The sequence below is a fragment of the Pseudomonas sp. S10E 269 genome (genome assembly GCF_002798465.1).
GTDB lineage: Bacteria > Pseudomonadota > Gammaproteobacteria > Pseudomonadales > Pseudomonadaceae > Aquipseudomonas > Aquipseudomonas pergaminensis.
The window spans coordinates 542,141-1,451,726 of the sequence record NZ_PHIJ01000001.1 but is presented as its reverse complement, the minus strand read 5'-3'; the positions used below and the strand labels follow the sequence as shown (position 1 = coordinate 1,451,726).

The following is a 909,586-nucleotide window of genomic DNA, read 5'->3' as shown; positions in this document are numbered from 1 at the left end:
CCGGTGTGGCGGTGCTGAACGGGCTGGTGATGATCGCCTTCATCCGTAACCTGCGCGAGGAAGGGCGTTCGTTGTCGGTGGCCATCCACGAAGGTGCGTTGACCCGGTTGCGCCCGGTGCTGATGACGGCATTGGTGGCGTCCCTGGGGTTTATCCCCATGGCCCTCGCCACCGGCACCGGCGCCGAGGTGCAGCGGCCGCTGGCGACGGTGGTGATCGGCGGGATTATTTCCTCTACGTTGCTAACGTTGCTGGTGCTACCGGCGTTGTATCAGTGGGCGCATCGCAAGGAAGAGGAAATACCAGGCTGAACCGCGTGAAGCGGCCCGGCTGGCTGCTGACGTCGGCGTGCCCCTGATGCAGGTGCATGATCGACTGCACAATCGCCAGCCCCAGGCCAGTGCCGCCTTCGGCCCGGGTGCGGCTGCTGTCGGCCCGGTAGAAGCGTTCGAACAAGTGCGGCAGGTGATGGGCTTCGATGCCGCGCCCCGGATTGCCGACCGACAGCGACACGCTCTGGTCATAGCTTTCCACCAACAGCAATACGCTGGAAGCGTTGGGGGTATGGCGAATCGCATTGGACAGCAGGTTGGAGATCGCGCGCTGAATCATCAGGCGGTCCCCCGTCACCCAGGCGTCGCCGCGCAGGCTCAGGGTGATGTGCTTGTCCTCGGCGCTAAGGGCGAACAGCTCCATTACCCGCTGTGCTTCCTGTGCCAGTGACACCGGGGCAAACCCGGCGCGTGCGGCGGGGTGGCTGACCTGGGCCAGGAACAGCATGTCCGAGACAATCCGCGACAGGCGCTCCATTTCCTCGGTGCAGGATTCCAGGCCGGCCTTGTATTCCGCCGAGGGCCGTTCGCGGGACAAGGTCACCTGGGCCTTGCCCATCAGGTTGGTCAAGGGCGCGCGCAGTTCGTGGGCCAGGTCGTCGGAGAACTGCGACAGTTGCTGCACCCCGGCGTCGAGGCGATGCAGCATAACGTTGATGCCCTCGGCCAACTCGCCTAGCTCCTTGGGCAGGTTGTCCAGGGACAGGCGATGGGTCAGGTCTTGGGTCGTGACCTTGGCCGCCACGCGGCTGAACTGCTGCAAGGGCGCAAGCCCGCGTTGCACCAGCCACCAGGCGCCCATGCCGATCAGGATCAGCAGCATCGGCAGCGCGATGACCGTGGAGCGCAGGTAGGCACTGAGCAACGCTTCATCATCGGAGCGGTCCAGCGACAGCAGCACACGCACGTACTCGCCCCCTTGCAGGGGCATCAGGCGCGTCGCACTGAGGATGCGATTGCCCTGGCTGTCGACCCAGTTCAGATAGGTCAGGTCTTTGCCGGTGGGCACATCGAGCAGCAGCGGTTGTTGGGGCTTGGCGCCGACGCTGAGGAGTACCGGTGCATCGCGCCGGGTACCGATGATGGTCAGGTAGATGTTGTCGTGGCCCATCACCAGGTCCAGCAGCGAATGGGGGCGGTTGGTGATGCGATGTTCATCGAGGCCTTGGCCGAGGGTATGGGCCAGTTGCTCCATTTTGTTTTCCAGGCCCTTGCGCGCCAGCTTGTCCAGTTCATGGGGCAGCGCCAGGAACGCCAGGGTCGCCAGCAGCACAACCAACCCGGCGCCCATCAGGCTGACCGTCAACCCCAGGCGCATCGACAGGCTGCTGGTCCTCATGGGCGCGCCTCCAGCACATAACCCACGCCGCGGATGGTATGGATCAACTTTACTTCGCTCTGGTCATCGACCTTGGCCCGCAGGCGGCTGATGGAAACCTCCACCACATTGGTGTCGCAGTCGAAGTTCATGTCCCACACCAGCGAGATGATTTGCGTGCGAGTCATCACCTCGCCGGCCTGGCGCATCAGCACATGCAGCAGGGCGAATTCCTTGGTGGTCAGGTCGATCCGGCGGTTGCCGCGATAGGCGCGATGCCGGCGCGGGTCCAGTTCCAGGTCCGAGACCCGCAGCACGTCCGGCACCGGGATGTGCTCGCTGCGTCGCAGCAGGGTACGCACCCTGGCCAGCAGCTCGGGAAACTCAAAGGGCTTGACCAGGTAATCATCGGCGCCCATGTCCAGACCCTTGATCTTGTCGGCGAGCCGCCCGCGTGCGGTCAGCATCATCACGCGCTGGTTGCCGTCGCGGCGCAGTTGCTCCAGCACTTCCCAACCGTCGGTGTTGGGCAAGTTGACGTCAAGGATCACCAATTCGTAGCTGTGTTGCCGGGCCAGGTGCAGGCCATCAATGCCGCTGGCGGCGCAATCGACGACATAACCGCTTTCGGTCAGGCCTTGCTGCAGGTAGTCGGCGGTTTTCTGCTCGTCCTCAACCACAAGGATACGCATGGGGAGTTACCTTCAAAGAAAACGAAAAGGGCATGGCCTCATAGCGAGGCGGGGTAGTCTGTAGGCCACGTCATCAAAAGCGCAGCCTGAACGGTGAAGTAGCTTTAGGGTCAAGCCACGTCAGGCGCGCGCGACGATTCGTCACAGAGCCTGCGCACAAAAAAAACGCCCCGGCTGGGGCGTAAAAATTCATCTCTGTTCCAAAGGAGCTACACAAAAGCTGCAGAGATGAGATGTGTTCGATGTGCAGTGTAGAAAGTGCAACTTAACGCGAAGGTGAGCCTGATATTACAGTTCTGACAGACTTCAACCTGTGAAGAGGTGTAGTGCATCGGCAAGTGAATGTAATGGGCTGGCTTTACAGTACGGCGATGGGGTACTCGACAATAAGCCGAACTTCTTCCAGGTCCGACTCAAATGCACTGGAGCGCACGGTCGCCTGTCGCAGTCGCAACGATAAGTCCTTCAAGTTGCCAGCCTGCACGACATATTCGGCCTCGATATCCCGCTCCCAGCGGCGTTGATCGGTGAGAGGGTCACCTGCCGCATCGCGACGCATGTACACCGCGTTGGCATTGCTGTAGTCGGCGCCGGTGCCTTTGCCGTAGCGGGTCATGAACGACAGGCCGGGGATGCCGAAGGCCTGCATGTCCAGGTCGTAGCGCACCATCCACGAACGCTCCTTGGGCGAGTTGAAGTCACTGTACTGGATCGAGTTGTTCAGGAAGATCGAGTCCGACTGGCGCAGGTAATCGAAGTCGTCATCGCCGTTGTTGCGTTGGTGCGATACGGCCAGGCTGTGGGCGCCGACCTTCACTCCGAGCCTGGCGCTCCAGATGTTGTTGTCGAACTCACCCAGGCGTTTTTTACCTTCGTCCACGGCCATGTAGTAGTTGAAGTCACCAAACAGCGAGATGTCGTCATTCAGCGGATAACTGGCGGCGCTGCCGAAGTAGTACTGGTCCCAGGCGTCCTTCAGGCGACTGCTGTAGAGGCTGACGCTGAGGTGTTTGTTGACGGTGTAGTCGCCGCCAAAATAGCCGACCCAGGGCGAGTCGACTTGCCCCGCGTAGAAGGTCGCAAAGCCTTTGTTCATGCCACTTTCGGTCGGTTGGCTCATGCCGCTCAAACGTCCGCCTTGCAGGGTCAGGCCCTCAAGGCTGGTGTTTAGTGCGGTCACGCCCCGGAAGCTTTCCGGCAAGACGCGCGAATCGCCGTAGGCCACCACCGGGTTCAGCGGGAATACGTCGCCGGCCTTGATCACGGTATCCAGCACACGCAATTTCGCCGCACCGCCGACTTTGCTGTAGTTGTCCTCGGGGTGGTTTTCGCTGTCCACCGGCAACATGCCGAACGAACCCTTGCCGCCGCTGCGACCGGTGCCTGAGTCGAGTTTCACGCCGACCATGGCGAACGCGTCCAGGCCAAACCCCACGAAGCCCTGGGTGAAGCCGGATTCAAATTTGCCAATCAAACCCTGGGCCCAGGCTTCGGAATAGCCGTTGCCGGTGGGACTGGACTGGCCCTTGCGGTCATCGCGGTTGAAGTAAAAATTACGCGCCAGCACATTGAAGCTGCTGCCCTCGATAAAGCCTTCGGGCTTGTCCTCCACGGCCACCGCAGCCAGCGGCAAGGCGGCACACAGTGACAGGGGCAAGCTGTAGTGACGGATACGCATGGTTCGCTCCTGGGTATTGGCAGTTATCAGCTTCTTATGGGAGTGGGCGTTCTTATTGATGTAGCCCGGGCTGATAGTTGCAAACCGTGGATAACGAAGACGTGGCGCGCACATTACAATTCTGGAAACTCAGCGTTATCTAACAAATAAGTAATGTTCTAGTGAAGGTGGCGTCAGGGTTCGTTGGTTAGTCTCGGCACTGAACTTCAGTCGAGGAACTAACCATGAACTTTTATACCGTGGGTCTGGGTGTGTTAACTGCAATCCTGTCTTTTGGCGCATTGGCCGAGGGCGGGGGTGATCGAACGTTCGCGTTGATGATGGAGCGCAACGAGAAGGCCATGGCCGACTACGCAGCCAAGAAAGGCAAGCCGGCACCCCAGGTGCAGGCGTACCGCTATGGCATGACACTGGACATTGCCAAGGTGGTCAACGTTACGCCGCCGATCCGTTCGTGCAACCCGGTGCCGTCGCGCATGACCTATGAGGACTCCAGCGGCAAGCTCTCTACTCTTGAATATCAGGTGATGGGGGTGTGCCGAAATAACGGCAGTTAATGGATCCAAAAATATAGTTGTTTTGGGGATTAAAGCCCGCTTAAGAAAATGCGGGTAGCGCCGATGCAGGTCAGGTTCATCTCCCCCATTTGGTCATTGGTGCCCCATGTTCAACACCCGTTTGAAGCAGGAGCTGGCGGCTCTTCGCGAAGAATTGTCCAGCTTGAATCAGGTCAAGGAGAGCCTGGAAAGTGAAATGTTGTGCCTGACGCTGGACGCCGAAGGCCGGGTGGAGTGGGCGAACGCTAACTTCCTGCAGGAACTGGCCTACCAGAATGGTCAACTGCTGGGGCGCGCGATCGAAGATCTGGAGCCGGCCCACGTTCGTCGGGATGAGTTCCAGCAACGCTTCAAGAACGCCCTGCTGCGCGGTCAACACTTCGCAGGCACCGTGCGCCTGATGCGTGGCAATGGCCAGGAAGCCTGGCTGCGCTCGATTGTGCAGCCGGTGCGCAGTTCCGATGGGCGCATCAAGCATTTTTCGATGTATTCCAGCGATCTCACCCGCACGATCGAAGCCTCCCGCGAGCATGAAAACCTCATGAACGCCCTGGTACGCTCGACGGCCGTGATCGAGTTCGACCTCGGTGGCCATGTGCTCACCGCCAATGATCGGTTCCTCGGCGGCATGGGTTACAGCCTGGCGCAGATCCAGGGTAAGCATCACCGGATGTTCTGCGAGCCGGAGGAATACAACAGCACCGAATACCAGGACTTCTGGAAACGCCTGAACACCGGTGAATTCGTCGCGGCGCGCTTCAAGCGGGTCGACAGCCATGGCCGTGTGGTGTGGCTGGAAGCGACCTACAACCCGGTGCTGGACGCCAATGACCGGCTGTACAAAGTGGTCAAGTTCGCCACAGTGATCACCGACCAGGTCAACCAGGAACAGGCGGTCGCCGAAGCGGCGAACATTGCCTACAGCACCTCGCTGCAAACCGACAACAGCGCCCAGCGCGGTACCACCGTGGTGACCCAGGCCGTGGATGTGATGCGCGACCTGGCCAAGCACATGCAGCAGGCCGGCGACGGCATCGAGGCGCTGAACGCTCAGTCCCAGGTCATCGGCACCATCGTCAAGACCATCAGCGGCATTGCCGAGCAGACCAACCTGCTGGCACTCAACGCAGCTATCGAAGCGGCGCGCGCCGGTGAGCAGGGCCGTGGTTTTGCCGTAGTGGCCGATGAAGTTCGGCAGTTGGCATCACGGACCAGCAAGGCGACCGAAGAGATCGTCGGCGTGGTGCGCCAGAACCAGGACATGGCCCGCGATGCTGTGACCCTGATGAACGATGGCCGTCTGCAAGCCGAGCAAGGCCTGGCCCTGGCAGCCGAGGCGGGCACGGTGATCGTGGAAATCCAGGACGGTGCCCAGAAGGTGGTCAGCGCGGTCGGCCAGTTCGCCAACCAACTGTCGAGTTAAGCGTAGGGCTTCAGGTATCGTAGGTGCTTTCTTGCACGAAGAGTCGACCTTCCATGAGCCCTACCCACCGTCGCCCCGTTTCGCTGTCCAAGGCCTACCGTTTGCTCAACCACGGCCCCACCGTGCTGGTGAGCGCCGCGCACAATGGACAGCGCAATATCATGGCGGCCGCCTGGGCCATGCCGCTGGACTTCGAGCCGCCGAAAGTCGCGGTGGTGTTGGACAAAGCCACCTGGACTCGCCAACTGTTGGAAAGCGCCGGCACCTTTGTGCTCCAGGTGCCGTGTGCGGCCCAGGCTGACCTTGTGCAAACGGTGGGCAACATCACCGGTTCCGAGACGGACAAATTCGCCACTTACGGCCTGCAGGTATTCAACGGCGAACACACCGAAGCACCGCTGCTGGAAGGCTGCGTGGCCTGGCTGGAATGCCGCCTGCTGCCCGAGCCCCACAACCAGCAAACCTACGACCTGTTCCTGGGTGAAGTGGTCGCAGCCTATGCTGACGAGCGCGTGTTCAGCGAAGGCCACTGGCACTTCGAAGGGCATGACGAGCTGCGCACCTTGCACCATGTGGCGGGCGGGAACTTCCTGACCATCGGCCAGCCCATCATCGGCAAAACCCTGACCTGATAGGCCCTTGTAGGAGCGGGCAAGCCGGCTCCTACAGGTTTACCAGTGTGCCTGGCTGAGCGCTTCGGCGAAGGCCATCAATTTGGGCGAATACTGCCGGGACGGCGGATAGACCAGTGAGATCGCCCGACTGCGCCCGGCAACGTCCTCCAATATCGGCACCAGGCGCCCGGCGGCCAGGTCGTCGCGCACGGCAAAGTCCATCACCTGGGCGATGCCGAAGCCGCCCACGGCGCCATCCACCAGCGCATCGCCGATATCAAAGATCAGTCGCCCTTCGACACTCACGTCCTGCACGTTGCCATCGATCATGAACTGCCAGTCCACCATGCGGCCGCTGCGCAGATTGCGCACGGTGAGGCAGTGGTGGTCGTTGAGTTCATCCACACGGGTGGGGGTTCCGAAACGTGCGAGGTAAGCCGGCGCGGCAACGGTCACCCAGCGCAGTGGCGGCAGGGCGCGGGCGATCAGGCGCTGGTCCTGGATCTCGCCGGTGCGCAGCAAGGCATCGAAGCCTTCGTCGACGATGTCCACCAGGCGGTCCGTCATCACCGCCTCAATGCGCAGCTCGGGGTAACGCAAGGTCAATTCGCCGATTACCGGCATGACCACTTTGCGCCCGAACAGCGACGGCGTACTGATCTTCAACAGGCCGGAAGGGGTGCTGCGTCGGTCGAGCATCAGCTTCTCGGCTTCGGCCAATTCCGCCAGCAATGGTGCGCTGCGCTCGTACAGCATTTGCCCGTCGGGGGTGAGGCTGACGCTGCGCGTATTGCGTTGCAGCAGGCGCACGCCCAGCTCGTTCTCCAGGCGCGATATGGCGCGGGACAGGCCGGACTGGGTCAACCCCAGATCGCCAGCCGCCCGAGTGAAACTGCGGGTTTCGGCGACGCGGACCAATAGGCGAACAGCGTTCAGATCCATGATTAAAGTCATTACTGAAAGGGAGATATCCGTATTTATCATCTATCTGGCATGAAAGACACTGGCGGTCTCTCCTTTTCGAACAGGACGTTGTGATGTCTCCCTCTCGACCCTCTGGCTGGATGCTGGCGTTGCTGGCCACGGCGCAACTGATCATCGCGCTGGATGCCACCATCGTGTTTGTCGCCTTGCCGCAGATCGGCGCTCACCTGAATTTTTCTGCCCAGCAATTGCAGTGGGTGGTGAGTGCCTACAGCGTGGCGTTTGGTGGATTCCTGCTGCTGGGTGGCAGGGCCACGGATTTGCTCGGCAAGCGCCGTTTGTACCGGGTGGGGCAGTCGCTCTATGCGTTGGCGTCCCTGGCGGCGGTGCTGGGCGGCAGCGCAGTGCTGCTGGTCCTGGCGCGGGCGGTGCAGGGCGTGGGTGGCGCGATGCTGTTCCCGGCCACCCTGGCACTGATCAACACCCACTACGCCGAAGGGCCGGCGCGCAACCGTGCGTTCGCCGTGTGGAGCGCGGCGTCGGCGGCCGGGCTGGCGCTGGGCGCACTGTTGGGTGGCGTGTTGACCCAGGTGTGGGGCTGGGAAGCGGTGTTCCTGGTGAACGTGCCCCTGGCGGGCGGCTGCGCCTGGGCGGCGCGGTACTGGATCCCCGCCGATGGTGAACAGGCGCGAGGGCGCAATTTCGACGTCAGTGGTGCGTTGACGGTCACCGTCGGTGGCACCTTGCTGGTGTTCTCGTTGGTGCAGGGGCCGGAATGGGGTTGGGCGGCGCCGTCCACCCTCGGCTGCCTCGCCTTGGCGCTGGCGCTGCTCGGGCTGTTCGCGTGGATCGAACACCGTGGCCGCGACCCGCTGATGCCGCTGCGTCTGTTTGCCTACCGCGAGTTGCGCATGGCGATGGTGCTGACGGCAGTGTTCATGAGCAGCTTTGGCGTGCAGTACTACTTCCTCGCGCTGTATTACCAGCAAGTCTACGGCTACAGCGTGTTGCAGGCGGGGCTGGCGTTTTTGCCGGCGACCCTGGTGTGCACGTTCGGCATCTGGCTGGCGGAGCGTTCGTTGGTTCGGCTGGGGTTGCGCAACACCCTCGTCAGTGGGCAACTGGCCGGAGCGGTGGGCATTGCGCTGGTGGTCTGGGCACTGCCGACCGGCGTGGGGTTCTGGTCGCTGCTGCCGGGTATTTTCATCCTGAGCATCGGCCAGGGCATGACCTGGACCGCGATGTGGGTGGCAGCGGGCATGGGCATTCGTCCGGGCGAGCAGGGCGTGGCGGCGGGGATGGCCTCCACCAGCCAGCAGATCGGCGGGGCCTTGGGGCTGGCGGTGCTGGTGTCGGTGGCGAGCGCGGGGGGCATCGAACGGGCGTTGTGGTGGAGCGCAGCGATTGCCCTGGCAGGCGCGGTGTTGGCGCTGCGCCTCAGGCAACCTGCCGAGTCAGCGGGCCTGGAAGCGGTCTGACATCTTCACCCAACGCGACGGCGGCATACCGTAGGTGCTGCGAAATTGCCGGGTCATGTGGCTCTGGTCGGTAAAGCCGGCGGTCATCGCCGCGTCCACCAGTGATTGGCCTTGGGCCAGCAGGCTGCGCACCAGGTCCAGCCGGCGCATGGTCAGGTAGCGGTAGGGGCTGGTGCCGAACAGCAAGCGAAAATCCCGCGACAAGGCCCAGCGGTCGCGGCCGGCGTGGTCGGCCATTTCATCCAGGGTGATGCTGCGCCCCAGGGCGCTGTGGATAAACTCACGGGCCCGCTCGGCGGCGACATAGTCGAAGGTCTTGCGGCTGACGATCCCGCCCGAGACGTTGCTAAGCGCGTGGGCCAGGTCGAACAGGGCGTCCTGTTCCTGCAGCGGGTCGATGGGGTTGTCCAGGTTCTGCAGCAACACTTCGCTGGCGCGAAACAGCCGTGGATCGGTGGATAAACCGTTGGGGATAAACGGCAACGGCTTGCCGCCGAGGATCTGCTGGATCAGCGCCGGCTCGACGTAAATCATCCTGTACTTGAAGCCTTCATCGCTGCCGGCGTGGCCGTCATGGGTTTCATCGGGGTGAAGCACCATGGTCGTACCGGGCAGGCTGTGCACCATGTCGCCGCGATAGTGAAAGCTCTGCACGCCGCTCAACGTGCGACCGATGGCGTAGGTGTCATGGCGATGCGGGTCGAAGGCGAAGCCGGCAAAGTACGCCTCGATACGGTCCAGGCCACTGGCATGTGGGGCGCGGTGCAGCCAGTCGAGGGTGGCGGTGGGTTTGCCCATGGTGACTTGTCACAAAAAATAGAGATGGAAACACGTTAACCCAGTATTCGACAGATTGCCTGGCAGGGTCTTGAACGATTGTGCAGCCGATTCGACGTGCAGCTCAAGGTTTGTATTGTTTAGCACTAAAAAATTATTGTTTTACGATAATTAATTCGTTATTTTGCCTCGACATCTATTCAGCGAGGTTGTTTATGAACACCCAACGTCTTGCCCAACTCAGCCAGCGCATGTCCCTGATCACGCTGCTGCTGATCGTTACAATGCTGCTCCTTAACGCCGCGGTGTGGTGGTTTCCGGTGCTAAGCTCTTCAGCCGACGGGCTGGGGTTTGGTTTCGCGCTGAGCGACCGCCAGATCCAGGGGCGCGCCGCTCAGGTGGCACTGTTTCCTGTCTGGCAGACACTGGGTGGCATCTTGCTGTCCAGCGTTCCCTTGCTGGCGTTGGCGTCGGGCCTGAATCAATTGCGTAAACTGTTCCAAAGTTATGCGCGGGGCGAGTATTTTTCCAGCGCGGCGGCGTTGCACTTGGGCAAGGTCGGTAAGGCGGTGGCTTTATGGGTTTTGCTGGATTTTTTGTGTGAGCCGCTGTTGAGCGTGTGGGTGACGATGAACGAACCTGTCGGCCAACGGTTGATCACCTTGAGTGTGACGGCACCCAGCTTTGTGGCATTGTTTCTGGCCGCCTGCATCGCGGTCATCGCGCGTATTCTGTGGCAGGCCAGTGAAGTGGATTCCGAAAACCGCACGTTTGTATGAGATTCAAATGCCCATCGTGATCGAGCTGGACGTTATGCTTGCCCGGCGCAAGGTCAAATCCAAGGACCTGGCGGCCGCCATCGGAATTACCGAACAGAACCTGTCGTTGCTTAAACAAGGCAAGGTCAAGGGGGTAAGGCTAGGGACGCTGGATGCCATCTGCGCCTATCTGGATTGCCAGCCAGGTGACTTGCTTGTCCACATTCCCGGGCCTGCTGCCGACCAGTAGCCGCTACCCACATCGCAAGAAGGACCGTCCGATGCTGTTCTCCAACCTGCCGTACGCCGCGCCATTGTTATCATTGGCGTTGCTCTGGACCGTCGCGGTGGTGACGCCCGGGCCCAATTTTTTCAACACAGCGCAATTGGCTGCCAGTTGTTCGCGCCGCCATGGTGTGGTGGCGTCAGCGGGTGTGGCCACGGGTACCGTCATGTGGGGGCTGGCGGGTGGCCTGGGCATTAAGTCGCTGTTTGCGGCGGCCCCCATGCTGTACCTCGCGTTCAAGATCATCGGCGGCTGCTACCTGATTTACCTTGGGTTGAAGCTGTTCAAGCGCTCGGCGCCAGCGATGGGCCAGAACGTGCTGCCGGATGAAGCGCGCCGTTCGCTGTTTTCCGCCTGGCGCCTGGGGTTGCTGGGCAACTTGTCCAACCCCAAGGCGGCGTTGTTTGTTGCCACCATCTTTGCGTCCACCATGCCGCCGTCGCCTTCACCGATGCTGCTGACCCTGGCGGTGCTCACCATGGCCACCTTATCGTTCAGTTGGTATTCCAGCGTGGCCTTGGTGTTTTCCAGTGAACGCATGGCCACGCTCTACAGCCGTTCGCGCAAGTGGCTCGACCGCTTTGCCGGGGGCTGCTACGTGCTGTTCGGTGCACATCTGGTGGCGAACCGCTGACGGCCCGTGTTAAGAAGCCTTACTTTCAACAGTGAGGCCGGGTCATGAGCAAGGTGCGGGTAGGTATTATTTTTGGTGGCCGTTCGGCGGAGCATGAAGTCTCGTTGCAATCGGCGCGTAACATCGTCGATGCGTTGGATCGCTCACGATTCGAACCGGTGCTGATCGGTATCGACAAGGCCGGCCATTGGCACCTCAATGACACCTCGAACTTCCTGCTCAACCAGGAAAACCCGGCCCTGATCGCCCTCAACCAGTCCAATCGCGAACTGGCCGTGGTGCCTGGCAAGGCCAGCCAGCAACTGGTAGAGACCTCCGGCACCGGCTTGCTGGAACATGTCGACGTGATCTTCCCCATCGTCCACGGCACCCTCGGCGAAGACGGTTGCCTGCAAGGCCTGCTGCGCATGGCTGACCTGCCTTTCGTCGGCTCCGACGTCCTCGGCTCGGCAGTGTGCATGGACAAGGACATCACCAAGCGCCTGCTGCGCGACGCCGGCATTGCCGTGACTCCGTTTATCACCCTGACCCGTAGCAACGCCGCGCGTACAGCCTTCGACACGGCAGTGAGCAAGCTCGGCTTGCCGATGTTCGTCAAACCGGCCAACCAGGGCTCTTCGGTGGGCGTGAGCAAAGTCGGCAACGAAGCCGAATACCACGCTGCTGTTGAACTGGCTTTGGGCTTTGATGAAAAGGTCTTGGTGGAATCCGCGGTAAAGGGCCGTGAAATCGAATGCGCCGTGCTGGGCAACGAAAACCCGATCGCCAGCGGTTGTGGCGAGATCGTGGTGAGCAGCGGTTTCTATTCCTACGACAGCAAATACATCGACGGCCAGGCTGCCCAAGTGGTGGTGCCGGCCGCTATCAGCCACGAGGCCAGCGAGCGTATCCGTGGGCTGGCCCTGGAGGCGTTCGAGGTGCTGGGCTGTTCAGGGCTGGCGCGGGTCGACGTGTTCCTCACCGACGACGGCGAAGTGCTGATCAACGAAATCAACTCACTGCCCGGCTTCACCCGCATCAGCATGTACCCCAAGCTGTGGCAGGCGGCGGGCATGAGCTACAGCGAACTGGTGAGCCGCTTGATCGAGCTGGCGCTGGAGCGGCATGCGGTGCGCAAGGGGTTGAAGATCAGTTGTTGATGCGAGCAATCCACGAATAGATCAATGTCTTCAGCTCCTCAGGGTGATGCGTCCTGCGACGATAGCTGGCAAAGGTGGGGGAGGTGCAGTAGGTGCACACTTCACTCACCTCGATCTGCTCACGCCGAATCCCTGCCGCTTGCAGCAACATCACGCCATATCCGCTCAAGTCAAACCATGCACTTGCAACTTGCCTCGCAGTGGGCGGGGCAATTTCGGGGCGCAGCAGCGGCGCCGGTTGGACCTGGCTCCAGGGCGGCTGACCGTCGCGCCACAAGTGGCCCTGTTCAGTTTGAAACTGGGTAATGAACTCCCGGCTCACCTCATAACAGCACGGCTTGATCGAGGGACCGATCGCTACCTGCAACTGGTCGATGGCAATTCCTTCATCGGCAAAACGCTGTATTGCATTCGCCACAATCCCGGCTTGCAGCCCCTTCCAACCGCCATGCACCGCAGCCACCTTCTCAGCGTTTTTCGAGGCAATCAGGAGGGGCAGGCAATCGGCGGTGATTACCGCGATGGGGTAATGCTCAACCGTGCACACCCCATCTGCCTCGACCGTGTTGCTCACCTGGTCCGCCTGCCACTCAATCACCGAAGCGCTGTGCACTTGCTTGCAGATGAACACGTCTGCCGGGCGCTGCGGATCATTGATCGAACAAAAACCGTGGTCGACGCCAGGGATGGCGGCGAGATTATCTGCCTGTTGCACGAGCGCTTTCTCCGTTGATTGATGTGTTCAGTCGCCAACCGCTTCGCCTTCACGCCGAGGGTCGGCACCGCCGCTCAGTGACACCTTGCCCTGGGCATCCCGCGTGCGCACGATGGCCTGGATACCACTGGTCATTTCGATCTCGCTCAGCGCATGGCCCTTGTCCTTGAGCGCCTGTTTCAGCATGGGGCTGAACATACCGGTTTCCAGCTCGGTTGCGCCATTGCGGCTGCCGAAGTTCGGCAGGCTGATGGCCGCTTGCGGGTCAAGTTTCCAGTCGAGCATTGCTACCAGGGACTTGCTCACGTACTCGATGATTTGCGAGCCGCCGGGTGAGCCGACAGTGGCCAGCAACTCGCCGCTCTTGCGGTCGAACACCAGGGTCGGCGCCATCGCCGAACGCGGACGTTTGCCAGGCTCGACCCGGTTGGCCACGGGTTGGCCGTTTTCTTCAGGGATAAACGAAAAGTCGGTCATCTGGTTGTTCAGCAAGAAACCCTGGACCATCACATGGGCGCCAAATGCCGCTTCCACCGTGGTGGTCATCGACACGGCGCCGCCCCGGTCATCCACGGCCACCACTTGCGAGGTGGAGATGCGCAACGGCGAGCGATCCGGCGCGTAGGCCACCTGGATGCCTGCAGGGACGCCCGGCTTGGCGATACCCATGCTGCGCTCGCCGATCAGCGCGGCGCGCTTGGCCAGGTAGTCCGGTGCGACGAGGCCGGCAACCGGCACGGGGACGAAATCGGCGTCGGCGAGGTACAGACTGCGATCGGCGAAGGCCAGGCGCCCCGCTTCAGCGAGCAGGTGTACTGCCTCCGGTGTTGGTTCAAGGCCTGCTGGCGATGAGCTTTTCAGCGGTCGCATCGCTGCGATACCCAGGCCTGGGTCGCGGGCTTGCAAGGCCTGTAATGTACCGAGGATTTGCGCGATGGCGACGCCACCCGATGAAGGTGGCGGCATGCCACAGACTTTCCACTGCTGGTAGTCGGTGCACAGCGGTGTACGTTCCTTGGCGGCGTAGCCCTTCAAGTCCGCCAGGGACAGGCTGCCCGCATTGCGATGGCCCTGCACCTTGCGCGCGATCTCTTCGGCAATCTGCCCGTGGTACAGCGCGTCCGGGCCTTCCTTGGCGATACGTTTGAACACCTTGGCCAATGCCGGGTTTTTCAACACAGTTCCGGTGGCTTTCGGCGTGCCATCGGCGTTCAAAAAGTACGCCGCCATGTCAGGCGATTGTGGGATATAGCGGTCAGCCGCAATCAGGCTGTGCAGGCGCGGGGAAATCGCAAAGCCCTGTTCCGCCAGCCGGATCGCAGGCTCGAACAGCTCGGCCCATTGCAGGTGGCCGCTCTTCTTGTGCGCCATTTCGAGCGCACGCAATACCCCAGGCGTGCCAACCGAGCGCCCGCCAATCTGCGCCTCGGGAAACGCCATCGGCTTGCCGTCGGCCTTCAGGAACAAGCGCTCGGTGGCCCCGGCCGGGGCGGTCTCACGGCCGTCATATGCGTGAACGTTTTTGCCGTCCCACAGCATGATGAACGCGCCACCGCCAATGCCGGATGACTGCGGCTCCACCAGGGTCAATACCGCCTGCATTGCAATCGCTGCATCAATTGCCGAGCCACCCCTGCGCAACATCTCGCGACCGGCTTCGGCTGCCAACGGGTTGGCCGCCGCCGCCATATGGCGCTCGGCATGTTGGGGGGTGAGGTCGGTGCGATAACCCGACCCCAATTCCGGTGCGGGTGGCTGTTCGTAGACAGACGTGTTGCAGGCAGCCAGGGCGAGGGCTGCGGCAATTATCGACAGTTGATGGCGGGAAATCGAAAACACGCGCGGAACTCCGTTCATTTTGAGAATGATCTGTTGTCCTTTGAAACACTTCGCTATCGCCGAGCGGGTCAAATTTGGCCAGCACCCGCAACAGGCTATCGCGCCTCCGGTTGGTGTGCCTCGGTCACGGCGATCGCTTGGGCCAGTTGCATATCACTCATGTGAGGCGCCGGGTAAGACGTGTGGTAAGTCCTCACGGCGAGCTCAAAGCGTGCGCCACGGATATTCCCGTCCGAGCCGATGAAGGCCAGGGCGTCCCCCTTGGCCGACTCAAGCATATCGAGCGGATGGGACGTGGTGCCCAGCGTGGCGAAGGTGGTCAGCACCGGGCCGGCGAGGACCATCAAACTGGCTTGATCGACCTTCCCCAAGCCTTCGGACGCGGCACTGGCGAGCGATGGCAGGGCTGACAATGCAAGTGCAAGGTGCAGGGGCTTGATGGTCATCCAACACTGGTTCCATTTAGTGTGATTGAGGGCGTGATCCTACTTGGTAACGCGGGTTTAGCCCAATCGCAACACCATCGCCCCGCCAGCAATGATGCAGGCGGCAACCACGCGAGTGCGCGTCAGTTGCTCCTTGAGTATCAGCGCGGAGATGATCACGCCGAACAGGATCGACGTTTCCCTGAGCGCTGAAACGGTGGCGATCGGGGCCGCCGTCATTGCCCAAAGCGCCAGTCCGTAGGACGCAACCGTGCCGACCCCGCCCACCACGCCGAGGTGCCAGTGACGGATGACGTAGCGGCAAAACACCCCGCGTTGGGTGGCCAGGGCCCAGGCGGCCAACGGTAGCCCGGTCAGCAGGAAAATCCACAATGTGTACGCCGCAGGGGCGCCGGACTTGCGCACGCCCAAACCGTCGACAAGGGTATAGCCGGCAATGACCCCCGCATTGATCAAGGCAAGGACCAGCCCTTTTCGCGGGCTGGTCGAGGGGGCGACAGCCATGCTCAGGATACCGATGCAGATCACTGCAATGCCGCTCCATGCAAACGCTGACAACGACTCGGACAGTGCAAGCACACTCGCAGCTGCCACCAGTAACGGCGCAGTGCCGCGCATGATCGGGTAGGTCTGGCTCATGTCGGCGATTCGGTAGGTGGAGGCAACCAAGACGAAATACAGCACCTGCAAAATGACCGATGCACCGATGAACAGCCAGCTTTCTCTTGCCGGTTGCGCCAGGAATGGAATAACGACCAATGCGATCAGCGAGGCGAAGGCGGTGATCATGCATGTGGTCAGCAGCTTGTCGCCGCCGCCTTTGACCACGGCGTTCCAGGTCGCGTGGAGAGCGGCACCCAGCAGGATGACCGCGAACACGTCAAAGCTCATGAGTGGGTTCCTGTCGGGCTCAGGCTGGTTAGTCGGGGAGAATCGCTGCGAGTATGCCCCAGCACTTTTCTTCAGGCATAAAAAAACGGCCTACCTTTCGGTAAGCCGTTTTTAGTACTTGGTGGTACACAGTCATTTGAACTGAACCTGCAAGGACTTGTATTTAAAGAGTTTTGTGCTGTGACTTTCAGTTAGGCATACATGTAGGCATACACGCCGCATCCTTCTGCACACTGATAGCGTGGTATCCCCGCTAGTTAAAGCACCACCAGGTGGTTGGCAATGTGTTGCCATTCGGGCCGTTACTTCTTTGCCCGACCTTCTGCCGCCAGTGACGCTAGGGCGAGGGTGATGAATCCTTCATTCATATCCAGGGTGTCCAGCGCCCCTCGGATGTTCCGTGCCACCTCTGTAGAACCTCTTTGCTCAACCCAGTTCGATAGCTCCTCGATAGCAGCCCCCAACGCCAGTTGGTTTTCATTCATGCGCTTGAGTAACGACGCAAGCAAAGGTGTGTCTTCCATGATGTTCTCCCGTCGTGTTGTCAGGTGTGCAATCTACATCTAGCCAGTGGCATTGCATATCAGCGGTCACCACCACCTGATGAGAGAAAATCGCGCTGGGGACCCTGAGAGGTTTCGCTCCACACGGGGCATGAAACCCGCGGGATCGAGTTAGTGGGAGGCGTTGGAAGTTACTGAAATTTCAATCGTTGAAATTGAAAGGATCTTGAAGAAAAAGGGCCATCGTTACAGCTTCGGTAAAGGTGGCCGTATCTGTTGCTGATAATGAACGACTGCATGGCGTCAACCATGGTGATGGGTGTCAACCTGTCAACCGACGTAGGAAAGACTGCCGCTAACAAGATCCCGCGGGTTTCATGCCCCGTGTCTATCGGAAATGCCCAGGGTCCCCAGCGGCTTTCAGATTCATAGGGCAAATGCACTGGTGAACAGCAGTTCACTAAGCTGGGCTCCTTTCCGCTGACACGATCACGCGGGTTTCCTACACCGTACCTTCAAGAGTGCTCCAAGGTCCCCACTACCGAACCAAAGCCAGGAGCATGACCCACATCCCTTCGCTGGAGGAGCAATACTTATGGGGCTCGGGGGGGCTACCCTAATAAACCCGTGTTACGGGTGTTACGCGTGTTACAAGGTTTAGTAAGTGTTTGATTTTAAATGATTTATGTAGCGTTACACAGCTGTGGTTGGTTCGCCGATATGCGTGTTACATCGCAAATAGTGTTACATCTATGAAAGCCTTGGGACGAGCTGCTTGTGATGCTTACGGTGTGTGTCATCGAACTAGGGGCTTTCGCTCATAGGGCCGCTACCGGCCAGAAGCGGACGCTCGTGAGTAACGGCTTTCAACCCATAGCGGTCGTTCAAGATGGGCAGCTTACGGCCACGAGTGAGTGGTTGAGCAACTGCGCTTCACACCTTACTAGGCAAAGGGATTGCCCAACCATAAAGTGTTGAAGAAATGGATGGCTGAGTACGGGACCAATTCAATAGAGTCCTGGTTAGCGCAGTAGTGCAGGTCGGTTGAGCCTTGAGCCTAACCCCCAGGGTCGAAAGCACCCCATGCTTCCGACCCTAGGTTTTTTATCTTGTTTCTCAGCTTGTCTCTACAAGTTCAATTAGGCGCAAATAGCGCGTATCCGACTGAAGGCTAGGAGCGCTCTCAACTACCAACGCAAGTATACTTGATAATTCGTAAGGAGCTCTGGTGAGCACCTGTGGAGTAACTGCGTGCATAAGATCGAGCGTAACTTCAGGATGAAGAACGGCAATCGGTTTCTCTTCACCGACATCCAGGGTAAACCGATAAAACGGATGGTCACTTATCTCCACCGGCACCAAGAATTTCTTCACCGCCTCATACACCTTTGGAAAATATTCGCCCGTATCATCAAGTAGGCCGATCCATGCTTTTATCGAAGCAGATGTCCTATATCGGCGCTCCCTTGGCCAATCCATATTAATAAAAGGGATCACGTGCTCTACCCAACCGTTTTCATTCTTCCGCCCAACTAGCCCCAACCAGAAAATGAACTGATTTCGCTCATCGTCGGACATGTCCCGAAGCACCGAGCGTATCTCGCTTCGTGTAAGCCCGCTTGGGCTATCCGGATGAAAAATTCTCATCAATCCCAACCATTGAGAGGCTACCTGAGATAGATCGCGTTCCCAAGACAGACCGTTAATCCAAGGAATTAAATTAAGCAATAGTGGCTTAATGACCTCTGCTAATCCAGGTGCGGGCATATCTACATGAAGAAATCCACTCCAAGCAGGCTCTGCGACTGGATGATCGAACGACAACATTGGGATAAGATTATGCTTAGTCCAGATTGGATCGACAAACATAAGCCAGTTCAATTCACGAACCACGATAGAAACAGCGTGATCCGCGCCCTCTCCCTGAGCAGAAAAAAGCCGTTCAACACGAGACTTTATGTTAGCTGGGATTAACGAATTCGCGCCCTGCTGATTACTTGAAAGTGCATGAAGAAGAGCTTCGGCGCACATACCAATGGGACCATTGATTGCATAGTTGTAAGTGCGACGTGATCGCTCGACAGCCTTCCCATCACGGTGAACCTCACCCACCCCACTCTCAGTAGCATCAGCATCACCACTAAAAATTCCGTCGACAACATTGTCATACACAGCCCAAGCGAGGGCGCTATCAAAATCCAAGACAGACCTAATATTTTGCTCCAGCCATCTTGTCAATACGTATCGCAGCTCTACAACAACCACGTTCGGAAGGCGCGCCAGTCTATTTATAAATAACCGCTTCAGTCTGGGGGGAATATCCGCTGGAAGATCGTTAATCATGGAGTTCCAGAACTCACTTGGGTATTCACCTCTCTTACCTTCAAGTGTTAACGCAGAAAGCGCCTTCCTAGGATTGGCCTTCACCAATCCTGCAAAAGGTCGCTTATCAGTGAAGCTGCCGAAGTCGCGCTGATGGTCTTCTTTAGCCTTGGGTATCACTTCGTTAACGGAAACATTCATCAGTTTGTCGGGCGCTTCGTCAGTACCCACCCAACCTACCCTCGAACCATGTATGGTTACTGTAGAGGTTGCCCACCCGTCGCTCCACTCAGAAATCCCGCTAATAACTTCCTTAAGCCGCTGGCTGAGGTCGCCAGCCAAATTGCAGCCCTGAATTTCGAGATATCGAGCATATTTGGCCGCAATCCTATCTCTGGCTTTATGAAACTCTTCATTAGACCAGTGAGATTGCTGATCGGGACCGGCGATAATCCGCTCCGCAATTCTTCTCTGGTATTCAGTTGAAAACTCTGCCCACCGATCACTAAGCAAAAAAAGCAGCTCACGAACCACGTCAGTGTCCCACAATGCCTCCTGGCTCAAGTCCAAAACCGCCTGTGCCACATGATCCGCATCAAAGATATCAACCTTACTAAACGCGTATAACTTTAACTTCCTAAAGAAAAATTGTTCATCCATAGACCAGATAGTTGCGTGCGCTCTTGCAACCTCTGGCCATGTGGAAGCCATTCTATCAAAAAGCTGAACGAACCAAATCATAGGCTCAGCTGTACTTGTGACCCGCTCCCGCCCACCTATATCACGACCTGGATAACAGGTAGGTGTGTCGAAGAACTTAATGTCGACATCTTCCAGCAAGCTGGAAACAACGGTCAACTGGTGTTCCAAAATCCCAAGAACCTGGCTTAACTGACTATCTGGAACCTGTAATTCTTCATTATGCCGATCAAGGAACGCGACCTCAAACCGCCCTAAGTCGTCAAAATCTATTTCCTCCCAAGATGCTGATGGAGGCATTGACTTCCCTAAGCCAGACGGGAGGCTAATCTGCAATTTAGGCGTCGCGAATCTCCGAAACTCTCGTAGAGCATTAGGGGTCCAGCCTTCTGCATCAATCAAGTTTTTAAAGTCAAACCACTCACTATTCCATCGACGATTGCGAGGGTCTTGATGATGTTCAACAAGTAGCCGCCATAAATGGCGAGCACGTTCGGAGAGGGGTTTGGAATGCCTCAAATGCCACTGAATTTGGTGAAGCAACCTAGGATGCAGTCCATTCTGGCGAACTGCCCACCAGGCCAAAACAGGACTATTGATACACTTGCAAATCCAAGATATAAGGTGACCGAGCCTTTTTGGCGTACTCTCTAAGCCCTCCATCTGTCGTCCACCCAAACGATGGAAGTCGTGCGGATTATCATCTTCCTCACGCCACACAAGAAGATTGTCATTAGTGACCCCTTGCCTGCGCTCATTTTCAGAGATGTCTATCAGATCATCATCAAGCCCATAATGGAAAACAGGATCAAATGTTTCTCTTTCACTCCCATAACCGCTACTCTTCTCGCCTGATCGGACATTAGCATCCATCACGCATATCCACTCTGGATGTGGTACAGGCTCAGCCTCTGAAAACGCTCTCGCACCCTGCACAGTGCGAAGCACATGAGCAACTTGACCTCGCTCATGTGGCATTAACTCCTTTGGGTCCCTCTGACTTTTAGCAATCGTGGATAAACGCCACCTGCGCGGATCATCGGACCGCTCAGCCCAAGCCTCCATGCTTTTCCACAAGTCTGAGTGATCGGAATAAGCGATACCAGTAACACCTCGATCACGCCATTTGACTTCCACATCGTCAACTGTCCCCCGGTCAAAGGCGTAGAGCTTGGATCGATCATATTGGCCATCATGATTTAGCCCCTGAAGCAGATACTTTACCGGGGGATCTTCGGCCTTATAACCAACCAGAACAACCGTATAGCGCTCAAGGAGATGCCTAATGAAGTTAGTCGCCCAGCCCTCTGAAAGATAGGCCCGCCCGAAATCGGCGCTACTTAAGACATAAGGATGACTTTCTGCGGTTGTATCTACTAGTCTTCCGTGCAGATAGGTAACACCTTCTATATTCAAGCCAAAATTAAGATTTGGGAAAGCGGGAGGAACATGCAACTTCAGTTGCCCAGCGTCACCCGGCAACTCGAACAACCTATCAAAGTTTGTCGTTACGATCTGTGGCATTCCACCCTGACTAGAAGAAATACGTTTTATGAGGTTGTGTTCCCGCCCAAAATCATGACCTTCCAAAGAAACACTTAGCCTCTCTGTGACCAAGGCATTAACCTCATCCTTGCCATACTCTAAATGAAGAAGGTTAAAAATCTGGTCCAGCGGCACGTTCGAATCCGACTCACGAATCAACCATGGCAGAAACGAGGTCATAATTTCCGAATCGTCAGGCGGGCCGAAGAACTCGATGACGTATTGAGTTAACCCTATAAATGTGGGCATTCCAGACGGAATTGAGACTCCTGCACCACATAGAAACACCACGCGACCCGCATCGCAACGCTCTAGTAAAACATCAGGTATCGAGGGACCACTGGCGTAAAATTTCATAAGTTCAACTCACCACTAGAATGGATAGCGCGCCTTAGCGAGGGGCTGCTAGGGGTCGAAAGCCGCCGCTTGGGAACGACCGCTTTTGGCCGGCTGCTGCCGTTCACCAGAGGCAGATTTGGGTCGATTGCGGCTCTTCGTCACCGGCAGCTGTCGGCTAATAGCGGACCTTTGAAGTTCAAAGACAGACGGGTATTCATTCAGTTTACGCTGCCTCTCGCGCTAATCAGAAAGCCGCGCAAAGCTATGCCACGTCTATCGAGCGACTTCAGCGTCCCACCAACGTCTAGTCAAACGAGGTTTCTGTGGAAACCGGGTGTCACGAGGTTCAACATTGATTGGTACCTGGGACAAAATATCTTTTAATTCGTCGTAACCTGTCATTGAACTCATTGCCTTTTGCTCCCAGACAATGTCGGATCCGTAATTGTTAAATCGGATGTCAAGGTTTCTGAGTGAATGTACGAAACCGTTGAGATTGTTACCTTCAAAGGGATGGGCAGGATTGCCATTGAAGCCTACATAATTCCAACCGAGCAACCAATACGGGAAGGGTTGCGACTTGGCCGAAAGAGTTGTAACAATAAACCGAGCGACCGCATCTACTATCAATGCAGGCTGCATTCGATCAAGATCGGCGTAAATCGAATGGTCCCTATTCTTTGCGTGTGTCACCTCATTACGTATCTCTTGAAAGTTCTTGAAAGTATCAATTATATGGCTAGGGACTTCTAATGTATTTCCGCATAACTCTGCGGGCCAGTATCTAATTTTGTGCTCTAGATTAACTTTGCGGAGCTTCTTAAAAATAGCATCTTCATCGAATCCATCTTGCGTAAGTTTTTCACGCATAATTGCATTCAAAAAAGCTTCAAAACAGCAGATGGAGAAATAAGTACATGCTCGCAAGTGATGATATCTTTGAAAAGGATTATTCGACTCCGAGGATAGTACGCTCTCATAAAATGCCGACGAATAATAGTGCCATATAATATTAGAGTTAAATCGCCAATGCTCATTAGCCATATGATTATCCATCATCCACTTAAGTTTATATTGTGCAGCATTAGCACCACTGGCGGTCGACGGATATCCGCCAGCAGCTGTCATTCGTAAGGGAGTGCGTAGGTAATGTGAGCTAGACAATATGATAAAAACGGGGAAGATCACCTTTGATAATAGTGGTCTGACCCCGTTTTTCTCCGCTATCACGAATACCTTTCAAGTCTAACGTGGTAACTGATCATTCTAATCATTGTTCACTCTATGTATCTGCGTCAGAATCCCCATTAACTTGGGATTTTCCTAGAAATAGATTCCCGCCTACTAGATAGGGCCTCAACTTTCTAAGCCTGCGATAATATGCAAGCAAGACTCGCAGCTGGTGTAGGGCGTCGACATTTAGATAGTTAAAGCTACCTCTATAATCTTCCCACTTCATCAAGTCAAAAAAGAAGTCTACAAATTCCTCCAGGCGAGTTACGATCTCAGGAGCAAGGCTGGCGGATATTACTCTTTCATCATCAAAACCAGATATTTTGTTTTCTTTAAAATATCTATAAACGGTCGAATAATACTGCTCTAACGCTACAAAAGAAAGATCATTAATAATCTGATGGGCGGATACTTCAATCCTTCGAGCGAGATCTGTCAACAAGTTTAGCTTGATATGTCCCGGGGAAGCAAACTGAATCTCAGCTACTTTAGCTCTATGAATAGACGGTGTTACAGAATTTAGCCCTGTGAAAAGGTGTACTGCACTGAATCCCCCAGTCCAACTACCTGCAAGCTTGCTCAAAGCCCCATGTACTGCTGGGCGATCAAGATGCTCTAAGCCATAGTGAAATGAATAAAGCTGCTGATATATCTTAGGGACTAGTGAAAAGTCATCTATGTATAACTCGCCATCCAAACCAAGAAAATAAGACTCTGTAATTTCTTCTGCCAGCTTTTCAGCCGCTGGGGTTGCTATTTCAGGAGTCAGATAAGAGTCAGTCTCAGGCAAATACGCGTCGGGTAATTTATCCCAGCTCGTACGAAGAAAAGCGCTACGCTTTGCTGATCCTCCCGTGTGAAAAATAACTATCCATTCGGACTCTTTATATATGTCTCTTAGTGTTGTTTGCTGCTCTAAATAATCGCGAAGAGATTTTCTGCCTATTGGTATTATGCACCAGCGATTACGAGTTGAAGTGCAATCAAGCCAAGCATACAGCAGATCGTGGCCGGATTCGCTTTTATATAAACTTAATAGTGGTCCCTCAAACTCAATAAGATCGGCATTCCACTGATGTTTGGAGAGAGTGCGGGCATCTATTTTTTGACCTTCAATGCGGAGAAAACTCATGGGATTGCTCGCACCGTGAATACGTTGTTATGAACGCCGCCCGTAGAGTACGGGTGAAAGTCAAAATGGCCATAACGATCCGCTGCGGTACAGGCTCCGTCATCGGGTGTAATTAATAAATTGGCCACATGCCCACCAAAAACCTTACGTGCCATGCGAAAGCTTTTCTGAACGCTTAGAAAAGCACTTACGCTTTGGGCATATGAAATATGCATGGATAAGCCCCAGCAGGAGCATTTCTCGACTGGATCAGACGCCCGAAGCAAACGAGGAGGGTTTCGAATGGCGACAGGAGCGAAACACTGGGTACTCACGGGATTTGCCACCCATCGCCATGCATCTTGTTGAATCGGAGATGTCCCTGGGGGTGGGCATTGATATCCATTCGCGGACATCTCTGCAAGCTGGACGCTATACATATAAGACATAAAGTTCCTTTTTATGGTTCGGCGGCCCGAATCGCAGGCATTACGCCATCATTTCATACCGGTAGGATTTCCGGAAGTAACAACGATTTGGCCCTGCCATTCTCCGACGACTGGCAGAACCACAGTCTGCCTCAGCATTTTCCGTAAAGTGACCAAATCTGCGATGGATTGCGGGAATATCACCCGGATAGCTTAGTCTTGTTAGGCACACTTGAAATGCTTGTCCTGGCGCGAAAGCGACCCTAAGCCCGCAGCCGCCAAAGATCAGTAGCCGAAAAATCTGGAGGCTTGTTTCGTAATGGGAGGATCTAGCGAAGCGGAAGCTGTTTAAGCTTCCGTTCCTGCATTAGCTGCCCTTCCTTTTGAGCTGTAGGTCAATGAGATTGAGTTCTGCCTTGATTGCATCAATCGTGAGCGTCTCAACTTTAGTTTCTTTGATTCCTCTTGCGTTGAGCTTTTTCATGCCAGCTATGACGGCAATTATCCCGCTCAAGTGAAGCTTGCGGGCCTTTAGGTAATCAGGCATCTGAGCACTGTTCTGTGGTGGTTTATTCATGGTTAGACCGATGGTTGGCCCGAAGCAGCCGACCCTCGCCGGTTGCTTCGGAGAGGGTTCAGGTTAGGCCGCCAGCAGGTCAAGCAGGCTGTGTTGGCGCGAGCGATCTGCTAGTTCGTGCCAGGTCCAGCTTCCAAAGTGCTCGCCCTGTTCAGGGATATCCAGCTTCATCAATGCAACCGGGTCTCGATTGATCAGGTCGCGTGCGGCCCACAACTTACCGCCTGTTTCCAGCAGCGCTTTCGCGGCCTCATTCCATTGCTCCTCCAGCACAGTGTTCGCCAGGTGAGCCGCTTTTTTCTCGATCTTGGCGCGTTCTTTTTGTGCCTCTGTGATGTGCAGATCAATCGTTACCAGCTCTTGTTCCAGGGCGGTAATCAGCAGTTGTTGACGACGATGATGCTCAACCGCAGTCGTGAGGTTTTTTGCGGCCTTTTGAGCTTCGGCGTTTGCCGCTTTCTCGCCCTCCACATCGCCCCAGGCGACAGCCTGCGCATATGCGGTGGCTGCGTCCGTTTCAGCTTGTCGAGCCTTTGCCATGTCTTCATGAGCGCTCTGGCGGACCTGCTGTAACCGGGTCTCGATGCTTGTGCGCTTCTCGTTGAGTTCCATCTCGTCGGCTTTCCAGTTCGCCATATCGCTGAGATAGCCTGCAGCCAAGCTCTCACGGTTTGCCAATGTCTCAAGGCGATCAATCTTCTGGTTCAGTGAGCTGATCTCCAGATTTCGCGAGTCGATGCGTCTTTTGTGATCGTTGATTTCATCCTGCACTGCCCGTTGACGGCCTTGCTGGATGACCTCTGAGCTTTCCAGCGCTTCTTCAAGGGGCGCCAGGTCGCGCTGAATGCTCTCCACTTCGAGAGTCAGTTGGTCGCGGCGGTCTTTTAGTTCTTGGATAGTGTTCATCTGTATTGTCTCTGGGTACTGCGGTTGATAGGGATGATTGTCGAATGGCTGGCGAGGCCGGGAATGAGCCGGCGCTACCTCGATCAGCAGGCATGCCGTCAGGCGGCCTTGGCCTCGTGCTTATCCGTTCCAGGGACTGTCTTCACCACATAGCAGCGTTGAGGTCCTAACCCGGGTAGGCGAATCAAGCTGTATGCCTTGCCGTCACTTCCCGGCTCAAGTACGCCCCGTTGCAGCAGCTCCTTGTTCACCGCACTGATGTTCATGCCCTTGAAGATTTCGGCCCTCCAGGCTTCAGGCAGCACGTAGTAGGTGTTGGTGGTGTGCAGGGCATCGCCCATTCCGTGTTCCAGCGTCTTGCGAAAGCCCAGCCGATCAATCGTGCGTGGTCCGTGTTCATCGATCTTGGCGGCGGCAGATTCCCAGCGGGTAAAGCGGCTTTCTCCAAACCGCTCAATGACCTGTCTCAGCCGCGCCAAAATCGCATCACCCTCGAAATTTCCGGCGCCGCCACGCTCGGCCAGCCACGCATGCAGACACACGCGCGCGGCGGTCGTGGCTGTGCCGTCAGGCCAGCCGGTGACGCCGAAAGCGGTGGCCAACTCTCCGGCCGCTGCTGCGAGGCCAAAGCGAAGGGCTGCACGCTGGGCCTGTCCACTGGCCGAGGCGGGCAGGTTTTGGGTGATGAACTGCTCCACCGTGCGGCGAACGATCACCGACCACCTGAGCATTTCTCCGGGCGCGCACAGTGCGTGCAGGAAGGCGGTGAGGGGCGTGCCGTAGTATTTGGCTACACGGGCCTTGAGCGCATCGGAGAGGGCGGCGGCGTCTTCAAAACCGTTCAGCACATCGAACATGCCGAGACCCTTGCTTGCATCCGCAGGCACGGCGAGCATGCGCACCTCCATACCCGCTTTAAGCTCCTTGTTGGCATCCGCCATGTGCTGCGCCAACGTCTTCTCGCCGGTGGATAGAAACAGCAAGCGCCACTCCTGCACCTGTCGGCCCGCTTGTCCTCGATCATTCGCCCGTGCCTTACCGGTGCCATTACCGAGCATGTACACCGTTTCGCCAATAATGCGCGGGTCGCACATGCCGATTTCATCCAGCACCAGGAGACCGTCTGAGTGGGCAGCGGCGATGGACTCTAGGGCGTTATCCGTGGAGCGCCACGAACGCACCAGACGCGGCCCGCCATAAACCGAGGCAGCGACCTGCAAGTGAGTGGTCTTGCCGCCGGAGCTGTCGCCGTAGAGATGGAAGCCGCCCGACTCATGCCCCAGCAGGTTCAGCAACGGACCTGCAAAGGCCACAGAGACGACAAATGCCAAGCGGTGGTTGCCAACGCAAAGAGCGCCGATTTGCTGCTGCCACTGCTCCAGAGAGCCTGCTTCGCTGATTGGTGGAAGTTGCGCACCGGCTTCATAAAAATGCAGGTGTTCGGCGTGCGAGCCGATTTGCTGTTCTGGCAAAAGGAAGGCGTTATCGTGCCAGCCCAGGCGCGTTACCAAACGTGCGCGCTGGGCGCTGTCGAAGCCGCCGAGATAACTCTGCAGGTCGTTGCGGGCATTGCGCCCCGACCGACTTCCGGCAAGACGTAGTCCCATGTCTACCAGTGGGCCGAGTACATCTTTGCCGAAGTCACCGGTCATAGTTCTGGCGGGAATATTCCAGCGTTTTTTGGCGCCGTCCGGGTCATCGAATTCGACCAATAAGCCCCAGTTGTGGCCCTTGTCGTCGCGAGTACGGGCGATGATTTCCAGAGGCGAGCACACGGGGCGCGCCTCACCATCGTCGCCGGAATAAAACACCCCCTCAGGCGTCAGGCGAAAGCCGCCCGGCAACAGGTCATTTTTTGATTTCGCAGGACGTTTGGCGGGCGCCTTGGCCTTCGGTTGTTGAGGTTCAGTTGGCTCAGCGGCACTGCCGAAAAACTCACCGCTGCCCACCAGCTCGGCGACGTGGCCAGCGGTCCAGCCTTTGGCTATCGCATCCGCTGCATCGTCGCCGTCTGCCCATTTTCCACCCTTAATGAGCGTGGGCTTTCCGCCTTTGCTGCTGGGCTTGAGCTTGAACACGTCGAGCGAGATTCGTGGTACTGACGCCGCGCCCAGCTCAACCAGCTTGAGCTCGATGGCGTCCATGCAGCTCTTGCCGCTGGTATCGTTATCCGGCCACAGCACTACCGTGCGCCCTTTGAGTGGCGTAAGGTCGGCCTTGTGCCAAGAGTTGGAGCCGTTCGGCCAGCAGGTGGCTACATAGTCCGGCAGCAGTTCAGCAGCGGCGTCAGCAGCTTTCTCTCCCTCACACAACACCACAGGCGCATCCGCACGCAGCGCCAGTTCATCCAGGCGCAGCAATGGCCGAGGTTCCGGCAACCCTTGCCAGCGCCATTGTGTGGTTTGCCCATCGGAGCGCTTGCACCAGGTCAGCGGTGCAAAGACCTTCCTCGGTTTGCCGTCTTCATCTGGGCTCAGGTCGAAGCGATACAGCGCCATGACTGGCTGGCCCTGAGCATCGCGATAGATCCACACCTTGGACGGAACACCGTGTTGCCGGTGCTTGGCAGGGCACTTGTTCATGGCCTCGACCGGGATCGGCTGAATCGCGTTCCACTCCGGCGTTGCGTTCTTGGTCGGTGCGCTTTTGGTTGTCGCTGAACCTGCGGAAACGCTGAGCAGATCCGCCAGTTTTTTGCAGGCCTCAACGTCGGTGCCGCCATCGATATAACGCACTAGGTCGATCAGGTCGCCGCCCTTATCGCCGGTGGCAAAATCCGCCCATGTGCCTTTGCTCAAATTGACCTTGAGTGAGCCTGCTCGTTTGTCTGTGCGCGTCGGGTTTGGTGCGGTGTATTCCTTACCGCCGTCGACGCGTTTGCCGTTCGGCAGCCAGTGCGCAAGCACACGGTCGATGTTCTTCAGGGCAACGCTTTTTACGTCTGCAAAGCTGGGGCGTTTTGAGGTGTTGCCGGTGCGCTGAGTCATGGTGTGGTCCTCGACTCAAGCAATGCCTTGTTCACGTCGTCGATCAGCGCCTTGGCCATCTCGCCGAGGTAGAACGCAGGCCAACTAAAACGCTCGCCCGCATCGCTGATGGCGGCGTCGAGGATCAGTTGATTGGCGTGGTGCAGAATCTGGGAGACGGCTTCAAGTGCGTCTTCCAGCGGGATACCGGTATTCACCCGAAACAGGTTCTGGCCGTTACCGTTGGCAGGGGAAAACTCGGAGCGTCCACGCGTGCTGGAGTGGGTCACAGAGCACCGCCTTTCTGGCCCATTGGCACAGAGGAGGCATCACCGTACATGGTGAGTGTTTTGATCAAGCCCAAGGTGCCGCGCACGTCCCAAATAACAGACGACAGCACGCGGTTGGAGAGCAGGGGTTTATCGCCGTCTAAGTGGTCTTCCAGCAGCATGAGAACGGAGTCGGCACGGTCGAGCGCACAGGTGATTGCGTCGATAGGCAGGCCAGCCTCGGCGTCTTGGCTGACGCAGAGTAAATCTTCGGGTAGTGCAAAGCCTGGGAGCATGCTCATTGGGCACCCCCTGCGGCTTCCAGAGCTCGCGCTTTGGACATATGGGCGTTGTAACGGGAAAGGCGTGTAGCGAGGCTGGAGTTGGCGTGTAAAGCGGCGAGAGCCATTGCTCGATGAGCCGCGGCGCGAATTTTGGACGGATTGAGGGCGTGCATGTGGAGCTCCTTTTGCTGGGGAGCTACCACCGTTCGCGACCAAGCGAGTTAGGGTGGCAGCTGTGCGCGGGTTGGTCGACCGGGGCAAAAGGAACCCAGCAGGCCCGAAGGCCTCCCACACACAGCCGCCATAACACGGAACTGCGGACGCAAAAAAAGCGCCTGCAATTGTAATGGGGGCGCCTATGCGCCTTTTGCTTTTCGGGCGACCAAGCCCGATCGCTGAATTTGCAGCGACGGGCAGAGAGTAACGCCCGTTTTTTGAAAGTGCAACTGTGCGGATCACTTGCGGATTTTTTCGGTGGGGAATAAATTGATCAGGCATGTAGATTTACCTCAACGCCTCCGGTTGCCGCCGGGGGCGTTTTCGTTTCAGGCATGGACTTCCCAGCTCAGGGAAACAAAGGGCAAGAGGTCGCCTTCGAGGCAGGCGCGTGCATCCTCATAGGCGTCGATTTGTTGGCCTTCGTCGACGATGATTGCTTGTGGGGCTTGGCAGGGAACTGACAATGCGCACCAGATGCCATCTGCCCATCGCATCACCATCACATCCCGGTTAAGGCGTTTTTGCTCTGTGCGGTGGCGTTCAAAACGCTGCATACCTCGTGATGAGAAACCGACATTTCTGAGTACAGAAAAGGGCTGCAAGATGGCCCTGTTGGCTACACGATTTTTCATGCCGCCACCTGATCGCGGGCAGCGATTCGTGCGCGTGTCCATGCCTGAACTTCCCCCAATACCCACGCAACCGGAGCGCTTCGGGCATTGCTGTTACTCAGCTTTACCGGCAACGGGAATCCGCTTTCAGGTTGACGCATCAGCTTGTAGATAGTCGGGCGTGCGAGCCCTACGATTGAAATGACCTCGGGCATGCGGATGAGGGTCATGGAGGGGTCATGCGAGGGAATTGCTTTTATTGCGGTAGTCATAGCGAGCTAACCCTTTGTTAATTGAGACAACGGGTCATACGCTACGCAGGGGAGGGGGAGTGGACTGTGTCTACTCCCTTTTATTTCAGAGGTCTAAGGCCCAGAGCGATCAAGTGCTCTCGAATGGTTTTTTTCGTGCCGTGGCCCGCCTGGTCGAAAAGCAGATTGGTCAGTTCAGCATCGGTCAGACTGCGCTTTTCACTTCTCCGGCCGTTAATGATTTGCTCAGCAGCCGCCTTGATTTTTGCCCGCCTATCCATAGCCAAGGTCTGTATCGCTGAGCTGGGATCTCGGTTCCCCTTACCGGCTTCTTGGCCCCTTCTCGTCGCCTTTGTCGACAAGGCATCGTCGAGAATTCGATGCATCAGGCTTGATGTGTTGAAGCCTTTTTTAAACACATCCATCTGCTCCACCTGGCGATAAAGACTCGCCATCAACAAAGCCTGGTTCGCCTCACCTAACAACGTAGCGAAGTTTTCTCGTGCTCGGATTTCGTTTCCGCTACTGCGGTCCCGCTCTTTTTCGATCAGGGCAAGGTACTGGCGGGGTGAGTCATGTTTTAGCTGCTCTATCAGGTCTGCATCGATACCGTAGGTGTTGAGCTCAAGGTCAAACAGCCAATTTGCGAGCGTCTCAACCGCATGAGTTGCAAGTACCAAGGCATAGGTCGCCACAAGCTGTGAATCTGCTGCGGTACGACTGACCCGAAGGAACCCTCGAATCACGCTGGGCAATGAGCCTACTTCCGCAGAGTCGGCATGGTCGTAGATGGCATCACGTAGGTAGTAAAGGGTTCGTGTGATCGATTCTGCACCTGGGGAGTAGGAGCCCTCCTCAAGCCAGAACGAAGTGGCCGTGTTGATCAGGTCAAATACGTTCCGGAAGTGCATTTCGAACTGTGGAAACAACACAAGATTGCGAACGGCTGCCTCAATGTCGTCCTGATCCCACACCAGGCACGTTACATCGAAGCCTGCGATTTCGAGTTCAAACTCTTCTGCCTCGATGCCGCGCTCAAAGTCCATTTAGATCTCCCCGCCGCCCCGAAGCCGGTAGTCTGTTACAGCGATTTGCGGGTGGTAGCGCCAACGCCAGCAGGGTTGCGTGCGTGGCCTTTATGTAACACGACTGCGCGATGTAACACGTGGTGGTCAGAAGTATTTCAGTGCGTGTAACGCAAAATATATTCAATAAAAACATGATGTTAGGTGTTTGTGTAACGCGCGTAACACCCGTAACACCATTTTTGAAGGGGGATTGGGTTAGCGACCTCACACTGCCTTCCCAAATTGACCTTGCACTACGTTTCCGGCCTCTAGGGAATCGAGATGATCGGCGTACCACTGCATCATCTGTGTGCGTTGCTCAAGGTACTGGGCCTTGTTGTAAATCCCTCGTACACCTTGTGCCTTGTGGCTGAGTTGGGCCTCGATATGGTCAGCTGGATATCCGTGCTCGTTGAGGATCGTACTGGCGATGTGGCGGAAGCCATGGCCGGTCTGGCGCCCCTCGTAACCAAGGCGTCTTAGTGCCATTAGGAACACGGTATCGCTGCGCGGTTTGGTGCGGTCGCTTCTACCTGGAAACAGGAGTGGGTAAGCGCCGGTTAGTTGCCGAAGCTCTAATAGTGCTTCCACTGCTTGGGTGCATAGTGGCACCAGGTGCTCACGACCTTTCTTGCGACCCTTGCGCTCGACTGGAACGGTCCAGAGCTTCTTGTCGAAATCGAACTCAACCCATTGTGCCTCTCGGAGTTCGCTGGGGCGTACAGCCATCAGGGTCAACAGCCTCAGGCCGAGCTGAACATCTTTGGCGTGCGGGTAGGAGCGTATCGCTCGAAGTAACCCCGGAAGCTCATCGGGGGAAACGTGGGCATAGTTCTCTGCCTTTCCCGAGGACAGAAATTTATGCACACCCTCCAACGGATTGTTGACGGCTCTGCCTGTTACGCGAGCCAGGTCATAGATATCTTTGCAGTAGGCCCTCACACGGCTCATCTGTTCCAGAATCCCCTGACGCTCAAGCCCTCTCAATAGCTCCATCCACTCCATCGACATGATAGAGGTGTAGGGTCGTTTACCGAGCGAGGGGAATACATGGCGTTCGAGTGCGCCAAGTATCCTTTTGGCCGTACCAGCATCCCAGCCGCTGAGACGAGACGTGTGCCACTCCCTTGCCAATACTTCAAAGGTGTCGTTGGCTGCATCGATCTCGGCGGCTTGGCGAGCTTTCTTGGATGTGATCGGGTTCTTACCTTCCGATGCGTCTGCGCGTAGATCGGCCGCTTTCTGCCGAGCGAAAGCGCCGCCCACTTCCGGGTAGCCGCCAAGACCAAGCCACGACCATTTGCCGTCTGGCTTCTTGTAGCGTAATTCCCAGGACTTTTGGCCGTTCGGCTTTACCCTGAAATACAGCCCTGGGCTGTCTAGTTCGCGGTATGCCCCGGCCTCAGGCTCCAGGCTGGAAAGTGTAGTGTCAGCGAGAGGGCGCCGCTTGATATCGGTGCGTTTCATCCTTGTATGCCTTCAGTTCAATTATTTATGAAGCATACACGTGGGCATACACGGTGGGGAAGGATAGGGGTAGATAGAGGTGGACAGCCAGAAACAAGAAAGCCCGCACTAGGCGGGCTTCTTGAGGTGATTCATAGACTGCTGTAGACATCTATGGATCGGTACTTGGTGGCTACACAGGGACTTGAACCCCGGACCCCAGCATTATGAATGCTATGCTCTAACCAACTGAGCTATGTAGCCAAGTGGCGCGCATTATTCGCGTAGAACGCCAATGCGTCAAGTATTTATTTTGAATTTTTATCTACGCTTTCAACTGTTTAAGCGAAATCAGCGGATCGGGCGACGAGTGGTTCCTGATTAATCCCGACGCCTCCCCGCAAAAACCTGATCGCGTGGGGCAGATATCCCTGCCGCCCCACGCGAGGCCGACTTCAAGGATACGACGAGTTATGCGTGGCGCGCTTGAGTTGCTCGCGGGCTCGCGACAGGCGTGAGCGCACGGTGCCAATAGGAATGTCCAGTACGTCGGCGGTGTCCTGGTAGCTGCCGTCGGTTTCCAGGGAGGCGTAGAGCGTCTTGCGCATTTCTGCCGGTAGGTGGTCGATGGCGTTCAGGGTTTTTTCCAGGCGCCGGTTGATTTCAAATTCCCAATCCAGGTTGTGGTTCTCCTCCTGGCCATGCCACAGCGACTCGTCAAATTCGCAATGCATAGGCTTGGCATACAGGCGCCTGAAGTGATTACGGATGAGGTTTTGCGCGATACCGCACATCCAGGTGCTGAGCGTGGCATTGCCGCTGAAACGCTCGCGGTTGCGCCAGGCTTCCAGATACGTCAGTTGCAGCAGGTCGTCTGCATCTTCCGGGTTGAGTACGCGCTTGTGAATGAAGCGCCGCAGTTTTTTTTGCTGGTCGTCTGTCAGGTGAAGCATGAATTGAGGCGAGCTGCCAACGAGGTGCGCTAAAGCTTCAATAGGGATATTCATGATTTTTTCCTTGGTGTAGACGCAGTCGAAAGGATGTCGACGGGGACCTCGTTTGCACTGGTTGTGCCAAGGGGAATTTCTTTCAACTTACTGATTTATATAGATAAATATCCTGAAATGATGAGATGTTGTGCAGGGGTTTGCATAGAGCTGCCATGGGGTGTGCAAGTCTTTTCAATTTAGCCGTGCAAGTGTTTTTCGATGGAACCAGATGGGCAGGTCTTGCCACACAGGGAAACACTCTTCCCGTACAGGGCTGTCCATGAAAGTTGAACTCTCCCCCGAGGTTAAGTCGATCCGGCCCGTGGATCAGCTTGCCGTCAGCCAGGCCCCGACGCCTCAGCCCACCAGCGGCGTAGATGCTCTTGCTCACCTGTTCAGCCAGGAAGTGGCAAGCAATAGCCTGCCGCTGAGCCAGCGGAAGATGGGCGCGCGCGTTTCCCCGGTCGAACAGATAGCGGAGCTTTATCGGCAGTTGGGGCATCCGGCCAAGAAGACCCTGGCAATGATTTCGTTGATGGTCAGGGAGGCGCTGAGGCGGGGGGGCGAGGGCGGGTTTGAAGCATCGCTGAAGCTTTCCGAAGGAGACCCCGCGCGTGCGTTCGTGGTGCTCAAGCATGTGGCGGCCCAGGCGGACATTGGGTCGCGCCCCGCCGAAGCGGCCCTGGCACGTGTTGCCATTGCTAAGCTGAAAGTGCTCTACGAAAGGGAGATCCAAGCCGGCCTGAACATTGCCGTGGCGATGCAAGCGTCTGGTGTCGACCCACAGGAGCGTCAGGCACTGCGTACGCTCTACTACGCCAGTGTGGTCATGCGGCAGTCGCTGCCGACGATGATGCAGGCGCTGCTGGGCTTATACGGCAGCGAACGGTTTGCCGACGGGCTCATGTTGATGCGAAAGGCTTTGGCGGACGATATTGCGGCCAAGGTGTCGTCAATGCCTACACCGCTACTGCGTACCTTGTTACTGGGGCTGCAAAGCTGTGGGCAACTGAGCGGGACGCTGAACGGGTGTCAGAAGCTGATCGAAGACCTGAAAGTCGACCATGACAAGGTAGCGCTACTGCAGCGCATTTTGGGTTTCACGGGCAGTGGGCTTGATGCTGATGGAATCCTTCGGCTTGGGATGGAATTGCAGGGCAACTCAAGCGCCCTGCCATTGTTGGCACTCAATGCGCTTTGTCCGGTGCTCCACGATTTGCCATTGGCGCTATGGCTTGATGGTCGAGTACGTGCAGATACCCTGCGTTGCTTACGGGTGGTGATCGGGGAGCAAGACCGGGCTACCCGCAATCCTGCACGGTTTTCAGGTGTGCTGGAGGCCCAGGCGTGACAGTGCTGTTGGTCATCAACCGCGTGTTGCTAAAGGTCGCGCAGCGCGCCGAAGTGCTGGGCGCCGTGGTGGTGATGGCCATTGTGTTCATCTTTATTGTGCCGCTGCCGACTTGGCTGGTGGACATCCTGATTGCACTCAACATCTGCATCTCGTGCCTGTTGATCGTGTTGGCGCTATACCTGCCGGGGCCCCTGGCGTTCTCATCTTTCCCGTCGATCCTGCTGTTGACCACCATGTTTCGCCTGGCGCTGTCGATTGCGACGACGCGCTTGATCCTGCTGGAGCAGGACGCTGGTGACATCGTCGAGGCCTTCGGCAATTTTGTGGTCGGCGGCAACCTGGCCGTGGGGATGGTGATCTTCCTGATCCTGACCCTGGTCAACTTTCTGGTGATTACCAAGGGTTCGGAGCGGGTCGCTGAAGTGGCGGCGCGTTTCAGCCTGGATGCGATGCCTGGCAAGCAGATGTCCATCGACAGCGACTTGCGTGCAGGCTTGATTGACGGCGCGCAAGCGCGGGACAAGCGCGAGCAGTTGTCCCGCGAGAGTCAATTGTTCGGGGCTATGGACGGCGCCATGAAGTTCGTCAAGGGGGATGCCGTCGCCGGCTTGATCATCGTTGTGGTCAACCTGTTGGGTGGGTTCTCCACGGGCATGTTCCAGCATGGCTTGAGTGCCGCCGATTCAATGGCGCTGTACTCGGTACTGACCATCGGCGACGGCCTGATTGCGCAGATTCCCGCGCTGCTGATCTCACTCACCGCCGGCATGATCATCACCCGTGTAGCGCCGGATGCGCGCAGGGGTGTCACTAACATGGGCGCCGAAATTGCTCGGCAGATGACCAGCGAGCCCAAGAGCTGGATGATTGCGTCGGTGGGAATGCTCGCCTTTGCGGTGGTGCCCGGCATGCCTACCCTGGTGTTTATCCTGATCGCGTTGGTCACTGGCAGCCTGGGGTATTACCTGATGCGTCAGCGTCAACGGCAGGAACAACCTGAAGCCGAAGCGGCTGAAGCGGTGCGTCCCGAAGAGAACGGCAGTGAGGACTTGCGAGGCTTCGATCCTTCAAGGCCCTACCTACTGCAATTCTCTCCAGCGTTGCGAGGCACGCCGCAAGTGACGGATCTTATCCACGCGATTCGCCAGGCGCGAAATGCGCTGGTTGCCAATATTGGGCTGACACTGCCGCCGTTCGAGGTAGAGCTCGATGACTCGCTGGCCGACGATGAAATGCGCTTTTGTGTGCATGAGGTGCCAATGGTCAGGGCCTCGGTCGTCAGCCTGGTGGCAGTTGAGCGAAAGGCGCTGACGGTTGAGCCTGCACATGCCATCGCGGGGCTGGCAGAGCGCGATGAACAGGGGTGGGTCTGGCTGGCGCCGGATGATCCGTTGCTCGATGATCCCCAGTTGGAACGCTTCACTGCGGCGAGCCTGATCGTTGAGCGTATGAAGCAGGCCATGATGCTCAGCGGGCCGCAGTTCCTGGGGATCCAGGAGAGCAAGTCGATCCTCAGTTGGCTGGAGCACAACCAGCCGGAATTGGTCCAGGAGCTGCAACGGATCATGCCGCTATCGCGGTTTTCGGCGGTGTTGCAACGCCTGGCCAGCGAAGGTGTGCCGTTGCGGGCAGTGCGGCTGATTGTCGAGTCGCTGATCGAATACGGTCAGCATGAGCGGGAACCGGACGCACTGGCCGACTATGCGCGCATTGCGCTCAAGGCACAGATTTACCATCAGTACAGCGAAGCCGAAGGCCTGCATGCCTGGCTGCTGTCGCCGCAGACTGAAAGCATCCTGCGCGAGGCGCTGCGCCAGACCCAGACGGGGGTGTTTTTCGCACTCGACGATGAACACAGTGCAGCGTTGGTCAGCCTGCTCAATCAAGCCTTTCCCCTACGACCCAAACTCAAGAGCGTGATGCTGGTTGCGCAGGACTTGCGCAGCCCACTGCGCACCTTGTTGCTGGAGGAATTCAATCACGTGCCGGTGCTGTCCTTTGCCGAGCTGAGCAGTACCTCCAAGGTCAAAGTGCTTGGGCGGTTCGACTTGGGGCAGGACGAGTTGATGCGCGGAGCGGTGGCATGAGGACTTGATGATGTTCGAGTTGCGCGTGCTTGATGGACGGCACCAGGGGGCTGCGCTGCCTTTGTTTGGTGAGCAGTGGAGCATCGGTGCCCATGGCGATGCAGACCTGGTGCTGAGCGACCCTGGCATCGCCGAGCAGCATGCACGGCTGAGGCTCATCGACGCGAACTGGTCGGTGCAGGCCGAAGCCGGACTGCTGCGCGGGGCTGATGGTCGGGTGCTGGCTCAGATTCCGTGCCTGGCGCTCGATACCGTTTTTTCGGTGGGGGCCGTGCGGCTGTGTGTCAGCCTGGCCGATGAACCCTGGCCCCGATCACCCGCCCCAGCAACGCTAGCGTCGCCCGTCGTCAATGAGCCGGCGCGGGGGCTCAAATTATCGACTATCTCCCATTCCCAGCAAAAGCGCCTGATCAGCCTCGTGTTGGCGGTAACGGTCATCTTCATCGTGGTGGGTATGGCCTTCAACGGTGAGCCTGAGGCCAAGGCTTCCTTGACGCCGCCTGTGGTGCAGAAGCAGGCGTTGGGCTCACCGTTTGAAGTGCGCCAACAGCTGTTGAAAATGCTCAGCGAGCGTGAGCTGAGCCAGCGCGTCAACTTGCAGGTGATCAATGGCCAGGTCGTGCTTGATGGTGACGTTTCCCAGGATGATGTAGAGCTGGTCGCGCGCATGCTCAACCGTTTTGGCGAGCAATACGACAATGCCATACCGGTGATCAGCCGTGTACGTGCGCGCGACGGAGCCTTGCCGTTCAAGATTGTGCAGATCGTGGGCGGGCCCAATGCTCATGTGGTCCTGGAAGAGGGTAGCCGGCTGTTTATTGGCGATGAGGTGGATGGCCTGCGCCTGGTACTGATCGACAACAGCAAAGTGGTGTTCGATGGCGTGCAGCGTTATGAGGTGCGCTGGTGAACACGCAAATGCAAGCGCGCCTCGATGCCTGGCAACAGCGCCAGGCCCAGTCGTTGGCCACTTTCGCACCCGTTACCGTGCGGGGGCGCATCCAGCGCGTCAACGGCATGTTATTGCAGTGCCGACTGCCCCAGGCGCGTATTGGGGATCTGTGCCAAGTGGAGAAAAAGCCGGGCGACTACATGCTCGCCGAGATCATCGGTTTTGATCAACAGGATGCCGTACTCAGTGCGCTGGGCAACCTGGAAGGCGTGCAGGTGGGTGCCGGCGTCGAGCGCCTGGGGGTATCCCATCGGGTACAGGTCAGCGACGCACTGCTGGGCCAGGTGCTGGATGGTTTCGGGCGACCGATTGCGGGAGAGGGGCCCAGCGCGTTTGTCGAGGCCGACTTGCCCGATACCAGCGCGGTGCTGTGCGAGGCGCCGTTGCCCACCGAGCGGCCACGCATCCACCGCGCGCTCGCTACCGGGGTGCGCTCGATCGACGGCCTGCTGACGCTGGGCGAAGGCCAGCGTGTGGGCCTGTTCGCCGGGGCGGGTTGCGGCAAAACCACCTTGTTGGCCGAGATCGCCCGTAACGTGGAGTGCGATGTCATCGTATTCGGCCTGATTGGCGAGCGGGGCCGCGAGCTGCGCGAGTTTCTCGATCATGAGCTGGATGAACAGCTGCGCTCCAAGGCGGTGTTGGTGTGTGCCACGTCCGATCGCTCCAGCATGGAGCGAGCACGAGCGGCCTTCACGGCGACCGCATTGGCTGAGGGATTTCGCCGCAAGGGCAAACGTGTGTTGCTGCTGATCGACTCCCTGACCCGTTTCGCCAGGGCCCAGCGCGAAATCGGCCTGGCCGCCGGCGAACCCCTCGGTCGCGGCGGCCTGCCACCTTCGGTCTACAGCCTGTTGCCACGGCTGGTAGAGCGCGCCGGGTTGACCAAGGACGGCGTGATCACGGCGATCTATACGGTGCTGATCGAGCAGGACTCGATGAACGACCCGGTGGCTGATGAGGTTCGCTCGCTGCTCGACGGCCATATCGTGCTGTCTCGTAAGTTGGCCGAGCGTGGGCACTATCCCGCGGTGGACGTGCTGGCGAGCTTGTCGCGGATCCTGAGCAATGTCGCCGAGCCTGCGGATATCCAGGCGGGTACCGCGTTGCGACGGTTGCTGTCGGCCTATCAGCAGATCGAGCTGATGCTCAAGCTGGGGGAATACCAGCCAGGCAGCGATGCCTTGACCGACCTGGCAGTGGACAGCCGCCAGGCCGTCGATGGTTTTCTGCGTCAGGACTTGCGTGAGCCTTCCCCGATGGCAATGACGCTGGAGCAACTCAAGGAGCTGACCGCTTATGTCCCATTCTGACGAGCTGCTAGGTGAGGTCGAAACGCTGCGCCGCCTGCGCCGTCACCGGGCAGACCGGGCCGAGCGCGCTTTGCGTGAAGCGAAGCGAGCCCAGCAGGCCCTGCTTGCACATATCCAGCAAGCCCAGGACACCCTTGAGCAGACCCAACTGGAAGAGGCCCAGCAGAGTGCTCGGTTGCTCAGTCAGCATCAGGGCCAGGTACTGAGCCTGCGGGACCTGAAAGCCTGGGGCTCGCAGGAGCGCGGCTTGTCTGCCAATACCCGGCGGGGTATCGGGGAGTTGGAGGTCTTGCGAGGCCAGCAAGCAGAGAAGCAGGCCCGCGTCGGCAGTGCCCAGAAACAGGCCACTGAGTGCCTACGACAAGTGGAAAAGCTTCAGGAGTTATCCCTTTTACTGGTGCAGGAGTCGGTATGACCCAGGTTTCAGATAGACCTGCTGAACGCCCACGGGTGCGTGAACAACGAGAGGAGCGTGAGCTCGGAGCGGGAGGCGTTGTGCCTGAGGCGTTGACGCGGTTGTTCAACCAGTTGTGGGCGGATGACGGTGAGGGCTCAGGCGGGGGGGCTTCCCTGTCGGGATCAAAGTTATTGGGCGGTGCCGCGATGATCGAGGCGCTTGCCGAACAACTGGCGCCACGTCTGCTGGCCACTTCGCAGTGGCCGCTTCAGGCCGTGTTGTACTTGCCTCGCCTGGGGCGAATCAATGCCACTGTGCGCCGTGAACAAAACAGCTGGAGTATCGACCTGGAGGCACAAGAGGATACGACGGCGCGTTGGCTCAGCAGCGTGAGGCAACAGTGTGAAGATCGCTTCGCACTCACGCTGGAACAGCCGGTCAGCCTGTTTGTGTCCAATGCCGGCTGCGCATGCTAGTGCCGTTGCTGACATTACCTTCGGTCAATGGCATTACAGTTGCCGCCCGGCGCAGGCTGGGGCGTGGCCTGTGCATGCCGTTTCAGGTAGCCGGGCAGCGTGGTCAGCTGCGGCTCGAACCCGGGCGCGCCCCTGCACGTGGTGAGGTGGTGTGCCTCGAAACGGTGTGTGGATTGCTGGCGCTTGCCGAGGCCGGGCCGCTGCTCAGCCTGCTGGGTGAGTGTCCTGTGACGCTGGCCCCGACGGGCAACGATCCGGACTCCTGGTTCTGGGAATTGTTCCAGTATCACCTGAGTCCTCAGGTGAAAACCCTGCTGGGCTATCTGCGATTGTTGGAGACCGAACCACCCAAGGCATTCGGCTGCCGCCTCAGTGTGAGCCTGGGGCAATCCCGGGTTGAGGGATATGTGTGGCTGGCTCCCGCGAGCTTCCTGGCCTTATGCGATGCCGGGCCATGGCGTGCCACAGCCGGGCCGATGCCCACCTCGTTCCGCCTGGCCATTGCAGTCACCCTCGGGCGCTTGCGGTTACCAATCGCGCAAGCACGCAGCCTGCGGACTGGAGATGTGCTGGTGCCTGAGCAGACCTTTTTTCAAGCCCAGGGCAGCGGTCATGTACAGGTTGGCAAACAACGACTGCATGGATGCATTGACGATAACAGTGGGCCGTTGTGCCTGACCCTTACTTCAATCGAGGACACGTCTGTGGACGAAGAATTCCTGGCTCCCCACTACTCCGGGGATGAGGGCGATGAGCCTGTGACGGACGTATTTGGCGACGAGCCGTTCGATGAGTTGAGCATGGCGCTGAATATACGCTGCGGCACGTTGAACCTGACCCTGGGCGAGTTGCGAAACCTCGCGCCGGGAGCGGTGTTGGGCATTGGCGGTTACGCGCCAGGCATGGCGGGCCTCTATTACGGTGACCGACCGATTGGCCTGGGACAGTTGGTGGAAGTCGATGGGCGCCTGGGGTTGCAACTGTCTCGCGTGATGTTCGGCCGATGATACTTCAGGGGTTGGACCCCTTAGTCCTGGCCGTGTTTCTGGCGGCATTATCGTTGATGCCCATGCTGTTAATCGTCTGCACGGCATTCCTGAAGATCGTGATTGTACTGATGATCACCCGTAACGCCATCGGTGTGCAGCAGGTGCCGCCGAGCATGGCCATCAATGGCATAGCGCTTGCGGCCACGCTATTTGTCATGGCGCCTGTAGGGTATGAAATCGCCGAAAGTGTCAAAGCTTCGCCGCTTGATCTGAGCAACGTACAAACGTTCCTGCAGACAGGAAATGAAGCCATCAAACCTTTGCGTGCCTTCATGTTACGCAACGTCGATGCGGATGTACTCACACACCTGCTGGAAAACACCGCACGCCTGTGGCCCGCGCAGATGGCCCAAGAGGTGCAGCGCGAAGACTTGATCCTGTTGATCCCGGCGTTCGTGCTGTCGCAGCTGCAGGCGGGATTCGAGATCGGCTTTCTGATCTATATCCCCTTCATCGTCATCGACTTGATTGTCTCCAATCTTCTGTTGGCGCTGGGCATGCAAATGGTCTCGCCGATGACCATTTCCCTGCCGCTCAAATTACTGTTGTTCGTGATGGTGTCCGGTTGGTCGCGATTGCTCGACAGTCTGTTCCTCTCCTATCTCTGAGTGGCTTATGGAACCCATCGTGCTGTTCAAGCAAGGCATGTTGCTGGTGGTCGTGCTGTCGGCACCGCCGTTGATCGTCGCGGTGGTGGTCGGGGTCATGACGTCCCTGGTGCAGGCGTTGATGCAGGTACAGGACCAGACGCTACCCTTCGGCATCAAGCTGGTGGCGGTGGGGATCACGCTGATCATGACCGGCCGTTGGATTGGCGTGGAGTTGATCCAACTGATCAACCTGACCTTTGACATGATCGGCCGATCGGCCCTGAACTGAGGCACTGCCCGTGCTGCTCTATCTCGAGTATTTGCCCAGCCTTTTGATCGGCATGGCGCGGATCTACCCCTGTGGCATTCTGGTGGCGGCGTTCTGTTTTCAGCATATAAAGGGCATGCCGCGCCATACCATCGTGATGGTGTTGGCCTTGATGCCTGCACCGGGTATCCATGCGGCGTTGGCAGGCCAGGATTACTCCGCGATTCTATTGGGTGCGTTAGTGCTCAAGGAGGTGGCCCTGGGCGTTCTGCTGGGCGTGCTGCTATCGATGCCGTTCTGGATGTTTGAGTCGGTGGGCGCTCTGCTGGATAACCAGCGTGGCGCCTTGGCCGGTGGCCAACTCAACCCGTCGCTGGGGCCGGACGCGACGCCGATCGGGCATTTGTTCAAGCAGTTGGCGATTTTCCTGCTGATGGTGAGCCTGGGGTTGGGGTCCTTGACCCAAGTGATCTGGGACAGTTACTTGATCTGGCCACCCACTGTGTGGTTCCCGCTGCCGGCGGCGAATGGGATGAGCGTGTTCATCGATCTGTTGGGCGATACCTTTACGCACATGTTGCTCTACGCCGCGCCGTTTATTGCAGCGTTGCTGTTGCTGGAGTTCGGCATTGCGCTGCTGGGGGTCTACAGCCAACAGTTACAAGTGAGTACGCTGGCGCCACCGGTCAAGAGCCTGGCGGGGATTGGTATTCTCCTGCTCTACTTTGCGCTGTTGCAGGACTTGATCGTCGGCCGCATGGGGCTGTTGGGCGATCTTAAACATTCACTGAGGCTGTTGATCAAGGTCGCTATCCCATGAGCGATTCCGGCGAAAAGAAGCACCCGGCGTCAGCCAAGAAACTGCGTGACCAACGCAAGAAAGGCCAGGTCGCCCAAAGCCAGGATGTGGCAAAGCTGGTGGCGCTGACGGCTATCAGCGAGATTGCCTTGTTCACTGCCGAGACCAGCCTGCAACGCTTCCAGCAATTGATGCTGCTGCCAATGTCGCGCCTGACTCAGCCCTTTGCGCGAGCGTTGGAGGAGGTGCTGCTTGAAGGGATGGTGGTGTTTTTCTCGTTCGCCTTGCTGATGGCCGGGCTGGCGATTGCTGCCAAGCTGATCAGCAGTTGGATGCAGTTCGGGATGCTGTTTGCACCAGAGACTTTGAAGCTGGATTTCAACCGCCTCAACCCGATCAGTCAGGTCAAGCAAATGTTCTCCGCCCAACAGTTGATGAACCTGCTGATGAGCATCGTGAAAGCGTGTCTTATCGCCTTGATTCTGTATGTAGTGATCTGGCCGTCATTGGGCACTCTGATCAACCTGGCCACCAGTGATTTGCAGAGCTATATCCTGGCGTTGATTGCGCTGTTTCGGCACTTGCTGCACGCCTGCCTCGGCATGCTCCTGGTATTGGCGCTTATCGACCTGATAATGGTGAAGCACTTTTTTGCCAAACGCATGCGCATGACCCAGGTGGAGGTGGTCAAAGAGTACAAGGACATGGAGGGCGACCCGCACGTCAAGGGTCAGCGGCGTTCGCTGGCGTATCAATTGGCTAATGAAGAACCCAAGGTCAAGCTCCCAAAGCTGGAAGAGTCCGACATGCTGGTGGTCAACCCGACGCACTTTGCCGTTGCCTTGTATTACCGACCCGGTAAAACACCGCTGCCCTTGCTGGTCAGCAAGGGCACGGATGACGAGGCCCGCAAACTGATCCAGCGCGCCAAGGCAGCTGACGTGCCAGTGATCCAATGTGTGTGGCTGGCCCGCACGCTCTACACGAAAAAACTGGGCGCAAGCATCCCCCGCGAGACCCTGCAGGCGGTAGCAGTGATTTATCGCACCTTGCGCGAACTCGATGATGAAGCCAAGCGTGAAACCCTGGAACTGCCCGAGCTTGAGCAGCGTTGATCAGCGGTCCAAGGCTTGCAGGTTTGCCAGTGAAAGCATCCGGCTGAGGATTCTGTCCAGCGTGCTGTGGGTTGCTGGCAGCGCGTGCCAGATCACCAGTGCGTCCTGGGCATCGAGGTAAATAAAACACCCATCGAATGCCAGCGCTTGCTCAAAGCGTCGTTCTAGAATTCGTTGTTGTTGCCCGGTCTGTAACGCTTCGCGAGCGACTTGCAGGGCAATACCCGGGCGGTTTCCGGCGCGCAGCGCGCACACCTGGATACCGGGTGCGAGGGACAGGCGAGTGGCAGTGCCACTCACCAGGTTGTCCAGAAACGCCTGGCGTTGATCGTCGGGCATTTCCGGGCGCCTCATCGCTGCAGTGACACCGTCTGGTAGTCCGGGCGCTCGCCGGCGGGGCCAGGCTCGACGCGCATCTGTGGCGGCCACCAGATCACCATCTTGTCCGTGGTCGATTGCGGGCGTGAGCAAGAATCACCCTTGCAGGTGGGCGTACAACCGCTGACGAGCAATGCTATGCCGATCGAGATGACGCATAAAGGTCTGAGTTTCATGGCAGGGCCTTCTGAGCAGGAGTGATCAAGGACGGACGGGGCACACTGAGGTGTTCATCCTTCACCACCGGACGCATGGCGATAAATACCTCGGCTTCTTCACCTGGCTTGAGCCAGGCGCGCGGCCACACGGTGACTGCCAAGGTCTGCGAGTTGCTGCACTCTTTCTCGTCGATACGTACGTTGCGGTTGAATTGGTTGCGCAATACCACGACCGCCACGTTGTATTCCGGGCCTGCGTACCACTGGCTGCGCTCGGTGTTCAGTGACAGCAGGTTGCGGGTGCTGCATAAGGTGTTCAGCCCCAAAGGCATTGGTGCTGCCTTGAAAGCCTTGGGGACTTCCCCACTGACCAGATGCGCCAGGGTGGTGGTAATGTCACTGCGTTTTATGACGGGCTGATGGGGAGAGTACCGTCGTGCCAGCGGGGCTAAGGCCGCCTGCAACTCGGCCTGATCGGCTTGCGGTAAGTAGCGCGACGGATCGTCCTGGTCGCCGATGACGCGCGGGGTGAGGATGAACAGGCGTTCACGGCGATTGCTCTGGCGTTCGGTCGAGGAAAACAGTGCCTTGCCCAACAGTGGGATATCGCCCAGCAGAGGAATCTTTCTCTGCTTGTCGGTACTTTCAGTGACATGGAACCCGCCAACCACCAGCGAACGCTTTTCTGCCATTACCGCTTGGGTGCTGACCTTGCCCCGGCGTACATCAAGGTGATTGGGGTCAGCGTTGCTCTCGTCGAAGTTGCCATCTTCGATGTCCACTGCCAAATGGATCTGGTGGCCGCCTCGACTGGTGGTAACCCTGGGGACCACCTGGAAACTGGTGCCCACGGTGACGGGCAAAATGGATGCATATTCACTGCCGGGAGTGAGGTACTGGGTGCGGTTGAAGTCGATTACTGCTGGTTGGTTTTCCAGGGTAAGCACCGAAGGGTTCGAGACCATGGTTGCCAGTCCCTTTTCTTCCAGTGCGCGAATATCGGCATAGAAACGATCGCGGTTTTCAATCGACAGCTGCGACGAGGTGCCGGGTGCCATGTTGACACCGCCCCGGAAGCGGCTGTTCTGGAACCCCCAGTTCACCCCGAATTCACGCAACTGCGTACGCTCGATGTCGAGAATGATCGCATCGATTTCGATCAGCTTGCGCGCGACGTCGAGCTGGTTGATCAGCTCGCGGTACATGGCCTGGCGTTCAGGCAAGTCATAGATCAGCACGGCGTTATTGCGCACATCGGCTTCGACGCGGATTCGACTTGTAGATGTCGGTGCGCGCGCGGTCATTGTCGGGCTGGCATCCAACTGCCCGGTATTGCCATTTGCGCCGAGCATCTGGCCCAACAGCGGGTTGGTCAACCGGGGCAGGTTGGGTGTCAGGAGAGCGGGTTGGGGGGCGGGTGGTTGGCTCAGCCCCGCCAGCGTAGAAGTAGAGCGCGGCTCCAGCAGGCTACGCAGAATGCTGGCGACTCCGGGAATGATGAGTTTTTCGCCGCGATAGTCCAGCGTGCGGTCCGCGGCATTGGCGAATTTCAGCGGGTAACTCAGCACGCTCTGTTTCTCATCGGTTGAGCGACGTTTACTGCTGAACTGCTTGACCTGTTCGATATAGGTTTTGGGGCCGGAGACGAGCACGACACCGTCTTCCGGCAACTCGCCCCAACCGAAACGGCCATCGAGTAGCCCGATGTCGGTCAGTGCCTGCTTAAGGTCGGAAATCGTCTCGGAGGAGACTTCCAGGCGCTCAGACTGCTGCTGGTCCAGCGTGCTGATGAACAGAGTGTTGTTGTACAGATACCACTGGAAGCGATGCTCAACCCCCAGCCGGTCCAGCATCGACTGTGGCGTATTCGCGCGGATTTTGCCGTTGACGTTGCTTTCCAGCAGGCCCTCGATCTGCAGTTTGGTGCCGAAGGTCTGGGCGAAATCTTCGAGTACGTCCCGAAGAGGCTTGTGCTCGGCCTCATAGGCATAGGCGGTGTTTTTCCATTCCGGGGGGATGGCAGCGAAGGCGTTTCCAGTAGGGGCAAGCAACCAGGGCAGTATCAACAGGCCGCGCCAGTACGGTGTTCTTGAGCGTTTCTCGCGCAGGTGCAGGAGCAAGCTTAAGTGCTTGTCAGTCTTGTTATCCATTTAGGATTCTCTTTCTAAAGTGCCAGCGAGCGTAGCGGTGAGGGAGGGCGTTTGAGGTGCTGCTTAACCTGGCGCGCGACAACCGCGCGCCAGGTGTCGCGTTGGTTGAGCAGTTGTTCGATGGTATTGAGCAGAAGGCGCGTCTGGTGTCTGTCCGGTATGCACTGAGCCAGCCACAGCGCACCGGTGACCGAAGCCTGGGCGAGCGCACCCTGAAAATGATTGAGGCTGGCTTCCCCTAGTCTCATCCACGTTTCCAAGGAGAACTGGGCGGGGCAGGGCGGCGTCAGTTGCACGCTTAGCTGAAACGATCCGAATTGACGCCGCAGGATGATTTCGTCGTCGCCTTCGAACAGCGACAGTTGCTCTTCATGACTACCCAACCAGCGAGTGATCAGTTCATCCACTTTACTGGACGCCGTCGAGCGCAGTTTTGAGTAGCATGTGTTCGGCGCGGACGTGCTCGTTGTAGGCAAACATGGACAGGCGCTGTGCCTTGGCCTGTTCAAAAAAAGCGACGTCTGTGTCCAGGGTGTCTGGACTATTCAAAAGTTTATCCAACCGATTAGATTCAAGATCGGCATGTTTTGACAGTCTGCTTCTCAGGCCCGCGGAGGTTTCCATAAATATAATCTCATGGTGTGTTCCTGCTATGTGGCACTCGAGATGCCACCAGTTCCATCTGCCACTAGCGCATTGAACTATCGTCTGCTCAAGGCTTCGGAGTCGACGGTGGGGTCTCCTGTATCAACAGCATGTCGCGCAGGGTGTGCCAGTCGATGTGGAAGTCGCCCTCCGTTGTTTCCAATACCAATGCCTGGGGCTTGACTCTTTCATCAGGCCGTACGGTCCAGAGCGTTATGTCCAACGCAGCGAGGCTGCATTCAAGATCCTCTCGCTCAGGGGGATGGCACAGCAGGCAGGCTTGGACCGATGGGAGTTGGTTGGCTGTCAATTGTTTGATCAAGGCGGTAAGGCGTTTTGCAGGCGGCACCTCCTCTAACAGATGGCAAAAGGCTTCGTTGGTGATTGCAGTTGCATAACGCTCCAGTTGCTCGCACATGATGAGCCGCTGATGTTCCCACTGTCCCAGCACGCGATCTGCCCTTCGCCAGAACTCCAGGTTTGCCTGTTCATGGAAGGTGTCACGTTGCTGTACGGCCTCACTCACCAGGTGATCAGCCTGTAGCTTCGCACGCTCTACCAGTTCGTAGGCTTGGGTACTCTGGCTGAGTATTTCTCGCTTTATCAGGACGTAGGCCAGATCAGAGGCCTTTTCATATAACTCAATCTTGCGTCGGCATAGCATGTTCGTGCCTTGTTTTATGAGCTCGGAAAATCTTCGTCATTGGGTGATATGACTCGCCAGACCAGTGCTTTCCAGAGCGTATCCAGTCGTCCACGTGTGTCTTCGAGTGCAAGCTGTTGGTATTCCAGCCGTCGCACACGCTGTGGGGGGAAGCGCAGTCGAAGGCGCTGCCAAACGGCGGGCTCCACCCAGGCCTGCAACAGATGCAGAGGGTCTGCGTCGCCAGGTAGCAGGGCTTCCAGGGTTATTGCTTTGGAGAGGCGCAAGCACCATAAATGCTGGGCGTCGCTGACGGCTCCATCGACGGGCCGATGGCAAATATGACCCAACAGCGCCAGCATCTGCTGCAGTTGCTCTGCTGATGCGAGTGCCAGTTGCAGAACCGCGCTTTGAGGCGGTAATGGGAGGCAGGGGGCGATGTTCAGGGCCACACTGGCCCGCGAGTGCTGAGCACGCCAGAGATCATCGAGCCCGATGCATTGGCTAAGTTCGTCCCATTCTTCATGGGCCTGGCTCCATGGGGAGAACCACCATTGCGCCCACGCCAGTGCCTCATTCATCAGGTTCTGTGGCCTTGCTTGCTTTCGCCAACAGGCTTTGCCGGTGTCTATGCCAAATCACTGCAGCCAGTATCCCAAGCACGCTGCCGATGAATGTCAGTGACGTAGTCACACGCCAAAACGTCAGGTCATTTTCGGGAAGCAGAAACGGCCCGAAGTAGCTCAGCCGTTGCTGCTCTTGATAAGCCGCTGCAGGTACGAAAATTACGCTCAGCTTTCGTGAGTTATCGACTTCTGTCGTCATGCCTGGGATGCTGCTGGCAACCATCCGGCGTACACGCCCACGGATATTGTCGGGTTCAAGTCTCGGGTCGTGCTTGATAAACACCGAAGCAGACGCCGGTTGAACAGGTTCTCCCGGTGCAACACGCTCGGGCAATACGACGTGTACCCGGGCGACGATGACGCCATCGATTTTAGATAGGGTGGCTTCCAGCTCTTGGGACAGGGCATAAATGTAGCGAGCGCGCTCCTCCATCGGAGTGGAGATAACCCCTTCCTTGCGGAAAGTGTCTCCCATTGTGGCGCGAGCCATCCGGGGTAGTCCTGCGGCCTCCAGTGTGCGAACGGCACGGCTGATGTCGCTGGCATTGACGATAACAACATCTCCGTCTTTGGCTGGGACTTTTCGAGCGCGTATATGTTTGTCCGCCAGTTCCGCGATGACCTCGTTGGCTTCCTGTTCGGAAAGTTGTCGACGCAGTTCAACGCTATCGGAACACCCTGCGAGCAGTACTACCAATGATAAAGCCAGCCCTGTGGCCAGAGAGTGAATCATGTTTACCTACTGCAAATTGCCGATTTTATCGATGAGCTGCGCGCCTTTGCCTACGCTCTTTACTAGCACTTGTGTCGTTATCATTGTGTCTGAAAGGTGAGAGGCGTAGTTAAGCCGAGCCTTTTCGTTGAATTGAGAGTTGAAGGCTTTCAGGCTATTTTTCATTGATCTTTTCGATTTTTCCAACGGCCGCAGTGCGTCAGCCAATACACCTGTGGTTGATGTTGGGATGTTGTGCCTTGTTGAAGGTCCCAGCTGTGAAGAAAAGAAATTCACGTCTTCGTTTTGATGTGGCGTACTGCCCTGAGTCAGATTCATGGTAGGGCGAAGTGAATGACCCAGCTGAAGTGAGCTTTCTATTTCCATACTGTACCTCGGGCGAGAAAAACTAAAAGGCCGCCCTCGTCCGTATACGAGGGCGGTTGTTCGATCAACGTATGGCGTCGATGTTCTTTTTCTGCTCAGTAATCTTGTACGCTTCAATGCCTTCTATCAGTGACTCGCGTGCCTCTTTTTTCCTTAAAGCCTTGAGGTCTGCGTTCTCGTCACCGCCGATGCCGCCACCGTCGTAATTGGAATAAATTGGGTTGTAGGGTGGTGTGTAACCAATACTGGACATAGGATCACTCCGTTATTGAAAAAAGATCTGGGTGTTTGGTCTATTGATATTAGATGCGTATTGAGTGCACCAGATATCAGACTCATAGCTTGAGTGGCGGGGGTGCGTAAAGAGGTTCCGGTGGTGATGGTGATGAGTGTTTCAAGGCGTTTCTTTTTTGTGTGCTGGGAATCAGTCGGCTGATATTTCCAGTAGTTTCATGCGGTAGTAAAGCGTGCGCTTGGCCATGCCCAGTTCCTCAGCACTCCCATCCACGCACTGAGCGTGACGGCGCAATGACTCCTCAATTAATACTTTTTCGATTTGCTGCAGACGCTGTTTCAAGTTTTTTTCGTTATCGGATGAGTCTGTCTTAGAGACGGACGAGAAAGGGGGAAGCCCCAGCACAAATCGCTTTACCGTGGATCGCAATTCGCGCGCGTTACCCCGCCAAGGGTGGCATAAAAGCTGCTGGATCAGCGCTTCTGAAGGGCGCTCTGCTGCGCAATGGAAGTATTCCGCCTCCTGTCTAACCATCTTGAGAAATAAAGGTATGATCCGCTCGCGGCGGTTGCGCAGTGCGGGGAGATGTATGCTGACAACGCTCAGGCGAAAGTAAAGGTCGCGCCTGAAAGCGCCTTGTTCAACCATTTCATAAAGTGATTGCTGGGCGGAGGCGATGACGCGCATATCCACGGGAATGAACCGTGTCGAGCCTAATCGCTCAACGCCTCGGGATTCCAGCACGCGTAGCAACTTGGCTTGTAACGCGAGCGGCATGCTGTCGATTTCATCCAGGTAAAGTGTGCCCAAGTGCGAGGCCTCGATAAAACCCGACCGCGATTGCACAGCACCGGTATAGGCTCCGGTATTGACGCCGAACAATTGACTTTCAGCAAGGCTCTCCGGAATAGCCGCGCAGTTCACCGCGACAAAGTTTCCACGTCGTCCGGATAAATTATGAATTCGCAGGGCTAGCGTGTCTTTACCTGTACCGGTTTCCCCAAGTAACAGGATATCAATATTGCGTGTAGCCGTAGCGTTGAGTGTGTTTTCAATATCAGGATCCTCAAAGTGCGGCGTATCTGTTTCATATCCATGATGATAGGAGGCCGACATAGTTGTTGTTACTCCACTGACATTTCAAAGCGCTGCCGTAATTGCTAAGTAGAGCGCAATTTTTCGACGCTGTCATCGTGTGCACGGGTAAAAAGCCGGGTATTGTAGTGTAGGAAAATTTGTTTATTTTGGTTTTTTTAGTTGGCTGGAGTGGTGGTGAGTAAGTTGTTTCTTGTATGTAGGATAAAGTTTGTATTTAACATGATCCATAAAATCATACACACAAAAAAGCCGACGCAGAGCGTCGGCTTTATGGGTGTTGCGCTAGCGTTTAAACGTTGAAGCGGAAATGCATCACATCGCCATCTTTCACGATGTATTCCTTACCTTCCAAACGCCACTTACCGGCTTCCTTGGTACCTGCTTCACCCTTGTACTGGATGAAATCGTTGTATGCGATCACTTCGGCGCGGATAAAACCCTTTTCGAAGTCGGTGTGGATCACACCGGCAGCCTGTGGCGCGGTGGCGCCGACCTTGACGGTCCACGCGCGGACTTCTTCGACGCCAGCGGTGAAGTAGGTCTGCAGGTTGAGCATTTCGTAGCCGGCACGAATCACGCGGTTCAGGCCAGGTTCGGTCAGGCCCAGGGCCTCGAGGAACATATCCTTTTCTTCGCCGTCATCAAGCTCGGCGATTTCGGCTTCGATCTTGTTGCACACCGGAACCACGATGGCGCCTTCTTCGTCGGCGATGGCCTTGACCACGTCCAGCAGCGGGTTGTTCTCGAAACCGTCTTCAGCGACGTTGGCGATGTACATCACAGGCTTGGTGGTCAGCAGGTGGAAGCCTTTGATCACGGCCTTCTCGTCAGCGCCCATGTTCTTCATCAGGCTGCGTGCAGGCTTGCCTTCGGTGAAGTGAGCGATCAACTGCTCCAGCAGGCCTTTCTGGACCACAGCGTCCTTGTCACCACCCTTGGCATTACGCGCGACTTTCTGCAGTTGCTTCTCGCAGCTGTCGAGGTCGGCGAAGATCAGTTCCAGGTCGATGATCTCGATGTCGCGTTTCGGGTCGACGCTGTTGGAGACGTGGATCACGTTTTCGTCTTCAAAGCAGCGGACCACGTGGGCGATGGCATCGGTCTCGCGGATGTTGGCCAGGAACTTGTTGCCCAGGCCTTCACCTTTCGAGGCGCCGGCGACCAGGCCAGCGATGTCGACGAACTCCATGGTGGTCGGCAGGATGCGCTTGGGGTTGACGATGGCCGCCAGGGCTTCCAGGCGCGGATCGGGCATAGGCACGATGCCGCTATTGGGCTCGATGGTGCAGAAGGGGAAGTTCTCCGCTGCGATACCGGACTTGGTCAGGGCGTTGAACAGGGTGGATTTGCCGACGTTGGGCAGGCCGACGATGCCGCAATTGAATCCCATGGTGTTTCCCCTCGGTAAGAGTCAGGCCTTCTGGCTGTGCAGGTTTTTCATCGCGCGGTTCCATTCACCGGCGAAGATATCCGGCAGCACGCCGAGGGCAAAGTCGATGCTGGCATCGAGTTTTTCCTGTTCGGCGCGTGGCGCACGACCCAGGACGAAATTTGAAACCATACTGGCAACGCCTGGGTGGCCAATGCCAAGCCGCAGACGGTAGAAATTATTCTGATTACCCAGCTGCGCGATGATGTCGCGCAGGCCGTTGTGCCCGCCATGCCCGCCGCCCAGCTTGAGCTTGGCAACACCGGGTGGCAGGTCCAATTCGTCATGGGCCACCAGGATTTCCTCGGGTTTGATCCGGAAGAAACCCGCAAGCGCCGCGACAGCCTGGCCGCTGCGGTTCATGTAGGTGGTGGGAATCAGCAGACGAACATCCTGACCCTGATGCGAGAAGCGTCCGGTCAGGCCAAAATATTTGCGATCTGCCACCAGGTTCACACCTTGGGCGTGGGCGATGCGCTCAACAAAAAGGGCCCCCGCGTTATGCCGGGTCTGTTCGTATTCGGCGCCTGGATTTCCCAGGCCAACGATCAGTTTAATGGCAGTCACGACAGGGGCCCTTCCTTTGGAGTTGTGGATAACATCGCCAGACCTGAGTGCGGCGAAAGTGGACAACACTACATCATTTACTCAAGAGTAAACGTCGCGTCATCGCCCGCTTTCTCGCTACGTTTCGGTCCGCGATGTTTCCTCAAGCTCCGGCAATACAGAGTGAATTACTCTGCAGCGCCTTCTTCTTCAGCTTCTGGAGCAACGCGTGGAGCGTGAACGTTGGCAACAGCTTTGTCATCACCGTGAGCCAGTGCGACAAACTCAACGCCTTTAGGTGCCTTGAGGTCGGACAGGTGAACGATAGCGCCGATTTCCAGAGCCGACAGGTCGACTTCGATGAACTCAGGCAGGTCTTTCGGCAGGCAGGTCACTTCGATTTCGTTCAGGACGTGCGAGATCTCGCCGCCTTTCTTGACCGGAGCTTCTTCACCAACAAAGTGCACAGGCACGATAGCGGTCAGTTTCTGGCCAGCTACAACGCGAACGAAGTCAGCGTGCATGATGAACTGCTTGGACGGGTGACGCTGCATCGCTTTAACGATGACGTTCTGCTTGGCGCCGTCGACGTTCAGCTCGATAACGTGGCTGTAGGCAGCTTCGTTTTCGAACAGCTTGGCGATTTCCTTGGCCAGGATGGTCACGGATTCAGCAGGCTTGTTACCACCGTATACAACGGCTGGGATGTTGGCGGCGTGACGCAGGCGGCGGCTCGCACCTTTCCCCAGGTCAGTACGCGCTTGGGCGTTCAGAGTAAAGTCGTTCATGTTGTATCTCCAAAATAGCCATCATCGAGCGGCGTTTGCGACCAGCGCCAGACTCGACATGGGCAAAAAAGCCCCGCCCCAACAGAATGTCGGGGCGGGGCGCTTTTCGTCAGTGGGATAGACCGTAGGTTTGACCCTTAACGGAACATCGCGCTGATCGATTCTTCATTGCTGATGCGGCGAACCGCCTCGGCAACAACCGGTGCGATATCCAGTTGACGGATACGCGAACAGGCTTGAGCAGCAGCGGACAACGGGATGGTGTTGGTCACCACCAGTTCGTCCAGCATTGAATTCTCGATGTTCTCGATCGCTCGGCCAGACAGCACAGGGTGTGTGCAGTAGGCGAAGACTTTAGCGGCACCGTGCTCTTTCAAGGCTTTCGCCGCGTGGCACAGGGTGCCGGCGGTGTCGACCATGTCATCAACCAGAATACAGGTACGCCCTTCGACATCACCGATGATATGCATCACTTCAGAGTGATTGGCTTTCTCACGGCGTTTGTCGATGATCCCGAGGTCCACGCCCAGGGATTTGGCAACAGCCCGTGCACGCACGACGCCACCAATGTCCGGGGACACGATCATCAGGTTTTCAAAGCGCTGGTCTTCGATGTCATCCACCAATACGGGGGAGCCGTAGATGTTATCTACAGGAATATCGAAGAACCCCTGGATTTGGTCAGCGTGCAGGTCAACCGTGAGAACACGGTCGATGCCTACCACGGTGAGCATGTCAGCCACGACTTTCGCGCTGATAGCCACACGTGCGGAACGCGGACGGCGATCCTGACGGGCATAACCAAAGTAAGGGATTACAGCTGTGATTCGAGTCGCTGAGGAGCGGCGGAAGGCATCAGCCATCACGACGAGTTCCATCAGGTTATCGTTGGTCGGAGCGCAAGTCGGCTGAATAATGAAGACGTCTTTACCGCGAACGTTTTCATTGATCTCGGCTGTAATTTCGCCGTCGGAGAATTTACCGACAGAGATGTCACCGAGAGGGATATGCAGCTGACGTACGACACGCCGAGCCAGATCGGGGTTAGCATTCCCCGTAAAGACCATCATCTTGGACACGCGCAGTACCTAGAGGCTGAGGGTAACCTGGATGAGTATAGAAAATGGCAGGGGCGGCTGGATTCGAACCAACGCATGGCAGGATCAAAACCTGCTGCCTTACCGCTTGGCGACGCCCCTGTATCTGTTGCAACGAGTGCCTAACACTCGGTTCCTTTAGAGCAGATTTTGCAGCTTGCGATGCAACATCGAAACGTTGCTTCCCTTTGCTACAAACCCTGTAAGGGTCTCTGTAAGAAGGGCCGAGACTTTATCAGCTTCAGCTTTGCTTGGGAAGCCCCCAAACACACAACTTCCAGTGCCGGTTAATTTTGCTTCGGTAAATTTACCTAACAAATTCAAAGCGTTACGTACCTCTGGATAACGCCTTGCTACAACCGGTAAGCAGTCATTTCGACTGTTTCCCTTGGGAACGGGGCGCACTTTAATGGGAGGAGAGTTACGTGTCAACAGTGGATCTGAAAAAATTTCTGCTGTACTTACAGATACTTGCGGAACAAGCACGACATACCACGGCTCCTCGGGGTATTCCGGGCTGAGTTTCTCGCCAACGCCCTCGGCAAAAGCCGCGTGCCCACGCACGAAAACCGGGACGTCGGCCCCCAGCGTCAGGCCCAGGGCCGCAAGGCGATCGTCATCCCAGCCCAGTTGCCACAAGTGGTTCAGCCCGAGCAATGTGGTCGCGGCATTTGAACTGCCGCCACCGATACCACCGCCCATGGGCAGGATTTTATCAATCCAGATATCGATGCCGAGCGTACAGCCGGATTGCTCCTGAAGTTTTTTCGCCGCCTTCACGATCAGGTTGCTGTCGTGAGGGACACCTTCGAAGTCGGTATGCAACTTGATGACGCCATCGTCGCGTACGGCGAATGTCAGCTCATCGCCGTAGTCGAGAAATTGAAACAGCGTCTGCAGCTCGTGGTAACCGTCTTCACGGCGGCCCAAGATGTGCAGCATCAGATTGAGTTTGGCCGGGGAGGGCAGGGTCAATGTTTGTACGGACACGTTATTGCCCCAGTTTGCGCGGTTGCCAGTCCTTGATCACCAGTGTGACATCAAGGTCGGGGCCATGCAGCTTGATACGTTCAGGCAGCCAATACCCGCTTTGTTCCACATAGCTCAAATATTCCACCTGCCAGCCATCCTGCTCCAGGGTGGCCAGGCGGCTGTCGCCATTAAGGCTCAGGCGACTCTTGCTGTCAGGTGCGGGCAAGCCACGTACCCACCAGACCAAGTGAGACACCGGCAGCTTCCAGCCAATCTGTTGTTCCAGCAGCTCTTCCGGGGAGGTGGCTTCGTAGCGGCCTTGGTTGGCCACCTCAAGGCTGACTTGGCCTGGTCGCCCGGTCAGGCGGGCTGCGCCGCGACCGAGCGGGCCGGAGAGGCGAATGTCGTAGTAATCCTGGCGTTGTAGCCAGAACAAGGTACCGCTGCCGGAGTCTTTCGGCGCACGTACACCGACTTTGCCTTCGATCTGCCAGCCATCGATGCTGCTGAGCTGGTCCTTGTGTTGCTTCCATTGCGCCGGGTTGCCCTGGCCCTCAACGGATTCACGGGCACCGAAGCCCGCGCAACCGGCGAGCAGGGCGATGAAATTGAAAATAATGAGGTGGCGCAAGAACATAAGCTTAAAGGGTCTCGGAGCCGGTCAGGCGTTTGATGGTGCCGCGCAGGACGGGGCTTTCAGGTTGTTCCTTGAGGAATTTTTCCCAGATCTGACGTGCTTCGCGCTGCTTGCCATTGGCCCACAGCACTTCGCCCAGGTGGGCAGCGACTTCCTGGTCCGGGAAGCGCTCCAGTGCCTGGCGCAGCAAGCGTTCGGCTTCGTCCAGGTTGCCCAGGCGGTAATTCACCCAGCCGAGGCTGTCGAGTACGGCCGGGTCTTCCGGGTTGAGCTTGTGGGCTTGCTCGATCAGCACCTTGGCTTCGTCGTAGCGCGTGGTGCGGTCGGACAGGGTGTAGCCCAAGGCGTTGAGGGCCATGGCATTGTCCGGGTCGCGCTTGATGATCAGGCGCAGGTCTTTTTCCATCTGCGCCAGGTCATTGCGTTTTTCCGCCTGCATGGCGCGGGTGTACAGCAGGTTCAAATCATCGGGGAACTGCAGCAAGGCTTGTTGCAGCAGTTTCCACGCCCGCTCGCCCTGATTGTTGGCCGACAGGGTTTCGGCCTGGATCAGGTACAGCTGGATCGCATAGTCCGGTTCGGCATCCCGCGCGGCGGCCAGGCGTTTTTCCGCCTCGTCGGTACGGCCATTGCTCATCAGGATATCGGCCTGGCGCAATTGGGCTGGCAGGTAGTCATTGCCGGGGCCGACCTGGGCGTATTCAAGCAGGGCAGCTTGTGGATCGTTACGTTCTTCGGCGATGCGGCCGAGATTCAAGTGCGCCGAATCCACGTGGCTCTCACGCTGGATCAGCTCTTCCAGGTAGCCCTTGGCCTCGTCCCAGGCCTTGGCTTCGAGGCACACCAGCGCCAGGGAGTAACGTAATTCGTCGTCATCCGGGTATTGCTGGACCAGGTTGGCGAACTGCACTTTGGCGTCCTCCATGCGGTCCTGTTCCACCAGCATGCGCGCGTAAGTCAGGCGCAGGCGCTTGTCGTCCGGATACTTCTTGATGCTTTTTTCCAGCAGCGGAATCGCTTCCTTGCCGCGGTTGAGGTTCTGCAGCAGGCGAGCGCGCAACAGGATCGGGGCGATTTCGCCTTCTTCCGGCGGGTTCTGCTCCAGCAGCTTCAACGCCGCGTCGGCTTCGTCATCCTGTTGCAGCAGCAATGCCTTGCCGAAGATCAGCTGGCTGTTCTTCGGATGTTTCTGCAGCAGGCGGTCGAAACTCTTCATCAGGCCATTGCGGGTGTCCTGGTCGGTGTCGGCAGCCGACAATGCGAGGAAATCGAAATGGGTGTCGCCCTTGCCCTGCAGGACTTTCTCCATATAAACCATGGAGTCGTCATAACGCCCGGCGCGTGCCAGTTGAATGGCTGCCGCCCGTTGTGCTTCCAAGTCGTCCGGGGCGTTTTTTGCCCAGATCAGCGACGTGTCCAGCGCAGCCTGGTCAGCGCCAAGGTATTCGGCGATGCGGAAGGCCCGCTCGGAAATGCCTGGATCCTGGGTGTTGATCGCCTGGGTCACGTAGTTATCCAGCGCAATGTCGAAGCGATTGCGTTGGCCGGCCAGCTCTGCGGTCAGCAGGCTGTACACCGTTTCTTCTGTGAACGAGGAATAAACCTTGGGCTTTTCAGGGGCTGGGGTGCTGTCTTCCACCGGCGGGGTACCGTCCGGCGACACGGGTGCCATGGCCTGGCAGCCGCTGAGGAAGACAAAAGCAAGGAGCAACGCGGAAGATCTATTCATATAGGAAGAGGACGACTAACCTGCGGTCGGATCATCATGACACAAGCCTTCGGCCAAACATAACCGAGACTCAATGGGTGCCTTTATAGACACAAGGCATTAGGACAATAGACGACGGTGGTTGTTCTGAATCTTTCGAAGTAGGACAATTGTCGGCTTCCCGACATCATCAGCGATATTGAATGGCCTTCCTCGCACTCGGTATTAACCACAAGACTGCCTCCGTAGACGTGCGCGAGCGCGTGGCGTTTACGCCAGAGCAGTTGGTTGAGGCCTTGCAGCAGCTCTGCCGGCTCACCGACAGTCGCGAAGCTGCGATCCTTTCGACCTGCAATCGCAGCGAGCTTTATATAGAGCAGGAACATCTTTCAGCGGATGTCGTGCTGCGCTGGCTGGCTGATTACCACCATTTGGACCTCGACGACCTGCGCGCGAGCGCTTATGTGCATGAAGAGGATGCGGCAGTTCGTCACATGATGCGTGTGGCCGCCGGGCTCGATTCGCTGGTGTTGGGCGAGCCGCAGATCCTCGGCCAGATGAAGTCCGCCTACGCCGTAGCGCGCGAGGCAGGCACCGTTGGCCCGCTGCTGGGCCGGCTGTTCCAGGCCACGTTCAATTCCGCCAAGCAAGTGCGCACCGACACCGCCATTGGCGAAAACCCGGTGTCCGTGGCATTTGCCGCGGTCAGCCTGGCCAAGCAGATTTTCAGTGACTTGCAGCGCAGCCAGGCCCTGCTGATCGGCGCCGGCGAGACCATTACCCTGGTCGCCCGCCACCTGCATGACCTGGGGGTGAAGCGTATCGTCGTTGCCAACCGCACCCTGGAACGTGCCAGCATCCTCGCTGAGCAGTTCGGTGCGCATGCCGTGTTGTTGTCGGATATCCCGGCCGAGCTGGTGCGCAGCGATATCGTCATCAGCTCAACCGCCAGCCAGTTGCCGATCTTGGGCAAGGGCGCGGTCGAGAGTGCATTGAAACTGCGCAAGCACAAACCTATCTTCATGGTAGACATCGCTGTTCCCCGGGATATCGAGCCAGAAGTCGGCGAGTTGGACGACGTTTACCTCTATAGCGTCGACGATTTGCACGAAGTGGTCGCCGAAAACCTCAAGAGCCGCCAGGGTGCCGCCCAGGCCGCCGAGGAAATGGTCAGCACCGGCGCCGAAGATTTTATGGTGCGCCTGCGTGAGTTGGCGGCGGTGGACGTGCTCAAGGCGTATCGTCAGCAAGGCGAGCGCCTGCGCGACGAGGAGCTGATCAAGGCCCAGCGCTTGCTGGCCAACGGTAGCAGCGCCGAGGAAGTGTTGATGCAACTGGCGCGTGGCCTCACCAACAAATTGCTCCACGCACCCAGCGTACAGTTGAAAAAGCTTACCGCCGAAGGCCGCCTCGATGCGCTGGCCATGGCCCAGGAACTCTTTGCCCTCGGTGAGGGCGCGTCAGAAAGCTCTTCGGATAAAAAACCGCAATGAAAGCGTCACTGCTCAATAAACTGGACGTGCTCCAGGACCGTTTCGAAGAACTGACCGCCTTGCTTGGCGACGGCGAGGTCATCTCCGATCAAGCCAAATTCCGCGCCTATTCCAAGGAATACGCCGAAGTTGAGCCGATTGTGGCCACCTACAAGCACCTGACCAAGGTACAGGCCGACCTCGAAGGCGCCCAGGCGCTGCTCAAGGACAGCGACCCGGACATGCGCGAAATGGCGGTGGAAGAAGTCCGCGGAGCCAAGGAAAAACTGGCCGAGCTGGAAGGCGACCTGCAGCGCATGTTGCTGCCCAAGGACCCGAATGACGGGCGCAACGTGTTCCTCGAAATCCGTGCCGGCACCGGCGGTGACGAGGCGGCGATCTTCTCCGGCGACCTGTTCCGCATGTATTCGCGCTATGCCGAACGTCGCGGCTGGCGTGTGGAGATCCTGTCCGAGAACGAAGGCGAGCACGGCGGCTATAAAGAAGTCATCGCGCGGGTCGAAGGCGATAACGTCTACGGCAAGCTCAAGTTCGAATCCGGCGCGCACCGCGTACAACGCGTCCCGGCCACGGAATCCCAAGGCCGTATCCACACCTCGGCGTGTACTGTCGCGGTGTTGCCTGAGCCGGACGAACAGGAAGCCATCGAGATCAACCCGGCCGACTTGCGTGTCGACACTTACCGCTCGTCGGGCGCGGGTGGTCAGCACGTCAACAAGACCGACTCGGCGATCCGCATCACTCACTTGCCCTCGGGCATCGTGGTGGAGTGCCAGGAAGAACGCTCCCAGCACAAGAACCGTGCACGGGCCATGTCCTGGCTGTCGGCCAAGCTCAACGACCAGCAGACCAGCGCCGCCGCCAACGCGATTGCCAGCGAGCGCAAGTTACTGGTGGGCTCGGGCGACCGCTCCGAGCGCATCCGCACCTATAACTTTGCCCAGGGCCGGGTCACCGACCACCGGGTCAATCTCACGCTTTACTCCCTGGACGAGATTCTTGCCGGTGGCGTGGAAGCGGTGATCGAGCCGTTACTCGCTGAGTACCAGGCCGATCAATTGGCGGCGATAGGTGAATAAATGACCATCATCGCCAGCCTGCTGCGCGCCGCCGACCTTCCGGATTCGCCCACCGCGCGCCTGGATGCTGAATTACTGCTGGCCGCTGCCCTGGGTAAATCCCGCAGCTACCTGCACACCTGGCCCGAGAAAATCGTCAGCAGCGAAGATGCGCTGACCTTTGGCGGCTACCTGCAGCGCCGTCGCGGCGGTGAGCCGGTGGCCTACATCCTCGGCCAGCAAGGCTTCTGGAAGCTGGACCTGGAAGTCGCGCCCCATACGCTGATCCCGCGCCCGGACACCGAGCTGCTGGTAGAGGCTGCCCTGGAATTGTTGCCCGCCACGCCCGCCAAGGTCCTCGACCTGGGCACCGGCAGCGGTGCCATCGCCTTGGCCCTGGCCAGCGAACGTCCGGCCTGGCAGGTCACCGCCGTCGACCGCGTGCTGGAAGCCGTGGCCCTGGCCGAGCGCAACCGCCAGCGCCTGCACCTCAAGAACGTCACTGTGCTGAACAGCCACTGGTTCAGCGCGCTGCAAGGTCACACCTATGACCTGATCATCAGCAACCCGCCGTACATCGCCGACAACGACCCGCACCTGGCGGCGGGCGATGTGCGCTTTGAGCCGGCCAGCGCGCTGGTGGCCGGCCACGATGGCTTGGACGACCTGCGGTTGATCATCAGAGAAGCCCCCGCCCACCTGAATGCCGGTGGGCGACTGCTGCTGGAGCACGGTTACGACCAGGCCCCGGCCGTGCGTGACCTGCTGTTGAGCGAAGGGTTTGAGGACGTGCACAGTCGTATCGACCTCGGCGGCCACGAGCGCATCACCCTGGGGCGTCGGCCGTGCTGACCGATCAGGAGCTGTTGCGCTATAGCCGACAGATTCTGTTGCAGCATATCGACATCGACGGCCAATTGCGCCTCAAAAACGCGCGTGCATTGATCGTCGGCCTCGGTGGCCTGGGCGCGCCCGTGGCGTTGTACTTGGCAGCGGCCGGTGTGGGCACGCTGCATCTGGCGGATTTCGACACCGTCGACCTGACCAACCTGCAACGCCAGATCATCCATGACACCGACAGTGTCGGGCAGACCAAGGTCGACTCGGCCCTGCGCCGCCTGACCGCGATCAACCCCGATGTCACGCTGATTGCCCACCGTACCGCGCTGGATGTCGATTCCCTGGCCGCCGCGGTAGACGCTGTGGATGTAGTGCTCGATTGCAGCGACAACTTCTCCACCCGTGAAGCGGTGAATGCCGCCTGCGTCGCCGCCGGCAAGCCATTGATCAGCGGCGCGGCGATTCGCCTTGAAGGGCAGTTGTCGGTATTCGACCCACGTCGCGCCGACAGCCCGTGCTACCACTGTTTATATGGGCACGGCAGCGACACCGAACTCACCTGCAGCGAAGCTGGCGTAATCGGCCCGTTGGTGGGGCTGGTCGGTAGCCTGCAAGCTTTGGAAGCCTTGAAACTGCTGGCCGGTTTCGGCGAGCCGCTGGTGGGTCGCCTGTTGCTTATCGATGCCTTGACCACGCGTTTTCGCGAATTGCGCGTCAAGCGTGACCCCGGCTGCAGCGTGTGCGGGACGCACCATGGTTAAGGGCGCGCCGATCGGTGTGTTCGATTCCGGTATCGGCGGGTTGACCGTGCTGGACGAAATCCAACAACTGTTGCCCCACGAATCACTGCTGTATGTGGCCGATTGCGGGCACATCCCCTACGGCGAGAAAAGCCCGGCATTTATCCTTGAGCGTTCGCGGCGGGTGGCGGCGTTTTTCCGGGAGCAGGGCGCCAAGGCGTTCGTGATTGCCTGTAATACCGCGACCGTCGCCGCTGTCGCCGACCTGCGGCTGGATTTTCCTGACTGGCCACTGGTAGGCATGGAGCCGGCCGTAAAACCCGCAGCCGCGGCCACTCGCAGTGGCGTCGTCGGGGTGCTTGCCACCACCGGCACGTTGCAAAGCGCCAAGTTCGCCGCGTTGCTCGACCGATTCGCTACCGATGTGAAGGTCATCACCCAGCCGTGCCCGGGCCTGGTCGAACTGATTGAAAGCGGTGACCTGACCAGCCCAGCCCTGCGCCAGATGTTGCAGGGTTACGTCGAACCACTGCTCAGCGCCGGCTGCGACACCATCATCCTCGGTTGCACCCACTATCCCTTCCTCAAGCCACTCCTGGCGCAGATGCTGCCCCCCAGCATCATTCTCATCGACACCGGTGCCGCCGTGGCCCGCCAGCTCAAGCGTTTGCTGGGCGAGCGCGAGTTGCTGGCCGACGGCAATCCAGAACCTGCGCAGTTCTGGACCAGCGGCGATGTGTATCACTTAAGAAATATCCTACCGACACTATGGAAATATCCGGGCGATGTGCGAAGCTTCGCTTCGTGAAAAATTCGTGAAATACCGGCGTTATAAGCTGGAACTTCTGACTACACGCCAGCTTCTATAGCCAGATTGCCTGTAAAAAATTCTATAACTTCGTTTGGAAAGGATGTTTCTTATGAAGCGCTTGTTCTGTTTGGCCGCGATTGCGGCCGCTGTAGTGGGGCACTCTGTTTCGGCACAGGCCGCCGGCCTGGAGTTCGGTGTGGGGAGCACGAGCGATTCGACCATGACCTATCGGCTGGGGCTGACATCGGACTGGGACAAAAGCTGGTGGCAAAGCGATACCGGTCGACTGACCGGTTACTGGAGCGGTGCCTACACCTATTGGGATGGCGACAAGCGCGCCAGCGCCAGCAGCCTGTCGTTCTCGCCAGTTTTTGTGTATGAGTTTGCCGGCGAATCGGTGAAGCCTTACATCGAGGCTGGGATCGGGGTGGCGGTGTTCTCGCGCACCAAGCTGGAAGACAACAACATCGGCCAGGCCTTCCAGTTCGAAGACCGCCTGGGCTTTGGCCTGCGCTTCGCGGGTGGGCATGAGGTGGGCATTCGTGCCACGCATTATTCCAATGCGGGCATCAGCAGTAATAACGATGGGGTAGAGAGTTACTCGTTGCACTACACCTTGCCGCTGTAACACGGGAGAACCCTTGTGGGAGCGGGCTTGCTCGCGAAAGCGGTGTAACAGTCGCTACATGTTTGACTGACACACCGCTTTCGCGAGCAAGCCCGCTCCCACATTTAGAGCTCCACTCACCAAACGATCAGCGGTAGGCCGTCGCAATCCCTTCGCGCTCGGTCAGGCACTCCGGTGCTCCCATCTCGAACTCCCGGCAAATCAGCGGGCGTCGCTCGTAGATCGTGCACATCATCGTGTCCCGATCCAGCGCCGCGCACCAGCCGTCGTCCAGGCGCAGCATCACTTCGCCGCCCCAGTCATCGGTGTCGATATAACGCTCTGGCACGCCCGTGTCGGTGATCAGCATCACTTCCAGCTGGCAGCAGCAGGCCGCGCACGTCGAGCAGGTGACGGTGGGTTCGGCGATTTGAGTGTGGGGGATGTTGGTCATAGACGCGCAGTGTAAGGCAAGCGGGTGACGCAGGTGTGAAACGACTGACAGACGTCAACGCGCCAACCGATGCAACCCCACAAATACCAAGGCCCACAGCAGCGCCAGCGCCGCCATCGTGGGGGCGAGGCCATAACCAAACTGCACCCCCGCCAATTGGCTGCCGGCGTAGTAGGAAAGCGGGCCGCCGAATGCGCCCAGTACCGCCGCACGCCACCAGGGGCGGGCGCTCCAGGCCAGGCAATGGCGCAACGTCGTCGCCAGCAACGCCCACAACAGGATCAACCAGAAGGGAATCAGCGGGCCCGGCTCGGTGAACTGAAACACGCCCAGCGTGCGCAACGCAGTGTCCAATAGCGTACCCACGACGGTGACACTGAGGATCAGCCTGGCGTCTGCGGCCCACGAACTTATCCACAACAGATGAACGGCCAGCACCGCCAGCCCCACGAATAACCATGCACTGTCACCGCCGAGCACGCAGGCAAACCAGCCGCACTGAAAGAGCGCGGCGTTGGCCAGGGTCTTAAGCACTGAAGCGACCGAGCAGCGGCGGGTTGATCGCCGAAGGTTTGGCCAGCAGCAATTGCGCCGTGCCGATGGTGCGCTCCATGAAGCCACCCTCGCAGTAACACAGGTAAAACTCCCACAGGCGCAGGAAATACTCGTCGTAGCCCAGTTCGGCGAGGCGACCGTGGGCGCGGCGAAAATTCTCATGCCACAGGCGCAGGGTTCGCGCGTAATGCAGGCCAAAATCCTCCATGTGCAGCAGGTTCATATCGGTATCGCGGCTGACGATGTGCAGCATGTTCTGCACGCAGGGCAGGGCGCCGCCGGGGAAGATGTAGCGCTGGATAAAGTCCACGCTGCGCTTGGCCTGTTCAAAGCGTTGCTCACGAATGGTGATGGCTTGCAGCAACATCAGGCCGTCGCTCTTGAGCAAGCGCGCGCACTGTTTGAAGTAGGTCGGCAGGAAGCGATGGCCCACCGCCTCGATCATCTCAATGGACACCAGCTTGTCATATTGGCCGGTAAGGTCGCGATAATCCTGCAGCAACAGCGTGACCTGGTCTTGCAGCCCCAAGGCCGCGATGCGTTGTGCGGTGTAGGCGAACTGTTCCTTGGACAAGGTCGTGGTGGTGACCTTGCAACCGTAATGCTGCGCGGCATAGAGCGCCATGCTGCCCCAGCCGGTACCGATCTCCAGCAGGTGGTCGGTGGGCTTGAGGGCGAGCTTTTGGCAGATGCGTTCCAGTTTGTTCAGCTGCGCTTGCTCCAGGGTGTCGTCCGGGGTCAGGAATTGCGCCGCCGAATACATCATGGTCGGGTCGAGGAATTCCTCGAACAAGTCATTGCCGAGGTCATAGTGGGCGGCGATGTTTTTCTGCGAGCCCTTGCGCGTATTGCGGTTGAGCCAATGCAGCCCCTGGGTGAACGGCCGCGCCAGGCGCGCCAGGCCACCTTCCATTGCGTCGAGTACGTCCAGGTTGCTGACCATTACGCGCACAACGGCGGTCAGGTCCGGGCTGGTCCAGTAGCCGTGGATAAACGCCTCGCCGGCGCCGATGGAACCGTTGGCCGCCACCAGGCCCCACACGGCTGAATCGACGATCTGGATTTCCCCCAGCAAGTGCGCTTCCCGTGCGCCGAATACCTGTCGCTCGCCCTCCTCGATCACCACCAGCTGGCCATGGCGCAGCTGGCTGAGTTGACGCAGTACCGCCTTGCGCAACAGCGCGGCGGTCATGCCATTGACGTTCAGGCGGTTGCCCTTGACCGATAAGCTAGGGGATTTCATGGCGGCGATCCTTGGTATACCCGACTGCGGTGCGAGAGGCGCCATCGGCGGCCTGGTGGGAAAAAATCGGTGTGCGTTTGAGCAAGAGGCGCATGGCCTGCCAGTAGATCGCGAGGCAGGTCTTGGCGGTCATCCAGGGGAAGCGCCACAGGTAGCGATGCAGGCTGGCGCGGTTGAGCGGTTCTTTTTGCAGGCTCAAGGTGGCGTCGAAGACTTTTTGCGTGCCCTGCCAGTCGGCCATGTGCACGCCGAGCCGGGCAGCGGGCGGGCTGAAGCTCATGCGGTATTCCAGGTCGCGTGGCAAGAACGGCGACACATGGAAGGCCTTGGCCACGGCAAAATGCTGATGCTCATCCGCACTCAAGGCCTGGGCTGGCAGCACATAGTGGTAGCGCTCGCGCCATGGGGTGTTGGTCACTTCACACAGGATCGCGGCCAGACGTCCGTCGGCCTCGAAGCAGTAGAAGAAACTCACGGGGTTAAAAGCCAGGCCCCAACTGCGGGCCTGGGTCAGTAGGCAGATTACGCCCAGGGGTGTATGCCCCAGTGCCTTGCCGACTTCCTGGCGCACGGCATCGCTCAAGCTCATGCCGGTGCGCGTCAATTCACGCAGGTAGTCCTGCTGACGAAAACCAAAGGGGGCCAGGCGGCTGCGCCCGGCCAGGGGCGACAACCCCATTACTTCGTGTTCTTCGCTCAGGTCCAGGTACAGCAAGCCGATGCGGTAGCGAAAGGCGTGGGCCTTGGGCGCAAACCGGCGGTGGGCAATCCAGCCGCTGTACAGGGCGCTGTTCACAGGGTTTCTCCAAACGCCTGGGCCACGTGCAGGGCGCTGACCACGCCGTCTTCGTGAAAACCATTGGCCCAGTAGGCGCCGCAGTAATAGGTATGGAGCACGCCGGATATTTCGTCGCGACGCGCCTGCGCCGCTACCGCCGCCAGGCTGTATTGCGGATGGGCATAGGTGTAGCGGGCAAGAATCTTCAGCGGGTTGATCATTTGCGTCTGGTTGAGGCTGACGCAGAACGTGGTGTCACTGTCGATGCCTTGCAGGATGTTCATGTCGTAGGTGACCGCCGCCTGCGTCTGCCGGTTGGCGTTGAGCCGGTAGTTCCAGCTGGCCCAGGCCAGTTTGCGCTCGGGTAACAGGCGCGTGTCGGTGTGCAACACCACATCATTGTCGGCGTAGGGCAGTGCGCCCAATATATGCTGCTCGGCCTGGCTGGGGTCACCGAGCAACGCCAGCGCCTGGTCGCTGTGGCAGGCAAACACCACCTTGTCGAAGGCCTCGGTGCCGGCGGCACTGTGCACTACCACGCCCTCTGCATCGCGCTCCACCAGATGCACCGGGCAGTCGAGTCGGATCTGTTCGCGAAAGCTGTGGGTCAGGGGTTCGATATAGCTGCTTGAGCCGCCCTCGATCACACACCACTGTGGCCGGTTATTCACCGAGAGCAGCCCGTGGTTCTTGAAAAACCGCACGAAGAACTGCAAGGGAAACTTGAGCATGTCCACCAAGGACATCGACCAGATCGCGGCACCCATCGGCACGATGTAATGCAGGATAAACCGCGGGCCATATCCTTTCGCTTCGAGGTAATCCCCCAAGGTCATGTCGGCGCTGATGCGTTGCTCTTGCAGGTCCAGCGGTGCCTCGCGATTGAAGCGCAGGATGTCACGCAACATGCCCCAGAACCCCGGCGACAGGATGTTGCGCCGCTGGGCAAACAGGCTGTTGAGGTTGTTGCCGTTGTACTCGAACCGAGTGTTTTCGTCGCACACCGAAAAGCTCATTTCAGTGGGTTTGAACGTCACGCCGATCTGCCCCAACAGGCGGATGAAATTGGGGTAGGTCCAGTCGTTGAACACGATAAAACCGGTGTCTACCGCGTAGCGCTTACCCTCGACCGTCACGTTGACGGTATGGGTGTGCCCGCCGATGCGGTCACCCGCTTCGAACAGGGTGATGTCATGACGGCGGCTGAGCAGGTAGGCGCTGGTCAGCCCCGCAATGCCGCTGCCGATGATGGCGATCTTCACAGGTCGTCCTTTTTCGGCGGCGGGCTGCGCAGCATGCGCTTGCCGATGATCAGTTGTGCGCGGTTCGGCAGTTTCGACAGCGGCCAGAGGGCGGCGATAAACAGGGCGGGAAAGGCGATCTCCAGCGGACGTTCTTCCAGCTTGGCGAAGATGTGCCGTGCGGCTTTGTCTGCCGACCAACTGAGCGGCATGGGGAAGTCATTGCGTTCGGTCAGTGGCGTATCGACGAAGCCCGGACTGATCACGGTCACGTCGATATTTTCCGGCGACAGGCTGATGCGCAGGGATTCGAACAGGTAGCGTAGGCCCGCCTTGGAGGCGCCATAAGCTTCGGCGCGCGGCATGGGCAGGTAGGTGACGGCGCTGGCGACACCCACCAGGTGCGGCGTTTTTCCGGCGCGCAACAGTGGCAGGGCGGCTTCGATGCAATAACTGCTGGCCAACAGGTTGGTGCGCACCACGTGCTCGATGATCGATGAATCAAACTGCCGCGCGTCCACATACTCACAGGTACCGGCATTGAGGATCACCGTGTCCAGTGACCCCCAGACCACGCCGATATGCTCGCCGATCTCACGCACGGTCTGGCTGTTGGTCAGGTCGCCGGCCACCACTAATACCTGGCCGGGGAAACGCTGAGCGAGTGCCTCCAGCGGTCCTTTGGTGCGCGAGCTGAGCGCCACATGGGCGCCGCTGTTGAGCAGTTCCACGGCCAACGCGGCACCGATGCCACTGCTGGCGCCAGTCAGCCAATAACGGCGGGGCGGTGTCAGGCTCATCCCATTCTCCTTTTCAGCCAACTGATAACGTTGCCCAGCACAGGCAAGTGTTCATATAGCATGGCGCCGGCATCGAAATAATCGCGGTGGCGGTACACCTTGTCACGCCACATCAAGTGCGAGCAGCCTTCCACCCGGATCACCTTACCGTTGGCCAGGCGCGGGTGGCAAAAACTCATCTTCCAGCGCAGGTAACCCTCGCCTTCGGCGACCTGGTCGAAACTGTGGAAGTCAAAGCGCAACTGGCTGACGTTGCTATACAGGTCGGCGAAGTAACGGTGCATGGCAGGCAAGCCGTGGACTTCGTGCAACGGGTCGGCAAAGGCGATGTCTTGGCTGTACAGACTGTCGAGCAGGTGCAGGTTGTGCTTGTCCAGCGTGGCAAAGGCCTGGGCGAAGCGGCGCAGGAAGTCACTCATACTCACCCCCTGCGGCCTGGCGCGAGGGCAGGCTGCGGAAGGCGGCCAGCGCACGTTCACGGGATTTTTTCAGGTCGACGATCGAGCGCGGGTAGTCAGTCACGCCGAACAAGCCGCCGGCGGCTTCGGGGTTGTGTACATCCTTTTTATTCAGCGCGGCCAGTTCCGGCAGCCAGTGCTTGATAAACACGCCTTCAGCGTCAAATTTCTCCGACTGACTCAACGGGCTGAAAATCCGGAAGTACGGCGCCGAGTCGGTGCCGGTGGATGAGCTCCACTGCCAGCCGCCATTGTTCGCCGCCAGGTCGCCGTCGATCAGGTGACGCATAAAGAAGCGCTCGCCTTCGCGCCAGTCGATCAGCAGGTTCTTGGTCAGAAACATCGCCACCACCATACGCAGGCGGTTATGCATCCAGCCGGTTTCCAGCAGTTGGCGCATGGCGGCATCGATAATCGGCAGGCCGGTGCGGGCTTCCTGCCAGGCAGCGAGGTCCTTCGGTGCGTTGCGCCAGGCCACGGCTTCGGTCTCGGGGCGGAACGCGCGGTGGCGCGATACCCTGGGGTAGCCCACCAGAATGTGCTTGTAGAACTCGCGCCACAGCAACTCGTTGATCCAGGTGATGGCGCCCATGTCGCCGCTTTCGAATTCGCCGCCATTGGTTTGCAGTGCGGCATGCAGGCACTGGCGCGGCGAAACCACGCCCGCCGCAAGGTAGGCGGAGAGCTGGCTAGTGCCGGGTTTGGCGGGGAAGTCGCGCTCGTCCTTGTAGTAACTGATTTGCTGATCGGCAAAGGCATCGAGACGGCGACGGGCCTCGTCCTCACCCGCCGGCCACAGCGCCCGCAGGGCCTCGCTGGGCGGCTCGAAACCGTCGACTGCCGTGGGCACCGGATCGCTTTTGAGCGTGAGCGCAGCCTGCGCTTTTGGCGCCGCGACCCTGCGGGGCAGGGCGCTGTGCAGGCGGGTGTAGCAGACCTTGCGAAACTGGCTGAACACCTGGAAATACGTACCGGTTTTGGTCAGAACGCTGCCGGGCTGGAAGAACAGTTGGTCCAGGTAGCTGTGAAAGCTCACGCCTTGTGCTTCCAAGGCCTTGGCGACGGCCGCATCGCGACGGCTTTCGTGGATGCCGTATTCCTCGTTGACGTGCACCGACGCCACCGACAGCTCGTGGCACAGCTGGCTCAGCACGTCGGGCGCCTGATCCCAGGTGGCTGCGGTGCGGATCAGCAGGGGAATGTTCAGCTCGCCGAGCGTTTTGCTCAGCACCTGCAGGTTGCGCAGCCAGAAATCCACTTTGCACGGCGCATCGTCGTGGGCCAGCCATTGTTCGGGCGTGATCAGGTACACCGCCGCAATCGGGCCTCGCTGGCTTGCGGCGGCCAGGGCGGTGTTGTCGTGTAGGCGCAGGTCGGTGCGCAGCCAGATCAGATGCATTTAAACGAGTCCACGCTGGATCAGTAGCTGGTGGGCCGACAACGGCTCTTCGGCGCTGAACAATTGAGGGATGTCACGGCTTAATACAGTCAACTCGGCCTGGTGGATGCATACCGTTGGTCCGACTATTAACGTAGGGCATTGGATACCGCTGAGAAGTTTGGCGAAAGCTGACAAGTGGAGGGCCTTGCTCGAATACAGCAGCACGGCGCGCGGTTGCAGGTGTTCCACCGCCAGGGCCAGTTCAGCGGCGGGCAGCGGCCAGTCGAAGACTTCTACCGGGCAGTCGGCACTGCTGGCCAGCCAGGCGCTGAGCCACAGGTGCGGCTCCAGCGGCAGGTCTGATTGATTCACCAGCAACAAGGGCGCGCCGTGTAACTGGCGGTTGTTGTGGTAGATGCGTGCACCGAATTTGCTGCGCAGCCAGGACATGAAAAACACCCGCTCCATCTGTGCGCCGAATTGGCCCTGCCAACGCTGTTCCAGCTCCTGGAGCAACGGCAGCAACAATTGCTCGCACAAGGTGCGCGGCGGGTACAGCGCCATGGCCTGGTTGAAGGCATCGTCGACCCGGCGCTCGGTCAATTCGCTGATGGCTTGCACCAGGTTCTGGCGCAGGGTGTGCCATTCATTTTCGCCGCCATCGGGAAGGGCTTGGGCGGAGTCGATCAGGCCCTTGACCTGGCTGACCGGCACGCCGCGATTGAGCCAAGTGAGAATGGTGTGGATACGTTGGACATGTTCGGCGCTGAACAGTCGATGACCCTTGGGCGTGCGCTGGGGCACGATCAGGCCGTAACGGCGTTCCCAGGCGCGCAGGGTCACGGCGTTGACGCCGGTCTGGCGCGCCACTTCGCGGATCGGCAGCCAACCGTCCTCGAGGGCTTGGGCGATGTCTTCGCCGGGTTCGTCTAGCAGGGCAGCTTTCATGGTCTAGATCGCATTTCGCAGGCTGAGGTTTTCCGGGTGCGGTTGCAGGTAGGCCTGCTGCGCGATATAGCGGTCCGGGTGTTGGCGAAAGTGGTGCTTGAGCAGGGTCATCGGCACCACCAATGGCACGATGCCGTGGCGGTACTGGCCGATGACGGTTTGCATTTCCTGTTTGTCGTCGGCGCTTATGGCTTGCTTGAGGTAGCCACTGATGTGTTGCAGCACATTGGTGTGGGTGCCTCGGGTAGCGCATTTGGTCAGGCCGGTCATCAACTCACTGAAATAGCCATTGGCCAACTCATCCAGGTTGGCGCCCTTGGTCATGCTGCCCAGCAGGTGACCGAGGCTTTTGTAGTGCGCCGGGCTGTGGGCCATCAACAAGTATTTGTAGCGCGAATGAAAGGCCAGCAGGCGATGACGGGTCAGGCCTTCGGCCAGCAGTTTTTGCCAGCTGGCGTACACGAATACGCGGGTCAGGAAGTTTTCACGCAGCACGGGGTCGTTCAGCCGACCGTCCTCTTCCACCGGCAGGTTGGGGTGGCGGGCACAAAAGGCCTGGGCGTAGATACCACGCCCGCCGCCGTCCACCGGGGTGCCGTTGTCGCGGTACACCTTGACCCGCTCCAGGCCGCAGGACGGTGACTTCTGCATGAAGATGTACCCGCACAGGTCAGTGTGCTCTGCCGCCATCTGTTGGCCGTAATCGTCCAGAGGCTGGGTGACGTTCAACTCGCGGTGCACAGTGCCGACCGCTTGCGGGTTGGCAGGGTCGCCCACCAGGCGGATGGGTTCGCGCGGAATACCCAGGCCAATGGCGACTTCGGGGCACAGTGGCACAAAGTCGAAATAGTCGGCGAGGGTCTGGCTGCACAGCAGGGATTGTTTATGGCCGCCGTTGAAGCGCACGTTCTCGCCCAACAGGCAGGCGCTGATGGCGATCTTCGGTTTGGTGGTGCTGGACATACGCGAACCCTCTGCAAGATTCCTGTACAAGACTAGAATCTTGTACAACTAAATCTCATCATAGGTTCGATGCTGTACAAGTCAAATTATTTGTACAAGTTTTGCGCGCAGGCTATTTCCAGCCGATTTTCCAGGTGTCGATGTCCTGCAGGGTTTGCCAGGGCAGGCGTTCGCTGCGGTGGGTCATGACAGCCTGCAGTTCGATTTCCAGCACGGTGCCTTCTTCGTCACGAAACAGCTCGGTGACCAGGAAGTGTTTTTCTTTGTTCACTGGACGCGCTGCTGTCCATTTCGACAGCAGCAACTTGGCGGGATTGATGCGGTTCATTGCAGGTGTTCGATCAAGCGTCGCGCGGCTTCCTGGCCGCTGAGCCAAGCGCCTTCCACGCGTCCCGACAGGCACCAGTCGCCACACACGTACAGGCCCAGGTCGGCATCGGCCAGTACGCCGAATTCGTGGCTGCTGGACGGGCGCGCGTAGAGCCAGCGGTGTGCAAGGCTGAACGATGGTGCGGGCATGGCGCTGTGCAGCAGCTCGGCGAAGGCGCCGTGCAGGTGCTCGATCACCGCCTCTTTGGACAGGTCCAGGTGCGCCTTGCTCCACGCGCTGGTGGCATGCAGCACCCAGGTGTCGAGGGTGGTGTCGCGCCCCGGTTTGCTGCGGTTGCGTGCCAGCCAGTCGAGAGGGCTGTCCTGTACGAAGCAGCCTTCCATGGGCGTATCCAGCGGTTTATCGAACGCCAGGGCGATGGCCCAGGTCGGGTCCATTTTCACTCCGGCGGCGGCACTTGCCAGCTTGGGGGCGGCAGCCAGCAGGGCAGTGGCCTGGGGCGCCGGAGTGGCGATGATCACGTGGCTGAAGGGGCCGTGGTTTTCGCCGTCGGCATCCAGCAGGTTCCAGTGCTGTTTACCTTGGAATACCTCGGTGATACGGCAACCGAACTCCACCGGCAGGTCATCGAGCAGGGCGCGGGTGATTGCGCTCATGCGCGGCGTGCCGACCCAGCGGATCTGTTCATCGGGGGAGGGAGTGAGCTGGCCAGACTTGAAGTTGTACAGCTGGGGCTTCCATTGCTCGGCCCAACCGTTGCTTTGCCAGCGCTGCACTTCGTTGACGAAGCGCCGGTCGCGGGCAGTGAAGTATTGCGCGCCCATGTCCAGGGAGCCGGCATCACTGCGCTTGCTGGACATGCGGCCACCACTGCCGCGGCTTTTATCGAAAAGTTGTACAACGTGCCCCGCGTCTCGTAACGCTCGGGCGGCGGAGAGACCGGCGATGCCGGTGCCGATGATCGCGATGGGAACAGTCATGGGAGGCCTCGTTTTACCGTTGGGTACAGACTACGCCGACACCAATAGCTGTACAATATTGTTTTTTGGTATAAGTTTTGGCTTACCTGTTCTTAGGGCGTGGCCTATGGTTAAAGCAGAGGCTTAATCCAACGTTACGCCCGTTCAAATCGGTCCCTGCTTATAAAATAGACCAGTGATGGGCGGCGAACGTTACATGAGGAAGATCCCATGCACATTTTGCTGACCGGCGGTACAGGCCTGATCGGCCGTCAACTCTGCCAGCACTGGCTTGCCCAGGGCCATCGCTTGACGGTGTGGAGCCGTCATCCGGACCAGGTCGCCAAGCTGTGCGGCGAGCAGGTAGCGGGTGTTGCCAGCCTGCAAGAGGTTATCGGCCCGGTCGACGCGGTCATTAACCTTGCTGGCGCGCCCATCGCTGATCGCCCTTGGACCCACAAGCGCAAGGCGCTGTTGTGGAGCAGCCGCATCAGCCTGACTGAAACCCTGCTGGCATGGCTGGAAACCCTGGCGCAAAAACCAGCGGTGTTGGTTTCGGGCTCGGCGGTGGGCTGGTACGGCGACGGCGGCGAGCGCGAGTTGACTGAAGCCAGCGGCCCGGTGCAGGACGATTTCCCCAGCCAGTTGTGCATCGCCTGGGAAGAAACCGCCCAGCGCGCCGAAGCCCTGGGCATACGCGTGGTGCTGGTGCGTACCGGCCTGGTGCTGGCGGCGCAGGGCGGCTTTTTGTCGCGGCTGTTGTTGCCGTTCAAACTGGCGCTGGGCGGGCCTATCGGCAATGGTCGGCAGTGGATGCCGTGGGTGCATATCAAGGATCAAATCGCCCTGATTGATTTTCTTCTGCACAAGCCTGACGCCAGCGGTCCTTATAATGCCTGCGCGCCACACCCGGTGCGCAATCGCGAGTTTGCGAAAACCCTGGGCCAGGTGTTGCATCGCCCGGCGTTCATGCCGATGCCGGCCTTCGCGTTGAAGGTGGGCCTGGGCGAGTTGTCCGGCCTGTTGCTGGGTGGGCAGAAGGCGGTGCCCGAACGCTTGCTGGCCGCCGGTTTCACTTTCCAGTTCACTGAGTTGCGCGCGGCTCTGGACGACTTGTCCAGCCGCCTCTAGAGATAGGATGTTGCATGACGGATCACGCGTTGTTACTGGTCAACCTCGGCTCGCCAAAGTCCACGTCGGTGGCCGATGTGCGCAGCTACCTTAATCAGTTCCTGATGGACCCTTATGTGATCGACCTGCCGTGGCCGGTGCGGCGTCTGCTGGTGTCGTTGATCCTGATCAAGCGTCCCGAGCAGTCGGCCCACGCCTACGCCTCGATCTGGTGGGACGAAGGCTCGCCGCTGGTGGTGCTCAGTCGCCGCCTGCAACAGCAGATGACTGCGCAGTGGACCCAAGGCCCGGTGGAATTGGCGATGCGCTACGGCGAGCCGTCGATTGAAAGCGTGCTGACCCGCCTCGCCACCCAGGGCATCCGTAAAGTCACACTGGCGCCGCTGTACCCGCAGTTCGCCGACAGCACTGTGACCACGGTGATTGAAGAGGCCAAGCGGGTTGTACGTGATAAGAAGCTGAGCGTGCAGTTCTCGATCTTGCCGCCGTTCTACGACCAGCCGGAATACCTCGATGCGCTCGCGGCGAGTGTCCGCTCCTATGTGGAGCAGGATTACGATCACCTGCTGCTGAGTTTCCACGGCCTGCCAGAGCGTCATCTGACCAAGCTCGACCCGACAGGCCAGCATTGCTTCAAGGATGCCGACTGCTGCAAGAACGCCTCGCCTGAGGTTTTGAAAACCTGCTATCGCGCGCAATGTTTCAGCGTCGCCCGCGATTTTGCTGAACGACTGGGCTTGCCGGAAGATAAATGGTCGGTGGCGTTCCAGTCACGCCTGGGCCGCGCCAAATGGATCGAACCCTACACCGAGGCGCGCCTGGAAGCCCTGGCTAAGCAAGGCGTGAAGAAGCTGCTGGTGATGTGCCCGGCGTTTGTCGCCGACTGCATCGAGACGCTGGAGGAAATCGGCGATCGTGGGCTCGAGCAGTTCCGCGAGGCTGGGGGGGAAGAGTTGGTATTGGTGCCGTGCCTGAATGATGACCCGCAGTGGGCGAAGGCGTTGAATACCTTGTGCGAGCGCGCGCCGACAGCGCTCTAACCGAACCAAGTGAAAATCAACCTGTGGGAGCGGGCTTGCTCGCGAATGCGGTGGATCAGTCAAGTAATCAGTGACTGAAACACCGCATTCGCGAGCAAGCCCGCTCCCACAGTTTTTACCGCATTACAGGTTGAGGGTCAGGCTGACCGTGAAGTTACGCGGTTCACCGGGGTTGATCCAATAGTTGCTGTACGACCGCTCGTAGTACTTCTCATCGAACAGGTTGTTGAGGTTCAGCCCCACAGTGACGTTGTCCGTAGCCTTGTAATGGGCCAGCAGATCAACGGTGTGGTAGGCCGGCAGCTCAAAACCCGTGCCGGCCTCACCGGAGCGATCACCCACATAGGTAAACGCCGCACCCAGGTCCGAGCCGCGCAATGCGCCGTCCTGGAATTCATACACCCCTAACAGGCTGCCGCTGCGCTTGGCCACGCCAAGGATCCGGCTGCCAGCAGGGATGGCCTTATCGCCCTTGGTCACTTCGGCGTCGATGTAGGCAAACGCGCCAATCACCCGCACGGCATCGGTCACTTGCCCGGTCAGTTGCAGGTCCAGGCCCTGGCTACGGGCTTTGCCCGCTGCACGGTTGAGATTGGTGGCCGGGTCGAGGGTGAGCACGTTTTCCTTTTCGATATGAAATGCCGCCAGTGTCGCGCTGAGGCGGTCGTCGAACAGCTCGCTCTTGATTCCGACTTCGTAGCCCACGCCTTCTTCGGGCTTGAAGGATTTGTTGTTGGCGTCCAGGCCGCTATTGGGCTTGAACGACGTTGAGGCATTGGCGAACACCCCGACTTGCGGTGTGAGCTGATAGAGCAGGCCGGCGCGCTGGGTAAGGGCGTCGTGGGTCTGCTTGCTCTTGGCGTGGTTGCGGGTGAAATCGTCGAGGCTTTGCTCGACATGTTCGAAACGCGCGCCGACCATGCCGCGCAGACGGTCGGTGAAGAGGATCTGGTCCTGCAGGTTCAGCGCTTGGCTTTTGGTCTGTTCGAAGAAGTCAGTGCCGGAGCGCGCGCCGTTGGGTTTGGGTTGGCCGTAGACCGGGTTGTAGATGTCGATGGGGTAGCGGCTACCGCCAATCGCAGTGACGCGTTCTTTCTTGCGGTAGTCCTCGTATTCGGTACCGATCAGCAACTCGTGCTGCCAACTGCCGATATCGAACATTCCCCGCAGTTCAAGCTGGGTGATGCTGTCGTGCCAGCCCGTGGAGCGTTCGCGGTAGCGGCGGTCTATGGTGTGGCCGTCGGCATTCAGCGCGCGGTTTTCCGAGGCGTCGCCCCACAGGCTGCCTTGCTTGTAGTGGCTGGCCAGACGCAGTTTCCAGGCGTCGTTGAGGTGGTGTTCGAGGGTCGCCTGAATACGGTTGTTGTGGTTGTCGATATCGCCATCGTTGGGTTCGCCGAGGAAGGTGGAGCGGGATACGCCGCTGGCGTCGACAATGCCGCGGTCGAAGGTGGAGCTGTGGCGCACGAACTCGCTTTCCACCAACAGGCTGGTGTCCGGGTCCAGTTGCCAACTGAACGAAGGCGCGACGAATACCCGCTTGCTTTGCACGTGGTCGCGGAAGCTGTGGTTGTCTTCTACCGCCAGGTTGACCCGAGTCAGCACCTTGCCTTCGCTGTCCAGCGGGGTGTTGACGTCAATGGCCGTGCGATAACGGTCCCAACTGCCGGCGCTGGTTTGCAGGGTGGTGAAGGCTTCAGGCTGGGGCTTCTTGGTGACGATATTCACCGTGCCGCCAGGATCGCCACGGCCATACAGGCTGGCGGCGGGCCCTTTGAGCACTTCGATGCGCTCGATGTTCGCCGCGTCCGGTGTGCTCGGGTAGCCACGGTTAGCGCTGAAGCCGTCCTGATAGAACTCCGACGTGGTAAAGCCGCGCACGCTGTATTCGTAGAGTGTCAGGCCACCGAAGTTGTTCTGCTTGGACACGCCGCCGGCAAACTCCAGGGCGCGCTCCACGTTGCTGCTGCCCAGGTCTTTGAGCACCGTGGCGGGAATCACGCTGATGGACTGTGGGATATCACGAAGGGCGGTGTCGGTTTTGGTTGCGCTGGCAGAGCGGGTGGCGCGGTAGCCCTTCACCGGAGAGGTCGCGGACTCATAAGCGTCGGTGGTGACGCTGATGGTGTCGAGTTCCAGGGTGTTTTCTTCGGCGAAGGCGGGGTCGAGCAGTAAACCCAAGGCCAGGCCAGCCAAGGGGGCGGTTCTTCGAGACGGCATGATAGAGCGTTCCAATAACGATACTGAAACAATATAACATGACCAATGAGAATGAATTGCTTTGAAATATCAGCTTACAGATGCCCGCGTACGAGCACCTGTGTGCGAGGGGTTATTCCTCTTCCTTGACCGGTGCAGGTGGCGGACGCAGGCCGATTTCCGCCAGCAACTTGATCTCTTTGCCGTTGCGCATCACCTGGATCGCGACCTTATCGGTCGGCTTGATCCGCGCCACCTGGTTCATCGACTTGCGGCCATCACCGGCCGGTTCACCGTTGATGCTGAGGATCACATCCCCCAGTTGCAGGCCGGCTTTCTGTGCCGGGCCGTCGCGGAAGATCCCAGCGACCACGATGCCTGGGCGTCCGGTCAAGCCAAACGACTCGGCCAGCTCCTTGGTCAACGGTTGCACTTCAATCCCCAACCAGCCGCGGATTACCTGGCCGTGCTCGATGATCGACTTCATCACTTCCATCGCCAGCTTCACCGGGATCGCAAAGCCGATGCCCTGGGAGCCGCCGGACTTGGAGAAAATCGCCGTGTTGATACCGGTCAGGTTGCCATTGGCATCCACCAGCGCACCGCCGGAGTTGCCCGGGTTGATCGCCGCGTCGGTTTGGATGAAATCTTCGTAGCTGTTAAGGCCCAGCTGGTTACGCCCGGTGGCGCTGATGATGCCCATGGTCACGGTCTGGCCCACGCCGAACGGGTTGCCGATGGCCAGCGCCACATCGCCCACGCGCAAACCGTCGGAACGGCCGAGGGTGATCGAAGGCAGGCTCTTGAGGTCGATCTTCAGGACTGCGAGGTCGGTTTCCGGGTCGCTGCCCACCACACGGGCCAGGGTTTCGCGACCGTCGCGCAGGGCCACTACAATCTGGTCGGCGCCGGTGGTCACGTGGTTGTTGGTGAGGATGTAGCCTTCGGGGCTCATGATCACCCCGGAACCCAGGCTGGACTCCATGCGCCGCTGCTTGGGCCCGTTGTCGCCGAAGTAGCGGCGGAACTGCGGGTCTTCAAACAGCGGGTGCGCCGGTTTGTTGATGACCTTGGTCGTGTACAGGTTGACCACCGCCGGGGCGGCAATGGTGACCGCGTCGGCATAGGTCACCGGGCCTTGCACCACCGCGTTGCTCTGCGGCGCCTGCTGCAGGTTTACATCAAGGCTGGGAAGACCCACCAGCTCCGGGAAACGCTGAATAATCAACATCGCGATCAGCACGCCAGCCAACAATGGCCATCCAAAAAAACGCAGCGCCTTGAGCATCAAGTAAGTCCTGACAGGTTGCAGGGGGCGGGAGAGCGCCCATAATGTCGCGCATTATACGAGGCTGCGAGCGCCTTCGAACGGGATATTTAGGAGTCTTTTATGGCCGTCCCCCTTACCACCCTCGTCGAGGAAGCGGACCGCTACCTCGGCAGTGCAAAAATTGCCGATTATTGCCCCAATGGCCTGCAGGTCGAGGGCCGCCCTCAAGTGATGCGCATCGTCAGCGGCGTGACCGCCAGCCAGGCCTTGCTGGATGCTGCCGTCGAAGCCCAGGCCGATTTGATCCTGGTGCACCACGGCTATTTCTGGAAAGGCGAAAACCCCTGCATCACCGGGATGAAGCAGCGTCGCCTCAAGACGCTGCTCAAGCACGACATCAGCCTGTTGGCCTACCATCTGCCGTTGGACTTGCATCCCGACGTTGGTAATAACGTGCAACTTGCCCGTCAGTTGGATATCACCGTCGAAGGCCCGCTGGACCCGAGCAACCCCAAGATCGTCGGACTGGTCGGCTCCCTCGCCGAGCCCCTGTCACCCCGTGATTTCGCCCGCCGTGTGCAGGAGGTCATGGGCCGTGAACCGCTGCTGATCGAAGGCAGCGAAATGATCCGCCGTGTCGGCTGGTGCACCGGCGGTGGCCAGGGCTACATCGACGACGCGATTGCGGCCGGTGTCGACCTGTACCTGAGCGGTGAAGCCTCCGAGCAAACTTTTCACAGCGCCCGCGAAAACGACATCAGCTTCATCGCCGCCGGCCACCACGCCACCGAGCGCTACGGCGTACAGGCCCTGGGCGATTACCTGGCGCGGCGCTTTGCCCTGGAGCATCTGTTCATCGATTGCCCCAACCCGATTTGAGGCCAAACCTGAGGGCATATTCATATACCGTTTCGATCTAGATGGCTCCCTGAATAGAAGCAGGTGCTGTGCTAGCATGCCCCGCTCGAACACGGCCCGCTGGCCGTCCATAAGATCGTTTTTCCGTGAGTAACCATGGTCGACAAACTGACGCATCTGAAACAGCTGGAGGCGGAAAGCATCCACATCATCCGCGAGGTCGCCGCCGAGTTCGACAACCCGGTGATGCTCTACTCGATCGGTAAAGACTCCGCCGTGATGCTGCACCTGGCACGCAAGGCCTTTTTCCCGGGCAAACTGCCGTTCCCAGTGATGCACGTCGACACCCGCTGGAAATTCCAGGAGATGTACAAGTTCCGCGACAAGATGGTCGAGGAGCTGGGCCTGGACTTGATCACCCACGTGAACCCGGACGGCGTGGCGCAGGGCATCAACCCCTTCACCCACGGCAGCGCCAAGCACACCGACATCATGAAGACCGAAGGCCTCAAGCAGGCCCTGGACAAGCATGGTTTCGACGCGGCCTTTGGCGGCGCCCGTCGCGATGAAGAGAAATCCCGCGCCAAAGAGCGCGTGTACTCGTTCCGCGACAGCAAACACCGCTGGGACCCAAAAAACCAGCGCCCCGAGTTGTGGAATGTCTACAACGGCAACGTCAACAAGGGTGAGTCCATCCGCGTGTTCCCGCTGTCCAACTGGACCGAGCTGGACATTTGGCAGTACATCTATCTCGAAGGCATCCCGATCGTGCCGCTGTACTTCGCCGCCGAGCGTGAAGTGATCGAGAAGAACGGCACGTTGATCATGATCGACGACGACCGCATCCTTGAGCACCTGTCCGACGAAGACAAAGCCCGAATCGTCAAAAAGAAAGTACGTTTCCGTACCCTTGGCTGCTACCCGTTGACGGGCGCGGTGGAGTCCGAAGCCGAGACGCTGACGGACATCATTCAGGAAATGCTCCTGACGCGAACTTCCGAGCGCCAGGGCCGTGTCATCGACCACGATGGTGCAGGCTCGATGGAAGATAAAAAACGTCAAGGCTATTTCTAAGGGGCTGTCATGTCGCATCAATCTGATTTGATCAGCGAGGACATCCTCGCCTACCTGGGCCAGCACGAGCGCAAGGAAATGTTGCGCTTCCTGACCTGTGGCAACGTCGACGACGGCAAGAGCACCCTGATTGGGCGCCTGCTGCACGACTCCAAGATGATCTACGAAGATCACCTGGAAGCCATCACCCGCGATTCGAAGAAGTCCGGCACCACGGGCGATGATATCGACCTGGCACTGCTGGTCGACGGCCTGCAGGCCGAGCGTGAGCAAGGCATCACCATCGACGTTGCCTACCGCTACTTCTCCACCGCCAAACGCAAATTCATCATCGCCGACACCCCCGGCCATGAGCAGTACACCCGCAACATGGCCACCGGTGCCTCTACCTGTGACCTGGCGATCATCCTGATTGACGCGCGCTACGGCGTGCAGACCCAGACCCGTCGCCACAGCTTTATCGCCTCGTTGCTGGGCATCAAGCACATCGTGGTGGCCGTCAACAAGATGGACATCAATGGCTTCGACCAGAGCGTATTCGAGCAGATCAAGGCCGATTACCTGAAGTTCGCCGACGGGATTGCCTTCAAGCCGAGCACCCTGGCGTTCGTGCCGATGTCGGCGCTCAAAGGCGACAACGTGGTGAACAAGAGCGAGCGTTCGCCCTGGTACACCGGCCAGTCGCTGATGGAGATCCTCGAAACCGTCGAGATCGCCAACGACCGCAACTACACCGACCTGCGTTTCCCGGTGCAGTACGTCAACCGTCCGAACCTGAACTTCCGTGGTTTTGCCGGCACCTTGGCCAGCGGCATCGTACACAAGGGCGACGAAGTCGTGGTGCTGCCGTCGGGCAAGAGCAGCCGCGTCAAATCCATCGTCACCTTTGAAGGTGAGCTGGAACACGCCGGCCCAGGCCAGGCCGTGACCCTGACCATGGAAGACGAGATCGACATCTCCCGTGGCGACCTGCTGGTGCATGCCGACAATGTGCCGCAAGTGACCGATGCCTTCGACGCCATGCTGGTGTGGATGGCGGAAGAGCCGATGCTGCCGGGCAAAAAATACGACATCAAGCGCGCCACCAGCTACGTGCCGGGTTCCATCACCAGCATCGTGCACCGCGTGGATGTGAACACCCTGGCCGAAGGCCCGGCGAGTTCGCTGCAGTTGAACGAGATCGGCCGGGTCAAGGTCAGTCTCGACGCGGCCATCGCCCTGGACGGTTACGACAGCAACCGCACCACTGGCGCGTTCATTGTCATCGACCGCCTGACCAACGGCACCGTGGCGGCGGGCATGATCATCGCACCACCGGTCACCCACGGCAGCTCGGCGCAGCACGGCAAGCTGGCTCACGTCGCCACCGAAGAGCGCGCACTGCGCTTTGGTCAGCAACCGGCTACCGTGTTGTTCAGCGGCCTGTCGGGCGCTGGCAAGAGCACCTTGGCCTACGCGGTCGAGCGCAAGCTTTTCGACATGGGCCGTGCGGTGTTCGTGCTGGATGGCCAGAACCTGCGTCACGACCTGAACAAGGGCTTGCCGCAGGACCGCGCCGGTCGCACCGAGAACTGGCGTCGTGCCGCTCACGTGGCACGCCAGTTCAACGAAGCCGGCCTGCTGACCCTGGCTGCCTTTGTGGCGCCGGATGCCGAAGGCCGTGAACAGGCCAAGGCGCTGATCGGCGCTGACCGCCTGCTGACCGTCTACGTGCAAGCGTCGCCGCTGGTGTGCGCCGAGCGTGATCCGCAGGGCTTGTACGCTGCCGGTGGGGATAACATCCCGGGCGAGTCCTTCCCGTATGACGTGCCGTTGAATGCCGACCTGGTCATCGACACCCAGGCCCTGTCGCTGGAAGAGAGCGTCAAGCAAGTGCTGGAGTTGTTGCGCCAGCGCGGCGCGATCTAACCCTCGCGGCCACAAAAAAGCCCGCCACCGAGTGATCGGTGGCGGGCTTTTTACATATTAACAAATGTGCACACTGCCAATGTGGGAGCTGGCTTGCCTGCGATAGCGGTCTGCCAGTTAATATATTTACAACAGATCCACCGCTTTCGCAGGCAAGCCCGCTCCCACATTTTGATCACTGTTTACCTGGGAAGTCTTTGTGCAGCTTTTCCAGCAGTTGGTCCTTGTCTTCCCACAACCGATTGATCCAGCCCTGGAACGCCGTCCGATACTCCCCATCCTGCTCATAATTCTTGCCAATGAACGCGGCCGGGATCTGCACTTCTTCGAACTGCACCACCACATCCTTCACATTCCCACACAGCAAATCCCAATACCCAGGACGCCCGGCCGGGTAGTGAATGGTCACGTTTACCAGTGACTTCAACTGCTCGCCCATGGCATCCAGCACAAACGCAATGCCGCCAGCCTTGGGCTTGAGCAGGTAGCGAAACGGCGACTTCTGCTGCGCATGCTTGCCTGGGGTAAACCGTGTGCCCTCGGCAAAGTTGAAAATGCCCACCGGGTTGTCGCGAAACTTCGCACAGGTCTTACGGGTGGTTTCCAGGTCCTTGCCTTTCTTTTCCGGGTGTTTTTCCAGGTAGGCCTTGGTGTAGCGCTTCATGAACGGAAAGCCGAGCGCCCACCACGCCAGGCCAATCACCGGCACCCAGATCAGCTCCTGCTTGAGGAAGAATTTCAGCGGGCGAATCCGGCGGTTCAGCACGTATTGCAACACCATGATGTCGACCCAGCTCTGGTGGTTGCTGGTCACCAGGTACGAGTGCTGGTAATCAAGGCCTTCAAGCCCGGTCAGGTGCCAGCGGGTGCGGCGTACCAGGTTCATCCAGCCCTTGTTGTTGGTCACCCACGCCTCATGGGTGTGGTTCATCAGCCATTCGCTGAAACGCTTGGCAAATGGCAGCGCCTTGAACAGCGCCACGATAAACAGGAACGAACACAGCAGGATCGTGTTCAGCGCCAGCAACAGCGAAGCGATCACCCCGCGCACGGCGGCAGGTAGAAAATCCAGCATTTAGATATCCATAGGTCGGTTGGCGGCTTGGATCGCGGTGAGCGCGATGGTGTACACGATGTCGTCTACCTGGGCGCCACGCGGCAGGTCGTTGACCGGCTTGCGCAGGCCCTGGAGCATTGGCCCCAGGCTTACGCAATCGGCGCTGCGCTGCACGGCCTTGTGCGTGGTGTTGCCGGTGTTGAGGTCGGGGAACACAAACACTGTAGCCTTGCCGGCGACCTGGCTGTTGGGGGCCAGTTGCCGGGCCACGTTCTCGTTGGCGGCAGCGTCGTATTGCAGCGGCCCGTCGATCAGCAGCGAGCTTTGCTGCTCGTGGGCGAGCAGGGTGGCTTCGCGGACTTTTTCCACTTCTTCGCCGCTGGCCGAGTCACCGCTGGAATAGCTGATCATCGCCACCCGCGGGGTGATGCCGAACGCGGCCGCCGAGTCGGCGCTTTGCAGGGCAATCTCCGCCAGTTCGGCGGCGCTCGGGTGCGGGTTCATCACGCAGTCGCCGTACACCAGCACCTGTTCGGGGAACAGCATGAAGAACACCGACGACACCAGGGTGCAGCCCGGCGCGGTCTTGATCAGCTGCAGGGCAGGGCGGATGGTGTTAGCGGTGGAGTGAATGACGCCGGAGACCAGGCCGTCCACTTCATCCAGCGCGAGCATCATGGTGGCGATCACCACCGTGTCTTCCAATTGCTGCTCGGCCATCGGCGCGTTGAGGCTCTTGCTCTTGCGCAGCGCCACCATCGGCTCGACGTAGCGTTGGCGAATCAGGTCCGGGTCTAGAATCTCCAGGCCTTCGGGCAGTTCGATGCCCTGGGCGCGGGCGACGGCTTCCACGTCTGCCGGCTTGGCCAGCAGCACGCAGCGGGCAATGCCCCGCGCCTGGCAGATGGCGGCGGCTTGCACGGTCAGTGGCTCGCTGCCTTCGGGCAATACGATGCGTTTGTTGGCCGCCTGGGCACGCTGGATCAACTGGTAGCGGAACACTGCGGGTGACAGGCGCATTTCCCGTGGCGTGCCGCAGCGTTGGTGCAGCCAGCGCGCATCGAGGTGGCTGGCGACGAAGTCGGTGATGATCTCCGCACGCTCGCGGTCATCGATGGGGATTTCTTTGTTGAGGCTGTTGAGTTGGTTGGCGGTGTCGTAGGAGCCGGTGCTCACTGATAGCACGGGCAGCCCGGCCTGGAAGGCGCCACGGCACAACTCCATGATGCGCGGGTCGGGCAGGGTGTCGCTGGTCAGCAACAGGCCGGCCAGGGGCACGCCGTTGATCGCCGCCAGGCTGACAGCGAGGATGATGTCGTCGCGGTCGCCAGGTGTCACCACCAGCACGCCGGGCTTGAGCAGCTCCACGGTGTTGCGCATGGTGCGGGCGCAAATGATGATCTTGGTCATGCGCCGGGTTTCGTAGTCGCCGGCGTTGAGGATCTGCGCGCCCATCAGGTCGGCGACGTCGCGGGTGCGCGGCGCGTTGAGTTCCGGCTGGTAGGGAATGCAGCCGAGCAGGCGGAAATCACCGCTGCGCAACAATGGCGAATGTTCTTTGAGGCGTGCCGAGAAAGCCTCCATGCTTTCGTCGGTGCGCACCTTGTTGAGGATCACACCGAGTACTTTCGGGTCTTTCGGGCCGCCGAACAGCTGGGCCTGCAGTTCCACGCGCCCGGAGAGCTCGGTGAGCACTTCGTTTTCCGGGGCGGACACCAGGATCACTTCCGCATCCAGGCTCTTGGCCAGGTGCAGGTTGACCCGCGCCGCATAGCTGGCGCTGCGGGTGGGCACCATGCCTTCAACGATCAGCACGTCCTTGCCCACGGCCGCTTGCTGGTACAGCGTGATGATTTCTTCGAGCAGTTCGTCGAGCTGGCCGTCACCGAGCATGCGCTCTACATGGGCCAGGCCCAGGGGCTGTGGCGGCTTGAGGCCGTGGGTGCGCGCCACCAGTTCGGTGGAGCGCTCGGGGCCGGTATCGCCGGGATGTGGCTGGGCAATCGGCTTGAAAAAGCCGACTTTCAGCCCGGCCCGCTCAAGGGTACGCACCAGCCCAAGGCTGATGGAGGTCAGACCCACACCAAAATCGGTGGGCGCGATAAAAAAAGTCTGCATGCGAATTCTCTGGAGGTGCATGGCTTGGGTGGCGCTCTATGGCTGAGCGTCTACCGCGAATCAAGCGCCAAGGTTATCGTTATTCGCGCTCCTGCGCACACCAGCCGCAGGCAAAGGGCTGGCCTATTTTTTCAAGGCGTTGCGCGGGGTCGAGTACCCAGGCGCGGGACTGCCAGGGTGGCTGGTGGCGAAGGTGCTGGGTGTGGCCGCAAGAGAGCTCGGCGACCCAGTGCTGGTCCTCGTCCTGGTGGAACCCGATGATGAAGGATGCCGTTGATCGGTCCCGTCTGTCCGGGTTCTGTTCGCTTTCGGGCAAATCCTTGTTTAGACTTGTCCGTTCTTCATTCTTATGCAAAAGGTCTCGCCCCATGACGATCGCCGCTAACAAGGCTGTCTCCATCGACTATACCCTGACCAACGACGCTGGTGAGGTCATCGACAGCTCCGCCGGCGGCGCGCCGCTGGTCTACCTGCAAGGCGCAGGTAACATCATCCCAGGCCTGGAAAAGGCGCTGGAAGGCAAGAGCGTCGGTGATGAGCTGACCGTTGCCGTAGAACCTGAAGATGCCTACGGCGAGTACTCGGCCGAACTGGTCAGCACTCTGAGCCGCAGCATGTTCGAAGGCGTTGACGAACTGGAAGTGGGCATGCAGTTCCACGCGTCCGCGCCGGACGGCCAAATGCAGATCGTCACCATCCGTGACCTGGACGGCGACGACGTGACCGTCGACGGCAACCACCCTCTGGCTGGCCAGCGCTTGAACTTCCAAGTGAAGATCGTTGCCATCCGCGACGCTTCCCAGGAAGAAGTGGCTCACGGCCACGTCCACGGTGAAGGCGGTCATCACCATTGATCGTGGTTTGATCAATAGGTAGCAAAAACGCCCCGACTGGTTCGGGGCGTTTTTTTTGCCTGTGTTTTTTGGTGGACCGGTTTCCTGTGGTGAGCGGGCTTTTTGTGGTGAGCGGGCTTGCCCGCGCTGGGGCGCGAAGCGGCCCTAAAACCTGGGACTGTGTTCTGTCTGGAGGAACGCGTTGAATGTATTGGGGCTGCTGCGCAGCCCAGCGCGGGCAAGCCTGCTCACCACAAAAAAGCCGCACATCCCTCAGGGGGGGGATTTTCAGGGCCCAACAAAAATGCCCCGGACCTTTCGGTACGGGGCATTTCTTAACTGTTTCGCAACCAGGGTTGCGTTGCAGTTGTTACCACTTAGGCTGCAGCAGGAACGCTCAGAGCCTTGATGTGGCCATTCAGGCGGCTCTTATGGCGAGCGGCCTTGTTCTTGTGGATGATGCCTTTATCGGCCATGCGGTCGATAACTGGCACAGCCAGAACGTAAGCAGCTTGGGCTTTTTCAGCGTCTTTGGTGTCGATGGCTTTAACTACATTCTTGATGTAGGTACGAACCATGGAACGCAGGCTGGCGTTGTGGCTGCGACGCTTCTCAGCCTGTTTTGCACGTTTTTTGGCGGAAGGTGTGTTGGCCACCGTCGAGCTCCTCGAAAGACTTTTTAGGAAATAGCAAACAAAATAGGCCGCGAATCATGCCGATGACTTGATGGGTTGTCAAGGGCGGCTGATGCGAACTGCTGAGTGGTCGATCTGAAGAGGCGGGTGATTTATTTCCGGCGCTTGACCTGTAAACTCGCGAGCTTTGGCTCTGTGCTGTTGCAGGCGCGCAGTATCGCATAAGTGGGCGCTTTGTTCGCCTGCTCTTTATCTAAAGGCGCAAACTCTTTCAATGAATCTGCTCAAATCGTTGGCCGCCGTCAGCTCTATCACGATGATCTCCCGGGTTCTGGGGTTTGTGCGTGACACCTTGCTGGCGCGCATTTTTGGCGCCAGCATGGCCACGGATGCCTTCTTTATTGCATTTAAGTTACCCAATCTGCTGCGACGGATCTTCGCCGAAGGCGCGTTTTCCCAGGCATTCGTGCCGATCCTGGCCGAGTACAAGACCCAGCAGGGCGAGGAAGCCACCCGTACCTTTATTGCCTATGTCTCGGGCCTGTTGACCCTGGTACTGATGCTGGTGACCATCCTTGGCATGCTCGCCGCTCCCTGGGTGATCTGGGCCACGGCCCCCGGTTTTGCCAACACCCCGGAAAAATTCGCGCTGACCACCGATCTGCTGCGGGTGACCTTTCCTTATATATTGCTGATCTCCCTTTCATCCCTGGCCGGTGCGATCCTCAATACCTGGAATCGTTTTTCGGTGCCGGCCTTCGTGCCGACCCTGCTGAACGTCAGCATGATCATCTTCGCGCTGTTCCTTACCCCGTATTTCGACCCACCGGTAATGGCCCTGGGCTGGGCCGTCCTGGCCGGCGGCCTGGCGCAACTGCTCTACCAGCTGCCACACCTGAAAAAGATCGGCATGCTCGTGTTGCCGCGCCTGAACCTCAAGGACACCGGCGTGTGGCGCGTGATGCGCAATATGTTGCCAGCGATCCTCGGCGTGTCGGTCAGCCAGATTTCGCTGATTATCAACACGGCGTTCGCTTCGCTGCTGGTGTCTGGCTCGGTGTCGTGGATGTACTACGCCGACCGCCTGATGGAGTTGCCGTCCGGCGTGCTGGGCGTGGCGCTGGGCACGATTCTGCTGCCGACGCTGGCGCGCACCTACGCCAGTAAAGACCGCCAGGAATACTCGCGCATCCTCGACTGGGGCCTGCGTCTGTGCTTTGTGCTGGTGCTGCCATGCGCCCTGGCGCTGGGGATCCTGGCCGAGCCGTTGACCGTGTCGTTGTTTCAATACGGACAGTTCGATGCCCATGACGCCTTGATGACGCAGCACGCGCTGGTCGCTTATTCCGTCGGTCTGCTCGGCATTATCGTAATCAAAGTGCTGGCCCCCGGCTTTTATGCCCAGCAAAACATCCGTACGCCGGTCAAAATCGCGATCTTCACCTTGGTCGTCACGCAACTGCTCAACCTGGTGTTTATCGGTCCGCTGGCTCACGCTGGCCTGGCCCTGGCCATCAGTGCCGGCGCATGTATCAATGCCGGGCTGTTGTTTTACCAGCTGCGCAAACAGCAAATGTTTCAGCCGCAGCCAGGTTGGGGCCTGTTTGCCCTCAAGCTGCTGGTGGCGGTGGGGGCGATGTCAGCAGTGCTGCTGGGCTTGATGCACTTTATGCCCGCCTGGGATGAAGGCCATATGCTTGAGCGCTTCCTGCGCCTGGGCGTGCTGGTCGTCGCTGGCGTGGTGGTGTACTTCGGGATGTTGCTGCTGCAAGGCTTCCGGCTGCGGGATTTCAATCGCAAGTCGCTGAGCTAGAGAGTTTGCCGCGATAAAACGGTTGTTTTATCGATTCGATCCATTTGGCCCGTGCTGTTGCCTGTCGTCCGGGGCCGGGTGTGGTTATAATCGACCACTTTATGAGCAAGAAGCGCGTTATGCAGCTGGTTCGAGGTCTCCACAACCTACGCCCCGAGCATCGGGGCTGCGTCGCCACTATTGGCAACTTTGACGGTGTTCACCGTGGCCACCAGGCTATCCTGGCTCGGCTGCGCGAGCGTGCGGTCGAGTTGGGCGTGCCCAGCTGCGTGGTGATTTTCGAGCCACAGCCGCGGGAATACTTCACGCCCGAGACCGCGCCAGCGCGCCTGGCCCGCCTGCGGGACAAGCTGCAACTGCTGGCCGAAGAAGGCGTGGACCGCGTCCTCTGCCTGGCTTTCAACCAGCGTTTGCAAAGCCTGAGCGCCGCCGAGTTCGTCGACCGCATCCTGGTCGATGGCCTGGGCGTGCAGCACCTGGAGGTCGGTGACGATTTCCGTTTTGGTTGCGACCGCGTGGGGGATTTCGATTTCCTGCAGCATGCCGGCGTCAACCAGGGGTTTACCGTCGAAGCCGCGCAAACCGTCGAACTGGACGGCCTGCGCGTGAGCAGTACCCAGGTGCGTAACGCCCTGGCTGCTGCCGACTTCGCCTTGGCCGAGCGGCTGCTCGGCCGCCCGTTCCGCATTGCCGGGCGGGTCCTGCACGGCCAGAAGCTGGCGCGCCAATTGGGCACGCCAACCGCCAACGTGCAACTCAAGCGCCGTCGTGTGCCGCTGACCGGGGTCTACCTGGTGAGCGTCGACATCGACGGCCAATCGTGGCCGGGAGTCGCCAACATAGGCGTCAGGCCCACGGTTGCAGGTGATGGCAAGGCCCACCTGGAAGTACATCTGCTGGATTTTGCCGGTGATCTGTATGACCGGCGTTTGACGGTGGTTTTCCACCAGAAGCTGCGTGAAGAGCAGCGTTTCGCCTCCCTTGAGGCGTTGAAAACGGCGATCAATGCGGATGTCGCCGCCGCCCGTGCACTAGCCGCACCTAGCGCCCATCGCTAACCGAAGAGCCTTAAATGACCGACTATAAAGCCACGCTAAACCTTCCGGACACCGCCTTCCCAATGAAGGCCGGCCTGCCACAGCGCGAACCGCAGATCCTGCAGCGCTGGGACAGTATTGGCCTGTACGGAAAGTTGCGCGAAATTGGCAAGGATCGTCCGAAATTCGTCCTGCACGACGGCCCTCCTTATGCCAACGGCACGATTCATATCGGTCATGCGCTGAACAAGATTCTCAAGGACATGATCCTGCGCTCGAAAACCCTGTCGGGCTTCGACGCGCCGTATGTCCCGGGTTGGGACTGCCACGGCCTGCCGATCGAACACAAAGTCGAAGTGACCTACGGCAAGAACCTGGGCGCGGATAAAACCCGCGAACTGTGCCGTGCCTACGCCACCGAGCAAATCGAAGGGCAGAAGTCCGAATTCATCCGCCTGGGCGTGCTCGGCGAGTGGGACAACCCGTACAAGACCATGAACTTCAAGAACGAGGCCGGTGAAATCCGTGCCTTGGCCGAGATCGTCAAAGGCGGTTTCGTGTTCAAGGGCCTCAAGCCTGTGAACTGGTGCTTTGACTGCGGTTCGGCCCTGGCCGAAGCGGAAGTCGAGTACGAAGACAAGAAGTCCTCGACCATCGACGTGGCCTTCCCGATCGCCGACGACGCCAAGCTGGCCGAGGCCTTTGGCTTGGCAAACCTGGGCAAGCCGGCGGCCATCGTGATCTGGACCACCACCCCGTGGACCATCCCGGCCAACCAGGCGCTGAACGTGCACCCGGAATTCACCTACGCCCTGGTGGACGTCGGTGATCGCCTGCTGGTGCTGGCCGAGGAAATGGTCGAGGGCTGCCTGGCCCGCTACGAACTGCAAGGTTCGGTGATCGCGACCACCACCGGCTCCGCGCTGGAACTGATCAATTTCCGTCACCCGTTCTATGACCGCCTGTCGCCGGTGTACCTGGCTGACTACGTCGAGCTGGGTTCGGGTACCGGCATTGTTCACTGCTCGCCGGCCTATGGCGTGGACGACTTTGTCATCTGCAAGAAGTACGGCCTGGTCAACGACGACATCATCAACCCGGTGCAAAGCAACGGCGTGTATGTGCCGTCGCTCGAATTCTTTGGCGGCCAGTTCATCTTCAAGGCCGACCAGCCGATCATCGACAAGCTGCGTGAAGTCGGTGCGCTGATGCAGACCGCCACTATCCAGCACAGCTACATGCACTGCTGGCGCCACAAGACCCCGCTGATCTACCGCGCCACCGCGCAGTGGTTCATCGGCATGGACAAAGAGCCAACAAGCGGCGACACCCTGCGTGTACGCTCGCTCAAAGCCATCGAAGACACCCAGTTCGTCCCGGCCTGGGGCCAGGCGCGCCTGCACTCGATGATCGCCAACCGCCCGGACTGGTGCATCTCCCGCCAGCGTAACTGGGGCGTGCCGATCCCGTTCTTCCTGAACAAGGAAAGCGGCGAGCTGCACCCACGCACCGTCGAACTGATGGAAGTCGTGGCCCAGCGCGTTGAACAGGAAGGCATCGAAGCCTGGTTCAAACTGGACGCTGCCGAGCTGCTGGGCGATGAGGCGCCGCAGTACGACAAGATCAGCGACACCCTCGACGTGTGGTTCGACTCGGGTACTACCCACTGGCACGTGCTGCGCGGCTCGCACCCGATGGGTCATGAAACCGGCCCGCGTGCCGACCTGTACCTGGAAGGCTCGGACCAACACCGTGGCTGGTTCCACTCGTCGCTGCTGACCGGTTGCGCCATCGACAACCACGCGCCATACCGCGAACTGCTGACCCACGGCTTCACCGTCGACGAGACGGGCCGCAAGATGTCCAAGTCGCTGAAGAACGTGATCGAGCCGAAAAAGATCAACGACACCCTGGGCGCCGACATCATGCGTCTGTGGGTCGCGTCGACCGACTATTCGGGCGAAATCGCCGTGTCGGACCAGATCCTGCAGCGCAGCGCCGATGCCTACCGCCGCATCCGTAATACCGCACGCTTCCTGCTGTCGAACCTCACCGGTTTCAACCCGGCTACCGACATCCTGCCGGCCGAGGACATGCTCGCCCTCGACCGTTGGGCCGTGGACCGTACCTTGCTGCTGCAACGCGAGTTGCAAGAGCACTACGGCGAATACCGTTTCTGGAACGTCTACTCGAAGATCCACAACTTCTGCGTGCAGGAGCTGGGTGGTTTCTACCTCGACATCATCAAGGACCGCCAGTACACCACCGGCGCCAACAGCAAGGCGCGCCGCTCGGCGCAGACCGCGCTGTTCCACATCTCCGAAGCGCTGGTGCGCTGGATCGCGCCGATCCTGGCCTTCACCGCCGACGAACTGTGGGAATACCTGCCGGGTGAGCGCAACGAGTCGGTGATGCTCAACACCTGGTACGAAGGCCTGACCGAACTGCCGGCCGACTTCGAACTGGGCCGCGAGTACTGGGAAGGCGTGATGGCCGTGAAGGTTGCGGTGAACAAGGAGCTGGAAGTGCAACGTGCGGCCAAGGCCGTCGGTGGCAACCTGCAAGCCGAAGTCACCCTGTTTGCCGAGGAAGGCCTGACCGCCGACCTGGCCAAGCTGAGCAACGAACTGCGCTTCGTGCTGATCACCTCTACCGCGAGCCTGGCGCCATTCGCCCAGGCCCCGGCGGACGCGGTCGCCACCGAAGTGCCGGGCCTCAAGCTCAAAGTGGTCAAGTCCGCCTTCCCTAAATGCGCCCGTTGCTGGCACTGCCGTGAAGATGTCGGCGTGAACCCTGAGCATCCGGAAATCTGTGGTCGTTGCGTCGACAACATCAGCGGTGAAGGCGAGGTTCGTCACTATGCCTAACTCAGCCAGTCGTTTCGGACGTCTGGGCTGGCTCGTGCTGAGCGTGCTGGTCCTGGTCATCGACCAGGTCAGCAAGGCTCACTTCGAAGGCTCCCTGGAGATGTTCCAGCAGATCGTGGTGATCCCGGATTACTTCAGCTGGACCCTGGCCTACAACACCGGCGCCGCGTTCAGCTTTTTGGCGGATAGCGGCGGCTGGCAGCGCTGGCTGTTCGCCTTGATCGCCGTGGTCGTCAGTGCGGTGCTGGTGGTGTGGCTCAAGCGTCTTGGCCGTGATGACACCTGGCTGGCGATCGCCTTGGCGCTGGTATTGGGCGGTGCGCTGGGCAATCTTTACGACCGCATTGCCCTCGGCCATGTGATCGACTTTATTCTGGTGCATTGGCAGAACCGCTGGTACTTCCCTGCGTTCAACTTTGCCGACAGCGCCATCACCGTCGGTGCAATCATGCTGGCGTTGGATATGTTCAAAAGCAAGAAAACCGGAGAGACCGTCAATGACTGATCAGGTATTGGCTGAGCAACGCATCGGCCAGAACACGGAAGTCACTTTGCATTTCGCATTGCGCCTGGAGAATGGCGATACGGTCGACAGCACGTTCGACAAGGCACCGGCCACCTTCAAGGTCGGTGATGGCAACCTGCTGCCGGGTTTCGAGGCGGCCCTGTTCGGCTTCAAGGCTGGCGACAAGCGTACCCTGCAGATCCTGCCGGAAAACGCCTTTGGCCAACCCAACCCGCAAAACGTGCAGATCATCCCGCGTTCGCAGTTCCAGGACATGGACCTGTCGGAAGGCTTGTTGGTGATCTTCAACGATGCGGCGAATACCGAACTGCCCGGCGTGGTGAAAACCTTCGATGACGCGCAAGTGACCATCGACTTCAACCACCCGTTGGCCGGTAAAACCTTGACGTTCGACGTTGAAATCATCAGCGTTAAAGCGATCTAACTGACAAAACCGGCGCCTGCGGGCGCTGGCTTGTGTGGGAGCTGGCTTGCCTGCGATAGCATCACCCTGGTGTACCTGATACACCGAGGTGCCTGCATCGCAGGCAAGCCAGTTCCCACAAGATCCAATTTCTTGCCGAGCAAGACACGAGGCACAGCATGCAAATCAAACTCGCCAACCCCCGTGGCTTCTGCGCCGGTGTGGACCGGGCGATCGAAATCGTCAACCGCGCCTTGGAGGTCTTCGGGCCGCCGATCTATGTGCGCCATGAAGTCGTCCACAACAAATTTGTGGTCGAAGACCTGCGCGCACGCGGTGCCATCTTTGTCGAAGAGCTGGACCAAGTGCCGGACGACGTCATCGTCATCTTCAGTGCCCACGGTGTCTCCCAGGCAGTGCGCACCGAAGCGGCAGGCCGTGGCCTGAAAGTGTTCGATGCTACCTGCCCGCTGGTTACCAAGGTTCACATCGAAGTCGCGCGCTACAGCCGTGACGGACGCGAGTGCATCCTCATCGGCCATGCCGGTCACCCGGAAGTCGAAGGCACCATGGGGCAGTACGACGCCAGCAATGGTGGGGCGATCTATCTGGTGGAGGACGAAAAAGACGTCGCCAACCTGCAGGTGCAGAACCCCGAACGCCTGGCATTCGTGACCCAGACCACTTTGTCCATGGACGACACCAGTCGCGTGATCGACGCGCTGCGCAGCCGCTTCCCGGCCATTGGTGGGCCGCGCAAGGACGACATCTGCTACGCCACCCAGAACCGGCAGGACGCGGTCAAGCAATTGGCCGATGAATGCGATGTGGTGCTGGTTGTCGGCAGCCCCAACAGCTCCAACTCCAACCGCCTGCGTGAGCTGGCTGAGCGCATGGCCACACCAGCGTACCTGATCGACGGCGCCGAAGACATGCAGCGCAGTTGGTTCGATGGCGTCGAGCGCATTGGCATCACGGCCGGTGCTTCGGCCCCGGAAGTGCTGGTACGTGGGGTTATCCAGCAACTGCACGCCTGGGGCGCTACCGGTGCCGATGAGCTGGCAGGTCGCGAGGAAAACATCACGTTTTCCATGCCCAAGGAATTGCGCGTTCGCTCGTTGCTCTGAGTGTCGGGTTGCCGGACCCACTCCGGCACAACGCCTGCTCGGCACTGTCGCTGCGCAGGCTGATGCGCCCGCTGGGCGCCAGCACGATCTGATGCAGGCTCTGCGCCTGATCCCTGGCACACACATGCACGGTGCCGGCACGGAAACCTCCCCCTGAAAATATCGGCTCGCCCAGCCCGCTGAAGCGCACCTGGCTCTTGAGCGGCCCATTGCCCACGATCAAGCCATGGCCGCTGTCCTGGTGAGTCAGCAATACGGGGTTGTCGTCGTCCAGGTGGCCGCGTCCGCTGGCATCCACGATGACGCGCCAGCCCAGGCTCCAATCATCGTTCAATGCGTGAATGACCACCGCTCGATTGCGTGCAATGGCTTCGGTGCGTGCGTAGCGCAGGCCTGCCGCCAATGTTTGTGCCGCGCTGTGGCGTTGCTGTGAGTCCAGCAGGCTCTTGAAGCTCGGCACTGCCAGGGTCGCCAGAATGCTGCTCAGGGTCAGTCCGAGCAGCAATTCGATCAGGGTAAAACCGCGTTGGTGCATGTGCCATTCCTTCGTGGATAGGGGTGTCGTCCTAGGTATAGCGTGCAGGCTGAGGCGCTGGATGATGGCCTTTATGTCCAAAGTATTTCCCTTTGTTCCCGTAGCAGCACGGGTGAAAAACCGGCGCTAGTCTTGAGCCGCACAGCAGGTTCTGCCTGCTCTTTTTCGGACTTCGACATGGATGGCGACGGTAATGCTTGCCCGCACGAATACCTGTATTTCTCCCGTTTTATCCCCCCGCCAGACCGGAATGACGCTGATCGAAGTGCTTGTCGCCGTGCTGATCCTTGCCATTGGCCTGCTGGGTGCGGCAGTGATCCAACTCAACGCGCTCAAGTACACCGACAGCTCAAGGATGACCAGCCAGGCCAGCTTCATTGCCTACGACATGCTCGACCGGATCCGCGCCAATTCTGGCGCCGACTACGCCTGGGGTCGGGGAGAGCGTGCTCCTGCCAGTGGCGCTACTGGCAGCGTGCGCGATCTGGACCTGCATGATTTCGAGGCCAATATCCTCGGCTTTGCCGGGGAGGGCGCCAAAGGCTCGGTGTCGATCAGCGGCAGTGAGGTAACGGTCAGTATCAGTTGGGATGACAACCGGGGGACCAACACGCCAGGTGCCCGGGAAACCTTCACCCTGACCAGCCGTATCAGCGATGAGTCGGGGGTGGCGCAATGAGGCGTCTTGCTCGCGGTTTCAGTCTGGTGGAGTTACTGCTGGCGTTGGCCATGGGCTTGGTGCTGGTGCTTGGGGGCAGCCAGGTGGTGATTGATTCCAGAGCTACCCACGCCAGCCAGCAGGCAGCCATGTCGCTGCAGGATGATGCGCGGTTCGTACTGGGCAAAATCATTCAGGACATCCGCCAGGCGGGCATGTTTGGTTGTTTGGCCACAGGCTTTATCGAGAATGCGCCACCGGCCTTTGATCGGCCGGTCAGTTGGGATGGTGGGGCGGGCGTCAAGTCGCTGACGTTGGTGACTGCAGATGCCGGTAATGAAAGCGGCAAGCCTGATTGGACCGTATTGTCCGATTGCACGGGTAGCGCCCAGGCTTACATTGGAAACTCCCCTGCGCCTGCTCCGGGCGAGATCCGTTTTGCATTGCGCCAAGTGACCTACACCTTCGAAGCGGGCCAGCTTAAAGTCAGCACCCCTGCAGCACCCGCCAAGGCCGTGCTGGTGGATAACGTGCAGGCGTTCGAGCTTGGCTTTGGCCTTGCCGCCAAGCCCGCATCACTGCAGGTCGTGCGTTACGACGCCGCGCCAGCCGACGCCTCCCTGATACGCAGCGTGCGTATCCAGATGACGCTGCAAGACCCTTCTGGCCGGGTAAAAGCTCAAACCTACAGCGTCGTGGCGGCGTTGCGAAACCAGCTGGGGTAGGGCGGCCATGGTGCTTAGCGAGAGTAATCGTTTAAGGCAGGCGGGCATGGTGCTGCTGATCAGCCTGGTGTTCCTGTTGATGGTGTCGCTGGTCGGCTTGTCCTCGATGCAAGGTGCACTCATCCAGCAAAAGATCGCCGGCAGCGTCTGGCAGCGCAATCAATCGCTGCAGCGTGCTGAAAGTGGCTTGAGGCTCGGGGAGGCGGCGGTACAGCGGTCATTTACGACGCTGCCGTTGTGTCAATCGATTACCCGATGTGCGCCGCCGGAGGCTGCATTTTCAGTGTCCGGGCCCGGCGCGGACCCTGTTTCAGGCGTTAGCTGGGTGGCGCTGAAAGGCGGTGTATACGGCCTTCAATCCCTTGGGCCGGCGGTCGGGGTGGCGCATTTACCGCCGCACATGCCGGCTTCGGTGTATCGAGTGACGGCTGTTGGCCTCAGCGGCCAATTGCGCACGGTGCTGGAGAGCGTCTATGCGCGAGTAGAGGAGCAGGGCGGCTCGCGTTTTCGGCGAGTGGCGTGGCGGCAACTTCAATAAGGAGCACTGCAATGGGCATGGACAGCCAGGGGTTTACCTTGATCGAGTTACTGATCGCGGTTGCGATCATCTCGGTGTTGGCGGGGATTGCTTACCCCGGATACACCGGCCATATGAAAAAAGTGTATCGCGCTGAAGTCGTGGCGCTGTTGACCGGGCAGGCTCAGCATCTGGAGCGGTTTTATGCGAGGAACGGTACTTTTATTGATGCAAGCGGCGTCAGTGCGGGCAATGATCGCTATAGAATCAGCGCTGCGTTGAACCCTCAGGATTTCCAGTTGGTGGCGACGCCCGCTATCGGCTCGATGATGGCTGGTGACCCTTGCGGTGATTTCGTCCTGACCAGCGCCGGCACGCGCAGCAACCCCGGTGCAATACCAGAAATGTCGCGCAAGCTGTGCTGGGGGCAATGATGAGGGGGCTGGACGACTGGGCGCCGGGCGCGCTTGTTCCTATTTATCGGCTGGATCAAATGATGGCAGAGCAACAACAGGTAGTGATTGTCGGTGGCGGTGTCATCGGCTTGTTGACGGCGTTCAACCTGGCGACCCAAGGGCAAGCGGTGGTGCTATTGGAGCGCGCGGGGTTGGGGCAGGAATCTTCCTGGGCGGGCGGCGGCATTGTCTCGCCCCTCTATCCGTGGCGCTACAGCCCGGCAGTCACGGCGCTCGCCCATTGGTCCCAGGATTTTTATCCACAGTTGGCGGAGCGTCTGTTTGCTGCGACGGGCGTCGATCCGGAGGTTCACACCACAGGCCTGTACTGGCTGGACCTGGAGGATGAGGTCGAAGCCCTGGCGTGGGCCGCACGTGAGGGCCGCCCATTGAGCAAAGTCGACGTGTCGGCCGCCCATGACGCCGTTCCGGTGCTGGGCGGCGGGTACTCCCAGGCGATCTACATGGCCAACGTCGCCAATGTGCGCAACCCACGCTTGGTCAAATCCCTCAAGGCCGCACTGCTGGCGCTGCCTGGTGTAACCCTTCATGAGCAATGCGGAGTGACCGGGTTTGTTCTGGATGCTGGCAATGTCGTGGGCGTAAACACGGCTGATGGCCCGATCTTCGGCGATCAGGTTGTATTGGCGGCGGGCGCCTGGAGTGGTGAGTTGCTCGGCACATTAGGCCTGTCATTGCCGGTGGAGCCGGTCAAGGGCCAGATGATTTTGTACAAGTGCGCCTCGGACTTCCTGTCGAGCATGGTGCTGGCTAAGGGTCGCTATGCGATCCCGCGGCGTGACGGGCACATTCTGATCGGCAGTACCCTGGAGCACGAAGGTTTCGACAAGACCCCGACCCAGAACGCACTGGAAAGCCTCAAGGCATCAGCGGTGGAGTTGATTCCCGCCCTGGCGGACGCTGAAGTGGTGGGGCACTGGGCCGGACTGCGCCCCGGGTCTCCGGAAGGCATTCCGTATATCGGCCAAGTGCCAGGCTTCAAGGGCTTGTGGCTCAACTGCGGGCATTACCGCAATGGCCTGGTGCTTGCGCCAGCCTCCTGCCAGTTGTTTACCGATTTGCTGCTGGCACGTGCGCCGATCATCGACCCGGCGCCGTATGCACCCGAAGGTCGGATCAGCGCTGGATAGACTTCGGCCCCTGCTCCAGATGGGCCTGGGTGCAATACCACTCTTGGCGCGAGCTTAGGGCGCGATCCTGCGGCAAGTGCACGCCGCAGTGGGCGCAGCGCACCATCAGGGCCGCGCCAGGCTCACTGGAGCGTTGCTGTTTGGCGGCCGGGCTTTTGAATTTGCGCCAGAACCATACTGCGGCGGCAATGACGGCAATCCAGAACAATAGACGAAGCATGATGGGCAGTTTCTCGACAGGGAATGCGCCAGTTTAGCCAAGGACGTGCCAGGCGCACAGCGCAATGATACCGCCCACAAAAAAGGAGCCTCGAAAGGCTCCTTTTTGATGACGCCGGTGCAATCAGTCGAACACACCAAAGGTCATGTAGCTGAACCACGAGCGATCCTGGTTGTTGCCCAAGGCCTGCGGTTCTTCCTCTTCGATCACGTCGCCGTTCTCGTCGTGGGGCTTGAGCTCCGAAGGAATGGCATCCTTGGCGTCCTGGTACTGCTTGATCACGTCCTGGTTGGCACGGGTTTCGCCCGGCGGCAGCGGTGGACGGGACTCGATCAGGCCCAGGGTGTACTTGCTCAGCCACGAACGGTTGTCGGCTTCGTCAACCTGAGGCACGAACTGGCCGTCTTTCAGGCTTGGGTGGTCCGGGTAGTTGAGCTTGAGGGTTTCCAGGCTGGTGCTGGCCAGCTCGTCCAGGTGCAGACGCTGGTAAGCCTCGGTCATCACCGCCAGGCCGTCACCCACGGATGGGGTTTCCTGGAAGTTCTCAACCACATAACGGCCACGGTTGGCGGCCGCTACGTAAGCCTGACGGGTCAGGTAGTAGTGGGCCACGTGGATCTCGTAGGACGCCAGCAGGTTGCGCAGGTAGATCATGCGCTGCTTGGCGTCCGGCGCGTAGCGGCTGTTGGGGTAGCGGCTGGTCAACTGGGCGAACTCGTTGTAGGAGTCGCGGGCGGCACCCGGGTCACGCTTGGTCATGTCCAGCGGCAGGAAGCGCGCCAGCAGGCCGACGTCCTGGTCGAACGAGGTCAGGCCCTTCATGTAGTAGGCGTAGTCCACGTTCGGGTGCTGCGGGTGCAGGCGGATGAAACGCTCGGCGGCGGACTTGGCAGCTTCCGGCTCGGCGTTCTTGTAGTTGGCGTAGATCAGCTCGAGCTGGGCCTGGTCGGCGTAGCGCCCGAACGGATAGCGCGACTCCAGTGCCTTCAGCTTCGCTGTGGCGCTGGTGTAGCTATTATTGTCCAAGTCTTTCTGAGCCAGTTGATACAACTCGACTTCGCTCAGGTTTTCGTCGACGACTTCCTTTGTTGACGAGCAAGCAGCAGTCATGGCGAGGATGGCGATCAGCAGCAGGTGTTTCACTTGCATGGCGGCTTGCGTCCCTATGACGGCCGCTGTCTTGGGCGGGGCCGTCCTGTTATGATGAGCGCCCCGTTGAAAGCCTCGGGGCAAAAGACGCCGTATTTAACCACAAGCGCGCAGCCGAAACCAAAGGCTGTGCCACGCCTAGTCTGAGCATGTCCGATAAAATTGAACTTCGCGCAGAGGTGCCGTCCGAATTGGGCGGCCAACGCCTCGATCAAGTCGCCGCACAATTATTCGCTGAGCACTCGCGCTCGCGCCTTTCCGCCTGGATCAAAGACGGCCGCCTGACTGTGGATGGAGCGGTTATCCGCCCGCGAGACATAGTCCATGGCGGTGCGATTCTTGAGCTGACTGCCGAGCAGGAAGCCCAGGGAGAATGGGTTGCCCAGGACATCGAGCTGGATATCGTCTATGAAGACGACGACATCCTGGTCATCAACAAACCCGCGGGCCTGGTGGTTCACCCGGCAGCCGGGCACGCTGATGGCACCTTGCTCAATGCCCTGTTGCACCACGTGCCGGACATCATCAACGTCCCGCGCTGCGGCATCGTGCACCGTCTGGACAAGGACACTACCGGCTTGATGGTGGTGGCCAAGACCATTCAGGCGCAGACGCAGCTGGTCACACAATTGCAAAGCCGCAGCGTCAGCCGGATCTACGAGTGCATCGTGATCGGCGTAGTTGTGGCCGGTGGCAAGATCAACGCGCCGATCGGTCGTCACGGCCAGCAGCGCCAGCGTATGGCGGTGATGGAAGGCGGCAAGCAGGCCGTGAGCCACTACCGTGTACTCGAGCGTTTCCGCTCCCACACCCACGTGCGGGTCAAGCTGGAAACCGGGCGTACCCACCAGATTCGCGTGCACATGGCACACATCAACTTCCCGTTGGTCGGAGATCCGGCCTACGGCGGTCGCTTCCGTATTCCGCCGGCGGCCAGTGCAACCATGGTTGATTCACTGAAAAACTTCCCGCGCCAGGCACTGCATGCACGTTTCCTGGAACTGGATCATCCGACGAGCGGTAAGCGGATGAGCTGGGAATCGCCTCTGCCGGACGACCTGGTCTGGTTGTTGTCGCTGCTCAAGCAGGATCGCGAGGCGTTTGTCGGGTGAATGACTGGCTGATTCCTGACTGGCCCGCGCCGGCTCAGGTGAAGGCCTGTGTCACCACCCGTGCGGGCGGCGTCAGCCTGGCGCCGTTCGACAGCCTCAATTTGGGCGATCATGTCGAGGACCGCCTGGAGGCCGTGCTCGAAAATCGTCGCCGCCTGACCACGGCCTTCGATATCCAGCCAGCCTGGCTGCGCCAGGTCCATGGCGTGACCGTGGTCGAGGCCGACCCTGGCCGCACTGCCGAAGCCGATGGCAGCTGGACCAGCACCCCAGGCATCGCCTGCACATCCATGACTGCCGATTGCCTGCCCGCGTTGTTCTGCAACCGTGCAGGCACACGCGTGGCGGCGGCCCATGCCGGTTGGCGTGGCCTGGCGGCGGGCGTGTTGGAGGCGACTTTAGAAAGCCTCGACGCCGACGCTGGCGACGTGTTGGTGTGGCTCGGTCCGGCGATTGGCCCGCAAGCCTTTGAAGTCGGCCCGGAAGTGCGTGAAGTCTTCATGCAGCAACTGCCGACCACCGTCGAAGCCTTTGTACCGAGTCGCAATCCGGGCAAGTTCATGGCTGACATCTATAAGCTCGCGCGCCTGCGCCTGGCTGCGTGCGGTGTGACTGCCGTGTATGGCGGCGGTTTCTGCACGGTGACCGACCCGCGCTTCTTTTCCTACCGGCGCAGCCCCCGCACCGGACGTTTTGCCTCCCTTATCTGGCTCGAGCGCTAGACTCTCCTGACCTGGGTCAACACTGACTCACATCAAGCATCTGTCGCTTGAATCTTCCAGAATCCACCCCATCTATAGGGGTATCTGGCAGGTTTCTTCATTCAGGATGTGTTTACTAGCTCCGGCCTGCTCAAAAGGAAGGTGACTAATGCGTATTGATCGTTTAACCAGCAAATTGCAGTTGGCACTGTCTGACTCTCAATCCTTGGCGGTGGGTCTCGACCACCCGGCCATCGAGCCTGCGCACTTGATGCAGGCGCTGCTGGAACAGCAAGGTGGTTCAATCAAGCCCTTGCTGATGCAGGTGGGCTTCGACGTCAACAGCCTGCGCAAGGAGTTGAGCAAAGAGCTCGACCAATTGCCGAAAATCCAAAACCCAACCGGCGACGTGAACATGTCGCAGGACTTGGCGCGTCTGCTTAACCAGGCCGATCGCCTGGCCCAACAGAAGGGTGACCAGTTCATCTCCAGCGAACTGGTGCTGCTCGCCGCCATGGACGAGAACAGCAAGCTAGGCAAGTTGTTGCTGGGCCAGGGCGTGAGCAAGAAAGCCCTGGAAAATGCCATCAACAACCTGCGTGGCGGCGACGCGGTGAACGACCCCAACCATGAGGAGTCGCGCCAGGCCCTGGATAAATACACCGTCGACCTGACCAAGCGTGCCGAAGAGGGCAAGCTTGACCCGGTGATCGGCCGTGACGATGAAATCCGTCGCACCATCCAGGTACTGCAACGTCGCACCAAGAACAACCCGGTACTGATTGGCGAACCTGGTGTGGGTAAAACCGCGATCGCCGAAGGCCTGGCCCAGCGCATCATCAATGGTGAAGTGCCGGATGGCCTTAAAGGCAAGCGTCTGCTGTCCCTGGACATGGGGTCGTTGATCGCCGGCGCCAAGTTCCGCGGCGAGTTCGAAGAACGCCTGAAATCCCTGCTCAATGAACTGTCGAAGCAGGAAGGGCAGATCATTCTGTTTATCGACGAGCTGCACACCATGGTCGGCGCCGGTAAAGGCGAAGGCTCGATGGACGCCGGTAACATGCTCAAGCCTGCCCTGGCGCGGGGTGAGTTGCACTGCGTCGGTGCTACTACGCTCAACGAATACCGCCAGTACATTGAAAAGGACGCGGCCCTTGAGCGTCGCTTCCAGAAAGTGCTGGTGGAAGAGCCGAGCGAAGAAGACACCATCGCGATCCTGCGTGGCTTGAAAGAGCGTTATGAGGTCCACCACAAGGTGGCGATCACCGACGGCGCGATCATTGCGGCGGCCAAATTGAGCCATCGCTATATCACTGACCGTCAGTTGCCCGACAAGGCCATCGACTTGATCGACGAAGCGGCCAGCCGTATCCGCATGGAAATCGACTCCAAGCCGGAAGTGCTCGACCGTCTGGATCGGCGCCTGATCCAACTGAAAGTCGAGTCCCAGGCCCTGAAGAAAGAAGAAGACGACGCGGCGAAGAAACGCCTGGAAAAACTCCAGGAAGAAATCGTCCGCCTGGAACGTGAGTATTCGGACCTGGAAGAAATCTGGACCTCGGAAAAAGCCGAAGTGCAAGGCTCGGCCCAGATTCAGCAAAAGATCGAGCAGTCGCGCCAGGAACTCGAAGCGGCCCGCCGTAAAGGCGACCTGAACCGCATGGCTGAGTTGCAGTACGGGGTGATCCCGGACCTGGAACGCAGCCTGCAGATGGTCGACCAGCACGGCAAGCCTGAGAACCAGTTGCTGCGCAGCAAGGTGACGGAGGAAGAAATTGCCGAAGTCGTCTCCAAATGGACCGGCATTCCCGTGTCGAAAATGCTTGAAGGCGAACGCGACAAGTTGCTGAAGATGGAACACCTGCTGCATCAGCGTGTGATCGGTCAGGAAGAGGCCGTGGTGGCCGTTTCCAACGCGGTACGGCGTTCGCGGGCCGGGTTGTCCGATCCGAACCGTCCGAGTGGCTCGTTCATGTTCCTCGGCCCGACCGGTGTGGGTAAGACCGAGCTGTGCAAGGCTTTGGCCGAGTTCCTCTTTGATACTGAAGAGGCCATGGTGCGGATTGATATGTCCGAATTCATGGAGAAACATTCGGTGGCTCGCTTGATCGGTGCGCCACCAGGCTATGTGGGCTACGAGGAAGGCGGTTACCTGACCGAAGCCGTGCGGCGTAAGCCTTACTCGGTGATCCTGCTGGATGAAGTCGAGAAGGCGCACCCGGATGTGTTCAACATCCTGTTGCAAGTGCTGGAGGACGGCCGCCTGACCGACAGCCATGGGCGTACCGTGGATTTCCGCAATACGGTGATCGTGATGACCTCCAACCTGGGCTCGGCGCAGATCCAGGAGCTGGTGGGGGATCGTGAAGCCCAGCGTGCGGCGGTGATGGATGCACTGACCTCGCATTTCCGCCCGGAATTCATCAACCGGGTCGACGAAGTGGTGATCTTCGAGCCGTTGGCGCGGGATCAGATCGCGGGCATTACCGAGATCCAGTTGGGACGTCTGCGTGGCCGCCTGACCGAGCGTGAGCTGTCGCTGGAGCTTAGCCGCGAGGCGTTGGACAAGCTGATCGCTGTGGGTTACGACCCGGTGTATGGCGCACGGCCGTTGAAACGTGCGATCCAGCGCTGGATCGAGAACCCGCTGGCCCAGTTGATCCTGTCGGGCAGCTTCATGCCTGGCACCAGCGTGACAGCGACGGTGGAAAACGACGAAATCGTCTTCCACTGAGCCCTGGCAGCAGGGTGACAAGAGAAGGCCCCGCATTGCGGGGCCTTTTTTTTCGATAGGGCGTTGAACTGTAAGGCAAAGGCTTGTAAAGTGCGCCCCGCAGCAACGTCAGCCCACGGGTTTCTTCTCCCCAAGAAGAAATCAGAAACAAGCGCAAATCATTGTCTTAAAAGCAATTTAAAGGGTTGACAGGGGTTTTTAAGATTGTAGAATAGCGCGCCTCAGAGACATGAACGTAGCGATACGGACAAGTCAAAGAGAAGGTAGTAAGCAACAACGTAGTACTTTGAAATATGTAGTTCCGTGATAGCTCAGTCGGTAGAGCAAATGACTGTTAATCATTGGGTCCCAGGTTCGAGTCCTGGTCACGGAGCCAATTTCAATATCGGGGTATAGCGCAGTCCGGTAGCGCGCCTGCTTTGGGAGCAGGATGTCGGGAGTTCGAATCCCCCTACCCCGACCATATTTGGGTCGTTAGCTCAGTTGGTAGAGCAGTTGGCTTTTAACCAATTGGTCGTAGGTTCGAATCCCACACGACCCACCATTTTTGAGACCAGTTAACGCTGGAATCGAATCTTAAGATCAGAGGCCAAAAGCGCTGATCGAAGAAGGCGACTGAAAGGTCGCCTTTTTTTTACCGGGGTATAGCGCAGTCCGGTAGCGCGCCTGCTTTGGGAGCAGGATGTCAGGAGTTCGAATCCCCTTACCCCGACCATATTAAAAATCCTCGTATCGAAAGATACGGGGATTTTTTTTGTGCACGCAAATCTGACTCACCGCAAAACGAATGTGGGAGCGGGCTTGCTCGCGAAAGCGGTGGTTCAGTGTCAGATGTACTGACTGATACACCGCTTTCGCGAGCAAGCCCGCTCCCACATTGACCAAGTCCCATCCGGGACCGTGTTGTTAGTGCAGTTTGAGGCGCGGCTCGGTGCCGCGCCCGATCTTGCTCCCCAGCATCAGCATCGCCGTGCGGAAGACCCCATACAGCGCCATCTGGTGCATGCGGTACAGCGACACGTAGAACATTCGCGCCAGCCAACCTTCCAGCATCACGCTGCCGGTGAGGTTGCCCATCAAGTTACCCACCGCCGAGAACCGCGACAGCGAGATCAACGAGCCGTAGTCGGTGTACTTGTAGGTCGGCAGGTCCTTGCCCTCGATGCGCAGCTTCAGCGACTTGGCCAGCAACGATGCCTGCTGGTGAGCCGCCTGGGCACGTGGCGGCACGTTGCGATCAGTGCCCGGTTGCGGACAGGCGGCACAATCGCCAAACGCGAAGATGTTTTCGTCGCGGGTGGTTTGCAGTGTTGGCAATACCTGCAGCTGATTGATGCGGTTGGTTTCCAGGCCATCGATATCCTTGAGGAAACCTGGCGCGCGAATGCCGGCCGCCCACACCTTGAGACTGGCGGGGATGACCTGGCCGCTGCTGGTGATCAGCGCATCGGCAGTCACTTCGCTGACCGCCGAATTGGTCAGTACCGTCACGCCGAGCTTTTCCAGGGTTTTATGCACCGGCACGCCGATACGCTCCGGCAGGGCAGGCAGTACCCGTGGGCCGGCTTCGATCAGGGTGATGTGCATGTTTTCCGGCTTGATGCGGTCCAGGCCGTAAGCGGCCAACTCGTGGGCGGCGTTATGCAGTTCGGCGGCCAGTTCGACCCCAGTGGCACCCGCGCCGACGATGGCAACGCTGATTTTTTCCACCACATCGGTCTGCCCGGCATGGGCGCGCAAGTAGTGATTGAGCAACTGCTGGTGAAAGCGCTCGGCCTGCTTGCGGGTGTCGAGGAACAGGCAGTGCTGCGCGGCGCCTTCGGTGCCGAAGTCATTGGTGGTGCTGCCGACCGCAATCACCAGGCTGTCATAGCCCAGCACGCGCGCCGGCACCAGTTCACGGCCTTCTTCGTCGAGGGTGGCGGCCAGCTGGATCTTCTTCTGTTCACGGTCGAGCCCGCTCATGCGCCCCAGTTGGAACTCGAAGTGGTTCCATTTGGCCTGGGCGACATAATTGAGTTCATCTTCCGAGGAGTTCAGCGAACCGGCTGCCACTTCGTGCAGCAGGGGCTTCCAGATATGGGTCAGGTTGGCGTCCACCAGCGTGATGCTGGCGGTGCCGCGCTTGCCCAGAGTCTTACCCAGGCGGGTAGCCAACTCCAGGCCGCCGGCGCCGCCGCCGACGATAATAATACGATGGGTCATGGGGATATCTCGCAAGGCTAAAAGAAATCGGAGCAGTTACCCCCGCGAGCGCCAGGCAGCTCATAGCGTCAGGTAACTCAATAGTCGGCTCAGCAAGCCGAGACCGATCACCACTACCAGCACCACACCAAGGAGCAGCCACGGCCGGAAAGGCTTGCGCTCGACTCGGTTCTGGGAGAGTTGCAGGTACTCTTCGACATGCTGTTGGTCATCGGGGTTCAGGCGGCTGGTCATAAAGGCCTCGTCAGGTAGACGTTGCAAAAGGGCGCCACGTTACAGTCCGGGGGCTCAGAGGCTGATGCCCACATCGAACACTATGCTGCGGCCCAGGTTGTTGCGCAAGAAATCCGGTGCATCCGGGTGGGCGAACAACACCCGTGCAAAGGTCGGCCCCACCAGCGACAGCGAGCGCCAGCCCTGGCGCAGGTATTCCGTCGGCGGCGGGAAATGGCTGTTGAGGTCAAGCACCTCACGCTTGAGGCTGGTGAAGGCAACGATATCCAGCTCCCCCAGGTCCATCCCGCGTTCTTTGTAGTTATGCGCCTTCTTGCGCAGCGTGGGCGCCAGGCGCAGTAAAAACTCATGGGCCGGGATGCGTCGCGGCTTGGCTTCGCGCCGCACCAATTGGCTCAGGGAGAAGGCGCTGCGTCGGCGCAGCAACTCGTCGCGCCATTCGTCATTCAGGCGACGGCCCTCGTCCAGCACAAAAAACACCTCGAAACTGGCATCGCGAAACAGCACGTCCGGTGGCTCTTGCCCGGCTGCGTGGAATTCCTCGGCACGGTAAGGCACGTTCAAGCCTTGCAGCAGGCGCTGGCAGACCCAACGCTCACGCTCCCATTTGCGGGCATTGGACAAGAATGCGTTGGCTTGTTCGGCCGCTACGGTGAGCAGGCGCAAGTAATCTGAGTCATCCATAGCTAGCAGCTTAGCGCCCAAATGATGACCGCAGGAAGTACCCCTGTGAAACGTCGGTGTAGACTGATCATCCGAGCAATATTCGACCCTGGGGAGTGCTGCCGTGATCAGTGCCGCCATGTTGGCGCCGACAACAATGGGCATCGGGTGGCTGCTGTATGCGCCCGTGGTGGTGTGGGCGATCCTGCGTTCACCTTGGGTCGAACTGTTTGCCGACCGGCGGCGTCAGCATCTGCTATTCGGCACCGTGTTCGCGTTGTTCATGCTGTGGCTGGTACGGCGGGATTTCGATACAGGTGTTTCCTACCACTTCATCGGCATGACTGCCGTGACCCTGTTGCTGGATTGGCCCCTCGCAATTGTCGGCGGCGTTGTCGCCCAGTTGGGTTTGATGGCGCTGGGGCGCCAGGACCTCGCAGCCCTGGGCGTCAACGGCCTGTTGCTGATCGGGTTGCCGGTGCTGATCACCGAAACCTGCGCGTTGCTGGTCGAGCGCGCGCAACCGCGCAATCCCTTTGTGTATATCTTCTGTTCCGGTTTTTTTGCTGCCGCGCTGTCGGCGCTGCTGTGCCTGCTATTTGGGCTGGGGCTGCTGTGGTTCGACGGCCGTTTCGCCATGCCGGAATGGCTGGAGGATTTTGTCGGCTACCTGTGGCTGATCATCTTTCCCGAAGCCTTTATCAACGGCATGGTCATCAGCGCACTGGTGGTGTTTTGCCCGGAATGGCTGGAGACTTTCAACCGCACGCGCTACTTGTCGGCACCCTGGAAGGACGACGATTCACAGCGTTGACCCAGATCAAATCCTGGCCGGCCGAGCAGGCCCATGCTCTGCCAAATTTTTCCAGGCAAGGCGGGGAGCACGGATCATGAGTGTGTACGAGTGGGCACGGCAGGAGTTGCGCAGAAGCCAGGACGCGGCACAGGAAATCGGTTTTGACCCGGGCCTGACCCTGCGTGCGATGCTCAGTGCGGTGGTGCAACAGAGCAAGGGTGTGCGCAGTTTTGAAGACCTGGCCGACGAGCTGCAATACCTTGCAGAGAACCTCGACGACCAGCAGGAATACGCCTTTATGCGCCCTTAGTGGCGCGGCGGCAGGTCTTCGGAAAACAGCTCGTCTTCGGCATCCGGGGCCACGGGGATTTTGTGTTCCTCAGCGGCCCAGGCGCCCAGGTCGATGAGCTTGCAGCGGTCCGAGCAGAACGGCCGGTTGAGGTTGGTCGCTTTCCATTCCACGGGTGCACCGCAGGTTGGGCAGTCGACGGTCAAGGGTTGGCTCATGATCGGCCTCCACGCAAAGTAAGGTAAAAGTGGTGCAGTCGCTCGACCTCGCTGTGCAGCCAGGCAAGGTCCTGGTCATTGACCAGCACGTCATCGGCATGGTTCAGGCGGTCTTCGCGGCTGGACTGGGCCTTGAGGATCGCCTGCACCTGTTGCTCGTTGATGCCGTCGCGCTGCAGGGTACGCTGAATCTGCAGCGATTGCGGCACGTCGATCACCAGGATGCGCTGGGTCATGCTGTACTGGCCGGACTCGATCAGCAGCGGCGACACCAATATCGCGTAGGGCGACTTCGCGCGCGCCAGGTGGCTGCGAATCTCCTCGCCAATCAACGGGTGCAGCAAGGCTTCGAGCCAGCGGCGCTCTTCGGGTACTTCAAAGATCAGCTTGCGCAAGGCGCCGCGGTCCAGTTGACCGTCCGGCTGCAGCACGCCGGCACCGAAGTGCTCGGCGATACGTGCCAACGCCGGCCGTCCAGGCTCGACCACCCAGCGGGCGGCGTGATCGGCGTCCACCAGGTCGATGCCCAGGTCGATAAAGTGCTGGGCTGCGGCACTTTTACCGCTGCCGATGCCGCCAGTGAGGCCGAGAATCCAGGGTGTTGCAACAGAAGTGGTCATCTGAAACCGACAGACTGCAAATAGAAGTCGGTTATTTGACCACCCCAGAGCAATGCAATCCAGCCGGCAATCGCCAGATACGGACCAAACGGCATCGGTGCCGACGCTTGGGACTTGCGCAGGCGCATCAGGATCAAGCCCACGAATACCCCCACCAGCGACGACATTAACAGCGTCATTGGCAGGATTTGCCAGCCACCCCAGGCGCCGAGCAAGGCCAGCAGCTTGAAGTCGCCATGGCCCATGCCGTCCTTGCCAGTGACCAGCTTGAACAGCCAGAACACGCTCCACAGGCTCATGTAGCCGATCACCGCACCCCACAGGGCATCCGACAGTGTCGTCAGCAGGCCGAAGCCGTTGACGATCAGCCCCAGCCATAACAGCGGCATCACCAGCACATCCGGCAACAGTTGGTGGTCGGCGTCGATCAGGCTCATCGCCAACAAGCCCCAGCTCAATACCAGCACTGCGCCCGCCTGCCAGCCATAGCCGAAATGCCAGGCCACCCAGGCCGAGATCAGCGCGCACGTCAGTTCCGTGAGCGGATAACGGGCGCTGATCGCACCCTGGCAATGGGCGCAGCGACCTCGCAGAAACAGGTAGCTGAGCAGTGGGATATTTTCCCAAGGGCGTATCGGATGGTTGCACTGTGGGCAGCAGGAATTAGGCTGCATCAGGGTGTAGGTCGGGCTGGCAGGCTCAGCGGGCAAGCCGAGCACTTCGTGGGCCTGGGCGCGCCATTCCCGTTCGAGCATCTTCGGCAGGCGCCACACCAGCACGTTGAGAAAACTGCCGACGATCAGCCCCAGCACCGACGCCAGTGCAACAAAAGCCCAGGGGTGTACAGCCAATAGCTGGCTCAAAATGCGCTCCCCATCTGGAAGACCGGCAGGTACATGGCGATCACCAATGCGCCGACAATGCCGCCCAGCACCACCATGATCAGGGGCTCCATGAGGTGCGTGAGGTTATCGACCAGGTTGTCCACATCGGCCTCGTAATGGTTGGCAACCTTTTCCAGCATGCGGTCCAGCGTGCCCGACTCTTCGCCGATAGCCGTCATCTGGATCGCCATGCCGGGGAACAGGCCGCTGGCGAGCATGGATTGATTCAATGGCATGCCAGTCGCTACATCGCGTCGCATATGTTCGATTGCCTGTCTGAATGGCCCGGAACCGGCGGCACCGGCCACCGAGTCCAGCGCCTGCAGTAACGGAACGCCGGCGGCAAACGTGGTGGACAGTGTGCGGGCAAAGCGGGCCACGGCGGATTTGCTCAGCAGTTTGCCTGCCAGGGGCGCTTTCAACAAACAGCGGTCCAACCACAGACTAAATCCAGGGAGCGTCCGATAGGCATGGCGCAGCCCCATGCTTCCCGCAAGAACGCCCAGCGCCAGCACCCACCACGCTTTCTGCACGAACTCGGAAAGGGCGATGACCTGCAAGGTGAAGCCGGGCAGCGTGCCGTCCACCCCCGCAAACAGATTCTGGAACTGCGGCACGACGTGGATCAACAGCACCCCAGTGACCAGGCTGGCGACCACCAGCACGGTGATCGGATAGGTCATGGCTTTTTTGATCCTGGCCTTTAGCTGCTCGCTCTTTTCCCGGTGGATCGCCACGCGCTCCAGCAGGGTTTCAAGTGCTCCGGCCTGTTCGCCGGCGGCCACCAGGTTGCAGTACAGCGCGTCGAAATAACGAGGCTGTTTGCGCAGCGCCTCGGCGAGGCTGGTGCCGGCGGCGATCGCCTGTTTCAGCCCTTGCACAAGCTCACGCACGGCGCGGTTGTCGAAGCCCTCACCGATGATATCGAAGGCCTGCAATAGAGGAATACCGGCCTTCAGCAGGGTGGCCAGTTGGCGAGTAAGCAGGGTGATGTCCGTCGATATTATCGAGGGTGCCAGGCTCGGCAGCATTGGAGATTTCTGGCGCACATGGCCTGGGCTGATGCCCTGTTTGCGCAATTGGGCCTTCACCAAGGCAGGGTTGTGCCCGGTGGTTTGCCCGGACACCCTGCGTCCTTTGCGGTTGGTGCCTTCCCAGGCGTAGAGCGTTGAAGCGTTGTCCATGTCATGGTTCCGCACAGAGGTCGTCGAAGCTTTATAGCGTAGTCAGGTGACGGATTCGGACAGGCCGGCATTGGCGGATAAAATGTCAGAATGTGCGTCTTGTGCGCGATTGACCGCCTGCGGATGAGTACACTGGCGCCGCTGCACAACACGGGGCGCAGGACGTGCCTTGTCATGAGTTCTATCCTGGAGAGTGAATGTGATTCGTCAAAAAGGTTTTACCCTGATCGAACTGTTGATCGTCGTGGCAATCATCGGCATTTTGGCCACCATCGGCCTGCCCATGTACACCACCCACCAGGCCAAGGCCAAGTTCACTGCCGGCCTGGCTGAAATCACCGCGTTGAAGGCCGGGTACGAAGACACCCTCAACCAGGGCACTGTACCGACCCTGGCATTGATCGGCGGCACCAGCCCAACGGCCAACTGCAAGATCGATGTAGCAGGGGATGTTGCGACGGGCGCGGGCGCCATCAGTTGCGAAATACTCGACGCGCCGGCGCCGGTGCTGGGCAAGACCATCAGCCTGACGCGCAATGCCACCACCGGTTGGAAATGCACCACCACCGCTGACGCAAAATATGTCGCTAAAAGCTGCGGCGCCGACGGGGCCTGACGGCTAAACCATCCACAGGGAAGATGAGGTGGCCGATGTCGTTATCCGTACCGCAGCGCGGCAATGTTTTTCTGGTAGCAGTGATATGTCTGCTGGTCGTCGGGATTTGTGCGCCGTTCAGCGGGCATGATTTGCAGCGGGGCATGCAGATTGCCGTCGGGGTTTGCGCGGTGCTGTATGGGCTGTCGGTCCCTCGCATGCAACAGCTGCTGGACCGCCCCACGGCGCTGGGCCTGGGACTGATTATCGGGTTGGGCCTGGTGTCATCAGTGCTGGCCCACCAGCCGCTGTGGGCGTTTGCCGAGGTGGCGTTGTTTGTCAGTGGCGGGGCAATTGCCGTGGCGTTTGCCTTGTTGCGTCGCCAGGGCGGTGAGCCGTTGGATCGCTATTTGATCATGCTGGTGGTGCTGCTGTGCCTGATCAAGTCGATTCAATATGTGTATGCGGGCACATTGGCGTTCATCAGCGCCGAACGAATCCTGGACCCGGACCTGTTGCTGTCCGGCTTTTCCAACAAGCGATTCTATGGCCAATTCCAGACATTTACCTTGCCGCTGCTGGCACTTCCCTTACTGATCCCTACGCTTACCCGCTCGCTCAGGGCCGCTGTGTTTGCATTGCTGTGTGTGTGGTGGTTGATCGCGATTGGTGGCGGCACGCGCGGCACCTGGCTGGGCATGGGCGCGGCGACGCTGGTAGTGGCGTTGCTGGGCCCTTGGGGCCGGCGTTGGGTGGGTTGGCAAGTGGCCGCAGTGCTGGCTGGGCTGTTGCTGTATTGGCTGGTGTTTACGGTGCTGGCGGATTACCTCGGGATCCAAATCCTCAATGGCGCCCGTGATCGTCTCACCACCTCCCTGTCCGGGCGCGGTCCGATCTGGTGGCAGGCCTGGCACATGCTCGTCGAGCGGCCATGGCTGGGCTTCGGGCCGATGCATTTCGCCGATATCGCCAATAGAACTGCCGCGCACCCCCACCAGGCCATCCTGCAATGGGCCAGTGAATGGGGTGTGCCATCTACGTTGTGCGTTGCGGTGCTGGCGTGGCGGAGTGGTTGGGCCACGTTCGGCCTATTGCGGGAGCGTGCGCTGTGCTCTGAACCCGCGGACTTGCTGCGAATGTGCCTGTTTGCAGCGCTCGTCGGTGCGTTGGTGCAGTCCATGGTCGACGGTGTGATTGTGATGCCCAACTCTCAAGTGTGGCTGGCGCTGGTGGTGGGTTGGTTGATGGCGTTGCACCTGTGGAAAACCCCGGAGACGGCTGAGCTGCCGTTGGCCTGGGGCGCGTGGAAAACGCTGAGTGTACTGGCCGTTGGTCTGCTGGTTTTTATCGCCGTGCGCGATGTGCCGCATATCCAGCAAGCCCAGCAGCAGTACCTGGACAGCCATGCCAACTTGCTGCAACCGCGCTTCTGGGCCCAGGGTGTGATTGCCCGGTGACGGCGGCAAGTTGCCGGACTCCCCATGCGGTGCTAGCTTTAGCCCACCGCCCGTGTAGCTCAGCCGGTAGAGCAGCGCACTCGTAACGCGAAGGTCGCAGGTTCGATTCCTGTCTCGGGCACAAAGGCAACAAAGGCGTCACCGTTTTCAAAGGCACTGTTTTCAGTTGATCCCAGAATGGTTCTGAAGGCCAGACGAGCCGGCATGTGAGCCTGCTCTTTTGTATCTGCGCAACCTTGATGACCCAGATGCATCCCCATTCCTCGATCTAAGAGAACAACATGACCACGACTGAAATGACCCAGGAAGTTCGGCATCAAGCAGCCCTCGAGAAATACCTCGCGGAGTCGCCGCAGCTCAGAGAAGAGATCAAGGACCTGAGCGCCGATGATCAGCGCGACCAGATCCAGTGGGCATTCGAGGACGAGGCCGAGAGCCAGGGCTATCAGCCCTGGGAGCTGACCCTCAAGTACACCTCGACACCGGAAGAATTCGAAGCAGCACGGCTGGCCTTGCACAAAGAGGCGGCCGAGGTGCTGGGTGTCGAATGGGAAGAGTATTGCGAGATGAACGACCTGGTCGTTTAAACACTCATTGTAGGAGCCGGCAATCCGGCTCCTACAAATCATCTTAGATGCTAAGCCGCATCGACAAATCCACCGCCTTCACATCCTTGGTCATCGCGCCGATCGAAATGTAGTCCACCCCGGTCTCGGCAATGGGCAGCAGGGTGCTTTCATTGATCCCGCCGCTGGCTTCCAGCTTGGCCTTGCCGCCGTTCAGGCGCACGGCTTCACGCATATCTTCCAGGCTCAGCTCGTCGAGCATGATGATATCGGCGCCTGCCGCCAGGGCTTCGCGCAGTTCCTCCAGGCTTTCCACTTCGATTTCCACCGGCTTGCCGGGTGCGATCTTGTGGGCGGCTGTGATCGCCTGGGCAATGCCACCACAGGCAGCGATGTGGTTTTCCTTGATCAGGAACGCGTCGTAAAGACCGATTCGGTGGTTGTGGCAGCCGCCGCAGGTGACCGCGTACTTCTGCGCCAGGCGCAGGCCCGGCAGCGTCTTGCGGGTATCCAGCAGCTTGACCTGGGTGCTGGCGACAAAATCCGCCAGGAATTGGGCGCGGGTCGCGACTCCGGACAGCAACTGCAGGAAGTTCAGCGCGCAGCGTTCGCCGCTGAGCAGCGAGCGCGCCGGGCCTTCAAGGTGGAACAGCGCCTGGTTAGGGTTGACGCGCTCACCGTCGGCCACCTGCCAATGCACGGCGACCCTGGGGTCCAATTGGCGAAACACGGCATCGACCCAGGCTGTGCCGGCGATCACTGCAGCGTCACGGGTAATGATGGTGGCCGTCGCCAGCCGCTCGGCGGGGATCAACTGCGCAGTGATGTCGCCGCTGCCGATGTCTTCCAGCAGTGCGCGGCGCACGTTGGCTTCGATTTCGGCGGTAAGGTCGGCAAGACGGAGATTCGGCATAACAGGCTCCACATACAAAGTGTCCCGATTATAGGGGCAGTGTGCGTTCGAACCCAGGCTCGGCACTCATTTACCGCGCAATGCCAGAGTTTGCTGGCGCAACCCCCCTCATTTGCAAGATAATCTCGCGCCTTGCAATTGGCGTCATAGCTTTGACGTTCAGACCAATACCGCCGTTTCAGGAGGCCAGGATGCACAATGACGGAAAGGTGGTGCCAATCAATCGGGCACAAGCCACGCCATCGCCACTCGCCCGACTGCCGGTGGTGTTGCTGCAGGTCCGCGATAAAGCGGCGCAACAGTTGCAGCAAGGGTTGCAGGACCTATTCGATAACGCTGACGACACGTTGTTCGAGATGGCCGACAAGGCGCGCAACAACTTGGACCACCATATTTTCTTTGAAGCCATGCGCGACCTGCGCCTCAAGCGCAAGAATTTCGAACGCGTGTTCATGGAGCGTCTGTTCGAAGCCTTCGCCAGCCTGGGCCATGCGGGGCGGGGCGAGTTGCAGCTGGTGCCGGTGGTGTCCTACGAGGCCGCACCGGGTTCATCCAAGGATGACCTCGAAAAAGCGGTGGCGCTGGACGCCATGCTGGGCCGGGTGCGGCACCGCGACGGTCTGGCCCTGGCGCAACTCACGGCGCGTTTGAGCGTGTTGCTCGGCAACCGCCTGGACGATCGTGAGAACCCCCTGGGACCTGCGCTGCTCTGTGAGTTTTTCCTGCGGGCGGGGCGCAGTCTGGGCGTGGAGATCCGCGTCAAACTGATCATGCTCAAGCTGTTTGAAAAATACGTGCTCAGCGATGCCGACCAACTCTACGGCGAAGCCAATCAACTGCTGGTGGCAACGGGCGTATTACCCGAACTCAAGGCCATACCGTCCCGCCGCCCTGAAGGGCGTGCGGACCGTGAACATGCGCAAGCAGCAAGCTTGCCGGCTGCCGACCTGCCCGTAGACGAAAATGGCCAGGAAGCGTTCGCTGCGCTCCAACAGCTGCTTACGGCGGTGCGTGGCAGCGTGGCGCCGACGCTCGAGGCCAGCGCCGAGCCGTTGCCCATTTCCACCCGTGACCTGCTGCGCCTGCTCTCTCACTTGCAGCAGTACGTGCCGGAGCCCGAGGCCGAAGACGACTTCGACCTGCGTAGCCAGCTTGAACAGTTGCTCACCCGCCTTAGCGTCAAGAGTGGCAAGTCGCGGGTGGTGGAGGGCGCGGACGAAGACGTGATCAATCTGGTCGCGCTGCTGTTCGAGTTCATCCTTAACGACCGCGCCGTGCCGGATGCCTTCAAGGCCCTGATCGGTCGCTTGCAGATCCCAATGCTCAAAGTGGCGTTGCTGGACAAGAGCTTTTTCAGTCACGCCAGCCACCCGGCGCGGCGCCTGCTCAACGAAATCGCGGCCGCTGCCCTGGGCAGCAGCCCCAGCGAAGACTACCAGCGCGACCACCTCTACCTGCGCATCGAGCAGGTCGTGCAGCGCCTGCTCAACGAGTTTGTCGAAGACCCGGCGATTTTTTCCCAGTTGCTCGCCGAGTTCAGCGCGTTTACCGCCGATGAGCGGCGTCGCAGTGAGTTGCTTGAACAACACACCCGAGATGCCGAAGCCGGGCGCGTGCGCACCGAAGTTGTTCGCCAGCGTGTGGCGGATGTCATGAATAAGCGATTGCTGGGCAAGGTCCTGCCACGTCCGGTCGTGCAGTTCCTGCAGCAAGCCTGGAGCCAGGTGCTGTTGCTGGCCAGTCTCAAGCACGGCGAGCAGTCTGTGCAGTGGCAGGCGGCGCTGCGCACCATGGATGAGTTGATCTGGAGTGTGGGTCTGCAGCAAGACACCGAGGCCGGGCGCCATTTGCTGGAGCAACTGCCGGGCCTGCTCAAGGCGTTGCGCGACGGTCTGACCAGCGCCGCGTTCGACCCCTTCAGCACGCGCGAATTCTTTGTGCGCTTGCAGGCCCTGCATGTCCAGGCACCTGAAGGCGTCGATGAGTGGGGCGAGGTGCGCGTGCCGTTTGTACTGAGCGCGGCGTCACCGGACGCCATCATCGACCTGCCGGACAACGACCCCGACCTGCTCAAGGCTCATCAACTCAAGGTGGGCAGTTGGGTGGTCTTCCAGGAAGGCGACGCCCATACGCTGCGGTGCAAGCTGACGGCGATCATGGCGCCGGCCAATGCCTATGTGTTCACCAGTCGCACGGGGCTCAAAGTCTTGGAGAAGAGCGCCGGCCAACTGGCTTTGGCGTTCAAGCGTGGTGCGCTGCATACCCTGGATGACGGACCGCTGTTCGAGCGCGCGCTGGCCGCGGTGGTGGGCGAGCTGCGTCAACTCAATCGCGGCAAGTGATCGCAACCGGAGGGTCGAACGCGGCATACTGGTCACACTTTGTCTCGTTCAAGGAACCTGTATGCAGTTGGACCCCGCCAGCGGTTGGTGCGAGGGCATCCGCCATTGCCCTTCGCCCAACTTCAACGAGCGCCCCGCAGGCGAAATCTCACTGTTGGTGGTGCATAACATCAGCCTGCCACCGGCGCAGTTTGCCACGGGCAAAGTGCAGGAATTTTTCCAGAATCGCCTGGATGTCACGGAGCATCCCTACTTTGAAGGGATTGCCGACCTACGGGTGTCTGCGCATTTTCTGATTGAACGCGATGGCGCGGTGACGCAGTTTGTGTCCTGTCTTGATCGGGCCTGGCATGCCGGGATCTCGCAGTTCGAGGGGCGGGACACCTGCAATGACTTTTCCCTGGGGGTAGAGCTGGAGGGCACGGATGATCAGCCGTTCACGGATGCCCAATATGCGTCCCTGACCGATCTGACCCGCCAACTGCTGGCGGCTTACCCAGGTATCACGCCCCAGCGCATTTGTGGTCACAGCGATATCGCGCCGGGACGCAAGACCGATCCTGGCCCCGCTTTTGATTGGGCGCGCTTTCGCAGCGCCCTGCAGCATGGAGGACAAGCACGATGAGTTTCCTGGTGTTGGTGCTGGCCGTATGGATCGAGAAGTTCTCGGCCCTGCGCCAGCGTTTGCAACGTGATGGCGGTTGGCTGCGCGAACTGGCCAAGCTGGAATCGAGCCCGCGCATGGGCAAGCAGCCTTGGCTGATTCTGACCTTGCTGGTGTTGTTGCCGGTGGCCTTGCTGGCGTTGTTGCTGCTGGTGCTGGAGCCGGTGGCCTACGGATTGCTGGCGCTGCCGGTGCACCTGTTGATCGTCATCTACAGCCTGGGCCGCGGTGACCTGCTCGCCGGGCTCGGTCCGTTTCGGGATGCCTGGCGGCGGGGCGACCTGCAGGCCGCCGAACATGTGGCCGAACGTGACCTGAGCCTGAGCGCCGAGAGTGGCGAGCAATTGCTGGAGCGCGTGCAGGGTCATTTGTTGTGGCAGGCCTACCAGAGCTTTTTCGCGGTGATTTTCTGGTACTTCCTGCTGGGCCCGGTTGCCGCGCTGGCTTATCGCCTGCTCGCACTGGCCAGTGAACACAGCAAGAACCCACTGGTGGCCGAGCGTGCGGGCCAATTGCGCCACGCGTTTGACTGGCTGCCGGTACGCTTGCTGGCTGCCAGCTTTGCCTTGGTGGGCAACTTCGTCGCGGTTGGTCGTGTGATGCTGCATGAACTGTTGAGTTGGGACATCAGTGCCGCCGAGTTGGTGGAGAAAGTCGGCCTGGTTGCCGCCGAAATCCCGCCGCCGGCGGTAGGCCCCGACGGCATCAATAGCCTCGACCGGCTCTGGGAACTGCTGCTGCGCGCGGCGGTGCTGTGGTATGCCGGGTTTGCGATCTGGACCGTGCTGCCCTGACTGCGAACAAGGTCAAAAAATGTGGGAGCGGGCTTGCTCGCGAATGCGGTATATCAGTCGATGAGTCTTTGACTGACACACTGCATTCGCGAGCAAGCCCGCTCCCACATTTGTTTTTGCCGCGCCCTTCCTGTCGTTAACCTTAAGTTACAAAACTCCCTGTCAAATTGAGCTATACAGATGCTGGCTAACTGCCGCCCTGCGCCTCAATAAAAATAAAAGAAAGGGAGTTCACCTGTGAAGAGCTTGCTCTATCCCGCCGTCGCGCTGATGAATCGCCTGAGCTTCGGCATGAAGTTCAGCTTGATCAGCTTGTTATTCCTGCTGCCCATGCTCGCGACCAACTATTACCTGGTGCGTGATTCATGGCGTGAATTCCAGGGCACGCGCGTAGAACTGCAAAGCCTCGACTTGCTCGGCAGCAGCCTGGCCCTGCGTCGCGACCTGGAAACGCTCAATAACCAAGTGCAGATCAATGCCACCCTCGGCCAGTCCGGCAAGGCCGGCGACCTTGAGGGCAAGATCAGTGCCCTGGAACAAAGCGTGCTGAACCGCCTGCAAGGCCTCGACGCCATGGCCACCGAGCCCGAGCAAATCGCTGCTTTTGACGCCAAGCGCGACGAGTTGATCGCTGCTTTCAAGGCCCAGCAACAGGAAACGTCGCTGCTGAGCAAAAGTGCGCTGATCGGCAAGTTGCTCAACAAGGCGCAGATGCTCAGCCAGATCATTGCCAGCCAATCCGGCTTGAGCCGCGACCCCCAGAGCGACCTGCGACAGCTCAGCGAACTGATCACCAGTGTCACGCCGCACGTCACCCAGACCCTTGGCGAAGGCCGGGCGATGGGCGCGTATTCCCTGGGGCAGGGCTTTCTCAATTCGTCGTCCAGCACACGTTTTGACGAACTGTTGCAGCAGTTGGAAAAACTCCAGGCCGAATATGGCCTGAAGTTGCAGGATGCGCTGGGCTCCAGCAACGCTGCTCACACAGCGCTCGACAGCCTGGCCAAGGCCAGCAACGCCAGCCTCAAGCAGGGCAGCGAGTTGTTTGAGGAGCAGGTGGTGATGGCCGAAACCCTTGACGCGCCGTGGCAGGGTTTCTACGACAGCGTCAGCCGGTTGATGGCCCAGACTTACCAGCTCGATGACGCCACCCTGACGTTCCTCGGCCAGCAGCTGGAGCAACGCTTGGCGCAGCATCGTACGCACATGGTGGTGCTGGTCTCGGCCCTGACAGCGGTGTTTTTGCTGATCTTCTATCTGTACGCCGGGTTCTACGCCTCCACGCGCACCACGCTGCGCCGCCTGGGCGCGATGATGGACAAAGTGGCGGCCGGCGACATGACCGTCACCTTTGTTGCCCATAGCCGCGACGAGCTGGGTGACCTGGGCCAGGTGTTCAACGGCACCGTGGCGAAGATCCATGACCTGATCGAGCGCGTCGGGCATACCGTCAGCCAAGTCGAGTTGCAGGCTGGGCAGGTCGAAACGGTCTCGGCCCGGAGCAACCAGGCGGTGTCGGGCCAGCGCACCCAGATCGAGCAGGTGGCGACGGCCATGAACCAGATGTCGTCGACTGCCCAGGAGGTTGCCCGCAGCGCGGCGGCTGCCGTCAGCAGTGCCCACAGTGTCAACGATGAAACCGTCAGCGGCCGTGGCCTGGTGCAGTCCCAGCAGGGCAGCATTGCGCGGCTGGCCTCGGAGATCGATCAGTCGGTGCGGGTGATCAACCAGTTGGCCACCGACAGCCAGTCCATCAGCAGTGTGTTGGAGGTGATCAAAAGCATCGCCGAGCAAACCAACTTGCTGGCGCTCAACGCCGCCATCGAGGCGGCGCGGGCCGGTGAGCAGGGGCGGGGGTTTGCGGTGGTGGCCGATGAGGTGCGCACCTTGGCCCGGCGCACCCAGCACTCCACAGAAGAAATCGAACAGATGATCAGCCGCTTGCACGGCGGCGTGGCAGCGGCAGTCAAGGCCATGGGCAGTAGTCATGAAATGGCCAATGGCACCGTGGGTCAGTCGGAAAAGGTCCAGCAGGCCCTGGAAAATATCCTCGGCGCCGTAGGAATGATCGTCGACCAGAACCAGCAGATTGCCGCTGCCGTGGAGCAACAGACCGCTGTCGCCCACGACATTGACCAGAACATCGTTGCAATCAATCGTGCCGGCGAACATGCCGCCGAAGGTGCGCATCAGACCGAGGCAGCGAGCCGGCAGTTGTCGATGCAGGTGATCGAGTTGAAGCAATTGATCGGTGCGTTTCGCGTGTGAGATCTAGTTGTAGGATTTATCGTTTGCTGGCGTGGTGCCCGTCCTGATTTCGCGGCGTCTCTTTTCTGGGTCCCTGAATGGGTGAAAATTGTTTCACTCGATTTCACGCTTAGAGGAGGCACAGCGATGAACGCTGTAATCGGCATCAAGGGGCACTGCGCTCATTGCGACATCACCTTCAATCTCAAGCCTTGGCAAGTGAATGCCATCGCCATTGAGGAGCCATTCGATTGCCCGTATTGCCAGTGGATTCTCCAGTTGAACTGTCCTCGGCAGTTGCGCCAGTTCAGATCCCTGGACCATTGGGCGCTGGTACAGCCGAGCATGGTAGTGCTGACCTGCATGGTGCTGATCGTGGCATTGGTGACCGAGTGGGTAGGGATGATCAGTGTGATCGGCCAGTTCAACATTTCGCTGGTGGTGGTGCTGGTGCATTTCCTGGTGTTGCGATACGCCCGGTATCGCCAGCGCATAACCCTGGACCTGCAACTGGCTACGCCGTCACTGCCAATTGAACAGCTCGCACGCATTGCGTGTGCTCGCCTCAGCCAGCAATAGGGGGGTGGTGCCCATGCGCTCGGCGAGGGCAGCGCAAATGTCCGGCAGGTGTTCCGGGCTGTTGCGTTGACCGGGGTACATGGCGGGCGCCATATCGGGAGAGTCGGTTTCCAGCACCACCGCGTCGAGCGGCAGTTGTGCTAGCACCTTGTGCATGCGCAGGGCCTGGGGCCAAGTGGCGGCGCCGCCCAAGCCCAGCTTGAAACCGAGCTTGATGTACTCACGGGCTTCTTCGCGGCTACCGGCAAACGCATGGATGATGCCGCCATGCGGCACACGGATGCGCTTGAGGGTGGCGATCACTGCGGCGTGGCTGCGACGTACATGCAGCAACGCTGGTAATTGGAAGTCGACCGCCAGCTTGAGTTGGGCTTCAAACAGGCTTTGCTGGCGGTCGCGGTCCAGTTGTTCGAGGAAGTAATCCAGGCCGATCTCGCCGACCGCGCACAGTTGTCGGTGGCCATGCAGGCGCGTCAACCAGTCGCCCAATTCCGTGAGGTCGGCGGGGCGATGCTCATCGAGGTACACCGGGTGCAGGCCAAAGGCAGCGAACAAACCTTCGTCTGCCTGCACCAGGTCCCACAGGCGCTGCCAATTCTGCTGATACACGCCCAACACCACCATGCGCCGCACGCCCAGTGTGCGGCTGTTTGCGAGGACGTCCCGGCGGTCGCTGTCGAAATCCGGGAAGTCCAGGTGGGTGTGGGTGTCGATCAGCTCCACGCTCACGCCTCGTGAATACGCTGCTTGAAGGTTCGACCGATGGCATGCACGCCGGGTTGATACTGTTCTTCTTCGATCGCGGCCAGCGCCAGGCGCAGGGCGGTATCGGCGATCAACTGGTGCTGCTGGGCCATGGCATTGACCGGCAGCGGCAGGAAATCCAGCAACTGCGTATCACCAAAGGTGCCCAGGCGCAGCGGTCGTGACTTGAGCGGGAAGTCATGCAAGGCATCGAACACGCCTTGCAGCAGCACGTAGGAGGTGGTCACCAGCGCGTCAGGCAAATGCCCCAGTTGTTGCAGAAGTTGCTCCATCAACTGTCGGCCACAGTCGCGGCTGAAGGCTTCAGCATGTTCGATGATCACTTCGCCGGTGAACCCTTCGAGGGCCTCACGGAAACCCGCGGCACGTTCCTGACTGATGCTCAGCTCGGGCCGTGCGCCGATCAGCACGATCTGCTTGGGCAACGGTTGCAACAGGCTGCTGGTCAGTTGCTGGCAGGCCTGGCGGTCGTCGCTGACCACCGAGCAAAACTGGTCCGAGCCCATCACCCGGTCGATGGCAATCACCGGCAGGCCCTTGGCTTGTAGCTCGCGGTAACTGTCATCGCTGGCCGGCAGGCAACTGGCGACAAACAGCGCATCACAACGGCGGGCGCGAAACAGTTGCAGCAATTGGCGCTCGCTGTCGGCGTCGTCGTCGGAGCTGGCGATCAGCAACTGGTAGCCGCGCGCCCGTGCGCCTTGCTCCAGGAGCTTGGCGATGCGCGCGTAACTGGGGTTTTCCAGGTCCGGCAGGATAAAGCCCAAGGTGCGCGTGTGCCGACTGCGCAGCCCGGCGGCCTGTGGGTTTGGGGTAAAGCCATGGGCTTCGACCACAGCACGCACCCGTTCAACGGTGGCGTTGCTGATGCGTTGCTGTTCGGCCTTGCCATTGATGACGTAGCTGGCGGTGGTCACGGACACACCGGCGAGACGTGCGATATCACTGAGTTTCAAACCGGGATTTCCTTGTTTTCTGAAGCTTGCCCCGACATTTTGTCCAATCGTAACCGATTCCAGCACCCGACCAATGTCTCAGCTCAAGTGCCGAGTGGTTCTTCAATGAAGCGCAATTAACGCGTAGTCTTCCATAAATTCTAGATTAAACGTTTCAGCCAGCGTATTTTTAAGACGTTCGCGACTGAGTGGCTACTGCCAATTGACTGCTCAGTCAGTTAATCGTGAACACCCCTTACACTGTTTGTTTAAAACAATACCTAGTGCGCCCTTGCACTAACTAGGAGAACGGCATGCTTGAGCTCACTGTAGAGCAGATTTCCATGGGCCAGGTGGCTGTGGACAAATCTGCTGCCTTGCACCTGCTCGCTGACAAACTGGTGGCCGACGGCCTGGTCGCCGAGGGTTATCTCAGCGGTTTGCAAGCCCGTGAAGCCCAAGGCTCGACCTTTCTCGGCCAAGGTATTGCCATTCCCCACGGCACCCCCGAAACCCGCGACCAGGTGTTTTCCACCGGTGTGCGCCTGCTGCAGTTCCCCGAAGGGGTGGACTGGGGCGACGGCCAGATCGTGTACCTGGCCATCGGCATTGCGGCCAAGTCCGACGAGCACCTGCGCCTGTTGCAACTGCTCACCCGCGCCCTTGGCGAAACCGACCTGGGCCAGGCACTGCGCCGCGCCGGCACCGCCGAAGCCTTGCTGAAACTGTTGCAGGGCGCACCGCAGGAACTAGCGCTGGATGCGCAGATGATCAGCCTGGGCGTGTCCGCCGACGACTTTGAAGAACTGGTATGGCGCGGCGCACGCCTGTTGCGTCAGGCCGATTGTGTGAGCAATGGTTTCGCCGCCGTGTTGCAGCAGGTGGATGCGCTGCCCCTCGGTGACGGCCTGTGGTGGCTGCACAGCGAGCAGACCGTCAAGCGCCCGGGCCTGGCGTTTGTTACCCCGGACAAACCCATGCGCTACCTCGGCCAACCGCTCCATGGCCTGTTCTGCCTGGCCAGCCTTGGTGAAGCCCACCAGACCCTGCTCGAACGCTTGTGCGCCTTGCTGATCGAAGGGCGCGGCCAGGAACTTGGCCGCGCCACCAGCAGCCGCGCCGTGCTCGAAGTGCTCGGCGGCGAACTGCCGCCCGATTGGCCCAGCGTGCGCATCACCCTGGCCAACGCCCACGGTCTGCATGCGCGGCCGGCGAAGATCCTCGCGCAGTTGGCGAAAAGTTTTGATGGCGATATCCGCGTGCGCATCGTCGATGGCCCGGTAGGCGCGGTGTCGGTGAAAAGCCTGAGCAAGCTGCTGAGCCTCGGCGCGCGGCGCGGCCAGGTGCTGGAATTTGTCGCCGAGCCGAGCATTGCTGGCGACGCACTGCCCGCGCTGTTGGCGGCGGTGGAAGAAGGCCTCGGCGAAGACGTCGAGCCACTGCCGACCCTGAGCGCCCAGCCCGAAGCCCTCGATATCGAACCGGTGATCAGCGCGCCATTGGCCGGCAGCCAGATCCAGGCCATCGCCGCCGCGCCAGGCATCGCCATCGGCCCTGCGCATATTCAGGTTCAGCAAACCTTCGATTACCCGCTGCGCGGCGAGTCCTCGGCCATCGAGCGCCAGCGCCTGCACAGCGCCCTGGCCGAGGTGCGCCGCGACATCCAGGGCCTGATCGAGCGCAGCCAATCCAAGGCGATCCGCGAGATTTTCATCACCCACCAGGAAATGCTCGACGACCCGGAACTCACCGACGAAGTCGACACCCGTCTCAAGCAAGGCGAAAGCGCTGAAGCGGCGTGGATGAGTGTGATCGAAGCGGCCGCCAAGCAGCAGGAGTCGCTGCAAGACGCCCTGCTCGCCGAGCGTGCCGCCGACCTGCGGGATATCGGCCGTCGCGTGCTGGCGCAACTGTGCGGCGTTGAAACTGCCCAGGAGCCGAGCGAACCCTACATTCTGGTGATGGACGAAGTCGGCCCGTCCGACGTTGCGCGGCTTGATCCGGCGCGCGTCGCCGGCATCCTTACCGCCCGTGGCGGCGCGACGGCCCATAGCGCCATTGTCGCCCGCGCCCTTGGTATCCCTGCATTGGTCGGCGCCGGCCCGGCGGTGTTGCTGTTGGCTTCCGGTACGCCGTTGTTGCTCGACGGCCAGCGCGGCCGCCTGCATGTGGACGCCGACACCGCCACGCTGCAACGCGCCACGGTCGAGCGCGACACCCGCGAACAGCGCCTGCAAGCGGCCTCGGCGCAACGCCATGAACCGGCGCTGACCCGCGACGGTCACGCCGTGGAAGTGTTTGCCAATATCGGCGAAAGCGCAGGCGTGGCCAGCGCGGTGGAGCAGGGCGCCGAAGGCATTGGCTTGCTGCGCACCGAACTGATTTTCATGGCCCACCCGCAAGCGCCGGACGAGGCCACCCAGGAGGCCGAATACCGTCGCGTCCTCGATGGCCTCGCCGGTCGTCCGCTGGTGGTGCGCACGCTCGATGTGGGCGGCGACAAACCGCTGCCGTACTGGCCGATCGCCGAAGAAGAAAACCCATTCCTTGGTGTGCGCGGCATTCGTCTCACCTTGCAGCGCCCACAGATCATGGAAGCGCAACTGCGGGCGCTGCTGCGTTCGGCGGATAATCGCCCGCTGCGCATCATGTTTCCCATGGTCGGCAGTGTTGACGAATGGCGTGCCGCCCGCGACATGACCGAGCGTCTGCGCCTGGAAATCCCGGTGGCGGACCTGCAACTGGGCATCATGATCGAGGTGCCGTCGGCGGCATTGCTCGCGCCGGTGCTGGCCAAGGAGGTGGACTTCTTCAGCGTCGGCACCAATGACCTGACCCAGTACACCCTGGCCATCGACCGTGGTCACCCGACGCTGTCGGCCCAGGCCGATGGCCTGCACCCGGCGGTGTTGCAATTGATCGACATCACCGTGCGCGCCGCCCATGCCCATGGCAAATGGGTCGGCGTGTGCGGCGAGCTGGCAGCGGACCCGTTGGCCGTGCCGGTGCTGATCGGCCTGGGCGTTGATGAGCTGAGTGTGTCGGCTCGCAGCATTCCCGAAGTGAAGGCGCGTGTACGCGAATTCAGTCTGAGCGAGGCCCAGGGCCTGGCGCAACAAGCACTGGCGGTGGGCTCGCCCGCCGAAGTGCGTGCCCTAGTGGAGGCCGTGTAGATGGCAAGGATTCTGACCCTGACGCTGAACCCGGCGTTGGACCTGACGGTACGCCTGGCGCGCCTGGAGCCGGGTGAAGTCAATCGCAGCGAAACCCTGCTGACCCATGCCGCCGGCAAGGGCGTGAATGTGGCTCAGGTGTTGGCCGATCTGGGCCATCAGGTGAGCGTGGGCGGGTTTCTCGGTGAAGAAAACCCCCAGGCGTTCGACGCGCTGATTGCCCTCCGTGGATTTGGCAATGCGTTCATTCGCGTGCCGGGCGAAACACGCAGCAATATCAAGATTGCCGAGCAGGATGGCCGGGTCACCGACATCAATGCGCCTGGGCCGTTGGTGAGTGAAGAGGCGCAGAACGCACTGCTCAAACTCATCGCCATCGTCGGCCCTGAATTCGATGCGGTGGTGGTGGCTGGCAGCTTGCCGCGTGGTATCAGCCCTCAGTGGTTCCAGGGTTTGCTGGAGAAAATCAAGGGCCTGGGCTTGAAAGTCGCCCTGGACACCAGCGGCGAAGCGCTGCGCGCCGGTTTGAAAGCCGGCCCGTGGCTGGTCAAACCCAATACCGAAGAACTGGCCGATGCGCTGGGTAATGCCCCGGATGCCATCAGCCAGTTGCATCAACAAGGTGTGGAACACGTGGTGGTTTCCGACGGCGCCGCCGGCGTGAGCTGGTACAGCCCAGGCGCATCGCTGCACGCCACACCGCCCAAGGTCGCGGTCGCCAGCACCGTCGGCGCCGGCGACTCGCTACTGGCCGGGATGCTCCACGGTCTGCTCACGGGTGATACGCCGGATCAAACCTTGCGCCGAGCCACGGCAATTGCTGCGATGGCGGTGACGCAGATCGGTTTCGGCATCAGCGATCACGCGCGGTTGGCGCGCCTCGAAAGCGGCGTCCAAGTGCGCACGCTGACAGAACAATAAGAGGGTTTGTGATGAAGTTAGCCATTGTTACCGCCTGCCCGAACGGCATGGTCACCAGTGTGCTGTGCGCTCGCTTGTTGGACGCCGCCGCGCAGCGTCAGGGCTGGAGCACCAGCGTTGAAGTGGTGGATGTGCAGCGCCCGGAACGCCAGTTGTCCCAAGCCACGATCGACGACGCCGAATGGGTGTTGCTGGTCAGCAGCACCCCGGTGGATATGCAGCGGTTTGTCGGCAAGCGTGTGTTCCAGAGCACACCGGCCCAGGCCCTGGCAGATGTCGACGCCGTATTGCGGCGCGGCGCCGAAGAGGCGCAGGTGCATGTCGCCACCGAACACGCGGCCAAAAAAGCGCCGCGTATTGTTGCGATCACCGCTTGCCCGACGGGCGTCGCCCACACCTTCATGGCGGCCGAGGCCTTGCAGCAGACCGCCAAGCGTCTGGGCTACGACTTGCAGGTCGAGACCCAAGGCTCGGTCGGTGCCCGTACACCCTTGAGCTCGCAGGCCATCGCTGATGCAGACGTGGTGTTGCTGGCCGCCGATATTGAAGTCGCCACCGAGCGCTTCGCCGGCAAGAAGATCTACCGTTGCGGCACCGGCATTGCCCTCAAGCAATCCGAAGCCACCCTTAACAAAGCCCTTGCTGAAGGCGCGGTGGAAAGCGCGGCCAGCGGTACCGTGGCCAAGAAGGAAAAAACCGGCGTCTACAAACACCTGCTCACCGGGGTGTCGTTCATGTTGCCGATGGTGGTGGCGGGTGGATTGTTGACCGCCTTGTCATTCATGTTCGGCATCACGGCGTTTGAAGAGCAAGGCACCCTTGCCGCCGCGTTGAAAACGGTGGGTAACCAGGCCTTCATGTTGATGGTGCCGCTGCTGGCGGGCTATATCGCCTACTCCATTGCCGACCGTCCCGCCCTGGCCCCCGGCATGATTGGCGGGCTGCTGGCGACGACCCTGGGTGCAGGCTTCATCGGCGGGATATTCGCCGGTTTCCTCGCCGGCTACTGCGTCAAGTTGATCAGCCGTGCGGTGCAACTGCCGCAGAGCCTGGATGCGCTCAAACCGATCCTGATCATCCCGTTGCTGGCGAGCCTGTTCACCGGCCTTGCGATGATCTATCTGGTCGGGCAGCCGGTGGCGCGGATGCTGGTGGGCCTGACGGGATTCCTCAACACCATGGGCACCGCCAACGCCGTGCTGCTGGGCGTTCTGTTGGGCGGCATGATGTGCGTCGACCTTGGCGGGCCGATCAACAAGGCCGCCTACGCGTTCTCGGTCGGCATGCTCGCCGAGCACAGTGGCGCGCCGATAGCCGCGGTGATGGCCGCGGGCATGGTGCCGCCCATCGGCATGGGCATCGCCACATTCCTGGCGCGCCGCAAGTTCGCCCAGACGGAGCGGGAAGCTGGCAAGGCGGCGATCATTCTCGGGATGGTGTTCATTTCCGAAGGTGCGATTCCCTTTGCGGCCAAAGATCCGCTGCGCGTGATCCCGGCCAGCATCGCCGGTGGCGCGTTGGCCGGTGCCTTGTCGATGTACTTTGGTTGCAAACTGGCAGCGCCCCACGGCGGGCTGGCGGTGCTGGTGATCCCGAATGCGATGAACCATGCGTTGCTGTATTTGCTGGCAATCGTTGCCGGTAGCCTGCTGACGGGGTTGGTGTACGCGCTGATCAAACGCCCCGAAGCGCAAGAGCTGGCCGTCGCCCCTGCCTGACCCTGTAGGAGCCGGCAAGCCGGCTCCTACAGGGAATGGGTGTCATCTGGCTTTCATCCCGACGTGGTTAAGTTTCCCTTTTGATACTCAAGAGGGCACCTGCATGAGCCACTTCGATCTCGGCCGCCGCCGCGTGATGCAAGCCGTCGGCGCCGGCCTGTTGTTGCCGGGCCTGGCCCCGGCAGTGATCGCGTCGGTCAAGGACCGGCCGCAACTCACCGACGGCGTGCAGTCCGGCGACCTGCTCGGCGATCGCGCCATGATCTGGAGCCGCAGCGACCGCCCAGCCCGCATGGTGGTGGAGTGGGACACCCGCAGCGTCTTCAGCAACCCGCGCCGGTTCATCTCGCCCCTGGCCGACAATCGTACCGACCTCACCGCACGCGTCGAACTCACCGGACTGCCCGCCGACCAGGCGATTTTCTATCGCGTGCACTTCGAAGATGCCCAGACCGGCGTCGCCAGTGAACCCTGGTTCGGCCACCTGCGCAGCGTGCCGCAACAGCGCCGCGACATCCGTTTTGTGTGGAGCGGCGACACCGTTGGACAGGGCTTCGGCATCAACCCGGACATCGGCGGCATGCGCATCTACGAAGCCATGCGCCTGCGCCTGCCGGACTTCTTTATCCACAGCGGCGACACCATCTACGCCGACGGCCCGGTGCCGGCGCAACTGACCACCGAAGGCGGGCGCATCTGGCGCAATATCACCACCGAAGCCAAGAGCAAAGTCGCCGAGACCCTGGATGAATATCGCGGCAATTACCGTTACAACCTGATGGATGAAAACGTGCGTCGCTTCAACGCCGAGGTGCCGCAGATCTGGCAATGGGACGACCACGAAGTGGTGAACAACTGGTCGCCGAGCAAGCAACTGGACGAGCGTTACCAGACAAAGGACATCAACACCTTGGTGGGCCGTGCGCGCCAGGCTTGGCTGGAATATTCACCGATGCGCCGGCAGAGCGCCGACGGCGGCGGGCGGATTTATCGCAAGCTCAGCTACGGTCCACTGCTGGATGTGTTCGTGCTGGACATGCGCAGCTATCGCGGGCCCAACGATGACAACCTGGGCGCTGAAAAACCTTTCTTTGGCCGCGAGCAGTTGGATTGGCTCAAGCGTGAACTCAAGGCGTCTCAGGCACAGTGGAAGGTGATCGCCGCCGACATGCCCATCGGCCTCGGCGTGCCCGACGGTGAGGTCAGCCCCGGTGTGGCGCGTTGGGAAGCCATCGCCAACAACGATCCGGGTGCGCCGCAAGGGCGCGAGCTGGAAATTGCCGAGTTGCTGGGCTTTTTAAGGGCGCAGAAGGTGCGCAACCATGTGTGGCTGACGGCCGACGTGCATTACTGCGCAGCGCACCACTATCACCCGGATCGCGCAGCGTTCCAGGATTTCGAACCGTTCTGGGAGTTTGTCGCCGGGCCGTTGAATGCGGGGAGTTTCGGGCCCAACCCGCTGGATAAAACCTTTGGCCCCGAAGTGGTATTCGAGAAGGCTCCGCCGGCACAGAACACCTCGCCGTTCGCGGGTTTTCAGTTTTTTGGCGAAGTGCAGATCGATGCGCAGACAGCGGAGTTGACGGTCATTCTGCGCGACCTGGATGGCGTCTCGGTATTCGAGCAAACGCTACAACCCGCCTAAACCCCGTCCCCTGTAGGCGCCGGCAAGCCGGCGCCTACAGGGGACGGGGGAGGTCAGTAGACATCGCGGCGATAACGCCCTTGCTCGATCAGCCGATCCACCGCCTCTCTGCCGAGTATGTCCACCAGCGCCTGGTCCACCCCAGCCGCCATGCCCTGCAAACTCCCGCACACATAAATCGCCGCGCCTTCCGACAGCCACTTGCGCAGTACATCCGCCGATTCACGCAGGCGATCCTGCACGTAGATTTTCTCTTCCTGATCGCGGGAAAACGCCAGGTCCAGCAACGCCAGGTCACCACTGGCCAGCCAGCCTTGCAGCTCGTCCTGGCACAGGAAGTCGTGCTGGATATTACGTTCGCCGAACAGCAACCAGTTGCGCTGCTGGCCATCGGCAATACGCGCCTTGAGCAAACTGCGCAGGCCGGCCAGGCCGGTGCCGTTGCCCAGCAGGATCAGAGGCACGGGGGCCTCCGGCAGGTGGAAACCACTGTTGCGGCGCAGGCGCAGGCTGATGCTTGAACCGACGGTAGCATGCTCGGTGAGCCAGCCGCTCGCCAGCCCCAGGCTGCCATCGGGGTGGCGCTCCTGGCGCACGATCAATTCGAGTACGCCATCGCTGGCAATCGAGGCGATGGAGTATTCGCGCATGCCCAAAGGCACCAGCGCGTTGACCAGTGCCTGGGCGTGCAGGCCGACCAGATGCGCGCGGTTGTCCGGCAGTTGGCGGGTAGCCAGGGCCTGGTTGAGGGATTGCGCGAGGCCTTCGATCAATACGCCGTCACTGCCGGCCAGGCCCAGGCCTTCGAGGAAATGTTCGATGGCCCAGGGGCAATTGCGTGGCAACACTTCCACCAGGTCGCCGGCTTGCCAGCGTTGGGGCGACGGCGAGGTGAGGCCAAGCAAATAGACATCCGAGCCGGCGCTGTCGCGGTTGAGCAGGGTGCGCTGGCTGAGTGTCCAGTTTTCATACTGGGCGGTTGGCCAGGCGCTGACCGCCGCTTGGCCGGTGAGTTGGCCAAGCTGTTGTTGCCAGTGCAGCAGGGCGCTGGTGTCGCCGCTGTCGACTTCCACCGGGGCGAACAATGCATTGCCACCCTGATGGGTGAGCCAGAAATGCAGGCGCCGCGCGAAGCCGCAGAAGTGTTCGTATTGACGATCACCCAGGGCCAGCACCGAATAGTTCAGGCCCTTGAGGGACAGGTCCTGGCCGAGCACGCTGCGTTCGAACCCCCGGGCGCTGTCGGGGGCTTCGCCGTCGCCGAAGGTGCTGACCACGAACAGCGCGTTTTCCGACTGGCGCAGGTCATCCTGGCTGACGCTGCCCAGGGGTTGCACCTTCACCGGCAGGCCAGCCGCCTGCAATTGCCCAGCCGTTTGCCAGGCAAGCTGCTCGGCAAATCCGCTCTGGCTGGCAAAGCCGATCAGCCACGCTGGCGCATCGCTGTGGTTGGTTGTGAGGCCTTTGCGCGCATCACGCACCTGGCGCTTTTTGCGCCGGCGATCCAGGTACAGCAACCAGCCGGTGATAAAGAACAGCGGCATCAACACCGAGCTGAGCGTGAGGATAATCCGCCCCACCAGGCCGAAATAACTGCCGGTGTGCAGTGCGTAGACGCTGGTCAGCAGTTTGGAACCAAGGCTCTTGTTCGCATACTGGTCGTGGGATTTGACCTCTCCGGTGGCCGGGTCCAGGTTGATCTGGTTGAGTGCGCGGTCATGGGGCGAGTTTTCCAGCAGGTAGTAGACGGTTGCCGGTTGCCCCGCGACGGCGGGCATGCGGATGTTGTAGGCGTTCAAGCCGGGGCCGGCGTTGCTGTAGATACTGCTCCAGATCGCGTCGTAGTTGGCCACGGGCGCCGCACCCTCGGGTGCCGGGCCGCGCTTGCGCACCCGTTCGTTGTGCGGGGCGTCGGACAGCAGTTTGGTCAGGCCCTGGCTGTACCAGTCGTAGGACCAATACAAACCGGTCAGCGCCGACAACAGGTAGGCCAGCAGGCACCAGGTGCCGACTACCGAGTGCAGGTCCCAGTTGAAGGCACGGCCTTTCTTGCGCCAGTCCAGCGTCAGCCAGGCCCGCCAGCTCGCCACTTGGCGCGGCCAGCGCAGGTACAGGCCGGAGAGGCAGAAGAACACCAGGATCAGCGTGCAGGCACCGGTGATGTTGCGCCCGGTATCGCCCATCACCAGGAAACGGTGAAATTGCAGCAGGAAACCGAAGACGTCCTGGCCGACCACGTCGCCCATGTAGTCGCCGGTGTAGGGATCGAAATAGCGCAACTGGCCACGGCGCTCGCCGGGCGGCGGGGTGAAGAACACGCGTGCAGCGTTGCCGCTTTCGCTCTCGACGAACAGCATGGCCACGGTCTGGCCTTCGGTGGCCTCCAGCTTGCGCACCAGCTCGGCGGGCGGCAGTACGCCGGCGTCGCGTTTTTGCACGGTCAATACGCTCGGGTTGAGCGCGCGCAGTATTTCATCCTGAAACGAGACCGCAGCCCCGGTGATCCCCATCAAGGCCAGCACCAGCCCGGCGGTAATGCCGAAGAACCAGTGCAACTGGAACAGGGTTTTCTTCAACACGTCTGACCGCCTCGTCTATCTGGATATGTAGGGCACGGCGCGCATTATGCCGTGGCTTTTCGAGAAACTTTCTGTTTTACACGCAAAAGCCCCACGCATCCGATGCGTGGGGCTATTTGCTGCGTGGCGTTGCTGTTTAGAAGTGGAAATTGGTGGAGAACAGGGCTGTCCGACCGGCCGCCTGGTTGGCGAAATGGGTCGAGAAGGCCTTGTCGTAGTAAGTCTTGTCCGTCAGGTTTTGCACGTTCAATTGCAGGTCGACGTTCTTGGTCAGTTTGTAGCTGGCCATGGCGTCGTAGCGGGTGTAGGACGGTACATAAACAGTGTTGCCGGCATCGCCGTAGACCTGGTCCACATAGAACGCGCCGCCACCGATGGTGAGCTTGGAGGTGACGTCGTAAGTGGTCCACAGGCTGAAGGTGTTCTTCGGCGTGTTGGGCATTTGATTGCCTTTGTTCGAACCCGAACTGACCACGCCGTTGCGACCGTTCAGGCCGGATTTGACCAGTTCGCTGTCGAGGTAGCTGTAGCCGGCGAACACCTGCCATTGGTCGGTGATCTTGCCGCTGGCGGACAATTCCAGGCCGTCGACCTGGGACTCACCTGCGTTCTGATAGGTCAGCGCATCGACCAGGATGCGCGTGTTTTTCTTCTCGGTACGGAACACCGCGGCGGTCAGGGACAGGCGATCGTGGAACAGGTCCCATTTGGTGCCCAGCTCGTAGTTGACGGTTTCTTCCGGCTGCAGGTCGCTGGTGGCGGCACCGGCTGACAATGGGTTGCCGTCCGACCCTTCACCGACCAGGCCGCCGGCAGGCGTTGCCGAGGTGGCGTAGGACGCGTAGACGCTGGCGTTTTCCACAGGCTTCCAGACCAGGCCGGCCTGCCAATTGAAGAATTGGCTGTCTTCTTTGATTTTGCTACGGCCTGTGGCGGAATCGGTGTTGGCAACGGTGTCAAAGGTGTCATAGCGCAGGCCGACGTTCAGCAGCCATTTCGGGTCCAGCTCAATGGTGTCGAATACATAGGCGCCACGGCTGGTGGCCTTGGTGGCGGTGCCGTAGTAGTTGCGTGCGATGCTGCCGGTCCAGGCGTCATCCGGGTTCGGGTTGCTCAGGGAGGTGCACTGGCCGCCCAGGCTGCCTTTGGCCACGGTGCAGATCGGGTTGGCGTTGGGGCTGATGGTGTAGCTGCTCACGCGGGTTTCTTCGCCGGTGAACTCCAGGCCGGTGGAATAGCTGTGCTTGAAGCCCAACGCCTGGAAGCTGCCGAACAAGTCCGTCTGGTTGGTGGTGGTCGTTGTGGTCGAGACCCGGCTGTTGGCGCGGCGCCACACGGTGCCGAACCGGTTGACGTTGAGTTTGCTGTCATCCGGTTGCGTCAGGATGTAGTCCTGGCCAGTGCTGCCGTGACGCAGGGTGTTTTTCAGCGTCATGGTGTCGTTCAGGTCGTGCTCGATGGAGAACGTGCTGATATCGGCGCGGGTCTTGCGGAAGTCACGGTCCTTGAGGCCGTAGAAGTTGTTGCTGTCGCCGCCGTCGTTGGGTTTGTCATGCACGTGGGCAGTCGCGGTCGACGAGCCGTAGCCGTACGGAATCCCCGAATCCGGCAGGTCATTGCTTTCCAGGTGGTAGTAGCTGAGGTTGACGCGGGTGGGGGTGCCCAGGCCAAAGGTCAGCGACGGTGCCACGCCCCAGCGGTCGTAATTGATCGCGTCGCGACCGGCCACGTTCTGTTCGTGGCTCATCAGGTTCAGGCGGAACGCGGCGCTGTCGTCGAGGAACTGGCGGTTCACGTCGAGCACGTAGCGGCGGGTCTGGTCGGAACCGTAGGTGAAGCCGCCATTGGTGAAGTCCCGTGCTTGTGGGGTCTTGCTCACCAGGTTGAGGCTGCCACCGGCCGAGCCGCGACCGCCGAACGAAGAGTTCGGGCCCTTGCTCACTTCAATCGATTCGATGTCGAAAATCTCGCGGCTCTGGCCGCCCGTGTCGCGCACGCCGTCCAGGTAGGTGTCGCCTTGGGCGTCAAAACCACGGATGAACGGACGGTCGCCCTGGGGGTTGCCGCCTTCACCGGCGCCGAACGTAATGCCCGGGACGGTGCGCAAGGCATCCTGCAGCGAAGTGGCGGCGGTGTCCTTAAGCACTTGTTGCGGCACCACGGTGACGGAGCGCGGCGTGTCGACCAGCGGCGCGGTGTATTTCTGCGACGAAGCTTTTTCGACCTGGTAGGAGGTGTTGTCCTGCTCTTCCCCGGTGATGCTGGTGGCGCCCAGGGAGATGCTGTTGCGCTGGCCTTTTTGTTCAGTGTCTTCGGCCGCTTGCGCCAGGTGGGCGACAGAGCTGGCGCTGAGGGCCACGCCGATGGCCGAGGCCAGCATGCGAGGTGAACTGGCAGGTATTTTTGTAATGGTGCGCGACATGACGTGTCCTTTCCCCAAGGATGTGAGGCCGCGGAATATAGGGTGAACAAGACTTTCTATCAATTGCGATACATTGCTAATTGCATTGAATTTACATTCTTTACACTTTTTGCTTACGGTTTTTACGAACTCGTTCGTCTGCCACGTTTTACAGAGCGGATAAGAATCAATACCATTGACGCCTCTCCGAATTCAGGTTGCCCCATGCTGCTGCACATTCCCGGCCTGTTCTCTCGTGAGGAGGTGCAGCGCATTCGCCAGGCTTTGGAAAACACCGACTGGGCCGACGGCAAAATCACCGCCGGGCACCAGTCCGCCAAGGCCAAGCACAACCTGCAATTGCCCGAGGGCCACCCGCTGGCCAAGGAAATCGGCGCGGCGATGCTCGAACGGTTGTGGAAAAACCCGCTGTTTATGTCAGCGGCGTTACCGCATAAAGTCTTCCCGCCATTGCTCAATTGCTACACGGCCGGTGGCAGCTTCGACTTCCACATCGACAATGCCGTGCGCCAGGCGCGTGGCAGCCATGAGCGGGTGCGCACCGACCTGTCGTCCACGCTGTTCTTCAGCGATCCGGACGAATACGACGGCGGCGAACTGGAGATCCAGGACACCTTCGGCCTGCAGCGCGTGAAGTTGCCAGCCGGCGACCTGGTGCTGTACCCCGGCTCCAGCCTGCATAAAGTCAATGCTGTCACCCGTGGCGCACGCTATGCCTCGTTCTTCTGGACCCAGAGCCTGGTGCGCGAAGACAGCCAGCGCACCCTGCTGTTCGAAATGGACGGCGCGATCCAGCAACTGAGCGCCGACGTGCCCGACCACCCCGCGCTGATCCAGCTCACCGGCACCTACCACAACCTGTTGCGCCGCTGGGTCGAGGTCTGACGTGGGTTTTTTGTTACGTCGTGAAGAAGTACTCAACGTCGAACAACTCCAATCCATGCTCGACGACTCCCCGGTGCGTGCAGCCCAGGCCATCCTGATCGCGGCCAAGGCAGGCGTGGTGGATGCCCAGGCGCTGCTCGGCCAAATCCTGCTGGAAGGGCGTGGCATTGAGCGCGATGAAGCCTTGGCGCTGCGCTGGTTCCAGATTGCGGCGCAGGGCGGTCACCTGATGGCGCGCAATATGACTGGGCGCTGTTTGGAACATGGCTGGGGGTGTGCGGCGGATGAAGTGGCAGCGGCGCGCAATTACCGTTTGGCCGCCGAGGCCGGGTTGGATTGGGCGCAATACAACTACGCCAATCTGCTGGCGACCGGGCGTGGTATTGCCCAAGACCAGCAACTAGCGCTGAGCCTATATCGCCAGGCAGCGGAACAAGGCCATGCCAAGTCGATGAACCTGTTGGGCCGTTATCTGGAAGACGGACAATGCTGCCCAAGAGATTTGGATGCCGCCGTGGATTGGTATCGACGCTCCGCCGAAGCCGGGGATTTTCGCGGGCAGTTCAGCTATGCGGCGGTGTTGGCTGACAGAGGTCAAATCGAAGCGGCGCTGGAGTGGTTGCGAGAGGCGTTGGCGGGCGGGAATTTGAAGTTTCTGCGCACGGCGCAGAAGGCGTTGGAGGCGGCAGACAATGCGCAAATCCGCGCGATGGCCGAACTATACAAAGGTCGCGCTATGCACCTAAACCCGTAGGAGCCGGCTTGCCGGCGATGGCGATCTTAAGGACGCCATCGCCGGCAAGCCGGCTCCTACAAAGATTGATCGTTCCCGGGCGGGATGATCAGACGTAGAACGATTTCAGTGGCGGAAAGCCATTGAACTCTACCGCGCTGTAGCTGGTGGTGTAAGCACCGGTCGACAACCAGTACAAGCGGTCACCAATCGCCAGGTTCAGCGGCAGGCCGTACTTGTAGTTCTCGTACATGATGTCGGCGCTGTCGCAGGTCGGGCCGGCGATGACCACTTCTTCCATCTCGCCTTTCTTCTCGGTCCAGATCGGGAACTTGATGGCTTCGTCCATGGTTTCGATCAGGCCGGAGAACTTGCCCACATCCGTGTACACCCAACGCTCGACGGCGGTACGGGATTTACGCGCCACCAGCACCACTTCGCTGACCAGGATACCGGCGTTGGCAATCAACGAACGGCCCGGCTCCAGAATGATTTCCGGCAGGTCGTCGCCGAAATCTTCCTTGAGGAAGCGGATGATTTCTTCAGCGTAGGTTTCCAGGCTGTTAGTGCGGGTGATGTAGTTGGCCGGGAAGCCGCCACCCATGTTGATCAGCTTGAGGTGAATGCCGTCTTCTTCCTTCAGGCGCTCGAAGATCACTTTGACCTTGGCGATCGCCGCGTCCCACACGCTGATGTCGCGCTGCTGCGAGCCCACGTGGAACGAGATGCCGTACGGCACAAGGCCCAGGTCACGGGCGAGGATCAGCAGGTCCATGGCCATGTCGGTCTGGCAGCCGAATTTGCGCGACAAAGGCCAGTCAGCCGTGGTCGAGCCTTCGGTGAGGATACGCACATACACTTTCGAACCCGGCGCGGCCTTGGCGATGTTGCGCAAGTCGGCTTCGGAGTCGGTGGAGAACAGGCGCACGCCCTTCTCGTAGAAGTAGCGGATGTCCTTGGATTTCTTGATGGTGTTGCCGTAGCTGATACGGTCGGCGCTGACGCCACGGTCCATGACCTTGTCCAGCTCGTAGATCGAGGCGATGTCGAAGCTCGAACCCTTGTCTTTCAACAGGTCGATGATCTCGACAGCCGGGTTGGCCTTGACTGCGTAATAGACCTTGGCGAATTCGAAACCGGCGCGCAGGTCATCGTAGGCCTGGCTGATCATCGCGGTGTCGATCACCACGAACGGGGTTTCTTGCTTGTCGGCGAACGCCTTCATTTTGTCAAAAGTGGCGCGCGCGAAATAATCTTCGACGTTGATCGACATGCTGGGAACTCCTAAGGGCAAACTGTATTGATCAATGGGTGCAAATGAACGTCCTCCGTATCCCCACTTTGGTTCGCCTACTTCCCAAGGCATGTCGCCGAAAGCAAAAAGGCCATGGGAATAACCGCTTCCCTTGGCCTTGCTGTCTCGTCGTCAGTACTTGAGCCGGATGGATCGTTTCCAGCATGGACGTTCGGCGCGAACTTTAGGACGTGAGGGGCCATAGATCAACTAAAAATGTCGCGTTTTTGCACGCGTTCGTCGCGGAGCCACGTGCAGCTACTTATGTAACCGACAGGTGTGACGGAATGATGTTCCCCGGAGGGGGCAATTTGAGGTGTTTCAGGCACTCTGAAGATCCAATGTGGGAGCGGGCTTGCTCGCGAAGGCGGTGTTTCAGCCAATGCATCCGTTGACTGACACTCCGCCTTCGCGAGCAAGCCCGCTCCCACATGTTGAACGCGGCGCGTCAGGTCATGCGAGCGCCGTCTCGGCAGGGGAGACGATGCTGGTCTTGCCCCCACGCGACTTACCAGAGCTCAGGTACTCGGCAATCGACTCCTGGGTCACTTCCCCGAGGAACACCCGCTCCGCATCCATCACCGGCAACCACGAGCGGTTGAACTCGTACATGCGCGACAGCAGGATGCGCAAATGCTCGTCGTACGCCGCCGTGGCGTTGAACTGGCGCAGATACTGGCCGCAGGTGCCGGTCTGACGGTGCAGGTCGCGACGTCGTACATACCCCAGCGCCTTGTTCTCGGAACAGGTGACCACCACGTAGCGGCGGTCGGTTTCGTCCATCAGTTCCAGGGCATCGGCCACCGGGGTCTCCGGGCTCACCGACGGGGCGTTGTCTGCCGCGTCTTCGGCTTTCACCAGCAGCAGGCGCTTGAGGGTGCTGTCCTGGCCCACGAAATTGCTGACGAACTCGTCGGCCGGGTGCGCCAGCAGGGTGTCCGGATGGTCGATCTGCAGCAGCTTGCCGGCGCGGAAGATGGCGATCTTGTCACCCAGCTTGATGGCTTCGTCGATGTCGTGGCTGACCATGATCACGGTCTTGTTCAGCGCGCGTTGCATCTCGAAGAATTCGTTCTGGATCATCTCGCGGTTGATCGGGTCGACCGCGCCGAACGGTTCGTCCATCAGCAGCAACGGCGCATCGGCCGCCAGTGCACGGATCACGCCGATACGCTGTTGCTGGCCACCGGACAGCTCACGCGGGTAGCGATGCAGGTACTGCTTGGGCTCCAGCTTGATCATGCTCATCAACTCGCGGGCGCGGTCATGGCATTTCTGTTTGTCCCAGCCAAGCAGCTTGGGCACCACCACGATGTTTTCCTCGATGGTCATGTTGGGGAACAGGCCGATCTGCTGGATCACGTAGCCGATGTTGCGACGCAGGGTCACTTCATCGAGGTCGGTGGTGTCTTCGCCGTTGATCAGGATCTTGCCCGAGGTGGGCTTGATCAGGCGGTTGATCATCTTCAGCGTGGTGCTCTTGCCGCAGCCCGACGGGCCGAGGAATACGCAAATCTCGCCTTCGTTGACGGTCAGGCTTACGTCGTTCACGGCAGAGACAGTCTTGCCGTTGCTTTGAAAAGTCTTGGTCAGGTTTTGAAGTTCGATCATTTGAGCAGTCCTTTTGGAGTCAGCGAGCGTTGCAGCCATTGCAGAAGCAGGTCGGCGAAGATGGCCAGGAGACTGACCAGCACGGCGCCAACGATCAGCATCGACATGTCGCTGCGGCTGATGGAAGCCAGAATAAGTACACCCAGGCCACCGGCGCCGATGGTGGCGGCGATGGTCATCACACCAATGTTCATCACCACGGCGGTGCGCACGCCGGCGAGGATCACTGGCACGGCGATGGGCAGTTCGACCATGCGCAGGCGCTGGCCGAAGGTCATGCCGATGCCGCGTGCGGCTTCGCGAATGCCCGGCTCGACGCCAGTGAGGGCGAGGTAGGTGTTACGCATGATCGGCAGCAGGGAGTAGAGGAACACGGCGGTGATCGCCGGCATCGGCCCCAGGCCCTGGCCGAACTTGGAATAGAACGGCAGCAGCAGGCCGAACAGCGCGATGGACGGCACGGTCAGCAACACCGTGGCGCTGGCCTGCAATGGGCCGGCGAGGGTCGGGAAGCGCGTCATCAGAATGCCCAGGGGCACACCGATAAAAATCGCCAGCAGCACGGCGATGCCGACCAGGGTGATGTGCTGCCAGGTCAGGTGCAGGACTTGGGCCCAATCAAGATGGGAAAAGGCGTTCAGGAATTCCATGTCTTCTCCTCTTATTGATTGATGGGATGTTGGCGCAGGAAATCGGCGGCAACAGCGGATGGGCTTTCATGGTCGACGTCGACGCGCGCGTTCAGTTGGCGCATGGTTTCGTCGTCGAACAGTTCGGCCAGCGGTTTGAGTTCAGCCGCGAGGGTTGGATGCTGGTCGAGGTATTCCTGGCGGATCACCGGTGCGGCGGTGTAGTCCGGGAAGTAGTGCTTGTCGTCTTCCAGCAGCTTCAATTTGAAGGCGTTCAGGCGACCGTCGGTGGTGTAGACCAAACCGGCAAACACTTGGCCGTTACGCAGGGCGGTGTAGACCAGGCCGGCGTCCATCTGCCGGGTGTTTTTGCGCGTGAGGTTCATGTCATACAGCTTGACCATGCCGCCCATGCCGTCGGAACGGTTGGCGAACTCGGTGTCCAGGGCCACCAGGCGTGTGCCTTTGGTTTTCTCTGCCAGGGCTTGGGTCAGGTCGCTGATGCTATTGATCTGCGGGAACTCCTTGGCCACATTCTCGGGCAGGGCCAGGGCGTAGGTGTTGCTGAAGCGCGACGGTGAGAGCCAGACCAGGCCTTTTTTCGCGTCGAGTTCTTTCACCCGAGCGTAGGACTGTTCGCTGTCGAGTTTCTCGTCGACATGGTTGTAGGCCACCAGCGACACGCCGGTGTATTCCCAGATGAGATCCAGTTGCCCGCTCTCCTGGGCACTGCGTGCCAGGTTGCTGCCCAGGCCGCCGGTCACACGGGCGTCATAGCCCTTGGTACGCAGGTACTGGGACGTGATTTCGGCCAGCAGGGTCTGTTCGGTGAACACCCGGGCGCCGATGCGGATCACAGGTTTTTCGGCAGCTTGCGCAATACCTGCAAGCAGCAGGACGCAGCTCAATATCAGGGTCAGTCTTTTCATGTGATTTCCTTTGCCAAGCCTTAAGACGGACGCAACCCGCGTTCCAGCCAGAGGCGGCTGGCCATGGTCACCAGACCGTCGAGCAGCAATGCCAGCAACGCGGTGCACGCGGCGCCAAGCAGCAATTGCGGCTGGTTGTTCAGGGCGATGCCGGGGAAGATCAGGCTGCCCAGGCTGTTGGCGCCGATCAGGAAGGCCAGCGGGGCGGTCCCCACGTTGATCGCCAGGGCCACGCGCACACCGCCGATGATGATCGGCACGGCGTTGGGCAATTCCACGCGAAACAGCACCTGGCGCGGCGTCATGCCGATGCCGGTGGCGGCTTCTTTCAGTGAGCCTTGAACGTTTTTGAGGCCTTCGTAGGTGTTGCGCACAATGGGCAGCAACGAGGCGAGGAACAGCGCGAAGATGGCCGGGCCGCTGCCGATGCCAAGGACGCCGAGGGCGATGGCCAGTACGGCCAGGGGAGGGACGGTGTTGCCGATGTTGAAGATCTGCATGAAGCGTTCTGCACGCCCGACCATGTTCGGTCGGCTGAGCAGGATACCGGCGGGGATGCCCACAATCAGGGCGGCCAGCATGGAGACAAGAACGAGGATCAGATGAGCTTGCAGGTAAAACAACAAATCGTCGCGGTACAGTTCGATCGTGTTGATGCCGATCCAGTGGACCAGCAGGGCCAAGAGGGCGACGACAACCGCTCCTCCTATTAGCCCTTTGCCATAGCGAATAGCCACAGGCGGACTCCTTTTTTCTTTTGTCGGCGAACACATTTCCGAGCGGCAATGCCATTCCTGGCTGTCGGCGAATGAGTTCGCGAAAAGCAGCTCGCCGATACCGGCAACGCGGTATGCGATCGAGCCATGAGCGCAGCCTCGTCAGGCTAACTTGCTGATTTATCAGCCCCTGTTCCGAGTGCGGCAGCAGGGGAGTGGACGTCTCTACCTTTTAAAAGGTTCCACACTTGGCAGCAATTAGCCACCCCCAATCGGGTGAACGGTGGTCCGGCCCCTGGGGTTTGCGCTATACTCGCCGCCCTTTTTTGACTCACCTGCCAGGCGATTTCCCATGACCCACCAGGCCGCCGAAGTCGCGAAACGCCGCACTTTCGCCATTATTTCCCACCCCGATGCCGGTAAAACCACCATCACCGAGAAGCTCTTGCTGATGGGCAAGGCAATCGCGGTGGCCGGCACGGTGAAATCCCGCAAATCCGACCGCCATGCCACCTCCGACTGGATGGAAATGGAAAAACAACGGGGTATCTCCATTACCACGTCGGTCATGCAATTCCCGTATCGCGACCACATGGTCAACCTGCTCGATACCCCGGGCCACGAAGACTTCTCCGAAGACACCTACCGCACCCTGACCGCGGTGGACTCGGCGCTGATGGTCCTCGACGGCGGTAAAGGCGTCGAGCCTCGCACCATCGCGCTGATGGACGTGTGCCGTCTGCGTGATACGCCGATCGTCAGCTTCATCAACAAACTCGACCGCGACATCCGCGACCCGATCGAACTGTTGGACGAAATCGAAGCCGTCCTGAAGATCAAGGCCGCGCCGATCACCTGGCCGATTGGTTGCTATCGCGACTTCAAGGGCGTGTACCACTTGGCTGACGACTACATCATTGTCTACACCGCCGGCCACGGTCACGAGCGCACCGAAACCAAGATCATCGAGAAACTTGACTCCGACGAAGCCCGCGCCCACCTGGGTGACGAGTACGACCGCTTTGTCGATCAGCTGGAACTGGTGCAGGGCGCCTGTCATGAGTTCAACCAGCAGGAGTTCCTCGACGGCCAACTGACCCCGGTGTTCTTCGGGACCGCCCTGGGCAACTTCGGTGTCGACCATGTACTCGACGCCGTTGTCGACTGGGCGCCCAAGCCTCTGGCCCGTGTTGCCAACGAGCGCACCGTGGAACCGGTCGAAGAGAAATTCACCGGCTTCGTGTTCAAGATCCAAGCGAACATGGACCCAAAACACCGCGACCGTATCGCCTTCATGCGCATCTGCTCCGGCAAATACGAAAAAGGCATGAAGATGCGCCATGTGCGTACCGGCAAGGACGTGCGCATCGGCGACGCCTTGACGTTCTTCTCCTCCGAGCGTGAACAACTCGAAGAAGCCTACGCCGGCGACATCATCGGCCTGCACAACCACGGCACCATCCAGATCGGCGACACCTTCACCGAAGGCGAAGCGCTGGGCTTTACCGGTATCCCGCACTTCGCCCCGGAACTGTTCCGCCGCGTGCGTCTGCGTGACCCGCTCAAGTCCAAGCAACTGCGCCAGGGCCTGCAGCAACTGGCGGAAGAGGGCGCCACCCAGGTGTTCTTCCCCGAGCGCAGCAACGACATCATCCTCGGCGCCGTCGGCGTGCTGCAGTTCGACGTGGTCGCCAGCCGCCTTAAAGAGGAATACAAGGTCGAATGCTCCTACGAGCCAATCACCGTGTACTCCGCGCGTTGGATCGAGTGCAGCGATAAGAAGAAGTTGGAAGAGTTCTCCAACAAAGCCGTGGAAAACCTCGCGGTGGACGGCGGCGGTCACCTGACCTACCTGGCGCCGACCCGGGTCAACCTGGCGCTGATGGAAGAGCGCTGGCCAGATGTGAAATTCCGCGCGACCCGCGAGCACCACTAAGGTCCAAGCGGTCGATAAAGGGCGAAGCTGTAATGGCTTCGCCCTTTTTCATGCTCGCCACAAACCCAACCAGTAGGAGCCGGCAAGCCGGCTCCTACTGAATTGGCGCTAACCCCGTATCCGGTCTAGCGTTCACATATTTCACCGATTCACCGACGGAATAGGAGTTCCTGATGCGTTTAACTCGATGCGCCATTCAACTGGTGCTGCTTGGCGTCTTGGGGTTGTCTGCCTCCTGGGCGTTGGCGGGTGCAGGCACCCCCCAGTGGAAGGACACTGGACCGGTCACCAAGCGCAAACAGAACGAGGTCAACTCTGGCAGCTGGCAGCCCCAGGCCCAGCCGGCGCCGAAGGAGGATGCAGAAAACCCTTACAACGAGGGCGAAGACAGCGAAACCTACGATGATGGCGATACCTGAGGCGTAATTGGCGCAAACCCAGGATCGGAACTAGCTTAATCCACAGCGACGGTCGTACGCCGCCGCACGTGATTCACTGACTGGACGGAAATCGACCATGACTATCTTTCAACGTGTAGTGCTGTTGCTGAAAGTGTTGGTGATGTTATCCCTGGGCATCTCGTCCGCATGGGCCAGTGCGGCTGTGCAGAGCCAGGCGCCGGGCTTTGTGGCGGCGAAGACGGTGCAGGCCGGTGGTTTGCAACTGGCCAAGAGCGAGTCGGAACCCGGTGACGAAGATCAGGGCGGCTCAAAGGATGATGACGACCAGCAAGCGCCGCCAGATGACGATGACACTGAAGGTGACAGCGACACCTGATACGTCTGGGCCCCCCTGCCTGTAATGTCCGCGATCGTTCCCGCGCTCTGCGTGGGAACGCATTCTTTGACGCTCCCCATTACCTTTGATTGCTGAGCCGACCTGTCAGGTTTGACAGTAGACGGCCGGCGCTCGTCTCCTTATTTTTCAGGTGTCTTTATCCAGGGGCCGATCAATGCCTGAAACAGGAGAGCACCATGAAAAACAACGCGACGGGACGGTTTAAATGGAAAGTGGGAGCTCAGGCCTTTGAATCGACCGATCTGGGTTTTGTGGCTGATGACCAAAGCGAGGATTTCGTGGTTCAAGCCCGTTCCACTGCAAGCGATGGTGTAGATGTAGAGCTGACGCTTTATATTCCAGAACGAGACCCGCAACGTAAAAAATACACCTACGGTTCCCATGACGAGTATCAAGCCTCGGTTCATTACACTGTCGGCGGTCGACCTAATAGTTGGCAGGGCGGCTACGTGGTTCGGGAAGCGGCGGACTTTTCTTCCAGCGATCCGGGCATTTGGCGCGTTAAGCTCATTTTTGGGATTGAGGTTGCCCTGAACGGCGGTGTTATTTCGATAAAGGGCGAGGGCGACGTCAAGGGGGCTGCTCCCTGGGGTAAAACCCTGCGCAAGCGTTTTCCATCCAAGCCCAAAAGAAAACCCCTCCCGCCAGGCTGATGCGCAACCTGATGGGAAGGGCTGTAGAACACATGCAATGCCCTGGGCTTAGTCACCCAGGGCATTTTTGTTGCGGTGTCACGCCACAAATTGCTCCGCGTAATGGCAAGCCACCTGGCGGTTATCCAGCGGCCGCAACTGCGGCTCCTCGGTGCTGCACCGTGCGGTCGCATACGGGCAGCGCTTGTGGAACGCGCAGCCAGGCGGTGGGTTCAGTGGGTTGGGCAACTCGCCGACAATCTTGATCTTCGGCTTGTTCGGGTCCGGGTGGATGGTCGGGGTGGCCGACAACAGCGCCTGGGTGTACGGGTGCAGGGGACGCGCGTAGATGTCCTCCTTGGGGCCCACTTCCACCGGGCGACCGAGGTACATCACCATCACATCATCGGCAACATGCTGGACCACCGCCAGGTTGTGGGAGATGAACACGTAGGCCGTGTTGAATTCTTGCTGCAGGTCCATGAACAGGTTGAGCACCTGGGCCTGGATCGACACGTCCAGTGCGGAGGTGGGTTCATCCGCCACCAGCACTTTGGGTTGCAGCATCATGGCGCGGGCCAGGGCGATGCGCTGGCGCTGACCACCGGAGAACATGTGCGGGTAGCGCTGATAATGCTCGGGGCGCAGGCCCACTTGCTTCATCATCGCCTGCACTTTCTCACGGCGTTCGGCGGCGGACAGGTTGGTGTTGATCAACAGCGGCTCGCCCAGTTGATCACCGACTTTCTGCCGAGGGTTGAGCGAGGCGTACGGGCTCTGGAACACCATCTGCACGTCTTTGCGCAATTGCTTGCGCTGGGCCTTGTCGGCGCCGGCGACTTCCTGGCCGGCGATTTTCAAGGAGCCGGAGGACGGCTCTTCAATCAAGGTGAGCGCACGGGCCAGGGTGGATTTGCCGCAACCCGACTCGCCGACGACAGCGAGGGTCTTGCCGGCTTCCAACTCAAAGGACACGCCATTGAGGGCACGCACCGTGGCGTGGCCCTTGAACAGGCCACGGGACACTTCATAGTGACGGGTCAGGTCGCGGGCGGTAAGAACGACGGCCATTACGCCACCTCCTGGTTCAAGGGGTAGAAGCAGCGCGCGAGGCTGTTGCTTTTCGGGTCAAGGCCGGGGCGCTGGGTACGGCAGTTTTCCTGCACGTACGGGCAGCGCGGCGACAGCAGGCAACCCTGCGGACGGTCATAACGACCGGGCACGATACCCGGCAGCGTAGCCAGGCGCGTGGCGCCGAGGCTGTGCTCGGGGATCGCCTTGAGCAGGGCTTCGCTGTACGGGTGCGCCGGAATGTCGAACAGTTGCGGCACCTGGCCGACTTCCACGGCTTGGCCGGCGTACATCACACACACACGCTGGGCGGTTTCGGCCACGACCGCGAGGTCGTGGGTGATCAGCACCAGGCCCATGTTCTGCTCTTTCTGCAGGGCCAGCAGCAGGTCCATGATCTGCGCTTGAATGGTGACGTCCAGCGCGGTGGTCGGTTCGTCGGCAATCAGCAGCTTTGGCTCGCCGGCAATCGCCATGGCGATGGCCACACGCTGGCTCATGCCGCCGGACAGTTGGTGCGGGTAGGCATCCATACGGCTGGCAGCGCCTGGGATTTCAACCTTTTCCAACAGCTCGATGGCCCGCTTGCGCGCTTGCTTGCCGGACATTTTCAGGTGCAGGCGCAGCACTTCTTCAATCTGGAAACCCACGGTGTAGCTGGGGTTCAGCGCGGTCATCGGGTCCTGGAACACCATCGCCAGGTCTTTGCCGACGATCTGGCGGCGCTGGCGGCTGCTCAACTTGAGCATGTCCTTGCCGTCGAAGTTCAGGGCATCGGCGGTGACGATGCCGGGGTGCTCGATCAGGCCCATCAGCGCCATCATGGTCACGGATTTACCCGAGCCCGACTCGCCAACGATTGCCAGTACTTCGCCTTTGTCGACGGAAATGTCGAGGCCATCGACCACCGGCACGGCGGTCTTGTCGCCGAAGCGGACATTGAGATTCTTGATTTCTAACAGTGACATGGGAATCTCCTCAGGCGGCGTTCTTGAGTTTCGGGTCCAGCGCGTCGCGCAGGCCGTCACCCATCAAGTTGATTGCCAGCACGCTGAGCAAAATAGTCAAACCAGGCAGGCTCACCACCCACCAGGCGCGTTCGATGTAGTCACGGGCCGAAGCCAGCATGGTGCCCCACTCCGGGGTTGGCGGTTGTACGCCAAGGCCCAGGAAGCCCAGGGCCGCGGCGTCGAGGATCGCCGAGGAGAAGCTCAGGGTGGCCTGGACGATCAGCGGCGCCATGCAGTTAGGCAGCACGGTGATGAACATCAGGCGTGGCAGGCCGGCGCCGGCGAGGCGGGCGGCAGTCACATAGTCGCGGTTCAGTTCGCCCATCACCGCCGCGCGGGTCAGGCGGACGTAGGACGGCAGCGACACGATGGCGATGGCGATCACGGTGTTGATCAGGCCAGGGCCGAGGATCGCGACAATGGCGACAGCCAGCAGCAGCGACGGCAGGGCCAGCATGATGTCCATCAGTCGCATGATGGTCGGGCCGAGCAGGCGCGGGAAGAACCCGGCGAACAGACCCAGCAGGATCCCCGGGATCAGCGACATCACGACCGACGACAAGCCGATCAGCAAGGACAGGCGCGAGCCCTGGATCAGGCGCGAGAGCAGGTCACGGCCCAGTTCATCGGTGCCGAGCAGGAACTGCATCTGCCCGCCTTCCAGCCAAGCCGGCGGGGTCAGCAGGAAGTCGCGGTACTGCTCGCTTGGGTTATGCGGTGCAACCCACGGGGCAAAGATCGCGCAGAACACGATCAGCAACATGAACAGCAGGCCGGCAACCGCGCCTTTGTTCTTGGAGAAGGCTTGCCAGAATTCTTTGTACGGGGACGGGTACAGCAGGCTTTGATCGACTGCTGACACTTGAGTAGGTGTGGTCATGGTCATGATCTCAGCGCTGGTGACGGATGCGTGGGTTGGCGAAGCCGTAGAGGATATCCACCACGAAGTTCACCAGGATCACCAGGCAGGCGATCAGCAGGATGCCGTTCTGCACCACCGGGTAGTCCCGCGCGCCAATGGCTTCGATCAGCCATTTGCCGATGCCGGGCCAGGAGAAGATGGTTTCGGTCAAAACCGCACCGGCCAGCAGGGTGCCGACTTGCAGGCCGACCACGGTCAGTACCGGGATCAGCGCGTTACGCAGGCCGTGCACGAACACCACGCGCGCCGGCGACAGGCCCTTGGCCTTGGCGGTGCGGATATAGTCTTCACGCAGGACTTCGAGCATCGACGAACGGGTCATCCGCGCGATCACCGCCAGCGGGATGGTGCCGAGCACGATGGCCGGCAGGATCAGGTGGTGCAAGGCGTCGAAGAAAGCGTCCGGCTCGTCAGCCAGCAGGGTGTCGATCAGCATGAAGCCGGTGCGTGGCTCGATGTCGTAGAGCAGGTCGATACGCCCGGAAACAGGGGTCCAGCCCAGGCTGACCGAGAAGAACATGATCAGGATCAGGCCCCACCAGAAGATCGGCATCGAATATCCCGCCAGGGAGATGCCCATCACCCCATGGTCGAACAGGGATCCTCGCTTCAAGGCCGCGATCACCCCGGCCAACAGGCCCAGGATACCGGCGAACAGCAGGGCGGCCATGGACAGTTCCAGGGTCGCCGGGAAGAGTGCGGTGAATTCGGTCCACACGCTGGTGCGAGTACGCAGCGATTCGCCAAGGTCGCCCTGGGCCAATTTGCCGACGTAGTCCAGGTATTGCGCATACAACGGCTTGTTAAGGCCAAGGCGTTCCATTGCCTGTGCGTGCATCTCGGGGTCGACGCGCCGCTCGCCCATCATGACTTCGACGGGGTCGCCAGGGATCATGCGAATCAACGCAAACGTGAGCAACGTTATGCCGAAAAACGTGGGGATCAGTAACCCCAGTCGGCGGGCAATAAAGCTAAACATCTTGTCGTGTACCTCAATCAGCCGGTTAGGCAGGTTCGGCACCGTCAGTGTCGACGGTGCCGAGCGTTTTTCTTATTTACTTCACCTGGGTAGTGGCGAAGTTATTGTTCGTCAGAGGGCTTTGGGTATAACCCTCGACGTTCTTGCGCATGGCGGTGAACATTTTCGGGTAAGCCATGGGAATCCATGGTTGGTCCTTGTCGAAAACGTCCATGGCTTGTTCATAGAGTGCAGCGCGTTGTGCGGGTTCAGCGACAGCGCGCGCCTTGTCGATCAAGTCTTGAAACTCTTTGTTACACCAGCGCGCGTAGTTTTCGCCGTTTTTCGCTGCATCGCAACTCAGGTTCGGCGTGAGGAAGTTATCCGGGTCGCCGTTATCCCCCGCCCAACCGGCGGACACCATATCGTGCTCGCCGTTTTTAGCACGCTTGAGCATTTCGCCCCATTCCATGACTTTGATATTCACCTTCAGGCCAATCTGCGCCAGATCCGCCTGCATGCGCTGGGCGCCGAGCATCGGGTTAGGGTTGGTCGGGCCGCCGCCGTTACGGGTGAACAGGGTGAACTCGGTGCCTTCCGGCACGCCGGCTTCCTTGAGCAGGGCGCGGGCCTTATCGAGGTCGCGCGGTGGGTTTTTCAGCTTGTCGTTGAAGCCCAGCAGCGTGGGGGGAAACGGGCCGGTGGCATCGACAGCGTTGCCTTTGCCGTACAGCGATTCGTTGTAGCCTTTTTTGTCGAACGCGATGTTGATCGCATGACGCACCCGCGCGTCGCTCATGTACTTGTGGGTGGTGTTCAGTGCGGTGTAGGCGGTGGTCATCGCCGCCAGTTCATCGACCTTCAGGTTCGGGTCTTTCTTGATGCTGGGCAGGTCATCCGGCTTGGGATATAGCGCGACCTGGCATTCGTTGGCCTTGAGCTTCTGCAGGCGCACGTTGTTGTCGACCGCAATGGCCAGGATCAACGGATCGGCCGGCGGCTTGCCACGGAAGTACTCCGGGTTGGCTTTGAAGCGTACCTGGGCATCTTTCTGGTAGCGAATGAAGATGAACGGGCCGGTGCCGATCGGCTTGCTATTGAGCTCATCGGTCTTACCGGCGGCGAGCAGTTTGTCGGCGTATTCAGCGGAGTGGATGGCGGTAAACGGCATCGCGACATCGGCCAGGAACGGTGCTTCAGGGCGCGTCAGGGTGAAGACCACCGTGTGGTCATCAGTCTTCTCGACACTTTTGAGCAGTTCCTTGAAGCCCATGCTTTCGAAATAGGGGAAACCCGTGGTGGATTTGTTATGCCAAGGGTGTTTCGGGTCCAACTGGCGCTGGAAGCTCCAGAGCACGTCATCGGCATTCAAGTTGCGCGTGGGTTTGAAATAGTCGGTGGTGTGGAACTTGACGTCATCGCGCAGATGAAAGGTATAGGTCAGGCCGTCGTCACTGATTTCCCAGGTCTTGGCGAGCGCGGGAACGATTTCAGTGGTGCCTGGCTTGAAGTCCACCAGACGGTTGAACATGGTTTCAGCGGCGGCGTCTGCGGTCACGGCCGTGGTGTACAGGACCGGGTCGAAACCTTCCGGGCTGGCTTCGGTGCAGACAACCAGTGGTTTGGCCGAAACGCCGATCGCCACGCTCAACAGCGCGGCGGCCATGGTGGCTTGTAGCGGAAGCATTTTCATTCATAGCCCTCTGCAATCGATGGGACCAGACAAGCGTAGACGGCGGGCTCGTCCTGAGCCCGCCGTTTACCTGGCGCTAATTAAAGAATGTTGAACGGGATGGTGGTGACCAGGCGGAACTCTTTGATGTTGCCGTCAGCTTGTTGGGCGCTGGCGCGGTGAGTCACGTAGGTGCCACGGATCGTAGTGGCCTTGAGCGGGCCGCTCTGAATTGCGTAGGAAGTACCAACGCCGTATTCCTGGTGTTTCTCGCCGTCCATCAGGCGCAGGTCGCTACGCGAAGCGCCGGCTTCGCCGTAGGCGGTGCCGTTGTAGTGAGTACCGTCGATGCCCCAACCGCGCGCCGAGTAGACGTTGAACTTCAGGCCTGGCACGCCGTATTCGGCCATGTTGATGGCGTAGGCGATCTGGAAAGACTTCTCGTTCGGGCTGTTGAAGTCCGAAGTCAGGGAGTTTGCCAGGTAGATGCCGTTGGTTTCGTGCAGGTAGTCGAAGTACTCGTCACCGTTCACTTCCTGGTACGAGAAGGTCAGGCTGTGGGCCTGGTGGGTCAAGCCCAGGGACAACGAGTAAGTGTCGTTGTCGATGTTGCCCATCTTCTTGCTGCCGGTGTCGGTGGTTTTGTAGTAGTTCAGGCCGGTGGTCAGTGCCAGGGTCTGTGCATCACCCAATTCGTGGGTGGCACCGAAGTAGTACTGGTTCCAGAAGTCTTCGACGTTAGCGGCGAATACGCTGGTTTTCAGGCTCTTGAACGGCTGGTAGTTGAAGCCCAGGGTTTTGACCTTGTCGGTTTCCTGGCCATTGCCGTACTCGGAACGGAATTTCGACAGGCTTTGTTCGGTACGCGGCGAAACGCGATCGAAGATGCCGCCCTGGAACGACAGGTTGCTGAACTCTTCGCTGTTGAAGCTCACACCTTCGAAGCTCGATGGCAGTGCACGGTTGCCGATGGTGTCGACAATTCCGCTGCTGAAGTTCTGGCGACCGGCGGTCAAGGTTGTGTTGGACACGCGGAATTTGACGTTAGCCAAGCCCAGCTTGCTCCACTGGCCTACAGCGTCACCGAAGGAGTGAGCCAGGGTACGGTTGGAGCCGCCGGCGATGTCTTTTTGGTCCCGGTCGAGCGCAATGTAGTTGTAAGCGGCGACTTCGGTACTCACGCCAACCGTGCCTTGGGTGAAGCCCGAGGTGTAGTTGAGGATGGTGCCTTGGGCCCAGTTGTAGCGGCGGGAAACCCTGGTGGTTACATCATTGGCTTTATCGGCTTCATTTTTGTAATAACCGAACTTCTGGCCACGAAATTTCATTTCGTTGGAGTACCAGTTACGGGTCGTGCCGCCCAGGCTTTGACCGTCGATAAAGCCCTTGGCCTCGCTTTGGGCGCTGGCGCCGGCCAGTGTGGTCGGCACGAAGTCCTGGCTGGCGGGTTCCGCGTAGGCGGTGGCCGTGATGCTGCTGATGGCCAGGGCCAGAAGCGCTTTGCTGCTCAGTTTCATGGGTGAAGCTCCTTTGGTTCTCTTTTTAATGCCGGTCTTTTTTGGTGATCCGGCTATTGGGTGTGTAACTCGTTCAAGCCATGGCAAACGTTTGGCGTAGGAAAAATCCCAACAAAAGGCCGCGCGTTTGCAGCAAGGCGGGGTTCGCCCTGCGCAATCCGGTTATTTTCTTATGGGGTAATACTGACGCCCGAGAACACGTTCCGGCCGAAGGGGCTGACCTTGAACCCTTCGACTTTGGCGCTTAACGGCTGGTTGACCGTCGAGTGGGCGACTGGCGTGATCGGCACCTGCTGCTTGAGCAGTTGCTGCGCCTGTTTGTACAGAACAGTCCTTTGTTCGCGGTCGGTCACGACCTTGGCTTGCTTGATCAGCTTGTCGTACGCCGGGTCACACCACATGGAGTAGTTGTTCCCGCCGATGGCGTCGCAGCTGTAGAGGGTGCCCAGCCAGTTGTCCGGGTCACCGTTGTCGCCGGTCCAGCCGATCAGGCTCACATCGTGCTCACCGTTCTTGGTGCGCTTGATGTACTCGCCCCATTCGTAGCTGACGATCTTGACCTTGAGGCCGATCTTGGCCCAGTCGCTCTGCAGCATCTCGGCCATCAGCTTGGCGTTGGGGTTGTACGGCCGTTGTACCGGCATCGCCCACAGGGTGATCTCGGTACCTTCCTTCACGCCGGCGGCCTTGAGCAGTTCCTTGGCTTTTTCCGGGTTGTAGGCGGCGTCCTTGATGCTGTCGTCGTAGGACCACTGCGTCGGCGGCATGGCGTTGACCGCCAGTTGCCCCGCACCCTGGTACACGGCGTTCAGGATGCTCTGCTTGTTCACCGCCATGTCCAACGCCTGGCGCACTTCGAGCTGGTCGAAAGGTTTGTGGCGCACGTTGTAGGCGATGTAGCCGAGGTTGAAACCCGGTTTGGTCAGCAGTTGCAGGTTCGGGTCGGCCTTGAGGGCATCGACGTCAGCCGGGCGCGGATGCAGGGTCACCTGGCATTCGCCGGCCTTAAGCTTTTGCACCCGCACCGACGCGTCGGTGTTGATGGCGAAGATCAATTGGTCCAGCTTGACCTTGCTCGGGTCCCAGTACTGTTTGTTGGCCACGTAACGGATCTGCGAATCTTTCTGATACCGCTGGAACACGTAGGGGCCCGTGCCGATCGGCTTCTGATTGATGTCGCTGGGCTTGCCGGCCTTGAGCAACTGCTCGGCATATTCGGCCGAGAGGATCGCGGCGAAGCTCATGGCGATGTTCTGGATAAATGCGGCGTCCACCGTGTTCAGGGTGATCACCACGGTATGCGGGTCGGTTTTCGCGACCTTGGCGATGTTCTTGTTCAGGCTCATCCCGTTGAAGTACGGAAACTCGGTGGGGTAGGCCTTGCGGAAGGGGTGGTCGGGGTCAAGCATGCGGTTGAAGGTGAACAGCACGTCGTCGGCGTTGAAGTCGCGCGTCGGCTTGAATTCCTTGTTGCTGTGGAATTTCACCCCTTCACGCAGGTGAAAGGTGTAGGTCAGTCCGTCTGGCGAAATATCCCACTTGGTTGCCAGCGCAGGTACGACACCCGTCTCGCCCTTTTCAAACTCAACCAGGCGGTTGTACAGCGGCTCGGCCGCATCGTTATCGGTGGCGGTGGTGTATTGCGCGGTGTCAAAACCTGCCGGGCTGCCTTCCGAGCAGAACACCAGGCTCCGCTTGTCGGCGGCGTGGCCCATCATGGCCGCAGCCAACAGGCTGGTGCCAAAAATTGCGGATAGAACGGTGGTATGGCGCATGACGATCCCGATCCTTGTTTGTAATTGTCATCAGCGAGCAATCACCCCGGCGTGCCAGGGCGACATCACTGATCCCACACGCAGCAAGTGCCTATCCATGTAAGGAGCTTCCGCTGTCCTACGACGTTATGGGTCGTGGACCTGGCAGTAAATGCACCAAATTGGATTGACCTTGTAGGCAACGGAGACACACATCGCAGTTCATTGCTGTAGGACGCAACGATTTCGAGCGTGGTCTGTTTCCTACGGTCCAGGCGGATGCAATAACGGCGACGTTATGAAACGTCGCCGTCATGGCTTCTTACTTGCCGCTTACGCTCACGCCGTAAAAGGAGTTCAAGCCAAACGGGCTGATCTTGAAGTCCTGCACGGTGTTGCGCATGGGTTGATACACCGTCGAGTGCGCGATAGGTGTCATCGGGACTGCATCTTTGAGGATATGTTGCGCCTGCTTGTACAGCTCGGTGCGTTTGGCGACGTCCGACGTGGCCTTGGCTTCTTTCACGATGCCGTCGAATTTCTTGTCGCACCATTTCGAGAAGTTGTTACCGGACAGCGAGTCGCAGCCGAACAGCACGTTCAGCCAGTTGTCCGGGTCACCATTGTCACCGCTCCAGCCAATGATCATGGCTTGGTTCTCGCCACCTTTGGAGCGCTTGATGTACTCGCCCCACTCGTAGCTGGTGATCTTCACGTTGAGGCCGATCTTCTTCCAGTCGTTTTGCAGCATTTCTGCCATCAGCTTGGCGTTCGGGTTGTACGGACGCTGAACCGGCATGGCCCATAGAACGATTTCAGTACCTTCCTTGACGCCGGCTTCCTTGAGCAGCGACTTGGCTTTCTCAGGGTCGTACTTGGCGTCCTTGATGGTGGTGTCATACGACCATTGGGTCGGCGGCATGGCGTTGACGGCCAGTTGGCCGGCGCCCTGGTACACGGAATCGATGATCTGCTGCTTGTTCACCGACATGTCCAGCGCCTGGCGTACGCGCAGGTCAGCCAATGGGTTTGGCTGGTCGCTGCCCTTGACCTTGTCCATGACGTTGTAGGCGATATAGCCCAGGTTGAAACCGGCCTGGTTCGGCAGTTTCAGGTCCTTGTCCGCTTCCAGCGCCTTGAGGTCGGCCGGCCGTGGGAACAGGGTGATCTGGCATTCGTTTTTCTTCAGCTTCTGGATACGCACCGACGGGTCGGTGGTGATGGCGAAGATCAGGTTGTCGATCTTCACGTCTTCAGGTTTCCAGTAGTCCTTGTTGCCGGTGTAACGGATGTTCGAGTCTTTCTGGTAGCTCTTGAACACGAACGGGCCAGTGCCGACCGGCTTCTGGTTGATGTCCGCAGCTTTGCCTTCTTTCAACAGTTGCGCGGCGTATTCAGCCGACTGGATCGAAGCGAAGCTCATTGCCAGGTTCTGGATGAAGGCGGCGTCCACGGTGCCAAGGGTGAACTTGACGGTGTGTTCATCGACCTTCTCGATGTTCTTGATGTTGGTGTCCATCCCCATGTCCGTGAAGTACGGGAACTCAGTGGGGTAGGCTTTGCGGAACGGATCGTCCTTGTTGATCATGCGGTTGAACGTGAACAGCACGTCATCGGCATTGAAGGTACGGGTCGGCTTGAAGTACGAGGTGGTGTGGAACTTGACGCCATCACGCAGGTGGAAGGTGTAGGTCAAGCCATCCGGGGACACGTCCCAGCTGGTGGCCAACCCAGGAATCACAGCGGTGCCGCCGCGTTCGAACTGGGTCAGGCGGTTGAACATGGTTTCGGCCGAGGCATCGAAGTCTGTTCCGGTGGTGTACTGGCCTGGGTCGAAACCGGCCGGGCTCCCTTCGGAGCAGAACACCAGGTTAGTCGCCGCTTGGGCGAAAGGAGCTGCGGCCATAAGGCCAGCGCTAACAATTAACGGAATGACTGCGTGTTTAAGCATGTTGGCCTCATGATTTGTTGTCATTTTTGGTGGTGAGGGCGACCTCGTGAGTCGGCCTGCGGATACTTATGCAGGCGCCATACCCATTGCAAGATGCTGAACCGTTGTGAGGGTGAAACAGTGGTACGAACGTACAGGAATGTCGCAATTATGAAAGTTTGTACATATTTGCGCATATTTTGAGGGTTTTTTCGGTGCAACTGACGCACCAAAAATGACCAACCGAGGCGTCTAGCGCACTCGGTTGGGGCGCTGCTGTTACTTATCTAGACTCACGCCATAGAACGGCGTCAGGCCAAAGGGGCTGATCTTGAAGTCCTGTACTTCCTTGCGCAGCGGTTGGAAAACCGTCGAGTTCGCAATAGGCGTTATAGGTACTTGTTCCTTAAGGATTTTCTGAGCCTGTTGATACCACTTGATACGCTGCTCGCGGTCATTACTGACCTTGGCTTGCTGCACCAGCTTGTCGTAGGCCGGGTTACACCATTTGGCGTAGTTGCTGCCCTTGACCGCGGCACAACTGTAGAGCACGCCCAGCCAATTATCCGGGTCGCCATTGTCACCGGTCCAACCATAAATCATGGCGTCGTGCTCACCGTTTTTGGCCCGCTTGATGTATTCGCCCCACTCATAGCTGACGATATTGGCCTTGATGCCAATCTTTTCCCAATCCTGCTGGATCATTTGTGCGGACATGCGCGCGTTGGGGTTGGAGGCGCGTTGCACGGTCATTGCCCACAGGTTGATGGTGGTGCCTGGTGCAACCCCTGCTTCTTTTAGTAGCGCCTTGGCCTTCACTGGATCGTGAGGTGCGTCCTTGATGCTGGGGTCATAAGACCACTGCGCAGGTGGTAGCGCGTTCTGCGCCAATTGCCCGGCGCTCTGGTACACGGCCTTGATAATTGCCGGCTTATCGATGGCCATGTCCAAGGCCTGGCGCACCTTGAGTTGGTCCAGCGGCGGGTGTGTCACGTTGTAGGCCAGAAACCCCAGGTTGAAACCGGCTTGCTGCAGCACGCGCAAGTTCGGGTCCTGCTTCATCACTTCTATATCCGCAGGGCGCGGGTAACCGCTGACCTGGCATTCCCCGGCCTTGAGCTTTTGCAGGCGCGACGCGGCGTCCGGGGTAATGGCGAACACCAGGTTGTCGAGTTTCACATCCTCGGGCTTCCAATACTGTTTGTTGGCCACGTAGCGGATCTGCGAGTCCTTCTGGTAACGCTTGAACACGAACGGCCCGGTGCCGACCGGTTTCTGGTTGATCTCTTCGGCCTTGCCTTGCTTGAGCAGTTGCGCGGCGTACTCGGCGGATTGCACCGAGGCGAAGCTCATGGCCAGGTTCTGCACAAACGACGCATCGACGTTATTCAGGTTGAAGCGCACGGTGTGTTCGTCGAGTTTGTCGACGCTCTTGATCGTGGTGTTCAAGCCCATGTCGGTGAAGTACGGCGACTCGGAGGGGTAGGCCTTGCGGAATGGGCTTTGCGCATCCAGCAGGCGATTGAAGGTAAACAGCACATCATCCGCGTTGAAGTCGCGGGTAGGGGTGAAGAAATCGGTGGTGTGAAATTTGACGCCATCGCGCAGGTGGAAGGTGTAGGTCAGGCCGTCTTTGGAGATGTCCCAACGGGTCGCCAGACCCGGTTCGACTTCGGTACCGCCGCGCTTGAACTGGGTGAGGCGGTTGAACACGGTTTCGGCAGAGGCATCAAAATCGGTGCCGCTGGTGTACTGGCTGGGGTCGAAACCGGCGGGGCTGGCTTCGGAGCAGTAAACCAGGGTGCTGGCGGCCTGGGCCAGCGGCATGAAGGCCAGCAGGCCTGCGGCGAGGAGGAGCGGTTTTAAGGCAATTCTTTCCATGGAGACCCCTGAGGTGACAGGTAAATGCTGCCCGAACGAAAAACGGCGGTAACCGAGGTTACCGCCGTTAAGCATTTTCAGGTAGATGGCCGAGGGGCAAGGCTAATCACGCCTCGTTTTTTCACTATGTTTAAGGTGTTTTAACCGATATTTCGAAATGGGTCGGCGCATTTTTGTCGATCGTGTAGCGGCTGCCCGCCGAGGGGGTGTGGTGAATAGTAAAGGTGCGCCTGGCCTGGATGTTTATGTTGTCCAACGCGCCCTCCTCTGTGTGCATGAGACGATAGTTCCCGGAAGCCGTCACGTGGGTGACATTTTTGGAGGGGTCGTAGTCGATGTGAAAGTGCACATGGTCACGATTACTGATAAGTACGTTATCAGTTAATAGGCGGTTTTCGAATTCGCCAGAGGCTGTTTTATGTGCAAAAAATGGCTCCATGGCTGGTCCCATGGATCCCTGGTGAGCCACTTCGGAAATACGTGCACGCAATTCTGGATCTGGAATAAGTTGTTCGAATTGTTTGATCTTGTCAGCTTGTATTTCCTCGGCGGAACTGCGCCCTGTGCTACTCAACGTGTGTTCCGTACTCCCAGTAGGTGTCGTCGTTCGGATGCTGTAATTACTTCGATTGGAATCTTTTACAAAGCCATCATAGTAGTCACTTCCACCTTCATAAGGCGTAGCTTTTTCGCCCGCCAGAACTGCAAAGTTTTCCTCTTCCTGTGTCCATGAAACGTTGAGGCTCTGCTTGATCGCACCCTGTTCTTCGTAGTTAGTCGTGGACAAAACATAGTCTGTTTTTGTGTCGAAATTAAAGTACTTGTCAAAAGGTTCGGCACCCTGGATTTTCGAACCGTCGACTGTGACGAATTGATCGGAAAACTTGGGCGGTAGCTTCAACTCGTTACTCGGGGTCGGCGATGGCGTACGCTGCCACGGCCACTTGCGCGCGCCACCTGGGCCAATTTCTCGGGCCCATTCGCCGTCCAGTGTGGAATGCACGGTCATCACTGGCTTGCGCGTCGAACGATCAATGATCTGTACATAATCATTGCTCAGTTTGAAATCACCTTTGATCTCATACACCTTGGGAACGCCGGTGGCATCGGTGTAACGGATGAGCCATTGGTCCGTGCCATCAGCGGCTTTGACTTGATAGATACCTTTTGAATTGCGAGTTGCCCCTTCGATCAGTTGCTCGCCGTTCGGCACTGCGTGCTGACTGATGTTAGCTGCCTGTATCGGCCTGAGTCGATTAACGGGGGGCTCAACGACGATGGGCTTCTCTGGCGTCTCGACGTCTGGCACCACTGGCTCTTTGACGGAAGCCTCGATGCTATCGCCGACCAGATGGGTCGCCCCTTGCTCGGCCTTTATCAGTTTGCTCGCGCCACCGGCGATGACGGGGGCCGCATTCAGTACACCGAATACAATATGGTCTGCGCCACCGGGCTTGCCATGCTTGAGGTCGTCTGCACCAATCCCGGCTTCCGCCGCCCCGGCTGTGAGATAAAACACCTCCAACCCCACTGCCACTTCGGGCATGACGGCGGCCAGGGGTGTCATCATCAACGCGATTTTTGTGGTGGTCTCCAACACTTCCAGGATAGTGGCTTTGGTGACGTCGCCATCCGTGGTTATTTCGGTCTCGGCATCGTCGTATGAGCGTTTTTTCTGCCTTTGGGTCATTTCGATGAAGGGGTCCCCAGCCAGCGGTTCAACTTTAATGAACTGCTCTGGGTCGAATTCATTCAGGCGTTCCAGAACGCTGGCATCGGGTGCATCCTTTTTCGACCAGCCGCCGATCCCTACCAGCGTTTGATTGACCCCTTCAGAGAAAAAGCGATCAGCCTGATCGCGCTGGGAGAAGTGCATCGATAAGGCTTCACGTTTGACCGGATCCGCCGCCTGTTCCGCCAACCAGGTCTTCATCTGTGACGGGCTGTCGAACCCATGAATCGGCGAGGAGTTTCCGGGTATGTAAAGCAGTGTACGGTTGATCGGGTTACCGTTCGTATCGAAGCTGGTTTTCTTGTCAGTGATAGTCAGCAAGCTCACAGACTTGAAGCTATTGATGCTCAACAAGCCTACCTGCACGTCGGGATCCTTGGTGGCGGCGGGGCCCAGATCGTCCAGCTTCAGGTTCTTCCAAGTCGTGTTCGACGGCAGGCCGGCGGCGCGCATCACCAAATCGGTATCACGGGCGTTCAAACTATCGTTTTCAAATTGCCCCAAGGCACTCGCCACTAGGGACGCTTTGCTCATTTGTTCGTATTTGTGCTGATGGGCGGGCCAGAACTCATTCAGGAACTGGGTGTAGGGTTTGCTGAACTCAGTGTTCCACACGATGTTTCGGAAGGCCGCAGGTTGATGGGGCAACAGGTTTGTCGTGTTGTACACCTCCCGTTGACCGGGCTGCGCGCCAACAAATATGCCTTCGTAGGTCGTTGGCTGATGCGCGACTGTATCTATCTGGTCAACTACTGCGGGTACAGGGAGCACGGGCGCCAGCCGATCGAGCCAGGTGTGCAGGGTTGATCGTTTTTTTTCGGCTGGGGTCTGGTGTTCGTCGTTGTGATTGGCGCGCTGTACGTTATGCAGTGCGGCCTGGGTCAGGGATATTTTGTTTAAGACTTTGCCATTCGTAGGCTTTGGCTTCTTGGGGTCGTAGTTCAACGTGACGATAAACGTGTTATCGGGATCTAAATCCTTCCCCCAACGCTTCTTTAACTCTACTTTAATAATCTCTGCCGTGTTCTGACTGGGCGTCTTGAACCCAGCAGTCGATTTGGCGATGTACTTCTCTATACCAGGGTTATAGGGCAGACCCGGAATAAGCGTTTCGTGATGATTGCGACGCTTGGGGCTTTTTTGGCGGGCCTCATGTTCGGCATTAGCAGGCGTTGCGTTTGAGGCTGGGGTTGTCGAGGCGTTCGTTGTTTCGGGTGCGGATGTAAGAACAGGGGGTAAAGAAGTCGTGATCATTCTGTATCGCTCTTGGCAAGTGAGCCTCCCTGGCATTGGTTTGTTCGATACATGCGTGGGAAATGATCGCGTTGACGTTCCTGCCATTTGTTCCGTATATCTGTTTGGATATTACGGCTAACACTTTTTGAAAAGTGTGAGGTGGGTTAGTTGTGCTGCTGTATTGAGTCGGGGCACATATAAAGAGCGTTGTACGAATGGATGTGAGGAAGTATGTTTGTAACGAACAATATGTACTGAATTATCTGGTAGCGGTTGCGCCCATAAAAAAGGCGCATCCACAAGGTTGCGCCAGCTATCAGGCCTTCAGTTGGCTGAACGGGTACTGACGCCGTTGTTACAGACCCGTTCGCCTCAGTCAGCGCGTTATTGCAGTACTTCAATCACCCCATCAGCACTCATGCTGACCTGGCTGGTGCCGGCTTCCACCTCAGGCGTGGGTGCGGAATCGGCCATCGCGGCTTTCATCATCATCCCGCCACGGGCGTAAGGCATCGGGTAGCCATTGGTGTTGAAGTTCAGGTTGACGATCTTGTAGCCCTTGCCGCCCAACGCATCGGTGGCCAGTTGCGCGCGTGCTTTAAATGCAGCGACCGCGTCCTTGAGCAGTGCATCTTCGCTGGACTTGCGCGTGGCGTCGGCGATGGCGAAGTCCATGTTTTCCATTTTCAGGGTGTTCAGCAGTTCGCCGGTGAGCTTGGACAGTGCCGGGAAGTCCGCGCTTTCCAGGCGCAGTTCGGCACGCTCGCGCCAACCGGTGATCTTCTGGTTCTTGTTGTCGTAGATCGGGTAGCTGTTGCGGCTGCCCTGGCGCAGGGTCACGCCTTTGACTTCGCGGGCCTGGCCCAGCGCCTTGTTCAGGGTGGTGGTGATTTCGGCAGCGAGTTTGGCCGGGTCGCTGTTCTGGGATTCGGTGTACAGCGTCACGATCATCTTGTCGCGGGCCACCTCCTGGCTGACCTCGGCGCGCAAGGAAATCTGGTTGTAGTTCAGTGCGTCAGCGGCCAGTGCTGGCAGGCTGACCAGGGTGCCCATGCTGAGGGTGATGGCGGCTGCACTGCGAGTGAAACGAGACATGGAAGCTCCTTGAGATAGTCGTGTTGGGTATGACTGTAGACGGTGGGGTGGGGTTCTTCGGGTTTAGGAATTAGAAAAAAAGTTTCAAGCTGCAAGCTGCAAGTGAAAAAAAGCGATCTTGCCGCTTTCAACTTGCGGCTTGCAGCTACGGCGCCCACTGCGTCAAAGAGCCACACACCCAATGCCCAAGGCGCCGCTTCGTTTATACTCCTGCCGATCCGCCTGCAGCGCTCACCGGGAGAGCTCATGCTCGCCGCCGTAAAACTGACTTCCGCCACACGCCAGAACCTCTGGCGCCTGACGTTCATCCGTACCCTGGTCCTGGCCGCACAAGCCGGCTCCGTCGGGCTTGCCTATTGGTTCGACTTGTTGCCGCTGCCGTGGCTGCAACTGGGCGTGACCCTCGGGTTTTCCATCGTGCTCTGTGTGTTCACCGCCATCCGGTTGCGTACTACGTGGCCGGTGACCGAGTTGGAATACGCCCTGCAGTTGGCTTGCGACCTGTTTATCCACAGTGTGTTGCTGTATTTCTCTGGTGGTTCCACCAATCCGTTTGTTTCGTATTACCTGGTGCCATTGACCATCGCCGCCGTAACCCTGCCGTGGCGCTATTCGGTGGTGCTGTCTGGCATTGCCCTGACCCTGTACACCCTGCTGCTGGCGCGCTTCTACCCGCTGCAAACTTTCCCCATCGCCCGGGAAAACCTGCAGATCTACGGGATGTGGCTGAGCTTTGCACTGTCGGCTGCGGTCATCACCTTCTTCGCCGCGCGCATGGCCGAGGAGCTGCGCCGCCAGGAAGAACTGCGCGCCATTCGCCGTGAAGAAGGCCTACGCGATCAGCAGTTGCTGGCCGTCGCCACCCAGGCCGCCGGCGCCGCCCATGAACTGGGCACGCCGCTGGCCACCATGAGCGTGCTGCTCAACGAAATGACCCAGGACCATCACGACCCGGCGCTGCAGGAAGACCTCGGTGTGCTGCGCGAACAGGTCAAGCAGTGCAAGCAGACCTTGCAACAACTGGTACGTGCCGCCGAAGCCAATCGCCGCCTGGCAGTGGAGATGCAGGACGTGACCCAGTGGCTCGACGAAGCCCTGAACCGTTGGCACCTGATGCGCCCCGAAGCCAGCTACCGGTTTCATCTATTGGGGCAGGGCACCGTGCCACGCATGGCGCCGCCACCGGATTTGACCCAGGCGCTGCTCAACCTGTTGAACAACGCCGCTGACGCCTGCCCCGAAGGCCTGGGCGTACAGCTGGACTGGGATGCGGAAGACGTGACCATCAGCATTCGTGACCACGGCGCGGGCGTACCGTTGGCCATTGCCGAACAGATCGGCAAACCCTTCTTTACCACCAAGGGCAAAGGCTTCGGCCTGGGCCTGTTTTTGAGCAAGGCCAGCGTGACCCGCGCGGGCGGCTCAGTGAAGCTCTATAGTCATGAGGAAGGTGGCACGCTCACCGAGCTGCGCCTGCCCCGTGTCGCACGAGGAGATATCGATGAGTGACGAGATCCAAGTCGAAGGCGAAGAACTGCCGCACCTGTTGCTGGTAGATGACGACGCCACCTTTACCCGCGTGATGGCGCGCGCCATGAGCCGTCGCGGTTTCCGTGTCAGCACCGCAGGGTCGGCCGAGGAAGGCTTCACCATCGCCCAGGCTGACCTGCCGGACTACGCCGCGCTCGACCTGAAGATGGACGGCGACTCCGGCCTGGTGCTGCTGCCCAAGCTGCTGGAACTCGACCCGGAAATGCGCGTGGTGATCCTCACCGGTTACTCCAGCATCGCCACCGCCGTCGAGGCGATCAAGCGTGGTGCCTGCAACTACCTGTGCAAACCGGCAGACGCTGACGACGTGCTGGCAGCCTTGCTGTCCGAACACGCCGACCTCGACACCCTGGTGCCGGAAAACCCGATGTCGGTAGACCGTCTGCAGTGGGAACACATCCAGCGCGTGCTGACTGAGCACGAAGGCAACATCTCCGCCACTGCCCGCGCCCTGGGCATGCACCGCCGTACCTTGCAGCGCAAGTTGCAGAAGCGCCCGGTACGCCGCTGAGGCTGATCTGAACAACAGCTGAACAATCTGCTTCAGGCCGCACGGAGCCTCGAACCGATCAACTATGATCGGTTCGAACGCCTGTCACATTTTCTTACAGAGCCTGAACGATGAATCAGAACGCTGAGTATTCCGCGGTCAACGACGCGGTGCGTGGGCAATTTTTACGGCGGGTGTGGGGGCTGATCACGCCTTATTGGCGCAGCGAAGAAAAGGCCAAGGCCTGGCTGCTGCTGTTGGTAGTGCTGGGGTTGTCGCTGTTCAGTGTCGCCGTGTCGGTGTGGTTCAACAGCTGGAACCGTGATTTCTACAACGCGCTGGAAAACAAGGACTACGACGCCTTTACGCACCTGCTGATGTACTTCAGCGTGATTGCGGTGGTGTCGATCGTGACCGGCGTGTTCACCTCCTACCTGCAACAGATGCTCACCATCCGCTGGCGCCGCTGGCTGACGGAAACCTATTTCGCCCAGTGGCTGGGCCACAAGAATTACTACCACCTGGAATACGGCGGCTACACCGACAACCCCGACCAGCGTATCTCCGAAGACCTCAACGCCTTTACCAGCAGCACCCTCACGCTGGGCTTGGGCTTTATCGCCAACCTGGTGAGCCTGGTGTCGTTCTCGGTGATCCTGTGGGGCGTGTCGGGCAGCATCGAAGTGTGGGGCATCACCATTCCCGGCTACATGTTCTGGGCCGCGTTGGTCTACGCGGTGGTTGGCAGTTGGTTAACCCACCTGATTGGGCGAAAACTGATCGGCTTGAGCAACCGCCAACAACGCTTTGAGGCTGACTTGCGTTTCAGCCTGGTGCGGGTACGGGAGAACGCGGAAAGCATCGCGCTGTTCAATGGCGAGCCTAACGAACATCAGCAATTGAGCGCGCGTTTCGGGCGGGTGTGGAGCAATTTCTGGAGCATCATGCAGCTCAAGAAGCGCCTGAACTTCTTTACCAGTGGTTATTCCCAGATTGCGATCATCTTTCCTTTTGTGGTCGCGGCACCGCGTTACTTTTCCGGAAAGATCGAACTGGGTGTGTTGATGCAGGTTGCCCAGGCGTTTGGCAGTGTGCAAGGCAGCCTGAGCTGGTTTGTCGATGCCTATACGCTGTTGGCCAGTTGGCGCGCCACCTGTGATCGTCTGTTGAGTTTCGGCCAGGCCATGCAGGACAACGAAACCCGCACCATGGGCATTGGCCTGCAGCATCAGGGCGGCAACTTGCAGGTCAAGGACCTGAGCCTGGACCTGGCCGACGGCCGCCATTTGCTGCAGGGTGCCGACCTGACCGTCGCCGAAGGTGAGCGCTTGATGCTCAGTGGTCGCTCGGGCAGTGGCAAATCGACCTTGTTGCGCGCGATGGGCAACCTATGGCCCAACGGCCATGGCAACATCCGCCTGCCAGCCGAGCGTTATCTGTTCCTGCCGCAAAAGCCTTACTTGCCGATCGGTACGTTAAGGGCGGTATTAAGTTATCCACAGGAGGACAGTGTTTACCCGGCAGAGCGTTATGCACAGGTCCTGGAAACCTGCCGCCTGCCGCACCTGGTCGGGCGGTTGGATGAAGCCAATCACTGGCAGCGCATGCTCTCGCCGGGCGAACAGCAACGCCTGGCCTTCGCCCGTGCGTTGCTGTTCGCGCCGCAATGGCTGTACATGGACGAAGCCACGTCAGCCATGGATGAAGAGGATGAAGCGACGCTGTATCAGGCGCTGATCGACGAGTTGCCGGGGTTGAGTATCGTCAGCGTCGGCCATCGCAGCAGCCTCAAGCGCTTCCATGGTCGGCATGTGCGGATCGAGGGCGGCCAATTGCAAGAGCAACCCGTGTCCTGACACGGTCCTTGTAGGAGCCGGATTTTTATCCAACAAAAAGCCCGGCTGATCATCGATCAGCCGGGCTTTTCAGTGCTTGAAGATGATTTACTTCTTCAAACCGTAATGCTCATCCAGCATGCCTGGAGCGTTCGGCGTTTTTGGCGCGTAGTCCCGTGGTGGTTCCTGGTTTTCCCGGGGTGGGGTCAGGCGTTCCCGTGGGGTTTGCGGGGCATCGGAATGCAACGCGGCCAGCAGGCGCTGACGGGTGATGTCGTCGAGGGCCAGGCGGTTGGCGCCATCGGCGAGGTGATCCTGTACTTCCTGGTAGCTCTGGGTGAGCTTCTTGACCAGGGTCGCGGTGCTGTTGAAGTGGGTAACAACCTCGTTCTGATAACTGTCAAAACGTTCCTGAATGTCATCCAACTGACGCTGCGTGCGGTTAGGCGCGGCATTCGGCAGCAAGCGAGCAACCAGGAAACCAATGGCGACACCGGCAACCAGGGCAAGAGTCGGCAACAACCAAACTAAGAGCGAGTGTTCCACGAGTCCTTCCTCTATAAACGGCTTTGCTTTACGTTAACGGCTCGGACCTGCGCTGTATACCGCGATTAAGCTCGCAATGATGCCAAGCACAGACTTTTAGCTAGACGAGTCGACCCCTTGAGAGGTCACGGAGTTCATTCCTTGCTCATGCGTGAAACCCCCGTTTTGATCGATGGCCCGGTAGGCCAATTGGAAGCCTTGTACCTGGATCACCCCGAGCCACGTGGCCTGGCGCTGATTTGCCACCCCAACCCGGTGCAGGGTGGGACCATGCTCAATAAAGTGGTATCGACCCTGCAACGCACCGCCCGCGATGCCGGTTTGATTACGTTGCGTTTCAATTACCGTGGCGTCGGCGCGAGTGCCGGCACCCACGACATGGCCACCGGTGAAGTGGACGATGCCGAAGCGGCTGCCACCTGGCTGCGGGCAAAACACCCTGATTTGCCGATCACCTTGCTTGGTTTTTCCTTCGGTGGCTATGTTGCGGCGAGCCTCGGTGGTCGCCTGGAAGCCAAGGGTGAAAAGCTGTCGCATCTGTTTATGGTTGCCGCGGCGGTGATGCGCCTGCGCGATACCGATGTGTTGCCACAAGGCTGCCCGCTGACCCTGATCCAGCCGGAAACCGACGAAGTGGTCGACCCGCAGTTGGTCTACGATTGGTCCGCCGCCCTGAAACGCCCCCATGAGCTGCTGAAAGTGGCAGAATGCGGACACTTTTTTCACGGCAAGCTGACCGATCTCAAGGATCTGGTACTGCCGCGCCTCTCGAATTGATAGCAGTCTGATAAGCGATTACCCATGACGACTCGTACCCGTATCCTCACCGGCATCACCACCACCGGCACGCCGCACCTGGGCAACTACGCCGGTGCGATCCGCCCGGCGATCCTCGCCAGCCAGGACGCCAATGCCGATTCCTTCTACTTCCTGGCCGACTACCACGCCCTGATCAAGTGCGATGACCCGCAGCGCATCCAGCGCTCGCGCATGGAAATCGCCGCGACCTGGCTGGCCGGTGGCCTGGATGTGAACCGGGTGACCTTCTATCGCCAGTCGGACATCCCGGAAATCCCCGAGCTGACCTGGCTGCTCACCTGCGTTGCCGCCAAGGGCCTGCTCAACCGCGCCCATGCGTACAAGGCCTCGGTGGACAAGAACGTTGAGGCCGGCGAAGACCCGGATGCGGGCATCAGCATGGGCCTGTACAGCTACCCGGTGCTGATGGCGGCGGACATCCTGATGTTCAACGCGCACAAGGTGCCGGTCGGTCGCGACCAGATCCAGCACGTGGAAATGGCCCGCGACATCGGCCAACGCTTCAACCACCTGTTCGGCAACGGTAAAGAATTCTTCACCATGCCCGAGGCGTTGATCGAAGAAAGCGTCGCCACCTTGCCGGGCCTGGATGGCCGCAAGATGTCGAAGAGCTACGACAACACCATCCCGCTGTTCACCAGCGCCAAGGACATGAAGGACGCGATCTCGCGGATCGTCACCGACTCCCGCGCGCCGGGCGAAGCCAAGGACCCGGACAATTCGCACCTGTTCACCCTGTACCAGGCGTTTGCCAGCAAGGCCCAGGAAGAAGAGTTCCGCGCCGAGCTGCTGCAAGGGCTGGGTTGGGGCGAGGCGAAAAACCGTCTGTTCCAACTGCTCGATGGCCAACTGGGCGAAGCCCGTGAGCGCTACCATCAATTGATGTCGCGCCCATCGGACATGGAAGACTTGCTGCTGATCGGCGCCAAGAAGGCGCGTGCCGTGGCCGCTCCGTTCCTGGCTGAACTGCGTGAAGCGGTCGGCCTGCGTTCGTTCGTCAACCAGGCGGCAGCGCCGGTCGCGGCCAAGAAGAAAGCCGCGAAAGCCGCGCGCTTCGTGAGCTTCCGTGAAGACGACGGCAGTTTCCGCTTCCGCCTGCTGGCGGCCGACGGCGAGCAACTGCTGTTGTCGCGCAACTTTGCCGATGGCAAGGCGGCAGGCGCAGTGACCAAGCAACTGCAAAGCGGCGACGCGCTGGACCTGCGCACCGAGGCCCTGGGCTTCAGCGTATGGTTGGACGGCGTGGCGGTGGCGGACAGTGCGGAATTCGCCGACGAAGCGTCTCGCGATTCGGCCATCGCTGCTCTGCGCGTCGCGTTGACCCCCCTCGAGGATTAACCCGACCAAGGGTTGATTGCCATTATCCAGGGCCGTCGTTACAGTGACGGCCCGTTTTTGTTGCCTTGCTAACGAAATTATGACGCCCCTAGAACGATATCAAGCTGATCTGAAACGCCCTGAATTCTTCCATGACGCGGCCCAGGAAAACGCGGTGCGTCATTTGCAGCGCCTGTACGACGACCTGATCGCGGCCTCGCAGAACAAGCCAGGGATGTTCAGCAAGCTGTTTGGCAAGAAAGACCACACGCCGGTCAAGGGCCTGTACTTCTGGGGCGGCGTAGGCCGGGGCAAGACCTATCTGGTCGACACCTTCTTCGAGGCGCTGCCGTTCAAGGAAAAGGTCCGGACGCACTTCCACCGCTTCATGAAGCGCGTGCATGAAGAGATGAAGACCCTGCCGGGCGAGAAAAATCCGCTGACCATCATCGCCAAGCGGTTCTCCGAAGAAGCCCGGGTGATCTGCTTCGATGAATTCTTCGTCTCCGACATCACCGACGCCATGATCCTTGGCACCTTGATGGAAGAGCTGTTTAAGAACGGTGTGACCCTGGTCGCCACCTCGAACATCGTGCCTGACGGCCTGTACAAAGACGGCCTGCAACGCGCGCGTTTCCTGCCGGCCATCGCGCTGATCAAGCAGAACACCGAGATCGTCAACGTCGACAGCGGCGTCGACTACCGCCTGCGTCACCTGGAGCAAGCGGAGCTGTTCCACTTCCCGCTGAACGAAGCCGCCCACGAAAGCCTGAAAAAGAGCTTCCGCGCCCTCACGCCGGAATGCACCCAGGCGGTGGAAAACGACAAGCTGATGATCGAGAACCGCGAAATCATCGCGCTGCGCACCTGTGATGACGTGGCCTGGTTCGAGTTCCGCCAGCTGTGCGACGGCCCGCGTAGCCAGAACGACTACATTGAACTGGGCAAGATCTTCCACGCGGTGATCCTGAGTGGCGTGGAGCAGATGAGCGTCACCACCGACGACATCGCGCGACGTTTCATCAACATGGTCGACGAGTTCTACGACCGTAACGTCAAGTTGATCATCTCGGCGGAAGTCGAGCTCAAGGACCTGTATACCGGCGGGCGCCTGAACTTCGAGTTCCAGCGCACGCTGAGCCGCTTGCTGGAAATGCAGTCCCACGAGTTCCTGTCGCGTGGGCACAAGCCGTAAGCAAATCTTCAGAAAAATGGAGATCAAAATGTGGGAGCTGGCTTGCCTGCGATAACGGTCTGTCAGCCAGCTTATCTGCTAGCTGATACACCGCTATCGCAGGCGAGCCAGCTCCCACACTAGTTTTGTGTTTGCCTCTGCTCAGGCAGCCTGCTGAAACTGCTGGCGATACTGGTTCGGCGACAACTCCGTGTGCTGCCGGAACAGCCGCGCAAAGAAACTCGCATCGTCGTAACCCACCTCATAACTGATGGTCTTGATGCTCTTGCGGCTGCCTGAGAGCAGGCCTTTGGCCGTTTCGATACGCAGCCGTTGCAGGTAATGCAAAGGCTTGTCGCCGGTGGCAGTCTGGAAGCGGCGCATGAAGTTGCGGATGCTCATGCCGTGTTCCCGGGCCACGTCTTCGAAGCGGAATTTGTCGGCGAAGTGTTCTTCGAGCCAGTGCTGGATCTGCAGGATGATCACGTCCTGATGCAGCTTTTGTCCGCCAAACCCGATGCGTCCGGGTGCATAGCTGCGCTGTACTTCATAGAGAATGTCGCGGGCCACGGCCTGGGCGATGTTGGCGCCGCAGAAACGTTCGATCAGGTAGATGTAGAGGTCGCACGCCGAGGTGGTGCCGCCCGCGCAATACAGGTTGTCGGCGTCGGTGAGGTGCTTGTCCTGGTTGAGTTGCACCTTGGGGAAGCGTTCGCTGAACGCATTGAAGAAACGCCAATAGGTGGTCGCCTCCTTGCCATCGAGCAGGCCGGCTTCAGCCAGCCAGAACACCCCGGTGGCTTCGCCGCACAACACCGCACCGCGTGCGTGCTGATCGCGCAGCCAGGGCAACACCTGCGGGTAGCGTGTGCACAAGGCGTCGAAGTCATCCCAGAAGGCTGGCAGCACGATGATGTCGGCGTCTTCCAGGCCGCCGTCCACCGGCATGATTACATCACTGAAGCTGCGTACCGATTGCCCGTCGGGGCTGACCAGGCGCGATTCGAACGCGGGAGTCAGGCCCAATCCTTGTTGCTTGCCGTAACGCAGGCTGGCGAGGTGGAAGAAATCCTTGGCTTGCATGAGGGTTGAAGCGAATACCCGATCAATGGCCAAAATGCTGACGCGCCGCAACGGCGTGGAGATTTGGTTAGACATAATTTCATTTATTCTTATAGGGGAAAGTGGTCACCAGACGGCTGGATCGTCTTATTTTTTGTCGCATGTGTCCAGTGTCCCGTGCTGCCTTCGCGGCATAGTCTCTGTGGGCTCGTCCTTGTCCGACAATCCACGCAGGTGACCCATGATTCCCAGAACCTTGTTCAGCCCGGAACACGAACTCTTCCGCGAGAGCGTGCGCACCTTCCTCGAAAAGGACGCTGCGCCGTTCCATGGGCAATGGGAGAAGCAGGGCTACATCGACCGCAGTTTGTGGAGCAAGGCGGGGGAGGCGGGCATGCTGTGTTCGCACTTGCCGGAGGAATATGGCGGGCTGGGCGCCGACTTCCTGTACAGCGCGGTGGTGATCGAAGAGATCAGCCGGCTGGGCCTGACCGGCATCGGTTTTTCCCTGCACTCGGACATTGTTGCGCCGTACATCCTGCATTACGGCAGTGAGGCGCTGAAGCACAAATACCTGCCCAAATTGATCTCCGGCGAGATGGTCACGGCCATTGCCATGACCGAGCCGGGGGCCGGTTCCGACCTGCAAGGCGTCAAGACCACTGCTGTGCTGGATGGCGATGAGTACGTGATCAACGGCTCCAAGACGTTCATCACCAATGGCTACCTGGCTGAGTTGGTGATCGTGGTCGCCAAGACCGATCCCAAGGCGGGCGCCAAGGGCACCAGCCTGTTCCTGGTGGAAGCCGACACGCCAGGCTTCGACAAGGGTAAGCGCCTGGAGAAGGTGGGCATGAAGGCCCAGGACACCTCGGAGCTGTTCTTCCAGGATGTGCGGGTGCCCAAGGAAAACCTGCTGGGCCAGGCGGGCATGGGCTTCGCGTACTTGATGCAGGAGTTGCCCCAGGAGCGCCTGACCGTGGCGATTGGCGCGTTGTCGTCAGCCGAGGCGGCGTTGCAATGGACCCTGGAATACACCCGCGAGCGCAAGGCGTTTGGCAAGGCGATCGCGGACTTTCAGAACACGCGCTTCAAGCTGGCGGAGATGGCCACCGAGATTCAGATCGGCCGAGTATTCGTCGACAGGTGCATGGCGTTGCACCTGGAGGGCAAGCTGGATGTGCCCACGGCGGCGATGGCCAAGTACTGGGCCACCGACCTGCAATGCAAGGTGCTCGATGAGTGCGTGCAACTGCACGGCGGCTACGGCTTCATGTGGGAGTACCCGATTGCCCGGGCGTGGGCGGATGCGCGCGTGCAGCGCATTTATGCGGGGACCAATGAGATCATGAAGGAGATCATTGCGCGGGCGCTTTGAGCTTGTGGGGCTTTTAAGGGCGCCATCGCAGGCAAGCCAGCTCCCACATTTTGGCGCGTGAACACCGTGAGATGTGGGAGCTGGCTTGCCTGCGATAGCGATCTAACGGTCAATCAAGGCGCTGGGTTTGGGTGATCCTTCTGAATCGCTTCAATCCCTTCCAATACCTCTTTCGACAGTTTCAGATCAGCACTGGCAATATTGCTGTCCAGCTGCTCCAGGCTGGTGGCGCCAATGATATTGCTGGTCACGAAGGGCTGCTGGGTCACGAACGCCAGCGCCATCTGCGCCGGGTCCAGGCCGTGTTCGCGTGCCAGTGCCACATACCGGCTGCACGCCGCCTCCGACTGCGGGTTGAAGTAGCGGCTGAAGCGGCTGTATTCCGTCAGGCGTGCCTTTGCCGGGCGCGCGCCGTTTTCGTACTTGCCGCTGAGCATGCCGAACGCCAGTGGCGAGTAGGCCAGCAAGCCGCATTGTTCGCGAATCGCGACTTCCGCCAGGCCCACTTCAAAGCTGCGATTGAGCAGGTTGTAGGGGTTCTGGATCGACACCGCACGGGTCCAGCCACGGGCTTCGGCCAGGGCCAGGAATTTCATGGTGCCCCACGGGGTCTCGTTGGACAGGCCGATGTGGCGGATCTTGCCTGCCTTCACTTGCTCGTCCAGCGCCTCGAGGGTTTCTTCCAGCGGGGTGAGGTCATCTTCGTCCTTGTGCTTGTAGCTCAGTTGGCCGAAGAAGTTGGTGCTGCGTTCTGGCCAATGCAGCTGGTAGAGGTCGATCCAGTCGGTTTGCAGGCGCTTGAGGCTGGCATCCAGTGCGTCGACGATGTGCTTGCGGTTATGGCGCAGGTGGCCATCGCGGATGTAGTCGATGGTGTTGCCGGGGCCGGCGATCTTGCTGGCGAGGATCCAGTCGGCGCGGTCGCCACGGCTTTTGAAGTAATTACCGATGTAGCGCTCGGTCGTGGCGTAGGTGTCGGCCTTGGGCGGCACCGGGTACATTTCGGCTGTGTCGAGGAAGTTGATCCCCGCGGCCTTGGCCCGCTCGATCTGTGCGAAGGCCTCTGCCTCGCTGTTCTGCTCGCCCCACGTCATGGTGCCCAGGGCTATCGCGCTCACGTTCAGATCCGTACGGCCCAGCTGTCGATAATCCATCGGGTGCTCCTTCAGGGAAAACAATCATAAAAGCAGGTTGAATTTTTTTTCGCAATCTGCATAATTGCCCACCTCTTTCTGCAGTGGAAGTGATGCGCCGCCTGCCGAAGAATCTTGCCGTTGAACGGACGCGCCGACCCGAGCCCCCGATAGCGTCTGTATCCGGCTGCCTTTGACTTGTCAAAGTACGCACTATTCAGTAAGATCCGCCGTCTAATTTACAGGGCGGCCCCTGAGGCTATTAAAGAATGACAACTTTTACTGCAAAACCGGAAACAGTTCAGCGCGACTGGTTTGTCGTCGACGCCGCTGGTCAGACCCTGGGTCGTCTGGCCACTGAAGTCGCCAGCCGTCTGCGTGGCAAGCACAAGCCTGAGTACACCCCTCACGTTGACACCGGTGACTACATCGTGATCATCAACGCTGAGCAGGTTCGTGTAACCGGCAACAAAGCAAGCGACAAAATGTACTACCGTCACTCCGGTTTCCCAGGCGGTATCAAGTCTTCCAACTTCGAAGGCCTGATTGCCAAGAAGCCTGAAGCCCCGATCGAAATCGCGGTCAAAGGCATGCTGCCTAAGGGCCCACTGGGTCGCGATATGTTTCGCAAGCTGAAAGTCTATGCGGGCGCTGTACACCCTCATGCTGCTCAGCAGCCCCAAGAACTGAAGTTTTAACGGAATAGTTCATTATGTCGGCGACTCAAAATTACGGCACTGGCCGTCGCAAAACCGCAACCGCACGCGTTTTTCTGCGTCCGGGCACTGGTAACATCTCGATCAACAACCGCTCCCTGGACAACTTCTTCGGCCGCGAAACTGCCCGCATGGTAGTTCGTCAGCCGCTGGAACTGACCGAGACCGTTGAAAAGTTCGACATCTACGTCACCGTTATCGGTGGCGGTGTAAGTGGTCAAGCTGGCGCAATCCGCCACGGTATCACTCGCGCTCTGATGCAGTACGACGAAACCCTGCGTGGCGCTCTGCGCAAAGCTGGCTTCGTAACTCGCGATGCCCGTGAAGTTGAACGTAAGAAAGTCGGTCTGCGTAAAGCGCGTAAGCGTCCGCAGTACTCGAAGCGTTAATTCGCTTTACGTTCCACAAAAACGCCCAGCCTCCTCACGGAGCTGGGCGTTTTTTATTGCCTGCAATTTATGCAGAAAAATCGCCGTGACAACTTGCCACATCCGTAGACCCCCTATACTACAAGGCCTGGAGGCTGAGCCCAGGGCAATTCCCTTGTCATACGTGGGGCTTTTCATTACCATTCGGCAAAATTTTTATAAGTAAAGATTCAACACTTAGTAGATGCCTGATTTAACAGGCCAAAAAGCTGATGGGAGAGGACTGAATGAGCAATGACGGCGTGAATGCAGGCCGGCGTCGCTTCTTGGTAGCAGCCACATCCGTGGTGGGTGCTGCAGGAGCGGTGGGGGCTGCGGTCCCGTTCGTGGGGTCATGGTTTCCCAGTGCCAAGGCGAAAGCCGCAGGTGCACCGGTGAAGGTGAATATCAGCAAGATCGAGCCAGGACAGCAGATGATTGCTGAGTGGCGCGGCCAGCCGGTCTTCATTGTTCGTCGTACCGAGGAAATCCTGGGGAATCTGAAAAAGATCGAAGGCCAGTTGTCTGACCCAAAATCCGAGAATTCCGACCAACCCGCCTACGCCAAGAACGAAGTGCGTTCGATCAAGCCAGAGATCCTGCTGCTGGTCGGTCTCTGTACCCACCTGGGTTGCTCGCCTACCTTCCGCCCGGAAGTGGCCCCAGTCGACCTGGGCAAGGATTGGGTTGGCGGTTACTTCTGCCCCTGCCACGGCTCCCACTACGACCTTGCTGGCCGTGTCTACAAGTCCCAGCCCGCGCCCCTGAACCTGCCTGTGCCTCCGCATACCTACGAAACTGACGACCTCATTGTCATTGGCCTCGATAAGGAGAACGCGTGATGAGCAAGTTCATGGATTGGGTGGATGCGCGCTTCCCCGCCACTAAAATGTGGGAAGACCATCTCAGCAAATATTACGCGCCAAAAAACTTCAACTTCTTCTACTTCTTCGGCTCCCTGGCATTGCTGGTGCTGGTCAACCAGATTGTCACTGGCGTCTGGCTGACGATGAGCTACACCCCGTCGGCGGAAGAGGCATTTGCCTCCGTCGAGTACATCATGCGTGACGTCGAGTACGGCTCGATCCTGCGCCTGCTGCACTCTACCGGCGCGTCGGCGTTCTTCATCGTCGTCTACCTGCACATGTTCCGCGGCCTGCTCTACGGCTCGTACCAGAAGCCCCGCGAGTTGGTGTGGGTGTTCGGCATGCTGATCTACCTGGCGCTGATGGCCGAAGCCTTCATGGGGTACCTGCTGCCGTGGGGCCAGATGTCGTACTGGGGCGCCCAGGTGATCATCTCGTTGTTCGGTGCGATCCCGGTGATCGGCAACGACCTGACCCAGTGGATCCGTGGTGACTACCTGATCTCGGGCATCACCCTGAACCGCTTCTTCGCCCTGCACGTGGTGGCCTTGCCGATCGTGATCCTGGGCCTGGTGGTATTGCACATCCTGGCGCTGCACGAAGTGGGTTCCAACAACCCGGATGGCGTGGACATCAAGAAGCACAAGGACGAAAACGGCATCCCGCTGGACGGCATTCCGTTCCACCCTTACTACACCGTGAAAGACATTGTCGGCGTGGTGGTGTTCCTGTTCGTGTTCTGCTCGATCGTGTTCTTTTTCCCGGAGATGGGCGGGTATTTCCTGGAGAAGCCTAACTTCGAACAGGCCAACGCGTTCAAGACACCTGAGCATATTGCCCCGGTCTGGTACTTCACGCCGTTCTACGCGATCTTGCGGGCGATCCCCGACAAGCTCATGGGCGTAATCGCCATGGGCGCGGCCATCGCGGTGCTGTTCGTGTTGCCTTGGCTCGACCGCAGTCCGGTCAAGTCCATGCGCTACAAGGGCTGGCTGAGCAAGATCTGGCTGTGGGTGTTCTGCATTGCGTTCGTGATCCTGGGTGTACTGGGCGTACTGGCGCCGACCCCTGAGCGTACGTTGCTGTCGCAGGTCTGCACCTTCCTGTACTTCGCCTACTTCATTCTGATGCCGTTCTACACCCGGCTCGAGAAGACCAAACCGGTTCCGGAAAGGGTGACTGGCTGATGAAAAAGTTATTCGTTGCATTGATGCTTGCGGCCCTGCCGCTACTGTCCTTCGGTGCCGAGCACGGCGGCCCGGAACTGGAAAAAGTCGATATCGACGTGTCTGACAAGGCAGCCATGCAAGACGGCGCACGTACGTTCGCCAACTACTGCATGGGGTGCCACAGCGCCAAGTTCCAGCGTTACGAACGGGTGGCCGATGACCTCGGTATCCCGCATGAAATGATGCTGGAGAAGCTGGTGTTCACCGGTGCCAAGATCGGCGACCACATGACCATCGGCATGAAGCCCGCCGACGCCAAGACCTGGTTCGGCGCAGCACCGCCTGACCTGACCCTGGTGGCACGTGTACGCGGCACCGACTGGCTCTACGGCTACCTGAAATCCTTCTACGAAGACCCGGCGCGCCCTTATGGCGTGAACAACCGTGTATTCCCGAATGTCGGCATGCCTAACGTTCTGGTCGGCCTGCAAGGCAAGCAAGTGGTAGGATGCAAGCAGATTCAGGTCGTTGAAGACGGCAAGAAGCAATACGATCCGTTGACTGGCACGCCTTTGACTCATGAAGCGTGCGATCAACTGAAGATAGAAACCCCAGGTTCGTTGACAGACGAGCAGTTCGACGAGAAGGTCAAGAACCTCGTGACCTTCCTGGCCTACTCGGCCAATCCGGTCAAACTGCAGCATCAGCGCATCGGTACGTATGTGTTGCTGTACCTGGCCTTCTTCTTCGTATTCGCCTATCTGCTCAAACGCGAATACTGGAAGGATGTGCATTGATCCAACCGTAAGCAATTGCTGTTAATCTTGCGCGCCCAGCGGCATCTCTGAATACGTAGCGGTCTGGTTTTACCAGGCGTTACAGAGATGCTCTCTGGGCGCGCTCGTTTTTGAGCTTTCGATAATTTCAACAAGCGAGGAGGACCGCCATGGGCGTGACCAACCGGTTGGCCTGTTACTCCGACCCCGCCGACCACTATTCCCACCGAGTACGTATCGTGCTCGCAGAGAAGGGTGTCAGCGCCGAGATCATCAGTGTGGAAGCAGGTCGTCATCCACCCAAACTGATCGAAGTGAACCCCTACGGCAGCTTGCCCACCCTGGTCGATCGTGACCTGGCGTTGTGGGAGTCGACCGTCGTGATGGAATACCTGGATGAGCGTTACCCACATCCACCCTTGCTGCCGGTGTACCCGGTGGCGCGTGCCAATAGCCGCCTGCTGATCCATCGGATCCAGCGTGACTGGTGCGGGCTGGTGGATGTGATTCTGGATACCCGCAGCAAAGAGGCGGCACGTGTACAGGCGCGTAAGGAATTGCGCGAGAGCCTGACCGGCGTTTCGCCGCTGTTCGCCGATAAACCTTTTTTCCTCAGTGAGGAACAAAGTTTGGTCGATTGCTGCCTATTACCGATACTCTGGCGTTTGCCGATTCTCGGTATTGAACTGCCGCGGCCTGCCAAGCCGCTGCTTGATTATATGGAGCGCCAGTTTGCGCGTGAGGCTTTCCAGGCGAGTCTGTCTGGTGTCGAACGCGATATGCGCTAAGGCTTAAGGAGCCGCTGATGAACTCCAGTCGACCCTACTTGGTCCGCGCGCTCTATGAGTGGATTGTGGACAACGATTGCACCCCGCACATGCTGGTCAATTCCGAATTTGCTGCGGTTCAGGTACCGCAGGGTTTTGCCAGTGACGGGCAGATTGTGCTGAACGTATCACCCAGTGCTGTGCGCCACCTGCACATGGACAATGAAGCGGTTAGCTTCGAAGGGCGTTTCGGCGGTGTGCCGCATACGCTGTACGTGCCGATTGGCGCCATCCTTGGCATTTATGCCCGGGAGAACGGCCAAGGCATGGTGTTTGATCTGGAGTCGCCTTTCGAGGATGACGAATCGATTGAAACCGAAGAGGGCGATGATCTGCCGCCACCGGATTCCGAGCCACCGCGCCCCAGTGGCCGGCCGAGCCTGAAAGTCGTGAAATAACGAGCTGTCCCCTTGGGGTGGCTGGAAAAATGCCTCGACCTGTGTCGGGGCATTTTTTTGCGCGCAGGATAAGGATGAAAGTCGCGCCCAGACGGTGATCGTACAACCACCATGGGCTATGATGCGTGCTCAAGCTCACCGAGAAAGATGATTCATCATGGAAAACGCCAACACCGCCCCTCGTCTTCCCCGCAAGCGCCGCAGCCTTGCCCAGGAATTGGTCACGGTGTTGTCCGAGCAGATCCGCGACGGCCAGCTCAAGCGGGGTGACAAGCTGCCCACCGAGTCAGCGATCATGGACGCCCATGGGGTCAGCCGCACCGTGGTGCGTGAAGCCATCTCACGCTTGCAGGCGGCGGGGCAGGTCGAGACCCGTCATGGTATCGGCACTTTTGTGCTGGATACGCCAAGCCCGAGCGGTTTCCGTATCGACCCGGCCACCGTGGTGACCCTGCGTGATGTGCTGGCGATCCTGGAGTTGCGGATCAGCCTGGAAGTGGAATCCGCAGGTCTGGCCGCGTTGCGCCGCAGCGACGAGCAACTGGCCGCCATGCGTGCGGCGCTCGACGCCCTGAATGAAAGCGCGGCTCACGCCGGTGACGCAGTGGCCTCCGACTTTGCATTCCACCTGGAAATTGCCCTGTCCACCGGTAACCGCTACTTCACCGACATCATGACCCACCTGGGCACCAGCATCATTCCACGCACCCGCCTGAATTCGGCGCGCCTGGCCCATGATGACCAGCAGCACTACATGGGGCGCTTGAGTCGTGAGCATGAAGAAATCTATGAAGCGATTGCGCGCCAGGATTCCGATGCGGCGCGGGCGGCGATGCGATTGCACCTGACCAACAGCCGTGAGCGGCTGCGCCATGCCCATGAAGAGGCAGAAGCGCAGCGCGGTTGAAGGCTGCACCGACCCTGTAGGAGCCCGGCTTGCCGGCGATAGCGTCCAAAAGATCGTCATCGCCGGCAAGCCGGGCTCCTACTGCGTCAGTTGGCGGGTTGGTTTGGCTTGTAGTCCTTGAGCAGCAGGTAAGTGCTCCACCCCCACCAATCATTCGTCCAGTGCTTGTCGTTCAGGTCATTCACGTCCTTGCGACGCAGCACCTTGTCGCCCTCCATTTTGAACAACGGCGAGAAGTTGTTCGCCGGGTTCTGCGCGGCATTCAAGTCCGGCACATACAGCGGTGCCTTGAAGTTGGCCGGGGAGGGGGGGACACCACTGATGAAGGTGTCGAAGATCTCATCCGCCGAGGCCTGCACCGCACGTTTGACCTGCGTCCGGTTGTCCGCGTCGATGGCATCGAAGTAGCGCTTATCCCCATACGCATGCCATTGATCGCCCATGGCATTGCGTACTTTGAGCCCGAACTTGCTGTCTTCGTCATGCATGAAGCGACTGATCAGCGAACCCAGTTCACCGGGTGTCACCACCGCTGCGAGTTGTTTGCGTGGGACACGCAAGTGCCCGGCTGAGAACAGGTCGGTCAAAAAGTGATCAGCAAAACTGTTCATGGCGTACGCCAGTTCAAGCGCCTGGTCGGTGCCGGTCTGGTGGGCCACAACGGCTTGTTGCAGCGCCGCCGTGTGGCCTGCCAGGTACGCCGACAGCGCCCATTCCCCGAAGTGATCGGCGTTGTCCGCTGCCAGTTTCAAGTAACGCCCCAGCGGAATCAGCGCCGATACCGCACTGCCGCCGCCGGTGATGCGATTCCATTCTTCCGACAACGTGTCACCCAGCGCGTCGTAGGCTTCGTGAGGTTGCTTGCCATCCTTGATCGCCTGCTTGACCGCATTGATCTCCTTTTGCATCACCGCGAGGATCTTGTGCGCTTCTTCCCGCGAGGCGGGCAGTACCGCCAGGCTGTTGAATGCGGCGGTAAAGAGTTGCACACGATCGGCAGGGGAGGCGCCGTCGCTGATGGGCTGGCCGGGGATGCCATAGAAGTCGCCGCCCAGGGCGATCACTTGATCATAGGTCAGCGCCAGCCCGTTGGGCAGGTGCAGTTCGACTTGGCGTGCGGGAATGGCCGGTGCGTCTTTGACGAAACGCAACAGCGTGTCGTCGCCTATGGCGGTGTGTTCACCCCCTTCGAAGCGCAGGGTAGGCGGGTTCTTTTCGGGTGCAGCGAGTTCTAGACCTGACATGTTAGCTCCTTGCTATGTCGTAGGAATCTTCCGTAATAACTGTATGTATATACAGTAGTGCCGAGCATAGAGGAAAAACTTCCTACGTCAAGAACGCACGTCTAAACACGTCACCCGATGAAGTCTGATGAATTGCAGTTGACGAATCTTTTTATAGTTGTACGATGACGTACGACATCACCAAAACCAACAACAACCTTTCGACAGAAAGTCTTCGCCCAGGGTGTTCGAATAATGAATCCACAAGAACTGAAGTCCATCCTCTCCCACGGTCTGCTGTCTTTCCCGGTGACCGATTTCAACGCCCAGGGTGACTTCCACCAGGCGGGCTATATCAAGCGCCTGGAATGGCTTGCCCCTTACGGCGCCACTGCCTTGTTCGCTGCCGGCGGTACCGGTGAGTTTTTCTCCCTCGCTGCCAGCGAATATTCCCAGGTGGTGAAAACCGCCGTTGATACTTGCGCCACCAGCGTGCCTATCCTGGCCGGTGTAGGCGGTTCGACCCGCCAGGCCATCGAGTACGCCCAGGAAGCCGAGCGCCTCGGTGCCAAAGGCCTGTTGCTGCTGCCGCACTACCTCACCGAAGCCAGCCAGGACGGGGTTGCCGCCCACGTTGAAGCCGTGTGCAAATCGGTCAAGATCGGCGTGGTGGTCTACAACCGTAACGTCTGCCGCCTGACCGCGCCGTTGCTGGAACGCTTGGCCGAGCGCTGCCCGAACTTGATCGGCTACAAGGATGGCCTGGGTGACATCGAGTTGATGGTGTCGATCCGCCGTCGCCTCGGTGATCGTTTCAGCTACCTCGGCGGCCTGCCGACTGCAGAGGTTTACGCCGCTGCCTACAAAGCCCTGGGTGTGCCGGTGTACTCCTCGGCGGTGTTCAACTTCATCCCGAAAACTGCGATGGACTTCTACCACGCCATCGCCAAGGACGATCACGCCACTGTCGCCAAGATCATCGACGACTTCTTCCTGCCGTACCTGGACATCCGTAACCGCAAGGCCGGGTATGCGGTGAGCATCGTCAAGGCCGGTGCAAAAATCGCCGGCTATGACGCAGGCCCGGTGCGTACGCCGCTGACCGACCTGCTGCCAGAAGAATATGAAGCCCTGGCCGCGCTGATCGACAAGCAAGGCGCGCAATAACCCATCTACAAGGCCGCTGAGTAATCAGCGGCCTTTTGCGTCAGGAGAAGATTTGTGTCCCAAGCCCAACGTTTCGATAACTACATCAACGGCCAATGGGTGGCCGGTGCCGACTATTGCGTCAACCTCAACCCGTCGGAGTTGTCCGATGTCATTGGTGAATACGCCAAGGCTGATGTTGCCCAAGTCAACGCTGCCATCGACTCTGCCCGCGCCGCATTCCCGGCCTGGTCCACTTCCGGCATCCAGGCGCGACATGATTCCCTGGATAAAGTCGGCAGCGAAATCCTCGCGCGCCGCGAAGAACTCGGCACCCTGCTGGCCCGTGAAGAGGGCAAGACCCTGCCCGAAGCCATCGGCGAAGTGACCCGTGCCGGTAACATCTTCAAGTTTTTCGCCGGTGAATGCCTGCGCCTGTCCGGCGACTACGTGCCGTCGGTGCGTCCGGGCGTCAACGTTGAAGTCACCCGCGAAGCCCTGGGTGTGGTCGGCCTGATTACGCCGTGGAACTTCCCGATCGCCATCCCCGCCTGGAAGATCGCCCCGGCCCTGGCCTACGGTAACTGCGTGGTGATCAAGCCTGCCGAGTTGGTGCCGGGCTGCGCCTGGGCCCTGGCCGAAATCATTTCCCGCGCCGGTTTCCCTGCCGGTGTGTTCAACCTGGTGATGGGCAGCGGTCGCGTCGTGGGTGATGTGCTGGTCAACAGCCCGAAGGTCGATGGCATCAGCTTTACCGGTTCCGTCGGTGTTGGGCGCCAGATTGCAGTCAGCTGCGTGTCGCGCCAGGCCAAGGTGCAGTTGGAAATGGGCGGCAAGAACCCGCAGATCATCCTCGACGACGCCGACCTCAAGCAGGCCGTCGAGCTGTCGGTGCAGAGCGCGTTCTACTCCACCGGCCAGCGTTGCACGGCCTCCAGCCGCTTGATCGTCACCGCCGGTATCCACGACCAGTTCGTCGCGGCCATGGCTGAGCGCATGAAGTCGATCAAGGTCGGCCACGCCCTCAAGAGCGGCACCGACATCGGCCCGGTGGTTTCCCAGGCCCAGTTGGACCAGGACCTCAAGTACATCGACATCGGCCAGAGCGAAGGTGCGCGGCTGGTGAGCGGTGGCGGCCTGGTGACCTGTGACACCGAAGGCTATTACCTGGCACCGACGTTGTTTGCCGACAGCGAAGCCGCCATGCGTATCAGCCGTGAAGAGATCTTCGGCCCAGTGGCCAACGTGGTGCGCGTGGCGGACTACGAAGCAGCGCTGGCGATGGCCAATGACACCGAGTTCGGGTTGTCGGCGGGCATTGCCACCACGTCGCTCAAGTACGCCAACCACTTCAAGCGCCATTCCCAGGCCGGGATGGTGATGGTCAACCTGCCGACTGCCGGCGTGGACTATCACGTTCCGTTTGGTGGCCGTAAGGGCTCGTCCTATGGTTCGCGTGAGCAAGGTCGCTATGCGCAAGAGTTCTACACCGTGGTGAAGACCAGCTACATCGGTTCGTAATACGCGACACCCGTGGCGCCCGCTTTGTGTGGGAGCTGGCTTGCCTGCGATAGCATCACCGGTGTGTGCCTGACACACCGTGGTGCCTGAATCGCGAGCAAGCCCGGCTTCCGCATGAAAGCGGTCCCCACCGACAAATAGACCATTACCCGCAAAAAAAATAATTAGTGGGAGTACTTCTACATGCAAGCGACCAAGCCGACCCACGTCCGCTATTTGATCCTGCTCATGCTGTTCCTGGTGACCACGATCAACTACGCCGACCGGGCCACCATCGCTATCGCAGGCTCCAGCCTGCAAAAAGACCTCGGCATCGACGCGGTCACCCTCGGTTACATCTTCTCTGCATTCGGTTGGGCCTACGTGGCCGGGCAAATCCCCGGCGGCTGGCTGCTGGACCGGTTCGGTTCGAAAAAAGTCTATGCCCTGAGCATCTTCACCTGGTCACTGTTCACTGTGCTGCAAGGCTATGTCGGTGAGTTTGGTGTCTCCACCGCCGTGGTTGCGCTGTTCATGCTGCGCTTCATGGTGGGCCTGGCCGAAGCGCCGTCCTTTCCCGGCAACGCTCGAATTGTCGCCGCCTGGTTCCCGACCGCTGAACGCGGTACGGCATCGGCGATCTTCAACTCGGCGCAATACTTCGCCACCGTGCTGTTTGCGCCACTGATGGGCTGGATCGTCTACAGCTTTGGCTGGCAGCACGTGTTTATCGTGATGGGCGTGATCGGCATCGTGTTCTCGCTGATCTGGCTGAAAGTGATCCACAGCCCGCGCCAGCACCCGATGATCAACGAAGCCGAGTTCAACCACATCGCCGCCAATGGGGCGATGGTCGACATGGACCAGGACAAAGGCAAGGGCAAGAAAACCGATGGGCCGAAGTGGGATTACATCCGCCAGTTGCTGACCAACCGCATGATGCTCGGCGTGTACCTGGGCCAGTACTGCATCAATGGCATCACCTACTTCTTCCTCACCTGGTTCCCGGTATACCTGGTGCAGGACCGTGGCATGACCATCCTCAAGGCCGGTTTCATTGCCTCGTTGCCGGCGATCTGCGGGTTTATTGGTGGCGTTCTTGGCGGGGTGATTTCCGATTACCTGCTGCGCAAGGGCCACTCCCTGACCTTCGCCCGCAAGGCACCGATCATCGGTGGCCTGTTGATCTCCAGCAGCATCGTGGCCTGCAACTACGTGGATATCGAATGGATGGTGGTGGGTTTCATGGCCCTGGCCTTCTTCGGTAAAGGCGTGGGCGCACTGGGTTGGGCGGTGGTGTCCGACACCTCGCCGAAACAAATCGCCGGCCTCAGTGGCGGCTTGTTCAACACCTTCGGTAACCTCGCGTCGATTACCACGCCGATTGTCATCGGCTACATCATCAGCACCACCGGTTCGTTCAAGTGGGCCCTGGTGTTCGTGGGCGCCAATGCCCTGGTGGCGGTGTTCAGCTACCTGGTCATCGTTGGCCCGATCAAACGTGTAGTACTCAAAGAGCCGCCTACCAAGGGGCCTGAGTTGACCAACCTAACCGAAGCGCATTCCTGAGGGGCCGTGTGATGCAGTTGATTGAACATGCCGACTCGCCGCGCTCGATTCGCTTGCACGAGCGCGACAACGTGGTGATCGTGGTCAATGACCAGGGCGTACCGGCCGGGACCGAGTTCCCGGACGGCCTGGTGACCGTGGATTTCATCCCCCAGAGCCACAAGGTGACCCTGGAAGATATCCCCGAAGGCGGTCAGATTATTCGCTACGGGCAGACCATTGGTTACGCCCTGGCGCCGATTCCGCGCGGCAGTTGGGTGCAGGAAGATCAACTGCGCATGCCGACCGCGCCACCACTGGACAGCTTGCCACTGTCCACCGAGGTGCCTGAAACCCAGGCACCGCTGGAGGGCTTTACCTTCGAGGGTTACCGCAACGCCGACGGCACCGTGGGCACGCGCAATATCCTCGGTATCACCACCACGGTGCAGTGCGTCACGGGCGTGCTGGACCATGCGGTCAAGCGCATCAAGGACGAATTGTTGCCCAAGTACCCGCACGTCGATGACGTGGTGGCGCTGACCCACAGCTACGGCTGTGGCGTGGCAATCACTGCGACGGACGCCTACATCCCGATCCGCACCGTGCGCAACCTGGCGCGCAACCCGAACCTGGGGGGCGAGGCCCTGGTGATCAGCCTGGGCTGCGAGAAATTGCAGGCCGGGCAGGTGATGCACGACAACGACAGCTCGGTCGACCTGAGCGAGCCGTGGCTGTATCGGCTGCAGGACTCCAGCCACGGCTTTACCGAGATGATCGAGCAGATCATGGAGCTGGCCGAGACGCGCCTGAAGAAGCTCGACCAGCGCCGCCGCGAAACGGTGCCGGCGTCCGAGCTGATCCTGGGCATGCAGTGCGGCGGCAGTGATGCGTTCTCCGGCATCACCGCCAACCCGGCGCTGGGCTATGCCTCGGATCTGTTGCTGCGGGCTGGGGCGACGGTGATGTTTTCCGAAGTGACCGAAGTTCGCGATGCGATTTACCTGCTGACCTCTCGCGCTGAAAGCGAAGCCGTTGCCCAGGAGCTGGTCCGGGAAATGGATTGGTACGATCGCTACCTGGCCAAGGGCGAGGCGGACCGCAGCGCGAACACCACGCCGGGAAACAAGAAGGGCGGCTTGTCGAACATTGTCGAGAAGTCCTTGGGCTCTATCGTCAAATCCGGCAGCAGCGCGATCAATGGCGTGCTGGGCCCGGGTGAGCGCTTCAAGAGTAAGGGCCTGATCTTTTGCGCAACCCCGGCCAGTGACTTTGTGTGCGGCACCTTGCAACTGGCGGCAGGGATGAACCTGCATGTGTTCACCACCGGACGCGGTACACCTTACGGGCTGGCGATGGCGCCAGTGGTGAAGGTGTCGACGCGTACGGAGCTGGCGCAGCGTTGGCCAGACCTGATCGATATCGACGCCGGGCGCATTGCCACCGGGCGCGCGACCATCGAGGAGCTGGGTTGGGAGCTGTTTCACTTCTACCTGGATGTGGCCAGCGGCAAGAAGCAGACGTGGGCGGAGCACCACAAGCTGCACAACGACATCACCTTGTTCAACCCGGCGCCCATTACCTGAGCCCGCCACAGACCTTGTGGGAGCTGGCTTGCCTGCGATGGCGGGGTGTCAGATACGAACGTATCGACCGGTACACCGCCATCGCAGGCAAGCCGGCTCCCACATATGATCAGCGTTGCCCAGACGAAGCGGCCTACACTGGCTTATCATTGGCCACCTAACGACGCTCACCAAGGTTCTCCCCGGCATGCTGGCAATTTTCCTCACCACCCTGACCATCACCGCGCCGGTGTTTGCCATGCTGTTCCTGGGTGTGCTGCTCAAGCGCATCAACTGGATCAACGACAACTTTATCCATACAGCCTCGTCCCTGGTGTTTAACGTCACCATGCCGGCGCTGCTGTTTCTCGGCATCCTGCATGCTGACCTGCACTCGGCGCTCAAGCCAGGTTTGCTGATCTACTTTGCCGTCGCCACATTGGTCAGCTTCGCGCTGGCCTGGGGCTGGGCGATCTTTCGTTGCCCGCGTGAAGACCGGGGCATCTATACCCAGGGTGCGTTCCGTGGCAATAACGGCGTGATCGGCCTGGCGCTGGCCGCGAGCATGTACGGCGACTACGGGATTTCCCTCGGCGCGATCCTCGCGGCGCTGGTGATCCTGTTCTACAACACCCTATCGACCATCGTGCTGGCGGTGTACAGCCCGGTGATCAAGTCCGACCCGTGGAGCATCTGCAAGAGCGTGGTGGCCAACCCGCTGATCATCAGTGTGTTTGCGGCCACGCCGTTCGCGGTGTTCCAGATTGGCTTGCCGGGTTGGCTGGAATCTTCGGGCCAGTACCTGGCGGACATGACCTTGCCGCTGGCGCTGATCTGCATCGGTGGCACCCTGTCGCTGGCAGCGTTGCGCAAAAGTGGCAGCATGGCCCTGAGCGCCAGCCTGGTGAAGATGATCGGCCTGCCGCTGGTGGCGACGCTGGGCGCGTGGCTGCTGGGGTTCCGGGGGCCGGAGCTGGGGATTCTGTTCTTGTACTTCGGTGCACCGACTGCGGCGGCCAGCTTTGTCATGGCCAGGGCGGCCGAGGGTAATCATGAGCTGGCGGCGGCCATTATCGTGATCACCACCTTGATGGCGGCGGTGACCACGAATATCGGGATCTTTGTGTTGCAGGCGGGTGGTTGGATCTGAGTGTTGTGGTGTCTGTGAGGACCGATCGCCGGTAAGCCGGCTCCTACGGTGCCTCGTAGGTATCGATCACTTCCTGCGCCGCCCGAAACGCATCAATCGCCGCCGGCACACCGGCATACACCGCGCAATGCAGCAACGCTTCACGAATCTCTTCCACCGTACACCCATTGTTCAGTGCGCCCCGCACATGGCCCTTGAGTTCCTGCGGGCACTTGAGCGCGGTGAGCGCGGCAAGGGTGATCAGGCTGCGAGTCTTCAGTGGCAGGCCTTCACGGTTCCACACGCTGCCCCAGGCATGTTCGTTGACGAAGTCCTGCAGCGGCTGGGAAAACTCGGTGGCATTGCCCAGGGCGCGGTCGACGAATGCATCGCCCATGACCTGGCGACGCATTTCAACCCCGGGCTTCTTCTGATCGGTCATTGCGATTCCCTCTTGTGTTGACGGCGCCAGGCTCGCAGCGTGCTGAACAACAGAAAAGCCACCAGCACTGGCAGGACGTAATACAGCATCAGTTGTTCAAGCTTGTTGGCCAGTGGCATGCCGGTGGTAAATGCCATCACATGCAGCCCGTACGCCAGGTACAGGCCCAGCAGCACCACGCCTTCGGCGCGGGTCACGCGGTAGCCGGTGTAGAACACCGGCAGGCACAGCACCACCACGCCGAGCATCACCGGCAGATCGAAATCCAGGGCATTGGGCGACACTGACAGCGGCGAAGGGGCGAGCAGGGCAGTCAGCCCCAATACGCCAAGCAGGTTGAACAGGTTGCTGCCGATCACGTTGCCCACGGCAATTTCACGTTCGCCGCGCAGGGCGGCAATCAGGGACGTCGCCAGGCACGGCAGCGAGGTGCCGACGCCGATCAAGGTCAGGCCGATTACGCGTTCCGACAGGCCCAGGTCGCTTGCCACATCCACCGCCGCGCCCAGCAGCAAATGCCCGGCCAGCACCAGGATCAAAAAACCGCCGAGCATCAACAGCACGCTGCTCAGCCATGGCGCGCGGGCCACGGTGTCCAGCGTGCGAGGGCGGCGCGAGTGGCGCGTCTGGTAATGCAAGACACCGAGGTACGCGACCAAGGCAACCAGCAGCAACAGGCCATCGAGCGGCGTAAGTTCTTCGTTGGCGGCGAGGGTGAACACCAGCAGCCCGGCCAGGATCATTACCGGGATATCCAGGCGCACCAGTTGGCGTGAGACCCGCAGCGGGATAATCAACGCCGACAGGCCCAGGGTCACCAGGATGTTGAAGATGCTACTGCCGATCACGCTGCCCACCGCGATATCGGTATTGCCGGCCAGGGTGGCCTGCAGGCTGACGGTCATCTGCGGAGCACTGCTGCCAAAGGCGACGATCGTCAGGCCGATGATCAGCGGCCGCACCTTAAGGCTTGCGGCCAGGCGCACGGCGGCGCGCACCAGGATTTCGGCGCCGATGATCAGCAGCACCAGGCCGCTGACCAATTCCAGCAGGCTCCAGGGCGAGAGGGCGGTTAATCCGAAAATGGCCAGGGCTCCGTCTTTAGTTGCTCAGCGCTTGTACGCGCACACGCGCCGTACCGCTGCCGATCATACCCAGTTGCTCGGCGGCCTTGCGTGAAAGGTCGATCAAGCGCCCACGGGTATGCGGGCCGCGATCATTGATGCGGACAACCACGGATTTGTCGTTGTCGAGATTGGTGACCTTGACCTGGGTGCCAAACGGCAGTTGCCGGTGGGCGGCGGTCAGGGCGTTCTGGTTGAAGGGTTCACCGCTGGCAGTCTTGTTGCCATGGTGCTTGGCGCCGTAATAGGAGGCGGTGCCGGTTTCGTCGTAGCCGTTGGGGTTGATGATGCCGCTGGCGCAACCGGCCAGTAGGGAGAACAGGGCCAGCAGGCCGAGTAGACGCTTCATGCAAGGAGTCCCATTACAAATGTTGGAGTTGGCTCGTGTGGGAGCTGGCTTGCCTGCGATGGCTTCACCTCGGTGTCACTGATGCACCGAGGCGCCTGCATCGCGGGCAAGCCCGGCTCCCACAGAAGCCGGGTCCTGCACGTGTCAGCCTTCGAGCTTGCTTTTCAGCAGTTCGTTCACCTGTTGCGGGTTGGCCTTGCCTTTGGAGGCTTTCATCGCCTGGCCCACAAAGAAGCCGAACATCTTGCCGCGCTTGGCTTCGTCGGCCGCGCGGTACTGCTCGACCTGCTCGGCATTGGCCGCGAGCATTTCATCCAGCACGGCCGAGATCGCGCCGCTGTCGGTGACTTGCTTGAGGCCGCGCTTGTCGATGATCTCATCGGCACTGCCTTCACCGCTGGCCATCGCTTCAAACACCGTCTTGGCGATTTTGCCGGAGATGGTGTTGTCCTTGATGCGCAGCAGCATGCCGCCCAGTTGCTCGGCGGTGACCGGGGCTTCGTCGATTTCCAGGCCCTGCTTGTTCAACAGGCTGCCCAGCTCAACCATCACCCAGTTGGCCGCCAGTTTGGCGTCGCCGGCAATGCTCACGACTTTTTCAAAGTAGTTGGCTTGCTCACGGCTGGAGGCCAGCACGCTGGCATCGTAGACCGACAGGCCGAACTGCGCCTGGAAGCGCTCGCGTTTCTGCTGCGGCAGCTCCGGCAGGGTGGCGCGGATGTCATTGAGGAATGAGTCCTCAAGCACCACCGGCAACAGGTCCGGGTCGGGGAAGTAACGGTAGTCGTTGGCTTCCTCTTTGCTGCGCATGGCGCGGGTTTCGTCTTTGTTCGGGTCGTACAGGCGGGTTTGCTGGATGACCTTGCCGCCGTCTTCGATCAGCTCGATCTGGCGACGCACTTCGCTGTTGATCGCCTTTTCGATGAAGCGGAACGAGTTGACGTTCTTGATCTCGCAGCGGGTGCCGAACTCGACCTGGCCCTTGGGACGGATCGACACGTTGCAGTCGCAACGCAGCGAACCCTCGGCCATGTTGCCGTCGCAGATGCCCAGGTAGCGCACCAGTGCGTGGATGGTCTTGACGTAGGCAACGGCTTCCTTGGCGCTGCGCATATCCGGCTCGGAAACGATTTCCAGCAGCGGCGTGCCGGCACGGTTCAGGTCGATACCGGTCGCGCCCGGGAATTCTTCATGCAGGCTCTTGCCGGCATCTTCTTCCAGGTGGGCGCGGGTCACACCGACGCGCTTGATGGTGCCGTCTTCCAGGGGGATGTCCAGGTGGCCCTTGCCGACGATCGGCAGTTCCATCTGGCTGATCTGGTAGCCCTTTGGCAGGTCCGGGTAGAAGTAGTTCTTGCGCGCGAACACGTTGTGCTGGCCGATCTCGGCGTCAATCGCCAGGCCGAACATCACCGCCATGCGCACCGCTTCCTGGTTCAGCACCGGCAGTACGCCGGGCATGCCCAGGTCGACCAGGCTGGCCTGGGTGTTCGGCTCGGAGCCGAACTTGGTGGCGCTACCGGAGAAAATCTTCGATTGGGTGGCGAGCTGGGTATGAATCTCCAGCCCGATCACAACTTCCCATTGCATAGTGTTCTCCTCAGAAGCCGGTAGGGGTGCGAGTGTGCCAGTCAGTGTTCAACTGGTACTGGTGCGCCACATTGAGCAGGCGGCCTTCCTGGAAATACGGGGCGAGCAATTGCACGCCGACCGGCAGGCCATCGACGAAACCGGCAGGCATGGACAAGCCCGGCAGGCCCGCGAGGTTGGCGGTGATGGTGTACAGGTCTTCGAGGTAGGCAGCCACCGGGTCGCCGTTCTTGGCGCCGAGCTTCCAGGCCGGGTTCGGCGTGGTTGGGCCGAGGATCACGTCGACCTGGTCAAAGGCCGCCATGAAGTCGTTCTTCACCAGGCGTCGGATTTTCTGGGCCTTGAGGTAGTAGGCGTCGTAGTAACCGGCCGATAGGGCGTAGGCACCGACCATGATTCGGCGCTGAACTTCGGCGCCGAAGCCTTCGCCACGGGAGCGTTTGTACAGGTCGGTAAGGTCTTTCGGGTTTTCGCAACGGTAGCCGAAGCGCACGCCGTCGAAACGCGACAGGTTCGAGGAGGCTTCTGCCGGCGCGATCACGTAGTACGCAGGAATTGCGTGCTGGTTGTTCGGCAGGCTGATTTCCTTGATCACCGCGCCGAGGCCTTCCAGCGTCTTGACGCTGTTGTGTACCAACTCGGCAATACGCGGGTCGAGGCCGGCGCTGAAGTATTCCTTCGGCACACCGATGCGCAGGCCCTTGATCGAAGTATTCAGGCTGGCGCTGTAGTCCGGCACAGGTTCATCGATGCTGGTGGAGTCCTGTTTATCGAAGCCTGCCATGCCTTGTAACAAAATTGCGCAGTCTTCAGCAGTTCGGGCCAGGGGGCCGCCCTGATCCAGGCTGGAGGCGTAGGCGATCATGCCCCAACGGGAAACGCGACCGTAGGTCGGTTTCAGGCCGGTGAGGTTGGTGAAGGCCGCAGGCTGGCGGATCGAGCCGCCGGTGTCGGTGGCTGTGGCGGCAGGCAGGAAGCGCGCGGCTACGGCGGCAGCCGAGCCACCCGACGAACCGCCGGGCACGTGCTCCAGGTTCCACGGGTTTTTCACCGCGCCGTAGTAGCTCGACTCGTTGGCCGAACCCATGGCGAATTCGTCCATGTTGGTCTTGCCCAGGGTCACGGCCCCGGCGGCGGCCAGCTTGGACACCACGGTGGCGTCATAGGGAGCTTTGAAGTTGTCGAGCATCTTCGAGCCGCAACTGGTGCGAATGCCCTGGGTGCAGAACAGGTCCTTGTGGGCGATCGGTGCGCCCAGCAGTGCGCCGTTTTCACCGTTGGCGCGACGTAGGTCGGCGGCCTTGGCCTGGCTCAAGGCCAGTTCTTCGGTGAGGCTGATGAAGCTGTTGACCTTTGGATCGTGCTCGGCGATGCGCGCCAGCAGGGTCTTGGTCAGTTCTTCGGAAGAAAACTTTTTGTCGGCGAGACCGCGGGCGATCTCGGCCAGAGTCATGTGATGCATTGCAGGCTCTTTCCCTTTAGTCGATGACTTTCGGAACCAGGTACAGGCCGTTTTCGACCGCTGGCGCGATGGACTGGTAGGCCTCGCGATTATTACTCTCGGTCACGACGTCTGCGCGCAGGCGCTGGCTGGCTTCCAGCGGGTGAGCCAGAGGCTCGATGCCGTCGGTATTCACGGCCTGCATTTGGTCGACCAGCCCGAGAATGCTGTTCAGGGCTGCGGTGGTCTGTGGAAGATCGGCATCATTGAGGCCAAGCGAGGCCAGGTGCGCGATTTTTTCCACGTCGGAGCGTTCAAGCGTCATGGGAATCTCCAGTGGAAAACAGAACGGAGGCTGTCCGTGTGTTAGATTGTCGGAACACTACCGCATTTCTACGGTCTTACGGCCGCGATTGTGGGGTTAGGTGCACAGAAAGTCGGCCAATTTAGCACATTGGCGCCTTGCCCAAAATCCCTGTCGTTGTTAGAGTTTGCCGCACTTTTTTACCCACGCGTTGCCTAGGGTCCCTTTCCCATGTTCAAGAAACTGCGTGGCATGTTTTCCAGCGATCTTTCCATTGACCTGGGCACTGCCAACACCCTTATTTACGTGCGCGAGCGCGGTATCGTCCTGAATGAGCCATCGGTTGTGGCCATTCGGACCCATGGTAATCAGAAAAGTGTCGTTGCCGTCGGCACCGAGGCCAAGCGCATGCTCGGCCGTACACCAGGCAATATTGCTGCCATTCGTCCGATGAAAGACGGCGTGATCGCCGACTTCAGTGTCTGCGAGAAGATGCTGCAGTACTTCATCAACAAGGTTCACGAAAACAGTTTCCTGCAGCCCAGCCCTCGTGTGCTGATCTGCGTTCCATGCAAATCCACCCAGGTTGAGCGTCGTGCCATCCGTGAATCGGCCCTTGGCGCCGGTGCCCGTGAAGTGTTCCTGATCGAAGAGCCAATGGCTGCCGCGATCGGTGCCGGCCTGCCGGTAGAGGAAGCGCGCGGTTCGATGGTGGTGGATATCGGTGGTGGTACCACTGAAATCGCCCTGATCTCCCTGAACGGTGTGGTGTATGCCGAATCCGTACGCGTCGGCGGCGACCGCTTCGACGAAGCGATCATCACCTACGTGCGTCGTAACTACGGCAGCCTGATCGGCGAATCCACTGCCGAGCGCATCAAGCAGGAAATCGGTACTGCCTACCCGGGCGGCGAAGTGCGCGAAGTCGATGTGCGCGGTCGCAACCTGGCCGAAGGCGTTCCACGTGCCTTCACCCTGAACTCCAATGAAGTGCTGGAGGCTCTGCAAGAGTCCCTGGCCACCATCGTTCAGGCCGTGAAGAGCGCCCTGGAGCAATCGCCGCCGGAATTGGCTTCCGATATCGCCGAGCGTGGCCTGGTGCTGACCGGTGGTGGCGCCTTGCTGCGCGACCTCGACAAGCTGTTGGCCCAGGAAACCGGCCTACCGGTGATCGTCGCCGAAGACCCGCTGACCTGCGTCGCCCGTGGCGGTGGCCGTGCACTGGAAATGATGGATAAACACACCATGGACCTGCTTTCCAGCGAATAAGCCTTTGCTGATTAGCCCATGTTTCGCCCGCAGGCAGCACTTTGCAGTGCTGCCTGTTGGCGTTTATCTTCTTCAATCTGCATCCAGGCCGGTTAGATGCCGTATGAATAAAGAGAACATTTGCCTGGGAGGAGCGGCCTATTAAACCGCTTTTCGCCAAAGGCCCCTCATTGGGCGTGCGCCTGTTGGTGCTGGTCGTGCTTTCGGTCGCGCTGATGGTGGTCGATGCCCGCTTTGCACTGCTCAAGCCCGTGCGTAGCCAGATGTCGCTGGTGTTGATGCAGACCTACTGGATCACCGACCTGCCGCAACGTCTGTACCAGGGCGTGGCCAGCCAATTCGGCAGCCGCACCGAGCTGGTCGCCGAGAACGAAAAACTCAAGACCGAAAACCTGCTGTTGCAGGGGCGCATGCAAAAGCTCGCGGCCCTCACCGAGCAGAACGTTCGGCTGCGCGAGTTGCTCAATTCTTCCGCGCTGGTCAACGAAAAGGTCGAAGTGGCCGAGTTGATCGGCATGGACCCCAACCCCTTTACCCATCGCATCATCATCAACAAGGGTGAGCGCGACGGTGTGGTCCTTGGCCAGCCGGTGCTCGACGCCCGTGGCCTGATGGGCCAGGTGGTAGAGCTAATGCCCTACACCTCGCGGGTATTGCTGCTGACGGACACCACACACAGCATCCCGGTGCAGGTAAACCGCAACGGCTTGCGTGCGATTGCCAGCGGTACCGGTAACCCTGAGCGGCTGGAACTGCGCCATGTGGCCGATACCGCTGATATCAAGGAAGGCGACCTGCTGGTCAGTTCCGGCCTCGGTCAGCGTTTTCCGGCGGGTTACCCGGTAGCGACGGTCAAGGAAGTGATCCACGACTCAGGCCAGCCGTTCGCCATCGTGCGTGCCGTGCCCACTGCCGCGCTGAACCGCAGCCGCTACCTATTGCTGGTGTTCAGCGACAATCGCACCCCCGAAGAGCGCGCCAACGAAGCCGCCCAGGCCCAGGAAGCGGAAGACAAGAAGAACGGCACTGCGCCGATCGTTCCTGCCACCGTACCCAAGCCGGCCACTACCCCGCCGGCCACGCCTGCGACCGCGCCGGCAACTGCGGCGCCGGTGGCTACACCTGTCAAGCCTGCGGCGCATCCGGTTAAACCGGCTGCGACCAAACCTCCCACGTCGACGCCGGCCACCACCACGCCGGCCACCAAACCGCCTGCTGCTGCCCCGGCTGCCCGCCCAGCGGCGACCGCTCCGGCCACCACGCGCCAGAGGGAGGAATAATGGCCAGTACACATTCACGCAACGGTTGGATCGTCTGGCTGACCTTCGCCATCGGTATGCTGCTGAGCGTTTCGCCGCTGCCGCAATTCATGGAAATCCTGCGCCCGCTCTGGCTGGCATTGCTGCTGGCCTTCTGGTCGCTGAACCTGCCGCACAAAGTCGGCATGGTCACCGCGATGTTCCTGGGCTTGGCAGAAGATGTGCTCTATGGCACGTTGCTGGGCCAGAACGCGTTGATCCTGACCCTGATCACCTTCCTGGTGCTGTCGTTGCAGCAACGCCTGCGCATGTTCCCGATGTGGCAACAATGCCTGGTGATCCTGGTGATCTTTGGCCTGGCACAGCTTGTCCAGCTCTGGCTCAGCGCCCTGACCGGCAACCGCCAACCCACCCTGGCGCTGGTGCTGCCGGCGCTGGTGAGTGCTTTGCTGTGGCCATGGATCAGCTTCGGTCTGCGTGGGTTGCGTCGTCGCTATAAAATCAATTGAATGGATTGCGAGGCTCTGCCTGGTTATCGAACCCTACAGGGAGAGGCTGCAATGAATTCGCTTTACCTGGCCTCGGGCTCTCCGAGGCGGCGTGAACTGCTGACCCAGATCGGTGTGCCCTTCACCGTGGTCAGCGCCGCTATTGATGAAACACCTCTTACTAATGAACCCGCCGTTGCCTACGTCGAGCGCCTTGCGCGCGGCAAGGCTGCGGCGGGTTTTGCTGCGCTCGGGCAAACCTCGGGCGCCTGTGTGCTGGGGGCTGATACTGCAGTGATTGTCGATGGCAAGATCCTCGGCAAACCTGTGGATCAAGCCGATGCCCTGGCCATGTTGATGGCCTTGGCGGGGCGTGAACATGAAGTGCTCACCGCCATTGCCCTCACTGATGGCCAGCGCAGCGAGACTGTTTGTGTAAGCAGTCGTGTACGTTTTCGCGGTATTTCTGTCGAGGAGGCTACAACCTACTGGCACAGTGGCGAACCCCAGGACAAGGCGGGCGGCTATGCTATCCAAGGGCTGGGCTCGGTGTTTGTCGCCGGGCTCAATGGCAGTTATTCGGCCGTGGTAGGCCTGCCGGTGTGCGAAACCGCGCAACTGCTCGACCAATTCGGCATACCCTGTTGGCAAAACCTTACCGTGCGCTGAGCGTCGTATCCCAGCGCCCAGCCTTAAGCGACCGGTCACTATTGTGAAAACGCCTGAACGAGACCCAGCCATGAGTGAAGAGATTCTGATCAATATCACGCCGATGGAATCGCGCGTGGCGGTGGTAGAGAACGGTGTTCTGCAAGAAGTCCACGTTGAGCGCACCCAAAAGCGCGGGATCGTCGGCAACATCTACAAAGGCAAGGTGGTGCGCGTATTGCCGGGGATGCAGGCCGCATTCGTCGATATCGGCCTGGACCGTGCCGCCTTTATCCATGCTTCGGAAATATCCCTGCGCGAAGGCCCTGCGGTAGAAAGTATCAGCGCCCTAGTGCATGAAGGGCAGAGCCTGGTGGTGCAAGTCACCAAGGACCCCATCGGTTCCAAGGGTGCGCGCCTGACTACCCAGCTGTCGATTCCGTCACGCTACCTGGTCTACATGCCGCGCACCGCGCATGTGGGTATTTCCCTGAAGATCGAAGACGAAGCCGAGCGCGAACGCCTGAAGAAAGTAGTCAGCGACTGCGTGGCCGCCGAAGGCATCAAGGAAGCCGGTGGCTTTATCCTGCGCACCGCCGCTGAAGGCGCGGGTGCCGATGAAATCCTCATGGACATCCGCTACCTGCGACGCCTGTGGGACCAGATCGATGCACAAATCAAGACCATCGGCGCGCCCAGCGTGATCTATGAAGACCTGGGCCTGGCCCTGCGCACGCTGCGCGACCTGGTCAGCCCGAAAATTGAGAAAATTCGCATCGACTCGCGGGAAACCTTCCAGCGCACCACGCAATTTGTTGCCGAGCTGATGCCGGAAATTGCCGACCGCCTGGAGCACTATCCCGGCGAGCGGCCGATCTTCGACCTGTATGGCGTCGAAGATGAAATCCAGAAAGCCCTGGAGCGCAAGGTGCCACTCAAGTCCGGTGGCTACCTGGTGGTGGACCCGGCGGAAGCCATGACCACCATTGACGTCAACACTGGCGCGTTCGTGGGCCATCGCAACCTCGAAGAGACCATCTTCAAGACCAACCTCGAAGCGGCCACCGCGATTGCTCGCCAACTGCGCCTACGCAACCTGGGCGGCATCATCATCATCGACTTCATCGACATGGAAGATGAAGAGCATCAGCGCCAGGTACTGCGTACTCTCGAAAAGCAACTGGAGCGCGATCACGCCAAGACCAACATCATTGGCATCACCGAGTTGGGCCTGGTGCAGATGACCCGCAAGCGCACCCGGGAAAGCCTGGAGCAGGTGCTGTGCGAGCCGTGCAGCAGTTGCCAGGGCCGCGGTAAATTGAAGACCCCGGAAACGGTTTGCTACGAGATTTTCCGTGAGATCCTACGGGAGGCGCGGGCCTACCAGGCCGAGGGTTACAGGGTGCTTGCCAATCAGAAAGTGGTCGACCGGCTGCTGGATGAAGAATCCGGTAACGTTGCCGAGCTGGAGGGTTTTATCGGCCGCACGATACGCTTCCAGGTCGAAACCATGTATTCCCAGGAACAATACGACGTGGTGCTGCTCTGATCCCCAATCGTTTTCCTTTTATGAGACGAGCAGGCCTTGATCTGCCGTCCGACTACCGCCTTGAGGGTCGCCTGACATGGAGCGTCTGATACGCTTTTTTGCCGCTTTGACCCGTTGGGGCCTGGGCCTCTGTGCCTTGCTGCTGGTATTGGCGGCCGTGTACGTGAGCCTGGGCCGTGAATTGACGCCGCTGGTGGCCGAGTACCGTGCAGAAGTCGAGGCCAAGGCCCAGGCTGCTGTGGACATGCCCCTGCATATCGGCAGCCTGGAAGGTCGCTGGAGCGGTTTCGCGCCGGTATTGCTGGCCCATGATGTGATGGTGGGCGAGGGCAGCAGTGCCCTTCGCCTGGATCAGGTCGAAGTGGTGCCGGATATCTGGGCCAGCCTGATGGCCCGCGAAGTGCGCATTGCGCACCTGCAAGTCAGTGGCCTGCAACTCAGTGTGAAGGAAGACAAGGACGGCAAATGGGCCCTGCAGGGCCTGCCCGTGCAAGACGACCAGCCGCTGGATCCGGAGCAGGTGCTAAAGCGCATGCAGACGGTCAAGCGTGTGTCGCTGCTCGACAGCCAGGTGACGTTGCAGCCGTTTGACCAAGCGCCGGTGACCCTGACATATGTCGGCCTGAGCCTGCATACCGGCGCCGTCCGTCAGCGCCTCGATGCACGCCTGACCCTGCCCGACGGCCAGCCGCTCGCCGTTAACCTGCGCACCCGTATTCGTGCCAGCCAATGGAAGGATGCCGAAATCCAGGCCTACCTGAGCCTGCCGCAAAGCGACTGGGCCAAGTGGATCCCGGCCAAGCTGACCCAACAGTGGACACTCACGCAATTCAAGGCTGGCGGCGAATTCTGGCTGAGCTGGGCCAACGGCACCGTGCAAAGCGCGGTGGTGCGCCTCAACTCGCCACAAGTGAAAGGCAGCTACGCCGACCGTAAGCCTGTCCATATCGAAAATCTCGCCCTTACCGCCTACCTGCAGCGCAGTGAAACTGGCCTCAAGGTGTTGTTCGATTCCCTGGCGATGAACCTGGGTGAAACACGCTGGGAATCGCGCCTGCAGTTGCAGCAGACGCTGGCTACCGACAAGGACCAGGAAGTCTGGAAGCTTCAGGCCGACCGCCTGGACCTCACGCCGATCACGCCGCTGCTTAATGCGTTGGCGCCGTTGCCGGAGGGTTTGGCCAAGACTGTGCAGCATCTGAAGGCCACCGGCCTGCTACGTAACGTGCTGGTGGACTTCCGTCCACATGACACCACCGATCAAAAAGTCAGCTTCGCTGCCAACCTTGAACGCATTGGCTTTGATGCCTACTTCGGCGCGCCGGCCGCGCGCAATGTGTCCGGCAGCATCAGCGGCGACCTGGGTCATGGCGAGTTGCGCATGGACAGCAAGGATTTTTCCCTGCACCTCGACCCGATCTTTGCCAAGCCTTGGCAGTACATCCAGGCCAACGCGCGCCTGACGTGGAAGCTGGACGAGGAAGGCTTCACCCTAATCGCGCCGTATATCAAGGTGCTGGGCGAAGAGGGCAAGGTGGCCGCCGACTTCCTGATCCGCCTGCATTTCGACCACAACCAGGAAGACTACATGGACCTGCGGGTCGGCATGGTCGATGGCGATGGGCGTTTCACCCCCAAATACCTGCCGGCGGTGTTGAGCCCGGCGTTGGATGAATGGTTGCGCACCGCGATTCTCAAGGGCGCGGTGGACCAAGGCTTCTTCCAGTATCAGGGTTCGTTGAACCACGACGCACTGCCGGCCTCGCGCAATATCAGCCTGTTTTTCAAGGTGCATGACGCCGAACTGGCATTCCAGCCGGGCTGGCCTCACGTGAGCAAGGTCAATGGCGAAGTGTTTGTCGAGGAAAGCGGCGTGCGCATCCTGGCCAGCAAGGGCCAATTGCTCGACACCAAGGTCAAGGATGTCTACGTCAATATTCCCCACGCGCCTGCGGGCAAGGACAGCCATCTGCTGCTCACGGGTGGTTTTGCCGGTGGCTTGGGCGATGGGCTCAAAATCCTCCAGGAAGCGCCGATCGGCACCGCCTCGACCTTCGCTGGCTGGAAAGGCGAGGGCGACCTGCAGGGGAGCCTGGACCTCGATATTCCGCTGGCCAAGGGCGCCGAGCCGAAGATCGTAGTGGACTTCAAGACCGATAAGTCGCGCCTGCAACTGGCTGAACCCACCCTGGACCTGAATCAGCTCAAGGGCGACTTCCGTTTCGACAGCGCCAAGGGCCTCAGTGGCCAGAACATCACGGCCCAGGCGTTTGACCGCCCGATCACTGCGCAGATCTTTGCCGACGGCAAGCCGGGCAATATCAGCACTCGCGTGACTGCCAAGGGCCAGGTCACGGTCAAGCGGCTGACGGACTGGCTGAATATCACCCAGCCGCTGCCGGTATCCGGCGATATTCCGTACCAGTTGCAACTGACCCTAGACGGCGCCGACAGCCAGCTGATGGTCAGCTCCAACCTCAAGGGCGTGGCGGTGGATTTGCCGGCGCCGTTCGGCATGCCGGCCAGCCAGGGGCGCGACAGCGTGTTCCGCATGACCTTGCAGGGTGCCGAGCGCCGTTATTGGTTCGATTATGGCGAGCTGGCAAACTTTACCTTTGCCGCGCCGCCGGACAAATTCAATGATGGCCGTGGTGAGCTGTTCCTGGGGGATGGCGATGCCGTGTTGCCGGGTGCCAAGGGCTTGCGCATTCGTGGGGTCTTGTCGGAACTCGATATCGACCCGTGGAAAAAACTGGTGGACCGCTACGCGGGCAACGATCCGGGTGGCAGTGCCAAGCAACTGCTCAACGGCGCCGACTTCAAGGTGGGCAAGCTGACCGGGATGGGTACCCAGTTTGATCAGGTCAATTTGCAGCTGGACCGCAAGCCTGCGGCGTGGGGACTGCAATTCAGCAGCCAGCAAGCCAAGGGCACGGTGAACCTGCCGGACGCCAAAGGCGCGCCGATTGCGATCAACCTGCAATACGTGAAGCTGCCGGCGGTAGACCCAACCGTGCAGGCGGATGAAAACGCACCGGATCCCTTGGCAAATATCGATCCCAAGGACATTCCAGCGCTGGATATCGCCATAGATCAGTTGTTCCAAGGCCCGGACCTGATAGGTGCCTGGTCGCTGAAGATCCGCCCGACCGCCAAGGGCCTGGCCTTCAGCAATCTGGACCTGGGCCTGAAGGGCATGCAGCTCAAGGGGGCCGGAGGCTGGGAAGGCGGGGCCGGTGACAGCAGCAGTTGGTACAAGGGCCGCCTGGACGGCAAGAATATCGGCGATGTCCTCAAGGGCTGGGGTTATGCGCCCACTGTGACCAGTCAGGATTTCCACCTGGATGTGGACGGACGCTGGCCCGGTTCGCCGGCCTATGTCGGGCCCAAGCGGTTCTCCGGCAGCCTGGATGCGGCGTTCCGCAACGGCCAGTTCGTGGAAGTCGAGGGGGGCGCCCAGGCCCTGCGGGTGTTCGGCCTGCTGAACTTCAACTCCATCGGGCGTCGGCTGCGCCTGGACTTCTCGGACTTGCTTGGCAAGGGCTTGAGCTATGACCGGGTCAAAGGCTTGCTGGCGGCCAGCAATGGCGTGTTCGTGACCCGCGAGCCGATTACCATGACCGGGCCGTCAAGCAATCTGGAGCTCAATGGCACCCTGGACCTGGTGGCTGACCGCGTGGATGCCAAGTTGCTGGTGACGCTGCCGGTGACCAACAACCTGCCGATTGCGGCGTTGATCGTCGGGGCGCCGGCCATTGGCGGTGCGTTGTTCCTGATCGACAAGTTGATCGGTGACCGTGTTTCACGCTTCGCCAGCGTGCAATACAAGGTCGAAGGCCCGTGGAAGGATCCGAAAATCACCTTCGACAAGCCATTTGAAAAGCCAAACTGAGAGCCTGTGGAGTAGCATGGCCGCATGCCCTTTATGGAGTGTCGGCCCATGTCCTTTGCGGTAATTCAAATGGTCAGCCAGAGCGATGTGCTGGCCAACCTGGCCCAGGCCCGGCGCTTGTTGGAGGAAGCGGCGGCAGGCGGTGCAAAGCTGGCGGTATTGCCGGAAAACTTCGCTGCCATGGGCCGCCGTGACGTGGCCGACATCGGCCGCGCCGAAGCGCTGGGCGAAGGCCCGATCCTGCCATGGTTGAAACAGACCGCGCGCGACCTCACCTTATGGATAGTGGCGGGTACTTTGCCATTGCCGCCTAAAGACCAACCGCACGCCAAGTCCAATGCCTGCTCGCTGCTGGTCGATGATCAGGGTGAAATCGTTGCCCGTTACGACAAGCTGCACTTGTTCGATGTGGACGTTGCCGACGCTCGCGGGCGTTATCGCGAATCCGACGACTATGCTTTCGGGGGCAATGTGGTGGTGGCGGATACACCCGTTGGTCGCTTGGGCCTGACAGTGTGTTACGACCTGCGCTTCCCCGAGCTGTACAGCGAATTGCGCGCGGCGGGGGCTGAATTGATCACTGCGCCTTCAGCGTTTACGGCCGTAACCGGCGCTGCGCACTGGGACGTGCTGATTCGCGCGCGGGCCATCGAGACCCAGTGCTACCTGCTGGCGGCCGCCCAGGGGGGCGTGCATCCGGGGCCACGGGAAACCCATGGCCATGCGGCGATTGTCGATCCCTGGGGGCGCGTGCTGGCACAACAGGATCAGGGCGAAGCGGTGTTGCTGGCCGAACGCGATAGCAGTGAACAAGCGTCGATTAGGGCGCGCATGCCGGTGGCCAACCATCGGCGCTTTTTCTCGCAGGGCGCACAGCGGCCTGCTTCGGAACGATGAATTTAAGGCCATACCTATGAGCGAGTTGTTGTCCTCAGTCAGTGAACACCTCCTGGCACCCGGTGGCGTGACCATCGAAAGTTTGCAAACCGTGCTGGGCGATCTTGCCGGGCCGGGCATCGACGCGGCCGACCTGTATTTCCAGGGGCAGATCTCCGAGTCCTGGGCCCTGGAAGACGGCATTGTCAAGGAAGGCAGTTTCAACCTTGACCAAGGTGTGGGTGTGCGTGCGCAATCCGGCGAAAAAACCGGCTTTGCCTACAGCAATGCGATCACCCTTGAGGCCTTGGGCCTGGCCGCCCGTGCCGCGCGCTCTATTTCCCGGGCCGGGCAAAACGGCACGGTGCAGGCGTTCAGCACCCAGGACGTGACCCAGTTGTATGGGCCGGACAACCCGTTGGAAGTGATGACCCGTGCCGAAAAAGTCGACTTGCTCAAGCGTGTCGATGCCGCGACGCGTGCGTTGGATCCGCGTATCCAGCAGGTGACCGTGAGCATGGCCGGCGTGTGGGAACGCATTCTGGTGGCGTCCACCGATGGCAGCCTGGCGGCGGATGTGCGCCCCTTGGTGCGCTTCAATGTCAGTGTGATCGTCGAGCAGAATGGTCGTCGCGAGCGCGGCGGCCATGGCGGCGGCGGGCGTACCGACTATCGCTATTTCCTCACCGACGACCGTGCCATGGGGTATGCCCGCGAAGCGCTGCGCCAGGCGCTGGTCAACCTGGAAGCGATTCCGGCACCGGCCGGGACCTTGCCGGTGGTGCTGGGTTCGGGTTGGTCCGGCGTGCTGCTGCACGAAGCGGTCGGTCATGGCCTGGAAGGTGATTTCAACCGCAAGGGCAGCTCGGCGTACAGCGGGCGTATGGGCGAGATGGTTGCGTCCAAACTTTGCACCATCGTTGATGACGGCACCCTGGCCGGGCGTCGTGGCTCGCTGAGTGTCGATGACGAAGGCACCCCGACCGAGTGCACCACCCTGATCGAAAACGGTGTGCTCAAGGGCTACATGCAAGACAAGCTCAACGCCCGCCTGATGGGCGTGGCTCGCACCGGTAACGGTCGCCGTGAATCCTATGCGCACCTGCCGATGCCACGCATGACCAACACCTACATGCTCGGTGGCGAAAGCGACCCGGCAGAAATCATTGCGTCGGTGAAGCGCGGCATCTATTGCGCCAACCTCGGTGGTGGCCAGGTGGATATCACCAGCGGCAAGTTCGTGTTTTCCACCAGCGAGGCTTACCTGATCGAAGACGGCAAGATTACCGCGCCGGTCAAGGGCGCAACGTTGATCGGTAACGGTCCGGAAGCCATGAGCAAGGTGTCGATGGTCGGTAACGACCTGTCGCTGGACAGCGGCGTGGGCACGTGCGGGAAGGATGGGCAGTCGGTGCCGGTGGGTGTCGGCCAGCCTACGCTGAAGATTGATGCGATCACCGTGGGTGGCACGGGGGCGTAGACGCGGGAGCTTCGGGTGGCGAAGGCCGCCACCCGGGGAAGAGGATCAGCGCAGGCCGCGTTGAGTCTCGTCCAGCTCACGGATGTACTTGAAGATTTTACGGCTGGTGGCCGGCGCCTTGTTATGCGCCTGCTCGTGCTGGGCCTGACGGATCAGGGAGCGCAGTTGCTGGCGGTCCGCGTCCGGGTAGTCCAGTACGAATTTTTCCAGCACGGCGTCATCGCCCGAGATCAGGCGGTCACGCCAACGTTCCAGGTTATGGAAGCGTTCGTTGTACTGGCGAGTGGAGGCATCGGTTTGATCGAGCAAGGCCAGAATGGCGTCAGTGTCCTGATCGCGCATCAGTTTGCCGATAAACATGATGTGCCGTTTACGCGCGATATTCGCGGTGTGCTTGGGCGCATCCGCCAAGGCCCGGCGCATTTCGTCGGTCAATGGCAGTTTTGCAATCAAATCCTTCTTGAGCGTTGTAAGGCGCTCGCCGAGGTCAACCAGAGCATGCAGCTCACGTTTGACCTGGGTTTTGCTTTTCTCCCCATCGAGGGAGTCGTCGTAAGAATCAACCATGGTGGCAGTCCGCAAAGAAACGCCGCCATGATAACCAGTCGGGGGCCGCTTGTCCGGCCCGGTCGCTCGATGGCCTTAACCGAAAGCAGAATTTGAGTGGAGAAAACCATGAGTGCAGCCCAAAGCGTCGGTCCGCAAGCGTTACCGGCACTGCAGGAACAAGTCGAGCAGATCCTTGCCGAAGCCAAGCGCCAGGGGGCTAGCGCCTGTGAAGTGGCGGTGTCGCTGGAGCAGGGGCTCTCGACATCGGTGCGCCAGCGGGAAGTCGAGACCGTGGAGTTCAACCGCGACCAAGGCTTTGGCATCACCTTGTATGTAGGGCAGCGCAAAGGCTCGGCCAGCACATCGGCCAGTGGCCCGGAGGCTATTCGCGAGACCGTGGCGGCGGCATTGGCGATCGCCAAGCACACCTCCGAGGATGAAAGCTCGGGCTTGGCTGACAAGGCGTTGATGGCCAAGGACCTGAAAGACTTTGATCTGTTTCACGCCTGGGACATCACGCCCGAGCAGGCCATTGAACAGGCACTGACCTGTGAAGCCGCCGCGTTCGACGCCGATACCCGCATCAAGAACGCTGATGGCACCACATTGAGCACCCATCAGGGCTGCCGCGTGTATGGTAACAGCCATGGTTTTATTGGCGGTTACGCGTCCACGCGTCATAGCCTGAGCTGCGTGATGATCGCCGAAGCCAATGGCCAGATGCAGCGCGATTACTGGTATGACGTAAACCGCCAGGGCGATTTACTGGCCGATCCGATCAGCATCGGCCAGCGTGCTGCACAGCGTGCCGCGAGCCGCCTGGGCGCGCGCCCCGTGCCGACCTGTGAAGTGCCGGTGCTGTTTTCGGCGGAATTGGCCGGTGGCTTGTTCGGCAGCTTCCTTGGCGCAATTTCCGGGGGCAACCTTTATCGCAAGTCTTCGTTCCTGGAGGGGGCGATTGGGCAGAAGCTGTTTCCAGAATGGTTGACCATCGATGAGCGCCCACACCTGATGCGCGCCATGGGCAGTTCGGCGTTTGACGGTGATGGCCTGGCGACGTACGCGAAGCCGTTTGTCGAAAACGGTGAATTGGTGTCCTACGTGCTCGGTACCTACGCCGGCCGAAAACTTGGTTTGCCGAGCACCGCCAACTCCGGCGGCGTGCACAACCTGTTCGTCACCCATGGCGATGAAGACCAGGCAGCGTTGCTACGGAAGATGGGACGCGGCCTGCTGGTGACTGAGTTGATGGGCCACGGCCTGAACATGGTCACGGGCGATTATTCCCGTGGCGCGGCAGGCTTCTGGGTGGAAAACGGTGAGATTCAATTTGCCGTCCAGGAGGTGACTATCGCCGGCAACATGCGCGATATGTTCAAGCAGATCATTGCGGTCGGGAACGACCTGGAACTGCGCAGCAATATCCGCACGGGTTCGGTGTTGATCGAACGGATGACCGTCGCCGGTAGCTGATCCTTCCGACCCGGTTAAACAAGAAAGGCGCGCCATCTTAAATGGCGCGCCTTTTTTTGTGGCCACGTGTCAGCGGGATTAACGTGCCACCCTTGTTTTGATTCTCAATATCATTTAATAATAAATATCATTACCGGATGAGTGTGGATCATGAGTTCTGTCCTGCATGAGGATCCCTACCTCGAGAGCTGGCGCTGGATGAGTCGCCAGATTCGCTGCGGCCTCGACCCCAACGAACCGCGCCTGATCGAACATTACCTCAATGAAGGTCGATACCTGGCGTGCTGCACTGCGACCCATCCGTGGATGATCGCCGAAACCTCATTCCGCCTGTTGCTCGACACTGCCAGCGATATTGCGCTGCCTTGGCACTGGCGCTCCTTGTGCCTTGACCAGGCCTGGCGCCCTCTGCGTGACCTGGAAAAACTCTCTCACTGTGCCTGCCGCCTCAAGCGCTGGCAGACCTTTGCCTGGCAATTGGCGACGTGTGAATTGCTGCCCTCAATTTCTGTTTCTGACCTGGTGCAAGGATCTTCCGATGAGTAACACCCGTATCGAACGCGACAGCATGGGCGAACTGCACGTGCCTGCCGAGGCCCTGTATGGCGCCCAGACCCAGCGCGCGGTGAACAACTTCCCGATCAGCCACCAACGCATGCCGGCGCAATTCATTCGCGCGCTCATCCTGGCCAAGGCCGCCGCTGCCAAGGTCAACGTTGACCTCAAGCAGATCAGCGAGGGGCGGGGCAAAGCCATTGTCGATGCCGCCCAAGGCTTGTTGGAAGGGGATTTCATGCCGCACTTCCCGGTGGATATCTTCCAGACCGGCTCCGGCACCAGCTCCAACATGAATGCCAACGAAGTGATTGCAACCCTCGCCAGCCGTTTGCTGGGCGAGTCGGTCAACCCCAACGATCACGTGAATTGCGGTCAAAGCAGCAACGACATCATCCCGACTACCCTCCACGTCAGTGCCGCGCTGGTCCTGCACGAGCAAACGCTGCCGGCCCTGTTGCACTTGGTGCAGGTGATCGAGCGGAAGGCCGAAGAGGTCCATCCTTTCATCAAGACCGGTCGCACGCACCTGATGGACGCCATGCCGGTGCGCATGAGCCAAGTGCTCAACGGTTGGGCGCAGCAGCTCAAGGCCAATATCGGGCATTTGCAGGACCTTCTGCCGAGTTTGCAAGCCCTGGCTCAGGGCGGCACGGCAGTGGGCACCGGGATCAACGCACACCCTGAATTCGCTGCGCGTTTCAGCCAGCAACTGAGCAGCCTGACAGGCGTGAAATTCACCCCTGGCAAAAACCTGTTCGCCCTGATTGGCTCCCAAGACACCGCCGTGGCCGTGTCCGGCCAGTTGAAAGCCACCGCCGTGTCGCTGATGAAAATCGCCAACGACCTGCGCTGGATGAACTCCGGTCCGCTTGCCGGCCTGGGTGAAATCGAACTGGAAGGCCTGCAACCTGGCTCGTCGATCATGCCCGGCAAGGTCAACCCGGTGATCCCGGAAGCGACTGCGATGGTCGCCGCGCAGGTCATTGGCAATGACACAGTAATCACCGTCGCCGGTCAGTCAGGCAACTTCGAACTGAACGTGATGCTGCCGATCATCGCGCAGAACCTGCTCAGCAGCCTTGAACTGCTGGCCAATTCCAGTCGCCTGCTCGCGGACAAGGCCATTGCCAGTTTCAAGGTCAATGAAGCCAAGCTGAAGGAAGCGCTGTCGCGCAACCCGATTCTGGTCACCGCACTCAACCCGATCATCGGCTACCAAAAGGCCGCTGAAATCGCCAAGAAAGCCTATCAGCAGGGCCGCCCGGTGATTGAGGTCGCACTGGAGCACACCGACTTGCCGCGCAGCCAACTGGAGATCCTGCTGGATCCGGAAAAACTCACGGCTGGCGGCGTGTAATCATCGACCCTGCTTTGGAGGCTCACCATGGAGCACTGGAAACGCACGATCGAACGGGCCAATCGCTGCTTTATGGCAGGCGAACTGGTCGACGCTCGCGAGGCCTATCTGCAAGCCCTGGCCCTGGCTCAAGTGTTATTCGAACGTTGGGCGGATGCCGACGAAGCAGTGGCGGCTTGCGTCATTTCCCATCACAACCTGGCGGATTTGCACCTGCGCCTGAATCAGCCAGAGGAAAGCGCGGAATACCTCTGCGCTATTCATCAGCGCCTGTTGCAGACCATGCAGGACTCGCGTTTGAGCCCGCAATTACGGGAGGCGGCCCTGCGTCAGAGCAGCAAAACCTACGTCGAGCTGTTGAATTTCATCAGCGACCACGGCGAATACCCTCGTACCCATCGCTTGCTGGGCGGTACTGCGGCACAGCCGACCACTCCTCATTACGGAGCACATTGATATGACTTATACCTTGCCTGCCTTGCCTTACGCGTACGACGCCCTGGAACCGCATATCGATGCGCAAACCATGGAGATCCACTACACCAAGCACCACCAGACGTACATCAACAACCTCAATGCGGCTGTCGAAGGCACTGAGTTTGCCGGATGGCCGGTGGAGAAACTGGTGTCCAGTGTGCAGCAACTGCCGGAAAGACTGCGTGCAGCCGTCATCAACCAGGGTGGCGGCCATGCCAACCACTCGTTGTTCTGGGCAGTGATGTCGCCCAAAGGTGGCGGCAAACCCGAAGGCGCGTTGGGCAAAGCCATTGATGAACAGTTGGGTGGCTTCGACAGTTTCAAAGAGGCCTTCACCAAGGCTGCATTGACCCGTTTCGGCAGCGGCTGGGCCTGGTTGAGTGTGACTCCGCAGAAGACCCTGGTGGTGGAAAGCAGTGGCAACCAGGACAGCCCACTGATGAACGGCAATACGCCGATTCTCGGTCTGGACGTCTGGGAACACGCCTACTACCTGCTGTACCAGAACCGTCGCCCGGAATACATCAATGCCTTCTACAGTGTTATCAACTGGCCAGAAGTCGCCGCCCGCTATCAGGCCGCCGTGGCCTGACATTCACCTTCATAACAAGATCTAAGGCCGACTATGGGCACTGAAACACTGGCGATCAGCAGCGGGCGAATGTTTCGTTATGCGTTTGGCTCGCTACTGCTATTGGCAGGTATTGCATTGCTGGTGGCCCACGGGCTGGCCTGGCTGGACCTGGAACCGCGTATTCTGCGTGCCCTACAGGGCGGCGCCATCTGTGCGCTCGGCACGGCCCTTGGCGCCGTGCCGGTGTTGGTCATCCGACGTATGCCGGTGGCGTTGAGCGATACATTGCTGGGCTTTGGTGCCGGGGTGATGCTGGCGGCGACGGCGTTTTCGCTGATCGTGCCGGGCATTGCCGCGGCTGAAGGCCTGGGGCTCTCGCCCTGGGGGGCAAGTGGCCTGATCAGCTTTGGCATTATGCTGGGAGCATTCGGGCTGTATCTGGTTGACCGCAAGGTCTCCGGCGCTAGCCCGGAAATGCTGGTGGGCACGCCGGACAAACCGGTGATTCCGCCGCGCATTTGGTTGTTCGTGTTTGCCATCATCGCCCATAACATCCCCGAAGGCATGGCGGTCGGCGTCTCCGCAGGCGGCGGTATGCCGGATGCAGACAGCCTGGCGATGGGCATTGCGTTGCAGGACGTGCCCGAAGGCCTGGTGATTGCGTTGGTGTTGGCCGGGGCAGGGATGTCGCGGGTCAAGGCGTTCCTGATCGGTGCGGCGTCGGGTCTGGTTGAGCCGGTGTTTGCGGTGCTCTGTGCCTGGCTGGTCAGCCTGGCCGAGGTATTGTTGCCGTTGGGTCTGGCCCTGGCCGCCGGCGCGATGCTGCTGGTGGTGACCCATGAGGTCATTCCCGAATCGCGGCGCAATGGTCACGAAAAGCTCGCCAGTTTGGGGTTGTGCATCGGGTTTTGCTTGATGATGGTGATGGACACGGCGTTGGGATAACGCCCGCTCCCTTGTAGGAGCCGGCTTGCCGGCGATCAATCCTTGAGACGTGCAGTGCGCTTGGCGACGCCTTCGCCGGCAAGCCGGGCTCCTACAGAGGGTTATTCGCCTTCGTCGAAGTAGTTGTTGATCAGCGCCACCAAGGCGTCCATCGCTTCCTGCTCCTGCTCACCTTCGGTCTTCAAGTGAATCTTGGTGCCCTTGCCCGCTGCCAGCATCATCATCGCCATGATGCTTTTGCCGTCGACCATCGATTCCGGTGAGCGCCCGGCGCGGATCTGACAGGGAAACTGCCCAGCCACACCCACGAATTTGGCGGAGGCCCGGGCGTGCAGGCCCAGCTTGTTGATGATTTCAATTTCCAGAGCGGGCATCGCGCAGGTGTTCCTTTCAGCTAAGGTCGCGGTGGCGGACCTGGACGTTCTTGAGGGTTTGTTGCAGCACCTGGCCCAGGCGCTCGGTCAGGTAGACGGAACGGTGGTGGCCGCCGGTGCAGCCGATGGCGATGGTGACGTAGGCGCGGTTGCTGGCGGCGAAGCGTGGCAACCATTTGAGCAAGTAGCTGGAAATGTCCTGGAACATCTCCTCCACATCCGGCTGCGCTGCCAGGTAATCAGCCACGGGCTGATCCAGCCCGGACTGTTCGCGCAGTTCCGGCTTCCAGTAGGGGTTGGGCAGGCAGCGCACATCGAACACCAGGTCGGCGTCCACCGGCATGCCACGCTTGAACCCGAATGACTCAACAAGAAATGCCGTACCGGGCTCCGGCTGATTCAGCAGGCGCAGCTTGATGGCGTCGCGCAGCTGATACAGGTTGAGGCTGGTGGTATTGATCTTGAGGTCAGCGAGGTCAATGATCGGCCCCAGCAGCTTGGTTTCGTCTTCGATGGCTTCTGCCAGGGAACGGTGGGGGCTGCTGAGGGGGTGGCGTCGACGGGTTTCGGAGAAGCGCTTGAGCAAAGTCTCTTCGTCGGCGTCCAGGTAAAGCACATCGCAATGAATATGCTTGGCGCGCACTTCCTCGAGCAATTGCGGAAATCGCTCAAGGTGGCTGGGCAGGTTGCGGGCATCAATCGAAACGGCGACCAGGGGTTGCGCCAGTTCGGTGTGGATCAGCGCACGCTCCGCCAGTTCCGGCAGCAGGCCGGCGGGCAGGTTGTCGATGCAATAGAAACCGCTGTCCTCAAGAACATTGAGGGCGGTACTTTTACCCGAGCCAGAACGGCCGCTGACGATGATCAAACGCATGATTACTGCCCGTTCTGTTCATCCAGGACAACCTGGTACAGCGCCTCATTGCTACTGGCGCTACGCAGTTTGTCGCGTACTTCCTTGCGGTCGAGCATGCTGGCGATCTGCCTGAGCAGTTCCAGGTGTGCATCGGTGGCGGCTTGCGGGACCAGCAGAACGAACAGCAGGTCGACCGGGGCGCCGTCGATAGCGTCGAAATCGATGGGGGCTTCCAGGTGGAGCAGGGCGCTGACGGGTGTTTCGCAGCCTTTGAGGCGGCAATGAGGAATGGCGATGCCGTTACCAAAACCGGTAGAGCCGAGTTTTTCACGGGCAATCAGCGCATCGAACACATCCTGCATCTCCAGATCCGGCACTTCGCGCGCGATCAGGTTGGCAATTTGTTCGAGGGCTTTTTTCTTGCTGCCTCCCGGCACGTTCACGAGGGAACGGCCGGGGGTCAGGATGGTTTCAAGTCGGATCATGGGGGGAGAGTTAACGACCTGTACCTTGCATCAGGTGCAGATTCTTTTCCTTATGCTTTATGAGTTGGCGGTCCAGCTTGTCGTAGAGCGAGTCGATCGCCGCGTACATGTCTTCATGTTCTGCATTGGCGACGAGCTTCGCATTCGGTACATGCAGGGTGGCCTCGATTTTCTGCTTGAGCTTATCGACCTCCATGATGACCTGCACATTGGTGATCTTGTCAAAATGCCCCGCCAGCTTGTTCAGCTTGCTTTCGGTGTATTCACGCAGGGGTTTGGTGACTTCCAGCTGGTGTCCACTGATGTTGACTTGCATACAGCTTCTCCTTCGTTGCCAGTGCATAAAGCGGCAGGTAGGAATACCTGCCACTGGAACGCTGTGGCCCGCCCGTCACATCAAACGCTTACGCTCGCTGGAAGGCGCGATCCCGAGGGACTCGCGGTACTTGGCGACGGTTCGACGGGCGACCTGAATGCCTTGTGCCTCCAGTAAACCAGCGATCTTACTGTCACTCAATGGCTTTTTCTGATTTTCCGCGGCAACCAGTTTTTTGATGATCGCGCGGATCGCCGTGGACGAGCATTCACCGCCTTCGGAGGTGCTGACGTGGCTGGAGAAAAAGTATTTCAGTTCATAAATACCCCGTGGGGTATGCATGAATTTCTGCGTGGTCACCCGTGAAATCGTCGACTCATGCATGCCAACCGCTTCGGCGATGTCATGCAGTACCAGCGGTTTCATCGCTTCGTCGCCATATTCCAGGAAGCCGCGCTGGTGTTCGACGATTTGGGTGGCGACTTTCATCAGGGTTTCGTTGCGGCTTTGCAGGCTCTTGATGAACCAGCGGGCTTCCTGCAACTGGTTGCGCATGAAGGTGTTGTCGGCACTGGTATCGGCGCGCCGTACGAAGCCTGCGTATTGAGGGTTGACCCGCAGGCGCGGCACCGACTCCTGGTTCAGTTCCACCAGCCAGCGCTCGTTGTCCTTGCGCACGATGACATCGGGCACCACGTATTCGGCTTCGCTGGATTCGATTTGCGAGCCGGGACGCGGGTTGAGGCTCTGTACCAGCTCGATGACCTGGCGCAGGTCGTCTTCCTTGAGCTTCATGCGACGCATCAATTGGCTGTAGTCGCGGCTGCCCAGCAGGTCAATGTAATCGGTGACCAGGCGCTGGGCCTCGGCGAGCCATGGGGTCTTGGCGGGTAGCTGGCGCAATTGCAGCAACAGGCATTCGCTGAGCGTGCGCGCGCCGATACCGGCAGGCTCGAACTGCTGGATGCGGTGCAGGACGGCTTCGATCTCGTCCAGCTCGATATCCAGTTCAGGGTCGAAGGCTTCAAGAATCTCTTCAAGCGTCTCGTCTAGATAACCCTGGTTGTTGATGCAGTCGATCAGCGTCACGGCGATCAGGCGATCGGTGTCCGACATCGGCGCAAGGTTCAGTTGCCACAGCAGGTGGCTCTGCAGGCTCTCGCCGGCGGAGGTGCGGGTGGTGAAGTCCCACTCGTCGTCATCGTTGCTGGGCAGGCTGCTGGCGCTGGTCTGGTAGACGTCTTCCCAGGCGGTATCGACCGGAAGCTCGTTGGGAATGCGCTCGTTCCATTCGCCTTCCTCAAGGTTGTCCACCGTAGGGGCGGTTTCCTGGTAGGAGGGTTCCTGCACGTCAGAATTGGGTTTTTGCTCGATGTTATCGGCCAGTGGGTCTGCATTATCGAAGTCGTCGCCTTCTTCCTGGCGTTCGAGCATCGGATTGGACTCCAGGGCCTCCTGGATTTCCTGTTGCAGGTCCAGTGTCGACAATTGGAGCAGGCGGATGGCCTGTTGCAGCTGCGGTGTCATCGTCAGCTGCTGGCCCATTCTCAGGACTAGCGATGGTTTCATGGCAGGGGCTTAACACCTTATTCGCCGGCGCAATGCGCCATCCACGACAGGGCGCGTGAGCGCCAAACATAAGCAAATTATATGCCTGATGTCGGGGGCTTTGCCTAGAGCGCGGTAACAATAAAAATCCGGAGGTTTTCATTGACTCCCGCGCACCTTGGCAAACGGCCGTGACACCACGGTGTTTACAGGCGGAACTCGTGACCCAGGTACACTTCCTTGACCAATTCGTTGGCCAGGATAGTGGCCGAATCGCCTTCGGCAATCAGCTGGCCATCGTTGACGATATACGCGGTTTCGCAGATATCGAGGGTCTCACGGACGTTGTGGTCAGTGATCAGCACGCCAATGCCCTTGGCCTTGAGATGATGGATGATCTGCTTGATGTCGCCCACCGAGATCGGGTCGACGCCGGCAAACGGTTCGTCCAGCAGGATGAACTTGGGCGCGGTGGCCAGGGCGCGGGCGATTTCCACGCGGCGACGCTCACCACCGGACAGGCTCATGCCGAGGTTGTCGCGGATATGGTTGATGTGGAATTCCTGCAGCAGGCTTTCCAGCTCCTTGCGGCGGCCGTCACGGTCGAGTTCCTTGCGGGTCTCGAGGATGGCCATGATGTTATCGGCGACCGACAGTTTGCGGAAGATCGACGCTTCCTGCGGGAGATAGCCGATACCGGCGCGTGCGCGGCCGTGCATCGGCTGGTGGCTCACGTCCAGGTCGTCGATCAAGACGCGGCCCTGATCCGCCTGGACCAGGCCGACGATCATGTAGAAGCAGGTGGTCTTGCCGGCGCCGTTGGGGCCGAGCAAGCCGACGATCTGGCCGCTGTCGATCGACAGGCTGACGTCGCGCACGACCTGACGGCTTTTATAGGCCTTGGCCAGATGCTGGGCTTTCAGGGTTGCCATTACTCGGCCTTCTTCTTCGGCTGGATAACCATGTCGATGCGTGGACGAGGCGCGGTGACCTTGTTGCCATTGGCACGACCGGCGTTAGCGATCTGTTTCACGGTGTCATAGGTGATCTTCTCACCTTCCGTCGAGTTGCCATCGGGGCTGAGCACCTTGGCCTGGTCGATCAGGACGATGCGGTTCTGCTGGGCATGGTACTGGATAGTCTTGCCGTAGCCTTTCATCGGGCCGGTATCGGTCGCGGACTGCTTCTGTTCGAAGTAAGCCAGGTTGCCCACCGACGTTACCACGTCGATATCGCCCGATTGGGTGCGCGTCAGTGTCACCGTATTGCCGGTGATCTTCATCGAGCCCTGGGTGATGATCACACCGCCGGTATAGGTGGCGACGCCTTGCTTGTCATCGAGCTGTGCATCGTCAGCCGAGATGTGGATCGGTTGCTGGCTATCGTTCGGCAGAGCCCAGGCGCTCACGCTTCCCAGTGCTGCGCCCAGACCGAGCAAAATAGGGAGAGTTTTAACGAGCCTCATACTGTCCTCTTACGTTCGATAGCAGGTGTATCCTGCTTTCTTTCAAATACGCTTTCATTCCCTTGCCAGTCGATACACCGCCAGCGCCGTCGATTCTAACGTCTTGCTCGGTCTGCGCATATTGCTTCTGCGGGAATACGGTCATGCGACTGCTGGTAATCACGGTCTCACGTTTTTTATCGTCCGTGCGCGCAACGCGCACCGAGTCGATCAGTTCCACCTCGGTACCGTCCGGGTTGACCTCACCACGTTTGCTGGTGACGTGCCATGGGAACTCGGTACCGCGGTAAATGTTCATGTCCGGATTGGTCAGCAGCGTGACTTCGCTGGCCTTTACATGCTCGACCTTGTCCGAAGTCATCTCGTACTGAACCTTGCCGTCTGGCAGGAATTGCACGCTCTTGGCATTGATGGCGTAGTAGTCGATAGCGCCCTCGTCCACCTGCGCAGCAGGCTGGTCGAGAAAGCGCTCCGGGCTGATATTCCAGTAGCCCACCGCGAGAAACAGCGCGGCGATGACCCCGAATAGCAGGAAGTTGCGAATCTTTTTGCTCAGCATAAAACGCTCTATAAGTAGGCGGCGTGGGCCGCTTCAAGGCTACCCTGGGCACGCAGGATCAGCTCGCAGAACTCGCGGGCGGCACCTTCACCGCCACGGGCGGTAGTGATGCCATGGGCATGCTCGCGAACAAATGCCGCCGCATTGGCGACAGCCATGCCCAAGCCCACCCGACGAATCACCGGCAGGTCTGGCAGGTCATCGCCCAAGTACGCGACCTGCTCATAGCTTAGGTTGAGTTGGCCAAGAAGCTCGTCCAGAACCACCAGTTTATCCTCGCGGCCCTGATACAGGTGAGGAATCCCCAGGTTTTGTGCACGGCGTTCCACAACGGGGGTTTTTCGGCCGCTGATAATCGCTGTTTGCACGCCCGCCGCCATCAGCATCTTGATGCCCTGGCCATCGAGGGTGTTGAACGTCTTGAATTCGCTGCCGTCTTCGAGGAAGTACAGGCGGCCATCGGTCAGCACGCCGTCGACGTCGAAAATCGCCAGCTTGATGTTTTTACCGCGTTGCAACAGGTCGCTGGTCATTTACATCACTCCCGCACGCAACAAATCGTGCATGTTCAGGGCGCCAATCGGATGGTCATTGCCATCGACCACCACCAGCGCGCCTATCTTATGGTCTTCCATGATCTTCAAGGCTTCGGCTGCCAGCATTTCAGGGCGCGCGGTCTTGCCGTGAGGGGTCATCACCGCATCAATGGTGGCGGTGTGGATATCAATGGTGCGGTCCAGGGTGCGGCGCAGGTCGCCGTCGGTGAAGACCCCGGCCAGGCGGCCGTCGGCTTCCAGTATCACGGTCATGCCCAGGCCCTTGCGGGTCATTTCCATCAACGCGTCCTTCAGCAAGGTGCCGCGCTGGACGTGGGGCAACTCATCGCCCGAGTGCATGACGTTTTCCACTTTCAGCAGCAAACGGCGGCCCAGGGCGCCACCCGGGTGGGAAAATGCGAAGTCCTCGGCGGTAAACCCACGGGCTTCCAGCAGCGCCACGGCCAGGGCATCGCCCATGACCAGTGCGGCGGTGGTGGAGGAGGTCGGTGCCAGGTTCAAAGGGCACGCCTCGTGGGCCACGTGAACATTCAGGTTCACTTCGGCGGCCTTGGCCAGCGTCGACTCCGGGTTGCCGGTGATGCTGATCATCTGGATGCCCAGGCGCTTGATCAGCGGCAGCAGGGTCACGATTTCGTTGGTGCTGCCGGAGTTGGACAGCGCCAGGATGATGTCATCCTTGGTGATCATGCCCATGTCGCCGTGGCTGGCTTCGGCGGGGTGCACGAAAAATGCAGTGGTCCCGGTGCTGGCCAGGGTGGCGGCGATCTTGTTGCCGACGTGGCCCGACTTGCCCATGCCGACCACGACAACGCGGCCTTTGCTGGCCAGAATCATCTCGCACGCGCGTACGAAATCTGCGTCGATATGCGCCAGCAAGCCTTCTACGGCTTCAAGCTCGAGGCGGATGGTGCGTTGTGCGGATTGAATAAGGTCGCTGGATTGGCTCATGTCTGAAATCGTATAGCCTGACGAAAAGTCGGCGATTATAACGGTAATGATCAATTCCCTCACGCAAGTTCGTCAGGGTTTGTTTGCGATGCGCTCGAGATTCCATCCTTGGCAACATAGGCGGCAACGTTTTTTCCCTGTCCTCAATCTGAACAAGCACCGTTCCGGCCTTGGGCGCCCTGTACCAGCAGTGATATAGTTCGCCGCCAGTTCGGTCCGCTCGGCCCATGTGGCCAATTATTGCGCGAATGATGCAAACGTTTGTCGCAAACGTGGTGTCTGAGTGAGAGGCTGCATCCCAAGGAGTTTAGATGAGTGCCGATAACGCCTACGCGGTCGAGCTGAAGGGACTGACCTTCAAGCGCGGGACGCGCAGCATCTTCAATAACGTCGATATCCGCATTCCGCGCGGCAAGGTCACGGGCATCATGGGGCCTTCCGGTTGCGGCAAGACCACGCTGCTGCGCCTGATGGGCATGCAATTGCGGCCCAGCGCCGGTGAAGTGTGGGTCAATGGCCAGAACCTGCCGACGCTGTCGCGCAGCGATCTGTTTGACGCACGCAAGCACATGGGTGTGCTGTTCCAGAGCGGTGCGCTGTTCACCGACCTCGATGTTTTCGAGAACGTGGCCTTTCCGCTGCGGGTGCATACCCAGCTGTCTGACGAAATGATTCGTGACATTGTGTTGCTGAAACTGCAGGCCGTAGGCCTTCGCGGTGCCATCGACCTGATGCCCGATGAACTGTCCGGAGGCATGAAGCGCCGTGTGGCCCTGGCGCGTGCCATCGCCCTCGACCCGCAGATTCTCATGTATGACGAGCCTTTTGTCGGCCAGGACCCCATCGCCATGGGGGTGCTTGTACGGCTTATCCGCTTGCTCAACGATGCTTTGGGCATTACCAGCATCGTGGTCTCCCATGATCTTGCAGAAACCGCGAGCATTGCCGATTACCTTTATGTAGTCGGCGATGGCCAGGTGCTGGGGCAGGGCACACCGCAAGAGCTGATGAACGCCGATAACCCGCGCATTCGCCAGTTCATGACCGGCGATCCCGATGGCCCGGTGCCTTTTCACTTTCCGGCAGCGGACTACCGCTCAGATCTTCTGGGGAAGCGCTGATGCGCAAGACATCTCTCATCGAGAAGGTTCGCCTTTTCGGTCGCTCGGGCATCGACATCGTCGAGGTTCTGGGCCGTTCGACGATTTTTCTCTTCCACGCCCTGCTCGGTCGTGGCGGCATTGGCGGCGGCTTTGGCCTGCTGGTCAAGCAGCTGCATTCGGTAGGTGTCATGTCCCTGGTGATCATCGTGGTCTCCGGCGTGTTCATCGGCATGGTGCTGGCGTTGCAGGGCTTCAATATCCTCTCCAGCTACGGTTCGGAGCAGGCGGTAGGGCAGATGGTCGCCTTGACGCTGTTGCGTGAACTGGGGCCGGTGGTCACCGCCTTGCTGTTCGCCGGGCGCGCGGGTTCCGCGTTGACCGCCGAAATCGGCAACATGAAATCCACCGAGCAGTTGTCCAGCCTGGAAATGATCGGCGTGGACCCGCTCAAATACATTGTTGCCCCGCGCCTGTGGGCCGGCTTCATTTCCCTGCCATTGCTGGCGATGATCTTCAGCGTGGTCGGTATCTGGGGCGGTTCGTGGGTGGCAGTGGACTGGCTGGGCGTCTACGACGGCTCCTACTGGGCCAACATGCAAAACAGCGTGACGTTCACGGGCGACGTGCTCAACGGCGTCATAAAGAGCATCGTCTTCGCCTTTGTTGTCACCTGGATCGCCGTATTCCAAGGCTACGACTGTGAGCCCACCTCAGAAGGGATCAGTCGCGCCACCACCAAGACCGTTGTGTACGCCTCGCTGGCGGTACTGGGCCTTGACTTCATTTTGACCGCCTTGATGTTTGGAGATTTCTGATGCAAAACCGCACTGTGGAAATCGGTGTCGGCCTTTTCTTGCTGGCTGGCATCCTGGCTTTACTGTTGTTGGCCCTGCGAGTCAGCGGTCTTTCGGCCAGCCCCACCGCCGATACTTATAAACTTTACGCGTACTTCGACAATATCGCCGGTTTGACTGTCAGAGCTAAAGTGACCATGGCCGGTGTAACCATCGGCAAGGTCACGGCAATCGATCTGGACCGCGACAGCTTCACCGGCCGGGTGACGATGCAATTGGACAAGAAGGTAGATAATCTGCCGACCGACTCCACTGCATCTATCCTCACTGCGGGTCTGCTGGGCGAGAAGTACATCGGTGTCAGCGTGGGCGGGGAAACAGCCCTGCTCAAGGATGGCTCGACAATCCACGACACACAGTCGTCGTTGGTACTTGAAGACCTGATCGGTAAATTCCTGCTCAATACGGTCAATAAAGACGCCAAATGAGGAATTCGTACATGATCTCTACCTTGCGACGTGGCCTTCTGGTACTGCTTGCAGCGCTGCCGTTGATGGCCAACGCAGCAGGTTCTGCGCACGATCTGGTGCAGGACACTACTAACAAGATGTTGGCTGACCTGTCGGCCAACAAGGAAAAGTACAAGCAGGACCCGAGTCAGTTCTATAACGCGCTCAACACCATTGTTGGCCCGGTGGTCGACGCTGAAGGCATTTCCCGCAGCATCATGACGGTCAAGTATTCGCGCAAGGCTACCCCGGCGCAGATGCAGACCTTCCAGGAAAACTTCAAGAAAGGCCTGTTCCAGTTCTACGGTAACGCGCTGCTCGAGTACAACAACCAGGGCATTACCGTTGCTCCCGCCGGCGATGAGTCGGGTGATCGCACCAGCGTCAATATGAGCGTCAAAGGCAACAACGGTGCTGTCTACCCTGTGCAGTACACGCTGGAGAAGGTTAACGGCGAGTGGAAGCTGCGTAACGTGATCATCAACGGCATCAACATTGGCAAGCTGTTCCGTGACCAGTTCGCCGACGCCATGCAGCGCAATGGCAACGATCTGGACAAAACCATCAATGGTTGGGCCGGTGAAGTCGCCAAGGCCAAGGAAGAAACCGATAAAGCTGCCGGGAAGCCTGCGCAATGACCGAGTCGGCTGTTCGTCTAGGCGATGCCGGCGAGCTGTTCATCAGTGGCGTGCTGGACTACCGCTCCGGGCCTGACCTGCGCAAGCAGGGCCAGGCCTTGATCAAGACCAGCACTGCCCCTGCGCTGGTGCTGGATTGTTCGGCTGTGACCAAGTCCAGCAGCGTCGGCTTATCGTTGTTGCTGTGCTTCATGCGTGATGCCGAAGCGGCCAAAAAGCCCGTCAGCATCCGTGCTATGCCCGAAGACATGCGTGAAATCGCCGAAGTTTCCGGTCTGACCGAGTTGCTGGCGCATCCTTAATACACATTATTAAAGAGGCCCCCCGTCAGAGTCCTGCTACGCGGGGTTCGCAGGCGCGGGGCTTTTTTGTATGATGTGCGACCCGCGCGCACTGGGCGCCGATAGAGGTTGAGCATGCAGGCCCTAGAAGTTAAGCGCTTTCTTGAAGGAAAGCTGCCGGAAACGACCGTAGAAGTTGAAGGCGAAGGCTGCAACTTCCAGCTGAACGTGATTAGCGATGAACTGGTGGCACTCAGCCCGGTCAAGCGTCAGCAGCAGATCTATGCCCATTTGAACCCGTGGATCACCGATGGCAGCATCCATGCGGTCACTATGAAATTTTTCAGCCGCGCGGCCTGGGCCGAGCGCACCTGAGCCCCCAAGGCGTCGAGATTCTTATGGATAAATTGATTATTACCGGCGGTGCCCGCCTTGATGGCGAGATTCGCATCTCTGGTGCAAAAAACTCCGCCTTGCCGATCCTGGCAGCGACCCTGCTGTGCGATGGCCCGGTTACCGTGGCCAACCTGCCGCACCTGCACGACATCACCACCATGATCGAGCTGTTCGGTCGCATGGGTATCGAGCCGGTGATCGACGAGAAACTGGCCGTCGAAATCGACCCGCGCACCATCAAGACCCTGATCGCCCCGTACGAGCTGGTGAAAACCATGCGCGCGTCGATCCTGGTGCTGGGCCCGATGGTCGCCCGTTTCGGCGAAGCCGAAGTCGCATTGCCTGGCGGTTGCGCCATTGGCTCGCGTCCGGTTGACCTGCATATCCGCGGCCTTGAAGCCATGGGTGCGACTATCGACGTCGAAGGCGGCTACATCAAGGCCAAGGCGCCGGAAGGCGGCCTGCGTGGCGCCAACTTCTTCTTTGATACCGTCAGCGTGACCGGTACCGAGAACATCATGATGGCCGCTGCCCTGGCCAACGGCCGCAGCGTCCTGCAAAACGCCGCGCGCGAGCCGGAAGTGGTCGACTTGGCCAACTTCCTGATCGCCATGGGTGCCAACATCACCGGCGCCGGCACCGACACCATCACCATCGACGGTGTGAAACGCCTGCACCCGGCCACCTACAAAGTGATGCCGGACCGCATCGAGACCGGTACCTACCTGGTTGCTGCTGCCGTCACCGGTGGTCGCGTCAAGGTCAAGGACACCGATCCGACCATCCTGGAAGCGGTCCTGGAAAAGCTGCGCGAAGCCGGTGCCGAAATCACTACCGGCGAAGACTGGATCGAGCTGAACATGCATGGCAAGCGTCCTAAAGCCGTCAACGTGCGTACCGCTCCCTACCCAGCGTTCCCGACCGACATGCAAGCGCAGTTCATCTCCCTGAACGCGATTGCCGAAGGCACCGGTGCCGTGATCGAGACCATCTTCGAAAACCGCTTCATGCACGTGTACGAACTGCACCGCATGGGCGCGAAGATCCAGGTCGAAGGCAACACCGCCATCGTGACCGGCACCGAGAAACTCAAGGGCGCGCCAGTGATGGCCACCGACCTGCGTGCCTCGGCCAGCCTGGTGATCTCGGCGCTGATCGCCGAAGGCGACACCCTCATCGACCGCATCTACCATATAGACCGTGGTTACGAGTGCATCGAAGAAAAACTGCAGATGCTCGGCGCCAAAATCCGCCGCGTACCGGGCTAGTCCCGCCGCTGAAAACGCTGTCACTGTGGTGAGCGGGCTTGCCCCGCGCTGGGCTGCGAAGCGGCCCTAAAGTCTGGGGAGCGCTGCGCACTCCAGCGCAGGGCAAGCCCGCTCACTACTAGAGGCTTGCTGTAAATTTGTTCAAAATCGAGGCTGTAATGGCCTCGATCTGTGTCCGGCGCCGTTTGCGACCGGGCAGCAATAGCCTGATGAAGGACTGACGTTTCCATGTTGACCATCGCACTGTCCAAGGGCCGCATCCTTGACGACACTTTGCCGCTTCTGGCTGAAGCGGGCATCGTGCCGACCGAGAATCCGGACAAGAGCCGCAAGCTGATCATCCCCACGACCCAGGACGACGTGCGCCTGTTGATCGTGCGGGCTACCGACGTGCCGACCTACGTTGAACATGGCGCGGCCGACCTCGGTGTTGCCGGTAAAGACGTGCTGATGGAATACGGCGGCCAGGGCCTGTACGAGCCATTGGACCTGCGTATTGCCCTGTGCAAGTTGATGACCGCTGGCCGTGTCGGTGATGTCGAGCCCAAAGGCCGCCTGCGCGTCGCGACCAAGTTCGTCAATGTTGCCAAGCGTTACTACGCCGAGCAAGGCCGCCAGGTCGACATCATCAAGCTCTACGGCTCGATGGAGCTGGCGCCGCTGATCGGCCTGGCCGACAAGATCATCGACGTGGTCGACACCGGTAACACCCTGCGTGCCAACGGTCTTGAGCCGCAAGAATTCATTGCCGACATCAGCTCCCGCCTGATCGTCAACAAAGCTTCGATGAAGATGCAGCATGCCCGTATCCAGGCGTTGATCGACACCCTGCGCACGGCAGTGGAGTCGCGACACCGCGGTTGACTTACCCGCGTAGCCTGAAGGCTGCGCCCGTCTATCCGCCTCATAGCCAGAATTCTCAGGTGCCCAAGCGGAAACGACTGCTAGTTTAGGGTGCCTGAGTTTTTGCCAATTCTATTGAGGCCCTCGCTATGACCACGTCCACTGCAATTGCCCGACTCAACGCTGCCGACCCGGATTTCGCCCATCATCTGGATCATCTGCTGAGCTGGGAAAGCGTGTCCGACGATTCGGTCAACCAGCGGGTGCTCGACATCATCAAGGCCGTGCGCGAGCGCGGTGATGCGGCGCTGGTGGACTTCACCCGCCAGTTCGACGGCCTGGACGTCAAGTCCATGGCTGACCTGATCCTGCCCCGCGAACGCCTGGAACTGGCCCTGACGCGCATCACTGCGCCGCAGCGCGAAGCCCTGGAAGTGGCGGCGGCGCGCGTGCGCAGCTACCACGAAAAACAGAAACAGGATTCCTGGAGCTACACCGAGGCTGACGGCACGGTGCTGGGCCAGAAGGTCACCCCGCTGGACCGCGCCGGTCTGTACGTGCCGGGCGGCAAAGCTTCGTACCCCTCATCGGTGCTGATGAACGCGATCCCGGCCAAAGTGGCAGGCGTGACCGAAGTGGTCATGGTCGTGCCGACCCCGCGCGGTGAAATCAACGAACTGGTGTTGGCTGCAGCCTGCATCGCCGGTGTGGATCGCGTGTTCACCATCGGCGGCGCCCAAGCCGTTGCCGCCCTGGCGTATGGCACTGAAAGCGTGCCGAAGGTCGACAAAGTGGTCGGCCCAGGCAATATCTATGTCGCCACCGCCAAACGCCACGTATTTGGCCAGGTGGGCATCGACATGATCGCCGGCCCTTCGGAAATCCTGGTGGTATGCGACGGCCAGACCGACCCGGACTGGATCGCCATGGACCTGTTCTCCCAGGCCGAGCATGACGAAGATGCCCAGGCGATCCTGGTCAGCCCGGACGCCGAGTTCCTCGACAAGGTCGCGGCCAGCATCAATAAACTGCTGCCGACCATGGAGCGCGCCGAGATCATCGAGAAGTCGATCAATGGCCGTGGCGCGTTGATCCTGGTGCGCGACATGGAGCAAGCCATCGAAGTGGCCAACCGTATCGCGCCGGAGCACCTGGAGCTGTCCGTGGCCGACCCACAAGCCTGGCTGCCGTCGATTCGCCACGCGGGTGCGATCTTCATGGGCCGCCACACCAGCGAAGCCCTAGGGGACTACTGCGCGGGCCCGAACCACGTGCTGCCAACCTCCGGCACGGCGCGGTTCTCGTCGCCACTGGGGGTGTATGACTTCCAGAAGCGTTCGTCGATCATCTTCTGCTCGCCCCAGGGCGCTTCCGAGCTGGGCAAGACTGCTTCGGTGCTGGCCCGTGGTGAATCCCTGAGTGCCCACGCCCGCAGCGCCGAATACCGCATCCTTGAAGAGAAGGGGAACTGAGACATGAGCAAATTCTGGAGCCCTTTCGTCAAGGACCTCGTGCCTTACGTGCCCGGCGAACAACCCAAGCTGACCAAGCTGGTCAAGCTCAACACCAATGAAAACCCCTACGGGCCATCGCCCAAGGCATTGGCGGCGATGCAGGCCGAGTTGAACGACAACCTGCGCCTGTACCCGGACCCCAACAGCGACCTGCTCAAGCAGGCGGTGGCCAAGTATTACGGGATCGATGCCGGCAAAGTGTTCCTTGGCAACGGTTCCGACGAAGTCCTCGCGCACATCTTCCACGGCCTGTTCCAGCACGATCTGCCGCTGCTGTTCCCGGATATCAGCTACAGCTTCTATCCGGTTTACTGCGGGCTCTATGGCATCAAGTCCGCTCCGGTGCCGCTGGACGAACAGTTCCAGATCCGTGTGGCGGATTACGCCAAGCCGAACGGCGGGATCATCTTCCCCAACCCGAACGCGCCCACCGGCTGCGTGCTGGCGCTGGACGCCGTGGAGCAGATCCTCAAGGCCAGCCCGGACTCGGTGGTGGTGGTCGATGAAGCCTATATCGACTTCGGCGGTGAAACCGCGATCAGCCTGGTGGACCGCTACCCGAACCTGCTGGTGACCCAGACCCTGTCCAAATCGCGCTCACTGGCTGGTTTGCGCGTGGGCCTGGCCGTGGGTCACCCGGACCTGATCGAAGCGCTGGAGCGGGTCAAGAACAGCTTCAACTCCTACCCGCTGGATCGCCTGGCGATTGTCGGCGCAGCGGCGTCGTTCGAGGATCGTGAGTACTTCGAGAAGACCTGCCGATTGGTTATCGATAGCCGTGAGAAAGTCGTGGCACAGTTGGAAGCCAAAGGCTTTGAAGTGTTGCCGTCGGCAGCCAACTTCATTTTTGCCCGTCACCCACAGCATGACGCGGCGGGCCTGGCGGCCAAGTTGCGTGAGCAAGGGGTGATTGTTCGTCACTTCAAGCAGGAGCGGATTGCCCAGTTCCTGCGGATCAGCATCGGCACGCCTGAGCAGAACCAGGCGTTGATCGATGGGCTCGGTGAGCTCTAGGCGTTAGACCTTTATTGGCTTGACGGGCCTCATCGCGGGCAAGCCCGGCTCCCACATTGGAATGCATTTCCCTGTGGGAGCCGGGCTTGCCCGCGATGAGGCCATCAGCAACACCGCATCGTTACAGCAACGGCTCATCCGGCTTCTTGTTCTTCCAACCATCATTGCCCGGCAGCAACAGGTTCAAGCCAATCGCCACCACCGCGCACAGGGCAATGCCCTTGAGGCCGAAGTCATCCGGGCCGGTGCCGGTACCGACCAGCACACCGCCAATCCCGAACACCAGGGTCACCGACACAATCACCAGGTTGCGAGCTTCGCCCAGGTCGATCTTGTGGCGGATCAGCGTGTTCATCCCCACCGCGGCAATCGAGCCGAACAGCAGGCACAGGATCCCGCCCATCACCGGTACCGGGATGCTCTGCAGCAATGCGCCGAACTTACCGATAAACGCCAGGCTGATAGCAAACACTGCCGCCCATGTCATGATTTTCGGGTTGTAGTTCTTGGTCAGCATCACCGCGCCGGTCACTTCGGCGTAGGTGGTGTTCGGCGGGCCGCCAAACAGGCCGGCAGCCGTGGTGGCAATGCCGTCACCCAGCAACGTGCGGTGCAGGCCTGGCTTCTTCAGGTAGTCGCGACCAGTCACGCTGCCCACTGCAATCACACCGCCGATATGTTCGATCGCCGGGGCCAGGGCCACCGGGACGATAAACAGGATCGCTTGCCAGTTGAATTCCGGCGCGGTGAAGTGGGGCAGGGCAAACCAGGGGGCGGCGGCGATCTTCGCCGTGTCGACCACGCCAAAGTAGAACGACATGGCAAAACCCACCAGCACGCCGGAGATGATCGGCACCAGGCGGAAAATGCCCTTGCCGAACACCGCCACGATCAAGGTGGTCAGCAGTGCTGGCATCGAGATCATCATCGCCGTCTGGTAATGGATCAGCTCGGTACCGTCACCGGCTTTGCCCATTGCCATGTTGGCGGCGATCGGTGCCATGGCCAGGCCGATGGAGATAATCACTGGCCCGATCACCACGGGCGGCAGCAGCCGGTCGATAAACCCGGTGCCCTTGATCTTCACGGCCAGGCCCAGGAAGGTATAAACGAAGCCGGCGGCCATCACCCCGCCCATGGTCGCCGCGAGGCCGAACTGGCCCTTGGCGAGAATGATCGGGGTGATGAAGGCAAAGCTCGACGCCAGGAAGACCGGCACCTGCCGCCCTGTCACCACCTGGAACAACAACGTGCCCAGGCCCGCGGTGAACAGTGCGACGTTTGGATCAAGACCTGTGATCAGTGGCATCAACACCAGCGCGCCAAATGCTACGAAGAGCATTTGTGCGCCAGACAGGATCTGGCGCCAAAGCGGGTCGTTGAATTCATCCTGCATGCTCACGCGTCCTTCTGCTTGGTGCCGAAGATCTTGTCACCGGCATCGCCCAGGCCTGGGATGATGTAGCCGTGTTCGTTCAGACGCTCATCGATGGACGCGGTGTAGATCTGCACGTCCGGGTGGGCCTTCTCGACGGCAGCGATGCCTTCGGGGGCAGCGACCAGCACCATGGCGCGGATGTCCCGGCAACCGGCTTTTTTCAGCAGGTCGATGGTGGCAACCATGGAGCTGCCGGTGGCGAGCATCGGGTCGATGATCATCGCCAGGCGCTCGTTGATTTCTGGAACGAGTTTTTCCAGGTAGGTGTGGGCCTGCAGCGTTTCTTCGTTGCGGGCCACGCCCACGGCGCTGACCTTGGCGCCCGGGATCAGGCTGAGCACGCCTTCGAGCATGCCGATACCGGCGCGCAGGATCGGCACCACGGTGATTTTCTTACCGGCGATTTTCTCGACCTGGACGGGACCGGCCCAACCAGGAATCTCGTAGCTTTCCAGGGGCAAGTCCTTGGTCGCTTCGTAAGTGAGCAACGCTCCGACTTCCTGAGCAAGCTCACGGAAGTTCTTCGTGCTAATGTCGGCGCGGCGCATAAGGCCGAGCTTGTGTCGGATCAGCGGATGGCGGATCTCGCGAGTGGGCATGGGAAAGGCTCCGGCGGCGGGCAAAAAAACCGGCCTAGATTAATCTATCCGAGGGTGTTGTCCTATAGACATCTAGTACGTTAGTCCATTAAGGCTTGCTCGGAGCGCACGAGAAGCGTACCTTCGCCCGCTTTTCTTGCCACAGCACCCCCTTGGAGAGCGCCATGTCCGCTGATCTCGAGCATATCCGTCAAATCATGCACGAGGCTGACTGCCTGTACACCGAAGCGCAAGTCGAAGAAGCGATCGCCAAGGTCGGCGCACACATCACCCGTGAAATGGCCGACACCAACCCGGTGGTCTTCTGCGTGATGAACGGTGGCCTGATCTTCGCCGGCAAATTGCTGACCCACCTGCAATTCCCGCTGGAAGCGTCCTACCTGCATGCCACCCGTTATCGCAACGAAACCAGCGGCGGCGACCTGTTCTGGAAGGCCAAGCCGGAAGTCTCGTTCATTGATCGCGACGTGCTGATCATCGATGACATCCTCGACGAAGGTCACACCCTGGGCGCGATCATCGACTTCTGCAAACACGCCGGCGCGCGCAAAGTGCACACCGCCGTGCTGATCGACAAAGACCACGACCGCAAGGCGCGCCCGGACCTGAAAGCCGATTACGTCGGCCTGCCGTGCATCGACCGCTACATCTTCGGTTACGGCATGGACTACAAAGGCTACTGGCGCAACGCCAATGGAATCTTCGCCGTCAAAGGAATGTAAGCATGGCCCGCTTTCTTGATCAGACGCTGTTTGCCGAACTGGCCGAGAAAGCGGCCGCCAGCCCTCGTGGCCGACACCACCACAACTTTCATCAGATGGAAGAGCCCTGCCATCGCCTGGCGGTGGGCCTGCAACCGGACACCTATGTGCCGCCTCATCGGCACTTGAGTGCGGACAAGGCGGAAACCTTGCTGGTGCTGCAGGGCCGTTTGGGTGTGCTGGTGTTCAGCGAAACCGGCGAGGTGCTCGCCAAGCGCGTCATGCAGGCGGGCGGTGAGTGCGCGGGTGTCGACCTGCCGCCGGGTGTGTTCCATGGCCTAGTGGTGCTGGAGCCCGACACGGTGATGTTCGAGTGCAAGGCCGGCCCTTATCGTCCGGTGGGCGAGGGCGAACTGGCCGACTGGGCACCCCGTGAAGGTGACGCTGGCGTGGCCGAGTATCAACGCTGGATGCTTGCCCAGTTCGATTGAGCTACAGTGCTGGGCCCACCTTGCCGGAGCGGCCCATGAGCCTGTTGACACGCACCTGCGCCGCCCTGGCGTTGACCCTCAGTTTGCCCCTGGCCGCGGCGCCTGCGCCGATGCACAGCCAATTCTTGCCCTCGGATGACCTGACCCTGCGCGCCGAAGCGCCGGACCAGCAGCAACTGCTGCAAGTCACCGAGTACGCGGTAGTGGTGGGCAACCAGCGCCAATCCAGCCAGCAACCGATCCCGGTGACTTCGCCGCTGATGATTCGCCTCAAGGGCAAGTCCCTCAACAAGGGCGCGACGATAAGCCAAGTGGTGCTCAATTTTGATGCTGAGAGCAAAAGCCTGAAAAAGCCCGCTTACGATGACAAGAGCAAGACGCTGACCTTGTCGTACCCGGTGGCCCAGTACCGCGTGATCGTCGACTTGCTGCGCAATGACACGGTGTATGTGCAGTTCCTCAGTTATGCCAACGGGCATATCTGGGCGGATTTGCATACCGGAGCCGTTCGCGCGAAGTAGTCAGGCGACACAGATTCCGCTATGTGGATGCAATTGATGTGGGGGCTGGCTTGCCTGCGACAGCGTTGTCTCAGTGACAGAGGGGCCAGTTGACCCACCGCTATCGCAGGCAAGCCAGCTCCCACATAAGTGTTTGGTTGTTTTCGAAGGTGGTGTCTGGCAGGTAGACTTCAGACCCCGTGTAAATGTCTGCAGGCTGGAGTCGGTAATGCGTAAAGATAAGAAACAGGTGATTGGTGATGAGATCGGCGACGATCAGATCAAGTTGTTCCTGGACTTCGAGCCGGTCGACGCGACTTCACCGTCCCTGCACAAACTGATCAAGGCCTACCGTGGCCTGCGTATCGACGACTTCGAACGGTTCCTGGGCTTCTTCAAGGAAGCCGGCCTGGACCTCGACGGCAAGGATGAGCATGGCCAGACCTTTGTCGATCTGATCAAGGACCAGCGTAATGCCGCCGAGTACATCGAGCTGATCGATAACGCCCGCGGCTGATTATCCTAGACACACAAAAACGCCCCGCTCTCATCATGAGAGCGGGGCGTTTTTTATGGCGTCACGACCTCAAGCGTAGCTTTCGGTCTCGGCGGCAGGTGCCACCAGCTCAAGGCTGATGTTGTTCTGCGTGTTGATCTTGCGATACAGCTCGGCATCCGTCTCCAGGACCTTTTCCCGCGCCGGGAAAATTTCCTGCAGCTTGGCGGCCCATTCACCCGACGCTTTGCTTGGGAAGCACTTCTCGATCAGTTCCAGCATGATCGAAACGGTCACCGAAGCACCCGGGGACGCCCCCAGCAGCGCGGCCAACGAACCATCTTTGGCCGCGACCAGCTCGGTACCGAATTGCAGCACGCCGCCTTTCTTCGGGTCTTTCTTGATGATCTGCACCCGTTGACCGGCCACTTCCAGGCGCCAGTCTTCGGCTTTCGCCTCAGGGTAGAAGCGGCGCAGGGATTCCAGGCGCTGTTCCATGGATTGGCGCACTTCGCTGACCAGGTACTTGGTCAGGTCCATGTTGTCGCGCGCCACGGCCAGCATCGGGCCGATGTTGCCGGCACGAATCGACAGGGGTAGGTCGAGGAACGAACCGTGCTTGAGGAACTTGGTGGTGAAACCGGCGTATGGCCCGAACAGCAGGGACTTCTTGCCATCCACCACGCGGGTGTCCAGATGCGGCACGGACATCGGTGGCGAGCCCACGGCAGCCTGGCTGTAGACCTTGGCCTGGTGGTGCTTGACCACTTCCGGGTTGTCGCAACGCAGCCACTGGCCGCTGACCGGGAAGCCGCCAAAACCTTTGCTTTCCTCGATGCCCGAGGCTTGCAGCAGCGGCAGGGCTGCGCCACCGGCGCCGAGGAACACAAACTTGGCGTCCACTTCACGGCTGTTGCCGCTGTTGACGTCCTTGATGCTCACGGTCCAGCCCGCGCCGTTGCGCTTGAGGCCGGTTACACGCTTGCTGTACTTGACCTGGGCGTCTGCCGAGCTGGTCAGGTGGCTGAGCAGTTGGTTGGTCAGCGCGCCGAAGTTGACGTCCGTGCCGTTCATCACGCGGGTGGCCGCGATTTTTTCGTCGAGCGGACGGCCCGGCATCATCAGCGGCATCCACTCGGCCATTTCGTTGCGGTCTTCGGTGTAGTGCATGTCCGAAAACGCGTGGTGCTGGCGGAGGGATTCAAAGCGCTTCTTGAGGAAGTCCACGCCTTTTTCGCCCTGCACGAAGCTCAAGTGCGGCACCGGGCTGATAAAGGACTTGGACGAGCCAAAGGTGCCCTTTTTGGTCAGGTACGCCCAGAACTGCTTCGACACCTCGAACTGGGTGTTGATGTGCACGGCTTTCTTGATGTCGATGGAGCCATCGGCAGCCTGCGGTGTGTAGTTCAGCTCACACAGGCCGGCGTGGCCGGTACCGGCGTTGTTCCACGGGTTGGAACTTTCCGCGGCACCCGAATCCATCAGCTCAACGACTTCCAGCTTGAGGCCGGGGTCGAGCTCTTTGAGCAGTACGGCCAGGGTGGCACTCATGATGCCGGCCCCTACCAGTACTACGTCGACTGCTTCGTTATGCGCCATTTAACGCGTCTCCAAAATCTGCAGCACCAAATTGACGGCATGGCTGCCAGGAGTGACGGGGCGGTTCACGTGTTGCCCCAGGTTACCCATGGCCAGGATCGCCATGTCCGATTCGCAATTCTTTGCAACTTCAGCGCACGCTTCCTGCCGGGCTAATCTGCCTATGAACGCATTCATGGGCGCCTGTGGCAATTCGACTTATGGTCAAAGCGTGCGATTCGTGCAACCAATCCGTAGCGGACAGGCTCAAGCTCCGGTTCTTGAGGCGTGCTCGGTCCTGTGTGGTTGGGCTGTTCCAGACGCTGATGGTGCTTGTACAAACGCCAAACTATTCATTTGCTCGCCACACTCTTGTGAAGTTGTGAAAACCCGTTTTTTCACGCTCTTTTGAAGACGTGAACCTCAAAAAAGGGCTGCCCCAGCCTGGCACCTGGCCCGGATACCTTGCCGACACGCGGCAAAACGGGCAAACAACTCAAGTGGCCGAGCGCAATGGCAGCTCTGGCAGATTCGATAAAGGCGGAGGGTTTGCAGGGAAAACAGCAAGCACGCCAGCTTCACTCGATCTGTGTGGGCGGCTCTCTGTGGGCGATTCTTGGGCTAATGCCGAGGCATTAACGATGCTGCGAGGCCCGATCAGGAGACGTCCTTATAATCGGGGGGAGATTGTAGCGAAGAACGCCAGGGAAATGGGCGTGTTTTATGACTTTTATTAGGTGTTCGGTCAGGCGGCCAACGGCTGGTGGCGGGACGACCGCGCAGGACGCGGGCTGACGCGGGCCCGGGCAGGCAATGGGTGGTGCATCCAGCTCAGGCGGATTTCATCGATTTCTACCCAGCCGTCGCCAACTGGAGGCTGGCTGCACTCTTTGAACGCCTGGCAACGCCCCTGTGCATCGAGAAGGGCGAATTGGCGAAGGGCGGTCTTGCGCGTGAACAGTGACCATAGAAAATGCATGGCGATCGACCTCCTGAGATTGGGGCCAAGCATGCCTGCCCGGGATGACGAGCCCATGTAACGGGTGTGACATATCGGTGACATCGAACCGCGTTCCAGGCAAGGGGTCACAGGTTGTAACTGATGCTAGTTCCCGGCAGTGGCGCCCCGCTATACTGCCGGCCTGTCGGTACCTGATTTCTGGAGAGAAGAGCATGTTGCAACGCCTGTTGTTCGGTTTGATCACTGTGACCAGTTTGACCCTGGTTGGCTGCGCCAACAGCCCGCAACAACTGACCCCGGAACCGAAGATCACCACCCAGCTGGCGCCAGTGGGCCACGGCCAGCCGGTATCGGTACGGGTGGTGGATGGTCGTCCATCGCCGACGCTCGGCTCGCGCGGTGGCCTGTACCCGGAAACCGCCCTGGTGTCGGTGAACGCTCAAGACGTGCTGCCCAAGCTGCAGGCCCAGGCCGAAGCCGCCGTGCGCCTGCTGGGTTTCACCCCAAGCCCCAACGCCCCGGGCGCTCCGCAGTTGACGATCACCCTGGCCGAATTGAAGTATCAGTCGCCTAAAGACGGCCTGTACGTGACCGAAGCGTCCATCGGCGCGACCTTCAAGTCCGACGTCAGCGCCGGCACCCGTCGCTACAGTGGTCGCTATGGCGCGTCCCTGAACCAGCGTTTCGGTATGTCGCCGAACCAGGAAACCAACACCAAGCTGGTCAGCGACGTCCTGAGCGACGCCTTGACCCGTCTGTTCAAGGACCCAAGCATCGGTTCGCTGCTCAGCGCGCAATAACCGATCCGATAGAAAACCGGGCTCAGTGATGAGCCCGGTTTTTTTTCGCCTCCCGTTTCATGCGGCAGTGTCGATACAGAAATCCAGCAGGCTTACCCCCGTCAGCAGATCGGCCTCCGGCAGGTCCGCATGCTGGTGCCCGCCAAGGGCGCAATACACCAGCCAGTGGCGGTCCTGGACGTTGAACGCCAGGCCGCCGATCAGCGCCTCTTGCTCATCGCTCTGGGCGATCAGGTACAGCCGATCCTGGTTTTGCGCGTGCAGCATGACAAGCTCCTAAGCATCGAAGGGCAACAGAGTGGCTTGTTAAGGTGACGTTCAGGTGACGGTGTAAATTACTGGATACATTAACCGTCCATGGGGGAGGGAGCATGAGCGGCGCCGGAGGCCACTATCGTTCAGGTTTGTATCTGAACTGATACCAAGACACTGTTTTACCGAGGTTTGCGATGGCGCTGCCCGCACTATTGATCAATGTTGTGGCTTTAATGGTGGCTTGCCCGGGTGCGGCGCTGCTGTTTATCACCCGCCTGCGCGAACAGCGCGCAATGGCCGAGTTGACCGCGCAAAGCGAAGACCGGGCAATCGACCAACCGATGTTGTTTCTGGATGTGCGCACCGAACGGGCGCATCGTCTGGCTTACCGCATCGGGTTCGCCTGCCTGGGGCTGGCGCTGGCCTTTTCCTGGCTCAGCACCCACCTCTAAAACGCCACAACACAAATGTGGGAGCGAGCAAGCCCGCTCCCACATTTTGATCAGTGTTTACAAAGGTATTCCGGCTTTAACTCGATATTGATTACGCACCGGGGTTGCATACTGCACCACCAGGAATGGCCGGTGCTCGGCCGGGCATTCGTTCAGGCGGCGCTCCCATTCAGCCTTGGCCTTGGCCAGTTCATCCGCCGGGAACACCTCGGCTGCCGTCGGCACCTGCAGTTGCGGGTCGGCGTCGCTCCATTGCTGGTAGGCCAGGTAGTGCACCGGGAACAACCGGTAACCGCCGAGAATCTGCCGATCCATTTCCACCGCCAGTAGCTTGGTGTCTTCGAAACGCTCGGTAATCGGCGGCGCGAAGTTGATGTGCACCCGGCCCTTGTAGCCCGTGATGCCCAAGGCGATGCTTACGTCATCCTCGCCTGGTGCCTTGCTGTAGGTGCCGGTGGTGGCGCGGATGTACAACTCGCGTGCCTTGGCGGTATCGCAGGGGTCGTACTCGTAGCTGATCGACACGGGCGTCAGGTTCAGCGACTGGATCACCTCGGCAAACGGCTCGTCCTTGCGGCTGACGTGGAACATCTTGAGGATCGCCGACTCGGTGCGGTCATCGCCATCCTTGGCGCGCCCTTCGGCCTGGGCGATCCAGATGGATTGGCAGTCGTTGCGGATCGAATGGTTGATGTAGGCCGACAGCAGGTTGTAGGCCGCCATCTTCTCCTTTCGTCCGGTGATCGAGCGGTGCACGATGAAGCTCTTGTTCAGGCGCATCAGGTCGCTGACAAACGGCTTTTGCAGCAGGTTGTCGCCAATGGCGATGCGTGGCGTCGGCAGGCCGGCGTGGTAGACGGCATAGTTGACGAAGGCCGGGTCCATCACGATATCGCGGTGGTTGGCCAGGAACAGGTAGGCGGTGCCGGACTTGAGCTGCTCGACGCCCGTGTAGGTCACACCGTCCGTCGCTCGGTCAATGGTGTGGTCGACGTAATACTCGACTTTGTCCTGCAGCGTGGCCACGGTGGTGACGCCGGCGAATTCACGGCGCAATTTGCGGGCGATCATCGGCTTGAGCAGCCAGCCCAGGGCGCCGGCAAAGCGCGGGAAGCGGAAGTGGGTCAGGATGTCCAGAAAGGCCTTGTCACTGAACAGACGTGCCAGCACTGCCGGGACTTCGCTGTCATTGTAAGGTCGGATGGTATCGAATTCGCCCATCATGCTCTCTTGTTAGAAACGGCTAGGGTAAGTAAAGGAAATACCAGGGCGCGGCGCGAGTAATGGGCTCGGCCGAACGATAACCCTGTAAATAGACCGGCGATTATACGCACAAGTCACCTTGGAGGCTGCGATGCTGGAAAGCGCGACGTACGATTGTCCTTATTGTGGTGAAGTGGTCGAGACAACGGTGGATTTGTCGGGCGGTGATCAGACCTATATAGAAGACTGCCAGGTGTGTTGCCGGCCGATCATTTTCGATCTGCAGGTCCATGGTGAAGAATGGATGCTTGAAACCCGCAGCGAAAATGAATAAAGGGGGCGCCCATGCAGCGAATCTACGAACCGGAAAACCTGATGGAAGGCGAGTTGCTGCAGCAGATGCTCGCCAGCGAGGGCATCGAAGCGCACCTGGTGGGCCGCCATTTGCTGGGTGGCACCGGCGAATTGCCGATCTTCGGCCTATTGGGCCTGGAGGTGGACAACGACCGGGCCGTCGACGCCCGCGCGCTGATCACTGCCTATATTGGCGCGCAACCCTTGCCCGGCGACGAACCGGACAGCTTCCCCGACGTGCTGGTCTGTTAGGCTGTCGGTCGGTTTACCCAAGAGTCGTGTTGCCCCATGTGTGGACGTTATGCCCTGTTTCGCTGGACCCCCGCTTTTGCTGCCTTGCCGGGCTTCCCGGCTGACCAGCAGGCTCAGTGGAACATCTCCCCGAATGATTCGGTGCTGATCCAGCGCCTGAGCGACGGCCAGCGCACCCTGGCGCGCGCGCGCTGGGGGCTTACGCCACCCTGGCTCACCGACCTTTCCCGCACGCCCGCCCATGCACGCGCCGAAACCCTGGCCGAGCAACCGATGTTTCGCGAAGCGTTCCGTCAACGCCGCTGCCTGCTGCCGGCCAATGGGTTCTACGAATGGCGCGGCACCCAGCGCAAACGCCCGTACTGGCTCACGCCGGGGGAGGGCTCAGCGTTGTTTTTTGCCGCGATCTGGGAGGCTTACCCCGTGCAGGAGCAGGTGTGGCTGAGCACAGCGGTGGTGACCCAGGCGGCGCAGGCTCAGCGCCGGCCGCTGATTCTGGATGCCGAGGGGCAGGACGCCTGGCTTGATCCCGAGACGCCGTTGCATGTGTTGCAAGGGCTGTTGGCCAGCGAGCCCACCGCGTTGCGCGAGCGGGTGTTGGCCAACATGGTCAATGATCCGAAGCTCAATGGGCCTGAGTGCCTGACCCCGGCGTGAGTCACTAAGTGTTGGGTTAGGTTGACTGGCCCCTTCGCGAGCAAGCCCGCTCCCCCATTTGGATGTGTGAACACAGTCAAAATGTGGGAGCGGGCTTGCTCGCGAAGGCGGCCTCAAGCCACCGAAAATCCCTAGACTTTGAACTGATTGATCAACCGGCGCTGCTGCTCCGCCAGCTTGGTCAAGTCCGCACTGGCCGCGCTGGATTCATCCGCGCCGCCTGCTACTTCATTGGCCACTTGGCCGATGTTGATCACGTTGCGATTGATGTCCTCGGCCACCGCGCTCTGTTCTTCGGCGGCACTGGCGATCTGGGTGTTCATGTCGTTGATCACCGAGACTGCCTGGGTGATCGTTTCCAGCGCTTCGGCCGCCTTGGCCGCGTGTTGCACGCTTTCATCGGTGCGGTTCTGGCTGTCCTCCATCACCCGCACCACGTCCCGCGTGCCTTGTTGCAACTGCTGGATCATGGTCTGGATTTCTTCGGTGGCTTTTTGGGTCTTCTGCGCCAGGTTGCGCACTTCGTCAGCCACTACGGCAAAACCACGGCCTTGTTCGCCGGCGCGGGCTGCCTCAATGGCTGCGTTCAGCGCCAGCAGGTTGGTCTGTTCCGCGATCCCGCGAATCGCGGTAAGGATGGCGTTGATGTTCTCGCTGTCCTTGGCCAGGGTTTGCACCACGCCCACGGCCTTGCCGATTTCCTCGGCCAACGCGCCGATGGAAGTGGAGGTGTCGCGCACAATGCGCATGCCCTGGCTGGCGGCCTGGTCGGCATGGCTGGCGGCTTGCGCGGCCTGGGTGGCGTTGCGCGCAACATCTTGCGCAGTCGCGGTCATCTCATGCACAGCGGTGGCGACCTGGTCGATTTCCACCATCTGTTTGTGCACGCCCTGGTTGGTGCGGATCGCGATGTCGGCGGTGTGCTCTGACGAATCGCTGACCTTCTGCACCGAGCTCACCACCTGAGTGATCATGCCTTGCAGCTTGATCAGGAAGGTGTTGAAGCCGGCTGCAATCGCGCCCAGTTCATCGGCGCGGTCGCTGGTCAGGCGTCGCGTCAGGTCGCCTTCGCCCTGGGCGATGTCATTGAGCATGGCCACCATTTGCTTGAGCGGGCGGGCGATGCCGTGACCGACCAGCCAGATCACCAGCAGGCCGATACCGGCGATCAACAGGCCGGCGATGGTCATGCCGAAAATGTCGGTCTTGCGTTGGGCTTCCAGGTCGCTTTGCAGTTTCTGCGAGTCAGCCATCACCGCGCTGAGGGGCAGTTGCATCATCAGGGTCCAGCGTGCGTCGGTCTGGCCGATAGTGAACGGCAGGAACAACTCGATATGCCCGTGTTCCTTGTCGATGTCGTAGCGAACTTCGCCGACGCTCAGTTGGTTGAGGTTGGTCAGTTCGTTGCTGTCGAGCAGGTCGGTGGCCTTTTCACCGAGTTTGCTGGCGTCCTTGGTGTAGGCCACCAGGCGGCCGTTGCTGGAGATCAGCGCCAGCTCACCGGCACCGTTGTAGAGCTTTTGATCGGCGCTGGTGAGCATGTCCTGAATGAAGTTCACCGACAGATCGGCACCGACGATGCCCTGGAAGCTGCCGTCGATCATGATCGGTTCGATAAACGAAGCGAGCATCACCATGGCATTGCCGACCTTGTAAGGGGCAGGGTCGATGGCGCAGGCCTTTTTGTTTTCCTTGGAGCACAGGTAGTACTCGCTGGCGCGCACACCGGTGGACAAAATGTTCTGGTCGTTGACGTCGGCAAGCTTATCCAGGCCCAGGCTGCCATCTGCGTTGCGGTACCACCACGGCAGGAAACGTCCGTCGGCGCCCATGCCGATAATCGGGCTGTTCACGTAGGCGGCGTCGTTGTGATCGATGGCGTTGGCCTCCCAGCCAATGTAGGCGCCGAGGATCTTCGGGTTGCGCACCACGGTTTCGTGCAGCAGGTTGATCAGTTGCTCGCGGCCGACCTGCAGGGCCGGTTCACCCTTGGCGTCTTTCATGCCGAGCAGGGCGTTGGCGGTCGCCAGGCTCTTGGCCGTCACCAGCGGTGCTTCCAATTCCCGCTGGATCAACGTGGCTTGGGTCTGCGCCAGGGCAGTGAGGCGTTGCTCGATAATCTGCTCGAACTGCACCTGGGTGCGCTCCTGCACCATCTCTTGGGTCCGTGCGCCGGCAAACAAGGCGTACAGCACCAGCACCGCGACCACGCTCAGGACAATGGCCCCGGCCAATGCCGCGACAGAAAACTGAATCGACTTGAATTTCATGAAAGCTCCGGGCACAGGGGGACGATCCGCTTTTTTGTATCGGCCACGGACGCGTTGCGCATGAGGGGTTGTCCTGCAAAATTGTTGGGGATGTCGCAAACGGAATGCCCGCCGCCGTTGCGGGTGCAGGTGGGATGTATCTGAAAATCTGCGGTTACACGTCTGGTGTATCTGGCGCCGATACAAATGTGCGCCTACGATACGCGCCATGTTTTCAGGGAGCAGGCGCATGAATATGAAAGGTATGAAGCAATCGTTGGCCGTTAGCGGGTTGGTCGCAGCGATGCTGCTGGCAGGCTGTCAGTCGGTCAACACCACCAGCGGCGGCGCCGTTGGGGTCGAGCGCAAGCAGTACATGTTCAGCATGCTGTCGAGCCAGGAAGTCGACCAGATGTATGCCCAGTCCTACCAGCAGACCCTGGGTGAAGCCAGCGGCAAGGGGCTGGTGGACAAGACCAGCGCCAACGCCAAGCGTGTGCAGGCGATTGCCAACCGCTTGATCGCCCAGGCACCGACCTTCCGCCCGGATGCGGCGCAATGGAAGTGGGAAGTGAACCTGATCAAGAGCGACGAGATGAACGCCAACTGCGGGCCTGGCGGCAAGATCTTCGTGTACAGCGCGTTGATCGACAACCTCAAGCTCACCGATGACGAACTGGCCGCCGTGATGGGCCATGAAATCGCCCACGCGTTGCGTGAACACGGGCGTGAAGCCATGTCCAAGGCCTACGGGATCGAGATGGCCAAGCAGGGTGCCGGTGCGTTGTTCGGCCTGGGCCAGGACAGCCTGGCATTGGCCGACACCGTGGCCAACTACGGCATGACCTTGCCCAACAGCCGCAGCAATGAAAACGAAGCCGACTTGATCGGCCTGGAACTGTCAGCCCGTGCGGGCTACAACCCGAACGCCGCTATTACGCTGTGGAACAAGATGGCCAAGGCCTCGGAAGGCGCGCCGCCGGAGTTCATGAGCACTCACCCGGCGTCCGACAGCCGAATCGCCTCGTTGCAGGCGGCGATTCCGAAGGTGATGCCGCTGTACCAGCAGGCAAAAAAATCCTGAGTTAACGCAGATCAATGTGGGAGCCGGGCTTGCCCGCGATGCAGGCGGCTCGGTCTCTCAGTTGCACCGGGTTGCTGCCATCGCAGGCAAGCCAGCTCTCACAGGGATCGGGTTTGCAGCCTTAGATCCAGCCGCTGCTTTGCATGGCTTTGTACACGGCCACAATCGCCAGGACGAAAAACGCAGTCGCCGCCAGTCGACGAATCAGCGTCAACGGCAGTTTCTCCGCTGCAAAATTCCCCGCCAAGACCACCGGCACGTTGGCAATCAGCATGCCCAGGGTCGTCCCGATAATCACCAGCCACAGTTCCGGATACTGCGCCGCCAGCATCACCGTGGCGATCTGGGTCTTGTCACCGATTTCCGCCAGGAAGAACGCAATCAGCGTGGTCAGGAATGGCCCGAATTTGCGTGTGGTGCTGGCTTCGTCATCGTCGAGTTTATCCGGCACCAGGGTCCAGAGCGCCGTGGCGCAGAAGCTCGCGGCGAGGATCCAGTGCAACACCGCATCCGAGAAGAAACTGCCGAACCAGGCACCCACGGCACCGGCCGCCGCATGGTTGGCCAGGGTCGCGGCGACGATGCCGGCGATGATCGGCCAGGGTTTGCGAAAGCGTGCGGCAAGGATGAGCGCGAGCAGTTGCGTCTTGTCGCCGATTTCGGCCAAGGCAACGATTGCGGTAGGAACGAGTAGTGAATCCAGCATCAGGTTAGTTTCCAGGGGCGGGTCGACACGGCTATGACACGTACAGCCTTCCCGCCCCGGGTAAGGTGTGCGTGTCATAGGTCTTGTCAAACCCCGGTCCGTCTGTGCGGACTCCTGGGTCGCATACGCCATGGTCTGCTGACCAAGTATGTTGACGTATGCCGGACGAGCGTGGCGCTCGTGGGAGACTACTCCCCTAGGACGGAGCGGATTCTGCCTAGGCAAAATCCATTCGGCAAGCCTTCTTTTTCAAACGCCCGTCAGCCGCGCTTGGCACGGTAGATGCGAAAACCGTTGCCTTCGGCCTTCACCGCACACACGCCCAGATGCTCTTCGATCAATGGCTGGTACTTGAGGAAGCTGTTGGCAACCAGGCGAAGTTCGCCGCCTTTTGCCAGGTGTTTCGCCGCTTTTCGCAGCAGATTCTCAGTGGCGAAGTAATCGGTATGCACGCCGACATGGAACGGTGGGTTGCTCAAAATCGCGTTCAAACCCATCGGCGCGGCATCGATGCCATCACCAGTCAGCACCTCGGCTTCCAGGCCGTTGGCGGCTAGGGTCAGGCGGCTGCTGGCGGCGGCAAAGGCGTCCACATCCAGCATCGTCACGCTGTTGTGCGGGTAGCGACGTTTGACCGCAGCCCCCAGCACGCCGGCGCCACAACCAAAGTCCAGTAGATGGCCGCTTGGCAGCTTGTCCAGGTGCTCCAGCAACAGTTCGGTGCCGCGATCCAGTCGACCGTGGCTGAACACGCCCGGCAGGCTCACCACCTTCAGCGGGCCTTCGGCCAGCGGTACCTCGAAGACCTGTGCCAGGCTTTCCAGCTCGACCGCTTGCGGCGCGTTGGCCACGGTGACCTGCCACAGCTGGCAATGCCGCGCGTTGTCGAGCTTGCGTGGCTTGCCGAAGGGGATCATCTGCTTGGCGGCGCTTTCGATGCCGGATTTTTTCTCGCCGACCAGAAACAACTCGGCGCCGGGCAAGCGAGAGGCCACAGCGTTGAGCAGGTAGTCGGTCAGGTCCTTGGACTTGGGCAGGAAGATCACCGCCGCCTCAAAGGCGCGCTCCGGCACGTTCACGCCAAAGTGGCTGCGCTCGGCGAAGCGTGCATCGAGCGCCGCCTGGTCGCCGGCATGCCAGCTCCAGCCGTGGGCGTTGGGCAGGCGGCCGAGCAGGTCGTCGGCGGGCAGGCCCACCAACAGCAGGTTGCCTTGAAAAAGTTCGGCCTGACGAAGCAGTACTTCACTGCGCGGATCCATGGTCTGCTCCTTGAAAAGGGGCGCAGTTTATCAACTCACAACGCGCAGCGGGGCGCCGCTGAAAAAGCCCTGGGCGTTTTCCGCCAGTTGGCCGACGATGCGTTGTCGCGCTTCGCGACTGCCCCAGGCGTTATGTGGCGTGACGATCAGGCGGGGGATATCGCCGGCCAGCAGCGGGTTGCCGTTGACCGGCGGCTCCACGCTCAGCACATCGGTGGCCGCACCGCCCAGATGACCGCTGCGCAAGGCGTCGGCCAAGGCTTGCTCGTTGATCAAGCCACCGCGTGCGGTATTGACCACAAACGCGCCGGGCTTGAGCAACGCCAGTTCACGGGCGCCGATAAAGTCGCGGGTGTGTTCGTTGAGCGGGCAGTGCAGGGTGAGCGCGTCGACTTGGGTCAACAGTTCATCCAATGGCACGCGGTCGGCACGGGCAGGGCGGCCCGGGATCGCGCCAAGCAGCACGCGCATGCCAAAGGCCTCGGCCAGGCGTGCCACGGCGCCGCCCAACTCGCCATGGCCGAGCAGGCCGAGGGTTTTGCCTTCCAGTTCGACGATGGGGTGGTCGAGCAGGCAGAACTGTTTGGCCTCCTGCCACTTGCCGGCGTTTACATCCCGTTGGTAATCCTGCAAGCGCGTGGCCAGGTTGAGCAGCAGCATGATCGTGTGCTGCGCCACCGATGGCGTGCCATAGCCCTGGCAGTTGCTTACAGTGATGCCATGGGCGCGGGCGGCTTCGAGGTCGACGTTGTTGGTGCCGGTGGCCGAGACGAGGATCAACTTGAGTTCCGGGCAGGTCGCCAGGGTTGCGCTGTTGAGGGCGATCTTGTTACTGATCACCACCTGGGCGCCCTGCAGGCGTTCAACCAGGTTCTGCGGCGTGGTGTCCGAAAACAGCTGCAACTCGCTGAAACTGTCGCGCAGGTCGCTGAGGTCAAGGTCCCCCAGGTCCAGGGACGGGTGATCGAGGAAGACGGCGCGGCGATTGTTCGTCATCAACTGTACCTTTTGCGACAGGGTTCGAAGGCGTAATCTGCCGAGCCTATCAGATGAAATAATCAGTTACTTAATTGGAGTGAGCATGTACGCCGCCGAGTTCTTGACCGTAGCCCTGATTCACTTATTGGCGGTGGCCAGCCCTGGCCCGGATTTCGCGGTGGTGGTGCGTGAAAGTGTTACCCACGGTCGCCGCGCCGGGACCTGGACCGCACTGGGTGTGGGGTCGGCGATTTTCCTGCACGTGGGTTACTCGTTGCTCGGTATTGGCTTGATCGTGTCCCAGTCCATCGTGCTGTTCAACGCGCTCAAGTGGGCGGCGGCGGCCTACCTGTTGTACATCGGCTTCAAGGCCCTGCGCGCGCAGCCGGCCAAGCCTGCCGCCGAGGGCGAGCTGCACCGCGAAGCCGGCGAGCGGACCCCGCGCGGCGCGTTCACAGCCGGTTTCGTGACCAACGGCTTGAACCCCAAGGCCACGCTGTTTTTCCTTTCGCTGTTCACCGTGGTGATCAACCCGCACACGCCGCTGGCGATCCAGGCCGGTTACGGCGTGTACCTGGCGGTGGCGACGGCGCTGTGGTTCTGCCTGGTGGCGATGTTGTTCAGCCAGCAGCGCGTGCGCGCCGGTTTTGCGCGAATGGGGCATTGGTTTGATCGGACCATGGGCGCGGTGTTGATTGCGATTGGGGTAAAGCTGGCTTTCACCAGCATGAAATAGGCCGGATGCTGGCGCAAAGCTAGCATCCATTGGGGTCTGCAAATCATTCCTTTGGCTGATTTGGCTGAAACATAAGGTCTCTACAGTGCAGATCTTCAAGCCAAGACTGTGCAGTCATAAAAAGGGATTCGTATGTTGCAGACCCGTGTTATCCCGCCCGCCGAAGGTGCGTACCAATACCCGCTGTTGATCAAACGCCTGTTGATGTCCGGCACCCGTTACGAGAAGACCCGGGAAATCGTCTACCGCGACAAACTGCGCTACACCTACCCGACCCTGATCGAGCGGGTCGCGCGGCTGGCCAATGTGCTGACCGAGGCGGGGGTCAAGGCTGGTGACACCGTGGCGGTGATGGATTGGGACAGCCACCGTTACCTGGAGTGCATGTTCGCCATCCCGATGATCGGCGCGGTGATCCACACCATCAATGTGCGCCTGTCGCCGGAACAGATCCTGTACACCATGAACCATGCCGAGGACCGCTTCGTGCTGGTCAACAGTGAGTTCGTGGGGCTTTACCAGGCAATTGCCGGGCACCTGACCACGGTCGACAAGACCCTGCTGCTCACCGACGGTGATGCCAAGACCGCCGAGCTGCCCAACCTGGTCGGTGAGTATGAAACCCTGCTGGCGGCCGCCAGCCCGAAGTATGACTTCCAGGACTTCGACGAACACTCCGTTGCCACCACCTTCTACACCACTGGCACCACCGGTAACCCCAAGGGCGTGTATTTCACCCACCGCCAGTTGGTGCTGCACACCATCGGTGTGGCGACCATCATGGGCAGCGTCGACAGTGTGCGGCTGCTGGGCACCAACGATGTGTACATGCCGATCACGCCGATGTTCCACGTGCACGCCTGGGGGCTGCCGTACGTGGCAACCATGCTCGGCCTGAAGCAGGTCTACCCTGGCCGCTATGACCCGGAATACCTGGTGGAGCTGTGGCGCAAGGAAAAGGTCACTTTTTCCCACTGCGTGCCGACCATCCTGCAAATGGTCCTCAATGCCAAGGCCGCCCAGGACGTGGATTTCGGTGGCTGGAAAATCGTCATCGGCGGCAGTGCGCTCAATCGTTCGCTGTATGAAGCCTCCAAGGCGCGTGGCATTCAGTTGACCGCCGCGTATGGCATGTCCGAGACCGGGCCGTTGGTGTCCTGCGCCCACCTCAACGAAGAGTTGATGGCGGGCACCGAGGATGAACGCACCACCTACCGTATCAAGGCCGGTGTGCCCGGGCCGTTGGTAGAAGCCGCGATCATCGACAGTGATGGCAACTTCCTGCCGGCCGACGGCGAGTCCCAGGGTGAGCTGGTATTGCGCGCGCCGTGGCTCAGCGAAGGCTATTTCAACGAGCCGCAAAAGGGCGCCGAGCTGTGGGAAGGCGGCTGGATGCACACCGGCGACGTCGCCACGCTGGATGCATTCGGCGTGATCGACATTCGCGACCGCATCAAGGACGTGATCAAGACTGGCGGCGAGTGGATCTCGTCCCTGGCCCTCGAAGACCTGGTCAGCCGCCACCCGGCGGTACGCGAAGTAGCGGTGGTGGGCATTGCCGACCCGCAATGGGGCGAGCGCCCGTTTGCCTTGCTGGTGGTGCGTGATGGCCATGTGATAGGGGCCCGCGAGCTCAAGGAACACCTCAAGCCGTTCGTGGAGCTGGGCCACTTGAGCAAGTGGGCGATTCCGAGCCAGATTGCCGTTGTTACTGAAATTCCCAAGACGAGTGTAGGAAAACTCGACAAAAAACGTATCCGTATCGACATCATCGAATGGCAGGCCAACAACAGTACCTTCCTGTCCACCCTCTGAGCCGGTTTGCCGTGCCCGTATGGCACGGCAATGCTCTATCTCGCGCCTTCACTTGTGATTTGCCAATTTTCAGCCATCCTTGCCGCGTCGGCCTTCGCCGACGTGGCGAAAGGGTCGTGGCAGACGGGTCGGTGATGCAAATCACACTTTAGAGGGATCAAGCACTACCCCCTGCTGGCTATAGTCCCTTCCAGAGTTTTTCACGGATGTTCCGCTACGGGCCATGGGGGCTCGACTGCCGAGCGGCATTGGAATCGTTGTATTCCGGCCGTTACACGCATCACAGAAAGAACTCACTGCCATAACAATAATGCACATGGAGTAGCGTCGATGACCTCAGTAAACCAGTTCTGGCGCCGGGCAAGACTGCCCCTGGCCGTCAGTCTCGCCTCTACGCTCGCCGGGCCCGCATTCGGCGTCAGTTTCAATATCGGTGAAATCGAAGGGAGTTTTGACTCGTCTCTTTCCGTGGGTGCGAGCTGGTCGACGGCCAAGCCCAACAAAGATCTCATTGGTGCGAACAACGGTGGTCGTGGCCTGTCCCAGACTTCCGATGACGGTCACCTGAACTTCAAGCGCGGTGAGACCTTCTCGAAGATCTTCAAAGGCATTCATGACCTGGAGCTGAAGTACGGCGATACCGGTGTATTTGTACGTGGCAAGTACTGGTATGACTTTGAGTTGAAAGACGAAAGCCGTGAGTTCAAGGACATCAGCGACAGCAACCGCAAGGAAGGTGCCAAGTCTTCCGGTGGGCAGATTCTAGATGCCTTCATTTACCACAACTACAACATTGCCGATTTGCCGGGTAACGTGCGCTTCGGCAAGCAGGTGGTGAGCTGGGGTGAAAGTACTTTCATCGGCGGCGGCATCAACTCCATCAACCCGATCGATGTGTCCGCATTCCGGCGTCCGGGGGCTGAGATCAAGGAAGGCTTGATTCCGGTCAACATGTTCTACGTGTCGCAAACCCTGACCGATAACCTGTCGGCGGAAGCGTTCTATCAGTTGGAGTGGGACCAGACCGTTACCGATAACTGCGGTACGTTCTTCTCGCAGCCTGACGTGATATCTGACGGTTGCAGCGATAACCTGCGAGTGCTCAACAAGCGCTCGACCATTCCGGGTGCCGCTTTTCCGACCTTGAATGCCCTGGGTGTAGACGTCAATAACGAGGGTGTACTGGTACGTCGTGGTCCCGACCGTGATGCGCGGGACAGTGGCCAATTTGGCGTGGCCATGCATTACAACTTCGAGCCGCTGGATACCGAGTTCGGCGCGTACTTCATGAACTATCACAGCCGTGCACCGATCTTCAGTGCTCAAGGTGCACCGTCGTCCGCTTATACCCGTCCGCTGGGGCCGCTGGCTGCGCTGCGTCCGCTGATCGTGGCTGGTAGCTCGAACTACTTCGTCGAATACCCGGAAGATATCCGCCTCTACGGCCTGAGCTTTTCCACCACGCTACCTACGGGCACGGCCTGGAGCGGTGAGTTGAGCTACCGGCCGAATGCGCCTGTGCAATTGAGCACGACCGATATCCTGTATGCCGGTGTCACGCCAATTCCGGGCTTTGGCAATGCGTCCGTGCTGAAAGGGACGCCTGGCCAGGATTTGCATGGCTATAACCGCAAGGAAGTGACTCAGTTCCAAACCACCTTCACGCACTTCTTCGATCAGGTGATGGGCGCCAGCCGCTTGACCACTGTCGGTGAAATCGGCGTGACCCACGTCGGTGGTCTGGAAAGCAAATCCGAGGCCCGTTACGGTCGTGATCCGGTGTTTGGCCCAGGTAGTCTGCCAGGTGGGTTTTGCAACGCCCTCAACAACTCGACGGCCACCGGCGCAGGTCTTCCCAATGCGGCAGGTTTGAATACCAACTGCAACAACGACGGTTACACCACCGCCACCTCCTGGGGCTACCGCGCTCGCGCCATCTGGGAATACCCGGACGTGTTCGCCGGCGTCAACCTCAAGCCAAACGTGGCGTGGTCCCACGACGTCAAAGGTTACTCGCCAGGCCCTGGCGGTAACTTCGAAGAAGGTCGCAAGGCGGTCAGCCTGGGCCTGGATGCCGAGTATCAGAACACCTACACCGCCAGCCTGGCCTACACCAACTTCTTTGGTGGCAAGTTCAGTACGGTGGATGACCGCGACTTCGTCGCTTTGAGCTTCGGCGCCAACTTCTAAGCACACGCATTTCAGGAAGACCAGAAGATGAAAATAACCAAAAGTCTGTTGCACGTGGGTGTGCTTGGGCTGTCGATCCTGGCGAGCAACGTCATGGCGGCAGTCTCGGCGGATGAAGCCGCCAAGCTGGGCACGACCCTGACCCCGATGGGCGCCGAAATGGCCGGCAACGCGGCGGGTACTATTCCAAAATGGTCGCCGCTGCCCACCAATGCTGGCGCCGTCGACGCCCGTGGGTTCCTGGCCAACCCGTACGCCAGTGAGCAACCGCAATTCACCATCACTGCAGCGAACGTCGAGCAATACAAGGACAAGCTGGCGCCGGGGCAGTACGCGATGTTCAAGCGTTACCCGGAGACCTTCAAGATGCCGGTCTACCCGACCCATCGCGGCGCTACCGTGCCGGCCGATGTGTTTGCGGCCATCAAGAAGAACGCCACCACCACCAACCTGGTGTCTGGCGGCAACGGCCTGGAAAACTTTGAAACCGCCGTGCCGTTCCCGATTCCAAAAAGCGGCGTTGAGGTGATCTGGAACCACATCACCCGTTATCGCGGCGGCAGCGTGACCCGCCTGGTTACCCAGGCCACGCCGCAAACCAACGGCTCGTTCAGCCTGGTGTATTTCAAAGACCAGTTCGTGTTCCGCGACAAGATGAAAGACTTCGACCCGAAAAATCCGGGCAACGTGCTGTTCTACTTCAAGCAACAAGTGACCGCGCCAGCGCGCCTGGCCGGTGGTGTGCTGCTGGTGCACGAAACCCTGGACCAAGTGAAGGAACCGCGTTCGGCGTGGGTCTACAACGCCGGCCAGCGCCGCGTGCGTCGGGCGCCACAAGTGTCCTATGACGGCCCGGGTACTGCCGCCGACGGCCTGCGTACCTCCGACAACCTCGACATGTACAACGGTGCACCGGATCGCTACGACTGGAAGCTGGAAGGCAAAAAAGAAATCTACATCGCCTCCAACAGCTACAAGATCGACGATCCGAAGCTCAAATACGCCGACATCATCAAGGCCGGCCATATCAACCAGGACCTGACTCGCTACGAGCTGCGCCGCGTCTGGCACGTCGTCGCCACCTTGAAGGAAGGCCAGCGCCACATCTACGCCAAGCGTGACTTCTTCATCGATGAAGACACCTGGCAAGCAGCGGTTATCGACCACTACGACGGCCGTGGCCAACTGTGGCGCGTGGCGGAAGCCCATGCCGAGAACTACTACGACAAGCAAGTGCCGTGGTACGCCCTGGAAACCCTCTACGACCTGCAGTCTGGCCGCTACCTGGCGCTGGGCATGAAGAACGAAGAGAAGCAGGCGTATGACTTCGGCTTCACCGCCACCACCAGCGACTTCACCCCGGCAGCCTTGCGCCAGGACGGTGTCCGCTAAGCCCAAGCCCCCCACTCTGGGAGCCGCCCCCCTGTAGGAGCTGGCTTGCCAGCGATAGCATTCCCTCGGTGTAACAGGCACACCGAGGGGCCTGCATCGCCAGCAAGCCGGCTCCTACTTTTTTGTGAGGAGATTTTTTGTCGCAGTTCTTTTCAGGCAAATGTTGCAAAGATCTACAAACCTGCCGCTTTTACCGCTAGTCTCCGGACATCTGCAATGCCGACAACAGCCTTCTACAAGAGCCCGGCGATGACTGATCTGTCCCGAATCCAAGGGCCTGCCAGTGCGGTAATCCCCACCCTGGAAGGTCGCTTCTACAGGCCCCCCCTGCCTGACGGCTACGTGCTGCGCCCGCGCCTGTGCGAGCGGCTGAGTGCCGGGCTGGAAGGGCGGTTGTTGCTGGTCAGCGCGCCGGCGGGCTTCGGCAAGAGTTCGTTGGCGGTGGAGTTCTGCCAGAGCCTCCCGGCCCATTGGCAAAGCCTGTGGCTGGGCTTGAGCCCACGGGACAACGACCCTGGGCGTTTCCTCGAGCGCCTGCTCGACGGCTTGCAGCAATTCTTCCCGCAACTTGGCGCCCAGTCCCTGGGCCTGCTGAAAATGCGCCAGCGCCACCAACCCTTTGCCTTTGAAGAATGGCTGGACGGCGTGCTCGATGAGCTGACGGTGCAGCTGTCCACCCGCGCGCCGCTGTTGCTGGTGCTGGACGATTACCATCTGGCCCAGGGGCCGGTGCTCGACCGTTGCCTGCAGTTTTTCCTCAACCATCTGCCCGATGGGCTGGTGGTACTGGTCACCAGCCGCCAGCGCCCGGACTGGCATCTGGCGCGGCTGCGGTTATCGCGCCACCTGCTGGAGCTGCATGAGCAGGACCTGCGCCTGACGCACGACGAATCCCTGGCGGTGCTTGATCGCCACAGCAGTTCGTTACGCGGCGAAGCCCTCGACAACCTGATCCGCCGCAGCGAAGGCTGGGTCGCCGGCCTGCGCTTCTGGTTACTGGCCGCGTCCGAAGCCGGCAGTGACGGCGCGTTGCCACAAAGCCTGCACGGTGGCGAAGGGTTGATCCGCGATTACTTGCTGGAAGAAGTCATCGACTGCCTGCCGGCCGACGTGCAGGCGTTTCTGTACGACACCGCGCCGCAGGATCGATTTTGCAGCGAACTCTGCGACGCCGTGCGTGAAGCCCATGACAGCGCCGACATCCTGCGTTACCTGCAAGCCCACCAGGTGTTCCTGGTGCCCCTGGACGAGCAGGGCCACTGGTACCGTTATCACCATCTGTTTTCCGACCTCTTGCGCACCCGACGCGCCAGCAGCCATGTGCTGCCGGCCGCCAGCCTGCACCTGCGCGCCTGCCGCTGGTTCAATGCCCAGGGCTTGATCGATGAGGCGGTGGAGCAAGCCTTGCGCGCCGGTCACCTGGATGTGGCGGCCAATCTGGTGCAGAACCTGTCCGAAGAGCAGCTGTTGGCCGAGCAGAATGTCGGCATGCTGCTGCGCTGGAAAATGGACTTGCCCGACAGCCTGCTGATCAGCACGCCACGTTTGATCGTGCTCTACAGCTGGGCCTTGGGCCTGGCCTGCCAGTTGGACGCGGCGGAAGAATTGTCCAGCTACCTCAGTCGCTTCCTGCCGGCACCCTCGGCCACCGCGCAAAAATCAATGTTGGCCCAGTGGCTGGCGCTGAGCGGGATCATCGCCCGGGGCCGGGGTGATCGCGAGCTGACCCAACGCTATTGCAGCGAAGCCCTGGAAAGCCTGCCGCAACGGCGTTATGGCCAGCGGCTGATGTGCTTGTCGACCCTCTCCAACCTGGCCATTGTCGATGCCGACCTGTGGCGTGCCCGTGGCTTGAATCGCGAATCCCTGGAACTGGCGCAGCGCGTCGGCAACCCGTTGTTCGAGGCCCTGGCCCATTACGACCGTGCGCGGGTGTTGCAGGCGCGCGGTGAAATCCTGCGTTCCCTGGACGAAGTGCGCCAGGGCCTGCAACGCCTGCACGGCTTGGCGCCGCAGCGCTTGTATGCGGTGCGTGCGCGTTTATCGCTCTACGAGGGTTTTTTGTTGCTGGTGCGGCTCCAGCCCGAAGCCGGGCTCGCCCGTTTGCGCGCCGGTCTTGCTGAAGCCAGGGCTTGCCGCGACATCAGTGTGTTGATCGGCCATTGCGTGATCGCCAATTTTGAAGGGCGCCGTGGTGACTTTGGTGCAGCCTTCGCCGAACTCTCCGAGGCTGAGCGGCTGATGCATATCTGGGATGTGCCGCCGATCTACTACCTGGCAATGATCACCCTGATCAAGTGCGAGCTGTGGCTGGCCCAGGGCCGAACCGACTTGGCTGACGCCTGGTTGACGCGTCTGGGGCAAACCTACAATGGCGAACACGCCGCCGCCGCGCCGGAGTTCCACCCACACCTGCCGCAGCACATCGGGCTTCAACAGGCTGCGTTGGACGCGACTCGCCACCAACCGGCGGCGGCGTTGCAACGTCTCGAAGAGTTGGCAATACAGGCTCATAACAGTGGGCGTCAGATGATCGCGCTGATGGCCCTGACCCAGCGGGTGCAACTGTTGCTGGGGGAGGGGCAGGAGGCAAAGGCGCGTCCAGTGTTTGCCCAAGCCCTTGAGGCCGGGGCAGGTGGCGCGTTGCAACCCTTCGAACGATTGCTGGAAACCCACCCGGACTGGATGCGCGAGCAGCTTGCCAAAGATCCCCATGGGCTGCTGAGCCAGAGCCTGCTGGCGCTGTTACCGGCGGTTGCAGTGGTGGAGGCAGCTTCGACTCATGAGACATTGAGCGCCCGAGAGCTGGCGGTGCTGCAATTGATCGCTCAGGGTTGCTCCAATCAGGAGATCAGCAACCGGTTGTTTATCTCACTGCACACGGTCAAGACTCACGCGAGCCATATCAACAGCAAGCTGGGTGTGGAGCGTCGTACCCAGGCGGTGGCGCGGGCGCAGGAACTGAGGTTGATCGGCTAGGGACGCCCCAGTCTGTTTTAATGGCGCAATTATTCTGGTGATATTCGCCCGGAATCGACATTTCATTTGCACGACAGGACCCCGAATGGAAACCGCCAAGCCGACCCTTATCCGTGAAACCTTCCCCGTCGGCCCCTTGCAGTGCAACTGCACCATTATCGGCGACCCGATCAGCAAGAAAGCCATCGTGGTCGATCCGGGCGGCAACCATGAATTGATCCTGGCACGCCTCGATACCCTAGGTCTCAAGGTGGTCAGCATCATTCATACCCATGCTCACCTGGATCACTTCCTGGCGTCGGGCCAGTTGAAGGAGAAGACCGGCGCCACCTTGCACCTGCACAAAGAAGATCAATTCCTTTGGGATAATCTGGAAATGCAATGCCAGATGTTTCGTGTGCCCTACACCCCGGTGCCGTCGCCGGACCGTTGGCTGGAGGATGATGAAGAGCTGGCGTGTGGCTGCGGCGTGGCGTTGCACACGCCGGGGCATACACCCGGGTCGATGAGCTTCTGGTTTGCCGATGCCAAGCTGCTGATCGCCGGCGATACGCTGTTCCGTCGAGGTGTGGGCCGCACGGATTTATGGGGCGGCGACCAGGCCACCATCGTGCGTTCGATCAAGCAACGCCTGTACACCTTGGACGAGGGCGCGACGGTGGTTACCGGTCACGGGCCGGATACCCGCTTGGGGGATGAAATGCGTGAGAACCCTTTCGTGCGGGCGTGAAGGAATAATTACCTCGCAGGGTTTGTTCTATAACAGGCAAGCGTTGTCGCAGAAAACTCAGGTCGTGTTCAGCGAGCGTCTGCTACGGTTTCTGTAGCCACGGAATTTTTACCGTTTGTCGCGTTCCAAACTCGGCACAGGTCCATTGCCAATGTCCTTTGCACCATAGAATGCAAAAGTAGGAGCTCCCTTCATGTTCACTTCGCGTCGTCTGCTTGTTGTCGCTACCTGCGTAGCCTTGTTGTCCGGCTGCGCATCTCCTAACCCTTATGACGGCAGCAGCCAGGGGCAGGCAAGTAATGAGTCTGGCGGGATGAGCAAGACCGCCAAGTACGGTGGGCTGGGTGCCCTGGCCGGTGCATTGGCGGGTGCGGCCATCGACCACAACCACCGTGGCAAGGGCGCGCTGATCGGTGCCGTCGTTGCGGGTGCCGGTGCCGCAGGGTACGGCTACTACGCCGACCAACAGGAAAAGAAACTGCGTGAAAGCATGGCCAACACCGGTGTTGAGGTTCAGCGCCAGGGCGACCAGATCAAGCTGATCATGCCGGGCAACATCACCTTCGCAACCAACTCGGATGCGATCTCCAGCAGCTTCTACCAGCCGCTGAACAACCTGGCCAACTCGCTCAAGCAGTTCAACCAGAACACTATCCAGATCGTTGGCTACACCGACAGCACCGGTAGCCGTCAGTTGAACATGGACCTGTCTCAGCGTCGCGCCCAGAGCGTGGCTAACTACCTGACGTCCCAGGGCGTCAACGGCGCCAACCTGAGCGCCCGCGGTGCCGGTCCGGATAACCCGATTGCCAGCAACGCCGACGTCAACGGCCGTGCCCAGAACCGTCGTGTTGAAGTCAACCTCGGCCCGATCCCAGGCCAGCAGTACGGTCAGCCAGGTGCCCAGCAACAGGCGCCGCAGCAGAACAACCAGTTCCAGGGCAACCCGTACTCGCAGTACCAGTAAACATTCGTTAATAAAAAAGGGCGCCGTAAGGCGCCCTTTTTTGTGGCTGCGTCATTACATCAATCGATGTATTCGAACACCTTCACGATTTTCTGCACACCGGACACACCCTGCACCAAGTTGGCTGCCCGAGTGGCTTCAGCCTGGGTGAGCAGGCCCATCAGGTAGACGATACCGTTGTCGGTCACGACCTTGATGCGCGAGCCAGGGATCGCATTATCGGTGAGCATCTGTGCCTTGATCTTGGTGGTCAGCAAGGCGTCGTTGCTGATGGCCAGCAGGGTGATCGGGTCCATCACCTGCAGTTCGTTGTGCACCTTCTTCACGCGCTGTACTGCGGCGGCGGCTTGCTCGGCCTGGGCCTTGAGGTCGGCACGTGGCGTCTGGCCGGCGAGCAGCACAACGCCGTTGAAGCTGGTCACCACGATGCGCGAAGCACCGTTGCCCAGGTCGGGCGCGGCCTTGGCGACGTTGACTTCGACCTTGGTTTCGATCAGCGAGTCATCGATTTTGCTGCCGAAAGTGCGGGTGCCCTTGTCATCCTGAATAGGGGTGTCACGTGTTGCAGTGATGGCCGTGCTGCAGCCGCTGATAGCGAGGCACAGGGTGATGGCCAAAAGGCTGAGGCGGTTAACGGTCATTCTTCACTCCCAAACAGTTGGCTGTCGATCAGATCGCACAGGCAGTGGATCGCCAGCAGGTGGACTTCCTGGATACGTGCGGTGACATTGGCCGGGACGCGAATCTCCACGTCTTCAGGCAACAGCAGCGAGGCCATGCCGCCGCCATCGCGTCCGGTCAATGCTACGACAATCATTTCGCGATCATGTGCGGCCTGGATCGCTTGAATAATATTCGCCGAGTTGCCGCTGGTGGAAATCGCCAGCAGCACGTCGCCTGGTTGGCCCAGGGCGCGGATCTGCTTGGAGAAGATTTCGTTGTAGCTGTAGTCGTTGGCAATCGAGGTGATCGTCGACGAATCGGTGGTCAAGGCGATAGCCGGCAGGCTCGGACGCTCACGTTCGAAGCGGTTGAGCAACTCGGACGAAAAATGCTGGGCGTCGCCGGCCGAACCGCCGTTGCCGCACGAAAGCATTTTGCCCTCGTTGAGCAAGGCATTGACCATGACCTGACTGGCTTGCTCGATGTGCGGTGCAAGTACGTCCATCGCCTGTTGCTTGGTGTCGATACTGGCCTGGAAAAGCTGGCGAATTCGGGATTGCATGTCCATCTGTGTGACCTTAAGTAGCGCGGCTGTTCGGCACAGGAATGTGCAGCCCGCAAAGCAAAGAGCAAAAGTGTGTGGTGAAGATGTCCGGCGAATCAGCTGTCGAAGGCATTTTTGAGCCAGTTCAGATCAGCCTGACCAGACGGTGTGCTTTCTATGGCAACCACATCGAAACGGCAGGGGGCGTCGGCCCAGCGATGCTCTTTTTGCAGGAAGAACTGCGCGGCGAGTATCAGTTTCTGACGCTTGCGCCCGTCGATACTGGCGAGCGCGCCACCCCATTGTGCGTGTTTTCTGTAGCGGACTTCGACAAATACTACTGTATCGCCGTCAAGCATGACCAGATCAAGCTCGCCACGTTTACATAACCAGTTCTGCGCCAATAGGCGCAGACCTTGTTGTTGCAAGTGCTTGAGGGCGTGAAGCTCGGCGTCCTTGCCGCTTTGTGCGCTGGACCGCTCGGGCATCAGCGCGGGGTGTCCGGCAGGCGCTGGATCTCGCCGCCGACAAACTTGGCCCATGGCATCTGGCGATCAACGCGCTGGTTGGTGCTGATGCCCAGGTTGCCCGACAGGCCGTCGACACGGGTATCCGGCAGTGCCTTGAGTTGGCCCAGGCGTGGCGCCAGGCGGTAGGCATCGACGCCCATCGCGTACAGGCGGCCAAGGCTGCCGTTGGCTTGCGGCCATTGTGCGGCAACCTGGTTACGCAGCGGGTCGGTGGTGTTGAGCAGCCAAGGGGTTTCGCAGAACATCACATTGGTCATGTCCAGGTACTGGTTCTTGTCGCCGCTGGCGCTGAACACGTGGGACGTGGCATACACCGGCACATCGCCGGCGTATTGGAAGTTCAGGGTCGGCTTGATCTGCTGGGCCAGTTGCGGCGTGACGGCCAGGAAAATGAACTCGATGTCCTGGCGGCGCGATGGCTGCGCGGCTACGTCGGTACCGACGGTGCTTTGCAGGCTCTTGGCGCGACCTTCGCTTTTGCGCAGTTGGAACAAATCGGCAATCTGCTGGGCGAGGGCGACCGGCTGGTCAACGTACTCGACGCCAACAACCGTGCCGCCATTGGCTTCCCAATCCTGGCGGAAGGCCTTGTAGACACGCTCACCCCATTCGCCACGCGGCACCATCGCTGCGGCGCGGTGCAGGCCGTCGGCGCGGGCGCGACGCGACACTTCGCGGGCTTCGTCTTCTGCGGCAAGACCAAACTGGAACAGTTGTGCCGGGCCTTGGTCAGTTTCGCTGTAGTTCAGCGCGAGCGTAGTGATGGGCAGTTGTGGGCGGGCGCTGAGCTGTTTGACCAGCGGTTTTTCCAGCGGGCCGACCACCAGTTGCACGCCGGCAGCCTGGGCCTTGGCGTAGAAGTCGTCGAGGGAGGTCAGGCGCGAGCTGTCGTAGAACTCGATCACCGGTGGCTTCTGTCCGGCTTGTTCGGCCTGGTAGTGCGCCGCCATGAAGCCTTCACGCAGCGCCTTGCCGACAGAGGCCAGGGGGCCATCCTGCGGCAGCAGCAGGGCGATCTTGGTCAGCGGTTGGCTGGCCAGTTCCTTGAGCTTGGTCAGCGGCGTCGGCAGTTGCACGGCAGCCGGGTGGCCCGGGTTCTGCGCGCGCCAGGTGTCGATGGCGGCTTGTTGTTGCTCCAGCGTGCCGGCGCCCTTGACCGACTGGGCCAGGCTGATCCAGCCGTCCAGCACCGGGTTGCCGCTGGCTTGCAGCTGTTCGGCCGGCAGCGCGGCGATCAATACCCAGATGGCTTCGTGGTTGGCGTTGGCGGCATCGCCCGTGAGCAGCGGGGCCATGGCGACACGTTCCCGCGCGGCAGCCAGGGTCTGGCCGTCGGCTTCATAAGCGCGGGCGTGTACGCTGCCGGTACGGATCTGCTGTTCAGGCGGCAGGTCCTTCAGGCTTTGCAGGCTCGGGTGGTTCAGGGCGGTCAACGCCGCCTTGGGCTGATTGCGCGCCATGGCCAGTTCGGCGGCCAGGGTGCTGGCAAACACTTGCGCGGCCGGCTTGAGGACATCCAGGGGCACCTGCGCAAGAATCTGCGACGAGCGGCCGGGGTTGTTCTGTTTGTAGGCCATGTCTGCCGCACTCAGGCGCAGCAATGCCGCCTTTTCTGGCGTCTTGGCGGTGGTGGCCTGTTCGAGCAGTTGCTCGATACTGGCGTCCGGGGTCCGTGGAAGGTCGCCAAGGCTGGACGAGGGCGAGCTGGCACACGCGGCCAGCAAGGCAGCGAGGCAGAGGGCGGAGAGCAGCCGCAGGCAAGCGATCATGTAAGTGTTCCTGATACCGATCAAATTAGCGTGGAATTGTACCCAAGCACTGGCCCAGGCGCGATGTTACTGGCGTGAAACCGTCGATTTAGGTCGTGCAAATGTTGCAGTTGGCTATTAACGGCCTGAAAGGCATCGGCCGTGATGGCATATTTTCAAGGCGCCTACGCGCTACAATGTCGCTTTTGCCAACCATCGAGGTGTGCGTTTTGACTGCTCCAGGTCCTTTGAATTCCACTGCAGGCTCGCTTTTTGTCGTGGCGACGCCCATTGGCAACCTGGACGACATCAGTGCCCGGGCATTGAAAGTGTTGCGCGACGTTAAATTGATCGCGGCTGAAGACACTCGGCACTCCCAGCGTTTGATGCAGCATTTTGGTATCAGCACGCCATTAGCGGCCTGCCATGAGCACAACGAGCGCGAAGAAGGCAGCCGCTTTATCGTGCGCCTGTTGGCAGGCGACGATGTGGCGCTGATCTCCGACGCGGGTACGCCGCTGATCTCCGACCCTGGCTACCATCTGGTGCGCCAAGCACGGGCCGCTGGTATCAATGTAGTGCCAGTTCCGGGAGCGTGCGCGCTGATCGCAGCATTGTCGGCGGCCGGCTTGCCTTCCGACCGTTTTATCTTCGAAGGTTTTCTGCCGGCCAAGGCCGTGGGGCGGCGGGCGCGGCTTCAAGCGTTGAAGGAAGAACCGCGTACCTTGATCTTCTATGAAGCCCCGCATCGCATCCTTGAGTGCCTGCAGGACATGGAGCTGGTGTTTGGCGGCGAACGCCTGGCACTGCTGGCCCGCGAGCTGACCAAGACCTTCGAGACCCTCAAGGGCCTGCCGCTGGAGGCGCTGCGCGCGTTTGTCGAAGGCGACAGCAATCAGCAGCGCGGCGAGTGTGTGGTACTGGTGGCGGGCTGGAGCGCGCCGGAGGATGAAGACGCGGTAGGCAGCGAGGCCATGCGCATCCTGGACCTGTTGCTCAAGGAGATGCCCCTTAAGCGTGCAGCGGCCCTGGCGGCGGAAATTACCGGCGTGCGCAAGAACCTCTTGTACCAGGCGGCGCTGGATAAACAGAAAGCCGAATAGTTCCGGGGTAGAACCTGTATTCCGTCTGAACGTGATGGCAATTCTGAACTTTTATTACTTGTCCTAAGTCCGCCGTGCCGTTAACCTGCGCGGCGGAGAGTCGATTGGACAGTCGCTGCCTTCTATGAAAATTAGAGGGGGGAGGAAAGTCCGGGCTCCATAGGGCGAAGTGCCAGGTAATGCCTGGGAGGCGTGAGCCTACGGAAAGTGCCACAGAAAATAACCGCCTAAGCACTTCGGTGCCGGTAAGGGTGAAAAGGTGCGGTAAGAGCGCACCGCACGACTGGCAACAGTTCGTGGCTAGGTAAACCCCACTTGGAGCAAGACCAAATAGGGTCCCAAGGCGTGGCCCGCGCTGGGACCGGGTAGGTTGCTAAAGATGTCCAGTGATGGCCATCGTAGACGAATGACTGTTCAAGACAGAACCCGGCTTATAGATCGACTCTCCACCTTTTTCCTTCTGTCCGAATCTCGGGCAGAAACCCGGTAGTAACGCAAGAATCCCTCCCTGCCAAATCATTGGCAGATGCAGCTTCGTAATACCAAAAAAATCTTACTCTTAATAAATTACTTTAACTTTAGGCCATAGCTCTTTGAGCTATTTGTGCTTGATGGGCCAAAAACATCGCCGAACTCTGGTTTCTCCTCCTTTTACGCTCCTAAATCTCCGTTCTGTAAGGCTTTTCCTTGAATCCGCGCCTTGACGGTGTGGTGGGCGCATTCCTATAGTGTGCGCAAGTGGCGGAAAGTGGCACAAAGTGGGTTTTTTGAACGTAAAACGCTAAAATTTGGAGAAACGCATCTGTGTTTCGCGGAGCTAACGCTATCAGTCTCGATGCAAAAGGCCGTCTCGCCATGCCGAGCCGGTATCGTGACGAGCTCATTTCGCGAAGTTCCGGGCAGTTGATCATCACCATCGATGCCGTTGACCCTTGTTTATGTGTTTACCCGCTCGATGAGTGGGAGTTGATCGAAACCAAATTGCGCGCCCTGCCTTCATTGCGTGAAGAAAACCGCCGCCTGCAGCGTTTGCTGATTGGTAATGCCGTCGACCTCGAGCTCGATGGCAGTGGTCGTTTCCTGGTACCGCCGCGCTTGCGCGAGTACGCCAAGCTGGATAAGCGCGCAATGTTGGTCGGCCAACTGAACAAGTTCCAATTGTGGGACGAAGATGCCTGGGATGCTGTTTCTGCAGCTGACCTGGCTGCTATTCAACAACCGGGCGCTATGCCTGATGAACTGCGTGATTTGATCCTGTGACTATTGATAGCGGCTTTAACCACATCACCGTACTGCTTGACGAAGCCGTTGAGGCTCTCGCCGTACGCGCGGATGGCTGCTATCTGGACGGTACGTTCGGCAGGGGCGGGCATAGCCGGTTGATACTCAGCCAGCTCGGGTCCGACGGTAAACTCCTCGGGTTCGACAAAGACCCTCAAGCGATTGCCACCGGGCAAGCGCTAGCGGCCGAAGACGGCCGCTTTGTCGTTGTGCAGCGTAGCTTTGCCGAGCTGGGTGCCGAAGTCGCCGAGCGTGGCATGGCAGGTAAGGTGGCCGGGGTTTTGCTCGACCTGGGCGTGTCTTCGCCACAGCTCGACGACCCGGAGCGCGGTTTCAGTTTCATGAACGATGGCCCGCTCGACATGCGCATGGACCCGACCCGTGGCGTCAGCGCTGCACAGTTCATCGCCACCGCGCCGGTGGAAGAAATTGCCCGCGTGTTCAAGGAGTACGGTGAAGAACGTTTCGCCGGCCGCATGGCCCGCGCCGTGGTCGAGCGCCGCGAAATCCAGCCGTTCGAACGCACTGCCGACCTGGCCGAAGTGTTGAAGGTCGCCAACCCTGCATGGGAAAAGGGCAAGAACCCGGCAACCCGCGCATTCCAGGGCCTGCGCATTCACGTCAACAACGAATTGGGCGACCTGGAGGCCGGCCTCGAGGCTGCCCTTGAGGCGCTGGAAGTGGGCGGTCGCCTGGTGGTGATCAGCTTCCACTCCCTGGAAGACCGTATCGTCAAACTGTTCATGCGTCGCCTGGTCAAGGGTGAGTCCGATAACCTGCCGCGTAACCTGCCGGTACGTTTCGAAGCCTTTGTGCCGAAAATCAAAATCCTTGGCAAAGCGCAGTTCGCTTCAGAAGCCGAACTCAAGGCCAACCCACGTTCCCGTAGCGCCGTCATGCGCGTCGCGGAGAAGTTGCGGTGAGCAAGCTTTTCGCCAAGCCCCTCCCGGGCGGCAGCTTCTTTATGTTGCTGCTGTTTGTCGGCGTGCTGGTTTCCGCGATTGCGGTGTCCTACAGCGCGCACTACAACCGTCAACTGCTCAATACCCTGTACGGGGAACTGAGTGTGCGTGACAAGGCGCAAGCGGAGTGGGGCCGGCTGATCCTGGAGCAAAGCACTTGGACGGCCCACAGCCGTATTGAAGTGCTGGCCACCGAACAGCTGAAAATGCACATCCCGGGCGCGGCCGAAGTCCGCATGGTGGCGCCATGATGAAACTCGAAGGCGCACTCTACCCTTGGCGCTTCCGCCTGATGCTCGGCTTGCTGGCATTGATGGTGGGGGCGATCGCCTGGCGGATCATCGACCTGCAAGTGGTCGATCGTGACTTCCTGATCGGTCAAGGCGATGCGCGCAGCCTGCGCCATATCCCTATTCCTGCGCACCGCGGCCTGATCACCGACCGTAACGGCGAGCCCCTGGCCGTGAGTACGCCGGTGACCACCCTATGGGCCAACGCCAAGGAATTGCAGGTCGCCAAGGACAAGTGGCCACAACTGGCTGCCGCCCTGGGCCAGGACCCTAAAGCCTTGGCCGAACGCCTCGAAGCCCAGGCCAATAAAGAATTCATCTACCTGGTTCGTGGCTTGACGCCTGAACAGGGCCAGCAGGTGCTCGACCTTAAAGTCCCCGGTGTCTACGGCATCGAGGAATTCCGTCGTTTCTACCCGGCCGGTGAAACCACCGCGCATATGGTCGGCTTCACCGACATTGATGACCATGGCCGTGAAGGCGTGGAACTCGCCTACGATGAATGGCTCGCCGGGGTTCCCGGCAAACGACAAGTCATCAAGGATCGGCGCGGCAGACTGATCAAGGATGTCCAAGTCACCAAAAACGCCAAGGCCGGTAAGCCCTTGGCGTTGTCGATTGACCTGCGCCTGCAATACCTGGCCAACCGCGAGCTGCGAAACGCGATCATCGAGAACGGCGCCAAGGCCGGTAGCCTGGTGATCATGGACGTGAAGACCGGCGAGATCCTCGCCATGGTCAACCAGCCGACCTACAACCCCAACAACCGTCGCAACCTGCAGCCGGCGATGATGCGCAACCGCGCGATGATCGACGTGTTCGAACCGGGTTCGACCATGAAAGCCATCTCCATGAGCGCCGCCCTCGAAACCGGACGCTGGAAGCCCAGCGACAAGGTTGAGGTGTACCCGGGCACCCTGCAGTTGGGCAAATACACCATTCGTGACGTATCGCGCACCGAAGGTCCGGTGCTGGATCTGACAGGTATCCTGATCAACTCCAGTAACGTGGGCATGAGTAAGGTCGCCTTTGATATCGGCGGCGAAACCATCTACCACCTGGCGCAGAAGATCGGTTTGGGCCAACCCACCGGCCTGGATTTCCCAGGCGAGCGCGTGGGCAACCTGCCCAACTATCGCGACTGGAAAAAGGCCGAGACCGCCACGCTTTCCTATGGCTATGGCCTGTCGGTGACCGCGATCCAACTGGCCCACGCGTTCTCTGTATTGGCGAATAACGGCCGTATGGTTCCGCTGAGCCTGATTCATGTCGACGAAGCCCCGAAAGCCACTCAGGTGATCCCGGAAAACGTCGCCAAGACCATGCAAGGCATGCTGCAACAAGTGATCGAAGCGCCACGCGGCGTATTCCGTGCCCAAGTGCCGGCGTATCACGTGGCGGGCAAGTCGGGTACTGCGCGTAAGACGTCGGTGGGCACCAAGGGCTACGCCGAAAACTCTTACCGTTCGCTGTTCGCTGGCTTCGGCCCGATGAGCGATCCACGTTACGCCATCGTTGTGGTGATCGATGAACCGAGCAAGGCCGGTTACTTCGGTGGCCTGGTATCGGCGCCGGTGTTCAGCAAAGTGATGTCCGGCACCCTGCGCCTGATGAACATCACGCCGGACAACCTGCCGCCGACCCAACAAGCGAACGCCGGTCCACCGGCCGCTGCGGTAAAAGCCAATGGAGGGCGCGGCTGATGTCTCTTAGCCTGAACAAGATTTTCGCCCATGCCGGTCGCGATCTGTTGATCCGCGAGTTGAGCCTGGACAGCCGTAATGTACGTGCCGGCGACCTTTTCCTGGCCGTGCCTGGTGGGAAATTCGATGGCCGTGCGCACATCGCGGATGCGTTGCAGCGCGGTGCAGCTGCCGTGGCTTATGAAGTGGATGGCGCTACGGTGCTGCCGATCACTGACGTGCCGTTGATTCCGGTCAAAGGCCTGGCTGCGCAGTTGTCCGATATCGCCGGGCGCTTTTATGGCGACCCGAGCCGCCAGCTCAACCTGATCGGTGTCACTGGCACCAACGGCAAGACCAGCGTGACCCAATTGATTGCCCAGGCGCTTGATCTGCTGGGCCAGCACTGCGGCATCGTCGGCACACTGGGCACGGGTTTCTACGGCGCGCTGCAAAGCGGCCTGCACACCACCCCGAACCCGATAGCCGTGCAAGCGACCCTGGCCGACCTGAAAAAGGCCGGTGCCAAGGCGGTCGCGATGGAAGTGTCGTCCCACGGCCTGCACCAGGGGCGCGTTGCCGCCCTGGCGTTCGACGTGGCAGTGATGACCAACCTGTCTCGCGATCACCTGGACTACCACGGCACCATGGAAGCCTACGCTGCCGAAAAGGCCAAGCTGTTTGCCTGGAACGACCTCAAGTGCCGCGTGGTAAACCTGGACGACGAGTTCGGCCGCCAGCTGGCTGCCGAAGACCGTGAGTCGCGCCTGATCAGCTACAGCCTGGAAGACGCCAGTGCTTACCTGTATTGCCGTGAAGCTCAATTCAATGACGAAGGCGTGCGCGCCACGCTGGTGACGCCGCAGGGCGAGCACCATTTGCGCAGCAGCCTGCTCGGTCGTTTCAACCTGAGCAACGTGCTCGCCGCCGTTGGTGCGTTGCTCGGCCTGGATTACGCCCTGGATGAGATCCTGCGCGTGCTGCCGAAGCTGGAAGGCCCGGCTGGCCGCATGCAGCGCCTGGGTGGCGGCACGCAGCCGCTGGTCGTGGTCGATTACGCCCACACACCGGACGCCCTGGAAAAAGTCCTGTTGGCCCTGCGTCCCCACGCCAAGGGCAAATTGCTGTGCCTGTTCGGCTGTGGCGGTGATCGCGATCGCGGCAAGCGCCCTTTGATGGCTGAGATTGTCGAGCGCCTGGCCGATGGCGTGCTTGTCACCGACGACAACCCGCGTAGCGAAGACCCGAGCCAGATTTTCGACGACATCCGTGTTGGCTTCAACGACGCGTCCAAGGCCACTTTCGTTGCCGGTCGTGGCGCGGCCATTGCCCAACTGATCGCCAGCGCCAGCGCTGACGATGTGGTGGTGCTGGCTGGTAAGGGCCACGAGGACTATCAGGAAATCAATGGCGAGCGTCATGCCTTCTCCGATCTGGTCGAGGCCGATCACGCCCTGACCGCCTGGGAGGTCGCCCATGCTTAAAGCGATGAAATTCAGCGCACTGACCCAGGCCCTGTCGGCCCGGGTCGTGTCGAGCGATTGCAGCTTCGATGGCGTCAGTATCGACAGTCGCAACATCAAGCCGGGGCAACTGTTTGTCGCCCTGGCTGGCCCGCGCTTCGATGGTCACGACTACCTGAATGAAGTCGCCGCCAAAGGAGCCGTCGGTGCCTTGGTGCAACGTGAAGTCGCGGATTCCACACTGCCGCAACTGCTGGTCGCCGACACCCGCCTGGCCCTCGGCCAATTGGGTGCGTTGAACCGTGCCGCATTCACCAACCCCGTTGCGGCCATCACCGGCTCCAGCGGCAAGACCACGGTCAAGGAACTGCTCGCCGGTGTCCTGCGTACGCGCGGCCCGGTGCACGCCACCCGTGGCAACCTGAATAATGATTTTGGCGCACCGCTGACCCTGCTCGAACTGGCCCCGGAACACACCGCGGCAGTGATCGAACTGGGCGCGTCGCGCGTCGGCGAAATCGCCTACACCGTGGCGCTGACCAAGCCCCACGTGGCGATCATCAACAACGCCGGTACCGCCCACGTCGGCGAGTTCGGCGGCCCGGAGAAAATCGTCGAAGCCAAGGGTGAAATCCTCGAAGGCCTCGATGCCTCGGGCACCGCTGTACTGAATCTTGACGACAAGGCTTTCGAAACCTGGCGTGTACGTGCCGCCGGGCGCAAGGTCCTGACGTTTGCCGTGCTCAACGCGGCGGCTGATTTCCACGCTTCCAACATCACTGTGGATGCCCGTGGCTGTCCGTCCTTTACCTTGCACACCCCGCAAGGCAACGAACACGTGCAGTTGAACCTGCTGGGCAACCATAACGTTGCCAACGCCTTGGCCGCCGCCGCCGCCGCCTACGCCCTGGGCGTGTCGCTGTTCGGTATCGCCACGGGTCTGGGCGCGGTGCAGCCGGTCAAGGGCCGCACCGTGGCACAGCTGGCAACCAACGGCATGCGCGTGATCGATGACACTTACAACGCCAACCAATCCTCGGTCTGCGCGGCCATCGACCTGCTCAACGGTTTCGACGGTCGCAAGGTGCTGGTGCTGGGCGATATCGCCGAACTGGGCGACTGGGCCGAACAGTCCCACCGTGAGGTCGGCGCCTACGCCGCAGGCAAAGTCGACGCGCTTTATGCCGTCGGCAAGAACATGGCTCACGCCGTCGACACCTTCGGCCCCGGCGCGCTGCATTTCGCCACACAGGCCGAACTGATCCAGGCGCTGACGGCGGCTGAACACGACAAACACACAACCATTTTGATCAAGGGATCGCGCAGCGCGGTGATGGAAAACGTCGTCGCGGCCTTGTGTGGCTCAAGTACGGAGAAACATTAATGCTGCTGCTGCTGGCTGAGTATCTGCAACAGTTCCACAAAGGCTTCGCGGTCTTTCAGTACCTGACCCTGCGCGGGATCCTGGGTGTGCTGACCGCGTTGTGTTTGTCGCTGTTCCTGGGGCCGTGGATGATCCGCACCCTGCAGAACCTGCAAATTGGTCAATCGGTTCGTAATGACGGCCCGCAGTCGCACTTGTCCAAATCCGGCACCCCGACCATGGGCGGCGCGCTGATCCTGTCGTCCATCGGTATCAGCACCTTGCTGTGGGCTGACCTGCACAACCGCTACGTGTGGGTGGTGCTGTTGGTGACCCTGCTGTTCGGCGCCATCGGCTGGGTGGATGACTACCGCAAGGTGATCGAGAAGAACTCCAAGGGCCTGCCAAGCCGCTGGAAGTACTTCTGGCAGTCGGTATTCGGCCTTGCTGCCGCGATCTTCCTTTACACGACCGCGCCGAGCGCAGTGGAAACGACCTTGATCATCCCGATGCTCAAGGACGCCAGCATTCCACTGGGCATCGGCTTTGTGGTGCTGACTTACTTTGTGATCGTCGGCTCCAGCAACGCGGTCAACCTGACTGACGGCCTCGATGGCCTGGCGATCATGCCGACGGTGATGGTGGGCGGCGCGCTCGGCATCTTCTGCTACCTGTCGGGTAACGTGAAGTTCGCCGAGTACCTGCTGATTCCTTACGTACCGGGCGCGGGTGAGTTGATTGTGTTCTGCGGCGCACTGATCGGTGCCGGCCTTGGGTTCCTGTGGTTCAACACTTACCCCGCACAAGTCTTCATGGGTGACGTCGGCGCACTGGCGCTGGGCGCGGCCCTGGGCACCATTGCCGTGATCGTTCGCCAGGAAATCGTGCTGTTCATCATGGGCGGTGTGTTCGTGATGGAAACCCTGTCGGTGGTCATCCAGGTGGCTTCCTTCAAATTGACCGGGCGTCGTGTGTTCCGCATGGCGCCGATTCACCACCACTTTGAACTCAAGGGCTGGCCCGAGCCACGCGTGATCGTCCGCTTCTGGATCATCACCGTGATTCTGGTGCTGATTGGCCTTGCCACCCTGAAACTGAGGTAGAAACGAGTGTCCCTGATCGCTTCAGACCACTTCCGCATCGTTGTCGGCCTCGGCAAGAGCGGCATGTCCCTGGTTCGCTTCCTGGCGAACCGGGGCAAGCCGTTTGCCGTGGCCGATACGCGGGAAAATCCACCGGAGCTGGTCACGCTGCGCCGTGACTACCCGCACGTGGAAGTGCGTTGTGGCGAGTTGGATGTCGAGTTTCTGTGCCGTGCCGATGAGCTCTACGTGAGCCCTGGCCTGGCGATCGCGACACCGGCCCTGCAAGCCGCTGCTGCCCGTGGCGTCAAGCTGTCCGGCGATATCGACCTGTTCGCGCGCCACGCGAAGGCACCGATCGTGGCCATCAGCGGCTCCAACGCGAAAAGCACTGTGACCACCCTGGTGGGCGAGATGGCGGCTGCGGCCGGCAAGCGCGTCGCCGTGGGTGGCAACCTCGGCACCCCGGCGCTGGACCTGCTCAGCGACGATGTCGAGCTGTATGTGATGGAGCTGTCGAGCTTCCAGCTGGAAACCACCCACGACCTCGGTGCCGAAGTGGCCACTGTATTGAACGTGAGTGAAGACCACATGGACCGCTACAGCGGCCTGCCGGCCTATCACTTGGCCAAGCACCGGATCTTCCGTGGCGCCAAGCAAGTGGTGGTCAACCGTCAGGACGCGCTGAGCCGTCCGCTGATGGGCGAAGGCCTGCCATGCTGGACCTTCGGCCTGAGCAAACCCGACTTCAAAGCCTTCGGCATTCGCGAAGAGAATGGCGAGAAATACCTGGCCTTCGAATTCCAGAACCTGATGCCGGTGCGCGAGCTGAAAATCCGTGGCGCGCATAACCAGTCCAACGCCCTGGCGGCCCTGGCGCTTGGCCATGCCGTTGGCCTGCCGTTTGAGGCCATGCTGGCTGCGCTGCGTACCTTTGGCGGCCTCGAGCATCGCTGCCAGTGGGTGCGCGACCTCGATGGCGTCAGCTATTACAACGACTCCAAGGCCACCAACGTCGGTGCGGCACTGGCGGCCATTGAAGGCCTTGGCGCCGATATCGAAGGCAAGCTGGTGCTGATCGCCGGTGGCGACGGTAAGGGTGCCGACTTCAAGGACCTTAAAGGCCCGGTGGCTGAACACTGTCGCGCCGTGGTGCTGATGGGCCGCGATTCCGACCTGATCGCTGCTGCTTTGGGTGATGCCGTGCCGCAAGTGCGTGCCACCTCGCTGGATGACGCGATTGCCCAGTGCAAAGCCCTGGCCCAGCCGGGCGATGCGGTGTTGCTGTCGCCCGCCTGCGCCAGTTTCGACATGTTCAAGAACTACGAAGAGCGCGGCCAGCTGTTCGCCCGCGCCGTGGAGGCCTTGGCATGAGTATCAACTTTCGGAACATCATCAAGCCGTACCCGTCGCCGATCATCACTGGGCGCGGTGTCGACCTCGATTTCCCGATGCTCGCCGGTTGCCTGGCGTTACTCGGCCTGGGCCTGGTGATGATCACGTCGGCGTCCTCCGAAGTCGCCGCCGTGCAGTCCGGCAACACCCTGTACATGATGATCCGCCACCTGGTGTACCTGGTGATCGGCTTGGGCGCGTGCATCGTGACCATGATGATCCCAATCGCCACCTGGCAACGCCTGGGCTGGCTGATGCTGATCGGCGCGTTTGGCTTGCTGATCATGGTGATCCTGCCTGGCATTGGCCGGGAGGTGAACGGTTCGATGCGCTGGATCGGCTTCGGTGCATTCAACGTGCAGCCGTCGGAAATCGCCAAGGTGTTCGTGGTGATCTACCTCGCCGGCTACCTGGTGCGTCGCCAGAAAGAAGTACGCGAAAGCTGGATGGGTTTCTTCAAGCCGTTCATCGTGCTGCTGCCGATGGCCGGTCTGTTGCTGATGGAGCCGGACTTCGGCGCCACCGTCGTCATGATGGGCGCGGCGGCCGCGATGCTGTTCCTTGGCGGCGTGGGCCTGTTCCGCTTCACTTTGATGGTGGTGCTGGCGGTGGCGGCGGTGACTGTGCTGGTACAAGCGCAACCCTACCGGATGGCGCGCTTGATCACCTTTACCGACCCATGGTCCGACCAGTTTGGTTCCGGCTACCAGTTGACCCAGGCGCTGATCGCCTTCGGTCGCGGCGAGTGGCTGGGCGTGGGCCTGGGCAACAGCGTGCAGAAGCAGTTCTACCTGCCGGAAGCGCATACCGACTTCGTGTTCTCGGTGCTTGCGGAAGAACTCGGTGTGGTCGGTTCGCTCTGCACCGTCGCGCTGTTCGTGTTCGTGTGCGTGCGCGGCATGTACATCGGCCTGTGGGCCGAGAAGGCCAAACAGTATTTCGCCGCCTATGTGGCGTATGGCTTGTCGTTCCTGTGGATCGGCCAGTTCCTGATCAACATCGGTGTGAACGTCGGCCTGCTGCCGACCAAGGGCCTGACCTTGCCGTTCCTCAGTTACGGCGGCAGTTCGTTGGTGATCTGCTGCGCGTGCCTGGGCCTGTTGCTGCGCATCGAGTGGGAGAGTCGCACCCACCTGGGCAGCGAAGAGATGGAGTTCAGCGAAAGCGACTTCGCCGAGGAGCCGACCCATGGGCGCTAACGTGCTGATCATGGCGGGCGGCACCGGGGGCCATGTGTTCCCGGCCCTGGCGTGCGCGCGGGAATTCCAGAACCGTGGCTACACCGTGCACTGGTTGGGCACACCGCGTGGCATCGAAAATGAATTGGTGCCGACCGCCGGCTTGCCGCTGCACCTGATCAACGTCACCGGCCTGCGCGGCAAGAGCAAGTTGTCCTTGCTCAAGGCGCCGTTCGTGTTGCTCAAGGCGGTGTGGCAGGCGCGCAAAATCATTCGTGAATTGAAACCGGTATGCGTGCTCGGTTTTGGTGGGTACGTGACAGGTCCTGGTGGTGTTGCTGCTCGGCTCGCTGGTGTGCCGGTGATCGTGCACGAGCAAAACGCCGTCGCCGGAACCGCCAACCGCCTGCTGGCGCCATTGGCTGCACGGGTGTGTGAAGCGTTCCCGAAAACCTTTGGTGCATCGGACAAGCTGCGCACCACCGGTAATCCGGTACGCACCGAACTGTTTATGGACATTGCTCGCGAAGCACTGGCCGGGCGCAAGCCGCACCTGCTGGTCATGGGCGGCAGCCTGGGCTCCGAGCCGTTGAACAAACTGCTGCCCCAAGCCCTGGCGCAACTCCCCGTGGAATTGCGTCCGGAGGTCTTCCATCAGGCTGGCAAAGATCACGGTGAAGTCACCGCCACGCGTTATCGCGAAGCCGGTGTTGAGGCGAACGTACAGCCTTTCATCAAAGACATGGCCCACGCCTATGGCTGGGCCGACCTGGTGGTCTGCCGCTCCGGTGCGCTGACCGTCAGTGAACTGGCCGCCGCCGGTCTGCCGTCCTTGCTGGTGCCTTTGCCCCACGCCATCGACGATCACCAGACCCGCAACGCCGAATATTTGGCCGGGGAGGGCGCTGCCTTCCTGCTGCCGCAAAGAACGACTGGCGCCGCCGATTTGGCCGCACGCCTGACCGAGGTATTGATGCAACCGGAACGACTCAACAGCATGGCGAGCACCGCAAGCCGCCTGGCCAAACCTGACGCAACCCGCACCGTGGTCGATATCTGCCTGGAGGTGGCCCATGGTTGAGAATCAGAAAGCCATGCCGCAACCGGAAATGCGCCGCATCCGGCGTATCCACTTCGTCGGTATCGGCGGCGTGGGCATGTGCGGCATCGCCGAAGTGTTGCTGAACCTGGGTTACCAGGTGTCCGGCTCCGACTTGAAAGAGTCGCCGGTCACTGATCGCCTGAAAACCTTCGGTGCGCAGATCTTTATCGGCCACCGCGCCGAAAACGCCTCCGAGGCTGACGTGCTGGTGGTGTCCAGCGCCGTGAACACCTCCAACCCGGAAGTGGCCACTGCCCTTGAGCGCCGCATTCCCGTGGTGCCACGCGCCGAGATGCTGGCCGAGCTGATGCGCTACCGCCACGGCATCGCCGTTGCCGGTACCCATGGCAAAACCACCACCACCAGCCTGATCGCCTCGGTGTTCGCCGCCGGTGGCCTGGACCCGACCTTTGTCATCGGTGGTCGCCTGAATGCAGCCGGCACCAATGCCCAGCTTGGCACCAGCCGCTACCTCATTGCCGAAGCCGATGAGAGTGATGCGAGCTTCCTGCACCTGCAACCGCTGGTCGCTGTCGTCACCAACATCGACGAAGACCACATGGCGACCTACGACGGTGACTTCAACAAGTTGAAGAAAACCTTCGTCGAATTCCTGCACAACCTGCCGTTCTACGGTCTGGCGGTGGTGTGCCTGGACGATCCGGTGGTGCGCGAAATCCTGCCGCTGGTCAAACGCCCGACCGTGACCTACGGCTTCAGCGAAGACGCTGACGTGCGCGCTATCAATGTGCGCCAGGAAGGCATGCAAACCTTCTTCACCGTGCTGCGTCCGGACCGTGAGCCACTGGATGTATCAGTGAACATGCCGGGCAACCACAACGTACTCAATTCCTTGGCGACCATCTGCATTGCCACCGACGAAGGCGTCAGCGATGACGCCATCGTCGAAGGCCTGTCGCGCTTTGCCGGCGTGGGCCGTCGCTTCCAGGTCTACGGCCAGTTGCCGGTAGAGGGCGGTGACGTGATGCTGGTGGACGACTACGGTCACCACCCGACTGAAGTCGCCGCGGTGATCAAGGCCGTGCGCGGTGGCTGGCCGGAGCGCCGCCTGGTGATGGTCTACCAGCCGCACCGCTACAGCCGTACCCGCGACCTGTATGACGATTTCGTCAATGTACTGGCCGATGCCAACGTGCTGCTGCTGATGGAAGTCTACCCGGCCGGTGAAGAACCGATCCCGGGTGCGGACAGCCGCAAGCTGTGCAACAGCATCCGTCAGCGGGGCCAGTTGGACCCGATCTACATCGAACGTGGTGTGGACCTGGCACCGATCGTCAAGCCGCTGCTGCGGGCCGGTGACATTTTGCTGTGCCAGGGTGCCGGTGACATTGGTGGCCTTGCCCCTAAATTACTGGCGAGCCCGCTGTTTGCCGCCGCGAAGGGGAAGTCGAAATGATCAACGACTACGGCTCCCTGTTTTCCACAATCGCACCCGCTGACTTCGGTCGCGTGGCGGTGTTGTTCGGCGGCAAAAGCGCCGAGCGTGAAGTGTCGCTCAAGTCCGGCAACGCCGTGCTCGAAGCCCTGCAAAGCGCCGGCGTGAACGCCTTCGGCATCGACGTGGGCGATGACTTCCTCGCTCGCCTTCTGGCCGAGAAGATCGATCGCGCCTTCATCATCCTCCACGGCCGTGGCGGTGAAGACGGCAGCATGCAAGGCCTGTTGGAGTGCGCCGGCATCCCTTACACCGGCAGCGGCATCCTTGCTTCCGCGCTGGCGATGGACAAGTTGCGCACCAAGCAGGTGTGGCACAGCCTGGGCATTCCAACCCCGCGTCACAGCGTGCTGTGCAGCGAAGACGATTGTATTTCTGCAGCCAAGGAACTGGGCCTGCCTTTGATCGTCAAACCTGCCCATGAAGGCTCCAGTATCGGCATGGCTAAAGTGAACTCGGCCGCCGAATTGATCGACGCATGGAAAGCGGCAAGTACCTACGATTCGCAAGTGTTGGTGGAACAGTGGATCCAGGGTCCCGAGTACACCATCGCCACCCTGCGTGGCCAGGTATTGCCGCCTATCGCATTGGGCACGCCCCACACCTTTTACGACTACGACGCCAAGTACCTGGCTTCCGATACCCAGTACCGGATCCCGTGCGGCCTTGACGCAAGCAAAGAACAGGAATTGATGGACCTCACGGCTAAAGCCTGTGAGGCGCTGGGTATCGCCGGTTGGGCGCGCGCAGACGTGATGCAGGATGACCAGGGGAATTTCTGGTTCCTGGAAGTCAACACCGCACCGGGCATGACCGATCACAGCCTGGTACCTATGGCAGCCCGTGCGGCCGGTCTGGACTTCCAGCAGTTGGTGCTGGCGATCCTGGCCGACAGCATTGAGCCAAGAGGCTAAGACATGAAAGGCGCATCGCTTCGTCATCAGCCCCCACAAGCACCGAGCCGCAAGCCGGTGCCACGGGGTGCCAGCCGAATGGTGGCTAAAGAGCCGATGTCGGCGCGCCTGCCGAAAGCCAACTTTGGTTTCCTCAAGGCGCTGTTCTGGCCGGTGTTGCTGGTGGTGCTGGGCTTCGGAACCTACGAGGGCGCGCAGCGTCTGTTGCCGTATGCCGACCGGCCGATCACCAAGATCAGCGTGCAGGGCGACTTGAGCTACATCAGCCAGCAAGCGGTACAGCAGCGCATTGGCCCGTACCTGGCGGCGAGCTTCTTTACCATCGACCTGGCCGGTATGCGCGCGGAGCTGGAGCAGATGCCGTGGATCGCCCACGCCGAAGTCCGCCGCGTATGGCCGGACCAAGTGACGATCCGCCTGGAAGAACAACTGCCCGTGGCCCGTTGGGGCGACGAAGCGCTGTTGAACAACCAGGGCCAGGCGTTCACCCCGCGTGAGCTGGCGAACTACGAGCACCTGCCGCAGTTGTTCGGGCCGCAGCGGGCGCAGCAGCAAGTGATGCAGCAGTACCAGGCCTTGAGCCAGATGCTGCGGCCAATGGGCTTCTCCATTGCACGCCTGGAACTGCGTGAACGGGGTAGCTGGTTTTTGACGACCGGGGCAGGCAGTTCCGGCCCGGGCATCCAGTTGTTGCTGGGACGCGACCGCTTGGTGGAAAAGATGCGCCGCTTCATTGCCATCTATGACAAGACCTTGAAAGAACAGATTACGAACATTGCGAGCGTCGACCTGCGTTACGCCAACGGCCTTGCCGTCGGCTGGCGTGAACCGGCTGCGCCCACGGCAGCGCAACCCGCTGTCGCGAAGAATTAAGAAGAGGCAGGACCCATGGCAAACGTGCAAAGCGGCAAAATGATCGTCGGTCTCGATATCGGCACCTCCAAAGTGGTGGCGCTGGTGGGCGAGGTCGGTGAAGACGGCGTCATCGAAATCGTCGGTATTGGCACGCATCCGTCCCGGGGCCTGAAGAAGGGCGTGGTGGTGAACATCGAGTCCACCGTGCAGTCGATCCAGCGCGCCATCGAAGAAGCGCAGCTGATGGCCGGTTGCCGGATCCACTCGGCATTCGTTGGCGTGGCGGGCAACCATATTCGCAGCCTGAACTCCCACGGCATCGTGGCAATCCGCGACCGCGAAGTCAGCTCCGCCGACCTTGAGCGCGTGCTTGACGCTGCCCAGGCCGTGGCGATCCCGGCTGACCAGCGCGTGTTGCACACGCTGCCCCAGGACTACGTGATCGACAACCAGGAAGGCGTTCGTGAGCCGCTGGGCATGTCCGGCGTACGTCTGGAAGCCAAGGTCCACGTGGTGACCTGCGCCGTCAACGCCGCACAGAACATTGAAAAATGCGTGCGCCGCTGCGGCCTGGAAATCGACGACATCATTCTTGAACAGTTGGCCTCGGCCTACTCGGTGCTGACCGACGACGAAAAAGAGCTGGGCGTGTGCTTGGTCGACATCGGCGGCGGCACCACCGACATCGCGATCTTCACCGAGGGTGCGATCCGTCACACCGCCGTGATCCCGATTGCTGGCGACCAAGTGACCAACGACATCGCCATGGCGCTGCGTACACCGACCCAGTACGCCGAAGAAATCAAGATTCGCTACGCCTGCGCCCTGGCCAAACTGGCCGGTGCCGGCGAGACCATCAAGGTACCAAGCGTGGGCGATCGTCCACCGCGCGAACTGTCGCGCCAGGCCCTGGCCGAAGTGGTCGAGCCGCGCTACGACGAACTGTTCACCCTGATCCAGGCGGAACTGCGTCGCAGCGGCTACGAAGATTTGATCCCGGCCGGCATCGTGCTGACCGGTGGCACCTCGAAGATGGAAGGCGCGGTCGAACTGGCCGAGGAAATCTTCCACATGCCAGTCCGCCTGGGCGTGCCCCATGGCGTCAAAGGCTTGGGCGACGTAGTACGCAACCCGATTTATTCCACCGGTGTGGGCTTGCTGTTGTACGGGCTGCAAAAGCAGACCGACGGCATTTCTCTGTCGGGCCCGAGTAACCGTGACAGCTACCGCAGCGACGACGAGGCGAAAGCGCCGTTGTTCGAGCGTTTGCAGGCATGGGTCAAAGGCAATTTTTAAGATTTACCGCGACACCGTTGTAAGCAGTAGGCGAAAAAACTAGAGAAAACGAAAGGAGAGGGAACATGTTCGAACTCGTAGACAACATCCCCGCAAGCCCGGTCATCAAAGTGATCGGTGTCGGCGGTGGCGGCGGCAACGCTGTCAATCACATGGTCAAGAGCAACATTGAAGGCGTTGAATTCATCTGCGCCAACACTGATGCCCAGGCGCTGAAAAGCATCGGCGCGCGGACCATCCTGCAATTGGGCACAGCCGTGACCAAGGGCCTCGGCGCTGGCGCCAACCCGGAAGTCGGCCGTCAAGCCGCGCTGGAAGACCGCGAGCGTATTGCTGAAGTGCTGCAAGGCACCAACATGGTGTTCATCACCACTGGCATGGGCGGCGGTACCGGTACCGGTGCTGCGCCGATCATTGCCGAAGTGGCCAAGGAAATGGGGATTCTGACGGTTGCTGTCGTGACCCGTCCGTTCCCGTTCGAAGGCCGCAAGCGCATGCAGATCGCCGACGAAGGTATCCGTCTGCTGTCTGAAAGCGTCGACTCGTTGATCACCATCCCCAACGAGAAACTGCTGACTATCCTGGGCAAGGACGCAAGCCTGCTGTCCGCGTTCGCCAAGGCTGACGATGTACTGGCCGGCGCCGTTCGCGGTATCTCCGACATCATCAAGCGCCCAGGCATGATCAACGTCGACTTTGCCGACGTACGCACCGTGATGAGCGAAATGGGCATGGCGATGATGGGCACTGGCTGCGCCAGCGGTCCGAACCGTGCGCGTGAAGCCACCGAAGCGGCCATCCGCAACCCGTTGCTGGAAGACGTGAACCTGCAAGGCGCACGCGGCATCCTGGTGAACATCACCGCCGGTCCTGACCTGTCCCTGGGTGAGTACTCCGACGTGGGTAGCATCATTGAAGCCTTCGCTTCCGAGCACGCCATGGTCAAGGTCGGTACCGTTATCGATCCGGACATGCGCGACGAGCTGCACGTGACCGTGGTCGCCACCGGCCTGGGCGCGAAAATCGAGAAGCCTGTGAAGGTCATCGACAACACCCTGCATAACAGTCAAGCCAGCCACGCCAGCCAAGCGGCTGCCGCTCCAGCGCCTTCGCGCCAGGAACTGCCGTCGGTGAACTACCGTGACCTGGACCGTCCGACCGTGATGCGCAATCAGGCTCAGGCCGGTGCTGCGGCGTCCCGTAGCCCGAATCCGCAAGATGATCTGGACTACTTGGACATCCCGGCATTCCTGCGTCGTCAGGCCGATTAATGGAATGTATCAGGGCTATGAAGGTGATTGGTGTTCAGCAAAGGTCTGGTCTGCTATTATCGCCAGCCTTTGTTGATACCAGTTCGCAATTTGCGCTGAAGCGGTCCAAGCCATGATTAAACAACGCACCCTGAAGAATATTATTCGTGCCACAGGTGTAGGTCTGCACTCCGGGGAGAAGGTATACCTGACCCTCAAGCCTGCACCTGTCGACACCGGCATCGTGTTTGTGCGTGCCGACCTGGACCCTGTGGTGCAGATTCCTGCTCGCGCGGAAAACGTTGGCGAAACCACTATGTCGACCACATTGGTCAACGGTGACGTCAAAGTGGACACGGTGGAGCACTTGCTCTCGGCCATGGCTGGCCTGGGCATCGATAACGCCTACGTCGAGCTCTCCGCGTCCGAAGTCCCGATCATGGATGGCAGCGCTGGACCCTTCGTATTCTTGATTCAATCTGCCGGCCTGGAAGAACAGGACGCAGCCAAGAAGTTCATTCGCATTCTGCGGGAAGTGACAGTAGAAGACGGCGACAAGCGCGCCACCTTCGTCCCGTTCGAAGGCTTTAAAGTGAGCTTTGAGATCGATTTCGATCACCCGGTATTCCGTGACCGCACCCAAAGTGCAAGCGTGGATTTTTCCAGCACTTCGTTTGTAAAAGAAGTCAGCCGCGCCCGTACCTTTGGTTTCATGAGTGACATCGAGTACCTGCGCAAGCACAACCTCGCACTCGGCGGCAGCGTTGAAAACGCCATTGTGGTCGACGCGGATGGTGTACTGAACGAAGACGGCCTTCGCTACGAAGACGAGTTCGTGAAGCACAAGATCCTCGATGCAATCGGTGACCTCTACCTGCTGGGCAATAGCCTGATAGGCGAGTTCAAAGGCTTCAAGTCGGGCCACGCCCTTAACAACCAGCTGCTGCGCAAGTTGATTGAGCAGACAGACGCTTGGGAAGTCGTGACCTTCGAAGATGCCAGCACCGCACCGATCTCTTACATGCGTCCCGTTGCGGCGGTGTAAGTAACAACTCTCTTTCTTTAGTTTTGAAAGGCCACCTTCGGGTGGCCTTTTTTATGCCTGAATTTTAGGGCGCTTAGTGGCGATCGGGCCTAATGTGGTGAGCAGGCCTGCTCACCACACCAAGCCTGTTCACAACCTTAAGCCCGCTCACCGCAGAAACGCCGTGTTCATTAAAGGACCGAAGCATCCACGATACGGTTGCGCCCGGTGTGCTTGGCTTCATAGAGCGCCTGATCCGCACTTAGCAACAACGCCTCCAGCGACTGACGGCTACGCTTGTCCCAAGTACTCATGCCAATGCTCACGGTAATCGGCTGCTCATCACCTCCAACCCTCGGCAAGTACTCGATGGCGCTGCGGATGTGCTCGGCGATCACCCAGGCGCCCTTGGCGTCGGTCACCGGCAACACCACCGCGAACTCTTCGCCGCCATAACGTGCGGCCAGGTCGGCCGGTCGGCGGATGTTGCTGCCGATCACCTGGGCCACGCTGCGCAACGCGTCGTCGCCACCGTGATGGCCGTGGCGGTCGTTGAAGGCCTTGAAGTGGTCCACGTCAATCATCAGCACCGTCAGCGGCTCGGTGGAGCGCTGAGCGCGCTCCCACTCAAGGCGCAGGCGTTCATCCAGAACGCGCCGGTTGGCCAGGCCGGTCAATGCATCGGTGGCTGCCAGTTCTGACAGTACTCGTTCAGCGCGACGCCGCCTTCGCAGTTCCCGGCGTAGCAACCAGGTCAGCCACAACAAACCGGCGCAGAGCACCCCGGTGGCACCACTGGTCAGCAGTGCCGCGCGTCTCCAGGGTGCGAATACGTCCTCGCTGGACAACGCTACTACCACGATCAATGGCAGGGCACCGACATTGGTAAAGGTATACAGGCGCTCTTTACCACTGATGGCAGAGATCGCCTGAAAGCTGCCGCTTCCGTCGCGCAGTATTCGCTTGAAATTAGGCCGGTCACTCAGGTCCTTGTCGATCATGTCGCGTTCGAGCAGCGGCTGCTGGGCCAGGAGAATGCCGTTGTTGTTCAGCAGGTTGACGCTGCTGCCATTGCCGATGGTCAGGGTGTTGAACAGCTGGTCGAAATACGCCAGGCGCATGGTCGCGACCGCTACGCCGAGAAACTCTCCCTTGGGGCCCGACACACGTCGACTGAATGCCATGCGCCAGACCTGGTCGCAGTCGCAATGGATCTTGAAGGGTCGACTGATAAACAGGCCCGCGTTGGCGTCCTTGGCATGCACCTGGAAATAATCGCGGCTGGCAAAATTACGTGGCGTGGGCCGCAGTGTGGAGGAGTCGGCGATTACCGTGCCGTTGGCATCCAGCAGCAAGACCTCGCCCTTGAAAGGCGCCGCCGTGGATAAATCAAACTGCACCAAGTGCTGGATATTGGCAGCAACCCCGGACAGGTCTTCACGTTGCGTGGCCGCAATCAGCCCGTTGAGCGACAGGTCATACAACTCGACGTTACGCAACACGTCGGCGTTGATCAGTTGGGCGATATTGGTGGTCGATCGCTTGGCCGCCTCAAGCGTGCTGGCGTGTTCGCGAATCAACAGCACCGCGACAATGATCACAATCAGGGCAACGCTGAGCCCGCTGCCCAGCATCAGTAACAACTCAGGATGTGCGGGTGAGGTACGAACAGGGCGTGGACTCATCGGGCAGACTTCAGCGGTGAGGATGCTGGCAGTTTAGTTCTACCCGATGAAAATTAAATGCTTGGTTAAAAAGAAAAAGACGTCTGTCAGAACACGTTGATCGGGTAGTCGACGATCACCCGGTATTCATCCACATCCCGATCCACCGCCGAGTAACCATTGCTGCCACGGTTGACCGCCCATTGCAGGCGCACCGCCAAGTCCTTGGCCTTGCCGTCCTGCACGACGTATTTCAGGTCGATGTCCCGTTCCCAATGCTTGGCGTCTTTACCGTCGGCGCTGTACCACGTGCTATAGCCACGGCTTTGCGGGTCGACCTTGGTCAGGTCGGTCTTGCCGCTGATATAGGACACGGCCGAGGTCAGGCCGGGCAGGCCCAGGCCGCCGAAGTTATAGGCGTACTTGAGTTTCCACGAGCGCTCATTGGGGCCGTTGAAGTCGGAGTACTGCTGGGAGTTGTCCAGGTACACGCTGTCGCCCTGGGCGATGTAGTCGAACGGTGTGTTGCCGTTGACCCGCTGGTACGCGGCCGTGACGCTGTGATGGCCGACGTCCACGGTGAAGTGCAGGCTGTAGGTGTTGTTGTCGATATCCCCCAGCAGCGACTGCCCGGTGTCCTGGGTATGGTAGTAGTGCAGACCAGGGTTGAGACTGATCATCTCGTTCACCACATAGGTGTAATCCAGGTCGTAGTAGTACTGGTTCCACACGTCCTTGAGTTCGGAGGCGTAGAGGTTGCTGGTCAGCCCGTCGATGCCGCTGAACGACACGCCGGCCCAGTTCATGTGCTGGCTATCGGTATTGCTGGGCAGCGCACCGTAGCTGGTGCCGATGCGGCGGTGGCCGCTCTGGTTGTAGAGCTTGGTGAAGCTGGCCTGGCCACCTTCGAACATCCAGCCGTCGAGGCTGTGGTTGGTCAGGCTCACGCCACGGAAGGTCTGCGGCAGCATGCGGGTTGCGCCGCCGGCGATCACCGGGTTATTGAGGAACAGGTCGCCGGCCCTCAACTCGGTATCGAACGCGCGCATTTTCAAGGCGCCACCCGCCGTCGAGAACGAGCCGGGCGCCTTACCGTTGCCACTGCCGTACGGAAGGATGCTGGAACCGTCCGTACCGCCACCGCCGTCCAGCTTCAGACCGAGCATGGCATGGGCGTCCAGGCCGAAGCCGACGGTGCCCTGGGTGTAGCCGGATTCGAAGGTGCCGATGAAACCCTGGCCCCATTCCTTACTGTCATCGGTGTGGATGTCGCGACGGTCGCGGTTCATGTAGTAGTTGCGGGTGTTGATATTGAGGTGGGCGCCTTCGACGAAACCGTCGGCGGGGGTGGTGTCTGCCGCATGGGCAAGAGGGGTGATCGTTGCTGCTATTGCGAGAAATAACGGGGTGAACGTCAGCGAGTTCTTCACCGGTGTAGCTCCTTTGGTCAATCGGAAAACGGCCAATGTCGTGGGGGTGCCTGGCCTTTTTTTACGGCAAAAAAAAGCCGCTGAAGTCAGCGGCTTTAAGACAGATTCCCAGTGTAGAGCCCTGGAAATAAGTCGAGGGAAATTCGGGTAAGCGGGAGGCTGCCTTTGCCGTCGCGCTCATCGATGCGTCAAATTAACGCAGGCGAGCGGTACGATACAGAGTGTAACAAGATAATGACTGTTGCCCAAATCGCAACAAACCCATCACCGTCCCTGTAGGAGCCGGCTTGCCGGCGATAGCGGTGGCTCAGTCATGCACACGTCGACCCGAACACCGCCATCGCCGGCAGTGTCAGACGGGCAAAGTGATGCCAAAGGTATTGCCGCCGCCCTCACTGCGCACGAACACATCACCGCCGTGCATCAGCGCAATCGCCTTGACAATGGCCAGCCCCAGGCCATGGTTGGCGCCGCTGTTGCTGCGTGACGCATCCACCCGATAAAACCGTTCGAACAGACGTGGCAAGTGTTCGCTGGCAATGACGTCGCCGGGGTTGGTGACGCCGATCGCCACCTGATGTTCTTGCACCTCGATATTCACCACGATCACCTGCCCAGGCGCGGTGTGCTGCACCGCGTTGCTCAGCAGGTTGATCAGCGCACGGCGCAGGTGGGCTTTTTCGATCTGCACCGTGGCATCGCCCTTTACCTGTACCTTGACCTGGGCGTCTTCAAGAATGAAGTCCAGGTAGTCGAGGGTGGTGGCTACTTCGTCGGCCAGGGAGCTTTCGATCAACTTGGTGGCCTTGCTGCCCTGGTCGGCGCTGGCTAGGAACAGCATGTCATTGATGATCGAACGTAGGCGCTCCAGCTCTTCAAGGTTCGATTGCAGCACCTCGAAATAATGCTCGGCCGAACGCCCTCGGGTCAGCGCCACTTGGGTCTGGCCGATCAGGTTGGTCAGGGGCGAGCGCAGTTCGTGGGCGACGTCGGCGTTGAACGATTCCAGGCGTGAATAGGCCTGCTCGACGCGGTCGAGGGTGGAGTTGAACGAATTGACGAACTGGCTCAGCTCCGGCGGCAGCGGCGACAGTTCAAGGCGCCCGGAGAGTTTTGGTGGCGCGAGCTTTTGCGCCTCGTCCGACAGCTTGCCCAGCGGCTTCAGGCCGATGCGTGAAACCCAGAACCCCAACAGCGCCGCCAGGACCACACCGACAAATGCGAGGCTGATCAACGCCACCAGCAAATGATGCTGGGTTGCACGGAAGTTCTCGGTGTCGATGGCAATCATGAAGCGCAGGGGCGGACGCTGCTCCTTGGCCGGGAACTGGCTCACCAGCACTTTGAATGGGTGATGGTGGCCCGGCAGGCGCAAGTCGCGCTTGCCGGTAGGCCCTTCGGCAAACGCGCGGATCTGCGCGTCCGGCTCGCCATATTCATAATTCGGATCGCTGCTCACCACCCAGAAACGAATGCGTTTGTCTTCCTCACCCAGCAGCTTGAGCTTGGCCTTGATCTTCACCCAATGGTCCGGCGTGCCGAAGCGGTTCACCGAAGATTCGAGCACGCTGTAACGCGCATCCAGCTCGGCGCCTGGCAACAAGCCCAGCCCCCGGTCCACTTGCTGATAAAGCGCACCACCGATCAATACGAAGATCAGCAGCGCCACCAGGGTGAACATGCCGCTCAGGCGCAGGGCGATGGAGTTAGCTGACACTTCGGCTCTCCAGCACATACCCCATGCCACGGATGGTGTGCAGCAGCTTTTGTTCGAACGGCCCGTCGAGCTTGGCGCGCAGGCGCTTGATCGCGACTTCCACCACGTTGGCGTCGCTGTCGAAATTGATGTCCCAGACCATCTCCGCAATCGCGGTCTTGGACAGGATCTCACCCTGGCGCCGCGCCAACACGCTGAGCAGCGAGAATTCCTTGGCGGTCAGGTCCAGGCGCAAGCCATTGCGACTGGCCTTGCGGCTGATCAGGTCGATCCACAGGTCGGCGACCGTCACCTGCACGGGTTCATGACCACCGCTGCGGCGGGTCAGGGCTTGCAGGCGTGCCACCAGTTCCAGGAAGGAAAACGGTTTGCCCAGGTAATCGTCGGCGCCTTCGCGCAGGCCGCGAATGCGGTCTTCCACGCGCTCGCGGGCCGTGAGCATGATCACCGGCGTCTGCTTGCGCGCGCGCAGGGCACGCAGCACGCCAAAGCCATCGAGGCCAGGCAGCATCACGTCGAGCACGATGACCGCGTAGTCGTTCTCCAGCGCCAGGTGCAAACCCTCGACGCCTTCGCGTGCCACGTCGACGGTGTAGCCTTGCTCCGTCAGGCCACGGTGCAGGTAGTCGGCGGTTTTTTCTTCATCTTCAATAATCAGTACGCGCATGAGTCTTTTGGCTCCAGGGCCGGGCCTCAGTCTGTGGTCGCCAACGCAGGCGTTGGTGTGGGCCGGTGGAAAAACTTCTCAAGGTACAAGTATATGACTGGTGTGGTGAACAGCGTCAGCGCCTGGCTCACCAGCAACCCGCCAACCACTGCGATACCCAGCGGCTGGCGCATTTCCGCACCAGGGCCGGCGCCGAGCATCAGCGGCACCGCGCCGAGCAGGGCGGCGAGGGTGGTCATGATGATCGGCCGGAACCGCGTGACGCAGGCTTCATAGATCGCATCTTCCGGCGACAGGCCCCTGACGCGCTGAGCCTCCAGGGCAAAGTCGATCATCAGGATGCCGTTCTTCTTCACGATGCCGATCAACAGCACCAGGCCGATCAGCGCCATGATCGAAAAGTCCTGCCCCATCAGTGACAGCATGATCAGCGCGCCCAACCCTGCCGAGGGCAAGGTCGAAATGATCGTCAGCGGGTGCACGAAGCTCTCGTACAGCACGCCGAGGATGATATACACCGCCACCAGCGCCGCCAGGATCAGCCACGGTTGGCTGGCCAGCGAACTCTGGAATGCCTGGGCCGCGCCCTGAAAGTTGCCGATGATGGTGGTCGGCATGCCGATTTCATTCTTGGCCTGGTTGAGCATGATCACTGCATCGCCCAAGGCCACGCCCGGTGCCAGGTTGAACGACAGGTTGGCGGCCGGGAACATGCCGTCATGGCTGATCGAAAGTGGCCCCACGGTAGGCGGGTCTACCTTGGCCAGCGCCGACAGCGGCACCATCTCGTTTGTCAGCGGCGAGCGCAGGTAAAAGTAGTTGAGGCTTTCGGCTTTGCCGCGTTGCTGGGTATCCAATTCCAGCACCACTTGGTACTGGTTGATCTCGGTCTGGAATTCGTTGATCTGGCGCTGGCCGAACGCGTCGTACAGCGCCTGATCCACATCGGTGGCGGTGAGGCCAAAGCGCGCGGCGGCCTGGCGGTCGATGCTGATGTGGGTGATGCTGCCGCCCAGTTGCAGGTCGTTGGACAGGTCGCGAAACGCCGGGTTGGCGCGCAGTTTTTCGGTGAGGCGCTGGGTCCAGGTGTTGAGCGTCGGGCCGTCGTTGCTCTTGAGCACGTATTGGTACTGAGCACGGCTTGGGCCGGAACTCAGGTTGATGTCTTGCCCGGCGCGCAGGTACAACACGATACCCGGCACCTTGGCCAGTTTCGGGCGGATGCGATCGATGAACTGGCTGGCGGACACGTCACGGTCGCCGCGGTCCTTCAAGGCGATCCAGAAGCGGCCGTTGGCAATGGTCTGGTTGCTGCCGGTCACACCGACCGAATGCGAAAACGCTTCCACTGCCGGGTCGGCCTTGACGATTTCGGCCAGGGCCTTGTGCTTGGCCACCATGTCCGGGTAGGACACGTCGGCCGCCGCTTCGCTGGTGCCGAGTACAAAACCGGTGTCTTGCACCGGGAAGAAGCCCTTGGGGATGAACACGTAGCCGACCACGGCCAGGGCCAACGTCACGACGAAGATTGCCGCCATCGTGCGTTGATGGGCCAGGGCACGGCGCAGGTTGCGCGCATAGCCGGCCAGCAGCCGTTCGCTGAAGCCCGGTTTGTCGTGCGCAGGGTGGCTGGGCGCGCGCATGAACAGCGCGGCCAGGGTCGGCGCCAAGGTCAGCGAAACCACCACCGAGATCAGAATGGTCGAGGTCGCCGTCAAGGCAAACTCCTTGAACAAACGCCCAACCACGCCCCCCATGAACAGCAGCGGAATAAACGCCGCCACCAGCGAGAAGCTGATGGACACCACCGTGAAGCCGATCTCCCCGGCGCCTTTGATCGCCGCTTCGCGCTTGTCGAGCCCAGCTTCCAGGTGGCGGTGAATGTTCTCGACCACCACGATGGCATCGTCCACCACAAAGCCCACCGCGATGACGATCGCCACCAGCGTCAGGTTGTTCAGGCTGAAACCCATCAGGTACATCAACGCAAAGCTGGCGACCAGCGACACACCCAGCACGCTGGACACAATCATCGTCGCCGACAACTGCCGCAGGAACAGCGCCATCACCGCCACCACCAGCAGGATGGCGATCAGCAGCGTCACTTCCACCTCATGCAGCGACGCGCGGATGGTCTTGGTACGGTCGGTCAACACGCTGACCTGCACCGACGCCGGCAGCATCGCCTGCAGGCGCGGCAGCTCGGCTTGAATGCGGTCGACGGTCTCGACGATATTCGCGCCGGGCTGGCGCGAGATCACCAGGTTGACCCCTGGGGTGTCGCCGGACCAGGCCTGCACGTAGGCGTTTTCCGAACCGTTGATGACTTTGGCGATATCACGCAGTTGAACCGGTGCGCCGTCCTTGTAGGACACGATCAACTGCGCGTAGTCCTCCGGGTGGAACAACTGGTCGTTGGTCGACAGGGTCGACACACTGTTCTCGCCGTAGATCGCACCCTTGGCCAGGTTGAGGCTCGATTGCTGGATGGCCAGGCGGATATCGGCCAGGGTCAGGCCGATGGCGGCGAGTTTGTCCGGGGACGCTTGTACCCGGATCGCCGGGCGCTGCTGGCCGGTGATGTTGATCTGGCCAACCCCGTCGATCTGGCTGATCTGCCGGGCCAGCAGGGTTTCCACGTAGTCGCTCAACTCGGTGCTGGGCATGCTGTTGGAGCTGACGCTGAGGATCAGCACTGGGCTGTCCGCCGGGTTGACCTTCTTCCAGGTCGGCAGGCTCGGCATGTCGCTGGGCAGCTTGCCGGACGCGGTGTTGATCGCCGCCTGCACTTCCTGCGCGGCGGTGTCGATGCTTTTGGTCAGGGTGAATTGCAGGGTCAACAGGCTGGAGCCCAGGGCGCTGCTGGAGGTCATCTGGGTCATGCCAGGGATGGCGCTGAATTGCACCTCCAGCGGCGTGGCCACGGATGACGCCATGGTGTCCGGACTGGCGCCGGGCAGCGTGGCAGTCACCTGGATCGTCGGAAATTCCGCTTCCGGCAGTGGGGCGATCGCCAGGCGCGGGAAGGCAATCAGCCCGAGCAGCACCAGGGCAAAGGTCAGCAGCAGGGTCGCGACCGGGTGGTCGACGCACCAGGCTGACGGCGAACGACTCATGGCTGCACCTTGGCATCAACGGTCTGAATGACTTGCGGCGGCTCCTTGAGTATTTCCACCTGCGCACCCGCCTTGAGCCGTGACTGGCCGTCGCTGACCAGCACATCCCCGGCCTGTACGCCCTTGATGATGTTCACGTCGCTGTTCTGGTAGGTGACTTGCACCGGCACCACGTCGACCTTGTCACCGTTGACCCGGTACACGAAGTGCGAATCCAGGCCGCGCTGCACCACGGTCGGCGGCACCACCAAGGCGTTTTTGTCGAGGGCGGTCTGGATCTTGATGGTCACCAGTTGCCCCGGCCACAGGCGCTGCGAGGCGTTGTTGAATTCGGCCTTGGCGCGCAGGGTGCCGGTGGTGGAGCTGATCTGGTTGTCGATCAGGCTCAGGTGACCCTCGCCAAGCAAGTCGCCGGTCTGGCCATCGGTGTCGGCGCCCAGGTAGGCATCGACGCTGGCTTTTGTGGGCGCCGCGATCAGGCCCTGCAAGGTGGGCAGCATTTGTTGCGGCAGGGAGAACTCGACGGCAATCGGGTCGATCTGGGTCACGGAAAACAGGCCCTGGGTATCGGCGGTGCGCAAGAAGTTGCCTTCATCCACGGTGCGAATACCGACGCGTCCGCTGACCGGCGAGCGAATCTGAGTGTAGGAAAGTTGTACCTGAGCTGAATCGATTGCGGCCTGGTTGCCTTGGGCAGTGGCCTTGAGCTGGTTGACCAGGGCTTGTTGCTGGTCATAAGTCTGCTTGGACACGCCGTCGTCGACACTCAACTCCTTGTAGCGCTTGAGGTTGACCAGCGCTACCTGCAACTGCGCCTGGCTTTCGCCCAGTTGGGCCTTGGCCTGGTCCAGGCTGGCACGGATCGAGCGGTCATCGATGGTCGCCAGCAGGTCACCGGCCTTGACCAACTGGCCTTCCTTGACCAGCAATTTAGTCAGGATGCCGTCCACTTGCGGGCGAATCACCACACTGTGCAGTGACAGCACCGAGCCAATCCCGCTGACAAAGCGCGGAATGTCCTGCTGCGCCACGCTCACCACCCGCACGGGAATAGCGGTGGGTGCCGCCAGTTTGGACTTGGCCGGTCGGGTCAGTGCCCAGGTTGCAACGGCCAACACCACGAGGACCCCCACGATCAGGGCGGTTTTTCGTTGAATGTGCATCGACGGACACCAGAGGCGCAGTTGCAAGTTTCAAGCTGCAAGCTGCAAGTTGAGATTTGGATAAAAGCTTTATAGCGCGGCGACCCGGTCAGGATCGTGACGTCAAACTGACAGCCATGACAGCTAGTGCTTTAAACTTACCGCTTGAAGCTTACCGCTTGGCCCTCCGGCCCCGCTATACTCGCGCTTTTACACCAATACCCGCGCTGGAGCCCTTATGACTTCCCCGACACAACCCCCTGTTGAAGCGGACGACCTCGTCGATCCGGCCAGCGCCGAAGGCGTTGAAAAAGCCGAGATCCCGGCGTTCAAATTCCCCTTCAAACCGGGTGAACTGGCCGGAGCCAAGAATGCCGCCCAGCCCTGGTACAAGAACGGCGCCAAGAACGGCCACACCAAGAGCCCGGGTATGGCCCCGCCCGGTACACGCCGTTCCATGGGTAAACGTTAAGATTAATCCTCTGTAACATTTGACGGATATTGCCTACAGCCTCCGTTGATGTTTCTGCTTGTAGGTCTGCGACCGTTTCTTGAAAGCTTGCACGGCTTCCGCTTCACCCCGGTTTGGTTAACGGGCGTGCAGCGGAGGGCGCTCTTTCCGGAAAAGGACGTTTCCTGTGCCCCTGATACATCTCTGTGTAGCGCTTGCCCTATTACTGGCGGTGGATGCCGTCGCAGGCCTTGATCAACCGCGACGTGAAATCCGCTTCGCCGTTGCCGCGCAATTTGCCCCTTTCCAGAGCCGCAACCCGCAAGGGCAGTTGGTCGGTCTGAATATCGAGTTGGGCAACGCCCTTTGCCAGCAGTTGAATGTGCGCTGTACCTGGGTTGACCAGGTGCTGGTTGAAAACTTCGAAGGTCTGGAAGCGCGGCAATTCGATGCAATCATGGGCATAGCCCCGACATCTTTGCGGCGGCGCTGGGTGAGTTTCACCGAAAACCTCTACCCCTTCACCACGCGCCTGGTCGCGCGCCGAACCTCGGGCCTTATGCCGACGCCAAGGTCGCTCAAGGGCAAGCGTGTCGGCGTGTTGCTGGGCAGCAATCGCGAAGCCTTTGCGCATGCGAAATGGGCGCGCAAAGGCGTGATCATCAAGAGCTTCTGGCTCAACGACGAACTGGTCCGCAGCCTGGTGGCAGGCGATATCGATGCGACGCTGCAGGGCACCGTGGAAATCCGTGAGGCCCTGCTCGACACGGCTGCCGGCCAGGATTTCGACTTCCTCGGCCCCGCCGTTTCCAACGAACTGCTGGGCAACGGTGTGGCGATCGCGTTACGCAAGACTGACACCGCGCTGCGTACCGAGCTAAACCGTGCGCTGGAACAGCTGATGCACAATGGTGAATACCAGCTGATCCTTGCGCCTTATCGCCTCGACCTACCGTGATGGCTAATTAATTGCGCGGAACATGAGCTGGATCAGTATTTGCCCCCTCGGTGCGCTTAGAGTCGACGCCCTGCCGACTCCTCCAACAATTACGAGCGCGCTTCTCCATGAAGATCAATCTGCCGGTCACCGGTCGGAATGTGGACTTTGCCCCCGACGCTAACATCCTTTCGACCACCGACCTGACCAGCGCGATTACCTACGCCAACCAGGACTTCATCGACATCAGCGGGTACGACCGCGATGAGCTGCTCGGCGTGAAACATAACATCCTGCGTCATCCGGACATGCCGTCCGAGGCGTTCGCCCATATGTGGCGAACCCTCAAGGCGGGGCGTTCGTGGATGGGCATGGTGAAAAACCGCTGCAAGAACGGTGACCATTACTGGGTCAGCGCGTATGCCACGCCCGTGAGCCGGGACGGGGCCGCCGTGGAGTACCAATCGGTACGTACCAAGCCGGATGCGCGTCGGATCGCTGCAGCAGAGCGGGTCTATGCGCGCTTGCGAGCGGGCAAACGGCCAGCCTGGCCGGTGCTTGGCTTGGGCATGAAACTGTTCGCTTGGGTCGCCTTCACCTGCGGTGTCACCGGAGCCCTGGGCTTGGGCTTGGCGGATTACGCGCTGGGCTGGCAGTTACTGGCCCTGGTGGCCGGGTGTGCGGTCGGTGCGGTTGGCGCGCAGGCGATCCTGCGACCTCTGTCCCACCTGCAGCAGCGTGCACGCCGGGTGGCCGACAACCCCTTGAGCCAGGCAATCTACACCGGGCGCCGGGACGAGTGCGGGCAAATCGAATTCGCCTTCCAAATGCTCGAAGCCCAGGTAGGAGCGGTGGTGGGGCGTATCGGCGACGCCTCCCAGCGGCTGTCGGGCCACGCTGCGCAGTTGGTGCGGCACCTGGACAGCAGCCACGCCAGCAGCCTCGGCCAACAGACTCAGACCGACCAGATAGCCGCAGCCATCCACCAGATGGCCGCCAGCGTGGCCGAAATGGCCAACCATGCCCAGCAGGCGTCCAAGGCGGCCGACCAGGCCGGCAACGAGACCCGCGAAGGCCATCAGCGCGTGGATGAAAGCCGTGATGCCGTGTTGCGCCTGTCCCAGGAGTTGGCACGCGCCACCGAAGTCATTCACCAGTTGGAAAGCCACAGTGGCGAAATCAGCGGCGTGCTGGAAGTGATCCGCACGATTGCCGAACAGACCAACCTGCTGGCGCTGAACGCCGCCATCGAAGCGGCGAGGGCGGGTGAGCAGGGGCGTGGCTTCGCCGTGGTGGCCGATGAAGTGCGCGGCCTGGCCCAGCGCACCCAGCAATCGACCGATGAAATCCAGCGCATGATCAGCACCCTGCAAGGCGGCGCACGGGATGCGGTGCAAGCGATGGCGCAGAGCAGCGAGCATGTCGAAGCCAGCGTCCAGCAGGCACAGCGGGCCGCCGCAGCGCTGGACGGCATCAGTCAGCGTGTCACGCAAATCACCGCCATGAGCCAGCAGATAGCAACCGCCGTGGAAGAGCAGAGCACGGTGAGCGAGGACATCAACCGCAATATCGTTGGCATTCGCAATGCCGGGGAGGCCACGGTCAGCGCCGGGCAGCAGAGCCAGCTCAGTTCAGGCGATGTGGCGGCGCTGGCGGAGGATTTACGCCAGTTGGCGCAGGAGTTCTGGGGGCAGCAGCGGTAACCCAATTCAACGGCTACTGCTATTTAGGAGCTTTCCTACCAGTCAAACAGACGTGTTGAAGTTAAAACACCGGTCAGTGCTTGTTAGAACAACGGGCGCATACGGGCCATGACTCACGGAGCCCGTCTGCCCCATACCTTTTGCACAGGACAGGCTTATGAAGACTTCAAGACGACTGCTGGCGCTGGTGACGTTTTTTCTGACCCTTTTGTCCGCGGCGGGATGTGCTGTGGCGCCTGCTCCCGAGAGTTCGTGGCGTGAAATCCGCTTTGGTGTAGAGGCGGATGTGCCGCCCTTTGAATACCGCAATGCCCAGGGTGAGCTCGTGGGGCTGAATATAGAACTGGGGAATGCCCTGTGTGCAGCGCTTGATGCGCGTTGCGTGTGGGTTGAGCAGCCTTATGCGACCAACCTCGCGGCGCTCCAGGCTGGCCGGTTCGACGCGATCATGCCCATGACGGCGACAGCCGCGCGGCGTGAACTCGTCGACTTCACCCATGACCTCTATGCCCTTCAAAGCCGTTTGGTGGCTCCTAAGGGCTCCAACCTGCTGCCAACCGCCCAGGCACTCAAGGGCAAGCGCGTGGGCGTGCTGGCGGGAACCAGCCGTGAAGCCTTTGCCTTGACGCGGTGGGGGACCCAGGGGGTGATTGTGCGCAGCTTTGGCCTCAACACTGATTTGATCCGTAGCTTGCAGGCCGGTGAAATTGACGCCACGTTGCAAAACACCGTCGAAATCAGCGAAGCGCTGTTGAACACCGCTGAAGGTGCTGCGTTCGCCTTTGCCGGGCCAACGGTGGTCGATGACATGTTGGGCCGCGGCGTAGCCATTGCCACTCGCAAAACCAATCCTGATCTCACGGCGGCGCTCAACGAGGCGCTGCAACGCATGAAAGACAGCGGCGAGTATGCGGCCATTACCGAGCGTTATCTGGGCGCTGCGCCTCTTGAGCCGGCCAGGATGACGTATACGCCGGCAGAGGGTGGGTTGCCCTTCTCGGAAACGGTGCAAGTCGGTCAGGCCCTCTACATTTCCGGGAAGTTGGGGCTGGATCAAAACGGTCGTCTGGTACCTGGCGGTATTCGTGCAGAAACGGCGCAGGCTCTCGAGAACATACGCGGCGTTCTGATGGCCAAGGGTATCGGGATGGATAGAGTTGCCCAGTGCAGGGTGATTCTTGCCGACCTCAAGGACTTTGCACAAATGAACAGCGTCTATGCCAGCTACTTCCAGGCTGACCGCCTGCCAGCCCGGACGACTTTTGCTGGCAAGCTGTTGCTGAATGCGCGGATCGAGATCGAGTGCATGGCCAGCCTCTGACCCACTGCAAACCTGCGCGTCTAGGCGGCGCGCAGTGAAATAAACGCATAGTTGGCCGGCACCTCAGTCGCAATCTGCGCCCCGGCATCCAGCACCTGCTCCGCGATGTCCATGCCGGACACATGGAACACCCACTCGCTGACCACGGACGGTCGTTGCACCGCCAGCTCGATGGCTTGGGCAAATGCGCCCATGTCGGGCAGGTAAGCGGTGAACCCATCCCCCTTGAGGGCTGTGGTGCGAATGCCCAGCAGGGCGCACACCGCCTCTTTGGTCTGTACATCGTCACGGTCGGCCTGGCGTGAGCGGCGGATCAGTTCGGCCAGTTCCTGGTCCATCAACTCACCGCCGACGATTAGCGCCGGGCCCTGTTCCCAGGACTCCGGCGGGCAATCCTTGGCGGCGGGGTTCAGCGGGATATGCGGGTTGATCTCCATCGGATAAATGCGGCACACCAGCGGGCGCCGTTCATAGATGCGGCACAGGTTGTCTTCGTCAAGATTCCGGCAGCGTCCGGCGTTGTAGGCGGCAAAGGTGATTGCCACAAATGCCTGGGTATTGCCGCTGGGCACGATGACCGAGCGACGCTCGGCATGCTCGCGTTGCTGCTGCGGCAGGCCCAGGCCAGTGCCCAGGAACCCCTCCACCAGAACGATGACATTGCCGCCGTCCGCCGCCCACAGGCGGGCTTCTTCGAGGGTCAGGGGCACGTGGTGGTCGGAGCAGCATTTACCACAACCGACGCAGGAAAATTGAGTGTTCATGGCGGATCTGTCACCAGGCAAGGTCAGAGGGTACGCAGGAACAGTGACGGGTTTTTACCTCTGTTCACCGTTTTAGCTCTCTGGAAGCAAGTTACACGCCAGTGCCTGTCAGTCCCGTGGCACCACATCGCGCAGGACAAATCTCATGCCCGCGCTTTCGTACAGTTGGCGGGCACGCAGGTTGCTCTCCAACACCTTGAGGTCCACATAGGGTTCACCGCGTTGCTTGAAGGCGTGGAAGCAGTGCAATAGCAATGCGCGGCCCAATCCATGGCCCTGGGCGCAGGGGTGAACGGAGAGGTTCTTGATAAACGCGCTGGTCCAGCACTGCGCCACGGCGAGAATGCCGTCGTTGTTGCTGGCCACCAGGCACAGCGTGGGGTCGAACTCGGCATTGGTGGTGAACTGCTGCTGCCAGGTTTCCAGGTTGGGAACGCGACCGCCACCCTGGTCCTGGGTCAGGCGCAATACGGCGTGAATCGCCGGGGCCAGGTCGTCACGGTAATGATCCAACTGCGTGCCCGCCGGCCACTGCGGGGCGGGCAGGCTGCCGATAAGGTCGCGGCGCAGCAGTTGGAAATATTCGCTCACAGGCCTTTTTGCGCCACCGTTTGCGCGGCCACCACCAGGCACTTGGTCAACTCGGGCGAGGAGAACTTGGTGAGCACCGCGTCGGCGCCGGCCAGCCGGGCTTTTTCGCTGTTCATCGCGCTGTCCAGCGAGGTGTGCAGCAACACATAGAGGTGCTGGAAATCCGGGGTTTCGCGCAGGGTGCGGGTAAGGGCGTAGCCGTCCATCTCCGACATCTCGATGTCCGACACCACCACGTTGATCTGCTCGGCCGTGCCTTGCAACTCCAGCAGCACGTCGATGGCTTCCTTGGCGCTGCGCGCGGTGTGGCAGGTAAGGCCGAGGTTGCGCAGGGTGTGCACCGATTGCTGCAGCGCGACCTGGCTGTCGTCTACCACCAGGATGCGTGCGTGGCCGAGTACTTCGGCTTCTTCCATGGTGAGGTCGGTCGGCGCCGCTTCGATCGGCGCCGGTGCGATGCCGTGGATGACTTTTTCGATATCCAGCACCTGCACCAGGCCGCCTTCCACCTGGGTAACCCCGGTGATGAACGCGCGGTTACCGCCGGAGCCATAGGGTGGTGGGCGAATGTCGGTGGTCAGGCAATGCACGATCTTGCTCACCGCCTGCACATGCAAACCCTGTTTGGAGCGGCTCACATCGGTGACGATCAGGCAGCCACCGTCCGGGTCGGCCAGGGGCATTTCGCCGAGGGCGCGGCTCAGGTCGATCACCGCCAGCGAGTTACCGCGCAGGGTGGCGATGCCTTTGACGTGCGGGTGCGACTCCGGCAGCTTGGTCAGCGGCGGGCACGGGATGATTTCACTGACTTTCAGCAGGTTGATCGCCATCAGCTTGCCGCTGCGCAAGGTAAAGAGCAGAAGCGAGAGTGAGTCTGCGCGGGCTTTGGTGGTGGACATAAAAACCTTCTGTGGATCAGGGATGACGATCTTCTATGGAAGGTTATCGACCTGTACACCCAAAACTGTAGGCGCCGGGGGGACGCCTAGTTCTTGCCGGCGATGAAGCCCGCCCGATCGCCATCGCCGGCAAGCCGAGTGCTTACAGAGGATAAGCGGGTGTCAGCCCTTCCACACCTGTGGGTTCACCAGGTCCTGCGGGCGCTGGCCCAGCAGGGCGCTGCGCAGGTTGTCCAGGGCGCGGTTGGCCATGGCTTCGCGAGTTTCATGGGTGGCCGAGCCAATGTGCGGCAGGGTCACGGCATTGCTGAGCTGGAACAGCGGCGACTCGGCAAGTGGCTCCTGTTCATACACATCGAGCCCGGCGCCACGGATACGCTGGCTTTGCAGCGCCTCGACCAGCGCCGGTTCGTCCACCACCGGGCCACGGGAAATATTGATCAGGATCGCGCTGGACTTCATCAGCCCCAGCTCGCGGGTGCTGATCAGGTGACGGGTCTTGTCGCTCAACGGCACCACCAGGCAGACGAAATCCGCCTCGGCGAGCAGTTCATCCAGGCTGCGAAATTGCGCGCCCAGTTCTTGCTCCAGCGCCGGCTTGCGGCTGTTACCGCTGTACAGGATCGGCATGTTGAAACCCAGCCGCCCACGCCGGGCCACGGCCGCGCCGATATTGCCCATGCCGACGATGCCCAGGGTCTTGCCATGCACATCGCAGCCAAACAACGGCGCACCGACGCTGGCCTTCCACTGCCCGGCCTTGGTCCAGGCATCCAGCTCGGCCACACGACGCGCGCTGCTCATCAGCAAGGCAAAGGCCAGGTCGGCGGTGCTTTCGGTGAGGACGTCAGGGGTATTGGTGAGCATGATCCCGCGTTCGTTGAAGTACGCGACGTCATAGTTGTCGTAGCCCACCGACACGCTGGACACCACTTCCAGCTTGCTCGCGCCTTGCAATTGCTCGCGTCCCAGCTTGCGACCCACACCGATCAGACCGTGGGCGTGGGGCAAGGCTTCATTGAACTGTGCGTTGATATCGCCCAGCTTGGGATTGGGCGCGATCACTTCGAAGTCCTGTTGCAGGCGTTCGATCATTTCCGGGGTGACGCGGCTGAAAGCGAGGACAGTCTTTTTCATTGCAGGCGGGCTCATCGACTACGGAAGAATGCCAAGCACGCTAACATTCCTCGTTACGGTTGTCAGGAGATCACTGGAATCAAGTGGGCACAGTTCAAAATGTGGGAGCGAGCTTGCTCGCGAATGCGGTGCGTCAGCAGCAGATGTGTCGCCTGACACGCCGCATTCGCGAGCAAGCCCGCTCCCACACTGAATCTCTATCGTCTGATAAATATCAGTTAGCCATCCGCGCGCCGCTGAGGCTGCCACTCAACTCATACGCCACCAGTTCCGCCTGGTGCGCCGCCAGAATCTCCGGCAGCGAACCACGCAAGTATTCCACCCAAGTCTTGATCTTCGCATCCAGGTACTGGCGCGACGGGTAGATGGCGTACAGGTTCAGTTCCTGGGAACGGTAGTTGGGCATCACTCGCACCAGCGTGCCATTGCGCAAACCTTCGATCGCCGCATACACCGGTAGCAGCCCGATGCCCATGCCGCTGGTGATCGCGGTTTTCATCGCATCGGCCGAGTTCACCAGGAACGGCGAAGTATTGATCGCCACGCTTTCCTGGCCTTCGGGGCCATTGAAGGTCCACTTGTCCAGCTGGATCACCGGGCTGACCAGGCGCAGGCAGGCATGGTTGAGCAGGTCATTGGGGCGATGGGCGCAACCCTTGGCCTTGACGTAGTCCGGCGAGGCACAGGCAATGCTGTAGGTGATGCCCAGGCGCTGAGACACGAAGCCCGAGTCCGGCAGCTCGCTGGCCAGCACGATGGACACGTCATAGCCCTCGTCGAGCAGGTCCGGCACGCGGTTGGCCAAGGTCAGGTCGAAGGTGACGTCCGGATGAGTACGGCGATAGCGAGCGATGGCGTCGATGACGAAATGCTGGCCGATACCGGTCATGGTGTGCACTTTCAATTGCCCCGCAGGGCGTGCATGGGCGTCGCTGGCCTCGGCTTCGGCTTCCTCGACATAGGCGAGGATCTGCTCACAGCGCAGCAAATAGCGTTTGCCAGCTTCGGTCAGCGCGATGCGTCGTGTCGTTCGGTTCAACAAGCGGGTTTGCAGATGGGCCTCAAGGTTGGAGACCGCGCGCGAGACGTTGGCAGTGGTGGTGTCCAGTTGCACGGCGGCGGCGGTGAAGCTGCCGGCTTCGGCCACGCAACTGAAGGCGCGCATATTTTGCAAAGTGTCCATGGAGTGTTCTCAGGGGAGATAACAAATTGTGACAGAAAGTTACGCCGTCCAGTGATCCCTACCAACGGATTATCGCCTGAACGGTAACAAAGATTCACAGGAATGCCAGCTTATCGTCGTTCATGCCGCCGCCTAGAATTGCGCCACCTTTCCCGCTCCACCCTCTCAGGAATACGCTTGCCGTGCCGCGTCGCATCAGCAGAGAGCTTAAGACTCTCAGTGTTTGGGCTTTATCGTTAGCAATCAGCGGCTGCATCGGAACCGGAGGAATCGCGCCCCAAGGCCAGTCCCTCAACGCCAGTGACCTGGCCACCGACGAAGCGATCCAGAGCGCCGCCCAAGACGCCCACTGGCCCACCGCGCAATGGTGGCAAGCCTACGGCGACCCCCAGCTCAACCGCTGGGTCGACCTCGCTACCCAACACAGCCCGAGCCTGGCCATGGCCGCCGCGCGGGTGCGTGAAGCACGGGCCATGGCCGGGATCGCCGAGGCGGCCGAGTCGTTGCAGATCAACAGCGACACCACCCTCAAGCGCCACAACTGGCCGAAGGATCAGTTCTACGGCCCCGGCGAGCTGAGCGGAGCCAACACCTGGGACAACAATGCCTCCCTGGGCCTGAGCTACGCCCTCGACCTGTGGGGCCGCGAAAGCAACACCACCGAACGTGCCGTCGACTTGGCGCACATGAGCGCCGCCGAAGCGCGCCAGGCCCAGCTCGAATTGCAGAACAACGTGGTGCGCGCCTATATCCAGCTGTCGTTGCAGTACGCCAATCGCGATATCGTCGCGGCCACCTTGGCGCAACAGCAGCAGATTCTCGACCTGGCCAACAAACGCCTGAACGCCGGGATCGGCACCCACTTTGATGTCAGCCAGGCCGAAACGCCGTTGCCGGAAACCCATCGCCAACTGGACGCCCTGGACGAAGAGATCGCCCTGAGCCGCAACCAACTCGCAGCGCTGGCGGGCAAGGGGCCGGGGGAGGGCGCGACATTGCAACGCCCGACCCTGTCCCTCGCCGCGCCCCTGAAACTGCCGTCGCGACTGCCTGCGCAATTGCTCGGCCAACGCCCGGACGTGGTCGCCAGCCGCTGGCAAGTTGCGGCCCAGGCCCGTGGCATCGATGTGGCCCACGCCGGTTTCTACCCCAACGTCGACTTGGTCGGCAGCCTCGGCTACGTGGCCACCGGCGGCGGCATGCTGGAGTTCCTGGCCGGAAAGAAATTCAACTACAGCGTCGGTCCTGCGATCACCTTGCCGATCTTCGACGGCGGGCGCCTGCGCGCAGAGCTGGGCGAAGCCAGCGCCGGTTATGACATAGCTGTCGCCAAGTACAACCAGACCCTGGTCAACGCGCTCAAGGGCATCAGCGACCAGTTGATCCGCCGCGAGTCCATGGACAAGCAAGCCTCCTTTGCTGCGCAATCGGTGGCCTCGGCGCAGAAGACCTACGACATCGCGATGATCGCCTACCAGCGCGGCCTTACCGACTACCTCAATGTGCTGAATGCGCAGACGTTGCTGTTCCATCAGCAGCAGATCGAGCAACAGGTCCAGGCCGCGCGCCTGAGTGCCCATGCTGAATTGGTCACGGCCCTGGGCGGCGGCCTCGGAGCCGGCAACGATGTGCCTCAAGACGCCAAGACCCTTCCGAGCAAGACCCCGGCGGCGCTTGCCGCGTTCGATCACTGAGTAGGATTTGATGACGCCCTTGCCTGCACCGCTGCGCTGGCTATATGCCCTAGAGTGGCGCCGTGGTTTTTTCGACTGGGCACGCAGTGATGGCGTGACCTGGGTGTATATCTTCAAGGTGCTGGTCGCCGCGTTCCTCACGCTGTGGTTGGCCATGCGCCTGGAGCTGCCGCAACCGCGCACGGCAATGATCACCGTGTTTATCGTGATGCAGCCCCAGAGCGGCCAGGTGTTTGCCAAGAGCTTCTATCGCTTCCTCGGCACCCTGGCGGGGTCGGCGGTGATGGTGCTGTTGATCGCCTTGTTTGCGCAGAACACCGAGCTGTTTCTCGGCGCGCTGGCGATCTGGGTGGGCATCTGCACGGCGGGCGCGACGCGCAATCGCAACTTCCGCGCCTACGGCTTTGTGTTGGCCGGCTACACGGCGGCGATGGTCGGCCTGCCGGCCCTGGCGCATCCGGATGGGGCCTTTATGGCGGCGGTGTGGCGAGTGCTGGAAATTTCCCTGGGGATTCTGTGTTCCACCCTGGTCAGCGCCGCGATCCTGCCGCAAACCTCCAGCGCCGCCATGCGCAACGCCTTGTACCAGCGCTTTGGCGTGTTCGCGCTGTTCGTCACCGATGGCCTGCGCGGGCGCAGCCAGCGTGAGGGGTTCGAAGCCAGCAACGTGCGCTTTATCGCCGAAGCCGTGGGCCTGGAAGGGCTGCGCAGTGTCACGGTGTTCGAAGACCCACATATGCGTCGACGCAACGGCCGGCTCAGCCGCCTCAACAGCGAGTTCATGAGCATCACCACGCGCTTCAATGCCTTGCACCAGTTGCTTGAACGGCTGCGCACGGACGAAGCGGACCATGTGGTGGCGGCGATCAAGCCCGGCCTGCAAGACCTTGCCGAAGTGCTCGATGGTTTCTCCGCTCGCGCGCTCACCAGCCCTGATGCCGCAAGGTTGGTGGCGCAATTGAGCGCCTACAAGGACGGCTTGCCCGCCAAGGTCCGCAGCCTGCGCGCGGCCTTCCAGGAGGGGGAGCCTACCGAAGCCGAACAACTGGACTTCCACACCGCCTACGAGCTGCTTTACCGCTTTGTCGATGACCTGCACAACTACGCGCAAACCCACGCGTCCCTTGCCGATCACAGCCATGCGCGCGAGCAGTGGGACGAAACCTTTATCCCTAAGACCAACTGGCTGGCCTGCGCCGCCTCGGGCATCCGCGCGTCGTTCATCCTGATCGTGCTCGGCAGTTACTGGGTGGCCACCGCCTGGCCCAGCGGCGCCACCATGACCTTGATCGCCGCCGCCACGGTCGGCCTGTCCGCCGCCACGCCCAACCCCAAGCGCATGGCGTTCCAGATGGCCTGCGGCACGTTGATCGGCGCGTTGGTGGGGTTTGTCGAAATGTTCTTCGTGTTCCCCTGGATCGACGGTTTCCCGCTGTTGTGCGTGATGCTTGCGCCGGTGATCATCTTTGGCGCATTCCTCGCTTCGCGCCCTCAATACGCGGGTGTCGGCGTGGGGCTGCTGATCTTCTTCAGCACCGGCTCGGTGCCGGACAACCTCACGGTCTACAACCCTTACACCTTCATCAACGACTACATCGCCATGGTCATCGGCATGCTGGTGTGCGCGGCGGCGGGGGCGATCATTTTGCCGCCCAACAGCCGCTGGCTATGGCGCCGGTTGGAGCAGGACCTGCGCGAGCAAGTGGTGTACGCGATCAGCGGCAAGCTCAAGGGCCTGGCCTCAAGTTTCGAAAGCCGTACCCGCGACCTGCTGCACCAGGCCTATGGCCTCGCCGTCGGCCAGCCGCAAGTGCAACGCGACCTGCTGCGCTGGATGTTCGTGGTGCTGGAGGTCGGCCACGCGATCATCGAGTTGCGCAAGGAGCAGGCGATTTTGCCGGTGCACCCGGCGTACGCGGAGTCCCAGCCGTGGCGCCAGGCGATCCGCGTGATGGGCCGCTCGCTGGTGCGGCTGTTCCTGCAACCCAGCGCGAGCAACCTGGAGCGCGGCCTGATCGCCGTCGACCACGCCATCAGTCGCGTGCAGGCCACCGACGAGCCTTTTGCCCCGCACTTCGACACCTCGGCCCTGCGTCGGGTGAAGAGCTACCTGCACTTTATCCGCACTTCGCTTTTGGACCCGCAATCGCCGCTGGCCGCCCTTAAAGGATCCCCGCATGCCCCGTGAAATCGCCTTCCATGGCGTGTACATGCCAACCATGACTCTGATGTTCCTGATCGCGGCCGTGTTGGCCTGGGCGCTTGATCGCTTCCTGGCCGGGTTCGACCTGTACCGTTTTTTCTGGCACCCGGCGTTGCTGCGCCTGAGCCTGTTCGTTTGCCTGTTCGGCGCCCTGGCGCTGACCGTCTACCGTTGAGAATGCCCCGATGAAAAAGTTTTTCAGCCTGCTCGCGACCTTGCTGGTACTGGCCTTGGCCATCTGGATTGGCCGCACGCTGTGGGTGCACTACATGCAAACCCCGTGGACCCGCGACGGGCGTGTGCGTGCCGATATCATCAACGTCGCCGCCGACGTCACCGGCGAAGTGGTCGACGTGCCGGTGCGTGACAACCAGTTGGTCAAAAAGGGCGACCTGTTGATGCAGATCGATCCCGAGCACTACCGCATTGCGGTCAAGCAGGCGCAGTCGCTGGTGGCGTCGCGCAAAGCCACCTGGGAAATGCGCAAGGTCAACGCCCATCGCCGGGCTGACCTCGACGCGCTGGTGATCTCCAAGGAAAACCGCGACGACGCCAGCAACATCGCCGACTCGGCACTGGCCGATTACCAACACGCGCTGGCGCAACTGGAAGCAGCCGAACTCAATTTGAAACGCACGCAGGTGGTGGCGGCGGTGGATGGTTATGTCACCAATCTGAACGTGCATCGCGGTGACTACGCCCGCATCGGCGAAGCCAAGATGGCTGTGGTGGATATGAACTCGTTCTGGGTTTATGGCTTCTTCGAAGAAACCAAGCTGCCCCACGTCAAGGTCGGTGATAAAGCCGATATGCAATTGATGAGTGGCGAGACCTTGAAGGGGCATGTGGAAAGCATCTCGCGCGGCATCTACGACCGCGACAACCCCGAAAGCCGCGAACTGATTGCCGATGTGAACCCGACCTTCAACTGGGTGCGCCTGGCCCAGCGGGTGCCGGTGCGGATTCATATCGATGAGGTGCCGCAAGGCGTGCTGTTGGCGGCGGGCATCACCTGCACCGTCATCGTCAACCCATAACCCTGTGGAGCCGGCTTGCCGGCGATGGGGCCCTTGAGGCTTGCGCAACATGACAGGTCGCTATCGCCGGCCAGCCGGCGGCTACCGGTTGACCGTGTTATGCCTTGATGAACGTTTCGTGCAGGTGGCGCCACAGCAGCGCGCCGCTGGCCTGCTTCTCGAACACCACCGTGGCGCGGCGATCGGTCTGGGTGCCGCTGGCATCGATCTGATGCTCGCGATAGGTCACCGTTGCGCCGCGCGCATGCCGGTCAATCCCGGTCATTTCACTCAAGGTGATCTTCAACCCCGGGCGCATGCCGCCCAGACGCGTGAATAAAGCATTGACCCCAGCCGCATTCACCCTGGTGCCAGTGGCGGGGGCGACCATGCTGAACTCAGGCGAGAAACGCGCGAGCAAGCTCTCCAGGGTGCCTTGCGGCGCAACGCCGGCAAACCATTGTTCGATCTCGACGTGGGTCTGGATCACTTCTTCAAAAAAATCGCTGTAGTCGATCATGGGTGAGGCTCGCTGGCAGGGTGAAGCAGTGTGCGGACTCTGGAAGTGTCCAGGCGCAGCACTGCAAAAAAAGGCAGCAGGGTCAGGACAGCCGCCATCGTGAAGGTTATGGCGAAAGAATCCAAGGCCGACAACAGCGCACTCAGTGCGGCCGCGCCGAGACAGAAACTCACCTGTCGGTTGATGTTCCACAAGGCACTGGCGTGGCCCATGCGTTCGGCAGGGGTGTCGAGAAACGCCAGGGTCTGCGCGGTGCTGCTGCACAGGCTGCCGCCCAACCCCATTAACAGATAGGCCGGCACAATCAGGGTCGGTACGTTGAGCAACAGAATGCCGACGCATTGCAAGGCCATGCCGGCCAACAGCAATGGCTTCGGCCCACAGCGATTGAACAGCTTCTTGCTGAGGTAAATCGCCAGGGCTGAAGCCAGTGCCCACGGGAGCATCAGTGCGCCAGTCTGTGTGGCGTCATAGCCGAGCCCGCGCAGGTAGAGGATGGCAATGAGGCTGGTGCCGATGAATACGCCAGGGATACACAGGTAAATCAGCATCGTGGTGCGCAGCATTGGGCTGCGGGCCTGTTGGAAAATACTGCCCACGTCCAAGGCAGGTCGGGCATTCGTGGGCCTGTCAGGTTTTATCCACAGCAGGGCCAGCAGCAGCGTGATCAACGCCAAGGGCAAGTTGGCGTAGAAAATCCAGCGCCAAGACACGCTGTCGACAATCAACCCGCCCAATGCAGGGGACAGCGCCGGCACGAGTAACGCCACCGACATCACCCGCGCCGTCAGTTGGCTGCGCTCAGCGGGCGGGAAATACCGGTAGGCCATCGCCTGCCCCACGGGAATCAGCAAGCCACCGCCCACCCCTTGCAGGCCGCGCCAACCGATCAGCGCTTCAATCGAACTCGCCTGGCCCACCAGTAAGGAGGCGCCGGCGAACAACAGCAAGCTGGCGGCAATCAAGCCGCGTTCACCCATCATCGCTGCCAGCCACACGCTGAACGGAATAATCACGGTGAGGCCGAGCATGTAGGCATTGCTGATCCACGCCAGTTGCGTGACCGAGGCCTGCAGTTCGCGAGCGATATCCGGGTAGGCAACCGTGGCGACAAACATGTTCACCAGGTCCAGGGCAAAGCCCAGCAAAAAGATCCAGGCGACTTTCGAGCGGTAGGTCATGGGTGCGGTCCGGCGAGTGAGGCGGGCAGGGTAGGCCGCACACAATGTTTTGGATACGCCGGTTTGCCTGCTAGTTTGTCAAAAATATTTTGACAGAAGGGGCGCGGAGCAAATGGTCAGCCTGGACCGATTCGACACCTTCAAGGCCGTGGTCGAGGCCGGCTCGCTCACCGCGGCCGCCGACCTGCTGGGCCAGACCCGTGCCGTCGTCAGCTTCAACCTCAAGCGCCTGGAAGCTGAACTGGGCGTCACCTTGTTGATCCGCAACACCCGCCAACTGGCGCTCACCGATGCCGGTGAGCGCTTCTACCTGCGTTGCACGCGGATGCTCGAAGAGGCGCGATTGGCGGTAGAAGAAGCGCGTTCTGAGCATGCCCAGCTCAAAGGGACATTGCGCATTACCACCACGATCGAGTACGCGTTGGCCAAGGTTGCACCGGCGGTCGAAGCCTTCCGCCGCCTGCATCCAGACCTGCACATACACTTATCCACATCCTCTACTCACGCGGACCTGATCTCCGAGCGTTTTGACGTGGCAATTCGCTTGGGGCGCTTGCTGGATTCAAATCATCGCGCGGTGCAACTGTCCACGTTCGAGGTGTTCGCCGTGGCGGCACCCGCGTTTGCCGCGACGGACTCACTGGACGCGTTGGAGCAGCTCCCCAAGCTGGGGCACGGTCGTTTGACGGAACTGAGTGTGACCGACCCTCAAGGCGGCGAGCATCAATACCGCCCCGGCCCAACGGCGCTCATGGCCGACAGCGCGGCAGTGCTCCAGGCCTTTGCCATCCGCGGGCATGGCGTGGCGGTGTTGCCGCAATGGTTGGTACAGGACGACCTGGACGCGGGACGGTTGGTGCGCCTGTTGCCGGATCATCGCTTCGCCCCACAAGGAATCTACGCACTGTATCCGGACACCCGGCATTTGCCGCTGAAGGTGCGGGCGTTTATTGATTTTTTGAAGGATTAGAGCGAACCGCCCAGCCCGAAGCGTTTCTTCAATACCGTCTCCAACAACCCTTTGGGCAACAACGCCGCCATCAACGGCAATGCCCGGCTGCCATTGCCCGAGCGCAACAGCCGAGGCGGGTGTGGCTGTTGCACGGCCTTCAGCACGTGCGCTGCAAACACGTTGGCCGGGGTTGGTTTGTCCTGGGAGGCCTGGCTGCGTGCGCGGATGCCCTCGCGCAACGGCCACCACGGCGATTGCTCGTTGATCAGCAACTCTGCCTGGGCGCCTGCGTTTTTCGCGAAACTCGTATCGATGGCGCCGGGTTGCACTTCCATGACCCGCACGCCAAAGGGTGCCAGTTCCATACGCAGTGCATCGCTCAAAGCGTGGACGGCCGCTTTTGATGCGCAGTAGGCGCCGGCAAAGGGTGTCACCAGCACACCGGACACACTGCCGATATTCACCACCAGGCCTTTGCCGCGCCGCAAGGCAGGGAACAGCGCCTGCGTCACACCGACGAGGGAGAACACATTGGTTTCGAACTGGCGCTGCATCGCCTCGGTGCCGCCGTCAAGCAAGGGGCCCATGGCACCGTAGCCGGCATTATTGACCAGCACGTCCAGCTCGCCCCATTGCTCGGCCAAGTGTTTCAAGGCGGCACTGTCGTTGACGTCCAGCTGCACCGCATTGAAACCGGCGGCGCGGAGGGCAGCGACATCTTCTTCCCGCCGGGCGCTGGCCCACACGTCATAGCCTGCGGATTTGAACGCATCTGCCAGGGCGCGGCCGATGCCGCTGGAACAGCCGGTGATGAGTACGTTGGGCATGGGGCAGTCCTTCGGGCAGGTGGGTCGGTGGGCTTGGACGCGTCCGATTATAGCCAGCCAAGGGAGCATTGCCGTACAACCAGGCGCTTAAGCTTCATTCTGAGACGCTTGCAGATACGCCTGTATGAGGTTTGTCAGTCCGAAAAGCTGCCCTGCAGGTGCTCGGCACGAAATTCCAGGGTTTGCGGGCGATAGCCAGGGCGCAGAGGCGGGGTGGGCAGGCAATCGTCCCACGTGGCGCCGGCCTGCAGCTCGCCAGGGCCGCGATAGCGCGGGGCGGCGTAGACGTTGTCGGCCAGGTTGACCGAGTCGCCCGGTGCATAGGCGGCGACGCGCCAGCGCAGTTCGGTCAGTGGTACGTCGTTGCCATTGTTGAGGGTCAGCTTGAGCGGTCGGTCGGCGGGGCATTCTTGCGGGGTGAAGGTGATGCGCAGTTCCAGGCGTGCCAGCTGCGAGGCTTCGCGGTTGTCCAGCCACACCACCCAGATCGCCACGCAGCCCAGGCCGACAGCGGCAGCGAGGGAAACCGGCAGCGCCTTGGCGGGGTAGCGCAGTAGCAGGATCAGCCAGGTGATGATCAGGAGAACGCCGAAGAACATGGTGACAGTCTCGGATACGGATAAGACATCCTACCTGCGGCATGGCATTGATGACTATTGGCGGTAGGACTTTTTGATTGGAGGGAACCGTTTCGCTCATTTCTCCCACAGAGCCGTTATAGGGAAATGCAGATTATCCAGGAGGGTAATAAAAACGTTCTGTTATGTGAGAAAAAACCATGAATGCTTCAGCCCTAACTGCGCCGGTCACTGCATCCCCAGTTGCGTCAGCCTTGACCTCTCTCATCGCTCCTCAGTCCGCGCCAACGCCGACCAACGCTGGAACTGCCGACCTAAGTGCAGAGAAAGACGTTGATGTGAAGCCCCGCATGCAACATCAAAAGCTGACCAGCCTGGGACAAACGGTTCTGCGAGGTGCCGGTGCGCTTTTCCCCACAGCGCTGCATAACAATGAGAACAAGGAGAAAGCGCCGGGAGCCGGTTTTATAGGGGGCGGAGCCCAAAAGGAGAAAGCGACGGGAGCCGGTTTGATGGTGGGCGGAGCCGCCGCGCAAGGCCTTGGGAAAAAGCTTGGTTCAAGTGGCGGAATAGCCGCAAAAGCCGTTGGTGCGGGCTTGGTCTACTTGGGCAAGGCTGCTCAAGAAGTGGGTAAGGCGCGATATGATAACTCGGGTAGCACCACTGGCAGTACTGGCAATTACAACGCCTATTCCCCTAAGAACTGGAAGGGGCCGTCACAGGCTTAGGTCGTCGCGGAAATGAAAAAAGCCCCCACCCAACCCACTGCGGATAGGGGACGCAATGGGCTGGGCGAGGGCTTCTTGTACGACTGTTTTATTGCGCGATAGTTTTCACCGACACGCCACGTTCAACCGGCGTCGAGCGACCGTAGATATCTTCAAAGCGCTCGATGTCGTCTTCACCCAGGTAGCTGCCCGATTGCACTTCGATGATCTCCAACGGGATCTTGCCCGGGTTGCGCAGGCGATGCACCGAAGCGATCGGGATGTAGGTGGACTGGTTCTCAGTGAGCAGGAACACGTTCTCGTCACAAGTCACTTCGGCAGTACCGCTGACCACGATCCAGTGTTCGGCACGGTGGTGGTGCATCTGCAGCGACAGGCACGCGCCCGGCTTGACCGAGATGTGCTTGACCTGGAAACGCCCGCCCATGTCCACCGAGTCGTAGGAGCCCCACGGACGATAGACTTCGCAGTGGTTCTGGGTTTCGCTGCGGCCCTGGTCGTTCAGGGTGTTGACCATCTGCTTGACGCCCTGGACCTTGTCCTTGTGGGCAATCATCATCGCGTCCTTGGTTTCCACCACCACGATGTTATCCAGGCCGATCACCGAGACCAGCTTGCCGTTGCCATGGATCATGCAGTTGCGGCTGTCCTGGATCACCACGTCGCCTTTGCTCACGTTGCCGTGCACGTCTTTGTCGTTGACGGCCCACAGCGATGCCCAGCAACCCACGTCGCTCCAACCGGCACTCAGCGGCACCACGCAGGCGCGCTGGGTTTTTTCCATCACGGCGTAGTCGATGGAATTGTCCGGGCAGCAGGCGAAGGTGGCTTCGTCGAAGGTCACGGTGTCGGCGGTCTGTTCGCTGCGCTCAAGCGTCAGCAGGCAGGTGTCGTAGATGTCCGGATCGTGCTTTTTCAGCTCTTCGAGGAAACGGCTGGCGCGGAACAGGAACATGCCGCTGTTCCAGAAGTAACCGCCGCTTTTGACGAACTCGACGGCGCGTTTTTCATTGGGTTTTTCCACGAACTGCTCGACGCGGCTCACGCCCTCGGGCAGCAGCGAATCGTTGGTGGACTTGATGTAGCCATAACCGGTTTCCGGACGGGTCGCCGGTACGCCGAACAGCACCATCTCGCCACGCTCGGCGGCCACGGTGGCCAGGGCCAGCGCACGTTGCAGGGCTTTCTGGTCGTCGATCACGTGGTCGGCGGGCAGCACCAGCATCAGCTCGTCGCGGCCTTCATTGACCAGCATCATCGCGGTGAGGGCCACGGCCGGCGCGGTGTTGCGGCCGAACGGCTCCATCAGGATGCGTTGGCTTTCCAGCTTGCGGGCGGCCAGTTGCTCGTTGACGATAAAGCGGTGGTCCTTGTTGCAGACCACGATTGGAGCGTCCATACCTTCAAACACCAGGCGTTCCAGGGTTTGCTGGAACAGCGTGTGCTCACCGGTCAGGGCCAGGAATTGTTTAGGGAACTGTTTACGGGAAAGCGGCCAAAGACGTGAGCCGCTACCACCGGAAAGGATGACTGGAATCATGGGTGTTTCTCCTTGAATCGATTTGGGTCAGAGCTACGAAGGTTTGTCGTTTCACTCTTGTTTTTGTCTCGGTCCGACCGGACTCCTCGGTCCCTGTGGGAGCCGGGCTGGCCCGCGATGCAGACGACTCGGTTAGTCAGGGACACCGAGGTGATGCCATCGCAGGCAAGCCAGCTCCCACAGGGGAGTAGAGCCAGGTCGAAAATCTAATTAGCGGGTCGACACAGGGCGTTTCACCCACACTGGCGACAGGCTCGAACCGGAACCGGTGACGTAAAGCACCGCTGCCTCACCACGCTCCAGGGCCACTGGCTTCACATCGCCGACTTTCTTGTCGCCGTCATACAGTGCCAGGCTCACCTTCACCGGGTTGATCTCACGCTCGCCACGACCTTTGGCGGCAACGGCCTTGACCACATCGGTCTTGCCGTCAGCGGTTTTCAGGGTGAGGGCCTTGTCGCTGAGGTTCTGCACGCGCACCAGAGATTTCTGCTTGTTCTTGAACGGTGGCTCTTCGATCAGCTGTGGCTGGCCGCTGCCGCTGTTGACCAGGGTGTAGTAGTGGTCAGGTGCGAGTTTGACCGGCACCGTCTGGCTGCCGACCTTGGCGCTGTAGTCACCGCCGGGCATGAAGCTGAAGTCGCTGCTGGCCAGTGGGGCCACATCGCTCAGGTTGGTCGCGCCAACGGTGGCGCTGACTTCCTGGTTGCTGGCGTTGTAGATCCGCACGAAGCTTGAGCCTTTTGGCGCGGTTGGGCCGTAGAGGGCGGCGTCGCCACCGGCGAAGGCGGACATCGATACGAAGCTCAGGCCGGCCGCGATAGCCAGGGTTTTAGCGAGACGACGAGGAGTTGTAGTGAAAGTCATGTGAGTTACCTCTCTTTCAGTTTTGCGCCCGGTCGGGCGTCTCGGATTTTTCGTGTTTAATCGGGGTGTTCAGTGCCATGTTCTGTTGGCGCGAACCGGCTTGTTTAAGCTGCGCAACCCATGCGGGGTCGGCATCACCGATTTCGTTGTTTATGGGCAGATAACGTTCAGGAAACTCCCAGATCAGCACCTGTGGCGGGCTGTTCTTGAAGTCATCGCTTTTCAGGTAGCTGAGCATCGGCAGGATCGGGCCGTGGCCGTCTTCGGCGTAGCTGACCACGTCGCTGCCCAAGGCTTGCTTGAGGGCACCGACGAAGTTCCAGTTGGGGTTGGCGCTGTAGCTGGTGCCCACCAGTGCCACTGGGGTTTGGCTGTCGCTGAACAGCGCGTCGTCGCCTTTGGTTTCGGCCAGGTGCGTGACGCGTTTTTCCAGCGGCTCTTTCGGCGGCATCAGGTTTTCGAACAGCGGGTCCAGCGGCAGGAACAGACGCAGGTCGCCTTTGTGCGGTTCGGTCTTCTCGGCCTCGGTGACGAAGCGTTGCGGCTCACCGCTCAGCGGGGTCTTGTCGGCAATGGTCTTGGCCAACTGCTTGGCGGCGATTTCAGCGCCGTCCGGGGTCCAGTGGGTGTCGGTGCGCAGGAACACTTGCTTGCCGCCGAGCTTGGCCTGTTGCAGCGGGCCGAGCAGGTCCGGGGCGATGATCTTGTCGGCAGCCACACGGGCGTGGAAGTCCTGGTACAGGTTGGCGTGGATGCTGGCCGGTTTCACTTCACCCAAATGCTCCGGGTAGAGGCGCACCTTGGCCGGCACGATAGCCATCACCAGTTGAATGCCCTGGGCCTTGAGTTTCTGGCGCACGCCTTCGACCAGCGCGTAGTTGCCTTGCAGGTTCTGGTCTTCGTTGACGGCGGGGTTGAACTCCTCGTCGCTGTACAACCAGTGATCGCGGCCCAGCACTACGCCGGGGCGGCCTTCATTGAACAGCTTGTAGTCCAGCGCCGCCCACAGGTTGGTACCGATGCGCTTGATCGGGAACTGGTCGTCGTAGTGTGTTTCGACGGCCTTGGTCCAGCGGCCGTTGAGCACGGTGGCGTCGGCATTGGTGCTGAAGCCAAAGAAACTGCGCAGCGACCAGGCGCCGAGCGCCAGCAGCACCACCAGGAACAGGCCGATATAGAGGACGCGTAATGATCGTGTCATGGTCGGCTCCCTCAGAATTGGAAGTAAAGGAACGGCGAGAAACTCTGCGCCGACAGTTTGAGAATCGACGCCACGAACAGCAGCAGCACCGCAGCGCGCATGGCGTAGCGTGGCCAGTCAGCGGTCCAGTAGGCCGGTTGCACAGCGGCATCCTGGCCAACGGTGAAGCCTGGCTCGTGGATGCTGCCGGGGTTGTCGCCCGGTACGGCCTTGATCAGGCTCGGGTCGGCAGGCTTGGCTTTTTCCGCAGGGCGATTGGTGTAGAAATCGCGCAGGCCGAAGAACGCCAGCGTTGCATACGCCACCACCAGGGTTGCCACTTGCAGGCCGGTGAGGTTGGCGCGGTTGAGTTCCGACAGCGACCACTCGCCAAAGCTGAACATCGCACCGTACATACGGCCGGCGACGTGCAGGTTCTCGGCGCGGAAGATTACCCAGCCCATCACCACCAGCAGGAAGGTGAAGGCCCAACGCACCGGGTTGAAGCTGCGCGGCGAGGTGTTGAGGCCGATGGCTTTTTCAATCGCCAGCCACATGCCGTGCCACGCACCCCACACGATGTAGGTGATGTTCGCACCGTGCCACAGGCCACCGAGCAGCATGGTCAGGAACAGGTTGCGGTAGGTGGTCAGCGTGCCTTTGCGGTTGCCGCCCAGAGTGATGTACAGGTAGTCACGCAGCCAGGTGGAGAGGCTGATGTGCCAGCGCCGCCAGAACTCGGTGATCGACTGGCTGATGTAGGGCTGTTTGAAGTTTTCCATGAAGCGGAAACCCATCATCAAGCCCAGGCCGATGGCCATGTCGCTGTAACCGGAGAAGTCGAAGTACAGCTGCGCGGTATAGGCGAGCGCACCGAGCCAGGCATCGCCGGTGGTGGGGTTTTGCAGAGCGAAGCAATGGTCGGCCACCACCGCCAGCGTGTCGGCGATAAAGACTTTCTTGATGAAACCCTGCATGAACCGCGTGCAGCCCTCGGAGAATTTGTCGAGGGTGTGGGTGCGGTTGTTGAACTGGTCGGCCAGGTCGCGAAAACGCAACACCGGGCCGGCGATCAGGTGCGGGAAGATCGCCACGAACGCCGCAAAGTCGATGAGGTTGCGGGTTGCTGGGGTATCACCGCGGTACACGTCGATGATGTAGCTGATGGACTCGAAGATGTAGAACGAGATCCCGATCGGCAACAGCACGTGGGTGAGGATAAAGGGCTCCAGGCCCGCCGACTTCATCATCACGTTGATGCTGTCGACGCCGAAGTTGGCGTACTTGAAGTAGCCGAGGATGCACAGGTCGACCGCCACGCCGAGCAACAGCCAGCGTTGGGCCGGCTTGGTGCGCACACCGGCTGCCCCGACCTTGAGGCCGATCCAGTAGTTCCACAGCGTCACGGCGGCGAACAGCGCCAGGAAGTCCACTCGCCACCAGGCGTAGAACACATAGCTGGCAATCAGCAGCAGCAGGTTGCGATAGCGTTGCCCGCTCAAGTAGTACAAGCCGAGAAAGATCGGCAAGAACAGAAACAGGAACACATTGGACGAGAAAACCATCCCGATCTCTCCATGTTTAACCAACAGTCAAGGGCCAGAGCCCCCCCAAACCCCCCCATCAAATCCGGGAGGGTGTACATGTTTCAGTGTGGGAGCTGGCTTGCCTGCGATAGCGGTGTGTCAGTCGACATCCATGTAGGATGTCAGATAGCTATCGCGGGCAAGCCCGCTCCCACAGGTTCAGGAACCTTTATTGCCCTTTTCATGCGTCGGGTCGTAGACCTTGGTCAGGTCGCCCCCGAGGCGGAAGGTCTTGAACGGTTGCATCCCGTGCTTGCGCTCGATCACATCCGGGGCGCAGGTGTAGAGGGTGCAGAACGGTTCGAGCCAGGCAAACTTCATGTCTTCCTTCAGGTCTTTCATGTCCTGCTCTTTGCCGTTCTTCTGCTCGAAGATCTCCGGGTCTTTCACCCCGGCGAGCACTTTGTCGCCCAAGCGTTTGAGTGCGCCGTTGTTTTCCTGGCGCAGGTCCACACCGTTGACCAAGGCAAAACTGGCGATCATCGACAGCGGCGGCAGCGCGTAGTTGTGGTACGACAAGGCGCGTTGCTGACGCTTCAGTTCGTTCGGCAGGAAGCCCTGGTCATCGACCTGGTTCGCGCCGACCTTGTATTCCTTCACGGCCCAATCAAACAGGTCGCGACGGTTGGTGGCGACGGACGTTGCCATCACCGACCAGGCGGCCCAGTAGGAGTGGTTGTTGGTTTTTTCCAGCGGCAGGTTGTCCCAGTCGCTCACCACCTGATCGGCCAGTTTGTTGAACCAGGCTTCGATCAGTTGCGCTTCCTGCTGGTGGTTGGCCAGCGGGTGCGACTCGGAGAACTTCAGGCGCACATAGGCCGACGCCATGCTGCCCAGCGCCCATTTGCGCATGGACTTGCCGGTGTGGTTGAAGTCCTTGGACATCAACGCATCCGCCTTGGCCCAGCTGGTCAGCCAGTTGAGCGTGCATTCCAATTGCTCCGGACGACCGTCGCGCATGAACTGCATCACACGCTTGCTGGTGTCTTTTTCCAGCTTGGTGATGTCGGCGGTGCTGTCGCGAAAGGCTTTTTCGGATTGCACATTCAGCGTGGAACGGGCCTTGTCCGAACCTTCGTACTTGCTGCGAAATTGCAGCGAGCCGGTGTACGGCGCCGGCATGGCGTCGCAGTCATTCTTGAAGTCGCCGGTCTTGAACGCTTCCACCGGGGCGAAGTAGCCCTGGGGTGGACGCAGTGGCGCGGCGGCGTTGACTGAGCCGGCGAACATCGCCAGGCCCAGCAGCGTTGGAATCAATATGTTCTGCATAGGTAACCTCATTGCGCACTTACTTCACGGCAGCGAAGCAGTCTTCTGACCGCCGCTAGGGAATACGTTGCGTGTGCAAATTTTCGCTTCGACTTTCTGCGCGGCAGCGCCCGCTTCCGGACCCTGCACTTCCACGGCCAGCAAGTTCTGCGAGGCCCAGTCTTCATCGGTGCGCAGTTCAAAGGCGAAACGCCCGTCTGTATCGGATGTTTCGGGTTTCTCGATCTTGATGTCCTCGTGGCGCCCGTTCATGTACCAGAGGGTGGCTTGCAGGGTTTTCACCGACGGGTCGGCGAAGCGGATATCAACCTGGTGATTGGCGTTACGCAGGTCTTTGTTCGAACTGTTAACCAGCAATTCGTTCTTGCCGGGTTTCAAGGTGGTGCTGGCTGTCATCTGTGCGGTCTTGCCTTCGCAGCCGTTGTCGAGCAGCGACATCATCTGGCGATAGATGGTCTCCTGGTCGAGGCGGTACAGCGGCGAGAACTCCCAGATCAGGATCTTTGGCGGGGTCTTCTGGAATTCATCGCTGCCCAGGTACTGGATCATCGAGCCTTCGAGGCCACCGCCGGGGAAGGCGACGTTGAGGATGTCAGCACCGATTTCCTGTTCCAGGAAGCCGGCGAAGTTGTAGTTCTTGCCGCTGTGGCTGGTACCCACCAGGGTGATCTGCGGGTTGCCCGAATCGCCGAACAGGTCGCCGTCGCCCGCTTCGCCCTTGGGCTCGGTGGTGAACTGGTCCATGTACTGGATCGCGTAGCTGGTGCCGCACAGCTGGCCGGCCATGTTGTGTAGGGTGCCGGTCTTACCCATGCGCCCGGAGCGCTTGGTTTCGAATTCGCGCTTGGGAATATCGGCGAACTCAGGCATGGCACGCACTTTGGCACCGACGATTTTTGCGGTGCGCTGGGCGCCGTACGGCGTCCAGTGTTGGTCGCCACGGAAGTAGAAATCGTGGGCCGGCAGTTCATCCGGAAGCTGTTCGTTGGTCAGCGGCGACAGGTCCGGCACGACGTAACCCATCTTGGCGAAACGCCCGAGCATGGTTTTGTAGTTACCCAGCGCCTTGTCAAAGTCGAACTTGGCCTTCTCTTCCGGGTTGAGCTTGTTGCGATTCACCAGGCCACGGGTCGGCTGGTAGACCACCACCAGTTCCACACCCTTGGCCTTGAACGCATCGTGCAACTGCTGCATGCGTTTGTAGCCGGACGGGGTGGTGTCGAACTCTGTACGCAGGTCTTCCTGGGTACGGAACAGCCAGTCGCCCTGGGCTTGCACCAGGGTGGTGAAGTTCTGCTGGTAGCGTGTGGTGTAGTTCTTTGCATCGTGGGCGGCCGGGCACAGGCTGCAGCACGGCTCGGCGGTGAAGGTCGGTGCCTTGACTTCGTCGGCGCGTACGCCTTGGCTGGCCGCGAGCAGGCCGAGGGTCAGACCCGAGAGGCTCAGCAGTTTGATCATGTGTGGGTGCATAAGGGTCATCCTCAGTCCTGCAATTCAGTCTGGCGTTCGACAGGGTCGATCAGCACGGCTTTCTGCTGGCGTACCAGCAGGTCGAGAATCTCTTCCTGGCGATCGCCCAGCACGCCGTTGAAGCTGATGCCGCTGGACTTGGTCGGCGCCAGCATCGACACGCGGTACAGCTCAACGCTCAATGGCGAGTCGATGGACAGCGGGCCACTGCCGTTACCCGCCAGTTCACCGCCGACCACGATCAGCGAGACCTTGGCGTCGAACGGGTCGAGGGCGATGTCACGGTCGGTGTCGGTCAAGTCCTTGATGTGGCCGTACAGACCCGTCAGGCCGTTGGCCATCGAGGTGTTCTCGTACAACTTGATGTTCACGCTGTTACGCACGCGGATACCGTGGCGACGGTTGGCAATCACCTTGTTGCCCCACAGCAGGTTGTCACCGCTCTCATAGAGCGTGATGCCGTCGGTGTGGTTACGGTAGAACTCGTTGTCAGCCACGATGTTGTTGACGCTGTTACGGTCGAGCACCAGGCCCGAGAGCTTGTTGTCGTAGCTGCGGTTGTTGAAGATGAAGCTGTCGTTCACTTCACGGGAAATGATGATGCCGTGCTTCTTCTTGGTGCCATAGACGGTGTTGTCCGCGATGATCAGGCCGTGGGAACGGTCGTGGGGGTCAATGCCGTAGACGATGTTGTCCTTGTAGGTATTGCCCTTGATCACGAAGTTCGTGGTCTCGTAGCAGTAGAAGCCGTACCACATGTCCGAGAACTCGGAGTCGATGATCCAACCGGTCGGCTCGGGACGCTTGAGCACCTTGGCCATGTTCGGCGTGTACTGGGAAATACTCACCCCGTACGACTTACTGTTGGCGTAGCCGAAGCTGGCCATCTTGGTCTTGGAGATGTAAGTCTCGGTGCCGCCCCAGGCCAGCAGGAACGGGCGAAACTCCTTGGGCGACTTGAACAGCGCCGGGCCGTTGGCCTTTTCGCTCCAGCCGGTGACTTTGGTGTCACGCACGAACAACTGGCCGTCGTTGATCAGGAACGAACCGGCTTCCTGGGACAGACGCAGCTCCTGGGTCTTTTTGTCGATTTCCAGGATGCCCTTGCGCCCGACCACGATCGGCAGCTTGGCGAGGAACACGCCCGGCGAGGTCTCGCTCAGGTACTGCTTGGGCACCTTGCCGAGCAAGTCCTTGAGGTTCATGTAGCCGTCGTCGACAAAGATCGCCTGGGGAATACCGTGCTGGCGCACCACCCATTCGGCCATCTTGTTGTCACCGCCGATGAAGTCCTTGAGGGCGTCTTCCTGCATCATGCGGCGGATGCTGATCTTGCCCGGCTTGGCGCGCACGATCTTCTTTTCCATCGCCGCGTCGGTGTAGCCCGACAGGTCCGGCAGGGCCGGCTTGGCCATTTCCAGCGGCGCGGTCGGCGGGCTGGAGATGGTGTAGGTCTTGGCCTGTTGCAGCTCTTTGGCGATGGTCGGCGCTTTAGCCTGCGGCGCGACATCGGCCAGGGCAGCGCCGCTTGCCAGCAGCATCGCTGCCGCCAGCAGGGCCGAGCCTTTGAGGGCTTGAGGGTTCATTGCGCAGGCTCCCATCAGAACTTCCAAATCACGTCGACAAACGCGCGATGCATGTACGAGTCAACCTGGGAGCCATAGGCATCGCCCGGCTTGAACACGCCTGCACGGAAACGCACCAGGGCCGACGGCTCGTCGATCGATTGGCTGAGCGCAGCCGGCAACAGGCCGGTCTTGAAGTACTTGGTGACCACCAGGTCCATCTCCTGGCCCAGGTCCTTCTTGCCGTCTTCAAGCGGCAGGGAAGTGCTGGACAGGATCGCGCCGGTCACGTCGTCGGTGTTGTTCTGCACGGCGTCGATACCGTTGCTGCCCACCGGCTTGTTGCCGTCGACACGCCAGAACTTGTGGTACACCAGGCTGGCGTCGTAGTCCTCGTGCAGCTGCCAGGAACCGAACAGGCTCATGGACTGCATGTTGTTCATTTCGCCACGGAAGGCTTCACCGAAGCGATGCACGCGGGACTGGGTGCCGGTCCAGTTCGAACGGTTGCTTTGCAGGCCGTTCTGCTCGTACTCGGCGCTGGCGCGTGAGTAGGCCGCGCCCACTTGCCACTGCGGGTCAAGGCGCAGGCGCACGCCGAGGTCAGTGGCCCAGCCACTGACATCGTCGCTGCGCTTGGCGTTGGTCGGGCGAGTGCCGTCGGCGTTCAGGGCATTGACCGAATCACGGTCGCCGCGCATGCCGGTGACGCTGGCCCAGTAGTTGACGGTGTTGGTGTTGCGCCAGTTGTAGGCGTCGCTGTTGGCTTCGATACCGAGCCAGCTCAGGTCGCCGTTTTCGCGCTTGTCCAACGAGTCGGTCGGTACGCCGGGTTCCGGGTAGTCGAGCTTGCCGTTGTCATGGGTGTGGTGACCGCGCAGGCCGATCCACTGGCCTGGCGTCCACTGGTAGGCGGCGTCGGCATAGAGGTGCTGGCGGTCCTTGTCCTTGGGCGACAGCTCCTTGAGGTCGGTGCGGTACTCGCTGAAACGTTCGGCGACGCCGACATTGGCCTTGAGCAGGGTGGTGTCGAAGGTCCAGTTCAGCGCTTCGATGTTGGTGTCGCGCCATTGGCCGTCGTCATTGCGCAGGCGCTGGCGGCCCAGCTTGAGGATCTCGCCAGGGTAGGGCGTGAAGCCGCTGTAGCCGACCCAGAATTCGCGCATGGCCAAGTAGTTTTTCTTGGCCTTGCGGTCGTTGTTGGTGGTCTGCTGGTTTTCGTCGTCGGCCGACTGTTGCAGGGTGTCGGTCTCGATGATGTCGCTCGATACCACCGCCTGGCCCATGGCGTAGGCGCTCCAGTTGCCGCTTTCACCGTAGATCCACGGGCGCAGGTCGAGGCCGATACCGTTGACGTCGCCGCCTTTCTGCGTGCCGAGGTCGCGGTCATCTTCGGACTGCGCGGTGGCTTTGACTTCCAGGCCGAAGTTCTTGGCTTCGGTCAGCGCGGCCAGGGTCGGGCACGACCACAGCAGGGCGAAGGTCAGGCCGATACCGGCCTTGACGAATGGGTTGAGCTTCATAGGGATTCCTCGCCGTCTTCTTCTTCCAGGGCGTGCAGTTGCAGCGTGCTCTGGGCCAGGGTGCCGCGGGCGGCCAGTTCCTGTTGCACCAGGCGTTGGCCTTGGGCGCGTTGCTCCGGAGTGAGCGGGGTTTCGAGCTGCGTGGCCAAGTCATTGGCCTCTGGCGTGTCCTGGGCTTTAGCCAATTGGCTGAAGACATAGGCATTCAACGGGTCGGGCTTGGTGCCCTTGCCTTGGGAAAACAACTGGGCGATGGCGAAATCGGCGCTGTTCTGGCCGTTGCGTGCAGCGGTCAGCAAGTGGTCCAGGGCTTTTTGCGGGTAGACCTTGCCCAGGTAGCCACGGCGATAGATCTGGCCGAGGTAGTAATCGGCGGCCACTTCCTTGCCCACGGCTTTTTCGAAGTGGGCTTCAGCGGCCTTGGCGTCGGCCGGCACCCATTTGCCTTCGTAGTAGAGCTTGCCCAGCAACAGCTCGGCGCGCGGTTGGTCGGCGGCGCGGCCGTTGTCCAGGTACTTCATCATCTGGTCGACGTCGCCCAGTTCGGGGAAGTCGTAGAGCAGTTGCGCCAGGCTGACCCACGAAGCCGGGTAGCCAGGGGCGATTTTTTCCAGCAGGGCCTGGGCGGTTTTTTCATCCGTCTTGCCCAGCGAAGCGTCGCCCAGCACGCGTGCCACGCTATCAACACGTTGTGCGGTAACGGTGCCACGGCTGTAGCCGGCTTCCATCTGCTTGAGCAGCTCGGCCTGTTTCTCTGGCTCGGCTTTTTTCTGGTAGACCGTGGCCAACTCGACGTAGCAGATATCGGTGGTGTTCAGCGCGGCTTTACAGATGCGCTCCACATCATCCAGGTGCTGGTCGTAGGTGTCCTGGGTGCGATACAGCAGCACTTGGGCCAGGCCGGCTTCCGGATAACCGGCGGCCTGCCACTTGCTGATCTGCTGCTGGGCATTCACGTTCGGGAAGCTGTGCGGGTATTGCAGGTACAGCATCGCCAGCGGGATCAGGGTGTTGCCTTCGCCATTGGCAAAGGCTTTTTTCAGCAGGCCTTCGGCTTCATGGTGTTCGGCTTCGGTGCTGCCAGGCTTGGCCACCAGCAGGCGACCAAGACGGGCCTGGGCGCGTGGCGAGGTGTCCGCCGCCGCACGGTAGGTGGCTTCAGCCTGTTTGATTTGCGCCGGATCGCGTGTGCCTACCTGGATGTCGGCCAGGCCCACCTGGGCCTCGCTGTAACCCAGGTCTGCCAGCTGCTGGTAATTCTGCTGCGCGGTGACGGTGTCGCCACGTTTCAAAGCTTCGTTAGCCAGGCGTTGGTCGGGCAGGCCGGCGCAACCGGCCAGGCTGACCGCAACAGCTAGCAACGCTACAGTTCCCATGTGGGAGCGGGCTTGCTCGCGAAGGGGCCCTGTCAGTTGATGCATGTGTTGGCTGACACACTGCTTTCGCGAGCAAGCCCGCTCCCACAGGGATTGTGGTGTTTTTGAGAGAGTCATCACAGGCATCTCCTCGCTTACAGACCGTGAGCCATGGCTTTATCGATCAGCCAGTTCAGGGACGGGCCACGGTCGCTGGTCACTTCCACCGGACGACCGGCGTAGGTGCTGTCCAGCGGTGCGTCAGGCTTGATCTGCACGCGGATATCGGAGGACAGGTCGGCGCTGTTCAGGCTGGTGCTGCTGACGATGGTGCCGGTGCGGATCTGTTCTTCGTCGGCCACCTGGAAGGTCACCGGTGTACCTGGGCGAACGTCGGCGAACTGGCGGTAGGTAAAGCGTGCTTCAACATTGGCCAGGCTGCCGCGTGGTACCAGTTGGAAGATCACGTCGCCTTTGTTGGCGTACTGACCGTCGGCGACCATTTGCTGGGCCACTACGCAATCGCAGGGCGACGTCAGGGTGCCGGTCATTTGCTTGCCGAACAGCTCTTCAACCTTGGCCGGTTGCAGTTGGTCTTCGTCCAGGTGGCCCTTGAGCACATCGAGCATGCTGGTGCTGAAGGTCGCCAGTGGCGCGCCTTTGGCAGCGATCCCGTCACCCTTGAGCAGGCTTTGCACAGTGCCGTCGCGCGGCATGGTCACGTTCATGCCCGGTACGCTGACCAGGCCTGCCTGGGCGTGGCTGACGAAGTACATGCCGTACACCGACTTGAAGACAAAACCGAACGCCGCGAGGCCGACCAGGAAGATTGCCAGGCTAAACGTCACGGCGCGCAAGCGGCCGAAGGCGCTCATGTTGCTGCCGCCGTCCTTGACCTTGCGCGCCTTGGTGAAGTTGTCGCGTTGCAGGGTCGCCAGCACGTCGCCCATGGTCACGATGTCACCGGACAGGTGCGAGGTGATCAGGTGGCGCAGGGTGGAAATATCCTGCTGTTCCAGGTTCTGGAACTGGCAACCGGTGCGACCTGTCTGGCGGTCGTAGGAGCGGATCTGCAGTTCCACGTCCATGGCCAGGCCGAGGTTGTCGATGACGAACTGCAGGCGACCCTTGTGCACTTCACCCACGGTCAATGGCTGGGTGGCGGTGAACGCCAGGCCGCCGGCGGACAGGTCGATCACCCGTGCTTCGGTCTGGGTACGGTCGGTGTTGAAGAAGCGCAGCTTGGCCGGGATTTTTACGCGGGCATGTTGGCGCTGGGCTTCGGATTCGTGGACAACATTGGCATTTACTTGGCTGTTCATCAGGGCAATTTCCTAGAGTTAATTCAGGCTTGGCAGGGTCAGACCATCATCAGCAACACGGCGACGAAGATGCTGCCGGCGGAGAAGGTCATGGTCCGAGACGACCAGGTGTTGAACCAACGTTGAAAGCTGGCCAAATCGCGGGTCAGTTTGGTGTCCTGGCGGGTCCAGGACTGTTGATCAAGGCGGAAGAACACGTAGATCTTCACCAGCGCGCCCATGATCTGGTTGTAATAGAGAATCACCGGGTACGCCGGGCCGATCTTGTGACCGGAGCACGACAGCAGCAGGGTCAGAATCAGGCGGGTGATGCCGATCCACAGCAGGTACGCGAGGATGAACGCGCCGCCGTACTTGAAGGTGGCGATGATTGCCACGGTCAGGCCGAGCAGGGAGGTCCACATCGATACGCGCTGGTCGAACAACACGATGCTGGTGAACAGGCCCAACCGACGCATACCCAGGCCCAGGGCACGGGAGTTCTGGCGCAGGTTGTTGCCGTACCAGCGGAACATCAGCTTGCGGCTGGCCTTGATGAAGCTCTTTTCCGGCGGGTGTTCCACGGTGTGGATCGCCGCGTCCGGCACGTAGAAGGTGTCGTAGCCCAGGCGCATCAGGCTGAACCAACTGGACTTGTCGTCACCGGTGAGAAACTTGAAGCGGCCCAGGCGCCAGTGTTGCAGCGAGTCGCTTTCCACGTCGGCGATAAAGCCCGGGTCGGTCACCACGTTGGCGCGGAACACCGACATGCGACCGGTCATGGTCAGTACGCGCTTGGACAGGGCCATGGAGCACATGTTGATGTGGCGCTGGGCGAAGCGCAGCTTGTGCCACTCGCTCATGATGTAGCCGCCGCGCACTTCGCAGAACTCGTTGGTGGTCAGGCCGCCGACATTGCCGAACAGCTGGAACCACGGCACGGTCTTGCGTACCACGCCTTCGGCGAGCACGGTGTCGCCATCGATCACCGCAACCACCGCGCGTTCATCCGGCAGGTGGCGGGAGATGGCGCGGAAACCGAAGGCCAGGCCGTCGCGCTTGCCGGTACCGGCGATACGCACGAAATCGAGCTTCACATGCTCCGGCGGATTCATGCGTTCCCACAGGCTTTTCACCAGCAGCTCATCGGACATTTCCACCAGCGAGCAGACCACGGTGGTGGGGAAGCCGCATTCGATGGCTTCACGGATCACCGAGCTGTACACCTGCGCAGTGGTCAGCGCGTCGATACGGAAGCTGGTGACCATCAGGAACACATGGGACGGGTCGGCGGCCTTGCCCAGCTTGCGCACTTTACGGCGCAGGTGCGGGTAGACCACGTACAGGAACAGCATGCCGCGAAAGAAATGCGTAGCACCCATCGAGTAGCGCCAGATACCGACGGCGCCAATCAGGAAAATAAAATTCTTCGACTCGGAGTCGAACGTACTCGCCGGCAAAAGCAGGGCGAGTCCCATCAGCAGGCTCAGAAAGAACAGCCAGCCGGCGGATTGGAGCAGTACGTGTTTTAACTTGGACATAAGCGTCATCCGAAGGTGATGAAAGCGGCAAGTTGCAAGCCGCAAGCTGCAAGTGGAAGTGCTTTTACTTGCAGCTTGCGGCTCGAAACTTGCCGCTGCTCTTCTGTTACCAGCAAATGCCTTCGGTACGACCGCTCGTGCTGGTGGCCTTGGACATGAAGCCCACCAGGTCGATCACTTGCTTGCCGTGTGGTGCGTTCTGCGCCAGGGCCCGGAACTTCTCATCGCGGTTGCCCAGGATGATCACGTCGGAGTTGTTGATCACGTCGTCGAAGTCCGAGTTGAGCAGGGACGACACGTGCGGGATCTTGCCTTCGATGTAGTCTTTGTTCGCGCCGTGGACACGGGCGTACTCGACGTTGCTGTCGTAGATGCTCAGGTCGTAGCCCTTGCCGATCAGCATTTCGGCCAGCTCGACCAGCGGGCTTTCGCGCAGGTCATCGGTGCCGGCCTTGAAGCTCAGGCCCAGCAGTGCGACTTTGCGTTTGTCGTGGCTGGAGACGATGTCGAAGGCGTTCTGTACCTGGGACTCGTTGCTGCGCATCAGCGAGTTGAGCAGCGGCGCTTCCACGTCCAGGGAGCTGGCGCGGTAGGTGAGGGCGCGCACGTCTTTAGGCAGGCACGAACCACCGAAGGCGAAGCCTGGGCGCATGTAGTACTGGGACAGGTTGAGGGTCTTGTCCTGGCAGACCACTTCCATCACTTCGCGACCGTCGACGCCGACGGCCTTGGCAATGTTGCCGATCTCGTTGGCGAAGGTCACTTTGGTGGCGTGCCACACGTTGCAGGTGTACTTGATCATCTCGGCAACGGCGATGTCCTTGCGGATGATCGGTGCGTCGAGTTCTTCGTACAGCGACTGCAGGACATCGCCGGAGGCTTTGTCGAACTCGCCGATGACGGTCATCGGTGGCAGGTCGTAGTCGGCGATGGCGGTGGATTCACGCAGGAATTCCGGGTTGACTGCAACGCCGAAGTCGACGCCGGCTTTTTTGCCGGAGCAGTCTTCGAGGATCGGGATGACCACGTTGGCCACAGTGCCCGGCAGTACGGTGCTGCGCACAACCACGGTGTGGCGGGTGGCTTTGTCACGCAGGACCAGACCGATTTCGCGGCATACCGCTTCGATGTAGTCCAGCTCCAGATCGCCGTTTTTCTTGCTTGGCGTACCGACGCAAATCATCGACAGGTCGGTATCGCGGATGGCTTCGGCGAAGTTGGTGGTGCCACGCAGTCGGCCAGTTTCGATACCCTGGCTCAACAGCTCGCCCAGACCTGGTTCAACGATTGGCGATTTGCCCGCATTGATCAGGTCAATCTTGTCCTTGGAGATGTCTACGCCAACCACTTCGTGGCCGCGGGCAGACAGGCAACCGGCACATACTGCGCCAACGTAACCGAGACCAAATATGCTGATGCGCATCGCATTTACCTCTTTGTCATTCAAGACTGTGTTAATCATGCCAATTAATGGCCGGAGTTCATGTTTGCAAGCGTCACTGATGCCACGGAAGTTGAGCGAATAGACGCCGACTTACCGCGTACAGGCATGTTAAATAGTGAGTGACTAACTATTGCACTCAAGTTGTGCGCAACTTGGCCTTGTTATTGGGGCTTGCCCTGAAATGCAGCCAGCCTTCCTGGGAGAAGGGCTCGGCGCCAGTGCCGCATGGCTTTGATAGGGGGCTTTAAGCCTTAAATATCAATGCCTTGGGTTGTCTCACTGACCCATTAGGGTAAGCACAGCCTTGGCCTTATAGTTCGTGGCAATTGATCCTTATCGCCGCTCTCAACTAATCGGTTGGTAATGTGACCACTGAGTCAAAGTTAATGTGACAACTTCGCTACTTCCGTTGGTCTGCCGTGTAAGTCATCTCCTACAGAAACAGAGAATTTCGTTACCGGTGGTATGAGCGGTGCTTTAGGACGAAGTTCCAGCCCACTCATCCTGTTTCCTGAAATTTCTTGAAATATTGGCAAAGATGGCACTAGTACTATATTGATAGCACTTGCTATTTGGGCCAGTAGTTATAGGGAGTTGGCACGCTGGGATAGTTTTGTGCCACTAGTGTTTTAAAAAAGTGGTGCCACTACGAAAAAAATCGACGAATGTCGAGTGAAAGAATTGTTAGAGATGAGTCAGGATATTTTTTGACGCCAAAATAATGACGATTCCCTGATTGAAATGCGCAAAAAAATGTGGGAGCTGGCTTGCCTGCGATGCCGGTGTATCAGTCAGAAATGAATCGACTGATGCACCGCCATCGCAGGCAAGCCAGCTCCCACAGTTGAGATTCAGTGCGGCGAAAGGAGCGGCCGCTTTATTCCGGTGCGTGATCGCGCAAGAACACCAAATTGTCCGGCTTCGACTGCTCGGCATTGAAGCGATAGCCCTGCACGTCAAACTGCTTGAGCTTGGCCGGGTCGTTGATGCGCTCTTCGATCACAAAGCGGCTCATCATGCCCCGCGCCTTCTTGGCGTAGAAACTGATGATCTTGTACTGGCCGTTCTTCAGGTCCTTGAACTCGGTATTGATGATTCGCGCATTCAGCGCAGTGCGCTTGACCGCCGAAAAGTATTCGTTGGAGGCCAGGTTGAGCAGCACGTCGTCGCCTTGTTCGGCCAGCGCTTCGTTAAGCCATTCGCTGATGCGCGTGCCCCAGAAGGCGTACAGGTCCTTGCCACGGGCGTTAGGCAGCTTGGTGCCCATCTCCAGGCGGTACGGCATCATCAAGTCCAAGGGCCGCAGCAGACCGTATAGGCCCGAGAGCATGCGCAAGTGATCCTGGGCGTAGGAGAAGTCGGCATCGCTGAAGGTTTCGGCATTCAAGCCGGTGTACACATCGCCTTTGAACGCCAGCAACGCCTGCTTGGCGTTGGCGGGGGTGAAGGCAGGGGTCCAACTGCCGAAGCGGGCGGCGTTGAGGCCGCCGATTTTGTCGGATACGTGCATCAGTTCGCTGATTTGCGCCGGGCTGAAGGTGCGCAGTTGCTCGATCAGCTCCTGGGAGTGGTCCAGGTACTGCGGCAGGGTAAAGCGCTGCGTCGCTGGCGCGGTCTCGAAATCGAGGGTCTTGGCGGGGGAAATCACCATCAGCATGAAGTCGTCTCCTGTAAACGTGGGGGGATTCTAGGGGGTTGGGCGGTTTGACTCCACCTATGATGGCGATAGGCGCGATCCGCTATGATGGCCGGTGACTCTGGAGAGGGAGACCCCGTGTGCGAATTGCGCTTTTGTTGTCGGCTTGCTTGTTGTGCCTCAATGCCCACGCGGCGCCCGTGGATGTGGCCAGCCTGGACCGCAGCACCTGGCCGGAAAAACTCGGCAGCCCGGCGCTGTTCGATGTGGCCTCGCGCGCGGAAATCCTCATGTTCGCCCACAGCCTGCTGGCCAGCGAGAACCAGGACGAGGCCGCGCTCAAGCAGCGCCTGGGCCTGAAGATCATCAACCTGGCCGCCATCGATGACCTGCGCCGCCAGCTCTGGCAGCGTCTGTTGGAGAACTACACCTTCGCCCAGCAAAGCTGCGAGGAGGACGCCTCATTCTGCTACCTGGTCGAGAGCATGGACGACCTGCGCGAGCAGGCCGGCAAGTTCGAGGTCAGCGAAAACTCCTTCTATATAGGCTGGGCCGGCCCCAGCCATGTCTTCCACGAACGTTATCTGGACGAGTTGCTGCGCAAGGCCGCGCTGTTCCCGCAGATCAGCAGCGAAATCGCGCGCTTCGGCGACCATGAACGTAATGGCGACGAATTCAACGATCGCTTGTTCCTGCTCACGTTTGACGGCGGCCCGGCACCGGTCAGCGGCAACACCGATTGGCTCACCGACTACCTGCGCAAGCAGAAGATGAACGCGACGTTCTTTGCCCTCGGCAGCAGCCTGCAAACCCGTGTGGAGCGCAGTTCGGTCGCCGATGTGCAGGCGTTGTACCAAGGCCAGTGCGTCGGCACCCAGGGCTGGCAGTATCGCTCCCACAGCCATTGGGTGGATTGGCAGGGTTCGATTACCCGCAGCGCCTCGCTGGCGCAAAACCTGATGCCGGAAAACTACGTGCCGCTGTTCCGTCCGCCCTATGGCCAACGCCGTGCGGACAGCCAGGGCTTTTTCCAGGCACAGGGCCTGCAAGTGGCGTTGTGGGACATTGATTCCCAGGACGAACCGGGCAAGCTCAAGGCCGAAGAATCGGCGCAACGGGTGCTGACGTTGATGCTGCTGTGGCGCAAGGGTGTGATTGTTTTTCATGACACCCAGGACAAGGCACGGGTGGCGTTGCCGATCTTGTTGCAGGCGACGGCGCAGAGTGGTCTGGGTTGGCAGGACTGCCGAGAGGCGTTTCGCTGAAAATGCCCGGCCCTGTTGGGGATAAGGCCTTTTTGGGGTGATTTTTTGCGATGTTTCGATGCAGGCGGACTTCCGACTTTAGCGGGGTACGTGGCACTCGACTAGTGCTATTCGTCATCCTGAAAAATAAACTTCAAAAAAGCGTCAAAGTGCTTTTTCCTGTCATGGGTTTTGCGGTATTACGAAGTCAGATCGCCGAAACCTGCAGCACAGGTGGCGTCTTCCAAGACTCCTCATGTGGGCACTGCGCTTGACGTCACTCAGGTGCAGTCGGTGGTCGAATCGAGGCGCAGCACCGCCCAGGTATTGCGTCGACTGGCTCCCACAAAGGTGACCGAGTATGGATGATCATGGACGTAACCCTTCTTCCGACCAGCCAATCCTTTATGTGCTTGATACCAACGTACTGATTCACGATCCAAACGCACTGCTCAACTTCGAAGAACACCACGTCGCCATCCCGATGATCGTGCTTGAGGAGCTCGACAAACTCAAAAGCGGGCACCACAGCGTTGCCGCCGAATGCCGCCAGGCCATCCGCCTGATCGACAAGACATTGGGCGAAGCGTCGCCGGAAGACGTCGAAGTCGGCGTACCGATCCAGCGCGGCAAAAGCGGACCCAAGGGGTTGCTGTCGATTCTGATGAGCAAGCGCAGCGAGCCCAACAGCCTGCTGCCGGAAAATCTGAACGACAACAAAATCATCAACCAATTGATCGACCTGCACGCACGCGACAAGGACCTGCGCCTGGTGCTGGTGACCAAAGACATCAATATGCGCCTCAAGGCACGAGCGTGTGGGATCGCTGCCGAGGACTACAGCACCGACCAACTGGTCGACGACGTGTCGATGCTCTCCCGTGGGTATCACACGGTGACGGGCTCCTTCTGGGACCTGGTCAGCAAAGTCGAAACCCGTCAGGACCATGGCCGCACCTGGCACCAGGTGCAGTTGATCGACAACCTGCCGGCCGTGCACATCAACGAGTTCATCATCGACGAGCAGGGCTTCGTGGGCTGGATCAAAGAGATCCAGGTCGACAAGTTGCTGATCCTCGACCTGCATCAGGAACCCCTGTTGCACCAGGAAGCCTGGGGCCTGAAACCGCGTGATATCTACCAGAGCCTGGCGCTGTACGCGCTGCTCGACCCGGACATTCACCTGGTCAACCTGACCGGCGCCGCAGGCTCGGGGAAAACCATCCTCGCCCTGGCCGCCGCCATCGAGCAAACCATGGTGACCAAGCGCTATCGCCGCATCATCGCCACCCGCAGCGTGCAGGGCCTGGACCAGGAAATCGGTTTCCTGCCCGGCACCGAGGCGGAAAAAATGGAGCCGTGGCTGGGGGCGATCACCGACAACCTCGAAGCCTTGCACATGGATGACGAAAACACCCATGGCAGCGTCGACTACATCCTCAGCAAAGTGCCGTTGCAGTTCAAATCCCTCAACTACATCCGAGGTCGCAGCTTCCAGCAAAGCCTGATTTTGATCGATGAATGCCAGAACCTTACCCCGCACCAGATGAAAACCATCATCACCCGTGCGGGCGCCGGTTCCAAAGTGGTGTGCCTGGGCAACCTGGCACAGATCGACACCCCTTACCTGTCCGCGACCAGCTCCGGGCTGACGTACCTGACGGAACGCTTCAAAGACTTCCCGAACGGCGTGCACATTGCGCTGCAAGGGGTTCCACGTTCGATTCTGGCTGAATACGCCGAATCTCACCTGTAAAAACACAGCCAGTGCAGGAGCTGGCTTTTGTGGGAGCTGGCTTGCCTGCGATAGCATCACCGCGATGTGACTGACACACCGAGGTGCCTGCATCGCAGGCAAGCCAGCTCCCACATTTGTTATGCGTTGGGTTTACAATCGATGCTCCTGATCAGGAGTATCCCTGTGCTGACTCATCTCGATTCCCAAGGCCGCGCCCATATGGTCGACGTCACCGACAAGTCCGTGACCTTCCGTGAGGCGGTGGCTGAAGCGCGTGTGCGCATGCTACCCGAGACCCTGAAAATGATTGTCGATGGCGCCCACCCCAAGGGCGACGTGTTTGCCGTGGCCCGTATTGCCGGAATCCAGGCGGCGAAAAAAACCAGCGACCTGATCCCCCTGTGCCACCCGCTGATGCTCACGGGCGTCAAGGTCGAGCTGAGTGCCGATGGCGTGGACGCTGTGCATATCCTGGCGCGCTGCAAACTCTCCGGCCAGACCGGCGTGGAGATGGAAGCCCTCACCGCCGCCAGCGTCGCGGCCTTGACGATCTACGACATGTGCAAGGCCGTGGATCGCGGTATGACCATCGAAAGCATTCGCCTGCTGGAAAAGCTCGGCGGCAAAAGCGGGCACTTCAAGGCGGACCAGGCATGAGTATCAACGTATTGTTTTTTGCACGTTACGCCGAAGCGGTGGGCTTTGATTCGTTGGAGATGGAGGGCGACTTCGCCACTGTCGACGCGGTGCGTCTGGCGCTGGCCAGTGACCCGGAGTTTGCAGTGCTCAACGAAACCAGCCTGATGTGCGCGCGCAACGAAGAGATGTGCAGCCTTGATGAACCGGTGCAAGCCGGTGATGAAGTGGCCTTTTTCCCGCCCGTGACCGGAGGCTGAACATGGCCATTCGTGTACAGGCTGAGCCGTTCGACCCCGGCGCCGAGGTCAACGCGATGCATGCGGCCAATGTCGGCGTAGGCGCGGTGGTGAGCTTTGTCGGCTATGTGCGCGACTTCAACGATGGCCGCGACGTGTCGGGAATGTTCCTTGAACACTACCCCGGCATGACCGAGAAAGCCCTGGCCAAGATCGTCGTGGAAGCCGAACAACGCTGGCCGTTGCTCAAGCTGGAGGTGCTGCACCGTGTGGGCGCGCTGGAACCGGGTGAGCCGATTGTGTTCGTCGCGGCAGCCAGCGCCCATCGCCAGGCTGCATTTGATGCCTGTGCGTTTGTGATGGATTACTTGAAGACGCGGGCGCCGTTTTGGAAGAAGGAAAATACCAGTGAGGGGCCGCGTTGGGTGGAAGGGCGCAGTAGCGACCACGCCGCTGCAGACCGCTGGAAGTAGCTGGCTAAACACAAAACCCAATGTGGGAGCGGGCTTGCTCGCGAATGCGCAGTGTCAGTCAATGAATCTGGTACTGATACACCGCATTCGCGAGCAAGCCCGCTCCCACATTTTTTTACTGCATTCCAGCTTTAGGGGCGTTTGCGTTCTACCGGGCGCAACAGATGCGTCGGCGGCGTCTCGCAGCTGATCTTGCGCCCCAACAGCGCCTCGATCGACGGCAGCTGATACGAGTCATCTTCCCCAGCAAAGCTGATCGACACCCCCGCCGCCCCGGCACGGCCGGTGCGGCCAATGCGGTGCACGTAGTCGTCCGGCACTTCCGGCAGGGTGAAGTTGATCACGTGGCTGATGCCGTCGATGTGAATCCCGCGACCTGCCACGTCAGTGGCCACCAGCACGCGAATTTTGCCTTCGCGGAAACCTTCCAGGGTCTTGATGCGCTTGTGTTGCGGCACATCGCCCGACAGTTGCGCAGCGTTCACACCATCGCGTACCAGGCGTTCTTCGATGCGGCGCACTTCGTCCTTGCGGTTGGCGAACACCATTACCCGCTCCCAGCCATTGTCGTTGACCAGGTTGTAGAGCAGTTTGTATTTGTCGGCACCGGCCACGGCGTAGATGTGTTGCTCGACGTTTTCGCTGGCAACGTTAAGCGCCTCGATCTCGACGATGGACGGGTCGGTGGTCCATTGCTTGGCGAGGTTCATCACGTCTTCGGTGAAGGTCGCGGAGAACAGCAGGGTTTGGCGTTCGCTTTTCGGCGGGGTCTGGCGAATGATCTGACGCACTTGCGGGATAAAGCCCATGTCGAGCATGCGGTCGGCTTCGTCCAGTACCATCACTTCGACCATGTCCAGGTGCACGTCGCCGCGCTGGTTGAAGTCCAGCAGGCGGCCCGGTGTCGCCACCAGGATGTCGCAATGGCGGGCTTCGAGGTGCTTGAGCTGCTTGTCGAAGTCCATGCCACCGACGAACGTCATCACGTTGAGGCCGGTGTACTTGGTCAGGTCGGCGGCGTCCTTGGCGATCTGTACCACCAGCTCCCGGGTCGGGGCGATGATCAGTGCGCGCGGTTCACCCATGTAGCGCTCTTTCGGCGGCGGCGTCTGCAGCAACTGGGTGATGATCGAGATCAGGAACGCGGCGGTCTTGCCGGTACCGGTCTGGGCGCGGCCAATGGCGTCTTTGCCCGCCAGGGTAAAGCCCAGCACCTGCGCCTGGATCGGCGTGCAGTACGGGAAGCCCAGGTCCTGGATGGCGTGCATCAGTTCCGGGGCCAGTTTGAAATCGTGGAAGCGAGTCTTGCCTTCCTGGGGCTCGACGACGAAATCTTCGAGCTTCCATGGGGTCACGGGCGGTTTTGGCGCACGTTCGCGACGCGGCTTGGGGGCGACGGGCGCGGCGGCTGCGACTGGCACGGGAGCGGCTTCAACCGGTTGCGCCGGTTCAGGCGGCGTCACGGTCGGCTTCTTCGGCTGGGCGGCAGGTGCGGTCCGGCCGGGCTGTTGACCGTCGTTGCGGCTGCCGGGTGTCGGGACAGGAGCACTGGGAACTGGCGCGAGCGGCTCAGCCTCGCTTTTGCCGAACATCTTCTTAAGTGCTTTGAGCACGGTGATCTCATTAATTGGTTAAGGAATGTACGCCGGCCAGTGTAATGCAAGAATCGGGCGCGGCGTAGTGCGTCTGTCATACGGCTACATAAACGGCAGTGTTCAACCCAGGCGAGCGGTCAACCAGGCACCGATATCACGGATCTCTTCAGGTAACACTTCGTGGCCCATTGGGTATTCCTGCCATGTCACGGTGACACCACGGCTCTTCAAATGCTCGTAGGCGCTGCGGCCCATGGCGTTCTGCACTACGTCATCGTACTGGCCGTGCAGGCACAGGGTGGGAATGCGCTGCTGGCTGGCAGACAATTCCAGCGCGTTATCGAAGGTCGGTGCATACGTGGAAAGGGCGATCACGCCACCCAACGGTCCTTCCCAATTCATAAACGCGGTGTGGAAAACCACGGCGCCGCCCTGGGAAAAACCCGCGAGGAAAATCCGCGAAGCGTCTATTCCGGTTCTCTTCTGCGCTTCGATCAAATCCGCGACCATGCTGGCCGAGACTTCCAGCTCCTCCAGGCTGATGGAGCGGGCAGGGCTCATGGCCTTGATGTCGTACCAACTGGGCATCTCGTAGCCACCGTTGATCGTCACCGGGCGGGTGGGCGCTTGGGGCAAAACGAAGCGGGTGGTCAGCAAAGTTTCCTGCAACGCTTCGGCCACCGGCAGGAAGTCGTAGCGATCGGCACCCAGGCCATGCAACCAGATTACGCAGGCGTCTGCGGGCTTGGCGGGCTGAAGAATCAAGGGTTCGGTCATGTCTGCTCCATTAATGTGCGTGCGCTCCGATTAAGTGCGACGGAACGGTGCGCCGCTGGTTGATCTGTTAAGAGAATGTCGCAAGGTTGAATCTTTTGCACTTGATCATGGGCTGAAACGGCTCAGCCGGCACTCTGGTACGCGCCTTGCTATGTGTAGGTCGATGTCAGAACTTTCCTGGGACGGTAACACTATCAGTGACTGCCGCTTGTGGGATAGCAACTGGAATTACTGCGACAACTTCATGCCGCTTGACCCTAAAAAAAGCCAACACGGGTCGATATCGCCTCATAAGGGTGCGCTGAGGTTCGAGCTCCGACACAACAAGAGCAAACTGGAGGTTTGAATGAAGGTATTGAAATCCACCCTGGCCATCGTTTCCGCGGCGGCTGTACTGGGTGTCAGTGGTTTCGCCCAAGCGGGCGCCACCCTGGACGCCGTGCAGAAGAAAGGCTTTGTGCAATGTGGCGTGAGTGACGGCCTGCCGGGTTTCTCGGTGCCGGATGCCAGCGGCAAGATCCTGGGGATCGACGCTGACGTGTGCCGCGCTGTGGCCGCTGCCGTTTTCGGCGACGCTACCAAGGTCAAATTCAGCCAGTTGAATGCCAAGGAGCGTTTCACCGCGCTTCAATCCGGCGAAGTCGACATTCTGTCCCGTAACACCACCATGACCAGCTCCCGCGACGCCGGCATGGGCCTGAAATTCCCGGGCTTCATCACTTACTACGACGGCATCGGCTTCCTGGTAAACAACAAGCTGGGCGTGAAAAGTGCCAAGGAACTGGACGGTGCAACCATCTGCATCCAGGCCGGTACCACCACTGAGCTGAACGTTTCCGACTACTTCCGTGGCAACGGCCTCAAATACACCCCGATCACCTTCGACACCTCCGACGAAAGCGCCAAGTCGCTGGAATCCGGTCGTTGCGACGTGCTGACCTCCGACAAGTCCCAACTGTTCGCACAGCGCAGCAAGCTGGCCGCACCGAAGGACTACGTCGTTCTGCCGGAAACCATTTCCAAAGAACCGTTGGGCCCAGTCGTGCGTAACGGCGACGACGAGTGGCTGGCCATCGTGCGCTGGGTGGGCTACGCCATGCTCAACGCTGAAGAAGCCGGTATCACCTCCAAAAACGTTGAAGCTGAAGCCAAGTCCACCAAGAACCCGGACGTTGCCCGTCTGCTCGGTGCTGACGGCGAATACGGCAAAGACTTGAAAGTGAAGAAAGACTGGGTCGTACAGATCGTCAAGCAAGTCGGTAACTACGGTGAAGTGTTCGAGCGCAACCTGGGCAAGAGCACCCCGCTGGAAATCGACCGTGGCCTGAACGCGCTGTGGAACGCTGGCGGCATTCAATACGCACCACCTGTGCGCTGATCGCTGATGGTTCTGTCACCCGGTGGGCCAACCGCCGGGTGATGTTCTGTTCCATTATTTCCGGGGCACTTCATGCAAAATCAAATCGGCGCACCCAAGCAGAAGCTCAGCTTCAGCGATCCCAAAGTGCGTGCGTGGCTCTTCCAGATCATCACGATTGTGGCGGTGGTCTCGCTGGGCTGGTACCTCTTCAACAATACCCAGACCAACCTTCAGCACCGAGGCATTACCTCGGGTTTCGACTTTCTTGAGCGCAGTGCCGGCTTCGGCATCGCGCAGCATTTGATCGATTACACCGAATCGGACAGTTATGCCCGGGTGTTTGTGATCGGTTTGCTCAACACCCTGCTGGTGACGTTTATCGGCGTGATCCTGGCGACGCTGCTCGGGTTCGTCATCGGCGTGGCGCGGCTGTCGCCGAACTGGATGATCAACAAGCTGGCGACCGTGTATGTGGAGGTGTTCCGCAACATTCCGCCACTGCTGCAAATCCTGTTCTGGTACTTCGCGGTGTTCCTGACCATGCCGGGGCCGCGCAACAGCCATAACTTCGGCGATACCTTCTTTGTCAGCAGCCGTGGCCTGAACATGCCGGCAGCGATTGCCGCTGACGGTTTCTGGCCGTTCGTGGTCAGCATCGTCGTTGCCATCGTGGCAATCGTGCTGATGGCGCGCTGGGCCAACAAGCGCTTTGAAGCCACCGGCGTCCCCTTCCATAAGTTCTGGGCGGGCCTGGCGCTGTTCATCGTGATCCCGGCCTTGTGCGCCTTGATCTTCGGTACACCGCTGCACTGGGAAATGCCCAAGCTGCAGGGTTTCAACTTTGTCGGCGGCTGGGTACTCATCCCTGAACTGCTGGCACTGACCCTGGCGCTTACTGTCTACACGGCAGCGTTTATTGCCGAGATCGTGCGTTCGGGCATCAAGTCCGTCAGCCATGGCCAGACCGAAGCCGCGCGCTCCCTGGGCCTGCGCCCTGGGCCGACGCTGCGCAAGGTCATCATTCCGCAGGCACTGCGAGTGATCATCCCGCCGCTGACCAGCCAATACCTGAACCTGGCGAAAAACTCGTCGCTGGCTGCCGGTATCGGTTACCCGGAAATGGTTTCGCTGTTTGCCGGCACGGTGCTCAACCAGACCGGCCAGGCCATCGAAGTCATTGCCATCACCATGAGCGTGTACCTGGCGATCAGCATCAGCATTTCCCTGCTGATGAACTGGTACAACAAGCGCATTGCGCTGATCGAGCGGTGAGGAAACACGCATGAGTACGCATACGTTCAAACCTGATATGCCACCGCCGAACAAAGTGTTCGGGCCGATGGCATGGATGCGCGCCAACCTGTTTTCCAGCTGGCTCAACACCCTGCTGACCCTGTTGGCGTTTTACCTGATCTACCTGGTGGTGCCACCAATCCTGCATTGGGCAATCCTGGACGCCAACTGGGTCGGCACCACGCGCGCCGATTGCACTAAGGAAGGCGCCTGCTGGGTGTTTATCCAACAGCGCTTCGGGCAGTTCATGTACGGCTACTACCCCGGCGACCTGCGCTGGCGCGTAGACCTCACCGTGTGGCTGGCCATTGTCGGCGTGGCGCCGTTGTTCATCTCGCGCTTCCAGCGCAAGGCGGTCTACGGCCTGAGCTTTCTGGTGCTGTATCCGATCATTGCCTACTTCCTGCTGCACGGCGGGATCTTCGGCCTGACCAACGTGGCGACCAGCCAATGGGGCGGCCTGATGCTGACCTTGGTGATCGCCACTGTCGGCATCGCCGGCGCGTTGCCACTGGGCATCATGCTGGCGTTGGGGCGGCGTTCGAATATGCCGGCGATTCGAGTGGTCTGCGTGACCTTCATCGAATTCTGGCGTGGCGTGCCATTGATCACCGTGCTGTTCATGTCCTCGGTGATGCTGCCGTTGTTCCTGCCTGAGGGCATGGGCATCGACAAATTGCTGCGTGCATTGATTGGCGTGATCCTGTTCCAGTCGGCCTACGTGGCCGAGGTGGTGCGCGGTGGCCTGCAGGCGATTCCAAAAGGTCAGTACGAAGCCGCTGCGGCGATGGGCCTGGGTTACTGGCGCAGCATGGGCCTGGTGATTCTGCCGCAAGCCCTGAAGCTGGTGATTCCGGGCATCGTCAACACGTTCATTGCGCTGTTCAAGGACACCAGCCTGGTGATCATCATCGGCCTGTTCGACCTGCTCAACAGCGTCAAGCAAGCCGCCGCCGACCCCAAATGGTTGGGCATGGCCACCGAAGGCTACGTGTTCGCGGCCCTGGTGTTCTGGATTTTCTGTTTTGGTATGTCGCGCTATTCCATTCATTTGGAACACAAGCTCGACACAGGCCACAAGCGTTAGGAGTTGTTGTTATGAGCGAAGCGATCAAACAGCCTGTGAGCCCTGAAGGCATTATCCAGATGCAGGGCGTCAACAAGTGGTATGGCCAGTTCCACGTGTTGAAAGACATCAACCTCAACGTCAAGCAGGGCGAGCGTATCGTGCTGTGCGGCCCGTCGGGGTCGGGCAAGTCCACCACCATCCGCTGCCTCAACCGCCTGGAAGAACACCAGCAAGGCCGCATCGTGGTCGATGGCGTGGAACTGACCAACGACCTCAAGCAGATCGAAGCGATCCGCCGCGAAGTCGGCATGGTGTTCCAGCACTTCAACCTGTTCCCGCACCTGACCATCCTGCAGAACTGCACGCTGGCACCGATGTGGGTGCGCAAGATGCCCAAGCGCAAGGCCGAGGAAATCGCCATGCACTACCTGGAGCGCGTGCGCATCCCGGAGCAGGCCCACAAGTTTCCGGGGCAACTGTCCGGCGGCCAGCAACAGCGTGTGGCGATTGCCCGTGCGCTGTGCATGAAGCCGAAGATCATGCTGTTCGATGAGCCGACCTCGGCACTCGACCCGGAAATGGTGAAAGAGGTGCTGGACACCATGATCGGCTTGGCCGAAGACGGCATGACCATGTTGTGCGTGACCCACGAAATGGGCTTTGCCCGTACCGTGGCCAACCGCGTGATCTTCATGGACAAGGGCGAAATCGTGGAACAGGCAGCACCGAATGACTTCTTCGACAACCCGCAGAACGATCGGACCAAGTTGTTCTTGAGCCAGATTTTGCATTGATCGAGGGTTGAACAAACAAACCCGGCCCTGTGCCGGGTTTGTTTTTTTGGGGCTAGGACGCTTTGAGTGCTTCAGCGTCGTTGTTCACGGTGTAGGTGAAGGCGCCACGGATGTAGCACAGCTCGGGGTTGTTCATAGAACCCTAGTGCGTTGCCTTCGTAAGAAAGTCCGAATAGGCTGTAGGAAAATTCATCCTATGATTGGACGAAAGCGCAAAACCCATGACAGACATCGCCCCATTGATCAAACGCTCCCTGGTCGACCAGGCCCTGGAGCAGTTACGCCTGCGCATCACTGAAGGCCGATGGGCCATTGGTGAGCGCTTGCCCACCGAGCCCGAGCTGTCCGCCGAGCTGGGTATCAGCCGTAATACCGTGCGTGAGGCCATGCGGGTGTTGGCGTTCTCCGGGTTGATCGAAGTGCGCCAGGGTGACGGCAGTTACCTGCGCTCGATGACCGACCCGTTGGGTGCGATGCGGGCGCTGTCGCACTGCACGCTCGAGCAGGCGCAAGAGACGCGGCAGATCCTGGAAGTGGAGGCCATCGGCCTGGCTGCACAGCGGCGTACCGCGCAAGATTTGACGCTGTTGCGCAGCGCACTGGACGCCAGCGCCGAGTTGTACCACGGTGATTTGGAGGCCTATATCAGCGCCGACCTGGTGTTTCACAAACACTTGGTCGACGCTGCGCACAACCCTGCCTTGAGCGAGCTGTACCAGTATTTCTCCGCCATCGTCGGCGCGCAGTTGCGCCAGACCCTGAATATCTCACCGCGCCGCCAGGCCGTGTTCGACCTGCATATCGCCTTGCTCGACGCGGTCGAAAACCAAGACCCGGAACGCGCCAAATCCCTCTGCCGGCAGTTGATCAATGAACCTTGAAGCCAAACGCACGACCGAACTTGAAGAGCTGCTGATCGACGCCGAAGCCGATGACGAGGAAGTGCAGCACGCCCACCCCGTGGTAAGCCGCCCGTGGCTGTTGCTGCTGGGCCTGATCCTGGTGGCGCTGAACCTGCGCCCGGCACTGTCGAGCATGTCGCCGCTGCTGGCTGAGGTCTCACAAAGCCTTGGGCTGTCGGCGGCCAAGGCCGGTTTACTGACCACTTTGCCGGTGCTGTGCCTGGGGCTGTTCGCGCCCACGGCGCCGATCCTGGCCCGACGTTTCGGTGCCGAGCGCGTGGTGCTGGGGATTCTGCTGACGTTGGCCGCAGGGATCATCCTGCGCAGCTCATTCGGTGAGCTTGGCCTGTTCGCCGGCAGCCTGATCGCCGGGGCAAGTATCGGCATCATTGGTGTGTTGCTGCCGGGCATCGTCAAGCGCGACTTTGCCAAACAGGCGGGCGCGATGACCGGCGTCTACACCATGGCGCTGTGCCTGGGTGCGGCGTTGGCGGCGGGCTCGACGGTGCCACTCAGTCATTACTTCGGCGACCGTTGGCGCATTGGCTTGGGATTCTGGATTGTGCCGGCGTTGGTCGCGGCGTTGTTCTGGTTACCGCAAGTCGGGCACAAACACGGTGCCCATCGGGTCGCCTACCGCGTGAAGGGGTTGCTGCGCGACCCTCTGGCCTGGCAGGTGACCTTGTACATGGGCCTGCAATCGTCGTTGGCGTACATCGTGTTCGGCTGGCTGCCGTCGATCCTGATCGGCCGTGGCCTGACGGCCACCGAAGCCGGCTTGGCATTGTCGGGCTCGATCATTGTGCAATTGCTGAGTTCTCTCGCCGCACCGTGGCTGGCCACCCGTGGCAAGGACCAGCGCCTGGCAATCGTGGTGGTGATGCTGCTGACCCTCGGCGGCTTGTTCGGCTGCCTGTATGCGCCGCTCGACGGGCTGTGGGGCTGGGCGATTTTGCTGGGGCTGGGCCAGGGCGGCACGTTCAGCCTGGCGCTGACCTTGATCGTACTGCGCTCGCGGGACGCCCATGTCGCCGCCAACCTGTCGAGCATGGCCCAGGGCATCGGGTACACGCTGGCGTCCATGGGGCCGTTCGCAGTCGGCCTGGTGCATGACTGGACCGGCGGCTGGACGGCAGTGGGCTGGATCTTCGCGGTGATCGGCGTGGGCGCCATCGTTGCCGGCCTGGGCGCCGGCCGTGCGCGCTATGTGGCGGTCAGCAGCGAGCGGGTGTAACGGCTACAGGCACACCGCCTTGATCGTTGCCGCTCAAGGTCGGTGTACAGACGCTGGGCTTGGTTGGAACGCCAGTGCCGTCACGCCTTTTCGTCTTACAAGTATCTGACTGTGATGGTCACGGAGCCGTCCATGTTCACCTCGTTGTCCAAGGTCAGGTTTTGCGTCGGAGCGATTACCCCCGAGACAGACAGGTCGGTGGTCAGCAGCGTTACCGGTATAGGTGTCAATGAGCCCAAGGGGGCGACGGAGTAAAGGCCGTTATCCACTATCATGGGCTCCCGCTCCCAGGTCGTCCCGCCGTCCCATGAAACAATACCGCTGACGCCGACCCCGTCAGCGACGCGATTCATCGGACTTATGGTCAGGTAGCCCAGTCTCTCTGTGCCATTGATCAGGCCAAGTCCAAAGTTGTAATAGTCATTGGAGGACTCGGTGCCTTCGCGGTTGTCTTTGGCCTCCAGGGCCATCATCGTCGCGCCTTCGCACGTCACCGTCATTTGCAGCGTTTGTCGCGGCAGGTACGTGGGCCGGTCCTTGCGTAGGTCACTGGAGGAAATCTTGCCAAAGTCCAACGATCCGCCGTTGGACAACGCGGGGCTGCAAGCGCTAGGCGTGATCATGCCCTTGACCGTGAGGTCGGTGCTGCTGGCCGCCTGCACAATGGAGGCGGCAGCCAGCAACAGGGTGGCCGTGCAAGTAGGGAAAAATGCTTTCATTTAAAGGTCTTCCTTCAGTGATGGGTGGAACTAGGGGTCAAGGGGGGATTACAGGTAAACAACTTCCAGGGTGGCTGAGCCGTCCATCCGCACGTCGTGACTCAGGTCCAGGTTCTGCTTGGCGTTGATCACCGCTTCCAGGGTCAGCGTGCTGCTCAGCACCTGGATCGGTGAAGGGCCGGCGGTGCTGCCCTCGGTCTCAGTGAATCCCAGCAGGCTGCGCGAACCGATATCGATCGGGTTGCTATTGGCGGTGCGCCACGCCACGCCGCCGGTGGTGGATTCGGTGCCGTAGAGTTGCGTGACGCTGTCGGCGACGGTCTGTTTTGGGTCGAATTTCACCGAATACACACCGATCTTGTTGCCGCTGCCGTCCAGGCCCAGCCCATAGAAAATTTCGCTGTCGACGTGGGCGGTGCCGTCGCGGTTATCGCGCATGCGCAGGGCGTAGCGGCCCGGGGCGTTGCAGCTGACGGTCAAGGTCAGGGATTTGAGTGGCAGCCGCGTGCCGGTGGATTGGTTGAGGTCTTGCTGGGAAATCTTGCCGAAATCGACCACCCCGCCGCCGGAGAACACCGGAGTGCAGGCCATGGGGGTGATCAAGCCGCCGACAGTGAGTTCGACAGTGGACGCAGCGTGGGTGGCGGCGGCACTGGCAAGCCAGGCGAAGGCGGCCACGAGAATCAATAACGTCTTCATGATTCAGCTCCTATAGGTACTTGATGCTCAGGGTCGCTGAGGCTTCGAAGTGCACTTCTTCGGTAAGCGGCAGGGTGTTGGTGGGGGCGAGGTAGGGAATGAACTGTAGGTCGCCCGTCAGATGTTGTATCGCTGCGGGGACATGAGTCTGATCAGGGGTGAACGCAGTCAGGAAGTGGTGCGACAACACGGCTGATGGGGCCCAGGTATCGGGCCCCGTCGAGCCAATAGGATTCATGTCAACGTCGTCGGCCACTACCGACTCGAGGGTGATTTGCAGGAAACCGATTTTGGCGTTGTTGCCAGCCAGTCCCAGGCCGAACGTGCTGGAGTATTCGCTGTAGCTGGAACCGAGGCGGTTATCCTTGGGTTCCAGGGCCAGCAAGGTCATGGCTTCACAGTTGATTGCAAAGTGCAGGCTGGAGGCGGGCAGCCGTGTGGGTTGATCGCTGTTCAGGTCCTTGGCTGCAAGCTTGCCCAAGTCATACACACCGCCATTGGACAAGCTGGGTGTGCAGGCACTGGGAGTGATCACGCCGCTGACGCTCAGGTCGACGGTCGAGGCGGCCTGGGCCTGTAACGCGCAGGCCAGCCCTACGCAGGCGGCCAGTGGAATCTGTATTGCTTTCATGCTTGAGTTCCTACAAGTAGTGAATTTCGAGAGTGCCCGAGCCGTCGAGGCGTACCTCGTTGCCCAGGTCCAGGGAGCCCAGGGGGGCGACAGTCGCCTCCAGGCTCAGCGTGGCATTGAGGTTTTGAATGGCGCTGGGCCCGCCTGTACTGCCGGATGTGCTGCTGAAACCCAGGTAACGATTGGCGCCTATTGCCGTGATGCGTGCGCCGGCGTTGCTCCACGGCAGGCTGCCGGTGGTGGAGTCGGTGCTGAAAACCTGGGCAAAGCTGTCGGCGGTGATGTGCGCGGGGTTGAACAGCAGCCGGTAGCGCCCGATTTTCTGTCGGCTGGCGTCCAGGCCCAGGCCATAACTGGTTTCATCGCCGGTACCGGTGGCCGAGCCCTGACGGTTGTCCTGCATGCGCATGGCAAATGCGGTGGGTGCATCGCAAGTCACGCTGAGCGATAACGCACGTGGCGCCAGAGCGGTGTCCTTGTCGACGGACAGATCGCCGACCGACAATTTGCCCAGCTCCACGTGGCCGCCGTTGGACAGGGTGGGCGTACACGCCGCCGGTGCAAAACGTGCCCGCCAGCGCAATTCCCGCGAGCGGCCGGCGCCGAGGGCATCGAACAGTCCAGCGGTGTCCCAGGTGACCGCGTCGCGCACCCGGGCAGCGTCTTCACTGGCCCAGGCACTGGCGTCCAATTGCAGCGACAGGTTGCGCCCGGTTACCGCGACGCCACCGCGCATAGGCACCACGCCGTGGTCAGGCTGCCATTCCAATGGAGCACCGACTGCGGACGGTGCTTGCCCAGGGCCTGCGATCAGACCGAGCTCGACTGCCTGGCCGTCCAGCACCGCTTCGCGCACTTGCAAGGCGTAACTGCCGCGTTCGGTGAAGCGAAACCGCCCAGGCCCCGCGCCCAGCCCGCGATAAAACACACTCATGTCGGTGGGCTGCGGGCAGTTCAGCGTGAGGCTCAGCTGCCGCTCCCCCAACAATCGCTCGGGCGCGGGCACCAAGGCCACGGCGCGGTTCATCAAGCCGAAGTCCAACTGCGTCTGGCTGAGATTGAGCTGGCATTCTTCGACGGCCAGGGCGTGGGGGCTGATCAACACGCCCAAGACGTACAAGACCGGTTTCAGGTCCATGGTCAGAGTCCTCATGGTTGGCGGCACCGGGCTGGTGCGGTCTCGAAATACACATCCGGGTCACTGTTTTTCGGCAGTGCAAAGTCGAGTCGGCAGCGCGCCTGGCCTGGGGCTTTGACCCACAGGGGGCGCGTGTCGAGCACGTCGGGCAGGAACACCTGGCTGCCTTCCTGCACCAGGGTGATGAACTCGCCATCGGCGGTGCTCACCGCCGCGCCGCGGGGCAGGGGCTGGCCGTCGTCGGTGGTCACGTTCAGCAGGGCGCGACGCGTCAGATGCACGCCAAACTGCACGCTGTCGACGGCCCCGCGCCCAGCGGAAATCACCGCCAGCCCATTGCTGATATCGGCATTGCGCGGCAGCGAACGGGTTTGCACTTCCACCGGGCTGCGGCCATAGGCGCTGACCTGCGGCACCACCGCCTGGCCTTGCCAGTCGGTCCATACCGGGCCGCTGGGGGTGTTGACCTTGACGCCGGCCATTTCGCCCACGGACATCACCGCGAAGGTATCGCGCACCGGGTAGGGCGAGAACGTCACGCCGTCGCCATGCACCACCACGCCGCCGCGCGCGCCGCCTTGGTAGCTGGAGCGTTCGCGGTCGGAGCGGGTGTAGTTGAAGTCGAGCTGGCTGTAATACGGCAAGGCGGACATACCGAGGGACGACTCCACCTCGCGGTCACGGCTGTCGCGCTCCACGCCCACGCGGTAACTCAACTGGTCGTTGAGTTGCTCGCTGAGGCCGACGCCCAGGCGGTGTTCTCCGCCGGTGTTGCGCGCCCAGGCGCGGCCGCGACGGCTCTCGCCCAGGGGCACGCTGACGGTGAGGTACAGGCTGTCATCGCTCTGCTGCCGGCCACCGACCTGCCATTCGGCACTCGCGGACACCGAGACGTTGCCGAAACTGGTGCCCCATGACGCCAGCGCGCGGCTGCTGCTGAAACCCGCATAGGAGGCCGAGCGCGAGAAGCCGGCGCTGAACGCACCTAATGACGGGTGCGACCAGGACGCGGTGGCGCTTTGCTGGTCGCGGTAGCGCGAGCGTTGCTGTTCATGGGTGTAGGTGGAATAGGTCGATTCATCCAGGTCGCGGTAGCCCAGGGAACGCCACGACAGGGCGGTGCTGACAGCCCAGCGCTCGCTCAAGCGCTGGGACCATGACAGGTCAGTCTGTACGCCCTGTTCGGTATCGGTGCGACTGGCTTGGGCTGCCTGCGCGGAGAATTGAAACTGGCTGTCCTGCCAGGGCAACCAGCCCAGGCTCAAGCCCGCCGAGCGATAGGCATCCGCTACCAACAGTCCGGCGCCCAGGCTGGCTTGGGGGTGTACCGCGCCGTTCCAGCCGGCGCTGACCACCCAGGGTTCGGCGCCGTCGCTGTCGCCGATCTTGCGCACGCGTCCCGCCGCCACCGAATAGCCCGGGGCCGGTAACCCGAGGCCAAGCATCGCCGCCGGCACCGTAAAGCGCCGCTCCTCGCCGGTGCTTTCCTTGACCGTGACTTCCACGTCCGAGCGATTGTTCAAGCGACGCACATCGCGCAGCGAAAACGGCCCGGCCGGCACCACGGTGGAATGGATCAGCGTGCCGTTCTGGCGGATCTCGACCTGGGCCGGGCTGTTGGCAATGCCATCGATGGTTGCGCCGTGGTTCTGTTCCTGCAAGGCGGTTTCGGTCAGCACCTGCGCGCCGGTGATCTGCGTGCCTGCCAGTACCGGGTTGTAGAGGCTGATCTGCCCGGCCTGCAACACCGCCTGCTGGGCAGCGAAGGTGCGTTGGGCATAGGCATCCAGGTGGGTGCTGCGTGATTGGCTGTCTTGCCAGGTCTGTACCTGGCGGCTGCGCACGATCCAGTCACCGGCGTTGAAACCCACTTCGGTATTGGCCGAGCCGAAGCGCGACGTGTCGTCACCGTATTCGTTGTAGAGGCCGGTCAAATCGTAGTTGAGCAGGCCGGCAAAGCCACCGGTCTGGTAGCCGGAAATGTCCTGTTCCACCGGGCGCAGGGCCTCGGTTGACACCACCAGCGACAGGCTCAGGTTAGCCGGGTCCTGCTCGATCACGGTGCGTGGGTGGGCGTCGAGAAACCCGGTGCAATCCGTATCACCCGTGTCGCCAGGCACCACCAGGTTGCCGGCGTCGAGCAAGGCACGGTTGAAGCACAGCGTGCCCTGACCGTCGAACAGCACATCCACGCGACCGCGCCGCTGACCGTTGACGATCAGGTTGACTGCATGCCGGCCGGCCCCGAAGCGTGGCGCCTGCAACAGCATGTTTGCCAGTTCCGGATCGATGCCGCGCTGGGACAGGGTCTGGGGGTCGAAGGAGCCGGCCAGCAGCAGCTCATCGGCGAGAATCTCGCCCGCCGGCAGTGCGCAGCTCAGTGCCAGGCCGGCCAGGAGTGCGCGGGAACGGCGGGATGAAACGTCGGGCAGGGCTTCGCCGCCACGATCAGTTATTAGTGTGTTCACAGGTCGTACTCAAAGGGTGTCGGCCGCCCTCTTGCGGGGCGGTACGCAGGGGCGCTAAAGCGTGATCGGTGCTTCGTAAGGCGCCACGGCAAAGCCGTAGACGGTGGCCGGTTGCAGTTGCACGCGGGTGGCCCCGGCTGCACTGGCCGTTACGCTCAGGGTTTCCCCCGGCAGTACATAGGTGCGCGGCAACAGCGCCGAGCCCGTGCCTGGCAACAGCCGCAGTTCCTGGGCCAGACGCACCACGTACGGCGTCGGGTTGTGCACCGTCAACTGAGTCTGGTCCAGGCTCCAGCTCAAGCCGGTCCAGGGCGTGCGGTTCGGTGCCAGGCCCTTGGGATGCACAATCACCGGCAGGTTCTGGCGCACGGTCACGCCGACGCGAGCATGCCCGGCCTCGGTGGTCGAACGGCCCTGAGGCATGCCTTCGAAAATCACCCGCTTGAGGCGCTGGGTTTCCAGCGGCTTGGGCGATTGCAGGATGAAGCGGATCAGTTGGCTCTTGGACGGTTCGACCCGAGCCAGGGGCGGCGTGACAAACAGCAGCGGTTCCGGGTCTTCGGGAATGTCTTCCAGGGTGACGTGCAGCAGGGCCAGCTTGTCGTCGGTGTTGGTCACCGACACTGAGGCTTCACCGTCGTCTTCGTTGACGATCACCACGGAGGTGTCCGGCACCATGCCGTCGGCCAGCAGTGGGCCGCAGAACAGCAGAACAAGACAGGCACCCAGGCGTCGGGCGCGGTTCGGGGAAATCATGGGGTTCACCGGTTGGGAAAAGTGAGGGTTGGGAAGAGGTGACATGGCTACAGGTACCTCAGGTCGAGCACGATGGAACCGTCCAGCGGCACCTCTTGTTTGAGGGTCAGGAATGCTGACGCGTTGATCGATGTATTCACCTGCAAGGTGGCGGTCAGCAGGCGGTGGGCTTCGGGTATCAGCGTGCCCGGCTTGGCGAAGCCCATGTAGGTGTCCGGGTAGGCATTGGACTCCGGGAACCAGGTCTGGCCCTGGTTGCTGGACGCCAGTACCAGCGCGGGTTCGCCATCTACCACCACGTCACGGAACCCCAGGGACACGGTGCCCAAGCGCTCGCTAGGCTCATGGATGTTGTTCCCCAGGCCGTAATAAAACCCGGGACCCAGGGAGGAGCTGGCGCGGTTGTCCAGACCCACCAGCACGAACAGCACCGACTCGTTGCAGCTCACACTCAGGTCCAGAGTCTGGGTGGGCAGGGCGCTGAACTCATGCTGATTGAGACTGCGCGCCGGGATCCGGCCATGATCGACGATGCCGTCGGCCGAAAGCAGCGGTGTGCAGGCGCTGGGTGTGATCAGGCCCCGGACCGTGAGATCGACAGAGGATGCGCCAAAGGCAGGCGCGGCAGTCAGGCAGAAAGCGAGTGTCACCAGGCGGCGTGAAAAGGTGTTCATGGCTGTGTCTTGTGACCGTGGTTAAGGGGCAACGGGGATGACAGCGTTGCGCGCAATGGCGGGGGCCGTCGTGCGCGACTGGCTTACAGGTACCTGACCGTCAGGGTCACGGAGCCGTCGATGCTGGCTTCGTTATCCAGGGTCAGTTGATTTGTCGGGGCAATGGTTGGGGAGATCTGCAAATCTGCGCTGAGCAACTGGACAGGTTTCGGCGTGATACTGTTCATGTCGGCTACCGAAGTGATGCTGTCGCGCGCTAGCTGGCGGTCGGGGTGCCAGGCGGTACCGCCGTCGTAGGACGCAATGAATCTGACTGCGATGCCATCGGCGACAGGGGGCGCTAGCCTCATCTCCATGAGGCCGAGTTTCTCGCTGCCGTTGATCAGCCCCAGGCCGTAGTACTGCACGCCGTCGATGTAGCTCGAGCCTTCGCGGTTGTCCTTGCTTTCCATGGCGATCAAGGTGGCTGCCTCGCACGTGACGGTCAGTTGCAGGGTTTGAACGGGGAGGGCGGTCGAGTTATCGACGTTGAGGTCCTTGGCCGAGAGCTTGCCGTAGTCCACTGCGCCACCGTTGGACAGGGTCGGGGTGCAGGAACTCGGTGTGATCAGGCCCTTGACCGCGAGGTCGACGCTGGAGGCGGCGATTGCCTGGGTAGCACCTGCCAGCAGCAGGCTGGCAACGAGGGGCTTGATGGGGAGGTGCATGTCGGAACTCCTGTAGAAAAAGGTGAAAGCGCGCTTACCCAGACTTGAGTTGCAAAGTGGTGTGCCCCAGGCGGCGTGATCGGGTGTTCATGGGCAACGGCAATGGCCGCGATGCGCGCAACAGCGGCGAGCTGTCGGCTTACAAATACTTGACCGTTAGGGTCACGGAGCCGTCGATGGCGGCTTCGTTGGTCAGGGTCAGTTGGTTCGTCGGGGCAATGAACGGGTTGATCTGCAGGTCGGCGTTGAACATTTGGACCGGCATTGGTGCCACGGTGCTCGCGTCGGCCACCGAAAGAAGGGTGTCGTCCATGAACATGTAATCGGGAGCCCAAGTGTTACCGCTGTCATAGGAAATGATGGTTCTGGCCGCCACGCCGTCCGCCACCGGGTTGCGCAGCCCCAGTGTCATGCCGCCGAGCTTTTCAGTGCCGTTGATCAGCCCCAGTCCGTACTCCATCTGGTCGTTTTCGTAATCTGAGCCTGCGCGGTTGTCCTTGCCCTCTATGGCCATCAGGGTCGCTGCGTCGCAGGTGACCGTCAGTTGCAGGGTTTGCATGGGCAGGAACGTCTTGCGGTCCGCGTTGAGATCCTTGGCCGAGATCTTGCCGTAATCCACCGCGCCACCATTGGACAGGGTCGGTGTGCAGGAACTCGGTGTGATCAGGCCCTTGACCGCGAGGTCGACGCTGGAGGCGGCGATCGCCTGGGTGGCACCTACCAGCAGCAGGGTGACAACGAGGGGCTTGATGGAGAGGTTCATGGTGGGACTCCTGTGGGAAGAAAAGTGAAAAAGCCGGCTTACCAATACTTGAGTTGCAAGGTGGCGTGCCCGTCGATGGGCACCTCATCGAGCAGCGTCAGGTCGCTGGCCGGAACCACGATGGTGAAGGCGCGCAAGCGCGCGCTCAGGTCCTGCATGGCAATGGGCGTGCTGGTGTCGCCGGGCGCGGCGAATGAGGTCAACGCGGCGTGCCCCAGGTACGAAGAAGGCCCCCAACTGCCGCCCCCATCGCGGGACATGATGGCGGTCACCGGCACGCTGTCGGCGATCGGCTCGAACACCCCGAAAGCCACACTGCCCAGGTCCTGGTCTTCGTTGACCTTGCCCAGCCCGTGGAACACCGGGTTGATCGCCGAGCTTCCCGAGCGGTTGTCGACGGTGCTCAGGGTGAAGAACGTCGCGCCTTCGCAATGCACGGCCAGGTTCATCTCACCGACGGGCAGGCGGGTCGGTTGGTCGCGATCCAGGTCCTTGACCGTCAATTTGCCGTGATCCACCACACCACCTTCCGAAAGCGTCGGCGTGCAGGAGCTCGGGGTGATGATCCCGGTGACGCTCACGTCGGTAGTGCTGGCGGCGAAGACCGCCGGCGTGCAAGCCGCCATCAGCAGGGCAAAAACAGCGGGGGTGGGGCTATTCATGGGCACAAATCCTTGTGAGAGGCTGGTGGGTTACAGGTAGCGCAATTCCAGGGGGGATGAGCCGTCGATCGGCTGCTCCTCGGTCAGGGTCAGGTTGCAGGCGTTGGGTGTTATCAGCCCCTTGACGGTCAAGTCGACGCTACTGGCGGCCAGTGCGTCAGATGAGCCACCGACGATCAGCAAGGCTGTCAGGGCGGCGGTGAGTGAGGCGTTCATATCAATGTTCCTGGAATAAAGGCGTGCTAGGGCACGATTTGCCGGCAACGGCAAAAGACCTCTATTTGGGTCGTTTTGAAGTGGGGAGGAATGTATCGCTAGCCCTGGGAAAGGAGGAATACAACAAATACGAAAGGCGGGAGGCTGGGTTGCTTGAGAGGGAGGAGGCGTGGGGAAAGTGGCGGGCCGCTTGTAGGAAAAACTTAAATCTCGTAGTAGTTGTATCGCTGAAAAAGATCCACTCGGATACGTTCTTACCCAACTATCGCTCTGACTCAATCCCACGAGTCGAGCTGCTTTTAGTACGCGAAAAGTTCGAGAAACGCTGGCGCCTTGCGTTGGCACACTTCAACCAACTCCTTGCTCCATGAGGGACCTGGTGGGCTTGTCGCTCTGCATGAGGTTATTTTGCCGGGCAAATATCCAGGCCATTGGCAACACGTCAACGTACTGGTAGTAGATGACCACCGGGTCTATCGGCTATTGATCGGCGGGTTACTGCACAAATTGGGCGTGCCCCATGAAGTCCACTGCGATGGGCAGGCTGCCCTGGACGCAATGGCTGGCAGCACGTTTGATTTGGTGATCACTGACTGCCGCATGCCGCTCATGGATGGCTACACCCTTGCCCGTGAACTGCGGCGCCGCGAGCGTGAGGCCGGGAGACCCCGCGTGCCAGTCATTTCCCTGACCGGCCGGCTCGGCCAGCAAGAAGTCCGGCGTTGCCTGGACAGTGGCATGGACGGCTGGCTGATCAAACCCATCACGCTCGAACAACTCAAGGAAGTGTTGATGTACTGGCTGCCGGACCCCCGGCAGCGTCTACGCAAAGGACCTATAACCGTGCATGAGCGTTCTCAGGAAACACGGCCCACCCGAGCAGGACTGATCGCTGCCTTCGGCTCTTGGGGCGTGGTGCAACCTCTGTTGGAGAGCCTGTTGCAGGAAGCACGGGAAGACCTGGAGGCACTGGAGCAGGCGCGAGTCAGTGGCGATATTTCGCTCACGACACAGCGCCTGCATCGCCTGGTGGGTAGCATCGCGTTCCTGGGGGCGACGGGGTTGGAGCGCCGTGCGATCCAGTTGACCGATCGCGTCAATCTCTCGGGTGTTGCCTTTAACGGCGCGGCTTTGCAGGCGCTTTGCCAAGAGGTCGAGCGGTATTTGGAAGAACTGGCGTTCCTTTGATTACCTCTGATAAAGCTGAAGGAAATCATCCGTCTAAGTTGTAGTACTTTTCTGAGGGTTGATTCTTTTTATTCTGTAGGTGAACTGCTTGAAGTCCTAAAATACGGGGCTCTCGCTTTAAGGGGTTAATTATTTCCGGTTGTTGCTTAAAGACCTCCGAGGTATTTTGCCCGACTCACACTTCTATCTTGGATAGCGCCGATGATTCGCATCATTATTGCTGACGATCACCCTATTGTCCGAGTCGGTCAGAGAGTGGTGATCGAGGCGAGTGGTAAGTGCAAAGTCGTGGGGGAGGCCAATGGCCCGGACCAACTGCTGACCCTGGTCGGCAGCACACCTTGCGATGTTATTGTCACGGACTTCGCCATGCCCGGCGACCATCAAGCCGATGGGTATGGATTGCTGGGATTGTTGCATCGCCAATACCCGAAATTGCCGGTGGTACTGGTGACCATGTTTGCCAATGTCTCGACCCTGCGTTCGGCATTTTCCCATGGGGCGCAGGCCGTCGTGGCCAAAAGCGCGTCAGCGCGGGAGCTGCCGCTGGCACTCAAGGCCGTGAGCGAAGGCCGCACCTTTGTCAGCGAATGCCTGCGCGTGCAACTGGATGAAGCCTGCCATGCGCAGCCAACGCAGCCGGCACGGCTGTCCGGTAAAGAACACGAAGTGGTGCGCATGCTCGCCAGCGGTATGACCGTCAGCCAGATTGCCGCGCGGGTCAATCGCAGCATCTCGACCATCAGCAAGCAAAAGAGTACGGCGATGCAGCGGTTATGCATTTCTACCGATGTGGATCTGTTTACCTATGCGCGGGAAAGTGGAATGGTGCCCTAGCAACTTTGCAAGTGCTTAAGTTGCAGATTTATTACAGGGGGAAGTGCGCGATTCGTAATACTTGCATTGGGTTAAAGTTGGACGCGCGTTAAATTTGACTCACGTACCCGGCAGCTATAAGTCGGGGCCTATATACCCTCTGTCCAACACTTAGTCGAACTGGCGCGGCAGTCTTTTGTCGTGCCAAGTTCGATGTTTAATGAGTCTTTTCTGATGAAACATTCCCTGTCCCTTATTGCTGCCGTGTTTCTACTGTCCGGTGCGTCCAACTTGCTTGCCGCATCCGCGGTTGACCTGAGTGTCAAGGGCACCATTACGCCTTCCGCCTGCACCCCGACCTTGTCAAGTGGTGGTGTGGTCGAGCATGGAAAGATTTCCATGCAAGACCTGCATCCGTACCAGTCGACCAGACTGGCGGATGCCACGCTACAACTGACGGTCAACTGCGCTGCGTCGACGTTGTTTGCCATACAGAGCCATGACAACCGCGAAGGCACTTCAGCAGAATGGAACGGTGCTCGTCCCAATTATGGCCTTGGGTTGGCCAATGGCGATGTAAAAATTGGCTGGTACATGCTCAAAATGATCAACCCACTGGCTGATAGCGTGCCACGGGCAGTCATTGAATCAATCGACGGCAAGACCTGGCTTGATGCCCCCACTGGCACTGTCTGGCAACCGGGCTGGATGAGGTCGTTCAACGGCGCCGCCGGTGGCGATCCAGTGCCGCTTTCAATGGTGACCATGCAGGTGGATGTGGTGGTAGAGACCACCATCGCCGACAAACGCAAGTTGCCCGCTGACCAGGAAATCCCCCTCGACGGCAGTGCAACCCTGGATGTCGTCTACCTCTAACCTCGCCATGCTCCATTTATGCGGTGAATGACCATGGTGTTCCCAGGCTTCGCGGCTTATCGTGCACCCCTACAGCGATAACCGCGGAGCCTGCCCATGAGTGATGCCCATAACCTGTTGATCACCCGCTTCTATGAAGCCTTCCAACGCCTGGACGCGGAGGCCATGGCCGCCTGCTACACCGATGATGTGGTGTTCAGCGACCCGGCCTTTGGCGAACTGCGCGGCCGCGATGCCGGTGACATGTGGCGCATGCTCACCACACGGGCCAAGGACTTTTCGCTGACCTTCGACCATGTGCGCAGCGATGACACCACCGGCAGTGCGCATTGGGTGGCGACGTACCTGTTCAGCGCCACCGGCAATACCGTGGTCAATGACATTGGTGCGCGCTTTGTGTTTCGCGACGGCAAGATCTGCGAGCATCACGATCACTTTGACTTGTGGCGCTGGTCGCGTCAGGCGCTGGGCCTCAAGGGGCTGTTGCTGGGCTGGTCGCCGGCCCTGAAAAACGCCGTGCGTGCCCAGGCCTTGAAAGGTCTGAAGGCATTCCAGGCCGGTCGTTGATAAGCTTGGCGCTCCCCTGGTTTGCCGACACTGCCCGTGACTGATCTTCCTGAACCCAAACCCTGGTTTGTCTACCTGGTGCGTGCCGCCAACGGCTCGTTGTACTGTGGCATCAGCAATGACCCGGTGCGCCGTTTTGCCTCGCACCAGAGCGGCAAGGGCGCGCGGTTCTTCCTCTCCAGCCCCGCAGTGGCGCTGGTGTACACCGAGCAATGCGCGAGCAAAGGCGAGGCGCTGCGCCAGGAACGGCTGATCAAGAAGCTCAGGAAGAGCGCCAAGGAATGCCTGGCGGCAAGTGGCTCATTGATTTGACTGATGGGTTCCCATCGCACCGAACCGCCGTATCGCAGGCTAAGCTAGCGGCTCATCCATTGAGCGGAGCCTGGCATGTCTGAGTTGATCCTGCACCACTACCCGCAATCCCCTTTCGCTGAAAAAGCCCGCCTGCTGCTGGGCTTTAAAGGCTTGTCCTGGCGCTCGGTGTTTATTTCACCGGTGATGCCCAAGCCCGACCTGACCGCCCTGACCGGTGGCTATCGCAAGACGCCGGTGCTGCAAGTGGGTGCGGATATCTATTGCGACACTGCATTGATCGCCCGGCGTCTGGAGCAGGAAAAGCCTGCGCCGGCGCTGTTCCCCCAAGGTCTGGAGTCGATCACCCAGGGCTTCGCGGCGTGGGCCGATTCAGTGGTGTTCTCCCATGCCGTGGCGCTGGTGTTCCAGCCGGAATCCCTGGCGGTCAAGTTCGCCAAGGTGCCGCCGCAAATGCTCCAGGTGCTGGTGGCCGACCGTGCCAAGTTGTTCAGTGGTGGCACCGCGACCCGGGTGCAATTGGAGGTGGCCAAGCATCAGTGGCCGGCGATTGTCAGCCGTATCGACCAACAATTGCAGCACCAGGCCGGGGATTTCCTGTTCGGCGAGCCGTCGATTGCCGACTTTGCCCTGGCCCACCCGTTGTGGTTCCTCAAAGGTTCGTCGGTGACGGCGCCGCTGGTGGACGCGTACCCGGCTGTCGCCGCGTGGCTGGAACGGGTCCTGGGCTTTGGCCATGGCACGGCCAGCGAGATGAGCGCCGAGCAAGCGTTGGAAGTCGCTCGCAATGCCACACCTGCCGCCTTGCCCGAGGAACTGTTCGAGGACTTGAACGGCTTCAAGGCCGGCCAGCAGGTGACGATTTCAGCCACTGATTACGGGACCGACCCTGTGGCGGGCGAACTGTTGTTTGTGGGGCGCGAGGAGGTGATCCTGCGCCGTAGCGATGAACGTGCTGGCACCGTGCATGTGCATTTTCCACGCATGGGGTTTTGCATCCAGGCGCAATAAACAAAATATTTGCAAATAAAAGTGAGGTAAATCCACCGCCCAACCGTGTAGTGCTTGAAACTGCGATCTATTCGCATTAACAGCGTTTTCTACACGGGTTCTCACAGCATGAAGTCGACGGCGGGCGGTTGGGTAAAACAGTGGCTGGGAGCCTCGGCATTGGCAGTATCGGGGCTGGCGTTGCTGCCCCTGAGCGTGGCGCAGGCGCAGGAGCAGCAAAGCGCCCAGTTCAACTTTGCCCTGGCGGCCAAACCGCTGCCCCAGGCCCTGAGCGATTTCAGCCGGGTCACCGGGATCAGCGTGATCTACACCGACGAAGCGCCCTATGGTCTCCAGGCCCCGGCGGTCAGCGGGCAGATGAGTGCGACCCAGGCCCTGCAACGGTTGCTCGGCAACACCGGCTTTACCTTCCGCCAGATCGACGCGCGTACCCTGGCCCTGGAACCGGTGCCTACCGACGGCGCGGTCAACCTTGGCGCGACCACTATCAGCGGTGTCGGCCAGCAGGCCCAGGACGGCACCAGCTACCAGCCGCCGCCCACCAGTTCGGTGATGCGCTCCCATGGCCTGCTGCTGGAAACCCCGCAAACCGTCAACGTGGTTCCGGCCCAAGTGCTGCGCGACCAGACCCCGCGCAACCTGGATGACGCCCTGGGCAATATCAGTGGCATCACCCAGGCCAATACCCTGGCCAGCACCCAGGACGCGGTGATGCTGCGCGGTTTTGGCGACAACCGTAACGGCTCGATCATGCGCGACGGCATGCCTATCGTGCAGGGGCGTGCGCTGAATGCCACGGCGGAGCGGGTCGAAGTCCTCAAGGGGCCAGCCTCCTTGTTGTACGGCATCCAGGACCCGGGCGGCGTGGTGAACATCGTCAGCAAAAAGCCTGAGCTGGTCCAATCCACCGCCCTGACCGTGCGCGGCTCCACCTTCGGTGATGGCAAGAACGGTAGCGGCGGCAGCCTAGACACCACCGGCCCGATTGGCGACAGCGGCCTGGCCTATCGGCTGATCGTCGACCATGAAGACGAGGATTACTGGCGCAACTTCGGTACCCACCGCGAGAGCCTGATCGCGCCGTCGCTGGCCTGGTATGGCGACACCACCAAGCTGTTGTTCGCCTACGAGCACCGCGAGTTTCTCACGCCGTTTGACCGTGGCACCGCCATCGACAAGTCCAACCACCCGTTGGACATCCCGGCCACCCGTCGGCTGGATGAACCCTTCAACAACATGGAAGGGCGGTCCGACCTGTACCGCTTTGAAGCCGATCACGACCTCAACGATGACTGGAAGGCCCATTTCGGCTACAGCTGGAACCGCGAAACCTACGATGCCAGCCAAGTGCGCGTGAGCGCGGTGAACACCAACGGCACCCTGACCCGCAAGATGGATGGCACCAAGGGGGCGATCACCACCGACCGTTTCGCCACCGCGAGCCTGGAAGGCAAGGTCAATGTGTTCGGCTTGCAGAATGATGTGGTATTCGGCCTGGATGACGAGTACCGCAAGATTTATCGCGCCGATCTGATTCGCCAGAACTCCCGTGGCACCTTCAACTACAACAACCCGGTGTATGGCAACGAAGTGGCGGGCACCACCGTCAGCCCTGCTGACAGTGCGCAAACCGACCTGCTGCGCAGCGACTCGCTGTTCTTCCAGGACGCGATTCACCTGAACGACCAGTGGATTTTTGTCGCCGGTGCGCGCTACCAGATGTATGACCAATACGCCGGCAAGGGCGTGCCATTCAAGGCCAACACCAACGGCAACGGCCAGGCCTGGGTGCCGCGTGCGGGGCTGGTGTATCGCTACACCGACGAACTGTCGTTCTATGGCAGCTACACCGAGTCGTTCAAACCCAACTCCACCATTGCCGCCTTGGCTGACGGCAGCACGCTGACCGGCGACCTGACACCCGAGGAGTCCAAGTCCTGGGAGCTGGGGGCCAAGCTCGATATCCCAGGGCGCATCACCGCCAGCGCGGCGTTGTTTACCATCGACAAGCGCAATGTGCTGGTGTCGGTCGGTTCCGGCGCGAACACCGTCTACAGCATTGCCGGCCAGGTGCGTTCCCGTGGCCTGGAGCTGGACGCCACCGGCCAACTGACCGACAAGTGGAGCCTGATCGGCAGCTACGCCTACACCGATGCCGAAGACATCAAGGACAAGGACCCGACCCTGGAAGGCAACCGCCTGCAGAACGTTGCCAAGCACACAGGCTCGCTGTCGGTGGCCTATGACTTCGGCAACGTCTTTGGTGGCGATCAGTTGCGGGTGGGAACCGGTGCGCGGTATGTCGGCGAGCGTGCGGGGGATGCTGCCAACGATTTCACGTTGCCGGGGTATACCGTGGCGGATGCCTTTGCCACCTACGACACCAGGATCGATGGGCAGAAGGTCAAGTTCCAGCTCAACGTGAAGAACATGTTCGACCGCGTCTACTACACCTCGGCGGCCAGCCGGCTGTTTGTGTCCATGGGGGATGCGCGGCAGGTGTCGGTGTCGAGCACCCTGGAGTTCTAATGCAGTAGCCGGCTTGCGATGTCCGCCGGTTTTTTCGCCAGCAAGCCGGCTCCTACAGTGGTAGCGTTGTCGCTCAGTTTTTTGCGGAAACCAATCACCGATGCAATTTGGAAAGTGGATATACACCGGCACAATGTTGTTTCTGCTGGGTGGCTGCGCGAGTGTTTCACCGACTTCCACCCCGGCACGCCTGGACCAGCTCCTGACTGACCCGGCCCTTAACGGCGCTACCGTCTCCCTGATGGTGCGCGACGCCCGCAGCGGCAGCACGCTGTACCAGCACAACCCGCGAACCCGTCTGATTCCGGCGTCCAACCTCAAACTGCTCACCACCGCAGCGGCAATGGATGTGCTGGGGCCGCAGTACCGTTTCTCCACCCAACTGCGGGGCAATGGCACGCAACAAGGCGAGCGGCTGAGCGGCAACCTGTACCTGCGTGGCCTGGGCGACCCGACCACGCAGTTCGCCGACTACCAGGCGTTGGCTGCACAACTGGCGGAGCAGGGCGTGCGCCAGGTCCAGGGCGATCTTGTCTTCGATGACACCTGGTTCGACGCGGAACGGCTTGGCGTGGATTGGGCCCAGGACGATGAAAGCACCTATTACGGCGCGCAGATTTCGGCGCTGACCGTGTCACCCAACACCGATTTTGATGCGGGCACCTTGCTGGTCACGGCGAAGGCGCCGGTAATGGCGGGCCAGCCGGTGAGCGTGGTCATCAGCCCGCCCACGGACTACGTGCAACTCAGCAATCGCGCCGTCAGCGGCCCGGGCAACAACTACGGCATCACCCGTCAGCACGGCACCAACCTGCTGCAACTCAGCGGCGCACTGGCGCCGGGCAAGCAGAGCCGGCAGTGGGTGAGCGTGTGGGAGCCGACCCAACTGGTGGCGAACCTGTTTGAACAGGCGCTGGCGCAGCAGGGCATCACGGTGATGGGGCGGCGTGTGATCGGCGGTGTGAGCCCGGCGACGGCGAGGGTGCTGGCGGAACATCAATCGGCACCTTTGCAGGCACTGATCACGCCGCTGCTCAAACTCTCGAACAACAACATGTCCGAAGCCTTGCTCAAGGCCATGGGGCGCAAGACCGCCAACGCGGGCACGGCGCAGGCCGGTGTCGCGGCCGTGGCGGACTTCATGCGGCGCCAGGGGCTGGACCCGACGACGCTGAGCCAGGTCGATGGCTCGGGGCTGTCACGGCGTAACCTGGTGTCGTCGCAAAACCTCACCGATCTGCTGCTGGCCACGGCCAAACAGCCCTGGTTCGATGCCTGGTACAACGCCTTGCCCATTGCCGGCAACCCGGACCGCATGACCGGTGGCAGCCTGCGCTACCGCTTGCGCGGCACGGCGGCTGAAAACAACCTGCATGCCAAGACCGGCTCCATGGCCGGTGTGTCTTCGTTGAGCGGCTACATCACCGACGCCGAGGGCCGGCGCCTGGTGTTTTCAATCATCAGCAACAACTACGTCAGTAGCACTGCACCCGTGCGTGCGCTGGAGAACCGCGTGGCGCTGGCCCTGACCCAGTGGCACGACTAGCTCAGGGCTGGTAGCCCATGCGCCAACTCACGGCCCGGGTCGCCGCCAGCAAGCGCTGCGCCGCCGGGCCGTCCTCGTCGGCGTGGAACAACGAGGTGGGGCCGACCACGGTCATCACTGCCGCCACTTGACCGACGGCGTTGAACACCGGCGCCGACAACGCATCAACGCCGGGCATCAACAAGCCATGCACAAAATGCAGGCCACGGCTGCGGATTTGTGCGCAGGCGGTGGCGTACGCCTGGTCATCCGCCAGGGCATGGGCGGTGCCGGCCTGGATCTCGCGCTCACGCAACTCCACGGTTTCCCGCGACGGCAGGAAGGCGCTGAACACCAGCCCGGTGGATGAACTGAGCAGCGGCAGCACCGAACCCAATTGCGTCACCACCGTCACGGCACGCACTGCCGGTTCGATCTGCACCACGGTCGCGCCCTGGTTGCCCCACACCGCCAGGAAGCAGGTTTCATTCAATTCATCGCGCAGCTCAGCCAGGGGCATCGCGCCAACTTTCAGCACATCCATGCTGCCCAGTGCCGCCAGGCCGACGCGCAAGGCTTCACGGCCCAGGCCGTAGTGGTTGGTGGCCGTGTTCTGTTCGGCGAACCCCGAGGCGATCAGCGCTTGGAGGTAGCGGTGCACCTTGCTCGCCGGCATCTGCACGTGCTCGGCCAGGCGCGACAACGAAGTGGCCGGGGACAGTTCGGCCAGGGCCTTGAGGATATCGGTGCCCACTTCGGCCGAGCGGACTTTCTGTTTACCGGTGTCGCGGGGCTTTTCCATGGAGGAGCGAGAATCCGAGAGATGAATGGGCGTCTTTATAGCTTGACGGTCGATAGTGATCAAATTACGTTATGCGTAACTGGATTACGATAAAAACAACTTCCGCTCAGAGGACGATCCATGAACCTCGAATACCTGTCGGGCTTCGGCAATGAATTCGCCAGCGAAGCCCTACCCGGCGCACTGCCCGTCGGCCAGAACTCCCCGCAAAAAGCGCCCTATGGGCTGTACACCGAACTGTTTTCCGGCACGGCCTTCACCATGGTGCGCAGTGAAGCCCGCCGCACTTGGCTGTACCGCATCCAGCCATCGGCCAATCACCCGGCGTTCAGCAAACTTGAACGGCAGTTGGCCGGTGGGCCGTTGGGGGCAGTGACGCCTAATCGCTTACGCTGGAACCCGCTGGATATTCCGAGCGAGCCGACGGACTTTATCGATGGCCTCGTGGGAATGGTCGCTAATTCCGGGTCGGAAAAACCCTCGGGCATCAGCGTCTATAACTACCGCGCCAATCGCTCGATGGAGCGCGTGTTCTTCAACGCCGACGGCGAATTATTGATCGTGCCGGAACAGGGCCGCCTGCGCATCGCCACCGAGCTTGGCGTGCTGGACGTCGAACCGCTGGAAATCGTCGTGCTGCCGCGCGGCCTCAAATTCCGCGTTGAGCTGCTGGACGCCCAGGCGCGTGGCTACGTTGCCGAGAACCACGGCGCCCCGCTGCGCCTGCCGGACCTGGGGCCCATCGGCAGCAATGGCCTGGCCAACCCGCGCGATTTCCTGACGCCGGTGGCCCACTACGAAGACCTCAAGCAACCCACCACACTGGTACAGAAGTTCCTCGGCGAACTCTGGGCCTGTGAGCTGGACCATTCCCCGCTCAACGTGGTCGCCTGGCATGGCAATAACGTGCCATACAAATACGACTTGCGCCGCTTCAACACCCTCGGCACCGTGAGCTTCGACCACCCGGACCCGTCGATTTTTACCGTATTGACCTCGCCCACCAGCACCCATGGCCTGGCCAACCTCGACTTTGTGATCTTCCCGCCGCGCTGGATGGTGGCCGAGAACACCTTCCGTCCGCCGTGGTTCCACCGCAACCTGATGAACGAATACATGGGCCTGATCCAGGGCGCCTACGACGCCAAGGCCGAAGGCTTCCTGCTCGGCGGTGCGTCCTTGCACAGCTGCATGAGCGCCCACGGCCCGGACGGCGAAACCTGCACCAAGGCGATCAATGTGGACCTGGCGCCGCACAAGATCGATAACACCATGGCCTTCATGTTCGAGACCAGCCAAGTGCTGCGTCCGACCCAGTTCGCCCTGGACTGCCCGCAACTGCAACCGTCTTATGACGCGTGCTGGGCCTCGTTGCCCGCCACCTTCAACCCGAACCGGAGATAACCCATGACGCAGCCGACACCTACCCGCAGCTGGGTGGCCTCCGCCAATGGTCACAGCGATTTTCCCCTGCAAAACCTGCCGCTGGGCGTGTTCAGTATCAACGGCTCTGCACCGCGCGCTGGCGTGGCGATTGGCGACTCGATCCTGGACCTGCACGCCGCCATCGATGAGTTCGACGGTGAAGCCCGTCGCGCCGTCGACGCGACAGCCGGTGGCCAGCTGAACGCCTTTTTCGAACTGGGCCGAGGCCCGCGCGTGGCCCTGCGCGAGCGCCTGCTGGAACTGTTGACCGAAGGCAGCACACTGCAGACGCGTGAAGCGCAAGTGCTGCACCGCGCTGCTGATTGCCAGATGCACCTGCCGGCGCGGATCAATGACTACACTGACTTCTATGTCGGTATCGAACATGCGCAAAACGTCGGCAAATTGTTCCGACCTGATAACCCTCTGCTGCCGAACTACAAGTACGTGCCGATCGGTTATCACGGTCGTGCCTCGACCATCCGCACCTCGGGCACCGACGTGCGCCGCCCCAAGGGCCAGACCTTGCCCGCCGGCCAGACCGAACCGACCTTCGGCCCATGCGCACGCCTGGACTACGAACTGGAGCTGGGCGTGTGGATCGGCCAGGGCAATGCGATGGGCGATTCGATTGCCATTGGCGACGCGGCGGAGCATATCGCCGGTTTCTGCCTGCTCAATGACTGGTCGGCGCGGGATATCCAGGCCTGGGAATACCAGCCGTTGGGGCCGTTCCTGTCGAAGAGCTTCATCACCACCATTTCACCGTGGGTGGTGACGGCCGAGGCGCTTGAGCCGTTCCGCACAGCCCAACCGGCGCGGCCTGAGGGCGACCCGCAGCCGCTGTCATACTTGCTGGACAAACGTGACCAGGCCGCTGGCGCCCTGGACATCGAATTGGAAGTACTGCTCACCACCGCCGCCATGCGCGAGCAGAACCTGCCGGCTCATCGGCTGGCCCTGAGCAACAGCCTGTATATGTACTGGACCGTCGCGCAATTGGTGGCCCACCACAGCGTCAACGGCTGCCAGTTGCAGGCCGGTGACCTGTTTGGTACGGGCACCTTGTCGGGCCCGCAAGCCGGTCAGTTCGGCAGCCTGTTGGAAATGACCGAGGGTGGTAAAAAGCCTGTCGAGTTACCGTCTGGCGAAGTGCGCAAGTTCCTCGAAGACGGCGACGAAATCATCCTGCGCGCCCGCTGCAGCCGCGAAGGGTTTGCGTCCATCGGCTTCGGCGAGTGCCGTGGCACCGTGGTCGCAGCGCGCTAGGAGGGCAGGGTGATGGAGCTCTATACCTACTACCGTTCCACCGCGTCGTACCGGGTGCGCATTGCCCTGGCGCTCAAGGGCCTGGATTTCTCCGCCGTGCCGGTCAACCTGTTGGTGCCGGCGGGCGGTGCGAATCGCCAGCCCGAGTACCTGGCGATCAACCCGCAAGGCCGTGTGCCGGCCTTGCGCACCGATGAGGGGGAGTTGTTGATCCAGTCGCTGGCGATCATCGAGTACCTGGAGGAACGTTATCCACAGGTGACGTTGCTCTCCAACGACCTGGTGGCCCGTGCGCATGCGCGTGCGGTGGCGGCGATCATCGGCTGCGATGTCCACCCGCTGCACAACTCCAGCACCCAGAACCTGCTGCGCCAGTGGGGGCATGACGAGGCGCAACTGCTGGAGTGGATTGGCCATTGGATCAGCCAGGGGTTGGGGGCAGTGGAGCAGTTGATTGGCGATCAGGGGTATTGCTTCGGCGATACGCCGGGGCTGGCTGATGCGTTCCTGATTCCGCAGTTGTATGCGGCTGAGCGCTTCAAGGTTTCGTTGGCGGCGTACCCGCGTATTGGGCGGGTGGCGGCGTTGGCGGCGCAGCATCCGGCATTTATCCAGGCACATCCCGCCAACCAACCCGACACCCCATAGCCCGACAACGTTGTGCTTGACCCTAAAAATAAAAACAAAGGTACCTTGCGATGCACAATCAGATTGCCAGCTTCCGCGCGGCACTCGACGCCCGTCCGGTGTCGCGCTATCAGTGGTTGATTCTCCTGTTGCTGGTGACCGATGGCTACGACGCGCAAGTGCTGGGCTATGTGGTGCCGGCGCTGGCCAAGGACTGGGGGCTGGAAAAAGCCGCGTTCGGTCCGGTGTTCAGCGCCAACCTGCTCGGGCTCACGCTGGGCTCGCTGCTGGTGACACCCTTGGCCGACCGCTTTGGCGTGCGGCGCATTCTGCTCGGCTGCGTGCTGATCTACGCCAGCCTCACGGTGCTGATGGTGTTCGCCAACTCGCTGACCACCTTGATGGCCGCCAGGTTTATCTGCGGTATCGGCATGGGGGGCGCCATGCCGAGTGCCATGGCGTTGATGTCGGAATACTCCCCACCACGCTTGCGCACCTTGATGGTGACCCTGGCGGCCTGTGGTTTCTCGTTTGGCGGGGCGGCGGGTGGGTTTGTGGCGGCGGGGTTTATCGAAGGCTTCGGGTGGCAGGCCGTGTTTCTGGCCGGTGGCGTGACGCCGCTGCTGTTGTTTCCGTTTCTGGTGTGGCTGCTGCCAGAGTCGCTACCGCGCTTGCTGCGTGATGCACCACCTTATGCGCGGCTGCAGAAAGTCACCTCACGCATGCTGCCGGACTGGCAACCGCCGCGGGCGAGCGAGGCGCAAACCCAGGAGGAGCAAGGCAGCAAACTGACCGTGGTGGAGTTGTTCCGCAACGGCTATGCACGCCCGACGTTGCTGATCTGGGCGACCTTCTTTGTCAGCCTGATCTTGCTGTACTTCATGATCAGCTGGTTGCCATCGTTGCTGCTGGAAAGTGGCTTGGCGCTGAAAGAAGCCAACCTGGTGACTTCGATGTTCCTGTTTGCCGGCACCCTGGGTGCCATCGGCATGGCCTGGTTCGCCGACCGCTTGAAAAGCAAAGTGCGGTTGCTCTCCGGCGTGCTGGCAGCCGCTGCGGTGTGCACCATCCTGCTCGGCCTGAACCATGACAACCCGCGCTACCTGGTGGCCTGTGTGTTTGCGGCCGGGATTTGCATCATCGGTGGCCAACTGACCCTCAATGCCTTTGCCAGCAATTTCTACCCGGCGCACGTGCGCGCCACGGGTACGGGCTGGGCGTTGGGCGTGGGTCGGTTTGGCTCAATCCTGGGACCACTGTTTGGCAGCATGCTGCTGGCGATGCATATCCCGGTGGAGCAGATTTTCTTTTTCTGCGCGATTCCGGCGGTGATGGCGGCGTTGTTGATTATCCAAGTGCGTTCGCCCGGGGTTGAGGCGCCGAAGAGCCCGCTGCCCGGCGATGTGCTCAGGGTGCCGGCGAAGGACTGATTCATCGCAGGAATAATGGTTTGCTCAATGCACCACTGTATTGGGCGGCAGATGCCCCAGCCGCTCGGTCAGGCGCAGGCGCTGGATCGGGTCTTCGCTGAGCATCAGCGCGTGTTCCAGGTCATAACGCTCGGCGTTGGGGCAGTCCAGCCGCTGGTACAGGCTGGCCCGCGCCAGGTAATCGGCGGCGCTGGCATTGCCCAGCTCCAGCACGCGCTCGGCGTCGACCAGGGCCGCGAGCGGCACATCGTTGGAAAGATGCAATTGGCGCAGGTTGCGTGACAGCCGTTGCAGCATCGAGCGCGGGTCGGCGGTGTGCAGGTGGTCGGCCTGCAATTTGAGGTTAGGGCCGTACTGGCGTTGCAGGAGGTCGCGGCAGTCATTGGGGTACAGGCGCCGGCCGCCGCACGGGTCGAGCAGGTGGTCGGCGCCGGGCACGCGCAGCAGGAAGTGGCCGGGGAAGTTCACGCCAACCAAGGGAATATCCAGGCGACGCGCCAGCTCAAGGGCGATCAGCCCCATCGCCAAGGGTTGCCCGCGCTTGCGCTGCAACACCTTGTCCAACAGGGCAGCAGCAGGACGCAGCGGGGTGAATTCGTCCTGCGCAAACCCCAGGTCATTCATACGCCGCAACAGCGGCTGGCCCAGCTCATCGGCAGGCAGCAGGGGCATGCCTTGGCTCACCTGCTGTTGCAGCAACGCCAACTCCTGCAGGATCACCAGCGGCTGCACCGCCGGGTCGTGCTCGGCGGCTATCCACAGCGCGGCTTCAAACAGCGCAGGGGGCGAGCGTTCCAGGCAGGCGAAAAAGGCTTTGCGGGGATTCATTGCATTCTCCGGCGGATGCCCCCGTTTTAGCCTTGCTGGGAATTTTCGTCCAGTGGCTTAGGAAATATCCTGCGTGCTTATGTCGCAAGCCCTCCTAAAACGGCCGTCTTATTCCAGCGTGGTCCGGCAGTTTTTTACCGCAAGCCTATACTTGGCCCACTACCAGAAGTGATTCGGGAGCTTGACGATGTTTGCTCTCATGCACAGCACCCGCCTTGAATCGCTGCACCTGAGCGTCGACCCGGTCACCGGGCTGAAGGCGGTCATCGCCATCCATAACAGCCGCCTGGGCCCCGCGCTCGGCGGCTGTCGCTATCTCTCCTACCCCGACGACGAAAGCGCCGTGGCCGATGCCGCGCGCCTGGCCCAAGGCATGAGCTACAAGGCCGCGTTGGCAGGCTTGCCGGTGGGCGGTGGCACCGCCGTGATCCTGCGGCCGGCCCATGTGGAAAACCGCGCGGCGCTGTTCGAGGCCTTTGGCCGTTGCGTCGAGCAACTCGACGGTCGCTACATCACCGCCACCGACAGCGGCACCTCGGTGGCCGACATGGACTGCATCGCCCAGCACACCCGTTTTGTCACCAGCACCACCGCTGCCGGCGACCCGTCTCCACATGCCGCCATGGGCGTATTCGCCGGTATCCGCACCACGGCCATGGCACGCCTGGGCAGCGATAACCTCGAAGGCCTGCGGGTGGCGATCCAGGGCCTGGGCAATGTCGGTTATGCCTTGGCCGAACAACTGCACGCCGCCGGGGCCGAACTGCTGGTCAGCGACATCGACCACGGCAAGGTGCAATTGGCCATGGAACAACTGGGCGCCCATCCCATCGCCAATGACGCCTTGCTCAGTACCCCCTGCGACATCCTCGCGCCCTGCGGCCTCGGCGCCGTACTCAACCGCCAGAGCGTCGGCCAACTGCGCTGTGCCGCCGTCGCCGGTTCCGCCAGCGCGCAATTGACCAACCTGCAAGTGGCCGACCAACTGGAAGGACGCGGCATCCTCTACGCCCCGGACTATGTGATCAACTCCGGCGGGCTGATCTACGTCGCACTCCAGCACAGCGGGGCGGATCTGCCGACCATCACTGCGCACCTGTCCAACATCGGCAAACGCCTCACGGAAATCTTTGCCCACGCCCAGGCCGAAAAACGCTCACCCGCGCGGGTGGCGGATGAGCTGGCGGAGCGATTGCTGTATCGCTGACGCAGGTCAGAGCGAATATTTTTCGCGCACAAGTGGGCCGACACCCAGGCGATCAAGAATGTGCATCGGGCACAGGATCGTGACGCGGACAGTGCCCGGCAACCGGCTTATTTCAATCGAGCCGTTAAGCGTTGCACGGTTGCGTACCTCATCCATAGAAAGGCCGGTGACCGCAGCCGCGCGTTCCAAGCCGTTTTCCGTCGCAAGGTTGAGGTCGGCTCCGCTGCCGATAAAGGTAATGGGCCCATTGTCTTCGATTTCGACCTGCCCCCAGCGCTCGCCCAGTGCCTTGACTTGCAGCCGTTGCTCGGCGGTCATGGGGCGTGCCATGGGCGGCAGATCGTCAAGGTTTTGCAGCAGGATCGGGCCGTCGAGGGTCAACCCCTTGATCACGTGGGCGGTGAGTTCGGTTTCCCCCGACACATCGGTGGCATGCCCGGCAATTTCACCATTGCCTTGCTGGGCATGCATATCTCCCATGTACACCCCGGCGCCGGGGACTCTTACCGGACAAATCAGGACGCAACCTTCGCGTACCGAGTTGGTGTCCATGTGCCCGTCGGTTTTTGCCGCATGCAGTTGTTCGTGTGTCATGCCGTAGCGGTGAGGGGCGCCGACCAGGTATTGCCCGAAGTCGGCGCAGTTGTGGGAATCCGGCAAATCCCGTGAAGGCGTAGTACCGATATTGCCCAGGAACGGCCGCATATGAGCCGCAAGGCCAGGGATGTCGGCGCGGGCCAGGGACAGAATGGAGTGCTGGGCGGACAGTTCCGGCAACGCCGCCATCTGCGGTGCCTGGCCGGCAAGGCGGTCGGCCACGGCCTGGTTCACGGTCAGGCTCACTTGGTGCTCGGCATCGAACACGATGACGTAGCCATGGCTGAAACGAAACGCGCTGACCTCTGCATCGCAGGCATTGCAGCGGATAGCCTCTGCGCCGATGCCTTCGACATGGCTGGCGGGATGCTCTTGCCCGCAATTGGAGCAGAATTTGGCGACAAAGGGGTCGCCGTGATAGCGCCCTTCAACAAAGCGCATGACGCCTGAAGAGGTGGCGTGGGACGTCACGCGCATACGTATGATCTTTAGGGCCACAGCGTCACCGACTTCGGCGCCGGCGATGAATACGGGTTGAGTCACCTCATGGCCCCCCTCAAACGCGGGCGTGATCATCGGGCCCCAGCAACCCGGCGGGGTTCCTGTGATGAGCGTACCGCCGTCGGCGAGCGGGCCGAGCATTTTCTGGCTGGGGCCGATGAGCCCGTTGGTGTAGGTGTTGACGATCAGGCGATCAACCGGTGCTGGGTTGTGCATTTTTTATTCTCCGGGTCCTATGTGATTGAACCTTCACCTTTGGTCGCGGCATGTTGATCATGGAAGGTTCAGGCAGGCCCAGTAGACAAGTGTTTTGTATCCCGAATATGTCGCGCGGGGGCGCTAATACACAGTGGTACATAACGACGGGAGAGGAAGGTTTGTAACCGTAAAAATCCTGGTAGGGTTCTGAGGGCGGGCGCTTTGAGGTGCTTGCCAGCTATTGTTTTCCTACTTGCCGCGGAGAGTTTTCATGTCCAATCAAGCAACAGCGCAGTCCGTAACGTTCAAGCGTCCAGACGGTGCCGAGGTCAATGGCTACCTGGCCAGCCCTGCTGTACTGGACGGGGCGCCGGCCATCGTATTGATTCAGGAGTGGTGGGGGCTTAACGAGCAGATCAAGGGCGTGGCCATTCGCCTGGCCGAGTGCGGTTACCGGGTATTGGTACCGGACCTTTATCGCGGCGCTTCCACAGTGGAAGAGGAAGAAGCCCACCACCTGATGGATAGCCTGGATTTCAGTGATGCGGTGTCCCAGGACATAAAAGGCGCGGTGCGCTACCTGCAGGCCGACTCGAGGAAAGTCGGCGTGACTGGCTACTGCATGGGCGGGGCATTGACGCTGTTGGCGCTCAATGCCATTCCGGAACTGGCCGCGGGTGTGGTCTGGTATGGCTTCCCGCCGCTTGAATACCTGGATGCGGCAAAAATCAAAGCACCGCTGATTGGCCATTGGGGCACGCAGGATGCTTTTTTCAACATCGAAACCGTCGCGGAGCTGGAATCAACGCTGCACGCGGCAGGCGTGGACGCCACGTTTTACCGCTACCTGGCGCGTCATGCCTTTGCCAACGAGACGGCGATCGGCCGTGGCCGCATACCCGACACACAATACGATGCCGCATGGTCGCAACTGGCGTGGGACCGCACGTTGACCTTCTTCGGCAAAACCTTGTGGCAGGCATAAGGTGTAAATAGCTTTCGGTAAAGCGATGAGTAGCCCGGCTGCCGGAACCTGATGATTCAACGCGAATCAACGGAGGCGGGCCGGCCTCCTTACTCTGCCTCTGGCTGCCCGATCTCAGCCAGGGCGCTGGCGTTGTTCTTGAACGCTGCTGCAAAGGCGGCGCGGTTCTTGGCCATGAAAATACCGGCGTCTTCTGCCTGCTTTTCAGTCAAGCCTTCCACGTTTTTCAACAGGACATCCATCAGAGACTCTGCCAGCTCAAGCATCTGGTCGTGTGCGTCGGCTAGTTTGCGATCCACGAATGTAGTCTCCAAGTCGCGGGTACTGCGATACAGGGTTTCAACAGCCATTTTTTGGCCTCGTCATCAGGGTGCAGTAGTGAAGGGGAGTAGCCCTTGCTTCGGGTGTTGCTGAGTGCTGTTTATATATACAGTAAAAAGGTTAAGCGAAACCACAGCGTTTGGGTAGCAGTTTTTTAATGTAGCCCGTAAATACAGCTCAGGCGTGCCTCATGTCACGCCGCCATCATCTTATACCTGCCTCTGGCCTTTTTTCTGCATGCAGAACAACCGTCACGTCCAACCCGCATTATCCGGTCGAGTCGACCTAAGGAAGCATCATCGTGAAGATCAATTGGGCCGAAAGGCTGCGCCAGAACGTACACGGGCTGGCCGAGTCCCTGGGCAATCTGTTCGTCGAGTCGTTCCACTACCTGGCGCTGTTCGCCATTGGTGCGGTGACCGCGTGGGCAGCGGTGATGGAGTTTCTGGGGATGCTCGAGAATGGGCATATCAAGATCGATGACATCTTGCTGCTGTTCATCTACCTCGAATTGGGCGCGATGGTCGGGATTTACTTCAAGACCAACCACATGCCCGTGCGCTTTCTGATCTACGTGGCAATCACCGCGCTGACGCGCCTGCTGATTTCCAACGTGTCCCACCACAACCCGCCCGACATCGGCATCATCTACCTGTGCGGCGGGATTCTGCTGTTGGCGTTTGCGATCCTGGTGGTGCGCTATGCGTCTTCGGCGTTTCCTTCTGTAAAGGTCGAAGGCCCGCGTCGCAAGGGCGAGGCGAGCCTGGAAACCGAGAAGGGCGAGCTTTAAAGGCCGACGCTGAAGGGCAGGGAGCGGGCTGGCGGCCGCTGTAGCACTTTGTGGTCGCCATCGGTCATCACCGCCAGGATCTCCATGGCGCTGTGGCCCTGTTCGATGGCAATGCCGAATTGGATGCTCTGTACCAGGCGCTTCAGGCGCTTGGGATCATTGCGTTGTTCGGCGCTGATCATGCGTTTAGCCACCACGCCTTGATCGTTGGAGAGGGTCAGCATGATGCTGCCGTCCAGGCGCTGGATGCTCAGGTTGACGCGGTATTGCGGGGTGAAGGTGTCGGTGATGATCTGAAAAGGATTGTCCATGGTGCGTTACCGCCTGATAAGAACATGCAGTCATTGACGACCGGTGTCGGGATTAGTTCGCGTCTCCTGACCATCGGCCACTCCGTCGCTGAGGTTTTCACAAGGTCCGTTTCCCTCCACAGCTGTACAGCAAAGGCCGTGCCGCATAAGGCGCCGAGCCGTTATTGCGGGACATGAAAAAGGCGAACCGAGGTTCGCCTTTTTGTTGGGTGATCTATTTCAGGGCAGTACCGAGAAAACGATCGCAGACAGCGCAATCAAGCCGATCACCACCACAAACACGTTCGACAGCTGGCCCGAATACTGGCGCAAAGATGGCACGCGACGGATCGCGTACATCGGCATCAGGAACAACAGGCACGCGATGATCGGCCCGCCCATGGTCTCGATCATGCCCAGGATACTTGGGTTGAAGGTGGCCACGGCCCAGCAGGTCAGCACCATGAACAGCGCGGTGCAGCGCTCCAGCCATTTCGACGACATCGAACGATTGCGCCCGCGCAGGGATTTGACGATCAGGCCCTGGAAACCTTCACTCGCGCCGATGTAGTGGCCGAGGAAGGATTTGGTGATGGCCACGAGTGCGATCAACGGCGCCGCGTAGGCGATCACCGGGGTCTGGAAGTGGTTGGCCAGGTACGAAAGGATCGAGATGTTCTGGGCCTTGGCCGCTGCCAGGTCGGCTGGCGACAGCGCCAGTACGCAGCTGAAGCAGAAGAACATCACAGTCAGCACCATCATGCCGTGGGCGGTGGCGAGTATGCCGCTGCTTTTGCGTTCGGCCTGTGCGCCGTACACGCGTTTCTGGTCGACGGCGAACGCGGAGATGATCGGCGAGTGGTTGAAGGAAAACACCATCACCGGGATGGCCAGCCATAGCGTCTTGAAGAAGATCGGCAGTGGCATGCCTTCGCCAGCTGAGGCGAAGAACGCGCCATTCCAGTTGGGGATCAGGCTCACGGCCAACAGCAACAGGGCGGCCACGAAAGGGTACACCAGCACGCTCATGGCCTTGACGATCACGCTCTGGCCGCAGCGCACAATGGCCATCAGGCCGAGGATCAGCACCAGCGACAGGATGGCCCGGGGCGGTGGGGTCATGTGCAGTTGGTGTTCCATGAAGCTGCCCAGGGTATTGGTCAGCGCCACGCTGTACACCAGCAGGATCGGGAAGATGGCGAAGAAATACAGCAGGGTGATCAGCTTGCCCGCACCGACGCCGAAATGTTCTTCGACCACTTCGGTGATGTCGCCGGATTTGCCCGACAACACAAAGCGCGTCAGCCCACGGTGGGCGAAGAAGGTCATGGGGAAGGCCAGCAGGGCCAGCACGATCAGCGGCCAGAAACCGCCGACGCCGGCATTGATCGGCAGGAACAGGGTGCCTGCGCCGATGGCGGTGCCGTAGAGGCCCAGCATCCAGGTGGTGTCGTGTTTGGTCCAGCCGGTGGTCACGGTGTTTTCTGCAACAGGATTTTCGGCAGCAGGTGTACGTACATCGGTCATCGTTATTGCCTCGTTATTATTTTTGCGCGGGCTCACGTTTGGGGCGGGTAGCAGTGCTCCGATCAGCACTCCACCCAGCTGACCGCCAGGCCGCCCCGTGAAGTTTCTTTGTATTTGTCATGCATGTCGGCGCCGGTATCGCGCATGGTGCGGATCACCCGGTCGAGGGAAATGAAGTGCTTGCCGTCACCGCGCAGGGCCATTTGCGTGGCGTTGATCGCCTTGACCGCCGCGATGGCGTTACGCTCGATGCACGGCACTTGCACCAGGCCACCGACCGGGTCGCAGGTGAGGCCGAGGTTGTGCTCCAGGCCGATTTCGGCAGCGTTTTCCAATTGCTCGGGGGTGGCACCGAGGACGTCGGCCAAACCCGCAGCCGCCATGGCGCAGGCCGAACCGACTTCGCCCTGGCAGCCGACTTCGGCACCGGAGATCGAGGCGTTTTTCTTGCAGAGAATGCCGACTGCCGCCGCGGCCAGGAAGAAATTGACTACATCATCGTCAGACGCGTCGGCGTTGAACTTCATGTAGTAATGCAGCACGGCCGGGATGATCCCGGCAGCGCCGTTGGTCGGTGCGGTGACCATGCGCCCACCGGCTGCGTTTTCTTCGTTGACGGCGAGGGCGAACAGGTTGACCCACTCCATGGCCGACAGGGTCGACGTGATGACATTCGGTTTGCCGATTTCCAGCAGGCTGCGGTGCAATTTCGCCGCACGGCGTGGCACGTCCAGCCCACCCGGCAGGATGCCTTCATCGCGCAGGCCTTGCTCTACGCATTCGCGCATCACCGACCAGATATGCAGCAGGCCGCTGCGGATGTCGGCATCGCTGCGCCAAGCCCGTTCGTTGGCCATCATCAGTTCGGAAACCCGCAGGCCATGCTTGTTGCACAAGGCCAGCAGTTCTACGGCGCTGGAAAAGTCGTAGGGCAATTCAACATCGCTGGTCGGCGCAATGCCGGAGGCGGCTTCGGCAGCTTCGATAATGAAACCGCCGCCCACCGAGTAATAGGTTTGCTCGCTCAGCAGGCCGTTTTCGCCGTAGGCGTGCAGGGACATGGCGTTGGGGTGGTAGGGCAGACTCTCGTCCAACAGCAGGAGGTCTGTGTGCCAGTTGAAGGCAATGTCCTGTGTGCCTGCGAGCAGCAATCGGCCCGACGCGCGCAGCTGCTGGATGCGGGCATTGATCGAAGTCGGGTCGACCCGGTCAGGCCATTCGCCCATCAGCCCCATCACGCAGGCGCGGTCGGTGGCATGGCCAACACCGGTGGCGGACAGCGAACCATACAGGCGCACTTCCACGCGGCGGGTGTCGTTCAGTAATTGTTGGTCGATCAGGGCTTGGGCAAAAGTCGCGGCCGCTCGCATGGGGCCGACGGTATGGGAGCTGGAAGGGCCGATGCCCACCTTGAATAGATCAAAAACACTGATAGCCATGCTAAACCCTTACAAGCAATGGAGTAGAAATCGCTGCCATGTTTTGTAGGACGAGCGGAATTGGCGCGATACTGAGCCTCTGGAACGGCACTGACCAACGAATTATCCTAAGACACCCTTTAGCAGGACTAAACGCTATGACCCGGCCCCTTCATGGCCAGACGTATGTCTGGCTGCACGTGTTTGCCTGTGCGGCGCGGCATTTGTCGTTCACCCGTTGCGCCGAAGAACTGCACATCACGCCGGGGGCGGTGAGCCAGCAAATCCGCCAATTGGAAGAACGCTTGGGTTTCCGCTTGTTTCATCGGCGGGCGCGTGGGGTGGAACTGAGTGCCGAGGGCCAGCGTTTGGCCGCGACCGTGAGTGAGGCCTACGGGAGCATCGATGCCGAGTTGCAGCGCTTGGATGCGGGGATGATCAGCGGCACCTTGCGCCTGCGCTCGATCCCGTCGTTTCTGGGCAAATGGCTGACCCCGCGTCTGCCGCGCTTGCAGCAACGCTTTCCGGATATCCAACTGCGCATGGTCGCCGAGGACAGCAGCATCGCCCTGCACGAGGGCGATTTCGACCTGGCCATCGACTTGAACGACGGCAGCTACCCTGGCCTGTTATCCACAGCCCTGTTGGACGAGCAAATCTTTCCGGTCTGTGCCCCCAGCCTGTTGCGTGGGCGCCCACCCCTGCACGGCCCGGCCGACCTGGTGCACTTCCCGCTGCTGCACGACATTACCGCCTGGCGTGGGAGTTATGAGTACGCGGAGTGGGAGTTCTACCTGAATGCCATCGGCTATCACGCCGCAGACGTGCGCCGCGGCCACACCTTCAACCGCAACCACCTGACCATCGAAGCCGCCATTGCCGGCATGGGCGTGGCCATCGCCCGGCGCACCTTGCTCAACGATGAACTGGAGCGCGGCACCTTGATCGTGCCGTTCGGCCTGGCCGTGCCCAACCACAAACGCTACGTGTTGCTGTATGCGCCGGGCGCACTGAACCATCCGGGCGTACGCGCGGTGCATGACTGGCTGGTGGAGGAAGCGGGGATTTTTCGCGGATTGCACCCATTGGGAGAGGGGCAATTGTGAGGTTGGCTGGTCGTAAGAAGATGTAACTAACTCCCCACCCTAACAGCGTTTTTGCTCGTCGTCAGACTTAATTTGTAATGTGTGATTTATCTTTGCAAAGGGGTTGAATTGTTCTTCGGACTGCTCAATTGTGTAATCAAGAGGTCATGGTTTCACCACACCGGTGTTGCAGTTGTGACCTCTCGCGAGCTAGCTGAAATAAGGGAAGAACTATGCAAATCCAAGTCAATAGCGATAACCATATTGAAAGCAGCATCCGACTGGAGGAGTGGGTACGTACTACCATTGAGAGCACGCTCGAACGCTACGAAGAAGACCTGACCCGAGTGGAGGTCTACCTGCGGGATGAGAACGGCGACAAGCCCGGTCCCCACGATTTAAGTTGCCGCCTGGAAGCGCGGCCAAAAGGCCATCAACCGCTGTCGGTACTGCACAAGGCCGATACCCTGGAACAGGCGATCGACGGGGCGGCCACCAAGCTGGACCATGCATTGGAACACCTGTTTGGCAAACTGCAAGGCAAGCCACGCGCTGCCGGGAAAAGTCTGTCGGACACCAAGGTCAATGAAGATGAGCTTGAACAGGAGTTTCTGGAAAAAGAACGTGCCGTGTTTAACAGCTGATCGCTGAACGTTATTTCATCCCCCACTGAACGGGCCTGCATGTGCAGGCCCGTTTTCGTTTACTGGCCGCGTCGGAAGAAATACCTGCTCAACCCCGCCAACCCGCACGCACCCAGGCCCGCGAAGAGCATGGCCCAACCGACACCCTGACGCAGGGCTACCTGGGCATCGGTGAAGGTCAGGTACGCGGATGACGCCAGCTTGCCCGCCGCGATGTTCTGGCTGATGGCCGGCCATTCCAGCATGCTGCTTTCGGGCATTACGGCCGCCAGTTGATGGCAGATCCCCAGCAACAACACCAACCCCATTAACGCGATGTTGAGCGCGAGGGTGATCAGTCGCGCGCTGAGATCGATACCCGAGGCCATGCCCGCACGGTCGGCCGAAACCGAGCCGGTGGTGGTATTGGTGGTGGGGGAGTTGGTCAGCGCCAATCCCACCCCGGCAATCAGGCAACTGAGTAGCACCAGCACGATGCTTGGCTGCGCCACAGCGTTGGCAGCGGCCATGCTCAAGAAGCCTGCGCCCATCATGCCTAGCCCCACGGTGATGATGCGTTCTGCGCCGTAGCGCAGGGCCAGGCGTTCGGCCAGTGGCGGCACCAGCAGTGTCGGCAAGGTGTAGGCGAGCAGGGCGCCGCCGGTGGTCAGGGTGTCGTAGCCCAGGCCAGCCTGGAAATACAGCGGCAGGTAGATCATGAACGGCCAGAAGCTGAAGTTCATGCCGATCGAGCCCATCAATGCGCCGTTGAAGCGCTGGATCCGGAACACCGAGAAATCAAACATCGGGTGAGCGCTGCGCCGCTCGACAACGATGAACAGCAGCAACCCAGCCACTGCCAGGCCCGCCCAACCAAGCATCGCCGGGGTGCCAAAGCCGTGTTCGGTGCCCTGGGTGATGAAGTAGACCAGGGCGAATACCGACAGCGTCAAAGTGAGCATGCCCGCAATGTCCAGGCGATGGGCCGCCGGGTCACGGGACTCCTGCACGCTGACCTGCAACAACACCAGGGTGAACAGGGTGAGCGGCACGTGCACGAGAAACACCCAGCGCCAATCCGCCACCGCCAGGATCAACGCGCCCACCATCGGCCCGAATCCCAGGCCCAGGCCGGCAATCACACCCCAGATCGCGAACGCTCGCGCCCGCGCCGCCGGTTCGCGGAACAGGTGCGACAAAATCGCGAACTGGCAAATCATCATCGCCCCGGCGCCGATGCCCTGGACGAAACGCGCGGCGATCAGCGTCGACGCACTGTCCGCCAACCCACAGGCCAGGGACGCCAGCCCGAACAGCCACAGGCACAGCACCAGCATGCGTCGGCGGCCAAAGCGATCGGCCAGGGTGCCGGCTGCCATCAACACGCTGGTGCAGGCCAGGGTGTAGGCATTCATGATCCATTGGGCGTCCTGGAAACCCGTGCCGAGCTGCCTTTCGAGGGTGGGCAGGATGACCGGCACGCTGGAGATTTCCAGGCCGAACATCAGCGCGACCAGGCACACGGCGGTGAGGGCGAGGCCGTTCCTGGCGGTGCGCGGTGGGTTGGCGATCGATAACGTGGCGGCGGGTGGCATGGGGACTCTCCTGTCGATGGGGTATCGGGTTATTTTCAGGGGAATCCAATTCTTTATTCGTGATAAGTTTTCCATTCATAAGGGAATCAAGAGCGACAATTGGTGCCATGACCACTCCACGTTTTGACGGTGTCGAACTCTTCCTGCAGATCGTCGAGAGCGGCAACCTGACCGAGGCCGCCGAGCGACTGAACCTGACGCGCTCCGCTGTGGGCAAGGGCCTGGCGCGACTCGAGGCGCGCCTCGGCACGTGCCTGTTGCAGCGCTCTACTCGCCGCCAGCGGTTGACCGAGGACGGCCAGGCCTACTACGAACATTGCCTGCGGGCGCTGGCGGAGCTGGAAGCCGCCGAGTCCGTGCTGGAAAGCGGGCGGCAGCAACCACGCGGGCGGTTAAGGGCCAGCCTGCCATTGGCCTTCGGGCATCACTACGCCGCGCCGGCGTTGTGGGGGTTGATGGATCGATTTGCCGAACTGGAGATCGAGATTTCTTTTTCTGACCGGCTGATCGACGTCGCCCAGGAAGGTTTCGATTTGGCGGTACGCATTGGCGCGTTGCCCGACACCGACCGCTTGAGCGCTCGTCGCCTGGGCGAGCAGGCGATTGGCCTGGCGGCATCACCGGCGTACTTGCAGCGTGTGGGTCAAATTGAGTGTATCGAGGACCTGGCCGGGCATCGGGGCATTGCCTATCGCTGCAGTGCCCCGCGCCTGGAATGGGAACTCAAGGACGACCAGGGTCGCCCGCACCGTACGCGGGTGGCCTCGCCGCTGATGATGGACGACCTCCAGGCTGTGGCCGATGCCGCCATCGCTGGTGTGGGCCTGGCCTGGTTGCCCAGTTGGCTGATCGCCCACTATGCCCTGCGTGGACAGCTGCACGCGGTACTTCCCGGTTACCGCGAGCAGCCCTCGCCGATCCACGTGATCTGGCCCACGGCGGCGCACATGCCGGCCAAGACGCGCTGTGCCATCGACGCGCTGGTGGCCGGTACGCCGTCGTGTCTGGCGGGCAGTTAGATGAACGCCGGCATTGTGGTGAGCGGGCTTGCCCCGTGCCGGGTTGCGCAGCGACCCTGGAAAATGGGCCTGCTACGCAGTCCAGCGCGGGGCAAGCCCGCTCACCACAGAGGGCCCCGCTCACCACAATGGCCCGCTCACCACTGGTTATCTGTTGCTTGAGCCGTTAGAACGCGATGGAGGTCTGCACATACACCGTGCGTGGCTCACCGACGTATTTGCCTTTGTTGTTATCGTCGAACGAGCGCGTGTAGTACTGCTTGTTGAAGATGTTTTTCACCCCCACCGCCACGTTCAAATCCGACAGCTGCGGGCCGAAGTCGTAGGCGGCGCGGCTGCTGAACAACATGTAGCCGGGGATGCGCCCGTTCGCACCGTCGGCGCTTTCGGCCTGGGTGTTGGCGTTGTCGGCGAATTGGCTGCTCTGGTAGCTGCTGTCCAGGTTGAGTTTCCAGCGACCTTCGGTGTAGCCCACGCCGAGGGTGCCCTTGTGCTTGGACGAGAAGGGTACGCGGTTGCCTTTGTTCGGGCCGTCTTCGCGGATGGTGGCGTCGACGTAGGCGTAGGTGGCGTACACATCGAACCCTGCCAGCGCCGGGCTCAAGCCGTCGAGGGCGTAGTTGATGCTGGACTCGATGCCCTGGTGGCGGGTTTCACCACGGGCGATCACCGAATCATTGGTCTGGTTGCTTTCGTACTGGTTGTCAAAGTTGATCAGGAACGCGCCGATTTCCGCGCGCAGGCTGCCGTTGTCGTAGCGAGTGCCGAGTTCCCAGGTGCGCGCTTTTTCCGGTTTGACTTCGCCGCTGGTCACACGGTTGGGCATCTGGCTGTACTGCACGCTGCCAAACGAACCTTCGGTGTTGGCGTAGAGGTTCCAGTCGTCGGTGAGGTGATAGAGCACGTTCAGGGCCGGCAGGGCGGTGTTGTAGTCACCTTTGTATTTGACGTTGCTCAGGTTGTTGGTTTGCTGGGACTCGATCATCTCGTAGCGAATGCCCGGTGTGATGGTCCATTTGCCGATATCAATCCGGTCATCGATGAAGAAGGCATTGGCCTCGGTGCCACCACGGGTGTCGCGATCATTGCGGCTGTCGGTGGTGGGGATCTGTTGGTTGGCGGCAATCGGCGTGCGGTAACGCAGTTCGTGGCCGGCTTCGTTGATGTAGCGATAGCCGACGCCCACTTCGTGGCTGGTCGGGCCCAGGTCGAAGCCTTGGGCGAAGCGGGTTTCCAGGCCACGCACCCAGTATTCACGCGGGGACAGCGACAGGAATGTGCCTTGGTCGAGGTAACCGCTGCGCAGGGTCTTGGTGAAGAAGCTGTTCACGGTGAACTCGCGACGGTCCTGCTCATAGCGATAGCCGACGTTGAACATCGTGCGGCGGCCCCAGAATTTGTCGTAGGGGCGGGTGGACTGGTAGGGATCGGCCTTGTAGTTCGCAACGTTCAAGCCGCCGGGCATGTCGGCCTGGCCTTCGTAGTACTGCGCCATGGCATTGAAGCTGTTGGCGTCATCGAGTTGGTATTTACCCTTGAGGATCAGGTCGTCGATGCGCGTGTTGCTGTTCTCGCGCCAGTCGCCGCCACGGGTGCCGGAGTACAGCAGCGCGCCGCCCAAACCGTTGTCGGCGGTGCCGCCGGCGAGCAGGTTGCCGGTGGTCTTGAAGCCGTCATGGCTGGAGGAGGGGCTGGTTTCGGTCTGCAGGCCGCCTTTGACCGTGGGTGCATCCGGGATTGCGCGGGTGACGAAGTTGACCACGCCACCGACGTTCTGTGGGCCGTATCGCACGGCACCGCCGCCACGTACGACGTCGACGGCATCCATGTTGCCCATGCTGATCGGTGCAAATGAAAGCTGCGGCTGGCCGTAAGGCGCGAAGGGCACCGGAATGCCGTCCATCAACACCGTGGAGCGCGAGGCCAGGCGCGGGTTGAGGCCGCGAATGCCGAAGTTCAGCGCCATGTCGTGGCTGCCGGTGCCATTGTTGTCCGGGGCGTTGACGCCGGGAATGCGGTTGAGCACGTCCTTGGCCTGGGTGGCGCCCTGGCGTTCGAATGCTTCGCGGCGGATCACGTCACGGGCGCCGGGGTGTTCAAACACATTGGTTTGCGCCGCGTCGCCCAGCCAGTCGCCGACGACGCTGGACGTGCCCAATTCGATAGTGGCCGGTGCCGTGGCCGGTTGCAGGCTGTAGGCATTGTCGCCTTCGGCGCGGGCTTGCAGGCCGGTGCCTTCCAGCAGTTTTTGCAGGCCGTCCGCGGCGCCGTAATTGCCGGACAAACCGTGGCTCTGCATACCCGCCGTCACTTCGGAACTGAAGGAGATCAACACGCCGGCTTCGCGTCCAAACTGATTCAGCGCAGCTTCCAGCGACGTCGGGGCGATGTGATACGGCTTGGCATCGGCCGCCATCACAGGGGGAAGTGCCGTAAGACTTAAGCTGGCGCCGAGTAGGAGTTGGCGCAGAGTGCGGGCGAGAAGCGTCGGTTGCTGGGGCATGAAGAGCGGTCCTGAGAAGGAAGGATCAAGGTGGCTTTCCTTCTCTGTCACGCGAGGTATGGAAAACGGCTCAGTGTTTTTGAAATAAATGTCAGGCGCGTGCCTGCACCGTCACCCAATACCGCGTAAAGCGCCGCACTTTCACCGGCAGGCTGACTTCCAGCAGGTCGAGAATGCGTTCGCTGTCATCCAGTGGGTAGCTGCCGGAGATCAGCAGGTTGGCCACCTGAGGGTCGCAGTTGACCTGGCCACGACGATAACGGCCCAGTTCACCGAGGAAATCTTCCAGGCGCATGTGGGCTGCGACCAGCATGCCGTCGGCCCAGGCGCCGCTGTTGGCGTCGGTGGGGCGCGGGGTGTCCCAGCCTTTGCGCGTAAAATTGACCTGGCGCGCAGCCTCGACCGTCAACGGCAGGCCGCTGTAGGTGTTGGGCATCACCTCGACGCGGCCGTCGAAGACCGCCAGTTGCGTGTGGTCGTTGAACTGGCGCACGTTCATGCGTGCAGCCTGGCTGGTCAGCAGGCCCTGGCCGGTCAAGACGTTCAGCGGTGTGTTGCCGGCGCTACTGGTCAACAGGATCTCGCCTTCAAGCAGGCGGATCAGCCGTTGCTTGCCATCGAAGTGCACGTCCACCGCGCTGCCGGTATTGAGCTGCAGCTGACTGCCGTCCGCCAGTTGCACCTTGCGACGCTGGCCGACGGGGCTGCGGTAGTCGGCGGTCAGCGGCGGCAGGATATGTTGCTGGCGCAGGCTCCAGGCGGCGGCCGAGCCGGCACCGAGAATCAGCAGCAACTTGAGGGCCTGGCGGCGGCTGGTGGAGGTAGGCGCGTTCAAAGCGGCATGGGCCAGGGGCGAGGGCATGCCGCGCAGGCGCTGGTTGACGCGCTGCATATGGTCCCAGGCGCGCTGGTGTTCGCTGTGGGCGTTCAGCCACTGTTGCCAGGCCGCCTGCTGGCGTGGGTTGAGCGCGCCTTGCTGCATTTCCAGCAGCCAATGCACGGCCTGCTCGGCGACTTGAGTGGAGAAATTCATAGGGCGAAATAGCAGCGCATGGCCGCTTTGTTCAGGTGGCGTTTGACGGTGGCGATGGAGAGGCCCAGTTCAGCGCCGATCTGCGCGTAGGTCAGGCCATCCAATTGGGCCAGCAGGAAAGCGCGCTTGACCTGGACGGGCAGGCCGTCGAGCAGTTGATCGAGCTCTACCAGGGTTTGCAGGATGATCGCGCGTTCTTCTTCCGACGGCGCCACGTGCTCGGGCATCTGCGCCAAGGCGTCGAGGTAGGCGCGCTCGAGGTCCTGGCGGCGGTAGAAATTGAACAGCACGCGCTTGGCGACGGTGGTGAGGAACGCGCGGGGCTCGATCAGCGTGGGTGTTTCCCGCGCGGTAAGCACGCGAATGAAGGTGTCCTGCGCCAGGTCGGCGGCACTGTCAGGGCAGCCGAGCTTGCGCCGCAACCAGCCGGTGAGCCAGTGGTGATGGTCGTTGTACAACACTTCGACGGTATTGGACGGGCTCAACGGGGACACTCCACAAGCATCGCCATGCTTTAGAGAACAAGAATTGTTCGCATTGTAGGGCGCATGGGTGGCTTCGGCAATCCGTCTGCGCAGGTGATTCATCCGTTCTGTTTTGCTTATGAGAATATTTATCATTAATATTGCGTGCTGATGAACCTGGCGCTTCCTGCATGAAAAGCAAAACCTCGCTGCCTGTCTCCTATCGTCTTGCCGTGACTTCGCGCGTGCTGGCTGCCGTGGTGGGGGGCTACCTGATGGCGTCCCTGGCCAGCATCTGCCTGGCGCTGTGGATACCCACTTCCCGCGCGGATGCAGTGATCACCGGGATGATGAGTTCATTCGTGTTCTACCTGCTGGCCGTGCTCTGGTGTTTCGCCTGCCGCAGTGCCGCGCGCGCCTGGTTCGGCGTGATGTTGCCGAGCGCGGCGTTTGCCACGCTGGCGGGCGTGGGTTTGTGGATGGCACGCACATGAAAGAGGGCTTTCGCCAGGCGATGGCCTGGTTGCACACCTGGGCAGGGCTGATCTTTGGCTGGCTGCTGTTTGCGATTTTCCTGACGGGCACCTTGTCGTATTTCAAGGACGAAATCAGCCACTGGATGCAGCCTGAAGTGCAGGCCCATCCCCTCGACGATGCACGCAGCCTGACCGTTGCCCAAACCTATTTGCAGCAGGTGGCGCCGACGGCTGCGCGCTGGTTCATCACCCTGCCAGACAGCCGCGACCCAGGGCTGTCGGTGATGTGGCAAGACAAGGTCGACCCCGGCAAGCGCGGCAATTTCATCCAGAAAACCCTCGACCCGGTCAGTGGCCAGGCCGTGCAGGCCCGTGAAAGCATGGGCGGCGAGTTCTTCTATCGTTTCCATTTCCAACTGCAAATGCCTCACCCGTGGGGCCGCTGGCTGTCGACCATTGCCGCGATGGTGATGTTCGTCGCGCTGATCACCGGCATCATCACCCACAAGAAAATCTTCAAGGACTTCTTCACCTTCCGCCCCCGCAAAGGCCAGCGCTCCTGGCTCGACGGGCACAACGCAGTGGGTGTGCTGGTGCTGCCCTTCCATCTGATGATCACCTACAGCAGCCTGGTGATCTTCATGAGCATGGTGATGCCGGCGCCGATCCTGGCTTCTTATGGCAACGACACCCGTGCCTTTTTCAGCGAGGTGTTCCCGAACACCAATAACGCACCGGCATCGGGCCAGCCAGGCACATTGCTGCCGCTGGTGCCGATGTACGAGCAGGCCCGGGCGCAGTGGGACGGTGGGCATGTGGGACGCGTGGCGGTGAATAACCCTAGCGATGTGAACGCCTCGGTCAATGTGTTCCGCGCGGGTGCCGACAGCGTGGTGCATGATTTCGGCAGCACCGTTTCCTTCAATGGCAGCACGGGCGAGCTGTTGCGGGTCAGTGGCGAGCAGTCGCTGCCGGCGGCCATCGGCGGCAGTTTCTACGGCCTGCACATGGGCCATTTCGCCGGTCCGGTCCTGCGCTGGTTGTACTTCATCTGTGGCTTGGCGGGCACGGCAATGATCGGCACCGGGCTGGTGATCTGGCTCGGCAAACGCCAGCTCAAGCACGCGAAGGCCGTGGTCATGCCGTTTGAGCTGCGCTTGGTGGAAGTGCTCAACATCGCCAGCATGTCCGGGCTGATGATCGCCATCGCGGCGTTTTTCTGGGCTAACCGTCTGCTGCCGGTGAGCTTCGCCGAGCGTTCCGACTGGGAAGTGCAAACCTTCTTTATCGCCTGGGGCCTGAGCCTGTTGCACGCCATCCTGCGTCACGGGCGACAAGGTTGGGTCGAGCAGTTGAGCCTGGGTGCGATGCTGTTTGTTGCCATCCCACTGCTCAACGCGTTGACGACATCGCACCACCTCGGCGTCTCGCTGGCCACCGGCGATTGGGCCATGGCCGGCTTTGACCTGACCTGCCTGGCCAGCGGCGTGTTTCTCGCGTGGGCTGCCTGGAAGATGCAGCATCGCACCGTGCCTGCACCCAAGGCGGAGCGCGCACGCCCCTTGGCGCTCAAGCAGGAGGCGAACTGAATGCTGCTCCCTCTGCTGATGTGCTACGTCGGGTTCACCGCGCTGTGCTTGTCCACCGACCGCCATCACGGCGAACTGTTGCACAGTAAACCCTCGCCTCGCCGGCGCCTGGGTTTGCGTGTGGCTGGTTGGTTGCTGCTGACCGTGTCGATCTGGCCAGCGGTGAGTGTCGCCGGTTGGGGGCAGGGCCTGGTGCAATGGTGCGCCGTGTTGATGCTCAGCGCATTGCTGCTGGTGCTGTTGTTGCCGTACCGGCCAAGGCTGGCCTTGATCCTGGCGGGCATTGGTCTGCTCGCCAGTCCTGTCGCAGCCTTCGCCACCCTCTGAGCCCGCACATGATGATCAGCACGCCACCCGAATCCCAGGACAGCCAGCACGCTGACGCGGCAGGTGGACGTGCGCATTTCCTGCAGGTGTTTTTGTCCCAGCGTTCACAGATGGAGGCCTTGGTGAGTCGCCGCGTGGGGTGCCGCGCCACGGCGGCCGACCTGGTGCAGGACCTGTTCCTGCGTTTCTGGCGCCGGCCGCTGGTGCAGGTCGAAGAGCTCAGCACCTACCTGTTGCGCTGCGCCAGCAACATCGCCATCGATCACCTGCGCAGCGAAGGCGCCCGGGTGCGCAGCAGTGAAGGCTGGCTGCCCGAACAGCAAGATAACCAGGGTTCCGAACCCCAGGCAGCACTGGAAGCCGGCAACGACCTACGCCACGTCGAAGCCGCCCTGCGCAGCTTGCCCGAGCGCACGCGGCAGATTTTCCTGCTCAACCGTATCCACGGCCGCAAGTACGCGGAAATCGCCAAGGCCATGGGCCTGTCCCAAAGTGCCGTGGAAAAACATATGATGCGTGCCCTCGAAGCCTGCAAAGCCAGCCTCCGTGAACCCTCATCTCCACGCACGCCAGGGAAAGCACCGTGAACGTCACCCCCACGCCCGCCCAGGAACAAGCGGCTCTGGCCTGGTTGAGCCTGCTGCACGACCAGCCCAGCAGTGGCGACCAGGCCACGTTCAGCCAGTGGCTGCGGGCCGACCCTGCGCACGTCGAGGCCTATTCCCAGGCCCAGGTGCTGTGGGAGTTGAGCGAAGTACCGGCGCGCAAGCTGGCGGACGAAGAAGCGCTGGCGTTGCAGGGTTACCTCAATGCCATGCACACCTCGAAGCGTTCGCGGCGGGGGCGTTGGTCCGGGGCGCTGGCCATGGCTGCATGCCTGGTGGTGATGGTGTCCGTGGGCGCCGGCTGGCAGCCGTCGCGCTGGGTCGATGACTTGGGCGCCGACTACGTGACGGCGCCCGGCGAAATCAAAACCGTCACCCTGGCCGACAAATCCCAAGTCACCCTCGATGCCGACAGCGCCATCGCCGTGGATTTCAAGCAGGGCGAGCGGCATATCCAACTGCGCCGAGGGGCCGGCTTTTTCAGCGTGACCCACACCGGTGAGTCTTTCGTCGTGGAGGCCGGCAGTGGCGAGGCACGGGTGCTGGGCACGCAGTTCGAGGTGCGCCTGCAACCGGCAGGCGCCCAGGTAACGGTATTGTCCGGACGGGTTGGCGTGACGCCTTCAAAGCAGGGCCAGCAGCAAATTCTTACGGCGGGCCAGCAAGTGGCCTACGCCGATGGCATGGCCGATCCGATGCACGGGGTCGACAGCGAATCACGCCTGGCCTGGCGCGACGGTTGGCTCAACTACTACAAGGCGCCGCTGGCCGACGTGGTCAAGGACCTGGAACGTTACTACCCCGGTCGCATCCTGTTGCTCAACGATGAGATGGGGGCCAAGCGCGTCAGCGGCAGCTTCCCAAGCAAGGACCCGCAGGCGGTGTTGAATGCGTTGCAGGCCGTGCTCGGCTTTGAACAGCACACAGTACTGGGGCGGATGATCGTGGTGCGCTGATTACTTCAGCGCCGCCATGATTTTCTCTGGGCTGTATTCACGAATCAGCGTGCCATTCACGTCCACAAATGGAATCCCACCACCCCCCAACGCCTCATACGCCTTGCGTGCCTGGGCGTCCTTCTCGATATCGAAGGCCTGGTAGGGAATGCCTTTCTGGTCCAGGAACCGGCGGATCTGCTTGCAGTACCCACACCACTCGGTGGCGTAGAGCACCACGTGCGCCGAGGCGCGCACGTGCTCAGGGGCTACCTGCGATGGGTTGAACACCCGCTCGATCTTGCCCCAGTTCTGGATCACTACCACCACCAGCAACACCAGCAGGACTTTCTTGAAAACCCCGCCGAGCATCAGTTACGGCGCTTGAGCTGATCGGTCAGTTGGGTCGGCAGGCCCTTGATGATCAAGGTGCCGGCGGCTTCGTCGTACTCGATCTTGTCGCCCAGCAGGTGGGCTTCAAAACTGATGGACAAGCCTTCGGCACGTCCGGTGAAGCGGCGGAACTGGTTGAGGGTGCGCTTATCCGCCGGGATTTCCGGCGACAAGCCGTAATCCTTATTGCGGATGTGGTCGTAGAAGGCTTTTGGTCGATCTTCGTCGATCAAGCCCGAGAGTTCTTCCAGGCCCATTGGCTCGCCGAGCTTGGCCTGGCTGCTGGCGTAGTCCACCAGGGTTTTGGTTTTCTCGCGGGCGGATTCATCCGGCAAGTCTTCGCTTTCGACAAAATCGCTGAACGCCTTGAGCAGGGTGCGGGTTTCGCCCGGGCCGTCGACGCCTTCCTGGCAGCCGATGAAGTCGCGGAAATACTCCGAGACCTTCTTGCCGTTCTTGCCCTTGATAAACGAGATGTACTGCTTGGACTGCTTGTTGTTCTGCCACTCGGAGACGTTGATGCGCGCAGCCAGGTGCAGTTGGCCGAGGTCCAGGTGGCGCGAGGGGGTCACGTCCAGCTCGTCGGTCACCGCCACGCCTTCGCTGTGGTGCAGCAGGGCGATGGCCAGGTAGTCGGTCATGCCTTGCTGGTAGTGGGCGAACAGTACATGGCCGCCGGTGGAGAGGTTGGACTCTTCCATCAGCTTCTGCAGGTGCTCGACAGCGGTGCGGCTGAAGGTGGTGAAATCCTGCCCGCCGTCGAAATACTCCTTCAACCAGCCGCTGAACGGGTGCGCGCCGGACTCGGCATGGAAGAAACCCCAGGCCTTGCCTTGTTTGGCGTTGTAGCTCTCGTTGAGGTCGGCAAGCATGTTCTCGATGGCGGCCGACTCGGCAAGCTCGGAGTCGCGGGCGTGGAGAACTGCGGGTGTGCCGTCGGGTTTTTTGTCGATCAGGTGGACGATGCAATGACGGATCGGCATAGGCTTCTCGGCTGGTTGAGAGGGGAGCGGTCGGCCTCCCCGAAAAGTCGCCAAGTGTACCGCACCATTGGCCAAGACGGGCTTCGAAGGGCGTTTTGGGCACCCTCCGACGGGCTATATGCCTTTTTTTCACGGTTTAGAGCGATAAAGCTGACCAAATGGGTAGGTAGAGGCGGATATTTCCCCGTCTCTGTGCTAGTTTTGCCCCGTCTTACGCCAAGTCTCGGCGATAAGCGTGCATTCAGCATCTGTCAGGTCGAACCAATCCCCGTTTCAAGCATCTATAACCCCGATCTCCGTGGTTATAGCCGGGGGTGCCAGGCCATGACGGTCGGGCTCGACGGCTGACACTGCACTCTGCAATCCATATGAATTTGATAGGGAAGGAACACCACAATGGCTATTACTAAAGACCAACTGATCGCTGACCTGGCTGAAGCAGTAGACGCACCGAAAACTACCGTGCGCGCCCTGCTGGACCAACTGAGCCAAGTTGTTGCTGACCAGCTGGAAAACGGCGGCGAAATCACTCTGCCAGGCGTTGGCAAACTGAAAGTGACCGAGCGTCCTGCCCGTACTGGCCGTAACCCTTCGACTGGCGCTGCCATCGAAATCGCTGCCAAGAAAGTTATCAAGCTGGTTGTGGCCAAAGGCCTGACCGACGCTGTTAACAAGTAAGACGCAGCAAAAAAAACCGTGCTTCGGAGCGATCCGGGCACGGTTTTTTGTTGCCTGCGATTTGTTGACTGTGGTGAGCGAGCGTGCTCCCTCACCACTGGGTTAGTCGCGTACCCAGCGCTGGCGCCAGATCTGCTGCTCGTTCTTGGTCTGGAAGGTCCAGGCCACGAAGCGGCTTTGCTTCTGGCCCTGGGACATTTCCACCACCTGGCTCTCCAGCACGCCGGCTTTTTTCAGGGCTGTCTCGATCGCGGGCAAGTTCGACGCTTTTGACACCAGGGTGCTGAACCACAACACCTTGTGGGCAAAGTGCGCGCTCTCGGCGATCAACTGGGTCACAAAGCGCGCTTCACCGCCTTCACACCACAGCTCAGCCGACTGGCCACCGAAGTTCAGTACCGGCAACTTGCGCTTGGGATCGGCCTTGCCCAAGGCGCGCCATTTGCGCTCGCTGCCCTTGGTGGCTTCGTCCATGGACGCATGGAACGGCGGGTTGCACATGGTCAGGTCGAAGCGTTCACCCGGCTCCAGCAAGCCCAGCAGGATCTGCTTGGGATTGTTCTGCTGGCGCAGCTGGATGACCTTGCTCAGGTCGTTGGACTGCACGATGGCCTTGGCCGCCGCCACGGCGATAGGGTCTACCTCCGAGCCGAGGAAGTTCCACCGGTACTCCATGTAGCCAATCAGCGGGTAGACGCAGTTGGCGCCCATGCCGATGTCCAGCACCTTGACGATCGAACCGCGCGGGATCTTGCCGTCATTGACGCTGGCCAGCAGGTCGGCGAGGAAGTGCACGTAGTCGGCACGCCCTGGCACCGGTGGGCACAGGTAATCGGCCGGAATGTCCCAGTGCTGGATGCCATAGAAGGCTTTGAGCAACGCACGGTTGAACACGCGCACCGCATCCGGGCTGGCGAAGTCGATACTTTCCTTGCCGTACGGATTGATGATCACGAATTGCGCCAGTTCCGGCGTGGTCTTGATCAGCGCCGGGAAGTCGTAGCGGCCTGTGTGGCGGTTGCGCGGATGCAGGGTGGCCTCTTTGCGCGGCACAACGGGCTTGGCCGTGGCTGCGGTTTTAGGCTTCTTGCGCGGAGGTTTTGGCGTGCTGGGGGCGGTCATGGGCTACGTCGATTCTGGGGTTGCTTCAAAAGTGGTGGGTATTGTCACACATTCCGAAGTTGACCTCGGTTAAATGTGGGAGCGGGCTTGCTCGCGAACACGGTGGGTCAGTCATTGGGTGTGTGTCTGATAGACCGCATTCGCGAGCAGGCCTGCTCCCACATTGACTGGGTTTTCACACCCCAAAAAAAAGAGGCCCGAAGGCCTCTTTCTGACACGCGGTCCACCTTACAGGCTGGAAATCCGCGCATGTTGCTCCGCCAGCTTGCCCAGGGCCTGTTCAGCCTCGGCCAGTTTGGCGCGTTCTTTGTCGATCACTTCAGCCGGCGCCTTGTCGACGAAGGCCGCGTTGGACAGCTTGCCGCCCACTCGTTGCACTTCGCCTTGCAGGCGCGCGATTTCCTTGTCGAGACGGGCCAGTTCCGCGCCCTTGTCGATCAGGCCGGCCATTGGCACCAGCACTTCCATGTCGCCGACCAGTGCGGTGGCGGAGAGTGGCGCTTCTGCATCGGCCGCCAATACGGTGATCGACTCCAGCTTTGCCAGTTTCTTGAGCAGCGCATCGTTCTCGGTGAGACGACGTTGGTCTTCGGCGCTGGCGTTCTTCACGAACACCGCCAGTGGCTTGCCCGGCCCGATGTTCATCTCGGCGCGGATATTGCGCGTGCCGAGCATCAGGGTCTTGAGCCATTCGATATCGCTTTCGGCCGCCTCATCGATGCGTGCTTCGTTGGCCACTGGCCAAGGTTGCAGCATGATGGTCTTGCCTTCGATACCGGCCAGCGGCGCCAGGCGCTGCCAGATTTCTTCGGTGATGAACGGCATGAACGGGTGCGCCAGGCGCAGCGCCACTTCCAGCACGCGTACCAGGGTACGACGCGTGCCGCGCTGGCGTTCAACCGGCGCGTTCTCGTCCCACAGTACCGGCTTGGACAGTTCCAGGTACCAGTCGCAATACTGGTTCCAGATGAACTCGTACAAGGCCTGTGCGGCCAGGTCGAACCGGAACTGGTCGAGTTGGCGGGTCACTTCGGCTTCGGTGCGTTGCAGCTGCGAAATGATCCAGCGGTCGGCCAGGCTCAGTTCATAGGCTTCACCGTTCTGGCCGCAGTCTTCGCCTTTATCCAGCACGTAGCGCGCGGCGTTCCAGATCTTGTTGCAGAAGTTGCGATAGCCTTCGACGCGGCCCATGTCGAACTTGATGTCGCGACCGGTGGACGCCAGCGAGCAGAAGGTAAAGCGCAGGGCGTCGGTGCCATAGCTGGCGATACCGTCGGCGAACTCGTCGCGGGTCTGCTTCTCGATCTTCTTCGCCAGCTTCGGCTGCATCAGGCCCGAGGTGCGTTTCTGCACCAGGGTTTCCAGGTCGATGCCGTCGATGATGTCCAGCGGGTCCAGGACGTTGCCCTTGGACTTGGACATCTTCTGGCCCTGGCCATCACGCACCAGGCCGTGCACGTAGACGGTCTTGAACGGTACCTGCGGGGTGCCGTCCTCGTTCTTCACCAAGTGCATGGTCAGCATGATCATCCGGGCAACCCAGAAGAAAATGATGTCGAAACCGGTGACCAGCACGTCGGTGGAGTGGAATTTCTTCAGGAACTCGGTTTGTTGCGGCCAGCCCAGGGTGGAGAAGGTCCACAGGCCGGAGCTGAACCAGGTGTCCAGCACGTCGTTGTCCTGTTGCAGCGCAACGTCCGCACCGAGGTTGTTCTTCGCACGCACTTCGGCTTCGTCGCGGCCGACGTAAACCTTGCCCGACTCGTCGTACCAGGCCGGAATGCGGTGGCCCCACCACAGCTGACGGCTGATGCACCAATCCTGGATGTCGCGCATCCACGAGAAATACATGTTTTCGTACTGCTTGGGCACGAACTGGATACGGCCGTCTTCCACGGCGGCAATGGCAGGTTCTGCCAATGGCTTGGTGGACACGTACCACTGGTCGGTCAGCCACGGCTCGATCACGGTGCCGGAACGGTCGCCCTTCGGCACTTTGAGGCCGTGGTCGTCAACGCTCACCAACAGGCCGGCGGCGTCGAAGGCAGCAACGATCTGCTTGCGCGCTTCAAAACGGTCGAGGCCTGCGTATTCGGCCGGGATCTTGCCGTCGATGCTCTCGTTCAGCGTGCCGTCCAGGTTGAACACCTGGCACGCCGGCAGAACGGCGGCATTCTTGTCGAAGATGTTCAGCAGCGGCAGGTTGTGGCGCTTGCCGACTTCATAGTCGTTGAAATCGTGGGCCGGGGTGATTTTTACGCAGCCGGTGCCGAATTCAGGGTCGCAGTAGTCGTCCGCGATGATCGGGATACGACGGCCCACCAGCGGCAGCTCGACAAACTTGCCGATCAGCGCCTGGTAGCGTTCATCGTTCGGGTTAACAGCCACGGCGGCATCGCCGAGCATGGTTTCCGGACGGGTGGTGGCGACGATCAGGTAGTCGTTGCCTTCAGCGGTCTTGGCGCCGTCGGCCAGCGGGTACTTGAGGTTCCACAGGAAGCCTTTCTCGTCGTGGTTTTCCACTTCGAGGTCGGAAATCGCTGTGTGCAGCTTGGTGTCCCAGTTGACCAGACGCTTGCCGCGGTAGATCAGGCCGTCTTCATGCAGGCGCACGAACGCCTCTTTCACGGCTTCCGACAGGCCGTCGTCCATGGTGAAGCGCTCGCGGCTCCAGTCTACGGACGAGCCCAGGCGACGGATCTGACGGCTGATATTGCCGCCGGACTGGTCTTTCCATTCCCAGATCTTTTCCAGGAATTTCTCGCGACCCAGGTCATGACGGTTCTGGCCGGTGGCTTCCAGTTGGCGTTCCACCAGCATCTGGGTGGCGATACCGGCGTGGTCGGTGCCCGGCTGCCACAGGGTGTTGCGGCCCTGCATGCGGCGGAAACGGATCAACGCATCCATGATCGCATTGTTGAAGCCATGGCCCATGTGCAGGCTGCCAGTGACGTTCGGTGGCGGGATCATGATGGTGTAGGAATCGCCCGCGCCTTGCGGGGCGAAATAATTCTCGGACTCCCAGGTCTCGTACCAGGAAGTTTCAATAGCGTGCGGCTGGTAGGTCTTATCCATGCGCGGCGGGACCCTAGTTGGCATTTATTCAGGAAAGCCGGCAAGTATAACGGGGGATAGGGCGCAGGGCGAGGCGAAGACGGGCTTGAAATGTATGGGCGGCAAATGTGGGAGCGGGCTTGCTCGCGAAAGCGGTGATCAGCCAATGCATGTGCTGACGGTCACACCGCTTTCGCGAGCAAGCCCGCTCCCACAGGGGATCTGCGTTGGCTTCAATTCTGGTACTGGCTCAGCAACCGCTCCATCCGAGCATCGAGCCGGCGCTTGATCTCGGTTTCGATGTGCGGGGCAAAGTCGTCGATCACGTCTTGCATGATCAGTTGCGCGGCGGCGCGCAGTTCGTTGTCCAGGTGCAGCAGCAGGGCGTCGGGACCTTTTTCGACAGCGGCAGGCGCGGCGGCCTCGACCACCGGTACCGGCGCGACGGGCTTGCCGCCGACCATGTCGAACAACAGCGGAATCTGTACCTCGCCCTCGACCGAATCGGTCAACAGCGGCGGTTGCAAGTCATCATCACCCAGCAACTGGCGGATCGATTCAAGGTCGTCCAGCAGGTGGTCGTCTTTTTTTAGAGGGTTTGGCGTGTCCATCATTTACTCAAAGTCGTTGTAGCCGGTGATCTTGCAGAGGATAGCCCTGTTCGCGGTAGAAACGGAAACTCTCCCGCGCGGCCTGACGAATAGCCGGGTCCTCCACCACGACTTCCGCCACGCGGGCGAATGCCTTGGCGAACGGCGGCACTTTCAGGTCCAGGTTGACCAGCAGGTCATGGTGGTCGCCGCAACTGTCGCCCAAACCCAGTACCACCAGGCCTTCGGGTTCAGATTCGGCGGGGCCGTGGGGCACGAAGCTTTCGCCCTTGAAGCGCCACAGGCGGGCATCCAGCTCGTCGCGCTGGGCGGCATCGCTGCAGTGCAGGTAGATGCGGTGGCCCATGCGCCAGGCTTTTTCGGTGAGTTTGCAGGCAAAGTCCAAGCGCGCGAGCGGGTCGGCGCTGGGCAATATATAGAAGTCGACTTGGGTCATTGCAGTTCCTGGGCATACGCATCCCCCTTGTAGGAGCCGGCAAGCCGGCGCCTACGCAGGGGGGGCGCTTAGGCCTTGGCGCGATCCAGCAGGTACTGGGTCAGCAGTGGCACCGGACGGCCAGTGGCGCCTTTGTCCTTGCCGCCGCTGGTCCAGGCTGTGCCGGCGATGTCCAGGTGGGCCCAGTTGAAGTTCTTGGCAAAGCGCGACAGGAAGCAGGCAGCGGTGATGGTGCCGGCTTTTGGGCCGCCGATGTTGGCGATGTCGGCGAACGGGCTGTCCAGCTGTTCCTGGTACTCATCGAACAGCGGCAGTTGCCAGGCGCGATCGTCGGCCGCCTTGCCGGCGCTGAGCAGTTGCTCGATCAGCTCGTCGCTGTTGCCCAGCAGGCCCGAGGTGTGCGAACCCAGGGCGACGATGCAGGCGCCGGTCAGGGTGGCGATGTCGATCACGGCCTGTGGCTTGAAGCGTTCGGCGTAGGTCAGGGCATCGCACAGTACCAGGCGGCCTTCGGCGTCGGTGTTGAGGATTTCGACAGTCTGGCCGCTCAGGGTGGTAACGATGTCGCCCGGACGGGTCGCGCCACCACTCGGCATGTTCTCGGCGCAGGCCAGGATGCACACCAGGTTGATCGGCAGCTTGAGTTCCAGCACGGCACGCAGGGTGCCGAACACGCTGGCGGCGCCGCCCATGTCGTACTTCATCTCGTCCATGCCCAGGCCCGGCTTGAGGCTGATGCCGCCGGTGTCGAAGGTGATGCCTTTACCTACCAGGGCGTAAGGCTTCTCGGACTTCTTGCCGCCGTTGTATTGCATCACGATCAGGCGTGGCGGCTGGTCGCTGCCCTGGCCTACGGCATAGAACGAGCCCATGCCCAGATCCTTGATCTTCTTCTCGTCCAGCACTTCGACCTTCAGGCCCTTGAACTCTTTGCCCAGTGCCTTGGCCTGTTCGCCCAGGAACGTCGGGTGGCAGATGTTCGGTGGCAGGTTGCCCAGGTCGCGGGTGAAGGACATGCCGTTGGCGATCGCTGTCGCGTGAGTCACGGCGCGCTCGACTTCAGCCTGGGCCGCCTTGATGGTCAGCAGGGTGATTTTCTTCAGGGCGCGGGGTTCGGCCTTGGTGCTCTTGAACTGGTCGAAAATGTAACCGCCGTCTACCAGGCTCTCGGCCAGCAGGCGGGTCTTGCCGTAGCTGTCACGGCCTTTTACAACAATTTCGTCGAGTGCCAGCGCTGCATCGCTGCCGCCCAGGCCCTTGAGGGTGGTGAGGATGCCGCTGATGATTTTGCGGAACGGACGGTCGCCCAGTTCAGCATCCTTGCCCACGCCCACCAGCAATACGCGGTCGGCCTTGAGGTTGGGCAGGCTTTGCAGCAGCAGGCTCTGGCCGACTTTGCCGGCCAGGTCGCCGCGCTTGAGCACTGCGCTGATGGCGCCGCCGCTGAGTTCGTCGAGTTGCTTGGCGGCAACGCCGAGCTTGCGGCCTTCGCCGATGGCGACCACGAGGGTGGCGGTTTTCAACGTTTCGGGGCTAACGCTTTTTACAACCAATTCCATTTTCGGGTCCCTTATAAAGGTCGGTTAGCCAGGAGTCTGTACTCCGGCTTTAATACCAGGCAGCTGTGTAAACCGCCGGCGACAAAGGCCGCAGTTTGAACCTCGCCGGCGGAGCCTGACAACCCTTGGCGCATGCTTTGTGCGCGTGCATGAGGTTGCGCAGTGACAGGCGCGGCCAATCACAGGATAATGCGCCATCTTTTTAGCCGGCCCTGTGTAATGGGGCTGACTCGGTATGCTTGCTTGTTTGGCCGCCTTAGCCTGACAACCCTGGAGTGTCTGGTTTGATCGTCTTCCGTTATCTGTCCCGCGAAGTCCTGTTGACCCTGAGTGCCGTGAGTGCGGTATTGCTGGTCATCATCATGAGTGGTCGTTTCGTCAAATACCTGGCCCAGGCTGCCTCCGGCGCCCTCGACCCAGGCTCGTTGTTCCTGATCATGGGGTTCCGACTGCCGGGCTTCCTGCAGCTGATCCTGCCGTTGGGCCTGTTCCTCGGGATCCTGCTGGCGTATGGCCGGCTGTACCTCGAAAGCGAAATGACCGTGCTCTCGGCCACGGGGATGAGCCAACAGCGCCTGCTGGGCATGACCATGATCCCGGCCGCCGGCGTCGCGTTGATCGTCGCCTGGCTGAGCCTGAGCCTGGCGCCCCAGGGCGCCATGCAGTTTCAACTGGTGTTGAACAAGCAGGACGCGATGACCGAGTTCGACACCCTCGAGCCTGGCCGCTTCCAGGCGCTCAATGATGGGTCGCGGGTGACCTACACCGAGACCTTGACCGACGACCGCGCCAACCTGGGCGGTGTGTTCATCTCCGAGAAGCGTCTGGGCCAGGACAAGAAAGACCGTGGTATTTCCGTACTGGTGGCGGATTCCGGTCGCCAGGAAGTGCGTCCCGACGGCAGCCGCTACCTGATCCTGGAAAATGGCTACCGGTATGACGGCAGCCCGGGCATGGCCGATTATCGTGCGATCAAGTACGACACCTACGGCGTGATGCTCGCCCGCCCGGATATCAGTGACGAAGTCACCGACCGCGACGCCATCCCCACCACCGAGCTGTTCGGCAGCAAGGAGTTGCGCTCCATCGCCGAGCTGCAATGGCGGATTTCCCTGCCGCTGCTGGTGTTCATCGTGACCTTGATGGCGGTGCCGCTGTCGCGCGTCAACCCGCGCCAGGGCCGTTTCCTCAAGCTGTTGCCGGCGATCCTGCTGTACATGGCTTACCTCACCATCCTGATTTCCGCCCGTGGCTCCCTGGAGAAAGGCAAGCTGTCGCCGACCCTCGGCCTGTGGTGGGTGCACGGGATCTTCCTGGTGATTGGCCTGGGCCTGCTCTATTGGGAACCGATCCGTTTGAAAATGATGAGCCGTCGTGGCCAGAAGGAGTTGGCTCGTGGCTAAGCTCGATCGCTACATTGGTAGCAGCGTACTGATCGCCATCCTGGCGGTATTGGGCATCATCCTGGGCCTGGCGTCGTTGTTCGCCTTCATCGATGAAGTCGGGAACGTCAGCGACACCTACACCGTGTGGGACGTGCTGAGCTACGTGGCCCTCACCGCGCCGCGTCGTCTCTACGACATGATGCCGATGGCCGCACTGATCGGCTGCCTGATCGGCCTGGGCAGCCTGGCCAGCAACAGCGAACTGACCATCATGCGCGCCGCCGGCGTGTCCATCGGTCGAATCGTCTGGGCCGTGATGAAGCCGATGCTGCTGCTGATGGCGTGCAGTGTGTTGATCGGCGAATACGTGGCGCCACCGGCCGAAACCACTGCCCAGGCCAATCGCGCCCTGGCCCAGGGGTCGGGTGATGCGCAGAGTTCCAAGCATGGCCTGTGGCACCGCCAGGGCGATGAGTTCATCCACATCAACGCCGTGCAGCCAGGCGGCCTGTTGATTGGTGTGACCCGCTACACCTTTGACAAAGAGCGTCACCTGCTGGAGTCCAGTTTCGCCAAACGTGCGCAATACAGTGGCGAAAAATGGCAACTGAGCGACGTTACCACCACCTATTTCCGCAATATCGGGCAAGGCACCAAGGCCAGCACCGAAGTGATCAATGTGCCGAGCCAGGAGTGGGACATCGCCCTCAAGCCGCAATTGCTCAATACCGTGGTGATGATCCCGGAAAGCCTGCCGATCTCCGGGCTGTGGGGTTACATCCACTACCTCAAGGACCAAGGCCTGAACAATGGCCGTTACTGGCTGGCATTTTGGGTCAAGGTATTGCAGCCGGTGGTGACTGCAGCGTTGGTGCTGATGGCGATTTCGTTCATCTTCGGCCCGTTGCGCTCGGTTACCCTCGGCCAGCGCGTGTTTACCGGCGTACTGGTGGGCTTCACCTTCCGTATCGCCCAGGACCTGCTTGGCCCGTCGAGCCTGGTGTTCGGCTTCTCGCCGCTGTTTGCGGTGCTGGTGCCCACGGCCATCTGTGCCTTGGCTGGCTTCTGGCTACTTCGTCGAGCCGGTTGATGCCTCGCTTATGAACAAAAAATGCCCCGGTCGAGAGATCGGGGCATTTTTGTTCTGGTCAGCAAAGATGACGTCTGGCCTGAGCATCAGGTACAATTCCCGGCTATTTTTCAGCGGGCAATCTGCCTGCAGCCTTTTTGAGTGTTGATCCGTGAGTGATTTGAGTCATATCCGCAATTTCTCCATCATCGCCCACATTGACCATGGTAAGTCGACGCTGGCCGATCGATTCATCCAGATGTGCGGCGGCCTTGCCGAGCGTGAAATGGAAGCCCAGGTACTGGACTCCATGGACCTCGAACGCGAGCGCGGGATCACCATCAAGGCCCACAGCGTTACGCTGTATTACAAAGCCAAAGACGGCATCACCTACCAACTGAACTTCATTGACACCCCAGGCCACGTCGACTTCACCTACGAAGTCAGCCGGTCCCTGGCGGCCTGTGAAGGTGCCTTGCTGGTGGTTGACGCAGGGCAGGGTGTGGAAGCGCAGTCGGTTGCCAACTGCTACACCGCGATCGAGCAGGGCCTGGAAGTCATGCCCGTGCTGAACAAGATCGACCTGCCTCAGGCCGAGCCTGAGCGCGTCAAGGAAGAGATCGAGAAGATCATCGGCATCGACGCCACCGACGCCGTCACCTGCAGCGCCAAGACCGGCCTGGGTGTCGACGAAGTGCTCGAACGCCTGGTGCAGACCATTCCAGCCCCGACCGGCAACTACGAAGATCCGCTGCAAGCGTTGATCATCGACTCCTGGTTCGACAACTACCTGGGCGTTGTCTCCCTGGTACGCGTGCGCCACGGCCGTGTGAAGAAGGGCGACAAGATCCTGGTCAAATCCACCGGCAAGATCCACCTGGTGGACAGCGTCGGTGTCTTCAACCCCAAGCACACCGCGACCGTTGATCTGAAAGCCGGTGAAGTAGGTTTCATCATCGCCGGTATCAAGGACATCCACGGCGCGCCGGTGGGTGACACCCTGACCCTGAGCTCCACGCCGGATGTCGACGTGCTGCCAGGCTTCAAGCGCATCCAGCCGCAGGTCTACGCGGGTCTGTTCCCGGTCAGCTCCGATGACTTCGAAGACTTCCGCGAGGCCCTGCAAAAGCTGACCCTCAACGACTCGTCGTTGCAGTACACCCCGGAAAGCTCCGACGCCCTGGGCTTCGGCTTCCGCTGTGGCTTCCTGGGCATGCTGCACATGGAAATCATCCAGGAGCGCCTTGAGCGCGAGTACGACCTGGACCTGATCACCACCGCGCCAACGGTTATTTTCGAGTTGTTGCTGAAAACCGGTGAAACGATTTACGTCGACAACCCGTCCAAGCTCCCGGATCTCTCGGCGATCGAAGACATGCGCGAGCCTATCGTGCGGGCCAATATCCTGGTCCCGCAGGAGCACTTGGGCAACGTTATTACCCTGTGTATTGAAAAGCGTGGCGTGCAGCGCGACATGCTGTTCCTCGGCACCCAGGTCCAAGTGACCTACGACATGCCGATGAACGAAGTGGTATTGGACTTCTTCGACCGCCTCAAGTCCACCAGCCGCGGCTATGCTTCGCTGGATTACCATTTCGACCGTTACCAATCGGCTAATCTGGTGAAACTGGATGTGTTGATCAACGGTGACAAGGTCGATGCCCTGGCACTGATCGTGCACAAGGACAACGCGCACTATAAAGGTCGCCAGTTGACCGAGAAGATGAAAGAACTGATTCCGCGCCAGATGTTCGACGTCGCGATCCAGGCCGCCATCGGCGGGCAGATCATTGCGCGGACCTCCGTCAAGGCACTCAGAAAGAACGTACTGGCCAAATGCTACGGCGGCGACGTAAGCCGTAAGCGCAAGCTGCTTGAGAAGCAAAAGGCCGGTAAAAAACGCATGAAGCAAGTAGGTAACGTGGAAGTTCCACAAGAAGCCTTCCTTGCGGTGCTCAGGTTGGATAGTTAGGTCCTATGTCGCTAAATTTCCCGCTGTTGCTGGTCATCGCCGTTGCCGTTTGCGGTCTCTTGGCGTTGCTCGATCTGGTGTTCTTCGCCCCGCGTCGGCGGGCGGCTATCGCGTCCTATCAGGGCAGCGTCAGCCAGCCCGATGGCGTGGTGATCGAGAAGCTGAACAAAGAGCCCTTGCTGGTTGAATACGGCAAGTCGTTCTTCCCGGTGTTGTTCATCGTGCTGGTGCTGCGTTCGTTCCTGGTGGAACCGTTTCAGATCCCCTCGGGGTCGATGAAACCTACCCTGGACGTGGGCGACTTCATCCTGGTGAACAAGTTTTCCTACGGGATCCGCCTGCCGGTGATCGACAAGAAGGTCATCGAGATCGGTGACCCGCAGCGCGGCGACGTGATGGTTTTTCGCTACCCGAGCGACCCTAACGTCAACTACATCAAGCGTGTTGTCGGCTTGCCGGGCGACGTGATCCGCTACACCAGCGACAAGCGCCTGTTCATCAACGGCGAGTCGGTGGCCGAGAAACTGATCGGCTCCGAGCCGAACAGCCTGGGCAGCGCCGAGTTGTATCAGGAAAAACTCGGTGCGGTGGAGCACGAAATCCGCAAGGAAATGAGCCGCTACCGTGCCCAGCCTGACGGCCAGTGGACAGTGCCGGCCGGGCATTACTTCATGATGGGCGACAACCGCGACAACTCCAATGACAGCCGGTACTGGGATGACCCCAACATTCCCAAGGACCTGCTGGGCATGGTTCCCGACCAGAATATCGTCGGCAAGGCCTTCGCGGTCTGGATGAGCTGGCCGGAACCCAAACTCAGCCACCTGCCGAACTTCTCGCGGGTCGGGCTGATCAAGTAATACAGGCGGCGCTGTGAACACAGCGCCGAATGCTTTTCTGGGGTGGGGACAAATCGGTCCCGCCTCATGCAGCACCAATCAGGATTTGAATTTGAACACTGCGTCAATCGTCGATGGCCGCCGGTGCCACCAAACAGATATGGGTAAACCGTGAGCGTTTCTTTAAGCCGTCTCGAGCGCCAGCTCGGCTACACCTTCAAGGACCAGGAATTGATGGTCCTTGCCCTTACACACCGCAGCTTTGCAGGGCGCAATAACGAGCGCCTGGAATTCCTCGGTGATGCCATCCTCAACTTCGTCGCCGGTGAAGCCCTGTTCGAGCGCTTCCCCCAAGCCCGTGAAGGCCAGCTGTCGCGCTTGCGCGCGCGCCTGGTGAAGGGCGAGACCCTGGCCGTGCTGGCCCGTGGCTTCGGCCTGGGCGAGTACCTGCGCCTGGGCTCTGGCGAATTGAAGAGCGGCGGTTTCCGGCGTGAATCGATCCTGGCCGACGCCCTCGAGGCGCTGATCGGTGCGATCTACCTCGATGCCGGCATGGAAGCGGCCAAGGAACGTGTCACCGCGTGGCTGACGTCCGAGATCGAAAGCCTCACGCTGGTCGACACCAACAAAGATCCCAAGACCCGCCTGCAGGAATTCCTGCAGTCCCGCGGTTGCGAACTGCCACGCTACGAAGTGGTGGATATCCAGGGTGAGCCCCATTGCCGCGTGTTCTTCGTGGAATGTGAAATCACCTTACTGAATGAAAAAAGCCGAGGTCAGGGTGTGAGCCGTCGTATTGCCGAACAGGTAGCGGCCGCTGCAGCACTGATTGCCCTGGGCGTGGAGAATGGCCATGACTGATTCAACCGCAACACGCTGTGGCTATGTTGCCATCGTCGGCCGCCCGAACGTGGGCAAGTCCACGTTGCTCAACCACATCCTCGGCCAGAAGCTCGCGATCACCTCGCGCAAGCCGCAGACCACTCGCCACAACATGCTGGGCATCAAGACCGAAGGCACCGTGCAAGCGGTCTACGTCGATACCCCGGGCATGCACAAAGGCGGCGAGAAAGCCCTCAACCGCTACATGAACAAGACCGCGTCGGCGGCGTTGAAAGACGTCGACGTGGTGATCTTCGTGGTCGACCGCACCAAGTGGACCGACGAAGACCAGATGGTTCTCGAGCGTGTGCAGTACGTCACCGGCCCGTTGATCGTCGCGCTGAACAAGACCGACCGTATCGAGGACAAAGCCGAGCTGATGCCGCACCTCAGCTGGCTGCAAGAACAACTGCCGAACGCGCAGATCATGCCGATCTCCGCCCAGCACGGCCACAACCTCGATGCCCTTGAGCGCGTGATCGCCGAGCACTTGCCGGAGAACGAGCACTTCTTCCCGGAAGACCAGATCACCGACCGCAGCAGCCGTTTCCTTGCCGCCGAACTGGTGCGCGAGAAAATCATGCGCCAGATGGGCGCCGAGCTGCCGTACCAGATCACCGTCGAGATCGAAGAGTTCAAGCAGCAGGGCAAGACCTTGCACATCCATGCGCTGATCCTCGTCGAACGTGACGGCCAGAAGAAGATCATCATTGGCGACAAGGGCGAGCGCATCAAGCGCATCGGCACCGAGGCGCGCAAGGACATGGAATTGCTGTTCGATTCCAAGATCATGCTCAACCTGTGGGTGAAGGTGAAGGGTGGCTGGTCCGATGATGAGCGTGCACTGCGCTCCCTGGGCTACGGCGACCTGTAAGATCGCTCCGCTGTAGGAGCCGGCTTGTGTGGGAGCTGGCTTGCCTGCGATAGCATCACCTCGGTGCAACAGAAAAACCGAGGTGCCTGCATCGCGGGCAAGCCCGCTCCCACATTGGTTTATCGCTGTTCTTAAGTTCCGCGAAGAGACTTTCATGTCCCAATCCCCACCCCCCAGCCAACTCGCCTACGTCCTGCACAGCCGCGCCTACCGCGAGACCAGCGCCTTGGTGGACTTCCTCACGCCCCAAGGCCGCCTGCGCGCGGTGTTGCGCAGCGCGCGGGGCAAGGCGGGCACGTTGGCGCGGCCTTTCGTGGCCCTGGACGTGGAGTTTCGCGGCAAAGGCGAGTTGAAAAACGTCGGTCGCATGGAAAGCGTCGGCACTTCTGCCTGGCTCAATGGCGAGGCGCTGTTCAGCGGCCTCTACCTCAATGAACTGTTGATCCGCCTGCTCCCCGCCGAAGACCCGCACCCGGCCGTCTTCGATCACTACGCTGCCACCTTGTTGGCGCTGGCCGAAGGCCGCCCGCTGGAGCCGCTGCTGCGCGCGTTTGAATGGCGCCTGCTGGACGACCTGGGCTACGGCTTCGAACTCGCCAACGACCTGCACGGCGACCCCATCGCCGCCGACGGCCTCTACCGCCTGCAAGTCGACGCCGGCCTTGAGCGCGTGTACCTGCTGCAACCCGGTCTGTTCCAGGGCACCGAGCTGTTGGCCATGAGCGAAGCGGATTGGACGGCGCCCGGCGCCTTGTCCGCCGCCAAGCGCCTGATGCGCCAGGCGCTGGCCGTGCACCTGGGCGGACGGCCGCTGGTCAGTCGCGAGTTGTTTCGAAAGCCCTGACATCCCCGTGTATGCTGTGCACCGATTCTTTCCCTTTTCAGGAGCGCTTCCGTGACCACCAGCAATCGCATTCTCCTTGGCGTCAACATCGACCACGTCGCTACCCTGCGCCAGGCCCGGGGCACCCGTTACCCTGACCCGGTCAAGGCCGCGCTGGACGCCGAAGAAGCGGGCGCCGACGGTATCACCGTGCACCTGCGCGAAGACCGCCGGCACATCCAGGAGCGCGACGTGCTGCTGCTCAAGGACGTGCTGCAAACCCGCATGAACTTCGAGATGGGCGTCACTGAAGAAATGATGGCCTTCGCCGAGCGCATCCGCCCGGCGCATATCTGCCTGGTCCCGGAAACCCGCCAGGAACTGACCACCGAAGGCGGCCTCGACGTGGCCGGCCAGGAAGCGCGGATCAAGGCCGCCGTGGAGCGCTTGTCGAAAATCGGCAGTGAAGTCTCGCTGTTCATCGACGCCGACGAGCGCCAGATCGAAGCGTCGCGTCGTGTCGGTGCGCCGGCCATCGAGCTGCACACCGGCCGATACGCCGATGCCACCACGCCCACTGAAGTGGCCGACGAGCTGCAACGCATCATTGACGGCGTGAGCTGCGGCCTCAAGGAAGGCCTGATCGTCAACGCCGGGCATGGCCTGCACTATCACAACGTCGAAGCCGTGGCCGCGATCAAGGGCATCAACGAGCTGAACATCGGGCATGCGCTGGTGGCTCATGCGCTGTTCGTCGGCTTCAAGGGCGCCGTCGCCGAGATGAAAGCGCTGATCCTGAGCGCTGCTGCCAAGCACTAAATAACACCGCAATCCCCCTGTGGAAATGGGCTTGTGTGGGAGCGGGCTTGCTCGCGAATACGGTGTGTCAGTCGATTCATGTATGGCTGACCCACTGCATTTGCGAGCAAGCCCGCTCCCACATAGGCGTATTCCGTCTTTTGATCTCTGGTGTTTTCCCCCGCGTTTCAGCCATGCGGCAATGCGAAGCCTTACTGTTTAGCCGATGCAGGTGTATCGTATCTGCCCTTTGCAGGCCCTGAGCCTGCGGCAGATACGTGAGGTTGTTGTGTCCCGATCCTTTTCCCGTCGACAAATCCTGGGTGGTCTCGCAGGCCTGGCCGTAGTGGGTGTGGGGGCCGGTGGCGCCTACCGCTACTGGCTGGGGAAAGTCGCCGAGGCCGAGGCCGGGCACGATTACGAACTGATCGCCGCACCGCTGGACGTGGAACTGGTACCGGGGCACAAGACCGAGGCCTGGGCATTCGGCCCATCCGCGCCGGGCACCGAATTGCGCGTGCGCCAGGGTGAATGGCTGCGGGTGCGCTTTATCAACCACCTGCCGGTCGCCACCACCATTCACTGGCATGGCATCCGCCTGCCACTGGAAATGGACGGCGTGCCCTACGTCTCGCAATTACCAGTGCTGCCCGGTGAATATTTCGATTACAAATTCCGCGTGCCCGACGCCGGCAGCTACTGGTATCACCCCCATGTGAACAGCAGCGAAGAGCTGGGCCGTGGCCTGGTCGGCCCGCTGATCATCGAGGAACGCGAACCCACCGGTTTCAAGCACGAGCGCACCCTCAGCCTGAAAAGCTGGCACGTGGACGAAGAGGGCGCTTTCGTGGCCTTCAGCATTCCCCGTGAAGCGGCGCGTGGCGGCACGGCGGGGCGGTTGTCGACGATCAACGGCGTGTCCCAGGCTGTCATCGATTTGCCGGCCGGGCAGATCACCCGCGTGCGCCTGCTCAACCTCGACAACACCCTGACCTATCGCATCAACATCCCTGACGTCGAAGCGCAGATCTACGCGCTGGACGGAAACCCTATCGAGCCGCGCCCGTTGGGCAAGGAATACTGGCTGGGCCCCGGCATGCGCATCTGCCTGGCGATCAAGGCACCGCCGGCCGGCGAAGAACTGTCGATCCGCAATGGCCCGGTGCGCCTCGGTACGTTCCGTTCGGTGGCGAACACCGATGCACCCACCGAGTGGCCGCCGGCGTTGCCGGCCAACCCGATCAGCGAGCCGGACCTGGCGAATGCCGAGAAACTCAACTTCAATTTCGAGTGGGTGGGCTCCGTTTCGGTCAATGTCGACAACGGCAAGCCGCCGAGCCTGTGGCAGATCAACGGCCAGGCCTGGGACATCACCGACAAGACCTGCGCCGACCGCCCGATTGCCAAGCTGGAAAAGGGCAAGAGCTACATTTTCGAATTGAAGAACATGACCCAGTACCAGCACCCGATCCACCTGCACGGCATGAGTTTCAAGGTGATCGCTTCGAACCGCCACAAGGTGATCCCGTACTTCACCGACACGTACCTGCTGGGCAAGAACGAGCGTGCTCGCGTGGCGTTGGTGGCGGATAACCCCGGGGTGTGGATGTTCCATTGCCACGTGATCGACCATATGGAAACCGGCCTGATGGCCGCCATCGAGGTGGCGTGATGCGTCAGTTTCGCCCCACCGCGATCATCGACCGCAGCCGCGACCAGGACTTCATGCGCGAAGCCCTGGCCCTTGCCGCCCAAGGCGCTGCATTGGGTGAAGTCCCCGTAGGCGCTGTGTTGGTGCAGGACGGAGAAATCATCGGCCGTGGCTTCAACTGCCCCATCAGCGGCAACGACCCCAGCGCCCATGCCGAAATGGTCGCCATCCGCGCCGCCGCGCAAGCCATCAGCAACTACCGCCTGGTGGGCAGCACCCTGTATGTGACCCTTGAGCCGTGCAGCATGTGCGCCGGTTTGATCGTGCATTCACGGATTGCGCGGGTGGTGTATGGCGCGCTGGAGCCCAAGGCCGGGATCGTGCAAAGCCAGGGGCAGTTTTTTACCCAGGGCTTTTTGAATCATCGGGTGTTGTTTGAAGGCGGGGTATTGGCAGAAGAGTGCGGGACGGTCTTGAGCGAGTTCTTCAAGGCGCGCCGGGCAAAAGCCACCCTTTAAAGAACACTCGAAAACCGATGTGGGAGCGGGCTTGCTCGCGAATGCGGTGGGTCAGTCACTCTATACATGGCTGATCCACTGCATTCGCGAGCAAGCCCGCTCCTACATTTAGGGAGGTGGGGGTTACTTGCGAGCGATGATTACCGCTCGCATCGGCGCCGGCAGCCCTTCGATGGTTTTGCTGTGATCTTCCGGATCAAGGAAATCACTCAGCGACTGGTACTTCATCCACTCTGTCCCACGCTGTTCCTCGACGGTGGTGACGCTCACATCCACACAGCGCACATCACTGAACCCGGCACGCCGCAGCCACAGCATCAACGCTGGCACCGACGGCAGGAACCACACGTTGCGCATCTGCGCGTAGCGATCTTCCGGCACCAGCACTTGTTGCTGATCGCCTTCGACCACCAGGGTTTCCAGCACCAGTTCGCCGCCTTTGACCAAGGTGTCCTTCAGTGCCAGCAAATGCTCGATCGGCGAGCGGCGGTGGTAGAACACGCCCATGGAAAACACCGTGTCGAAGCCTTCGAGGTTTGCTGGCAGGTCTTCGAACGGGAACGGCAGGTGCCAAGCCTTGGGCTCGGACAGGTAGCGCTGCACCGCCTGGAATTGGCAGAAGAACAGCCAGTTCGGGTCCACGCCAATTACGCTGTCGGCACCGGCGCCGAGCATGCGCCACATGTAGTAGCCGTTGCCGCAGCCGACATCGAGGATGCGCTTGCCCTTCAAGTCCAAGTGTGGGGCCACGCGCGACCACTTCCAGTCCGAACGCCATTCGGTGTCCACATGCACGCCGAACAGGTGGAACGGCCCTTTGCGCCAAGGGCTCAGGCCCATCAGCGCGGCATGCATCTGCACGCGTGTGTCTTCGTCGCAGTCGGTATCGAGTGTCAGGCCGTTGAGTAAATCCACTTCGCTGGGCTGGATCGCAGGCAGCGCATCCAACGCACTCTGCCAACGCTCCAGGTCGCCATGACCCTTTTCCATCTTGCTATCGAGTTGCGCTTGCAGGCCCTGGGCCCACACGGCCAGGGGAGTGCCGACCAAGTGGCGGGCGAGGGGGGACAGATCAATCATGGCAAGGCAATCAACGAGGCAAAGTTAAGACACTGGAACCACGGCACGACTTTAGAGAACCCGGCCGCCAGCAGGCGTTCGCGGTGTTCTTCGAGGCTGTCGGGCTTCATGACGTTTTCGATGGCGCTGCGCTTCTGGGCGATTTCCAGTTCGCTGTAGCCGTTGGCGCGTTTGAACGCGATGTGCAGGTCGGTGAGCAGCGCGTGTTCTTCGGGATCATTGAAGCGCAGCTTTTCCGAAAGGATCAATGCACCGCCCGGCAACAATGATTGGCGGATGCGCGAGAGCAGCGCCAGGCGCTCATCGGGCGCGATGAATTGCAGGGTGAAGTTCAACGCCACCACCGAGGCCGGCTGGAACTGCAGCGCGAGGATATCGCCCTCGATGACCTCGACCGGCAGCAGCTCCTGGAACATCGAGTCCTGGCCATTGAGGTATTCACGGCAACGCTCGACCATCGCCGCCGAGTTATCCACAGCGATCACCCGGCAACCGTCGGTGCGCACATGGCGGCGCAGGGCCTGGGTCACCGCGCCAAGCGAGGATCCCAGGTCATACAGCATGCTGTTGGGTTGGGCGAACTGCGCGGCGAGTACGCCGAGGTTCTCGACGATGGTCGGGTAGCCGGGCACCGAGCGCTTGATCATGTCCGGGAACACCCGCACCACGTCCTCGTTAAAGGCGAAGTCCGGCACCTGGGGCAGGGGCTGGGCGAAAAGGCGATCGGGTTCTTTGCTCACGGTTGTTCCGGCGACGATTGGGGAAAGGCCGGCATTTTAGCCAAGTTGGCCCTCATGTGCGCGGGTTGTCTGATGGAAAGCCGAGGCAGTGATGCCCCACTGGCCCAGCCAATACGTGGTGATCAGCAAATAAGGTGCTGCATCGAACGCCACCACAAACCGATTGATACCAATCAGCGTGTCAGAAAACACAAACGACACCGCACCTGCCGCCGCCAGCCATGCCGAGCGTTTCGGCACGTCGCTGCCCAGTCGCGCCAACGCACGCCAGAGCATGACACTGATCACGGTTGCATAAACCACCACTGGAATCAGCAAGTCACCCAGGCCATGGGAGATCAGGATGCTCAGCAGGATCGCGCCCACGCCCAGCGCCAATACCAGCGGCAGCAGCGCCAAGCGGCGACAGTCACTGAAATAGGCTTTGAGGTACGCCAAATGCGCAAACAGGAAGGCACCCAAGCCGAAGATGAACAGGTCGCCCGGCCAGGCCAGCAGTACATCGCCCACCAGGGAAAAAATCAGCCCCAGGCTGATCCAGCGTCGATAGTCGGTGGGCGGCGCGTCATGCAGCCAGCCCAGCAGTGCCAGTACCGGCAACGGTTTGACCAGCAGGCACAACAAGGTGGCATGGGTGGCAAGGCCGTAGATAAAAGTGCCGGCGCCCATCAACGCAAGAATCAGCCATGGCATATCAGTTCACCGTAACGGCGCAGTCGAAGGTTTCGGCGGGTTCGGCTTCCGGTTCCCAGGGCTGCTGGGAGGTCAAGCGTAAACGGCCCTGGCCGGCCGCGAAGGCCTGGAAGCGCCAGGTCGACTGGCCACCGCCGCCGATCACGCCGGATTCTGTGCTGCTGTACACCTCTGGGCTGAGTGCGCGCAGCACGCCGCCCGCGGAGTCCTGGATGGCCCAGCGGTAACCGGTGGTGGGGTTGCTTGGCAGGGTGAGGATCAGGTTTTGCCCGGTTTTAAGTTGAAGCGGGCAGGCGCTCTGGTTGTCCACGCTGATGTTTTGCTTCGGTGCGCTGGCACACGCGGCCAGTAGGGCAAGGCTCAAGGGGAGAAGCAGGCGGGCAGCGGTCATGGGGGCTCCGTTCATTCACGACGAAGGGCGAGCATAACCGAAGATGAGACAAGGTGTGACAAGAGGGATTTGTGTTGTTGCGACAGACGCCATCGCGGGCAAGCCTGCTCCCACATTTGACCGATTTGTCATCAACAACACCGATCCCTGTGGGAGCCGGGCTTGCCCGCGATGAGGCCAGACCAGGCACTACATAACTATCAGAAGAGCACTTTCGCCACATCCGCAAAGCGCTTGGCAAAGTGCACCGTCATGCCTTCCTTCAGGTACTCCGGCAATTCCTCAAAACTGCCCCGATTCGGCTCCGGCAGGATCAGTTCATGAATCTTCTGGCGTCGCGCCGCGATCACTTTCTCGCGCACCCCGCCAATCGGCAGTACATGCCCGGTCAAGGTCAGCTCGCCAGTCATGGCCACGCCTTTTTTCGGCGGCTGGTTACGCGCCAGGGACAGCAGCGCACTGGCCATGGTCACACCGGCGCTCGGGCCATCTTTTGGCGTGGCACCTTCCGGCACATGCAAGTGCACGAAGGCTTCGTCGAAGAATTTCGGATCACCGCCAAACGACTTCAGATTGGAGCTGATGTAGCTGTAGGCGATTTCGGCGGATTCCTTCATCACTTCGCCCAACTGACCGGTGAGCTTGAAGCCGCGATTGAGCGTATGGATGCGCGTCGCTTCGATCGGCAAGGTCGCGCCGCCCATGCTGGTCCAGGCCAGGCCGGTGATCACACCGGTGCCGGACAGCACTTGTTCATTGCGGAATACCGGCATGCCCAGCGAGCTTTCCAGGTCCTTGTTGCCGATCTTGATCACCGAATCCGGCTCATCCAGCAGCTTGACCACCGCCTTGCGCACCAGCTTGCCCAGTTGTTTCTCCAACTGTCGCACCCCGGCTTCGCGGGCATAACCGTCGATCAAGGCACGCAGGGCGCCGTCGCTAATGGTCAGGCTGTTTTTCGACACACCGGCTTTTTCCAGCTGTTTGGGCCACAGGTGGCGCTTGGCGATGGCGACTTTTTCTTCGGTGATATAGCCCGACAGGCGAATCACTTCCATACGGTCCAGCAGCGGGCCGGGGATGGAATCCAGGGTGTTGGCGGTGCACACGAACAGCACCTTGGACAGGTCCAGGCGCAGGTCCAGGTAGTGATCGAGGAATTCGACGTTCTGTTCCGGGTCGAGGGTTTCCAGCAGCGCCGAGGCCGGGTCGCCCTGGAAGCTTTGGCCCATCTTGTCGATCTCGTCGAGCATGATCACCGGGTTCATCACCTCCACATCCTTGAGCGCTTGCACCAGCTTGCCTGGCAGCGCGCCGATGTAGGTGCGGCGATGGCCCTTGATCTCGGCCTCGTCACGCATGCCGCCCACGCTGAAACGGTAGAACGGCCGGCCCAGGGACTCGGCGATGGATTTGCCCACACTGGTCTTGCCCACGCCCGGCGGGCCCACCAGCAGCACGATGGAGCCGGCGACTTCGCCTTTATAAGCGCCCACCGCGAGAAATTCGAGGATGCGACTCTTGATGTCATCCAGGCCCGCGTGATGCTTGTCCAACACCTTGCGCGCGTGTTTGAGGTCGAGTTTGTCCTCGCCGTACACGCCCCACGGCACTGAAGTGGCCCAGTCCAGGTAGTTGCGCGTCACCGCGTATTCCGGCGAACCGGTCTCAAGGATCGACAGTTTGTTCAGTTCTTCATCAATGCGTTTCTTCGCTTGGGCCGGCAGCACTTTGCCTTCCAGGCGTTGCTCGAACTGCTCGACATCCGCGCTGCGGTCGTCCTTGGTCAGGCCCAGCTCCTGCTGGATGACCTTGAGCTGTTCCTTGAGAAAGAACTCGCGCTGGTGCTCGCCGATCTTGCGGTTCACCTCGGCGGAGAGTTCTTTTTGCAGGCGCGCGACTTCGACTTCTTTGCGCAGCATCGGCAGGACTTTTTCCATGCGCTTGAGCATGGGCACGCAATCGAGCACTTCCTGCAACTCGTTACCGGTGGCCGAGGTCAGCGCGGCGGCGAAGTCGGTGAGTGGCGACGGGTCGTTGGGGCTGAAGCGGTTGAGGTAGTTTTTCAGCTCTTCGCTGTACAGCGGGTTGAGCGGCAGCAGCTCCTTGATCGCATTGATCAGCGCCATGCCGTAGGCCTTCACCTCATCGGTCGGCTCGCTCGGCTGGTGCGGGTACTCGACTTCCACCAGATACGGTGGGCGGTGGTGCTTGAGCCAGGTCTTGATGCGCACACGGGTCAGGCCCTGGGCAACGAACTGCAGCTTGCCGTTCTCGCGGCTGGCGTGGTGTACCTTCACCAGGGTGCCGTACAGCGGCAGGCTGGAGGTGTCGAAGTGGCGCGGGTCTTCCGGCGGGGTGTCCATGAAGAACAGCGCCAGGGAGTGGTGCTCGGATTTGCTCACCAGCTCAAGCGTCTCGGCCCACGGCTCTTCATTGACGATCACCGGCAGCACTTGCGCCGGGAAGAAGGGCCGATTGTGGATCGGGATGATATAGACCTTGTCCGGCAGGTTTTGCCCAGGCAGGGCCAGGCCGGTATTGGAAGACGGGGTTTCAGCGTTTTCGGGGTCGGCGTAGTCGTTCAAGTCGTAATCAGGGAAATCTTGCTGGTCGCTCATGGGGCACCTGCATAAGGAAGTATGGTGCTTAGATGGGGCGGGGCGGCGGTGGTTTCAATGGTCGCGGCGAGATAGCAACATATTGCATGAAATTCTCGACTACGCCGCAGGACCAGTGTGGGAGCGGGCTTGCTCGCGAATGCGGTGGATCAGTGAATATATCTTTGACTGACCCACCGCATTCGCGAGCAAGCCCGCTTCCACATTTGGAATTATGTGCGGTCAGCTGATTTTGTGCAGATAGGCGGGAAGCGGCTGTTCGGGCAGCACTGAGAGCACTTTCAAGCGCTGCAACATCCGCTGCCGAGCCCGCTGCAGGTGCTCACGCAGGTTCAGCGCCGCCGCGTCCACCGCGCCATGCAGCAACAGCTCCAGAATCAGGCGATGCTCAGCCAACATGGCCGGATCAGCACCGATCCCCAGCAAACGGTAGAAAATCCGGCTGATGATCATCGGGCTCTGGCCCTGGCGAATCAACGCCGCAATTTTGCGGTTCTGCAGGCCGGCCAGGCAGCGCTGGTGCAAATCTTCCTCGATCTGTTCGATGGCCTCCAGGCTGCAATGCGCGCTCTCCTGGGCATCCAGCACGCGCTGCAGCATGGCCTCCAGCAATTCGCGGTCGAGGTGGGGGGCACTTTGGCGCAGGGCTTCGGGCTCCAGGCAGGCGCGCAGTTCGTAGTCTTCGGTGACTTCTCGCGCAGTCAACGGCCCCGCCAGCCATTGGGAGTAGGGCTCCTTTTCCACCAGGCCACGGTCGCGCAGGCGCATCAGCGCTTCGCGCACCACGGCGCGGCTGACGCCGTAGTGGTCGGCAGCAGCTTGCTCATCCAGGCGGTAATGGCCGAAAGCAATACAGGTGGACAACGCCGCGCCGATCTCTTCGACGATGCGTTCGCCCAGCGGTCGCGTGTCCACCAGCTCATCTTCACCGTTAAGGCCCAGGTGAGCGTGGCTCAAGGGCAGGCGCAGAGGCTCCATCGCCAGGCCTTCGGGGTTGATCAGATAACCCCGGCCGTTGAAGCGGCAGATCAGGCCCTCTGCGTGCAGCAGGTCCAGGGCCTTGCGCACCGGCACGCGGCTGGTGCCGAACAATTCGGCCAGCGGTGCTTCCAGCAAGACCAGGCCGTGGCGCGCAGTACCGTTGACGATCGCGTCACGCAACACCTGATGAATCATCGCGTAACGGGAGGCCGAGGCGGACACTGCTTTCATCGCTTTCTCTGGAGGCTGTAGGACGGTGGCCGGGGATTCTCTCATAAGTTGCGCCTGTCACTCTGCGCCACGTCGCGGGCACTTTTTTGGGGCCTTGTAGGTAGGAATGTTACTTTTCTGCACCAAAATGTACTTATTAATAAAAGATACATTATTTCATTGAAGGTGCTTTCCCGCCCACCTGCAAGCATTTTTCCTACTCTTTAAAGCTATCTATCCCGATGCTCTAGGCGGGATTCACTCTTTGCGAACCAAGATCCCGGCTAAGACTGGCACGAAAGCTGCCTTCGTAAAATGTACATTTTATTAATATATACGTTTTGTGAGGGTCATTCTGATGTCAGATGCCACTTCAATGGCCGAGGATTTCGCCAGCGGTCGCAGCGACCCGGTGCAAGCCCTCGAACAGGCACTTGAGAAAGCCAGCCAGGTGCCTGCCGTCTTTATCAGCCTGACGGGCGAACGCGCCCGCCGTGAAGCCGAAGCCGCCGCCGCCCGTTGGCGCGCCGGCCAGCCAGTGAGCGTGTTCGATGGCGTGCCGTTGGCCTGGAAGGACCTGTTTGATGTGGCCGGCAGCGTCACCACGGCGGGCGCCGCCTACCGCCGCAACGCGCCCGCGGCCTTGCTCGATGCCCCCACTGTCGGCCTGTTGTGCCGCGCCGGGATGGTCAGTGTCGGCAAGACCAACCTCAGCGAACTGGCCTATTCCGGCTTGGGGCTGAACCCGCATTTCGGCACGCCGCACAATCCCCATGGCACTGACCAACCGCGTATTCCGGGCGGTTCGTCGTCCGGCTCGGCGGTCGCCGTCGCTGCCGGCATCGTGCCTATCGCCATGGGCACCGACACGGCCGGTTCCATCCGTATCCCGTCGGCGTTCAATGGCCTGGTGGGTTACCGCAGCAGCAGCCGCCGCTACAGCCGCGATGGGGTTTTCCCCCTGGCCCACACCCTCGACAGCCTTGGCCCGTTGACCCGTAGCGTGCGCGATGCACTGGCCATCGACGACCTGTTGCATGGCCGCACCCAAACCCACACGGCCCGCAGCCTCAAGGGCCAGCGCTTTGTGTTGGCGCAACAGGACGCTGAACCCGCTGTGCGCAACAACCTGCTGCGCGCGGTGGAGCAACTCAAGGCCCAGGGCGCGCTGGTCGAAGAACGCGAATGCCCGACGTTCCAGGCGACCCTGGACCTGATCAAACACCACGGTTGGCTCGGCGCCTTTGAAGCCTTCGCCCTGCACGAAACGCTACTCGACAGCCCCGACGCCGAGCTGCTCGACCCGCGCGTGCGCCGCCGCCTCGAAACTGCGCGTTCACTGCCAGCCAGCCAGCTCATCCACCTGACCGATGCACGTCGCCGCCTGCAACAGCAACTGGTCGACGACCTCGACGGCGCCATCCTCATCACACCCACCGTCGCCCACGTCGCGCCCCCATTGGCGCCTCTGGCAGGCGACGACGACCTGTTCGTCAACACCAACCTCGCCACCCTGCGCCTGACCATGCCCGGCAGTCTGCTCGACATGCCCGGCGTAAACCTGCCCAGCGGCCGCGATGCCCAGGGCCTGCCCACCGGGTTGCTGCTCAGCGCCCCGACGGGAGAAGACGCACGCCTGCTGCGCGCCGCGTTGTCCGTCGAAACCGTACTTAACGTTTAAGGAGACACACCATGGCTAAAGACATCCTCTGTGCATTTGGCGTCGACGTTGACGCCGTCGCCGGCTGGCTCGGTTCCTACGGCGGCGAAGATTCGCCGGACGACATCTCCCGTGGCCTGTTCGCCGGTGAAATCGGCGCGCCACGCCTGCTCAAGTTGTTCGAACGCTACGGCCTGCGCACCACCTGGTTTATCCCCGGCCATTCCATGGAAACCTTCCCCGAGCAGATGAAGGCCGTGGCCGACGCCGGTCACGAAATTGGTGTGCACGGCTACAGCCACGAAAACCCCATCGCCATGACCGCCGAGCAGGAAGAAATCGTCCTGGATAAATCCATCGAGCTGATCACCCAGGTCACCGGCAAACGCCCGACGGGTTACGTGGCGCCGTGGTGGGAATTCAGCAAGGTCACCAACGAACTGCTGCTGAAAAAAGGCATCAAGTACGACCACAGCCTGATGCACAACGACTTCCACCCTTACTACGTGCGCAAGGGCGATAGCTGGACCAAGATCGACTACAGCCAGCACCCCGACACCTGGATGAAACCGCTGGTGCGTGGCGAAGAAACCGACCTGGTGGAGATCCCGGCCAACTGGTACCTGGACGACCTGCCGCCGATGATGTTCATCAAGAAAGCCCCCAACAGCCATGGCTTCGTCAACCCGCGTCACCTCGAAGAAATGTGGCGCGACCAGTTCGACTGGGTCTACCGCGAACACGAACACGCGGTGTTCACCATGACCATCCACCCCGACGTCTCCGGCCGCCCGCAAGTGCTGCTGATGCTGGAGCGCCTGATCGAACACATCCAGAGCCATGCCGGCGTGCGCTTCGTCACCTTCGACGAAATCGCCGACGACTTCATCCGCCGCCAACCCCGTACCTGACCCTTAAAAAACAGCCCCCCTGAGGCGCGACCCATGTCCATCTACAACAAGCTTGACCTGACTGGTTGGAAACCCCGGCAACTGACGTCCAAGGAGGTGCGTTTCGCCACTTGGATCGCGTTTTTCGCCTGGGTGTTTGCGGTGTATGACTTCATCCTCTTCGGCACCTTGCTGCCGGAGATTGGCCGGCACTTTGGCTGGGGTGAAGTGGAGCAAGCTGAAATCGCGACCTGGGTGGCGGTGGGTACGGCGGTGGTCGCCTTTGCCATTGGCCCCGTCGTCGATAAATTGGGCCGGCGCAAAGGCATTATCTTCACCGTGGCCGGCTCTGCGCTGTGTTCGGCGCTGACGGCGATTGGCGGCGCGTGGGGCAAGTCGCCGCTGATTCTGATCCGTTCGCTGGGCGGCCTGGGTTATGCCGAGGAAACCGTCAACGCCACTTACCTGAGCGAGCTGTACGGCGCCTCGGAAGACCCGCGCCTGACCAAGCGCCGTGGGTTTATCTACAGCCTGGTGCAGGGTGGCTGGCCGGTCGGTGCGTTGATCGCTGCCGGGTTGACCGCGCTGTTGCTGCCGATCATCGGCTGGCAAGGGTGCTTCATCTTTGCCGCCATCCCGGCAGTGGTGATCGCGATCATGGCGCGCAAGCTCAAGGAGAGCCCGCAGTTCCAGATCCACCAGCGCATCAGCGAGCTGCGTAAAAGCGGCGCGGTGAAGGAAGCGCAGAACGTCGCCGTGACCTACGGCGTGGACTACGACGAACACAGCAAGGCCGGCCTGAAAGCGGCATTCCGTGGCCCGGCGCGACGCGCCACCCTGGTGATCGGCGCGGCACTGTTGCTCAACTGGGCCGCGATCCAAGTATTCAGCGTGCTGGGGACTTCGGTGATCGTCAGCGTGCACCACATCTCGTTCGAGAACTCGCTGATCATCCTTGTGCTGTCGAACCTGGTGGGTTACTGCGGTTACCTCAGCCACGGCTGGATGGGCGACAAGATCGGCCGCCGCAACGTGATCGGCCTGGGCTGGATGCTCGGCGGCCTGTCGTTCGCCGGGATGCTGTTTGGCCCCAGCAATATGCCGATGGTGGTCGGGCTGTACAGCCTGGGCCTGTTCTTCCTGATCGGGCCGTACTCGGCGGCGCTGTTCTTTATCAGTGAAAGCTTCCCCACCAGCATCCGCGCCACCGGCGGCGCGATCATCCATGCCATGGGCCCGATTGGTGCGGTGGTCGCAGGCTTTGGTGCGACCCAAGTGTTGTCCGCCGGCAGCGACTGGCAGACCGCCGCGCTGTGGTTCGGCGCGCTGCCGTGCTTCCTGTCCGGCGCGTTGATGTTTGCCGCACGCCATGTGCGTCCGGAAACCGTTCAGTAAGGAGTGATCGATGAGCCGTAAAGTTGCGTTGATTACCGGTGCCGCCAGTGGCATCGGCCAAGCCCTCGCCGTGGCCTATGCCCGTCATGGCGTGGCGGTGGTGGGCGGGTATTTCCCGGCCGATCCCCATGACCCGCAGACCACCGTCAGCCGGGTGGAAGAGGCGGGTGGCGAATGTCTGATGCTGCCGTTGGACGTGGGCAACACCGCCTCGGTGGACGCCCTGGCCGAACAAGCTATTCAGCATTTTGGCCGGCTGGATTACGCAGTGGCCAACGCCGGTTTGCTGCGCCGCGCACCCTTGCTGGAGATGACCGACGCGCTGTGGGACGAGATGCTCAATGTCGACCTCACGGGGGTGATGCGCACCTTCCGCGCAGCGACCCGACACATGAGCGAAGGCGGTGCGCTGGTGGCGATTTCATCGATTGCCGGTGGTGTGTATGGCTGGCAGGAACACAGCCATTACGCAGCCGCCAAGGCGGGTGTGCCGGGGTTGTGCCGGTCGCTGGCGGTGGAGTTGGCGCCACTGGGGATTCGTTGCAATGCGGTGATCCCGGGTCTGATCGAGACGCCACAGTCGCTGGATGCAAAGAACTCCCTGGGCCCGGAAGGCTTGGCGAAAGCGGCGCGCGCTATCCCCTTGGGCCGGGTAGGGCGGGCGGATGAAGTCGCGTCGCTGGTGCAGTTCTTGACCAGTGAGGCATCGAGCTATTTGACCGGACAAAGCATCGTCATCGACGGCGGCCTGACCGTACGCTGGCCCGACTGACTGCACCCCATTTAAAAAGGTGGGAGCTGGCTTGCCTGCGATAACGGTGTATCAGTGAACACATGTGTGGCTGACCCGCCGCCATCGCAGGCAAGCCAGCTCCCACATTAGAACCGTGTTTGTCTCGGGAGAATTTACATGCCTCAACTGACTCACCGCCGCGCCGTCATCACCGGCGCCGGCAGCGGCATCGGCGCCGCCATCGCCCGTGCCTACGCCGCCGAAGGCGCGCAGCTGGTATTGGCCGACCGCAACGCCGCCAGCCTCGCCGAAACCGCGATCACCTGCCGCAACCTTGGCGCCGAGGTGTTCGAATGCCTGGCCGACGTCGGCACCGTCGAAGGCGCCCAGGCCAGCGTCGACCGTTGCGTCGAACAGTTCGGCGGTATCGATATCCTGGTCAACAACGCCGGCATGCTCACCCAGGCGCGCTGTGTCGACCTGACCATCGAGATGTGGAACGACATGCTGCGCGTCGACCTCACCAGTGTGTTCGTCGCCAGCCAACGCGCCTTGCCGCACATGCTTGCGCAGCGTTGGGGCCGGATCATCAACGTCGCCTCGCAACTGGGCATCAAGGGTGGCGCCGAACTGACTCACTATGCGGCTGCCAAGGCTGGGGTGATCGGCTTTACCAAGTCCCTGGCGCTGGAAGTGGCCAAGGACAACGTGCTGGTCAACGCCATCGCACCGGGCCCGATTGAAACGCCATTGGTGGGCGGTATCAGCGAAGAATGGAAACGCGCCAAGGCCAAGGAGTTGCCCCTGGGCCGCTTCGGCCTGGCCGATGAAGTGGCGCCGGTTGCGGTGCTGCTGGCCAGCGAGCCCGGCGGCAATCTGTTCGTTGGCCAGACACTGGGCCCGAACTCCGGCGATGTCATGCCATGAGTGAGGTGTAGCCATGTGCGGACTCTGCGGACTGCTCGGCGAAGACCTGCACTGGAGCGATCCCCTGGGCGATGAATTACCCCGGCGCCGCGAACGCCTGCGCCGGATCGCGGCGATCAATCAGGTGCTGGCGGTGTTCCGGCTCAAGGTCGAAGACTTCCAGGGCGCGTCGTATCTGCTGCTCGGCGCCACTGGCAAGCAGGCATTGGCCAGCGGTCTGGATCAACTCTGGCAGGCGGCCGAAACCATGCTCGGCCGCCCGTTGGATCCCCTTGATCCGCGCTTGTTGGACCACTTGGAGTCAGCCTCATGAGTATTGCCCTCAACGTCATCACCGGCTTTCTCGGCAGCGGTAAAACCACCTTGCTCAAGCGCCTGCTGCAGGGTGAAAGCCTGGGCGACACCGCGTTGCTGATCAACGAATTCGGTGATGTCGGTATCGACCATCTGCTGGTGGAAGAAGTGGCGCCGGATACGGTGCTGCTGCCCAGCGGCTGCGTGTGTTGCTCGATCCGTGGCGAGTTGAAAGAGGCTTTGCTGACCTTGTTGCAACGCCGTGAGCGCGGTGAGATCCCGGCGTTCAAGCGGGTCATCCTGGAGACCACCGGCCTGGCCGACCCGGCGCCGATCCTGGCCACCCTGAACAACGACGTGCAGTTACGCGGGCGTTTTCATATTGGCTTGGTGATCACCCTGGTGGACGCCAGCCATGCCGTCCTGCAAGAACGCCTGCACCCGGAATGGCTGGCCCAGGTGGCGGCGGCGGATCGCTTGCTGCTGAGCAAGACTGATCTGGCGGGTGACTGCGCTGCACTGCGCGCACATCTGCAAGCGCTCAATGCCGGCACGCCGATCCTCGATACCCATGACATCCACAGCGGCGACCAACTGCTGCTGGGCGAAGGCCTGCGCAGTGCCGAACCCGCCATGGAAGTCAGCCGCTGGCAGCTGCATCAAACCACCACGGCCACCCACGGCGCCGCGCAAGTGTGCAGCCTGACCTTCGACCAGCCCCTGGATTGGGTGGGTTTCGGGGTATGGTTGTCGATGCTGTTAAGATGCCACGGCGAACGAATTCTCCGCGTCAAAGGGCTGCTCAACGTGAACGCCAGTAACGCCCCCATCGTCATTCATGGCGTGCAGCATTGCCTGCATGCGCCGGTCCATTTGCCCGCGTGGCCGGGCACTGACCGCCAATCACGCCTGGTGTTTATCCTGCGTGGCCTCGAGCCTGCGCTGCTCAAGCGTTCGTTTGAAGCGTTCTCGCGGCGGTTCGCGGCATGATCACACTCCGCGTTCTCGGTACGTCGGTCACCCTGCTTGAATGCCTGCGCGTGCGCGCTGAAGAGGAGCTGGGCATTCGCTTGGTCTACCAGGTGCACGACGTCGAACAGGCCCAGCGTATCGCGGTGATGCAGCCCGAGAGCTATGACCTGTACGACCAGTGGTTTCACAACGTTGACTTCGTGTGGCCGGCTCGGGCGATCCAGCCCATCGACACGCGGCGCATCGCGCTGTGGCACGAAATCAATGACCTGCCCAAGCGCGGGCGCCTGTCGGCCGACGACCGTTTGGGCAGTGGCAGCGTGCCCAGCGAGCGGCTATTCGTGCAGCACGATGGCAGCCTCGGCAGCACGGTCACCGAGCGCATCAGCATGCTGCCCCTGACCCACAACGCCGACAGCTTCGCCTATCGCCCCGAGCGCCTGCCCGAAGGTTTTTGCCACGGCAACGAAAGCTGGGGCTGGCTGCTCGACCCCGCGTGGCGTGCGCGCACCGCCTTGCAGAGCGACGCCGCCATCGGCGCCCTGGATGCCGCGCTGGCGGTGCAGGGCGCGGGGCTGGCCAGCTTCAGGGACATCGGCAACATGAGCATCGAAGAGATCGATGTACTCGCTGACATCCTGGTGCGTAAACAGAAAGAAGGACACTTCGCAGCGTTCTGGTCCGACGATGAAGAGGCGGCGCAGTTGATGCTGAGCCCGAGTATCGATATCCAGAGCCTGTGGTCACCGACCTTGATGCGCCTGCATCGCGCCGGGGTGAAATACCGCCTGGCGGTGCCGCGCGAGGGGTATCGGGCGTGGTTTGGTGGGTTGTCGTTGTCGCGGCATGCCAAGGGGCCGGTGCTGGATGCGGCCTATGCGTATCTGAATTGGTGGCTGTCCGGTTGGCCGGGGGCGGTGATGGCGCGGCAGGGGTATTACATTGGTAACCCGGCGCGTAGCCGTGACCACTTGAGCAGTGCGGAGTGGGATTACTGGTACGCGGGCAAGCCGGCGCGGGAGGAGTTGTTGGGCAGTGATGGGTTGCCGTTGATTGATGTGGGGGAAGTACGGGATGGGGGGTCTTATGAGCAGCGTATGGGGCATATTGCGGTGTGGAATTCGGTGATGGATGAGCATAATTATTTGGTGCGGCGGTGGGGGGATTTTATGCGGGCTCGTTGTGTTTGATTGAGTGCATATCCGTTGCTGCGTTCGGCCAGCGTGTTTAACGGGGCGCCTAGGATCAAAAGCAAACGCGGCGGCTTTGTAGCCGACCGATATTGAAAGCCGATCTCGGTCAACGTGTAGGAGCCGGCTTGCCGGCGATGGCATCACCTGGGTGGGCCTGATGTACCGAATCGCCTGCATCGCTGGCAAGCCAGCTCCTACACCTACCTGCTTTTGATCCAATCAGGGCGGAGCCCCTGTCAGCCATCACCCAGATACTGGATATGTAACCAACGCCCGATCCATCAAGCCAACCCTCTGTCGCCAAAAAACCACCACCAAATTCCCCGGTTTTATTGGGTGCACTTAACCCTACTCCCAGCTAATCTCCTCAGACCCAATACTCCATTAAAATTGATGTTTTTTTGACGCCAGGTCAGCTGTCGCAAGGAATGCACATGACAAAAGGACGCAGTGGCAGAGAGAGGCGCACGCCGCCAGAGGGCACTGCAATGAGGTGGCGCCACACGTTTCAAACCCGTATCGCGGGGGTGCTCGCGCTGTTGCTGCTGGTCGTCGTCGCCGCCACCTATTTCGCCGTCAAGACCGCCACCTCCCGCGCCGTTGAAAACCAGGCGCAATTCCAACTCAAAACCGGCAGCCAAGTGTTCGAACGTCTGCTCGACCTGCGCGGACGTCGCCTGCAATACGGCCTGGACTGGCTGACCGCCGATCTCCCCTTCAAACAGGCCGTGGTCGAAGGCAAGACCGCGCCGATCCTCGCCGCCCTGCGTCGCCACGGCACGGGTATCCGCTCCAGCGAAGTGTTCGTACTGGGCCTGGATGGCAAGGTCATGGTCAGCACCTTGCCCATCCTCATGCGCGGTCAGTTCTTCCCCTACGACGATGCCCTGCGCCACGCGCGGCGCACGGGGTTGCAAATGCTGATCGTGGCCATGGACGGGCGCCCCTATCTGCTGGTGCAGGATGAAGTGCTCAACCCGCTGCCCATCGCCCGTGTCGTCATGGGCTTTCCCATGGACAAACTGTTCGCCAATGAACTGCGCTCCATGAGCAACCTGGAGGTGTCGTTCCTCAGCGTGCTAAACGGCAAGCCCGGCCCGCTGTTCAGTACGCAGCCGGATGCCTACCAGGCCGCCACGCTCAGCCTGTTGCGCGAAGGGCACGTCGACCCCGAACCAAAGATCCACCTGTTCTATGGCGAACGTGTGCTCAGCCAGGTTTTGCCGCTGGCCAATACCGGCGATGGCGATGAAGTGCGGGTGTTACTGCAAAGTCCGCTTGACCACGCCCTGGAATCCTTCGCGCCGCTGGACCGGCAGTTCCTCGGGATCGCCCTGGCGGTGCTGCTGGTGTCGCTGGCCGGTGCGTTGTTCCTGGCGCGGCGGGTGTCGCGCCCGCTCAATGCCTTGGTGCAGGCGGCTGAGCGTATTGGTGCCGGCGACTACCGCACGCCGGTGCGGGTGCGCAGCCATGATGAATTCGGGCTGCTGGCCCGCGCGTTCAACGCCATGCAAAGCGGCATCGCCGTGCGCGAGCGGCAATTGGCCCACAACGCGCTGCACGACCCGCTCACCGGCCTGCCCAATCGTGCCCTGGCCATGGAACGCCTGGGCAGTGCGATCAGTGCGCGGCGGCCGGTGGTGTTGCTGTACCTGGGGATCGAGAATTACCGGGTGATCAACGAAGGTTTTGGTCCCCAGGGCGTGGAAGAAATGTTGCGCGAAGCCAGTCGCTGCTTGTCGATGAGCCTGTTGGCCAGCGACACGGCGGCGCGCATTACCGGCAGCGAGTTCCTGTTGTTGCTGGAGAACACCGAGATCGACCGCGCCGTGGCCCGCGCCGACCGCCTCTACGCACTGCTCACCGAGCCCCAGCGCATCGGCAATGATGAGCTGCGCCACGAAGTCAGCATCGGCATCGCCGCTTACCCCGCCGACGGTCAACAGGTGGAAGAGTTGATCAGCCGCGCTGCCATCGCCCGGCATGACGCCGCGAGCCTGCCGGGGCATTTGCAGATCTACCAGCAGGACCGCGACCTCGCCCATCAACGCCAGATCACGCTTATCCGTGACTTGCGGCGTGCCGCCATCGAGGGCGAGTTGTTCCTGTGCTACCAGCCCAAACTCGACCTCAAGCACGGCCATGTCCGCCAGGCCGAAGCCCTGTTGCGCTGGCAGCACCCGACCCTGGGCCAGGTGTCGCCCGCCGAATTCATCCCGCTGGCCGAACGCACTGGCAGCATGAGCAGCCTGACCCTGTGGGTCATCGAGGAAGCCATCCGCCAAATCGCCGAGTGGGCGCAGCGCGGCATGCTGATCCAGCTGTCGGTGAATATCTCGGTGGACGACCTGGCCGATGATGACCTGGCGATCCGTGTCACTGCGCTGTTGATGCAGTATCAGGTGGAGGCCGAGCAACTGATCTTCGAGATCACCGAAAGCGCGATCATGCACAACCCGCAACAGGCGCTCAGCGTGCTGGAGCAACTGCGCGACTGTGGCATCAGCCTGTCGGTGGATGACTTCGGCACCGGCTATTCGTCCCTGGCGCAATTGCAGCGGCTGCCGGTGCAGGAGTTGAAGATCGATCAGTCCTTCGTGCGTAACCTCAACAGCACCAGCAGTGACGGGGTGATCGTGCGTTCCACCATTGAGATGAGCCACAACCTGGGGCTCAAAGTGGTGGCCGAAGGCGTCGAATTTGCCCCCAGCCTCAAGCTGCTCAAGCAGTGGAATTGCGACACCGCCCAGGGCTACCTCATCAGCCGGCCGTTAAATGCGATGGCGTTCGAAATGTGGATGCGCCGCGAACGCTCCCCCGTCTGACCCCCCACTTGTAGGAGTCGGCTTGCTGGCGATAGCGGCCTTGAATGTTGCGGTGAGTGTTTGGACGCCATCGCCGGCAAACCGGCTCCTACGGGTATGAAAAAGGCGGCTACCTGTGAGGGTAGCCGCCTTTGTTTGGCTGCCAGTCGATCTTAATCCGGCAGTTTGAACGCCATCACGTAGTCACCCTGTTTGGTACCCAGGGAACCGTGACCGCCGGCCATGACCAGCACGTACTGCTTGCCGTCCTTGCCGGTGTAGGTCATCGGGGTGGTTTGCGCGCCTGCAGGCAGGCGGCCTTCCCACAGTTGCTTGCCGTTTTTCACGTCGTAGGCACGCAGGTACTGGTCGAGAGTACCGCTGAGGAACGACACGCCACCGGCGGTGGTGAAGGTGCCGCCCAGGCTAGGCACGCCCATGGTCAGTGGGATTGGAACCGGCGAGCTGTCACGCACGGTGCCGTTCTTGTGCATCCAGAGGGTCTTGTGGGTGGTCAGGTCGACCGCCGCCACGTAACCCCACGCCGGTGCCTGGCACGGCAGGCCCATTGGCGACAGCATGGCTTCGAGGATCACGCCGTACGGCGCGCCTTTGTTCGGCTGCACGCCTTCGGTTTCGCTGACGCGTGGACCTTGCTTGGCGATGTCGGCGGCCGGGATCAGTTTCGATTTGAACGCCATGTAGCTTGGGTTCACGAAGGCAATCTGGCGAACCGGGTCGACGGAAATGCCGCCCCAGTCGAACACGCCGAAGTTGCCTGGGTAAACGATCGAGCCTTGCAGCGAAGGCGGGGTGAAAGCACCGTCGTAGCGCATGGATTTGAAATCAATCCGGCACAGCATCTGGTCGAACGGCGTCACGCCCCACATGTCGCGCTCTTTGAGCGGCGGCGGCATGAAGTTCAGGTCGGACTTCGGTTGGGTTGGCGACGTGTGGTCGCCAGCGACTGCACCTTGCGGCACCGCCACTTCGTGTATCGGCACCACGGGTTGGCCGGTGGCACGGTCCAGCACGTAGATGCTGCCTTGCTTGGTCGACGCCATGACTGCTTGCTTCACGCCATCAGCGGTCTTGATGTCGATCAGCGAAGGCTGGCCGCCCACGTCCATGTCCCAGAGGTCATGGTGGGTGAACTGGAAGGTCCACTTCACATGGCCGCTGTCGATGTCCAGGGCGGTCAGGCCGGCGCTGTATTTTTCCGAGTCTTCGGTACGGTCGCCGCCGTATTGGTCGGGCATCTGGTTGCCCATCGGCAGGTACAGCATGCCGAGTTTTTCATCGACGGCGAACATGGACCACATGTTCGGCGAGTTGCGGGTGTAGGTCTTGCCCTCGGCCAACGGGGTGGTGTCGTCCGGGTTGCCGCTGTCCCAGTTCCACACCAGCTTGCCGGTGTGCACGTCGAATGCGCGGATCACGCCGCTTGGCTCGTCGGTGGACACGTTGTCGGTGACGTGGCCGCCGATCACCACCAGGTTTTTAGTCACGGCCGGTGGCGACGTGGAGTAGTAACCGCCTGGGGCGAAGCTGCCGATATTGGCACGCAGGTCGACCTGGCCTTTGTCACCGAAGTCTTCACACATCTTGCCGGTGTCGGCGTTGAGGGCGATCAGACGGGTGTCGGCAGTCGGTACGAAAATACGTTTCGGGCAGGCATTCGGTGCAGCGGCGGGGCTGGCGCTGCCGGTCGGGCTCTGCTCGGAAGCGTAGGCAGCGTCATCGTGATACGACACGCCACGGCAGGTCATGTGTGCCCAACCCTTGAAGTTCTCGGCACCCTGGCTGCTGATCTTCGGATCGAAGCGCCAGATTTCCTTGCCGGTGTCCGGGTCCAGTGCAATCACTTGGCTGTGCGGCGTGCACACGTAGAGCATGCCGTTGACTTTCAGCGGGGTGTTTTCCGCGGTGGTCTCACCTGGGTCGTTCGGGCCAGGGATGTCACCGGTACGGAAGGTCCACGCCGGGACCAGCTTGTGGGCATTTTCCGGGGTGATCTGTGCCAGCGGCGAGTAGCGATCGCCAAAGGCCGAACGGCCGTAGGAGTTCCAGTCGCCATCGGCCTGGGACGGTGCAGCGCTGGCCATGCCGGGTACCGCGTCGCGGTCCAGTTGGCCTTTGATCTCACCCGGGTTGGTGAATTGGCTGGCAACGGCGGCAGCACCGGCGAGCACCACGGCCACGCTCAGCGCGCCAGTGCCCAGCGGGGCCGGCTGGCCACGCAGCAACGGACGGCGGAACCACGGGAGCAACATGACGATGCCCAGGGCGAACAGCAGCGCCAGGCGCGGCACCAACTGCCACCAGTCCAGGCCGACTTCCCACAAAGCCCACACCGTACTGGCGAACAGTACCAGTGCGTACAGGCCGAGTGCGGCGCGGCGGGTGGCCAGCAAGAGGATGCCGGTCAGGGTGATGCCGATACCGGCCAGCAGGTAGTACAGCGACCCGCCGAGCATCGTCAGCTTGATACCCCCGGCCAGCAAGGCCAGGCCCATGATCAGCAGCAAGACTCCGAGCAGCCTGGGCAGCAGGCGGCTTGGCGTTAAGGCACCGTCAGTGCTCATAGTTGTGTTTCTCCGTTACGTTGGAATTATGTAACCCCGTGCTTCACTGTAGATGACGATTCGGCGCGGGCTTGGTTCAGCGTTAATTCGGTTTTTCTGGGGATAGCAGGGTTATCCACAGGCGGGCGAGTTATCCCCACGCGCAGGTCGGTGTCAGACAGCGCTGTCTTTGAAAAGGGGAGAATTCGGCAAGATGGGGTCGACCGCGGACGTGAAACGTTTCAGTTTGTTGCGGCAAGGATAAGGTGCTGACGCGCCAAGAGAAAGCGCAAATCGCAAGATGCATCATTTCCGATTTGGTAACAGTGACAGAACGTCGCTGCAAAGGGCACTGCAAAACCCGTAGGAGCCGGCTCGTCGGCGATGGCGATTTCAAGGACGCCATCGCCGGCAAGCCGGCTCCTACAGGTTAGCGTTGCGGGGTTTTTAAAAGGTGGTTCGAACGCCGAACTGCACACTTCTACCCGGTGCCGGCGCAATGTCACGCAGGATCGAGCTGGCATAGCGCACCGTCTGGTTGGTGAGGTTTTCGCCGTTCACAAACGCCAGCCATTGGCTGCCACCGACATTGACCCGATACCCCGCGCTTGCCCCCAGGGTGGTGTAGCCGTCGGTGCCGCTTTCGTTATCCGGCACACGTCCTTGCCCTGCGGCATGTTCCACATCGATGCGCGCCTGCCAGCGATCCAGCTCCCACAGCAAGCCGCTGTTCAAACGCAGCGGTGCAATGCGCGGCAGGGCTTCGCCGGTGTCGAGGTTGGTGGCGCGGGTGTAGTCACCCGACAGCTCCAGGGCGAACTTGCCGTAGGCGCCTTCACCCAGCTTCCAGTGATCCTGGGCTTCGAAGCCGGCGAAACGGGCACGCACGCCGGAGTATTCGTACTCAGGGATGCCGGCGGCGTCCTCTTCACCTTCGTCGTTCAAGGTACGACCGGTGCCCAGCAAGCCGATGTAATTGGAGAAGCGGCTGTAGAACACACCGAAGCTGCCCTTGTGGGTGCCATTGTCAAAGCGCAGGGCCAGGTCGCTGGACACGGCTTTTTCTTTCTTCAAGTTGGCGTTGCCCAGTTCATAGGTGCCGGTGGCAACGTGGGCACCGTTGGCATACAGCTCGTAGAAGGTCGGCGCGCGCTCGGTGTAGCCCAGGGTCGCGGCCAGGGACCAGATGGGCGTGAGGGTGTAGACCGCCCCCGACGACAGGCTGCCGGCGGTGAAATCGTTGGATTTGTCCGCACCGGCAAAACGCGCGTTGCCCTTGGCGTTCGGGTCCACGCTGGTGTGCTCCACCCGCCCGCCGAGGCTGAGTTTCAGGCGCTCGGTAGCCTGCATCTCTTCGAGGATAAACAGCGCGCCGGCGTTAGTGTCGGTCTGTGGCACGAAGGCTTCTTCACCAAGGGCCGAGAACTCGTTGCGGGTCACCTGGGCACCGACCACGCCATCGAATGGGCCGATCGGCTGGTGACGGGCTTCAACGCGGGCTTCGTAGCCTTTGTTCTTGAAGATCGTGCCGGTTTCGCCACCTTCGATCTCGCGGTGCTCGTAGTCGGTGTAGCCGGCATCGAGTTTCACCGAGGTGAACGGGCCTTGCAGGTTGCGGATCTCGGACGCAAACGCGTAGTGATCCTGCTTCATGCGGATGCGCACGTCCTGCTCGGCGGGCGAGCCGTAATTGGCGTCGTAATTGCTGTAGGACAGCCCAGCGTAACCGTCGTCCCAGGTGTAGGAACCACCCACGGCGCCGCCGTCCTGGCGCCCGTCGCTATTGCCCAGGCGGCCGTTTTTGCCGGGTGCGTCTTCGGTTTCCGGGGCGTGGCGGCTGCGGGCCTGGCTGGGGATTTTCAGGTCGTTGAATTCCCGCGCGTTGGCGTCCAGGTGCAAGGCAAAGGTGCCGTTGCCGGCTTCCAGCTTGCCGGCGCTGCTGCGTGTGGTGTCAGCGCCGCCGTAGCGCAGTTCACCGGCACCGTGGATGCCTTCGATGGCTTCGGTGGGGATGCGGTTGTCAAAGGTGTTGACCACGCCGCCAATGGCGCTGCCGCCATACAGCAGGGCGGCGGGGCCGCGCACGATTTCGATGCGGTCAACGTTGACCGGGTCCAGTGGCACCGCATGGTCGTAGGACAGCGACGACGCATCCAGCGCACCCACGCCATTGCGCAGAATGCGAATGCGGTCGCCATCCTGGCCCCGGATGATCGGCCGGCTGGCGCCAGGGCCGAAATACGATGACGACACGCCAGGTTGCTTGTTGAGGGTTTCGCCGAGGCTGCCTTTTTGTTGCAGGGTCAGGTCATCGCCTTCGAGCACGGTGGTGGGCGAGGCGAGTTGTTCGCTGCCCAGCGGGTTGCCGGTGATGACTTGGGGTTGTAGTTCAAGGGCGTGGGCTTCGGAGCAGATCAGCAGGGCGGCAGCGAGCGGGGACAGGCGCCACAGAGAAGAGAGGGACATCGGACATTCCTTGGCAGATCGGGCAAAGAGATTGGTTAACTATAGTTACAATATAACATCTCTTTTTCGCTGGGAACGGGAACTTTTTATAACTCGGCAGGCGGGTGATAAGGTGTGCACCTTCGTGACCCTTTTTTGATAGGCCCGGCATGACCGCGACAAGCAACGACCCCCTCCACGGCGTGACCCTGCAACACGTTCTCACCACGTTGGTGGCGCACTATGAATGGGAAGGCCTGGCCGAGCGCATTGATATCCGCTGCTTCAAGAGCGACCCGAGCATCAAGTCGAGCCTGACCTTTTTGCGCAAAACCCCGTGGGCGCGGGAGAAAGTCGAAGGCTTGTACGTGAAGCTGATGCGCACCAAACGCCCGCTGGATTGACCCCATGAAGCGGTTTGTTACGGCGGCAGCGTTGGCCGGTTGGGTGGGCTTGGCGATCCAGCAATACCTGATTTTCTATTCGCGCTGGTCGACCGGCGCCAGCCTGCTCGGCGGGCTGATTAATTTTTTCAGTTTCTTCACCGTGCTCACCAACACCTTGGCGGTGGTGGTGCTGAGTTATGCGCTGGTCGAGCGCGAATCAGCGGCAAAGCGGTTTTTCCTGGCGCCCTCGATCAGCAGTGGGATTGCCACGAGCATCGTCGTGGTGAGCCTGGCCTACAACCTGCTGCTACGGCATTTATGGACGCCCACGGGTTTTCAGTTCATCGCGGATGAGTTGCTGCACGATGTGATGCCGGTGCTGTTCTTGATCTACTGGTGGCGGTGTGTGCCCAAGGGCAGTTTGCGGCTCAAGCACATTGGCGCGTGGATGATCTACCCACTGGTGTACTTCGCCTATGCCCTGCTGCGCGGGGACTTGCTCGGGCAGTATCAGTACCCGTTCATAGACGTGAGCACCCTGGGTTATCCACAAGTATTCGTGAATGCCGGGGGGATTCTGGCGGGGTTTGTCGTGATCGCGCTGGCGGTGGTGGGGATGGACCGTTACCTCGAGCGGGCACGGTAAAACCGAAGGAGCCGGCAAACCGGCTCCTGCCAGGTCTGGGTTAGGCTTGCCAGTAACCGACGGCCTTGAGGAATTCCTCGTTGACCTTGTGCGTGTCCAGCAACACACGCCGCACCTGGCGCGACCGCTTGCTTTCCGTCGCCACAAAGCTGTACAGCGAGCCGCTCGGCAGGGTCAGGTTTTGCACGGTTTCGAGCAAGTCATCCTTGCCGCGCACCACCCATTTCACTTGCACATCGGCGGCACTGTTGAGGGCCTGCTGTTCTGCTGCGTCGGCGATTTCTATCACCGCCAGCACGGTGCGCCCGGCGGGTAATTCTTCCAGGCGGCGGGCGATGGCCGGGATCGCCGTTTCATCACCGATCAACAAGTAGCTGTCGAAGATATCCGGCACGATCATCGAGCCCCGTGGCCCGCCGATGTACAGGTGCTGGCCGACCTGCACTTGCTCGGCCCAGGTCGACGCAGGGCCATCGCCGTGCAACACGAAGTCAATATCCAGCTCGCCGATGCTCAGGTCGAAACGTCGAGGCGTGTAGTCGCGCATGGCCGGCTGTGGGCCGTCGCCCTTGATGGTGAAGGTCGGGCTTTCCAGCGCGGCCTGTTCGGCCGCGTTCTGCGGGAACAGCAGCTTGATATGGTCATCGCTGCCCAGGCTGACAAACCCTGCCAGTTCCGGCCCGCCGAGGGTGATGCGGCGCATGCGCGGGGTGATGTCCACCACCCGCAGTACTTGCAGGCGGCGACGTTTGATTTCGTGGGTAACGCGATGGATGGCTTGAGTATTCATTGGGCTTTCCCGTCGGCAATGGCTTGGGCGGTGCTGTTGAGCAGCGCCGCGACACGAACGATTTCTTCCGGGCTCCAGCGCCCGTGGTGCGAATGCAGGGCGTGGCGCAGGTTGTGCACCGCCTCGTGGATTTCCGGTGGGCGGTCCTGGCCGCGCAATGAGCGCTTGCTCACGTCGATGCGCACGCGGATGCCTTCGAGGGCAACCGCCTGTTCGCTTAAGAAGAGACGACCGGCGTCGGTGATTGTGTAGCGTTTTTTTCCGCCTTCGGCGTCGCCGCTGATCAACTCACTTTCTTCGAGGAAGGTCAGGGTCGGGTAAATCACGCCGGGGCTGGGGGTGTAGGCGCCGTCGAACAGGCTTTCGATCTGGCGGATCAAGTCATAGCCGTGGCAGGGCTGCTCGGCGATCAGCGCCGGCAGCAACAGTTTCAGGTCGCCTGGGGCAAATACCCGTGGGCCACGGCTGCCGCGCTCGCGGCCAGGCCGCTTGTCGAAGCCGTCGTGGCTGTGGGGAGGGTGGGGGTGGTGCTCTCTCATTGCTTCGCTCTCCGTCATGGTTAGATACAACGTAAGATATATCTTATGGCGTGAGCAAGCTTTTCTGACCAACGGCACGCTATGTGCGGTCGCTATGGGCGTGCTCTGCAACGGAGGGTCTATACCTATTAGAGCAACTACTCAAGTTGATCTTTGGCGGTGTCCTACACAACTTTCAGCGGCGTGTTATTACCTGATTTAAAGGGCGTGTAATACCATTCCCTCAGAGAACTTCGTTAATAAAACATTCTCATTAAGTGAATGTAGTTCATTTCTTACAGATGCATTTTAAGTTTTGGCTAAATGCCATCTTATTCCTATTAAGTTGATCGGCACCAAGCTACGCAATACAAGGCGTTTGCCTGCTTACTTGTCATTTCAATCGCTGGATACTTGTCGGGCGTTTGAGTGCGGGCAACGGCTTGCCTCAATGCAAGTAATTGGAAAGTGCAAGCTCCCTACTTTCTAGTTGTTACCCGAAATCGTGAATTATCAACAAAACAGGTATTGAACTATGTTCAAAAAAATTGCCGTAGCGGCATCGTTGGTTGCGGTCGTTCTGGATGCTTCCATAGCCCTCGCTGCGGATGACGCGCGTAGCACCGTCAACATCGTCGCCGACATCCCGAACAAGCAGTTCCACGTCAAGCCGCGCAACCCGGACTTCGGTAAGAACGAGGTCATGAACTACAACCCAGTGAGCGGTGAGCTGAGCGGCCTGCGTGCGACCTTCGATGTGAAAAACACAGAAGGCTCGGTGCATGCCTTTATCGAAGGGGGTCCAACGGCTGCGGCGCTCTATAACGGTAGCGAAACCATCGCGCTGACCAACACTTTCAATGGCGTTGTGCTGACTGCCACCCCGCAGGAAGTGGTCGACGATCCTCAATCCACCCCCGGCACCCAGGCCGACCTGGTGGTCACTCCCGCCAAGCCGCTGGATACCCAGAACGGCCTGTTTACCGCGGCCTACACCCTGATGTTCTACTCCGAGCCACGTTCGGCGCCCTAAGCACCACCGTGTAAATCACCGCCTTTGATCGCGAAGATCAGGGGCGCTTGGTGTAAGGCCGGCCAGCCGTTCTGGCTGCCGGCCTTGTTTATCTCGTGCCAACTTTCAGCATTAACGAGTATTGCGCTCATGTTTTCGAAGACGTCAATTGCAGGTGCGCTGGCGCTCATGGTGAGTGCCAGCGCGTTGGCTGCCACTGCGCCCGGCACAACACCGGGAAGTTTGTTATCGCAGTCCAAGGGGTTGCCAAAAGATTTCGAAGAACACTTTTTCGATGTGCCGTTGGCAGTTCGGGTAGAACTTGATCAGCAGTCACTGGGTGAAGCCATGATTGTGCTTGGCCGGGATGACCGTATTACACTGCTGGAGTTTACCGATACCGATGAAAGTACCGTATCCGCTGCCGAACGCGGCCGTTGGGAGCAACTATTACAACAGGGCATGCCCCTGGGTAATTGTGAGCGTAGTTGCCCTGCGCAGTTACTGGCGGTGCATTACAACTTGCAGGAATCCCTGGTCTCGATCCTCACGGAAAACGTGGAGCGCAACGCCCAGATCAAACGTTACTACGACCAACCCGAGGCGGGTAGCCTGGGCTTGATCGTCAACAACCAACTCAATCTCAACGGTGGCCAGGACGAAGATGTCGGCGGCCGTTACGGCCTGGAAGCCAGCGCCAGCCTGGGTAACTGGACCCAGGCACTGAACTTGCAGGTCTCACGTTTTGGCGGTGGCGACACGTCACTGCGCCATGCCGTGCATGAGCTGTATACACAACGCGAAATGGAAGGTCGCTTCCTGCTGCTGGGCTATTTCATGCCCGGCTCCAATGGCCTCACGCGCCAGATCCGCTCCTTCGGCGCCAACCCCGACACGGCCGTAGGGATGATGTTCGGCAGCTCCGACAGCTTGCTGATCAACAACCCCAAGCCCAGCGTCTACCCGATCTACGTCACCGCCAGTCGCCAGGCCTCGGTGGAGATCTACCGCAATGGCCTGCTGATCAACAGCCAGCCGGTCGCAGCCGGCTTGCAGTCCATCGACACACGGCCGCTGCCCGGCGGCATCTATGACGTGGAAGTGCGCCTGGTCGAAGATGGGTTGGTGACCTCCACCACTCAGGAGCTGGTCTACAAGCCCAACAACTGGCGCAACGCCGACGAACGCTGGCGCTACAGCACCTTTGTTGGGCGTGAAACCAAGCTGTTGAGCAACTGGGAAGAACAGTCCACCGGGTTCATCACTTATGGCGCCGGTATCAATTACCTGGCGCACCCTCGGGTGATTCTCGGGCTGTCTACGCGCAAGGTGCGCGAAAAGATGCAGTTTGGCAGCTCCATCGACTGGAGCCTGGCCAACAACTCCAGCCTGTACGCCAATGTCTACCAGACCCAGGACCACGGCACCGGTATGGACGTGCAAGGTATGCACAGTTACGGCCATGGCAGTGTGGTCGTCAGCCACAACCGCAGTTGGCTCGACACCCGTCGCACCTACGAGACCTTGCCCGACGGCACCCGGCTGCGCCCCACGCGCGTGTTCAATGGGCGCACCAGCAATTCCTCGGTGTCGGTCAACCATCGCCTGAGCAACAAGAGTTCGATCAGTTCGCGCCTGGCCTACAGCGAAGGCAATGTCGAAGGGCTGGGCCTGGACCTGGGTTGGAACCAACGCGGCAAGTTTCTTAATAGTGATGCCAACTGGCGGTTCTCGGTGTTCGATCGCGCAGCCACCGCCAGCACCGGTGACAAACGCAATCGCGGGGTCGATTTGAGTGTCAGCGTGGCCCTCGGTGCCCCCGGCGAGCAGTGGTCAGCGAGTATCGGCAGCCGCACTGCCCGCGACGGCAGCCGTGATAACAACGGCTCGCTGACCTACCAGCGCACCCTGGACGATCACCTGCTGCAAAGCGTTTCAGCCACGGTGCTGACTGATACCTACGGGCTCGGCTTGTCCGGTCGCGGCAGTTTCGCCACCGATGCGTTATACGGCGATGGGTTCGTCCAGCGCTCCTCGTTCAACGGAAATCTCACCGGTGGCCTGAACTTGAGCAGCACGGTGGCGGTGGGCGGTTCAAAAATAGTCATGAGCAGCCAGTCCCAGGGCCACGGCGCTGGAATGATCGTGGATGTGGAGACCGACCTGGATGACATCCAACTGCGCGCCGACGACTTGAGCGGCGGCAGTTCGGTCTTGCGTCCAGGCCGTAATTTCGTGCCGATCACCGCCTACAAAAGCAGCACGCTCGCGTTCGATTTCGACGGCAACCATCCGCCCGCCGCGAGCATCCAGCCGGCGCGCAGCAGTTACCACTTGAACAAAGGTGGCGTGGACTACCGCCAGATCCGTGTGATGAAAACCGTAACTGTGCTCGGTCGCCTGCTCGACGCCCAGGGCAAACCGCTCAAGGGCCATCACGTAATCAACCACGCCAGCCGTGGGGTCAGCGAGGTGGACGGGTTCTTCTCCATGGAAATGAGCGCCAATTCACCGACCCTGGAAGTGCGCTACGCCAACCAGTTGCTGTGCCAGTTCCGTCTCGACCCGAGCCAGGGCCGGCGCGAAAGTGATGTGCTGATGATCGGGGACTTGCGCTGTACACCGGACTCCCTGGCCGAAGCCATTTCCCGCGCCGGAACTGCGGGTTGACGGTTGCGTATGACTCACGGGCCGCAGTCGGCCTCCCTGCACTACATGAGGTAGCAAGTAATGAAACGTTTAGGGTTATTTGGGGTGTTGTGCCTGTTTTGCCTGGGTGGCCAGGCGACGCCGAAGATCCATGTCGGCGTGGTCTACGACTACATGGACGCCGGCAAAAGTACCTACATGAAGCGGGTGTTCAATGGCGGCACGTCCACGGCGTTCGTCAAGGTCAACATCCTGGAGATGATCTACAACGACGACGGCACCTTCCGTGAAGTGCCGTTGCAGAACCAGGCCGACGCCACTGCCCGCGACGGCCTGATGGCCAGCCCGGCGCGCTTGATCGTGCCCGCCAATGGCACCCAGGGAACGCGCTTGCTGTTCATGGGCAACCGCGACAAAGAACGTTATTTTCGCGTGCGTTTTGTGCCAGTGGTGCCGCAGACCGAAGATGAATTTGCGATCAGTGAACAGGAACGCGCCGAGTACAAGGATAGCCTGGCGGCGGGAGTGCAGATCCTGGCCGGCTACGGCACGGTGTTTTTCGTGCGGCCCACCGAAACCCGCTTCAACAGCGAGATCCAGAACGACGCGCGTCGCTACGCCCTGCGTAACAACGGCAACAGCGTGGTGGTGATCGATGAGTTCAAGGATTGCGCCGCCAACAACCAGGACTGCCGCCCGACCACTAAGTACCATGTGATGGCGGGTCGCTCGTTCGGCTTCGACAAGGAGCCGGGGCGTGAATACCACTTCAGCGTGATTGAAGGCACCGAGACTAAAAAAGTCGAGGTCAAAGGCTGATGACGCCTCGATCACCACAGGTGAAAACCATGATCAACGCACGGGCGCTTTTCGCTTTCATTATCGTCGGCCTGCTGCCCGCCCCAGGGTGGGCGGCGGTCGAACGGGAAACCTTCGAGGTTTACGTTAACATCCCCACGCCGCAGTTCTACGTGCTGCCGGTGGACCCGCAATTGGTGCAACGCGAGCAAGTGCTGAACTACAACCCGGTCATTTCCGAGTTGAGCTCGCTGCGGGCGCCGTTCGATGTAAAGAACACCGGCGGTGCCATTGGTGCACGCCTCGAAGCCGAGCCTTTCCTCTACAACGGCAATGACCGGATCGACCTGCGGGTTACTTTCAATGGCCAGGAGCTTAGCCTGGACCACACCGAAGTGGTCTCCGTCCTCGATGCCAAACCCGGTAAGCGGGTTCACCTGGAAATCGCCGCCATAAAGCCCCAGGACGATTACCGTCCGGGGCGTTATTTCGGCACTGTGCACATGGTGTTCGATGCCATTGCCCCGCGCTTTTAAGGAACTGTCGTCATGAAAGTCGTGCCGTTTTTGCGAGTACTGTACGGACCTGGCCTTGCCGCTGCTGTCTCGATGCTGCTGGTATTGCCGGCCCATGGGGCGGTGCAGGACATCACTGCCAGTTTTCGCCCCGACCCCAGCAATCCGATGGTCAATGAGTTCGTCAATACCACGCCCCAAAGCGGGATTTGCCCGGGGCATATCCCGGCCTATTGCAAAGCTAACGGGCTTTTTACTATCCGGACTTCCGATTTGCTTGCCACGGCCAGTCGACCTATCCTCGCCAACCACGAAAACCCTCGCGATGGCGCCATGTGGAAGGTGCCCTCGGAGTGGCGTGATCTCGAGGTCACGCACAGTGAAACCGGGCAGACCGAGACCGTGCAGATGCGTATTGCCGGAATCGGCCATCGTTGGGATGTGCGGCCGAATGTCACTGTGTGGAGCCGTCCGGATGATCCGGTCTGGAACTGGTACCGCCAGTGGTTCCACGCACCGGCCCCGTGTCAGGGGATCAATTATTTAGCCAGTGCGAACACCTATTTGTTGTTCTTCTGGCTGGTTCCCGAAAACGCAGGCGTTTGTAATCGTGTGCCGGGGCAGGACATCACACATTTTTGGTTTTCGACTACGGAATACGCCTATTCGCTGAGAACCCCCAATCCTCTGGCCATGGCCAGCGGCGAATACACCGGCAGCCTTACCTACAGCGTGGGCCCGGGTGCCGATTTCGACTTCGGCGATGTGATTATCCCGAATGACAACGCACTGACCTTCAACTTCACCCTGACCGTCGACCATCACCTCAAGGTCGAAGTCCCCCCAGGCGGCCATCGTATCCAACTGGAACCCCAGGGTGGCTGGCAGGGTTGGTTGCAGAGCGGGCGCAAACCCACGCGCCTGTTCCACGACCAGACCGTCAACCTGTGGACCAGCACCGCCTTCAAGATGAGCCTGGAATGCGGCGACCCGTTGGGCAACACCTGCAGCGTACGCAACGCCGCGGGTCACCAAGTGCCGCTGGATATCGCCGTGACCTTGCCTGCAGGCCTGAGCGATAGCGCCGGGCGCCCGGTCAGTCGCCTCCCGCTGCGCCTGGATGGCAGCGGCACACAGCTGTTCCGGCCGAGCCGTTATGTGGATCGCAAGCCCAGCACCCTGCACTTTGAGATACAGGCCGACGGCGTGTCACAGATGCTCGACCAGAACAGCGGCAATGCCTATTCCGGTACGGCCACGGTCGTGTGGGACTCTGAGGTCTAGGGTTCCAGCCCCTCCGGTAGGATGACCAAGGCGTTCGATGTGAGCTGTCGGCGCAGTTCTTTTTCTTGGTGGGCCAACTGGTCGAACAAGCGCCGGTAAGTGCTGTGGGTCATGGATGACCCAGTCAGCACGTCGCTGTGAGGCACGCCCAGTTCATCGGCCAGGTCGGTGAGGGTCTGCTTGAGATTCGACTGGGTCTGCGCCTGGGCCCAGGCGTCTTGTGCATCGCGCAGGTCTTCGATGCGCAGGGCTTTTTCCTGGAACTGGCGGGTATTGAGCGTCAGCTCATCGCCGTAAGTATCCTCCAGGTACTTATCCCAAAAGCCCACCGCAAGGGTACGGTCGACCAGGCCATCACGCCGTTCGGCATTGATGATGCTCTGGTGCACGCGGGCGATCAGCGCGTCGTCTACACCGGCGGTTTGACGATAGACCATGTGTGAAGACAACCAGGGCAAATGCAGGTCGTGCTTGAGAGCGGTCTGCAAGGCCGCGTACACCTGCACTTCATCAACGCTGCCCGGCACGCCGTCAACCACGTCGGTGGTCAGGCGCAGTCCCAGCCCCCCGCGCTCGGGTGGTGCAAGGCGGCGGGCGACTTCCTTGCGGGCCGCTTCGTTGACCAAGTCCAGACGTGCGGTCTGGCGGGCCAGTAGGGCCAGGCGTCCGGCAAATTCTACCGACGTCAATCGTGGGCGAGCGCGGTGCAGCTCGTGCACCAGCGTCTGGATCCCCATGTTATTGAAGATTTGCGCGCTGGCGTCGGCACAGTTGCCGGGGGTGCTGGTCATGCTGAAAAAGCGTGTGCGCAAGGCGTCGTCGGCGTGCATGGCCTCGAGCATGCGCCAGACGTTTTCAGTCAGTTGCGGGAGGTTGCGAATGTAGTCCAGGCCGTCTTCCTGGGTTTCGAACGCTTCTGGTGGCTGCAGGCTGCGGATCACCTCGAAAAAGCCTTGTGAACCGTGCTCCTGTTCCAGCTCGTCCCATAGCGCCTGGCGCCTGCGCCGTTGGGTAGTGCTCGTCATTTCGTCAATCCAGAAGCGGCTGTCTTTTTCGCCTCTCGGCGGATACGTCCGATAGGGGTCAAGGCCTGCCCCCAGGCGATAGCTGACCATGCGTTCCTCGTCGTCCAGGTGCAGGTGGTTACGGTCTAGCCGGGTACGCGCCACCACCTCGGCCTCGGGTTGCCAGGGCAGGAACTGCGGCACGTGCCTGACCTGAGTATTTTGCAGGTCGAGTACGAAGTGCTCGGACCGTGGGTGATCAAACAGGCCGGTGGGCCATTCGGCAATGCCGGTTCCGGCCAGGTGCAGCTCACGCAGGTGCGGCATGCCGCTGATGTCGGGGGCGGTGGTCATCTGCCGGTGATGGCTGAGGTCCAGGGCCCTGAGGTTACGCAGGCTTTTGAGCTGCTCCAGGCTGGCGCTGTTCCATTGCATCGGGTTGTCACCCAGGCCCAGTTGGTTGAGGCGTGGCATGCCGGTCACCGCCTTGGGCAGCCGGGTCAATTGGTTTTGGCTCAGGTCAAGTACCCGCAGGTTGGGGAACAAGGCCAGGAAGCCGTCATGGGTGTCGTTCAGGCCGCTCTCGTTCAGGTTCAGGCCGGTGATGAATTCAAATGGCAACTGCGGGTTGGGCGACCCATGCAGGTGCAGGCCCAGGGGCCAGCCTTCGAGGTCGAGGATGCCACCGGTATGGCTTTCGCCAAAAGTGTCGGTAAAGCCGCCGGACACATTTTCCCAACTCTGGCGAATCGCCCGAGACAGGTGCGAGCGCATCAACCGTTCGCCTTCCTGGGCTTCGCGGTCGCCGCCGTTGTAGCGCGTGGGGGATTGCACCCAGTTTTCCAGGTGTGCCAGCAGCGCCTTTTTTTCACGTTCAAGGTCTTTGAGGGCCTGCTCGCCTTCGGGTGAATTGTAGGCCTGCACCCGCTCTTGGATGGCCTCTTCGTGCATCCGGGGGTAGAGCGCCTTGATACGGTCTTCCAGGGACGGCGGCCCGATGCCCAGCAGTTTGCTCGCCCAGCGGAACCTGGGTTTTTGCAGCAGTTGCTCAGTGGTACGGGCCACGGCGGGTGGCGTGGGCGGGATGTCCAGGGCGGTACGACGTTCCTGCAGGGTTGCCAGGCGCTCCATCAGCCAGGTTTGCAACGCGGGCGCGTCCTTCCATGCCGTAGGGTTCGGCAGCGCATGCAAAAGGGTCGCGTAGAGGTCGCTTGCAGGATTGAGCAGGTGGCGCTCGTTGTCGTAAAGCGTGTAGCGGCCTTGGGGATCGCGCACCAGGACGCGGACCTGCCGAGCGTCGTCCGGGCCGGCCGCACAACGAAGCTCGCCGAGGGCGCTGTGTTCGCGTATCTCCACGCGCAAGTCGGCGAAGGCATCGCTGTGAAACTTCAGGGTGTTGAGCAACATGCGCTCGGTGTCGAGGGTAAGGTGGGCTGGGTGGTAAAGGCCTTCGTGGGCATGGCTGGCACGTGCGTCAATGGCCAGGTCGCGGGCCAGGTTTTTCATGCGCAAAGGCAATTGGCTGTGCTCGTCCATGCGTTTGAGCTCTGAGGGCCGAGCCTGCTCCAACAGCGTGTGAGCCAGGGTTTTCGGCAGCGTCGGCACTGCTTGGCGCACCACCACCTGGCGTGCGCTGGCCGCGTGTTCGCTGGCGTTGTACAGGTACTCGAATACCGAACGGTGGCGGCGGGTGAGCAGGTCGGCCAGGTGATTGCGCAGGGCCGTCACCCGCTCCGCGCGCGTGGTCGGTAGCGGGCCCAACAGCGCCTGCAACTGGGGTTCGTCAAGAACGTCCACGATCTGCTCCGCCAGTTGGCCTTGGTTGAGTGCCTGGCGGCTGATGGCCAGGGTGTCGGGTGCATCGGCCTCGCCGTAGTGCAGGTGCGCGCCCGTCAGGCTGGTGTCTTCGTACACGCGGATGGCCTTGCTCGCCGGCCAGCCGGGCAACTCGGTGGCCAGGTAGGGGCTCCAGTAGGTGGGGGAGTCGGCAGCCTCGCCGGTGCGCAGGCGCTGGGCCAATTGCTCGGTTTCGCGGTTGAGACGACAGCGTTTCACACTGTCGAGCAGCAGTGGCGGCGGGGAGCTGTTGTCCACATACAGGCCACGCAGCACCCCAGGCTCAGTGCCGCTGTTGCAGCGGATTTGCTCCAGCTGCGGATCGTCCAGCGCGTCGGTCCAAGGGCCCAGGCGCCGCATCAACTTGGGTGCGTCCCAGGCTCTGGGATTTTCCGCCTCGTGGGTCCAGGCGCCGTGACCATTGTGTTGCACCCGCGGTGCATAGGCGTCCTCGCGGCTGGGGTGGCGGATGCGGTGGGCGCCATTTGCCGGGTCGACCGTCACCGCGTAGTGCTCGCCATCGAGGGGCAGCAGGCGCTTGCCGTCATGGGTGTGCAGGCCGAGCGTGTCGGGTGAGGAATCGGCTGGCAGCGCCAGGTTTTTTTGTGCGTAGGGGCGCAGGTCTGGGTGCCACAGGCGGGTCTTGCCTTGCACCTGCACTGGCTTGAGCTGGTTGACGAAGGGCGAAGGGATCAGCTCGACCAGTTTACCGGCGGCGCCGAATGTCGCCAGCTCCACCGCTTCGCTGAGTATCCCGAGAAAATGGCCGGCCGCTTCCAGTGCCTGGCCCTCTGCCAACTCAACCACGCCTTCCACCACTTCATCGAGCAATTGGTAGGCGGTATAGGCCATCATCAGTTCCCCCAGGAACGGTACGAACGGGGTGATCACCATGAGCGCCGCGTTGAAGATCTGCGTCACCATCTTGCTGACATTGTCCCACCAAGCCCAGCGCGCGCGGCTGTCGACATCGTTGGTACTGACGGCGAGCTGTCGCGCATCGTTGAGGATCTTGTTGAGTTTTTGTTGGTAAAGCTGTTCCCACAGGTCGCCCGTGATTGGCAGCGCCGCGTACTGCAGGCGTGGTTGCGTCACGGGTGTGTCGCGCCAGCTCGGGCTTGGGTCGAGCGGGTCCTGGCGACGATGCCACTGCACGCGGCTCAGGCGTTGTTCGAGGTTGGCAAAGAACGCCCCGCGTTGCCCGTGGTCGACAAAATGGCTGAAAAACTGGCGATAGCTGGGTGTGCGCAGTTTGTCGGTCAGCTCGGTCATGAACGCCTGGGCGTTGGGGTAGTCCTTGACCGGGCTGTGCGGGTCGTGGGGGGTATACACGATCACCCGCGCCACTTCGCTGGCCCGGTCGAGGTCGACAGCGATCAGCAGGATGCCGGTGAGCAGGCTGTCCATCATCTGCAATCGATACGACTGCATCACCCCGCGCTGGCCCTGCGCAATGCGTATCAGCAGGTGAAAGGTGGCCTGCGTGATGTCCTTCCTGGCTAAAGCCATATGGACCGCGGCAGCAAACTGCGCCTGCTGGCTGGCGACGACCTGGGCCTTGAGGCTGTCTTTGTCCGCTTGTTTAGGCGGCAACAAATGCTGCTGCAGGTGCCGTTGATACTGGGCGCCCAGGTCCAATTGTCGGCACAGGGCGGTGAACTGCGCAATGCTCATCTGCTGTTTGAGGGGCTTGAGGGTGAAGTGGCCGCGGGCGTCGGGTGGGCTGATGTAGCTGGAGTCGTCGGTGAAGTGCTCATCCTTGGCAAAGTTTTGCAGGGCGGCGTCCAACAAGGACACACTGCGGCTGGTGACGCCCTGGATGAACGTGCCCTTGACGTTGTACAGGAACAGGAAGGTGTCCCGGACGCTGGCGTCCACGCCGTACTCTGTCTTGAGCGCCTGGGTCAGCAGCGGTTCGGCGAAGGCATATACGTCCTGGACCTGTTTGAGGCGCTTATCCACCGTATTCTGGGTGACCCATGCCTGGGCGTTGGCCGTCTTGAGGCTGGCGTGAGCCTGAGGTGTCCCGCTATGAGACCAGGGCGCGAGGTCCAGGCGGGCCTTGCGCAGTGCCTCGACCCTGGCCGGCGAGGTGGACAGCAACCAGGGAGGAATCTTGTGCTTGATCAGTTCGTAGTGCGGGCCTTTGTCCTCGGGAGGAGTGGCGCCGGGTGCAGGGTTAGGCAGGTGGGGCATGACGGATGACCTGATGAAAGGAGACAAGGTCATCAGGCTATGTCGCCTCAGGTCAGGACGGGGCAGTAGATAAATCTGGTGCTGCGGGTTTTCTGGGGCGTGCGTGGTAACTGTCTAGGGCCTTGGCGGCGGTACGAGGGGCTAGCGTGGGGGATCAACCCGACGGAGATACCCGGATGCCCCTCGCCGCCAGTGCCCTGCGCCAAGCGCATATCGAACAGATCGAAACCTTGTTCAACGCCCCGCCGTCCTTGTTGACCGTGGCCCTGGACAGTGCCCAGGCCTACCTGGACCGCTATTTCAGTGGGCGTAACGAGCACGCCGGATTGCTCCATATCGCGACCCCCGAAGATCAACTCGACGCGGGGGCCTGGCACTATGCCTCGTTACCGCAGATGGTGGTGGAACGTTTGGCGGCTGCCCGGCCCGTGTTGTTGGTGCAGGACTATCACACGGTGGTTCGGCGCGTACGCGAGGTGTTTGAGCCCGGCGGGCCTAGCCTTGCCGAGCTGGAGGTAATGATCAACGAATGCGGTACCTTTCTGCTGGAGGCTTTTGCCCAGCGATTGCAGGCGTGGTGGCACGAGGCAATGCCCGTGGACATGGTGCGCTGGGGGTATTTGTCCGACGAATTGCTGGCGCTGTTCTACGATACCCCCATGCCGCCCGGCATGAGCCCGGCGCGCTTCGCCGAGCTGTTTCCCAAAACGATGCTGCGCCCGACCCGGCCCGACCGTCAGTGGAGCCTGCACAGCGCGGTATTGCGCGTGCAAACGCTGCACCTGTGGCAAAACCAGTTACGCACGCTGCCCTGGCTGCTGTTTGAGCGGACCCTGGCGCAGGGGGGGACGTCTTCGCTGCTTTACAACCCGGCCTTGGGAATCACCCCCATTGAGGACATAGACGATATAGGGGGGGTGTTGGCTGCCGAGGTGGAACCGTCACCGGCAGGGCAAGTCGCACATTGGTTTTCCCGGCCGGTGGAGGGTGACCCCTTCGACGCCTTGGCAGCCAGTTACCTGGAGCGGCAATTGCGTGACCTCGACCGCATCGACCGCCGGTTGCCACGAACAGCCCAGGCTTGGCAACAGTTGCTGAACGACATCACTGACCCCCTTCATTGGTTTGTCGCGCGCCTGAGTCCGCTCCAACAGAAATTGCGTGCGGGTTTGCCGTTGTGGCTGAGCCAGGCCGATGCCACCGACAGTGCCGCCTGCGCTCAATTGCTGCGCGGCTGGGTGCTGACCGGTCATGCCGAGGGCGCACACGACTACCTGGAAGGCATCCCGACGATCGAGCAGTTTGCCGTCGAGCAATTGCAGGGGTGTTTGCAGCAGCAGCCGGTGACGGCCAAGCTGAAAGCACAAGAGATCAGCATCCGGTTCGATCGCGTGATTGGCGCTGCCGTACCGCTGCCGGGCGGCTTCATCGCTGGAGAAGTCGAACCCGTCACCGTGACCCTGGTGCAATTGGCCCTGGAAAACCTCGCCGGCTTTCCCCATACGCCCAAGTCGATCAGCCTCAAGGGCGAAAAGGCCCCGCCAGGGCTGACATATAACCTGCTCAGCGCCTGCATCAAGCAGGTCGATATCGGGCAATCCTATCCGCTGTTGCTCAAGCGCAAGCTGGTGGACGACGTATCTGAAGCCACTCGACGCCAGCGGTTGTTCAGCCGGCAGCTGCGTAGCCAATTGCCGCTGCTCGCTTTGGAATACAAGATCCAGGGCCTGCACGGCCTGACTCTTAACGGTTTCCTGCGCTTGCAGGCCGCGTTGCAGGCTACCCCGGTCCAACGCCTGCTTGATGGACAAGCCATGGCCCTGTGGCCGCTGGCGTTCCGGGCTGCGCCCGATCAGGTGGCGGACGTGGTTGCCAACCAGTTCATTATCGGGCCACAGGCCGGGCACGAAGGACCGCACCTGCTGTACCGGCCGCTGCTGAGTCCAACGCTGCAGGAGTATGAAAGCCTGGCGGCGTTGTTAGAGGCGATCAGGGCTACGGGCGAATTGCAAGATCAGGTGCTGAGCTGGATAGATGCGCGGCGCCAGGCGATCTATGCCAACGGTGGTTTCATCGAGCCGCACATCCGGCACTTTTTACCGTCGGATGAGTTCACGGTCTACACCAAACCGGCTCCGGCACACCTGCACAAACAGGTGGCGGACGGCGATCCGGCGCAACAGGTCTTCGTTGCAACCGCTGAGGCACTGGTAACCCTGGCCGACCGCCAGTCGCAGTCCAATACCGAACAGCGCTGGGCCTCCCTGAAACAGCTCGGTTGGCTGCTGTTCACCAACCTGCTGCCGCTCTTGCGTGGGCCGGCGGCGTTGGCCGGTTGGCTGCTGCAGTTGAGCGATAGCGTGCGAGAGGATCTTCAGAGCCTGCACAGCAGCGACACCCAGGCACGAGCCGCCGCGGTCACGGACATGCTGGTCAACCTGATGGCGGTGATGGCGCATCAGGCTGCCCCCCATGACGTGCAGCGCCATCTGGACCTGGAGCATCCGGCGTTTGCGCCATTGGCCCGCGCCGAACCGGTGCCTGCCGCGCCAGTGCGGGGGAGCCCCCCGGCATCATTCAGTGCGCCGCTTGGCTGGGCCAATGCACGGGATACCCTGATCCCGGCCATGCAGGCGCGGCTGACGGCCTTGAGCCTCAAGTCGCAGCCCACCCCCGACTACCTGAAACAGGCTGAAGCCAGCGGCCCTTTGCAGGGGTTGTTGAAACCCGCATCGGCTGTCGGCGGGTACTGGCAGGCGCTGGTACGCGGGCGGGTCTATCGCATTCAGATCCAACAGGGCCGGGTACGGGTGGTCAGTGCCACGGGCGAAATCCTCGGGCCCTGGCTCAAACACCTGGGCAACGGGCGTTGGGACATCGACCTGGGCCTGCACCTGCGTGGCGGTGCGGCCGACTATGCCCTGCAGGACGCTCGCCAGGCAGCGAGTACACAGCGCGAAAGCCTGAACCGCGATTACCAGCAGGCGCGCCAGGACCAGATGCGGGCCCGCCAGGCGATGGCGGTCGCCCGTGCACTGGTCGAACAGCCGGAAGGTGCTATTGATGAGCCACGTCGGGTGCAAGCCCGGCAGCGTTATCACCAGGAAGCCGAGCACGCCCTTGATTTTGCCCAGAAGGAACTGCGCACCCTGCGCGCGTTGCGCGAATTGGCGCCGCGACCGCGTTATGAAGAAGAACTGTGCAGCGCCCTGGAGTCAGTCGTGCTGGGCACGCAATTGCTCAGTTCCCTCACCCGCGAGCAGATGGTGGCAGTCAATGCACGGCTCGATCCGGTGTTCAAATTGTTGGAGGACGAAACCGAGGAAGAGGCTCAGTCGGACATCAACCGCCAGGCCCACGAGCAGTTGGGACAGGGCCTGCGCGAGTTGGCGACGCTGCATGACAACGCCATACACTGGCGCACCCTGGAGGACCGTCACCTTGACCAACTGCTGCGTGTCCCCAGGCTCGGCCGCGACAAGGCCGAGGCCTTGACGGCAGGCTTGCCCCCACGGCCATCGGTGCAGGACCTGCAAGCCCTGCAGTTCACCACGTTGTGGAGCATCGCCATCGATGTGGCAGGCCCGCCTTTGGAGGACGCCTTCTTCGACAGCGTCAGCGAAACCATCAACCGGGCGCGCCGGGCCAACCGTTCCATGGCGGACTTGCGTCACGTGCAGGTCACTGACCAGGAGCGCGTCGAATTGCTGGAGAGCATTGACCAGGTCTACGCGCAAACCGACGATCAGATCGAATTCTGGCGGGCCATGGAGCCGGACAAGTTCAACGTGGATTACCTGCAAAAACTCCAGGCATTGCTGACACAGCTGCATCTGTACATCGAGGGCCAACTGAGCGACCTGTCGCAGTCGGCCGCCAAGTCCAGGCCACGGACCAAGCCGCCCGCACCCGTGCCAGGGGCAAGGCGCAAGAAGATCATCCGCACGCGTAACCGCGACCTGTATGTTGCCCAACTGAGCGACCTGCCGTCCGACCAGCCAGCGGCCGAACTGCGTGACCCTTCGGGCCAAGTCATCGCCGCTTTCACCGAAGCCGAAGACGGCGTGTGGGATGCCCAGCCGACCCCCCCACGGCGCCACCCCAATCGGGCATTGAGCAGCCTGATGGAAAAGGGCGAAGCCTTGGTGGCCACGGTTGATAAAGCCATCAATCAGGTAAAGGGCATGATCCCTAGCGTCAACCAGCCGTCGAGCCTGCAATACCTGCTGGAATCCCAGGCCACCCGTCGACGCTGGGTGGCCGAGGACATCAACAAGAAGCTGAGTATGCTCGACAGTGCGCGGCTGGCAGTGGTGCAACAGGCCAATGCCCGGGCCATGGTCAGCCGCTTGCACGCCTCGGTGGCGAGCCTGGAGGCAGCCGGCCTGGAGGCTCGCATACGGGCGAGCAAGGCACGGCCGATCACCCAGGACACGCTGGAGTTCCTGCATCGCCACCACGAGGTTCGGATAACCCGGCGCGGCGGGCGGGTGGCGCTCAAGGGGCACCGCGACGACTACCTGCAGGTCTATGCCGTCGCCGATGCCGCGAACGGCGAAGCGCTGTGTGTTGCCCATTTCCATTACACGACGCAGAAGGCGTTGGACGATCATTTCGTGGCCGCCCACCTCAAGCGTCCCGAGCAGGAACACCTGGGCCGTCAGGACCAGGCCGAAGTCGAGGCGGACAGGTTTGCGCGTATTCGTCGCGGGCAGACTGGTCAGTTGGAACCTGTGCTTCAGATCGAACGTCAAGCCATTTCTCTGGCCGTGGCCAGGCGTCTGTTTTTCAGCCTCGACTGAGGCCCGGGCCCGCCACGCACAGGCTCTGGGTGCCGGGCCGTTGACCAGATGGGGTTCTTATGGGGGCCACTGGCAAACAACAGACTGTCGGTACGCAGCACTCTGGGGCGCACGCGGTCGTTGAGTCACCGTGCGCGGTCGCCTGATCGACCCTCAACGCCAGCCACTCAAGAGGCATCACATCTTTAGCCACGCCAACCGGGGCGTAACGTGTTCAAGAACCTCACCGCCCGGCAACCTACGGCCTGATGAGGCCTTTACTTATGAAGGCAGTGTCACGGTGATCCGGAATTCAGAGGTTTAGCCACAATCAGCAGGAGCGAGCACCCTCGCTCCTGCATTGGCAGCCGAATGCGATTCAGCTGGGGGGGAGGGACGGGCCGGGTTGGCTTAAGTCACGGGGGAATTCAAGCTTTAGACGATTGACACGCTCTGCGACTGTCGGAATGGCCGTGTTGAAGGTACCGTTGGCGTTCACGTATTTCATCCAGGTCGACGGGTGAAGGCCACGATCAACGGCGAATTGCCAGGCGGCCGCTTTGTTCTGGTTTTCCGGTCGAAGGGCCAACTGATACCAGTCTAAAAAGTCCTGGTCGAAGATCCGGGTGTAATAATTGTTGAAGGGCTTCGTCAGTTTTGCCTTGCGGGCCTCGCCAGCTTTGTTCAGCTTGCCCCTGCTGACGAACTGGCTCCAACGGTCAGGGTTAATGCCATGTGTTTTTACAAATGCATCCGCCGCTTCTCTGGTCGGCTGCTCCATGTTTACCCATTTCATGAACAGCTCGTCTGACAGCTGTGTAGCGCTCTCAGGGTTGAGTCGTACCAAGCCTCGTTGGGTTATTTCGCCGCCTGACCTGACTAGTTTGTTCCATTGTCCAAGCTTGAAACCGCGACTTGTGAAAAAACCAGTCGGGTCCAGCGTGTTCTGTGGGGTGGTCGGTGCCGCATTGGCTTTGACGAGTTCGTCCCATTCCCTGAGTGCTTGGGTGATGGCGTTGTCGGTTTTTGGCCCGGCGCCGGGCAGGCGTTGCCAGGTGTCCAGCTCCCAGAACTTGGTCGGCAGGCGCCGCAACCGAAACGGGGTCACGCCTCCAGAGGGTGTGAGCACCGGCGCGACCAAGCCATTGTTGTCATAGAGGTTGAACGTATTCTGAATGCGGAACACCTGCTCTTCGCCCTTTTCACCGACGCTGCGTACCAGGTAGGTACTGGATGTGCCGGGGACGCGATAGATGCCTGTGCCTTCGGCCAGTTCTGCACCGGCCGGGATGCCGCCCTTCACCACCAGGCGGGCGCTTTCTTGCAGAAAGTCGTTCTGGTATTTCAGCAGATCCGGGCGCAGTGTGTTTCTCCCAGGCCGCAGTAGCATGGACAGGGGCTTGATACCCAGGCCTGTTGTTCGCGTCACCCCGGCCATCGTAGTGGTGACTCTTGCGAGTTCAAACAGCGTTTGCGCACGTGACCCGCGACGCACGACGAGCCCCGCCACGGTTTGCCCAAGGCTGCGCAGAGCATGGACCGTTGTGCGCCCCACCCGGCCGACAAACCGGGCGGCCGAAGAGGCCAGCTGGCCGCTCCAGGGGAGACCGCCCAGCACGGTCAGCGCTACCTCAACGCCGAACAGTACCTTGTTGAGGGTCGACTGGGCCTCCAACTCTTCATTGGTCACGCTTTCAGTGTCGGCTTTGTCCAGCAGGTACAGGTAGTTCTGCCGGTACAGCCCGACCAATACATCGCCTTGATGCGCGGCCAGACGATGATTGAGCAAGCGTGTACCGGCCGGCAGGCGTGCGCGAAGATAATCCAGCCAGGCCGGCCCTCGCATCAGTTGCACCAGTTCGGTCTCGTTGACGAGTTCCCTGAGTTCCACACCGTCGGGTGCATTCGGGGTATACAGCACCCGCATATCATCGGCGTCAGTGGAGAGAATCAGCACGCCGTTCACGGTCTGCCCGCCAGATCCTTGGGGCGCGTAATTGGTCGGGTTGAACATCAGCGCGTTGGCGATCACGGTCTGCCCGTCGACCCGTGGGCGTGTCGCGGGGGATGGCGAGGCCAGCACCGCCCCCACCCAAGCGTCAGCTTTTTTTTGCCCGGTGCCACTGGGCATTTGCCTGCGGTAGATATCAGGATTCAACCGGGCCGCAAGGGCCGCGTAATTCAGAACAGCCGTCTGGCAGGCGATCCAGGCTTGTTTCAAGGCGTGGGCTTCGGCTGCCGTAGCCTGCGGGGCGAGGTATTTATCGAGCACGTTTTGTGCGTACTGCTGGCCAACATCCAGGTCCTTGAGCCACTGCTCAAGGCGTTCTTTCTCCAAGGTGATTATGGCCCCCTTGGCATCGCGCACCCATTCTCCCTGGGAGGTGGTCAGTTGGGCCTTCAACAGATCGTCTTCTTCCCAGTTGAGGCCCCTTTGCCACGGTTTGGTGTTTTTCAACAGCAGGTTGGTCAGGCTCATCCTGCTGCTCTTAACCCCTTCATGCACAGACCCAAAACCGCCACCGGATGAAATCCGTATTCGGGTAGTACGGACGACCATTATTTTGTCCGGGTCGATGCCCTGTGCGGGATAGTCTTGGCCTGCTTCGACCAGTAAGGCGCGAATCTTTGTCAGTACCTGTTGCTTGGCATACTCGGCCAATGTGGGGATCAGCGCTTGCCATTGTTTGGCCAGATCGTCCTGTGTGGCCAGGGTGGTGTCGGCTTGATCTTGCAGAGCCTTCTTGTCCGCCGCGCTCAAGCGCTTTTCCCAGTCCGGCCGCCAGTGTTCTGTCAGCAGCCGGTTGCGCGCCAGGAACGGTCCGGCCATATCCACCAGCTCCGCCAGCTCCACGCGGCCATTTTTTTCGCTGTCCGATTCATCCTCAGTCAGGCCCAGAATGGTTTCGATGTCGGATTGCTGTTTGTCGAGCAAGGCCTGAATGCTGTCCGCGACAAAATCGTCTGCGATCGGCGCGAACGTGCTACTCAGGTCATCGCCCCACAACCCGGTTTTTCCATGCTGAACCAACAGCGGTAAGCCGCTGGTAAACAATCTGCCGGCGTCTTCGCCGGCATTGATGCGGGCCTTGAGCCTGTCATGCAAAGCTTGCAGAGACGCACACTCTTCAAAGCCCATGTCCGGGGTATATAACACTACCGGGCCAATGCCAGCCGTCTGGGTATTTAGGTTTTTGTGCCCATGGGGCCAATGAGGGGCGACCGGGCTGGAGCCGTCATTGAAGGTCAGGATGAAGCTGCCGGCCATACGCGCCACCTCGGTGCGGGCGGTGGCCACAGTCAATTGATAGATGCCGGGGCGGTTGCCATAAATGAAGCTCGCTTCGCGCCGGGCCTGAGTCGGGTAGCGCAGTGCACGGTCAATCAGCAATTTGGCCTGCGGGCTCAGGGTATTGTCGGCTACGCGCAGGCGTGCCTGTACATCCAGGGTTTGGCGTTGGACATCAATCAGCCGGACTTGTGGGCAGACCAGCTCAGGTGCTATTGGCGTACGCCAGTAGGCGGTGACCCGTTCGGCCAGTTGTATTTTCAGCGTGTGAGCCAGGTCCGACAGTGTGCCGGTCTGGTTCAGTTGGTCGGTTTCGCTGAACGCGGTCGCGCTGCGAAAGACACTTTCGGCGAAGGTCTCGACCGGTTTGGCGTCAGCTTTTTGAGTGGTGTGATCCTCATCCGTTTCCACTGCGGTGTTGCCCCACAGCAATAAGGTACACACCGCCTCGAGTAAGGGGCGGGAGGATTCAAAATGGCGCGCGCCCATGCTGTCGATGCGGTAGCGGTTGACATACAGGCTGTCCAGCCCTGTGCCGTCAGGCAATTGTGCAAAGGTCTCGTTGAGCAGCGACGTCAGCACAGCGTCCAGCGAGGGGTGTTTGTGCTTTTCCAGAACCTGGTCTAGCTGTTGGTTAAGCGAGTTCCACTGCTGTATCAGATGCGTTTGCTGCGCAGTGGTTGGCTGGGTGAGCGGGTCGGGAGATGCCTGCGTCAAGTCAAGGGGCACAGGCATGCGGGCGATCAAGCCCGGGTTGCCCTTGAGCGGCAGTGCCAGCGTGGCACGTACGCCGGCTGCGAGGGTTTCGAACGTGGTGTGGGACGTCTCGAAGGCCTGGTCGATATCGGCCTCTTGCTGGATGAGCTGGGCGTGCAGGCACGTATTGAATACCTGCCCGGTGATCGGCGCATAGCTCAATTTCTGCTCGTTGCGTAACACGCCTCGGGCATGGGCGTGTTCCATGGCGGCAATGTTGGTGAACAGCAGGTCTCTCTCGGCGCTTCTCACCAGGCGTAGACGCAAGGCATTTTCCATGGACGAGAAACTCTCGAAAAATTCGCCCCCCCATTGTGGGGTATAGAGGACGGTCGGTCGGGGCCCATGCAGGCGCTCGGTGAGTACGAAGCAGCCGTTGAGCGTCGTGGTCCAGTCAGGCTGGCCCGTAGCGTTCAGCGCAATACTGAGTGTGAGCGGCGGTGTGGCGTTGTTCGTGGTTTCATGGAGTACGCGGTTCTCGATCAATTGCCGGCCTTCGATCAGCACCTGCAGGTGTGACTTGGCCGTGGCCACAGCCGCTTGAGTCTGGGTATCTTCGGGCGCTTTCTTCAGGTTCTGCTCGGCCTTTTCGACCTGTTGCCGTGCATCATTCACCTTCAGGTCCGCCTCCAGCGTAAATACCTCTCGCTGCTTTTGACTCACGGCTGCCAGGACGCTCAGGGCACCGGTGCTTGCGTGGGGCGACGACCAGAACGCCCTGAGCGCGTTCACGTAGAGCGTCTGGCTGTTGAGTTGCAGGTCACTGATTAACTCATTGACTGCCGAGACTTCCAAATCCGCCAGTTCAGTGTCACGTCCGGTGCCGTGGGCCGTTGGATAGAACCCGACGGCTTGGCTGACGCTGCCGGTTTGCGGCTCTTTGGCCAGCTCGGTCGGCAGGTTTTGGGTAGCAATCGTTTCTTGCAGCACCTGTGTCAGGTTACGTGTTCGGGTGATGCGAGGTGCGCTGTCTTGCTCTGTCTGCGAGGGAATGTCGTACTCGTTGAGATAAACCGTATCAGGATTCGGCGGGTTGGCGGGTACCCGTTTCGCTAATCCCTTGCGCAGTTCGTTGGCCATGATGGTCGCCAAGTCCGGCTGGGCGTCCAGCAGGTGCTCGATGGCGGTGATACGGGGCGGCAAGCGGCGTAGCAGGTCCTCGGTAGAGGTCTGGGTTTGTGTAGGCATAGCCTGGGTGTCCTGTAGCGATAAGGTAAACCATACAGAGCAGGGCTCTGCACGCGGATGCCCACACTATTGGCCGCCGAGGGAGTGACGGGCCTACATAACCACTACATGACCGGTTTGCCCAGGCCTGTAGCGCGATGGCCCTTGCATCAGTGAGTCGCGGCCAGGCACATGGCTGGGCTCCCCGGTTGCAGTAACGGGTTGAGCAGCGGCGCCATGCCTTTGAGCACCTGCACCGGCAGCGCTGACGTGAACGTGAACTGTTGAGCGGAGGCGCCCGGCACAAAGGCCGTCAGGGTGCCGAAATGATGTTCGCCGATGTAGAACACAAAAGTGGCAGTGCGGTTGATCGACTTGGAACTGAGGATCCGCCCACCGGCGCCGATGGCTTCGATGCGGTTGTCGCCCGTGCCGGTCTTGCCGCCCATGGCCAGTGGCGTGCCGTCGGCCAGCTTGAAACTGCCGGCGACGCGTTTGGCGGTGCCGGCATCCACTACCTGGGACAAGGTGCCGCGCAGGGCTCTGGCGACCTCGACCGGGATCACCTGCTTGCCCGGCGCCGGGTCGTTGACGAGGCGTGTTTCGTACGGCGTGCCGGCGGCAAACAACAGGCTGTCGATACGCAGCACCTTGGGGCGCACGCCGTCGTTGAGAATGATGCCCATCAGCTCAGCCAAGGCCGCCGGGCGATCGCCAGAGCTGCCGATCGCCGTCGCCAGGGATGGCACCAGGTGATCGAAGGGGTAGCCCACGGCCTGCCAGCGCTGATGGATGTCGAGGAAGGCCTCGATCTCCAGCATGGTGCGGATGCGGCTGTCCCGCGCACTCTGGTGGCGGCTCTTGAACAGCCAGCTGTACACCTCCTGACGCTCGAACTGGCTGGCCTTGACCACCTCGCTGAACGTCGCCTCGGGATGGTTGAGCAAGTAGCCGAGCAACCACAGGTCCAGCGGATGCACCTTGGCGATGTAGCCTTGGTCGGGCAGGTCGTAGGTGCCGGGGCCGTAGTCCCTGTAGAGTTTTTGCAGGCGTTCGTCGGTGAGTTTTTCGTGGGTTTTGACGCCGGCCAGGTGGGAGCGCACGAACAGGTTGAAGCTCGCCTGGCTGGCGTCGGGCAACAGGTAGCGGTGCACGGCGGCCAGGCGGATCGGCGTGGGACGCAGGCTGTCGAGGAAGGTATCGAGGCGTGCCTGGGTGTCTTTCTTCTGGTACTTCTTCCAGAACTTGCGCAGGAAGGTGGTGCCTTCGCGGTCGGCGAAACCGGCGAGGTATTCCTGGCGGCGCGGGTCGTTGTCGTCCTTGAGCAACTCGGCGCTGTTGTTCTCGCCCGAGTAGGTGACGTAGCGCACCACGTCGCGCATCAGGCGAATGAACGGCAGGTTGATCGACTCACGCAGCGCGTCACGCAAGGTGGGACTGCGGCCGTTGTCCTGGCTGCGAAAGTTATGGAAGGTGTGCAGCCCACCACCGGTAAAAAAGCGTTCGCCGGGGCTGGCCGAGTAGGTGCGATCGAGGGCCGCGTCGAGCATCTTGGCCAGGGATTTGTCCGGTGTTTGGATCAGGTAATCCAGGGCCCAGCGGCTTAGGCGGTCCTGATCCTCCACCGTGACTTTTTTCAACGCGGCGGGCGTTTGCGCGGCGTATTTGTCGTGCAATTCGCTGATGATTTGCAGGTAGGTGGTGAGCACGCGCAACTTGGCGGTAGAGCCCAGTTCCAGCTTGCTGCCTTCGTTGATGTCGAAGGGCTGGTCGGTGTTGTCGGTTTGCACGCGCACCCGTGAGCCATCGGGTGTGAGCTCGAACAGCGTGAAGCTGTAGCGCACTTGTGCGGTGCTGGCGGGGGTGAGCAGACGCTCGCCGAGCAGGCCGATCTGGCGCGCGTACTCGGGGTCGGCGAGGTGCTTTAGATAGTCGCTGACCTGGCCCTGCAACTGGGCTTGCAGGGTCGTGGTCGCGGAAAGGTCCAGGCGGTCGAGGTCGTACAGCGGCCGGTCGAGCAGGGCGGCGAGGCGGCTGCGGGCGACGCTGATGCCTTTATTGGTTTCAATCGGCTGGATCGTCGGTTGCTGCGCCCAGTCACGGTAAGTGACCTTGCTCGCCAATGCCTGCTTGAGCAACGCCGGCTCGATCACACCATTCTGGGCCAGCAGGCGCAGGTGGCTGTCGGTCAGTTGCGCCAGTTCGTCGCGACCCTTGGCCAGGTAATGGGACGGCCGGCGCTGGGCGATGATCAACGACAGCACCTCGCGCAGCGCCAAGCCTTGTTGAGCATTGACCGGGCCGGTCAGCGCCGCGTTGACCTGGTTGAAATCGGCGCCGTACCACACCCGCAACCCCTCGGCCATGCCGTGCACTTCACCGTGCCCGGGCACTGCCGACAGGGGCACGCTGTTGAGGTAGTCGCGCAGAATATTTTTGCGTGCAGGCAAGGTGTCGGGGCCATCCTGGTACGCGCGCACGGCGGCAGAAAACATTTGGCGCAGCTTTTCACTGCCGGACACGGTCAGGCCATCCGGCGAATGGCGGTATTTCTCCAACTGGGTCGCCAGGGTACTGCCGCCTGCACTTTGGCCGGGCAAGTGCAGCAACTTCGCGACCTGCGACCATGCGGCCTTGGCAAAGCGCGGCCAGTCCACCGCCGGATTGGCCTGGGGTTGGGCGGGGTCGAGCAAGTCACGGTTTTCGATGAACAGCAGGCTGCTGACCACCAGCGGCGGAATCGCCGCGAAGCTTGAGTACAGTTGTTGCGGGTAGTCGTATTGATACAGCGGCACGGCGCGGCAGTCTGTGATCGAAAGGCCTGCCTGGATTTTTTCCGTGTAGGGCACGAATAGGCCTTTGTTGGCGTAACTCATCAGCTCAGGCGAGAACCGCACCTGGGCATCAATCACGTAACCGCGTTTGAGCAGGCGTGGCAGGAAGGTGCCGAGGTCGCTGTAGCCCAGGCGGCGATCGAAGGGGCCCGCGCCGGGGTAGACGATGGCGTCACTGGCGCCGGGTTTAATCTCGAAGGTGAGGTCGTCGGCAAGACGGCTGAGTTCCCGGGCTTGCAGGGCGGAGGTGCGCATCTCTTTGTTGGCGGCAAAACCGAGGGCAATCAGGGCCATCAGCATGATCAGCCAGAACACTCGCCACCCGTAGCGAGGCCGGGGTTTGTTTTCAGGTAAAGGCGCTGGGTCCGAACTGCCTTGTAGTTTCGCAGCCTCTGTCGATTCGGTATGCCACAGTGCGCCCATAGTCGATTGATCCCTTCACGCAGATTGATCGGACGTGTTCAAAGCGTAGTCGCTGGGGGCTCGCTGCGAGAAAAATGTGATCGGCCCGTCAACTATATGAAGTGCACGGGCTGCGGCGTTTTGCCACCCGGAGCAGGTAAGATGCTCCTGTAAAATGGCATTTGAGCGGGTTCTTCCCCTAAATTGCCCCTTTTTTATAGTGAAAGGCTCTGGCCTGAGCTTTTTATACTGCATGCCCCCGCTGATCTTGCCCGGCAAGAAGGGCCCGTCCACACGGCGGCCCCGGTCTCGGCAAGGGGGCAGGCTTACCGGCTTGCCCCCCGCAGACTCAGGTGGGCAATCCAATAACAAAATGAGGTTGTACCCCTATGCCAGTCGGCAACCCACTGCCCCATGGCGAGACCGCTCAAGGCGGCCCGCTCAAACGCGAACTCGGTGAACGGCATATCCGCCTGATGGCCCTCGGTGCCTGTATCGGTGTGGGCCTGTTCCTCGGCTCGGCCAAGGCCATCGAGATGGCCGGCCCCGCGATCATGCTGTCGTACATCATCGGCGGCCTGGCGATCCTGGTGATCATGCGTGCCCTGGGCGAGATGGCGGTGCACAACCCCGTCGCCGGTTCCTTCAGCCGTTATGCCCAAGACTACCTCGGCCCGTTGGCGGGCTTTCTCACCGGTTGGAACTACTGGTTCCTGTGGCTGGTGACCTGCGTCGCCGAAATCACCGCCGTGGCGGTGTACATGGGCGTGTGGTTCCCCGACACCCCGCGCTGGATCTGGGCCCTGGCGGCGTTGATCAGCATGGGCACCATCAACTTGATTGCGGTCAAGGCGTTTGGTGAGTTCGAGTTCTGGTTTGCGCTGATCAAGATCGTCACCATCATTGCGATGGTCATCGGCGGCGTCGGCATCATCGCGTTCGGCTTCGGCAATGACGGCGTGGCGTTGGGGATTTCCAACCTGTGGGCCCATGGCGGCTTCATGCCCAACGGCGTGCAGGGCGTGTTGATGTCCTTGCAAATGGTGATGTTCGCCTACTTGGGCGTGGAAATGATCGGCCTCACCGCCGGTGAAGCGAAGAACCCGCAGAAGACCATCCCCAGCGCGATCGGCTCGGTGTTCTGGCGCATCCTGCTGTTCTATGTGGGCGCGTTGTTCGTGATCCTGTCGATCTACCCATGGAACGAAATCGGCACCCAGGGCAGCCCGTTCGTGATGACCTTCGAACGCCTCGGCATCAAGACCGCCGCCGGCATCATCAACTTCGTGGTGATCACCGCCGCGCTGTCCTCCTGTAATGGCGGCATCTTCAGCACCGGGCGCATGCTCTACAGCCTGGCGCAGAACGGCCAGGCGCCGGCGACCTTCGGCACCACGTCCAGCAATGGCGTGCCACGCAAGGCCTTGCTGCTGTCGATCTTCGCGTTGCTGTTGGGCGTGTTGCTCAACTACCTGGTGCCAGAAAAAGTCTTCGTGTGGGTGACCTCCATCGCCACCTTTGGTGCGATCTGGACCTGGCTGATGATTCTGCTGGCCCAGCTCAAGTTTCGCAAAAGCCTGAGCCCCGCCGAGCAGGCCGGGCTCAAGTACCGCATGTGGCTGTACCCGGTCAGCTCGTACCTGGCCCTGGCGTTCCTGCTGCTGGTGGTGGGCCTGATGGCCTACTTCCCGGACACCCGCATAGCCCTGTATGTCGGCCCGGTCTTCCTGGTGCTGCTGACCGTGCTGTTCTACGTGTTCAAGTTACAGCCGTTGAACGCAGGCCAAGGCGCCCCGCGTTCGGCCTGACGCTTAATTCACCTGCTGGGCCAGTTGTGCTGCTTCGGTCAACTGGCGCACCAGGCGATTGCGCTCGGCAATCTCAAGCTCTACCAGGGATTGCCGACGATCGAGGTAGATATCCGAACGTCTGTCCACCACCTCCTCGTTCAGCCTGTTCAGTTTGTAGCGCGCTACGTTTTCGATGGTCGAGAAAGGCTCAGGGTAACTGCGGGCCAGATACTCGATCCAGAACTCTTCCGTCAGCAATGAGTTCTGCGCCGCCTGGGTGCCGCTCAGCGCCTGCAAGGTAATGCGTGCCTGATTGATGTCTTGCTCATCGACCCAATCCTCCACGGAATAGAGCATTTCCTCGCGCCCAATGGGCAAGTTGAATTCTTCGCGAAAGCGCATGCGGTAGTACAACTTGATCTCTGCATCGTCTACCTCCAGACCCGCCATGCGCCGGGTCTGGATATGCGCGTCGGCCAGTTGATCGACCTGGCGCAGGTAGAACAGGCTTTTCGCCAACGCCAGCAACTCGCGGTCTGCCTGGTTGCTGCTGGCCTGGGTGCGTGCTTGATGCACCTTGTGTACGATCTCCATATCGATAAATACCAGGATGGCGCCATCGCCGCAGGTGCCGTCGGTATAGGTGCTACGGAAGACCCGGTCGCGTAGCTCGGTCGATTCGCCCATGGCATCGAGCAACTGCCATACCCTTTGGGTGAGGGCTTGCCGAGTGTCTTGGCTGGACCGGTACGAGAACGATTGGGTCAGGTCGCGCAACACTCGGAACGCGTCTTCTGGTCGCGCACCCTCATGCCGTAGCAATTGATCCCATAGCGCCTGCCGTTGCGCATGTTGAGCGTTGGGGATACCGGCCAGCCAAAAGCTGACGTCGTTGCTTGTCGCCGGCTGGTGCAGTTCACCCGGTAGCAGGCCACCCAGGGCAATGCCGGTGCGATCGCGATAGTCGCGAATCCGGCCCAGTGTCTGTTCGCTCAAAGGGTTGTCGTGCAGCACGGTGTGAAGGTTGGTAGGGCCCATGCGCACGTCGGAAAACACCGCCTCGGGCACTGTGGTCAGACGGTTTTCCTGCAGCATCAAATGGCGCAACGTGCTGCGGCGTTCGGCCCCGACGGGCCACTGGTCGATATGGGTCTGGCGTAGCGACAGCACCTGCAGGCGCGTCATCCGCGAAACGTCCGGCGTCAGGCCCAGAGGGTTGCCGTCCAGGTAGAGGCCCTCCAATCGCGTGAGGCCGGCCAGGCGCTGACGAGACTCCGGTGTCAGCACGATCAAGTTGTCGCTCAAGTCCAGTTGTTGCAGTTGCGTCATCTGGGTGAGGCTGGTGGGCAGGTCATTGAGCATGCAGTCGAGCTTTAAATGAGTCAGTCCGATAAATTTGCTCAGGAAGGCGTTGCCCGTCGGCGGAAAGGAATCACTAACGATCCGCAGGTATTCAATGTGCTCGAAGCCACGGGTGCCCAGCATGAAGTCGGGGTCGGGCAGGCTGTTGCCGTCCAGGCGCAGCACCAGTTGATGGGAGTCGAAAAGCCCAGTCTCGCTGTCGTAGGCTGCACGGGTTTCGTGGCGCCAGGCACGCAGGATGCGCTCGGCCATTAGGCGGCGTCGCCCGTAGTTCCAACCCTCCAGGTAGATCGCCGGGTCGATCGCCTGGTCGTCCACCGGCTGGGGCGTGTCGATCCAGCGCTGCAGTTCGAACTCCAGGGCCTGGTACTCGGCCTTGCGTCGCTCCAGTTCGATCAACGCGGCGGGTTCGTTCATGCCCAGCGAGTTAATCAGATCCCGGGCGTCGGCGACGCTGAAGCTGGGGTAGATCTCGCGCACCTTGCTCACCAGGTCCACCGGCTGGTTGCCACCGAACGGCCACAGGCTGCGCAGGGTAAACGGGTAGACGATGAATGAAGTGTCCACGCGCATCGGCGGCTGCAACCACGCCGGGATATGCGTCAGCCCCAGCAGGGCCTTGATGGCCACGCGTTGGCCCAGGGCCAGGTCGGCAATGGCGTGCCGTAGCGCTTTCGGCTCGGCACCCTCCTCCACACCCAGTGCACGGCACTCGGCATCGTCGAGGGTCAGGACCACGGCGCCGAGCAGGTCGCGGGTGCCGTCGGGCTGCTCATTGAGCCGATGACCGTCGCGATCATGGGACTGGTAGCCGCCGTCGATCTTCACCAGTGTGCGGCGGTCGGTGGCACCCGTTTGGCCGGCGCGGGCCAACAGCGGGCCGGCGAGGCTGGCGTCACGCACTTCCAGGCGCAGGCTCAGTGGCCAGCCGGGTACATCCTTGAGCAGGTGCAGCATGATTTTTTCGCTGTCGGGGTTGGCCAGAGTACTCAGGTAAAGGCCTTCATAGGCGCGGTTCAAACGTATATCGTCAGCAGTGAGTCGGACCTGTTCGGCCAGGCGCAAACCCACTTCGTCGCGCTTATGCAATTGCTTGAGTTCGTTGGGGCTCGATTGCCCGATAATCGCCTTTACCGCGCTGACGGGCAGTTGCGGGAAGTGCGCGTGCAGGCGCCGTTCCAGGCTCGTCGCGCCTTGCTCGCTCTGGGCGTAGAGGATGTCGAACAGTTGCGCCCGTTCGCGCCAGGCGTACTCAGCGATTTTCTTCGACAGTTTGAACAGGCGTTCCTCCTGTGAGGTGGGCAGTTCACCCAGCAGCGCGCGGCAGACCTGATCGTTCAAAACAATACGGGTGAGGGGCTCCAAGCCTCGGCTCTGCGCTTCGGTCAATTGAATGCGTTCGCTGCTGGCCCCGCTGCTGGCCGGGTAGCGCTGGATCACTTGGCCTTGCGCGTTGATGATCTCCAAGGCATGGCTGTCGGGCCAGGCCGGCAAGCTGGTGACCAGCAGCAATTGCAGGGAAGGCCGCGCATTGCGCGTGGCCGAGTAGACACTCATGGCCTGGATGAACTGCAGGATCTCGCGCTCGATGTGAAAGCGTTTGCTGGTGTCCTGCAACAACGGCGGTGGTGGCAGCCCGCTGCTGTGCACCTCTCGCAACGCCTGCGCCGGCGTGTCGGTGAGGCGCATGATCTGTGCGGCGGTGGTTTGGTCGACGTGATAGTGGGCGGGGCCCAGGCGATAAAACAGGCGGTGATCGTCCCAGGTCAGCGGGTTTTCACTGGACAGGCGCCAGGCACCCTGGCGGTTATGTTCCAGGCGCGGGGTATCGACGCCGACTTTTTGCGGGTGCTTGAGCCGCCACTTGCGCAGCCGGTTGTCGTAGACGATCGGGTACAGGGAGCCATACAGCGGCAGCAACTGTTGGCCTTCCCACTGATAGAGGCCCAGGGCGTCGGGCTTGAGGTCATGGGGCAGCACCACGCTTTGCTCATACTGGCCAAGCGACTGGTCCAGCGGGCTGACCTGTCCTTCAGGGCTGCGTCGGGTGCTCATCAAGTCGCCCAGGGTGTCGCGCAAGCCTTGGGCATCGCTGGCGCTGTTCATCCCCAGTTTCAGGCGCTCGCCGGGTTGCAGGACCGAGCCCACGGCCAAGTAGAGACTGTCAATGGCCGGTGACACCGGGATCGGCCCGGCGTTGCGCATGTCGTAGGCCTCATAGTGGCCCTGGCCGTAGTGCAGCAGTTCCACGGTGGTGTCATCGGGACCGCTGGAGACATAGCGATCGGCGGGGGGGCCATTGCTTACCTCGGTGACCACAAAGTCGCGGTTGCAGGTGCTGCGCAACAGGCTGGCGATGAAATCGCGTGCCCATAGGTCGGTGTCCGGGTTGTAGGCCCGAGGGTGGTAGAGGCCGTCGATCACGATGTCGATGCGCAGGGCGGTGCGATGGTGTTCGAGGTTCTCCCGCACCGCCTGGGGCAGGCTGGCATCGCGCAGGAAGGCGGCTTGTTGGTTGGCATCGAGGGGCGTTTGCAGCAACAGTTGTTGCAGGTTGGCCGAGGTCAGGGGCGGGTAGAGCCCGCGCAGTTTTTTCAGCAGTGGTGTGACGGTCACCAACGGTGGGGGCACCTGGATCGGCAGCCACTGGCGTGCGCTGTCCTCAACAGGGACTTCGTCGCGGGCATAACCGTCGTAGCGCGTCATGGCGGTAAACAACGGGTGGCGGTGGGTTTTTGCCAGTTCACTGATTTGCACGCGCAGGCGCGCAATGCGTTGAGCCACGGTCAGGTGTGGGCTGCCTTCCTTGCCGAGCAGTGAGGTGGCGGGTTGCTGGTTCAGGATCAATTCGAACAGCTGTTCCTGAGTGGGCGCGGAGGTGAGGGGATCGGTCAGTCCGCCGTAGGTGCCATCGTCACGACGCATCAATTCGACGGTGTGGGAGAGGCCATTCTCGCGGGCGGCATAACGTTCGATCAGCACGCCGCGCTGGTCGTGCACGTTAATACACGCATCGACCGGCCAGGCGGGCACTTGGGTCAACAGGCACAACACGGTGCCATCGGCGTGGGGCGGCATATGCCCGCGTCTTGAGAAGTCCTTGATCAACTGCTCGATGACTCGGTCGGCCTGCAGGCGCCGGACCCCTTCGGTGAGGTTGACGGGTGCGGGGTCGCCGGCCCACACGCGATCCAGGGTGGCGCGGTCGGCGGCGGTGCTGCGCAGCATCCTTTCCATCTCGATACGGGGCACGGCCGTGGAGCCGTCGGGCAACATGCGCTCGGCCAGTTGGATGTCCGAAAGGGTGTGGGCGTTGTGCAGGTCCAGGGTCCAGGCTTGCAGCGCCGGGTCGAACAGGATCGGTGGGGCAAAGCGGCCGGCGTTTTCGAGCTTGAGCACAAAGCGCATGCTCTGCGCGTCATAGCTGACCTCCACGACGTGGCGCTCCTGATCTTTTTGCAGCCACGCGTATTGTTTACTGTCGACCTGGTACACCCCTTGGGCGTTGGCGACTTGGCCGTCGAGCAGGTGCTGATCAAGGATCGCATAGGGGCCGATATCCGGCTTCCAAAGGGCGTGGCTGCCGTCGGCATGGGTCACTTTGCGCGGGTTGCCCAGTTGGTGCAAAAGGCGTGTCATGCGCTGGTTGTGCACACGGCCGGCGGTGGTGATCAACAGGCCATTGATGGCCAAGTCGGCAATGTCCGCCAGGGCAGACGCAAACTCACTGGCTTCGCCACGCGCCGCTTCGTTGATACCGATGATCACGCTGTAGGCCAGGCTGCCGAACACCGCCACTTGCATCACGCGATTCAGCCCGGTGACGCCGCCGGGCATGGGCGTGAGCAGCAGCTCCAAGACTTCCCGGGCCATGGCCGCGACGCCATCGATCAGGGCCTGCAAGTCACGCTCCGAACGACGGGTGGCCAGGGTCGAGAGGTTGGCCTGGTAGCGCTGCACCTCACGGTAGGTGCAGGCTTGCACCAGGGACTCCTTGCGACCGTGCTTGGGGTCGGGGGTAAAGCGCAAGCCATCAAGGGCACGTTGCGGGAACAGGCGGTGGAAGGTGTCGTAGAGGAAACCGGCTACGGAGCTCAGGCCTACCGGGCGTGGCGCATCCTTGAGCAGTTGCTTGAATCCGTGCATTTCAGCCATCGGCAACTGGCGGGCGAACCAGCCCAAGTCACCTTCGCTGTGGCTGGTCTTGAGTTGCTGCATGAACGCCGCGTGCGCGGCGTTGGCGTCGCGGTGGTAACGCAGGGCGCCCCCAGGTCGGAAGGGGAAGTATGACAGCACCCCGTGGGCGGCGACGCGGATCAGCAGCAGCGGTACCGGCACGGTTTGCCCTGACGGTACGAACGGCACGGCAGGCAACACGGTGATCCCGGTGCTCATGCCCAGGGTGTCGAAGGGCAGGGCCGGGCCGCTGCCGTCGAGGGCGGCGTTGAGGCTGGCAAGAAGGTCGCGGGTCACGCCAGTGTGGGCGCGGTTGCGGTACGCCTCCAGCGCTTCAAAGCGCAGGCAGGCCTCGCTGCTCGCTTGCAGCAGGCCCTGCAATTTGCCGCCCTGGCCCAAGGCGGTTTGCAGGCGCTTGTCGAGTTGACCGCCCAGGTCCAGGTCACGGGCAATGGCGATGAACTGGCTGACGGTCAGTTGAAGGTTGTCTGCGCCACTCAGGTAAGACGATTCGACAAATGTCTGCCCTGACGCCTGAGGCTGGGACGTGGCGAAATCGAAGTTAAGGCAGGCGGCGTCCCACAGCGATAACGTGGAGACATGGGGGCGATATTTCCATTCGTCGTAGGCACGGCGAAAGCGGCTGCGGTGAGTCCCATTGAGGTGAGCGCTGGCGCGGGGTTCCCAGGGCAGTGGCGGTTGCAACTCTTCAAGGTAGCGGGTGTGCAGGAATAGGCTGTGCGGGTCCAGGCCGCCGATGCGGTTGCGCAGCTGAGTCGTGCCGTCGGATTGGAAGGCTTGGAGCAGGGCCGCATTTTCGCGGTCCACCGCCTTGATCGCCTGGTGGGCTTCGCGTTGCAGCCTGACGTAGTCCCGTTGCTCCTGTGGGGTCAGGCTGCTCATCGTCCGCGCCAATGTTTCGCGGATCATTTCCAGGGCTTGCTGGCGGGCCCAGGATTCACTGGATTGCAGGTTGCCCGACAAGCCATTGAGCAGTAGATGGGTAGGCATGGGGCCATGTCCTTTCACGGGTTAAGTGGAAGGCAATGGAAGCATCTGGCCCCTACCGTTGGGCGCTAGCTATGTAGCGCGGCGCGGGGTTGCCGGTCCAGGCGCTTGATCAACTCCAACCAGGCTGCGAGGCCGGCCATCAGCAACGCGCCGATCACGGCGGTGGTCAACTGCATGGCGACGGCGTCGTTGGCCATGGCGTTGATCATGTCCGCCAGGGGCGCCAGTACCACCCCCAGGCAAAACACTTCCAGGGAATAACGGCCCATGCGGCAGATTTCGCCGGCCACGCGGTTCTGCGTCCAGCCGGCACCCGGCAACAGCTTGGCGGTGACGTATGCCAGCGCGAGGAAATGCACCAGGCGCACCGGTGACAGGTCGGTCTTGCTGATGGGGTACAGCCAGTTGCTGAGCGCCGCCGGCATCCACGCATCGTGGATCTCGGGCCAGCGCCACGACAGGGTGATCACCCCGGCCACCAGCACGTAGACCGCCGAAGCAACAAACAGTGGCTGACGCAGCAAGGCCCGGGTTTCGGCGGTTTTAGGCCGCTGGCTGTAGATCGCTGCCGCGCCGCCCAGCACAAACAACAGCTGCCAGGTGACCGGGTTGAAGTACCACACACCGTCGCTGATCGCCCGCAGGTTCCAGCCCATCCACGGGGCCAGCAGGTAGATCGCCAGTGACACCGCCACCACGGCCTCGACTTTGCGTACCAGCATCGGCAGCACCAGCGGCAACCCCGCCAGTAACACGATGTACAGCGGCAGTGGGTCCATCAGGTTGGGCTTGAAGCGCAGCAGCAACTCATCGGTGAGGGCTTGTTGCGGGTGGGTGACGAAGTGCGTCAGGCCCATTTCCTCGACCAGGTCACGGGTTTCCACATGGCTGTTGGCGAAGAACACGATGCCCATCAGCAAGGCCAGCAGGAAGATATGCACCACGTACAGCACCCAGGCGCGGCGCAGGATTTTCAGGCAGGCCATCCAGTAGCCGTCGCGCTGCATGATCTTGCCGTACGCCAACACGGCGGCAAAACCGGCGAGGAACACAAACACCTCGGCGGCATCGCTGAAACCGATGTTGCGCAAGGTGATCTGGCCCAGGGGATTGTGGGGGACGTGATCCCAGAATATGAAGATCAACGCCAGGCCCCGAAAAAAATCGATGCGCGGGTCGCGTCCGTTCGGCATGGCTACAAGCTCTTGAACAAAGTGTTTAGTAATGACAGGCGAGCGCGGGTGTAGTCGTACGCCGCACGTCGGGCGGGCGCAGGTTGGCGGTATTTGTAAGCAATTGCAAAGGTTGGGTATTACTGAATGTCTCTAGACATCAATGATGACCAGCGTGCCATGGCTGCCCGCAAGTACCGCATGGGCGATACCGGCTTCCACGAGGTACATCTGGCCGGCGCCTACCCTGATCTCGCTGTTGCCGATGCTCAAGCGCAACTGACCATCGATCACCAGCAACCCTTCGTTGTAGGCATGGGTTTCCTCCTCGTGAGCCTGTTTGTCCATGCGCAACACCTTGATCCGCGCCGGGCCGACCTGGCCCAGGCGCGTGGATTTCCAGCTGTCGGGCAGTTGCCCGGCGATGGCGGCGAAGTCCAGTAACGGCATGTGAAGCTCCTTGTTTCAACGATGCCGTCGGTGGTCCGGTTCAGCGATAGGGGTTAGGGTATTGATGTTACGCGGCGCTAGCCTCATGGGGCTCAAAACTGTCGGCCCGCGCCATCTGCCACATCCGCGAATAAAACTCGCCATTCACCTCGCCGGTCAACAACTCGCCGGGCTTGAGGAACACATGCAACTGCGAGAACAACTTGATCTCGGTCGCCGACATGCGCCGCACCAGATGCTTGGCCGACAGCTGCGACGGGTGATCCAGGCCCGCCGCGGCGAGCATTTCCGCCAAGGCCTTGAGGGTGTTGCGGTGGAAGTTGAACACGCGCTGGGCTTTGTCCGGCACCACCAGGGCGCGTTGGCGCAGTGGGTCTTGGGTCGCGACGCCGGTCGGGCATTTATTGGTGTGGCAGCTCTGGGATTGAATGCAGCCGATGGCAAACATAAAGCCACGGGCCGAGTTGGCCCAGTCGGCGCCGATGGCCAGCACGCTGGCGATGTCGAAGGCGCTGACGATCTTGCCGCTGGCACCCAGCTTGATCTTGTCGCGCAGGTTCAGGCCCACCAGGGTGTTGTGCACAAACAGCAGGCCTTCGCGCAGTGGCACGCCGATATGGTCGGTGAACTCCACGGGCGCGGCACCGGTGCCGCCTTCCTTGCCGTCCACCACAATGAAGTCCGGGAGGATGCCGGTTTCGAGCATGGCCTTGGCGATGCCCATGAATTCCCATGGGTGACCCAGGCAGAACTTGAACCCCACCGGTTTGCCGCCGGACAGTTCGCGCAGTTGGGCGATGAACTGCATCAGTTCGATGGGCGTGGAGAAGGCACTGTGGCGTGACGGCGAGATGCAGTCTTCGCCCATCATGATGCCGCGGGTCTCGGCGATTTCCTGTGTCACCTTGTGCTTGGGCAGGATCCCGCCATGGCCGGGTTTGGCGCCCTGGCTCATCTTGATTTCGATCATGCGCACTTGCGGGTTCTGCGCCTGTGCGGCGAAGCGTTCCGGGTCGAAACGGCCGTCGCTGGTGCGGCAGCCGAAGTAGCCGCTGCCCAGTTCCCAGGTCAGGTCGCCGCCGTTTTCGCGGTGGTAGGGGCTGATGCTGCCTTCGCCGGTGTCATGGGCGAAGTTGCCGAGCTTGGCGCCCTGGTTCAGCGCACGAATCGCGTTGGCACTCAGCGAGCCGAAGCTCATCGCCGAGATATTGAACACCGATGCTGAGTACGGCTGCGTGCACTGCGGGCCGCCGACCATCACGCGGAATGCGCTGGGGTCGCTGAGCGGCGCCGGGCGCATGGAGTGGCCGATGAATTCGAAGCCCGACTGGTACACGTCGATCAAGGTGCCGAAGGGTTTGTCCGCCGTCTCGTTCTTGGCGCGTGAGTAGACCAGCGAGCGCTGGGCGCGGGAGAAGGGCAGGGCGTCGCTGTCGGATTCGAGCAGGTACTGGCGGATTTCCGGGCGGATGGCTTCTACCAGATAACGGATATTGCCCAGGATCGGGTAGTTGCGGCGTACCGCGTGGGGGCTTTGCAGCAGGTCGAACAGACCGATCAGGCTCAGCACGCCCGTGACGAGGGTAATAGGCCACAGCCATTCATGTTCGATAAAGGGGAGGCTGGCGAGGGTGAAAATGACACACACGGCAAAGAAGGCGTAACGACTCAGCAGGGACAGACTCATACGTTTTTCCTTGGTTTCACTCATCAGGACCTGTAGGCGCCCGGCAAGCCGGGCTCCTACGGGGCTCAATCAGGCGTTTTGCGCCTGTAGAAAGATCGAGAACAGCTCCGACTGGGATTTGATCCCTAGCTTGCTGTAGATGTGTTTCTTATGGACTTTCACGGTTTCAACAGAGATTTCCAGCTTACGAGCGATTTCCTTGCTGGAGCAACCGCTGAGCATCAAGCGGCCTACATCCAGCTCGCGGGCGGTGAGTTGCGCGCCCCAATCATCATTCTGGATCGGCGGCTGCGGGGTGCTGACCTGGTTGAGTTCATAGGGCAAGCGTTGGCGCAGCAGGCTCAGCACCCAGGGTTGAATCAGCGACAGCAGGGCAATCTGCGCCTGGTCGAAACGCTGCTTCAAACCCAACGACAGGCATAGCGTACGCCCATCCGGCAGATGGCAATTAAATTGGATTTCATCTGCGACCACGTTAAGGCGGAAGTAGCGCTGGTAGTACTCGGTGAGTTCGAAGTGCTCCGGCGCGACTTCCGCCAGTCGAAACAAGCCGGTGCGCGAGTGTTCGCGGCTGGCAATGTAGAAGGGGTCGAGCAGGTACAGGCCATTGAGGTAGTCCTGGAACAGCTGGTCTGGCGTACCGTCGGCACCGGGGCATTCGGCGAACACCAGGGGGCGGTGTTCGCTGCTGAATAGCAACACCACCCAACTGTCGAACGGCACGTACTGGTCCAGCAAGCGGACAAGCTGAGTCCAGAAGTTGGGCTGGTCGAGGGCGTCTATCATTTGCCCCACCGCGCGGTGCCAGGCGATGTCCTGCAGCGACATGGTCATTGATCTACCCCTAACGTGTTACCCCGGCCGCGTAATTCCCTGGCGGGTATTGGCTGCGCATACTGCGACACAGATAAAGAACAAGGAATACCCATGAAGGTCGAATTCGCCCAACTGGCCGGTCGTGATAACGACACAGCTTACAACCTTGAGCGCGCCCTGGCGGCAATCGTTGCCTGCGCCGACGATACGCAACTGATCGTATTCCCGGAAACCCACCTGACGGGCTTTCCCTCGGCTGAAACCGTCGCCGACATCGCCGAGCCCCTGGATGGCCCCACCGTGAGCGCCGTTATCGAGGCGGCTCGCGCGCGCAACATTGCGGTGGTGATCGGTATCGCCGAGAACGACGGCGGCCAATTCTACAACACCACCTTGCTGATCACCCCCGAAGGCATTGCCTTGCGCTATCGCAAGACTCACCTGTGGCCATTAGAGCGTGGCGTGTTCAACCCGGGCGACCGTTACCCCACCTGTGTGTGGAACGGTATGCGCGTCGGCCTGCTGATCTGCTACGACATCGAGTTCCCGGAAACCGCCCGCGCCCTGGCGCAAACGGGCGCTGAATTGCTGATCGTCACCAACGGCAACATGGACCCTTACGGCCCCACGCACCGTACCGCGATCATGGCGCGTGCCCAGGAAAACCAGGTGTTCGCGCTGATGGTCAACCGCGTGGAAGAGGGCGACGGCGGCCTGGTGTTCGCCGGTGGCAGCGCCTTGGTCGACCCGTTCGGTACGTTGCTGTTCGAAGCCGGGCGTGACGAAGGGCAATTCACGGTCGAGCTGGATCTCGACCAACTGGAGGCGGCGCACAAGGACTACCGCTACCTCGACGACCAGCGCATGAAACTGCCCGGCGAGGTGATCGAGCGCAGCGATGGGACGCGTGAGCTGCTGATCCCGAAAAACTGACACAACCCCTGTAGGCGCCCGGCTTGCCGGTGATGGCGGCTTTGAAATTGCGATCGCCGGCAAGCCGGGCGCCTACAGAGGGCGCCGTACACCATAACAATTAGTGCATCCGCTTCATCGACTTCAGTTCTGCCATAAATCTAATAAATCAGCGGAGAATCGCTCATGGCTCGTTTGCAACGCACCCTGTCGTTAGGGTCGGTGGTGCTGTTTGGCATCGCCTATATGACGCCGATCATTGTGCTCGGCACCTTCGGCATCCTGGCGCAATCCACCGCCGGCATGGTCCCCGCCGCTTACCTGGCCGCCCTGGTGGCGATGTTCTTCACCGCCATGAGCTACGGGCGCATGGCTTCGGCCTTCCCGGTGGCCGGTTCCGCCTACAGCTATGTGCGCAAGGCGATCAGCCCCAAATTGGGATTCATCGCCGGTTGGGCGGTGTTGCTCGACTACCTGTTCCTCCCGATGGCGATCTGGTTGATCGGCGCGGCATACCTGCATTCGGCATTCCCCGCCGTGCCGCAGTGGGTCTGGGTGCTGGCGTTCATCGGCATCACCACGGCGATCAATATCATCGGCCTGAAACTCGCCAACGGCATCAACGCGCTGCTGATGCTGGTGCAGTTTCTGGTGCTGATTGCGTTTGTCGCGTTGTGCATCCACTACATCGGTGGCGATGCGAGCACGCCGCTGTGGACGATCACGCCGTTCTTCAATGGCCAGATGCAAATGCCACTGATCATGAGCGGGGCTGCGATTGCCTGTTATTCGTTCCTGGGCTTTGACGCGGTCAGTACCCTCACTGAAGAGACCCGCGACCCACGCCGCACCATTCCCCGGGCGATCATGCTGATCACCTTGATCGGCGGGCTGATCTTCGTCGGTGTGTCGTATTTTGTGCAGGTCGCGCATCCGTCGTTCGAATTTGCCGATGTGGATTCGGCGGCCTACGAGATTGCGCGCAACATCGGTGGCGACCTGTTTGTGTCGATCTTCCTGATCGGCCTGATCGTCGGCCAGTTCGCCTCGGGGCTTTCGGCCCAGGCCAGTGGTTCGCGCTTGTTGTTTGCCATGGGCCGCGACGGCGTGTTGCCCAAGTCGTTCTTCGGCACCTTGCATGCGCGTTTCGGCACGCCGGTCAACAGCATCCTGCTGTGTGCAGTCGTGGCCTTGTTGGCGCTGAAGCTGGACGTGACCACCTCCACCTCGTTCATCAACTTCGGTGCGTTCCTGGCGTTCAGCCTGGTGAACCTCTCGGTGATCTTTCACTACTGGATCGGGGCCAAGCAGCGCGGCGTGCGGGAACTGATCCTGTTCCTGGTGTTCCCGGCCATCGGCCTGCTGGCGGATCTGTGGTTGATGGTCAGCCTCGATCACCTGGCGATCTACCTGGGCCTGGTGTGGTTGGCGATCGGCCTGGTTTACCTGGGTGTGCTGACGCGCGGATTCTCGCAACAGCCACCGGAAATGGACTTTCAGGAAACTGCATAGAAGCTGTGGGCCTATTCTTATTGCAATCGGTTCTCGTTTGGGCGCATGATTTGTGTTACTGTATAACACATTAAATGCACCCAGACGCCCCGGAGGCCTTATGAAAGCTGGTATCCATCCCGACTACCGCACCGTGCTGTTCCATGACACCGCCGCCGACGTGTTCTTCCTGATCGGCTCCACCGCCGACAGCGATCGCACCCACACACACAGCGACGGCAACACGTACCCGTATATCCCGTTGGACGTTTCCAGCGCCTCGCACCCGATCTACACCGGCCAACAGCGCAAGACCCAGGCCGAAGGCCGGATCGCCGGGTTCAACAAGCGTTTCGCTTCGTTTGGCTCGAGCCCGAAAAAAGCCGAGGCGTGACTATCACGTGCTTCACCTCGAAGGCCGCTCCGGTTTCTGGAGCGGCTTTTTTTTGCGCTGATATCGTAAAGCCATTATTTTGCAAAAAACCGACTAAACTCCTCAGTAATAGCCAGGAAGGCAGGACCGGACCCTAAGGAATGCACACCGACGATCCGAGGTGTCCCATGGGAGAGTCAGTTACATTTACCGATGCCAGACGTGCCGTGGTGCTGTTGATCGACGCCCACCCCGACGTGCTCCAACGCCTTACGCAACTGCTGCAACTGGAACCCTTCGACCTGCACAGCGCCACGTGCGCTGCCGATGCCCTGGCCATCCTGGCCAGCCAACCCGTCGACCTGGTGATGAGCGCCGCGCGCCTGCCGGACATGGACGGCGCCTCATTGCTCGCGCATGTCCACCAGCATTACCCCCACACCGTGCGCATCCTGCTGACAGGCGAGACCGACCTGACGCTGATCGTAAAGGCCATCAACGAAGGTGAAATCTACCGGTACCTGAGCAAGCCCTGGAAGGATGAAGAATTGTTGCTGGCGCTGCGCCAATCCCTGGCGCATCAGCATTCCGAGCTGGAGCGCCTGCGCCTTGAACAACTGATCCAGCAGCAGAACGACGAACTCAAGCAGCTCAACGCCACCCTGGAAAAACGCGTGGCCGCGCGCACCAGCGAGCTGCAGCAAACCGCCGACATGCTCGATCTGGCCTACGAAGAGCTCAAGCACAGCTACGCCACCGGCACCGAAGTGTTTTCGCTGCTGGCCAACCTGCGCCTGCCGCGCGCCAAACAGACCAACCGGCAGATCATCGAACTGGTGCGCACCTGGTGTGTGGCCCATGGCGTGGACTCCGCCAGCAACCGCGACCTGACCATGGCCGCCGCGCTCTACAACATCGGCAAGCTGAGCTGGAGCGACAGCATGATGGCGTCGCCCTCGGACCTGCTGCACAGCAGCGACCGTGAACGCTATCGCGCCTACGCCACCCAGAGCGAGTCGCTGCTGATGACCCTGGAGCCGATGAAAGACGCCGCGCGGCTTATCCGCCATCACCAGGAACGCTGGGACGGCAGCGGTTTCCCTGACCACCTCAAGGGTGAAGCGATTCCCGCCGGCTCGCGTTTGCTGAAACTGGCGGTGGATTTTATCGAACTGCAAAAAGGCCTGATCCTGGAGCGGCAGATGAACAGCGACGAAGCGCTGCTGTACATCCGCAAATACGCCGGGCGGCTGTACGACCCGGTGATGGTCGAAGACTTTGTGCTGGTCTGCGCCACTTACCTCAATGACGTGACCCTGGGCGATCCCAACGTCAAAGTGCTCGGCACCCGGGAACTGGCAGAGGGCATGGTGCTGGCGCGCAACCTCAATGCGGACAACGGCATGCTGCTGCTCAATGCCGGCAAGGTGTTGAACCTGCCATTGGTGGATAAGTTGATTGCCTTTGAGACCATGGAAGGGGCACGGTACAGCGTGTTTATCAAGGACACCGACGAGGCATTGCTTTCCGGTTAAGGCACTTCATGTGATCCTTACATCTTTGCCTTCAAGGAAGACTGTACATGCCCTCCACCATCCGCATCGCCGCCGCCCTCCTGATCGGCAGCGACGGCCAGACCCTGCTGGTGCGCAAGCGCGGCACGCAAGCCTTCATGCAACCTGGCGGCAAGATCGACGCGGGTGAGCAACCTGCCGACGCGCTGGCCCGTGAGCTGCACGAAGAACTGAACCTGCGCATTGAGCCCGGCGCGGCGGTCTACCTTGGCAAGTTTTCCGCACCGGCGGTCAATGAGCCGGGTTTTACCGTGGAAGCCGAGCTGTTCCAAGTGCAGATTGACGTGCCGGTGAGCCCGGCGGCGGAGATCGAAGAAGTGCGCTGGATCGACCCGGCTGGCGACGGAGGCCTGGTCCTGGCACCGTTGACGCGGGATCTGATCCTGCCGTTTTATCGTGCATCGCTGACGGCATGAGCATCCGCACGCTGGAGGCCAGCGACGCCGAGGCTTATCGGGCGTTGATGCTGGAGGCGTATGGCGCCTATCCCCAGGCGTTCACTTCCAGCGTGGCGGAGCGTGCCGCGATGCCCTTGAGTTGGTGGGAGAAGCGCTTGAGCAGCCAACTGGACCGGTTGCTGGGGGCTTTTGAAGGGGATGAACTGGCCGGCATTGTCGGCTTGGCGTTCGAGCCGCGGGAGAAGGCACGGCACAAAGTGACTTTGTTCGGCATGTACGTGACCCAGGCTTACCAGCAGCAGGGGCTGGGCCGTCAATTGGTCGAAGCGGCGTTGGCTGAGGCGCGCCAGTATCCGCGCCTGAAGGTGATTCAACTGACGGTCACTGCCGGCAATGATGCCGCCTTTGCGTTGTACCAGCGCTGCGGGTTCATCCAGTACGGCCTGGAGCCGCTGGCGGTGCGGGTGGGGGTCGATTACTTTGACAAGATCCACATGTGGCGCGAATTGCAGCACCAGTGATTTCCGACTGTGGCAGGCTTGCCGGCGATAGCCATAGGTATCTGCACAACGCTGCACCTGAGGTGAGGAAGCCTAACAGACGACCCCTATCTAACTGTTGCCCCACGATCAAAATGTGGGAGCTGGCTTGCCTGCGAAGGCGGCCCGGCAGACGACCACAATCTAACTGTCACCCCACGATCAAAATGTGGGAGCTGGCTTGCCTGCGAAGGCGGCCCGGCAGACGACCACAATCTAACTGTCACCCCACGATCTAACTGTAGGCGCTGGCTTGCCGGCGATGCAGGCACCTCGGTACCTCAGGCACACCCAGGCGATTTCTTCGTTTACGAGGCGGTGCAGGGTTCAGCGTACCGCGCTGACCCCATCGAGGGTGGAGAATGAGGTGTCCTTGGCGGTCAGCAGGAAGTCGCGCATATACGGCGCATCCAGCATGTCTGCGCGAATCCCCGCGTACAGCGTTGCAAACAAGCCTTTCTCACCCAGGCGCTTGCCTTTAACGTAACCGCGCGAGCTGTATTCGTGCAGCGCCCAATGGGGCATGCCGCACACGCCACGGCCGCTGGCCACCAATTGCATCATCATCACGGTCAGTTCCGAGGTGCGCACCTGGGCCGGTTCTACGTCGGCGGGTTCGAGGAAGCGGGTGAAGATGTCCAGGCGGTCGCGCTCGACCGGGTAGGTGATCAGGGTTTCGGTCAGCAGGTCTTCCGGCACGACGTATGGTTTGTGCGCCAGCGGGTGCTGGTTGGCGACCGCGAGCATGGCTTCGTAGGTGAACAACGGCACGTAGGTAATGCCGGGCAACTCCAGCGGGTCGGAGGTCACCACCAGGTCCAGGTCGCCGCGGGCCAGGGCTGGGAGCGGCGCGAAGGCAAAGCCGGAGGCCAGGTCCAGTTCGACTTCCGGCCAGGCATCGCGGAACTGGTCGATGGTCGGCATCAGCCACTGGAAGCAGCTGTGGCACTCGATCGCCATGTGCAGGCGCCCGGCAGTGCCGCCGGCCAACCGGGCGATGTCGCGTTCCGCACCTCGCAGCAGCGGCAGGGTGGCGTCGGCCAGTTGCAGCAGGCGCAGGCCGGCGCTGGTGAAGCGCAGCGGCTTGGTCTTGCGCACGAACAGCGGCATGCCCAGGCGTTCTTCCAGCTCCTTGAACTGGTGGGACAGCGCCGACTGCGTCAGGTGCAGGCGCTCGGCGGCTTCCACCAGGCTGTCGGCTTCGCGCAGGGCGTGCAGGGTTTTGAGATGACGGATTTCCAGCACGGCGGCCTCCATGAATGAATTTTGTGCTTAATGATAAAACATTGAAAACTATTCATGTTGGCCGTTGCGTGATTTAAATCAGTTCAGGGCTTCGAAGTGTTTCTTTGCATAGTATTTGCCGATATTGCCGCGCCATATAGTCAGGTCGGCGAATTGCACACCCTTGCCGCTCTTCTTCATTTGCCAGTGCAGACCCCGATACCGTTCCGCAGCGATTTTCAGGTGCGCTTTGGCAAAGGTATCGAACGCTGAGTCGGCCTTCACGTAGTGAAAGTGGGCGAACCAGCTTGGCGCGTCCTGCGGCCTGGCTGTGTCGTGAATGGAATATTCCTGAAAGTAGTCGGTTTCTCCGTCGGGGCGTTTTTGTGTCTGCCCGCGGCGAATGCCGACTTTGCGGATCTCAACGCGATTGTGTTCCATCAAGTAGTCCAGATAGCCTTCGGTCGGTTTCTTGCTGGCCAGCGTACGCTCGATACGCAGGGCTTGTCCGGCGGGCCTGAGGGGGGTTGCCCGACTGCGCAGTTGTTCGATTAGTGGGTGCGTGGGGGATAGGCCTTGTAGCTGGTTGGCTCGAAGTTCCAAGGCCTCGGCTTCACTGACTAACATGTGCTCAAGGTTGATCGGTTCCATCGTTTGGTAAGCGCGGACTTTGTTTTCGAAGGCATCCACGGCGGCTAAACGGGCCTGGGCTTCGGTCACCATGGTCGGCAGGTCGCTAGGCAGCGCCGGGGGCTGAGTCTTGGGCTGGCTCAGCTCGGCGTTCAAGCGGTATCGCTGGCTGCCGGACATTTGCTCCCACACCTCCACAGGTTTGCCCTCGCTGTCCTCCACAATAAATTGTCTCGGTGATTGCTGTTGCGCCGGTTTCTCAGTGCCCACCAGAACCTGTCCATCCTCGGTTTCAAAGAGCGTTTTGGTGTGTTCTGCCTGGGGGGCGGTGTAGGCTTTTTTTATGCCCTTGCGTGCTCGCTCCATGAGTTGGGTCAGGGAGTCCAGCATCTGTGAAACATAGTTCGCGTCAAAGTGGCTGGGTGACATGGCGTTCCAGGTTGTCAGATCGAGGTGAAACAGCTCATAAGCCTCGAGGGTGTTGCTTAGCACTTGGTTGCGCTGGGCCTTACTGATGTTGGCCGTGGGAAGTTCCCGGTGGGCGGCGATGGTGCGTTTCAGTTTGTCGGTGGCCAGTTCCAACACCCTTTCTTGATAGATCCAGCTAGGGTTCCCCGGTTGGCGTTCAGCACGCAGGAGTTCCAACAACATTTCGGCCTTTGCCAGCTGCGTACGGTGCTCGGTGAAAATTATCTGCAACGGCGATGCAAACTTGGTCACTTCTGCCCTCATGGACGGGATAGTTATGCGGTCCAACCAGCCAGTCACTTCTCCAAGCATGATTTCTACCTGTTTCAGCTCATCAAGCATTTCAATTCGATATTGCTTGAGCACTTTTTCAGCGTGCAGGTATTCAGCGCCGTCGGGGGACATTGCCTTCATGCGGTTCTTTAACTGCGTAAAGTCCCCCTGCAAGCCAAGTATTCGTCGCTTGGCGTTCAATGCCTGAAGCGCGTAACGATTGCCCACTATCATGGCCGCCCAGTTTTGACTTTTGGCGACGGTCTGCTGCAACGTACTGCCTAGGAACCCGGCGGCTGTTTGATTCAACGCGTATACCTGTTTGGCGAGGTCTGCGTCTTCGGTCAAGCGCAGGTCCAGTGCCTTGGTCGCTTGGTGCCTCGATGTCGTGCCTGTCGCGGTGGTGGCGGTACTGAATTCGTTGTCCAATCTCATCGTATCGCGGTTGGTCACTTCAACTTGTGCGCCGAGCTTTTTGGAGAGCCTATCAAGATCGTTGAGTGTTGCCTGGCGTTGCGTGTGTACGGTGGCTACCGCTGGCGGAGTCTGCTGCTCCACAGCGGCTGGCACGCGCGAACCCGCACGCGATGTTCCCTGTCCTCGTCGGCTGCCGCCGCTATACCCGGTGAGATAGCCGCCATGCAGCGCCGAGTAAGTGTTCCATTGCTGCGCTTCGTCAAAGGCAATGACCGGCGAGTAGGTTTTTCCATTGGCGACCAGCCGCATTTCATGGGCTGTTGGTTCAAACTTCACTTTGAAGTAACGTCCACCGTCCGCGATGAAATGCTCGCCGGATGTATGCCGTAGCGTGTGGCGATAAGGACCGGTTTGCACTGCTTGCAGGCTGCCGAGCTCGAGTAGTTGATCGAATTCGTAGCCGGCGAAACGATGAACTTGGGTTTTCGCCTGGCGTGACTTCAGGTTGCGCCAGAAGTCAGGGCGCAGTATGTGTTTGAGTTGGCGCTGCAGCATCAACGTTTTGGCGGTGTTGGGCCGTGCCGCAGGCACGGCGGCAAAGGTCAGCGCGTCCATGCCTGCATACACCAGGCATTCGAACACCGAGGCCAGTTGCTCGATGCCGTGGTGCATGTCGCCTTTCCTGAGGGCATCGACAGCAGCGTAAAGGCTAGTGGTGGCATCGACGAGGGAAACCGCGGTGCCAATCAGTGGAAGAAAACTCACCGCGATTTTGATGCCGTTGAACAGACCACCTGATTTGAGCGCGTATTTCTCATCCGCCAGGTCCTCATTGGAGCGAGCGTACTGTCGATTGCTCTCGATCAGGCGTCCCATGTGGGCATCCAATTGATGAGCTGCCAGCGAAGTAGTGACTGGCCAGGGGGAGCCGACACCGATGATCGCGTCATAGTGTTTGACCGTGGCCTGGTCAATGCGGTTGAGGTGAGACTGGAGCTCTCCTGTCAAGGCACGGCTTGCCACGTACTCGGCCATGGTGTCGATACTGCAGAGGTCAAACAGTTTCCTGCGCGCCAGTTCCAGGCTGTCGAAGCGCTGCAAGCATCGATCATCCGGCGCATCGGGCAGGTAGAGTAACGTCATCCCGGAGATTTTTTCCTGAATGAAGTTGATACCTGAGAGAGTGACTGTGCCATAGCGGTTAGTGTCGCTGTCATCGACCAGTATTGCCGGCAGTAGGGCAATACGTTGGGTGCCGACCTCCCATGCTTGCTGCGTATCGGCGTCGATCGCGGTGTCCCACACCAGGCGCTCGTCAGCGTTGATATGGTTTTGCATGAACGCCAACTGGCCTTGAGTCTGGAGCATCAAGCGCAGTGGTTCCGTCAGGCATTCACGGCGGTAGTTCAACTGGAATGCCGACTCCTGGGAGGTACCTCTGAAGGCTTGGACTATTCGCGTTTCGTAGGCGTTGGCCAGGTTGAGGTCCTGGACCATCTTGACCAGGTAGGCAGCGTCTATACCCGCCTTGAGCCTGTCGAACTCCGCGGTGTTGTCAGCCGTCACGTCCAGGGTCATGTAGTGCAGCCGCTTGCCCATGCTGCTGTCGATGTTCCTCACGGCCAGTTCATCAAGCGACATCTTGCTGCGTTTCAGGCTGGGTGCGGTGATTATCTTGATTGGGGTTCCGCCCACTCCGCTGCCGCCGGTTACGGGATCTCGGATATCCCTTGTCGAATCAGGCAGGTCCACTTCTACGGTAAAATCCTGGGTGATGGAGAAGTCTTTGCGCAAGCGTGAATCGATCTTAAGCCTGACGAATTCATCCCGTGAGGGCAGAGATTGGTCGAGCAAGGCCTGGGAGCGCTTGAGTGCGGGAATGTAAGCCTTGAGCCGAGTCCTGAGCAGTTCCCGCTGTTCCTCGGTTTGTTTGTCCAGCCAGGTCGGGATGCTTGCCGCCAGATGGCTGCTGTTGTTCTGCTCCACGATTTCCAAAAACGCCGCTTCGCGGGCGCTGTGCTCGGGCACCACGAGCATTTCGAAGGTTTCTTCGCGTAATTTTTCCAGGCGTTCGACCAGTTTGTCGGCATCGTCCGGGGTGGCATAGGTCAAGCGCAACTGCGCCGCACGTTCCTCAAAATTGACTTGCTGAAGTCTGAGGCTGTGTTCGAAGGGGTTGTCGGTCAGCTCCTTGAGCGCCAAGGCAAGCCGGTCGTCCTGGGGCGCGATGTTGAACAAGGCTCCTTGCAGTGCTTGTCGGGACGCGAAGCGTTGCAAGCCCCCGCCAGTGCCCGGCCAGTAAACCAAGTAACTGGCGGCGGATGTCGACGGTAATTTCAAGCCGGTTGCGGCAGTGAATACCAGCGGTCCTTTGAGCTCGCTCTCAGTGATTTTTTTGGTGGTATTGGTCTGTTCGGTGACCGAGAGGCTCATCGAACAGACCGCTACTTCAATGAATCGCTCTTCGGCCACGGGCGAATCAAGGATGACCTCCAGCAGTTTCAGCTCATCGGCGCTGATTTGGTTCAACGCATGCTGAATTTGCGCTTCGATTCTTAGCCCCGCTACGCGCGCATTGTAAAGAGCGGTAAATTGGGTATTGAGGGTTGCCACATCGTGGGTGCGTCTTTTCAGCATGAGGCGTGCTGCGACGGCTGATGCGTCCTGTTGTACTCGCAAATCATCGAGTTGCTGCTGGAATTGCTGCAAGCGCGTTTTGCGGTTGGTTACAGCATCATCTTTGTCGAGCAGGCCGTCCAGGGCGGTGCGTTGTTGCAGCACTTGGGCCTGGCGTTGGCTCAATGGCAGGCTTGGGTAGAGCTGGCCGAACTGCGAGAGCATCTCCTCCTCAAGGGGGGTGGGTTTCGGCTGTTCAGGTGCCAGGGCAAACAGTGATTGGCTCTGGCGCTGTTTATCAAATGCTTCGATGGGCAGTCGTGCCATGTTGGCATTATCGATTTCGAAACCGGGGACGGGCTTGATCGCTTCGTGATATTGGGCCTCGGCCAATAGATTCAGCCAGGCGCTGATACCGGTTTCCAGCGGCCTGGTCTTGAGACGATAGTCAATGGTAGCGAGGGGATCGGAGTTCGAAGTCGAAAACAAGGCTTGTTGCTGATCGATCAACCAGCGCTCCATGTCCGTACGTTTGGCGAACGTGCGCCAGGCCGGTTGATGTGCGGGTAAGTACAGCAACTGGCTGACCGGCTGGTCGGTATCAAGGGTAAACACCCATGACCCAGGCAAGACGCGTGCATCGGCAGCGGGGCGCTTTAGCACGATGTGTTCGATGCAGATATTTTCGCTTCCAGGTGCTGCCAGGAGGGGATCAATAAGGGCAAACATCGGGTTGAGCGCCGTGGCATTTATCGAGCCTTGGGCCAGCAGTACATCGCCCGAGGCCTCGAAGTGGATCTTGTACAGTTCGGTCGCCCTTGCATGACATGAAACCGGTTGGCGGGGCGCTCGGTTGTTTAAAAAGTGCCGGGTCCAGGCATCCTTGATTGCCTGCTCCAGATCCAACCCTTTGAGCTCATCGAGCAACATGGGCACCGTATAGCCTGAAAAACGGTGGTTGGCCGGTAGGTGGATGAGTTGGCCCTCGGGTACTTGGCTCGTATCCAAAGAGGGATGCTGTTGCATGTAAAGGCAGGCTTCGTACAGGGAGATGATGCTTGAACTACGCGCTTCAGTTGCCAGGAACCTCAGCCCAACGCGCTCGCCGTCCAGCGTCAAGTGTTCTTGGAGCATCTGGTTGATCACTGTGCGTACCGATGGCGTGCCAGCCATCAACTCGCGCATGTCTTCGTAGCAACGTTGCCAGCGTTGTGTGGCGTCCAGCAGCAGGTTTTCGTCAATGCTCGCCGGCAAAAGCAGGTGTGATAGTCCGAACTCGTACACGTTGAGGTCTTGGATGTTGGTCATGGGGGTCGCTCCTTCATTTAAGAGGGATTAGAGAGCGATGGCCATGACCCAGGGTGGGATATAAATAGCGGACGACCGTTGAGCGGGCTTCATCAAACTGTCACGCAAGTGTGGCAGCGCGCTTGAACAAACTTCATCAGACTCGCGCTCTACTGGGGTTCTGCGTTTCGGTGTTTTTCATGCGCGTGTTGCTTTTACTGGCCGCTCTACTGTTCGGCCTGCCGTCTTTTGCGGCTTCTCGATGTGACGTCAATGTCCCGACCCAAACGGTCGACCTGGCTCAGGTGAGCATCGCCTACCAGAGCATCGGCCGTGCGTCCGATCCGGCCTTGCTGCTGGTGATGGGCCTGGGTGGGCAGTTGATCCACTGGCCCGACGAAGTTGTCGTCGCCCTGTGCCAGCAAGGTTTCCGGGTGATCCGCTATGACAACCGCGACGTCGGCCTGTCCACGTGGCGCCAGGCGCCTGCGAGCGCCAACCTGACCTTCGAGGTGCTGCGCTACAAGCTTGGCCTGCCAGTGGCGGCGCCCTATACCTTGACTGACATGGCCGATGACGCCATCGGTTTGATGGACGCCTTGCAGATCGAGCAATTCCACGTGCTGGGCGCGAGCATGGGCGGGATGATCGCCCAGCACCTGGCCGCCATGGCGCCGCAGCGGGTCGAGAGCCTCACGCTGATCATGACCAGTTCCGGTGCCGAAGGCCTGCCGGCGCCGAATGCGGCGCTGGTGCAATTGCTGTCGCGGCGCAGCGCGCCGAACCGTGAAGTGGCGCTGGAGCAACAGGCGGATCTGCTCGCCGCACTGGGCAGCCCGAACGTGAAGGATGATCGCCAGGCCTTGCTGCACCAGGCGGCGCTGTCCTACGACCGGGCCTTCAACCCGGACGGCGTGAAGCGCCAGATCATGGCGATCCTCGCCGAGCCGAGCCGCGTGCCCTTGCTCAACCAATTGCGCGTGCCGACGCTGGTGGTGCACGGTACCGCCGACCCGCTGCTGCCGGTGATGCACGGCGTGCACCTGGCGGCGCATATACAAGGCAGCCAGTTGAAACTGATCCCCGGCCTGGCCCATCGTTTCCAGGAAGCGTTCAAGGCGCCGTTGCTGGCGGCAGTGCTGCCGTACCTGCAAGCCCATCGCGAAGATGCCGCGCACTGGGCGCAGATCGATCCGGTCGGCCCTTCGAAGCTGCTGTGACATTGGTGTATCGTGCAACCTTTGTGGCCCATTTGCGCCTGCGAGGTTGCCTGTCATGAGTACTCCCCTGAAAATCGATTTCGTCAGCGACGTGTCCTGCCCCTGGTGCATCATTGGCCTGCGCGGGCTGACCGAAGCCCTTGACCAGCTTGGCGCCGAGGTGCAGGCCGAGATCCATTTCCAACCGTTCGAACTGAACCCGAACATGCCTGCCATCGGTCAGAACATCGTCGAGCACATCACCGAGAAATACGGCTCCACCGCTGAAGAATCCCAGGCCAACCGTGCGCGCATCCGCGACATGGGCGCCGAGCTGGGCTTTGCCTTTCGCACCGATGGCCAGAGCCGCATCTACAACACCTTCGACGCACACCGCCTGCTGCACTGGGCCGGGCTCGAAGGTTTGCAGTACAACCTCAAGGAAGCACTGTTCAAGGCGTATTTCACCGATGGGCAGGACCCGTCCGACCACGCCACCCTGGCGATCATCGCCGAAAGTGTCGGCCTGGATATCAAACGCGCAGCCGAGATTCTCGCCTCCGACGAATACGCCGCCGAAGTGCGTGAGCAAGAGCAGCTGTGGATCTCCCGTGGCGTGAGCTCGGTGCCGACCATCGTGTTCAACGACCAGTACGCCGTCAGCGGTGGCCAGCCAGCGGAAGCCTTTGTCGGTGCCATTCGCCAGATCATCAACGACGCGAAAAACTAAAGCCGAACGGAGTTCAAAATATGGAAGGGGGCTTGCCCCCGATGACAGTGGATCAGTTAGAACATCCTTGACTGATACGCCGCCATCGGGGGCAAGCCCCCTCCCACATTTGTTATTCAATGGTTCTTGAAATAAGTGCTGGCCCGTCCTTTGCATTGACCCCCTAAAGCCTTAGGGGACACTGCCTTGAACATTCTTGACCTCGACCACAGCCTCACGGGCCAGGCGCCGATTGCCCGGCGTTTGGCCAATGGCCGCGCCCACCGTATCGACCTACTCGACCTGGGCCCCAAGCTGCGCCTGTGGTCCACCGAAAAAACCTGGAAGCGCTTCGCCGAACGCATGGCCCAACGGCCCCGGCCCACGGATGCGCGCCCGGAAATCCTGTTTGTCGGCTCGGGTGATTACCATCACCTCACGCCGGCGTTTCTCGCCGATCTCAAAGAACCGATCAGCCTGATCCACTTCGACAACCACCCCGACTGGGTTCGCTTTGCGCCCAAGCGCCACTGTGGTTCGTGGGTCAACCGCGCGCTGAAAATGCCGGCGATCAAACGCATCGTCACCCTCGGCCCCTGCAGCGATGACCTGCATAACCCGCAACTGCGCGGCGGCAACCTTGGCGCCCTCAAGCGCGGGCACTTGCAGCTGTTTCCCTGGCAGCACGCGCCCTCGAAAGTCTGGGGGCGGGTCGGGGACGGCGCCGGCCATCGTCAGCAGGAAGACCACCTGCACTGGCGCAACCTGGCCGAGCTGGATTGGGCGGCTTTCCTGGAGCAGATGATCAGCAGCCTGCCCACCGAAGCGATCTGGATCACCCTCGACAAAGACGTGCTTGCCAGTGAAGACGCGGCCACCAACTGGGACCAGGGCGGCATGCGCCTGACCCACCTGCTGCAAGCCCTGCGGGCCTTGGCCGCGCGCAAGCGCATCATCGGCATCGATGTGTGCGGCGAGTTCGCCCAGCCGGCCTTCAGCAACGCGTTCAAGCGCTGGGAAGCCAAGTCGGACCAGCCACCACCCGAGCGCTGGAGCGCGCAAGACCTGCAGCGTAACGCTGCCACCAATGAAGCCTTGATTGATCTGTTTGAGGAGCTGTTCCCGTGACCTTGACCGTGGTGTTGCTGGTGGCGTTTTCCATCGTGCTCGATGTGATCGGCCAGCTGTGTTTCAAGATCGGCCTGGACCGTCTACCCGAGCTGGACGGCGGCTTTCGCCTGAATGCGTTCTGGGGCCAAGTGTTCAATGCGCCTTTGCTGTGGGCCGGGATCGGCGCCTATGCGATCGAATTTTTCGTGTGGCTCGAAGCCTTGTCCCGCGCGCCCTTGAGCCTCTTGTTTCCGGCCGCCGCGCTGGCCTATTGCGGGGTGGTGCTGGCGGGCAAAGTGGTGTTGGGCGAGACCGTCAGCCGCCGCCGTTGGTTGGGCACGCTGGTGATTACCTTGGGAGTGATGTTGGTGGCGATTGCAGGGAGCCAGGCATGAGTACGCAAACGATGAATACCGGATGGCTGCACGGGCGCTTCGGCACGGTGGTGCTGTGGGCCTTGTTGATCTGCACCGAAAGCGCCGGCCAGCTGTTTACCAAAGTGGCCGGGGACCAACTGGGGCAGATGGATTTCAACTGGCAGTGGCTGGGTGAAGTGGCGCGCAACCCCGGGATCCTGGCGGCGATCGCCAGCTACATCGGCGCGTTTTTCGTGTGGATGCTGATCCTGCGGCGCAGCAGCCTGTCCCTGGCGTTTCCGCTGAGCTCACTGGTGTTTGTGGTGGTGTTGCTGGGGTCGTGGCTGGGGCTGGGGGAACATATCAGCCCGCTGCACTGGGTGGGGGTGGCGGTGATTATCGCCGGCATCGCCCTGCTGGCCGAAGGCGAAGAAAACTGATCACGTTGGCCTGGTTTGATTTTTGTGGTGAGCGAGCTTGCCTCGCGCAGGGCAAGCCTGCTCACCACAGGGGTTAGTGGCGAGTCAGGGTTTTCTGTGCGCCACCAGAAAGCCCAACCCGTGTGACACTGGAAGCTGCTTCACCCCCGCCTCACGCTGTTGCTCGGCAATCTCCCGATGAAACGCCTTCACCTTGGTCCAGTGCATCTTCGGTCGGTAGTGGTGCTCGGCGTGGTAGCCGTTGTTCATCCAGATCAGGTTGTACAGCACGCTGTAGGAACTCACGCCCCAGGCAATCGGCAGGTCCGGGTTGCCGCCGAAGTGTTCGTAGTAGCCATTGAGCGACGACAGGCACTGGCCCAGGTACCAGAACGGCAACAGCCACAGCACCGCCTGCCAGTTGTAGAACGCCAGGGCGACATAGAACGCCACCGTCACGATGATCTCGACTTTGACCCAGCGTGCATCGGCCGGGCGTTTGCGCTTCATCTCGTCATAGAACGGCTTGGGATCGTCGCGGAAAAAACTCAGGAAGGTATAGGCCCACGGGTTTTCTGGTTGGCCATTGTGGCCGCGCTGGTAGATCGACAGCGGGTCGATGGTTGTGCCATCCGGCCCCGGTAGGTCGGCGTTACCACGGTGATGGCGGTTGTGGATATCGCGGTAGAGCGTCTGGGAAAAACCGATGGTCACCGACAGCAGCAGGTCGAAGGCCCGGTTCATCGCGCGATGGGTGAAGTAGGCGTTGTGGATCTGGTTGTGGGAGATGCTGTTGATGCTCCACGACAAGCTGATCGCGTAGATCAGTGCCAGGGGCACCAGCGCCCACCAGCTCAGGCGATGGAAGGCGGCAACCAGCCAGATGACAAAGGCGAAATGCGCCAGGCCCAGGGCGATGGGCACCAGGTCCCAGAGCGAGTGATGCAGCAGACGGTAAGCGGGGCGAGCCATGAAGAGTGTCCTGGAAAAATGGATTCCAGCACCTCATTGCAAACCCCAGACCAACCTCAATCGAATGTGTAACTGATGGCCGTCTGCACCTGGCCCTGGTTCACTTCGCCGGTCTGCCGGACGATGCTGCTGTCCGCCGCCGAGCCCACCAGATGCACCCAGCTCGCGCTGGTCAGCAACGACCATTTGGCCGCCAGGGGAAACTCGAAACTCTGGGTCAGCGTCACGTTCTGGAAGCCGCCGCTGGCGTTGTACGGCCGAAAGCCCGAAGCGGCTGCCTCGTTGTCATCCACGCCGAAAAACGTCTGGGTTTGGCGGGCATCGGCGAAGTGCGCCACCAGGCCACTGCTGCCGATCACACCGCTGCCCAACGGGTAGCCCAGTTCGCCGCCGACCTTGCCCAGCGCGCCGCTCTGCGAATGGCCGCCGCCGACGGCCTGGCCCAGCTGTGCATACACCCGCCAGAAATCAGCCGGTGCGTACTGAACGAAACCGCCTACCTCGGCCATGTCCGACACATTGCGCAACCCCTGCAGCGAGCCATTCGACGTGCGCCCCTGCAGGTAATTGATATACGGGCCGGCGGTAAAACCGTTGCTGTCCAAGGCGCTCCAGGTCAAGCCGTCGTCGGTACTCAGGCTGACAGTGCCCCAGTCCAGATCGACGTAGGGAACGGGCCGCGTTTCGTAGCGGCTGCCGGTAGGGTCATGGGGCTGGTAGCTGACGCCTGCGCCGACATCGCCGGTGATACCGTCGGCCTGAGCCGCGTTCGAAACGCTCCAGAGGCCCAGTAAACCGGCCAGTGCAGCGCAAGTGATCCTCAACATGGTCACTGTTCCTTGATTGATTACGTGCGCATGAACGCGCAAAGCGTCGACCCCGCGCAAGCACTCATCTTGTTTGTAGCAAGCTACAAAAATTGTAGCTCCTGCGACACAAATCACCCTCGAAGCCGAGCCAAGCCCCAGCCCCGCTGGGCTTGCGCCAGTTGGCACAGTCCCTGCTCTACACCTTTTTGCAAGCGCACACAGCGCGCTCCTCCAAGGTAAACAACGATGATCCAATGGCATATCGTGTGTGACTTCGACGGGACCATCACCCCCACCGATGTCATCGACAACGTCCTCCAACGCTTCGCCGGCCCCGAGTGGGAAACCATCGAACAGGAATGGCTGGATGGGCATATCGGTTCACGCGAATGCCTGAGCCGCCAACTGGCGCTGATCAAGGCCACCCCCTCCGAGCTGCTTTCGTATTTCGACAGCGTCGAGATCGACCCGGACTTCCCGGATTTCGTCGACCACGTGATCGGCCTGGGTGCGTCCATCGAAGTGGTCAGCGACGGCATCGAGCAGGGCATTGCGCGGATTCTGTCACGCAACTACGTGACCCTGCTGCCGATCCTCGCCAACCGCCTGCGCCAGGTCGACCAGAACAGCTGGCGCATCGACTTCCCGTATGCCAGCGATGCCTGCCGTGCCGCCTCCGGCAACTGCAAGTGCAAGTCCACGCCGCGCAACAAGCGCGTGCTGGTGATCGGCGACGGCAAGTCCGACATGTGCGTGGCCTCCACCGCCGACTTTGTGTTTGCCAAGGGCAGCCTCGCCGACTACTGCGTGGCCCACGACATCCCACACGCGCGCTTCGACACCTTCGCCGAAGTGCCGGCATTGCTGGCGCTGCTGCCACAAGGCATCGCCGCCAACGCCAACTCCTTTACTGCTGACAACCAGGAACTCTTCCACCATGTCTGATATCCGTATCGCTACCGCCGAAGACCAGGTTCTTCTGGATAAAGAAGCCAAGTATTGCTCCTACGGCGACACCGTTCACTACATCGAACCACCCCGTATTTTCAGCCGCTGCGAAGGCTCCTACGTGTGGGACACCGAAGACCAGGCCTACCTCGACCTGCAGATGTGGTACTCGGCGGTCAATTTCGGCTATGCCAACCCGCGCCTGAACAATGCGCTGAAACAGCAGATCGACACGCTGCCGCAAATCGCCAGCCAGTACCTGCACAAGGGCAAGATCGAGCTGTCGGAAATGATCGCGGTGGACGCCAAGAAGAAATTCGGCCTCGACGGTCGCGTGCACTTCAACGTCGGCGGTTCGCAGTCCATCGAAGACTCCCTGAAGGTGGTGCGTAACGCCACCAACGGCAAGAGCCTGATGTTCGCCTTCGAAGGCGGTTACCACGGGCGTACCCTCGGCGCCTCGTCGATCACCTCCAGCTACCGCTACCGTCGCCGCTACGGCCACTTCGGCGAGCGTGCGCAGTTCATTCCGTTCCCGTACCACTTCCGTGGCCCTAAAGGCATGACCAAGGAAGAATACGGCAGCCACTGCGTGCAGCAATTCGCCCGCCTGTTCGAAACCGAATACAACGGTGTGTGGGACCCGAAAGTCGGCCAGAGCGAATACGCCGCGTTTTACGTCGAGCCGATCCAGGGCACCGGCGGCTACGTGATCCCGCCGATGAACTTCTACCGTGAACTCAAGCAGGTGCTGGATCAGCACGGCATCCTGATGGTGTCCGACGAAATCCAGATGGGCTTCTACCGGACCGGCAAGTTGTGGTCGATCGAGCACTTCGACGTGCAACCGGACGTGATCGTGTTCGGCAAGGCCCTGACCAACGGCCTCAACCCGCTGGGTGGCATCTGGGCCCGTGAAGAGTTGATCAACCCGAAGGTCTTCCCGCCAGGTTCCACCCACTCCACCTTCGCCTCCAACCCGTTGGGCACGGCGGTCGGCCTGGAAATGTTCAAGATGACCAACGAAGTCGACTACGGCGCGATGGTCATGGCCAAGGGCAAATTCTTCCTCGAAGGCCTGCAAGACCTGCAGAAACGTTTCCCGATCATCGGCGACGTCGACGGCCTGGGCCTGGCCCTGCGCTGTGAAATCTGCGGCCCGGATGGTTTCACGCCAGACAAGGCGACCCTGGACTACATGGTCGAAGAAGGCATGAAGGGCGACATGGTGGTGGACGGCCAGAAACTCGGGCTGATCCTCGACGTGGGCGGTTACTACAAGAACGTGATCACCCTGGCACCGTCCCTGGAAATCAGCTACCCGGAAATCGAACTGGGCCTGAAGCTGCTCGAGCAACTGCTGGTGCGGGCGACCAACCGGTGAACAGCGTCGGGATCGACCTCGGTGAAGGTGATGCCGGCTTCGTTCTCGGTGACGGTCCGGTCGGGATCCTGTTGATCCACGGCCTGACCGGCACCCCGACGGAATTGCGCCAGGTCGCCAAGGGCCTGGCCAAGGCGGGCAACTGCACGGTGTACGTGCCCACCCTGGCCGGGCACTGCGGTGACAACAGTGACCTGCAGGCCACGGGCTGGCTGGACTGGTACGAAGGCGTGCGCAAGACCTTCGTGGGCGTGAAGCAACGCCACGCGCAGGTGTTTGTCGGCGGCTTGTCGATGGGCGCGGTGATGTCGATGTACCTGGCGTCGGAGCATCCGGGCCAGGTGGCCGGTTTGCTGATGTATTCCACCACGCTCAAGTACGACGGGTGGAGCATCAACAAAATGGCGTTCATCACGCCGTTGCTCATCCGTATCCCGTTCGGCGTACGCCTGTTCCGCTTCACCGAGAAGCCGCCCTACGGCATCAAGAATGAACGCCTGCGCGCCATCGTTGAACGGCAAATGAAGGAAGGCGAAAGCAGCGAGGCGGGCCTGTTGACGATGGAGGGCGTGACAGTGCGTGAATTGCACTGGATGAACGCCGTGGTCAAAAAACGCATGCCGTCGATCAACGTACCGGCGCTGGTATTGCACTCTATCGAGGACGACATCACCAGCCGCTGGAACGCCGATTACGTGGAACGCCACCTCGGCGGGCCGGTGACCAAGATCCTGTTGGACAACTGCTACCACATGATCACCGTCGACCTGCAATACCGCCGGGTGATCGAATTGAGTGCGGGGTTCGTCGAACAGCATGCCCAGGCCATCCCGGCCCCTCAAGATTATCGACAGCGGGCATAAGCCTTAAGGACACGATGTGATCACCGCCCAAGCCTTCCCGACCATCCGGGCTATCCAGCGCAGTGCCTGGAACGACTGTTTCCCGGGTGCCCTGGAGGACTGGGACTATTACGTTGCCGTGGAAAACGCCGCCATTGATGATTTTCAGTGGCGTTATCTCGCGGTTTATCAAGATGGAACGCTGGTGGCGGTAGCGGCCGCGTTCATCACGCATTATCGCCTCGACACCACGGTGTCGGGCGCCGGCAAGCGCTTGGCCGAGCGTGTGGAGCGATTGTGGCCGGGGCTTTTGCAACTGGGGCTGTATGCCCTCGGATCGCCAGTGGCCGAACGCTGTGACGTGGGGTTCGCCAGCAGCGTGCCGGATGCCCAGCGTCCGCTGTTGCTCAAGCACTTGCTGCAGGCCGCTCGCCAGGATGCCGATGACTTCGGCATCGGCCTGGTGGCGGTCAAGGATGCGCCGAGCAAAGACCCGCACTGGCTCGAGAGTTGCCGGGCGGCGGGCTTCCAAAGCATGCCGAGCCTGCCCACGGGCGTGTTGCCGCTGCCCTATGGTTCGGTGGATGCTTACCTGGGCTCGCTGGGCAAATCCACCCGCAAGGACCTGCGCCGCAAGCTGCGCGCGCCGGGCCCGCGGGTAGAATGGCGGCGCAACATCGACGACGTGCTGCCCGAAGTCATGCGCCTGTACGAAGCCACGCTCACGCGTGCCGAGTTGCAGTTCGAGCGGCTGCCCGCCGGTTACTTCACCTCGGTGCTCGAACGGCTTGATGAGCGCGCGGTCTGTGTTCTTTACTGGGTGGACGAGCAACTGGTGGCGTTCAACCTGGTGCTGGTCGACCAACACCGGCTGGTGGACAAGTTTTTCGGGCATGACGTCGCGTTCACCCGCGACTACAACCTGTACTTCCGCAGTTGGCTGACCAATGTCGACTACTGTATTCAACACAATATTGCCGTGTATGAGTGCGGCCAGGCCGGGTATGCCAGTAAGCTGCGCCTGGGCTGCGAGTTCCAGGGCAACAGTGTGTATTTTCGCCACCGCAACCGGCTGGTCAACGGCCTGCTCAAGCTTGTAAAACTGTTTATTCGACCGGATCGTTCCGACCCTGCCATGGCTGCTGCGATAAGCGAAACCTGATGATCACCAAGACCCGCCAGAAAGCCCGCCCCTTTGCCATTTCGCGTTGGAGCGTCCAGCGCAAGCTGGTGCTGGCGTTCTGGTTGGTCAGCGTGATTCCCACCATGATCGCAGCAGAGCTGGCCGCCACCACGTTGTCGCAGATCTTCGACAGCAACGTGCGCATTTGGCTGCAGGAGTCGACCAAGATCGTCAAGGACGAAATCGGCGACATCCTTCATGACAACGCGCGCATGGCCAAGCTGTTCCTGCGCTACACCAGCCCGCCCTCCAACCGGCAGGCGGCCAAGCACGACCGGCTGACTGCCGACATTGCCGATGCCACGGACATCGACGTGGTCGCGCTGATCCGCGTCAGCGACCACAAGCTGGTGTTCAGCACCGCCTCCGACGACATCGTCAAACAGATCAGCCTGACCAGCAACGCGGTGTTGCAGACCGTGCAGGTGGCCGGGGTGAGCACCGGGATCGTGGTGTCCACCTTCGAGACCACCCAGGACGGTGTCGATTACCTGCTGCTGGTGGCCACGTACCTGGACAGCAGTTTCCTCACCAGCGTGGCCGATGTGCATTCCCTCGACCTGCGCCTGTACCTGGCCAACCCCGATGGGTTCTCCGAGATATTCTCCACCCAGCGCTTCGAGGATCACCCCTCGCGCATCCCCAAGAACGTCGAAACTGCGATGCGCAGCACCAAGCAGCCCAGCGAGCAGTTCACCAATAACTACAGTGGGTTGTACTGGCCGATCTTCAACGACGCCGGCGACTTGCAGGGCGTGATTTTCAGCGGCCTGCTGCGCCACACCAGCCTGGTGGGGCTGGTGAACCAGAGCAATCTGTTCGTGCTGATCTTCCTGCTCAGCTCGGCATTGTCGCTGGCGGCGGGGGTGTTGGTGTCGCGGCGCCTGACCAAGCCGCTGCGAGACCTTTCCCAAGGCGTGAGCGCGGTGATCTCCGGCGATTATGCGCACCGCGTGGTGGTCAGTGGCGGCGACGAGCTGGCGCAGTTGAGCAGCACCTTCAACCATATGACCGAACGCCTGGGCGAGTTGCATTACCTCGAAGCCCAGCTGCGCCGGCGTGATCGCCTGCATGCCCTGGGTGAAGTCGCCATGGGCCTGGCCCACGAGATCCGCAACCCGCTGGGCATCATCAAGACGGCCACACAGTTGCTGCACCGCCGCGCCGACCTGGCGGACACCGACAAGCGCCACCTGGAATACGTGATCAGTGAAGTCAGCCGCATCAACGACCTGATCACCGAGTTCCTCGACTTCGCCAAGCCCAACCCGCCGCTGCGCGTGTTGCAGCCTGCGCGCCCGTTGGTGGAGGAAATCCTCGGTTTCTGCGCCCCGGAACTGGCCACCCATAACATCGACGCGCACATCGATGACCAGGCGCCGGGGGCGACGATCTACGCGGACGCCAAACAGCTCAAGCAGGCGTGCCTCAACCTGATCCTCAACGCCATCGACGCGATGCCCGAAGGCGGGCGCCTGACCCTGGGCATTCGCACGCTGGACGACAACACCGTGATCAGCATCGCCGACACCGGCCAAGGTATCCCGGCGGAAATGATCGAGCGTATCTTCACGCCATTCGTCACCACCAAGGCCTCTGGCACCGGCCTGGGCCTGGCCAAAGTCTATTCGATCATGGAAAGTCACGACGGCAGCATCGAATGTGCCAGTGAGAAAGATGCCGGCGCCACCTTCAGCCTGTACATTCCGGCGATTGGCGAAGACGACGAGGACAGTCATGACGCATAACATTCTGGTAGTCGACGACGAACCCAAGCTCTGCGACCTGCTGGCGTCGGCCCTGGGCCAGAACGATGTGCAGGTGTTTATCGCCGGCAACGGCCTGCACGCGCTCAAGGTGCTGGAGCAGGAAGACATCGACCTGGTGATCAGCGACTGGCGCATGCCCGGCATGGACGGGCCGGCGCTGCTCGCCGAGATCAAGGTGCGTTACCCCCATGTGCCGGTGATCGTGATGACCGCCTACAGCACGGTGAAAAACGCGGTGCAGTCGATGCGCAACGGCGCCTACGACTACATCGCCAAGCCGTTCGACATCGACGAGCTGGACATCACCGTGGCCAAGGCCCTGCAGTTTCGCGACATCATGCGCGACAACGCGCGCATGCGTGCCGAGCTGGATGAACACGCGCAGTTCGACAGCCTGGTGGGCGACAGCCCGGCGTTTCGCAAAGTACTGCAAGCCGTGGACTCGGTGCGCGACAGCAGCGCCACCATCTTGCTGACCGGCGAAAGCGGCACTGGCAAGGAAATGGTCGCACGCGCCATCCACAAACACGGCAGCCGTGCCGACCAGCCTTTCGTTGCGGTCAACTGTGCGGCGATCCCGGAAGGCTTGCTGGAAAGCGAAATGTTCGGCCATCGCAAAGGCGCGTTTACCGGTGCGGTGGCCGACCGGGTAGGGCGCTTCCAGCAGGCCGACAAGGGCACGTTGTTTCTCGACGAAGTGGGCGACATGCCGTTGGCGTTGCAGGCGAAGATCCTGCGGGCGTTGCAGGAGCGGGTGATCGAACCGGTGGGCGACCCGCGCGAGCGCAAGGTGGACGTGCGCGTCATTGCCGCCACCAACAAGAATTTGCTGGACGCGGTGGCCAACAAGGAGTTTCGCGAAGACCTGTATTACCGCCTCAATGTCTTCCCGATCCCGCTGCCGGCCTTGCGTGAACGGGTGGAAGACATCGCGCCGTTGGCCCGCCACTTCGCCCACACCCTGAGTGCCACCGCCGGCAAACGTATCACTGGCTTCAGCCCGGAGGCGTTGCAGGCCATGGCGGCGTATCACTGGCCGGGTAATATCCGTGAGCTGCAGAACTGCGTGGAGCGCGCGACCATCGTGGCGGCCTCACCGGTGATCGAGGACATCGACTTGCCGGGTTACCTGTTTGCGTCCAAGCCGAGCGAGGGCGGTGTGTCGGCGATTCTGAGCGATGGGCCTGGCATTCCGCAGGACCTGGATGCGGCGCTGGCAGAGGTCGAGAAGGCCTATATCCTGGCAGCGTTGCAGGAGAGCAACGGCGTACAGGCTGCGGCGGCGGCGAAGATCGGGATATCGGAGCGCAGCTTCTGGTATCGCCTGAAGAAGCTGGGTATCCAGGTCGACAAGATCGTCCGCTGATACCCTGAGGTTCAAATGTGGGAGCGGGCTTGCTCGCGAAAGCGGTGTGTCAGTCAAATAGGTTCCAACTGAACCACCGCATTCGCGAGCAAGCCCGCTCCCACAGTTTTGACCGTGTTGGGTCAGGCGTGAACGCGGACCCAGATGCTGACCAATATCGTAGCGGCCATCAACCACGCCACCGCCGCCACGGCCAGTGACGCTTCCAACCGCATCCGATCCACCATCACATACAACGTCGCCAGGTACACGAAGTACGGAATGATCGACCACATCCCGAACAGGATCGTGGTCTTTAAGTCGTCCACCGAACGGCCCTTGCCGACGATGTAGTGGGCGATCAACGCAAAGGTCGGAAACAGCGGCACCAGGCCCGCGATGTAGTAGTTCTTGGTCTTGGCCAGCGCCGCCAGGATCAACACCACTGCCGCGCCAAGGGCGGCCTTCAATACCAGATCCATCAGTGGCTCAACCCGTATTTTTTGACTTTGTCGAACAGCGTGGTCTTGGCCATCCCCAATTCCTGGCTGGCCTGGGTCAGGTTGCCGCCGCTGCGTTGCAGGGCGTCGTTGAGCAGGTTGCGCTCGAAGGCTTCCACCGCCTCGGTAAAGGCCAGGCCCTGGCTGCCGCTGCTGGCGCCGCTTTTCTTGAAGGCGGGCAGGCCGAGTGCGAAGCGTTCGGCGACGTTGCGCAGTTCACGCACGTTGCCGGGCCAGTCGTGGCTCATCAGGCTGGACAGGGTCTGGTTGTCCAGCTCTGGCACACTGCGGTCAAAACGCAGTGACGACTGCTGCAGGAAGTGTTCGAACAGTTGCAGGATGTCTTCGCGGCGTTCGCGCAGGGGCGGCAGTTCCAGCGTCACCACGTTGAGACGGTAGTACAGGTCGCTGCGGAACTGGCTGGCGCGGCTCAGTTCGTCGAGGTCGGACTTGGTGGCGGCGATCACCCGGCAATCCACCGCGACGCTCTGGTTGGAACCCAGGCGTTCGAGGGTGCGTTCCTGCAACACCCGCAACAGTTTGATCTGCAGGTTGATCGGCATGCTTTCCACTTCGTCGAGGAACAGCGTGCCTTCGTGGGCGTGTTCGATCTTGCCGATGCGACGCTTGCCCGCACCGGTAAAGGCGTTGGCTTCGTGGCCGAAGATCTCGCTCTCGAACAGGTTCTCCGGCAGCCCGCCGCAGTTCAGGGCGACGAACTGGTGGGAGTGACGGCGGCTGAAGTCATGCAGGCAGCGTGCGACCAGTTCCTTGCCGGTGCCGGTCTCACCCTCGATCAGTACGTTGGCCGAGGTGTCGGCGACGTTGGCGATCAATTCGCGCAGGTTCTGCATGGCTGGCGAACGGCCAATGATGCGGCCTTCCAGCGAATCGCGCTCGGCCAGTTGGCGGCGCAGGGACCAGACTTCCCGCGCCAGCCCGCGCTGCTCCAGGGCGCGGCGGGCGACATCGACCAGGCGTTCGGGGGAGAAGGGCTTTTCCATGAAGTCGTAGGCGCCGTTGCGCATCGCGCCGACGGCCATGGAGATATCGCCATGCCCGGTGATCAGCACCACCGGCAGGCTTTTATCCAGGGCCTTGAGGCGCGTGAGCAACTCCAGGCCGTCGATGCCCGGCAGGCGGATATCGCTGATCACAATGCCCGCGAAGTTCTCGCCGATACGCTTCAACGCTTCTTCGGCACTGCCCACGCCAACGCTGGGAATGTCTTCCAGGGCCAGGGCTTGCTGGCAGCCCAGCAGCACATGGGGGTCGTCTTCGACGATCAGTACGGTGAGGTCGTCTTTAAGGGCTGTAGCGTCTGTATTCATATCGACTCAGCTTTTTGAGCGCCCGCCAACGGCAGGCACAAGACAAAGGCCGTTCCACCACTGGCCGGGTGCTCCACGGCGAGGTTGCCGCCGGTGGCTGCTGCGAGGCTGGCGGACAGGGTCAGGCCCAGGCCCAGGCCTTGCTCGCCGGGTTTGGTGGTGAAGAACGGTTCGAACAAATGCTTGCGCGCCTCGGGGTCGATGCCGTGGCCATTGTCGCGCACTTGCAGGCGGTATTTATCGTCGACGGTGCTGCCTTCCAGCCACAGTTCGGGAGCCGGTTGGGCTTGCATGGCGTCGAGGGCATTGCCGATCAGGTTGACCAGGATCTGCTCCAGGCGCGTCTGGTCGATTTGCAGTTGGGCGTTGGAAAAGTCGCGGTGCAGGGTCAGTGGCAGGCTGTCCAGGCGTGCGCCGAGTACCTGGAACGTGGCGTCCACCGCCTTGGCGAGGCTGGCTTCACCCTGATCGTCGCCGCGTCGGGCGAAGGAGCGCAGGCTGGCGGTGATGCGGCCCATGCGGTCGATCAGTTCGTTGATGGTCTTGAGGTTGGCGCTGGCAGTATCCAGGGCGCCACGTTCGAGGAAGCGCACGGTGTTGCCGGACAGGGTGCGCAGCGCGGCCAGGGGCTGGTTCAATTCGTGGGCAATGCTGGTCGACATCTGGCCGATGGCCGCCAACTTGCCGGCCTGTACCAGTTCATCCTGGGCGCGGCGCAGGGTTTCCTCGGCCTGGCGCCGTTCACGGATCTGGCCCTTGAGCCGTTCGTTGCTGGCGCGCAGGTCGGCGGTGCGTTCGGCAATCCGCCGCTCCAGCTGGCTGTTGGCTTCTTGCAGGGCTTCGCGCGCGGCGAGGCGGGTGGCGATGACCTTGCGACGCTCGTTCCAGGCAATCAGCAAAAACGCCACCAGGCCAAACGCGACCGCCACCAGGATGCCCTGGTTGATCGCGGCGCGGCGCAGGTCGTTGAGCGGGGTCAGCAGGGTGAAATTCCAGGGGGTATCGTTGAGCGGGCGGGTCTGGGCCAGGTAGCTGACTTCATGCTCGTCGTTGACCACTTCGCTGTTGGCGGGAAAGGTCAGTTTCTCGGTGCCTTCGTTGAGGCGCTCGCGGGCCAGGGGCTCCAGCTCGTTCAGCGTCGCCCAGTAATATTGCAGGCTGTGGGCCAGGCGGTCCTTGGTGTCATCGCTCAGCGGGCGCACGGCCTTGAGCCGGCGGGCCGGGTCGCTGGAGAGAATGATGATGCCGTTCTCGTCGCTCACAAAGGCTTCGAGGCGTGCGCGTTGCCAGCGTTCTTCCAGGGCTTCGAGGCGCACCTTGACCACGGCGACACCGATGATCTTGCCATGCTCCTCCAGGCCGTGGGCCAGGTAGTAGCCGGGTTCGCCGTTGGTGCTGCCGATGCCATAGAAACGCCCTGGCTGGCCACGTACGGCGTTCTGGAAATAGGCGCGGAAGGACAGGTCTTCACCCTGGTAACTGTCGGCATCGCGCCAGTTACTGGTGGCCAGCACACGGCCGGTGGTGTCCATCACGTAGATGGCCCGACTGCGACTGCGTCGGTTCAGGCCTTCGAGGTAATCGTTGACGGTCTTGCGGGTTTCCTGGTTCGGGTCGGCCAGCAGCGTGGAGACGCTGGACTCCAGTTCCAGCAGGCTGGGCAGGTAGGTGTATTTGCTCAGTTCGCTTTCGACGGTGCGGGCATGCAACTCCAGCTGACGTTCGCCGGTGTCGCTGAGGGTGCGGATGCCGTAGTACTCACTGATCCAGAAGCCGATATAACCCAGGCCGATCATCAGGGCGATGATCAACGGTGGCAGGAACAGTTGGCGGATCAGACGTGGTTTCACGGCAAGTGATGGCGGTGCGGCGCGAAATTGGTTGGGGTCGCATTTCATCACAGATGCCTTGGGTCAACCAGAGCCGCAAGCCCTGTGACGAACATGGCTCATGTAGGCGCTGGCTTGCCAGCGATGCAGGCACCTCGGTGTGTCTGTGACACCGAGGTGATTCTATCGCTGGCAAGCCAGCTCCTACACAAAACCGGTTCCCACAGGGAAAACGGGCCTGCTTTTTAGTGCTGCAGGATTTTCTCAAGGAAGTGCTGCGCGCGTTCGGAGCGGGCGTTGATGTCGCCGAAGAACTCCTCTTTCGGGCAGTCTTCGATGATCTTGCCGGCGTCCATGAAGATCACGCGGTCGGCGACTTTGCGGGCGAAGCCCATTTCGTGGGTCACGCACATCATGGTCATGCCTTCGTGGGCCAGTTGCACCATCACGTCGAGCACTTCGTTGACCATTTCCGGGTCCAGCGCCGAGGTCGGTTCGTCGAACAGCATGACGATCGGGTCCATGGCCAGGGCGCGGGCGATTGCCACACGTTGTTGCTGGCCGCCGGAAAGCTGGCCCGGGTGCTTGTGGGCGTGAGCCGACAGGCCGACGCGCTCCAGCAGTTGCAGGCCCTTCTTGGTGGCTTCTTCCTTGCTGCGGCCGAGCACCTTGATCTGCGCGATGGTCAGGTTTTCGGTAATGGTCAGGTGCGGGAACAGCTCGAAGTGCTGGAACACCATGCCCACGCGCGAGCGCAGTTTCGGCAGGTCTGTCTTCGGGTCGGCAATCGAGGTGCCGTCCACGACCACGTCGCCTTTCTGGAACGGTTCCAGCGCGTTGACGCACTTGATCAGGGTGGATTTACCCGAGCCGGACGGCCCGCACACCACGATCACTTCGCCTTTTTTAACCTCGGTGCTGCAATCGGTCAGCACCTGGAAGTCGCCATACCACTTGTTGATGTTCTTGATAGAGATCATACGGCAAACCTTTTTTGCAGACGCTTGACCAGCAGCGAGGCGGAAAAGCTGATGATGAAGTAGACGACACCGGCGAAGATCAGGAACTCATTGGAGCGGCCGATGATGTCGCCGTTGGAGCGGGCGGAGTTGAGGAAGTCCACCAGGCCCACGGTGTAGACCAGCGAGGTGTCCTGGAACAGGATGATCGACTGTTGCAGCAGTAACGGAGTCATCTTGCGGAACGCCTGTGGCAGGATGATCAGGCGCATGGTCTGGCCATAGGTCATGCCCATTGCCTGTGCCGCCGCCATCTGGCCCTTGGGGATCGACTGCACGCCGGCCCGCACGATTTCACAGAAGTACGCGGCTTCGAACATCATGAAGGCCACGACGCACGAGGTGAACGCACCGATCGGGGTGTCTTCGCCGGTGATCCAGCGCAACACGAACGGCACCGCCAGGTAGAACCAGGTGATCACCAGCAGCAACGGGATCGAGCGGAAGTAGTTCACGTAGGCGCCAGCCACGCGGGACAACAGTTTGCTGGACGACAGGCGCATCAGCGCCAGGACCGTACCCAGCGCGATACCGCCGATCACGCCCATGACCATCAACTGCAAGGTCATGACCATGCCGTTCCACAGGCCCGGGATGGCGGGGATGATGCCGCTGAAATCGAATTCCATTATTTACCCCCCACGGAGATCAGGCCGGGCACCGCGACTTTCTTCTCGACCACGCGCATCAGCAGCATCAGGCTCATGTTCAGGGTGAAGTAGATCAGCGTGGCCAGGGTGAAGGCTTCAAACAGGTTGGCCGAGAACTCGGCGGTCTGTTTGGTTTGCGCCAGCAGTTCCATCAGGCCGATCAAGGACGCCACGGAGGAGTTCTTGAAGACGTTGAGGAATTCCGAGGTGAGCGGCGGAATGATGATCCGGTAAGCCTGCGGCAGCAGCACGTTCCAGTAGATCTGCGGTAGCTTGAAGCCCATGGCGCGTGCCGCGGATTCCTGGCCGCGTGGCAGCGCCTGGATACCGGTACGCACTTGCTCACACACACGGGCGGCGGTGAACAGGCCCAGGCACACGACAACGCTCAGGTAGGCCGAGGTGGTCGGGTTGAGGTCTTGTTTGTACCAGTCCTGCAGGTTCTGCGGCAGCATGTCGGGTACCAGGAAGTACCAGATAAACAGCTGAACCAGCAGCGGCACGTTACGAAACAGTTCCACATAGCAGGTCGCGATGCCCGCTACGATGCGGTTTGGCACGGTGCGCATGACGCCCAGAATGGACCCCAGCAGCAAGGCGATAATCCATGCCACGACAGCGATGGCGATGGTCCAGCCCAAACCGGCGATGTACCAGTCGAGATAAGTCTCGCTGCCCACGCCAGTGGACTTGAAGAACACGCCCCAGTCCCAGTTGTAATTCATTAGGGTCTCCCCTCGAGATCGATCGATGTACAAGCACCCGCTTGGGGAAAATCCATTCCCGCCTGGCGATGAACGCCAGGCACACGCGATCGGCTCGAAAACCGCCAGGTCGAGTGTTCCAAAGTAAAGCCAGCAGGTAGTAACAGACGCCTGAGGGAGGGTTGCCTCCCTCAGGAGATAAGCTTAGTCAGGTATCAGATTTTTACGTCAGGGGCTGGCTTGTCGCTTGGGTTAGCGATCAGCTCCTTAACCTTGTCGCTCATCGGGAAGTTCAGGTTCAGGCCTTTTGGTGGGATCGGGCTCTCGAACCACTTGCTGTAGATCTTGTTGATTTCGCCGGATTTGTACAGGGCAACGATGGCGTCATCGACCGCTTTCTTGAAGGCTGGGTCGTCTTTACGCACCATGCAAGCGTAGGCTTCGAAGGACTGCGGAGTACCGGTGATGACCCAGTCGTCCGGCTTCTTGGCCTTGGCTTCTTCACCGGCCAGCAGGGCGTCGTCCATCATGAACGCAACGGCGCGGCCGCTTTCCAGCATTTGGAAGGATTCGCCGTGGTCTTTGGCGGAGATGACGTTCATGCCCATCTGCTTGTCGGCGTTCATCGCCTTGATGATGCGCTCGGACGTGGTGCCAGCGGTGGTCACGACGTTCTTGCCTTTCAGGTCAGCGAAGTCGGCGTAGCTCGGCTTGCCATCCTTGTCTTTCTTGACCAGCAGGCGGGTGCCGATTTCGAAGATGTTGACGGTGAAATCAACTTGTTGGGCGCGTTCGGCGTTGTTGGTGGTGGAGCCGCACTCGAGGTCCGCGGTGCCGTTCTGGATCAGCGGAATACGGGTTTGTGAAGTGACCAGGTTGTACTTGGCCTTCAGGTCGGGTTTGTTCAGGTCTTTTTTCAGTTGCTCGACGACGGCCAGCTGAATGTCGTGGGAGTAGCCCACTGGTTTGCCCGAACCATCCGCGATGTAGGAAAACGGAATGGAGCTGTCGCGGTGAGCGAGAGTGATGGTGCCGGAGTCGTTGATCTTCTTCAGGGTGCCGGTCAGTTCGGCGGCGAACACTGGAGTGCTGATCAGAGCAGCAGCGATAGCTGCGCCCAGAATATGGGGAACGATGCGCATCAATACTTCCTCGACATTTGTTTTTTTTATGAAGCCGGCTAAACGGCTCTCTTGTACAGCGAATGCCCGTGACGGCTCCTGAGGCGTCTCAGGCAATCGTCCAAGAGTGTAGAGCATGAGTCGTGCCATACCTGGAATTAAAGGTTATCTATTTGATTTATAAGAAAATTAACTTTGTGTGACGGTTGATTTTCGAAGCATGGGTCCGGCAAACCGAATGGTACGGTGTACGCCGTTCGGAAAACCGAATGGTGAAAGAGGGAAGGTGCAGGCATGAAAAAGCCCCTGGACCTCGCGGCACAGGGGCTTTTTATGGCGGCCCGGTCAGGCCGCTTCAATCTTTGCGCGGTGTTGCTCAACCTTGGACAGGTAACGCTGCACGTTCTCCTGTTCTTCCGGGGTGGTGAACAGGCCAAGCTTGGTGCGACGCCACAGCACATCCTGAGGCTGGGTTGCCCATTCCTCGGTGCACAGGTAATCAACCTCGCGGGTGTACAGGCCACCACCCAGGTGGTCGCCCAGGTCGGCCAGCGATTGCACGCCTTCGAGCAGGCGCCAGGTGCGGCTGCCGTAGGTGGTGGACCAACGGCGCGCGATCTCGCTCGGCACCCAGTCGAACTTGCTGCGGATGGCGTCAGCCAAGGCTTCTGGCGTGGTCATGTCTTCGCCGCCGGGCAGGCTGGCGGTAGCAGTCCAGCTTGGGCGCATGTGGGTGAAGTAGGGGGCCAGTTGCGCCATCGCCGATTCAGCCAGCTTGCGATAGGTGGTCAGTTTGCCGCCAAACACCGACAGGATCGGCGCCTCGCCCGTGCCGCCGGACAATGCCAGGGTGTAATCGCGGGTGATGGCCGACGGGTTGTCGGACTCGTCGTTGCACAGCGGGCGAACGCCGGAGTAGGTGTGGACGATGTCGTCGCGGCTCAATTGCTTCTTGAAGTGAGCGTTGACCACCTTGAGCATGTAGTCGGTTTCACCCTCGGTGATCGCAACTGCAGCCGGGTCGCCGGTGTATTCGCGGTCGGTGGTGCCGATGATGGTCAGGTGATTCAGGTACGGAATGGTGAAGACGATGCGCTGGTCTTCGTTCTGCAGGATGTGCGCGTGGGCGCCTTCGTACAGTTTCGGCACGATCAGGTGGCTGCCCTGGATCAGGCGGATGCCGTAGGGCGAGTCCAGCTTCAGGTCGTCCTTGATGAATTTGGCGACCCATGGGCCGGCGGCGTTCACCAGTGCGCGGGCGCGGATCGAGAACAGGCTGCCGTCGGCGCGTTCCATGTTCATTTCCCACAGGCCCTTGCTGCGGTGTGCGCTGATGCACCGGGTCTGGGTGTGAATGTGCGCGCCTTTTTCGCGGGCGGCCATGGCATTCAGCACCACCAGGCGGGCGTCATCGACCCAGCAGTCGGAGTATTCGAAGCCTTTGGTGATTTCGCTTTTCAGCGGGCTGTCAGGGCCGAACTTGAGGCTTTTCGAACCGGCGAGCTTTTCGCGCTTGCCCAAGTGGTCGTACAGGAACAGGCCGGCACGAATCATCCACGCTGGGCGCAGGTGCGGGCGGTGCGGCAACACGAAGCGCATCTGCTTGACGATATGCGGGGCCTTGGCCAACAGCACTTCGCGTTCAGCCAGCGCTTCGCGCACCAGGCGGAATTCGTAATGTTCGAGGTAACGCAGGCCGCCGTGGATCAGCTTACTGCTGGCGGACGAGGTGTGGCTGGCCAGGTCATCCTTTTCGCAAAGGAATACCGACAAACCGCGCCCGGCTGCGTCTGCTGCAATGCCGACGCCATTGATCCCGCCACCGATAACGGCAACGTCATAGACTTCGGCAAGCGGTGGGGCAGGCAAGGTAGAAGGGTTCATCGGCTGGCCTCGCGATCTTTTCGTATTGGAATTCGAACATTAATGTTCATTTGCGAAAATGGTAGCTGATAAACGCGCGCACAGCCACCTGACTTCGATTGAAAAAACTCATCGAAGCGGCGGGAAAGGAAAATTTGTGAACATCTGCGGGCGGGACAAGCTACTGATGTGGTGAGCGGGGCAAGCCCGCTCACCCCAGGGTTACACGACTTCCAGTCGAACCTTATGCTGGCTCAACAGCTGCACCAGCGCCGGCACTGGCTGCTGGTCGGTCACAAGGCAGTCCACCAAACTGATCGGGCCCAGGCGAATCATGGCGTTGCGCCCGAATTTGCTGGAGTCCGCCGCCAGGATCACCTGGCGTGCATTGGCGATAATCGCCTGGGATACGCGTACTTCCTGGTAATCAAAGTCCAGCAGACTGCCGTCTTCATCGATACCGCTGATACCCACCAACGCAAAGTCGACCTTGAACTGGTTGATAAAGTCGACACTCGCCTGGCCCACTACACCGCCATCACGGCGCACATTGCCACCGGTGAGCAGCACGTCAAAGTCGTCCTTGGCACTGAGCATGGTGGCGACGTTGAGGTTGTTGGTGATGATTTTCAGGTGATTGTGGTTGAGCAGCGCGCGAGCGATGGATTCGGTGGTGGTGCCGATATTGATGAACAGCGAGGCGTGATCGGGGATTTGCGCGGCGATGGCTTCGCCGATGCGCTGTTTCTCGTCGCGCATCTGGTCCGCACGCATGGCGTACGCGGTGTTCTCGACACTGGAATCATAGGCCGCGCCGCCGTGGTAGCGGCGCAGCAGATTGGCGTCCGCCAGTTGGTTGATGTCGCGGCGGATGGTTTGCGGGGTGACAACGAATAGCTGCGCCATTTCCTCGATACTGACATAGCCGCGTTCGCGGACCAGTTCGAGGATTTGTTGTTGGCGGGGAGGCAGATTCATGGGGCGTCCTTTGGGCTGCCATACAAAAGTGGCCCATGATGACGCAGGAATCCGCTCCCTGCCAGTTACAACCCTATATGGGTCCGGCGCTTGGCTTATTCAGCGCCTTCGTGGGGCTCCCAGTCACGGGTGCGGCTGACTGCTTTTTGCCAGCCGGCGTAGAGCTTCTCTTTGGCCGCTTCGTCCAGTTGTGGTTCGAATTCGCGCTCGATCACCGCCTTGCCGCGCAACTCGTCCAGGCTGCCCCAGAAGCCGCACGCCAGGCCAGCCAGGTAGGCGGCGCCGAGTGCGGTGGTTTCACGCATTTGCGGGCGCTCGACCTGGGTGCCGAGGATATCGGCCTGGAATTGCATCAGAAAGTTGTTGGCCACGGCGCCGCCGTCCACACGCAAGGCCTTGAGGCGTTCGCCGGAGTCCTGTTGCATGGCGTCGAGCACGTCACGGGTCTGGTAGGCAATCGACTCCAGGGCTGCACGAATGATGTGATCCACGCGTACGCCGCGGGTGAGGCCGAACAGTGCGCCACGGGCGTACGGGTCCCAGTACGGAGCGCCCAGGCCGGTGAAGGCTGGCACCAGGTACACGCCGTTGCTGTCCTTGACCTTGCCGGCGAAGTATTCGGTGTCGGTGGCATCGGCGATGATCTTCAGCTCGTCACGCAGCCACTGCACCGTGGAACCACCGTTGAACACTGCGCCTTCCAGGGCGTAGGCCACTTCGCCGCGCGGGCCGCATGCGATGGTGGTGAGCATGCCGTGCTTGGATTTTACCGCCTTGTCGCCGGTGTTCATCAGCAGGAAGCAACCGGTGCCGTAGGTGTTCTTGGCTTGGCCGGCTTCGACGCACATTTGGCCGAACAGTGCCGCTTGCTGGTCACCGGCGATACCGCCGATGGCGATGCCGCTCTTGGTGCGGCCGTAGATTTCCGAGGAGGATTTGACTTCCGGCAGCATTTCGCGCGGTACGTCGAGGATCTCCAGCATCTTCGCGTCCCACTCCAGCGTGTGGATGTTGAAGAGCATGGTGCGCGAGGCGTTGGTGTAGTCGGTGACGTGGGTCTTGCCGCCGGTAAATTTCCAGATCAGCCAGCTGTCGATGGTGCCGAACAGCAGTTCGCCGTTGCGCGCACGCTCGCGGCTGCCTTCGACGTTGTCGAGGATCCACTTGAGCTTGGTGCCGGAGAAGTACGGGTCGGTGACCAGGCCAGTGGTGTCATTGATGTATTGCTCGTGGCCATCGCGCTTGAGCTGCTGGCAGATCTCGGTGCTACGGCGGCATTGCCAGACGATCGCGTTGTAGATCGGGCGACCGGTGACTTTGTCCCACACCACGGTGGTTTCACGCTGGTTGGTGATGCCGATGGCAGCAACCTGGTCATGGTGCAGGCCGGCCTGTGCCAGCGCTTCGACCATCACCGCACTCTGGGTGGCGAAGATTTCCATCGGGTCATGCTCGACCCAACCGGCTTGTGGGTAATGCTGAGTGAATTCACGCTGGGCGGTGCAGACCACGTTGGCGTCACGATCAAAGATGATCGCGCGGGAACTGGTGGTGCCCTGATCAAGGGCAATGATGTAGTTCTTATTCTGAATGTCGGTCATGTCGATTGCCTTGGACGGAAAATAAGGAAGTAAGGAATCAGCCGGGTCCGCAAAGAGGCAGTGGGGACCCGGCCAGCGCTATCAGGAAATACGCGTCTTGCCGTTGACAGCCGTGTCAGGTGTTTCTTCAGCTATAGCAGGTGCGGCGCTCGGCAGGTGGCGGGCAATCAGCCCGCGATAGGCCGCAGCACCGAGGCATGCACCCACAATCGGCGCGAAAATCGGCACCAGGAAGTAAGGAATATCGCGGCCGCCCGTAAAGGCCATTTCACCCCAGCCAGCGAAAAAGGTCATCAGCTTGGGCCCGAAATCCCGCGCCGGGTTCATCGCAAAGCCAGTCAGTGGGCCCATTGCGCTGCCGATCACGGCAATCAGCAGGCCAATCAGCAGCGGGGCCAACGGGCCGCGGGGCAGGCCGTTGTTGTCATCGGTCAAGGCCATGATCACGCCCATCAGGATGGCGGTGATGACCATTTCCACCAGGAACGCCTGGGCAGTGCTCAGCAGCGCATGGGGATAGGTGGAGAACACCGACGCCAATTCCAGGCTGGCCTGGGAGCCACGCACCATATGGTGGGTTTGTTCGTAATCGAAAAACAGATTGCTGTAGAGCGTGTACACCAAGGCCGCCGAGCAGAAGGCGCCGGCGATCTGAGCGAGGATATAGAAGGGCAGTTTGCGCTTTTCGAAGTCAGCGAAAATACACAGCGCGATGCTGACGGCCGGGTTGAGGTGGGCCCCGGAAATACCGGCGCTCAGGTAGATCGCCATGCTGACGCCAACCCCCCAGATGATACTGATCTCCCACAAGCCAAAGCTGGCACCCGCGACCTTGAGCGCAGCGACACATCCTGTACCGAAGAAGATCAGAAGCGCAGTCCCCAGGAACTCGGCCATGCATTGGCTCGAAAGTGAAGGCTGTTGAAGAGCAGTTGTCATGGAAAACCTCAGTTGTTGTTCTTGTCTGGCGCACAACCTCAATGGATTGTTGCGCGATTTTCACCGTGGCAAGGATCCCCATCCCGGTCGCGGCTTACTGCTTCAATACTGCGGGTCTATTCCTACAGTATTCGGAAACGAAAAAATATAGACAAGAATGACGGCTGTCAAAGGTCGAAAGTGAACTGTCAGTCACTTTCAAACTATTGGTTTGGTGAATGATCACGCTTGGCACATTTTGCGTGTACCGCAAGAGAGTGCGGACTAGAGCGTTTTATGTGGGCTTGGCCTAGAATTGGCCATCTGTTTGCCACGCCTCGGAGCCGCCATGACGCCCGCATTGGACCTGTTGAAAAAAGTTCGCGCCGAACATCGAATCCACAGTTACGAACATGACCCCAAGGCGGCGTCATATGGGCTGGAAGCCGCGGAGAAATTGGGCCTCGACCCGGCGCGGGTGTTCAAGACCTTACTGGCCAGCAGTGAGAAGGGTGAATTATTGGTGGCAGTGGTGCCGGTCGTCGGAAGTCTGGACCTGAAAGCCCTGGCGCAGGCGGCAGGCGTCAAGAAAGTCGAAATGGCCGACCCTGCAGCCGCGCAACGTTCCACCGGTTACCTGTTGGGCGGCATCAGTCCGTTGGGGCAGAAGAAGCGGTTGCGCACGTTTATCGATGTGACGGCGCAGCCATTTGCGACGATTTTTGTGAGTGCGGGGAGAAGGGGCTTGGAGGTTGAGTTGCCAGCCGTGGTACTGGCTGAGCATTCCCAGGCCAAGTTCGCGCCGATTGGTCGCGCCTGACGTCCATTTAGACGTGTATGAGCCAGGTGTGGGAGCGGGCTTGCTCGCGAAGGCGGTATATCAGTCAATCAATAGGTCGACTGACACTCCGTTTTCGCGAGCAAGCCCGCTCCCAGGTTGATCCGGTTTCTTCAGTTGGCGGGGCTGTAGCGGCGCACGCCGGATTCGACTTGAGGAATCTGCGCGGCGGTACTGCCTGAGGCCTGGAACAGCACCAGGTGTTCGGCGGCTACACGGATCCCCACATCCGCGCCGACCTGATGGTCGGCATGGCTCGGGAAAATCGACTCCAACTGCGCGCCGGTCGGCAGTTGCAGGCGATACAAGGTCGACGCGCCGAGGAAAGTCTTGCCGACGATCCGCGCTTTCAAACCGCTGTCCGGGGCGTAGACGATGTCGTCCGGGCGCAGTAGCACGTCCACCGCGCCGCCGGTGGGCCAGGTGTAGGCGCGGTTGCCGCGCAACTCACCCAGCTCGGTGCTGACCGATTCCGGCGAACTCAATTGGCCACGGATGAAGTAACCCTGGCCGATAAAGCTGGCGACGTAGGGCGTCTGCGGTTCGTGATAGAGGTTGTAGGGCGTGTCCCACTGTTCAAGCCGGCCCTCTTTGAACACGCCGACCTGATCGCTGACGGCAAAGGCTTCTTCCTGGTCGTGGGTCACCAGGATCGCACTGGTGCCGCGTGCCTTGAGGATGTCGCGCACCTCATGGCTGAGCTTGCGCCGCAACTCGCCATCGAGGTTGGAAAAGGGTTCATCCAGCAACAACAGGGCCGGCTCCGGCGCCAACGCGCGGGCGAGGGCGACGCGTTGTTGCTGGCCGCCGGAAAGCTCGTGGGGAAAGCGCTTGCCCAGGTTCTTCAGGTTGACCAGCTCCAGCAACTCAGCCACCACGCGGTCTTTCTGCGGATGCTTGCGAATACCGAAGGCAATGTTGTCGGCCACGCTCAAGTGAGGAAACAGTGCGTAGTCCTGGAACACCATCCCGATACGACGTTTCTCTGGTGCCAGTGTGAAACCGGCACTGGAGATCACTTCACCCGCCAGGCTGATTTCTCCTTCGTGCACCGGCTCAAACCCGGCAATCGCCCGCAGCGTGGTGGTCTTGCCGCAGCCCGAAGAACCCAGCAGGCAACCGATGTCGCCGGCGTTGAGGTGCAGATTGAGGTTCTGCACCACCCGTTGATCTTGATAGCCGCATGCCAGATTGCGCAGGTTCAGCAGTAATGAATGGCTCATGCGTGGTGGTACGACGGCGGAACGAGGAATTCGAGCAGCGCCTTTTGCGCGTGCAGGCGGTTTTCAGCCTGGTCCCAGGCGACCGAGCGCGGGTCGTCGAGCAAGTCGAGGCTGATCTCTTCACCACGGTGGGCTGGCAGGCAGTGCATGAACAGCACATCCGGCGCGGCCAGGTCGAGCAGCGCGCGGTTCACTTGGTACGGCGCGAACAGGGCCAGGCGCTGGGTGGTCTCGTCTTCCTGGCCCATGGAGGTCCAGACGTCGGTGCTCACCAGGTGCGCGCCAATCACGGCGTCGTGTGGGTCGCGCACGAGGGTCACACGGTCACCGGCCTGTGCCAGGAAGCGCGCGTCCGGCTCGTAGCCTTCCGGGCAGGCAACGCGTAGGTGGAAGTCGAACTGGATGGCGGCTTCTATATAGCTGTTGCACATGTTGTTGCCGTCGCCGATCCAGGCCACGGTCTTGCCCTGGATCGAGCCACGGTGTTCGAGGAACGTTTGCATGTCGGCCAGCAACTGGCACGGGTGCAGGTCATCGGACAGGCCGTTGATCACCGGCACGCGGGAGTTGGCGGAAAATTCGGTCACGGTGCTGTGGGCAAAGGTACGGATCATCACCGCATCAAGCATGCTCGAGAGGACGATGGCGCTGTCGGCGATTGGCTCGCCACGACCCAATTGGGTGTCGCGCGAGGACAAGAAGATCGCCTGGCCACCCAGTTGGATCATGCCGGCTTCGAAGGACACGCGGGTGCGGGTCGACGACTTCTCGAAAATCATCCCGAGCACGCGGTTTTTCAAAGGCTCGAACAGTACGCCGCGGTTACGCAGGTCTTTAAGCTCAATGCCTCGACGGATCACGCTGACCAGCTCTTCGGGCGTGCAATCCATCAGGGAGAGAAAGTGCCTTGCGCTCATCATTAACTACCTTTTTGCAACAGACCGCAGATACTCAAAGCCTTGTTTATTGTGACAACGGGCGAGACCTGCGGCGAAAGCCGCACGGGGCGACGAAATAGGGGAAGGCGCGATCTTATAATTAAATGTCGCGTCTTACCAATAGGGCTACGGTTTTTAGGGGTGTTCAAGCAGGGCGCCGGAGCGCTTTTGAAGACGAATACCAGACAGCAGCGGGTCATTTGTACACTGGCGTCACAACCTTTTGCAATGCGCGGAGGCGGCTGCGGGCCAGGCTGAGTCGGTTTCAGCGTGGCTGTGCGAAGTTTCTGAAACATTTGCTCATGCTTAGCCATGGCCGGGCCTGATGCTTGTCGATTCACGGCACTGACGTTGGTGGTGCCTTGGCCTTCACCGGCCCATAGTTGAATCAAAGCCCTGATAAGAGACTGGCCATGACCAAGACTCTCCACCACCGTGCCTGCCATCTGTGTGAAGCCATCTGCGGCTTGACGCTCGAAACCACCCAGGCCGACGACGGCAGCCTGGCAATCACCTCGATCAAGGGCGACGCCCAGGACAGTTTCAGCCGTGGGCATATCTGCCCCAAGGCCGTGGCGCTGCAGGATATCCAGAATGATCCCGACCGCCTGCACCAGCCCATGTTGCGGGTGGGCAGCGAATGGCAGCCAATTGCCTGGGACGAGGCCTTTGCACGCGTTGCCGAGCGGTTGGCCGGCATCCAGGCGCGGCACGGGCAGAATGCAGTGGCGGTGTATCAGGGCAATCCCAGCGTGCATAACTATGGGTTGATGACCCACAGCAACTACTTTCTTGGACAACTGAAGACGCGCAATCGGTTTTCCGCCACCTCGGTGGACCAGTTGCCCCACCACCTCACCAGTTACCTCATGTACGGCCATGGTCTGTTGCTGCCTATCCCGGACATCGACCACACCGACTTTATGCTGATCCTGGGCGGCAACCCACTGGCGTCCAACGGCAGCATCATGACCGTGCCCGATGTGGAGAAGCGTCTCAAGGCGATCCAGGCGCGGGGCGGCAAAGTGGTAGTGGTCGACCCTCGGCGCAGCGAGACGGCAGCGATGGCCGACCAGCATCTGTTCGTGCGTCCAGGCGGTGATGCGGCATTGTTGTTCGGCGTACTCAACACCTTGTTTACCGAAAGCCTGACCCGCGACAGCCATCTGCCGGTTGAAGGCCTTGAGGATGTACGCCGTGCCATCGCCGGCTTCACCGCCGAGGCCATGAGCCGTCAGTGTGCAGTGCCTGCCGAGCAGATCCGCCAACTGGCGCGGGACTTTGCCGCCGCCGACAAGGCGGTATGTTACGGGCGCATGGGTGTTTCGACCCAGGCGTTCGGCACCCTGTGCCATTGGTTGGTGCAATTGATCAACCTGGTGACGGGCAATCTGGATCGTGTCGGTGGGGCGCTGTGCACCACACCGGCGGTGGATCTGGTGGCATCGACCGGTGGTGGGCATTTCAATCGTTGGCAGAGCCGGGTTTCCGGGCGCCCGGAATACGGCGGCGAGCTGCCGGTGTCGACGTTGGCCGAAGAAATGCTCACCGAAGGCGATGGGCAAATCCGTGCCCTGGTGACAGTGGCTGGCAACCCGGTGCTGTCGACGCCCAACGGCCGGCAACTGGAGCAAGCCCTGGATGGCCTGGAATTCATGGTCAGCATCGACCTCTATATCAACGAGACCACGCGGTATGCCGACCTGATCCTGCCGTCTACGTCGGCGCTGGAAAATGATCACTACGACACGACCTTCAATATGTTCGCGGTGCGTAATGTCACCCGGTTCAACCGGGCGATTCTGCCCAAGCCCGTGGGCGCGCTGCATGACTGGGAGATCTTCGTCGGCCTGGCCCAGGCGTTTGCCGCACAGACCGGCACGACGCTCAAGCCCACGATGCCGCCTTCGCACATGATCGATTTCGGTCTGCGCGCCGGGGTGTACGGTGATGCCTCCAGCCATAAGTTATCCGTGGCCATGCTGGCGGATCATCCCCACGGCGTGGACCTCGGGCCGCTGCGGCCCAACCTTGCCGCACGTCTGAAAACCACGGATGGCAAGGTGCAAGCGGCACCGGCGGTGATCCTCGCCGACCTGGCGCGTTTTGCGGCGCAGCCGATGCCCCTGGCCGACGAACTGCTGCTCATCGGCCGTCGTCATGTGCGCAGTAATAATTCCTGGATGCATAACTATCACCGGCTGGTGAAAGGCAAGCCGCGCCATCAATTGTTGATGCACCCGGATGACCTCGCCAGCCGGCAGCTGAATGATGGCCAGCGTGTGCGCGTGAGTTCGCGCATCGGCATGATCGAAGTGGAAGTGGTCGCCAGCCTGGACATGATGCCTGGCGTGGTCAGCCTGCCTCACGGTTGGGGCCATGGACGACCGGGTGTGCAGATGACGATCGCCAGCGGACAGCCGGGGGCGAGTGCCAATGACTTGACCGACGAGCGGCAGTTGGATGAGTTATCCGGCAATGCGGCGTTGAATGGCGTTCCGGTGCAGGTAGCAGCCGCCTGAGCACCAGGCTGGAATTTTGCGTTACAATGCGCCACCGTGCCGACCTGTGAGTCGCAAAGTTCCAGCCGAGGTGTTCCATGGATATCATCGAAACGATCAAAGAGCAGATTGCCAACAACACCATTCTGCTTTACATGAAGGGCGCGCCCAACGCTCCTCAGTGCGGTTTCTCCGCGAAGGCGTCCCAGGCCATCATGGCGTGTGGCGAGAAATTCGCTTACGTGGATATCCTGCAAAACCCTGAAATCCGCGCCAACCTGCCGAAGTATGCCAACTGGCCTACATTCCCACAGCTGTGGGTAGCCGGTGAGCTGGTCGGCGGTAGCGACATCATCGTTGAGATGGCGGCTGATGGTTCGTTGCAGGCGCTGATCAAAGAAGCAGCGGCCAACGCCGCAGCCAAGACCGACGCGTAATTATGTAGGCGCCGGCAAGCCGGCGCCTACCCGTCATCGGTCAATAAAAAGCCCCGCTTCTCGTGAGAGAGCGGGGCTTTTTTGTACCGGCGCGCTGAGGGCTTATTCGCCCATCTGCGATTGCAGGTAGTTTTCCAGGCTGACCTTGTCGATCAGGCCCAATTGGGTTTCCAGCCAGTCGATATGCTCTTCCTGGTCTTCGAGGATGTCTTCCAGCAGCTCACGGCTGCCGAAGTCGCCCTTGGTCTCGCAGTGAGCGATGGCGGCCTTGAGGTCGCTGTGGCTCTTGCGCTCGAAACCCAGGTCGCTGCCGAGCATTTCCTGGGTGTGCTCGCCGATGTTCAGCTTGCCCAGGTCCTGCACGTTCGGCAGACCTTCCAGGAACAGGATGCGCTTGATCAACGCGTCAGCGTCTTTCATGGCCTTGATGGATTCTTTGTATTCGCGCTTGCCCAGCTTTTCCAGGCCCCAATCGTCATACATGCGCGCATGCAGAAAGTACTGATTGATCGCGACCAGTTCATTGGCAAGGATTTTGTTGAGTTGCTGGATGACTGAGATGTCGCCTTTCATGACTGGGGTCCTGCCCTGTAATCGCTGTGTATAGGGCGGAGTTTGAGCGGCGAATTCCCTAGTGTCAAACCTAAGTTATTGAATAATAAATGAAAATTAATCGGAATAAGAATGTTTGTGTTCCGCGTCTTGACGCTAACTAATTGAATTGCGGGCATAAAAAAACCGGACACTAAGTCCGGTTCTTTAAAACACGCCTAATCAGGCGTGTGTAAATTCTGCTGAATAGGGGAGCGCGGACTGGGCTGTCTGCAGCTGCGTCAGGGTTTCCCGTACCACTTGCTTGGCGAGGCAAGCACATTTACCGCACTGGCTGGCAACGCCGGTGGTTTCACGCACTTCCTTGTAGCTGCAGCAACCTTCATAGATTGCTTCGCGGATTTGTCCGTCGGTGACGCCAGTACAGAGGCACACATACATAAGGGAGAACCGTCGCGGGTTTAAGGCTTAAGTGCGATGGATCTTAATGTTAACGAGAATGATTGTCAAAGTAGATTCGTAGGGTATTCGCTGGCACTGAGCCCGCACTGACGAACGGTTTTTTCAGTGTATGATGGTCGGTCTTCACGAAGCGTGACTGCGTCACAGGGCTGTCGCCTAAACACGGCAGACTCAAGGCCGGTCCTTTTACTTCAATCGTCACCCCTACATCAGGAGATATCCAATGAGCGTACTCGTCGGCAAACAAGCCCCGGATTTCGACGTCCCAGCCGTCCTCGGCAATGGCGAAATCGTAGACAGCTTCAAACTGTCTGAAGCCATCAAAGGCAAATACGGCCTGGTGTTCTTCTACCCGCTGGACTTCACCTTCGTCTGCCCTTCGGAGCTGATCGCTCTGGACCACCGCATGGACGATTTCAAGGCGCGCAACGTTGAAGTGGTAGCCGTTTCCATCGACTCCCATTTCACCCACAACGCCTGGCGCAACACTGCCATCAACGATGGCGGCATCGGCAAAGTCAAATACACCATGGCTGCCGACATGAAGCACGACATCGCCAAGGCCTACGACGTTGAATCCGAAGGCGGCGTGGCGTTCCGTGGCGCATTCCTGATCGACGACAAAGGCGTGGTTCGCTCCCAGATCATCAACGACCTGCCACTGGGTCGTAACATGGAAGAGCTGATCCGTCTGGTCGACGCCCTGCAATTCCACGAAGAGCACGGCGAAGTCTGCCCTGCCAACTGGAAAAAAGGCGACAAAGGCATGAACGCTTCGCCAGAAGGCGTTGCGGCTTACCTGACCGAGAACGCTGGCAAGCTGTAAGCCAGAATCGAGGTACAAAAAAACCGGCCTGTGAAAGGGCCGGTTTTTTTTGTGCTCAGGAAAAGCGCCTGTGGCAAGCCCGCTCACCACAAAAGCGCTGTTAGTCGTTGAAGTCTTCCCAGCCGCCCATCTGCTTCCAGCGGTTGACGATGCCGCAGAACAGCTCGGCAGTCTTCTCGGTGTCGTAGCGGGCCGAGTGAGCCTCACGCCCGTCAAAGTCGATACCGGCGGCCTGGCAGGCCTTCGCCAGCACGGTCTGGCCATAAGCCAGGCCAGCGAGGGTTGCGGTGTCGAAGCTGGAGAACGGGTGAAACGGATTGCGCTTCATGTCCAACCGCGCCACGGCGGCGTTCAGGAAACCCAGGTCGAAACTGCTGTTGTGGCCGACCAGGATCGCGCGCTTGCAGCCATTGGCCTTCAGCGCCTTGCGCACGCCACGGAAGATATCGGTCAGCGCCGCTTCTTCACTCACCGCCATGCGCAGTGGGTGATCAAGCTTGATCCCGGTGAACTCCAGGGCAGCCGCTTCGATATTCGCGCCTTCAAACGGCTCGACGCGGAAGAAGTGGGTGTGTTCCGGGAACACAAAGCCCTGTTCATCCATGCCGATCGTGGTCGCGGCGATTTCCAGCAGCGCGTCGGTGGCGCAATTGAAACCACCGGTTTCTACGTCGATGACAACCGGCAGATAGCCGCGGAATCGCTCGGCCATCGGGTGACGGGAGCCGCCACCACTGTGCTCGTGTTCGTCATCGTAATGGTCTTCACTCACTTGCTTTCCTCCAGCAGGCGCCAGCGCAGTGTTTCACCGGCGCGCAGCGGGATAACAGTCAGCTCGCCAAACGGCAGGCTGGCAGGGGCGGTCCAGTCTTCACGGACCAGGGTGATGCGGTCGGTATTCGCTGGCAGGCCGTAGAAACGCGGACCATTGAGGCTGGCGAACCCTTCGAGCTTGTCCAGCGCATTGCGCTGTTCGAATGCTTCGGCGTACAGCTCGATCGCGGCATATGCGGTATAGCAGCCGGCACAGCCGCACGCGGCTTCTTTCGCGTGTTGGGCGTGAGGCGCGGAGTCGGTGCCGAGGAAAAACTTCGGATTGCCGCTGGTCGCCGCATCCAGCAAGGCCACCTGGTGGGTGTTGCGCTTGAGGATCGGCAAGCAATAGAAGTGCGGCCGGATCCCGCCCACCAGCATGTGGTTACGGTTGTACAACAGGTGATGCGCGGTGATGGTCGCGCCGACGTTGGCCGAGGCCTCGGTGACGAACTGCACGGCATCGGCGGTGGTGATGTGCTCGAACACCACCTTGAGGGTCGGGAACAGCTCGACCACACGGCGCATATGCTCGTCGATGAAGATCTTCTCGCGATCGAACACGTCCACGTCGCCACGGGTAACTTCACCGTGGATCAACAGCGGCATGCCGACTTCCGCCATGGCTTCGATGGCCGGCAGGATCTTGTCGATACTGGTCACGCCGGAATCGGAGTTGGTGGTCGCGCCGGCCGGGTACAGCTTGGCGGCGTGCACGAAGCCGCTGGCCTTGGCCTCGCGAATTTCTTCGGGCTGGGTGCGGTCGGTGAGGTAGAGCACCATCAGCGGTTCGAAGCGGCTGCCGGCCGGCCGAGCAGCGAGGATACGCTGGCGGTAGGCATCGGCTTGCTCGGCGTTACGCACCGGAGGTACCAGGTTAGGCATGATGATGGCGCGGCCAAACGTGCGCGCTACATCGGCCACGGTGTGGGGTAACGCAGCACCATCGCGAAGATGAATATGCCAGTCGTCGGGACGCAGCAGGGTCAGGCGGTCGGACATTGGGGATTCCAGGCGGGTCAATCTGGTGGGAATGCTACCGGAAAAGACTCTTGCAGGCACCCGCTATCAAGTTTTGCAGGATGCAACCGATAGCCTTTTGTATGCCTTATCGATGTATGACGCTTTGAAGTGTTGTAGAAACCAGTGGAGCCTCCCGTGCGCCAGCATTATCTAGCCCTGCTCAGTGTGTTCGCCAGCCTGCCTGCGATGGCCCTCACGTTCCAGACACGTCTGGAGAATATTGAGTGGAAGGTAGAAGGCGACCAGTTCGAGTGCCGCCTGACCCAGCCGATCACCGACTTCGGCTCGGGTGAGTTCGTGCGCCGGGCCGGCGAGCAGGCGACGTTTCGTCTGAAAGCCTATAATGGCTCGCTGGGCGCAGGCTCGGCGACCTTGCTGGCCGCCGCTGCGCCTTGGCAGCCGGGGCGCGGTGATATCAACCTTGGCGCCGTGCGTGCCGGCAGCGGCGACGTCTTGTTCAACAGCTCCCAGGCCCAGGCCGGGCGCCTGTTCACGGGGCTTCTGGAAGGGCGCAGCCCGACTGTTCGCCACTACGGGCGTGAGGGCGGCTACTCGGAAATTCGCCTGTTGCCGGTGAAATTCAACAAGGCCTTTAACGACTATCAGCTGTGCACCACCAAGCTGTTGCCGATGAATTACGACCAGGTCAAGCAGACCGAGGTCGGGTTCCCCGGCGGTGGTATCGAGCTGGACGCGGCGGCCAAGAAGAAGCTCGACGTGATCCTCGCGTTCATGAAAGCCGATCCCACCGTCAACCACATCGAGTTGAACGGCCATTCGGACAACAGCGGCAACCGCTTGACCAACCGCGACGTCTCGCGCCGCCGTGGCCTGGCAGTCATGGACTACTTCAAGGCCAACGGTATCCAGGAATCGCAGATCACCCTGCGTTTCCATGGCGAAAGCTACCCACTGGCGCCGAACACCAATGCGGCCAACCGGGCACGCAATCGTCGCGTGAATATTCAGCTTGAGCGCGTGGCTCCCCCCGAGAAACCGGCCCCCACGGCCACCGGCCCGAGCAACCCTGCGCACACCTCATAAGGGGCGACCATCGGTCGCCCGCTCGACATAATCTGTCGCTTTATCTTCATTTGCTGTCGCGCCCCTGTAAATTCGCGGTTTTGGTCGGTAGAATCGACGCCTTTCCGTACAACCCCGTGGAGTGATGGCATGGCCGACGTAAACAAGGTCGTTCTCGCGTATTCCGGCGGCCTGGACACTTCGGTGATCCTCAAGTGGCTGCAGGATACTTATAACTGTGAAGTGGTGACCTTCACCGCTGACCTGGGTCAGGGCGAAGAGGTCGAACCTGCACGTGCCAAGGCGCAAGCCATGGGCGTGAAAGAGATCTACATTGACGACCTGCGCGAAGAGTTCGTCCGCGATTTCGTTTTCCCGATGTTTCGCGCCAACACCGTCTACGAAGGCGAGTACCTGCTGGGTACCTCCATCGCACGTCCGCTGATCGCCAAGCGCCTGATCGAAATCGCCAACGAAACCGGCGCCGACGCCATTTCCCATGGCGCGACCGGCAAGGGCAACGACCAGGTGCGTTTCGAACTGGGTGCCTATGCACTCAAGCCAGGCGTGAAAGTGATTGCCCCGTGGCGTGAATGGGACCTGCTGTCCCGTGAAAAGCTGATGGATTACGCTGAAAAGCACGCGATCCCGATCGAGCGTCACGGCAAGAAGAAGTCCCCGTACTCGATGGATGCCAACCTGCTGCACATCTCCTATGAAGGCGGCGTGCTGGAAGACACCTGGACCGAGCACGAAGAAGACATGTGGAAGTGGACCGTCTCCCCGGAGAACGCTCCCGATAAGCCGCAATACCTGGAACTGACCTACCGCAACGGCGACATCGTCGCATTGGACGGCGTCGAAATGACTCCGGCCACCGTGCTGGCGACCCTGAACCGTATCGGTGGCGAACACGGTATCGGCCGTCTCGACATCGTCGAGAACCGTTACGTGGGCATGAAGTCCCGTGGCTGCTACGAAACCCCAGGCGGCACCATCATGCTGCGCGCCCACCGCGCCATTGAGTCCATCACCCTGGACCGCGAAGTGGCTCACCTCAAAGACGAGCTGATGCCCAAGTACGCCAGCCTGATCTACACCGGCTACTGGTGGAGCCCTGAGCGTCTGATGCTGCAACAGATGATCGACGCATCCCAGGTTCACGTGAACGGCGTTGTGCGCCTGAAGCTGTACAAGGGCAACGTGATCGTTACCGGTCGCAAGTCCGATGAATCGCTGTTCGACGCCAACATCGCCACCTTCGAAGAAGACGGCGGCGCCTACAACCAGGCGGACGCAGCGGGCTTTATCAAGTTGAATGCACTGCGCATGCGCATTGCGGCCAACAAAGGTCGCTCGTTGTTCTAAGTCTCGGCGCACTATAAAGAATGGCCCCTTGTTCAAGGGGCCATTTTTTTTGCTGTGGATTTTGTGGTGGGTTGTGGGGTTTATTTTTTTTAAACGTGCGTTGATGTTTTTCTAAGTCCCTTTCCTTTTCAATGGTTTTGAATGAATTTTTGTTTAAAGGATGTAGGGAGAATGAAATTTTTACATCTGCATAGGAACTAGTCTTACAGAAAATTCACTCATGAAAGCACAGCGAATATATAAAACGCTGAGAGTTCTGTAGGAATTAGGGGTGTAAGTGAATATGTTGAATGGAACTAAAATAGACAGATTTTTCTTGACAGTTTTCTTACGCTCAAGCGATAGGCAAGGGGCATTTCCTGACAGTTACGTACGGCACGTTTACCTGACCCCGCATATCCCAGGGATATTTCACTCAAAATATGTAAGCCACCGGAAAGGTCTGAAAGGATCCATAAAATCAGAAACCTCCGAGAAGGCGTTTTTTTGTAGGCTAATTCCGTTATCGCTGTGGGGTGGGTCTCTGCTTGCTGTTGCTTGGGGGGGAATGCTATGCCAACTAGGAAACGACTAGGCTATTGTGCTTGCTCTAAATAATTCGAACAGCGAAATTGGACTTTCTCATGAATAAAGTGCTGATCGTGGATGATCATCCCGTCATTCGTCTTGCTGTGCGTATGCTAATGGAGCGTCATGGTTATGAGGTCGTTGCCGAGACCGATAACGGCGTCGATGCGTTGCAACTTGCACGGGAGCATATGCCGGACATTGTCATACTGGATATCGGGATTCCCAAACTTGATGGGCTGGAAGTTATCTGCCGGCTGTCTTCTACCAAGCAGGCCAACCCGTTCAAGGTGCTGGTGCTGACGTCCCAGGCTCCCGGCCATTTTTCTATGCGCTGCATGCAGGCAGGGGCTGCCGGCTACGTGTGCAAGCAACAGGACCTGACCGAGCTGCTGAGTGCGATCAAGGCAGTCTTGTCAGGCTACAGCTACTTCCCGAACCAGGCGCTCAACTCGGTACGCTCCACCATGGGCAATGCCAGCGAGGCCGATATGGTCGAGCGCTTGTCCGGCCGGGAAATGATGGTATTGCAGCAGTTGGCCAGGGGCAGGACCAACAAGGAAATTGCCGACGGCATGTTCCTCAGCAACAAGACTGTCAGTACCTACAAGACGCGTTTGCTGCTCAAGCTCAACGCCCGCTCCCTTGTCGACCTGATCGAGCTGGCCCAACGTAACGGCTTGGTATAGAGGAGGGCACTGCAGCGCGTGTTGGCGTGGGTAACCGGCAGAAAAAAGCCTCCGTGAGGGAGGCTTCCGACCGTCGACGCTCAATCAGAGATCGAAGTCGTAATCGGCCAGTTGTCGTTGCAAGCGTCGTTCTTCCAGAAGATTGTCGATGGTGCGGCGTTTGCTCAAATTAGTCTTGGCGACCTCAACCACAGGTGCCTCTGTCCCATCGTCATCCGACTCAACGAGGTCGTCTTCCACTTCCAGTTGTTCTTTGCCAGTGCTCATAAGGTTCACTCCGGGCTAAGACTGCCGTTGGCGCTCCTTATAACGATAATCCATGGTTGGGTAAAAAAGATTTTTTCAATCGGCTGATCGAGAAAACCAATGATTCCTCAATCGTCGGACGTCTTGTCCTTGTATTCGCACAAGTCTTCGATGCGACAACTGCCACAGCGCGGCTTGCGGGCCTGGCAAACATAGCGTCCGTGAAGGATCAGCCAGTGGTGGGAATCCAGCAGATACGGCTTGGGCACGAACTTCATCAGTTGCTTTTCCACCTCCACCACGTTCTTTCCGCGGGCAATGCCGGTGCGGTTGCTGACCCGGAAAATGTGGGTGTCCACAGCCATGGTCAGTTGCCGGAAGGCAGTGTTGAGTACCACGTTGGCGGTTTTACGGCCAACGCCCGGCAGGGCTTCCAGGGCTTCACGGGTTTGTGGCACTTCACTGCCATGCAGTTCCATCAGCAGGCGACAGGTCTCGATCACATTCTTGGCCTTGCTGTTGTAGAGGCCGATGGTCTTGATGTATTCCGACAACCCTTCCACACCCAGGGCATGGATCGCCTCCGGCGTATTCGCCACGGGATACAGCTTGGCGGTAGCCTTGTTGACGCCGACGTCGGTGGATTGGGCCGACAGGATCACCGCAATCAGCAACTCGAACGGCGTGGTGTAAGCAAGTTCGGTCTTCGGTTCAGGATTGTCTTCGTGAAGCCTGCGGAAAATTTCCAGGCGTTTAGCGGCATTCATCGGGCGGTGGGTTCCTTGCAGGCGGTCGGCATAAATGTGAAAGGTGGATCCAGGCTTTGGGTTCTGCGAGCGATCGTCCGAGCAGGATAAACCATCGCCAGGGTGCCCGGCAGCGCTTGCGGTGGATCAAGCGTCGACGTAGACGTCCACCTGGCGTTGCGCTTCTTCGAGCCTGAGCTGCGCGGCGATCAGTTGATCCGCGCTCGCCCCCGGCTGGCGTTGCAGCTTGCTGACATCGGCTCGGGCGTACGCCAGGGCGGTTTTCAGCTGGCGCAGTTGTGCGTCTATCGGGCGTTTTTCCACCCGCTGCAAATCGGGCCTGGGCTGCTCACTGTCAGCCTCGGCGTTGTGCAAGGCTTGCTCCGCGCTGGACAGCGCAGCGCTCAAGGTTGCCAGTTGCTGCTCGCCGGCGTTCAGGTCCTGGGCTTTTTTCAGCTCGGCACGTCGCATGGCCAATTGGATCTTCGCGCGTTTGAGTGCGGGGTCTTTTGGCGGCGGCGAGGTTGTTGGAGCGGCGGCTTCCAAGGCGGTGAGTGCCTGCTCAGCCGCTTCGAACTGCTGTTGCAGGATGATCAACTGCGATTGCTGCTCGAAGGTCGGTGGATGGCCGAACGCCTTCAACGACTTGTGCAGTTGGGCACGGCTCATGGCGACCGTGATTTTAGCCTTTTTGACCGCCGCATCCTGGGCCACCTGAGTCGCATCGGCGGGCATGGGGGCTGCGGGCGCCGAGCGCTTGGCCCGTGCCAGGCGTTCGGCGAGTTTGTGTGCTTCTTCCCGTTGCAGGCGCGCGTTGCGCTGCTCAAAACGCCGCCGCGCCCGGTCGCGCTTCAAGCCGCGCTCATGATGCTCATGATCATTGGCTGCCAGGCCACCTACCATCGGCAGCACGCAGGTCGCGGGGTGCATTTCAATGCAATCGACAGGGCAGGGCGCAACGCACAGGTCGCAACCGGTGCACTCATCAATGATGACGGTGTGCATCAATTTGGCGGCGCCGACGATGGCGTCCACCGGGCAAGCCTGGAGGCACTTGGTGCAGCCGATGCACTCGGCCTCGCGAATGTAGGCCACTTGGGCGGGCGCCTCGCCGCGGCTGGTGTCCAGGTCCAGCACCGGCACGCGCAGCAAGGCTGCAAGGCCGGCGATGGTTTCCTGCCCGCCGGGCGGACACTTGTTGATGGCCTCGCCGCGCGCGATGCCCTCGGCGTAAGGCTTGCAACCCGGGTGCCCGCACTTGCCGCATTGGGTCTGCGGCAGCAGCGCGTCGATACGTTGAATGAGGTTCATGCTGTGATCATGGGTATGCCGATTAAGCGAACAGGCTCGTAATGGATTTGTAGGAGCGCGGCTTGCCGGCAATGGCGTCCCTGAGGTCGCCATTGCCGGCAAGCCGGGCTCCTACAACAGGCCTAATTTACTCGCCACAGGCCCATAGGCTTACTTGATGCGTTGACCCGGCTTGGCACCGCTGTCAGGGCTCAACAGGTAGATCTCTTCGCCACCAGGACCCGCCGCCATCACCATGCCTTCGGATATGCCGAACTTCATTTTCCGAGGCTTGAGGTTGGCGATCATCATGGTCAGGCGACCATCGAGCTTGGATGGGTCTGGATAAGCGCTCTTGATCCCGGAGAACACATTGCGTTGTTCGCCACCGAGGTCCAGGGTCAGGCGCAGCAGCTTGTCGGCACCTTCCACGGCTTCGGCCTTGACGATCAGCGCGACACGCAGGTCCACGGCAGCAAAGGCGTCGAAGTCGATTTCAGCAGAAATCGGATCCTTGGCCAGCTCGCCGTTACCGGCCGGAGCCGATTCGCCGGTGTCGGTCTGGCTGGCGACCAGGTCTTCTTTCGAAGCGTCGGTCATGGCCTGGACTTTCACCGGATCGATGCGGGTCATCAACGGCTTGAATTCGTTCAGTTGATGGTTGCTGAGCAGGGTGGCGTGGTCGTTCCAGGTCAGCGGCGCAACGTTGAGGAATGCCTCGGCGTCGGCAGCCAGCAGTGGCAGCACCGGCTTGAGGAAGATCACCAGTTGGCGGAACAGGTTGACGCCCGTGGCGCAGATCGCCTGGACTTCCGCCTGCTTACCTTCCTGCTTGTTCAGCGACCACGGCGCCTTGTCGGCGATCCAGGCGTTGGCACGGTCGGCCAGGCCCATGATCTCGCGCATCGCGCGGGCAAAGTCACGGGCTTCATAGGCGTCGGCGATGCTCGGCGCAGCGGCCAGGAACGCGTCGGTCAGCTCTGGTGCGGCGTTCTCAGCCACCAATACACCGGCGTTGCCCTTGTGGATAAACCCGGCGCATCGGCTGGCGATGTTGACGACCTTGCCGACCAGGTCCGAGTTGACCTTCTGTACGAAGTCTTCCAGGTTCAGGTCCAAATCGTCGACGCCACGGCCAAGCTTGGATGCGTAGTAGTAACGCAGGTATTCCGGCGACAGGTGGTCCAGGTAGGTGCGCGCCTTGATAAAGGTGCCACGGGACTTGGACATCTTCTGGCCATTGACCGTCAGGTAGCCGTGCACCGCAATGCCGGTCGGCTTGCGGTAGCCTGAACCTTCGAGCATCGCCGGCCAGAACAGGGCGTGGAAATTGACGATGTCCTTGCCGATGAAGTGGTACAGCTCGGCGGTGGAGTCCTTGCCCCAGAACGCGTCGAAGTCCAGCTCCGGCGTACGGTCGCACAGGTTCTTGAAGCTGGCCATGTAACCGATCGGCGCATCCAGCCACACGTAGAAGTACTTGCCCGGCTCGCCCGGGATCTCAAAGCCGAAGTACGGCGCATCGCGGGAGATGTCCCACTGCTGCAGGCCACTGTCGAGCCATTCGGAGAGTTTGTTGGCCACGGCGTCCTGCAGGGTGCCGCTGCGCGTCCAGGTTTGCAGCATTTGCTGGAAATCCGGGAGCTTGAAGAAGAAGTGCTGGGAATCCTTGAGCACCGGGGTGGCGCCAGAGATTGCCGACTTCGGATCCTTCAAGTCAGTCGGTGCGTAGGTTGCACCACATTTTTCGCAGTTGTCACCGTACTGGTCTTCAGTGCCGCATTTTGGGCAAGTGCCCTTGATGAAGCGGTCGGCCAGGAACATTTTCTTTTCCGGGTCGAAATACTGGGTGACCGAACGCTGGTCGATGTGCCCGGCATCCTTCAAGCGCAGGTAGATCTGGCTCGACAGCTCGCGGTTTTCGACGGAGTGGGTCGAGTGGAAATTGTCGAAATCCACCAGGAACTCGGCAAAGTCGGCGCTGTGTTCAGCCTGCACGTTGGCGATCAGTTGTTCCGGGGTGATGCCTTCCTTTTCGGCGCGCAACATGATGGCCGAACCGTGGGCGTCGTCCGCGCAGACATAAATGCATTGATTGCCGCGATGCTTCTGGAAGCGCACCCACATATCGGTCTGGATGTACTCAAGCATATGGCCAAGATGGATGGAACCATTGGCATAGGGCAGGGCGCTGGTGACGAGGATCTTGCGTGGCTCGGACATGGGGCTCGGCTACTTGATGAAACGGAGGTCGGCCACTATAAAGCGCCGGGAAATATATTTCACCCCGTGGCGCTGTTTCAGAATCTTCCCAACCTTCGAAAGCATGCCGTTGAGGCGCTGGAACGGTTAGGATAGCCGCCTGTTTCAGTCAGTCTTTTTTCGGGAGTAGCCCATGAGCGCCGTCAATCGCGCAGCGGTGGAAGCCGTTCTTCGCCAGTACACCGACCCTTATTTGAACCAGGACCCGGTCAGCGCCGGCTGTGTTCGCGCCATCGAGGTCCAGGGTGACCAGGTGTCGGTCCAGCTGGAGTTGGGCTACGCCGCCGGCCTGTTCAAAAAGGGTTGGGCGCAGATGCTGCAAATGGCCATCGAAGGCCTCGACGGCGTGGCCTCGGCCAAGGTCGACATCCAATGCGTGATCGCGCCACACAAGGCCCAGGCGCAGATCCCTGGCCTGGCCAACGTCAAGAACGTGGTGGCCGTGGCCTCCGGCAAGGGCGGCGTGGGTAAATCCACCACGGCGGCCAACCTGGCCCTGGCGTTGGCCCGCGAAGGCGCGCGGGTGGGCATTCTCGATGCGGATATCTACGGGCCGAGCCAAGGTGTGATGTTCGGCATCGCCGAAGGCACGCGGCCAAAGGTCAAGGACCAGAAGTGGTTCGTACCGATCGAGTCCCTGGGCGTGGAAGTGATGTCCATGGCCTTCCTCACTGACGACAACACGCCGATGGTCTGGCGTGGGCCGATGGTCTCCGGCGCCTTGCTGCAACTGGTCACCCAGACCGCCTGGGGCGACCTGGACTACCTGGTGATCGACATGCCGCCAGGCACCGGCGATATCCAGCTGACCCTGGCACAGAAAGTCCCGGTGGCCGGTTCGGTGATTGTCACCACGCCTCAAGACCTGGCGCTGCTCGACGCGAAGAAAGGCGTGGAGATGTTCCGCAAGGTCAATATCCCGGTGCTGGGCGTCGTGGAGAACATGGCGGTGCACATCTGCTCCAACTGTGGCCATGCCGAGCATCTGTTCGGCGAAGGCGGTGGCGAGAAGCTGGCAAGCCAATACGGCGTTGAGCTGCTGGCCTCATTGCCGCTGTCGATGGTGATTCGCGAACAGGCCGACGGTGGCAAGCCCACCGTGGCAGCAGACCCTGATGGCCAAATCGCCATGGTGTACCAGGAACTGGCCCGCCATGTGGGAGCACGGATCGTGTTGCAGGAAGCTGCAAGCCCGGCAATGCCGACTATTTCTGTCAGCGACGACTGAGGCGATTGCAGGTCGTCGAGCCCCGACAGTGTCGGGGCTTTTTCTTGTCCGGCGATTGAGAAAGGCTGCTTGTTACGCTTTTACGCAATTGCTCGTGTAAGCATTTACTTACTTTCTCGTAAGTGTTTGGTTTTTTTTCCATCCCGGAGCGTCTCAAACTGGCTAGGGGATTCTCTATCTAATTGAAAAATAACAATTATTTATATCGTTTTGGGTGCGGGAGGCTGTCAGTTGCCGGGTTGGATCCTGTTGAACTTACTTTGGAACTCTCTAAGATCAGCCCTGTGTCCACGGATTGACACAGCCATCAAGGAACGATGGTTGAAGGAGCGTCGCAGGATGCGATTCATCAGGATGATGAAAAGGAATACAGGGACTAGGGAAAAAATGTGGGCGGGTCAAACCGCCCCTTTTTTTTGCCTGCAGGAAAGTGAAACCCACCTTCCAGAAACGCAAAAAGGCCCGCAAGGGGCCTTTTGGGGGGCGACGCTATCAGCGTTCTAGGTCTGCAATCTTACCTTTTTTGCCATCCCACTCCGCTGCATCTGGCATCGGGTCTTTGCGTTCAGTGATATTCGGCCAGATTTCCGCCAGCTCGACGTTCAACTGAATGAATTCCTGCATCTCTGCCGGGACTTCATCCTCGGAGAAAATAGCGACGGCCGGGCATTCAGGTTCACACAGGGCGCAGTCGATGCACTCATCCGGGTGGATAACCAGGAAATTCGGGCCTTCGTAGAAGCAGTCCACCGGACACACTTCGACGCAGTCGGTGTACTTGCACTTGATGCAGTTGTCGGTAACGACGAAGGTCATTTCTAATTCTCTCCTCAGGCGGCGGCAGCGAAACCCTTTGTGGCAGGGCTCGCGAGGTTCGGGAGCGATAGTCTGCAGGCCAGGCTAATAGCCTGCAGCATCCCAAACCGCGCGAGAGTCTACCAGCTTGCACGCGTCTGCGTTATATCCGAGTCTTAAGTGCATATAACATTTCGAGCGCTTTTCGAGGCGTCAAGTCGTCAAGGTCAAGTTTAGCCAACTCATCCAGTACCGGATGGGGCAAGCTGGCGAACATATCGCTCTGGTGCGGCGCACTGGCTTTGCTGCTGGTTTTCTTCGGGCTGGCCACTGCGGTTTCGTGCGGCAAGGCTGTGGTTTCCAGGCGGCTGAGGTGTTCGCGGGCGCGAGTGATCACGTCGTTCGGCACGCCGGCCAGTTGTGCCACGGCCAGGCCGTAACTCTGGCTGGCCGGCCCTGGCAGCACATGGTGCAGGAACACGATGCGCTCGTTGTGCTCGGTGGCGTTCAGGTGCACGTTGGCTACCAGCGGCTCGCTTTCCGGCAACACCGTCAGCTCGAAATAGTGCGTGGCAAACAGCGTGTAGGCACGCAGGTGCGCCAGGCGTTCGGCTGCCGCCCAGGCCAGGGACAAACCGTCGAAGGTGCTGGTGCCGCGACCCACTTCGTCCATCAGCACCAGGCTGCGTTCGGTGGCGTTGTGCAGGATGTTGGCGGTCTCGCTCATTTCCACCATAAAGGTCGAACGGCCACCCGCCAGGTCATCGCTGGAACCGATCCGGGTGAAAATACGGTCCACCAGGGACAGCTCGCAACTGGCCGCCGGGACAAAGCTGCCAATATGCGCCAACAGTACGATCAACGCGGTCTGGCGCATGTAAGTGGATTTACCACCCATGTTCGGACCGGTGATGACCAGCATGCGGGTATCGTCGTCCAGGGACAGGTCGTTGGCAACGAACGGCGTGGTCAGCACCTGTTCTACAACCGGGTGACGACCTTGCACGATGCGCATGCACGGTTCGCTGACAAAGCGCGGGCAGTTCAGGTCAAGGTTCAGCGCACGTTCGGCCAGGTTGCTCAGCACATCCAGTTCGGCCAGGGCGGCGGCGGTGTCCTGCAGCGGCGCCAACTGGCTGATCAGGTCTTCAAGCAGGTTTTCATAGAGCATCTTTTCCCGAGCCAGGGCGCGGCTCTTGGCCGACAGTGCCTTGTCTTCGAACTCTTTCAGTTCCGGGGTGATAAAGCGCTCGGCACCTTTGAGGGTCTGGCGGCGCTGATAATCGATCGGCGCCGACTCCGCCTGTTTGCTCGGCAACTCAATAAAGTAGCCATGCACGCGGTTGTAGCCGACCTTCAAGTTGGCCAGGCCGGTGCGGGCTTTTTCGCGAGCTTCCAGATCGATCAAGAACTGCCCGGCGTTTTCGCTCAGGGATTGCAGCTCGTCCAGTTCGCTGTCGTAGCCGGTCTTGAGTACGCCCCCGTCACGGATGATCGCCGGCGGGTTGTCGATGATGGCTTTTTCCAGCAAGGCTGCCAGTTCCGGGTAAGTCCCGGCTGTAGTTGCAAGCTGTTGCAGGTGCGGCGTATCCAGCTCGGTCATCGCCACCTGCAGTTGCGGCAGGGCACCGAGGGCATCACGCAGGCGCGCCAGGTCACGGGGTCGTGCGTTACGCAGACCGATCCGCGCCAGGATGCGCTCGATATCGCCGATTTCCTTCAACTGTGGCTGCAGCTTTTCAAAGCGATAGCCGTCCAGCAGACAGGTAATTGAAGACTGCCGCGCTTGCAGCACAGCCAGGTCGCGCAGCGGGCGGTTCAGCCAGCGGGTCAGCAAGCGACTGCCCATGGCGGTCTGGCAACGATCGACCACCGATTGCAAGGTGTTATCGCGACCGCCGGCCAGGTTGGTATCCAACTCCAGGTTGCGACGGCTGGCGCCATCGAGCACCACGGTATCGTCCAGACGCTCATGGCGCAGGCTGCGCAAGTGCGGCAGGGCGGTGCGCTGGGTTTCCTTGGCGTAGCCCAATAGGCAACCAGCGGCGCCGATGGCCAGGGTCAGGGTTTCGCACCCAAAGCCTTTGAGGTCCTGTACGGAGAACTGCTGGCACAGACTTTTCAGCGCCGAATCGCGCTCGAAATCCCACGGTGCACGGCGCTTGGCCCCACGGCGTTTTTCTGCCGGCAGATCCTTCGGCCAATCATCCGGGATCAACAACTCCACCGGATTGATGCGCTCCAGCTCCGCCAGCAGGTTCTCCCAGCCCTTGATCTCCAGCACCGTGAAGTTGCCACTGGTGATATCCAGCACCGACAGACCAAACAGACGCTCATCGCCCAACACGGCGGCAATCAGGTTATCGCGACGCTCATCCAGCAGCGCCTCATCACTCACCGTTCCCGGCGTAATAATTCGCACCACCTGGCGTTCAACCGGCCCCTTGCTGGTTGCCGGGTCGCCGATCTGCTCACAGATCACCACCGACTCGCCCAGCTTCACCAGCTTGACCAGGTAACCCTCCAACGAATGGTAAGGAATCCCACACATCGGAATCGACTGCCCCGCCGACTGCCCACGCGCGGTCAGGGTAATGTCCAGCAACTTGGCAGCCTTCTTCGCGTCTTCGTAGAAGATCTCGTAGAAGTCGCCCATGCGGTAGAACATCAACTGATCAGGGTGCTGGTTTTTCAGTCGCCAGTACTGCTGCATCATCGGGGTGTGGGAGGACAGATCGGACGTGTTTTTACTCATTGGGTCGTAGGCAAATTCGTTGAAAGTGATGGGGCAAAGGGGGCGCTTGGCCCAGCATTTTTTGCGATGGCGGCAAGGTTAACACGCGAGGTTAGGGCGACGCAGGTCGCAAGTCTGCGTTCCGCCACAGGCCAGTGTTAGCGACCGAGTCAATACATACGATATGCAAATTAGCATTTGCCAACCCCCAAAACTCCCGTCACTATCCGCGTTATGCAAAAACGCAACGTTTCTATCGCTTTAAGAGAATTGCTGGACCGCGACCGGATCTCCCCCACGGAGCTTCACCGGCGTACCGGCGTGCCTCAATCCACGCTGTCCCGGATCCTCAGCGGAAAGATCGTTGATCCGTCGGACAAGCACATCTCGCGCATCGCCGAATACTTCCGCGTCAGTACCGATTACGTGCGCGGGCGCGCACCGGTGGGCGCTTCGCGCGATGACGGGCGCGACCCGATGCATTCCGAACTCAAGGACATAAGCCTGTGGGACGACGACACCCCTGTTAATGACGACGAGGTGTCGATCCCCTTTCTGCGCGAGGTTGAATTGGCTGCTGGATCAGGGAGATTCGTCATCGAGGAAAGCGAGAAAGCCAGCCTGCGGTTCGGCAAGCGCAGCCTGCGGCATAACGGGGTGCAGTTCGACCAGGCCAAGTGCGTGACGGTGCGCGGCAACAGTATGCTGCCGGTGCTGCGCGATGGCGCGACAGTCGGGGTGAATGCGGGTAAAAGCGGCATTGGTGATATCGTCGATGGCGACTTGTATGCCATCAATCACAATGGCCAGTTGCGCGTGAAACAGCTCTATCGCCTGCCTTCCGGGATTCGCCTGCGCAGTTTCAATCGCGAGGAGCACCCGGATGAGGACTACAGTTTCCAGGATATCCAGGATGAGCAGATCAGCATCCTCGGTCATGTGTTCTGGTGGGGTATGTACGCCCGTTAACCTCCCTGCGTAAGACAAAGCCCGCCAATGTGCGGGCTTTTTTCGTCTGTGGAAAATCACCAAACCCTCAGCCTGTATGGCTTTGAATGCATCAATGCATTTCCCGGTAAAAAATAAATGCATTGATGCATTGACTGTATATGCATACATGCATATTCTTCATCTCAAGCCAGCCAAATACGGCCTGGTGGAGGCGGCAAGGATGCTGCCAAGGAAGACAAGGAAGGCACGCAACATCGGCAAGGACGCCATCAGAGCGATGGCAGGGATGCCAGGCAACACCGGCAAGGATGCCGACGCTCTTTAGTTTTACCGCTTCAGGAACAGGCAGCGATGAACCGGCCTAATAACGGTTCAGAGGGTTGGCAACTGGCCCGGGTGTGCAGCGTAAAGCACCAGAAGCAGTTATCCGGCAGACAGGGATCGTGGTCGGAAAAACATTGAGGAAAGGTCCGTACCGCGCCAGTAGCGCCGAAAGACCGAGGACATCATTACTGAAAAGCCCGGGCAACCGGGCTTTTTGGAATGCCTACCTATAAATGGATTTACCCAAGAGCCGGCCCTTTGCCGGTAGTGCTCAGCCAGGAGGCGTGACATGACAAACGAGCAGCAAGCGTTAGCGGAAATGCCTATCTGGCTGGTGATCGTACTGGCCTTGATCGGCGGGGTGTCCGGCGAAATGTGGCGCGCGGACAAAGAGGGCGCCCGTGGTTGGTCGCTGATTCGGCGCCTGGCCTTGAGGTCGGGCGCGTGCATGGTCTGCGGGGTTTCGGCCCTGATGCTGTGTTACGCCGCCGGCATGTCGATCTGGACGGCCGGCGCCATTGGTTGCCTGACCGCGATGGCCGGCGCGGACGTGGCCATCGGCCTTTATGAACGCTGGGCGGCCAAGCGCATCGGGGTCAACCAGGCCTCGAACTCCCGCCCGGATCAGCAGTAACCGCTGCAAGGATGCAAGCAGATGACACTTCTCGAAAAACCGTCCCAACTGCCTAGGGTGATTGGGGACGCGCTGAAGCGCGCGTTCCCACAACTACGGGTCGGTAATCACCATGACTTCTCCGACACGGGCGACAAAACCGGCATTTTGATCAGCGTGGAGCGCAATGGCCCGGGCGTTCGCTCCCTTGCCGGGCGCAAGGCGCATGTCTTGTCGGTTTCACTCAAGGCCACGGTCGTCAGTGGCTCGACGCCCTTTGACGCCTGCGACCTGGCCAGCCGACTGATGGATTTGGCCCTGGATAACCGCTGGGGCTTGCCGCCCGAGCAATGCGACTTGCCCACTGCGATTGTCGCGGCCCCTTCCGTGCTCAGCAGTGCGGAAACGGACTATGACACTTGGATTGTTTCCTTCACCCAGAACTTCTACCTCGGACTGTCTCTGCTCAAAGATCCCGCAGGCATGCCGCCGTCTACTGACCTGTGTGTAGGTGGGTGTGAGAGGGCGGCGAATGTAACGCCGCTTCCTACTCAATCACACGGAAAAAGTGGTTCAGTAAAAGGAATTTGCAGATGTTGAAAGAATTCAGATGCGGTAACTGCAACCGACTTCTCGCCCGCACGGGTGGGTTTACAGAGCTCCAGATCAAATGTTCCCGATGTGGGACGCTGAATCATGTAAAGGCCGAGAGCCTCGAGCAATCGCCCATGAGCGCCATACGCCCAATATAGAGGCCTGAACTTAAATCAGCTCAGTAACGGAGTTTAAAATGGAAAACGCAAATTCGGCGTCTCAAACCTTGCAAGATCTTTGGACCCAAGTGCAACCGGTGGATAACACCGGCATGCTTAGGCGCGTGGTTTTTGGGGATGGCAAGTTTTATGCGGCTGGTGGCAACGGTCTTCCCACAACCACTCAGCTTGTCAGCGGAGGCGCGACTGGTACAGCGTGGACCACGCTTAAGGACGTCGTCACCTCTGATAGCGGAAAGGTCCTCAACGATCTGTACTGGAACGGTCTTGGGACACAGCTTCAAGCCCTTTCTCAATCCGGCAATGTGGTCTACGGCAGCACAGCACGCCCTGAAAGGGCTTGGACAAACATTACGGCAACTGTTCGCGTGTCCGGAGACTTGCAAGGCATTGTGTATTATCAGCCAATTTCCGGCAGCGACGCGACCTGGATACTGGTTGGGTCTAACGGTAAAGTCTTTTCCCGTTATGGCGATTGGTCAGGCCAGGTGGAGCGCACTACGACCTTCACTTCTGGCGAGACTGTGCACTGCGTCAACGTCATTGGCGTTTTTGTGTTGGTTGCGGGATCGAATGGGAAGCTGCTTAGCGCTGTGAAGATGGCGACGGGTGATTCGCAATCATTCTCGACCAGAACCAGCACCTTCGGCACTAGCACCATCCTTTCCATGAAGCTTTGCAACGGGAAAATGTTTATCGTTGGTGCGGATGGCAAGATGGCATATTCACCCGATGGGCTTAACTGGACTGCTGTTGCAGATACCAGTTTCGGTGGAACCATCATCCGCGACATTGCTTACGGTAATGGCAAGTATGTAGCTGTCGGCGACGGCGGCAAGACAGCCGTTTCCGAGGATGGGATCGGCTGGGTTCAGCAAGCCAACACTTTCGCAGGAACCGATATCCGGAGCGTCGCCTACGGCAACGGCAATTTTGTAGCTGTTGGTGCAGGCGGCAAGATTGCTTATTGGACTCCATGATCTTCTATCTCCTTGCGTAATAGAGCCCAGCCGTCGCGCTGGGCTTTTTCATTTCTGATTCAGGCTCGCCACAGCCAGGGTGGCCCTTCGGGGGATGCCTGGACGCTGATAAGCCGGTAATGCAACGCTACGGAAAAAAACCGGCAGCCCGTGCGCTCTGTTCACACCAGACTTCCAGAGTGGCGCGAGACTGGATTGGCGAGATCGATGCATTGGGGCGTCGACGCCGGGCTGATCTTTGGCTGACTGCGGGAAAGACCGCGCACCTATTCAGGGCCTCGACATGATCGGGGCCTTTTCGTTTTCGGCTCCACCACACCCATTGCTCCGAGCTGGGAGTGCTGCTGGGGCCGTTCCAATTCAAGTCATGCCCCACGGAGTCGAGCGCATGGAGTATTTACAGCGCCTGCTCGACAAGATCGACAGGTTCGAATTGTTGATTGCGGGCCTCGTTGGGGCGGTGATCGCCAGTCGGTGGCACAAGGACGACCTGGCGAATTGGCGTACCTGGGTGATCTTCTTAATCACTGGGGGCGCGAGTTCGTTGCACCTGGCTGGAATGGTCAGTGCCTATCGCAGTTCCACCACGGACGTTGGTTTGTCTACCTAGGGGGGCTTTCAAGGTGACTGTGGTGTTGATAACGCAGCCTCAATTGATTCAAATCATGCCAGGCGCTCGCCGTATGGCGGGCCTTTTTTCAACCGCGCTGAATGCGACTTTTGTTCGGTACGAAATCAACAGCGTACTGCGCGCTGCTGCTTTTCTCGCGCAGATCGGTCACGAGTCCGGCGAACTGCGCTACGTGCGCGAACTCGGCAGCGATACTTATTTGAGCAAGTACGACACCGGCACCCTGGCCGCACGCCTGGGCAACACCCCTGAAGCGGACGGCGACGGCCAGAAGTACAGGGGCCGGGGGCTGATCCAGATCACCGGTCGCCGCAACTACCTGGCCTGCAGCGAGGCGCTGTTCGGTGATGATCGCTTGCTGCGACAACCCGAATTACTGGAGCAACCGCAATGGGCTTGTGAATCCGCCGCCTGGTTCTGGCAAAGCAATGGCTTGAATGAACTCGCCGACAAGGACCAGTTCACCACCATCACCCGGCGTATCAACGGCGGGCTCAATGGCCTGGAGGACCGTTTGCAGTTGTGGGCGCGGGCCAAGGCGGTGCTATGCGTTTCCTAGGTGTGCTTGGCGTATGCGTGCTGTTGGCTGTTGTCTGGCAGGTGCAGGCGTGGCGGTACGGGGCGCAGATTGAACACTTGTCAGCAATACAGACCCAGGCAGCCCTGCAGCAACAGCAGGCCGAACAAGACAAGCGGCTGGCCCTTGAGCAACAGCTCAGTGCCATCGACCAACAACATGCCCGGGAGTTGAGCGATGCCCAACGTACTCAAGCAGCTTTGCGTGACCGCATTGCCACTGCTGATGTGCGGTTGTCAGTCCTTCTCGACGCTTCCAGTGGCTGCCCAATGCCAGCCGCCACCGCCGCCGGCGGCGTGGTTCATGCAACCTCGCGAGCCCGACTTGACCCGGCGCATGCTCAGCGAATTATCGGCATCACCGACGACGGCGACAGCGCCCTGATTGCCTTGCGTGCCTGCCAGGCCTACGTGCGCGCTGTCGCCCGTTAATCTCTTGTTCCAGTCTGTCGCTTGCATGGGCGATTTGCTCCTGTAGGGTAGGCAAATCCCCACCCACGACTGGAGACGACCGTGAAGGAAATCACTCAACTGGCTGCTGAACTGGGTCGCCGTTTACAGGTGCTCAATGCCCACGTCACCACGGCCGAGTCCTGTACCGGCGGTGGTATCGCGGAAGCCATCACGCGGATCCCGGGAAGCTCGGCCTGGTTCGAGGCGGGTTACGTCACCTATTCCAACCGCCAGAAGACCCGGCAGTTGAATGTGCCGGAAACGTTGTTTCCAAAAGTGGGGGCGGTCAGCCAGGAAGTGGTGGAGGCAATGGTCCGTGGCGCCCAGGAAAAAAGCCTGGCGCGGTTTGCTGTCGCCGTCAGTGGTGTGGCAGGGCCGGACGGTGGTTCGCCAGACAAACCGGTCGGCACCGTATGGCTGGCGTTTGGCGTGGGCGAAGAGATAACGGCCGAGCTTGAGCACTTCACCGGCAACCGCGATGAGGTCCGCCGACAAACGGTAAAGGCCGCGCTAGAGGGCTTGTTGCGACGAGCTGCAGCAGAAATAGAAAATCAGGGGTAGGCGATCTCCGATCTTTGTGGAACAATACTGTCTACTTATACAGGTGTTGGCCGACCAGGCCTTATTGATTACGTGAGGACTTTAATGGACGACAACAAGAAGAAAGCCTTGGCTGCGGCCCTGGGTCAGATCGAACGTCAATTCGGCAAGGGTGCCGTAATGCGTATGGGCGATCACGACCGTCAGGCGATCCCGGCTATTTCCACTGGCTCTCTGGGTCTGGACATCGCGCTCGGCATTGGCGGCCTGCCAAAAGGCCGTATCGTTGAAATCTACGGTCCTGAATCTTCCGGTAAAACCACCCTGACCCTGTCGGTGATTGCCCAGGCGCAGAAAATGGGCGCCACCTGTGCGTTCGTCGACGCCGAGCACGCCCTCGATCCTGAATACGCCGGCAAACTGGGCGTCAATGTTGACGACCTGCTGGTTTCGCAGCCGGACACCGGTGAGCAAGCCCTGGAAATCACCGACATGTTGGTGCGTTCCAACGCCATCGACGTGATCGTAGTTGACTCCGTGGCTGCCCTGGTACCGAAGGCTGAAATCGAAGGCGAGATGGGTGACATGCACGTGGGCCTGCAAGCCCGTCTGATGTCCCAGGCGCTGCGTAAAATCACCGGTAACATCAAGAACGCCAACTGCCTGGTGATCTTCATCAACCAGATCCGTATGAAGATCGGCGTGATGTTCGGCAGCCCGGAAACCACCACCGGTGGTAACGCGCTGAAGTTCTACGCTTCGGTCCGTCTGGATATCCGCCGTACTGGCGCGGTGAAAGAAGGTGACGAGGTTGTGGGTAGCGAAACCCGCGTTAAAGTCGTGAAGAACAAAGTGGCTCCGCCGTTCCGTCAGGCTGAGTTCCAGATTCTCTACGGCAAGGGTATCTACCTGAACGGCGAGATGATCGACCTGGGCGTACTGCACGGTTTCGTTGAAAAATCCGGTGCCTGGTATGCCTACAACGGCAGCAAGATCGGCCAAGGCAAGGCCAACTCGGCCAAGTTCCTGGCGGACAACCCAGACATCGCTGCCACGCTTGAGAAGCAGATCCGCGACAAGCTGCTGACCGCAGCGCCAGACGTGAAAGCTGCCGCCAACCGTGAGCCGGTTGAAGAAGTGGAAGAAGTCGACACTGACATCTGAACCAAACGATGACTGTTGTACTGGATACACTTGTCGCCGTCCGGCGCACTGCAATGGACCTGCTCGCTCGCCGCGAGCATGGTCGGGTCGAGCTGACGCGTAAACTGCGTCAGCGCGGCGCGGAGCCCGAGATGATCGAAACAGCCCTCGACCGCCTGACGGAAGAGGGACTGCTTTCCGAATCCCGTTACCTCGAAAGTTTTGTCTCCTACCGAGCCCGCTCCGGCTACGGCCCGGCGCGTATTCGTGAAGAGCTGAGTCAGCGAGGCCTGCAACGCGCAGATATCGACCTTGCCTTGCGTGAGTGCGGGATCAACTGGCAGGCGCAGTTGGAAGACACCTGGCGACGCAAGTTTTCTGGCCATCTGCCTATTGATGCCAGGGAGCGTGCGAAGCAAGGGCGATTCCTGAGTTATCGCGGGTTTTCGATGGAGATGATCAGTCGCTTGTTGAGCGGTCGAGACATGGACGACTGAAGACTTCGTGTGGTGAGGGAGCTTGCTCCCGCCGGGCTGCGAAGCGTCCCCCCCTCTAAACCACCGCCGATAAAAAAGACCCACTATGAAAATAGTGGGTCTTTTTTTTGCCTTCAAAAAATCACGCTGGCTCCGGCGCCACTCGTTGCTGCGCCTTCCCCTGAGCTTGCGCCCAGTTCTCCGGTAGGTTGATGTAATCCACCAGCTCCCGCAGCCGGCCCTGATCACGACCATTGAAGTTGAACACCAACCGCGTCAGATGGCTGAACCTCGGTTCATCATGCTCTTCGCCGGTATACGCAAGTTGCTGGAACTCTCCACTTAGCCGCAGGCTGGCGAATTCACCCTGCAAGTGGGCCAGTGCCCGATCACTGAGCGGGTGATGCATGCGCACCACAAACTCACGCTTCAACCAGCGGGTGGAGTGGAAGTTGGCATAAAACTGGTTGATCTCTTCCACGGCCTCTTCGGCGCTGTACACCAGGCGTATCAGCTTGAGATCGGTAGGCAGGATGTAGCGGTTGGCTTCCAGCTGGCTGCGGATAAAGTCCAGGGCGCCTTGCCAGAAACCGCCGCCGGGCGCGTCCAGCAATACCACGGGTACCAGTGGGCTCTTTCCGGTCTGGATCAGGGTCAGTACCTCCAGCGCTTCATCCAGGGTGCCGAAACCGCCCGGGCACAGCACCAGTGCATCGGCCTCCTTGACGAAGAACAGCTTGCGGGTAAAGAAGAAGTGGAAGGACAGCAGGTTCTCGGTGCCATCGATGGTCGGGTTGGCATGCTGTTCAAACGGCAGGGTGATGTTGAACCCCAGGCTGTGTTCCAGGCCGGCGCCTTCGTGGGCTGCGGCCATGATGCCACCGCCGCCGCCAGTGATCACCATCAGGTCCGAGCGTGCCAGGGCAGCGCCGACTTCGCGGGCCAGGGCATACAGTGGGCTTTCGACCGGCGTACGGGCCGAGCCAAACACCGTGACCTTGCGCCGCCCCTTGAACTGCTCCAGCACGCGAAAGGCATGGTCGAGTTCACGGATGGCTTGCAGGGTAATCTTGGCGTTCCAGCGGTTGCGGTCGTCCTGAGCCATGCGCAGCACGGTGAGGATCATGTCGCGGTATAGCGGAATGTTCGGGCTGTTGGGGGCGATCAGCTGGAGTTGGGTTTCGACCTGCTGCGTGAGGTCGGCGCCGTTTTCTTCAAAATGTCGGAGCAGGCTGTCGTTCGGTTCGTAAGGCATTCAACTTCTCCTTCTTCACAGAGGCGGGGCCTGCGGCGAGAAATTCGTCCGGCGGCCGCGACACTGCATGTGTCGCTGCATGCCCAAGGCATTGCACAGGTTCACCAGGCGGCAAACGGACTCTGTATGTTCCTTGTGATTTAAAAACCTTTGCACTGCAAGTCGCAGGAGGGCAACCCTCTTTTGCCCTGAAAATGTTACAGAACGGTGTGGAAACCATGGTGAACGGGCGGTTGGGATAGCGTGATCATGGGCCGAAAAACCCTTGGCTGGCAACCGCTTATTGGTCACTCATCAGGGAGTTTAGCTGTGTACGGGGAGTTGAAGCGCAGGGAGTGCGCGCCACCGGACGGCAGCGCGCGAGGGTCAGGCACAGGTTACTTTTTCTTCTTGGCCGCAGCCGGTGCCGGGCAATCCGCTTCCACGAACTTCACCGATGCCACAGGACGGTTGGTCTTGTTCTCGGTGATTTCGTAGCGCATCACCGCGCCCTTGGCCATCAGCTCGCGGTAGCCTTTATTCAGGCACACGCTCTGGCCCAGTTGGAAATACACCGCCTTGGGGTTGGCACGCATCTGTTCAGCGCGGTCGGGCAACACGCTCAAGTGGTCGATCAGTTGCATACCTTCTACGGTGTAGGCGACTTCCAGGGTTTTTTCGTCGATTTCCCGTGGCAGGTCCTTGTTGCTTTCGGCCGCGACGCTTTGCAGTTTCCGGTTCATTTGGGCCTCCAGCAGCGAGGCCGCCTGGGCGCACACGGGCAATACCAGCGCGAGGGCGACGGATGGGGCGACAAAACGCAGCATGGAACGCAGCATGAAACTCTCCTGATTCGGTTACTGGTGCATAGACCAGCCACTGCGCTGTGCGTTCAGTGGCGCGCAATTATAGGTGAGCCCCTGCCACTACAGCCAGGCGTATCGCTGGTAAACTGCGGCCACTTCCGCCTTCCACGAGTTTTTACCGTGTCGATTTACCCGTTCCAGCGGCGCATCCGATGAGCCACGCCGTTTCCCGCCTGCGCACCCAGCGCCTGGCCCGCGCCGTCCGGCCGTTTCTTAATCGTGGCTCGCGTGCCGAGCGCTGTCCCGGCTGCCGGGTCATCCCCGAGTATTGCCTGTGTGCCTGGCGGCCAAAGGTCGCGGCGAAATCCGCCATGTGCCTGCTGATGCATGACGTCGAGCCGATGAAACCCAGCAACACCGGCTGGCTGATCGCCGATGTCATCGACGACACCACGGCGTTCGCCTGGTCGCGCACCGAGGTCGATCCTGACTTGCTCACCCTGCTGGCCGACCCGCAGTGGCAGCCTTACATCGTGTTCCCTGGCGAGTTTGTCGCCGCCGAGCGTGTCGTCAGCGAAGTCACGGTGGAGGAGGGCAAGCGCCCGCTGTTCATCCTGCTGGATGGCACCTGGAGTGAGGCGCGCAAGATGTTCCGCAAAAGTCCCTACCTGGAGCATTTGCCGGTACTCAGCCTGGCCCCGGAACAGCTGTCACGCTACAAGCTGCGCCGCTCAAAGCGCGACGACCACTTCTGTACCGCCGAAGTCGCGGCCCTGTGCCTTGAGCTGGCGGATGACCCAGTAGCCTGCGAAGTGCTGGACGCCTACCTCGACGTCTTCAGCACCCATTACCTGGCGGCCAAGTTCCAGTTGCCCCTGGACCCGACGGACATCGTCCATACTCGTCTTGCGCCCTATGTACCGGCGGTATAGCCAGACGACGTTTGCATGATGGCACCCTAAACCCTCACCCCGCTAAAATGCCCGTGGGCGTAGTGCTTGACCCCCCAGGCTACGCTGGGCATGCTGGGCGCCGATTGGGGTGCAACCGTGAATTTTCGACGTCGTTCCAGGTGCTTTTGACGTTGAGCGTGCCCTGTGGCGATGGCTGCCTGGCTGTCGCCTTGTGTACTGGCGAACCCTGAACCCATCAGGGCTCCCATAAAAAACAGGATCATTTAATCAATGGCCACATACGAAATCCTGATAGCCGATGACCACCCGCTGTTTCGCAGTGCGTTGCACCAGGCCGTGACCCTGGGCCTCGGCCCGGACGTGCGCCTGGTCGAAGTGGCCAGCATTGCCGAGCTGGAAGCCCGCCTCACCGAAAAATCCGACTGGGACCTGGTGCTGCTCGACCTGAACATGCCCGGTGCCTACGGTTTCTCCGGGCTTGTGCTATTGCGCGGGCAATACCCGCAGATCCCTGTGGTGATGGTCTCGGCCCAGGAAGAAGCCGATGTGGTGGTGCGCTCCAAGGAGTTTGGCGCCAGTGGGTTCATTCCCAAGTCCAGCGCGATGGAAGATATCCAGAAAGCCGTGCGCACGGTGTTGGATGGCGATGTGTCCTGGCCGCCGCAGGCATTTGAAGAAATCAACGTGTCCGACGAAGCCAAGGCCGCCCGTGATGGCCTCGCCAGCCTGACGCCCCAGCAGTTCCGGGTGTTGACCATGGTGTGCGAAGGGTTGTTGAACAAACAGATTGCCTACGAGCTGAGCGTCTCGGAAGCGACGATCAAGGCGCATGTGACGGCGATCTTCCGCAAGTTGGGCGTGCGAACGCGCACCCAGGCGGCGCTGCTCTTGCAACAACTTGAGTCAATTTCGCAGCATTAAGCTGTCAGCGATTCACGCTTTTTTGACTTTGCGTGATCTAGTTTCCCCACTCCTTTGGTTCAGTTGCCTACATCTATGTCGCCTTTCAAGGGTCAAACCGGTATCAAACGTATCTTCAATGCTGGGGGGTATTCCCTGGATGGCCTGCGTGCGGCGTTCACCGGCGAGGCGGCCTTCCGCCAGTTGGTGCTGCTTAACGTGATCCTGATCCCGGTGAGCTTTTTCCTGAATGTCAGCCGGGTCGAGCGTGCCTTGCTCATCGCGGTCTGCCTGCTGGCGTTGATCGTCGAATTGCTTAACTCGGCAGTGGAAGCGGCGATCGATCGCATTTCCCTGGACCGCCACCCGCTGTCGAAAAACGCCAAGGACATGGGCAGCGCCGCGCAATTCGTCGCGCTGACCATGATCACCCTGGTGTGGGCCGTGATCCTGGTATGACCTTCAGGCAATGCTCGGCAGCACGATCTCGTCGCTGCGCTGAACCCCAGCGGTGAAGGCGCGGCACAGCTCCAGGAACTCGCGCATGGCCGAGGTCTGGTACTTCTGTTTGTGCCAGATGAAGTAGAACTGCCGGGCCAGGTCCAGGTCCGGCGTCTCCACCGGCACCAGGCTGCCACGGCGGAAGGCATCGCGCAGCGCCAGCCGCGAAATGCAGCCGATCCCCAACCCCGACTCCACCGCACGCTTGATCGCCTCGGTGTGCTCCAGTTCCAGGCGGATATTCAACGTGCTGCGATGGTGGCGCATGGCTTGGTCAAACGTCAGGCGCGTGCCCGAGCCCTGTTCCCGCAGGATCCATGCCTCGTGGGTCAACTCATCCATGCTCGCCACGCCACGCTTGGCCAGGTGATGCTGCGGCGCGCAAAACACCACCAGTTCATCCTCGACCCAGGTTTGTACCTCGATATCCGGGTGGCTGCAGTCGCCTTCGATTAGACCCAGGTCAATTTCGTAGTGCGCAACCTGATGCACGATATGGGCAGTGTTCTGCACATGCAGCTTCACCTGGCTCTCGGGGTGCTGCTGCATGAAGCTGCCGATCAGCAGAGTGGCCAGGTAGTTGCCGATGGTGAGGGTGGCACCGACCGCCAGTGAGCCGAAGCCGGACTTGCCGTTAAGCAGGTCTTCGATTTCCTTGGCCTGGTCCAGCAGCGCTACCGCCTGGGGCAACAGTTGATGACCAAGCGCGTTGAGGCTCAGGCGTTTGCCTGCACGGTCGAACAATTGGCAGCTGGATTGCCGTTCCAGCTCGGTAATCGAAGTGCTGGCGGCGGATTGAGATAAGGCCAGAAGGCCAGCAGCGCGGGAGACGCTTTCCTGCTGGGCGACGGCGACGAAGACTTGCAGTTGACGGAGAGTAAATCGCATATCGATATAACCGATAACCCTTATCTTAATAATCCAGTTAACAGATATTGTCGCCGCCATTAGAATGCTGTGCAATTGCGCAACTACATTTGGCGCAGACCCATTTCCAGGAGTCCCCCGTACATGAGCAACATGAACCACGAGCGTGTCCTCAGTGTTCATCACTGGAACGACACTCTGTTCAGCTTCAAGTGCACCCGCGATCCGGGCCTGCGCTTCGAGAACGGTCAGTTCGTGATGATCGGCCTGCAACAACCCAACGGCCGCCCGCTCATGCGCGCTTACTCCATTGCCAGCCCGAACTGGGAAGAGCATCTGGAGTTTTTCAGCATCAAGGTGCCGGATGGCCCGCTGACTTCCCAATTGCAGCACTTGAAGGAAGGCGACGAGATCATCATCAGCAAAAAACCGACAGGCACCCTGGTGCTTGACGATTTGAAGCCGGGCAAACACCTCTACCTGCTCAGCACCGGCACTGGCCTTGCTCCCTTTATGAGCGTGATCCAGGACCCGGAAACCTACGAGCGCTTCGAAAAAGTGATCCTGTGCCACGGCGTGCGTTACGTCAACGAAGTCGCTTACCGCGAATTCATCACCGAGCACTTGCCGCAGAACGAATTCTTCGGCGAGGCCCTGCGTGACAAGTTGATCTACTACCCGACCGTTACCCGCGAGCCGTTCGAAAACGAAGGCCGCCTGACCGACTTGATGCGCAGCGGCAAGCTGTTCAGCGACATTGGCCTGCCGCCGATCAACCCTGAAGACGACCGCGCCATGCTGTGCGGCAGCCCAAGCATGCTGGACGAAACCAGCGAAGTGTTGAACAGCTTCGGCCTGAAGGTTTCGCCACGGATGCGTGAGCCGGGTGATTACCTGATCGAGCGAGCGTTCGTCGAGAAATAAACACCGATCCAAACAATGTGGGAGCCGGCGTGTGTGGGAGCTGGCTTGCCTGCGATGCCGACGCCTCGGTCTCTAGTTAAACCGAGGTGATGCCATCGCAGGCAAGCCAGCTCCTACAAAAAGCAGCTCCCACATTGTTTTTCTGGGTTTATCCAGCCGCAAGCACTTCCAGCACACAAATCACCCCAGCCTCGGGATAGTGCCACCGCACATCCACATCCCAGAACTGCGCGCCATACTCTCGCTCTGGCCCCGGCGTCTGATACGCCGGCCGCGGATCCTGTGCCAGGCACTGATCGATCAACTCCACCAGCGGCTCGCCCAGGCGCTGCGCATGGCCTTGTGCCTGTTGCAGGGCAGTCTTCAGCCACTGCACGGGGATCAGCTGCGGCGCGGCGCTGGCGATGTCGTTGGTGGCCGTGTCGACGATGTCGGCATACGGCACATACGGCTTGATATCCAGCACCGGTGTGCCATCGAGCAGGTCAATGCCGGAAATCCACAGGCGTCCTGGCTCGACTTTGTCCAGCCTCACCACCGACTGGCCGATGCCATTGGGCCGGTGGGTCGCGCGGGTCGCAAACACACCCATGGAGGCGTTGCCGCCCAGGCGCGGAGGGCGCACCTTCAGGCGGGGCTTGTCTTCCAGCGCCTGGTGAAACAGGAACAACAGCCACACGTGACTGACCTGCTCCAGGCCCTGCACCGCCTCACCCCCGTCGAACGGCGCCACCAACTCCAGCACGCCACGGGCGGCCGGCGCCAGCTGCGGCTGGCGTGGGATAGCGAACTTCTCCTTGAAGCAGGAGCGCACGAAGCCGACGGGCGAGACGTGGTAACTCATGGCTTACGCACGCACCCGCAGCGTCAGGCCCTTGAGAAAGTTACGCAGCAACTGGTCGCCACACGGACGGTAGTTGGTGTGGCCGAACTTGCGGAACAGCGCGCTCAGCTCAGGCTTGGACACGGGGAACTCAGCAGCCTTGAGAATGGCGTGCATATCGTCTTCCTTCAGCTCGAAGGCCACGCGCAGCTTCTTGAGGATGATGTTGTTGGTCACCGGCGTTTCGATCGGCTGCGGCGGGCGGCTTTCGTCCTTGCCGCGCTTGAAGATCACCAGGCCATCAAGGAAGTGGGCCATGACTTCATCCGGGCAGAACACGAAGCCTTCTTCCTCGTCCTTCTTGAGGTAGGTCAGCAGGTCGTCCTTGGTCACGTCCATGCCGCCAAGCTTGATGATCTCGACCATCTTGTTATCGCTGATGTCGAGCATGTAGCGCACGCTGCGCAATACGTCGTTGTGAATCATGGTAGGCAATCCTGGTATTCAACTGAGGGCACCGCCGCCATGGGGCGGTGCCGAGAAAAGGGGCGCGGTTTAGAACTTCTCTTTGCCGGACAGGTAACGCCATTGGCCGACCGGCACTTTGCCGATGGACACGCCGCCAATGCGGATGCGGCGAATGGCGATGACTTTCAGGCCAACTGCTTCGCAGAACAGCGCGATCACGCCTGGCTGCGGGTTTTTCATCGCAAAGCGCAGGCGGTTTTCGTTCTGCCAGCTGGCTTTTACGGCCGGCAGCTCCTTGCCTTTGTAGGTCAGGCCGTGGTTCAGGCGGTTGAGGCCGTGGGCAACCATGTCGCCTTCGACTTCCACCACGTATTCCTGCTCGATCTTGGCGGCATCGGCGGTCAACTTGCGCAGGATCTTCCAGTCTTGTGTGAACACCAGCAGGCCGCTGGCCTTGGCCTGCAGGTCGGCGCTGGCGGTCAGGCGCAGGAAGTGCCCTTTGAGCGGGCGCTTGCCGAAGCGGTGTTCTTCCGAGAGCGTTTCGGCGCTGATCGACGCCATGGCCGTTTCGGCGTCCACGCCGGCGGGGGCGTGCAGCAGGATCGTCACCGGCTCGGGCGCGGTGGCCTTGGCCTCCGGGTCCAGCTCGACCTTCTGGGTGGTGACTTTGAACTGCGGCTCGTCGATCACTTCACCGTCCACCGAGACCCAGCCGCCTTCGATGAACAGCTCAGCCTCCCGACGGGAGCAACCGACCAGTTCGATAAGGCGTTTGGAGAGGCGTATGGGGTCAGTCATGACAAGGGCCGTAACAAAAGGGGGCGGCTATTGTACCTGCCTGGCGCCGGTTAATCCCGGCCCCATTTCAGTGCTGGCGCTTTTTGTGGGAGCTTGCCGGCGATGGCATCGCCGTGGTGCACCTGATACACCGAGTTGCCTGTATCGCAGGCAAGCCAGCTCCCACATTTGCTTTGCGCGTTGTCAGCCACTGCGCAGGTGTTGTTGCTGGCGCAAACGCAGGTGCAGCAATGGGTAAGGCTGGCCGAGGCCATCATGCTCCGTGCGTCCGATCACTTCAAAACCCTGTTTGAAGTAGAAACCCAGGGCCTGAGGGTTCTGTTCGTTGACGTCCAGTTCGTCGGCATTCAAGTGCTCAATCGCATACCGCAGCAATTGCCGGCCCAGGCCTTCACCCCGGTGCTGCGGGTCGATAAACAGCATCTCGACCTTACCGCACGCTACCCCGGCAAACCCGGTGATGCGTTGGCGCGTGTCCTTGGTGCAGATCAGCATCACGGCGTCCAAGTAGCGGGTCAGCACCAGATTCTTGAGCAGCACAATGTAGCTGTCCGGCAAAAAATCGTGGGTGGCCCGCACCGAGGCTTCCCAGAGGCGCGCCAATTCCGCGTAGTCGCTGATTTTAGGTGTGTGGATAACCGAATGCTGACGCATGCTCGCTGCCCCTTGCCGATAATTGGCGCCAATGGGCAAAACGATAGACCTAAAAAAGCCCCGCATCGTGTCCAGAGGCAGGGCTTTTTCAAATTTTTACATCGATCAGTCGCGCTTTTCAGCCCACAGGTCGTATTCGTCGGCATCGGTCACGGTGCACCAGACCTTGTCACCCGGCTTCAGGCCGCTGGCGTCGTCGATAAACACGTTACCGTCGATTTCCGGAGCATCGAAGAAGCAACGGCCGACGGCGCCTTGCTCGTCGACTTCATCGATCAACACTTCGATTTCCTTGCCGATACGCAGTTGCAGGCGCGCCGAGCTGATGGCCTGTTGGTGCGCCATGAAGCGCTCCCAACGGTCCTGCTTGACGTCATCCGGTACCACGGCCAGGTCCAGCAGGTTGGCCGGGGCGCCTTCAACCGGCGAGTACTGGAAGCAGCCGACGCGGTCGAGTTGGGCTTCGGTCAGCCAGTCCAGCAGGTACTGGAAGTCTTCTTCGGTTTCGCCAGGGAAGCCGACGATGAAGGTCGAACGGATGATCAGTTCCGGGCAGATCTCGCGCCAGTTCTTGATGCGCGCCAGGGTCTTGTCTTCGAAGGCCGGGCGTTTCATGGCCTTGAGCACTTTGGGGCTGGCGTGCTGGAACGGGATGTCCAGGTACGGCAGGATCTTGCCGGCGGCCATCAGCGGGATCAGCTCGTCCACGTGCGGGTACGGGTAAACGTAGTGCAGGCGCACCCACACACCCAGGCTGCTGAGGGCTTCGCACAGCTCGGTCATGCGGGTTTTCACCGGCGCGCCGTTCCAGAAACCGGTGCGGTATTTCACGTCGACGCCGTAGGCGCTGGTGTCCTGGGAGATCACCAGCAGCTCTTTGACGCCGGATTTGACCAGGCGCTGGGCCTCGTCCAGTACGTCACCGACCGGGCGGCTGACCAGCTTGCCGCGCATCGACGGGATGATGCAAAAGCTGCAGCTGTGGTTGCAGCCTTCGGAAATCTTCAAATACGCGTAGTGGCGCGGCGTCAGCTTGATGCCTTGCGGCGGCACCAGGTCGATCAGCGGGTTATGGTCCTGGCGCGGTGGCACCACTTCGTGCACGGCGTTGACCACCTGCTCGTATTGCTGCGGGCCGGTCACCGCCAGCACGCTCGGGTGCACGTTGCGGATATTGCCTTCTTCCACGCCCATGCAGCCGGTCACGATGACCTTGCCGTTTTCCTTGATGGCTTCGCCGATCACTTCCAGCGACTCTGCCTTGGCCGAGTCGATGAAGCCGCAGGTGTTGACCACCACCACGTCGGCGTCCTGGTAAGTGGACACAACGTCATAGCCTTCCATACGCAGTTGCGTGAGGATGCGCTCGGAGTCGACCAGAGCCTTCGGGCAACCCAGGGAAACAAAGCCAACCTTGGGGTTGGCCTTTGCGATGGTGGTGGACATGTCTAACCTCGGTATTGAATGACGCCGCCAGTCGGGCACGACAGGGCTGCGGACGGGCGCTTGGTGCGCCTCTGATCAAAAAGTGCGCAATTCTAGCGACGGGCAGCGCACTTGACCAGCTTTATGCAGGGAAATGCGACGAGTGCTGCGCTATGCTTCGCGCCGTTGCACACGGGTAAAAGCCCGAGGTCAATAAAACGTCTGTTACGAGAAGTAAAACAGCGCATGCTACGGTCAGCTTAGACGCGTTGTTTATAAAAGACCTCAGGTCAAAGGGCAGGAGTGGTTGATGGGTCACGCGAGTAATCAGGCAGCAGGTGCCGAGCAGTCGAACGCCAAACCGATTGGCATGCTGGTGGCAGCGGTCGGGGTGGTTTACGGCGATATCGGGACCAGCCCGCTCTACACCCTTAAAGAGGTGTTCAACGGCGGTTATGGGGTTCAGGTCAACCATGATGGCGTGCTGGGGATCCTGGCGCTGATCTTCTGGTCGCTGATCTGGGTGGTCTCGATCAAGTACATGCTGTTCGTGCTGCGCGCCGACAACCAGGGTGAGGGCGGCATCATGGCGCTCACGGCCCTGGCACGACGGGCGGCGGGGGAGCGCAAGAAGCTGCGCAGTTTCCTGGTGGTCTGTGGCCTGTGCGGGGCAGCGCTGTTCTACGGCGACAGCATGATCACCCCGGCGATTTCCGTCTTGTCGGCCATTGAAGGCTTGGAACTGGCGTTCGATGGCCTGGAAAAATGGGTGGTGCCCATCGCGCTGGTGGTGCTGGTGGCGCTGTTCCTGATCCAGAAACACGGCACGGACCGTATCGGCAAGCTGTTCGGTCCGGTGATGGTGACGTGGTTCCTGGTGCTCGGCGGTCTCGGTGTGTATGGCATCACCCTGCACCCTGAAGTGCTCAACGCGTTGAACCCGATGTGGGGCGTGCGCTTCTTTGAAGCTCACCCAGGCATAGGCGTGGCCATCCTGGGCGCGGTGGTGCTGGCATTGACCGGCGCCGAGGCGCTGTACGCCGACATGGGGCACTTCGGCCGCAAACCCATCGCCCGTGCCTGGTTCATCCTGGTGTTGCCGGCGCTGGTGCTCAACTATTTCGGCCAGGGCGCCATGCTGCTGGGCGACCCGGAGGCCGCGCGCAACCCGTTCTACCTGCTGGCCCCGAGTTGGGCGCTGATCCCGCTGGTGGTGTTGTCGACACTGGCCACAGTGATTGCCTCCCAGGCGGTTATTTCCGGCGCGTTCTCATTGACCCGCCAGGCGATCCAGCTGGGCTACATCCCGCGCATGCATATCCAGCACACCTCTAGTGCCGAGCAGGGCCAAATCTACATCGGCGCGGTGAACTGGTCGCTGATGGTCGGTGTGATCCTGCTGGTGCTGGGCTTCGAATCCTCCAACGCATTGGCCTCGGCCTACGGCGTGGCGGTGACCGGGACCATGTTGATGACCACCATCCTGGTGTCGGCCGTGATGTTGCTGCTGTGGAAGTGGCCACCGATCCTGGCCGTGCCGGTGTTGGTCTGCTGCCTATTGGTCGACGGGCTGTATTTTGCCGCCAACGTGCCGAAGATCATCCAGGGCGGCGCCTTCCCGGTCTTGGCGGGGATCGTGCTGTTCGTGCTGATGACCACCTGGAAGCGCGGCAAGCAATTGCTGGTGGAGCGCCTCGACGAAGGTGGCCTGCCGCTGCCGATCTTTATCAGCAGTATCCGCGTGCAGCCGCCCCATCGGGTGCAGGGCACCGCCGTGTTCCTCACCGCTCGCCCGGACGCCGTGCCCCATGCGCTGTTGCACAACCTGCTGCATAACCAGGTGTTGCATGAACAAGTGGTGCTGCTGACCGTGGTCTATGAGGACATCCCCCGCGTCCCGGCCGCACGGCGCTTCGAGGTGGATGCCTACGGCGAAGGCTTCTTCCGCGTGATCCTGCACTTTGGCTTTACCGATGAGCCGGATGTGCCCGAGGCGCTGAAGCTGTGTCACCTCGATGACTTGGACTTCAGCCCGATGCGCACCACCTACTTCCTCAGCCGCGAAACGGTCATCGCGTCTCGAATCAAGGGCATGGCCCGTTGGCGCGAAGCGTTGTTCGCCTTTATGTTGAAGAACGCCAACGGCAACCTGCGCTTCTTCAAACTCCCGGTGAACCGGGTGATCGAGCTGGGCACCCAGGTCGAAATGTAAGACGTTGCAGCACGGGAGCCGGCAACCGGCTCCCGCTTTCCTTTCTGAACCCTGTGCAATCCAGCGTTGTCGACTAGGCTCTAAGCACTGTTTGAATAGTGCCCACAGAACCCAGAAGAGGTGCGCCATGAGTCAGCTGCTCGAACCCTACACCCTCCGTCAATTGACCCTGCTCAACCGCATCGCCGTGTCGCCCATGTGCCAGTACTCAAGCGACGATGGCCTGGCCAATGACTGGCACCTGGTGCACCTTGGCAGCCGTGCCGTGGGTGGCGCCGGGCTGATTTTCACCGAAGCCACCGCCGTGACAGCCGATGGCCGCATCACCGCCCAGGACCTTGGCCTGTGGAACGATGAGCAGATTGAACCGCTGCAACGCATCACGCGTTTCATTGCTGCCCAAGGCGCGGTGGCGGGCATTCAACTGGCCCACGCCGGACGCAAGGCCAGCACCCATCGGCCGTGGATCGGCAAGCATGGCAGCGTCAAGCCCGAAGACGGTGGCTGGGTGCCAGTGGGGCCATCGCCCATTGCCTTTGACCCCCAGCACACCCAACCCAAGCAGTTGGACGAGGGACAGATCCAGCAAGTGATCGCCGATTTTGTCGCCGCGGCCAAGCGCGCGTTGACCGCAGGCTTTGAAGTGGTGGAAATCCACGCGGCCCATGGCTACCTGCTGCATCAATTTCTCTCGCCCATCAGCAACCAGCGTCAGGATCAGTACGGTGGCTCGTTTGAAAACCGCATCCGCCTGGTGCTTGAGGTGACCCAGGCAGTGCGTGAGGTCTGGCCCCAGGACCTGCCGCTGTTTGTGCGGGTGTCGGCCACCGACTGGGTGGAAGACGGCTGGAACCCGGATGAAACCGTGGAGCTTGCGCGCCGCCTGAAAGACTTGGGCGTCGACCTGATCGACGTGTCCTCCGGTGGCACCGCCGCCAATGCCGAGATCCCCACCGGCCCCGGCTACCAGACCCGCTTCGCCGAGCGCGTGCGTAAAGAATCGGGCATCGCCACGGGCACCGTTGGCATGATCACCGAGCCGGCCCAGGCCGAGCACATCCTGCGCACCTGCCAGGCCGATATCATCTTCCTCGCCCGTGAACTGTTGCGTGACCCTTACTGGCCGCTGCATGCCGACGATGACCTGGGCGGGCGCAAGGCCATCTGGCCGGCGCAATATCAGCGCGCCACCCATCGTGACCAACCGATCCATGAGTCTGACTTGAGGGATTGACCCGCAGCACGCTTCACCAAAACCCACCCTGACCGGTGGGTTTTTTTATGGCCGCAAGGTGGGATAGGGCTGTAGTTCTTTGTTACCGCGAAATTTTTTTAAGTGAATACTCTAAAAAAATCCCACAAGTTGCGAGATCGTTTCTACGCTTAGGGTAAGCCTGATTTCTGGCCCAGGAAGTCAGTCGGTTTGCTCACTGAGGCATTGCGCTTCATGGGAGGCGGGTAATGGGCAGCAGGAGTATTTGATGGATATCAGGAGAAGCAGTCCATGGCCAAGTCCTATGGTGTAGTGGGTGTGGTGACGTCGATTCTGGCTCGCCGGGTGTCTTTGCGGGGGCGAAGGCTGAGCACGGATGAAATGGAGTTGTTGGCGCAATACCGCGCCCTGACCGAGAACGATCAGGTGGCGATGCGGTATTTGATTGGGGCGATGAAGAGCGTGTCGCGGTTCTGAGCACTGGCGGGCGCTGGCTTGCCGGTGATGCAAGCACCGCAGTGTGTCAGTCACACCGCAGTGATGCCATCGCTGGCCAGCCAGCGCCTACAAGGTTGCTCAGGTGTACTTGCGCTGGTCCGGTGCCGGCGGGAAGTACTGGTACAGCCAGGTCTCACTCAAGGTGCGGTCCTGGGTGCGGATGAACAGGCGCAGCTCCACCGGCTCCACGCTGTCGCTGGTCGGGTACCAGTCGAACAGGATGCGGTAGCCCTTGATGTTATCCAGCACCAGCACGCTGAAGTCTTTGACTTCGCCGTGGGAACAGGTGACGACCGGTTCGATCCCGGTGCCTGGTGGCAGGCGATCCAGGCCACCGCCCTTGAAGTCCACAGCAAAACGGCGCGCCCAGACTTCAGGGTAGTGCTCACCCGGTGCCCAACCTTCGACAAAGCCGCCCATGCCGGAACGGGTGGCATCGACCTGGGCCAGCGGCGTGCTCACCGGTGGTAGGGCGCTCCAGTACAGCTTGTAGCCGTAGTTGAGCGAGTCGCCGGCGGCCACGGGTTTTTTCGGGGTCCAGAAGGCCACGATGTTATCGAGGGTTTCGCCGGTGGTAGGAATTTCCAGTAGGTCGATCGAGCCTTCCCCCCACGCTGTCGTGGGTTCGACCCACAGGCTTGGGCGCTTGCTGTACCAGTCCACGGTGTCCTGGTAGCTGGCGAATTCGTGGTCGGTCTGCACCAGGCCGAAGCCTTTCGGGTCTTTATCGGCAAACGCGTTGAATTGCAGCTTGGCCGGGTTGTTCAGTGGGCGGCAGATCCACTCGCCGTTGCCGCGCCACATCGCCAGGCGGTCCGAATCGTGGATCTGCGGGTGGATGGTGTCGCACATGCGGCGCTCGTGGGTGCCGCAGCTGAACATGCTGGTCATCGGCGCGATGCCCAGTTGTTCAATGGTGGTGCGCGCATTGATATTGGCGTCGATGGCCATCACCACCTGATTGGCCTGGCAGTCGATGTCGAAGCGGTATGCGCCGGTGGCGCTCGGCGAATCGAGCAGGGCGTAGACCACGAAGCGGGTGGCGTTCTTGTCCGGGGTTTCAAACCAGAACTGCGTGAAGTCAGGAAACTCCTCGCGTTTTTTCGCGTAGGTGTCGATGGCCAGGCCACGGGCAGAAAGGCCGTACTGGCCGGTGGAATCCACCGCGCGGAAGTAGCTGGCGCCGAGAAACGACAGCACGTCATGGCGATCCAACTCCGGCGCCTTGAACAGCTTGAAGCCGGAAAAACCGAGGTCGCCGGTCAGTTGCTTGGTGTCGACCGTGGTTTTTTCGTAATTGAACAGCGAAGGGCGGAAATGCACTTCACGCGCTTCACGGGTCTTGGGGTCGACGCTGTGCATACGCACCGGCGTCTTGAAACCCATGCCGACGTGGAAGAACTGCACGTCCAGCTGCCCGTTCAATTCCTTCCACAGCGAATGGTTGCCGTCGTAGCCGATGGCGTTGAAATTCTGCGGGGTCATGGTCGCCAGGGTCGGCGGCAGTACCTGTTTGGTGTCCTTGTACGCGGTCCCGGCGAGTTGTTTGGCCTGGGCCTTGAGCGTGTCGAAGTCGAACGCCACGGCCTTGCCATCGGCGGCACGGTTCCCGGCCCAGGCCTGGGCGGCGAGCAGGCCGCTGGCCGACAAACCGGTGTAAGCCGCAATGGCCATGGACGCTTTGAGCAAATTCCTGCGGTGCATAGAGACAACCTGTCGTGAGCAAATCCCGCGCCTTTCCTGGCACGTAGCGGATCAGAAATTACGGTTCGGACATGCCTTCGACCAAACGCAACGGACATTAAACAGACGCCGGATAGCTTAAGCGGTTCGATGACGTAGGAAAATTGATTGATAGCGACGTGATGGCCTAGCAAATGCGACAAGACATTTCCGACTCACAAAAACCCCCTGTAGGAGCCGGCTTGCCGGCGATGGCGTCCGAGAGAACGCTGCAAGGCTCAAGGGCCTCATCGCCGGCAAGCCGGCTCCTACAAGGGTCAGGCGATTTCGCCAACGGCGCGGTACGCCTCATCAATGGCCGCATGCGCATACGCACTCCAGGCCGCATCCGAGTTCGCGATGCTCACATGCCCCACCGGTTTTTTCGCCAGCTTCATCAGCGCTTCGCTTTCATCGGCTTTGTCGAACAAGCTGTTGGAGAAGCTCGCATAACCGTGTGACCAACGGTTGACAGTGATCGCCAGGATATCGCGCTCATGCTCGAAACCACCTGGCCCCAGCATGCGTTGCAACTGGTCGCGCAACTGCGCTTCCAACTGCTCGAACGTCTGCCCATACAACTTGCCGCGCCCGGCGCGGGCCTGGTCGCGGGCGTTCATGCCGCTGTTGGGGCTGGTAGGCACGTAGACCATGTGCAGGCCGATCGGCTGCGTCGGGTCACGCGGGTGGTCATAGCCGCCCATGCTCACCGGGTAGTCCAGCTTGATACGGCTATAAGGCAGGGTCGCCGCGTAAATCTCATGCACGCCGAGCTTTTGGAACGACTGCCAGTTGCGGATCACCACCTTGGTGTACACCAGCGGGTACTTCACATTCTGGCTCAGGGCGTGTGCCTGTGGTGCTGGCACGTCCTTGAGCAGGTATGGAATCATCATGTTGTAGCACGCCAGGATGCAGCGTTTGCCGCTTACCTGTGCGAGTTGTCCGCCACGGCTGTAGCCGATATGCACGCCATCCCCGACATTTCGCACGCTGACCGCCGTGCTGTTCAGGCGCAAGCGTACGGCCGCCTTGGGCTGGTCGAGCTTGGCGTAGTCAAACGACGCCAGCACGATATCGTCCATGGTGTGCCCCGGTGCCACGCCTGGAATCAGGCTACGCACCAGCAACCGCGCCACTGACGCATTGCCGTCCGGGAAGTGATAGATGTAGGGCTCTTCCATTTCGGCGGCGGCTTCTTCGCTGATCGGTGCCAGGTTCAGCCCGGCAAAACCAGGGAAACCCACGTTGTAGGCATCGGAAGACGCCACCGCATCGATGCTCAGGGCCATGAAGTCATTGGTACGGCTCTGGAAATACTTCACCGCGCCTTCCGATAAACCTACGTTCTTAAGCAGGAAATCACGGTAGCTGGTAGCTGCCAGGTAGTCGGCTTTTTCTTCTGCGGTCTTGCCTGGCAGGTAGTCCTTGGGCGCCGTGTGCAGCTCGATCAGGGCCTGGCGGTCAGCCGGCGGCAGCGGAAAGTCATTGATGAAGTCGCGGATGGCACGCGCGTTGAGCCGGTCTGGCGCGATGTCGTCGGCCACCATCGGCGTGGGGTCGCCGGTCACCAGTTTGTCTTCGCCGAAGTTCTCCTTGTCGAAAAACACCCCGCGCGACAGCCCCAGGTCTGGGTAGAACTGGCGGTCGAAGGCGGTTTCGAAGCGCTTGATATTCACCCCGAGTTTCTTCAATAGCCCGTTCACTTGCTTGCTGTACAGGTGGTTGGGCGACTGGAACGCCTCGCTGCCACCGTAGCCGATGATCATGCGGCCACCGGCCTGGAATTCATTGCGCTTGGCGTGGCCGCCGAAGTCGTCGTGGTTTTCCAGGATCAGGATCTTTGCCTTGGGATGCTTCTCGCGGTAGAACCATGCCGCCGACAACCCACTCAAGCCGCCGCCCACGACCACCAGGTCATAGTGCTCGGTGACCGGCAGCTTATCGGTGTTGAACACCTTCTTTTCCCAGCCCATCTGGTGCGCCACCTCGAACGAGCCGACATGGCTGCCGCGCAGGCCGGTGAGGGCGGGTGGGTAGTAGCGACCATCGGGGGCGGCCTGGAGGATCTGCAGCGGAGTCATGCCGGCGGCAATAGTGACAGCGACGCCGTTGAGGAAGTCGCGGCGGGTGATATCCATGGGGGGGAACCTAAATTTTATTGTTATAAGACCCCTGTAGGAGCCGGCTTGCCGGCGATGGCGTCCACAAGAGCAACGCATGGCTCACTGGCCTCATCGCCGGCAAGCCGGCTCCTACAGAGGTGGCGCTGGGGTCAGTGCTTGAACATCACATGGCGAACGGTGGTGTAGTCCTCCAGTCCGTACATGGACATGTCCTTGCCATAACCCGACAGTTTCTGACCGCCGTGAGGCATTTCGCTGACGAGCATGAAGTGGGTGTTCACCCAGGTGCAGCCGTATTGCAGGCGCGCGGCCAAGCGATGGGCGCGTCCTACGTCGGCGGTCCACACGGATGACGCCAAGCCGTAGTCCGAATCGTTGGCCCAGCCCAGCACCTGTGCTTCATCGCTGAACTTGGTCACCGATACCACCGGGCCGAACACTTCGCGCCGCACGATTTCGTCGTCCTGCTGCGCGTCGGCCAGCACGGTCGGTTCAAAGAAGAAGCCATTGCCTTCCACCGCCTTGCCACCGGTGACCAGGCGAATGTGCGGCTGTGCCACGGCGCGCTCGACAAACCCGGCCACACGGTCGCGGTGTTGCGCGGTAATCAGCGGGCCCAGCTCGGTCGCCGGATCATCCTGCAGGCCGTACTTGATGCTGGCGACCGCCGCGCCGAGTTTCTCGACAAACGCATCGTAGATATCCGCCTGGGCATAAATCCGGCACGCCGCGGTGCAATCCTGGCCGGCGTTGTAGAAGCCGAAGGTGCGAATGCCTTCCACGGCGGCATCGATATCGGCGTCGTTGAAGATGATCACCGGCGCCTTGCCGCCCAGCTCCATGTGCATGCGCTTCACGCTGTCGGCGGTGCTGGAGACGATATTCGCACCCGTGGCAATGGAACCGGTCAGCGACACCATGCGCACTTTCGGGTGGGTCACCAGCGGGCTGCCCACGGTCGGCCCACGACCGAACACCAAGTTGAGCACACCGGCCGGGAAAATTTCGGCAGCCAGTTCGACCATACGCAACGCGGTCAGCGGGGTTTGTTCCGACGGCTTGAGCACCACGGTATTACCGGCGGCGAGGGCGGGGGCGATTTTCCAGGCGACCATCATCAGTGGGTAGTTCCACGGCGCAATGGAGGCGATCACGCCCACCGGGTCGCGGCGGATCATCGAGGTGTGGCCGGGCAGGTATTCACCGCCCGCCGACCCGCTCATGCAACGGCTGGCGCCGGCAAAGAAGCGGAACACGTCGGCGATCGCCGGGATCTCATCGTTCAGCGCGGCGCTGTAGGGTTTGCCGCAGTTGTCCGATTCCAGCTTGGCCAGCTCTTCGCCGTGGGCTTCGATCACGTCCGCCAGTTTCAGCAGTAGCAGCGAACGATCCTTCGGTGCGGTTTGCGACCAGCCTTCGAAGGCGGCATCGGCAGCACGCACGGCGGCGTCGACTTGGGCTTCGCTGGCTTCCTTGATTTCTACCAGTACGCGGCCGAGGGCCGGGTTGAAGACGGCTTGTGTCGGGCCTTCGCCTTCGACCAGGTGGCCGTTGATCAGCAGTTTGGTTTGCATGGTTCAGCTCTCCTCAAAACGAGTGTTAATTCCCTGAAGAAACCGGCTCTTAATGTGGGAGCGGGCTTGCTCGCGAATACGGTGTGTCAGACGACGCATGTGTATCTGATGTACCGCTTTCGCGAGCAAGCCCGCTCCCACATTTGAACTGAGCTCCTCCAGCTGCAACGTTATTTGCCGCCACTACCGGCCACGCTTTCACCGCCGCGCGTCAGGTAATAGGCACCGAGAATCGGGAACATCGTCACCAACATCACCAGCATCGCCACCACGTTGGTCACCGGCACATCCCGTGGGCGGCTCAGTTGGTTGAGCAGCCACAGCGGCAAGGTGCGTTCGTGGCCGGCGGTGAAAGTGGTGACGATGATTTCGTCGAACGACAGCGCAAAGGCGAGCATGCCGCCGGCCAGCAGCGCCGAGCCCAGGTTGGGCATGATGATGTAGCGGAAGGTCTGCCAGCCGTCGGCGCCCAGGTCCATCGAGGCTTCGATCAGGCTGTGGGACGTGCGGCGCAGGCGGGCGATGACGTTGTTGTAGACGATCACCACGCAGAACGTCGCGTGGCCGACGATGATGGTGAACATCCCCGGCTCGATCCCGAGCGTCTTGAAAGTCGCCAGCAACGCGATACCGGTGATGATCCCCGGCAGCGCGATCGGCAGGATCAGCATCAACGACACGCCTTGCTTGCCAAAGAACTCACGGCGATACAGCGCCGCCGAGGCCAGCGTGCCGAGCACCATTGCAATCAGCGTGGCGATGGCGGCGATCTGCAGCGACAGTTTGATTGCTTCCAGCACGTCCGGCCGGGCGAAGGCCACGCTGAACCACTTCAGGGTGAAGCCCTGGGGCGGAAAGCTGAAGGCGGCTTCTTCGGTGTTGAAGGCGTAGAGGAAGATGATCAGGATCGGGAAATGGAGAAAAACCAGTCCACCCCAAGCGGCGATCTTCAGGCCTATAGAAGATTTTTCAGAGTGCATCGAAGGCCCCCAGGCGTTTGACGATGGACAGGTAAACCGCGATCAGCACGATCGGCACCAAGGTGAACGCCGCCGCCATGGGCATGTTGCCGATGGCGCCTTGCTGGGCGTAGACCATGCCGCCGACGAAGTAGCCGGGTGGGCCCACCAGTTGCGGCACGATGAAATCGCCCAGGGTCAGGGAGAACGTGAAGATGGAACCGGCGGCAATGCCCGGCACCGACAGCGGCAGAATCACCTGCATGAAGGTCTGGCGCGGCTTGGCTCCCAAATCGGCAGAGGCTTGCAGCAAGGACGGCGGCAAGCGCTCCAGGGAGGCTTGGATCGGCAGGATCATGAACGGCAGCCAGATGTAGACGAACACCATGAAGCGCCCCAGGTGCGAAGTGCTCAAAGTGCTGCCACCCACGCCGGGAATGCCCAGCACGAACTGCAACAACGGCTCCAGGCCCAGGTGCTGCACGAACCACTGCGCCACGCCGCCCTTGGCCAGCAGCAAGGTCCAGGCATAAGCCTTGACGATGTAGCTGGCCCACATCGGCATCATCACTGCGATATAGAAGAACGCCTTGGTCTTGCCCGTGGTGTAGCGCGCCATGTAGTAGGCGATGGGGAAGGCCACGATGGCGCTGGCGATCGACACCACGATCGCCATGCTCAGGGTGCGCACGATGATGTCGAAATTCGACGGCTGGAACAGCGCGGCGAAGTTGGCCAGGGTCAGGTCCGGCGTGACCGCCATGGTGAAGTCGTCGAAGGTATAGAAGCCTTGCCACAGCAGGGTCAGCAACGAACCGAGGTAGATCGCACCGAACCAGATCAGCGGCGGCACCAGCAGCATTGCCAGGTAGAGGTTGGGCTTACGGTACAGCAGGTTGGAAAACCTGCGCATCGGCGGATGGGAAAGGGCCAGGCTCATGTCACACCTCGCCTGCGCTGTCGGTCAGCGGGGTCATGGCTTCCCGTGCCCAGCGAGCGGTGATGGACTGGCCGACCTGATGGCCGCTGCTGATGTCCAGCCATTGGTTGTTGGCTTGGCTGATGTTCAGCGCCTGGCCGTTTTCCAGTTTCAGTTCATAGCGGGTGGCGCTGCCCTGGTATTGGATATCGTGGAGCAGACCGCTGATTTCCACTTCGCCGGCGCCCAACGGGCCCTCGGCAAAGCGCACGTGTTCCGGGCGGATCGAGAACGGCTGCGCGTTGCCGCTGAGGCGCTGGGCCAGCTCGCCGCGAATCACGTTGGAAGTGCCGACGAACTCGGCGACGAACGCGGTGGCGGGTTTCATGTAGAGGTTGCGCGGGGTGTCGACCTGCTCGATGCGACCTTTGTTGAACACGGCCACACGGTCGGACATCGACAGCGCTTCGGTCTGGTCGTGAGTCACGAAGATAAAGGTGATGCCCAGCTGGCGTTGCAGCTTCTTCAGCTCGCTTTGCATCTGCTCGCGCAGCTTGAGGTCAAGGGCGCCCAGTGGCTCGTCCAGCAGCAACACGCGCGGGCGATTGACCAGGGCGCGAGCCAGGGCCACCCGTTGGCGTTGGCCACCGGAAAGCTGCACCGGCTTGCGGTCGCCATAGCCGCCGAGGGCGACCATGGCCAGGGCTTCTTCGGCACGGTTCAGGCGTTCGGCCTTGCCCACGCCCTTGACCTTGAGGCCGTAGGCGACGTTGTCGCGCACATTCATATGGGGGAACAGCGCGTAATCCTGGAACACGGTGTTCACATCGCGCTGATACGGCGGCAAGCCGGCGGCTTCCTCGCCATGGATACGGATCGAGCCTGCGCTCGGCTGCTCGAACCCGGCGATCAGGCGCAGGCAGGTGGTCTTGCCCGAGCCGGAAGGGCCGAGCATGGAAAAGAACTCGCCGTCCTGGATATCGATGGAAACCCGGTCAACGGCTTTCACTTCGCCGAACTGACGGGAAACGTGGGTGAATTGGACTGCAAGCGTCATGGTGCGGTGCTCCGAAAAGGCGCGGGTCGTCGCAGCGGCCCGGCCTGGACTTCTGAAAAAACAATGCGGTAGTGAGTTTGGCTCGGTCCCAATGTGGGAGCTGTTCTGTGGGAGCCGGGCTTGCCCGCGATGCAGGCACCTCGGTGTATCAGCTACTGCGAGGTGATGCTTTCGCAGGCAAGCCAGCTCCCCCATACACCCTGCCCACATAGGATCTATGCAGCCAGGAAGGCCTTACCTGCCGCCCATGATCGCGATGTAATCCTGGGTCCAGCGGCTGTACGGCACGAACTTGCCGCCTTCAGCCTGCGGGGTTTTCCAGAAGGCGATCTTTTCGAACTGATCGAAACCATTGGTCTTGCAACCCTCGGCGCCGAGCAGTTCGCTTTCCTTGCAGGCCGCAGGCACGGCAGGCAGCGAGCCGAACCAAGCGGCGACATCGCCCTGGACCTTCGGCTGCAGCGACCAGTCCATCCACTTGTAGGCGCAGTTCGGGTGCTTGGCCTCGGTGTGCAGCATGGTGGTGTCGGCCCAGCCGGTGGCGCCTTCCTTCGGAATCGTCGAAGCAATCGGCTGCTTCTCGTTCTGCAGGCCGTTGACCTGATACGGCCAGGCGCTGGAGGCCACCACGCCTTCGTTCTTGAAGTCACTCATTTGCACGGTGGTGTCGTGCCAGTAGCGGTGGATCAGCGGTTGTTGCGCGCGCAGCAATTCGAGCACGGCCTTGTACTGGGTTTCGGTCAGTTCGTACGGGCTTTGGATGCCCAGTTCCGGCTTGGTGCTCTTCAGGTACAGCGCCGCATCGGCAATGTAGATCGGGCCGTCATACGCCTGCACACGGCCTTTGTTGGGCTTGCCGTCCGGCAGGTTCTGCGCGTTGAACAGCACGTCCCAGCTGGTGGGCGCGGTCTTGAACACGTTGGTGTTGTACATCAGCACGTTCGGGCCCCACTGGTACGGGGTGCCGTAGGTTTGCTGGCCGACCACATACCACGGCGCGTCCTTGAGGCGCGGGTCGATGTTCTTCCAGTTGGGGATCAGCGCGGTATTGATCGGCTGAACGCGCTTGCCGACGATCAACCGCAGCGAAGCATCGCCGGACGCGGTGACCAGGTCATACCCGCCCTTGGCCATCAGGCTGACCATTTCGTCCGAGGTGGCGGCGGTCTTCACATTGACCTTGCAGCCGGTTTCCTTCTCGAAACCGCTGACCCAGTCGTAGGCCTTGTCGCTTTCGCCACGTTCGATGTAACCGGGCCAGGCGACGATATCCAGCTGGCCTTCGCCGGCACCCACCGCCTTGAGCGGTTCGGCGGCCTGGAGGCTGGCGCTGGCCAGCAGCGCGGTGGTCAGGGCACTGAGCAGTGCGGTCTTGTGCGCAGACATGGGGGTTCCCTCTTCTTTAATTATGGTCGGGGCAGTTGTTCAAACCGGTAACGCATGAGCTTAGTTGTTGTTTTAAAGATGCTGGCCATGGCGCGCCATGATGTGGCGCACCACGCTGTAGTCCTGCAGCGAATCGCTGGACAGGTCCTTCCCATACCCCGAGCGCTTCAAGCCGCCGTGGGGCATTTCGCTGACCAGCATGAAATGGCTGTTGATCCAGGTGCAGCCATACTGAAGGCGTGCCGCCACTTGCATGGCTTTGTCCAGGTTCTGGGTCCACACCGACGAGGCCAGGCCGTATTCGGAGTCGTTGGCCCAGTCCACCGCCTGCTCCAGCTCGTCGAAGCGCGTCACCGTGACCACCGGGCCGAAGACTTCGCGCTGCACGATTTCATCGTTCTGTTTGCAGCCGGCCAGCAGCGTCGGCTGGTAATAAAAGCCGGCACCGGAATGCACGGCGGCGCCGGTGATGCGTTCGATATGCGGCTGGCCGAGGGCGCGTTCGACAAAACTGGCAACCCGGTCGCGCTGGCGCGTGCTGATCAGCGGGCCCAGTTCGTTGTCGGCATCGCGTTTGCCGGCAAAACGCAGGCTGCTCACGGCAGCGCCAAGCTCAGCGACCAGTTTGTCGTGGATACCCGCCTGGGCGTAGATGCGGCACGCGGCGGTGCAATCCTGGCCGGCGTTGTAGTAGCCGTAGGCGCGCACACCCTCGACCACGGCTTGCAGGTCGGCGTCGTTGCACACGATCACGGGGGCCTTGCCGCCCAGTTCCAGGTGCGTGCGTTTAAGGGTTTTGGAGGCGGCTTGCAGGATCTTCTGCCCGGTAACGATATCGCCGGTCAGCGAGACCATGCGCACCTTGGCGTGGCTGACCAGATGGCTGCCGACACCTTCGCCGCCCCCACAGAGAATATTGATCACCCCACGCGGCAGCAGCTCTTTAAGGACAGGGGCGAGGGCCAGGATCGACAGGGGCGTGTGTTCCGACGGCTTGAACACCAGGGTATTACCGGCGGCCAGGGCCGGGGCGATCTTCCACGCGGCCATCATCAGTGGGTAATTCCACGGTGCAATCGAGGCCACCACGCCAATCGGATCGCGGCGCACCATGCTGGTGTAGCCCGGCAGGTATTCACCGCTCAGTTGCCCGGTCTGGCAACGCACAGCCCCGGCGAAGAAGCGGAATACATCGACGGTGGCACTCAAATCATCCTGACGCGCCAGGTGCAAGGGCTTACCGCAGTTCAGGGATTCCAGACGGGCCAAGTAGTCGGCTTGTTTTTCGATGGCGTCGGCAATGCCCAATAGGATGTTCGAGCGCTGCTGCGGCGTGGTGCGTGACCAGCCGGCAAAGGCGCGGTGGGCGGCGAGGATCGCGGTTTCGACCTGCTCGGTGCCGGCTTCGGCGATTTGGGTGAGCACTTCACCGGTGGCCGGGTTGAGGATCGGCTCGGCGAAACCCTGGCCCTGGACCAGTTCGCCGTCGATCAGCAACGCAGTGAGCAGCGGGGTGGGCGCGCCGGACATTTTTCGCGATCTCTTTTCTTGTGTGGCCATGGGCGTTCTCTTACAAGGCGCCTGACCTTCTCTTAGGGGATGAACAGAGACTAGAGGTCAGGCGCGAGGTCAACAAATACTAAATACTGAATGCAGCATTCGATTAAATAGATGGCTTGCGCGGGTGGGGCTGTTCACGGGCGACGGTGAGGAACGGGTCGACCAGCGCAGGCCGTGCGGTGCCACGGCGCCAAGCCAGGCCCACGTCGAGGGTCTGGCTGAGGTCGGCAATCGGGCGCGCTTCAATGATGTCGCCCTCAAGCGACCAGGGGCGGTAGGTCATGTCCGGCTGGATCGACACGCCGAGGCCCGCCGCCACTAGGCTTCGCACGGCTTCGGTGGAAGCCGTGCGCAGGGTCACACGAGGTTGCAGGCCTGCGCCGGCCCACAGGCGCTGGGCGTTGTGGCCCATTTCATCGACATTCAGCTGGATCAGCGGTTCGCGCGCCACATCGGCCAAGTTAATGCTGTCGTGTTCCAGTAGCGGGTGCTGCGCCGGCAGCCACAGGCGGTGAGGGGAGTGCGTGAGCACTTCGGTTTGCAGGGCGTGGCGGTCTTCAAGGTTGGAGAGGATCAGCACGCCCACGTCGATTTCGCCGCTGACCAGCAAATGCTCGATGTACGGGCGCTCATCCTCCATGACGCGGATCTCCACGTTGGGGTAGGCGCGTTGGAAGCGTGTGAGCAGGTCGGCGAGGTAGTAACCGGCCACCAGGCTGGTCACGCCGATTATCAACTGGCCGGCGACCTGGTCGGTGCTCTGTTGCAGGCTGCGCTTGGCGTTGTCGACGGTGGCAAGGATCAGGTGCGCCTGGCGCAGGAACTGATGGCCCTGGTGGGTCAGGGTCATGCCCTTGGCGTGACGGTTGAACAGGTTCACACCGATTTCCTGCTCCAGTTGCTGGATCGCCAGGGTCAAGGTGGACTGGGAAATAAACGCCGTCTGCGCGGCGGCGGAGATCGAGCCGGTCTCGGCCACGGCGATAAAGTGCCGGATTTGACGCAAGGTCATCATGCTGGAATTACCAGTGGGGTGTTTTTATAGATTTGTTCGAGTGTATATCGATTTAAGTGAAGGGCGACCGCGTTACATCTGGAAGCACTCTAGATCGAGGCTTTTTGGCACTTAGTTTTACGCTGGGGGCCTATTGGTCCTACGAACCCAAGTGTCTGGAGGCTGCGAATGAATACCCGTGGATTGCTCGATCAGTTGCTCAAGTCTGGCCAGGACATGCTGCACAACAAGGCTGGCGGCCAGCGTAAACAGGACGACAAAGGCGCGCTGGGCGGGTTGCTCGGCGGTGGTGGCCTGGGCAGCCTGCTGGGTGGTGCTGGGGGCGGCGCGCTGGCAGCGGGTGCCATGGGCCTGCTGCTGGGCAACAAGAAAGCGCGCAAATTCGGTGGCAAAGCCCTGACCTACGGTGGCCTGGCGGCATTGGGCGTGATCGCCTATAAAGCCTACGGCAACTGGCAGGCCAACCAGGCCAATGCGCCCCAGGGCGAGCCGCAGACCATCGACCGCCTGCCACCGGCGCAGGTCGAGCAACACAGCCAAGGCATCCTCAAGGCGCTGGTCGCCGCAGCCAAGGCCGACGGCCATGTGGACGAGCGCGAACGCGAGCTGATCGAAGGCGAATTCACCAAGCTCGATAACGACCGCGAGCTGCAAAGCTGGCTGCACGCCGAACTCAACAAGCCCCTGGACCCTGCTGACGTGGCGCGCGCTGCCGGCACGCCGGAGATGGCGGCTGAGATGTACATCGCCAGCGTGATGCTGGTGGACGAGGAAAACTTCATGGAGAAGGCCTACCTCGACGAGCTGGCACGCCAACTGAAACTGGAGCCAGGCTTGAAGCTGGAGCTGGAGAAACAGGTGCGCCAAGCCACCCTCTGAGCCTGTCATTGACCACGAACACCCCGGTTGCCGCCATGGCCCGGGGTGTTTTTGCATTCTGCGGGTGCTACATCAAAACCCGTTGATAAATGAGGGCTTGTGCTCAGCTATACTCCCCCCATTTGAATGGCCCTTCGAGGAATTACTGTGAAGAATTGGACCTTGCGCCAACGGATTTTGGCGAGCTTTGCGGTCATTATCGCGATCATGCTGCTGATGGTCGTGGTGTCCTACTCACGGTTGCTGAAGATCGAAGCCAGCCAGGAAGCGGTCCGGGACGATGCGGTGCCAGGGGTATACCTCAGCTCGATGATCCGCAGCGCCTGGGTCGATAGCTATTTGCAGACCATCGACATCATCGGCCTGCGCGACGACAAAACCTTCACCAATACCGATAAGACGGATTACAAGTCGTTCGAAGCGCGTATTGAACAGCAGATGGCCAGCTATGAAAAAACCATTCATGGCCAGGCCGATCGCATGGAGTTCGATAACTTCAAGGCGGCGCACATCAATTACAACAGAGTCCTGAGCCAGGTACTTGAGCGCGTCGACGCCAATGACCTGCCGGGTGCGCGCACATTGCTGGAAGAGCAATTGACGCCGATCTGGACCGAAGGGCGCATGAAGCTCAACGACATCATTACTGAAAACAAGAACGTGTCTGACCGGGCCACGGCGGCGATCGACGAGTCGGTGCTGTCGGCCAAGATCAGCATGGCCGTGTCGCTGGTCATCGCCATCCTCGCCGCCGGCTTGTGCGGCCTGCTGCTGATGCGCGCGATCATGGCGCCGATGCAGCGCATCGTCGACATCCTCGAAACCATGCGCGACGGCGACCTCAGCAAACGCCTGAACCTGGAGCGCAAGGACGAGTTCGGCGCCGTCGAAACCGGCTTCAACGACATGATGACCGAGCTGACCGCGCTGGTGTCCCAGGCCCAGCGCTCGTCGGTGCAGGTGACCACCTCGGTGACCGAGATCGCCGCCACCTCCAAGCAGCAACAGGCCACTGCCACCGAAACCGCGGCCACCACCACCGAGATCGGCGCCACCTCCCGCGAGATTGCTGCCACGTCCAAGGACCTGGTGCGCACCATGACCGAAGTGTCCACCGCCGCCGACCAGGCATCGGTCGCCGCCGGTTCCGGCCAGCAAGGCCTGGCGCGCATGGAAGAGACCATGCACTCGGTGATGGGCGCCGCCGACCTGGTGAACGCCAAGCTGGCGATCCTCAATGAGAAGGCCGGCAACATCAACCAAGTGGTGGTGACCATCGTCAAGGTCGCCGACCAGACCAACCTGCTGTCGCTCAATGCCGCCATCGAGGCCGAAAAGGCTGGCGAATACGGCCGTGGTTTCGCCGTGGTCGCCACCGAAGTGCGGCGCCTGGCCGACCAGACTGCCGTGGCCACCTACGACATCGAACAGATGGTGCGCGAGATCCAGTCGGCGGTGTCGGCGGGCGTGATGGGCATGGACAAGTTCTCTGAAGAAGTGCGTCGCGGCATGTTCGAAGTGCAGCAAGTGGGCGAGCAACTGTCGCAGATCATCCATCAGGTGCAGGCGCTGGCGCCACGGGTGTTGATGGTCAATGAAGGCATGCAGGCCCAGGCCACCGGTGCCGAGCAGATCAACCACGCCCTGGTGCAACTGGGCGATGCCAGCAGCCAGACCGTGGAGTCACTGCGCCAGGCCAGCTTTGCCATTGACGAGCTGAGCCAGGTCGCGGTCGGTCTGCGCAGCGGCGTGTCGCGTTTCAAAGTCTGATGAGCGACCTCGCGGCTAAACGCGGCGCCGTCCCGGCAGCGAAAAAGGCGTTGTTCCTGGTGTTCCACATCGGCGACGAGCGCTTCGCCCTCAGGGCCACGGAAATTGCCGAGGTCCTGCCGCGCGTGCCGCTCAAACCCATTGCCCATGCACCGGCGTGGGTGGCGGGCATCTTTGCCCACCGTGGCGCGCTGGTGCCGGTCATCGACCTCTGCGCCCTGACCTTCGGCCAACCGGCGCAGGCCCGTACCAGCACGCGCCTGGTGCTGGTCAATTACCAGCCGCAGCCCTGGGTTGAAGCCCGCTGGCTGGGACTGATCCTGGAACAAGCCACCGACACCCTGCGTTGCGACCTCGGCGAGTTCAAGACCTACGGCCTAGACAACCGCGAGGCGCCGTACCTGGGGTTGGTGCGTGAAGATGCCTTGGGCTTGATGCAGTGGATCGGTGTCAACGAACTGCTCACCGATGACGTGCGCGCCGTGCTGTTTTCTGCCGAGCTGCGCGTATGAGCCACGACCCGCGTTTCTTTGCCTTCCTTAAAGAGCGCATCGGCCTGGACGTCGCGTCGGTCGGCGAAGCCATCATCGAGCGTGCAGTGCGCCAGCGCAGCCAGGCCGTCAATGCACAAACGGCCGGCGACTACTGGCTGCACCTGCAAAGCTCCGTCGATGAGCAGCAGGCGCTGATCGAAGCGGTGATCGTCCCCGAAACCTGGTTTTTCCGTTACCCCGAATCCTTTGCGACCCTGGCCCGCCTGGCCAAGGCGCGCCTGGCGGAAATCAAGCAGATGCGCGCACTGCGTATCCTCAGCCTGCCGTGTTCCACCGGCGAAGAACCCTATTCGATTGCCATGGCGCTGCTGGACGCCGGCCTTGCGCCGCACCAGTTCAAAGTGCAGGGCATGGACGTCAGCCCGCTGTCGGTGGAGCGCGCGCGACGTGCGGTGTACGGCAAGAACTCGTTTCGCGGGGGGGATATCGGTTTTCGCGACCGCCACTTCACTGAGTATGGCGACGGCTATCATCTGGCCGACCGTGTGCGCGAACAGGTGCGCCTGCAAGTCGGCAACCTGCTCGACCCGGCGCTGCTGGCCAATGAGCCGAGCTATGACTTTGTGTTCTGCCGCAACCTGCTGATCTACTTCGACCAGCCGACCCAGAAGCAAGTGTTCGACGTGCTCAAGGGCCTGACACACGTGGATGGCGTGCTCTTTATCGGCCCCGCCGAGGGCAGCCTGCTGGGGCGCCATGGCATGCGTTCGATCGGTGTGCCGCAGTCCTTTGCGTTCAGCCGGCATGCCGAGCCGGCCCAGCCTGAACCCGCGTTCAAGCCGATGCCCGCGCCATTGCCGCAACGCAGCACCGCGTCGATTGCCCCCAAGCCACGACCGTTTACCTCTGCGAGTGCCCAGGTGGTGCCGATCAAGGCGCCGCCGTCCGACGCAGGCGACTTGCTCAGCCAGATCGCCACCTTGGCCAACGAAGGCAAAAGTGCCGAGGCCCGTGCAGCCTGCGAACGTTACTTGAGTAGTCACCCGCCCGCCGCCCAGGTGTTCTACTGGCTGGGGCTGCTCAGCGACGTGGCCGGCAGCGCCCTGGAAGCCCAGGGCTATTATCGAAAAGCCTTGTACCTGGAACCCCAGCATCCGCAGGCCTTGATGCACCTGGCCGCGTTGCTCGAGTCCCAGGGCGACAGTGCGGGGGCGCGCCGCTTGCAGGCGCGGGCTGCCCGGAGTGAGCGAGCTGACAGTGAGTCCAAACGATGAGTAGCACCGACGCGCTCGACACCGCGGGCCTGGACCTGACCCTGGCCGACACCCAGGCCATCGACGATTGCTGGAACCGTATCGGCATCCACGGCGACAAGTCCTGCCCCTTGCTGGCAGACCATATCCATTGCCGTAACTGTTCGGTGTACTCGGCGGCCGCCACGCGTTTGCTCGACCGTTACGCCTTGCAGCAGGACGCGCATCGACCGCACGCGGCGGTCGAGGTGGGCGAGGATGTGGTCACGCGGTCACTGTTGATGTTCCGTCTCGGCGAAGAATGGCTGGGCATTGCCACCCGCTGCCTGGTGGAAGTCGCGCCGCTGCAACCGATTCACTCGCTGCCCCATCAGCGCTCGCGCGCCTTGCTCGGCGTGGCCAACGTGCGCGGCGCGCTGGTAGCGTGCCTGTCGCTGGTGGAGTTGCTGGGCCTGGACGCTACCGGCAATGGCGCCAGCGGTGGGCGGATCATGCCGCGTATGCTGATCATCGCTGCCCAGGATGGCCCGGTGGTGGTGCCGGTGGATGAAGTCGACGGAATTCACGCCATCGATGAGCGCACCTTGAAGGCAGCATCCGCCTCGGGCACCCAGGCCAGCGCGCGCTACACCCAAGGTGTGTTGCAGTGGAAAGGCCGCAGCCTGCGTTGGCTGGACGAGGCGCAATTGTTGTCCGCCGTGACCCGGAGCCTCACATGACCCCCGACCAGATGCGCGATGCCTCGCTGCTGGAACTGTTCAGCCTGGAAGCCGATGCGCAGACCCAGGTACTGAGCGCGGGCCTGCTGGCCCTGGAGCGCAACCCGACCCAGGCCGACCAGCTTGAAGCCTGCATGCGCGCGGCGCATTCGCTCAAGGGCGCCGCCCGCATTGTTGGGGTGGACGCTGGCGTCAGCGTGTCCCACGTCATGGAGGATTGCCTGGTCAGCGCCCAGGAAAGCCGCCTGTACCTGCAACCTGAGCATATTGATGCGCTGCTGCAAGGCACCGACCTGCTGATGCGCATCGCTACACCCGGCAATGACGTGGGGCCGGCGGACATCGAAGCCTACGTGGCGTTGATGGAGCGCCTGCTCGATCCGTCCCAGGCGCCGGTTAAACCGACCGCGCCAGAGCCTGCGCCCGTGGTCGAAGAACTGCCGCCGGAACCCGAGCCCGCGCCGCCGGTGACCAGCGAGCCACCGCGCCAAGGCAAGCGCATGACCGAAGGCGGCGAGCGCGTACTGCGGGTGACTGCCGAGCGCTTGAACAGCCTGCTGGACCTGTCGAGCAAATCCCTGGTGGAAACCCAGCGGCTCAAGCCGTACCTGGCCAGCCTGCAGCGCCTCAAACGCATTCAAAGCCAGAGCGTACGCGCACTGGACACCCTGGACGGGCAACTCAAGACCCAGGCCCTGAACCACGAAGCCCAGGAAGCCCTGGCCGACACGCGCCGACTGCTCAGCGAAGCCCAGGCCCTGCTGGCGGAAAAAACCGCCGAGCTGGACGAGTTTGGCTGGCAGGCCGGGCAGCGCGCCCAAGTGCTCTACGACACTGCGCTGGCGTGCCGCATGCGTCCGTTTGCCGATGTGCTGGCCGGGCAAGTGCGCATGGTCCGCGACCTCGGCCGCAGCCTCGGCAAGCAGGTGCGCCTGGAGATCGAGGGCGAAAAGACCCAGGTCGACCGTGACGTGCTGGAAAAACTCGAAGCGCCGCTCACTCATTTATTGCGCAATGCCGTCGACCACGGCATCGAAATGCCTGAGCAACGCCTGTTGGCGGGCAAGCCGGCCGAAGGCTTGATCCGCCTGCGCGCCTCTCATCAGGCCGGTTTGCTGGTGCTGGAACTGAGCGATGACGGCAATGGCGTCGACCTGGAGCGCCTGCGCGGCACCATCGTCGACCGGCACTTGTCGCCGGTGGAAACCGCCCTGCGCCTGAGCGAAGAAGAGTTGCTGACGTTCCTGTTCCTGCCGGGGTTCAGCCTGCGCGACAAGGTCACCGAAGTGTCCGGGCGCGGGGTCGGCCTGGATGCGGTGCAGCACATGGTCCGCCAACTGCGCGGCGCAGTGGTGCTGGAACAGACGGCGGGGCAGGGCAGTCGTTTTCACCTGGAAGTGCCGCTGACCTTGTCGGTGGTGCGCAGCCTGGTGGTGGAAGTTGGCGAGGAAGCCTATGCGTTCCCGCTGGCCCATATCGAACGCATGTGCGACCTGGCGCCGGATGACATTGTGCAGCTGGAAGGTCGCCAGCATTTCTGGCACGAGGGCCGGCATGTCGGCCTGGTCGCCGCCAGCCAGTTGTTGCAGCGCCCGGCGGGGCAGGCCCCGTCCGAAACCTTGAAAGTGGTGGTGATCCGCGAGCGCGATGCGGTCTACGGGATTGCCGTGGAGCGCTTTATCGGCGAGCGTACGCTGGTGGTGTTGCCGCTGGATGATCGCCTGGGCAAGGTCCAGGATATTTCCGCCGGTGCCTTGCTGGATGACGGCTCGGTGGTGTTGATCGTCGACGTGGAAGACATGCTGCGTTCGGTGGACAAACTGCTCAACACCGGCCGTCTGGAGCGTATTGCCCGGCGCAGCCAGCAAACCACCGAGGCGCCGCGCAAGCGGGTGCTGGTGGTCGATGACTCGCTGACCGTGCGTGAGCTGCAACGCAAATTGTTACTTAATCGTGGTTATGAAGTGGCCGTGGCGGTCGATGGCATGGACGGCTGGAACGCCTTGCGTTCCGAAGACTTTGACCTGTTGATCACTGATATTGATATGCCTCGCATGGACGGTATTGAATTGGTCACACTCTTGCGCCGTGATAGTCGCCTGCAATCGTTGCCGGTGATGGTGGTGTCTTATAAAGATCGTGAAGAAGACCGACGTCGTGGACTGGATGCCGGCGCCGACTATTATTTAGCCAAAGCCAGTTTCCACGATGACGCCCTGTTGGACGCCGTGGTGGAACTGATCGGAGGCGCACGGGCATGAGGATTGCGATCGTCAATGACATGCCCATGGCAGTGGAGGCCTTGCGCCGCGCCTTGAGCTTCGAGCCTGCGCACGAGGTGGTGTGGGTGGCCAGTAATGGCCTGGAAGCGGTGCAGCGCTGTGCCGAACTGACGCCGGACCTGATCCTGATGGACTTGATCATGCCGGTGATGGACGGTGTGGAAGCCACCCGCCAGATCATGGCCGAGACCCCGTGCGCCATCGTTATCGTGACCGTCGACCGCCAGGCCAACGTGAGCCGGGTCTTCGAGGCCATGGGCCACGGTGCCCTGGACGTGGTGGACACCCCGACCCTCGGCGTGGGCAACCCCAAGGATGCGGCGGCACCGCTGTTGCGCAAGATCCTCAACATCGGCTGGCTGATCGGCCAGCGCGGCAGCCGCGTGCGCGCCGAAACCGCGCCGCAGCGTTCCTCGGGCAAACGCCAGAGCCTGGTGGCCATCGGCTCTTCGGCGGGCGGCCCGGCTGCCCTGGAAATCCTGCTCAAGGGCTTACCCCGCGACTTCCCCGCCGCCATCGTGCTGGTGCAGCATGTGGACCAGGTGTTCGCCGCTGGCATGGCCGAGTGGCTGAGCAGCGCCTCCGGCCTGCCGGTACGCCTGGCCCGCGAAGGCGAGCCCCCGCAAAGCGGCGTGGTGCTGCTGGCCGGCACCAACCACCACATTCGTTTATTGAAGAATGGCACGCTAGCCTATACCGCAGAGCCGGTGAACGAGATTTACCGGCCTTCGATCGACGTGTTCTTCGAAAGCGTGGCCAGCCACTGGAATGGCGATGCCGTCGGTGTACTGCTGACCGGCATGGGGCGCGACGGGGCCCAGGGCCTCAAGTTGCTGCGTGAACAAGGTTATTTGACCATCGCCCAGGATCAGCAGAGCTCGGCGGTGTATGGCATGCCCAAAGCGGCGGCGGCGATTGATGCTGCTGTTGAAATTCGCCCACTGGATAGAATTGCGCCCCGATTGCTGGAGGTCTTTGCCAAATGAACACGACCTCTCGCAGCACCGGCTTGCAGGCAGTAATTCAGGTGACTGCACATGAATGATTTACAGATCGACGACATCAAGACCGACGAAAACGCCGCCATGGTGTTGCTGGTCGACGACCAGGCCATGATCGGCGAAGCCGTGCGGCGTGGCCTGGCCCATGAAGAAAACATCGACTTCCATTTCTGCGCCGATCCCCACCAGGCCATCGCCCAGGCGATCCGTATCAAACCGACCGTTATCCTGCAGGACCTGGTGATGCCTGGCCTTGACGGCCTGACCCTGGTACGCGAATACCGCAACCATCCGGCCACGCAGAACATCCCGATCATCGTGCTTTCCACCAAGGAAGATCCGCTGATCAAGAGCGCGGCTTTTTCTGCCGGGGCCAATGATTATCTGGTCAAGCTGCCGGACAACATCGAGTTGGTGGCGCGCATTCGCTATCACTCGCGGTCCTACATGACCCTGTTACAGCGGGATGCGGCTTACCGTGCGTTGCGGGTCAGCCAGCAGCAGTTGCTGGACACCAATCTGGTATTGCAGCGGCTGATGAACTCCGATGGCCTGACCGGGCTGTCTAACCGTCGTCACTTTGATGAATACCTGGAGCTGGAGTGGCGTAGGGCCATGCGTGACCAGACTCAGTTGTCGTTGTTGATGATTGATGTGGATTTCTTCAAGACCTATAACGATAGTTTTGGGCACGTTGAAGGGGATGAGGCGTTGCGCAAGGTGGCGGCGACCATTCGTGAGGCGAGCAGTCGGCCTTCGGATTTGCCGGCGCGCTATGGCGGTGAGGAGTTTGCCCTGGTGCTGCCTAACACCTCGCCGGGCGGGGCGCGGTTGGTGGCAGAGAAGCTGCGCATGGCGGTGGCTGCTCTGAAGATTCCGCATAACGCGCCGACTGAGGGGGCGAGTCTGACTATCAGTATCGGGCTGTCGACTATGACGCCGGTGCAGGGGACGGATTGTCGTCAATTGATCATGGCGGCGGATAAGGGGTTGTATACGGCTAAGCATAATGGGCGGAATCAGGTGGGGATTGAGTAGGGTGCCTTTGAGTACATATCCGTTGCTGCGGTAACGGCTGGTATCGGTTCCGCCCTTACGGCGGCTCACTTTTGAAAAGCGCAAAAGTAAGCAAAACGCTCTTGCCCCAACACTCGGCACCTCGCCTAGGCTCGGTGTGCCCTCACTCCGGCTTTGGAGCGTGGGCCGCCGCGATGGGCCATCCTTGGCCCAGCGCGGCTAACCCGGCGTCCTGCCGGGTTACCCACGCTCCAAAGCCTGCGTTCGGCCAGCGTGTTTAACGGGGCGCCTAAGATCAAAATCAAGATCAAGAGCGACTCGCTTCGCATCGTAGATACGCAGTCCCTTGTAGGAGCCGGCTTGCCGGCGAAAAGCGTGAGACCGCCGCGTTTATCCAGATGTATCCCCATCATCGTTAACGACCATCGCCGGCAAGCCGGCTCCTACGATGAACCGCGTTTGCCTTTGCTTTTGCTCTACACCACTCAAGCCGGCTGTCAGGCCGCTGTGCTTTTGCTTTTGATTTTGATCTTAGGCGCCCCGTTAAACACGCTGGCCGGAATTCGGCAGGGATTTGGGGGGTAAACCGGCAGGGATGCCGGTTTAGCCGCCCCGCGCCATGGATGGCGCGTGGCGGCGGCCCCCCAAATCACTGTCGGATTACGGGCACACCGAGCCTAGGCGAGATGCCGAGTGTTGGGGCAAGAGCCTTTTGGTTACTTTTGGGCTCTTTTCAAAAGTGACCCGCTGTAAGAGCGGAACCAATACCAGCCGTTACCGCAGCAACGGATATGTACCCCGTAAAGCCCACCCCCAACGCCTTTTCGCCAAGCGGGCTGCCGCTCCCCCCCATTTCCCGTTATACTCGCCGGCTTTCAAAAGTTCGCCAACGAGTGCTGCCCGCCATGGAAATCAACCCGATCCTTAACACCATCAAGGACCTGTCCGAGCGCTCCGAAACTATTCGGGGGTATCTTTGACTACGATCAAAAGCATGAGCGTCTGACCGAAGTCAATCGCGAGCTTGAAGATCCGAGTGTCTGGAACAAACCCGAATACGCCCAGGAACTGGGCCGCGAGCGCGCTGCGCTGGCGCAGATCGTCGATACCCTCGACGAACTGAACACCGGTCTGGCCGATTGCCGTGACCTGCTGGACATGGCCGTCGAAGAAAACGACGAAGGCGCAGTGGGCGATGTCGTCGCCGAGCTGGCCCGTCTCGAGGAAAACCTCGCCAAGCTTGAATTCCGCCGCATGTTCAGCCACGAAATGGACCCGAACAACGCCTACCTGGACATCCAGGCCGGTTCCGGCGGCACCGAGGCGCAGGACTGGGCCAACATCCTGCTGCGCATGTACCTGCGCTGGGCTGACAAGCGCGGTTTCGAAGCGACCATCATGGAACTGTCCGCCGGTGAAGTCGCCGGTATCAAGGGCGCGACCGTGCATATCAAGGGTGAATACGCCTTTGGCTGGTTGCGCACGGAGATCGGCGTGCACCGCCTGGTGCGCAAGAGCCCGTTCGACTCCGGCAACCGTCGCCACACCTCGTTCTCTGCGGTGTTTGTCTCGCCAGAGATCGACGACAAGGTCGAGATCGAGATCAACCCGGCCGACCTGCGTATCGACACCTACCGTTCCTCCGGTGCCGGTGGCCAGCACGTGAACACCACCGACTCGGCCGTACGTATCACCCACGTACCGACCAACACCGTGGTCAGCTGCCAGAACGAACGTTCCCAGCACGCCAACAAGGACACCGCCATGAAAATGCTGCGGGCCAAGTTGTACGAGCAGGAAATGCAGAAACGCAACGCCGCGTCACAGGCGTTGGAAGACACCAAGTCGGATATCGGCTGGGGTCACCAGATCCGCTCTTATGTGCTGGATGCGTCGCGGATCAAGGATCTGCGCACTAACATCGAACGCAGCGACTGTGACAAGGTGCTCGACGGCGATATCGACGAATACCTGGAAGCCAGCCTGAAATCCGGCCTCTAAAGAACCTTGTAGGAGCGGGCTTGCCCGCGATCCCCAGCCGAAGGCTGGGGAAAACGTATCTGTGATGGAATTTCAAAAGACATGAGCGACCAACAACTCGACCCGCAAGCCCTGCAACAGGAAGAAAACGCCCTGATCGCCCTGCGCAAGGAAAAGCTTGCTGCCGAGCGCGCCAAGGGCAATGCCTTCCCCAACGACTTCCGCCGCGAAAACTACTGCGATGCCTTGCAGAAGCAGTACGCGGACAAGACCAAGGAAGAGCTGGCAGAGGCTGCGATCCCGGTCAAGGTGGCAGGTCGCATCATGCTCAACCGTGGCTCGTTCATGGTGATCCAGGACATGACCGGTCGCATTCAGGTCTACGTCAACCGCAAGACCCTGTCCGAAGAAACCCTGGCCTCGGTGAAAACCTGGGACATGGGCGACATCATTGCCGCCGAAGGCACCCTGGCCCGTTCCGGCAAGGGCGACCTGTATGTTGAAATGACCAGCGTGCGCCTGCTGACCAAATCCCTGCGCCCGCTGCCGGACAAGCACCACGGCCTGACCGACACCGAACAGCGCTATCGCCAGCGCTACGTTGACCTGATCGTCAACGAAGACGTGCGCCAGACCTTCCGCGTGCGTTCGCAAGTCATCGCCCACATCCGCAGCTTCCTGATGAAGCGTGACTTCCTGGAAGTGGAAACGCCGATGCTGCAAACCATCCCCGGTGGTGCCGCAGCCAAGCCGTTCGAAACCCACCACAATGCGCTGGACATGGAAATGTTCCTGCGTATCGCGCCGGAGCTGTACCTCAAGCGCCTGGTGGTTGGCGGCTTCGAGAAAGTGTTCGAGATCAACCGCAACTTCCGTAACGAAGGTGTCTCGACCCGTCACAACCCAGAATTCACCATGTTGGAGTTCTACCAGGCCTACGCCGACTACGAAGACAACATGGACCTCACCGAAGAACTGTTCCGCGAACTGGCGCAGTTGGTCCTGGGCAGCACTGACGTGCCGTACGGCGACAAAGTGTTCCACTTCGGCGAGCCCTTCGTGCGCCTGTCGGTATTCGACTCGATCCTCAAGTACAACCCTGAGCTGACCGCCGACGACCTGAACGACATCGACAAGGCCCGTGCGATCGCCAAGAAAGCCGGTGCCAAGGTGCTGGGCTTCGAAGGCCTGGGCAAATTGCAGGTGATGATTTTCGAAGAGCTGGTCGAGCACAAGCTGGAACAGCCGCACTTCATTACCCAGTACCCGTTCGAAGTGTCGCCGCTGGCCCGTCGCAACGATGACAACCCGAACGTCACCGACCGCTTCGAGCTGTTCATCGGTGGCCGTGAAATCGCCAACGCCTATTCCGAGCTCAACGATGCGCAAGACCAGGCCGAGCGCTTCATGGCCCAGGTGGCGGACAAGGACGCCGGCGACGACGAAGCCATGCATTACGACGCTGACTTCGTGCGTGCCCTGGAATACGGCATGCCGCCAACCGCCGGTGAAGGGATCGGCATCGACCGCCTGGTGATGCTGCTGACCAACTCGCCGTCGATCCGCGACGTGATCTTGTTCCCGCACATGCGGCCACAAGCGTAACCGTAGCGAAATCCGAAGCCGCCTTTTATAAGGCGGCTTTTTTATGGGGCGTCTATAAGCGTCAAGCAAACAGCGCCAGGTTTTGATCTTTTCAAGGATGTGTGTCGTGAACCGCGTAATGGCTCAAGAAGGCGCCGCCGGCATTGCTGCTGCCGTGGCTGAAAGCGTCCAGTACCAGGGCCGCAAGGCCAGCCGTCGGGGCAGTGAGCAGCGCAGGCAAGACATTCTCGATGCGGCCATGCGCATTGTGGTGCGTGACGGCGTGCGGGCCGTGCGCCATCGCGCGGTGGCGGCGGAGGCGGGGGTGCCGTTGTCGGCCACCACCTACTATTTCAAGGACATCGATGACCTGCTCACCGATACCTTCGCCCAATACGTCGAGCGCAGCGCCGCCTTCATGGGCAAGCTGTGGGTGCGTAACGAGGGTCTGCTGCGTGAAATGGTCGCCTACGGTGATGGCAGCCCGCAGTCACGCTCGCAACTGGCCGATGACATCGCACGGCTGACCGCCGACTACGTGCAGCGCCAACTGACCAATCGCCGTGAACACTTGATGGCCGAGCAGGCGTTCCGCCAGGAAGCCTTGCTCAACCCGCGCCTGGCAGAACTGGTGCGCTCCCACCAGCAGATTCTGTTGCAGGGCACGGGGCAGTTTTTTCAGGTGTTGGGCTCGCGTGAGCCACAGCAGGATGCCAAAGTGTTGACGGCGATAATCAGTCGGATGGAATATCAGGGCCTGCTGGGCGGCGCAGAGCCTCTGACCGGTGAAGAGATGCTTGAGATCCTCAAGCGTTACATGCATTTGGTGTTGGCCTCGGTCTGACACCGGGGGATGTCCAATGAAAACCTGGCGTAGGGTTGTAATCGCCTTGTCGTTCCTGCTGCTCAGCGGTTGCCTGGTGACCTTCAAGGACCCGCTGCCGGCCCATGAAGCCGCACCGCCAGCCCTGCTGGGCCAGTGGTCGAGCAAGAATGCCTGGGGCGAGCCGCTCAACCTGCGAATCACGCGCGTCGGTGAACACCGCTACAAAGCCGTAAGCTACCCTACAGCCAAGCCGCAGCAGCGTGATGAGTACCTGTTCAGTGTGTCGCGCCATGGTGATCGCTGGTACCTGTCGGCGCCGTTGCCGGGCAAGCTGGGTGGGCATTTCATCCTCGCGGGGTTTGAAATCGACGAAAAGCACGAATTGGTGGTCTATAACCTCGACCTTGAGCAGATCCATCAAGCGATAGGCCAAAAGTCACTGCATGGCAGTACTGTGCAAACCGTCGAAGGCGCCGGGGTGCTGGTGGACAGCCCTCTGGACCAGGTGTTTGCGTACCTGGATGACCCGGCCAATGCCGATGTATTCGTGGAAGCCGTGCGCTACCGGCGCGTGGGCAAATAACGTTTAAAGGGGAAGCACCGGGTGGACGATTACCAGCAGACGATACGCACCTTGTCTGATCGCATTGTGCTGGCGCAAACACCGATTCGCGTCCTCGACGCCGTGAAGTGGGACGAAAACATTCGCCAGGGATTCCTCAAGGCCAAGGGCAAGGAAATGCCGGCGGTGAACCGCGACTACTACCTCAATCGGCCACTGTCCTTCGACTCCAGCGCGGTGAAGCTGGAATTCCAGAACATCGAGCGCGACATCACCCGCCGCCTTGGCCAGTTCAGCCCGGTGGGGCAGATCATGCGCCGCATGTGCAAGGAATACCGCATGGTGGTGCGCATGCTCGAAGCGCGCGGCACCGAGGATTTCGGCCTGATTTCCCAGGAGCTGTACGGCGCGGCCTCCGATGCGTTTCACGCCGGCGACCCGACCTTGGCCGACCTGGGCCTGATGCTGTCCGACTACCTGAACAACATCGATGGCCGTGGCGACTTGAAGGATGAGGCCAAGACCCTCACCGCCAAGGACGCCGTCGCCTTGCTGCAAACTCGCCTGAACAAGGTGTTCGGCGAGGCCGAAGAAACCATCCGCGTGTTCGAGTCCGACGGTATCGTCGCCGACGCCGCGGCGGGTGCCGACTACATCAAGATCCGCGCCGACGCGATGTTCAACGACCGCGACGTTCGCGCCCTGGAAGTGCATGAGGGGCTGGTGCACGTGGGCACCACCCTCAATGGCCAGAACCAGCCGATCTGCACCTTCCTGTCCAAGGGCCCGCCGTCGTCCACCGTGACCCAGGAAGGCCTGGCGATCCTGATGGAGATCATCACCTTCGCCTCCTACCCGAGTCGCCTGCGCAAGCTGACCAACCGCACCCGCGCTATCCACATGGTGGAAGAGGGCGCCGACTTCCTGCAGGTGTTCGAGTTCTTCCGCGAGCAAGGCTTTGAGATGGCCGAAAGCTATGGCAACGCCAGTCGCGTATTCCGTGGCTCGGTGCCGACCGGTCTGCCGTTTACCAAGGACCTGTCCTACCTCAAGGGCTTTATCATGGTCTACAACTACATCCAGCTCGCCGTGCGCAAAGGCAAGCTGGAACAAGTGCCGTTGCTGTTCTGCGGCAAGACCACCCTGGAAGACATGCGCACCCTGCGTCAACTGGTCGATGAAGGCCTGGTGGTGCCGCCCAAGTACCTGCCCGAGCAGTTCCGTGACATGAACGCGCTGGCGGCGTGGATGTGCTTCTCCAACTTCCTCAACCACTTGAGCCTGGACCGGATCGAGGCGGATTACTCGAATATCCTTTGACGAAACCGGATCGACCTGTGGGAGCGGGCTTGCTCGCGAAAGCGGTACATCAGATATACATAAGTTGACTGATACACGGCTTTCGCGAGCAAGCCCGCTCCCACATTTGAATCTCTGAAAGATTTAAAATTTCGAATAATAGCGAGGCTTCAACGGATGAGAATCCTCGGCATTCTTTGCCTGCTACTCACATTGAACGGCTGCAGCTCGCTGCTGTTCTACCCCGAACCCGGCCTGCCATTCACGCCGGAAAAAGCCCATCTGCAATATCGCGACGTCACCTTGACCACCGCCGACGGAGTGAAGCTCCACGCCTGGTGGTTGCCGGCCAAGCCTGGTGTGCCGCTCAAGGGCACGGTGCTGCACCTGCATGGCAACGGCGGCAATCTGGCCTGGCACCTCGGTGGCAGTTGGTGGTTGCCTGAGCAAGGCTACCAAGTGCTGCTGCTGGACTATCGCGGTTATGGCTTGTCGGAAGGCAAGCCCTCGTTACCCGCGATCTATCAGGATGTGGACGCGGCGTTCAGTTGGATCGACAAGGCGCCTGAAACCCAGGGCCAGCCGCTGATAGTCCTCGGTCAAAGCCTGGGCGGGGCGTTAGCGGTGCATTACCTGGCTGCCCATCCGGAGCGCCAATCCCAGCTCAAGGCCCTGGTGCTGGACGGTGTGCCCGCCAGTTATCGTGACGTAGGACAATTTGCCTTGAGCACTTCCTGGTTAACATGGCCGTTTCAGGTGCCGCTGTCCTGGCTGGTCCCGGACGCCGACAGTGCGATCCATGCCATGCCCCAGCTGACGGGTGTGCCGAAGCTGTTGTTCCACAGCCTGGATGACCCGATCGTGCCCGTAGCCAACGGCATCCGCCTGTACCAGGCCGCGCCACCACCCAGGGTATTGCAACTGACCCGGGGCGGGCATGTACAGACCTTTGCCGACAAGACCTGGCAAACCGTGATGCTGCGCTACCTGGATGACCCGCAACACTTCAACGGTTTGCGTCGCCTGGGCGAAATTCCGAATTACCCCATTCCTAACGTTGATTCATCAGAGAACCCGCAATGAGCGAAGAACGCAACATGATCCCGCTGATCCTCACCGGCATCGGCACCATCATCGGTACCGTCGGTTGCTTGTGGTACTACGGCTACCTGCACTTCGCCAAGCCGGAAGATGCGTTGCTGCTCAGCGATTTCACCCTGCTCAAGACCGTGCCAGGCGAGGACTACAAGATCTCCCTGACCCCGGCAGCGCAAGTGGCACAGTGTGTGGATGGCGTGCTGGTGATGTTCGACACCGAGCAGAAAGGCCTGAGCGGTGTGCTGGTGAATAATAAGAAACAGGCGGTGCGGTGCATGGGCCAGGAGACACCACAGCTCCAGCAGTGATCCGGGCATCGCGTCTGAAATATTTGGAACCGTTTTGCCTGACCGACCACTCAATGGCTCGTCAACGTTCGTGATGGGTCGTCGCGGACCGCCAGCAAGGGGAGAGTCATGGTCAAGTTGGGTGAGATAAGTGCGATAGACAGGTGGTTGGAAATGTCCAGGATGCAGGCGCTGGTTGAAGCACTTGGCGGGGGCATCGATGACATCGCGCAAAAAGAACAGGGGGAGCAGTGCAAAGAGAAACCTGCAGGTGCGGGTTTCGAGAACGATAAGCGTCCGATCACATTCTAAACGTGAAAAAACCCACCGCTTCTGGTGGGGTTTTTATTTCTGCTCAATTGATCCATCAGCATCAGTGAGAAAGCGGGTCGCGCCACTCCATCATTTATTACCAAGGTATACCGCACGGAACTGATAGCGGCGGGAGACCACTGCTATATCGGTCAGGAGATTAAATCCGGCGCGTGGGAAATTACATTTGGAGTATAGAGATGAGATTGGACTCGTTGATGAACACGGCAGTCATGAACACCCTCACGACCATGTCCACGGCATGGAACGTTGTCACGGGACAGAGTGTGGGCTGGAGCCGTGGCGGCAACGCAAGCCATTACCCCAGTTATCAACCGAGCCAGCGACCCAGGTATGCCGGCATTCAAGCGCCGAATCGCGGGATAGCCCAGCACATGGGGCGAGCACCTTGGCGTCAGCCGCTGGAGTCGAAGCGGCCGCTTACAGTCACCCATAACAACTACATCTTCAACATTCACTACGTGAGCGTCAGGGATGTGAAGTCAGCTCAAGTGGGTGTGCATGTCAATAGCGGCCATGGCAGCATGAATAACGGCAATTTTGGTAACTACGGAAATAACGGTAACAGCGGGAGTCACAGTGGTTATACCAACCACGGAATAAACGGTAATCAACGAATCGCCGCAGGCGCCGGGCCTTCCCGTAATGGCCTGAGGCAAGGTAATCAGCCCTGAAGCAGTGGCGCACCCTTTCAAACGTTGACTTATTTTCTAGAATATTCGAAATGAACCGGTTGCCAATAAGGCACCAATTAATGGGGGTGATGTAATTCGGACTGAACAGTGCCGCTTATTATATTGCGAACGTGTAACCCATCAGTCTACTGGAATAGAGAAGGTGTCAAGATGACTCAGCTATTAGCCTCGCACTATGAATACCGCAATGCATTTTACGCACGTTATCCTGATGAACAGGCTTGGAGGCCTGCGGCCGAGCAACGTGCGTGGGGCAGCCGGTATGGCGGCGGTGATAACGGCAATCATGGTAACTATGGCAATAACGGAAATGGTGGCGCACATAGTCGCTATGAAAATCATGGGCGCAATGGTAATGAGATAGATGGGCTGCGGGTGACTTCACCCAATCGTCACGGTAGCCATGGCAACTATGGCAATTATGGTAACTATGGCAATAACGGTAACTCCGGGGGCTTTAGCAGTTACATTAATTCGGGGCAGAACGGCAATCGTACAGCGGGTTACTCTAGTAATTAAGTCAGTTATCAAGTGCTGAAGAGCTTTCGCCTGGGGTCAGACACAACGAAAAAGCCCCGCCTATTCAGGCGGGGCTTTTTTTGCACCTATCGATCAGTTAGCGACGGAAGACCGTGGTTTGACCGGTTGGTTGTCGTTGGAGATGGTCACTTCAACGCGGCGGTTCATGGCACGGCCCGATACGCTGCCGTTATCGGCAACCGGGTATTCCTTGCCATAACCCTGGGTCACGATGCGCGAAATGTCCACGCCTTGCTGAGCCAGTGCGCGTTGCACGGAAGACGCACGACGCTCGGACAGGCTCTGGTTATAAGAGTCGGAACCGGTGCTGTCGGTGTAGCCTTCGACGATCACTTTACGGTCCGGGTTGTCGCGCAGGAACTGAGCCAGTTTGGTGATGTTCACCAGACCGCTGGATTTCAGGTCGGATTTGTTAGTGGCGAACAGCACATCACCGAACGTTACCAGGGTACCGCGATCGGTCTGCTTGGCATTCAGGCTGTCTTGCAGTTGCTTGATCTGTGCATCACGGGCGTCCAGCAGGGCGCGGGCACGTTCGTCACCGGCATTTTTCAGCTTGGCTTCGGATTCGCGCAGCGCGATGGTGTCTTTGGCCACTTCAACGCGCTGGTTGGTCAGGTAGGCCAACTGGTCGACTTTCTTCTCGTCTTCCTTGTCGCGGTAGGCCTTGTCAGCCTTGTCCAGCCATTCGCTGGCGTCCTTGGTTTCCAGTGCCGCCAGCTTGGTGGCTTGCGGGTTGGTCTGCAGGGCCGAGAAGTTGGTCCGTGCGTTTTCCAGGTTCGCGTTAGGCGGGGTGGAGCAGGCCGCCAGTGCAACGCTCATCGCCAGCAGGGCAGGGATCATCAATTGTTTACGCATAGTCGTGTCGTCCTTTCAATTCGATATCAGGTGCGATGCGGTCAAGGGGTGCGTCTTACTTCTGCTGGATAGCAGCCGGGCGCATGCCTTCCTTACGCAGCTCATCAACAGCCTTCTGGGAATCCTTCACAGCTTGTTCAGCCTTGGCGGCCTGGGATTTGCGCTCTGCGACGCGAGCGTCCCACTCGGCTTGTTCAGCCAGGCGGCGGGCTTCGTCGTAGTTCTTGTCGTGCATGGCAATCTCGGCTTGCTTGAGCTTGTCCTGGGCCGACTTCATTTCTACAGCCGCGTACTCGGTGCCGCCGGCGCTGACAGCGCTGTTCACTGCGGACTGGGTCACCGCGTACTGCTCGGTCGGCGGGTTACCGGCGCAACCTGCCAGAACGAAGCTGGTGCCGATTGCCAGCGCGGCCAATTTGAGCCCGCGCAGATGGTTAAACGAGGATTTGGCAGTGCTGGTCTTCATCGTCTTCAACTCCATTGGATAACTCCTGAAATACATCAAAATCCATGTCACTGGTCAGCGGTTGGGGCCTTGGCGGTAAAGCACAAATTGCCCTTTAAAACGACCGTTCCAAGTGATGGCTTACTGGCTGTGACCGGAGGCTTTTTTCAAAAGTTCAGAGAAGATGGCGATTTGCCTAAAAAAATATCTGACTGATTGGTCAGGGTAAAAAAGTTGGAACTTCTGCGTTGCGCAGCGGTATGCCTGGCCCGCGAAGGGCCCGGCGTACAAGGGTTTTGCTGGAGTGGCTTCAGTGTTTCTGTTCGTCGCTGCTGGCCGACATATCATGCAGATAGCGTCGCGACAGCGTCAAAAAGCGCGGCGTAGGGCCGACGTCTTCGTACAGCGGGTCCCCCTCTTCGTCGGTGGCGACCACCTGCTGACCCTTGATGTAGGGAAAGCTGGCTTCCAGCTCTTCAAGGGCGGCGCCGATCAGCTCGCCGAGCAGTTCTTCGGTTTGGCGCTTGGGGTACATTTCGGCAATGGCCGCCAGCCTCGCGGCAGACTCCACGTCCAGGTGGATGGCGTACTCGGTCTTGGTCAAGCGACCCTTGGCGTTCTCTTCCCAATGCTGGGCCAGTTCTCGGATTTTCATGGCAACCTCAATGGAGCCCGCGATGGCAGGCAGTGATGAGTGACCAGTCGCGTGCATGGATAAATACAGGCGACTCAGTGTTGAGACTAGCTGCAACTCACAAGGTTTAAAGTCTTGTCATAAAACGATGCTGGCGGCACTCTGGCAGACCTGCGCGTCCCGGATTTCTGGCTGGAGATTGGCTGATGAGTGATATCGATGCACGCTTGCGTGAGGATGTTCACCTGCTGGGTGAGCTGTTGGGCAACACCATTCGAGACCAGTACGGCGATGATTTTCTCGACAAGATCGAGCAGATCCGCAAAGGCGCCAAGGCTGACCGCCGCGGAGCCATTTCCGACAAGGCGGCGGGGGATGAGCTGAGCTCCCGTCTGAATCAGTTGCAGGAAAACGAACTGCTGCCCGTCGCCCGGGCCTTCAACCAGTTCCTCAACCTGGCCAACATCGCCGAGCAATACCAACTGATTCACCGGCGCGATGAGTCGCAACCGGCGCCCTTTGAATCCCGCGTATTGCCTGAGCTGCTGGCGCGTCTGCAAGCCGAAGGCCACAGCAACGAATCCCTGGCCCGCCAGTTGGGGCGCCTGGAGATCGAACTGGTCCTCACCGCCCACCCTACTGAAGTGGCGCGCCGCACCCTGATCCAGAAATACGATGCCATCGCCGCCCAACTGGCGCTGCAGGATCACCGCGACCTCACCTCGGCGGAGCGCGAGCAGATCCGCCAGCGCCTGCAACGCTTGATCGCCGAGGCCTGGCACACCGAAGAAATCCGCCGCACCCGGCCCACGCCGGTGGACGAAGCCAAGTGGGGCTTTGCGGTCATCGAACATTCTCTATGGCACGCCATTCCCAATTACCTGCGCAAGGCCGACCAGGCCCTGCACGCCGCCACCGGCCTGCGCTTGCCCCTGGAGGCGGCGCCGATCCGCTTTGCGTCGTGGATGGGCGGTGACCGTGACGGCAACCCGAATGTCACCGCGCCGGTCACCCGGGAAGTGTTGTTGCTGGCGCGCTGGATGGCGGCCGACCTGTACCTGCGCGACATCGACCACCTGGCTTCCGAGCTGTCGATGCAGCAAGCCAGCCCGGCATTGCAGGCCAAGGTCGGTGACAGCGTCGAACCCTATCGCGCCCTGCTCAAGCAATTGCGCGAACGCCTGCGGGCCACGCGCCAATGGGCCCACACGGCGCTGAGCAGCAGCACGCCCGCGCCTGGCGAAGTGCTGCAGAACAACCGCGACCTGCTGGAGCCGCTGGAGCTGTGCTACCAGTCGTTGCACGAGTGCGGCATGGGCGTGATCGCCGATGGCCCGCTGCTCGATTGCTTGCGGCGTGCAGTGACGTTCGGTCTGTTCCTGGTGCGCCTGGATGTGCGCCAGGACTCCAGCCGTCATTCGGCCGCCATGACTGAAATCACCGATTACCTCGGCCTCGGTCGTTACGAAGACTGGGACGAAGCGACGCGTATCAGCTTCCTGATGAAGGAACTGGCCAATCGTCGACCGCTGCTGCCGAGCTACTTCAAACCCTCGGCCGACACCGCCGAAGTACTCAACACCTGTAAGGAAGTGGCCGCTGCCCCCGCTGCATCGTTGGGCTCTTACGTCATCTCCATGGCGGGTGCGGCGTCGGACGTATTGGCGGTACAACTGCTGCTTAAAGAGTCGGGCGTGCAACGGCCAATGCGCGTGGTGCCGCTGTTCGAGACCCTGGCCGACCTGGACAACGCCGGTCCGGTGATCGAGCAATTGTTGCTGCTGCCGGGCTATCGCGCGCGTTTGCAGGGGCCGCAGGAAGTGATGATCGGCTATTCGGACTCGGCCAAGGATGCCGGCACTACCGCCGCTGCCTGGGCGCAATACCGGGCGCAGGAGCGGTTGGTGGACATTTGCCGCGAGCAACAAGTGGAGCTGCTGTTGTTCCACGGTCGCGGAGGCACCGTGGGCCGTGGCGGCGGCCCGGCGCACGCGGCGATCCTGTCGCAGCCGCCGGGTTCGGTGGCGGGGCGGTTCCGCACCACTGAGCAGGGCGAGATGATTCGCTTCAAGTTCGGTTTGCCGGATATCGCCGAGCAGAACCTCAACCTTTACCTGGCCGCTGTGTTGGAGGCGACGCTCTTGCCTCCGCCGCCGCCCGAGCCGGCTTGGCGCCATTTGATGGACGAATTGGCAGCGGACGGGGTCAGCGCCTATCGCGCCGTGGTGCGGGAAAATCCGCAGTTCGTCGAGTATTTCCGCCAGTCCACCCCGGAACAGGAACTGGGCCGCTTGCCGTTGGGCAGTCGCCCCGCCAAGCGTCGGGCGGGCGGTATTGAAAGCCTGCGCGCGATCCCGTGGATTTTCGGCTGGACCCAGACCCGCTTGATGCTGCCCGCCTGGCTCGGCTGGGAAGCGGCACTGAGCAAGGCTTTGGAGCGCGGCGAAGGCGAGCTACTGGGGCAAATGCGCGAGCAGTGGCCGTTCTTCCGTACCCGCATCGACATGCTGGAAATGGTGCTGGCCAAGGCCGATGCCGACATCGCCCGCCTGTATGACGAGCGCCTGGTGCAGCCCGACCTGCTGCCATTGGGTGCGCATCTGCGCGACCTATTGTCGCAGGCGTGCAGCGTGGTGCTTGGCCTGACTGGCCAGTCGCAACTGCTGGCCCATAGCCCTGATACCCTGGAGTTTATCCGCCTGCGCAACACCTACCTCGACCCCTTGCACCTGTTGCAGGCCGAGTTGCTGGCCCGCTCGCGCCAGCAGGAAGCGGCACAGGACAGCCCTCTGGAACAGGCGCTACTGGTCTCCGTGGCCGGTATTGCCGCCGGTTTGCGTAACACCGGCTAGGGTTTTTTACGTGTTCTCAACGGCTTGCGAGCCAACCGCAACGACCGCCCTGAAAGGGGCGGTCAACGTTTACAGGGCCGGGTTGCACCCAGGCACACCCTACCTATGACGCATGCACGGCGCGGGTTCCTGCGACTTTTGGCGGCTTGTGTGCTTAAGGCCTGCTGTGTATCTTGATCAGCCTTTGGCCGTTTGGGCGGCCCGAATTCTATTTTTACGCGATTGGCCCCCCGCGGCGAATCCGAGCGTCATCTCTATAAAAAATTGAGGAGCACATCGATGCGCGTCATTCTGCTGGGAGCTCCCGGGGCCGGTAAAGGTACTCAGGCAAAGTTCATCACTGAAAAATTCGGCATTCCACAAATCTCCACCGGCGACATGCTGCGTGCGGCCGTCAAGGCTGGCACCGAGCTGGGCCTGATCGCCAAGAGCGTGATGGACAGCGGTGGCCTGGTTTCCGATGACTTGATCATCAACCTGGTCAAGGAACGCATCAGCCAGGAAGACTGCAAGAACGGTTTCCTGTTCGACGGCTTCCCACGCACCATTCCCCAGGCTGAAGCCCTGGTGAAGGCCGGCGTCGAGCTGGATGCCGTGGTCGAAATCGCGGTTGAAGATGAAGAGATCGTCCAGCGCATTGCCGGGCGTCGCGTTCACGAAGCCTCTGGCCGCGTGTACCACACTGTCTACAACCCGCCTAAAGTGGAAGGTAAGGACGATGTGACCGGCGAAGACCTGGTGCAGCGTAAAGACGACACCGAAGAAACCGTGCGTCATCGCCTGTCGGTCTACCACTCCCAGACCAAACCGCTGGTGGACTTCTACCAGAAGCTGTCCGCCGCCCAGGGCAAGCCGAAGTACAGCCACATTCCTGGCGTCGGCTCGGTTGAAGCGATCACTGCCAAAGTGCTGCAAGCACTGAGCTGATCCCTCGACTGGCTTCAAGGATAACGGCCCGCTTGCGGGCCGTTGTTGTTTATACTGGCGCACTTTTTTTCGACTTGGACACCCACACCGATGAGCACCCTGCTGGCCCTGGACACCGCGACTGAAGCTTGCTCCGTTGCCCTGCTGCACGATGGCAAGGTAACAAGCCACTACGAGGTGATTCCGCGCCTGCACGCGCAGAAGCTGTTGCCCATGATCAAGCAACTGCTCGAAGACGCCGGGACCACCCTGGCGGCGGTGGATGCCATCGCCTTCGGCCGTGGCCCGGGTGCGTTTACCGGTGTGCGCATTGCCATCGGCGTGGTGCAGGGCCTGGCATTCGCGTTGGAGCGTCCGGTGTTGCCGGTGTCCAACCTTGCCGTGCTGGCCCAGCGCGCCTTGCGTGAACACGGTGCCCACCAGGTGGCGGCGGCCATCGATGCGCGCATGGATGAAGTCTATTGGGGCTGCTACCGCGAAACGGCGGGCGAGATGCGCCTGGTGGGTGTGGAAGCCGTGCAGCCGCCGCAAGCGTCTGTACTCCCGGACGATGCCAGCGGTGACTGGTTCGGTGCTGGCACCGGTTGGGGTTATGGCGAGCGCATCGCTGTGCCCTTGGTGGGCCAGGACGCGACGATGTTGCCTCACGCTGAAGATTTGTTGACCCTCGCGCGCTTCGCCTTCGAGCGCGGTGAGGCGATTCCCGCAGATCAGGCAGCGCCTGTGTACCTGCGCGATAAAGTGGCGCAGACCAAGACCGAGCGCGGGATTATTTGACGTCAAAAATGATGGCAATTTGGGGCTAAGTTCACCAATCGTCAGAATTTGGCCCTGGTTTTAAACCTTTTTCAAATTATGTGTTCTAGTTATCACCAGAGCATTTGCGCACCATGGACGATGCTGCCAAAATGCCATTACTGATAGCGAGTTCGCGCCCATGCGTATTGATGGCTTTTCCTCACAGTCTTACCCAATCAAACGCAAGCCGCGTAAGGCAAACGTCACGGTAGACGAGTCGGTCGAGGATTCACCGGACTTCATCGACGTCCAGGCCGATGCGCAGGCCAACTCTCAACCTCGTATCAGCGGTCTTCCCGCCCGTCAGCAAGACATGGTCTTCCCGCGCTCAATGAGCAAAAGCGTCGCCAACGCCCTGGCCAGCTACCTGACCACCGCCGGTTTTGTCGAATGGGATATGGAAGTGCTGGGTCTCGACATCCACATCTGATGCGTCTGCCTTACTACCTCGGTTGCCCGTCCTGGAGTGAAAACGCCTGGCGCGAGTACCTGTACCCCGCCGATGCCCGCTCCAGCGATTACCTCGCGCTCTATTCCCAAGTCTTCAATGCGGTTGAAGGCAATACCACGTTCTACGCTCGCCCCTCGGCCGCCACAGTGCAACGCTGGGCTGAAATCATGCCCGACGATTTCCGCTTCACGGCCAAATTTCCCGGTGATATCAGCCATAGCGGCAACCTGATTGAACAGCTGCCGGCTGCGCAAAGCTTTGTGGGCTTGATGAGCCCGTTGGGGGAGCGCGTCTCGCCGATGTGGTTGCAACTGCCCGCGACGTTCACACCGCAGCGCCTGGGAGAGCTGGCAGGTTTCATTGATGGCCTGGAGCGGCCAATGGCAGTGGAGGTACGCCATCAGGCGTTCTTCGCCAAGGGCGATGCCGAGCGCATGCTCAACCGCTTGCTGCGTGACCGGGGTGTGGAGCGTATCTGCCTGGACCCGCGCGCACTGTTCAGTTGCACCTCCACCACGGCCGCCGTGCTGCACGCCCAATCGAAAAAGCCCAGGGTGCCGCCAAGGCCGGCGGCGCTGACGCAGTTTCCCCAAGTGCGGTTTATCGGTCATCCCGAACTGGAAGCCAACGACCCATTTTTGCTGCCATGGGTGGAAAAGGTCGCCGGCTGGATCGAAGAAGGGCGCACCCCCTACGTGTTCCTGCACACCTCGGATAACCGCCTCGCCGCGCAATTGGCGCTGCGCTTTCACGACCAGTTGATGGCGCGTCTACCCGGCCTGCCGCCGCTGCCGACCTTGGATCGGGCCCCCGAAGCGGAGCAACTGGGGTTACTCTAGGGCTCCTTTTCCCGCCAGGAGCCCGACATGGATGCCCAAACCCTTCGCGCCGAAACCTTCAAGGCCTTGCATGAGCGTGACCGCGCGTTCGTGATGCCAAACCCATGGGACGCAGGCTCCGCCGTCATGCTGGCCAGCCTGGGTTTTGAAGCGCTGGCCACCACCAGCGCGGGCTACGCGTTCAGCCTGGCGCGGCCAGATGCAGAAGGCGCGCTGTCCCTGGAAGACACGTTGATCAACGCAGGCATGATTGCCAATGCCACGGCGTTGCCGGTCGCGGCGGACCTGGAAAACGGCTTCAGCGACACCCCCGAAGGCTGCGCCCAAACCATCCTGCGTGCTGCGGCTAGCGGGATCGTTGGCGGCTCCATCGAAGATGCCACGGGCATTGCCGTCGACCCGATCTATCCCTTCGACCTGTCCGTCGAGCGTGTGGAAGCCGCGGTGGCTGCCGCGCGCAGCCTGCCATTCCCTTTCACCCTGACGGCCCGTGCGGAAAACCTCCTGCATGGCCGCCTGGATCTGCCCGACACCATCCGCCGCCTGCAAGCCTACGCCGAGGCCGGTGCCGACGTGCTGTACGCGCCGGCCCTGCGCACTGCCGAGGAAGTGTTGGCGGTGGTCAAGGCGGTGGCGCCCAAGCCAGTGAATGTGTTGATGTCCGGCGGCTTGAACCTGAGCGTCGCGCAGCTCAGCGAGATGGGTGTGCGGCGCATCAGCGTTGGCTCGGCCCTGGCGCTGGCCGCCTATGGTGAGTTCTATCGCGCTGCCCAGGAAGTCTATGAACTGGGCACGTTCACCTTTACCGAGCGCAAGATGCCGTTCAGTCAGGCCAACCAGTTCTTCAAGGACTAAGCGGTGCGCTTTTTCAAAGTGATGGGCGTGTTGCTGATCCTGGCGGGTGCCGTTGCCGTGGGTGCCTGGCGTGGATGGGTGCCACTGCCGGCCGATTGGAACCCATGGGCACCGCTGGACGTGCGCGCCAACCCCAACTTCTTGACCCGCTACAAGCTGGGCCGCCTGCAGGATGACCCGGCGCTGTGCGACCAGGTGCTGGAAACCTCGGGCCTGCGCGTCAGCCATCAGGCGGACTCGCCGGCGGATGCCGCGTGCCCCTTGCGCAATACTTTGCGCGTTCAGGGCGCTGCGGTGGGGCTGAGCAGCAGCTTCCTTGCCAGTTGCCCATTGGCGGTGGCGTTTGCGCTGTTCGAGCGCCACAGTGTGCAACCGGCGGCCCAGGCGGTATTCGGCCAGGCGGTGACGCGGGTCGATCACCTGGGCAGCTTTGCCTGCCGCAATATCTACAACCGTGCCGAGGGGCGACTCAGCCAGCACGCGTCGGCCAATGCGCTGGACATTGCCGGCTTTCGCCTGGCGGATGGGCGCAGCATCAACGTGCTCAAGGACTGGCCAGGGGAGGGCGACAAGGCGCGGTTTCTGCGTCAGGTCCGCGACAGCGCCTGCGATGATTTCAATGTGGTGTTGAGCCCGGACTACAACGCCGCGCACCGCAACCATTTCCATCTGGATATGGGGCGTTGGTGGGTGTGTCGCTGAGGGTCAGGCGGCCAGGCGCAGGTTCTGGGTGACCAGCGGGCGCGCCCAGTAGTAATCAAAGTCCAAGGCTTTTTGTTGCGCCACCAGTTCTTCGGTGGGGTACGGCGTGGCAGCCGGTGGCAGCAGGTCCAGTTCGAATTCGGCGATGGGCAGGTGCAGAGGGCGAGGTTCCGGTGCCGGGCCAGGCTCTGGCAACGGTTGGCCGGCGGTCAGCACAATCGGGCGCACCCAGCCGCTTTCGAAATTCTGCTGGCGCTGCTGGGCGACGATCTCTTCTTCCGGGAACGGCGGGGCGGCCGGTGGCAGCAAGTCGGCCTCGAGCTCGGCGATCGGCAGGAACAGCGGTTCAGGGGGGGCGATTTCGGTGTCTTTCACGTCGCACTCACGTTGGGTGAGGATCTGCGACAACAGGTCGGCGCCGGCGCTGGGTTCTACCGCTGGGTCCGCTGGTGCAGGCACCTGCACGGCGAGCGCGTCCGGCGTATCGCCAAGCTGCTCGGCCAGCGCCCGGGCGAAGAAGTCCTGCCACACATGACTCACCCCGGCCAGCGCTTGAGTATTGCGCAGGCCGTAGTGGTTGTGGGTCGGCAGTACACCGATGGTTAGGGGAAGAATGTCTGACATTTTTCTCGGTCGACGCTCAGCTCTGGCAAAATACCTGACTGTTGTTTTTATCGGCCGGTATTTGCCGATCCTTAATATTTTTGAGCGTAGCGATTGATGAGCGAACAACCAGCGGCCAGCCGCATACAGGTCGAGGCCTTGGGCGACGGTTTCAAGGCCCGTGCCGAGCAGTGGGCGTCTCTGTTGGGGCTGCCGTTGCAGGTGGCGGATGCGGACTTTTCCCTGCAAGTCGGGGAGCATGGCCTGCAGTTGCAACAGCTCGGGCCTGATGCGCCTGGGCCGGTGCGGGTGGACTTTGTGGAAGGGGGCGCGGCACATCGGCGTTTGTATGGTGGCGGCAGCGGGCAGATGATCGCCAAGGCCGTCGGCATCGCCCAAGGCGTGCGCCCACGGGTGCTGGACGCCACGGCAGGTCTGGGCAAGGACGCCTTTGTGCTGGCGAGCCTGGGCTGCGAGATGAGCCTGATCGAGCGTCAGCCGCTGATCGGCGCATTGCTTGAAGACGGGCTGGCGCGTGGCGCGGATGATTTCGAGGTGGCGCCGATCGTGGCGCGCATGACGCTGCTCAAGGGCAACTCCATCGACGTGATGCGCAATTGGGAAGGCGAGCCGCCGCAGGTGATCTACCTCGACCCGATGTTTCCGCACCGTGAGAAAACTGCGCTGGTGAAGAAGGAAATGCGCCTTTTCCGGCCGCTGGTGGGGGATGATCCTGACGCTCCGGCGCTGTTGGCGGCCGCCCTGGCCCTGGCCAGTCACCGGGTGGTGGTCAAGCGTCCGCGCAAGGCGCCGTGCATTGAGGGGCCCAAGCCGAGCCATGCGTTGGATGGCAAGTCCAGCCGGTATGACATCTACCCTAAAAAAGCACTCAAGCCTTAAGCCACAAGCTGCAAGCTAAAGTGCTTTCAACTTGCAGCTTGCAGCTAACAACTTACCGCTGCCTCTCTCCTATAAGCCCGCATAAACAACCCCACCACCTCCTGCACATGGGCTTCGGCGGCTTCTTCACTCAGTTGCCCGCCGCAGCCATACAGCAGGCAAAAGTTCGCCGTGCCCTTGAGCAGGCAGAAGAAGTGTTCGGCTGCCGTAAACGGTTTGTCGATGCTCAGCGCGCCGCTCTGGTCGATCTTGCTGAGCAGGCGTTCCATGCCCTGCAACATGCGCATGGGGCCTGCCTCGAAGAAGATCTGCGAGAGTTTCACGTCCTGATTGCCGGTGGTCATCATCAGGCGATGCAGGTTGACTGACTCTTCGCTATTGATCAGGCGATGGAACCCCCGCGCGATGTTCAACAACACGGTTTCCACGGGCATGCCCGTGGGCAGCTCGAAGTACATCACCGGCAGTTGTTCTTCGCACTTGGCCACCACGGCGGCGGTGAACAAGGTCTCTTTATCGTTGAAGTGGCTGTACACGGTCAGTTTCGACACGCCGGCTTCCAGTGCCACCGCATCCATGCTGGTACTGGCGTAGCCATTGCTCAAAAACAGATTTTTCGCTGCTTCGAGGATTGCCTGGCGTTTTGCCATGTCCTTGGGGCGCCCGGGGCTATTGGTGTTTACAGGATTGTCGGACATTTTCACCTTTAATACTGGACTGGCGAGTTTGGTATTAATACCATACCCGCCAGTATAATTATTCCTAGCTCTACTTGCGAAAGGTCCTACAGCATGCGCAGTACTTTCCTGCCCTTTGCTTTGCCTGTCAGTTTGGTCTTGCTGTTGTCCGCTTGCGGCCATGAAGAAGCGGCCCAGATTACCATCCGCCCGGCCATGGTGGTGCAGCCACAGCCTTCTGCGCAGTCGATGGACAGCTACCCAGGCGAAGTGCGCGCACGCTTTGAGCCGGACCTGGCCTTTCGCATTGGCGGCAAAGTCAGCAAGCGGCTGGTGGAAGAGGGCGAACGCGTCAAGGCCAACCAGGCGCTGGCAGAGCTCGATCCTCAGGACGTGCGCCTGCAACTGGAAGCGACCCGAGCCCAAGTCGCCGCCGCCGAGGCCAACCTGAGCCTGGTGCGGGCCGAACGCGACCGCTACAAGACTCTGATGGACCGTCAGATGGTCAGCCGCTCTCAGTACGACAATTCCGAAAACCTCTATAGATCCGGTGAAGCACGCCTCAAGCAGATCAAGGCCGAGTTCGACGTGGCCAGCAACCAGGCCGGCTATGCCGTATTGCGTGCGCCCCAGGACGGGGTGGTTGCCAAGCGTGCGGTAGAAGTCGGCCAAGTGGTGTCTGCCGGCCAGACCGTATTTACCCTGGCCACCGATGGCGAGCGTGAAGTGCTGATCAGCTTGCCGGAGCAAGGTTTTGGCCGCTTCAAGATCGGCCAGCCGGTGTCGGTCGAGCTGTGGAGCCAGCCCGATCAACGCTTCAGCGGGCGCATTCGCGAGCTGTCGCCGGCAGCCGATCCGAAGTCGCGCACCTTCGCCGCACGTGTGGCATTCATCGGTGGCAAGGTCCCGGCCGAATTGGGCCAAAGCGCGCGCGTTTTCATACAGGCCGACGGTGTTGTTCCGCTGTCGGTGCCGCTGTCGGCCCTCAGTGCGGAGAACGGTGCGTCCTACGTCTGGCGTGTGCAGCCGGACAACTCCATCACCCGTGTGCCGGTGCGCGTTGGCGCCTTTGGTGAAAAATCCGTCCCGGTCCTGGAAGGCCTGGCCCCGACCGATTGGGTGATTGCTGCGGGTGTGCATGTGCTCCACGAAGGCCAGCAGGTGCGGCCGGTGGATCGCTCCAACCGTGTGGTGAATCTGGCGGCCAAGGAGTAGTCCCCGATGGGTTTCAATCTTTCCGAATGGGCGTTGCGCAATCGCCAGATCGTACTGTTCCTGATGATCCTGCTGGCGGTTGTCGGCACATTGTCCTACTCCAAGCTGGGGCAGAGCGAAGACCCGCCGTTCACCTTCAAGGCCATGGTGATCAAGACCAACTGGCCCGGCGCTACGGCCCAGGAAGTCTCGCGGCAAGTTACCGAGCGCATCGAGAAAAAACTCATGGAGACCGGTGAGTACGAACGCATCGTCTCCTTCTCGCGCCCCGGCGAGTCCCAGGTCACCTTCATGGCCCGTGACGCCATGCACTCGGCGCAGATTCCCGAGCTGTGGTACCAGGTGCGCAAGAAGATCAGCGACATTCGCCAGACCTTGCCGCCGGATATCCAGGGGCCGTTTTTTAACGATGAATTCGGCACCACCTTCGGCAACATCTACGCACTGACCGGCGACGGTTTCGACTACGCGGTGCTCAAGGACTACGCCGACCGCATCCAGATTCAACTGCAGCGCGTCGCGGATGTGGGCAAGGTCGAGTTGCTTGGCCTGCAGGATGAAAAAATTTGGATCGAGCTGTCCAACCTCAAGCTGGCCACCCTCGGCCTGCCATTGGCGGCGGTGCAGCAAGCCTTGCAGGAACAGAATGCGGTCTCCACCGCAGGCTTCTTTGAAACCCCGAGCGAGCGCGTGCAACTGCGGGTGTCGGGCAACTTCAAGACTGTGGAAGAGATCCGCAACTTCCCGATCCGTGTGGGTGATCGCACCTTCCGCATCGGTGATGTGGCTGATATCCACCGTGGCTTCAACGACCCACCGGCACCGCGCATGCGCTACATGGGCGAAGACGCGATCGGCCTGGCCGTCGCCATGCGTGACGGTGGCGACATACTGGTCTTGGGCAAAGCCCTGGAAGGCGAATTCGCACGCCTGCAGAAGAACCTTCCGGCCGGCATGGAGCTGCGCAAGGTGTCGGACCAACCGGCGGCGGTGAAGACCAGCGTCGGCGAATTCGTGCAGGTACTGGCCGAAGCGCTGGCCATCGTGTTGCTGGTGAGTTTCTTCTCTCTGGGCGTGCGCACCGGCATGGTGGTGGCCCTGGCGATTCCGCTGGTTCTGGCAATGACGTTTGCCACCATGTACTACCTCGGCATCGGCTTGCACAAGATTTCCCTGGGCGCGCTGGTGCTGGCGCTCGGTTTGCTGGTGGATGACGCGATCATCGCCGTGGAGATGATGGCGATCAAAATGGAGCAGGGCTACGACCGGCTCAAGGCCGCCAGCTTTGCCTGGACCAGCACCGCGTTCCCGATGCTCACCGGCACATTGATCACCGCCGCGGGTTTCCTGCCGATTGCCACGGCGCAGTCGAGCACCGGCGAATACACACGCTCGATCTTCCAGGTGGTGACCATCGCGTTGCTGGCTTCGTGGGTCGCTGCCGTAGTGTTCGTGCCCTACCTGGGGGAAAAACTCCTGCCAGACCTGGCGAAGATTCATGCAGCCAAGCACGGCACCGATGGTCCGGATCCCTACGGCACGCCGTTCTACCAGCGCGTAAGACATTTGGTGGAGTGGTGCGTGCGGCGGCGCAAGACGGTAATCGTCCTCACCCTGCTGCTGTTTATCGGCTCGGTGGCGCTGTTCCGCTTCGTACCACAACAGTTCTTCCCGGCGTCCGGTCGCCTGGAACTGATGGTTGATCTCAAACTTGCCGAAGGCGCCTCCCTGAGTAACACCGCCGAGCAGGTCAAACGCCTGGAAGCTTTGCTCAAGCACCACGCAGGCATCGACAACTACGTGGCCTACGTGGGGACTGGTTCGCCGCGTTTCTACCTGCCGCTGGATCAGCAACTGCCAGCCGCCAGCTTCGCCCAGTTTGTGGTGCTGGCGAAAACCATCGAGGAGCGCGAAAGCCTGCGCACCTGGCTGATCGAAACTCTCAACGAGCAATTTCCCGATCTGCGTTCACGGGTGACCCGCCTGGAAAACGGCCCACCCGTGGGCTACCCGGTGCAGTTCCGGGTGACCGGTGAACACATCGAGGAAGTCCGCGCCCTCGCGCGCAAAGTAGCGGCCAAGGTTCGCGAGAATACCCATGTGGTCAACGTGCACCTGGACTGGGAGGAGCCGAGCAAGATCGTCTACCTCAATATTGACCAGGACCGTGCCCGTGCCCTCGGCGTCAGCACGGCCAACCTGTCGAAATTCCTGCAGAGTTCGTTGACCGGTTCCAGCGTGAGTCAATACCGGGAGGACAACGAGTTGATCGAAATCCTCCTGCGCGGCACCGTGCATGAGCGCACCGAACTGTCTCTGCTGCCAAGCCTGGCGGTGCCGACCGACAATGGCAAGAGCGTGGCGCTGTCGCAGATCGCCACCCTCGAATATGGCTTCGAAGAAGGCATCATCTGGCACCGCAATCGTCTGCCGACGGTGACGGTCCGTGCGGATATCTATGGCAAGGAGCAACCGGCGACATTGGTCCAGCAGATCCTGCCGAGCCTTGAAGGTGTGCGTGCCGAGCTGCCGGATGGCTACCTGCTGGACGTCGGCGGTACGGTCGAGGACTCTGCCCGTGGCCAGAACTCGGTAAAAGCCGGTGTGCCGCTGTTCATCGTGGTGGTGCTGACCTTGCTGATGCTGCAACTGCGCAGCTTCTCACGCACGGCGATGGTGTTTCTGACCGCCCCGCTTGGGCTCATCGGTGTGACGCTGTTCCTGCTGGTCTTCCGCCAGCCTTTTGGCTTCGTGGCCATGCTGGGAACCATCGCCCTGTCCGGGATGATCATGCGTAACTCGGTGATCCTGGTGGACCAGATCGAACAAGACATCAAGGCGGGCCTGGCACCGTGGCAGGCGATCATCGAAGCCACCGTGCGACGCTTCCGCCCGATTGTGCTGACGGCTTTGGCGGCAGTGTTGGCAATGATCCCGCTGTCACGCAGTGTGTTCTTCGGGCCGATGGCTGTGGCGATCATGGGCGGGTTGATTGTGGCAACCGCGCTGACGCTGTTGTTCCTGCCGGCGTTGTACGCGGCATGGTTCAGAGTCAGGAAAGAAGTGGTGTAAGCCTGACAGCATTGCGCCAAGGCCCCGTACAAGCGGCCTTGGCGCAGTGGTTCAACGGTGATACGAGGGTTACAGCGCTCCGAATACCTTCTTCGCCAGGCTGGTGGCCGCCGCCGCCGGGTTCTCGCGGATGGTTTCTTCCTGCTTGGCAATCATCTTGAACAAGCCGTCCAGCGCCTGTTCAGTCACGTAGTTCTCGACGTTGGCGCTCTTGGCGTCCACCGCGCCGAAGGCTGCAGCCTTGCCGGCCAAAGCGTTGTACTGCTGGGCCACGCCGACCTTGTCGGTAGCGGCCTTGACGATTGGCAGGAACTTGGCGCGGATCTGTTCGCGACTGCTTTTGTTCAAGTATTGGGTGGCCGAATCCTGGCCACCGCTGAGGATGCCCTTGGCGTCCGTGACGCTCATGTTCTTCACGGCGTTGACCAGGATCGGCTGAGCCTGGGTCACGGCGGTTTCGGCAGCCTTGTTCATGCTGGTTTCCAGCTGGGTGACTTGGTCGCCCATGCCGAACATTTTCAGTTTGTCGGCGACTTTGCCCAGCTTGCCTGGCAGGCCGATCTTCACTTCCGGGTTGTTGCTGAAACCACCGGGTACGCCCAGTTGCTTCACGGCAATCTGCGCGCCTTGGGTCAGGGCGTCCTTGAGGCCGCCGCTGGCGTCACCCTGGGACAGGCTGCTCAAGTCCAGGGCCATGGCGTTGGCACCGAGCAACAGGCCGGCACACAGGGCAGTCAAACGAAGGGAGTTACGGAGCATGGACGCTTCCTTTTGGTAGGGCTTATGTTCTGGTGGCTATCAGTGGGCCACTGCATCAACGCGCAGACGCAGCGGTTGCGGGTCCTGGCCATTGAGCTGCACGGAGTGCCGTTCGGTGGTGATAAACAGTAGCTTGCCATCCAGTTCGATGCGAGCGCTCACCGAGTAACTGTGGCCGGGTTTGACTTGCGCCGGGTCGTAGCTCAGGTGAAAGGGCAGCGGCACCTGGCCCTTGACCGGGCCTTTCTGCTCGGCGAGGGTCACAGCCGGTGCATCCGCCAGGGAAACGTCTTGCAGGCTGACACTCAGGGTCGCGGCCGGCGGCAGGGCGATGCGTTGCAGGTAGAACACTTCGCCATCGAGGCTGGCCTTGGGCGTGGGGCTCATGGACTGGCAGGCTCCGAGCAGGGCGGTGAGGCCCAGGAGGATGATCTTTTTCATGGTACAGCTCCTTTTCAGCGGCGCCGGCATCCAACCGGCGCCTTCTTAAATCTAGCGGCTTTCTTCAGGTTCGACAGGTGCTTCGGCCGCGCCATCGACACGGTGCAGGGCGACCTGGCGGATCGACAGGCGAATCTCCGCCGGCAGCACGCGCTTGGCCGCGCCCTCGGCCAGTTCGCCGAGCAGGTCGTGGTAGCTCAACTTGCCAGCCTCGTCGCGGCGCAGCACATCTTGCTCCAGCAAGGTCTGGATGAAATGTCGGAAAAGGCTCTTGTCGAAGAACTCCGGGGCGTTGAGCCCATGCAGGATCGACAGGCGCTGGGCCATGATCGTGCACAGGTCTTCCAGTTCTTCGGCACTGATGCTGTTCTGGCCACTGTTGAGCAGCAGTGAGATGGCCATGTAGAAGCGTTGCAGGGTCTGGGCAATGCTCTTGGACAGCAGCGTCAGCAGCACAAAGTGCCGCGAGCTCGGGGCCGGGCGCAGGTACACGTTGTTCTCGAAACGCAGCAGGCCTTGCTCGACAAAGGCCTCCAGCCATTGGTCGATCACCGTATCGAGTTCTTCCAGTGACCAGCGGATAAACAGCTCAGATTGCAGGTACGGATACAGCGCGTGGCTGTAGCGCAGGATCTGCTCACGGCTCATGCGCGAGGTGCTTTGGAAGAAACTTGCCAGCAGCGCCGGCAGGGCAAAGATGTGCAGCACGTTGTTGCGGTAGTACGTCATCAGGACGGCGTTCTGCTCGTCCAGGTACAGAATCTTACCCAGGGCATCGCTCTGTTCCGACAGCAGGTCCATGTCCTTGACGTGCTTGATCAGCGCCAGGCCATCACCTTCGGGCAAGGTGGTGTGCTGCGAGTAGGGCACCCGGCGCAACAGCGCCAGGTACAGGTCCAACTGGCGGGCCATGGCTTGTTCGTCCAAGGCCAGGCGTGTGGTGGACAGCAATGCCAGCGCCACCAGGTTCACCGGGTTTACCGCCGCGGCTTCGTTCAAGTGGCGCGCCACCTGTTCGCCGAGGCGGTTGGTGGTCTCGTTGAGCCAAGCCGGCTTGTAGTTCGGGCCCAGTTCCTGGGAGCGCCAATCCGGCTGTTCACTGTCGAGGAATTCGGCCAGCTTGATCGGCTCGCCAAAGTTGACCGCGACCTGGCCAAAGCGTTGCTTGAGCGCGCCGACCACTTTGAAAATATCGAAGATCGATTCTTTTTTCTTGCTCGCGCCACGCAGCTCGCCAAGGTAGGTGCGGCCTTCGAGCACGCGCTCATAACCGATGTACACCGGCACAAACACGATGGGCATGCGCGAGGAGCGCAGGAAACTGCGCAGGGTAATCGCCAGCATGCCGGTCTTTGGCTGCAGCATACGCCCGGTGCGCGAGCGTCCGCCTTCGACGAAGTACTCCACCGGGAAGCCCTTGGTGAACAAGGTGTGCAGGTATTCGTTGAACACCGAGGTGTACAGCGGATTGCCCTTGAAGGTGCGGCGCATGAAAAACGCACCGCCACGGCGCAGCAGGCTGCCGATCACCGGCATGTTCAAGTTGATACCGGCGGCGATGTGTGGCGGGGTCAGGCCGTTCTTGAACAGCAGGTAGGACAGCAGCAGGTAGTCGATATGGCTGCGGTGGCACGGCACATAGATTACCTCGTAACCCTGGGCAACCTTTTGCACACCTTCGATGTTATTGACCTTGATGCCGTCGTAGATCTTGTTCCAGAACCAGCTCAGCACCACTTCGAGGAAGCGGATCGCGGTGTAGGTGTAGTCCGAGGCGATTTCGTTGCCGTAGCGCAGGGCCTGGGCCTTGGCTTTTTCCGGGCTGATTTTTTCGCGCTCGGCTTCGTCGATGATGGCCTGGCGCACCAATGGCATGTTGACCAGGCCCTTCACCAGGTTGCGACGGTGGGACAGGTCGGGGCCGATCACCGCCGTCTTCAGGTTACGAAAGTGCACACGCAGGATGCGCTGGGCCATGCGCACAGTGCGTTCGTGCCCTTTATTGTGCTCGATCAATTCACGCAGGTTGATAGGCGCAGAGAATTGCACACGGGTCTTGCGACCCAGGATCAGGATGCTCAACAAGCGACGCAGACGCCCGGTGACGGCCCAGCTGTCGGCAAACAACAGCTTCCACGGGCTGGACTCGCTTTCGGGCGACTGGCCCCAGAACACGCTGACCGGAATGATTTGTGCATTCTCTTCGGCGTGGTCGCTGAGAGTGTCGACCAGGCGGGTCAGGGTCGGCGGCGCGCCGCGCTTGTCCTGGCGGCCGAGCCAGTCCGGTTCCGGCGTGAGGTAGAAGAACGCCGCCGGTTCCATCAACGGACCGACCGAGACCGGCAGCACCGGGCGCGGCAGGCCGGCCTTGGTGCACTCGGCATCGACCACGGCCAATTCGGTGAGGGAGGGCGATTGCAGGACGTAGAACACCGGCCGGCTGCGGTCCAGGTTGAGGGTTAGGGACGACTGGTTGATCGTCTCCGAGCGAACCCAGAGGTACAACAGTCGGCGCAAGGTGCCAAACACTAGACGGCGGAACGGGGAGCGGGTCATAGGCGTGCTGCTTCAAGTGGAAAAAACCGAGCAGGCGCTCGGGCGGGTAGTGTGCCGTATTCGCCGAAAATCGGCAAAAAAGCAGCGATGTAAACTTGAGTTGATCGTTTTTGAGCCTGTCTTATACTCGGCAGTTCAATGCGAGCGACTCAACAATAAAAAGCATGTGGGAGCAAAACAGATGGCAACGCGCGAAACCGGCAATGTGAAGTGGTTCAACGATGCAAAGGGCTATGGCTTCATTCAACGCGAAGACGGCAAGGATGTGTTTGTGCACTACCGCGCCATTCGCGGTGAAGGCCACCGCTCCCTGGCCGAGGGCCAGCAGGTGGAATACGCCGTGGTGACCGGCGAGAAGGGCTTGCAGGCGGAGGATGTGGTGGGGCTTTAACGCGGACGTTGTTACACCGCTGAACCCATGTGGGAGCTGGCTTGCCTGCGATGCAGACACTTCGGTCTATCAGCTAGACCACAGTGATGCTATCGCAGGCAAGCCAGCTCCCACAGTTTGATTGGGTTCACACGTCAGGCTTATGCGGTTTTCCAGGTGATCTGCTCTTCACCGTCTTCACTGATGCGAATCCAGGTATCAGCGCTTTCTTCACCTTCTTCCTCGACCCACGTACCCGGTGCGCAACGCACTTCGACGTTCAGCGCGGCAAACGCGGCGCGGGCGCAGGCGATGTCGTCGTCCCACGGCGTCTGGTCGCTTTCCAGGTACAGGCTGTTCCATTTGCCCACGGCTTTGGGGAGCCAGGTCACGGGCACGTTGCCGGCCTTGCATTTGTAGGTCTGGCCTTTCTGGACCCAGTCGGTGCAAGGACCCAGAGCGGCGCCCAGCCAAGCGGCGATGGCCTTGTAGTCGACGTCGGCGTCCTTCAGGTAAATCTCGATATCAGGTTGGCGCATGGATGTTCCTCGTTGCGGGATTCGAAAATCCATTCGCGGATGCTTAAAAGTCGGTTATTGAAGCACGAAATAATCGTAGCGCATCGACACCGTGACCTGCAGCGGCTCGGCGGCCTCGATGACTTCGGCACGGCGCTCGGCACTGGCGCGCCAGCCGTGGGGTGTCATCGCCAGCAAATTCGCCCGGTCCTGGGGCTCGGCCAGGCTGAGGGTGAATTCCAGCGTCTCGCTGTGGGCCAGGCTCATGCCGTCGGGCACCAGGGCCAGGTGCTTGTCGTCGGTGTACTCGCGCACTTCGTCGTACAGGCGCTCACGCAGTTCCATCAGGTGGCCGCTGGTCGGGCCGACCTTCATCAGGCCGCCGCCGGGGCTGAGCAGGCGCTTGGCCTCTTCCCAGTCCAATGGGCTGAACACGCTGGCAAGAAACTGGCAACTGCCTGACGCCAATGGCACACGGGCCATGCTCGCAATCAACCAGGTCAGCGCCGGGTTGCGCTTGCACGCGCGCTTGACGGCTTCCTTGGAGATATCCAGGGCGTAGCCATCGGCGTGGGGCAGGGCGTCGGCGATTTGCGCGGTGTAGTAACCCTCGCCACAACCGATATCCACCCAGCGCTGCGGCGCGCGTTCTGCGGCAAGTTCCGCCAGGCGCTTGGCCACCGGGGCGTAGTGCCCGGCGTTGAGAAAATCACGACGGGCCTCGACCATGGCGAGGTTATCGCCCGGGTCGCGGCTGTTCTTGTGCTGCACCGGCAACAGGTTCAGGTAACCCTGGCGTGCGCGGTCGAAACGGTGCCCGGCCGGGCACGCCACGCCATTGTCCACCGCGTTCAGCGGGGCGCTGCAAATGGGGCAGGCCAGCATCAGGCGAGCAACTTGATCAGGGTCTGGTAGTAGATTTCGGTCAATACATCGAGGTCGCTGGCCAGGATGCGCTCGTTGACCTGGTGGATCGTGGCGTTGACCGGGCCGAGTTCGACCACCTGGGTGCCCAGCGTGGCGATGAAGCGCCCATCCGAAGTGCCACCGCTGGTGGACGCCTTGGTCTCACGCCCGGTGATCGCCTTGATGCTCGCCGACACCGCATCCAGCAACGCGCCGGGTTCGGTGAGGAACGGCAGGCCTGACAGGGCCCAGTCCACGTGCCAGTCCAGGCCATGCTTGTCGAGGATCTCGGCAACCCGCTGTTGCAAGCCTTCAACGGTGGATTCGGTGGAGAAGCGGAAGTTGAACACTGCCGTCAGGTCGCCCGGAATCACGTTGGTCGCGCCGGTGCCGGAGTTGAGGTTGGAGATCTGGAAGCTGGTCGGCGGGAAGAACGTGTTGCCGTCATCCCAATGCTCGGCGGCCAGTTCGGCCAAGGCCGGTGCGGCCAGGTGGATCGGGTTCTTCGCCAGGTGCGGGTAGGCCACGTGACCCTGTACACCGCGTACGGTCAGGGTGGCGCCGAGGGAGCCGCGACGGCCGTTCTTGACCACATCGCCCACCAGCGTGGTGCTGGAAGGTTCGCCGACGATGCACCAGTCCAGGCGCTCCTTGCGTGCGGCCAGGCGTTCGATCACGGCCTTGGTGCCATGGTGCGCCGGGCCTTCCTCATCGCTGGTGATCAGGAAAGCGACCGAACCCTTGTGGTCCGGGTAGTCGGCGACAAAACGCTCCGACGCCACCAGCATTGCCGCCAGGCTGCCTTTCATGTCTGCTGCGCCACGCCCGCAAAGCATGCCGTTTTCATCGATCAACGCGTCGAACGGGTCGTTCTGCCAGGCTTGCACCGGGCCGGTCGGCACCACGTCGGTGTGGCCGGCAAAGCACAGCACCGGGCCGTCGTGCTTGCCGTGAGTGGCCCAGAAGTTGTCCACGTCTTCAATGCGCATTGGCTCAAGCGCAAAACCGGCGTCGCCCAGGCGCTGCATCATCAGCTTCTGGCAATCGGCGTCAATCGGCGTGACCGATGGGCGACGGATCAGGTCGATGGCAAGTTGAAGGGTCGGCGAAAGGTCGGCGTGGGCCGTCATGGGGGAACTCCGGAAAGCGTGTAATGGGCGCAGGGCGAATGTGGAATACAGAACTTGAAATGGCGAAATTCTAATGTGGGAGCGGGCTTGCTCGCGAATGCGGAGTGTCAGCTACGCATGTATTGGCGCAAACACCGCATTCGCGAGCAAGCCCGCTCCCACATAAGGCAATCGGCGCTTGCCTGATCCAACAAAACGGCCGTTATCTTATAGCAAAACGGCGGCCAGAGGCCGCCGTTTAGTGCATTGCGCAAGTTTTTACTCAACCGTCGCCGGCTCGGCCTTCGGCGCCGGTTTCGGCAGCGACGACAGGAACGCCATGACCAGCGCCGCCACATACGGCAGCGACTGCACCAGCAGCATCACCACCCAGAAGCGGATGTCATTGCTCGGCAAGCCCTGCACCAGGTAGATCCCCAGTGCCGCGCCCCACAGCAGCAACATGATGAACATTTCTTCGCGGGCTTCGGAAATCGCTACCCAGAAGCCGTGGTTATCCGCGTTTTTCGGTGTGCGGAAGAACGGAATGCTGGTGGTGAAGAAGCCATACAACACCGCCTTGGCAATCGTGTGTGACAACGCCAGGCCGGCCAGGGCCGCGCAAAACGCATCCTTCAAGTTCACGCCTACCGCGCGACGGTAGAGGAAGATGATCTTGCCCACCTTGAACACGAACAGCGCCAACGGCGGGATTGCGAAAATCAGCAGCGGCGGGTCGACCCGCGTCGGCACGATGATCATCGCCGCCGACCACAACAGGGCGCCCACGGTGAAGAAGATGTTCATGCCATCCGCCACCCACGGCAGCCAGCCTGCGAGGAAGTGGTAGCGCTGGCCACGGGTCAGCTCGGTGTCCTTGCCGCGCAGCAGGCTGGCGGTGTGACGCTTGATGATCTGGATCGCCCCGTAGGCCCAGCGGAAACGCTGTTTCTTGAAGTCGATAAAGGTGTCCGGCATCAGGCCCTTGCCGTAGCTGTCGTGGTAATACGCCGCCGACAGACCTTTCTCGAACACACGTAGGCCCAGTTCGGCATCTTCGCAGATGCACCAGTCGGCCCAGCCCAGTTCTTCAAGCACCGAGCGACGGGTCATGGTCATGGTGCCGTGCTGGATGATCGCGTCACGGTCGTTGCGGGTGACCATGCCGATATGGAAGAAGCCCTTGTATTCCGCATAGCAGAGCTTCTTGAAGGTGCTTTCGTTCTGGTCGCGGTAATCCTGCGGCGATTGCACCACGGCGATTTTCGGGTCGGCGAAGTGCGGCACCATGTGCTTGAGCCAGTTCGGCGACACGCAGTAGTCGGAGTCGATCACCGCGATCACTTCGGCATCCTTGGCGGTGTGCGGAATCAGGTAGTTCAGCGCACCACCCTTGAAACCGGCCAGGGGCGCGACATGGAAGAACTTGAAGCGCGGACCGAGGGTTTCGCAGTAGTCGCGCACCGGCTCCCACACCGCCGGGTCCTTGGTGTTGTTGTCGATGATCAGGACTTCGTAGTCCGGGTAATCGAGGGCGGCCAGGGCATCGAGGGTCTGTTTGACCATCTCCGGCGGCTCGTTGTAGCACGGCACGTGGATCGACACTTTTGGGCGGTAGTCCGAATCCCCCTCGACCGGCAGGAATTCACGCCGACGCTTGTGGGTCCACACCGCTTCCGCCAGTTCATGGGCTTCTGTGAGCAGCACGATAAACACGCCCAGGGCGCCGAGGGCCAGCAGGATACCGACGGTTACGCTGAACCAGGTGCTGTATTGCTGGCTGTAGTCGTAGCCGATCCACACCAGCACCGAACCGCAGAGGAACGCGATAAAGGTCAGGAAGGTGCGGCCACGCTGGCGCAGGGCCGAGCCGTCGATCATCAGCAGCGTCAGGGACAGCAATGCGAGCACCACCGAACCGATGGCCAGCACGCGCCACTGTGGAATTGCCACCACCGGCCCGTCAAAGTTGAATTTCTGCTGGCGTGCGGCGTTGTACACGCCCCAGTACGCGCCGGCCGAGCCTTCGTCGCTGACTTTCCACGGCTGATCGAACGCTTCGATCACGAAGTAGTTGAAGCCTTGGCGATTCAGTTTGTTCACCAGAGTGCGCAAGTAGATCGCCTGGTCGGAAGGGGACGTTTCATTGCCACCGCGCATGCGCCCGTTGCTAGGCCAGCCAACCTCCGACAGCAGCAGCGGCTTTTTCGGGAACATTTTCTTCAGGTCGCGGGCGCGGTCGAGGACGTACTGGCCGGCCTTGTCCATGGGAATGTATTCCCAGAACGGCAGGATGTGCGCGGCGATCAGGTCGACGTGCTTGGCCAGTTGCGGGTTCTTTTCCCAGATGTGCCACTGCTCGGACGTAGTCACCGGCACTTTCACAGCAGCGCGCACCCGGTCGAGCAGCACAATCAGGGCTTCTGGGGTGATTTCTTCACGGAACAGGGCTTCGTTGCCGACCACCACCCGCACCACACTGCGCGAGCTGTTGGCAATTTCAATGGCGCGCTGGATTTCCCGCTCGTTGCGCTCAAGATCCGGGCTGATCCAGATCCCGAGGGTCACGCGCAGGCCGAATTCTTCGGCCAACTTGGGGATGTCACCCAGGGTGCCATCGACCGAGTAAGTACGGATGTTGTCCGTCAGCTTGCTCATGATCTCGAGGTCGCGACGCATCTGGTCGTCGGTCGGGTACTGACCTTTCTGTGGGTACTGGCCTTGCTGGAACGGCGAGTAGGAAAAACCGGAGATCTGTTCAGGCCAGTTGGGAGTGGTGACGGGGCGGTTGATCAGCGCCCAGAAACCGGTGAACAGCGCGGCGATTGCCAGCACGATCACCAGGTTGAGTCCAAATTTACGCGATGCCATGGCTATTTCGGGTTCCAAAGGGTGTGGAACGAAGAGAGGTGTCGGCCTGCGCCGAACGGCGCGCATCCTACACCGGCCCTTCCCTGACCGTACAGCAAGCAGAGAAAAACCGGACATTAGTCCGCGAAAGACCATCTTAGTTCTTAACTTGTAGCTTGAAGCTTCGAACTTGTCGCTGCGTAGCCCTATAATGCGCGCCGGTTTTTGGGGTAATGGTCATGAGTACAGAAGATCCGCGGTTTGCAGGCGTCGCCCGCTTGTATGGCATTGAAGGCCTGGAACGCTTGAAAGCGGCCCATGTGGCGATCGTCGGCGTCGGCGGCGTAGGTTCGTGGGCAGCGGAAGCCATGGCCCGGTGCGGGGTGGGCGAGATCTCGCTGTTTGACCTGGACGACGTGTGCGTCAGCAACAGCAACCGCCAGTTGCACGCGCTGGACAGCACCGTGGGCAAGCCCAAGGTCGAAGTCATGGCCGAGCGCTTGCGTGGTATCAACCCGGATTGCACCGTGCATGCGGTGGCCGACTTCGTGACCCGCGACACCATGGCCGAGTACATCACGCCCAACATCGACTGCGTGATTGACTGCATCGACGCGGTGAATGCCAAGGCCGCGCTGATTGCCTGGTGCAAGCGCCGCAAGATCCAGATCATCACCACCGGCGGCGCTGGTGGGCAGATTGACCCGACGCTGATCCAAGTCTGCGACCTGAACCGCACCTTCAATGACCCGCTGGCCTCGAAAGTGCGCTCCACTTTGCGTCGCGACTACGGTTTCTCACGCACCGTGACCCGCCACTACAGCGTGCCGTGCGTGTTTTCCACCGAACAACTGCGCTATCCCAAGCCGGACGGCAGCATCTGTTTGCAGAAGAGTTTTGTCGGAGACGGCGTGAAGCTGGACTGCGCGGGCGGGTTTGGCGCGGTGATGATGGTGACGGCCACCTTTGGCATGGTCGCGGCGACCAAGGCGGTGGACAAGATTGTGGCCGGGGTGCGCAGGCCATCCGAGCGGGTCAAACCCGCCTAGATCTCACTGCTGAACATAGACCCAAATGTGGGAGCGGGCGTGCTCGCGAATGCGGTGGTTCAGTCAATGATGTATCTACTGACGCTGCGCTTTCGCGAGCAAGCCCGCTCCCACATTTAGTTTTGTGCAAGGCTTAATGCCCGCATGCGCTGCAAGACCGCATTCAGGCCATTGCTGCGCGACGGTGACAGTTGGCGGGAAAGCCCCAACTGTGCAAACCAGTCGGGCACGTCAACCGCCTGCAACTCAGCCGTCGACAACCCATTGACCCGCGCCAGCAGTAACGCCACCAACCCTCGAATCATCCGCGCATCGCTGCTCGCAACAAACTGCCAGTGGCCATCCTCCAAACGCCCCACTAGCCACACCAGGCTTTCACAGCCCTGCACCAGGTTGGCGTCGACCTTGTCCTCATCCGCCAATGGCGGCAGCCGCTCGCCCCATTGCATCAGCATCCGTGCGCGCTGCTCCCAACTGCCGACGGCCTGGAAGGCTTCAAGTGCGGCAACGGCCTCTATCGGCAAGCTCATCGCAGCATATCCAGGGATTGGTCCAGCGCTTCGAAGAAGCGTTCCAGGTCATCGGAATCGTTATATAACGCCAGGGACACGCGAATGGCTCCCGACAGGTGCATCGCCTTGAGCAGGGGCATCGCGCAGTGATGGCCGGCGCGCACGGCAATACCTTGCTCGGTGAGCAAGTGCGCAAGGTCAGCGTTATGCACGCCCTCTACGACAAAACTCACCAGCGCGACCTGCGGTGAACCGAGTATGCGCACGCCATTGCGCGCGTTGAGCCCGCGCAACAAGTAATCATGCAGCGCCGCTTCGTGGGCAACGACGGCCTGCTGGTCCAGCGAACTCAGGTAATCCAGGCTGGCGCCCAGGCCAATCACGCTGGCAATCGGCGGTGTGCCGGCCTCGAAACCCAGCGGCGCCGGGCGAAAGCTGGCGCTGTGGTAGTCCGCCTGTTGCACCATCTCGCCGCCAAACTGCCAGTGACGCAGGTGATGCAGGGCTTCATCGCGGCCGAACAGCACGCCGACGCCGTCCGGGCCATAGAGTTTATGGCTGGAAAACACATAGAAATCGCAGCCCAGCGCCTGCACGTCGTGGCGGCCGTGGACGATGCCTTGAGCACCATCGACTACGGTCAAGGCGCCGTGTGGCCGGGCAAGCGCCAACAAGGCCTCCAGCGGCTGCCAGGCGCCGAGCACGTTGGACAGCTGGCTCACCGCCAGCAGACGCGTGCGTGGTCCGATCAGCTCGGCTGCGGCGGGCAGGTCGATCACGCCGTCATCGTCCAGCGGCAACACCACCAGCGTGGCGGCGCGACGTTTGGCCAGTTGCTGCCAAGGCAGCAGGTTGGCGTGGTGTTCCAGGGCGCTGATGACAATCTCATCGCCCGCATTGAATAAGTGCTCAAGGCCATAGGCCAGGAGGTTCAGCGCAGAAGTTGCGCCGTGGGTGAACACGATCTGCCCACTGTCGCCTGCGTTCAACCACTGCGCGACCTTGCTGCGACTGTCTTCGAACGCCTGGGTCGCATGGGCACCTGGCAAATGCTGGGCACGGTGCACATTGGCTGCGCCGTTGGCGTAGTAATGGCTGATGGCATCCAACAGGGCCTGGGGTTTTTGCGTGGTGGCGGCGTTGTCCAGGTAGGTCTGGTCTTGCCGTTGCAGGGTGGCGATGGCCGGGAAATCGGCGCGCCAGGGGGAGGGCACTAGCATGGTGTTCAAGACTCGTATAAGCGAGCCCCAGGGTAGGGGCCCGCTAGTGGCATCGAGTGGCTGCTTAGTTGTGAGCGTGCAGCGCTTCGTTCAGTTCGATGGCCGATTTGTGGGTTTTGCACTCCACGGCACCGGTCTCGGAGTTGCGGCGGAACAGCAGGTCCGGCTGGCCAGCCAGTTCACGGGCCTTGACCACTTTGACCAGTTGGTTTTGCTCGTCCAGCAGTGCGACCTTGGTGCCAGCGGTGACATACAGGCCCGATTCGACGGTGTTGCGGTCGCCCAGCGGGATACCGATACCGGCGTTGGCGCCGATCAGGCAGCCTTCGCCGACCTTGATCACGATGTTGCCGCCGCCCGACAGGGTGCCCATGGTAGAGCAACCGCCGCCCAGGTCCGAACCCTTGCCGACGAAGACGCCAGCCGATACACGGCCTTCGATCATGCCCGGGCCTTCGGTACCGGCGTTGAAGTTGACGAAACCTTCGTGCATCACGGTAGTGCCTTCGCCCACATAGGCACCCAGGCGGATACGCGCGGCGTCAGCAATACGTACGCCGCTCGGCACGACGTAGTCGGTCATTTTCGGGAACTTGTCCACCGAGAACACTTCCAGCAACTCGCCACGCAGGCGCGCTTCGAGCTGGCGCTCGGCCAGTTCGTTGATGTCGATCGCGCCCTGGCTGGTCCAGGCTACGTTCGGCAGCTGCGGGAACACACCGGCCAGGCTCAGGCCGTGTGGCTTGACCAGGCGATGGGACAGCAGGTGCAGCTTGAGGTAGGCCTCGGGGGTGGAGGTCAGCGCGGCGTCTTCGGCCAACAGGGTGGCGACCAGCGGGGTGTGGCTTTCAGCCAGGCGGCTCAGCAGCGCGGCTTGGGCGGCGTCGACACCTTTGAGCGCGTCAGCCAGTTGCAGGGCCTGGGTGACGGTGAACGTGATTGCCTGGTTGCCTTCGGTGTAACCGAGGATCGGCGTGATGGCGGCGACAATTTCAGCCGATGGGTTAAGCAACGGTTGTGCGTAAAACACTTCCAGCCAAGCACCTTGGCGGTTCTGAGTGCCGACGCCGAAGCCCAGGCTGAACAGGGAATTGGACATGCTGTTACCTCTACAAAAATGGAAAGGGCTGGCCTACTTGAGGGCCGCCGAATAACTATCTGGCTTGAAGCCAATCAGGGTTCTGTCACCGAGATCGAGCACTGGGCGCTTGATCATCGAAGGTTGTGCGAGCATCAATTCAATGGCTTTCGACTGATCGAGATCGGCTTTGCGTTCGTCTTCGAGTTTGCGAAAGGTGGTGCCCGCACGGTTCAAAACCACCTGCCAACCGTGCTCGTTGCACCATTGGGTCAAGTGTTCGCGGTCGATACCGGCCGTTTTGTAGTCGTGGAACTCATAGCTGACGCCGTGCTCATCGAGCCAGGTGCGCGCCTTTTTCATGGTGTCGCAGGCTTTGATGCCGAAAAGGTGCAACGTTTTGCTTGAAGCGGTCAAGGAATTGCCCCCCTTTGGACCAAGTGAAAATTAAAGGTCATGGATTATGCCACGACCAGCGGGCCGGTGCCCCTCGTCATGCTGGCGTGCGACTTATGTGCCAATGCCCGCAGGCAGCATGGGCGGTAACATAGCCGGGTAATATGGCACTTCAACGGTGAGTTGTTGCCTGATGTGTGTCGTTGCAAGTCGATTGCCCGGGAACCCCGCTTTATGCAAACCGCCTACACCGTTCTTATCCTGCTGATGCTGGTCAGCGTTTCACGCCTTGTCGGGCGCGTCATCCCGTTACCCTTACCTTTGGTGCAGATCGCCGCGGGTGCCTTGCTGGCCTGGCCCACGCTGGGGCTGCATGTGGCGCTGGACCCGGAGCTGTTCCTGTTTCTGTTCCTGCCGCCATTGTTGTTCTCCGACGGTTGGCGCATGCCCAAGCGTGAGTTGTGGCGGCTGCGTGGGCCGATCCTGACGCTGGCGGTGGGGCTGGTGCTGTTCACTGTGGTCGGTGCGGGCTACTTCATCCATTGGATATTGCCTACGATCCCGTTGCCGGTGGCCTTCGCCCTGGCGGCCGTGTTGTCGCCGACGGATGCCGTGGCGGTGTCGGCCATTGCCCAAAACCGTCTCCCCACACCGCTGATGCATATGCTCCAGGGCGAAGCCTTGATGAATGATGCTTCGGGCCTGGTAACGTTCAAGTTCGCCCTGGCGGCGGCGTTGACGGGGGTGTTTTCCCTGGCGGACGCGAGCCTGACCTTTGTCCTGGTGGCCGTGGGTGGCCTGGCGGTCGGCGTGGCCCTGAGCTGGTTGGTCGGCCGTTTGCGCGCCTGGATGATTGCCCGCGGCTGGGATGATCCAGCGACCCACGTGGTGTTCATGTTGCTGCTGCCGTTTGCCGCCTATGTGCTGGCCGAGCGCTTGGGCGCCTCGGGCATTTTGTCAGCGGTGGCGGCGGGCATGATGCAAAGCTGGCTCGACCTGCTGCCGCGCCAGACCAGCACGCGCTTGCTTAACCGCAGCGTGTGGTCGCTGTTGGAGTTTGCCTTCAACGGTCTGATTTTCTTGCTGCTGGGCCTGCAACTGCCGGACATCATCAAGGCGGTGGTCAGCCATGAGCCGACGCTGTGGCCGGCGCTGTTTTATCGCTGCCTGGATGTGATTGCGATCTTCCTGGTTTTGGTGGTGCTGCGTTTTATCTGGGTGCAGAGCATCTGGCGGCTGTCCGGGCTGTTACGCAGGATTCGCGGCAAAAGCGAGCTGACGCTGGTGCCGACCGCCCGTTCCTGCTGGCTGTTGACCGTCGGCGGTGTGCGCGGGGCGGTGACCTTGGCCGGTGTGATGTCGGTGCCTTTGCTGCTGGCGCCGGGCCAGGACTTTCCCGAACGCGACCTGCTCATCTTCATTGCTGCCGGGGTGATCTTGCTGTCGCTGATTGCAGCGTGTATCGCTTTGCCGCTGTTGTTGCGTGGTATCGAAAAAAGTCCTGATGAAAAACGCCACAAGGAAGTGCGTGAAGCCTGGAAGAAAACTGCCGTCGCGGCAATCCACGCCCTTGAAGCGGAGGAGCCCGCTGAAGCCGAAACCCAGGATGCCGCCCAGGCCGCACTCGCTACTGAACTCAAGGCCCGCCTGATGTCGGAATATCGCCATCAGTTGGAAGTGTTCAACGATTCTGCTGAAGCCCAGGCGTTGGCGCAGCAGATGGACCTGCTTGAGCGCAAGCTACGACTGAAGGCGCTCAGGGCGCAGCGATTGGAGTTGTATAGCCTGAGCCGTCATCACCAGATTGGTGATGACGTGTTGCGGGAGGTGTTGGCGGATCTGGATATGAGTGAGGCGAATTTGGGCAGCGTTAAATGAGCGTTGCTCAATTCGCTTCTTCTATCAGGAAACGTATGAGTGTAGTTGCCAGCGGTAAAGGGTCGATTATTGTGTGAGCCTCTGACGGTGCGGTGTCGGGTGGATAGAGTAAGCGCAGAAATTTTTTGTCTCCGTCTGAGAGCTCTTCGGTTCTGGGGGTGGGCCAATAACCCGTTATCGAGCCAGGGTCGTAGTCTGTGAGGGTCGAGGTATCGGGGTTGATAATGTTTATTTTGTCGCGGGTCATTTGCTCTAATTTTTCTTTTAAGGGTTTGAGTTCTTTTTCTGCGTTCTTCAAATCCCATTTGTCCCCGCTTTTGATCGCGACCTCTTTTTTTCTCTCTAGCGCGTCTACGCGTTGTTTAAGGTTCTCATACTCTAGCTGTACTTCAGGAGGTAGAACCCTGTCGGGGTGCTGATGTTCATGGTGCACGCCGAGTGCATGCATAAATTCATGTTTTATTAGCCCACGGTCTTCGGGGGTGTCAATCAGTCCTCTGTCGAAAGACAGGGTGGGTTCATCGACCGGCAAAGTTTTTGCCTCGGTGCCGACGGCAGACCATGTACCCTTGAACAGGGTGACTCTTATGTCTCCTCCACGTTCGTCTGTGAATTCGAACTTTAGATTGATGTGGGGTAGGAGTTTGCTGGCTTCCTCTTTTATAAGCTTTTTGGTCTTTTCGTCTAAGCCGTATAACGAGATTTTAAGTGTTGAGTTTTGAGGCCAAAGGTTTGCAGTCTCAGCAATACCTCGTTTTTTTCTACTCAGGGGTTGCGTATTGATACTTGCGTCATTGTTCGAAGTGTCACGGGGTGTGTGCGCAGTGAAAGCGTTTGTAAGCATAGGGGGGTGTGAGTGTGCGATACGGGTCATTGTCCTATCCTCGATGACCAATCCTGCGTGGTTGAAAATGGGGCAGGTGGGTGCTGTGTGCATTGTTGTTCTCTTGATGTCTTTGGTTCCGGAGAATCTATTGCTGAACGTTAGCCGTTACTTGAGAGGCAGAGTAGATTGCACTATGCGATCAGCTTTGGGCACCAGATGCTGACGCTCAGAGGTATATGACGACGGATTTGAATATGAATAAGCCGAGTTTGGGGTCTATAAGATGAATGATTACTCTGCCTGCCCTGTCCTAGGGTAAGCATTTCTTGCCCAGGCTTTATCTCCCTCGCTGAGCGAATAGGATTCCGATTGCGCCCAAGACCCGTCCGTCACCTCCGGATCGATGTGATAGTGCATGATCGAATCCCCATCGTAAGGAAGGAGCGAGTAGGCGTCGCTGCGTGGGAGGGGGAGGATATTGCTGCGCACACTTTCTTCACTCATGCCTAGCCGGCCGTAATAGGCGTAAGTCTGGGGGACGTTCCATGGAATGTTGGAATCCGGGTGCTGATGGGCATGGTGAGCGCCCAGCATATGCCCGAACTCATGAATTACGGTCTTTTCGAAGTCTGGGTCCGTAGGGTCTGCAGGTAGATGCATAGTCGGCTCCACGGGAGGAGTATGCCTCGCGTTCGTACCCAAATCAGAGCCGGCAGGTTGACTCAGTGGGCGGTACGAAATCCGCACATCGCCTTCCTCTCCCGATACAAACTCGAACTTGAGATTGATATACGGCAGCCATTGGTTGGCGGCGTTCTTCACGGCCTGTACCCAAGGCCCATTCATGTCGTAGCCGTACAGAGCGATTTTAATCGTGCTGTTCTGTGGCCAATACGTGCCGGGTTCGCCAACATTACGTCGCGTTCTTGAGCGACTGGCGCCTGGTGCTTCTTCGTTGGGGAGGGGGGAATGAAGAAAAGGAGAGCTGTTCGCAATGATCATGGTTTTTTCCTGCTGTGAATAAAGACGAAGACCACTCCTTATTCACTCAAGCTGCAGGAACGTTCCCCTGTAGTCACTAGCAGATGTTTCGCTGCGAAGGCCCGTGTACTACAGCGTGCAAACGGGCCTCGTTGATCAGTGTCGACGGGTGATGAATGCCTTGATCCGTTCGGCTGCCTCGACACATTCCGCCAGCGGCGCAACCAGCGCCATACGCACGCGTCCGGCGCCGGGGTTGGTGCCGTCCACTTCACGGGACAGGTACGAACCTGGCACCACGGTCACGTGTTCTTCCACGAACAGATCGCGGCAGAACGTGGCATCGTCGCCGTTCACATTCGGCCACAGATAGAAGCCGCCATCCGGGCTCTGCACATCCAGTACCGGCTTGAGGATCGCCAGCACCGCATCGAATTTCTCGCGGTACAAGTCACGGTTGGCCTGCACGTGGGCTTCATCCTGCCAGGCCGCGATACTGGCCAGCTGGGTTTGCACCGGCATCGCGCAACCGTGGTAGGTGCGGTACAGCAGGAAAGCCTTGAGGATCTCGGCGTCGCCGGCCACGAACCCGGAACGCAGGCCGGGCAGGTTGGAGCGCTTGGACAGGCTGTGGAACACCACGCAACGTTTGAAGTCCTGGCGACCCAGTTCGACGCAGGCGCTCAGTAGGCCAGGTGGCGGGGTTTGTTCGTCGAAGTAGAGTTCGCTGTAGCACTCGTCGGCGGCGATGACGAAGTCGTATTCGTCGGCCAGGGCGATGAGTTTTTTCAGGGTGTCGACCGGGATCAATGCGCCGGTCGGGTTGCCGGGGGAGCACAGGAACAGGATCTGGCAGCGTTTCCAGATGTCCGGCGACACCGCGTCGAAATCCGGGTTGAAGCCATTGGCGTCCAGGCATGGCAGGTAGTGTGGCTTGGCCCCGGCCAGGAACGCTGCGCCCTCGTAGATCTGGTAGAACGGGTTCGGGCTGACTACCAGCGCGTCATCACCACGATTGACCACGGTCTGGGTGAAGGCGAACAGCGCTTCACGGGTGCCGTTCACCGGCAGGATATTGCGCGCCGGGTCGAGCCAGCCCTTGGGCACGTTGAAGCGGCGCTCGCACCAGGCGCCGATGGCCTCGCGCAGGGCCGGGATGCCCAGCGTGGTCGGGTACACCGCCATCTGGTCGAGGTTATTGCTCAGTGCTTCAGCCACGAACGTTGGCGATGTGTGCTTGGGTTCGCCGATGGACAGTGCGATCGGGCGCTTGTCCGGGTTCGGCGTGACGCTGCCCAGCAAGGCGCGCAATTTCTCGAACGGGTAGGGCTGCAGTTGGTTCAGGGCGTTGTTCATGTAAGCCTCTATGACGGTGTACACAGACCGTGTAGGAACTGGCTTGCCAGCGATGGCATCGCGTCGGTGCACCTGATACACCAAGGTGTTCGCATCGCCGGCAAGCCAGCTCCTACAAAGGGCGTGTTTACAAAGTTAAAAATTCATATGGTCAGGCGTGTCAGCTCCACGCCGGGTTCCTGGGTGACGCTTAGCTGTTGGACGATGGCTTCCTGCAGGCGCAGGCACAGCTCCGGGTCGGACAGCGGCTGGTTGTCGGCATCGGTAATAAAGAACACGTCTTCCACGCGCTCGCCGAGGGTCGCAATCTTGGCGTTCTGCAACGACAGGTCGAACTCCAGGAAGATTCCACCAATACGGGCCAGCAGGCCTGGGCGATCCGGGGCGCTGAGTTCCAGTACCGTGACCGGGCGCTGGGCGTCGTTGGAAATGGTCACCTGTGGCGCAAACGCAAAGTGTTTGAGTTGGCGCGGTACCCGGCGCTGGATGATGGTCGGGTAGTCGTCAGGGTTGCGCAGGGCCTCGGTCAGGCCTTCGCGGATCTTTTTCACCCGCACTGGGTTGTCGCCGATCGAGTCGCCGTCGGTGTCTAGCACGATATAGGTGTCGAGGGTGAACTGGCTGCTGGAGGTGATGACCCGGGCGTCATGAATGTTCAGGTTGAGCTGGTCCATGGCGGCCACGGTCACGGCGAAGAAATCGTGCTGGTCGGGGGCGTAGATGAATATCTGCGTGCCGCCTTCGAATTCGCGCTGGGTGGTTTCCTTGATCAGCACCAGCGGGCCGCCATCGGCAGGCTGTTGCAGGATCGCGTCACTGTGCCAGGCCACGTCGCCGGCGGTGTGGCGCAGGAAATAATCGTCACCCAGTTGCGACCACAGTTGCTCGACATCGTCCGGGTCGTTGCCGCCGCGCACCAGGATATCCAGCGCGGCGCTCTGGGTGCGGCGGATCTGCTCTTCGCGGTCCACCGGGTTTTCCAGGCCGCGACGCAAGGCACGCTTGGTCTCGGTGTAGAGCTGGCGCAGCAGACTGGCACGCCAGGAGTTCCACAGCGTCGGGTTGGTGGCGTTGATGTCGGAGACGGTCAGCACGTACAGGTAATCGAGGCGGGTTTCATCGCCGACGATCTGCGCAAAATCGTGGATCACCTGCGGGTCGGACAAGTCCTTGCGCTGGGCAGTGGTCGACATCACCAGGTGGTTCTGCACCAGCCAGACGATCAGCCGGCTGTCCCAGAGTGGCAACTGGTGGCGCTGGCAGAAGGCCTCGGCATCCACCGCGCCGATCTCGGAATGGTCGCCATGCCGGCCTTTGCCGATGTCGTGGTACAGGCCGGCCAGGTAGATCAGCTCGGGTTTGGGCAGCTTGGCCATGAGTTTGCTGGCCAGCGGGAATTTCTCTGACACCTGGGTGTACTGCAGCTTACGCAGGTGCTTGATCAGGTTCAGGGTGTGGGCGTCCACGGTATAGATGTGGAACAGGTCGTGCTGCATTTGCCCGACAATAAAGCCGAACTCTGGCAAGTAACGCCCGAGAATGCCGTAGCGGTTCATGCGCCGCAGGTTGCGGTGGATACCGATCTTGCACTTGAACAGCTCGATAAACAGGCTGGTGTTGCGGATGTCGTTACGAAAATCATCGTCGATCAGGTGACGGTTTTCCCGCAGCAGGCGGATGGTATCGGCGCGTACGCCCTTGATTTCCGGCTGCTGGGCCATCAGCACGAAGATTTCCAGCATGGCGAACGGCGTGCGACGGAACACATTGTCGTTGCGCGCCTCGATGTAGCCATCATGCAGCTGGAAGCGCGAGTTGATCGGCTGTGGCGGCGCTTCATCCTCGGGGGCCAGGATCACTTCTTCGAAGTGCTGGATGATCAGGTCGCTGAGCTGGGCAATGCTCATGACCACCCGGTAATACTGCTGCATGAAGCTTTCGATGCTGGTCTTCGCGTCCTCGCCTTCAAAACCCAGCAGGGTGGCGATGGAGCGCTGGTGGTCGAACAGCAGGCGGTCTTCGGAGCGCCCGGCGAGCATGTGCAGGGCGTAGCGTACCTTCCAGAGGAATTCCTGGGACGAGGCCAGCAGAGCGTTTTCGCTCTCTACCAGGAAGCCTTCGCCCGCCAGGGCGCGCAGGTTGAGGGTGCCGTATTGGCGACGGGCCACCCACAAAATCGTCTGGATATCCCGTAGCCCGCCCGGCGAGCCTTTGACGTTGGGTTCCAGGTTGTATTCGGTATCGTTGTACTTGTGGTGCCGGGCCTTTTGCTCGGCACGCTTGGCCAGGAAGAAGTCCTTGCTTGGCCACATGTGCGCGGTGCTGGTGACTTCGAGCATGCGCTGGCGCAGGCGCTCGGGGCCAGCGATAGTGCGGCTTTCCATCAGGTTGGTGATCACGGTGAGGTCGGCGCGGGCCTCTTCGGCGCATTCGTCCACCGAACGCACACTTTGGCCGACTTCCAGGCCGATGTCCCACAACAGCGTCAGAAAACGCTCGATGGAATCGCGAAAGATCTCATGGTCGGCGCTGTCCAGCAGGATCAGCAGGTCGATATCGGAGTAGGGGTGCAACTCGCCACGCCCGTAGCCGCCGACCGCCACCAGGGCGATGTCGGCGTCTTCGCTCCAACTGAACTGTTCCCAGGCCTTTTGCAGAATGTTATCGACAAACCAGGCGCGGTCCTCGATCAGCCGGCGAATGTCCCGGCCACTGCGAAAGCGCTCGTCGAGCACCTCGCGGGCCTGGCGGATAGCTTTCTTGAACGCGGCGATAGGGCTCGCCTTCAGGGCCAGTTCGGCCTGGAACTGGCCACGGTCGAAGAGTTCGGGATCCACCTGGGGCATCGATCGGTTTTCCTTTCTATCTAACAGTCAGTCACAACACAGTGGGGGAAAACCTGGGTGATCCTTACGCGGAAACGCGGGGGATCGTGTCGTCCGCACGCAGCGTGAAGATCTCGTAGCCGGTTTCGGTGACCAGCAGGGTGTGCTCCCACTGGGCCGAGAGCTTGCGATCCTTGGTGATCGCGGTCCAGCCGTCGCCCAGCACTTTGGTGTCGGCCTTGCCCTGGTTGATCATCGGCTCGATGGTGAAGGTCATGCCGGCCTTCAGTTCCATGCCGGTGCCGGCACGGCCGTAGTGCAGGATCTGCGGCTCTTCGTGGAAGACGGTGCCGATGCCGTGGCCGCAGAATTCGCGCACCACCGAAAAGCCGTTCTTTTCGGCGTGCTTCTGGATCACTTCACCGATGTCGCCCAGGCGGCAGCCAGGCTTGACGATTTCGATGGCCTTGTACATGCATTCCTGGGTCACCTGGGACAGGCGCTCGGCCCACACCGGCACGTTGCCGACGTGGAACATGCGGCTGGTATCGCCGAAGTAGCGGTCCTTGATCACGGTGACGTCGATGTTCAGGGTGTCGCCGTCCTTCAACGGCTTGTCACCCGGGATCCCGTGGCAGACCACGTGGTTGACCGAGGTGCAGATCGACTTGGGGAAGCCCTTGTAGTTCAGCGGCGCAGGAATGGCGCCCTGCACGTTGACAATATAGTCGTGGCAGATCTGGTTGAGGGTTTCGGTGGTAACGCCGGGCTTGACGTGTTCGGCGATCATTTCCAGCACGTCGGCAGCCAGTTTGCCGGCGATGCGCATGCCAGCGATGTCTTCGGCGGTTTTCAAGCTAACGGTCATACAGGCTCTCTCTAGCGCGACGCGCTGAAATCAATACGGTTTACGGGCGTGCGACAAAAGGTTACAGAATTCGCACAAGCCACAAAAAACGCGATTCTAACAGACGATGGCGTCAAATCATGAGCCTCTGATGATCGCTTCTCTCTATAAGGTAGGGCTATCTCGGCTCTATTCAAGGGGTTACACCAAAGCGTCCGGCACCAAATGTGATTGCGTGTTCCGTTTTTGCCGATGCTGTGGTATAAAATGCGCCGCTTTCCGGGGATACCCCGCAAAGCTTAAATCCACACACGTGTCGACACGATGACCTGGGTGCCGGAGGCCTTGATGCCGCTGGTTGGTCATTGGGATACGTGGAGGCCAAACCCGACTTATTAAGGAACTATCATGTCCCAAGTCAACATGCGCGATATGCTGAAGGCCGGTGTGCACTTCGGTCACCAGACCCGTTACTGGAACCCGAAAATGGGTAAATACATTTTCGGCGCGCGTAACAAGATCCACATTATCAACCTTGAAAAAACCCTGCCAATGTTCAACGAAGCGCTGACTTTCGTAGAGCGCCTGGCCCAGGGCAAAAACAAGATTCTGTTCGTCGGCACCAAGCGTTCCGCTGGCAAGATCGTTGCTGAAGAAGCAGCACGTTGCGGTTCGCCGTACGTCGATCACCGCTGGTTGGGCGGCATGCTGACCAACTTCAAAACCATCCGTGCTTCCATCAAGCGTCTGCGTGACCTTGAAGTGCAAGCCGAAGACGGTACTTTCGCCAAGCTGACCAAGAAAGAAGCGCTGATGCGCTCCCGTGACCTGGAAAAGCTCGATCGTTCCCTGGGTGGTATCAAGGACATGGGCGGTCTGCCTGACGCACTGTTCGTTATCGACGTTGATCACGAGCGCATCGCGATCACCGAAGCCAACAAGCTGGGCATCCCGGTTATCGGCGTAGTCGATACCAACAGCAGCCCGGAAGGCGTTGACTACATCATCCCAGGCAACGATGACGCAATCCGCGCTATCCAGCTGTACATGGGTTCGATGGCTGACGCTGTAATCCGTGGTCGCAACCACGTTGCTGGTGGTACCGAGCAGTTCGTTGAAGAAGCTCCGGTAGCTGCCGCTGAGTAATTAGCGCCCTGGCGTTGACTCAGTAAGCAAAAAGGGGGCTTGGCCCCCTTTTTGCCACCTCGAAAACCATTTGTCGGCAGCGCAACTGCATCATCTGTAACGTGCAGCGGCCTACAAGGGTAATTCGGGAAGAATTGATCGCCCGTTTGATCGGGTGGAATGGTTGAAAACCTATCCAAGAGGATTTTGAAATGGCAGAGATTACTGCAGCGTTGGTCAAAGAACTGCGTGAGCGTACCGGCGAAGGCATGATGGATTGCAAAAAGGCCTTGACCAAGGCCGGCGGCGACATCGAAAAAGCCATCGACGACATGCGTGCTTCCGGCGCCATCAAGGCTGCCAAGAAAGCAGGCAACGTAGCTGCTGAAGGCGCAATCGCTCTGAAAGAAGACGGTAAATCCGCCGTTCTGCTGGAAGTGAACTCGCAGACCGACTTCCTGGCTCTGCAGGACGACTTCAAGGCATTCGTTGCTGCCAGCGTTGAAAAAGCATTCGCTGACAAGCTGACTACCGTTGAGCCTCTGATCGAAGCTCAAGAAGCTGCTCGCCTGGTACTGGTCGGCAAGGTTGGCGAAAACGTCAACATCCGTCGCCTGACTCGCGTTGAAGGTGATGTGGTTGGTGGTTACCTGCACGGCAACAAAATCGGCGTAGCTGTTGTTCTGAAAGGCGGCGACGTTGAGCTGGCCAAAGACATCGCTATGCACGTTGCTGCCAGCAACCCTGAGTTCCTGCTGCCTTCGGAAGTTTCTGACGAAGCGATCGAGCGTGAAAAAGCTGTGTTCCTGCAGCTGAACGAAGAAAAAATCAAAGGCAAGCCAGAAAACATTGTTGAGAATATGGTCAAGGGCCGTATCAGCAAGTTCCTGGCCGAAGCAAGCCTGGTTGAGCAGGCGTTCGTCAAGAACCCTGAAATCAAGGTTGGCGAACTGGCCAAGAAGGCCGGTGCTGAAATCGTTTCCTTCACCTACTACAAAGTAGGCGAAGGCATCGAGAAGCCGGTCGACAACTTCGCTGAAGAAGTTGCCGCCCAGCTGGCTGCCGCCAAGCAATAAGACAGTTTTCAACTGTCGCCCGAAAGAGGCTGCCCGCTCACGCGCGCAGCCTCTTTTCAAATGGGAAGGCTGATTTTAATTGGCTTCCCCTCGGAACTGGCTTACAAAGCCGTGTTCCGATGGCGCTGTAGCAGCGTCCAGCTAGAGTGAACGCAAGCCGTAAACGGCTCGCCAAGAATTTTTAAAAAATACGCCGCAGGAGAGATTCGCAATGGCTCAGCAGGGCAGTGGTTATCAGGCTCGCTATAAACGCATTCTACTCAAGCTTAGCGGCGAGGCCCTGATGGGCTCGGAAGAGTTCGGGATCGATCCCAAGGTGCTCGACCGCATGGCGCTGGAAGTCGGCCAACTGGTCGGTATCGGCGTACAGGTCGGCCTGGTGATCGGTGGCGGCAACCTGTTCCGCGGCGCGGCACTGAGTGCGGCCGGTATGGATCGGGTCACCGGCGACCACATGGGCATGCTGGCCACTGTGATGAACGCCCTGGCCATGCGCGACGCCCTGGAGCGCGCCAATATCTCGGCTATCGTGATGTCGGCTATTTCCATGGTCGGCGTGACCGATCACTATGACCGCCGCAAAGCCATGCGCCACCTGAACGCCAAGGAAGTGGTGATCTTCGCCGCTGGCACGGGTAACCCGTTCTTCACCACCGACTCGGCAGCGTGCCTGCGCGCTATCGAGATCGATGCCGACGTGGTGCTCAAGGCCACCAAGGTAGACGGTGTGTACACCGCAGACCCATTCAAAGACCCGCATGCCGAGAAGTTCGATCATCTGACCTACGATGAAGTACTGGATCGCAAGCTGGGCGTGATGGACCTGACGGCTATTTGCCTGTGCCGCGACCACAAGATGCCGCTGCGCGTATTTAACATGAACAAGCCCGGCGCCCTGCTGAATATCGTACACGGCGGCGCAGAAGGGACTCTGATCGAGGAAGGCCAACAATGATCAACGAAATCAAGAAAGACGCCCAAGCGCGTATGCAGAAATCCCTGGAGTCTCTGAGCCACGCATTCGGCCAGATTCGTACCGGCAAGGCGCACCCGAGCATCCTTGGCAGCGTGATGGTGCCTTACTACGGTGCCGACACCCCGCTGAGCAGTGTGGCCAACGTCACCGTTAAAGACTCGCGCACCCTGCAGGTCGTGGCTTTCGAGCGCAATATGCTGGCTGCTGTCGACAAGGCTATCCAGAGCGCTGGCTTGAACCTCAACCCGACCAACCTGGGTGAGTTGCTGCTGATCTCCATGCCGGCCCTGACCGAGGAAACCCGCAAGGGCTTCACCAAGCAGGCACGCAGCGCTGCCGAAGATGCTCGTGTTGCTGTGCGCAACATCCGCCGCGATGCCTTGGGTGACCTGAAGAAGCTGGTCAAGGACAAGGAAATCAGCGAAGACGAAGAGCGTCGTGCCACTGCTGACATCGACAAGCTGACCAAGGATGCCGAGGCCCAGATCACCAAGGCCACGGAAGAAAAAGAAAAGGACCTGATGGCCGTATAAGGGGTCAGGACACCTTCATGGAAAAGACCAAGCAGACTGTACCCTCTGTGGTGCCGCGCCATGTCGCGATCATCATGGATGGGAATAATCGCTGGGCGAAGAAACGCTTTATGCCGGGTGTTGCCGGGCATAAAGCGGGTGTCGATGCGGTACGGGCTGTGATCGAGGTGTGTGCCGAGGCCAAGGTCGAAGTGTTGACCTTGTTTGCCTTCTCCAGTGAGAACTGGCAGCGGCCCGCCGAAGAAGTCAGTGCCTTGATGGACCTGTTCTTCAAGGCCCTGCGTCGTGAGGCCAAGCGCCTCAACGACAACAACATCAGCCTGCGCATCATTGGCGATCGCTCACGTTTCCATCCGGAGCTGCAAGCTGCCATGCGCGAAGCCGAGGCTATCACTGCTGGCGCAAACCGCTTTGTGCTGCAGATCGCAGCCAACTACGGTGGCCAGTGGGACATCGCCCAGGCCGCACAACGCCTGGCGCGTGAAGTACAGGCCGGTCATCTGCGGCCCGACGACATCACGCCCGAACTGCTTCAAACCTGCCTGGTCACCGGCGACCTGCCGTTGCCGGACCTGTGCATCCGTACCGGTGGCGAGCACCGCATCAGCAATTTCCTGTTGTGGCAGTTGGCCTACACCGAGCTGTACTTCTCCGACCTGTTCTGGCCGGACTTCAAACACGATGCCATGCGCAATGCGCTGGCCGATTTCGCTTCCCGTCAGCGTCGCTTCGGTAAAACGAGCGAGCAGATCGAAGCTGGAGCCCGGGTTTAAATGCTTAAACAACGAATCATCACAGCACTGATCCTGTTGCCGATCGCCTTGTGTGGGTTTTTCCTGCTCGACGGTTCCGGCTTTGCGCTGTTTATCGGCCTGGTCGTCACCCTCGGTGCCTGGGAATGGGCGCGCCTGGCGGGTTTCAGTGCCCAGTTGCCACGCGTGGTGTATGCCGCGGTCGTGGCTGCCCTGGCGTTTCTCCTGTACATCCTGCCGGACATCGCGCCGTGGGTATTGGGGGCGGCGGTGCTGTGGTGGGCGCTGGCAACGTTCCTGGTGTTGACCTATCCGCGCACCAGCAGCCAATGGTCCAGTGTTGCCTGCAAGCTGGTGATCGGTTTGCTGATCCTGCTGCCGGCATGGCAAGGGCTGGTGGAGATCAAGCGTTATCCACTGGGTAACTGGCTGATCCTGGCGGTCATGGTGCTGGTCTGGGGGGCTGATATCGGCGCCTACTTTTCCGGTCGGGCCTTCGGCAAGCGCAAGCTGGCGCCGGCGGTCAGTCCGGGCAAGAGCTGGGAAGGGGTCTATGGCGGGCTGGCATTGACGCTGGTGATCGCGCTGGTCGTCGGTATCGTGCGTGGCTGGGCGGCGAAGGAGATTTTCCTGGCGCTGTTGGCCACCGCCATCGTCGTGTTCATTTCGGTGGTGGGTGACCTCACTGAAAGCATGTTCAAGCGCCAGGCCGGGATCAAGGACAGCAGTAACCTGCTGCCGGGTCATGGCGGTGTGCTGGACCGCATCGACAGCTTGACCGCAGCCATCCCGATCTTTGCTGTCCTGCTGTGGATGACTGCTTCGTGAGCCGCCTGCAACAAGTGACCGTGCTGGGGGCAACCGGCTCGGTGGGGCTGAGCACCCTGGACGTGATTGCGCGTCACCCTGATCGCTACCAGGTCTTCGCACTCACCGGGTTTACCCGCCTGAGCGAACTGCTGGCCTTGTGCGTGCGTCATGCGCCGCGTTTCGCGGTGGTGCCAGAAGCCGCTGCGGCACGGGGGCTGCAGGATGATCTGCGGGCTGCCGGGCTCGCGACTCAAGTATTGGTAGGCGAGGAGGGGTTGTGCCAGGTTTCGGCCGATGCCGAGGTAGACACTGTGGTCGCGGCTATCGTAGGCGCTGCGGGTCTGCGTCCCACCCTGGCGGCCGTTGACGCTGGCAAGAAGATCCTGCTGGCCAATAAAGAAGCGCTGGTCATGTCCGGCGCACTCTTCATGCAGGCGGTGCGCAAAAGCGGCGCCGTGCTGTTGCCCCTCGACAGTGAACACAACGCGATCTTCCAGTGCATGCCCGGCGACTACGCGCGCGGCTTGAGCCAGGTGGGTGTGCGTCGAATCCTGCTGACCGCCTCGGGTGGTCCGTTCCGGCAAACACCACTGGATGAGCTGGAGCACGTATCGCCCGACCAGGCGTGCGCTCACCCGAACTGGTCCATGGGGCGCAAGATCTCCGTGGATTCGGCCAGTATGATGAACAAGGGCCTTGAGTTGATCGAGGCCTGCTGGCTGTTCGATGCACGCCCGGATCAGGTCGAGGTGGTGATCCACCCGCAAAGTGTGATTCATTCCCTGGTCGACTACGTGGACGGTTCGGTCCTGGCGCAGTTGGGCAACCCCGATATGCGCACGCCGATTGCCAATGCGCTGGCCTGGCCGGAGCGGATTGATTCCGGCGTGGCGCCCCTGGACCTGTTCGCCGTTGCTCGCCTGGATTTCGAGGCGCCGGACGAGCAGCGCTTTCCTTGCCTGCGCCTGGCGCGGCAAGCGGCCGAGGCGGGTAACAGCGCGCCGGCGATGCTGAATGCGGCCAACGAAGTGGCCGTGGCGGCGTTTCTCGAACGGCGCATCCGCTTTCCGCAGATCGCGAGTATCATCGAGGACGTCCTGGCGCTCGAGCCGGTCGTGGCGGTGAGCGACCTGGGGGCGGTATTCGAGGCCGATGCCAAGGCTCGGGCCCTGGCGGAACAATGGTTGAACCGCAACGCGCGTTAGTCTGCAGGCGGCTTTGAGCCTTCAGGCACTGGATTGGAATGCGGAGAAATTAGATGAGTGCGCTTTACATGATTGTCGGCACCCTGGTTGCTCTGGGTGTGCTGGTTACCTTCCACGAATTTGGCCACTTCTGGGTGGCGCGTCGTTGCGGCGTCAAGGTATTGCGCTTCTCCGTCGGTTTCGGCATGCCGCTGGTGCGCTGGCACGACCGCCGTGGCACCGAGTTCGTGATTGCGGCCATCCCGTTGGGCGGCTACGTCAAGATGCTCGATGAGCGTGAGGGCGAAGTTCCGGTGGATCAGTTGGACCAGTCCTTCAACCGCAAGACCGTTCGTCAGCGTATCGCCATTGTCGCTGCCGGCCCGATCGCCAATTTCCTGTTGGCGATGGTGTTCTTCTGGGTCCTGGCCATGTTGGGCAGCCAGCAGGTCCGTCCGGTGATCGGCGCGGTCGAGTCAGACAGTATTGCCGCCAAGGCTGGGCTGGTTGCCGGGCAAGAAATTGTTTCCATTGATGGCGAACCCACCACCGGTTGGGGCGCGGTCAATTTGCAGTTGGTGCGTCGCCTGGGTGAAAGCGGCATCGTCAATGTCGTGGTGCGCGAGCAGGATTCCACCACCGAGACCCCGCGTGAACTGGCCCTCGACCATTGGCTCAAGGGCGCTGACGAGCCTGACCCGATCAAGTCCCTGGGCATACGTCCATGGCGTCCGGCCCTGCCACCGGTGCTTGCCGAGCTGGATCCGAAAGGTCCGGCCCAGGCCGCCGGCCTCAAGACCGGCGATCGCCTGTTGGCCCTCGATGGCCAGCCATTGGGTGACTGGCAGCAGGTGGTCGATCTGGTTCGTGTACGGCCTGATACCAAAATTGTGCTGAAAGTTGAGCGCGACGGTGCTCAAATCGACGTCCCTGTGACCTTGTCGGTTCGTGGGGAAGCCAAGGCGGCCGGGGGTTACCTGGGTGCCGGGGTCAAAGGTGTCGACTGGCCGCCATCGATGGTGCGTGAGGTGAGCTACGGGCCGTTGGCGGCGATTGGCGAGGGTGCGAAACGCACTTGGACCATGAGCGTGCTGACCCTCGAATCCCTCAAGAAAATGTTGTTCGGCGAGCTCTCGGTAAAAAACTTGAGTGGACCGATAACCATTGCTAAAGTGGCGGGCGCTTCTGCCCAGTCGGGTGTCGCGGATTTCCTGAATTTCCTGGCTTATCTGAGTATTAGCCTGGGCGTTCTGAATTTGCTGCCCATTCCAGTATTGGATGGGGGGCATCTGTTGTTTTATCTGGTCGAGTGGGCGCGTGGTCGTCCCTTGTCGGATCGGGTGCAGGGTTGGGGGATACAGATCGGTATCAGTTTGGTGGTCGGGGTGATGTTATTAGCCTTGGTCAACGATCTGGGTCGACTGTAACGCTTCGCTGAATTGCGAATCTGCCGCATTTTGCGGCAGTTTGTTTATTGCCAGTTGGAATAAGAAAGGACTTCATGAAACGTCTGCTGCTAACTGCGGTTCTCACCGTATTGATGATCGCCGAAGTTCACGCCGAGTCCTTCACCATCTCCGATATTCGCGTCAACGGCCTCCAGCGGGTTTCCGCAGGTAGCGTCTTTGGTGCTTTGCCGTTGAACGTTGGGGAACAGGCTGATGACCGTCGCCTGGTGGAATCCACTCGTGCGCTGTTCAAAACCGGTTTCTTTCAAGACATCCAACTGGGTCGCGAAGGTAACGTCCTGGTCATCACCGTGGTCGAGCGACCTTCCGTCGCCAGTATCGAGATCGAAGGCAACAAGGCGATCTCTACTGAAGACCTGATGAAAGGTCTGAAACAATCCGGCCTGGCCGAAGGCGAGATCTTCCAGCGCGCCACCCTCGAAGGTGTGCGTAACGAGCTGCAACGCCAGTACGTTGCCCAGGGTCGTTATTCTGCGACCGTGGAAACGGAAGTGGTCCCGCAGCCGCGTAACCGTGTCGGCCTCAAGGTCAACATCAACGAAGGCACCGTGGCGGCGATTCAGCACATCAACGTGGTGGGCAATACCAAGTTCGCTGATGACGACCTGATCGACCTGTTCGAACTCAAGACCACCAACTGGCTGTCGTTCTTCAAGAACGATGACAAGTACGCCCGTGAAAAACTCTCCGGTGACCTGGAACGCCTGCGTTCCTACTACCTGGACCGTGGCTATATCAATATGGATATCGCTTCGACCCAGGTGTCCATCACCCCGGACAAGAAGCACGTCTACATCACCGTCAACGTCAACGAAGGCGAGAAATACAAGGTTCGTGACGTAAAACTGAGCGGCGACCTTAAAGTGCCTGAAGACCAGGTCAAGGCGCTGTTGCTGGTGCAGAAAGACCAGGTGTTCTCGCGCAAGCTGATGACCACCACTTCCGAACTGATCACCCGCCGCCTGGGTAACGAAGGCTATACCTTCGCCAACGTCAATGGCGTACCGACGCCGCACGATGATGACCACACCGTGGACATCACCTTTGTCGTCGACCCGGGCAAGCGTGCCTACGTGAACCGTATCAACTTCCGCGGCAACACCAAGTCTGCGGACGAAGTACTGCGTCGTGAAATGCGTCAGATGGAAGGTGGCTGGGCGTCGACCTACCTGATCGACCAGTCCAAGACCCGTCTCGAGCGCCTGGGCTTCTTCAAGGAAGTCAACGTCGAAACCCCGGCTGTACCGGGTGTGGATGACCAGGTCGACGTGAACTACGCCGTTGAAGAACAAGCATCGGGTTCCATCACCGCCAGTGTCGGCTTCGCACAGAGCGCCGGTCTGATCCTCGGTGGTTCGATCACCCAGAACAACTTCCTGGGTACCGGTAACCGTGTGTCCATCGGCCTGACGCGAAGCGAATACCAGAGCCGATACAACTTCGGTTACACCGACCCCTACTGGACTGCTGACGGTGTGAGCCTGGGCTACAACGCCTTCTACCGCACCACCGACTACAAAGACCTCGACGTTGACGTTGCAAGCTATGCGATCGACAGCCTCGGTGCCGGTGTCAACGTTGGTTACCCGATCAGCGAGACCTCGCGCCTGACCTTCGGCCTGACTGCGCAACAGGATGAGATCAAGACCGGTGTATACACCGTGGACGAAATCTTTGACTTCACCCGTCGTGAAGGCGACAAGTTCCTGAACTTCAAGGCGTCTGCCGGCTGGTCCGAGTCGACCCTGAACAAAGGTGTACTGGCTACCCGTGGTCATTCCCAGAGCTTGACCCTGGAAACCACCACGCCGGGCAGTGACCTGTCGTTCTTCAAGCTCGACTACCGTGGCCAGCTGTTCACGCCGTTGAGCGACAATTACACCATGCGCCTGCACACCGAGTTGGGCTATGGCGATGGTTATGGTTCCACCAATGGTCTACCGTTCTACGAGAACTACTACGCGGGTGGCTTCAACTCCGTACGTGGCTTCAAGGACAGCACCTTGGGCCCACGTGGTACACCAAGCCGTGGTGTGGGTGTAACCGGTAACCAGGGTACTGTGGCTGACTCTGACAATGACCCGCTGCCGTTCGGTGGTAACGTGTTGATCCAGGGTGGTGCGGAGATCCTCTTCCCGCTGCCGTTCGTGAAAGACCAGCGTTCCCTGCGTACGTCGGTATTCTGGGACGTGGGTAACGTGTTCGACTCCAAGTGCGAGCAGATCCGTAACCCGAGCGGCGTTAAGTCCGACACACAGTGCAACGACGTGAGCCTCAGTAACCTGGCAAGCTCCGTGGGTGTGGGTGTGACCTGGGTGACTGCGCTTGGCCCATTGAGCTTTGCTCTGGCCATGCCGATCAAGAAACCGGATAACGCTGAAACCCAGATTTTCCAATTCTCCCTCGGCCAGACGTTCTAAGCGTCTGACCCAAGATAACGACAACGGATTCTGTAGGAGTACATCGTGCGTAAGTTGACTCAATTGGTTCTGCTGGCAACCGTGCTGGTAGCGACCCCGGCCTTCGCCGAAATGAAAATCGCCGTGCTGAACTATCAGATGGCCCTGCTGGAATCCGATGCGGCCAAGAAGTACGCCGTGGACGCCGAGAAGAAGTTCGGTCCGCAACTGACCAAGCTCAAGACCCTGGAAAGCAGCGCCAAGGGTATCCAGGACCGCCTGGTTGCCGGTGGCGACAAGATGCAGCAAGGCGAGCGCGAGCGTCTGGAGCTTGAATTCAAGCAAAAGGCCCGTGACTACCAGTTCCAGTCCAAGGAGCTGAACGAAGCCAAGGCTGTTGCTGACCGTGAAATGCTGAAACAGCTGAAGCCGAAACTCGACAGCGCTGTGGAAGAAGTCATCAAGAAAGGTGCCTTTGACCTGGTGTTTGAGCGTGGTGCTGTAATCGACGTCAAGCCTCAATACGACATCACCCGCCAGGTGATCGAGCGCATGAACCAGCTGAAGTAAGCCATGACCGCGACTATCAGGCTCGGCGAGTTGGCCGAGTTCCTGGGGGCCACCTTGCGTGGCTCCCCGGAGAAAGAAATTACTGGGCTAGCCACCTTGCAGGAGGCTGGCCCAGCTCAGTTGAGCTTCCTCGCAAACCCCCAATACCGTAAATACCTGGTCGACAGCCAAGCCGCAGCCGTGTTGCTGAAAGCTGCTGACGCCGAAGGGTTTGCCGGGGATGCGCTGGTGGTGCCTGACCCCTACCTGGCTTATGCGCGGGTGTCGCACCTGTTCGATCCCAAGCCCAAGGCCGCCAGCGGTATTCATCCGTCTGCGGTGATCGCCGATGATGCCCAGGTTGACCCTGCGGCCAGCGTCGGCGCCTTTGCGGTGATCGAGAGCGGCGCACGCATTGGGGCGGGTGTCACCGTGGGTGCCCATTGCTTTATCGGCGCGCGCTGTGAGATTGGCGCAGACGGTTGGCTGGCACCGCGCGTGACCCTGTACCACGATGTGCGTATCGGTGAGCGCGTCGTCATCCAGTCGGGTGCCGTGATCGGCGGTGAAGGTTTTGGCTTTGCCAATGCCAAGGGCATCTGGAACAAGATTGCCCAGGTCGGCGGCGTACTGATCGGCGACGACGTGGAAATTGGCGTGAACACTGCTGTCGATCGCGGGGCCCTGGCCGATACCGTGATCGGTAACGGTGTGAAGCTCGACAACCAGATCCAGATCGCCCACAACGTACAGATTGGCGATCACACCGCCATGGCGGCGTGCGTGGGTATCTCCGGCAGCACCAAGATCGGCAAGCACTGCATGCTCGCCGGTGGCGTTGGGCTGGTGGGGCATATCGAAATTTGCGACAACGTTTTCATCACCGGCATGACCATGGTCACCCACTCGATTACCGAGCCCGGGGCCTATTCGTCCGGTACCGCCATGCAGCCTGCGGCTGAATGGCGCAAGAGTGCAGCACGGTTGAGGCAGCTCGACGACATGGCTCGACGCCTCAAACAGCTGGAAAAGCGTGTTGGGGACGTGACCCCTGGCGGTAATGCTTCATCAGAAGGCTGATACCATTTCCATATCAAGTGTGCACAGCCGCTAGACTGCCTCCTTGATTTGCTAGCGGGGCGTGCTTTTAGTTCGCCCGCCCCCAATCTTTATTACAGGCTTCCCCCCGAAATGATGGACATCAACGAGATTCGCGAATACCTGCCTCACCGTTACCCGTTCCTGTTGGTGGACCGTGTAGTGGACCTCAACGTCGAGGAAAAGCGCATTCGTGCCTATAAGAATGTCAGCATCAACGAACCGTTCTTCAACGGTCACTTTCCCGCGCATCCAATCATGCCGGGCGTGTTGATCATCGAAGCGATGGCCCAGGCTGCCGGTATCCTTGGTTTCAAAATGCTCGACCTCAAGCCTGCCGACGGCACGCTTTACTATTTCGTGGGCTCCGACAAGTTGCGTTTCCGCAACCCGGTGACCCCGGGTGACCAGTTGATCCTGGAAGCCAAGTTCATCAGCTGCAAGCGCCAGATCTGGAAGTTCGAATGCCAGGCCTCGGTGGACGGCAAGCCGGTGTGCTCCGCCGAGATCATCTGTGCGGAACGCAAACTATGAGTTTGATTGACCCTCGCGCAATCATCGATCCGTCGGCCGTTCTGGCCGCCGACGTTGAGGTCGGCCCCTGGTCGATCATCGGCGCAGGTGTGGAAATCGGCGAGGGGACTGTCATCGGGCCGCACGTGATCCTCAAGGGTCCGACCCGCATTGGCAAACACAATCGCATCTACCAGTTCTCCTCGGTAGGCGAAGACACCCCGGACATGAAGTACAAGGGTGAAGAGACACGCCTGGTAATCGGTGATCACAACATCATCCGTGAAGGCGTGACCATTCACCGTGGCACTGTGCAGGACCGGGCCGAGACCACGCTGGGTGATCACAACCTGGTCATGGCCTATGCCCATATCGGTCACGACAGCGTCATTGGCAACCACTGCATCCTGGTCAACAACACCGCGTTGGCGGGCCATGTGCACGTTGACGATTGGGCGATCCTGTCCGGGTTCACCCTGGTGCATCAGTACTGCCATATCGGCGCCCACAGCTTTTCCGGCATGGGCACTGCCATCGGCAAGGATGTTCCGGCGTTCGTTACGGTATTCGGCAACCCGGCCGAAGCCCGCAGCATGAACTTCGAAGGCATGCGCCGTCGCGGGTTCAGCGAAGACGCGATCCACGCCCTGCGCCGTGCCTACAAGGTGGTTTATCGTCAAGGGCTCACGGTCGACCAGGCGTTGACTCAACTGGCCGAGCCGGCAGCGCTGTTCCCGGAAGTCGCGGTGTTCCGCGACTCGATCCAGGCGTCGACTCGCGGCATCACCCGCTAATCATGGCTAATCTGCGTATCGCGCTGGTGGCCGGGGAAGCTTCCGGCGACATTCTGGGCGCAGGCCTCATGCGGGCCCTCAAGGCCCAGCACCCGGCGGTGGAATTCATCGGTGTCGGCGGCCCGCTGATGCAGGCTGAAGGGCTCACCTCCTACTTCCCCATGGAGCGTCTGTCGGTCATGGGGCTGGTCGAGGTGCTGGGTCGCCTGCGCGAGTTGTTGGCCCGTCGCAAGCTGCTGATCCAGACCTTGATCGAAGAAAAGCCCGATGTGTTCATCGGCATCGACGCGCCGGACTTCACCCTCAATATCGAACTCAAACTGCGCCAGGCCGGCATCAAGACCGTGCACTACGTCAGCCCGTCCGTCTGGGCGTGGCGGCAGAAGCGCGTGCTCAAGATCCGCGAGGGCTGTGACCTGATGCTGACCTTGCTGCCGTTCGAGGCGAGGTTCTACGAAGAAAAGGGCGTGCCGGTGCGGTTTGTCGGGCATACCCTGGCCGACGCGATTCCCCTGCAGGCTGATCGCGCGGCCGCGCGTGCCGAGCTGGGCTTGCCCGACGGCCCGCTGGTCGCGCTGATGCCTGGCAGCCGTGGTGGCGAAGTGGGGCGACTGGCCTCGGTGTTTTTCGATGCTGCCGAACGTCTGCTGGCCTTGAAGCCGGGCATACGTTTCGTGCTGCCTTGTGCCAGCCCGCAACGTCGCGCGCAGATCGAAACACTATTGGAAGGTCGCAACCTACCGTTGACCTTGCTCGATGGTCAGTCACACCTGGCCCTGGCTGCCTGTGATGCGGTGCTGATCGCCTCGGGTACGGCCACCCTGGAAGCCTTGCTGTATAAGCGCCCGATGGTGGTGGCCTACCGCCTGGCGCCGCTGACCTTCTGGATCCTCAAGCGCATGGTCAAAAGCCCTTACATCTCCCTGCCCAACCTGCTGGCCCAGCGCCTGTTGGTGCCGGAGTTGTTGCAGGACGATGCAACGCCCGAGGCCCTGGCGCAAACTCTACTACCCTTGATCGACGGCGGCGAAGAACAGACCCGCGGCTTCGACGACATCCACCGCACCCTGCGTCGTGATGCGTCGAACCAGGCAGCTGACGCCGTATTGACCCTGATCGGCAAGCAACAGGAAGCCTTATGACGACGCAGATGGGCCTGGATTTCAGCCTGGTTGCCGAAGCCCACGAACTGGTGGCCGGTGTTGACGAAGTCGGGCGCGGGCCTTTGTGCGGCGCCGTGGTCACGGCGGCAGTGATCCTCGATCCAAACCGCCCGATCCTCGGCCTCAACGACTCGAAGAAACTCACCGAAGCGCGCCGCGAAAAGCTCTACGACGAGATCTGTGAGAAAGCCCTGAGCTGGCATATCGCCCGGGCTGAAGTTGAAGAAATCGACCAGCTGAACATTTTGCACGCCACCATGCTGGCCATGCAGCGTGCAGTCGAGGGGCTGCACATCACCCCGAAAATGGCGATGATCGACGGTAACCGCTGCCCCAAGCTGGCCATGCCTTCCGAGGCGGTGGTCAAGGGTGATAGCAAGGTGCCTGCCATCGCCGCCGCGTCAATCCTGGCCAAAGTCAGTCGTGACCGGGAAATGGCTGCGTTCGAATTGATCTACCCCGGCTACGGCATCGGCGGTCATAAAGGCTACCCGACGCCCGTTCATCTGGAAGCCCTGGCTCGCCTTGGCCCGACGCCGATCCACCGCCGCTCGTTCGCCCCAGTGCGCCAGGCTTACGAGCTACGCGAGAGCTTCAGCGAGGTTTAGTCGCAAGGCTGATGTTTTTGCCAAGGCCCGGTACAATCCGGGCCTTGTTGTCTCCACGTTTCTAGACAGGATCACTATGCCGGCTTCATTCGTTCACCTACGCCTGCACACTGAATACTCCCTGGTCGACGGCCTGGTACGGATCAAACCGCTGGTCAAAACCCTGGTGGGCATGAACATGCCTGCGGTAGCGGTTACCGATCAGAACAACATGTGTTCACTGGTCAAGTTCTACAAGAACGCCATGGGCGCCGGTATCAAGCCGATTTGCGGCGCCGACCTGTGGCTGTCCAACAAAGACCCGGATAACCCCCTGAGCCGCATCAGCCTGCTGGCGATGAACGGCGTGGGTTATCGCAACCTCACCGAATTGATTTCCCGTGGCTTTATCGACGGCCAGCGTAATGGCTCGATCATTATCGAGCGCGAATGGGTCGCCGAGGCCAGCGAAGGCCTGATCATGCTGTCGGCCGCCAAAGAGGGCGAGATCGGTATCGCGCTGCTGGGTGGCAACCCTCAAGAAGCCGAAGTACTGGCCAAGGAGTGGATGCAGGTCTTCCCTGATCGTTTCTATCTGGAAGTCCAGCGTACCAACCGCCCCAACGATGAAGAGCATCTGCACGCCGCCGTGGCCCTGGCCGACAAGCTGGGCGCGCCGCTGGTGGCGACCAATGATGTGCGCTTCATCAAGAAGGAAGACTTCGAAGCCCACGAAACCCGCGTATGCATCGGCGAAGGCCGGGCCCTGGATGACCCGCGTCGCTCGAAGAACTACAGCGAAGAGCAGTACCTCAAAAGCGCCGAAGAGATGGCCGAGTTGTTCAGCGACCTGCCCGAGGCACTGGAAAACTCCGTCGAGATTGCCAAGCGCTGCAATATCGAAGTGAAGCTGGGCAAGCACTTCCTGCCCAACTTCCCGATTCCCGATGGCATGACCATCGATGAGTATTTTCGCAAGGTGTCCTTCGACGGGCTGGAAGAGCGCCTCAGCGTTCTGCTGCCCAAGGACACCACCGAGGATTACGACGCCAAGCGTCAGGTCTACGTTGACCGGCTGAATTTCGAGCTGGATATCATCATCCAGATGGGCTTCCCCGGTTACTTCCTGATCGTGATGGACTTTATCCAGTGGGCCAAGAACAACGGCGTACCGGTAGGTCCGGGCCGGGGGTCAGGTGCTGGGTCGTTGGTTGCCTACGTGCAGAAAATTACCGACCTCGACCCGCTGGAATATGACCTGCTGTTCGAACGTTTCCTTAACCCGGAACGGGTTTCCATGCCCGACTTCGACGTCGACTTCTGCATGGACGGCCGTGACCGCGTGATCGAGTACGTGGCCGAGAAATATGGTCGCAACGCAGTAAGCCAGATCATCACTTTCGGTTCCATGGCCGCAAAGGCTGTAATCCGCGACGTGGCACGCGTGCAGGGCAAGTCCTACGGCCTGGCGGATCGCCTGTCGAAGATGATCCCGTTCGAAGTCGGCATGACCCTGGAGAAAGCCTACGAGCAGGAAGAGATCCTGCGCGACTTCATCAAGGTCGATGAAGAAGCCGCCGAAATCTGGGACATGGCGCGCAAGCTCGAAGGCGTGGTGCGTAACGTCGGTAAACACGCCGGTGGAGTGGTGATCGCACCCACCAAGCTCACTGACTTTTCGCCGATCTATTGCGACGAAGAAGGCGATGGCCTGGTAACCCAGTTCGACAAGGATGACGTGGAGGCGGCCGGCCTGGTGAAGTTCGACTTCCTCGGCCTGCGGACCCTGACGATCATCGACTGGGCGCTCAAGACCATCAACCGCGACCGCGCCAAGGTCGGTGAGGAACCGCTGGATATCGCCTTCATCCCGCTGGATGACAAGCCGACCTACACCCTGCTGCAAAAAGCCGAAACCACGGCGGTGTTCCAGCTTGAGTCGCGCGGTATGAAAGAGCTGATCAAAAAGCTCAAGCCCGACTGCCTGGAAGACTTGATCGCATTGGTGGCCTTGTTCCGTCCAGGCCCGCTGCAATCGGGCATGGTGGACGACTTCATCAACCGTAAGCACGGCCGTGCCGAACTGGCTTACCCGCACTCGGACTACCAATACGAAGGCCTCAAGCCCGTGTTGGCGCCGACTTACGGCATCATCCTGTATCAGGAACAGGTGATGCAGATCGCCCAGGTGATGGCCGGTTACACCCTGGGTGGCGCGGACATGCTGCGTCGAGCCATGGGTAAGAAAAAACCCGAGGAAATGGCCAAGCAGCGCGGCGGTTTCATTGAGGGCTGCGCGACCAACAATATCGACGCGGACCTCGCGGGTAACATCTTCGACCTGGTAGAGAAATTCGCCGGTTACGGCTTCAACAAATCCCACTCCGCCGCCTACGGCCTGGTGTCGTACCAGACCGCCTGGCTGAAAGCCCACTACCCGGCGCCGTTCATGGCTGCGGTACTGTCGGCGGATATGCACAACACCGACAAGGTCGTGACCTTGATCGAAGAAGTGCGCACCATGAAGCTGCGCCTCGATGCGCCGGACGTGAACGCTTCGGAGTTCAAGTTCACGGTGAACGACGAAGGCCGCATCATCTATGGCCTGGGCGCGATCAAGGGCGTCGGCGAAGGCCCGGTGGAAGCCATCACCGAAGCGCGCCTGGACGGGCCATTCAAAGACCTGTTCGACTTCTGCGCACGGGTGGACCTCAAGCGCATCAACAAACGGACACTCGACGGCCTGATCCGCAGCGGTGCACTCGACCGTCTCGGCCCGTATTTCCATGATGAGCCCAAGGCCTACCAGGCCAATATCGACCGCAACCGCGCGGTATTGCTCGCCGCCATGGAAGAAGCGATCAAAGCCGCCGAGCAGACCGCGCGTACCCATGACAGCGGCCATGCCGACCTGTTTGGCGGGTTGTTCGTCGAAGAAGACGCAGACGTCTATGGCAACCATCGCAAGGCCAAGGAACTGACGCTCAAGGAACGTCTCAAGGGCGAGAAAGATACCTTGGGCCTGTACCTCACCGGTCACCCGATTGACGAATACGAAGGTGAGATCCGCCGGTTCGCCCGTCAGCGCATTATCGACCTGAAGCCAGCGCGGGACACGCAGACCGTCGCCGGCATGATCATCGCCCTGCGGGTGATGAAGAATAAAAAAGGCGACAAGATGGGGTTCATCACCCTCGACGACCGTTCGGGCCGTATCGAGGCGTCGCTGTTTGCCGACGCGTTCCATTCCGCTCAGTCGCTGTTGCAGACCGACGCGATGGTGGTGGTGGAAGGGGAGGTCAGCAACGATGACTTCTCCGGCGGCCTGCGCCTGCGGATCAAGCGGGTGATGAGCATGGAAGATGCGCGCACCAATTTGGCCGAAAGCTTGCGCTTGAAGGTGAAAACCGAAGCGCTCAAGGGCGATCAGCTACGCTGGTTGGGCGACCTGCTCAAACGCCACCGCGGCGCGTGCCCGGTGACCATGGAGTACACCGGCAATGACGCCAAGGCCATGTTGCAGTTTGGCGAGACCTGGCGAATTGATCCCGCAGATGGCTTGATTCAAGCTTTGCGTGACCAGTTCGGGCGAGACAACGTCTTCCTCCAATACCGTTGACGGTCAGAGATGTCTGATCTCGACTAAACATTTAATCTCGACCTAAACGCGCCTCTCCCTTAAGGTAGGGCGCGAATAGACAACCGGCTGGCCAGGCACGCCCTGGCCGTCGACCCAAGACGGACGCTTATGAACCCGAATTTTCTTGATTTCGAACAGCCGATCGCTGACCTGCAAGCCAAGATTGAAGAACTGCGCCTGGTCGGCAATGACAATTCGCTGAACATCGGCGATGAGATCGCTCGCCTGCAAGACAAGAGCAGCACGCTCACCGAAGACATCTTCGGCAAGCTGACCAGCTGGCAGATTGCGCGCCTGGCCCGCCACCCGCGCCGTCCCTATACCCTGGACTACATTCAGCACATCTTCACCGAGTTCGACGAGCTGCATGGCGACCGCCACTTCTCCGACGACGCGGCCATCGTGGGCGGTATCGCTCGCCTGGACGACCAGCCGGTGATGGTGATCGGTCACCAGAAGGGCCGTGAAGTGCGCGAGAAAGTCCGCCGCAACTTCGGCATGCCGCGCCCGGAAGGCTACCGCAAGGCTTGCCGACTGATGGAAATGGCCGAGCGCTTCAAGATGCCAATCCTGACCTTCATCGATACCCCGGGCGCCTACCCAGGTATCGACGCAGAAGAGCGCAACCAGAGCGAGGCTATCGCCTGGAACCTGCGCGTCATGTCCCGCTTGAAAACCCCGATCATCGCCACTGTGATTGGTGAAGGTGGTTCCGGTGGTGCGCTGGCCATCGGCGTCTGCGACCAGTTGAACATGTTGCAATACTCGACCTACGCGGTGATCTCGCCGGAAGGTTGCGCCTCGATCCTGTGGAAAACCGCCGAAAAGGCACCAGACGCTGCCGAAGCCATGGGTATCACCGCTGATCGCCTCAAAGGCCTGGGTATCGTGGACAAAGTGATCGCCGAGCCTTTGGGCGGCGCCCACCGTGACCCGGCTGCTGCGGCGGCGACTATCCGCGCCGAGCTGGGCTCGCAACTGGCAATGCTCAAGAAGCTGGATAACGACGCGCTGCTGGCCCGTCGTTATGAGCGCCTGATGAGCTACGGTCTGTAAGACCCAGCAATACCCAATGTGGGAGCCGGCTTGTGTGGGAGATGGCTTGCCTGCGATAGCATCACCTCGGTGCAACTGCAAAATCGAGGCGCCTGCATCGCGGGCAAGCCACGCTCCCACACAAGCCCGCTCCCACATTTGCTTTGTGTATGCTTGGCTAACGTATTCCAGATTTGCGGCGGTAACCTGTGATGAAAACATCTCTTCCCGCCAAACTCCTGCAAGCTCTGTCACCCTGGCGCAACGCCCCGGCCTGGCACATCGCATTCTCCGGTGGCCTTGATTCCACCGTCTTGCTGCATCTCCTGGCCCATCTGGCCAACACCGAAACCCTGCCCCCCCTCAGCGCTGTCCATGTCCACCATGGCCTGCAAGCTGCCGCCGACGCGTGGCCTGCTCATTGCCAGTCGATCTGCGACGCCCTCGGCCTGCCGTTGCGCGTGATGCGCGTGCAGGTACAACCTGGCGCCAGCCTTGAACGTGCTGCCCGTGACGCGCGTTACCAGGCATTCACCGAGGTGACCGGGGCAGGGCAGGTGTTGCTGACGGGCCAGCATCGCGATGATCAGGCGGAAACCTTGTTATTCCGCCTATTGCGCGGGGCGGGTGTACGCGGGCTGGCGGCGATCCCGGCGCAGCGTCCTTTGGCCGGTGGCTACCTGGTACGACCGTTGCTCGATGTATCCCGCGAAGCATTGGAGGCGTATGCCCACGCGCATCAACTCAAATGGATTGAGGATCCCTCCAACGCCGATCCGCGGTTCTCCCGTAATTACCTTCGTCACCGCGTGTTTCCTGCGTTGACGGCGCGCTGGCCCCAGGCTGTTGCCAACCTGAGCCGCACCGCCGAGCACCTGAGTGAGGCAAAGGGGTTGTTGGATGAGTTGGCACAGTTGGACCTGCGTGCTGCCGGCCAGGCTTCGCCATTTCCCTGGCTGCACCTGCCGTCCTTGGCACTTGCGCCGCTGTGCGAGCTGTCCGACGCCCGCCAACGCAATGCCCTGCGCCATTGGCTGGCGCCACTGACCCGCTTGCCCGACAGCGACCACTGGGCCGGTTGGCACTCCCTGCGTGACGCCAAGGGCGATGCACAGCCCCTATGGCGCCTGGCCGACGGCGAGTTGCACCGGTGTGGCCAGCGCATCTGGTGGCTGCCGTCTACAGGATCGGAATTTTCCGACGCAGCGGTGAGCTGGCCCGATCCGCAAAACCCACTAGAGTTACCCGGCAATGGTCAGCTAAAGCTGATTGGCGAGGCGCCTGAAGGTCCGCTGCAGATTCGCTACCGCCAGGGCGGCGAAATCATCGACGTGCCAGGTCGCGGTCGGCGTGACTTGAAGCGCCTGCTTAACGAAAGTGGCTTGCCAGGCTTCGTCCGTGGCAGATTGCCGCTGCTGTACCAAGGCCAGCAATTGCTGGGTGCGCCCAGCCTCGCGGGACTCTGGCCTGCACCGAGTGATGACTGGCATTTACATTGGATGCCACAGACCTGCGATCAAGGTTTGAGCTGATAGAGCCTTTCCGGTAGACTACGCTCCCTTCTTGATACAACTTCTGTGGATTCGACTGAATCGCAGCAGTTGCCGATTACCAAGCAGTCTTTGCTGGGCGATTCCAAAAAATGTGTAGCGATCAACGTACCGGTGCTTCATTGCTGGTCTGTCACCACGCGGCGGTTTTTTTGAAAGGTGCACTGTGATTAATGCAGGTGATCGGGGGCTTCGGCCTTCCTTCGCTTTCCCCGGCGGCTCGGACCGCTTTAACGCAGACTTCTAGGGTTTTTCATGACGCGCTACATATTCGTCACGGGCGGTGTTGTTTCTTCATTGGGGAAAGGCATTGCCTCCGCTTCATTGGCGGCCATCCTGGAGGCGCGGGGACTTAAGGTCACCATGCTCAAGCTGGACCCGTACATCAACGTTGACCCGGGCACCATGAGCCCGTTCCAGCACGGTGAAGTGTTCGTCACCCACGACGGCGCCGAGACTGACCTGGACCTGGGCCACTACGAGCGGTTCATCCGCACGACCATGACCCAGAACAACAACTTCACCACCGGTCGTGTCTACGAGCACGTGCTGCGCAAGGAGCGTCGTGGTGACTACCTGGGTGCAACCATCCAGGTAATCCCGCACATCACCGACGAAATCAAGCGCCGCATCATCAAGGGTGCCGGCGATGCCGACGTGGCCATGGTCGAGATCGGCGGCACCGTGGGTGACATCGAGTCCCAACCGTTCCTCGAAGCCATCCGCCAGTTGCGTTTCGAAGTCGGCGCCAAGCGCGCGATGCTGATGCACCTGACCCTGGTGCCGTACATCGCCACCGCCGGCGAAACCAAAACCAAGCCTACCCAGCACTCGGTCAAGGAACTGCGCTCCATCGGCCTGCAGCCGGACGTGCTGGTATGCCGCTCCGATCACCCGATCGACATTTCCTCGCGTCGCAAGATCGCGCAATTCACCAACGTTGAAGAACGTGCGGTAATCGCGCTGGAAGACGCCGACACTATCTACAAGATCCCGGGCATCCTGCACTCGCAAGGCCTGGACGATTTTGTGGTCGAGCGTTTCGGCCTGCAATGCAATGGCGCGGACCTGTCCGAGTGGGAAGCCGTGGTCGACGCCAAGCTCAACCCTGAGCACGAAGTCACCATCGCCATGGTCGGCAAGTACATGGAACTGCTGGACGCGTACAAGTCGCTGATCGAAGCGATGAGCCACGCCGGTATCAGCAATCGCACCAAGGTCAACCTGCGCTACATCGATTCCGAAGATATCGAGAACCAGGGCACCGCGCTGCTCGAAGGTGTGGACGCGATCCTCGTCCCAGGCGGTTTCGGCCTGCGTGGCGTGGAAGGCAAGATCACGGCCGTGCAGTACGCCCGTGAAAACAAGGTTCCGTACCTGGGCATCTGCCTGGGCATGCAAGTGGCCGTTATCGAGTTCGCCCGTAACGTGCTGGGCTGGAAAGACGCCAACTCCACCGAGTTCGACAGCAAGAGCGGTCACCCGGTCGTCGGCCTGATCACCGAGTGGGAAGATGCCACCGGTGCCGTCGAGACCCGTACCGAAGCCTCCGACCTGGGCGGCACCATGCGCCTCGGCGCGCAGGATTGCCTGCTGGAACCGGGCTCGCTGGTTCACGATTGCTACGGCAAAGACGTGATCGTCGAGCGTCACCGTCACCGCTACGAAGTGAACAACAACCTGCTGCCGCAGATCAAAGAGGCCGGCCTGAAAATTTCCGGTCGCTCCGGTGACGGCGCGTTGGTTGAAGTGGTCGAGGCGCCGGATCATCCATGGTTCGTGGCGTGCCAGTTCCACCCTGAGTTCACCTCGACGCCGCGCGACGGTCACCCGTTGTTCAGCGGTTTCGTCAAAGCTGCACTGACGCAACATCAGAAGAAGGCGTAAACCTGATGGCCCAGAAGATCATTCGCGTAGGCGACATCGAGATTGCCAACGACAAGCCCATGGTGCTGTTCGGCGGCATGAACGTGCTGGAAAGCCGCGACATGGCGATGCAGGTCTGTGAAGAGTACGTCAAGGTCACCGAGAAACTCGGTATCCCCTACGTGTTCAAGGCCAGCTTCGACAAGGCCAACCGTTCGTCCGTGACCTCCTATCGCGGCCCAGGCCTTGAAGAAGGCATGCGGATCTTCCAGGACATCAAGCAAGCCTTCGGCGTGCCGATCATCACCGACGTCCACGAGCCTGAACAGGCCGCCGTGGTCGCCGAGGTGTGCGACATCATCCAGTTGCCGGCCTTCCTGTCGCGCCAGACCGACCTGGTGGTCGCGATGGCCAAGACCGGCGCTGTGATCAATATCAAGAAAGCCCAGTTCCTCGCGCCTCAGGAAATGAAACACATCCTGAACAAGTGCGTGGAAGCGGGTAACGACCAGTTGATCCTCTGCGAGCGTGGTTCGAGCTTCGGCTACAACAACCTCGTGGTGGATATGCTCGGTTTCGGCATCATGAAACAGTTCGAATACCCGGTGTTCTTCGACGTGACTCACGCGCTGCAAATGCCCGGTGGTCGCGCCGATTCCGCGGGTGGGCGCCGTGCCCAGGTGCTGGACCTGGCCAAGGCGGGCATCAGCCAGTCCCTGGCGGGCCTGTTCCTGGAAGCCCACCCGGACCCGGACAACGCCAAGTGCGATGGCCCATGCGCCCTGCGCCTGGACAAGCTGGAGCCGTTCCTGGCCCAGCTCAAGCAGTTGGACGAACTGGTCAAGAGTTTTCCGACGGTAGAGACCGCGTAAGCTTCGTTTCTCCGGTAGAATTTCCCACGCTTTACGCTCAGGCCTGCGGGCCTGAGCCTTGTCGTCTGCAAGCCTGCCTCGTTGTTCCACCCTTGCGGTCGGTCAAAAGATTTCCTTCAGCTGCGTCGTTTTCGTCAACTTTGGAGTGTTTACAACAATGGCAAAAATCGTCGACATCAAAGGTCGTGAAGTTCTCGACTCCCGTGGCAACCCCACCGTCGAAGCCGACGTGCTTCTCGATAACGGCATCATCGGCAGCGCCTGCGCGCCGTCCGGTGCTTCCACCGGTTCGCGCGAAGCGCTGGAACTGCGTGATGGCGACAAGAGCCGTTACCTGGGCAAGGGTGTGCTCAAGGCTGTAGCCAACATCAACGGCCCGATTCGTGACCTGTTGCTGGGCAAGGACCCGCTGGACCAGAAAGCCCTGGACCACGCGATGATCAAGCTCGACGGCACCGAAAACAAAGGCAGCCTGGGCGCCAACGCCATCCTCGCCGTGTCCCTGGCAGCCGCCAAGGCCGCTGCTCAGGACCAGGACCTGCCGCTGTACGCTCACATTGCCAACCTCAACGGTACCCCAGGTGTCTACTCGATGCCGGTGCCGATGATGAACATCATCAACGGTGGCGAACACGCCGATAACAACGTCGACATCCAGGAATTCATGGTGCAGCCGGTTGGCGCCAAGTCCTTCTCCGAAGGCCTGCGCATGGGCACCGAGATTTTCCATCACCTCAAGGCTGTGCTGAAGGCCCGTGGCCTGAGTACTGCTGTGGGTGACGAAGGTGGTTTCGCACCGAACCTGGCGTCCAACGAAGATGCACTGAAAGTGATCTCCGAAGCCGTCGCCAACGCTGGCTACAAGCTGGGCACCGACGTGACCCTGGCCTTGGACTGCGCGGCCAGCGAGTTCTACGAGGACGGTAAATACAACCTGTCCGGCGAAGGCCAAGTGTTCAACTCCGAAGGTTTCGCGGAATACCTGAAGGGCCTGACCCAGCGCTACCCGATCATCTCGATCGAAGACGGCCTGGACGAGTCCGACTGGGACGGCTGGAAAATCCTCACCGATAAGATCGGCGAGAAGATCCAACTGGTGGGCGACGACTTGTTCGTGACCAACACCAAGATCCTGAAAGAAGGCATCGATAAAAAGATCGCCAACTCTATCCTGATCAAGTTCAACCAGATCGGCACCCTGACCGAAACCCTGGAAGCCATCCAGATGGCCAAGGCTGCGGGCTACACGGCCGTGATCTCGCACCGCTCCGGCGAAACCGAAGATTCGACCATTGCCGACCTGGCCGTGGGCACCTCGGCAGGCCAGATCAAGACCGGTTCCCTGTGCCGTTCCGACCGCGTTTCCAAGTACAACCAATTGCTGCGTATCGAAGAGCAACTGGCTGGCAAGGCCAAGTACAACGGTCGCGGCGAGTTTCGCGGCTGATCGCTACGTGGTAAAAATGGTAAAAGGTCGGCGGATTGCGTCGGAAAACTCACGACAGTGTGTAATTCGACGCTAATCTGATGGCTATCAAGCACAAGCCTGGTTTTTCCAGGCTTCGTGCTATCAGTTGCTGCAAAAGTTTTGCATGGCGGTCTTTTTTCACTGGATACCCGATATTCGATGCGCAGTCCCAATTGGTTGTTCCTCGTCTTGCTCTTGTTGCTGGCTGGCCTGCAGTACCGCCTATGGGTGGGTAATGGCAGCTTTGCGCAGGTAAAAGACCTGACCCAGCAAATTGCCGACCAGCACGCCGAAAACGAACGCCTGCTGGAACGCAATCGCGTCCTCGATGCCGAGGTGCTTGAGCTGAAAAAAGGCACGGAGACCGTTGAAGAGCGGGCCCGTCATGAACTGGGCATGGTCAAGGAGGGCGAAACCCTCTACCAGTTGGCCCAATGAGTGACCGTTTGCCGGCCTTCTGGGCCGTGATTCCTGCCGCGGGCGTCGGTGCCCGTATGGCTGCGGACCGTCCCAAGCAATACTTGCAACTGGGCGGGCGCACAATTCTCGAACACAGCCTCGGCTGTTTTCTCGACCATCCGAACCTCAAGGGGCTGGTGGTCAGTCTCGCGACTGATGATCCTTATTGGCCGACCCTGGCCTGTGCTGCAGACTCGCGTATCCAGCGTGCGGACGGCGGTTCGGAGCGCTCGGGCTCGGTGCTCAATGCCTTGCTGCAACTCAATGCCCTGGGCGCCCATGATGACGACTGGGTATTGGTGCACGACGCTGCGCGTCCCAATCTGAGCCGTGACGATCTCGACAAACTCTTGACTGAACTGGCCGATGACCCGGTCGGTGGCCTATTGGCCGTGCCGGCCCGCGACACCCTCAAGCGCGCCGACAAGCACGGTCGCATTGTGGAAACCGTCGACCGCAGCCTGATCTGGCAGGCCTACACGCCGCAGATGTTCCGCCTGGGTGCTTTGCACCGTGCCTTGGCCGACAGCCTGGTGGCGGATGCAGTCATCACCGATGAAGCATCAGCCATGGAATGGTCCGGCCAGGCGCCGCGCCTGATCGAAGGGCGCTCGGACAATATCAAGGTGACCCGGCCGGAAGATCTGGAGTGGTTGCGGCTGCGCTGGGCGAATCGCGGGTAGGCAGTTAAACCGCGTCGACTTCATCGCAGGCAAACCAGCTCCCACATTTGACCGCGTTTACCCTGCAGGAATGCAGTCAATGTGGGAACTGGCTTGCCTGCGAAGAGGCCGGCACAAACAGCCAATAATCACTGGCTGTACTCCGGCCGCCCAGCCAGCCCCTCCTTCAAGAAATCCACCAATTTCCTGACCTTCGGCGACAAATGCCGCTGCTGCGGATACAGCGCCCACACCGCCGTATTTGGCGGTTGATGCGCCTCCAGCAACGACACCAGCGCACCACTGTGCAGATGCTCCAGCACGTAATAGTCCGGCAGTTGGCATAACCCGACGCCCTGCAACGCTGCATCCAGTACCGCCTGCCCACTGTTGCAGCGCCAGTTTCCCTGCACACGTTGAGAAAATTCCCGCCCGTCCTGGGCCAGTTGCCAGATATCCGAGCTGCCGATCAGGCAGTTATGCCGACTCAATTCCGACAAGCTATGTGGCCGACCATACCGCGCCAAGTAGGACGGCGACGCGCACAGGTACATGCGCCTCGGCGCCAGTCGGCTGGCAACCATGCGCGAATCTTGCAAGCGCCCCAGGCGAATGGCCAGGTCGAGGCCTTCGTGCACCAGGTCCAGTTGGCGGTTGCTCAACTCGATATCCACCCGCAACTGCGGGTACAACCCCATGAACCGTGTGACCAGCGGCACGATGAAGCGCTCGCCGTACGCCACCGCGCAGGTCATGCGCAACATGCCCTTGGGCTCGCTGGTGAGATCGCCCACCGCACGCAGGGCCTCTTCGCGACCATCCTGCAGGCGTTGGCAGTGTTGCAGGAAGGTCTGGCCCGCTTCGGTCAGGGTCACCTTGCGCGTACTGCGATACAGCAATCGCGTTTGCAGGCGTTCTTCCAGGCGTGCGACCTGCCGGCTGATGTGCGATGAAGACACCCCCAACCGTTCCGCTGCTGCGGTGAACTGGCTGCATTCGGCCACTGCGACAAACTCATCGATGCCTTCCCAGCGGTTTTCCAGCATGGTGATTGTCCCTGTACAGCAATAAAGTTTTGCTTTGGCCTGGATTATTAATCAGATAGCCATGTTTTACACTCTACGTCTCAGTTTTTAACTCCCTGGAGAAACCCGGATGATCAAGTCCCGCGCCGCCGTAGCCTTCGAAGCCAAGAAGCCCCTGGAGATCGTCGAAGTGGATGTGGCCATGCCCAAGGCGGGCGAAGTGCTGTTGCGCGTAGTCGCGTCCGGCGTGTGCCATACCGACGCCTACACCCTGTCGGGCGCGGACCCGGAAGGTATCTTCCCGTCGATCCTCGGTCACGAAGGCGGTGCCGTGGTTGAAGCGATCGGCGAAGGCGTGACGTCGGTGGCTGTCGGCGACCATGTGATCCCGCTGTACACCCCGGAATGCGGCAAGTGCAAATTCTGCCTGTCGGGCAAGACCAACCTCTGCCAGGCCATCCGTTCCACCCAGGGCAAAGGCCTGATGCCGGACGGCACTACGCGTTTTTCCTACAAGGGCCAGCCGATTTTCCACTACATGGGCACCTCGACCTTTTCCGAGTACACCGTGTTGCCGGAAATTTCCGTGGCCAAGATTCCTAAAGAAGCACCACTGGAAAAAGTCTGCCTGCTGGGCTGTGGCGTCACCACCGGCATCGGTGCGGTGATCAACACCGCCAAGGTCAAGCCGGGCGACACCGTGGCCATCTTCGGCCTAGGCGGCATTGGCCTGTCGGCGGTGATCGGCGCGGTCAAGGCCAAGGCTGGCCGCATCATCGCCATCGATATCAACCCGGCCAAATTCGAGATCGCCAAGCAATTGGGCGCCACCGACTGCATCAACCCGAAAGACTACGATCGTCCGATCCAAGACGTGATCGTCGACCTGACTGACGGCGGCGTGGACTTCTCCTTTGAATGCATCGGTAACGTGCAACTGATGCGTGCCGCCCTCGAGTGCTGCCACAAAGGCTGGGGCGAGTCGGTGATCATCGGCGTGGCCGGTGCCGGCCAGGAAATCGCCACCCGTCCATTCCAGTTGGTGACCGGCCGCGTCTGGCGCGGTTCGGCATTTGGTGGCGTGCGCGGCCGTACCGAACTGCCGAGCTACGTGGAAATGGCCCAGGCCGGCGAGATCCCGCTGGACACCTTCATCACCCACACCATGGGCCTGGAAGACATCAACAAAGCGTTTGACCTGATGCACGAAGGCAAGAGCATTCGTACCGTCATCCACTTCTGAGGTCGGCCATGAGTCTGGAAAACCTGTCGTGCCAGAAAAGCTTCGGCGGCTGGCATAAACGCTACAAGCATCATTCCGATGTGCTCGGTTGCGACATGACCTTCGCCGTCTACCTGCCACCGCAAGCGGAGCAGGGCGGCAAGTTGCCGGTGTTGTACTGGCTGTCCGGGCTTACCTGCACCGATGAGAACTTCATGCAGAAGGCCGGCGCCCAGCGCATGGCCGCCGAGCTGGGGTTGATCATCGTTGCGCCAGACACCAGCCCGCGTGGGCCAGGCGTGCCGGGTGATCCGGACAACGCCTGGGACTTCGGCCTCGGCGCAGGCTTCTACCTGAATGCCACGCAGGAACCTTGGGCCAAGCACTATCGGATGCATGACTACGTGGTGCAGGAATTGCCTGCGTTGGTTGAAGCGCATTTCCCGGCGTCGGACAAACGCGGCATCAGTGGCCACTCCATGGGTGGCCACGGAGCGTTGGTGTGCGCCTTGCGTAACCCTGGGCGTTACCAGTCGGTGTCGGCGTTCTCGCCGATCAACAACCCAATGGATTGCCCGTGGGGCCAGAAAGCCTTCTCGCGTTATTTGGGCGAAGAACGCTCAAAATGGCGCGAGTGGGACGCCTGCGTGCTGATCAGCGAAGCCTCGGAAAAGCTGCCACTGCTGGTGGATCAGGGCGACCGCGACGATTTCCTCGCCGTGCAACTCAAGCCTGAAGCCCTGCAGCAAGCGGCCAAGGCGGCCAACCATCCGTTGGAACTGCGCCTGCAACCCGGCTACGACCATAGCTACTTCTTTATCGCCAGCTTCATCGAAGATCATTTGCGACACCATGGCCGTGCTTTGCTCGGTTAATGTGAGGCAAAAGTAGGTAGAATCACGCCCTGAATTAAATCGGGGCGTTTTTTTATGCGTATTGGCCACGGCTACGATGTGCACCGTTTCGCTGAAGGCGATTTCATTACCTTGGGCGGCGTGCGCATTGCTCACCACCATGGTTTGCTGGCTCATTCCGACGGCGACGTTGTGTTGCATGCCTTGAGCGATGCCTTGCTCGGCGCGGCGGCGTTGGGCGATATCGGCAAGCACTTTCCGGACACCGACCCGACCTTCAAGGGCGCGGACAGCCGTGTATTGCTGCGCCATGTGGTCGGCCTGATCCATGCCCAGGGCTGGAAGGTCGGCAACGTCGACAACACCATCGTGGCCCAGGCGCCGAAGATGGCTCCCCATATCGAGTCGATGCGCGCGTTGATCGCGGCGGATCTGCAAATTGAACTGGATCAAGTGAACGTGAAAGCCACCACCACCGAAAAGCTCGGGTTCACCGGTCGTGAAGAGGGCATCGCCGTGCACTCCGTTGCCTTGTTGCTGCGCGCATGAATGATCTGCAACTGTTGGGGCCACGGGCCTATGGCGAGGCCCTGGGCAGCGCGGTCCTGAAGGCGACCGCCGAAGACTTCCAGGTTGACGAAGTGCTGGATATCCCGTTGACCGGCGAGGGCGAGCACCTCTGGTTGTGGGTGGAGAAGCGTGGCCTCAACACCGAGGAAGCCGCGCGGCGTATCGCCAAGGCGGCAGGCGTGCCGTTGCGCACCGTCAGCTATGCCGGGCTCAAGGATCGCCAGGCGTTGACCCGCCAATGGTTCAGCGTGCAGCTGCCAGGCAAGGCCGACCCGGACATGAGCGCTGCGCAAAACGACACCCTCAAGATCCTCAAGACCGCTCGCCATAAACGCAAGTTGCAGCGCGGCGCGCACTCGGCCAATGGTTTCACCTTGCGCCTGACGCAGTTGGCCGGTGATACCGCCGCCATCGACGCACGGTTGCAGCTGATTGCCCAGCATGGCATTCCCAACTATTTCGGTGCCCAGCGCTTTGGTCATAACGGCGGTAACGTCGTCGATGCCCGTGAGTGGGCCGCGCGCAAAGCCTTGCCGGAGCAGCGCAATGTGCGTTCACGCCTGCTGTCCACGGCGCGCAGTTTCCTGTTCAACAAGGTGCTGGCGGCACGTGTGGCCGACGGCTCCTGGCAGCGAGCCCAAGTCGGTGACCTGTTGGCGTTTACCGACAGTCGCAGTTTTTTCCCGGCAGGCGAAGCCGAATGCAGTGACCCGCGCCTGGCGATCCTGGACCTGCACCCGACCGGCCCCCAGTGGGGCGAAGGTGATTCACCTGCCAGTGGTGCAACCTTTGAGCTGGAACAGGCGGTTGCCGCCGATGAAGCCGACCTGCGCGATTGGCTGGTGAATGCGGGCATGAGCCAGGAACGTCGCATTCTGCGACTGCCCATTGGCGGTTTGACGTGGCATTATCCCTCGCTGGACATTCTGCAATTGGAATTCGTCCTGCCGGCCGGATGCTTCGCCACTGCCTTGGTGCGCGAGCTTGTTGATCTGGTGCCGGTGGGGCAGACGGACAACCCATGCGTATTCTGATATCAAACGATGACGGTGCCACCGCACCCGGCCTTGCCGCGCTCTATGCTGCGCTGGAAGATTTTGCCGAGTGCGTGGTGGTTGCCCCCGACCAGGACAAGAGCGGCGCCAGCAGTTCGCTGACGCTCGACCGTCCGCTGCACCCGCAAGTCCTGGCCAATGGCTTTATCAGTGTGAACGGCACCCCCACCGACTGCGTCCACCTGGCGATCAACAGCCTGCTGGAGCAGGAGCCGGATCTGGTGGTGTCGGGCATCAACCTGGGTGCAAACCTGGGGGATGACGTGCTGTATTCCGGTACCGTGGCGGCAGCGCTTGAAGGGCGTTTCCTGGGGCGTACCGCGTTCGCTTTTTCATTTGCCTCGCGCCAACTGGACAACCTGCCCACCGCTGCGTATTTCGCACGCAAGCTGGTGGAGGCCCATGGCTCCCTGAACCTGCCGCCGCGCACAGTGCTCAACGTCAATATTCCCAACCTGCCCCTTGATCACATTCGCGGCATCCAGCTGACGCGCCTGGGCCATCGTGCCCGTGCGGCGGCGCCGATGAAGGTGGTCGACCCGCGTGGCAAGGAAGGCTATTGGATCGCCGCAGCAGGTGATGCCGAAGACGGCGGAGAGGGCACGGACTTTCATGCGGTGATGCAAGGTTATGTGTCGATTACCCCATTGCAGTTTGACCGTACCTTCAGTGATGCCTTCAGTGGTCTCGATGGCTGGCTGGAGGGGCTGCGCTGATGGGCCGTGAACAAGACGACTTGCTGCGCCGGGGTATCGGGATGACGTCCCAGCGTACCCGCGAACGCCTGATCCAGCGCTTGTACGAAGAGGGCTTGTCCAACGCCCAGGTGCTGGAAGTGATCCGGCGCACGCCGCGGCACCTGTTTGTCGATGAAGCCCTGGCCCACCGTGCCTACGAAGACACGGCACTGCCCATCGGCCACAACCAGACCATCTCCCAGCCGTACATGGTGGCGCGCATGAGCGAGCTGCTGCTGGCGGCGGGGCCTTTGGACAAGGTGCTGGAAATCGGCACCGGCTCCGGCTACCAGACCGCCGTGCTGGCGCAACTGGTGGAGCGGGTATTCTCGGTGGAGCGCATCAAGGTGTTGCAAGACCGCGCCAAGGAGCGCCTGGTGGAGCTGAACCTGCGCAACGTGGTCTTCCGTTGGGGCGATGGCTGGGAAGGCTGGCCGGCGCTGGCGCCTTACAACGGCATCATCGTGACCGCCGTGGCCACCGACGTTCCGCAAGCACTGCTCGATCAGCTCGCTCCCGGCGGGCGCCTGGTAATCCCGGTGGGCTCCGGTGAAGTGCAACAGTTGATGCTCATTATCCGTGAAGACGAAGGCTTTTCCCGGCATGTACTGGGGGCCGTTCGGTTTGTGCCGTTGCTCAATGGCCCGCTGGCCTGATCAATTTCTGCCGGCGGTGAATTCTGCTGGCGGGGATGTGTCTTACAGCGGGGTCTATTGAGTCAACATGATCGGCGCCACGATTCAACACGCTGATTGATGGGTTTCAGACGTGTGCCGGTAAAACGCCAATGCCCAGTTATACTTGCGTCATATTTCAAGCCTGATACAGGCGTTCATGTTCAGCCACCACAAAGGGAGCGGCGGGTGAGTCTCACAGGTCTTGCGCAGCGTATGAGTAAAACAAGCTTTCATCGACTGGTGCTTGGCCTCGTCTTCAGTTCCGTACTGGCAGGGTGTTCCAGCTCGCCAAGCAGCGGCGCGCGGGTGGTTGACCGTAATAATGCGGCGCCGCAAAAACCGACGGTGACGACCGGGCAATATGTAGTGCGCAAGGGCGATACGATGTTCTCGATTGCCTTCCGCTATGGCTGGGACTACAAGGCGCTCGCAGCTCGTAACAATATTCCTGTGCCCTACACGATACATCCCGGCCAGACGATTCGCTTCGACGGTCGTACCGGTTCAGCGCCTACGGCAGTTGTGACAAACACTGGATCTTCGCCATCGTCTTCGAGCAAAACGACGATCATCACCCGGCCTGCAGGCACCGCTGCGCCTGCGCCTGCGGCCAAGCCGGCACCCGCGCCGTTGCCACCTGCCGGGCCGGCGCCGACCGGTTGGGGATGGCCCTCAAACGGGGTGCTGATTGGAAAATTCTCTTCAAACGGTAGTTTGAATAAAGGCATTGATATCGCCGGGGATTTGGGACAGCCTGTTTTAGCTGCGTCTGATGGGACAGTGGTGTACGCCGGGAGTGGTTTACGGGGCTACGGCGAGCTGGTCATCATCAAACACAGCGATACCTACGTCAGTGCTTACGGCCATAACCGTAGGCTGTTGGTTCGGGAGGGGCAGCAGGTCAAAGTCGGACAGACAATTGCCGAAATGGGGTCAACTGGTACAGACCGGGTGAAACTGCACTTTGAGATTCGCCGTCAAGGGAAGCCTGTAGATCCACTGCAATTCCTACCCCGTCGTTGATGTGTTGCACAGCCTGTTCCCTCACGTAGAAGGAACAGGCTCCAGCGTTGCCAAGGATAAAGGCGTCGCTTGAGCTTGAGGTCGAACTCACCAAAGGACTATAACAATGGCTCTCAGTAAAGAAGCGCCGGAGTTTGACATCGACGATGAGGTTCTCCTTATGGAGACCGGTATCGCTACGGAATCGATGTCGAATGAGGGACCTGCTGTACCTTCAGTTCGCACCAAATCCAAGAACTCCACCGCGTTAAAGCAACATAAGTACATTGACTACACACGGGCGCTCGATGCGACTCAGCTGTACCTCAATGAAATCGGTTTTTCCCCTCTGCTGACCCCCGAAGAAGAAGTCCATTTTGCGCGCTTGTCGCAAAAGGGCGACCCGGCTGGGCGCAAGCGCATGATTGAAAGCAACCTGCGACTGGTGGTGAAAATCGCCCGGCGCTACGTCAATCGCGGGCTGTCCCTGTTGGACTTGATCGAGGAAGGCAACCTGGGCTTGATCCGGGCGGTGGAGAAGTTCGACCCTGAGCGGGGCTTCCGCTTTTCAACCTATGCCACCTGGTGGATTCGCCAGACCATCGAACGGGCGATCATGAATCAGACCCGCACGATCCGGTTGCCGATCCATGTGGTCAAGGAGCTCAACGTCTACCTGCGGGCGGCGCGTGAGCTTACCCAAAAACTCGATCATGAACCTTCGCCCGAAGAGATCGCCAACCTGCTGGAGAAACCGGTAGGGGAGGTCAAACGCATGCTCGGCTTGAATGAGCGCGTGTCTTCGGTCGATGTCTCGCTGGGTCCGGATTCGGATAAAACCCTGCTGGACACCCTGACGGATGATCGCCCTACAGATCCTTGCGAGCTGTTGCAGGACGATGATCTTTCCCAAAGCATTGACCAGTGGCTGTCGGAACTCACGGACAAGCAGCGTGAGGTGGTGATTCGCCGCTTCGGCCTGCGCGGCCATGAGAGCAGCACCCTGGAGGACGTAGGCCTGGAGATCGGCCTGACCCGTGAGCGGGTGCGGCAGATCCAGGTGGAAGGGCTCAAGCGCTTGCGTGAGATCCTGGAGAAGAATGGCTTGTCGAGTGAGTCGTTGTTTCAGTAACGATTGATAAGACCGCTATGACAAAACGCCCGGTGCATGGGAATGCACCGGGCGTTTTGCTGTGCGCTGATCATTCGTTGCCAACACTGCCCCTGTAGGAGCCCGGCTTGCCGGCGATGAGGCCCTCAAGACCGCCATCGCCGGCAAGCCGGGCTCCTACAGGGGAGGGTGTAGCACCGAATCCCAGGCATAAAAAACCCCGCTTTTAAGGGCGGGGTCTTTTCGACTAAGTCAGTACAAGTTAGATAACTTGAACTTCTTCAGCTTGCATGCCTTTCTGACCGCGGGTAGCGATGAAAGAAACCTGTTGGCCTTCTTTCAGGCTTTTGAAGCCGTCGGATTGGATAGCTTTGAAGTGAACGAACAGGTCGTCACCGGATTGTGGAGTGATGAAGCCGAAGCCTTTTTCATCGTTGAACCACTTAACGGTACCAGTTTGGCGATTAGACATGGTGTATCTCCTTGGACAAAGTTAACTGCGACTCAGGAAAAGCCCTGGCCGAGACTGAGTGCAAAGAGCAGGAAAAATTCTTGGAGATGGTTGGATCGAAATTCAACATATCGTGTAGAGATTCTCAGTGACACAAGCAGCACAGTGGCGCCACCTTAACCCTTTTTCCGGAACGTGCCAATGGTATTTCCGAAGGTTTCTCCAATTTCGTGACTGGCGGTGGTATTTCCAGTCACCCTGTACGGCTATGCGGGTCCCGGCCCCACTGGCTGTGGCTTATAGGAGCAGGCGCATTCGTCAAGAAAAGCCTTGTGGCCTTTGAACCCCAACGCCGGCCCCGGTAAGATGCCCAACAGAATTTTTCCACCTCGCTATTCAGGACACCCGCCATGAGCATCAAATCGGACAAGTGGATTCGCCGCATGGCGCAAGAGCACGGCATGATCGAACCGTTCGTCGAGCGCCAGATCCGTGGCCAAGGCGATGCCCCTGTGATTTCCTACGGCGTTTCCAGCTACGGCTACGATGTGCGCTGCGCCGATGAATTCAAGGTGTTCACCAACATCAATTCCGCGATCGTCGACCCGAAGAACTTCGACGAAAAGAGCTTCGTCGACGTCAAGAGCGACGTGTGCATCATTCCGCCCAACTCCTTCGCCCTGGCGCGCACCGTGGAATTCTTCCGTATTCCCCGCGACGTGCTGACCATCTGCCTGGGCAAGAGCACCTACGCGCGTTGCGGCATCATCGTCAACGTGACGCCGCTTGAGCCGGAGTGGGAAGGCCACGTGACCCTGGAATTCTCCAACACCACCACCTTGCCGGCGAAGATCTACGCCAACGAGGGCGTGGCGCAGATGCTGTTCCTGCAGTCCGACGAGGACTGTGAAGTGTCCTACAAAGACCGCGCAGGCAAGTACCAAGGCCAGCGCGGCGTCACCCTCCCACGCGCTTGATCGAAAGGTCTTACGTGCAAAGGGAATTAGTCTGCAGAAAGTGACTCTATCTAGGTGTACTGCCTCGGCGCGTGTAAAACGCGTCGAGCCACGCTTGAGGAGTACCTTATGAAGATCGACCCGCGAATCAGCGCAGAACTTGCCCGGCTTGAACCCAATCAGATTGGCGTTCTGGCCTGGTCCCTGATGGCCGATCCTGCTTATGCAGGCGGCATCCCAGGCCAACCCGAGCCGGATTACCCACAACCCACCGAGCCCGGTGAGCCAACCCTGCCGGACGAGCCGCCGCCCGCGCCTGTCGCCTGATACCTGGGAGGCCGGTCACCGCACTGGCCATACCTCGTGGTCGCCGATCACAAAGACTCGACCGTCATCGATCTGTTCCACCGCAAAGCCACCGGTAAACGCACCAAACGCCGGCAGCAAGCTGACCCGCGTGCCGATCTGGAAGCACGGCAGCCGCAGGCTCTGCCGGCCCTTGCCGCGCAAGCGATACACCGGATGCACGTGCCCCGCCAGCACATGATGGCTGGGATGAGCGTCCGGTTCGTGCTGCAGGGCGAAGGGACCCATCAGGAGTGGCTCGGGGACGACCTCAATCCTCAAGTCGACAGGCGGGTCCCCTGCGCGTTTGTCGTGATTGCCGCGAATCAGGGTCATCGACAGGTCGGGATGGCGTGCGCGCCAGGCTCTCAGCGCGCTCAGGGTGCCGCTGGCATGGGACCCGGGGCCGTGCAGGAAATCGCCGAGAAAGATCACCTGCGCGCACGGTAGCGCAGACAGCAACCGATCCAGACGCTGCAGGTTCTTGGTGGTAGTCCCTTGTGGCACCGGCTGTCCCAGGCTGCGATAGGCAGAAGCCTTGCCGAAGTGTACATCGGCAATCAGCAGGCATTGGCGCGCAGGCCAATACACGGCCTTTTCCGCCAGCAGCCACAACTCTTCACCCTCAAGCGTCAGTGAGCAATACATCAGCGCTTCCCGTTATCCGCGACTTTTTCCAGGTCCTTGACCATCCGCGCAATGCGCTCCGAGAGTTTTTCCGAACTCAAGCTTTCGCGCATTCGCTCCACCAGCAGCGGAAAGGCCAAGGGCGTAGGCCGTTCAATCAGGTGCAGGTCGCGTTTGAGCGCTGAAAGATGACGCAATGTCGCTTCCAGCCGATGAATATCCAACTCGTCGCGCAGGACTTCTTCCCCGGCCTGGGTCAGCAGCAGGTTCTGCGGGTCATATTGCTTGAACACCTCAAAGAACAATCCGCTGGAGGCCTGCACTTGCCGCGTACTTTTCGGCGCTCCTGGATAACCGGCAAACACCAACCCGGCGATGCGGGCGATTTCCCGAAAGCGGCGCAGGGCCAACTCCCCGGCATTCAGGCTGGCCGCCACATCTTCCAGCAAATGCTCAGGGCTCAGTAGCGCGTCATTCAGCAACACCGGCCAATCCACGGCGGTGGCGCTCAACAACTCCAGCCCGTAATCATTGACGGCAATCGAAAACGTCACGGCCTGCTGCTGGCTCACCCGCCATGCCAGTAGACTTGCCAGGCCCAAGTGCACCTGGCGCCCGGCGAATGGATACAGAAACAGGTGCCACCCCTCTCGCGACTTCAGCGCCTCGGCCAGCAAATGCTCGCGTGTCGGTAGGCCCGACCAGCGCAACTGTGTTTGCAGCAGGGTTTGCACCGCCTGCATTTCCGGGCCTTCATAGTGCCCGTGCGCCGCCGCATCAAAACGCTCGACCACGGCTTGCGCCAGCTCATTGGAAAGCGGCATGCGCCCCCCATTCCAGCGTGGCACCGCAGCCTTTTTGGCGGTGCTGCGGCGCACATAGGCGGTCATGTTTTCCACCCGCACCAACTCCAGCAATCGCCCCGCGAACAAGAAGCCATCACCCGGCTTGAGCCGCGCGATAAAGCCTTCCTCGACGCTCCCCAGGTTCTTGCCGCCACCGCCCTTGCTCCAGAATTTCAGCTGGATACTGGCATCGCTGACAATCGTGCCGACGCTCATCCGATGACGACGCGCCAGCCGCGCATCGGGTACACGCCAGATGCCGTGCTCGTCCGGCTCCACGCGGCGGTAATCCGGGTAGGCCGTCAGCGACAAGCCGCCATGGCGCACAAACCCCAGGGCCCACGCCCAGTCTTCGTCCGTCAGGTCGCGATAGGCCCAGGCACCGCGCACTTCGGCCAGTAACGCGTCGGGCGTAAAGCCGCCGCCGAGCGCCATGCTGACCAAGTGTTGTACGAGCACATCCAATGGCTTGTGCGGTGATTCGCGCGCTTCAATGCGCCGCTGGGCAATCGCGTCCTGGGCCGCTGCGGCTTCCACCAGCTCCAGGCTGTGGGTCGGCACCAGCGTCACCCGCGAGGGGCGCCCGGGTGCATGCCCCGAACGCCCGGCGCGTTGCATCAGGCGCGCCACGCCTTTGGCCGAGCCGATCTGCAGCACCCGTTCCACCGGCAGGAAATCCACCCCCAGGTCCAGGCTCGATGTGCACACCACGGCCTTGAGCTGGCCGTCTTTCAATGCTCGTTCTACCCAATCGCGGGTTTCTCTCGACAGTGAGCCATGGTGCAGGGCGATCACCCCAGCCCAGTCAGGGCGTGCGTCCAATATCGCCTGATACCAGATTTCCGACTGCGCCCGCGTATTGGTAAACACCAGGCAACTGCTGCTGGCGTCCACCTCAGCCACCACTTGAGGCAGCATCTTCAGGCCGATGTGCCCGGCCCAGGGAAAACGCTCGGCGACGGGTGGCAGCAAGGTGTCGACCTTCAATTGTTTAGCCGTTTTCCCTTGCACATTGACCCCGCCACCTTGTGGGACCAATACCTCCAAGGCGTGGGATTGATTGCCCAAGGTCGCCGAGATACCCCACACCATCACATCCGGATGCCAACGCCGCAGCCGTGCCAGTGCCAGTTGCAGCTGCACGCCGCGCTTGTTGCCAATCAATTCGTGCCATTCATCCACGACCACCATGCGCAGGTGCGCCAGGCTGACTTCGCTGTCGGCGCGTGCCAGCATCAGGGTCAGGCTTTCCGGTGTGGTGATCAGTGCGGTGGGCTGGCGACGGGTCTGGCGGGCGCGCTCGCTGCTGCTGGTATCGCCGGTGCGCAGGGCGACACTCCAGGGAATCTGCAAGGCTTCAAGCGGCGCCTCCAGGGCTCGGGCGGTGTCGGCCGCGAGGGCACGCATAGGCGTGATCCACAGTACCGTCAGCGGCTCAGCGGGTGGTTTGCGTTTACCTGTAGCGGGTGGGCGAGTCATGGCGAAGCGATTGAGGGCGGCGAACCACAGTGCGTAGGTTTTACCCGCGCCGGTGCTGGCATGCAGCAGCCCTGACTGGCCGCCCTTGACCGCCGCCCAGACGTCTTTTTGAAAGGCGAACGGCTTCCAGCCTTTAGTGGCGAACCATTGTTTGGCGAAGTCGACGGGTTTTGCCATGCGGTGGCTGAACTCTGGAAGGTCTATTCCACAGACCTTCACCGAGCATCAAAGGTTTAACGCAATCCTTGTAGGGGCTGGCTTGCCGGCGAGGGTGGCCTAACTGCCGAGCACTCTCTAACTGCTGCCCCGCGATCCAACTGTAGGAGCTGGCTTGCCTGCGAAGACGGCCTCACAGCCGACCACAATCTAACTGTCACCCCGCGATTCAAAAATGTGGGAGCTGGCTTGCCTGCGAAAGCGGCCTGACAGCCGACCACAATCTAACTGTCCCCCCACGATCCAAATGTGGGAGCTGGCTTGCCTGCGAAAGCGGCCTGACAGCCGACCACTCTCCAACTGCCCCCCCGCGATCTAAAAATGTGGGAGCTGGCTTGCCAGCGAAGGCAGCCTGACAGCCGGCCACAATCTAACTGTCACCCCGCGATTCAAAAATGTGGGAGCTGGCTTGCCTGCGAAGGCGGCCTGACAGCCGACCGGGATGTTGGATCTGATCGGGTACATATCCGTTATTTGGGTAACGGCTGCTATGGGTTCCGCCCTTACGGCGGCTCACTTTTGAAAAGCCCAAAAGTAAGCAAAAGGCTCTTGCCCCAACACTCGGCACCTCGCCTAGGCTCGGTGTGCCCGTAATCCGACAGGTATTTGGGGGGCCGCCGCCACGCGCCATCCATGGCGCGGGGCGGCTAAACCGGCATCCCTGCCGGTTTACCCCCCAAATACCTGTCGAATTCCGGCCAGCGTGTTTGACGGGGCGCCTAAGATCAAAAGCGAGATCAAGATCAAGATCAAGATCAAGATCAAGGGCGGCTCGCTTCGCATCGTGGGTTGCGCTGGGCTTCAGGGTTGCGTGGATACCTATGCTCTTCTCCGGTAAGCGGCTCCTACAGATTATTTCAGGTTACCACTCAGGAACTGCTGCAAACGCTCACTCTTCGGATTACCCAGCACGTCCTCGGGTGCGCCTTGTTCTTCCACCAGGCCTTTGTGCAGAAACAGCACTTGGCTCGATACTTTGCGCGCGAAGCTCATTTCGTGGGTCACCATGATCATGGTGCGGCCTTCCTCGGCCAGGCCTTGGATGACCTTCAATACTTCACCCACCAGTTCCGGGTCGAGGGCCGAGGTGGGTTCGTCGAATAGCATGACCTCCGGTTCCATCGCCAGGGCGCGGGCGATGGCGACGCGTTGCTGCTGGCCGCCGGACAGGAACGCGGGGTATTGATCGGCCACGCGCGCCGGTAAACCCACCTTGTCCAGGTAGCGACGGGCGCGGTCTTCGGCATCCTTCTTGCTGCAACCCAGTACCCGGCGCGGGGCCATGGTGATGTTTTCCAGCACGCTCATGTGGCTCCACAGGTTGAAGTGCTGGAAGACCATCGCCAGGCGCGTGCGCAAGCGCTGCAGTTCGGCGTCATCGGCCACGCGCATGCCGTGGCGGTCGCTGACCATGCGGATCGGCTGGCCGTCGAGGGTCATGGCGCCGTCGTTGGGCGTTTCCAGGAAGTTGATACAGCGCAAGAAGGTGCTCTTGCCCGAGCCGCTGGCGCCGATCAGGCTGATCACGTCGCCGGTCTTGGCCTTGAGCGAAACACCTTTGAGCACCTCATTGTCGCCATAGCTTTTATGCAGGCCTTCAACGGTCAATTTGTACATGGGGCATGCATCCTCAAGGCGAAAGTAGATAGCCGCTGCGGTAGGCCTCGGTGCCAGCGACATGGCCGATGACCATCCCGGCAGTGGCCATGCGGCGCAGCGAACGGGCGTAAAGCAGGCCGGCCTTTTGGCAGTGCACGGGCGTTACGCGGTCGGAAATGGGGTCGATGATTTCGGCGATCAGTTGCCCGGCTTCCAGGTATTCACCCGGCAGGGCGCTGAACACCAGCAGGCCGCCCACCGGGGTCGCCACCGGTTCAACGCCGGCCAGCGGCGTGGCCGGGTAGGGCAGGTCGGGCAGCGGTGCGGCATCGCCTGCAATGGCGCCGAAGTGAATCAGGTAATCGATGATCGCCTGGCAGTCGAGGCTCGCCAGGCCATGGTTGACGTCACCCTGGCCGCGCAGCTCGACGGTGACCGAAAAGCTGCCCATGGGGATCGGGAAACGCTCGCCGAAACGTTGCTGCAACTGCCACCACACCAGGGTGAAACACTCATCGAAGGATTGCCCGCCGGAATCGGTCGCGAGCAAATTGGCCTCCGAACCGATATAGCGCGCCAACGGCTCCACCTGCGGCCAGGCCTCGGGGGTGGTGTACAGGTGCGCCACCGCTTCGAAGTCGCAGTGCAGGTCCAGCACCATATCGGCATCGCAGGCCAGGCGTTGCAGCACCAGGCGTTGGGATTGCAGTTGGGTCTCGGCACGCTGCGCGGCGAGGGTGGAGGACAGCGCGGAGCGCACCAGCTCGACGTTTCGCCGGGGATCGTCCCCCAGCCGTTCCTCGATCTGGTCACCCACCGCTTCACTGAGGTCGACAAACAGGCGATTAAAGTTTTGCCCGCTCTCCAGCTCGTAGCGGCCCAGCGGGATATCCATCAACACCTGCTCCAGGCCCACCGGATTGGCGATGGGCACCAGCACGATCTCGCTGCGCAGGCGCCCGGCCGCTGCCAACTCTGCCAGGCGGAGCTTGAGGTGCCAGGCCACCAGCATGCCCGGCAGCTCATCGGCATGCAGCGATGACTGAATGTAGATCTTGCCCTCGGCCTGTTCCGGGCCGAAGTGAAAACTGTGAATCTGCCGCGCCGTGCCTGGCACCGGCGCGATCAGCTCATGGACGTGATGCCGCATGAATGCTCCTGAAAATGAAAAGCTGCTTAATGGCTCGGCCCGAGGAAAGCCAGCCAGCGGCGCTCTGCCAGACGAAACAGACCGACCAGGGCAAAGGTCACGGTCAGGTAGATCAGCGCAGCGATACCGAATGATTGAAAGGTCATGAAGGTAGCCGAGTTGGCATCCCGCGCCACTTTGAGGATGTCCGGGATCGTCGCGGTGAAGGCCACCGTGGTCGAGTGCAGCATCAGGATCACTTCATTGCTGTAGTAGGGCAGCGAACGACGCAACGCCGACGGCATGATCACATAGGCGTACAACTTCCAGCCGCTCAAGCCGTAGGCCTTGGCCGCCTCGACTTCACCATGGGCCATGCTGCGGATCGCCCCGGCGAAGATCTCCGTGGTGTAGGCACAGGTGTTGAGAGCAAACGCCAGGATGGTGCAGTTCATCGCATCGCGGAAAAACGCATCCAGCAACGGCTGCTCGCGCACGGCGGCGATGCTGTAGATGCCGGTGTAGCAGATCAGCAACTGGATATAGAGCGGCGTGCCCCGAAACAGGTAGGTGTAGAACTGCACCGGCCAGCGCACCAGGCGCTTGCGCGACACACGGGCGATGGACAGCGGGATCGACACCAGGAAGCCGATGACCAGGGCTGCGGTGAGCAGCCACATCGTCATGGCCAGCCCCGTGATGTGCTGGCCGTCGCTATAAAGGAAGGGGCGCCAGTATTCCTGCAAGAGTTCGATCATCGTACGGCCTCCCGGGCGCCGGCGGAGTAGCGACGTTCAAGGCGGCGCAGGACAAAGTTGGACGCGCTGGTGATCAACAGGTAGATCAGCGCGGCGAGTACGAGGAAATAGAACAGCTGGTAAGTGCTCTTGCCGGCGTCCTGGGCCGCCTTGACCAAGTCGGCCAGGCCGATGATCGACACCAGGGCCGTGGCCTTGAGCATCACCATCCAGTTATTGCCGATACCCGGCAAGGCAAAGCGCATCATCTGCGGGAAGGTCACGTAGCGAAACCGCTGGCCGCGCTTTAGCCCATAAGCCGTGGCGGCTTCCAGTTGGCCACGCGGTACCGCGAGGATCGCGCCGCGAAAGGTCTCGGTGAAGTACGCACCGTAGATAAAGCCCAGGGTGATCACCCCGGCGCTGAATGGGTCGATCTCGATGTATTCCCATTCCATGAAGTCGGTGAGGCCGGTCAGCCAGGTTTGCAGGCTGTAGAAAATCAGCAGCATCAGCACCAGGTCGGGCACTCCGCGGATCAGCGTGGTGTAGAGCTGGGCGGGGATGCGCAGGAAGGGCAGGCTGGAAAGTTTGGCGCTGGCGCCAATCAGCCCCAGCAATACGCTGACGGCCAGGGACAGCACCGACAACTTGATGGTCATCCAGGTGCCTTGCAGCAACAGCGGGCCGAAACCCTTCAGGCTGAGCGCGCTCAACCCGAGGGTTTGCAACAATTCTTCGAACATAAATCAGGACCTATGGCGATAAAAAAGCGCCCCTCCAGGGGAAGGGCGCTCCAGGCATTATTTGCCGCTGTACAGGTTCAGATCGCCAAAGTGTTTCTTCTGGATGGTGGCGTAGGTGCCATCATCGTGTAACGCTTTGATACCTTTATCCAAAAGCGCCTTCAGCTCAGTGTTACCTTTTTTGATACCGATGGCGGTTTTCGACGGCAGCAATGGGTCGTCGATGGCCGCGCTGACTTCATAACCGGCGCCTGCCGGCGACTTCAGGAAGCCCAGTTCGGCTTGCAGCATGTCCTGCACGGATGCGTCGAGACGCCCGGAGGTCAGGTCGGCATACACTTGGTCCTGGTTGGCGTAGGCCTTGGTGGTCACACCGGCTTTATCCAGTACGGCCTTGGCGTAGGCTTCCTGGATGGTGCCTTGCTCGTAGCCCACGGATTTGCCCTTGAGGGACTCAGGCGTCGAGTAGCCAGCACCTTTCTTGAACACCAGCGAAGTCGGGCCGGAGAACAGTTCACTGGAGAAGTCGATGGCCTTTTCACGCACCGGGGTCACGGTCATGGACGAAATCACGCCGTCGAACTTGTTGGCCTTGAGGCCTGGAATCATGCCGTCGAAATCACTTTCAACCCACTTGCACTTCACTTTCAGCTCGGCGCAGATCGCATTGCCCAGGTCGATATCGAAGCCTACCAGGCTGCCGTCGGCGGCCTTGGATTCGAACGGCGCGTAGGACGGATCGACACCAAAACGCAGTTCCTTGTATTCCTTGGCCAGCGCGGTACCTGCGGCCATGCACAGAGCCAGTGCAGAAAGGGTCAGCAATGCTTTTTTCATTATGTAATCCCTGGAAACCAAGATAAGCGCTTGTGGCGCGTTTAGGACTGTTACTGAACGGTGTCAGACGGATCACAAGTAGCAATTTCTGCACCATAGTTCCGAATGTAGTTCCGAATGGTCGTTTTAAAAGGTGGGACAAGGGAGAGCTGAGTGTAGGAGATGCCCGAAAATGGGCGCGCAAAAAACAGTGCACCAATTTGGTTCTGGCGCAGATCAATAATGTGGGAGCGGGCTTGCCTGCGATGGCGGTGGATCAGCGAATTCATTTTTCACTGACACGCCGCCATCGCAGGCAAGCCAGCTCCCACAAGGATTTGTGCCATTTTTAACCAGGAATCAGGTCAGGAGGTCTTGCAGGGTGGCGAGGTTGTCAGCGTCTTCCACGGTTTTATCCTGCCGCCAGCGCAACATCCGTGGAAACCGCACCGCAATCCCACTCTTGTGCCGCTTGGACAGGGCAATGCCTTCGAACCCCAGTTCGAACACCATGCTCGGCGTGACACTGCTCACCGGGCCGAACTTTTCCACCGTGGTCTTGCGCACAATCGCATCGACCTTGCGCATCTCTTCGTCGGTCAGGCCGGAGTAGGCCTTGGCGAATGGCACTAGCGTGCGTTCGCTGCCGGGCGGGCCGTCCCACACGGCAAACGTGTAGTCGCTGTAGAGGCTGGCGCGTCGACCGTGACCGCGTTGGGCATAGATCAACACCGCATCGACGCTGAACGGGTCCACCTTCCACTTCCACCACACGCCCATGTCCTTGGTGCGGCCCACGCCGTACAGGCCATCGCGTGCTTTAAGCATCATGCCTTCCACACCGAGACTGCGCGAGGCTTCGCGTTGTTCGGCCAGTTCTTCCCAGGTTGCACTGGTCAACAGGGGAGATGCCAGTAATACCGGCTGGTTGCACTGGGCAATTACCTGCTCAAGTTGCGTGCGACGCTCAGCCTGGGTGTGGTTGCGCCAATCGTCGCCCTGATGTTCCAGCAGGTCGTAAGCCAGCACCGCAACTGGCGCGTCCTCCAGCACTTTTTTGCTCAGGGTCTTGCGCCCAATCCGTTGTTGGAGCAGCGCGAACGGCTGCACCGCGTCTTTCCACACCACGATTTCGCCGTCGATCACCGTGCCGTCGGGCAAGCCGCTTACCACGCTATGCAGTTCGGGGAAGCGCTCAGTCACCAATTCTTCGCCACGCGACCAGATCCACAGGCGGCCGTCACGTTTCACCAACTGCGCGCGGATGCCATCCCACTTCCATTCCACTTGCCAGTCGGCGGGAGAGCCAAGCAAATCGTTGAATTGCTCCACTGGTTGCGCCAAACCATGGGCGAGAAAAAACGGATAAGGCTGCCCGCCGCGTTGCGCATGTTCGTCGGGCGATTCGGCGGCGATGAGCTTGAGATAACCCTGCGGCGTAGGACGGTTAGACAGATCGGTGTAGCCCACCAGCCGTTGCGCCACGCGCTTGCTGTCCAGATCGGCCATTGCGGCGAGGGCGCGGGTGACCAGTAGCTTGGACACGCCCACACGGAAGCTGCCGGTGATCAACTTGATGCAGACCATCAGGCTGGGTTGATCCAGTTGCGCCCATAACGCAGGTAGACGCTCGGCCAATTCCAAGGGCGGCAAGCCACGCAGGGGCAGGAGTTTTTCCTCCAGCCACACCGCCAGGCCGTCCTCCGAGGTGTAGGTAGATTCCGGCAGCAGCAGGGAAATGGTTTCTGCCAGATCGCCCACTGATTGGTAGCTTTCTTCAAACAACCACGGCTCGATACCCGATGCTTCAGTGGCCATGTCCCGCAGCAGGCGCGTCGGCACCAGTTGCCGAGGGCGTCCGCCAGAAAGGAAATACACGGCCCAGGCCGCATCTTCCGGCGCAGCATCGCGGAAGTAGGCTTGCAGCGCGGCCAGCTTGGCGTTGCTGGAGGTGGTGGCGTCGAGGTTGGCGTACAGCTCGGCGAAGGCCTTCATGCGCTGGCCTCCTCTTCGTCATCGCCGTATTCAGTGGTGAAACCCTGGGCATCCAGGCCTTTTTCCCGCAGGTGGCGCACCAACACGCCGACGGAACCGTGGGTAACCATCACCCGCTCGGCGCCGGTTTGCTCGATGGCCCACAACAGGCCGGGCCAGTCGGCGTGGTCCGAAAGCACGAAGCCACGGTCGACCCCGCGCCGCCGACGGGTACCACGCAGGCGCATCCAACCGCTGGCGAAGGCGTCGCTGTAGTCGCCGAAACGCTTGATCCAACTGCTGCCGCCTGCGGACGGCGGGGCGATGATCAGGGCCCGGCGCAACAGCGGGTCGGTTTTCTTGAAGTCACCGGCGTAGAGGGTTTCAGGAATATAGATGCCGGCCTCGCGGTACACCCGGTTCAACGGCTCGACCGCGCCGTGGCTGAGGATCGGACCAATGCTGGCGTCGATGCCATGCAGGATCCGCTGGGCCTTGCCGAAGGAGTAACAGAACAACACGCTGGCCTTGCCGGCGGCGATATTCGCCTGCCACCAATCGTTGATCCCGGCGAAGATCTGCGCCTGGGGCTGCCAGCGGTAGATCGGCAGGCCGAAGGTCGACTCGGTAATAAAGGTATGGCAGCGCACCGGTTCGAAGGGCGCGCAGGTGCCGTCGGGCTCGACTTTGTAGTCACCGGATGCGACCCAGACTTCGCCCCGGTATTCCAGGCGCACCTGGGCCGAACCCAAGACATGCCCGGCGGGGTGAAAACTCAAGGTGACGCCGTGGTGGACCAGTGTCTCGCCGTAGGCCAGGGTCTGCAGGTTGATGTCCTGGCCCAGCCGTGAACGCAGGATGCCTTCGCCGGGGGCTGCCGCCAGGTAGTGCTGGTTGCCGGTGCGGGCGTGGTCGCCATGGGCGTGGGTGATGACCGAGCGCTCCACCGGGCGCCAGGGGTCGATGTAGAAATCTCCGGCGGGGCAGTAGAGGCCTTCGGGGCGGGCGATGACAAGGTCCATGGGCGTGCCGGGGGCGATGGGCTTATCAGGTAGGAGGCGGGCGGGCGATGAGAAGTTCGATTAACTATTGTAGTGAGCGGGCTTGTTGTGGGGAGCGGGCTTGCCCCGCGCTGGGGCGCGAAGCGGCCCCAATCCAGTCAACGCATGCTTCCAGTCAGAAACAGGTCGCCTGGTTTTAGGGCGGCTTCGCCACCCAGCGCGGGGCAAGCCCGCTCACCACAGTAAAAGCCCGCCCCACACTTGCCGGATTATTTGCCCGGCGTCAGGGTCAACCGAGCCTTCCCATACACCTTTTCGAAGTTCTGCGGTTGCATCGGGAAGCTCAGGTATTGCGCCTTGAGCGACGGGTCGATGCCGTTGGCATAGTTCGGGCTGGCCGGGTTGCCGGACTGGCCGGTGCCACCCTGGCCCATCATCGGTTCCACCTGGCCAAAGTCGACGATCATGCGCAGTGCCGGTACCTGGGTGGTGGTGAAGTCCTGGCCCCAGCTGTACGGCGCCGGGTTCAAGGTGTTGTGGTCGCCACCGGACGCCAGTGGGCCGCGAATCACCTGGCCATTGGTGTTTTTCCAAGTGGTGGTGTGCAGTTTGCCCCACTGCCAGGCCTTGTGATCGGCCCCCAATTGGCTATCACCGGCAGTGATCGCAGCGGCCAGGCTGCGGGCGAGGATCGCCGGTTTGTCTTCTTTCTGCGGGGTGCGCACGTCATCCCAGAACGGGCTGTCTTCACGGCCCAGCAAGTGGTCGGCCTGGGCGGCGTAGGACAGGCTGGCATTGCTGACAAACGCCTTCCAGCTGGCGCTGTTTTCCGGGCCGAGTTCGTCGAGGAAGATCTGCTTGGTGCTTTCCTGCAGGAACAGCTCGTAGAGCGCCGCGTCGGCGGAGGTGGACGCCAGGCGACCGTCGAACGCCATCAGGCGAGTCAGCGCTTCACGTGCCTTGGCCTGGTCGGCGGCAGGCAGCGCGTCAATCGCCTGTTTCAGCGGCTGGGCCATACCCGGTGCCTGGAACAGGGTCTTGAGCTTGGCAGCAAAAGTGGTGGTCTGGTCGTACTGCATGGCAATCACGCTGCGGCTGTCATGCTTGCCGGCATTGGCCAATTGCGCCAGGCGCTCGCTGCGTTCCGGGGCGTCCCACGAGTTGGACAGCTGCATGCCGTAACCGCGCGGCGCGGTACGCTGGTTGGCGGTGCCGATCCAGCCTTGGGCCGGGTCCTGGTCATAGGGGTGCAGCATCGCGTCGGCGTAACCGTCCCAATCGAAGCGCGTGTCCCAGCCCGGCGAGGGCAGCAGGCCTTCGCCTTCGCGGCGGTTGGGGAAGCGGCCAGTGACTTGCCAGCCAATGTTGCTGGCGTCGGCAAACACCATGTTCAGCGCAATGGCGCGAATCTCGCGGGTTGCGTCCGAGGCCTTGCCGGCGTTCTGCGCGCGGGACAGGTCGAAGAACGCATCCAGGCTCTTGTCGTCCTTGAAGTCGGCAGTTTGCAAGGCCAGGCCCAGGCCCGTGGTCAGCGCCTGGCTGCTGTTGAGCAGGGCGCCGTGACGGGTTTCGTACACCACTTCGCGAATCGAGCGCTGGCCTTTGATGAAGAAGGTTTCGTTACGCACGCCGGCCGGCAGCCATTTGCCGTTGTTCTCGTAGTACAACGCGCTGCCCTGGCGTCTGACTTTTTCCAGGAACAGGTCCTGGGTGTCGCCCTTGACTGTGCTCATGCTCCACGCGACCTTGCCGTTGAAACCGGACAGCAGGGTCGGCAGGCCGGCAATCGAGGTGCCCACGGCCTGGTACTTCGGTGCGCGGATCTGCACGTAGCTCCACGGAGACGGTGCTTGCGGCTGGGCGGCGAGGTCGCCTGCCAGCAGGCTTTTGCCACTGCGACTGCGTTGCGGGCCGATCGCCCAGTTGCTCGACGTGGTCACCGCCAGTGAATTGAGGCTGCTCAGTTGCTGGCCGACCGCGTCGAGCCCGGCCAAGCCGGTGATCTGGCCCAGGTTCACGCCCTTGAGTTTCTCGGCCTCGGCCAGCGGGATCGCTTCGTCCGGCGCACTTGGGGTGAGCCACGCGAGTTTGTCGACGCCGACTTTCTGCGCCAGCACCAGCGACGAAATTTCTTCCTGCAGGTTGGCCGATTCGCTGAAATTCAGCAGGCAGAACAGCAGTGCCGAGTCTTCCGGCTTCCAGTACTCGGGCTTGTAGCCGGTCTGTGCCAGGTCTGGCGGCAGCTTGTCGCGGTAGCGGAACAGGTAGGCATTGACGCCACGCGCATACACTTCGAAGAAGCGTTTGAGGCGCGGACTCGACGCGTTATACAACTCGCCGGCGCTTTTTTTCAGGTTGACCGCACGCATGAAGCGGTCGACATCCAGCACCTCGGGCCCGGACATTTCTGCCAGGCGGCCCTGGGCCAGCAGGCGCAGGGTGACCATCTGGGTGATGCGGTCGCTGGCGTGCACATAACCGAGGCTGAACAGCGCGTCGTGGAAGGTATTGCTTTCGATCAACGGCATGCCCTGAGCATTGCGGCGTACCGATACGTTCTGCGCCAAGCCTTTGAGCGGCTGTACGCCAGCGACCGGGGGCAGGGTGTCCTGGGTGCTCTGGAGCTGGCAACCGGCCAGGCTTAATGCACTGGCCACTGCCGCGGCAACGCCGAACCGGGGAAGAAAATGTGAGAGGGCTGGCGAGGCCATGGCAAAGCTCCTGCGGGGGTAGCGTCAGTAAAGGCGCTACGTTAGTGAGCGCGGCGAAACGACGCAAGCGGGAGTTTGGGTTAACCGTTAGATCTTGAGTCTTGCACAGAATAATGTGGGAGCGGGCTTGCTCGCGAAGGCTGAGTGTCAGTCACTGAATATGTCGACTGACAGATCGCCTTCGCGAGCAAGCCCGCTCCCACATTTGGACCGAGCAAGGCTTCAACTCAGGATTTGGGCGGGTTCACTTTCTGCACCAGCTCATACGCGCGCACTGTTGCCGGCCGCTCCTTGATGCTGTTGAACCAGCGATGCAGATGTGGGAAATCTTCCAGGCGTTGGCTCTGCCACTTGTGGGAAACAATCCATGGGTAGATCGCCATATCGGCGATGCTGTAGTCCTCACCCGCCACGAACGCACGGTCCGCTAGGCGCCGGTCGAGCACGCCATAAAGACGCGCGGTTTCATCCACGTAGCGTTTGATCGCGTAAGGGATTTTCTCCGGCGCGAACTGGCTGAAGTGATGATTCTGGCCGGCCATCGGGCCCAGGCCGCCCATTTGCCAGAACAGCCATTGCAGCGCTTCCTGGCGACCACGCAGGTCTTTGGGAATGAACTGGCCGGTTTTTTCCGCGAGGTACAGCAGGATCGCGCCGGATTCAAACAGCGAAATCGGCGCGCCACCGTCGGTCGGATCCTGATCGACGATGGCTGGAATGCGGTTGTTGGGAGCGATCTTCAGGAAGTCAGGCTTGAACTGTTCGCCCTGGCCGATATTGATCGGGTGCACCTTATAGGGCAGGCCGGCTTCTTCCAGGAACAGCGATACTTTGTGACCGTTGGGGGTGGTCCAGTAATACAGGTCGATCATGAAGCTCTCCAAAAGTGGTGATGCTTGAGCGAATGCCTGTAGGTATAGGTAATGTTAGGTGTGCGAAAATTCAATGAAACATTTGCGCATACCCTTAGAAGCAAATCACACGGCGCCATCCACCAATACCTGCAACGACTGCTGCGAGCATTGTTCGATACGCACCCGCACGCCGTACACCTCGGCAAACAACGCCGGGTCCAGCACCTGCGCCGCCGCCCCACTGGCAAACAACCGGCCCTGGCGCAGCACCGCGATATGGTCGGCAAAGCGGGCAGCGAGGTTGATGTCGTGCAACACCACCACGGCGATCAAGTTGTGTTCGCGCACCAGGCCGCGCACGCACTCCATGACTTTCAATTGGTAATTGAGGTCAAGGGCGCTGGTGGGCTCGTCGAGCAGCATCACCTGGGGACGGCGCGCAATCAGTTGCGCAAGGCTGACCAGTTGGCGTTGCCCGCCCGACAGCGTGCTTAACAGCTCATCGGCCAAATGCGCGATACCAATACGCTGCAACGCCTCGAACGCTTCGCGCAGGCAGGCATCGCTGGACAGCGCAATGCCCTCGACATTGGCCACGCGCAAGGCGGCGATCACGCTTTCCATCACGCTGAGGCTCAGGCCCGGCGGCAGGTTCTGCGGCATGTAGGTCACGCGCCGCGCGCGCTCCGCCACGGACATGGCTGACAGGTCGAGGTCACCCAGTCGCACGATGCCTTGCATCTTTTCCAGCCCGGCCACGGCACGCAGCAGAGTGGATTTACCGGCGCCGTTGGGGCCGATCAGGGCGGTCAGGCTGCCGTGGGGCAGGGTGGGCAGGCTCAGGTCGTGCACGATCTGCCGGCGCCCGTAACTCACATTGGCGTTGTGTACCGATAAGCCCGCACTCATAACTGCCTCCCCCGCTTGAACACCAACACCACGAAAATCGGTACGCCCACCAAGGCGGTGACAATCCCCACCGGCACTATCACGCCGGGCATGATCAGCTTGCTGGCAATCGACGACAGCGACAGCAGCAAAGCGCCGGTCAGGGCGCTGGCCGGCAACAGGAAGCGTTGGTCTTCGCCCACCAGGATCCGCGCGATATGCGGACCTACCAGGCCGATAAACCCGATGGTGCCCACAAAGGCCACGGCGGTGGCCGACAGCAGGCTGATGCGCAGCAGTGAGAAAAACCGCAGGCGCTTCACGTCCACGCCAAAGCTTTGCGCGCGGTCTTCACCCATGCGCAACAGGGTCAGGCGCGGTGCGGCGGCAAAGGAAAACGGCAGCACCACCGCGACCACCAGCGCCAGGATGCCGAGCTTGTCCCAGTTGGCGCGGGTCACACTGCCCAACGTCCAGAACACCAATTGTTGCAGTACGTCTTCGGTGGCCACCAGTTGCAACAGGGCGACCACCGCGTTGCAACTGAACACCAGGGCGATGCCGAACAACACCAGGCTTTCTACCCCTGCGCCACGCAGGCGTGACATGGCTTGCAGCAAAAACACCGACGCCGCAGCGAAGATGAAGGCCGAGATGGAAATCGCGGTATTGGCCGACACCCACAGGGTGGTCACCGGAAACACAATCACCAATGACGCCCCCAACGCCGCCGCCGACGACACGCCGAGGGTAAACGGGCTGGCCAGCGGGTTGTTGAGGATTGTCTGCATCTCGGCCCCGGCCAGCGACAGCGCGCACCCGACCAGCACCGCCATCAGCGCGTAGGGCAGGCGTACGTTCCAGATGATCACCTGGTCGGTGGTGCTCAGGTGCGAGGGGTGCAGGATGCCGTCGAGCAAGGCCAGCAGGCCCATACCCGAGGGGCCGCTGGCAAGGTCCACGAGGATGGCGCACGCCAGCGCCGTACCGAGCAGGCCCAGCAGCCAGGCGCGCCGCGCCAACAGGCGACGGTAGCCGTGGGTGGCGCTGGCAAGGTCGAGGGTTTGAGTGGTCATTGGGCTCACACAATTTCGAAAACAATAAAGATCTAAATGTGGGAGCGGGCTTGCTCGCGATAGCGGAGTGTCAGTCACTGAATGAGGTGACAGAGACACCGCTTTCGCAGGCAAGCCAGCTCCCACACTGACTGCATTCCAATAGGGCGATAAACGTTACTTGGGCTTGCTGTCGATCCAATAGGCACCCTGCAACGGCATCCCCAGGTATTGCGCGTTGATCTGGTTCATGGTCGCCTGCGGATCCAGCTTGGCGAACAGCTCTGGGTGCACCCATTTGGCCAACGATTCAATCGCCAGCAGGTTGTACGGTGAGTTATAGAAGTCATGCCACAGGCCGTGGGCATTGCCCTCACGGATTGCACGAAGATTGGCGAATTCGGGACGCGCCAATACCCGGTCCAGCGCCTCGTGGGCTTCATCTGCGCCAACACCCGCGCCCAAGATCAAGCCGGGCTTGCGGTTGCCGGTGGCTATATACACATCCGGGTCGGCCTTGAGCGCGTACTCGACGCTGATATCGCCCAACGCACCCGGCACCACGCCAGCGGCGATATTGCGCCCGCCGACCAGTGCGATCAGTTCGCCCATGCCACTCTTGCCGGTGGTATGCCCCGGCGCTTGCCAAACGCCGGCCAGCAGTTCGAGGAACACACTCGGGCGCGGCCCCGCCGGCAAGGTGGCGACCGCATCGGTGATCACCTTGATGTGCTGGTCATAGAAGCCCAGGAACGCCTTGGCCTGGGCTTCACGCCCCAATGCCTGGCCCAGCGCGGTCATGCTGGTGTGAGTGCCCTGCACCGGGTTGATGCGGAAGTCGACGAACACCACCGGAATGCCCGCCTTGGCCAGCACATCGGCGACCGGACTGTGTTCGGTGGGGCCGTGACCGGAAATGCTGAACACTGCCAGGTCAGGTTTCAGCGAAAGGATTTCCTCGGCGCTGACGCTTTGTTCCGACGCTTGCCCGATCAACGGGATGTCTTTCACTGTGGGAAATTTCGCCACGTAGGCGTTGTAGGTGTGTTGGTCGAGCAGGCGCAAATCGTTCTGCCAGCCGACGATGCGCTGGAAGGGCGCGTCCTTGTCCAGCAACGCAAACGCCGAAATCAGCCGGCCTTCACCTAGGACAACGCGCTTTACGGTGTCAGCCACTTCGACCTTGCGGCCCAGCACGTCGGTGACTTCATGGGCGGCAGCGGTTTCAGCGTGGCCAAGGACCAGGGCGCCGAACAGCACACCCAGCTTGAGCAGGTGACGGGGTTTCAACATGGCAGGGACTCCAGGTGAAGGCGGCGCATCAGACATCGCTCCAGCGCCGCAACAGGTTGTGATAAGCGCCGCTCAGTTGCAGCAGCGCGTGGTGGTCGGCGTGTTGGGCGGTGAGGGTCTGGATCGCGACGTCCATGTCCAATAGCAACTGGCGCTGGCTGTCTTCGCGCACCAGGCTTTCGATCCAGAAAAAACTGGCAAGGCGCTCGCCACGCGTCACCGGGTTGATCTTGTGCAGGCTGCTGCCGGGATAAATCAGCAGGTGGCCGGCGGGCAGCTTCACCGCGTGCTCGCCGAAGGTGTCGCGGATCACCAGTTCGCCGCCGTCGTAGCTGGCCGGGTCGGCCAGGAACAGGGTGGCGGAGATGTCGGTGCGCACCCGTTCGCGCACGCCCTTGAGGCCGCGAATGGCATTGTCGATATGCCAGTCGAACGCCTCGCCGCCGCTGTAGCGGTTGAACAGCGGCGGGTAAATGCGCTTGGGCAAGGCGGCGGACATAAACAGCGCGTTGTCCGATAGCCGCGCCAGGATCTGTTCGCCAATGCGAATGGCCACCGGCGAATCCTGCGACAACTGCCGGTTGTTTTTCGCCATGGCCGAGCGCTGCCCGGCCGTCACCTTGCCGTCCACCCAGGGCTGATCGAGCAAGGCGGCCACGGTGGTGTCGACTTCGCTGGCACTGAGCAATGCTGGGATTTCGATCAGCACGGGTCAGAACTCATAATCGACGCTGGCGGTGAGGGTGCGCCCGGCACCTGGGATGCCGTAGAGCTGGAAGCCGTCGAGGGACGCGCCGACCTGGCTGTAATAAAACTTATTGAACACGTTGTTGAGGTTGAGGTTGACCGTGGTGTCCTTGTTCACCTTGTATTGCGCGGCCAGGTTGCTCAGCCAGTAGCCGGGGGCTTTTTCGTGGTCGCGGGTGTAGATCGCATACACGCCGGACGGGCCGTTGGCGTAGCTGCTGTTGTTGTTCAAGCCACCGACGTATTTATTGTCGGTGTAGCGGCGGCGGCCCACGTATTGCTCGCCGTAGCTGAGGCTCAGGGCGTCGGTGACGGCGTAGGTGGTCCACAGGTTGGCGGTCAGGTCGGGCACGTTCTTGGCTTCGGCGCCTTTGTTGATGCCTTTGGTCTGCGTGCTTTTGAGTGCCGAGAAACCACTGTAGGCAGTCCAGCGGGGGGTGATATTGCCTTGCAGGCCTAACTCGATACCGTCGACCCGTTTGGCGGGCAGGGCGCGTACCGGAGCGGATTCGCCGTCCTGGTATTCCCAGGCATTGTCCAGTTCGGTGCGGAAGATCGCCGCCGTGACGTTGAGCCTGTCGTGGGCGATGTCCCACTTGGTGCCCAGTTCGTAGGTCTTCGATTTGGCCGGGCTGTAGTTGCTGGTGCTCGCTGCGCCGTAGATCTGGTTGTTGGTCGACGCACCCAACGCCGACGGCTGCGCCGCCTCGCTGTAGGACACATAGAGGCTGCCGTTGGGCAACGGCTTGAACACCGCGCCGACCCGACCGCTGACGGCACCGTCGGTGCTGCTGATCGTGGCCTGGCCGCGCTGGCGGGTTTGCGCACGCCAGTTGTCGTAGCGCAGCGACCCCAGCACTTGCCACTGCTCGTTGAGGGTGATCGTGTCGCCCAGGTAGAGACCGGCGTTGTCGATCACCGAGCGCGGGTCGCCTTCGCCTTTGGTCACGTAGGTACTGGCGAAGCTGTGGCTGGGGTCGTTCATGTCGAAGAGCATGTCGCCAGCCGGCACTTTGGCGTTGCGTTTCAGCCCGCCGTAGGTCTCGTGATAGAACTCAAGGCCGCTGACCACCGCGTGCTGCAGGCTGCCGGTGGTGAGGTTGAAATTGAAGTCGGTCTGGTTGTCGAGGATGGTGTAGCGCTTGGACAGGCCGAAGTCGCTGCCGCGCAGGATGCCGTAGGCGGTGTTGCTGTTATTCACGTAGTCGGTGTAGGCATTCACCGTGCTGCCCGGTACTTGGCTGATAGGGCCTACACCGGTGTAGCCCAGGGTCGCACAGCGCGTGCCGGTGCAGGTCTTCTGGCCATTGGCGTTGGCAGCGAAGAAGCGCGCCGGGGAGAGCACGGCAAAATTGTCGCTGCGTTCCCAGCGGGTCTGGTTGCGCAGGTTGGCGTCGTTCCAGTCGAAGTCATGCTCGAAGCGTGCCGTGAGCGAGGTGGTTTTGTTTTCTTGGGTATAGAGGCTGGAGTCGCCGTACCAGTTGGAGCGTTTCACGCCCGGCATGCGGTCGCCATTTTTCCCACGCTGGATCGGCACGCCGCCGTCCGGGGTATTGGTGTCTTTCTGATAGAAGGTGTCGACGAAGAACCGCGTATCGGTGCCCAGGCCGAAGCCGAACGAGGTGGCGATGCCCCAGCGGTCATAGTCCACGTCGTCGCGCTCGGCCACCTGGTTGTAGTGCTTCATCAGGTTGATGCGCACGGCGGTGGTGTCGTTCAGCTGTTTATTGAGGTCGGCCGTGAGGCGGCGGTAGCTGTCGGTGCCGATCCCGGCCGAGACTTTGTTGGCATCGCCCAGGTGCGCTTCCTTGCTGACCAGGTTGACGCTGCCACCCACGGCGGACACCCCGGACTCGATGGACCCGGTGCCCTTGAACACTTCCGCCTGTTGCAGGTTGAACGTATCGGTGCGCGTCGACATGCCCGCATCGCGCACGCCGTCGACGGTCAGGCTCTGCTCGGAAGAAAATCCGCGAATCGAAAACAGGTCGCCCCAGCCCAGGTTGCCCTCACCCGACATAAAGGTAATGCCTGGCACGTTGCGCAACACTTCCTGCAAGGTCTGCGCGTTCTGCTCCTTGAGCACCTGCTGCGGCACGATGGTCACGCTTTGCGGCGCGTCCAGCAGCGGCTGGCTGATTTTCGCCGAGGTCACCCGGTCCACTTTGAAGGTGGAAGTGGCTTCGCCATCGACCTTGATTTCCGGCAGGCTCAGCACCGAGTCGTTGGACGTGGCCGTTGGCGCATCCGCCAAGGCAACCGGGGCAACGCTGCCGGCAGCCAACAAACCGAACATCGGTGCCAGGGTGGTGTGCAGCGTGTGGCTGCGAGGTGTGGGCAATGACATGGGCAACTTCCGAGTCTAAATTACAATTACTCTCATTTAGGTTCGGTAGTCTAAAGAGCGATTTCGCCTGCCATACCCCAGGTTTGTATCGCTGATGCGTGATTATGGTTTCCTACAACATTCCATTACATTTGCGCGTGCTGCTGGCTGAACTTTCGGCTATTTGCTGCGTTTCATTGTTTTTCGGATTGACTGCCCATGGCCAAGCAAGACCACCTGCTGATCGTTGATGACGACCCGCAAATCCGCCAGCTGCTCTGCGACTACCTGAGCGATGCCGGCTTCCAGGTCTCCACTGCCGCCGACGGCAAGGAAATGCGCCGGCGCCTGGCGCTGAATGTCATCGACCTGATCGTCCTCGACCTGATGCTGCCCGGCGAAGACGGCCTGAGTCTGTGCCGCGAACTGCGGGTGAACTCAAACACGCCGGTGGTGATGCTCACGGCAAAAGGCTCGTTGATCGACCGCATCGTCGGCCTGGAAATCGGCGCCGACGACTACCTGCCTAAACCGTTTGACCCGCGTGAGCTGCTGGTGCGCATCAAGGTGGTGCTGCGTCGGGTGCAGAGCTTTCCCGACCGCGCACGCCTGGATGAAGCGCCAAGTATTCGTTTCGCCGGCTGGCAGCTCGACACGCGGGCGCGGCAATTGCTCTCGCCGGAGGGCGTGGTGGTCAGCCTCGGCAATTCAGATTACCGCGTGTTGCGCCTGCTGTTGCAGCACCCCAATCGCCCGCTGAGCCGCGATTTTCTGCTTAATCACGTGTTCGACAAGGACAGCACGCCGTTCGACCGTTCCATCGATGTGTGTGTCAGTCGCCTGCGCTCGCAACTGCCGGCGGGGCTGATCAAGACCGTGCGCAACGAAGGCTACATGCTCACCGCCGACGACGTGGTGCTGGAATCGTGAGACTGCTGCCGCGTTCGCTGTTCGGGCGGTTGGTGCTGATCCTGGTCAGCGGCATGCTTGCGGCGCAGGCCCTGACCAGCAGCATCTGGTACGACCGGCGCCATGGGCAGGTGCTGGAAATCCCCGCGCGGTTGATCGCCACGCGCCTGGCCGACGTGGTACGCCTGGTGCACAGCGACCCGCAACAGGCTGACCTGCTGATCAAGCTGCTCGACACGCCGACCTTCCGCCTGACCCTCAGCGACCAAGCCAGCAATACACCCAGCACCCTCAAGGACAGCGACCGGCCCACCGAACGGCTGATCAAGAAAGTGCTGTCGGAAAAAACCGGGTACGCCCACACCCTGATCTTGTTGCGCCTGTCCCTGGTGGATGGCGATGGGCACACCGCCGGGCTGTCGACCTTGCTCGGCTCCAAGCCGGTGGTGGGGCAATTCCTGATCGACCTGCGCCTGCCCGACGGCCGCTGGTTGCAGGTGGATGCCAGCGAGGAACAGGGCTGGACCAGCACTTCGCCGCTGGACCTGTTGTTCGACTACGTCATGCGCATTTATCTGTTGCGGGTGCTGGTGCTGGTGGTGATTGCCCTGGTCGCCGTACGCCTGGCCATCCGCCCGCTCAATGCACTGGCTAAGGCGGCCGAGGCCTTGGGCCGGGATATCCAGCGCCCGCCGTTGTCAATGGACGGCCCCACCGAAGTGCGCCGCGCAGCCCAAGCCTTCAATGCGATGCAACAGCGGCTGATCGCCAACATTGCCGAGCGCACGCGGTTCCTTGCGGCCATTTCCCACGACCTGCGTTCACCGATCACACGCCTGCGCCTGCGCACCGAGATGCTTGAGGACAATCGCACCAAGGAGCGTTTTCGCAGCGACCTGGAGGAAATGGAGCATATGGTCTCCAGTACGCTGGATTTTGTCAGCAGCGGCGAAATCAACGAGGCGCGACAAAACATCGATATCAATGCCTTGCTGCAAAGCTTGCAGGCGGATGCGGAAGATGTGGGTGAACACGTACGGATCGAGGGGCGTGCGAAACAGCCATTGCCGGGGTATGCCCGCAGCCTCAAGCGCTGTGTGCAGAACCTGCTGGAAAATGCGCTGCGTTATGGCTCCGACGTGGTGGTGCGCATCGACGATCAGGCGGACAGCTTGAAGATTGTCATCAGCGACCGTGGCCCGGGGATTCCCCAGGAGCAACTCGACCAAGTGATGGAGCCGTTCTATCGCGTGGAGGGTTCACGCAACGCCGAGACCGGCGGGTATGGCTTGGGTTTGAGCATCGCTCACACCATCGCCAAGGCGCATGACGGGCGGTTGAGTTTGCGTAATCGGGAGGGAGGCGGGCTGGAAGTGGAGTTGCAGTTCCAACGCAGATCCTGAGGCTCGCGCAGGGGGGTTATGTAGTGAGCGGGCTTGTTCTGCGCTGGGCTGCGCAGCGGCCCCATTAAGGCCGCGGCAGTATTACAGATACAACGCGTTGTCAGTTTTTAGGGCTGCTTCGCAGCCCCGCGCGGGACAAGCCCGCTCACCACAACAAGCCCATCACAGGTTGGGGCATCAGGCCCCGTGGCACTTCTTGAATTTCTTCTCGCTGCCGCACGGGCAAGGATCATTGCGACCCACGTCCTTCAAGGCATTGCGCACCGGCTCCTGGTGAGCGTGGCCGCAGTTCGGGCCGTGGACATGGCCGTGGTCGTGATCATGGTGATCGTGATCGTGGTTGCAGTCAGGACCATGGACATGGGGTTGCTGAGTCATCGATGTCGCTCCGGAATAAAATCGCCGGGGATTATCTCGCCATTGTGGTTCACCTGCACGTCATAACCGATGAATAATCCGGTTTTCAACTCACCTTCCAGGCGATACGGCACAGGCTGGTCGGGTTTTTTCAACATCTGCACCACATCACGGATCTGCGGCCAGAGGTTGGTGCGCACCGACACCCGGAAAAACTTATGACTGCGCGGCGGTACGGTAAGCCACTCATTGGACTCACCCTCGGTCAGCACGAAGTCGCCCAGGGTGACCTTGTAGATCAAACCGCGCACGGTCAGGTCGTCGTCGTTGCGGTTGTCCACGCGAAAGTACAGCTTGAACTTCTGCTCCAGCAGCTTGGCGCGCACCACCTCGACTTTCACCAGGGAGACATGAGGCGGCGGCGAATCGTCTTCGAACCACGACGCGCAACCGGTGAGGCCAAGGGTCAACGCCAGCATCAAGCTGTACATCCGGAGCATGGCGTGAGTCCTGTGGTGGTTAGAGGTAGCTGGAACAGCACTTCTTGAATTTCTGCCCGCTGCCGCACAGGCAGGCATCGTTGCGTCCGGCCTTCACCTCCACCGTCGGGTCGATGAAGTACCAGCGCCCGTCATTCTGTACGAAAGACGACTGCTCGCGGTGGCTATGTTCACCGTTGCTGTCATGCCAGCGCGCGGTGAAGGTCACGAACGCGTGTTCCGGCTGGCCGCCGAACACCTCCGAGCTTTCCACCTCAAGGCCGAGCCAGGTGCTCTGGGCACTCCAGGCGGCGATGGCGTTGCGGTCCAGGCCCGGTTGTTGGGCGGGCAGGGTGGTGGCGACCAGGTAGTCCACCAGGCCCAGGACGTAGGCGCTGTAGCGCGAGCGCATCAACGCGGTAGCGCAGGGCGCCGGGTGCCCGGCGTGATAATGGCCGCAGCAGGCATCCAGCAGGTTGCCACTGCCGCAAGGGCAAATGGATGTACTCATCGGGTTACCACCAATACTTTCCAAAGTTTTCCGGGTTGGCCCAGAAGCGGGCGTTGAGCCAGTCCGGCACTTGCTTATAGTCAAGCAGATCGTAGGTAAACAGCGTCAGAACCTGCTCATCCCGCTGGAAACGCTCGCCGGCCTGCAGGGCCAGGGAGAAGAAGTCGGTGTCCTTCCAGTCGCAGGCGCCCAGGTCCACCAGCACCGCAATGCGGCTGGCATTAAGGTTACGGATGCCGCCAAGCAGGGTCAGGCCTTGCGGTTTTGACAGGTGCTCCAGGCAGTCCACCACCAGCGCCAGGTCAAATCGCTGTGCGGCAAGCTCTGTAGGCAACGCGCCCGGTGCCGCGACGGACACCTGGGTATCCGGATGGGCTTTTTGAAAAGCCTCCAGCGCCGGGAACTGGCTGGCGCCCAACAGCAACAGGCGTTTGGGCTGGTGCAGGTCGAGCAAGGCGGCCAGCGCTTGCTGGGGGGTACGGGCAGAAATACCGGCGGTCATCAGAGATCCTCACATCAAGACCGTAGAGACTAGCGCGGCTGAGCGTGCGGGCCTAGAGCGGGTGGCTGCGAAAAGTCCGACAAACACGACGATCCTCAATGAATACAGGGGCGCGGCGTAGTGGCGCAGATGAAAAGAGCCGTCTTTACTCCACCCATCGGCCCCCGCCGATCCCCTCAGGAGAAATCAGATGAGCATCATGCGGACAGCTCTACCCTTGGTTCTGCTAACCGGAGTATTGACAGGTTGCGCAGGTTTGCAAAAAACCGATTGGCCCACCTGCGCCGCTGTTGGCGGCGTGACCGGTGCGGCGATCGGTGCCACTGAAAGCTCGGCCTACGCAGGCTATGGCGCGTTGCTGGTGGGCGGCATGGCTGGCGCCTATTGCTGGGTACACGGCGATGGCGACGAAGATGGCGATGGCGTGCCGGACAGCCGCGACAAGTGCCCGGGCACGCCGAAAGGTGTGCAAGTCGATGCCGATGGCTGCCCACCCGTAGCGCCTCCAGCGGTGGTTGAGGAGGTCGTGGTGGTCAAGGAAGAAACCATCGTGATCCGTGATGTGCACTTCCAGTTCGATTCGGCCCAGTTGACGGCGGCGGACAAAACCAAGCTCGATACCGTTGCCACACGCTTGAAACAGGAAGCCCCGACCGCCCAACTGCGGGTCAGTGGCCATACCGACAGCGTCGGCAAAGACGCCTACAACCAGAAACTCTCGGAAAAACGCGCCCACTCGGTGACCGATTACTTGATCGGCGCCGGTGTACCGCGCAGCAATTTTGTATCGGTGACCGGTGCGGGCGAGAGCCACCCCGTAGCCGATAACAAAACCGCTGAAGGCCGCGCCTTGAACCGCCGCACGGAAATCCAGATTAACCGCTGACGGCCCTTGCCCCTGTGGGATCCACAGGGGCATTGCTGCCAATCCTCCTCCTTTATTAACTTTTTTGATCCTTCACTGGCAAAGCGCCTGTGGAAGTCGTTACTGTGCGTCCAAAGAAAAACTAGAAATGTTTTTTGAAAAATTCAGGGGAGCTCCATGATGCGTAAGGTTTTATTGTTGGCCCTGTTGGTCAGCCCCGTTGCCCTGGCCCAGAGCGTCAGTGTTGAAACCAACTCATTGATGCGCCTGCCCAGCAGCACCAGTGTGTTGCAACTGGAGCGCCTGGACGTGGCGGACTACGGTACGTTGCTGATTCCGGCTACCCTCAGCCAAGTCACTGTGGACGAACTGCACCTGGGCCGCGACGCGCGCATCGCCATCGTTCCCGGTAACACCGCCCTGCAATTGCAGGTGCGTCATGCGCAGTTGGATCACGGCAGCCAGATCACCTCACGCGGCGCTCCCGGCACCCATGAAAAACCCGCCAAGGCTGGGCGTGACCTGACCTTGCGCATCAATTCGCTGGCAGCAGAAGAACTCTCGGTGGACGCCCGTGGCGGCGCCGGTGCCCAAGGTTATGCCGGGCTCGATGGCGCCAACGGCGAGGATCCGGGCTGCACCTGGGGCTCAGCCGGTCGTGGTGCCAATGGTGATAACGGCGGCGATGGCTTGCCAGGCGCGGCGGGTGCGCAGGTGCGGGTCGAGTTGCCGCAGGACTTCCCGGCGCAGCAGATCAAAGTCTGGGTCGATGGCGGTGCGGGCGGTTTGGCCGGTACGGCGGGCAAGCCTGGTAAAGGCGGGCAGTCGAAGGGCTGCCTGGTGTACCGCGCCGACGGTGGAGAGAAGGGTCGCCCGGGGTTGGAAGGGCAGCCGGGGCCGGCTGGGCCTGCGGGCACTGTGACCATTCAGCGGCTGTGAGTCGTTTGGGCTGACGTCTTCGCGGGCAAGCCGCTCCCACATTCGACCGCATTCTCATGTTGGAACTCGGTCAACTGTGGGAGCGGGCTTGCCCGCGAAGAGGCCCTAAAGAACACCCTTAGAACATCGGCCGAGCCGAAGCAATCGCCACCACCACCAACCCCACGATCAGATTGATCCCCACCAATTTGCGGATCTGCCCCAGCACCGCAGCACCCGCCGGCCAATCCTCCGCCGCCACCGCCGTGCGCAATTCCGGGAATTTCAACGCCTGGATACGGATAAACAACGCCGTCATCACCAGATACAAGCCCATCATCACCTGCACATAACGGGGCGCCGTCTCAAACCCGCTGAAGCGCAACTGCAGCAGGCCGATGCCGCTGATCGGCAAAACCGCCACCGCCACCCACACCCATACAAAAAAACGTTGAAACACATTCGCCCACAGCTTGAGTCGGGCAGGGCCTTCAAGTGCCGCCACAGCGGCGGGGCGCAGGATCATCCAGGCGAAAAACATACCGCCGACCCAGATCAGGGCGGCCAATACATGCAGGGTGTAAGCGAGGCTAAACGCGGTCATTGTGGTACTCCGTTCTGCGCGGGATTAATTAGCGGGGTATGATAGCGGCCGATCCGAACCACTGAAAATTTATCCAGCGTTTTTTGCGCCCGACTATCCATGATCAGCACTGAACTCAAAACCACGATCCAGGGCGCCTATTCGCGTTTTCTCGAAGCCAAGAGCTTGAAACCGCGCTACGGCCAACGCCTGATGATCGCCGAAGTGGCCAAGGTCCTCGGGGATATCGACACCGACGACGAAGGTCGCCGCGAGGGTGAACCCGCGGTCGTGGCTGTCGAGGCCGGCACCGGTACCGGCAAGACCGTGGCCTACAGCCTGGCCGCGATCCCCACCGCCAAGGCCGCCGGCAAGCGCCTGGTGATCGCCACCGCCACCGTCGCCCTGCAGGAGCAGATTGTCTACAAAGACCTGCCTGACCTGATGCGCAACAGTGGCCTGAATTTTACCTTCGCCCTTGCCAAGGGCCGTGGGCGCTACATGTGCCTGTCCAAGCTCGACGTATTGCTGCAGGAAGGCCACGCGCAAACCGCGACCGCCCAACTGTTCGAAGAAGAAGGCTTCAAGATCGAGGTCGATGAGGCCAGCCAGAAGCTGTTCACCAGCATGATCGAGAAACTGGCCGGCAATAAATGGGACGGTGACCGCGACAGCTGGCCCACCGCCCTCGAAGACGCCGACTGGGCGCGCTTGACCACCGACCACAGCCAGTGCACCAACCGCCATTGCCCCAACTTCGGCCAATGCGCCTTCTACAAGGCCCGTGAAGGCATGGGCAAGGTCGATGTGATCGTCACCAACCACGACATGGTCCTGGCCGACCTGGCCCTGGGCGGCGGTGCGGTATTGCCGGATCCGCGTGACACCCTCTATGTCTTCGACGAAGGGCACCACCTTCCCGACAAGGCCATCGGCCACTTTGCCCACTACACGCGGCTGCGCTCCACTGCCGACTGGCTGGAAACCACCGCGAAGAACCTCACCAAGTTGCTGGCCCAGCATCCGTTGCCCGGCGACCTTGGCAAGCTGATCGAACAGGTGCCGGAACTGGCGCGGGAGATCAAGACCCAGCAGCAATTCATGTTCAGCGCCTGCGAGCAGGTGGCCGACTTCAAGCCCGGCGAAGACGTCGAGGGCCGTGAGCGGCCCCGTCACCGTTTTGTCGGCGGGCTGATCCCCGAGCACATGCGCGAAATGGGCATCGAGCTGAAGAAGGGCTTTTCACGCCTGACCGACCTCTTCACCCGTCTCACCGATTTGCTCAAGGAAGGCATGGACGGCGAGGTCAACATCGGCATCGCCAGCAACCAGGCCGAGGAATGGTACCCGCTGTTCGGCAGCCTGCTGTCGCGCTCCCAGGGCAATTGGGAGTTGTGGACCGCCTTCACCGTCGAAGACCCGGAAGACAACCCGCCCATGGCGCGCTGGCTGACCCTGTCGGAAAGCGGTGCGTTGTTCGATATCGAGGTCAACGCCAGCCCGATCCTGGCCGCCGAAATGCTACGACGCAACCTGTGGAACGTGGCCTACGGCTGCCTGGTAACCTCGGCCACATTGACCGCCCTGGGTACTTTCGACCGCTTCCGCATGCGTGCCGGCCTGCCGAAAAAGGCCGTCACTGCAGTGGTGCCGAGCCCGTTCCATCATGCCGACGCGGGTGTGCTGCGGGTGCCGGACCTCAAGGCCGACCCACGCGATGCGGCGGCCCACACCGCCGCGATCATCCGTGACCTGCCGGAGCTGGTGGAAGGTTCACGCGGTACGCTGGTGCTGTTCTCGTCACGCAAACAGATGCAGGACGTGTTCGACGGCCTCGACCGTGACTGGCGCAAGCAGGTGTTTATCCAGGGCAACCTCTCCAAGCAGGAAACCCTGAACAAACACAAGGCGCGCGTCGATGGTGGGGACTCCAGCGTACTGTTCGGCCTGGCGAGTTTTGCCGAAGGCGTGGACTTGCCCGGCGCCTACTGTGAGCATGTGGTGATCGCCAAGATTCCGTTCTCGGTGCCGGACGATCCGGTCGAGGCGGCCTTGGCCGAATGGATCGAGGCACGGGGTGGTAACCCGTTCATGGAAATCTCGGTGCCGGATGCTTCCTTGAAGCTGGTCCAGGCCTGCGGTCGCTTGCTGCGTACCGAAGAGGACCGGGGCACCATCACCTTGCTCGACCGTCGTTTGGTCACCCAACGCTATGGCAAGGCTATCCTCAATGCCTTGCCGCCGTTCAGGCGCGAAATTTCTTAAGCCACCGTGGGCGAATACGCCCACTTCGTGGTCTATCTCAATTATGTCATCAGGCCATTCACCGGCCGTCTGGGAGAACCTTGTTCGTATGATTCGCACGCTGCCCGCCCTTTTTGCCTTGCTGCTCGCCGCGCCCTTGATGGCCGCGCCTGCCGGGCAACAGACCCTGTTCAACTTCGTCCGGCCTGCCGATGTGGTCAAGGTGGCGACCCAGGACGCCAGCCTGCCGCAATACAACGCCGAACAAACCCCCGAAGGCGAGGTGCTGCGCCGCATTACGTTCAACCCGGCTGCCGAGCCGAGCCTGGTTCTCAGCCCGCAAACCGGTGCCTGGGACTGGTCCCAGTCGGGCGCCATGAGCCTGCGCATCCAGAGTGCGATGGACTGGGCGCTGACGCTCTACGTCAAGGTGCAGAGCAGTGATGGCCGTACCCTGGTCAGCCGCGTTGACCTGCCTGCCGGCCCGGCCCAGACCCTGCTGGTGCCGCTGCAGGCCAACTCGCCGCTGAGCCAGGGCATGAAGGCCGGCCCGCCGATGCCGATCACCGTGGACGGCCAGCGCGTGTTACTGGCCAGCAGCGCCGGCGAGATCGACCGCAGCCAGGTGGTTTCGGTGACCTTGTCGATGATCAAGCCCAATGCCGCCCAGAGCATCCTGCTGGAGCGCTTTGGCGTGCAGGACAGCGAACCGGTGATTAAGGCGGCCTATAGCGAATTGGTGGACGCCTACGGTCAATCCACCCGAGCGCGCTGGCCGGAAAAAGTCAGCAGCGACGAGCAACTCAAGGCCGCCGCCGCCAAGGAACAACAGCAGCTCCAGGGCTGGCTGGCCACGCGGGACAAATCCGCGCTGGACCAATATGGCGGCTGGAACAAAGGCCCGGCCTTCGACGCCAGCGGGTTTTTCCGCACCGAGAAGCGCGACGGGCGCTGGTACCTGGTGACGCCGGAGGGGCACCCGTTCTACTCACTGGGCGTCAATACCGTGGCCCCGGACAACAGCCAGACCTACGTGGCAGGCCGAGAATGGATGTTCGCGGCGTTGCCCAAGGGCGGCGAGCCTTTCGACAAGTACTACGGCAGCAGCGACAACCGCACCGGCAACGGCGCGGGCGAAGGGCGCAGCTTTGCTGCCGGGCGTTGGTATGACTTTTACGGCGCCAATCTGCAGCGCACGTATGGCGGTGACGGGTTTGACCAGAAGCGCTGGGTGACCCACACCCTCGACCGCTTGCAGGCGTGGGGTTTCAACACCGTCGGCAACTGGAGCGATGATGATCTGGCCACCGCCGACCGCGTGCCCTACACCTTGCCGCTGTCGATTGTCGGCGACTACGCCAGCATCAGCACCGGCACCGACTGGTGGGGCGGCATGCCCGACCCGTTCGACCCCCGCTTCGCCATGGCCACCGAGCGCGCCGTGGCGATTGCTGCCCGCGATCACCGTGATGACCCGTGGTTGATCGGCTTTTTTGCCGACAACGAGCTGGCTTGGGCCGGCCCTGGTGATGATCCCAAGTCCCGCTACGCCCTGGCCTACGGCACCTTGCGCATGACCACCGATGTACCGGCCAAGCGCGCGTTTCTGAAGCAGTTGCGCGACAAGTACCGTAACGAAGAAGGTTTGTCGAAAGCCTGGGGCATCGATTTGAAGGGCTGGGAGCTGATGGAAGACCCGGGCTTCGAACCGCCTATGCCCAACGCCGAGCACCCGGAAATCGAAGCTGACTTTAAATACTTCCAGAAGACCTTCGCCGATGCCTACTTCAAGACCATCTCCGACTCGCTGAAATGGCATGCCCCCAACCAACTGCTGTTGGGCGGCCGTTATGCGGTCAGCACGCCGGAAGCCGTGGCCTCCTGTGCGCAGTACTGCGATGTGTTGAGTTTCAACATGTACACCCTCAAACCCCAGGACGGATACGACTTCGCCGCCTTGCGGGCGTTGGACAAGCCGGTACTGATCACCGAATTCAACTTCGGCTCGGCCGACCGTGGGCCGTTTTGGGGTGGCGTGACCCAACTGGCCAAGGAAGACGACCGTGGCGTGGCCTACGGCAATTTCCTCAAGCAGGCCATGGCCGAGCCGTCGATTGTCGGCGTGCACTGGTTCCAGTACCTGGACCAACCGGTGACCGGACGCCTACTGGACGGTGAGAACGGCCATTTTGGCTTGGTGGGCATTACTGACATTCCGTTCCAGGGCTTTGTCGAGAGCGTGCGCAAAAGCAACCTGGCGGCGGTCGACCAACTGGGCAAGGAAGCGGAAAAGGCCAAGGCGGCAGGCGCCGCGCGTGAAAGCGAGGGTGGCCGGGCCGGGCATGAGGGCAAAGGCCCGGGGCAGGGCGCCGGGCACGCGGGCGGGCACTCCGGAAATGGTCATTGATTGAGTGCTGACGGGTTCACAAAACCTACAAGGGCTGGAACAATGTCGGCCACTTTTTTCGATGTTTTTCGAGGGCGCTCAGGTGCAGATTCAGGGTCATTACGAACTCCAGTTCGAAGCGGTACGTGAAGCCTTCGCCGCGTTGTTCGATGACCCACAGGAGCGTGGTGCCGGGCTTTGCATCCAGATCGGTGGCGAAACCGTCGTCGACCTGTGGGCCGGCACCGCCGACAAGGACGGGGCCGAGGCCTGGCACAGCGACACCATCGTCAACCTGTTTTCCTGCACCAAGACCTTTACGGCGGTCACGGCCCTGCAATTGGTGGCCGAAGGCAAATTGCAACTCGATGCGCCGGTCGCCCACTACTGGCCTGAATTTGCTGCCGCCGGGAAAGAGGCCATCACCCTGCGCCAGTTGCTCTGCCACCAGGCCGGGTTGCCGGCGATCCGCGAAATGCTGCCCACCGAGGCTCTCTACGACTGGCAACTGATGGTCGATACGTTGGCCGCCGAAGCCCCGTGGTGGACGCCGGGCCAAGGCCACGGCTACGAGGCCATCACCTACGGCTGGCTGGTCGGTGAATTGCTGCGGCGTGCCGATGGTCGTGGGCCGGGAGAGTCCATTGTCGCGCGGGTGGCGCGGCCATTGGGGCTGGACTTCCACGTGGGGCTGGCGGATGAAGAGTTTTACCGTGTTGCACATATAGCGCGCAGCAAAGGCAATATGGGCGATGAAGCCGCACAACGTTTACTGCAAGTAATGATGCGTGAACCGGCGGCCATGACCACGCGTGCATTTGCCAATCCACCGTCTATTCTGACCAGCACTAATAAACCTGAATGGCGCCGTATGCAGCAGCCAGCGGCGAATGGTCACGGTAATGCGCGCAGCCTGGCGGGTTTTTATAGTGGATTACTGGACGGTAGTTTGCTTGAAGCCGACATGCTCGAACAATTGACCCGCGAACACAGTATCGGGCCGGATAAAACATTATTGACACACACCCGTTTTGGCCTGGGCTGCATGTTGGACCAGCCGCAGCTGCCCAACGCCACGTTCGGCCTTGGCCCGCGTGCATTCGGGCATCCTGGCGCCGGTGGCTCGGTGGGGTTTGCCGACCCTGAGCACGATGTAGCATTTGGTTTCGTGACTAATACATTGGGGCCTTATGTACTTATGGACCCACGGGCACAGAAGTTGGTCGGAATATTGGCCGGTTGTCTGTAAACCCCTTGCTGTTTCACGTTTTTTTGTTACAAAGGCAACTATAAGAAGGCGCTGAACGAAATGATGTAACTTTAATGTTCTGTAAGCGTCTGTTTAACGGGTCATCCAGACCCCCGTTTCTTTTCTCATTTTGTGGATATCTCATGTTATCGAACAAGTCCTTGGCACTGGCGCTATGCCTCACTATTACCGGCTGCGCACAAACTCCACAAAATGATGCCGAGGGTGGGCATTGGTGGTCATTTGGATCTGATAAGGCCGCGACCAAGGACGCAGTGACCCAAGCCGACGCCAAGCCAGAGGCCAAATCAGAGGCCAAGCCTGACGCCAAGCCAGCTGCCGGCGCCAAGCCTGCCGCACCGGTAGCCGCTGCGGCTGCTGCGCCAGCCCCGGCTCCAGCCGCCAAGGCTGACACCGGCTCCAGCTGGTGGCCATTCTCTTCCAAGACCGCCGACGAAAAGGCTGCCGATGCCAAGGCCGACCTGAAAGCCGACCTCAAGGCCGCAGAACCTGCCCCTACGGTTGCCAAGACCGACACCGAAACCCACTGGTGGTGGCCGTTCGAAAGCAAGCCCAAGCCATTGGCCAAGGTCGACGTGACCAACGTGCCGATGCCCGATCCGAAAATCACCCAAGCCTGGTTGGACGACTATGAGCCGCGCCTGCGTGCTGCCATCAAGGACAGCAACCTGCAACTCGAGCGTCGTGACAACGTGCTGGTGGTGATCGCCCCGGTCGACGGTTCCTACAACCCGAAACGCCCGGCCATGTTGCTGCCCGTCACCCTCGGCCCGTTCACCCGTGTGGCCAAGGCCGTTGAAGCCGATCCGAAGACCGCCGTATTGGTACTCGGCCACGTCGATGCCACCGGCACCGCCCCGGCCAGCCAGGCGTTGACCAAGGAGCGCGCGCAATCCATCGCCTCGATCTTCAGCCTCAGCGGCTTGAAGCAAGACCGTCTGATGCTGCGCGGCATGGGTGACCTGATGCCACGAGCGGCCAACGACAGCAACCAGGGCCGTGCCCTGAACCGTCGCATGGAAATCATGTTCACCCAGCGCACCACCATGCTGGCGCTGCTGAGCAAGTACCAGTCGGGCAAAACCCCGCCTGTCGCCGAAATGGTTGCAGTGCAGGACGTTCCAGCCCCGGCCCCGGCCGCCAAGGCACCGGCTAAAAAGGCGCCAGCCGCGAAAAAAGCGGCAGCCAAGCCTGCGGCCAAAAAAGCCCCGGCCAAGCCCGCTGCGAAAAAACCGGCTCCAGCCAAGGCCAAGGCTGCTGCGCCGGCGAATGACCAGGCGAAAAACTGATCTGCTGAACCAGAAGGATAAAGCCGCATGACCCAGGCACTGGCCGATATGCGCCGTGACTACACACGGGATGGCTTGAGCGAGGCCCAGGCCCCGAGCGAGCCGTTTGCCTTGTTTCACCAGTGGTTTGCCGACGCGGTGAAAACCGAGCAGCCACCGGTGGAGGCCAACGCCATGACCCTGGCCACCGTCGACCAGGACGGTCGCCCGCACTGCCGCATCCTGTTGCTCAAGGGCTTGGATGCGCAGGGCTTTACCTTCTTTACCAACTATCAGAGTGCCAAGGGTCAACAGCTGGCGGCGCGGCCGTTCGCAGCCATGACCTTCTTCTGGCCGACCCTCGAGCGCCAGGTGCGCATTGAAGGTCGGGTGGTCAAGGTCACCCCCGAGGAGTCGGACGCTTATTACCAGGTCCGCCCGCTGGGCAGCCGCCTGGGGGCCTGGGCCTCTCCGCAGAGCCAAGTCATTCGTGACCGCGAAGAGCTGCAGGACCTGCTCAAGGCTACCGAGCAGCGCTTCACTGATACCCAGCCCGACTGCCCGGAGCACTGGGGTGGCTATCGCCTGTTGCCCGAGCGCGTCGAGTTCTGGCAAGGCCGCGCCAGCCGCCTGCATGACCGCCTCAACTACCGCCTGCAAGATTCGCAGTGGACGCGCGAGCGTCTGGCGCCCTGAGCTGCACCTTTCGTCACTTCGCTTGAATGTTGCCCATCACCCCGAAGTCTCTTGAACAGAGACTCCGGGCGTGTACTGTTGCGCCGCATTCTTCAGCCAGTCCGGCAACTCAGACCGTTTGATCTTCAACGCACGGGCCTGCTCCAGTTGCGTGAGCATGAAGGCACGCTTGTGCGGATCATCGCCCGCCAGGGACAGTGCCAGGTCACGGTCGATCCAGCGCCGGATGCGCAGGTACAACCAGCCGTGGAAATACAGGCCGGCAAGGGTTGTGACTACAATGATGAAGTAATCCATGAGGGACCTGGCTACGAGAGAAGAGCTACCGTTCGTCGAGTTTTCTGGTGCGGGCAGTCTGTACTAAGGCTGAATGAAAGCAATTTTCTGCGGGGCTTGCCGTGACAGGCGTCAAGCCGCAGCGTTTAATGAACACCTGTCCTTTGGAGTTGATGCTATGCGTAAGTCCGTTTTACTGGTTGCCTGCTTTACCACCCTGTCGTTGCTGCTGGGTGGCTGCGCCTCGAGTCTGACCGGCGACTCGTACTCCCGTGACGAAGCGCGTCGTGTACAGACCGTGCGCATGGGTACCATTGAATCCCTGCGTCCGGTGAAAATCGAAGGTACCAAGACCCCAATCGGCGGCGCGGCTGGCGCCGTCATCGGCGGCGTTGGCGGCAGCGCTATCGGCGGCGGCCGTGGCAGCATCGTGACCGCCGTGATCGGCGCCGTCGCTGGTGGCCTGCTGGGTTCGGCCACCGAAGAAGGCCTGACCCGCACCCAGGGTGTGGAAATCACCGTTCGCGAAGACGACGGCAGCATGCGCGCCTACGTGCAGGCCGTGCAGGAGAATGAAATCTTCCGCATCGGCGACCGTGTACGCATCATGACCGTCGATGGCACCAGCCGCGTTACTCGCTAAACGTCGGCGTTGGAAACACAAAACCCCAACCGGGTGACCGGTTGGGGTTTTTGGTTTTAGGGGCGGGCGTCTAGCCGGTGGCGGGCGGGTTACATACAAAAACGCCGGCAATAAAAAACCGCCTTAGCAGGGCGGTTTTATTGCGGACCAGATTTTACGCTCGGCTCGCATACTCATAGGACGCGGCGACAGAATCCGAAGGGGTTGGGCTTCAGGTGAACATTTCTATGTCATCCATTGCGTCATTCACCGCAGCCGACAGAGACGGCGACCTGCGTCTTGCCTGTTCCAACGCCGGCGTGACCTTTGTCATATCTAATGCCCCGAATCGACGTGCGATGTGTCCAATAGCTACGATTGCTGCCGCTGAAATCTCGTCGTCAGGGTGTTCGATAAATTGGAGACAGGTATGTTCTGCCCAGTCGCCATTCGGTTCATCAAGCCCAATCGAAATCAATGCCTCCGTCACTTTGCTGACATCTGATGTTGCTAGATAGCGTACTGCTTCATCGTGTTCCAGTGATGGGTCGTGGTATCGCATTGTCATTTTGTATCTCCCAGGATTTTGCCTTTGCGGTTGGTTTTCCCAGCTCTGATCAAGGCGTTTTTCATTTCTTGTCGTAAGCCGCTCCAAGGTCTTACGTGGGCGTGATAGGCACCTTCAGCAGTACGATCTATCACTACAAACTCATTTGTATGCGGATCAATCGCTATACGTCGTCGCGAATTCGGCGGATTTACCTCTATCGATTCATTAAGCGAATCCAGCCCATTTTCAGGGCGTTTACTTTTAACTGAATTCCCCTTTTTGCTGTGATAGGGCGCGTCCTCATACTTCCAGCTAACGACGATATACAGCGGCCTGACCCCTGAATCCGCCGGAAATACCAGGATGAAATCCCTGTACTCAGGTGGATAAATCGGGTCGACAATTATATCGGCGGCTTGCTCGGTGGGCGGATATACCCATATGTGCGGCGTCGATGGCGCCGCTTCCAATGCAGGTATGCCGAGTGTACTGGCGGGGTCGGTAGCAGGCGTCCAGATCAGCTCAACCCCATCACCCAAGTCGGCAACGTAGTGCGCATGCCGTATCTGAAACTGCACCACATCGACCATTTCCCAGTCGTGGTTCTTTCCCGTATAGAAAGCGTATCCCTTGAGCGTACCGTCATCGCGTTGCTCGATATGCAAGCGTACCCGCGTACGCGCCCTGGCCATGGAGCGCAATTGATCTTCGCTGTAAAGCGCGCTGTCGCCGAGATTGGAGGGCCATACGAGTGCAACTATGCCTGCCAAAAAGGCGGTGCCCACCGTGCTGACACTCGCTGTGGCGACTGTGCCCACGCTGCCAGCCGTGGCGACGCCACCAAGCGATAGCCCTCCAAATCCTGCCGGCAGAGGACTGCCACCGATCATTCCCAATCTCAGCCGACCGGAACTGTCTGCTTCTATCCCACCCAGCAGTGCGTATTCGGCATAGTCTCTTAACCTATCAAGAGGCACATAACCGGTCGGTTCGTGATAATCGATGATTGCGTCCGGTAAATTGCAGGACTTAGCAAATACGCAACCTTCCTTAGGTACCTGAGGGGGTAGCGGCTTAACCAGAAAGCGTGCTTCTTCTGCTATCTGCCGGTCGATTACTTCCCTCTGAGCTTGTTGCTGGCTCACTGCCCGGCCCGCCAATTCGGCTTCGTTCATGGGCTCCAGACGTCGGTATCCACCGGTGCCAGTCCCGTAACATCGCCAAACTTGGTATACGTCCTTTTTGTTTGCCATTGTGCCCTCCTGGCTTGTTGTATAACGACGTCCGGCATAAAAGCCGGAAGACGACGTTAGGCCAAGTCAAGAAGGGGGGATGTAGGGGGAGTCTGAGAAGGGTAGATATGCTGAGTGAACGGGGAAATCAGACGCCGGCTTGAAATGGCCGGCGCCTGCAAATAAGGTCAGATTTTCTTACGACTCGCCATCGCCGTCACCGCATAACCAATGAACGCCGCCAGAATCGATCCCGTCAGAATCCCCATCCGGTCTTCACCAGCAAACTCACTGGCACCCGGCACAAACGCCAGGGAGCCGACAAACAGGCTCATGGTGAAGCCAATGCCGCACAGGATCGCTACGCCAAACACCTGGCCCCAGTTCGCGCCGCTGGGCAGGGTGGCGAGGCCAGCCTTGATGGCCAGCCAGGTGAGGCCGAACACGCCGACGGTCTTGCCGATCAACAGGCCGGCGGCGATGCCCATCGGTACATGGTGGGTGAAGCTTTCCAGGCTGACACCGGTCAGGGACACGCCGGCGTTGGCGAAGGCGAACAACGGCAGGATGCCGTAGGCCACCCACGGGTGCAGGGCATGTTCCAACGTCAACAGCGGCGATGGCTCGGCGTTCTTGGTGCGCATCGGGATACAGAAGGCCAGGGTCACACCGGCGAGCGTGGCGTGGACACCGCTCTTGAGTACGCACACCCACAGGATCAGTCCGATGATCAGGTATGGCCCGAGCTTGATCACACCCAGGCGGTTCATTGCGATCAAGGCAACCAGGCAGGCACCTGCGCCCGCCAAGGCAGCACCGGACAGGTCGGCGGAATAGAACACGGCGATCACGATGATCGCGCCCAGGTCGTCAATAATTGCCAGGGTCATCAGGAACAGCTTCAGCGACACCGGTACACGCTTGCCCAGCAGGGCCAGCACGCCCAGGGCGAAGGCAATGTCGGTGGCCATGGGAATCGCCCAGCCGGAAAGCGCGGCGGGGTAGTCCTTGTTGATTGCCCAGTAGATCAGCGCCGGCACCACCATGCCGCCGATGGCGGCTGCACCCGGCAGCACCACTTGCGAGGGCTTGGACAGGTGGCCGTCGAGCAACTCGCGCTTGACCTCCAGGCCGATCAGCAGAAAGAACAGGGCCATCAGGCCGTCGTTGATCCACAGCAGGGCTGGCTTGGCGATTTTCAATGCGCCGATCTGCGCCACCACCGGCACGTCAAGAAACGCGCCGTAGAGGTGCGACAAGGGTGAATTGTTGATGATCAGCGCCAAAGCGGCAGCGGCGATCAATAACAGCCCACTGGCGGCTTCCAGCTGGAAGAAACGGGTGAAAGTGCTACGCAGAGGCAAGGGATGCTCTCCAATCAAGGTTCAATAGGTGGGTACCCTAACCCGTACCGTTAGTTGTTAAAACAAAAGTTATATTCTTATTTGTTATAAGAGATGAGGGTGGATGGCGTTGCGCCAAAGCCTAGCAATTGTGTGTCCAATTGAGTCTTCACTGTATCTGTGTGCAGTGTAGGAAACATCCTAAGATTGGGGCTGAAATCCTTAGAGAACTCCCTCATGAGCGACCACCGTCCCTGGGCCCGCGAAGCCATTCGCATCATTGAAGCGGACTTCCAGCGCAGCGCTGACACCCATCTGATCCCCTTGCCGTTGCCGGGTTTGCCGGGTATCGAGTTGTATTTCAAGGACGAGTCCAGCCACCCCACCGGTAGCCTCAAGCACCGGTTGGCTCGCTCGCTGTTCCTCTACGCGCTGTGCAATGGCTGGCTCAAACCGGGGGCGCCGGTGATCGAAGCGTCCAGCGGCTCGACGGCCATTTCCGAGGCGTACTTTGCGCGTCTGTTGGGTTTGCCGTTTATTGCGGTGATGCCAGCCACCACCTCCCAGGAAAAAATCGCACAGATCGCCTTCTATGGCGGTCACAGCCACCTGGTACAGGATCCGACGCAGATCTACGCCGAATCCGAGCGCCTGGCGCGGGAAAGCGGCGGTCACTTCATGGACCAGTTCACCTACGCCGAGCGTGCCACCGACTGGCGGGCGAACAACAACATTGCCGAGTCGATCTTCCAGCAAATGCGCTTCGAGCGACATCCGGAGCCGAGCTGGCTGATCTCCAGCCCCGGCACCGGCGGCACCACCGCGACCCTTGGTCGTTATGTGCGCTACCGCCAGCATTGCACCCGTGTGTTATGTGCCGATGCCGAGCGTTCGGTGTTTTTCGATTTCTATCAGAGTGGCGACGCGAGTTTGCGCCTGGACTGCGGTTCGCGCATCGAAGGCATTGGCCGGCCACGGGTCGAAGCGTCGTTCTTGCCCAAGGTGATTGATGCCATGGTCAAAGTGCCTGACGCACTCTCACTGGCGGCCATGCATTACCTCGCCGAGCGGCTGGGGCGACGGGTCGGCGGTTCCAGCGGGACCAACCTGATTGGCGCCCTGGTAGCGGCGCAGCAAATGAAAGTGGCGGGGGAGTCGGGCTCGATCGTGGCGATCTTGTGTGATGGGGGAGAGCGGTATGCCACGACCTATTACGATCCGGCCTGGTTGGCGGGGCAGGGGTATGCGCTGGATGGATTGATCGCGGCCGTTGCGGCCAGTGTCGAGCGGGGCGAGGCGTTGCCGGACAGCATTCTGCGCGCCAACATCTAACCTGTAGAGCCCGGCAAGCCGGGCTTCTACAGGGGCATATGTCAGGCTTCGAGGCCCAACATATCCCGCGCCAACGCCTCGGCAATCCGAATCCCGTCCACACCGGCGGACAGAATCCCACCGGCATAACCCGCGCCTTCACCGGCCGGGAACAGGCCCTTTACGTTCAAGCTTTGCATCGATTCGTTACGGGTAATCCGCAGCGGCGATGAGGTGCGCGTCTCGATACCGGTCAACACGGCGTCGTGCAACGAGTAGCCCTTGATCTGCTTCTCGAAGGCCGGCAGTGCTTCACGGATCGCTTCGATGGCGAAGTCCGGCAAGGCCAGGGCCAGGTCGCCCAGGGACACGCCTGGCTTGTAGGAGGGTTCCACACTGCCGATGGCGGTGGACGGCTTGCCCGCGATGAAATCACCCACCAGCTGCGCCGGCGCCTCGTAGTTGCTGCCACCGAGGATATAGGCGTGGGATTCCAGGCGTTCCTGCAACTCGATACCGGCCAGCGGGCCACCGGGGTAGTCCACCTCGGGGGTGATGCCGACCACGATGCCGGAGTTGGCATTGCGCTCGTTACGCGAGTACTGGCTCATGCCGTTGGTGACCACGCGATTGGGCTCGGAGGTCGCCGCTACCACCGTGCCGCCTGGGCACATGCAGAAGCTGTAGACCGAACGGCCGTTCTTGGCGTGGTGCACCAGCTTGTAGTCGGCAGCGCCGAGTTTCGGGTGCCCGGCGTATTTGCCCAGGCGCGCGGCATCGATCAGTGATTGCGGGTGTTCGATACGGAAACCCACCGAGAACGGCTTGGCTTCCATGTACACGCCACGGTCGTGGAGCATGCGGAAGGTGTCGCGGGCGCTGTGGCCCAGGGCCAGGATCACGTGCTTGGAGAGGATCTGCTCGCCGCCATCGACAACCACGCCGTTCAACTGGCCGTCTTCGATCAATACGTCGGTCACCCGTTGCTCGAAGCGCACTTCACCGCCCAGGGCGATGATCTGTTCGCGCATGTTTTCGACCACGCCGGTGAGGCGGAAGGTACCGATATGCGGCTTGCTGACGTAGAGGATTTCCTCCGGCGCACCAGCCTTGACGAACTCGTGCAAGACTTTGCGGCCATGGAATTTCGGGTCTTTGATCTGGCTGTACAGCTTGCCATCGGAAAAGGTCCCGGCGCCGCCTTCACCGAACTGCACGTTGGACTCAGGGTTGAGTACGCTCTTGCGCCACAGGCCCCAGGTGTCTTTGGTGCGCTGGCGCACTTCCTTGCCGCGCTCGAGGATGATCGGCTTGAAGCCCATCTGCGCGAGCAACAACCCGGCAAAGATCCCGCAGGGGCCGAAGCCGACCACGATCGGGCGTTCTGTGAGGCCCTGTGGTGCCTGGCCCACGACCTTGTAGCTGACATCCGGCGCCGGGTTGACGTTGCGGTCATCGGCGAACTTGAGCAGCAGGGCGGCTTCGCCCTTGACGCTCAAGTCGATGGTGTAGATGAAGCACAGCTCCGAGGATTTCTTGCGCGCATCGTAGCTGCGTTTGAACAGGGTGAAATCGAGCAGGTCATCACTGGCGATGCCCAGGCGCTGCACGATGGCAGGCCGCAGGTCTTCTTCGGGATGGTCGATGGGCAGCTTGAGTTCGGTGATTCGTAACATGACGGGATCCGGTAGGCGGCGGGCAAAGAGGCCGGCTGTTTTGCAAACCGGCGATTATAAGCCCCAATGACCGTTTCCCGTCATGTTAAAACAGCGCGGGGCCAAGTCAGTCGTCGCGGGAACCGCCAAACGCGGCGCAACCCCGTTGCACCTGGCCGTTGACGCGCAACTCGGCGGTCATGTGCTGCAGGCTGCCGCTGACCGGGTCGACGCAACGCTGCGGGGCCACCCAGAGTTCGACATGCTGGTTGTTGGCTTCGGTCATCAGGTTGAAGCGACCGTCACCGATCTGTTCTTCCACATACGGCACCGCCAGCGGTGGCTGGCCTTCGCGCTCCAGCACCATGCCCTTGGCCGTGACGTTCATCGCCCAGGCCGGCTTGTGGCCGTTGGCGCGCAGGATCATGCGCTTGAAGTCCGGGTCGTCGCAGGCCGAGGTCGAGCGTTCGACACGATAGAGTTGCTGCAGGTCCACGCTGCCCTGGGTGCCCGTGGCAACCCCAGAGAACTGGCCGCGCAGGTCGGCGAACAGCGCGCCTTGCTGGCCGGCCAGGGAGGCCGCCTCCTGCAGGATGCTGGTGCCGCCGGTGTCGTTGACCACGTAGTTGCGTTTGTCATTGCACGGTTGGAACAGCAGTTTGCCACCGACCGCCGTGAGTTCGCCCTGCATGCGGGTCAGCCCGGCGAGAGACGGCTTGGCCGGCTCGCTTTCGAACATCTGGCAGGCGGCGAACAGGGGGAGCAAGGCAAACAAAGCAAGGGTATGGGCGGCACGCATTATCGGTCTCCAGACAAGTGCCGCCACGTTACGCAGGCCGGCGCTGCATCACAACCCCGCTCGCCAGCTTCAGTCTATTCTGACAGCCCAACCTGTTCAGCCAACGATAAACGTCTGACCGGTTTGCAGGCCTTCCACGCTTTTGGCGTAGGCCAACGCCACGTCGGCGCCGGGAGCCGGTTTGTAGCCGCGGAAGTAGGGTGCATAGCTGTCCATGGCTTCCAACAGGACAGTCGGGCTCACGGCGTTGACGCGCAGCCCGCGTGGCAATTCGATCGCCGCCGCTTTCACAAAGGCGTCAATGGCGCCGTTGACCAGCGCAGCCGAGGCGCCGGTGCGGATCGGGTCGCGGTTCAGAATGCCGCTGGTGAAGGTAAACGAGGCGCCATCGTTGGCGTAGTCGCGGCCGATCAACAGCAGGTTGACCTGGCCCATCAGCTTGTCGCGCAGGCCCAGTTCGAAGTCGGATTCGTTCATTTCCGGCAAGGCCACGAAGTTGACGCTGCCCGCTGCGCAGATCAGCGCATCGAACCTGCCGGTTTGTTCGAACAGTTTGCGGATCGATGCGCTGTCGCTGATATCCACCTGGAAGTCGCCGCCGTTGCGGCCGATGCTGATCACGTCGTGACGCTGAGCCAGTTCCGCCTTGACCGCCGAGCCAACGGTGCCGCTGGCGCCAATCAATAGGATTTTCATGGTGCTGTTCCTCCAGGGGTAAGTGAGGGTTCAGTCTAGAGTGGCTTTTCCGATGGATAAACGCGCTAATAGGCAACCTCTGGTTTTCAAATGGAAACAATCCATGAGCGAGATGGATGACTTGGCGGCGTTTGCCGTGCTGATCGACGCTGGCAGTTTCACCGTGGCTGCCGAGCAACTGGGCTGCAGCAAAGGGCAGTTGTCCAAGCGTATCAGCCAGTTGGAGGCGCGGTTTGCCGTGGTGTTGCTGCACCGCACCACGCGCAAACTCAGCCTGACCGCCGCGGGTGCGGCGTTGCTGCCCCAGGCCCAGGCATTGGTGGTGCAGGTGGATCGCGCCCGTCAGGCATTGGCCCGGCTCAAGGATGATCTGGCAGGGCCGGTGCGCATGACCGTTCCGGTGTCGCTGGGCGAAACCTTCTTCGACGGCTTACTGCTGGAGTTTTCCAAGCAATATCCCCAGGTGCAGATCGAACTGGAGCTTAACAACAGCTACCGGGACCTGGCGCGGGACGGGTTTGACCTGGGGGTGCGCTTAGGCGCGATCGAAAACGAGCGTCTGGTGGCCAAGCCGTTGCTGGCCTGGCATGAGATGACCTGCGCCAGCCCGGCTTACCTTGAGCAGCATGGCGAACCCCAGACGCCGGCCGACCTGGCCGGGCATACCTGTTTGCTTAACAGCCACTACAGTGGCCGCGAGGAGTGGCTGTACCACCAGCAGCATGAATTGCTGCGGGTGCGGGTCAGCGGCACGTTCGCCTCCAACCACTACAACCTGTTGAAAAAGGCCGCGTTGGTGGGCGCCGGTATCGCGCGCCTGCCGTCCTACGTGCTGCCGGCGGAATTGGCTGACGGCCGTTTGCGCTGGCTCCTGCGTGACTATCAGACGCGGAGCATGCCGATGTACCTGGTGCATCCCTATCAGGGCGGCCTGCCGCGTCGCACCCAGGTGTTGGCCGACTATTTGGTGGATTGGTTCAAGCGCAGCGGCGAGGCACTCGACCGGCTCTAGGCGTAGCGGCGGGCAATCAGGTGATCGATGGACAGGCGTCCTGGCCCTTTGGCCACCAGCAGCAACAGCAGCGCAATCCAGGTGCCATGGGTCGGGTAGGCGTCCGGGTAGACGAACAGCTGAATCACCAGGGTCATGCCGATCAGGGCCAAGGCCGAAAAGCGCGTGGCGAAGCCCACGAGGATCAGCACCGGGAAAAAATGTTCGGCAAACGCAGCCATATGCGCCGCCACTTCCGGCGACAACAACGGCACGTGGTACTCGCTGCGAAACAGCGGCAATGTCGAGGCTGCCAGTTTCGGTTCGCCGAATTGGAAGGTGCCGCTGATCAAATCAACGGCAAAGCCTTCAACTTTGGTTTGCCCGGATTTCCAGAACACGGCGGCAATGGAAAAGCGCGCGACAAAGGCGATCAGGCTGTAGGGGATTTGTTCGAAAAGCGCGATGAGCCGTTTGATCAGGCACGAGGGGCGAGTGTTCATGGCGATACCTTTTGTTCCAGGTGCAAATGAGTGAGGGTGTTGTGGCTGATCAGCAGCGTCAGGCATTGGTGCAGGTCAAATTCGGCGGATGCTTCCAGCGCATGCTCCACGGCGGTTCCCAATGTGTTGCCATGCGCCAGGCTGTTGATGAACGCCACCGAGCCAGGGTCGATGGCAAATACCTTGACCTCCAGCCCCTGGCGCAGCACCAGCGCCCCCTGGGGATGCCAGGGGTTCAGGGTGGCCAGGCCGCCCTCGGTCTGGTGCGCAGCCCACACTGCCACCACCGCGTAGGGTGAATTGAGCGTGGCCAGCGACGGATGCAGGTGCAGGCGCAGGGTCCCCAGGTCGGCTTGACCCTGCAGCGCCAGGAGCACGGCCTGCTGATCCAGTGCCTGGCAATCGGCGGCGTGATAGGCACGGACGCGCAAGCGCTCCAGCCGGGCGATGTCCGCCAGGTAGGGCACGCTTTGCGCGGGTTCAAAGCCTTGGATGAACTCGGCGAGTGCGCCGCCGTACTCACTCATCACCGGGCTGATAGGCGGGTGCGCCTGCACATACAGGCTCGCCATGGCGCGGAAAAACGCCTCGCCCACCAGTTGCAGTGTGACCGGGTAAGCCGCCGCCAATGCGTTGATCAACGAGCTGTGCACATTGTTGCGATACACCGCGAAACGGCTGGCCGGGTCGGCACCATTGCTGCTGAACAGGCCATCGGGGCAGGCTTGTTCCGGTGTCAGCAAGGCTGCAGAGAAGTCGTCGTGAAGGCTCATGGGCTTACCTGCGCCAGATGCCTTTCGGCCTGTTGAGCCTCGGCCAGCAGTACGCTGAATGCCGGCAGTTGGTTGTCACGTTCGATCAGGGTTGGCATCGGGCCGACTTGAGCCAGTACTTTTTCGTACAGCTGCCACACGGCGTTATCAATCGGCGCACCGTGGTCGTCGATCAGCAAGCGATCACCGAGGTTGTCAGTGTCTTCAGCAAATCCAGCCAGGTGAATCTCACCGACGGCGTGCAACGGCAGGCCTTCGAGGTAGGACGCTGGATCGCGCTGATGGTTGATGCAGGACACGTAGACGTTGTTCACGTCCAACAACAAGCCGCAGCCGGTACGACGGATGATTTCGCTGATGAAGTCCGTCTCGTCCAGGGTGGAGCGTTGGAATTGCAGGTAGGTCGACGGATTCTCCAACAGCATCGGCCGCTTGAGGGTGCTCTGTACCTGGTCGATGTGTTCGCACACCCGTTGCAGGGTGGCGCTGTCATAGGCCAGGGGCAGCAGGTCATTGAGGAACACCGGGCCGTGGCTCGACCAGGCCAGGTGTTCGGAAAAAGAGTGGGGTTGATAGCGTTCGATCAGCGTGACCAACCGCGCCAGGTGCTCCGTATCCAGCCGGCCTTCGCCGCCGATGGACAGGCCCACGCCGTGCAATGACAGCGGGTACTGTTCGCGGATCAACCCCAGGTAATGATGAAACGGGCCGCCGGCCACCATGTAGTTTTCGGCGTGCACTTCAAAAAAACCGATAGCGGGCGAGGTCTCGAGCACTTCAACGAAGTGCTCATGCTTGAGCCCCAGCCCGACCCGGCGCGGGAGGCCGGGCGCCTGAGCCTGGGAGATGGCTTGCAGGGATGAAAGAGTCATCATCAGTACTCAGGTTTTGCGAGGGATCAGGACTTGGCGGTGAAGGCAGCTTCCTGGCCGAAGCCGGTCGGCGAGGTGGAGCTTGGGGTCTTGAGGCAGGTGCCGGCGGGGACCAGTTTCCAGGCGTTGGCCTGGTCTTTGGTTTTCGAGGTACCGGCGCACGAAGTGCCGGCGCCCGCGGCGCAATCGTTCTTGCCGGCTTCGGCGACGCCGAAGCATTTCTGCATGTCGTCGGCAGCGTGGGCGGTGGTGGTCAGGGCGGACAGGCTCAAGGCGGAACCAAGGGCCAGGACGAGGGTAGCGGCGGACAGTTTGGTAGTCATGGTGCATCTCCAGCAGTGGGTTGAGTTGGCGGGCTTGAATGCCTGCTTGTACCACTAGAGAGGGGGGGATGGAATTCGTTACACCGGCTTCAAAAAAATTAAAAATTTCGCTTCACGCAAAACAAATGTGGGAGCGGGCTTGCTCGCGAATACGGTATGTCAGTCACTGCATCGTTGACTGATCCACCGCATTCGCGAGCAAGCCCGCTCCCACATTGTTCAAGCCGGTTCCTTCAGCAATAGAACCTTAGCCGCCCAGATATGCCTCACGCACCTTCGGATCGGTCAGCAACTGTTCGCCAGTTCCTTGCATCACGACCCGGCCGTTTTCCAGCACATAGGCGCGGTCAGCAATCTTCAAGGCCTGGTTGGCGTTCTGCTCAACGAGGAACACCGTCACACCGTCCTTGCGCAGCTGTTCGATGATGTCGAAGATCTGCTGGATGATGATCGGCGCCAGGCCCAGTGAAGGTTCGTCCAGCAGCAACAGCTTGGGTTTGCTCATCAGCGCACGACCGATGGCGAGCATTTGCTGCTCGCCGCCGGACATGGTGCCGCCGCGCTGGCTGAAGCGTTCCTTGAGCCTAGGGAACAGGTGCAACACCTTGTCCATCTGCTCCTGGTAGTCGCCCTTGTCGGTGAAGAACCCGCCCATGGCCAGGTTCTCTTCCACGGTCAGCCGTGAGAACACACGACGGCCTTCCGGCACCACCGCGATGCTCTTGCGCATGATCTGCGACGACTGCTGGCCCACCAGTTCTTCACCCATGTAGCGGATGCTGCCGCTGTGGGCCTGCGGCGAACCGCACAGGGTCATCAGTAAGGTCGATTTGCCGGCACCGTTGGCGCCGATCAGCGTGACGATCTCACCCTGGCGCACTTCCACGTTGACGCTGTGCAGGGCCTGGATCTTGCCGTAGAAAGTGGAAACGTTTTCGAATTGCAGCATTTTACGCTTCCCCCAAATAGGCTTTGATCACTTCAGGATTGTCGCGGATCTGCTCCGGCGTCCCGTCGGCCAAAGGCGTGCCCTGGTTGATCACCACGATGTGATCGGAAATGCTCATGACCAATTTCATGTCGTGTTCGATCAACAACACCGTGGCGTTGTTTTCTTCACGCAACACGCTGATCAGCGCCTTGAGGTCTTCGGTTTCCTTGGGGTTCAGGCCGGCGGCCGGCTCGTCGAGCATGAGGATCCGCGGGCGGGTCATCATGCAGCGGGCGATTTCCAGGCGACGTTGCTGACCATACGCCAGGGTGCCGGCAGGGCGGTTGGCAAACTCGGTGAGGTTGACCTTGTCCAGCCAGTACGCCGCGTACTCCATGGCCTCGCGCTCGCTTTTGCGGAACGCGGGGGTCTTGAACAGGCCGGCGAAGAAGTTGGTGTTCAAGTGACGGTGCTGGGCGATCAGCAGGTTCTCGACCGCCGTCATGTCCTTGAACAGCCGCACGTTCTGGAAGGTCCGCACCACGCCCTTGCGGGCGATCTCGTGACCGGCCAGGCCCTGGATCGGCTGGCCGTCCAGCAGGATGCTGCCACCGCTCGGCTTGTAGAAACCGGTGAGGCAGTTAAATACGGTGGTCTTGCCGGCGCCGTTGGGGCCGATCAGCGCAACCACCTGTTTTTCTTTCACGGTCAGGGCCACGCCGTTGACCGCCAGCAAGCCGCCAAAGCGCATGCTCAAGTTTTCGACTTTCAGGATCTCGCGGCTCATTTGCGCAGCTCCATGTGTGGACGTTGCATGGGCAGCAGGCCTTGCGGGCGCCAGATCATCATCAGCACCATCATGGCGCCGAACATCAACATGCGGTATTCGCTGAACTCACGCATCATTTCCGGCAGCAGGATCATCACGATCGCGGCCAGGATCACGCCCAGTTGCGAGCCCATGCCACCCAATACGACGATGGCGAGGATGATCGCCGACTCGATGAAGGTGAACGACTCGGGGGTCACCAGGCCTTGGCGCGCGGCGAAGAAGCTGCCGGCGAAACCGGCGAACGCAGCACCCAGGGTAAAGGCGGAGAGCTTGATGATGGTCGGGTTCAGGCCCAGTGCGCGGCAGGCGATCTCATCTTCGCGCAGCGCTTCCCACGCGCGGCCGATGGGCATGCGCAGCAGGCGGTTGATCACGAACAGAGCCGCCAGTGCCAGCAGCAGCGCCACCAGGTACAGGAACACCACTTTGCTCACCGGGTTGTAGTCGATCCCGAAGTATTCGTGGAACGTCTGCATGCCCTCGGCGGCGGTGCGGTCGAACGACAGGCCGAAGAACGTCGGCTTGGGGATGCTGCTGATGCCGTTGGGGCCGCCGGTGATATCGGTGAGGTTGCGCAGGAACAGACGGATGATTTCACCGAAGCCCAGGGTCACGATCGCCAGGTAGTCACCGCGCAGGCGCAGCACCGGGAAGCCCAGCAAGAAGCCGAACGTGGCCGCCGCCATACCCGCCAGTGGCAGGCAGATCCAGAAGCTCCAACCCAGGTAATGCGAGAGCAGTGCGTAGGTGTAGGCACCCACGGCGTAGAAGCCCACGTAACCCAGGTCGAGCAGGCCGGCCAGGCCGACCACGATGTTCAGGCCCAGGCCCAGCAACACGTAGATCAGGATCAGGGTGGCGATGTCGACCGCGCCGCGCGAGCCGAAGAACGGCCAGATCAATGCGGCGATGATCAGGGCAATGATGATGTAGCGCTGGGTGCGTGGCAGGGTCAGGAATTGGCTGACCTTTGGCGACACCAACGGCCCACGATTGCCCTTGAACAGGGCACCGACCTGCTGGGTGAACAGCACGCGCAGGAACATCAGCACCGAGCACAGGGCGATGATGGTCAGGGTCACGGGACCGGTGCCATGCACTTCCAGGTTGATGCCGACAATGCTCAGCTTGAGGCCGAGTACGGGGAACGCAACCGCCCAAACCAACAGCGCGCTGAAAAACGCCGATTTAAGATATCTGCTCATACTTTCTCAACCTCCGGACGGCCCAGGATGCCGGTCGGACGGAACAACAGCACCAGAACCAACAGGCCGAACGCCACGACGTCCTTGTACTGGTCGCCGAAGATATCGGCACCAAAGGCTTCAGCCACACCCAGCACCAGGCCACCGAGCATGGCGCCCGGGATACTGCCGATGCCGCCCAATACCGCCGCGGTAAAAGCCTTGAGGCCCACCAGGAACCCGGCGTTGGGGTTGATCACGCCGTACTGCATGCTCAGCAGCACCGCCGCGACGGCTGCCAGTGCGGCGCCGATTACGAAGGTCAGGGCGATGATGTTGTTGGTGTTGATGCCCAGCAGGTTGGCCATCTTGATGTCTTCGGCGCAGGCCCGGCAGGCGCGCCCCAGACGGGAGCGGGAGATGAACAGGGTCAGGCCCAGCATCGCCACCAGGGTGACGACGAAAACCAGGATCTGCATGTAGGAAATCAGGACCTCTTCCGCACCGCCCGGGCCAAAGGAGAAGCTCCCCGGGATCAGGTTGGGGATGGATTTATCCTTGGAGTCCTGGGACAGCAATACGGTGTTCTGCAGGAAAATCGACATGCCGATCGCGGAAATCAGCGGGATCAAACGGTTGCTGCCACGCAAGGGACGGTAGGCAACCCGCTCGATACTGTAGCCATAGGCACTGGTCACGACGATCGACGCAAGGAACGCAGCGGTCATCAACAGCGGCAGGGAGTGGATACCCATCATGGCCAACCCGGCAAGGGCGATAAAGGCCACGTAGGAACCAATCATGTACACCTCGCCATGGGCGAAGTTAATCATTCCAATGATGCCGTAGACCATTGTGTAGCCAATGGCTATCAAGGCATAGGTGCTGCCAATGGTCAGGCCATTAACCAGCTGTTGGAAAAAATGATAGATCTCAGGCATTACAACGCTCCTAAAAACCCGATACGCATTTCACTGGTGGAGTCATGTTCCGGCCCTGTGCTGTGTTCTATGAGCACATTTGCACAAAGCGTTTGCCAGCGAACCGCTGGTGACGGTTTTAAGATTTTCAGGTGAGCCAGCGCCCGGATCGCGGGTGTCAGGCCCATAAACCTCGTAAAACAAAGCCCACTGCTCTCACAGTGGGCTTGTTGGACCAGTAACGCCTGGCTTACTGAGGGGAAACTTCGGTTTTTGGTTTACCGAAGTGCCATTCGTAGACCACAAATTTGAAGTCCTTCAGGTCGCCCTTGGCGTCGAAGCTCAGGTCGCCGGTAGGGGTCTTGAAGGTGCCCGCGTGGATGGCGGCTGCCACTTTGGCGGTGTCTTCGCTCTTCGCAGCGGTAATACCGCCGGCGATCACTTCAATGGCCGAGTAGGCTGGGAACACGAACGGACCGGTCGGGTCCTGTTTGTTCTTGGCGAACTCTTCAACGATGGCTTTGTTGGCCGGGTCGGTGTCGAAGGATTTAGGCAGGGTCACCAGCAGGCCTTCGGAAGCGCCCTGGGCGATTTGCGAGATGGAGTCGTTGCCGACGCCCTCTGGGCCCATGAACTTGGCGTTCAGGCCTTTTTCCTTGGCTTGGCGCAGGATCAGGCCCAGCTCAGGGTGGTAGCCGCCGTAGTAGACGAAGTCGACGTTGGCTTGCTTGAGCTTCTGGATGATCGAGGAGAAGTCTTTGTCACCGGCGTTCAGGCCTTCGAAGACGGCAACCTTGGTGCCTTTTTTCTCGAGGGTCTGTTTAACGGCGGTCGCGATGCCTTCACCGTACTGCTGTTTGTCGTGCAGTACAGCGACGATTTTCGGCTTCACGTGGTCGGCGATGTAGTTGCCGGCTGCCGGGCCTTGGGCGCTGTCCAGGCCGATGGTGCGGAAGATCAGCTTGTAGCCACGTGCGGTGATTTCCGGGCTGGTGGCAGCCGGGGTAATCATGATCACGCCTTCGTCTTCATAGATGTCGGAGGCGGGTTGAGTGGAGCTGGAGCACAGGTGGCCGACCACGAACTTGACGCCGTCGTTGACCACTTTGTTGGCGACGGCAACGGCTTGTTTAGGATCGCAAGCGTCGTCGTATTCCTTGGCTTCAAGCATTTTGCCGTCGACGCCGCCCTTGGCGTTGATGTCGGCGATGGCTTGCTTGGCACCCATGAATTGCATGTCGCCGTATTGCGTCACGGGACCGGTCTTCGGGCCTGCGATGCCGATCTTGATGGTGTCGGCTGCGAACGAATGGCCGGCAACCCCAGCCAGGACCATAGCGGCAAACAGTTTGGAAATCTGCTTAGTAGCCTTATTCATAGTGCTCCACTCTTACTGTTGTATTTTTTATAGTTCTAGCGGCCTTGTGAGCTGCAGAACCGGATCAGATATCTCGGATATCCCCCCGGCAGTGCCCTGGCAACTGTACCGGTACAGTGTAGAGCGCCGGTTGATCGCTTGAAAAGCTGGCTGCTGGGGGCAAAACCCGGGTGTGTCGCTTAAATGAAAGAAAAAGACAGAATTGCGGCGGGGTGATGCCAGAGTTTCGGGCAATCCTTGGCTTTCCTGACACTTTCAATCGATGACTCATTTGCAACTGGGTTTTTCCGCAGGGGACACGACGTTATGATTGCGCCGATTTTTCCCCAAGGTGAACTCCCATGACGCAAGAACCTAGCACCCTCTATGCCAAGCTGCTCGGTGAAACCGCCGAAATTTCCTGGAAGGAGCTTGAGCCGTTCTTTGCCAAGGGTGCCCTATTGTGGGTCGACGCTGGCCTGGATTTGATCGAAGCGGCCGAAGGCATGGCCGAGGACAACCGCGACAAAGTCGCTGCCTGGCTGGCCGCAGGTAGCCTTGGCGAAGTGTCTGCGACGCGGGCGCTGGACCTGGTGGAGCGCGATCCGAGCTTGTGGGCGGTGGTGGTTTCGCCGTGGATCCTGATCCAGGAAAGGGCGTTTCCGACGAGCTGAGCACTAAAAAGGTGCGCGATTTTGTGCTTGGAAAGTGTGTAGCGGAGTAACCGCTGGCGCCGTGATGGCATCTTGCCGTGAAGAAAGGTCACAGCTCAGGGTGACGCGCACGTCATGGGAACAGTTTTTCCACGCCTGAATGGGCGGGAGAATTGTTTCCCATTGTTTAAAAAACCGGGTGATTGTCAGGTCGGGACAGTAGGAAGCGCTGAAATTCCGGTAAAGTGCGCAGCCTGTTATCTGGAGCCCCTCATGCCGTCAGCGCTGCCTCCTTCAGCAAAACCCTCGCACCAGTTGCTTTACCTTATCTACGGTAAACAAGATGTTTACCGGCGCGAAGCCAAATTCAGCATGCTCACTGCCCTGGCGCAGCTCAAGCCGGGCGAGTCGCTGTGCATCCGGGTCATGACCGATCGTCCCCAGGATTTTATCGGCTGGCCGGTGGAAACCGTAGCGCTGGATGACGCGACCTTGACCCAATGGCAGGGTGAAAACGGCTACCTCCACCGGCGCAAAGCCTGTGCAATTGCCCAAGGGTTGAAGCTGGCGGACAAAACGCTGTTCGTCGACACCGACACGCTGTTCCTCAAGTCCCCTCACCGCGTGTTTGAACTCATCAAGCCTGGCCAGTATGTGATGGACGAGTTCGAGTACGACTGGAGCTACGTCTGCAAGCGCCCGGACTACCTCAAGCTGGGCACGCACCTGCATGCCCAGGGTGTGTCTGCCAGCAACAGCTTCAAGCTCTACAACAGTGGCCTTTGCGGTATCCGTGATACCGACATGCCGATGCTTGAAGCCTCGATCCGCTTGATCGATGAATGGACCCAGGATTCATTCGATATTCACACCATCGAGCAGGTCGCGATTTCCTTTGCGATGCGCGGCCAGACGGTGCGCGAGTCGAGGAAATTCGTTCATCACTATTACGCCGACAAGCGCTTTTTCCACGCCATGCACGCGCACTTTTTCAGCCTTCACGGTGAAACCTTCAGCCCCGAACTGGTTGCGCGTTGCCTGGACGTACCGCAGTTCAAGCCAGTGCCGTCAGCCTGGCAGCGGCTGCGCATCAAATGGAAATTGCGCAATCAGCGCAAACACGTGAAAAGGGTGGGGCGCGACCTGCTCTACGGCAGTGCTGCGCCTGAGCATCCCTATTACGACGTGTGTCGACAGGGCTGGTGGGAGTCGGCATCGCGTGAAATGCGCGATTGGGATGAGGCTGAGCAACGGCAGTTCTTCGGCGCCCACAACGCTGGATGGCCGAAGCAATTGCCCCGGCCTGCAAAGTCCGCAGACGAGCGAGCCATTGTCGACTACCTGCGGCAACGCCGGGCCCAGTGAAACTGCGACGGCGCTCAATGGCGCCGTCGCAAGGCATTAGCCGGTCTTGCCGGTATGGTTGTTCAGCGAGATCACCTTGGTCTTGCCGATGCGATGACGGTAAATCTCACGCAGGTACTTGATCGCCTTTTTCACGCAATCCCGTGACAGGCGAATGTCATTGATCGACACAAACTTCTCTTTGTCGTTGATCAACTCGCGGTACTTCTTCTCATACATCGGCTTGATCGCGTACCAGTTGGTATCAAGGATCTTCGCCGGGTTCTCGAATTCGTTGAGCAACTCGTCGATACGGTCTTCGTCAAAGTCCTCATGGATGATGAAGTCCAGGATCGAGTTGTCCAGGGTGTCATCGAAGCGGTACGGGTTGCGCGCAAAGCAGCGTTTGATAAAGGCCACGATTAACGTGAGGAAGTCATCCGACAGGCACGGGCTTTTCGCGATCAGGGTGGTCAGCGACAGGTTGGCCGAGGCGCCGATCACCAGGGCGTAGCGCTTGAGGGTGGTGTTGGGGAACAGGCTGTTGAGGTGGGTCTTGAGCCGGTTCAGGTCCATGTAGGACAGCTTGTAGTCCTTGGGCAACGACACGATCGACACCACCGACGAGCAGTTCTTGAAGAAGTGCAGGTCATGCAGCGCGGCGGCGTCGTAGCCGGAGTTCTTGTACTGCTCCAGGGAGGCCTTGTAACGCTTGGATTCGATGGGCAGCAGGCTGATGCCTTCGATGGCCTGGGTGACCTTGTTGAAGTGCGGCAGGTCGATGGAGCGGAAGAACAGGTCGTCGATGTTCAGGCGCTGTGGCTCTTTTTCGAAGACCTTGAATTTGTCATTCGACGGTGCCGGCGTTTCCGGGACCACGGACTCGGCGTAGGCAATCGCCACCGGCCCGGCCAGGCTCATGAATAGGTCGTTGGCATCCAGGCGGATGGTTTCGCCGATGTCGATACCGGCGCGACGGAAGTAGTTTTGGTCGTAGTCAGTGGTCACGGCCTGGGCCGTGAGGATGTTGAAGATCTGCTGGGAAATGTACTGGTTGGCGTGTTTTTCCATGGCATTGACGTCAATGTTCTGGATATTGCCGTCATCGCTTTCTTCGGCGTAACGCATGATGTCGTTGGAGATCAGCATCATCGCGTTCCACGGCCGGATCCGCCCCTTCACGCTGGCTTCGCTGCTGTCTTCATTGGCGAAGTTGTATGAGAAATCCCATTCTTCCGACAGGTACTTGCACAGTAGCCGCCCGGCATTGATGTGCAGCGCCTCGGACATTTCGCTGCGGTGGTCGGAGATGTTCGGCAGCACGCAGATGCCGCTGGTGAAGATTGGCTCGAACACAAAGGCGTGGCCGCTCTTGCTGTCGTGCTCGTCAGCGGGTTTGGTGTCGAACGTCTTGTTCATGTACGAGTGCTGCTGGGCCAGGCCGAATTCCGAGGCCATGCCCGAACCGGTACCGCCACCGGCGCTGAAGATCGAGAAGTACAGGCGCGACTGGTTGGCCTTGATGCCGCAGGAGTCGATCAGGTACGAGTGGATCATCTTCCAGTCGGGGCTGGAAAAACGCTGGGTGTCTTTATTGAGAATGATCTTGGCCAGGTACTGGCCGAGGATCGGCGCGTTACCGGCGCCGCCGGCATGGACTTCCGACAGGTCCATGATTTTCATCTTGCTGTAGTCGCGCAGGAAACCGCTTTTCTCGCCCTTGCGCGAGAAACGGATGCGCCCGGCGATGTCTTTGTCCAGGTCGCCGAGCATCACCAGCGGTTCCACCAGGAACACCGGTTTACTGGCCTTACCGCTGCCCAGGCGCAGGTTGTTGCGGATCCACTGGGCGGGGCTGTAGCCCTTGTCTGGCGACTTGTCTTCGTTGCTGAATTCGTTCAGGTAGAACTTGCGCGCGTTGTACACCAGTTCCGCCACATCCAGCGCGATGTTCGAACCGCAACGGCCCAGGCCGATCAGGCACACAGAGGGAAATTCCTGCTCGTTGCGCGGATCGCTGTCACCTTCCAAATGAGGCGGGCGTGGGAACACCATGTCGCGCAGGCCGTCGAGGTTGTCGAGGATGCGGTCGGTATTGGTTTCGGTGAAGTACAGGTATTGCTGGGTGGCCAGCGGGCGGGCGGTGCTCAATGACTTTGAACCTGAGGGTTTGTCCGCAGGAGCTGGGAGCAACACGTCGGATACCACGGTGGCAGAATTATTTTTAGAAGTCATTGTGCGCCATGTGCCTGGGCGGATGGCTGAAAATATCAAATAGCCATCACGAAATGGGAGTTCGCGACTTTACAGTGCGTCCTTGTCCTGGGCGAGCGGGTTTAACCCTAGTGTTTTCGGGGAAAACCTGGCCGGACTCCGATGAATCGGCCGTTTGTCGGCGTTCTTTAGGCGAATGATGGCGAAATGCCAAAGATTCGGCGTCAGCGAATTGGCCTGACGATGGACGTGGAGCCACCGAGTGTGGGGGAGGGGGCTTTAGGTGCGCTGGTGTCCTTGTTGCCCGCCTGGCTGTGCGGGTAGAGCGGGTTGCGCGTGTTGACGCCTTGCATAACCCCGATGATGTCGCTCGCCGGTACCGCCGGGCTCAGCAGGTAACCCTGGACGTAATCGCAGCCATGTTTGAGCAGCAATTCGAATTGGGCCTGGGTTTCCACGCCTTCGGTGACCACCTGCAAGTGCAGGGTGTGGGCCATGCCGATAATCGCCTGGACGATCTCGATGTCGGCGGTGGATTTGGGAATGTCCTGGATAAATGAACGGTCGATCTTCAACGTGTTGAGTGGCAGGCGCTTGAGGTAGGCGAGGGACGAATAGCCGGTGCCGAAGTCGTCGATCGCCAGCGATACGCCCAGCGCACGGATTTGCCGCAGCAACGCCAGGGTGCTGCTGATATTGCCCATCAGCGCATTTTCAGTGACCTCCAGCTCCAGGCGATTGGCGCCGATCCCGCTGAAGCGCAGCGCATCTTCGATTTCATCCGCCAGCTCATCACGGGCCAGGTTCAGGGCCGAGCAGTTCACCGACATGGTCAGGTCGGTGTAGCCACGGTCAGACAGCAGGCTCAGGTCATGACAGGCTTGGCGCAATACCCAGTGGTCCAGTTCGGCGATCAGTCCGTTGCTTTCGGCGATGCCGATAAAGCGGTCCGGGGCCAGCAACCCATGCTGTGGGTGTTGCCAGCGCACCAGGGCTTCCAGCCGCGTGACCTTGCCCAGTTTCAGGTCAAAGATCGGTTGGTAGAACAAGACCAGTTGATTGCGCGTGCGCAGGGCGCCGCGTAATTCTTCTTCCAATTGCAGCTCAAGGAAGGCGCGGGTCTTCAGGTTGGAACTGAAGAAGTTCAGGCTGTTGCGCCCGGTATCCTTGGACTGGTACAGCGCCAGGTCGGCGGTTTTCAGCAGTTCTTCACAGGTCAGGCCGTCATCGGGGAACAGGCTGATGCCGATGCTGGTGGTCATCACCATGCGTCGGCCGGCCAGCTCGATGGGTTCTTTCATCTGCTGCATGATGCGTTGAGCTAGGTGCCGGGCTTCATCGCGGTGGTGGATGCTGATCAGGATGCAGAACTCATCGCCGCCAAACCGTGCCACCACATCGGCGTGGCTGCGCACCGAACCCTTGATATGCCCGGCCAGCACGGTGAGCAATTGGTCGCCGGCGTCATGCCCGAGGCTGTCGTTGATGCGCTTGAAGTGGTCGATATCGAGGAAGATCACCGCCATCATGCCGTGAGAGGCGGTTTTTTCGGCGAGTTTCTCCGCAAAGATCTGGTTGAAACCCCGGCGATTGAGCAGGCTGGTGAGGGCGTCGTAATGAGCGACCTGTTGCAATGAAGCGCGGGCCTGGTCGAGTTCGCTGAGCAGGGCATTGACCCGGCGCAGGTCGCGTTCCTTGTGTTGCAGCTTTTTGTCGGCCAGGGCGGCGCTGATGCTGCTGCCGATCACCAGCAGCGTGATGACCGCCACCGACAGCCCCAGCTGGATGGGGTTGTTGTCCACCGGCAACGAGAGGTCAGCGCCAGTGGGGACGATCAATTGCATGGCGGCCATGCCAGTAAAATGCATGCTCAGGATCCCCGCGCCCAGGACCAGGCTCGCGGCATACTTGAGTAATTGATGAAACACGCCTGAGCCGGTGCGCAGGTAACTCGACAGCAGCAATGCAGCCAGGCTGGCGCCCATGGCGATGCCCACCGAGGCCAGGAAGAGTCCCGAGTCGAAATACAACTGGGCCTGGGACCGCATGGCCGACATACCCACGTAGTGCATCAAGGCAATGCCGATCCCCATCCAGACTGACGCCAGCAAATACTGGTGAAAGCGCAAGGCAGAGTGACTGAGGGTTTGCATGGCGATCAGCGACGCGATCAAGGCGATCAGCAAGGACGCGAAGGTCATCAAGAGTTCGTAGTGAATCGTGATGGGCGCCTGGAAGGCCAGCATGCTGATGAAGTGGGTGGACCAGATTCCACCGGCCAGGCAGCCGGCACCCAGCCAGCGCCAGTGGCGACGCGCGGTAGGGTCCTCGACATGACCGACACGTTCAGCCATGTCCAGCGTGCCAAAGCCTGCCGCGCATGCAACCAGATACGCCAGCAGCACCAGGAAGGGGTTATGACTGCAATTGAGAAGTAGGTGCCCGCTCTCTGGAAGCGCGGTGAAAAAGTGAAGACCCAGCCATTCCATAGCATGTCCCGTCATAGTGTCACGTCACTGCACAAGGCGATGACCTATTACGACCAGTGTAGACGCGTAGGAGAATTCGCCAGTAAGTAATGGCACTTTGCTTTTCTACGATTTTGGCATGCCGTCCATAGCGTTTGGTGCTAAGCGCTGATAGGCAGTTCCAGCTCGAACGGTGGTTCCAGCGGCGCCAGGCCAAACGCTGCCCGCGCGGCATCGCAATCGACGTTTTGCACGCCCTGGTACCACGAGGACTCGAATTCGCGGCACACACTTGAGCGCTGTTCGTAGATCGTGCAGCGAGTGCCTTGGCCCACTTCACCCTCAAGGCTGCAGCAGCGCGCGGGTTTCTGGTCGGTGCCGATCATTGCCACGCGGGTGGGGTTGATCTGTACCACCAGGTCATCGGGCACCGTGCCCCCCGACGAGGCGCACTCTCCCCAGAAGAAAGACACACGGAAGTGTGAACAGCAGGCACCGCAATTCAGACACGGACTGGCTTCGGACATGGGCGTCATCGATAAGAAAAAGTAAGGGGGGATGCTACGGAAGGCTTGCCATTCTATCCGTGCCATGGCCGTTGGGAAGGGGGGCGCGCACTTATATTTTTGTAGGCAAAGTCCCGTGCTTTCGGGCGAAATCATGCCCTATCAGCTTTACGAATCATTACAGACAACCGGGCCCTGCCTGACTATGTTGCAGGTACCGGGCAGGATGCATCGGGCATCGCAGCTCTCATAACAATAAAAGAGACGGACCCATGCAGAACTCGACCCAAGCGGCGAATGCCTGGCGCATTCTGTTCCTGCTGTTCCTCGCCAACCTGTTCAATTTCTTCGATCGCACCATTCCCGCGATTATCATCGAGCCAATCCGCATGGAATGGCACCTGAGCGACTTTCAGCTCGGCATCATCGGCACCGCCTTCACCATCGTCTACGCCATTGCGGGCTTGCCGCTCGGGCGCCTGGCCGATACCGGCTCGCGCAGCAAACTCATGGGCTGGGGCCTGTTCGCCTGGAGCGGGCTGACGGCGGTCAACGGCATGGTTGGCAGTTTCTGGACGTTTCTGCTGGTGCGCATGGGCATTGGCATCGGCGAAGCCAGCTATGCGCCGGCCGCGAATTCGCTGATTGGCGACCTGTTCCCGGCGCACCGCCGCGCGCGGGCCATGGGAATTTTCATGCTGGGCCTGCCGTTGGGGCTGTTGCTGGCATTCTTCACCATCGGCTGGATGGTCAAGGCGTTCGACAGCTGGCGCGCACCGTTCTTTATCGCGGCGGTGCCGGGGTTGATCCTCGCGGTGTTCATGTTCTACATCAAGGAACCCAAGCGCGGTGCGGCAGAAACCGTGCAAGTCTCCCAGGAACGCGTCGACCGCCCGATCCGCCGCGTACTGGCGGTGCCGACCTTCTTGTGGCTGGTGTTGGCCGGGCTGTGCTTCAACTTCGCCACGTACGCATGTAACTCGTTCCTGGTGCCGATGTTGCAGCGTTACTTCCTGATGCCGTTGCAAGAAGCAGCGGTCGCCACCGGGGTTATCGTGGGGATCACCGGCCTGGTCGGCCTGACCCTGGGTGGCTGGATCGCCGACAAGATCCACCAGCGTGTCGCCAACGGCCGGCTGTTGTTCGCCGCGTTCAGCCTGGTCATCTCCACCGTGACCACAGCCTGGGCGTTGCACGCAGGGCGCATCGAGATCGGCGTATTCGTGGCGCTGTTCAGTGTGGGTTGGCTGTTCGCCTATAACTTCTACACCTGCGTGTACACCGCGATCCAGGACGTGGTCGAACCGCGCCTGCGGGCCACGGCAATGGCGCTGTTTTTTGCCGGGCTGTATTTGCTGGGCGGCGGCATGGGGCCGATCGTTGTCGGGGGCCTGTCCGATCACTTTGCCCACTCGGCGATGTATGCGGCGGGGGCGGAGCAGATGACCGAGGCTTACAAGGCGGTGGGGTTGCATGACGCCATGTACCTGATTCCGGTGGCGTTGTTCCTGACCATGCTGTTTCTGTTCCAGGCGTCGCGCAGTTTTGTGCGCGATGCCAAGCGGATGAAGGATGGGTTGGGGGTGGTTGAGGTGCCGGCGTCCGCGGCGACGGCTTGAGACCGAGGTGCCGCCTTCGCAGGCAAGCCAGCTCCCATATTTTGATTTGTGAATGCATTCAAATGTGGGAACTGGCTTGCCTGCGAAAGGGCAATCAAGGCAAAAAAAAGGCCCGCATTGCGCGGGCCTTCTTTATTGGCGGAGCAGGGCGGTGATCAACCCGCCACCAACACCCGAATCGCTTCCAGTCGCAGCGCCGCCTTGTCCAGCATGGCCAAGCCTTGCTCACGTTGGGTGCGCAGGGCAACCAGCTCGCTGTCACGCACGGTCGGGTTGACCGCTTGCAACGCGGTCAGGCGCGCCAGTTCTTCGTCGGTGTCCGCCGCCAGGCGACGCTTGGCCTCGGCCACACGCTCGGCGTGGCGCGGGGTGATCTTCTCTTCACCGGCGTTGATCCGTGGCGTCAGCTGATCGCGCTGGGCCTGGATGAACTTGTTGGCGCTGGCGCGTGGCACGCTTTCCAGCTGGTCGTTGAGGGTTTCGAACGACACGCGGCTGGACAGGTCGTTGCCATTGGCATCCAACAGGCAACGCAGGGCGGCCGGTGGCAGGTAGCGACCCAGTTGCAGCGAACGCGGGGCCACCACTTCACTCACGTAGAGCAGTTCCAGCAACACCGTGCCCGGCTTCAGCGCCTTGTTCTTGATCAGTGCCACGGCGGTGTTGCCCATCGAACCGGACAGCACCAGGTCCATGCCGCCCTGCACCATCGGGTGTTCCCAGGTGATGAACTGCATGTCTTCGCGCGACAGCGCCTGGTTGCGGTCGTAGGTGATGGTCACACCTTCGTCGTCGCCCAGGGGGAAGCTGGCGTCGAGCATTTTTTCGCTGGGCTTGAGGATCAGCGCGTTTTCCGAATGGTCTTCGCTGTCGATGCCGAACGCGTCGAACAGGGTTTCCATGTAGATCGGCAGGGCGAACTGGTCGTCTTGCTCGAGGATGTCCTCGACCAGCGCATCACCTTCACCCGCGCCGCCGGAGTTGAGTTCCAGCAGGCGGTCGCGACCAGTGTGCAGCTCTTCTTCAAGACGCTCGCGCTCGGCACGGGCCTCGTCGATCAAAGCTTGCCACTCGCCGTCATCGGCATTTTCCAGCAGCGGCAGCAGGCGTGGGCCGAACTGGTGCTGCAAGGCGTTGCCGGTCGGGCAGGTGTTTAGGAAGGCGTTCAGCGCTTCGTGGTACCACTGGAACAGGCGCTCTTGCGGGCTGGTTTCCAGGTACGGCACGTGCAGTTCGATCACGTGTTTCTGGCCGATCCGGTCCAGACGGCCGATCCGCTGTTCCAGCAAGTCGGGGTGGGACGGCAGGTCGAACAGCACCAAGTGGTGGGAGAACTGGAAGTTGCGGCCTTCACTGCCGATTTCCGAGCAGATCAGCACCTGGGCGCCAAACTCTTCATCGGCGAAGTAGGCGGCGGCGCGGTCACGCTCGAGGATGTTCATGCCCTCGTGGAACACCGTGGCCGGAATGCCGGAGCGCACGCGCAGGGCGTCTTCCAGGTCCATGGCGGTTTCGGCGTGGGCACAGATCACCAGGACCTTGGTGCGCTTGAGCATTTTCAACTGGTCGATCAGCCACTCCACCCGTGGGTCGAATCGCCACCAGCGGTTTTCTTCTTCAACGTCCGGCTGCGACTGGAAGCTGACTTCCGGGTACAGCTCGGCGTGTTCGCCCAGCGGCAACTCGAGGTACTCGTCCGGGTTCGGCAACGGGTAGGCGTGCAGTTTGCGCTCCGGGAAGCCTTGCACCGCGGCGCGGGTATTGCGGAACAGCACGCGGCCAGTGCCGTGGCGGTCGAGCAACTCACGCACCAGGCGTGCGCTGGCTTCGGTGTCGCCATCGTTGACGGCGGTGAGCAGGGCTTCACCTTCGTTGCCGAGGAAACCCTGGATGGTCTTGTGCGCCGTAGGGGAGAGGCGCCCCTTGTCCAGTAGCTCCTGCACGGCTTCGGCGACCGGGCGATAGTTCTCGCTTTCGGCACGGAAGGCGGCGAGGTCGTGGAAGCGGTTCGGGTCGAGCAGGCGCAGGCGCGCGAAGTGGCTGTCCTGGCCCAATTGTTCCGGGGTGGCGGTAAGCAGCAGCACGCCCGGGATCACTTCGGCCAGTTGTTCAACCAGCGAGTACTCGGGGCTGGCCTTGTCTTCGTGCCACACCAGGTGGTGAGCTTCGTCGACCACCAGCAGGTCCCAGCCCGCAGCGAACAATGCGTCCTGGGCCTTCTCGTCGTCCACCAGCCACTCCAGTGCGACCAGCGCCAACTGGGTGTCTTCGAACGGGTTGGTGGCATCGCTTTCGATAAAGCGTTCTTCGTCGAACAGCGCAACCTGCAGGTTGAAGCGGCGGCGCATTTCCACCAGCCATTGGTGCTGCAGGTTTTCCGGGACCAGGATCAGCACACGGTTGGCGCGGCCCGACAGCAATTGGCGATGGATCACCAGGCCAGCTTCGATGGTCTTGCCCAGGCCCACTTCGTCGGCCAGCAACACCCGTGGCGCGATACGGTCAGCGACTTCGCGGGCGATGTGCAGTTGGTGAGCAATAGGTTGCGCACGCACGCCACCCAGGCCCCACAGCGAGGACTGCAACTGGCGGCTGGTGTGTTCAAGCGTGTGGTAACGCAGCGAGAACCAGGCCAGCGGGTCGATCTGGCCGGCGAACAGACGGTCGCTGGCCAGGCGGAACTGGATGAAGTTGGAGAGTTGGGTTTCCGGCAGGGTGACCTGCTCGTTCTGCCCATTGAGGCCGTGGTACACCAGCAGGCCATCGACGTCGTCGACTTCCTGCACGGTCATTTTCCAGCCTTCGAAATGGGTGATGGAGTCGCCCGGCGAAAACCTCACGCGAGTGAGGGGCGCATTCCGTAGCGCATACTGGCGGGTGTCGCCAGTGGCCGGATAGAGCACGGTCAACAAGCGGCCGTCCTGTGCCAGAACGGTGCCTAACCCCAGCTCTGCTTCGCTGTCACTAATCCAGCGTTGCCCCGGTTGATACTGCTGCGCCATGCTGCCTGACTCCCGCCGTGAAAAAGCCGACTATCTTAACGGAACAAGCCCCCACGCCCAAGGACTCTGAGAAAAACTACTCCCTTGGCGCGGCGTATCGGAGGCCGAATCGACGGGTGGCGGGCACTTGCGAGTGTCGACTGGGTCACAGGTTGGCGAGCCTGTACTCAAGTCGCCCTGCAACCCGCCGAAAGCCTGTTGATCAGGAGAATAATCATTATGCTGCCACCCATGTTGCCCGTCAGCGTTGTGCCGGTGACGTCACAACTCGATCCGGTGCGCCAGAAGCCGGATATCCCGCCCGTGGTACCCGTTCAGCCGGGCTCCAACGAGAGCACGATCGACTTGAAAAAGGGCGATGCCGAGACCTCGACCTTTTTGCTGCGTGAAGAACAACGGCGCCAGCAGGAACAGCAGAAACGCCGGCGCGAGGCCGACGAAGACCCGGAGCAGCACCTGGCCATTCCGGGGGACCTGCTCAACGCCGACAACACCGTGCCGGTGGTGCCGTTGATCGAAGATGCGCCGCGCCAGGGCCTGTGGGTGGACGTCGAGGTTTAGTCGCGCAATTCCCGTAGGGCGGCTATCAGCAACTCGATATCGTGCTCGTTGTTGAGCGGGCTGACTGAAATCCGCGCCACGCTTTCCAGGCCCCGCGCCTGCATGTCCAGCGGCGTGTACGCGACACCGTTGGCCCCGATGTTAACGCGCTTCAACCCCAGGCGCCGCTTGAGTTCAAAGGCATCCCAACCAGCCAGGTTGAAGGCGATCAAGCCGGATTGACGAGTCCCCAGGTCGTGCAGGGTAATACCCTCAATCCCTTGCAACGCTTCGCGGATTTGCGCGCTGGTCTGCGAAACCCTCTCCCAGACGCGCTCGATGCCCAGTCGATTCATCTCTTGCAGCGCATTGCCCAGCCCCGCCAGCAAGGCGAAGGATGTTTCGCTGGTTTCAAAGCGCCGTGCATCATTGCGCAGGTCAAACCCTTGAGCCGTCCATGGCGCTGAAAACACGTCACGCTGGGCAGGGTTCAATCGCTCAAGAAAGTCTGGTCGCACATAGAGCAGCGCCGTGCCACGCGGCCCACGCAGGTGTTTGCGCCCCGCCGACTTGAGCACATCGCACTGCAGCGCTTGCACATCCACCGGCACTTGGCCCACGGCTTGTCCGGCGTCGATGAAGTAGGGGATGGCGTGACGCCTGGCCACGTCGCCGATGGCTTGGGCAGGGTTGATCAGCCCGCCATTGGCCGGGAGCCAAGTAAGGTCGATCAACTTCACCCTGGTATCGATCATCGACTCCAGCGCCAGCGGGCACACGGCGCCGCTTTCATCACAGGGGATGACTTCTATCCGGGCGCCGGCTTGCACCGCCAGGTCCATGCTCGCCAGGTTGCCCCCCCATTCGTGGCGGCCCACGAGAATGCGATCGCCCGGCTGCCAGGGCCCCAAGGCCTGGAATGCCATGCTCCAGGCGGTCGAGCCACTGCTGGCAAATGCGATGGATGAGGCGGGGGCGTTAAGCAGTTGCGCGGCGGCACGACGGGCTTTTTCCATCAGCACTGCGCCATGTTCGCCGGCCTCCATCGGGCCGTCGCGGGCCTCACGCTGCAGTTGCTCGATGATCGCGTCGAGAGTCGCCTGGCTGGGCAGGGAGGCGCCGGCTGGGTTGAAGTGCACGATGCCGGACTGGCAGCCAGGCGTTTCATCCCGTAACTGCTGGACGTCGAGCGGGCTCACGGGCGCAGCTCGAACAGTGCATCAACCTCCACGGCCACACCGGCGGGCAGGCTGGAGACGCCCACGGCGGTGCGCACGTGCCGGCCCTTTTCGCCGAGGGCGTTGACCAGCAGGTTGGAGGCACCGTTGGCGACCACGCTTTGTTGCTTGAAGTCGCCGCTGCTGGCGATAAACACCCCCAGGCGCACGGTACGCACCAGGCGCGACAGGTCATCTCCGAGGGCGTCGCTCAACTGCCCGAGCAAGCCCAGGGCGGCCAGCTCTGCCGCGTGTGCGCCTTCGTCATCGCTGATGGACTCGCCCAGCCGACCGACATAAGCCGGTTTGCCATCCACCAGGGGGATTTGCCCGGACACGAACAGGTGGTGCTGGCTCACGACATGGTTGATGTAGTTGGCAATCGGCTGGCTGGGTGTGGGCAGTGTGAGGCCCAGGGCTTGCACGCGTTGGCGGAGGGAGTCGCTCATGATGAAACCTCTCTGTTCAGGAGGTTCCAGCATGTGAGGTGTGGCGATGGGCGACAAACGGATAGATCTCACGCGACGTATCGAAAAAACTCACGCGTCGGCGCAGGCCTCCTTCAGCCATTGGCTGAAACACGCAGCGGCTTCGCTGGTAGCGCCTTGGGGGGCGATGAGCCAATAGCCGATGTCGCTGTGATAGGGCGGCCAATCAAAGGCTTCCACCAGGCTGCCGTCCTGCAGCCGACGCTCGATCAGGCGATGACGGCCCATGGCAATGCCTTGGCCGGCCACGGCGGCTTCGACCACGATGTTGTAGTCGTGCAGCATTACGCGGGGGTTGCGGGTGAGGTCGATCTGGTAGTGCTCGGACCAATCGGTCCATTCAAATGGCCGGTGCGATGTCGCCATCAGCAGCGGGCTGTCATGCAGGGCCTTGAACGTCGGGCTGCACACCGGGGAGATGACTTCCGGCATCAATCGCGTGGCCTGCACGTCGGGCCAGTCGCCCTTGCCGTAGCGGATGGCCAGGTCAACTTCGGCGCCAGCGACGTTGGCCAGTTGGATCGCCGGCAACAACTCCACCTGGATATGCGGATAACGGTTTAGAAAGGCGGCCAGGCGTGGCGCCAGCCACAGGGTGGCGAAGGAGGCCAACAGGCCGACGCGCAGCACGGTGGTGCTGGGCGCCGTTCTCTGGGCGCGAGTGGCGGCGGCGATGGCGTCGAGTGCTGGGCGGATTTCGTCGTAGTACTGTTGGCCGTCGGTAGTCAGATCGATGGCGCGGGTGCGTCTGATAAACAGCGGTTTACCCAGGTGCTGCTCTAGTTTCTGCACCTGATGACTGAGGGCGCTTTGGGTGACCGACAACTCGTTCGCCGCCTTGATAAAACTCAGATGCCGCGCGACGGCCTCGAAGGCACGCAGGGCCAGCAGCGGCGGAAGGTCGTTGTGCAGTGCCACCGGGTGCGCCTCCTGATTTGGGTGGAAAGTGCCGATTTTGGGCGATGGCCTGCCTTTTGTCGCCGGTTGATTTGCCGTCGGGCGGGGGAGGCCGCATTATTGAGCCATTCCCTCCACGACGTAAGCCAAGCCATGAGTGAAGACGACAAGTTGATCGACCTGAATGCCGAACGTGCCAAGCGCGTGCATGACCTCAATGACAAGCGCCTGAATGAAGTGCGCCAGGCATTCGAACAGGCCATGCCACTGGGCAAAGTGAAGAAAAAGCCGAAGAACAAGCCAAAAAAGCGTTGAAACAGCCTGCATCCATTGATGCAGGTCAGTTATTGCCCTTCTTTACGCCCCGTCGCGGGCGACATTGATCCCGGTCAATTTTCCAACCCGCCTTCTCCATTAACTTAGCCCTATCGCAACAGGGCAAGTGCAGGAGGCCGGTCATGTTTTTCGATAATGTGGTGTTTGCCGGAGTGCTGACTGTAAGCCTCATGGTGATGTTTTTTGTAGGGTTTGGATTTTTTATCTGGAAAGACGCGAACAAGCGTAAAAAACCGTAAGTCTTTCCGGATTACATGGGCACGCAAGGCATTTTGGGCGACTTCGGTCGCCCTTTTTTTTGCCTTGAATTAACACGATGACTTGTAGGAGCCGGCTTGCCGGCGATGGTCGTTAACGATCAAGCGATATGTCTGGAAAAGCATGGCGCCTTTAGGCCCTTCGCCGCCAAGCCAGCGCCTACAGAAATACGAACATAAAAAAAGGTGCGACCCTCGCGGATTGCACCTTTTTTATTACCGCCGGGTTATCAGCTACCCAGCGCCTTGGACGCCAGCCAGAACAACCCGGCCGACAGGGCCACGGTGGCGGGCAGGGTCAGCACCCAGGCCATCAGGATGGTCTTCACGGTGCCGCCTTGCAGGCCGCTTTTGTTTGCGACCATGGTACCGGCCACACCCGACGACAGTACGTGGGTGGTGGATACCGGCAGCGCAAAGATGTTGGCAAAGCCAATCATGGTTGCGGTGGTGATCTGCGCCGACATGCCCTGGGCATAGGTCATGCCCTGCTTGCCGATCTTCTCGCCGATGGTCAGAACCACACGCTTCCAGCCCACCATGGTGCCTAGGCCCAAGGCCAGTGCAACGGCGAGGATTACCCAGAACGGTGCATATTCTGTGGTGGCGGTCAGGTCTTTGCGCAGCTTGTCGAGGTCGGATTTCTCACGGGCATCCAGGCCTGGCAGCTTGCCGACTTTCTTCGCGGTGTCGTCCAGGCAGAGCAGATAGCGACGCACTTCAATGCGCTGGTCAGCACTCAGCGAGTGATAGTCGGACACGCCCTTCAACGTGTCGACCAGCGCGTTGATGGTCGGCTCGGTCTGCTGCGGGTTGCACTGGAACTTGCCTGGCAGATCGTCCTTCACGCTTTTGCCCAGGGCCAGGAACTCGCCAAGCGTGGCGTTGTTGCGCTGGTAGAACTGGCTCAAATGCACGGTCGCATCGCGAGTACGTTCGATCTGGTAAGTGGTGCTGCCCAAGTCGAGTACGAACTGTGCCGGCACGATACCGATCAGCACCAGCATGATCAGGCCGATACCCTTCTGGCCGTCGTTGGAGCCGTGCACGAAGCTCACGGCCATGGCGGAGATCACCAGGACCAGGCGGTTCCAGAATGGCGGGTGCTTCTTGTCATCGAGCTTGCGGCGCTGGTCCGGGGTCTTGTGCATCTTCGACAGCGGGCGCCACCACTTCAGGCCGATCAGCACCAGGGCTGCGACCAGGAAGCCGGCCATCGGCGAGAACACCAGGGAGGCACCGATATCCACCGCTTTCTGCCAGTTCACACCGTCAGCCAGGGGGATGTCGTTGATCAGGGCATTGGCCAGGCCGACACCGAGGATCGAACCGATCAGGGTGTGGGAACTGGAGGCCGGGATACCGAAGTACCAGGTGCCCAGGTTCCAGGTGATCGCCGCTGCCAATAAAGAGAAGACCATCGCCAGGCCATGGCCGGTGTTCACATTGATCAGCAACTCCACCGGCAGCAAGTGCACGATGGCGTAGGCGACACCGACACCCCCGAGCAACACGCCGAGGAAGTTGAACACCCCGGAGAAGAACACGGCCAGGTGTGGCGGCATGGCTTTGGTATAGATGACTGTGGCCACCGCGTTAGCGGTGTCATGAAAGCCATTGATGAACTCGAAGGCGAGGACAAAGGCCAGGGCGAGCAACAGGCTCACGAGAACCCAAGCATCCAGTCCGCTGAATAAATCGATCATGAAGGTTTTCTGACCCGGTCGTAAGGGGGCGCGATTATGCCAGAAAACCTCAGTAATCGATGCACTAGCTGCTCATCGGTAACAATCTTCCCTGAAAAAAAACCGGGAAAAGGCGTGCATCCCAGGGTTTTCGGGGCTCTGGCAAGTCTTTGATTTATAAAGCGCAGGGGGGCTAGGGCGGGGGATTGTCACAAAATCGTCATCCCTGAAACATTTGTATGAAATTTTACAGACGGCAGTGGTATGCAAGGTGGCCGGCTGCTAGCGATGTGCCAGCAGCCGAGGCCAAACCTTGAGGCTCAGACCGAATTGCTTATGGCTCTTCGGTTTTGAGTTCCTGTTCAATCTTTTGGATTTCCTGGGCAAATGCCTGGTCGAGCAGGCTGGCTCGTTTACGCCATGGTTTGCGTTCAGGTTCAGGCTGGGCGGCGTAGGTGGTGACTTCCCCGCCGTAAACGTCCTTGTAACGTTGCTCCTGGCGCTCAAGTTCCGCGCGCAGTTCATCTTTCGTCACATTGTTACCTAATTGAGTTGAGAGTAAATACGTTGCAGCGTTGTGCCGGAATGCGCCCTCGGGGTGTCCCAAGTTGATCCGTAGAAACGTCCAACTTCGGAATAGGCAAGGGCGGCACTTGTTGAGTGCAGTCATTCGGGGCAGGTAGTTGCAATCGACACTGCACGGCCCGTGCAGTGCCTGGCGAGCTCCGGTTCCGATCATGCAACCGGGCGGACCTGCGCATAGAGTGCATTATAGCGGCGCATTTGAATAACACTATCAGCATAAAGTTAAAAACCATCAACTTTGTGTGAGCGTTTTGTTACACGGCCCCTTGGGTAACTGCGCAAATATTGGCGTCATAAATTCACGCAACTTCGGAGGTTATTAAGCACCGCTTAATTTCAAACAGCCCTGCACCCCGGCCATGGCTGTCCGCAGGCAAATTGCGATAATCGATTGATCGTCCGATAATCGCACAATGTTGTTGGCCCTGCCTTGTGCATCCCGGCTGACGCGGCTTGTAATAGCAGCCAAACCTCCCTGCGGTTGACAATAAGAGAAAGGATCCCGACATGAACGATCAATTGCGCAATTCCTTCGCGTCAGTGGCGCCGCCGATCGTTGCTTCGCCGGCCAAGCGCATCCAGGCGTTTACCGGTGATCCGGACTTCATGACCTCCCTGGCCCGTGGCCTGGCCGTGGTGCAGGCGTTTCAGGAGCGCAAGCGCCACCTCACCATCGCGCAGATCAGCCACCGTACCGAAATTCCCCGCGCCGCCGTGCGCCGTTGCCTGCACACCTTGATCAAGCTGGGCTACGCCACCACCGACGGGCGGACCTATTCGCTGTTGCCCAAAGTCTTGACCCTGGGCCACGCCTACCTGTCGTCGACGCCGCTGGCGGTGTCGGCCCAGCCTTATCTGGACCGCATGAGCGAGCAACTCCACGAAGCCTGCAACATGGCCACCCTCGAAGGCGACGACATTCTCTACATCGCCCGTTCGGCCACCACTCAGCGCCTGATTTCCGTGGACCTGTCGGTGGGTGGCCGGCTGCCGGCCTATTGCACCTCCATGGGCCGCATCCTGCTCGCGGCGCTGGACGACGCCTCGCTGCAGGATTACCTCGACCATGCCGACCTGCAAACCAAGACCAGCCGCACCCTGACCACGCCCGAGGCGCTGTTCGAATGCCTGCAACAAGTGCGTCAGCAGGGCTGGTGCATCGTCGACCAGGAGCTCGAACAGGGCCTGCGTTCCATTGCCGTGCCGGTCTATGACGCCTCCGGCCAGGTGCTGGCTGCGTTGAACGTCAGCACCCACGCCGGCCGGGTCAGCCGCGGCGAGCTGGAACAACGCTTCCTGCCGAGCATGCTCAGCGCCAGCCGCGAGTTGAGCGCGCAGCTGTTTGCCTAAGCTGTTCGGTGACCGCACAGATCCCGGTTTGGTCAATTGACGCTGTTTCCCCTGGCTTATTAATGTGCGGCAGCGCTTTGAGCGCCGCCCAATAATAACGACGACCTCAGGTCGTCAGCCCGCCATCGGTGTGGAAATAAAAATAATGAATCAGCCCTCTGTCGGTACTACGTTGGACGTCCAGTCCTTCATCAACACCCAGCCACTGTCACGCTACCAGTGGCGTGTGGTGATCCTGTGTTTCCTGATCGTGTTCCTCGATGGCCTCGACACCGCCGCCATGGGCTTCATCGCGCCTGCGCTGTCCCAGGACTGGGGCATCGACCGCGCCAGCCTCGGCCCGGTGATGAGCGCCGCGTTGATCGGCATGGTCTTCGGCGCGCTGGGTTCTGGCCCCCTGGCGGATCGTTTCGGTCGCAAAGTGGTGCTGGTGGGTGCGGTGCTGGTGTTTGGCGCGTTCAGCCTGGCCTCGGCCTACAGCAGCAACGTCGACCAACTGCTGGTGCTGCGCTTCCTCACCGGGCTGGGCCTGGGCGCGGGCATGCCGAATGCGACAACGCTGCTGTCGGAGTACACCCCCGAACGCCATAAGTCGCTGCTGGTGACCAGCATGTTCTGCGGCTTCAACCTGGGCATGGCCGGGGGCGGGTTTATCTCGGCCAAGCTGATCCCGGCGTTCGGCTGGCACAGCCTGCTACTCATCGGCGGCATCCTGCCGTTGATCTTGGCGTTGGTGTTGTTGGTGTGGCTGCCGGAATCGGCGCGTTACCTGGTGGTGCGTAACCGGGGGACCGACAAGGTGCGCAAAACCTTGTCCCCCATCGAGCCCTCTATCGTTGCCCAGGCCAGCCATTTCAGCGTCCCCGAGCAGAAAACCGTCAAGGCGCGCAACGTGTTTGCGGTGATCTTTTCCGGCACCTACAGCGCCGGCACCTTGCTGCTGTGGCTCACCTATTTCATGGGTTTGGTGATCGTGTACCTGCTCACCAGCTGGTTGCCGACCCTGATGCGCGACAGCGGCGCCAGCATGGAACAAGCGGCGTTCATCGGCGCGCTGTTCCAGTTCGGCGGCGTGTTGAGCGCGGTGGGCGTGGGGTGGGCCATGGACCGCTTCAACCCCCATAAGGTCATCGGCACGTTCTACCTGCTGGCCGGGGTATTTGCCTACGCAGTAGGGCAGAGCCTGGGCAATATCACCTTGCTTGCCACCCTGGTGCTGATGGCCGGGATGTGCGTCAACGGTGCGCAATCGGCGATGCCGTCCCTGGCCGCACGCTTCTACCCGACCCAGGGCCGCGCCACGGGCGTGTCGTGGATGCTGGGTATCGGTCGCTTCGGCGCGATCCTGGGGGCATGGATGGGCGCGACCTTGCTCGGCCTGGGCTGGAACTTCGAGCAGGTGCTCACCGCCCTGGTGATCCCCGCCGCGTTGGCCACGGCCGCTGTCGTTATCAAAGGAATGGTCAGCCACGCCGATGCTACCTGATCATGGCCGCTTTTCCGGTGGGAGCCGGCTTGCCTGCGATGCAGGCGACTCGTTAGGCAAGTGACACTGCGGCGATGCCATCGCAGGCAAGCCAGCTCCCACATTGACCGCGTTCCTCCAGATTATTAGCCAGGCAGCAATCCGTTCGATAATCGAACACTGAGTCGATTATCGGATTGTTCGGCCCATTTCCCCGGCTTAATCTTCAAGCACTTCGGCGCCACCTCAGCGCCTTTTTCGATCAACACCGGGAGCCCCAACCCCATGGCTGAAATCCTCGCGCTGCGTGACGCGGTGAAGCAATTCGTGAACGACGGCGATACCGTCGCGCTGGAAGGCTTCACCCATCTGATCCCTACGGCAGCGGGTCATGAAATCATTCGTCAGGGCAAGAAAGACCTGACGCTGGTGCGTATGACGCCTGACCTGATCTACGACCAGTTGATCGGTGCTGGCTGCGCCCGCAAGTTGATTTTCTCCTGGGGCGGCAACCCAGGTGTGGGCTCCCTGCATCGCCTGCGTGACGCGGTCGAGAAGCAATGGCCGCAACCGCTGGAAATTGAAGAGCACAGCCACGCCGACCTGGCCAATGCCTATGTCGCCGGTGCATCGGGCCTGCCTTTTGCGGTGCTGCGTGCCTACGCCGGTTCCGACCTGCCCAAGGTCAACCCACTGATCAAGACCGTGACCTGCCCGTTCACCGGTGAAGTGCTGGCGGCGGTGCCCTCGGTGCGTCCGGATGTCAGCGTGATCCACGCACAAAAAGCCGACCGCAAGGGCAACGTGTTGCTGTGGGGCATCCTTGGCGTGCAGAAGGAAGCGGCCCTGGCGGCCAAGCGCTGCATCGTCACCGTCGAGGAAATCGTCGACGACCTCAACGCGCCCATGAACAGTTGTGTGCTGCCGACCTGGGCCCTGACTGCGGTGTGCCATGTTCCCGGTGGCGCGCATCCGTCCTACGCTCACGGCTACAACGAGCGTGACAATCGCTTCTACCAGGCGTGGGACCCGATCGCCCGCGACCGTGAGACCTTTACCGCCTGGATCAAAGAATACATCCACGGCACTGCCGATTTCACCGAATTCCAGGCCAAGCTGGCCACCGCGCAGGAGGCCAAGTAATGGCTTACTCGACCAATGAAATGATGACCGTCGCCGCCGCGCGTCGCCTCAAGAATGGCTCCGTGTGCTTCGTCGGCATCGGCCTGCCGTCCAAGGCGGCCAACCTGGCGCGCCTGACCTCGTCGCCGGATGTGGTGCTGATCTACGAGTCCGGCCCGATTGGCGCCAAACCGTCGGTGCTGCCGCTGTCCATCGGTGATGGTGAACTGGCGGAAACCGCCGACACCGTCGTACCGACCGGTGAGATCTTTCGCTATTGGCTGCAAGGTGGGCGCATCGATGTGGGCTTTCTCGGCGCGGCCCAGGTCGATCGCTTCGGCAACATCAACACCACCGTGGTCGGTGACTACCACCAACCCAAAGTGCGTCTGCCGGGTGCCGGTGGGGCGCCGGAAATTGCTGGCTCGGCCAAGAGCGTGCTGATCATCCTCAAGCAGTCGGCGCGTTCGTTTGTCGACAAACTGGACTTCATCACCTCGGTGGGCCACGGCGAAGGCGGCGACTCGCGCAAACGCCTGGGTCTGCCGGGCGCGGGGCCTGTAGGGATCATTACCGACCTGTGCATTATGGAACCGGAAGCGGGCACCCATGAATTCGTGGTCACCGCGCTGCACCCTGGCGTGACCCGTGAGCAAGTGGTGGCGGCCACTGGTTGGGCGATTCGTTTTGCCGACCAGGTCGACACCACCGCCGAACCGACTGAAGTAGAGCTGACCGCCCTGCGTGACCTTGAAGCACGCACTGCGGCCGCCCATGGCCAAGCGCCGGGAGAAGCCTGATGCGCGACGTATTTATCTGTGATGCCATTCGTACCCCCATCGGCCGTTTCGGCGGTGGCCTGTCCACCGTGCGTGCCGATGATTTGGCGGCGCTGCCGATCAAGGCCCTGATTGAACGTAACCCGTCTGTGGACTGGCAGGCCGTCGATGAAGTGTTCCTCGGCTGCGCCAACCAGGCCGGCGAAGACAACCGCAACGTGGCGCGCATGGCGCTGTTGCTGGCGGGCCTGCCGGAAAGCATTCCGGGTGTGACTCTCAACCGCTTGTGCGCCTCGGGCATGGACGCGATCGGCACGGCCTTCCGCGCGATTGCCAGCGGCGAAATGGAGCTGGCGATCGCCGGTGGCGTCGAGTCGATGTCCCGCGCGCCGTTCGTGATGGGCAAGGCCGACGCAGCGTTCTCACGCAACATGAAGCTGGAAGACACCACCATCGGCTGGCGTTTTATCAACCCGCTGATGAAAGCTCAGTACGGCGTGGATGCGATGCCGCAGACCGCCGACAACGTTGCCGACGACTACAAGGTGTCCCGCGCCGACCAAGACGCCTTCGCCCTGCGCAGCCAACAACGCACCGCTGCGGCCCAGGCCGCCGGCTTTTTCGCCGAAGAGATCGTGCCGGTGCGGGTTGCGCATAAAAAAGGCGAAACCGTGGTGGAGCACGACGAGCATCCACGTGACACCACTCTGGAAGCCCTGGCCAAGCTCAAGCCGGTCAACGGCCCGGACAAAACCGTCACCGCTGGCAACGCCTCGGGCGTGAACGACGGTGCGGCGGCGCTGATCCTGGCCTCCGCCGAAGCGGTCAAGAAACATGGCCTGACCGCCCGCGCCCGCGTATTGGGCATGGCCAGCGCCGGTGTCGCACCGCGCGTGATGGGCATCGGCCCGGTGCCAGCGGTGCGTAAGCTGGTCGAGCGCCTTGGCCTGGCCGTGACCGATTTCGATGTGATCGAACTCAACGAGGCCTTCGCCAGCCAAGGCCTGGCCGTGCTGCGTGAACTGGGCATCGCCGACGACGCGCCCCAGGTCAACCCGAACGGCGGCGCCATCGCCCTCGGCCATCCACTGGGCATGAGTGGCGCGCGGTTGGTGCTGACGGCCCTGCACCAACTCGAAAAAACCGGCGGCAGCAAAGGCCTGGCGACCATGTGTGTCGGTGTTGGCCAAGGCCTGGCCCTGGCGATTGAACGCATCAAATAAGAGAGGATTGCTCCATGAGTGACAAGCCCGGATACCGGCGCCCGCAAGCGGGCACTCAACCTGATTATCTGCACCCGGCCTACCAGTCGACGAACCTGCGTTCGCCGTCGCAGCCCTTGGTGTTCCTGCCCCATTCCTTGTCGGAAATCACCGGCCCGACCATCGGCGCCGAGCGCGTCAATGAGAAGGACAATGACCTCACCGCCCAGCATGAAGGCGAGCCCCAGGGCGAACGCATCATCATCCACGGCCGTGTGCTCGACGAAAACGGCCTGCCAGTGCCGGGCATCCTTGTCGAGATCTGGCAAGCCAACGCCGCCGGCCGCTACAACCACAAGCGCGACGTGCACGACGCGCCGTTGGACCCGAACTTCACCGGCACCGGCCGCACCGTCACCGACGCCGATGGCTGGTACCAGTTCCAGACCATCAAGCCCGGCGCCTACCCGTGGGGCAACCACCACAACGCGTGGCGCCCGGCGCATATCCACTTTTCGCTGTTCGGCCCGAGTGTGCTGACGCGCTTGGTGACGCAGATGTATTTCCCCGGCGACCCGCTGCTGGAATACGACCCGATCTATAACTGCGTGCCGGACACTTCGGCCAAGCAACGTTTGATCGCCAGCTTCGACCTGGAAAAAACCATTCCTTCCTATGCCCTCGGCTACCGCTGGGACATTGTCCTGCGCGGCCGCGACGCAACGCCGATGGAGAAATGAGATGACACTCAACGCGACCACGTCCCACACCGTCGGGCCGTACTACCACATCGGCCTGACCTGGCTGAACCGCGAAGACCTCACCGTGGCCGCCACCCTTGGCGAGCGTGTGGCGATCAGCGGGCAGGTGGTGGATGGCAACGGCGATGTCGTCAATGACGCCATGCTCGAAGTCTGGCAGGCCAACGCCGCCGGCAAGTACGACCATCCCGAAGATGAGCAGGACAAAGCGCTGGACCCGAACTTCGAAGGCTTCGGCCGGGTGCCGGTGGACGCCGAAGGGCGGTTTCGCTTTACCACCATCAAGCCGGGTGCCGTGCCCGGCCTGAAGGGCACCACCCAAGCGCCACACCTGGTGGTGCTGGTGTTTGCCAGGGGCTTGGTGAAGCACTTGCTGACGCGGATTTACTTTGACGGTGAGGCGCTGAATGGGGATGACCCGTTGTTGGCGTGTGTGCCGGCAGATCGGCGCGAAACCTTGATTGCCAAGCAGGATGCAGAGGGTGTGCATCAGTGGAATGTGATTTTGCAGGGCACAGACCGGGAAACAGTGTTCTTTGATTATTGAGTTGGCTTGAGAGCATTCGCGAGCAAGCCCGCTCCCACATTCGATCGAGTTTCAACTCTGGAATGCGGTCAACTGTGGGAGCGGGCTTGCCCGCGAAGAGGCCCTCACAGGCACGACATACCTAAAAGTCTTGTTGCGGAACGAGCTTGTTGCAAAGTATGTCTAGGCTACACACGTTCCCACTGAGTGAAAAATCATGACAACAACAACGAGTCACTACACCGGAGAAGAACGCAGCAAACGGATTTTTGCGATCGTCGGGGCCTCCTCCGGCAACCTCGTCGAATGGTTCGACTTTTATGTCTATGCCTTCTGCGCCATCTACTTTGCGCCGGCGTTTTTCCCGTCGGACGACCCCACGGTCCAACTGCTCAACACTGCCGGTGTGTTCGCTGCCGGTTTCCTGATGCGTCCTATCGGCGGCTGGCTGTTTGGCCGGGTGGCCGATAAACATGGCCGCAAGAATTCGATGATGATCTCGGTGCTGATGATGTGTGCCGGCTCCCTGGTCATCGCCTTCCTCCCGACGTACAAGGACATCGGCGCCTGGGCGCCGGCGTTGCTGCTGGTCGCGCGCTTGTTCCAGGGCCTGTCGGTGGGGGGCGAATACGGCACCACCGCGACCTACATGAGTGAAGTCGCGCTCAAGGGCCAGCGCGGTTTCTTCGCGTCGTTCCAGTACGTGACCCTGATCGGCGGGCAACTGCTGGCAGTGCTGGTGGTGGTGATCCTGCAACAGATTCTCACCGAAGAAGAATTGCGCGCCTGGGGCTGGCGGATTCCGTTCGTGATGGGCGCCATTGCGGCAGTGATCTCGCTGCTGCTGCGTCGCACCCTCAAGGAAACCACCAGCAAGGAAACCCGCCAGGACAAGGACGCCGGCAGCATCGCCGCGTTGTTCCGTGACCACAAGGCGGCGTTTATCACCGTGCTCGGCTACACCGCCGGTGGCTCGCTGATTTTCTACACCTTTACCACCTACATGCAGAAATACCTGGTGAACACCGCCGGGATGCACGCCAAGACCGCCAGCTACATCATGACCGGCGCGCTGTTCCTCTACATGTGCATGCAGCCGCTGTTCGGCATGCTGGCCGACAAGATCGGCCGTCGTAACTCGATGCTGTGGTTCGGCGCGCTGGGCACCCTGTGCACGGTGCCGATCCTGCTCAGCCTGAAAACCGTCAGCAGCCCGTTCCTGGCCTTTGTGCTGATCACCCTGGCCCTGGCCATCGTGAGTTTCTACACCTCGATCAGCGGCCTGGTGAAAGCCGAAATGTTCCCGCCGCAAGTGCGCGCCCTGGGCGTTGGCCTGGCGTATGCGGTGGCCAACGCGATCTTCGGGGGTTCGGCGGAATACGTGGCCCTGGGCCTGAAGTCCATGGGCATGGAAAACACTTTCTATTGGTACGTCACCGCCATGATGGCGGTGGCCTTCCTGTTCAGCTTGCGCTTGCCGAAACAGGCGGCGTACTTGCACCACGATTTGTAAGGGAAGGGTTATGACACTGCGCACGAGCAATCAATTGTTCGACGCTTACTTCACGGCGGACAGCATGGCCGAGGTGTTCTGCGACCAGGGACGTTTGCAGGGCATGTTGGATTTTGAAGCCGGGTTGGCCCGGGCCCAGGCCCAGGTCGGCTTGATTCCCCAGGCGGCTGTCGCACCCATCGCCCAGGCATGCCTGGCGTCGCTGTACGACGTGGATGCCCTGGGCGTGGCGATTGCCACGGCGGGGAATTCGGCGATTCCGCTGGTGAAGGCGCTGGGCAAGTTGATTGCCAGTGAAGATGCCGGGGCCGAGCGCTACGTGCATCTGGGCGCGACCAGCCAGGATGTGATGGACACCGGCCTGGTGCTGCAACTGCGGCGAGCGGTTGCATTGATCGAAACGGACCTGGCACGCCTGGGCGACATTCTTGCCAGCCAGGCCCAGCGTTATGCCGGTGTGCCCTTGGCGGGGCGGACCTGGCTGCAGCATGCGACGCCGGTCACCCTGGGGATGAAAATCGCCGGTTGGCTGGGGGCCGTGACCCGCAGTCGCCAGCGCCTGGCAGAGCTGAAGCCGCGCCTGCTGGTGCTGCAATTCGGTGGTGCGTCCGGCACCCTGGCAGCGCTTGGCGAGCAGGCAATGCCCGTGGCCCAGGCGCTGGCAGCGGAGTTGCAACTGAGCCTGCCCGAGCAACCCTGGCACACCCAGCGCGATCGCCTGGTCGAACTCGCCAGCGTGCTCGGTTTGATCGCTGGCAGCCTGGGTAAATTGGGCCGCGATATCAGCCTGTTGATGCAGACCGAAGCGGCGGAAGTTTTCGAACCTTCGGCGCCGGGCAAGGGCGGTTCTTCCACCATGCCGCACAAACGCAACCCGGTGGGCGCAGCCGTGCTGATCAGCACGGCCACCCGTGTGCCGGGCCTGGTGGCGACGATGTTCAGCGCCATGCCCCAGGAACACGAGCGCAGCCTGGGCCTGTGGCATGCCGAATGGGAAACCTTGCCGGAGATCTGTCGCCTGGTGTCGGGTGCACTGCAACAGGCTTTGCTGGTCAGCGAAGGCTTGGAAGTCGACCCGCAGCGCATGGCGCAAAACCTCGACCTGACCCAGGGCCTGGTGTTGGCTGAAGCCGTGAGCATCGTGCTCGCCCAGCGACTGGGCCGGGAAACGGCACACCACCTGCTGGAGCAATGCTGCAAGCGTGCTGTCGCCGAGGGGCGGCACTTGCGTGCGGTACTGGCGGATGAACCGCAGATCACTGCCGAGCTGTCAGCGGCCGAATTGGACCGCCTGCTCGACCCGGCCCATTACCTGGGCCTGGCGCAAACCTGGGTCACCCGCGCTGTAGCCGAACACTTTGCTTGAGGAGACCACCGTGGCATTTTTACACCTCGCCGATGGCGAACTGCATTACCAATTGGATGGGCCCGTGGATGCGCCCGTGCTGGTGCTGTCCAATTCATTGGGCACCGACCTGCATATGTGGGACATCCAGATCCCGGCCTTTACCCAACATTTTCGCGTGCTGCGTTTTGATACCCGTGGCCATGGCAAGTCTCTGGTCACGGCGGGTCCTTACAGCATCGAGCAACTGGGTCGCGATGTGATCGCGTTGCTGGATGCGCTGGATATTCAACGTGCACATTTCTGCGGCTTGTCCATGGGCGGCCTGATCGGCCAATGGCTGGGCATCAACGCCGGCGAGCGCCTGCAGCGCCTGGTGGTGTGCAACACCGCCGCCAAGATCGGCACGCCCGAAGTGTGGAACCCGCGCATCGAGATGGTGCTGCGTGATGGCGCGGCAGCGATGGTCGCGCTGCGCGACGCATCGATTGCGCGCTGGTTCACCGCTGATTTCGCGGCGGCCAACCCACACCAGGCCAAGCAGATCACCGACATGCTCGCAGCGACCTCGCCTGAAGGTTACGCCGCAAACTGCGCGGCGGTGCGTGACGCCGATTTCCGCGAGCAGCTGTCTTCGATCAAGGTGCCGACCCTGATCGTTGCCGGCACTGAAGATGCCGTCACACCGCCGGCCGGCGGTCACTTTATCCAAAACCATGTGCAGGGTGCCGAGTACGCCGAGTTCTATGCGGCGCACCTGTCGAACGTACAGGCGGGCGCGGCGTTCAGTGACCGTGTGCTGGAATTTCTGCTGGCGCACTAAACCTGTGGCGAGGGCGCTCATTGTAGTGAGCGGGCTTGCCCCGCGCTGAGGCGCGAAGCATCCCCAATAAAGGCAACACACTTTTTCAGATGAGTGTGGAGTTGTCAGGTTTTAGGGCTGCTGCGCAGCCCAGCGCGGGACAAGCCCGCTCACCACAAGTAATCGATTTGAATACGGAGAATTTGTATTGGACGAGAAACAACGTTATGCCGAGGGCCTGCAAGTGCGCCGTGAAGTGCTGGGCGATGCCCATGTCGACCGCAGCCTCAATGCCCTGACCGAATTCAACAGTGAATTTCAGGAAATGATCACCCGCCACGCCTGGGGTGATATCTGGACCCGTCCCGGCCTGCCACGGCATACCCGCAGCCTGATCACCATCGCCATGCTCATCGGCATGAACCGCAGCGAAGAACTCAAGCTGCACCTGCGCGCCGCCGCCAGCAACGGCGTGACCCGCGCCGAGATCAAGGAAGTGCTGATGCAGAGCGCGATCTACTGCGGGATCCCGGCGGCGAATGCCACGTTCCACTTGGCGGAGTCGGTGTGGGATGAGCTGGGTATCGAGTCGCGCCAGGCTGACTGAGTTGAAATACAGTCAAAATGTGGGAGCGGGCTTGCTCGCGAAAGCGGTGATTCAGTTAATACCTGTGCTGACTGACACATCGCATTCGCGAGCAAGCCCGCTCCCACAGTTAATCTTTACAGGGTTTCAAAAATCAGTGGGAGTCGGCGTCCCACACCCAATTCCACACGCCTGGCAGATGCACCTCTTCACTCACCTCCTTGACCGTACGCGCCAACGCCGCGCGCTGTAGCTGGGCGGTGTCGGTGTAGAAGGGCTCGGCGGCAGTCTTCATGCCGTTGATCCGGGCGCTGTCCAGCAGGATCTGCAAGTACTCCTGCATATGCCGCGCGGTGTAGCGGTTGATGTCGTGGAAGGTCACCACCACCGGTATCACCCCGTCCACTGTCGGCAACTCACCCAACGCAATGCGCTCGCGCACCACCGACAGTTGCCGGTATAAATTGGCCCGGCGGCGCGGGCTGCCGTTGAAGCCCCAGATCTTGCCGTCATTGGCGCTCAGGTCCGTCAGTAATACGTGCATGCCATGGCGCTGGTAAGCGGCGAAGGTGCGTCGGTCGTAATTCCAGAACGGCGGGCGCACCAGCACCGGCGGCGCGCCTGTGATCGCGGCAATATCGGCGGCGCCTTGGCTGAGGGTGCTTTCCAGTTCGGCATCGTTCAGCCAGCGGTGGTTGGTGTGAAACCCCGTGGCCGTGTGGAAGGCCAGGATGTGACCGGCCGCATACTCGCGCTGCATGGTCTTGCGGCCCCTTGCGCTGCCGCCGGAACGGGCTGCTTCGGTCTGCAAGAAGAACACCGCCTTGATCCCCGGCAGCACCGGGTTCTGCGCCAGGTCGGCGATCACCGACCGGCTCGGGTTGTTGTAGCCCGACGCGCTCGGGCCGTCATCGAAGGTCAGCAGGAAGCGGATCGGCGCCTGGGCTTGCAGGCGTTGCTCGGTTTGCGGCGTGAGGGCAATAGGCGCGCCGATGCAGCCGCTGAGGCTCAGGACCAGGGCTAGGAGGGCGGACGCATAAGCGAAGGATTTCATGGTGTGCGCGGGCTCGAATGAAAGCCGCTGCTGATTCAGCTCAGCAGCGGCAGGCGCGCACCATACAGCAAGGCCAATGATGGTTTACAGCAGGCTTATCGGGTAACTGACGATCAACCGGTTTTCGTCGAACTCATTGTTGCTGTAGTCGCGGCGCATGCTGGAGTTACGCAGGCGCACATTGAGGTTTTTGGCTACGCCGCTTTGCACGGTATAGCCCACTTCGGTTTCGCGGCCCCATTCCTTGCCGTCGGTGAGGGTGCCGGTGTGCACGTTGCTGCCGCTGATGTAGCGGTTCATCAGGGTCAGGCCGGGCACGCCGAGGGCGGCGAAGTTGTAGTCGTGGCGCACTTGCCAGGATTTTTCCTGGGCATTGTCGTAGCTGCTGTTGTAGCTGTCGTTGGCCAGGGTGCCGCCGCTGGTGCCGTTGACGCGCATCCAGGCGCTGTTGCCGGTGAGCTTTTGCAGGCCGACGTAGAAGGTGTTGCCGCCGTATTTGGCGGAGAACAGGCCGGACCAGGTTTTATTGTCCAGGTTGCCAGCGCGGGCGCTGCCGTCGTCTTTGCCGTAGAAAAAGCCGAGGTTGGCACCCAGGGTCCAGGCGCCGATGGGCTGGCTGTGGATCAGGTTGACGAACTGCTGGCTGTAGATGTCCTTGAGCTGGGCATTCCACAGGCCGATCTGGGTGCGCTTGTCGTTGAACGCATACTCGCCGCCCTGGAAGTTGAAGCGGTCGGAGGTGAACGCGGTTTTACCGAACATCGACATGTCACTCATGCTGCTGTCGTCACGCGGGCTGTTGGCGCGGAACTGGCCGCCATAGAGGGTCAGGCCGTCGATTTCCTTGGAGGTGATCTGCCCGCCGCGCAAGGTCTGCGGCAGGGAGCGGCCATCGTCCGAGCGCAGGATCGGCAGCACCGGCATCCATTCGCCGACCTTCACTTCGGTCTTGGAAATGCGCGCCTTGAACGCCACCCCCAGCCGTCCGAATTCATCCGCAGGGCGGCCGTCATGGTCCAGCGGCAACAGCTGGGTGCCGCCGGTGCCGCGTCCGCCATCCAGCTTCAACGAATACAGCCCCAGCACATCTACGCCGAACCCCACGGTGCCCTGGGTAAAGCCGGACTTGGCGTCGAGGATGAAACTCTGCGTCCACTCCTGCGCGCCACCTTGGGCCTTGGTGGGGTTGGTGTAATTGCGGTTGAAGAAGAAATTGCGCAGGTTGAGGTTGGCGCTGGCGTCTTCGAGAAAGCCGTGTTCCTCGGCGACAACGGGGAGGGCAAGACTGGCGACAGCGGTAGCCAGCAGCAGCCGGCGCGGGTGGAAAGTGCTCATGGTGTCGGACCTGTTGTTATTGGGTTTATGCAGGTGGCGGCCATGGTGCGCGGCGGTGCGGGGGCGATGAAAGTGGGGGAGAGCGGGTTGTGGGCGATGATCGAACGCAAGTTGCCGGGCGCTCGGGCCCGGCATGAGGGGTTAGCGCTTGGGCAGGTCGAAGTGGGTCCAGGGCACTTGCGGCAAGTAGTGCTGCGCAGCCACGATCAGCGCCACCATCACCACCAGGAACACCGCTTGCAACGGACTCCAGAAGGCCCAGTGCAAGCCATTCAGCCACGGGTAGCCTTGGCTGAATTTAACGCTCATGTGACCGATGCGTTTTTTGTGCAGGAGGTTGATCAGGACCATGCCGGCGTAGGTAACCATGCCCAGCACGCCAAGCATCAAGCCGCAGGCTCCCAGCATGACCAACTGTGGCACGCCGTGGCGAATCACCAGCCAGTAGTCGTTGGGGTTGAGCCGCTTGGGGATCAGGTACTCGCTCAGCCACACATCCACCACCCGGTAGGTAGAGCTCATTGAGGCCCACAGTTGAGTGACGCGAAAGCCAATGGCCGCTGGCACAAACGCCATCAGCATGAAAATCACCAGCGACATCCCATCCATCCGGTCGGGTTTGTCGTGGGCGATACTCAGGCCAAGCCCCAGGGCGAAAAGGGCCCACAGTCGGATGAACACCTGGGTGTAAATCGGCCGGGGTACGTATTTGCGCCAGAAGAACAGGTCGGCCCGAGGCAAGCGCTCGATCAGTTGCGGGTAGCGCCAGGTCAGGGTTTCGGCCAAGTGCTGGCAGGCATTCCACTCGTTTTCGCCAAACCCGTCGATCATGCGTTTGTGTTGAGTGGCGGACATGGGCGTCAGTAACAGGCGCGCCGCCAGGGCATCGGCTGAGGTGCGCCGCGGGTCCTGGGCCTTCTCCTGCAAGTGGGTGTAGAAGCTTTCCTGCTCACAGCGCGACACCAGTTCGCGCCACATCCACGCCGGCTCCGGGAACACGCCTTTCTGGTCGTCCCAGCCGAACGCCTGGCACACCCGCTCGAACAACGGCACGCTCCAGGTGGTGTCGTGGAGCAGGTGCAGGATGATGCGTTGCCACTGCTGTTGCAGGTCGAACACCCGCAGCCACGGCTGGTTGTTGTAGTGCGTGAGCTGGGTGATGAACTCGCGCTCGGCCTTTTGCTCCAGCCGTTCCTCTAGGGTGCGGCGGTAGTCCTGCAGCAGCTCGCCGGTCAGCGCTTCGTGCTGCCATGGTGTCATGGCCACCTGTTGCCAGGGCGTCAGCCATTCCAGGTGTTGCACCGCCCAACGGGCGATGGCGCTGCGCTCGCCCGGCGCTTCGAAGCAATGACGCAACAGGCCGGTCTGGAACGCATCGGTACAGCCCTGTTGCAGGGCCTGGGCCCAGCGGTGGTCGAGGTTGTGCGCGTTGAGGCCGTCGAGCAACGACTGGGCCGGGTCGGGTGCAGGTGTCTCGAAAAGCGCAGGGCGGACCTGGCTGATATTCATCAGTTCGGCCAGGTCATTCAGGTTGCCGTAGGCTGCTTCGGCCACCGGCGCCTGGACGCTCTCTTGCTCTTCTTCGGCGTCAACCCGCCAGCGTGCGTAGGCCAGCGCCTCTTCATAGGCTTCGCGCAGTCGCTGGAAGCCGGCAGCATCGTCATCCGGCCGGCAGCTTTTCAGCAGCCGCGCATAGGTGCGCTTGATGGTGCGCTCGTCGGCGTCTTCCGGCAGTTGCAGTACGGTCCAACACTCCATGTCGTGTTTCCTCAGCGCCAGAACCCGTTGTCGAGCTGCTCAAGTTGACGGGTCAGTTCGCTGCGGGCTTCACGGATGCGGCGCTCGTCCTGGGTGTCGAGCACTTGCTGGAACTGCGCGGCCCAATGCCCGAGTTGCTCGCGCAGTTCGCCGAGGTTTTCCTGATAAAGGCGCTCGAGGCGCGCCGTGAGTACAGTGTTGACCTGTTGGTCGCGCGGATGAACCTTCAACTGCGCCAAGGCTTGCAGGCGTTGCTGGATCTCCTCCGGGCTGAGCACGCCTGGGTTGTTCTCGATCACCAGCGAGTGCTGCTCGCCAGTCAGCGGGATGCTCACCTGGGCTTCCAGCAGGCCGTTGTTGTCGTAGGTGAAACGCACATCCAGCGAGACTTCACCGGCTTTGCGCTTGGGCACCGGGATATCCAGTTGGCCCAGTTCGATGTTGTCTTTGACCAGGCGGCTTTCGCCTTGGTAGATCTTGAGCAGTACGCGGGTCTGGTCGTCGTGAAGGGTGACCACGCTTTTGACGCGGCTCACCGGCACGCTGCTGTTGCGTTCGATCAGTGGCAGGTAATGCCCGCTTTCGATATGGCCACCGTACTGGTTCGAGGTTTCGATACCGAGGGTGTAAGGGCACACATCGGTCAGCACCACTTCTTCCAGTGCCGCAGAGCGCGCCTTGAGGGCCGCCTGGATCGCGGCGCCATGGGCGACCACCTGGTCCGGGTCGAGGCTGATGGACGGGAAGCGGCCAAACAGACCGGCGGCGAGTTTGCGCACCAACGGCATGCGCGTGGTACCGCCCACCAACAGGATTTCATCCAGGTCGCCGACACGAATCCGTGCATCACGCAGGGCCCGCTCAATCGGCGCGCGCAGGCGTTCCAGCAGCGGTGTGTAGAGCTTGGCCAGTTCCTGCTGGGTGATGGTTTTCACCCATTGCTGGCCGTCGACACGCAGGGCGAATTCGGCACTGTCGTCCTGGCCCAGGGCTTTGCGCACCCGTTCGGCTTCGCGGCGCAGGGCATGCAGCACGCTGCTGGTGGGCGGGAAGCCTTGGGCGTTGCGCTGGCTGTCGACGAAATGTTCGAGCAACAGGGTGTCGAAGTCTTCGCCGCCAAGGAAGTTGTCGCCGGCGCTGGCGCGGACTTCCATCACACCGTCGAACAGCTCGATGATCGACACGTCAAAGGTGCCGCCGCCGAGGTCGAAGACCAGGAACGAGGTTTCTTTGTCGCGCTGATGCAGGCCGTAGGCGAGGGCGGCAGCGGTGGGTTCGTTGATCAGTTTTTCAACGTTGAGCCCCGCCAGCTCGCCGGCAATGCGCGTGGCCTTGCGTTGGCCGTCGCTGAAATACGCGGGCACACTGATCACGGCTTCGGTAACGGTGTGGCCGTACGTACGCTCGATGTCTTCCTTCAGGCTTTTGAGCACCAGCGCGGAGAGTTCTTCCGGACGGAACGAGCGGTCGCCCAGGCGCACTTCGGTGGCACTGCCCATGAAGCGCTTGAACAGCGAAGTGGTCAGATGCGGGTGGGTGTGCAGGCGCTCTTTGGCAGCCTGGCCTACCAGGACACGGCCTTGATCATCCAGCCCGACCACGCTGGGGGTCAGCAACTGGCCAAGGGCATTGGGCACCAATTCGGCGGCGTCACCGCGCCAGACTGCAGCGAGACTGTTGGTGGTTCCCAGGTCGATTCCTACGATCATTACGACAAGCTCCCTCTGTGGTCTGTAAGAATCTGTTACCAATTTTACCCTGAAAGGTTGAAGAGAAAGCAAGGTGGTAAAGCCTCGCAGGTTTATAGGAAACGGCTTGCCGGGGATAGCGGTGTGTCGGTGGTATTAAAAGGCAGGCATAAAAAAACCGCTTCCGGTGAGGGAAGCGGTTTTTTTGTTTACAACAGCGCTATCAGAACAACTTCAACGCCGGTGCTTCTTCTTTCAACGGCTCGTTCTTCGCGGTCTGCTCGTTCCAGCCACCGCCGAGGGCCTTGTACAGGTTGACCTCGCTGGTCAGCTGCGCCAGGCGGTCGGTGATCAGCGATTGCTGGGCACTGAACAGCTGGCGTTGGGCATCGAGGAACGTCAGGTTGCTGTCGACACCGATGCGGTAGCGACGTTCGGCCAGGCGGTAGTAATCCTGGTTGGCCGCGACGAAGCCACGCTGGGCCTCCAGTTGCTGCTTGTAGGTTTCACGCGCGGCGAGGCCGTCGGAGACTTCCTGGAAGCCGGTCTGGATCGCCTTCTCGTAGTTCGCCACGTTGATCTCTTTCTGGATCTTCGAGTAGTCCAGGCTGGCGCGCAGGCTGCCGGCGTTGAAGATCGGGATGTTGATCTGCGGGGCGAACGACCAGGTGCCCGAGCCGCCTTTGAACAGGCCGCCGAGGTCCGGGCTCAGGGTGCCGGCGTTGGCCGTCAAGCTGATGCTCGGGAAGAACGCTGCACGGGCCGCGCCGATATTGGCGTTGGCGGCCTTGAGGTTGTACTCGGCCTGCAGGATGTCGGGGCGACGTTGCAGCAGGTCCGACGGCAAGCCGGCCGGCACTTCGCTGAGCAGGTCATCCGACAGCGGCTTGCTGGCGATATTCGCCGGCAGGCCGGTGCCTAGCAGCAGGGTCAGGCTGTTTTCGTCCTGGGCAACCTGGCGGGTATACCGGGCCAGTTGCACGCGGGCGTTTTCCACCGAGGTGCGCGCCTGGCTCAGGTCGAGGGCCGAGGCCACGCCGACTTCGTTGCTGCGCGAGGTGAGCTTGAAGCTCTGCTCGAACGCGCCCAGGGTGTCCTGGGTCAGCTTGAGCAGTTCCTTGTCGGCCTGCCAGGTCAGGTAGGCATTGGCCACGCTGGCCACCAGGCTGATCTGGGTACTGCGGCGTGCTTCTTCAGTGGCGAAATACTTCTGCAGCGCTTCTTCACTCAGGCTGCGCACGCGACCGAACAGGTCCAACTCATAGGAGCTGATCCCGAGGGTGGCCGAGTATTGGCTGGTGATGTTCGCTTCGCCGGTCTGCGAGGCACGGGCCGGCACACGCTGGCGGCTGCCGCTGCCATTGGCCGACACGGCCGGGAACAGGTCGGCACGCTGGATGCGGTACTGCGCGGCATACGCGTCGATGTTCAGGGCCGCAACGCGCAGGTCACGGTTGTTCACCAGCGCGGTCTGGATCAGCTGTTGCAGGGCAGGGTCATGGAAAAACTGCTTCCAGCCCTGCTCGGCAGCGGCCTGGTTCGGCGCCTGGGCCGACGAATACGCCGGCCCCTGCGGGAACTGCGCGGCCACCGGCGCTTCGGGGCGCTGATAGTCAGGTATCAGCGAGCAGCCACTGAGCACGAATGCCGTGACTGCTAGGGAAAGTAGCGACTTGCTCATTGGCCAGCCTCTTTAGGAGTTTCAGTAGTGTCAGTCTTTTTACGTTCGCCAGCAGCGGATACGGTTGCGAAGAACAATGGCACCCAGAAGATCGCCAGGACAGTGGCCGTGATCATACCGCCAATTACGCCGGTACCGATCGCGTGCTGGCTGCCTGAGCCGGCGCCCGAGGAGATCGCCAGCGGCAGTACGCCGAGGATGAACGCCATGGAGGTCATGATGATCGGCCGCAGACGCATGCGCGACGCCTCGATGGCCGCCTCGACGATGCCTTTGCCCTGTTCGTGAAGCTCTTTGGCGAACTCCACGATCAGAATGGCGTTTTTCGCCGCCAGGCCCACCGTCACCAACAGGCCCACCTGGAAGAACACGTCGTTGGAGAGCCCGCGCATGCTGGTGGCGATCAACGCACCCACCACGCCCAGCGGCACGACCAATACCACCGCGATCGGGATCGACCAGCTTTCGTACAGGGCCGCGAGGCACAGGAACACCACCAGCAGCGACAGGGCGTACAACGCAGGCGCCTGGGAGCCGGACAGACGTTCTTCGTACGACAGGCCCGTCCAGGCGTAACCCACGCCCGCCGGCAGTTCCTTGGCGATACGTTCGACTTCGGCCATGGCGTCACCGGTACTGTAGCCCGGAGCCGGGGTACCGAGGATTTCCATCGCCGCTACACCGTTGTAGCGCGAGAGTTTCGGCGAACCGAAGATCCACTTGCCCGAGGAGATGGCCGACATCGGCACCATCTTCCCGGAGTCGCTGCGCACGTACCACTTGTCCAGGTCTTCCGGGGACATGCGGCCAGCGGCCTCGCCTTGCACGTACACCTTCTTCACTCGACCACGGTCGATGAAGTCGTTGACGTAGCTGCCACCCAGGGCAATCGACAGGGTCTGGTTGATGCTCGACAGCGAAATACCTTGGGCACTGGCCTTCTCGTCATCGACGGTGAGCTCGTACTGCGGCTCATCGTTCACGCCGTTGGGACGCACACCGGCAAGGATTTTGCTTTGCGCTGCCGCACCGAGGAACTGGTTGCGCGCTTCCATCAGTTTTTCGTGGCCGACACCGCCCTGGTCTTGCAGGAACACGTCGAAACCGGTGGCGTTACCCAATTCCAGAACCGAAGGCGGCACGATGGCAAATACCATGGCGTCCTTGAAGGCCCCGAAGAAGTAACCCTGGGCACGCTTGGCAACCTCGAATACCGACATGGACGAATCGCGTTCATCCCACGGCTTGAGCATCACGAATGCCAGGCCCGAACTCTGGCCACGGCCGGCGAAGTTAAAGCCGTTTACGGTAAATACCGACTTCACAGCCTTGCCTTCGCCTGGCTCGCCTTCCTTGTCGTGGAGCAGGAAGGCGCGCATGTCGTCGATGACTTTCTGCGTACGTTCAGCCGAAGAGCCGACCGGGGTCTGCACCTGGGCGAAGATCACGCCTTGGTCTTCTTCTGGCAGGAACGCGCTTGGAATGCGGGTGAACAGCCAGATCATGCCGGCGAAGATGATCAGGTACACGAAGAATGCAGGAAACTTGTGCTTGATCATGTTGCCCACGCCGCGCTCGTAGCTCAGTACGCCACGGTCGAAGGTGCGGTTGAACCAGCCGAAGAAACCACGCTTGGGTTGGCCGTGCTTTTCCGGGTCGATCGGCTTGAGCATGGTGGCGCACAAGGCCGGGGTAAAGATCAGGGCAACCAGTACCGACAACGCCATGGCCGAAACGATGGTGATGGAGAACTGTTTGTAGATCACACCCGTAGAGCCGCCGAAGAACGCCATCGGCAACAGTACCGCCGACAGGACCAGGGCAATACCCACCAGGGCGCCCTGGATCTGGCCCATGGATTTCACCGTCGCTTCTTTCGGCGACAGGTGTTCCTCGGCCATGACCCGCTCGACGTTTTCCACCACCACAATGGCATCGTCCACCAGCAAGCCGATGGCCAGGATCATGCCGAACATGGTCAGGGTGTTGATGGTGAAGCCGAACGCGGCCAGGATCCCGAAGGTACCCAGCAATACCACCGGTACCGTCATGGTGGTGATGATGGTGGCGCGGAAGTTCTGCAGGAACAGGAACATCACCAGGAACACCAGCACGATCGCCTCGACCAGGGTGTGGACTACACCGGAGATCGATTCGGTCACGACTGGCGTGGTGTCATACGGCACCACCGCCTTCATGCCTGGCGGGAAGAACGGTTCCAGGGACGCCACGGTGGCACGGATGGCCTTGGCGGTGTCCAGGGCGTTCGCGCCCGATGCCAGCTTGATCGCCATGCCGGAAGCCGGCTTGCCGTTGAACTGTGCACTGATGCTGTAGTTCTGGCCGCCCAGTTCGATGCGGGCGATGTCACGCAGGCGTACTTGCGAGCCGTCGGCATTCACCTTCATGAGGATCTTGCCGAACTCTTCGGCAGTCTGCAGGCGGGTCTTGCCGATGATGGTCGCGTTCAGCTGGGTGCCGGGCAGGGCAGGCAAACCGCCCAGTTGACCGGTGGCCACCTGTACGTTCTGGGCCGAGATGGCGGTGCTGACGTCTACCGGGGTCAACTGGTAGTTGTTCAGTTTGGCCGGGTCGAGCCAGATACGCATGGCGTACTGCGAACCGAACACCTGGAAGTCACCGACGCCCGCGGTACGCGAGATCGGGTCCTGGATGTTGGACACGATGTAGTTGGACAAGTCGTCCTTGGTCATGCTGCCGTCTTCCGACACCAGACCGATCACCATCAGGAAGTTCTTCACCGACTTGGTCACGCGGATACCCTGCTGCTGCACTTCTTGCGGCAGCAGTGGGGTCGCCAGGTTCAGCTTGTTCTGCACCTGAACCTGGGCGATGTCCGGGTTGGTACCCTGGTTGAACGTCGCGGTGATGGTCATGCTGCCGTCGGAGTTACTGTCCGAGGCGACATAACGCAGGTTGTCGATACCGTTGAGCTGTTGCTCGATCACCTGCACCACGGTGTCCTGCACGGTTTGTGCGGACGCGCCTGGGTAGGTCACCTGGATGTCGATGGCGGTTGGCGCAATGGCCGGGTATTGGTTGATGGGCAACTTCAGGATCGACAGTGCCCCGACCAGCATGATCACCAGGGCAATTACCCAGGCGAAAATGGGACGGTCGATAAAAAATTTCGACATGGGTTACTCCCCCTGGCCAGCAGCGGCAGCAGGAGCTGGAGCGGAACCGGCAGGCTTGGCGTTGTCGGCGTCCTTGACCTTGACTTCGATGCCCGGCTTGATGAATTGCAGGCCTTCGGTGATCACGCGGTCACCGGCGTTCAGGCCTTTTTCCACCAGCCAGTAGGCGCCGGCAGTGCGGTTGGCCACCAGTTGACGCTGCTCGACCTTGTTGTCCTTGTTCACCACCATGGCGGTCGGGATACCTTTGATATCACGGGTCACGCCTTGCTGCGGTGCCAGGATGGCCTTGCTGTTGACGCCAGCTTGCAGTTGGGCGTGTACGAACATGCCCGGCAGCAGCGTGTGGTCAGGGTTGGGGAACACGGCGCGCAGGGTCACGGAACCGGTGGTCTGGTCAACCGACACTTCGGAGAACTCCAGCTTGCCGTCCTGGCCGTAGTCGCTGCCGTCTTCCAGGGTCAGCTTGACCTTGGCGGCGTTGGCGCCGGCTTTTTCCAGTTGGCCGCTTTCCAGGTCACGGCGCAGTTTCAGCATTTCGGCCGAAGATTGCGTGACGTCGACGTAGATCGGGTCCAGTTGCTGGATGACGGCCATGGAGTCGGCCTGGCCATTGCTGACCAGCGCGCCTTCGGTCACCGAGGAACGGCCGATACGCCCGGAGATCGGCGCGTACACCTTGGTGTAGCGCACGTTGATCTGGGCCGTTTGAACGTTTGCTTCCGCGGTCATGCGGTTGGCGACAGCGGTGTCGTATTCCTGGCGGCTCACGGCCTGCTCATCGACCAACTGCTTGTAGCGGTCGGTGATGGACTTGGTCTGGGTCAGGCTGGCCTGTGCGCTTTTCAGGGTGGCTTCATACACCGACGGGTCGATCTGGTAGAGCTGTTGCCCTTCCTTCACGTCCGCGCCTTCCTTGAACAGGCGCTTGAGGATGATGCCGTTGACCTGTGGGCGAACTTCCGCGATGCGGTAGGCGGTGGTGCGGCCTGGCAGCTCGGTGGTCAGGGTATAGGCTTGCGGTTGAATGGTGACCACGCCGACCTGAGGGGTTTGAGCGGGCGGAGCCGCTTCTTCCTTTTTACATCCGCTGAGCAGCGATGCCAGGGCGACGGCAGTGACCAGAGCGGTAACAGCTGGCTTAAGTTGCATGAAGATCCTCGGGTCAGGCGCGCAGGGTGCGCACAAGAAGTGTGGAAGGGTAAAAAACAAGCTGTGAGTAGATAAGTAGCTTGCTACGCAATATACTTACGTTCATGGTTGTTTGTAAACTCTTGACAGGCTTCGCGGAATGTTGACAAAGCAACGCCCAAAGCCTCGATTTTAGTACGTTCGGTGCCCATGACGGTGCCGTCCCACAATTATTCAGATCATCGTTACCGCCTATTAAATCTGCGTTACCGATAGTCCCAAGTACCCTGATTGAGGTTTTACTGCCATGGTTCGTCGCACCAAAGAGGAAGCTCAGGAAACGCGCAGCCAGATTCTCGAAGCCGCCGAGCAGGCCTTTTACGAGCGCGGCGTTGCGCGGACCACGCTGGCGGACATCGCCGCACTGGCCGGTGTGACGCGGGGTGCTATCTATTGGCATTTCAGCAACAAGTCCGATTTGCTGCAGGCGCTGCTCGACACCCTGCATGAGCCGCTGGATGAACTGGCCAGGGCCAGTGAAAGCGAGGATGAACTCGACCCGCTGGGCTGCATGCGCAAGCTGTTGATTCATTTGTTTCATCAAGTAGCCCTGGACCCGAAAACCCGGCGCATCAACGAGATCTTGTTCCATAAGTGCGAATTCACCGATGAAATGTGCGACATGCGCCGCCAGCGTCAGACCCACAGCCTGGAGTGCAACCTGCGCATCGGCCTGACATTGCGTAACGCGGTCCATCGCGGGCAACTTCCGGAAAATCTCGACACTGCCCGTGGCGCAGTGTGCATCCACGCCTACATCAACGGTCTGATCGGCCAGTGGCTCCTGGTGCCCGACAGCTTCCAACTGCATCAGGAGGCCGAGCGCTGGGTGGATGCCGGGCTGGACATGCTGCGCTGGAGCCCAAGCCTGCGCAATTAAGACAAAATGCGTAATTGCATCAGGTTGTGTCAACAGTAAAGCCCAAGGACCGTCAATCGTCCTTTTGCCTGATAGGTGGGGTGACTTTATATACGGGCTGGCGGGCGGTTGATAGGTAGCCGACTAAGTATTTTGTAGCGATTTTGTTGCAGGGCTGTGAAGGAGTGTTTCCTGGCCCCATGAAAAAGCCCCGGTTCCTGCGAGCCGGGGCTTTCTCGTTTCAGCACGTTACATTACAGCGCCAGCGTCGGGTAATCGATGTAGCCGACCGGGCCTTTGCTATAGAAGGTGTCTGGACGTGCTTCGTTGAGCGGCGCATCAGCCTTCAAGCGCGCTGGCAAATCCGGGTTGGCAATGAACGGCACACCCCAGGCCACGGCATCGGCTTTACCTTCGGCCAGCCAGGCGTTGGCGCTGTCCTTGGTGAAGCGTTCGTTGGCGATGTAGGTGCCACCGAAAGCCTTCTTGAGTTGTGGACCGAGGCTGTCGGCGCCTTCTTTCTCACGGGAGCAGATAAACGCGATGCCACGCTTGCCCAATTCACTGGCGACGTAGGTGAAGGTCTCCGCCAGGTTGTCGTCGCCCATGTCATGGGAGTCGGCGCGCGGTGCGAGGTGCACACCCACGCGGCCAGCACCCCAGACTTCGATGGCGGCGTCGGTCACTTCCAGCAGCAGGCGTGCACGGTTTTCCAGGGAGCCGCCGTACTGGTCAGTGCGCTTGTTGGTGCTGCTCTGCAGGAACTGGTCGAGCAGGTAGCCGTTGGCGCCATGGATTTCCACGCCGTCGAAACCGGCGGCCTTGGCGTTCTCGGCGCCGGTGCGGTAGGCGTCGATGATGTCGGCGATTTCAGCGGTTTCCAGTGCGCGTGGGGTCGGGTAGTCGGCCAGTGGGCGAACCAGGCTGACGTGGCCTTTGGGCTGGATCGCGCTCGGTGCGACCGGGGTTTCGCCGTTCAGGTACGACTCATGGGAAATACGCCCCACGTGCCACAGTTGCAGGAAGATCTTGCCGCCCGCGCCATGCACGGCCTTGGTGACGTTGGCCCAGCCGCGCACCTGATCGTTGGACCAGATGCCCGGGGTGTCCGGGTAGCCCACGCCCAGTGGCGTCACGGAGGTGGCTTCGCTGAGGATCAGCCCGGCGGAAGCGCGCTGCACGTAGTACTCGGCCATCAGCGCGTTGGGTACGCGACCGGCATCGGCACGGCAGCGGGTCAGCGGCGCCATGATGATACGGTTCGACAGTTCCAGGTCGCCCAGTTTGATTGGATCGAAAATAGTCGTCATGGGGAAAGCACCTTTGTCTTTGAAGTGGATCAGTTGGTCGCAGGGGCCAGGTCGGCATCGCCGCTCTGACGGAAAGTAATCAGGGTCACCACCAGCGCGAGAATCGCCAGGGCCGCTGCGGCCAACGGCACGCTGGTCAGGCCGAAACCGTGGGCGATTACACTGCCGCCCACCCAGGCTCCGAGGGCGTTGCCGATGTTGAACGCGCCGATGTTCAGGGTGGACACCAGGTTCGGTGCGGCCTTGCCGAAGGTCACTACGTTGATCTGCAGCGCAGGCACTGCGGCGAACGAGGCGGTGGCCCACAGGAACAGGGTGATTTCAGTCGGAATCACAGCGATGCTGGTCCAGGTCAGTGCCGTGGAGACCACCGCCATGCTGATGAACACGCCGATCAGGGTGGCCGCCAGGCGCTTGTCCGCGAGTTTGCCGCCGATAATGTTGCCGACAGTGAGGCCCAGGCCGATCAGCAATAGGGTCCAGGTCACGCCCTTGGGCGACACGCCGGTGACATCGCCGAGCAGCGGCGCGACATAGGTGAAGAGGGTGAACATGGACGCGGCAAACAATGCGGTCATGGTCAGCGACAGCCAGATGCCGGCGCCCTTGAGGGCCGCCAGTTCGGCACGCATGTCGAGTTTCTCTTCATCACGCTTGGCGGGCAGGAAGCGGATCAGGCCGATCAACGCAACCACGCCAATCACCGTCACTGCCCAGAAGGTCGAGCGCCAGCCGGCTTCCTGGCCGAGTGCGGTACCCAGCGGTACACCGAGCACGTTGGCCAGGGTCAAGCCGGTGAACATCAGGGCCACGGCGGAGGCACGCTTGTTGGCCGGCACCAGGTTGGCTGCGACCACCGAACCAATACCAAAGAACGCACCGTGGCACAGCGCGGTAACGACACGGGCAAACATCAGCACGTTGTAGTCACTGGCCAGGGCACAGAGCAGGTTGCCGATAATGAAGATCCCCATCAACGCTACCAGGGCCGCCTTGCGTGGCAGCTTGGCGGTGGCCAGTGCCATGAAGGGGGCACCGATGGCCACGCCCAGGGCGTAGCCGGTGACCAGCCAGCCAGCGCCGGGAATCGATACGCCCAGGTCCGTCGCCACATCGGGCAACAAGCCCATGATGACGAACTCGGTGGTGCCGATGGCGAAGGCGCTGAGGGCCAGTATGAGTAGCGAGAGGGGCATTAGCGTTTCCTTGTTACAGCGGTGCGTTGTCGTCAGCGCTGAGTTCAGTGATGAGCGCCGCGAGGAAGGCCTGGATGGTTTCCTCGTTGCGTTTGAAAAAGTGCCATTGGCCAGCCTTCTGGCTGCTGATCAACCCCGCCCGTTGCAATGTGGCCAGGTGGGCCGATACGGTCGACTGTGACAGGCCGCAGCGCTGATCGATCTGCCCGGCGCAGATGCCGTATTCGTGGTTGTGCAGTTGCTCGGGGAACTGCACCTTCGGGTCTTTCAGCCAGGTGAGGATGTCTCGTCGTACTGGGTGTGCCAGGGCTTTTATTATTTCGTCGAGGTCGATGGGCATGGCAGGTGCTCGGTTTCGTAAAGCGTTATATCGCGATGAGGCGAACTTTAAATCGGTCTATCCCGATATACCAATATGATTTTGATCTGAGCCTAGGCTCAATCGGTATATCGGGTTATAACGATACGTTAACGGCAGTGATAGACTGCGCGCCATGAATTATCTCGCACATCTGCACCTGGGCGGCCAACTTCCTGCGCAACTGCTGGGCAGCCTGTATGGCGACTTCGTCAAAGGCCGCCTGCAGGGCCAGTTCAGCCCGCAAATCGAAGCGGCAATCCAGTTGCATCGCTCGATTGACCGTTTTACCGACAGCCATCCGTTGGTCGATGCGGCGTTGTCGCGCTTTAGCCTGACTCGCCGAAGGTATGCCGGGATCGTCCTGGATCTGTTCTTCGACCACTGCCTGGCACGGGACTGGACGCTCTATGCCGACCAACCGCTGGAGCGCTTCACGTCGCAGGTGTACCGGGTGCTGGCGGCCGAGCCGCAATTGCCCGGGCGACTGGCGCAGATTGCGCCCTATATGGCAGCGGATGATTGGTTGGGCTCGTATCGAGAATTTGCGGTGATGGAGCAGGTGCTGCGGGGGATTTCGCGGCGACTGACACAGCCGGAGGCGTTGGGGTTTGCGATGCAGGAGTTGCGTCAACTTTATGAGCCGCTAAGCGAAGACTTCCGGCTGTTCTATCCAGAACTGCAAAAATTTGCCCAAGCTCAACTGACTACTGAGGTCTGAATGTGGGAGCTGGCTTGCCTGCGATTGCAGCCTGCCAGTTGATACATGTATTGCTGACCCACCGCTATCGCAGGCAAGCCAGCTCCCACATTTTGATCGGTGTTCACTTAATTCAAGCGGCGAATGCCGGCCGTGCATCAACTTCTTCTGCTTCCGGCAACGGCCCAAACAACGCCCTCTGCACCGCCTGCTGCGCCTGATACGCCAGCGCCGCGCGTTCTTGCCCGGCGCAGGCAATCGGCGTGAGCACGTGGATTTCCACATCGCCCTGGTCGTTGGCGAACAAGCGCATCAGGTGCGAGAGCAAATCATCGTCGCCAATAAAAGGCGCCAGCGGGTCTACTTGGCCGTCACGCAGATAACGGATCGCCACCGGCTGCAGCGACACCTGCGCATCGATCGCACTGGCCAGCAAGCGACCGTGGAAGGTGCGCAGGCTGCGCCCGTCGGTGGTGGTGCCTTCCGGGAACATCAGCAGCGGGTGCTGTTGCTCCAAATGGCGCGTCATCTGTTTGCGGATCAGCTGGCTGTCACCCGATCCCCGGCGAATGAATAGGCTACCGGCCTTGGCCGCCAACCAGCCCGCCACCGGCCAGGTGCGCACTTCGGCCTTGGACAGGAACGACAGCGGTGTGACCATGCCCAGCAGCGGAATGTCGGTCCACGACACGTGATTGCTCACCCACAGCATCGGGGTTTGCGGCAACTCACCGTGCACCGTCACGCGAAAGGGCAGGGCGTGGGTCAGTCGCGCCATGAAGAAGCGTGACCAACGCTGGCGCCGCACCATCGAGTTGGCGATGCCCAGTCGTTCGAACACACCAAACACACTGGCCATGCTCAGGCCCAGCGCCACCACCAACAGTACCCGGGCAATGCGCCCGTACACGCGCAAGCGGCTCATTACATGGCCGCCTTGAAGTGGCGGGCATAACGCGGGCACAACTCATCGCGCTTGAGCAGGATGAATACGTCGGCCACCTGGAAATCTTCATCCCAGCACGGTTCGCCGCAGATCTTCGCACCCAGGCGCATGTAGGCCTTGAGCAGCGGCGGCATTTCGGCAATCACGTTGGACGGCAGGTCCAGCGCCGGCAGTGGTTTTTTCGGTTCGGCGCGCAGGTGTTCGTTGCACAGGTAGCGTTCGCGCAGGCGCTGCATGATCGCGTGGGCCTGGATGCCGCCGTCGTGCATCGGGATGCTTGCGCAGCCCATCAGGTAGCTGTAGCCGCCCTGGTTGAGCACTTCGGCCAATTCGCCCCACAACACGGCGATGGTGCCGCCGTTGCGGTAGGCCGGGTCGACGCACGTGCGGCCGATCTCCAGGATCGGGCCCTGCAAGTGCAGCAGGCCATGCAGGCTGAATTCTTCTTCGCTGTAGAACCGGCCCAGGGTGCTGGCCGCCTGGTGGTCGAGCAAACGGGTGGTGGCGACGAGTCGACCGCTGTTCAAATCCCGCACGCCGATGTGGCTGCAGTGAACATCATAGTCATCCATGTCCAGGCCCAGCTCAGCGCCTTTCAGCTTGGCGTTGAACTCGCCGCTGAACACGTTGAACCGCAGGGCCTGGGCTTCCTGCAACGCCTGCGCGCCAACCAGGCGTTCGGCTTGCAGACGGCGTTCATTGCCGGTGTCGCTGATGCGGGCGATCTGAGTCATGGCGAGTCTCCGAGTGCCGGCCACGATTTCGGCCGGTCGACTTTGTTGTCCAAAGTCAGGCTATGTAGCCTCGGTGTCATCTCCATGAAGTTATGGTGACGCTTGGATGACAGCCATCCCTGTCGCAAATTTGTCATCACCCTCGGCTAGGCTCGCGGGCTTGAATGCCCCCTTGAGTTTGCGTCCATGGTCAGAGGCCTGTTGTGTGTTGCCCTGCTGTTTGTCACCGTTGCCGCTCACGCCGAAACCTGGCCCGATAAGGAATGGGCCAAGGGCACACCGCTCACGGGCCCTGCTGTCGATGCGTTGGACGCCTACGCGTTCCCGGCGCGCGACGACGCCACCCGCCAAGGCATTCGCACCGACGCGTTGCTGGTGATCCGTGAGGGTGAGGTCATCTACGAACGCTATGCAGCGCCCACCACCGCCAGCACGCCGCACCTCACCTGGTCCATCAGTAAAAGCCTGATGGCCACCGTATTGGGCGTGGCCTACGGCGATAACCGTTTCAAACTCAGCGACCCGGTGGCGCGTTTCTATCCACCGATGAAGCAGCACCCCAACGTGACCATGGCCGACCTGCTGCACTGGGCCTCGGGCCTCGACTGGCAGGAAGACTACGAATACGCGCCGTTGAAATCCTCGGTGGTGGCAATGCTCTACACCCGCGGCCGCGCTGATATGGCCGACTTTGCCGCAGACACCGCGGCGGCCAGCGCCCCGGGCCAGGTCTTTCGCTACTCCAGCGGCGACACCAACCTGTTGTCCGCTGCCCTCAAAGGCATGCTCGGCCACAAGGCTTATATGAGTTACCCGTGGGATGCGCTGTTCAAACCCCTGGGCATTCGTAATGCCACCTGGGAGACCGACGCCGACGAAACCTTCGTCGCGTCTTCCTACGCCTACCTCACCGCCCGCGACCTGGCGCGTGTCGGCCTGCTGATGGCGCGCAATGGTCGCTGGGGTGATCAACAACTGCTGCCCAAAGACTGGATCGCCTTCAATCGCCAGCCGTTCGATAAATACAAAACCGGCCAGGACGAAGCCGTCCCCGGTGGCCATTGGTGGCTCAATCAAGGCGCATCACGTCCCTGGCCCGATGCCCCCGCCGACACCTTCGCCGCCCTCGGCCACTGGGGCCAGGCGCTTTACGTGATGCCCGACGAACACTTGGTGATCGTGCGCTACGGCGATGACCGCGACGGCAGCTATCGCCATAACGAACTGCTCAAACGCGTGCTGGCGGCGGTGCAGCCATGATCCGTCGTCGTCCGTTTACCAGCCTGTTTCTGCTGCTGTTGCTCGCCCTGCTGGGGTGGATCTGGCATGAGCGCGTCAACTTGCAAGCCTTCCCCGACATCATCGCGGCCTACACCGCCAAGGAGTACTGCTCGTGCCGGTACGTGGCGAACAACCCGGCCGAATATTGCCGGGGGTATGTGAAGCAGTACGTGCCGACCAGCGCGTTCAGCGACAACCCGGAGCGCAGTGAAGTGACGGCGAGCGGGTTGGGGCGTACGCACAGTGCACGGTGGCTAGGCGACCGCCAGGGTTGTCGCCTCAATCCTTGACACGCCACCGGCCCATTCCATTGCGCCCGGCACACGGCGCAGTTAAGGTTCGTGCAGGTTTTTTGCCTCATGAGTCTTTATGTTCAATGTCAAACCACTGGCTTTCACACTGTTGACCTGCGCCGCTGTGCCTGCCCACGCCGATTGGTACCTGGACAACGAGTCCTCGCGCCTGTCGTTCGTCACCACCAAAAACACCGAGATCGCTGAAGTCCATCGCTTCCTGGTGCTGCACGGCAAGGTCGACAGCAAGGGCGCGGCGCAACTGGAGGTGGAGCTGGAGTCGGTCAACAGCGGCATACCGCTTCGCGATGAGCGTATGCGCAATCAACTGTTCGAGATCAAGACGTTCCCCAATGCGCTGATCAACGCGCAGATCAATCTGCAACCTATCAACGACCTGGCGCCTGGCGCGCAGTTGGAGTTGCGCCTGCCAGTATCCGTGACCCTGCACGGCAAGACCCAGACCTACAGCGCCGAACTGCTGGCGACACGCCTGGATGACCGGCGTTTCCAAGTGGTAACCCTGGAACCGCTGGTGGTGCATGCCGAGGACTTTGACCTGGCGCCGGGTGTGGCGGCGCTGCGTAAGGCGGCGGGGCTCAAGTCGATCAGCCTGTCGGTGCCGGTGGGTGCGGTGCTGATTTTTACGGCGCGCTGACGTGAGCGGCGCGGTGTTCCCGTGGCGCAGCGCCAACCGTTTCGAGTTGTTGATCGACGGGCCGAATTTTTTCCCGCAGATGCTGGTGGGCATTGCCCGGGCGGAACACCAGGTTGACCTGGAGTTGTACCTGGTCGAGGCCGGCGCCTGCGCCGAAGCCATGGTGAAGGCCCTGGTACAGGCCGCCGAGCGGGGGGTGCGGGTGCGTTGCCTGTTCGATGATTACGGCAGCCTGGCGTTTACCCTCGGGCTGCGCAAACGCCTGACCGACGCCGGCGTGGAGTTGCGGTTCTATAATCGCCTGAGTTGGCGCCGCTGGATGCGCAACTTGTATCGCGACCATCGCAAGCTGTTGCTGATCGACCAGGAAATCGCAGTGGTCGGCGGCACGGGTGTAACAGATGAGTTCTGGACGCCGGGGCAAGACACCGCCGACTGGCATGAAGTGATGGTGCAGATCAGTGGCCCGTTGGTGCTGGATTGGCAGGCGCTGTTCGATCGCCAATGGCACGCCAATGCCGCGCGCCGTGAGTGGAAGCCCGCCACTCATTTCGGTTTGCCGCGTTTGCCCAAGGTGCCGACCACCGGCCCAGGCCTGGGGCGCGTGGCCTATGCCGATGCCCGCCAGCACCGGGATATCCTGCAATCGCTGATCCGCGCCTTGAACAGCAGCCAGCAGCGTATCTGGCTGGCTACTCCGTACTTCCTGCCGACCTGGAGCGTGCGCCGTGCCTTGCGCCGTGCCGCCGGGCGCGGCGTCGATGTGCGCTTGCTGCTTACCGGCCCGCGTACCGATCACCCGTCCGTGCGGTATGCCGGGCACCGTTATTACCCGCGCTTGCTGCGTGCGGGTGTGCAGATCTTTGAATACCAGCCGTGCTTTCTGCACTTGAAAATGGTGCTGGTGGACGACTGGGTGAGCATCGGCTCGTGCAACTTCGACCACTGGAATTTGCGTTTCAACCTGGAAGCCAACCTGGAAGCGCTGGACCCTGAGCTGACGCGGGCGGTGGAGGGCAGTTTCGAGCGGGATTTCGAGCAGAGCCAGGCGGTGAGCCTGGAGGCGTGGAAGTCGCGGCCGTTGTGGCGGCGGGTGAAGCAGCGGGTGTGGGGGTGGATTGATCGGTTGGTGGTGAATTTGCTCGACCGACGGGGTTAGCGAGAGCGCCGCTAATCCAATGTGGGAGTTGGCTTGCCTGCGAAAGCGGCCTCACAGCTGACCACAATCTAACTGTCCTCCCGCGATCCAAAAATGTGGGAGCTGGCATGCCTGCGAATGCGGCCTCACAGCCGACCACAATCTAACTGTCCCCCCCCGCGATCCAAATGTGGGAGCTGGCTTGCCTGCGAAAGCGGCCTGACAGCCGACCACAAACTAACTGTCGCCCCGCGATCCAAATGTGGGAGCTGGCTTGCCTGCGAAAGCGGCCTGACAGCCGACCACAATCTAACTGTCGCCCCGCGATCCAAAAATGTGGGAGCTGGCTTGCCTGCGAAGGCGGCCTGACAGCCAACCACTCTACAACTGTTGCCCCGCGATCCAAATGTGGGAGCAACTGTCTTGATGACCATATCTTGGCCATCGCTTTCAAAGACAGCCAAACTCCCACAGCTTCAAGCCGTGTGACCTTCAACGACACATCGCTGCCGATTTAGGCAGCGTGTTCTTTCCATTCAGTCCTATCACGCAGCATTGCGTTCAGCCGGATTAACAAAACACGCATGCATGCGATTAGCGCAACTTTTGCGCATTTTCCTTTGCCACGCAGTGCTTTATAGCGTGCCTGGAATTCAGGCTGGTCCCGAATGACGACCCAGCAGGCCATGTATAGCGAGCGACGTGCGGAAAACCTTCCGCCACGAATGTGACGCGCGCCTATGTGCTTCCCACTGTCGTTGTTATACGGCGCGAGGCCCGCTAGGGCAGCGATCGGACGCTTGCCAACCTCACCCAACTCCGGCAGGTATGCCATAAGGCTAGCCGCCGTAACGAGCCCGATCCCCTTAACTGAACACAGGCGTTCGACTTTTTCGCGATCTAACACGTTGGCGCTTTGACGAATCAACTGGTCTATCGCGTTCACAGCCTTGATCAGGTAGTCGATATGACTCTGCAACGCTGGTTTTACTACGTCGCATGAGGCCGTTTTCAGGCGCCTTTTGTCATCGTCTCTCTGCTGAATAAAGTTTTCTCGCTGTTGGACTAACGCGCGCAACTCGTCATGTTTCGGGCTGGTGATTCGGCTGTTTGGCGAGTCGAGTACCGCTGCGAACTGTGCAAGGGACTTTGCATCTATCGGGTCGGTTTTGGCTTGTTGGCCCATCGCAGTGGAAAAACTCTTGGCTCGACGGGGATTGATGCAGATGACGTTGAGGCCCGCAGCCTGGAGCGCCTTCATGACTTTGCGCTCGTAACCGCCAGTGGCCTCCAACAGCACGCGACCGACCTGGTGAAGCAATAGCCACCCAATCAACCCAGGGAAATCATCTTCGGCGTTAGCGCAACTTACCCCAACGTCAATCAGATTAACTCGAGCCTCAAGGCTGTCCTTGGAAACATCAATGCCTGCTGGATAGGAAAACATAGCCAAACCCTCTTACACTCAAAGTGAGAGCGCTCTGGCTTGGCCCACGCTTGTAACTGTTCGAGGTGGGCTCGTTCAACTGTTCGGGCTCATGTCCAGAGCGGAGAAGTGAGTGGCAGCATGGGCTCCCACACGTGCTTTAAGCACTTCGGGCATTCAGCTTGCCACTCACCCTCTCACCTTCAGCTTAATCCTGTCTCAAGACACAAGCGGGCTTGCTCGCGAAGGCGGCCTGACAGCCGACCTGGATGTTGGATCTGATCGGGTACATATCCGTTATTTGGGTAACGGCTGCTAATGGTTCCGCCCTTACGGCGGCTCACTTTTGAAAAGCGCAAAAGTAAGCAAAACGCTCTTGCCCCAACACTCGGCACCTCGCCTAGGCTCGGTGTGCCCGTAATCCGACAGGTATTTGGGGGGCCGCCGCCACGCGCCATCCATGGCGCGGGGCGGCTAAACCGGCATCCCTGCCGGTTTACCCCCCAAATCCCTGTCGAATTCCGGCCAGCGTGTTTGACGGGGCGCCTGAGATCAAAAGCAGGATCAAGAGCAAGAGCAAGAGCAAGAGCAAGAGCAAGAGCAAGAGCAAGAGCAAGAGCAAGAGCAAGAGCGGCTCGCTTCGCATCGTGGTTGGTGTTGGGGGGGGGGACAACGTTGTGTTGATACCTATGCTGCGAGAGCAGTGGTGAATTTTCCACCGCTATCGCAGGCCAGCCAGCTCCCACATGGACTGTGTTTACAGCTTTAGATCAGAGCAGTTCGAAGGTTTGTTGCTGCACGTCCTGGGAGTCCAGTCCGATCTGCACATTGAACTCACCCGGTTCCGCGGCGAACTTGAGTTGGGTGTTGTAGAACTTCAAGTCTTCCTCGGTGATGGTGAAGTGCAGGGTGCGCTCTTCACCGGCTTTGAGCATGACCTTCTGGAAATTCTTCAGCTCCTTGATCGGGCGGATCATCGAACCGGCCACGTCCTGGATATACAACTGCACCACGGTTTCGCCGTCCACCTTGCCGGTGTTGGTCACGGTGACACTGGCGTCGAGCTTGCCGGTCTTGTTCAGTGTGGTGGACGACAGCGCCATGTCCGACAGGCCGAACGTGGTGTAGCTCAAGCCATACCCGAACGGAAACAGGGGGCCGGTGGTGTCATCGAAGTACTGCGAGGTGTAGTTGCCCGGCTTGCCCGGCGTGAACGGCCGGCCGATGGTCAGGTGGTTGTAGTAGGTCGGAATCTGCCCCACCGAACGTGGGAAGGTGATCGGCAGCTTGCCCGAAGGGTTGTAGTCACCAAACAGCACATCGGCGATGGCATTGCCGCCTTCGGTGCCGGCGAACCAGGTTTCCAGGATCGCATCGGCCTGTTGGGTCTCTTCGAGAATCGACAGGGGACGGCCATTCATCAGCACCAATACCAGCGGCTTGCCGGTGGCTTTCAAGGCCTTGATCAGGTCACGCTGGCTCTGCGGGATGTTCAGGTCGGTGCGGCTGGAAGATTCGTGGGACATGCCACGGGACTCGCCCACGGCGGCGACCACCACGTCGGCATCCTTGGCAGCCTTGACCGCCTCGTCGATCATCACTTGGGCAGGGCGGGTGTCATCCACCACTTCCGGCGCATCGAAGTTGAGGAAGTTCAGGTAGTCGACCACGGCCTTGTCGTTGGTGATGTTGGCGCCACGGGCATAGATGATCTTGCCCTTCTCGCCGATCACCGCGTTCAAACCGTCGAGCAGGGTGACTGACTGCTCCGGCTTACCGGCGGCGGCCCAACTGCCCATGATGTCGATCGGCGCCTTGGCCAGCGGGCCGACCAGGGCGATGGTGGCGGATTTTTTCAGCGGCAGGGTGTTGTTCTGGTTTTTCAGCAATACCAGGCTGCGGCGCGCGATGTCGCGCGCATCGGCGCGGTGCAGGCGGCTTTCGGCGTAGGTGTCGGCCGGGTCGTCCTCAGCCTTGCCGATGCGCAGGTACGGGTCCTTGAACAGGCCCATGTCGTACTTGGCGCCCAGCACTTCGCGCACGGCGTTGTCGATGTCGCTCTGCTCGATTTCACCGGACTTGAGCAGCCCCGGCAGCTCCTTGCCGTAGAGCGAGTCGTTCATGCTCATGTCGATGCCGGCCTTGATCGCCAGCTTGGCGGCTTCACGCCCGTCCTTGGCCACGCCGTGCTTGATCAGCTCGAAGATCGCGCCATGGTCGCTCACGGCCAGGCCCTTGAAGCCCCAGTCCTTGCGCAGCAGGTCGTTCATCAGCCAGGTGTTGGCGGTGGCGGGCACGCCGTTGATCGAGTTCAGCGCCACCATCACGCCGCCGGAGCCGGCCTTGATCGCCGCGTGGTATGGCGGCAGGTAGTCCTGGTACATCTTGACCGGGCTCATGTCGACCACGTTGTAGTCACGGCCGCCTTCCACCGCGCCATACAGGGCGAAGTGCTTGACGCTGGCCATGATGCTGTCGGCATTCGCGGGGCTTACGCCCTGGAAGGCCTTGACCATTACTTCGGCGATACGCGAGACCAGGTAGGTGTCCTCACCGAACCCTTCGGAGGTGCGGCCCCAGCGTGGGTCACGGGAGATGTCGACCATCGGCGCAAAGGTGATGTCGAGGCTGTCGGCGGCGGCTTCCTGGGCGGCGATGCGCCCGGAGCGGCCGATGGCTTCCATGTCCCAGCTGGACGCCAGGGCCAGGCTGATCGGGAAAATGGTGCGGTGGCCGTGGATCACGTCGTAGGCGAAGAACATCGGGATCTTCAAGCGGCTGCGCATGGCCGCGTCCTGCATCGGACGGTTTTCCGGGCGGGTGATGGAGTTGAACGTGCCGCCGATGCGGCCGGCGGCGATTTCCTTGCGGATCAGCTCGCGGGGCATCTCGGGGCCGATGCTGATCAGGCGCAATTGGCCGATCTTTTCATCCAGGGTCATCTGCTTGAGCAGGTCGCTGACGAAGGCGTCCTTGTCTTTAAGCGCAGCAGGCTTTGTTTCTGCCCATACGGGGTGACTGGCCAGAGTGGCAACAAGGCCGAGCAAACACAGCTTTTTCATGAATATCCTTTTTCGGCTCACTGCACAGCATCCAGGGAACGCTGGCGGCCAAAATGTGGGGAGCGTCTATTGTTGTTCGGGTGTTGTTCAGATAAATGCAGCACACTCTGAACTCTTTTTCGCGCTGGGCATCTTTGTAGCTGATTGGCTCAATGCATGCCAGTGGTGGCGGATTATGCCCCAAGCGCGTGGTGTATAGGGTGAGTCGTCACATTCCATCAAGATTGGGCAGGAGAAACACCATGCAAGCAGCACAAGGTTACCGCTGGGGCTTGAAAGCCGCGGTTTTGCTATTGATCGGCACGGTGCTGAGCGGTTGTGGCATCAACAACATCCCGACCCTGGACGAACAGGCCAAGGCCGCCTGGGGCCAGGTGCAGAACCAGTACCAGCGCCGGGCCGACCTGATCCCCAACCTGGTGGAAGTGGTGAAGGGCTATGCCGCCCATGAACAGGACACCCTGACCGCCGTCATCGAAGCGCGGGCCAAGGCCACCTCGATCCAAGTGGATGCCAGCACCCTCGACAACCCGGAAAAACTCAAGCAGTTCCAGCAAGCCCAGGATGGCTTGAGCGGCGCACTCAGCCGTTTGATGGTGGTGTCCGAGCGCTACCCGGACCTGAAAGCCAACCAGAACTTCCTGGCCCTGCAATCCCAGCTTGAAGGCACCGAAAACCGTATCGCCGTGGCGCGCCGGGACTTTATCCAGGCGGTGCAGGCCTACAACACCGAAATCCGCACCTTCCCGGGCCGCCTGTGGCACAGCGTGATGTACAGCGACCTGCCGATCCGCGCCACGTTTGAGGCCACCAGTGCCGACGCCGATAAAGCGCCGCAAGTGAAGTTCAAATAAAGCTGCACTGAGGTGTCGATGCGTTTATTACGGATAGGCCTGGCGCTGTGGCTGTTGGCCTGCGTGGGCATGGCCCAGGCGGCGCTGACCTTCCCGGCGCTGACCGGGCGGGTGGTGGACACCGCCGAGATGATCGACCCCGCCACGCGCCAGCAGCTGACACAGCAGTTGCAGGCGCTGGAGCAGACCTCCGGTGACCAGATCGTGGTGGTCACCGTGCCTGACCTGCAGGGCGTGCCCATTGAGGACTTCGGTTATCAGTTGGGCCGCCAGTGGGGCATCGGCCAGAAGGGCAAGGACAACGGTGCGCTGTTGATCGTCGCGCGCGATGAGCGCAAATTGCGCATCGAAGTCGGCTATGGCCTGGAAGGGGTGCTCACCGATGCGCAGTCGTGGGTGATCATCAACCAGGTGATTGCACCCAAGTTCAAGGCCGGCAATTTCAGCCAGGGCATCAGCGACGGTGTGGCGGCGATGGTGCAAGTGGTGGGCGGCGAACCACTGGCCGTGCCGGCGCATGTGGCGGACGCCAACTTTGCCAAGGATAATCCGGGGTTTTCCATCGGCTTGTTTATCCTGCTGATCGGCGTGTTGTGGCTGTGCAATCGTCTGGGGCTGCCGGTGGGCGCGATCCTGCTGGCGATTCTCAGCAGCAGCGGACGCGGCGGTGGCGGCGGGGGAGGTGGCGGTGGTTTCCGGGGCGGCGGTGGCGGCTTCGGCGGCGGTGGAGCTTCAGGCGGCTGGTGATGACAATAATTAGAGAGCAATTACAACCATGGCATTACTGACTGAACACGAGCAGCGCCAAGTCGCGGAGGCGATCGCCCGGGTGGAAAAAACCACCGACGCGGAACTGGTGACCGTACTGGCCGCCCGCGCCGATGACTACGCCTACATCCCGCTGCTGTGGGCCAGCCTGATCGCGCTGGTGGTGCCGGGTGTGGTGCATTACCTGTCGGGCTACCTGACCATGTACACCTTGCTGCTGGCGCAATGGGCGACGTTCATCGTGTTGTGCCTGGTGTTCCGTTTGCCCAAGGTCACCACCCGCCTGATCCCGCGCTCGGTACGGCATTGGCGCGCGTCGAACCTGGCGCGCCGTCAATTCCTGGAGCAGAACCTGCACCACACGCTGGGCAGCACCGGCGTGCTGATTTTTGTCAGCGAGGCCGAGCGGTACGTGGAGATCCTGGTGGATGATGGTATCTCCAAGCATCTGGATGACAGCAGTTGGGATTCGATCGTCACGGCGTTTACCCAGCAGGTGAAGCAGGGCGAGACACTGGCGGGGTTTATCAGCTGCATTGAAGCCTGTGGCGAGTTGCTCAAGGTGCATGTGCCGGTGACCCAAACCCGTAATGAACTACCGAATCGCTTGGTCGTACTCGAATAATCCAGGCAACACCCAGCCCCTTTGTGGACACCACATCATCCAGTGTTCACATTTGAGGGGGGCTGCTGATTGACCGTTGATCAAATAACTCCGTGCCCTGACGCCCCATCCCCCCTAAAATGCCCGGCATTCCCTGCCCGAGGCGTTTTTGTTCATGTCTGTCACTGCTCAACCGGATCATCACGCCCAGTTCATTGAACTGCTCAGTGCAAGCCTCGCGCAGAATGCCTTTATCAAGCTGGTGCTGGCCAAATACGTCGGTGACGAGGCTGACCTGCAGCGGCTGATCATCAAGCCGGTAACGGTCAAGGAGCAGGCGTGCCTGTCCTTTGTCTACCGCTACAAGACCCGCGATATCACCAAGAATTTGCCAGTGGCCGACGCTGTTGCGGCGATTGCCGAGCTGCTGCCGGCGCGGTTCAAGAACGCTCACCTGCTGTCACTGACCGACGAAGCCCAGTTGGAATACAGCAAGAAAAACAAAAGCTCACTGTTCAAAAGTAAACCGCAGCAATTGCGCGAAGCGCCGTCGGCCGAGCATAACCGCGAGAAGAACCGCTTCCTTGACCTAAGCCGGCCGTTCCTCGCCGACCTGGGCGTCACCGACGCCAAGCAGGCGCTGATCCCGTCGATGTCGCGCAAGTGGAAGCAGATCAACAAGTTCATCGAAGTGTTCAGCCACGCGCTGACCTCGTCCCCCTTGAAGCTGGACCAGCCGGTGCGCGTTGCCGACTTCGGCTCGGGCAAGGGCTACCTGACGTTTGCGATTCACGACTACCTGCGCAACACCCTCAAGGCCGAGGGCGAGGTGACGGGCGTCGAATTGCGTGAAGACATGGTGACCCTGTGCAACACCGCCGCCGCGCGCCTGGAACACCCTGGGCTGGTGTTCAAGTGTGGCGATGTGCGCAGCGTGGCGCCCAGCGAGCTGGACGTGATGATCGCCCTGCATGCCTGCGACGTTGCCACTGACTACGCCATCCACACCGGCATCCGCTCCGGCGCATCGATCATCATGTGCTCACCGTGCTGCCACAAGCAGATCCGCCTGCAAATCCAGAGCCCGGTGCTGCTCAAGCCCATGCTGCAATACGGCCTGCACCTGGGCCAGCAGGCGGAAATGGTCACCGACAGTTTGCGTGCGCTGTTCCTCGAAGCCTGTGGCTATGAAACCAAGGTGTTCGAATTCATCTCGCTGGAGCACACCAACAAGAACAAGATGATTCTTGCCGTGAAGCGCGCCGAGCCGGTGGACAATGCGCAGTTGCTGGAGAAAATCCAGGAGCTGAAAGCGTTCTACCACATCACCGAACACTGCCTGGAAACCCTGCTGCGCGCCGATGGCTACCTGAATTGAAGTGAACACGGTCCTCTGTGGGAGCTGGCTTGCCTGCGATAGCGGTGTGTCAGTCACCACCGTCATCGCAGGCAAGCCAGCTCCCACATCAGACTGAGCCAGCCTTGATGATGGGGGCTGGCTGCACCGTCGTCTTGCGCCCTAGCATCACCGTCACGATCACCCCACACGCAAACAGCCAGGTGATCGGCTCGATGTGTTCACCAAAGAACAACGCCGAAAACGCGATGGTGAAGAAGATCTGCAACAGCTGGATCTGGCTGACCCGCGCGATCCCGCCCATGGCCAACCCGGCGTACCAGGCAAAGAAGCCCAGGAACTGCGAGAACAGCGACACATAGCCAAACGCCCACCACGCACGCATCGACACCGCGCCCTGATGCTGCGCCGCCAGGTAACACACCGGGCCGATCAGCACCGGCGTTGACAGCACCAACGCCCAGCAGATCACCTGCCAGCCGCCCATTTCCTTGGCCAGGCGACCCCCTTCGGCATAGCCCAGGCCGCCGACGGCAATCGCACCCAGCATTAGCAAGTCACCTGCCTGTATGCTGCCGGCCCCGGTGATCAGCGCATAGCTCAACACCAACGCACTGCCCAGCGCCGCGCAGGCCCAGAAGGCTTTTGACGGCCGCTCATGGGACAGCCACGCCGCATACAGCGCCACGCACAGCGGTTGCAGGCCGTTGACCAGCGCGCCATGGGACGCCGGCAACGTTTGCATGGCCCAGGCCGACAGCACCGGGAAGCCGAGAATCACCCCCGCGATCACCAGGCACAGCCCGCGCACCTGGCGCCAGGTGGGCCAGCGCTCGCGGCGCCACAGTAACAGCGCCGCTGCCGGAATTGCCGCGAACAGCGCACGGCCCAGGCCGTTCAGCAACGGGTGGATTTCCTGCACCACGATACGGGTGAAGGGCAGGGTCAGGCTGAAGATGACGACGCCCAGCAGGCCGAGGGCCATGCCGGTGTTTTCGCGCGAGCTCATGAGGTAGAACCGAAATCTAGAGGGCTTCAAGGGAAGCCCATCTAGCCACATCCCCCGCCGATTGCGGGCCTACAGCTGGGTGCGGATTTATCCGTACAGTTTTTTCAGAAGAAGCGCGTGATGCTGATCTTGGCGTTGCGGCCTTGGCTGTAGACACCTTCACCGCTGAGTGCAGGTTGGTAGAAGCGGTTGAAGAGGTTGTCGACGGTGAAGTTGATCTCGGTGCCCTTGAGACCGGCCTGCTGGGGTTTCCAATTGGCGAACAGGCCTTGTGTGTCGTAGCTGGCGTTTTCCGTCTGGTCGTAGATAAAGTCGCCGATGCTGGAGTTCAAACCGCCCGCGTAAACATCGGTGGGCACGCGATCGGTCTTGCGTACGAACTGGCCCTGCCAGCCCACCTGCGCGTCCCAGTTCGGGATCTTGGTACCCAGCACCACCACCCATTTTGCCGGTGGGATATCCCGCGCCCATACGTGCAGGTTGGTCGCCCAGGGATTGGTGTAGGGGTTGTCGCGCTTGCCTGTGGCCCAGGAGTAAGTCAGGGAACCGAACAGGTAGGTCGAGTCGTAGTAGCTTTCCAGCTCGAAGCCCTTGATGGTCATGCCACCCACATTGCGATAGTTGGTCCTGGATGCCGCGTCACTGCATACCGAATCGATACTGCCCGGCACGTTCAACTGCCGTTCGCAGCCAATGCCGGTGGCCTTCATGATTTCGTCTTCGATGCGGTTGTGAAACAACGTGGTGCGTAACTGCAAGTTGTCTTCACGGGTGAAGAGCCCCGAAAAGTTGGTGACGTTGCCCGCGGTAATCGCCGTAATGCGCTCAGGGTCGAGGTTCAGGCTGGTGGCGCTGCGGGTGCTGATGGCGCCCTGGACTTCGTACTGTTCATCGATCACCGGCGCACGCCACGTGCGGTTCCAACTGGCGAAGAACGCCACATCCGGGGTCACGTTCCAGAACGCAGCGAGGCGTGGCGACCAACCGGTGTAGGTACGGTCGCTGTAGTCGTGGCCCACTTTTGGGTCCGGGTTGCTGTAGTACGGCGCATCGTTGGCTTCGCCGCGGTTGCGCACGTGGTCGTAACGCAGGGACGGCGTGATGGTCACGTCGCCCAGGGTAATCGCGTCCTGGATGTAGAACGCGTTGCTATCGACCTTGCCGTGGGGCATGAAATACGGCTGGAAGTGTCCATAGTTGTATCTGGCGGTGTTGTAGGTTGCACCCGGCATCCAGCTTTCGGTTTCACGCTTGTGCTTGCGGATCTGCACGCCCGTGGTCACCGCGTGTTCCAACGCGCCGGTGGTCAGCAGGCTGGTATTGCGCAGTTCAAGGATGCGGTCTTTGTAGGAAGTATCCATCTTGCGTCCACCGGTAGCCAGGCTAATGACGGCATTCTCGGCGCGCTCATCGGTCTGGTCGGTATTGGACTCCGAGTAGCTCAGCTTCAGGTCGATCAGCGGGTTGTTCAGTGGGTGGTATTCGTACTTGCTCGACCAGGTGGTGTCCACCGTGTCGCGGTCGGCCAGGAAGCGTGATACGGCCGTGGCGTAGCCGTAGCGGTCGATGGCCGATTGTGTCGGGGGTGATGGATAGGACTTTGCCGAGAACGGCGTCATACGTTGGCTTTGGGCGCGTGAGTAAGACAGGCCCATGCTGTGTTCGTCGGTGAAATACGCGTTGAACTTGAACAGTTGGCCTTCGACATCCTGCGCGCTGTTGGGCAAGCGTTTGGGGTTGATCGGGTATTGGTTGCGCGGGTCGGGCGGAGTGTCGGCCAGCTTGAGGTCGTCGCCGTCGCGCTTGGTCAGGTAGACCAGGCCATCCATGCGGCCGTCGTCGGTGCGGCCATACACAGCGCCGGTGTAGACCTGCTCGTGGGTGTTGCTGGCGTAGCCGTATTTGACCATCGCCCCGGCATTTTGCCCGTTCTTGAGCAGGTCGGGTGCGTCCTTGGTGATCATGTTGACCGTGCCGCCAAAACCGCCGTTACCGGTAAATGGCGAGTAAGGGCCTTTCTCCACCTCAATGCTTTTGATCAACTCGGGCTCAATGAAGATGGTGCCTTGTTGATAACGCTCGAAACCGCTTTTGGCCGCGCCATCCACGGTCATCGGCACATCTTCGGCATCGCCCATGCCGCGGATGTTCATGGTCTGGCCGCCCGGCTTGGGTGAGCCGCCCATCGATACTCCGGGCAGGGTCTGCAACAGCGAAGGAATGTTATCGGGCTGGTAGCGGTCGATGTCCGCTTGGCTCAGGGTGGAGCGGCCCACGGTGATGGAGTCGACCTGGTTACCGGTGCCGATCACGCTCAGTGCATCCAGTTGAACAACGCCGCTATTGGTGGTCTTGGCCTCTTCGGGTCTTACCACATAGGTGCTGCCAACCTTGATCAGGGTGAACTCGCCGTTTTTCAGCAGGGTGCGAATCGCCACTTCTGGTGTGAAGTCACCATTGAGCGCAGGGGCATGCACGTTCTTGAGCAGCTCTTCGTCGAACAGCAGTTGGATCTGTGCCTGTTGCGCCACCTGGCTCAGGGACGTGGCCAGTGCCTGGGCGGGCAGCGTGAATGTCTCGGCTTGGGCAGTGAGGCTGAACACCAGGCAAGTGGCAATGAGCGTCGGTCGAAGAAACAGGTGCGAAGCGTGGCAAGGCGCGCGAAACATGAAATCCCCCGGTGCGGCCAAATGGCCAAAAAGGTGTGCGTATCAGGTACAGACCGGAGGAAGACGGGGTAGGGAAAAAAATCCACACCTGCGAATGCAAAATATTCTCAAATAAGAATTCAGTCGGGTTATTTGCTCGGTTCGATCCTCATGATGCCATCGGCCGACGCCACGGTTTTTACCGGCAACAGGGCGGGCAAGGCGTTGAGCAGGGCGTCGGGATCATTCACATCCAGATTGCCCGAGACCTTCAGGTGGGCCACGGCGCTGCTGACCTGCAGCGGTGCCTGGGGGCGGTACAGGCTCAATTCATCGATCAGGCTGGCCAGTTCGCGGTTGCGAAACGACAAGTGTCCACTGCGCCAGTCGGCGACTTCTTCAGCGGTGAGGGTTTGCTGCTGCAACGTGCCCTTGGCATAGCTGTAGATCGCGCGTTGCTGTGCACCCAACAGGCTCACGGGGCTTTTTGCATCCGGCTCGAAGGCGACCTGCCCATGGGCGACGCTGACCACCAGTTGTTGCTGGCTGCGGCGTACATCGAAGCCAGTGCCGACCACGCGCACACGGGCTTCGCCTGCTTGCACGAACAGCGGCCGCTCCTTGTCGGCGGCCACTTCGATGTACACCTGGCCCTTGTCCAGGTGCACGATGCGCTGGTACGCGCTGAAATCGACCCGCACGCGGGTGTTGGCATTCACGTACAAGGTGCTGCCATCGGGCAGGTCCAGGGTGCGCATGCCTTTGGCATGGGCCGCTACCTGAGTGTGATAAAGCTCGCGCGGCGCGCCGATATGAGTGGCCAGCACCGCGCACAGCAGGGCGGCGGCCACGGCCAGGGCAGGGCGCCATACCGACGGTTTGCGCTGGGGCAGCGCCACGGGTTTGTTCAGTTGCTGCAACTGGGCGAGGTCTGCCCACAGTTGTTCGAATTCGGCATAGGCGCGGGCATGGGCAGGCTCGGCTTGCCAGGCAGCAAAAGCCTTGCGGTCGGCGCGCCCCGCGTCATTGCGGTTGCGGGCAAACCAACTGGCGGCTTGGGCATCAATGGCGTCACGGTCTTCGATGTCCAGGGCGTCGGTGTCGCTCAGGCGGTTCATTCTGGCTGCTCCGTGCCGGGTTCGTGTTGAAGGCGTCGCTTGCAGTGCAGGAGGGCAAACGCGATGTGCTTTTCCACCATGCTGGTCGAAATGCCCATGCGCTCGGCGATCTGCGCCTGGCTCAAGCCTTCGAAGCGGTGCAGCATAAGGGCTTCTCGCCTGCGGGGCGAGAGTTCAGCAAGGACTTCTTTCAACTGTTCCAGGCGTTGCAAGCGTTGAGCGGCGGCCATGGGATCGTTTTGCTCGTCGGTGACCGGCTCGGCGTCCATTTCGGCGGGGTCAAAGTGGGCGGTCTGCCGTACCTTCTGTTTGCGCCAGTGATCACGCAGCAGGTTGCGCGCCATCTGGAACAGAAACGCCCGTGGCTGCTCGACCTTGGCCCGGTCGCGGTAGTCCAGCCACTGAGTAAAGACATCCTGGGTCATGTCCGCCGCGTCGCTGGCGTTGTCCGTGCGTTTGCGCAGGAAATACAGGATATCTGTATAGAACCCGCGAAAGGCATCGGCCGACAACGGGTCGGGCTTGGGACGAGACATGGATATCCTTCTTGACGAAGCACGACTTGGAGAAAGTCGTGAATGGTATCGAGAACCATTGTCATTTGTCTCTATTTTACGGATGTACACAGCAAAAAATGTGGGAGCGGGCTTGCTCGCGAAAGCGGTGTGTCAGTCGATTTATCCGGTGACTGGCACACTGCATTCGCGGGCAAGCCCGCTCCCACAGGGGATCGTGGGTTAGCGCAGTAGTGCTTTCAGTTGTTCAATCCCCACGTCACCCAGCGGGAACACTGGCAAACGTGGATCACCCACTTCCAGACCGGTCAGACGCAGCCCGGCCTTGATCGTCGCGGGCAAGCCACCCTTGAGGATGAATTCCAGCAAGGGCAACTGGCGGTAAAACAGCTCTCGCGCCTTGGTCAGATCATTGGCCAAGACCGCCTCATACAACGCCAGGTTCAGCTCTGGGATCAGGTTCGGTGCTGCCGTGCACCAGCCCTTGGCGCCTGCCGCGAAGGCTTCCAGCGCCAGCGGGTTGCAACCATTGTAGAACGGCACATCGCTGTGGCGATGCAACTGGTGCATGCGTTGGATATCCCCGGTGCTTTCCTTGACCATGGTCACGTTGGCCACCTGCTTGAGGATGCGCAGGATCAAATCCACCGACATGTCCGTGCCGCTGGTGGCCGGGTTGTTGTAGAGCATGATCGGCACGCCGATGCTGTCGCCGATCGCGGCGTAGTGGGCGAGGATCTCCGCTTCGCTGAGCTTCCAGTAGGACGCCGGCAGCACCATCACCGCATCGGCGCCATTGGCCTCGGCGTAACGGGCGCGGCGCACGGCTTTGGCGGTGGTCAGGTCCGAGACGCTGACGATGGTCGGTACGCGCCGGGCGATTTTCGCCAGGCTGAAGGCGCTGACTTCGTCCCACTCGGCGTCGCTCAAGTACGCACCTTCACCGGTGCTGCCCAGTGGCGCGATGGCGTGTACGCCGCCGTCAATCAGGCGGTCGATGGAGCGGCCGAGGGCGTCGAGGTCAACGCGTTGGCCGTCGGCGCTGAACGGGGTGATGGTGTAGCCGATGATGCCGTGAATGTTTGGGCTGGACATGGACGGTCTCCGGTCGAAAATAGGCAAGTCAGTTCAGGCAATCGGCGTGTTGACGCAGGTTCTGCCGGGCGTAGTAGTTGAACGCGGCGCCATGGCGCTTGGGCCGTGAGATCCAGTCATGGGCCTCGCGCCCCAGTTCCGGCAGGATTGGCTTGATGGTGCCGGCTGCCATCGCGAGCAACTGCAACTTGGCCGCGCGCTCGATCAACTGCGCGATCACACAGGCTTCCTCGATGCTCGCCCCGGTGGACAGCTGGCCGTGGTGCGAGAGCAGGATCGCGCGTTTGTCGCCCAGTGCCGTGGTGATGATTTCACCTTCTTCATTGCCCACCGGCACACCCGGCCAGGCCTCCAGGAAGGCGCAGTCTTCGTACAGCGGGCAGAGGTCCATATGGGACACCTGCAGCGGCACTTCCAGCATCGACAGCGCGGCGATGTGCGTGGGGTGCGTGTGGATGATGCAATTCACATCCGGCCGCCCACGGTACACCCAGCTGTGGAAACGGTTGGCCGGGTTGGGGATGCCATGGCCCTCCAGCACTTCAAGATCCTCGTTCACCAGCAACAGGTTGCTGGCGGTGATCTCATCAAAACCCAGGCCCAGTTGCTGCGTGTAATAGGTGCCCTGTTCCGGCCCGCGCGCGGTGATCTGCCCGGCCAGGCCGGAGTCGTGACCGTTTTCGAAGAGGATGCGGCAAGTCAACGCCAGCTTTTGCCGGTCGGTCCACGTATTATCCGCCAGGGTGTTTTGCATCTGGGTCAGTGCTTGCTTGACCAGTTGGTCTTTCGGGAGTGCTAATGTCTTGGCCATATCGGGTGCCCTCGGTAGCTGCAAATGACACTAACGATGCTATATGACACTTTGTGTCATTGGCAAGCACAGCTTATCGCTTACTGCATGGATTAACCGCAGCGCATGTCTATCCGTTTGAAATTATTGAGAAAAAAACTTGGCGTCACCTTGGAGGCCCTGGCCGAAAAGTCTGGGATGACCAAGAGTTACCTGTCCAAGGTCGAGCGCGGGCTCAACACGCCGTCGATTGCCGCCGCGCTCAAACTGGCCAAGGCGTTGAACGTGAAGGTCGAGGAGTTGTTCAGCGAAGACAGCGTCAGCCTCGACAGCTACAGCCTGGTGCGCAGCCATGAGCGGCCGGACACCTCACCGGGTTATGCGGTGCTGGCCCATCAGGTCAGCGAACGCAGCCTGCTGCCGTTCATCATCTACCCGCCGGCGGAGTTCACCGACAAGACCTTCAAGGAGCACCTGGGCGAAGAGTTTCTGTTCGTGCATGAAGGCCAGGTGGAAGTGGATTTCATGAACGAGCGCGTGATCCTGGAGCGGGGCGATGCGCTGCACTTCAATGCGCAGAAGCCTCATCGGTTGCGCTCGGTGGGGCCGGTGCAGGCGCAATTGCTGGTTGTGGTGCACAGCTCGGAAGAATGATGTCGCGCATGTGTTGCGAACACACTCAATGTAGGAGCTGGCTTGCCTGCGATAGCATCACCTCGGTTCAGCTGACAGACCGAGGTGCCTGTATCGCAGGCAAGCCAGCTCCCACATTGGATCGACGTCGCCCATAAAATCAGCGTTCGACAGGCACTGAAAGCGCTGGATTGCCCAATGGGTGCGTACGCGCCGCGAAGAACTTCAGCGCCACCCCAGCCCCCTCAAACAACTCCGAATACCGCCGCTTCTGCTGACGAATAAACCCATCGCTGCGCCCCGACACCGAGATCGCCAGCGTCGTCACATTGGCTTGGCGAATCGCGTCCACCAGGTGTTTATCCTGTGGTCCCAGTTCGTGCCCGAACAGGCACAACGCCCCCTCATGGCTCAGCAACTGCTCATAGCAGAACGACAGGTAATCCGAACTGCGGATGGTCTTGAGCTTCTCTTCCACCTTGCCCTCGCTGACAAACAGCGGTACGTCGTCCAGGGTCTTGATAGTGTTGTTGATCGCGAAACTGCTGAGCAAGGTGCTGTCAGTGGTCGGCAACTTGCGCGCGGTACCGTCGAGGTTACGCACCAGGTGCAGGCCGCCGTGCAAGTACAAGATGCGCGTGGCGTCGGTACGGGTATTGCGCAGGTCGAAGCTGGCGTCGGCGCTGCGGAACAAATCGTCGATGCCGGGGGCGTGCAGGATCGCCCAGTAGTTCAGCAAATCGTAATTGGTGGTGAACACCGTGGGGTAGTTCGCCAGCTCGCTGTTGATCGTCGCCAGCGTCGACGGTTGCACCAGGCGCCACGGGATATGCACGGCGTGGATGGTGTTGATCAACGCTTCCTTGATCGCGTAGTAACGATTGCGCGGCGCCGCCGAGCTGACCGCCAGGGCCTTGTTGACCCGGCTGGTGGTCTTCAACGCGCCCAGCGCCTGCTCGAAGCTGCGGGTTTGCAAGGCGTCGAACACGCTGAGCTCGGATTGGCTCAGGGGCTTTTCTTCGACGGTGCGGGCGTTTTCGAACAGTGAGTCGTAGGCGAAGTCTTCCCAAATCGTGCGGCTTGCGCCGTTGCCGATCAGAATCCCGCTGAAGTCGTGGGCAGCGCGCAGGGCGCTCCAGTCTTCAAGGTGGGCGTCACTATCCTGGAAATCCTTCATTGCGGCGGGTCTACTCGAAATCGGCTGGACGGTGACTTTATCACGGGTTGGCGTTGATCCTGATCAAGATACGGCGGCTGGCGCAGGTTGATGCTGTAGGCATAAAGCCTCTGAGGATTCGCCATGAGCAGCACCTTTTTTATCCCCGCCGTCAATATCATGGGCACCGACTGCCTCGACGAAGCGATGACCGCCATCCGCAACTATGGCTTTCGCAAAGCATTGATCGTCACCGACGCCGGCCTGGCCAAGGCGGGCGTCGCGAGCATGATCGCCGAGAAACTGGCGATGCAGGACATTGACTCGGTGATCTACGACGGCGCCAAGCCCAACCCCAACGTGGAAAACGTCGAGAACGGCCTGGCGCTACTGCAGCAGAGCGCCTGCGATTTTGTGGTGTCCCTGGGCGGCGGTTCGCCCCATGACTGCGCCAAGGGCATCGCCCTGTGCGCCACCAACGGTGGGCATATCGGCGACTACGAAGGCGTCGACCAATCGAACAAACCGCAACTGCCGCTGGTGGCCATCAACACCACCGCCGGCACAGCCAGCGAGATGACTCGCTTCTGCATCATCACCGACGACACCCGCCACGTGAAAATGGCCATCGTCGACCGCAACGTCACGCCGCTGCTGTCGGTCAACGACCCGGCGCTGATGGTCGGCATGCCCAAGGGCCTGACAGCCGCCACCGGCATGGACGCGTTGACCCATGCCATCGAAGCCTACGTGTCCACCGCCGCCAATCCGATCACCGACGCCTGCGCCATCAAGGCCATCGAACTGATCAGCGCGAACCTGCGCCTGGCGGTCCGCGACGGCAGCGACAAGGCCGCCCGGGAAAACATGGCCTACGCGCAGTTCCTCGCCGGCATGGCCTTCAACAATGCGTCCCTGGGCTTCGTGCACGCCATGGCCCACCAACTGGGCGGTTTCTACGACCTGCCCCACGGCGTGTGCAACGCAGTGTTGCTGCCCCATGTGCAAAGCTTCAACGCCAGCGTCTGCGCCAAACGCCTGAGCGACGTGGGCCGTGCGCTGGGCGCCGATATCAAGGGCATCACCGACGAAGAGGGTGCCCAGGCCGCCATCACCGCCATTCGCAGCCTGGCCCACGACGTCGAAATCCCCGCCGGATTGCGCGAACTGGGCGCCAAGTTGCAGGACATTCCCTTGCTGGCGACCAACGCGCTGAAAGATGCCTGCGGCCTGACCAACCCTCGGCGGGCGGATCAGCGGCAGATCGAGGAGATCTTTCGCAACGCGTTTTGATAGGGGCAGCCTTAAGCTGCAAGCGGTAAGCTACAAGCTGGATGCGTTCAACTTGAGCTTGAAGCTTGCGGCTTGCCGCTGAGGTCCCCCCTATGAGAGTTCTGTTATTCGGCGCCACCGGCATGGTCGGCCAGGGTGTCCTGCGTGAGTGCCTGTTGGCCGCTGACGTTCAGGAAGTCGTCGCCGTTGGCCGCACGCCCTTGACCCAGGAGCACGGCAAGCTGCACCAGGTGTTGCACGGCGATATGCTGGATTTCCAGCCTCTGGAAAACCTGTTGCAAGGCTTTGACGCGTGTTTCTTTTGCCTCGGTGTTTCATCGGCGGGGATGAATGAAGTCAAGTACACCCACCTCACCTATGACCTGACGCTGGTCGCTGCCAGTACCCTGGCGCGGCTTAATCCGCAGATGACTTTTATCTACGTCTCAGGCGCCGGGACGGACAGTTCCGAGGCGGGTAAATCGATGTGGGCGCGGGTCAAGGGCAAGACCGAGAATGCCTTGCTGCGCCTGCCGTTCAAGGCGGTGTATCTGTTTCGGCCTGGGGTGATCCAGCCGTTGCATGGCGTGCGGTCGAAGACGCCGTTGTATCAGTCGTTTTATTCGGTACTCGGGCCATTGCTGTCGTTTGTGCGGCGGCTGAAACCAGGCTGGGTGGTGAGCACCGAGACCGTAGGCCGGGCGATGTTGCAGGCTGCCAGCCAGGGTGCGCCGCAGCCGGTGGTGGAGCAGGCCGAGATCAATCGGCTGGCCAGCGAGCGTCGCTGATGTTGCACAAGAGTCTGGTGCGTCGCTTGGACCTGATCACGCTGCAGTTGTTTGTGGCGGTGTTCGAGGAAGGCACGCTCACCCGTGCTGCCAATCGTGAGGCCATTGCAGTGTCGGCTGCCAGCAAGCGCTTGATGGAGCTGGAGCAGGTGCTGGGCGTCAGCCTGTTCGTGCGCCGCGCCAAGGGCATGGACCTGACGGCAGCCGGTGAAACCCTGCTGCACCATGCGCGGCAGATGCTGTTCAACGTCGAGAAGATGGGCCTGGAACTGGGCGAACACAGCCATGGTGTGCGCGGCTATGTGCGAATGCTGGCCAATCTTTCGGCAATTATTCAGTTTCTTCCGGAAGACCTGCGGGGCTTTTCCGAACTGCACCCCGAAGTGAAAACCGACCTGGAAGAACGTCCCAGCAAAGGTGTGGTTCAAGGTGTGTTGGATGGCGTGGCGGACCTTGGGATTTGTTCCAGTGACACCGACATCAAAGGCCTGCCCAGCGTGACGTATCGACGCGACAAACTGGTGGTGCTGATGCCGGCGGCTCACCCGTTGGCAGAGCGTGAAACCCTGGCGTTCAGTGAAACCCTCGACAGCGATTACGTCGGCCTGCACGCCGCCAGCTCCATCAATATGCGCACCCATGCGGCCGCGCGCGAGGCGGGCAAGATGCTGCGCCTGCGCATTCATGTGCCGGGGTTCGACGCCATGTGCCGGATGGTCCAGGCCAACATGGGCATTGGGATCCTGCCACAAAAGGCCTACGAGTTGTTTGGTCGCGCACTGGGCCTGCATGCCGTACCGCTGACGGACGACTGGTCGGACCGTAGCCTGATCCTGGTGGTGCGCGATAAGACGCAGTTGTCCCCGGTCAGTCGTCTGCTGTTCGACTACCTCAGCGGTCCCCTGTAGGCGCCCGGCTTGCCGGCGATGGCAATTTTTAATCGCCGCAGCACGCAAGGGACTCATCGACCGTCAGCCGATTCGTACAAATGTGTTCGCGTTTGGCGAACGCTCCTTGCCAACTGACGGTTGGATTTATCCTGCACCTGCCCTCTAGTCTTGGCGTCACATTCCAAGAATAAGAGGTACACCCCATGACGGCTCCTTTGAGCGGTATCAAGGTGATCGAGATCGGCAGCCTGATTGCCGCGCCGTTCGCCGCCCGGTTGATGGGCGAGTTTGGCGCCGAGGTGATCAAGATCGAGGCCATGGGCCAAGGTGACCCGCTTCGCAAATGGCGAAAGCTGCACGAAGGCACGTCGCTGTGGTGGTACCTGCAATCGCGTAACAAAAAGTCCCTGGCGCTGGATCTCAAGTCGCCCGAAGGCCTGGACCTGATCAAGCAATTGCTCGGTGACGCCGACGTGCTGATTGAAAACCTGCGCCCCGGTGGCCTGGAAAAACTCGGCCTCGGCTGGGACGTGCTGCACGCTCTCAACCCCAAACTGACGTTGGTGCGCATCTCCGGTTACGGCCAGACCGGCCCGTATCGCGACCGCCCTGGCTTTGGTGCCATCGGCGAGGCCATGGGCGGTATCCGCTACACCACTGGCAACCCCAACTCGCCACCGGCGCGGGTCGGCGTGAGCCTGGGGGATTCCCTGGCGTCGTTGCACGGTGTGATCGGCGCGCTGATGTCGCTGCTGCGGGTCAAGACGGGGCAGGGCGACGGGCAGATTGTCGATGTGTCGCTGGCCGAGAGCGTGTTCAACCTGATGGAAAGCCTGGTGCCGGAATACGACATGCTTGGCCATGTGCGCGAACGCAGCGGCGGTGCCTTGCCGGGCATTGCGCCCTCCAACACCTACCTGACAGCCGACGGTGCCTACGTGGTGATCGCCGGCAACAGTGACCCGATCTACAAGCGCCTGATGCACACTATTGGTCGCGCCGACCTGGCCGAAGCGCCCGAGTTTGCCCACAACGATGGGCGCGCCGCGCAAAGCGGTCTGCTCGACGCCGCGATCACCCACTGGACCAGCAGCCTGCCCATCGATCACGTGCTCGGCGCGCTTGAAGCCGCAGAGGTACCGGCAGGGCGCATCTACTCCGTCGCGGATATCGTCAGTGACCCGCACTACCAGGCGCGTGACATGTTGCTCAATGCCGAGTTGCCTGGCGGTGTGTCGGTGAAGATGCCCGGCATCGTGCCCAAACTCTCGGACACCCCTGGCGGCGTGAACTGGCAGGGCCCGTCCCTGGGGCAACACACCGACGAAATTCTTGGCAGCCTGGGCCTGGCCGGCGCCGATATCCAACGCCTGAAAACCTCGGGAGTGGTGCAATGATCACCGACTATTCAGACCCGCTGATCGTGCAGGAAGTGTCCCCGCGTGACGGCCTGCAAATCGAGCCGACCTGGGTCGCAACGGCGGACAAGATCGCCTTGATCGACCAGCTTTCCCTGGCCGGTTTTTCACGGATCGAAGCCGGTTCGTTCGTCTCGCCCAAGGCCATTCCGGCATTGCGCGATGGCGAGCAAGTGTTCCGGGGCATCCAACGCAAGCCGGGTGTTATCTATGTCGCACTGATCCCCAATCTCAAGGGCGCCCTGCGTGCCATCGAATCCCGTGCCGATGAGCTGAACCTGGTGATGTCCGCCAGCCAGACCCACAACCTGGCCAATATGCGCATGCGCTGTGAAGCGTCGTTGGCGGCGTTTGGCGAGATCGTCAGCGTTGCCGCCGACCACCCTGTGAGGCTCAACGGCAGCATCGCCACCACGTTCGGTTGCCCGTTTGAAGGCAAGATCGATGAAGACCGCGTGCTGCAATTCGTTGACGCTTACCTTGAGCTGGGCATCCAGGGCATCAGCCTGGCCGACACCACGGGCATGGCCAATCCACGCCAAGTGGAACGCCTGGTCAAGCGCGTGTTGCAGCGCGTATCCGCCAGCGACCTGACCCTGCATTTTCACAACACCCGCGGCCTGGGTTTATGCAACGTGCTGGCCGCTTATGAGGCCGGTGCCCGTCGATTTGACGCGGCGCTCGGCGGTTTGGGCGGCTGCCCGTTCGCACCGGGGGCGTCGGGCAATATCTGCACTGAAGATTTGGTCAACCTGTGCGAAGAGGTCGGGATTCACACCGGCATCGACCTGCCGCACCTGCTGCACATGTCCCGCCGTCTGCCGGCCCTGTTGGGCCATGAACTGCCTGGCCAGGTGGCCAAGGCCGGGCGCAATGGCGACCTGCATCCGCCGCCGGCCTACATCGCCACGCTGTAGCACCGCACCAGACAACAAAAACAATCGGGCGCCTGTGAGCAGCCCGCTGGAGAGAAACCATGAGCACTAATACGTTGGAGGCCGGCGCGCGCCCGGCTGCTGAAATCGATGCCGAAAAAGCCCTGGTCAGCAAGGTCGCCTGGCGCCTGATGCCACTGATCATGGTGTGCTACCTGTTCGCGTTTTTTGACCGTATCAACATCAGCTTTGCCAAGTTCCAGTTGCAAGCGGACCTAAGCCTGAGCGACACCGCCTATGGCCTGGGCGCCGGGTTGTTCGTGGTGGGATACGTGATCTTCGAAGTGCCAAGCAACATGATGCTGTACAAGGTCGGCGCGCGGCGCTGGATTGCGCGGATCATGATGTCGTGGGGGCTGGCGACGGCAGCCATGGTGTTTGTCACGGCAGAATGGCAGTTCTATGTGCTGCGCTTCCTGATCGGCGCAATGGAGGCAGGTTTTGCGCCCGGCGTGCTGTATTACCTGACGTTGTGGTTCCCGCAGCACTTCCGTGGGCGCATCACGTCGATGCTGTTCCTGGCGTCGGCCTTTGCCGGCCTGCTGGGCGCACCGTTCTCCGGCTTGGTGCTGGAGCACCTCGACGGCGTCTTGCAGATGCGCGGCTGGCATTGGCTGTTCCTGCTCGGCGGCTTGCCGTGCATCGGCCTGGGCTTCCTGGTGCTGACGCTGCTCAAGGACCGCATCGAAGATGCCCATTGGCTGACACCCGCGGAGAAAACCTTGCTGGCCAGTCGCATCGCCAAGCATGAGCCGAACCAGCACGGGGGCTCGCTGCTGTCAGCAATCCGCATTCCTGGGTTCCTGATGCTCGGCTTCATCTACTTCCTGATCCAGGTGGCGTCCTACGGCCTCAACTTCTGGGCGCCGCAATTGATCCGCAGCGCCGGTACCCAGAGCCCGGTGATGATCGGCCTGCTCACGGCGATTCCTTATGTGTGCGGCGCGATCAGCATGGTGGTGATCGGGCGGCTGTCGGATGCCACCGGCGAGCGGCGCAAGTTTGTCTGCGGCCTAGTGGTGCTGGGGGCAGTGGGCTTCTTCAGTGCCGGCATTTTCGCCGACCACACGACCTTTCTGATTATTGCCCTGGGCATGCTGGGCGCGGGCATCATCGCCTCGATCCCGACCTTCTGGACCCTGCCACCCAAGTTGCTGGCCGGCGCCGGGGCAGGCGCCGCGGGCGGTATTGCGGTGATCAATACCCTCGGGCAGTTCGGTGGCATTGTCAGCCCGGTGATGGTGGGACGCATCAAGGACCTCACCGGCAGCACCACCCCGGCGCTGTATGTGATCGGCGTGTGCGCGCTGTTGGCGGCGGCGCTGCTGCTGTGGGGCTTGCCGCAAAAACTGCGCACGCTCGATAAAGGCTGATCAGCCAGCGGTGGCCAACGCTCGGGCCGGTGTGGCGCTGAACTGAATCAACGCCACCCCGCCCATCAACAGCAACGCCCCCAGCACGCGGGGCGTTGTCAGTTGGCGCTCCACCAGGCCGAACAGGCCGAAGTGATCCAGCACCAATGAGGCCAGAATCTGCCCGGCCATGGCCAGCGCGATAAACCCCGACGCGCCCAGTTTGGGGAGCAGCATCAACGCCAGGGAAATAAAGCACACGCCAAACGCGCCGCCGGCCCACATCCACAACGGCGCCTGACTGATAAACGCCAGGCTTGGCAATGGCAAGCGCATGGCCAGAATCACTGGCAGCAACACGATGATGCTCACCAGCAGTGACGCCAGGGTGGCCCACAACGGATGACCGAGCCCGCGCCCGAGGTTGGCGTTGATCGCACTTTGAAACGGCACCACCGCCCCGGCGACGACCGCCAGCGCCAACAGGCCCACCCAATGCAACGTCGTCATGTCCACTCTCCCAGAGGTTTTGCTGGACTCTAGGCTATTCGTCGCGCAAATTTAAATTCCAAGTTCTTATGCCGAGCATGCAGCTGATGAATGATCTTCGCCGCATCGACCTCAACCTGCTGGTGATCCTCGACGCCTTGCTCACCGAGCAACACGTCACCCGTGCCGCCGAGCGCTTGCACCTGAGCCAGCCGGCGGTCAGCCATGCTCTGGCGCGTTTGCGTGACCTGCTGGGTGACCCGCTGCTGGTGCGCCAGGGCGGTAGCCTGGTGCCGACGGTTCGCGCGCTGGAGTTGGCCGCGCCACTGGCTGAGGCCCTGGCGCAGGTGCAGGCCCTGTTGGCGCCAAATCGCTTTGACCCGGCGTCGGCCAAACGCAGGTTTCGTGTGGCGATGTCTGACTACAGTGCGGCGATTTTCCTACCCGACCTGGTGCGGATGCTGCGCGGTGAAGCGCCAGGTATCGATCTGCAAATTATCCAGGCCAGCCGTGAAGGCATGGTGGAAGGTGTGCTCAATGGCGACCTTGACCTGGCTGCGGGGGTCTTCCCCGACATGCCCGCAGAACTGCGTACTACGCCGTTGTTCGACGAGCACTACATCTGCCTGGTGGACCGCAACAGCCTGTCGCCAAGCGGCACATTGGATCTGTCCACCTACCTGTCACGGCCCCATGTCTTGTTGGAAATGCGTGGCAGCGGCACACCGGAAATCGAGCGGGCACTGACGGCGATTCGTGAACGTCGACACGTAGCAATCAGCCTGCCGCACTGGGGCGTAGCGCCGCAGTTGATCCAAGGCACCGACCTGATCCTCACCGTCTCGACGCGTGGCTTGCTGAATATTGATCACCAGCACTTGCTGGCCGTACCGCCGCCCTTTCATATTCCATCGTTTGCGTTTGAATTGGCGTGGCATGCACGCCGGGGAGGGGATTCGGGGTTGCAGTGGTTAATTGGGCAGGTGCAGGGTGTATTGTCCAAAGGCCACCGCTGACAGGAAAACAACACCATGCTTTCTGGCTTCAACCACCTCACCCTCGCTGTCACCGATTTGGATCGCAGCGTCCGCTTCTATCATCAACTGTTGCAACTTCAACTTGACGCCACCTGGGACGCCGGTGCCTACCTCTCGCTGCCGGGCCTGTGGTTATGTTTGTCGCTCGATCCATTGCGCACTGCGCAGCCGGCGGCCGACTACACCCATTACGCGTTCACAGTGGCTACAGATGATTTCAGCGCACTGGTGGCGCGCCTGCGTGCGGGCGATGTGCAGGAGTGGCGCGACAACCGCAGTGAAGGTGCCTCGTTCTATTTTCTCGACCCGGACGGCCACAAGCTCGAAGCCCATGTCAGCGACCTGGCCTCGCGGTTGCAAGCGTGTCGCGCCAAGCCCTATGCCGGAATGAAGTTTTACCCGTAGCACGGGAACGTGCAGAATCCCTTCACTGTTCAACCCTCTGTCTGAGTCACGCCCATGACCCTATCCTTGCTGCTCGCCGTGCTTGCTTCAGGTTTTATCTACGGTATTACGCCGGGGCCGGGGGTGTTGGCCGTGTTCGGCATCGGCGCCGCCCGTGGCCGGCGTGCCGGCGCAGGGTTCCTGTGCGGGCACCTGCTGGGAGACGTGGTGTGGTGCTCGACAGCGCTGATCGCCATCGTTGGCGCGCGGGAAGTGGGCAGCAGTGCGTTTGATGTTCTTGGTGTGCTCAGTGGCCTGTATTTGTTCTGGCTTGGCTGGCGCGCGATCCGAACCCAGCGCCGCAGCAGCGATGCGCCTCAAGGGGCTGCACGGCATCCGTTCTGGCATGGCATCGTGTTCGGCCTGACCAACCCCAAGGCGTACCCGGTGGCGGTGGCGACATTCACGGCGTTGCTGTCCAGCCGTGCCGAGTTGCTGACTTGGTCGATGCTGCCGTCGCTGATCTTCCTGAGCTTTGTCGGCGGGCTGCTGGCCTACGCGATCCTGATCGGTGTGGTCGGTGCCCAACGGGTGCGCAAGGTGTATCAACGCCATGAAATCCTGATCACCAGACTCTGCGGCGTGATGTTTATCGGTTTCGCCATCAACGCTCTAGCGCATGCATTGCCAGGCCTGTTGGGCAGCAAACCCGCCTGATTTGATGATGACCGTTCGTCGCACTGGCGAGTTTTTTCTAAACCTTTGCCGCCCTGAAAATTCGAATTGAGGGCGGGGTGTGTTCCCCCGCACCTATTTTTACCCTGGAGGAACCCATCATGAGCCGCATGGCTATCCGGTTACGCACCGCCAGTTTCGCGATGCTGCTGGGCCTCGGCGCCAGCAATGCTTTCGCCCAGTCGCCTGCTGAATTCATCGAGCAGGCTTCGGCCAAAGGCATGGCCGATATCGAAACCAGTCGCATGGCCCACGCTAAGACCTCGTCCCAGGAAATCAAGGACTACACCATCGAGGTGATCAACGAGCGCACCCTGGCCAACCAGCACCTGGCGGCCATCGCCAAGAAGCTCGACCTGCCTGTCGCGCCGCGCGAGAAGATCGTCGACAAAGCCGAAACCCTGATGCCCGAACTCAAGGACGGCGACTCCTTTGATGCGGCCTACACGGCGCAACAGGTCAAGGAAAACGAGGACGCCATCGCCCTGTTCAAAAAGGAAGGTGCAGCGTCGGATGTGCCAGAAATAAAAGCCCTGGTGGATGAGACGCTGCCCAAGTTGGAAGAGCGTCTGCAGAAAGCCCGTGCATTGGCATCGACCTATGGCAAGGGTCATCAAGGCGACGGTTGAGCCTGTCACCTGAACTGAAAAATGGCGGTTGGTGCTTCTCCAACCGCCGTTTTTTCATGCCTGGTTCAAATCGGTCTTGATCTGCGCAGCATCGTCGGCGTGCTCGCCGCAACTGCTATTGAGGCTGACGCTCCCCGTCGCACCGATGCTGCGGTATTCCTTGCGCAGTTTCTCGAGTTCTTTACGGTCGAGCCCGTCCAGGCTCAGCACGGCATTCTGTGCATCCTTGGACACGCGCAGCAGCTCATCAATCTTGATATGCAGGATGTCGTTGTCGCGGTTCTGCGTGTTCTGGATCAGGAACACCATCAGGAACGTGATGATGGTGGTCGAGGTATTGATGATCAGCTGCCAGGTGTCGTTGTAGTGGAAATACGGCCCGCTCAGGCTCCACGCCAGAATCAACGCCACCGCCGCGTAGAACGTGCGTGGGCTGCCCGCCCAACGGGACAGGGATTGGGAGACTGCGGAGAATTTCATGACCGTTTTTCCTTTGGAAGAGGTGATGAATTAATGGACCGCAGGGAATCTTTGAAATTTCTTTTTACATTTGCCTGGGTGAACAAAGTTGTACGTTTTTGTCGTCGGCTACCTCAGAAGGCCAACTCCGCTTGGCCCGTGCCCTCCAGCGCGAGCAAATACTGCTTGGCTTCCAGCCCCCCGGCAAACCCGGTCAACCCGCCCGACGCGCCGATTACCCGGTGGCACGGTGCAATGATCGATATCGGGTTACGCCCATTGGCGGCGCCCACCGCGCGCACGGCTTTCGGGTTGCCGATCTGCTGTGCGATCTGGCTGTAACTGCGGGTCTCGCCGAAAGGAATCGTCAGCAGTGCCTGCCAGACCCGCTTCTGGAAGTCGGTGCCGGAAAAGTCCAACTCCAGCTCGAACTGGTTGCGCGTACCGGCGAAGTATTCCTGCAACTGGCGTTCGGTTTCCAGCAGCACCGGGCTGTCATTGGCCTCGCGCAATTCACCCAAACGCACACGGTTGGCGCGCTCGGTTTCCCACAGGATGGCGCCGAGTTTGCCGTTGCGCGCCACCAGGGTCAGTTGGCCGACGGGGGAGGGCATGAGTTTGTATTCGTAGGGCATGGGCCTGATCCTTGACGCTGTATGGCGTCACTGTCCGTGTTGTAAACCGTGGGGGAACCCTGTTTCTTGCGATGGAGTTCCACGCGGCTAAAAACGCCAGTGAATCCAATTGCCCGACCCATAGACCCAGGAGACCTGGAAGATAAACCAGACTATCGAGGGCGTCGACAATGCGACCAGTGAGCCAAGGTTGAGTAGAGCGATGATGGTCGCGCCGATTGTCAGACCTCGACTGGCATGCTGCCTTGCGTACCACGCGCCATAGATGGACCCGGCAACGGTCGCTATTGATACAAGGCGTCCGAGACCTATGGGGGGCAAGGGTATCAGTGGGGCCAGCAGTGGAATGATCAGCACCAGCCCCAGGACTTTTCTAAAGACCAGCCTCGACGTTTTTTGTCCGCGCGGGAGCATTCTGGGTTGTCCTGTTTTTGGGGAAGGCGTATCCCATAGTGATAGGCGAATATTCTTATTCCTGTAGGGATAGGCTTAATCAATGTTCCTGCTGAAGCACTTTCAGCGCTGCCGACGCCAGGAACCCCAAACGGCTTTTTTCTTCCGGGTGGTGCAGTACCTATTCATCGATCTGTGCAATGACGGCGAGAAACTCATCAACTAGCACACTTTTTGTTTCAGCCCGGGTCAGCACCAACAATTGCGCACACGCATCCCCCTCCACCAACGGCCGGTACGTCACGCCTTTATTCATCAGGCTCTGCGTACACGCCGGCACCAACGCCACCCCTTGCCCGGCCGCCACCAGCGCAATGATCGATGTGATCTGACGCCCGGTCGGGCCTGGGCGTAATGGCTGGCCGTGGTGGCGGTAAAGCTGTTCGATGGATTGGTTGAGCCCCGAGCCATAATCGGCTGGGAATAAAATCAACGGGTAGGCACTCAGCTGCGCCAGGTTGACGCTGGGTTGACGGGCCAGCGGGCTGTCGCTGGAAACGGCGGCCACCAAGCGCTCTTCGCCCAGGGACAGCGCATGCACCTCATCGCCCTGTGGCAGCAGGCGACTGAGCCCGATATCCAGCCGCCCGTCCGCAACGTGCGCGCCCAGGCTGCCGGAGGCGCATTCCACCAGGGTCAACTGCACATCGGGAAACCGCTGGGCAAATGCCTGGATCGCCTGGCTGAACAAATCCGACAGGGCGATCGAGCTGACATACCCCAGTGCCAGTTGCCCCGCAGTGCCCGCCGCCAGCTTCCCGGCGATGACCTGCGCCAATTCCACCTGCTCCAGCACGCTGCGTGCGTAGGGCAGGAACGATCGGCCCTGGGCGGTGAGGGTGACGCTGCGGCTGGTGCGATCAAACAGCTTGAAGCCCAACTCCGTTTCCAGCGCCGAGATCTGCCGCGTCAGCGGCGGCTGTGCCAGGTGCAGGCGAATGGCGGCGCGGCCGAAGTGCAGTTCTTCAGCGACCGTCAGAAAGTAACGCAGCTTGCGTAGGTCGAGCATCCTGGTCCTTGGGTATTGATCGGTCCGAAATCGGTATTGGTTCAGGACCCGCCGGCCATTCTATAAAGACCTCACAAAATAAAACGAGAGGTTTCATGAAACCGCGCCTGCATTGTGCCCGTCTTGCCCTGTTCCTGTGTGGCTGCGCGGCGTTCCTCAACCTGTATGCCACCCAGAGCATTCTCCAGACGTTTGCCGCGCAGTTTCACATCAGCGCCAAGGCAGCGGGGTGGAGCATCACCGTAACGACGCTGGCCGTGGCGATCACTGCGCCGTTTGTCAGCCGGCTGACCGGCCGTTTCGAGCAACGCACGGTGATCAGCGTGGCGGCCTTGCTGCTGGCGGTGCCGGCCTTGATGACCGCCTATGCCGACAGCTTTGCCGAAGTGCTGGTGTGGCGATTTGTCGAAGGCATGTTGATCCCGGTGGTGTTTGCCACCAGCGTGGCCTATATCGGCGACCGCTGGAGCGGCGGCACGGTAACGGAGGTCACCAGCCTGTATGTGGCGGGTACGGTGCTGGGTGGGTTCGCCGGGCGCTTTGTCACAGGGGTGATGACTGAATACGTAGGCTGGCGCGAAGCCTTTGAATTGCTGGCAGTGCTGAGCCTGATGGTGGGTGGGTTTATTCAATTCCTGTTGCCTGTCAGTCGTGTGCGCTCGGTGAGGGTTCAGTCCTCATTCTCGGTCGTTTTTCGCAAGCCCTTGCTGGCGGCTTACGCTGTCGGTTTTTGCGTGTTGTTCTCTCAAGTTGCAGCGTTTACCTACGCAGGTTTGTACCTGGGATTACCGCCATTCAACCTCGGGCCTGCGGCGTTGGGCACGCTTTACATGGTGTTCTTGCTGGCGCTCATCGTGATTCCCATCGCCGGACGCCTCAGCAAATCCCGACCTCACGCTGAACTGCTGAGCGTGGCCGCGGTGCTCGGCATCAGCGGCTCAGCGCTGACACTGGTGCCCTCGTTGTGGTGCATCGTGGTGGGCTTGGCCCTCAGTTCCACCGGTGTGTTTCTCGCCCAGGCGGCGGCCAACGCCTTCACCGCCGCTACCGCCCGCGACAACAAGGCCGGCGCCGTGGGCGTGTACCTCACGTGCTATTACCTGGGTGGCAGTTGCGGTGCGATTGTCCCGGCGTTGATCTGGGAGCGCTGGGGCTGGGCCGGGTGTGTGGTGCTGATTATCACCTTCCAAATACTGACCTTGCTGATCGCCCTGACCGGCTGGAAGCCCCCTAAACCTCAATTGATCCCGACACCATGAACGACACAGTCGCCGTGCCCACCCCCGCCTCGTCATCCCGTCGCCGCACGCTGATCGCTGGCTGCAGCGCCCACGCCGTGCATGATGGCCTTACCGACGTCATCTACGTGCTGCTGCCGATCTGGCAGACGCAGTTTGCGCTGTCCTACGCCCAGGTTGGACTTCTGCGCGGGGCCTATTCAGGAATGATGGCCGTATTCCAGCTCATGGCCAGCCGCGCGGCAAAACGCTGGGGCCGTGTACCGCTGCTGGTAGGCGGAACCGCGCTCGCCGGTGCGGCTTATCTAGTGGTGGGTCAAGCCACTGGACTGGTGATGTTACTGCTGGCGCTTTTGCTGGGCGGCTTGGGGGCAAGCACGCAACACCCGCTGGCATCCTCGATGATCAGCGATACTTACGAGGACGGTGGCGGCATCAAGCAGGCTTTGTCCCAGTACAACTTCGCCGGTGACATTGGCAAGACCCTGGTTCCCGGTCTGGTCGGCTTGTTGCTCACGGTCATCAGTTGGCGCGCCAGTGCTACGCTTCTCGGGTTGTTGGGGTTGGCGGCGGCGGGGCTGTTGTGGTGGTTGATCCCCAGCCAGCCGGACGCCTCGGTGGCGACCCAAAAAACCAAGTCCTCTACGGGAGTCGGCTCTGTCAGCGGTCTGCGCGCATTGATCCTCACTGGCACTCTCGACAGCGCCGTGCGCATGGGTTTTCTCACCTTCCTGCCGTTTTTGCTGCAAGCCAAAGGGGCGGGCACTGCCGGTATTGGCCTGGCCCTGACCCTGCTGTTTATTGGTGGCGCGTTCGGCAAGTTATTGTGCGGCTACCTGGGCGCGCGCATCGGCATGATGAGGACGGTGTGGCTGACGGAAAGCAGCACGGCCTTGCTGATCGTCGCTGCGGTGTATGTGCCGCTGACCGCGCTGATGGTGATGTTGCCGCTGCTGGGACTGGTGCTCAATGGCACGTCGTCGGTGTTGTACGGCGCCGTGCCTGACCTGGCGGGTGGAGGTAAGCGGGAGCAGGCATTTGCGGTGTTCTACACCGGCACGATTGGTGGCGGTGCGCTGGCGCCGGTGGTGTTTGGCGGGGTGGGGGATACGCTGGGCGTACCGGTGGCCGTGACGGTATTGGCGGGGGTGTTGTTGGTGACGTTGCCGTTGGCGTGGGTGGTGCAGCGGGGAACGAATGAGCCGGGTTGACGCGCGCAATTACAAAATGAGTAATCTATCCATTCGATCATGCAGGATACGAACGATCTCAATCCCATACGGGACGATCCGAAAATAGAGCGTATGTCTTTCAAGGCAATAGTGGCGGTATCCCGTGCGTATCTCGTTGCAGGCTGGCGCAATCCTTGGCTGCTGCGCCAACTGCTCGAACGCTTTCGTCAGAATGTCTATATAGCGGTTAGCCTGTTCTACGCTTTACGTCTGAGCGCTGTAAACCCAAATGTTTTCAAGATCACACTCTGCCGCAGGTGTAAGACGGTATTCAGTCATATGTCTTTAACATTCTTCTCTTGAACTCATCGGGGTTGAATAAACGAGGTTCGCCGCTGGACTCACCCTCCTTCAACGCTGCGCGGATTGATTCAATTTCAGCGCTGCGCTCTTGTTCACACCTTATCAAATCGCGGATGTATTCACTGTCATTGGTGTAATGACCCGCTTCTATCTGCGCTTTGATCCAGCCGTCTTGCTGGTCAGTAACAGTGATGGTTTCTCGTACGGTTCCCATGGGAGCGCCTCCAGTCCAAAGAGTGACAGCGAGCGCTATCATACTATTGGTGCGAAATCGCGTACCTGGATGATCGGCGTGTCACTGTGGGCCGATGCCGAAGGTATTTTCTTGGGTTCTTGCTTCGATGAGGTTCAGCAGGATGATGCGAACGGTGGGATGATTTCAAATGGTCTTTAAAGGGGGGTATTACTTGGAATTGCAGGTGGTTTCTGGCTGTGCAAAGGGCGGGTGCAGGTCTTGCGGCATTGCCTACACGAGGATCAGACTAGTCTGAGCTGTTCGCTATGGGTGGCCTGTTTAAGGCGTGTCTTCCCAGGCTGCCCATACCATAGGGGGAGCCGAGACATGCACAGCCTTAAACGCATGACTCCAGCGTAAACGGAATCCGCAATGCGCCAACCGGGCCTTCCCGAACACCGCACATTTCATCGTGCACACAGTGCTGCACCAGCACACAGGGAAACGGCGGAACCCGTTGCAACAGGTTGCGTAAATGCGTGGTGGAACGGATGCGCAATGGCTGGTTGTCATCGTCCAGCAACGTCATCTCGACATGATCCAGCCTGATACGCGCGATATAGAATCCACCCTCCAGCGACAGCAGCTGCAGCTCGCGAATTTCTCCATTTACTGCCAGTTCAGTCAGCCTGTGCAAATTCATGATTCACTCCTGCTGTGGGTCATTCACTGGCGACGAAAGAACAACGTGACCTGGCCCCATTCGACGCCGAACTTGGTCATGCTGGAGCGGTTGATCAGGGTGTCTTCGTCCATCAGGTACATCCAGTCATCAAAGCTCACCTCATAGACGGAACCGTCCACGGGTAGGTTGAGCCGGTAGCGCCAACGCAGTGCGTTACCCGCCACTTCGCCAATGGCCTCGCCAACCACATCACCCGCCCGACCGCGCCAGCGCCCCGGGCCATCCGGTGTCAGTGTCCACACCCGCTGTTGTCGCGTGCCGTCGCTGTACAGGAAGCGTTCGTCGAGAATCAAGGCATTACCCTCGCGTCGGCTGGCGATGTTCACTTCAAAGCGCTTGGCCACTTCGCCCGAGCGCTTCTGGAAAATCCCCCAGGCCTTGACGGGCTTGCTGAAGAACCGCTCCAGGTCCAACTGCGGTTGCTGGTCGGCGTAGTGCTCGACGCCTACGTTGGCGCAATTGCTCAAGCTCAACACCAGCAACAATGAAACCAGTAGACGTGTCATTGCTCGGCTCCTTGATCGTGCCTCAGCGCGTTGGAGTAATACTTGTACAAAAATATTGATTTGTATAGGTGTGGGCGAGGCGAATGATCGGCGTCTTAAATCGCAGCCATAAAAAAACCGGCCTCAAAGGACCGGTTTTTTTTGCATCCGCCGTCAAAAACAACCTGACACAGAACGCGAATTTGAGTGGAGCGGGTAGAGGGAATCGAACCCTCGTCGGAAGCTTGGGAAGCTACTGTTCTACCATTAAACTATACCCGCTCAGAGCGGCTGACTTTGTACCAGATGTTCGTCGGGATTTGAAGTTTTTCTTCAAAAATGTGGGGGTTGACGCTGGCTTGCCTGCGATATCGACACCTCGGTGTGCCCGTCACACTTCAGTGATGCTATCGCAGGCAAGCCAGCGCCCACCCCTCAGATTGCAAACGCATGCTGCGTCTGGCCATGGTGATAACGCAATCGGCTGACCTGGCGCTCCGGTTTCAAGAAACCCACCACCGCGTCACGACTGTCCCGGCATGCGGCCTTGTGCTCCATGTCTAGGAAATGCCCCGTCGCCTGAATCGTACTGAAGCTGCTGTTGGCCACATGCTGGCCAAACAGCTTGGCGTCCTGGGCGCTGGTGTATTCGTCCCATTCACCGTTGAGAAACAACACCGGAATGTCGATCTGCTTGGCGGCCTTGAGGTAGCACAGGCGATCACTGTTGAGCACATGGCTGATGTGAAAGTGCATCTGCCCATACTCGTGCTCGGCCAGGCTGCTCACGTGTTTATAGTTGAAGCGCTTGAACAGCGACGGCAAGTGTTTGCCGATGGTGCTGTTGACCAGGTGGCCGACGCGGTCGCGGTCGAGGTTGCCGAGGTAGTCGACGCCGCGTTCCAGGTAGTCGCGCATCGGGGCGTTGATCACCGGGGAGAACGAGCTGATCACGGCCTTCTCCACGCGGCGCGGGCGATGGGCGAGGGCAACCAGGGTGGCGGCGCCGCCCCAGGAAAAGGACAGTACGTGTTCGGCGGCGAAGTGATCGATGAGTTCCAGCAGGAGCTGGCCTTCGACTTCCTTCGTCAGCATTTGCTCGTGGCGGTTGTGGATTTTGGAGCGGCCGGCGTAGGGCTGATCGTACAAAACCACATTGAATTGCGGGTACAGGCTTTTCACGGTTTGGGCGAAGGATGCCGTGGTGGCCATGGAGCCGTTGACCAGGATGATGGTCTTTGCAGCAGCGTCCGCGCGATAGAACTCCGTGTAAACCCGATACTGACCCTGTATATCCAACACAGCGATTTCTGGCCTCATGTCGTAAGACTCCTGGCAAGCGGGTAGGGCGCGCAGATCACTCTGCACGAGCTTTATGACAGGTAGGCATACGCCTGGAAAAGGAGGCCCATGTCGATCCAATGACGGCTGGCCGACGGCTGTTGTTATGGCGGGCTGTTTGCCGGGAAGGCCCGTGGATCAAGCGCGGGCGGGGCAAGGTGGTTCTTGGAGGTTATAGGCGACTCGCCAGTCATATTTGAACGGGTGATCCTGATTCAAGCAGCAGAGCGGGCAGCTCGCAAGGCGGTGAAGCGGTTTTTTGCCATCACCGGCTGAACGGTCATCAGACCTGGCGGATTTCTTCGTCAGTCAGCACCCGGTATTGGCCGGGCGCGAGGGCGGCATCCAGCACCAAGGGCCCCATGCGCTCGCGATGCAGGCCGATGACCTTGTTATCGAAGTGCCCGAACATGCGCTTCACCTGGTGATAGCGTCCTTCGATGATGCTCAGCCGCGCGGTTCTCGGCCCCAGCAACACCAGTTCGGCGGGTTGGGTGGTCAGGTCTTCGAACGCGAAATACAGGCCCTGTGCAAACGTGGCGGCGTACTCCGCGCCAATGTCCTGCTCGGTCTCTACCCGGTAAACCTTGGGCAGTTTGGTCTGCGGTTGTGTCAGGCGACGCGACCATTGGCCGTCGTTGGTGATCAGCATCAGGCCGGTGGTGTTGAAGTCCAGGCGACCGGCAATGTGCAATTCGTCTTTGCCCGGCTCATCGAGTAGATCCAGCACGGTCGGGTGCTGCGGGTCCGCCGTGGCGCTCACGCAACCCTGGGGCTTGTGCAGCATGAAGTAGCGCGCCGGTTTGCCCGCCTGCAGTACTTCATCGTCAACACACACGCGGCTGAATTCCCGCACTTCGTGATGGGGATCATTGACCGCCACGCCATCCACCGACACCCGCCGCTCAATCAGCAACAGCCGCACTTGCTTGCGATTGAACCGGGGCAGGTTACTGAGGAACCGATCAACCCGCATTACGTTGGCTCAGCGCCACGCAACTGCACATCGACCTGGGCACAGCGCGGGCATAGGCAGGCCTTGTTGCGCAATTCCTCGGGCAAGGCTTGGAGCACGGCCGGGTCGATGGTGACGCTGTAGCACCAGCACGCCTGGTCGACCGTGCGCGGGTCTGCCAGGGAGCAGTCGTTGCGGGCGCCGCAGGCGGGGCAAAGGGTTGGCGTGGTCATGGGCAGGTTCGGGCTGGGTCTGGCAAATAGTCCGGAGAATCCCGGTGTGCCTCGTACGATACAGGGCCGACCCTGCCCAGGCTACTTAGAGCTGGAACTTGCTGACCAGTACGTTGAACGAGGTGGCCAGGCGCGACAGGTCCTGGCTGGAGGCGTTGGTCTGATGGGCTCCGGCGGCCGTCTGGGTAGACAGGTCCTGAATGTTCAACAGGTTGCGGTCCACCTCGCGGGCCACCTGGGCCTGTTCCTCCGAGGCAGAGGCAATCACCAGGTTGCGCTCATTGATCTTCGCCACACTGGCGGTGATGCGTTGCAACGCTTCGCCGGCGTTCTGCGCCAGGGTCTGGGTATTGTTGGCCCAGGTCAGGCTCTTGTTCATTGCCGCGACCGCATCGTCGGCGCCGGTCTGTACTTCACCAATCATCTTTTCAATATCCACCGTGGACGTCTGGGTGCGATGAGCCAGCGCCCGCACTTCATCGGCAACCACCGCAAACCCACGCCCTTGCTCACCCGCGCGGGCGGCTTCAATGGCGGCGTTGAGGGCCAGTAAGTTGGTCTGGTCGGCAATGCCTCGGATCACATCGATCACCTTGCCGATCTCTCGCACTTGGCCGGCAAGGTCTGCAACCGATTGTGTGGAGTCGTTAATCTCGACCACCATCGAACTCATGCCGGACACCGCCTGTTCCACTTGCTGGCGGCCATCTTCGGCCTCGGTGGTGGCCTGGCGCGAGGCTTCAGAGGTCGAGACAGCGTTGCTGGCCACTTCGTCCACGGCGGCGGTCATCTGGTTGACGGCGGTGGCTGCTTGTTGGATCTCATCATTCTGGCGGGTCAGGCTGCGGCTGCTTTCATCGGTGACCGCACTCAGTTCCTCGGCCGCCGATGCAAGCTGGTCGGACGCGTTGGCGATTTCCACGAGGGTACTTTTCAGGCCGCCTTGCATGTCCGACAGCGCCATCAGCAGTTGCCCGGCTTCGTCGGTGCGCTCGGTGATGATGGCCTGGGTCAGGTCGCCCTGGGCAATGCGCTGTGCGCTCTGCACGGCTTGAGCGATAGGGCGGGTGATCAGGCGGGTGATCAACATACCGATGATGATCGCAATGAGGAAGGCAAGCACAATGCCGCCGATCATCCACGTCAATGCACTGTTGCGCAGCTCATCGGCTGCGACCGCGCCTTCCTTGATCTGGCGGTTATTGGACTCGATCATTACGCGGATCAGCTCACGCGCCTGGCGGAACAGTTCGTTGTTGCTGGTATTGAGCTGGGCCCGGGCCTGGTCGACTTGGCCGCCGTCGAGCAGTGCCATTATGCGTTCAGAGTTGCTGATGTAGCTGGGCCAGATCTGGTCAAGTTTGTCTCCCGCTGCCCGTTCGTCATCTTCCAGCGGCGTTGCGCGGTAAGAGGCGTAGGACGCTTGGCTACGCTTGAGTTCCTGGGCGATGTCCTGGCGCACGCGGTCGCGGTCCTGTGGGGAAACGTCGCCTCTGCTGGCATCCATCAAGCGGTACAGGCCGCGGTTGTGGGCCACCAGGCCGTTGAGCGTGGCGGCCGTGTTGCTCACCGAAACCAGGTTGTTGGAAAACGTCAGTTCCAATGCCGTGGAGAGGCGAACCACCCCTTTGATTCCCAGCAGGCCCACCGCCAGGGTGACCAGCGCACACAGTAGAAACGAGAGCAGCAGTTTGGTTGAAATCTTCATGGGTCAGGTCCGGACAGGGTAGCGAAGGGCGCACGCTAGAGCCTCCCTGGCACGGTGCGATGTCATAGTGACATCATCGCAATTGATAAAGTTGCGAGCCAGACAAATTTACTGAATCGATAAAGCGGGTGCAGATGTATCAAGCTGTTGCGAAAACGCACCAGATTCCGTTTTTGATGTCAGATGTTTCGTCATTCAGTGAAAGCTGAATGCCGCCCTCCCGCGTCGCTGGAGGTGCTCTTCCGCGGTCCAGGAGGCCGCCATGTATCGACGACTGCTGCTCAGCGCTTTACTCGGTCTGACCCTTTCTGCTTGTGTGCCTTATTACGATGGAGGCCAGAGCTACTATCGATCCGAGGTCTACACCTCACCGGCGCCGGTGTACTACTACGGCGGTGGCACGGCGTATCCCTATCGACGTGACTACTACCCCGCACCGCGCTACTACGCGCCACAACCGCGCTACTACTCGGCGCCGCGTTATTACCAGCCGGCACCGCGCTACTACGGACCGCGCGCAGGTTACCGGCCTTACCCGAACCAGGGTTGGGGCGGCGGCGACCGTTGGGGAAATGGTGGGCACGGTCGCGGTTCCGACCATGGGGGTGGCCGCGGCGGTCACCGTTGACAGGTCTGCATTGCAAGCGGCGCATGAAGCGCCGCTTTTTTATGGGCAACTATTTAGTAATCGGACAGGTCGGCCAAGGGGTGGCGACCTTCCCACGCCTTATTGAAATGCGCCTGCACCACCGCCTCCGGAATCGCAGTGATATCCGGCCAATGCCAATGCGGCGTCTGGTCCTTGTCGATCAGCCGCGCACGCACGCCTTCGCTGAATTCGGGGTGACGGCAGCAATTGAGGCTCAGGGTGTATTCCATCTGGAACACCTGCGCCAGTGACAGATGCCGGCCACGCTGGATCTGTTCCCACACCAGGTGTGCGGTCAATGGGCAGCCTTCGCTGAGCGTCTTGCCGGCCCGGCTGAACAGCGGGTCAGTATGTTCGCGCAGTTGGCTCAAGGCCCGCCAGGCACACCGCACATCGCCCACGTCCAGCCATTCGTCGATCTGCGCCCGGCGTGGCAGCCATTGTGCCTCCGGTTTTTGCTCGACGGCTTCCTGGGCCAACGCCTTGAGAAGACTGTTGAGCTGCATCGAGGTCTGTTCCTGCCAGTTCAGTTGCAGCAGGCCGTCGAGCAGTTCGTCTTGCTGGTCGTCGCGCAGGAAGCGGTCGGCCAGGCCCAGGTCCAAAGCGTCGCGGCCATTGATATGGGCGCCTGTGAGGCCCAGGAACAACCCGAGCTTGCCCGGCAGGCGTGACAGGAACCAGCTGGCACCGACGTCCGGGTACAGGCCGATGCTGATCTCTGGCATGGCCAACCGGCTGCTCGGTGTAACGATGCGCACGGCGGCACTTTGCAACAGGCCCATGCCGCCGCCCAGCACGTAGCCGTGACCCCAGCAGATCAGCGGTTTAGGGTACGTGTGCAGGCGATAATCCAGGCGGTATTCCGCCGCAAAGAACTGCGCAGCCAGCGACGGCACGACACCTGGCTGTTCGCGGCAAGCCTGCGCCAGGCTGCGCACTTCACCCCCGGCGCAAAACGCCTTGGAGCCGTTGCCGCGCAGCAGTACACAAACGATGTTCGGGTCCTTGGCCCAGGTGTCCAGGCGGTCGCCCAGGGCGAGGATCATCGGCAAGGAAAGGGCATTGAGGGATTTTTCAGCGTCGAGGCTGGCGATGCCGATGCGGGCACCGTCGCTGCCGGTCAGCTCTTCGAAGTGCAGGTTCATCGTGACCTCATTCGATACGTTGAAGGATGAGTATGATCGCTTCGTAGGAAAGTGTCGGTGGTGTGTCAGATCAATTGACAAGCGGGGTCGGCTTTCCTAGGGTTCGCCCATTCTATTTACAAGACCCTTCAATCATGACCGACGATGACCGTATCAAACTCGAACCCAGCTGGAAACACGCGCTGCGTGACGAGTTCGAGAAGCCCTACATGGCTCAGCTGCGCGAATTCCTGCGCCAGGAACACGCCGCCGGCAAAGAGATCTACCCGCCCGGCCCGCTGATTTTCAACGCACTCAACTCCACACCGCTGGACAAGGTCAAGGTGGTGATCCTCGGCCAGGACCCGTACCACGGCCCCGGCCAGGCCCACGGCCTGTGCTTCTCGGTGCAACCGGGCGTGCCGGCGCCGCCGTCGCTGGTCAATATCTACAAAGAGCTCAAGCGCGACCTGAACATCGACATCCCCAACCACGGCTACCTGCAAAGCTGGGCCGACCAGGGCGTGCTGATGCTCAACACCACCATGACCGTCGAGCGCGCCAATGCCAACGCCCATGCGGGCAAGGGCTGGCAGTTCTTTACCGACCGCATTATCGAGGTGGTCAGCGAGCACCAGCCGCATCTGGTGTTTTTGCTATGGGGCGCGCATGCGCAGGGCAAGCAGAAGCTGATCGACGCGACCAAACACCTGGTGTTGACGTCGGTGCACCCGTCGCCGTTGTCGGCGTATCGCGGGTTTTTGGGTTGCGGGCATTTCAGCCGGACCAACAAGTTTCTTGAGCAGAATGGTGAGACGCCGATCGAGTGGCGGTTGCCGCCACTCTGATTCGCTTCACGGTTCGGGCTAACGGTTCCAATGCCTGAACAGAGGCTCTGCCAGGAACAGCACAAACAGCAGCCGCATCACCTGCATCGCGGTCACCAGCGGCACCGATAGTTGCAGTGTCTCAGCCGTCAGACTCATCTCGGCAATCCCGCCGGGCATCATGCCCAGGGTCAGCGAGCGCAGGTCCAGATGGGTCAACACACTCAGCCCTACCGCCGCCAAGGTTGCCAGCGCCATGGTCAAGGCCGTACCAATCAGGGTGCGGCCCATGAACGAGGGCGCGCGACGAAAGAATTGACGATTGAAGTGGCAACCCAGGCCGCTACCGATCAACCATTGGCCAATCTGGCTGCCGCCGTCTGGCAGGCCAATATGCAAATCCCACACGACGCTGGCCGTCGCACTCACCAGCAGCGGCCCGAACAACCACGGGTTTGGCTGACGCAACCGCTGCCAACCCCAGGCCACCAGCGCGCCTATCGGAAACAGCGCCAACAGCCAAGGCCAACTCACCGGCGCCGGATGAAACTGCGGCGCGCCGCCACCCAGCAAGTACTTGAAGATCGCCGGCACACACAGCACCACCACCAATACCCGCAGACTCTGCCCCGCCGCGACCCGGCTGAGCACCGCGCCATTGCGGGCGCCGAGGTTGACCATCTCACCGGAGCCACCCGGCATGCTGGAGAAGAACGCCGTGGCGCGGTCTTCACCGCTGCGGCGCATCAACCACACGCCGACCACGCTCGACAGGCTGGTGACCAGCGCGCCGACGAAGATCAGGCCGAAGTGGCTCATTACCTGCTCAATCACCACCGGCGTGAAGTGCAGGCCAATCCCGATCCCCACTACCCATTGGCCGCATTTGCGCCCGCCGGGAATCTCCGCCAACTGCCACGGCGTGAGGCAGCGCACCAGGATAATCGCCAGCAACGAGCCGACCATGTACGGCAAAGGCCAGCCGACGAGGCTGGCCAGGTAACCGCCGGCCAGGCCGACCAGCGGTGTTCCCCACCAATGTTTAAAGGTGACCTCAGACATCGGCCACGGCACGACGCTGCAGGGCACGTTTGCGGTAGATGCGGATCAGCGGGAAGGCCAGCATCAGCGCCGTCAGTACCCACACACCAAAGGTGATCGGGCTCGACCAGAGAATCTGCAGGTCACCGTTGGAGATCGACAGCGCACGGCGCAGGTTCTGCTCCATCAAACCGCCGAGGATAAAGCCGAGCAGTACCGGCGACAGCGGGAAGTCGAGCTTGCGCAGGATGTAGCCGAAGATGCCGATACCGACCATCAGGAACAGGTCGAAGGTGGTAGCGTGCACCGCGTACACCCCGATGGCAGTGATGATCGCGATCACCGGCACCAGCGCCCAGTTCGGCACGGCGAGGATGCGCGTGAAGATGCGGATCATCGGGATGTTGAGGATCACCAGCATGATGTTGGCGATAAACAACGAGGCGATCAGGCCCCAGACGATGTCGGGTTGCTGTTGGAACAGCAGCGGACCCGGGGTGATGTTGTACAGCGACAGCGCGCCGATCATCACCGCCGTGGTGCCCGAACCGGGTACGCCGAGAGTCAGCATGGGCACCAGGGCGCCGCAGGCGGACGCGCCGATGGCGGTTTCTGGAGCAGCTAGGCCGCGCATGTCGCCCTGGCCGAACTTGCCGCTGGCACCGGCCAGGCGTTTTTCGGTCATGTAGGCAACGGCCGAGGCCAAGGTCGCACCGGCACCTGGCAACACGCCCATGATGAAACCCAGTAAACCGCAGCGGATGTTGACGACAAAGACCGCGCCCGCTTCCTTGAGGTTGAACATCATGCGGCCCGTGGCTTTCACGGCTTCCTGGCCACGGTGGGTTTTTTCCAGCAGCAACAGGATCTCACTGATAGAGAACAGGCCCAGCACCAACACCACAAACTGGATGCCGTCGGTGAGGTGGATGTTGTCGCCGGTAAAGCGGTACACGCCGCTGTTCGCGTCGATGCCGACCGCCGACAGGAACAGGCCGATCAGCGCTGCAACAAAGGTCTTCAAGGGTTTGTCACCGGCCATGCCGCCGAGACAGACAATCGCAAACACCATCAGTACGAAATATTCCGCCGGCCCGAAGGCAATCGCCCATTTGGCTAGCAGCGGCGCAAACAGCACCATGCCGCAGGTGGCGATAAACGCGCCGATGAACGAACTCCACGCCGACAACGACAGCGCCACACCGGCCAGGCCTTTGCGGGCCATCGGGTAGCCGTCGAGGGTGGTCATCACGGTGGAGGCTTCGCCCGGGATATTCAGTAGGATCGAGCTGATACGGCCGCCGTATTCGCAGCCCAGGTACACGGCTGCCAGCAGGATCAGCGCCGATTCCGGCGGCAGGCCCAGGGCGAACGCGATGGGGATCAACAGCGCCACGCCGTTGATTGGACCCAGGCCCGGCAACAGGCCGACCACGGTGCCGATCAGGGTGCCGCACAGTGCGGTCACCAGGTTGTAAGGGGACAGTGCAACGCCGAAGCCCTGGCCCAAGTAGCCGAAAGTATCCATATCAGTTCTCCAGAACGTCGAGCAGGCCGAGGGGCAGCGGCACATCCATGGCTTTATCGAACAGCAGATAAAGACCAATCGCCATCAGGCTGACGATCACCACGCTGGGCAACCAGCGGCCGCCATACAGGCGCGCCATCGGGATGCCGATCAGCATGCTGCTGAGGATGAAACCCAGGGGTTCGAAAGTGCCAGCAAACACGATCAACAGCGCGACGCATACGCCGATCTTGACCAGGGTCTCGCGGTCCAGCGCGGGTTCTTCTTCCGTGTGCTTGGTCGGCTGTGGGCGAAACAGCATGTAGATCAGTGCCAGGCTCATCAGCCCGAGCATCAGCAGCGGGTAGGCGCGAGGTCCTACCGGCTCGTAGGAAAACGACGCCTGATAGGGCCAGGCCATCAGCGCCAGGCCGGCGCAGGCCAGAAGCAGCACGGCGGCGAAAATGCGTTGTAAGAGCATGTGAAACTCCTGGGCCACGCCACTGGATCAAGGGGCGTGGCCGCACAAAAGAGGGGCGATTACTGGATCAGGCCGAACTCTTTGGCCAGCACTTTGTAGTCAGCCACCTGTTTCTTCACGTAGGTGTCCAGCTCCGGGCCGGTCATGGCGAACGGGAACAGCTCGCGCTGGTCACGCAGCTTGGCGAACTCTTCCGAGGCCAGCAGTTTGTCGAACGCTTCTTTCCACCAGGCGTAGTCGGCATCGCTGACTTTTGGCCCGAGGTAGAAACCACGCACCACCGGCCAGACGATGTCGTAGCCTTGCTCTTTGGCGGTCGGAATATTCTTCATTTCCGGCTCGTCCAGGCGCTGTTCGGAGAACACGGCCAGCAGGCGCATGTCGCCGCTCAAGATGTGCGGCATGGAGTCGGAGATGTCGGTACTGCCCACCTGGATATGGCCACCGAGCAGGGCGGTGGCAATTTCGCCGCCGCCTTCGAGGGCTACATAACGCAGTTCACGCGGGTTGATCCCGGCCGCCTTGGCGATCAGCGCGGTTTGCATCCAGTCCTGGCTGCCAACGGTGCCGCCGGAACCGATCACCACGCTGCCCGGATCTTTTTTCAGGGCTTTGACCAAATCGTCCAAGGTCTTGTAGGGCGAGTCGGCTTTCACTGCGATGGCCCCGTAGCTGGTGCCGACCGCTGCCAACCAACGCACGGCGCTTTCATCGAAGCGACCAAACTTGCCTTGGGCCAGGTTCAACAGCGAACCGCTGGACCAGGCTACCAGGGTGCCGGCATCGGCTGGACGCTGGGCGACCACGGCGTTGTAGGCCACTGCGCCGACGCCGCCAGGCATGTAGGTCACGCGCATCGGCTTGCTCAGCAACTTCTCGTTGACCAGCGCGCTTTGCGCCAGTTTGCAGGTCAGGTCAAAACCACCGCCCGGCGAGGCTGGGGCGATGCATTCCGGGCGCTTGGGTTCGTCGGCAGCCAGCAGTTGGCCGGCGAACAGCATGCAGCCGGCGGCGAGGGCCAATTTACGCAGTGAAAGGGTCATGGTTATCTCCGTCTTTGTTGTTATGAGTTGTTACTACCAGAGCGCAACGCTATAGCTCACCAGCAGGCGCATTTCATCCGCATCACGGGCTGAGTAGTTGGAGCGGTACGTGGCGTTGCGAAGGCGCACGGCCACGTCCTTCAACGTGCCGGTCTGCACTACGTACTTGATCTCGCTGTTGCGTTCCCACTCCTTGCCGGTCTCGCCGTTCTTGAGCTTGATGTTGTCACCTGACAGGTAACGGCTCATGAAGCTCAGGCCGGGAATCCCCAGCTTGGCGAAGTCGAAGTCGTAGCGCGCCTGCCAGGAACGCTCTTCGGCGCCGGCAAAGTCGTTGATCTGCACGAAGTTGACCAGGTACGGGTCGCTGCCATCCACATACGGGAAGGCGCTGTCGCCGGACATGTGCTGGTAGCCGGCGCTGAGCTTGTGGCCATTGAGGGCATAGCTGAACAGGCCGTTGAGGGATTTATTGTCGATCTTGCCGCCGCGGGCGCTGCCGGTGTCATCGCTGATGGCTAGGCGCAGGTCGGTGCCGAAGGTGCCAGGGCCCATCGGGCGCGCAGCCACCAGGCCGAGGAAGTGCTGGCGGTACACGTCGTCGAGTTGGGCGAAGTGGTAGCTGCCGGTGATCTTGTCGGCGAATTTGTAGTCGACGCCGCCAAAGTTGAAGTGCTTGCCGGTGGCGCCGCTGACGAAGCGGCTGTTCTTGTTGTTGAGGGCGATGTCTTCGTAGTTGGTGTCGTCGCGGTCTTTGGCCTTATCGAGGCGACCACCGGTGAACACCAGGTTCTTGAATTCCTTGGACGTGATCAGGCCGCCATTGAAAGTCTGCGGCAGGATGCGGCCGTCGTTGGGCTTGAGGATCGGCAGTTCGGGGATCAGCGCGCCGATCTTCAGCTCGGTGGCCGAGATCTTCACTTTGCCGGTCAGGCCCAGCTTGGAGTACTCGTCGGCGGCGCGGCCATCGTCATGGGTGGGCAGCAGGCCGGTGCCGGTGCGGTCGGGGCTGGAATCGAGCTTGACCCCAAGCATGCCCAGCGCATCCACACCGAAGCCGACGGTGCCGTCGGTGTAGCCCGACTGCAGGTTGAGCATGAAGCCCTGGGCCCATTCGTCGCGCTTGGATTGCTGTGCGCTGGTGCCATCGCGAAAGTCGCGGTTGAAGTACATGTTGCGGGTTTCCAGGGTCGCGCTACTGTCTTCGAAGAAGGCAGCCTGGCTAAGCGGCGAAAAGCCGGCAAGGGTAGCAGCACTGGCAAGGGCGGTCTGGGTCAGGCGAGAAAAACGAACAGGCGAGGGGGCCTGGGGCTGTGTCGACAGCATCGTTGTGTACTCCGTTATTGTTCTTATTTTGGCGAAAACGCTTCGAGGCGTTTTTCGGGCGCTGCGCTTCAGGCAGCTCGGTGGGCACAGACCACCTTGGCTGGATGCTAAAGGGCGAAGCTTTCACTAACCTTTCAGTTGCCTTTCAATGTTTTCGGGCTTCACAGGGCAGGCGGCGCCTGTAAACTGCCCGGCAAAGCGTGGTGCCAACCACCCCTGACTGAGGTAGAAATCCATGCGTGTCTTGCTGGTTGAAGACCATTTGCAACTCGCTGAAAGTGTCGCGCAAGCGCTCAAGAGCACGGGTTTGACCGTTGACGTGCTGCACGATGGCGTGGCTGCGGACCTGGCCCTGAGCAGTGAGGAATACGCCGCGGCGATCCTCGATGTGGGGCTGCCACGCATGGATGGTTTCGAGGTGCTCGCCCGTTTGCGCGCCCGTGGGAAGAATTTGCCCGTGCTGATGCTGACGGCGCGCAGTGATGTGAAAGACCGCGTGCATGGCCTGAACCTGGGCGCGGACGACTACCTCGCCAAACCGTTCGAGTTGACGGAGTTGGAGGCGCGCGTCAAAGCGTTGCTGCGCCGCAGTGTGTTGGGCGGCGAGCGCCAGCAGACCTGCGGCGTGTTGGTCTACGACCTCGACACCCGGCGCTTTACCGTAGGCGGCGAATTGATGACGCTCACTTCCCGCGAGCAAGCGGTGCTTGAAGCACTGATCGCCCGCCCTGGCCGGGTGATGAGCAAGGAGCAATTGGCCTCACAGGTATTTGGCCTGGACGAAGAAGCCAGCCCCGATGCCATCGAAATCTACGTGCACCGCCTGCGCAAGAAACTCGACGGCCAGCCCATCGCCATCGTGACCTTCCGTGGCCTCGGCTACCTGTTGGAAGCCCGCGATGCATAAGCCCAGCAGCCTGCGCTGGCGCCTGTTGTGGAACCTGGCGCTGTTGCTGGTGCTGCTGATGTTTGCCAGCGGCATGAGCGCCTACTGGAATGGCCGCGAAGCTGCGGACACCGCCTACGACCGCACGCTGCTGGCCTCGGCGCGCACCATTGCCGCTGGCTTGACTCAAGTGGACGGCACCCTGAGCGCCAATGTGCCCTACGTGGCGCTGGACACCTTTGCCTACGACAGTGCCGGGCGTATTTATTACCAGGTCAACGACATCGACCAGAAGCTGATCTCCGGCTACGAAAACCTCCCTGGCCCACCACCCGGCACGCCGCGCACCGATGACTATCCGGCGCTGGCGCGCTTCTATGACGCCATCTACCAGGGCCAGCCGGTGCGTGTGGTGAGCTTGCTCAAGGCCGTCTCCGAACCGAACATGAACGGCATGGCGGAAATCCGCGTAGCCGAAACCGACGAGGCCCGCGTGAGCATGGCCCGAAGCCTTATGGCTGATACTTTGCTGCGCCTGGGCATGCTTGGCGTCGGCGCGTTGCTGTTGGTGTGGTTTGCCGTGAGTGCCGCATTGCGGCCACTGGAGCGCCTGCGCTCGGCGGTGGAAGAGCGCCAGCCTGACGACCTGCGGCCGTTGCCTTTGGTGGAAGTGCAGCATGAGTTTGGCCCATTGGTGCGTTCCCTCAACCACTTCACCGAACGCTTGCGTGGCCAGTTCGAGCGCCAGGCGCAGTTTATTGCTGATGCAGCCCATGAATTGCGTACGCCACTGGCCGCGCTCAAGGCGCGACTGGAACTGGGCTTGCGCGCCGAAGACCCCGCCACGTGGCACAGCACTCTGGAGACCGCAGCCCAGGGCACTGACCGCCTGACTCACCTGGCCAATCAATTGTTGTCTCTGGCACGCATCGAAAATGGTGCCCGCGCGATTGCCGAGGGCGGCGCGCAGTTACTTGACCTTAGCCAGTTGGCCCGTGAGCTGGGCATGGCCATGGCGCCGTTGGCTCACGCACGCGGTGTGGCGCTGGCGCTGGAAGCCGACGAGCCGGTGTGGCTGCGCGGCGAGCCCACCCTGTTGAACGAGCTGTTGAGCAACCTGGTGGATAACGCCCTGGCCCATACGCCGCCGGGCGGCAACGTGATCCTGCGGGTGACGGCGCCGGCGGTACTGGAAGTGGAAGATGATGGCCCAGGCATCCCGCTGGACGAGCGCGACCGGGTGTTCGAGCGCTTTTACCGGCGCAGTCAGCAGGGCATGGGGTCGGGGCTGGGCTTGGCGATCGTCGGCGAAATCTGTCGGGCGCACCTGGCGCAGATCAGCCTGCACGATGGCGAGCAGGCCGGCCTGAAGGTGCGGGTGAGCTTTATCGCCGGTTGATCAGTAGAACATCGAGCGGGCTTCATCCAGCTCGGCGCGCAAGGCGTCGCTGTAGGGGTCGACGCGCAGTTTCTTGATCGCAGGCAGCGTGGAAACCGGGATGTTTGCCAACGGATGATCGGTGCCGCGATGGCAATACATCACGGCCACTTGCACCAGGTCGATGTAGTCGAGGCTGGGCGAGTCGCGCTCCAAGTCCAGGTATTGGCCCGGCAGCTTAGCCAGCATTTCCGGGAAGTCCCAGCCCCCCAGCAGTTTGTCGCCCAGCAACGGGTGAATGCTCTCGATGACATGGTTGAGGCTGACCGGGTCGGACAGCAGCTCGTAGTGGTCTTCGGCGTACGTCAGGATCGGCAGCACGCCGATCTGGTGCACCAGGCCGCCGAGGGCGGCCTGGTCCGGCTTGAGTTGACTGTGGCTGCGGCACAGGGCGTAACTCACGCCCGCGACCTCCAGGCTGCGGCGCCACACATCACGCATCTTTTGTTCGACCACGTCGGAGCGGGCGTGGAAGATCTGCTCCATCACCAGGCCGATCGCCAGGTTGCTGCTGTAGTTGGTGCCCAGCCGGGTGATGGCGGTATGCAGGTCGGTGACTTCCTGGGTGGCGCGCAACAACGGGCTGTTGACCACTTTGATCAGGCGTGCCGACAGCGCGGTGTCACGACCGATCACTTTGCTCAAGTGGCTGATGCTGATTTCCGGGTCTTCGGCAGCCTGACGTATCTTCAGGGCCACTTCCGGCAATGTCGGCAGAACCAGGTCATCGTTATCGATGGCCGTCACTAAAGCCTGTTGGACTTTTTCCGCCAGCTTGTTCATTCATGATCTCTAGGGTGTTGCAAAAAAGTACGGCGATTAACGCTGGATCTCTCGATCACGGTCGAGTGTGTAAGGCAAGTCGAGCAGTTGCAGGCCGGGGCCTTCGAGGGTGCCTAAGTGCACATCGCCACTATCGGCAGCTTCGGCTTGCAACACGGCCAGAAGTTCAACGCTCTGGTCAGCTTTTGCGGCAATGACCACTTCGCCGATCGCGCTGTTATGACTGGGGGAAAACAGTGGAGTGCCTGGCTCGGGCATTTCAGCCGCATTAAGGCTCAAGCGGTACAGGCGACGTTTGAGTTTGCCCAGGTACTGCATGCGCGCGACGATTTCCTGGCCGGTGTAGCAGCCTTTCTTGAAGCTCACGCCGCCAATGGCCTGCAGGTTGAGCATCTGCGGAATGAACAGCTCGCGGGTCTGTGGCATGACCTGGCCAATGCCGGCGCGGACCTGGCCCAGCAGCCATTTATTCAAGTCGGCTTGTTGCAGCTGTTCAGCCAGTTGGCTGCGCACAGTGTCGGCCTGCTCGGCGGGCACCCAGAGTTCGGCACGGCCAGGGGACACGCGCACGGCGATCAAGGTATCGACGCGGGCGACGCTGTCGGTCTCGGCGGGCAGCGCCAGGCCAAGGCCGGACAAGGCCTGGTCAGCATTCGCCAGGCCGAAACGCACCCAGGCAGTGCTTTCGTCGGTGAGTTTGGATTTGGAGAACACGGCGTACTTCTTCAAGTCTGCCAGTTGCGGTTCCAGCAGCTCGGTGGCCATGGCCAGCAACACGCCGTCACCTTGCAGCAGGATGCGAAAGCTCGACTGCATGCGCCCTTTTTGCGTGCAGCGCGCGCCGAGGCTCGCCTGGGTGTCGCTCAGGTAATTGAGGTTGCAGGTCAGTTGGCCCTGAAGGAATTTGGCAGCGTCGGCGCCGCGGACGGCGAGAACGCCTTCGTGGGACAGGGGGCAGAAGAAAGCAGAGTCAGCCATGGGTCATCGCAGGTCAAAAAGTCATGGGTGCATCATAGAGGGGCGCCCGGCAAATGGATAGTTTCCGTATGGGGCGACCAAAGCCGACTGTTCCGGTGCCGTCTGGCCTGTATACTTGCCGCCTATTTGAGGAGCGCTCCATGGTCGAAGAAGTAGAAATCAATCGCCTCTACTGGCACAGCCGTCGTGGCATGCTGGAGTTGGATGTGTTGTTGGTGCCTTTCACCAAAGAAGTGTACGCAACGCTCAACCAGGTGGATCGCGACCTCTACGTCAGGCTGCTGACTTGCGAGGATCAGGATATGTTTGGCTGGTTCATGGAGCGTGCCGAATCTGAAGATCCGGAGCTGCAGCGCATGGTCCGGATGATCCTGGACCGTGTCCAGCCCAAGTAATCGCTTTGAATGCCGCTGGCAGGCCTCACGGCTGTTGCTGGCGGCGTATCTCCTTGCCCAGCTGTTTACGCTGGGTGCGCTTTTGTTTCTCGATCTGTCTTATTCAAGCCTTGGCCTGCTGTTGTGCCTGGCGCACGCCGCCTGGGTTTTGCCGCGCGCCGTCCTGCTGACACACCGTTCGTCGATTCGTGGCCTGCGCCGCGACGCGGATGGCTGGCAGCTATTGAGCGCCGAGCACGGTTGGCGCAGCGTGCAGCTGCGTCCCGACAGCCTCGCCCTGCCATTGATTGTCGTGCTGCGTTACCGAGTACCCGGTGAATGGTGGGTGCGCACGGTCTGCGTGCCCAGGGATGCGCTGGTCGCCGATGTGCATCGGCGCCTGCGCGTGCGGCTCAAGTTCAGCCGCCGTAGGTGGTTGGCACCAGGATAGTGTCGCGGGCCTCGGGTAGCATCTGCGGGTAGTCGAGGGTGTAGTGCAGGCCGCGGCTTTCCTTACGCTCCATCGCTGAGCGGATCATCAGTTCGGCCACCTGGGCCAGGTTGCGCAGCTCGATCAGGTCGCGGCTGACTTTATAGTTGCTGTAGAACTCGTCGATTTCATCCAGCAGCAGCCGTACGCGATGTTGCGCGCGTTGCAGGCGCTTGTTGGTGCGCACGATTCCTACGTAGTCCCACATGAAGCGGCGCAGTTCGTCCCAGTTGTGCGCGATGATCACGTCTTCGTCCGAGTCGGTAACCTGGCTGGCGTCCCAGCGGGGCAGGGCGGCCGGCACAGGAATGCGTGGCAGTTGGTCGAGAATGTCCGCCGCCGCGGAGCGCGCGTAGACGAAGCACTCGAGCAACGAGTTGCTGGCCATGCGGTTGGCGCCGTGCAAGCCGGTGAAGCTGGTTTCGCCAATCGCGTACAGGCCAGGCACGTCGGTACGGCCGTGCTGGTCAACCATCACGCCGCCGCAGGTGTAGTGCGCGGCCGGCACCACCGGGATCGGGCCTTTGGTGATGTCGATGTTGAACGCCAGGCAGCGCTCGTAGACGGTGGGGAAGTGGGTCTTGATGAAGGCTTCGGGCTTATGGCTGATGTCCAGGTAGACGCAGTCAACGCCCAGGCGCTTCATTTCATGGTCGATGGCGCGGGCGACGATATCACGCGGGGCCAGTTCGGCGCGTGGGTCGAAGCGCTGCATGAAGCGTTCGCCGTTGGGCAGCTTCAGGTGCGCGCCTTCGCCACGCAGGGCTTCAGTGATCAGGAAACTCTTGGCCTGCGGGTGATACAGGCAGGTGGGGTGGAACTGGTTGAATTCCAGGTTCGCCACCCTGCAGCCCGAACGCCAGGCCATGGCGATGCCATCTCCACAGGCGCCGTCGGGGTTGCTGGTGTAGAGGTAGACCTTGGCTGCGCCACCGGAGGCGAGGATGGTGAAGCGCGCACCGTAGGTGTCGACTTCGCCGCTGCCACGGTTGAGCACGTAGGCGCCAAGGCAGCGTTCGCCATCGAGGCCCAGGCGTTTTTCGGTGATCAGGTCAACGGCGACCCGTTGTTCGAGCAGTTCGATGTTGGGGCGTTGCCGGGCTTGTTCGAGCAGCGTCTTGAAGATCGCAGCGCCAGTGGCGTCGGCGGCATGGATAATGCGGCGATGGCTGTGGCCGCCTTCACGGGTCAGGTGGAACTCGAAACCGCCGTCGTCGCTGCCCGCATGTTCATCACGGGTAAACGGAACACCTTGATCGATCAGCCACTGGATCGCCTCGCGGCTGTGCTCGACGGTGAAACGCACCGCTTCTTCATTGCACAGGCCGCCACCGGCATTAAGGGTGTCTTCGACGTGGGATTGCACCGTGTCGGTGTCATCCAGCACGGCTGCAACACCACCTTGGGCCCAGAACGTCGAGCCATTGGCCAGGTCGCCTTTGCTCAGTACCGCGATGCGCAGGTGGCTGGGGAGGGTGAGTGCAAGGCTCAAACCGGCCGCGCCGCTGCCGATCACCAGGACATCGTGTTGAAACTGTTGGCTCATTAGAGGGATTCCGCAAAAAGCGATCCGAAGAGGTGGCGCAAACAGGACGCCTGGATCGGCGAATCAAAGGGTCACACGGGCTACTAGTATATAGAGGGGTGGAGCGGCACAATAGCCGGGCATTCGTGGCAATGTGAGATTACGGTGCACGGCTAGGGTAAAATCGGCTGGTTATTGGAACGGGAACTTTTTGCATAAGCCCCGACTCAATAGCAGGTTGCCCGAAAGCTGGGAAAACGTTGAGTTTATTGGCCCGTCGGGAGCATTGGACGCGTCAGAAAACCGGCGACAAGATTATTCGCGCAGTCGGCGTTGCCCGCACTGCGTTTTTCGTGTGTGCCAAATCAGTGCGTGCCGGAAACTTGCTTGAAGGGGGAGAACTTTTGCGAAAAGACCGAGTCTATGTTTGCAAGCCTGATCGTTTAGTTATGCAAGCCTCCTTCAAGTACAACGAGGAGTGTTCATGCTAACCCAGGAAGAGGATCAGCAGCTGGTCGAGCGCGTTCAACGCGGCGACAAGCGAGCTTTTGATCTGCTAGTGCTGAAATACCAGCACAAAATTCTCGGGTTGATCGTGCGGTTTGTGCACGACACCCATGAAGCGCAGGACGTTGCACAGGAAGCCTTTATCAAGGCTTACCGTGCACTTGGTAACTTTCGCGGTGACAGTGCGTTTTACACGTGGCTGTACCGCATCGCCATCAACACGGCGAAGAACTATCTGGTGTCTCGCGGGCGCCGCCCACCGGATAGTGATGTAAGTTCAGAAGATGCAGAATTTTATGATGGTGACCACGGCCTCAAAGATCTCGAGTCGCCGGAGCGTGCATTGCTGCGCGACGAGATCGAGGGCACCGTTCATCGCACAATTCAGCAACTTCCAGAAGATTTACGTACGGCGTTAACTTTACGTGAATTCGATGGTCTGAGTTACGAAGACATTGCGAGCGTCATGCAGTGTCCGGTGGGGACTGTAAGGTCACGGATTTTCCGGGCCCGGGAAGCCATCGATAAAGCCTTGCAACCGTTGTTGCAAGAGAACTAAAGACAGCGGCGACAGCCAAGAGAGGAACCGCCATGAGTCGTGATGCCCTGCAGGAATCGCTGTCCGCAGTGATGGATAACGAAGCGGATGAACTGGAACTTCGTCGAGTGCTCAATGCATTTGATGATGCCGAAACCCGTGATACCTGGTCTCGTTACCAAGTCGCTCGGGCGGTGATGCACAAGGATCTTCTAATCCCTCGTCTGGATATTGCTGCGGCCGTTTCTGCTGCGCTGGCTGATGAAGCCGTTCCGGCAAAAGCTGCTCGTGGTCCATGGCGTAGCCTGGGTCGCCTGGCAGTTGCTGCCTCGGTAACTGTTGCCGTGCTTGCTGGTGTTCGCCTGTACAACCAGGACGAAATCGCCGGTGCCGAACTGGCCCAACAGACTCAGCAACCGGTCATGGCCGGTCCGCAAGTCAAAGGCCCAGCAGTCCTGGCCGGTTACAAGGAAAGCTCTGACACCACCGGTCCAATGGCCAACGGTGTGTTGCAAGGGCAATCTGGCTGGCAAGACCAGCGTCTTCCGGGGTACCTGCGCCAACACGCTCAGGAATCGGCCCTGAAAGGCACTGAAAGCGCTCTGCCCTATGCTCGTGCAGCAAGCCTGGAAAACCGCTAATCCGTAAGGAGCTCTATGCGAGCCATACCGCTCCTTACGCTTTTGCTCAGTGGTTGGTTTGCACTCCCCGCCCATGCCGATGAAGCCCAAGACTGGCTGACTCGACTTGGGCGTGCAGAGCAGCAGCAAAGCTTTCAAGGTACGTTCGTCTACGAACGTAACGGCAGTTTCTCTACCCATGACATCTGGCATCGTGTCCAGGATGGTCAGGTACGTGAGCGGCTCTTGCAGCTCGATGGTTCTGCCCAGGAAGTCGTGCGGTTGGATGGCCGGACACAATGTGTCAGCGGCACCCTCGTCGCAGGCCTGGGCAATTCACGTGATGCCCCTTCACGTGCGCTTGATCCACAAAAACTCAATCAATTCTATGAACTGGCTGTCATTGGCAAATCCCGTGTGGCCGGTAGAAATGCGGTCATCGTATCGATCACGCCGCGTGACCAGTACCGTTACGGTTTTGAGTTGCACCTGGATCGAGAAACCGCACTGCCGCTCAAATCGCTGTTGTTGAATGACCAGGGGCAATTGCTTGAGCGCTTCCAGTTCACGCGACTGAATACGTCGGTAATACCTGACGACCGCGATCTGCAGCCCAGCAGCGAGTGCACACCTATTGCCGTGGCCACTAGCAAGGCGCCAGAAGTGCAGCCTACGCAGATTTGGCACCTGGAATGGCTGCCGCCGGGCTTTCAGTTGACCAATACCAGCGCCCGCAGAGACACCCAGACCAAAGCCACAGTCGACAGCCTGATGTACGAAGACGGGCTGGCGCGTTTCTCGGTGTTCCTTGAGCCGATCAGTGAAGCGAGTGTCACCGAAACCCGCACGCAACTGGGCCCTACGGTCGCTGTATCCCGTCGTCTCAACACAGTCGATGGCGAGATGATGGTGACGGTAGTGGGTGAAATTCCGATCGGCACCGCTGAACGGATCGCGTTGTCGGTGCGCGGTGAAAAAAAGCCAGTCGCCCAGCCGTGAGTCGTTAATCCTATGTTCATCCTGACCTTTCAATGTATTTCCATGCCAGGTTGGCTGCCGAGAGCATGAAATGTCTGGATCAGCATTTTCACTTGCAAAAATCTCTCATGTTTTTTATAGGTCAGGGCTTGTCGGCTCTGGCCTTGTTTTGTTCGCGGAACAAAGATGTCGGTCGCAGTTTTCGGCGTTTCTTGAACCCTGTCGCTCAACCCTGCTCGTCGTAACGGGAGCTGTATGTCGATACCACGTTTAAAGTCTTACCTAACCATAGTCGCCACGGTATTGGTGCTGGGTCAGGCCTTGCCTGCGCAAGCAGCCGAGTTGCCTGACTTCACCCAATTGGTTGAGCAAGCCTCGCCTGCGGTGGTGAACATCAGTACCACGCAAAAACTGCCGGACCGCAAAGTCTCCAACCAGCAGATGCCAGACCTGGAAGGCCTGCCGCCAATGCTGCGTGAATTCTTTGAGCGTGGCATGCCGCAACAGCGCGCACCCCGCGGCGGCGGTGGCGGCCAGCGTGAGGCCCAGTCCCTGGGCTCGGGCTTCATCATTTCTCCGGACGGCTATATCCTCACCAACAACCACGTGATTGCCGACGCCGATGAGATCCTCGTGCGCCTGGCTGATCGCAGTGAGCTGAAAGCCAAGCTGGTCGGCACCGACCCTCGTTCCGATGTGGCGTTGCTGAAGATCGAAGGCAAGGACTTGCCTGTGCTTAAGCTGGGTAAATCCCAGGACCTGAAAGCCGGGCAATGGGTCGTCGCCATCGGCTCGCCGTTTGGCTTTGACCATACCGTCACCCAAGGTATCGTCAGCGCCATTGGCCGCAGCCTGCCGAACGAAAACTACGTGCCGTTCATCCAGACCGACGTGCCGATCAACCCGGGTAACTCCGGTGGTCCGCTGTTCAACCTGGCGGGCGAAGTGGTTGGCATCAACTCGCAGATCTACACCCGTTCCGGTGGCTTCATGGGCGTGTCGTTCGCCATCCCGATCGACGTGGCCATGGATGTTTCCAACCAACTGAAAAGCGGCGGCAAGGTCAGCCGTGGCTGGTTGGGCGTGGTCATCCAAGAAGTGAACAAAGACCTGGCTGAATCCTTTGGCCTCGACAAGCCGGCCGGTGCCCTGGTCGCACAGATCCAGGACGATGGCCCGGCTGCCAAGGGTGGCCTGCAAGTCGGCGACGTGATCCTGAGCATGAACGGCCAACCGATTGTCATGTCGGCTGACCTGCCGCACTTGGTCGGTGCTCTCAAGGCTGGCAGCAAGGCCAAGCTGGAAGTGATCCGTGAAGGCAAGCGCCAGACCGTAGAGCTGACCGTGGGCGCTATCCCAGAAGAAGGCGCAACACTGGATGCCCTGGGCAACGCCAAGCCGGGTGCCGAGCGCAGCAGCAATCGCCTGGGCATTGCTGTAGCCGAATTGACCGATGAGCAGAAGAAGAGCTTCGACCTCAAGAGCGGCGTCGTGATCAAGGAAGTGCAGGACGGCCCCGCCTCCCTGATCGGCCTGCAGCCAGGTGATGTCATCACCCATCTGAACAACCAGGCAATCGATACCACCAAGCAATTCACCGACATCGCCAAGGCGTTGCCGAAGAACCGTTCGGTGTCGATGCGTGTGCTGCGTCAGGGACGTGCGAGCTTCATCACCTTCAAACTGGCTGAGTAAGTCGGTAAAAGCAAAAAGCCCCGCCTTCGTTTAACGAGGGCGGGGCTTTTTTGTGCCTGATGGGTTTAGCTCATCATCCCTTTGACCAGGCGTTCCTGTTCGATCAGCTCACGCTGGCGTGCGTCGATACGTGAAGACAGCGGGAAATTGTTACCCGCGCGGCGCTTGGCGAAATCCAACTGTTGAATGGCCTGCTGGAAATCACCCACCAATGCAAAGTACTCCGCGCGGGCCTGATGCAGGCCGATGATATTGCCCGACAACCCGCGTGTCTCGGCAACCTGGTACCAGACGTCCGGGTCATCCGGGCGCGACTTGAGCAGGCTGTCCAGCGCCTTCTCCGCATCCGCCGTGCGGTTCTGCTTCAGCAGTAGGTCCACGCGCACCTGATTCAATGGGTAATTGCCGGGATACTGGGTCAGCATCCGATCTGTACGTTGCTGGGCATCCGGCAGGCGGCTGTTGTCGATGTCCAACTGGATCTGCGCCAGGTTGTAGGTGATGTCGTTCGGGGACTTGGCCAGCAGCGGCGCCAGATTGTCCCGTGCCTGTTTGAACTGGGAGCCTTTGATCTGGGCGATAGCCAGGCCGTAGCGCGCCACATCGTTCTTTGGGTTCTCATCCAACTGCGCCTGGAAGCGCTTGGCGGCGAGGCCCGAGGTGTCTTCGTATTGCAGCTGCACCCGCGCCCGAATCAGTTGATAGCGCAGGCTGTCTTCCTTGCCGCCAGGCTTGGCCTGCTCGGCGCGGTTGCGCGTGTCGGCGATCCGCGATTCGGTAACCGGGTGCGTCAGCAGGAATTCCGGTGGCTTGGCATCGAAGCGGTATTGGCGCATCAGGCGCTCGAACATGGTCGGCATGGAGCGCGGGTCGTAGCCGGCTTTTTCCAGGTTGAGAATGCCGATACGGTCTGCTTCCTGTTCGTTCTGGCGTGAGAACCGGCGTTGCTCCTGGATGGCGGCGGCCTGGGTACCGGCGATGGCGGCAATACCGGCATCACCGGCGCCGGCGGCTGCTGCAATAATGCCGCCGAGCAGGGCAGCCATCATCGGGAGTTGCATGCGCTGTTGCGCTTCAACGCCACGGGCGAAGTGACGTTGGGACAAGTGCGCTAATTCGTGAGCCAGTACCGAGGCATATTCCCCTTCGGTCTGGGCGTTGAGGAACAGGCCACCGTTGACGCCGACAATCCCGCCAGGTGCGGCAAAGGCGTTCAATTGCGGGCTGTTGATCAGGATGAACTCCAGGCGCCGGTCGTTGACCTGGCTGGTCTCCACCAGTTTGTACACGCTGGTTTCGACGTAGTCCTTGAGCTGCGGGTCGTTGAGTTGCGAGACCTGGCCCCGCAGGTAGGCCAGCCAGGCGCGGCCCAGTTGGTATTCCTGTTGTGGTGAGACAATGGCAGAACTGGCGTCGCCAAGTGACGGCAGGTCGTCAGCGAAGCCTGGGGAGGCCAGCAGGCAAGCCAGCGTCAGCAGGGTAGGGCGCAAAAAAGTCATGCACAAAGCCTTTCGACAAAGAGCTTACTGTAGCCGGACACTGAGCTTCGGACCAGATATTCTAAGCAACCCAAACGCGTGTCCGGAGTAAAACCATGACCGACGCTGTAGCCTTTGATGCCGAACTCGACGCCAGCGGCCTCAACTGCCCGTTGCCCTTGCTCAAGGCCAAGCTGGAACTCAACCGTTTGGCCAGCGGCGCAGTGCTCAAGGTGATCGCCACGGATGCGGGCTCCCAGCGTGATTTTCGTACCTTTGCCAAGCTGGCCGGCCACACCCTGTTGCATGAAGAAGACGCTGCTGGTGTGTACCGTTACTGGTTGCGCAAGGCCTGAACCGTTTGCCCCATCACCCGAGGTTGATTGATGTTCAAAGTGTTACGAGACTGGATTCAGCGCTACTTCTCCGATGAGGAAGCGGTGGTGCTGGCGGTCCTGCTGTTTCTGGCCTTTACGGCCGTGCTCACCTTGGGCGGCATGCTGGCGCCTGTATTGGCGGGGATGGTGCTGGCTTACTTGATGCAAGGCCTGGTCACCACGCTGGAACGCTTGCGCTTGCCAGGCGGAGCCGCGGTAGGGCTGGTTTTCGCCTTGTTCATGGGCCTGTTGGTGTTGTTTATCGTGGTGGTGTTGCCGCTGCTGTGGCACCAACTGATTACGCTGTTCAACGAGTTGCCAGGCATGCTCGCCAAGTGGCAGTCGCTGTTGCTGCTGTTGCCGGAACGCTACCCGCACCTGGTGTCAGACGAGCAGGTGTTGCAAGCCATCGAAGTGGCGCGCGGCGAGATCGGCAAGTTTGGCCAATGGGCGCTGACCTTTTCGCTGTCCAGCCTGCCGCTGCTGGTCAACATCATGATCTACCTGGTGCTGGTGCCGATCCTGGTGTTTTTCTTCCTCAAGGATCGCGCCATGATCGGCCGCTGGGTGCGTGGCTATCTGCCGCGTGAGCGTGCGCTCATCACTCGGGTGGCCGAGGAAATGAACCGGCAGATCGCCAACTACATCCGTGGCAAGGTCATCGAGATCATTATCTGCGGAGGCGTGACCTACATCGCCTTTATTGCACTGGACCTGAACTACGCGGCCTTGCTGGCTTTGCTTGTCGGTATTTCAGTGGTGGTGCCCTATGTCGGCGCCGTGGTGGTGACCGTACCCGTGACCTTGATCGCCTTGTTCCAGTGGGGCTGGAGCGACCAGTTCATCTACCTGATGGCGGTATACGGGATCATCCAGACCCTGGATGGCAACGTGCTGGTGCCGCTGCTGTTCTCGGAGGCGGTCAACCTGCACCCGGTGGCGATCATCTGTGCGGTGCTGTTGTTTGGTGGGCTGTGGGGATTCTGGGGCGTGTTCTTTGCGATCCCGCTGGCGACGCTGTTCAAGGCGGTGCTGGATGCGTGGCCGCGGCAGGAGCCGGTGGTGGCGCCGTTGCTTTGAAGGTTGCGGGGCGATCGAAGACGCTATCGCCGGCAAGCCGGCTCCTACAAGGGGTTGTGTAACAAATGTAGGAGCCGGCTGGCCGGCGATGACAATCCAAAGGACGCCGTAGCGATCAGGCCTTGTTCAGCGCCTGCGCCGCCGCCAAAACGGCATCCACGTGGCCCGGCACTTTCACACCACGCCATTCCTGGCGCAGCACACCTTCGCTGTCGATCAGGAAGGTGCTGCGATCCACACCCAGGTATTCCTTGCCGTACAGCTTCTTCAGCTTGATCACATCAAACAACTGGCAAACTGCTTCATCCTTGTCACTGATCAGCTCGAAGGGGAATTCCTGCTTGCCCTTGAAGTTCTCGTGGGACTTCACGCTGTCGCGCGACACGCCAAACACCTCGGTGTTGGCGGCCTTGAACGCCGCGTATTGGTCACGAAAGCCCTGGCCTTCGGTGGTGCAGCCCGGCGTGCTGTCCTTCGGGTAGAAGTAGATCACCACTTGCTTGCCTTTGAGGGCTGCAAGGCTGAAGGTCTGGCCGCTGGTGGCCTGGGCTTCGAAATCGGCTACGGGTTTGTCGATGACTACCGCCATGAAAACTTCCTTACATTGGGTTCTGTGGGCGCCATGGCTCGATCAAGGCGTCGAGGTTCAGGGCATCGGCGAAATCCAGGAACTGGTCGCGCAACCAGCTGATCTGCACGCCAGCCGGCAAGGTTACGGTAAACGTAGCGTTGAGCATGGTGCCGCCGGTCTGCGGGGCCTGGTAGGTGTCGCAGGTCAGGTTCTCCAGCTCGACGTTGTGGTCGATGAAGAACTGGCACAGTTCGTTGACGATGTCCGAGCGGTAGGCGGAGCTGACATACGCGACATAAGGCAGGGCCTGGGGACGATTCTCCAAGGCAGCACTGCGCACTACATTGACCGTGAAGTCGTGCTTCTTGGCCAGGCCTGGCAGGCCGGTCTCCAGGCGCGCCAGGGCATCCCAGGTGCCGGAGATCTGCAGGACCAGCGCACTGCACTCGCCATGGCGGGTCAGGCGCGAGGTCACGACGGCGCAGCGGTTTTCATGGCTGGCGCGGCACAGGACGTTGGTCAGCTCCATGGGGTTGGCGCCGAGGGCACTGATAACAAGGAATTGTTCGCGAACTGTGGGGGTGGACATGCAGCCTTCCTAAAACGATGAGCGGTCGATACCGTGAGGGCCGTATCGATCAAAGGATGAAGGGTAGCGAAAACCGTCGCCAAGGGATAGGAGGTGGCGTTTTCATTACGTGAACGGTCTGATTTCAGCGTGCTTCTAGGCGTGCTTTTGCCCAATGATGGCATTGCCCGTCGTTTAGTTGCGCCAGAACGCATCCTCAGGCGGTACTTCGCTTGTGCAAGCATCTTGGCGCCAGTACCATTACGGCTCTCTTTTTCCGGCAGGAGCGGTTGCATGATTGCGGGCAGTATGGTGGCACTGGTCACACCCATGGATGCACAAGGTCATCTCGACTGGGACAGCCTGGGCAAACTGGTGGACTTCCACCTGCAAGAAGGCACCAATGCCATCGTGGCGGTCGGCACCACCGGTGAATCGGCCACCCTCGATGTGGAAGAGCACATCCAGGTGATCGAATTCGTGGTCAAGCGTGTCGCGGGCCGTATAGCCGTGATCGCCGGTACGGGCGCCAACTCGACGCGTGAAGCGATCGAGCTGACCAAAAATGCCAAGAAGGCCGGCGCCGATGCCTGCCTGCTGGTGACCCCGTACTACAACAAGCCGACCCAGGAAGGCCTGTACCAGCACTTCCGCGCCATTGCCGAAGCCGTCGACATTCCGCAGATCCTCTATAACGTGCCGGGTCGTACCGCGTGCGACATGAAGGCCGAGACGGTGATTCGCCTGTCCACCGTGCCGAACATCATCGGTATTAAGGAAGCCACTGGCGACCTGCAGCGCGCCAAGGACATCCTGGCCGGCGTGAGCAGCGATTTCCTGGTGTATTCCGGTGACGACGCCACGGCTGTCGAGCTGATCCTGCTGGGTGGTAAAGGCAATATCTCCGTGACCGCCAACGTGGCCCCGCGTGCCATGAGCGAAATGTGCGCCGCCGCCATTGCCGGCGACGCCGTGACCGCCCGCGCGATCCACGAAAAGCTGATGCCGCTCAACAAGACACTGTTTATCGAATCCAACCCTATTCCCGTGAAATGGGCACTGACTGAAATGGGCATGATGCCGGACGGTATCCGTCTGCCGCTCACCCGTCTCAGCGACGCCTGTCACGAACCGCTGCGACAGGCCCTGCGCCAGTCCGGCGTCCTGGTTTAATTGAGGAAGCACTACGCATGAAGCGATTGGCCGGACTTTCCGCACTTGCCTTGATTATCTCCAGCACCAGTGGCTGCGGTTGGATCTGGGGCCCGGAAGGCTACTTCCGTGACCGCGGCAGCGATTACCTGGAAGCAAAACCCACCAAACCGATGGAATTGCCGCCAGGCGTCAACGTCGCCAAGCGTCTTGACCCGTTGCTGCCGATCCCGCGCAACGTTGCCGACGACACCACCAAGGGTGAGTACGTGGTGCCACGTCCGCAGCCGATCTCGGCCGTGGCGGATGCCAGCGACTACAGCCTGCAGAAGAGCGGCGACTCCCGCTGGATCGTGGCTCAGCGCCCACCTGCCGAAGTCTGGCCAGTGGCCGTGCAGTTCTTCCAGGACAACGGTTTCCGCATCGACGAACAGCGTCCTCAGACCGGTGAATTCACCACGGCGTGGCAGCAGGGCAGCGAGCTGTCCGCCACCATGGCCAAGCGCCTGCAGGCCGGTGGTGTCGCCTCCGACAGAGAAGCCCGTGTGCGTGTACGCATCGAGCCAGGCGTGCAGCGTAATACCAGTGAAGTCTACGTGGTCAGCGCCGAGCGTCCGGCCGGCAGCACCGCCAACGTTGAGTTCACCAATCGCTCGGTCAACACCGGTGTCGACTCGGCGCTGGTCGACGAGATGCTGGCCAGCATGAGCCGTATCTCCGAGAAGGGCGGTTCCGTTTCCCTGCTCGCCGCACGTGATTACGACACCCCGAGCCGCGTCAGCCTCACCGAAGACGGCAGCGGCAACGTGGTGCTGAACCTGGGTGAAGACCTCGACCGTGCCTGGGCCAGTGTCGGCCGCGCATTGGAGCAGGGCCCTTGGCGTGTTGAAGACATCAACCGCAGCCTGGGCTTGTACTACATCAACGTGGCTGAAAAAGCCGAGCGTAAAGATGACGAGCCTGGCTTCTTCGGCAAACTGTTCGGCAGCAAGCCGACCAAGGAAGAGATCGAGACCCGCGCCGAGCGTTACCAGGTTCGTTTGAGCAAGGTGGGCGAAAGCGTGCAAGTCACCGTCGAGAAGAACATCAATACCGTTGCGCCCGCTGAAACAGCGCGCAAAGTGTTGGGCGTGATTCAAGACAACCTGGGCTGATCCGGTGCGTTTTGCCGTTCTCGGCAGCGGTAGCCAAGGGAACGGTACGCTGGTCGCCCACGACGACACGTACGTGCTGGTGGATTGTGGTTTCTCGCTAAGGGAAACCGAGCGGCGCCTGCTGCGCCTGGGGGTTCATCCCGCGCAGCTGAGCGCGATTCTGGTGACCCACGAACATGCCGACCACGTGCATGGCGTGGGTTTGCTGTCTCGGCGCTACAATCTTCCGGTGTACCTCAGTCGCGGTACCTTGCGCGGGATGCGCAAACCCATTGAACCCGCAGGTTTCCTGGCCGGTGGCGAGCAGCTTCAAATCGGCGCCTTGAGCATCGATGTGGTTGCCGTGGCGCACGACGCCCAGGAACCGACGCAGTATGTATTCAGTGACGGTGAGCGGCGTTTCGGCGTGCTGACCGACCTGGGCTCCTACTGCGCCAGGGTGCTGGACGGCTACCGGAACCTCGATGCCTTGATGATCGAGTCCAACCACTGCCGAGACCTGTTGGCTCGCGGTCACTACCCCTACTTCCTCAAGCAGCGGGTGGGCGGCGAACTGGGACATTTGAACAACCACCAGGCGGCGTACCTGGTGTATGAGTTGGGCTGGCAAGACTTGCAACACCTGGTCCTGGCCCACCTGAGCAGCAAGAACAACCTGCCGCAGCTGGCCCGGCAATGTTTTGTCGACACCCTCGGGTGCGACCCGGACTGGCTGCAACTGGCCGATCAAGATTCAGGGCTCGACTGGCGACACATCGCCTAGCCCACCATTTAGCAAGCGGAGCCCATCATGGAAAAACGTGAAGAACTCTACCGCGGCAAAGCCAAGTCGGTGTACAAGACCGATGACGCCAACCGCCTGATCCTGCTGTTTCGCAACGACACCTCGGCGTTCGACGGCAAGCGCATCGAACAGCTTGATCGCAAAGGCATGGTGAACAACAAGTTCAACGCCTTCATCATGCAAAAGCTCGAAGCGGCCGGCATTCCGACCCAATTCGACAAGCTGCTGGGCGACAACGAGTGCCTGGTCAAGAAGCTCGACATGATCCCGGTTGAATGCGTCGTGCGTAACTACGCCGCCGGCAGCCTGGTCAAGCGCCTGGGCGTGGAAGAGGGCCTCAAGCTCAATCCCTACACCTTCGAACTGTTCCTGAAGGACGACGCCAAGGGCGACCCGTTCATCAACGAATCCCACGTCGTGGCATTCGGTTGGGGCACCGCTGAGCAACTGGCGCGCATGAAGGAGTTGTCCCTCAAGGTCAACGACGTGCTCAGCAAACTGTTCGACGACGCAGGCCTGCTGCTGGTGGACTTCAAACTCGAATTCGGTGTGTTCCACGACGGTTCCATCGTCCTGGGCGACGAATTCAGCCCGGACGGCTGCCGCCTGTGGGACAAGGACACCAAGAAGAAGATGGACAAGGACCGCTTCCGCCAGGGCCTCGGTGACGTCATCGAAGCCTACGAAGAAGTCGCCAATCGTCTCGGCGTACCGCTTTAATCGACGCAAGCATCTGATAGCACGGAAAAAAATCGCTTCGGCGCTTTGCATCCACGAATCATGCTGTTATGATGCGCGCCGTTGGAGAGATGCCAGAGTGGCCGAATGGGACGGATTCGAAATCCGTTGTACCTTCACCGGTACCTAGGGTTCGAATCCCTATCTCTCCGCCATATCAGTACAAAAAGGCCCCGTTTTTACGGGGCCTTTTTGCATTCTGCGGTTTCTGTTCCTTCATTGATCCCCTCCTGAATTCCCCCGTGATCTAGTCCCCTAAGCGCCTTTCGCTTGGGTGCTGGTTTTTTATCTTTAAGCCAGGCGAACGCACTGGGTTTTTTACACGTCCTGCCAACCCTGCTAACCGACCGAGTGACCTTCCCACGGTATCGCCGCGTGCGGTACTCGCGCTTTCCCTCGACCGCGCATCCGTTCAATGTGCGCGCATTCAAAAAAATAGGTTGAATAGTCACATCAAATGTTATTTAAATAACAAAAATAATTACGCTGTGGTGCCTTCCACCCCGTGCACAAGGTAAAGATATCCATGAATAAGATCGCGGTCATCGGTAGCAATATGGTGGATTTGGTTACCTATATCGACCGAATGCCCCGCCAGGGCGAGACCCTAGAAGCCCCGGGCTTTGCCATGGGGTGTGGCGGCAAGGGGGCGAACCAGGCGGTGGCGGCGGCCAAGCTTGGCAGCGAGGTGTTGATGCTGACCAAGTTGGGCGATGACATGTTTGCCGATAACACGTTGGCCAATTTCCAGCGCCATGCCATCGACTCGCGTTACGTCACGCGGGTGCCAGGGGTGTCCAGCGGCGTGGCGCCGATCTTTGTGCAGAGCGATTCCCACAACAGCATTCTGATCGTCAAAGGCGCCAACGCGCATTTGAAGCCGGCCGATATCGACGCCGCACAAGCGGCTTTGCGCGAATGCGCACTCATCGTCTTGCAGCTGGAAATCGACTTGGCGACCGTCTACTACGCTATTGAATTTGCCAAGCGCCACGTTATTCCTGTGTTGCTCAACCCGGCCCCTGCGGTCGCAGGTTTGAGCCGCGAGCATCTGGCGCAGCTGGACTTTTTCATCCCCAACGAAAGCGAGCTCTCGCTGATCACAGGCAAGCCGGTCGAGGGCCCTGAGAGTGCGTTGCTGGCCGCGCGGGAATTGGTCGTCCAGGGCATTCGCCATGTCATCGTCACCCTTGGTGAACAGGGCGCGCTGTATGTCGGCGAGGAGGGTGAGTTTCATGTGCCAGGCCGCAAGGTCGAGGCCCGGGATACCACCGGCGCGGGTGACGCCTTTATCGGTTGCTTTGCCCACTACTGGACCCAGCAGGGCGATATGCGTGCGGCCATGACTCGGGCTGTGGCGTATTCCGCCTGTTCGGTCACCGGCCTCGGTACCCAGAGTTCCTACCCGGATGCTGCCCGATTCGCGGAGTTTTTCGACCCGCGCTGATTCGTCTATCACCGATGTTGGCGATCCCAGCATGGCTGGTGCGCCCTATATCCCACGGAGAATAACAATGACAAAAGTCCCGCTCCAACAGACCGCCGATGGTTTCTACCTCAACCGCACGCCTTGGTTCGCGTTTTTGCTGCTGTGCAGTATTTTTGCCCTGTGGGCGGCGGCGGCCAGCATGAATGACGTGCTGATCGCGCACTTCAAGAAAGCCTTTTTGCTCAGCGATTTTCAGACCGCCTTTGTGCAGTCGGCGTTTTACCTGGGCTACTTTTTCGTGGCGATTCCGGCGGCCATGGTGGTGCGTCGCTTCGGCTACAAAAGCACGATCCTGGTGGGCTTGATGCTTTACATGGCGGGCTGCGCGCTGTTCTTTCCTGCGGCCTCCACTGCCACCTACGGCATGTTCCTGATGGCGCTGTTTGTGATCGCGTGTGGGCTGTCGTTTCTCGAAACCGCCTGCAACACCTATTCGACGTTGATGGGACCACGGGAAACCGGCACCCGCCGTCTGAACATCTCGCAGACCTTCCACCCGTTCGGCGCCATGGCGGGGGTGTATGTCGGTAGCTTTGTGATGTTCAAGGACACCGACGCCACCCACGAACAGTTGACCCAAATGAGCGCATCCGAGGCGGCCATCCAGCAGTTGGAAATGATTCAGTCGACCCTGCTGCCCTACAAATGGATGATCGCGGTGCTGGTGCTCATGTTTATCCTGATCGCCATTACCCGCTTCCCCGCATGCCGGGGCAACGCCAAGGCCGACGTGAAAAAGCCCAGCCTCGGCCAGAGCCTGGCGCGCTTGTCGCGCAACCCGCGCTTTACCTTCGGTGTGCTGGCGCAGTTTCTGTATGTGGGGGCTCAGGTCGGGGTATGGAGCTTCACCATTCGCCTGGCGATGCAGATGGGCGGGATGAACGAGCGCAGCGCGTCATGGTTCCTGCTGACGACCTTTGCCGCCTATTTCGTCGGCAAGATGATCGCCAACCTATTGATGCGCAAGCTGCACCCGGCCAAGGTCCTGGCGATCTACGGCGTGCTGACCATTGCCTTGCTTGCCTATACCATCCTGGTGCCGAATATCAGCGCAGTGTACGCGGCGGTCGCGGTGAGCATTTTCCTCGGGCCGTGCTGGCCGACCATTTATGGCCTGACGATTGAAGGGCTGGGTGAAGACACCAGCGTCGGTGGTTCGCTGTTGGTGATGAGCATCGTCGGCGGCGGGGTGATCCCGGTGTTCCAAGGCCTGCTGTCAGATGCCACCCACGGCAATATGCAACTGGCCTACAGCGTGCCCCTGCTGTGTTTCGTGGTGATTGTGGCCTACGCCTATTCCTGCATGCGCCACAGTCGCGCCGCACAGCCTAGGGCTGGCGCGGTGGTGGCCTCATGAAAACCTTCACCCTGGCGTTGTCTCCCGAGCAATTCAGCGGGGCAGAAAAAACCCTGCTGCAATCGGCTGATTTTCGCGTGCTGGCCTGGACCTACCCCAGTGGGGTCAAGGCCCTGGCGTTGGAAAATGCCCGTGGTCGCGTGGTGGCCTTGCCTTATCAGGGGCAGATGATTTGGTCCGCGACCTTCGACGGCTGCGAGTTGACCATGCGCAATATGTTCCGCCAGCCAAAGCCCAGCGCAACCGTAATTGGCACCTACGGATGCTTTATGTTTCACGCCGGGCTGTTGCGCAATGGCTGCCCGACCCCAAGCGACGACCACCCGCTGCACGGCGAAATGCCTTGCGCACCAATGGACGCAGCCTGGCTGGAAGTGGGCGAAGACGCTGCGGGCCTGTACCTGCGCCTGGGTGGGGATTACGAGTATGTGCAGGGATTCGGCGACCACTATCGGGCCACACCCACGCTGACCCTGCGGGCCGGCTCGGGGGTATTTGATATCGGCATGGCGGTCACTAATCTCGCGGGCAAGGCCATGGAACTGATGTACATGGCCCACATGAACTACGCCTACATGCCTGGCGCGCGCTTTGTCGAGCCCCTGGCCGGCGCCCGGGTGCGCGTACGCAGCAGCGTGCCGGCCCACGTCAAGCCAACCCCCGAGTGGTCGGCCTACATGGCTGAGCTGAGCCGCGACCCTTCACGGCTGAGCAGCCTGGACAGCCCCGCGCTGCATGATCCGGAAATCGTCTGCTTCTTCGAAGAGGTTCCAGCCGATACCGCAGGCAATGCGCATTTTCTGCTGGACCATCCCGAAGGGTCGGCGTTCTACACCTACTACCGGCCCGATCAGTTCTCCCATGCCACCCGCTGGGTCCTGCATAACGCTGACCAGGGCGTCGCCGCCTTTGTCTTGCCTTCTACCTGCGAACCCGAGGGCTACCTGGCAGAAAAAACCAAAGGCAATGTGCGTTCATTGGCCGGCGGACAACAGGCATTGTTCAGCGTGAGCACCGGCTATCTGTCGGCTGAAGAAAGGCGCCGCCTGCGGGATGAGCTAGGCGGCTGATGAGGTGCGGCAAGGGTGGTCACACCACCCATTGCGCGCCATGTTGGGTGATCAGTTCACGGTACGCTTTGGGCAGCTTCTTGTCGGAGACCACCACATTGAACTGTTCGAGGCTGGCGAAATGCGCGGTGCGCACAACGTCGAACTTGCTGTGATCGGCCAACAACAGGCTGTGCTGGGCCTGGCGCAAAACCTTCTGTTTGACCGCCACTTCATTGAAGTTGAAGCAGGTGACACCGAAGGTCTCGCTGATACCTGCGGCCGAAATGAAGGCCCAGGTCAAACGCACGCTGTCGAGGATGCTGCTCTCGTCGGCATGGTCGAACACTTGGTTCTTGCGATGAAAGGTGCCGCCACACAGAACGATAGTGCAGTTGGGCTTCTGTTGCAGCTTGAGCAGCACGTTCAGCGAATTGCAGACCGCCGTGAACTCCAGCTCATCGGGAATGAAATCAATCACAAAAGGCACCGTGGTGCCGCAGTCGAAGAACACCGTGTCGCCACTTTTGACAAACGCGGCCGCGAGCTTGCCTATACGGCGTTTCTCTTCCACATGCCGAGTGCCTTGCTCCGTAACCTTGTAGTCAGGCGCCTCGGACGGGTCGAAGGCAAGGGTGATATGCCCGCCGAGCAGGTGGAACTTGTCCGGGTGACGGTTCAAGTCCCGGCGCAGGGTCATTTCCGAGACTTCCAGCAATGCGGCCATTTCCCGCAGGTGGATCGCCTTTTGGTCCTGCAGGGCTTGTTGGATCAGTTTGATGCGTTCTGATTGTTTGCTTTCCACAGGCGTTCCGGTCGGCTGGTTATGTTGTAATTACATCATTTTTTGGTATTATAGTCACATCTTTTGGGCGTGCTTTCTCACAGTTGCGCCCATCGTGCTCCTTCACCAGGAACGGATTTCATGACCTCAATCACACCCGCAGCACTTGCACAGTTTATCGACCACACGTTGCTGGCGCCCGACGCAACGCGGCAACAGATCGCAGCGTTATGCAAAGAAGCGCAGGAATACGGGTTCTATTCCGTCTGTGTGAACTCGGGCCAGGTGCCTTATGCCGCCCAATTGCTCAGTGGGCAAAAGGTCAAGGTATGCGCGGTGGTCGGGTTCCCGCTGGGCGCCGGGCTGAGCGAGAGTAAAGCCTTCGAAGCCCAACAGGCAATTGCCGTGGGTGCGGGCGAGATCGACATGGTGCTCAATATTGGCGCGTTGCGCGAGGGCCTGTTGGACACGGTGCGTGACGACATCGCCAGGGTGCATCAAGCCTGCGGTTCGGTGCCGCTGAAAGTGATCCTCGAAACCTGCCTGTTGGACGAGGAACAAAAGATCCGCGCCTGCGAAATCTGCCGTGAACTCGGGGTGGCCTTCGTCAAGACCTCGACCGGCTTTAGCCATCATGGCGCCACCGCTGGAGATATCGCCCTGATGCGCCGTATCGTCGGCCCGCAGATGGGGGTCAAGGCGTCGGGCGGGGTGCGCGATTACGCGACCGCAGTGGCGATGATCGAAGCCGGTGCCACCCGCCTGGGCACCAGTTCGGGGGTGAGCATTGTCAGTGGCAAGCCTGCGGAAGCGGCGGGTTACTGATTTCGCCAGCGCACACGACGTCTGGCAATGTTTGAAAAAGGAGCTTCGGCTCCTTTTTCGGCGGCATAGTTCACGCCGATTTCGGTGCTGTAGTCCAGTGCGTGGGCCAGGTCCAGTCCCGCACGGCCAAGTTGGGGTTAAACCTGATTCTGTGCTCGGGTGCAATTTCCCGGTTGATAACCCAGGCAAATGATGCGCTGCCCTGAAACTGAAAAAGCCTGCTGGGCGCAATGCTCAGCAGGCTTTTTAGTAAGTGCAATTGGATCAGGCAGGCTGAGCCACCAAGCTGTTACTCACCTTACGCCCCAGCACCAGCACTGTCACAAACCCGGCGCCCACCAACGCCGTGGCCAAGCTCAGCAGCACCGCGCTACCCATCTGATCGACGATGCGTCCGCCAAAGAACGAACCCAAGGCAATGATCACCTGGAACAGGGCAACGAACAGCGGCATGCCGCGCTCCACATCCTTGGGCGCTACCACGAACATCCAGATACTGGCGCAGGCCGGGAAGGCGCCGAAGGCGAAGCCCCATAGGCCGATCAGCATCGCTGCGCCGGTCATGCCGGTGGCGAAGTAGGGGAACAGCGCGGTGCTGGTGCCGATCATCAGCGCGACCAGCAACAGGGTGTGGCGTACGCTGCGGTTGGCGGCGAAACCGGCAAAGATATTACCGAACACCCCGGCCACGCCAAAGAGCAGCAACAGTGAGCCAATCGTCGGGCCATCAAAGCCGGAGCTGTATTTGAAGAACGGCGCGACATAGGTGTACGCGGCAAAGTGCGCCAGGCCGATCAGCAGCACGGCGATCAAACCGACGCGCGCTTGCGGGTTGATAAACAAGGCGGGCAGGTCGCTGACGCGGATCGCCTTTTCCGGATCAAGGCGGGGGAGCAGGAATATCTGCGCCAGCAGCACCGGTACGCCCACCAGCGCGGTGACCAGGAACGTCATGCGCCAGCCCATCAGGCCACTGAGCCAGGTGCCGACGGGCACGCCCAGTACGGTGGCCAGGGTCACTCCCATCATGATGATCGAGGTGGCCTTGGCTACGTCGACGCCCTTGGGGGCCAGGCGGCCGCTGAGGGCGATGGCCGTCGCCCAGAAACCACCGATGCTGATGCCCAGCAGTACGCGGCCAAACAGCAGCAGGCTGAAGTCGCTGGCGAAGGCCACGACCGAGTTGGCGATGATCATGATCAGCGTCAGGCCGATCAGCAGGTAGCGACGGTCCATGGCGCCAATGCTGACGGACAGCAGGGGAGCGGCGAGGGCGGCCATGATGCCAGGCAGGGTCACCATCAGGCCGGCGTGGCCAGCGCTGATACCCAGGTCACTGGCGACGTCATTGAGTACGCCCACAGGGAGAAACTCGCTGGTCACCAGGGCGAAAGCACCCACGGCAACCGAGAGGATCGCCAACCACTGCTGTTTGACACTCTGTTGATTATGTTCGGGAAGGCCACTAGGGGTCTGGCTGGCACTTGGCATGGTGTCGGGTTCCAGGATGAACGTCGCCTGAAGCCAGGCGAAGGGAAGGGAATTTGGAGCCGATTATAGGAACCGGTACTGAAAATCGGGCAGGCGCTCGGTTCGATAGTAATCATCAGTGCAATCGATGCAACGCTCTAGACCGCACTACGTGACCCCGTGATCTTTCACACGAACTGCGCAAGCATTGCCTACAGGCCGTGCATTGCTGGTCCGCCGGCAAGTTATTACTTTGTGGTAGCGCTCAAGATCGGGCGCCTCCCACCGCAAAGGAATTGCGTCATGAGCAAGAATACGAAGAAAACCTCCGGCAAGGTCGCGACGTTGGCGGCGGAAACCCTCAACAGCTCAGCGTCTTCTGCCATCGCTAAAAGCCTCGCTGCTTCAGCGTTGGCGCAGAAAGGCAATGACAAACAGACAAGCGCCGAGATGGAGGAAAAAGTAGGCAAGGTGCTGGGCAGTGATAAATACAGCGAAGACACCAAAGCGCTGGCCGCGTCGGTCCTTTCCCAAGCCAATAAAGAGCGAGGACACTGAGTTAAAGCGCTGCCAATCAATAGAAAAGCCTTGTGGCGAATCAAGCTACAGGGCTTTTCAGGGTAGAGAAAACCTTACTCGGCTAACCGTCCTCTGAGGCTGTCGATAAACATGCTTTCCGCCCGACTCATCTTCTGTTCCCGATTCCACAGCAGATGAATATCCACGTCCGCAATCCCCTCATCTGGCGGCAGGCGCCACAGCAGGCCGTTCTTCACGTCTTCGGCCACCACATGGATCGGCAAACAGCCCAGGCCAAATCCGGCAATCACCAGGCGCCGCACTTCCTCCAGGCTTGAAGATGATGCAACGATCCGCCCACTGAACCCTTGTTGATCGCGGAAAATCGTCAAGGGCGACAGCATCCCGCCAATCTGGTCGCTGGTGAAACTCACGAAGTTCTCCGATTGCAAATCCCCCTCCGCCAAGCCGGTGCGTCCGAACAATGGATGGTGCCGCCCGCAAAAAAACGCGTAGCGCTGCCGCAAAAACAGGTGCTGCTCCAGGCGTGGCTGTGGTCGGCGGTTGAGGCTTAAACCCAGGGTCGCGGTTTTCTCCAGGAGGGCGGCGACGATGTCCGAGCTGCGCATCACCTCAACCTCCAGATCTACCCGTGGATGCTCGCGGTGAAAGCCTGCCAGGAAGTCATCGAAGGTGTCCGAGTTGATCCGGCTGATCATCAGCAAACGCACCTTGCCGATCACTTCGTCACCGGGTTTTTGCAAGGCATTGCTCATCTGCGACACCTGGCCGTACATCTCGCCGGCAATCGCAAAGATCTGCTCGCCGGCTTCAGTGAGTACAAAGCGTGGACCACGGCGGACGATGAGCTGGCAGTCGAGTTGTTCTTCCAGGCGCTTGAGGGCTTGGCTGATCGCTGGCTGGGTCAGATGCAGGCGGGCGGCCGCGCGGCTGATGCTCAGTTCCTGGCCGATCACGCGAAAGGTGCGCAGCAGGTTCCAATCCAGGCGGTCGTTGAGCAACGGGTGAATATCGCGACGGGTTTCGGACATGGCGCAGTTCAATAATAAGCAGGATTTATAATTCGAATAATAAATAGAAAATTGACTAATCATAGCCCCGGGACGAAAAATCACCCTCAACAAGCGCCATCAGAGCGCATGCGTTCGACCTTTCTCCTGCCAAAAAAATAAACAAAGGAGCCAGCCCCATGAAGCCTTCCGCTTCGCCCCAGCCTCGCCGTGCTGCGGCCGCCGCTTTTATCGGCACCATGATCGAGTGGTACGACTTTTACATCTACGCCACTGCCGCAGCGCTGGTGTTTGGCCAACTGTTTTTCCCCTCCGAAGACAAACTGTTCAGCACCATGGCCGCGTTCGGCACCTTTGCCGTGGGTTTCTTCGCCCGGCCGTTGGGCGGCATTGTGTTCGGGCACATCGGCGATCGGATCGGGCGCAAGAAGTCCTTGGTGATTACCCTGGTGATGATGGGGGTGGTCACTGTCTGCATTGGTCTGCTACCGACCTACGCACAGATCGGTGCCGCCGCACCGGTGCTGCTGATCCTGCTGCGCGTGGTGCAGGGCATTGCCGTTGGCGGCGAGTGGGGTGGCGCGGTGTTGATGGCCGGTGAGCATGCACCGAAAGGTCGGCGTAACTTCTTTGCCTCCTTCGCGCAGTTGGGCAGCCCGGCGGGGTTGATCCTATCGCTGTTGGCATTCAGCGCAGTCACCCGCTTGCCGGAAGACGCGTTGCTGAGTTGGGGCTGGCGCTTGCCGTTCCTTGCCAGCGCCTTGCTGCTTGTAGTGGGGCTGGCGATTCGCCTGGGCGTGAATGAGTCGCCTGAGTTTCTCGAAGACAAAGCCCTGGCGGAAAAAGCGCGGGCGATCAAGCAAGACCAGGCCCCAGTGATCGAAGTGCTGAAAACCGCCTGGCGTCCGTTGCTGCTGTGCATCGGTGCCAACACCCTGGGCATTGCCGGTGTGTATTTCACCAACACCTTCATGATTGCCTACAGCACTCAGCAACTGGGCTTGCCGCGCTCGTTGATTCTGGAGTGTCTGTTCTTCGTTGCCATCATTCAGTTCTGCGTCCAGCCCCTGGCCGCCTGGGTGGCGGAGAAGGTCGGTGCCACGCGCTTCCTGTGCGCGATGACGGTATTGGCCATGGCGTCGCCTTACCCGATGTTCGTGTTGGTCAGCAGTGGCCAGGCGCCCTTGATCATCCTTGGCATTGCCCTCGCGGTGGTGTGCATGGCGTCGTTTTACGCGGTGATTGCCGGCTTTGTCAGCGGCCTGTTTGAAACCCGTGTGCGTTATACCGCGATCTCCCTGGCGTACCAGGTATGCGGCGCGTTGGCCGGTGGCCTCACGCCGTTGATCGGCACCTGGCTGGCCCATGAATACCAAGGCCAATGGTGGCCGATGGCAGTGTTTTACAGCTTGATCGCGGCGGTCTCGCTGGTGTGCGTACTGGCGTTGTCGCGCCGTCACGCCACCGCTCACCGTCTTGAGATGGCCCATAGCGTTTGATGGAGAGTCTGCAATGTTGAAGATCAACGGCGAGCGCCTGTGGGCCAGCCTGATGGCCATGGCCGAGATCGGCGCTACGGCACGCGGTGGCAGTTGCCGCCTGGCCTTGAGTGCCGAAGACAAAGCCGGTCGTGAACTGTTCAGCCACTGGTGCACAACCGCCGGGTTGACCCTGAGCGTCGACGCCATCGGCAATCTGTTTGCCCGGCGTGCCGGAACGGATAAAGACGCGGCGCCCGTGATGATCGGCAGCCACCTCGACACGCAGCCCGAGGGTGGGCGCTTCGATGGTGTCTACGGTGTGCTGGCTGGCCTGGAGGTGATCCGCAGCCTCGACGACCAAGGGATCCAGACCCGCAAACCCCTGGAAATTGCCGTGTGGACCAACGAAGAGGGCGCCCGTTTCACCCCGGCCATGCTGGGCTCCGCGGTGTTCACCGGCACCCTGGCGCTGGACAAGGCCCTGGCCACTGTCGATGCCGCTGGCGTCAGTGTGGCCGAGGCATTGCGTGTAACGGGCTACAACGGTTCACGCCCATTGGGGGGGGCGGTGGATGCGTATTTCGAAGCGCACATCGAGCAAGGACCGATCCTTGAAGACAATGCCAAGAGCATCGGCGTGGTCACCGGCGGCCAGGCGATTCGCTGGCTGGATGTACGCGTCGAAGGCATGGCGGCCCACGCCGGCACGACGCCGATGCCGCTGCGTAAAGATGCGTTGTATGGCGCCGCGCAAATGATCCAGGCGCTGGAAACGCTGGCAGCGGACTTTGCCCCGGAAGGCCTGACCACCGTCGGCGAATTGAGCATCGCCAAATCGTCGCGCAACACCATTCCAGGATTGCTGAGTTTCACCGTCGACCTGCGTCATCATCGCGACAGTGAGATCGACGCCATGGAGCGCCAGGTGCGCCAACAGGTGCAGGCCATCGCCGAGCAACGCGGTCTGACCGTGACGGTGACCCCGCACTGGATCAGCCCGGCGACGCCCTTCGACGCCGAGTGCGTCGCCTGCGTGCAAACCTCGGTGGACGCCCTGGGTTATAGCCAGCAGCGCATCGTCAGTGGCGCCGGCCATGATGCCATCCACCTGGCGCGTTACTGCCCGACCGCGATGATCTTCATCCCGTGCGTCGGCGGCCTTAGTCACAATGAAGCCGAAGATGTACTGCCCGAGGATGTGCGCCAGGGCACCGACGTATTGCTCAACGCCGTATTGAAACGCGCCGGCCAGGCTCAGTAAGGAGACTTTTTGATGCGAACGTTTTTCCACCCCGAACAACTCCTGCACCATCCGCGCAGCTACTACTCCCGTGGCCAGATGCGCACGCCACAGGAAGTCCCCGAGCGCGCCCGCAACCTGCTGCTGGCCGCGCAAACCCTGGGCTTCGATATCCAGCAACCCCAGGACCATGGTCTCGATCCACTGCTGGCCGTGCATGGCGCGCCTTACCTGGCTTTCCTCCAGGAGGCCCACCAACGCTGGAAGGAAGTCCCCGAAGACTGGGGCGACGAAGTCATGTCCAACATCTTCGTGCGCGAGCCCAACGCCCTGCGCGGCATCCTCGCCCAGGCCGCGCGGTACCTGGCGGACGGCAGTTGCCCCATTGGAGAACTCACCTGGCGCTCGGCCTACTGGTCAGCCCAGAGCGCCGTTGCGGCTGCCAAGGACGTCCTCGAGGGTGCCCCGGCCGCTTATGCGCTGTGTCGTCCACCCGGCCATCACGCCCGCTTCGATGCAGCCGGAGGTTTCTGCTACATCAACAACGCAGCGGTGGCTGCCCAGGCCTTGCGCGAAGGCTTTCAGCGCGTCGCCGTGCTCGACACCGACATGCACCACGGCCAGGGCATCCAGGAAATTTTCTATGACCGCGATGATGTGCTGTATGTGTCGATCCACGGTGATCCCACCAACTTCTACCCGGGTGTCGCCGGCTTTGCCGAAGAACGCGGCAGCGCGACGGGTGAAGGCTTCAACCTGAACCTGCCCATGCCCCACGGTGCCAGCGAGGCGGTGTTCTTCGAAAAACTGCAACTGGCCCTGGCGGCGGTGAAGGACTTCTCGGCGGACGTACTGGTGCTGTCGCTGGGGTTTGATATCTACGAACTGGACCCACAGAGCAAAGTCGCGGTCACCCGCGAAGGGTTTGCGCGGTTGGGCGAAAGCATTCGCGGGTTGGGACTGCCCTGTGTGGTCGTGCAGGAGGGCGGGTATCACCTGGAAACGCTGGACAGTAATGCGCGGGCGTTTTTCAGTGGGCCGCAGGCCTGGGTGTAGCCAGAAACGCAAAAGCCTGCCGAACTCAGCGTTCTGCAGGCTTTGGTGGGTGAGGTGACAGAATCTGCTGGCTTGCTGTTCAGGCAGGCTTCACCGGTCTGATCAGACTCTGGGCCGGGATTCCAAACATCTCATGCAGTTTCCAGATCATGGGCAGGGTCAGTGCTCGTTTTCCGTTCAGCACTTCATAAACCCGATTCTGACGGCCTATGGCGGGGACCAGGTCGGAGGCTGAAAGGCCTGACTGTTCCATCCGGAAACGGATAGCGTCGACTGGGTTGGGCAGGTCAACCGGAAAATGCTTCGCCTCGTACGCCTCGATCAACGTGATCATTACATCAAAATAATCACCTTCCGGCGTGCCGGGCTCAGGTTCATTGTCGAATAGCGCTGAGACAGATTTAAGTGCGTCCTTGTAGTCCTGTTCGGTGTGAATAGGTCGAATGTTCATGGGTGACTCCGTTTCAACGGTATCAGCGTCAATCATGTCGTATTGCTTATGCGTGCCGATGAATTTGATATACAGCGCGCCGTAGCGGTAGGCCACGGCGGCGACGAGCCGGTAGTCATGACCCTTGATATTGAAGACGACTCTTCGACTCTTGAGAACGCTGGCCTGGCGAAATTGTTCTTTGATGGCTGCTGGTGTTGACCAGTTGGCGTTCTTTGCCTCGTCAATCCAAGCCAGCAGTGGCTGTTCCGCGTCCGGGTATTTTTGCCAGAACGCTTTGAGTTGGCTGATCGCAATAATTCTCATGGGTCGATCCTAGTCCCGTGGTGGGACTTATGCAAGCGGGTGGTATCGATAGTTTCCAACTGCGGCGGTGCTATGAACGAAATTTTCCGCATAGGAAATTCCCTTCGTAGCCATGTACGAGGGGGCCCAGGAACATGAGAGGACCACAGGCGTAAAGTGGGGAGGGGGAGGGGCGTGTGCGACAGACAGGGAGCTTCAGGGGTATAGGTATTCCGATCCAAAGGGTCATGCCGCACCAGGTTCTTGCGGGTGGGTTTTGATGGTTTGCGACGTAATGGTTGTTGCCTGGAACTGATAACTGCGCGCCGAGGCAACCGGTCAGGCAAGAAATTGATAGCGCAGCTAGTATGGCTTTTCCATGTATGACCTCTTTGAAAGCAATGCTTCGAGGCTCTCAGTATTGTCGTCAGGAAAAGTTATGCCTGCCGATGGCCTAACTAACTGACTGATTTTTATGACTTCTCGTTTCCCGCTCCGTACAAGGCACTGGCGCGGTTCAAGTTGGCGCGTGCTTCACGGTGATGCCGTGTGTTTATCGGGTACCAGTTCCAACACTCGGTTTCTCCCACCTTCGGCCAGCAAGTAAGTCCCCTGGCCCGTCGGCACGATCGACTGTGGTGCTTTCAGGAATGACAGAATCGTCCGCTGGCGCCCTTGCTTATCAATCAGCAACAACCGCGCCCGATGGGTGGCGTCTTCATTGACCCACAGCCCGCGCTCATCGCACATCAAAAAGCTCGGCTGGTTGAGGTGGCTCAGCACCACCGGGTCGCTGCCGTCTGCGCTGAGTTCACGCACGACACCTTTCTTCTTCTCGTTGTAGAGCATCCGCCCGTCAGTACAGCGAACGATGGATTCGCCTTCCTCCACCTGGTCGCGCAGCACGCTCAAGGTCTGGTCGCTCCAGCGATAGCGCAGCAATCGCCCGAAGGGCTTGCGGTCTTCTATGGCATACAAGTAGTCGCCGTCATCCCACAGGCCCTGCACACTCTCACCTTGGAAGAGTTCGGTGACGACGCCGTCCTTGACGAAGCTCACGGGCAGGGCGGCGGACTCCTGGCTGAAGACCCAGCCGCCACGGGTGGCAAACAGACCGTCGGGCTTGGACAGGTTGGCCACCACCACGTCGCGGGTGCCGTCCGGGTGGATGCGCACGATGCTGCCCTTGGCCTTGTCGAGTTCCTGGCTGACCACCAGCGAGCCGTCCGCCATGGGCAGCAGCGCGGCGGCTTTCTGGACGTCGCGGTGCACCACCTGCACCGTCCAACCGTCGGCGGCACTGACGGGGTAGTAACTTTGCCAGGTAAAAAAGCCCAGGGTCGCGACGCATAGCAGGCCTGCTGCGCGCAGGCCAAATCGCAGTGCCGGGTATTTTTTGGAAGAGAGGGTCATCGATGATTGCCAGTAGCCGGGGAAAAACGCCGACCACCCTACCAAGCTTGTCGAAGAACTTCACGTGTGGGAAACCCGCTGTCCCCTTTATCAGTGCCTAGTCCTGGGGCTCCAGACCTTGCCTGAGTTTTTCCAGCAGCTCATCGATGTGAAACGGCTTGGTGATCAAGTCCATGCTCTCACCCAGGAAGTTCTGTCGGTTCGCTGCGTTCTCGGCGTAGCCGGTCATGAACAAAATGGGCAGGTTGGGGCGCAGGGCGCGTGCATGGTCGGCCAGCTCGCGGCCGGTCATGTATGGCAGGCCGACATCGGTGAGCAGCAGGTTGATGCTCGGGTCGGCCTGCAGCACGGCCTGTGCTTCGTCACCGTCCGCTGCCAGGCTGCAGCGGTAACCTGCGTCGACCAGCACCTCGGCCACGAAGCTGCGCACGGAGGGCATGTCTTCGACGATCAGAATGTGTTCACCCTTGCTGTTACCCGGCACTGCCAATGTCTTGGTGGTCGAGGCGGCGGGGCCATCGGCGGCGGGGAGCATGATGGTCACCTCGGTGCCCTGGCGGGTGACGCTGCGGATCTGCGCATCACCACCGGACTGGCGGGCAAACCCGTAGATGGTCGACAGGCCCAGGCCGGTGCCCTGGCCCACCGGCTTGGTGGTGAAGAACGGGTCGAACACCTTGTCGATCACGCTGTGCTCGATGCCCACGCCGTTATCCCTGACCGACAGGGCGATGTAGGGGCCGTTTTCCAGCTTGAGGTTGCCATTGGAAAACGCCTGGTAGGTCGTGACCCACACAATGCCACCCTGGGGCAGGGCGTCCCGCGCGTTGATCACCAGGTTCAGCACCGCGCTTTCCAGTTGGATCGGGTCCACCATCGCCACGGCGGGGTTGTTGGTCAGCTCCAGTTTCAAGGCGATGTGTTCGCCGATGGTGCGCACCAGCAACTCTTCTAGGGAGCGAATATGCGCATTGATATCGATCGGCCGGGTGTCCAGCGGCTGCTGGCGGGCGAAAGCGAGCAAACGGTTGGTGAGGCCGGCGGCACTCAGGGCTGAACTGAGTGCTGCATCGGCGTAACCCAGGACCTTGTCGGTACGGTTGCTTACGATGCGCTTCTTGATCAGTTCCAGGCTGGTGATGATCCCGGTCAGCAGGTTGTTGAAATCATGGGCGATACCGCCGGTCAGTTTGCCCAGGGCATCCATTTTCTGGGCCTGGAGCAGTTGCGCTTCGGTACGTGCCAACTGGCTGGCGGCATTGGCCAGCTCGGCCTGCTGGTGGCGCTCGCGGTGGCGATGTTCGGTGACATCTTCGACAAACACCAGGCTCAGTTCGGCACGGCGATAGGGTGAAATCTGCCACTCGGTCTCACGCAGTTCGCCGTCGACTTTCATCTGCAGCGTGCCCTTCCAGCGTTCACCGGCTGTCAGGCGCAGGCACAGTTCGTGGATGACCGCGTGCTGGCCGTCTGCGAAGCATTCGAGCAGGGCATCCGGGTTGAGGTTGTCGTGGATCAGTTGGGCGAACGCGTGGTTGCATTCGTGCACTTTGAGCTGTGCATCCATCACCGCGATCGGCGCGCTGATATTGAAGAAGATCTCTCGAAAGCGCGCCTCGCTTTCACGCAGGGCGTATTCGGTGTCGCGCACACGCAGCAAGGTGCGCAGGGTCGCCAGCAAGACGTCGGGGTCGACCGGATGGATCAGATAGGCGTCGGCACCGGCGTTGAGGCCGGTGATGATGTCACCGGTCTCGATCGACGCGGCTGACACGTGCACCACCGGCAGCAACGCCGTGGCAGGATCGCTGCGCAAACGCCGCACGATATCGAAGCCGCTCATGTCCGGCAGGTTGACGTCGAGAATCAGTGCATCAATCTTTTCCTTCGCGATCAGGTCCAGTCCGTCCTGGCCCGTGCCGGCTTCGAGCACCGCGTAATCATGGCGCTCCAGGCGCCGACGCAGGGCGTAGCGCGTGGCGGCGTTGTCGTCCACGATCAAGAGTTGAATGTCACGTTTCATCGACGTTCTCGCTGGCGATGGACAGAGGAATGATCACAAAGAACAGCGAGCCCACGCCAGGTGTGCTTTCTACGCCCACGCGACCGCCCAGCAGCTCGGCGAAACGCTTGCACAGGGACAGGCCTAGGCCGGTGCCGCGCAGGCGTTTTTGCAACGGGGAATCGATCTGGGAAAAGTCTTCGAACAGGTTGTTATGCAGCTCGCCCGGTATGCCCAGGCCGGTGTCCTGTACGGCAAAGCGGATTTCGTGGTCACTCTCCATGCGCGCCGACACGCGCACTTCGCCCTGCACCGTGAACTTCAAGGCATTGGAGATAAAGTTGCGCAGGATCTGCGCCAGCTTCTTGTCATCGGTATAGAGTTTAGGCAGGCCGGAAGGCTCTTCGAAGATCAGGTCGACGGACGACGCATCCACAATCGGCCGGAACATCCCGCGCAGTGCCGAGAACAGGTCGAACATATCGAACCAGGCCGGGGAGATAGTGATACGCCCGGCTTCGATCTTCGCCAAGTCCAGCAGGTCGTCGACCATCTCGCGCAGTTCGCGGGCCGAGCTGCGGATGAAACCGACCTGGGTGTGCTGTTCCGGGCTCAGCGGGCCATCCAGCTCATCGGCCAGCAGGCTGGTGATGCTCAGGATCGAGCCCAGCGGCGTGCGGAACTCATGGCTCATATAGGACAGGAAGCGGCTTTTCAGGTCCGACGCCTGGCGCAGCTGATCGGCCTGCATATCCAACTCGGCGTACAGCGCCAACACGCCCTGGTTGGTTTCGTCCAATTCGGCGCGCAGGTTATCCGCTTCCTGGCGAAGGTGTTGGATTTCAGCGGTGAGCGAGGCGGTGGTGTCAGCCATCAATGGCCTCCAGGGCAATCACGAAGACGGTGACGTCATCCCGGCCGCGACAAAAATCGCGGTGCAGGATGGCGGCAATGAGGGCCGGATGGCGATGAACAAGCCCCGGATAGTCCGACAGGTTCCAGCGTGATTGCAGGCCGTCGCTGTACAGGATCAACAACTGGCCGGCCACTTGAGCGTAGTCGAAGGGTTGTGCCTTGCGAAACTGCACCCCGACGATCCCCGGATGGGACGCCAGGCCGCGCGACTTGCCCGGCCCGATCAGGCTGGCGCCGATATTGCCGACGCCGGTGAACCGCAGGTTGTCGGCATGGGCATCGTACTGGGCCACGGCCATGGCGCCACCTCGGGTGCCGTTCATGCCGATGTGCATGTCGTTCATCAACACCGTCGAATCCGCAAAGGCATACCGTGAGAACACGTCTTCCCCGGCCCTGGCCGCGCGCTCTGCATGCTCGCCATGGCCAAGGCCGTCGGCCATCATCACGCTGAAGCGGCCGGGTTCGATTGCCAAGTGCCAGGCATCGCCGCAGTGTGGATCATCGTGCAGCGAATGCTGGCTGACCCCGTAGCGAATGTCTTTCGTCGTTGAGCCGCGTGGGTACAGCCTGGCCATGATCGCCGTGCCACGCTGATCGGCATGCGCATCGAACACCTGGGCCAGGCGTGAGATAGCGCCCAGGCCGATACCCTGGGTGCCGCCGGTGGAAAAGCCGTCCACCAGGCAACTGTCCAGATCAAAGCCTTGCCCACGGTCCATGGCAATCAGTTCGACGCCTCCGTTTCCCGTGGCGCGCAGGTGCAATGCGCCATGGTCGGCGTGCTTGAGGACATTGCTGGCCAGTTCAGTCGCCACCAAGGCCACGCGGCCGGCATCGGTCTCGTCGAAACCCAATTGCTCGGCGAAACGCTGCGCCACGCGCCGGGCATGGCCGATCTGGCTGGAATCCTCGATCAACAACACGTGGGTGAGGGCGCTGGGAATGTTCAGGCCCATCGGGTGATCGTCACGCAGGTACCCTTGCCTGGCTCGGTGTCCAGTTCAAATTCATCCACCAGGCGCTTCGCCCCGGTGAGCCCCAGGCCGAGCCCGCTGCCGGATGTCCAGCCGTCGGTCATCGCCAGCTTCAGGTCGGGAATGCCCGGCCCTTCATCGCGAAATGTCAGGCGTACACCGGGGCGGTGGTCTTTTTCGATCACTGCCCAGTCCATGTAGCCACCACCGCCATACACCACGGTGTTTCGCGCCAACTCACTGACCGCCGTGACCAGTTTGGTCAGGTCGATCAGGCGCATGCCGCAGTCCTGGGCCAGTTTGCGGACCAATTGTCGAGCCAGCACGACGTCCTGTTCGATCAGCACCGGGTGGGTGCCACTGCTGGCTTGGGTCATGAGTGTTCTACCCGGTCACGCAGCAGTTTCATGCCGCGCTCCACATTCAGTGCGGTGGCGACGCCGGGCAGGGTCATGCCCAGTTCCACCAGGGTAATTGCCACGGCTGGCTGCATGCCCACCAGGACGGTCTGGGCGTCCATGATGCGGGACAGGCCCGAAATGGTGCCGATCATGCGCCCGATGAACGAGTCGACCATGTCCAGCGCCGAAATATCGATGAGTACGCCCCGCGCCGAGGTACGGCTGATCCGCTCGGACAGGTCGTCCTGCAAGGTCAGCGCGAGTTGGTCGTGCATGTCCACCTGGATGGTCACGAGCAGGAATTCGCCCATCTGCAAAATAGGGATGCGTTCCATACTCAGACGGCCTTGGTGACAGTGACGCCTAGGCGTTTGAGGGAGAGGGCCAGGGCATCGGCAAGGTTGGCCTTGGTGACCACGCCTTGCAGGTCGAGGCCCAGGTGCACGATGGTCTGGGCGATCTGCGGGCGCACGCCGCTGATAATGCAGTCGGCACCCATCAGGCGGATGGCCGTGACGGTTTTGAGCAGGTGCTGGGCGACCAGAGTGTCGACGGTCGGCACGCCGGTGATGTCGATAATCGCGATTTCAGCACCGGTGTCGACGATGCGCTGCAGCAGCGATTCCATCACCACTTGGGTGCGTTGCGAGTCCAGGGTGCCGATCATCGGCAGGGCCAGTACGCCATCCCACAGCTTGACCACCGGCGTGGACAGCTCCAGCAGTTCTTCCTGCTGGCGCTTGATCACCGACTCGCGGGACTTCTGGAAGGTGCGGATGGTGTGCATGCCCAGCGCGTCGAGCAGTTCGGAAATCTTCAGCAGTTGTTCGGCAAGCTGCGCCGGTTGCTCGGTGTACACGCGCTGCAGCAGGGCGAACAGCGGGCCTTTGAGGGCAAAGATGAAGCTGGCGGTCTGCTGCGAGTCCTGGCCGGCGAGGGCGCGACTGTGGGACAGTTTTTCCAGGAATACTCGGGTTTCTGCCCAGTTTTCATGGTCGGTGTTCTGCGAGCCGCCTTGTTGCAGGGCAGTCGCCAGCAGGTTCAGGAACTCCTGGGTTTGCTGTTTGACGTCGTCGCCCTTGATGTTGCGCGTCGCCCCCGAAGTCTCGAGGCTGGCATTCCATTCGGCAAGGAGGGCGCTTTGATTGTCTTGCAGTGCCTGAATAGTGTTCGTTTGCAGAGTTGCCACGGGTAACCTCCATGAATGCCATCGATGCGAATCGCGCAATTTATACTAATTTGATCTGTTTAGAATTGTTTCAGACGTACTCGTTCGCAGCCGGCGCAGGGAAACGACGATTGCGCTCTGGAACTATAGATTGATACCCCTGATCGGCCAGTGACTCTCCTCGACACCCATACCATAATGCCCACCATCCCGACGACTCTGGCTTCTTTCCCGTGATCATCAACTTCGACCTCAACGACCTCCAGGCTTTCCGCGCCGTGGTAGACAAGGGCAGCTTTCGCGGCGCCGCCGAGGCCATCCGTATCTCACAACCGGCCCTGAGCCGGCGGATCGAAAAGCTCGAGACCGCCCTCGACGTGAAGCTGTTCGAACGCACCACCCGGCGCGTCAGCCTGACCATGGTCGGCCGCGCGTTCCTGCCCCAGGTCGAGCGCATGCTCGATGACCTCGACGTGGCGCTGATGGGCATCAGCAATGTGGCGTCCACGCGCATGGGCAATGTCACCATCGCCTGCGTGCCGTCGACCGCGTATTACTTCATGCCCCATGTGATCTCCGAATTCCACAAGCTGTACCCGAAGATTCGCCTGCGGGTGCTGGATGCCAGTGCCGGCGAGGTGTGCAATGCGGTGGAGAGTGGCGAGGCGGATTTTGGCGTAAGTTTCAGCGGCAGCCTGGCCGATGAAGTGGAGTTCGAACTGCTGCTGCAAGAGCGCTATGTGCTGGCCTGTCGCCGCGACCACCCGCTGGCCCAGCGCGACAGCGTGACCTGGGTCGAGGCCTATGAGCACGACTACATCACCGTGGACAAAACCTCCGGCAACCGCTTCCTGTTGGACCAGGCGTTGCGCGGCGTGCGGGTGAAAAAGCCGAGTATCTGTGAGACGCACCACGTGACCACGATGATCGGGCTGGTGGAGGCGGGGTTGGGCGTGGCGATGGTGCCGTCGATTGCGATGCCGTCCACGGAGCACCCGATCCTGGTGAGCGTGCCCCTGGTGGAGCCGCAGGTGATGCGCAATGTGGGCTTGATCAAACGCCGCGGGCGGACATTGCCGCCGGCGGCGCTGGAGTTGGAGCGGTTAGTGCGGGAGATGCCGTTCCGCTCAGCGTGACACCGAGTCCAGGCCGGTGGATTGCACCACCGGTTGTGCCTCGGGCGAGGCCAGGTAGCGCAGCAGCGCCTTGGCCTGCGCCGGGTGCTCGGCGTTGACCGGGATGCCGGCGGCAAAGCGCGTTACCGATTGCACATCTTCCGGGATCTTGCCGACGTAGGTCACACCCGGCACCGGCAACAATTCCGCCACCTGTTGCAAGCCCACTTCGTAGTCACCCTTGGCGACCTGCTCGGCCACCGGAAGGCGTTCGATCATGGTGCCCTTGGCGGGCATGCCGAGCTTCTTGAACAGCTCTTTCTCGACATACACACCGCTGGCGCTGTCCGAATAGGCCACCGACTTGGCATTGCTCAGGACGGCCTTCAATTCGGCATCGGTGCCGATAGCCGGCTTGGCCGCGCCGGCCTTCACCACCAGGCCGATGCGCGAGTCTGCCAATTCCACGCGGGAGGCTGGGTCGACCTTGCCCTGCTTGATCAGCTCATCCAGGGCGTAGCCGACCATGATCACCACGTCGGCGTGTTCGCCACGGGCCAGGCGGTTGGGAATCGCTTCCGGCGCCTTGCCCATGGACGGGCCGAGGATGGTGTCGAGGCTGTCACCGCTTTGCTTGGCGTACTGCGGGCCGAGCAATTTATACGCGGCAGTGAAGCCGCCAGAGGTCATCACCTTGAGCTGTTCGGCCTGGGCCGTCAGCGCCAGGGCGCCGAGGGCCAGGGCCGTCAGGGTCTTGAACAGTGCCTTCATTGCGCTGCTCCCTGCATCACCTGCCCGCGAGCGTTGGCGCGGCGATACAAGGCGAGGGTCGAGCACAGCGCGCACAGTGCGGCGAACATCATCCAGTAGGCCGGCGACGCCTTGTCTTCGGTGATGTGAATAAACCAGGTCGAGATCGCCGGGGTGAAGCCGCCGAAGATCGCGGTCGCCAGGCTGTAGGCCAGGGAGAAGCCCGCCACGCGTACTTCCACCGGCATGATTTCGGTCAGGGCCGGGATCATCGCGCCGTTATACAGGCCGTAGAGGAAGGAGAACCACAGCAGGGTTTCCAGCATATGGGCGAAGCTTGGCGCGTTCACCACGTAGGACAGCGCTGGGTAAGCTGTGAGAACGGTCAGCACGGTCATGGCGATCAGTACCGGCTTGCGACCGAAACGGTCACTCAACGTACCGCCGATCGGCAGCCAGACAAAGTTCGACACCGCCACCAGCAAGGTCACCAGCAGGGCATCCGAGGTGCTCAGTTGCAGCACGGTCTTGCCGAAGGTCGGCGCGTACACGGTGATCAGGTAGAACGCGGTGGTGGTCATGGCCACCATCAGCATGCCGCCGATGACCACGGTCCAGTTCTTCACCAGGGTCGCCATCACTTCGCGCATGGTCGGGCGATGCTTGCGGTTGGCGAACTCTTCGGTTTCCTGCAGGTTGCGCCGCAGGATAAAGATGAACGGGATGATCACGCAGCCGATGGCAAACGGAATGCGCCAGCCCCAATCGGCTACCACGGCCGGTTCCATCCACACGTTCAGGCCATAACCCAGCGCGGCGGCGACCACGATGGAGATCTGTTGGCTGCCCGATTGCCAACTGGTGTAGAAGCCTTTGCGGCCGGGGGTGGCCATTTCGGACAGGTACACCGACACACCGCCCAGTTCCGCGCCGGCCGAGAAGCCCTGCAACAGGCGGCCCAACAGCACCAGCAAAGGTGCCCAGAGGCCAATGGTGTGATAACCGGGCACCAGCACGATCAGCAGCGTGCCGCTGGCCATGATCGACAGGGTCACGATCAGCCCTTTGCGGCGACCGCCGTCATCGATATAGGCACCCAGGATGATCGCGCCCAATGGACGCATCAGGAAGCCCGCGCCGAACACGGCGAAGGTCATCATTAATGATGCAAACTCATTAGCGGCAGGGAAGAACGCGGCAGCGATGTAGGTGGCATAAAAACCGAACAGGAAGAAGTCGAACTGTTCGAGGAAGTTGCCCGAAGTCACGCGGAATACCGCACCAACTTTCGAACGGGCAGAGTCGGGCCGGGTAGGGCTAGTCATGGTTTTGTGTCTCCAGCGTTCTTTTTAAAGTGCTTGTTTCGCTTAAGACTTGGAATAGTGGCTGACACATTTAGAAATGATAAGTGACAAATTTGGATGGATTGATGTTCATTGGCTATCAATCGGCTATAAGCCAAAACCGCATCGGCTGTTCTATGCTGAAGACGTGACCAATTCTTACGGATGGGAGGTGGCAATGGCTGACCAACACACACCGCAGGACGCACCGGAGCGCGAGCGACCCCGGCGGCAGGAGGAAGAAAAACCGCAGACCTGGAAGCATCCCGATGACGGGACGGAGCTGTCCGAGCGCGACCAGGAACGTCCGCTCAAGCCCTGACCTCAAGCTCAACACCACCCAACTGTGGGAGCGGGCTTGCCCGCGAATGCGGTGTGTCAGTCAACTAATGTGTCGGCTGATCCACCACTTTCGCGGGCAAGCCCGCTCCCACAATTGTTGTGCGCGCGCATCAGTCTGGGAAACTATTTGACATATTTGATTTGTGATCACATATTGAGGCCATAAGAACGACAACACAGGTTTTGCCTCATGACAGATGGTCCGCTCCTCCTGCCCACCCTGCGCCAGGTGTCCCGCGATACCTTGCAAGACCAGGTCTATCGCCAGATCCGCGAAGCGTTGATGAGTGGCCGTTTCCAGCCCGGCCAGAAACTCACCATCCGCGGCCTCGCCGAAGCCCTCGGTTCCAGCCCCATGCCGGTGCGTGAAGCCCTGCAGCGCCTCAGCGCCGAAAACGCCTTTGAAGTCACCGAAACCTCGCGTCTGCGCGTCCGCTTGATGACGGTCGAACGCCTGCGGGAAATTCGCGATGCACGGGTCGCCCTCGAAGGGCTCCTGGCGGAAAAAGCCGTGCTGCTCCTGCAGAAGGCCGACCTCGATGAAATCACCGACCTGTGCCAGCAAATGCAGCACGCCGCCGACGAAGTCGACGTGTCCCGCTACTTGTGGACCAACTTTGCCTTTCACCGGCGCATCTACGCCGTGGCCCAGGCCGAGTTGACCATGGCCGCCGTGGAAAACTTCTGGCTGCACATGGGCCCGTGCTTCGCGCTGGTCGCCCCGGATAAAGCTCACCTGCAACGCTCGATGGAGGCGCACACGCGCATTGTCGAAGCCCTGGCTGCCCGTGATGGCGCTGGCGCACGCGCGGCGGTGACCGATGACATCATGCAGGCCGCCGATTCCCTGGCGCGCCTGCTCGTCAAGAACGACCGTGCGCGGTCGTCTGCTTCAGGAGGTAAACGTGCATGAGTGTCCTACAACGGCTGCAGCCCTATCCTGGGTTACGTGTGTTGATTTCCGGCGGGGCTGCCGGCATCGGTGAAGTGTTGGCGGCGGCGTATCTGGAAGCCGGTGCCCAGGTGCATGTGTGTGATGTAAGCGAGCCGGCCCTGGCCGCGTTTCGCGACAAATACCCAGGCACCGTCGCCACCCGTGCCGATGTCAGCGATGCCGCACAGATCGAAGCGGTGTTCCAGGTGCAGCGCGCGCATTTCGGCGGCCTCGATGTGTTGGTCAACAACGCCGGGATCGCCGGGCCCACTGGTGGCATCGATGCGATCAGCGACGCCGAGTGGCAAGCCACCATCAACATCAATCTCACCGCGCAGTACCGGTTTGCCCACCACGCGGTGCCGATGCTCAAGGAATCGTCCCACGGCCATCTGCTGCATATCGCCTCGGTGGCGGGGCGCTTGGGCTACGCGTGGCGCACGCCCTACGCGGCGACCAAATGGGCGATTGTCGGCCTGATGAAATCCCTGGCCTCGGAGCTGGGCGAGAGCGACATCCGCGTCAACGCCTTGCTGCCCGGCATCGTCGAAGGCCCGCGCATGGACGGCGTGATCCGCGCGCGTGCGGAGCAGGTCGGCGTGCCCGAAGCCGAGATGCGCCAGGAATACCTCAACAAGATTTCCCTCAAACGCATGGTCACCGCCGAAGACGTGGCAGCCATGGCGCTGTTCCTCTGTTCACCCGCCGCACGCAACGTGACCGGCCAGGCGATCAGCGTCGACGGTAACGTCGAGTACCTGTAAGCCACGGAAGAACGCATCGCGCTGCACCCAGGATTTTTTTCATAAGAATAAAAGTCGGAGATTCGTCATGTCCAAAAATCGTCCTGTCATCATCACCTGCGCCGTCACCGGTGCGATTCATACGCCGTCGATGTCGCCGCATCTGCCTATCACTGCACAGGAAATTGCCGACGCCGCCATCGGTGCCGCCGAGGCTGGCGCCGCGATTGTCCACCTGCATGCCCGCGATCCGATTGATGGCCGTCCCAGCCAGGACCCGGCGCTGTTCGCCGAATTCCTGCCGCACATCAAGGCCGCCAGCGACGTGGTGATCAACATCACCACCGGCGGCGCGCCGACCATGGGTGTGGAAGAACGCCTGCAGCCGGTGATGCAGTTCAAGCCAGAATTGGCCTCGCTGAACATGGGCTCGATGAATTTCGGCCTGTACGAAATGCTCAACCGCTTTACCGAGTTCAAGCACGACTGGGAGCGGCCGTATTTGGAGGACAGTGACGACCGGATATTCCGTAACACCTTCCGCGACATCACTCACATCCTCAATTCCTGCGCCGAAAACCGCACCCGTTTTGAGATCGAGTGTTACGACATCGGCCACCTGTACACCGCCGCGCATTTCCTGGAGCGCGGCCTGCTCAAGCCGCCCTTGTTTATCCAGTCGGTGTTCGGCCTGCGCGGCGGTATCGGCGGCCACCCGGAAGACCTGGCGCACATGCGCCGCACCGCCGACCGCCTGTTTGGCGACGACTATGTGTGGTCGATCCTCGGCGCCGGGCGTGGGCAGATTCCGCTGGCGACCATGGGCCTGTCCATGGGCAGCAACGCCCGTGTCGGCCTGGAAGATTCGCTGTGGGACGGCCCGGGCAAGCTGGCGGCGTCGAATGCCGACCAGGTACGGCGCATTCGTACAGTGATCGAAGCCCTCGGCCACCGGGTCGCCACGCCGGATGAAGCGCGGGAAATCCTCGGGCTCAAGGGGCGCGACCAGGTCAATTTCTAACCCGACAAACCGCCGCGTCAAGGCGCGGCCTGCATCCCGCACAACAACAATAAGGGGATCACACCATGCGTATCGAAGTGCTCGTCGACGTCAAGACCACCCTGGGCGAAGGCCCGGTGTGGGACGTCGAGCAACAACGCTTGTATTGGATCGACAGCGCCGACGGCCGCATCCTGCGCTGCACCGACGATGGCCGCGAACTGCGGGCCTGGGAGGTGGGCCAGAAGATCGGCTCCATGGCCCTGCGCCGCCACGGTGAGTCGGCTATCGTCGCCCTGCAGAACGGCGTGCATACCCTCGACCTCAACAGCGGTGAGCTCAACCTGGTCATCGACCCGGAACCGCACCTGCCCGACAACCGCCTCAACGACGGCAAGGTCGACCGCCAAGGCCGCTTTATCTTCGGCTCCATGGACACCCAGGAAGACAACGCCAGTGCCAAACTCTACCGGCTTGATGCCGACCTGAGCCTGCACACCCTGGACGAAGGCATCATCGTGTCCAACGGCCCGTGCTGGAGCCCATCGGGTGAAACCTTCTACTTCTGCGACACCTGGTCCGGCGAGATCTGGGCCTACGACTACGACCTGGCCACCGGCAGTGTCAGCAATCGTCGCACCTTCGCCAAGGTCGACACCTCCGGCGGGGGCGCCGCCGATGGTTGCACCGTGGATGCCGAAGGCTGCCTGTGGCAGGCGCTGGTATACGCCGGAAAACTGGTGCGCTACACCCCCGACGGGCACGTCGACCGCATCATCCAGATGCCGGTGAAAAAGGTCACCAGCCTGACCTTTGGCGGGCCGAATCTCGACACCCTGTTTGTGACCTCCATGGCCAAGCCGCCGCTGCCGCGTTTTCCGGCAGACGGTCAGCAGCGCGGAGCGCTGTTCGCCATTACCGGGTTGGGCGTGCAAGGAATAGCCGAGCGACGGTTCGCCAGCTAGCGCGTGTGTGTGACAAAGCATATTCCTTCGCAACCTTGTGTCAGTGCGCGCCCTCGCGCGCCTGGAGAGGCCCATGGCAACTATAAAAAAAGCGTCGCTGCGCAGCATTCACCGGCATTCCTGGGTGTCGCTGCTGGTCTGCTGGATGATCTGGATCCTCAACGCCTACGACCGAGAGATCGTGCTGCGCCTGGGGCCGACCATCTCCAAGCATTTCGATTTATCCGCCGACCAATGGGGCACCGTGGCCACGGTGGTCATGCTGGCCCTGGCGCTGCTGGATATTCCCGGGTCGATGTGGAGCGACCGCTACGGTGGCGGCTGGAAACGTGCGCGCTTCCAGGTGCCGCTGGTGCTGGGCTACACCGCGATTTCGTTCCTGTCCGGCTTCAAGGCGTTGAGCGGCAACCTCGCCACTTTTATTGCCCTGCGCGTCGGCGTCAACCTCGGCGCCGGCTGGGGTGAACCGGTGGGCGTGAGCAATACCGCCGAATGGTGGCCGGTGGAGCGTCGCGGCTTTGCCTTGGGCGCGCACCACACCGGCTACCCGATTGGGGCGATGCTCAGCGGTATCGTCGCGAGTTTCGTCATCACCGTGTTTGGTGAGGAGAACTGGCGCTACGTGTTCTTCTTCGCCTTCGTGGTGGCGTTGCCGCTGATGATCTTCTGGGCGCGTTACTCCACCGCCGAGCGCATCACCGCGCTGTACGTCGACATCGCCGCCAAAGGCATGACCCCGCCGGACAACGCCCCGGCCAGTTCGGTGAAAGGCGAAGCCTGGCGCACCTTTGTCGCCACGTTGCGCAACCGCAATATCGCCCTGACAGCGGGCAATACGATGCTCACCCAAGTGGTGTACATGGGCGTGAACATCGTGCTGCCGGCCTACCTCTACAACATCGCCGGGTTGTCGCTGGCCGAGTCGGCGGGGATGAGCGTGGTGTTCACCCTCACCGGCATCCTCGGGCAACTGGTGTGGCCGTCGCTGTCGGACATCATCGGCCGGCGTACCACCCTGATCATCTGCGGGCTGTGGATGGCGGCGAGTGTTGGCGCGTTCTACTTCGCCAACACCCTGACGTTGATCATCGTCGTGCAACTGCTGTTCGGCCTGGTGGCGAATGCAGTGTGGCCGATCTACTACGCGGTGGCCTGCGACTCGGCAGAGTCGTCGGCGACCTCCACCGCCAACGGCATCATCACGACGGCAATGTTCATCGGCGGCGGCCTGGCGCCGGTGCTGATGGGCAGCATCATCGCCATGGGCGGCGGCTGGACCACGCTGCACGGCTACACCCTGTGCTTCTTCGTGATGGCCGGCTGCGCCCTGGGCGGCGCACTGCTGCAACTGTTTTCCCATCGCCCCCAGGCGCTGGTTGTGCAACTCGACTCCTAGAACAACACCGATGCGCCCCCCAGCCTGGCTGGCGGGGCGCCAAGAGGAATTGCCGATGACTACCGTCCCCCACGCCCGCGAGCCGCAGGCGTTGAACAAACTGATGTTCGTCAAGCTGATGCCCTTGCTGATCATCGCCTACATCCTGAGCTTCCTGGACCGCACCAACATCGCCCTGGCCAAGCATCACCTGGACGTCGACCTGGGCATTTCCGCCGCGGCGTACGGGCTGGGCGCGGGGCTGTTTTTCCTCACGTATGCGCTGTCGGAAATCCCCAGCAACCTGATCATGCACAAGGTCGGCGCCCGCTTCTGGATCGCGCGGATCATGGTGACCTGGGGCCTGATCTCGGCGGCCATGGCCTTTGTGCAAGGCGAGACGTCGTTCTACGTGCTGCGCCTGTTGCTGGGCATTGCCGAGGCCGGTCTGTTTCCGGGCGTGATGCTGTACCTGACCTACTGGTTCAACCGTGAACAACGGGCGCGCGCCACCGGCTATTTCCTGCTCGGCGTGTGCTTTGCCAACATCATCGGCGGCCCGGTGGGTGCGGCCTTGATGCGCATGGACGGCATGCTCGGCTGGCACGGCTGGCAGTGGATGTTCCTGCTCGAAGGCTTGCCGGCCGTGGCGTTTGCCTGGGTGGTCTGGCGCAAATTGCCGGACCGTCCGAGCAAGGCGCCGTGGTTGTCGGCCGAGGAAGCGCGCGGGATCGAACAGCGCATTGCGCTGGAAACCGAAGAGGGCGCAGGCGAGGGGGGCCACTCGTTGAAAAACTGGCTGACCCCGCAAATCCTGCTGGCGATCTTTGTGTACTTTTGCCATCAGATCACCATCTACACCGTGATCTTTTTCCTGCCGAGCATCATCAGCAAGTACGGTGAACTGAGCACCATGAGTGTTGGCCTGCTGACCTCCTTGCCTTGGATCGCGGCGGCCCTCGGCGCAGTACTGATCCCGCGATTTGCCACGACGCCGGGGCGTTGTCGGCGGTTGTTGGTCTCCGGGCTGCTGACCATGGCGCTGGGGCTGGCCATCGCATCGATCTCGGGGCCGGTGTTCAGCCTGCTGGGCTTTTGCCTGTCGGCGGTGATGTTCTTTGTGGTGCAGTCGATCATCTTTCTGTACCCGGCTTCACGCCTCAAGGGCGTGGCACTGGCGGGCGGCTTGGGCTTCGTCAACGCCTGCGGGTTGTTGGGCGGGTTTGTCGGGCCGTCGGTGATGGGCGCGATCGAGATGAGCACCGGCAATGCGATGAACGGCTTGAAAGTCATCGCGCTGGTGTTGGTGGTAGCGGCGCTGGCGGCCTTGCGTCTGCGCCAGGGCCAGGAGGAGGCTCAGACCAGTAATGAGGTGGGAAACCCGGAAGCCAGCACCAGGTAGGCCACGACCGCCGCCAGGCATAAGCCGACGAATACGCGCAGTAATGTCCTGGCGGTGGGATGGGCGATGAACTTGATGGCCCAGAGCAAACACCCGCCGAGCAGGAGGCTCAGGGCAAGAATGACCAGCACGTTGGTGTTCCTGCGACCTTAGAGAGCTGATTTATAGTCGCAAAGCCGCTGGATGAACAGTGCGCACATAGACGCAGGCCCCCGCGCTTTCTAAACTGCGGCTTGTCTTGGGGAAAGGGGCAGGCGCCGATGAATCGCAATGAATTACGCAAGGCCGACATCAACCTGATGGTGGTGTTCGAAGCGTTGATGCTCGAGCGCAACGTGACGCGGGTGGCGGAGAAGCTGTTTCTCGGCCAGCCGACCATCAGTTCGGCCCTCAACCGCTTGCGCACGCTATTCAACGACCCGCTGTTCATTCGCGTCGGCCACCGCATGGAGCCGACGGCGCGGGCCGAGGAAATCATCCAGCACCTGTCGCCGGCCCTGGATTCGTTGTCGTCGGCCTTGAGCCTGACCCACGATTTCGACCCGTCCATCAGCACCATGACCTTTCGCATCGGCCTGTCCGACGATGTCGAGTTCGGCCTGTTGCCGCCGTTGCTGCGCGCCTTGCGCCAGGAAGCGCCGCAAGTGGTATTCGTGGTGCAGCATGTGGACTACTGGCGCATTCCCGACCTGCTGGCCTCCGGCGATATCACCGTCGGTATCACCCAGACTCGTGGCCTGCCGGCCAATGCCAAGCGCAAGCTGCTGCGCCATATCCGCCCGCGCTTGCTGCGCGCCGATGCCTCGGACACACCGCTGACCCTCGATGAATATTGCGCGCGGCCCCATGTGCTGGTGTCCCACACCGCCAACGTGTCCGGGTTCGCCGATGAGTGGCTGGCGGAAATCGGCCGCAAGCGTCACGTGGTGCTGTCGGTGCCGCAATACAGCGCGCTGCCGGCGTTGTTGGCCGGCACTGACCTGATCGCCAGCCTGCCGGACTACACCGCCGAGGCCATGGCGGTGTCGGGCCAACTGTTCTGCGAGCCGTTTCCGTTCGAGACACCGACCCTGGATTTGTCCATGGTCTGGCTCAGCCATGTCGACACCGACCCGGCCGAGCGCTGGGTGCGTTCGCGCCTGGAAGCGTTCATGAGCGACCGAGGGCTGGCGGCCAAGCCCTGACTGACAGCGCTTTCATGCCTGGGGCACGGGGCGCTGTGATATACCTACGAACCTTCCTACATCAAACATGGAAACTGCCATGCCGCACCTGCACCTGGAATACACCGCCAACCTCACAGGCCTTGCTGTCGAGAAGACCCTGTTGCGGCTCAATAACGTGCTGATGGTGTCCGGGCAGTTCGCATTCGAATCCGATATTAAAAGCCGTGCCGTCAAGGTCGAGAGCTTCCAGGTGGGAACCTCCCTCGCCCCGCGTGGTTTTATTGCGTTGAGGCTGTCACTGCTCAGCGGGCGGTCGGTGCAGGTCAAGCAGCAGCTGTCGGAAAGCCTGCTGGCGGCGTTGCAGGACCTTGGGGATTGGCCGGCGGATATACAGGTTCAGCTGAGTGTCCAGTTGGTAGACATGGACCGCGAGTCCTACACCAAAATCGCCATTGGCTGAGGCTTACAGCAGCCCCTGATCCGCACACACCTTGACCACCTGCTCACGAAACCAGGTATTGGCACTGTCCTGTTCACTGGTTTCATTCCACTGCATCTCCAGGGTGAACCCCGGCAAGCCGTTGGGTGCTTCGCAATGGCCGAACACCGTCGGCGGCGCCAGCAGCTTTTGCACGCGGCGTGGCAGGGTGACGATGAAGTCGGTGCCGGTGATCATTTTCAGCGCCGCGCTGTAGCTATTGGCGCGGGCGACCACTTGGCGCTTGTGGGCCTGACGCGCCAGCCAGCCGTCGATCATGTTGGTGTCGGAGGTCCACGGCGTGGGGAACACATGGCGCCGCTCGACGAAGGATTGCAGGCTGAAAGCCGGCTCCCGTGGGGCCGAGCGCTTGTCGAAGACGCACACCAGGTCGTCCTCCAGCAGCATCTGGGTGCGGAAGTCCTTGTGGGCGCGGTGGAAGTTGGGGCCAAAGCAGATCACCAGGTCGAGGCGACCGTCACGCAGGTCATCGGCGGGGATGTCGGTTTCCAGTTTCTGCACATTGACGATCACCGGCAGGTCGGCGCGGTCGAAGTTCTTCAACAGCCTCGGCAGGATCAACTGTTCGAAGTATTCCGGCGCGCAGACATTGAAGGTCACGGCTTTCTGGGTCGGGTCGAAGGCCTGGCCACCGGCGTGGCACAGGTTGATGCTTTCGAGGATTTTCTGCACATGGCCATACATGGTGGTGGCCTTGTAGGTCGGCCGCATGCCCGCCCGGGTATTGATAAACAGCTCGTCTTCAAAGCTGATGCGCAGCTTCTTCAGGCTGTAGCTCACGGTGGACTGGCTGACAAACAACGTTTCGGACACCTCGGTAACGCTGCTCTGGTCGTAGACGGCGATAAACACCATCAAGTCCTGCATATCGAGCTTTCTGAGCAAGTTACTGTTTAACATCGGTTTCGTCCGTAAACCTGTTGTACCGAACTTCAGTACAAGACACCGCAAAAGCTTAACGGAACGAGCGTGCCATTAGAAAGCTCTGTAGGGCGTTTCTATGTTTGGCGTGAGACAAATACTTTTTGCAACACGACGTCAGCGGATATGCCTTGCGTAATGCCGAGGGTCGAAGCGCGTAACGATCAGCAGCATCACCATGATCACCGCCGTCAGTGACCACCAGGCCCATTCGAAGCTCCCCAGTTGGTCGCGGATCATCCCGGCGATCAGTGGCGACAGCCCGGCAATCAGATAGCCGATGCCTTGCACAAATGCGGTGAGGCCACCGGCGCGGCGGGGGCTGTCCAGGTGGTCGAGGGACAGGATCAGGCTCATCGGGAACAGGCCGCCGATGCCCAGGCCCAGCAGGCACGGCCACAACAGACTCAGGTGGTGCGGGCTGAGGATCAAGCCGCAGAAACCGAGGATGATCAGCACCAGCAACACGGCCACCACGCCGCGTTTATCCTGGCGACGGTTGGCGATGGCCGGCGTGATCAATCCGGACACCACTTCCATGGCTGTCAAGAAACCCAGCAGCAACCCGGCATTCTGTTCGCTCCAGCCTTGCTCCACGTAGTACGGCGCCAGCCAGGCGAGTACGCAGGTGTAGGACGCGGTACCCAGGCCGAAGAAGATCGCCAGCAACCAGGCGCGGCCATTGCCGAAAAACGATTCTTGAGGGCCGGCGCCGGCTTGGGGCAGGGGCGGTAGCGCCGAGCGCTGCGCATACCAGAACACCAGGGCCAGCAAGGCGAGCACGGCCCAGATCGCCAGGCCGATGCGCCAACTGCCGGTCTGCGTTTGCACAAATGGCGCGAACGACGCCGCCAGTGCCGCGCCGCCCATGATCGCGGTGACATAGAGGCCCATGAACAGCGAGACGTTGTCGCTGAACCGCGACTTGATCAGCGCCGGCATCAACGCCTGGATCATCGCAATCCCCACCCCGGCGGCGATGGCGCTGACGATCAATTCCAGCGCCGAATCGAGGAGCAACCGTGACAGCGTGGCGACGCCAATCACCAGCAGCGACACCACAATGCTGCGGTGCTCGCCAAAGCGCTTGGCCAGGCCCATGCCAAAGAACATCGCCACGCCCATGGCCATTACCGGCAACAGGGTGAGCAAGGCTGCGCTGCTGAAACTCAATGCCACGTCGGCGCGGATCGATGACAGCAGTGGGCCTATCGCCGCCATTGACGGGCGTAGGTTGAGGGCGACCAGTACGACGCTGATCATCAGCCAGAGGGCGGTGGTGGGTTTGGTGTGGACGGTTTCCATGGGACGGCCTTGAGTGAACAAGGGGGCATCAGGCCATGGGTGGGGGAGTGGGGCAAATGAGAAAGTCGCAGGGGCTATCTAAAAATTGCAGGCGGGCGGTCTGATACGACGTCGATCCAATGTGAGAGCTGGCTTGCCAGCGATGGCGGCCCGACAGCCGACCACGCTCTGACTGTCCCCCCGCGATTCAAAAATGTGGGAGCTGGCTTGCCTGCGAAGACGGCCTAACAGCCGACCACAATCTAACTGTCCCTCCGCGATCCAAAAATGTGGGAGCTGGCTTGCCTGCGAAAGCGGCCTCACAGCCGACCACAATCTAACTGTCCCCCCCGCGATTCAAAAATGTGGGAGCTGGCTTGCCTGCGAAAGCGGCCTGACAGCCGACCACAATCTAACTGTCGCCCCGCGATCCAAAAATGTGGGAGCTGGCTTGCCTGCGAAGACGGCCTGACAGCCGACCACAATCTAACTGTCCCCCCGCGATTCAAAAATGTGGGAGCTGGCTTGCCTGCGAAGGCGGCCTGACAGCCGACCACGATCTAACTGTCCCCCCGCGATCCAAAAATGTGGGAGCTGGCTTGCCTGCGAAGACGGCCTAACAGCCGACCACGATCTAACTGTCACCCCGCGATTCAAAAATGTGGGAGCTGGCTTGCCTGCGAAGGCGGCCTGACAGCCGACCAGAATGTTGGATCTGACCGGGTACATATCCGTTATTTGGGTAACGGCTGCTAATGGTTCCGCCCTTACGGCGGCTCACTTTGGAAAAGCCCCAAAGTAAGCAAAGGGCTCTTGCCCCAACACTCGGCACCTCGCTTAGGCTCGGTGTGCCCGTAATCCGACAGGTATTTGGGGGGCCGCCGCCACGCGCCATCCATGGCGCGGGGCGGCTAAACCGGCATCCCTGCCGGTTTACCCCCCAAATCCCTGTCGAATTCCGGCCAGCGTGTTTGACGGGGCGCCTGAGATCAAAAGCAGGATCAAGATCAAAAGCAGGATCAAGATCAAGATCACGAGCAACAGCGGCTCGCTTCGCATTGTGGTTAGGTTAGTTGGAGCTGATCACGTGTTTGATCTCTTGAAACGTGGCGAGTCCCCACGGGCCTAGTTCGCGGCCGATGCTGCTTTGTTTGTAACCGCCCCACGCGGTCTGCGGGAAGATGACTTGCGGTGCGTTGATCCACACCAGGCCGGCTTGCAAGGCATTGGCGACGCGTTCGGCGCTCTCGGTATGGGTGCTGACGACGCTGGCGACGAGGCCGAACTCACTGGCATTGGCCAGGGCGATGGCGTCTTCCTCAGAGGCAAAACGGCGGACACACAGGACTGGGCCGAAGATTTCTTCGTTCCACAGTGCGCTGTCCAGTGGCACATCGGCGAACACGGTGGGGCGAATGAAGAAGCCCTTGGGCAAATCTGCCGGGCGTTTACCGCCGCAGAGCAAACGGGCGCCGTCTTCGATGCCGCGCTGGATATGCCCCAGCACCCGCTGATACTGCACGCGGTTGATCAGCGCGCCCATTTCTACTCCATCGGCAAAGGGGTCGGCCACGCGAATGCTTTCAGCGCGTGCCTGCACACGCCGCAGGAATTCATCCGCCAGGCTGTCAGCCACCAATACGCGGCTGGTGGCGGAGCACATCTGGCCGGCGTTGAAAAATCCGCCGCCACAGGCCAGTTCCACCGCCAGGTCCAGGTCGGCATCCGCCAGCACCAACAATGAAGATTTGCCGCCCAATTCCAGGCTCACGCCCTTGATGGTTTCGGCCGCGCGTTGCATCACCTGCACGCCGACGGCGTTACTGCCGGTGAAGGAGATCTTCGCGACGCGAGGGTCTGCCGCCAACGGCGCGCCGACGTCCAGGCCTGTGCCGCAGACCAGGTTGAATACCCCAGCCGGCACGCCGGCCTCGGCGATAATCCGCGCCAATTGCAACTCGGCCAAGGGCGTGACTTCCGACGGTTTGAGCACCACGCAGCAACCGGCAGCCAGGGCCGGGGCGAGTTTCCAGGCGGTGGTCACCATCGGGAAATTCCACGGCACGATCAGCCCCACCACGCCGCACGGTTCACGGCGCAGGCGTGCGCGGAAGTTGTCACTGGGCAGCGTCACCGCGCGGTCCTGGCCGGCGTCCATGTCGTCGGCTACCGTGGCGTAATACTCGAAGGTGGCGATCACGTCGTCCACATCGATCGCGGCTTCAAACAGCGGCTTGCCGTTATTGCTCGACTGCAGGTGCATCAGTTGTTCACGCTGCTCGCTGACGCCCTGGGCGATCTTGCGCAGCAGGGCGGCACGATCGCGGCCGGTGCTTTTCGACCAGTCGCCAAAGGCTGCGCTGGCGGCGCCGACCGCCCGCTTCACTGCCGGCGCATCGCCCACGCTGACCTGGGCCAGCAGCGCCTCGGTGGCCGGGTTGATCACCTCAATGACGTCATGACCGGCATGCCACGCGCCGTCGATGTAGATCCCGTCCAATACCGCGCTCATACCGCCACCTCCTTCATCCACAGCCCTTGGTCGATTTCGATCAGCGTCGGCCCCTGGCGATCGGCGGCGCTGCGCAATGCTGTGCGCAGTTGCTCGATGCCCTGGATGCTTTCGGCCGTACAGCCCAGCGCCTTGGCCACGCCGATGAAGTCCGGGGTGTAGATGTCCACGCCGACCGGCTCGATGGCGCGGTTGACCATGTATTTCTTGATCTCTTCATAGCCGTGGTTATTCCACAGCAACACGATGACGGGCGTGCGCGCTTCCACGGCGCTGGCCAGTTCCGGCAAGGTGAATTGCAGGCCGCCGTCGCCGATCAGGCACACCACCGGTTGCCCGTCGCCGCGTCCCAGCCAGGCGCCGATGGCAGCGGGCAGGGCATAGCCGAGGGTGCCATAGCCGGTGGACGAATTGAACCAGCGGCGTGGGTGGTCGAGGTTCAGAGTGAGGTTGCCGCTGTACACCGGTTGGGTCGAGTCGCCGACCAGCACGGCGTTGGGCAATGTCTCCAGGACGGTAGTGAGGAACAGCGTTTGCGCGCGGGTGGCGGCGTCCCAGGCAGGGTTCAGCTCGGCCCACAGGCGTGCCACACGGTCAGCGCCCCAGGCACTGTTGCATGGCGGCAATGGCTGGCTGCTCAGCTCGGCGAGCAAGGCTTCGGCGGCAATGTGCGCATCGGCTACCAAGGCGACGTGCGGCGGGTAGTTGCGTACGGTCTGGTCCGGGTCGATGTCGATACGCAGCAAGGCCCCGGGAATCTCGAAGCCGCCGGCGAAGGTGACGTCGTAGTCGGTTTCCGCCAGCTCGGTGCCGATGGCCAGCACCACGTCGGCTTCGGCCACCAGCGCGCGGGTGGCGATCAGGGTCTGGGTCGAGCCGATCAACAGCGGGTGACGGGCCGGCAGCAGGCCTTTGGCGTTGATGGTCAGGGCCACGGGCGCGCCGAGCGCCTCGGCCAATTGCGTCAGTGCGGGGGCGGCGTCGATGGCGCCGCCACCGGCGAGAATCAAGGGCCGCTTGGCGGCGGCGAGCAACTGGCTCATCTGCTTGACCGCCGACGGCGCCGCACCGGCACGGGCCACGCTGACCGGCTCACTGCCCAGCAGTGCATCGGCATTTTCCACCAGTACATCCAGCGGGATTTCGATGTGCACCGGGCGGGGGCGTCCGGCCTGGAACAACGCAAACGCCCGCGCCAGCACACCGGGCAATTCCGCCGCCGACATCAAGGTATGGGAGAACGCCGCCACGCCGGCCATCATCGCGCCCTGGTTCGGCAGCTCATGCAACTTGCCGCGCCCGCCGCCCAATTGGCTACGTGACTGCACGCTGGAGATCACCAGCATCGGGATCGAGTCGGCGTAGGCCTGGCCCATGGCGGTGGTGATATTGGTCATGCCGGGGCCGGTAATGATGAAGCACACGCCGGGCTTGCCACTGGTACGCGCATAACCGTCGGCCATGAAGCCGGCGCCCTGTTCGTGGCGCGGGGTGACGTGACGGATGCTGGAGCGGGCCAGGCCGCGGTACAGCTCCACGGTGTGCACGCCGGGGATGCCAAACACCTGGTCCACGCCATAGCCTTCCAGGAGGTTGACCAATACTTCGCCGCAGGTCGCCATACATGTCGCTCTTATTGTTGAGGTGAGGCGTTATTGGACCGGCTGGCCCGTAGCGGCAACAATCGATAAAAAGTCATACTAGCCATGTCCTCACGTCATGGCTCAGCCCTTATGAAACGCCTTCCGCCGCTGCCCGCGTTGCACACCTTCTGGGTCACGGCCCAGTGCTGCAACTTCACCCGCGCCGCCGAGCAACTGCACATCACCCAGGGCGCGGTGAGCCGGCAGATTGCCGGGCTGGAAAGCCATTTGGGCTACGCGCTGTTCCAACGCCAGGCGCGGGGCTTGAGCCTGACCGAAGAAGGCCGCGAATGGTCCCTGCGCGCACACCAGGTGTTTGGCCTGATCGGCGAGGCGGTCGAGCAGATCGGCAGTCGCCGCCAGACCCTGCAACTCAAGGCCTCCACCTGTGTGATGCGCTGGCTGCTGCCACGCCTGATGCAATGGCAGAAGGAGCGCCCGGACGTCCCCGTGGAACTCACCACCACCGTGGCCTACACCGTGGACTTTCGCCGCGAGCAATTCGACGCAGCGGTGATCTACGCACCCATCGCCGAGCAGTCGGCGCAGGCGCGGCATTTGTTCGATGAACAACTCACCCCGGTGTGCGCGCCGGCTTTGCTCGGTGCCTTGCACACACCAGCAGACCTGCAGCAACAAGTGCTGCTGCACCCCACGCGGGATGAGCGGGATTGGGCGCTGTGGCTGAAGGCGGCGAATACGCGACTGAGCAATTTGAGCCAGGGGCATCATTTTGAAACGCTGGACTTGGCGATGACGGTGGCGTCCCAAGGTTCCGGCGTGGCAATTGGCGACAGTGCGTTGATTGGCGAGGATTTGAAGGCAGGGCGGTTGGCGACGCCGTTTGAACTGAGGGTGCCGACGGGGATGGGGTATTACCTGGTGTATCCACCGGGTACCGAGCCTTCGGCAGGGCTGGAGGCCCTGATGAACTGGCTGGTCATGAACGCCAAATCCCCGTTGTAGGAGCCCGGCTTGCCGGCGATGGCGACCTTGAAATCGCCATCGCCGGCAAGCCGGGCTCCTACAAGGGAGGGGGTGTCAGTAGCCGACGGTGAAGCGTTGGCGCGAGTGCTTGGGTGTTTCCACTTCGTCGATCAGGGCGATGGCGTAGTCGGCAAAGCTGATCCAGCTGCGGCCTTCACTGCTCACCAGCAGATCGTCCTGGCCCACACGGAATGTGCCGGTGCGCTCGGTTTCGACGAATTCCGCCGAGGGCGACAGGAAGGTCCAATCCAGCTCTTTTTCCTGACGCAGCGTGTCGAGAAACGCTGCCCCTGCGCTGGCTTCGGCTTTGTACTCCGCCGGGAAACCTTCGCTGTCGATCACCCGACCGCCACCCGGCAGCAGCAGTGAACCGGCACCGCCCACCACCAGCAAGCGTTTCACCCCGGCTTTCTTCACCGGCCCGATCACGGCTGGGGCGGGCAGGGTGGCGAAATGCGCCGCGCTGATCACCACGTCGCTGCCGCTCACGGCCTGTTGCAGGGCGGCGGCATCCAGTGCATCCACTTGCTTGACGGTGACGCCAGGGCGCGCCGCCAGCGTGTCGGTATTACGCGCAATGGCCACAACGCTATGCCCACGGCGCAAGGCTTCTTCCAACAGTTGGCTACCCGCACGGCCGGTGGCCCCAATGATTGCGATCTTGCTCATGTCGTTCTCCAGTTCGTCAGGGGTTAAAACCCATCACCACTTCATCTCGCCCTTGGCGACTTTGGCGCCGAGTTCCAGCGAGCTTTCGTCGGCAAGGGTGGGATAACGCTTTTTCATGGCCGTGATCAGGGCGGCGGAGTCCTTGGCCCTGGCGGTCTCGGCGTCGAAGGCCTTGATGTAGTCGGCGGTAAAGGCCACGGATTTCAGTGACGGTGTGCCCAGGTAGTGGCCCGGGATCACGGTGCGCGGTTTCAGCTCTTCGATGCGCTGCAGGGTAGCCAGCCAATCTTTATGGGATTGCTCGCTCTGGGTGTCAGCCATCCACACGTGAATGTTTTCGGCGACAACCACGCCGCCGACCACGGCCTTGATCGACGGGATCCACACAAAGGTGCGATCCGGCTGCGGGCCGTCCAGGCCGATCACGTCCAACTGCTGGCCTTCCAGGCTCAGGCTGTGGCCTTGGAGTACCTGCGGCACGATGGTCTTGGCGGGTTTGTCGGCCCCCATTTTCGGGCCCCAGAACTCAAGTTTGCCGGCCACGGTCGCCTTGATGTGGTCGACCACGGGTTGCGGGGCCAGCACGTTTGCGTCGGGGAAGGCCGCCGTGAGTGTGTCGAGGCCGAAGTAGTAGTCCGGGTCGCCGTGGCTGATGTAGATGGTGGTGAGGTGTTTGCCGCTGGCGCGGATCTTCTGCACCAGTTGCTCGGCCTGGCCTTTGCCGAATTGGGCGTCTACCAGGATTGCGTCCTTGGCCCCGCTGACCAGCACTGAGCTGACCGGGAAGATTGCCGCTTCGCCGGGGTTGTACACCTCCAGGCTCAGGTCGGCGGCGGTCGCATGGGCGGCAAAGGCCAGGGCGGCGGTCGCCAGGGTCAAGCGCTTGAAGGTTGAGAACATCGGGTAGCTCCAGCATCGGTAAGGGATGCACAGAGCTTAGTTGCACAAAACCAGACTAAAAATGCGATGCTGGGACATAGTTTGTTTCTAAAATCGGGCAAATCATGGATCGTCTTCAAGCAATGCGCGTGTTTGTCACGGTGGTGGACCTGGGCAGCCAGTCCGCCGCGGCCGATCATCTGGACCTCTCGCGCCCAGTGGTGTCACGCTACCTGGCCGAGCTGGAAGACTGGGTCGGCGCGCGCCTGCTGCACCGCACCACGCGCAAGCTGAGCCTCACGGCGGCGGGGATTGAAACCCTGCCACGCTGTCGGCAAATGCTGGAACTGAGCAGCGATATGCAGGCCGCCGTCAGCGAGCCCGATGACGCGCCACGGGGTCTGCTGCGCCTGAGTGTCAGCACCTCGTTCGGCCAGGCGCAATTGGCCGAGGCCATCGCTGAATACGTCAGGCGCTACCCGCTGGTGACCGTTGACCTGCAAATGCTCGACCGCACCGTAAACCTGGTGGATGAGCGCATCGACCTGGCCATCCGTACCAGCAACGACCTGGACCCCAACCTCATTGCCCGACGCCTCACCGTTTGTCGCTCCGTGGTGTGCGCCTCGCAGGCCTATTTACAGGCCCATCCGGCGCCGCAGAAAGTCGAAGACCTCGCAGGGCATAACTGCCTCACCCATTCCTACTTCGGCAAAAGCCTGTGGCATTTCGAAGAAGGCGGCGAGCACGTCTCGGTGCCCATCAACGGCAACATCACCTCCAACGAAGCCAGCACCCTGCTGCGCGTGACGCTGGCCGGGGCCGGGGTGTCGATGCTGCCCAGCTACCAGGCCGGCGATTACATCCGACGCGGCGAACTGGTCCGCCTGCTGCCCGAGGCCGAGCCCCGGCAGATGAACATCTACGCCGTGTACGCCTCGCGCAAGCACATGCCTTCGGCGCTGCGCAGCCTGCTGGATTTCCTGGTGCTGAGGTTCCCGGAAGAGCCCGCGTGGGACGTCGGTCTCTAGGCCGACATAAAGAGGTTGAATGTCGCCCGATAATGGCAACTTGGCGCTGTTGACCTATGCTTTGAATAGCACCGTGTAGATCCGCTCAGAGGTCTGTGCCATGAGCATTAAAACCAGAAAGTACCTGATGATTGTCAGCCTGTGCGCCATCGCCAGCGCGCTTTACGGGACCGCCGCCTACCGCGTGGAGCAGACCCGTATGCAGCCAACCTTTGCGATCAGCTGCCATCAGGATCAATGCGTTCCCCATACCGGCAGCTTCAGCGCTTTGCGTTAAAAGCGGACAGCCGGGCATCTGAAAGTGGGAGCGGGCTTCCACACTCAATTGGGTGGTGCTTCGGTTTTCAGTTGCTCGCGAAACGCCTTCGGTGAGAACCCGACCCGGCGACGGAACAGTCGAGAGAAGTTGGTCGGGTCGGAAAAACCCAACACCTCCGACATTTCATTGATGGTCATGCTGGTGTAGGTCAGCAAGCGCTTGGCCTCCAGCAGTTGGCGATCGTGCATGATCTGCAGCGCAGGCTGCCCACCCAATTCCCGACACGTGCCGTTCAGGTGAGAGACCGAGATGCCCAGTTTGTGGGCCAGGTCTTCGATCTTCGGGTGTTCGCGGTAATGCTGCTCGACCAACTGGGTAAAGCGTCGAAAGTACTCGCGCCCCCTCGGCGCCCGTGGGTGGCGACGCTGGATGGCCTGGCGGCTGATCCACACCAGCAGCACGCTGACCAGTGCATGCATCATCATGTCCCGTGCCGGCTGTTCGTCGGCGTATTCATCCTGCAGGCGCGCGAACTGGCTGTTCAGGTAGTCACTGTCCTTGCCCGCCGGGTAGTTGCCCAGCGCCTGCAAGCCGTCCACCGTGGTGCCCAGCTGGGTTTGCAAGTGGCTGACCAGTGGCGCGGCGAGCGTCACCACGTAGCCTTCGACGTCCTCGGAAAAACGAAACCCGTGCACGCACAGCGGCGGCAATACCTGCAATGTCGCTTCGTTCAGGGTGGAGCGCTGGCCTTCGATTTCCAACTCTGCCTGGCCTTTGTGCACATACAGCAATTGGCACAGGTCCGCGTGCCGGTGGGGCTGGATTTCCCACTGGTATTCCCGACTGCGCCGGGAAATGGTTTCACAGTGCAACAAATCGGGGGTCGGCCATTGCTGGTTTTCCCCGTAAAGCTTGAAGACCGGAATCGCGGTTTTGGTCATGGTTTCAGTCCGATACCCAGGAGAGTGGTGCGGTAATCGCCCCGATTGGCAAAAAGCGCAGGCTTTGGCTCAGTTTTCACCTTCTTATACCGACCACTCAAGTGAAAAATGTCAGCTACAAGACCAATGACAATTCTTTCACCCTATCCGTTCGGGTGGAGCTTGCGGGCGATAAAAATAATGAAAATGCTGAAAACCCAAGTCGCCATTATCGGCGCCGGTCCCTCGGGACTGTTGCTCGGCCAACTGCTGCACAACGCCGGTATCGAGACCCTTATCCTAGAGCGCCAGAGCGCCGATTACGTGCAAGGCCGTATCCGTGCCGGGGTGCTGGAGCAAGGCATGGTCGACCTGCTGAGGCAGGCGGGCGTCAACCACCGTATGGATAGCGAAGGCCTGGTGCATGACGGGTTCGAATTGGCACTGAACGGACAGCTTACCCACATCGACCTCAAGGCGCTGACCGGTGGCCAGTCGGTGATGATCTACGGCCAGACCGAAGTCACCCGCGACCTCATGGCCGCCCGCGCCGCCGCAGGCGCCACTACCCTGTATGAAGCCAGCCATGTGCAGCCCCACGGGCTCAAAAGTGATCAGCCCTGGCTGACCTTTGAACATCAGGGCGAGGCCTATCGCTTGGAGTGCGACTACATCGCGGGGTGCGATGGTTTCCACGGTGTCGCGCGTCAATCAATCCCAGCCGAATCGCTCAGCGTCTTCGAACGGGTCTATCCTTTTGGTTGGTTGGGCATCCTCGCCGACACACCGCCGGTGCACGCGGAGTTGGTGTATGCCAAACACCCGCGTGGCTTTGCCTTGTGCAGCATGCGTTCACCGACCCGCAGCCGTTATTACCTGCAGGTGCCGGTGGACGAACCGATTGATGAATGGCCCGATGCGCGCTTCTGGGACGAACTGAAAACGCGTCTGCCCAGCCACCTCGCCGAGGGCTTGGTCACCGGCCCCTCGATCGAAAAAAGCATCGCGCCGCTGCGCAGTTTCGTGGTGGAGCCGATGCAGTATGGGCGCCTGTTCCTGCTGGGGGATGCGGCGCACATCGTGCCGCCCACCGGCGCCAAGGGCTTGAACCTGGCGGCCAGTGATGTGAGCACGCTGTATCGGATCTTGCTCAAGGTCTACGGCGAAGGGCGCGTGGACTTGCTGGAACGCTACTCCGCCATCTGCCTGCGGCGGGTGTGGAAAGCCGAGCGGTTTTCCTGGTGGATGACCTCGATGCTGCATCAGTTTCCCGAGGCAGACGGCTTCAGCCAGCGCATCGCCGAAAGTGAACTTGAGTACTTCATCCACTCCGAGGCAGGGCGCACGACCATCGCGGAAAATTACGTCGGACTTCCTTACGAAGCTATCGAATAGCCTGCTATCGTATCGAGCATTCCCGTGGGCCGCCTTTTCCCACGGGCCCTGCTCGAAGGTTCTGCCGTGACGCACCTTAACCCGCCCGTTCCGCCGCTGCCTGCTGTGCGCAGCATCCTCGCCTCACTGATGATGGCGATCTTCCTGGGGGCCCTGGACCAGACCATTGTCGCCGTGTCCATGCCCGCTATCTCCGCCCAGTTCCATGACGTCAACCTGCTGGCCTGGGTCATCTCCGGCTACATGGTGGCGATGACCGTGGCGGTGCCGATCTACGGCAAGCTCGGCGACCTCTACGGGCGGCGGCCGATGATGCTGATCGGCATGGGCCTGTTCACCCTGGCCTCGCTGTTCTGCGGCATGGCGCAAAGCATGGAGCAACTGGTGCTGGCGCGGATCCTCCAGGGCATCGGCGCCGGCGGCATGATCTCGGTGAGCCAGGCGATCATCGGCGACATCATCCCGCCCCGCGAACGCGGGCGCTACCAGGGCTATTTCAGCAGCATGTACGCGGTGGCCAGCGTCGCCGGGCCGGTGCTCGGCGGCTACATGACCGAGTACCTGTCGTGGCGCTGGGTGTTCCTGATCAACCTGCCCTTGGGCGCCGGCGCCTGGTACGTGGCCCATCGCACCCTGGTCGGGCTGCCGGTACCGCAGCGCAAGCCGATCATCGATTACCTCGGCACCGTGCTCATGATCATCGGCCTGACCGCCTTGCTGCTGGGCATCACCGAAATCGGCCAGGGCCACCCTTGGCGTGACGACGAAGTGCTGGGGCTGTTGCTGGCTGCTCTGGTGGCGTTGACGTTATTCGTGTGGCACGAGCGCCGTGCACGCGAGCCGCTGCTGCCGATGCACCTGTTCGCTAACCGCAGTGCGGTGTTGTGCTGGTGCACGATCTTTTTCACCAGTTTCCAGGCGATTTCCCTGACGGTACTGATGCCCTTGCGTTATCAGACCGTGACCGGCTCCGGTGCCGACAGCGCGGCCCTGCACCTGCTGCCGCTGGCCATGGGCTTGCCGATGGGCGCCTATTTTGCCGGGCGCATGACGTCGGTGACCGGGCGCTATAAACCGATGATCCTCAGCGGTGCGCTGCTGAGCCCCTTCGCGATCCTCGGCATGGCCCTGAGCGCGCCCCAGGCAGTGGGGCTGACGGCGATGTTCATGCTGCTGTGCGGGATCGCCGCCGGCATGCAATTCCCCACTTCGTTGGTGGGCACACAAAACTCGGTGGACCAGCGCGACATCGGCGTCGCCACCAGCACCACCAACCTGTTCCGCTCCCTTGGTGGAGCAGTAGGGGTAGCGTGCATGTCGGCGCTGCTGCTGGCGCTGCTGCAGGACTCCAGCTTCGCCCACCTGGCCAGCGGTGCACCTTTGGCGGAAGGCACCTCCGGCAACGTACTGCTCGACGGCCTCAACGCCGCCCCCGGCCCGGCGCAAGACGCCCTGCGCGCAGAACTGGCAGTGACGTTCAGGCATTTGCTGATGGTGAGCGCAGCAGTGTCCCTGCTGGGCCTCGCAGCGGCAATCGCAATGCCGAACCGAGTGCTACGCGGCCGTGAGGACAAGGCTAAATAACTGCAGGAACACTAAACAGCCACCAACGCAACCGTACCCACGATGCGAAGCGAGCCGCCCTTGATCTTGATCTTGATCTTGATCTCGCTTTTGATCTCAGGCGCCCCGTCAAACACGCTGGCCGGAATTCGACAGGGATTTGGGGGGTAAACCGGCAGGGATGCCGGTTTAGCCGCCCCGCGCCATGGATGGCGCGTGGCGGCGGCCCCCCAAATACCTGTCGGATTACGGGCACACCGAGCCTAGGCGAGGTGCCGAGTGTTGGGGCAAGAGCCCTTTGGTTACTTTGGGGCTTTTCCAAAGTGACCCGCCGTAAGGGCGGAACCCATAGCAGCCGTTACCTGAATAACGGATATGTACTTGGTCTGATCCAACATCCAGGTCGGCTGTCAGGCCGCCTTCGCAGGCAAGCCAGCTCCCACATTTGGATCGCGGGATGACAGTTAGATTGTGGTTGGCTGTCAGGCCGCCATCGCTGGCAAGCCAGCTCCTACAGTTTTGGATCGGGGGGGGGCAGCGAAATTGGGGGAGCAACCCCCCACAGACCATCGCATTTCAAGACCCCATCAAGGGCTGTAATACCCCACCGCAACCATGAAATGCCCCGCCTTGCGCACATACGCATGCTTATTCTCAACCTTATCGGTCACCGGGTTCTTCCAACGGTACTTGTATTCCCCCTGATCCTGCTCCGCCATCAGCTTGAGAATCGGCTCCCCAACCGGCCTCCCGTCCGGGTCCTTGATCTTGCTGAAGTCAGTGTTGACCAGCCGCAGATTAGTGCCGTGGGCCACATAGCGCTGGGTATCCAGGTCGACCACAAACACATAGAGATCATCCTGCAAGAATCCCCCCTGCAATGAGTTGATGGCCTTGAGCGTACCGGTTTCATCCTTGAGCAACGCGTTCACCGCCTTGTTGCGCAAGGCCCTGGCCTGTTCCGGCGTAGCCCGTGGCAAGTAATAACCCACCGCCAGAATGCGTTCGCCCACGCGCTGATAAAACACATGTTTATGCTCGACCTTGCCGTCGTTCCAGTTCTGCCAGCGGTAATCGGCCTGCTGGATGCCCTGGCCTTCCGGGCGCTTGAGTGCGTCCTTGAACGACTGGCGCAAATCCGGGCCCAGCACTTCAGACACATCGCGGCCGATCAAGGCGGAGGAGGGCCCGCCACTGGCCAGCAGCACGCCCTGGGTGTCGACCACAAACACATAGCGGTCGTGGTCGACGAATTCGCCCTGCCGGCTAAAAGCGGCAAAGGCCCTGTCGCCGTTGCTCTGGTAGTAAGCCAAGGCTTTTTCCAGCAGCGCCTTGGCCGCCTGCGCGTCCTCATCCTGAGTCGTCGCGGCGTGCACCTGGCTGAAACACAACAGCAGCAGCCAGCTGAGTCGGAGCAGTCCCTTCATGGCCCATCCCTCGTTATTGTTGGTGTGACCACAGCGTAGACGGCCTTGGCTCAAGGCGCCGCCAGCCATTGGTTGACGATGCCGTCATACACCCCGGTGGCGACGCTCAGGTGCAACCATTGATCGACATAGCTCTTCCAGGCCACGTCATCACGCGGCAGCAAAAAGGCTTTTTCGCTGTACTGCATCTGCCGCTCCGGGTTGACCGCACACAGCCCGGGCTTGAGCTTCTGCTGGTAACGCGCTTCGCTGGCGTCGGTGATCATCACGTCGGCCTTGCCCGACAGCAGTTCGTCGAAGATGGTTACGTTGTCGTGCAAACGGATTTGCGCCTGGCCCAGGTGGGCGCGGGCGAATACTTCGTTGGTGCCGCCTGCCGGTTCGATCACCCGCACCTGGGGCTGGTTGATCTGCTCGACGGTCTGGTAACGCTTCACATCGTCGCACCGCACCAGTGGGATCTTGCCGTCGACGCCCAGGGACTGGCTGAAGAACGCCTTCTTCTGGCGTTCCAGGGACACCGAAATCCCGCCCACGGCGATGTCACAGCGCTGGGCCAGGAAGTCCGGCATCAGGGTTTTCCAGGTGGTGGGCACCCATTGGATGGTGGCGTTGAGGCTCTTGGCCAGGGACTCGGCCATGGCAATGTCGATGCCTTCATAGCGGCCGTCGGCGCGCAAGGCGGTGTAGGGCTTGTAGTCGCCGGTGGTGCAGACCGTGAGCGTGCCGCGCTTGAGCACCTCGTCCAGGCGCGAAGGGGCGGTGTCGGCCAGGGCGCTGGTTGCCAGGCCGAGTACACACAGGGCGAAAGGAACTTTCATGCGGTCGAGTCCTTGGGGCATGGGCTGGGCGCTCATTATTTCCAGCACTGGGCCAGGTGGCAAGGCGCGGTGAATGTTTAGCCAGGTTGCAACCAAACTCCGTCAACCCTGAATTTAACCACCTATGCAGGCGTGTGACGCTGGCGTTTATCTCTAGCACTGTGATTACCGCATGGACGGCTCCTCCGACACCCACCCCGCGACACTGCCGTCCGATCTCGCGTTCTGGGCCCTGTTCCACTGCCGACACGCACGCCCACCAGACACCTCATTCCTACGTTGATCCATCCCCAGGATGGCGCGCACCTGTGCGCCTGCCCGACACATACGTATGAGAATGCCCATGAGTGTTTTTGCCTGCCTGCACGAAGCCCAGTCTTTTCTCGAACAGCATCCGGACATCGAGATGTTCGAGCTGTTTATCCTCGACAATAACGGCGTACCACGCGGCAAGTTGCTGCACCGCGATGAACTGCTGGCGGTGTATGCAAGCGGCCGCCCCTTGCCCAGTACTATCCTGGGGCTGACCATCAACGGCGACGACGTGGAAAACTCGGGTCTGGTCTGGGAGGTGGGTGACATCGACTGCCGCGCTTACCCGATCAGCGGCAGTTTGCAACGCATGCCGTGGCGGTTGATCCCTACCGCTGCGGTGCAAGTCAGCATGCACCCCACCGAAGGCTTGCCCGCCACTGTGGCCGACCCCCGGCATTTGCTCGCCAAGGTGATCGATGGCCTCAAGGCCGACGGTTATTACCCGGTGATGGCGGCAGAGCTGGAGTTCTACCTGCTCGACCAGAAGCCCGACGGCAATGGCCGCCCGCAACCGGCGCGCGATGTGGATGGCGGGCGCCCACGCTCGACCCAGGTCTACGGCCTGCGTGAGCTGGAGCAGATCGAACCCTTCCTTGCCGACCTCTACAGCGCCTGCAAACTGCAGGGCATTCCTGCGCGCACGGCGATTTCCGAATACGCGCCGGGCCAAGTGGAAATCACCCTGGAGCATCGCACCGACGCTCTGCAAGCCATGGACGAAGCCGTGCGCTACAAGCGGCTGGTCAAGGGCGTGGCGCATAAACACGGGATGACCGCCTGCTTCATGGCCAAGCCGTTCGACGACTTGGCGGGCACCGGCATGCACATGCACGTGAGCCTGGCGGATGCCGAGGGCAATAACCTGTTCGCCAGCGAGGCCACCGACGGCACGCCGCTGCTGCGCCAGGCGGTGGGCGGCATGCTCAGCACCTTGCTCGACTCGCTGCTGCTGTTCTGCCCCAACGCCAACTCCTACCGTCGGTTCCAGACCAACAGCTACGCACCCCTGGCCGCCACCTGGGGGGTGGACAACCGCACCGTCAGCTTGCGCGTGCCGGGCGGTCCGGCCAACTCCCGGCATATCGAACACCGTATCTGCGGCGCCGACGCCAATCCTTACCTGGCCGCCGCTGCGATCCTGGCCGGTATCCATCGCGGCATCCGTGAACAACGCGACCCCGGCGCTCCGGTTGAAGGCAATGGCTATGCCCAGGCCAAGGAGTTGCTGCCTACCGACTGGTTGACCACCCTGCGTGCCCTGGAAGGGTCGAGTTGGGCGCGGGACGCGTTCGGCAGTGAATTCCTGGGTGTGTACCTGGCCGTCAAGCGCGCCGAATACCGCCAGTTCATGGGCGAAGTGGGCGAGCAGGATTGGCGCTGGTATCTGCACCAGGCGTGATCGGGGCTACGGCAGTGACGGCTTCGACCTTTTTTTGACATTGCAGTGGTTAAGCTGCGAATCAAGGTCGTTCACTACCGTTCAACTCACCTGAGCCCGCGATGTCGCCACAACCACCTTCTTCTATCGAGATCGAATACGCCGAGCGCTGTGACCGCGAGCACGCCAGGGTGTGCGGTGATACGCGCCCGCCGGGGTTGCGCCGGCGCCTGGCGTCGTGGCGCGACGAATGGTTGGTGCGCCAGGCCCTGAAAGTGGCCGGCGAACCTGGGCTGGTATTGGACCTGGCGTGCGGCTCGGGACGTTTCTGGCCGGTGCTGGCCGAGCACGTCAACCGAGTGATCCTGGCCTCGGACAATTCCCAGGACATGCTCGACCACGCCCGCACCCACCACCCGGCGTCGTTGCTCAAGCGCGTCAAGACGTTTCAGGGTTCGGCGTTTTCCATTGGCTTGTCGGCGAATGCGGTGGACTGCATTTTCTGCCTGGAATTGTTTCGCCATGTCCCCAGCAGCGAAGGGCGATTGGCCCTGTTGCGCGAGTTCCACCGGGTCAGCCGCGACACGGTGATTGTCTCCGTCAATGCGCGCACGGCCGTAGAAGACGAGTTCCGCGGGGCCGGCTTCAAGGTCCTGCACCATCAGGAGTTCATGCCAGGCTCAAGCCTGTGGCGGGTCTACGTGCTGCGTAAGAGAGGATAACTCCCGCCTGTCGGACTATTCTTCATCTCCTGTCTGAGTTTTCATGGTCGCCTGTGCACTGCGGATGCTCGCTAGCCCCTTTCGCGATATATACTGCGCGCCATTCTTCAAGGGAGAGCCGTGTGGCCATCGATATTCACTGGATCTGCGACAACGATAGCCTCGGCCAGCATTGCGCCGAATGGCAGCAGTTGCCATTCGTCGCCCTCGACACCGAATTCATGCGGGTCGACACCTTTTATCCCATTGCCGGGCTGATCCAGATCGGTGATGGCGTTCGCGCTTACCTGATCGACCCCCTGACCATCGACAACTGGCAACCCCTGGCCGCCTTGCTGGAAAACCCGGCGGTGATCAAGGTGGTGCACGCCTGCAGCGAAGACCTCGAAGTGTTGCTGCGCCTGACCGGCAGCCTGCCGGTGCCGTTGTTCGACACCCAATTGGCGGCGGCTTACCTAAACCTCGGTTTCTCCATGGGCTATTCGCGCCTGGTGCAAGCCGTGCTGGATATCGAACTGCCCAAGGGCGAGACCCGTTCGGACTGGCTGCAGCGGCCATTGTCCGAGACGCAGGTCAGCTACGCCGCCGAAGACGCGGTGCACCTGGCCGAGGTGTACATCCGCCTGCGCCCGCAGCTGTCGGATGACAAATACGCCTGGGTGCTGGAGGACGGCGCCGAATTGGTCGCCAACCTGCGCCGCGAAGTCGACCCTTACGAGGTGTATCGCGACGCCAAGCTGGCGTGGAAGCTGTCCCGCGCCCAGCTCGCCGTGCTGCGTGAACTGTGCGCCTGGCGCGAGCAACAAGCCCGTGCCCGGGACCTGCCGCGCAACCGCATCATTCGCGAACACTCATTGTGGCCCCTGGCCAAATCCCAGCCGGATAACCTCGCCGCGCTGGGCAAGATCGAAGACATGCACCCGCGTACCGTGCGTCAGGACGGCCAGTTCCTGCTGGACCTGATCAAGCGTGCCGGCAGCGTGCCCATGGACCAATGGCCGCCTGCCGTTGCCGAACCGTTGCCGGTGGATGCCGCCGCACTGATCAAGCAACTGCGCGCCCTTGGTCAAGCAGAGGCCGAACGCCTGGACATGGCGCCGGAACTGATGCTGCGCAAGAAAACCCTCGAAGCCCTGGTCAAAAGCGGCTATCCCGATGGGCCTTATAAATTGCCAGACTCGCTGCGTGGCTGGCGCCGCGAGTTGATGGGCCAGGCGCTGCTCGACAGCCTGGCCACTGCCGGAGAACAGCCTTGAAACGTATCTGCTCCATCTATCGCAGCAAGAAAAAAGACGGGATGTACCTTTACGTGCTGAAAAGCGACGCCCTGGAGCGCGTGCCGGAACCCTTGATGGAAGCCTTCGGCAAGGCCCATCACGCGTTTGACATGGTGCTGACGCCGGAGCGCAAGCTGTCCCGCGAGGACATCGCCGTGGTCCTGGAAAACCTCGACAAGCAGGGCTATCACCTGCAAATGCCACCGGCCGAGGACGAGTACATCGAACACTTGCCCGAAGAGCTGCTGCGCCGCAACGACCCGATGTGATCGATCCGTGCCCCGTCCGGGGCGCGTGCTTCAATGGAATCGTATAAGTGGGCGGTGGCCGTAAGGATGCGGGCGGCCGCCCGTACTGTTTTTGAAAGGTTTTAAGCATGCGTGTTCTGATTGCTGAACAGGATCACCCGCTCTACGCCCAACTGCTGGGCGAAGCGGCACCTGACCTTGAAGTGCTCACCAGCGGCGACTCGGCCGAACTGTCGCGCCTGGCCGCCGATTGCCCGGTATGGCTGGGTCAGCCGGACCTGTTGGCCACTTTGTTGCGTCAAGGCCATCAGCCGCAATGGCTGCAATCGACGTGGGCTGGCATCACGCCATTGCTGGCCGAAGGCCTACCCCGCGATTATCGCCTGACCCGGGCTGTTGGCATCTTTGGCCAGGTCATGGCCGAATTCGTGCTCACCTACATGCTCGGCCACGAACGTGAAGTGCTGGCGCGCCTGGTCAGCCAGGTCGAGCGCAAATGGGACAACCGCATGGGCCAGAGCCTGGCGGGGCGCAAGGCGCTGATCGTCGGTACTGGCGATATCGGCCAGAGCGTCGCCGAGTTCCTGCTGCCGTTCGGCGTGAAGCTCTACGGTATTGCCAGCGCTGCGCGCGAGCAGGCGCCGTTTATCGAAGTGGCCGGGCTCGACCAATTGGGCCGGCTGGTGGGGGAGGTGGACTATGTGATCAACCTGCTGCCCAACACGCCGAACACCCATGACCTGTACGACGCGGCGCTGTTCAAGCAATTCAAGCCGACCGGGTTGTTCATCAACGTCGGGCGCGGAGTGGCGGTGGTGGATGCGGACTTGGTCGAGGCCCTGAAAGAAGGGCATCTGGCCGGCGCGGTGATTGATGTGTGCCGCCAGGAACCGCTGCCACAGCGTCATCCGTTCTGGACAGCCTGGGGGCTGCTGCTCACCGGCCACAGTTCGGCGCCGACTTCGCCTGAATTGATGGTGGCGCTGTTTGTGCAAAACCTGCGGGCGTATCAGGCCAAGCAAGCGCTGCGCGGCGAAGTGGATTTCGAACGCGGTTACTGATCACGTTTCACCGTCCTGCTGGAACCGTTTTGCCAGGTTCCGGCACCAAGAGTGACCTCTTGGCCACGGACTGGTGAAATCCATGATCGTCCTCAATGCTTCCCGCGCTTCTGTCCCATTCATTCAAACGGGGAAGGCGCAAAGCCCTGCCCCAACAGTCTCCAGACCCACTGAAAGCGTGCGGGCCAGTCCCGCAGCCGCGCCGGCACTGGGCAATTTCGGCGGCGCGCTCTCTTGGCCGATTCCGCTGACGGCGCCGCAACGGCAAGCCATCCTCGAGGTGATGCCGGACAGTCGCAAGGGCGTGTTGGGGTATTTGCTCAGCGGCAGTGCGGTGACCAACGCCGACCTGCAAGACCCGGCACTCGCCTTGCAAAAGCTGCTGGCTTCCCCCAAGGCCCAGGCACTGGGACGGGTCATCCAGGACGAACTCGGTGGTTTGCCGACTGACACAAGCCTGCATGATTACGTGATGGCCGCCCTCCAGCTCGGGCTGGCTCCGCAGCTTGGGCAAGCCAGCCCGATCGGCGGCTTTGACCTTGGGCAGAGCGCGCACTGGGGCATGCCGGCGTCCGTGGTGGTTAAGGGCTTGGAGCGCCATCTGGTCGAGCAGGGGCGGGCGACGTCTCAAACCGCTACGCTGGCGGCGCACCTGCTGCTGGCGTCGACGGCGCCCGAGTTTCTGGTCAAGGACATTCCTGCCACTGTCACGTATGGAAGCCTTACCTGGGCCCAACTGGCAATGGCGGTCGCCAAGGTCGAAGCGGATTCGCCAGGGGCTGCGCGCTCAATGAGCTACGCCGAAGTGCTGGCGAAGTCGGGGCAAATAAGTGCTGACGGTCTGGATATCCAGCCCATGCAGCGTAAGGCCTTGACCGACTGGGCCGTGGCCAACGATGTGCTCGATGCCGCATCGCCCTTGACTGACAGTGACCTGGAGCGCGCACGCACGGCCTATAACAGTCAATTGAGCGCGTTGATGAACGCCAGCGCCGCCGTGCAGGTCGAGGTTCCCAGCCGTCGGGAAATGGCCTTGGCCAGACTCAAGGAGTGTTTTCCAGGCGTGGATCCGAGTGTGTTCGAGATCCGCGCTATCCAGAAAGCCTGGCTCAGGCCAGGACGCCCCGGGCTTTTTCCGGGGATGCGTTCAATGCTCGATATTGTAATGGAGGGGGCCGTACTGGGGTCGCAGGAACATTGGTTGTCCAACGACGCCCGAATCCCCGTCACGCGTTTCTGTGAGCTGTATGAAGGCGGCGCCTTCAAGGTGGCCGAGGCCTTCAAGCGTCAGTACGACCAGGCCATTCAATCGCTGGAGCAGGGGCACAAAGGCCTGGCCAGCTACCTTATTTCCACATTGCCACTGAAGGACAGGAACAACTTCAAGCATGGCAAGCTGGAGTTCTTCCACACCAATCAATACACCATGGCCACGGATTTCCTGACCCCGCTTACCCTCAAGACGCGTGGGCATACCCTGCAGGTCAAGACCACGCGTGATGGGGAGGTCAACGTCTATGAGCTGGATACCCGCAGCGGCAAGATCGAGAAACAGAACTACCTGAGGGATCACTATGCGCAGCCATACACCGCCAAGAACATGGAGACCCGGAACGCGAACCTGGTCAGTAAGACCGTGCTCTTGGGCACGATCAATGAGGGGCAGGGGGCGGGTGGCGACCGCTTCGACGCCATTGGCGATGTGTTCGCCCGTTCCCTGGACTTGAAAAATAAGGACTTGTTGACGTACGCCAGGGGCATCACCTCCTACGATGAGGCGCGGGATGTCGTCCACGCCATCGGTGAGTTCTTCTTGAACCTGATCCCGTTCAGGTCCGCCATCGTCAACTTCATCAAGGGCAATTATGGCGAGGGGGCGGTGGACCTGGCGCTGGATGTGGTGGGTTTGTTGAGCTTCGGTGCGGGCAAAGCCGCCCAGGCCGGCAAAGCCTTTTCCAAGGGGTTTACCAGCATTCGCGGGTTGGCCAATGCACTGCGCTTTGTCGGCCTGGCAGCCATTGAGGCCTTCAACCCGCTGGCGGGCCTCGGTGACTTGGCGCTTGGGAGCGCCTGGCTATTGAGCAAAGGCAGCCGCCTGGGAGTGCGGGCTGTCAATAAACTCCGCGGAGGCACCGCAAGCTATGACGTGCTGAAGGCTGCGAGCGCACAGCACGGTGTGGCGGCCACCGGCACCTTCAAGCTGGCCGGCCAGACGGTTGAAGGCGGCGCGGTGCTCAAGGACGGTAAGTGGTATAGCTTTGACGTGGACAGGATGCAGGCTTATGGCAACCCGCTGGAAGATTTTACCGCCAAGGCACGCGCGGTCGACGGTGTGCTGGCGACAGTGGAAGTGGCACCGGGTCGGGAGCTGAGCAACAAGCTGTTTCGCGAGTACAAAGTACCCAAATCCACTCTTGCCGGGCGCTCGCGCAACAGCCAGGGCGTGTATGTGGCGGCGGATGGTCACACGTCCCATATCCGGCATATCGACGACAGTGGCCGGGCGGCAGTCTATGAAGTCCGGGAAGTCACGCGCACCCCCGAGGGCGTGGTGCAGGCGCGCATCTACAGTGCCAATCGGCAGACTCCGCTGCTGGTTCAGCATGTGCAGGGTGACCAGTGGATACGCTTGGGGGCGATGGGGGGGAACCCGCCCAGCGTTGGCTCGGACCTTGGGCGGATGATCGGCGGTGGCTCCGAGAGCCGTCTTTACGAAAGCCTCGACGGCGTCCATGTCTACAAGGAGACGCGAACGTCGGGCCATCAAAAAGTGCCTGACTACTTCGAGCGGCAAGCGCAGTGCCTGAACGAGTATTACGGCGAAGGGTTTGCCGTGGCCCTGTTCGAAAACGGCCGCGGCTACCTGAAAATGAAAAAAATAGACGGGGTCTCGCTGGATGCCCTTGCACCGCGCAGTCTGCCGCCGCAGGCTAAAGCGGCACTCGATGAGATGTTGGCAGACCTGCTGAAGAAAGAGATGTTTCCCAACGATGTTCAGCTGTCCAACTTTATGTACTCGGCTAAAGAGAACAAGGTCTATCCGGTGGATTTCGACTTCCCGCCCCAGGATATCCTGCACTTTGATGACGCAACGTTTGCGATACACCGGGACGATTTCCTGCGTGACGCTGACAAGCTCAGGGCGCAGTTCCGTGGGTTGATCGCGTAGACGTTGCAACTGCCCCCTCGGGGGCAGCCTTAACGTGGTGCTACAGGCTGAAATCGCCTTCTGACACCAGCTCGCTCAGCGGCTTGCGCGGGCTGGGGGCTTCGCGACCTTGCAGGTATTCCGGCAAGCTCGACTTGTCCCCCAATTTGCCGATCGCCACGGCGGCATGCAGTGCATAACCTTCCGGGATTTTCAGCTCTTTGCGGGTCAGCTCCTGATCGAATCCGGCCATGCCGTGGGTGTGCCAGCCGCTGAGGCTAGCCTGCAGCGCCAGGTGGCCCCAGGCGGAACCGGTGTCGAAGGTGTGCCACAGGGCCGGGGTTTCTTCGGTGGCGCCGGGGGCGGTGAAGTCGGTTTTCGAGGCGATGATCACCAGGGCCGATGCATGCTGCGCCCAGTTACGGTTGAATTCATTCAGCAAACCCAGGAAACGCTCCCAGTCTGGCGTGTCGCGGCGCGCGTAGAGAAAACGCCACGGCTGCGAGTTGTAGGCGGAGGGTGCCCAGCGTGCGGCTTCGAAGAAGCTCAGCAGGGTGTCCTTGGAGATGCTCTCGCCGGTGAAGGCGCGAGGTGACCAGCGGTCGGTGAACTGGGTGTGGATCGGATAATCGGCAACACGGGTCATGAGCAGTTCCTGATCGTCAATTCGGCGCTCAAAACTACTGCGCGGCCACTAGACTGACAAGTGTTGTTACACCGCCAGTCGCTAGCGCTTGGTTCCAGGCGCCGTGGGCACTAGACTGGCGGCCTTTTCACCTACCGATACTGATGTAGAGCCATGGCCGCCAAAGTCGAACCCTTCTGGATACGCAAAACCCTTGAACACCTCGATCAGGAGGAGTGGGAGTCGTTGTGCGACGGCTGTGGCCTGTGCTGCCTGCAAAAGCTTGAGGACGAAGACGACAACAGCGTCTATTACACGCGTATCGCCTGCAAACTGCTCGACCTGAAAACCTGCCAGTGCACTGACTACCCCAACCGCCGTGCGTCGGTGCCGGATTGCATCCAGCTCACCCCAGGCCAGGCCGACCAGTTCAAATGGCTGCCACCGACTTGTGGCTACCGCCTGGTCAGCGAGCGCAAGGACCTGCCGTTGTGGCACCACCTGGTCTGTGGCGACCGTGATGCCGTGCACCATGAACGCATTTCCCAGTCCGGGCGCATGCTCAGCGAAGGCAGCGTGCCCGAGGATGACTGGGAGGATTACCTGATTTTTCGCGCGGGCTGAACAAGGAGTGGGTATGAGGGTGGGATTCAAGCTGGCGGCATCGGTCGTGCTGCTGGCGCTGAGCACGTCGGCCTGGTGCGCGAAGAAAGTCGACCTGGACTACCACGTCAAGCTCCTGCCCCAGAGCGATCAGGCCGAGGTGCGTGTGAGCCTGTCCCAGGGCTCGGTGGTACGCAGCCTCAACTTCGACCTCGGCCACGACGGTGACTACAGCGACTTCAAGGCCGACGGCCAGTGGAGCGTCAATGAGCACCGAGGCGTGTGGCAACCCAGCGCCAGCAAAGCCAGCCTCACCTACCGTGTGCGCCTTACCCATGCGCGCAAACCCGGTACTTTTGAGGCGCGGATGACGCCGAGCTGGGCGCTGTTTCGCGGCGAAGACCTGGTGCCGCCGGCGCGGCTCGACCAGCAGGACGGCATCGAGTTGGTCTCGCGCCTGGTGTTCGAGCTGCCGGCCGGCTGGAAAAGCGTCGAAACCGCCTGGCCGCGCATCGGCAAGCGCACATTCCGCATCGATAACGTTTCCCGCCTGTTCGACCGCCCCACCGGCTGGATGCTCGCCGGCAACCTCGGCAGCCGCCGCGTGCGCCTGGGCGAGACAGAAGTCACCGTGGCCTCGCCCAAAGGCCAGGCCATGCGCCGCATGGATGTGCTGACGTTGCTAACCTTTGTCTGGCCGCAGGTGGAGGCCGCTTTCCCGCGGCATCCGGCGAAACTGCTGGTGGTGGGCGCCAGTGATCCGATGCGCCGTGGCGCGTTCTCGGCGCGCGACTCGATCTACCTCAACAGCCGCACCCCACTGGTCAGCGAAAACGGCAGCAGCCCGTTGGTGCGGGAAGTGGTGCAGGCAATCGGGCGCTTCAATGACCACGACACCAGTGATTGGATCAGCGAAGGCCTGGCCGAGTACTACGGCATCGAACTGGTGCGCCGCGCCGGTGGCATCACCGATGAGCGGTATCAGGCGATACAGGCGCGGTTGACGAAGGAAGGCAAGGAGGTGACCAGCCTGCGCGGTGAGCACGTCAGTGGTGCGACGGTGTCACGGGCGGTGGTGATGCTGCAGGAACTGGATCGCGAGATTCGCGTGAAGACTCACAACAAGCGCTCCCTGGATGACCTCGCGCAAGCGGTAATGCGCGCCAACAGCATCACGACGGCGGAGTTCGTGCAGTTGGCAGAGAGCATCATTGGCGAGTCGTCGGTGGTGCTGGATAGCAAGCTGCTGCGTTGAACCCTTGCTCAACCTCCGCAATTCCTTGTAGGAGCCCGGCTTGCCGGCGATAGGGCCATCAAGGACGCCATCGCCGGTAAGCCGGGCTCCTACAGGTCGGGGTAATGTCAGCCGGTGGTTTTTACGGCTTTCTCAGCGGCCACTTCGGCCTTGGTCTTCAAGTTCTTCAATTCTTCCCCGGCCCGCTCGATCTTTGCGCGCACCGTGTTCATTTCCTGGCGGCCCTGTTCGAGCTTGTCCTTGAGCGTGCTGTGCCCGGTAAAACCTCGGGCCAGTGCCACGCCGCCGATCGCCACTTGGATCAAGCCGAAAATCCCACCTCGGCGCAGGCCTTTGCCGACCATCATCACGCCACCGGCCACCGAGCCGATGCGCTCCCAACCGTGGACGTTTTGCGTGGGCTGGGTCTGGAGCGGCGTGTGTTCGATGATAGGTCGCAAGGTTTTGCTGTCGCTCATGATCTGTCTCCAACGAGGGCTAGTGATAAATAGCTGACTGCCCGCAGGCGCCGGATGTTCCCTAAATCTCAGTACTTGGGACCCGAGCGGGTGTTGTTGCCCTTGGCCAGGCGGTCGTAGAGCACCACGTTGACGGTGGCGGCGAGGTTCATGCAGCCGGTGGTCGGGATGTACACCACATCCTCACACCAGTCGCGTATCTCCTTGTCGAGGGAGCCGTCTTCCGGGCCGAAAATGTACAGCGCGCGGTCGGGGTGGGTGTATTCCGGCAGGGGGCGGGCACCCTCTACCAGTTCCACGGCGACGGGGATGCAGCCCAGAGGCAGGATCTTTTTCAGGTCATCAATGCCGATCAGCGGAATGTCGTGGTGGACCTTCTTGGTGTCGGTGATGAAGTCCCGGGCGCGCTCGTAACGCACGCCGGTGTAGAACACCGAGGCCACGCCGTAGCAGCCGGCGGCGCGCATGACCGAGCCAACGTTTTCGGGGGATTTGGGGTTGTACAGGCCGATGCAGCTGTAGCGTTTATTGCCCACGGGGAAGGGTGCCTTGGAGAAAAGCGGCGATTATACGGGGATTAGGCAGGGTGCGGTGTTGTCTGGGATATCGCTATCGCGGGCAAGCCCGGCTCCCACAGGGGAATGCATTCCAATTGTGGGAGCTGGCTTGCCTGCGAAGAGGCCGGCACAGTCAGCGACGATTTCAGTCGTCCTTCTTCATCAACCCTGCCAACGCCGCAAACGGGTTATGCGTGGCCTTGGCAATCGTCGGGCTGCTGGTGGAACCTTCGCCGAAGTACTGCTGGTCGGTGTAGCGCGAGTGTTCGTTGTCGTGGCAGTACAGGCAGAGCAACTCCCAGTTGGAACCGTCCTGGGGATTGTCATCATGATTGTGGTTTCGGTGGTGTACGGTCAGTTCACTCAGGCGTTTGCCAGAGAACTCACGGGCGCAGCGGCCGCACACGTGGGGGTACATCTTCAAGGCTTTGTCGCGGTAGCCCATTTCCCGATCGCGCTGGGCATCGGCAAGGATGCGATCCAGCTTGGCGGTGTGGGAGGGCGGGTTGGTCGAGCTCATCATGGCTCCTGGCTGTTTGGTGGTTCACGGATAGGGTTGATTCTAGCCGCTCGCGATGTAAATAACCGCTTCACTTTATCGATAAGGATTTGAAACGCATGCGTCTGCATTCATGGACTGTTGCACTGTTGGTGTGTGGGCTCACGGCCCAAGCCCAGGCATTCTCTACACCACAACCCGGCCAGGTGATCGAGGTGGCCCTCGACCAATTGCACCCGACCCAGGCGGTGGTGGGTTTTGACCAGATTTACTACAGCCTCGGCCTGTTCGCTGACAAACCCGCCAAGGTCTTCGATGAATACTGCGAAACCAACGGCCAGGGCGAGGCCGACAAAGTGCCCAAGAGCGCGGACCTGCACAAGCCGGCGAGCTTCACCTGCAAGGACCCGGTGGGTACCCATCCCGACGACATGAAAACCGTGGTCGTCGGCCCCGGCGGCCAGTTGTACCTGACCGACGGTCACCACAGCTTCACCACCTTGTGGGAAGTGCCCGGCGGTGGGCCTCGCCTGAACATGTGGGTCAAGGTCACCGATGACTTCAGCAACAGCCCGACCATGGCCAACTTCTGGCAGCGCATGGAGGCCGCGCGCAAGGTCTGGCTCAAGGACAATCAAGGCCAGACCCTGCCGCCCGAGCAACTGCCGGCGCACCTGGGCTTCAAGAACCTGCAGGACGACTCTTTCCGCAGCCTGGTGTATTTCACCCGCAAGGCTGCGTATGGCAAGCCTGAGGCCGGGGAGATCGCGCCGGAGTTCCTGGAGTTCTACTGGGGCAACTGGCTGCGCACTCAAATTGATCTGGGCAAGTACAACCTGAACAAGAAAGGTGGCTACAAGGACGCCATTGAGGCCGTGGCCAAGCGCATGGTCAGCCTGGCGCCGGGCTCACAGGTCGGCGATAGCGGTTTTACCGCCCATCAACTGGGCGGCATGACCGAGCTCGACCGCAATGAGCTGGAAAAGACCTTCGACAAAAAAGTCCCGTATGTGATCGATTACCGCAATTCCCTGCGCTAACCGATCACACCTTCTGTGCAATCCAGATGGTGTGTCGGGTGCCCTTGTTGCCATGGGCAAACACCTGCACTTCCTCGGCCTTGAAACCGGCCTTGCGCAGTTTATCGCTGAACAGCTTGTCCGCGCTGGCCGACCACACGGCCAGCACGCCTTTAGGGCGCAGGGCCTTGGCGCAGGCGGCCAGGCCACCGGCGGAGTAGAGCCAGCTGTTGGCCCGTTGCGTCAGGCCTTCGGGGCCGTTGTCCACGTCCAGCATGATCGCGTCAAAGCCTTGGGGCTCGGCCTGTAGCACCTTGGCCACGTCTTCCTGGCGGATCACGGTACGCGGGTCCAGTAAGGGGCGGCCGGATTTTTCGCCTAGCGGGCCTCGGTTCCATTCCACGACGCCGGGCACCAGCTCGGCGACGACTACTTCGGCTGTCTTGCCCAAATGCTTGAGCGCCGAGGCCAGGGTAAAGCCCATGCCCAAGCCGCCAATCAACACCCGCGAACCGGGGCGGCCGGCGACTTTGCGGCAGGGGATCTCCGCCAGTGCGTCTTCGGAGCCGTGCATGCGCGTGTTCATCAACTGGCCGCCGTCACCGCCCTGGATCTTGATGACAAAATCTTCACCGTACTCGAACAGGCACAAGGCACCGCCGTTATCGGGGATCGGGGTGGTGTCGAGCAGAACGAAACGTTTCATGGAAATCTCATTGGGAAGGGCATTCTTGCGCGGTTGGGAGTAGCCTTGTGACATTCCGGTCAGGCCATGGAGCCATCGATGAAGTGCAGCATTCTAACGGTCATTGTGTTGAGCGCGCTCGCATTGGGTGCGGCGCAGGCTCAGGAGTTGCAAACCGTACCGGTCGCGCCCGCTCCAACGCCAGGCGCGCCGGGCACCCCGACGCCGACCTTGTACCCGCAAATCACCCCGCCCGCGGTGCCCAAGACCAATGGCTCGCCACCCCTGGCGCCCATCGTGTTGCCCTCGCCGCCAAAGGACCAGACCGTGCCTGGCCTGCTGCAAAACGACAGCAAGCCGAAGACGCCGGGCGGTTAGAACTGGTGGGACAGCAGTTGCCCGTCGGCCATGCGCAGGCGCTTGGACAGGGCAATCGCGATTGCGCGGATGATCTTGGCGGCCACCCTGGGAGCCTCGTTGAGCATCTTTTCCAGGGCATCCTTGCCCAGGTTCAGCAGCACGCAGTCGCTGGCCGCCACGCAGCTGGCCGAGCGCCGCTCGCCGTCCAGTACCGCCATTTCGCCAAAAGCCCGGCCACTGCGCAGGGTGGCGATGGTCAGGCGCTGGCCTTCATGGTTGGTTTTCTGCACTGCCACCTGGCCGCTGTGGATGATGCACATGAAGGTGCCGGCATCGCCCTCCAGGAAAATCACTTCGTCACGGGCAATGCTGCTGATATTGAAGTAGCCGGCGGCCACGTGAAAATCTTCCGGCAACAGCGGGTCGAACAGGCCGCAGTCCATGAGCATGTCGCGGATTTCGTTATTGAGAAGCGTCGGTTGTGACATGGCTGCAATCTTGGTCCATCAATCAGGTTGGGCGGTCCTGTGTTCAGACAGGAGCGCCCGGCTAAGTTCCTTAAACCAACCCCAGCGCCTTGAACACAAATGCATATTCGAGCGCTACGTCACGTAATCCCTGGTAACGACCGCTCATGCCGCCGTGGCCGGCGCCCAGTTCGGTCTTGAGCAACAGCAGGTTGTCGTCGGTCTTGGTGTCACGCAACTTGGCCACCCACTTGGCGGCTTCCCAGTACTGCACGCGGCTGTCGTTGTAGCCGGCGATCACCAGCATGTGCGGGTAGGCCTGGGCACTGACGTTCTCGTACGGTGCGTAGGCCTTGATGCGCTCGTACACCTCGGGCTCCTGCGGGTTGCCCCACTCGTCGTACTCGGTGATGGTCAACGGCAGTTCCGGGTCGAGCATGGTGTTGAGCACATCGACGAACGGCACTTCGGCAATCGCCGCCTGGAACAGCTCGGGGCGCTGGTTGAGTACCGCGCCGATCAACAGGCCGCCGGCACTGCCGCCGCTGATGGCCAGTTGCTTGGAAGTGGTCAGGCCTTGGGCGATCAGGTGTTCGGCGCAGGCGATAAAGTCGCTGAAGGTGTTCTGCTTGTGTTCCTGCTTGCCCGCGCGGTACCAGGCTTCGCCCAGTTCGCCACCGCCGCGCACATGCGCAATGGCGAAGGCCACGCCTCGGTCCAGCAGGCTCAGGCGTGCGTGGGAAAACCAGGGGTCCAGGCTCGAACCGTAGGCCCCGTAGCCGTACAGGTACAGCGGCGTTGGCTTGCCCAACTGATCGCGCCTGACCACCAGGCTGATCGGCACCTGGGTGCCGTCCGCCGAGGTGGCCCACAGGCGCTGGCTCACATAGTCATCGGCATTGAATACACCGAGCACCGGGGTTTCCTTGAGCACCTGTTGCGCACCGTTGGACAGCTCCAGCTGGCGGACCTGGGCCGGGCGGTTCAGGGCTTCATAGCGCAGGCGAATTTTGTCGCTGGCAAATTCCAGGCTGTTCTGGACGTAGAGGCTGTAGGCGGCGTCCGGCAATTCCACGCGATACGCCGACAGGCCTTCCGGGTGCACCTCGATCACCGGCAGGCCGCCGATGCGCAGGCTCAGGGTCATGGCGCTGGCATTCAGGCTCACGCCGTCGAGCATCACGTCGTCGCTGTGGGGGATCAGGTTCTGCCATTCATCCTCGGTTGGGATGTCGCCAATATCGGTGGCCACGAACAACGCGTAGTTGATGCCGTCGCGGTTGCTGCGGATAAACCAGGTCCACGCGCCATTCAACTGGCCATGGTCGACATCGTATTCATGGTCCTCGACCCGTGGCGCCAGGCAGGTGAACTCCAGGTGTGGCTGGTTGGCATCCAGCGCCCAGATTTCGCTGGTGGTCTTGCTGCCCAGTGACAGCAGCAGCTGGCGCTCGGAACTGGAACGGTAGCAATGCAGGAAGAATCGGCCGTCTGGCTCGTGGAACACTTCCTGCGCGGCTGTGCCGTCCAGGCGATAGCGATAGAGTTTGTGCGGGCGGTGGGTGTCGTCCAGTTCGCCGAAGAACAGGGTCAGGCTGTCGTTGGCCCAGGTCATGCTGCCGTCGCAGTCCTGGAACTCCAGTTCGCTGACTTTGCCGGTCGCGATTTCCTTCACGTACAGGGTGTAGATCTCTTCACCGCTGGTGTCGAGGCTGTAGGCCAGGCGCTGGTGATCGGGGCTGATGCTGAATGCACCGAGGGAAAAGAAACCGCCATTGGCCAGCACGTTCGGGTCCAGCAACAATTCTTCGCTGCTGTCATCCACTTGGTTGCTGTCGTCGGCCGGACGGCGGCAGCGGTAGTGGCGGGCGTACTCGTCACCGGCGGTGGTGCGGGTGTAGTACAGGTACGGGCCCCACGGCGAGGGCAGGGACAAATCGGTTTCGAGAATGCGGCCCTTGATCTCCTCGAACAGGCTTTCGCGCAGCGCCGCCTGGTCGGCGAGTTGGACGTCCTGCCAGGCGTTTTCGGCCTTGAGGTAGTCGAGCACCTCAGCGCTGTCACGCTCCTGCAGCCAGGCGTACGGGTCTGGGCCTGGGGCCTTGCGGGCGATCGGGGTGGTCGATGTAGGCATGGATTAATCTCTATCTGGCGGACGGTGGCAGCCATTGCAGCCGCGACACGCAAAAGCCGTTATCATAGCCGCCTGTTTGCCAACCTTGCCATGGACACCATGACCGAGAACGACTATCTGACCGCTTGGGGCCTTTACGCCTTCGCCGCTTTGGGCTGCCTGTTGGTGTGGTGGCGCATGACCCGCTGGATCTGGCGCTGGCTGCGCGAGCCGCTGCAACTGCTGATGGCGGTGCTGCTGTTCAGCCCGACCATCGTCGACCCGGTCAAGACCCAGTTCGCCCCGGCCGTGGCTATCACCGCCCTGGACCTGGTGCTCAAGGTCGGCAACAACGCCTGGCGGGCCATTTCCGATCTGTTCATGTACACCATGATCGCCTTTGGCGTGTACCTCGTGTTTGTGCTGATCCGCTGGCCCATCGAGCGCGCCGCCAACGCCCGGCGTGAGCGCAAGGCGGCTGCCGATGCAGCCCTGGCTGCCGAGCCGGATCAAGATGAAGACGACGTGCCTTTTCGCCGTCCTGCACCTGTGAGCGGTATGCGCGTAGAACCGCGCCTTTAACGTCGTCCGCCCTGCAGCGAGAGCCCTGGCATGTGTGAATTATTGGGCATGAGTGCCAACGTCCCCACCGACATCGTGTTCAGCTTTACCGGGCTGATGCAGCGCGGTGGGCGCACCGGCCCCCACCGTGACGGTTGGGGCATCGCCTTCTATGAAGGCCGTGGCCTGCGTCTGTTCCAGGACCCGGCCGCCAGCAGCGAATCGGAAGTCGCGCTGCTGGTGCAACGTTACCCGATCAAAAGTGAAGTGGTGATTGGCCATATCCGCCAAGCCAATGTCGGCAAGGTCAGCCTGGCCAACACCCACCCGTTCGTGCGCGAACTGTGGGGCCGCAACTGGTGCTTTGCGCACAACGGCCAGTTGGCGGACTTCAACCCCCGCGCCACCTTTTACCGCCCGGTGGGTGACACCGACAGCGAAGCGGCCTTCTGCGACCTGCTCAACCGCGTGCGCGAAGCGTTCCCTGAGCCGGTGGACATCGAAAAGGTGCTGCCCGACCTGACCGCCGCCTGTTCCGAATACCGCAGCAAAGGCGTGTTCAACTGCCTGCTCAGCGACGGCGACTGGCTATTTTGCTACTGCTCGACCAAATTGGCGCAAATCACTCGTCGCGCACCCTTCGGCCCTGCACGCTTGAAAGATGTCGACGTAATCGTCGATTTTCAGGCCGAAACCACGCCCAATGATGTGGTAACGGTGATTGCCACCGAACCTTTGACCGACAACGAAAACTGGACCCGCTACGAACCGGGCCAATGGAGCCTGTGGCGACGCGGTGAATGCGTCAGCCAGGGCATCACCGAGTAAGGATATCGCCCATGTTGCTCAGTTATCTGCGGTTGGTGCTGTTTGCCATTGGCCTGTTGGTCGGTGTGCAAGTGCCGGGCTTCATCAATGATTACGCCAAGCGTGTCGAAGCCCACCTGATCGAGGCCCAGACCGGCCTCAGCGGGTTTGAAACCACCGCACGGCAGTTCTTCAACGGCGATTTGAAGGCGTTGGTGGCGCATTACCGTGCCAGTGACGACCCGGTGTTCCAGAGCGACGCCAACAGCCTGGGCGCCATGCTTGATCGCCAGGTGGCGTTGGACAAGCAATTCCAGGCCATGCAAGGCCCGTGGTACATCCGCGCCCTGCAAGTAGCGGTGGCCGCCGACCCGGATATCCGCCAGGAAACCTGGAATGGCTACAGCTACCAGATCCTGCTGACGCCCGAGGCCATGGGCTGGGGCCTGGGCGGGGCGATGCTGCTGTCATTTGGCCTGGAGTGCCTGTTCCGCCTGATCGACTGGGTGGTGTTGGGCGGCAAGCGCCTGCGCCAGAGCCGGCCGATTGAAGAGCGCGACCTCAAAGGCCTCTAAAGACCGACGCGGTCAACTGTGGGAGCTGGCTTGCCTGCGATAGCTATTTATCAGTTAATGCATCAGTGACTGATACACCGCTATCGCAGGCAAGCCAGCTCCCACAGTTTTAACCGGGTTTCGTCAGTAACATTCTGTCTTCACCGACCTCCCCGGCATAGCGGGCAACGACTTTCTGACACAACCCCACAATCTCCTCCACCAACTCCACCCCCACGCGCCACGACACCACCACCTGCAAGTTCGGCAGTTTCTGCGCCATCGGCAGCATCACCAGTTCGCCGCGCGCCAGTTCTTCGCTGACCAGCACCGGCGGCAGCGCGCCAATGCCAAAGCCATCGCGCAGCAGGCGGGTAATCGCCGACACCGAGTTCACACAGTTCATGCGGGGCGCGGCCACGCCGTTGGCCTGCATCAGGCGGATAACGTCCTGGTGCGGGTGGGAGTTTTTCGAGTAGGTGATGATGCGCTCCTGGGCCAGTTCGGCCAGGGAGGCGTAGTCACGGTTGTAGATCGATTGGCTGGCAACGATCCAGGCCATGGGGTGGCTGGCCAGCTCCAGGCTGCGCACGGTTTCGAGGCGCAGCAGGTCGGTTTGCAGGATCAGGTCGAGAAAGCCTTTTTGCAGCTGATCGCTGAGGTTCAACGCGGTATCGGCGACCAACTCGATTTCCACCAGGGGGAAGTGGTCCATCAGTTCGGCGACCAAGGGGCTGAGCCAGGTGTGGATCACCGTGTCCATGGCGCCGATCCGAATGCGCCCGACCTTGCTGCTGGTGGTCTCCAGGGACTGCTTCAAGCCCTGCATGGTCACCATCATCTGCTCGGCATAGTCGAGCACCTTCAAGCCTTCCGGGGTCAGGCTCACACCACGGGAGTCGCGCAGAAACAGCTTCACCCCCAGCTCGCTTTCCAGCACCGCGATGCGACTGGAGATCGACGCCTGGGTGGTGAACAACTTCTCGGCGGTCAGGCGGAAACTCTTGAGCTTGGCCACCCAGACGAAGGTTTCGAGGAACTTCAAATTCATGGGATCAACTTTTTCTTATGCATGGATCGGTTTTTATTAGTTGGACGCCGCACCGGGCCCGCGCCAAAAATCGAGCCATTCCACGATAAGCGCCGTTGGGGTGCCAGGACAAGTTGCGAGTTCTGTGTAAAAAATCCCACACTACAAAAAATAAAGCCTACAGGAGCAACAGCCCGTGAGCCGTCTTTTACTCAATTGCGACATTGGCGAAAGCTTTGGCAACTGGACCATGGGTCTGGACGCCGAGGTCATGCCGTTCATTGATTGCGCCAACGTGGCCTGTGGCTTTCATGCCGGCGACCCCAGCATCATGCGCAAGACCGTCAGCCTGGCGCTCAAGCACGGCGTGCAAGTCGGCGCGCACCCGGCGTACCAGGACCTGCAAGGCTTTGGCCGTCGCTCCATGGCCTACACCCCTCAAGAAATCCAAGACCTGCTGCACTACCAGATTGGTGCCCTCGACGGCATCTGCCGCGCCCAGGGCGGGCGTGTCAGCTACGTGAAGCCCCACGGTGCGATGTACAACGACATGATGGCCAACCCCGCGCAGTTGCGTGCGGTGATCCAGGCCGTGGCGGCCTACGGCGAACTGCCGTTGATGCTGCTCGCCACCCGCGACAACAGCGCGGCCCAGGCCCTGGGCGACGAATACGGTGTCACGCTGTGGTTCGAAGCCTTCGCCGACCGTGCCTACGACCACAAGGGGCACCTGGTCTCCCGCCAGTTACCCGGCGCCGTGCACCACGATTGCGACACCATCGTGCAGCAAGCCCTGACCATTTCGCGCCGCGAAGCGCTGATCGCCAGCGACGGCAGCCCGCTGGTGCTGCAGGCCAACACGCTATGCGTGCACGGCGACAACGCCAGTTCGGTCGCCGCCGTGCAGCGCATCCGCGAGGCATTGAAGCCAGTATGAAGGCACGGATTGAAGTGGTCGCCATCGACTGCCTGATGGTGCGTCTGTTTGATGCAATCGCCGAAACCAATATGCCGTGGATGCTGGCCGCTACCCAGCGCCTGCGCAGTGGTTTTGGTGCCGCATTGGTGGACCTGGTGCCGTCCTACACCACCTTGATGGTGCATTACGACCTCACCGCAGTGAGCCCGGCCCAGGCACGGGAATGGATCGACCAGGCCCTCATCGACCTGCAGCCCCAAGCCCAGGGCAGCGGCCAGTGCCATGTGTTGCCGGTGTGGTATGACCTGAGTGTCGGCCCCGAGTTGAGCTTGCTCAGCCAGCGCAGTGGCCTGTCTGTCGACGACGTGATCCGGCGCCACAGCGCCCACGAATACCAGGTATTCGCCCTCGGCTTCGCCCCCGGTTTTGCCTTTATGGGCCTGGTGGATGAAAGCCTCGCCACCCCGCGCCTCAACACCCCACGCAAACGCGTGGCAGCTGGTAGCGTCGGCATCGCCGAACGCCAAACCGCCGCCTACCCGGTGGTGTCGCCCGGCGGCTGGAACCTGATCGGTCGCACGCCGGCCAAACTCTTCGACCGCGAGCGCGACGGCTACAGCCTGATGCAACCGGGCGACACCGTGCGCTTCGCGCCGGTCGGTCACGCTGAATTCATCAAACTGGGTGGCGATGACACGCCGTTGGAGGCGCAGGCATGAGCCGCTTGATCATCGAGGCCAGCACGCCGCTGTGCCTGTTGCAGGACGCCGGTCGCTTTGGCGTGCGCCACCTGGGCGTGACCCAGGGCGGGGCGCTGGATTGGGTGTCGATGTCCTGGGCCAACTGGCTGCTGGGCAATGCACTGGACGCGCCGGTGGTGGAAATCACCCTGGGCGGTTTCACCGTGCAAGCCGAGGCGTATTGCCTGCTGGCCCTGGCCGGTGCGGACCTGGGTGCCTACATCGACGAGCGCGCCATCAGCCCCGGCCGCAGTTTCATCCTGCAAAAGGGCCAGCGCTTGCGTTTCACCCAGCCCTTCAGCGGTGCGCGTGCCTACCTGGCAGCACCGGGCGGGTTTGATGCGCCGGATGTACTCGGCAGTTGCGCCACGGTGGTGCGGGAAGAACTGGGCGGGGTGGACGGTTTCGGCAAGGCGTTGGCCGAGGGCGGGCGCCTGGCGTATTCCGGTGTGGGCGGTGCACTGAAAGGGCTGAACGATCCAGGCCTGCCGGCCAAGGCAGCATTGGACGTGATCGTCGGCGCGCAGATCGGCCAGTTCAGCGGCCAAAGCCTGTTCGATGCCTTCAACACCGACTGGGCCCTCGACAGCCGCGCCGACCGCATGGGCATGCGCCTGCTGGGCACGCCGTTGCAGTATCAAGGGCCGTCGCTGATTTCCGAGGGCATTCCGCTGGGGGCGATCCAGGTGCCGCCGGACGGTCAGCCGATCGTGTTGCTCAATGACCGGCAGACCATCGGTGGCTATCCGCGCCTGGGCGCGTTGACGCCGCTGTCGCTGGCACGGCTGGCGCAGTGCTTGCCGGGGGAGACGGTGCGCTTGGCGCCGGTCGTACAACAGACAGCCCACCAGCAGCACATCGACTTTCTGAAGCGGTTCACCACGACCTGAAAAACACTGAGGTCAAAATGTGGGAGGGGGCTTGCCCCCGATGGCAGTGTCTCAGTCAACACATCAGTGACTGGGCCTCTGCCATCGGGGGCAAGCCCCCTCCCACATTGGATCTCCTACAGTATTAGGGGGGCGTTTATTTGGAGAGGAAGCGCATCCCTTCTTCAAGCCCGCGCAAGGTCAGCGGATACATCTGATCCTCCACCAGTTCCCGCACGATCCCCGTCGACGCCGTATAACCCCAAGTGTCCTTCGGATACGGGTTAATCCAGATCAGCTTCTTGTACTTGGCCATGAAGCGCTGCATCCAAACATAGCCCGGCTCTTCATTCCAGTGCTCGACGCTGCCGCCGGCCTGGGTGATCTCATAGGGCGCCATCGATGCATCGCCGATAAAGATCACTTTGTAATCCGCGCCGTACTTGTGCAGCAGGTCCTGGGTAGAGGTGCGCTCCGAGGTGCGGCGCTGGTTGTTCTTCCACACCGACTCGTACACGAAGTTGTGGAAGTAGAAGTACTCCAAGTGCTTGAACTCGGTCTTGCACGCGGAGAACAGCTCTTCGCAGATCTTCACGTGGGCGTCCATCGAGCCGCCGATATCGAACAGCAACAGCAGCTTGATGGTGTTGCGCCGCTCCGGTCGCATCTGGATATTCAATAAGCCGGCATCGCGGGCGGTGTGGTCGATGGTGCCGTCGATATCCAACTCTTCCGCCGCGCCCTGGCGCGCAAACTTGCGCAGGCGCCGCAGGGCCACCTTGATATTGCGCGTGCCCAGTTCCACCTGGTCGTCGAGGTTCTTGTACTCGCGCTGGTCCCATACCTTCACGGCCTTGCCCTGACGCTTGCCGGCGTCGCCGACGCGAATGCCTTCGGGGTTGTAGCCGCCGGAGCCAAATGGGCTGGTGCCGCCGGTGCCGATCCACTTGTTGCCGCCGGCGTGGCGTTCCTTTTGTTCCTCCAGGCGCTTCTTGAATTCCTCGATCAGCTTGTCGAGTCCGCCGAGGGACTGGATCTGCGCGCGCTCCTCATCGGTCAGCGAGCGCTCGAACTCCTTGCGCAGCCACTCTTCGGGGATCAGCGCCTGCAGGTGGTCGTCGAGTTTTTCCAGGCCGTTGAAATAGGCGCCGAAAGCTCGGTCGAACTTGTCGTAATGCCGCTCGTCCTTCACCAGGATCGCCCGGGACAAGTAGTAGAACTCGTCCATGTCGGCGAAGGTCACGCGCTGTTTCAACGCGTTGATCAGGTCGAGCAGCTCACGCACCGACACCGGCACCTTGGCTGCACGCATTTCATTGAACAGGTTGAGCAACATCAGCGATTACCGCGACGGCTCATGAACGCCAGACGCTCCAGCAATTGCACGTCTTGCTCGTTCTTGACCAGGGCGCCGGCCAGCGGCGGGATAGCCTTGGTCGGGTCGCGCTCGCGCAGCACGGCTTCGCCGATGTTGTCGGCCATCAGCAACTTGAGCCAATCGACCAGCTCGGAGGTGGACGGTTTTTTCTTGAGGCCCGGTACTTTGCGTACATCGAAGAACACGTCCAGCGCTTCGCTGACCAGGTCTTTCTTGATGTCCGGGTAGTGCACATCCACGATCTTTTGCAGGGTGGTGCGGTCGGGGAAGGCGATGTAATGGAAGAAGCAGCGGCGCAGGAACGCGTCCGGCAGTTCTTTTTCGTTGTTGGAGGTAATGATGATGATCGGGCGTTTCTTCGCCTTGATGGTCTCGTCGATTTCGTAGACGTAGAACTCCATCTTGTCGAGTTCTTGCAGCAGGTCGTTGGGGAACTCGATGTCGGCCTTGTCGATTTCGTCGATCAGCAGGATCACCCGCTCTTCGGACTCGAAGGCTTCCCAGAGCTTGCCCTTCTTCAGGTAATTGCGCACGTCGTGCACCTTGTCCACGCCCAGTTGCGAGTCGCGCAGGCGGCTGACCGCGTCGTACTCGTACAGGCCCTGGTGGGCCTTGGTGGTGGACTTGATGTGCCAGGTGATCAGCCGGGCGCCGAAGGATTCGGCCAGTTGCTCGGCGAGCATCGTCTTGCCGGTGCCCGGTTCGCCCTTGACCAGCAGCGGACGCTCCAGGGTGATGGCAGCGTTGACGGCCAGTTTGAGGTCATCGGTGGCAACATAGGCCTGGGTGCCTTCGAACTTCATCGGTGTTTCCTCGCATTCATCAATGCCGGGACTATACCGCGCAGCCCCGGCGACTGTGAACGCAGGCGGGTTATTCAGTCTCTGAATGACCGGTCACGTTCAATCCGCCGAGGGCTTGGGCTGTTCATACCGTGCGTTGAACGCCTGGATGAACCCGTTACGCAAAATCGACAAAAACGCCGAAAACGCGCTGACATTTTGCTGGTGCACGCTGCCACTGAGTTCCACGCGCGTGGCGAACTGGTTCTTGCTCTGGTTTTTCAGCACGGTCTCACTGGCGCCCACCACGGCCTCCCAGATCGAACGGAAGATGTTCTTGTCTTTGTTTTCCACGTCCTGCTGCCAATCAAACACCTCGACATCGCGCAGCAGCGGTTTGATGTAGCCGGTCAATTGGCCTTTCTCGGCCTGGGCTTCGATCACCACGTCGCCGGTGCCGGCCTTGAAGTCGAACTTGCCATAGGCCGAGGCGAAGTCATTCATGCGCTTGAGCTGCAAGTCCCTGGCGCGGAAACGGAATTCAAAGTTTTCGAAATTGCTCAACGGGTCGAAGGTAGCGGTGGCTTCCAGCGGCGCCTGGCCCTGGAGCAAGGCCTTGCCGTCGAAGCGCGCATCACGCTTGCCTTCGACGTCCACCACATTGGTCAGGTTGTAAAAGCTGGCGTTGACCGAAGTGGCATTGATGTTCACTGGGGGTTTGGAGTTGAAGTTACGGAAGCTGATCTTGCCGTCTTGGATCCGCACTTCATCGAGGGTGATGGGCGCCAGCTTGCTCAATTGCTCGCGCCAGTCGGTGCCCTTACCGGTCTGTGATGCCTGCTTGTTGGCGCCGCCGTCGACAAAGTTCACTTCTGGGTTGATAAACAGCACCTTGGCGACCACGGCATGGTCGTACCACAACGCGTGCCAGCTCACCGCCAGGTCGATCATTGGCGCCTTGACGAACGGTACCGGCACCTTGCCATCTACCTTGATGATCTCCAGGCCGTTGATCTTGTAGGCGCCGCGCCACAGGGCCAGGTCGACATCCGTGACGTGGCCGCGGTAGTCGCCCATGTCGGCGAGTTTGTCATTCAGGTAGTTACGCACCAGATAGGGCAGGGCGATGGCCATGGCGACCAGCACCACTACCAGCCCGGCGACAGTCCATAGTGGCCAGCTGTAGCGACGTTTCATGTGGCAGTCCTCTTTGCTCGTAGGAGATTGACTACGATCAAGTGCGCAACGTTCCTCTGACTGGACGCCTTGCGGCACGAGGCATACCCTTGGGGCCTTCCAGAAATCGAGCAATAGGACCCGTCATGAGCCGTATCTTTGCAGACAACGCGCACTCCATCGGTAATACGCCCCTGGTTCAGATCAACCGGATCGCACCGCGTGGCGTGACTATCCTGGCCAAGATCGAAGGGCGTAATCCGGGTTACTCGGTGAAGTGCCGCATTGGCGCAAACATGATCTGGGACGCCGAAAGCACCGGCAAGCTCAAGCCGGGGATGACCATTGTTGAACCGACCTCGGGCAACACCGGCATCGGCCTGGCATTTGTCGCTGCCGCCCGTGGCTACAAGCTGCTGTTGACCATGCCGGCGTCCATGAGCATCGAGCGGCGCAAAGTACTCAAGGCCCTCGGCGCCGAATTGGTGCTGACCGAGCCGGCCAAAGGCATGAAGGGCGCAATCGAAAAAGCCGGCGAAATCGTCGCCAGCGATCCGGCCACTTACTTTATGCCGGCCCAATTCGAAAACCCGGCCAACCCAGCCATCCACGAGAAAACCACCGGCCCGGAAATCTGGAACGACACCGATGGCGCCGTGGACGTACTGGTCGCGGGCGTGGGCACCGGCGGTACCATCACTGGCGTGTCGCGCTACATCAAGAACATCGCGGGCAAGCCGATCCTGTCGGTGGCCGTCGAGCCAATGGTCTCGCCGGTGATTACCCAGGCGCTGGCGGGTGAAGAGATCAAGCCCAGCCCGCACAAGATCCAGGGTATTGGCGCGGGTTTCGTCCCCAAGAACCTGGACTTGTCGATGGTCGACCGCGTGGAACTGGTGACCGACGACGAATCCAAGGCCATGGCCCTGCGCCTGATGCAGGAAGAGGGGATTCTGTGCGGTATCTCCTGCGGCGCCGCGATGGCCGTGGCGGTACGCTTGGCCGAGAAACCGGAGATGCAGGGCAAGACCATCGTGGTGATCCTGCCGGACTCGGGTGAGCGTTACCTGTCGAGCATGTTGTTCAGCGATCTGTTCACCGAGCAAGAAAACCAGGCTTGATGTATGTCTTGGGGGGAGCGGGGCAAGCCCGCTCACCCCAACAATCCTGTTCACCACAGGGGGTTGATGTGAGTCAGCGTTACTAAGCTAGGCCTTCTGCATAATGGCCCAACTGTTTATCATGGCCGGCTGCTACGTCTGCTGTTGGCCAGGCGCTTATTTCCAGGAGTTGCTGCATGACCTTTTCTTTGGCCGCCAAACTGTCGGTACTGGCGCTGTTTATCGGCAGCACGTTGTATGTGCACCTGCGCGGCAAGGCGCGTTTGCCGATGTTGCGCCAGTTCGTCAACCATTCGGCGCTGTTCGCCCCGTATAACGCCTTGATGTACCTGTTCTCGGCCGTGCCGTCCAAGCCGTACCTGGACCGCAGCAAGTTCCCGGAACTGGATGTGCTCAAGGACAACTGGGAAGTGATCCGCGAAGAGGCCATGCACCTGTTCGACGAGGGATACATCCGCGCGGCCGAAAAGAACAACGACGCCGGCTTCGGCTCGTTCTTCAAGAAGGGCTGGAAGCGTTTCTACCTCAAGTGGTACGACAAACCCCTGCCGTCGGCCGAGGCGCTGTGCCCGAAAACCGTGGCGCTGGTGAGCAGCATTCCCAACGTCAAGGGCGCGATGTTCGCGCTGTTGCCGGGCGGCAGCCACCTCAACCCGCACCGCGACCCGTTCGCCGGTTCCCTGCGTTATCACTTGGGCCTGTCCACACCGAACTCCGACGACTGTCGCATCTTTGTCGACGGCCAGGTGTACGCCTGGCGCGACGGTGAAGACGTGATGTTCGACGAGACCTACGTGCACTGGGTCAAGAACGAAACCGAGCAGACCCGCGTGATCCTGTTCTGCGACATCGAACGCCCCCTGAGCAACCGCGTGATGACCCGCGTCAACCGCTGGGTCAGCAAGCAACTGGGCCGCGCGACCGCGCCGCAGAACCTCGACGACGAGCGTGTTGGCGGGATCAACCAGGCCTATGCCTGGAGCAAGACCTTCAGCGACAAGTTCAGCGGTGTGGTCAAGCAGTGGAAGCGCAAGCATCCGAAGGCGTACCGCATTGCGCGGCCGGTGCTGGCGGTGGTGGTGCTGGTGCTGTTGTGGAAGTGGTTGTTCGGCTGATTTGAAATGCAGTCAAAACTGTGGGAGCGGGCTTGCTCGCGAATGCGGAGTGTCAGTCGATGCATTCTTGACTGATCCACCGCATTCGCGAGCAAGCCAGCTCCCACATTGGTTTTGCAGTGTTGCTTAAGAGGCGATCAACTGGCGCAGCACGTAGTGCAAGATGCCGCCCGATTTGAAGTATTCCACCTCATTGAGCGTATCGATCCGGCACAGCACCTCGACCTTCTCGCTGCTGCCATCCTCGCGGGTAATCACCAGCGTCAGGTTCATGCGTGGCACGATCTCCACGTCGGTCAGACCGAGAATGTCGATCTTCTCCTTGCCGGTGAGCTTGAGCGACTTGCGGTTCTGATCCAGCTTGAACTGCAACGGCAACACGCCCATGCCCACCAGGTTGGAGCGGTGAATCCGCTCGAAACTCTCGGCGATCACCGCCTTGACGCCCAGCAGGTTGGTGCCCTTGGCTGCCCAGTCGCGGCTGGAGCCGGTGCCATATTCCTGGCCGGCCACCACCACCAGCGGCGTGCCCGACGCCTGGTATTTCATCGACGCATCGTAGATCGGCATTTTCTCGCCAGTGGGGATGTACAGCGTATTGCCGCCTTCTTCGCCGCCGAGCATTTCATTGCGGATACGGATGTTGGCAAAGGTGCCGCGCATCATCACTTCATGGTTGCCGCGGCGTGAGCCGTAGGAGTTGAAGTCCCGTGGCTCCACGCCCTGTTCGCGCAGGTAGCGGCCGGCCGGGCTGTCGGTCTTGATATTGCCGGCAGGGGAGATGTGGTCGGTGGTGACCGAGTCGCCCAGCAGCGCCAGCACGTTGGCGCCTTTGACGTCCTTGATGACCGGTAGGGGGCCTGCAATGTCGTCGAAGAATGGCGGGTGCTGGATGTAGGTGGAGTCTTTCTGCCACACGTAGGTGGCGGCCTGTGGCACTTCAATGGCTTGCCATTGCTCGTCACCGGCAAACACTTCGGCGTATTCCTTGTGGAACATACCGGTGCTGACTTGGGCCACTGCGTCGGCGATTTCCTTGCTGCTCGGCCAGATGTCCTTGAGGTACACCGGGTTGCCGGCCTGGTCGTTACCCAGCGGCTCGCTGCTGATATCGATGCGCACGGTTCCCGCCAGGGCATAGGCCACCACCAGCGGTGGCGAGGCCAGCCAGTTGGTTTTCACCAGGGGATGCACGCGGCCTTCGAAGTTGCGGTTACCGGACAGCACCGACGCCACCGCGAGGTCAGCCTTTTGGATGGCTTTCTCGATCGGCTCGGGCAACGGCCCGGAGTTGCCGATGCAGGTGGTGCAGCCATAGCCCACCAGGTCGAAGCCCAGTTTGTCCAAGTACTGGGTCAGGCCCGCAGCCTTGTAATAGTCGGTGACCACTTTGGAGCCAGGGGCCAGCGAGGTTTTTACCCAGGGTTTGCGGGTCAGGCCCTTTTCCACGGCCTTTTTCGCCACCAGCCCGGCCGCCATCATCACGCTGGGGTTGGAGGTGTTGGTGCAAGAGGTGATTGCGGCGATCACCACCGCGCCGTTCTTCAGGCGATAGGTCTGGCCGTCGTATTCGTAGTCGGTTTCGCCCACCAGGTCGGCGTTGCCCACGGCAACCCCGCCGCCGCCTTCGCTTTCGAGGCGGCCTTCTTCCTTGTTGGTGGGTTTGAATTGCAGGTCGAGGAAGTCGCTGAACGCCTGGCCGACATTTGGCAGGGCCACACGGTCCTGTGGGCGTTTCGGCCCGGCCAGGCTGGCTTCGACGCTGCCCATGTCCAGGGCCAGGCTATCGGTGAACACCGGCTCTTGGCCGGCGATGCGCCACAGGCCCTGGGCTTTGGTGTACGCCTCGACCAGCTTCACGGTTTCTGCCGGACGGCCGGACAGGCGCAGGTAGTCCAGCGTTACCTCATCCACCGGGAAAAAGCCGCAGGTGGCGCCGTATTCCGGGGCCATGTTGGCGATGGTGGCGCGGTCGGCCAGCGGTAGGTCGGCGAGGCCGTCGCCATAGAACTCGACGAATTTACCCACGACGCCTTTTTTGCGCAGCATCTGGGTCACGGTCAGCACCAAGTCGGTGGCGGTAATGCCTTCTTTGAGTTTGCCGGTGAGCTTGAAGCCGATCACTTCCGGGATCAGCATCGACACCGGCTGGCCGAGCATCGCCGCTTCCGCTTCGATCCCGCCCACGCCCCAGCCGAGTACGCCGAGGCCGTTGATCATGGTGGTGTGGGAGTCGGTGCCGACCAAGGTGTCGGGGAAGGCGTAGGTGCGGCCGTCTTCGTCTTTGGTCCAGACTGTGCGGCCGAGGTATTCGAGGTTGACCTGGTGGCAGATACCGGTGCCCGGCGGCACCACGCTGAAGTTGTCGAATGCGCTCTGGCCCCAGCGCAGGAAGGCGTAGCGTTCGCCGTTGCGCTGCATCTCGATGTCGACGTTCTGCTCGAAGGCGCTGGTGGTCCCGAACTTGTCGACCATCACCGAGTGGTCGATCACCAGGTCCACGGGCGATAGCGGGTTGATGCGCTGCGGGTCGCCCCCGGCCTTGGCCACGGCGGCGCGCATGGCGGCCAGGTCGACCACGGCAGGCACGCCGGTAAAGTCTTGCATCAATACCCGGGCCGGGCGGTACTGGATCTCGCGGTCGGACTGGCGCTCTTTGAGCCAGGCGGCGATGGCCTTGAGGTCGGCGCCGGTGACGGTCTTGTCGTCCTCCCAGCGCAGCAGGTTTTCCAGCAGCACCTTGAGGGACATCGGCAGTCTATCCAGGTCGCCCAGGCTCTTGGCGGCTTCGGGCAAGCTGAAGTAGTGATAGGTCTTGTCGTCGATCTGCAGGGTTTTAAGGGTTCTCAGGCTATCAAGGGATGACATTACATGACTCCTTATGGTCCGCACGGCTACGGACCTGACGGGACGAACAGAGCTTTCAACTTAGCCCTGTTTTCATTAGCAGGCTAATAACTGGACTCTATCGTTAAGTCCAAGGTTCCGAACTCGGCTATCATGCGCGCGTTTTCATGACAGGACTTGCGCTGCAGCAAGCCCAGTTGCCAGGAGATTCAATGAACACCCTTTTTATGCACTGCCGCCCGGGTTTTGAAGGCGAAGTCTGTTCCGAGATCGCGGAACACGCCGCGCGCCTGAACGTTTCCGGCTACGCCAAGGCCAAGACCGGTAGCGCCTGCGCCGAATTTGTCTGCACCGAAGAAGACGGCGCCCAGCGCCTGATGCACGGCCAGCGCTTTGCCGAGCTGATCTTCCCGCGGCAGTGGGCGCGCGGGGTATTCATCGACCTGCCGGAAACCGACCGCATCAGCGTGATCCTCGCCCACCTGCGCGAATTCCCGGTGTGCGGCAGCCTGTGGCTGGAGATGGTCGACACCAACGACGGCAAGGAACTGTCGAACTTCTGCAAGAAATTCGAAGTGCACCTGCGCAAAGCCCTGCTGAACGCCGGCAAGCTGGTGGACGACCCCAGCAAGCCGCGCCTGCTGCTGACCTTCAAGAGTGGCCGCGAAGTGTTCATGGGCCTGGCCGAGTCGAACAACTCGGCGATGTGGCCGATGGGTATTCCACGTCTCAAGTTCCCCCGCGAAGCCCCCAGCCGCTCGACCCTGAAGCTGGAAGAGGCCTGGCACCACTTCATCCCCCGCGACCAGTGGGACGAGCGCCTGCATGGCGACATGACCGGCGTCGACCTCGGCGCAGCGCCGGGCGGCTGGACCTGGCAGTTGGTCAACCGTGGCATGCTGGTGACCGCCATCGACAACGGTCCGATGGCCGAAAGCCTGATGGACACTGGCCTGGTACAGCACTTGATGGCCGACGGTTTCACCTTTGTGCCCAAGCAGCCGGTGGACTGGATGGTCTGCGACATCGTCGAAAAGCCGGCGCGTAACGCCGCGCTGCTGGAAACCTGGATCGGCGAGGGGCATTGCCGCGAGGCGGTGGTGAACCTGAAGTTGCCGATGAAGCAGCGGTATGCCGAAGTGAAGCGTTTGCTGGAGCGCATCGAAGACGGCTTCAAAGCCCGTGGCATTCGGGTGGAGATCGGCTGCAAGCAGCTGTATCACGACCGAGAGGAAGTGACCTGCCACCTGCGTCGGTTGGTGGATGTGAAGAAAACCAAGGCCCGGTAGACTGGCGGCCAGTTCCAGGAGTAGATCATGAGCGATATTTTCGACACCGCCGTCGACGGCACCCTAGATGCAACAGGCTTGAATTGCCCAGAGCCCGTGATGATGCTGCACCAGCACATCCGCGACTTGCCACCAGGCGGCTTGCTCAAGGTGATCGCGACCGACCCGTCCACGCGCCGCGATATTCCCAAGTTCTGCGTGTTTCTCGACCACGAACTGGTGGATCAGCAGGAGCAGGCCGGTACGTACCTGTACTGGATCCGCAAGAAGTCCGCTTAAACCCGCGCCTTGTCGGCGCGAATGCGCCGGCGTGCACTGCGCGCCAGGCGCACCAGCAACATCCCCGCTGCACAGCTGAGGCCCACGATCAGCCCTTGCCACAAGCCGCTTGGGCCGCTGGGTTCGCCGAGCCAGTCGGTCAGGCCCAAGGCATACCCCACCGGCAGGCCCACGCCCCAGTATGCGAACAGGGTTAGCACCATGGTCACGCGGGTGTCCTGGTAGCCACGCAATGCGCCCGCCGCCGTGACCTGGATCGAGTCGCTGAACTGGAACAGCGCCGAGAACACGATCAACATCGACGCCAGGTGAATGACCACTGGGTCGGGGGTGTAGATCGCCGCAATCTGCTCGCGAAACACCAGCATCAGGCTGCAGGACAGGCAGGCATACGCCAGCGCAGTGCCCATGCCGACACCCGCCGCGAAGCGTGCTTCGCGCGGCTCGCCACGACCGAGGGCCTGGCCGACGCGCACGGTCACGGCCATGCTCAGGGAGTAGGGGATCATGAACACCAGCGAGCTGACGTTCAGCGCGATCTGATGGCCCGAAACCACGGTGGCGCCGAGGCTGCCGATCAGCAGGGCGATGACCGCGAAGATGCTCGATTCGGCAAAGATCGCGATGCCGATGGGCAGGCCAATCCCCAATACACGCTTGATCACGGCCCATTGCGGCCAGTCGAAACGCTTGAACAGTTCGCTGCTCTGGTAAGCCGGGCCCCAGCGGGTCCAGACCGCCAGGCCGAGCATCATCACCCACATCGCAATGGCCGTGGCCCAGCCGCAACCGACGCCGCCCATGGCCGGCACGCCCAGGTGGCCGTAGATGAAGATGTAGTTCAGCGGGATGTTCAGCGCCAGGCCACACAGGCCCATCACCATGCTCGGCCGCGTGCGGCCCAGGCCGTCACTGAAACAGCGCAGCACGTAATACAGCGCAATGGCCGGCATACCGGCGGCGATGCCATGCAGGTAGCCCATGGAAGGTTCGATCAGGTCCGGTTCCACCTTCATCGCCTGCAGGATCGGTTCGGCGCAGAGCAGCAACAGCGAGGCGGTGATACCGACCACCACGGCCAGCCACAAGGATTGACGCACCAGCGGGCCGATCTCGCTGAACTGCCCGGCCCCGTAACGCTGCGCGACTTTGGGCGTGGTGGCCAGCAGTGTGCCGGTCATCAGCAGGTATACCGGGATCCAGATCGAGTTGCCCAAGCCCACGGCCGCCAGGTCCTGGGGGCTGACGCGCCCGGCCATCACCGCATCGACAAAACTCATCGCGGTGGTCGCCAGCTGGCCGATCATGATCGGCAGGGCGAGCGTCAGCAGGTCGCGCACCTCCCGGCTGATGCGGGCGGGGCGGGTGAGGGTGGCGGTGGCAGTGTTCACGTACAGGTGTCCCGTAGAAGGAGGCGCAAGGACGGCGGATTCTACGCTTTGACGCATCGGTCAGGAAAAAACCAGTGTTAGCGATTTGTAAGCGAGGGCTGCGATCCCTGTACACTGCGGGTCCGCCAAAGGAGCCTGCCATGCTGATTGTTGCCGACGAAAATATTCCGCTGCTCGATGCATTTTTCCAGGGATTTGGCGAGATTCGCCGCGTGCCCGGCCGTTCCATTGACCGCGCCACGGTCGAGCAGGCTGATGTGTTGCTGGTGCGCTCGGTGACCAACGTCAACCGTGCGCTGCTGGAGGGCACGAAGGTGCGCTTCGTCGGCACTTGCACTATCGGCACCGATCACCTGGACCTCGACTACTTCCAGCAGGCCGGCATCCAGTGGTCCAGCGCCCCAGGCTGTAACGCCCGTGGCGTGGTGGACTACGTGCTGGGCAGCCTGCAGACCCTGGCCGAGATCGAAGGTGCCGACCTCAATCAGCGCACCTACGGCGTGGTCGGCGCCGGTGAAGTGGGCGGGCGGCTGGTCAAGGTGCTCAAGGGCCTGGGCTGGAATGTGCTGGTCTGCGACCCGCCACGCCAGATCGCCGAGGACGGGGATTACGTCAGCCTGGCGCAGATCATCGAGCAGTGCGACGTGATCAGCCTGCATACGCCGCTGATCAAGTCCGGCAACGGCTCCACCTGGCACCTGTTCGACCGCCAGCGCCTTGAGCAACTCAAGCACGGCACCTGGCTGATCAACGCCAGCCGTGGCCCGGTGGTCGACAACGCCGCCCTGCGCGAGGTGCTGCTGGACCGCGAAGACCTGCAAGCGGTGCTGGATGTGTGGGAAGGCGAGCCGGAAGTGGACGTCGACCTGGCTGACCTGTGCGTACTGGCCACGCCGCATATCGCCGGCTACAGCCTGGACGGCAAGCAGCGCGGCACGGCGCAGATCTATCAGGCGTTCTGCGCGCACCTGGGTCAGGAGCCAAGCCTTCAATTGAGTGATTTGCTGCCGCCACCCTGGTTGGCCGAGGTGCACCTGAATGCCTCCACCGATCCGGCCTGGGCCTTGGCGACCCTGTGCCGCAGCGTGTATGACCCGCGTCGTGACGACGCGGATTTCCGTCGCAGCCTGGTGGGCACCGTGCAAGAGCAGCGCAAGGCGTTTGACCTGCTGCGCAAGCATTACCCGGAGCGCCGTGAAATTGATGGCTTGAAGGTGCGTATCCACGGGGAATCCGCCGCGCTAGCCTCTATAGCCACAGCCCTCGGTGCCGAGGTGCACTAACTGTATGACTCCTTGTAGGAGCCGGCGTGCCGGCGATGGCGCCCGCAGGATCACCGCGCGGCTCAGGGCCGCTATCGCCGGCAAGCCGTCTCCCGCGCGGGGTGTGTTTCGGGCATAAAAAACCCGGCCACCAGGGCCGGGTTAGAAAGAGCGTAGGCGTTTCAGCCTTGCTGGGCAGGCTTGACCAGTCGCTGTTCCAGTTCGCTGCACGCTTGCTGGATCATCTCTTCGGTAATCTGCACTTCGCGGCCCTTGGCGTCGATGTACGAGCAAGGCAACTGCTGCGGCTGGCGGATCACTTCAATCTTGGCATCGCTGCTATTTTGCAAGGTCATGGCCTGTCTCCTCATCAGGTTGTGTCCCTATTCTGCTTATCACTCTAAGCCGCCCGCGTGACGAGGCTGTTACAACTCCCTGCAAGGTCACCGGTTCGAACACCCAGTCCATCAGAAACCGCTACACATTTCCAGCCTGGGGTTAGACCGATAGCCTCTAGGGATCAGCATCGGCGGGCATAATTAACCTGACTCATTGTTATTTACCCAAGTTCCCCCAATGTTGTGGTGTAGATACTTATCTCCCTTGCGCAGGTGATGCCCTCCATGTTCTCCGTCCGTCAACGCCGTGCGATCCGCCTGGCCAGCCGCTTCATTGCGCCCTACCGCTGGCACGCCCTCGGCGCCCTGTTGGCGCTCATCGTCACCGCAGGCATTACCTTGTCCATGGGGCAGGGTATTCGCCTGCTGGTGGACCAGGGCTTCATGACCCAATCACCGCACCTGCTCAATCAGTCCATCGGCCTGTTCATGGTGCTGGTGCTGGGCCTGGCAGTGGGCACCTTTGCACGGTTTTACCTGGTGTCTTGGATCGGCGAACGGGTGGTGGCGGATATTCGTCGGCAAGTGTTCAACCACCTGATCTACCTGCATCCGGGCTTCTACGAGAACAATCGCAGTTCGGAAATCCAATCGCGACTGACCACCGACACCACCTTGCTGCAATCGGTGATCGGCTCGTCGCTGTCACTGTTCCTGCGCAATGCCTTGATGGTCATCGGTGGCATCGTGCTGCTGTTTGTCACTAACCCCAAGCTCACCAGTATCGTGGTAGTGGCGCTGCCGCTGGTATTGGCGCCGATCCTCATCTTTGGCCGGCGCGTACGCAGCCTGTCGCGGCAAAGCCAGGACCGCATCGCCGATGTGGGCAGCTATGTGTCCGAGACCCTCGGGCAGATCAAGACCGTGCAGGCCTACAACCATCAAGTGCAGGACGAACAGCGCTTCGCCGTGACCGTGGAAGACGCCTTCACCACTGCGCGCAAACGCATCACCCAACGCGCCTGGCTGATTACCCTGGTTATCATGCTGGTGCTCGGCGCCGTGGGTGTGATGCTGTGGGTCGGTGGTATGGATGTGATCAACGGGCGCATTTCCGGCGGTGAGCTGGCGGCGTTTGTGTTCTATAGCCTGATCGTCGGCAGCGCGGTCGGTACCCTGAGCGAAGTGCTCGGCGAGCTGCAGCGCGCTGCCGGTGCCGCCGAGCGGATTGGCGAATTGTTGCAGTCGAGCAACGAAATCCAGGCGCCCGCCGCCGGTACCGTGCAACTGCCGGAACGGGTCAGTGGCCGCATGGCGCTGCAAGACCTGCGCTTTTCCTACCCTTCACGGCCCGACAGCTACGCCATCGACGGCCTGAACCTGACCATCAACCCCGGTGAAACCCTGGCGCTGGTGGGCCCGTCCGGCGCGGGCAAGTCGACGATTTTTGACCTGCTGCTGCGCTTCTACGACCCCCAGCATGGCCGCATCCTGCTCGAAGGCCATCCGCTGACCGAACTCGACCCCATGGACCTGCGCCGCCACTTCGCCCTGGTGTCCCAGAGCCCGGCGCTGTTTTTCGGCAGCGTCGAAGAGAACATCCGCTACGGCAATCCGACGGCCACCCTCGAACAGGTCGAAGCCGCCGCGCGCATTGCCCACGCCCATGACTTCATCCTGCAAATGCCTGACGGCTACCGGACACACCTCGGCGACGGCGGCATGGGCCTCTCCGGCGGCCAACGCCAACGCCTGGCCATCGCCCGTGCCTTGCTGGTAGACGCGCCGATCCTGCTGCTGGACGAGGCCACCAGCGCCCTCGATGCCCAGAGCGAACACCTGATCCAGCAAGCGCTGCCGCAACTGATGCAAGGGCGCACCACGCTGGTCATCGCCCATCGATTGGCCACGGTGAAGAACGCTGACCGCATCGCCGTGATGGACCAGGGCAAGTTGGTGGCGGTAGGCACGCATCAACAACTTATTGCGAGCAATCCGTTGTATGCGCGGTTGGCAGCGTTGCAGTTCAGTGATGGGGTAGAGGAAAGCGCCACACACTAACGCTCACTGCCCATAAAAAAATGCCCGCATTGAGAAATACGGGCATTTTTTATTGAGCTTGAAGCTTCAAGCTTGTGGCTTAAGGCTGCCTTTATTACTGGTCATCAAAATACCGCTCATGCCAATCCACCAGCGGCTGGGGTGAATTGAGCTTCTGCCCGTAGATCACCGAATAAGACAGCACGTTCTGCACATACTGGCGGGTTTCGTCGAACGGGATACTTTCCACCCACACATCGAAACTCAGGTGGTCTGCGCCGCGCAGCCACTGGCGCACACGGCCTGGGCCGGCGTTGTAGGCGGCGGAGGCGAGCACGCGGTTGCCGTTGAACTGGCTGTGCACCTGGCTAAGGTAAGCGGCGCCGAGCTGGATGTTTTTGTCTGGGTCCAGCACCTGGGCGGGGGAGGCCAGGGGGATGCTGAACTTGCGCGCGGTTTCCTTGGCAGTGCCGGGCATGAGTTGCATCAGGCCGCTGGCGCCGACGCCGGAGCGGGCGTCGTCCATGAAGGCGCTTTCCTGGCGGGTAATTGCAAACACCCAGCTGGAATGCAGGCCGCGTACCTTGGCTTCACGCACCAGCGTGTCGCGGTGGGCCATCGGGAAGCGGATGTCCAAGTCGTCCCAATACTGCGCCTGGCTGATGGTGCGGATCGCCGGGAAGTACCACTTCATGTCGTAGGCCAGCTTGGCCTGGGCGACCATCTCGTCGCGGTTGAAGTGACGGCTGACGTGGTACCACTCGCGGCGGCCATCCACGATCTGGCCTCGGGCGTAGAACTCCAGGGCACGGCGCACGCCGGGGGTGTTGCGCACCTTGTTGAGCAGCGCCTGGCTCATCGGCAGCGGTTTGTTCTTCAACTGGTACGGGGCCTTGGAGCGATCCGCCGCGAGGAAGCCGTAGAAGTCGCGCTCTTGCGACAGGTGCTTGTACAGGACCAGCGCTTGCGGGTTTTTCGGCTCGGCCAGTTCCAGGCTGCGGGCCTGCCAGTAGCGCCAGCGGTTGGTGGTGGCCAGGTCTTGTGGGAGTTTGCGCGTCAACTGATAGGCATCTTCCCAGCGGGCCAGGCGCAACAGCAGGCGCAGGCGCCACTCCGAGACGGTGTTGTCACGCAGTTCAGGGTCGTACTTGGTCATCACCTCGAGGGCGCGCGGGTCATAGCGCTTGGCCAGGGTGAGGCCGATTTCGCGGGCGATCGACACTTTTTCGTCACGCGAGAAGTGCATGCTGCTGGCGTAGCCGTCGAGCAGGGCCATGGCCTTGTCCGGATCCTGGCGCGCCAGGCGACGCAAGCCGAGGCCCACGGCGTCAGACATGGCCTCAGTGGCCGGCAGGAAGCGTGACGGGTCGCTGAGCATGTCGGGCTTCTGCGCCACGTCCACCATCAAGCGACCTTGGGCGCCGAGGGTGGGCAGGGTTTTCACCAGGCTGTTGGCCAGGGCGTAGTTGCGCGCTTCGGCGGCGAGCTTGGCGCGGTCCCAGATCTTCTGTTCGGTGAGTTGGCCATCTGCCGCCCACTGGCCGAAGGTGACATCGCAGGCCGCCGGTTGGGACTTGCCAGTCATCCAGAGTTTTTCGGCGGTCTTATAGCCTTCCGCCTTCAAGTTGTGGGTGAGTTGGTACTGGCCATGCAGGCAGTCCAGCTCGACGAAATTGAGCTTGGCGTCGTAGTACTTTTCAAAGGTCTGCCAGTCGCCACGCTCGGCTAGCCAGCGCAACCAGCGCAGTTTCATCCAGTTGGCCTGGGGCAGGTCGCCGTTTTTGGCGAGGAACTGCTCGATTTCCTGGTTGCTCGCGGTTTTCAGGCGGGCGGTCAGCTCGTCGTAGGCCAGGTAGGGCGTCAGCGGGTAGTCGGCGAGGGCCTGGCTGTATTGCATGTACGGGCCGGTATCGCCCTTGGCCAGCGCGCGTTTGGCTTCATCGTAATATTGACGTTGGGTGGTGAGGTCCACGGCCTGGGCGGATTGAACGGCGGTGGCAGAGAGAAGCAGACAAGATAAAAGATTAAAAAGGCGACTGCGCATGAGACGTCCGTGCAGAGAAATCACGACTAGCACCGGCACCGCCGACACTGATTGCCCCTAGCTTAGCCTTTTGCCCGCAGCCTACGAAAGCTTTGCCGGCCGGTTCGTTCAAGTTCGCTGGAAATGTCCTACAGAACGTGTCGACAGCGAAAATGCCAGCCGCATCCCACCCCTAACTCAGGTAGAATGCGCGCCCAGTTTTTGGAGAAGCGTATGACCCTGCTCAAATTCAGCGATGTGTCCCTTGCTTTCGGCGCTATGCCGTTGTTGGACAAGGTGTCCTGGCAGATCGCCCGTGGTGAGCGGGTGTGCATCATCGGCCGCAACGGCACCGGCAAATCCAGCATGATGAAGCTGGTAAAAGGCGACCAGAAGCCCGACGACGGCTCTGTATGGCGCGCCCCGGGCCTAAAGATTGGCGAATTGCCGCAAGAATTGCCGGTGGCCGACGGACGGACAGTGTTCGACGTGGTTGCCGAAGGCCTGGACGGTGTGGGTGAGCTGCTTGCGCAATACCATCACCTGGCGCAGAACTGTGTCACCGAAGAAGACCTGGACAAGCTGATGCACGTCCAGCAGGACCTCGAAGCCCGTGATGGCTGGCGCCTGCAGCAACTGGTCGACAGCACCCTGAGCCGCCTGCAACTGCCGGCCGACAAGACCCTCGCCGAGTTGTCCGGCGGTTGGCGTCGTCGCGTGCTGCTGGCCCAGGCCCTGGTGTCCGAGCCCGACCTGCTGCTGCTCGACGAACCGACCAACCACTTGGATATCGGCGCGATTGCCTGGCTGGAAGAAGCCCTCAAGGACTTCCAGGGCGCCGTGCTGTTCATCACGCACGACCGTTCCTTCCTGCAGAACCTGGCGACCCGCATCCTTGAACTTGATCGTGGCGGCCTGATCGACTGGAACGGCGACTACGCCAGCTTCCTGGTGCACAAGGAAGCCGCCCTGGCTGCCGAAGAAACCGCCAACGCGCTGTTCGACAAGAAGCTGGCCCAGGAAGAAGTCTGGATCCGC

Annotated in this window: 836 protein-coding genes, 9 tRNA genes, 1 other RNA gene, 8 pseudogenes and 1 riboswitch (2 of these 855 cut by a window edge); of the genes and pseudogenes, 450 read left to right on the top strand and 404 right to left on the bottom strand. The window is 60.8% G+C overall.

All coding sequences use genetic code 11. From position 1 onward, the window contains the following. Positions 1-311: the end of a CusA/CzcA family heavy metal efflux RND transporter gene (locus CWC48_RS06895; RefSeq protein WP_100491556.1), read on the top strand. 2,827 nt of this gene lie to the left of the window's left edge; 311 of the gene's 3,138 nt are visible here — the last part of the coding sequence; the start codon falls outside the window, past its left edge; the stop codon is at positions 309-311. Here CWC48_RS06895 and CWC48_RS06890 read toward each other — a convergent pair. The 3 genes from CWC48_RS06890 to CWC48_RS06880 form a co-directional block, all read right to left on the bottom strand. After that, positions 235-1,671 (bottom strand): heavy metal sensor histidine kinase, encoded by a 1,437-nt coding sequence (locus CWC48_RS06890; protein ID WP_100491555.1) that lies wholly within the window; start codon positions 1,669-1,671, stop codon positions 235-237. The two genes, CWC48_RS06895 and CWC48_RS06890, sit on opposite strands and share 77 nt — an antisense overlap. Further along, positions 1,668-2,342, bottom strand: a complete 675-nt coding sequence (locus tag CWC48_RS06885; RefSeq protein WP_058423142.1) for a heavy metal response regulator transcription factor — start codon at positions 2,340-2,342, stop codon at positions 1,668-1,670. The genes CWC48_RS06890 and CWC48_RS06885 overlap by 4 nt, the downstream gene beginning before the upstream one ends. A 358-nt stretch (positions 2,343-2,700) precedes the next feature. Continuing rightward, positions 2,701-4,020 (bottom strand): OprD family porin, encoded by a 1,320-nt coding sequence (locus tag CWC48_RS06880; protein WP_100491554.1) that lies wholly within the window; start codon positions 4,018-4,020, stop codon positions 2,701-2,703. Between the two features lie 224 nt (positions 4,021-4,244). Between CWC48_RS06880 and CWC48_RS06875 the strand changes: the two genes are divergently transcribed. The 4 genes and pseudogenes from CWC48_RS06875 (at position 4,245) to CWC48_RS06865 (ending at position 6,632) form a co-directional block, all read left to right on the top strand. Next, positions 4,245-4,577 (top strand): DUF2790 domain-containing protein, encoded by a 333-nt coding sequence (locus CWC48_RS06875; protein WP_078046748.1) that lies wholly within the window; start codon positions 4,245-4,247, stop codon positions 4,575-4,577. A 106-nt stretch (positions 4,578-4,683) separates the two neighbouring features. Then, positions 4,684-5,460: pseudogene (locus CWC48_RS30810) on the top strand (PAS domain-containing protein); the annotation flags it as partial. Between the two features lie 108 nt (positions 5,461-5,568). Beyond that, entirely contained in the window at positions 5,569-6,000 is a 432-nt protein-coding gene (locus tag CWC48_RS30805; protein WP_370589429.1) for a methyl-accepting chemotaxis protein, read from the top strand. A gap of 53 nt (positions 6,001-6,053) precedes the next feature. Then, positions 6,054-6,632, top strand: coding sequence for a flavin reductase family protein (locus CWC48_RS06865; RefSeq protein ID WP_100491552.1), 579 nt, complete (start codon positions 6,054-6,056; stop codon positions 6,630-6,632). A gap of 39 nt (positions 6,633-6,671) precedes the next feature. Here CWC48_RS06865 and CWC48_RS06860 read toward each other — a convergent pair whose 3' ends face one another. Next, positions 6,672-7,556, bottom strand: a complete 885-nt coding sequence (locus CWC48_RS06860; protein WP_078046751.1) for a LysR family transcriptional regulator — start codon at positions 7,554-7,556, stop codon at positions 6,672-6,674. Between the two features lie 122 nt (positions 7,557-7,678). On the opposite strand from CWC48_RS06860, the gene CWC48_RS06855 reads away from it, so the two are divergent. Continuing rightward, complete coding sequence (locus tag CWC48_RS06855; protein ID WP_100491551.1) at positions 7,679-9,016, top strand: MFS transporter; 1,338 nt, start codon at positions 7,679-7,681, stop codon at positions 9,014-9,016. Here CWC48_RS06855 and CWC48_RS06850 read toward each other — a convergent pair. Further along, on the bottom strand, positions 8,993-9,814 hold the full coding sequence (locus CWC48_RS06850) for an AraC family transcriptional regulator (RefSeq protein ID WP_078046753.1): 822 nt from the start codon (positions 9,812-9,814) through the stop codon (positions 8,993-8,995). The genes CWC48_RS06855 and CWC48_RS06850 overlap by 24 nt on opposite strands. Before the next feature lie 194 nt (positions 9,815-10,008). Between CWC48_RS06850 and CWC48_RS06845 the strand changes: the two genes are divergently transcribed. Genes CWC48_RS06845 through ddlA form a run of 4 tightly spaced genes read left to right on the top strand, consistent with a single transcriptional unit; the run spans position 10,009 to position 12,610 of the window. After that, a complete protein-coding gene (locus CWC48_RS06845; protein WP_078046754.1) occupies positions 10,009-10,572 on the top strand; it encodes a DUF2975 domain-containing protein in 564 nt (187 codons plus the stop codon). A 7-nt stretch (positions 10,573-10,579) separates the two neighbouring features. Beyond that, complete coding sequence (locus CWC48_RS06840; RefSeq protein ID WP_099493974.1) at positions 10,580-10,801, top strand: helix-turn-helix transcriptional regulator; 222 nt, start codon at positions 10,580-10,582, stop codon at positions 10,799-10,801. Between the two features lie 31 nt (positions 10,802-10,832). Further along, the gene (locus CWC48_RS06835; protein WP_078046756.1) at positions 10,833-11,471 is read left to right on the top strand and encodes a LysE family transporter; all 639 of its coding nucleotides are present in this window, start codon (positions 10,833-10,835) and stop codon (positions 11,469-11,471) included. 44 nt (positions 11,472-11,515) lie between these two features. Beyond that, positions 11,516-12,610 (top strand): D-alanine--D-alanine ligase, encoded by a 1,095-nt coding sequence (gene ddlA / locus CWC48_RS06830; RefSeq protein WP_100491550.1) that lies wholly within the window; start codon positions 11,516-11,518, stop codon positions 12,608-12,610. On the opposite strand, the gene pgeF (CWC48_RS06825) is transcribed toward ddlA, so the two are convergent. The 5 genes from pgeF (CWC48_RS06825) to CWC48_RS06805 form a co-directional block, all read right to left on the bottom strand. Beyond that, on the bottom strand, positions 12,600-13,325 hold the full coding sequence (pgeF, locus tag CWC48_RS06825; RefSeq protein ID WP_100491549.1) for a peptidoglycan editing factor PgeF: 726 nt from the start codon (positions 13,323-13,325) through the stop codon (positions 12,600-12,602). The genes ddlA and pgeF (CWC48_RS06825) overlap by 11 nt on opposite strands. Before the next feature lie 27 nt (positions 13,326-13,352). Continuing rightward, positions 13,353-15,182 (bottom strand): gamma-glutamyltransferase, encoded by a 1,830-nt coding sequence (gene ggt / locus CWC48_RS06820; protein WP_100491548.1) that lies wholly within the window; start codon positions 15,180-15,182, stop codon positions 13,353-13,355. A 77-nt stretch (positions 15,183-15,259) separates the two neighbouring features. Beyond that, positions 15,260-15,610, bottom strand: a complete 351-nt coding sequence (locus tag CWC48_RS06815) for a DUF2388 domain-containing protein (protein WP_223204492.1) — start codon at positions 15,608-15,610, stop codon at positions 15,260-15,262. Positions 15,611-15,667: 57 nt separating this feature from the next. Continuing rightward, positions 15,668-16,501 carry a DMT family transporter gene (locus CWC48_RS06810; RefSeq protein ID WP_100491547.1) on the bottom strand — a complete coding sequence of 278 codons (834 nt, stop codon included), beginning with the start codon at positions 16,499-16,501 and terminating at the stop codon, positions 15,668-15,670. 302 nt (positions 16,502-16,803) lie between these two features. Then, a complete protein-coding gene (locus CWC48_RS06805) occupies positions 16,804-17,025 on the bottom strand; it encodes a hypothetical protein (RefSeq protein ID WP_100491546.1) in 222 nt (73 codons plus the stop codon). A gap of 935 nt (positions 17,026-17,960) precedes the next feature. Here CWC48_RS06805 and CWC48_RS30800 point away from each other — a divergent pair. Next, positions 17,961-18,038: a hypothetical protein gene (locus tag CWC48_RS30800; RefSeq protein ID WP_371851362.1), complete on the top strand. Its 78-nt coding sequence runs from the start codon at positions 17,961-17,963 to the stop codon at positions 18,036-18,038. Between the two features lie 82 nt (positions 18,039-18,120). Here the strand turns inward: CWC48_RS30800 and CWC48_RS06800 are convergent, their stop codons facing one another. The 14 genes from CWC48_RS06800 to CWC48_RS06740 all read right to left on the bottom strand — a co-directional run bounded on the left by CWC48_RS06800 (position 18,121) and on the right by CWC48_RS06740 (position 34,284). Continuing rightward, a complete protein-coding gene (locus CWC48_RS06800) occupies positions 18,121-21,927 on the bottom strand; it encodes an SIR2 family protein (protein WP_100491545.1) in 3,807 nt (1,268 codons plus the stop codon). A 255-nt stretch (positions 21,928-22,182) separates the two neighbouring features. Beyond that, positions 22,183-22,779 (bottom strand): hypothetical protein, encoded by a 597-nt coding sequence (locus CWC48_RS30120; RefSeq protein WP_157806801.1) that lies wholly within the window; start codon positions 22,777-22,779, stop codon positions 22,183-22,185. A gap of 412 nt (positions 22,780-23,191) precedes the next feature. Next, positions 23,192-24,274 (bottom strand): hypothetical protein, encoded by a 1,083-nt coding sequence (locus tag CWC48_RS30115; RefSeq protein WP_157806800.1) that lies wholly within the window; start codon positions 24,272-24,274, stop codon positions 23,192-23,194. Between the two features lie 774 nt (positions 24,275-25,048). Further along, complete coding sequence (locus CWC48_RS06790; protein ID WP_256581613.1) at positions 25,049-25,258, bottom strand: hypothetical protein; 210 nt, start codon at positions 25,256-25,258, stop codon at positions 25,049-25,051. A gap of 63 nt (positions 25,259-25,321) precedes the next feature. Next, positions 25,322-26,164, bottom strand: a complete 843-nt coding sequence (locus CWC48_RS06785) for a hypothetical protein (protein ID WP_047279830.1) — start codon at positions 26,162-26,164, stop codon at positions 25,322-25,324. A gap of 98 nt (positions 26,165-26,262) precedes the next feature. Then, complete coding sequence (locus tag CWC48_RS06780) at positions 26,263-29,151, bottom strand: DUF927 domain-containing protein (protein ID WP_100491542.1); 2,889 nt, start codon at positions 29,149-29,151, stop codon at positions 26,263-26,265. Further along, positions 29,148-29,420, bottom strand: a complete 273-nt coding sequence (locus tag CWC48_RS06775) for a DUF3077 domain-containing protein (RefSeq protein WP_100491541.1) — start codon at positions 29,418-29,420, stop codon at positions 29,148-29,150. The genes CWC48_RS06780 and CWC48_RS06775 overlap by 4 nt, the downstream gene beginning before the upstream one ends. Beyond that, on the bottom strand, positions 29,417-29,701 hold the full coding sequence (locus CWC48_RS06770; RefSeq protein ID WP_017846196.1) for a hypothetical protein: 285 nt from the start codon (positions 29,699-29,701) through the stop codon (positions 29,417-29,419). Before CWC48_RS06770 ends, CWC48_RS06775 begins: the two co-directional genes overlap by 4 nt. A gap of 527 nt (positions 29,702-30,228) precedes the next feature. Further along, positions 30,229-30,534, bottom strand: a complete 306-nt coding sequence (locus CWC48_RS06765; RefSeq protein ID WP_100491540.1) for a hypothetical protein — start codon at positions 30,532-30,534, stop codon at positions 30,229-30,231. Then, entirely contained in the window at positions 30,531-30,785 is a 255-nt protein-coding gene (locus CWC48_RS06760; RefSeq protein ID WP_100491539.1) for an AlpA family transcriptional regulator, read from the bottom strand. Before CWC48_RS06760 ends, CWC48_RS06765 begins: the two co-directional genes overlap by 4 nt. An 80-nt stretch (positions 30,786-30,865) precedes the next feature. After that, positions 30,866-31,810: a hypothetical protein gene (locus CWC48_RS06755; protein WP_100491538.1), complete on the bottom strand. Its 945-nt coding sequence runs from the start codon at positions 31,808-31,810 to the stop codon at positions 30,866-30,868. A 246-nt stretch (positions 31,811-32,056) separates the two neighbouring features. Then, positions 32,057-33,298, bottom strand: a complete 1,242-nt coding sequence (locus CWC48_RS06750) for a tyrosine-type recombinase/integrase (RefSeq protein ID WP_100491537.1) — start codon at positions 33,296-33,298, stop codon at positions 32,057-32,059. A gap of 166 nt (positions 33,299-33,464) precedes the next feature. After that, a tRNA-Met gene (locus CWC48_RS06745) sits at positions 33,465-33,541 on the bottom strand. Positions 33,542-33,732: 191 nt separating this feature from the next. Next, positions 33,733-34,284 carry an RNA polymerase sigma factor gene (locus CWC48_RS06740; protein ID WP_078046761.1) on the bottom strand — a complete coding sequence of 184 codons (552 nt, stop codon included), beginning with the start codon at positions 34,282-34,284 and terminating at the stop codon, positions 33,733-33,735. A gap of 262 nt (positions 34,285-34,546) precedes the next feature. On the opposite strand from CWC48_RS06740, the gene CWC48_RS06735 reads away from it, so the two are divergent. From CWC48_RS06735 to sctU, 11 genes are read left to right on the top strand one after another with little or no spacing between them, the layout of a single operon-like run. Further along, positions 34,547-35,617, top strand: a complete 1,071-nt coding sequence (locus CWC48_RS06735; protein WP_099493978.1) for an HrpJ domain-containing protein — start codon at positions 34,547-34,549, stop codon at positions 35,615-35,617. Next, the gene (sctV, locus tag CWC48_RS06730) at positions 35,614-37,707 is read left to right on the top strand and encodes a type III secretion system export apparatus subunit SctV (RefSeq protein ID WP_099493979.1); all 2,094 of its coding nucleotides are present in this window, start codon (positions 35,614-35,616) and stop codon (positions 37,705-37,707) included. The genes CWC48_RS06735 and sctV overlap by 4 nt, the downstream gene beginning before the upstream one ends. A 10-nt stretch (positions 37,708-37,717) precedes the next feature. Beyond that, entirely contained in the window at positions 37,718-38,617 is a 900-nt protein-coding gene (locus tag CWC48_RS06725; RefSeq protein ID WP_100492500.1) for an FHA domain-containing protein, read from the top strand. A gap of 8 nt (positions 38,618-38,625) precedes the next feature. Continuing rightward, positions 38,626-39,972 (top strand): FliI/YscN family ATPase, encoded by a 1,347-nt coding sequence (locus CWC48_RS06720; protein WP_214496704.1) that lies wholly within the window; start codon positions 38,626-38,628, stop codon positions 39,970-39,972. After that, the gene (locus CWC48_RS06715; RefSeq protein WP_078046765.1) at positions 39,959-40,387 is read left to right on the top strand and encodes a YscO family type III secretion system apparatus protein; all 429 of its coding nucleotides are present in this window, start codon (positions 39,959-39,961) and stop codon (positions 40,385-40,387) included. The genes CWC48_RS06720 and CWC48_RS06715 overlap by 14 nt, the downstream gene beginning before the upstream one ends. Continuing rightward, the gene (locus tag CWC48_RS06710) at positions 40,384-40,845 is read left to right on the top strand and encodes a type III secretion system HrpP C-terminal domain-containing protein (protein WP_100491536.1); all 462 of its coding nucleotides are present in this window, start codon (positions 40,384-40,386) and stop codon (positions 40,843-40,845) included. The genes CWC48_RS06715 and CWC48_RS06710 overlap by 4 nt, the downstream gene beginning before the upstream one ends. Beyond that, a complete protein-coding gene (locus CWC48_RS06705) occupies positions 40,839-41,852 on the top strand; it encodes a FliM/FliN family flagellar motor switch protein (protein ID WP_100491535.1) in 1,014 nt (337 codons plus the stop codon). Before CWC48_RS06710 ends, CWC48_RS06705 begins: the two co-directional genes overlap by 7 nt. Beyond that, a complete protein-coding gene (sctR, locus tag CWC48_RS06700; RefSeq protein WP_078046768.1) occupies positions 41,849-42,502 on the top strand; it encodes a type III secretion system export apparatus subunit SctR in 654 nt (217 codons plus the stop codon). The genes CWC48_RS06705 and sctR overlap by 4 nt, the downstream gene beginning before the upstream one ends. 7 nt (positions 42,503-42,509) lie before the next feature. Next, entirely contained in the window at positions 42,510-42,773 is a 264-nt protein-coding gene (gene sctS, locus CWC48_RS06695) for a type III secretion system export apparatus subunit SctS (protein WP_065888055.1), read from the top strand. A gap of 10 nt (positions 42,774-42,783) precedes the next feature. Beyond that, positions 42,784-43,572 (top strand): type III secretion system export apparatus subunit SctT, encoded by a 789-nt coding sequence (gene sctT / locus CWC48_RS06690; protein ID WP_078046769.1) that lies wholly within the window; start codon positions 42,784-42,786, stop codon positions 43,570-43,572. Next, the gene (sctU, locus tag CWC48_RS06685; protein WP_100491534.1) at positions 43,569-44,666 is read left to right on the top strand and encodes a type III secretion system export apparatus subunit SctU; all 1,098 of its coding nucleotides are present in this window, start codon (positions 43,569-43,571) and stop codon (positions 44,664-44,666) included. Before sctT ends, sctU begins: the two co-directional genes overlap by 4 nt. Here sctU and CWC48_RS06680 read toward each other — a convergent pair whose 3' ends face one another. The 19 genes from CWC48_RS06680 to CWC48_RS06590 form a co-directional block, all read right to left on the bottom strand. Beyond that, positions 44,667-45,005 (bottom strand): transcriptional regulator, encoded by a 339-nt coding sequence (locus CWC48_RS06680; RefSeq protein ID WP_078046771.1) that lies wholly within the window; start codon positions 45,003-45,005, stop codon positions 44,667-44,669. A gap of 11 nt (positions 45,006-45,016) precedes the next feature. Further along, positions 45,017-45,220 (bottom strand): HrpT family type III secretion system protein, encoded by a 204-nt coding sequence (hrpT, locus tag CWC48_RS06675; RefSeq protein WP_078046772.1) that lies wholly within the window; start codon positions 45,218-45,220, stop codon positions 45,017-45,019. Further along, the gene (sctC, locus tag CWC48_RS06670; protein ID WP_100491533.1) at positions 45,217-47,352 is read right to left on the bottom strand and encodes a type III secretion system outer membrane ring subunit SctC; all 2,136 of its coding nucleotides are present in this window, start codon (positions 47,350-47,352) and stop codon (positions 45,217-45,219) included. The genes hrpT and sctC overlap by 4 nt, the downstream gene beginning before the upstream one ends. Before the next feature lie 14 nt (positions 47,353-47,366). Further along, complete coding sequence (locus CWC48_RS06665) at positions 47,367-47,759, bottom strand: hypothetical protein (protein WP_078046774.1); 393 nt, start codon at positions 47,757-47,759, stop codon at positions 47,367-47,369. 1 nt (position 47,760) lies between these two features. Further along, positions 47,761-47,976 carry a hypothetical protein gene (locus tag CWC48_RS06660; RefSeq protein ID WP_100491532.1) on the bottom strand — a complete coding sequence of 72 codons (216 nt, stop codon included), beginning with the start codon at positions 47,974-47,976 and terminating at the stop codon, positions 47,761-47,763. An 88-nt stretch (positions 47,977-48,064) separates the two neighbouring features. Further along, entirely contained in the window at positions 48,065-48,661 is a 597-nt protein-coding gene (sctL, locus tag CWC48_RS06655) for a type III secretion system stator protein SctL (protein WP_100491531.1), read from the bottom strand. Between the two features lie 14 nt (positions 48,662-48,675). Beyond that, positions 48,676-49,221, bottom strand: coding sequence for a type III secretion protein (locus CWC48_RS06650; RefSeq protein ID WP_100491530.1), 546 nt, complete (start codon positions 49,219-49,221; stop codon positions 48,676-48,678). Then, positions 49,214-49,999 carry a type III secretion system inner membrane ring lipoprotein SctJ gene (gene sctJ, locus CWC48_RS06645; RefSeq protein WP_099493988.1) on the bottom strand — a complete coding sequence of 262 codons (786 nt, stop codon included), beginning with the start codon at positions 49,997-49,999 and terminating at the stop codon, positions 49,214-49,216. Before sctJ ends, CWC48_RS06650 begins: the two co-directional genes overlap by 8 nt. A 6-nt stretch (positions 50,000-50,005) precedes the next feature. Continuing rightward, positions 50,006-50,365 (bottom strand): hypothetical protein, encoded by a 360-nt coding sequence (locus CWC48_RS30510; protein WP_256581612.1) that lies wholly within the window; start codon positions 50,363-50,365, stop codon positions 50,006-50,008. Between the two features lie 64 nt (positions 50,366-50,429). Then, a complete protein-coding gene (locus tag CWC48_RS06635) occupies positions 50,430-50,618 on the bottom strand; it encodes a hypothetical protein (protein ID WP_078046779.1) in 189 nt (62 codons plus the stop codon). A 171-nt stretch (positions 50,619-50,789) separates the two neighbouring features. Continuing rightward, a complete protein-coding gene (locus tag CWC48_RS06630; RefSeq protein ID WP_099493990.1) occupies positions 50,790-51,716 on the bottom strand; it encodes a sigma 54-interacting transcriptional regulator in 927 nt (308 codons plus the stop codon). 271 nt (positions 51,717-51,987) lie between these two features. Beyond that, the gene (ychF, locus tag CWC48_RS06625; RefSeq protein WP_078046781.1) at positions 51,988-53,088 is read right to left on the bottom strand and encodes a redox-regulated ATPase YchF; all 1,101 of its coding nucleotides are present in this window, start codon (positions 53,086-53,088) and stop codon (positions 51,988-51,990) included. Between the two features lie 21 nt (positions 53,089-53,109). After that, entirely contained in the window at positions 53,110-53,694 is a 585-nt protein-coding gene (gene pth / locus CWC48_RS06620; protein WP_010213318.1) for an aminoacyl-tRNA hydrolase, read from the bottom strand. A gap of 167 nt (positions 53,695-53,861) precedes the next feature. Next, complete coding sequence (locus tag CWC48_RS06615; protein WP_034102008.1) at positions 53,862-54,461, bottom strand: 50S ribosomal protein L25/general stress protein Ctc; 600 nt, start codon at positions 54,459-54,461, stop codon at positions 53,862-53,864. Between the two features lie 137 nt (positions 54,462-54,598). After that, entirely contained in the window at positions 54,599-55,540 is a 942-nt protein-coding gene (locus CWC48_RS06610) for a ribose-phosphate pyrophosphokinase (RefSeq protein WP_003208392.1), read from the bottom strand. A gap of 45 nt (positions 55,541-55,585) precedes the next feature. Next, positions 55,586-55,660, bottom strand: a tRNA-Gln gene (locus tag CWC48_RS06605). A gap of 36 nt (positions 55,661-55,696) precedes the next feature. Then, a complete protein-coding gene (gene ispE, locus CWC48_RS06600; RefSeq protein ID WP_100491529.1) occupies positions 55,697-56,548 on the bottom strand; it encodes a 4-(cytidine 5'-diphospho)-2-C-methyl-D-erythritol kinase in 852 nt (283 codons plus the stop codon). Between the two features lies 1 nt (position 56,549). After that, a complete protein-coding gene (lolB, locus tag CWC48_RS06595; protein ID WP_100491528.1) occupies positions 56,550-57,167 on the bottom strand; it encodes a lipoprotein insertase outer membrane protein LolB in 618 nt (205 codons plus the stop codon). 4 nt (positions 57,168-57,171) lie between these two features. Continuing rightward, positions 57,172-58,896 carry a tetratricopeptide repeat protein gene (locus tag CWC48_RS06590; RefSeq protein WP_078046784.1) on the bottom strand — a complete coding sequence of 575 codons (1,725 nt, stop codon included), beginning with the start codon at positions 58,894-58,896 and terminating at the stop codon, positions 57,172-57,174. Between the two features lie 182 nt (positions 58,897-59,078). Here CWC48_RS06590 and hemA point away from each other — a divergent pair, with 182 nt between their 5' ends. The 6 genes from hemA to CWC48_RS06560 all read left to right on the top strand — a co-directional run bounded on the left by hemA (position 59,079) and on the right by CWC48_RS06560 (position 64,445). After that, positions 59,079-60,368, top strand: coding sequence for a glutamyl-tRNA reductase (hemA, locus tag CWC48_RS06585; protein ID WP_078046785.1), 1,290 nt, complete (start codon positions 59,079-59,081; stop codon positions 60,366-60,368). Further along, on the top strand, positions 60,365-61,447 hold the full coding sequence (prfA, locus tag CWC48_RS06580; protein ID WP_100491527.1) for a peptide chain release factor 1: 1,083 nt from the start codon (positions 60,365-60,367) through the stop codon (positions 61,445-61,447). The genes hemA and prfA overlap by 4 nt, the downstream gene beginning before the upstream one ends. Beyond that, complete coding sequence (prmC, locus tag CWC48_RS06575; RefSeq protein ID WP_100491526.1) at positions 61,448-62,278, top strand: peptide chain release factor N(5)-glutamine methyltransferase; 831 nt, start codon at positions 61,448-61,450, stop codon at positions 62,276-62,278. Next, the gene (locus CWC48_RS06570; protein ID WP_100491525.1) at positions 62,272-63,027 is read left to right on the top strand and encodes a molybdopterin-synthase adenylyltransferase MoeB; all 756 of its coding nucleotides are present in this window, start codon (positions 62,272-62,274) and stop codon (positions 63,025-63,027) included. Before prmC ends, CWC48_RS06570 begins: the two co-directional genes overlap by 7 nt. Continuing rightward, entirely contained in the window at positions 63,020-63,814 is a 795-nt protein-coding gene (murI, locus tag CWC48_RS06565) for a glutamate racemase (RefSeq protein ID WP_100491524.1), read from the top strand. The genes CWC48_RS06570 and murI overlap by 8 nt, the downstream gene beginning before the upstream one ends. A gap of 112 nt (positions 63,815-63,926) precedes the next feature. Further along, positions 63,927-64,445 (top strand): acyloxyacyl hydrolase, encoded by a 519-nt coding sequence (locus CWC48_RS06560; RefSeq protein WP_071491044.1) that lies wholly within the window; start codon positions 63,927-63,929, stop codon positions 64,443-64,445. Between the two features lie 127 nt (positions 64,446-64,572). Here CWC48_RS06560 and CWC48_RS06555 read toward each other — a convergent pair whose 3' ends face one another. From CWC48_RS06555 to CWC48_RS06500, 12 genes are all read right to left on the bottom strand, one after another. Next, positions 64,573-64,878 (bottom strand): YkgJ family cysteine cluster protein, encoded by a 306-nt coding sequence (locus CWC48_RS06555; RefSeq protein WP_034102020.1) that lies wholly within the window; start codon positions 64,876-64,878, stop codon positions 64,573-64,575. Between the two features lie 54 nt (positions 64,879-64,932). Beyond that, a complete protein-coding gene (locus tag CWC48_RS06550; protein WP_078046790.1) occupies positions 64,933-65,412 on the bottom strand; it encodes a DUF2878 domain-containing protein in 480 nt (159 codons plus the stop codon). Beyond that, positions 65,405-66,676, bottom strand: a complete 1,272-nt coding sequence (locus CWC48_RS06545; protein WP_078046791.1) for a cyclopropane-fatty-acyl-phospholipid synthase family protein — start codon at positions 66,674-66,676, stop codon at positions 65,405-65,407. The genes CWC48_RS06550 and CWC48_RS06545 overlap by 8 nt, the downstream gene beginning before the upstream one ends. Further along, positions 66,663-67,472, bottom strand: a complete 810-nt coding sequence (locus CWC48_RS06540; protein WP_100491523.1) for a DUF1365 domain-containing protein — start codon at positions 67,470-67,472, stop codon at positions 66,663-66,665. Before CWC48_RS06540 ends, CWC48_RS06545 begins: the two co-directional genes overlap by 14 nt. Further along, positions 67,469-68,716 carry an NAD(P)/FAD-dependent oxidoreductase gene (locus CWC48_RS06535; protein WP_100491522.1) on the bottom strand — a complete coding sequence of 416 codons (1,248 nt, stop codon included), beginning with the start codon at positions 68,714-68,716 and terminating at the stop codon, positions 67,469-67,471. Before CWC48_RS06535 ends, CWC48_RS06540 begins: the two co-directional genes overlap by 4 nt. After that, the gene (locus tag CWC48_RS06530) at positions 68,713-69,495 is read right to left on the bottom strand and encodes an SDR family oxidoreductase (RefSeq protein WP_100491521.1); all 783 of its coding nucleotides are present in this window, start codon (positions 69,493-69,495) and stop codon (positions 68,713-68,715) included. The genes CWC48_RS06535 and CWC48_RS06530 overlap by 4 nt, the downstream gene beginning before the upstream one ends. Then, positions 69,492-69,914 carry a nuclear transport factor 2 family protein gene (locus tag CWC48_RS06525; RefSeq protein WP_078046795.1) on the bottom strand — a complete coding sequence of 141 codons (423 nt, stop codon included), beginning with the start codon at positions 69,912-69,914 and terminating at the stop codon, positions 69,492-69,494. The genes CWC48_RS06530 and CWC48_RS06525 overlap by 4 nt, the downstream gene beginning before the upstream one ends. Next, positions 69,907-71,352, bottom strand: a complete 1,446-nt coding sequence (gene phrB / locus CWC48_RS06520; RefSeq protein WP_078046796.1) for a deoxyribodipyrimidine photo-lyase — start codon at positions 71,350-71,352, stop codon at positions 69,907-69,909. The genes CWC48_RS06525 and phrB overlap by 8 nt, the downstream gene beginning before the upstream one ends. Then, positions 71,353-72,282 (bottom strand): MerR family transcriptional regulator, encoded by a 930-nt coding sequence (locus CWC48_RS06515; RefSeq protein WP_078046797.1) that lies wholly within the window; start codon positions 72,280-72,282, stop codon positions 71,353-71,355. It lies immediately after the preceding gene. Between the two features lie 3 nt (positions 72,283-72,285). Beyond that, positions 72,286-73,245, bottom strand: coding sequence for a DUF523 and DUF1722 domain-containing protein (locus CWC48_RS06510; RefSeq protein WP_078046798.1), 960 nt, complete (start codon positions 73,243-73,245; stop codon positions 72,286-72,288). 112 nt (positions 73,246-73,357) lie between these two features. Next, complete coding sequence (locus tag CWC48_RS06505) at positions 73,358-73,573, bottom strand: TIGR02450 family Trp-rich protein (RefSeq protein WP_078046799.1); 216 nt, start codon at positions 73,571-73,573, stop codon at positions 73,358-73,360. Next, positions 73,570-74,556 carry an NAD(P)/FAD-dependent oxidoreductase gene (locus CWC48_RS06500; protein WP_078046800.1) on the bottom strand — a complete coding sequence of 329 codons (987 nt, stop codon included), beginning with the start codon at positions 74,554-74,556 and terminating at the stop codon, positions 73,570-73,572. Before CWC48_RS06500 ends, CWC48_RS06505 begins: the two co-directional genes overlap by 4 nt. A gap of 210 nt (positions 74,557-74,766) precedes the next feature. On the opposite strand from CWC48_RS06500, the gene CWC48_RS06495 reads away from it, so the two are divergent. Together CWC48_RS06495 and hemH are read left to right on the top strand one after the other, a co-directional pair. After that, positions 74,767-75,666, top strand: a complete 900-nt coding sequence (locus tag CWC48_RS06495) for a TIGR01777 family oxidoreductase (RefSeq protein ID WP_078046801.1) — start codon at positions 74,767-74,769, stop codon at positions 75,664-75,666. Between the two features lie 14 nt (positions 75,667-75,680). Continuing rightward, positions 75,681-76,706, top strand: coding sequence for a ferrochelatase (hemH, locus tag CWC48_RS06490; RefSeq protein WP_078046802.1), 1,026 nt, complete (start codon positions 75,681-75,683; stop codon positions 76,704-76,706). A gap of 123 nt (positions 76,707-76,829) precedes the next feature. Here the strand turns inward: hemH and CWC48_RS06485 are convergent, their stop codons facing one another. Continuing rightward, a complete protein-coding gene (locus tag CWC48_RS06485; RefSeq protein WP_100491520.1) occupies positions 76,830-78,926 on the bottom strand; it encodes a TonB-dependent siderophore receptor in 2,097 nt (698 codons plus the stop codon). 112 nt (positions 78,927-79,038) lie between these two features. Further along, positions 79,039-80,193, bottom strand: coding sequence for a Do family serine endopeptidase AlgW (gene algW, locus CWC48_RS06480; protein ID WP_034102043.1), 1,155 nt, complete (start codon positions 80,191-80,193; stop codon positions 79,039-79,041). Positions 80,194-80,295: 102 nt separating this feature from the next. Between algW and CWC48_RS06475 the strand changes: the two genes are divergently transcribed. From CWC48_RS06475 to cysN, 3 genes are all read left to right on the top strand, one after another. Next, the gene (locus CWC48_RS06475; RefSeq protein WP_016977054.1) at positions 80,296-81,054 is read left to right on the top strand and encodes a Nif3-like dinuclear metal center hexameric protein; all 759 of its coding nucleotides are present in this window, start codon (positions 80,296-80,298) and stop codon (positions 81,052-81,054) included. A gap of 135 nt (positions 81,055-81,189) precedes the next feature. Further along, positions 81,190-82,107: a sulfate adenylyltransferase subunit CysD gene (gene cysD / locus CWC48_RS06470; protein ID WP_005784641.1), complete on the top strand. Its 918-nt coding sequence runs from the start codon at positions 81,190-81,192 to the stop codon at positions 82,105-82,107. Positions 82,108-82,116: 9 nt separating this feature from the next. Next, positions 82,117-84,015 carry a sulfate adenylyltransferase subunit CysN gene (gene cysN, locus CWC48_RS06465; protein ID WP_078046804.1) on the top strand — a complete coding sequence of 633 codons (1,899 nt, stop codon included), beginning with the start codon at positions 82,117-82,119 and terminating at the stop codon, positions 84,013-84,015. 175 nt (positions 84,016-84,190) lie between these two features. Here cysN and CWC48_RS06460 read toward each other — a convergent pair whose 3' ends face one another. The 3 genes from CWC48_RS06460 to CWC48_RS06450 all read right to left on the bottom strand — a co-directional run bounded on the left by CWC48_RS06460 (position 84,191) and on the right by CWC48_RS06450 (position 87,560). Beyond that, complete coding sequence (locus tag CWC48_RS06460) at positions 84,191-85,090, bottom strand: acyltransferase (RefSeq protein WP_099494004.1); 900 nt, start codon at positions 85,088-85,090, stop codon at positions 84,191-84,193. Further along, a complete protein-coding gene (pta, locus tag CWC48_RS06455) occupies positions 85,091-87,190 on the bottom strand; it encodes a phosphate acetyltransferase (protein ID WP_025856577.1) in 2,100 nt (699 codons plus the stop codon). Between the two features lie 79 nt (positions 87,191-87,269). Beyond that, positions 87,270-87,560 carry a DUF3565 domain-containing protein gene (locus CWC48_RS06450; protein ID WP_100491519.1) on the bottom strand — a complete coding sequence of 97 codons (291 nt, stop codon included), beginning with the start codon at positions 87,558-87,560 and terminating at the stop codon, positions 87,270-87,272. Here CWC48_RS06450 and CWC48_RS06445 point away from each other — a divergent pair. After that, positions 87,559-88,044 carry a peptidylprolyl isomerase gene (locus CWC48_RS06445; RefSeq protein ID WP_027606858.1) on the top strand — a complete coding sequence of 162 codons (486 nt, stop codon included), beginning with the start codon at positions 87,559-87,561 and terminating at the stop codon, positions 88,042-88,044. The two genes, CWC48_RS06450 and CWC48_RS06445, sit on opposite strands and share 2 nt — an antisense overlap. Positions 88,045-88,400: 356 nt before the next feature. On the opposite strand, the gene rpsT is transcribed toward CWC48_RS06445, so the two are convergent. Next, positions 88,401-88,679 (bottom strand): 30S ribosomal protein S20, encoded by a 279-nt coding sequence (gene rpsT / locus CWC48_RS06440; protein WP_003188401.1) that lies wholly within the window; start codon positions 88,677-88,679, stop codon positions 88,401-88,403. Positions 88,680-88,932: 253 nt separating this feature from the next. On the opposite strand from rpsT, the gene murJ reads away from it, so the two are divergent. From murJ to ispH, 6 genes are all read left to right on the top strand, one after another. Next, positions 88,933-90,471: a murein biosynthesis integral membrane protein MurJ gene (gene murJ, locus CWC48_RS06435; protein ID WP_078046807.1), complete on the top strand. Its 1,539-nt coding sequence runs from the start codon at positions 88,933-88,935 to the stop codon at positions 90,469-90,471. A gap of 119 nt (positions 90,472-90,590) precedes the next feature. Beyond that, entirely contained in the window at positions 90,591-91,529 is a 939-nt protein-coding gene (ribF, locus tag CWC48_RS06430; protein WP_010213269.1) for a bifunctional riboflavin kinase/FAD synthetase, read from the top strand. 14 nt (positions 91,530-91,543) lie between these two features. Continuing rightward, on the top strand, positions 91,544-94,375 hold the full coding sequence (gene ileS, locus CWC48_RS06425) for an isoleucine--tRNA ligase (protein WP_100491518.1): 2,832 nt from the start codon (positions 91,544-91,546) through the stop codon (positions 94,373-94,375). Further along, the gene (gene lspA / locus CWC48_RS06420; RefSeq protein WP_078046809.1) at positions 94,368-94,880 is read left to right on the top strand and encodes a signal peptidase II; all 513 of its coding nucleotides are present in this window, start codon (positions 94,368-94,370) and stop codon (positions 94,878-94,880) included. Before ileS ends, lspA begins: the two co-directional genes overlap by 8 nt. Before the next feature lie 7 nt (positions 94,881-94,887). Continuing rightward, positions 94,888-95,325: an FKBP-type peptidyl-prolyl cis-trans isomerase gene (fkpB, locus tag CWC48_RS06415; protein ID WP_177111390.1), complete on the top strand. Its 438-nt coding sequence runs from the start codon at positions 94,888-94,890 to the stop codon at positions 95,323-95,325. A gap of 158 nt (positions 95,326-95,483) precedes the next feature. Then, the gene (ispH, locus tag CWC48_RS06410) at positions 95,484-96,431 is read left to right on the top strand and encodes a 4-hydroxy-3-methylbut-2-enyl diphosphate reductase (RefSeq protein WP_012722142.1); all 948 of its coding nucleotides are present in this window, start codon (positions 95,484-95,486) and stop codon (positions 96,429-96,431) included. Here ispH and CWC48_RS06405 read toward each other — a convergent pair. Further along, positions 96,385-96,966, bottom strand: coding sequence for a GspH/FimT family protein (locus tag CWC48_RS06405; protein WP_078046811.1), 582 nt, complete (start codon positions 96,964-96,966; stop codon positions 96,385-96,387). The two genes, ispH and CWC48_RS06405, sit on opposite strands and share 47 nt — an antisense overlap. A gap of 193 nt (positions 96,967-97,159) precedes the next feature. Here CWC48_RS06405 and pilV point away from each other — a divergent pair, with 193 nt between their 5' ends. The 5 genes from pilV to thiO all read left to right on the top strand — a co-directional run bounded on the left by pilV (position 97,160) and on the right by thiO (position 100,472). After that, positions 97,160-97,645, top strand: coding sequence for a type IV pilus modification protein PilV (gene pilV, locus CWC48_RS06400; RefSeq protein WP_100491517.1), 486 nt, complete (start codon positions 97,160-97,162; stop codon positions 97,643-97,645). After that, positions 97,642-98,349: a PilW family protein gene (locus CWC48_RS06395; protein WP_100491516.1), complete on the top strand. Its 708-nt coding sequence runs from the start codon at positions 97,642-97,644 to the stop codon at positions 98,347-98,349. Before pilV ends, CWC48_RS06395 begins: the two co-directional genes overlap by 4 nt. A gap of 46 nt (positions 98,350-98,395) precedes the next feature. After that, positions 98,396-98,887, top strand: coding sequence for a PilX N-terminal domain-containing pilus assembly protein (locus CWC48_RS06390; RefSeq protein ID WP_371857038.1), 492 nt, complete (start codon positions 98,396-98,398; stop codon positions 98,885-98,887). Between the two features lie 11 nt (positions 98,888-98,898). Further along, entirely contained in the window at positions 98,899-99,300 is a 402-nt protein-coding gene (locus CWC48_RS06385) for a type IV pilin protein (protein WP_078046815.1), read from the top strand. 62 nt (positions 99,301-99,362) lie between these two features. Further along, on the top strand, positions 99,363-100,472 hold the full coding sequence (gene thiO, locus CWC48_RS06380) for a glycine oxidase ThiO (RefSeq protein ID WP_100491514.1): 1,110 nt from the start codon (positions 99,363-99,365) through the stop codon (positions 100,470-100,472). On the opposite strand, the gene CWC48_RS06375 is transcribed toward thiO, so the two are convergent. Both CWC48_RS06375 and CWC48_RS06370 read right to left on the bottom strand, forming a co-directional pair. Beyond that, positions 100,459-100,692, bottom strand: a complete 234-nt coding sequence (locus CWC48_RS06375; protein WP_078046817.1) for a PP0621 family protein — start codon at positions 100,690-100,692, stop codon at positions 100,459-100,461. The genes thiO and CWC48_RS06375 overlap by 14 nt on opposite strands. A gap of 123 nt (positions 100,693-100,815) precedes the next feature. Beyond that, positions 100,816-101,841: an outer membrane protein assembly factor BamD gene (locus tag CWC48_RS06370; protein ID WP_078046818.1), complete on the bottom strand. Its 1,026-nt coding sequence runs from the start codon at positions 101,839-101,841 to the stop codon at positions 100,816-100,818. Between the two features lie 149 nt (positions 101,842-101,990). Between CWC48_RS06370 and rluD the strand changes: the two genes are divergently transcribed. The 7 genes from rluD to CWC48_RS06335 all read left to right on the top strand — a co-directional run bounded on the left by rluD (position 101,991) and on the right by CWC48_RS06335 (position 107,103). Further along, on the top strand, positions 101,991-102,953 hold the full coding sequence (rluD, locus tag CWC48_RS06365) for a 23S rRNA pseudouridine(1911/1915/1917) synthase RluD (RefSeq protein ID WP_034102080.1): 963 nt from the start codon (positions 101,991-101,993) through the stop codon (positions 102,951-102,953). Beyond that, positions 102,950-103,675: a peptidoglycan editing factor PgeF gene (gene pgeF / locus CWC48_RS06360; protein ID WP_078046819.1), complete on the top strand. Its 726-nt coding sequence runs from the start codon at positions 102,950-102,952 to the stop codon at positions 103,673-103,675. The genes rluD and pgeF (CWC48_RS06360) overlap by 4 nt, the downstream gene beginning before the upstream one ends. A gap of 148 nt (positions 103,676-103,823) precedes the next feature. Next, a complete protein-coding gene (gene clpB, locus CWC48_RS06355; RefSeq protein ID WP_078046820.1) occupies positions 103,824-106,388 on the top strand; it encodes an ATP-dependent chaperone ClpB in 2,565 nt (854 codons plus the stop codon). A 300-nt stretch (positions 106,389-106,688) separates the two neighbouring features. Then, positions 106,689-106,764 (top strand) — tRNA-Asn (locus tag CWC48_RS06350). Positions 106,765-106,774: 10 nt separating this feature from the next. Further along, positions 106,775-106,851: transfer RNA gene (locus CWC48_RS06345), tRNA-Pro, on the top strand. Between the two features lie 5 nt (positions 106,852-106,856). Beyond that, positions 106,857-106,932: transfer RNA gene (locus tag CWC48_RS06340), tRNA-Lys, on the top strand. A gap of 94 nt (positions 106,933-107,026) precedes the next feature. Beyond that, a tRNA-Pro gene (locus CWC48_RS06335) sits at positions 107,027-107,103 on the top strand. A gap of 191 nt (positions 107,104-107,294) precedes the next feature. On the opposite strand, the gene CWC48_RS06325 is transcribed toward CWC48_RS06335, so the two are convergent. From CWC48_RS06325 to CWC48_RS06315, 3 genes are read right to left on the bottom strand one after another with little or no spacing between them, the layout of a single operon-like run. Then, complete coding sequence (locus CWC48_RS06325; protein ID WP_100491512.1) at positions 107,295-108,593, bottom strand: NAD(P)/FAD-dependent oxidoreductase; 1,299 nt, start codon at positions 108,591-108,593, stop codon at positions 107,295-107,297. Positions 108,594-108,653: 60 nt separating this feature from the next. Next, positions 108,654-108,827: a DUF3094 family protein gene (locus CWC48_RS06320; protein WP_016976295.1), complete on the bottom strand. Its 174-nt coding sequence runs from the start codon at positions 108,825-108,827 to the stop codon at positions 108,654-108,656. A 54-nt stretch (positions 108,828-108,881) separates the two neighbouring features. Further along, on the bottom strand, positions 108,882-109,511 hold the full coding sequence (locus CWC48_RS06315; protein ID WP_010213242.1) for a DUF1780 domain-containing protein: 630 nt from the start codon (positions 109,509-109,511) through the stop codon (positions 108,882-108,884). A 103-nt stretch (positions 109,512-109,614) separates the two neighbouring features. Here CWC48_RS06315 and CWC48_RS06310 point away from each other — a divergent pair, with 103 nt between their 5' ends. Further along, entirely contained in the window at positions 109,615-110,304 is a 690-nt protein-coding gene (locus CWC48_RS06310) for an energy-coupling factor ABC transporter permease (RefSeq protein WP_100491511.1), read from the top strand. Between the two features lie 76 nt (positions 110,305-110,380). Then, on the top strand, positions 110,381-110,596 hold the full coding sequence (locus tag CWC48_RS06305) for a hypothetical protein (RefSeq protein WP_003171680.1): 216 nt from the start codon (positions 110,381-110,383) through the stop codon (positions 110,594-110,596). Here CWC48_RS06305 and yacG read toward each other — a convergent pair. Genes yacG through CWC48_RS06285 form a run of 4 tightly spaced genes read right to left on the bottom strand, consistent with a single transcriptional unit; the run spans position 110,593 to position 113,481 of the window. Further along, the gene (yacG, locus tag CWC48_RS06300) at positions 110,593-110,793 is read right to left on the bottom strand and encodes a DNA gyrase inhibitor YacG (RefSeq protein WP_003188437.1); all 201 of its coding nucleotides are present in this window, start codon (positions 110,791-110,793) and stop codon (positions 110,593-110,595) included. The genes CWC48_RS06305 and yacG overlap by 4 nt on opposite strands. Continuing rightward, on the bottom strand, positions 110,790-111,413 hold the full coding sequence (gene coaE / locus CWC48_RS06295; RefSeq protein WP_078046824.1) for a dephospho-CoA kinase: 624 nt from the start codon (positions 111,411-111,413) through the stop codon (positions 110,790-110,792). The genes yacG and coaE overlap by 4 nt, the downstream gene beginning before the upstream one ends. Continuing rightward, the gene (locus tag CWC48_RS06290) at positions 111,410-112,276 is read right to left on the bottom strand and encodes an A24 family peptidase (protein WP_100491510.1); all 867 of its coding nucleotides are present in this window, start codon (positions 112,274-112,276) and stop codon (positions 111,410-111,412) included. The genes coaE and CWC48_RS06290 overlap by 4 nt, the downstream gene beginning before the upstream one ends. After that, positions 112,273-113,481: a type II secretion system F family protein gene (locus tag CWC48_RS06285; protein WP_100491509.1), complete on the bottom strand. Its 1,209-nt coding sequence runs from the start codon at positions 113,479-113,481 to the stop codon at positions 112,273-112,275. The genes CWC48_RS06290 and CWC48_RS06285 overlap by 4 nt, the downstream gene beginning before the upstream one ends. 202 nt (positions 113,482-113,683) lie before the next feature. On the opposite strand from CWC48_RS06285, the gene CWC48_RS06280 reads away from it, so the two are divergent. The 4 genes from CWC48_RS06280 to CWC48_RS06265 all read left to right on the top strand — a co-directional run bounded on the left by CWC48_RS06280 (position 113,684) and on the right by CWC48_RS06265 (position 116,120). Then, the gene (locus tag CWC48_RS06280) at positions 113,684-114,097 is read left to right on the top strand and encodes a pilin (protein WP_100492499.1); all 414 of its coding nucleotides are present in this window, start codon (positions 113,684-113,686) and stop codon (positions 114,095-114,097) included. Between the two features lie 35 nt (positions 114,098-114,132). Then, entirely contained in the window at positions 114,133-115,533 is a 1,401-nt protein-coding gene (locus CWC48_RS06275) for an O-antigen ligase (protein ID WP_100491508.1), read from the top strand. A gap of 48 nt (positions 115,534-115,581) precedes the next feature. Continuing rightward, positions 115,582-115,654, top strand: a tRNA-Thr gene (locus CWC48_RS06270). 160 nt (positions 115,655-115,814) lie between these two features. Then, positions 115,815-116,120, top strand: a complete 306-nt coding sequence (locus tag CWC48_RS06265) for a DUF6388 family protein (protein ID WP_078046828.1) — start codon at positions 115,815-115,817, stop codon at positions 116,118-116,120. Between the two features lie 43 nt (positions 116,121-116,163). Here the strand turns inward: CWC48_RS06265 and nadC are convergent, their stop codons facing one another. Beyond that, positions 116,164-117,012 carry a carboxylating nicotinate-nucleotide diphosphorylase gene (nadC, locus tag CWC48_RS06260; RefSeq protein ID WP_078046829.1) on the bottom strand — a complete coding sequence of 283 codons (849 nt, stop codon included), beginning with the start codon at positions 117,010-117,012 and terminating at the stop codon, positions 116,164-116,166. Between the two features lie 191 nt (positions 117,013-117,203). Between nadC and CWC48_RS06255 the strand changes: the two genes are divergently transcribed. From CWC48_RS06255 to CWC48_RS06235, 6 genes and pseudogenes are all read left to right on the top strand, one after another. Beyond that, on the top strand, positions 117,204-119,354 hold the full coding sequence (locus CWC48_RS06255) for a DUF1631 domain-containing protein (RefSeq protein WP_100491507.1): 2,151 nt from the start codon (positions 117,204-117,206) through the stop codon (positions 119,352-119,354). A 61-nt stretch (positions 119,355-119,415) separates the two neighbouring features. Next, positions 119,416-119,979: a 1,6-anhydro-N-acetylmuramyl-L-alanine amidase AmpD gene (ampD, locus tag CWC48_RS06250; protein ID WP_078046831.1), complete on the top strand. Its 564-nt coding sequence runs from the start codon at positions 119,416-119,418 to the stop codon at positions 119,977-119,979. Further along, on the top strand, positions 119,976-120,812 hold the full coding sequence (gene ampE / locus CWC48_RS06245) for a regulatory signaling modulator protein AmpE (RefSeq protein WP_078046832.1): 837 nt from the start codon (positions 119,976-119,978) through the stop codon (positions 120,810-120,812). The genes ampD and ampE overlap by 4 nt, the downstream gene beginning before the upstream one ends. Positions 120,813-121,082: 270 nt before the next feature. Continuing rightward, positions 121,083-122,174, top strand: a pseudogene (locus CWC48_RS30795) (methyl-accepting chemotaxis protein); the annotation flags it as partial. Next, on the top strand, positions 122,151-123,080 hold the full coding sequence (locus CWC48_RS30790) for a methyl-accepting chemotaxis protein (RefSeq protein WP_371857067.1): 930 nt from the start codon (positions 122,151-122,153) through the stop codon (positions 123,078-123,080). The pseudogene CWC48_RS30795 and the gene CWC48_RS30790, both read left to right, overlap by 24 nt. 126 nt (positions 123,081-123,206) lie before the next feature. Then, positions 123,207-123,638, top strand: a complete 432-nt coding sequence (locus tag CWC48_RS06235) for a hypothetical protein (RefSeq protein WP_100491505.1) — start codon at positions 123,207-123,209, stop codon at positions 123,636-123,638. Here the strand turns inward: CWC48_RS06235 and CWC48_RS06230 are convergent. Continuing rightward, complete coding sequence (locus CWC48_RS06230; protein WP_099494021.1) at positions 123,582-124,361, bottom strand: TatD family hydrolase; 780 nt, start codon at positions 124,359-124,361, stop codon at positions 123,582-123,584. The genes CWC48_RS06235 and CWC48_RS06230 overlap by 57 nt on opposite strands. Before the next feature lie 2 nt (positions 124,362-124,363). Continuing rightward, positions 124,364-125,359 carry a catabolite repressor/activator gene (gene cra, locus CWC48_RS06225; RefSeq protein WP_078046836.1) on the bottom strand — a complete coding sequence of 332 codons (996 nt, stop codon included), beginning with the start codon at positions 125,357-125,359 and terminating at the stop codon, positions 124,364-124,366. A 293-nt stretch (positions 125,360-125,652) separates the two neighbouring features. On the opposite strand from cra, the gene ptsP reads away from it, so the two are divergent. The 4 genes from ptsP (at position 125,653) to CWC48_RS06205 (ending at position 132,795) form a co-directional block, all read left to right on the top strand. Then, positions 125,653-128,511: a phosphoenolpyruvate--protein phosphotransferase gene (gene ptsP, locus CWC48_RS06220; RefSeq protein WP_100491504.1), complete on the top strand. Its 2,859-nt coding sequence runs from the start codon at positions 125,653-125,655 to the stop codon at positions 128,509-128,511. Next, the gene (pfkB, locus tag CWC48_RS06215) at positions 128,512-129,432 is read left to right on the top strand and encodes a 1-phosphofructokinase (RefSeq protein ID WP_100491503.1); all 921 of its coding nucleotides are present in this window, start codon (positions 128,512-128,514) and stop codon (positions 129,430-129,432) included. Between the two features lie 11 nt (positions 129,433-129,443). After that, positions 129,444-131,150 (top strand): PTS fructose-like transporter subunit IIB, encoded by a 1,707-nt coding sequence (locus CWC48_RS06210; RefSeq protein WP_100491502.1) that lies wholly within the window; start codon positions 129,444-129,446, stop codon positions 131,148-131,150. Positions 131,151-131,253: 103 nt separating this feature from the next. Then, positions 131,254-132,795, top strand: a complete 1,542-nt coding sequence (locus CWC48_RS06205; RefSeq protein WP_100491501.1) for an alkaline phosphatase — start codon at positions 131,254-131,256, stop codon at positions 132,793-132,795. Between the two features lie 53 nt (positions 132,796-132,848). Here CWC48_RS06205 and CWC48_RS06200 read toward each other — a convergent pair whose 3' ends face one another. Together CWC48_RS06200 and CWC48_RS06195 are read right to left on the bottom strand one after the other, a co-directional pair. Next, complete coding sequence (locus tag CWC48_RS06200; RefSeq protein ID WP_099494026.1) at positions 132,849-135,374, bottom strand: sulfite reductase flavoprotein subunit alpha; 2,526 nt, start codon at positions 135,372-135,374, stop codon at positions 132,849-132,851. A 136-nt stretch (positions 135,375-135,510) separates the two neighbouring features. Next, complete coding sequence (locus tag CWC48_RS06195; protein ID WP_100491500.1) at positions 135,511-137,796, bottom strand: TonB-dependent siderophore receptor; 2,286 nt, start codon at positions 137,794-137,796, stop codon at positions 135,511-135,513. Positions 137,797-138,000: 204 nt separating this feature from the next. On the opposite strand from CWC48_RS06195, the gene CWC48_RS06190 reads away from it, so the two are divergent. Together CWC48_RS06190 and CWC48_RS06185 are read left to right on the top strand one after the other, a co-directional pair. Further along, positions 138,001-138,681: a Fe2+-dependent dioxygenase gene (locus CWC48_RS06190; protein ID WP_100491499.1), complete on the top strand. Its 681-nt coding sequence runs from the start codon at positions 138,001-138,003 to the stop codon at positions 138,679-138,681. Position 138,682: 1 nt separating this feature from the next. After that, positions 138,683-139,435: a tetratricopeptide repeat protein gene (locus CWC48_RS06185; protein ID WP_100491498.1), complete on the top strand. Its 753-nt coding sequence runs from the start codon at positions 138,683-138,685 to the stop codon at positions 139,433-139,435. Between the two features lie 88 nt (positions 139,436-139,523). Here CWC48_RS06185 and CWC48_RS06180 read toward each other — a convergent pair whose 3' ends face one another. From CWC48_RS06180 to CWC48_RS06155, 5 genes are all read right to left on the bottom strand, one after another. Then, complete coding sequence (locus CWC48_RS06180) at positions 139,524-140,687, bottom strand: type III PLP-dependent enzyme (RefSeq protein ID WP_014716890.1); 1,164 nt, start codon at positions 140,685-140,687, stop codon at positions 139,524-139,526. A gap of 474 nt (positions 140,688-141,161) precedes the next feature. After that, entirely contained in the window at positions 141,162-142,319 is a 1,158-nt protein-coding gene (locus CWC48_RS06170) for a betaine/proline/choline family ABC transporter ATP-binding protein (RefSeq protein ID WP_078046845.1), read from the bottom strand. After that, positions 142,316-142,969, bottom strand: coding sequence for an ABC transporter permease (locus tag CWC48_RS06165; RefSeq protein WP_065900622.1), 654 nt, complete (start codon positions 142,967-142,969; stop codon positions 142,316-142,318). The genes CWC48_RS06170 and CWC48_RS06165 overlap by 4 nt, the downstream gene beginning before the upstream one ends. A gap of 11 nt (positions 142,970-142,980) precedes the next feature. After that, positions 142,981-143,877, bottom strand: coding sequence for a glycine betaine ABC transporter substrate-binding protein (locus CWC48_RS06160; protein WP_100491497.1), 897 nt, complete (start codon positions 143,875-143,877; stop codon positions 142,981-142,983). Between the two features lie 20 nt (positions 143,878-143,897). Next, positions 143,898-144,650, bottom strand: coding sequence for an ABC transporter permease (locus tag CWC48_RS06155; RefSeq protein ID WP_234454787.1), 753 nt, complete (start codon positions 144,648-144,650; stop codon positions 143,898-143,900). A 295-nt stretch (positions 144,651-144,945) separates the two neighbouring features. Between CWC48_RS06155 and CWC48_RS06150 the strand changes: the two genes are divergently transcribed. From CWC48_RS06150 to CWC48_RS06135, 4 genes are all read left to right on the top strand, one after another. Continuing rightward, positions 144,946-146,529, top strand: a complete 1,584-nt coding sequence (locus CWC48_RS06150; RefSeq protein ID WP_078046847.1) for a peptide chain release factor 3 — start codon at positions 144,946-144,948, stop codon at positions 146,527-146,529. Positions 146,530-146,702: 173 nt separating this feature from the next. After that, positions 146,703-146,948, top strand: coding sequence for a hypothetical protein (locus tag CWC48_RS06145; protein WP_078046851.1), 246 nt, complete (start codon positions 146,703-146,705; stop codon positions 146,946-146,948). Positions 146,949-147,045: 97 nt separating this feature from the next. Further along, positions 147,046-147,306: a hypothetical protein gene (locus CWC48_RS06140; protein ID WP_078046852.1), complete on the top strand. Its 261-nt coding sequence runs from the start codon at positions 147,046-147,048 to the stop codon at positions 147,304-147,306. 197 nt (positions 147,307-147,503) lie between these two features. After that, the gene (locus tag CWC48_RS06135; protein WP_100491496.1) at positions 147,504-147,980 is read left to right on the top strand and encodes a hypothetical protein; all 477 of its coding nucleotides are present in this window, start codon (positions 147,504-147,506) and stop codon (positions 147,978-147,980) included. 78 nt (positions 147,981-148,058) lie between these two features. On the opposite strand, the gene CWC48_RS06130 is transcribed toward CWC48_RS06135, so the two are convergent. From CWC48_RS06130 to CWC48_RS06080, 11 genes are all read right to left on the bottom strand, one after another. Then, positions 148,059-149,030: a peptide ABC transporter ATP-binding protein gene (locus CWC48_RS06130; protein WP_078046854.1), complete on the bottom strand. Its 972-nt coding sequence runs from the start codon at positions 149,028-149,030 to the stop codon at positions 148,059-148,061. Beyond that, on the bottom strand, positions 149,030-149,998 hold the full coding sequence (locus tag CWC48_RS06125) for an ABC transporter ATP-binding protein (protein ID WP_078046855.1): 969 nt from the start codon (positions 149,996-149,998) through the stop codon (positions 149,030-149,032). The genes CWC48_RS06130 and CWC48_RS06125 overlap by 1 nt, the downstream gene beginning before the upstream one ends. A gap of 10 nt (positions 149,999-150,008) precedes the next feature. Then, on the bottom strand, positions 150,009-150,920 hold the full coding sequence (locus CWC48_RS06120; RefSeq protein ID WP_003188486.1) for an ABC transporter permease subunit: 912 nt from the start codon (positions 150,918-150,920) through the stop codon (positions 150,009-150,011). Positions 150,921-150,930: 10 nt separating this feature from the next. After that, positions 150,931-151,941, bottom strand: coding sequence for an ABC transporter permease subunit (locus CWC48_RS06115; RefSeq protein ID WP_017739471.1), 1,011 nt, complete (start codon positions 151,939-151,941; stop codon positions 150,931-150,933). Positions 151,942-152,017: 76 nt separating this feature from the next. Beyond that, a complete protein-coding gene (locus CWC48_RS06110; protein WP_078046856.1) occupies positions 152,018-153,613 on the bottom strand; it encodes an ABC transporter substrate-binding protein in 1,596 nt (531 codons plus the stop codon). Between the two features lie 80 nt (positions 153,614-153,693). Next, on the bottom strand, positions 153,694-155,109 hold the full coding sequence (locus CWC48_RS06105; RefSeq protein ID WP_100491495.1) for an OprD family outer membrane porin: 1,416 nt from the start codon (positions 155,107-155,109) through the stop codon (positions 153,694-153,696). 170 nt (positions 155,110-155,279) lie between these two features. Next, complete coding sequence (locus CWC48_RS06100; RefSeq protein WP_078046858.1) at positions 155,280-156,884, bottom strand: ABC transporter substrate-binding protein; 1,605 nt, start codon at positions 156,882-156,884, stop codon at positions 155,280-155,282. 301 nt (positions 156,885-157,185) lie between these two features. Then, positions 157,186-158,814: an ABC transporter substrate-binding protein gene (locus CWC48_RS06095; protein ID WP_078046859.1), complete on the bottom strand. Its 1,629-nt coding sequence runs from the start codon at positions 158,812-158,814 to the stop codon at positions 157,186-157,188. 258 nt (positions 158,815-159,072) lie between these two features. Further along, positions 159,073-160,674: an ABC transporter substrate-binding protein gene (locus CWC48_RS06090; RefSeq protein WP_100491494.1), complete on the bottom strand. Its 1,602-nt coding sequence runs from the start codon at positions 160,672-160,674 to the stop codon at positions 159,073-159,075. Positions 160,675-160,804: 130 nt separating this feature from the next. After that, positions 160,805-163,660 (bottom strand): dermonecrotic toxin domain-containing protein, encoded by a 2,856-nt coding sequence (locus tag CWC48_RS06085; protein WP_100491493.1) that lies wholly within the window; start codon positions 163,658-163,660, stop codon positions 160,805-160,807. Between the two features lie 366 nt (positions 163,661-164,026). Beyond that, complete coding sequence (locus CWC48_RS06080) at positions 164,027-164,737, bottom strand: SIMPL domain-containing protein (protein ID WP_100491492.1); 711 nt, start codon at positions 164,735-164,737, stop codon at positions 164,027-164,029. Between the two features lie 246 nt (positions 164,738-164,983). Here CWC48_RS06080 and CWC48_RS06075 point away from each other — a divergent pair, with 246 nt between their 5' ends. From CWC48_RS06075 to CWC48_RS06065, 3 genes are all read left to right on the top strand, one after another. Next, a complete protein-coding gene (locus CWC48_RS06075; protein ID WP_058423028.1) occupies positions 164,984-166,246 on the top strand; it encodes an ATP-binding protein in 1,263 nt (420 codons plus the stop codon). Continuing rightward, the gene (locus CWC48_RS06070; protein ID WP_010213178.1) at positions 166,239-166,799 is read left to right on the top strand and encodes a response regulator transcription factor; all 561 of its coding nucleotides are present in this window, start codon (positions 166,239-166,241) and stop codon (positions 166,797-166,799) included. Before CWC48_RS06075 ends, CWC48_RS06070 begins: the two co-directional genes overlap by 8 nt. A gap of 110 nt (positions 166,800-166,909) precedes the next feature. Then, positions 166,910-168,634 (top strand): ABC transporter ATP-binding protein/permease, encoded by a 1,725-nt coding sequence (locus tag CWC48_RS06065; RefSeq protein WP_100491491.1) that lies wholly within the window; start codon positions 166,910-166,912, stop codon positions 168,632-168,634. A gap of 87 nt (positions 168,635-168,721) precedes the next feature. Here CWC48_RS06065 and CWC48_RS06060 read toward each other — a convergent pair whose 3' ends face one another. Then, positions 168,722-169,159, bottom strand: a complete 438-nt coding sequence (locus tag CWC48_RS06060; protein ID WP_003171734.1) for a YhcB family protein — start codon at positions 169,157-169,159, stop codon at positions 168,722-168,724. 147 nt (positions 169,160-169,306) lie between these two features. Here CWC48_RS06060 and CWC48_RS06055 point away from each other — a divergent pair, with 147 nt between their 5' ends. The 3 genes from CWC48_RS06055 (at position 169,307) to zapE (ending at position 172,490) form a co-directional block, all read left to right on the top strand. Beyond that, complete coding sequence (locus tag CWC48_RS06055; RefSeq protein ID WP_078046865.1) at positions 169,307-169,936, top strand: alpha/beta hydrolase; 630 nt, start codon at positions 169,307-169,309, stop codon at positions 169,934-169,936. A gap of 24 nt (positions 169,937-169,960) precedes the next feature. Then, entirely contained in the window at positions 169,961-171,316 is a 1,356-nt protein-coding gene (locus tag CWC48_RS06050) for a tryptophan--tRNA ligase (RefSeq protein ID WP_100491490.1), read from the top strand. Positions 171,317-171,395: 79 nt separating this feature from the next. Then, the gene (zapE, locus tag CWC48_RS06045; protein WP_034102154.1) at positions 171,396-172,490 is read left to right on the top strand and encodes a cell division protein ZapE; all 1,095 of its coding nucleotides are present in this window, start codon (positions 171,396-171,398) and stop codon (positions 172,488-172,490) included. Between the two features lie 141 nt (positions 172,491-172,631). Here zapE and CWC48_RS06040 read toward each other — a convergent pair whose 3' ends face one another. Further along, positions 172,632-173,552 (bottom strand): GlxA family transcriptional regulator, encoded by a 921-nt coding sequence (locus CWC48_RS06040; RefSeq protein WP_177409527.1) that lies wholly within the window; start codon positions 173,550-173,552, stop codon positions 172,632-172,634. Positions 173,553-173,772: 220 nt separating this feature from the next. Between CWC48_RS06040 and CWC48_RS06035 the strand changes: the two genes are divergently transcribed. Further along, positions 173,773-174,909, top strand: coding sequence for an acyl-CoA dehydrogenase family protein (locus CWC48_RS06035; protein ID WP_099494043.1), 1,137 nt, complete (start codon positions 173,773-173,775; stop codon positions 174,907-174,909). A gap of 113 nt (positions 174,910-175,022) precedes the next feature. Here CWC48_RS06035 and CWC48_RS06030 read toward each other — a convergent pair whose 3' ends face one another. After that, the gene (locus tag CWC48_RS06030; protein ID WP_017138269.1) at positions 175,023-176,063 is read right to left on the bottom strand and encodes an NADP(H)-dependent aldo-keto reductase; all 1,041 of its coding nucleotides are present in this window, start codon (positions 176,061-176,063) and stop codon (positions 175,023-175,025) included. A 248-nt stretch (positions 176,064-176,311) separates the two neighbouring features. Between CWC48_RS06030 and rplM the strand changes: the two genes are divergently transcribed. From rplM to CWC48_RS05990, 8 genes are all read left to right on the top strand, one after another. Next, entirely contained in the window at positions 176,312-176,740 is a 429-nt protein-coding gene (gene rplM, locus CWC48_RS06025) for a 50S ribosomal protein L13 (RefSeq protein WP_003188508.1), read from the top strand. A 14-nt stretch (positions 176,741-176,754) separates the two neighbouring features. Further along, the gene (gene rpsI / locus CWC48_RS06020) at positions 176,755-177,147 is read left to right on the top strand and encodes a 30S ribosomal protein S9 (RefSeq protein WP_002555064.1); all 393 of its coding nucleotides are present in this window, start codon (positions 176,755-176,757) and stop codon (positions 177,145-177,147) included. A gap of 266 nt (positions 177,148-177,413) precedes the next feature. Further along, positions 177,414-178,007 carry a ubiquinol-cytochrome c reductase iron-sulfur subunit gene (gene petA, locus CWC48_RS06015; protein WP_034102161.1) on the top strand — a complete coding sequence of 198 codons (594 nt, stop codon included), beginning with the start codon at positions 177,414-177,416 and terminating at the stop codon, positions 178,005-178,007. Continuing rightward, positions 178,007-179,218 carry a cytochrome bc complex cytochrome b subunit gene (locus tag CWC48_RS06010; protein WP_003171746.1) on the top strand — a complete coding sequence of 404 codons (1,212 nt, stop codon included), beginning with the start codon at positions 178,007-178,009 and terminating at the stop codon, positions 179,216-179,218. The genes petA and CWC48_RS06010 overlap by 1 nt, the downstream gene beginning before the upstream one ends. Continuing rightward, the gene (locus tag CWC48_RS06005) at positions 179,218-179,997 is read left to right on the top strand and encodes a cytochrome c1 (protein ID WP_100491488.1); all 780 of its coding nucleotides are present in this window, start codon (positions 179,218-179,220) and stop codon (positions 179,995-179,997) included. Before CWC48_RS06010 ends, CWC48_RS06005 begins: the two co-directional genes overlap by 1 nt. 149 nt (positions 179,998-180,146) lie before the next feature. Then, positions 180,147-180,764, top strand: coding sequence for a glutathione S-transferase N-terminal domain-containing protein (locus CWC48_RS06000; RefSeq protein ID WP_024073431.1), 618 nt, complete (start codon positions 180,147-180,149; stop codon positions 180,762-180,764). Between the two features lie 17 nt (positions 180,765-180,781). Continuing rightward, a complete protein-coding gene (locus tag CWC48_RS05995) occupies positions 180,782-181,201 on the top strand; it encodes a ClpXP protease specificity-enhancing factor (RefSeq protein ID WP_078046869.1) in 420 nt (139 codons plus the stop codon). Positions 181,202-181,358: 157 nt separating this feature from the next. Further along, positions 181,359-182,108, top strand: a complete 750-nt coding sequence (locus CWC48_RS05990; protein WP_016976230.1) for a FadR/GntR family transcriptional regulator — start codon at positions 181,359-181,361, stop codon at positions 182,106-182,108. Positions 182,109-182,194: 86 nt separating this feature from the next. Here CWC48_RS05990 and CWC48_RS05985 read toward each other — a convergent pair whose 3' ends face one another. Continuing rightward, positions 182,195-183,352, bottom strand: coding sequence for a phospholipase (locus tag CWC48_RS05985; RefSeq protein ID WP_100491487.1), 1,158 nt, complete (start codon positions 183,350-183,352; stop codon positions 182,195-182,197). 234 nt (positions 183,353-183,586) lie between these two features. Between CWC48_RS05985 and kdgD the strand changes: the two genes are divergently transcribed. From kdgD to CWC48_RS05960, 5 genes are all read left to right on the top strand, one after another. After that, complete coding sequence (gene kdgD / locus CWC48_RS05980) at positions 183,587-184,498, top strand: 5-dehydro-4-deoxyglucarate dehydratase (protein ID WP_034102171.1); 912 nt, start codon at positions 183,587-183,589, stop codon at positions 184,496-184,498. Between the two features lie 54 nt (positions 184,499-184,552). Beyond that, complete coding sequence (locus CWC48_RS05975) at positions 184,553-185,998, top strand: aldehyde dehydrogenase family protein (protein WP_100491486.1); 1,446 nt, start codon at positions 184,553-184,555, stop codon at positions 185,996-185,998. Positions 185,999-186,181: 183 nt separating this feature from the next. Next, positions 186,182-187,546, top strand: coding sequence for an MFS transporter (locus CWC48_RS05970; protein ID WP_078046872.1), 1,365 nt, complete (start codon positions 186,182-186,184; stop codon positions 187,544-187,546). Positions 187,547-187,557: 11 nt separating this feature from the next. Continuing rightward, on the top strand, positions 187,558-189,111 hold the full coding sequence (gene garD / locus CWC48_RS05965) for a galactarate dehydratase (protein WP_078046873.1): 1,554 nt from the start codon (positions 187,558-187,560) through the stop codon (positions 189,109-189,111). Between the two features lie 187 nt (positions 189,112-189,298). Then, entirely contained in the window at positions 189,299-190,240 is a 942-nt protein-coding gene (locus CWC48_RS05960; protein WP_078046874.1) for an AEC family transporter, read from the top strand. 43 nt (positions 190,241-190,283) lie between these two features. Here the strand turns inward: CWC48_RS05960 and CWC48_RS05955 are convergent, their stop codons facing one another. The 6 genes from CWC48_RS05955 to gatC form a co-directional block, all read right to left on the bottom strand. Next, positions 190,284-190,661, bottom strand: coding sequence for a carboxymuconolactone decarboxylase family protein (locus tag CWC48_RS05955; RefSeq protein WP_078046875.1), 378 nt, complete (start codon positions 190,659-190,661; stop codon positions 190,284-190,286). Further along, positions 190,658-191,704, bottom strand: coding sequence for a calcium/sodium antiporter (locus tag CWC48_RS05950; protein WP_100491485.1), 1,047 nt, complete (start codon positions 191,702-191,704; stop codon positions 190,658-190,660). Before CWC48_RS05950 ends, CWC48_RS05955 begins: the two co-directional genes overlap by 4 nt. Positions 191,705-191,762: 58 nt before the next feature. Continuing rightward, positions 191,763-192,134, bottom strand: a complete 372-nt coding sequence (locus tag CWC48_RS05945; protein ID WP_078046877.1) for a septal ring lytic transglycosylase RlpA family protein — start codon at positions 192,132-192,134, stop codon at positions 191,763-191,765. A 144-nt stretch (positions 192,135-192,278) separates the two neighbouring features. Beyond that, positions 192,279-193,724 (bottom strand): Asp-tRNA(Asn)/Glu-tRNA(Gln) amidotransferase subunit GatB, encoded by a 1,446-nt coding sequence (gatB, locus tag CWC48_RS05940; RefSeq protein WP_100491484.1) that lies wholly within the window; start codon positions 193,722-193,724, stop codon positions 192,279-192,281. A gap of 10 nt (positions 193,725-193,734) precedes the next feature. After that, on the bottom strand, positions 193,735-195,186 hold the full coding sequence (gene gatA, locus CWC48_RS05935; protein WP_100491483.1) for an Asp-tRNA(Asn)/Glu-tRNA(Gln) amidotransferase subunit GatA: 1,452 nt from the start codon (positions 195,184-195,186) through the stop codon (positions 193,735-193,737). A 16-nt stretch (positions 195,187-195,202) separates the two neighbouring features. Further along, positions 195,203-195,490, bottom strand: coding sequence for an Asp-tRNA(Asn)/Glu-tRNA(Gln) amidotransferase subunit GatC (gene gatC / locus CWC48_RS05930; RefSeq protein WP_010213142.1), 288 nt, complete (start codon positions 195,488-195,490; stop codon positions 195,203-195,205). 210 nt (positions 195,491-195,700) lie between these two features. On the opposite strand from gatC, the gene mreB reads away from it, so the two are divergent. The 8 genes from mreB to tldD all read left to right on the top strand — a co-directional run bounded on the left by mreB (position 195,701) and on the right by tldD (position 206,930). Next, complete coding sequence (gene mreB / locus CWC48_RS05925; protein ID WP_002555108.1) at positions 195,701-196,738, top strand: rod shape-determining protein MreB; 1,038 nt, start codon at positions 195,701-195,703, stop codon at positions 196,736-196,738. A gap of 140 nt (positions 196,739-196,878) precedes the next feature. Then, positions 196,879-198,018 (top strand): rod shape-determining protein MreC, encoded by a 1,140-nt coding sequence (gene mreC, locus CWC48_RS05920; RefSeq protein WP_100491482.1) that lies wholly within the window; start codon positions 196,879-196,881, stop codon positions 198,016-198,018. Further along, positions 198,018-198,506, top strand: a complete 489-nt coding sequence (gene mreD, locus CWC48_RS05915) for a rod shape-determining protein MreD (RefSeq protein ID WP_016976217.1) — start codon at positions 198,018-198,020, stop codon at positions 198,504-198,506. The genes mreC and mreD overlap by 1 nt, the downstream gene beginning before the upstream one ends. Positions 198,507-198,557: 51 nt before the next feature. Further along, positions 198,558-199,154 carry a nucleoside triphosphate pyrophosphatase gene (locus CWC48_RS05910; RefSeq protein ID WP_078046881.1) on the top strand — a complete coding sequence of 199 codons (597 nt, stop codon included), beginning with the start codon at positions 198,558-198,560 and terminating at the stop codon, positions 199,152-199,154. Positions 199,155-199,224: 70 nt separating this feature from the next. Beyond that, positions 199,225-200,682: a ribonuclease G gene (gene rng, locus CWC48_RS05905; RefSeq protein ID WP_071491141.1), complete on the top strand. Its 1,458-nt coding sequence runs from the start codon at positions 199,225-199,227 to the stop codon at positions 200,680-200,682. Positions 200,683-200,758: 76 nt separating this feature from the next. After that, on the top strand, positions 200,759-204,574 hold the full coding sequence (locus tag CWC48_RS05900; protein WP_100491481.1) for a YhdP family protein: 3,816 nt from the start codon (positions 200,759-200,761) through the stop codon (positions 204,572-204,574). A gap of 48 nt (positions 204,575-204,622) precedes the next feature. Further along, positions 204,623-205,471: a carbon-nitrogen hydrolase family protein gene (locus tag CWC48_RS05895; protein WP_100491480.1), complete on the top strand. Its 849-nt coding sequence runs from the start codon at positions 204,623-204,625 to the stop codon at positions 205,469-205,471. A gap of 16 nt (positions 205,472-205,487) precedes the next feature. Continuing rightward, entirely contained in the window at positions 205,488-206,930 is a 1,443-nt protein-coding gene (gene tldD, locus CWC48_RS05890) for a metalloprotease TldD (protein WP_078046884.1), read from the top strand. A gap of 45 nt (positions 206,931-206,975) precedes the next feature. On the opposite strand, the gene yjgA is transcribed toward tldD, so the two are convergent. Then, complete coding sequence (yjgA, locus tag CWC48_RS05885) at positions 206,976-207,497, bottom strand: ribosome biogenesis factor YjgA (RefSeq protein ID WP_017138246.1); 522 nt, start codon at positions 207,495-207,497, stop codon at positions 206,976-206,978. 108 nt (positions 207,498-207,605) lie between these two features. On the opposite strand from yjgA, the gene pmbA reads away from it, so the two are divergent. From pmbA to CWC48_RS05855, 6 genes are all read left to right on the top strand, one after another. Next, a complete protein-coding gene (gene pmbA, locus CWC48_RS05880) occupies positions 207,606-208,952 on the top strand; it encodes a metalloprotease PmbA (RefSeq protein ID WP_078046885.1) in 1,347 nt (448 codons plus the stop codon). Positions 208,953-209,102: 150 nt separating this feature from the next. After that, positions 209,103-209,498 carry a FagA protein gene (locus CWC48_RS05875; RefSeq protein WP_100491479.1) on the top strand — a complete coding sequence of 132 codons (396 nt, stop codon included), beginning with the start codon at positions 209,103-209,105 and terminating at the stop codon, positions 209,496-209,498. Continuing rightward, positions 209,491-210,867: a lyase family protein gene (locus CWC48_RS05870; RefSeq protein ID WP_099494053.1), complete on the top strand. Its 1,377-nt coding sequence runs from the start codon at positions 209,491-209,493 to the stop codon at positions 210,865-210,867. Before CWC48_RS05875 ends, CWC48_RS05870 begins: the two co-directional genes overlap by 8 nt. Positions 210,868-210,894: 27 nt before the next feature. Further along, positions 210,895-211,323 (top strand): hypothetical protein, encoded by a 429-nt coding sequence (locus tag CWC48_RS05865; RefSeq protein WP_078046888.1) that lies wholly within the window; start codon positions 210,895-210,897, stop codon positions 211,321-211,323. A 1-nt stretch (position 211,324) separates the two neighbouring features. Then, on the top strand, positions 211,325-211,936 hold the full coding sequence (locus CWC48_RS05860; RefSeq protein ID WP_100491478.1) for a superoxide dismutase: 612 nt from the start codon (positions 211,325-211,327) through the stop codon (positions 211,934-211,936). A 33-nt stretch (positions 211,937-211,969) separates the two neighbouring features. Beyond that, positions 211,970-212,863 carry a ZIP family metal transporter gene (locus CWC48_RS05855; RefSeq protein WP_078046890.1) on the top strand — a complete coding sequence of 298 codons (894 nt, stop codon included), beginning with the start codon at positions 211,970-211,972 and terminating at the stop codon, positions 212,861-212,863. Between the two features lie 101 nt (positions 212,864-212,964). Here the strand turns inward: CWC48_RS05855 and CWC48_RS05850 are convergent, their stop codons facing one another. From CWC48_RS05850 to CWC48_RS05805, 10 genes are all read right to left on the bottom strand, one after another. Further along, the gene (locus tag CWC48_RS05850) at positions 212,965-213,237 is read right to left on the bottom strand and encodes an HPr family phosphocarrier protein (RefSeq protein WP_078046891.1); all 273 of its coding nucleotides are present in this window, start codon (positions 213,235-213,237) and stop codon (positions 212,965-212,967) included. Positions 213,238-213,253: 16 nt separating this feature from the next. Next, entirely contained in the window at positions 213,254-214,111 is an 858-nt protein-coding gene (rapZ, locus tag CWC48_RS05845; protein ID WP_049709982.1) for an RNase adapter RapZ, read from the bottom strand. Positions 214,112-214,113: 2 nt separating this feature from the next. After that, positions 214,114-214,578 carry a PTS IIA-like nitrogen regulatory protein PtsN gene (gene ptsN / locus CWC48_RS05840; protein ID WP_061435337.1) on the bottom strand — a complete coding sequence of 155 codons (465 nt, stop codon included), beginning with the start codon at positions 214,576-214,578 and terminating at the stop codon, positions 214,114-214,116. Positions 214,579-214,588: 10 nt separating this feature from the next. After that, a complete protein-coding gene (gene hpf / locus CWC48_RS05835; RefSeq protein ID WP_003171804.1) occupies positions 214,589-214,894 on the bottom strand; it encodes a ribosome hibernation-promoting factor, HPF/YfiA family in 306 nt (101 codons plus the stop codon). A 75-nt stretch (positions 214,895-214,969) separates the two neighbouring features. Then, positions 214,970-216,463, bottom strand: a complete 1,494-nt coding sequence (locus CWC48_RS05830; RefSeq protein ID WP_016974289.1) for an RNA polymerase factor sigma-54 — start codon at positions 216,461-216,463, stop codon at positions 214,970-214,972. A 185-nt stretch (positions 216,464-216,648) separates the two neighbouring features. After that, positions 216,649-217,374, bottom strand: coding sequence for an LPS export ABC transporter ATP-binding protein (gene lptB / locus CWC48_RS05825; RefSeq protein WP_003171806.1), 726 nt, complete (start codon positions 217,372-217,374; stop codon positions 216,649-216,651). Beyond that, entirely contained in the window at positions 217,374-217,907 is a 534-nt protein-coding gene (gene lptA, locus CWC48_RS05820) for a lipopolysaccharide transport periplasmic protein LptA (RefSeq protein WP_078046892.1), read from the bottom strand. The genes lptB and lptA overlap by 1 nt, the downstream gene beginning before the upstream one ends. After that, positions 217,894-218,466 (bottom strand): LPS export ABC transporter periplasmic protein LptC, encoded by a 573-nt coding sequence (lptC, locus tag CWC48_RS05815; RefSeq protein ID WP_078046893.1) that lies wholly within the window; start codon positions 218,464-218,466, stop codon positions 217,894-217,896. The genes lptA and lptC overlap by 14 nt, the downstream gene beginning before the upstream one ends. Positions 218,467-218,474: 8 nt before the next feature. Further along, entirely contained in the window at positions 218,475-218,999 is a 525-nt protein-coding gene (locus CWC48_RS05810; protein ID WP_034118123.1) for an HAD family hydrolase, read from the bottom strand. Then, complete coding sequence (locus tag CWC48_RS05805; protein ID WP_078046894.1) at positions 219,000-219,974, bottom strand: KpsF/GutQ family sugar-phosphate isomerase; 975 nt, start codon at positions 219,972-219,974, stop codon at positions 219,000-219,002. 311 nt (positions 219,975-220,285) lie between these two features. Here CWC48_RS05805 and CWC48_RS05800 point away from each other — a divergent pair, with 311 nt between their 5' ends. The 10 genes from CWC48_RS05800 to hisC all read left to right on the top strand — a co-directional run bounded on the left by CWC48_RS05800 (position 220,286) and on the right by hisC (position 228,334). After that, entirely contained in the window at positions 220,286-221,095 is an 810-nt protein-coding gene (locus CWC48_RS05800) for an ATP-binding cassette domain-containing protein (RefSeq protein WP_078046895.1), read from the top strand. Continuing rightward, entirely contained in the window at positions 221,095-221,892 is a 798-nt protein-coding gene (mlaE, locus tag CWC48_RS05795) for a lipid asymmetry maintenance ABC transporter permease subunit MlaE (RefSeq protein WP_099494054.1), read from the top strand. The genes CWC48_RS05800 and mlaE overlap by 1 nt, the downstream gene beginning before the upstream one ends. Continuing rightward, the gene (gene mlaD, locus CWC48_RS05790; protein ID WP_003171814.1) at positions 221,892-222,359 is read left to right on the top strand and encodes an outer membrane lipid asymmetry maintenance protein MlaD; all 468 of its coding nucleotides are present in this window, start codon (positions 221,892-221,894) and stop codon (positions 222,357-222,359) included. The genes mlaE and mlaD overlap by 1 nt, the downstream gene beginning before the upstream one ends. Positions 222,360-222,370: 11 nt before the next feature. After that, positions 222,371-223,018: a phospholipid-binding protein MlaC gene (locus CWC48_RS05785; RefSeq protein WP_078046897.1), complete on the top strand. Its 648-nt coding sequence runs from the start codon at positions 222,371-222,373 to the stop codon at positions 223,016-223,018. Beyond that, entirely contained in the window at positions 223,015-223,320 is a 306-nt protein-coding gene (locus CWC48_RS05780) for a lipid asymmetry maintenance protein MlaB (protein ID WP_078046898.1), read from the top strand. The genes CWC48_RS05785 and CWC48_RS05780 overlap by 4 nt, the downstream gene beginning before the upstream one ends. A gap of 114 nt (positions 223,321-223,434) precedes the next feature. After that, positions 223,435-223,674: a BolA family protein gene (locus CWC48_RS05775; RefSeq protein ID WP_100491477.1), complete on the top strand. Its 240-nt coding sequence runs from the start codon at positions 223,435-223,437 to the stop codon at positions 223,672-223,674. A gap of 23 nt (positions 223,675-223,697) precedes the next feature. Then, entirely contained in the window at positions 223,698-224,963 is a 1,266-nt protein-coding gene (murA, locus tag CWC48_RS05770; RefSeq protein ID WP_034102217.1) for a UDP-N-acetylglucosamine 1-carboxyvinyltransferase, read from the top strand. A gap of 228 nt (positions 224,964-225,191) precedes the next feature. After that, complete coding sequence (gene hisG, locus CWC48_RS05765; protein ID WP_071494135.1) at positions 225,192-225,827, top strand: ATP phosphoribosyltransferase; 636 nt, start codon at positions 225,192-225,194, stop codon at positions 225,825-225,827. 128 nt (positions 225,828-225,955) lie between these two features. Beyond that, entirely contained in the window at positions 225,956-227,278 is a 1,323-nt protein-coding gene (gene hisD / locus CWC48_RS05760) for a histidinol dehydrogenase (protein WP_025856319.1), read from the top strand. Positions 227,279-227,281: 3 nt separating this feature from the next. Next, positions 227,282-228,334, top strand: a complete 1,053-nt coding sequence (gene hisC / locus CWC48_RS05755) for a histidinol-phosphate transaminase (RefSeq protein WP_100491476.1) — start codon at positions 227,282-227,284, stop codon at positions 228,332-228,334. 121 nt (positions 228,335-228,455) lie between these two features. On the opposite strand, the gene CWC48_RS05750 is transcribed toward hisC, so the two are convergent. Then, entirely contained in the window at positions 228,456-229,730 is a 1,275-nt protein-coding gene (locus tag CWC48_RS05750; protein ID WP_034102220.1) for a uracil-xanthine permease family protein, read from the bottom strand. Positions 229,731-229,732: 2 nt separating this feature from the next. Beyond that, positions 229,733-230,371 (bottom strand): uracil phosphoribosyltransferase, encoded by a 639-nt coding sequence (upp, locus tag CWC48_RS05745; RefSeq protein ID WP_025856322.1) that lies wholly within the window; start codon positions 230,369-230,371, stop codon positions 229,733-229,735. A 164-nt stretch (positions 230,372-230,535) separates the two neighbouring features. Here upp and CWC48_RS05740 point away from each other — a divergent pair, with 164 nt between their 5' ends. From CWC48_RS05740 to CWC48_RS05725, 4 genes are all read left to right on the top strand, one after another. Then, complete coding sequence (locus tag CWC48_RS05740; RefSeq protein ID WP_078046900.1) at positions 230,536-231,093, top strand: hypoxanthine-guanine phosphoribosyltransferase; 558 nt, start codon at positions 230,536-230,538, stop codon at positions 231,091-231,093. A gap of 2 nt (positions 231,094-231,095) precedes the next feature. Continuing rightward, on the top strand, positions 231,096-231,563 hold the full coding sequence (locus tag CWC48_RS05735) for a WbuC family cupin fold metalloprotein (protein WP_099494057.1): 468 nt from the start codon (positions 231,096-231,098) through the stop codon (positions 231,561-231,563). Between the two features lie 35 nt (positions 231,564-231,598). Next, the gene (locus CWC48_RS05730; RefSeq protein WP_078046902.1) at positions 231,599-232,084 is read left to right on the top strand and encodes a hypothetical protein; all 486 of its coding nucleotides are present in this window, start codon (positions 231,599-231,601) and stop codon (positions 232,082-232,084) included. Between the two features lie 208 nt (positions 232,085-232,292). Next, a complete protein-coding gene (locus CWC48_RS05725) occupies positions 232,293-232,580 on the top strand; it encodes a PA4642 family protein (protein ID WP_003188614.1) in 288 nt (95 codons plus the stop codon). A gap of 69 nt (positions 232,581-232,649) precedes the next feature. Here the strand turns inward: CWC48_RS05725 and mqo are convergent, their stop codons facing one another. Together mqo and CWC48_RS05715 are read right to left on the bottom strand one after the other, a co-directional pair. Beyond that, positions 232,650-234,158 (bottom strand): malate dehydrogenase (quinone), encoded by a 1,509-nt coding sequence (gene mqo / locus CWC48_RS05720; RefSeq protein ID WP_078046903.1) that lies wholly within the window; start codon positions 234,156-234,158, stop codon positions 232,650-232,652. Between the two features lie 724 nt (positions 234,159-234,882). Continuing rightward, on the bottom strand, positions 234,883-235,116 hold the full coding sequence (locus tag CWC48_RS05715; protein WP_078046904.1) for a hypothetical protein: 234 nt from the start codon (positions 235,114-235,116) through the stop codon (positions 234,883-234,885). A gap of 194 nt (positions 235,117-235,310) precedes the next feature. Here CWC48_RS05715 and CWC48_RS05710 point away from each other — a divergent pair, with 194 nt between their 5' ends. Continuing rightward, a complete protein-coding gene (locus tag CWC48_RS05710; RefSeq protein WP_078046905.1) occupies positions 235,311-235,898 on the top strand; it encodes a YajG family lipoprotein in 588 nt (195 codons plus the stop codon). Between the two features lie 57 nt (positions 235,899-235,955). Here CWC48_RS05710 and CWC48_RS05705 read toward each other — a convergent pair whose 3' ends face one another. Next, positions 235,956-236,165: a hypothetical protein gene (locus tag CWC48_RS05705; protein ID WP_058422975.1), complete on the bottom strand. Its 210-nt coding sequence runs from the start codon at positions 236,163-236,165 to the stop codon at positions 235,956-235,958. Between the two features lie 182 nt (positions 236,166-236,347). On the opposite strand from CWC48_RS05705, the gene CWC48_RS05700 reads away from it, so the two are divergent. Further along, entirely contained in the window at positions 236,348-236,605 is a 258-nt protein-coding gene (locus tag CWC48_RS05700) for a hypothetical protein (RefSeq protein WP_099494059.1), read from the top strand. A gap of 57 nt (positions 236,606-236,662) precedes the next feature. Here the strand turns inward: CWC48_RS05700 and CWC48_RS05695 are convergent, their stop codons facing one another. Next, positions 236,663-237,826: a 1-acyl-sn-glycerol-3-phosphate acyltransferase gene (locus CWC48_RS05695; RefSeq protein WP_177409476.1), complete on the bottom strand. Its 1,164-nt coding sequence runs from the start codon at positions 237,824-237,826 to the stop codon at positions 236,663-236,665. 133 nt (positions 237,827-237,959) lie between these two features. On the opposite strand from CWC48_RS05695, the gene CWC48_RS05690 reads away from it, so the two are divergent. From CWC48_RS05690 to CWC48_RS05680, 3 genes are read left to right on the top strand one after another with little or no spacing between them, the layout of a single operon-like run. Next, positions 237,960-238,142 carry a CPXCG motif-containing cysteine-rich protein gene (locus CWC48_RS05690; RefSeq protein WP_012722266.1) on the top strand — a complete coding sequence of 61 codons (183 nt, stop codon included), beginning with the start codon at positions 237,960-237,962 and terminating at the stop codon, positions 238,140-238,142. A gap of 11 nt (positions 238,143-238,153) precedes the next feature. After that, positions 238,154-238,414, top strand: coding sequence for a putative signal transducing protein (locus CWC48_RS05685; protein WP_078046908.1), 261 nt, complete (start codon positions 238,154-238,156; stop codon positions 238,412-238,414). Between the two features lie 36 nt (positions 238,415-238,450). Continuing rightward, on the top strand, positions 238,451-239,071 hold the full coding sequence (locus CWC48_RS05680; RefSeq protein ID WP_099494061.1) for an SOS response-associated peptidase: 621 nt from the start codon (positions 238,451-238,453) through the stop codon (positions 239,069-239,071). Between the two features lie 131 nt (positions 239,072-239,202). On the opposite strand, the gene CWC48_RS30785 is transcribed toward CWC48_RS05680, so the two are convergent. Further along, positions 239,203-239,946, bottom strand: a complete 744-nt coding sequence (locus CWC48_RS30785) for a methyl-accepting chemotaxis protein (protein ID WP_371319328.1) — start codon at positions 239,944-239,946, stop codon at positions 239,203-239,205. A 114-nt stretch (positions 239,947-240,060) separates the two neighbouring features. Then, positions 240,061-240,261: pseudogene (locus CWC48_RS30780) on the bottom strand (HAMP domain-containing protein); the annotation flags it as partial. Positions 240,262-241,585: 1,324 nt separating this feature from the next. On the opposite strand from CWC48_RS30780, the gene CWC48_RS05670 reads away from it, so the two are divergent. Beyond that, positions 241,586-242,404 carry a M48 family metallopeptidase gene (locus CWC48_RS05670; protein WP_078050868.1) on the top strand — a complete coding sequence of 273 codons (819 nt, stop codon included), beginning with the start codon at positions 241,586-241,588 and terminating at the stop codon, positions 242,402-242,404. Between the two features lie 121 nt (positions 242,405-242,525). Here CWC48_RS05670 and CWC48_RS05665 read toward each other — a convergent pair whose 3' ends face one another. The 3 genes from CWC48_RS05665 to CWC48_RS05655 form a co-directional block, all read right to left on the bottom strand. Then, the gene (locus CWC48_RS05665) at positions 242,526-243,110 is read right to left on the bottom strand and encodes a TMEM165/GDT1 family protein (protein WP_005784895.1); all 585 of its coding nucleotides are present in this window, start codon (positions 243,108-243,110) and stop codon (positions 242,526-242,528) included. 89 nt (positions 243,111-243,199) lie between these two features. Next, positions 243,200-243,319: riboswitch (yybP-ykoY riboswitch) on the bottom strand. Positions 243,320-243,370: 51 nt separating this feature from the next. Next, positions 243,371-244,369, bottom strand: a complete 999-nt coding sequence (locus CWC48_RS05660) for a class I SAM-dependent methyltransferase (protein WP_099494062.1) — start codon at positions 244,367-244,369, stop codon at positions 243,371-243,373. A 30-nt stretch (positions 244,370-244,399) separates the two neighbouring features. Further along, positions 244,400-245,365 (bottom strand): 2-hydroxyacid dehydrogenase, encoded by a 966-nt coding sequence (locus CWC48_RS05655; RefSeq protein WP_100491475.1) that lies wholly within the window; start codon positions 245,363-245,365, stop codon positions 244,400-244,402. An 85-nt stretch (positions 245,366-245,450) separates the two neighbouring features. Here CWC48_RS05655 and CWC48_RS05650 point away from each other — a divergent pair, with 85 nt between their 5' ends. The 7 genes from CWC48_RS05650 (at position 245,451) to CWC48_RS05620 (ending at position 256,156) form a co-directional block, all read left to right on the top strand. Then, positions 245,451-246,083: a LysE family translocator gene (locus tag CWC48_RS05650; RefSeq protein ID WP_010213066.1), complete on the top strand. Its 633-nt coding sequence runs from the start codon at positions 245,451-245,453 to the stop codon at positions 246,081-246,083. 132 nt (positions 246,084-246,215) lie between these two features. After that, the gene (locus CWC48_RS05645; RefSeq protein ID WP_078046913.1) at positions 246,216-247,898 is read left to right on the top strand and encodes a fatty acid--CoA ligase; all 1,683 of its coding nucleotides are present in this window, start codon (positions 246,216-246,218) and stop codon (positions 247,896-247,898) included. A gap of 330 nt (positions 247,899-248,228) precedes the next feature. Beyond that, the gene (locus CWC48_RS05640; RefSeq protein ID WP_100491474.1) at positions 248,229-250,088 is read left to right on the top strand and encodes a DUF1302 domain-containing protein; all 1,860 of its coding nucleotides are present in this window, start codon (positions 248,229-248,231) and stop codon (positions 250,086-250,088) included. 27 nt (positions 250,089-250,115) lie between these two features. Then, complete coding sequence (locus CWC48_RS05635; RefSeq protein WP_078046915.1) at positions 250,116-251,480, top strand: DUF1329 domain-containing protein; 1,365 nt, start codon at positions 250,116-250,118, stop codon at positions 251,478-251,480. A 249-nt stretch (positions 251,481-251,729) separates the two neighbouring features. Next, positions 251,730-254,459: a LuxR C-terminal-related transcriptional regulator gene (locus CWC48_RS05630; RefSeq protein WP_100491473.1), complete on the top strand. Its 2,730-nt coding sequence runs from the start codon at positions 251,730-251,732 to the stop codon at positions 254,457-254,459. An 85-nt stretch (positions 254,460-254,544) separates the two neighbouring features. Continuing rightward, on the top strand, positions 254,545-255,189 hold the full coding sequence (locus CWC48_RS05625; protein ID WP_100491472.1) for an MBL fold metallo-hydrolase: 645 nt from the start codon (positions 254,545-254,547) through the stop codon (positions 255,187-255,189). A gap of 193 nt (positions 255,190-255,382) precedes the next feature. Beyond that, positions 255,383-256,156 carry an OmpA family protein gene (locus CWC48_RS05620; protein ID WP_078046952.1) on the top strand — a complete coding sequence of 258 codons (774 nt, stop codon included), beginning with the start codon at positions 255,383-255,385 and terminating at the stop codon, positions 256,154-256,156. 59 nt (positions 256,157-256,215) lie between these two features. Here the strand turns inward: CWC48_RS05620 and CWC48_RS05615 are convergent, their stop codons facing one another. The 4 genes from CWC48_RS05615 to CWC48_RS05600 all read right to left on the bottom strand — a co-directional run bounded on the left by CWC48_RS05615 (position 256,216) and on the right by CWC48_RS05600 (position 259,662). Then, a complete protein-coding gene (locus tag CWC48_RS05615; protein ID WP_012722284.1) occupies positions 256,216-256,797 on the bottom strand; it encodes a BON domain-containing protein in 582 nt (193 codons plus the stop codon). Beyond that, positions 256,794-257,387: a phosphoheptose isomerase gene (locus tag CWC48_RS05610; RefSeq protein WP_007904374.1), complete on the bottom strand. Its 594-nt coding sequence runs from the start codon at positions 257,385-257,387 to the stop codon at positions 256,794-256,796. Before CWC48_RS05610 ends, CWC48_RS05615 begins: the two co-directional genes overlap by 4 nt. A 92-nt stretch (positions 257,388-257,479) precedes the next feature. Then, positions 257,480-257,851 (bottom strand): YraN family protein, encoded by a 372-nt coding sequence (locus tag CWC48_RS05605; protein WP_078046953.1) that lies wholly within the window; start codon positions 257,849-257,851, stop codon positions 257,480-257,482. Continuing rightward, complete coding sequence (locus CWC48_RS05600; RefSeq protein ID WP_100491471.1) at positions 257,851-259,662, bottom strand: penicillin-binding protein activator; 1,812 nt, start codon at positions 259,660-259,662, stop codon at positions 257,851-257,853. The genes CWC48_RS05605 and CWC48_RS05600 overlap by 1 nt, the downstream gene beginning before the upstream one ends. A 176-nt stretch (positions 259,663-259,838) precedes the next feature. Between CWC48_RS05600 and rsmI the strand changes: the two genes are divergently transcribed. The 18 genes from rsmI to lpxC all read left to right on the top strand — a co-directional run bounded on the left by rsmI (position 259,839) and on the right by lpxC (position 279,358). Next, a complete protein-coding gene (gene rsmI, locus CWC48_RS05595) occupies positions 259,839-260,744 on the top strand; it encodes a 16S rRNA (cytidine(1402)-2'-O)-methyltransferase (protein WP_177409475.1) in 906 nt (301 codons plus the stop codon). Positions 260,745-260,840: 96 nt separating this feature from the next. Continuing rightward, an RNA gene (rnpB, locus tag CWC48_RS05590) (RNase P RNA component class A) lies at positions 260,841-261,194 on the top strand. Positions 261,195-261,548: 354 nt separating this feature from the next. Then, positions 261,549-262,004, top strand: coding sequence for a division/cell wall cluster transcriptional repressor MraZ (gene mraZ, locus CWC48_RS05585; RefSeq protein WP_003171868.1), 456 nt, complete (start codon positions 261,549-261,551; stop codon positions 262,002-262,004). Next, complete coding sequence (gene rsmH, locus CWC48_RS05580; protein WP_078046955.1) at positions 262,001-262,948, top strand: 16S rRNA (cytosine(1402)-N(4))-methyltransferase RsmH; 948 nt, start codon at positions 262,001-262,003, stop codon at positions 262,946-262,948. Before mraZ ends, rsmH begins: the two co-directional genes overlap by 4 nt. Then, positions 262,945-263,238 (top strand): cell division protein FtsL, encoded by a 294-nt coding sequence (gene ftsL, locus CWC48_RS05575; RefSeq protein ID WP_003216203.1) that lies wholly within the window; start codon positions 262,945-262,947, stop codon positions 263,236-263,238. Before rsmH ends, ftsL begins: the two co-directional genes overlap by 4 nt. Further along, entirely contained in the window at positions 263,238-264,980 is a 1,743-nt protein-coding gene (locus CWC48_RS05570) for a penicillin-binding protein 2 (protein WP_164673122.1), read from the top strand. Before ftsL ends, CWC48_RS05570 begins: the two co-directional genes overlap by 1 nt. Beyond that, positions 264,980-266,443, top strand: a complete 1,464-nt coding sequence (locus CWC48_RS05565) for a UDP-N-acetylmuramoyl-L-alanyl-D-glutamate--2,6-diaminopimelate ligase (protein ID WP_100491470.1) — start codon at positions 264,980-264,982, stop codon at positions 266,441-266,443. Before CWC48_RS05570 ends, CWC48_RS05565 begins: the two co-directional genes overlap by 1 nt. After that, positions 266,436-267,806, top strand: a complete 1,371-nt coding sequence (murF, locus tag CWC48_RS05560) for a UDP-N-acetylmuramoyl-tripeptide--D-alanyl-D-alanine ligase (protein WP_100491469.1) — start codon at positions 266,436-266,438, stop codon at positions 267,804-267,806. Before CWC48_RS05565 ends, murF begins: the two co-directional genes overlap by 8 nt. Continuing rightward, positions 267,806-268,888 (top strand): phospho-N-acetylmuramoyl-pentapeptide-transferase, encoded by a 1,083-nt coding sequence (gene mraY, locus CWC48_RS05555; RefSeq protein WP_071491183.1) that lies wholly within the window; start codon positions 267,806-267,808, stop codon positions 268,886-268,888. Before murF ends, mraY begins: the two co-directional genes overlap by 1 nt. Before the next feature lie 6 nt (positions 268,889-268,894). Then, positions 268,895-270,241, top strand: coding sequence for a UDP-N-acetylmuramoyl-L-alanine--D-glutamate ligase (gene murD / locus CWC48_RS05550; RefSeq protein ID WP_100491468.1), 1,347 nt, complete (start codon positions 268,895-268,897; stop codon positions 270,239-270,241). Next, positions 270,238-271,461 (top strand): putative lipid II flippase FtsW, encoded by a 1,224-nt coding sequence (gene ftsW, locus CWC48_RS05545; RefSeq protein WP_078046959.1) that lies wholly within the window; start codon positions 270,238-270,240, stop codon positions 271,459-271,461. Before murD ends, ftsW begins: the two co-directional genes overlap by 4 nt. Beyond that, entirely contained in the window at positions 271,451-272,521 is a 1,071-nt protein-coding gene (gene murG, locus CWC48_RS05540) for an undecaprenyldiphospho-muramoylpentapeptide beta-N-acetylglucosaminyltransferase (RefSeq protein ID WP_099494069.1), read from the top strand. Before ftsW ends, murG begins: the two co-directional genes overlap by 11 nt. Further along, a complete protein-coding gene (gene murC / locus CWC48_RS05535) occupies positions 272,514-273,959 on the top strand; it encodes a UDP-N-acetylmuramate--L-alanine ligase (RefSeq protein WP_078046961.1) in 1,446 nt (481 codons plus the stop codon). The genes murG and murC overlap by 8 nt, the downstream gene beginning before the upstream one ends. Beyond that, on the top strand, positions 273,956-274,912 hold the full coding sequence (locus CWC48_RS05530; protein ID WP_099494070.1) for a D-alanine--D-alanine ligase: 957 nt from the start codon (positions 273,956-273,958) through the stop codon (positions 274,910-274,912). Before murC ends, CWC48_RS05530 begins: the two co-directional genes overlap by 4 nt. 3 nt (positions 274,913-274,915) lie before the next feature. Next, entirely contained in the window at positions 274,916-275,785 is an 870-nt protein-coding gene (locus CWC48_RS05525; RefSeq protein ID WP_016974963.1) for a cell division protein FtsQ/DivIB, read from the top strand. A gap of 15 nt (positions 275,786-275,800) precedes the next feature. Then, a complete protein-coding gene (gene ftsA / locus CWC48_RS05520; protein ID WP_010213031.1) occupies positions 275,801-277,063 on the top strand; it encodes a cell division protein FtsA in 1,263 nt (420 codons plus the stop codon). 65 nt (positions 277,064-277,128) lie between these two features. Then, on the top strand, positions 277,129-278,334 hold the full coding sequence (gene ftsZ, locus CWC48_RS05515) for a cell division protein FtsZ (protein ID WP_017526184.1): 1,206 nt from the start codon (positions 277,129-277,131) through the stop codon (positions 278,332-278,334). Positions 278,335-278,446: 112 nt separating this feature from the next. Further along, entirely contained in the window at positions 278,447-279,358 is a 912-nt protein-coding gene (gene lpxC, locus CWC48_RS05510) for a UDP-3-O-acyl-N-acetylglucosamine deacetylase (RefSeq protein ID WP_003171886.1), read from the top strand. A 170-nt stretch (positions 279,359-279,528) separates the two neighbouring features. Here lpxC and CWC48_RS05505 read toward each other — a convergent pair whose 3' ends face one another. From CWC48_RS05505 to CWC48_RS05480, 6 genes are all read right to left on the bottom strand, one after another. Continuing rightward, positions 279,529-281,022 (bottom strand): sensor domain-containing diguanylate cyclase, encoded by a 1,494-nt coding sequence (locus CWC48_RS05505; RefSeq protein WP_100491467.1) that lies wholly within the window; start codon positions 281,020-281,022, stop codon positions 279,529-279,531. A gap of 86 nt (positions 281,023-281,108) precedes the next feature. Continuing rightward, the gene (locus tag CWC48_RS05500; protein ID WP_100491466.1) at positions 281,109-282,431 is read right to left on the bottom strand and encodes an OprD family porin; all 1,323 of its coding nucleotides are present in this window, start codon (positions 282,429-282,431) and stop codon (positions 281,109-281,111) included. Between the two features lie 352 nt (positions 282,432-282,783). Further along, entirely contained in the window at positions 282,784-284,148 is a 1,365-nt protein-coding gene (locus CWC48_RS05495; RefSeq protein WP_100491465.1) for a heavy metal sensor histidine kinase, read from the bottom strand. Beyond that, on the bottom strand, positions 284,138-284,815 hold the full coding sequence (locus CWC48_RS05490) for a heavy metal response regulator transcription factor (RefSeq protein ID WP_078046966.1): 678 nt from the start codon (positions 284,813-284,815) through the stop codon (positions 284,138-284,140). The genes CWC48_RS05495 and CWC48_RS05490 overlap by 11 nt, the downstream gene beginning before the upstream one ends. 26 nt (positions 284,816-284,841) lie before the next feature. After that, positions 284,842-287,931, bottom strand: coding sequence for a multidrug efflux RND transporter permease subunit (locus tag CWC48_RS05485; RefSeq protein ID WP_078046967.1), 3,090 nt, complete (start codon positions 287,929-287,931; stop codon positions 284,842-284,844). Further along, positions 287,928-289,094, bottom strand: a complete 1,167-nt coding sequence (locus tag CWC48_RS05480; RefSeq protein ID WP_078046968.1) for an efflux RND transporter periplasmic adaptor subunit — start codon at positions 289,092-289,094, stop codon at positions 287,928-287,930. The genes CWC48_RS05485 and CWC48_RS05480 overlap by 4 nt, the downstream gene beginning before the upstream one ends. Positions 289,095-289,311: 217 nt before the next feature. Here CWC48_RS05480 and CWC48_RS05475 point away from each other — a divergent pair, with 217 nt between their 5' ends. The 5 genes and pseudogenes from CWC48_RS05475 to CWC48_RS05460 all read left to right on the top strand — a co-directional run bounded on the left by CWC48_RS05475 (position 289,312) and on the right by CWC48_RS05460 (position 293,485). Next, positions 289,312-289,545 carry a hypothetical protein gene (locus tag CWC48_RS05475; protein ID WP_099494074.1) on the top strand — a complete coding sequence of 78 codons (234 nt, stop codon included), beginning with the start codon at positions 289,312-289,314 and terminating at the stop codon, positions 289,543-289,545. Between the two features lie 166 nt (positions 289,546-289,711). Further along, complete coding sequence (locus CWC48_RS05470; RefSeq protein ID WP_100491464.1) at positions 289,712-290,482, top strand: transporter substrate-binding domain-containing protein; 771 nt, start codon at positions 289,712-289,714, stop codon at positions 290,480-290,482. A gap of 107 nt (positions 290,483-290,589) precedes the next feature. After that, positions 290,590-290,871, top strand: a pseudogene (locus CWC48_RS30775) (PAS domain-containing protein); the annotation flags it as partial. 219 nt (positions 290,872-291,090) lie between these two features. Next, a complete protein-coding gene (locus tag CWC48_RS05465) occupies positions 291,091-292,164 on the top strand; it encodes a methyl-accepting chemotaxis protein (RefSeq protein WP_371857066.1) in 1,074 nt (357 codons plus the stop codon). Between the two features lie 157 nt (positions 292,165-292,321). Continuing rightward, the gene (locus CWC48_RS05460; protein WP_100491462.1) at positions 292,322-293,485 is read left to right on the top strand and encodes a transporter substrate-binding domain-containing protein; all 1,164 of its coding nucleotides are present in this window, start codon (positions 292,322-292,324) and stop codon (positions 293,483-293,485) included. Between the two features lie 20 nt (positions 293,486-293,505). Here the strand turns inward: CWC48_RS05460 and CWC48_RS05455 are convergent, their stop codons facing one another. The 5 genes from CWC48_RS05455 to CWC48_RS05435 form a co-directional block, all read right to left on the bottom strand. Then, a complete protein-coding gene (locus CWC48_RS05455; RefSeq protein WP_100491461.1) occupies positions 293,506-294,249 on the bottom strand; it encodes a YkgJ family cysteine cluster protein in 744 nt (247 codons plus the stop codon). A 108-nt stretch (positions 294,250-294,357) separates the two neighbouring features. Beyond that, positions 294,358-294,840, bottom strand: a complete 483-nt coding sequence (locus tag CWC48_RS05450; RefSeq protein ID WP_100491460.1) for an N-acetyltransferase — start codon at positions 294,838-294,840, stop codon at positions 294,358-294,360. Next, positions 294,837-295,739 carry a chemotaxis protein CheV gene (locus tag CWC48_RS05445; protein WP_078046975.1) on the bottom strand — a complete coding sequence of 301 codons (903 nt, stop codon included), beginning with the start codon at positions 295,737-295,739 and terminating at the stop codon, positions 294,837-294,839. The genes CWC48_RS05450 and CWC48_RS05445 overlap by 4 nt, the downstream gene beginning before the upstream one ends. A 162-nt stretch (positions 295,740-295,901) precedes the next feature. Then, positions 295,902-296,876 carry a D-glycerate dehydrogenase gene (locus tag CWC48_RS05440; RefSeq protein ID WP_099494078.1) on the bottom strand — a complete coding sequence of 325 codons (975 nt, stop codon included), beginning with the start codon at positions 296,874-296,876 and terminating at the stop codon, positions 295,902-295,904. Between the two features lie 214 nt (positions 296,877-297,090). Next, positions 297,091-298,059: a LysR family transcriptional regulator gene (locus CWC48_RS05435; RefSeq protein WP_078046977.1), complete on the bottom strand. Its 969-nt coding sequence runs from the start codon at positions 298,057-298,059 to the stop codon at positions 297,091-297,093. Between the two features lie 182 nt (positions 298,060-298,241). Between CWC48_RS05435 and CWC48_RS05430 the strand changes: the two genes are divergently transcribed. Genes CWC48_RS05430 through CWC48_RS05415 form a run of 4 tightly spaced genes read left to right on the top strand, consistent with a single transcriptional unit; the run spans position 298,242 to position 302,993 of the window. Continuing rightward, the gene (locus tag CWC48_RS05430) at positions 298,242-299,753 is read left to right on the top strand and encodes an efflux transporter outer membrane subunit (protein WP_100491459.1); all 1,512 of its coding nucleotides are present in this window, start codon (positions 298,242-298,244) and stop codon (positions 299,751-299,753) included. A gap of 10 nt (positions 299,754-299,763) precedes the next feature. Next, positions 299,764-301,941, top strand: a complete 2,178-nt coding sequence (locus CWC48_RS05425; RefSeq protein ID WP_100491458.1) for an FUSC family protein — start codon at positions 299,764-299,766, stop codon at positions 301,939-301,941. Then, the gene (locus tag CWC48_RS05420; protein WP_012722318.1) at positions 301,931-302,131 is read left to right on the top strand and encodes a DUF1656 domain-containing protein; all 201 of its coding nucleotides are present in this window, start codon (positions 301,931-301,933) and stop codon (positions 302,129-302,131) included. Before CWC48_RS05425 ends, CWC48_RS05420 begins: the two co-directional genes overlap by 11 nt. A 10-nt stretch (positions 302,132-302,141) precedes the next feature. Further along, positions 302,142-302,993: an HlyD family secretion protein gene (locus CWC48_RS05415; RefSeq protein ID WP_078046980.1), complete on the top strand. Its 852-nt coding sequence runs from the start codon at positions 302,142-302,144 to the stop codon at positions 302,991-302,993. A 97-nt stretch (positions 302,994-303,090) separates the two neighbouring features. On the opposite strand, the gene CWC48_RS05405 is transcribed toward CWC48_RS05415, so the two are convergent. Next, positions 303,091-303,492 (bottom strand): DUF4440 domain-containing protein, encoded by a 402-nt coding sequence (locus tag CWC48_RS05405; RefSeq protein ID WP_078046981.1) that lies wholly within the window; start codon positions 303,490-303,492, stop codon positions 303,091-303,093. Then, on the bottom strand, positions 303,489-304,673 hold the full coding sequence (locus CWC48_RS05400; RefSeq protein WP_078046982.1) for an MFS transporter: 1,185 nt from the start codon (positions 304,671-304,673) through the stop codon (positions 303,489-303,491). Before CWC48_RS05400 ends, CWC48_RS05405 begins: the two co-directional genes overlap by 4 nt. A gap of 112 nt (positions 304,674-304,785) precedes the next feature. On the opposite strand from CWC48_RS05400, the gene CWC48_RS05395 reads away from it, so the two are divergent. Then, positions 304,786-305,643, top strand: a complete 858-nt coding sequence (locus tag CWC48_RS05395; protein WP_100491457.1) for a LysR family transcriptional regulator — start codon at positions 304,786-304,788, stop codon at positions 305,641-305,643. Here the strand turns inward: CWC48_RS05395 and CWC48_RS05390 are convergent. Together CWC48_RS05390 and CWC48_RS05385 are read right to left on the bottom strand one after the other, a co-directional pair. Then, the gene (locus CWC48_RS05390; RefSeq protein ID WP_078046984.1) at positions 305,640-306,452 is read right to left on the bottom strand and encodes an SDR family oxidoreductase; all 813 of its coding nucleotides are present in this window, start codon (positions 306,450-306,452) and stop codon (positions 305,640-305,642) included. The two genes, CWC48_RS05395 and CWC48_RS05390, sit on opposite strands and share 4 nt — an antisense overlap. Positions 306,453-306,586: 134 nt before the next feature. After that, positions 306,587-307,051, bottom strand: a complete 465-nt coding sequence (locus CWC48_RS05385) for a multidrug transporter (RefSeq protein ID WP_078046985.1) — start codon at positions 307,049-307,051, stop codon at positions 306,587-306,589. Positions 307,052-307,380: 329 nt separating this feature from the next. On the opposite strand from CWC48_RS05385, the gene CWC48_RS05380 reads away from it, so the two are divergent. Then, on the top strand, positions 307,381-307,758 hold the full coding sequence (locus tag CWC48_RS05380; protein WP_078046986.1) for a hypothetical protein: 378 nt from the start codon (positions 307,381-307,383) through the stop codon (positions 307,756-307,758). An 88-nt stretch (positions 307,759-307,846) separates the two neighbouring features. Here the strand turns inward: CWC48_RS05380 and CWC48_RS05375 are convergent, their stop codons facing one another. The 13 genes from CWC48_RS05375 to yaaA form a co-directional block, all read right to left on the bottom strand. Continuing rightward, positions 307,847-309,298 (bottom strand): mannose-1-phosphate guanylyltransferase/mannose-6-phosphate isomerase, encoded by a 1,452-nt coding sequence (locus CWC48_RS05375; protein ID WP_028618920.1) that lies wholly within the window; start codon positions 309,296-309,298, stop codon positions 307,847-307,849. A gap of 210 nt (positions 309,299-309,508) precedes the next feature. After that, complete coding sequence (locus tag CWC48_RS05370; protein ID WP_033899560.1) at positions 309,509-310,165, bottom strand: alginate O-acetyltransferase AlgF; 657 nt, start codon at positions 310,163-310,165, stop codon at positions 309,509-309,511. A 16-nt stretch (positions 310,166-310,181) separates the two neighbouring features. Further along, positions 310,182-311,366 carry an alginate O-acetyltransferase gene (locus CWC48_RS05365; protein WP_100491456.1) on the bottom strand — a complete coding sequence of 395 codons (1,185 nt, stop codon included), beginning with the start codon at positions 311,364-311,366 and terminating at the stop codon, positions 310,182-310,184. Between the two features lie 11 nt (positions 311,367-311,377). Beyond that, positions 311,378-312,910: an MBOAT family protein gene (locus tag CWC48_RS05360; RefSeq protein WP_025855609.1), complete on the bottom strand. Its 1,533-nt coding sequence runs from the start codon at positions 312,908-312,910 to the stop codon at positions 311,378-311,380. A gap of 180 nt (positions 312,911-313,090) precedes the next feature. After that, positions 313,091-314,200, bottom strand: a complete 1,110-nt coding sequence (locus CWC48_RS05355) for a mannuronate-specific alginate lyase (protein WP_099494086.1) — start codon at positions 314,198-314,200, stop codon at positions 313,091-313,093. A 24-nt stretch (positions 314,201-314,224) separates the two neighbouring features. Then, positions 314,225-315,670 (bottom strand): alginate O-acetyltransferase, encoded by a 1,446-nt coding sequence (locus CWC48_RS05350; RefSeq protein ID WP_078050870.1) that lies wholly within the window; start codon positions 315,668-315,670, stop codon positions 314,225-314,227. Positions 315,671-315,681: 11 nt separating this feature from the next. Further along, positions 315,682-317,271, bottom strand: coding sequence for a mannuronan 5-epimerase AlgG (gene algG, locus CWC48_RS05345; protein ID WP_078046990.1), 1,590 nt, complete (start codon positions 317,269-317,271; stop codon positions 315,682-315,684). After that, positions 317,271-318,758 (bottom strand): alginate export family protein, encoded by a 1,488-nt coding sequence (locus tag CWC48_RS05340; protein WP_100491455.1) that lies wholly within the window; start codon positions 318,756-318,758, stop codon positions 317,271-317,273. Before CWC48_RS05340 ends, algG begins: the two co-directional genes overlap by 1 nt. Continuing rightward, positions 318,755-320,179 carry an alginate biosynthesis TPR repeat lipoprotein AlgK gene (gene algK, locus CWC48_RS05335; RefSeq protein WP_371857037.1) on the bottom strand — a complete coding sequence of 475 codons (1,425 nt, stop codon included), beginning with the start codon at positions 320,177-320,179 and terminating at the stop codon, positions 318,755-318,757. The genes CWC48_RS05340 and algK overlap by 4 nt, the downstream gene beginning before the upstream one ends. An 89-nt stretch (positions 320,180-320,268) precedes the next feature. Continuing rightward, positions 320,269-321,435, bottom strand: coding sequence for an alginate biosynthesis protein Alg44 (locus CWC48_RS05325; RefSeq protein ID WP_078046993.1), 1,167 nt, complete (start codon positions 321,433-321,435; stop codon positions 320,269-320,271). A gap of 38 nt (positions 321,436-321,473) precedes the next feature. Next, positions 321,474-322,955, bottom strand: a complete 1,482-nt coding sequence (alg8, locus tag CWC48_RS05315; RefSeq protein WP_034102288.1) for a mannuronan synthase — start codon at positions 322,953-322,955, stop codon at positions 321,474-321,476. Between the two features lie 106 nt (positions 322,956-323,061). Further along, the gene (locus CWC48_RS05310; protein WP_078046994.1) at positions 323,062-324,378 is read right to left on the bottom strand and encodes a nucleotide sugar dehydrogenase; all 1,317 of its coding nucleotides are present in this window, start codon (positions 324,376-324,378) and stop codon (positions 323,062-323,064) included. Between the two features lie 898 nt (positions 324,379-325,276). Then, the gene (gene yaaA / locus CWC48_RS05305) at positions 325,277-326,056 is read right to left on the bottom strand and encodes a peroxide stress protein YaaA (protein ID WP_099494088.1); all 780 of its coding nucleotides are present in this window, start codon (positions 326,054-326,056) and stop codon (positions 325,277-325,279) included. Positions 326,057-326,175: 119 nt separating this feature from the next. Here yaaA and CWC48_RS05300 point away from each other — a divergent pair, with 119 nt between their 5' ends. The 5 genes from CWC48_RS05300 to moaE all read left to right on the top strand — a co-directional run bounded on the left by CWC48_RS05300 (position 326,176) and on the right by moaE (position 330,365). Then, positions 326,176-327,300, top strand: coding sequence for a polysaccharide deacetylase family protein (locus CWC48_RS05300; protein ID WP_099494089.1), 1,125 nt, complete (start codon positions 326,176-326,178; stop codon positions 327,298-327,300). A gap of 340 nt (positions 327,301-327,640) precedes the next feature. Further along, positions 327,641-329,035 carry a PhoH family protein gene (locus tag CWC48_RS05295; protein ID WP_012722339.1) on the top strand — a complete coding sequence of 465 codons (1,395 nt, stop codon included), beginning with the start codon at positions 327,641-327,643 and terminating at the stop codon, positions 329,033-329,035. 165 nt (positions 329,036-329,200) lie between these two features. Next, positions 329,201-329,674 carry a cyclic pyranopterin monophosphate synthase MoaC gene (moaC, locus tag CWC48_RS05290; protein WP_016978208.1) on the top strand — a complete coding sequence of 158 codons (474 nt, stop codon included), beginning with the start codon at positions 329,201-329,203 and terminating at the stop codon, positions 329,672-329,674. Next, complete coding sequence (gene moaD, locus CWC48_RS05285) at positions 329,671-329,913, top strand: molybdopterin converting factor subunit 1 (RefSeq protein WP_100491454.1); 243 nt, start codon at positions 329,671-329,673, stop codon at positions 329,911-329,913. Before moaC ends, moaD begins: the two co-directional genes overlap by 4 nt. Before the next feature lie 2 nt (positions 329,914-329,915). Beyond that, entirely contained in the window at positions 329,916-330,365 is a 450-nt protein-coding gene (gene moaE, locus CWC48_RS05280; protein WP_100491453.1) for a molybdopterin synthase catalytic subunit MoaE, read from the top strand. 131 nt (positions 330,366-330,496) lie between these two features. Here the strand turns inward: moaE and rhlB are convergent, their stop codons facing one another. Then, complete coding sequence (rhlB, locus tag CWC48_RS05275) at positions 330,497-331,984, bottom strand: ATP-dependent RNA helicase RhlB (protein WP_177409526.1); 1,488 nt, start codon at positions 331,982-331,984, stop codon at positions 330,497-330,499. A 96-nt stretch (positions 331,985-332,080) separates the two neighbouring features. Then, complete coding sequence (locus CWC48_RS05270) at positions 332,081-332,737, bottom strand: alpha/beta hydrolase (protein WP_078046999.1); 657 nt, start codon at positions 332,735-332,737, stop codon at positions 332,081-332,083. Between the two features lie 346 nt (positions 332,738-333,083). On the opposite strand from CWC48_RS05270, the gene CWC48_RS05265 reads away from it, so the two are divergent. The 6 genes from CWC48_RS05265 to CWC48_RS05240 all read left to right on the top strand — a co-directional run bounded on the left by CWC48_RS05265 (position 333,084) and on the right by CWC48_RS05240 (position 339,389). Continuing rightward, positions 333,084-334,115, top strand: a complete 1,032-nt coding sequence (locus CWC48_RS05265) for an amino acid ABC transporter substrate-binding protein (RefSeq protein WP_025855626.1) — start codon at positions 333,084-333,086, stop codon at positions 334,113-334,115. Between the two features lie 72 nt (positions 334,116-334,187). Continuing rightward, positions 334,188-335,369 (top strand): amino acid ABC transporter permease, encoded by a 1,182-nt coding sequence (locus tag CWC48_RS05260; RefSeq protein ID WP_100491452.1) that lies wholly within the window; start codon positions 334,188-334,190, stop codon positions 335,367-335,369. 10 nt (positions 335,370-335,379) lie between these two features. After that, complete coding sequence (locus CWC48_RS05255) at positions 335,380-336,477, top strand: amino acid ABC transporter permease (protein WP_078047000.1); 1,098 nt, start codon at positions 335,380-335,382, stop codon at positions 336,475-336,477. Between the two features lie 11 nt (positions 336,478-336,488). Continuing rightward, on the top strand, positions 336,489-337,253 hold the full coding sequence (locus tag CWC48_RS05250) for an amino acid ABC transporter ATP-binding protein (protein ID WP_003171943.1): 765 nt from the start codon (positions 336,489-336,491) through the stop codon (positions 337,251-337,253). Positions 337,254-337,474: 221 nt separating this feature from the next. Further along, positions 337,475-338,134, top strand: a complete 660-nt coding sequence (locus CWC48_RS05245; protein ID WP_078047001.1) for a FadR/GntR family transcriptional regulator — start codon at positions 337,475-337,477, stop codon at positions 338,132-338,134. Beyond that, positions 338,124-339,389, top strand: coding sequence for a CynX/NimT family MFS transporter (locus CWC48_RS05240; RefSeq protein ID WP_100491451.1), 1,266 nt, complete (start codon positions 338,124-338,126; stop codon positions 339,387-339,389). The genes CWC48_RS05245 and CWC48_RS05240 overlap by 11 nt, the downstream gene beginning before the upstream one ends. 95 nt (positions 339,390-339,484) lie before the next feature. On the opposite strand, the gene CWC48_RS05235 is transcribed toward CWC48_RS05240, so the two are convergent. From CWC48_RS05235 to CWC48_RS05185, 11 genes are all read right to left on the bottom strand, one after another. Then, on the bottom strand, positions 339,485-340,108 hold the full coding sequence (locus tag CWC48_RS05235) for a DUF1120 domain-containing protein (protein WP_078047003.1): 624 nt from the start codon (positions 340,106-340,108) through the stop codon (positions 339,485-339,487). Between the two features lie 48 nt (positions 340,109-340,156). Further along, on the bottom strand, positions 340,157-340,807 hold the full coding sequence (locus CWC48_RS05230) for a DUF1120 domain-containing protein (protein WP_078047004.1): 651 nt from the start codon (positions 340,805-340,807) through the stop codon (positions 340,157-340,159). Positions 340,808-340,817: 10 nt separating this feature from the next. Continuing rightward, positions 340,818-341,438 carry a DUF1120 domain-containing protein gene (locus CWC48_RS05225; RefSeq protein WP_100491450.1) on the bottom strand — a complete coding sequence of 207 codons (621 nt, stop codon included), beginning with the start codon at positions 341,436-341,438 and terminating at the stop codon, positions 340,818-340,820. Between the two features lie 10 nt (positions 341,439-341,448). Continuing rightward, on the bottom strand, positions 341,449-342,576 hold the full coding sequence (locus tag CWC48_RS05220) for a DUF1120 domain-containing protein (RefSeq protein ID WP_100491449.1): 1,128 nt from the start codon (positions 342,574-342,576) through the stop codon (positions 341,449-341,451). 11 nt (positions 342,577-342,587) lie between these two features. Next, positions 342,588-345,044 (bottom strand): fimbria/pilus outer membrane usher protein, encoded by a 2,457-nt coding sequence (locus CWC48_RS05215; RefSeq protein ID WP_100491448.1) that lies wholly within the window; start codon positions 345,042-345,044, stop codon positions 342,588-342,590. 54 nt (positions 345,045-345,098) lie between these two features. Continuing rightward, complete coding sequence (locus CWC48_RS05210; RefSeq protein ID WP_078047008.1) at positions 345,099-345,800, bottom strand: fimbria/pilus chaperone family protein; 702 nt, start codon at positions 345,798-345,800, stop codon at positions 345,099-345,101. 47 nt (positions 345,801-345,847) lie between these two features. After that, positions 345,848-346,474: a DUF1120 domain-containing protein gene (locus tag CWC48_RS05205; RefSeq protein ID WP_078047009.1), complete on the bottom strand. Its 627-nt coding sequence runs from the start codon at positions 346,472-346,474 to the stop codon at positions 345,848-345,850. An 83-nt stretch (positions 346,475-346,557) separates the two neighbouring features. Beyond that, on the bottom strand, positions 346,558-347,181 hold the full coding sequence (locus CWC48_RS05200) for a DUF1120 domain-containing protein (RefSeq protein ID WP_100491447.1): 624 nt from the start codon (positions 347,179-347,181) through the stop codon (positions 346,558-346,560). Between the two features lie 139 nt (positions 347,182-347,320). After that, positions 347,321-347,944 (bottom strand): DUF1120 domain-containing protein, encoded by a 624-nt coding sequence (locus tag CWC48_RS05195; protein WP_078047011.1) that lies wholly within the window; start codon positions 347,942-347,944, stop codon positions 347,321-347,323. Between the two features lie 38 nt (positions 347,945-347,982). Then, positions 347,983-348,606, bottom strand: coding sequence for a DUF1120 domain-containing protein (locus CWC48_RS05190; protein WP_078047012.1), 624 nt, complete (start codon positions 348,604-348,606; stop codon positions 347,983-347,985). Positions 348,607-348,636: 30 nt separating this feature from the next. Beyond that, positions 348,637-348,822: a hypothetical protein gene (locus CWC48_RS05185; RefSeq protein ID WP_078047013.1), complete on the bottom strand. Its 186-nt coding sequence runs from the start codon at positions 348,820-348,822 to the stop codon at positions 348,637-348,639. Between the two features lie 408 nt (positions 348,823-349,230). On the opposite strand from CWC48_RS05185, the gene CWC48_RS05175 reads away from it, so the two are divergent. From CWC48_RS05175 to dacB, 8 genes are all read left to right on the top strand, one after another. Continuing rightward, complete coding sequence (locus CWC48_RS05175) at positions 349,231-350,010, top strand: response regulator (RefSeq protein ID WP_078047015.1); 780 nt, start codon at positions 349,231-349,233, stop codon at positions 350,008-350,010. A gap of 201 nt (positions 350,011-350,211) precedes the next feature. Continuing rightward, the gene (locus CWC48_RS05170; RefSeq protein ID WP_078047016.1) at positions 350,212-350,847 is read left to right on the top strand and encodes a response regulator transcription factor; all 636 of its coding nucleotides are present in this window, start codon (positions 350,212-350,214) and stop codon (positions 350,845-350,847) included. 213 nt (positions 350,848-351,060) lie between these two features. After that, complete coding sequence (locus tag CWC48_RS05165) at positions 351,061-351,702, top strand: DUF1120 domain-containing protein (RefSeq protein ID WP_078047017.1); 642 nt, start codon at positions 351,061-351,063, stop codon at positions 351,700-351,702. Between the two features lie 96 nt (positions 351,703-351,798). After that, entirely contained in the window at positions 351,799-352,269 is a 471-nt protein-coding gene (locus CWC48_RS05160) for a nuclear transport factor 2 family protein (RefSeq protein ID WP_078047018.1), read from the top strand. A gap of 36 nt (positions 352,270-352,305) precedes the next feature. After that, on the top strand, positions 352,306-352,581 hold the full coding sequence (locus CWC48_RS05155) for a GIY-YIG nuclease family protein (protein ID WP_099494202.1): 276 nt from the start codon (positions 352,306-352,308) through the stop codon (positions 352,579-352,581). 75 nt (positions 352,582-352,656) lie between these two features. Then, the gene (locus CWC48_RS05150) at positions 352,657-353,592 is read left to right on the top strand and encodes a glutathione S-transferase family protein (RefSeq protein WP_100491446.1); all 936 of its coding nucleotides are present in this window, start codon (positions 352,657-352,659) and stop codon (positions 353,590-353,592) included. 108 nt (positions 353,593-353,700) lie between these two features. Next, complete coding sequence (locus CWC48_RS05145; RefSeq protein WP_100491445.1) at positions 353,701-356,121, top strand: TonB-dependent receptor; 2,421 nt, start codon at positions 353,701-353,703, stop codon at positions 356,119-356,121. A gap of 100 nt (positions 356,122-356,221) precedes the next feature. Beyond that, on the top strand, positions 356,222-357,667 hold the full coding sequence (gene dacB / locus CWC48_RS05140) for a D-alanyl-D-alanine carboxypeptidase/D-alanyl-D-alanine-endopeptidase (RefSeq protein WP_100491444.1): 1,446 nt from the start codon (positions 356,222-356,224) through the stop codon (positions 357,665-357,667). A gap of 1 nt (position 357,668) precedes the next feature. Here the strand turns inward: dacB and CWC48_RS05135 are convergent, their stop codons facing one another. Next, on the bottom strand, positions 357,669-358,448 hold the full coding sequence (locus CWC48_RS05135; protein WP_078047022.1) for an IclR family transcriptional regulator: 780 nt from the start codon (positions 358,446-358,448) through the stop codon (positions 357,669-357,671). 120 nt (positions 358,449-358,568) lie between these two features. On the opposite strand from CWC48_RS05135, the gene hmgA reads away from it, so the two are divergent. Genes hmgA through CWC48_RS05115 form a run of 4 tightly spaced genes read left to right on the top strand, consistent with a single transcriptional unit; the run spans position 358,569 to position 363,199 of the window. Next, positions 358,569-359,852, top strand: a complete 1,284-nt coding sequence (gene hmgA / locus CWC48_RS05130; RefSeq protein WP_100491443.1) for a homogentisate 1,2-dioxygenase — start codon at positions 358,569-358,571, stop codon at positions 359,850-359,852. 3 nt (positions 359,853-359,855) lie between these two features. Then, positions 359,856-361,142, top strand: a complete 1,287-nt coding sequence (fahA, locus tag CWC48_RS05125; protein ID WP_078047024.1) for a fumarylacetoacetase — start codon at positions 359,856-359,858, stop codon at positions 361,140-361,142. A 12-nt stretch (positions 361,143-361,154) separates the two neighbouring features. Continuing rightward, entirely contained in the window at positions 361,155-361,790 is a 636-nt protein-coding gene (maiA, locus tag CWC48_RS05120; protein WP_100491442.1) for a maleylacetoacetate isomerase, read from the top strand. A gap of 50 nt (positions 361,791-361,840) precedes the next feature. Beyond that, the gene (locus CWC48_RS05115; RefSeq protein WP_100491441.1) at positions 361,841-363,199 is read left to right on the top strand and encodes an aromatic acid/H+ symport family MFS transporter; all 1,359 of its coding nucleotides are present in this window, start codon (positions 361,841-361,843) and stop codon (positions 363,197-363,199) included. Between the two features lie 24 nt (positions 363,200-363,223). On the opposite strand, the gene CWC48_RS05110 is transcribed toward CWC48_RS05115, so the two are convergent. Further along, positions 363,224-364,027: a SirB1 family protein gene (locus CWC48_RS05110; RefSeq protein ID WP_100491440.1), complete on the bottom strand. Its 804-nt coding sequence runs from the start codon at positions 364,025-364,027 to the stop codon at positions 363,224-363,226. Between the two features lie 187 nt (positions 364,028-364,214). On the opposite strand from CWC48_RS05110, the gene CWC48_RS05105 reads away from it, so the two are divergent. Beyond that, a complete protein-coding gene (locus CWC48_RS05105) occupies positions 364,215-365,234 on the top strand; it encodes a Glu/Leu/Phe/Val dehydrogenase dimerization domain-containing protein (protein WP_078047028.1) in 1,020 nt (339 codons plus the stop codon). Positions 365,235-365,240: 6 nt separating this feature from the next. Here the strand turns inward: CWC48_RS05105 and CWC48_RS05100 are convergent, their stop codons facing one another. Next, positions 365,241-366,548: an acetamidase/formamidase family protein gene (locus tag CWC48_RS05100; RefSeq protein ID WP_100491439.1), complete on the bottom strand. Its 1,308-nt coding sequence runs from the start codon at positions 366,546-366,548 to the stop codon at positions 365,241-365,243. A 253-nt stretch (positions 366,549-366,801) separates the two neighbouring features. On the opposite strand from CWC48_RS05100, the gene CWC48_RS05095 reads away from it, so the two are divergent. Next, a complete protein-coding gene (locus tag CWC48_RS05095; RefSeq protein ID WP_100491438.1) occupies positions 366,802-367,515 on the top strand; it encodes a dienelactone hydrolase family protein in 714 nt (237 codons plus the stop codon). A gap of 89 nt (positions 367,516-367,604) precedes the next feature. Here CWC48_RS05095 and CWC48_RS05090 read toward each other — a convergent pair whose 3' ends face one another. Continuing rightward, a complete protein-coding gene (locus tag CWC48_RS05090) occupies positions 367,605-367,865 on the bottom strand; it encodes a YebG family protein (protein WP_016978245.1) in 261 nt (86 codons plus the stop codon). Between the two features lie 272 nt (positions 367,866-368,137). Between CWC48_RS05090 and CWC48_RS05085 the strand changes: the two genes are divergently transcribed. Next, positions 368,138-368,626, top strand: coding sequence for a phosphate-starvation-inducible protein PsiE (locus CWC48_RS05085; protein WP_078047031.1), 489 nt, complete (start codon positions 368,138-368,140; stop codon positions 368,624-368,626). On the opposite strand, the gene CWC48_RS05080 is transcribed toward CWC48_RS05085, so the two are convergent. The 3 genes from CWC48_RS05080 to CWC48_RS05070 form a co-directional block, all read right to left on the bottom strand. Next, on the bottom strand, positions 368,623-368,937 hold the full coding sequence (locus CWC48_RS05080; protein WP_078047032.1) for a DUF3509 domain-containing protein: 315 nt from the start codon (positions 368,935-368,937) through the stop codon (positions 368,623-368,625). The two genes, CWC48_RS05085 and CWC48_RS05080, sit on opposite strands and share 4 nt — an antisense overlap. Positions 368,938-369,156: 219 nt before the next feature. Beyond that, positions 369,157-370,443, bottom strand: a complete 1,287-nt coding sequence (locus tag CWC48_RS05075; RefSeq protein WP_078047033.1) for a serine/threonine transporter — start codon at positions 370,441-370,443, stop codon at positions 369,157-369,159. Between the two features lie 62 nt (positions 370,444-370,505). Then, a complete protein-coding gene (locus CWC48_RS05070; protein WP_100491437.1) occupies positions 370,506-371,882 on the bottom strand; it encodes an L-serine ammonia-lyase in 1,377 nt (458 codons plus the stop codon). Between the two features lie 137 nt (positions 371,883-372,019). Here CWC48_RS05070 and CWC48_RS05065 point away from each other — a divergent pair, with 137 nt between their 5' ends. Both CWC48_RS05065 and CWC48_RS05060 read left to right on the top strand, forming a co-directional pair. Beyond that, positions 372,020-372,967 carry a LysR substrate-binding domain-containing protein gene (locus tag CWC48_RS05065; protein ID WP_078047035.1) on the top strand — a complete coding sequence of 316 codons (948 nt, stop codon included), beginning with the start codon at positions 372,020-372,022 and terminating at the stop codon, positions 372,965-372,967. Between the two features lie 212 nt (positions 372,968-373,179). Beyond that, positions 373,180-373,590 (top strand): HPF/RaiA family ribosome-associated protein, encoded by a 411-nt coding sequence (locus tag CWC48_RS05060; RefSeq protein WP_078047036.1) that lies wholly within the window; start codon positions 373,180-373,182, stop codon positions 373,588-373,590. Positions 373,591-373,649: 59 nt separating this feature from the next. Here the strand turns inward: CWC48_RS05060 and CWC48_RS05055 are convergent, their stop codons facing one another. Then, positions 373,650-375,164, bottom strand: a complete 1,515-nt coding sequence (locus CWC48_RS05055) for an MFS transporter (RefSeq protein WP_100491436.1) — start codon at positions 375,162-375,164, stop codon at positions 373,650-373,652. Positions 375,165-375,271: 107 nt separating this feature from the next. Here CWC48_RS05055 and CWC48_RS05050 point away from each other — a divergent pair, with 107 nt between their 5' ends. Next, entirely contained in the window at positions 375,272-376,183 is a 912-nt protein-coding gene (locus tag CWC48_RS05050; protein WP_099494115.1) for a LysR family transcriptional regulator, read from the top strand. Between the two features lie 166 nt (positions 376,184-376,349). On the opposite strand, the gene fecA is transcribed toward CWC48_RS05050, so the two are convergent. The 3 genes from fecA to CWC48_RS05035 all read right to left on the bottom strand — a co-directional run bounded on the left by fecA (position 376,350) and on the right by CWC48_RS05035 (position 380,204). Continuing rightward, positions 376,350-378,686 carry a TonB-dependent Fe(3+) dicitrate receptor FecA gene (fecA, locus tag CWC48_RS05045; RefSeq protein WP_100491435.1) on the bottom strand — a complete coding sequence of 779 codons (2,337 nt, stop codon included), beginning with the start codon at positions 378,684-378,686 and terminating at the stop codon, positions 376,350-376,352. Between the two features lie 91 nt (positions 378,687-378,777). Then, on the bottom strand, positions 378,778-379,719 hold the full coding sequence (locus CWC48_RS05040) for a FecR domain-containing protein (RefSeq protein WP_100491434.1): 942 nt from the start codon (positions 379,717-379,719) through the stop codon (positions 378,778-378,780). Then, the gene (locus CWC48_RS05035; RefSeq protein WP_100491433.1) at positions 379,716-380,204 is read right to left on the bottom strand and encodes a sigma-70 family RNA polymerase sigma factor; all 489 of its coding nucleotides are present in this window, start codon (positions 380,202-380,204) and stop codon (positions 379,716-379,718) included. Before CWC48_RS05035 ends, CWC48_RS05040 begins: the two co-directional genes overlap by 4 nt. Before the next feature lie 170 nt (positions 380,205-380,374). Here CWC48_RS05035 and CWC48_RS05030 point away from each other — a divergent pair, with 170 nt between their 5' ends. From CWC48_RS05030 to CWC48_RS05010, 5 genes are read left to right on the top strand one after another with little or no spacing between them, the layout of a single operon-like run. Further along, a complete protein-coding gene (locus CWC48_RS05030; RefSeq protein WP_099494119.1) occupies positions 380,375-380,677 on the top strand; it encodes a DUF3649 domain-containing protein in 303 nt (100 codons plus the stop codon). Continuing rightward, positions 380,674-382,248 carry a PepSY domain-containing protein gene (locus CWC48_RS05025; RefSeq protein WP_100491432.1) on the top strand — a complete coding sequence of 525 codons (1,575 nt, stop codon included), beginning with the start codon at positions 380,674-380,676 and terminating at the stop codon, positions 382,246-382,248. Before CWC48_RS05030 ends, CWC48_RS05025 begins: the two co-directional genes overlap by 4 nt. Continuing rightward, positions 382,249-382,575, top strand: coding sequence for a DUF3325 domain-containing protein (locus CWC48_RS05020; RefSeq protein ID WP_078047044.1), 327 nt, complete (start codon positions 382,249-382,251; stop codon positions 382,573-382,575). It abuts the gene before it with no gap. A gap of 8 nt (positions 382,576-382,583) precedes the next feature. After that, entirely contained in the window at positions 382,584-383,162 is a 579-nt protein-coding gene (locus tag CWC48_RS05015; RefSeq protein WP_100491431.1) for an RNA polymerase sigma factor, read from the top strand. After that, positions 383,159-384,136 carry a FecR family protein gene (locus CWC48_RS05010; protein ID WP_078047045.1) on the top strand — a complete coding sequence of 326 codons (978 nt, stop codon included), beginning with the start codon at positions 383,159-383,161 and terminating at the stop codon, positions 384,134-384,136. Before CWC48_RS05015 ends, CWC48_RS05010 begins: the two co-directional genes overlap by 4 nt. On the opposite strand, the gene CWC48_RS05005 is transcribed toward CWC48_RS05010, so the two are convergent. Together CWC48_RS05005 and yejK are read right to left on the bottom strand one after the other, a co-directional pair. Continuing rightward, positions 384,137-384,487 (bottom strand): glutaredoxin family protein, encoded by a 351-nt coding sequence (locus CWC48_RS05005; RefSeq protein WP_078047046.1) that lies wholly within the window; start codon positions 384,485-384,487, stop codon positions 384,137-384,139. Then, on the bottom strand, positions 384,487-385,491 hold the full coding sequence (gene yejK / locus CWC48_RS05000; RefSeq protein WP_010212893.1) for a nucleoid-associated protein YejK: 1,005 nt from the start codon (positions 385,489-385,491) through the stop codon (positions 384,487-384,489). Before yejK ends, CWC48_RS05005 begins: the two co-directional genes overlap by 1 nt. A gap of 396 nt (positions 385,492-385,887) precedes the next feature. Between yejK and CWC48_RS04995 the strand changes: the two genes are divergently transcribed. After that, entirely contained in the window at positions 385,888-386,169 is a 282-nt protein-coding gene (locus tag CWC48_RS04995; protein WP_003188840.1) for an HU family DNA-binding protein, read from the top strand. A gap of 102 nt (positions 386,170-386,271) precedes the next feature. On the opposite strand, the gene rlmF is transcribed toward CWC48_RS04995, so the two are convergent. The 5 genes from rlmF to CWC48_RS04970 all read right to left on the bottom strand — a co-directional run bounded on the left by rlmF (position 386,272) and on the right by CWC48_RS04970 (position 392,951). Continuing rightward, positions 386,272-387,291 carry a 23S rRNA (adenine(1618)-N(6))-methyltransferase RlmF gene (gene rlmF / locus CWC48_RS04990; protein WP_078047047.1) on the bottom strand — a complete coding sequence of 340 codons (1,020 nt, stop codon included), beginning with the start codon at positions 387,289-387,291 and terminating at the stop codon, positions 386,272-386,274. A gap of 228 nt (positions 387,292-387,519) precedes the next feature. Beyond that, positions 387,520-390,366 carry a valine--tRNA ligase gene (locus CWC48_RS04985; RefSeq protein ID WP_078047048.1) on the bottom strand — a complete coding sequence of 949 codons (2,847 nt, stop codon included), beginning with the start codon at positions 390,364-390,366 and terminating at the stop codon, positions 387,520-387,522. 212 nt (positions 390,367-390,578) lie between these two features. Next, complete coding sequence (locus CWC48_RS04980; RefSeq protein ID WP_100491430.1) at positions 390,579-390,956, bottom strand: DNA polymerase III subunit chi; 378 nt, start codon at positions 390,954-390,956, stop codon at positions 390,579-390,581. A gap of 7 nt (positions 390,957-390,963) precedes the next feature. Next, positions 390,964-391,392 carry a DNA polymerase III subunit chi gene (locus CWC48_RS04975; RefSeq protein ID WP_012722396.1) on the bottom strand — a complete coding sequence of 143 codons (429 nt, stop codon included), beginning with the start codon at positions 391,390-391,392 and terminating at the stop codon, positions 390,964-390,966. A gap of 68 nt (positions 391,393-391,460) precedes the next feature. Further along, positions 391,461-392,951 carry a leucyl aminopeptidase gene (locus CWC48_RS04970; protein ID WP_078047050.1) on the bottom strand — a complete coding sequence of 497 codons (1,491 nt, stop codon included), beginning with the start codon at positions 392,949-392,951 and terminating at the stop codon, positions 391,461-391,463. A gap of 284 nt (positions 392,952-393,235) precedes the next feature. On the opposite strand from CWC48_RS04970, the gene lptF reads away from it, so the two are divergent. The 10 genes from lptF to tadA all read left to right on the top strand — a co-directional run bounded on the left by lptF (position 393,236) and on the right by tadA (position 403,762). Continuing rightward, positions 393,236-394,354: an LPS export ABC transporter permease LptF gene (lptF, locus tag CWC48_RS04965; RefSeq protein ID WP_028618984.1), complete on the top strand. Its 1,119-nt coding sequence runs from the start codon at positions 393,236-393,238 to the stop codon at positions 394,352-394,354. Further along, on the top strand, positions 394,347-395,426 hold the full coding sequence (gene lptG / locus CWC48_RS04960) for an LPS export ABC transporter permease LptG (RefSeq protein WP_100491429.1): 1,080 nt from the start codon (positions 394,347-394,349) through the stop codon (positions 395,424-395,426). Before lptF ends, lptG begins: the two co-directional genes overlap by 8 nt. Before the next feature lie 151 nt (positions 395,427-395,577). Continuing rightward, positions 395,578-397,377: a translation elongation factor 4 gene (gene lepA / locus CWC48_RS04955; RefSeq protein ID WP_028618986.1), complete on the top strand. Its 1,800-nt coding sequence runs from the start codon at positions 395,578-395,580 to the stop codon at positions 397,375-397,377. Positions 397,378-397,382: 5 nt separating this feature from the next. After that, positions 397,383-398,237, top strand: coding sequence for a signal peptidase I (lepB, locus tag CWC48_RS04950; protein ID WP_078047052.1), 855 nt, complete (start codon positions 397,383-397,385; stop codon positions 398,235-398,237). Between the two features lie 150 nt (positions 398,238-398,387). Beyond that, positions 398,388-399,077 carry a ribonuclease III gene (rnc, locus tag CWC48_RS04945; protein ID WP_016978270.1) on the top strand — a complete coding sequence of 230 codons (690 nt, stop codon included), beginning with the start codon at positions 398,388-398,390 and terminating at the stop codon, positions 399,075-399,077. Next, positions 399,070-399,972, top strand: a complete 903-nt coding sequence (gene era, locus CWC48_RS04940) for a GTPase Era (protein ID WP_034102340.1) — start codon at positions 399,070-399,072, stop codon at positions 399,970-399,972. The genes rnc and era overlap by 8 nt, the downstream gene beginning before the upstream one ends. 154 nt (positions 399,973-400,126) lie before the next feature. Continuing rightward, positions 400,127-400,816, top strand: coding sequence for a DNA repair protein RecO (gene recO, locus CWC48_RS04935; protein WP_099494129.1), 690 nt, complete (start codon positions 400,127-400,129; stop codon positions 400,814-400,816). 51 nt (positions 400,817-400,867) lie between these two features. Beyond that, positions 400,868-401,614, top strand: coding sequence for a pyridoxine 5'-phosphate synthase (gene pdxJ / locus CWC48_RS04930; protein WP_078047054.1), 747 nt, complete (start codon positions 400,868-400,870; stop codon positions 401,612-401,614). A gap of 268 nt (positions 401,615-401,882) precedes the next feature. Further along, positions 401,883-403,265, top strand: a complete 1,383-nt coding sequence (locus CWC48_RS04925) for a multicopper oxidase family protein (protein ID WP_099494203.1) — start codon at positions 401,883-401,885, stop codon at positions 403,263-403,265. After that, the gene (tadA, locus tag CWC48_RS04920) at positions 403,265-403,762 is read left to right on the top strand and encodes a tRNA adenosine(34) deaminase TadA (RefSeq protein ID WP_078047056.1); all 498 of its coding nucleotides are present in this window, start codon (positions 403,265-403,267) and stop codon (positions 403,760-403,762) included. Before CWC48_RS04925 ends, tadA begins: the two co-directional genes overlap by 1 nt. 123 nt (positions 403,763-403,885) lie before the next feature. Here tadA and cmoB read toward each other — a convergent pair whose 3' ends face one another. From cmoB to CWC48_RS04885, 6 genes are all read right to left on the bottom strand, one after another. Beyond that, complete coding sequence (cmoB, locus tag CWC48_RS04915; protein WP_100491428.1) at positions 403,886-404,842, bottom strand: tRNA 5-methoxyuridine(34)/uridine 5-oxyacetic acid(34) synthase CmoB; 957 nt, start codon at positions 404,840-404,842, stop codon at positions 403,886-403,888. After that, positions 404,839-405,582 carry a carboxy-S-adenosyl-L-methionine synthase CmoA gene (cmoA, locus tag CWC48_RS04910; RefSeq protein ID WP_078047058.1) on the bottom strand — a complete coding sequence of 248 codons (744 nt, stop codon included), beginning with the start codon at positions 405,580-405,582 and terminating at the stop codon, positions 404,839-404,841. The genes cmoB and cmoA overlap by 4 nt, the downstream gene beginning before the upstream one ends. Positions 405,583-405,618: 36 nt before the next feature. Further along, a complete protein-coding gene (locus tag CWC48_RS04905) occupies positions 405,619-406,275 on the bottom strand; it encodes a lysoplasmalogenase (RefSeq protein WP_100491427.1) in 657 nt (218 codons plus the stop codon). Position 406,276: 1 nt separating this feature from the next. Then, a complete protein-coding gene (locus CWC48_RS04900; RefSeq protein WP_099494131.1) occupies positions 406,277-406,666 on the bottom strand; it encodes a protease inhibitor I42 family protein in 390 nt (129 codons plus the stop codon). A 200-nt stretch (positions 406,667-406,866) separates the two neighbouring features. Further along, positions 406,867-409,287, bottom strand: coding sequence for an endopeptidase La (gene lon / locus CWC48_RS04895; protein WP_078047061.1), 2,421 nt, complete (start codon positions 409,285-409,287; stop codon positions 406,867-406,869). Positions 409,288-409,509: 222 nt separating this feature from the next. After that, positions 409,510-410,499, bottom strand: a complete 990-nt coding sequence (locus tag CWC48_RS04885; protein ID WP_100491426.1) for a GntR family transcriptional regulator — start codon at positions 410,497-410,499, stop codon at positions 409,510-409,512. Positions 410,500-410,836: 337 nt separating this feature from the next. Here CWC48_RS04885 and CWC48_RS04880 point away from each other — a divergent pair, with 337 nt between their 5' ends. From CWC48_RS04880 to CWC48_RS04840, 9 genes are all read left to right on the top strand, one after another. Then, positions 410,837-412,159, top strand: coding sequence for an amidase (locus CWC48_RS04880; protein WP_078047063.1), 1,323 nt, complete (start codon positions 410,837-410,839; stop codon positions 412,157-412,159). 11 nt (positions 412,160-412,170) lie between these two features. After that, entirely contained in the window at positions 412,171-413,049 is an 879-nt protein-coding gene (locus CWC48_RS04875; RefSeq protein ID WP_003234086.1) for a polysaccharide deacetylase, read from the top strand. A gap of 33 nt (positions 413,050-413,082) precedes the next feature. Further along, on the top strand, positions 413,083-414,423 hold the full coding sequence (locus CWC48_RS04870) for an MFS transporter (RefSeq protein WP_099494135.1): 1,341 nt from the start codon (positions 413,083-413,085) through the stop codon (positions 414,421-414,423). 10 nt (positions 414,424-414,433) lie between these two features. Next, positions 414,434-415,195, top strand: coding sequence for an SDR family NAD(P)-dependent oxidoreductase (locus CWC48_RS04865; protein ID WP_078047065.1), 762 nt, complete (start codon positions 414,434-414,436; stop codon positions 415,193-415,195). A 138-nt stretch (positions 415,196-415,333) separates the two neighbouring features. Next, the gene (locus CWC48_RS04860) at positions 415,334-416,083 is read left to right on the top strand and encodes an SDR family NAD(P)-dependent oxidoreductase (protein ID WP_078047066.1); all 750 of its coding nucleotides are present in this window, start codon (positions 415,334-415,336) and stop codon (positions 416,081-416,083) included. Positions 416,084-416,096: 13 nt separating this feature from the next. Continuing rightward, positions 416,097-416,396 (top strand): hypothetical protein, encoded by a 300-nt coding sequence (locus CWC48_RS04855; RefSeq protein WP_078047067.1) that lies wholly within the window; start codon positions 416,097-416,099, stop codon positions 416,394-416,396. Further along, positions 416,393-417,367, top strand: a complete 975-nt coding sequence (locus CWC48_RS04850) for a GTP-binding protein (protein ID WP_078047068.1) — start codon at positions 416,393-416,395, stop codon at positions 417,365-417,367. The genes CWC48_RS04855 and CWC48_RS04850 overlap by 4 nt, the downstream gene beginning before the upstream one ends. Continuing rightward, positions 417,364-418,539 carry a PotD/PotF family extracellular solute-binding protein gene (locus CWC48_RS04845; protein WP_078047069.1) on the top strand — a complete coding sequence of 392 codons (1,176 nt, stop codon included), beginning with the start codon at positions 417,364-417,366 and terminating at the stop codon, positions 418,537-418,539. The genes CWC48_RS04850 and CWC48_RS04845 overlap by 4 nt, the downstream gene beginning before the upstream one ends. 491 nt (positions 418,540-419,030) lie before the next feature. Then, positions 419,031-421,367: a bifunctional diguanylate cyclase/phosphodiesterase gene (locus CWC48_RS04840; RefSeq protein ID WP_100491425.1), complete on the top strand. Its 2,337-nt coding sequence runs from the start codon at positions 419,031-419,033 to the stop codon at positions 421,365-421,367. Between the two features lie 152 nt (positions 421,368-421,519). Here the strand turns inward: CWC48_RS04840 and CWC48_RS04835 are convergent, their stop codons facing one another. Then, positions 421,520-423,931: a glucose/quinate/shikimate family membrane-bound PQQ-dependent dehydrogenase gene (locus tag CWC48_RS04835; protein ID WP_100491424.1), complete on the bottom strand. Its 2,412-nt coding sequence runs from the start codon at positions 423,929-423,931 to the stop codon at positions 421,520-421,522. A gap of 426 nt (positions 423,932-424,357) precedes the next feature. Beyond that, the gene (locus CWC48_RS04830) at positions 424,358-426,376 is read right to left on the bottom strand and encodes a TonB-dependent receptor (RefSeq protein ID WP_100491423.1); all 2,019 of its coding nucleotides are present in this window, start codon (positions 426,374-426,376) and stop codon (positions 424,358-424,360) included. 149 nt (positions 426,377-426,525) lie between these two features. Between CWC48_RS04830 and CWC48_RS04825 the strand changes: the two genes are divergently transcribed. Continuing rightward, positions 426,526-426,759, top strand: coding sequence for a VF530 family DNA-binding protein (locus CWC48_RS04825; protein ID WP_078047073.1), 234 nt, complete (start codon positions 426,526-426,528; stop codon positions 426,757-426,759). 4 nt (positions 426,760-426,763) lie between these two features. Beyond that, a complete protein-coding gene (locus CWC48_RS04820; protein WP_100491422.1) occupies positions 426,764-427,387 on the top strand; it encodes a Pr6Pr family membrane protein in 624 nt (207 codons plus the stop codon). A gap of 40 nt (positions 427,388-427,427) precedes the next feature. Here CWC48_RS04820 and CWC48_RS04815 read toward each other — a convergent pair whose 3' ends face one another. Then, entirely contained in the window at positions 427,428-428,177 is a 750-nt protein-coding gene (locus CWC48_RS04815; protein ID WP_099494143.1) for a siderophore-interacting protein, read from the bottom strand. Then, entirely contained in the window at positions 428,174-428,716 is a 543-nt protein-coding gene (locus CWC48_RS04810) for a PadR family transcriptional regulator (RefSeq protein ID WP_078047076.1), read from the bottom strand. The genes CWC48_RS04815 and CWC48_RS04810 overlap by 4 nt, the downstream gene beginning before the upstream one ends. 514 nt (positions 428,717-429,230) lie before the next feature. Here CWC48_RS04810 and CWC48_RS04805 point away from each other — a divergent pair. The 5 genes from CWC48_RS04805 (at position 429,231) to CWC48_RS04785 (ending at position 434,953) form a co-directional block, all read left to right on the top strand. Next, entirely contained in the window at positions 429,231-429,728 is a 498-nt protein-coding gene (locus CWC48_RS04805) for a CS1 type fimbrial major subunit (RefSeq protein ID WP_078047077.1), read from the top strand. A 129-nt stretch (positions 429,729-429,857) separates the two neighbouring features. Then, positions 429,858-432,377 carry a TcfC E-set like domain-containing protein gene (locus CWC48_RS04800; protein ID WP_100491421.1) on the top strand — a complete coding sequence of 840 codons (2,520 nt, stop codon included), beginning with the start codon at positions 429,858-429,860 and terminating at the stop codon, positions 432,375-432,377. 60 nt (positions 432,378-432,437) lie between these two features. Further along, positions 432,438-433,175, top strand: coding sequence for a pilus assembly protein (locus tag CWC48_RS04795; protein ID WP_078047079.1), 738 nt, complete (start codon positions 432,438-432,440; stop codon positions 433,173-433,175). 29 nt (positions 433,176-433,204) lie between these two features. Continuing rightward, on the top strand, positions 433,205-433,690 hold the full coding sequence (locus CWC48_RS04790; RefSeq protein WP_100491420.1) for a CS1 type fimbrial major subunit: 486 nt from the start codon (positions 433,205-433,207) through the stop codon (positions 433,688-433,690). A 12-nt stretch (positions 433,691-433,702) separates the two neighbouring features. Further along, entirely contained in the window at positions 433,703-434,953 is a 1,251-nt protein-coding gene (locus CWC48_RS04785) for a hypothetical protein (RefSeq protein ID WP_100491419.1), read from the top strand. On the opposite strand, the gene CWC48_RS04780 is transcribed toward CWC48_RS04785, so the two are convergent. Then, positions 434,950-439,989, bottom strand: a complete 5,040-nt coding sequence (locus tag CWC48_RS04780; protein ID WP_177409473.1) for a dermonecrotic toxin domain-containing protein — start codon at positions 439,987-439,989, stop codon at positions 434,950-434,952. The genes CWC48_RS04785 and CWC48_RS04780 overlap by 4 nt on opposite strands. Positions 439,990-440,165: 176 nt before the next feature. Here CWC48_RS04780 and CWC48_RS04775 point away from each other — a divergent pair, with 176 nt between their 5' ends. Then, a complete protein-coding gene (locus CWC48_RS04775; protein WP_100491417.1) occupies positions 440,166-444,791 on the top strand; it encodes a dermonecrotic toxin domain-containing protein in 4,626 nt (1,541 codons plus the stop codon). A gap of 358 nt (positions 444,792-445,149) precedes the next feature. Here CWC48_RS04775 and CWC48_RS04770 read toward each other — a convergent pair whose 3' ends face one another. Both CWC48_RS04770 and CWC48_RS04765 read right to left on the bottom strand, forming a co-directional pair. Beyond that, a complete protein-coding gene (locus CWC48_RS04770) occupies positions 445,150-450,003 on the bottom strand; it encodes a dermonecrotic toxin domain-containing protein (protein WP_100491416.1) in 4,854 nt (1,617 codons plus the stop codon). 149 nt (positions 450,004-450,152) lie between these two features. Then, positions 450,153-453,239 (bottom strand): transglycosylase domain-containing protein, encoded by a 3,087-nt coding sequence (locus tag CWC48_RS04765; protein ID WP_100491415.1) that lies wholly within the window; start codon positions 453,237-453,239, stop codon positions 450,153-450,155. A gap of 368 nt (positions 453,240-453,607) precedes the next feature. Between CWC48_RS04765 and CWC48_RS04760 the strand changes: the two genes are divergently transcribed. Then, the gene (locus CWC48_RS04760) at positions 453,608-455,026 is read left to right on the top strand and encodes an amino acid permease (protein ID WP_099494152.1); all 1,419 of its coding nucleotides are present in this window, start codon (positions 453,608-453,610) and stop codon (positions 455,024-455,026) included. Positions 455,027-455,029: 3 nt separating this feature from the next. On the opposite strand, the gene CWC48_RS04755 is transcribed toward CWC48_RS04760, so the two are convergent. The 5 genes from CWC48_RS04755 to CWC48_RS04735 form a co-directional block, all read right to left on the bottom strand. Further along, the gene (locus tag CWC48_RS04755; RefSeq protein WP_100491414.1) at positions 455,030-461,557 is read right to left on the bottom strand and encodes an NEL-type E3 ubiquitin ligase domain-containing protein; all 6,528 of its coding nucleotides are present in this window, start codon (positions 461,555-461,557) and stop codon (positions 455,030-455,032) included. A gap of 65 nt (positions 461,558-461,622) precedes the next feature. Next, positions 461,623-462,750 (bottom strand): OpgC family protein, encoded by a 1,128-nt coding sequence (locus tag CWC48_RS04750; protein ID WP_100491413.1) that lies wholly within the window; start codon positions 462,748-462,750, stop codon positions 461,623-461,625. Positions 462,751-462,882: 132 nt separating this feature from the next. Continuing rightward, the gene (locus CWC48_RS04745) at positions 462,883-463,179 is read right to left on the bottom strand and encodes a cupin domain-containing protein (RefSeq protein WP_100491412.1); all 297 of its coding nucleotides are present in this window, start codon (positions 463,177-463,179) and stop codon (positions 462,883-462,885) included. Positions 463,180-463,246: 67 nt separating this feature from the next. Beyond that, complete coding sequence (locus CWC48_RS04740) at positions 463,247-464,866, bottom strand: FMN-binding glutamate synthase family protein (RefSeq protein ID WP_078050873.1); 1,620 nt, start codon at positions 464,864-464,866, stop codon at positions 463,247-463,249. A 69-nt stretch (positions 464,867-464,935) separates the two neighbouring features. Continuing rightward, on the bottom strand, positions 464,936-465,700 hold the full coding sequence (locus CWC48_RS04735) for a LuxR C-terminal-related transcriptional regulator (RefSeq protein WP_078047090.1): 765 nt from the start codon (positions 465,698-465,700) through the stop codon (positions 464,936-464,938). A gap of 93 nt (positions 465,701-465,793) precedes the next feature. Between CWC48_RS04735 and CWC48_RS04730 the strand changes: the two genes are divergently transcribed. From CWC48_RS04730 to CWC48_RS04705, 6 genes are all read left to right on the top strand, one after another. Beyond that, positions 465,794-466,615 (top strand): carbon-nitrogen hydrolase family protein, encoded by an 822-nt coding sequence (locus CWC48_RS04730; RefSeq protein WP_100491411.1) that lies wholly within the window; start codon positions 465,794-465,796, stop codon positions 466,613-466,615. Positions 466,616-466,780: 165 nt separating this feature from the next. Then, positions 466,781-468,106, top strand: coding sequence for an APC family permease (locus tag CWC48_RS04725; RefSeq protein ID WP_099494157.1), 1,326 nt, complete (start codon positions 466,781-466,783; stop codon positions 468,104-468,106). Between the two features lie 100 nt (positions 468,107-468,206). Further along, positions 468,207-468,479, top strand: a complete 273-nt coding sequence (locus CWC48_RS04720; protein ID WP_078047093.1) for a type B 50S ribosomal protein L31 — start codon at positions 468,207-468,209, stop codon at positions 468,477-468,479. 167 nt (positions 468,480-468,646) lie between these two features. After that, positions 468,647-469,993 carry an HD domain-containing phosphohydrolase gene (locus CWC48_RS04715; RefSeq protein WP_078047094.1) on the top strand — a complete coding sequence of 449 codons (1,347 nt, stop codon included), beginning with the start codon at positions 468,647-468,649 and terminating at the stop codon, positions 469,991-469,993. A 47-nt stretch (positions 469,994-470,040) separates the two neighbouring features. Further along, positions 470,041-470,448, top strand: a complete 408-nt coding sequence (locus CWC48_RS04710; RefSeq protein WP_099494158.1) for an NUDIX domain-containing protein — start codon at positions 470,041-470,043, stop codon at positions 470,446-470,448. Further along, a complete protein-coding gene (locus CWC48_RS04705) occupies positions 470,445-470,951 on the top strand; it encodes a GNAT family N-acetyltransferase (RefSeq protein WP_100491410.1) in 507 nt (168 codons plus the stop codon). The genes CWC48_RS04710 and CWC48_RS04705 overlap by 4 nt, the downstream gene beginning before the upstream one ends. Positions 470,952-471,296: 345 nt before the next feature. Here the strand turns inward: CWC48_RS04705 and metR are convergent, their stop codons facing one another. Further along, positions 471,297-472,214, bottom strand: a complete 918-nt coding sequence (gene metR / locus CWC48_RS04700; protein ID WP_078047097.1) for a transcriptional regulator MetR — start codon at positions 472,212-472,214, stop codon at positions 471,297-471,299. A 78-nt stretch (positions 472,215-472,292) separates the two neighbouring features. Then, positions 472,293-477,905 carry a dermonecrotic toxin domain-containing protein gene (locus CWC48_RS04695; RefSeq protein ID WP_256581610.1) on the bottom strand — a complete coding sequence of 1,871 codons (5,613 nt, stop codon included), beginning with the start codon at positions 477,903-477,905 and terminating at the stop codon, positions 472,293-472,295. A 179-nt stretch (positions 477,906-478,084) separates the two neighbouring features. On the opposite strand from CWC48_RS04695, the gene CWC48_RS04690 reads away from it, so the two are divergent. The 5 genes from CWC48_RS04690 (at position 478,085) to CWC48_RS04670 (ending at position 481,698) form a co-directional block, all read left to right on the top strand. Continuing rightward, positions 478,085-479,104, top strand: coding sequence for an alpha/beta fold hydrolase (locus tag CWC48_RS04690; protein ID WP_078047098.1), 1,020 nt, complete (start codon positions 478,085-478,087; stop codon positions 479,102-479,104). A 55-nt stretch (positions 479,105-479,159) separates the two neighbouring features. Then, a complete protein-coding gene (locus CWC48_RS04685) occupies positions 479,160-479,813 on the top strand; it encodes a DsbA family oxidoreductase (RefSeq protein ID WP_100491409.1) in 654 nt (217 codons plus the stop codon). Between the two features lie 186 nt (positions 479,814-479,999). Continuing rightward, positions 480,000-480,920: an arginase gene (locus CWC48_RS04680; RefSeq protein WP_078047100.1), complete on the top strand. Its 921-nt coding sequence runs from the start codon at positions 480,000-480,002 to the stop codon at positions 480,918-480,920. Beyond that, positions 480,917-481,297 carry a transporter gene (locus tag CWC48_RS04675; RefSeq protein ID WP_010212789.1) on the top strand — a complete coding sequence of 127 codons (381 nt, stop codon included), beginning with the start codon at positions 480,917-480,919 and terminating at the stop codon, positions 481,295-481,297. The genes CWC48_RS04680 and CWC48_RS04675 overlap by 4 nt, the downstream gene beginning before the upstream one ends. Then, entirely contained in the window at positions 481,294-481,698 is a 405-nt protein-coding gene (locus tag CWC48_RS04670; protein ID WP_078047101.1) for an EamA family transporter, read from the top strand. Before CWC48_RS04675 ends, CWC48_RS04670 begins: the two co-directional genes overlap by 4 nt. An 84-nt stretch (positions 481,699-481,782) precedes the next feature. Here CWC48_RS04670 and CWC48_RS04665 read toward each other — a convergent pair whose 3' ends face one another. Both CWC48_RS04665 and CWC48_RS04660 read right to left on the bottom strand, forming a co-directional pair. Further along, positions 481,783-482,649, bottom strand: coding sequence for a fatty acid desaturase (locus tag CWC48_RS04665; RefSeq protein ID WP_099494162.1), 867 nt, complete (start codon positions 482,647-482,649; stop codon positions 481,783-481,785). Positions 482,650-482,705: 56 nt separating this feature from the next. Further along, the gene (locus CWC48_RS04660) at positions 482,706-483,476 is read right to left on the bottom strand and encodes a MipA/OmpV family protein (RefSeq protein ID WP_099494163.1); all 771 of its coding nucleotides are present in this window, start codon (positions 483,474-483,476) and stop codon (positions 482,706-482,708) included. Positions 483,477-483,704: 228 nt separating this feature from the next. On the opposite strand from CWC48_RS04660, the gene CWC48_RS04655 reads away from it, so the two are divergent. The 6 genes from CWC48_RS04655 to CWC48_RS04630 are packed head-to-tail and all read left to right on the top strand — an operon-like array spanning position 483,705 to position 490,950. After that, the gene (locus CWC48_RS04655; protein ID WP_078047104.1) at positions 483,705-484,403 is read left to right on the top strand and encodes an MtnX-like HAD-IB family phosphatase; all 699 of its coding nucleotides are present in this window, start codon (positions 483,705-483,707) and stop codon (positions 484,401-484,403) included. After that, positions 484,396-485,790, top strand: coding sequence for an aspartate aminotransferase family protein (locus CWC48_RS04650; protein WP_078047105.1), 1,395 nt, complete (start codon positions 484,396-484,398; stop codon positions 485,788-485,790). The genes CWC48_RS04655 and CWC48_RS04650 overlap by 8 nt, the downstream gene beginning before the upstream one ends. Beyond that, positions 485,787-486,653: a carboxylesterase gene (locus CWC48_RS04645; protein WP_100491408.1), complete on the top strand. Its 867-nt coding sequence runs from the start codon at positions 485,787-485,789 to the stop codon at positions 486,651-486,653. Before CWC48_RS04650 ends, CWC48_RS04645 begins: the two co-directional genes overlap by 4 nt. Before the next feature lie 16 nt (positions 486,654-486,669). Continuing rightward, positions 486,670-487,794 (top strand): GNAT family N-acetyltransferase, encoded by a 1,125-nt coding sequence (locus tag CWC48_RS04640; RefSeq protein ID WP_100491407.1) that lies wholly within the window; start codon positions 486,670-486,672, stop codon positions 487,792-487,794. Continuing rightward, positions 487,794-489,563, top strand: a complete 1,770-nt coding sequence (locus tag CWC48_RS04635) for a HAMP domain-containing sensor histidine kinase (RefSeq protein ID WP_078047108.1) — start codon at positions 487,794-487,796, stop codon at positions 489,561-489,563. Before CWC48_RS04640 ends, CWC48_RS04635 begins: the two co-directional genes overlap by 1 nt. Continuing rightward, positions 489,553-490,950, top strand: coding sequence for a sigma-54 dependent transcriptional regulator (locus tag CWC48_RS04630; protein WP_100491406.1), 1,398 nt, complete (start codon positions 489,553-489,555; stop codon positions 490,948-490,950). Before CWC48_RS04635 ends, CWC48_RS04630 begins: the two co-directional genes overlap by 11 nt. 122 nt (positions 490,951-491,072) lie before the next feature. On the opposite strand, the gene CWC48_RS04625 is transcribed toward CWC48_RS04630, so the two are convergent. From CWC48_RS04625 to CWC48_RS04575, 11 genes are all read right to left on the bottom strand, one after another. Further along, on the bottom strand, positions 491,073-491,411 hold the full coding sequence (locus CWC48_RS04625; protein ID WP_028619050.1) for a GlpM family protein: 339 nt from the start codon (positions 491,409-491,411) through the stop codon (positions 491,073-491,075). Further along, positions 491,411-492,760 carry a sigma-54 dependent transcriptional regulator gene (locus CWC48_RS04620; protein ID WP_078047110.1) on the bottom strand — a complete coding sequence of 450 codons (1,350 nt, stop codon included), beginning with the start codon at positions 492,758-492,760 and terminating at the stop codon, positions 491,411-491,413. The genes CWC48_RS04625 and CWC48_RS04620 overlap by 1 nt, the downstream gene beginning before the upstream one ends. After that, complete coding sequence (locus CWC48_RS04615) at positions 492,757-494,658, bottom strand: sensor histidine kinase (protein ID WP_100491405.1); 1,902 nt, start codon at positions 494,656-494,658, stop codon at positions 492,757-492,759. The genes CWC48_RS04620 and CWC48_RS04615 overlap by 4 nt, the downstream gene beginning before the upstream one ends. A gap of 176 nt (positions 494,659-494,834) precedes the next feature. Next, positions 494,835-495,569 (bottom strand): amino acid ABC transporter ATP-binding protein, encoded by a 735-nt coding sequence (locus CWC48_RS04610; protein ID WP_034102398.1) that lies wholly within the window; start codon positions 495,567-495,569, stop codon positions 494,835-494,837. Further along, entirely contained in the window at positions 495,566-496,237 is a 672-nt protein-coding gene (locus tag CWC48_RS04605; protein ID WP_078047112.1) for an amino acid ABC transporter permease, read from the bottom strand. Before CWC48_RS04605 ends, CWC48_RS04610 begins: the two co-directional genes overlap by 4 nt. After that, complete coding sequence (locus CWC48_RS04600; RefSeq protein WP_071488705.1) at positions 496,237-496,983, bottom strand: amino acid ABC transporter permease; 747 nt, start codon at positions 496,981-496,983, stop codon at positions 496,237-496,239. Before CWC48_RS04600 ends, CWC48_RS04605 begins: the two co-directional genes overlap by 1 nt. Positions 496,984-497,177: 194 nt before the next feature. Next, positions 497,178-498,104 carry a glutamate/aspartate ABC transporter substrate-binding protein gene (locus CWC48_RS04595; RefSeq protein ID WP_010212760.1) on the bottom strand — a complete coding sequence of 309 codons (927 nt, stop codon included), beginning with the start codon at positions 498,102-498,104 and terminating at the stop codon, positions 497,178-497,180. 324 nt (positions 498,105-498,428) lie between these two features. Next, positions 498,429-499,967 (bottom strand): glycerol-3-phosphate dehydrogenase, encoded by a 1,539-nt coding sequence (gene glpD, locus CWC48_RS04590; protein ID WP_100491404.1) that lies wholly within the window; start codon positions 499,965-499,967, stop codon positions 498,429-498,431. 201 nt (positions 499,968-500,168) lie between these two features. Next, a complete protein-coding gene (locus CWC48_RS04585) occupies positions 500,169-500,924 on the bottom strand; it encodes a DeoR/GlpR family transcriptional regulator (RefSeq protein WP_025856881.1) in 756 nt (251 codons plus the stop codon). Positions 500,925-501,019: 95 nt separating this feature from the next. Then, the gene (gene glpK, locus CWC48_RS04580; protein WP_034102403.1) at positions 501,020-502,525 is read right to left on the bottom strand and encodes a glycerol kinase GlpK; all 1,506 of its coding nucleotides are present in this window, start codon (positions 502,523-502,525) and stop codon (positions 501,020-501,022) included. Positions 502,526-502,606: 81 nt separating this feature from the next. Further along, the gene (locus CWC48_RS04575; protein ID WP_012722481.1) at positions 502,607-503,464 is read right to left on the bottom strand and encodes an MIP/aquaporin family protein; all 858 of its coding nucleotides are present in this window, start codon (positions 503,462-503,464) and stop codon (positions 502,607-502,609) included. Positions 503,465-503,792: 328 nt separating this feature from the next. Here CWC48_RS04575 and ybaK point away from each other — a divergent pair, with 328 nt between their 5' ends. Next, on the top strand, positions 503,793-504,263 hold the full coding sequence (gene ybaK / locus CWC48_RS04570) for a Cys-tRNA(Pro) deacylase (protein WP_100491403.1): 471 nt from the start codon (positions 503,793-503,795) through the stop codon (positions 504,261-504,263). A 131-nt stretch (positions 504,264-504,394) separates the two neighbouring features. On the opposite strand, the gene CWC48_RS04560 is transcribed toward ybaK, so the two are convergent. Both CWC48_RS04560 and argF read right to left on the bottom strand, forming a co-directional pair. Next, a complete protein-coding gene (locus CWC48_RS04560) occupies positions 504,395-505,504 on the bottom strand; it encodes an ABC transporter ATP-binding protein (RefSeq protein WP_078047115.1) in 1,110 nt (369 codons plus the stop codon). Continuing rightward, entirely contained in the window at positions 505,501-506,421 is a 921-nt protein-coding gene (argF, locus tag CWC48_RS04555) for an ornithine carbamoyltransferase (protein ID WP_100491401.1), read from the bottom strand. Before argF ends, CWC48_RS04560 begins: the two co-directional genes overlap by 4 nt. A gap of 434 nt (positions 506,422-506,855) precedes the next feature. On the opposite strand from argF, the gene CWC48_RS04545 reads away from it, so the two are divergent. Together CWC48_RS04545 and grxD are read left to right on the top strand one after the other, a co-directional pair. Next, positions 506,856-508,964, top strand: a complete 2,109-nt coding sequence (locus CWC48_RS04545; RefSeq protein ID WP_100491400.1) for a molybdopterin oxidoreductase family protein — start codon at positions 506,856-506,858, stop codon at positions 508,962-508,964. Between the two features lie 77 nt (positions 508,965-509,041). Beyond that, the gene (grxD, locus tag CWC48_RS04540; protein WP_065906770.1) at positions 509,042-509,380 is read left to right on the top strand and encodes a Grx4 family monothiol glutaredoxin; all 339 of its coding nucleotides are present in this window, start codon (positions 509,042-509,044) and stop codon (positions 509,378-509,380) included. Positions 509,381-509,482: 102 nt separating this feature from the next. On the opposite strand, the gene bfr is transcribed toward grxD, so the two are convergent. Together bfr and CWC48_RS04530 are read right to left on the bottom strand one after the other, a co-directional pair. Then, positions 509,483-509,953: a bacterioferritin gene (bfr, locus tag CWC48_RS04535; protein WP_010212744.1), complete on the bottom strand. Its 471-nt coding sequence runs from the start codon at positions 509,951-509,953 to the stop codon at positions 509,483-509,485. Between the two features lie 201 nt (positions 509,954-510,154). Then, positions 510,155-510,373 carry a bacterioferritin-associated ferredoxin gene (locus tag CWC48_RS04530; RefSeq protein WP_078047118.1) on the bottom strand — a complete coding sequence of 73 codons (219 nt, stop codon included), beginning with the start codon at positions 510,371-510,373 and terminating at the stop codon, positions 510,155-510,157. A 244-nt stretch (positions 510,374-510,617) separates the two neighbouring features. Here CWC48_RS04530 and CWC48_RS04525 point away from each other — a divergent pair, with 244 nt between their 5' ends. Beyond that, positions 510,618-511,220 carry a peroxiredoxin gene (locus tag CWC48_RS04525; protein WP_003172097.1) on the top strand — a complete coding sequence of 201 codons (603 nt, stop codon included), beginning with the start codon at positions 510,618-510,620 and terminating at the stop codon, positions 511,218-511,220. A 100-nt stretch (positions 511,221-511,320) separates the two neighbouring features. Here the strand turns inward: CWC48_RS04525 and rnt are convergent, their stop codons facing one another. Continuing rightward, positions 511,321-511,992 carry a ribonuclease T gene (gene rnt, locus CWC48_RS04520; protein ID WP_010564138.1) on the bottom strand — a complete coding sequence of 224 codons (672 nt, stop codon included), beginning with the start codon at positions 511,990-511,992 and terminating at the stop codon, positions 511,321-511,323. Next, on the bottom strand, positions 511,989-513,035 hold the full coding sequence (pyrC, locus tag CWC48_RS04515) for a dihydroorotase (RefSeq protein ID WP_034102409.1): 1,047 nt from the start codon (positions 513,033-513,035) through the stop codon (positions 511,989-511,991). Before pyrC ends, rnt begins: the two co-directional genes overlap by 4 nt. Positions 513,036-513,191: 156 nt before the next feature. On the opposite strand from pyrC, the gene CWC48_RS04510 reads away from it, so the two are divergent. From CWC48_RS04510 to CWC48_RS04500, 3 genes are all read left to right on the top strand, one after another. After that, the gene (locus CWC48_RS04510; RefSeq protein WP_078047119.1) at positions 513,192-514,100 is read left to right on the top strand and encodes an OmpA family protein; all 909 of its coding nucleotides are present in this window, start codon (positions 513,192-513,194) and stop codon (positions 514,098-514,100) included. Positions 514,101-514,229: 129 nt separating this feature from the next. Continuing rightward, on the top strand, positions 514,230-515,447 hold the full coding sequence (locus CWC48_RS04505) for an argininosuccinate synthase (RefSeq protein ID WP_010212738.1): 1,218 nt from the start codon (positions 514,230-514,232) through the stop codon (positions 515,445-515,447). A 623-nt stretch (positions 515,448-516,070) separates the two neighbouring features. Beyond that, positions 516,071-516,703 carry a response regulator transcription factor gene (locus tag CWC48_RS04500; protein ID WP_078047120.1) on the top strand — a complete coding sequence of 211 codons (633 nt, stop codon included), beginning with the start codon at positions 516,071-516,073 and terminating at the stop codon, positions 516,701-516,703. 84 nt (positions 516,704-516,787) lie between these two features. Here the strand turns inward: CWC48_RS04500 and CWC48_RS04495 are convergent, their stop codons facing one another. From CWC48_RS04495 to metG, 4 genes are all read right to left on the bottom strand, one after another. Beyond that, positions 516,788-516,970: a PA3496 family putative envelope integrity protein gene (locus CWC48_RS04495; RefSeq protein WP_099494175.1), complete on the bottom strand. Its 183-nt coding sequence runs from the start codon at positions 516,968-516,970 to the stop codon at positions 516,788-516,790. Positions 516,971-517,077: 107 nt separating this feature from the next. Further along, positions 517,078-517,716 (bottom strand): endonuclease III, encoded by a 639-nt coding sequence (gene nth, locus CWC48_RS04490; protein WP_099494176.1) that lies wholly within the window; start codon positions 517,714-517,716, stop codon positions 517,078-517,080. A gap of 126 nt (positions 517,717-517,842) precedes the next feature. Beyond that, a complete protein-coding gene (rsxB, locus tag CWC48_RS04485) occupies positions 517,843-519,006 on the bottom strand; it encodes an electron transport complex subunit RsxB (protein ID WP_100491399.1) in 1,164 nt (387 codons plus the stop codon). A gap of 150 nt (positions 519,007-519,156) precedes the next feature. Beyond that, positions 519,157-521,208 (bottom strand): methionine--tRNA ligase, encoded by a 2,052-nt coding sequence (gene metG, locus CWC48_RS04480; protein WP_078047124.1) that lies wholly within the window; start codon positions 521,206-521,208, stop codon positions 519,157-519,159. A 172-nt stretch (positions 521,209-521,380) separates the two neighbouring features. On the opposite strand from metG, the gene apbC reads away from it, so the two are divergent. After that, positions 521,381-522,475: an iron-sulfur cluster carrier protein ApbC gene (gene apbC, locus CWC48_RS04475; protein WP_078047125.1), complete on the top strand. Its 1,095-nt coding sequence runs from the start codon at positions 521,381-521,383 to the stop codon at positions 522,473-522,475. 492 nt (positions 522,476-522,967) lie between these two features. Here apbC and fdxA read toward each other — a convergent pair whose 3' ends face one another. Together fdxA and mutS are read right to left on the bottom strand one after the other, a co-directional pair. Further along, entirely contained in the window at positions 522,968-523,291 is a 324-nt protein-coding gene (gene fdxA / locus CWC48_RS04470; protein ID WP_003208688.1) for a ferredoxin FdxA, read from the bottom strand. Between the two features lie 142 nt (positions 523,292-523,433). After that, entirely contained in the window at positions 523,434-526,025 is a 2,592-nt protein-coding gene (gene mutS / locus CWC48_RS04465) for a DNA mismatch repair protein MutS (protein ID WP_078047127.1), read from the bottom strand. A 213-nt stretch (positions 526,026-526,238) separates the two neighbouring features. Here mutS and CWC48_RS04460 point away from each other — a divergent pair, with 213 nt between their 5' ends. The 12 genes and pseudogenes from CWC48_RS04460 to recX all read left to right on the top strand — a co-directional run bounded on the left by CWC48_RS04460 (position 526,239) and on the right by recX (position 533,485). Then, positions 526,239-526,973, top strand: a complete 735-nt coding sequence (locus CWC48_RS04460) for an XRE family transcriptional regulator (RefSeq protein WP_078047128.1) — start codon at positions 526,239-526,241, stop codon at positions 526,971-526,973. A gap of 94 nt (positions 526,974-527,067) precedes the next feature. After that, positions 527,068-527,280: a hypothetical protein gene (locus tag CWC48_RS04455; RefSeq protein WP_100491398.1), complete on the top strand. Its 213-nt coding sequence runs from the start codon at positions 527,068-527,070 to the stop codon at positions 527,278-527,280. Positions 527,281-527,568: 288 nt separating this feature from the next. Further along, the gene (locus tag CWC48_RS04450; protein ID WP_068936982.1) at positions 527,569-527,913 is read left to right on the top strand and encodes a phage holin family protein; all 345 of its coding nucleotides are present in this window, start codon (positions 527,569-527,571) and stop codon (positions 527,911-527,913) included. Positions 527,914-527,934: 21 nt separating this feature from the next. Then, a complete protein-coding gene (locus tag CWC48_RS04445) occupies positions 527,935-528,492 on the top strand; it encodes a hypothetical protein (protein ID WP_100491397.1) in 558 nt (185 codons plus the stop codon). Further along, on the top strand, positions 528,486-528,644 hold the full coding sequence (locus tag CWC48_RS04440) for a Com family DNA-binding transcriptional regulator (protein ID WP_100491396.1): 159 nt from the start codon (positions 528,486-528,488) through the stop codon (positions 528,642-528,644). The genes CWC48_RS04445 and CWC48_RS04440 overlap by 7 nt, the downstream gene beginning before the upstream one ends. A 38-nt stretch (positions 528,645-528,682) precedes the next feature. Beyond that, positions 528,683-529,645, top strand: coding sequence for a hypothetical protein (locus tag CWC48_RS04435; RefSeq protein WP_068936980.1), 963 nt, complete (start codon positions 528,683-528,685; stop codon positions 529,643-529,645). 388 nt (positions 529,646-530,033) lie between these two features. Then, positions 530,034-530,231: pseudogene (locus tag CWC48_RS04430) on the top strand (MFS transporter); the annotation flags it as partial. Between the two features lie 46 nt (positions 530,232-530,277). Then, positions 530,278-530,835 (top strand): glycoside hydrolase family 19 protein, encoded by a 558-nt coding sequence (locus CWC48_RS04425; RefSeq protein ID WP_100491395.1) that lies wholly within the window; start codon positions 530,278-530,280, stop codon positions 530,833-530,835. After that, entirely contained in the window at positions 530,823-531,284 is a 462-nt protein-coding gene (locus tag CWC48_RS04420) for a lysis system i-spanin subunit Rz (RefSeq protein ID WP_100491394.1), read from the top strand. Before CWC48_RS04425 ends, CWC48_RS04420 begins: the two co-directional genes overlap by 13 nt. Positions 531,285-531,365: 81 nt before the next feature. Next, complete coding sequence (locus tag CWC48_RS04415) at positions 531,366-531,866, top strand: CinA family protein (RefSeq protein WP_078047145.1); 501 nt, start codon at positions 531,366-531,368, stop codon at positions 531,864-531,866. A gap of 84 nt (positions 531,867-531,950) precedes the next feature. Continuing rightward, positions 531,951-533,009: a recombinase RecA gene (recA, locus tag CWC48_RS04410; RefSeq protein ID WP_010170065.1), complete on the top strand. Its 1,059-nt coding sequence runs from the start codon at positions 531,951-531,953 to the stop codon at positions 533,007-533,009. Between the two features lie 8 nt (positions 533,010-533,017). Beyond that, the gene (gene recX, locus CWC48_RS04405) at positions 533,018-533,485 is read left to right on the top strand and encodes a recombination regulator RecX (protein ID WP_078047146.1); all 468 of its coding nucleotides are present in this window, start codon (positions 533,018-533,020) and stop codon (positions 533,483-533,485) included. Between the two features lie 121 nt (positions 533,486-533,606). Here recX and CWC48_RS04400 read toward each other — a convergent pair whose 3' ends face one another. Both CWC48_RS04400 and CWC48_RS04395 read right to left on the bottom strand, forming a co-directional pair. Continuing rightward, positions 533,607-534,719 carry a TIGR00730 family Rossman fold protein gene (locus tag CWC48_RS04400; protein ID WP_078047147.1) on the bottom strand — a complete coding sequence of 371 codons (1,113 nt, stop codon included), beginning with the start codon at positions 534,717-534,719 and terminating at the stop codon, positions 533,607-533,609. 377 nt (positions 534,720-535,096) lie between these two features. Continuing rightward, positions 535,097-535,537, bottom strand: coding sequence for a PA3611 family quorum-sensing-regulated virulence factor (locus CWC48_RS04395; RefSeq protein WP_034102440.1), 441 nt, complete (start codon positions 535,535-535,537; stop codon positions 535,097-535,099). A 179-nt stretch (positions 535,538-535,716) separates the two neighbouring features. Here CWC48_RS04395 and CWC48_RS04390 point away from each other — a divergent pair, with 179 nt between their 5' ends. The 3 genes from CWC48_RS04390 to CWC48_RS04375 all read left to right on the top strand — a co-directional run bounded on the left by CWC48_RS04390 (position 535,717) and on the right by CWC48_RS04375 (position 537,777). Next, positions 535,717-536,436, top strand: a complete 720-nt coding sequence (locus tag CWC48_RS04390) for a tRNA-uridine aminocarboxypropyltransferase (RefSeq protein WP_078047148.1) — start codon at positions 535,717-535,719, stop codon at positions 536,434-536,436. A 252-nt stretch (positions 536,437-536,688) separates the two neighbouring features. After that, positions 536,689-537,339 carry a response regulator transcription factor ErdR gene (gene erdR, locus CWC48_RS04380; RefSeq protein ID WP_003189050.1) on the top strand — a complete coding sequence of 217 codons (651 nt, stop codon included), beginning with the start codon at positions 536,689-536,691 and terminating at the stop codon, positions 537,337-537,339. Between the two features lie 75 nt (positions 537,340-537,414). Beyond that, positions 537,415-537,777, top strand: a complete 363-nt coding sequence (locus CWC48_RS04375) for a diacylglycerol kinase (RefSeq protein ID WP_012722527.1) — start codon at positions 537,415-537,417, stop codon at positions 537,775-537,777. A 3-nt stretch (positions 537,778-537,780) separates the two neighbouring features. Here the strand turns inward: CWC48_RS04375 and CWC48_RS04370 are convergent, their stop codons facing one another. After that, positions 537,781-538,707, bottom strand: a complete 927-nt coding sequence (locus CWC48_RS04370) for a LysR family transcriptional regulator (RefSeq protein ID WP_122719680.1) — start codon at positions 538,705-538,707, stop codon at positions 537,781-537,783. A gap of 123 nt (positions 538,708-538,830) precedes the next feature. On the opposite strand from CWC48_RS04370, the gene fpr reads away from it, so the two are divergent. Then, positions 538,831-539,610 (top strand): ferredoxin-NADP reductase, encoded by a 780-nt coding sequence (fpr, locus tag CWC48_RS04365; RefSeq protein WP_003189055.1) that lies wholly within the window; start codon positions 538,831-538,833, stop codon positions 539,608-539,610. A gap of 148 nt (positions 539,611-539,758) precedes the next feature. Here fpr and tsaA read toward each other — a convergent pair whose 3' ends face one another. The 5 genes from tsaA to rimO form a co-directional block, all read right to left on the bottom strand. Further along, positions 539,759-540,454, bottom strand: coding sequence for a tRNA (N6-threonylcarbamoyladenosine(37)-N6)-methyltransferase TrmO (gene tsaA / locus CWC48_RS04360; protein WP_099494186.1), 696 nt, complete (start codon positions 540,452-540,454; stop codon positions 539,759-539,761). Between the two features lie 3 nt (positions 540,455-540,457). Next, entirely contained in the window at positions 540,458-540,919 is a 462-nt protein-coding gene (locus CWC48_RS04355) for a DUF1456 family protein (protein ID WP_010212675.1), read from the bottom strand. Positions 540,920-540,988: 69 nt separating this feature from the next. Beyond that, positions 540,989-541,699: an rRNA pseudouridine synthase gene (locus tag CWC48_RS04350; RefSeq protein WP_078047152.1), complete on the bottom strand. Its 711-nt coding sequence runs from the start codon at positions 541,697-541,699 to the stop codon at positions 540,989-540,991. Positions 541,700-541,882: 183 nt separating this feature from the next. Then, the gene (locus tag CWC48_RS04345) at positions 541,883-542,353 is read right to left on the bottom strand and encodes a GNAT family N-acetyltransferase (RefSeq protein ID WP_099494188.1); all 471 of its coding nucleotides are present in this window, start codon (positions 542,351-542,353) and stop codon (positions 541,883-541,885) included. 105 nt (positions 542,354-542,458) lie between these two features. Beyond that, positions 542,459-543,799 (bottom strand): 30S ribosomal protein S12 methylthiotransferase RimO, encoded by a 1,341-nt coding sequence (gene rimO, locus CWC48_RS04340; protein ID WP_003231334.1) that lies wholly within the window; start codon positions 543,797-543,799, stop codon positions 542,459-542,461. A 289-nt stretch (positions 543,800-544,088) separates the two neighbouring features. On the opposite strand from rimO, the gene CWC48_RS04335 reads away from it, so the two are divergent. The 3 genes from CWC48_RS04335 (at position 544,089) to CWC48_RS04325 (ending at position 547,680) form a co-directional block, all read left to right on the top strand. Next, entirely contained in the window at positions 544,089-545,990 is a 1,902-nt protein-coding gene (locus tag CWC48_RS04335; RefSeq protein ID WP_078047154.1) for a potassium transporter Kup, read from the top strand. Positions 545,991-546,117: 127 nt separating this feature from the next. After that, the gene (locus tag CWC48_RS04330; protein WP_078047155.1) at positions 546,118-547,224 is read left to right on the top strand and encodes an NADH:flavin oxidoreductase/NADH oxidase; all 1,107 of its coding nucleotides are present in this window, start codon (positions 546,118-546,120) and stop codon (positions 547,222-547,224) included. A 270-nt stretch (positions 547,225-547,494) separates the two neighbouring features. Further along, positions 547,495-547,680: a hypothetical protein gene (locus CWC48_RS04325; RefSeq protein ID WP_078047156.1), complete on the top strand. Its 186-nt coding sequence runs from the start codon at positions 547,495-547,497 to the stop codon at positions 547,678-547,680. A 99-nt stretch (positions 547,681-547,779) separates the two neighbouring features. On the opposite strand, the gene CWC48_RS04320 is transcribed toward CWC48_RS04325, so the two are convergent. From CWC48_RS04320 to CWC48_RS04280, 9 genes are all read right to left on the bottom strand, one after another. Beyond that, on the bottom strand, positions 547,780-549,405 hold the full coding sequence (locus CWC48_RS04320; protein WP_078047157.1) for a glucan biosynthesis protein D: 1,626 nt from the start codon (positions 549,403-549,405) through the stop codon (positions 547,780-547,782). Between the two features lie 296 nt (positions 549,406-549,701). Next, complete coding sequence (locus CWC48_RS04315; protein WP_100491393.1) at positions 549,702-551,564, bottom strand: FAD/NAD(P)-binding protein; 1,863 nt, start codon at positions 551,562-551,564, stop codon at positions 549,702-549,704. A gap of 134 nt (positions 551,565-551,698) precedes the next feature. Next, the gene (locus CWC48_RS04310; RefSeq protein WP_100491392.1) at positions 551,699-553,123 is read right to left on the bottom strand and encodes a gamma-aminobutyraldehyde dehydrogenase; all 1,425 of its coding nucleotides are present in this window, start codon (positions 553,121-553,123) and stop codon (positions 551,699-551,701) included. A 170-nt stretch (positions 553,124-553,293) separates the two neighbouring features. Further along, entirely contained in the window at positions 553,294-554,103 is an 810-nt protein-coding gene (locus CWC48_RS04305; protein ID WP_016977919.1) for an ABC transporter permease, read from the bottom strand. Further along, positions 554,093-555,022 (bottom strand): ABC transporter permease, encoded by a 930-nt coding sequence (locus CWC48_RS04300; RefSeq protein WP_078047160.1) that lies wholly within the window; start codon positions 555,020-555,022, stop codon positions 554,093-554,095. Before CWC48_RS04300 ends, CWC48_RS04305 begins: the two co-directional genes overlap by 11 nt. Position 555,023: 1 nt before the next feature. Then, on the bottom strand, positions 555,024-556,058 hold the full coding sequence (locus tag CWC48_RS04295; protein ID WP_078047161.1) for an ABC transporter ATP-binding protein: 1,035 nt from the start codon (positions 556,056-556,058) through the stop codon (positions 555,024-555,026). A 234-nt stretch (positions 556,059-556,292) separates the two neighbouring features. After that, entirely contained in the window at positions 556,293-557,444 is a 1,152-nt protein-coding gene (ydcS, locus tag CWC48_RS04290; RefSeq protein WP_078047162.1) for a putative ABC transporter substrate-binding protein YdcS, read from the bottom strand. Between the two features lie 72 nt (positions 557,445-557,516). After that, positions 557,517-558,974: a gamma-aminobutyraldehyde dehydrogenase gene (locus CWC48_RS04285; protein ID WP_177409472.1), complete on the bottom strand. Its 1,458-nt coding sequence runs from the start codon at positions 558,972-558,974 to the stop codon at positions 557,517-557,519. Positions 558,975-559,107: 133 nt separating this feature from the next. Further along, positions 559,108-560,019, bottom strand: a complete 912-nt coding sequence (locus CWC48_RS04280) for a LysR family transcriptional regulator (RefSeq protein ID WP_012722545.1) — start codon at positions 560,017-560,019, stop codon at positions 559,108-559,110. 168 nt (positions 560,020-560,187) lie between these two features. On the opposite strand from CWC48_RS04280, the gene CWC48_RS04275 reads away from it, so the two are divergent. The 18 genes from CWC48_RS04275 (at position 560,188) to CWC48_RS30335 (ending at position 578,617) form a co-directional block, all read left to right on the top strand. After that, the gene (locus tag CWC48_RS04275; RefSeq protein ID WP_078047165.1) at positions 560,188-560,898 is read left to right on the top strand and encodes a tellurite resistance TerB family protein; all 711 of its coding nucleotides are present in this window, start codon (positions 560,188-560,190) and stop codon (positions 560,896-560,898) included. A gap of 147 nt (positions 560,899-561,045) precedes the next feature. After that, positions 561,046-562,668 (top strand): methyl-accepting chemotaxis protein, encoded by a 1,623-nt coding sequence (locus CWC48_RS04270; protein ID WP_078047166.1) that lies wholly within the window; start codon positions 561,046-561,048, stop codon positions 562,666-562,668. Next, positions 562,668-563,180 (top strand): chemotaxis protein CheW, encoded by a 513-nt coding sequence (locus CWC48_RS04265; protein WP_078047167.1) that lies wholly within the window; start codon positions 562,668-562,670, stop codon positions 563,178-563,180. The genes CWC48_RS04270 and CWC48_RS04265 overlap by 1 nt, the downstream gene beginning before the upstream one ends. After that, positions 563,177-564,436: a protein-glutamate O-methyltransferase CheR gene (locus CWC48_RS04260; protein ID WP_100491390.1), complete on the top strand. Its 1,260-nt coding sequence runs from the start codon at positions 563,177-563,179 to the stop codon at positions 564,434-564,436. Before CWC48_RS04265 ends, CWC48_RS04260 begins: the two co-directional genes overlap by 4 nt. Further along, positions 564,433-565,134 (top strand): chemotaxis protein CheW, encoded by a 702-nt coding sequence (locus CWC48_RS04255; protein ID WP_100491389.1) that lies wholly within the window; start codon positions 564,433-564,435, stop codon positions 565,132-565,134. Before CWC48_RS04260 ends, CWC48_RS04255 begins: the two co-directional genes overlap by 4 nt. Then, positions 565,131-567,395: a hybrid sensor histidine kinase/response regulator gene (locus CWC48_RS04250; protein ID WP_100491388.1), complete on the top strand. Its 2,265-nt coding sequence runs from the start codon at positions 565,131-565,133 to the stop codon at positions 567,393-567,395. Before CWC48_RS04255 ends, CWC48_RS04250 begins: the two co-directional genes overlap by 4 nt. Then, on the top strand, positions 567,392-568,402 hold the full coding sequence (locus CWC48_RS04245) for a chemotaxis response regulator protein-glutamate methylesterase (RefSeq protein ID WP_078047171.1): 1,011 nt from the start codon (positions 567,392-567,394) through the stop codon (positions 568,400-568,402). Before CWC48_RS04250 ends, CWC48_RS04245 begins: the two co-directional genes overlap by 4 nt. Positions 568,403-568,453: 51 nt before the next feature. Continuing rightward, positions 568,454-569,455 (top strand): PleD family two-component system response regulator, encoded by a 1,002-nt coding sequence (locus tag CWC48_RS04240; protein WP_078047172.1) that lies wholly within the window; start codon positions 568,454-568,456, stop codon positions 569,453-569,455. Between the two features lie 884 nt (positions 569,456-570,339). Next, positions 570,340-571,435, top strand: a protein-coding gene (prfB, locus tag CWC48_RS04235) for a peptide chain release factor 2 (protein ID WP_099493714.1) whose coding sequence is annotated in 2 segments (ribosomal slippage) — positions 570,340-570,411 and positions 570,413-571,435 — 1,095 coding nt in all. Because the reading frame shifts where the segments join, the coding sequence is not laid out codon by codon here. Positions 571,436-571,516: 81 nt separating this feature from the next. Next, positions 571,517-573,019 carry a lysine--tRNA ligase gene (gene lysS, locus CWC48_RS04230; protein ID WP_078047173.1) on the top strand — a complete coding sequence of 501 codons (1,503 nt, stop codon included), beginning with the start codon at positions 571,517-571,519 and terminating at the stop codon, positions 573,017-573,019. Between the two features lie 106 nt (positions 573,020-573,125). Continuing rightward, positions 573,126-573,842, top strand: coding sequence for a TetR/AcrR family transcriptional regulator (locus CWC48_RS04225; RefSeq protein WP_078047174.1), 717 nt, complete (start codon positions 573,126-573,128; stop codon positions 573,840-573,842). A gap of 16 nt (positions 573,843-573,858) precedes the next feature. Next, positions 573,859-574,407 carry a hypothetical protein gene (locus tag CWC48_RS04220; protein ID WP_100491387.1) on the top strand — a complete coding sequence of 183 codons (549 nt, stop codon included), beginning with the start codon at positions 573,859-573,861 and terminating at the stop codon, positions 574,405-574,407. Between the two features lie 21 nt (positions 574,408-574,428). Beyond that, positions 574,429-575,706, top strand: a complete 1,278-nt coding sequence (locus CWC48_RS04215) for a flavohemoglobin expression-modulating QEGLA motif protein (protein ID WP_078047176.1) — start codon at positions 574,429-574,431, stop codon at positions 575,704-575,706. Positions 575,707-575,862: 156 nt separating this feature from the next. Further along, the gene (locus CWC48_RS04210) at positions 575,863-576,768 is read left to right on the top strand and encodes an alpha/beta hydrolase (protein WP_100491386.1); all 906 of its coding nucleotides are present in this window, start codon (positions 575,863-575,865) and stop codon (positions 576,766-576,768) included. Beyond that, a complete protein-coding gene (locus CWC48_RS04205) occupies positions 576,765-577,091 on the top strand; it encodes a hypothetical protein (RefSeq protein ID WP_069022076.1) in 327 nt (108 codons plus the stop codon). The genes CWC48_RS04210 and CWC48_RS04205 overlap by 4 nt, the downstream gene beginning before the upstream one ends. Positions 577,092-577,199: 108 nt before the next feature. After that, entirely contained in the window at positions 577,200-577,382 is a 183-nt protein-coding gene (locus CWC48_RS04200; RefSeq protein WP_099493717.1) for a hypothetical protein, read from the top strand. A 218-nt stretch (positions 577,383-577,600) separates the two neighbouring features. Further along, positions 577,601-578,077, top strand: a complete 477-nt coding sequence (locus CWC48_RS30105; protein WP_157806798.1) for a hypothetical protein — start codon at positions 577,601-577,603, stop codon at positions 578,075-578,077. 171 nt (positions 578,078-578,248) lie between these two features. After that, positions 578,249-578,617 carry a hypothetical protein gene (locus tag CWC48_RS30335; protein ID WP_177409471.1) on the top strand — a complete coding sequence of 123 codons (369 nt, stop codon included), beginning with the start codon at positions 578,249-578,251 and terminating at the stop codon, positions 578,615-578,617. Between the two features lie 93 nt (positions 578,618-578,710). Here CWC48_RS30335 and CWC48_RS04190 read toward each other — a convergent pair whose 3' ends face one another. The 3 genes from CWC48_RS04190 to CWC48_RS04180 form a co-directional block, all read right to left on the bottom strand. Next, positions 578,711-579,496 (bottom strand): OmpA family protein, encoded by a 786-nt coding sequence (locus CWC48_RS04190; protein WP_100491385.1) that lies wholly within the window; start codon positions 579,494-579,496, stop codon positions 578,711-578,713. 55 nt (positions 579,497-579,551) lie between these two features. Further along, positions 579,552-579,962 carry a DUF4398 domain-containing protein gene (locus CWC48_RS04185; protein WP_173390380.1) on the bottom strand — a complete coding sequence of 137 codons (411 nt, stop codon included), beginning with the start codon at positions 579,960-579,962 and terminating at the stop codon, positions 579,552-579,554. 289 nt (positions 579,963-580,251) lie between these two features. Next, positions 580,252-580,596 (bottom strand): pilin assembly protein, encoded by a 345-nt coding sequence (locus CWC48_RS04180; RefSeq protein WP_100491384.1) that lies wholly within the window; start codon positions 580,594-580,596, stop codon positions 580,252-580,254. A 185-nt stretch (positions 580,597-580,781) separates the two neighbouring features. Between CWC48_RS04180 and ppc the strand changes: the two genes are divergently transcribed. The 7 genes from ppc to CWC48_RS04145 all read left to right on the top strand — a co-directional run bounded on the left by ppc (position 580,782) and on the right by CWC48_RS04145 (position 587,999). After that, positions 580,782-583,427 (top strand): phosphoenolpyruvate carboxylase, encoded by a 2,646-nt coding sequence (gene ppc / locus CWC48_RS04175; protein WP_099493719.1) that lies wholly within the window; start codon positions 580,782-580,784, stop codon positions 583,425-583,427. A gap of 279 nt (positions 583,428-583,706) precedes the next feature. Next, positions 583,707-584,354, top strand: coding sequence for an adenylate kinase (gene adk / locus CWC48_RS04170; protein ID WP_010212617.1), 648 nt, complete (start codon positions 583,707-583,709; stop codon positions 584,352-584,354). A gap of 90 nt (positions 584,355-584,444) precedes the next feature. Continuing rightward, on the top strand, positions 584,445-585,131 hold the full coding sequence (gene tsaB, locus CWC48_RS04165; protein ID WP_100491383.1) for a tRNA (adenosine(37)-N6)-threonylcarbamoyltransferase complex dimerization subunit type 1 TsaB: 687 nt from the start codon (positions 584,445-584,447) through the stop codon (positions 585,129-585,131). A 160-nt stretch (positions 585,132-585,291) separates the two neighbouring features. Next, complete coding sequence (locus tag CWC48_RS04160; RefSeq protein ID WP_100491382.1) at positions 585,292-585,582, top strand: hypothetical protein; 291 nt, start codon at positions 585,292-585,294, stop codon at positions 585,580-585,582. Next, positions 585,582-586,442, top strand: coding sequence for a DUF72 domain-containing protein (locus CWC48_RS04155; RefSeq protein WP_100491381.1), 861 nt, complete (start codon positions 585,582-585,584; stop codon positions 586,440-586,442). Before CWC48_RS04160 ends, CWC48_RS04155 begins: the two co-directional genes overlap by 1 nt. Positions 586,443-586,469: 27 nt before the next feature. After that, on the top strand, positions 586,470-587,297 hold the full coding sequence (locus CWC48_RS04150; RefSeq protein WP_100491380.1) for an oxaloacetate decarboxylase: 828 nt from the start codon (positions 586,470-586,472) through the stop codon (positions 587,295-587,297). A 21-nt stretch (positions 587,298-587,318) separates the two neighbouring features. Next, positions 587,319-587,999 (top strand): extensin family protein, encoded by a 681-nt coding sequence (locus tag CWC48_RS04145; protein ID WP_371857065.1) that lies wholly within the window; start codon positions 587,319-587,321, stop codon positions 587,997-587,999. A gap of 3 nt (positions 588,000-588,002) precedes the next feature. Here the strand turns inward: CWC48_RS04145 and CWC48_RS04140 are convergent, their stop codons facing one another. Then, positions 588,003-588,623, bottom strand: coding sequence for an energy transducer TonB (locus tag CWC48_RS04140; RefSeq protein ID WP_078047186.1), 621 nt, complete (start codon positions 588,621-588,623; stop codon positions 588,003-588,005). 96 nt (positions 588,624-588,719) lie between these two features. Between CWC48_RS04140 and CWC48_RS04135 the strand changes: the two genes are divergently transcribed. Next, on the top strand, positions 588,720-589,502 hold the full coding sequence (locus tag CWC48_RS04135) for a class I SAM-dependent methyltransferase (RefSeq protein ID WP_078047187.1): 783 nt from the start codon (positions 588,720-588,722) through the stop codon (positions 589,500-589,502). A 44-nt stretch (positions 589,503-589,546) separates the two neighbouring features. Here the strand turns inward: CWC48_RS04135 and CWC48_RS04130 are convergent, their stop codons facing one another. Beyond that, positions 589,547-590,200: a TetR/AcrR family transcriptional regulator gene (locus CWC48_RS04130; RefSeq protein WP_078047188.1), complete on the bottom strand. Its 654-nt coding sequence runs from the start codon at positions 590,198-590,200 to the stop codon at positions 589,547-589,549. A gap of 93 nt (positions 590,201-590,293) precedes the next feature. Here CWC48_RS04130 and CWC48_RS04125 point away from each other — a divergent pair, with 93 nt between their 5' ends. Next, the gene (locus CWC48_RS04125; RefSeq protein ID WP_100491379.1) at positions 590,294-591,394 is read left to right on the top strand and encodes an efflux RND transporter periplasmic adaptor subunit; all 1,101 of its coding nucleotides are present in this window, start codon (positions 590,294-590,296) and stop codon (positions 591,392-591,394) included. 6 nt (positions 591,395-591,400) lie between these two features. Next, positions 591,401-594,466 carry an efflux RND transporter permease subunit gene (locus tag CWC48_RS04120; RefSeq protein WP_100491378.1) on the top strand — a complete coding sequence of 1,022 codons (3,066 nt, stop codon included), beginning with the start codon at positions 591,401-591,403 and terminating at the stop codon, positions 594,464-594,466. Between the two features lie 69 nt (positions 594,467-594,535). On the opposite strand, the gene CWC48_RS04115 is transcribed toward CWC48_RS04120, so the two are convergent. The 3 genes from CWC48_RS04115 to plsB are packed head-to-tail and all read right to left on the bottom strand — an operon-like array spanning position 594,536 to position 598,222. Beyond that, positions 594,536-595,225 (bottom strand): DUF4197 domain-containing protein, encoded by a 690-nt coding sequence (locus CWC48_RS04115; protein ID WP_071496953.1) that lies wholly within the window; start codon positions 595,223-595,225, stop codon positions 594,536-594,538. 39 nt (positions 595,226-595,264) lie between these two features. After that, positions 595,265-595,666 (bottom strand): YbaY family lipoprotein, encoded by a 402-nt coding sequence (locus tag CWC48_RS04110; RefSeq protein WP_078047191.1) that lies wholly within the window; start codon positions 595,664-595,666, stop codon positions 595,265-595,267. 51 nt (positions 595,667-595,717) lie between these two features. Further along, on the bottom strand, positions 595,718-598,222 hold the full coding sequence (gene plsB, locus CWC48_RS04105) for a glycerol-3-phosphate 1-O-acyltransferase PlsB (protein WP_078047192.1): 2,505 nt from the start codon (positions 598,220-598,222) through the stop codon (positions 595,718-595,720). Positions 598,223-598,403: 181 nt separating this feature from the next. On the opposite strand from plsB, the gene CWC48_RS04100 reads away from it, so the two are divergent. Beyond that, on the top strand, positions 598,404-598,613 hold the full coding sequence (locus tag CWC48_RS04100; RefSeq protein WP_003219353.1) for a cold-shock protein: 210 nt from the start codon (positions 598,404-598,406) through the stop codon (positions 598,611-598,613). Positions 598,614-598,753: 140 nt separating this feature from the next. Here the strand turns inward: CWC48_RS04100 and CWC48_RS04095 are convergent, their stop codons facing one another. The 4 genes from CWC48_RS04095 to CWC48_RS04080 all read right to left on the bottom strand — a co-directional run bounded on the left by CWC48_RS04095 (position 598,754) and on the right by CWC48_RS04080 (position 603,996). After that, positions 598,754-599,131 carry a hypothetical protein gene (locus CWC48_RS04095; RefSeq protein WP_012722582.1) on the bottom strand — a complete coding sequence of 126 codons (378 nt, stop codon included), beginning with the start codon at positions 599,129-599,131 and terminating at the stop codon, positions 598,754-598,756. A 54-nt stretch (positions 599,132-599,185) separates the two neighbouring features. Beyond that, complete coding sequence (locus CWC48_RS04090) at positions 599,186-599,995, bottom strand: putative RNA methyltransferase (RefSeq protein ID WP_078047193.1); 810 nt, start codon at positions 599,993-599,995, stop codon at positions 599,186-599,188. Beyond that, a complete protein-coding gene (gene dapE / locus CWC48_RS04085) occupies positions 599,995-601,146 on the bottom strand; it encodes a succinyl-diaminopimelate desuccinylase (protein ID WP_100491377.1) in 1,152 nt (383 codons plus the stop codon). The genes CWC48_RS04090 and dapE overlap by 1 nt, the downstream gene beginning before the upstream one ends. Before the next feature lie 258 nt (positions 601,147-601,404). After that, positions 601,405-603,996, bottom strand: coding sequence for a glycosyltransferase (locus CWC48_RS04080; protein ID WP_100491376.1), 2,592 nt, complete (start codon positions 603,994-603,996; stop codon positions 601,405-601,407). Positions 603,997-604,214: 218 nt separating this feature from the next. On the opposite strand from CWC48_RS04080, the gene tcdA reads away from it, so the two are divergent. Beyond that, positions 604,215-605,024: a tRNA cyclic N6-threonylcarbamoyladenosine(37) synthase TcdA gene (tcdA, locus tag CWC48_RS04075; RefSeq protein WP_065877359.1), complete on the top strand. Its 810-nt coding sequence runs from the start codon at positions 604,215-604,217 to the stop codon at positions 605,022-605,024. A gap of 116 nt (positions 605,025-605,140) precedes the next feature. Here tcdA and CWC48_RS04070 read toward each other — a convergent pair whose 3' ends face one another. The 4 genes from CWC48_RS04070 to CWC48_RS04055 all read right to left on the bottom strand — a co-directional run bounded on the left by CWC48_RS04070 (position 605,141) and on the right by CWC48_RS04055 (position 608,197). Next, on the bottom strand, positions 605,141-605,554 hold the full coding sequence (locus CWC48_RS04070; RefSeq protein ID WP_078047196.1) for a SufE family protein: 414 nt from the start codon (positions 605,552-605,554) through the stop codon (positions 605,141-605,143). Beyond that, entirely contained in the window at positions 605,551-606,756 is a 1,206-nt protein-coding gene (locus tag CWC48_RS04065; RefSeq protein ID WP_099493732.1) for an aminotransferase class V-fold PLP-dependent enzyme, read from the bottom strand. The genes CWC48_RS04070 and CWC48_RS04065 overlap by 4 nt, the downstream gene beginning before the upstream one ends. A 64-nt stretch (positions 606,757-606,820) precedes the next feature. Beyond that, positions 606,821-607,855 carry a 2,3,4,5-tetrahydropyridine-2,6-dicarboxylate N-succinyltransferase gene (gene dapD / locus CWC48_RS04060; protein ID WP_078047198.1) on the bottom strand — a complete coding sequence of 345 codons (1,035 nt, stop codon included), beginning with the start codon at positions 607,853-607,855 and terminating at the stop codon, positions 606,821-606,823. 33 nt (positions 607,856-607,888) lie between these two features. After that, positions 607,889-608,197 carry an arsenate reductase gene (locus CWC48_RS04055; protein ID WP_229999207.1) on the bottom strand — a complete coding sequence of 103 codons (309 nt, stop codon included), beginning with the start codon at positions 608,195-608,197 and terminating at the stop codon, positions 607,889-607,891. Between the two features lie 267 nt (positions 608,198-608,464). Here CWC48_RS04055 and CWC48_RS04050 point away from each other — a divergent pair, with 267 nt between their 5' ends. Continuing rightward, entirely contained in the window at positions 608,465-610,108 is a 1,644-nt protein-coding gene (locus CWC48_RS04050) for a Na+/H+ antiporter (RefSeq protein ID WP_078047199.1), read from the top strand. A 7-nt stretch (positions 610,109-610,115) separates the two neighbouring features. On the opposite strand, the gene CWC48_RS04045 is transcribed toward CWC48_RS04050, so the two are convergent. From CWC48_RS04045 to map, 5 genes are all read right to left on the bottom strand, one after another. Beyond that, complete coding sequence (locus CWC48_RS04045; protein ID WP_157806797.1) at positions 610,116-610,982, bottom strand: M12 family metallopeptidase; 867 nt, start codon at positions 610,980-610,982, stop codon at positions 610,116-610,118. 243 nt (positions 610,983-611,225) lie between these two features. Then, the gene (locus tag CWC48_RS04040; RefSeq protein WP_100520197.1) at positions 611,226-611,936 is read right to left on the bottom strand and encodes a matrixin family metalloprotease; all 711 of its coding nucleotides are present in this window, start codon (positions 611,934-611,936) and stop codon (positions 611,226-611,228) included. Between the two features lie 135 nt (positions 611,937-612,071). Continuing rightward, positions 612,072-613,271 (bottom strand): succinyldiaminopimelate transaminase, encoded by a 1,200-nt coding sequence (gene dapC / locus CWC48_RS04035; protein ID WP_078047202.1) that lies wholly within the window; start codon positions 613,269-613,271, stop codon positions 612,072-612,074. 143 nt (positions 613,272-613,414) lie between these two features. Next, positions 613,415-616,117, bottom strand: coding sequence for a [protein-PII] uridylyltransferase (locus CWC48_RS04030; protein WP_078047203.1), 2,703 nt, complete (start codon positions 616,115-616,117; stop codon positions 613,415-613,417). A gap of 64 nt (positions 616,118-616,181) precedes the next feature. After that, complete coding sequence (map, locus tag CWC48_RS04025) at positions 616,182-616,964, bottom strand: type I methionyl aminopeptidase (protein ID WP_016975842.1); 783 nt, start codon at positions 616,962-616,964, stop codon at positions 616,182-616,184. A 387-nt stretch (positions 616,965-617,351) separates the two neighbouring features. On the opposite strand from map, the gene rpsB reads away from it, so the two are divergent. From rpsB to ispD, 23 genes are all read left to right on the top strand, one after another. Then, complete coding sequence (gene rpsB / locus CWC48_RS04020) at positions 617,352-618,089, top strand: 30S ribosomal protein S2 (protein WP_003189158.1); 738 nt, start codon at positions 617,352-617,354, stop codon at positions 618,087-618,089. A gap of 191 nt (positions 618,090-618,280) precedes the next feature. Next, positions 618,281-619,144 (top strand): translation elongation factor Ts, encoded by an 864-nt coding sequence (gene tsf / locus CWC48_RS04015; protein ID WP_078047204.1) that lies wholly within the window; start codon positions 618,281-618,283, stop codon positions 619,142-619,144. A gap of 211 nt (positions 619,145-619,355) precedes the next feature. Beyond that, positions 619,356-620,099, top strand: a complete 744-nt coding sequence (gene pyrH / locus CWC48_RS04010) for a UMP kinase (protein ID WP_003172271.1) — start codon at positions 619,356-619,358, stop codon at positions 620,097-620,099. After that, on the top strand, positions 620,096-620,653 hold the full coding sequence (gene frr / locus CWC48_RS04005; RefSeq protein WP_025855128.1) for a ribosome recycling factor: 558 nt from the start codon (positions 620,096-620,098) through the stop codon (positions 620,651-620,653). The genes pyrH and frr overlap by 4 nt, the downstream gene beginning before the upstream one ends. Before the next feature lie 17 nt (positions 620,654-620,670). Continuing rightward, positions 620,671-621,426 (top strand): polyprenyl diphosphate synthase, encoded by a 756-nt coding sequence (gene uppS / locus CWC48_RS04000; protein ID WP_016974405.1) that lies wholly within the window; start codon positions 620,671-620,673, stop codon positions 621,424-621,426. Next, a complete protein-coding gene (locus CWC48_RS03995; protein WP_078047205.1) occupies positions 621,427-622,233 on the top strand; it encodes a phosphatidate cytidylyltransferase in 807 nt (268 codons plus the stop codon). After that, positions 622,230-623,420, top strand: coding sequence for a 1-deoxy-D-xylulose-5-phosphate reductoisomerase (ispC, locus tag CWC48_RS03990; protein ID WP_100491373.1), 1,191 nt, complete (start codon positions 622,230-622,232; stop codon positions 623,418-623,420). The genes CWC48_RS03995 and ispC overlap by 4 nt, the downstream gene beginning before the upstream one ends. A 53-nt stretch (positions 623,421-623,473) precedes the next feature. After that, positions 623,474-624,826 carry a sigma E protease regulator RseP gene (gene rseP, locus CWC48_RS03985; protein WP_100491372.1) on the top strand — a complete coding sequence of 451 codons (1,353 nt, stop codon included), beginning with the start codon at positions 623,474-623,476 and terminating at the stop codon, positions 624,824-624,826. A 74-nt stretch (positions 624,827-624,900) separates the two neighbouring features. Beyond that, positions 624,901-627,288, top strand: a complete 2,388-nt coding sequence (gene bamA / locus CWC48_RS03980) for an outer membrane protein assembly factor BamA (protein WP_078047208.1) — start codon at positions 624,901-624,903, stop codon at positions 627,286-627,288. Between the two features lie 45 nt (positions 627,289-627,333). Continuing rightward, positions 627,334-627,837, top strand: a complete 504-nt coding sequence (locus CWC48_RS03975) for an OmpH family outer membrane protein (RefSeq protein WP_003219314.1) — start codon at positions 627,334-627,336, stop codon at positions 627,835-627,837. 3 nt (positions 627,838-627,840) lie between these two features. Next, positions 627,841-628,896 carry a UDP-3-O-(3-hydroxymyristoyl)glucosamine N-acyltransferase gene (lpxD, locus tag CWC48_RS03970; protein ID WP_078047209.1) on the top strand — a complete coding sequence of 352 codons (1,056 nt, stop codon included), beginning with the start codon at positions 627,841-627,843 and terminating at the stop codon, positions 628,894-628,896. A gap of 111 nt (positions 628,897-629,007) precedes the next feature. Continuing rightward, complete coding sequence (gene fabZ / locus CWC48_RS03965) at positions 629,008-629,448, top strand: 3-hydroxyacyl-ACP dehydratase FabZ (protein WP_003172281.1); 441 nt, start codon at positions 629,008-629,010, stop codon at positions 629,446-629,448. After that, a complete protein-coding gene (lpxA, locus tag CWC48_RS03960) occupies positions 629,445-630,221 on the top strand; it encodes an acyl-ACP--UDP-N-acetylglucosamine O-acyltransferase (protein ID WP_016976867.1) in 777 nt (258 codons plus the stop codon). Before fabZ ends, lpxA begins: the two co-directional genes overlap by 4 nt. Before the next feature lie 2 nt (positions 630,222-630,223). After that, entirely contained in the window at positions 630,224-631,363 is a 1,140-nt protein-coding gene (gene lpxB, locus CWC48_RS03955) for a lipid-A-disaccharide synthase (protein ID WP_099493739.1), read from the top strand. Beyond that, positions 631,360-631,992, top strand: coding sequence for a ribonuclease HII (gene rnhB, locus CWC48_RS03950; RefSeq protein ID WP_078047211.1), 633 nt, complete (start codon positions 631,360-631,362; stop codon positions 631,990-631,992). Before lpxB ends, rnhB begins: the two co-directional genes overlap by 4 nt. A 76-nt stretch (positions 631,993-632,068) precedes the next feature. Next, positions 632,069-635,590 (top strand): DNA polymerase III subunit alpha, encoded by a 3,522-nt coding sequence (gene dnaE / locus CWC48_RS03945; protein WP_078047212.1) that lies wholly within the window; start codon positions 632,069-632,071, stop codon positions 635,588-635,590. Between the two features lie 129 nt (positions 635,591-635,719). After that, entirely contained in the window at positions 635,720-636,667 is a 948-nt protein-coding gene (locus tag CWC48_RS03940; protein WP_078047213.1) for an acetyl-CoA carboxylase carboxyltransferase subunit alpha, read from the top strand. Positions 636,668-636,858: 191 nt separating this feature from the next. Continuing rightward, positions 636,859-638,178, top strand: a complete 1,320-nt coding sequence (gene tilS / locus CWC48_RS03935; RefSeq protein ID WP_100491371.1) for a tRNA lysidine(34) synthetase TilS — start codon at positions 636,859-636,861, stop codon at positions 638,176-638,178. Positions 638,179-638,451: 273 nt separating this feature from the next. Next, positions 638,452-640,083, top strand: coding sequence for a CTP synthase (locus CWC48_RS03930; protein ID WP_010212443.1), 1,632 nt, complete (start codon positions 638,452-638,454; stop codon positions 640,081-640,083). A gap of 5 nt (positions 640,084-640,088) precedes the next feature. Next, a complete protein-coding gene (gene kdsA / locus CWC48_RS03925) occupies positions 640,089-640,934 on the top strand; it encodes a 3-deoxy-8-phosphooctulonate synthase (protein ID WP_010212442.1) in 846 nt (281 codons plus the stop codon). Positions 640,935-641,091: 157 nt separating this feature from the next. Further along, positions 641,092-642,381, top strand: coding sequence for a phosphopyruvate hydratase (gene eno / locus CWC48_RS03920; RefSeq protein WP_003189193.1), 1,290 nt, complete (start codon positions 641,092-641,094; stop codon positions 642,379-642,381). 180 nt (positions 642,382-642,561) lie between these two features. Further along, on the top strand, positions 642,562-642,840 hold the full coding sequence (gene ftsB / locus CWC48_RS03915; protein ID WP_003172294.1) for a cell division protein FtsB: 279 nt from the start codon (positions 642,562-642,564) through the stop codon (positions 642,838-642,840). Next, positions 642,837-643,544: a 2-C-methyl-D-erythritol 4-phosphate cytidylyltransferase gene (gene ispD / locus CWC48_RS03910; RefSeq protein WP_100491370.1), complete on the top strand. Its 708-nt coding sequence runs from the start codon at positions 642,837-642,839 to the stop codon at positions 643,542-643,544. Before ftsB ends, ispD begins: the two co-directional genes overlap by 4 nt. 128 nt (positions 643,545-643,672) lie before the next feature. Here ispD and CWC48_RS03905 read toward each other — a convergent pair whose 3' ends face one another. Further along, complete coding sequence (locus CWC48_RS03905; RefSeq protein WP_078047216.1) at positions 643,673-644,569, bottom strand: LysR substrate-binding domain-containing protein; 897 nt, start codon at positions 644,567-644,569, stop codon at positions 643,673-643,675. 109 nt (positions 644,570-644,678) lie between these two features. Between CWC48_RS03905 and CWC48_RS03900 the strand changes: the two genes are divergently transcribed. The 8 genes from CWC48_RS03900 (at position 644,679) to rpoS (ending at position 651,797) form a co-directional block, all read left to right on the top strand. Then, positions 644,679-645,791: an S-(hydroxymethyl)glutathione dehydrogenase/class III alcohol dehydrogenase gene (locus CWC48_RS03900; protein WP_078047217.1), complete on the top strand. Its 1,113-nt coding sequence runs from the start codon at positions 644,679-644,681 to the stop codon at positions 645,789-645,791. Positions 645,792-645,799: 8 nt separating this feature from the next. Further along, positions 645,800-646,645 (top strand): S-formylglutathione hydrolase, encoded by an 846-nt coding sequence (gene fghA / locus CWC48_RS03895; RefSeq protein WP_078047218.1) that lies wholly within the window; start codon positions 645,800-645,802, stop codon positions 646,643-646,645. A gap of 54 nt (positions 646,646-646,699) precedes the next feature. Next, positions 646,700-647,173, top strand: a complete 474-nt coding sequence (gene ispF / locus CWC48_RS03890; protein ID WP_078047219.1) for a 2-C-methyl-D-erythritol 2,4-cyclodiphosphate synthase — start codon at positions 646,700-646,702, stop codon at positions 647,171-647,173. Continuing rightward, a complete protein-coding gene (gene truD, locus CWC48_RS03885; protein ID WP_078047220.1) occupies positions 647,170-648,228 on the top strand; it encodes a tRNA pseudouridine(13) synthase TruD in 1,059 nt (352 codons plus the stop codon). Before ispF ends, truD begins: the two co-directional genes overlap by 4 nt. Further along, positions 648,216-648,965 carry a 5'/3'-nucleotidase SurE gene (surE, locus tag CWC48_RS03880; protein ID WP_100491369.1) on the top strand — a complete coding sequence of 250 codons (750 nt, stop codon included), beginning with the start codon at positions 648,216-648,218 and terminating at the stop codon, positions 648,963-648,965. The genes truD and surE overlap by 13 nt, the downstream gene beginning before the upstream one ends. A 41-nt stretch (positions 648,966-649,006) precedes the next feature. Then, positions 649,007-649,642 (top strand): protein-L-isoaspartate(D-aspartate) O-methyltransferase, encoded by a 636-nt coding sequence (locus tag CWC48_RS03875; protein ID WP_010563544.1) that lies wholly within the window; start codon positions 649,007-649,009, stop codon positions 649,640-649,642. A gap of 207 nt (positions 649,643-649,849) precedes the next feature. After that, positions 649,850-650,686 (top strand): peptidoglycan DD-metalloendopeptidase family protein, encoded by an 837-nt coding sequence (locus CWC48_RS03870; protein WP_099493742.1) that lies wholly within the window; start codon positions 649,850-649,852, stop codon positions 650,684-650,686. 106 nt (positions 650,687-650,792) lie between these two features. Further along, positions 650,793-651,797, top strand: a complete 1,005-nt coding sequence (gene rpoS, locus CWC48_RS03865) for an RNA polymerase sigma factor RpoS (protein ID WP_025855149.1) — start codon at positions 650,793-650,795, stop codon at positions 651,795-651,797. A gap of 241 nt (positions 651,798-652,038) precedes the next feature. Here rpoS and CWC48_RS03860 read toward each other — a convergent pair whose 3' ends face one another. Further along, positions 652,039-652,248, bottom strand: coding sequence for a cold-shock protein (locus CWC48_RS03860; protein ID WP_002554837.1), 210 nt, complete (start codon positions 652,246-652,248; stop codon positions 652,039-652,041). A 389-nt stretch (positions 652,249-652,637) separates the two neighbouring features. Between CWC48_RS03860 and dcd the strand changes: the two genes are divergently transcribed. Both dcd and CWC48_RS03850 read left to right on the top strand, forming a co-directional pair. Further along, a complete protein-coding gene (dcd, locus tag CWC48_RS03855; RefSeq protein ID WP_034109068.1) occupies positions 652,638-653,204 on the top strand; it encodes a dCTP deaminase in 567 nt (188 codons plus the stop codon). Positions 653,205-653,312: 108 nt separating this feature from the next. Then, the gene (locus CWC48_RS03850; RefSeq protein ID WP_010212420.1) at positions 653,313-653,510 is read left to right on the top strand and encodes a hypothetical protein; all 198 of its coding nucleotides are present in this window, start codon (positions 653,313-653,315) and stop codon (positions 653,508-653,510) included. 15 nt (positions 653,511-653,525) lie between these two features. Here the strand turns inward: CWC48_RS03850 and pdeM are convergent, their stop codons facing one another. The 16 genes from pdeM to CWC48_RS03770 form a co-directional block, all read right to left on the bottom strand. Further along, positions 653,526-654,176, bottom strand: a complete 651-nt coding sequence (gene pdeM / locus CWC48_RS03845; protein WP_100491368.1) for a ligase-associated DNA damage response endonuclease PdeM — start codon at positions 654,174-654,176, stop codon at positions 653,526-653,528. After that, a complete protein-coding gene (locus tag CWC48_RS03840; protein WP_100491367.1) occupies positions 654,176-656,656 on the bottom strand; it encodes a ligase-associated DNA damage response DEXH box helicase in 2,481 nt (826 codons plus the stop codon). The genes pdeM and CWC48_RS03840 overlap by 1 nt, the downstream gene beginning before the upstream one ends. An 891-nt stretch (positions 656,657-657,547) precedes the next feature. After that, positions 657,548-658,312, bottom strand: coding sequence for an ABC transporter ATP-binding protein (locus CWC48_RS03835; protein ID WP_012722621.1), 765 nt, complete (start codon positions 658,310-658,312; stop codon positions 657,548-657,550). Positions 658,313-658,325: 13 nt separating this feature from the next. Next, the gene (locus tag CWC48_RS03830; RefSeq protein WP_099493746.1) at positions 658,326-659,444 is read right to left on the bottom strand and encodes a succinylglutamate desuccinylase/aspartoacylase family protein; all 1,119 of its coding nucleotides are present in this window, start codon (positions 659,442-659,444) and stop codon (positions 658,326-658,328) included. 26 nt (positions 659,445-659,470) lie between these two features. Beyond that, positions 659,471-660,181, bottom strand: coding sequence for an ABC transporter permease (locus tag CWC48_RS03825; RefSeq protein WP_078047226.1), 711 nt, complete (start codon positions 660,179-660,181; stop codon positions 659,471-659,473). Beyond that, on the bottom strand, positions 660,178-660,906 hold the full coding sequence (locus CWC48_RS03820; protein WP_025855156.1) for an ABC transporter permease: 729 nt from the start codon (positions 660,904-660,906) through the stop codon (positions 660,178-660,180). Before CWC48_RS03820 ends, CWC48_RS03825 begins: the two co-directional genes overlap by 4 nt. A gap of 57 nt (positions 660,907-660,963) precedes the next feature. After that, positions 660,964-661,743, bottom strand: coding sequence for a transporter substrate-binding domain-containing protein (locus CWC48_RS03815; RefSeq protein WP_027604451.1), 780 nt, complete (start codon positions 661,741-661,743; stop codon positions 660,964-660,966). 339 nt (positions 661,744-662,082) lie between these two features. Then, positions 662,083-663,717 carry an ATP-dependent DNA ligase gene (locus CWC48_RS03810; protein ID WP_100491366.1) on the bottom strand — a complete coding sequence of 545 codons (1,635 nt, stop codon included), beginning with the start codon at positions 663,715-663,717 and terminating at the stop codon, positions 662,083-662,085. Further along, positions 663,714-664,718: a ligase-associated DNA damage response exonuclease gene (locus CWC48_RS03805; RefSeq protein WP_100491365.1), complete on the bottom strand. Its 1,005-nt coding sequence runs from the start codon at positions 664,716-664,718 to the stop codon at positions 663,714-663,716. Before CWC48_RS03805 ends, CWC48_RS03810 begins: the two co-directional genes overlap by 4 nt. Before the next feature lie 248 nt (positions 664,719-664,966). Then, positions 664,967-667,408, bottom strand: a complete 2,442-nt coding sequence (locus tag CWC48_RS03800) for a penicillin acylase family protein (RefSeq protein ID WP_100491364.1) — start codon at positions 667,406-667,408, stop codon at positions 664,967-664,969. Positions 667,409-667,635: 227 nt separating this feature from the next. Next, a complete protein-coding gene (locus CWC48_RS03795) occupies positions 667,636-668,280 on the bottom strand; it encodes a glutathione S-transferase N-terminal domain-containing protein (RefSeq protein ID WP_100491363.1) in 645 nt (214 codons plus the stop codon). Between the two features lie 105 nt (positions 668,281-668,385). Further along, a complete protein-coding gene (locus tag CWC48_RS03790) occupies positions 668,386-669,171 on the bottom strand; it encodes an ABC transporter ATP-binding protein (RefSeq protein WP_100491362.1) in 786 nt (261 codons plus the stop codon). Beyond that, on the bottom strand, positions 669,168-670,226 hold the full coding sequence (locus CWC48_RS03785) for an iron ABC transporter permease (RefSeq protein WP_100491361.1): 1,059 nt from the start codon (positions 670,224-670,226) through the stop codon (positions 669,168-669,170). Before CWC48_RS03785 ends, CWC48_RS03790 begins: the two co-directional genes overlap by 4 nt. Positions 670,227-670,382: 156 nt before the next feature. Next, positions 670,383-671,498, bottom strand: a complete 1,116-nt coding sequence (locus tag CWC48_RS03780; protein WP_100491360.1) for an ABC transporter substrate-binding protein — start codon at positions 671,496-671,498, stop codon at positions 670,383-670,385. Positions 671,499-671,526: 28 nt separating this feature from the next. Then, positions 671,527-672,207, bottom strand: a complete 681-nt coding sequence (locus CWC48_RS03775; RefSeq protein ID WP_078047234.1) for a Fe2+-dependent dioxygenase — start codon at positions 672,205-672,207, stop codon at positions 671,527-671,529. 3 nt (positions 672,208-672,210) lie between these two features. Beyond that, complete coding sequence (locus CWC48_RS03770) at positions 672,211-674,592, bottom strand: TonB-dependent siderophore receptor (RefSeq protein ID WP_100491359.1); 2,382 nt, start codon at positions 674,590-674,592, stop codon at positions 672,211-672,213. Between the two features lie 198 nt (positions 674,593-674,790). On the opposite strand from CWC48_RS03770, the gene CWC48_RS03765 reads away from it, so the two are divergent. Both CWC48_RS03765 and CWC48_RS03760 read left to right on the top strand, forming a co-directional pair. Beyond that, positions 674,791-675,501 carry a response regulator gene (locus CWC48_RS03765; protein WP_028619233.1) on the top strand — a complete coding sequence of 237 codons (711 nt, stop codon included), beginning with the start codon at positions 674,791-674,793 and terminating at the stop codon, positions 675,499-675,501. After that, positions 675,498-676,883, top strand: a complete 1,386-nt coding sequence (locus tag CWC48_RS03760; protein ID WP_100491358.1) for an ATP-binding protein — start codon at positions 675,498-675,500, stop codon at positions 676,881-676,883. The genes CWC48_RS03765 and CWC48_RS03760 overlap by 4 nt, the downstream gene beginning before the upstream one ends. 177 nt (positions 676,884-677,060) lie before the next feature. Here the strand turns inward: CWC48_RS03760 and CWC48_RS03755 are convergent, their stop codons facing one another. The 4 genes from CWC48_RS03755 to CWC48_RS03740 are packed head-to-tail and all read right to left on the bottom strand — an operon-like array spanning position 677,061 to position 678,732. Next, positions 677,061-677,261 carry an SEC-C metal-binding domain-containing protein gene (locus tag CWC48_RS03755; protein ID WP_003189235.1) on the bottom strand — a complete coding sequence of 67 codons (201 nt, stop codon included), beginning with the start codon at positions 677,259-677,261 and terminating at the stop codon, positions 677,061-677,063. After that, positions 677,258-677,740 carry an LEA type 2 family protein gene (locus CWC48_RS03750; RefSeq protein WP_100491357.1) on the bottom strand — a complete coding sequence of 161 codons (483 nt, stop codon included), beginning with the start codon at positions 677,738-677,740 and terminating at the stop codon, positions 677,258-677,260. The genes CWC48_RS03755 and CWC48_RS03750 overlap by 4 nt, the downstream gene beginning before the upstream one ends. Positions 677,741-677,759: 19 nt before the next feature. Further along, a complete protein-coding gene (locus CWC48_RS03745) occupies positions 677,760-678,230 on the bottom strand; it encodes a YchJ family protein (RefSeq protein ID WP_028619236.1) in 471 nt (156 codons plus the stop codon). A 4-nt stretch (positions 678,231-678,234) separates the two neighbouring features. Next, positions 678,235-678,732, bottom strand: coding sequence for a DUF6231 family protein (locus tag CWC48_RS03740; protein ID WP_010212387.1), 498 nt, complete (start codon positions 678,730-678,732; stop codon positions 678,235-678,237). Between the two features lie 190 nt (positions 678,733-678,922). On the opposite strand from CWC48_RS03740, the gene CWC48_RS03735 reads away from it, so the two are divergent. Together CWC48_RS03735 and CWC48_RS03730 are read left to right on the top strand one after the other, a co-directional pair. Continuing rightward, complete coding sequence (locus CWC48_RS03735) at positions 678,923-679,618, top strand: OmpA family protein (protein ID WP_078047240.1); 696 nt, start codon at positions 678,923-678,925, stop codon at positions 679,616-679,618. Between the two features lie 159 nt (positions 679,619-679,777). After that, complete coding sequence (locus CWC48_RS03730) at positions 679,778-680,536, top strand: hypothetical protein (protein ID WP_100492497.1); 759 nt, start codon at positions 679,778-679,780, stop codon at positions 680,534-680,536. A gap of 118 nt (positions 680,537-680,654) precedes the next feature. Here CWC48_RS03730 and CWC48_RS03725 read toward each other — a convergent pair whose 3' ends face one another. Then, positions 680,655-681,119, bottom strand: coding sequence for a CopD family protein (locus CWC48_RS03725; RefSeq protein WP_078047241.1), 465 nt, complete (start codon positions 681,117-681,119; stop codon positions 680,655-680,657). Between the two features lie 99 nt (positions 681,120-681,218). Here CWC48_RS03725 and dinG point away from each other — a divergent pair, with 99 nt between their 5' ends. The 5 genes from dinG to pdxH all read left to right on the top strand — a co-directional run bounded on the left by dinG (position 681,219) and on the right by pdxH (position 688,962). Further along, the gene (gene dinG, locus CWC48_RS03720) at positions 681,219-683,363 is read left to right on the top strand and encodes an ATP-dependent DNA helicase DinG (protein ID WP_010212383.1); all 2,145 of its coding nucleotides are present in this window, start codon (positions 681,219-681,221) and stop codon (positions 683,361-683,363) included. Between the two features lie 88 nt (positions 683,364-683,451). Further along, complete coding sequence (locus CWC48_RS03715) at positions 683,452-685,749, top strand: beta-galactosidase (RefSeq protein WP_100491356.1); 2,298 nt, start codon at positions 683,452-683,454, stop codon at positions 685,747-685,749. 82 nt (positions 685,750-685,831) lie between these two features. Then, complete coding sequence (locus CWC48_RS03710) at positions 685,832-686,977, top strand: serine hydrolase domain-containing protein (RefSeq protein ID WP_078050877.1); 1,146 nt, start codon at positions 685,832-685,834, stop codon at positions 686,975-686,977. A gap of 143 nt (positions 686,978-687,120) precedes the next feature. Then, entirely contained in the window at positions 687,121-688,287 is a 1,167-nt protein-coding gene (locus CWC48_RS03705) for an OmpA family protein (RefSeq protein WP_078047243.1), read from the top strand. A 27-nt stretch (positions 688,288-688,314) separates the two neighbouring features. After that, positions 688,315-688,962, top strand: a complete 648-nt coding sequence (pdxH, locus tag CWC48_RS03700) for a pyridoxamine 5'-phosphate oxidase (RefSeq protein ID WP_078047244.1) — start codon at positions 688,315-688,317, stop codon at positions 688,960-688,962. A 36-nt stretch (positions 688,963-688,998) separates the two neighbouring features. Here pdxH and CWC48_RS03695 read toward each other — a convergent pair whose 3' ends face one another. After that, complete coding sequence (locus CWC48_RS03695) at positions 688,999-689,259, bottom strand: hypothetical protein (protein ID WP_078047245.1); 261 nt, start codon at positions 689,257-689,259, stop codon at positions 688,999-689,001. Positions 689,260-689,416: 157 nt separating this feature from the next. Here CWC48_RS03695 and CWC48_RS03690 point away from each other — a divergent pair, with 157 nt between their 5' ends. After that, on the top strand, positions 689,417-689,881 hold the full coding sequence (locus CWC48_RS03690) for a glycine zipper 2TM domain-containing protein (RefSeq protein ID WP_003189251.1): 465 nt from the start codon (positions 689,417-689,419) through the stop codon (positions 689,879-689,881). Positions 689,882-690,092: 211 nt separating this feature from the next. On the opposite strand, the gene CWC48_RS03685 is transcribed toward CWC48_RS03690, so the two are convergent. The 3 genes from CWC48_RS03685 to nhaA all read right to left on the bottom strand — a co-directional run bounded on the left by CWC48_RS03685 (position 690,093) and on the right by nhaA (position 693,006). Beyond that, positions 690,093-690,428 carry a hypothetical protein gene (locus tag CWC48_RS03685; RefSeq protein ID WP_078047246.1) on the bottom strand — a complete coding sequence of 112 codons (336 nt, stop codon included), beginning with the start codon at positions 690,426-690,428 and terminating at the stop codon, positions 690,093-690,095. Beyond that, positions 690,425-691,663 (bottom strand): S-type pyocin domain-containing protein, encoded by a 1,239-nt coding sequence (locus CWC48_RS03680; RefSeq protein ID WP_078047247.1) that lies wholly within the window; start codon positions 691,661-691,663, stop codon positions 690,425-690,427. Before CWC48_RS03680 ends, CWC48_RS03685 begins: the two co-directional genes overlap by 4 nt. Before the next feature lie 167 nt (positions 691,664-691,830). Further along, a complete protein-coding gene (nhaA, locus tag CWC48_RS03675) occupies positions 691,831-693,006 on the bottom strand; it encodes a Na+/H+ antiporter NhaA (protein ID WP_078047248.1) in 1,176 nt (391 codons plus the stop codon). A gap of 216 nt (positions 693,007-693,222) precedes the next feature. Between nhaA and CWC48_RS03670 the strand changes: the two genes are divergently transcribed. After that, on the top strand, positions 693,223-694,317 hold the full coding sequence (locus tag CWC48_RS03670; RefSeq protein ID WP_100491355.1) for a PLP-dependent cysteine synthase family protein: 1,095 nt from the start codon (positions 693,223-693,225) through the stop codon (positions 694,315-694,317). 41 nt (positions 694,318-694,358) lie between these two features. Here CWC48_RS03670 and CWC48_RS03665 read toward each other — a convergent pair whose 3' ends face one another. The 3 genes from CWC48_RS03665 to CWC48_RS03655 form a co-directional block, all read right to left on the bottom strand. Beyond that, positions 694,359-695,972 (bottom strand): NAD(P)/FAD-dependent oxidoreductase, encoded by a 1,614-nt coding sequence (locus tag CWC48_RS03665; protein ID WP_100491354.1) that lies wholly within the window; start codon positions 695,970-695,972, stop codon positions 694,359-694,361. A gap of 106 nt (positions 695,973-696,078) precedes the next feature. After that, positions 696,079-696,750, bottom strand: coding sequence for a COG3650 family protein (locus CWC48_RS03660; protein ID WP_099493761.1), 672 nt, complete (start codon positions 696,748-696,750; stop codon positions 696,079-696,081). A gap of 96 nt (positions 696,751-696,846) precedes the next feature. Then, positions 696,847-697,446 carry a short chain dehydrogenase gene (locus tag CWC48_RS03655; RefSeq protein ID WP_099493762.1) on the bottom strand — a complete coding sequence of 200 codons (600 nt, stop codon included), beginning with the start codon at positions 697,444-697,446 and terminating at the stop codon, positions 696,847-696,849. A 103-nt stretch (positions 697,447-697,549) separates the two neighbouring features. On the opposite strand from CWC48_RS03655, the gene CWC48_RS03650 reads away from it, so the two are divergent. After that, on the top strand, positions 697,550-698,458 hold the full coding sequence (locus CWC48_RS03650; protein WP_078047253.1) for a LysR family transcriptional regulator: 909 nt from the start codon (positions 697,550-697,552) through the stop codon (positions 698,456-698,458). Here the strand turns inward: CWC48_RS03650 and CWC48_RS03645 are convergent. The 9 genes from CWC48_RS03645 to CWC48_RS03605 form a co-directional block, all read right to left on the bottom strand. After that, entirely contained in the window at positions 698,455-698,940 is a 486-nt protein-coding gene (locus tag CWC48_RS03645) for a DoxX family protein (RefSeq protein ID WP_099493764.1), read from the bottom strand. The two genes, CWC48_RS03650 and CWC48_RS03645, sit on opposite strands and share 4 nt — an antisense overlap. Then, positions 698,937-699,713, bottom strand: coding sequence for a DUF2063 domain-containing protein (locus tag CWC48_RS03640; protein WP_078047255.1), 777 nt, complete (start codon positions 699,711-699,713; stop codon positions 698,937-698,939). The genes CWC48_RS03645 and CWC48_RS03640 overlap by 4 nt, the downstream gene beginning before the upstream one ends. Then, the gene (locus CWC48_RS03635) at positions 699,710-700,588 is read right to left on the bottom strand and encodes a DUF692 domain-containing protein (protein WP_100491353.1); all 879 of its coding nucleotides are present in this window, start codon (positions 700,586-700,588) and stop codon (positions 699,710-699,712) included. The genes CWC48_RS03640 and CWC48_RS03635 overlap by 4 nt, the downstream gene beginning before the upstream one ends. A gap of 23 nt (positions 700,589-700,611) precedes the next feature. Next, positions 700,612-700,908, bottom strand: a complete 297-nt coding sequence (locus CWC48_RS03630) for a DUF2282 domain-containing protein (protein ID WP_012722651.1) — start codon at positions 700,906-700,908, stop codon at positions 700,612-700,614. A 247-nt stretch (positions 700,909-701,155) separates the two neighbouring features. Further along, positions 701,156-701,857 (bottom strand): ABC transporter ATP-binding protein, encoded by a 702-nt coding sequence (locus CWC48_RS03625; RefSeq protein ID WP_010212366.1) that lies wholly within the window; start codon positions 701,855-701,857, stop codon positions 701,156-701,158. A 1-nt stretch (position 701,858) separates the two neighbouring features. Further along, complete coding sequence (livG, locus tag CWC48_RS03620; RefSeq protein WP_005785832.1) at positions 701,859-702,626, bottom strand: high-affinity branched-chain amino acid ABC transporter ATP-binding protein LivG; 768 nt, start codon at positions 702,624-702,626, stop codon at positions 701,859-701,861. Then, positions 702,623-703,876 (bottom strand): high-affinity branched-chain amino acid ABC transporter permease LivM, encoded by a 1,254-nt coding sequence (locus CWC48_RS03615; RefSeq protein ID WP_078047257.1) that lies wholly within the window; start codon positions 703,874-703,876, stop codon positions 702,623-702,625. The genes livG and CWC48_RS03615 overlap by 4 nt, the downstream gene beginning before the upstream one ends. Next, a complete protein-coding gene (gene livH / locus CWC48_RS03610) occupies positions 703,873-704,796 on the bottom strand; it encodes a high-affinity branched-chain amino acid ABC transporter permease LivH (protein ID WP_003172375.1) in 924 nt (307 codons plus the stop codon). Before livH ends, CWC48_RS03615 begins: the two co-directional genes overlap by 4 nt. A gap of 229 nt (positions 704,797-705,025) precedes the next feature. Next, positions 705,026-706,153 (bottom strand): branched-chain amino acid ABC transporter substrate-binding protein, encoded by a 1,128-nt coding sequence (locus CWC48_RS03605; protein ID WP_028619258.1) that lies wholly within the window; start codon positions 706,151-706,153, stop codon positions 705,026-705,028. 341 nt (positions 706,154-706,494) lie between these two features. Here CWC48_RS03605 and CWC48_RS03600 point away from each other — a divergent pair, with 341 nt between their 5' ends. Together CWC48_RS03600 and CWC48_RS03595 are read left to right on the top strand one after the other, a co-directional pair. Further along, positions 706,495-706,806 carry a DUF2288 domain-containing protein gene (locus CWC48_RS03600; RefSeq protein WP_078047258.1) on the top strand — a complete coding sequence of 104 codons (312 nt, stop codon included), beginning with the start codon at positions 706,495-706,497 and terminating at the stop codon, positions 706,804-706,806. Between the two features lie 252 nt (positions 706,807-707,058). Continuing rightward, entirely contained in the window at positions 707,059-708,150 is a 1,092-nt protein-coding gene (locus CWC48_RS03595) for a hypothetical protein (protein WP_078047259.1), read from the top strand. A 36-nt stretch (positions 708,151-708,186) separates the two neighbouring features. Here the strand turns inward: CWC48_RS03595 and CWC48_RS03590 are convergent, their stop codons facing one another. The 3 genes from CWC48_RS03590 to CWC48_RS03580 all read right to left on the bottom strand — a co-directional run bounded on the left by CWC48_RS03590 (position 708,187) and on the right by CWC48_RS03580 (position 713,338). Continuing rightward, positions 708,187-710,364, bottom strand: a complete 2,178-nt coding sequence (locus CWC48_RS03590) for a hypothetical protein (RefSeq protein ID WP_078047260.1) — start codon at positions 710,362-710,364, stop codon at positions 708,187-708,189. A gap of 203 nt (positions 710,365-710,567) precedes the next feature. Then, the gene (locus CWC48_RS03585) at positions 710,568-712,832 is read right to left on the bottom strand and encodes a bifunctional diguanylate cyclase/phosphodiesterase (protein WP_100491352.1); all 2,265 of its coding nucleotides are present in this window, start codon (positions 712,830-712,832) and stop codon (positions 710,568-710,570) included. 140 nt (positions 712,833-712,972) lie between these two features. Further along, entirely contained in the window at positions 712,973-713,338 is a 366-nt protein-coding gene (locus CWC48_RS03580) for a YkgJ family cysteine cluster protein (RefSeq protein ID WP_078047262.1), read from the bottom strand. A 251-nt stretch (positions 713,339-713,589) separates the two neighbouring features. On the opposite strand from CWC48_RS03580, the gene CWC48_RS03570 reads away from it, so the two are divergent. Continuing rightward, the gene (locus tag CWC48_RS03570; RefSeq protein WP_100491351.1) at positions 713,590-714,936 is read left to right on the top strand and encodes an MFS transporter; all 1,347 of its coding nucleotides are present in this window, start codon (positions 713,590-713,592) and stop codon (positions 714,934-714,936) included. Between the two features lie 155 nt (positions 714,937-715,091). Here the strand turns inward: CWC48_RS03570 and rapA are convergent, their stop codons facing one another. Further along, entirely contained in the window at positions 715,092-717,938 is a 2,847-nt protein-coding gene (rapA, locus tag CWC48_RS03565; RefSeq protein ID WP_078047264.1) for an RNA polymerase-associated protein RapA, read from the bottom strand. A 219-nt stretch (positions 717,939-718,157) separates the two neighbouring features. Here rapA and CWC48_RS03560 point away from each other — a divergent pair, with 219 nt between their 5' ends. Beyond that, complete coding sequence (locus tag CWC48_RS03560; protein WP_078047265.1) at positions 718,158-718,499, top strand: aspartate-semialdehyde dehydrogenase; 342 nt, start codon at positions 718,158-718,160, stop codon at positions 718,497-718,499. Here CWC48_RS03560 and CWC48_RS03555 read toward each other — a convergent pair. The 3 genes from CWC48_RS03555 to CWC48_RS03545 all read right to left on the bottom strand — a co-directional run bounded on the left by CWC48_RS03555 (position 718,496) and on the right by CWC48_RS03545 (position 721,101). Beyond that, complete coding sequence (locus CWC48_RS03555) at positions 718,496-719,677, bottom strand: aminotransferase class V-fold PLP-dependent enzyme (RefSeq protein WP_100491350.1); 1,182 nt, start codon at positions 719,675-719,677, stop codon at positions 718,496-718,498. The genes CWC48_RS03560 and CWC48_RS03555 overlap by 4 nt on opposite strands. Next, entirely contained in the window at positions 719,674-720,144 is a 471-nt protein-coding gene (locus CWC48_RS03550; protein ID WP_078047267.1) for a RidA family protein, read from the bottom strand. Before CWC48_RS03550 ends, CWC48_RS03555 begins: the two co-directional genes overlap by 4 nt. Positions 720,145-720,234: 90 nt before the next feature. Then, the gene (locus CWC48_RS03545; RefSeq protein ID WP_100491349.1) at positions 720,235-721,101 is read right to left on the bottom strand and encodes a LysR substrate-binding domain-containing protein; all 867 of its coding nucleotides are present in this window, start codon (positions 721,099-721,101) and stop codon (positions 720,235-720,237) included. 99 nt (positions 721,102-721,200) lie between these two features. Here CWC48_RS03545 and CWC48_RS30100 point away from each other — a divergent pair, with 99 nt between their 5' ends. Next, positions 721,201-721,395: a hypothetical protein gene (locus tag CWC48_RS30100; protein ID WP_141537463.1), complete on the top strand. Its 195-nt coding sequence runs from the start codon at positions 721,201-721,203 to the stop codon at positions 721,393-721,395. A gap of 143 nt (positions 721,396-721,538) precedes the next feature. Beyond that, entirely contained in the window at positions 721,539-721,655 is a 117-nt protein-coding gene (ccoM, locus tag CWC48_RS30685; protein WP_275957920.1) for a cytochrome c oxidase subunit CcoM, read from the top strand. Positions 721,656-721,903: 248 nt separating this feature from the next. Here the strand turns inward: ccoM and CWC48_RS03540 are convergent, their stop codons facing one another. Both CWC48_RS03540 and CWC48_RS03535 read right to left on the bottom strand, forming a co-directional pair. Further along, positions 721,904-723,379 carry an inorganic phosphate transporter gene (locus tag CWC48_RS03540; RefSeq protein WP_099493772.1) on the bottom strand — a complete coding sequence of 492 codons (1,476 nt, stop codon included), beginning with the start codon at positions 723,377-723,379 and terminating at the stop codon, positions 721,904-721,906. 313 nt (positions 723,380-723,692) lie between these two features. Next, positions 723,693-723,893, bottom strand: coding sequence for a hypothetical protein (locus CWC48_RS03535; protein WP_003189295.1), 201 nt, complete (start codon positions 723,891-723,893; stop codon positions 723,693-723,695). Positions 723,894-724,450: 557 nt separating this feature from the next. On the opposite strand from CWC48_RS03535, the gene pcaR reads away from it, so the two are divergent. From pcaR to pcaC, 11 genes are all read left to right on the top strand, one after another. Then, entirely contained in the window at positions 724,451-725,293 is an 843-nt protein-coding gene (gene pcaR, locus CWC48_RS03530) for a pca regulon transcriptional regulator PcaR (protein ID WP_078047270.1), read from the top strand. 145 nt (positions 725,294-725,438) lie between these two features. Then, complete coding sequence (locus CWC48_RS03525) at positions 725,439-726,779, top strand: MFS transporter (protein WP_078047272.1); 1,341 nt, start codon at positions 725,439-725,441, stop codon at positions 726,777-726,779. 264 nt (positions 726,780-727,043) lie between these two features. Continuing rightward, on the top strand, positions 727,044-727,901 hold the full coding sequence (locus CWC48_RS03520) for a CoA transferase subunit A (protein WP_078047273.1): 858 nt from the start codon (positions 727,044-727,046) through the stop codon (positions 727,899-727,901). Continuing rightward, a complete protein-coding gene (locus CWC48_RS03515; protein WP_025855318.1) occupies positions 727,901-728,680 on the top strand; it encodes a CoA-transferase subunit beta in 780 nt (259 codons plus the stop codon). Before CWC48_RS03520 ends, CWC48_RS03515 begins: the two co-directional genes overlap by 1 nt. Further along, a complete protein-coding gene (gene pcaF / locus CWC48_RS03510) occupies positions 728,677-729,882 on the top strand; it encodes a 3-oxoadipyl-CoA thiolase (RefSeq protein WP_177409523.1) in 1,206 nt (401 codons plus the stop codon). Before CWC48_RS03515 ends, pcaF begins: the two co-directional genes overlap by 4 nt. A gap of 14 nt (positions 729,883-729,896) precedes the next feature. Continuing rightward, positions 729,897-730,601: a protocatechuate 3,4-dioxygenase subunit beta gene (pcaH, locus tag CWC48_RS03505; protein WP_078047275.1), complete on the top strand. Its 705-nt coding sequence runs from the start codon at positions 729,897-729,899 to the stop codon at positions 730,599-730,601. Between the two features lies 1 nt (position 730,602). Next, positions 730,603-731,169, top strand: a complete 567-nt coding sequence (gene pcaG / locus CWC48_RS03500) for a protocatechuate 3,4-dioxygenase subunit alpha (RefSeq protein WP_078047276.1) — start codon at positions 730,603-730,605, stop codon at positions 731,167-731,169. A 196-nt stretch (positions 731,170-731,365) separates the two neighbouring features. After that, the gene (locus CWC48_RS03495; protein ID WP_100491348.1) at positions 731,366-732,661 is read left to right on the top strand and encodes an MFS family transporter; all 1,296 of its coding nucleotides are present in this window, start codon (positions 731,366-731,368) and stop codon (positions 732,659-732,661) included. Between the two features lie 10 nt (positions 732,662-732,671). Continuing rightward, positions 732,672-734,027: a 3-carboxy-cis,cis-muconate cycloisomerase gene (locus CWC48_RS03490; RefSeq protein WP_099493775.1), complete on the top strand. Its 1,356-nt coding sequence runs from the start codon at positions 732,672-732,674 to the stop codon at positions 734,025-734,027. Between the two features lie 10 nt (positions 734,028-734,037). Beyond that, positions 734,038-734,829 carry a 3-oxoadipate enol-lactonase gene (pcaD, locus tag CWC48_RS03485; RefSeq protein ID WP_100491347.1) on the top strand — a complete coding sequence of 264 codons (792 nt, stop codon included), beginning with the start codon at positions 734,038-734,040 and terminating at the stop codon, positions 734,827-734,829. Positions 734,830-735,016: 187 nt separating this feature from the next. Then, positions 735,017-735,415, top strand: a complete 399-nt coding sequence (pcaC, locus tag CWC48_RS03480) for a 4-carboxymuconolactone decarboxylase (RefSeq protein ID WP_068935540.1) — start codon at positions 735,017-735,019, stop codon at positions 735,413-735,415. 133 nt (positions 735,416-735,548) lie between these two features. Here pcaC and CWC48_RS03470 read toward each other — a convergent pair whose 3' ends face one another. The 7 genes from CWC48_RS03470 to CWC48_RS03440 form a co-directional block, all read right to left on the bottom strand. Next, entirely contained in the window at positions 735,549-736,448 is a 900-nt protein-coding gene (locus CWC48_RS03470; protein ID WP_100491346.1) for a polysaccharide deacetylase family protein, read from the bottom strand. Positions 736,449-736,532: 84 nt separating this feature from the next. Further along, positions 736,533-737,783 (bottom strand): OprD family porin, encoded by a 1,251-nt coding sequence (locus tag CWC48_RS03465; RefSeq protein WP_100491345.1) that lies wholly within the window; start codon positions 737,781-737,783, stop codon positions 736,533-736,535. A gap of 141 nt (positions 737,784-737,924) precedes the next feature. Continuing rightward, positions 737,925-739,541: a J domain-containing protein gene (locus tag CWC48_RS03460; protein WP_100491344.1), complete on the bottom strand. Its 1,617-nt coding sequence runs from the start codon at positions 739,539-739,541 to the stop codon at positions 737,925-737,927. An 11-nt stretch (positions 739,542-739,552) separates the two neighbouring features. Next, complete coding sequence (locus tag CWC48_RS03455) at positions 739,553-741,250, bottom strand: molecular chaperone HscC (protein WP_100491343.1); 1,698 nt, start codon at positions 741,248-741,250, stop codon at positions 739,553-739,555. A 202-nt stretch (positions 741,251-741,452) separates the two neighbouring features. Continuing rightward, positions 741,453-742,910: an AdeC/AdeK/OprM family multidrug efflux complex outer membrane factor gene (gene adeC / locus CWC48_RS03450; RefSeq protein WP_100491342.1), complete on the bottom strand. Its 1,458-nt coding sequence runs from the start codon at positions 742,908-742,910 to the stop codon at positions 741,453-741,455. Then, complete coding sequence (locus tag CWC48_RS03445; protein WP_078047284.1) at positions 742,907-746,068, bottom strand: efflux RND transporter permease subunit; 3,162 nt, start codon at positions 746,066-746,068, stop codon at positions 742,907-742,909. The genes adeC and CWC48_RS03445 overlap by 4 nt, the downstream gene beginning before the upstream one ends. Positions 746,069-746,071: 3 nt before the next feature. Next, a complete protein-coding gene (locus tag CWC48_RS03440; RefSeq protein ID WP_078047285.1) occupies positions 746,072-747,220 on the bottom strand; it encodes an efflux RND transporter periplasmic adaptor subunit in 1,149 nt (382 codons plus the stop codon). 286 nt (positions 747,221-747,506) lie between these two features. On the opposite strand from CWC48_RS03440, the gene CWC48_RS03435 reads away from it, so the two are divergent. Further along, the gene (locus CWC48_RS03435; RefSeq protein ID WP_078047286.1) at positions 747,507-748,139 is read left to right on the top strand and encodes a TetR family transcriptional regulator; all 633 of its coding nucleotides are present in this window, start codon (positions 747,507-747,509) and stop codon (positions 748,137-748,139) included. Between the two features lie 233 nt (positions 748,140-748,372). Here CWC48_RS03435 and CWC48_RS03430 read toward each other — a convergent pair whose 3' ends face one another. Genes CWC48_RS03430 through CWC48_RS03420 form a run of 3 tightly spaced genes read right to left on the bottom strand, consistent with a single transcriptional unit; the run spans position 748,373 to position 750,964 of the window. Beyond that, positions 748,373-749,428, bottom strand: a complete 1,056-nt coding sequence (locus CWC48_RS03430; RefSeq protein ID WP_078047287.1) for an alkene reductase — start codon at positions 749,426-749,428, stop codon at positions 748,373-748,375. Between the two features lie 29 nt (positions 749,429-749,457). Next, positions 749,458-750,624, bottom strand: coding sequence for an MFS transporter (locus CWC48_RS03425; protein WP_078047288.1), 1,167 nt, complete (start codon positions 750,622-750,624; stop codon positions 749,458-749,460). 13 nt (positions 750,625-750,637) lie between these two features. Then, a complete protein-coding gene (locus CWC48_RS03420) occupies positions 750,638-750,964 on the bottom strand; it encodes a helix-turn-helix transcriptional regulator (protein ID WP_100491341.1) in 327 nt (108 codons plus the stop codon). A 154-nt stretch (positions 750,965-751,118) separates the two neighbouring features. On the opposite strand from CWC48_RS03420, the gene CWC48_RS03415 reads away from it, so the two are divergent. Continuing rightward, positions 751,119-751,703: an ACP phosphodiesterase gene (locus tag CWC48_RS03415; RefSeq protein WP_100491340.1), complete on the top strand. Its 585-nt coding sequence runs from the start codon at positions 751,119-751,121 to the stop codon at positions 751,701-751,703. Between the two features lie 112 nt (positions 751,704-751,815). On the opposite strand, the gene CWC48_RS03410 is transcribed toward CWC48_RS03415, so the two are convergent. Both CWC48_RS03410 and olsB read right to left on the bottom strand, forming a co-directional pair. After that, positions 751,816-752,607 (bottom strand): 1-acyl-sn-glycerol-3-phosphate acyltransferase, encoded by a 792-nt coding sequence (locus CWC48_RS03410; RefSeq protein ID WP_078047291.1) that lies wholly within the window; start codon positions 752,605-752,607, stop codon positions 751,816-751,818. Continuing rightward, the gene (gene olsB, locus CWC48_RS03405) at positions 752,607-753,362 is read right to left on the bottom strand and encodes an L-ornithine N(alpha)-acyltransferase (RefSeq protein WP_003172415.1); all 756 of its coding nucleotides are present in this window, start codon (positions 753,360-753,362) and stop codon (positions 752,607-752,609) included. Before olsB ends, CWC48_RS03410 begins: the two co-directional genes overlap by 1 nt. 186 nt (positions 753,363-753,548) lie before the next feature. On the opposite strand from olsB, the gene CWC48_RS03400 reads away from it, so the two are divergent. The 4 genes from CWC48_RS03400 to CWC48_RS03385 all read left to right on the top strand — a co-directional run bounded on the left by CWC48_RS03400 (position 753,549) and on the right by CWC48_RS03385 (position 756,753). Further along, complete coding sequence (locus CWC48_RS03400; protein WP_078047292.1) at positions 753,549-754,622, top strand: serine hydrolase; 1,074 nt, start codon at positions 753,549-753,551, stop codon at positions 754,620-754,622. Beyond that, positions 754,619-754,933, top strand: coding sequence for an amidase (locus CWC48_RS03395; protein ID WP_078047293.1), 315 nt, complete (start codon positions 754,619-754,621; stop codon positions 754,931-754,933). The genes CWC48_RS03400 and CWC48_RS03395 overlap by 4 nt, the downstream gene beginning before the upstream one ends. Positions 754,934-755,012: 79 nt before the next feature. Then, a complete protein-coding gene (locus CWC48_RS03390) occupies positions 755,013-755,594 on the top strand; it encodes a YceI family protein (RefSeq protein WP_078047294.1) in 582 nt (193 codons plus the stop codon). Position 755,595: 1 nt separating this feature from the next. After that, positions 755,596-756,753 carry a phosphatidylserine/phosphatidylglycerophosphate/cardiolipin synthase family protein gene (locus tag CWC48_RS03385; protein ID WP_100491339.1) on the top strand — a complete coding sequence of 386 codons (1,158 nt, stop codon included), beginning with the start codon at positions 755,596-755,598 and terminating at the stop codon, positions 756,751-756,753. Between the two features lie 493 nt (positions 756,754-757,246). Here the strand turns inward: CWC48_RS03385 and CWC48_RS03380 are convergent, their stop codons facing one another. Further along, complete coding sequence (locus CWC48_RS03380; RefSeq protein WP_100490184.1) at positions 757,247-758,179, bottom strand: transposase; 933 nt, start codon at positions 758,177-758,179, stop codon at positions 757,247-757,249. Between the two features lie 749 nt (positions 758,180-758,928). Then, a complete protein-coding gene (gene bglX, locus CWC48_RS03375) occupies positions 758,929-761,220 on the bottom strand; it encodes a beta-glucosidase BglX (protein WP_100491338.1) in 2,292 nt (763 codons plus the stop codon). A 242-nt stretch (positions 761,221-761,462) separates the two neighbouring features. On the opposite strand from bglX, the gene CWC48_RS03370 reads away from it, so the two are divergent. From CWC48_RS03370 to CWC48_RS03355, 4 genes are all read left to right on the top strand, one after another. Beyond that, on the top strand, positions 761,463-762,074 hold the full coding sequence (locus tag CWC48_RS03370) for a LemA family protein (protein WP_025855347.1): 612 nt from the start codon (positions 761,463-761,465) through the stop codon (positions 762,072-762,074). An 18-nt stretch (positions 762,075-762,092) separates the two neighbouring features. Then, positions 762,093-762,821, top strand: a complete 729-nt coding sequence (locus CWC48_RS30680; RefSeq protein ID WP_078047297.1) for a YgcG family protein — start codon at positions 762,093-762,095, stop codon at positions 762,819-762,821. A gap of 28 nt (positions 762,822-762,849) precedes the next feature. Beyond that, positions 762,850-763,467 carry a TPM domain-containing protein gene (locus CWC48_RS03360; protein ID WP_078047298.1) on the top strand — a complete coding sequence of 206 codons (618 nt, stop codon included), beginning with the start codon at positions 762,850-762,852 and terminating at the stop codon, positions 763,465-763,467. A 154-nt stretch (positions 763,468-763,621) separates the two neighbouring features. Next, entirely contained in the window at positions 763,622-764,824 is a 1,203-nt protein-coding gene (locus CWC48_RS03355) for an SAM-dependent methyltransferase (RefSeq protein WP_078047299.1), read from the top strand. Between the two features lie 88 nt (positions 764,825-764,912). Here CWC48_RS03355 and CWC48_RS03350 read toward each other — a convergent pair whose 3' ends face one another. The 6 genes from CWC48_RS03350 to CWC48_RS03325 form a co-directional block, all read right to left on the bottom strand. Further along, complete coding sequence (locus tag CWC48_RS03350) at positions 764,913-765,812, bottom strand: DMT family transporter (protein ID WP_100491337.1); 900 nt, start codon at positions 765,810-765,812, stop codon at positions 764,913-764,915. Between the two features lie 104 nt (positions 765,813-765,916). Beyond that, entirely contained in the window at positions 765,917-768,481 is a 2,565-nt protein-coding gene (locus tag CWC48_RS03345) for a TonB-dependent receptor (RefSeq protein ID WP_100491336.1), read from the bottom strand. A gap of 128 nt (positions 768,482-768,609) precedes the next feature. Beyond that, entirely contained in the window at positions 768,610-769,578 is a 969-nt protein-coding gene (locus tag CWC48_RS03340) for a FecR domain-containing protein (RefSeq protein WP_100491335.1), read from the bottom strand. Next, on the bottom strand, positions 769,575-770,114 hold the full coding sequence (locus CWC48_RS03335; protein WP_078047302.1) for an RNA polymerase sigma factor: 540 nt from the start codon (positions 770,112-770,114) through the stop codon (positions 769,575-769,577). Before CWC48_RS03335 ends, CWC48_RS03340 begins: the two co-directional genes overlap by 4 nt. Before the next feature lie 201 nt (positions 770,115-770,315). Next, positions 770,316-771,188, bottom strand: a complete 873-nt coding sequence (locus CWC48_RS03330) for a dihydrodipicolinate synthase family protein (RefSeq protein WP_100491334.1) — start codon at positions 771,186-771,188, stop codon at positions 770,316-770,318. Positions 771,189-771,216: 28 nt separating this feature from the next. Further along, positions 771,217-771,999: an aldolase gene (locus CWC48_RS03325; protein WP_078047304.1), complete on the bottom strand. Its 783-nt coding sequence runs from the start codon at positions 771,997-771,999 to the stop codon at positions 771,217-771,219. 105 nt (positions 772,000-772,104) lie between these two features. Here CWC48_RS03325 and CWC48_RS03320 point away from each other — a divergent pair, with 105 nt between their 5' ends. Continuing rightward, a complete protein-coding gene (locus tag CWC48_RS03320; RefSeq protein WP_099492509.1) occupies positions 772,105-772,632 on the top strand; it encodes a helix-turn-helix domain-containing protein in 528 nt (175 codons plus the stop codon). Positions 772,633-772,771: 139 nt separating this feature from the next. Here the strand turns inward: CWC48_RS03320 and CWC48_RS03315 are convergent, their stop codons facing one another. After that, positions 772,772-773,788, bottom strand: a complete 1,017-nt coding sequence (locus CWC48_RS03315) for a DUF4917 family protein (RefSeq protein ID WP_099492510.1) — start codon at positions 773,786-773,788, stop codon at positions 772,772-772,774. Between the two features lie 123 nt (positions 773,789-773,911). Here CWC48_RS03315 and yiaY point away from each other — a divergent pair, with 123 nt between their 5' ends. The 6 genes from yiaY to CWC48_RS03285 all read left to right on the top strand — a co-directional run bounded on the left by yiaY (position 773,912) and on the right by CWC48_RS03285 (position 780,443). Beyond that, entirely contained in the window at positions 773,912-775,060 is a 1,149-nt protein-coding gene (yiaY, locus tag CWC48_RS03310; protein ID WP_100491333.1) for an L-threonine dehydrogenase, read from the top strand. Positions 775,061-775,152: 92 nt separating this feature from the next. After that, complete coding sequence (locus CWC48_RS03305; RefSeq protein WP_078047308.1) at positions 775,153-775,827, top strand: NAD(P)H-binding protein; 675 nt, start codon at positions 775,153-775,155, stop codon at positions 775,825-775,827. Beyond that, a complete protein-coding gene (locus CWC48_RS03300) occupies positions 775,827-776,735 on the top strand; it encodes a LysR family transcriptional regulator (protein WP_078047309.1) in 909 nt (302 codons plus the stop codon). The genes CWC48_RS03305 and CWC48_RS03300 overlap by 1 nt, the downstream gene beginning before the upstream one ends. A gap of 185 nt (positions 776,736-776,920) precedes the next feature. Further along, positions 776,921-778,114, top strand: a complete 1,194-nt coding sequence (locus CWC48_RS03295) for a CaiB/BaiF CoA-transferase family protein (protein WP_100491332.1) — start codon at positions 776,921-776,923, stop codon at positions 778,112-778,114. After that, on the top strand, positions 778,111-779,052 hold the full coding sequence (locus tag CWC48_RS03290; protein WP_100491331.1) for a hydroxymethylglutaryl-CoA lyase: 942 nt from the start codon (positions 778,111-778,113) through the stop codon (positions 779,050-779,052). Before CWC48_RS03295 ends, CWC48_RS03290 begins: the two co-directional genes overlap by 4 nt. 59 nt (positions 779,053-779,111) lie before the next feature. Further along, complete coding sequence (locus tag CWC48_RS03285; protein WP_100491330.1) at positions 779,112-780,443, top strand: MFS transporter; 1,332 nt, start codon at positions 779,112-779,114, stop codon at positions 780,441-780,443. Here the strand turns inward: CWC48_RS03285 and CWC48_RS03280 are convergent, their stop codons facing one another. After that, positions 780,444-780,932: a DMT family transporter gene (locus tag CWC48_RS03280; RefSeq protein WP_099492515.1), complete on the bottom strand. Its 489-nt coding sequence runs from the start codon at positions 780,930-780,932 to the stop codon at positions 780,444-780,446. A 77-nt stretch (positions 780,933-781,009) separates the two neighbouring features. On the opposite strand from CWC48_RS03280, the gene CWC48_RS03275 reads away from it, so the two are divergent. The 4 genes from CWC48_RS03275 to CWC48_RS03260 all read left to right on the top strand — a co-directional run bounded on the left by CWC48_RS03275 (position 781,010) and on the right by CWC48_RS03260 (position 783,696). Beyond that, on the top strand, positions 781,010-781,927 hold the full coding sequence (locus tag CWC48_RS03275) for a LysR family transcriptional regulator (RefSeq protein ID WP_252993643.1): 918 nt from the start codon (positions 781,010-781,012) through the stop codon (positions 781,925-781,927). 15 nt (positions 781,928-781,942) lie between these two features. Beyond that, on the top strand, positions 781,943-782,353 hold the full coding sequence (gene fos / locus CWC48_RS03270; protein WP_100491328.1) for a fosfomycin resistance glutathione transferase: 411 nt from the start codon (positions 781,943-781,945) through the stop codon (positions 782,351-782,353). A 54-nt stretch (positions 782,354-782,407) separates the two neighbouring features. Further along, on the top strand, positions 782,408-783,049 hold the full coding sequence (locus CWC48_RS03265) for a LysE family translocator (protein ID WP_100491327.1): 642 nt from the start codon (positions 782,408-782,410) through the stop codon (positions 783,047-783,049). A 119-nt stretch (positions 783,050-783,168) separates the two neighbouring features. Beyond that, a complete protein-coding gene (locus CWC48_RS03260) occupies positions 783,169-783,696 on the top strand; it encodes a DUF4142 domain-containing protein (RefSeq protein WP_005785958.1) in 528 nt (175 codons plus the stop codon). A gap of 54 nt (positions 783,697-783,750) precedes the next feature. On the opposite strand, the gene CWC48_RS03255 is transcribed toward CWC48_RS03260, so the two are convergent. The 4 genes and pseudogenes from CWC48_RS03255 to CWC48_RS03240 all read right to left on the bottom strand — a co-directional run bounded on the left by CWC48_RS03255 (position 783,751) and on the right by CWC48_RS03240 (position 786,252). Further along, the gene (locus CWC48_RS03255) at positions 783,751-784,176 is read right to left on the bottom strand and encodes a low affinity iron permease family protein (protein ID WP_078047317.1); all 426 of its coding nucleotides are present in this window, start codon (positions 784,174-784,176) and stop codon (positions 783,751-783,753) included. A gap of 113 nt (positions 784,177-784,289) precedes the next feature. After that, positions 784,290-784,790, bottom strand: coding sequence for a methylated-DNA--[protein]-cysteine S-methyltransferase (locus CWC48_RS03250; RefSeq protein ID WP_099492519.1), 501 nt, complete (start codon positions 784,788-784,790; stop codon positions 784,290-784,292). A gap of 493 nt (positions 784,791-785,283) precedes the next feature. Beyond that, positions 785,284-785,364, bottom strand: a pseudogene (locus tag CWC48_RS30770) (type II toxin-antitoxin system HicB family antitoxin); the annotation flags it as partial. After that, positions 785,365-786,252, bottom strand: coding sequence for a LysR family transcriptional regulator (locus CWC48_RS03240; protein WP_099492521.1), 888 nt, complete (start codon positions 786,250-786,252; stop codon positions 785,365-785,367). Between the two features lie 95 nt (positions 786,253-786,347). Between CWC48_RS03240 and CWC48_RS03235 the strand changes: the two genes are divergently transcribed. Together CWC48_RS03235 and CWC48_RS03230 are read left to right on the top strand one after the other, a co-directional pair. Next, positions 786,348-787,511, top strand: coding sequence for an MFS transporter (locus CWC48_RS03235; RefSeq protein ID WP_100491325.1), 1,164 nt, complete (start codon positions 786,348-786,350; stop codon positions 787,509-787,511). After that, positions 787,508-788,701, top strand: a complete 1,194-nt coding sequence (locus CWC48_RS03230) for an MFS transporter (protein WP_100491324.1) — start codon at positions 787,508-787,510, stop codon at positions 788,699-788,701. Before CWC48_RS03235 ends, CWC48_RS03230 begins: the two co-directional genes overlap by 4 nt. A 9-nt stretch (positions 788,702-788,710) precedes the next feature. Here CWC48_RS03230 and CWC48_RS03225 read toward each other — a convergent pair. From CWC48_RS03225 to CWC48_RS03185, 9 genes and pseudogenes are all read right to left on the bottom strand, one after another. Next, positions 788,711-788,905 (bottom strand): annotated as a pseudogene (locus tag CWC48_RS03225) (type II toxin-antitoxin system RelE/ParE family toxin); the annotation flags it as partial. A gap of 88 nt (positions 788,906-788,993) precedes the next feature. Then, positions 788,994-789,239: a type II toxin-antitoxin system ParD family antitoxin gene (locus tag CWC48_RS03220; protein WP_100491323.1), complete on the bottom strand. Its 246-nt coding sequence runs from the start codon at positions 789,237-789,239 to the stop codon at positions 788,994-788,996. Between the two features lie 358 nt (positions 789,240-789,597). Beyond that, entirely contained in the window at positions 789,598-789,903 is a 306-nt protein-coding gene (locus CWC48_RS03215) for a DUF6482 family protein (RefSeq protein ID WP_078047324.1), read from the bottom strand. A 23-nt stretch (positions 789,904-789,926) separates the two neighbouring features. Beyond that, positions 789,927-790,451 (bottom strand): DUF3833 domain-containing protein, encoded by a 525-nt coding sequence (locus CWC48_RS03210; protein ID WP_078047325.1) that lies wholly within the window; start codon positions 790,449-790,451, stop codon positions 789,927-789,929. 187 nt (positions 790,452-790,638) lie between these two features. Next, positions 790,639-790,712 (bottom strand) — tRNA-Gly (locus CWC48_RS03205). Between the two features lie 153 nt (positions 790,713-790,865). After that, positions 790,866-791,750, bottom strand: a complete 885-nt coding sequence (locus tag CWC48_RS03200) for an alpha/beta fold hydrolase (protein WP_099492525.1) — start codon at positions 791,748-791,750, stop codon at positions 790,866-790,868. A gap of 304 nt (positions 791,751-792,054) precedes the next feature. Next, positions 792,055-792,747 carry a pseudouridine synthase gene (locus CWC48_RS03195; RefSeq protein WP_100491322.1) on the bottom strand — a complete coding sequence of 231 codons (693 nt, stop codon included), beginning with the start codon at positions 792,745-792,747 and terminating at the stop codon, positions 792,055-792,057. Continuing rightward, complete coding sequence (locus tag CWC48_RS03190; RefSeq protein ID WP_100491321.1) at positions 792,747-792,959, bottom strand: cysteine-rich CWC family protein; 213 nt, start codon at positions 792,957-792,959, stop codon at positions 792,747-792,749. The genes CWC48_RS03195 and CWC48_RS03190 overlap by 1 nt, the downstream gene beginning before the upstream one ends. 85 nt (positions 792,960-793,044) lie before the next feature. Further along, the gene (locus tag CWC48_RS03185; protein WP_100491320.1) at positions 793,045-794,667 is read right to left on the bottom strand and encodes a methyl-accepting chemotaxis protein; all 1,623 of its coding nucleotides are present in this window, start codon (positions 794,665-794,667) and stop codon (positions 793,045-793,047) included. A gap of 262 nt (positions 794,668-794,929) precedes the next feature. Here CWC48_RS03185 and CWC48_RS03180 point away from each other — a divergent pair, with 262 nt between their 5' ends. Continuing rightward, positions 794,930-795,295, top strand: coding sequence for a hypothetical protein (locus tag CWC48_RS03180; RefSeq protein WP_078047330.1), 366 nt, complete (start codon positions 794,930-794,932; stop codon positions 795,293-795,295). A gap of 53 nt (positions 795,296-795,348) precedes the next feature. On the opposite strand, the gene CWC48_RS03175 is transcribed toward CWC48_RS03180, so the two are convergent. Then, on the bottom strand, positions 795,349-796,461 hold the full coding sequence (locus CWC48_RS03175; protein ID WP_100491319.1) for an enoyl-CoA hydratase/isomerase family protein: 1,113 nt from the start codon (positions 796,459-796,461) through the stop codon (positions 795,349-795,351). 134 nt (positions 796,462-796,595) lie between these two features. On the opposite strand from CWC48_RS03175, the gene ung reads away from it, so the two are divergent. After that, positions 796,596-797,288 carry a uracil-DNA glycosylase gene (ung, locus tag CWC48_RS03170; RefSeq protein ID WP_099492529.1) on the top strand — a complete coding sequence of 231 codons (693 nt, stop codon included), beginning with the start codon at positions 796,596-796,598 and terminating at the stop codon, positions 797,286-797,288. Positions 797,289-797,306: 18 nt separating this feature from the next. Here ung and CWC48_RS03165 read toward each other — a convergent pair whose 3' ends face one another. The 5 genes from CWC48_RS03165 to CWC48_RS03145 are packed head-to-tail and all read right to left on the bottom strand — an operon-like array spanning position 797,307 to position 802,665. Then, positions 797,307-798,329 (bottom strand): AbrB family transcriptional regulator, encoded by a 1,023-nt coding sequence (locus CWC48_RS03165; RefSeq protein ID WP_100491318.1) that lies wholly within the window; start codon positions 798,327-798,329, stop codon positions 797,307-797,309. Further along, the gene (locus CWC48_RS03160) at positions 798,322-799,836 is read right to left on the bottom strand and encodes a tripartite tricarboxylate transporter permease (protein ID WP_012722750.1); all 1,515 of its coding nucleotides are present in this window, start codon (positions 799,834-799,836) and stop codon (positions 798,322-798,324) included. The genes CWC48_RS03165 and CWC48_RS03160 overlap by 8 nt, the downstream gene beginning before the upstream one ends. Before the next feature lies 1 nt (position 799,837). Further along, positions 799,838-800,296 carry a tripartite tricarboxylate transporter TctB family protein gene (locus CWC48_RS03155; protein WP_078047339.1) on the bottom strand — a complete coding sequence of 153 codons (459 nt, stop codon included), beginning with the start codon at positions 800,294-800,296 and terminating at the stop codon, positions 799,838-799,840. A gap of 59 nt (positions 800,297-800,355) precedes the next feature. After that, a complete protein-coding gene (locus CWC48_RS03150) occupies positions 800,356-801,345 on the bottom strand; it encodes a tripartite tricarboxylate transporter substrate binding protein (RefSeq protein WP_170856104.1) in 990 nt (329 codons plus the stop codon). 27 nt (positions 801,346-801,372) lie between these two features. Beyond that, on the bottom strand, positions 801,373-802,665 hold the full coding sequence (locus tag CWC48_RS03145) for an OprD family porin (RefSeq protein ID WP_100491317.1): 1,293 nt from the start codon (positions 802,663-802,665) through the stop codon (positions 801,373-801,375). A gap of 235 nt (positions 802,666-802,900) precedes the next feature. Between CWC48_RS03145 and CWC48_RS03140 the strand changes: the two genes are divergently transcribed. Together CWC48_RS03140 and CWC48_RS03135 are read left to right on the top strand one after the other, a co-directional pair. Further along, positions 802,901-803,572: a response regulator gene (locus tag CWC48_RS03140; protein ID WP_017736361.1), complete on the top strand. Its 672-nt coding sequence runs from the start codon at positions 802,901-802,903 to the stop codon at positions 803,570-803,572. Then, positions 803,565-804,950, top strand: coding sequence for a sensor histidine kinase (locus CWC48_RS03135; protein WP_078047342.1), 1,386 nt, complete (start codon positions 803,565-803,567; stop codon positions 804,948-804,950). Before CWC48_RS03140 ends, CWC48_RS03135 begins: the two co-directional genes overlap by 8 nt. Here the strand turns inward: CWC48_RS03135 and CWC48_RS03130 are convergent, their stop codons facing one another. Next, positions 804,951-805,772 carry an HDOD domain-containing protein gene (locus CWC48_RS03130; protein ID WP_078047343.1) on the bottom strand — a complete coding sequence of 274 codons (822 nt, stop codon included), beginning with the start codon at positions 805,770-805,772 and terminating at the stop codon, positions 804,951-804,953. A gap of 36 nt (positions 805,773-805,808) precedes the next feature. Then, positions 805,809-806,750, bottom strand: coding sequence for a folate-binding protein YgfZ (locus CWC48_RS03125; protein WP_100491316.1), 942 nt, complete (start codon positions 806,748-806,750; stop codon positions 805,809-805,811). A 140-nt stretch (positions 806,751-806,890) separates the two neighbouring features. Here CWC48_RS03125 and CWC48_RS03120 point away from each other — a divergent pair, with 140 nt between their 5' ends. Then, positions 806,891-807,145 (top strand): succinate dehydrogenase assembly factor 2, encoded by a 255-nt coding sequence (locus CWC48_RS03120; protein WP_012722757.1) that lies wholly within the window; start codon positions 806,891-806,893, stop codon positions 807,143-807,145. Then, on the top strand, positions 807,129-807,575 hold the full coding sequence (locus CWC48_RS03115) for a protein YgfX (protein WP_100491315.1): 447 nt from the start codon (positions 807,129-807,131) through the stop codon (positions 807,573-807,575). The genes CWC48_RS03120 and CWC48_RS03115 overlap by 17 nt, the downstream gene beginning before the upstream one ends. On the opposite strand, the gene nadB is transcribed toward CWC48_RS03115, so the two are convergent. Further along, entirely contained in the window at positions 807,544-809,160 is a 1,617-nt protein-coding gene (gene nadB, locus CWC48_RS03110) for an L-aspartate oxidase (RefSeq protein WP_100491314.1), read from the bottom strand. The genes CWC48_RS03115 and nadB overlap by 32 nt on opposite strands. A gap of 463 nt (positions 809,161-809,623) precedes the next feature. On the opposite strand from nadB, the gene rpoE reads away from it, so the two are divergent. From rpoE to CWC48_RS03090, 4 genes are all read left to right on the top strand, one after another. After that, positions 809,624-810,205 (top strand): RNA polymerase sigma factor RpoE, encoded by a 582-nt coding sequence (rpoE, locus tag CWC48_RS03105; RefSeq protein WP_003172477.1) that lies wholly within the window; start codon positions 809,624-809,626, stop codon positions 810,203-810,205. A gap of 32 nt (positions 810,206-810,237) precedes the next feature. Then, positions 810,238-810,825 carry a sigma-E factor negative regulatory protein gene (locus CWC48_RS03100; RefSeq protein WP_003172479.1) on the top strand — a complete coding sequence of 196 codons (588 nt, stop codon included), beginning with the start codon at positions 810,238-810,240 and terminating at the stop codon, positions 810,823-810,825. 15 nt (positions 810,826-810,840) lie between these two features. Beyond that, positions 810,841-811,803 (top strand): MucB/RseB C-terminal domain-containing protein, encoded by a 963-nt coding sequence (locus tag CWC48_RS03095; RefSeq protein ID WP_100491313.1) that lies wholly within the window; start codon positions 810,841-810,843, stop codon positions 811,801-811,803. 234 nt (positions 811,804-812,037) lie between these two features. Next, positions 812,038-813,477 (top strand): DegQ family serine endoprotease, encoded by a 1,440-nt coding sequence (locus tag CWC48_RS03090; protein ID WP_078047348.1) that lies wholly within the window; start codon positions 812,038-812,040, stop codon positions 813,475-813,477. A gap of 65 nt (positions 813,478-813,542) precedes the next feature. Here CWC48_RS03090 and CWC48_RS03085 read toward each other — a convergent pair whose 3' ends face one another. After that, entirely contained in the window at positions 813,543-814,976 is a 1,434-nt protein-coding gene (locus tag CWC48_RS03085) for a M48 family metalloprotease (protein ID WP_078047349.1), read from the bottom strand. Positions 814,977-815,071: 95 nt separating this feature from the next. Here CWC48_RS03085 and CWC48_RS03080 point away from each other — a divergent pair, with 95 nt between their 5' ends. Further along, a complete protein-coding gene (locus CWC48_RS03080) occupies positions 815,072-815,311 on the top strand; it encodes a sulfurtransferase TusA family protein (protein WP_010212198.1) in 240 nt (79 codons plus the stop codon). 30 nt (positions 815,312-815,341) lie between these two features. Beyond that, positions 815,342-816,412 carry an AI-2E family transporter gene (locus tag CWC48_RS03075; RefSeq protein ID WP_012722771.1) on the top strand — a complete coding sequence of 357 codons (1,071 nt, stop codon included), beginning with the start codon at positions 815,342-815,344 and terminating at the stop codon, positions 816,410-816,412. A 115-nt stretch (positions 816,413-816,527) separates the two neighbouring features. On the opposite strand, the gene CWC48_RS03070 is transcribed toward CWC48_RS03075, so the two are convergent. Together CWC48_RS03070 and CWC48_RS03065 are read right to left on the bottom strand one after the other, a co-directional pair. Next, positions 816,528-817,001 (bottom strand): peroxiredoxin, encoded by a 474-nt coding sequence (locus CWC48_RS03070; RefSeq protein ID WP_025855402.1) that lies wholly within the window; start codon positions 816,999-817,001, stop codon positions 816,528-816,530. Positions 817,002-817,011: 10 nt separating this feature from the next. Continuing rightward, a complete protein-coding gene (locus CWC48_RS03065; RefSeq protein WP_003172487.1) occupies positions 817,012-817,572 on the bottom strand; it encodes a glycine cleavage system protein R in 561 nt (186 codons plus the stop codon). Between the two features lie 273 nt (positions 817,573-817,845). On the opposite strand from CWC48_RS03065, the gene dapA reads away from it, so the two are divergent. From dapA to CWC48_RS03025, 8 genes are all read left to right on the top strand, one after another. After that, positions 817,846-818,724 (top strand): 4-hydroxy-tetrahydrodipicolinate synthase, encoded by an 879-nt coding sequence (dapA, locus tag CWC48_RS03060; RefSeq protein WP_078047350.1) that lies wholly within the window; start codon positions 817,846-817,848, stop codon positions 818,722-818,724. Positions 818,725-818,741: 17 nt separating this feature from the next. Continuing rightward, positions 818,742-819,857, top strand: a complete 1,116-nt coding sequence (gene bamC, locus CWC48_RS03055; RefSeq protein WP_100491312.1) for an outer membrane protein assembly factor BamC — start codon at positions 818,742-818,744, stop codon at positions 819,855-819,857. Between the two features lie 4 nt (positions 819,858-819,861). After that, positions 819,862-820,620, top strand: a complete 759-nt coding sequence (locus tag CWC48_RS03050; RefSeq protein ID WP_078047352.1) for an MBL fold metallo-hydrolase — start codon at positions 819,862-819,864, stop codon at positions 820,618-820,620. Positions 820,621-820,647: 27 nt separating this feature from the next. Beyond that, entirely contained in the window at positions 820,648-821,361 is a 714-nt protein-coding gene (gene purC, locus CWC48_RS03045) for a phosphoribosylaminoimidazolesuccinocarboxamide synthase (protein ID WP_010212191.1), read from the top strand. 83 nt (positions 821,362-821,444) lie between these two features. Continuing rightward, a tRNA-Ser gene (locus tag CWC48_RS03040) sits at positions 821,445-821,534 on the top strand. Between the two features lie 371 nt (positions 821,535-821,905). Continuing rightward, a complete protein-coding gene (rbsK, locus tag CWC48_RS03035; RefSeq protein ID WP_099492540.1) occupies positions 821,906-822,826 on the top strand; it encodes a ribokinase in 921 nt (306 codons plus the stop codon). Positions 822,827-822,893: 67 nt separating this feature from the next. Then, the gene (fucP, locus tag CWC48_RS03030; protein ID WP_099492541.1) at positions 822,894-824,225 is read left to right on the top strand and encodes an L-fucose:H+ symporter permease; all 1,332 of its coding nucleotides are present in this window, start codon (positions 822,894-822,896) and stop codon (positions 824,223-824,225) included. Beyond that, complete coding sequence (locus tag CWC48_RS03025) at positions 824,222-825,295, top strand: aldose 1-epimerase family protein (protein WP_078047355.1); 1,074 nt, start codon at positions 824,222-824,224, stop codon at positions 825,293-825,295. Before fucP ends, CWC48_RS03025 begins: the two co-directional genes overlap by 4 nt. A gap of 19 nt (positions 825,296-825,314) precedes the next feature. Here the strand turns inward: CWC48_RS03025 and deoR are convergent, their stop codons facing one another. After that, positions 825,315-826,079, bottom strand: a complete 765-nt coding sequence (gene deoR, locus CWC48_RS03020) for a DNA-binding transcriptional repressor DeoR (RefSeq protein WP_100491311.1) — start codon at positions 826,077-826,079, stop codon at positions 825,315-825,317. Between the two features lie 120 nt (positions 826,080-826,199). Between deoR and deoC the strand changes: the two genes are divergently transcribed. Beyond that, positions 826,200-826,883, top strand: a complete 684-nt coding sequence (gene deoC / locus CWC48_RS03015) for a deoxyribose-phosphate aldolase (RefSeq protein WP_078047357.1) — start codon at positions 826,200-826,202, stop codon at positions 826,881-826,883. A gap of 264 nt (positions 826,884-827,147) precedes the next feature. Here the strand turns inward: deoC and CWC48_RS03010 are convergent, their stop codons facing one another. Next, positions 827,148-828,374, bottom strand: a complete 1,227-nt coding sequence (locus CWC48_RS03010) for an MFS transporter (RefSeq protein ID WP_100491310.1) — start codon at positions 828,372-828,374, stop codon at positions 827,148-827,150. Between the two features lie 282 nt (positions 828,375-828,656). Here CWC48_RS03010 and CWC48_RS03005 point away from each other — a divergent pair, with 282 nt between their 5' ends. Further along, entirely contained in the window at positions 828,657-828,911 is a 255-nt protein-coding gene (locus CWC48_RS03005; RefSeq protein WP_100491309.1) for a hypothetical protein, read from the top strand. A 74-nt stretch (positions 828,912-828,985) separates the two neighbouring features. Here the strand turns inward: CWC48_RS03005 and CWC48_RS03000 are convergent, their stop codons facing one another. Further along, the gene (locus CWC48_RS03000) at positions 828,986-829,924 is read right to left on the bottom strand and encodes a LysR family transcriptional regulator (protein WP_078047361.1); all 939 of its coding nucleotides are present in this window, start codon (positions 829,922-829,924) and stop codon (positions 828,986-828,988) included. Between the two features lie 158 nt (positions 829,925-830,082). On the opposite strand from CWC48_RS03000, the gene CWC48_RS02995 reads away from it, so the two are divergent. The 3 genes from CWC48_RS02995 to CWC48_RS02985 are packed head-to-tail and all read left to right on the top strand — an operon-like array spanning position 830,083 to position 833,680. Further along, positions 830,083-831,402 carry an MFS transporter gene (locus CWC48_RS02995; protein ID WP_099492546.1) on the top strand — a complete coding sequence of 440 codons (1,320 nt, stop codon included), beginning with the start codon at positions 830,083-830,085 and terminating at the stop codon, positions 831,400-831,402. A 13-nt stretch (positions 831,403-831,415) separates the two neighbouring features. Then, positions 831,416-832,645 (top strand): Zn-dependent hydrolase, encoded by a 1,230-nt coding sequence (locus CWC48_RS02990; RefSeq protein ID WP_078047363.1) that lies wholly within the window; start codon positions 831,416-831,418, stop codon positions 832,643-832,645. Between the two features lie 12 nt (positions 832,646-832,657). Further along, positions 832,658-833,680, top strand: coding sequence for a histone deacetylase family protein (locus tag CWC48_RS02985; RefSeq protein ID WP_100491308.1), 1,023 nt, complete (start codon positions 832,658-832,660; stop codon positions 833,678-833,680). A gap of 79 nt (positions 833,681-833,759) precedes the next feature. Here the strand turns inward: CWC48_RS02985 and CWC48_RS02980 are convergent, their stop codons facing one another. The 9 genes and pseudogenes from CWC48_RS02980 to CWC48_RS02935 form a co-directional block, all read right to left on the bottom strand. Continuing rightward, positions 833,760-834,131, bottom strand: a complete 372-nt coding sequence (locus CWC48_RS02980) for a type II toxin-antitoxin system HigA family antitoxin (RefSeq protein ID WP_078050878.1) — start codon at positions 834,129-834,131, stop codon at positions 833,760-833,762. A 6-nt stretch (positions 834,132-834,137) separates the two neighbouring features. Further along, a pseudogene (locus CWC48_RS02975) lies at positions 834,138-834,437 on the bottom strand (type II toxin-antitoxin system HigB family toxin); the annotation flags it as partial. Positions 834,438-834,950: 513 nt separating this feature from the next. After that, positions 834,951-835,829, bottom strand: a complete 879-nt coding sequence (locus CWC48_RS02965; protein ID WP_250883410.1) for a hypothetical protein — start codon at positions 835,827-835,829, stop codon at positions 834,951-834,953. A gap of 97 nt (positions 835,830-835,926) precedes the next feature. Next, positions 835,927-837,852 (bottom strand): response regulator, encoded by a 1,926-nt coding sequence (locus CWC48_RS02960; RefSeq protein ID WP_100491306.1) that lies wholly within the window; start codon positions 837,850-837,852, stop codon positions 835,927-835,929. Continuing rightward, positions 837,842-838,705, bottom strand: coding sequence for a sensor histidine kinase KdpD (locus CWC48_RS02955; RefSeq protein ID WP_078047367.1), 864 nt, complete (start codon positions 838,703-838,705; stop codon positions 837,842-837,844). The genes CWC48_RS02960 and CWC48_RS02955 overlap by 11 nt, the downstream gene beginning before the upstream one ends. Then, on the bottom strand, positions 838,698-839,705 hold the full coding sequence (locus CWC48_RS02950) for an ATP-binding protein (protein WP_177409470.1): 1,008 nt from the start codon (positions 839,703-839,705) through the stop codon (positions 838,698-838,700). The genes CWC48_RS02955 and CWC48_RS02950 overlap by 8 nt, the downstream gene beginning before the upstream one ends. Next, entirely contained in the window at positions 839,696-840,100 is a 405-nt protein-coding gene (locus CWC48_RS02945; protein ID WP_078047368.1) for an ATP-binding protein, read from the bottom strand. Before CWC48_RS02945 ends, CWC48_RS02950 begins: the two co-directional genes overlap by 10 nt. Beyond that, the gene (locus CWC48_RS02940) at positions 840,097-840,459 is read right to left on the bottom strand and encodes an STAS domain-containing protein (RefSeq protein WP_017254285.1); all 363 of its coding nucleotides are present in this window, start codon (positions 840,457-840,459) and stop codon (positions 840,097-840,099) included. Before CWC48_RS02940 ends, CWC48_RS02945 begins: the two co-directional genes overlap by 4 nt. 2 nt (positions 840,460-840,461) lie before the next feature. Beyond that, positions 840,462-841,313 carry an STAS domain-containing protein gene (locus CWC48_RS02935; RefSeq protein WP_078047369.1) on the bottom strand — a complete coding sequence of 284 codons (852 nt, stop codon included), beginning with the start codon at positions 841,311-841,313 and terminating at the stop codon, positions 840,462-840,464. A gap of 212 nt (positions 841,314-841,525) precedes the next feature. Here CWC48_RS02935 and CWC48_RS02930 point away from each other — a divergent pair, with 212 nt between their 5' ends. Then, positions 841,526-842,428, top strand: a complete 903-nt coding sequence (locus CWC48_RS02930; RefSeq protein ID WP_078047370.1) for a LysR family transcriptional regulator — start codon at positions 841,526-841,528, stop codon at positions 842,426-842,428. On the opposite strand, the gene CWC48_RS02925 is transcribed toward CWC48_RS02930, so the two are convergent. After that, positions 842,420-843,178 carry a substrate-binding domain-containing protein gene (locus CWC48_RS02925; protein ID WP_100491305.1) on the bottom strand — a complete coding sequence of 253 codons (759 nt, stop codon included), beginning with the start codon at positions 843,176-843,178 and terminating at the stop codon, positions 842,420-842,422. The genes CWC48_RS02930 and CWC48_RS02925 overlap by 9 nt on opposite strands. Further along, positions 843,175-844,482 carry an MFS transporter gene (locus CWC48_RS02920; protein ID WP_100491304.1) on the bottom strand — a complete coding sequence of 436 codons (1,308 nt, stop codon included), beginning with the start codon at positions 844,480-844,482 and terminating at the stop codon, positions 843,175-843,177. Before CWC48_RS02920 ends, CWC48_RS02925 begins: the two co-directional genes overlap by 4 nt. 196 nt (positions 844,483-844,678) lie before the next feature. On the opposite strand from CWC48_RS02920, the gene CWC48_RS30330 reads away from it, so the two are divergent. The 7 genes from CWC48_RS30330 (at position 844,679) to CWC48_RS02880 (ending at position 851,261) form a co-directional block, all read left to right on the top strand. Further along, positions 844,679-844,822: a hypothetical protein gene (locus CWC48_RS30330; RefSeq protein WP_164403684.1), complete on the top strand. Its 144-nt coding sequence runs from the start codon at positions 844,679-844,681 to the stop codon at positions 844,820-844,822. 210 nt (positions 844,823-845,032) lie between these two features. After that, positions 845,033-845,755, top strand: a complete 723-nt coding sequence (locus tag CWC48_RS02905; RefSeq protein WP_078047374.1) for a GntR family transcriptional regulator — start codon at positions 845,033-845,035, stop codon at positions 845,753-845,755. Continuing rightward, the gene (locus CWC48_RS02900) at positions 845,752-846,540 is read left to right on the top strand and encodes an SDR family oxidoreductase (protein WP_078047375.1); all 789 of its coding nucleotides are present in this window, start codon (positions 845,752-845,754) and stop codon (positions 846,538-846,540) included. The genes CWC48_RS02905 and CWC48_RS02900 overlap by 4 nt, the downstream gene beginning before the upstream one ends. Positions 846,541-846,607: 67 nt before the next feature. Next, on the top strand, positions 846,608-847,540 hold the full coding sequence (locus tag CWC48_RS02895) for a 3-keto-5-aminohexanoate cleavage protein (protein ID WP_099492551.1): 933 nt from the start codon (positions 846,608-846,610) through the stop codon (positions 847,538-847,540). 65 nt (positions 847,541-847,605) lie between these two features. Beyond that, complete coding sequence (locus CWC48_RS02890) at positions 847,606-848,484, top strand: SMP-30/gluconolactonase/LRE family protein (RefSeq protein WP_100491303.1); 879 nt, start codon at positions 847,606-847,608, stop codon at positions 848,482-848,484. Positions 848,485-848,557: 73 nt separating this feature from the next. Then, a complete protein-coding gene (locus CWC48_RS02885) occupies positions 848,558-849,880 on the top strand; it encodes an MFS transporter (RefSeq protein ID WP_078047378.1) in 1,323 nt (440 codons plus the stop codon). A gap of 55 nt (positions 849,881-849,935) precedes the next feature. Beyond that, a complete protein-coding gene (locus CWC48_RS02880; RefSeq protein ID WP_100492494.1) occupies positions 849,936-851,261 on the top strand; it encodes an MFS transporter in 1,326 nt (441 codons plus the stop codon). On the opposite strand, the gene CWC48_RS30325 is transcribed toward CWC48_RS02880, so the two are convergent. Further along, positions 851,216-851,392, bottom strand: coding sequence for a hypothetical protein (locus tag CWC48_RS30325; protein WP_177326536.1), 177 nt, complete (start codon positions 851,390-851,392; stop codon positions 851,216-851,218). The two genes, CWC48_RS02880 and CWC48_RS30325, sit on opposite strands and share 46 nt — an antisense overlap. Before the next feature lie 129 nt (positions 851,393-851,521). Between CWC48_RS30325 and CWC48_RS02875 the strand changes: the two genes are divergently transcribed. Continuing rightward, on the top strand, positions 851,522-852,445 hold the full coding sequence (locus CWC48_RS02875) for a LysR substrate-binding domain-containing protein (RefSeq protein WP_078047379.1): 924 nt from the start codon (positions 851,522-851,524) through the stop codon (positions 852,443-852,445). A 79-nt stretch (positions 852,446-852,524) separates the two neighbouring features. Continuing rightward, complete coding sequence (locus tag CWC48_RS02870) at positions 852,525-852,887, top strand: 5-carboxymethyl-2-hydroxymuconate Delta-isomerase (RefSeq protein WP_078047380.1); 363 nt, start codon at positions 852,525-852,527, stop codon at positions 852,885-852,887. A gap of 3 nt (positions 852,888-852,890) precedes the next feature. Here CWC48_RS02870 and CWC48_RS02865 read toward each other — a convergent pair whose 3' ends face one another. The 4 genes from CWC48_RS02865 to CWC48_RS02850 form a co-directional block, all read right to left on the bottom strand. Further along, a complete protein-coding gene (locus tag CWC48_RS02865; protein WP_078047381.1) occupies positions 852,891-853,826 on the bottom strand; it encodes a LysR family transcriptional regulator in 936 nt (311 codons plus the stop codon). Between the two features lie 138 nt (positions 853,827-853,964). Next, the gene (locus tag CWC48_RS02860) at positions 853,965-855,152 is read right to left on the bottom strand and encodes a cyanate transporter (RefSeq protein ID WP_100491302.1); all 1,188 of its coding nucleotides are present in this window, start codon (positions 855,150-855,152) and stop codon (positions 853,965-853,967) included. Positions 855,153-856,200: 1,048 nt separating this feature from the next. Next, entirely contained in the window at positions 856,201-857,643 is a 1,443-nt protein-coding gene (locus CWC48_RS02855) for an aldehyde dehydrogenase family protein (protein WP_100491301.1), read from the bottom strand. Further along, a complete protein-coding gene (locus tag CWC48_RS02850) occupies positions 857,640-859,265 on the bottom strand; it encodes a 5-guanidino-2-oxopentanoate decarboxylase (protein ID WP_100491300.1) in 1,626 nt (541 codons plus the stop codon). The genes CWC48_RS02855 and CWC48_RS02850 overlap by 4 nt, the downstream gene beginning before the upstream one ends. A 111-nt stretch (positions 859,266-859,376) precedes the next feature. Here CWC48_RS02850 and CWC48_RS02845 point away from each other — a divergent pair, with 111 nt between their 5' ends. After that, on the top strand, positions 859,377-860,252 hold the full coding sequence (locus CWC48_RS02845; protein WP_099494376.1) for a LysR substrate-binding domain-containing protein: 876 nt from the start codon (positions 859,377-859,379) through the stop codon (positions 860,250-860,252). 75 nt (positions 860,253-860,327) lie between these two features. On the opposite strand, the gene CWC48_RS02840 is transcribed toward CWC48_RS02845, so the two are convergent. After that, positions 860,328-860,942, bottom strand: coding sequence for an NAD(P)-dependent oxidoreductase (locus tag CWC48_RS02840; protein WP_099494377.1), 615 nt, complete (start codon positions 860,940-860,942; stop codon positions 860,328-860,330). Positions 860,943-860,975: 33 nt separating this feature from the next. Beyond that, positions 860,976-861,842, bottom strand: coding sequence for an MBL fold metallo-hydrolase (locus CWC48_RS02835; RefSeq protein WP_078047387.1), 867 nt, complete (start codon positions 861,840-861,842; stop codon positions 860,976-860,978). A gap of 104 nt (positions 861,843-861,946) precedes the next feature. Here CWC48_RS02835 and CWC48_RS02830 point away from each other — a divergent pair, with 104 nt between their 5' ends. Both CWC48_RS02830 and CWC48_RS30320 read left to right on the top strand, forming a co-directional pair. Next, positions 861,947-862,852 carry a LysR family transcriptional regulator gene (locus CWC48_RS02830; protein WP_100491299.1) on the top strand — a complete coding sequence of 302 codons (906 nt, stop codon included), beginning with the start codon at positions 861,947-861,949 and terminating at the stop codon, positions 862,850-862,852. A 100-nt stretch (positions 862,853-862,952) separates the two neighbouring features. Next, entirely contained in the window at positions 862,953-863,129 is a 177-nt protein-coding gene (locus CWC48_RS30320; RefSeq protein WP_177409469.1) for a hypothetical protein, read from the top strand. 44 nt (positions 863,130-863,173) lie between these two features. On the opposite strand, the gene CWC48_RS02825 is transcribed toward CWC48_RS30320, so the two are convergent. After that, a complete protein-coding gene (locus CWC48_RS02825; protein ID WP_099494378.1) occupies positions 863,174-864,052 on the bottom strand; it encodes a helix-turn-helix domain-containing protein in 879 nt (292 codons plus the stop codon). 189 nt (positions 864,053-864,241) lie between these two features. On the opposite strand from CWC48_RS02825, the gene pobA reads away from it, so the two are divergent. Both pobA and CWC48_RS02815 read left to right on the top strand, forming a co-directional pair. Then, the gene (gene pobA, locus CWC48_RS02820; protein WP_177409522.1) at positions 864,242-865,426 is read left to right on the top strand and encodes a 4-hydroxybenzoate 3-monooxygenase; all 1,185 of its coding nucleotides are present in this window, start codon (positions 864,242-864,244) and stop codon (positions 865,424-865,426) included. A gap of 66 nt (positions 865,427-865,492) precedes the next feature. Next, positions 865,493-867,010 (top strand): MDR family MFS transporter, encoded by a 1,518-nt coding sequence (locus CWC48_RS02815; RefSeq protein WP_078050882.1) that lies wholly within the window; start codon positions 865,493-865,495, stop codon positions 867,008-867,010. A 566-nt stretch (positions 867,011-867,576) separates the two neighbouring features. On the opposite strand, the gene CWC48_RS02810 is transcribed toward CWC48_RS02815, so the two are convergent. Together CWC48_RS02810 and CWC48_RS02805 are read right to left on the bottom strand one after the other, a co-directional pair. Next, entirely contained in the window at positions 867,577-868,416 is an 840-nt protein-coding gene (locus CWC48_RS02810) for a cache domain-containing protein (protein WP_100491297.1), read from the bottom strand. A 50-nt stretch (positions 868,417-868,466) separates the two neighbouring features. After that, on the bottom strand, positions 868,467-869,237 hold the full coding sequence (locus CWC48_RS02805; RefSeq protein WP_099494380.1) for a transporter substrate-binding domain-containing protein: 771 nt from the start codon (positions 869,235-869,237) through the stop codon (positions 868,467-868,469). Positions 869,238-869,580: 343 nt separating this feature from the next. On the opposite strand from CWC48_RS02805, the gene CWC48_RS02795 reads away from it, so the two are divergent. The 6 genes from CWC48_RS02795 (at position 869,581) to CWC48_RS02770 (ending at position 877,407) form a co-directional block, all read left to right on the top strand. Then, on the top strand, positions 869,581-870,951 hold the full coding sequence (locus CWC48_RS02795) for a glutamine synthetase family protein (RefSeq protein ID WP_078047394.1): 1,371 nt from the start codon (positions 869,581-869,583) through the stop codon (positions 870,949-870,951). Positions 870,952-871,052: 101 nt separating this feature from the next. Beyond that, positions 871,053-871,652 (top strand): class I SAM-dependent methyltransferase, encoded by a 600-nt coding sequence (locus CWC48_RS02790; RefSeq protein ID WP_100491295.1) that lies wholly within the window; start codon positions 871,053-871,055, stop codon positions 871,650-871,652. Positions 871,653-871,774: 122 nt separating this feature from the next. Continuing rightward, the gene (rnd, locus tag CWC48_RS02785) at positions 871,775-872,908 is read left to right on the top strand and encodes a ribonuclease D (RefSeq protein WP_078047396.1); all 1,134 of its coding nucleotides are present in this window, start codon (positions 871,775-871,777) and stop codon (positions 872,906-872,908) included. Beyond that, on the top strand, positions 872,905-873,198 hold the full coding sequence (locus tag CWC48_RS02780; protein WP_003189597.1) for a YcgL domain-containing protein: 294 nt from the start codon (positions 872,905-872,907) through the stop codon (positions 873,196-873,198). The genes rnd and CWC48_RS02780 overlap by 4 nt, the downstream gene beginning before the upstream one ends. A 107-nt stretch (positions 873,199-873,305) precedes the next feature. After that, complete coding sequence (locus tag CWC48_RS02775) at positions 873,306-874,238, top strand: D-2-hydroxyacid dehydrogenase (RefSeq protein ID WP_078047397.1); 933 nt, start codon at positions 873,306-873,308, stop codon at positions 874,236-874,238. Between the two features lie 178 nt (positions 874,239-874,416). Beyond that, a complete protein-coding gene (locus CWC48_RS02770; protein ID WP_100491294.1) occupies positions 874,417-877,407 on the top strand; it encodes a hypothetical protein in 2,991 nt (996 codons plus the stop codon). A 40-nt stretch (positions 877,408-877,447) separates the two neighbouring features. Here CWC48_RS02770 and CWC48_RS02765 read toward each other — a convergent pair whose 3' ends face one another. After that, complete coding sequence (locus CWC48_RS02765; RefSeq protein ID WP_078047400.1) at positions 877,448-878,032, bottom strand: nitroreductase family protein; 585 nt, start codon at positions 878,030-878,032, stop codon at positions 877,448-877,450. Between the two features lie 153 nt (positions 878,033-878,185). On the opposite strand from CWC48_RS02765, the gene CWC48_RS02760 reads away from it, so the two are divergent. Then, on the top strand, positions 878,186-878,635 hold the full coding sequence (locus CWC48_RS02760) for a YcgN family cysteine cluster protein (protein WP_003172524.1): 450 nt from the start codon (positions 878,186-878,188) through the stop codon (positions 878,633-878,635). Between the two features lie 13 nt (positions 878,636-878,648). Next, a complete protein-coding gene (locus CWC48_RS02755) occupies positions 878,649-879,869 on the top strand; it encodes a hypothetical protein (RefSeq protein WP_100491293.1) in 1,221 nt (406 codons plus the stop codon). A gap of 107 nt (positions 879,870-879,976) precedes the next feature. Here the strand turns inward: CWC48_RS02755 and CWC48_RS02750 are convergent, their stop codons facing one another. The 3 genes from CWC48_RS02750 to CWC48_RS02740 all read right to left on the bottom strand — a co-directional run bounded on the left by CWC48_RS02750 (position 879,977) and on the right by CWC48_RS02740 (position 881,404). Further along, the gene (locus CWC48_RS02750; protein WP_100491292.1) at positions 879,977-880,327 is read right to left on the bottom strand and encodes a DUF2892 domain-containing protein; all 351 of its coding nucleotides are present in this window, start codon (positions 880,325-880,327) and stop codon (positions 879,977-879,979) included. 68 nt (positions 880,328-880,395) lie between these two features. Beyond that, positions 880,396-880,863 (bottom strand): RNA methyltransferase, encoded by a 468-nt coding sequence (locus CWC48_RS02745; RefSeq protein WP_003189607.1) that lies wholly within the window; start codon positions 880,861-880,863, stop codon positions 880,396-880,398. A gap of 166 nt (positions 880,864-881,029) precedes the next feature. Continuing rightward, entirely contained in the window at positions 881,030-881,404 is a 375-nt protein-coding gene (locus CWC48_RS02740) for a YajD family HNH nuclease (protein WP_025858458.1), read from the bottom strand. 98 nt (positions 881,405-881,502) lie between these two features. Here CWC48_RS02740 and CWC48_RS02735 point away from each other — a divergent pair, with 98 nt between their 5' ends. Further along, positions 881,503-882,423: a ParB/Srx family N-terminal domain-containing protein gene (locus CWC48_RS02735; RefSeq protein WP_100491291.1), complete on the top strand. Its 921-nt coding sequence runs from the start codon at positions 881,503-881,505 to the stop codon at positions 882,421-882,423. Positions 882,424-882,427: 4 nt separating this feature from the next. Here the strand turns inward: CWC48_RS02735 and CWC48_RS02730 are convergent, their stop codons facing one another. Continuing rightward, positions 882,428-883,108, bottom strand: coding sequence for a spermidine synthase (locus tag CWC48_RS02730; RefSeq protein WP_078047403.1), 681 nt, complete (start codon positions 883,106-883,108; stop codon positions 882,428-882,430). 78 nt (positions 883,109-883,186) lie between these two features. Here CWC48_RS02730 and CWC48_RS02725 point away from each other — a divergent pair, with 78 nt between their 5' ends. Further along, entirely contained in the window at positions 883,187-883,465 is a 279-nt protein-coding gene (locus CWC48_RS02725; protein WP_078047404.1) for a hypothetical protein, read from the top strand. On the opposite strand, the gene CWC48_RS02720 is transcribed toward CWC48_RS02725, so the two are convergent. Together CWC48_RS02720 and CWC48_RS02715 are read right to left on the bottom strand one after the other, a co-directional pair. Beyond that, entirely contained in the window at positions 883,462-883,935 is a 474-nt protein-coding gene (locus tag CWC48_RS02720; protein ID WP_078047405.1) for a cyclic nucleotide-binding domain-containing protein, read from the bottom strand. The two genes, CWC48_RS02725 and CWC48_RS02720, sit on opposite strands and share 4 nt — an antisense overlap. Positions 883,936-884,005: 70 nt before the next feature. Beyond that, positions 884,006-886,048, bottom strand: a complete 2,043-nt coding sequence (locus CWC48_RS02715; protein ID WP_099494387.1) for a S9 family peptidase — start codon at positions 886,046-886,048, stop codon at positions 884,006-884,008. Positions 886,049-886,072: 24 nt separating this feature from the next. Between CWC48_RS02715 and CWC48_RS02710 the strand changes: the two genes are divergently transcribed. From CWC48_RS02710 to CWC48_RS02700, 3 genes are read left to right on the top strand one after another with little or no spacing between them, the layout of a single operon-like run. Continuing rightward, entirely contained in the window at positions 886,073-886,609 is a 537-nt protein-coding gene (locus tag CWC48_RS02710) for an MFS transporter (protein WP_078047407.1), read from the top strand. Positions 886,610-886,639: 30 nt separating this feature from the next. After that, positions 886,640-887,416, top strand: a complete 777-nt coding sequence (locus tag CWC48_RS02705; RefSeq protein ID WP_100491290.1) for a class II glutamine amidotransferase — start codon at positions 886,640-886,642, stop codon at positions 887,414-887,416. 11 nt (positions 887,417-887,427) lie between these two features. After that, positions 887,428-887,970: a DUF2937 family protein gene (locus CWC48_RS02700; RefSeq protein WP_032888750.1), complete on the top strand. Its 543-nt coding sequence runs from the start codon at positions 887,428-887,430 to the stop codon at positions 887,968-887,970. 109 nt (positions 887,971-888,079) lie between these two features. On the opposite strand, the gene CWC48_RS02695 is transcribed toward CWC48_RS02700, so the two are convergent. Then, complete coding sequence (locus CWC48_RS02695; RefSeq protein WP_100491289.1) at positions 888,080-889,000, bottom strand: LysR family transcriptional regulator; 921 nt, start codon at positions 888,998-889,000, stop codon at positions 888,080-888,082. 175 nt (positions 889,001-889,175) lie between these two features. On the opposite strand from CWC48_RS02695, the gene CWC48_RS02690 reads away from it, so the two are divergent. From CWC48_RS02690 to CWC48_RS02680, 3 genes are read left to right on the top strand one after another with little or no spacing between them, the layout of a single operon-like run. Beyond that, positions 889,176-889,916, top strand: a complete 741-nt coding sequence (locus CWC48_RS02690) for a 5-oxoprolinase subunit PxpA (RefSeq protein ID WP_099494390.1) — start codon at positions 889,176-889,178, stop codon at positions 889,914-889,916. Continuing rightward, on the top strand, positions 889,913-890,617 hold the full coding sequence (gene pxpB / locus CWC48_RS02685; protein WP_099494391.1) for a 5-oxoprolinase subunit PxpB: 705 nt from the start codon (positions 889,913-889,915) through the stop codon (positions 890,615-890,617). The genes CWC48_RS02690 and pxpB overlap by 4 nt, the downstream gene beginning before the upstream one ends. Then, entirely contained in the window at positions 890,614-891,528 is a 915-nt protein-coding gene (locus CWC48_RS02680; protein WP_100491288.1) for a biotin-dependent carboxyltransferase family protein, read from the top strand. Before pxpB ends, CWC48_RS02680 begins: the two co-directional genes overlap by 4 nt. Positions 891,529-891,664: 136 nt before the next feature. Here CWC48_RS02680 and CWC48_RS02675 read toward each other — a convergent pair whose 3' ends face one another. The 3 genes from CWC48_RS02675 to CWC48_RS02665 form a co-directional block, all read right to left on the bottom strand. Beyond that, entirely contained in the window at positions 891,665-892,843 is a 1,179-nt protein-coding gene (locus CWC48_RS02675) for a VWA domain-containing protein (RefSeq protein ID WP_078047413.1), read from the bottom strand. Then, positions 892,843-893,688 carry a MoxR family ATPase gene (locus CWC48_RS02670; RefSeq protein ID WP_003189627.1) on the bottom strand — a complete coding sequence of 282 codons (846 nt, stop codon included), beginning with the start codon at positions 893,686-893,688 and terminating at the stop codon, positions 892,843-892,845. The genes CWC48_RS02675 and CWC48_RS02670 overlap by 1 nt, the downstream gene beginning before the upstream one ends. Positions 893,689-893,787: 99 nt before the next feature. Then, positions 893,788-894,864 (bottom strand): DUF748 domain-containing protein, encoded by a 1,077-nt coding sequence (locus tag CWC48_RS02665; protein ID WP_100491287.1) that lies wholly within the window; start codon positions 894,862-894,864, stop codon positions 893,788-893,790. Between the two features lie 125 nt (positions 894,865-894,989). Here CWC48_RS02665 and cysK point away from each other — a divergent pair, with 125 nt between their 5' ends. Together cysK and CWC48_RS02655 are read left to right on the top strand one after the other, a co-directional pair. Beyond that, positions 894,990-895,964 carry a cysteine synthase A gene (gene cysK, locus CWC48_RS02660; RefSeq protein ID WP_071488996.1) on the top strand — a complete coding sequence of 325 codons (975 nt, stop codon included), beginning with the start codon at positions 894,990-894,992 and terminating at the stop codon, positions 895,962-895,964. 176 nt (positions 895,965-896,140) lie between these two features. Then, complete coding sequence (locus CWC48_RS02655) at positions 896,141-897,079, top strand: aspartyl/asparaginyl beta-hydroxylase domain-containing protein (RefSeq protein WP_033902591.1); 939 nt, start codon at positions 896,141-896,143, stop codon at positions 897,077-897,079. A gap of 126 nt (positions 897,080-897,205) precedes the next feature. Here the strand turns inward: CWC48_RS02655 and acnA are convergent, their stop codons facing one another. Further along, the gene (gene acnA, locus CWC48_RS02650; protein WP_078047416.1) at positions 897,206-899,947 is read right to left on the bottom strand and encodes an aconitate hydratase AcnA; all 2,742 of its coding nucleotides are present in this window, start codon (positions 899,945-899,947) and stop codon (positions 897,206-897,208) included. Between the two features lie 191 nt (positions 899,948-900,138). Between acnA and rlmM the strand changes: the two genes are divergently transcribed. Together rlmM and tusA are read left to right on the top strand one after the other, a co-directional pair. Then, on the top strand, positions 900,139-901,215 hold the full coding sequence (rlmM, locus tag CWC48_RS02645; protein WP_078047417.1) for a 23S rRNA (cytidine(2498)-2'-O)-methyltransferase RlmM: 1,077 nt from the start codon (positions 900,139-900,141) through the stop codon (positions 901,213-901,215). Between the two features lie 27 nt (positions 901,216-901,242). Beyond that, positions 901,243-901,494, top strand: a complete 252-nt coding sequence (gene tusA / locus CWC48_RS02640; protein ID WP_071483636.1) for a sulfurtransferase TusA — start codon at positions 901,243-901,245, stop codon at positions 901,492-901,494. Here tusA and CWC48_RS02635 read toward each other — a convergent pair. After that, on the bottom strand, positions 901,491-902,885 hold the full coding sequence (locus CWC48_RS02635; protein ID WP_100491286.1) for an MATE family efflux transporter: 1,395 nt from the start codon (positions 902,883-902,885) through the stop codon (positions 901,491-901,493). The genes tusA and CWC48_RS02635 overlap by 4 nt on opposite strands. A 140-nt stretch (positions 902,886-903,025) precedes the next feature. On the opposite strand from CWC48_RS02635, the gene pdxB reads away from it, so the two are divergent. Next, positions 903,026-904,168 (top strand): 4-phosphoerythronate dehydrogenase PdxB, encoded by a 1,143-nt coding sequence (gene pdxB, locus CWC48_RS02630; protein ID WP_099494396.1) that lies wholly within the window; start codon positions 903,026-903,028, stop codon positions 904,166-904,168. A gap of 161 nt (positions 904,169-904,329) precedes the next feature. Here pdxB and CWC48_RS30315 read toward each other — a convergent pair whose 3' ends face one another. Further along, positions 904,330-904,503 (bottom strand): PA1571 family protein, encoded by a 174-nt coding sequence (locus CWC48_RS30315; RefSeq protein WP_014717504.1) that lies wholly within the window; start codon positions 904,501-904,503, stop codon positions 904,330-904,332. A gap of 258 nt (positions 904,504-904,761) precedes the next feature. Here CWC48_RS30315 and CWC48_RS02625 point away from each other — a divergent pair, with 258 nt between their 5' ends. Then, complete coding sequence (locus tag CWC48_RS02625) at positions 904,762-906,546, top strand: ABC transporter transmembrane domain-containing protein (protein ID WP_177409468.1); 1,785 nt, start codon at positions 904,762-904,764, stop codon at positions 906,544-906,546. A 94-nt stretch (positions 906,547-906,640) separates the two neighbouring features. Here CWC48_RS02625 and CWC48_RS02620 read toward each other — a convergent pair whose 3' ends face one another. Continuing rightward, positions 906,641-908,569 (bottom strand): transglycosylase SLT domain-containing protein, encoded by a 1,929-nt coding sequence (locus CWC48_RS02620; RefSeq protein WP_099494397.1) that lies wholly within the window; start codon positions 908,567-908,569, stop codon positions 906,641-906,643. Positions 908,570-908,782: 213 nt separating this feature from the next. Between CWC48_RS02620 and CWC48_RS02615 the strand changes: the two genes are divergently transcribed. After that, positions 908,783-909,586 carry the 5' portion of an ATP-binding cassette domain-containing protein gene (locus CWC48_RS02615; RefSeq protein WP_100491285.1) on the top strand. The gene runs 1,119 nt beyond the window's last position, so 804 of the gene's 1,923 nt are visible here — the first part of the coding sequence; the start codon lies at positions 908,783-908,785; its stop codon lies beyond the right edge, outside the window.

What these genes read in the sequence shown, in the direction of transcription:
- CWC48_RS04985 (WP_078047048.1), bottom strand. Translation starts at nt 390,366, where the DNA reads ATGGATAAGACCTACCAGCCGCACGCTATTGAAACTTCCTGGTACGAG.
- CWC48_RS04625 (WP_028619050.1), bottom strand. Translation starts at nt 491,411, where the DNA reads ATGGATCTGGTATTGAAGGCCGCCCTTGGCGCGGCAGTGGTGTTGATC.
- hrpT (WP_078046772.1), bottom strand. Translation starts at nt 45,220, where the DNA reads ATGAAACTCAGACCTTTATGCGTCATCTCGATCGGCATAGCATTGCTC.
- CWC48_RS04605 (WP_078047112.1), bottom strand. Translation starts at nt 496,237, where the DNA reads ATGGAATTCGATTTCAGCGGCATCATCCCCGCCATCCCGGGCCTGTGG.
- CWC48_RS05230 (WP_078047004.1), bottom strand. Translation starts at nt 340,807, where the DNA reads ATGAAGACGTTATTGATTCTCGTGGCCGCCTTCGCCTGGCTTGCCAGT.
- CWC48_RS06075 (WP_058423028.1), top strand. Translation starts at nt 164,984, where the DNA reads ATGCTCGCCGCCGTAAAACTGACTTCCGCCACACGCCAGAACCTCTGG.
- dacB (WP_100491444.1), top strand. Translation starts at nt 356,222, where the DNA reads ATGCAATTTGGAAAGTGGATATACACCGGCACAATGTTGTTTCTGCTG.
- CWC48_RS05170 (WP_078047016.1), top strand. Translation starts at nt 350,212, where the DNA reads ATGATTCGCATCATTATTGCTGACGATCACCCTATTGTCCGAGTCGGT.
- CWC48_RS06890 (WP_100491555.1), bottom strand. Translation starts at nt 1,671, where the DNA reads ATGAGGACCAGCAGCCTGTCGATGCGCCTGGGGTTGACGGTCAGCCTG.
- CWC48_RS06460 (WP_099494004.1), bottom strand. Translation starts at nt 85,090, where the DNA reads ATGCTGGATTTTCTACCTGCCGCCGTGCGCGGGGTGATCGCTTCGCTG.
- CWC48_RS04375 (WP_012722527.1), top strand. Translation starts at nt 537,415, where the DNA reads ATGTCGCCTTTCAAGGGTCAAACCGGTATCAAACGTATCTTCAATGCT.
- CWC48_RS04135 (WP_078047187.1), top strand. Translation starts at nt 588,720, where the DNA reads ATGAGCGAACAACCAGCGGCCAGCCGCATACAGGTCGAGGCCTTGGGC.
- erdR (WP_003189050.1), top strand. Translation starts at nt 536,689, where the DNA reads ATGGCCACATACGAAATCCTGATAGCCGATGACCACCCGCTGTTTCGC.
- CWC48_RS05075 (WP_078047033.1), bottom strand. Translation starts at nt 370,443, where the DNA reads ATGACCGATGTACGTACACCTGCTGCCGAAAATCCTGTTGCAGAAAAC.
- CWC48_RS06765 (WP_100491540.1), bottom strand. Translation starts at nt 30,534, where the DNA reads ATGAAAAATCGTGTAGCCAACAGGGCCATCTTGCAGCCCTTTTCTGTA.
- CWC48_RS04210 (WP_100491386.1), top strand. Translation starts at nt 575,863, where the DNA reads ATGAGAATCCTCGGCATTCTTTGCCTGCTACTCACATTGAACGGCTGC.
- CWC48_RS06500 (WP_078046800.1), bottom strand. Translation starts at nt 74,556, where the DNA reads ATGACTGTTCCCATCGCGATCATCGGCACCGGCATCGCCGGTCTCTCC.
- CWC48_RS05090 (WP_016978245.1), bottom strand. Translation starts at nt 367,865, where the DNA reads ATGGCTGTTGAAACCCTGTATCGCAGTACCCGCGACTTGGAGACTACA.
- CWC48_RS05665 (WP_005784895.1), bottom strand. Translation starts at nt 243,110, where the DNA reads ATGCTGGATTCACTACTCGTTCCTACCGCAATCGTTGCCTTGGCCGAA.
- CWC48_RS05005 (WP_078047046.1), bottom strand. Translation starts at nt 384,487, where the DNA reads ATGCTCGGCGGGGTTTTCAAGAAAGTCCTGCTGGTGTTGCTGGTGGTG.
- CWC48_RS02860 (WP_100491302.1), bottom strand. Translation starts at nt 855,152, where the DNA reads ATGGAAACCGTCCACACCAAACCCACCACCGCCCTCTGGCTGATGATC.
- CWC48_RS03160 (WP_012722750.1), bottom strand. Translation starts at nt 799,836, where the DNA reads ATGGATACTTTCGGCTACTTGGGCCAGGGCTTCGGCGTTGCACTGTCC.
- CWC48_RS03005 (WP_100491309.1), top strand. Translation starts at nt 828,657, where the DNA reads ATGAGCAAGAATACGAAGAAAACCTCCGGCAAGGTCGCGACGTTGGCG.
- rsxB (WP_100491399.1), bottom strand. Translation starts at nt 519,006, where the DNA reads ATGAACCTCATTCAACGTATCGACGCGCTGCTGCCGCAGACCCAATGC.
- CWC48_RS04460 (WP_078047128.1), top strand. Translation starts at nt 526,239, where the DNA reads ATGCAAAAACGCAACGTTTCTATCGCTTTAAGAGAATTGCTGGACCGC.
- CWC48_RS04705 (WP_100491410.1), top strand. Translation starts at nt 470,445, where the DNA reads ATGAGCATCCGCACGCTGGAGGCCAGCGACGCCGAGGCTTATCGGGCG.
- CWC48_RS03725 (WP_078047241.1), bottom strand. Translation starts at nt 681,119, where the DNA reads ATGACCGCGTTTAGCCTCGCTTACACCCTGCATGTATTGGCCGCCCTG.
- CWC48_RS30320 (WP_177409469.1), top strand. Translation starts at nt 862,953, where the DNA reads ATGAGCATTAAAACCAGAAAGTACCTGATGATTGTCAGCCTGTGCGCC.
- CWC48_RS03305 (WP_078047308.1), top strand. Translation starts at nt 775,153, where the DNA reads ATGAGAGTTCTGTTATTCGGCGCCACCGGCATGGTCGGCCAGGGTGTC.
- ileS (WP_100491518.1), top strand. Translation starts at nt 91,544, where the DNA reads ATGACCGACTATAAAGCCACGCTAAACCTTCCGGACACCGCCTTCCCA.
- livG (WP_005785832.1), bottom strand. Translation starts at nt 702,626, where the DNA reads ATGAGCCGCGAGATCCTGAAAGTCGAAAACTTGAGCATGCGCTTTGGC.
- CWC48_RS06375 (WP_078046817.1), bottom strand. Translation starts at nt 100,692, where the DNA reads ATGCTTCGTCTATTGTTCTGGATTGCCGTCATTGCCGCCGCAGTATGG.
- CWC48_RS04110 (WP_078047191.1), bottom strand. Translation starts at nt 595,666, where the DNA reads ATGAAAAAGATCATCCTCCTGGGCCTCACCGCCCTGCTCGGAGCCTGC.
- lon (WP_078047061.1), bottom strand. Translation starts at nt 409,287, where the DNA reads ATGAGCGACCAGCAAGATTTCCCTGATTACGACTTGAACGACTACGCC.
- CWC48_RS03660 (WP_099493761.1), bottom strand. Translation starts at nt 696,750, where the DNA reads ATGCGTGCCGCCCATACCCTTGCTTTGTTTGCCTTGCTCCCCCTGTTC.
- CWC48_RS03820 (WP_025855156.1), bottom strand. Translation starts at nt 660,906, where the DNA reads ATGTTCGAAGAATTGTTGCAAACCCTCGGGTTGAGCGCGCTCAGCCTG.
- CWC48_RS02805 (WP_099494380.1), bottom strand. Translation starts at nt 869,237, where the DNA reads ATGAAAGTTCCTTTCGCCCTGTGTGTACTCGGCCTGGCAACCAGCGCC.
- CWC48_RS04450 (WP_068936982.1), top strand. Translation starts at nt 527,569, where the DNA reads ATGACAAACGAGCAGCAAGCGTTAGCGGAAATGCCTATCTGGCTGGTG.
- CWC48_RS02945 (WP_078047368.1), bottom strand. Translation starts at nt 840,100, where the DNA reads ATGACCCAAGCCAGCAGTGGCACCCACCCGGTGCTGATCGAACAGGAC.
- yiaY (WP_100491333.1), top strand. Translation starts at nt 773,912, where the DNA reads ATGAGCAGCACCTTTTTTATCCCCGCCGTCAATATCATGGGCACCGAC.
- CWC48_RS02670 (WP_003189627.1), bottom strand. Translation starts at nt 893,688, where the DNA reads ATGAAGTTCGAAGGCACCCAGGCCTATGTTGCCACCGATGACCTCAAA.
- rluD (WP_034102080.1), top strand. Translation starts at nt 101,991, where the DNA reads ATGTCCGATAAAATTGAACTTCGCGCAGAGGTGCCGTCCGAATTGGGC.
- CWC48_RS03815 (WP_027604451.1), bottom strand. Translation starts at nt 661,743, where the DNA reads ATGAAAAAAGCATTGCTGACCCTTTCTGCACTGGCTCTGTGCATGGCC.
- CWC48_RS02865 (WP_078047381.1), bottom strand. Translation starts at nt 853,826, where the DNA reads ATGTTAAACAGTAACTTGCTCAGAAAGCTCGATATGCAGGACTTGATG.
- lpxC (WP_003171886.1), top strand. Translation starts at nt 278,447, where the DNA reads ATGATTAAACAACGCACCCTGAAGAATATTATTCGTGCCACAGGTGTA.
- CWC48_RS05350 (WP_078050870.1), bottom strand. Translation starts at nt 315,670, where the DNA reads ATGCACCCACACATGATCAAACTGCTGAGCCTCTCGGGTCTGACCCTC.
- rbsK (WP_099492540.1), top strand. Translation starts at nt 821,906, where the DNA reads ATGAATAAGATCGCGGTCATCGGTAGCAATATGGTGGATTTGGTTACC.
- algK (WP_371857037.1), bottom strand. Translation starts at nt 320,179, where the DNA reads ATGCATCAACTGACAGGGCCCCTTCGCGAGCAAGCCCGCTCCCACATG.
- CWC48_RS05080 (WP_078047032.1), bottom strand. Translation starts at nt 368,937, where the DNA reads ATGGACAATCCTTTTCAGATCATCACCGACACCTTCACCCCGCAATAC.
- CWC48_RS03905 (WP_078047216.1), bottom strand. Translation starts at nt 644,569, where the DNA reads ATGCTGGAAAACCGCTGGGAAGGCATCGATGAGTTTGTCGCAGTGGCC.
- CWC48_RS06255 (WP_100491507.1), top strand. Translation starts at nt 117,204, where the DNA reads ATGCACAATGACGGAAAGGTGGTGCCAATCAATCGGGCACAAGCCACG.
- thiO (WP_100491514.1), top strand. Translation starts at nt 99,363, where the DNA reads ATGGCAGAGCAACAACAGGTAGTGATTGTCGGTGGCGGTGTCATCGGC.
- CWC48_RS04755 (WP_100491414.1), bottom strand. Translation starts at nt 461,557, where the DNA reads ATGCCTACCCATCTACTGCTCAATGGCTTGTCGGGCAACCTGCAATCC.
- CWC48_RS04735 (WP_078047090.1), bottom strand. Translation starts at nt 465,700, where the DNA reads ATGACCATGTCGCTGCAGGACATCGCCTGGCACCGCGCGGTGGGGCAA.
- CWC48_RS06815 (WP_223204492.1), bottom strand. Translation starts at nt 15,610, where the DNA reads ATGACCATCAAGCCCCTGCACCTTGCACTTGCATTGTCAGCCCTGCCA.
- CWC48_RS06030 (WP_017138269.1), bottom strand. Translation starts at nt 176,063, where the DNA reads ATGGATTATCGACAGCTGGGCCGTACGGATCTGAACGTGAGCGCGATA.
- hisC (WP_100491476.1), top strand. Translation starts at nt 227,282, where the DNA reads ATGAGCAAATTCTGGAGCCCTTTCGTCAAGGACCTCGTGCCTTACGTG.
- CWC48_RS02845 (WP_099494376.1), top strand. Translation starts at nt 859,377, where the DNA reads ATGAAACGCCTTCCGCCGCTGCCCGCGTTGCACACCTTCTGGGTCACG.
- CWC48_RS03850 (WP_010212420.1), top strand. Translation starts at nt 653,313, where the DNA reads ATGAAGATCGACCCGCGAATCAGCGCAGAACTTGCCCGGCTTGAACCC.
- CWC48_RS04870 (WP_099494135.1), top strand. Translation starts at nt 413,083, where the DNA reads ATGTCCATCTACAACAAGCTTGACCTGACTGGTTGGAAACCCCGGCAA.
- CWC48_RS03495 (WP_100491348.1), top strand. Translation starts at nt 731,366, where the DNA reads ATGACAACAACAACGAGTCACTACACCGGAGAAGAACGCAGCAAACGG.
- moaE (WP_100491453.1), top strand. Translation starts at nt 329,916, where the DNA reads ATGGCCATTCGTGTACAGGCTGAGCCGTTCGACCCCGGCGCCGAGGTC.
- CWC48_RS03180 (WP_078047330.1), top strand. Translation starts at nt 794,930, where the DNA reads ATGTATCGACGACTGCTGCTCAGCGCTTTACTCGGTCTGACCCTTTCT.
- CWC48_RS06805 (WP_100491546.1), bottom strand. Translation starts at nt 17,025, where the DNA reads ATGGAAGACACACCTTTGCTTGCGTCGTTACTCAAGCGCATGAATGAA.
- CWC48_RS06560 (WP_071491044.1), top strand. Translation starts at nt 63,927, where the DNA reads ATGAAGCGCTTGTTCTGTTTGGCCGCGATTGCGGCCGCTGTAGTGGGG.
- CWC48_RS05420 (WP_012722318.1), top strand. Translation starts at nt 301,931, where the DNA reads ATGCCCCGTGAAATCGCCTTCCATGGCGTGTACATGCCAACCATGACT.
- CWC48_RS04065 (WP_099493732.1), bottom strand. Translation starts at nt 606,756, where the DNA reads ATGCTAGTGCCCTCCCCCTGGCGCGCCGATTTCCCGGCCATCGCCACC.
- CWC48_RS03455 (WP_100491343.1), bottom strand. Translation starts at nt 741,250, where the DNA reads ATGATCGTAGGAATCGACCTGGGAACCACCAACAGTCTCGCTGCAGTC.
- CWC48_RS03200 (WP_099492525.1), bottom strand. Translation starts at nt 791,750, where the DNA reads ATGAGGCCAGAAATCGCTGTGTTGGATATACAGGGTCAGTATCGGGTT.
- CWC48_RS03940 (WP_078047213.1), top strand. Translation starts at nt 635,720, where the DNA reads ATGAACCCGAATTTTCTTGATTTCGAACAGCCGATCGCTGACCTGCAA.
- CWC48_RS03320 (WP_099492509.1), top strand. Translation starts at nt 772,105, where the DNA reads ATGTCTATCCGTTTGAAATTATTGAGAAAAAAACTTGGCGTCACCTTG.
- CWC48_RS03315 (WP_099492510.1), bottom strand. Translation starts at nt 773,788, where the DNA reads ATGAAGGATTTCCAGGATAGTGACGCCCACCTTGAAGACTGGAGCGCC.
- CWC48_RS06135 (WP_100491496.1), top strand. Translation starts at nt 147,504, where the DNA reads ATGAAAAACAACGCGACGGGACGGTTTAAATGGAAAGTGGGAGCTCAG.
- CWC48_RS04420 (WP_100491394.1), top strand. Translation starts at nt 530,823, where the DNA reads ATGCGTTTCCTAGGTGTGCTTGGCGTATGCGTGCTGTTGGCTGTTGTC.
- ychF (WP_078046781.1), bottom strand. Translation starts at nt 53,088, where the DNA reads ATGGGATTCAATTGCGGCATCGTCGGCCTGCCCAACGTCGGCAAATCC.
- CWC48_RS03275 (WP_252993643.1), top strand. Translation starts at nt 781,010, where the DNA reads ATGCAGCTGATGAATGATCTTCGCCGCATCGACCTCAACCTGCTGGTG.
- CWC48_RS03625 (WP_010212366.1), bottom strand. Translation starts at nt 701,857, where the DNA reads ATGCTGCAATTCGAAAACGTTTCCACTTTCTACGGCAAGATCCAGGCC.
- CWC48_RS05565 (WP_100491470.1), top strand. Translation starts at nt 264,980, where the DNA reads ATGTCTCTTAGCCTGAACAAGATTTTCGCCCATGCCGGTCGCGATCTG.
- CWC48_RS04615 (WP_100491405.1), bottom strand. Translation starts at nt 494,658, where the DNA reads ATGAAATGCGACCCCAACCAATTTCGCGCCGCACCGCCATCACTTGCC.
- CWC48_RS06040 (WP_177409527.1), bottom strand. Translation starts at nt 173,552, where the DNA reads ATGCAAGCCAAGGATTTCTTCCACCTCGCCAGCCTGCGTTACGGCAAG.
- CWC48_RS06660 (WP_100491532.1), bottom strand. Translation starts at nt 47,976, where the DNA reads ATGGAAACCTCCGCGGGCCTGAGAAGCAGACTGTCAAAACATGCCGAT.
- CWC48_RS03330 (WP_100491334.1), bottom strand. Translation starts at nt 771,188, where the DNA reads ATGTCCAGCCCAAACATTCACGGCATCATCGGCTACACCATCACCCCG.
- CWC48_RS02980 (WP_078050878.1), bottom strand. Translation starts at nt 834,131, where the DNA reads ATGAACATTCGACCTATTCACACCGAACAGGACTACAAGGACGCACTT.
- CWC48_RS03240 (WP_099492521.1), bottom strand. Translation starts at nt 786,252, where the DNA reads ATGCTCGACCTACGCAAGCTGCGTTACTTTCTGACGGTCGCTGAAGAA.
- CWC48_RS05625 (WP_100491472.1), top strand. Translation starts at nt 254,545, where the DNA reads ATGGAAACCGCCAAGCCGACCCTTATCCGTGAAACCTTCCCCGTCGGC.
- hemH (WP_078046802.1), top strand. Translation starts at nt 75,681, where the DNA reads ATGACGGATCACGCGTTGTTACTGGTCAACCTCGGCTCGCCAAAGTCC.
- rapA (WP_078047264.1), bottom strand. Translation starts at nt 717,938, where the DNA reads ATGGCGCAGCAGTATCAACCGGGGCAACGCTGGATTAGTGACAGCGAA.
- ampD (WP_078046831.1), top strand. Translation starts at nt 119,416, where the DNA reads ATGCAGTTGGACCCCGCCAGCGGTTGGTGCGAGGGCATCCGCCATTGC.
- CWC48_RS04785 (WP_100491419.1), top strand. Translation starts at nt 433,703, where the DNA reads ATGAAAGTCGTGCCGTTTTTGCGAGTACTGTACGGACCTGGCCTTGCC.
- CWC48_RS02695 (WP_100491289.1), bottom strand. Translation starts at nt 889,000, where the DNA reads ATGAATTTGAAGTTCCTCGAAACCTTCGTCTGGGTGGCCAAGCTCAAG.
- CWC48_RS30105 (WP_157806798.1), top strand. Translation starts at nt 577,601, where the DNA reads ATGAACACGGCAGTCATGAACACCCTCACGACCATGTCCACGGCATGG.
- CWC48_RS06140 (WP_078046852.1), top strand. Translation starts at nt 147,046, where the DNA reads ATGACTATCTTTCAACGTGTAGTGCTGTTGCTGAAAGTGTTGGTGATG.
- tsaA (WP_099494186.1), bottom strand. Translation starts at nt 540,454, where the DNA reads ATGAGTTACCACGTCTCGCCCGTCGGCTTCGTGCGCTCCTGCTTCAAG.
- CWC48_RS04315 (WP_100491393.1), bottom strand. Translation starts at nt 551,564, where the DNA reads ATGGATATCACCCGCCGCGACTTCCTCAACGGCGTCGCTGTCACTATT.
- glpD (WP_100491404.1), bottom strand. Translation starts at nt 499,967, where the DNA reads ATGAACCCTTCTACCTTGCCTGCCCCACCGCTTGCCGAAGTCTATGAC.
- CWC48_RS05395 (WP_100491457.1), top strand. Translation starts at nt 304,786, where the DNA reads ATGGTCAGCCTGGACCGATTCGACACCTTCAAGGCCGTGGTCGAGGCC.
- CWC48_RS03900 (WP_078047217.1), top strand. Translation starts at nt 644,679, where the DNA reads ATGATCAAGTCCCGCGCCGCCGTAGCCTTCGAAGCCAAGAAGCCCCTG.
- mqo (WP_078046903.1), bottom strand. Translation starts at nt 234,158, where the DNA reads ATGGCGCATAACGAAGCAGTCGACGTAGTACTGGTAGGGGCCGGCATC.
- grxD (WP_065906770.1), top strand. Translation starts at nt 509,042, where the DNA reads ATGGATATCATCGAAACGATCAAAGAGCAGATTGCCAACAACACCATT.
- CWC48_RS30315 (WP_014717504.1), bottom strand. Translation starts at nt 904,503, where the DNA reads ATGACCTTGCAAAATAGCAGCGATGCCAAGATTGAAGTGATCCGCCAG.
- yaaA (WP_099494088.1), bottom strand. Translation starts at nt 326,056, where the DNA reads ATGCTGATGGTGATTTCCCCCGCCAAGACCCTCGATTTCGAGACCGCG.
- CWC48_RS05505 (WP_100491467.1), bottom strand. Translation starts at nt 281,022, where the DNA reads ATGAGTCCACGCCCTGTTCGTACCTCACCCGCACATCCTGAGTTGTTA.
- CWC48_RS05070 (WP_100491437.1), bottom strand. Translation starts at nt 371,882, where the DNA reads ATGGCTATCAGTGTTTTTGATCTATTCAAGGTGGGCATCGGCCCTTCC.
- lspA (WP_078046809.1), top strand. Translation starts at nt 94,368, where the DNA reads ATGCCTAACTCAGCCAGTCGTTTCGGACGTCTGGGCTGGCTCGTGCTG.
- CWC48_RS05050 (WP_099494115.1), top strand. Translation starts at nt 375,272, where the DNA reads ATGACCACTCCACGTTTTGACGGTGTCGAACTCTTCCTGCAGATCGTC.
- hpf (WP_003171804.1), bottom strand. Translation starts at nt 214,894, where the DNA reads ATGCAAGTCAACATCAGTGGACACCAGCTGGAAGTCACCAAACCCCTG.
- CWC48_RS04995 (WP_003188840.1), top strand. Translation starts at nt 385,888, where the DNA reads ATGGCTATTACTAAAGACCAACTGATCGCTGACCTGGCTGAAGCAGTA.
- rapZ (WP_049709982.1), bottom strand. Translation starts at nt 214,111, where the DNA reads ATGCGTTTGATCATCGTCAGCGGCCGTTCTGGCTCGGGTAAAAGTACC.
- CWC48_RS03100 (WP_003172479.1), top strand. Translation starts at nt 810,238, where the DNA reads ATGAGTCGTGATGCCCTGCAGGAATCGCTGTCCGCAGTGATGGATAAC.
- CWC48_RS04395 (WP_034102440.1), bottom strand. Translation starts at nt 535,537, where the DNA reads ATGCTGCGTTCCATGCTGCGTTTTGTCGCCCCATCCGTCGCCCTCGCG.
- CWC48_RS03595 (WP_078047259.1), top strand. Translation starts at nt 707,059, where the DNA reads ATGCCGTCAGCGCTGCCTCCTTCAGCAAAACCCTCGCACCAGTTGCTT.
- CWC48_RS03165 (WP_100491318.1), bottom strand. Translation starts at nt 798,329, where the DNA reads ATGTCTGAGGTCACCTTTAAACATTGGTGGGGAACACCGCTGGTCGGC.
- CWC48_RS04825 (WP_078047073.1), top strand. Translation starts at nt 426,526, where the DNA reads ATGACCGCGACAAGCAACGACCCCCTCCACGGCGTGACCCTGCAACAC.
- CWC48_RS03360 (WP_078047298.1), top strand. Translation starts at nt 762,850, where the DNA reads ATGGCATTACTGACTGAACACGAGCAGCGCCAAGTCGCGGAGGCGATC.
- CWC48_RS06155 (WP_234454787.1), bottom strand. Translation starts at nt 144,650, where the DNA reads ATGTGTTCGCCGACAAAAGAAAAAAGGAGTCCGCCTGTGGCTATTCGC.
- bglX (WP_100491338.1), bottom strand. Translation starts at nt 761,220, where the DNA reads ATGAAAAAGCTGTGTTTGCTCGGCCTTGTTGCCACTCTGGCCAGTCAC.
- CWC48_RS06495 (WP_078046801.1), top strand. Translation starts at nt 74,767, where the DNA reads ATGCACATTTTGCTGACCGGCGGTACAGGCCTGATCGGCCGTCAACTC.
- CWC48_RS05690 (WP_012722266.1), top strand. Translation starts at nt 237,960, where the DNA reads ATGCTGGAAAGCGCGACGTACGATTGTCCTTATTGTGGTGAAGTGGTC.
- CWC48_RS05635 (WP_078046915.1), top strand. Translation starts at nt 250,116, where the DNA reads ATGAAAATAACCAAAAGTCTGTTGCACGTGGGTGTGCTTGGGCTGTCG.
- CWC48_RS06385 (WP_078046815.1), top strand. Translation starts at nt 98,899, where the DNA reads ATGGGCATGGACAGCCAGGGGTTTACCTTGATCGAGTTACTGATCGCG.
- CWC48_RS03120 (WP_012722757.1), top strand. Translation starts at nt 806,891, where the DNA reads ATGGTCGAAGAAGTAGAAATCAATCGCCTCTACTGGCACAGCCGTCGT.
- CWC48_RS06065 (WP_100491491.1), top strand. Translation starts at nt 166,910, where the DNA reads ATGAATCAGAACGCTGAGTATTCCGCGGTCAACGACGCGGTGCGTGGG.
- CWC48_RS04250 (WP_100491388.1), top strand. Translation starts at nt 565,131, where the DNA reads ATGACCCCCGACCAGATGCGCGATGCCTCGCTGCTGGAACTGTTCAGC.
- CWC48_RS06320 (WP_016976295.1), bottom strand. Translation starts at nt 108,827, where the DNA reads ATGACCAGCCGCCTGAACCCCGATGACCAACAGCATGTCGAAGAGTAC.
- CWC48_RS03765 (WP_028619233.1), top strand. Translation starts at nt 674,791, where the DNA reads ATGGCCAAGCAAGACCACCTGCTGATCGTTGATGACGACCCGCAAATC.
- CWC48_RS05400 (WP_078046982.1), bottom strand. Translation starts at nt 304,673, where the DNA reads ATGACCTACCGCTCGAAAGTCGCCTGGATCTTTTTGCTGGGCTTTGCC.
- CWC48_RS30335 (WP_177409471.1), top strand. Translation starts at nt 578,249, where the DNA reads ATGACTCAGCTATTAGCCTCGCACTATGAATACCGCAATGCATTTTAC.
- CWC48_RS05970 (WP_078046872.1), top strand. Translation starts at nt 186,182, where the DNA reads ATGCAAGCGACCAAGCCGACCCACGTCCGCTATTTGATCCTGCTCATG.
- CWC48_RS02655 (WP_033902591.1), top strand. Translation starts at nt 896,141, where the DNA reads ATGACCTTTTCTTTGGCCGCCAAACTGTCGGTACTGGCGCTGTTTATC.
- CWC48_RS04120 (WP_100491378.1), top strand. Translation starts at nt 591,401, where the DNA reads ATGGGTTTCAATCTTTCCGAATGGGCGTTGCGCAATCGCCAGATCGTA.
- CWC48_RS05270 (WP_078046999.1), bottom strand. Translation starts at nt 332,737, where the DNA reads ATGACCGAACCCTTGATTCTTCAGCCCGCCAAGCCCGCAGACGCCTGC.
- CWC48_RS03010 (WP_100491310.1), bottom strand. Translation starts at nt 828,374, where the DNA reads ATGCCAAGTGCCAGCCAGACCCCTAGTGGCCTTCCCGAACATAATCAA.
- murF (WP_100491469.1), top strand. Translation starts at nt 266,436, where the DNA reads ATGCTTAAAGCGATGAAATTCAGCGCACTGACCCAGGCCCTGTCGGCC.
- glpK (WP_034102403.1), bottom strand. Translation starts at nt 502,525, where the DNA reads ATGACCGACATTCAGAATAAGAACTACATCATTGCCCTTGATCAGGGC.
- yejK (WP_010212893.1), bottom strand. Translation starts at nt 385,491, where the DNA reads ATGCCGATCCGTCATTGCATCGTCCACCTGATCGACAAAAAACCCGAC.
- CWC48_RS03145 (WP_100491317.1), bottom strand. Translation starts at nt 802,665, where the DNA reads ATGCTGTCGACACAGCCCCAGGCCCCCTCGCCTGTTCGTTTTTCTCGC.
- CWC48_RS03430 (WP_078047287.1), bottom strand. Translation starts at nt 749,428, where the DNA reads ATGACGACTATTTTCGATCCAATCAAACTGGGCGACCTGGAACTGTCG.
- CWC48_RS03435 (WP_078047286.1), top strand. Translation starts at nt 747,507, where the DNA reads ATGGTTCGTCGCACCAAAGAGGAAGCTCAGGAAACGCGCAGCCAGATT.
- mraY (WP_071491183.1), top strand. Translation starts at nt 267,806, where the DNA reads ATGCTGCTGCTGCTGGCTGAGTATCTGCAACAGTTCCACAAAGGCTTC.
- CWC48_RS03780 (WP_100491360.1), bottom strand. Translation starts at nt 671,498, where the DNA reads ATGTTGAAACCCCGTCACCTGCTCAAGCTGGGTGTGCTGTTCGGCGCC.
- CWC48_RS03740 (WP_010212387.1), bottom strand. Translation starts at nt 678,732, where the DNA reads ATGACCGCCGGTATTTCTGCCCGTACCCCCCAGCAAGCGCTGGCCGCC.
- CWC48_RS02835 (WP_078047387.1), bottom strand. Translation starts at nt 861,842, where the DNA reads ATGTTCTCAACCTTCAAGCGCTTGACCCTGGCGACCGCCGCCCTGGCC.
- CWC48_RS04400 (WP_078047147.1), bottom strand. Translation starts at nt 534,719, where the DNA reads ATGCCTTACGAACCGAACGACAGCCTGCTCCGACATTTTGAAGAAAAC.
- CWC48_RS03400 (WP_078047292.1), top strand. Translation starts at nt 753,549, where the DNA reads ATGGTCAGAGGCCTGTTGTGTGTTGCCCTGCTGTTTGTCACCGTTGCC.
- CWC48_RS05730 (WP_078046902.1), top strand. Translation starts at nt 231,599, where the DNA reads ATGAGCCTGTTGACACGCACCTGCGCCGCCCTGGCGTTGACCCTCAGT.
- CWC48_RS06770 (WP_017846196.1), bottom strand. Translation starts at nt 29,701, where the DNA reads ATGAGCATGCTCCCAGGCTTTGCACTACCCGAAGATTTACTCTGCGTC.
- ydcS (WP_078047162.1), bottom strand. Translation starts at nt 557,444, where the DNA reads ATGTCTGCGCACAAGACCGCACTGCTCAGTGCCCTGACCACCGCGCTG.
- CWC48_RS02620 (WP_099494397.1), bottom strand. Translation starts at nt 908,569, where the DNA reads ATGCGCAGTCGCCTTTTTAATCTTTTATCTTGTCTGCTTCTCTCTGCC.
- CWC48_RS05190 (WP_078047012.1), bottom strand. Translation starts at nt 348,606, where the DNA reads ATGAATAGCCCCACCCCCGCTGTTTTTGCCCTGCTGATGGCGGCTTGC.
- alg8 (WP_034102288.1), bottom strand. Translation starts at nt 322,955, where the DNA reads ATGTCCAAGTTAAAACACGTACTGCTCCAATCCGCCGGCTGGCTGTTC.
- CWC48_RS05855 (WP_078046890.1), top strand. Translation starts at nt 211,970, where the DNA reads ATGGGCACTGAAACACTGGCGATCAGCAGCGGGCGAATGTTTCGTTAT.
- CWC48_RS04975 (WP_012722396.1), bottom strand. Translation starts at nt 391,392, where the DNA reads ATGACCCAAGTCGACTTCTATATATTGCCCAGCGCCGACCCGCTCGCG.
- CWC48_RS06210 (WP_100491502.1), top strand. Translation starts at nt 129,444, where the DNA reads ATGAAGTTAGCCATTGTTACCGCCTGCCCGAACGGCATGGTCACCAGT.
- pfkB (WP_100491503.1), top strand. Translation starts at nt 128,512, where the DNA reads ATGGCAAGGATTCTGACCCTGACGCTGAACCCGGCGTTGGACCTGACG.
- CWC48_RS03465 (WP_100491345.1), bottom strand. Translation starts at nt 737,783, where the DNA reads ATGAGCACTTTCCACCCGCGCCGGCTGCTGCTGGCTACCGCTGTCGCC.
- sctS (WP_065888055.1), top strand. Translation starts at nt 42,510, where the DNA reads ATGGAACCCATCGTGCTGTTCAAGCAAGGCATGTTGCTGGTGGTCGTG.
- tilS (WP_100491371.1), top strand. Translation starts at nt 636,859, where the DNA reads ATGAAAACATCTCTTCCCGCCAAACTCCTGCAAGCTCTGTCACCCTGG.
- CWC48_RS02870 (WP_078047380.1), top strand. Translation starts at nt 852,525, where the DNA reads ATGCCGCACCTGCACCTGGAATACACCGCCAACCTCACAGGCCTTGCT.
- CWC48_RS04620 (WP_078047110.1), bottom strand. Translation starts at nt 492,760, where the DNA reads ATGAATACAGACGCTACAGCCCTTAAAGACGACCTCACCGTACTGATC.
- CWC48_RS04505 (WP_010212738.1), top strand. Translation starts at nt 514,230, where the DNA reads ATGGCCGACGTAAACAAGGTCGTTCTCGCGTATTCCGGCGGCCTGGAC.
- CWC48_RS04600 (WP_071488705.1), bottom strand. Translation starts at nt 496,983, where the DNA reads ATGAATTACAACTGGGACTGGGGCGTGTTCTTCAAGTCCACTGGCGTG.
- CWC48_RS03295 (WP_100491332.1), top strand. Translation starts at nt 776,921, where the DNA reads ATGACGGCTCCTTTGAGCGGTATCAAGGTGATCGAGATCGGCAGCCTG.
- CWC48_RS03085 (WP_078047349.1), bottom strand. Translation starts at nt 814,976, where the DNA reads ATGACTTTTTTGCGCCCTACCCTGCTGACGCTGGCTTGCCTGCTGGCC.
- CWC48_RS05355 (WP_099494086.1), bottom strand. Translation starts at nt 314,200, where the DNA reads ATGCAGAACATATTGATTCCAACGCTGCTGGGCCTGGCGATGTTCGCC.
- murC (WP_078046961.1), top strand. Translation starts at nt 272,514, where the DNA reads ATGGTTGAGAATCAGAAAGCCATGCCGCAACCGGAAATGCGCCGCATC.
- ddlA (WP_100491550.1), top strand. Translation starts at nt 11,516, where the DNA reads ATGAGCAAGGTGCGGGTAGGTATTATTTTTGGTGGCCGTTCGGCGGAG.
- CWC48_RS04765 (WP_100491415.1), bottom strand. Translation starts at nt 453,239, where the DNA reads ATGGGCGCACTGTGGCATACCGAATCGACAGAGGCTGCGAAACTACAA.
- CWC48_RS04725 (WP_099494157.1), top strand. Translation starts at nt 466,781, where the DNA reads ATGGCTCGTTTGCAACGCACCCTGTCGTTAGGGTCGGTGGTGCTGTTT.
- CWC48_RS05900 (WP_100491481.1), top strand. Translation starts at nt 200,759, where the DNA reads ATGGAGCGTCTGATACGCTTTTTTGCCGCTTTGACCCGTTGGGGCCTG.
- CWC48_RS06780 (WP_100491542.1), bottom strand. Translation starts at nt 29,151, where the DNA reads ATGACTCAGCGCACCGGCAACACCTCAAAACGCCCCAGCTTTGCAGAC.
- CWC48_RS04655 (WP_078047104.1), top strand. Translation starts at nt 483,705, where the DNA reads ATGATCCAATGGCATATCGTGTGTGACTTCGACGGGACCATCACCCCC.
- CWC48_RS03875 (WP_010563544.1), top strand. Translation starts at nt 649,007, where the DNA reads ATGACGTCCCAGCGTACCCGCGAACGCCTGATCCAGCGCTTGTACGAA.
- nadC (WP_078046829.1), bottom strand. Translation starts at nt 117,012, where the DNA reads ATGCCGAATCTCCGTCTTGCCGACCTTACCGCCGAAATCGAAGCCAAC.
- mreB (WP_002555108.1), top strand. Translation starts at nt 195,701, where the DNA reads ATGTTCAAGAAACTGCGTGGCATGTTTTCCAGCGATCTTTCCATTGAC.
- CWC48_RS02795 (WP_078047394.1), top strand. Translation starts at nt 869,581, where the DNA reads ATGAGTGTTTTTGCCTGCCTGCACGAAGCCCAGTCTTTTCTCGAACAG.
- pyrC (WP_034102409.1), bottom strand. Translation starts at nt 513,035, where the DNA reads ATGTCCGACCGCCTGACCCTGCTGCGTCCCGACGACTGGCATATTCAT.
- CWC48_RS02990 (WP_078047363.1), top strand. Translation starts at nt 831,416, where the DNA reads ATGTTGAAGATCAACGGCGAGCGCCTGTGGGCCAGCCTGATGGCCATG.
- CWC48_RS03175 (WP_100491319.1), bottom strand. Translation starts at nt 796,461, where the DNA reads ATGAACCTGCACTTCGAAGAGCTGACCGGCAGCGACGGTGCCCGCATC.
- CWC48_RS06505 (WP_078046799.1), bottom strand. Translation starts at nt 73,573, where the DNA reads ATGAACCGCATCAATCCCGCCAAGTTGCTGCTGTCGAAATGGACAGCA.
- murJ (WP_078046807.1), top strand. Translation starts at nt 88,933, where the DNA reads ATGAATCTGCTCAAATCGTTGGCCGCCGTCAGCTCTATCACGATGATC.
- CWC48_RS04045 (WP_157806797.1), bottom strand. Translation starts at nt 610,982, where the DNA reads ATGACCCGTATCGCACACTCACACCCCCCTATGCTTACAAACGCTTTC.
- gatA (WP_100491483.1), bottom strand. Translation starts at nt 195,186, where the DNA reads ATGCATCACATGACTCTGGCCGAGATCGCCCGCGGTCTCGCCGACAAA.
- CWC48_RS03410 (WP_078047291.1), bottom strand. Translation starts at nt 752,607, where the DNA reads ATGAGCCGCTTGCGCGTGTACGGGCGCATTGCCCGGGTACTGTTGGTG.
- CWC48_RS03210 (WP_078047325.1), bottom strand. Translation starts at nt 790,451, where the DNA reads ATGACACGTCTACTGGTTTCATTGTTGCTGGTGTTGAGCTTGAGCAAT.
- CWC48_RS06275 (WP_100491508.1), top strand. Translation starts at nt 114,133, where the DNA reads ATGTCGTTATCCGTACCGCAGCGCGGCAATGTTTTTCTGGTAGCAGTG.
- CWC48_RS03840 (WP_100491367.1), bottom strand. Translation starts at nt 656,656, where the DNA reads ATGGCAAAACCCGTCGACTTCGCCAAACAATGGTTCGCCACTAAAGGC.
- CWC48_RS06205 (WP_100491501.1), top strand. Translation starts at nt 131,254, where the DNA reads ATGAGCCACTTCGATCTCGGCCGCCGCCGCGTGATGCAAGCCGTCGGC.
- CWC48_RS04595 (WP_010212760.1), bottom strand. Translation starts at nt 498,104, where the DNA reads ATGCGCATCGTTCCCCATATTCTGGGCGCAGCTATCGCTGCTGCTCTG.
- CWC48_RS03600 (WP_078047258.1), top strand. Translation starts at nt 706,495, where the DNA reads ATGACGCAAGAACCTAGCACCCTCTATGCCAAGCTGCTCGGTGAAACC.
- zapE (WP_034102154.1), top strand. Translation starts at nt 171,396, where the DNA reads ATGACGCCCCTAGAACGATATCAAGCTGATCTGAAACGCCCTGAATTC.
- CWC48_RS03350 (WP_100491337.1), bottom strand. Translation starts at nt 765,812, where the DNA reads ATGAGCTCGCGCGAAAACACCGGCATGGCCCTCGGCCTGCTGGGCGTC.
- CWC48_RS04280 (WP_012722545.1), bottom strand. Translation starts at nt 560,019, where the DNA reads ATGATGACCTTGCGTCAAATCCGGCACTTTATCGCCGTGGCCGAGACC.
- cysD (WP_005784641.1), top strand. Translation starts at nt 81,190, where the DNA reads ATGGTCGACAAACTGACGCATCTGAAACAGCTGGAGGCGGAAAGCATC.
- CWC48_RS04355 (WP_010212675.1), bottom strand. Translation starts at nt 540,919, where the DNA reads ATGATTCACAACGACGTATTGCGCAGCGTGCGCTACATGCTCGACATC.
- recO (WP_099494129.1), top strand. Translation starts at nt 400,127, where the DNA reads ATGTCCCAATCCCCACCCCCCAGCCAACTCGCCTACGTCCTGCACAGC.
- surE (WP_100491369.1), top strand. Translation starts at nt 648,216, where the DNA reads ATGCGTATTCTGATATCAAACGATGACGGTGCCACCGCACCCGGCCTT.
- CWC48_RS06750 (WP_100491537.1), bottom strand. Translation starts at nt 33,298, where the DNA reads ATGAAACGCACCGATATCAAGCGGCGCCCTCTCGCTGACACTACACTT.
- CWC48_RS04760 (WP_099494152.1), top strand. Translation starts at nt 453,608, where the DNA reads ATGCCAGTCGGCAACCCACTGCCCCATGGCGAGACCGCTCAAGGCGGC.
- CWC48_RS03540 (WP_099493772.1), bottom strand. Translation starts at nt 723,379, where the DNA reads ATGATCGATTTATTCAGCGGACTGGATGCTTGGGTTCTCGTGAGCCTG.
- CWC48_RS04335 (WP_078047154.1), top strand. Translation starts at nt 544,089, where the DNA reads ATGGGTCACGCGAGTAATCAGGCAGCAGGTGCCGAGCAGTCGAACGCC.
- bamC (WP_100491312.1), top strand. Translation starts at nt 818,742, where the DNA reads ATGAAGCGATTGGCCGGACTTTCCGCACTTGCCTTGATTATCTCCAGC.
- cysK (WP_071488996.1), top strand. Translation starts at nt 894,990, where the DNA reads ATGAGCCGTATCTTTGCAGACAACGCGCACTCCATCGGTAATACGCCC.
- CWC48_RS05830 (WP_016974289.1), bottom strand. Translation starts at nt 216,463, where the DNA reads ATGAAACCATCGCTAGTCCTGAGAATGGGCCAGCAGCTGACGATGACA.
- CWC48_RS05805 (WP_078046894.1), bottom strand. Translation starts at nt 219,974, where the DNA reads ATGAGCCAATCCAGCGACCTTATTCAATCCGCACAACGCACCATCCGC.
- CWC48_RS05095 (WP_100491438.1), top strand. Translation starts at nt 366,802, where the DNA reads ATGTCCAATCAAGCAACAGCGCAGTCCGTAACGTTCAAGCGTCCAGAC.
- dapC (WP_078047202.1), bottom strand. Translation starts at nt 613,271, where the DNA reads ATGAACAACGCCCTGAACCAACTGCAGCCCTACCCGTTCGAGAAATTG.
- CWC48_RS04330 (WP_078047155.1), top strand. Translation starts at nt 546,118, where the DNA reads ATGAGTCAGCTGCTCGAACCCTACACCCTCCGTCAATTGACCCTGCTC.
- pyrH (WP_003172271.1), top strand. Translation starts at nt 619,356, where the DNA reads ATGGCTCAGCAGGGCAGTGGTTATCAGGCTCGCTATAAACGCATTCTA.
- recA (WP_010170065.1), top strand. Translation starts at nt 531,951, where the DNA reads ATGGACGACAACAAGAAGAAAGCCTTGGCTGCGGCCCTGGGTCAGATC.
- CWC48_RS05195 (WP_078047011.1), bottom strand. Translation starts at nt 347,944, where the DNA reads ATGAACCTCTCCATCAAGCCCCTCGTTGTCACCCTGCTGCTGGTAGGT.
- clpB (WP_078046820.1), top strand. Translation starts at nt 103,824, where the DNA reads ATGCGTATTGATCGTTTAACCAGCAAATTGCAGTTGGCACTGTCTGAC.
- CWC48_RS05895 (WP_100491480.1), top strand. Translation starts at nt 204,623, where the DNA reads ATGTCCTTTGCGGTAATTCAAATGGTCAGCCAGAGCGATGTGCTGGCC.
- CWC48_RS04220 (WP_100491387.1), top strand. Translation starts at nt 573,859, where the DNA reads ATGAAAACCTGGCGTAGGGTTGTAATCGCCTTGTCGTTCCTGCTGCTC.
- CWC48_RS04155 (WP_100491381.1), top strand. Translation starts at nt 585,582, where the DNA reads ATGCGTCTGCCTTACTACCTCGGTTGCCCGTCCTGGAGTGAAAACGCC.
- CWC48_RS05960 (WP_078046874.1), top strand. Translation starts at nt 189,299, where the DNA reads ATGCTGGCAATTTTCCTCACCACCCTGACCATCACCGCGCCGGTGTTT.
- CWC48_RS05105 (WP_078047028.1), top strand. Translation starts at nt 364,215, where the DNA reads ATGTTTGCTCTCATGCACAGCACCCGCCTTGAATCGCTGCACCTGAGC.
- fecA (WP_100491435.1), bottom strand. Translation starts at nt 378,686, where the DNA reads ATGCCCCAGCAACCGACGCTTCTCGCCCGCACTCTGCGCCAACTCCTA.
- CWC48_RS03490 (WP_099493775.1), top strand. Translation starts at nt 732,672, where the DNA reads ATGACACTGCGCACGAGCAATCAATTGTTCGACGCTTACTTCACGGCG.
- prmC (WP_100491526.1), top strand. Translation starts at nt 61,448, where the DNA reads ATGACCATCATCGCCAGCCTGCTGCGCGCCGCCGACCTTCCGGATTCG.
- CWC48_RS03195 (WP_100491322.1), bottom strand. Translation starts at nt 792,747, where the DNA reads ATGCGGGTTGATCGGTTCCTCAGTAACCTGCCCCGGTTCAATCGCAAG.
- CWC48_RS03095 (WP_100491313.1), top strand. Translation starts at nt 810,841, where the DNA reads ATGCGAGCCATACCGCTCCTTACGCTTTTGCTCAGTGGTTGGTTTGCA.
- CWC48_RS30330 (WP_164403684.1), top strand. Translation starts at nt 844,679, where the DNA reads ATGGCTGACCAACACACACCGCAGGACGCACCGGAGCGCGAGCGACCC.
- CWC48_RS03280 (WP_099492515.1), bottom strand. Translation starts at nt 780,932, where the DNA reads ATGACGACGTTGCATTGGGTGGGCCTGTTGGCGCTGGCGGTCGTCGCC.
- CWC48_RS06865 (WP_100491552.1), top strand. Translation starts at nt 6,054, where the DNA reads ATGAGCCCTACCCACCGTCGCCCCGTTTCGCTGTCCAAGGCCTACCGT.
- CWC48_RS04440 (WP_100491396.1), top strand. Translation starts at nt 528,486, where the DNA reads ATGTTGAAAGAATTCAGATGCGGTAACTGCAACCGACTTCTCGCCCGC.
- CWC48_RS06095 (WP_078046859.1), bottom strand. Translation starts at nt 158,814, where the DNA reads ATGCTTAAACACGCAGTCATTCCGTTAATTGTTAGCGCTGGCCTTATG.
- CWC48_RS05800 (WP_078046895.1), top strand. Translation starts at nt 220,286, where the DNA reads ATGAGTGCCGATAACGCCTACGCGGTCGAGCTGAAGGGACTGACCTTC.
- mreD (WP_016976217.1), top strand. Translation starts at nt 198,018, where the DNA reads ATGGCCAGTACACATTCACGCAACGGTTGGATCGTCTGGCTGACCTTC.
- CWC48_RS05955 (WP_078046875.1), bottom strand. Translation starts at nt 190,661, where the DNA reads ATGACCGATCAGAAGAAGCCCGGGGTTGAAATGCGTCGCCAGGTCATG.
- CWC48_RS05480 (WP_078046968.1), bottom strand. Translation starts at nt 289,094, where the DNA reads ATGCACATTCAACGAAAAACCGCCCTGATCGTGGGGGTCCTCGTGGTG.
- apbC (WP_078047125.1), top strand. Translation starts at nt 521,381, where the DNA reads ATGAGCGCCGTCAATCGCGCAGCGGTGGAAGCCGTTCTTCGCCAGTAC.
- CWC48_RS04710 (WP_099494158.1), top strand. Translation starts at nt 470,041, where the DNA reads ATGCCCTCCACCATCCGCATCGCCGCCGCCCTCCTGATCGGCAGCGAC.
- CWC48_RS05910 (WP_078046881.1), top strand. Translation starts at nt 198,558, where the DNA reads ATGAATTCGCTTTACCTGGCCTCGGGCTCTCCGAGGCGGCGTGAACTG.
- maiA (WP_100491442.1), top strand. Translation starts at nt 361,155, where the DNA reads ATGGAGCTCTATACCTACTACCGTTCCACCGCGTCGTACCGGGTGCGC.
- CWC48_RS03630 (WP_012722651.1), bottom strand. Translation starts at nt 700,908, where the DNA reads ATGACTACCAAACTGTCCGCCGCTACCCTCGTCCTGGCCCTTGGTTCC.
- CWC48_RS06370 (WP_078046818.1), bottom strand. Translation starts at nt 101,841, where the DNA reads ATGCAAGTGAAACACCTGCTGCTGATCGCCATCCTCGCCATGACTGCT.
- CWC48_RS04530 (WP_078047118.1), bottom strand. Translation starts at nt 510,373, where the DNA reads ATGTATGTGTGCCTCTGTACTGGCGTCACCGACGGACAAATCCGCGAA.
- hemA (WP_078046785.1), top strand. Translation starts at nt 59,079, where the DNA reads ATGGCCTTCCTCGCACTCGGTATTAACCACAAGACTGCCTCCGTAGAC.
- CWC48_RS02700 (WP_032888750.1), top strand. Translation starts at nt 887,428, where the DNA reads ATGTTGCTCAGTTATCTGCGGTTGGTGCTGTTTGCCATTGGCCTGTTG.
- CWC48_RS02850 (WP_100491300.1), bottom strand. Translation starts at nt 859,265, where the DNA reads ATGGCGACCTGCGGCGAAGTATTGGTCAACCTCCTGGAAGGCTATGGC.
- CWC48_RS04740 (WP_078050873.1), bottom strand. Translation starts at nt 464,866, where the DNA reads ATGAGTCTGTCCCTGCTGAGTCGTTACGCCTTCTTTGCCGTGTGTGTC.
- CWC48_RS04885 (WP_100491426.1), bottom strand. Translation starts at nt 410,499, where the DNA reads ATGAAAGCAGTGTCCGCCTCGGCCTCCCGTTACGCGATGATTCATCAG.
- CWC48_RS05380 (WP_078046986.1), top strand. Translation starts at nt 307,381, where the DNA reads ATGCAACATCAAAAGCTGACCAGCCTGGGACAAACGGTTCTGCGAGGT.
- eno (WP_003189193.1), top strand. Translation starts at nt 641,092, where the DNA reads ATGGCAAAAATCGTCGACATCAAAGGTCGTGAAGTTCTCGACTCCCGT.
- CWC48_RS03665 (WP_100491354.1), bottom strand. Translation starts at nt 695,972, where the DNA reads ATGTTACGAATCACCGAACTCAAGCTGCCCATCGACCATCCCGAAGAA.
- CWC48_RS02965 (WP_250883410.1), bottom strand. Translation starts at nt 835,829, where the DNA reads ATGACCCTCTCTTCCAAAAAATACCCGGCACTGCGATTTGGCCTGCGC.
- CWC48_RS04495 (WP_099494175.1), bottom strand. Translation starts at nt 516,970, where the DNA reads ATGAGCACTGGCAAAGAACAACTGGAAGTGGAAGACGACCTCGTTGAG.
- rpsB (WP_003189158.1), top strand. Translation starts at nt 617,352, where the DNA reads ATGTCCCAAGTCAACATGCGCGATATGCTGAAGGCCGGTGTGCACTTC.
- CWC48_RS05055 (WP_100491436.1), bottom strand. Translation starts at nt 375,164, where the DNA reads ATGCCACCCGCCGCCACGTTATCGATCGCCAACCCACCGCGCACCGCC.
- CWC48_RS06000 (WP_024073431.1), top strand. Translation starts at nt 180,147, where the DNA reads ATGGGCGTGACCAACCGGTTGGCCTGTTACTCCGACCCCGCCGACCAC.
- CWC48_RS06190 (WP_100491499.1), top strand. Translation starts at nt 138,001, where the DNA reads ATGCTGCTGCACATTCCCGGCCTGTTCTCTCGTGAGGAGGTGCAGCGC.
- CWC48_RS06545 (WP_078046791.1), bottom strand. Translation starts at nt 66,676, where the DNA reads ATGAAATCCCCTAGCTTATCGGTCAAGGGCAACCGCCTGAACGTCAAT.
- mutS (WP_078047127.1), bottom strand. Translation starts at nt 526,025, where the DNA reads ATGAGTAAAAACACGTCCGATCTGTCCTCCCACACCCCGATGATGCAG.
- CWC48_RS03300 (WP_078047309.1), top strand. Translation starts at nt 775,827, where the DNA reads ATGTTGCACAAGAGTCTGGTGCGTCGCTTGGACCTGATCACGCTGCAG.
- CWC48_RS06160 (WP_100491497.1), bottom strand. Translation starts at nt 143,877, where the DNA reads ATGAAAAGACTGACCCTGATATTGAGCTGCGTCCTGCTGCTTGCAGGT.
- CWC48_RS05205 (WP_078047009.1), bottom strand. Translation starts at nt 346,474, where the DNA reads ATGAACACCTTTTCACGCCGCCTGGTGACACTCGCTTTCTGCCTGACT.
- CWC48_RS03735 (WP_078047240.1), top strand. Translation starts at nt 678,923, where the DNA reads ATGAGCATCATGCGGACAGCTCTACCCTTGGTTCTGCTAACCGGAGTA.
- ptsP (WP_100491504.1), top strand. Translation starts at nt 125,653, where the DNA reads ATGCTTGAGCTCACTGTAGAGCAGATTTCCATGGGCCAGGTGGCTGTG.
- CWC48_RS02855 (WP_100491301.1), bottom strand. Translation starts at nt 857,643, where the DNA reads ATGAGCGCGGTATTGGACGGGATCTACATCGACGGCGCGTGGCATGCC.
- CWC48_RS02625 (WP_177409468.1), top strand. Translation starts at nt 904,762, where the DNA reads ATGCCCTCCATGTTCTCCGTCCGTCAACGCCGTGCGATCCGCCTGGCC.
- CWC48_RS02905 (WP_078047374.1), top strand. Translation starts at nt 845,033, where the DNA reads ATGACAGATGGTCCGCTCCTCCTGCCCACCCTGCGCCAGGTGTCCCGC.
- lpxB (WP_099493739.1), top strand. Translation starts at nt 630,224, where the DNA reads ATGGCTAATCTGCGTATCGCGCTGGTGGCCGGGGAAGCTTCCGGCGAC.
- CWC48_RS06180 (WP_014716890.1), bottom strand. Translation starts at nt 140,687, where the DNA reads ATGTCGATCAACGTCGAAGATTATTTCGCGCGCGCCACTTTTGACAAA.
- adeC (WP_100491342.1), bottom strand. Translation starts at nt 742,910, where the DNA reads ATGAGCAAGTCGCTACTTTCCCTAGCAGTCACGGCATTCGTGCTCAGT.
- CWC48_RS05715 (WP_078046904.1), bottom strand. Translation starts at nt 235,116, where the DNA reads ATGCATTTTCTATGGTCACTGTTCACGCGCAAGACCGCCCTTCGCCAA.
- CWC48_RS05425 (WP_100491458.1), top strand. Translation starts at nt 299,764, where the DNA reads ATGACGCCCTTGCCTGCACCGCTGCGCTGGCTATATGCCCTAGAGTGG.
- CWC48_RS05990 (WP_016976230.1), top strand. Translation starts at nt 181,359, where the DNA reads ATGGAAAACGCCAACACCGCCCCTCGTCTTCCCCGCAAGCGCCGCAGC.
- CWC48_RS02875 (WP_078047379.1), top strand. Translation starts at nt 851,522, where the DNA reads ATGAATCGCAATGAATTACGCAAGGCCGACATCAACCTGATGGTGGTG.
- CWC48_RS05150 (WP_100491446.1), top strand. Translation starts at nt 352,657, where the DNA reads ATGTCTGAGTTGATCCTGCACCACTACCCGCAATCCCCTTTCGCTGAA.
- prfA (WP_100491527.1), top strand. Translation starts at nt 60,365, where the DNA reads ATGAAAGCGTCACTGCTCAATAAACTGGACGTGCTCCAGGACCGTTTC.
- CWC48_RS03470 (WP_100491346.1), bottom strand. Translation starts at nt 736,448, where the DNA reads ATGAAATCCTTCGCTTATGCGTCCGCCCTCCTAGCCCTGGTCCTGAGC.
- CWC48_RS06735 (WP_099493978.1), top strand. Translation starts at nt 34,547, where the DNA reads ATGAAAGTTGAACTCTCCCCCGAGGTTAAGTCGATCCGGCCCGTGGAT.
- CWC48_RS03715 (WP_100491356.1), top strand. Translation starts at nt 683,452, where the DNA reads ATGATTCGCACGCTGCCCGCCCTTTTTGCCTTGCTGCTCGCCGCGCCC.
- CWC48_RS03585 (WP_100491352.1), bottom strand. Translation starts at nt 712,832, where the DNA reads ATGGAATGGCTGGGTCTTCACTTTTTCACCGCGCTTCCAGAGAGCGGG.
- CWC48_RS03380 (WP_100490184.1), bottom strand. Translation starts at nt 758,179, where the DNA reads ATGTTTTCCTATCCAGCAGGCATTGATGTTTCCAAGGACAGCCTTGAG.
- CWC48_RS03080 (WP_010212198.1), top strand. Translation starts at nt 815,072, where the DNA reads ATGACCGACGCTGTAGCCTTTGATGCCGAACTCGACGCCAGCGGCCTC.
- pdeM (WP_100491368.1), bottom strand. Translation starts at nt 654,176, where the DNA reads ATGTATTGCTCACTGACGCTTGAGGGTGAAGAGTTGTGGCTGCTGGCG.
- CWC48_RS06325 (WP_100491512.1), bottom strand. Translation starts at nt 108,593, where the DNA reads ATGACCCATCGTATTATTATCGTCGGCGGCGGCGCCGGCGGCCTGGAG.
- CWC48_RS04750 (WP_100491413.1), bottom strand. Translation starts at nt 462,750, where the DNA reads ATGCCGAACGGACGCGACCCGCGCATCGATTTTTTTCGGGGCCTGGCG.
- CWC48_RS03250 (WP_099492519.1), bottom strand. Translation starts at nt 784,790, where the DNA reads ATGCCCTACGAATACAAACTCATGCCCTCCCCCGTCGGCCAACTGACC.
- CWC48_RS06705 (WP_100491535.1), top strand. Translation starts at nt 40,839, where the DNA reads ATGCTAGTGCCGTTGCTGACATTACCTTCGGTCAATGGCATTACAGTT.
- moaD (WP_100491454.1), top strand. Translation starts at nt 329,671, where the DNA reads ATGAGTATCAACGTATTGTTTTTTGCACGTTACGCCGAAGCGGTGGGC.
- CWC48_RS06390 (WP_371857038.1), top strand. Translation starts at nt 98,396, where the DNA reads ATGGTGCTGCTGATCAGCCTGGTGTTCCTGTTGATGGTGTCGCTGGTC.
- CWC48_RS03075 (WP_012722771.1), top strand. Translation starts at nt 815,342, where the DNA reads ATGTTCAAAGTGTTACGAGACTGGATTCAGCGCTACTTCTCCGATGAG.
- CWC48_RS06855 (WP_100491551.1), top strand. Translation starts at nt 7,679, where the DNA reads ATGCTGGCGTTGCTGGCCACGGCGCAACTGATCATCGCGCTGGATGCC.
- CWC48_RS04575 (WP_012722481.1), bottom strand. Translation starts at nt 503,464, where the DNA reads ATGACAACTGCTCTTCAACAGCCTTCACTTTCGAGCCAATGCATGGCC.
- CWC48_RS04660 (WP_099494163.1), bottom strand. Translation starts at nt 483,476, where the DNA reads ATGTTGAGGATCACTTGCGCTGCACTGGCCGGTTTACTGGGCCTCTGG.
- CWC48_RS05655 (WP_100491475.1), bottom strand. Translation starts at nt 245,365, where the DNA reads ATGACGAACAATCGCCGCGCCGTCTTCCTCGATCACCCGTCCCTGGAC.
- CWC48_RS03215 (WP_078047324.1), bottom strand. Translation starts at nt 789,903, where the DNA reads ATGAATTTGCACAGGCTGACTGAACTGGCAGTAAATGGAGAAATTCGC.
- CWC48_RS04880 (WP_078047063.1), top strand. Translation starts at nt 410,837, where the DNA reads ATGTCAGATGCCACTTCAATGGCCGAGGATTTCGCCAGCGGTCGCAGC.
- CWC48_RS06395 (WP_100491516.1), top strand. Translation starts at nt 97,642, where the DNA reads ATGAGGCGTCTTGCTCGCGGTTTCAGTCTGGTGGAGTTACTGCTGGCG.
- CWC48_RS06010 (WP_003171746.1), top strand. Translation starts at nt 178,007, where the DNA reads ATGAGCAAGTTCATGGATTGGGTGGATGCGCGCTTCCCCGCCACTAAA.
- rlmF (WP_078047047.1), bottom strand. Translation starts at nt 387,291, where the DNA reads ATGACCGCCCCCAGCACGCCAAAACCTCCGCGCAAGAAGCCTAAAACC.
- CWC48_RS05630 (WP_100491473.1), top strand. Translation starts at nt 251,730, where the DNA reads ATGACTGATCTGTCCCGAATCCAAGGGCCTGCCAGTGCGGTAATCCCC.
- CWC48_RS04180 (WP_100491384.1), bottom strand. Translation starts at nt 580,596, where the DNA reads ATGAAAATCCGAGAACTGGCCCAGCATTGGGAAGAGAACGCCAAGGGT.
- CWC48_RS06510 (WP_078046798.1), bottom strand. Translation starts at nt 73,245, where the DNA reads ATGTCCAGCACCACCAAACCGAAGATCGCCATCAGCGCCTGCCTGTTG.
- rseP (WP_100491372.1), top strand. Translation starts at nt 623,474, where the DNA reads ATGAGTGCGCTTTACATGATTGTCGGCACCCTGGTTGCTCTGGGTGTG.
- tusA (WP_071483636.1), top strand. Translation starts at nt 901,243, where the DNA reads ATGAGCGATATTTTCGACACCGCCGTCGACGGCACCCTAGATGCAACA.
- CWC48_RS06145 (WP_078046851.1), top strand. Translation starts at nt 146,703, where the DNA reads ATGCGTTTAACTCGATGCGCCATTCAACTGGTGCTGCTTGGCGTCTTG.
- CWC48_RS03520 (WP_078047273.1), top strand. Translation starts at nt 727,044, where the DNA reads ATGGCTGAAATCCTCGCGCTGCGTGACGCGGTGAAGCAATTCGTGAAC.
- lptA (WP_078046892.1), bottom strand. Translation starts at nt 217,907, where the DNA reads ATGAGGCTCGTTAAAACTCTCCCTATTTTGCTCGGTCTGGGCGCAGCA.
- CWC48_RS04685 (WP_100491409.1), top strand. Translation starts at nt 479,160, where the DNA reads ATGAGTACTCCCCTGAAAATCGATTTCGTCAGCGACGTGTCCTGCCCC.
- CWC48_RS03795 (WP_100491363.1), bottom strand. Translation starts at nt 668,280, where the DNA reads ATGATCGACCTGTATTACTGGACCACCCCCAACGGTCACAAAGTATCG.
- CWC48_RS03185 (WP_100491320.1), bottom strand. Translation starts at nt 794,667, where the DNA reads ATGAAGATTTCAACCAAACTGCTGCTCTCGTTTCTACTGTGTGCGCTG.
- CWC48_RS02955 (WP_078047367.1), bottom strand. Translation starts at nt 838,705, where the DNA reads ATGGCTGACACCACCGCCTCGCTCACCGCTGAAATCCAACACCTTCGC.
- CWC48_RS04130 (WP_078047188.1), bottom strand. Translation starts at nt 590,200, where the DNA reads ATGTCCGACAATCCTGTAAACACCAATAGCCCCGGGCGCCCCAAGGAC.
- CWC48_RS05620 (WP_078046952.1), top strand. Translation starts at nt 255,383, where the DNA reads ATGTTCACTTCGCGTCGTCTGCTTGTTGTCGCTACCTGCGTAGCCTTG.
- CWC48_RS02790 (WP_100491295.1), top strand. Translation starts at nt 871,053, where the DNA reads ATGTCGCCACAACCACCTTCTTCTATCGAGATCGAATACGCCGAGCGC.
- CWC48_RS06315 (WP_010213242.1), bottom strand. Translation starts at nt 109,511, where the DNA reads ATGGATGACTCAGATTACTTGCGCCTGCTCACCGTAGCGGCCGAACAA.
- CWC48_RS04100 (WP_003219353.1), top strand. Translation starts at nt 598,404, where the DNA reads ATGGCAACGCGCGAAACCGGCAATGTGAAGTGGTTCAACGATGCAAAG.
- CWC48_RS05115 (WP_100491441.1), top strand. Translation starts at nt 361,841, where the DNA reads ATGCACAATCAGATTGCCAGCTTCCGCGCGGCACTCGACGCCCGTCCG.
- CWC48_RS06265 (WP_078046828.1), top strand. Translation starts at nt 115,815, where the DNA reads ATGACCACGACTGAAATGACCCAGGAAGTTCGGCATCAAGCAGCCCTC.
- CWC48_RS06885 (WP_058423142.1), bottom strand. Translation starts at nt 2,342, where the DNA reads ATGCGTATCCTTGTGGTTGAGGACGAGCAGAAAACCGCCGACTACCTG.
- CWC48_RS03790 (WP_100491362.1), bottom strand. Translation starts at nt 669,171, where the DNA reads ATGAGTGCGGGCTTATCGGTACACAACGCCAATGTGAGTTACGGGCGC.
- CWC48_RS04665 (WP_099494162.1), bottom strand. Translation starts at nt 482,649, where the DNA reads ATGGCTCGCCCCGCTTACCGTCTGCTGCATCACTCGCTCTGGGACCTG.
- CWC48_RS06860 (WP_078046751.1), bottom strand. Translation starts at nt 7,556, where the DNA reads ATGGATCTGAACGCTGTTCGCCTATTGGTCCGCGTCGCCGAAACCCGC.
- CWC48_RS06555 (WP_034102020.1), bottom strand. Translation starts at nt 64,878, where the DNA reads ATGACCAACATCCCCCACACTCAAATCGCCGAACCCACCGTCACCTGC.
- bamA (WP_078047208.1), top strand. Translation starts at nt 624,901, where the DNA reads ATGAAACGTCTGCTGCTAACTGCGGTTCTCACCGTATTGATGATCGCC.
- CWC48_RS03650 (WP_078047253.1), top strand. Translation starts at nt 697,550, where the DNA reads ATGAGCGAGATGGATGACTTGGCGGCGTTTGCCGTGCTGATCGACGCT.
- CWC48_RS04855 (WP_078047067.1), top strand. Translation starts at nt 416,097, where the DNA reads ATGTGCGGACTCTGCGGACTGCTCGGCGAAGACCTGCACTGGAGCGAT.
- CWC48_RS04745 (WP_100491412.1), bottom strand. Translation starts at nt 463,179, where the DNA reads ATGCCGTTACTGGACTTCGCCGCCATCGCCGGGCAACTGCCCGACAGC.
- CWC48_RS04325 (WP_078047156.1), top strand. Translation starts at nt 547,495, where the DNA reads ATGGCCAAGTCCTATGGTGTAGTGGGTGTGGTGACGTCGATTCTGGCT.
- algW (WP_034102043.1), bottom strand. Translation starts at nt 80,193, where the DNA reads ATGCTCAAGGCGCTGCGTTTTTTTGGATGGCCATTGTTGGCTGGCGTG.
- CWC48_RS05870 (WP_099494053.1), top strand. Translation starts at nt 209,491, where the DNA reads ATGAGTAACACCCGTATCGAACGCGACAGCATGGGCGAACTGCACGTG.
- CWC48_RS04500 (WP_078047120.1), top strand. Translation starts at nt 516,071, where the DNA reads ATGAATAAAGTGCTGATCGTGGATGATCATCCCGTCATTCGTCTTGCT.
- CWC48_RS06715 (WP_078046765.1), top strand. Translation starts at nt 39,959, where the DNA reads ATGTCCCATTCTGACGAGCTGCTAGGTGAGGTCGAAACGCTGCGCCGC.
- kdgD (WP_034102171.1), top strand. Translation starts at nt 183,587, where the DNA reads ATGAATCCACAAGAACTGAAGTCCATCCTCTCCCACGGTCTGCTGTCT.
- CWC48_RS03230 (WP_100491324.1), top strand. Translation starts at nt 787,508, where the DNA reads ATGAACGACACAGTCGCCGTGCCCACCCCCGCCTCGTCATCCCGTCGC.
- CWC48_RS05185 (WP_078047013.1), bottom strand. Translation starts at nt 348,822, where the DNA reads ATGAACGCCTCACTCACCGCCGCCCTGACAGCCTTGCTGATCGTCGGT.
- CWC48_RS03745 (WP_028619236.1), bottom strand. Translation starts at nt 678,230, where the DNA reads ATGAGTACATCCATTTGCCCTTGCGGCAGTGGCAACCTGCTGGATGCC.
- CWC48_RS06760 (WP_100491539.1), bottom strand. Translation starts at nt 30,785, where the DNA reads ATGACTACCGCAATAAAAGCAATTCCCTCGCATGACCCCTCCATGACC.
- pilV (WP_100491517.1), top strand. Translation starts at nt 97,160, where the DNA reads ATGCTTGCCCGCACGAATACCTGTATTTCTCCCGTTTTATCCCCCCGC.
- CWC48_RS06235 (WP_100491505.1), top strand. Translation starts at nt 123,207, where the DNA reads ATGAACGCTGTAATCGGCATCAAGGGGCACTGCGCTCATTGCGACATC.
- CWC48_RS03325 (WP_078047304.1), bottom strand. Translation starts at nt 771,999, where the DNA reads ATGGCCAAGACATTAGCACTCCCGAAAGACCAACTGGTCAAGCAAGCA.
- sctJ (WP_099493988.1), bottom strand. Translation starts at nt 49,999, where the DNA reads ATGATTCACTCTCTGGCCACAGGGCTGGCTTTATCATTGGTAGTACTG.
- nth (WP_099494176.1), bottom strand. Translation starts at nt 517,716, where the DNA reads ATGAATGCCGCTAAACGCCTGGAAATTTTCCGCAGGCTTCACGAAGAC.
- CWC48_RS06800 (WP_100491545.1), bottom strand. Translation starts at nt 21,927, where the DNA reads ATGAAATTTTACGCCAGTGGTCCCTCGATACCTGATGTTTTACTAGAG.
- CWC48_RS06080 (WP_100491492.1), bottom strand. Translation starts at nt 164,737, where the DNA reads ATGTCTCGTTTCACTCGCAGTGCAGCCGCCATCACCCTCAGCATGGGC.
- rpoS (WP_025855149.1), top strand. Translation starts at nt 650,793, where the DNA reads ATGGCTCTCAGTAAAGAAGCGCCGGAGTTTGACATCGACGATGAGGTT.
- CWC48_RS02840 (WP_099494377.1), bottom strand. Translation starts at nt 860,942, where the DNA reads ATGAGCAAGATCGCAATCATTGGGGCCACCGGCCGTGCGGGTAGCCAA.
- CWC48_RS05750 (WP_034102220.1), bottom strand. Translation starts at nt 229,730, where the DNA reads ATGCAGGATGAATTCAACGACCCGCTTTGGCGCCAGATCCTGTCTGGC.
- CWC48_RS04980 (WP_100491430.1), bottom strand. Translation starts at nt 390,956, where the DNA reads ATGGACACGCCAAACCCTCTAAAAAAAGACGACCACCTGCTGGACGAC.
- CWC48_RS06835 (WP_078046756.1), top strand. Translation starts at nt 10,833, where the DNA reads ATGCTGTTCTCCAACCTGCCGTACGCCGCGCCATTGTTATCATTGGCG.
- CWC48_RS06875 (WP_078046748.1), top strand. Translation starts at nt 4,245, where the DNA reads ATGAACTTTTATACCGTGGGTCTGGGTGTGTTAACTGCAATCCTGTCT.
- ybaK (WP_100491403.1), top strand. Translation starts at nt 503,793, where the DNA reads ATGACGCCCGCATTGGACCTGTTGAAAAAAGTTCGCGCCGAACATCGA.
- CWC48_RS05685 (WP_078046908.1), top strand. Translation starts at nt 238,154, where the DNA reads ATGCAGCGAATCTACGAACCGGAAAACCTGATGGAAGGCGAGTTGCTG.
- CWC48_RS06165 (WP_065900622.1), bottom strand. Translation starts at nt 142,969, where the DNA reads ATGGAATTCCTGAACGCCTTTTCCCATCTTGATTGGGCCCAAGTCCTG.
- CWC48_RS04795 (WP_078047079.1), top strand. Translation starts at nt 432,438, where the DNA reads ATGAAACGTTTAGGGTTATTTGGGGTGTTGTGCCTGTTTTGCCTGGGT.
- CWC48_RS06105 (WP_100491495.1), bottom strand. Translation starts at nt 155,109, where the DNA reads ATGAAACTGAGCAGCAAAGCGCTTCTGGCCCTGGCCATCAGCAGCATC.
- CWC48_RS05875 (WP_100491479.1), top strand. Translation starts at nt 209,103, where the DNA reads ATGAGTTCTGTCCTGCATGAGGATCCCTACCTCGAGAGCTGGCGCTGG.
- CWC48_RS05110 (WP_100491440.1), bottom strand. Translation starts at nt 364,027, where the DNA reads ATGAATCCCCGCAAAGCCTTTTTCGCCTGCCTGGAACGCTCGCCCCCT.
- CWC48_RS05725 (WP_003188614.1), top strand. Translation starts at nt 232,293, where the DNA reads ATGCGTAAAGATAAGAAACAGGTGATTGGTGATGAGATCGGCGACGAT.
- CWC48_RS03995 (WP_078047205.1), top strand. Translation starts at nt 621,427, where the DNA reads ATGCTTAAACAACGAATCATCACAGCACTGATCCTGTTGCCGATCGCC.
- CWC48_RS04240 (WP_078047172.1), top strand. Translation starts at nt 568,454, where the DNA reads ATGAATGATTTACAGATCGACGACATCAAGACCGACGAAAACGCCGCC.
- CWC48_RS05485 (WP_078046967.1), bottom strand. Translation starts at nt 287,931, where the DNA reads ATGAGTCGTTCGCCGTCAGCCTGGTGCGTCGACCACCCGGTCGCGACC.
- CWC48_RS06880 (WP_100491554.1), bottom strand. Translation starts at nt 4,020, where the DNA reads ATGCGTATCCGTCACTACAGCTTGCCCCTGTCACTGTGTGCCGCCTTG.
- CWC48_RS03285 (WP_100491330.1), top strand. Translation starts at nt 779,112, where the DNA reads ATGAGCACTAATACGTTGGAGGCCGGCGCGCGCCCGGCTGCTGAAATC.
- garD (WP_078046873.1), top strand. Translation starts at nt 187,558, where the DNA reads ATGCAGTTGATTGAACATGCCGACTCGCCGCGCTCGATTCGCTTGCAC.
- CWC48_RS04115 (WP_071496953.1), bottom strand. Translation starts at nt 595,225, where the DNA reads ATGCTCCGTAACTCCCTTCGTTTGACTGCCCTGTGTGCCGGCCTGTTG.
- CWC48_RS05455 (WP_100491461.1), bottom strand. Translation starts at nt 294,249, where the DNA reads ATGAACACTCAATTTTCCTGCGTCGGTTGTGGTAAATGCTGCTCCGAC.
- ppc (WP_099493719.1), top strand. Translation starts at nt 580,782, where the DNA reads ATGAGTGATATCGATGCACGCTTGCGTGAGGATGTTCACCTGCTGGGT.
- CWC48_RS02940 (WP_017254285.1), bottom strand. Translation starts at nt 840,459, where the DNA reads ATGGAACGCATCCCTATTTTGCAGATGGGCGAATTCCTGCTCGTGACC.
- CWC48_RS04390 (WP_078047148.1), top strand. Translation starts at nt 535,717, where the DNA reads ATGAGCCACGCCGTTTCCCGCCTGCGCACCCAGCGCCTGGCCCGCGCC.
- CWC48_RS04160 (WP_100491382.1), top strand. Translation starts at nt 585,292, where the DNA reads ATGCGTATTGATGGCTTTTCCTCACAGTCTTACCCAATCAAACGCAAG.
- dapD (WP_078047198.1), bottom strand. Translation starts at nt 607,855, where the DNA reads ATGTCCAATTCCCTGTTCAGCCTGGGCTTCGGCGTCGGCACTCAGAAC.
- CWC48_RS05860 (WP_100491478.1), top strand. Translation starts at nt 211,325, where the DNA reads ATGACTTATACCTTGCCTGCCTTGCCTTACGCGTACGACGCCCTGGAA.
- CWC48_RS04435 (WP_068936980.1), top strand. Translation starts at nt 528,683, where the DNA reads ATGGAAAACGCAAATTCGGCGTCTCAAACCTTGCAAGATCTTTGGACC.
- CWC48_RS06285 (WP_100491509.1), bottom strand. Translation starts at nt 113,481, where the DNA reads ATGGACAACGCTTCAACGCTCTACGCCTGGGAAGGCACCAACCGCAAA.
- fpr (WP_003189055.1), top strand. Translation starts at nt 538,831, where the DNA reads ATGAGCAACATGAACCACGAGCGTGTCCTCAGTGTTCATCACTGGAAC.
- CWC48_RS06635 (WP_078046779.1), bottom strand. Translation starts at nt 50,618, where the DNA reads ATGTCCAGTATTGGTTACACACCACCCTACAACCCAATTTATTCCAAT.
- purC (WP_010212191.1), top strand. Translation starts at nt 820,648, where the DNA reads ATGGAAAAACGTGAAGAACTCTACCGCGGCAAAGCCAAGTCGGTGTAC.
- dapE (WP_100491377.1), bottom strand. Translation starts at nt 601,146, where the DNA reads ATGACGGCCCACGCCGACCTTTCGCCGACCCTTCAACTTGCCATCGAC.
- CWC48_RS05310 (WP_078046994.1), bottom strand. Translation starts at nt 324,378, where the DNA reads ATGCGCATCAGCATATTTGGTCTCGGTTACGTTGGCGCAGTATGTGCC.
- CWC48_RS03460 (WP_100491344.1), bottom strand. Translation starts at nt 739,541, where the DNA reads ATGGAGTGTTGGACCGTACTGCAACTGCCGGAAGACGCCGACGAGCGC.
- sctC (WP_100491533.1), bottom strand. Translation starts at nt 47,352, where the DNA reads ATGGATAACAAGACTGACAAGCACTTAAGCTTGCTCCTGCACCTGCGC.
- CWC48_RS05650 (WP_010213066.1), top strand. Translation starts at nt 245,451, where the DNA reads ATGTACGCCGCCGAGTTCTTGACCGTAGCCCTGATTCACTTATTGGCG.
- CWC48_RS06195 (WP_100491500.1), bottom strand. Translation starts at nt 137,796, where the DNA reads ATGTCGCGCACCATTACAAAAATACCTGCCAGTTCACCTCGCATGCTG.
- CWC48_RS04805 (WP_078047077.1), top strand. Translation starts at nt 429,231, where the DNA reads ATGTTCAAAAAAATTGCCGTAGCGGCATCGTTGGTTGCGGTCGTTCTG.
- CWC48_RS06070 (WP_010213178.1), top strand. Translation starts at nt 166,239, where the DNA reads ATGAGTGACGAGATCCAAGTCGAAGGCGAAGAACTGCCGCACCTGTTG.
- uppS (WP_016974405.1), top strand. Translation starts at nt 620,671, where the DNA reads ATGGAAAAGACCAAGCAGACTGTACCCTCTGTGGTGCCGCGCCATGTC.
- frr (WP_025855128.1), top strand. Translation starts at nt 620,096, where the DNA reads ATGATCAACGAAATCAAGAAAGACGCCCAAGCGCGTATGCAGAAATCC.
- CWC48_RS06650 (WP_100491530.1), bottom strand. Translation starts at nt 49,221, where the DNA reads ATGAATGAGGCACTGGCGTGGGCGCAATGGTGGTTCTCCCCATGGAGC.
- CWC48_RS05365 (WP_100491456.1), bottom strand. Translation starts at nt 311,366, where the DNA reads ATGACACGATCATTACGCGTCCTCTATATCGGCCTGTTCCTGGTGGTG.
- CWC48_RS06130 (WP_078046854.1), bottom strand. Translation starts at nt 149,030, where the DNA reads ATGGCCGTCGTTCTTACCGCCCGCGACCTGACCCGTCACTATGAAGTG.
- CWC48_RS03190 (WP_100491321.1), bottom strand. Translation starts at nt 792,959, where the DNA reads ATGACCACGCCAACCCTTTGCCCCGCCTGCGGCGCCCGCAACGACTGC.
- lpxA (WP_016976867.1), top strand. Translation starts at nt 629,445, where the DNA reads ATGAGTTTGATTGACCCTCGCGCAATCATCGATCCGTCGGCCGTTCTG.
- CWC48_RS05475 (WP_099494074.1), top strand. Translation starts at nt 289,312, where the DNA reads ATGACTTCCCCGACACAACCCCCTGTTGAAGCGGACGACCTCGTCGAT.
- CWC48_RS02735 (WP_100491291.1), top strand. Translation starts at nt 881,503, where the DNA reads ATGCGTCTGCATTCATGGACTGTTGCACTGTTGGTGTGTGGGCTCACG.
- CWC48_RS03560 (WP_078047265.1), top strand. Translation starts at nt 718,158, where the DNA reads ATGCTGCCACCCATGTTGCCCGTCAGCGTTGTGCCGGTGACGTCACAA.
- CWC48_RS30120 (WP_157806801.1), bottom strand. Translation starts at nt 22,779, where the DNA reads ATGCGTGAAAAACTTACGCAAGATGGATTCGATGAAGATGCTATTTTT.
- deoC (WP_078047357.1), top strand. Translation starts at nt 826,200, where the DNA reads ATGACCTCAATCACACCCGCAGCACTTGCACAGTTTATCGACCACACG.
- fdxA (WP_003208688.1), bottom strand. Translation starts at nt 523,291, where the DNA reads ATGACCTTCGTCGTTACCGACAACTGCATCAAGTGCAAGTACACCGAC.
- CWC48_RS05735 (WP_099494057.1), top strand. Translation starts at nt 231,096, where the DNA reads ATGGCCCGCTTTCTTGATCAGACGCTGTTTGCCGAACTGGCCGAGAAA.
- CWC48_RS04630 (WP_100491406.1), top strand. Translation starts at nt 489,553, where the DNA reads ATGACGCATAACATTCTGGTAGTCGACGACGAACCCAAGCTCTGCGAC.
- CWC48_RS03440 (WP_078047285.1), bottom strand. Translation starts at nt 747,220, where the DNA reads ATGCAACTTAAGCCAGCTGTTACCGCTCTGGTCACTGCCGTCGCCCTG.
- pdxB (WP_099494396.1), top strand. Translation starts at nt 903,026, where the DNA reads ATGCTGATTGTTGCCGACGAAAATATTCCGCTGCTCGATGCATTTTTC.
- ung (WP_099492529.1), top strand. Translation starts at nt 796,596, where the DNA reads ATGACCGACGATGACCGTATCAAACTCGAACCCAGCTGGAAACACGCG.
- tldD (WP_078046884.1), top strand. Translation starts at nt 205,488, where the DNA reads ATGAGCGAGTTGTTGTCCTCAGTCAGTGAACACCTCCTGGCACCCGGT.
- CWC48_RS04055 (WP_229999207.1), bottom strand. Translation starts at nt 608,197, where the DNA reads ATGAAAAAGGCGCGCACCTGGCTCGATGAGCACGGCGTCAGCTATGAG.
- dinG (WP_010212383.1), top strand. Translation starts at nt 681,219, where the DNA reads ATGATCAGCACTGAACTCAAAACCACGATCCAGGGCGCCTATTCGCGT.
- CWC48_RS04900 (WP_099494131.1), bottom strand. Translation starts at nt 406,666, where the DNA reads ATGACCGCTGCCCGCCTGCTTCTCCCCTTGAGCCTTGCCCTACTGGCC.
- CWC48_RS03345 (WP_100491336.1), bottom strand. Translation starts at nt 768,481, where the DNA reads ATGTTTCGCGCGCCTTGCCACGCTTCGCACCTGTTTCTTCGACCGACG.
- CWC48_RS05780 (WP_078046898.1), top strand. Translation starts at nt 223,015, where the DNA reads ATGACCGAGTCGGCTGTTCGTCTAGGCGATGCCGGCGAGCTGTTCATC.
- CWC48_RS30785 (WP_371319328.1), bottom strand. Translation starts at nt 239,946, where the DNA reads ATGGTGGAAATCGACCAGGTCGCCACCGCTGTGCATGAGATGACCGCG.
- cmoB (WP_100491428.1), bottom strand. Translation starts at nt 404,842, where the DNA reads ATGATTGATCTGTCCCCCCTCGCCCGCCACTTGGTCGGCACTCCCCTG.
- pcaR (WP_078047270.1), top strand. Translation starts at nt 724,451, where the DNA reads ATGAACGATCAATTGCGCAATTCCTTCGCGTCAGTGGCGCCGCCGATC.
- CWC48_RS05025 (WP_100491432.1), top strand. Translation starts at nt 380,674, where the DNA reads ATGAAAGAGGGCTTTCGCCAGGCGATGGCCTGGTTGCACACCTGGGCA.
- CWC48_RS04275 (WP_078047165.1), top strand. Translation starts at nt 560,188, where the DNA reads ATGAATACCCGTGGATTGCTCGATCAGTTGCTCAAGTCTGGCCAGGAC.
- CWC48_RS02995 (WP_099492546.1), top strand. Translation starts at nt 830,083, where the DNA reads ATGAAGCCTTCCGCTTCGCCCCAGCCTCGCCGTGCTGCGGCCGCCGCT.
- CWC48_RS04730 (WP_100491411.1), top strand. Translation starts at nt 465,794, where the DNA reads ATGAAGGTCGAATTCGCCCAACTGGCCGGTCGTGATAACGACACAGCT.
- CWC48_RS05265 (WP_025855626.1), top strand. Translation starts at nt 333,084, where the DNA reads ATGAAGGTATTGAAATCCACCCTGGCCATCGTTTCCGCGGCGGCTGTA.
- tadA (WP_078047056.1), top strand. Translation starts at nt 403,265, where the DNA reads ATGCGTCAGTTTCGCCCCACCGCGATCATCGACCGCAGCCGCGACCAG.
- CWC48_RS06125 (WP_078046855.1), bottom strand. Translation starts at nt 149,998, where the DNA reads ATGTCACTGTTAGAAATCAAGAATCTCAATGTCCGCTTCGGCGACAAG.
- CWC48_RS03570 (WP_100491351.1), top strand. Translation starts at nt 713,590, where the DNA reads ATGCAGAACTCGACCCAAGCGGCGAATGCCTGGCGCATTCTGTTCCTG.
- CWC48_RS03130 (WP_078047343.1), bottom strand. Translation starts at nt 805,772, where the DNA reads ATGAACAAGCTGGCGGAAAAAGTCCAACAGGCTTTAGTGACGGCCATC.
- CWC48_RS02765 (WP_078047400.1), bottom strand. Translation starts at nt 878,032, where the DNA reads ATGACCCGTGTTGCCGATTATCCGATCCACACCCAGTTCACCGACCGC.
- CWC48_RS30510 (WP_256581612.1), bottom strand. Translation starts at nt 50,365, where the DNA reads ATGGAAATAGAAAGCTCACTTCAGCTGGGTCATTCACTTCGCCCTACC.
- CWC48_RS04525 (WP_003172097.1), top strand. Translation starts at nt 510,618, where the DNA reads ATGAGCGTACTCGTCGGCAAACAAGCCCCGGATTTCGACGTCCCAGCC.
- CWC48_RS04865 (WP_078047065.1), top strand. Translation starts at nt 414,434, where the DNA reads ATGAGCCGTAAAGTTGCGTTGATTACCGGTGCCGCCAGTGGCATCGGC.
- lptC (WP_078046893.1), bottom strand. Translation starts at nt 218,466, where the DNA reads ATGCTGAGCAAAAAGATTCGCAACTTCCTGCTATTCGGGGTCATCGCC.
- CWC48_RS05060 (WP_078047036.1), top strand. Translation starts at nt 373,180, where the DNA reads ATGCAAATCCAAGTCAATAGCGATAACCATATTGAAAGCAGCATCCGA.
- CWC48_RS06115 (WP_017739471.1), bottom strand. Translation starts at nt 151,941, where the DNA reads ATGTTTAGCTTTATTGCCCGCCGACTGGGGTTACTGATCCCCACGTTT.
- CWC48_RS04545 (WP_100491400.1), top strand. Translation starts at nt 506,856, where the DNA reads ATGACCAAGACTCTCCACCACCGTGCCTGCCATCTGTGTGAAGCCATC.
- CWC48_RS04585 (WP_025856881.1), bottom strand. Translation starts at nt 500,924, where the DNA reads ATGAATCTGCCTCCCCGCCAACAACAAATCCTCGAACTGGTCCGCGAA.
- livH (WP_003172375.1), bottom strand. Translation starts at nt 704,796, where the DNA reads ATGCCTGAGATCTATCATTTTTTCCAACAGCTGGTTAATGGCCTGACC.
- CWC48_RS04610 (WP_034102398.1), bottom strand. Translation starts at nt 495,569, where the DNA reads ATGATCTCTATCAAGAACATCAACAAGTGGTATGGCGACTTCCAGGTG.
- CWC48_RS03025 (WP_078047355.1), top strand. Translation starts at nt 824,222, where the DNA reads ATGAAAACCTTCACCCTGGCGTTGTCTCCCGAGCAATTCAGCGGGGCA.
- tsf (WP_078047204.1), top strand. Translation starts at nt 618,281, where the DNA reads ATGGCAGAGATTACTGCAGCGTTGGTCAAAGAACTGCGTGAGCGTACC.
- CWC48_RS02985 (WP_100491308.1), top strand. Translation starts at nt 832,658, where the DNA reads ATGCGAACGTTTTTCCACCCCGAACAACTCCTGCACCATCCGCGCAGC.
- tsaB (WP_100491383.1), top strand. Translation starts at nt 584,445, where the DNA reads ATGAGCACCCTGCTGGCCCTGGACACCGCGACTGAAGCTTGCTCCGTT.
- bfr (WP_010212744.1), bottom strand. Translation starts at nt 509,953, where the DNA reads ATGAAAGGCGACATCTCAGTCATCCAGCAACTCAACAAAATCCTTGCC.
- CWC48_RS02830 (WP_100491299.1), top strand. Translation starts at nt 861,947, where the DNA reads ATGGATCGTCTTCAAGCAATGCGCGTGTTTGTCACGGTGGTGGACCTG.
- ftsA (WP_010213031.1), top strand. Translation starts at nt 275,801, where the DNA reads ATGGCAAACGTGCAAAGCGGCAAAATGATCGTCGGTCTCGATATCGGC.
- CWC48_RS05360 (WP_025855609.1), bottom strand. Translation starts at nt 312,910, where the DNA reads ATGGTTTTCTCGTCCAATGTGTTCCTGTTTCTGTTCTTGCCGATCTTT.
- CWC48_RS06050 (WP_100491490.1), top strand. Translation starts at nt 169,961, where the DNA reads ATGACGACTCGTACCCGTATCCTCACCGGCATCACCACCACCGGCACG.
- CWC48_RS03390 (WP_078047294.1), top strand. Translation starts at nt 755,013, where the DNA reads ATGTTCAATGTCAAACCACTGGCTTTCACACTGTTGACCTGCGCCGCT.
- CWC48_RS05390 (WP_078046984.1), bottom strand. Translation starts at nt 306,452, where the DNA reads ATGCCCAACGTACTCATCACCGGCTGTTCCAGCGGCATCGGCCGCGCC.
- CWC48_RS04830 (WP_100491423.1), bottom strand. Translation starts at nt 426,376, where the DNA reads ATGTCCCTCTCTTCTCTGTGGCGCCTGTCCCCGCTCGCTGCCGCCCTG.
- CWC48_RS06845 (WP_078046754.1), top strand. Translation starts at nt 10,009, where the DNA reads ATGAACACCCAACGTCTTGCCCAACTCAGCCAGCGCATGTCCCTGATC.
- CWC48_RS06630 (WP_099493990.1), bottom strand. Translation starts at nt 51,716, where the DNA reads ATGTCGGCCTCCTATCATCATGGATATGAAACAGATACGCCGCACTTT.
- kdsA (WP_010212442.1), top strand. Translation starts at nt 640,089, where the DNA reads ATGGCCCAGAAGATCATTCGCGTAGGCGACATCGAGATTGCCAACGAC.
- CWC48_RS04820 (WP_100491422.1), top strand. Translation starts at nt 426,764, where the DNA reads ATGAAGCGGTTTGTTACGGCGGCAGCGTTGGCCGGTTGGGTGGGCTTG.
- CWC48_RS04560 (WP_078047115.1), bottom strand. Translation starts at nt 505,504, where the DNA reads ATGAGCCATTCATTACTGCTGAACCTGCGCAATCTGGCATGCGGCTAT.
- CWC48_RS05775 (WP_100491477.1), top strand. Translation starts at nt 223,435, where the DNA reads ATGCAGGCCCTAGAAGTTAAGCGCTTTCTTGAAGGAAAGCTGCCGGAA.
- CWC48_RS03635 (WP_100491353.1), bottom strand. Translation starts at nt 700,588, where the DNA reads ATGATGACTCTTTCATCCCTGCAAGCCATCTCCCAGGCTCAGGCGCCC.
- CWC48_RS05850 (WP_078046891.1), bottom strand. Translation starts at nt 213,237, where the DNA reads ATGCCCGCTCTGGAAATTGAAATCATCAACAAGCTGGGCCTGCACGCC.
- CWC48_RS02890 (WP_100491303.1), top strand. Translation starts at nt 847,606, where the DNA reads ATGCGTATCGAAGTGCTCGTCGACGTCAAGACCACCCTGGGCGAAGGC.
- pcaG (WP_078047276.1), top strand. Translation starts at nt 730,603, where the DNA reads ATGACACTCAACGCGACCACGTCCCACACCGTCGGGCCGTACTACCAC.
- CWC48_RS05240 (WP_100491451.1), top strand. Translation starts at nt 338,124, where the DNA reads ATGAACCTTGAAGCCAAACGCACGACCGAACTTGAAGAGCTGCTGATC.
- CWC48_RS05295 (WP_012722339.1), top strand. Translation starts at nt 327,641, where the DNA reads ATGGATGATCATGGACGTAACCCTTCTTCCGACCAGCCAATCCTTTAT.
- CWC48_RS02900 (WP_078047375.1), top strand. Translation starts at nt 845,752, where the DNA reads ATGAGTGTCCTACAACGGCTGCAGCCCTATCCTGGGTTACGTGTGTTG.
- CWC48_RS05740 (WP_078046900.1), top strand. Translation starts at nt 230,536, where the DNA reads ATGTCCGCTGATCTCGAGCATATCCGTCAAATCATGCACGAGGCTGAC.
- CWC48_RS06150 (WP_078046847.1), top strand. Translation starts at nt 144,946, where the DNA reads ATGACCCACCAGGCCGCCGAAGTCGCGAAACGCCGCACTTTCGCCATT.
- CWC48_RS05100 (WP_100491439.1), bottom strand. Translation starts at nt 366,548, where the DNA reads ATGCACAACCCAGCACCGGTTGATCGCCTGATCGTCAACACCTACACC.
- CWC48_RS04635 (WP_078047108.1), top strand. Translation starts at nt 487,794, where the DNA reads ATGATCACCAAGACCCGCCAGAAAGCCCGCCCCTTTGCCATTTCGCGT.
- CWC48_RS05640 (WP_100491474.1), top strand. Translation starts at nt 248,229, where the DNA reads ATGACCTCAGTAAACCAGTTCTGGCGCCGGGCAAGACTGCCCCTGGCC.
- CWC48_RS30115 (WP_157806800.1), bottom strand. Translation starts at nt 24,274, where the DNA reads ATGAGTTTTCTCCGCATTGAAGGTCAAAAAATAGATGCCCGCACTCTC.
- CWC48_RS05260 (WP_100491452.1), top strand. Translation starts at nt 334,188, where the DNA reads ATGCAAAATCAAATCGGCGCACCCAAGCAGAAGCTCAGCTTCAGCGAT.
- lptB (WP_003171806.1), bottom strand. Translation starts at nt 217,374, where the DNA reads ATGGCAACCCTGAAAGCCCAGCATCTGGCCAAGGCCTATAAAAGCCGT.
- CWC48_RS04650 (WP_078047105.1), top strand. Translation starts at nt 484,396, where the DNA reads ATGTCTGATATCCGTATCGCTACCGCCGAAGACCAGGTTCTTCTGGAT.
- CWC48_RS05225 (WP_100491450.1), bottom strand. Translation starts at nt 341,438, where the DNA reads ATGAAAGCAATACAGATTCCACTGGCCGCCTGCGTAGGGCTGGCCTGC.
- CWC48_RS02725 (WP_078047404.1), top strand. Translation starts at nt 883,187, where the DNA reads ATGAAGTGCAGCATTCTAACGGTCATTGTGTTGAGCGCGCTCGCATTG.
- CWC48_RS04815 (WP_099494143.1), bottom strand. Translation starts at nt 428,177, where the DNA reads ATGAATACTCAAGCCATCCATCGCGTTACCCACGAAATCAAACGTCGC.
- CWC48_RS05670 (WP_078050868.1), top strand. Translation starts at nt 241,586, where the DNA reads ATGAAGCAATCGTTGGCCGTTAGCGGGTTGGTCGCAGCGATGCTGCTG.
- CWC48_RS04850 (WP_078047068.1), top strand. Translation starts at nt 416,393, where the DNA reads ATGAGTATTGCCCTCAACGTCATCACCGGCTTTCTCGGCAGCGGTAAA.
- CWC48_RS06515 (WP_078046797.1), bottom strand. Translation starts at nt 72,282, where the DNA reads ATGAAAGCTGCCCTGCTAGACGAACCCGGCGAAGACATCGCCCAAGCC.
- CWC48_RS05865 (WP_078046888.1), top strand. Translation starts at nt 210,895, where the DNA reads ATGGAGCACTGGAAACGCACGATCGAACGGGCCAATCGCTGCTTTATG.
- rimO (WP_003231334.1), bottom strand. Translation starts at nt 543,799, where the DNA reads ATGTCCACCACCATCGCAAAGGCCAACCCCAAGGTTGGCTTTGTTTCC.
- CWC48_RS04090 (WP_078047193.1), bottom strand. Translation starts at nt 599,995, where the DNA reads ATGCTGGCCTGCCCCATTTGCAGCGCCCCGCTGAACGCGGTGGACAAT.
- CWC48_RS02880 (WP_100492494.1), top strand. Translation starts at nt 849,936, where the DNA reads ATGACTACCGTCCCCCACGCCCGCGAGCCGCAGGCGTTGAACAAACTG.
- murG (WP_099494069.1), top strand. Translation starts at nt 271,451, where the DNA reads ATGGGCGCTAACGTGCTGATCATGGCGGGCGGCACCGGGGGCCATGTG.
- pta (WP_025856577.1), bottom strand. Translation starts at nt 87,190, where the DNA reads ATGCAGACTTTTTTTATCGCGCCCACCGATTTTGGTGTGGGTCTGACC.
- CWC48_RS06810 (WP_100491547.1), bottom strand. Translation starts at nt 16,501, where the DNA reads ATGAGCTTTGACGTGTTCGCGGTCATCCTGCTGGGTGCCGCTCTCCAC.
- CWC48_RS03800 (WP_100491364.1), bottom strand. Translation starts at nt 667,408, where the DNA reads ATGGCCTCGCCAGCCCTCTCACATTTTCTTCCCCGGTTCGGCGTTGCC.
- CWC48_RS03615 (WP_078047257.1), bottom strand. Translation starts at nt 703,876, where the DNA reads ATGAGCAGATATCTTAAATCGGCGTTTTTCAGCGCGCTGTTGGTTTGG.
- CWC48_RS02920 (WP_100491304.1), bottom strand. Translation starts at nt 844,482, where the DNA reads ATGACTAGCCCTACCCGGCCCGACTCTGCCCGTTCGAAAGTTGGTGCG.
- lysS (WP_078047173.1), top strand. Translation starts at nt 571,517, where the DNA reads ATGAGCGACCAACAACTCGACCCGCAAGCCCTGCAACAGGAAGAAAAC.
- CWC48_RS03090 (WP_078047348.1), top strand. Translation starts at nt 812,038, where the DNA reads ATGTCGATACCACGTTTAAAGTCTTACCTAACCATAGTCGCCACGGTA.
- CWC48_RS05235 (WP_078047003.1), bottom strand. Translation starts at nt 340,108, where the DNA reads ATGAAAGCATTTTTCCCTACTTGCACGGCCACCCTGTTGCTGGCTGCC.
- CWC48_RS03525 (WP_078047272.1), top strand. Translation starts at nt 725,439, where the DNA reads ATGAATCAGCCCTCTGTCGGTACTACGTTGGACGTCCAGTCCTTCATC.
- CWC48_RS06120 (WP_003188486.1), bottom strand. Translation starts at nt 150,920, where the DNA reads ATGACCACACCTACTCAAGTGTCAGCAGTCGATCAAAGCCTGCTGTAC.
- CWC48_RS03785 (WP_100491361.1), bottom strand. Translation starts at nt 670,226, where the DNA reads ATGACCACTCAAACCCTCGACCTTGCCAGCGCCACCCACGGCTACCGT.
- CWC48_RS06720 (WP_214496704.1), top strand. Translation starts at nt 38,626, where the DNA reads ATGCAAGCGCGCCTCGATGCCTGGCAACAGCGCCAGGCCCAGTCGTTG.
- CWC48_RS03705 (WP_078047243.1), top strand. Translation starts at nt 687,121, where the DNA reads ATGTTATCGAACAAGTCCTTGGCACTGGCGCTATGCCTCACTATTACC.
- CWC48_RS04295 (WP_078047161.1), bottom strand. Translation starts at nt 556,058, where the DNA reads ATGACGCTTGCAGTCCAATTCACCCACGTTTCCCGTCAGTTCGGCGAA.
- CWC48_RS05985 (WP_100491487.1), bottom strand. Translation starts at nt 183,352, where the DNA reads ATGTCAGGTCTAGAACTCGCTGCACCCGAAAAGAACCCGCCTACCCTG.
- CWC48_RS06850 (WP_078046753.1), bottom strand. Translation starts at nt 9,814, where the DNA reads ATGGGCAAACCCACCGCCACCCTCGACTGGCTGCACCGCGCCCCACAT.
- CWC48_RS05440 (WP_099494078.1), bottom strand. Translation starts at nt 296,876, where the DNA reads ATGAAAAAGACTGTCCTCGCTTTCAGCCGCGTCACCCCGGAAATGATC.
- CWC48_RS04205 (WP_069022076.1), top strand. Translation starts at nt 576,765, where the DNA reads ATGAGCGAAGAACGCAACATGATCCCGCTGATCCTCACCGGCATCGGC.
- CWC48_RS04720 (WP_078047093.1), top strand. Translation starts at nt 468,207, where the DNA reads ATGAAAGCTGGTATCCATCCCGACTACCGCACCGTGCTGTTCCATGAC.
- rpoE (WP_003172477.1), top strand. Translation starts at nt 809,624, where the DNA reads ATGCTAACCCAGGAAGAGGATCAGCAGCTGGTCGAGCGCGTTCAACGC.
- CWC48_RS04875 (WP_003234086.1), top strand. Translation starts at nt 412,171, where the DNA reads ATGGCTAAAGACATCCTCTGTGCATTTGGCGTCGACGTTGACGCCGTC.
- CWC48_RS05145 (WP_100491445.1), top strand. Translation starts at nt 353,701, where the DNA reads ATGAAGTCGACGGCGGGCGGTTGGGTAAAACAGTGGCTGGGAGCCTCG.
- dapA (WP_078047350.1), top strand. Translation starts at nt 817,846, where the DNA reads ATGATTGCGGGCAGTATGGTGGCACTGGTCACACCCATGGATGCACAA.
- CWC48_RS30790 (WP_371857067.1), top strand. Translation starts at nt 122,151, where the DNA reads ATGACCGTCACCTTTGTTGCCCATAGCCGCGACGAGCTGGGTGACCTG.
- CWC48_RS05605 (WP_078046953.1), bottom strand. Translation starts at nt 257,851, where the DNA reads ATGCCCGAGCGGTCCAGCGCACAAAGCGGCAAGGACGCCGAGCTTCAC.
- CWC48_RS06785 (WP_047279830.1), bottom strand. Translation starts at nt 26,164, where the DNA reads ATGAACACTATCCAAGAACTAAAAGACCGCCGCGACCAACTGACTCTC.
- CWC48_RS05445 (WP_078046975.1), bottom strand. Translation starts at nt 295,739, where the DNA reads ATGTCCACCACCAAAGCCCGCGCAGACTCACTCTCGCTTCTGCTCTTT.
- CWC48_RS04715 (WP_078047094.1), top strand. Translation starts at nt 468,647, where the DNA reads ATGGGAGAGTCAGTTACATTTACCGATGCCAGACGTGCCGTGGTGCTG.
- CWC48_RS05645 (WP_078046913.1), top strand. Translation starts at nt 246,216, where the DNA reads ATGTTGCAGACCCGTGTTATCCCGCCCGCCGAAGGTGCGTACCAATAC.
- CWC48_RS04260 (WP_100491390.1), top strand. Translation starts at nt 563,177, where the DNA reads ATGAGCCACGACCCGCGTTTCTTTGCCTTCCTTAAAGAGCGCATCGGC.
- CWC48_RS30680 (WP_078047297.1), top strand. Translation starts at nt 762,093, where the DNA reads ATGCGTTTATTACGGATAGGCCTGGCGCTGTGGCTGTTGGCCTGCGTG.
- ptsN (WP_061435337.1), bottom strand. Translation starts at nt 214,578, where the DNA reads ATGATCCGACTTGAAACCATCCTGACCCCCGGCCGTTCCCTCGTGAAC.
- CWC48_RS05040 (WP_100491434.1), bottom strand. Translation starts at nt 379,719, where the DNA reads ATGAATTTCTCCACTCAAGTCGCCGAGCAGGCCGTGCATTGGCTGCTG.
- CWC48_RS03340 (WP_100491335.1), bottom strand. Translation starts at nt 769,578, where the DNA reads ATGAACCGCCTGAGCGACACCGACGCCCTGGACATCGAAGACCGTGAC.
- plsB (WP_078047192.1), bottom strand. Translation starts at nt 598,222, where the DNA reads ATGACCCGCTCCCCGTTCCGCCGTCTAGTGTTTGGCACCTTGCGCCGA.
- CWC48_RS06450 (WP_100491519.1), bottom strand. Translation starts at nt 87,560, where the DNA reads ATGGGGCGAGACCTTTTGCATAAGAATGAAGAACGGACAAGTCTAAAC.
- CWC48_RS03685 (WP_078047246.1), bottom strand. Translation starts at nt 690,428, where the DNA reads ATGACAATGCGATACCACGACCCATCACTGGAACACGATGAAGCAGTA.
- CWC48_RS06725 (WP_100492500.1), top strand. Translation starts at nt 37,718, where the DNA reads ATGTTCGAGTTGCGCGTGCTTGATGGACGGCACCAGGGGGCTGCGCTG.
- CWC48_RS06305 (WP_003171680.1), top strand. Translation starts at nt 110,381, where the DNA reads ATGAGTGTGTACGAGTGGGCACGGCAGGAGTTGCGCAGAAGCCAGGAC.
- CWC48_RS06005 (WP_100491488.1), top strand. Translation starts at nt 179,218, where the DNA reads ATGAAAAAGTTATTCGTTGCATTGATGCTTGCGGCCCTGCCGCTACTG.
- CWC48_RS03670 (WP_100491355.1), top strand. Translation starts at nt 693,223, where the DNA reads ATGAGCGACCACCGTCCCTGGGCCCGCGAAGCCATTCGCATCATTGAA.
- sctR (WP_078046768.1), top strand. Translation starts at nt 41,849, where the DNA reads ATGATACTTCAGGGGTTGGACCCCTTAGTCCTGGCCGTGTTTCTGGCG.
- CWC48_RS04255 (WP_100491389.1), top strand. Translation starts at nt 564,433, where the DNA reads ATGAGTAGCACCGACGCGCTCGACACCGCGGGCCTGGACCTGACCCTG.
- CWC48_RS05255 (WP_078047000.1), top strand. Translation starts at nt 335,380, where the DNA reads ATGAGTACGCATACGTTCAAACCTGATATGCCACCGCCGAACAAAGTG.
- CWC48_RS04370 (WP_122719680.1), bottom strand. Translation starts at nt 538,707, where the DNA reads ATGCGATTTACTCTCCGTCAACTGCAAGTCTTCGTCGCCGTCGCCCAG.
- CWC48_RS05435 (WP_078046977.1), bottom strand. Translation starts at nt 298,059, where the DNA reads ATGGACACTTTGCAAAATATGCGCGCCTTCAGTTGCGTGGCCGAAGCC.
- rplM (WP_003188508.1), top strand. Translation starts at nt 176,312, where the DNA reads ATGACAACTTTTACTGCAAAACCGGAAACAGTTCAGCGCGACTGGTTT.
- CWC48_RS02950 (WP_177409470.1), bottom strand. Translation starts at nt 839,705, where the DNA reads ATGGGCCTGAACATTCCCAGCGCCCTCACCCACGTGTTGTTGATCGAG.
- CWC48_RS05165 (WP_078047017.1), top strand. Translation starts at nt 351,061, where the DNA reads ATGAAACATTCCCTGTCCCTTATTGCTGCCGTGTTTCTACTGTCCGGT.
- lolB (WP_100491528.1), bottom strand. Translation starts at nt 57,167, where the DNA reads ATGTTCTTGCGCCACCTCATTATTTTCAATTTCATCGCCCTGCTCGCC.
- CWC48_RS05210 (WP_078047008.1), bottom strand. Translation starts at nt 345,800, where the DNA reads ATGATTTCCCCGAACCGCGCCCGACGCCTGGGTGCCTGTCTTGTTCTG.
- petA (WP_034102161.1), top strand. Translation starts at nt 177,414, where the DNA reads ATGAGCAATGACGGCGTGAATGCAGGCCGGCGTCGCTTCTTGGTAGCA.
- murI (WP_100491524.1), top strand. Translation starts at nt 63,020, where the DNA reads ATGGTTAAGGGCGCGCCGATCGGTGTGTTCGATTCCGGTATCGGCGGG.
- CWC48_RS03395 (WP_078047293.1), top strand. Translation starts at nt 754,619, where the DNA reads ATGATCCGTCGTCGTCCGTTTACCAGCCTGTTTCTGCTGCTGTTGCTC.
- CWC48_RS04150 (WP_100491380.1), top strand. Translation starts at nt 586,470, where the DNA reads ATGGATGCCCAAACCCTTCGCGCCGAAACCTTCAAGGCCTTGCATGAG.
- CWC48_RS03695 (WP_078047245.1), bottom strand. Translation starts at nt 689,259, where the DNA reads ATGGATTACTTCATCATTGTAGTCACAACCCTTGCCGGCCTGTATTTC.
- CWC48_RS06680 (WP_078046771.1), bottom strand. Translation starts at nt 45,005, where the DNA reads ATGCCCGACGATCAACGCCAGGCGTTTCTGGACAACCTGGTGAGTGGC.
- CWC48_RS03580 (WP_078047262.1), bottom strand. Translation starts at nt 713,338, where the DNA reads ATGTCCGAAGCCAGTCCGTGTCTGAATTGCGGTGCCTGCTGTTCACAC.
- CWC48_RS03255 (WP_078047317.1), bottom strand. Translation starts at nt 784,176, where the DNA reads ATGAAATTCTCCGCAGTCTCCCAATCCCTGTCCCGTTGGGCGGGCAGC.
- CWC48_RS05810 (WP_034118123.1), bottom strand. Translation starts at nt 218,999, where the DNA reads ATGACCAGCGACCTGTTGCAACGCGGTAAAAACATCAAGCTGGCGATT.
- dcd (WP_034109068.1), top strand. Translation starts at nt 652,638, where the DNA reads ATGAGCATCAAATCGGACAAGTGGATTCGCCGCATGGCGCAAGAGCAC.
- CWC48_RS03755 (WP_003189235.1), bottom strand. Translation starts at nt 677,261, where the DNA reads ATGACTCAGCAACCCCATGTCCATGGTCCTGACTGCAACCACGATCAC.
- CWC48_RS04300 (WP_078047160.1), bottom strand. Translation starts at nt 555,022, where the DNA reads ATGAGCCTGGCCCTTTCCCATCCGCCGATGCGCAGGTTTTCCAACCTG.
- CWC48_RS06090 (WP_100491494.1), bottom strand. Translation starts at nt 160,674, where the DNA reads ATGGAAAGAATTGCCTTAAAACCGCTCCTCCTCGCCGCAGGCCTGCTG.
- CWC48_RS03830 (WP_099493746.1), bottom strand. Translation starts at nt 659,444, where the DNA reads ATGCGGCATCACGTCCATGAGCTGATCGCGCCGGTGCCAGGCACGGCG.
- fucP (WP_099492541.1), top strand. Translation starts at nt 822,894, where the DNA reads ATGACAAAAGTCCCGCTCCAACAGACCGCCGATGGTTTCTACCTCAAC.
- algG (WP_078046990.1), bottom strand. Translation starts at nt 317,271, where the DNA reads ATGGGAGCCTGCGCAATGAACCCTCAAGCCCTCAAAGGCTCGGCCCTG.
- CWC48_RS04320 (WP_078047157.1), bottom strand. Translation starts at nt 549,405, where the DNA reads ATGCACCGCAGGAATTTGCTCAAAGCGTCCATGGCCATTGCGGCTTAC.
- pxpB (WP_099494391.1), top strand. Translation starts at nt 889,913, where the DNA reads ATGAAGGCACGGATTGAAGTGGTCGCCATCGACTGCCTGATGGTGCGT.
- CWC48_RS04265 (WP_078047167.1), top strand. Translation starts at nt 562,668, where the DNA reads ATGAGCGACCTCGCGGCTAAACGCGGCGCCGTCCCGGCAGCGAAAAAG.
- CWC48_RS05200 (WP_100491447.1), bottom strand. Translation starts at nt 347,181, where the DNA reads ATGCACCTCCCCATCAAGCCCCTCGTTGCCAGCCTGCTGCTGGCAGGT.
- fos (WP_100491328.1), top strand. Translation starts at nt 781,943, where the DNA reads ATGCTTTCTGGCTTCAACCACCTCACCCTCGCTGTCACCGATTTGGAT.
- CWC48_RS06615 (WP_034102008.1), bottom strand. Translation starts at nt 54,461, where the DNA reads ATGAACGACTTTACTCTGAACGCCCAAGCGCGTACTGACCTGGGGAAA.
- CWC48_RS04185 (WP_173390380.1), bottom strand. Translation starts at nt 579,962, where the DNA reads ATGAAGACCAGCACTGCCAAATCCTCGTTTAACCATCTGCGCGGGCTC.
- CWC48_RS02895 (WP_099492551.1), top strand. Translation starts at nt 846,608, where the DNA reads ATGTCCAAAAATCGTCCTGTCATCATCACCTGCGCCGTCACCGGTGCG.
- CWC48_RS06740 (WP_078046761.1), bottom strand. Translation starts at nt 34,284, where the DNA reads ATGAATATCCCTATTGAAGCTTTAGCGCACCTCGTTGGCAGCTCGCCT.
- mlaE (WP_099494054.1), top strand. Translation starts at nt 221,095, where the DNA reads ATGCGCAAGACATCTCTCATCGAGAAGGTTCGCCTTTTCGGTCGCTCG.
- CWC48_RS05325 (WP_078046993.1), bottom strand. Translation starts at nt 321,435, where the DNA reads ATGAACAGCCAAGTAAATGCCAATGTTGTCCACGAATCCGAAGCCCAG.
- CWC48_RS05945 (WP_078046877.1), bottom strand. Translation starts at nt 192,134, where the DNA reads ATGAAGCGTCTACTCGGCCTGCTGGCCCTGTTCTCCCTACTGGCCGGT.
- CWC48_RS04810 (WP_078047076.1), bottom strand. Translation starts at nt 428,716, where the DNA reads ATGAGAGAGCACCACCCCCACCCTCCCCACAGCCACGACGGCTTCGAC.
- CWC48_RS05700 (WP_099494059.1), top strand. Translation starts at nt 236,348, where the DNA reads ATGGCGCTGCCCGCACTATTGATCAATGTTGTGGCTTTAATGGTGGCT.
- era (WP_034102340.1), top strand. Translation starts at nt 399,070, where the DNA reads ATGACTGATTCAACCGCAACACGCTGTGGCTATGTTGCCATCGTCGGC.
- ribF (WP_010213269.1), top strand. Translation starts at nt 90,591, where the DNA reads ATGCAGCTGGTTCGAGGTCTCCACAACCTACGCCCCGAGCATCGGGGC.
- CWC48_RS05375 (WP_028618920.1), bottom strand. Translation starts at nt 309,298, where the DNA reads ATGATTCCAGTCATCCTTTCCGGTGGTAGCGGCTCACGTCTTTGGCCG.
- murA (WP_034102217.1), top strand. Translation starts at nt 223,698, where the DNA reads ATGGATAAATTGATTATTACCGGCGGTGCCCGCCTTGATGGCGAGATT.
- CWC48_RS04775 (WP_100491417.1), top strand. Translation starts at nt 440,166, where the DNA reads ATGCCCCTCGCCGCCAGTGCCCTGCGCCAAGCGCATATCGAACAGATC.
- CWC48_RS04040 (WP_100520197.1), bottom strand. Translation starts at nt 611,936, where the DNA reads ATGATCATTGCGAACAGCTCTCCTTTTCTTCATTCCCCCCTCCCCAAC.
- CWC48_RS04860 (WP_078047066.1), top strand. Translation starts at nt 415,334, where the DNA reads ATGCCTCAACTGACTCACCGCCGCGCCGTCATCACCGGCGCCGGCAGC.
- CWC48_RS05250 (WP_003171943.1), top strand. Translation starts at nt 336,489, where the DNA reads ATGAGCGAAGCGATCAAACAGCCTGTGAGCCCTGAAGGCATTATCCAG.
- metG (WP_078047124.1), bottom strand. Translation starts at nt 521,208, where the DNA reads ATGTCCGAGCCACGCAAGATCCTCGTCACCAGCGCCCTGCCCTATGCC.
- fghA (WP_078047218.1), top strand. Translation starts at nt 645,800, where the DNA reads ATGAGTCTGGAAAACCTGTCGTGCCAGAAAAGCTTCGGCGGCTGGCAT.
- CWC48_RS06485 (WP_100491520.1), bottom strand. Translation starts at nt 78,926, where the DNA reads ATGCCGTCTCGAAGAACCGCCCCCTTGGCTGGCCTGGCCTTGGGTTTA.
- CWC48_RS04970 (WP_078047050.1), bottom strand. Translation starts at nt 392,951, where the DNA reads ATGGAATTGGTTGTAAAAAGCGTTAGCCCCGAAACGTTGAAAACCGCC.
- CWC48_RS04200 (WP_099493717.1), top strand. Translation starts at nt 577,200, where the DNA reads ATGGTCAAGTTGGGTGAGATAAGTGCGATAGACAGGTGGTTGGAAATG.
- CWC48_RS03640 (WP_078047255.1), bottom strand. Translation starts at nt 699,713, where the DNA reads ATGAGCCTTCACGACGACTTCTCTGCAGCCTTGCTGACACCGGAACAA.
- CWC48_RS04840 (WP_100491425.1), top strand. Translation starts at nt 419,031, where the DNA reads ATGAGGTGGCGCCACACGTTTCAAACCCGTATCGCGGGGGTGCTCGCG.
- CWC48_RS02755 (WP_100491293.1), top strand. Translation starts at nt 878,649, where the DNA reads ATGAGGGTGGGATTCAAGCTGGCGGCATCGGTCGTGCTGCTGGCGCTG.
- map (WP_016975842.1), bottom strand. Translation starts at nt 616,964, where the DNA reads ATGACCGTTAGCTTGAAAACCGCCGAAGACATCGCTGGCATGCGCATC.
- cysN (WP_078046804.1), top strand. Translation starts at nt 82,117, where the DNA reads ATGTCGCATCAATCTGATTTGATCAGCGAGGACATCCTCGCCTACCTG.
- pdxH (WP_078047244.1), top strand. Translation starts at nt 688,315, where the DNA reads ATGACCCAGGCACTGGCCGATATGCGCCGTGACTACACACGGGATGGC.
- yacG (WP_003188437.1), bottom strand. Translation starts at nt 110,793, where the DNA reads ATGAGCCAACCCTTGACCGTCGACTGCCCAACCTGCGGTGCACCCGTG.
- CWC48_RS06035 (WP_099494043.1), top strand. Translation starts at nt 173,773, where the DNA reads ATGATTCCCAGAACCTTGTTCAGCCCGGAACACGAACTCTTCCGCGAG.
- CWC48_RS06710 (WP_100491536.1), top strand. Translation starts at nt 40,384, where the DNA reads ATGACCCAGGTTTCAGATAGACCTGCTGAACGCCCACGGGTGCGTGAA.
- ispD (WP_100491370.1), top strand. Translation starts at nt 642,837, where the DNA reads ATGAGTGACCGTTTGCCGGCCTTCTGGGCCGTGATTCCTGCCGCGGGC.
- recX (WP_078047146.1), top strand. Translation starts at nt 533,018, where the DNA reads ATGACTGTTGTACTGGATACACTTGTCGCCGTCCGGCGCACTGCAATG.
- nadB (WP_100491314.1), bottom strand. Translation starts at nt 809,160, where the DNA reads ATGAGCCAACAGTTTCAACACGATGTCCTGGTGATCGGCAGCGGCGCG.
- ggt (WP_100491548.1), bottom strand. Translation starts at nt 15,182, where the DNA reads ATGAACGGAGTTCCGCGCGTGTTTTCGATTTCCCGCCATCAACTGTCG.
- CWC48_RS05785 (WP_078046897.1), top strand. Translation starts at nt 222,371, where the DNA reads ATGATCTCTACCTTGCGACGTGGCCTTCTGGTACTGCTTGCAGCGCTG.
- CWC48_RS05415 (WP_078046980.1), top strand. Translation starts at nt 302,142, where the DNA reads ATGAAAAAGTTTTTCAGCCTGCTCGCGACCTTGCTGGTACTGGCCTTG.
- truD (WP_078047220.1), top strand. Translation starts at nt 647,170, where the DNA reads ATGAATGATCTGCAACTGTTGGGGCCACGGGCCTATGGCGAGGCCCTG.
- acnA (WP_078047416.1), bottom strand. Translation starts at nt 899,947, where the DNA reads ATGTCATCCCTTGATAGCCTGAGAACCCTTAAAACCCTGCAGATCGAC.
- CWC48_RS05710 (WP_078046905.1), top strand. Translation starts at nt 235,311, where the DNA reads ATGTTGCAACGCCTGTTGTTCGGTTTGATCACTGTGACCAGTTTGACC.
- phrB (WP_078046796.1), bottom strand. Translation starts at nt 71,352, where the DNA reads ATGCATCTGATCTGGCTGCGCACCGACCTGCGCCTACACGACAACACC.
- CWC48_RS02715 (WP_099494387.1), bottom strand. Translation starts at nt 886,048, where the DNA reads ATGCCTACATCGACCACCCCGATCGCCCGCAAGGCCCCAGGCCCAGAC.
- CWC48_RS05680 (WP_099494061.1), top strand. Translation starts at nt 238,451, where the DNA reads ATGTGTGGACGTTATGCCCTGTTTCGCTGGACCCCCGCTTTTGCTGCC.
- upp (WP_025856322.1), bottom strand. Translation starts at nt 230,371, where the DNA reads ATGCCCACTCGCGAGATCCGCCATCCGCTGATCCGACACAAGCTCGGC.
- CWC48_RS03835 (WP_012722621.1), bottom strand. Translation starts at nt 658,312, where the DNA reads ATGTACAAATTGACCGTTGAAGGCCTGCATAAAAGCTATGGCGACAAT.
- CWC48_RS03420 (WP_100491341.1), bottom strand. Translation starts at nt 750,964, where the DNA reads ATGCCCATCGACCTCGACGAAATAATAAAAGCCCTGGCACACCCAGTA.
- hisD (WP_025856319.1), top strand. Translation starts at nt 225,956, where the DNA reads ATGACCACGTCCACTGCAATTGCCCGACTCAACGCTGCCGACCCGGAT.
- hisG (WP_071494135.1), top strand. Translation starts at nt 225,192, where the DNA reads ATGTTGACCATCGCACTGTCCAAGGGCCGCATCCTTGACGACACTTTG.
- CWC48_RS06405 (WP_078046811.1), bottom strand. Translation starts at nt 96,966, where the DNA reads ATGCACCAACGCGGTTTTACCCTGATCGAATTGCTGCTCGGACTGACC.
- rsmI (WP_177409475.1), top strand. Translation starts at nt 259,839, where the DNA reads ATGTCGCTTTTGCCAACCATCGAGGTGTGCGTTTTGACTGCTCCAGGT.
- CWC48_RS03805 (WP_100491365.1), bottom strand. Translation starts at nt 664,718, where the DNA reads ATGGACCTTGTCATCGCCCGCCCCGAAGGCCTCTACTGCCCCGCCGGA.
- CWC48_RS03645 (WP_099493764.1), bottom strand. Translation starts at nt 698,940, where the DNA reads ATGAACACTCGCCCCTCGTGCCTGATCAAACGGCTCATCGCGCTTTTC.
- CWC48_RS05530 (WP_099494070.1), top strand. Translation starts at nt 273,956, where the DNA reads ATGATCAACGACTACGGCTCCCTGTTTTCCACAATCGCACCCGCTGAC.
- rng (WP_071491141.1), top strand. Translation starts at nt 199,225, where the DNA reads ATGAGTGAAGAGATTCTGATCAATATCACGCCGATGGAATCGCGCGTG.
- CWC48_RS03730 (WP_100492497.1), top strand. Translation starts at nt 679,778, where the DNA reads ATGCGTAAGGTTTTATTGTTGGCCCTGTTGGTCAGCCCCGTTGCCCTG.
- CWC48_RS02775 (WP_078047397.1), top strand. Translation starts at nt 873,306, where the DNA reads ATGCGTGTTCTGATTGCTGAACAGGATCACCCGCTCTACGCCCAACTG.
- CWC48_RS04095 (WP_012722582.1), bottom strand. Translation starts at nt 599,131, where the DNA reads ATGCGCCAACCTGATATCGAGATTTACCTGAAGGACGCCGACGTCGAC.
- CWC48_RS03355 (WP_078047299.1), top strand. Translation starts at nt 763,622, where the DNA reads ATGTCTGTCACTGCTCAACCGGATCATCACGCCCAGTTCATTGAACTG.
- CWC48_RS05385 (WP_078046985.1), bottom strand. Translation starts at nt 307,051, where the DNA reads ATGTTCTTCGGCGTTCTCCTGATCATCACCTGGCTGATCCTGCTACTG.
- ispF (WP_078047219.1), top strand. Translation starts at nt 646,700, where the DNA reads ATGCGTATTGGCCACGGCTACGATGTGCACCGTTTCGCTGAAGGCGAT.
- CWC48_RS06840 (WP_099493974.1), top strand. Translation starts at nt 10,580, where the DNA reads ATGCCCATCGTGATCGAGCTGGACGTTATGCTTGCCCGGCGCAAGGTC.
- CWC48_RS03220 (WP_100491323.1), bottom strand. Translation starts at nt 789,239, where the DNA reads ATGGGAACCGTACGAGAAACCATCACTGTTACTGACCAGCAAGACGGC.
- sctU (WP_100491534.1), top strand. Translation starts at nt 43,569, where the DNA reads ATGAGCGATTCCGGCGAAAAGAAGCACCCGGCGTCAGCCAAGAAACTG.
- CWC48_RS05135 (WP_078047022.1), bottom strand. Translation starts at nt 358,448, where the DNA reads ATGGAAAAGCCCCGCGACACCGGTAAACAGAAAGTCCGCTCGGCCGAA.
- CWC48_RS02960 (WP_100491306.1), bottom strand. Translation starts at nt 837,852, where the DNA reads ATGAAACGTGACATTCAACTCTTGATCGTGGACGACAACGCCGCCACG.
- CWC48_RS04790 (WP_100491420.1), top strand. Translation starts at nt 433,205, where the DNA reads ATGATCAACGCACGGGCGCTTTTCGCTTTCATTATCGTCGGCCTGCTG.
- CWC48_RS05570 (WP_164673122.1), top strand. Translation starts at nt 263,238, where the DNA reads ATGAAACTCGAAGGCGCACTCTACCCTTGGCGCTTCCGCCTGATGCTC.
- CWC48_RS06755 (WP_100491538.1), bottom strand. Translation starts at nt 31,810, where the DNA reads ATGGACTTTGAGCGCGGCATCGAGGCAGAAGAGTTTGAACTCGAAATC.
- CWC48_RS03155 (WP_078047339.1), bottom strand. Translation starts at nt 800,296, where the DNA reads ATGCTCTTACAACGCATTTTCGCCGCCGTGCTGCTTCTGGCCTGCGCC.
- CWC48_RS03770 (WP_100491359.1), bottom strand. Translation starts at nt 674,592, where the DNA reads ATGTCATTGCCCACACCTCGCAGCCACACGCTGCACACCACCCTGGCA.
- CWC48_RS04695 (WP_256581610.1), bottom strand. Translation starts at nt 477,905, where the DNA reads ATGACCAACATCCAAGACCTCAACGTGTACGAGTTCGGACTATCACAC.
- argF (WP_100491401.1), bottom strand. Translation starts at nt 506,421, where the DNA reads ATGAGCGCAAGGCACTTTCTCTCCCTGATGGATTGCACGCCCGAAGAG.
- CWC48_RS04125 (WP_100491379.1), top strand. Translation starts at nt 590,294, where the DNA reads ATGCGCAGTACTTTCCTGCCCTTTGCTTTGCCTGTCAGTTTGGTCTTG.
- CWC48_RS03135 (WP_078047342.1), top strand. Translation starts at nt 803,565, where the DNA reads ATGCATAAGCCCAGCAGCCTGCGCTGGCGCCTGTTGTGGAACCTGGCG.
- CWC48_RS05995 (WP_078046869.1), top strand. Translation starts at nt 180,782, where the DNA reads ATGAACTCCAGTCGACCCTACTTGGTCCGCGCGCTCTATGAGTGGATT.
- CWC48_RS04445 (WP_100491397.1), top strand. Translation starts at nt 527,935, where the DNA reads ATGACACTTCTCGAAAAACCGTCCCAACTGCCTAGGGTGATTGGGGAC.
- CWC48_RS05490 (WP_078046966.1), bottom strand. Translation starts at nt 284,815, where the DNA reads ATGCGCGTACTGATTATTGAAGATGAAGAAAAAACCGCCGACTACCTG.
- CWC48_RS03235 (WP_100491325.1), top strand. Translation starts at nt 786,348, where the DNA reads ATGAAACCGCGCCTGCATTGTGCCCGTCTTGCCCTGTTCCTGTGTGGC.
- gatC (WP_010213142.1), bottom strand. Translation starts at nt 195,490, where the DNA reads ATGACGCTTGAACGCTCCGACGTGGAAAAAATCGCGCACCTGGCCTCG.
- CWC48_RS04690 (WP_078047098.1), top strand. Translation starts at nt 478,085, where the DNA reads ATGCGCGTGTTGCTTTTACTGGCCGCTCTACTGTTCGGCCTGCCGTCT.
- CWC48_RS02665 (WP_100491287.1), bottom strand. Translation starts at nt 894,864, where the DNA reads ATGAAACGTCGCTACAGCTGGCCACTATGGACTGTCGCCGGGCTGGTA.
- rnhB (WP_078047211.1), top strand. Translation starts at nt 631,360, where the DNA reads ATGACGACGCAGATGGGCCTGGATTTCAGCCTGGTTGCCGAAGCCCAC.
- CWC48_RS03810 (WP_100491366.1), bottom strand. Translation starts at nt 663,717, where the DNA reads ATGAAGGCCTTCGCCGAGCTGTACGCCAACCTCGACGCCACCACCTCC.
- CWC48_RS06110 (WP_078046856.1), bottom strand. Translation starts at nt 153,613, where the DNA reads ATGAAAATGCTTCCGCTACAAGCCACCATGGCCGCCGCGCTGTTGAGC.
- CWC48_RS04770 (WP_100491416.1), bottom strand. Translation starts at nt 450,003, where the DNA reads ATGCCTACACAAACCCAGACCTCTACCGAGGACCTGCTACGCCGCTTG.
- CWC48_RS02885 (WP_078047378.1), top strand. Translation starts at nt 848,558, where the DNA reads ATGGCAACTATAAAAAAAGCGTCGCTGCGCAGCATTCACCGGCATTCC.
- CWC48_RS03335 (WP_078047302.1), bottom strand. Translation starts at nt 770,114, where the DNA reads ATGTCTCGTCCCAAGCCCGACCCGTTGTCGGCCGATGCCTTTCGCGGG.
- dnaE (WP_078047212.1), top strand. Translation starts at nt 632,069, where the DNA reads ATGCCGGCTTCATTCGTTCACCTACGCCTGCACACTGAATACTCCCTG.
- lpxD (WP_078047209.1), top strand. Translation starts at nt 627,841, where the DNA reads ATGACCGCGACTATCAGGCTCGGCGAGTTGGCCGAGTTCCTGGGGGCC.
- CWC48_RS06055 (WP_078046865.1), top strand. Translation starts at nt 169,307, where the DNA reads ATGCGTGAAACCCCCGTTTTGATCGATGGCCCGGTAGGCCAATTGGAA.
- CWC48_RS05220 (WP_100491449.1), bottom strand. Translation starts at nt 342,576, where the DNA reads ATGGACCTGAAACCGGTCTTGTACGTCTTGGGCGTGTTGATCAGCCCC.
- ftsW (WP_078046959.1), top strand. Translation starts at nt 270,238, where the DNA reads ATGAGTATCAACTTTCGGAACATCATCAAGCCGTACCCGTCGCCGATC.
- CWC48_RS04835 (WP_100491424.1), bottom strand. Translation starts at nt 423,931, where the DNA reads ATGAGCACTGACGGTGCCTTAACGCCAAGCCGCCTGCTGCCCAGGCTG.
- CWC48_RS06590 (WP_078046784.1), bottom strand. Translation starts at nt 58,896, where the DNA reads ATGAATAGATCTTCCGCGTTGCTCCTTGCTTTTGTCTTCCTCAGCGGC.
- coaE (WP_078046824.1), bottom strand. Translation starts at nt 111,413, where the DNA reads ATGACCACTTCTGTTGCAACACCCTGGATTCTCGGCCTCACTGGCGGC.
- CWC48_RS04800 (WP_100491421.1), top strand. Translation starts at nt 429,858, where the DNA reads ATGTTTTCGAAGACGTCAATTGCAGGTGCGCTGGCGCTCATGGTGAGT.
- CWC48_RS05615 (WP_012722284.1), bottom strand. Translation starts at nt 256,797, where the DNA reads ATGACCGTTAACCGCCTCAGCCTTTTGGCCATCACCCTGTGCCTCGCT.
- CWC48_RS03605 (WP_028619258.1), bottom strand. Translation starts at nt 706,153, where the DNA reads ATGAATAAGGCTACTAAGCAGATTTCCAAACTGTTTGCCGCTATGGTC.
- ftsZ (WP_017526184.1), top strand. Translation starts at nt 277,129, where the DNA reads ATGTTCGAACTCGTAGACAACATCCCCGCAAGCCCGGTCATCAAAGTG.
- CWC48_RS04030 (WP_078047203.1), bottom strand. Translation starts at nt 616,117, where the DNA reads ATGCCCCAGGTGGATCCCGAACTCTTCGACCGTGGCCAGTTCCAGGCC.
- CWC48_RS05600 (WP_100491471.1), bottom strand. Translation starts at nt 259,662, where the DNA reads ATGATCGCTTGCCTGCGGCTGCTCTCCGCCCTCTGCCTCGCTGCCTTG.
- CWC48_RS04080 (WP_100491376.1), bottom strand. Translation starts at nt 603,996, where the DNA reads ATGGCATCGCGTAAATTTGGACTCAACCTGGTGATCGTGCTGGCAATC.
- CWC48_RS06170 (WP_078046845.1), bottom strand. Translation starts at nt 142,319, where the DNA reads ATGATCGAACTTCAAAACCTGACCAAGACTTTTCAAAGCAACGGCAAG.
- ftsB (WP_003172294.1), top strand. Translation starts at nt 642,562, where the DNA reads ATGCGCAGTCCCAATTGGTTGTTCCTCGTCTTGCTCTTGTTGCTGGCT.
- CWC48_RS06445 (WP_027606858.1), top strand. Translation starts at nt 87,559, where the DNA reads ATGACGATCGCCGCTAACAAGGCTGTCTCCATCGACTATACCCTGACC.
- yjgA (WP_017138246.1), bottom strand. Translation starts at nt 207,497, where the DNA reads ATGGTTGATTCTTACGACGACTCCCTCGATGGGGAGAAAAGCAAAACC.
- mlaD (WP_003171814.1), top strand. Translation starts at nt 221,892, where the DNA reads ATGCAAAACCGCACTGTGGAAATCGGTGTCGGCCTTTTCTTGCTGGCT.
- CWC48_RS05525 (WP_016974963.1), top strand. Translation starts at nt 274,916, where the DNA reads ATGAAAGGCGCATCGCTTCGTCATCAGCCCCCACAAGCACCGAGCCGC.
- CWC48_RS30805 (WP_370589429.1), top strand. Translation starts at nt 5,569, where the DNA reads ATGCGCGACCTGGCCAAGCACATGCAGCAGGCCGGCGACGGCATCGAG.
- CWC48_RS04140 (WP_078047186.1), bottom strand. Translation starts at nt 588,623, where the DNA reads ATGTCAGACATTCTTCCCCTAACCATCGGTGTACTGCCGACCCACAAC.
- CWC48_RS04780 (WP_177409473.1), bottom strand. Translation starts at nt 439,989, where the DNA reads ATGCCCCACCTGCCTAACCCTGCACCCGGCGCCACTCCTCCCGAGGAC.
- CWC48_RS02740 (WP_025858458.1), bottom strand. Translation starts at nt 881,404, where the DNA reads ATGAGCTCGACCAACCCGCCCTCCCACACCGCCAAGCTGGATCGCATC.
- CWC48_RS04350 (WP_078047152.1), bottom strand. Translation starts at nt 541,699, where the DNA reads ATGACTGACCCCATACGCCTCTCCAAACGCCTTATCGAACTGGTCGGT.
- CWC48_RS05610 (WP_007904374.1), bottom strand. Translation starts at nt 257,387, where the DNA reads ATGGACATGCAATCCCGAATTCGCCAGCTTTTCCAGGCCAGTATCGAC.
- rpsI (WP_002555064.1), top strand. Translation starts at nt 176,755, where the DNA reads ATGTCGGCGACTCAAAATTACGGCACTGGCCGTCGCAAAACCGCAACC.
- CWC48_RS04070 (WP_078047196.1), bottom strand. Translation starts at nt 605,554, where the DNA reads ATGAGCTTGCCGATAGAGGCCGTTGCCGCACTTGAAGCCTTCCAGGCC.
- CWC48_RS03140 (WP_017736361.1), top strand. Translation starts at nt 802,901, where the DNA reads ATGCGTGTCTTGCTGGTTGAAGACCATTTGCAACTCGCTGAAAGTGTC.
- pcaH (WP_078047275.1), top strand. Translation starts at nt 729,897, where the DNA reads ATGAGTGACAAGCCCGGATACCGGCGCCCGCAAGCGGGCACTCAACCT.
- CWC48_RS04310 (WP_100491392.1), bottom strand. Translation starts at nt 553,123, where the DNA reads ATGCAAACCAAACTGCTGATCAACGGCCACCTGGTCGAAGGCGAAGGC.
- fahA (WP_078047024.1), top strand. Translation starts at nt 359,856, where the DNA reads ATGACGCAGCCGACACCTACCCGCAGCTGGGTGGCCTCCGCCAATGGT.
- CWC48_RS05405 (WP_078046981.1), bottom strand. Translation starts at nt 303,492, where the DNA reads ATGATCGACTACAGCGATTTTTTTGAAGAAGTGATCCAGACCCACGTC.
- CWC48_RS04285 (WP_177409472.1), bottom strand. Translation starts at nt 558,974, where the DNA reads ATGTCCGGCGCGCCCACCCCGCTGCTCACTGCGTTGCTGATCGACGGC.
- CWC48_RS02680 (WP_100491288.1), top strand. Translation starts at nt 890,614, where the DNA reads ATGAGCCGCTTGATCATCGAGGCCAGCACGCCGCTGTGCCTGTTGCAG.
- CWC48_RS03550 (WP_078047267.1), bottom strand. Translation starts at nt 720,144, where the DNA reads ATGAGCGACTCCCTCCGCCAACGCGTGCAAGCCCTGGGCCTCACACTG.
- CWC48_RS02810 (WP_100491297.1), bottom strand. Translation starts at nt 868,416, where the DNA reads ATGAAGGGACTGCTCCGACTCAGCTGGCTGCTGCTGTTGTGTTTCAGC.
- CWC48_RS03065 (WP_003172487.1), bottom strand. Translation starts at nt 817,572, where the DNA reads ATGTCCACCCCCACAGTTCGCGAACAATTCCTTGTTATCAGTGCCCTC.
- CWC48_RS04050 (WP_078047199.1), top strand. Translation starts at nt 608,465, where the DNA reads ATGCAAACCGCCTACACCGTTCTTATCCTGCTGATGCTGGTCAGCGTT.
- CWC48_RS04245 (WP_078047171.1), top strand. Translation starts at nt 567,392, where the DNA reads ATGAGGATTGCGATCGTCAATGACATGCCCATGGCAGTGGAGGCCTTG.
- CWC48_RS02750 (WP_100491292.1), bottom strand. Translation starts at nt 880,327, where the DNA reads ATGAGCGACAGCAAAACCTTGCGACCTATCATCGAACACACGCCGCTC.
- CWC48_RS05160 (WP_078047018.1), top strand. Translation starts at nt 351,799, where the DNA reads ATGAGTGATGCCCATAACCTGTTGATCACCCGCTTCTATGAAGCCTTC.
- CWC48_RS04345 (WP_099494188.1), bottom strand. Translation starts at nt 542,353, where the DNA reads ATGCGTCAGCATTCGGTTATCCACACACCTAAAATCAGCGACTACGCG.
- CWC48_RS03860 (WP_002554837.1), bottom strand. Translation starts at nt 652,248, where the DNA reads ATGTCTAATCGCCAAACTGGTACCGTTAAGTGGTTCAACGATGAAAAA.
- CWC48_RS04305 (WP_016977919.1), bottom strand. Translation starts at nt 554,103, where the DNA reads ATGCACTCTGAAAAATCTTCTATAGGCCTGAAGATCGCCGCTTGGGGT.
- CWC48_RS03415 (WP_100491340.1), top strand. Translation starts at nt 751,119, where the DNA reads ATGAATTATCTCGCACATCTGCACCTGGGCGGCCAACTTCCTGCGCAA.
- CWC48_RS03260 (WP_005785958.1), top strand. Translation starts at nt 783,169, where the DNA reads ATGAGCCGCATGGCTATCCGGTTACGCACCGCCAGTTTCGCGATGCTG.
- CWC48_RS06525 (WP_078046795.1), bottom strand. Translation starts at nt 69,914, where the DNA reads ATGAGTGACTTCCTGCGCCGCTTCGCCCAGGCCTTTGCCACGCTGGAC.
- CWC48_RS03680 (WP_078047247.1), bottom strand. Translation starts at nt 691,663, where the DNA reads ATGGCAAACAAAAAGGACGTATACCAAGTTTGGCGATGTTACGGGACT.
- CWC48_RS03750 (WP_100491357.1), bottom strand. Translation starts at nt 677,740, where the DNA reads ATGCTCCGGATGTACAGCTTGATGCTGGCGTTGACCCTTGGCCTCACC.
- CWC48_RS03445 (WP_078047284.1), bottom strand. Translation starts at nt 746,068, where the DNA reads ATGTCGAAATTTTTTATCGACCGTCCCATTTTCGCCTGGGTAATTGCC.
- hmgA (WP_100491443.1), top strand. Translation starts at nt 358,569, where the DNA reads ATGAACCTCGAATACCTGTCGGGCTTCGGCAATGAATTCGCCAGCGAA.
- adk (WP_010212617.1), top strand. Translation starts at nt 583,707, where the DNA reads ATGCGCGTCATTCTGCTGGGAGCTCCCGGGGCCGGTAAAGGTACTCAG.
- CWC48_RS02730 (WP_078047403.1), bottom strand. Translation starts at nt 883,108, where the DNA reads ATGAAACGTTTCGTTCTGCTCGACACCACCCCGATCCCCGATAACGGC.
- CWC48_RS06100 (WP_078046858.1), bottom strand. Translation starts at nt 156,884, where the DNA reads ATGCGCCATACCACCGTTCTATCCGCAATTTTTGGCACCAGCCTGTTG.
- olsB (WP_003172415.1), bottom strand. Translation starts at nt 753,362, where the DNA reads ATGACTCAGATCGCCCGCATCAGCGACACCGGCAATGAACGCCGTCTG.
- CWC48_RS02925 (WP_100491305.1), bottom strand. Translation starts at nt 843,178, where the DNA reads ATGAAGGCACTGTTCAAGACCCTGACGGCCCTGGCCCTCGGCGCCCTG.
- CWC48_RS03930 (WP_010212443.1), top strand. Translation starts at nt 638,452, where the DNA reads ATGACGCGCTACATATTCGTCACGGGCGGTGTTGTTTCTTCATTGGGG.
- CWC48_RS05340 (WP_100491455.1), bottom strand. Translation starts at nt 318,758, where the DNA reads ATGAAGCTCAACCCATTCGTCAAGGCCGGTATCGGCCTGACCTTCGCC.
- tcdA (WP_065877359.1), top strand. Translation starts at nt 604,215, where the DNA reads ATGAGTACAGAAGATCCGCGGTTTGCAGGCGTCGCCCGCTTGTATGGC.
- CWC48_RS05015 (WP_100491431.1), top strand. Translation starts at nt 382,584, where the DNA reads ATGATGATCAGCACGCCACCCGAATCCCAGGACAGCCAGCACGCTGAC.
- CWC48_RS05660 (WP_099494062.1), bottom strand. Translation starts at nt 244,369, where the DNA reads ATGGATCCGCGCAGTGAAGTACTGCTTCGTCAGGCCGAACTTTTTCAA.
- CWC48_RS02720 (WP_078047405.1), bottom strand. Translation starts at nt 883,935, where the DNA reads ATGTCACAACCGACGCTTCTCAATAACGAAATCCGCGACATGCTCATG.
- CWC48_RS02760 (WP_003172524.1), top strand. Translation starts at nt 878,186, where the DNA reads ATGGCCGCCAAAGTCGAACCCTTCTGGATACGCAAAACCCTTGAACAC.
- CWC48_RS05020 (WP_078047044.1), top strand. Translation starts at nt 382,249, where the DNA reads ATGCTGCTCCCTCTGCTGATGTGCTACGTCGGGTTCACCGCGCTGTGC.
- CWC48_RS04670 (WP_078047101.1), top strand. Translation starts at nt 481,294, where the DNA reads ATGAGTACGCAAACGATGAATACCGGATGGCTGCACGGGCGCTTCGGC.
- CWC48_RS03690 (WP_003189251.1), top strand. Translation starts at nt 689,417, where the DNA reads ATGCGTAAGTCCGTTTTACTGGTTGCCTGCTTTACCACCCTGTCGTTG.
- CWC48_RS04145 (WP_371857065.1), top strand. Translation starts at nt 587,319, where the DNA reads ATGGGCGTGTTGCTGATCCTGGCGGGTGCCGTTGCCGTGGGTGCCTGG.
- CWC48_RS03125 (WP_100491316.1), bottom strand. Translation starts at nt 806,750, where the DNA reads ATGGCTGACTCTGCTTTCTTCTGCCCCCTGTCCCACGAAGGCGTTCTC.
- gatB (WP_100491484.1), bottom strand. Translation starts at nt 193,724, where the DNA reads ATGCAATGGGAAGTTGTGATCGGGCTGGAGATTCATACCCAGCTCGCC.
- CWC48_RS05030 (WP_099494119.1), top strand. Translation starts at nt 380,375, where the DNA reads ATGAAAAGCAAAACCTCGCTGCCTGTCTCCTATCGTCTTGCCGTGACT.
- CWC48_RS03370 (WP_025855347.1), top strand. Translation starts at nt 761,463, where the DNA reads ATGCAAGCAGCACAAGGTTACCGCTGGGGCTTGAAAGCCGCGGTTTTG.
- CWC48_RS03290 (WP_100491331.1), top strand. Translation starts at nt 778,111, where the DNA reads ATGATCACCGACTATTCAGACCCGCTGATCGTGCAGGAAGTGTCCCCG.
- CWC48_RS06790 (WP_256581613.1), bottom strand. Translation starts at nt 25,258, where the DNA reads ATGAATAAACCACCACAGAACAGTGCTCAGATGCCTGATTACCTAAAG.
- CWC48_RS03590 (WP_078047260.1), bottom strand. Translation starts at nt 710,364, where the DNA reads ATGACTTCTAAAAATAATTCTGCCACCGTGGTATCCGACGTGTTGCTC.
- CWC48_RS03425 (WP_078047288.1), bottom strand. Translation starts at nt 750,624, where the DNA reads ATGCCCCTCTCGCTACTCATACTGGCCCTCAGCGCCTTCGCCATCGGC.
- lepB (WP_078047052.1), top strand. Translation starts at nt 397,383, where the DNA reads ATGTCGCTAAATTTCCCGCTGTTGCTGGTCATCGCCGTTGCCGTTTGC.
- CWC48_RS04905 (WP_100491427.1), bottom strand. Translation starts at nt 406,275, where the DNA reads ATGCCATGGCTGATTCTTGCGTTGATGGGCGCCGGCACTTTTATCTAC.
- pmbA (WP_078046885.1), top strand. Translation starts at nt 207,606, where the DNA reads ATGAGTGCAGCCCAAAGCGTCGGTCCGCAAGCGTTACCGGCACTGCAG.
- rlmM (WP_078047417.1), top strand. Translation starts at nt 900,139, where the DNA reads ATGAACACCCTTTTTATGCACTGCCGCCCGGGTTTTGAAGGCGAAGTC.
- ccoM (WP_275957920.1), top strand. Translation starts at nt 721,539, where the DNA reads ATGTTTTTCGATAATGTGGTGTTTGCCGGAGTGCTGACTGTAAGCCTC.
- CWC48_RS02675 (WP_078047413.1), bottom strand. Translation starts at nt 892,843, where the DNA reads ATGTTGCTCAACCTGTTCAATGAAATGCGTGCAGCCAAGGTGCCGGTG.
- CWC48_RS04455 (WP_100491398.1), top strand. Translation starts at nt 527,068, where the DNA reads ATGCATTTCCCGGTAAAAAATAAATGCATTGATGCATTGACTGTATAT.
- CWC48_RS05705 (WP_058422975.1), bottom strand. Translation starts at nt 236,165, where the DNA reads ATGCTGCACGCGCAAAACCAGGATCGGCTGTACCTGATCGCCCAGAGC.
- CWC48_RS06475 (WP_016977054.1), top strand. Translation starts at nt 80,296, where the DNA reads ATGGCCGTCCCCCTTACCACCCTCGTCGAGGAAGCGGACCGCTACCTC.
- CWC48_RS05370 (WP_033899560.1), bottom strand. Translation starts at nt 310,165, where the DNA reads ATGACTTTCACTACAACTCCTCGTCGTCTCGCTAAAACCCTGGCTATC.
- CWC48_RS05460 (WP_100491462.1), top strand. Translation starts at nt 292,322, where the DNA reads ATGAAGACTTCAAGACGACTGCTGGCGCTGGTGACGTTTTTTCTGACC.
- CWC48_RS02705 (WP_100491290.1), top strand. Translation starts at nt 886,640, where the DNA reads ATGTGTGAATTATTGGGCATGAGTGCCAACGTCCCCACCGACATCGTG.
- sctL (WP_100491531.1), bottom strand. Translation starts at nt 48,661, where the DNA reads ATGCTATGCCGACGCAAGATTGAGTTATATGAAAAGGCCTCTGATCTG.
- ispH (WP_012722142.1), top strand. Translation starts at nt 95,484, where the DNA reads ATGCAAATCAAACTCGCCAACCCCCGTGGCTTCTGCGCCGGTGTGGAC.
- CWC48_RS03070 (WP_025855402.1), bottom strand. Translation starts at nt 817,001, where the DNA reads ATGGCGGTAGTCATCGACAAACCCGTAGCCGATTTCGAAGCCCAGGCC.
- fabZ (WP_003172281.1), top strand. Translation starts at nt 629,008, where the DNA reads ATGATGGACATCAACGAGATTCGCGAATACCTGCCTCACCGTTACCCG.
- CWC48_RS04845 (WP_078047069.1), top strand. Translation starts at nt 417,364, where the DNA reads ATGATCACACTCCGCGTTCTCGGTACGTCGGTCACCCTGCTTGAATGC.
- CWC48_RS02825 (WP_099494378.1), bottom strand. Translation starts at nt 864,052, where the DNA reads ATGACCAAAACCGCGATTCCGGTCTTCAAGCTTTACGGGGAAAACCAG.
- CWC48_RS05245 (WP_078047001.1), top strand. Translation starts at nt 337,475, where the DNA reads ATGACAGACATCGCCCCATTGATCAAACGCTCCCTGGTCGACCAGGCC.
- CWC48_RS05065 (WP_078047035.1), top strand. Translation starts at nt 372,020, where the DNA reads ATGACCCGGCCCCTTCATGGCCAGACGTATGTCTGGCTGCACGTGTTT.
- CWC48_RS03825 (WP_078047226.1), bottom strand. Translation starts at nt 660,181, where the DNA reads ATGATCGAACTCTTGCAGGAATACTGGCGCCCCTTCCTTTATAGCGAC.
- CWC48_RS05695 (WP_177409476.1), bottom strand. Translation starts at nt 237,826, where the DNA reads ATGGGCGAATTCGATACCATCCGACCTTACAATGACAGCGAAGTCCCG.
- CWC48_RS03000 (WP_078047361.1), bottom strand. Translation starts at nt 829,924, where the DNA reads ATGTCCGAAACCCGTCGCGATATTCACCCGTTGCTCAACGACCGCCTG.
- CWC48_RS06530 (WP_100491521.1), bottom strand. Translation starts at nt 69,495, where the DNA reads ATGAGCCTGACACCGCCCCGCCGTTATTGGCTGACTGGCGCCAGCAGT.
- ampE (WP_078046832.1), top strand. Translation starts at nt 119,976, where the DNA reads ATGAGTTTCCTGGTGTTGGTGCTGGCCGTATGGATCGAGAAGTTCTCG.
- CWC48_RS03515 (WP_025855318.1), top strand. Translation starts at nt 727,901, where the DNA reads ATGGCTTACTCGACCAATGAAATGATGACCGTCGCCGCCGCGCGTCGC.
- CWC48_RS04190 (WP_100491385.1), bottom strand. Translation starts at nt 579,496, where the DNA reads ATGCGTAAACAATTGATGATCCCTGCCCTGCTGGCGATGAGCGTTGCA.
- CWC48_RS06085 (WP_100491493.1), bottom strand. Translation starts at nt 163,660, where the DNA reads ATGATCACGACTTCTTTACCCCCTGTTCTTACATCCGCACCCGAAACA.
- CWC48_RS03655 (WP_099493762.1), bottom strand. Translation starts at nt 697,446, where the DNA reads ATGAAAATCCTATTGATTGGCGCCAGCGGCACCGTTGGCTCGGCGGTC.
- CWC48_RS03265 (WP_100491327.1), top strand. Translation starts at nt 782,408, where the DNA reads ATGACCCTATCCTTGCTGCTCGCCGTGCTTGCTTCAGGTTTTATCTAC.